809 protein-coding genes, 9 tRNA genes, 2 rRNA genes, 2 other RNA genes, 38 pseudogenes and 1 riboswitch (2 of these 861 cut by a window edge) are annotated in these 922746 nt (G+C 57.4%); of the genes and pseudogenes, 480 read left to right on the top strand and 380 right to left on the bottom strand.

Annotation, left to right across the window (positions count from 1 at the left end):
* From FFH21_RS24695 to bfr (FFH21_RS24445), 51 genes are all read left to right on the top strand, one after another.
* A 23S ribosomal RNA gene (locus FFH21_RS24695) occupies positions 1-632 on the top strand; it begins 2261 nt to the left of the window's first position.
* Positions 633-792: 160 nt separating this feature from the next.
* Positions 793-908 (top strand): 5S ribosomal RNA (gene rrf, locus FFH21_RS24690).
* Positions 909-1053: 145 nt separating this feature from the next.
* Positions 1054-2013 carry a bifunctional biotin--[acetyl-CoA-carboxylase] ligase/biotin operon repressor BirA gene (gene birA / locus FFH21_RS24685; protein ID WP_011169634.1) on the top strand — a complete coding sequence of 320 codons (960 nt, stop codon included), beginning with the start codon at positions 1054-1056 and terminating at the stop codon, positions 2011-2013.
* Positions 2003-2752: a pantothenate kinase gene (locus tag FFH21_RS24680; RefSeq protein ID WP_011169633.1), complete on the top strand. Its 750-nt coding sequence runs from the start codon at positions 2003-2005 to the stop codon at positions 2750-2752. The genes birA and FFH21_RS24680 overlap by 11 nt, the downstream gene beginning before the upstream one ends.
* Before the next feature lie 7 nt (positions 2753-2759).
* Positions 2760-3188: a hypothetical protein gene (locus tag FFH21_RS24675; protein ID WP_005745989.1), complete on the top strand. Its 429-nt coding sequence runs from the start codon at positions 2760-2762 to the stop codon at positions 3186-3188.
* Positions 3189-3330: 142 nt separating this feature from the next.
* Positions 3331-3415, top strand: a tRNA-Tyr gene (locus tag FFH21_RS24670).
* 24 nt (positions 3416-3439) lie between these two features.
* A tRNA-Gly gene (locus tag FFH21_RS24665) sits at positions 3440-3513 on the top strand.
* 26 nt (positions 3514-3539) lie between these two features.
* Positions 3540-3615 (top strand) — tRNA-Thr (locus tag FFH21_RS24660).
* 165 nt (positions 3616-3780) lie between these two features.
* Positions 3781-3856 (top strand) — tRNA-Trp (locus tag FFH21_RS24655).
* A gap of 46 nt (positions 3857-3902) precedes the next feature.
* Positions 3903-4271: a preprotein translocase subunit SecE gene (gene secE / locus FFH21_RS24650; RefSeq protein ID WP_002555502.1), complete on the top strand. Its 369-nt coding sequence runs from the start codon at positions 3903-3905 to the stop codon at positions 4269-4271.
* A gap of 9 nt (positions 4272-4280) precedes the next feature.
* Complete coding sequence (nusG, locus tag FFH21_RS24645) at positions 4281-4814, top strand: transcription termination/antitermination protein NusG (protein ID WP_002555501.1); 534 nt, start codon at positions 4281-4283, stop codon at positions 4812-4814.
* 118 nt (positions 4815-4932) lie between these two features.
* Positions 4933-5364 (top strand): 50S ribosomal protein L11, encoded by a 432-nt coding sequence (gene rplK / locus FFH21_RS24640; protein WP_002555500.1) that lies wholly within the window; start codon positions 4933-4935, stop codon positions 5362-5364.
* Positions 5364-6059: a 50S ribosomal protein L1 gene (gene rplA / locus FFH21_RS24635; RefSeq protein ID WP_002555499.1), complete on the top strand. Its 696-nt coding sequence runs from the start codon at positions 5364-5366 to the stop codon at positions 6057-6059. Before rplK ends, rplA begins: the two co-directional genes overlap by 1 nt.
* Positions 6060-6260: 201 nt before the next feature.
* On the top strand, positions 6261-6761 hold the full coding sequence (gene rplJ / locus FFH21_RS24630; protein WP_002555498.1) for a 50S ribosomal protein L10: 501 nt from the start codon (positions 6261-6263) through the stop codon (positions 6759-6761).
* A gap of 79 nt (positions 6762-6840) precedes the next feature.
* Positions 6841-7206: a 50S ribosomal protein L7/L12 gene (gene rplL, locus FFH21_RS24625; RefSeq protein ID WP_002555497.1), complete on the top strand. Its 366-nt coding sequence runs from the start codon at positions 6841-6843 to the stop codon at positions 7204-7206.
* A gap of 221 nt (positions 7207-7427) precedes the next feature.
* A complete protein-coding gene (gene rpoB / locus FFH21_RS24620; RefSeq protein WP_011169631.1) occupies positions 7428-11501 on the top strand; it encodes a DNA-directed RNA polymerase subunit beta in 4074 nt (1357 codons plus the stop codon).
* Positions 11502-11565: 64 nt separating this feature from the next.
* A complete protein-coding gene (gene rpoC / locus FFH21_RS24615; RefSeq protein ID WP_002555495.1) occupies positions 11566-15765 on the top strand; it encodes a DNA-directed RNA polymerase subunit beta' in 4200 nt (1399 codons plus the stop codon).
* Positions 15766-15963: 198 nt separating this feature from the next.
* The gene (rpsL, locus tag FFH21_RS24610; protein ID WP_002555494.1) at positions 15964-16335 is read left to right on the top strand and encodes a 30S ribosomal protein S12; all 372 of its coding nucleotides are present in this window, start codon (positions 15964-15966) and stop codon (positions 16333-16335) included.
* A 122-nt stretch (positions 16336-16457) separates the two neighbouring features.
* Complete coding sequence (gene rpsG / locus FFH21_RS24605) at positions 16458-16928, top strand: 30S ribosomal protein S7 (protein WP_002555493.1); 471 nt, start codon at positions 16458-16460, stop codon at positions 16926-16928.
* 30 nt (positions 16929-16958) lie between these two features.
* A complete protein-coding gene (fusA, locus tag FFH21_RS24600) occupies positions 16959-19064 on the top strand; it encodes an elongation factor G (protein WP_004666356.1) in 2106 nt (701 codons plus the stop codon).
* Positions 19065-19095: 31 nt separating this feature from the next.
* Positions 19096-20289 (top strand): elongation factor Tu, encoded by a 1194-nt coding sequence (gene tuf, locus FFH21_RS24595; protein WP_004658287.1) that lies wholly within the window; start codon positions 19096-19098, stop codon positions 20287-20289.
* Positions 20290-20430: 141 nt separating this feature from the next.
* Entirely contained in the window at positions 20431-20742 is a 312-nt protein-coding gene (rpsJ, locus tag FFH21_RS24590; protein WP_002555491.1) for a 30S ribosomal protein S10, read from the top strand.
* An 81-nt stretch (positions 20743-20823) separates the two neighbouring features.
* Positions 20824-21459 (top strand): 50S ribosomal protein L3, encoded by a 636-nt coding sequence (rplC, locus tag FFH21_RS24585; RefSeq protein ID WP_002555490.1) that lies wholly within the window; start codon positions 20824-20826, stop codon positions 21457-21459.
* A 12-nt stretch (positions 21460-21471) separates the two neighbouring features.
* Positions 21472-22074: a 50S ribosomal protein L4 gene (rplD, locus tag FFH21_RS24580; RefSeq protein ID WP_004658289.1), complete on the top strand. Its 603-nt coding sequence runs from the start codon at positions 21472-21474 to the stop codon at positions 22072-22074.
* Positions 22071-22370, top strand: coding sequence for a 50S ribosomal protein L23 (rplW, locus tag FFH21_RS24575; RefSeq protein WP_011169628.1), 300 nt, complete (start codon positions 22071-22073; stop codon positions 22368-22370). The genes rplD and rplW overlap by 4 nt, the downstream gene beginning before the upstream one ends.
* 14 nt (positions 22371-22384) lie before the next feature.
* On the top strand, positions 22385-23209 hold the full coding sequence (rplB, locus tag FFH21_RS24570) for a 50S ribosomal protein L2 (RefSeq protein ID WP_003317104.1): 825 nt from the start codon (positions 22385-22387) through the stop codon (positions 23207-23209).
* 16 nt (positions 23210-23225) lie between these two features.
* On the top strand, positions 23226-23501 hold the full coding sequence (rpsS, locus tag FFH21_RS24565; protein WP_002555486.1) for a 30S ribosomal protein S19: 276 nt from the start codon (positions 23226-23228) through the stop codon (positions 23499-23501).
* 13 nt (positions 23502-23514) lie between these two features.
* A complete protein-coding gene (rplV, locus tag FFH21_RS24560; RefSeq protein WP_002555485.1) occupies positions 23515-23847 on the top strand; it encodes a 50S ribosomal protein L22 in 333 nt (110 codons plus the stop codon).
* A 13-nt stretch (positions 23848-23860) separates the two neighbouring features.
* The gene (gene rpsC / locus FFH21_RS24555) at positions 23861-24547 is read left to right on the top strand and encodes a 30S ribosomal protein S3 (protein WP_003176422.1); all 687 of its coding nucleotides are present in this window, start codon (positions 23861-23863) and stop codon (positions 24545-24547) included.
* A gap of 12 nt (positions 24548-24559) precedes the next feature.
* Positions 24560-24973 carry a 50S ribosomal protein L16 gene (gene rplP / locus FFH21_RS24550; protein ID WP_002555482.1) on the top strand — a complete coding sequence of 138 codons (414 nt, stop codon included), beginning with the start codon at positions 24560-24562 and terminating at the stop codon, positions 24971-24973.
* Complete coding sequence (gene rpmC / locus FFH21_RS24545) at positions 24973-25164, top strand: 50S ribosomal protein L29 (protein ID WP_002555481.1); 192 nt, start codon at positions 24973-24975, stop codon at positions 25162-25164. The genes rplP and rpmC overlap by 1 nt, the downstream gene beginning before the upstream one ends.
* Before the next feature lie 2 nt (positions 25165-25166).
* Positions 25167-25433, top strand: a complete 267-nt coding sequence (gene rpsQ / locus FFH21_RS24540; RefSeq protein WP_002555480.1) for a 30S ribosomal protein S17 — start codon at positions 25167-25169, stop codon at positions 25431-25433.
* A gap of 23 nt (positions 25434-25456) precedes the next feature.
* A complete protein-coding gene (gene rplN / locus FFH21_RS24535; RefSeq protein WP_002555479.1) occupies positions 25457-25825 on the top strand; it encodes a 50S ribosomal protein L14 in 369 nt (122 codons plus the stop codon).
* Between the two features lie 11 nt (positions 25826-25836).
* Complete coding sequence (gene rplX, locus FFH21_RS24530; RefSeq protein ID WP_002555478.1) at positions 25837-26151, top strand: 50S ribosomal protein L24; 315 nt, start codon at positions 25837-25839, stop codon at positions 26149-26151.
* A 20-nt stretch (positions 26152-26171) separates the two neighbouring features.
* On the top strand, positions 26172-26711 hold the full coding sequence (gene rplE / locus FFH21_RS24525) for a 50S ribosomal protein L5 (RefSeq protein ID WP_002555477.1): 540 nt from the start codon (positions 26172-26174) through the stop codon (positions 26709-26711).
* Positions 26712-26724: 13 nt separating this feature from the next.
* Positions 26725-27030: a 30S ribosomal protein S14 gene (gene rpsN / locus FFH21_RS24520; RefSeq protein WP_002555476.1), complete on the top strand. Its 306-nt coding sequence runs from the start codon at positions 26725-26727 to the stop codon at positions 27028-27030.
* Positions 27031-27244: 214 nt separating this feature from the next.
* Positions 27245-27637, top strand: a complete 393-nt coding sequence (gene rpsH / locus FFH21_RS24515; protein ID WP_002555475.1) for a 30S ribosomal protein S8 — start codon at positions 27245-27247, stop codon at positions 27635-27637.
* Positions 27638-27649: 12 nt separating this feature from the next.
* A complete protein-coding gene (rplF, locus tag FFH21_RS24510) occupies positions 27650-28189 on the top strand; it encodes a 50S ribosomal protein L6 (protein ID WP_004658293.1) in 540 nt (179 codons plus the stop codon).
* Positions 28190-28199: 10 nt separating this feature from the next.
* Positions 28200-28550 carry a 50S ribosomal protein L18 gene (gene rplR / locus FFH21_RS24505; RefSeq protein WP_002555473.1) on the top strand — a complete coding sequence of 117 codons (351 nt, stop codon included), beginning with the start codon at positions 28200-28202 and terminating at the stop codon, positions 28548-28550.
* Between the two features lie 3 nt (positions 28551-28553).
* Positions 28554-29054, top strand: coding sequence for a 30S ribosomal protein S5 (rpsE, locus tag FFH21_RS24500; RefSeq protein WP_011169627.1), 501 nt, complete (start codon positions 28554-28556; stop codon positions 29052-29054).
* A 2-nt stretch (positions 29055-29056) separates the two neighbouring features.
* Positions 29057-29233 (top strand): 50S ribosomal protein L30, encoded by a 177-nt coding sequence (gene rpmD / locus FFH21_RS24495; RefSeq protein ID WP_002555471.1) that lies wholly within the window; start codon positions 29057-29059, stop codon positions 29231-29233.
* 3 nt (positions 29234-29236) lie between these two features.
* On the top strand, positions 29237-29671 hold the full coding sequence (gene rplO, locus FFH21_RS24490; RefSeq protein ID WP_002555470.1) for a 50S ribosomal protein L15: 435 nt from the start codon (positions 29237-29239) through the stop codon (positions 29669-29671).
* On the top strand, positions 29672-31006 hold the full coding sequence (gene secY, locus FFH21_RS24485) for a preprotein translocase subunit SecY (RefSeq protein ID WP_002555469.1): 1335 nt from the start codon (positions 29672-29674) through the stop codon (positions 31004-31006).
* Between the two features lie 28 nt (positions 31007-31034).
* Positions 31035-31151 carry a 50S ribosomal protein L36 gene (gene rpmJ / locus FFH21_RS24480; RefSeq protein WP_002555468.1) on the top strand — a complete coding sequence of 39 codons (117 nt, stop codon included), beginning with the start codon at positions 31035-31037 and terminating at the stop codon, positions 31149-31151.
* A gap of 130 nt (positions 31152-31281) precedes the next feature.
* A complete protein-coding gene (rpsM, locus tag FFH21_RS24475; RefSeq protein WP_002555467.1) occupies positions 31282-31638 on the top strand; it encodes a 30S ribosomal protein S13 in 357 nt (118 codons plus the stop codon).
* A 30-nt stretch (positions 31639-31668) separates the two neighbouring features.
* Positions 31669-32058: a 30S ribosomal protein S11 gene (gene rpsK / locus FFH21_RS24470; protein WP_002555466.1), complete on the top strand. Its 390-nt coding sequence runs from the start codon at positions 31669-31671 to the stop codon at positions 32056-32058.
* Positions 32059-32076: 18 nt separating this feature from the next.
* Entirely contained in the window at positions 32077-32697 is a 621-nt protein-coding gene (gene rpsD, locus FFH21_RS24465) for a 30S ribosomal protein S4 (protein ID WP_002555465.1), read from the top strand.
* A 22-nt stretch (positions 32698-32719) separates the two neighbouring features.
* Entirely contained in the window at positions 32720-33721 is a 1002-nt protein-coding gene (rpoA, locus tag FFH21_RS24460) for a DNA-directed RNA polymerase subunit alpha (protein WP_002555464.1), read from the top strand.
* A gap of 41 nt (positions 33722-33762) precedes the next feature.
* Positions 33763-34149, top strand: coding sequence for a 50S ribosomal protein L17 (gene rplQ, locus FFH21_RS24455; RefSeq protein ID WP_011169626.1), 387 nt, complete (start codon positions 33763-33765; stop codon positions 34147-34149).
* 166 nt (positions 34150-34315) lie between these two features.
* Complete coding sequence (locus FFH21_RS24450; protein ID WP_011169625.1) at positions 34316-35761, top strand: catalase; 1446 nt, start codon at positions 34316-34318, stop codon at positions 35759-35761.
* A 154-nt stretch (positions 35762-35915) separates the two neighbouring features.
* Positions 35916-36380, top strand: coding sequence for a bacterioferritin (gene bfr / locus FFH21_RS24445; protein ID WP_002555461.1), 465 nt, complete (start codon positions 35916-35918; stop codon positions 36378-36380).
* 94 nt (positions 36381-36474) lie between these two features.
* On the opposite strand, the gene uvrA is transcribed toward bfr (FFH21_RS24445), so the two are convergent.
* A complete protein-coding gene (uvrA, locus tag FFH21_RS24440) occupies positions 36475-39309 on the bottom strand; it encodes an excinuclease ABC subunit UvrA (protein WP_011169624.1) in 2835 nt (944 codons plus the stop codon).
* A 129-nt stretch (positions 39310-39438) separates the two neighbouring features.
* On the opposite strand from uvrA, the gene FFH21_RS24435 reads away from it, so the two are divergent.
* From FFH21_RS24435 to FFH21_RS24425, 3 genes and pseudogenes are all read left to right on the top strand, one after another.
* Positions 39439-40839, top strand: coding sequence for an MFS transporter (locus FFH21_RS24435; protein ID WP_011169623.1), 1401 nt, complete (start codon positions 39439-39441; stop codon positions 40837-40839).
* A gap of 650 nt (positions 40840-41489) precedes the next feature.
* Positions 41490-43194: pseudogene (locus tag FFH21_RS24430) on the top strand (ShlB/FhaC/HecB family hemolysin secretion/activation protein).
* Between the two features lie 24 nt (positions 43195-43218).
* A pseudogene (locus FFH21_RS24425) lies at positions 43219-48723 on the top strand (filamentous hemagglutinin N-terminal domain-containing protein); the annotation flags it as partial.
* Here the strand turns inward: FFH21_RS24425 and FFH21_RS24420 are convergent.
* Positions 48723-49061: pseudogene (locus tag FFH21_RS24420) on the bottom strand (helix-turn-helix domain-containing protein); the annotation flags it as partial. The pseudogenes FFH21_RS24425 and FFH21_RS24420 sit on opposite strands and share 1 nt — an antisense overlap.
* 204 nt (positions 49062-49265) lie before the next feature.
* Between FFH21_RS24420 and FFH21_RS24415 the strand changes: the two are divergent.
* A complete protein-coding gene (locus FFH21_RS24415; RefSeq protein WP_011169620.1) occupies positions 49266-50039 on the top strand; it encodes an NUDIX domain-containing protein in 774 nt (257 codons plus the stop codon).
* Here the strand turns inward: FFH21_RS24415 and FFH21_RS24410 are convergent.
* From FFH21_RS24410 to FFH21_RS24370, 9 genes are all read right to left on the bottom strand, one after another.
* A complete protein-coding gene (locus FFH21_RS24410; protein WP_011169619.1) occupies positions 50021-51262 on the bottom strand; it encodes an MFS transporter in 1242 nt (413 codons plus the stop codon). The two genes, FFH21_RS24415 and FFH21_RS24410, sit on opposite strands and share 19 nt — an antisense overlap.
* Positions 51262-51987, bottom strand: a complete 726-nt coding sequence (locus FFH21_RS24405) for a 2OG-Fe dioxygenase family protein (RefSeq protein ID WP_011169618.1) — start codon at positions 51985-51987, stop codon at positions 51262-51264. The genes FFH21_RS24410 and FFH21_RS24405 overlap by 1 nt, the downstream gene beginning before the upstream one ends.
* Before the next feature lie 4 nt (positions 51988-51991).
* Complete coding sequence (locus tag FFH21_RS24400; RefSeq protein WP_011169617.1) at positions 51992-53359, bottom strand: acetyl-CoA carboxylase biotin carboxylase subunit family protein; 1368 nt, start codon at positions 53357-53359, stop codon at positions 51992-51994.
* Positions 53360-53386: 27 nt separating this feature from the next.
* Positions 53387-54544 (bottom strand): KamA family radical SAM protein, encoded by a 1158-nt coding sequence (locus tag FFH21_RS24395; RefSeq protein WP_011169616.1) that lies wholly within the window; start codon positions 54542-54544, stop codon positions 53387-53389.
* Between the two features lie 68 nt (positions 54545-54612).
* Complete coding sequence (locus FFH21_RS24390; RefSeq protein ID WP_011169615.1) at positions 54613-55809, bottom strand: sugar efflux transporter; 1197 nt, start codon at positions 55807-55809, stop codon at positions 54613-54615.
* Positions 55810-55881: 72 nt separating this feature from the next.
* A complete protein-coding gene (locus FFH21_RS24385; protein WP_041924652.1) occupies positions 55882-56475 on the bottom strand; it encodes a hypothetical protein in 594 nt (197 codons plus the stop codon).
* 55 nt (positions 56476-56530) lie between these two features.
* Positions 56531-56755 carry an acyl carrier protein gene (locus FFH21_RS24380; RefSeq protein WP_011169614.1) on the bottom strand — a complete coding sequence of 75 codons (225 nt, stop codon included), beginning with the start codon at positions 56753-56755 and terminating at the stop codon, positions 56531-56533.
* 1 nt (position 56756) lies between these two features.
* Positions 56757-57722, bottom strand: a complete 966-nt coding sequence (locus tag FFH21_RS24375) for a 3-oxoacyl-ACP synthase (RefSeq protein WP_011169613.1) — start codon at positions 57720-57722, stop codon at positions 56757-56759.
* Positions 57719-59251: an amino acid adenylation domain-containing protein gene (locus tag FFH21_RS24370; RefSeq protein ID WP_011169612.1), complete on the bottom strand. Its 1533-nt coding sequence runs from the start codon at positions 59249-59251 to the stop codon at positions 57719-57721. The genes FFH21_RS24375 and FFH21_RS24370 overlap by 4 nt, the downstream gene beginning before the upstream one ends.
* Positions 59252-59624: 373 nt before the next feature.
* Here FFH21_RS24370 and FFH21_RS24365 point away from each other — a divergent pair, with 373 nt between their 5' ends.
* From FFH21_RS24365 to FFH21_RS24330, 8 genes are all read left to right on the top strand, one after another.
* A complete protein-coding gene (locus tag FFH21_RS24365; RefSeq protein WP_011169611.1) occupies positions 59625-60668 on the top strand; it encodes a hypothetical protein in 1044 nt (347 codons plus the stop codon).
* A gap of 20 nt (positions 60669-60688) precedes the next feature.
* A complete protein-coding gene (locus FFH21_RS24360) occupies positions 60689-60976 on the top strand; it encodes a phosphopantetheine-binding protein (RefSeq protein WP_054073196.1) in 288 nt (95 codons plus the stop codon).
* Positions 60949-62103, top strand: coding sequence for an acyl-CoA dehydrogenase family protein (locus FFH21_RS24355; protein ID WP_041924651.1), 1155 nt, complete (start codon positions 60949-60951; stop codon positions 62101-62103). Before FFH21_RS24360 ends, FFH21_RS24355 begins: the two co-directional genes overlap by 28 nt.
* Positions 62103-64397: a polyketide synthase gene (locus tag FFH21_RS24350; RefSeq protein WP_011169609.1), complete on the top strand. Its 2295-nt coding sequence runs from the start codon at positions 62103-62105 to the stop codon at positions 64395-64397. The genes FFH21_RS24355 and FFH21_RS24350 overlap by 1 nt, the downstream gene beginning before the upstream one ends.
* Position 64398: 1 nt before the next feature.
* On the top strand, positions 64399-65943 hold the full coding sequence (locus FFH21_RS24345; RefSeq protein WP_116818329.1) for an amino acid adenylation domain-containing protein: 1545 nt from the start codon (positions 64399-64401) through the stop codon (positions 65941-65943).
* A 59-nt stretch (positions 65944-66002) separates the two neighbouring features.
* Positions 66003-67646, top strand: a complete 1644-nt coding sequence (locus FFH21_RS24340) for a hypothetical protein (protein ID WP_041924650.1) — start codon at positions 66003-66005, stop codon at positions 67644-67646.
* Between the two features lie 41 nt (positions 67647-67687).
* Positions 67688-68392, top strand: a complete 705-nt coding sequence (locus FFH21_RS24335; protein WP_041924649.1) for an alpha/beta fold hydrolase — start codon at positions 67688-67690, stop codon at positions 68390-68392.
* Between the two features lie 499 nt (positions 68393-68891).
* Entirely contained in the window at positions 68892-69131 is a 240-nt protein-coding gene (locus FFH21_RS24330; RefSeq protein ID WP_041924648.1) for a hypothetical protein, read from the top strand.
* A gap of 12 nt (positions 69132-69143) precedes the next feature.
* On the opposite strand, the gene FFH21_RS24325 is transcribed toward FFH21_RS24330, so the two are convergent.
* Genes FFH21_RS24325 through FFH21_RS24300 form a run of 6 tightly spaced genes read right to left on the bottom strand, consistent with a single transcriptional unit; the run spans position 69144 to position 75376 of the window.
* Positions 69144-70115, bottom strand: coding sequence for a hypothetical protein (locus FFH21_RS24325; protein ID WP_011169604.1), 972 nt, complete (start codon positions 70113-70115; stop codon positions 69144-69146).
* Positions 70040-71074 carry a TniQ family protein gene (locus tag FFH21_RS24320; RefSeq protein ID WP_011169603.1) on the bottom strand — a complete coding sequence of 345 codons (1035 nt, stop codon included), beginning with the start codon at positions 71072-71074 and terminating at the stop codon, positions 70040-70042. Before FFH21_RS24320 ends, FFH21_RS24325 begins: the two co-directional genes overlap by 76 nt.
* Entirely contained in the window at positions 71071-71685 is a 615-nt protein-coding gene (locus FFH21_RS24315; protein ID WP_041924647.1) for a hypothetical protein, read from the bottom strand. Before FFH21_RS24315 ends, FFH21_RS24320 begins: the two co-directional genes overlap by 4 nt.
* Positions 71686-71726: 41 nt before the next feature.
* Positions 71727-72464, bottom strand: a complete 738-nt coding sequence (locus tag FFH21_RS24310; RefSeq protein WP_159420246.1) for an ATP-binding protein — start codon at positions 72462-72464, stop codon at positions 71727-71729.
* Positions 72442-74568: a hypothetical protein gene (locus tag FFH21_RS24305; RefSeq protein WP_054072919.1), complete on the bottom strand. Its 2127-nt coding sequence runs from the start codon at positions 74566-74568 to the stop codon at positions 72442-72444. The genes FFH21_RS24310 and FFH21_RS24305 overlap by 23 nt, the downstream gene beginning before the upstream one ends.
* A gap of 1 nt (position 74569) precedes the next feature.
* A complete protein-coding gene (locus FFH21_RS24300; protein WP_011169601.1) occupies positions 74570-75376 on the bottom strand; it encodes a TnsA endonuclease N-terminal domain-containing protein in 807 nt (268 codons plus the stop codon).
* A 275-nt stretch (positions 75377-75651) separates the two neighbouring features.
* Here FFH21_RS24300 and FFH21_RS24295 point away from each other — a divergent pair, with 275 nt between their 5' ends.
* Positions 75652-76215 (top strand): single-stranded DNA-binding protein, encoded by a 564-nt coding sequence (locus tag FFH21_RS24295; RefSeq protein ID WP_002555458.1) that lies wholly within the window; start codon positions 75652-75654, stop codon positions 76213-76215.
* A gap of 128 nt (positions 76216-76343) precedes the next feature.
* Here the strand turns inward: FFH21_RS24295 and FFH21_RS24290 are convergent, their stop codons facing one another.
* Genes FFH21_RS24290 through FFH21_RS24260 form a run of 7 tightly spaced genes read right to left on the bottom strand, consistent with a single transcriptional unit; the run spans position 76344 to position 83163 of the window.
* Positions 76344-77456, bottom strand: coding sequence for an endo-1,4-beta-xylanase (locus FFH21_RS24290; protein WP_011169600.1), 1113 nt, complete (start codon positions 77454-77456; stop codon positions 76344-76346).
* A complete protein-coding gene (locus FFH21_RS24285; protein ID WP_004666346.1) occupies positions 77456-78199 on the bottom strand; it encodes an inositol monophosphatase family protein in 744 nt (247 codons plus the stop codon). Before FFH21_RS24285 ends, FFH21_RS24290 begins: the two co-directional genes overlap by 1 nt.
* Positions 78196-78957: a glycerophosphoryl diester phosphodiesterase gene (locus FFH21_RS24280; RefSeq protein WP_002555451.1), complete on the bottom strand. Its 762-nt coding sequence runs from the start codon at positions 78955-78957 to the stop codon at positions 78196-78198. The genes FFH21_RS24285 and FFH21_RS24280 overlap by 4 nt, the downstream gene beginning before the upstream one ends.
* Before the next feature lie 6 nt (positions 78958-78963).
* Positions 78964-80070 (bottom strand): ABC transporter ATP-binding protein, encoded by a 1107-nt coding sequence (locus FFH21_RS24275; protein WP_004666344.1) that lies wholly within the window; start codon positions 80068-80070, stop codon positions 78964-78966.
* Positions 80067-80960 carry an ABC transporter permease subunit gene (locus tag FFH21_RS24270; protein WP_011169599.1) on the bottom strand — a complete coding sequence of 298 codons (894 nt, stop codon included), beginning with the start codon at positions 80958-80960 and terminating at the stop codon, positions 80067-80069. Before FFH21_RS24270 ends, FFH21_RS24275 begins: the two co-directional genes overlap by 4 nt.
* On the bottom strand, positions 80957-81850 hold the full coding sequence (locus FFH21_RS24265; protein ID WP_004655894.1) for a carbohydrate ABC transporter permease: 894 nt from the start codon (positions 81848-81850) through the stop codon (positions 80957-80959). Before FFH21_RS24265 ends, FFH21_RS24270 begins: the two co-directional genes overlap by 4 nt.
* Positions 81847-83163 (bottom strand): extracellular solute-binding protein, encoded by a 1317-nt coding sequence (locus FFH21_RS24260; RefSeq protein WP_011169598.1) that lies wholly within the window; start codon positions 83161-83163, stop codon positions 81847-81849. Before FFH21_RS24260 ends, FFH21_RS24265 begins: the two co-directional genes overlap by 4 nt.
* 165 nt (positions 83164-83328) lie before the next feature.
* On the opposite strand from FFH21_RS24260, the gene FFH21_RS24255 reads away from it, so the two are divergent.
* The 3 genes from FFH21_RS24255 (at position 83329) to FFH21_RS24245 (ending at position 88514) form a co-directional block, all read left to right on the top strand.
* Complete coding sequence (locus FFH21_RS24255; RefSeq protein ID WP_011169597.1) at positions 83329-84459, top strand: ROK family transcriptional regulator; 1131 nt, start codon at positions 83329-83331, stop codon at positions 84457-84459.
* A 292-nt stretch (positions 84460-84751) separates the two neighbouring features.
* Positions 84752-85573, top strand: a complete 822-nt coding sequence (locus tag FFH21_RS24250) for a phosphate/phosphite/phosphonate ABC transporter substrate-binding protein (protein ID WP_011169595.1) — start codon at positions 84752-84754, stop codon at positions 85571-85573.
* A gap of 31 nt (positions 85574-85604) precedes the next feature.
* Positions 85605-88514 (top strand): bifunctional diguanylate cyclase/phosphodiesterase, encoded by a 2910-nt coding sequence (locus FFH21_RS24245; protein WP_011169594.1) that lies wholly within the window; start codon positions 85605-85607, stop codon positions 88512-88514.
* Between the two features lie 172 nt (positions 88515-88686).
* Here FFH21_RS24245 and FFH21_RS24240 read toward each other — a convergent pair whose 3' ends face one another.
* Both FFH21_RS24240 and FFH21_RS24235 read right to left on the bottom strand, forming a co-directional pair.
* Positions 88687-88926, bottom strand: a complete 240-nt coding sequence (locus tag FFH21_RS24240; RefSeq protein ID WP_003317071.1) for a hypothetical protein — start codon at positions 88924-88926, stop codon at positions 88687-88689.
* 229 nt (positions 88927-89155) lie between these two features.
* The gene (locus tag FFH21_RS24235) at positions 89156-91462 is read right to left on the bottom strand and encodes a TonB-dependent receptor (protein ID WP_011169593.1); all 2307 of its coding nucleotides are present in this window, start codon (positions 91460-91462) and stop codon (positions 89156-89158) included.
* 411 nt (positions 91463-91873) lie between these two features.
* Here FFH21_RS24235 and FFH21_RS24230 point away from each other — a divergent pair, with 411 nt between their 5' ends.
* The gene (locus tag FFH21_RS24230) at positions 91874-92722 is read left to right on the top strand and encodes an ureidoglycolate lyase (protein ID WP_011169592.1); all 849 of its coding nucleotides are present in this window, start codon (positions 91874-91876) and stop codon (positions 92720-92722) included.
* A 49-nt stretch (positions 92723-92771) separates the two neighbouring features.
* Here FFH21_RS24230 and FFH21_RS24225 read toward each other — a convergent pair whose 3' ends face one another.
* On the bottom strand, positions 92772-93590 hold the full coding sequence (locus FFH21_RS24225) for an alpha/beta fold hydrolase (protein WP_038819935.1): 819 nt from the start codon (positions 93588-93590) through the stop codon (positions 92772-92774).
* A 277-nt stretch (positions 93591-93867) separates the two neighbouring features.
* Between FFH21_RS24225 and FFH21_RS24220 the strand changes: the two genes are divergently transcribed.
* The 3 genes from FFH21_RS24220 (at position 93868) to FFH21_RS24210 (ending at position 98132) form a co-directional block, all read left to right on the top strand.
* The gene (locus FFH21_RS24220) at positions 93868-96171 is read left to right on the top strand and encodes a mechanosensitive ion channel family protein (RefSeq protein ID WP_004667319.1); all 2304 of its coding nucleotides are present in this window, start codon (positions 93868-93870) and stop codon (positions 96169-96171) included.
* A 154-nt stretch (positions 96172-96325) separates the two neighbouring features.
* On the top strand, positions 96326-97210 hold the full coding sequence (locus tag FFH21_RS24215; protein WP_002555443.1) for a sugar nucleotide-binding protein: 885 nt from the start codon (positions 96326-96328) through the stop codon (positions 97208-97210).
* Entirely contained in the window at positions 97203-98132 is a 930-nt protein-coding gene (locus tag FFH21_RS24210) for an NAD-dependent epimerase/dehydratase family protein (protein ID WP_011169590.1), read from the top strand. The genes FFH21_RS24215 and FFH21_RS24210 overlap by 8 nt, the downstream gene beginning before the upstream one ends.
* A gap of 283 nt (positions 98133-98415) precedes the next feature.
* Here FFH21_RS24210 and FFH21_RS24200 read toward each other — a convergent pair whose 3' ends face one another.
* The 5 genes from FFH21_RS24200 to FFH21_RS24180 all read right to left on the bottom strand — a co-directional run bounded on the left by FFH21_RS24200 (position 98416) and on the right by FFH21_RS24180 (position 102373).
* Positions 98416-99102 (bottom strand): OmpW family protein, encoded by a 687-nt coding sequence (locus FFH21_RS24200; protein ID WP_004666334.1) that lies wholly within the window; start codon positions 99100-99102, stop codon positions 98416-98418.
* 103 nt (positions 99103-99205) lie between these two features.
* On the bottom strand, positions 99206-99730 hold the full coding sequence (locus FFH21_RS24195; protein WP_002555440.1) for a DUF3299 domain-containing protein: 525 nt from the start codon (positions 99728-99730) through the stop codon (positions 99206-99208).
* Between the two features lie 8 nt (positions 99731-99738).
* Positions 99739-101004 carry an FtsX-like permease family protein gene (locus tag FFH21_RS24190; RefSeq protein ID WP_004666332.1) on the bottom strand — a complete coding sequence of 422 codons (1266 nt, stop codon included), beginning with the start codon at positions 101002-101004 and terminating at the stop codon, positions 99739-99741.
* A gap of 1 nt (position 101005) precedes the next feature.
* Positions 101006-101716, bottom strand: a complete 711-nt coding sequence (locus tag FFH21_RS24185; RefSeq protein ID WP_004655859.1) for an ABC transporter ATP-binding protein — start codon at positions 101714-101716, stop codon at positions 101006-101008.
* Positions 101717-101785: 69 nt separating this feature from the next.
* Positions 101786-102373: a DUF2796 domain-containing protein gene (locus FFH21_RS24180; protein ID WP_004666331.1), complete on the bottom strand. Its 588-nt coding sequence runs from the start codon at positions 102371-102373 to the stop codon at positions 101786-101788.
* A gap of 280 nt (positions 102374-102653) precedes the next feature.
* Between FFH21_RS24180 and FFH21_RS24175 the strand changes: the two genes are divergently transcribed.
* On the top strand, positions 102654-103076 hold the full coding sequence (locus FFH21_RS24175; RefSeq protein ID WP_011169589.1) for a nuclear transport factor 2 family protein: 423 nt from the start codon (positions 102654-102656) through the stop codon (positions 103074-103076).
* 61 nt (positions 103077-103137) lie between these two features.
* Positions 103138-103491: a hypothetical protein gene (locus tag FFH21_RS24170; RefSeq protein WP_041924861.1), complete on the top strand. Its 354-nt coding sequence runs from the start codon at positions 103138-103140 to the stop codon at positions 103489-103491.
* A 54-nt stretch (positions 103492-103545) separates the two neighbouring features.
* Here the strand turns inward: FFH21_RS24170 and trxA are convergent, their stop codons facing one another.
* The 3 genes from trxA to FFH21_RS24155 all read right to left on the bottom strand — a co-directional run bounded on the left by trxA (position 103546) and on the right by FFH21_RS24155 (position 105791).
* Positions 103546-104418, bottom strand: coding sequence for a thioredoxin (gene trxA / locus FFH21_RS24165; RefSeq protein WP_004666330.1), 873 nt, complete (start codon positions 104416-104418; stop codon positions 103546-103548).
* Between the two features lie 273 nt (positions 104419-104691).
* Positions 104692-105345 (bottom strand): methyltransferase, encoded by a 654-nt coding sequence (locus FFH21_RS24160; RefSeq protein WP_011169587.1) that lies wholly within the window; start codon positions 105343-105345, stop codon positions 104692-104694.
* Entirely contained in the window at positions 105342-105791 is a 450-nt protein-coding gene (locus tag FFH21_RS24155) for a hypothetical protein (RefSeq protein WP_004655846.1), read from the bottom strand. Before FFH21_RS24155 ends, FFH21_RS24160 begins: the two co-directional genes overlap by 4 nt.
* Before the next feature lie 176 nt (positions 105792-105967).
* Here FFH21_RS24155 and nrdR point away from each other — a divergent pair, with 176 nt between their 5' ends.
* The 9 genes from nrdR (at position 105968) to FFH21_RS24110 (ending at position 112647) form a co-directional block, all read left to right on the top strand.
* The gene (gene nrdR / locus FFH21_RS24150) at positions 105968-106432 is read left to right on the top strand and encodes a transcriptional regulator NrdR (protein ID WP_002555431.1); all 465 of its coding nucleotides are present in this window, start codon (positions 105968-105970) and stop codon (positions 106430-106432) included.
* 41 nt (positions 106433-106473) lie between these two features.
* Positions 106474-107574 (top strand): bifunctional diaminohydroxyphosphoribosylaminopyrimidine deaminase/5-amino-6-(5-phosphoribosylamino)uracil reductase RibD, encoded by a 1101-nt coding sequence (gene ribD / locus FFH21_RS24145; RefSeq protein WP_161798123.1) that lies wholly within the window; start codon positions 106474-106476, stop codon positions 107572-107574.
* A gap of 47 nt (positions 107575-107621) precedes the next feature.
* A complete protein-coding gene (locus FFH21_RS24140; protein WP_002555429.1) occupies positions 107622-108284 on the top strand; it encodes a riboflavin synthase in 663 nt (220 codons plus the stop codon).
* A gap of 21 nt (positions 108285-108305) precedes the next feature.
* Entirely contained in the window at positions 108306-109397 is a 1092-nt protein-coding gene (ribBA, locus tag FFH21_RS24135) for a bifunctional 3,4-dihydroxy-2-butanone-4-phosphate synthase/GTP cyclohydrolase II (protein ID WP_005745957.1), read from the top strand.
* 129 nt (positions 109398-109526) lie between these two features.
* The gene (gene ribE, locus FFH21_RS24130) at positions 109527-110003 is read left to right on the top strand and encodes a 6,7-dimethyl-8-ribityllumazine synthase (protein WP_002555427.1); all 477 of its coding nucleotides are present in this window, start codon (positions 109527-109529) and stop codon (positions 110001-110003) included.
* Positions 110000-110497 (top strand): transcription antitermination factor NusB, encoded by a 498-nt coding sequence (nusB, locus tag FFH21_RS24125; RefSeq protein ID WP_002555426.1) that lies wholly within the window; start codon positions 110000-110002, stop codon positions 110495-110497. The genes ribE and nusB overlap by 4 nt, the downstream gene beginning before the upstream one ends.
* Positions 110498-110513: 16 nt before the next feature.
* Complete coding sequence (gene thiL, locus FFH21_RS24120) at positions 110514-111479, top strand: thiamine-phosphate kinase (RefSeq protein ID WP_004655836.1); 966 nt, start codon at positions 110514-110516, stop codon at positions 111477-111479.
* 134 nt (positions 111480-111613) lie between these two features.
* Positions 111614-112231: a GTP cyclohydrolase II gene (gene ribA / locus FFH21_RS24115; RefSeq protein WP_004655834.1), complete on the top strand. Its 618-nt coding sequence runs from the start codon at positions 111614-111616 to the stop codon at positions 112229-112231.
* Positions 112228-112647 (top strand): hypothetical protein, encoded by a 420-nt coding sequence (locus FFH21_RS24110; protein WP_004666326.1) that lies wholly within the window; start codon positions 112228-112230, stop codon positions 112645-112647. Before ribA ends, FFH21_RS24110 begins: the two co-directional genes overlap by 4 nt.
* 54 nt (positions 112648-112701) lie before the next feature.
* On the opposite strand, the gene FFH21_RS24105 is transcribed toward FFH21_RS24110, so the two are convergent.
* The 5 genes from FFH21_RS24105 to FFH21_RS24085 form a co-directional block, all read right to left on the bottom strand.
* Positions 112702-113274, bottom strand: a complete 573-nt coding sequence (locus FFH21_RS24105) for a HupE/UreJ family protein (protein WP_002555422.1) — start codon at positions 113272-113274, stop codon at positions 112702-112704.
* A gap of 25 nt (positions 113275-113299) precedes the next feature.
* Positions 113300-113917: an urease accessory protein UreG gene (gene ureG, locus FFH21_RS24100; RefSeq protein ID WP_003368915.1), complete on the bottom strand. Its 618-nt coding sequence runs from the start codon at positions 113915-113917 to the stop codon at positions 113300-113302.
* A 21-nt stretch (positions 113918-113938) separates the two neighbouring features.
* A complete protein-coding gene (locus FFH21_RS24095) occupies positions 113939-114613 on the bottom strand; it encodes an urease accessory protein UreF (protein WP_002555420.1) in 675 nt (224 codons plus the stop codon).
* Positions 114610-115110 carry an urease accessory protein UreE gene (gene ureE / locus FFH21_RS24090; protein WP_004655826.1) on the bottom strand — a complete coding sequence of 167 codons (501 nt, stop codon included), beginning with the start codon at positions 115108-115110 and terminating at the stop codon, positions 114610-114612. Before ureE ends, FFH21_RS24095 begins: the two co-directional genes overlap by 4 nt.
* Before the next feature lie 185 nt (positions 115111-115295).
* On the bottom strand, positions 115296-115928 hold the full coding sequence (locus FFH21_RS24085; protein ID WP_002555418.1) for a TetR family transcriptional regulator: 633 nt from the start codon (positions 115926-115928) through the stop codon (positions 115296-115298).
* A gap of 223 nt (positions 115929-116151) precedes the next feature.
* Here FFH21_RS24085 and FFH21_RS24080 point away from each other — a divergent pair, with 223 nt between their 5' ends.
* The gene (locus FFH21_RS24080) at positions 116152-118218 is read left to right on the top strand and encodes an AsmA family protein (RefSeq protein WP_005745952.1); all 2067 of its coding nucleotides are present in this window, start codon (positions 116152-116154) and stop codon (positions 118216-118218) included.
* A 302-nt stretch (positions 118219-118520) separates the two neighbouring features.
* Here the strand turns inward: FFH21_RS24080 and FFH21_RS24070 are convergent, their stop codons facing one another.
* The 7 genes from FFH21_RS24070 to osmE all read right to left on the bottom strand — a co-directional run bounded on the left by FFH21_RS24070 (position 118521) and on the right by osmE (position 123995).
* A complete protein-coding gene (locus tag FFH21_RS24070) occupies positions 118521-119060 on the bottom strand; it encodes a bacterioferritin (RefSeq protein WP_011169584.1) in 540 nt (179 codons plus the stop codon).
* Positions 119061-119456: 396 nt separating this feature from the next.
* Positions 119457-119828, bottom strand: a complete 372-nt coding sequence (locus FFH21_RS24060; protein ID WP_005730426.1) for a hypothetical protein — start codon at positions 119826-119828, stop codon at positions 119457-119459.
* 178 nt (positions 119829-120006) lie between these two features.
* Positions 120007-121266: an IS256-like element ISPsy17 family transposase gene (locus FFH21_RS24050; RefSeq protein ID WP_138858479.1), complete on the bottom strand. Its 1260-nt coding sequence runs from the start codon at positions 121264-121266 to the stop codon at positions 120007-120009.
* A 349-nt stretch (positions 121267-121615) separates the two neighbouring features.
* Positions 121616-121993, bottom strand: coding sequence for a hypothetical protein (locus tag FFH21_RS24045; protein ID WP_004666324.1), 378 nt, complete (start codon positions 121991-121993; stop codon positions 121616-121618).
* On the bottom strand, positions 121990-122964 hold the full coding sequence (locus FFH21_RS24040) for a hypothetical protein (protein ID WP_011169582.1): 975 nt from the start codon (positions 122962-122964) through the stop codon (positions 121990-121992). Before FFH21_RS24040 ends, FFH21_RS24045 begins: the two co-directional genes overlap by 4 nt.
* Positions 122965-122973: 9 nt before the next feature.
* Positions 122974-123462 carry a type VI secretion system tube protein Hcp gene (locus FFH21_RS24035; RefSeq protein ID WP_004655811.1) on the bottom strand — a complete coding sequence of 163 codons (489 nt, stop codon included), beginning with the start codon at positions 123460-123462 and terminating at the stop codon, positions 122974-122976.
* Between the two features lie 194 nt (positions 123463-123656).
* Positions 123657-123995: an osmotically-inducible lipoprotein OsmE gene (osmE, locus tag FFH21_RS24030; protein ID WP_002555413.1), complete on the bottom strand. Its 339-nt coding sequence runs from the start codon at positions 123993-123995 to the stop codon at positions 123657-123659.
* Positions 123996-124274: 279 nt separating this feature from the next.
* Between osmE and FFH21_RS24025 the strand changes: the two genes are divergently transcribed.
* Complete coding sequence (locus tag FFH21_RS24025; RefSeq protein ID WP_005732119.1) at positions 124275-124508, top strand: hypothetical protein; 234 nt, start codon at positions 124275-124277, stop codon at positions 124506-124508.
* Here FFH21_RS24025 and FFH21_RS24020 read toward each other — a convergent pair.
* Positions 124505-125386, bottom strand: coding sequence for a DMT family transporter (locus tag FFH21_RS24020; protein ID WP_011169581.1), 882 nt, complete (start codon positions 125384-125386; stop codon positions 124505-124507). The genes FFH21_RS24025 and FFH21_RS24020 overlap by 4 nt on opposite strands.
* 152 nt (positions 125387-125538) lie before the next feature.
* Here FFH21_RS24020 and FFH21_RS24015 point away from each other — a divergent pair, with 152 nt between their 5' ends.
* Both FFH21_RS24015 and FFH21_RS24010 read left to right on the top strand, forming a co-directional pair.
* Entirely contained in the window at positions 125539-125829 is a 291-nt protein-coding gene (locus tag FFH21_RS24015; protein WP_005732120.1) for a PsiF family protein, read from the top strand.
* Positions 125830-126017: 188 nt separating this feature from the next.
* Positions 126018-127028: an AI-2E family transporter gene (locus FFH21_RS24010; RefSeq protein ID WP_002555409.1), complete on the top strand. Its 1011-nt coding sequence runs from the start codon at positions 126018-126020 to the stop codon at positions 127026-127028.
* Between the two features lie 139 nt (positions 127029-127167).
* Here FFH21_RS24010 and FFH21_RS24000 read toward each other — a convergent pair whose 3' ends face one another.
* Positions 127168-128433: an Hsp70 family protein gene (locus FFH21_RS24000; protein WP_002555408.1), complete on the bottom strand. Its 1266-nt coding sequence runs from the start codon at positions 128431-128433 to the stop codon at positions 127168-127170.
* A gap of 326 nt (positions 128434-128759) precedes the next feature.
* Here FFH21_RS24000 and cbpA point away from each other — a divergent pair, with 326 nt between their 5' ends.
* Entirely contained in the window at positions 128760-129704 is a 945-nt protein-coding gene (gene cbpA / locus FFH21_RS23995) for a curved DNA-binding protein (protein ID WP_002555407.1), read from the top strand.
* Positions 129705-129779: 75 nt separating this feature from the next.
* Here cbpA and FFH21_RS23990 read toward each other — a convergent pair whose 3' ends face one another.
* The gene (locus tag FFH21_RS23990; RefSeq protein WP_004666320.1) at positions 129780-130910 is read right to left on the bottom strand and encodes a sensor histidine kinase KdpD; all 1131 of its coding nucleotides are present in this window, start codon (positions 130908-130910) and stop codon (positions 129780-129782) included.
* A gap of 156 nt (positions 130911-131066) precedes the next feature.
* Between FFH21_RS23990 and FFH21_RS23985 the strand changes: the two genes are divergently transcribed.
* Positions 131067-131321: a hypothetical protein gene (locus tag FFH21_RS23985; RefSeq protein WP_011169576.1), complete on the top strand. Its 255-nt coding sequence runs from the start codon at positions 131067-131069 to the stop codon at positions 131319-131321.
* A gap of 84 nt (positions 131322-131405) precedes the next feature.
* Here FFH21_RS23985 and ureC read toward each other — a convergent pair whose 3' ends face one another.
* From ureC to FFH21_RS23910, 15 genes are all read right to left on the bottom strand, one after another.
* Positions 131406-133106, bottom strand: a complete 1701-nt coding sequence (gene ureC, locus FFH21_RS23980) for an urease subunit alpha (RefSeq protein ID WP_002555404.1) — start codon at positions 133104-133106, stop codon at positions 131406-131408.
* A 331-nt stretch (positions 133107-133437) separates the two neighbouring features.
* Positions 133438-133746: an urease subunit beta gene (locus FFH21_RS23975; RefSeq protein WP_004644206.1), complete on the bottom strand. Its 309-nt coding sequence runs from the start codon at positions 133744-133746 to the stop codon at positions 133438-133440.
* A complete protein-coding gene (ttr, locus tag FFH21_RS23970) occupies positions 133743-134276 on the bottom strand; it encodes a tabtoxinine-beta-lactam acetyltransferase Ttr (protein WP_002555402.1) in 534 nt (177 codons plus the stop codon). The genes FFH21_RS23975 and ttr overlap by 4 nt, the downstream gene beginning before the upstream one ends.
* Before the next feature lie 10 nt (positions 134277-134286).
* Positions 134287-134829: a GNAT family N-acetyltransferase gene (locus FFH21_RS23965; protein WP_011169575.1), complete on the bottom strand. Its 543-nt coding sequence runs from the start codon at positions 134827-134829 to the stop codon at positions 134287-134289.
* A 10-nt stretch (positions 134830-134839) separates the two neighbouring features.
* Entirely contained in the window at positions 134840-135142 is a 303-nt protein-coding gene (ureA, locus tag FFH21_RS23960) for an urease subunit gamma (RefSeq protein ID WP_003317023.1), read from the bottom strand.
* Between the two features lie 302 nt (positions 135143-135444).
* The gene (locus tag FFH21_RS23955; RefSeq protein WP_011169574.1) at positions 135445-136290 is read right to left on the bottom strand and encodes an urease accessory protein UreD; all 846 of its coding nucleotides are present in this window, start codon (positions 136288-136290) and stop codon (positions 135445-135447) included.
* Positions 136291-136342: 52 nt separating this feature from the next.
* On the bottom strand, positions 136343-137041 hold the full coding sequence (gene urtE / locus FFH21_RS23950; RefSeq protein ID WP_002555398.1) for an urea ABC transporter ATP-binding subunit UrtE: 699 nt from the start codon (positions 137039-137041) through the stop codon (positions 136343-136345).
* A 96-nt stretch (positions 137042-137137) separates the two neighbouring features.
* The gene (urtD, locus tag FFH21_RS23945; protein ID WP_004655780.1) at positions 137138-137998 is read right to left on the bottom strand and encodes an urea ABC transporter ATP-binding protein UrtD; all 861 of its coding nucleotides are present in this window, start codon (positions 137996-137998) and stop codon (positions 137138-137140) included.
* Positions 137995-139074, bottom strand: a complete 1080-nt coding sequence (gene urtC / locus FFH21_RS23940) for an urea ABC transporter permease subunit UrtC (protein ID WP_004666316.1) — start codon at positions 139072-139074, stop codon at positions 137995-137997. Before urtC ends, urtD begins: the two co-directional genes overlap by 4 nt.
* Positions 139074-140663: an urea ABC transporter permease subunit UrtB gene (gene urtB / locus FFH21_RS23935; RefSeq protein WP_011169573.1), complete on the bottom strand. Its 1590-nt coding sequence runs from the start codon at positions 140661-140663 to the stop codon at positions 139074-139076. The genes urtC and urtB overlap by 1 nt, the downstream gene beginning before the upstream one ends.
* A 243-nt stretch (positions 140664-140906) precedes the next feature.
* A complete protein-coding gene (gene urtA, locus FFH21_RS23930) occupies positions 140907-142172 on the bottom strand; it encodes an urea ABC transporter substrate-binding protein (protein WP_011169572.1) in 1266 nt (421 codons plus the stop codon).
* Positions 142173-142422: 250 nt separating this feature from the next.
* Complete coding sequence (locus tag FFH21_RS23925) at positions 142423-145866, bottom strand: dermonecrotic toxin domain-containing protein (RefSeq protein WP_011169571.1); 3444 nt, start codon at positions 145864-145866, stop codon at positions 142423-142425.
* Positions 145867-146113: 247 nt separating this feature from the next.
* Positions 146114-147487: a PepSY domain-containing protein gene (locus tag FFH21_RS23920; RefSeq protein WP_004666313.1), complete on the bottom strand. Its 1374-nt coding sequence runs from the start codon at positions 147485-147487 to the stop codon at positions 146114-146116.
* 84 nt (positions 147488-147571) lie between these two features.
* Positions 147572-148006 (bottom strand): DUF2946 domain-containing protein, encoded by a 435-nt coding sequence (locus FFH21_RS23915; protein ID WP_019740582.1) that lies wholly within the window; start codon positions 148004-148006, stop codon positions 147572-147574.
* A 13-nt stretch (positions 148007-148019) separates the two neighbouring features.
* Positions 148020-148481, bottom strand: coding sequence for a copper chaperone PCu(A)C (locus tag FFH21_RS23910; RefSeq protein WP_002555389.1), 462 nt, complete (start codon positions 148479-148481; stop codon positions 148020-148022).
* 144 nt (positions 148482-148625) lie between these two features.
* Between FFH21_RS23910 and FFH21_RS23905 the strand changes: the two genes are divergently transcribed.
* On the top strand, positions 148626-149084 hold the full coding sequence (locus tag FFH21_RS23905) for a transposase (RefSeq protein ID WP_004666312.1): 459 nt from the start codon (positions 148626-148628) through the stop codon (positions 149082-149084).
* A 150-nt stretch (positions 149085-149234) separates the two neighbouring features.
* On the opposite strand, the gene FFH21_RS23900 is transcribed toward FFH21_RS23905, so the two are convergent.
* The 3 genes from FFH21_RS23900 to FFH21_RS23890 are packed head-to-tail and all read right to left on the bottom strand — an operon-like array spanning position 149235 to position 152265.
* Positions 149235-149954, bottom strand: a complete 720-nt coding sequence (locus FFH21_RS23900; protein WP_004655759.1) for a cobalt-precorrin-6A reductase — start codon at positions 149952-149954, stop codon at positions 149235-149237.
* The gene (locus FFH21_RS23895; protein ID WP_004655757.1) at positions 149951-151063 is read right to left on the bottom strand and encodes a cobalt-precorrin-5B (C(1))-methyltransferase; all 1113 of its coding nucleotides are present in this window, start codon (positions 151061-151063) and stop codon (positions 149951-149953) included. The genes FFH21_RS23900 and FFH21_RS23895 overlap by 4 nt, the downstream gene beginning before the upstream one ends.
* Positions 151063-152265: a bifunctional cobalt-precorrin-7 (C(5))-methyltransferase/cobalt-precorrin-6B (C(15))-methyltransferase gene (locus tag FFH21_RS23890; RefSeq protein ID WP_004666311.1), complete on the bottom strand. Its 1203-nt coding sequence runs from the start codon at positions 152263-152265 to the stop codon at positions 151063-151065. Before FFH21_RS23890 ends, FFH21_RS23895 begins: the two co-directional genes overlap by 1 nt.
* A gap of 125 nt (positions 152266-152390) precedes the next feature.
* Between FFH21_RS23890 and cobG the strand changes: the two genes are divergently transcribed.
* The 8 genes from cobG (at position 152391) to FFH21_RS23850 (ending at position 160017) form a co-directional block, all read left to right on the top strand.
* Positions 152391-153731, top strand: coding sequence for a precorrin-3B synthase (gene cobG / locus FFH21_RS23885; protein ID WP_011169569.1), 1341 nt, complete (start codon positions 152391-152393; stop codon positions 153729-153731).
* Positions 153728-154354, top strand: coding sequence for a precorrin-8X methylmutase (locus FFH21_RS23880; protein WP_002555383.1), 627 nt, complete (start codon positions 153728-153730; stop codon positions 154352-154354). Before cobG ends, FFH21_RS23880 begins: the two co-directional genes overlap by 4 nt.
* On the top strand, positions 154351-155085 hold the full coding sequence (locus FFH21_RS23875) for a precorrin-2 C(20)-methyltransferase (protein ID WP_002555382.1): 735 nt from the start codon (positions 154351-154353) through the stop codon (positions 155083-155085). Before FFH21_RS23880 ends, FFH21_RS23875 begins: the two co-directional genes overlap by 4 nt.
* A complete protein-coding gene (gene cobJ / locus FFH21_RS23870; RefSeq protein WP_011169568.1) occupies positions 155085-156785 on the top strand; it encodes a precorrin-3B C(17)-methyltransferase in 1701 nt (566 codons plus the stop codon). The genes FFH21_RS23875 and cobJ overlap by 1 nt, the downstream gene beginning before the upstream one ends.
* Positions 156786-157134: 349 nt before the next feature.
* A complete protein-coding gene (locus FFH21_RS23865) occupies positions 157135-157959 on the top strand; it encodes a hypothetical protein (RefSeq protein WP_004655746.1) in 825 nt (274 codons plus the stop codon).
* A 60-nt stretch (positions 157960-158019) separates the two neighbouring features.
* A complete protein-coding gene (locus FFH21_RS23860) occupies positions 158020-158718 on the top strand; it encodes a hypothetical protein (RefSeq protein WP_011169567.1) in 699 nt (232 codons plus the stop codon).
* Positions 158711-159346 carry a hypothetical protein gene (locus FFH21_RS23855; protein ID WP_004655742.1) on the top strand — a complete coding sequence of 212 codons (636 nt, stop codon included), beginning with the start codon at positions 158711-158713 and terminating at the stop codon, positions 159344-159346. The genes FFH21_RS23860 and FFH21_RS23855 overlap by 8 nt, the downstream gene beginning before the upstream one ends.
* Before the next feature lie 35 nt (positions 159347-159381).
* Complete coding sequence (locus FFH21_RS23850; protein ID WP_004655741.1) at positions 159382-160017, top strand: hypothetical protein; 636 nt, start codon at positions 159382-159384, stop codon at positions 160015-160017.
* Between the two features lie 6 nt (positions 160018-160023).
* On the opposite strand, the gene FFH21_RS23845 is transcribed toward FFH21_RS23850, so the two are convergent.
* The 20 genes from FFH21_RS23845 to cpaB all read right to left on the bottom strand — a co-directional run bounded on the left by FFH21_RS23845 (position 160024) and on the right by cpaB (position 182519).
* Positions 160024-160620, bottom strand: coding sequence for a MarC family protein (locus tag FFH21_RS23845; protein WP_004655739.1), 597 nt, complete (start codon positions 160618-160620; stop codon positions 160024-160026).
* Between the two features lie 72 nt (positions 160621-160692).
* Entirely contained in the window at positions 160693-163482 is a 2790-nt protein-coding gene (retS, locus tag FFH21_RS23840; protein WP_004655736.1) for a hybrid sensor histidine kinase/response regulator RetS, read from the bottom strand.
* A gap of 90 nt (positions 163483-163572) precedes the next feature.
* Positions 163573-164868: a phosphoribosylamine--glycine ligase gene (gene purD / locus FFH21_RS23835; RefSeq protein WP_041924860.1), complete on the bottom strand. Its 1296-nt coding sequence runs from the start codon at positions 164866-164868 to the stop codon at positions 163573-163575.
* Positions 164869-164985: 117 nt separating this feature from the next.
* The gene (gene purH, locus FFH21_RS23830) at positions 164986-166590 is read right to left on the bottom strand and encodes a bifunctional phosphoribosylaminoimidazolecarboxamide formyltransferase/IMP cyclohydrolase (RefSeq protein WP_041924645.1); all 1605 of its coding nucleotides are present in this window, start codon (positions 166588-166590) and stop codon (positions 164986-164988) included.
* Positions 166591-166669: 79 nt separating this feature from the next.
* Positions 166670-166990: a DNA-binding transcriptional regulator Fis gene (gene fis, locus FFH21_RS23825; RefSeq protein WP_002555375.1), complete on the bottom strand. Its 321-nt coding sequence runs from the start codon at positions 166988-166990 to the stop codon at positions 166670-166672.
* Positions 166987-168000, bottom strand: a complete 1014-nt coding sequence (gene dusB, locus FFH21_RS23820; RefSeq protein ID WP_004666305.1) for a tRNA dihydrouridine synthase DusB — start codon at positions 167998-168000, stop codon at positions 166987-166989. Before dusB ends, fis begins: the two co-directional genes overlap by 4 nt.
* Positions 168001-168317: 317 nt before the next feature.
* Positions 168318-169628: a DUF3426 domain-containing protein gene (locus tag FFH21_RS23815; RefSeq protein ID WP_004666304.1), complete on the bottom strand. Its 1311-nt coding sequence runs from the start codon at positions 169626-169628 to the stop codon at positions 168318-168320.
* A gap of 24 nt (positions 169629-169652) precedes the next feature.
* Positions 169653-170531, bottom strand: coding sequence for a 50S ribosomal protein L11 methyltransferase (gene prmA, locus FFH21_RS23810; RefSeq protein ID WP_004666303.1), 879 nt, complete (start codon positions 170529-170531; stop codon positions 169653-169655).
* 139 nt (positions 170532-170670) lie between these two features.
* Positions 170671-172014, bottom strand: coding sequence for an acetyl-CoA carboxylase biotin carboxylase subunit (accC, locus tag FFH21_RS23805; protein ID WP_002555371.1), 1344 nt, complete (start codon positions 172012-172014; stop codon positions 170671-170673).
* Positions 172015-172031: 17 nt separating this feature from the next.
* Complete coding sequence (accB, locus tag FFH21_RS23800) at positions 172032-172487, bottom strand: acetyl-CoA carboxylase biotin carboxyl carrier protein (protein ID WP_002555370.1); 456 nt, start codon at positions 172485-172487, stop codon at positions 172032-172034.
* 76 nt (positions 172488-172563) lie between these two features.
* Positions 172564-173016 (bottom strand): type II 3-dehydroquinate dehydratase, encoded by a 453-nt coding sequence (gene aroQ, locus FFH21_RS23795; RefSeq protein WP_002555369.1) that lies wholly within the window; start codon positions 173014-173016, stop codon positions 172564-172566.
* 129 nt (positions 173017-173145) lie between these two features.
* Positions 173146-174936 (bottom strand): protein-disulfide reductase DsbD, encoded by a 1791-nt coding sequence (locus FFH21_RS23790; RefSeq protein ID WP_256667897.1) that lies wholly within the window; start codon positions 174934-174936, stop codon positions 173146-173148.
* Between the two features lie 111 nt (positions 174937-175047).
* The gene (locus tag FFH21_RS23785; protein WP_004655716.1) at positions 175048-175320 is read right to left on the bottom strand and encodes a DUF3613 domain-containing protein; all 273 of its coding nucleotides are present in this window, start codon (positions 175318-175320) and stop codon (positions 175048-175050) included.
* Positions 175317-176018: a hypothetical protein gene (locus tag FFH21_RS23780; protein WP_004655714.1), complete on the bottom strand. Its 702-nt coding sequence runs from the start codon at positions 176016-176018 to the stop codon at positions 175317-175319. Before FFH21_RS23780 ends, FFH21_RS23785 begins: the two co-directional genes overlap by 4 nt.
* 36 nt (positions 176019-176054) lie before the next feature.
* Positions 176055-176939, bottom strand: coding sequence for a type II secretion system F family protein (locus FFH21_RS23775; RefSeq protein WP_002555365.1), 885 nt, complete (start codon positions 176937-176939; stop codon positions 176055-176057).
* Complete coding sequence (locus FFH21_RS23770) at positions 176940-177824, bottom strand: type II secretion system F family protein (RefSeq protein WP_011169562.1); 885 nt, start codon at positions 177822-177824, stop codon at positions 176940-176942. It abuts the gene before it with no gap.
* A gap of 21 nt (positions 177825-177845) precedes the next feature.
* Positions 177846-179102, bottom strand: a complete 1257-nt coding sequence (locus FFH21_RS23765; RefSeq protein WP_002555363.1) for a CpaF family protein — start codon at positions 179100-179102, stop codon at positions 177846-177848.
* Entirely contained in the window at positions 179102-180292 is a 1191-nt protein-coding gene (locus FFH21_RS23760) for a hypothetical protein (protein WP_011169561.1), read from the bottom strand. The genes FFH21_RS23765 and FFH21_RS23760 overlap by 1 nt, the downstream gene beginning before the upstream one ends.
* Positions 180289-181539, bottom strand: a complete 1251-nt coding sequence (locus FFH21_RS23755) for a type II and III secretion system protein family protein (protein ID WP_011169560.1) — start codon at positions 181537-181539, stop codon at positions 180289-180291. Before FFH21_RS23755 ends, FFH21_RS23760 begins: the two co-directional genes overlap by 4 nt.
* Before the next feature lie 20 nt (positions 181540-181559).
* On the bottom strand, positions 181560-182519 hold the full coding sequence (gene cpaB / locus FFH21_RS23750; protein ID WP_004655702.1) for a Flp pilus assembly protein CpaB: 960 nt from the start codon (positions 182517-182519) through the stop codon (positions 181560-181562).
* A 321-nt stretch (positions 182520-182840) separates the two neighbouring features.
* Here cpaB and FFH21_RS23745 point away from each other — a divergent pair, with 321 nt between their 5' ends.
* Both FFH21_RS23745 and FFH21_RS23740 read left to right on the top strand, forming a co-directional pair.
* A complete protein-coding gene (locus FFH21_RS23745; RefSeq protein WP_002555359.1) occupies positions 182841-183029 on the top strand; it encodes a Flp family type IVb pilin in 189 nt (62 codons plus the stop codon).
* 96 nt (positions 183030-183125) lie between these two features.
* Positions 183126-183533 (top strand): response regulator, encoded by a 408-nt coding sequence (locus tag FFH21_RS23740; RefSeq protein WP_002555358.1) that lies wholly within the window; start codon positions 183126-183128, stop codon positions 183531-183533.
* Positions 183534-183553: 20 nt separating this feature from the next.
* On the opposite strand, the gene pbpC is transcribed toward FFH21_RS23740, so the two are convergent.
* On the bottom strand, positions 183554-185902 hold the full coding sequence (gene pbpC / locus FFH21_RS23735) for a peptidoglycan glycosyltransferase PbpC (protein ID WP_011169558.1): 2349 nt from the start codon (positions 185900-185902) through the stop codon (positions 183554-183556).
* Positions 185903-185997: 95 nt separating this feature from the next.
* Here pbpC and FFH21_RS23730 point away from each other — a divergent pair, with 95 nt between their 5' ends.
* A complete protein-coding gene (locus FFH21_RS23730) occupies positions 185998-186291 on the top strand; it encodes a hypothetical protein (RefSeq protein WP_002555356.1) in 294 nt (97 codons plus the stop codon).
* Positions 186292-187269: 978 nt separating this feature from the next.
* On the opposite strand, the gene FFH21_RS23720 is transcribed toward FFH21_RS23730, so the two are convergent.
* The gene (locus FFH21_RS23720; protein WP_041924644.1) at positions 187270-192219 is read right to left on the bottom strand and encodes an alpha-2-macroglobulin; all 4950 of its coding nucleotides are present in this window, start codon (positions 192217-192219) and stop codon (positions 187270-187272) included.
* A 280-nt stretch (positions 192220-192499) separates the two neighbouring features.
* Between FFH21_RS23720 and FFH21_RS23710 the strand changes: the two genes are divergently transcribed.
* Positions 192500-193840, top strand: a complete 1341-nt coding sequence (locus FFH21_RS23710; protein ID WP_011169555.1) for an MATE family efflux transporter — start codon at positions 192500-192502, stop codon at positions 193838-193840.
* Here the strand turns inward: FFH21_RS23710 and FFH21_RS23705 are convergent.
* The 6 genes from FFH21_RS23705 to FFH21_RS23680 all read right to left on the bottom strand — a co-directional run bounded on the left by FFH21_RS23705 (position 193834) and on the right by FFH21_RS23680 (position 200743).
* The gene (locus FFH21_RS23705; protein WP_019740686.1) at positions 193834-194736 is read right to left on the bottom strand and encodes an alpha/beta hydrolase; all 903 of its coding nucleotides are present in this window, start codon (positions 194734-194736) and stop codon (positions 193834-193836) included. The two genes, FFH21_RS23710 and FFH21_RS23705, sit on opposite strands and share 7 nt — an antisense overlap.
* An 80-nt stretch (positions 194737-194816) precedes the next feature.
* A complete protein-coding gene (locus tag FFH21_RS23700; protein ID WP_011169553.1) occupies positions 194817-196223 on the bottom strand; it encodes a type VI secretion system Vgr family protein in 1407 nt (468 codons plus the stop codon).
* A gap of 321 nt (positions 196224-196544) precedes the next feature.
* The gene (speA, locus tag FFH21_RS23695; RefSeq protein ID WP_004666294.1) at positions 196545-198458 is read right to left on the bottom strand and encodes an arginine decarboxylase; all 1914 of its coding nucleotides are present in this window, start codon (positions 198456-198458) and stop codon (positions 196545-196547) included.
* 100 nt (positions 198459-198558) lie between these two features.
* On the bottom strand, positions 198559-198930 hold the full coding sequence (locus FFH21_RS23690) for a translation initiation factor Sui1 (protein ID WP_004655683.1): 372 nt from the start codon (positions 198928-198930) through the stop codon (positions 198559-198561).
* A gap of 188 nt (positions 198931-199118) precedes the next feature.
* Positions 199119-199664: an NUDIX hydrolase gene (locus tag FFH21_RS23685; RefSeq protein ID WP_002555349.1), complete on the bottom strand. Its 546-nt coding sequence runs from the start codon at positions 199662-199664 to the stop codon at positions 199119-199121.
* Entirely contained in the window at positions 199664-200743 is a 1080-nt protein-coding gene (locus tag FFH21_RS23680) for a DUF2333 family protein (RefSeq protein WP_002555348.1), read from the bottom strand. The genes FFH21_RS23685 and FFH21_RS23680 overlap by 1 nt, the downstream gene beginning before the upstream one ends.
* Before the next feature lie 301 nt (positions 200744-201044).
* Here FFH21_RS23680 and FFH21_RS23675 point away from each other — a divergent pair, with 301 nt between their 5' ends.
* On the top strand, positions 201045-202700 hold the full coding sequence (locus FFH21_RS23675) for a PleD family two-component system response regulator (RefSeq protein WP_004666293.1): 1656 nt from the start codon (positions 201045-201047) through the stop codon (positions 202698-202700).
* 7 nt (positions 202701-202707) lie between these two features.
* On the opposite strand, the gene FFH21_RS23670 is transcribed toward FFH21_RS23675, so the two are convergent.
* Positions 202708-203496, bottom strand: coding sequence for a response regulator transcription factor (locus tag FFH21_RS23670; protein ID WP_162885662.1), 789 nt, complete (start codon positions 203494-203496; stop codon positions 202708-202710).
* A gap of 170 nt (positions 203497-203666) precedes the next feature.
* On the bottom strand, positions 203667-204137 hold the full coding sequence (locus FFH21_RS23665) for a prepilin peptidase (RefSeq protein WP_041924643.1): 471 nt from the start codon (positions 204135-204137) through the stop codon (positions 203667-203669).
* A 75-nt stretch (positions 204138-204212) separates the two neighbouring features.
* Here FFH21_RS23665 and FFH21_RS23660 point away from each other — a divergent pair, with 75 nt between their 5' ends.
* Together FFH21_RS23660 and FFH21_RS23655 are read left to right on the top strand one after the other, a co-directional pair.
* A complete protein-coding gene (locus tag FFH21_RS23660) occupies positions 204213-204668 on the top strand; it encodes a TadE/TadG family type IV pilus assembly protein (RefSeq protein ID WP_004655672.1) in 456 nt (151 codons plus the stop codon).
* Positions 204658-207426 (top strand): PAS domain-containing protein, encoded by a 2769-nt coding sequence (locus FFH21_RS23655; RefSeq protein ID WP_011169550.1) that lies wholly within the window; start codon positions 204658-204660, stop codon positions 207424-207426. The genes FFH21_RS23660 and FFH21_RS23655 overlap by 11 nt, the downstream gene beginning before the upstream one ends.
* On the opposite strand, the gene FFH21_RS23650 is transcribed toward FFH21_RS23655, so the two are convergent.
* The 3 genes from FFH21_RS23650 to FFH21_RS23640 form a co-directional block, all read right to left on the bottom strand.
* Positions 207423-209456 carry a pilus assembly protein TadG-related protein gene (locus FFH21_RS23650; RefSeq protein WP_011169549.1) on the bottom strand — a complete coding sequence of 678 codons (2034 nt, stop codon included), beginning with the start codon at positions 209454-209456 and terminating at the stop codon, positions 207423-207425. The two genes, FFH21_RS23655 and FFH21_RS23650, sit on opposite strands and share 4 nt — an antisense overlap.
* Positions 209457-209593: 137 nt before the next feature.
* A complete protein-coding gene (locus tag FFH21_RS23645) occupies positions 209594-210910 on the bottom strand; it encodes a bifunctional DedA family/phosphatase PAP2 family protein (protein ID WP_004666289.1) in 1317 nt (438 codons plus the stop codon).
* A gap of 3 nt (positions 210911-210913) precedes the next feature.
* Positions 210914-211585 carry a DNA-3-methyladenine glycosylase gene (locus tag FFH21_RS23640; RefSeq protein ID WP_004655663.1) on the bottom strand — a complete coding sequence of 224 codons (672 nt, stop codon included), beginning with the start codon at positions 211583-211585 and terminating at the stop codon, positions 210914-210916.
* 1067 nt (positions 211586-212652) lie between these two features.
* On the opposite strand from FFH21_RS23640, the gene FFH21_RS23625 reads away from it, so the two are divergent.
* The 12 genes from FFH21_RS23625 (at position 212653) to lipA (ending at position 224063) form a co-directional block, all read left to right on the top strand.
* Positions 212653-213918 carry a glutamate-5-semialdehyde dehydrogenase gene (locus tag FFH21_RS23625; RefSeq protein WP_004666288.1) on the top strand — a complete coding sequence of 422 codons (1266 nt, stop codon included), beginning with the start codon at positions 212653-212655 and terminating at the stop codon, positions 213916-213918.
* A gap of 22 nt (positions 213919-213940) precedes the next feature.
* Positions 213941-214600, top strand: coding sequence for a nicotinate-nucleotide adenylyltransferase (nadD, locus tag FFH21_RS23620; protein ID WP_161794688.1), 660 nt, complete (start codon positions 213941-213943; stop codon positions 214598-214600).
* Positions 214601-214660: 60 nt separating this feature from the next.
* Entirely contained in the window at positions 214661-215047 is a 387-nt protein-coding gene (rsfS, locus tag FFH21_RS23615; RefSeq protein WP_002555337.1) for a ribosome silencing factor, read from the top strand.
* A 9-nt stretch (positions 215048-215056) separates the two neighbouring features.
* The gene (rlmH, locus tag FFH21_RS23610) at positions 215057-215524 is read left to right on the top strand and encodes a 23S rRNA (pseudouridine(1915)-N(3))-methyltransferase RlmH (protein ID WP_002555336.1); all 468 of its coding nucleotides are present in this window, start codon (positions 215057-215059) and stop codon (positions 215522-215524) included.
* Positions 215525-215552: 28 nt separating this feature from the next.
* Entirely contained in the window at positions 215553-217448 is a 1896-nt protein-coding gene (gene mrdA / locus FFH21_RS23605) for a penicillin-binding protein 2 (protein ID WP_005745383.1), read from the top strand.
* Between the two features lie 31 nt (positions 217449-217479).
* Complete coding sequence (rodA, locus tag FFH21_RS23600; protein WP_003313892.1) at positions 217480-218583, top strand: rod shape-determining protein RodA; 1104 nt, start codon at positions 217480-217482, stop codon at positions 218581-218583.
* A gap of 17 nt (positions 218584-218600) precedes the next feature.
* The gene (gene mltB, locus FFH21_RS23595) at positions 218601-219608 is read left to right on the top strand and encodes a lytic murein transglycosylase B (protein ID WP_011169546.1); all 1008 of its coding nucleotides are present in this window, start codon (positions 218601-218603) and stop codon (positions 219606-219608) included.
* On the top strand, positions 219608-220636 hold the full coding sequence (locus tag FFH21_RS23590) for a septal ring lytic transglycosylase RlpA family protein (protein ID WP_002555332.1): 1029 nt from the start codon (positions 219608-219610) through the stop codon (positions 220634-220636). The genes mltB and FFH21_RS23590 overlap by 1 nt, the downstream gene beginning before the upstream one ends.
* 241 nt (positions 220637-220877) lie before the next feature.
* Positions 220878-222038 carry a D-alanyl-D-alanine carboxypeptidase family protein gene (locus tag FFH21_RS23585; RefSeq protein ID WP_002555330.1) on the top strand — a complete coding sequence of 387 codons (1161 nt, stop codon included), beginning with the start codon at positions 220878-220880 and terminating at the stop codon, positions 222036-222038.
* A gap of 93 nt (positions 222039-222131) precedes the next feature.
* Entirely contained in the window at positions 222132-222407 is a 276-nt protein-coding gene (locus FFH21_RS23580) for a DUF493 domain-containing protein (RefSeq protein WP_002555329.1), read from the top strand.
* Entirely contained in the window at positions 222407-223063 is a 657-nt protein-coding gene (gene lipB / locus FFH21_RS23575) for a lipoyl(octanoyl) transferase LipB (RefSeq protein ID WP_002555328.1), read from the top strand. Before FFH21_RS23580 ends, lipB begins: the two co-directional genes overlap by 1 nt.
* Positions 223056-224063 carry a lipoyl synthase gene (gene lipA / locus FFH21_RS23570; RefSeq protein ID WP_002555327.1) on the top strand — a complete coding sequence of 336 codons (1008 nt, stop codon included), beginning with the start codon at positions 223056-223058 and terminating at the stop codon, positions 224061-224063. Before lipB ends, lipA begins: the two co-directional genes overlap by 8 nt.
* Positions 224064-224183: 120 nt before the next feature.
* Here the strand turns inward: lipA and FFH21_RS23565 are convergent, their stop codons facing one another.
* From FFH21_RS23565 to leuS, 5 genes are all read right to left on the bottom strand, one after another.
* Positions 224184-225521, bottom strand: coding sequence for a lytic murein transglycosylase (locus FFH21_RS23565; RefSeq protein ID WP_004667332.1), 1338 nt, complete (start codon positions 225519-225521; stop codon positions 224184-224186).
* A gap of 83 nt (positions 225522-225604) precedes the next feature.
* Positions 225605-225760, bottom strand: a complete 156-nt coding sequence (arfA, locus tag FFH21_RS23560) for an alternative ribosome rescue factor ArfA (RefSeq protein WP_002555325.1) — start codon at positions 225758-225760, stop codon at positions 225605-225607.
* Positions 225761-226040: 280 nt separating this feature from the next.
* Positions 226041-227078: a DNA polymerase III subunit delta gene (gene holA / locus FFH21_RS23555; protein ID WP_019741381.1), complete on the bottom strand. Its 1038-nt coding sequence runs from the start codon at positions 227076-227078 to the stop codon at positions 226041-226043.
* A gap of 41 nt (positions 227079-227119) precedes the next feature.
* Positions 227120-227725 carry an LPS assembly lipoprotein LptE gene (gene lptE, locus FFH21_RS23550; protein WP_054073193.1) on the bottom strand — a complete coding sequence of 202 codons (606 nt, stop codon included), beginning with the start codon at positions 227723-227725 and terminating at the stop codon, positions 227120-227122.
* Between the two features lie 89 nt (positions 227726-227814).
* Positions 227815-230421 carry a leucine--tRNA ligase gene (gene leuS, locus FFH21_RS23545; RefSeq protein ID WP_011169541.1) on the bottom strand — a complete coding sequence of 869 codons (2607 nt, stop codon included), beginning with the start codon at positions 230419-230421 and terminating at the stop codon, positions 227815-227817.
* Between the two features lie 311 nt (positions 230422-230732).
* Between leuS and FFH21_RS23540 the strand changes: the two genes are divergently transcribed.
* A complete protein-coding gene (locus FFH21_RS23540; RefSeq protein ID WP_004655638.1) occupies positions 230733-231062 on the top strand; it encodes a hypothetical protein in 330 nt (109 codons plus the stop codon).
* A gap of 105 nt (positions 231063-231167) precedes the next feature.
* Entirely contained in the window at positions 231168-231938 is a 771-nt protein-coding gene (locus tag FFH21_RS23535) for a YdcF family protein (RefSeq protein WP_004666281.1), read from the top strand.
* Positions 231939-231986: 48 nt separating this feature from the next.
* On the opposite strand, the gene lnt is transcribed toward FFH21_RS23535, so the two are convergent.
* The 5 genes from lnt to miaB form a co-directional block, all read right to left on the bottom strand.
* A complete protein-coding gene (gene lnt, locus FFH21_RS23530; RefSeq protein ID WP_011169540.1) occupies positions 231987-233507 on the bottom strand; it encodes an apolipoprotein N-acyltransferase in 1521 nt (506 codons plus the stop codon).
* Positions 233508-233535: 28 nt separating this feature from the next.
* Complete coding sequence (locus FFH21_RS23525) at positions 233536-234378, bottom strand: HlyC/CorC family transporter (RefSeq protein WP_002555318.1); 843 nt, start codon at positions 234376-234378, stop codon at positions 233536-233538.
* Positions 234379-234383: 5 nt separating this feature from the next.
* The gene (ybeY, locus tag FFH21_RS23520) at positions 234384-234884 is read right to left on the bottom strand and encodes an rRNA maturation RNase YbeY (protein WP_004655632.1); all 501 of its coding nucleotides are present in this window, start codon (positions 234882-234884) and stop codon (positions 234384-234386) included.
* Complete coding sequence (locus FFH21_RS23515) at positions 234877-235899, bottom strand: PhoH family protein (RefSeq protein ID WP_004666280.1); 1023 nt, start codon at positions 235897-235899, stop codon at positions 234877-234879. Before FFH21_RS23515 ends, ybeY begins: the two co-directional genes overlap by 8 nt.
* A 176-nt stretch (positions 235900-236075) precedes the next feature.
* The gene (miaB, locus tag FFH21_RS23510; protein WP_005732197.1) at positions 236076-237404 is read right to left on the bottom strand and encodes a tRNA (N6-isopentenyl adenosine(37)-C2)-methylthiotransferase MiaB; all 1329 of its coding nucleotides are present in this window, start codon (positions 237402-237404) and stop codon (positions 236076-236078) included.
* Positions 237405-237534: 130 nt separating this feature from the next.
* On the opposite strand from miaB, the gene FFH21_RS23505 reads away from it, so the two are divergent.
* Positions 237535-237861 (top strand): DUF1820 family protein, encoded by a 327-nt coding sequence (locus FFH21_RS23505; protein ID WP_002555314.1) that lies wholly within the window; start codon positions 237535-237537, stop codon positions 237859-237861.
* 33 nt (positions 237862-237894) lie between these two features.
* Here the strand turns inward: FFH21_RS23505 and FFH21_RS23500 are convergent, their stop codons facing one another.
* The 4 genes from FFH21_RS23500 to FFH21_RS23480 form a co-directional block, all read right to left on the bottom strand.
* Positions 237895-238443 (bottom strand): tetratricopeptide repeat protein, encoded by a 549-nt coding sequence (locus tag FFH21_RS23500; protein WP_002555313.1) that lies wholly within the window; start codon positions 238441-238443, stop codon positions 237895-237897.
* Positions 238444-238740: 297 nt separating this feature from the next.
* A complete protein-coding gene (gene hemL / locus FFH21_RS23490; RefSeq protein ID WP_002555312.1) occupies positions 238741-240024 on the bottom strand; it encodes a glutamate-1-semialdehyde 2,1-aminomutase in 1284 nt (427 codons plus the stop codon).
* A gap of 271 nt (positions 240025-240295) precedes the next feature.
* Complete coding sequence (thiE, locus tag FFH21_RS23485; protein WP_002555311.1) at positions 240296-240913, bottom strand: thiamine phosphate synthase; 618 nt, start codon at positions 240911-240913, stop codon at positions 240296-240298.
* A 23-nt stretch (positions 240914-240936) separates the two neighbouring features.
* Positions 240937-241734 (bottom strand): hydroxymethylpyrimidine/phosphomethylpyrimidine kinase, encoded by a 798-nt coding sequence (locus FFH21_RS23480; RefSeq protein WP_004666278.1) that lies wholly within the window; start codon positions 241732-241734, stop codon positions 240937-240939.
* A 371-nt stretch (positions 241735-242105) separates the two neighbouring features.
* Here FFH21_RS23480 and FFH21_RS23475 point away from each other — a divergent pair, with 371 nt between their 5' ends.
* The 4 genes from FFH21_RS23475 to FFH21_RS23460 all read left to right on the top strand — a co-directional run bounded on the left by FFH21_RS23475 (position 242106) and on the right by FFH21_RS23460 (position 248089).
* A complete protein-coding gene (locus FFH21_RS23475) occupies positions 242106-244100 on the top strand; it encodes a 7TM diverse intracellular signaling domain-containing protein (RefSeq protein WP_004655619.1) in 1995 nt (664 codons plus the stop codon).
* 125 nt (positions 244101-244225) lie between these two features.
* Positions 244226-245875: an acyl-CoA dehydrogenase family protein gene (locus FFH21_RS23470; RefSeq protein ID WP_004655617.1), complete on the top strand. Its 1650-nt coding sequence runs from the start codon at positions 244226-244228 to the stop codon at positions 245873-245875.
* Positions 245876-245927: 52 nt separating this feature from the next.
* Positions 245928-247391, top strand: a complete 1464-nt coding sequence (amn, locus tag FFH21_RS23465) for an AMP nucleosidase (RefSeq protein WP_054088521.1) — start codon at positions 245928-245930, stop codon at positions 247389-247391.
* Positions 247392-247456: 65 nt separating this feature from the next.
* Positions 247457-248089: a pseudouridine synthase gene (locus FFH21_RS23460; RefSeq protein WP_011169538.1), complete on the top strand. Its 633-nt coding sequence runs from the start codon at positions 247457-247459 to the stop codon at positions 248087-248089.
* A 12-nt stretch (positions 248090-248101) separates the two neighbouring features.
* Here FFH21_RS23460 and FFH21_RS23455 read toward each other — a convergent pair whose 3' ends face one another.
* Both FFH21_RS23455 and FFH21_RS30890 read right to left on the bottom strand, forming a co-directional pair.
* Positions 248102-248581, bottom strand: coding sequence for an Lrp/AsnC family transcriptional regulator (locus FFH21_RS23455; protein WP_011169537.1), 480 nt, complete (start codon positions 248579-248581; stop codon positions 248102-248104).
* Between the two features lie 348 nt (positions 248582-248929).
* Positions 248930-249424 (bottom strand): hypothetical protein, encoded by a 495-nt coding sequence (locus FFH21_RS30890; protein WP_371216487.1) that lies wholly within the window; start codon positions 249422-249424, stop codon positions 248930-248932.
* On the opposite strand from FFH21_RS30890, the gene FFH21_RS30885 reads away from it, so the two are divergent.
* Positions 249416-250090 (top strand): DUF6515 family protein, encoded by a 675-nt coding sequence (locus FFH21_RS30885; protein WP_306599905.1) that lies wholly within the window; start codon positions 249416-249418, stop codon positions 250088-250090. The two genes, FFH21_RS30890 and FFH21_RS30885, sit on opposite strands and share 9 nt — an antisense overlap.
* Before the next feature lie 6 nt (positions 250091-250096).
* On the opposite strand, the gene FFH21_RS23445 is transcribed toward FFH21_RS30885, so the two are convergent.
* The 5 genes and pseudogenes from FFH21_RS23445 to FFH21_RS23425 form a co-directional block, all read right to left on the bottom strand.
* Positions 250097-250990 carry a cation diffusion facilitator family transporter gene (locus FFH21_RS23445; RefSeq protein WP_004655604.1) on the bottom strand — a complete coding sequence of 298 codons (894 nt, stop codon included), beginning with the start codon at positions 250988-250990 and terminating at the stop codon, positions 250097-250099.
* Positions 250991-251015: 25 nt separating this feature from the next.
* A complete protein-coding gene (locus FFH21_RS23440; protein WP_002555302.1) occupies positions 251016-251435 on the bottom strand; it encodes a hypothetical protein in 420 nt (139 codons plus the stop codon).
* Between the two features lie 297 nt (positions 251436-251732).
* Positions 251733-252001: pseudogene (locus FFH21_RS30690) on the bottom strand (DUF1493 family protein); the annotation flags it as partial.
* A gap of 91 nt (positions 252002-252092) precedes the next feature.
* A complete protein-coding gene (locus FFH21_RS23430; RefSeq protein WP_011169535.1) occupies positions 252093-252785 on the bottom strand; it encodes an Abi family protein in 693 nt (230 codons plus the stop codon).
* Positions 252786-253240: 455 nt separating this feature from the next.
* The gene (locus tag FFH21_RS23425) at positions 253241-253807 is read right to left on the bottom strand and encodes an RNA 2'-phosphotransferase (RefSeq protein ID WP_004667334.1); all 567 of its coding nucleotides are present in this window, start codon (positions 253805-253807) and stop codon (positions 253241-253243) included.
* 182 nt (positions 253808-253989) lie between these two features.
* Between FFH21_RS23425 and FFH21_RS23420 the strand changes: the two genes are divergently transcribed.
* Positions 253990-254916 carry a Gfo/Idh/MocA family protein gene (locus tag FFH21_RS23420; RefSeq protein ID WP_004655595.1) on the top strand — a complete coding sequence of 309 codons (927 nt, stop codon included), beginning with the start codon at positions 253990-253992 and terminating at the stop codon, positions 254914-254916.
* Between the two features lie 74 nt (positions 254917-254990).
* The gene (locus FFH21_RS23415; protein WP_041924641.1) at positions 254991-255962 is read left to right on the top strand and encodes an alpha/beta hydrolase; all 972 of its coding nucleotides are present in this window, start codon (positions 254991-254993) and stop codon (positions 255960-255962) included.
* Positions 255963-255971: 9 nt separating this feature from the next.
* Here FFH21_RS23415 and FFH21_RS23410 read toward each other — a convergent pair whose 3' ends face one another.
* A complete protein-coding gene (locus tag FFH21_RS23410) occupies positions 255972-256511 on the bottom strand; it encodes a thioredoxin domain-containing protein (protein WP_011169534.1) in 540 nt (179 codons plus the stop codon).
* 342 nt (positions 256512-256853) lie between these two features.
* Entirely contained in the window at positions 256854-257549 is a 696-nt protein-coding gene (locus FFH21_RS23405; RefSeq protein ID WP_004655590.1) for a tRNA (adenine(22)-N(1))-methyltransferase TrmK, read from the bottom strand.
* Between the two features lie 167 nt (positions 257550-257716).
* Here FFH21_RS23405 and FFH21_RS23400 point away from each other — a divergent pair, with 167 nt between their 5' ends.
* The 4 genes and pseudogenes from FFH21_RS23400 to FFH21_RS23380 form a co-directional block, all read left to right on the top strand.
* The gene (locus FFH21_RS23400) at positions 257717-258100 is read left to right on the top strand and encodes a RidA family protein (RefSeq protein WP_004655589.1); all 384 of its coding nucleotides are present in this window, start codon (positions 257717-257719) and stop codon (positions 258098-258100) included.
* Positions 258101-258222: 122 nt separating this feature from the next.
* Complete coding sequence (locus FFH21_RS23395; RefSeq protein WP_011169533.1) at positions 258223-259233, top strand: J domain-containing protein; 1011 nt, start codon at positions 258223-258225, stop codon at positions 259231-259233.
* Positions 259234-259300: 67 nt separating this feature from the next.
* Positions 259301-260560 carry an IS256-like element ISPsy17 family transposase gene (locus FFH21_RS23390; RefSeq protein ID WP_004666928.1) on the top strand — a complete coding sequence of 420 codons (1260 nt, stop codon included), beginning with the start codon at positions 259301-259303 and terminating at the stop codon, positions 260558-260560.
* 155 nt (positions 260561-260715) lie between these two features.
* A pseudogene (locus tag FFH21_RS23380) lies at positions 260716-261972 on the top strand (ATP-dependent helicase C-terminal domain-containing protein); the annotation flags it as partial.
* A 174-nt stretch (positions 261973-262146) separates the two neighbouring features.
* On the opposite strand, the gene FFH21_RS23375 reads toward FFH21_RS23380, so the two are convergent.
* The 4 genes from FFH21_RS23375 to FFH21_RS23355 form a co-directional block, all read right to left on the bottom strand.
* Positions 262147-262395, bottom strand: coding sequence for a hypothetical protein (locus tag FFH21_RS23375; RefSeq protein ID WP_004666267.1), 249 nt, complete (start codon positions 262393-262395; stop codon positions 262147-262149).
* Positions 262396-262543: 148 nt separating this feature from the next.
* Positions 262544-263803 carry an IS256-like element ISPsy17 family transposase gene (locus FFH21_RS23365; RefSeq protein WP_004666928.1) on the bottom strand — a complete coding sequence of 420 codons (1260 nt, stop codon included), beginning with the start codon at positions 263801-263803 and terminating at the stop codon, positions 262544-262546.
* 146 nt (positions 263804-263949) lie between these two features.
* Positions 263950-265092, bottom strand: a complete 1143-nt coding sequence (locus FFH21_RS23360) for an endonuclease/exonuclease/phosphatase family protein (RefSeq protein WP_019740587.1) — start codon at positions 265090-265092, stop codon at positions 263950-263952.
* 33 nt (positions 265093-265125) lie between these two features.
* Positions 265126-265788 carry a YciC family protein gene (locus FFH21_RS23355; RefSeq protein WP_011169529.1) on the bottom strand — a complete coding sequence of 221 codons (663 nt, stop codon included), beginning with the start codon at positions 265786-265788 and terminating at the stop codon, positions 265126-265128.
* Between the two features lie 197 nt (positions 265789-265985).
* On the opposite strand from FFH21_RS23355, the gene FFH21_RS23350 reads away from it, so the two are divergent.
* The 3 genes from FFH21_RS23350 (at position 265986) to FFH21_RS23335 (ending at position 268070) form a co-directional block, all read left to right on the top strand.
* The gene (locus FFH21_RS23350) at positions 265986-266690 is read left to right on the top strand and encodes a DUF2076 domain-containing protein (RefSeq protein ID WP_004666265.1); all 705 of its coding nucleotides are present in this window, start codon (positions 265986-265988) and stop codon (positions 266688-266690) included.
* Between the two features lie 270 nt (positions 266691-266960).
* On the top strand, positions 266961-267437 hold the full coding sequence (locus FFH21_RS23340; RefSeq protein WP_002555259.1) for an NYN domain-containing protein: 477 nt from the start codon (positions 266961-266963) through the stop codon (positions 267435-267437).
* Positions 267438-267458: 21 nt separating this feature from the next.
* Positions 267459-268070 carry a PolC-type DNA polymerase III gene (locus tag FFH21_RS23335; RefSeq protein ID WP_041924857.1) on the top strand — a complete coding sequence of 204 codons (612 nt, stop codon included), beginning with the start codon at positions 267459-267461 and terminating at the stop codon, positions 268068-268070.
* 4 nt (positions 268071-268074) lie between these two features.
* Here FFH21_RS23335 and FFH21_RS23330 read toward each other — a convergent pair whose 3' ends face one another.
* Positions 268075-268542, bottom strand: coding sequence for an Lrp/AsnC family transcriptional regulator (locus FFH21_RS23330; RefSeq protein WP_011169527.1), 468 nt, complete (start codon positions 268540-268542; stop codon positions 268075-268077).
* 167 nt (positions 268543-268709) lie between these two features.
* Here FFH21_RS23330 and yedA point away from each other — a divergent pair, with 167 nt between their 5' ends.
* A complete protein-coding gene (gene yedA, locus FFH21_RS23325) occupies positions 268710-269624 on the top strand; it encodes a drug/metabolite exporter YedA (protein WP_011169526.1) in 915 nt (304 codons plus the stop codon).
* Between the two features lie 62 nt (positions 269625-269686).
* The gene (locus FFH21_RS23320) at positions 269687-271015 is read left to right on the top strand and encodes a DEAD/DEAH box helicase (protein WP_010193188.1); all 1329 of its coding nucleotides are present in this window, start codon (positions 269687-269689) and stop codon (positions 271013-271015) included.
* A 222-nt stretch (positions 271016-271237) separates the two neighbouring features.
* Here FFH21_RS23320 and FFH21_RS23315 read toward each other — a convergent pair whose 3' ends face one another.
* Together FFH21_RS23315 and FFH21_RS23310 are read right to left on the bottom strand one after the other, a co-directional pair.
* The gene (locus tag FFH21_RS23315; protein WP_011169524.1) at positions 271238-272476 is read right to left on the bottom strand and encodes a TIGR03862 family flavoprotein; all 1239 of its coding nucleotides are present in this window, start codon (positions 272474-272476) and stop codon (positions 271238-271240) included.
* Between the two features lie 106 nt (positions 272477-272582).
* Positions 272583-273500: a histone deacetylase gene (locus FFH21_RS23310; protein WP_011169523.1), complete on the bottom strand. Its 918-nt coding sequence runs from the start codon at positions 273498-273500 to the stop codon at positions 272583-272585.
* 120 nt (positions 273501-273620) lie between these two features.
* Here FFH21_RS23310 and FFH21_RS23305 point away from each other — a divergent pair, with 120 nt between their 5' ends.
* The 3 genes from FFH21_RS23305 (at position 273621) to FFH21_RS23295 (ending at position 275786) form a co-directional block, all read left to right on the top strand.
* Positions 273621-274190 (top strand): GNAT family N-acetyltransferase, encoded by a 570-nt coding sequence (locus FFH21_RS23305; protein WP_004655553.1) that lies wholly within the window; start codon positions 273621-273623, stop codon positions 274188-274190.
* Positions 274191-274329: 139 nt separating this feature from the next.
* Positions 274330-275199 carry an acyl-CoA thioesterase II gene (tesB, locus tag FFH21_RS23300; RefSeq protein WP_004655552.1) on the top strand — a complete coding sequence of 290 codons (870 nt, stop codon included), beginning with the start codon at positions 274330-274332 and terminating at the stop codon, positions 275197-275199.
* Positions 275196-275786, top strand: a complete 591-nt coding sequence (locus tag FFH21_RS23295) for an HAD family hydrolase (protein ID WP_004655550.1) — start codon at positions 275196-275198, stop codon at positions 275784-275786. Before tesB ends, FFH21_RS23295 begins: the two co-directional genes overlap by 4 nt.
* 240 nt (positions 275787-276026) lie before the next feature.
* On the opposite strand, the gene FFH21_RS23290 is transcribed toward FFH21_RS23295, so the two are convergent.
* The 5 genes from FFH21_RS23290 to FFH21_RS23265 form a co-directional block, all read right to left on the bottom strand.
* Positions 276027-277016, bottom strand: a complete 990-nt coding sequence (locus tag FFH21_RS23290; RefSeq protein ID WP_011169521.1) for a hypothetical protein — start codon at positions 277014-277016, stop codon at positions 276027-276029.
* Between the two features lie 4 nt (positions 277017-277020).
* Positions 277021-277908 carry a neutral zinc metallopeptidase gene (locus FFH21_RS23285; protein WP_011169520.1) on the bottom strand — a complete coding sequence of 296 codons (888 nt, stop codon included), beginning with the start codon at positions 277906-277908 and terminating at the stop codon, positions 277021-277023.
* 136 nt (positions 277909-278044) lie between these two features.
* Positions 278045-279328 (bottom strand): MFS transporter, encoded by a 1284-nt coding sequence (locus FFH21_RS23280; protein WP_041924639.1) that lies wholly within the window; start codon positions 279326-279328, stop codon positions 278045-278047.
* A 226-nt stretch (positions 279329-279554) separates the two neighbouring features.
* Positions 279555-280640, bottom strand: a complete 1086-nt coding sequence (trmA, locus tag FFH21_RS23270) for a tRNA (uridine(54)-C5)-methyltransferase TrmA (protein WP_004666256.1) — start codon at positions 280638-280640, stop codon at positions 279555-279557.
* The gene (locus FFH21_RS23265; RefSeq protein WP_011169518.1) at positions 280637-281932 is read right to left on the bottom strand and encodes an NCS2 family permease; all 1296 of its coding nucleotides are present in this window, start codon (positions 281930-281932) and stop codon (positions 280637-280639) included. Before FFH21_RS23265 ends, trmA begins: the two co-directional genes overlap by 4 nt.
* 264 nt (positions 281933-282196) lie before the next feature.
* Between FFH21_RS23265 and FFH21_RS23260 the strand changes: the two genes are divergently transcribed.
* The 6 genes from FFH21_RS23260 (at position 282197) to FFH21_RS23235 (ending at position 288957) form a co-directional block, all read left to right on the top strand.
* The gene (locus FFH21_RS23260) at positions 282197-282727 is read left to right on the top strand and encodes a (2Fe-2S)-binding protein (protein WP_011169517.1); all 531 of its coding nucleotides are present in this window, start codon (positions 282197-282199) and stop codon (positions 282725-282727) included.
* Positions 282724-283713 (top strand): xanthine dehydrogenase family protein subunit M, encoded by a 990-nt coding sequence (locus FFH21_RS23255; RefSeq protein ID WP_004666254.1) that lies wholly within the window; start codon positions 282724-282726, stop codon positions 283711-283713. Before FFH21_RS23260 ends, FFH21_RS23255 begins: the two co-directional genes overlap by 4 nt.
* A complete protein-coding gene (locus FFH21_RS23250; protein ID WP_054072911.1) occupies positions 283710-285911 on the top strand; it encodes a xanthine dehydrogenase family protein molybdopterin-binding subunit in 2202 nt (733 codons plus the stop codon). The genes FFH21_RS23255 and FFH21_RS23250 overlap by 4 nt, the downstream gene beginning before the upstream one ends.
* Positions 285912-286317: 406 nt before the next feature.
* Complete coding sequence (locus tag FFH21_RS23245; protein WP_004655531.1) at positions 286318-287757, top strand: cytochrome ubiquinol oxidase subunit I; 1440 nt, start codon at positions 286318-286320, stop codon at positions 287755-287757.
* A gap of 3 nt (positions 287758-287760) precedes the next feature.
* Positions 287761-288768, top strand: a complete 1008-nt coding sequence (gene cydB, locus FFH21_RS23240) for a cytochrome d ubiquinol oxidase subunit II (protein ID WP_002555240.1) — start codon at positions 287761-287763, stop codon at positions 288766-288768.
* A 21-nt stretch (positions 288769-288789) separates the two neighbouring features.
* Entirely contained in the window at positions 288790-288957 is a 168-nt protein-coding gene (locus FFH21_RS23235; protein ID WP_002555239.1) for a DUF2474 domain-containing protein, read from the top strand.
* An 86-nt stretch (positions 288958-289043) separates the two neighbouring features.
* Here FFH21_RS23235 and FFH21_RS23230 read toward each other — a convergent pair whose 3' ends face one another.
* Both FFH21_RS23230 and FFH21_RS23225 read right to left on the bottom strand, forming a co-directional pair.
* Entirely contained in the window at positions 289044-290168 is a 1125-nt protein-coding gene (locus FFH21_RS23230) for a class I SAM-dependent methyltransferase (protein ID WP_041924638.1), read from the bottom strand.
* A gap of 130 nt (positions 290169-290298) precedes the next feature.
* Positions 290299-290433: pseudogene (locus tag FFH21_RS23225) on the bottom strand (LuxR C-terminal-related transcriptional regulator); the annotation flags it as partial.
* Positions 290434-290488: 55 nt separating this feature from the next.
* Here FFH21_RS23225 and FFH21_RS23220 point away from each other — a divergent pair.
* Complete coding sequence (locus FFH21_RS23220; protein WP_004663377.1) at positions 290489-291748, top strand: IS256-like element ISPsy17 family transposase; 1260 nt, start codon at positions 290489-290491, stop codon at positions 291746-291748.
* 56 nt (positions 291749-291804) lie between these two features.
* Here FFH21_RS23220 and FFH21_RS30685 read toward each other — a convergent pair.
* Positions 291805-291912 (bottom strand): annotated as a pseudogene (locus FFH21_RS30685) (LuxR family transcriptional regulator); the annotation flags it as partial.
* Positions 291913-292248: 336 nt separating this feature from the next.
* Here FFH21_RS30685 and FFH21_RS23205 point away from each other — a divergent pair.
* Entirely contained in the window at positions 292249-293025 is a 777-nt protein-coding gene (locus FFH21_RS23205; protein ID WP_004655524.1) for a ferredoxin--NADP reductase, read from the top strand.
* A 417-nt stretch (positions 293026-293442) separates the two neighbouring features.
* Here FFH21_RS23205 and mscL read toward each other — a convergent pair whose 3' ends face one another.
* Positions 293443-293889, bottom strand: coding sequence for a large-conductance mechanosensitive channel protein MscL (mscL, locus tag FFH21_RS23190; protein WP_002555236.1), 447 nt, complete (start codon positions 293887-293889; stop codon positions 293443-293445).
* Positions 293890-294083: 194 nt separating this feature from the next.
* Between mscL and radA the strand changes: the two genes are divergently transcribed.
* Positions 294084-295451 carry a DNA repair protein RadA gene (gene radA / locus FFH21_RS23185; RefSeq protein ID WP_002555235.1) on the top strand — a complete coding sequence of 456 codons (1368 nt, stop codon included), beginning with the start codon at positions 294084-294086 and terminating at the stop codon, positions 295449-295451.
* A 14-nt stretch (positions 295452-295465) separates the two neighbouring features.
* On the opposite strand, the gene FFH21_RS23180 is transcribed toward radA, so the two are convergent.
* Positions 295466-295840, bottom strand: a complete 375-nt coding sequence (locus tag FFH21_RS23180) for a PilZ domain-containing protein (RefSeq protein WP_004655519.1) — start codon at positions 295838-295840, stop codon at positions 295466-295468.
* 285 nt (positions 295841-296125) lie between these two features.
* On the opposite strand from FFH21_RS23180, the gene FFH21_RS23175 reads away from it, so the two are divergent.
* The 3 genes from FFH21_RS23175 to yjiA all read left to right on the top strand — a co-directional run bounded on the left by FFH21_RS23175 (position 296126) and on the right by yjiA (position 299499).
* Positions 296126-298201 carry a carbon starvation CstA family protein gene (locus FFH21_RS23175; RefSeq protein WP_002555233.1) on the top strand — a complete coding sequence of 692 codons (2076 nt, stop codon included), beginning with the start codon at positions 296126-296128 and terminating at the stop codon, positions 298199-298201.
* Positions 298202-298228: 27 nt separating this feature from the next.
* Positions 298229-298426: a YbdD/YjiX family protein gene (locus tag FFH21_RS23170; RefSeq protein WP_002555232.1), complete on the top strand. Its 198-nt coding sequence runs from the start codon at positions 298229-298231 to the stop codon at positions 298424-298426.
* A 95-nt stretch (positions 298427-298521) separates the two neighbouring features.
* The gene (gene yjiA, locus FFH21_RS23165; protein ID WP_011169513.1) at positions 298522-299499 is read left to right on the top strand and encodes a GTPase; all 978 of its coding nucleotides are present in this window, start codon (positions 298522-298524) and stop codon (positions 299497-299499) included.
* A 105-nt stretch (positions 299500-299604) separates the two neighbouring features.
* Here yjiA and glyA read toward each other — a convergent pair whose 3' ends face one another.
* Complete coding sequence (gene glyA, locus FFH21_RS23160) at positions 299605-300858, bottom strand: serine hydroxymethyltransferase (protein WP_003340745.1); 1254 nt, start codon at positions 300856-300858, stop codon at positions 299605-299607.
* 342 nt (positions 300859-301200) lie between these two features.
* Between glyA and FFH21_RS23155 the strand changes: the two genes are divergently transcribed.
* Positions 301201-303939: an effector protein hopAE1 gene (locus tag FFH21_RS23155; protein WP_011169512.1), complete on the top strand. Its 2739-nt coding sequence runs from the start codon at positions 301201-301203 to the stop codon at positions 303937-303939.
* Between the two features lie 285 nt (positions 303940-304224).
* On the opposite strand, the pseudogene FFH21_RS23145 reads toward FFH21_RS23155, so the two are convergent.
* The 3 genes and pseudogenes from FFH21_RS23145 to FFH21_RS23135 all read right to left on the bottom strand — a co-directional run.
* Positions 304225-307380, bottom strand: a pseudogene (locus FFH21_RS23145) (EAL domain-containing protein); the annotation flags it as partial.
* The gene (locus tag FFH21_RS31185) at positions 307358-307966 is read right to left on the bottom strand and encodes a hypothetical protein (RefSeq protein WP_371216476.1); all 609 of its coding nucleotides are present in this window, start codon (positions 307964-307966) and stop codon (positions 307358-307360) included. The gene FFH21_RS31185 and the pseudogene FFH21_RS23145, both read right to left, overlap by 23 nt.
* A 1042-nt stretch (positions 307967-309008) precedes the next feature.
* Entirely contained in the window at positions 309009-309239 is a 231-nt protein-coding gene (locus FFH21_RS23135) for a helix-turn-helix domain-containing protein (RefSeq protein WP_003381724.1), read from the bottom strand.
* A 381-nt stretch (positions 309240-309620) separates the two neighbouring features.
* Here FFH21_RS23135 and FFH21_RS31180 point away from each other — a divergent pair, with 381 nt between their 5' ends.
* Genes FFH21_RS31180 through FFH21_RS23120 form a run of 3 tightly spaced genes read left to right on the top strand, consistent with a single transcriptional unit; the run spans position 309621 to position 311496 of the window.
* Positions 309621-310055 carry a hypothetical protein gene (locus FFH21_RS31180; protein WP_017698914.1) on the top strand — a complete coding sequence of 145 codons (435 nt, stop codon included), beginning with the start codon at positions 309621-309623 and terminating at the stop codon, positions 310053-310055.
* Between the two features lie 50 nt (positions 310056-310105).
* Entirely contained in the window at positions 310106-310876 is a 771-nt protein-coding gene (locus tag FFH21_RS23125) for an NAD-dependent protein deacylase (protein WP_003381720.1), read from the top strand.
* A complete protein-coding gene (locus FFH21_RS23120; RefSeq protein ID WP_003381719.1) occupies positions 310873-311496 on the top strand; it encodes a BPSL0761 family protein in 624 nt (207 codons plus the stop codon). Before FFH21_RS23125 ends, FFH21_RS23120 begins: the two co-directional genes overlap by 4 nt.
* A gap of 952 nt (positions 311497-312448) precedes the next feature.
* Here FFH21_RS23120 and FFH21_RS23110 read toward each other — a convergent pair.
* Both FFH21_RS23110 and argF (FFH21_RS23105) read right to left on the bottom strand, forming a co-directional pair.
* Positions 312449-313522, bottom strand: a complete 1074-nt coding sequence (locus FFH21_RS23110; RefSeq protein ID WP_011169510.1) for an IS630-like element ISPsy25 family transposase — start codon at positions 313520-313522, stop codon at positions 312449-312451.
* A gap of 234 nt (positions 313523-313756) precedes the next feature.
* Complete coding sequence (gene argF / locus FFH21_RS23105) at positions 313757-314827, bottom strand: ornithine carbamoyltransferase (RefSeq protein ID WP_227747861.1); 1071 nt, start codon at positions 314825-314827, stop codon at positions 313757-313759.
* A gap of 369 nt (positions 314828-315196) precedes the next feature.
* Between argF (FFH21_RS23105) and FFH21_RS23100 the strand changes: the two genes are divergently transcribed.
* The 22 genes from FFH21_RS23100 to FFH21_RS22995 all read left to right on the top strand — a co-directional run bounded on the left by FFH21_RS23100 (position 315197) and on the right by FFH21_RS22995 (position 338520).
* Complete coding sequence (locus FFH21_RS23100; RefSeq protein WP_011169508.1) at positions 315197-316549, top strand: hypothetical protein; 1353 nt, start codon at positions 315197-315199, stop codon at positions 316547-316549.
* A gap of 68 nt (positions 316550-316617) precedes the next feature.
* Positions 316618-317838, top strand: coding sequence for a hypothetical protein (locus tag FFH21_RS23095; RefSeq protein WP_003381713.1), 1221 nt, complete (start codon positions 316618-316620; stop codon positions 317836-317838).
* A 5-nt stretch (positions 317839-317843) separates the two neighbouring features.
* A complete protein-coding gene (locus FFH21_RS23090; protein WP_003381711.1) occupies positions 317844-318890 on the top strand; it encodes a hypothetical protein in 1047 nt (348 codons plus the stop codon).
* Between the two features lie 201 nt (positions 318891-319091).
* Positions 319092-320162 carry a DUF6001 family protein gene (locus FFH21_RS23085; protein ID WP_011169507.1) on the top strand — a complete coding sequence of 357 codons (1071 nt, stop codon included), beginning with the start codon at positions 319092-319094 and terminating at the stop codon, positions 320160-320162.
* Positions 320163-320172: 10 nt separating this feature from the next.
* Complete coding sequence (locus tag FFH21_RS23080; RefSeq protein ID WP_011169506.1) at positions 320173-320718, top strand: DUF6031 family protein; 546 nt, start codon at positions 320173-320175, stop codon at positions 320716-320718.
* Positions 320715-322007, top strand: coding sequence for an aspartate aminotransferase family protein (locus FFH21_RS23075; RefSeq protein WP_017698917.1), 1293 nt, complete (start codon positions 320715-320717; stop codon positions 322005-322007). The genes FFH21_RS23080 and FFH21_RS23075 overlap by 4 nt, the downstream gene beginning before the upstream one ends.
* Complete coding sequence (locus tag FFH21_RS23070; protein WP_003381704.1) at positions 321995-322459, top strand: aromatase/cyclase; 465 nt, start codon at positions 321995-321997, stop codon at positions 322457-322459. The genes FFH21_RS23075 and FFH21_RS23070 overlap by 13 nt, the downstream gene beginning before the upstream one ends.
* A 3-nt stretch (positions 322460-322462) precedes the next feature.
* Positions 322463-323599: an SDR family oxidoreductase gene (locus FFH21_RS23065; protein WP_003381703.1), complete on the top strand. Its 1137-nt coding sequence runs from the start codon at positions 322463-322465 to the stop codon at positions 323597-323599.
* A gap of 5 nt (positions 323600-323604) precedes the next feature.
* Positions 323605-324588 carry a fatty acid desaturase family protein gene (locus FFH21_RS23060; RefSeq protein ID WP_003381702.1) on the top strand — a complete coding sequence of 328 codons (984 nt, stop codon included), beginning with the start codon at positions 323605-323607 and terminating at the stop codon, positions 324586-324588.
* A 47-nt stretch (positions 324589-324635) separates the two neighbouring features.
* Positions 324636-325154 carry a hypothetical protein gene (locus FFH21_RS23055; RefSeq protein WP_003381701.1) on the top strand — a complete coding sequence of 173 codons (519 nt, stop codon included), beginning with the start codon at positions 324636-324638 and terminating at the stop codon, positions 325152-325154.
* Positions 325151-325711, top strand: coding sequence for a dCTP deaminase (locus FFH21_RS23050; RefSeq protein ID WP_003381698.1), 561 nt, complete (start codon positions 325151-325153; stop codon positions 325709-325711). The genes FFH21_RS23055 and FFH21_RS23050 overlap by 4 nt, the downstream gene beginning before the upstream one ends.
* 80 nt (positions 325712-325791) lie before the next feature.
* Positions 325792-327723, top strand: a complete 1932-nt coding sequence (locus FFH21_RS23045) for a PEP/pyruvate-binding domain-containing protein (RefSeq protein WP_003381696.1) — start codon at positions 325792-325794, stop codon at positions 327721-327723.
* Positions 327724-327791: 68 nt separating this feature from the next.
* The gene (locus FFH21_RS23040) at positions 327792-328856 is read left to right on the top strand and encodes a hypothetical protein (protein WP_003381695.1); all 1065 of its coding nucleotides are present in this window, start codon (positions 327792-327794) and stop codon (positions 328854-328856) included.
* Positions 328857-328868: 12 nt separating this feature from the next.
* On the top strand, positions 328869-329471 hold the full coding sequence (locus FFH21_RS23035; protein ID WP_077142884.1) for a hypothetical protein: 603 nt from the start codon (positions 328869-328871) through the stop codon (positions 329469-329471).
* Positions 329468-331081: an alkaline phosphatase family protein gene (locus FFH21_RS23030; RefSeq protein WP_003381692.1), complete on the top strand. Its 1614-nt coding sequence runs from the start codon at positions 329468-329470 to the stop codon at positions 331079-331081. The genes FFH21_RS23035 and FFH21_RS23030 overlap by 4 nt, the downstream gene beginning before the upstream one ends.
* Positions 331078-331860, top strand: coding sequence for an HAD-IIA family hydrolase (locus FFH21_RS23025; protein WP_003381691.1), 783 nt, complete (start codon positions 331078-331080; stop codon positions 331858-331860). Before FFH21_RS23030 ends, FFH21_RS23025 begins: the two co-directional genes overlap by 4 nt.
* A gap of 103 nt (positions 331861-331963) precedes the next feature.
* Complete coding sequence (locus tag FFH21_RS23020) at positions 331964-333061, top strand: hypothetical protein (RefSeq protein WP_003381690.1); 1098 nt, start codon at positions 331964-331966, stop codon at positions 333059-333061.
* A 59-nt stretch (positions 333062-333120) separates the two neighbouring features.
* Complete coding sequence (locus FFH21_RS23015) at positions 333121-334386, top strand: ATP-grasp domain-containing protein (protein ID WP_011169503.1); 1266 nt, start codon at positions 333121-333123, stop codon at positions 334384-334386.
* Positions 334387-334508: 122 nt separating this feature from the next.
* Positions 334509-335114: an adenylyl-sulfate kinase gene (gene cysC, locus FFH21_RS23010; protein ID WP_003381688.1), complete on the top strand. Its 606-nt coding sequence runs from the start codon at positions 334509-334511 to the stop codon at positions 335112-335114.
* Between the two features lie 159 nt (positions 335115-335273).
* The gene (locus FFH21_RS23005) at positions 335274-336491 is read left to right on the top strand and encodes a hypothetical protein (RefSeq protein WP_003381687.1); all 1218 of its coding nucleotides are present in this window, start codon (positions 335274-335276) and stop codon (positions 336489-336491) included.
* 134 nt (positions 336492-336625) lie between these two features.
* A complete protein-coding gene (locus FFH21_RS23000; protein ID WP_003381686.1) occupies positions 336626-337870 on the top strand; it encodes an acetyl-CoA carboxylase biotin carboxylase subunit family protein in 1245 nt (414 codons plus the stop codon).
* Positions 337871-337926: 56 nt separating this feature from the next.
* The gene (locus FFH21_RS22995) at positions 337927-338520 is read left to right on the top strand and encodes a hypothetical protein (RefSeq protein ID WP_003381684.1); all 594 of its coding nucleotides are present in this window, start codon (positions 337927-337929) and stop codon (positions 338518-338520) included.
* A gap of 39 nt (positions 338521-338559) precedes the next feature.
* Here FFH21_RS22995 and FFH21_RS30880 read toward each other — a convergent pair.
* Positions 338560-338901 (bottom strand): annotated as a pseudogene (locus tag FFH21_RS30880) (phosphodiesterase); the annotation flags it as partial.
* A gap of 195 nt (positions 338902-339096) precedes the next feature.
* Positions 339097-339543, bottom strand: a complete 447-nt coding sequence (locus tag FFH21_RS22985) for a Sir2 family NAD-dependent protein deacetylase (RefSeq protein WP_077142883.1) — start codon at positions 339541-339543, stop codon at positions 339097-339099.
* On the opposite strand from FFH21_RS22985, the gene FFH21_RS22980 reads away from it, so the two are divergent.
* A complete protein-coding gene (locus FFH21_RS22980; RefSeq protein WP_011169502.1) occupies positions 339542-340351 on the top strand; it encodes an IS66 family transposase in 810 nt (269 codons plus the stop codon). The genes FFH21_RS22985 and FFH21_RS22980 overlap by 2 nt on opposite strands.
* A gap of 417 nt (positions 340352-340768) precedes the next feature.
* Here FFH21_RS22980 and FFH21_RS22975 read toward each other — a convergent pair whose 3' ends face one another.
* The 4 genes from FFH21_RS22975 to FFH21_RS22960 are packed head-to-tail and all read right to left on the bottom strand — an operon-like array spanning position 340769 to position 346248.
* Positions 340769-341167 carry a hypothetical protein gene (locus tag FFH21_RS22975; RefSeq protein WP_003379740.1) on the bottom strand — a complete coding sequence of 133 codons (399 nt, stop codon included), beginning with the start codon at positions 341165-341167 and terminating at the stop codon, positions 340769-340771.
* 2 nt (positions 341168-341169) lie between these two features.
* Complete coding sequence (locus tag FFH21_RS22970; protein WP_003379738.1) at positions 341170-343404, bottom strand: hypothetical protein; 2235 nt, start codon at positions 343402-343404, stop codon at positions 341170-341172.
* On the bottom strand, positions 343388-344986 hold the full coding sequence (locus FFH21_RS22965) for a tyrosine-type recombinase/integrase (RefSeq protein ID WP_003379735.1): 1599 nt from the start codon (positions 344984-344986) through the stop codon (positions 343388-343390). Before FFH21_RS22965 ends, FFH21_RS22970 begins: the two co-directional genes overlap by 17 nt.
* Positions 344986-346248 (bottom strand): site-specific integrase, encoded by a 1263-nt coding sequence (locus FFH21_RS22960; RefSeq protein ID WP_003379733.1) that lies wholly within the window; start codon positions 346246-346248, stop codon positions 344986-344988. The genes FFH21_RS22965 and FFH21_RS22960 overlap by 1 nt, the downstream gene beginning before the upstream one ends.
* 147 nt (positions 346249-346395) lie before the next feature.
* Here FFH21_RS22960 and ettA point away from each other — a divergent pair, with 147 nt between their 5' ends.
* A complete protein-coding gene (gene ettA, locus FFH21_RS22955; protein WP_011169501.1) occupies positions 346396-348087 on the top strand; it encodes an energy-dependent translational throttle protein EttA in 1692 nt (563 codons plus the stop codon).
* 66 nt (positions 348088-348153) lie between these two features.
* Here ettA and FFH21_RS22950 read toward each other — a convergent pair whose 3' ends face one another.
* The 4 genes from FFH21_RS22950 to FFH21_RS22935 form a co-directional block, all read right to left on the bottom strand.
* Entirely contained in the window at positions 348154-348651 is a 498-nt protein-coding gene (locus tag FFH21_RS22950; protein ID WP_004655509.1) for a GreA/GreB family elongation factor, read from the bottom strand.
* A gap of 70 nt (positions 348652-348721) precedes the next feature.
* Positions 348722-349075, bottom strand: a complete 354-nt coding sequence (locus FFH21_RS22945; RefSeq protein WP_004666245.1) for a hypothetical protein — start codon at positions 349073-349075, stop codon at positions 348722-348724.
* A gap of 135 nt (positions 349076-349210) precedes the next feature.
* Complete coding sequence (locus FFH21_RS22940) at positions 349211-351064, bottom strand: DUF4105 domain-containing protein (RefSeq protein ID WP_011169500.1); 1854 nt, start codon at positions 351062-351064, stop codon at positions 349211-349213.
* A 72-nt stretch (positions 351065-351136) separates the two neighbouring features.
* Positions 351137-351625 (bottom strand): DUF3015 domain-containing protein, encoded by a 489-nt coding sequence (locus FFH21_RS22935; protein WP_002555221.1) that lies wholly within the window; start codon positions 351623-351625, stop codon positions 351137-351139.
* Between the two features lie 275 nt (positions 351626-351900).
* On the opposite strand from FFH21_RS22935, the gene FFH21_RS22930 reads away from it, so the two are divergent.
* From FFH21_RS22930 to FFH21_RS22920, 3 genes and pseudogenes are all read left to right on the top strand, one after another.
* Positions 351901-354336, top strand: coding sequence for a Lon protease family protein (locus FFH21_RS22930; protein WP_041924637.1), 2436 nt, complete (start codon positions 351901-351903; stop codon positions 354334-354336).
* 185 nt (positions 354337-354521) lie between these two features.
* On the top strand, positions 354522-354851 hold the full coding sequence (locus FFH21_RS22925) for a hypothetical protein (protein ID WP_011169498.1): 330 nt from the start codon (positions 354522-354524) through the stop codon (positions 354849-354851).
* Between the two features lie 133 nt (positions 354852-354984).
* A pseudogene (locus tag FFH21_RS22920) lies at positions 354985-355059 on the top strand (TIGR00645 family protein); the annotation flags it as partial.
* Positions 355060-355075: 16 nt separating this feature from the next.
* On the opposite strand, the gene FFH21_RS22915 reads toward FFH21_RS22920, so the two are convergent.
* Positions 355076-356179: an IS5-like element ISPsy19 family transposase gene (locus tag FFH21_RS22915; RefSeq protein WP_004663854.1), complete on the bottom strand. Its 1104-nt coding sequence runs from the start codon at positions 356177-356179 to the stop codon at positions 355076-355078.
* Between the two features lie 37 nt (positions 356180-356216).
* Between FFH21_RS22915 and FFH21_RS22910 the strand changes: the two genes are divergently transcribed.
* The 3 genes from FFH21_RS22910 to FFH21_RS22900 all read left to right on the top strand — a co-directional run bounded on the left by FFH21_RS22910 (position 356217) and on the right by FFH21_RS22900 (position 357842).
* A complete protein-coding gene (locus FFH21_RS22910; RefSeq protein WP_041924636.1) occupies positions 356217-356654 on the top strand; it encodes a TIGR00645 family protein in 438 nt (145 codons plus the stop codon).
* Positions 356655-356762: 108 nt separating this feature from the next.
* On the top strand, positions 356763-357071 hold the full coding sequence (locus tag FFH21_RS22905; protein ID WP_005733678.1) for a DUF6482 family protein: 309 nt from the start codon (positions 356763-356765) through the stop codon (positions 357069-357071).
* A 153-nt stretch (positions 357072-357224) separates the two neighbouring features.
* Positions 357225-357842 carry an FKBP-type peptidyl-prolyl cis-trans isomerase gene (locus tag FFH21_RS22900; protein ID WP_041924635.1) on the top strand — a complete coding sequence of 206 codons (618 nt, stop codon included), beginning with the start codon at positions 357225-357227 and terminating at the stop codon, positions 357840-357842.
* A 79-nt stretch (positions 357843-357921) separates the two neighbouring features.
* Here FFH21_RS22900 and FFH21_RS22895 read toward each other — a convergent pair whose 3' ends face one another.
* The gene (locus tag FFH21_RS22895; RefSeq protein ID WP_002555214.1) at positions 357922-358164 is read right to left on the bottom strand and encodes a hypothetical protein; all 243 of its coding nucleotides are present in this window, start codon (positions 358162-358164) and stop codon (positions 357922-357924) included.
* Positions 358165-358420: 256 nt separating this feature from the next.
* Positions 358421-360004, bottom strand: coding sequence for a peptide chain release factor 3 (locus tag FFH21_RS22885; RefSeq protein ID WP_004655493.1), 1584 nt, complete (start codon positions 360002-360004; stop codon positions 358421-358423).
* A 344-nt stretch (positions 360005-360348) separates the two neighbouring features.
* Here FFH21_RS22885 and FFH21_RS22875 point away from each other — a divergent pair, with 344 nt between their 5' ends.
* The 8 genes and pseudogenes from FFH21_RS22875 to FFH21_RS22840 all read left to right on the top strand — a co-directional run bounded on the left by FFH21_RS22875 (position 360349) and on the right by FFH21_RS22840 (position 367911).
* Positions 360349-361062, top strand: coding sequence for an ABC transporter permease (locus FFH21_RS22875; protein WP_003379713.1), 714 nt, complete (start codon positions 360349-360351; stop codon positions 361060-361062).
* A 14-nt stretch (positions 361063-361076) separates the two neighbouring features.
* Positions 361077-361970, top strand: coding sequence for a glycine betaine ABC transporter substrate-binding protein (locus FFH21_RS22870; protein ID WP_004666241.1), 894 nt, complete (start codon positions 361077-361079; stop codon positions 361968-361970).
* A 13-nt stretch (positions 361971-361983) separates the two neighbouring features.
* Positions 361984-362637 (top strand): ABC transporter permease, encoded by a 654-nt coding sequence (locus FFH21_RS22865; RefSeq protein WP_004661100.1) that lies wholly within the window; start codon positions 361984-361986, stop codon positions 362635-362637.
* Entirely contained in the window at positions 362634-363791 is a 1158-nt protein-coding gene (locus tag FFH21_RS22860; RefSeq protein ID WP_011169494.1) for a betaine/proline/choline family ABC transporter ATP-binding protein, read from the top strand. The genes FFH21_RS22865 and FFH21_RS22860 overlap by 4 nt, the downstream gene beginning before the upstream one ends.
* Before the next feature lie 296 nt (positions 363792-364087).
* A pseudogene (locus FFH21_RS22855) lies at positions 364088-364369 on the top strand (RHS repeat-associated core domain-containing protein); the annotation flags it as partial.
* 60 nt (positions 364370-364429) lie between these two features.
* Positions 364430-365533: an IS5-like element ISPsy19 family transposase gene (locus FFH21_RS22850; protein WP_004663854.1), complete on the top strand. Its 1104-nt coding sequence runs from the start codon at positions 364430-364432 to the stop codon at positions 365531-365533.
* Complete coding sequence (locus FFH21_RS22845; protein WP_050772278.1) at positions 365530-366462, top strand: RHS repeat-associated core domain-containing protein; 933 nt, start codon at positions 365530-365532, stop codon at positions 366460-366462. Before FFH21_RS22850 ends, FFH21_RS22845 begins: the two co-directional genes overlap by 4 nt.
* 285 nt (positions 366463-366747) lie before the next feature.
* Positions 366748-367911 (top strand): type III PLP-dependent enzyme, encoded by a 1164-nt coding sequence (locus FFH21_RS22840; RefSeq protein WP_002555201.1) that lies wholly within the window; start codon positions 366748-366750, stop codon positions 367909-367911.
* 62 nt (positions 367912-367973) lie between these two features.
* Here the strand turns inward: FFH21_RS22840 and FFH21_RS30670 are convergent, their stop codons facing one another.
* From FFH21_RS30670 to FFH21_RS22815, 4 genes are all read right to left on the bottom strand, one after another.
* Positions 367974-368195, bottom strand: a complete 222-nt coding sequence (locus FFH21_RS30670) for a hypothetical protein (RefSeq protein WP_011169492.1) — start codon at positions 368193-368195, stop codon at positions 367974-367976.
* A 493-nt stretch (positions 368196-368688) separates the two neighbouring features.
* Positions 368689-369681, bottom strand: a complete 993-nt coding sequence (locus tag FFH21_RS22830) for an alpha-xenorhabdolysin family binary toxin subunit B (RefSeq protein WP_041924633.1) — start codon at positions 369679-369681, stop codon at positions 368689-368691.
* Positions 369682-369901: 220 nt separating this feature from the next.
* Positions 369902-371161: an IS256-like element ISPsy17 family transposase gene (locus FFH21_RS22820; protein ID WP_004667385.1), complete on the bottom strand. Its 1260-nt coding sequence runs from the start codon at positions 371159-371161 to the stop codon at positions 369902-369904.
* Positions 371162-371175: 14 nt separating this feature from the next.
* The gene (locus tag FFH21_RS22815) at positions 371176-372315 is read right to left on the bottom strand and encodes an alpha-xenorhabdolysin family binary toxin subunit A (RefSeq protein WP_004667386.1); all 1140 of its coding nucleotides are present in this window, start codon (positions 372313-372315) and stop codon (positions 371176-371178) included.
* A 343-nt stretch (positions 372316-372658) separates the two neighbouring features.
* Here FFH21_RS22815 and FFH21_RS22810 point away from each other — a divergent pair, with 343 nt between their 5' ends.
* Positions 372659-375181, top strand: a complete 2523-nt coding sequence (locus FFH21_RS22810; RefSeq protein ID WP_004667387.1) for a sulfite reductase flavoprotein subunit alpha — start codon at positions 372659-372661, stop codon at positions 375179-375181.
* A 103-nt stretch (positions 375182-375284) separates the two neighbouring features.
* Positions 375285-376544: an IS256-like element ISPsy17 family transposase gene (locus FFH21_RS22805; RefSeq protein ID WP_004663377.1), complete on the top strand. Its 1260-nt coding sequence runs from the start codon at positions 375285-375287 to the stop codon at positions 376542-376544.
* Between the two features lie 133 nt (positions 376545-376677).
* Here the strand turns inward: FFH21_RS22805 and FFH21_RS22795 are convergent, their stop codons facing one another.
* The 10 genes from FFH21_RS22795 to FFH21_RS22750 form a co-directional block, all read right to left on the bottom strand.
* Complete coding sequence (locus FFH21_RS22795) at positions 376678-377652, bottom strand: peptide ABC transporter ATP-binding protein (protein ID WP_003379694.1); 975 nt, start codon at positions 377650-377652, stop codon at positions 376678-376680.
* A complete protein-coding gene (locus FFH21_RS22790) occupies positions 377652-378620 on the bottom strand; it encodes an ABC transporter ATP-binding protein (protein WP_011169490.1) in 969 nt (322 codons plus the stop codon). The genes FFH21_RS22795 and FFH21_RS22790 overlap by 1 nt, the downstream gene beginning before the upstream one ends.
* Positions 378621-378630: 10 nt before the next feature.
* On the bottom strand, positions 378631-379542 hold the full coding sequence (locus tag FFH21_RS22785) for an ABC transporter permease subunit (protein ID WP_002555194.1): 912 nt from the start codon (positions 379540-379542) through the stop codon (positions 378631-378633).
* Between the two features lie 10 nt (positions 379543-379552).
* Positions 379553-380563, bottom strand: coding sequence for an ABC transporter permease subunit (locus FFH21_RS22780; RefSeq protein ID WP_002555193.1), 1011 nt, complete (start codon positions 380561-380563; stop codon positions 379553-379555).
* 74 nt (positions 380564-380637) lie between these two features.
* Complete coding sequence (locus FFH21_RS22775) at positions 380638-382233, bottom strand: ABC transporter substrate-binding protein (protein ID WP_011169488.1); 1596 nt, start codon at positions 382231-382233, stop codon at positions 380638-380640.
* Positions 382234-382315: 82 nt separating this feature from the next.
* A complete protein-coding gene (locus FFH21_RS22770; protein WP_004656773.1) occupies positions 382316-383731 on the bottom strand; it encodes an OprD family porin in 1416 nt (471 codons plus the stop codon).
* A gap of 155 nt (positions 383732-383886) precedes the next feature.
* The gene (locus FFH21_RS22765; protein ID WP_011169487.1) at positions 383887-385479 is read right to left on the bottom strand and encodes an ABC transporter substrate-binding protein; all 1593 of its coding nucleotides are present in this window, start codon (positions 385477-385479) and stop codon (positions 383887-383889) included.
* Between the two features lie 334 nt (positions 385480-385813).
* The gene (locus FFH21_RS22760) at positions 385814-387442 is read right to left on the bottom strand and encodes an ABC transporter substrate-binding protein (protein WP_004666235.1); all 1629 of its coding nucleotides are present in this window, start codon (positions 387440-387442) and stop codon (positions 385814-385816) included.
* Between the two features lie 256 nt (positions 387443-387698).
* Entirely contained in the window at positions 387699-389306 is a 1608-nt protein-coding gene (locus tag FFH21_RS22755) for an ABC transporter substrate-binding protein (RefSeq protein ID WP_004656766.1), read from the bottom strand.
* A 136-nt stretch (positions 389307-389442) separates the two neighbouring features.
* The gene (locus tag FFH21_RS22750) at positions 389443-390156 is read right to left on the bottom strand and encodes an SIMPL domain-containing protein (protein WP_004656764.1); all 714 of its coding nucleotides are present in this window, start codon (positions 390154-390156) and stop codon (positions 389443-389445) included.
* A 192-nt stretch (positions 390157-390348) separates the two neighbouring features.
* On the opposite strand from FFH21_RS22750, the gene FFH21_RS22745 reads away from it, so the two are divergent.
* From FFH21_RS22745 to FFH21_RS22690, 9 genes are all read left to right on the top strand, one after another.
* Positions 390349-391593, top strand: a complete 1245-nt coding sequence (locus FFH21_RS22745; RefSeq protein ID WP_011169484.1) for an ATP-binding protein — start codon at positions 390349-390351, stop codon at positions 391591-391593.
* A gap of 11 nt (positions 391594-391604) precedes the next feature.
* Positions 391605-392168 (top strand): response regulator transcription factor, encoded by a 564-nt coding sequence (locus FFH21_RS22740; RefSeq protein WP_002555185.1) that lies wholly within the window; start codon positions 391605-391607, stop codon positions 392166-392168.
* Between the two features lie 89 nt (positions 392169-392257).
* A complete protein-coding gene (locus FFH21_RS22730) occupies positions 392258-393991 on the top strand; it encodes an ABC transporter ATP-binding protein/permease (RefSeq protein ID WP_004666233.1) in 1734 nt (577 codons plus the stop codon).
* A 98-nt stretch (positions 393992-394089) separates the two neighbouring features.
* A complete protein-coding gene (locus FFH21_RS22725) occupies positions 394090-394839 on the top strand; it encodes a FadR/GntR family transcriptional regulator (protein WP_011169483.1) in 750 nt (249 codons plus the stop codon).
* A 296-nt stretch (positions 394840-395135) separates the two neighbouring features.
* Positions 395136-396047, top strand: coding sequence for a 5-dehydro-4-deoxyglucarate dehydratase (kdgD, locus tag FFH21_RS22715; protein ID WP_004656752.1), 912 nt, complete (start codon positions 395136-395138; stop codon positions 396045-396047).
* 163 nt (positions 396048-396210) lie between these two features.
* Positions 396211-397596: an MFS transporter gene (locus FFH21_RS22710; protein WP_011169482.1), complete on the top strand. Its 1386-nt coding sequence runs from the start codon at positions 396211-396213 to the stop codon at positions 397594-397596.
* A 10-nt stretch (positions 397597-397606) separates the two neighbouring features.
* Positions 397607-399160, top strand: a complete 1554-nt coding sequence (gene garD, locus FFH21_RS22705; protein WP_011169481.1) for a galactarate dehydratase — start codon at positions 397607-397609, stop codon at positions 399158-399160.
* Positions 399161-399416: 256 nt separating this feature from the next.
* Positions 399417-399656 carry a PLD nuclease N-terminal domain-containing protein gene (locus FFH21_RS22695; RefSeq protein WP_002555179.1) on the top strand — a complete coding sequence of 80 codons (240 nt, stop codon included), beginning with the start codon at positions 399417-399419 and terminating at the stop codon, positions 399654-399656.
* A gap of 189 nt (positions 399657-399845) precedes the next feature.
* On the top strand, positions 399846-400040 hold the full coding sequence (locus tag FFH21_RS22690) for a hypothetical protein (RefSeq protein WP_004656748.1): 195 nt from the start codon (positions 399846-399848) through the stop codon (positions 400038-400040).
* A 251-nt stretch (positions 400041-400291) separates the two neighbouring features.
* On the opposite strand, the gene FFH21_RS22685 is transcribed toward FFH21_RS22690, so the two are convergent.
* The 3 genes from FFH21_RS22685 to FFH21_RS22675 form a co-directional block, all read right to left on the bottom strand.
* Positions 400292-400492, bottom strand: a complete 201-nt coding sequence (locus FFH21_RS22685) for a hypothetical protein (protein ID WP_002555178.1) — start codon at positions 400490-400492, stop codon at positions 400292-400294.
* A gap of 219 nt (positions 400493-400711) precedes the next feature.
* Positions 400712-401497: a sulfite exporter TauE/SafE family protein gene (locus FFH21_RS22680; RefSeq protein ID WP_004666230.1), complete on the bottom strand. Its 786-nt coding sequence runs from the start codon at positions 401495-401497 to the stop codon at positions 400712-400714.
* A 91-nt stretch (positions 401498-401588) separates the two neighbouring features.
* Positions 401589-403412, bottom strand: a complete 1824-nt coding sequence (locus FFH21_RS22675; RefSeq protein ID WP_004666229.1) for an EAL domain-containing protein — start codon at positions 403410-403412, stop codon at positions 401589-401591.
* 298 nt (positions 403413-403710) lie between these two features.
* Between FFH21_RS22675 and FFH21_RS22670 the strand changes: the two genes are divergently transcribed.
* Positions 403711-404166, top strand: a complete 456-nt coding sequence (locus tag FFH21_RS22670; RefSeq protein WP_004666228.1) for a GNAT family N-acetyltransferase — start codon at positions 403711-403713, stop codon at positions 404164-404166.
* Positions 404167-404179: 13 nt separating this feature from the next.
* Here FFH21_RS22670 and FFH21_RS22665 read toward each other — a convergent pair whose 3' ends face one another.
* Positions 404180-404680 carry a GAF domain-containing protein gene (locus FFH21_RS22665; RefSeq protein WP_041924632.1) on the bottom strand — a complete coding sequence of 167 codons (501 nt, stop codon included), beginning with the start codon at positions 404678-404680 and terminating at the stop codon, positions 404180-404182.
* Positions 404681-405011: 331 nt separating this feature from the next.
* On the opposite strand from FFH21_RS22665, the gene FFH21_RS22660 reads away from it, so the two are divergent.
* Positions 405012-406280, top strand: coding sequence for an OmpP1/FadL family transporter (locus FFH21_RS22660; protein ID WP_041924631.1), 1269 nt, complete (start codon positions 405012-405014; stop codon positions 406278-406280).
* A gap of 229 nt (positions 406281-406509) precedes the next feature.
* Positions 406510-407007, top strand: a complete 498-nt coding sequence (locus tag FFH21_RS22655; protein WP_029241037.1) for a hypothetical protein — start codon at positions 406510-406512, stop codon at positions 407005-407007.
* 47 nt (positions 407008-407054) lie between these two features.
* Here FFH21_RS22655 and FFH21_RS22650 read toward each other — a convergent pair whose 3' ends face one another.
* The 6 genes and pseudogenes from FFH21_RS22650 to FFH21_RS22630 form a co-directional block, all read right to left on the bottom strand.
* Positions 407055-408644, bottom strand: a complete 1590-nt coding sequence (locus tag FFH21_RS22650; RefSeq protein WP_041924630.1) for a hybrid sensor histidine kinase/response regulator — start codon at positions 408642-408644, stop codon at positions 407055-407057.
* Between the two features lie 46 nt (positions 408645-408690).
* Positions 408691-409320: a response regulator transcription factor gene (locus tag FFH21_RS22645; RefSeq protein WP_011169475.1), complete on the bottom strand. Its 630-nt coding sequence runs from the start codon at positions 409318-409320 to the stop codon at positions 408691-408693.
* A 216-nt stretch (positions 409321-409536) separates the two neighbouring features.
* The gene (locus FFH21_RS31175; protein ID WP_370684025.1) at positions 409537-410325 is read right to left on the bottom strand and encodes a methyl-accepting chemotaxis protein; all 789 of its coding nucleotides are present in this window, start codon (positions 410323-410325) and stop codon (positions 409537-409539) included.
* Between the two features lie 69 nt (positions 410326-410394).
* Positions 410395-411162: pseudogene (locus FFH21_RS31170) on the bottom strand (MCP four helix bundle domain-containing protein); the annotation flags it as partial.
* Positions 411163-411429: 267 nt separating this feature from the next.
* Positions 411430-412353, bottom strand: coding sequence for a proline iminopeptidase-family hydrolase (locus FFH21_RS22635; RefSeq protein ID WP_011169474.1), 924 nt, complete (start codon positions 412351-412353; stop codon positions 411430-411432).
* A 94-nt stretch (positions 412354-412447) separates the two neighbouring features.
* Positions 412448-413212: a LuxR family transcriptional regulator gene (locus FFH21_RS22630; RefSeq protein WP_004656728.1), complete on the bottom strand. Its 765-nt coding sequence runs from the start codon at positions 413210-413212 to the stop codon at positions 412448-412450.
* 339 nt (positions 413213-413551) lie between these two features.
* Here FFH21_RS22630 and FFH21_RS22625 point away from each other — a divergent pair, with 339 nt between their 5' ends.
* From FFH21_RS22625 to FFH21_RS31165, 9 genes and pseudogenes are all read left to right on the top strand, one after another.
* The gene (locus tag FFH21_RS22625) at positions 413552-414499 is read left to right on the top strand and encodes an ABC transporter permease (protein ID WP_011169473.1); all 948 of its coding nucleotides are present in this window, start codon (positions 413552-413554) and stop codon (positions 414497-414499) included.
* Positions 414496-415359 (top strand): ABC transporter permease, encoded by an 864-nt coding sequence (locus FFH21_RS22620; RefSeq protein ID WP_004656720.1) that lies wholly within the window; start codon positions 414496-414498, stop codon positions 415357-415359. The genes FFH21_RS22625 and FFH21_RS22620 overlap by 4 nt, the downstream gene beginning before the upstream one ends.
* A complete protein-coding gene (locus FFH21_RS22615) occupies positions 415356-416348 on the top strand; it encodes an ABC transporter ATP-binding protein (protein ID WP_004656719.1) in 993 nt (330 codons plus the stop codon). The genes FFH21_RS22620 and FFH21_RS22615 overlap by 4 nt, the downstream gene beginning before the upstream one ends.
* Positions 416345-417325: an ABC transporter ATP-binding protein gene (locus tag FFH21_RS22610; RefSeq protein ID WP_011169472.1), complete on the top strand. Its 981-nt coding sequence runs from the start codon at positions 416345-416347 to the stop codon at positions 417323-417325. Before FFH21_RS22615 ends, FFH21_RS22610 begins: the two co-directional genes overlap by 4 nt.
* Positions 417326-417376: 51 nt before the next feature.
* Positions 417377-418891: pseudogene (locus tag FFH21_RS22605) on the top strand (ABC transporter substrate-binding protein).
* A 157-nt stretch (positions 418892-419048) separates the two neighbouring features.
* Positions 419049-420227, top strand: coding sequence for a Na+/H+ antiporter NhaA (gene nhaA / locus FFH21_RS22600; RefSeq protein WP_011169471.1), 1179 nt, complete (start codon positions 419049-419051; stop codon positions 420225-420227).
* A gap of 156 nt (positions 420228-420383) precedes the next feature.
* Positions 420384-420692, top strand: a complete 309-nt coding sequence (locus tag FFH21_RS22595) for a hypothetical protein (RefSeq protein WP_004656707.1) — start codon at positions 420384-420386, stop codon at positions 420690-420692.
* Between the two features lie 96 nt (positions 420693-420788).
* Positions 420789-421799, top strand: a pseudogene (locus tag FFH21_RS30875) (PAS domain-containing protein); the annotation flags it as partial.
* Positions 421800-422087: pseudogene (locus FFH21_RS31165) on the top strand (methyl-accepting chemotaxis protein); the annotation flags it as partial. It abuts the pseudogene before it with no gap.
* 89 nt (positions 422088-422176) lie between these two features.
* Here FFH21_RS31165 and katG read toward each other — a convergent pair.
* Positions 422177-424447, bottom strand: coding sequence for a catalase/peroxidase HPI (gene katG, locus FFH21_RS22585; RefSeq protein WP_011169469.1), 2271 nt, complete (start codon positions 424445-424447; stop codon positions 422177-422179).
* Between the two features lie 373 nt (positions 424448-424820).
* Between katG and FFH21_RS22580 the strand changes: the two genes are divergently transcribed.
* The 3 genes from FFH21_RS22580 to FFH21_RS22565 all read left to right on the top strand — a co-directional run bounded on the left by FFH21_RS22580 (position 424821) and on the right by FFH21_RS22565 (position 428242).
* Positions 424821-425255, top strand: a complete 435-nt coding sequence (locus tag FFH21_RS22580) for a GNAT family N-acetyltransferase (protein WP_004656703.1) — start codon at positions 424821-424823, stop codon at positions 425253-425255.
* A 111-nt stretch (positions 425256-425366) separates the two neighbouring features.
* Entirely contained in the window at positions 425367-426626 is a 1260-nt protein-coding gene (locus tag FFH21_RS22575; RefSeq protein ID WP_004666928.1) for an IS256-like element ISPsy17 family transposase, read from the top strand.
* A gap of 230 nt (positions 426627-426856) precedes the next feature.
* Positions 426857-428242 (top strand): phage tail tape measure C-terminal domain-containing protein, encoded by a 1386-nt coding sequence (locus tag FFH21_RS22565; RefSeq protein WP_011169468.1) that lies wholly within the window; start codon positions 426857-426859, stop codon positions 428240-428242.
* An 81-nt stretch (positions 428243-428323) separates the two neighbouring features.
* On the opposite strand, the gene FFH21_RS22560 is transcribed toward FFH21_RS22565, so the two are convergent.
* From FFH21_RS22560 to FFH21_RS22545, 4 genes are all read right to left on the bottom strand, one after another.
* Positions 428324-428749, bottom strand: a complete 426-nt coding sequence (locus FFH21_RS22560) for a DUF1493 family protein (protein WP_041924853.1) — start codon at positions 428747-428749, stop codon at positions 428324-428326.
* A 252-nt stretch (positions 428750-429001) separates the two neighbouring features.
* Positions 429002-429463 carry a hypothetical protein gene (locus tag FFH21_RS22555; RefSeq protein ID WP_003364183.1) on the bottom strand — a complete coding sequence of 154 codons (462 nt, stop codon included), beginning with the start codon at positions 429461-429463 and terminating at the stop codon, positions 429002-429004.
* Positions 429441-429830, bottom strand: a complete 390-nt coding sequence (locus FFH21_RS22550; protein ID WP_032615126.1) for a polymorphic toxin type 44 domain-containing protein — start codon at positions 429828-429830, stop codon at positions 429441-429443. Before FFH21_RS22550 ends, FFH21_RS22555 begins: the two co-directional genes overlap by 23 nt.
* 29 nt (positions 429831-429859) lie before the next feature.
* The gene (locus tag FFH21_RS22545) at positions 429860-430360 is read right to left on the bottom strand and encodes a type VI secretion system tube protein Hcp (protein WP_011169467.1); all 501 of its coding nucleotides are present in this window, start codon (positions 430358-430360) and stop codon (positions 429860-429862) included.
* Between the two features lie 449 nt (positions 430361-430809).
* Here FFH21_RS22545 and FFH21_RS22540 point away from each other — a divergent pair, with 449 nt between their 5' ends.
* Positions 430810-431859 (top strand): hypothetical protein, encoded by a 1050-nt coding sequence (locus FFH21_RS22540; RefSeq protein WP_011169466.1) that lies wholly within the window; start codon positions 430810-430812, stop codon positions 431857-431859.
* A gap of 655 nt (positions 431860-432514) precedes the next feature.
* Here FFH21_RS22540 and FFH21_RS22535 read toward each other — a convergent pair.
* The 6 genes and pseudogenes from FFH21_RS22535 to FFH21_RS22505 form a co-directional block, all read right to left on the bottom strand.
* Positions 432515-433525, bottom strand: a pseudogene (locus tag FFH21_RS22535) (transposase); the annotation flags it as partial.
* Positions 433488-433832: pseudogene (locus FFH21_RS22530) on the bottom strand (DUF927 domain-containing protein); the annotation flags it as partial. The pseudogenes FFH21_RS22530 and FFH21_RS22535, both read right to left, overlap by 38 nt.
* A gap of 162 nt (positions 433833-433994) precedes the next feature.
* Positions 433995-434258 (bottom strand): annotated as a pseudogene (locus FFH21_RS22525) (tyrosine-type recombinase/integrase); the annotation flags it as partial.
* A complete protein-coding gene (locus FFH21_RS22520) occupies positions 434233-434577 on the bottom strand; it encodes a hypothetical protein (RefSeq protein ID WP_041924629.1) in 345 nt (114 codons plus the stop codon). The pseudogene FFH21_RS22525 and the gene FFH21_RS22520, both read right to left, overlap by 26 nt.
* Before the next feature lie 135 nt (positions 434578-434712).
* On the bottom strand, positions 434713-435348 hold the full coding sequence (locus tag FFH21_RS22515; protein ID WP_050772277.1) for a helix-turn-helix domain-containing protein: 636 nt from the start codon (positions 435346-435348) through the stop codon (positions 434713-434715).
* A gap of 611 nt (positions 435349-435959) precedes the next feature.
* On the bottom strand, positions 435960-436529 hold the full coding sequence (locus FFH21_RS22505) for a recombinase family protein (RefSeq protein WP_011169464.1): 570 nt from the start codon (positions 436527-436529) through the stop codon (positions 435960-435962).
* Positions 436530-436774: 245 nt separating this feature from the next.
* Between FFH21_RS22505 and FFH21_RS22500 the strand changes: the two genes are divergently transcribed.
* Complete coding sequence (locus FFH21_RS22500; protein WP_230383633.1) at positions 436775-437686, top strand: hypothetical protein; 912 nt, start codon at positions 436775-436777, stop codon at positions 437684-437686.
* Between the two features lie 52 nt (positions 437687-437738).
* Here FFH21_RS22500 and FFH21_RS22495 read toward each other — a convergent pair whose 3' ends face one another.
* The 6 genes from FFH21_RS22495 to smpB form a co-directional block, all read right to left on the bottom strand.
* The gene (locus tag FFH21_RS22495) at positions 437739-439277 is read right to left on the bottom strand and encodes a DNA polymerase (RefSeq protein ID WP_054073222.1); all 1539 of its coding nucleotides are present in this window, start codon (positions 439275-439277) and stop codon (positions 437739-437741) included.
* Complete coding sequence (locus tag FFH21_RS22490; RefSeq protein WP_011169461.1) at positions 439270-441087, bottom strand: RNA-directed DNA polymerase; 1818 nt, start codon at positions 441085-441087, stop codon at positions 439270-439272. Before FFH21_RS22490 ends, FFH21_RS22495 begins: the two co-directional genes overlap by 8 nt.
* 56 nt (positions 441088-441143) lie before the next feature.
* On the bottom strand, positions 441144-442961 hold the full coding sequence (locus FFH21_RS22485; protein ID WP_011169460.1) for a site-specific integrase: 1818 nt from the start codon (positions 442959-442961) through the stop codon (positions 441144-441146).
* Positions 442962-443073: 112 nt separating this feature from the next.
* Positions 443074-443461: a transfer-messenger RNA gene (gene ssrA, locus FFH21_RS22480) on the bottom strand.
* A 110-nt stretch (positions 443462-443571) separates the two neighbouring features.
* A complete protein-coding gene (locus tag FFH21_RS22475; protein WP_004656696.1) occupies positions 443572-443856 on the bottom strand; it encodes a hypothetical protein in 285 nt (94 codons plus the stop codon).
* A 290-nt stretch (positions 443857-444146) separates the two neighbouring features.
* The gene (gene smpB / locus FFH21_RS22470) at positions 444147-444629 is read right to left on the bottom strand and encodes an SsrA-binding protein SmpB (RefSeq protein WP_002555146.1); all 483 of its coding nucleotides are present in this window, start codon (positions 444627-444629) and stop codon (positions 444147-444149) included.
* Positions 444630-444742: 113 nt separating this feature from the next.
* On the opposite strand from smpB, the gene FFH21_RS22465 reads away from it, so the two are divergent.
* From FFH21_RS22465 to FFH21_RS22455, 3 genes are read left to right on the top strand one after another with little or no spacing between them, the layout of a single operon-like run.
* Positions 444743-446146, top strand: coding sequence for a sodium-dependent transporter (locus FFH21_RS22465; protein WP_011169459.1), 1404 nt, complete (start codon positions 444743-444745; stop codon positions 446144-446146).
* 7 nt (positions 446147-446153) lie between these two features.
* A complete protein-coding gene (locus tag FFH21_RS22460; protein ID WP_004656689.1) occupies positions 446154-446588 on the top strand; it encodes a type II toxin-antitoxin system RatA family toxin in 435 nt (144 codons plus the stop codon).
* Positions 446581-446895 carry an RnfH family protein gene (locus FFH21_RS22455; protein WP_002555144.1) on the top strand — a complete coding sequence of 105 codons (315 nt, stop codon included), beginning with the start codon at positions 446581-446583 and terminating at the stop codon, positions 446893-446895. The genes FFH21_RS22460 and FFH21_RS22455 overlap by 8 nt, the downstream gene beginning before the upstream one ends.
* Positions 446896-446959: 64 nt before the next feature.
* On the opposite strand, the gene FFH21_RS22450 is transcribed toward FFH21_RS22455, so the two are convergent.
* Positions 446960-447481, bottom strand: a complete 522-nt coding sequence (locus FFH21_RS22450; RefSeq protein ID WP_002555143.1) for an outer membrane protein assembly factor BamE — start codon at positions 447479-447481, stop codon at positions 446960-446962.
* Positions 447482-447579: 98 nt separating this feature from the next.
* Here FFH21_RS22450 and fur point away from each other — a divergent pair, with 98 nt between their 5' ends.
* Positions 447580-447987, top strand: coding sequence for a ferric iron uptake transcriptional regulator (gene fur / locus FFH21_RS22445; protein WP_002555142.1), 408 nt, complete (start codon positions 447580-447582; stop codon positions 447985-447987).
* Positions 447988-448049: 62 nt separating this feature from the next.
* On the opposite strand, the gene recN is transcribed toward fur, so the two are convergent.
* Entirely contained in the window at positions 448050-449723 is a 1674-nt protein-coding gene (gene recN / locus FFH21_RS22440) for a DNA repair protein RecN (RefSeq protein ID WP_004666216.1), read from the bottom strand.
* Positions 449724-449993: 270 nt separating this feature from the next.
* On the opposite strand from recN, the gene grpE reads away from it, so the two are divergent.
* The 7 genes from grpE (at position 449994) to greA (ending at position 460068) form a co-directional block, all read left to right on the top strand.
* On the top strand, positions 449994-450557 hold the full coding sequence (gene grpE / locus FFH21_RS22435) for a nucleotide exchange factor GrpE (RefSeq protein ID WP_011169457.1): 564 nt from the start codon (positions 449994-449996) through the stop codon (positions 450555-450557).
* Positions 450558-450667: 110 nt separating this feature from the next.
* On the top strand, positions 450668-452584 hold the full coding sequence (dnaK, locus tag FFH21_RS22430; RefSeq protein WP_011169456.1) for a molecular chaperone DnaK: 1917 nt from the start codon (positions 450668-450670) through the stop codon (positions 452582-452584).
* Positions 452585-452910: 326 nt separating this feature from the next.
* Positions 452911-454053, top strand: coding sequence for a molecular chaperone DnaJ (gene dnaJ / locus FFH21_RS22425; protein ID WP_011169455.1), 1143 nt, complete (start codon positions 452911-452913; stop codon positions 454051-454053).
* A gap of 22 nt (positions 454054-454075) precedes the next feature.
* Positions 454076-454879, top strand: a complete 804-nt coding sequence (gene dapB / locus FFH21_RS22420) for a 4-hydroxy-tetrahydrodipicolinate reductase (protein ID WP_011169454.1) — start codon at positions 454076-454078, stop codon at positions 454877-454879.
* 221 nt (positions 454880-455100) lie between these two features.
* Positions 455101-456237: a glutamine-hydrolyzing carbamoyl-phosphate synthase small subunit gene (carA, locus tag FFH21_RS22415; protein ID WP_011169453.1), complete on the top strand. Its 1137-nt coding sequence runs from the start codon at positions 455101-455103 to the stop codon at positions 456235-456237.
* Positions 456238-456373: 136 nt separating this feature from the next.
* Positions 456374-459595, top strand: coding sequence for a carbamoyl-phosphate synthase large subunit (gene carB, locus FFH21_RS22410; RefSeq protein ID WP_011169452.1), 3222 nt, complete (start codon positions 456374-456376; stop codon positions 459593-459595).
* Positions 459592-460068, top strand: coding sequence for a transcription elongation factor GreA (greA, locus tag FFH21_RS22405; protein WP_002555134.1), 477 nt, complete (start codon positions 459592-459594; stop codon positions 460066-460068). Before carB ends, greA begins: the two co-directional genes overlap by 4 nt.
* An 81-nt stretch (positions 460069-460149) precedes the next feature.
* Here the strand turns inward: greA and FFH21_RS22400 are convergent, their stop codons facing one another.
* Positions 460150-460461 (bottom strand): YhbY family RNA-binding protein, encoded by a 312-nt coding sequence (locus FFH21_RS22400; protein WP_002555133.1) that lies wholly within the window; start codon positions 460459-460461, stop codon positions 460150-460152.
* A 103-nt stretch (positions 460462-460564) separates the two neighbouring features.
* On the opposite strand from FFH21_RS22400, the gene rlmE reads away from it, so the two are divergent.
* The 16 genes from rlmE (at position 460565) to FFH21_RS22315 (ending at position 476582) form a co-directional block, all read left to right on the top strand.
* Complete coding sequence (gene rlmE / locus FFH21_RS22395; RefSeq protein ID WP_004666214.1) at positions 460565-461215, top strand: 23S rRNA (uridine(2552)-2'-O)-methyltransferase RlmE; 651 nt, start codon at positions 460565-460567, stop codon at positions 461213-461215.
* Positions 461216-461408: 193 nt separating this feature from the next.
* On the top strand, positions 461409-463313 hold the full coding sequence (gene ftsH / locus FFH21_RS22390; RefSeq protein ID WP_041924628.1) for an ATP-dependent zinc metalloprotease FtsH: 1905 nt from the start codon (positions 461409-461411) through the stop codon (positions 463311-463313).
* Between the two features lie 8 nt (positions 463314-463321).
* On the top strand, positions 463322-464173 hold the full coding sequence (gene folP, locus FFH21_RS22385; RefSeq protein WP_004666212.1) for a dihydropteroate synthase: 852 nt from the start codon (positions 463322-463324) through the stop codon (positions 464171-464173).
* Positions 464174-464189: 16 nt separating this feature from the next.
* Positions 464190-465533 (top strand): phosphoglucosamine mutase, encoded by a 1344-nt coding sequence (gene glmM / locus FFH21_RS22380; protein ID WP_004666211.1) that lies wholly within the window; start codon positions 464190-464192, stop codon positions 465531-465533.
* A gap of 66 nt (positions 465534-465599) precedes the next feature.
* Entirely contained in the window at positions 465600-466355 is a 756-nt protein-coding gene (gene tpiA, locus FFH21_RS22375) for a triose-phosphate isomerase (RefSeq protein ID WP_011169450.1), read from the top strand.
* A 5-nt stretch (positions 466356-466360) separates the two neighbouring features.
* Complete coding sequence (gene secG, locus FFH21_RS22370) at positions 466361-466741, top strand: preprotein translocase subunit SecG (protein ID WP_004656657.1); 381 nt, start codon at positions 466361-466363, stop codon at positions 466739-466741.
* A 45-nt stretch (positions 466742-466786) separates the two neighbouring features.
* Positions 466787-466872 (top strand) — tRNA-Leu (locus FFH21_RS22365).
* A 95-nt stretch (positions 466873-466967) separates the two neighbouring features.
* A tRNA-Met gene (locus tag FFH21_RS22360) sits at positions 466968-467044 on the top strand.
* Positions 467045-467174: 130 nt separating this feature from the next.
* The gene (rimP, locus tag FFH21_RS22355; protein WP_002555126.1) at positions 467175-467633 is read left to right on the top strand and encodes a ribosome maturation factor RimP; all 459 of its coding nucleotides are present in this window, start codon (positions 467175-467177) and stop codon (positions 467631-467633) included.
* Positions 467634-467692: 59 nt separating this feature from the next.
* Positions 467693-469174: a transcription termination factor NusA gene (gene nusA, locus FFH21_RS22350; protein WP_002555125.1), complete on the top strand. Its 1482-nt coding sequence runs from the start codon at positions 467693-467695 to the stop codon at positions 469172-469174.
* Between the two features lie 27 nt (positions 469175-469201).
* Positions 469202-471733, top strand: coding sequence for a translation initiation factor IF-2 (gene infB / locus FFH21_RS22345; protein ID WP_011169449.1), 2532 nt, complete (start codon positions 469202-469204; stop codon positions 471731-471733).
* 159 nt (positions 471734-471892) lie between these two features.
* The gene (gene rbfA, locus FFH21_RS22340) at positions 471893-472309 is read left to right on the top strand and encodes a 30S ribosome-binding factor RbfA (protein WP_002555123.1); all 417 of its coding nucleotides are present in this window, start codon (positions 471893-471895) and stop codon (positions 472307-472309) included.
* 3 nt (positions 472310-472312) lie between these two features.
* Entirely contained in the window at positions 472313-473230 is a 918-nt protein-coding gene (gene truB / locus FFH21_RS22335) for a tRNA pseudouridine(55) synthase TruB (RefSeq protein WP_004656648.1), read from the top strand.
* Positions 473231-473389: 159 nt separating this feature from the next.
* On the top strand, positions 473390-473659 hold the full coding sequence (gene rpsO / locus FFH21_RS22330; RefSeq protein WP_002555121.1) for a 30S ribosomal protein S15: 270 nt from the start codon (positions 473390-473392) through the stop codon (positions 473657-473659).
* 175 nt (positions 473660-473834) lie between these two features.
* Positions 473835-475940, top strand: coding sequence for a polyribonucleotide nucleotidyltransferase (pnp, locus tag FFH21_RS22320; RefSeq protein ID WP_005733040.1), 2106 nt, complete (start codon positions 473835-473837; stop codon positions 475938-475940).
* A 288-nt stretch (positions 475941-476228) separates the two neighbouring features.
* Positions 476229-476582, top strand: coding sequence for a BON domain-containing protein (locus FFH21_RS22315; RefSeq protein ID WP_004656644.1), 354 nt, complete (start codon positions 476229-476231; stop codon positions 476580-476582).
* 138 nt (positions 476583-476720) lie between these two features.
* Here FFH21_RS22315 and FFH21_RS22310 read toward each other — a convergent pair whose 3' ends face one another.
* From FFH21_RS22310 to FFH21_RS22300, 3 genes are all read right to left on the bottom strand, one after another.
* On the bottom strand, positions 476721-477095 hold the full coding sequence (locus FFH21_RS22310; protein WP_050543846.1) for a DUF2845 domain-containing protein: 375 nt from the start codon (positions 477093-477095) through the stop codon (positions 476721-476723).
* Positions 477055-480027, bottom strand: a complete 2973-nt coding sequence (locus FFH21_RS22305; RefSeq protein ID WP_041924627.1) for a DUF748 domain-containing protein — start codon at positions 480025-480027, stop codon at positions 477055-477057. The genes FFH21_RS22310 and FFH21_RS22305 overlap by 41 nt, the downstream gene beginning before the upstream one ends.
* Positions 480028-480150: 123 nt before the next feature.
* Complete coding sequence (locus FFH21_RS22300) at positions 480151-481167, bottom strand: class I SAM-dependent rRNA methyltransferase (protein ID WP_011169446.1); 1017 nt, start codon at positions 481165-481167, stop codon at positions 480151-480153.
* Between the two features lie 157 nt (positions 481168-481324).
* Between FFH21_RS22300 and FFH21_RS22295 the strand changes: the two genes are divergently transcribed.
* Both FFH21_RS22295 and FFH21_RS22290 read left to right on the top strand, forming a co-directional pair.
* Complete coding sequence (locus FFH21_RS22295) at positions 481325-482899, top strand: alkaline phosphatase (protein WP_011169445.1); 1575 nt, start codon at positions 481325-481327, stop codon at positions 482897-482899.
* 105 nt (positions 482900-483004) lie between these two features.
* Positions 483005-483946 (top strand): AEC family transporter, encoded by a 942-nt coding sequence (locus FFH21_RS22290; RefSeq protein ID WP_011169444.1) that lies wholly within the window; start codon positions 483005-483007, stop codon positions 483944-483946.
* Here the strand turns inward: FFH21_RS22290 and FFH21_RS22285 are convergent.
* The 6 genes from FFH21_RS22285 to gatC all read right to left on the bottom strand — a co-directional run bounded on the left by FFH21_RS22285 (position 483943) and on the right by gatC (position 489421).
* Positions 483943-484326 (bottom strand): carboxymuconolactone decarboxylase family protein, encoded by a 384-nt coding sequence (locus FFH21_RS22285; RefSeq protein WP_004656633.1) that lies wholly within the window; start codon positions 484324-484326, stop codon positions 483943-483945. The genes FFH21_RS22290 and FFH21_RS22285 overlap by 4 nt on opposite strands.
* Before the next feature lie 30 nt (positions 484327-484356).
* Positions 484357-485388, bottom strand: coding sequence for a calcium/sodium antiporter (locus FFH21_RS22280; RefSeq protein WP_004656631.1), 1032 nt, complete (start codon positions 485386-485388; stop codon positions 484357-484359).
* 77 nt (positions 485389-485465) lie between these two features.
* Positions 485466-485834, bottom strand: a complete 369-nt coding sequence (locus tag FFH21_RS22275) for a septal ring lytic transglycosylase RlpA family protein (RefSeq protein WP_002555111.1) — start codon at positions 485832-485834, stop codon at positions 485466-485468.
* A 377-nt stretch (positions 485835-486211) separates the two neighbouring features.
* Positions 486212-487657 (bottom strand): Asp-tRNA(Asn)/Glu-tRNA(Gln) amidotransferase subunit GatB, encoded by a 1446-nt coding sequence (gene gatB / locus FFH21_RS22270; protein WP_002555110.1) that lies wholly within the window; start codon positions 487655-487657, stop codon positions 486212-486214.
* Between the two features lie 10 nt (positions 487658-487667).
* Entirely contained in the window at positions 487668-489119 is a 1452-nt protein-coding gene (gatA, locus tag FFH21_RS22265) for an Asp-tRNA(Asn)/Glu-tRNA(Gln) amidotransferase subunit GatA (protein ID WP_004666201.1), read from the bottom strand.
* 14 nt (positions 489120-489133) lie between these two features.
* The gene (gene gatC, locus FFH21_RS22260; RefSeq protein ID WP_002555109.1) at positions 489134-489421 is read right to left on the bottom strand and encodes an Asp-tRNA(Asn)/Glu-tRNA(Gln) amidotransferase subunit GatC; all 288 of its coding nucleotides are present in this window, start codon (positions 489419-489421) and stop codon (positions 489134-489136) included.
* Positions 489422-489626: 205 nt separating this feature from the next.
* On the opposite strand from gatC, the gene mreB reads away from it, so the two are divergent.
* The 8 genes from mreB (at position 489627) to tldD (ending at position 500904) form a co-directional block, all read left to right on the top strand.
* Entirely contained in the window at positions 489627-490664 is a 1038-nt protein-coding gene (gene mreB, locus FFH21_RS22255; RefSeq protein WP_002555108.1) for a rod shape-determining protein MreB, read from the top strand.
* A 231-nt stretch (positions 490665-490895) separates the two neighbouring features.
* Positions 490896-491963 carry a rod shape-determining protein MreC gene (gene mreC, locus FFH21_RS22250; RefSeq protein WP_004656627.1) on the top strand — a complete coding sequence of 356 codons (1068 nt, stop codon included), beginning with the start codon at positions 490896-490898 and terminating at the stop codon, positions 491961-491963.
* Complete coding sequence (gene mreD, locus FFH21_RS22245; protein WP_003364106.1) at positions 491956-492447, top strand: rod shape-determining protein MreD; 492 nt, start codon at positions 491956-491958, stop codon at positions 492445-492447. Before mreC ends, mreD begins: the two co-directional genes overlap by 8 nt.
* A gap of 67 nt (positions 492448-492514) precedes the next feature.
* Positions 492515-493117: a nucleoside triphosphate pyrophosphatase gene (locus FFH21_RS22240; RefSeq protein WP_002555105.1), complete on the top strand. Its 603-nt coding sequence runs from the start codon at positions 492515-492517 to the stop codon at positions 493115-493117.
* A complete protein-coding gene (rng, locus tag FFH21_RS22235) occupies positions 493114-494571 on the top strand; it encodes a ribonuclease G (protein WP_011169442.1) in 1458 nt (485 codons plus the stop codon). Before FFH21_RS22240 ends, rng begins: the two co-directional genes overlap by 4 nt.
* Positions 494572-494752: 181 nt before the next feature.
* Positions 494753-498568: a YhdP family protein gene (locus FFH21_RS22230; RefSeq protein ID WP_011169440.1), complete on the top strand. Its 3816-nt coding sequence runs from the start codon at positions 494753-494755 to the stop codon at positions 498566-498568.
* Between the two features lie 48 nt (positions 498569-498616).
* On the top strand, positions 498617-499462 hold the full coding sequence (locus FFH21_RS22225; RefSeq protein WP_011169439.1) for a carbon-nitrogen hydrolase family protein: 846 nt from the start codon (positions 498617-498619) through the stop codon (positions 499460-499462).
* A gap of 2 nt (positions 499463-499464) precedes the next feature.
* Positions 499465-500904, top strand: a complete 1440-nt coding sequence (gene tldD / locus FFH21_RS22220; RefSeq protein ID WP_011169438.1) for a metalloprotease TldD — start codon at positions 499465-499467, stop codon at positions 500902-500904.
* Positions 500905-500952: 48 nt separating this feature from the next.
* On the opposite strand, the gene yjgA is transcribed toward tldD, so the two are convergent.
* Entirely contained in the window at positions 500953-501474 is a 522-nt protein-coding gene (gene yjgA / locus FFH21_RS22215; RefSeq protein WP_003364101.1) for a ribosome biogenesis factor YjgA, read from the bottom strand.
* A gap of 107 nt (positions 501475-501581) precedes the next feature.
* Here yjgA and pmbA point away from each other — a divergent pair, with 107 nt between their 5' ends.
* The 4 genes and pseudogenes from pmbA to FFH21_RS22185 form a co-directional block, all read left to right on the top strand.
* A complete protein-coding gene (gene pmbA / locus FFH21_RS22210) occupies positions 501582-502928 on the top strand; it encodes a metalloprotease PmbA (protein WP_004656615.1) in 1347 nt (448 codons plus the stop codon).
* 712 nt (positions 502929-503640) lie between these two features.
* A complete protein-coding gene (locus tag FFH21_RS22195) occupies positions 503641-504036 on the top strand; it encodes a hypothetical protein (RefSeq protein WP_005744985.1) in 396 nt (131 codons plus the stop codon).
* The gene (locus FFH21_RS22190; RefSeq protein ID WP_011169436.1) at positions 504029-505405 is read left to right on the top strand and encodes an aspartate ammonia-lyase; all 1377 of its coding nucleotides are present in this window, start codon (positions 504029-504031) and stop codon (positions 505403-505405) included. Before FFH21_RS22195 ends, FFH21_RS22190 begins: the two co-directional genes overlap by 8 nt.
* Positions 505406-505439: 34 nt before the next feature.
* Positions 505440-505646: pseudogene (locus FFH21_RS22185) on the top strand (hypothetical protein); the annotation flags it as partial.
* A 15-nt stretch (positions 505647-505661) separates the two neighbouring features.
* On the opposite strand, the gene FFH21_RS22180 reads toward FFH21_RS22185, so the two are convergent.
* Entirely contained in the window at positions 505662-506765 is a 1104-nt protein-coding gene (locus FFH21_RS22180; protein ID WP_004663854.1) for an IS5-like element ISPsy19 family transposase, read from the bottom strand.
* 59 nt (positions 506766-506824) lie between these two features.
* On the opposite strand from FFH21_RS22180, the pseudogene FFH21_RS22175 reads away from it, so the two are divergent.
* Both FFH21_RS22175 and FFH21_RS22170 read left to right on the top strand, forming a co-directional pair.
* A pseudogene (locus FFH21_RS22175) lies at positions 506825-507073 on the top strand (hypothetical protein); the annotation flags it as partial.
* Between the two features lies 1 nt (position 507074).
* Positions 507075-507686: a superoxide dismutase gene (locus FFH21_RS22170; protein ID WP_011169434.1), complete on the top strand. Its 612-nt coding sequence runs from the start codon at positions 507075-507077 to the stop codon at positions 507684-507686.
* A 184-nt stretch (positions 507687-507870) separates the two neighbouring features.
* Here FFH21_RS22170 and FFH21_RS22160 read toward each other — a convergent pair whose 3' ends face one another.
* From FFH21_RS22160 to FFH21_RS22115, 10 genes are all read right to left on the bottom strand, one after another.
* Positions 507871-508143 (bottom strand): HPr family phosphocarrier protein, encoded by a 273-nt coding sequence (locus tag FFH21_RS22160; RefSeq protein WP_002555094.1) that lies wholly within the window; start codon positions 508141-508143, stop codon positions 507871-507873.
* A gap of 16 nt (positions 508144-508159) precedes the next feature.
* Entirely contained in the window at positions 508160-509017 is an 858-nt protein-coding gene (rapZ, locus tag FFH21_RS22155; protein WP_002555093.1) for an RNase adapter RapZ, read from the bottom strand.
* A 2-nt stretch (positions 509018-509019) separates the two neighbouring features.
* On the bottom strand, positions 509020-509484 hold the full coding sequence (gene ptsN, locus FFH21_RS22150) for a PTS IIA-like nitrogen regulatory protein PtsN (RefSeq protein WP_004656602.1): 465 nt from the start codon (positions 509482-509484) through the stop codon (positions 509020-509022).
* Positions 509485-509495: 11 nt separating this feature from the next.
* The gene (gene hpf, locus FFH21_RS22145) at positions 509496-509804 is read right to left on the bottom strand and encodes a ribosome hibernation-promoting factor, HPF/YfiA family (RefSeq protein ID WP_002555091.1); all 309 of its coding nucleotides are present in this window, start codon (positions 509802-509804) and stop codon (positions 509496-509498) included.
* Positions 509805-509879: 75 nt separating this feature from the next.
* A complete protein-coding gene (locus FFH21_RS22140) occupies positions 509880-511373 on the bottom strand; it encodes an RNA polymerase factor sigma-54 (protein ID WP_011169433.1) in 1494 nt (497 codons plus the stop codon).
* Between the two features lie 182 nt (positions 511374-511555).
* Positions 511556-512281, bottom strand: coding sequence for an LPS export ABC transporter ATP-binding protein (gene lptB / locus FFH21_RS22135; RefSeq protein WP_002555089.1), 726 nt, complete (start codon positions 512279-512281; stop codon positions 511556-511558).
* Positions 512282-512830 (bottom strand): lipopolysaccharide transport periplasmic protein LptA, encoded by a 549-nt coding sequence (lptA, locus tag FFH21_RS22130; protein WP_002555088.1) that lies wholly within the window; start codon positions 512828-512830, stop codon positions 512282-512284. It abuts the gene before it with no gap.
* On the bottom strand, positions 512817-513389 hold the full coding sequence (gene lptC, locus FFH21_RS22125) for an LPS export ABC transporter periplasmic protein LptC (RefSeq protein WP_002555087.1): 573 nt from the start codon (positions 513387-513389) through the stop codon (positions 512817-512819). The genes lptA and lptC overlap by 14 nt, the downstream gene beginning before the upstream one ends.
* Before the next feature lie 8 nt (positions 513390-513397).
* Positions 513398-513937 carry an HAD family hydrolase gene (locus tag FFH21_RS22120; protein WP_011169432.1) on the bottom strand — a complete coding sequence of 180 codons (540 nt, stop codon included), beginning with the start codon at positions 513935-513937 and terminating at the stop codon, positions 513398-513400.
* Complete coding sequence (locus FFH21_RS22115) at positions 513937-514911, bottom strand: KpsF/GutQ family sugar-phosphate isomerase (RefSeq protein WP_002555085.1); 975 nt, start codon at positions 514909-514911, stop codon at positions 513937-513939. The genes FFH21_RS22120 and FFH21_RS22115 overlap by 1 nt, the downstream gene beginning before the upstream one ends.
* A gap of 303 nt (positions 514912-515214) precedes the next feature.
* Here FFH21_RS22115 and FFH21_RS22110 point away from each other — a divergent pair, with 303 nt between their 5' ends.
* From FFH21_RS22110 to hisC, 10 genes are all read left to right on the top strand, one after another.
* A complete protein-coding gene (locus FFH21_RS22110; protein WP_004656592.1) occupies positions 515215-516024 on the top strand; it encodes an ATP-binding cassette domain-containing protein in 810 nt (269 codons plus the stop codon).
* Positions 516024-516821, top strand: coding sequence for a lipid asymmetry maintenance ABC transporter permease subunit MlaE (gene mlaE, locus FFH21_RS22105; RefSeq protein WP_005734541.1), 798 nt, complete (start codon positions 516024-516026; stop codon positions 516819-516821). The genes FFH21_RS22110 and mlaE overlap by 1 nt, the downstream gene beginning before the upstream one ends.
* A complete protein-coding gene (gene mlaD / locus FFH21_RS22100) occupies positions 516821-517288 on the top strand; it encodes an outer membrane lipid asymmetry maintenance protein MlaD (protein WP_003313587.1) in 468 nt (155 codons plus the stop codon). Before mlaE ends, mlaD begins: the two co-directional genes overlap by 1 nt.
* A gap of 10 nt (positions 517289-517298) precedes the next feature.
* A complete protein-coding gene (locus FFH21_RS22095; protein ID WP_004666189.1) occupies positions 517299-517949 on the top strand; it encodes a phospholipid-binding protein MlaC in 651 nt (216 codons plus the stop codon).
* Positions 517946-518251 carry a lipid asymmetry maintenance protein MlaB gene (locus FFH21_RS22090; protein WP_004656583.1) on the top strand — a complete coding sequence of 102 codons (306 nt, stop codon included), beginning with the start codon at positions 517946-517948 and terminating at the stop codon, positions 518249-518251. Before FFH21_RS22095 ends, FFH21_RS22090 begins: the two co-directional genes overlap by 4 nt.
* A 115-nt stretch (positions 518252-518366) precedes the next feature.
* Entirely contained in the window at positions 518367-518606 is a 240-nt protein-coding gene (locus tag FFH21_RS22085) for a BolA family protein (RefSeq protein WP_004656581.1), read from the top strand.
* Between the two features lie 22 nt (positions 518607-518628).
* Positions 518629-519894, top strand: coding sequence for a UDP-N-acetylglucosamine 1-carboxyvinyltransferase (gene murA, locus FFH21_RS22080; protein WP_002555078.1), 1266 nt, complete (start codon positions 518629-518631; stop codon positions 519892-519894).
* A gap of 154 nt (positions 519895-520048) precedes the next feature.
* Complete coding sequence (gene hisG, locus FFH21_RS22070) at positions 520049-520684, top strand: ATP phosphoribosyltransferase (RefSeq protein WP_002555077.1); 636 nt, start codon at positions 520049-520051, stop codon at positions 520682-520684.
* Positions 520685-520808: 124 nt separating this feature from the next.
* Positions 520809-522155 carry a histidinol dehydrogenase gene (gene hisD / locus FFH21_RS22065; RefSeq protein WP_004666188.1) on the top strand — a complete coding sequence of 449 codons (1347 nt, stop codon included), beginning with the start codon at positions 520809-520811 and terminating at the stop codon, positions 522153-522155.
* Positions 522155-523207, top strand: a complete 1053-nt coding sequence (gene hisC, locus FFH21_RS22060; RefSeq protein WP_011169431.1) for a histidinol-phosphate transaminase — start codon at positions 522155-522157, stop codon at positions 523205-523207. Before hisD ends, hisC begins: the two co-directional genes overlap by 1 nt.
* Before the next feature lie 669 nt (positions 523208-523876).
* Here the strand turns inward: hisC and algW are convergent.
* Positions 523877-525037 carry a Do family serine endopeptidase AlgW gene (algW, locus tag FFH21_RS22055; protein ID WP_004656566.1) on the bottom strand — a complete coding sequence of 387 codons (1161 nt, stop codon included), beginning with the start codon at positions 525035-525037 and terminating at the stop codon, positions 523877-523879.
* Positions 525038-525148: 111 nt separating this feature from the next.
* On the opposite strand from algW, the gene FFH21_RS22050 reads away from it, so the two are divergent.
* From FFH21_RS22050 to cysN, 3 genes are all read left to right on the top strand, one after another.
* Positions 525149-525907 (top strand): Nif3-like dinuclear metal center hexameric protein, encoded by a 759-nt coding sequence (locus FFH21_RS22050; RefSeq protein WP_011169430.1) that lies wholly within the window; start codon positions 525149-525151, stop codon positions 525905-525907.
* 153 nt (positions 525908-526060) lie between these two features.
* Positions 526061-526978, top strand: coding sequence for a sulfate adenylyltransferase subunit CysD (gene cysD, locus FFH21_RS22045; protein ID WP_002555071.1), 918 nt, complete (start codon positions 526061-526063; stop codon positions 526976-526978).
* Between the two features lie 10 nt (positions 526979-526988).
* On the top strand, positions 526989-528887 hold the full coding sequence (cysN, locus tag FFH21_RS22040) for a sulfate adenylyltransferase subunit CysN (RefSeq protein WP_004656563.1): 1899 nt from the start codon (positions 526989-526991) through the stop codon (positions 528885-528887).
* A gap of 202 nt (positions 528888-529089) precedes the next feature.
* Here the strand turns inward: cysN and FFH21_RS22035 are convergent, their stop codons facing one another.
* Positions 529090-529533 carry a YhcB family protein gene (locus FFH21_RS22035; RefSeq protein ID WP_004656562.1) on the bottom strand — a complete coding sequence of 148 codons (444 nt, stop codon included), beginning with the start codon at positions 529531-529533 and terminating at the stop codon, positions 529090-529092.
* Positions 529534-529678: 145 nt separating this feature from the next.
* Between FFH21_RS22035 and FFH21_RS22030 the strand changes: the two genes are divergently transcribed.
* The 3 genes from FFH21_RS22030 to zapE all read left to right on the top strand — a co-directional run bounded on the left by FFH21_RS22030 (position 529679) and on the right by zapE (position 532854).
* Entirely contained in the window at positions 529679-530308 is a 630-nt protein-coding gene (locus tag FFH21_RS22030; RefSeq protein WP_004656559.1) for an alpha/beta hydrolase, read from the top strand.
* 39 nt (positions 530309-530347) lie between these two features.
* Positions 530348-531697 carry a tryptophan--tRNA ligase gene (locus FFH21_RS22025; protein WP_004666187.1) on the top strand — a complete coding sequence of 450 codons (1350 nt, stop codon included), beginning with the start codon at positions 530348-530350 and terminating at the stop codon, positions 531695-531697.
* Between the two features lie 62 nt (positions 531698-531759).
* Positions 531760-532854: a cell division protein ZapE gene (zapE, locus tag FFH21_RS22020; protein WP_002555066.1), complete on the top strand. Its 1095-nt coding sequence runs from the start codon at positions 531760-531762 to the stop codon at positions 532852-532854.
* 65 nt (positions 532855-532919) lie between these two features.
* Here zapE and FFH21_RS22015 read toward each other — a convergent pair whose 3' ends face one another.
* Positions 532920-533867: a GlxA family transcriptional regulator gene (locus FFH21_RS22015; RefSeq protein WP_162840014.1), complete on the bottom strand. Its 948-nt coding sequence runs from the start codon at positions 533865-533867 to the stop codon at positions 532920-532922.
* A gap of 453 nt (positions 533868-534320) precedes the next feature.
* On the opposite strand from FFH21_RS22015, the gene rplM reads away from it, so the two are divergent.
* The 4 genes from rplM (at position 534321) to FFH21_RS21995 (ending at position 536484) form a co-directional block, all read left to right on the top strand.
* Positions 534321-534749: a 50S ribosomal protein L13 gene (gene rplM, locus FFH21_RS22010; RefSeq protein ID WP_002555065.1), complete on the top strand. Its 429-nt coding sequence runs from the start codon at positions 534321-534323 to the stop codon at positions 534747-534749.
* A gap of 14 nt (positions 534750-534763) precedes the next feature.
* A complete protein-coding gene (rpsI, locus tag FFH21_RS22005) occupies positions 534764-535156 on the top strand; it encodes a 30S ribosomal protein S9 (RefSeq protein ID WP_002555064.1) in 393 nt (130 codons plus the stop codon).
* A 282-nt stretch (positions 535157-535438) separates the two neighbouring features.
* Entirely contained in the window at positions 535439-536056 is a 618-nt protein-coding gene (locus FFH21_RS22000) for a glutathione S-transferase N-terminal domain-containing protein (protein ID WP_011169429.1), read from the top strand.
* A 17-nt stretch (positions 536057-536073) separates the two neighbouring features.
* The gene (locus FFH21_RS21995) at positions 536074-536484 is read left to right on the top strand and encodes a ClpXP protease specificity-enhancing factor (protein ID WP_004656546.1); all 411 of its coding nucleotides are present in this window, start codon (positions 536074-536076) and stop codon (positions 536482-536484) included.
* Positions 536485-536544: 60 nt separating this feature from the next.
* On the opposite strand, the gene FFH21_RS21990 is transcribed toward FFH21_RS21995, so the two are convergent.
* The 4 genes from FFH21_RS21990 to FFH21_RS21975 form a co-directional block, all read right to left on the bottom strand.
* Positions 536545-537123 carry a BON domain-containing protein gene (locus FFH21_RS21990; RefSeq protein ID WP_002555060.1) on the bottom strand — a complete coding sequence of 193 codons (579 nt, stop codon included), beginning with the start codon at positions 537121-537123 and terminating at the stop codon, positions 536545-536547.
* The gene (locus FFH21_RS21985; protein WP_002555059.1) at positions 537120-537713 is read right to left on the bottom strand and encodes a phosphoheptose isomerase; all 594 of its coding nucleotides are present in this window, start codon (positions 537711-537713) and stop codon (positions 537120-537122) included. Before FFH21_RS21985 ends, FFH21_RS21990 begins: the two co-directional genes overlap by 4 nt.
* A gap of 169 nt (positions 537714-537882) precedes the next feature.
* Positions 537883-538254: a YraN family protein gene (locus tag FFH21_RS21980; protein ID WP_004656540.1), complete on the bottom strand. Its 372-nt coding sequence runs from the start codon at positions 538252-538254 to the stop codon at positions 537883-537885.
* On the bottom strand, positions 538254-540068 hold the full coding sequence (locus tag FFH21_RS21975; RefSeq protein WP_011169428.1) for a penicillin-binding protein activator: 1815 nt from the start codon (positions 540066-540068) through the stop codon (positions 538254-538256). Before FFH21_RS21975 ends, FFH21_RS21980 begins: the two co-directional genes overlap by 1 nt.
* Positions 540069-540349: 281 nt before the next feature.
* Between FFH21_RS21975 and rsmI the strand changes: the two genes are divergently transcribed.
* From rsmI to lpxC, 18 genes are all read left to right on the top strand, one after another.
* Entirely contained in the window at positions 540350-541219 is an 870-nt protein-coding gene (rsmI, locus tag FFH21_RS21970; protein WP_029240916.1) for a 16S rRNA (cytidine(1402)-2'-O)-methyltransferase, read from the top strand.
* A 97-nt stretch (positions 541220-541316) separates the two neighbouring features.
* An RNA gene (gene rnpB, locus FFH21_RS21965) (RNase P RNA component class A) lies at positions 541317-541674 on the top strand.
* Between the two features lie 307 nt (positions 541675-541981).
* Positions 541982-542437, top strand: a complete 456-nt coding sequence (gene mraZ / locus FFH21_RS21960; RefSeq protein WP_002555055.1) for a division/cell wall cluster transcriptional repressor MraZ — start codon at positions 541982-541984, stop codon at positions 542435-542437.
* 2 nt (positions 542438-542439) lie between these two features.
* The gene (rsmH, locus tag FFH21_RS21955) at positions 542440-543381 is read left to right on the top strand and encodes a 16S rRNA (cytosine(1402)-N(4))-methyltransferase RsmH (RefSeq protein ID WP_004656534.1); all 942 of its coding nucleotides are present in this window, start codon (positions 542440-542442) and stop codon (positions 543379-543381) included.
* A complete protein-coding gene (gene ftsL, locus FFH21_RS21950; RefSeq protein ID WP_002555053.1) occupies positions 543378-543671 on the top strand; it encodes a cell division protein FtsL in 294 nt (97 codons plus the stop codon). The genes rsmH and ftsL overlap by 4 nt, the downstream gene beginning before the upstream one ends.
* The gene (locus FFH21_RS21945; protein WP_004666184.1) at positions 543671-545398 is read left to right on the top strand and encodes a penicillin-binding protein 2; all 1728 of its coding nucleotides are present in this window, start codon (positions 543671-543673) and stop codon (positions 545396-545398) included. The genes ftsL and FFH21_RS21945 overlap by 1 nt, the downstream gene beginning before the upstream one ends.
* Entirely contained in the window at positions 545398-546861 is a 1464-nt protein-coding gene (locus FFH21_RS21940) for a UDP-N-acetylmuramoyl-L-alanyl-D-glutamate--2,6-diaminopimelate ligase (RefSeq protein WP_004666183.1), read from the top strand. Before FFH21_RS21945 ends, FFH21_RS21940 begins: the two co-directional genes overlap by 1 nt.
* On the top strand, positions 546854-548224 hold the full coding sequence (gene murF / locus FFH21_RS21935) for a UDP-N-acetylmuramoyl-tripeptide--D-alanyl-D-alanine ligase (RefSeq protein ID WP_004656526.1): 1371 nt from the start codon (positions 546854-546856) through the stop codon (positions 548222-548224). Before FFH21_RS21940 ends, murF begins: the two co-directional genes overlap by 8 nt.
* Entirely contained in the window at positions 548224-549306 is a 1083-nt protein-coding gene (gene mraY, locus FFH21_RS21930) for a phospho-N-acetylmuramoyl-pentapeptide-transferase (RefSeq protein ID WP_002555049.1), read from the top strand. Before murF ends, mraY begins: the two co-directional genes overlap by 1 nt.
* A 5-nt stretch (positions 549307-549311) precedes the next feature.
* The gene (murD, locus tag FFH21_RS21925) at positions 549312-550658 is read left to right on the top strand and encodes a UDP-N-acetylmuramoyl-L-alanine--D-glutamate ligase (protein ID WP_004656523.1); all 1347 of its coding nucleotides are present in this window, start codon (positions 549312-549314) and stop codon (positions 550656-550658) included.
* On the top strand, positions 550655-551869 hold the full coding sequence (ftsW, locus tag FFH21_RS21920) for a putative lipid II flippase FtsW (protein WP_003431463.1): 1215 nt from the start codon (positions 550655-550657) through the stop codon (positions 551867-551869). The genes murD and ftsW overlap by 4 nt, the downstream gene beginning before the upstream one ends.
* A complete protein-coding gene (gene murG, locus FFH21_RS21915; RefSeq protein WP_011169426.1) occupies positions 551859-552929 on the top strand; it encodes an undecaprenyldiphospho-muramoylpentapeptide beta-N-acetylglucosaminyltransferase in 1071 nt (356 codons plus the stop codon). Before ftsW ends, murG begins: the two co-directional genes overlap by 11 nt.
* Positions 552922-554382: a UDP-N-acetylmuramate--L-alanine ligase gene (gene murC, locus FFH21_RS21910; protein WP_004656514.1), complete on the top strand. Its 1461-nt coding sequence runs from the start codon at positions 552922-552924 to the stop codon at positions 554380-554382. Before murG ends, murC begins: the two co-directional genes overlap by 8 nt.
* A complete protein-coding gene (locus tag FFH21_RS21905; RefSeq protein WP_004666181.1) occupies positions 554379-555338 on the top strand; it encodes a D-alanine--D-alanine ligase in 960 nt (319 codons plus the stop codon). Before murC ends, FFH21_RS21905 begins: the two co-directional genes overlap by 4 nt.
* Positions 555339-555341: 3 nt before the next feature.
* On the top strand, positions 555342-556211 hold the full coding sequence (locus FFH21_RS21900; protein ID WP_004666180.1) for a cell division protein FtsQ/DivIB: 870 nt from the start codon (positions 555342-555344) through the stop codon (positions 556209-556211).
* Positions 556212-556225: 14 nt separating this feature from the next.
* Positions 556226-557482 carry a cell division protein FtsA gene (gene ftsA / locus FFH21_RS21895; RefSeq protein ID WP_002555042.1) on the top strand — a complete coding sequence of 419 codons (1257 nt, stop codon included), beginning with the start codon at positions 556226-556228 and terminating at the stop codon, positions 557480-557482.
* A 100-nt stretch (positions 557483-557582) separates the two neighbouring features.
* Positions 557583-558770 (top strand): cell division protein FtsZ, encoded by a 1188-nt coding sequence (gene ftsZ / locus FFH21_RS21890; RefSeq protein WP_002555041.1) that lies wholly within the window; start codon positions 557583-557585, stop codon positions 558768-558770.
* Positions 558771-558882: 112 nt separating this feature from the next.
* On the top strand, positions 558883-559794 hold the full coding sequence (gene lpxC / locus FFH21_RS21885; RefSeq protein ID WP_002555040.1) for a UDP-3-O-acyl-N-acetylglucosamine deacetylase: 912 nt from the start codon (positions 558883-558885) through the stop codon (positions 559792-559794).
* Positions 559795-559911: 117 nt separating this feature from the next.
* Here lpxC and FFH21_RS21880 read toward each other — a convergent pair whose 3' ends face one another.
* Complete coding sequence (locus FFH21_RS21880) at positions 559912-560367, bottom strand: DUF721 domain-containing protein (RefSeq protein WP_011169425.1); 456 nt, start codon at positions 560365-560367, stop codon at positions 559912-559914.
* Between the two features lie 304 nt (positions 560368-560671).
* Here FFH21_RS21880 and secA point away from each other — a divergent pair, with 304 nt between their 5' ends.
* From secA to FFH21_RS21860, 4 genes are all read left to right on the top strand, one after another.
* Positions 560672-563413, top strand: coding sequence for a preprotein translocase subunit SecA (gene secA, locus FFH21_RS21875; RefSeq protein ID WP_004666178.1), 2742 nt, complete (start codon positions 560672-560674; stop codon positions 563411-563413).
* A gap of 109 nt (positions 563414-563522) precedes the next feature.
* Positions 563523-564740 carry a bifunctional glutamate N-acetyltransferase/amino-acid acetyltransferase ArgJ gene (argJ, locus tag FFH21_RS21870; RefSeq protein ID WP_011169424.1) on the top strand — a complete coding sequence of 406 codons (1218 nt, stop codon included), beginning with the start codon at positions 563523-563525 and terminating at the stop codon, positions 564738-564740.
* A 58-nt stretch (positions 564741-564798) separates the two neighbouring features.
* Complete coding sequence (locus FFH21_RS21865; protein ID WP_002555036.1) at positions 564799-565425, top strand: glutathione S-transferase family protein; 627 nt, start codon at positions 564799-564801, stop codon at positions 565423-565425.
* A gap of 2 nt (positions 565426-565427) precedes the next feature.
* Positions 565428-566378, top strand: a complete 951-nt coding sequence (locus tag FFH21_RS21860; RefSeq protein ID WP_011169423.1) for a Nudix family hydrolase — start codon at positions 565428-565430, stop codon at positions 566376-566378.
* Between the two features lie 182 nt (positions 566379-566560).
* Here FFH21_RS21860 and FFH21_RS21855 read toward each other — a convergent pair whose 3' ends face one another.
* The 3 genes and pseudogenes from FFH21_RS21855 to FFH21_RS21845 form a co-directional block, all read right to left on the bottom strand.
* Positions 566561-567139, bottom strand: a complete 579-nt coding sequence (locus tag FFH21_RS21855) for a cob(I)yrinic acid a,c-diamide adenosyltransferase (protein WP_004656495.1) — start codon at positions 567137-567139, stop codon at positions 566561-566563.
* 15 nt (positions 567140-567154) lie between these two features.
* Positions 567155-569191 (bottom strand): PAS domain-containing sensor histidine kinase, encoded by a 2037-nt coding sequence (locus tag FFH21_RS21850; protein WP_005780979.1) that lies wholly within the window; start codon positions 569189-569191, stop codon positions 567155-567157.
* Positions 569192-569235: 44 nt separating this feature from the next.
* A pseudogene (locus tag FFH21_RS21845) lies at positions 569236-570156 on the bottom strand (putative 2-dehydropantoate 2-reductase).
* A 169-nt stretch (positions 570157-570325) separates the two neighbouring features.
* On the opposite strand from FFH21_RS21845, the gene FFH21_RS21840 reads away from it, so the two are divergent.
* Complete coding sequence (locus FFH21_RS21840; protein ID WP_002555031.1) at positions 570326-570805, top strand: YajQ family cyclic di-GMP-binding protein; 480 nt, start codon at positions 570326-570328, stop codon at positions 570803-570805.
* 126 nt (positions 570806-570931) lie between these two features.
* Positions 570932-571762, top strand: coding sequence for a mechanosensitive ion channel family protein (locus FFH21_RS21835; protein ID WP_011169422.1), 831 nt, complete (start codon positions 570932-570934; stop codon positions 571760-571762).
* Between the two features lie 179 nt (positions 571763-571941).
* Here the strand turns inward: FFH21_RS21835 and FFH21_RS21830 are convergent, their stop codons facing one another.
* The 4 genes and pseudogenes from FFH21_RS21830 to FFH21_RS21815 all read right to left on the bottom strand — a co-directional run.
* Entirely contained in the window at positions 571942-572454 is a 513-nt protein-coding gene (locus FFH21_RS21830) for a hypothetical protein (protein WP_004656484.1), read from the bottom strand.
* Positions 572455-572534: 80 nt separating this feature from the next.
* Positions 572535-572804 (bottom strand): PAAR domain-containing protein, encoded by a 270-nt coding sequence (locus FFH21_RS21825; protein ID WP_011169420.1) that lies wholly within the window; start codon positions 572802-572804, stop codon positions 572535-572537.
* Complete coding sequence (locus tag FFH21_RS21820) at positions 572801-574477, bottom strand: DUF2875 family protein (RefSeq protein ID WP_011169419.1); 1677 nt, start codon at positions 574475-574477, stop codon at positions 572801-572803. The genes FFH21_RS21825 and FFH21_RS21820 overlap by 4 nt, the downstream gene beginning before the upstream one ends.
* Positions 574474-575259: pseudogene (locus FFH21_RS21815) on the bottom strand (DUF3274 domain-containing protein); the annotation flags it as partial. The pseudogene FFH21_RS21815 and the gene FFH21_RS21820, both read right to left, overlap by 4 nt.
* Before the next feature lie 71 nt (positions 575260-575330).
* On the opposite strand from FFH21_RS21815, the gene FFH21_RS21810 reads away from it, so the two are divergent.
* Positions 575331-576590: an IS256-like element ISPsy17 family transposase gene (locus FFH21_RS21810; protein WP_004666928.1), complete on the top strand. Its 1260-nt coding sequence runs from the start codon at positions 575331-575333 to the stop codon at positions 576588-576590.
* A 61-nt stretch (positions 576591-576651) separates the two neighbouring features.
* Here FFH21_RS21810 and FFH21_RS21805 read toward each other — a convergent pair.
* The 5 genes and pseudogenes from FFH21_RS21805 to FFH21_RS21785 all read right to left on the bottom strand — a co-directional run.
* Positions 576652-576954, bottom strand: a pseudogene (locus FFH21_RS21805) (hypothetical protein); the annotation flags it as partial.
* Positions 576951-579512: pseudogene (locus FFH21_RS21800) on the bottom strand (type VI secretion system Vgr family protein). The pseudogenes FFH21_RS21805 and FFH21_RS21800, both read right to left, overlap by 4 nt.
* 323 nt (positions 579513-579835) lie before the next feature.
* A complete protein-coding gene (locus FFH21_RS21795) occupies positions 579836-580168 on the bottom strand; it encodes a hypothetical protein (RefSeq protein ID WP_004656474.1) in 333 nt (110 codons plus the stop codon).
* A 28-nt stretch (positions 580169-580196) separates the two neighbouring features.
* Positions 580197-581747 carry an AmpG family muropeptide MFS transporter gene (locus tag FFH21_RS21790; RefSeq protein WP_002555028.1) on the bottom strand — a complete coding sequence of 517 codons (1551 nt, stop codon included), beginning with the start codon at positions 581745-581747 and terminating at the stop codon, positions 580197-580199.
* A 54-nt stretch (positions 581748-581801) separates the two neighbouring features.
* Positions 581802-582158, bottom strand: a complete 357-nt coding sequence (locus FFH21_RS21785) for an MGMT family protein (protein WP_004656468.1) — start codon at positions 582156-582158, stop codon at positions 581802-581804.
* A gap of 164 nt (positions 582159-582322) precedes the next feature.
* Here FFH21_RS21785 and FFH21_RS21780 point away from each other — a divergent pair, with 164 nt between their 5' ends.
* Positions 582323-583330, top strand: a complete 1008-nt coding sequence (locus FFH21_RS21780) for a DUF481 domain-containing protein (protein WP_005733444.1) — start codon at positions 582323-582325, stop codon at positions 583328-583330.
* 53 nt (positions 583331-583383) lie between these two features.
* Here the strand turns inward: FFH21_RS21780 and FFH21_RS21775 are convergent, their stop codons facing one another.
* Entirely contained in the window at positions 583384-584142 is a 759-nt protein-coding gene (locus FFH21_RS21775) for an SDR family oxidoreductase (RefSeq protein WP_002555025.1), read from the bottom strand.
* Between the two features lie 278 nt (positions 584143-584420).
* On the opposite strand from FFH21_RS21775, the gene FFH21_RS21770 reads away from it, so the two are divergent.
* The 3 genes from FFH21_RS21770 to groL all read left to right on the top strand — a co-directional run bounded on the left by FFH21_RS21770 (position 584421) and on the right by groL (position 587156).
* Entirely contained in the window at positions 584421-584915 is a 495-nt protein-coding gene (locus tag FFH21_RS21770; RefSeq protein WP_002555024.1) for an FxsA family protein, read from the top strand.
* A 254-nt stretch (positions 584916-585169) separates the two neighbouring features.
* Positions 585170-585463, top strand: coding sequence for a co-chaperone GroES (locus tag FFH21_RS21765; protein ID WP_003304675.1), 294 nt, complete (start codon positions 585170-585172; stop codon positions 585461-585463).
* 49 nt (positions 585464-585512) lie between these two features.
* Positions 585513-587156 (top strand): chaperonin GroEL, encoded by a 1644-nt coding sequence (groL, locus tag FFH21_RS21760; protein ID WP_011169418.1) that lies wholly within the window; start codon positions 585513-585515, stop codon positions 587154-587156.
* An 81-nt stretch (positions 587157-587237) separates the two neighbouring features.
* Here the strand turns inward: groL and FFH21_RS21755 are convergent, their stop codons facing one another.
* Positions 587238-587978, bottom strand: coding sequence for a phosphatase PAP2 family protein (locus FFH21_RS21755; RefSeq protein ID WP_004666171.1), 741 nt, complete (start codon positions 587976-587978; stop codon positions 587238-587240).
* A gap of 177 nt (positions 587979-588155) precedes the next feature.
* On the opposite strand from FFH21_RS21755, the gene colR reads away from it, so the two are divergent.
* The 5 genes from colR to FFH21_RS21730 all read left to right on the top strand — a co-directional run bounded on the left by colR (position 588156) and on the right by FFH21_RS21730 (position 591951).
* Positions 588156-588839: a two-component system response regulator ColR gene (gene colR / locus FFH21_RS21750; protein ID WP_011169417.1), complete on the top strand. Its 684-nt coding sequence runs from the start codon at positions 588156-588158 to the stop codon at positions 588837-588839.
* A complete protein-coding gene (locus tag FFH21_RS21745) occupies positions 588829-590118 on the top strand; it encodes a HAMP domain-containing sensor histidine kinase (RefSeq protein ID WP_002555019.1) in 1290 nt (429 codons plus the stop codon). Before colR ends, FFH21_RS21745 begins: the two co-directional genes overlap by 11 nt.
* A gap of 201 nt (positions 590119-590319) precedes the next feature.
* Complete coding sequence (locus FFH21_RS21740) at positions 590320-591000, top strand: class I SAM-dependent methyltransferase (protein WP_002555018.1); 681 nt, start codon at positions 590320-590322, stop codon at positions 590998-591000.
* A 4-nt stretch (positions 591001-591004) separates the two neighbouring features.
* Complete coding sequence (locus tag FFH21_RS21735) at positions 591005-591727, top strand: lipopolysaccharide kinase InaA family protein (protein ID WP_011169415.1); 723 nt, start codon at positions 591005-591007, stop codon at positions 591725-591727.
* On the top strand, positions 591724-591951 hold the full coding sequence (locus FFH21_RS21730; RefSeq protein WP_002555016.1) for a hypothetical protein: 228 nt from the start codon (positions 591724-591726) through the stop codon (positions 591949-591951). The genes FFH21_RS21735 and FFH21_RS21730 overlap by 4 nt, the downstream gene beginning before the upstream one ends.
* A gap of 24 nt (positions 591952-591975) precedes the next feature.
* Here the strand turns inward: FFH21_RS21730 and FFH21_RS21725 are convergent, their stop codons facing one another.
* From FFH21_RS21725 to FFH21_RS21715, 3 genes are all read right to left on the bottom strand, one after another.
* Positions 591976-593082: a DUF1513 domain-containing protein gene (locus tag FFH21_RS21725; protein WP_004666170.1), complete on the bottom strand. Its 1107-nt coding sequence runs from the start codon at positions 593080-593082 to the stop codon at positions 591976-591978.
* Between the two features lie 16 nt (positions 593083-593098).
* A complete protein-coding gene (locus FFH21_RS21720) occupies positions 593099-594163 on the bottom strand; it encodes an imelysin family protein (protein ID WP_011169414.1) in 1065 nt (354 codons plus the stop codon).
* A gap of 78 nt (positions 594164-594241) precedes the next feature.
* Entirely contained in the window at positions 594242-595669 is a 1428-nt protein-coding gene (locus FFH21_RS21715; protein WP_019741827.1) for a di-heme oxidoredictase family protein, read from the bottom strand.
* 206 nt (positions 595670-595875) lie between these two features.
* Between FFH21_RS21715 and FFH21_RS21710 the strand changes: the two genes are divergently transcribed.
* The gene (locus FFH21_RS21710) at positions 595876-596505 is read left to right on the top strand and encodes a pyridoxamine 5'-phosphate oxidase family protein (protein ID WP_004656445.1); all 630 of its coding nucleotides are present in this window, start codon (positions 595876-595878) and stop codon (positions 596503-596505) included.
* A gap of 125 nt (positions 596506-596630) precedes the next feature.
* On the opposite strand, the gene FFH21_RS21705 is transcribed toward FFH21_RS21710, so the two are convergent.
* From FFH21_RS21705 to FFH21_RS21690, 4 genes are all read right to left on the bottom strand, one after another.
* Positions 596631-597989, bottom strand: a complete 1359-nt coding sequence (locus tag FFH21_RS21705; RefSeq protein WP_011169412.1) for an imelysin family protein — start codon at positions 597987-597989, stop codon at positions 596631-596633.
* 169 nt (positions 597990-598158) lie between these two features.
* On the bottom strand, positions 598159-600210 hold the full coding sequence (locus tag FFH21_RS21700) for a bifunctional diguanylate cyclase/phosphodiesterase (RefSeq protein WP_011169411.1): 2052 nt from the start codon (positions 600208-600210) through the stop codon (positions 598159-598161).
* A gap of 387 nt (positions 600211-600597) precedes the next feature.
* Positions 600598-601179 carry a superoxide dismutase [Fe] gene (gene sodB, locus FFH21_RS21695; protein WP_002555007.1) on the bottom strand — a complete coding sequence of 194 codons (582 nt, stop codon included), beginning with the start codon at positions 601177-601179 and terminating at the stop codon, positions 600598-600600.
* Positions 601180-601371: 192 nt separating this feature from the next.
* Positions 601372-601974, bottom strand: a complete 603-nt coding sequence (locus FFH21_RS21690) for a LysE/ArgO family amino acid transporter (RefSeq protein WP_011169410.1) — start codon at positions 601972-601974, stop codon at positions 601372-601374.
* A gap of 94 nt (positions 601975-602068) precedes the next feature.
* On the opposite strand from FFH21_RS21690, the gene FFH21_RS21685 reads away from it, so the two are divergent.
* The 4 genes from FFH21_RS21685 to FFH21_RS21670 all read left to right on the top strand — a co-directional run bounded on the left by FFH21_RS21685 (position 602069) and on the right by FFH21_RS21670 (position 605855).
* On the top strand, positions 602069-602968 hold the full coding sequence (locus FFH21_RS21685; RefSeq protein WP_004666165.1) for a LysR family transcriptional regulator ArgP: 900 nt from the start codon (positions 602069-602071) through the stop codon (positions 602966-602968).
* Positions 602969-603042: 74 nt separating this feature from the next.
* Complete coding sequence (locus tag FFH21_RS21680) at positions 603043-604035, top strand: NAD(P)-dependent oxidoreductase (protein WP_004656428.1); 993 nt, start codon at positions 603043-603045, stop codon at positions 604033-604035.
* Between the two features lie 84 nt (positions 604036-604119).
* Entirely contained in the window at positions 604120-604971 is an 852-nt protein-coding gene (locus FFH21_RS21675) for an ATPase (RefSeq protein ID WP_004656426.1), read from the top strand.
* Between the two features lie 164 nt (positions 604972-605135).
* Complete coding sequence (locus tag FFH21_RS21670; protein ID WP_041924624.1) at positions 605136-605855, top strand: hypothetical protein; 720 nt, start codon at positions 605136-605138, stop codon at positions 605853-605855.
* 71 nt (positions 605856-605926) lie between these two features.
* Here FFH21_RS21670 and FFH21_RS21665 read toward each other — a convergent pair whose 3' ends face one another.
* From FFH21_RS21665 to FFH21_RS21655, 3 genes are read right to left on the bottom strand one after another with little or no spacing between them, the layout of a single operon-like run.
* Positions 605927-606976, bottom strand: a complete 1050-nt coding sequence (locus tag FFH21_RS21665; RefSeq protein WP_002555001.1) for an alkene reductase — start codon at positions 606974-606976, stop codon at positions 605927-605929.
* Between the two features lie 21 nt (positions 606977-606997).
* Complete coding sequence (locus FFH21_RS21660) at positions 606998-608164, bottom strand: MFS transporter (RefSeq protein WP_011169408.1); 1167 nt, start codon at positions 608162-608164, stop codon at positions 606998-607000.
* A gap of 28 nt (positions 608165-608192) precedes the next feature.
* Positions 608193-608507: a helix-turn-helix transcriptional regulator gene (locus tag FFH21_RS21655; RefSeq protein WP_002554999.1), complete on the bottom strand. Its 315-nt coding sequence runs from the start codon at positions 608505-608507 to the stop codon at positions 608193-608195.
* A gap of 164 nt (positions 608508-608671) precedes the next feature.
* Between FFH21_RS21655 and FFH21_RS21650 the strand changes: the two genes are divergently transcribed.
* Complete coding sequence (locus FFH21_RS21650; protein WP_011169407.1) at positions 608672-609271, top strand: ACP phosphodiesterase; 600 nt, start codon at positions 608672-608674, stop codon at positions 609269-609271.
* On the opposite strand, the gene FFH21_RS21645 is transcribed toward FFH21_RS21650, so the two are convergent.
* Both FFH21_RS21645 and olsB read right to left on the bottom strand, forming a co-directional pair.
* Positions 609229-610065 carry a lysophospholipid acyltransferase family protein gene (locus FFH21_RS21645; protein ID WP_011169406.1) on the bottom strand — a complete coding sequence of 279 codons (837 nt, stop codon included), beginning with the start codon at positions 610063-610065 and terminating at the stop codon, positions 609229-609231. The two genes, FFH21_RS21650 and FFH21_RS21645, sit on opposite strands and share 43 nt — an antisense overlap.
* On the bottom strand, positions 610065-610820 hold the full coding sequence (gene olsB, locus FFH21_RS21640; RefSeq protein WP_004656416.1) for an L-ornithine N(alpha)-acyltransferase: 756 nt from the start codon (positions 610818-610820) through the stop codon (positions 610065-610067). The genes FFH21_RS21645 and olsB overlap by 1 nt, the downstream gene beginning before the upstream one ends.
* A 313-nt stretch (positions 610821-611133) precedes the next feature.
* Between olsB and FFH21_RS21635 the strand changes: the two genes are divergently transcribed.
* The 4 genes from FFH21_RS21635 (at position 611134) to FFH21_RS21620 (ending at position 614397) form a co-directional block, all read left to right on the top strand.
* Positions 611134-612240, top strand: coding sequence for a serine hydrolase (locus FFH21_RS21635; RefSeq protein WP_004666162.1), 1107 nt, complete (start codon positions 611134-611136; stop codon positions 612238-612240).
* Positions 612237-612575: a hypothetical protein gene (locus FFH21_RS21630; protein ID WP_011169404.1), complete on the top strand. Its 339-nt coding sequence runs from the start codon at positions 612237-612239 to the stop codon at positions 612573-612575. The genes FFH21_RS21635 and FFH21_RS21630 overlap by 4 nt, the downstream gene beginning before the upstream one ends.
* Before the next feature lie 81 nt (positions 612576-612656).
* Entirely contained in the window at positions 612657-613238 is a 582-nt protein-coding gene (locus tag FFH21_RS21625; RefSeq protein ID WP_011169403.1) for a YceI family protein, read from the top strand.
* A 1-nt stretch (position 613239) separates the two neighbouring features.
* Positions 613240-614397 carry a phosphatidylserine/phosphatidylglycerophosphate/cardiolipin synthase family protein gene (locus FFH21_RS21620; RefSeq protein ID WP_011169402.1) on the top strand — a complete coding sequence of 386 codons (1158 nt, stop codon included), beginning with the start codon at positions 613240-613242 and terminating at the stop codon, positions 614395-614397.
* Between the two features lie 41 nt (positions 614398-614438).
* On the opposite strand, the gene FFH21_RS21615 is transcribed toward FFH21_RS21620, so the two are convergent.
* Together FFH21_RS21615 and FFH21_RS21605 are read right to left on the bottom strand one after the other, a co-directional pair.
* Complete coding sequence (locus FFH21_RS21615) at positions 614439-614672, bottom strand: DUF6124 family protein (RefSeq protein ID WP_002554991.1); 234 nt, start codon at positions 614670-614672, stop codon at positions 614439-614441.
* Between the two features lie 568 nt (positions 614673-615240).
* Positions 615241-615429, bottom strand: a pseudogene (locus FFH21_RS21605) (T6SS amidase immunity protein Tai4 family protein); the annotation flags it as partial.
* 52 nt (positions 615430-615481) lie between these two features.
* Here FFH21_RS21605 and FFH21_RS21600 point away from each other — a divergent pair.
* The 6 genes and pseudogenes from FFH21_RS21600 to FFH21_RS21560 all read left to right on the top strand — a co-directional run bounded on the left by FFH21_RS21600 (position 615482) and on the right by FFH21_RS21560 (position 629168).
* Positions 615482-616741 (top strand): IS256-like element ISPsy17 family transposase, encoded by a 1260-nt coding sequence (locus FFH21_RS21600; protein WP_004663377.1) that lies wholly within the window; start codon positions 615482-615484, stop codon positions 616739-616741.
* 176 nt (positions 616742-616917) lie between these two features.
* Entirely contained in the window at positions 616918-619785 is a 2868-nt protein-coding gene (locus tag FFH21_RS21590) for a hypothetical protein (protein ID WP_230383571.1), read from the top strand.
* 19 nt (positions 619786-619804) lie between these two features.
* A pseudogene (locus FFH21_RS21585) lies at positions 619805-624147 on the top strand (SpvB/TcaC N-terminal domain-containing protein).
* Positions 624137-626929, top strand: a complete 2793-nt coding sequence (locus FFH21_RS21580; RefSeq protein ID WP_011169400.1) for an RHS repeat domain-containing protein — start codon at positions 624137-624139, stop codon at positions 626927-626929. The pseudogene FFH21_RS21585 and the gene FFH21_RS21580 overlap by 11 nt, the downstream one beginning before the upstream one ends.
* A 362-nt stretch (positions 626930-627291) precedes the next feature.
* On the top strand, positions 627292-628419 hold the full coding sequence (locus tag FFH21_RS21575; protein ID WP_230383572.1) for an RHS repeat domain-containing protein: 1128 nt from the start codon (positions 627292-627294) through the stop codon (positions 628417-628419).
* Between the two features lie 464 nt (positions 628420-628883).
* Positions 628884-629168, top strand: coding sequence for a hypothetical protein (locus FFH21_RS21560; RefSeq protein WP_004666155.1), 285 nt, complete (start codon positions 628884-628886; stop codon positions 629166-629168).
* Positions 629169-629256: 88 nt separating this feature from the next.
* Here the strand turns inward: FFH21_RS21560 and FFH21_RS21555 are convergent, their stop codons facing one another.
* Positions 629257-630780, bottom strand: a complete 1524-nt coding sequence (locus tag FFH21_RS21555) for a fumarate hydratase (RefSeq protein WP_011169398.1) — start codon at positions 630778-630780, stop codon at positions 629257-629259.
* Between the two features lie 179 nt (positions 630781-630959).
* On the opposite strand from FFH21_RS21555, the gene FFH21_RS21550 reads away from it, so the two are divergent.
* Positions 630960-631898 carry an iron-sulfur-binding ferredoxin reductase gene (locus FFH21_RS21550; protein WP_054073000.1) on the top strand — a complete coding sequence of 313 codons (939 nt, stop codon included), beginning with the start codon at positions 630960-630962 and terminating at the stop codon, positions 631896-631898.
* 120 nt (positions 631899-632018) lie between these two features.
* Here FFH21_RS21550 and pyk read toward each other — a convergent pair whose 3' ends face one another.
* Positions 632019-633470, bottom strand: coding sequence for a pyruvate kinase (pyk, locus tag FFH21_RS21545; protein WP_002554985.1), 1452 nt, complete (start codon positions 633468-633470; stop codon positions 632019-632021).
* Positions 633471-633646: 176 nt separating this feature from the next.
* On the opposite strand from pyk, the gene FFH21_RS21540 reads away from it, so the two are divergent.
* The gene (locus FFH21_RS21540; protein ID WP_002554984.1) at positions 633647-634042 is read left to right on the top strand and encodes a tol-pal system YbgF family protein; all 396 of its coding nucleotides are present in this window, start codon (positions 633647-633649) and stop codon (positions 634040-634042) included.
* A gap of 193 nt (positions 634043-634235) precedes the next feature.
* Positions 634236-634595, top strand: a complete 360-nt coding sequence (locus FFH21_RS21535; RefSeq protein WP_005745539.1) for a PilZ domain-containing protein — start codon at positions 634236-634238, stop codon at positions 634593-634595.
* Positions 634596-634623: 28 nt separating this feature from the next.
* Here the strand turns inward: FFH21_RS21535 and FFH21_RS21530 are convergent, their stop codons facing one another.
* Positions 634624-635967 carry a DUF58 domain-containing protein gene (locus FFH21_RS21530; RefSeq protein ID WP_004666154.1) on the bottom strand — a complete coding sequence of 448 codons (1344 nt, stop codon included), beginning with the start codon at positions 635965-635967 and terminating at the stop codon, positions 634624-634626.
* Positions 635964-637069, bottom strand: a pseudogene (locus FFH21_RS21525) (AAA family ATPase). Before FFH21_RS21525 ends, FFH21_RS21530 begins: the two are co-directional and overlap by 4 nt.
* Positions 637070-637362: 293 nt before the next feature.
* Between FFH21_RS21525 and FFH21_RS21520 the strand changes: the two are divergent.
* From FFH21_RS21520 to FFH21_RS21515, 3 genes and pseudogenes are all read left to right on the top strand, one after another.
* Positions 637363-637635, top strand: a pseudogene (locus tag FFH21_RS21520) (HAD hydrolase-like protein); the annotation flags it as partial.
* Positions 637623-637757, top strand: a pseudogene (locus FFH21_RS31160) (D-amino-acid oxidase); the annotation flags it as partial. The pseudogenes FFH21_RS21520 and FFH21_RS31160, both read left to right, overlap by 13 nt.
* A 531-nt stretch (positions 637758-638288) precedes the next feature.
* Positions 638289-639674, top strand: a complete 1386-nt coding sequence (locus FFH21_RS21515; RefSeq protein ID WP_011169393.1) for a GntP family permease — start codon at positions 638289-638291, stop codon at positions 639672-639674.
* Positions 639675-639794: 120 nt separating this feature from the next.
* Here FFH21_RS21515 and FFH21_RS21510 read toward each other — a convergent pair whose 3' ends face one another.
* The 4 genes from FFH21_RS21510 to FFH21_RS21495 are packed head-to-tail and all read right to left on the bottom strand — an operon-like array spanning position 639795 to position 644287.
* Complete coding sequence (locus tag FFH21_RS21510; RefSeq protein ID WP_011169392.1) at positions 639795-641012, bottom strand: DUF4350 domain-containing protein; 1218 nt, start codon at positions 641010-641012, stop codon at positions 639795-639797.
* Positions 641009-642598, bottom strand: coding sequence for a DUF4129 domain-containing protein (locus FFH21_RS21505; protein WP_011169391.1), 1590 nt, complete (start codon positions 642596-642598; stop codon positions 641009-641011). Before FFH21_RS21505 ends, FFH21_RS21510 begins: the two co-directional genes overlap by 4 nt.
* Entirely contained in the window at positions 642585-643565 is a 981-nt protein-coding gene (locus FFH21_RS21500; RefSeq protein ID WP_004664007.1) for a stage II sporulation protein M, read from the bottom strand. Before FFH21_RS21500 ends, FFH21_RS21505 begins: the two co-directional genes overlap by 14 nt.
* The gene (locus FFH21_RS21495; protein ID WP_011169390.1) at positions 643562-644287 is read right to left on the bottom strand and encodes an RDD family protein; all 726 of its coding nucleotides are present in this window, start codon (positions 644285-644287) and stop codon (positions 643562-643564) included. The genes FFH21_RS21500 and FFH21_RS21495 overlap by 4 nt, the downstream gene beginning before the upstream one ends.
* A 179-nt stretch (positions 644288-644466) precedes the next feature.
* On the opposite strand from FFH21_RS21495, the gene sbcB reads away from it, so the two are divergent.
* Positions 644467-645897: an exodeoxyribonuclease I gene (gene sbcB, locus FFH21_RS21485; RefSeq protein ID WP_011169389.1), complete on the top strand. Its 1431-nt coding sequence runs from the start codon at positions 644467-644469 to the stop codon at positions 645895-645897.
* 70 nt (positions 645898-645967) lie between these two features.
* On the opposite strand, the gene mvaT is transcribed toward sbcB, so the two are convergent.
* The gene (gene mvaT, locus FFH21_RS21480) at positions 645968-646348 is read right to left on the bottom strand and encodes a histone-like nucleoid-structuring protein MvaT (protein WP_002554971.1); all 381 of its coding nucleotides are present in this window, start codon (positions 646346-646348) and stop codon (positions 645968-645970) included.
* 357 nt (positions 646349-646705) lie between these two features.
* Here mvaT and purU point away from each other — a divergent pair, with 357 nt between their 5' ends.
* A complete protein-coding gene (gene purU / locus FFH21_RS21475) occupies positions 646706-647557 on the top strand; it encodes a formyltetrahydrofolate deformylase (RefSeq protein WP_003363851.1) in 852 nt (283 codons plus the stop codon).
* A 78-nt stretch (positions 647558-647635) separates the two neighbouring features.
* Positions 647636-647872, top strand: a complete 237-nt coding sequence (locus FFH21_RS21470) for a hypothetical protein (RefSeq protein ID WP_011169388.1) — start codon at positions 647636-647638, stop codon at positions 647870-647872.
* Positions 647873-647883: 11 nt separating this feature from the next.
* Here FFH21_RS21470 and FFH21_RS21465 read toward each other — a convergent pair whose 3' ends face one another.
* Positions 647884-649356, bottom strand: coding sequence for an inorganic phosphate transporter (locus FFH21_RS21465; protein ID WP_004664012.1), 1473 nt, complete (start codon positions 649354-649356; stop codon positions 647884-647886).
* Between the two features lie 205 nt (positions 649357-649561).
* Positions 649562-649759: a hypothetical protein gene (locus FFH21_RS21460; protein ID WP_002554967.1), complete on the bottom strand. Its 198-nt coding sequence runs from the start codon at positions 649757-649759 to the stop codon at positions 649562-649564.
* An 836-nt stretch (positions 649760-650595) separates the two neighbouring features.
* Here FFH21_RS21460 and pcaR point away from each other — a divergent pair.
* The 5 genes from pcaR (at position 650596) to FFH21_RS21435 (ending at position 655988) form a co-directional block, all read left to right on the top strand.
* Positions 650596-651438 (top strand): pca regulon transcriptional regulator PcaR, encoded by an 843-nt coding sequence (gene pcaR, locus FFH21_RS21455; RefSeq protein ID WP_003363842.1) that lies wholly within the window; start codon positions 650596-650598, stop codon positions 651436-651438.
* A 200-nt stretch (positions 651439-651638) separates the two neighbouring features.
* On the top strand, positions 651639-652496 hold the full coding sequence (locus tag FFH21_RS21450) for a CoA transferase subunit A (RefSeq protein WP_011169386.1): 858 nt from the start codon (positions 651639-651641) through the stop codon (positions 652494-652496).
* The gene (locus FFH21_RS21445; RefSeq protein WP_172681010.1) at positions 652493-653275 is read left to right on the top strand and encodes a CoA-transferase subunit beta; all 783 of its coding nucleotides are present in this window, start codon (positions 652493-652495) and stop codon (positions 653273-653275) included. The genes FFH21_RS21450 and FFH21_RS21445 overlap by 4 nt, the downstream gene beginning before the upstream one ends.
* Positions 653272-654474: a 3-oxoadipyl-CoA thiolase gene (pcaF, locus tag FFH21_RS21440; RefSeq protein ID WP_170947366.1), complete on the top strand. Its 1203-nt coding sequence runs from the start codon at positions 653272-653274 to the stop codon at positions 654472-654474. Before FFH21_RS21445 ends, pcaF begins: the two co-directional genes overlap by 4 nt.
* A gap of 212 nt (positions 654475-654686) precedes the next feature.
* Positions 654687-655988 (top strand): MFS family transporter, encoded by a 1302-nt coding sequence (locus FFH21_RS21435; RefSeq protein WP_011169385.1) that lies wholly within the window; start codon positions 654687-654689, stop codon positions 655986-655988.
* A gap of 66 nt (positions 655989-656054) precedes the next feature.
* Here FFH21_RS21435 and FFH21_RS21430 read toward each other — a convergent pair whose 3' ends face one another.
* The 3 genes from FFH21_RS21430 to FFH21_RS21420 are packed head-to-tail and all read right to left on the bottom strand — an operon-like array spanning position 656055 to position 661810.
* Positions 656055-657515, bottom strand: coding sequence for an AdeC/AdeK/OprM family multidrug efflux complex outer membrane factor (locus FFH21_RS21430; RefSeq protein WP_004664021.1), 1461 nt, complete (start codon positions 657513-657515; stop codon positions 656055-656057).
* Positions 657512-660646, bottom strand: coding sequence for an efflux RND transporter permease subunit (locus FFH21_RS21425; protein ID WP_004664022.1), 3135 nt, complete (start codon positions 660644-660646; stop codon positions 657512-657514). Before FFH21_RS21425 ends, FFH21_RS21430 begins: the two co-directional genes overlap by 4 nt.
* 3 nt (positions 660647-660649) lie before the next feature.
* Positions 660650-661810 carry an efflux RND transporter periplasmic adaptor subunit gene (locus FFH21_RS21420; protein WP_002554959.1) on the bottom strand — a complete coding sequence of 387 codons (1161 nt, stop codon included), beginning with the start codon at positions 661808-661810 and terminating at the stop codon, positions 660650-660652.
* A 255-nt stretch (positions 661811-662065) separates the two neighbouring features.
* Here FFH21_RS21420 and FFH21_RS21415 point away from each other — a divergent pair, with 255 nt between their 5' ends.
* Positions 662066-662710, top strand: coding sequence for a TetR family transcriptional regulator (locus FFH21_RS21415; protein ID WP_011169383.1), 645 nt, complete (start codon positions 662066-662068; stop codon positions 662708-662710).
* Positions 662711-663190: 480 nt separating this feature from the next.
* A complete protein-coding gene (locus FFH21_RS21405) occupies positions 663191-664324 on the top strand; it encodes a DUF3396 domain-containing protein (RefSeq protein ID WP_004664026.1) in 1134 nt (377 codons plus the stop codon).
* Between the two features lie 14 nt (positions 664325-664338).
* Here the strand turns inward: FFH21_RS21405 and FFH21_RS21400 are convergent, their stop codons facing one another.
* Together FFH21_RS21400 and FFH21_RS30060 are read right to left on the bottom strand one after the other, a co-directional pair.
* Positions 664339-665823 carry an MDR family MFS transporter gene (locus FFH21_RS21400; RefSeq protein ID WP_011169382.1) on the bottom strand — a complete coding sequence of 495 codons (1485 nt, stop codon included), beginning with the start codon at positions 665821-665823 and terminating at the stop codon, positions 664339-664341.
* A 127-nt stretch (positions 665824-665950) separates the two neighbouring features.
* A complete protein-coding gene (locus tag FFH21_RS30060; RefSeq protein WP_004664028.1) occupies positions 665951-666121 on the bottom strand; it encodes a hypothetical protein in 171 nt (56 codons plus the stop codon).
* Positions 666122-666286: 165 nt separating this feature from the next.
* On the opposite strand from FFH21_RS30060, the gene FFH21_RS21395 reads away from it, so the two are divergent.
* A complete protein-coding gene (locus FFH21_RS21395; protein ID WP_004658878.1) occupies positions 666287-666526 on the top strand; it encodes a hypothetical protein in 240 nt (79 codons plus the stop codon).
* Here FFH21_RS21395 and FFH21_RS21390 read toward each other — a convergent pair whose 3' ends face one another.
* The 9 genes and pseudogenes from FFH21_RS21390 to bglX all read right to left on the bottom strand — a co-directional run bounded on the left by FFH21_RS21390 (position 666527) and on the right by bglX (position 681109).
* A complete protein-coding gene (locus tag FFH21_RS21390; RefSeq protein WP_004658879.1) occupies positions 666527-667150 on the bottom strand; it encodes a flavin reductase family protein in 624 nt (207 codons plus the stop codon). It abuts the gene before it with no gap.
* A gap of 139 nt (positions 667151-667289) precedes the next feature.
* Positions 667290-667646, bottom strand: a complete 357-nt coding sequence (locus FFH21_RS21385; RefSeq protein WP_011169381.1) for a hypothetical protein — start codon at positions 667644-667646, stop codon at positions 667290-667292.
* Between the two features lie 424 nt (positions 667647-668070).
* Positions 668071-669397, bottom strand: a pseudogene (locus tag FFH21_RS21380) (MFS transporter).
* Between the two features lie 183 nt (positions 669398-669580).
* The gene (locus tag FFH21_RS21375) at positions 669581-671215 is read right to left on the bottom strand and encodes a J domain-containing protein (RefSeq protein ID WP_011169380.1); all 1635 of its coding nucleotides are present in this window, start codon (positions 671213-671215) and stop codon (positions 669581-669583) included.
* 5 nt (positions 671216-671220) lie between these two features.
* Positions 671221-672915: a molecular chaperone HscC gene (locus FFH21_RS21370; RefSeq protein WP_004658883.1), complete on the bottom strand. Its 1695-nt coding sequence runs from the start codon at positions 672913-672915 to the stop codon at positions 671221-671223.
* A gap of 131 nt (positions 672916-673046) precedes the next feature.
* Entirely contained in the window at positions 673047-675422 is a 2376-nt protein-coding gene (locus tag FFH21_RS21365) for a PAS domain-containing protein (RefSeq protein WP_011169379.1), read from the bottom strand.
* A 224-nt stretch (positions 675423-675646) separates the two neighbouring features.
* The gene (locus FFH21_RS21360) at positions 675647-676981 is read right to left on the bottom strand and encodes a sigma-54 dependent transcriptional regulator (protein WP_041924623.1); all 1335 of its coding nucleotides are present in this window, start codon (positions 676979-676981) and stop codon (positions 675647-675649) included.
* A gap of 6 nt (positions 676982-676987) precedes the next feature.
* Positions 676988-678745 (bottom strand): ATP-binding protein, encoded by a 1758-nt coding sequence (locus FFH21_RS21355; RefSeq protein ID WP_011169377.1) that lies wholly within the window; start codon positions 678743-678745, stop codon positions 676988-676990.
* A 69-nt stretch (positions 678746-678814) separates the two neighbouring features.
* Entirely contained in the window at positions 678815-681109 is a 2295-nt protein-coding gene (gene bglX, locus FFH21_RS21350; RefSeq protein ID WP_011169376.1) for a beta-glucosidase BglX, read from the bottom strand.
* A 319-nt stretch (positions 681110-681428) separates the two neighbouring features.
* Here bglX and FFH21_RS21345 point away from each other — a divergent pair, with 319 nt between their 5' ends.
* On the top strand, positions 681429-682121 hold the full coding sequence (locus FFH21_RS21345) for a YgcG family protein (protein ID WP_032704075.1): 693 nt from the start codon (positions 681429-681431) through the stop codon (positions 682119-682121).
* A gap of 26 nt (positions 682122-682147) precedes the next feature.
* Positions 682148-682765, top strand: a complete 618-nt coding sequence (locus FFH21_RS21340) for a TPM domain-containing protein (RefSeq protein ID WP_004664032.1) — start codon at positions 682148-682150, stop codon at positions 682763-682765.
* Between the two features lie 57 nt (positions 682766-682822).
* Here FFH21_RS21340 and FFH21_RS21335 read toward each other — a convergent pair.
* Both FFH21_RS21335 and FFH21_RS21330 read right to left on the bottom strand, forming a co-directional pair.
* A pseudogene (locus FFH21_RS21335) lies at positions 682823-683828 on the bottom strand (alpha-xenorhabdolysin family binary toxin subunit B).
* On the bottom strand, positions 683825-685045 hold the full coding sequence (locus FFH21_RS21330; protein ID WP_004664033.1) for an alpha-xenorhabdolysin family binary toxin subunit A: 1221 nt from the start codon (positions 685043-685045) through the stop codon (positions 683825-683827). The pseudogene FFH21_RS21335 and the gene FFH21_RS21330 overlap by 4 nt, the downstream one beginning before the upstream one ends.
* A gap of 295 nt (positions 685046-685340) precedes the next feature.
* Here FFH21_RS21330 and FFH21_RS21325 point away from each other — a divergent pair, with 295 nt between their 5' ends.
* The 5 genes and pseudogenes from FFH21_RS21325 to FFH21_RS21305 all read left to right on the top strand — a co-directional run.
* Entirely contained in the window at positions 685341-686561 is a 1221-nt protein-coding gene (locus tag FFH21_RS21325; protein WP_005745577.1) for an SAM-dependent methyltransferase, read from the top strand.
* 150 nt (positions 686562-686711) lie between these two features.
* Complete coding sequence (yiaY, locus tag FFH21_RS21320) at positions 686712-687860, top strand: L-threonine dehydrogenase (protein WP_004658895.1); 1149 nt, start codon at positions 686712-686714, stop codon at positions 687858-687860.
* A gap of 24 nt (positions 687861-687884) precedes the next feature.
* Complete coding sequence (locus FFH21_RS21315) at positions 687885-688331, top strand: GNAT family N-acetyltransferase (protein WP_002554939.1); 447 nt, start codon at positions 687885-687887, stop codon at positions 688329-688331.
* Between the two features lie 123 nt (positions 688332-688454).
* Positions 688455-689711 carry a polysaccharide lyase family 1 protein gene (locus tag FFH21_RS21310; protein WP_011169375.1) on the top strand — a complete coding sequence of 419 codons (1257 nt, stop codon included), beginning with the start codon at positions 688455-688457 and terminating at the stop codon, positions 689709-689711.
* A 199-nt stretch (positions 689712-689910) separates the two neighbouring features.
* Positions 689911-690192, top strand: a pseudogene (locus FFH21_RS21305) (transposase); the annotation flags it as partial.
* A 57-nt stretch (positions 690193-690249) separates the two neighbouring features.
* Here FFH21_RS21305 and FFH21_RS21300 read toward each other — a convergent pair.
* Positions 690250-691236, bottom strand: coding sequence for a LysR family transcriptional regulator (locus tag FFH21_RS21300; RefSeq protein WP_004658897.1), 987 nt, complete (start codon positions 691234-691236; stop codon positions 690250-690252).
* A gap of 85 nt (positions 691237-691321) precedes the next feature.
* Here FFH21_RS21300 and FFH21_RS21295 point away from each other — a divergent pair, with 85 nt between their 5' ends.
* The 6 genes and pseudogenes from FFH21_RS21295 (at position 691322) to FFH21_RS21270 (ending at position 696610) form a co-directional block, all read left to right on the top strand.
* Positions 691322-692275 carry a transporter substrate-binding domain-containing protein gene (locus FFH21_RS21295; RefSeq protein WP_011169374.1) on the top strand — a complete coding sequence of 318 codons (954 nt, stop codon included), beginning with the start codon at positions 691322-691324 and terminating at the stop codon, positions 692273-692275.
* A gap of 12 nt (positions 692276-692287) precedes the next feature.
* Entirely contained in the window at positions 692288-693184 is an 897-nt protein-coding gene (locus FFH21_RS21290) for a DMT family transporter (RefSeq protein WP_004664038.1), read from the top strand.
* Between the two features lie 37 nt (positions 693185-693221).
* Positions 693222-694097 (top strand): hypothetical protein, encoded by an 876-nt coding sequence (locus FFH21_RS21285; protein ID WP_011169373.1) that lies wholly within the window; start codon positions 693222-693224, stop codon positions 694095-694097.
* An 11-nt stretch (positions 694098-694108) separates the two neighbouring features.
* The gene (locus FFH21_RS21280) at positions 694109-694813 is read left to right on the top strand and encodes a 2OG-Fe dioxygenase family protein (RefSeq protein WP_041924843.1); all 705 of its coding nucleotides are present in this window, start codon (positions 694109-694111) and stop codon (positions 694811-694813) included.
* Positions 694813-695553, top strand: coding sequence for an SDR family NAD(P)-dependent oxidoreductase (locus FFH21_RS21275; RefSeq protein WP_050772275.1), 741 nt, complete (start codon positions 694813-694815; stop codon positions 695551-695553). The genes FFH21_RS21280 and FFH21_RS21275 overlap by 1 nt, the downstream gene beginning before the upstream one ends.
* Positions 695554-695566: 13 nt before the next feature.
* Positions 695567-696610, top strand: a pseudogene (locus FFH21_RS21270) (threonine/serine dehydratase).
* Here FFH21_RS21270 and FFH21_RS21265 read toward each other — a convergent pair.
* The 14 genes and pseudogenes from FFH21_RS21265 to FFH21_RS21195 form a co-directional block, all read right to left on the bottom strand.
* Positions 696506-696937 (bottom strand): TetR/AcrR family transcriptional regulator, encoded by a 432-nt coding sequence (locus tag FFH21_RS21265; protein WP_004658279.1) that lies wholly within the window; start codon positions 696935-696937, stop codon positions 696506-696508. The pseudogene FFH21_RS21270 and the gene FFH21_RS21265 sit on opposite strands and share 105 nt — an antisense overlap.
* Positions 696938-698409: 1472 nt before the next feature.
* A tRNA-Gly gene (locus FFH21_RS21260) sits at positions 698410-698483 on the bottom strand.
* Positions 698484-698630: 147 nt separating this feature from the next.
* Positions 698631-699512: an alpha/beta fold hydrolase gene (locus FFH21_RS21255; RefSeq protein ID WP_011169370.1), complete on the bottom strand. Its 882-nt coding sequence runs from the start codon at positions 699510-699512 to the stop codon at positions 698631-698633.
* A gap of 297 nt (positions 699513-699809) precedes the next feature.
* Positions 699810-700502: a pseudouridine synthase gene (locus FFH21_RS21250; protein WP_004658277.1), complete on the bottom strand. Its 693-nt coding sequence runs from the start codon at positions 700500-700502 to the stop codon at positions 699810-699812.
* Between the two features lie 35 nt (positions 700503-700537).
* Positions 700538-700762: a cysteine-rich CWC family protein gene (locus FFH21_RS21245; protein ID WP_004658276.1), complete on the bottom strand. Its 225-nt coding sequence runs from the start codon at positions 700760-700762 to the stop codon at positions 700538-700540.
* Between the two features lie 56 nt (positions 700763-700818).
* Positions 700819-703527, bottom strand: a complete 2709-nt coding sequence (locus FFH21_RS21240; RefSeq protein WP_230383645.1) for a dermonecrotic toxin domain-containing protein — start codon at positions 703525-703527, stop codon at positions 700819-700821.
* A gap of 72 nt (positions 703528-703599) precedes the next feature.
* The gene (locus FFH21_RS21230; protein WP_004663377.1) at positions 703600-704859 is read right to left on the bottom strand and encodes an IS256-like element ISPsy17 family transposase; all 1260 of its coding nucleotides are present in this window, start codon (positions 704857-704859) and stop codon (positions 703600-703602) included.
* Between the two features lie 14 nt (positions 704860-704873).
* Positions 704874-706667: an allophanate hydrolase gene (atzF, locus tag FFH21_RS21225; RefSeq protein ID WP_011169368.1), complete on the bottom strand. Its 1794-nt coding sequence runs from the start codon at positions 706665-706667 to the stop codon at positions 704874-704876.
* Between the two features lie 35 nt (positions 706668-706702).
* Positions 706703-710503 (bottom strand): urea carboxylase, encoded by a 3801-nt coding sequence (locus FFH21_RS21220; protein WP_011169367.1) that lies wholly within the window; start codon positions 710501-710503, stop codon positions 706703-706705.
* A 109-nt stretch (positions 710504-710612) separates the two neighbouring features.
* The gene (locus tag FFH21_RS21215) at positions 710613-711230 is read right to left on the bottom strand and encodes an urea amidolyase associated protein UAAP2 (RefSeq protein ID WP_004658269.1); all 618 of its coding nucleotides are present in this window, start codon (positions 711228-711230) and stop codon (positions 710613-710615) included.
* Between the two features lie 11 nt (positions 711231-711241).
* Positions 711242-711967, bottom strand: coding sequence for an urea amidolyase associated protein UAAP1 (locus tag FFH21_RS21210; protein ID WP_041924622.1), 726 nt, complete (start codon positions 711965-711967; stop codon positions 711242-711244).
* Positions 711964-712747 (bottom strand): annotated as a pseudogene (locus tag FFH21_RS21205) (ABC transporter ATP-binding protein). The gene FFH21_RS21210 and the pseudogene FFH21_RS21205 overlap by 4 nt, the downstream one beginning before the upstream one ends.
* Positions 712744-713559 carry an ABC transporter permease gene (locus FFH21_RS21200; RefSeq protein WP_004642515.1) on the bottom strand — a complete coding sequence of 272 codons (816 nt, stop codon included), beginning with the start codon at positions 713557-713559 and terminating at the stop codon, positions 712744-712746. Before FFH21_RS21200 ends, FFH21_RS21205 begins: the two are co-directional and overlap by 4 nt.
* A 27-nt stretch (positions 713560-713586) precedes the next feature.
* Positions 713587-714654: a putative urea ABC transporter substrate-binding protein gene (locus FFH21_RS21195; RefSeq protein ID WP_011169365.1), complete on the bottom strand. Its 1068-nt coding sequence runs from the start codon at positions 714652-714654 to the stop codon at positions 713587-713589.
* Between the two features lie 63 nt (positions 714655-714717).
* Positions 714718-714820, bottom strand: a riboswitch (guanidine-I (ykkC/yxkD leader).
* Between the two features lie 396 nt (positions 714821-715216).
* Here FFH21_RS21195 and FFH21_RS21185 point away from each other — a divergent pair.
* Together FFH21_RS21185 and ung are read left to right on the top strand one after the other, a co-directional pair.
* Positions 715217-715708: a hypothetical protein gene (locus FFH21_RS21185; RefSeq protein WP_011169363.1), complete on the top strand. Its 492-nt coding sequence runs from the start codon at positions 715217-715219 to the stop codon at positions 715706-715708.
* 192 nt (positions 715709-715900) lie between these two features.
* Positions 715901-716593: a uracil-DNA glycosylase gene (gene ung, locus FFH21_RS21180; protein ID WP_011169361.1), complete on the top strand. Its 693-nt coding sequence runs from the start codon at positions 715901-715903 to the stop codon at positions 716591-716593.
* A 21-nt stretch (positions 716594-716614) separates the two neighbouring features.
* On the opposite strand, the gene FFH21_RS21175 is transcribed toward ung, so the two are convergent.
* From FFH21_RS21175 to FFH21_RS21160, 4 genes and pseudogenes are all read right to left on the bottom strand, one after another.
* Positions 716615-717649, bottom strand: a complete 1035-nt coding sequence (locus FFH21_RS21175; protein ID WP_011169360.1) for an AbrB family transcriptional regulator — start codon at positions 717647-717649, stop codon at positions 716615-716617.
* Positions 717642-719156, bottom strand: a pseudogene (locus FFH21_RS21170) (tripartite tricarboxylate transporter permease). The gene FFH21_RS21175 and the pseudogene FFH21_RS21170 overlap by 8 nt, the downstream one beginning before the upstream one ends.
* Before the next feature lies 1 nt (position 719157).
* Complete coding sequence (locus FFH21_RS21165; RefSeq protein ID WP_005746607.1) at positions 719158-719616, bottom strand: tripartite tricarboxylate transporter TctB family protein; 459 nt, start codon at positions 719614-719616, stop codon at positions 719158-719160.
* A 62-nt stretch (positions 719617-719678) separates the two neighbouring features.
* Entirely contained in the window at positions 719679-720659 is a 981-nt protein-coding gene (locus FFH21_RS21160) for a tripartite tricarboxylate transporter substrate binding protein (protein ID WP_011169359.1), read from the bottom strand.
* A 480-nt stretch (positions 720660-721139) separates the two neighbouring features.
* Here FFH21_RS21160 and FFH21_RS21150 point away from each other — a divergent pair, with 480 nt between their 5' ends.
* Both FFH21_RS21150 and FFH21_RS21145 read left to right on the top strand, forming a co-directional pair.
* Positions 721140-721811 (top strand): response regulator, encoded by a 672-nt coding sequence (locus tag FFH21_RS21150; protein ID WP_002554918.1) that lies wholly within the window; start codon positions 721140-721142, stop codon positions 721809-721811.
* Positions 721804-723186, top strand: a complete 1383-nt coding sequence (locus tag FFH21_RS21145) for a sensor histidine kinase (protein ID WP_011169358.1) — start codon at positions 721804-721806, stop codon at positions 723184-723186. The genes FFH21_RS21150 and FFH21_RS21145 overlap by 8 nt, the downstream gene beginning before the upstream one ends.
* 2 nt (positions 723187-723188) lie before the next feature.
* Here FFH21_RS21145 and FFH21_RS21140 read toward each other — a convergent pair whose 3' ends face one another.
* A complete protein-coding gene (locus tag FFH21_RS21140; protein WP_004658258.1) occupies positions 723189-724010 on the bottom strand; it encodes an HDOD domain-containing protein in 822 nt (273 codons plus the stop codon).
* Between the two features lie 114 nt (positions 724011-724124).
* On the bottom strand, positions 724125-725066 hold the full coding sequence (locus tag FFH21_RS21135) for a folate-binding protein YgfZ (protein WP_041924841.1): 942 nt from the start codon (positions 725064-725066) through the stop codon (positions 724125-724127).
* Positions 725067-725219: 153 nt separating this feature from the next.
* On the opposite strand from FFH21_RS21135, the gene FFH21_RS21130 reads away from it, so the two are divergent.
* Positions 725220-725474: a succinate dehydrogenase assembly factor 2 gene (locus FFH21_RS21130; protein ID WP_003378499.1), complete on the top strand. Its 255-nt coding sequence runs from the start codon at positions 725220-725222 to the stop codon at positions 725472-725474.
* Positions 725458-725922, top strand: coding sequence for a protein YgfX (locus tag FFH21_RS21125; RefSeq protein ID WP_004658254.1), 465 nt, complete (start codon positions 725458-725460; stop codon positions 725920-725922). The genes FFH21_RS21130 and FFH21_RS21125 overlap by 17 nt, the downstream gene beginning before the upstream one ends.
* Here FFH21_RS21125 and nadB read toward each other — a convergent pair.
* A complete protein-coding gene (gene nadB / locus FFH21_RS21120; protein WP_011169356.1) occupies positions 725891-727507 on the bottom strand; it encodes an L-aspartate oxidase in 1617 nt (538 codons plus the stop codon). The genes FFH21_RS21125 and nadB overlap by 32 nt on opposite strands.
* Positions 727508-728004: 497 nt before the next feature.
* Here nadB and rpoE point away from each other — a divergent pair, with 497 nt between their 5' ends.
* From rpoE to pdxJ, 11 genes are all read left to right on the top strand, one after another.
* Positions 728005-728586 (top strand): RNA polymerase sigma factor RpoE, encoded by a 582-nt coding sequence (gene rpoE, locus FFH21_RS21115; protein ID WP_002554912.1) that lies wholly within the window; start codon positions 728005-728007, stop codon positions 728584-728586.
* Positions 728587-728619: 33 nt separating this feature from the next.
* Positions 728620-729210, top strand: coding sequence for an anti sigma-E factor RseA C-terminal domain-containing protein (locus FFH21_RS21110; RefSeq protein WP_004658251.1), 591 nt, complete (start codon positions 728620-728622; stop codon positions 729208-729210).
* Positions 729211-729218: 8 nt separating this feature from the next.
* Positions 729219-730178 (top strand): MucB/RseB C-terminal domain-containing protein, encoded by a 960-nt coding sequence (locus FFH21_RS21105; RefSeq protein WP_011169355.1) that lies wholly within the window; start codon positions 729219-729221, stop codon positions 730176-730178.
* Positions 730179-730476: 298 nt separating this feature from the next.
* The gene (locus FFH21_RS21100) at positions 730477-731901 is read left to right on the top strand and encodes a DegQ family serine endoprotease (protein WP_230383561.1); all 1425 of its coding nucleotides are present in this window, start codon (positions 730477-730479) and stop codon (positions 731899-731901) included.
* A 171-nt stretch (positions 731902-732072) separates the two neighbouring features.
* Positions 732073-733869, top strand: coding sequence for a translation elongation factor 4 (gene lepA / locus FFH21_RS21095; RefSeq protein ID WP_010200891.1), 1797 nt, complete (start codon positions 732073-732075; stop codon positions 733867-733869).
* 9 nt (positions 733870-733878) lie between these two features.
* Positions 733879-734733, top strand: a complete 855-nt coding sequence (lepB, locus tag FFH21_RS21090) for a signal peptidase I (protein WP_002554908.1) — start codon at positions 733879-733881, stop codon at positions 734731-734733.
* 116 nt (positions 734734-734849) lie between these two features.
* Complete coding sequence (locus FFH21_RS21085) at positions 734850-735227, top strand: DUF4845 domain-containing protein (RefSeq protein ID WP_004658246.1); 378 nt, start codon at positions 734850-734852, stop codon at positions 735225-735227.
* Positions 735224-735913 carry a ribonuclease III gene (gene rnc, locus FFH21_RS21080; protein WP_002554906.1) on the top strand — a complete coding sequence of 230 codons (690 nt, stop codon included), beginning with the start codon at positions 735224-735226 and terminating at the stop codon, positions 735911-735913. Before FFH21_RS21085 ends, rnc begins: the two co-directional genes overlap by 4 nt.
* Positions 735906-736808, top strand: coding sequence for a GTPase Era (era, locus tag FFH21_RS21075; RefSeq protein ID WP_003363707.1), 903 nt, complete (start codon positions 735906-735908; stop codon positions 736806-736808). The genes rnc and era overlap by 8 nt, the downstream gene beginning before the upstream one ends.
* Positions 736809-736868: 60 nt before the next feature.
* Positions 736869-737552 (top strand): DNA repair protein RecO, encoded by a 684-nt coding sequence (gene recO, locus FFH21_RS21070; RefSeq protein ID WP_002554904.1) that lies wholly within the window; start codon positions 736869-736871, stop codon positions 737550-737552.
* A 59-nt stretch (positions 737553-737611) separates the two neighbouring features.
* A complete protein-coding gene (gene pdxJ, locus FFH21_RS21065; RefSeq protein WP_004664057.1) occupies positions 737612-738352 on the top strand; it encodes a pyridoxine 5'-phosphate synthase in 741 nt (246 codons plus the stop codon).
* 9 nt (positions 738353-738361) lie between these two features.
* Here pdxJ and cmoB read toward each other — a convergent pair whose 3' ends face one another.
* The 4 genes from cmoB to lon form a co-directional block, all read right to left on the bottom strand.
* Positions 738362-739321 (bottom strand): tRNA 5-methoxyuridine(34)/uridine 5-oxyacetic acid(34) synthase CmoB, encoded by a 960-nt coding sequence (gene cmoB, locus FFH21_RS21060; RefSeq protein ID WP_004664058.1) that lies wholly within the window; start codon positions 739319-739321, stop codon positions 738362-738364.
* On the bottom strand, positions 739318-740061 hold the full coding sequence (gene cmoA / locus FFH21_RS21055) for a carboxy-S-adenosyl-L-methionine synthase CmoA (RefSeq protein ID WP_004658242.1): 744 nt from the start codon (positions 740059-740061) through the stop codon (positions 739318-739320). The genes cmoB and cmoA overlap by 4 nt, the downstream gene beginning before the upstream one ends.
* A 100-nt stretch (positions 740062-740161) precedes the next feature.
* Complete coding sequence (locus FFH21_RS21050; RefSeq protein ID WP_002554900.1) at positions 740162-740554, bottom strand: protease inhibitor I42 family protein; 393 nt, start codon at positions 740552-740554, stop codon at positions 740162-740164.
* Between the two features lie 330 nt (positions 740555-740884).
* Positions 740885-743302: an endopeptidase La gene (gene lon / locus FFH21_RS21045; RefSeq protein ID WP_004658241.1), complete on the bottom strand. Its 2418-nt coding sequence runs from the start codon at positions 743300-743302 to the stop codon at positions 740885-740887.
* A 182-nt stretch (positions 743303-743484) separates the two neighbouring features.
* Between lon and FFH21_RS21040 the strand changes: the two genes are divergently transcribed.
* The 4 genes from FFH21_RS21040 to FFH21_RS21025 are packed head-to-tail and all read left to right on the top strand — an operon-like array spanning position 743485 to position 747817.
* Positions 743485-744159, top strand: coding sequence for a methylamine utilization protein (locus FFH21_RS21040; protein ID WP_019740850.1), 675 nt, complete (start codon positions 743485-743487; stop codon positions 744157-744159).
* Positions 744156-746510, top strand: coding sequence for an EAL domain-containing protein (locus tag FFH21_RS21035; RefSeq protein WP_011169350.1), 2355 nt, complete (start codon positions 744156-744158; stop codon positions 746508-746510). Before FFH21_RS21040 ends, FFH21_RS21035 begins: the two co-directional genes overlap by 4 nt.
* 3 nt (positions 746511-746513) lie before the next feature.
* Positions 746514-747389: a DUF3034 family protein gene (locus FFH21_RS21030; protein WP_004664060.1), complete on the top strand. Its 876-nt coding sequence runs from the start codon at positions 746514-746516 to the stop codon at positions 747387-747389.
* On the top strand, positions 747389-747817 hold the full coding sequence (locus FFH21_RS21025) for a group 1 truncated hemoglobin (protein ID WP_004658235.1): 429 nt from the start codon (positions 747389-747391) through the stop codon (positions 747815-747817). Before FFH21_RS21030 ends, FFH21_RS21025 begins: the two co-directional genes overlap by 1 nt.
* Positions 747818-747988: 171 nt before the next feature.
* Here the strand turns inward: FFH21_RS21025 and FFH21_RS21015 are convergent, their stop codons facing one another.
* Complete coding sequence (locus FFH21_RS21015; RefSeq protein ID WP_371217845.1) at positions 747989-748981, bottom strand: GntR family transcriptional regulator; 993 nt, start codon at positions 748979-748981, stop codon at positions 747989-747991.
* A 347-nt stretch (positions 748982-749328) separates the two neighbouring features.
* On the opposite strand from FFH21_RS21015, the gene FFH21_RS21010 reads away from it, so the two are divergent.
* The 8 genes from FFH21_RS21010 to FFH21_RS20975 all read left to right on the top strand — a co-directional run bounded on the left by FFH21_RS21010 (position 749329) and on the right by FFH21_RS20975 (position 757101).
* A complete protein-coding gene (locus FFH21_RS21010) occupies positions 749329-750702 on the top strand; it encodes an amidase (RefSeq protein ID WP_002554893.1) in 1374 nt (457 codons plus the stop codon).
* A 77-nt stretch (positions 750703-750779) separates the two neighbouring features.
* On the top strand, positions 750780-751661 hold the full coding sequence (locus FFH21_RS21005) for a polysaccharide deacetylase (RefSeq protein ID WP_004658231.1): 882 nt from the start codon (positions 750780-750782) through the stop codon (positions 751659-751661).
* Between the two features lie 27 nt (positions 751662-751688).
* Positions 751689-753029, top strand: a complete 1341-nt coding sequence (locus FFH21_RS21000; RefSeq protein WP_011169349.1) for an MFS transporter — start codon at positions 751689-751691, stop codon at positions 753027-753029.
* A 10-nt stretch (positions 753030-753039) separates the two neighbouring features.
* On the top strand, positions 753040-753801 hold the full coding sequence (locus FFH21_RS20995) for an SDR family NAD(P)-dependent oxidoreductase (protein WP_004664064.1): 762 nt from the start codon (positions 753040-753042) through the stop codon (positions 753799-753801).
* A 31-nt stretch (positions 753802-753832) separates the two neighbouring features.
* Positions 753833-754582, top strand: coding sequence for an SDR family NAD(P)-dependent oxidoreductase (locus tag FFH21_RS20990; RefSeq protein WP_004664065.1), 750 nt, complete (start codon positions 753833-753835; stop codon positions 754580-754582).
* Positions 754583-754604: 22 nt separating this feature from the next.
* A complete protein-coding gene (locus tag FFH21_RS20985) occupies positions 754605-754904 on the top strand; it encodes a hypothetical protein (protein WP_003431302.1) in 300 nt (99 codons plus the stop codon).
* Complete coding sequence (locus FFH21_RS20980; RefSeq protein WP_011169348.1) at positions 754901-755908, top strand: GTP-binding protein; 1008 nt, start codon at positions 754901-754903, stop codon at positions 755906-755908. The genes FFH21_RS20985 and FFH21_RS20980 overlap by 4 nt, the downstream gene beginning before the upstream one ends.
* Entirely contained in the window at positions 755905-757101 is a 1197-nt protein-coding gene (locus tag FFH21_RS20975; protein ID WP_004658224.1) for a PotD/PotF family extracellular solute-binding protein, read from the top strand. Before FFH21_RS20980 ends, FFH21_RS20975 begins: the two co-directional genes overlap by 4 nt.
* 1262 nt (positions 757102-758363) lie before the next feature.
* Here the strand turns inward: FFH21_RS20975 and FFH21_RS20935 are convergent.
* On the bottom strand, positions 758364-760781 hold the full coding sequence (locus FFH21_RS20935) for a glucose/quinate/shikimate family membrane-bound PQQ-dependent dehydrogenase (protein WP_011169347.1): 2418 nt from the start codon (positions 760779-760781) through the stop codon (positions 758364-758366).
* A gap of 444 nt (positions 760782-761225) precedes the next feature.
* Between FFH21_RS20935 and FFH21_RS20930 the strand changes: the two genes are divergently transcribed.
* Complete coding sequence (locus tag FFH21_RS20930; protein ID WP_004658220.1) at positions 761226-761453, top strand: VF530 family DNA-binding protein; 228 nt, start codon at positions 761226-761228, stop codon at positions 761451-761453.
* Positions 761454-761505: 52 nt separating this feature from the next.
* Positions 761506-762162: a Pr6Pr family membrane protein gene (locus tag FFH21_RS20925; protein WP_011169345.1), complete on the top strand. Its 657-nt coding sequence runs from the start codon at positions 761506-761508 to the stop codon at positions 762160-762162.
* A 15-nt stretch (positions 762163-762177) separates the two neighbouring features.
* On the opposite strand, the gene FFH21_RS20920 is transcribed toward FFH21_RS20925, so the two are convergent.
* The 3 genes from FFH21_RS20920 to FFH21_RS20910 form a co-directional block, all read right to left on the bottom strand.
* Positions 762178-762945 (bottom strand): siderophore-interacting protein, encoded by a 768-nt coding sequence (locus FFH21_RS20920; protein ID WP_005779257.1) that lies wholly within the window; start codon positions 762943-762945, stop codon positions 762178-762180.
* Complete coding sequence (locus tag FFH21_RS20915; protein WP_004658215.1) at positions 762942-763532, bottom strand: PadR family transcriptional regulator; 591 nt, start codon at positions 763530-763532, stop codon at positions 762942-762944. Before FFH21_RS20915 ends, FFH21_RS20920 begins: the two co-directional genes overlap by 4 nt.
* Before the next feature lie 87 nt (positions 763533-763619).
* Positions 763620-766739, bottom strand: coding sequence for a transglycosylase domain-containing protein (locus FFH21_RS20910; protein ID WP_041924621.1), 3120 nt, complete (start codon positions 766737-766739; stop codon positions 763620-763622).
* 360 nt (positions 766740-767099) lie between these two features.
* Between FFH21_RS20910 and FFH21_RS20905 the strand changes: the two genes are divergently transcribed.
* Positions 767100-768011, top strand: coding sequence for a hypothetical protein (locus tag FFH21_RS20905; RefSeq protein ID WP_004658211.1), 912 nt, complete (start codon positions 767100-767102; stop codon positions 768009-768011).
* A 125-nt stretch (positions 768012-768136) separates the two neighbouring features.
* On the opposite strand, the gene FFH21_RS20900 is transcribed toward FFH21_RS20905, so the two are convergent.
* On the bottom strand, positions 768137-768748 hold the full coding sequence (locus FFH21_RS20900; protein ID WP_011169342.1) for a hypothetical protein: 612 nt from the start codon (positions 768746-768748) through the stop codon (positions 768137-768139).
* A gap of 178 nt (positions 768749-768926) precedes the next feature.
* Positions 768927-769580 carry a hypothetical protein gene (locus FFH21_RS30655; RefSeq protein ID WP_230383575.1) on the bottom strand — a complete coding sequence of 218 codons (654 nt, stop codon included), beginning with the start codon at positions 769578-769580 and terminating at the stop codon, positions 768927-768929.
* A gap of 223 nt (positions 769581-769803) precedes the next feature.
* On the opposite strand from FFH21_RS30655, the pseudogene FFH21_RS20890 reads away from it, so the two are divergent.
* Positions 769804-770246: pseudogene (locus tag FFH21_RS20890) on the top strand (hypothetical protein); the annotation flags it as partial.
* A gap of 46 nt (positions 770247-770292) precedes the next feature.
* Here FFH21_RS20890 and FFH21_RS20885 read toward each other — a convergent pair.
* Positions 770293-770973, bottom strand: a complete 681-nt coding sequence (locus tag FFH21_RS20885) for a hypothetical protein (RefSeq protein WP_011169339.1) — start codon at positions 770971-770973, stop codon at positions 770293-770295.
* A gap of 95 nt (positions 770974-771068) precedes the next feature.
* Positions 771069-772199, bottom strand: coding sequence for an OpgC domain-containing protein (locus FFH21_RS20880; protein WP_011169338.1), 1131 nt, complete (start codon positions 772197-772199; stop codon positions 771069-771071).
* A 294-nt stretch (positions 772200-772493) separates the two neighbouring features.
* Here FFH21_RS20880 and FFH21_RS20870 point away from each other — a divergent pair.
* The 3 genes and pseudogenes from FFH21_RS20870 (at position 772494) to FFH21_RS20860 (ending at position 774425) form a co-directional block, all read left to right on the top strand.
* Positions 772494-772775 (top strand): annotated as a pseudogene (locus FFH21_RS20870) (type B 50S ribosomal protein L31).
* A 151-nt stretch (positions 772776-772926) separates the two neighbouring features.
* Positions 772927-774018 (top strand): D-alanine--D-alanine ligase, encoded by a 1092-nt coding sequence (gene ddlA, locus FFH21_RS20865; RefSeq protein ID WP_004658205.1) that lies wholly within the window; start codon positions 772927-772929, stop codon positions 774016-774018.
* Positions 774015-774425, top strand: a complete 411-nt coding sequence (locus FFH21_RS20860) for an NUDIX domain-containing protein (protein ID WP_004664074.1) — start codon at positions 774015-774017, stop codon at positions 774423-774425. The genes ddlA and FFH21_RS20860 overlap by 4 nt, the downstream gene beginning before the upstream one ends.
* A 38-nt stretch (positions 774426-774463) precedes the next feature.
* On the opposite strand, the gene metR is transcribed toward FFH21_RS20860, so the two are convergent.
* On the bottom strand, positions 774464-775381 hold the full coding sequence (gene metR / locus FFH21_RS20855; RefSeq protein ID WP_004658202.1) for a transcriptional regulator MetR: 918 nt from the start codon (positions 775379-775381) through the stop codon (positions 774464-774466).
* A gap of 106 nt (positions 775382-775487) precedes the next feature.
* Between metR and FFH21_RS20850 the strand changes: the two genes are divergently transcribed.
* The 3 genes and pseudogenes from FFH21_RS20850 (at position 775488) to FFH21_RS20840 (ending at position 778062) form a co-directional block, all read left to right on the top strand.
* Positions 775488-776222 carry a 5-methyltetrahydropteroyltriglutamate--homocysteine methyltransferase gene (locus FFH21_RS20850; RefSeq protein ID WP_041924620.1) on the top strand — a complete coding sequence of 245 codons (735 nt, stop codon included), beginning with the start codon at positions 775488-775490 and terminating at the stop codon, positions 776220-776222.
* Positions 776223-776345: 123 nt separating this feature from the next.
* Positions 776346-777333, top strand: a pseudogene (locus FFH21_RS20845) (alpha/beta fold hydrolase).
* An 81-nt stretch (positions 777334-777414) separates the two neighbouring features.
* Positions 777415-778062 (top strand): DsbA family oxidoreductase, encoded by a 648-nt coding sequence (locus tag FFH21_RS20840; protein ID WP_002554869.1) that lies wholly within the window; start codon positions 777415-777417, stop codon positions 778060-778062.
* Between the two features lie 131 nt (positions 778063-778193).
* Here the strand turns inward: FFH21_RS20840 and FFH21_RS20830 are convergent, their stop codons facing one another.
* From FFH21_RS20830 to FFH21_RS20780, 10 genes are all read right to left on the bottom strand, one after another.
* Positions 778194-779522: a sigma-54 dependent transcriptional regulator gene (locus FFH21_RS20830; RefSeq protein ID WP_011169334.1), complete on the bottom strand. Its 1329-nt coding sequence runs from the start codon at positions 779520-779522 to the stop codon at positions 778194-778196.
* 10 nt (positions 779523-779532) lie between these two features.
* Positions 779533-781464: an ATP-binding protein gene (locus tag FFH21_RS20825; RefSeq protein ID WP_054088549.1), complete on the bottom strand. Its 1932-nt coding sequence runs from the start codon at positions 781462-781464 to the stop codon at positions 779533-779535.
* Positions 781465-781519: 55 nt separating this feature from the next.
* Positions 781520-782254: an amino acid ABC transporter ATP-binding protein gene (locus tag FFH21_RS20820; protein WP_004658197.1), complete on the bottom strand. Its 735-nt coding sequence runs from the start codon at positions 782252-782254 to the stop codon at positions 781520-781522.
* Positions 782251-782919: an amino acid ABC transporter permease gene (locus FFH21_RS20815; RefSeq protein WP_170947361.1), complete on the bottom strand. Its 669-nt coding sequence runs from the start codon at positions 782917-782919 to the stop codon at positions 782251-782253. The genes FFH21_RS20820 and FFH21_RS20815 overlap by 4 nt, the downstream gene beginning before the upstream one ends.
* Positions 782916-783662 carry an amino acid ABC transporter permease gene (locus tag FFH21_RS20810; protein WP_054073219.1) on the bottom strand — a complete coding sequence of 249 codons (747 nt, stop codon included), beginning with the start codon at positions 783660-783662 and terminating at the stop codon, positions 782916-782918. Before FFH21_RS20810 ends, FFH21_RS20815 begins: the two co-directional genes overlap by 4 nt.
* A 131-nt stretch (positions 783663-783793) precedes the next feature.
* Positions 783794-784708: a glutamate/aspartate ABC transporter substrate-binding protein gene (locus FFH21_RS20805; protein WP_004664079.1), complete on the bottom strand. Its 915-nt coding sequence runs from the start codon at positions 784706-784708 to the stop codon at positions 783794-783796.
* Between the two features lie 348 nt (positions 784709-785056).
* On the bottom strand, positions 785057-786595 hold the full coding sequence (glpD, locus tag FFH21_RS20800) for a glycerol-3-phosphate dehydrogenase (RefSeq protein WP_011169331.1): 1539 nt from the start codon (positions 786593-786595) through the stop codon (positions 785057-785059).
* A 440-nt stretch (positions 786596-787035) separates the two neighbouring features.
* Positions 787036-787791, bottom strand: a complete 756-nt coding sequence (locus FFH21_RS20790) for a DeoR/GlpR family transcriptional regulator (protein ID WP_011169330.1) — start codon at positions 787789-787791, stop codon at positions 787036-787038.
* Between the two features lie 99 nt (positions 787792-787890).
* Complete coding sequence (gene glpK / locus FFH21_RS20785) at positions 787891-789396, bottom strand: glycerol kinase GlpK (protein WP_004658188.1); 1506 nt, start codon at positions 789394-789396, stop codon at positions 787891-787893.
* Between the two features lie 60 nt (positions 789397-789456).
* Positions 789457-790314: an MIP/aquaporin family protein gene (locus FFH21_RS20780; protein ID WP_041924619.1), complete on the bottom strand. Its 858-nt coding sequence runs from the start codon at positions 790312-790314 to the stop codon at positions 789457-789459.
* A gap of 340 nt (positions 790315-790654) precedes the next feature.
* Here FFH21_RS20780 and ybaK point away from each other — a divergent pair, with 340 nt between their 5' ends.
* Entirely contained in the window at positions 790655-791125 is a 471-nt protein-coding gene (ybaK, locus tag FFH21_RS20775) for a Cys-tRNA(Pro) deacylase (RefSeq protein ID WP_011169327.1), read from the top strand.
* An 8-nt stretch (positions 791126-791133) separates the two neighbouring features.
* Here the strand turns inward: ybaK and FFH21_RS20770 are convergent, their stop codons facing one another.
* Complete coding sequence (locus FFH21_RS20770; RefSeq protein ID WP_004658185.1) at positions 791134-792207, bottom strand: ABC transporter ATP-binding protein; 1074 nt, start codon at positions 792205-792207, stop codon at positions 791134-791136.
* Positions 792204-793124, bottom strand: coding sequence for an ornithine carbamoyltransferase (argF, locus tag FFH21_RS20765; RefSeq protein ID WP_011169325.1), 921 nt, complete (start codon positions 793122-793124; stop codon positions 792204-792206). The genes FFH21_RS20770 and argF (FFH21_RS20765) overlap by 4 nt, the downstream gene beginning before the upstream one ends.
* A gap of 450 nt (positions 793125-793574) precedes the next feature.
* On the opposite strand from argF (FFH21_RS20765), the gene FFH21_RS20760 reads away from it, so the two are divergent.
* The 3 genes from FFH21_RS20760 to grxD all read left to right on the top strand — a co-directional run bounded on the left by FFH21_RS20760 (position 793575) and on the right by grxD (position 796524).
* On the top strand, positions 793575-793868 hold the full coding sequence (locus FFH21_RS20760; protein WP_002554854.1) for a hypothetical protein: 294 nt from the start codon (positions 793575-793577) through the stop codon (positions 793866-793868).
* Between the two features lie 132 nt (positions 793869-794000).
* Positions 794001-796109: a molybdopterin oxidoreductase family protein gene (locus FFH21_RS20755; RefSeq protein ID WP_019741520.1), complete on the top strand. Its 2109-nt coding sequence runs from the start codon at positions 794001-794003 to the stop codon at positions 796107-796109.
* Between the two features lie 88 nt (positions 796110-796197).
* Positions 796198-796524 (top strand): Grx4 family monothiol glutaredoxin, encoded by a 327-nt coding sequence (grxD, locus tag FFH21_RS20750; protein WP_002554852.1) that lies wholly within the window; start codon positions 796198-796200, stop codon positions 796522-796524.
* 129 nt (positions 796525-796653) lie between these two features.
* Here grxD and bfr (FFH21_RS20745) read toward each other — a convergent pair whose 3' ends face one another.
* The 4 genes from bfr (FFH21_RS20745) to pyrC form a co-directional block, all read right to left on the bottom strand.
* On the bottom strand, positions 796654-797124 hold the full coding sequence (bfr, locus tag FFH21_RS20745) for a bacterioferritin (RefSeq protein ID WP_002554851.1): 471 nt from the start codon (positions 797122-797124) through the stop codon (positions 796654-796656).
* A 201-nt stretch (positions 797125-797325) separates the two neighbouring features.
* On the bottom strand, positions 797326-797544 hold the full coding sequence (locus FFH21_RS20740) for a bacterioferritin-associated ferredoxin (RefSeq protein WP_002554850.1): 219 nt from the start codon (positions 797542-797544) through the stop codon (positions 797326-797328).
* A 198-nt stretch (positions 797545-797742) separates the two neighbouring features.
* Positions 797743-798420 carry a ribonuclease T gene (gene rnt, locus FFH21_RS20735; protein WP_002554849.1) on the bottom strand — a complete coding sequence of 226 codons (678 nt, stop codon included), beginning with the start codon at positions 798418-798420 and terminating at the stop codon, positions 797743-797745.
* Entirely contained in the window at positions 798417-799460 is a 1044-nt protein-coding gene (gene pyrC / locus FFH21_RS20730; RefSeq protein WP_002554848.1) for a dihydroorotase, read from the bottom strand. Before pyrC ends, rnt begins: the two co-directional genes overlap by 4 nt.
* 149 nt (positions 799461-799609) lie before the next feature.
* Here pyrC and FFH21_RS20725 point away from each other — a divergent pair, with 149 nt between their 5' ends.
* Positions 799610-800515, top strand: a complete 906-nt coding sequence (locus tag FFH21_RS20725) for an OmpA family protein (RefSeq protein ID WP_004658181.1) — start codon at positions 799610-799612, stop codon at positions 800513-800515.
* Between the two features lie 120 nt (positions 800516-800635).
* The gene (locus tag FFH21_RS20720; RefSeq protein WP_003412906.1) at positions 800636-801853 is read left to right on the top strand and encodes an argininosuccinate synthase; all 1218 of its coding nucleotides are present in this window, start codon (positions 800636-800638) and stop codon (positions 801851-801853) included.
* 434 nt (positions 801854-802287) lie between these two features.
* Here the strand turns inward: FFH21_RS20720 and FFH21_RS20715 are convergent, their stop codons facing one another.
* Positions 802288-802752, bottom strand: a complete 465-nt coding sequence (locus tag FFH21_RS20715) for a hypothetical protein (protein WP_011169323.1) — start codon at positions 802750-802752, stop codon at positions 802288-802290.
* 217 nt (positions 802753-802969) lie between these two features.
* Here FFH21_RS20715 and FFH21_RS20710 point away from each other — a divergent pair, with 217 nt between their 5' ends.
* Together FFH21_RS20710 and FFH21_RS20705 are read left to right on the top strand one after the other, a co-directional pair.
* Positions 802970-804073: an IS5-like element ISPsy19 family transposase gene (locus FFH21_RS20710; protein ID WP_004663854.1), complete on the top strand. Its 1104-nt coding sequence runs from the start codon at positions 802970-802972 to the stop codon at positions 804071-804073.
* 256 nt (positions 804074-804329) lie between these two features.
* Complete coding sequence (locus FFH21_RS20705) at positions 804330-805076, top strand: tellurite resistance TerB family protein (RefSeq protein WP_011169322.1); 747 nt, start codon at positions 804330-804332, stop codon at positions 805074-805076.
* 57 nt (positions 805077-805133) lie between these two features.
* Here FFH21_RS20705 and FFH21_RS31155 read toward each other — a convergent pair whose 3' ends face one another.
* Complete coding sequence (locus FFH21_RS31155; protein WP_050772274.1) at positions 805134-806000, bottom strand: NEL-type E3 ubiquitin ligase domain-containing protein; 867 nt, start codon at positions 805998-806000, stop codon at positions 805134-805136.
* Positions 805997-808150, bottom strand: coding sequence for a dermonecrotic toxin domain-containing protein (locus FFH21_RS20700; RefSeq protein ID WP_050772273.1), 2154 nt, complete (start codon positions 808148-808150; stop codon positions 805997-805999). The genes FFH21_RS31155 and FFH21_RS20700 overlap by 4 nt, the downstream gene beginning before the upstream one ends.
* A gap of 290 nt (positions 808151-808440) precedes the next feature.
* Here FFH21_RS20700 and FFH21_RS20695 point away from each other — a divergent pair, with 290 nt between their 5' ends.
* The 13 genes from FFH21_RS20695 (at position 808441) to FFH21_RS20625 (ending at position 823447) form a co-directional block, all read left to right on the top strand.
* Positions 808441-810063: a methyl-accepting chemotaxis protein gene (locus FFH21_RS20695; protein WP_011169321.1), complete on the top strand. Its 1623-nt coding sequence runs from the start codon at positions 808441-808443 to the stop codon at positions 810061-810063.
* 8 nt (positions 810064-810071) lie between these two features.
* Positions 810072-810608, top strand: coding sequence for a chemotaxis protein CheW (locus tag FFH21_RS20690; protein ID WP_004657989.1), 537 nt, complete (start codon positions 810072-810074; stop codon positions 810606-810608).
* Positions 810605-811891, top strand: a complete 1287-nt coding sequence (locus FFH21_RS20685) for a protein-glutamate O-methyltransferase CheR (protein ID WP_011169320.1) — start codon at positions 810605-810607, stop codon at positions 811889-811891. Before FFH21_RS20690 ends, FFH21_RS20685 begins: the two co-directional genes overlap by 4 nt.
* Positions 811891-812580, top strand: coding sequence for a chemotaxis protein CheW (locus FFH21_RS20680; protein WP_002554765.1), 690 nt, complete (start codon positions 811891-811893; stop codon positions 812578-812580). The genes FFH21_RS20685 and FFH21_RS20680 overlap by 1 nt, the downstream gene beginning before the upstream one ends.
* Positions 812577-814958 (top strand): hybrid sensor histidine kinase/response regulator, encoded by a 2382-nt coding sequence (locus FFH21_RS20675; RefSeq protein WP_011169319.1) that lies wholly within the window; start codon positions 812577-812579, stop codon positions 814956-814958. The genes FFH21_RS20680 and FFH21_RS20675 overlap by 4 nt, the downstream gene beginning before the upstream one ends.
* On the top strand, positions 814955-815965 hold the full coding sequence (locus FFH21_RS20670) for a chemotaxis response regulator protein-glutamate methylesterase (RefSeq protein WP_011169318.1): 1011 nt from the start codon (positions 814955-814957) through the stop codon (positions 815963-815965). The genes FFH21_RS20675 and FFH21_RS20670 overlap by 4 nt, the downstream gene beginning before the upstream one ends.
* A 45-nt stretch (positions 815966-816010) precedes the next feature.
* On the top strand, positions 816011-817015 hold the full coding sequence (locus FFH21_RS20665; protein WP_002554762.1) for a PleD family two-component system response regulator: 1005 nt from the start codon (positions 816011-816013) through the stop codon (positions 817013-817015).
* A 117-nt stretch (positions 817016-817132) separates the two neighbouring features.
* Positions 817133-818228 (top strand): peptide chain release factor 2 gene (prfB, locus tag FFH21_RS20660; protein ID WP_099259081.1). Its coding sequence is split into 2 segments (ribosomal slippage): positions 817133-817204 and positions 817206-818228, totalling 1095 coding nucleotides; the frame shifts between segments, so codons are not numbered across the junction.
* Positions 818229-818297: 69 nt separating this feature from the next.
* A complete protein-coding gene (gene lysS / locus FFH21_RS20655) occupies positions 818298-819800 on the top strand; it encodes a lysine--tRNA ligase (RefSeq protein WP_011169316.1) in 1503 nt (500 codons plus the stop codon).
* Between the two features lie 77 nt (positions 819801-819877).
* Positions 819878-820603: a TetR/AcrR family transcriptional regulator gene (locus FFH21_RS20650; RefSeq protein ID WP_005743405.1), complete on the top strand. Its 726-nt coding sequence runs from the start codon at positions 819878-819880 to the stop codon at positions 820601-820603.
* Positions 820604-820693: 90 nt separating this feature from the next.
* Positions 820694-822013 carry a flavohemoglobin expression-modulating QEGLA motif protein gene (locus FFH21_RS20645; protein WP_011169315.1) on the top strand — a complete coding sequence of 440 codons (1320 nt, stop codon included), beginning with the start codon at positions 820694-820696 and terminating at the stop codon, positions 822011-822013.
* A 220-nt stretch (positions 822014-822233) separates the two neighbouring features.
* On the top strand, positions 822234-823130 hold the full coding sequence (locus FFH21_RS20630; protein ID WP_004666040.1) for an alpha/beta hydrolase: 897 nt from the start codon (positions 822234-822236) through the stop codon (positions 823128-823130).
* Positions 823127-823447, top strand: a complete 321-nt coding sequence (locus tag FFH21_RS20625; protein ID WP_002554756.1) for a hypothetical protein — start codon at positions 823127-823129, stop codon at positions 823445-823447. The genes FFH21_RS20630 and FFH21_RS20625 overlap by 4 nt, the downstream gene beginning before the upstream one ends.
* Before the next feature lie 77 nt (positions 823448-823524).
* Here the strand turns inward: FFH21_RS20625 and FFH21_RS20620 are convergent, their stop codons facing one another.
* Positions 823525-824307, bottom strand: coding sequence for an OmpA family protein (locus FFH21_RS20620; RefSeq protein ID WP_002554755.1), 783 nt, complete (start codon positions 824305-824307; stop codon positions 823525-823527).
* Positions 824308-824365: 58 nt separating this feature from the next.
* Entirely contained in the window at positions 824366-824779 is a 414-nt protein-coding gene (locus FFH21_RS20615) for a DUF4398 domain-containing protein (RefSeq protein ID WP_004657980.1), read from the bottom strand.
* A gap of 380 nt (positions 824780-825159) precedes the next feature.
* On the opposite strand from FFH21_RS20615, the gene ppc reads away from it, so the two are divergent.
* From ppc to FFH21_RS20585, 6 genes are all read left to right on the top strand, one after another.
* Positions 825160-827796 carry a phosphoenolpyruvate carboxylase gene (ppc, locus tag FFH21_RS20610; RefSeq protein ID WP_011169312.1) on the top strand — a complete coding sequence of 879 codons (2637 nt, stop codon included), beginning with the start codon at positions 825160-825162 and terminating at the stop codon, positions 827794-827796.
* A gap of 279 nt (positions 827797-828075) precedes the next feature.
* Complete coding sequence (adk, locus tag FFH21_RS20605) at positions 828076-828723, top strand: adenylate kinase (protein ID WP_011169310.1); 648 nt, start codon at positions 828076-828078, stop codon at positions 828721-828723.
* Positions 828724-828815: 92 nt separating this feature from the next.
* Positions 828816-829490 carry a tRNA (adenosine(37)-N6)-threonylcarbamoyltransferase complex dimerization subunit type 1 TsaB gene (gene tsaB, locus FFH21_RS20600; protein WP_004666036.1) on the top strand — a complete coding sequence of 225 codons (675 nt, stop codon included), beginning with the start codon at positions 828816-828818 and terminating at the stop codon, positions 829488-829490.
* A 237-nt stretch (positions 829491-829727) separates the two neighbouring features.
* Positions 829728-830039: a hypothetical protein gene (locus FFH21_RS20595; RefSeq protein ID WP_002554750.1), complete on the top strand. Its 312-nt coding sequence runs from the start codon at positions 829728-829730 to the stop codon at positions 830037-830039.
* 2 nt (positions 830040-830041) lie between these two features.
* On the top strand, positions 830042-830905 hold the full coding sequence (locus FFH21_RS20590) for a DUF72 domain-containing protein (protein ID WP_011169309.1): 864 nt from the start codon (positions 830042-830044) through the stop codon (positions 830903-830905).
* Between the two features lie 132 nt (positions 830906-831037).
* Positions 831038-831727 (top strand): extensin family protein, encoded by a 690-nt coding sequence (locus FFH21_RS20585; RefSeq protein ID WP_004657976.1) that lies wholly within the window; start codon positions 831038-831040, stop codon positions 831725-831727.
* Positions 831728-831761: 34 nt separating this feature from the next.
* On the opposite strand, the gene FFH21_RS20580 is transcribed toward FFH21_RS20585, so the two are convergent.
* On the bottom strand, positions 831762-832385 hold the full coding sequence (locus FFH21_RS20580) for a hypothetical protein (protein WP_041924616.1): 624 nt from the start codon (positions 832383-832385) through the stop codon (positions 831762-831764).
* 96 nt (positions 832386-832481) lie between these two features.
* On the opposite strand from FFH21_RS20580, the gene FFH21_RS20575 reads away from it, so the two are divergent.
* Positions 832482-833291, top strand: a complete 810-nt coding sequence (locus tag FFH21_RS20575; RefSeq protein WP_004666035.1) for a class I SAM-dependent methyltransferase — start codon at positions 832482-832484, stop codon at positions 833289-833291.
* Positions 833292-833364: 73 nt separating this feature from the next.
* Here FFH21_RS20575 and FFH21_RS20570 read toward each other — a convergent pair whose 3' ends face one another.
* The 6 genes from FFH21_RS20570 to dapE all read right to left on the bottom strand — a co-directional run bounded on the left by FFH21_RS20570 (position 833365) and on the right by dapE (position 839708).
* Positions 833365-834054, bottom strand: a complete 690-nt coding sequence (locus FFH21_RS20570; RefSeq protein WP_011169306.1) for a DUF4197 domain-containing protein — start codon at positions 834052-834054, stop codon at positions 833365-833367.
* 163 nt (positions 834055-834217) lie between these two features.
* On the bottom strand, positions 834218-834568 hold the full coding sequence (locus FFH21_RS20565) for a YbaY family lipoprotein (RefSeq protein ID WP_004666034.1): 351 nt from the start codon (positions 834566-834568) through the stop codon (positions 834218-834220).
* A gap of 116 nt (positions 834569-834684) precedes the next feature.
* Positions 834685-837186, bottom strand: a complete 2502-nt coding sequence (gene plsB, locus FFH21_RS20560) for a glycerol-3-phosphate 1-O-acyltransferase PlsB (RefSeq protein WP_011169304.1) — start codon at positions 837184-837186, stop codon at positions 834685-834687.
* A gap of 164 nt (positions 837187-837350) precedes the next feature.
* Positions 837351-837728, bottom strand: coding sequence for a hypothetical protein (locus tag FFH21_RS20555; RefSeq protein WP_011169303.1), 378 nt, complete (start codon positions 837726-837728; stop codon positions 837351-837353).
* A gap of 19 nt (positions 837729-837747) precedes the next feature.
* Positions 837748-838557 carry a putative RNA methyltransferase gene (locus tag FFH21_RS20550; RefSeq protein ID WP_002554741.1) on the bottom strand — a complete coding sequence of 270 codons (810 nt, stop codon included), beginning with the start codon at positions 838555-838557 and terminating at the stop codon, positions 837748-837750.
* Positions 838557-839708 carry a succinyl-diaminopimelate desuccinylase gene (gene dapE, locus FFH21_RS20545; RefSeq protein WP_002554740.1) on the bottom strand — a complete coding sequence of 384 codons (1152 nt, stop codon included), beginning with the start codon at positions 839706-839708 and terminating at the stop codon, positions 838557-838559. Before dapE ends, FFH21_RS20550 begins: the two co-directional genes overlap by 1 nt.
* A 413-nt stretch (positions 839709-840121) precedes the next feature.
* On the opposite strand from dapE, the gene tcdA reads away from it, so the two are divergent.
* Positions 840122-840952 carry a tRNA cyclic N6-threonylcarbamoyladenosine(37) synthase TcdA gene (gene tcdA / locus FFH21_RS20540; protein WP_004666032.1) on the top strand — a complete coding sequence of 277 codons (831 nt, stop codon included), beginning with the start codon at positions 840122-840124 and terminating at the stop codon, positions 840950-840952.
* Here the strand turns inward: tcdA and FFH21_RS20535 are convergent.
* The 4 genes from FFH21_RS20535 to FFH21_RS20520 are packed head-to-tail and all read right to left on the bottom strand — an operon-like array spanning position 840943 to position 844040.
* Positions 840943-841350 (bottom strand): SufE family protein, encoded by a 408-nt coding sequence (locus FFH21_RS20535; protein WP_002554738.1) that lies wholly within the window; start codon positions 841348-841350, stop codon positions 840943-840945. The genes tcdA and FFH21_RS20535 overlap by 10 nt on opposite strands.
* Positions 841347-842552 (bottom strand): aminotransferase class V-fold PLP-dependent enzyme, encoded by a 1206-nt coding sequence (locus tag FFH21_RS20530; RefSeq protein WP_004666031.1) that lies wholly within the window; start codon positions 842550-842552, stop codon positions 841347-841349. The genes FFH21_RS20535 and FFH21_RS20530 overlap by 4 nt, the downstream gene beginning before the upstream one ends.
* Positions 842553-842610: 58 nt before the next feature.
* The gene (gene dapD / locus FFH21_RS20525) at positions 842611-843645 is read right to left on the bottom strand and encodes a 2,3,4,5-tetrahydropyridine-2,6-dicarboxylate N-succinyltransferase (RefSeq protein ID WP_002554736.1); all 1035 of its coding nucleotides are present in this window, start codon (positions 843643-843645) and stop codon (positions 842611-842613) included.
* Positions 843646-843692: 47 nt separating this feature from the next.
* Positions 843693-844040, bottom strand: a complete 348-nt coding sequence (locus FFH21_RS20520; RefSeq protein ID WP_004657964.1) for an ArsC family reductase — start codon at positions 844038-844040, stop codon at positions 843693-843695.
* Positions 844041-844273: 233 nt separating this feature from the next.
* Between FFH21_RS20520 and FFH21_RS30045 the strand changes: the two genes are divergently transcribed.
* Positions 844274-844504: a hypothetical protein gene (locus tag FFH21_RS30045; RefSeq protein WP_004657963.1), complete on the top strand. Its 231-nt coding sequence runs from the start codon at positions 844274-844276 to the stop codon at positions 844502-844504.
* Positions 844505-844663: 159 nt separating this feature from the next.
* Here the strand turns inward: FFH21_RS30045 and FFH21_RS20510 are convergent, their stop codons facing one another.
* The 4 genes from FFH21_RS20510 to map form a co-directional block, all read right to left on the bottom strand.
* A complete protein-coding gene (locus FFH21_RS20510) occupies positions 844664-845509 on the bottom strand; it encodes a matrixin family metalloprotease (protein WP_004666030.1) in 846 nt (281 codons plus the stop codon).
* Positions 845510-845643: 134 nt separating this feature from the next.
* Entirely contained in the window at positions 845644-846837 is a 1194-nt protein-coding gene (gene dapC / locus FFH21_RS20505) for a succinyldiaminopimelate transaminase (protein ID WP_011169299.1), read from the bottom strand.
* 51 nt (positions 846838-846888) lie between these two features.
* Positions 846889-849585, bottom strand: coding sequence for a [protein-PII] uridylyltransferase (locus tag FFH21_RS20500; protein WP_004667439.1), 2697 nt, complete (start codon positions 849583-849585; stop codon positions 846889-846891).
* A gap of 50 nt (positions 849586-849635) precedes the next feature.
* Complete coding sequence (gene map, locus FFH21_RS20495) at positions 849636-850418, bottom strand: type I methionyl aminopeptidase (protein ID WP_011169298.1); 783 nt, start codon at positions 850416-850418, stop codon at positions 849636-849638.
* A 312-nt stretch (positions 850419-850730) separates the two neighbouring features.
* Here map and rpsB point away from each other — a divergent pair, with 312 nt between their 5' ends.
* The 23 genes from rpsB (at position 850731) to ispD (ending at position 876996) form a co-directional block, all read left to right on the top strand.
* Positions 850731-851474, top strand: a complete 744-nt coding sequence (gene rpsB, locus FFH21_RS20490) for a 30S ribosomal protein S2 (RefSeq protein WP_002554730.1) — start codon at positions 850731-850733, stop codon at positions 851472-851474.
* Positions 851475-851664: 190 nt separating this feature from the next.
* Positions 851665-852528 (top strand): translation elongation factor Ts, encoded by an 864-nt coding sequence (tsf, locus tag FFH21_RS20485; RefSeq protein ID WP_002554729.1) that lies wholly within the window; start codon positions 851665-851667, stop codon positions 852526-852528.
* Positions 852529-852733: 205 nt separating this feature from the next.
* On the top strand, positions 852734-853477 hold the full coding sequence (gene pyrH / locus FFH21_RS20480) for a UMP kinase (protein ID WP_002554728.1): 744 nt from the start codon (positions 852734-852736) through the stop codon (positions 853475-853477).
* Positions 853474-854031, top strand: a complete 558-nt coding sequence (gene frr / locus FFH21_RS20475; RefSeq protein ID WP_004657953.1) for a ribosome recycling factor — start codon at positions 853474-853476, stop codon at positions 854029-854031. The genes pyrH and frr overlap by 4 nt, the downstream gene beginning before the upstream one ends.
* Positions 854032-854047: 16 nt before the next feature.
* Complete coding sequence (gene uppS, locus FFH21_RS20470; protein WP_002554726.1) at positions 854048-854803, top strand: polyprenyl diphosphate synthase; 756 nt, start codon at positions 854048-854050, stop codon at positions 854801-854803.
* Positions 854803-855618 (top strand): phosphatidate cytidylyltransferase, encoded by an 816-nt coding sequence (locus tag FFH21_RS20465; protein WP_011169297.1) that lies wholly within the window; start codon positions 854803-854805, stop codon positions 855616-855618. The genes uppS and FFH21_RS20465 overlap by 1 nt, the downstream gene beginning before the upstream one ends.
* On the top strand, positions 855615-856805 hold the full coding sequence (ispC, locus tag FFH21_RS20460) for a 1-deoxy-D-xylulose-5-phosphate reductoisomerase (RefSeq protein WP_011169296.1): 1191 nt from the start codon (positions 855615-855617) through the stop codon (positions 856803-856805). Before FFH21_RS20465 ends, ispC begins: the two co-directional genes overlap by 4 nt.
* A gap of 117 nt (positions 856806-856922) precedes the next feature.
* The gene (rseP, locus tag FFH21_RS20455) at positions 856923-858275 is read left to right on the top strand and encodes a sigma E protease regulator RseP (protein ID WP_011169295.1); all 1353 of its coding nucleotides are present in this window, start codon (positions 856923-856925) and stop codon (positions 858273-858275) included.
* 74 nt (positions 858276-858349) lie between these two features.
* A complete protein-coding gene (gene bamA / locus FFH21_RS20450; protein WP_011169294.1) occupies positions 858350-860725 on the top strand; it encodes an outer membrane protein assembly factor BamA in 2376 nt (791 codons plus the stop codon).
* A gap of 45 nt (positions 860726-860770) precedes the next feature.
* Positions 860771-861274 (top strand): OmpH family outer membrane protein, encoded by a 504-nt coding sequence (locus tag FFH21_RS20445; RefSeq protein ID WP_002554721.1) that lies wholly within the window; start codon positions 860771-860773, stop codon positions 861272-861274.
* Positions 861275-861276: 2 nt separating this feature from the next.
* Positions 861277-862332, top strand: coding sequence for a UDP-3-O-(3-hydroxymyristoyl)glucosamine N-acyltransferase (lpxD, locus tag FFH21_RS20440; RefSeq protein WP_011169293.1), 1056 nt, complete (start codon positions 861277-861279; stop codon positions 862330-862332).
* Positions 862333-862441: 109 nt separating this feature from the next.
* Positions 862442-862882, top strand: coding sequence for a 3-hydroxyacyl-ACP dehydratase FabZ (fabZ, locus tag FFH21_RS20435; protein ID WP_002554719.1), 441 nt, complete (start codon positions 862442-862444; stop codon positions 862880-862882).
* Positions 862879-863655, top strand: a complete 777-nt coding sequence (gene lpxA / locus FFH21_RS20430; RefSeq protein WP_011169292.1) for an acyl-ACP--UDP-N-acetylglucosamine O-acyltransferase — start codon at positions 862879-862881, stop codon at positions 863653-863655. The genes fabZ and lpxA overlap by 4 nt, the downstream gene beginning before the upstream one ends.
* A 2-nt stretch (positions 863656-863657) precedes the next feature.
* Complete coding sequence (gene lpxB / locus FFH21_RS20425; protein ID WP_011169291.1) at positions 863658-864800, top strand: lipid-A-disaccharide synthase; 1143 nt, start codon at positions 863658-863660, stop codon at positions 864798-864800.
* Positions 864801-864811: 11 nt separating this feature from the next.
* Positions 864812-865465, top strand: a complete 654-nt coding sequence (gene rnhB / locus FFH21_RS20420; protein WP_002554716.1) for a ribonuclease HII — start codon at positions 864812-864814, stop codon at positions 865463-865465.
* 69 nt (positions 865466-865534) lie between these two features.
* Positions 865535-869056 (top strand): DNA polymerase III subunit alpha, encoded by a 3522-nt coding sequence (gene dnaE / locus FFH21_RS20415; protein WP_004666023.1) that lies wholly within the window; start codon positions 865535-865537, stop codon positions 869054-869056.
* Positions 869057-869184: 128 nt separating this feature from the next.
* The gene (accA, locus tag FFH21_RS20410; protein WP_002554714.1) at positions 869185-870132 is read left to right on the top strand and encodes an acetyl-CoA carboxylase carboxyl transferase subunit alpha; all 948 of its coding nucleotides are present in this window, start codon (positions 869185-869187) and stop codon (positions 870130-870132) included.
* Positions 870133-870284: 152 nt separating this feature from the next.
* A complete protein-coding gene (gene tilS / locus FFH21_RS20405) occupies positions 870285-871622 on the top strand; it encodes a tRNA lysidine(34) synthetase TilS (RefSeq protein WP_004666022.1) in 1338 nt (445 codons plus the stop codon).
* Positions 871623-871885: 263 nt separating this feature from the next.
* A complete protein-coding gene (locus FFH21_RS20400) occupies positions 871886-873517 on the top strand; it encodes a CTP synthase (RefSeq protein ID WP_002554712.1) in 1632 nt (543 codons plus the stop codon).
* 14 nt (positions 873518-873531) lie between these two features.
* Positions 873532-874377, top strand: coding sequence for a 3-deoxy-8-phosphooctulonate synthase (gene kdsA, locus FFH21_RS20395; RefSeq protein WP_004666021.1), 846 nt, complete (start codon positions 873532-873534; stop codon positions 874375-874377).
* Between the two features lie 139 nt (positions 874378-874516).
* Entirely contained in the window at positions 874517-875803 is a 1287-nt protein-coding gene (gene eno, locus FFH21_RS20390) for a phosphopyruvate hydratase (RefSeq protein WP_004666020.1), read from the top strand.
* 190 nt (positions 875804-875993) lie between these two features.
* Positions 875994-876272: a cell division protein FtsB gene (gene ftsB / locus FFH21_RS20385; RefSeq protein ID WP_002554710.1), complete on the top strand. Its 279-nt coding sequence runs from the start codon at positions 875994-875996 to the stop codon at positions 876270-876272.
* Positions 876273-876285: 13 nt separating this feature from the next.
* A complete protein-coding gene (gene ispD / locus FFH21_RS20380; protein ID WP_004657939.1) occupies positions 876286-876996 on the top strand; it encodes a 2-C-methyl-D-erythritol 4-phosphate cytidylyltransferase in 711 nt (236 codons plus the stop codon).
* Here ispD and FFH21_RS20375 read toward each other — a convergent pair whose 3' ends face one another.
* Entirely contained in the window at positions 876997-877887 is an 891-nt protein-coding gene (locus FFH21_RS20375; RefSeq protein WP_178114229.1) for a LysR family transcriptional regulator, read from the bottom strand.
* Positions 877888-877997: 110 nt separating this feature from the next.
* Between FFH21_RS20375 and FFH21_RS20370 the strand changes: the two genes are divergently transcribed.
* The 8 genes from FFH21_RS20370 (at position 877998) to rpoS (ending at position 885206) form a co-directional block, all read left to right on the top strand.
* Positions 877998-879110, top strand: a complete 1113-nt coding sequence (locus tag FFH21_RS20370) for an S-(hydroxymethyl)glutathione dehydrogenase/class III alcohol dehydrogenase (protein WP_004666019.1) — start codon at positions 877998-878000, stop codon at positions 879108-879110.
* A 68-nt stretch (positions 879111-879178) separates the two neighbouring features.
* Positions 879179-880024 (top strand): S-formylglutathione hydrolase, encoded by an 846-nt coding sequence (fghA, locus tag FFH21_RS20365; protein WP_011169288.1) that lies wholly within the window; start codon positions 879179-879181, stop codon positions 880022-880024.
* A gap of 53 nt (positions 880025-880077) precedes the next feature.
* Positions 880078-880551 (top strand): 2-C-methyl-D-erythritol 2,4-cyclodiphosphate synthase, encoded by a 474-nt coding sequence (ispF, locus tag FFH21_RS20360; RefSeq protein WP_002554705.1) that lies wholly within the window; start codon positions 880078-880080, stop codon positions 880549-880551.
* Positions 880548-881606 carry a tRNA pseudouridine(13) synthase TruD gene (truD, locus tag FFH21_RS20355; protein ID WP_019742005.1) on the top strand — a complete coding sequence of 353 codons (1059 nt, stop codon included), beginning with the start codon at positions 880548-880550 and terminating at the stop codon, positions 881604-881606. Before ispF ends, truD begins: the two co-directional genes overlap by 4 nt.
* Positions 881594-882343 carry a 5'/3'-nucleotidase SurE gene (gene surE / locus FFH21_RS20350; protein ID WP_011169286.1) on the top strand — a complete coding sequence of 250 codons (750 nt, stop codon included), beginning with the start codon at positions 881594-881596 and terminating at the stop codon, positions 882341-882343. Before truD ends, surE begins: the two co-directional genes overlap by 13 nt.
* A 41-nt stretch (positions 882344-882384) precedes the next feature.
* Positions 882385-883020, top strand: a complete 636-nt coding sequence (locus FFH21_RS20345; RefSeq protein ID WP_002554702.1) for a protein-L-isoaspartate(D-aspartate) O-methyltransferase — start codon at positions 882385-882387, stop codon at positions 883018-883020.
* 208 nt (positions 883021-883228) lie between these two features.
* Positions 883229-884095: a peptidoglycan DD-metalloendopeptidase family protein gene (locus FFH21_RS20340; protein WP_002554701.1), complete on the top strand. Its 867-nt coding sequence runs from the start codon at positions 883229-883231 to the stop codon at positions 884093-884095.
* A gap of 103 nt (positions 884096-884198) precedes the next feature.
* Positions 884199-885206, top strand: a complete 1008-nt coding sequence (rpoS, locus tag FFH21_RS20335) for an RNA polymerase sigma factor RpoS (RefSeq protein ID WP_011169284.1) — start codon at positions 884199-884201, stop codon at positions 885204-885206.
* A 516-nt stretch (positions 885207-885722) separates the two neighbouring features.
* Here the strand turns inward: rpoS and fdxA are convergent.
* Together fdxA and mutS are read right to left on the bottom strand one after the other, a co-directional pair.
* Positions 885723-886046 (bottom strand): ferredoxin FdxA, encoded by a 324-nt coding sequence (fdxA, locus tag FFH21_RS20330; RefSeq protein WP_004657930.1) that lies wholly within the window; start codon positions 886044-886046, stop codon positions 885723-885725.
* A gap of 259 nt (positions 886047-886305) precedes the next feature.
* Complete coding sequence (gene mutS / locus FFH21_RS20325) at positions 886306-888873, bottom strand: DNA mismatch repair protein MutS (protein WP_162885681.1); 2568 nt, start codon at positions 888871-888873, stop codon at positions 886306-886308.
* Between the two features lie 470 nt (positions 888874-889343).
* On the opposite strand from mutS, the gene FFH21_RS20320 reads away from it, so the two are divergent.
* The 3 genes from FFH21_RS20320 (at position 889344) to recX (ending at position 891490) form a co-directional block, all read left to right on the top strand.
* Complete coding sequence (locus FFH21_RS20320) at positions 889344-889859, top strand: CinA family protein (protein WP_004666014.1); 516 nt, start codon at positions 889344-889346, stop codon at positions 889857-889859.
* A gap of 93 nt (positions 889860-889952) precedes the next feature.
* Complete coding sequence (gene recA, locus FFH21_RS20315; RefSeq protein ID WP_004657925.1) at positions 889953-891017, top strand: recombinase RecA; 1065 nt, start codon at positions 889953-889955, stop codon at positions 891015-891017.
* Positions 891018-891022: 5 nt separating this feature from the next.
* Positions 891023-891490, top strand: a complete 468-nt coding sequence (gene recX, locus FFH21_RS20310) for a recombination regulator RecX (RefSeq protein WP_004657924.1) — start codon at positions 891023-891025, stop codon at positions 891488-891490.
* A gap of 4 nt (positions 891491-891494) precedes the next feature.
* Here the strand turns inward: recX and FFH21_RS20305 are convergent, their stop codons facing one another.
* Both FFH21_RS20305 and FFH21_RS20300 read right to left on the bottom strand, forming a co-directional pair.
* Complete coding sequence (locus FFH21_RS20305) at positions 891495-892616, bottom strand: LOG family protein (RefSeq protein WP_011169281.1); 1122 nt, start codon at positions 892614-892616, stop codon at positions 891495-891497.
* Between the two features lie 193 nt (positions 892617-892809).
* Entirely contained in the window at positions 892810-893226 is a 417-nt protein-coding gene (locus FFH21_RS20300; protein WP_002554685.1) for a quorum-sensing-regulated virulence factor family protein, read from the bottom strand.
* A gap of 279 nt (positions 893227-893505) precedes the next feature.
* Here FFH21_RS20300 and FFH21_RS20295 point away from each other — a divergent pair, with 279 nt between their 5' ends.
* From FFH21_RS20295 to FFH21_RS20280, 3 genes are all read left to right on the top strand, one after another.
* Positions 893506-894216: a tRNA-uridine aminocarboxypropyltransferase gene (locus tag FFH21_RS20295; RefSeq protein WP_002554684.1), complete on the top strand. Its 711-nt coding sequence runs from the start codon at positions 893506-893508 to the stop codon at positions 894214-894216.
* A 245-nt stretch (positions 894217-894461) separates the two neighbouring features.
* Complete coding sequence (gene erdR / locus FFH21_RS20285; protein WP_002554683.1) at positions 894462-895109, top strand: response regulator transcription factor ErdR; 648 nt, start codon at positions 894462-894464, stop codon at positions 895107-895109.
* 83 nt (positions 895110-895192) lie between these two features.
* Entirely contained in the window at positions 895193-895558 is a 366-nt protein-coding gene (locus FFH21_RS20280) for a diacylglycerol kinase (protein ID WP_002554682.1), read from the top strand.
* A gap of 7 nt (positions 895559-895565) precedes the next feature.
* On the opposite strand, the gene FFH21_RS20275 is transcribed toward FFH21_RS20280, so the two are convergent.
* Positions 895566-896492 carry a LysR family transcriptional regulator gene (locus tag FFH21_RS20275; RefSeq protein ID WP_002554681.1) on the bottom strand — a complete coding sequence of 309 codons (927 nt, stop codon included), beginning with the start codon at positions 896490-896492 and terminating at the stop codon, positions 895566-895568.
* A gap of 123 nt (positions 896493-896615) precedes the next feature.
* On the opposite strand from FFH21_RS20275, the gene fpr reads away from it, so the two are divergent.
* Positions 896616-897395: a ferredoxin-NADP reductase gene (gene fpr, locus FFH21_RS20270; protein ID WP_002554680.1), complete on the top strand. Its 780-nt coding sequence runs from the start codon at positions 896616-896618 to the stop codon at positions 897393-897395.
* 79 nt (positions 897396-897474) lie between these two features.
* On the opposite strand, the gene tsaA is transcribed toward fpr, so the two are convergent.
* From tsaA to FFH21_RS20235, 6 genes are all read right to left on the bottom strand, one after another.
* The gene (tsaA, locus tag FFH21_RS20265; RefSeq protein ID WP_004657923.1) at positions 897475-898167 is read right to left on the bottom strand and encodes a tRNA (N6-threonylcarbamoyladenosine(37)-N6)-methyltransferase TrmO; all 693 of its coding nucleotides are present in this window, start codon (positions 898165-898167) and stop codon (positions 897475-897477) included.
* 13 nt (positions 898168-898180) lie between these two features.
* A complete protein-coding gene (locus FFH21_RS20260) occupies positions 898181-898642 on the bottom strand; it encodes a DUF1456 family protein (RefSeq protein ID WP_002554678.1) in 462 nt (153 codons plus the stop codon).
* Positions 898643-898722: 80 nt separating this feature from the next.
* The gene (locus FFH21_RS20255) at positions 898723-899433 is read right to left on the bottom strand and encodes an rRNA pseudouridine synthase (RefSeq protein ID WP_011169280.1); all 711 of its coding nucleotides are present in this window, start codon (positions 899431-899433) and stop codon (positions 898723-898725) included.
* Positions 899434-899525: 92 nt separating this feature from the next.
* On the bottom strand, positions 899526-899966 hold the full coding sequence (locus tag FFH21_RS20250) for a GNAT family N-acetyltransferase (RefSeq protein ID WP_002554676.1): 441 nt from the start codon (positions 899964-899966) through the stop codon (positions 899526-899528).
* A 102-nt stretch (positions 899967-900068) separates the two neighbouring features.
* Positions 900069-901412 carry a 30S ribosomal protein S12 methylthiotransferase RimO gene (gene rimO, locus FFH21_RS20245; protein WP_002554675.1) on the bottom strand — a complete coding sequence of 448 codons (1344 nt, stop codon included), beginning with the start codon at positions 901410-901412 and terminating at the stop codon, positions 900069-900071.
* A gap of 395 nt (positions 901413-901807) precedes the next feature.
* Positions 901808-902899, bottom strand: a complete 1092-nt coding sequence (locus tag FFH21_RS20235; protein WP_011169279.1) for a catalase family protein — start codon at positions 902897-902899, stop codon at positions 901808-901810.
* 319 nt (positions 902900-903218) lie between these two features.
* Between FFH21_RS20235 and FFH21_RS20225 the strand changes: the two genes are divergently transcribed.
* Positions 903219-905114 carry a potassium transporter Kup gene (locus tag FFH21_RS20225; protein WP_004666011.1) on the top strand — a complete coding sequence of 632 codons (1896 nt, stop codon included), beginning with the start codon at positions 903219-903221 and terminating at the stop codon, positions 905112-905114.
* Positions 905115-905211: 97 nt separating this feature from the next.
* Here the strand turns inward: FFH21_RS20225 and FFH21_RS20220 are convergent, their stop codons facing one another.
* The 4 genes from FFH21_RS20220 to FFH21_RS20205 all read right to left on the bottom strand — a co-directional run bounded on the left by FFH21_RS20220 (position 905212) and on the right by FFH21_RS20205 (position 909920).
* Positions 905212-906546 (bottom strand): virulence factor family protein, encoded by a 1335-nt coding sequence (locus FFH21_RS20220; RefSeq protein ID WP_004666010.1) that lies wholly within the window; start codon positions 906544-906546, stop codon positions 905212-905214.
* Complete coding sequence (gene mprF, locus FFH21_RS20215; RefSeq protein WP_011169278.1) at positions 906546-909188, bottom strand: bifunctional lysylphosphatidylglycerol flippase/synthetase MprF; 2643 nt, start codon at positions 909186-909188, stop codon at positions 906546-906548. Before mprF ends, FFH21_RS20220 begins: the two co-directional genes overlap by 1 nt.
* 347 nt (positions 909189-909535) lie before the next feature.
* A tRNA-Met gene (locus FFH21_RS20210) sits at positions 909536-909612 on the bottom strand.
* 231 nt (positions 909613-909843) lie between these two features.
* Positions 909844-909920 (bottom strand) — tRNA-Met (locus tag FFH21_RS20205).
* A 260-nt stretch (positions 909921-910180) separates the two neighbouring features.
* On the opposite strand from FFH21_RS20205, the gene dinB reads away from it, so the two are divergent.
* A complete protein-coding gene (gene dinB / locus FFH21_RS20200) occupies positions 910181-911242 on the top strand; it encodes a DNA polymerase IV (RefSeq protein ID WP_002554670.1) in 1062 nt (353 codons plus the stop codon).
* 39 nt (positions 911243-911281) lie between these two features.
* Here dinB and FFH21_RS20195 read toward each other — a convergent pair whose 3' ends face one another.
* From FFH21_RS20195 to FFH21_RS20185, 3 genes are all read right to left on the bottom strand, one after another.
* Complete coding sequence (locus FFH21_RS20195; RefSeq protein WP_004657913.1) at positions 911282-912238, bottom strand: hypothetical protein; 957 nt, start codon at positions 912236-912238, stop codon at positions 911282-911284.
* Between the two features lie 70 nt (positions 912239-912308).
* Positions 912309-914024 carry a proline--tRNA ligase gene (locus FFH21_RS20190; RefSeq protein ID WP_002554668.1) on the bottom strand — a complete coding sequence of 572 codons (1716 nt, stop codon included), beginning with the start codon at positions 914022-914024 and terminating at the stop codon, positions 912309-912311.
* A gap of 171 nt (positions 914025-914195) precedes the next feature.
* A complete protein-coding gene (locus FFH21_RS20185; protein ID WP_004657910.1) occupies positions 914196-915518 on the bottom strand; it encodes an OprD family porin in 1323 nt (440 codons plus the stop codon).
* Positions 915519-916382: 864 nt separating this feature from the next.
* Between FFH21_RS20185 and FFH21_RS20175 the strand changes: the two genes are divergently transcribed.
* Positions 916383-916814 (top strand): HIT domain-containing protein, encoded by a 432-nt coding sequence (locus FFH21_RS20175; RefSeq protein ID WP_004657909.1) that lies wholly within the window; start codon positions 916383-916385, stop codon positions 916812-916814.
* On the top strand, positions 916811-917017 hold the full coding sequence (locus FFH21_RS20170) for a SlyX family protein (protein ID WP_002554665.1): 207 nt from the start codon (positions 916811-916813) through the stop codon (positions 917015-917017). The genes FFH21_RS20175 and FFH21_RS20170 overlap by 4 nt, the downstream gene beginning before the upstream one ends.
* Positions 917018-917082: 65 nt before the next feature.
* On the opposite strand, the gene FFH21_RS30870 is transcribed toward FFH21_RS20170, so the two are convergent.
* Positions 917083-917691, bottom strand: a complete 609-nt coding sequence (locus tag FFH21_RS30870; RefSeq protein ID WP_032704264.1) for a cold-shock protein — start codon at positions 917689-917691, stop codon at positions 917083-917085.
* Positions 917692-918149: 458 nt separating this feature from the next.
* On the opposite strand from FFH21_RS30870, the gene FFH21_RS20155 reads away from it, so the two are divergent.
* From FFH21_RS20155 to ruvC, 6 genes are all read left to right on the top strand, one after another.
* Positions 918150-918623: a Dps family protein gene (locus tag FFH21_RS20155; RefSeq protein WP_003314356.1), complete on the top strand. Its 474-nt coding sequence runs from the start codon at positions 918150-918152 to the stop codon at positions 918621-918623.
* Positions 918624-918635: 12 nt separating this feature from the next.
* Entirely contained in the window at positions 918636-918941 is a 306-nt protein-coding gene (locus FFH21_RS30035) for a hypothetical protein (RefSeq protein WP_155007517.1), read from the top strand.
* Between the two features lie 32 nt (positions 918942-918973).
* Entirely contained in the window at positions 918974-919318 is a 345-nt protein-coding gene (locus FFH21_RS20145) for a ribbon-helix-helix domain-containing protein (protein WP_005746541.1), read from the top strand.
* A gap of 280 nt (positions 919319-919598) precedes the next feature.
* The gene (aspS, locus tag FFH21_RS20140) at positions 919599-921374 is read left to right on the top strand and encodes an aspartate--tRNA ligase (RefSeq protein WP_011169276.1); all 1776 of its coding nucleotides are present in this window, start codon (positions 919599-919601) and stop codon (positions 921372-921374) included.
* A 116-nt stretch (positions 921375-921490) separates the two neighbouring features.
* Complete coding sequence (locus tag FFH21_RS20135) at positions 921491-922237, top strand: YebC/PmpR family DNA-binding transcriptional regulator (protein WP_004657903.1); 747 nt, start codon at positions 921491-921493, stop codon at positions 922235-922237.
* Positions 922238-922367: 130 nt separating this feature from the next.
* A protein-coding gene (gene ruvC, locus FFH21_RS20130) for a crossover junction endodeoxyribonuclease RuvC (protein WP_004657902.1) crosses the window boundary here: on the top strand, positions 922368-922746 show its 5' portion. The gene runs 146 nt beyond the window's last position; 379 of the gene's 525 nt are visible here — the first part of the coding sequence; its start codon is at positions 922368-922370; the stop codon falls past the right edge of the window.

Raw genomic sequence — 922746 nt, 5'->3', positions numbered from 1 at the left:
AACGGAGGAGTACGAAGGTGCGCTCAGACCGGTCGGAAATCGGTCGTAGAGTATAAAGGCAAAAGCGCGCTTGACTGCGAGACAGACACGTCGAGCAGGTACGAAAGTAGGTCTTAGTGATCCGGTGGTTCTGTATGGAAGGGCCATCGCTCAACGGATAAAAGGTACTCCGGGGATAACAGGCTGATACCGCCCAAGAGTTCATATCGACGGCGGTGTTTGGCACCTCGATGTCGGCTCATCACATCCTGGGGCTGAAGCCGGTCCCAAGGGTATGGCTGTTCGCCATTTAAAGTGGTACGCGAGCTGGGTTTAGAACGTCGTGAGACAGTTCGGTCCCTATCTGCCGTGGACGTTTGAGATTTGAGAGGGGCTGCTCCTAGTACGAGAGGACCGGAGTGGACGAACCTCTGGTGTTCCGGTTGTCACGCCAGTGGCATTGCCGGGTAGCTATGTTCGGAAAAGATAACCGCTGAAAGCATCTAAGCGGGAAACTTGCCTCAAGATGAGATCTCACTGGAACCTTGAGTTCCCTAAAGGGCCGTCGAAGACTACGACGTTGATAGGTTGGGTGTGTAAGCGCTGTGAGGCGTTGAGCTAACCAATACTAATTGCCCGTGAGGCTTGACCATATAACACCCAAGCAATTTGAGTGGACTTCCTGACAGGAGCATCAGATTGCGGTGACTGTGAAGACGACACGAACCGAAAGTTTGCGTCACAAACGCACCGAGCTATCACATACCCGATTTGCTGAAGCGCGCCGCATGGCACGATTCGGTACCCGAATTTCTTGACGACCATAGAACATTGGAACCACCTGATCCCATCCCGAACTCAGCAGTGAAACGATGTATCGCCGATGGTAGTGTGGGGTTTCCCCATGTGAGAGTAGGTCATCGTCAAGATTAAATTCCAGAAACCCTCATCGCTTACGCGTTGAGGGTTTTTGTTTGTCTGCTGCACAAAAACTGCCATGAAAATACGTTTTCGTTTCTATGCAGCATGCCTCTGCGTGGCTATTATGCGTGCCTCATTGCCGGGCGACTCCAAATGCTGACCTTGTTAAAGCTTCTTGCCGATGGTGCATTTCATTCTGGACAGGTATTAGGCAATGCCCTCGGCATAAGCCGCAGTGCGGTCTGGAAGCAGCTTCAGCAGCTTGAAGCTGACCTGGGCATAGAGGTGCATAAAGTGCGCGGACGGGGTTATCGACTGGCAACGCCTATTTCGCTTTTAAGCCCCGCTGGCATAGCTCAGTGCGGATTCCCCGCCAGCTGGTCTGTACGCACTTACGACACTATCGACTCAACCAATGCAGAGGCCACGCGTCTGATTGCTCACGGGGCTCCCATGCCTTTACTGGTGGTGGCCGAGCAGCAAACCTCGGGAAGGGGGAGGCGGGGTCGAAAGTGGGTAAGTCCATTTGCCGAGAACCTTTATTACAGTCTGGTCCTGCGCATTGATGGTGGAATGCGTCAGCTGGAAGGTCTCAGCCTTTTGGTCGGATTGGCTGTGATGAACGTACTGCGCGACATCGGGGTTCAAGGCGCAGGCCTGAAATGGCCTAATGATGTGCTGGTCGGAAGACAGAAGATTGCTGGCATTTTGCTCGAGCTTCTTGGGGATCCGGCAGACGTTTGTCATGTGATCATCGGAATAGGGGTGAACGTGAACATGCGGTCATCGAGCGAAGTGGATCAGCTATGGACATCGATTCGACTCGAAACGGGCAGCCTTGCTGATCGGAATCGGATTGCAGCCCTTATAAGCAGTCAGCTTGAGTCTCTTCTGGCAGTTCATCGCAAAGAAGGCTTCGTGGCTTTTCAGGATGAGTGGGAGCGCGGACATTTATGGCAGGGAGCTGCTGTCAGATTGCTTTCAGGCGCTGAGGCAGTTGAAGGGGTAGTGTTGGGGGCCGACTCGCTTGGAGCGTTGCGTTTGGAAGTGAATGGGGTAGAAAAGAGCTTTAGTGGTGGCGAGCTCAGCCTGAGGTTGCGAGATGATTCTTGAGCTCGACTGTGGCAACAGCTTCATCAAGTGGCGGATAACGGCGAAGAACGATGCGGCAGTGATTAGCGGTGGCGTTGTGGGCTCCGATGCTGCCTTGCTGATGCACTTGAGTAATCTGCCTGACACATCATTCACTGACTGCCGTCTGGTGAGTGTGCGTAGTGCCGAAGAAACGGCGAGGCTTGTCTCTTTGCTGGCTGACACCTTTTCCGTTGCGCCTGTCTGCGCCGAACCTGCTCAAGAGCTTGCTGGCGTGATAAATGGCTATGACGACTTCGCGCGTCTGGGGCTGGACCGCTGGCTGGCTTTCGTAGGTGCTTACCATCTCGCCAGAAGCGCGTGCCTGGTGATTGATCTGGGAACTGCTGTGACGTCTGATTTTGTCGACGCTGGTGGTGCGCATCTCGGTGGCTTTATCTGTCCTGGAATGCCCTTGATGCGCAATCAGTTGCGTACCCATACCCGTCGCATCAGATATGACGACACAGAGGCTGAAAAAGCCCTTGCCCGTCTTGTTCCAGGGCGTGCAACTGCAGAGGCTGTAGAGCGCGGCTGCTCGTTGATGCTTCGTGGGTTTGCATTGACTCAGATTGAGATAGCGCAGGGGTACTGGGGCAACGATTTTGCTATTTTTGTGACTGGCGGGGATGCTGCTCTGGTTGCGGATGTGCTGCCGGGGGCTCGTATTGTTCCTGATCTGGTCTTCGTGGGTCTGGCTCTGGCTTGCCCTTTGCGTTGAGGTCTCTATGCGTTGGTTATTTCTTCTGCTGTTGATGCTTAATGCCTTTTATTACCTCTGGCATCAGCAGGAGGCTCCGCTCAGGGCTAAAGAGGTCATGCCATTGTCGTTGCATCGCGCTCCCCAGCAGGATATTCGCCTGCTTAGTGAGTCGGATGCGGGGCGCATGTCGCATGATGCCGACACGAAGTGCCTGTATGTCGGTGGCTTTGCGAGGCAAGAGGATGCTCGTCTGGTGGAGCAGCGCTTGAACAGTCTGGATATCCAGTCTCAATTTCAGTCGCTGCAAACGAATGGGGCGACGGCCTACTGGTTAAGGATTGCCCCGGAAAGCCGACGTCTTGTGGAGGCAGGTGTGATCAATCAATTGAGTCAGGATTTCCCACAATTAAAAAATCAAATAATGTCGTGCGAGGGCATTGCAACTGCTGAGTAGTTTACATAGAATGGCGCCCGCTTCGCAGCGAGGTGAAAGTCTCGCGAATGGGGTGGTAGTAGTCAACGCATGTAACCTCAGGTTTTTACTGAGAAAAAGGTTGACAGAAGGGTGGCATGAGTTGAGAATGCTGCCTCGCTTAGGAGGGGTTCCCGAGCGGCCAAAGGGATCAGACTGTAAATCTGACGTCTACGACTTCGAAGGTTCGAATCCTTCCCCCTCCACCAGATTTAGCGCGATCTGCAAATTGCGCGGGTATAGTTTAGTGGTAGAACCTCAGCCTTCCAAGCTGATGATGCGGGTTCGATTCCCGCTACCCGCTCCAGGTTTGTGGTTCATGCATTGTGTTTTGCTCTTGTAGCTCAGTTGGTAGAGCACACCCTTGGTAAGGGTGAGGTCAGCGGTTCAAATCCGCTCAAGAGCTCCATTGCTAAAGGAAGATATGAAAATATCTGCCTTTGTTTTAGGTAGTTGCGCTGTGCGTGATCCGCTTGAAGCTTGTTCGGAGTTTGTCACCTGTAAGGCGCTCCCTGAATAAGGTGTTGAAAAACTCTCGTCAGGTCCGCATAATGGTCGGCCTGATTTTGCTTTTAGGTCAGTAGCTCAATTGGCAGAGCGACGGTCTCCAAAACCGTAGGTTGGGGGTTCGATTCCCTCCTGACCTGCCAGATTTCCTAGATGTAATCTGGCTTTCTTTTCACAGGATCTCCGTAGATGAATCCCAAGGCTGAAGCATCAGACTCTCGCTTTGATATGCTGAAGTGGCTCCTGGTAGTCGTTTTGGTTGTCGTGGGTGTTGTCGGTAATCAGTATTATTCTGCTGAGCCGATCCTGTACCGCGTTCTTGCTCTCCTTGTGATTGCTGCTGCAGCTGCATTTGTCGCGCTGCAGACCGGTAAGGGTAAAGCCTTCTTCGTTTTGGCGAAAGAAGCTCGCGCTGAGATTCGTAAAGTCGTATGGCCTACTCGCCAAGAAACCACTCAAACCACGTTGATCGTTGTGGCAGTTGTGCTGGTTATGGCGTTGCTGTTGTGGGGGCTTGATTCCCTGCTCGGCTGGCTTGTTTCCTTGATAGTTGGCTAAGGGTGTCCCGTGGCTAAGCGTTGGTACGTAGTGCATGCTTACTCGGGTTACGAGAAGCATGTCATGCGCTCGTTGATCGAGCGTGTGAAGCTGGCAGGCATGGAAGATGGCTTCGGCGAAATTCTGGTTCCCACTGAAGAAGTGGTTGAAATGCGTAATGGCCAGAAGCGCAAAAGCGAACGCAAGTTCTTCCCAGGTTATGTGCTTGTTCAGATGGACATGAATGAGGGTACTTGGCACTTGGTCAAGGACACCCCGCGTGTCATGGGCTTCATCGGCGGTACCGCAGATAAGCCTGCTCCGATCACTGACAAAGAGGCAGAAGCAATTCTGCGTCGCGTTGCTGATGGTAGCGACAAGCCGAAGCCGAAAACGCTGTTCGAGCCGGGTGAGGTTGTTCGTGTCACCGACGGTCCGTTCGCCGATTTCAATGGCACGGTTGAAGAAGTTAACTACGAAAAGAGCCGGATTCAAGTGGCGGTGCTCATTTTCGGACGCTCTACCCCGGTAGAGCTAGAGTTCAGTCAGGTCGAAAAGGCATAACTGAGCTGGAATCCCATACCCCGCAGCCCATGGCTGTGGGGTTTTTTCGTCACTGGGATATACGCGTAAGTAACCGGGGAGCCTTTATTGGCGCTTGAACCCGTAATTGGAGTGCCTCATGGCCAAGAAGATAACCGCATACATCAAGCTGCAAGTGAAAGCCGCTCAGGCTAACCCAAGCCCGCCAGTTGGTCCTGCTCTGGGTCAGCACGGTGTGAACATCATGGAATTCTGCAAAGCGTTCAACGCCCGTACTCAGGGTATTGAGCCTGGCTTGCCGACTCCAGTGATCATCACTGTATACAGCGACCGTAGCTTCACTTTCGAAACAAAAAGTACCCCTGCATCGGTTCTGCTGAAGAAAGCTGCAGGCTTGACCAGCGGCTCGGCTCGCCCGAACACCGTTAAAGTTGGCACCGTGACTCGTGCTCAGCTGGAAGATATCGCTAAAGCAAAAAACGCGGATCTGACTGCAGCTGACATGGAAGCGGCCGTGCGTACTATCGCCGGTTCCGCTCGTAGCATGGGCCTTAACGTGGAGGGTGTGTAATGGCTAAGCTGACCAAGCGTCAAAAGGCAATCGCCAGCAAGATCGAAGCTGGTAAGTCTTACAATTTCGTAGACGCCGCAGCCCTGCTGACCGAGCTGTCGACCGTCAAGTTCAGCGAGTCTGTAGACGTTGCTGTTAACCTGGGTGTCGATCCTCGTAAGTCCGACCAGGTTGTTCGTAGCGCTACCGTACTGCCGCACGGCACTGGTAAAACTGTACGCGTTGCAGTGTTCACTCAGGGCCCTGCTGCTGAAGCTGCTCTGGCTGCCGGTGCTGATCGCGTTGGTATGGACGATCTGGCTGCTGAAATGAAAGCGGGCGATCTGAACTATGACGTCGTTATCGCTTCCCCGGACGCAATGCGCGTTGTGGGTCAGTTGGGTCAGGTTCTCGGTCCTCGTGGTCTGATGCCTAACCCGAAAGTCGGCACCGTTACTCCTGACGTGGCTAACGCCGTCAAGAACGCCAAGGCTGGTCAGGTTCGTTATCGCACCGACAAAAACGGCATCATACACACTTCCGTTGGCAAGGTCGGTTTCGACGCTGTCAAGCTGAAGGAAAACGTTGAAGCCCTGATCGCTGACCTTAAGCGTATCAAGCCTGCTTCTTCGAAAGGTATTTACGTCAAGCGCATCACCCTGAGCACCACTATGGGCCCAGGCCTGGTCATCGACCAGGGTTCGTTGGAAGCGTAAGACAGAAGCGGTGCGGTTTTGACGCCGTACCGTTTGAAAGATTGGGGTCCCTGCCTGGCGGGGGCTATCCAAGACCGTAGGCGACGCAAGTCTTAAACCTCAAGCCTACGCAGATGGTGCTCCCGGTTCCTTACCGAATCAGACACCAAAACGACATCTGACTCCGGTCGGATGAAACGGTAACAAGCAGGAGTTAAACCCGTGGCAATTAAACTCGAAGACAAGAAGGCCATCGTCGCTGAAGTCAACGAGGCTGCCAAAGCTGGTCTGTCCGCTGTCGTGGCTGATGCCCGTGGTGTGACGGTCGGCGCTATGACCGGACTCCGTAAAGAGGCTCGTGAAGCTGGCGTTTACGTACGTGTTGTACGTAACACCCTGCTCAAGCGCGCTGTTGCTGACACTGAATTCAGTGTCCTCAACGACGTGTTCACTGGCCCGACCTTGATTGCGTTCTCCAACGAACATCCTGGCGCTGCTGCCCGTCTGTTCAAGGAATTCGCCAAAGGTCAGGACAAGTTCGAGATCAAGGCAGCTGCGTTCGAGGGCAAGTTCCTCGCAGCTAATCAGATCGATGTACTGGCAAGCCTGCCGACCCGTAACGAAGCAATTTCTCAGCTGATGAGCGTGATTCAAGGCGCTACCAGCAAGTTGGCTCGTACTCTGGCGGCTGTTCGCGACCAAAAAGAAGCAGCTGCAGCCTAAGGCTGAGTCAGATCTTTTCGCGTATTTTTGTTTATTTTGATGGTCGCGTAGGCCGTCCCCCAATTCAGGAAATTGAGTCATGTCCATCTCTCAAGACGATATCCTTAACGCCGTAGCTGAAATGTCCGTTCTGCAGGTTGTAGAGCTGATCAAGGCGTTCGAAGAGAAGTTCGGCGTTACCGCTGCTGCCGGTTCGGCTGGTCCAGCTGTTGCTGCTGCTGTTGTTGAAGAACAAACTGAATTCAACGTCATGCTGCTGGAAGCTGGCGAGAAGAAAGTTAACGTGATCAAGGCAGTACGTGAACTGACCGGTCTGGGCCTGAAAGAAGCCAAGGCAGTCGTTGACGGCGCGCCAGCGATGGTTCTGGAAGCTGTTGCCAAAGACGCAGCTGACAAAGCCAAAGCTACTCTGGAAGAAGCAGGCGCTAAAGTCGAGCTGAAATAAGCATCGACTTTGAGTGTCCAGCCCACGCGATTAGCGAAAGGCTGATGGCTGGTGGCTTTTGCCACCGGCCTTTTTCCGTTATAGACGATTGGCGCTGTCAACGTTTGTAATGTGCTGTATCCACCGATGGCGGTGGCGCAAACCAAGGGGTTTGCAAGATTTTCTGGCTGCTTCCGTCGGGAGGGAGCCAAACAAGCAGGTGACCAAGCTGGGGAACGCTGATGGCTTACTCATATACTGAGAAAAAACGTATCCGCAAGGACTTTAGCAAGTTGCCGGACGTAATGGATGTGCCGTATCTCTTGGCCATCCAGCTGGATTCGTATCGCGAATTCCTGCAGGCGGGAGCGACCAAAGATCAGTTCCGCGACGTCGGTCTGCATGCAGCCTTCAAATCCGTTTTCCCGATCATCAGCTACTCCGGCAATGCTGCGCTGGAGTATGTAGGTTATCGCTTGGGCGAACCGGCATTTGATGTCAAGGAATGCGTGCTGCGCGGTGTGACTTACGCAGTACCTCTGCGGGTCAAGGTCCGTCTGATCATTTTCGACAAAGAATCGTCGAACAAAGCGATCAAGGACATCAAAGAGCAAGAAGTCTACATGGGTGAAATCCCCCTGATGACTGAAAACGGTACCTTTGTAATCAATGGCACCGAGCGCGTTATCGTGTCTCAGCTTCACCGCTCGCCTGGCGTATTCTTCGACCACGACCGTGGCAAGACGCACAGCTCCGGTAAGCTGCTTTACTCCGCTCGTATCATTCCTTACCGCGGTTCGTGGCTGGACTTCGAGTTCGATCCCAAAGACTGCGTATTCGTCCGTATCGACCGTCGTCGCAAGCTGCCTGCGTCCGTACTTCTGCGCGCTCTGGGTTATACCACCGAGCAAGTGCTTGATGCTTTCTACACCACCAACGTATTCCATGTGCGCGGCGAAAACCTGAGCCTGGAACTGGTGCCTCAGCGCCTGCGTGGTGAAATTGCCGTTCTGGATATTCTGGACGACAAGGGCAAGGTCATTGTCGAGCAGGGTCGCCGTATTACCGCTCGTCACATCAACCAGCTGGAAAAAGCCGGGATCAAAGAGCTGGAAGTACCTCTGGACTACGTCCTGGGTCGTACTACTGCCAAGGTCATCGTGCATCCGGCAACCGGTGAGATCATTGCCGAGTGCAACACCGAGCTGAACACTGAAATCCTGGCCAAGATCGCCAAGGCTCAGGTCGTTCGCATCGAGACGTTGTACACCAACGATATCGACTGCGGTCCGTTCGTCTCTGACACGCTGAAGATCGACTCCACCAGCAACCAACTGGAAGCGCTGGTCGAGATCTATCGCATGATGCGTCCTGGCGAGCCGCCAACCAAGGATGCAGCCGAAACGCTGTTCAACAACCTGTTCTTCAGTCCTGAGCGTTATGACCTGTCTGCTGTAGGTCGGATGAAGTTCAACCGCCGTATCGGTCGTACCGAAATCGAAGGTTCGGGTGTGTTGTGCAAGGAAGACATCGTAGCGGTCCTCAAGACCCTCGTTGACATCCGTAACGGCAAAGGCATCGTCGATGACATCGACCACCTCGGTAACCGTCGCGTTCGTTGCGTTGGCGAGATGGCCGAGAACCAGTTCCGTGTTGGTCTGGTCCGTGTCGAGCGCGCTGTCAAAGAGCGCCTGTCCATGGCAGAAAGCGAAGGCCTGATGCCTCAGGATCTGATCAACGCCAAGCCTGTTGCGGCGGCGGTCAAGGAATTCTTCGGTTCCAGCCAGCTTTCCCAGTTCATGGACCAGAACAACCCGCTGTCCGAGATCACTCTCAAGCGCCGTGTTTCTGCACTCGGCCCTGGCGGTCTGACTCGTGAGCGGGCTGGCTTTGAAGTTCGAGACGTTCACCCGACTCACTACGGCCGTGTTTGCCCGATCGAGACGCCTGAAGGTCCGAACATCGGTCTGATCAACTCCCTGGCGGCCTATGCCCGCACCAACCAGTACGGCTTCCTCGAGAGCCCGTACCGTGTGGTCAAGGAAGGTCTGGTCACCGAAGAAATCGTCTTCCTTTCGGCGATCGAAGAAGCGGACCACGTCATTGCTCAGGCTTCGGCTGCAATGAACGACAAGCAAGAGCTGATCGACGAGCTGGTTGCTGTGCGTCACTTGAACGAATTCACCGTCAAGGCACCAGCCGATGTCACCCTGATGGACGTTTCGCCCAAGCAGGTTGTGTCGGTAGCCGCATCGCTGATCCCGTTCCTCGAGCACGATGACGCCAACCGCGCATTGATGGGTTCGAACATGCAGCGTCAGGCTGTACCGACCCTGCGTGCCGACAAGCCGCTGGTAGGTACTGGCATGGAGCGCAACGTTGCTCGCGACTCCGGCGTTTGCGTCGTGGCTCGTCGTGGCGGCGTGATCGACTCTGTCGACGCCAGCCGTATCGTTGTTCGCGTTGCCGATGACGAAGTAGAAACAGGTGAAGCAGGTGTAGATATCTACAACCTGACCAAATACACCCGTTCGAACCAGAACACCTGCATCAACCAGCGTCCGCTGGTCAGCAAGGGTGACCGTGTTCAGCGTAGCGACATCATGGCCGACGGTCCGTCCACCGATATGGGTGAGCTGGCTCTGGGTCAGAACATGCGCATCGCGTTCATGGCCTGGAACGGTTTCAACTTCGAAGACTCCATCTGCCTCTCCGAGCGTGTTGTTCAGGAAGACCGCTTCACAACGATCCACATTCAGGAACTGACCTGTGTGGCTCGTGACACCAAGCTTGGGCCTGAAGAGATCACCGCCGACATCCCGAACGTGGGTGAAGCGGCTCTGAACAAGCTGGACGAAGCCGGTATTGTTTATGTAGGTGCCGAAGTTGGCGCTGGTGACATCCTGGTGGGCAAGGTCACTCCGAAAGGCGAGACCCAGCTGACTCCGGAAGAAAAACTGTTGCGCGCGATTTTCGGTGAGAAAGCCAGCGACGTTAAAGATACTTCCCTGCGCGTGCCGACCGGCACCAAGGGTACTGTCATTGACGTTCAGGTCTTCACCCGTGATGGCGTCGAGCGTGATGCGCGTGCCCTGTCCATCGAGAAGTCGCAACTCGACGAGATCCGTAAGGATCTGAACGAAGAGTTCCGTATTGTCGAAGGCGCTACTTTCGAACGTCTGCGCTCTGCGCTGGTGGGTCGTGTAGCCGAAGGCGGTGCTGGCCTCAAGAAAGGTCAGGAAATCACCAACGAAGTGCTTGATGGTCTTGAGCATGGTCAGTGGTTCAAACTGCGCATGGCTGAAGATGCTCTGAATGAGCAGCTTGAGAAAGCTCAGGCCTACATCGTTGATCGTCGCCGTCTTCTGGATGACAAGTTCGAAGACAAGAAACGCAAACTGCAGCAAGGCGATGACCTGGCTCCAGGCGTTCTGAAAATCGTCAAGGTCTACCTGGCAATCCGTCGTCGCATCCAGCCGGGCGACAAGATGGCCGGTCGTCACGGTAACAAGGGTGTGGTCTCCGTGATCATGCCGGTTGAAGACATGCCGCACGATGCCAATGGCACGCCGGTGGATATCGTCCTCAACCCGCTGGGCGTACCTTCGCGTATGAACGTTGGTCAGATTCTCGAAACTCACCTGGGCCTCGCGGCTAAAGGTCTGGGCGAGAAGATCAACCGCATGCTTGAAGAGCAGCGTAAAGTTGCTGAGCTGCGTAAGTTCCTCAACGAGATCTATAACGAAATCGGCGGTCGTCAGGAGTCTCTGGAAGACCTCACCGACAACGAGATTCTGGACCTCGCGAAGAACCTGCGTAACGGCGTACCGATGGCTACCCCGGTTTTCGACGGTGCCAAGGAAAGCGAAATCAAGGCAATGCTCAAGCTGGCAGATATGCCGGAAAGCGGCCAGATGCAGCTGTTCGACGGTCGTACCGGCAACAAGTTTGAACGTGCTGTAACGGTTGGCTACATGTACATGCTGAAGCTGAACCACTTGGTGGACGACAAGATGCACGCGCGTTCCACTGGTTCGTACAGCCTGGTTACCCAGCAGCCGCTGGGTGGTAAGGCACAGTTCGGTGGTCAGCGTTTCGGGGAGATGGAAGTGTGGGCGCTGGAAGCATACGGCGCGGCGTACACTCTGCAGGAAATGCTCACAGTGAAGTCGGACGATGTGAACGGTCGTACCAAGATGTACAAAAACATCGTGGACGGCGATCACCGTATGGAGCCGGGCATGCCCGAGTCTTTCAACGTGTTGATCAAAGAAATCCGTTCGCTCGGTATCGATATCGATCTGGAAACCGAATAACACGTGACGCGAATCGGGGGCAGGGCGGTATTGCCTGCTCCCTGCTCCGCCAGGAGGAAAAGCCTTGAAAGACCTACTGAATTTGCTGAAAAACCAGGGTCAAGTCGAAGAGTTCGACGCAATCCGTATCGGACTTGCATCGCCTGAGATGATCCGCTCTTGGTCGTTTGGTGAAGTTAAAAAGCCGGAAACCATCAACTACCGTACGTTCAAGCCTGAGCGTGACGGTCTGTTCTGCGCCAAGATCTTTGGCCCGGTAAAAGATTACGAGTGCCTGTGCGGTAAGTACAAGCGCCTGAAGCACCGTGGTGTCATCTGCGAAAAATGCGGTGTTGAAGTAGCACTGGCCAAGGTTCGTCGCGAGCGCATGGCTCACATCGAGCTGGCTTCGCCGGTTGCTCACATCTGGTTCCTGAAATCGCTGCCGTCCCGTATCGGTTTGCTGATGGACATGACCCTGCGTGATATCGAACGTGTTCTCTACTTCGAGAGCTATGTCGTTATCGATCCAGGCATGACTACCCTTGAAAAAGGTCAGCTGCTGAACGACGAGCAATACTTCGAAGCCCTCGAAGAGTTCGGTGATGACTTCGACGCCCGCATGGGTGCCGAGGCTGTCCGCGAACTGCTGCACGCTATCGATCTGGAGCACGAAATTGGCCGTCTGCGTGAAGAAATTCCGCAAACCAATTCCGAAACCAAAATCAAGAAGCTGTCCAAGCGTCTGAAATTGATGGAAGCCTTCCAGGGTTCCGGCAACCTCCCTGAGTGGATGGTGCTGACCGTTCTGCCGGTTCTGCCGCCAGATCTGCGTCCTCTGGTTCCGCTTGACGGTGGCCGTTTCGCGACGTCCGACCTCAACGATCTGTATCGTCGAGTGATCAACCGTAACAACCGTCTGAAGCGTCTGCTGGATCTGTCTGCTCCCGACATCATCGTGCGCAACGAAAAGCGCATGCTGCAGGAAGCGGTCGATGCGCTGCTCGACAACGGTCGTCGCGGTCGTGCGATCACGGGTTCGAACAAGCGTCCTCTGAAGTCCCTGGCTGACATGATCAAGGGTAAGCAGGGTCGTTTCCGTCAGAACTTGCTTGGTAAGCGCGTTGACTACTCGGGCCGTTCGGTAATTACCGTAGGTCCGACCCTGCGTCTGCACCAGTGCGGTCTGCCGAAAAAAATGGCTCTCGAGCTGTTCAAGCCGTTCATCTTCGGCAAGCTGGAAATGCGTGGCCTGGCCACGACTATCAAAGCTGCCAAGAAGATGGTCGAGCGCGAGCTGCCAGAGGTCTGGGACGTTCTTGCTGAAGTAATTCGCGAACACCCGGTGCTTCTGAACCGCGCGCCAACGCTTCACCGTCTGGGCATCCAGGCGTTTGAACCAGTACTGATCGAAGGTAAGGCTATTCAGCTGCATCCGCTGGTCTGTGCTGCGTACAACGCCGACTTCGACGGCGACCAGATGGCCGTTCACGTACCTTTGACGCTGGAAGCCCAGCTCGAAGCGCGTGCACTGATGATGTCGACCAACAACATTCTGTCGCCAGCCAACGGTGAGCCAATCATCGTTCCTTCGCAGGACGTTGTACTGGGTCTGTATTACATGACTCGTGAAGCGATCAACGCCAAGGGCGAAGGTCGTGTGTTTGCGGACCTGCAGGAAGTCGACCGCGTATTCCGCGCCGGCGAAGCGGCTCTGCATGCCAAGGTCAAGGTTCGTATCCACGAAACGGTCAACGACCGTGACGGTGGCAGCGTCAAGAACACCCGTATCGTCGACACCACTGTCGGCCGTGCGCTGCTGTTCCAGGTGGTTCCGGCCGGCCTGTCCTACGACGTCGTCAACCAGCCTATGAAGAAGAAGGCGATCTCCAAGCTGATCAACCAGTGCTACCGCGTGGTTGGTTTGAAAGAGACCGTGATCTTCGCTGACCAGTTGATGTACACCGGTTTTGCATACTCGACCATTTCGGGTGTTTCCATCGGCGTTAACGACTTCGTTATCCCGGATGAAAAAGCTCGCATCATCGACGCGGCCACCGAAGAAGTTAAAGAGATCGAAAGTCAGTACGCCTCCGGCCTGGTAACCCAGGGCGAGAAGTACAACAAGGTGATCGACCTCTGGTCCAAGGCCAACGACGAAGTGTCCAAGGCAATGATGTCGAACCTCTCGAAAGAGAAGGTCATCGATCGTCATGGCGTCGAAGTTGACCAGGAATCCTTCAACTCGATGTACATGATGGCTGACTCCGGTGCGCGTGGTTCTGCTGCCCAGATTCGTCAGTTGGCTGGTATGCGTGGTCTGATGGCCAAGCCTGACGGTTCCATCATCGAAACGCCGATCACTGCGAACTTCCGTGAAGGTTTGAGCGTACTTCAGTACTTCATCTCCACTCACGGTGCTCGTAAGGGTCTTGCGGATACCGCACTGAAAACCGCTAACTCCGGTTATCTGACTCGCCGTCTGGTAGACGTTGCTCAGGATCTGGTCGTTACCGAGGTGGATTGCGGTACCGAGCACGGTCTGCTGATGACTCCGCACATTGAAGGCGGTGACGTTGTAGAGCCGCTGGGTGAGCGCGTACTGGGTCGGGTTATCGCCCGTGACGTGTTCAAGCCGGGCACAGAAGACGTCATCGTTCCTGCTGGCACACTGGTAGACGAGAAGTGGGTCGAGTTCATCGAGCTGAACAGCATCGACGAAGTGATCGTTCGCTCGCCAATCAGCTGTGAAACGCGCTACGGCATCTGTGCCAAGTGCTACGGTCGCGACCTGGCTCGCGGTCACCAGGTTAACATCGGTGAAGCTGTCGGCGTAATCGCTGCACAGTCGATCGGTGAGCCGGGTACCCAGCTGACAATGCGTACGTTCCACATTGGTGGTGCGGCAAGCCGGACCTCGGCAGCCGACAGCGTTCAGGTGAAGAATGGCGGTACTGTCCGTCTTCACAACCTGAAGCACGTTGAGCGTGTTGACGGTCACTTGGTTGCGGTATCCCGCTCCGGTGAACTGGCCATCGCTGATGACTTCGGTCGCGAGCGTGAGCGTTACAAGCTGCCATACGGTGCAGTGATTTCGGTGAAGGAAGGCGACAAGGTCGACGCTGGTTCGATCGTGGCCAAGTGGGATCCGCACACTCACCCAATCGTCACCGAGATGAAAGGTACTGTTACCTACGTCGGCATGGAAGAAGGCATCACGATCAAGCGTCAGACAGACGAATTGACCGGTATGACCAACATTGAAGTGCTTGACGCCAAAGACCGTCCGGCTGCCGGCAAGGACATCCGTCCTGCTGTGAAGATGGTCGGTCTGGATGGCAAGGATCTGCTGTTGCCGGGTACTGACGTACCTGCTCAGTACTTCCTGCCGGCCAACGCCCTGGTCGGTGTGGCTGACGGTGCGCAGATCGCGATCGGTGATGTTATCGCTCGTATTCCGCAGGAAACTTCGAAGACTCGTGACATCACCGGTGGTCTGCCGCGTGTTGCCGACCTGTTCGAAGCCCGTCGTCCGAAAGAGGCGTCGATCCTTGCAGAAGTCAGCGGTACCATCGCATTCGGTAAAGAGACCAAGGGCAAGCGCCGTCTGGTCATTACCCCGAACGACGGTAGCGATCCGTACGAAGAGCTGATTCCGAAGTGGCGTCACCTGAACGTCTTCGAAGGCGAACAAGTGAACCGCGGCGAAGTTATCTCCGACGGTCCTAGCGATCCACACGACATCCTGCGTCTGCTGGGTGTGAGTGCGCTGGCCAAGTACATCGTCAACGAGATTCAGGATGTATACCGTCTGCAAGGCGTGAAGATCAACGACAAGCACATCGAGACGATTCTGCGTCAGATGTTGCGCAAGGTTGAAATTGCCGAGTCTGGCGATTCCAGTTTCATCAAGGGCGACCAGATGGAATTGACTCACGTACTGGTAGAAAACGAGCGTCTGAGCACGGAAGACAAGTTTGTCTCCAAGTTCACTCGCGTGTTGCTGGGTATCACCAAGGCATCGCTGTCCACCGAGTCGTTCATCTCCGCGGCCTCCTTCCAGGAGACAACCCGCGTGCTGACCGAGGCGGCTGTGACTGGCAAGCGCGATTATCTGCGCGGCCTGAAGGAAAACGTGGTTGTGGGTCGTCTGATCCCGGCCGGTACCGGTCTGGCTTATCACAGCGAGCGCAAGCGTCGTCGTGAAATGGACAAGCCGACCCGTGTCAGCGCGAGCGAAGTAGAAGCCGCTCTGACTGAAGCGTTGAACTCCAGCGGTAATTGAGACTAAAGCCTCGGCATTTTCATCTGGCAGACAGCACGTTTTCGTGTTGTTTGCCTCTTGAGGATGTCGGGGCTTTGTCTTGACTGGGGACGGGATCCTCTTTAGACTCTTGTACCCCTAAATTTGGCGGGGCTTGTGCCCTGTCATTTGCTTTTCTTGTAAGACAATAGCGTCGCAAGACAACAGTGGAGCTAGTAGATGGCAACTATCAACCAGCTGGTACGTCAGCCGCGTAAGCGTATCGTCGAGAAATCCGACGTGCCTGCGCTGCAGAACTGCCCGCAACGTCGCGGTGTGTGCACTCGTGTGTATACCACCACGCCGAAAAAACCTAACTCGGCATTGCGTAAAGTCTGCCGTGTGCGCCTGACCAACGGTTTCGAGGTTTCCTCGTACATCGGTGGTGAAGGTCACAACCTGCAAGAGCACAGCGTGGTACTGATCCGTGGCGGTCGTGTAAAAGACTTGCCAGGTGTTCGTTATCACACCGTTCGTGGTTCTCTGGATACTTCCGGCGTTAAAGGCCGTAACCAGGGTCGCTCGAAATACGGTACCAAGAAGCCTAAGTAGTTTTTGGCTTCTGTGTGAAATTGCAGATTTCTATTTTTCTGAGTCGATAAGAGTAAGGTCGGGCGCATCCCTTGCAGGATGGTGGTCCCGAGCTAACCTGAAGACCGTTTGAGGGCTTATCCATGCCAAGAAGACGCGTAGCAGCCAAGCGCGAAGTGCTTGACGATCCAAAATACGGCAGCCAGATCCTGGCCAAGTTCATGAACCACGTTATGGAAAGCGGCAAGAAAGCCGTTGCCGAGCGTATCGTTTATGGCGCGCTGGAAAAGGTTAAAGAACGCAAGAACAGCGACCCCCTGGAAATCTTCGAGAAAGCTCTCGACGCCATCGCTCCGCTGGTCGAAGTAAAGTCGCGCCGTGTAGGCGGTGCTACTTACCAGGTTCCTGTCGAAGTTCGTCCGTCCCGTCGTAATGCTCTGGCAATGCGTTGGCTGGTAGACTTCGCGCGCAAGCGCGGTGAGAAGTCAATGGCGCTGCGTTTGGCTGGCGAACTGCTGGACGCCGCCGAAGGTAAAGGTGCTGCGGTCAAGAAGCGTGAAGACGTGCACCGTATGGCTGAGGCCAACAAGGCTTTCTCGCACTACCGCTTCTAATTTCAGCGTCACTAATTTTGCGAGGGCTTTATGGCTCGTACTACTCCGATTGGCCGCTACCGTAACATTGGTATCGTTGCTCACGTGGATGCTGGTAAAACCACCACCACCGAGCGCGTCCTTTTTTACACCGGCAAAAGCCACAAAATGGGCGAGGTGCATGACGGCGCCGCGACCACGGACTGGATGGTTCAGGAGCAGGAGCGTGGTATTACCATTACTTCTGCTGCTATTACTGCCTTCTGGCAGGGTTCCGAGAAGCAACACAAAGACCAATACCGTTTCAACGTTATTGACACCCCGGGCCACGTTGACTTCACCATTGAAGTTGAGCGCTCCCTGCGTGTACTCGACGGCGCGGTCGTTGTGTTCTGTGGCACTTCCGGCGTAGAGCCGCAGTCCGAAACCGTATGGCGTCAGGCCAACAAGTACGGTGTTCCACGTATCGTTTACGTGAACAAGATGGACCGTGCTGGTGCAAACTTTCTGCGCGTAATCGCTCAGATCAAGCAGCGTCTGGGTCACACCCCGGTGCCGATCCAGTTGGCCATTGGTGCCGAAGACAACTTCCAGGGTCAGATCGATCTGATGTCCATGGAAGCTGTTTACTGGAACGATGCCGACAAGGGTATGGTTCCACGTCGTGAGCCTATCCCTGCTGAATTGCAGGAACTGGCTGACGAGTGGCGCAGCAACATGGTTGAGGCTGCTGCCGAAGCCAGCGAAGAGCTGATGAACAAATACCTCGAAGGTGAAGAGCTCACCAACGAGGAAATCAAGGCCGCTCTGCGTCAGCGTACTATCGCTGGTGAGATCGTTCTTGCTGTTTGCGGTTCTTCCTTCAAGAACAAGGGTGTTCCCCTGGTTCTCGACGCCGTGATCGACTACCTGCCGGCTCCGACCGACATTCCAGCTATCAAGGGTTCCGATCCTGATAACGAAGAAGTCCTGATGGAGCGTCATGCAGACGACAACGAGCCGTTCTCGGCTTTGGCGTTCAAGATCGCTACCGACCCATTCGTGGGTACCTTGACTTTCGTCCGCGTTTACTCGGGCGTGTTGGCATCCGGCGACGGCGTGATCAACTCGGTGAAAGGCAAGAAAGAGCGTGTGGGTCGTATGGTGCAAATGCACGCAAACGCCCGCGAAGAAATCAAGGAAGTTCGCGCTGGTGACATCGCGGCCTTGATCGGCATGAAGGACGTCACCACTGGTGAAACCTTGTGCAACGCTGACAAGCCAATCATCCTGGTTCGCATGGACTTCCCGGAGCCGGTTATTTCGGTTGCCGTTGAGCCAAAAACCAAGGATGACCAGGAAAAAATGGGTATCGCTCTGGGCAAACTTGCTCAGGAAGACCCTTCTTTCCGCGTCAAGACTGATGAAGAGACTGGTCAAACGATCATCTCTGGCATGGGCGAGCTGCACCTGGACATCCTGGTTGACCGGATGCGCCGTGAGTTCAACGTCGAAGCCAACATCGGCAAGCCTCAGGTTTCCTATCGTGAGCGCATCACGAAGAATTGTGAAATCGAAGGCAAGTTCGTTCGTCAATCCGGCGGTCGTGGCCAGTTCGGTCACTGCTGGATCCGTTTTGCACCTGCTGACGAAGGTCAGGAAGGTCTGCAATTCGTAAACGAAGTGGTAGGTGGTGTTGTTCCCAAGGAATACATCCCGGCTATCCAGAAGGGTATCGAAGAGCAGATGAAGAACGGCGTTGTTGCCGGCTATCCGCTGATCGGCCTGAAGGCTACCGTGTTTGATGGTTCCTACCATGACGTCGACTCGAACGAGATGGCGTTTAAGGTGGCTGCTTCCATGGCGACCAAGCAACTGGCCCAGAAGGGCGGTGGTGAGTTGCTTGAGCCGATCATGGCGGTAGAGGTTGTTACGCCTGAAGACTATATGGGTGACGTGATGGGCGACCTTAACCGTCGTCGCGGCATGATCCTGGGTATGGAAGATACGGTTTCCGGCAAAGTAATTCGTGCCGAGGTTCCGTTGGGTGAGATGTTCGGTTATGCGACCGACGTTCGCTCCATGTCCCAAGGTCGCGCAAGCTACTCTATGGAATTCAAAAAATACAATACAGCTCCGTCGCATATCGTCGAAACTGTAACCAAAAAACAAGGCTGATTCAGCGCCTTTAGGCTAGGAGTTATTTGTCGTGGCTAAAGAAAAATTTGATCGTTCCCTCCCGCACGTCAACGTTGGCACCATTGGTCACGTTGACCACGGTAAAACCACGCTGACCGCTGCTCTGACTCGCGTCTGCTCCGAAGTTTTCGGTTCGGCTCGTGTTGACTTCGACAAGATCGACAGCGCACCGGAAGAAAAAGCTCGTGGTATCACCATCAACACTGCGCACGTTGAATACAACTCGCTGACCCGTCACTACGCTCACGTTGACTGCCCAGGTCACGCTGACTACGTGAAGAACATGATCACCGGTGCTGCCCAGATGGACGGCGCTATCCTGGTTTGTTCGGCTGCTGATGGTCCGATGCCACAAACTCGTGAGCACATCCTGCTGTCCCGTCAGGTAGGCGTTCCGTACATCGTGGTCTTCCTGAACAAGGCTGACCTGGTAGACGACGCTGAGCTGCTGGAACTGGTTGAGATGGAAGTGCGCGATCTGCTGAGCACTTACGATTTCCCGGGCGACGACACTCCGATCATCATCGGTTCTGCTCGTATGGCTCTGGAAGGCAAAGACGACAACGAAATGGGCACCACTGCCGTTCGTAAACTGGTTGAAACACTGGACAGCTACATTCCAGAGCCAGTTCGTCTGACCGACAAGCCATTCCTGATGCCAATCGAAGACGTGTTCTCGATCTCCGGTCGCGGTACTGTTGTGACTGGTCGTGTTGAGCGCGGTATCGTCAAGGTTCAGGATCCACTGGAAATCGTTGGTCTGCGTGACACTACCGTCACCACCTGCACCGGTGTTGAAATGTTCCGCAAACTGCTCGACGAAGGTCGTGCTGGCGAGAACTGCGGCGTTCTGCTGCGTGGTACCAAGCGTGACGACGTTGAGCGTGGCCAGGTTCTGGTCAAGCCAGGCACCGTCAAGCCGCACACTCAGTTCGAAGCTGAAATCTACGTTCTGAGCAAAGAAGAAGGCGGTCGTCACACTCCGTTCTTCAAAGGCTACCGTCCGCAGTTCTACTTCCGTACTACCGACGTAACTGGTAGCTGCGAACTGCCGGAAGGCGTAGAAATGGTTATGCCAGGTGATAACGTTAAAGTTTCCGTTACCCTGATCAAGCCAATCGCAATGGAAGACGGTCTGCGTTTCGCAATCCGTGAAGGCGGTCGTACCGTCGGCGCTGGCGTCGTGGCCAAAATCATCGCGTAAGCGTTGATTCCTTAAAAGAGCCCCCGCAACGCGGGGGCTTTTTTATTGGGTTGACACATAGTGAGGTCGTCTATAGAATTGCGCCTCCTTTTAACGGGCGTATTGCGCTCGGTGGGAACAGCAATCTGGAGTCTGAATCCAATGCAAAACCAGCAAATCCGTATCAGGTTGAAGGCTTTTGACCATCGCCTGATCGACCAATCAACCCAGGAAATCGTGGAAACCGCGAAACGTACTGGTGCACAGGTGCGTGGTCCGATTCCACTGCCGACTCGTAAAGAGCGGTTCACCGTTCTGGTTTCTCCGCACGTCAACAAAGACGCGCGCGATCAGTATGAGATCCGTACCCACAAGCGTGTTCTGGACATTGTTCAGCCAACGGAAAAAACCGTTGATGCGCTTATGAAGCTTGATCTTGCGGCCGGTGTGGAAGTTCAGATCAGCCTCGGCTAAGACTTGGGTCTTAGTCGTGTAACGCTCTGAAATGGGCGGCCATAGCGGGTGAAAGCCCCGTACACTCATGAGGTTTACAACATGACTATTGGTGTAGTCGGTCGTAAATGCGGTATGACCCGTATTTTCACCGAAGAAGGTGTCTCCATTCCGGTCACGGTCATTGAGATCGAGCCGAATCGCGTCACTCAGTTCAAAACCGAAGAAACCGATGGCTATCGTGCAGTGCAAGTCACTGTCGGCGAGCGTCGCGCTTCGCGTGTTACAGCCGCTCAGGCTGGCCACTTCGCTAAGGCGAACGTTGCCGCCGGTCGTACTGTCATGGAATTCCGTCTTGAAGAAGGCGACTACCAGGCTGGCGATCAGATCAACGCTGAAATCTTCGCCGCTGGTCAACTGGTTGATGTAACCGGTCAGTCCAAGGGTAAAGGCTTCCAGGGTACGATCAAGCGTTGGAATTTCCGTGGTCAAGACAATACCCACGGTAACTCCGTCTCCCACCGCGTCCCAGGCTCTATCGGCCAGTGCCAGACTCCTGGTCGTGTATTCAAGGGCAAAAAAATGTCCGGTCATATGGGCGCTGAGCGCGTGACCGTGCAGTCCCTGGAAGTAGTGCGCGTGGACGCTGAACGCAATCTGTTGTTGGTCAAGGGTGCTGTTCCTGGCGCTACTGGCGGCAACCTGGTTGTACGTCCGGCAGCCAAGGCTCGCGGTTAAGGGGAAGCTGACATGCAATTAAATGTAAATGACGCTCAGGCAATCGAAGTTTCCGAACTGACATTTGGCGGCGAATTCAACGAGACGCTGGTTCACCAGGCAGTCGTGGCCTACATGGCTGGCGGTCGTCAGGGCAGCAAGCAGCAAAAGACCCGTTCCGACGTTCGTGGTGGCGGTAAGCGCCCTTGGCGTCAGAAAGGTACTGGCCGTGCTCGTGCCGGTACTATCCGTAGCCCAATCTGGCGTGGCGGCGGTACCACTTTCGCAGCTCGTCCTCAGGATCACACTCAGAAGCTCAACAAGAAGATGTATCGCGCTGCTTTGCGCTCCATCCTTGCTGAACTGGTTCGTACTGATCGTCTGGTCGTGGTTCAGGACTTCGCTGTTGAAGCACCGAAAACCAAAGATCTGCTGAGCAAGCTGACTGGCATGGGCCTGACTGACGTCCTGATCGTGTCTGACGCTGTTGACCAGAATCTGTACCTGGCTGCTCGTAACCTGCCACACGTTGATGTACGTGATGTTCAAGGTTCCGATCCAGTTAGTCTGATCGCATACGACAAGGTGTTGATCACCGTGTCGGCCGTGAAGAAATTCGAGGAGCTGCTGGGATGAACCAGGAACGCGTATTTAAAGTTCTGCTTGGCCCGCACGTTTCCGAAAAGGCTACGGTTCTTGCAGACAAAAAAGGTCAGTTCGTTTTCAAGGTTGCTACTGACGCAACCAAGCTGGAAATCAAGAAGGCCGTCGAAAGCCTGTTCAGCGTGCAAGTAGAGCGTGTTACTACCCTGAACGTTCTGGGTAAGAGCAAGCGCACTGCTCGCGGTCTGGGCAAGCGTAATGACTGGAAGAAGGCAGTTATCTCCCTTCAGCCAGGCCAAGATCTCGATTTCAGCAGCAGTGCTGAGTAAGGAAGGGGTGCATCATGGCAATCGTTAAATGCAAACCGACTTCCCCTGGCCGCCGTTTTGTGGTCAAGGTGGTCAACCAGGAGCTGCATAAAGGCGCTCCTCACGCACCGCTGCTCGAGAAAAAATCGAAGTCTGGTGGTCGTAACAACAATGGTCGTATTACTACCCGTCATATCGGTGGTGGCCATAAGCAGCATTATCGTCTGGTCGACTTCCGTCGCAACGACAAGGATGGCATCGCTGCCACCGTCGAGCGTATCGAATACGATCCAAACCGTACTGCTCACATTGCTCTGCTGCTTTACGCAGACGGCGAGCGCCGCTACATCATCGCCCCTAAAGGCGTGAGTGCTGGCGACCAGCTGATTGCAGGTGCTCTGGCACCAATCAAGCCGGGTAACGCTCTTCAACTGCGCAACATTCCAGTTGGTAGCACCGTACACGGCATCGAACTGAAGCCAGGTAAAGGCGCACAGATCGCTCGTTCCGCTGGTGCCTCGGCACAGCTGATCGCTCGTGAAGGCGTGTACGTAACCCTGCGTCTTCGCTCCGGTGAAATGCGTAAAGTACTGTCTGAGTGCCGTGCAACGCTGGGCGAAGTCTCGAACTCCGAGCACAGCCTTCGTTCGCTGGGTAAAGCTGGTGCCAAACGCTGGCGTGGCGTTCGCCCAACCGTTCGTGGTGTTGCCATGAACCCGGTTGACCACCCACATGGTGGTGGTGAAGGTCGTACCTCTGGTGGTCGTCATCCGGTATCGCCGTGGGGCTTCCCGACTAAGGGCGCGAAGACTCGTGGTAATAAGCGTACCGACAAAATGATCGTCCGTCGTCGCAAGTAAATAGAGGGATACGACAGTGCCACGTTCTCTGAAAAAAGGTCCTTTTATTGATCTTCACCTACTGAAGAAGATCGAAGTGGCGGCGGAAAAGAACGATCGCAAACCAGTTAAAACCTGGTCGCGTCGTTCGATGATCCTGCCACAAATGGTCGGTCTGACCATTGCAGTGCATAACGGTCGTCAACATGTTCCAGTTCTCGTGAACGAAGACATGGTCGGCCATAAACTAGGCGAGTTTGCCGGTACCCGCACATATCGTGGGCACGTGGCAGACAAGAAAGCCAAGCGTTAAGGGGTAAGGAACGATGGAAGTAGCCGCTAAGTTGTCGGGCGCTCGAATCTCCGCCCAGAAAGCCCGCTTGGTCGCCGACCAGATCCGCGGGAAGAAGGTGGGCGAAGCGCTCAACCTGTTGGCTTTCAGCAGTAAGAAAGCCGCCGAGATCCTGAAGAAAGTGCTGGAGTCGGCTGTAGCCAACGCCGAGCATAACGAAGGCGCAGACGTTGATGACCTTAAGGTCTCCACCGTTTTCGTCAACGAAGGGCGTTCGCTGAAGCGCATCATGCCACGTGCTAAAGGCCGTGCTGATCGCATCGTCAAGCGGTCTTGCCATATCACTGTCAAGGTTGCTGACAAGTAACGGAGTCGAAGAGATGGGTCAGAAAGTACATCCCATTGGCATTCGCCTGGGAATCGTCAAGGAGCACACCTCCGTCTGGTACGCAGACGGTCGGACTTATGCGGACTATTTGTTCGCTGATCTGAAAGTGCGTGAGTACCTCCAAGACAAATTAAAAAGCGCGTCCGTCAGCCGTATCGATATCCATCGTCCGGCTCAGACAGCACGTATCACCATCCACACCGCTCGTCCAGGTATCGTTATCGGGAAGAAAGGTGAAGATGTTGAGAAACTGCGTCAGGACCTGACCAAGCAAATGGGTGTGCCTGTGCACATCAATATCGAAGAGATCCGTAAGCCGGAGCTCGACGGTATGCTGGTTGCGCAGAGCGTAGCTCAGCAGCTGGAGCGTCGTGTAATGTTCCGTCGCGCTATGAAGCGCGCTGTTCAGAACGCCATGCGCATTGGTGCCAAAGGCATCAAAATCCAAGTGAGCGGTCGTCTCGGCGGTGCTGAAATCGCACGTACTGAATGGTATCGCGAAGGTCGTGTGCCACTGCACACCCTGCGTGCCGACATCGACTATGCCAACTACGAAGCTCACACCACTTACGGTGTGATCGGTGTAAAGGTTTGGATCTTCAAAGGCGAAGTAATTGGTGGTCGCCAAGAAGAACTGAAACCACAAGCACCAGCGCCTCGTAAAAAAGCTGCTAAGTAAGGGGTACGCCAAATGTTGCAACCAAAGCGTACGAAGTTCCGCAAGCAGATGACCGGCCACAACCGTGGTCTGGCACTGCGCGGTAGCAAAGTCAGCTTCGGCGAGTTCGCGCTGAAGTCTGTTGCTCGTGGTCGTCTCACCGCTCGTCAAATCGAGTCAGCGCGTCGTGCTCTGACCCGTCACGTTAAACGTGGCGGCAAGATCTGGATTCGTGTGTTCCCGGACAAGCCTGTTACCAAAAAGCCACTCGAAGTTCGGATGGGTAAAGGTAAGGGTAACGTGGAGTACTGGGTTGCCCAGATTCAGCCAGGCAAAGTCCTGTATGAAATCGAGGGTGTTACTGAAGAGCTGGCGCGTGAGGCTTTCGCCCTGGCTGCTGCAAAGCTGCCGCTCGCCACCTCCTTTGTTAAGCGGACGGTGATGTGATGAAAGCGAATGAACTTCGTGAAAAATCAGCACAGCAGCTGAACGAGCAACTGCTCGGCCTGCTGCGCGACCAGTTCAATCTGCGTATGCAGAAAGCAACTGGCCAGTTGGGGCAGTCTCATCTGCTCTCGCAAGTTAAGCGTGACATCGCTCGCGTGAAAACTGTGCTCAACCAGCAGGCAGGTAAGTAATCATGGCTGAAGCCGAAAAAACTGTCCGTACGCTGACTGGCCGTGTTGTCAGCGACAAGATGGACAAGACCATCACCGTTCTGATCGAGCGTCGCGTAAAGCACCCGATCTACGGTAAATACGTTAAGCGTTCGACTAAGCTGCACGCGCACGACGAAACCAACCAATGCCATATCGGCGACAAGGTCACGATTCGTGAAACTCGTCCGGTAGCCAAGACCAAGTCTTGGGCGTTGGTTGATATCCTCGAACGCGCTGTGGAAGTCTAAGGGCTAGGGGTCGGAGAAATTATATGATTCAGACTCAATCCATGCTCGATGTGGCCGATAACAGCGGCGCACGCCGCGTTATGTGCATCAAGGTGCTGGGTGGCTCCCATCGTCGTTACGCTGGTATCGGTGACATCATCAAAGTGACCGTCAAGGAAGCAATTCCGCGCGGTAAGGTGAAAAAAGGCCAAGTGATGACTGCAGTTGTAGTCCGCACTCGCCACGGTGTTCGTCGTGCAGACGGCTCCATCATCCGCTTTGACGGCAACGCTGCTGTTCTGTTGAACAACAAGCAAGAGCCGATCGGTACTCGTATCTTTGGGCCAGTGACCCGTGAACTTCGTACTGAGAAGTTCATGAAGATCGTCTCGCTCGCCCCTGAAGTGCTTTAAGGAGATCCGACATGCAAAAGATTCGTCGTGACGACGAGATCATCGTGATCGCCGGCAAAGACAAAGGTAAGCGCGGTAAGGTGCTCAAGGTTCTCGCTGACGACCGTCTGGTCGTTGGTGGGATCAACCTGGTGAAGCGTCATACCAAGCCAAACCCGATGTCGGGCGTACAGGGCGGTATCGTCGAGAAAGAAGCGCCACTGCACGCTTCCAACGTCGCCATTTTCAACGGCGCAACCAACAAGGCTGACCGCGTTGGTTTCAAAGTTGAAGACGGCAAGAAAATTCGTGTCTTCAAGTCGACCCAAAAAGCGGTTGATGCTTGAACACTGCTAGGTAGAAGACCATGGCACGACTAAAAGAGATTTACCGGAAGGAAATCGCTCCGAAACTTAAGGAAGAACTTAAGCTTTCGAACGTGATGGAAGTTCCGCGCGTTACCAAAATCACCCTGAACATGGGTCTGGGCGAAGCGATCGGCGACAAAAAAGTCATCGAGCACGCTGTTGCTGACCTGGAAAAGATCACCGGTCAAAAAGTCGTTGTGACTTACGCTCGGAAATCCATCGCTGGCTTTAAAGTCCGCGAAGGTTGGCCGATCGGCGTCAAAGTGACTCTGCGCCGCGATCGTATGTATGAATTCCTGGATCGTCTGCTGTCGATCTCCCTGCCTCGGGTTCGCGACTTCCGCGGCCTGAATGCCAAGTCCTTCGATGGTCGTGGTAACTACAGCATGGGCGTGAAAGAGCAGATCATTTTCCCGGAAATCGACTACGACAAGATCGATGCTCTCCGCGGTCTGGACATTACCCTGACCACCACTGCCAAGAACGATGACGAAGGCCGCGCATTGCTGCGTGCTTTCAAATTCCCGTTCCGCAACTGATTGGAGTAGGAAAATGGCCAAGAAGAGCATGAAAAACCGTGAGCTGAAGCGTCAGCTCACCGTTGCCAAGTACGCCAAGAAGCGTGCAGAGCTGAAAGCTATCATCGTTGATCTGAACGCAAGTCCAGAAGCGCGTTGGGAAGCGACCGTAGCCCTGCAGAAGCAACCACGTGACGCAAGCGCTGCGCGCATGCGTAACCGTTGCCGCATCACTGGTCGTCCACACGGCGTCTACCGCAAGTTCGGCCTCGGCCGTAACAAGCTGCGTGAAGCAGCAATGCGTGGCGACGTTCCAGGTCTGGTTAAAGCCAGCTGGTAAGGCGACACCTCTCGCTTCGTTCCGCCGGCTACGCAAGTCGCCGGTCGGGATGAGGCCTGAATTTGAATCAAGCCCCTTTTGGGGCTTGATTCATTTCCGGGGTAGGACTAGAATTGCCGGCTCGCCTGAGCCCGTGTTTTTACTTGCCCGGAAGTTCTCGGCGATCAAGCTGTAGCCGCAAGGCTAATTATTTTGTTTTAGGAGCGTCTAGCCCATGAGTATGCAGGACCCGTTAGCGGACATGCTAACTCGTATCCGTAATGCCCAGATGGCTGAAAAGCCCGTCGTGAGCATGCCATCTTCCACGTTGAAGGTTGCTGTAGCAAAAGTTCTGAAGGACGAAGGCTACATTGCGGGTTATCAGATCAGCAGCGAAGTTAAATCCTCGCTGTCCATCGAGCTTAAGTACTTCGAAGGCCGTCCGGTCATCGAAGAGGTTAAGCGCGTCAGCCGCCCAGGCTTGCGTCAGTACAAGTCCTCCGATGATCTGCCGAAAGTTCGTGGCGGTCTTGGTGTGTCTATCGTCTCCACCAGTAAAGGTGTGATGACGGATCGTGCTGCGCGCGCTGCCGGTGTCGGTGGCGAAGTGCTTTGCACTGTGTTCTAAGGGGGGATAAGCATGTCACGCGTCGCTAAGAACCCCGTTAAGCTGCCATCCGGCGTCGAAGTCAAACTCGTCGGCCAGCTGCTTTCGGTGAAGGGTCCCAAGGGCACTCTAGAACTGATCATCCATTCGTCCGTTGAGGTTGAGATTGTTGAAGAAGCTGGTGAGCTGCGTTTCGCTGCTCGCAATGGCGATCAACAAACCCGCGCAATGGCAGGCACCACTCGTGCACTGGTAAACAACATGGTCCAAGGCGTGAGCCAAGGCTTCGAGCGCAAGCTCCAGCTGGTCGGTGTTGGTTACAAGGCGCAAGCAAAAGGCACGGTACTGAACCTTGCACTTGGCTTCTCGCACCCAGTGGACTACGAATTGCCGAATGGCATCACCGCTGAGACCCCCAGCCAGACCGATATCCTGATTCGCGGTATCGATAAGCAGTTGGTTGGTCAAGTGGCCGCTGAGATCCGCGACTTCCGCCGTCCTGAGCCTTACAAAGGCAAAGGTGTGCGTTACGCAGACGAAGTCGTCCGCCGTAAAGAAGCCAAGAAGAAGTAGGGCATAGCAAATGACCGTCAAAAAAGTTACCCGACTGCGTCGCGCTCGCAAAGCACGCCTGAAAATGCACGAGCTAGAAGTCGTGCGTCTCTGCGTGCACCGCTCTTCGCAGCACATTTATGCCCAGGTCATCTCGGCCGACGGCAGCAAAGTCCTGGCAAGCGCCTCGACTTTGGACAAAGAACTGCGTGATGGCGCCACTGGCAATATCGACGCGGCCACTAAGGTTGGCAAGCTGGTCGCCGAGCGCGCGAAAGCCGCGGGTGTATCGCAAGTCGCTTTCGACCGTTCTGGCTTCAAGTACCACGGCCGTGTCAAAGCGCTGGCTGATGCTGCTCGTGAAGGCGGGCTGGAGTTCTAAGTTATGTCAAATCACGACCAAAAACGCGACGAAGGCTACATCGAGAAGCTGGTTCAAGTTAACCGCGTGGCCAAAACCGTAAAAGGCGGCCGTATCTTCACTTTCACTGCGTTGACCGTAGTGGGTGATGGTAAAGGGCGCGTTGGCTTCGGCCGTGGCAAGTCACGTGAAGTGCCTGCTGCGATCCAGAAGGCGATGGAAGCTGCTCGTCGCAACATGATTCAGGTTGATCTGAACTGCACTACCCTGCAGTACGCAATGAAGTCTGCTCATGGCGCCTCGAAGGTGTACATGCAGCCTGCTTCTGAAGGTACCGGTATCATCGCTGGCGGTGCTATGCGCGCAGTGCTGGAAGTTGCTGGTGTCCAGAACGTATTGGCCAAGTGCTACGGTTCGACTAACCCGGTAAACGTGGTTCACGCCACTTTCAAGGGTTTGAAGGGCATGCAGTCTCCTGAGTCGATCGCTGCCAAACGTGGCAAGCGTGTTGAGGAGATCATCTGATCATGGCTACCGTTAAAGTAACGCTGATCAAAAGCATGACCGGCCGCATCCCTAATCACAGATTGTGCATTAAGGGTTTGGGTCTGCGTCGCATCGGTCACACTGTAGAAGTCCTGGATACTCCCGAAAATCGCGGGATGATCAACAAGGCTTACTACATGCTGCGAGTCGAGGGTTAATCGATGAAACTCAATGATCTGAGTCCAGCGCCGGGTTCCCGTCGCGAAAAGCATCGTCCGGGCCGTGGTATCGGTAGCGGTTTGGGCAAGACCGGTGGCCGTGGCCACAAAGGTCAAAGCTCCCGCTCCGGTGGCACTATTGCTCCGGGCTTTGAGGGCGGCCAACAGCCGCTGCATCGTCGCTTGCCAAAATTCGGTTTCGTTTCCCTGAAAGCCATGGACCGCGCAGAAGTGCGTCTGTCCGAGCTGGCTAAAGTGGAAGGCGACATCGTAACTGTGCAGTCCCTGAAAGATGCCAACGTGATTAACCAGAACGTTCAGCGTGTGAAAATCATGCTGTCGGGCGAAGTTACTCGCGCTGTCACTATCAAGGGTATCGCCGCCACCAAAGGTGCGCGTGCGGCTATCGAAGCAGCTGGCGGCAAGTTCGAGGAATAAATGGCTAAGCAAGGTGCTCTCTCTGCGCTCGGCAAAGGCGGTATGTCTGAACTCTGGGCTCGTCTGCGTTTTCTGTTCCTGGCGATTATCGTCTACCGAATAGGCGCACACATCCCGGTTCCAGGTATTAACCCTGACCGACTCGCAGAACTGTTTCGACAGAATGAGGGGACCATTCTTAGCTTGTTCAACATGTTTTCCGGTGGCGCGCTGGAACGGATGAGCATCTTTGCATTGGGGATCATGCCGTACATTTCGGCATCGATCATCATGCAGTTGATGACCGCCGTCAGCCCGCAACTGGAGCAGTTGAAGAAGGAAGGTGAAGCTGGCCGTCGCAAGATAAGCCAGTACACCCGCTATGGCACCGTTGTCCTGGCTCTTGTTCAAGCTATCGGCATGTCCGTTGGCCTGGCGAGTCAGGGCGTCGCGTTTTCTGGGGACCTTGGTTTCCACTTTGTGGCCGTAACTACCTTCGTGGCAGGTGCGATGTTCATGATGTGGCTGGGCGAGCAGATTACAGAGCGCGGTGTCGGCAACGGTATCTCGATGTTGATCTTCGCAGGTATCGTCGCTGGTCTTCCGAGAGCAATTGGGCAGTCTTTCGAGTCTGCGCGTCAGGGTGATATCAATATCTTCGCTCTGGTTGCTATCGGTTTGCTGGCGGTAGCGATCATCGGTTTCGTGGTGTTTATTGAGCGTGGTCAGCGTCGTATCGCTGTTCACTACGCCAAGCGTCAGCAGGGCCGCAAGGTCTTCGCTGCACAGACAAGCCACTTGCCGCTGAAAGTGAACATGGCTGGCGTTATTCCAGCCATTTTCGCGAGCAGCATTTTGCTGTTTCCGGCTTCGTTGGGGTCCTGGTTTGGTCAGTCTGAAGGTCTGGGCTGGTTGCAGGACATCTCGCAGTCGATCGCTCCTGGTCAGCCGTTGAATATTCTGCTGTTTAGTGCAGGGATTATTTTCTTCTGCTTCTTCTATACGGCGTTGATGTTCAATCCGAAAGACGTAGCGGAAAACCTGAAGAAGTCCGGTGCCTTTATTCCGGGTATTCGTCCAGGCGAGCAGTCGGCGCGCTATATTGATGGCGTTTTGACTCGCTTGACCATGTTCGGTGCTTTATATATGACGGCCGTGTGCCTGCTTCCCCAGTTTCTGGTGGTTGCGGCAAACGTACCGTTCTACCTTGGCGGGACCTCGTTGCTGATCGTGGTCGTGGTTGTGATGGACTTTATGTCGCAAGTGCAATCTCACCTCGTTTCGCACCAGTATGAATCCCTGATGAAGAAAGCCAACCTGAAGGGCTACGGTGGCAGCGGCGGTATGCTGCGCTGAAGCACCCCTAAGGTTCGAGGAGTTGGTGATGAAAGTTCGTGCATCGGTGAAAAAGCTGTGCCGTAACTGCAAGATTATTCGCCGCGAAGGTGTGGTTCGAGTAATTTGCAGCGCGGAACCACGTCATAAGCAGCGCCAAGGCTGATTGTGATTTGTGCTTAAGCCCAGCAGCTAGTGCGCTGCTGGGTTGATTATTTGTTACTACAGCGATATTATCTCGCGCCCTATTTCTTGGCTTCCGGGGCGTAGGTAGCTGTCAATTGGAGTCCCACTGAATGGCCCGTATTGCAGGCGTTAACATTCCAGATAACAAGCATACTGTTATCTCGCTGACCTACATCTATGGTGTTGGTCGCACCACTGCACAGAAAATTTGTGCAACCACCGGTGTAAACCCGGCGGTGAAAATCAAAGATCTGAGCGACGAGCAGATTGAACAGCTGCGTGGCGAAGTGGCGAAGTTCACCACTGAAGGTGACCTGCGTCGCGAAATCAACATGAAAATCAAGCGCTTGATGGACCTGGGCTGCTACCGCGGTCTGCGTCATCGTCGTGGTCTTCCAGTACGCGGTCAGCGTACCAAGACCAACGCGCGTACTCGCAAAGGTCCGCGTAAGCCGATCCGCAAGTAATCGCACCAGCGCAACGACAGGAATTTAGTCATGGCAAAACCTGCTGCTCGTCCTCGTAAAAAAGTTAAAAAGACAGTGGTTGATGGCATCGCCCACATCCACGCGTCGTTTAACAACACAATCGTCACCATTACCGATCGTCAAGGTAACGCTCTTTCGTGGGCTACCTCCGGCGGTTCGGGTTTCCGTGGTTCGCGCAAGTCCACCCCGTTCGCTGCTCAAGTAGCTGCTGAGCGTGCTGGTCAAGCTGCGCTGGAGTACGGTCTGAAGAACCTCGACGTCAATGTCAAGGGTCCAGGCCCAGGTCGTGAATCCGCTGTCCGTGCATTGAACGGCTGTGGCTATAAGATCGCCAGCATCACCGACGTGACGCCAATCCCGCACAACGGGTGCCGTCCGCCGAAGAAGCGCCGCGTGTAATCCAGGAGACTGTAAGAAATGGCTCGTTACATTGGTCCAAAATGCAAACTTGCTCGTCGTGAAGGCACCGATCTCTTTCTGAAGAGCGGCGTTCGCGCTATCGAATCCAAGTGCAACATCGAAGCAGCTCCAGGTATCCACGGCCAACGCCGCGGTCGCCAGTCCGATTACGGTACTCAGCTGCGTGAAAAGCAAAAAGTCCGTCGTATCTACGGCGTTCTCGAGCGTCAGTTCAGCGGCTACTACAAAGAAGCCGCCGGCAAGAAAGGTGCAACAGGCGAGAACCTGCTGCAACTGCTCGAATGCCGTCTGGACAACGTTGTATACCGCATGGGCTTCGGCTCGACGCGTGCCGAATCCCGTCAATTGGTTTCGCACAAGTCGGTCAGCGTAAACGGCAAAACCGTTAACGTTCCTTCTTATCAGGTTCGTGCTGGCGACGTTGTTGCTATCCGCGAAAAAGCTAAGAATCAGCTGCGTATTGTCCAGGCTCTCGATCTGTGTGCCCAACGTGGCCGCGTAGAATGGGTAGAAGTAGACACTGAGAAGAAATCGGGCGTTTTCAAGAACGTTCCAGCTCGCAGTGATCTATCCGCCGACATCAACGAAAGCCTGATTGTCGAGCTCTACTCCAAGTAAGGGCTAGAAAATAGGTGCATCCATGCAGATTTCGGTAAATGAGTTCCTGACACCCCGCCATATTGATGTGCAGGTTGTCAGTCCAACCCGCGCCAAGATCACTCTCGAGCCTCTCGAGCGTGGTTTCGGCCATACCCTGGGCAACGCGCTTCGCCGCATTTTGTTGTCCTCCATGCCCGGCTGTGCAGTAGTCGAGGCCGAGATTGACGGTGTACTCCATGAGTACAGCGCCATCGAAGGTGTACAGGAAGACGTCATTGAAATCCTGTTGAACCTTAAAGGTCTGGCTATCAAGCTGCACGGTCGAGACGAAGTTACGCTGACCTTGTCGAAGAAGGGTTCGGGGGTGGTTACCGCTGCCGATATTCAGCTGGATCATGATGTCGAGATCGTTAACCCCGATCACGTAATCGCTAACCTGGCGTCTAACGGCGTCTTGAACATGAAGCTCACCGTAGCTCGTGGTCGTGGTTATGAGCCGGCAGACTCGCGTCAAAGCGATGAAGACGAAAGCCGCAGCATTGGTCGCTTGCAGCTTGACTCTTCGTTCAGCCCGGTTCGCCGTATCGCATACGTGGTGGAAAACGCCCGTGTCGAGCAGCGTACTAACCTGGACAAGCTGGTTATTGATCTGGAAACCAACGGTACTCTGGACCCTGAAGAGGCTATCCGTCGCGCTGCAACCATCCTGCAACAGCAGCTGGCTGCGTTCGTGGACCTCAAAGGCGACAGCGAACCAGTGGTAATCGAACAGGAAGACGAGATCGATCCGATCCTGCTTCGTCCGGTTGACGATTTGGAACTGACCGTGCGTTCGGCCAACTGCCTTAAGGCGGAGAACATCTACTACATCGGCGATCTGATTCAGCGCACCGAAGTAGAGCTGTTGAAGACTCCGAACCTGGGCAAGAAATCCTTGACCGAGATCAAGGACGTTCTGGCTTCTCGTGGTCTCTCCCTCGGCATGCGCCTCGACAACTGGCCGCCGGCAAGTCTTAAGAAGGACGACAAGGCTACGGCCTGATCGTCGTAATCACCGAACGCGAGTTTGGTAAGGAATGAACCATGCGTCATCGTAAAAGTGGACGTCACCTGAGCCGTACCAGCTCTCACCGTAAAGCCATGTTTCAAAACATGGCGGTGTCGCTGTTCGAGCACGAGCTGATCAAAACTACCCTGCCGAAAGCCAAGGAACTGCGTCGCGTTGCCGAGCCGCTGATCACCCTGGCCAAGGAAGACAGCGTTGCTAACCGTCGTCTGGCTTTCGACCGTACTCGTTCGAAAGAAATCGTCGGCAAGCTGTTCAACGATCTGGGCAAGCGCTATGCAACCCGTCAGGGCGGCTACCTGCGTATCCTCAAGTGCGGTTTCCGCGCTGGCGACAACGCGCCAATGGCGTACGTCGAGTTGGTTGATCGTCCTGTCGGTGGCTCTGTAGAACCCGCTGAATAAGACATCAGTTTGAACAAGAAACCGGGCCTTGCGCCCGGTTTTTTGTTGTCTGGGATTTAAAAAACCTATCGATAGTCATGGCTTAATGAATTCGACGCTGCAATAGTTTTCCACAATACTTCCTCTCAAGCCAATCAACCGGCTATACAACCAGAGGAAGACTTACATGAGTCAGAAGACCCTTACGACCGCCAGCGGTGCACCAGTCGCCGACAATCAGAATTCTCGCTCGGCAGGCCCGCGTGGTCCTTTACTGCTCGATGATTTCCACCTGATCGAAAAGCTCGCTCATTTCAACCGTGAGAATATTCCGGAGCGTCGTGTCCACGCCAAAGGATCGGGTGCTCATGGAACGTTCACCGTTACCCGTGATATCAGCCAATACAGCAGCGCCAAGCTGTTCGACACGGTCGGCAAGCAGACCCCGATTTTTCTGCGTTTCTCCACTGTAGGTGGTGAGCGTGGTTCGGCGGATACTGAACGTGATCCGCGCGGCTTTGCAATCAAGTTTTACACCGAGGAAGGTAACTGGTACATCGTGGGTAACAACACGCCAGTGTTCTTTATCCGTGACCCTCTGAAATTTCCTGACTTCATTCACACGCAGAAACGTCTTCCGCAAACCAACCTGAAAAGCCCGCAAATGATGTGGGATTTCTGGTCGCATTCGCCTGAAGCGCTGCACCAGGTCACTATTCTGTTCTCGGACCGAGGCATTCCGGACGGCTATCGTCACATGCACGGTTTTGGTAGCCATACGTACAGCCTTATCAGCGCAGCAGGTGAGCGTCATTGGGTGAAGTGGCACTACAAGACCCGGCAGGGCATCAAGAACCTCACGCCAGCCGAGGCTGCGCGCATTGCGGGTACTGATCCCGATTACGCCCAGCGCGATCTGTTCACTGCTATCGAGAGGGGTGACTTCCCCAAGTGGCAGGTCTGCATTCAGCTGATGAGCGAAGCCCAGGCTGCGAACCACCACGAGAACCCGTTCGACGTGACCAAGACCTGGTCGCAGAAGGAATATCCGCTGATTGAAGTAGGTGAACTGGAGCTTAACCGTAACCCGCTCAACTACTTTGCCGAGGTTGAGCAAGCAGCGTTTGGTCCCAGCAATATGGTGCCCGGGGTTGGCTTGTCACCGGACCGCATGCTGCAAGGGCGGGTGTTTGCTTACGCCGATGCACATCGCTATCGCGTAGGTACCAATCACCAGCAATTGCCGATCAATGCACCGAGAAACCCAGTGCATAGCTACCAGCGTGACGGGTCGATGGCCTTCGGTACCAATGGCGGGGCGGCTCCGAACTATGAGCCAAACAGCTATTCGGATGCGCCGAAGGAAGATCCGCGCTACGCAGAACCTGCGCTGGCTTTGAGTGGTGCCGCAGGTCGTCATGATCATCGCGTGGACGGCGATTACTACAGTCAGGCGGGCAAGTTGTTCAACCTGATGAGCGATGATCAAAAAGCGCTGCTGATCAGTAACATTGCCGGCGCGATGGGGGGTGTTTCCAGTGACATCGTGCAGCGTCAGTTGCAGCATTTCTACAGGGCTGACCCGGCCTACGGGGAAGGCATTGCCAACGCTCTGGGTATAAAACTGGGCTGAGTCGAAGTGAGAAACAGAACCGCCCTCATTTGGGCGGTTTTTCGCTTCTTAACGGCGTAATTTCGCCACTTTTCGTCGGTTTATTGCGTTTTTCTCAGTGACCTTGCGCGGCGCTTGGTTCAAACTATCGGCTTTGAAGCAGGAGTCTGGTGCGATGCAAGGCCACCCCGAAGTAATCGATTATCTCAACACGTTGCTCACGGGCGAACTGGCGGCTCGTGACCAATATTTCGTTCACTCACGCATGTACGAAGACTGGGGCTTTTCGAAGCTCTATGAGCGTATCAACCACGAGATGGAAGAAGAGGCGCAACACGCTGATGCGCTGATGCGTCGTATCCTGATGCTTGAAGGTACGCCACGCATGCGTCCGGATGATCTGGATGTCGGCACCACAGTGCCTGAGATGCTCGCCAGCGATCTGCGTCTGGAATACAAGGTTCGTGCTGCGCTTTGCAAGGGCATCGAGCTCTGTGAGCTGCACGGTGACTACGTGACCCGTGAAATCCTGCGTGTGCAACTGGCCGATACGGAAGAAGACCACACTTATTGGCTTGAACAGCAGATGGGCTTGATCAAGTCCATCGGCCTGCAGAATTACCTGCAATCGCAGTTCTGATTCGGCAGCCATAAAAAAAGCTCCTGCACTTGCGTGACAGGAGCTTTTTTGTACCTGGGTCTGACCGAAACCAGACCCGTTTTCGCAACGCCGGTTAAGCCCTGTCTCTGATCAACAGAGGCTTCAGGTAATGCCCGGTGTACGACTGCTCCATCTCGGCGACCTGTTCAGGTGTGCCGGTCGCAATGATCTGCCCGCCTCTTGAACCGCCTTCCGGCCCCAGGTCCACCAGCCAGTCGGCCGTCTTGATGACATCCAGGTTGTGCTCGATCACCACCACCGTGTTGCCGTGGTCGCGTAAGCGATGCAATACATCCAGCAACTGCTGAATATCCGCAAAGTGCAGGCCCGTGGTCGGCTCGTCGAGGATGTACAGCGTTTTGCCAGTGTCGCGCTTGGACAGCTCGCGTGACAGCTTGACCCGTTGCGCCTCACCGCCTGACAGGGTTGTCGCCGATTGCCCCAGCTTGATATAGGAAAGTCCTACATCCATCAGGGTTTGCAGCTTGCGCGCCAGTGCAGGAACGGCGTCGAAGAACTCTCGAGCTTCCTCGATGGTCATTTCCAGCACTTCGTGTACGTTCTTGCCTTTGTACTTGATCTCAAGCGTTTCGCGGTTGTAACGCTTGCTCTTGCACACATCGCAGGGCACGTAGATGTCCGGCAGAAAGTGCATCTCGACCTTGATCAGCCCGTCGCCTTGGCACGCCTCGCAGCGTCCACCCTTGACGTTGAACGAGAACCGTCCCGGACCGTAGCCCCGTGAACGCGATTCCGGTACACCGGCAAACAATTCACGAATCGGCGTGAACAGCCCGGTATAGGTCGCCGGGTTGGAGCGCGGCGTACGACCAATAGGGCTCTGGTCAATGTCGACGACCTTGTCCAGATGCTGCAGGCCATTGATGCTGTCGTGGGCGGCCGCCTCAAGCGTCGTGGCACCGTTCAGCGCCGTAGCGCTCAGCGGAAACAGTGTGTTGTTGATCAGCGTCGACTTGCCCGACCCGGAAACACCCGTCACGCAGGTCAGCAGACCAATCGGAATATCGAGATTGACGTTCTGCAGGTTGTTGTCACGCGCACCTTTGAGCGTCAGCGAGAGCTTTTTGTTACGCGGCGTTCGCTTGGCGGGTACAGCAATCTTCACACGGCCCGACAGGTACTTGCCGGTCAGTGAGTCGGGATGCGACATCACTTCGTCCGGCGTACCTTCGGCAACGATATGACCACCATGCACACCCGCGCCCGGTCCGATGTCGACCACATAGTCGGCCAGGCGAATCGCATCTTCATCGTGCTCGACCACAATCACGGTGTTGCCTATGTCGCGCAGGTGCTTGAGCGTGCCCAGCAAACGATCATTATCGCGCTGGTGCAGGCCAATGGACGGCTCATCGAGGATGTACATCACCCCGACCAGGCCCGCGCCGATCTGGCTGGCCAGGCGGATACGCTGAGCCTCACCGCCGGACAGGGTGTCCGCGCTGCGATCCAGTGTCAGGTAATCCAGCCCGACATTGACCAGAAACTGCAGACGCTCACGGATTTCCTTGAGAATCTTGTCGGCAATTTCGCCGCGCCGTCCGGTCAGCTTGAGCGTTTCGAAGTAATGCGTGGCGTCGCCAATCGGCAGATTGGTCACCGCAGGCAAGGTCTTTTCGCCTACCCACACATGGCGCGCCTCACGACGCAAGCGGGTACCTCGGCAATCAGGGCAGGGCTGCGTGCCCAGAAACTTGGCCAGCTCTTCACGCACAGTCGCTGATTCGGTTTCCCGGTAGCGACGTTCCAGATTCGGCACGATGCCTTCGAACGGGTGCGCGCGCTTGACGATATCGCCGCGGTCGTTCAGATAGCGGAAGTCGACACTCTGCGAGCCGCTGCCGTTGAGCAGAACTTTCTGCATGTCGGCCGGGATTTCTTTGAACGGCACTTCCAGACTGAAACCGTAGTGCTTGGATAGCGACCCCAGCATCTGGAAGTAATAGACGTTACGCCTGTCCCAGCCTCGTATCGCGCCTTCGGCAAGTGTCAGTTCGGCATTTACCAGTCGCTTGATATCAAAGAACTGCTTTACGCCCAGACCGTCGCAGGTCGGGCATGCGCCGGCCGGGTTGTTGAAGGAGAACAGCTTCGGCTCCAGCTCACTGATCGCATGGCCACAGATCGGGCAGGCGAAGCGGGCAGAGAAAATCACTTCTTCGCCCGGTTCATCGTCCATGGGCGCGACCAGCGCAATGCCGTCGGCCAGCTTCAAGGCGGTTTCAAAGGATTCCGCCAGGCGCTGCTGCAGATCGGCGCGGACCTTGAAACGGTCCACGACCACATCAATCGAGTGCTTCTTCTGCTTGTCCAGCTTCGGCAGCTCATCCAGCTCACACAGCTTGCCGTTGACCCGCGCGCGAACAAAACCTTGCGCGCGCAGCTCTTCAAAGACCGACAGATGTTCACCCTTGCGCTCACGGATAACCGGCGCAAGCAGCATCAACTTGCTGCCTTCGGGCTGGGTCAACACGAGATCGACCATCTGGCTGACGGTCTGCGCTTCCAGCGGGATGTCGTGGTCCGGGCAGCGAGGCTGTCCGACGCGCGCATACAAAAGACGCAGGTAGTCGTAGATTTCAGTGATCGTACCCACGGTCGAGCGCGGGTTATGCGAAGTAGACTTCTGCTCGATGGAAATCGCCGGCGACAGACCTTCGATCGTGTCGACGTCCGGTTTTTCCATCATCGACAGGAACTGCCGGGCGTAGGCAGACAGCGACTCGACATAACGGCGTTGCCCTTCGGCGTACAGCGTATCGAAAGCCAGTGAAGACTTGCCTGAGCCGGAGAGCCCGGTGATAACGATCAGTTTGTCGCGGGGAAGTGTCAGGTCAATATTTTTCAGGTTGTGGGTTCGTGCCCCACGTATCAGGATCTTGTCCACTGCGGCCTCGCTTGGCGGGCATAAACGACGGAGTATAAGGCTCCGAGCCATTACGCGGCAAAGCGTCGCGTATGTGCTGTACAACGATGGGACTGGTAGAATCGCCGCCGGTTCACACGAGGTTATTCCATGCAAGATACCCACAGCGAGCGTATGAGTAGCGGCGAGACCCGCGCAGCAGGCGGTCTGGCCCTGGTGTTCGCGTTCCGCATGCTTGGCATGTTCATGGTTTTGCCGGTTCTGGCAACCTACGGCATGGACCTGGCGGGCGCGAGCCCTGCACTGATCGGTCTGGCGATTGGCGCTTATGGCCTGACCCAGGCAGTGCTGCAGATTCCGTTTGGGATCATTTCCGACCGTATCGGACGGCGACCGGTTATTTATCTCGGCCTGATCATTTTTGCGATTGGCAGCGTGGTGGCGGCAAATGCCGATTCGATCTGGGGAATCATCGCCGGGCGCATCCTGCAGGGTGCCGGCGCGATTTCCGCCGCGGTCATGGCCTTGCTCTCTGACCTGACCCGCGAACAGCATCGCACCAAGGCCATGGCCATGATCGGCATGACCATCGGCCTGTCGTTCGCCATCGCCATGGTCGTCGGCCCGGTCATCACCGGCATGTTTGGCCTTTCGGGATTGTTCCTGGCCACAGGCGGTATGGCCTTGCTGGGTCTTCTGATCGTCGCATTTGTGGTGCCCAAAGCCAATGGCCCGTTGATGCACCGCGAATCCGGAGTTGCCAGGCAGGCACTTGGGGCGACGTTGCGTCATCCGGACCTGCTGCGCCTGGATTTGGGTATCTTCGTGTTGCATGCGATGCTCATGTCCAGCTTCGTGGCCTTGCCGCTGGCGCTGGTCGAAAAAGCCGGTTTGCCCAAGGAAGAGCACTGGTGGGTCTACCTGACCGCCTTGCTGGTTTCCTTCTTCGCGATGATCCCGTTCATCATCTACGGCGAGAAGAAACGTCAAATGAAGCGCGTTCTGCTGGGCGCCGTCACAGTTTTAATGCTGGCTGAGCTATTCTTCTGGGCATACGGCGACACGTTGCGGGCACTGGTCATCGGGACAGTGGTATTCTTCACGGCGTTCAACCTGCTGGAAGCGTCCCTGCCATCACTGATCAGCAAGGTTTCACCGGCTGGCGGAAAAGGCACGGCGATGGGAGTTTATTCCACCAGCCAGTTTCTTGGTTCGGCCGCAGGTGGGATACTGGGCGGCTGGTTGTTCCAGCACGGTGGGCTCGATGTGGTGTTCCTGGGTGGTGCAGCCATGGCCGCCGTCTGGCTCGCCTTTGCAGTGACCATGCGAGAACCGCCTTACGTGACCAGCCTACGTCTGCCGTTGTCGCCGCAGGCGCAGCGTGAAGCAGGCCTGGCAGAGCGTTTGATGTCCGTAGCAGGCGTGACAGATGCAGTGGTGGTTGCTGAAGAGGCGGCCATCTACATAAAACTCGACACAAAATTATTGGATCGCGCCTCTCTTGAAAAGCTGGTCAATCCAGCGTCAGAAGCGTGCGAAGCCTATGACTAGGGCCAATTTTTTTTGTCTCAGTTTATAATGCTAGGGGCAATTGAAATTTGTCCTGAACAGGCTAGGGGCAATTGAATTTGTCCATTCTGATGAAGTTTTTACTCCCCTTTCAGACTAATATGCACTTTCATTACCGCAGTGCTGCTCTGGAGTGGGGACTAACTTTGTCCTAGCGCTGATTGGCGAGCAACTTTTTCACGATGAAGCGCTGGTGGCCGAAATGGCCGACCGGTCTTCTCGTTGCTGACGCTGGCGTCAACAGCAGGCCCTAGGCCTTACGTGTGTTAATGCCAACGCTGAATTGACCCACGTGCTGCCGTGCGATTAGCCCACCCTCAAGTCAACACAAACCCAGTAAAATAGTGGTTCTCGGGGAGTCTGCCCGGTTCAGTGATATCTCGGCAACTGGGTCAATTCGGTGCCGGCGCCAACAATCTAGGAAACCAGGGGCGATTCACTAGAACTGCATAAGTAATCAGAAATCAGCGCCAAAATAGAAATTGATGGGAATTTTCTGATATCTATGTAGTCTGTTTCACGATGGTTACACATGATGTCAAATTGCCGCTATTTGGCATGGCACTGAACGTCGTATTGACTAGTCCCGAACAGGCGTACCTCTCGCCACTAGCGCTTCTAATGGAATATTTATGCTTGCCTTTAAAAGGACATGGCTGGGTTTGTGTGCGCTGTTCTTGGCCACAGGAGCGTTGACGCCTGTTTAGGCTGCAACCCCCGGCGAACAGGATCTCATACGTGATCGCCAGGACCGCTTGCTCGAAGAGCAGCGCCGTCGCCTTGAAGAGCTCAAGGACCTACCCGGCAAACAGGCCACGCCGACAGTACCTGTCACGCCTGCCGATACCCGCTGCTTCACTATCAATCGCATCGAACTCAAGGGGGCGGATTCCTTGTCGCCCGCTGAACGCGATGCGTTGATTACACCGTTTCAGGGCAAATGCCTGGGCGTTGCTCAGCTCAATGAACTGCTGAAGGCCATCACCGACCATTACATCGACAAAGGTTTGGTGACCACTCGGGCCTATCTGCCGCAACAGGACCTGTCCACGGGCGACCTGCAAGTGCTGGTTATTGAGGGCAAGCTGGAAAAACTGCGCAGCGATGCTAACAGCGGCCTGTCGGATCGCGAGCTGGCCATGTCCTTTCCAGGCCAGGAAGGGCAAGTGGCCAACCTACGCGAGATCGAGCAGATGGTGGACCAGCTAAACCGCTTGCCCTCCAATCAGGCACAAATGGAACTGACTCCGGGCCAGACCGTGGGTGGCAGCGACGTGGTGGTCAAAAATACTCCGCAAAAACCCTGGCGCGCCAACCTGTCGCGCAATAACGACGGCCAGCGCAGTACCGGCGAACAGCAATGGAACGTCGGTCTGGACTGGGACAGTCCATTAGGCCTTGCAGACCAGCTGAGCCTGCGCGGCGGGCATGATGCCGTCAGCGACCATCAACAGGCTTCGCACAACGGCCTTCTGTCATACAGCCTGCCGTGGGGGTGGTGGACTTTCAGCTATCTGTATAGCGAAACCGAATATCGCTCCCAGGCCGAAGCCGATGGTTTCAAGTTCAACCAGGATGGCGACAGCCAGAACCATCAGTTTCGTGCCGAGCGCGTGATCCACCGCGATTCGGTCAGCAAGACCTCGCTTAACGCCGGTCTCGCGTACCTGCGCACCAACAACTACGTCGAGGACAGCAAGCTGGCCTTGAGCCGCAACCGCATCACCGAAGCACAATTCGGCATCAACCACGGCCGACGAGTCGGGTCTGCATTCGTCAACATTGACCTGGGTATGCAGCAGGGCATCGGCTTACTGGATGCTCAAGGCAATCACGATCCGGGGCCGGGCGAGGCCGATGCGCGCTATCGCAAATACACCGGCACCATCAGCTACCTGCCATCCGTTTCAGCTATGGGGCGAAAATCTGGCCTTCACCAGCCTGGCCACAGGGCAACGCAGCGAGGACGTGCTGTTCAGTCCGCAACGTCTGAGCCTTGGTGGTTCGTCATCGGTACGCGGTTACAAGGACGAATTTCTGTCCGGCGACAGCGGCGGCTACTGGCGTAATGAAATACGTCTGACGCGTCCGGTAGCGCTGGACTGGCTGCGCCCGGTGTTCACTGAATACGGCGCCGCTGCTGGCTACGATCAGGGGGTTATCCGCAATGATCGTTATAACGGCCAAAACCATGGTCGGTTGTCCAGCAACTCATTGGAATTGTTTACCCGTGGCCAGCACGTCGCTGCGTCCGTCACCTTTGCCCATTCCCTGGAACGTCCCGATGTGATCGAGCGCGAAGCGCCGATCTACTTCCGCATGGACTTTTTCCTTTAATAACGCTGCTCCGAGGTCGCCCACATGGACGCTCATCAACTGGCTCTGCTGGCACGTCAGCCCTCTGCTGCAGTAGCCGAGCGCACGCGATTTCTGGGCATTCCCAAGCGCCTGCTGGCGTTGCTGTTGGCCAACGTCATGTTCTGGCAACCGATCTGGGCGCAGGCCGATGGGATAGCAGTCAGTGGTACCACCAATACGTCCGTAGGCCAGGCAGGCAACGGCGTGCCGGTCATCAACATTGCCGCACCCAACGCGGCAGGGCTTTCGCATAACCAGTACCAGCAGTACAACGTCGACAGCAAGGGTGTGATTCTCAACAACGCCACCAATGCCATACAAGCCACACAGCTGGGCGGCAATATCCTTGGCAATAATCAGTTAGGCGGGCGCGCCGCAAGCACCATCCTCAACGAAGTGACCGGCGCCAACGCCAGCCAGTTGAATGGGTACACCGAGGTGGCCGGGCAGGCAGCCCGCGTGATCATTGCCAACCCGTATGGCGTCACCTGCAGCGGCTGCGGCTTTATCAACACGCCTCGTGTCACCCTCAGCACTGGCAAGCCGGTACTCGATGCGAATGGCAAACTCGACCATTTTGCCGTGGACGGCGGCAGCGTCACGATCGATGGCAAAGGCCTGGATGCAAGCGCAGTCGACCAATTCGATTTGATCACCCGTTCTGCGAAGATCAACGCCGATATCTACGCAAAACAACTCAACATCGTCACCGGTGCCAACGACGTCAACGCCGACACGCTGGCGACCACACAGCGTGCTGCCAATGCCGCCGACAAGCCGCAACTGGCCATTGATTCCTCTGCGCTTGGCGGTATGTACGCCAACGCGATCAAGCTGGTCGGCACCGAACAGGGTGTCGGCGTAAAGACGGCAGGCAATATGGCTGCAAGTGGCGGCGATATTCAGATAGACGCCAACGGTCACCTGAACATGGCGCAGGCCTCGGCGCAGGTTGCGCTGAACGTCAATGCACCTAGCGTCGAAATGACCGGCAAAACTTATGCGAGCAGCGTTAACGTGCGCACCGCCGGCGAGCTGGTCAACCAGCAAAGCCTGGCGGCACGTGAGCGGGTCGAGATCCACGCGGGCAAAGTCACTAACGCGGGGACCATCGCTTCGGGCATCGAAGCCGACAACAGCCGCAACGCGAGCGGTGACGTCACGATCAACGCGCCGGTGGTCGTCAACACCGGCAGCATCGAAGCCAGTCGCGCACTGACTATCAATGCGGCTCAGACCCTCAACAACCAGAGCGTGGTGCAAGGCGGCGCGGTCAACCTGACCAGCGGCCAGATCATTAATCAGGGATTGGCGGCACGTCTCGTCGGTGAACAGTCGCTGTTCATCTCGACCCCTGCCATCGTCAACCTGTCCGGCGTGATTCGTTTTGCTACCGGGCAGGCGGCCAGCCTGCAACTCGACAGCCTTGAAAACCGCGAAGGACTTATTCAGGCGGCAGGCGGCAGTCTGGCGATCAGCGCGGGCGCACTGGACAACAGTGCCGGTCAGATCGACGCCGGTAGCCTTACGGTTGCGTCCACCATGCTCAACAACCGCTCCGGCTTGTTGTCAGCTCGTGCAGGCGATGCACGTGTGACGGCGCGCAACACGCTGGATAACACCGGCGGCACCGTTCAGGCGCAGAACCTGTTGAGCGTCACCGGTGGCAATGTTCTTAACCAGAGCGGCAGCCTGCTGGGGACGAGCATCAACGTGGCTGCGCCGGGCGCGCAAATCGACAACCGTAGCGGCCTGATTCAGGCATCTGGCGGCAGCCTGACGATCGGTGCGGATGCGCTGGATAACAGTGCGGGTCAGATCGATGGCAATAGCCTTACCGTTGCGTCCACTTCGCTCAATAATCGCTCCGGCCTGCTGTCGGCCCGTGCGGGCGATGCACGCGTGACGGCGACTGGCACACTGGATAACACCGGCGGCACCGTGCAGGCGCAAAACCTGCTGAGCATCACCGGTGGCAATGTCCTGAACCAGACTGGCCGCCTGCTGGCGGTCACCGGCAATCTCGACCTTAACGCGACAGGCCTGGATAACCGCAGCGGCAGCGTGCTGGGGGCAGGCGTCAACGTAAGCGCGCCGGGTGCGCAGATCGATAACCGTGGCGGCAAAATCGTTGGTGACCGCATCGACCTGAACGCCGCCGGTCTCGACAACCGCGAGCAAGGCCTGCTGGCAGCCGGTACGCAGGGCATGGCCCTGAGCTTTGCCCCAACGGCGAGCCAGGCTCAGTTGCTCAACCGCGGCGGCCAGATTCAAAGCGATGCCGGCCTGCGGGTCAGCGGCGCATGGCTGGACAACAGCGCCGGTACGCTGCTTGGCCAGAACGTGCTGATCGACGCACCACGGCTGATCAACGACAACAACGGCGCAGTGGTCAGCAATGGCGGCGACGTAACTCTGAAAGTCAGCAACCTGCTGAGCAACATGACCGGCATCATCGATGCGGGCAGCAGCCTGGTCAAGATCAGCGGTTCGTCTGACCTCAACAACCAGGGCGGCAGCATTCGTGGCAAACAGCTGAGCCTGCAAGCAACCACCCTGCGCAACGGCCAGCAAGGCCAACTGGTTGCGGGCAGCGGCGGGCTGACCTACACCGGCGGCACGCTGGATAACAACGGCGGGACGCTGCTCACCAGTGGCGGCACCACGCGGCTGGAATTGGGCAGCGGCACCGTCAGCAACGTCGGCGGTACGATTCAGGGCGACACGGTAAACATCACCGCCGGTTCGCTGGACACCAGCAGCGATGGCAGCAAGGTGGGCATGATCTCCAGCCTGGTCGACAGCCTGACCTTGAACGTGGACTCGCTGACCAGCAATGCGGGCAAACTCTTCGCCAAGACATCGCTGGTATCGACTGGCACCACACTGTCGAACACCAACGGCGCCCAGCTCAGCGGCGACAGCGTCAACCTCACCGCCACCAACCTGGTCAACCGCGGCGGCCTGATCGAATCCAATACCACGCTGAATCTGCAAGGCGGCTCGCTGGACAACACCTCGGGGCAACTGCGCGCTTTGGGCAACGTGGTCAATAACAATGCTGGCATCAACAACACAGGCACAGGCGCACTGCGCGCCCTGACCACCGACACCAGCACTTTCGATTTCGCCGGCAGCATCATCAACCAGAGCGGCCGTATCGAAGTCGGCAACACCGACTTCGCCCTCAAGGCCGATGCGCTGGACAACCGCTCAGGCAGCATCGAGCACGCTAACACCGGCCTGCTGACACTGGACTTCAATCGCGTCTCCGGGGCGGGCGGCAGCATTACCACGCTGGGCAGCGGGGACTGGAATTTCGGCAGCGTCGACGGGCTGGGCAAGGTGCAGCTCAACAACGCATTGACCTACACCAGTGATTCGCTGGCACTGCTGGCCGGTGACCGGCTGGCCAGCGGGACCGGTCTGACCCTCAACCTGAACAGCCTCAACAACGGTGGCGAACTGCTCAGCGATGGCGACCTGACGCTCAACCTGAACGGCGATCTGACCAACAGCGGCCGCCTGTCTGCGCAAAACCTGCTGACCATCACCGCCAACAACGTCAGCCAGAACGGTGGCCGCATTGGCGCGGGCAGCGACACGCGCCTGAAACTCAGCGGCACCCTCGACAACCTCGGCTACCTGACCGCTCGCCAGAACCTGCGCATCGATGCAGCGCAGATCGACAACCGCGGCACATTGGGCGCACAGGGCGCCGTTAACCTCAATGCCAGCAACGCCATCACCAACAGCGCCGACTCGCTACTGTTCAGTGGCGGCGCAATGGCCTTGCGCACCGGCACGTTCAGCAACCTGTACGGCGACGTCTACAGTCGTGGTGATTTGAGCGTGGCCAATCTTGACGGCGGCGCCGCACAACGCTTCAGCAACCTGTCCGGCACGGTGGAAAGCGAAGGCGCAATCACCATCAATGCCACCGCTGTGGAAAACGCCAAGGCCGAGTTCGAGCTGGGCCAGAAAATCGTCAGCGGCAGCCTGAACTGGCAGTGCGGCCAGCATTGCGACGGGCATGACTCGTTCAAGCGCGGCGCCATTACCATTGAGCAGACGCTGCTCGAAACCGCCGTCAAGGATTCCCCGTCGGCCCGACTGGTGGCAGGCAAGGACCTGACCATTCAGGCTGACAACGTACAGAACCGTTACAGCCTGCTGGCCGCCAATGGCAACCTGAGCATCACCGCCAACGACCTGCTTAACCAAGGCGCCTCAGAGCGCACCGGGCAGAACAGCATCTCGATCGGCACACCGGGCCGGATCGACACCGGCTACTGGGATCAGATGGAGTTCGTCGACATCCCGGCCTTCAAAGCCGCTGTGGCTGCTGGCAACTTTGACCTGGCACGTTTTGAAGTGCTCAAGGCCCGTTCCTCCGATAGTCGCTTTGAAGAACAAAGCAACGTCACTGTCTGGACAGACAGCCCGCAGCCCAAATACGCCGCCACGCTTCAGGCGGGTGGTACGGTCAACCTGAACATCGCCCGCACTGTGCAAAACGGTTCGCTGCGCGCCAACAACACCCAGGAAATACTCACCGGAAAGCTGGGTGAGGATCAGACAGGCATCAAGGTCGGTGGCATCGACATCACCATCAACAAACAGGCCACCGACGCGAGCACTGCGACCGTGGCGTCGGTCAAGCCCGTCCAGCGCGTCGCCGCCGATGGCAGCGTGCAGACGGTCTTCACTCCGGTGGACTACAGCGGCATTCCGTTCGCCGCCGTGGACCCGACCGCTGGCGCGACCTTCCAGCTGCCCAAAGGCGATTACGGGCTATTCATTCGCAACCCTGATCCGACCAGTAACTACCTGATCGAAACCAACCCGAACCTGACCAACCTGTCGCAGTTCCTCGGTTCCGATTACATCCTCAGTCGCCTCAACATCAACCCTGACAGCAACTGGCGTCGTCTGGGTGACGGCCTGTACGAACAGCGCCTGATACGCGACGCAGTGCTGGCACAAACAGGACAGCGCTTCCTTGCCGACGGCCTCACCAGCGATTACGACCAGTACCGCTATCTCATGGACAACGCGCTGGCCAGCAAAAGCGCCCTGAACCTCAGCCTCGGCGTCGCGCTGAACGCCGAACAGGTCAGCGCCCTGACCCACGACATCGTGTGGATGGAAAACCGTGTCGTCGACGGCCAGAAAGTCCTTGTACCGGTGCTGTACCTGGCACAGGCAGACTCACGCAACCTGCGCGGGAACAGCCTCATCCAGGGCCGTGACCTGAACCTGATCTCGGGCGGCGACCTGATCAACGTAGGAACCCTGCGCGCCAGTAACAACCTCAACGTCAGCAGCGGTGGCAGTATCTATCAGGGCGGGCTGGTCGACGCCGGCAACAACCTGCAGATGATCGCGCAGGACAGCATTCGCAACGCGATGGCCGGCGAGATTCGTGGCGGACAAGTCAGCCTAACCGCCGTCAAAGGCGACATCCTCAACGACCGCACCGCCATCAAGGTGCGTGACGGCGCGGGTACCAGCGGCTCTTCTGCCTTACGTTTGAAGGGGCGAATATAAGCCTTCAGACGACTGACGCCGCCGCTGTACCCCAATGCCGTGATCTCACGCAGCAGGACGGTCGCCGGAATCCAGTGTGGGCGCGCCGCCTCAATACGCTCGTGCAGGTAGTCCTTGAAGGGGTCGATTTTGCACGGACGTGCGGGTCTCACCTTGTCACTGGGTAGCGACCGGGCCTTTCGCAGGTACTTGCGCACGGTGTTACGCGAAATACCCAGCTCACGGGCGATGAATTTGATGCCATGGCCCTGACGGGCCAACACTTTAATTTCCACAGACTGCTCCTGGGTCAACATATTGGCAGCTCAAAGCCGCCAGTTTTACCCAGGGGGGTCAATTCTAGGTTGGCGTTAGGGGGGCATTTTTACAGTGGCGGTGACATTTAACCTCGAGCCAAAATCGCAGCGTGTTTCAGACGCTCCTAAGGCCGAGCCCTATGCCGACGTAAATTCTTTATACTCGGTTTAAATTTAAACAGGACAGAACATCAAGGAGCGCCAATGGAATTTGAGCTGGACAAATTCAATGGAGTGATTATTGATCCTACGTCATTGCCGGCGTCCAGAGAGTCAATGGTCGCCGCGCTCGAGCACTTGACTACCTGGCAGGACCATGAGCAAAAATCTCTTGCTTGGATATCACTTCCCATCACAAGTGCCGAAAGCATTCCTCTGTTCACTCAGGCGGGTTTCACTTTCCATAGCTGTCTTCATAACGAATTGACATTGGTTCGAAAGCTTTCAAATCTGTCGTTCGTGCCGTTTATCCCTACGCATACGGTAGGTGCAGGCGCTATCGTTTTGAACGACGCCAATGAACTGCTCGTGGTCAGAGAGCGCGGCAGTAATGGTTTCAAATTGCCGGGCGGCCACGTTGAGGCTGCAGAACAGATTCAGGACTCCATCAAGCGCGAAGTCCTTGAAGAAACAGGCATTGATACCGAATTTCACTCCATCGTGGGATTCTCGACTAAACATCCTTATCAGTTTGGCAAATCGAATCTGCATTTTATCTGCCGGATGAAAGCGCTGACGTACTCAATCAACATCCTCGATACTGACGAAATTGAAGAGGCAAAATGGGTACCCCTAGCCTCGTATATCTTGGAGCCAGCCAACAGCCTCTCGAACCGCCAGATGGTGAGCCGCATCGCCTGCAGCGAAGGTCTGGCACCGACCGATCTCACTGGCAACTGCGGCCCACACAAAAAAGCCGAAATATTTCTGGCACGAGCAACCGGGTTAATCACTTTTGCTCAAAGCACTCTGGATTGATGGATTTTCAATAAGGCCGTTCGACGTCTACAATACAACCATATGGCCACAGCCAGAACGGCGGTTAGCGGTAAGCCATGGAACAGCACGATTACTTTGGCCGGAGGCCACGTTACATAAAAAGGTCCGACGAGGAGCATACCCACGCCGAAGCCTGCCATTTGAATCAGAGTCAACAGGCTAAATAACGGTAACCGCAGAGAGTCAGGTTCACGCTGAGCACGCGATATCAACGCAACTTCGGCAACTCCATCACCTAAGCCTGCCCATATGACTACCAGCAATGCGATCCAGAGTTCGGTTTGCTGAAACGTCAGAATAAAAGCACTGGACATCAGCGCCACTCCCGCTAGAAACAGAAGCTCCATCCCTTGATTACCGCGATTTCTCAATAGGCGACTGGCCACTCGCGCGCCCACGAACTTACCACAAGCCCAAACGGCTAATAGATAACCCATAACCGTCTTTGCGACGTCAGGCGAGATATACTCGGACAACACCGGAAAACCGACGTTATGCGCGGCACTGCCAAGCGTATCGAGCATCGTGACGAGCAGCATGCCAGCCAGAACGGGCGAGCTGCGCAAGCCTTTGGTGAGCTCGCGCCACTCTTCACTCAGTGGCCTACGTTGCGCAGGGGCTGCGCTGTACAAGACTCGCAAAGGCAGTATCAAACAGGCTGCAATTAAATAAGTCACGATATTGGCAACCAGAACGGCTTCGAACCCCCCACCGGCAATCAGCAACCCGGAGACCAGACTGCCAAATACAGCACCCGTGGCGGCGGCGGATGTAAGCCAAGCATTCGTTGCGACACGCTGGCTATGAGCAATCCATGTAGGCAACTGACTATTAATGCCAATCGCAAACAGGGAATTCGCCGCGCCGATGCCAAATGCTATGAAGGGAAGAATTGTCAGTTGATGAGCTGGTAACAAAAATAACAGTGGCGCCAACAACAGAGCCCTGAAGACATCCAGAGCTGCCAGTGGACCTCGGCCTATAAAACGACGGAAGAATATAACCCCGAACAAACTGGCAAATACGCCACCGGCGACTCTGCAGGCGAGAAATACACTGACAAATACCACGCTCTGGCTGAGCCAATAAACATATGTAGCCAGCGCAACCATGTTGAGAAACGCGCCGAAATCAGATGCGCCTCTGGCGAAAATCAGCAGACGCGCGTTGCGACTTGAAAGCGCTAGAGTACACTCGGACATCAACATGTCTCCTGCTCTGCAACATCTGGTACACGGCGAAATCCAACAACAAGCACGTCGCGCCAGGCTGGTGATGCGCTGGATGCTTGGCTGACATCGCTTGCCTGATGATAGGCGACGCTATCACGGACAACGATGGTTTCCAAGAATCGCTCCATTGTCAGACTCAGTACTAGGCTTTCAGCGTTCTCATTCAGGTAGATATTGGAGACCACAGGCGCCGTATTGCTTGCATCCACAAAGTGCATGAACACCCAGTCCAGCCCATCCTGATGTATACCGGAAGTGGTCGGGCTTGTGATTTGCATATCCGCTCTTACGCGGAACTGATGGATATCAATGGAATACGTTTGATCTGTCAAATGTGGGCCAACCACCGCGATGTCCGCCGCAACAACTTGACGCAAGACCGGGTGAGCGATGAAGGACTCCTCAGCATAGCTCAGCAGATTCACACCCTGGCGATAGTTGATTGCATACGTCACGGGCGACTTGAACGCGGGGTTCCTGTCAATTTCCAGCTGCCGGGAGGGCAGCAGGCGATAACGCAAAATACGTCGCTGGCGATTCGTGTATTCCTTGAATGCCTCGTCGAGCACCAAGTTTGACCAGTACTGGCGAAAACTATCCGCATCCTCAGGTGCGAAGTGGATCAGCTTACAAAAGTCCGGCGCATGACAGTAGTGTTGTTGTTTCAAACTTTTCGATATGTCCGAGAGGTCCATTGCTTTATCCACCCAACGTTTGTTCGATAACCGGTTGCAAGCGGTGTAGAAGCTCTTTGTGCAACGTTGATGCATGGGCCGCATCGTTGACTCTGGCCCAGCACTTAAGTAAATAATGTTCCTCGATTTCTGCATCCATGTAACTGCCGGGATCCTGCTGAGCATACTCTACGATCGAATCACTGCACTCGAGAAAGCTCACCCCTTCTATCCCTCGGAAATACCCGCTGCTCTCTGGGTACAAGGCCAACATTGCATAACTTTGTACCGAATTCGCCGCCTTTTGTGTTTGTTCCAATAGTTTAGCGTCAATCTGCTGATTCCCCAAAAGAAGCGAGACATACAGATGATAGGGATCCACGCCCGCCAAGTCGCGAAGTGCGGCATTTACGTACAATCCGCCCAAGCGTGAGTTGATCTCAATGACGACAGGCCCGAGTTCAGTCAAGCGAAACTCCAGATGCACAATTGCGTTGGTCATGCCAATTGCGTGCAAGCAATCCTTTGCGTACTGACGAATTTGCGCGCACTGATCCTGGGTGAAAGAAGCCGGCGGTGTGATCAACAGGTTCTCGAGGATCGTTCCACTGCGCTCTGTCAGCAATAGCTTTTCGTTGATCAGAAGTGGATGAACACGGTCTTCGACGATAACACACTCCACCGTACCTTCGATCCCTTCGATGTATCCTTCCAGCAGGATGCTCCGCCCAGGGGTGTACTCCAGTAAACGCCCGCACTCATCGCTAAGCATATGAGAACAACCGTAGAAGTCCGCGCAGCCGGCCTCGCCGTGTTGCGCCAAGTATTGCTGATAGTGCGCACGCAATTCTACCCAGTCAGAACACTTCTTGATGAACGCCGAAGCACCACCGAATGCTGGTTTGGCAATCAGTGGATACCCGACACGCCAAGCACCAGTTTCGAGTTCTTGCTCATTGTTGCAGAGAGCAAAGGGGACGGAGCGCAATGCATGTTTCTGCAGCACCTGTCGCATCAAAAACTTATTATTACACACCGCAATGGCGTCAGGGTTTGAATACACCAAACCCAGTTGCCGAGAGGCGCGAGCGACAATACAGCCAACTTCTCCACGCGCAGAGGCATGGCCAGCGTAACAGAAGATTGCGCGGACATCATATTGATTGTTCAGCGAACTGACCAAGTCGATAATTGCCTCTTCGCTTAAATCTGCCAGTAAAAAAACTTCTCCATTGTCATGCTGGAGCCGTTGTAAATGATCACGTCCGGAAACACCAGCGGTCAAACACTTGAGGCCAAGCTCACGTGCAGCAGTAAAGTGCGGTTCACGGTAGCTATAACGAACACAGGGGCCGTCATCGATATCAATAAATAGGATTGCATTTTGACTCATGATTTATCACCTCATGGAAAAAGTAGGCTACACATCGTGCCAAGTGCACCACTGTCCTTCGCAGTTTTTAAATTTGTAATAGCGTTGGCCATCACGATTTTCAAAACGCGGAAGATCTTCAGGCTGCTCAAAATCGACAAGAGGTACGGTAAATTTTCCCTGAGCATGCGGAAGCACATACTCCGGCAATGCGATGTTAGAGACTCGCCGCTTGAGCCGGTTCATGATGGCGATAGCTTGGCTTATCGAGGCCTTGTACTCGGAAGCGCCCGGTGAAAACGGCATGAAATGATATAAATAATAGGGTTTTACGCCCATGCGATACAGATCGATAAATAATCTGTGAAGCGTTTTTTCATTGTCATTAACCCCACGCAACAGTGGCATATTGGAGAAAATGATGGGAACGGCGATACGAATTTTCGAAATGGCTCTCTCAAAGTCAACACTTAGTTCCAACGGATGGCAGACATGAACACCAAAGGCATTAACCTTGTATTTGGCCAAAATCGCTACAAATTCATCAGTTACACGAAACGGATTGAAACTCAGTGCCCGCGAGTGAATACGTATAAGCAGGTCTTCCCTGATTGAGCGCAATGCCGCAAGGTTTTCTTCAAGCTTACGATCAGAAAGCATCAACGGATCACCCCCACTGAGAATGACCTCTTCGATTGCAGGGTTATTGCGGATGTATTCCACGGAATCGAGGAATAAATCCGTATTGGCATTTTTTTTGTCCGTGCCAACCTGCAAAGTACGCAGCGCTTCAAAACAAAATTGACAATAAGCATTACACGTATTGGTCATCCTAAGAATGACGCGGTTATCATACTTATGCTGGCAGATCGGAGTTTTCATCTCATGATTCAACTCCCAATTTTCCGATGCGCCATCGTAGTCGCCCATTACATTTTCATTCCAGTACGGAACTACCTGACGCCACAGCGGATGCTCAGTGACCGGCTCGCTGCCCAGTGATTGCATGATCAGATCAACATAGTAAGGAGTGATCTGCATCTTGCGCCCCAGCAAGTTTTGCTCGATACGGATTGATATTTCTTGATTCCAACCGCCACACGCGCTACGAAGTGCAGGTTCATCGCGCAGAGCATTCTTTTGCTGCCAGCGCCAGTCGCTCCATTGCCCAGAACTGCGAATAATATTTTCCTGAAAAACCGACATATACTTATCCTCAAGCAGGCTCACATGATTCTATATTGTTATCGATTCAGCGCCACCAACCACGCCAGTCAGGCAGAGGCCACTCGAATACTCTCGAGCCGCCATGCAGCCAACATCAACAGTGCTGCTAACACTGCACAACCCAGGCAACCGAACAATGCGAGCTTGAAACTTGACAGTTGCGCAACCAATCCAACCAAGGAAACGCCTGCCATCATGCCCAAACGCATCACATTGCTATAAAAAGCCGAGGCAAATCCCACACGATCAGGCATAGCGTCCTGAACAATGGTAATGGCTAAACCAATGAATATTCCGAAAAACAGGCCGTTGAAAAGTTGTACAAGTAGAAACATATAGGTTTCGGCAACGATTTGGAAAAGTGCATAGAAGATAATTGCGCAAGCATAGCCGAACAGCATTAAATTGTATTTTCCGTACTTTCGGCATAATGCAGCAGACACCAGCATGACCGGGATCTCGAATACTGAAGTAATACCTAACAGTAATCCAGGAAGGTAAACAGGTGTTTCCATTTCGCGTATGAGATACAGCGGCATAGCCGTGATGTATATGCTATTAGCGGCATTGGAGAAAAATATAGCTGCGCCCAACAAGCACACACGCCCAGTAATCATTGGCTTCTCCTGAAGCGACGATGCGACCGGAGGCAAAACCTTGAAAGCAGGTAACTTAGCCAGAGAAAACGCAAATACGAACAGGATGATAATAGCCGACAAGACGAAATTGAACTTGAAGCCGAACTTGTCAATCAAAATAAATGCTGACGGCGGCCCAACTATCCACACAATTGACACCGCAGATCGCATTTGCGAATTCAAACGAGCAGAATCCTTGCCCGATGCGACCGCATGGACTCTTATCATCGCCAGCAATTGCGGAATGGACGCGTGCCCCGCGCCCATCAATACCAAGCCAATCACCAGCGCCTGCCATATTTGACTTGTGTTGTAGAAGGCTACCGCTGAAAGAAATATAGACGACAGACTTAGCAGAAAAAGCTGTTTTTTTGACCGACCTTTATCTGCAAGTTGGCCGAACCATTGACTGAAAATCAAGCCTGAAACAGCAAAGCCCACACTATAAATTGCGATGTAAACCGGTGGCGCGTTAAGGTGATCAACCAGAAAGGTGCTCATCACCGGTAGGATAAATGCATAAGCAAGTGCAGTAAGACCGTTGATCAGGAAAAGATTTTTTGTCAGCGATTCAAAGCCTTTTTTGCCATTCTGATTTGGCTGCATATTGTCATCCTTTTTATAATCAGAACTGCTGCTTGCAAGATAAAGCTACCTACATCAGGCAGGTGCTAGTAACTAAGGAAACAGTTCAGCCAACTTCGCGGCATTGACCGGCCTATCGCTAATAAGAAAAATAGGCCAACGGGCAGCCCCAGGACTTTGGTAGAAGAACAATCCAGCAACCTCCGCAGCGTCACCGGGATTAAGTTTCACAGTCTTTTGACAGGAGCCGTTAATCAGTCTGTACTCAAAATACAGTTGATCCTTGCCGGCGTGCTTATCTGTGCCGATCGAGTGAATTTCAACAGAGAATGTTTTATCCTCATTTACCGCATTGAAGTTGACTCGGGATCCTTCGCGGGATTTGTAGAAGAGCAATGGAAACTTATCGACCATTACTTCTTGAAAAAAACAGATCCCATCTGGAATACGATAGAAAAATGCATCACCGTTAAAATAAAGGCTTTTTACCAGATACGAACTCGGCGAAAAAATATAGGTGAAATCGATCTTGTCGACATCCACTGACAGGGAAGCGATGTTTTCAGGCAAATCCCATTTGATCAGTTGCTCTTTCCCCTGATAACGCAAGAGCACATTATCGTTCTGTTGTTCGACGCTAATCAAACCAAGTGTCGGGTGCATGACCCCACACGATACGATATTCATAAAATGATCTCGTGGGTCCTCCAGACCAGAAGTGAATGACTGGAGGATGCCTGAATTAAGCTGGCGTATTCAGCATGGCCAAGGTTTCGTTCAATGTCGTGGTCACGTTGAAGTCTTTCCACTCCAGCCTGGTCTGGGTACGGTTAAAAATCTCATCGGAAATATCCAGAGCTTTTATCGAGTCCATGCCCAGATCAAACACCGATTTATCAGGGTCTATTGAATCCAGCTCAAGAATATCAGTCCAGATTTTTTCCAGTTGCTCTTTCGTTATTTTCATTTCAGTCCCTCGGTTTTTTAATACTCAGTACTGCCATGCCCCAGAAGTACAACCCTGTGCCGATCACGGCCACACGACTCGAAGCAGGAAGCGCGGTAATATTTTCCTGGTAGCAAGAATCAAGATTAATCAGACTGTCGCACGTGTAAGCATGCCCAAACCGGCCTATGTTGCCTTTATAAATAGAAGACTCTGGCGTTCCGACTGTTGCCGCAATCTGGCGAAGTGCACTGAAACTAAAATTATGACAAATCACATGTTTCAACTCTTCCAATTTGGTCTGCGCAGAATCCAGTGCTTCTGCGGAAACCTTCCTGATCCCGTCGAGGTAATTTTCATGGACATCGAGGTTCATTTGATTGGAGACAGGATCTATTAGGTCCTTGACTGTAATTTGCGAATGGGTGCTGATGCTTTTTAACTCGAATGGCAAGCTTTCATGCTCTTCGGTTGACACGATACACGCCACCGCGGCATCACTGTTTACAGCAAGATTCTTAAAGCGCGTACTTTCATCGAGCACTTTGTCGCAGAACACCAACAAGGCCTTGCGCTTCATGCCAGACTTTAGATACTGCGAAGTAATGTCGAGCGCTGCGAAGAAATTGTTGCACTGCGACAGATAGACGCCCAGAGGGTAAACGTGCCCCAAGTCGCACTCGATCAAGCAAGCCGCGAGATCTTTGTCGATCACATCACCGTGCCGATCGCCAAAGGTGCTCGAAGAAAAAATCAGCAGATCTATCTCGTCGGGACGGTGGCCATATTTCGATAGGGTTTTTTTGATCGCAACAGCAGAGAGCTCACCCAGACTGCGCTCTGTCCGATGGTAGTTGCCGAACCCCATGGATCGAAGAAAAAGCTGGCTCTTGCGGTCCTCATGAAGACGCATATTGTCCTCCAGCTCTTCGACATGCTCGCCGAGTTCGTAGCCGATCGCGCCCATCATCAATCGTTTCGCGTTCACTTCAGATACTCCGCTCGAAGGCTTGGTTTATCGCGCTTGCCGTTCGTATTGAGGGGAATTGATTCGATAAAAATGACTGTTCTGGGAATCATGTAGGTAGGTAAATGATCTGCCACCGCACGCCTCAGGTCAGCAACGCTGTCATTGGGCGAAACTACGAAGGCTACGAGGCTAGGTTCACCCTCGGATTTCTCGATCAATACGCAGCAATCGGTTGCCTTGAAGTGATCGATAATTGTTTTTTCAATCTCGCCTAGTTCAATTCGGTAGCCGTTAATTTTGACTTGGTCATCCACTCGGCCATGGTATTCAAGATCGCCTCTGGCATTTAATCTGCCAAGATCGCCTGTCCGGTAAAACCTGGTGCCCTCAGCTTCATCATTGATAAAGCTTTCCCGTGTTTTCTTTTCATCCAGATATCGCAGAGCCAAGTGATCGCCGGTGATCTGCAACTCGTGACTGGTATCGTCAACTTCGGCCAAACGGACAACGACGTGCTTCAGCGGTTTCCCCAAGGGAATAATCACATCCTCCGAACCCAGATACTCCTCCGCCCAACAGTAAGTCACCTGTACAGATGCCTCGACCGGTCCATAGAGATTGAGAATTCTGGTGTGAGAAAAAGGAAAGCTGTCTTTTACCTTTTTCACCAGTTGTTGCTCAAGAGGTTCGCCGCAAAACATGATCGTTCTGACCGTCTCTAAGCCCTGCCCGGCACTTTCCCGGAACAGCAGAATTCGGCGCATCAATGATGGAACCGATTGGAAAACCGTGATCTCGTGCTGATCCAGCCAAGGCACAAGTGACAGCGGATCCCTGACAGTTGACTGGCGCGGCACATACAGCGTCGCACCCGACATTAGACCTAGATAAAGCTCTCCCAGTGACAGGTCAAAACTGTGATTCGTCGTAAGAGCGACCCGGTCACCCCTTTTAACTTGAATCAAGTCCTGGACACCTTCAAACCAGCGATAGTAGCCAAGATGGCTCAACTCAACGCCTTTCGGTGTACCGGTAGAACCAGAGGTAAAAAACACGACCGCCGGAGTAGAAGAAGTTAGTCGTTCAACGGTAAATGGTTGCTCACGGTACCCTTCACGGAAAATATCGAGGGTCTTACCCGCTTTTTTCAGGGAAAGAACAACCAGAGGAATACCCAATCGTTCAGCAATGCTCTGGGCGCCTTGCCGATTCTGACTATCCGTCATAATCATGCATGGTTTCGCGACATCGGCTATGGCATCGATTCTGGAACCAGGTGTTTTCGGCTCTATCGGAATATAGGCGGCGCCCGAAAGCTGTGCACCCAAGATAGCCAGAACCATTTCCGCGGAGCCAGCAAAATAAGCCATTACTCTTTTCGTCAGGCTGTTGGCAACGCAACTGGCAATTTGCTCGGAAACAGTTTCAATATGGATGATGGCATTACGATAGCTAACGCTGGAGAAGTCATCCACTAATGCTATGGTGTCAGGTTGATATGATGACAGCGTGATAATACTCAGTATGGGTACGGCTATTTCGTCCATGAAGACACCTGTTCCTTGATTAAGCCTATGGCCATTGGGCCATGAGGCACGTTTGGCTTTTTAGAGCCTAGACCTCTTGTATTTCTGGGTATTACTGGATTATTACATCCTTTCATTACAACTACCGACTCATGCTTTAAATTGTTATCAAAAAATCAAATCGGCGTCAACTGCTACGTGAAATATTTTGTAACACGCACATTTTCAATAAGTAATCGCCGCATTGAAAAAGCACATACATATTATCTACCCCTATGATTTTATTGGTGTTTTTTAAAAAATCTAAGCTTCTCTAGACAGCTTCATTTTTTTCCTGTTATGTTTAAAAACATTGTGAGATGGATGCTTTATCTGCACCTACAGGGAGTCCAACATGAATAAACCCCGCGATCCTACAGACAGCTTTTTCGTGCCCTACAGTCGGCCTCCCTCACAAGACAGCATCAATTGCTTTCTCGCGATTGTTGAAAGCTACTGCCAGCAGAAAGAGTTGGTTGAAAGCTTTGATCTCGCTCATTTTGAGCATGAATTTCACATCATTGATGGTGCGAACACCGACATCATTGATGGTATCTCTGCATTAAAAATAGAATCTGCCTGGGAATGTCGCGACAGTGTCAGTATGCTGTCTGATAGAGTGATCAGGCGAATTCGAGAAAGACATGGGCTAGCCATCTCCCTAGAAATTATCAACGACAAATCGGCATATCTGCGTCGGCTGGAACAGATGGGTTTCGATGCAATCTGTATCTTTGATAATTATCTGATGAGTGAGAGTTATTACTATAAACGATGGCATGGATTTAGCGTCTGCATCCTTAACGGCTACGACCCCGTCACCGATCGATATGGACTTCTGGAGAGAAAGCATGGGCAATCATTCGCCTCGACCAAGGATATGTACCAGAGTGCTGATTACTTTATTGAAAGCTTGGGTGGAAGTCAGATATTCCACCCTATTTCTGTGCCTGTTACCACGGTTGCAGCTGAAATTGATTTGCGTAGTGACCTAGAGCGGATACTTAAAACGTATCACGATGAGGATCCATACTCTGGCCAGAAAGGTCTGCAGTTATTTTCAAAAACATACCCAAAGCTTATTGAAAAAAATACTCCATTTCTGATTCATTGGAGCCAACGAGGTTACGGCGAAAGATATGCCAACCATCGTTTCTTCAATGCTCTTCGCACCGCTGGCCATAGCGCCTCTGCCTCACATCAATTGCATTGGGAATACATATCGGTTTTATACAAGGAGTTGGGCGACCTGTGGCGGTCTTTTGAAATGTTTCATGTCTATTCAGTCGCACATTCAAATCCAGCGATACTAAAAAGAAATCTGCCATTATTGTCCAGCATAATTTCGAAAGAACACCAATGCATGGTTGCACTTGAAAAATTGCATGCAATGATCTAATACAAAACAAAGGAATAGTTATGACCATAGCTCTCATCGGCAAGATAGTGACGGAAAATCTTTGTCCAGTACTTGGACTCACGCACATCGACGACTCTGAGGATTTGTTTTCTTTAGGCATGACGTCTTTACACTCTGTATCACTTATGATGGCCATTGAAGAAGAGTTTAAATTTCACTTTCCGCACACAGCCTTACAGTCGGACAATTTCGAGTCCATCAGCAAAATAAGCCAAGTCGTCGAAGACATCCTGAAGAACAAAGAATATGGATTACTTTCGTGCTTAGATCGTATGAAGATGTTTTAGGCGCTTTGAACAAGGCGACCCCCGACATTCGCGAGATGGCCAAGCAAGCCGAGATCACTGGCTATTACTCGGACCAGGTCAGGTCGCTGCTGGCGAACACCGGTGCGTGTCAGTTCCTTTACCCCAAGGAGGCCGGAGGGGCGATGCAGAACGCTGATCAATTGGTGCGCCTGCTGAGACAAGCTGCGTACATCGACGGAAGTTTTGGCTGGCTGCTCATTTCATACTTTCTGGCCGCTACCCATTCAGCGATTTATCTTACTTGCCCTGGTTTCTCCAGGCTGTTCGGAGACAATCAACAGCCGATAGTCGCAGGACGATATCAACCCAATGGCAGAGGAGAGAAAGCTGAAGACGGCTTCACCCTGACGGGCAAATGGTCATTTGCAAGTGGAATTCATAACGCGGATTGGCTAGTAGCGGGTTTCTTTGAAACAACACGCGGCCAGATCCTCAAAGATAATGTTGGGAAACCCCGTGTGTCCGTTGCGGTTCTGCCGAGAAGAGACATTGCACTCACCGGCAGCTGGGACACCACCGGGTTACGCGGGACCGGCAGTATAAGTTATGAATGTACAGAGCTGTTTGTTCCAGAAAGTGCGTGTTTCAGCTTCGATCACCATGTTGTCCAGCGTGGACATGACATTCATACAATCGGAATCCTCGAACTGTCTGCCTTGACTCATGGCTGCTGGGCGCTTGGCATGGCGCAGCGTGTTGTCGATGAGATGCTGCTTTTGGCGAAACGAACCGTCAGGGCTCATGACGCCGCGCCGCTCTATGCCAAGGAAACTTTCCTTCTCGACCTGGCCAGGGCTTGTGCAAAAGTTGCGGCAGCACAAGCGTTCGTCATTGATGCGGCGCGCTCGGCTCAGCGTGAAATTCTACAACTAGGGGTGCTCGGCGATCCTGCAAAATCCAGCATTCGGCTGTCAGCAACCTTCGCCAATGAAGTGGCTGCTGATATCGCTGAAATTGCCTATCGACATATCGGCACTAGCTCGATTGCTAAACGCAATGAGATAGAACAAGTACTTCGTGATATCCAGACCGGTCGACAACACATGATGATCAGCCCACAAACGTATGTCGAATACGCACGCGCGCATTTCAGTGGAGCCAAGTGATGCCACTTCAAAAAAGCAATAAGCTGGCGATCATCGGCTACTCAGGCGTTTTTCCAAACGCCGATAACGCGGATGAACTGTGGCAGATTCTGCTGGGTCATGAAGCAACCTTCTCGACTGTTACGAATGACCGCTGGGATATGGCGTCCTATTACAGCGAGGATCGCTACGAGCCTGCCAAGAGCACCAGCAAGTGGCTCTCCTCGATCGATCTTGATTCCATCAAGGCAGAATATTTCAGCCAGTTTCCCCAGCCCGATCAGAAGCACACGGATCCGCAACAACTGATCTTATTGCGAGAAACGCAGAGGTCGCTGGACAAGGCCGGAATAACTGCTCAGGCTTTGTCAGGCTTTCGTGTATCCGTCTCCGTCGCCAGCATGGCGGCAGATAATTTGCTCAATGCCACGACCAAGGCGGACCATATCGGGCCTCATACCACGCTCGGTAACTATGAAGCCTTGTTGGCCAACCGTGTCAGCCAACATTTTGGTTTCACCGCCAGTAGCAAAACAATCAATACCGCTTGCAGCGCTTCATTGGTCGCCTTGAGCGATGCCCGTTATCAGTTAATGGCGGGCGATTGCGATTATGCCATCGTTGCTGCGGCAAACATCAGCCTGAATCCGCTGAAGTTCATTTCCTTTTCCAAAGCGGGAATGCTTTCACCCACCGGTCAATGTCGGCCTTTTGATATCAGCGCGAACGGCTACGTCCCTGCCGATTGCGTAGGCGCTCTGGTGTTGACGACCGTGGCGCGCGCGCGCGAGAGCGGGCATCCGATATTTGGCATAATTGAAGGGCTTTCGGTTAACCATAACGGGCAACGCTCACTCTCGGCGACAGCGCCGAGTGTCGAGGCCCAGGTCGAACTTTTGGGCCATGCGCTTCAGGACGCTGACTTGAAAGCAAGCGACATCACCTACATTGAGGCGCACGGCACAGGGACATCGTTAGGCGACCCGATAGAACTTGAAGCTATGGCACAAATATACGGCGCCAATGCCTGTGCCGTAGGCAGCATAAAAGGCGTAATCGGTCATGCGGAAGCCGCGGCAGGACTGGCCGGTATTATCAAGATTCTCCTGATGTTCCAAAACAGGGTCATTCCCGGTAACTTCTGGCTAAATAGAGTCAACCCGCTTGTTGCAGACCGTTCGGCTCAACTGACGATTCCGTCCACCTCAACGCCATGGCTATCAGGTCTGAAACGCACGGCGGCGCTAAGCTCCTTTGGTTTCGGCGGTTCGAATTGCCATCTTCTGATTTCTGAATATTCAGGTGAAGCATCGTCGGCGTCGCATCCGCAGCCTGGTTTTTCTGCAAGCAACGTGTACTTGTACGAAGCAGCGATCCCTCATGGCCTTGAAAGCGCCGCGTTGAAAAACTGGCTTCTGCGCAGAAACTGGTCCAATACGCCGCCTCGAAGCGTTTTCTCTAGCACCGGAAGACGTGTCATCGAAACCAGCGGTGACGGAAATTTACGCTTGCGGGAAATGTCCACTGACCACTTCAAGAATACGGTCAGGTGCGATTCCCTCGATGCCGAATGCAGCTTGATCCAGCATGTTAGCCGCCCGCTGAGCGTGTTGAGTCATAAGCCTTTCTCTGCAGCCTATGTTGATCGTCTGAGCGGGTTATTTCCTTCCGGCAGTTTCGTCCTCAGTCCTGACAATCAGTACTGGATTTTGCCAGTGTCGCTGGTCGACGAGCTCGGCAGTATCAGCTCATTGGTCGCCTCCAGCAGCTCACAGTGGACGTCCCGTTTCAGCGAATTGGAAGTCCATCAGTTCACCTTTAAGTTGCTCGTCGCGAAATGGAAGAAAGCGACTGCCGGCACGAGTGGACTGGAGGCCTTCGCAAGCTGCATGGCCTATATAGAGTTGTGCGACAAGTGGAAATTAACGGCGACCGCAGTACCCGACTCAATGCGCTTCGCTTATCAACTGGCAGCGCAAGGGTTTATTTCTCCGTCGATCGTGATTCAAATGATCAACAGCCACCAATTCAACGCCTACGCCCTGTTTGATTCGATTCTACGCAGCGCACAGCTCAACCCGCAAAAGGCGCATCTTCCGGCATTGCTAAAGTGCGACTTCCTAGAGCATTCCACATCGAGTAAAACGATCAGCATTGATGCACCTTTTGCGCCCGCATCTATGCCCTTCTTTTATAACGATCTGTTTTCAATGCTCGTCGATCTATGGCTGGCCGGGGAGCCGGTGAACTGGCAGGGACTGAGCAAAGAATGCAGTTCAAACCACATTTTCTTTTCTGAAAAATCCGAGTGCTAACATGATCGTAACTGTGTGTGATTACCTTGAGCGCTCCGCCAAGAAATTCCCCGAAAAAGTCGCTGTACAGGGAGTTCGCCTCGGCCACATCGAGGCCATTACCTACGCCGAGCTGAATACGTTCTCCGATCGATTCAGCGAGTTCCTCAGAGCCCAAGGAGTAACACGCGGCGAATTCATTCCGTTTTTCATGTTCAAAGAAATTGACTCGATCAAGTCGATCTTCTCCATTCTGAAAGCCGACTGCGCCTATGTTCCATTAGACTGCAAATCACCTGAAGGTCGGCTGCTATCGATCATTAAGTCATGCAAAGCAAAATTCATAATCGTTAACGAGCGAAGTGAGAGTCTGGCTGAACGGGTATTTTCCGCTATTCCTACGCTGAAAATAATCAACATCAGCGAGTTCGTTTCAGACACAGCTTTTGTCTTTTCTGCGTCGTTGAATATCTCGGTCGATCTGGCTTACGTTCTATTTACTTCAGGTTCCACCGGTACCCCCAAAGGAGTAATGATTTCGCACCAAGCCATTATCGATTACATCGGCTGGTGCACTGAGACGTACAATATCACGGCAATTGACCATGTCTCTAATCATGCTCCCCTGTATTTTGATAACTCGACGTTCGATATCTATACTTCCATGGCCGCGGGGGCGACGCTGCACCTTGTGCCCGAGGAATTCAACGTAATGCTGCCCCGGTTGATCGACTGGATAGAAGATAACCGCATCTCGATTTTTTTCTGTGTCCCTTCGATTCTGACCCTGATGCTGCAAACTGGCCGATTGCGTACTGAGCGGTTTGTCGAACTCAAACACCTGATTTGCGCAGGGGAAGTATTGCCTACGACAACGGCAAAAAAAATCCTCGGCCTTTTCCCGCATTTGCAATTGACCAATATGTACGGCCCCACTGAAATCACCGTCGACTGTACCTACCATGTCATTCGCGAGGCCGATGTTACCTCGTCCACTTCGATACCGATCGGTAAGCCTCGGCGCAATATGCAACTGATGGTATTAACCGATGACGGTGCAGTCACCAACGAGCGTGGTGCAATCGGTGAACTCATGGTCCGCGGTAGTTCCGTGAGCTACGGGTACCTTGATAATTATGCCAAAACACAAGAGGCGTTTGTTCAAAACCCTGCCCATTCACTGTACCCAGACATGGTCTATAAAACCGGTGACAGGGTCACCATTGGAGAAGAGGGTCTCTACTATTATTGTGGCCGATTGGATAACCAAATAAAGCACTTGGGCTATCGAATCGAGTTGGGGGAGATCGAGGCAAACGCGCTGCTGCTAGACACGGTTCTGGAAGCTGTCGCGGTCTACCGCAGTTCAACCTCGATGTTCGAATCGGCCATCTGCATGGCGGTAAAAACAACGGTACCGACCGACGTTCGAACACTCAGGGCTGCGCTCACTTCCGTGTTGCCCCCTTACATGATCCCCGGCCATTTCGTGTTTCTGGACAGCGATTTCCCCCGAACGCCCAATGGAAAATATGACCGGGCTTCGATCCTGGGTTTATTCGTCTGATCATCTCGATACCCCGCCAGTCCGGCACCTAAACGCTCTAAAAATCCTAATGGACCGCCATGAAACTGACCAACTCTGATCAACTCAACAGTGCTCCCACGCCTTCGCAATACCTATTCGCCTTGTGGAAAGATATTTGCGGGAGCACAGTTGTGTGCTCTGGCGTCAGCGTCAAGACTCAAGCATCGTTTACCAAGCAACTGTTCAAGCAAGCTTATAAAAAATTCATCAGCCAGAGCCCTGAATTACGCCTTGCCGTCGCCCAGCCCTACGAAGCTTATGGGCAACTTCAATTTGAAGCCTACCAACCAGCATCTGATTCAGCTTTCGCGTACGAAGAATCATCCTCGGTTGAAGCGCAATCCATTGTCGCTGATTTATTGAACATGGAATTGGGACTTACCGGCGAAGATAATCACTTGCTGCGCGTGACAAAATGCTCACCCAATGAATACCTGATCTTTCTGGCGGTGGAGCACTTGTTTGCCGATGGCCTCGGCGTCGATGCATTGCTGAGTCGCTACCTGAAGACGCTGGACGGCTTGTGCAGTAAAGCTTCTGCTCAGCCCTTGCGCCCACGGGCACTAACTGACCTGCTGGATTACTTTTCTTATGAAGAGACAGTGGCTCCTTTCGTCAAAAACTATATAAAACAGACCACCACATCCCCGTTCCTGTGGAATCCCGACGCCGCCATAATAGCGGATCGTAAAGGCCGCTTTAGCGTTAAAACGCTGGTGATCGCGCCAGCCCTGTTCAGCCAGTTAAACGCCACGGCCAACGCCAGCGCTTCATCCTTGTTTTCCCTACTGCTTGCTAGCTTCGCGAAATCCTTTTTTCAGTTCCAGCCGACAATCGACGATGTATCTCTGCAGATTCCTACACATGGACGTCAATACAACGGAAAAGTACTCGATAAAAGCTTGATCGGCTGCTTTGCCCAAGCCTTTATCATCGTGCTGAAAAGACAACAGCTCACTGAGTTCTCGGATGAGCAGGTTTACCAATACATTCATGACTATGCGGCCAATTGTATGGAGCATGATGTCGACCAAATCACTGCCCGAAGAAGCGCCACTTCAATCTTCAGAAGCGATCTAAAACAGCAACTGAAAAGCGATGACTTTGCGAAATCACTTCGCGGCCGGATGCCCTCGAATATTTATTTTTCATTGTACGGTGGGCTGTCGCTTCCATCAAAGTGCAGTATATTCGAGGTCGTGGACTATTACCTCGCGACGACCAACATGCCTGGCTCTTTAGACATCACTGTCGGCTATCACAACGGCTCGCTGAAAGTGTCGTTCAATTACGACAGCCTGTTCTTTTCTACGGCGACGATAGATGCGTTATCCAAAGTTTATCTTGAGCAACTCGTTGCTATCGCAGACACTCCTTTACTCGGATTAGGACAACAGCCAAAAACAGAGATTGACCAGAAACGTGTTGCCCCGGTGCTCGGACTGATCAACAAATTCAGTCTCCAGCCAGTAGACTGGAGCGACATTGATGCCCATCTTGAAATTGACCTCGGGCTAGACTCTCTTAGCAAGACACATATTCTGGTTCACGCCTTGAAAGTCCTGCAGTTAAAGAGCCAGGACGTTGATCGCCACGCTTACTACTCGTCGGGCACTCTGCGTGAACTATTGCAGGTGTTTCCCAGCAGCATTCAAGTCGCCTCGGACGATACTATTGCATGAAAGTCTTAGAGATAAACCCGCGGGGAGAAAGGACTGTTATAATGCTGGCCGGCTACATGTTCAATGCATGGAGTCTGGCCCCTCTCGCTCATTCACTTTCATCCTACCGGGTATTTTGTATCGACTCTATATGTGCTGACACCTATAAACCTAATGCCCTGCAGGCGTTCTGCCAAACGCTGGCGCAATTCATATCGTCAAGAGCCATCGTCGATCCAATTCTGGTGGGTTATTCCTTTGGTGGTTTTGCAGCGCAGCTTTTTTGCAAAACTTTTCCATCCATTTGTGACAAGCTCATTCTGCTGGGCAGTTGTGCGCCGTGGGATCACACTCGATTTAACTTTAGTCACGGCTTGAGATTTATGCGTTATCTGTTTACGTTAGAGCGCAGCGATTTTTTTTATGCCGCCATGTTCAGCATCCTGAGTCCGGCAAGCCAATCTGATACTACGATAATTTCAAGCATACAGAAAGACTTCTTGAGTGACTTCCCAAATGCTCGTCTTTGTACTCTGCAACTATTGGCTATGCGTCGTCTTGCGCAAGCTGCTCCGCATTTCAACCAACAGGTAAGCACCTACTTAATTTACGCTATAGACGATCGCGTAATTCCGCCCGCCCAATCACGACTTGCCAGCAATAGCTTTGCAAAACTGGAATTCACTTCAGTTCCTGGCACCCACTTTTTTGTATATGAAAACCATGAGCTTGTTGCAGACCATATAACAAAGTGGATTGAACAATAATCGCCCGGTGAAGTCACCCATCGTAAAAGCAAGAATCGCGCCGAAAGACCGCCAACCCGATCGAATATTCGTTTAGCTACCCCTCAAGAACTTGCAGTTTCTAGCGTATTAAAAAGATAAGAGATGCGCATGCGAGTGGGATATGGAAGTTCTCAGGGGCAAGTGTAGGATTTCGAAATAGATGCGACGTTTTCGAAATTGATGCAACAGGTGGTCTGAAGCGTAAATGCCTGATAAAGCGTTCGTATATGGGCTTTGGCGGTATGGAATTTGCCCTAGCTTAGGCGCTGCGCATAAAGAAATATTGTAAACACCGCCACCAGTAGGCCAGAGTGACCGTCGCCGCATTGTTGCGAGGTGCAAAAACGAATTACCTGGAGGCGCTAGCTAAACGGCTGCTTGATGATATTACGCTCTTGGTGTTTGGGTTGGTTGAATGGTGTGTGAAGACGCACCTGCGCATCACAATGGATATAATGACATTGAGTGGAGACGTGAAATGCCAGAACGCATTTACTTTTATTGCGATGAGTCCGGTGCGAAAGGCTACGCAGACCAACAGGAAAAATACCCTGGAGAGGTAGGCGTATTTGCCGGGCTTTTGGTGCCTGAGCAGCAGCATGCTGATCTGTCAATTAAACTTGATATGATTGCCAAGCGCTTCACGCCTGAGCAAGGAAAGCTGCACATAATCGCCGCTGCGGGGGCGCATACCAAACCTGCTCGCGGCCTGGATTAAGATCGCATTGTTTCAGATGGGTGTAGACTTGAAAAATGGTGACAGCGAACAATTTGAGTGATAACTTAAGTTGTGAGGTTGTGCATGTTTAATAACCAAGTCGCGACAGCTCAATAAGTCTTTAATAGGTAGCCCCGCTATTCGGCGGAGTTTGTTTGATGAAATGGGGATCAGTAACTTTGCATATTCCGCCATCGCCCAATTAATCAAACGATCATGAAAATGCTCTTTGGACTCAGCTGCTGTTGCAAAAATACGCGATAACTCCGATTTGTAAGGCTCTGGAAATGAATGTGGCTGAGTCACTCCGCAGTCTTTTCTTAGACGTGTTGCGGTAAGGCGAGTTGGTCGTCCAGATTTGTTAAGTTCTTTTGCCTTTTCGGCTTCAATGTCGAGTCGAATTTGCAGAAATCTTTCATTCAAGTCAACGCTATTGACTACGCTATAATATTTTCTAGCAGGTCCAGGGATGTTCTCACTTGTCCAGGTTGAGTCGTGAATCAATACTGCATCCATGGAGGATGAAAGAGTCTTGCGTAATTCAGTACGGGTGATGTGGGGTTGTGATTCTACGAGTGCCGAAAGTTTCTCCTTAGCGTGCTGAATTTTTGAGAGTTCCTTGCTCGATTTGCCGCAGAGAAGAAGAGGGGGTCGGTCGCCGAAAATTAATGATGTAGTATATTTCCCTAAGCCAAAGACTCTGCATGCTTCTTTGAGCCCCATACCACTCTTGATTGCTTCTCTGATCTCTTGTAGCAGGTGCCAACCGATTCGGTCACACTGTTTTTCATTTAGCGGTAAAGCTATTTGATGATGGCGCGCAGCTCTACGAAATGTGTCTTCCTTAATGTTCAAGCTTTTTGCCGCCGTAACTACGAAGCCTTTAGCTTTGGTCAGTGAATTTTGAATTATTTCTTTGTCGGGATATTTTTTTTGCTTTGGGGTTTTGTTAGGTTGAGTGCTAAAAACTTTTGGTAGTCGCATGTTTTGTTAATGTCGCGTACGTCGTCGCAAAACAGTTTTGCGACAAATAAATTATATATGATATTGGTCCCATTATGGTTGGTGCGAAAAACACGAGCAAAATCATGCCGGAGCGAGCCTCTGCGGGGGCATTCGACAATAAAGCCAAATTCATATAATAGATTGGGCCCAATTTCTTGCTCAAGAGCGTGGATTAGGGCGCTATTTCTGATTTTTCCTGCTGGCGTTATAAGGTCGTGCGATTTTAACAGCTGTCGAAGATTGCATGTTATGTTTGTATGTGAAGAATTAATTTGCAGCAAATGATCAACTTGCTGCGCCACCCATAACAGAGTTTTCTCGGAGATTTCATCTGTTGTTGTTTCGACAGTCGTAGGGTGAATAGGCGTTTCGCAATCGCACTGTCCAGCCATTCGCCACATGATAGCTCTAGTCCGTGTGTTGCAATTCACGCAGCTGAAGTGCAGCGGACAACTATGGCGTGCGCAGTATTTAACGAAGGCGGGCTGATGTTGTCGATACAGGACAGGAAATCCAAAGTTCTCGATGTCTTCGGTGACACAAGTTGTACAGAATTTAGAATTGTAACGACCATTTAAGCCATTTGCTTTTTTTCGTTTGGTTAGTCCCAATGTCGCTGAAGGATTACCATTTAATCCATGGCTGATTTCTTGTATCTTGTATTCATAAAAATCTGCGCTTGATGAATGGAGGAAAAGTGGGACTATAGTGTGATTCTCTACGATCTTTCTTGGGTTGTTACACCAAGGGTGTCCTTCAGTCATTCTTTTCGCCAGTTCCACGACCGCTATCGGCACTATAGCTGCGGCGCTAGCCTTATCAAGCCCGATCAAACCGAGATTGCGCTTGGTATAACCAGCAGTGCGGTGTAAATAACGTGCCACAACTGAAGAGTATAATTCACCCTCCACTGGTGTAGGAAATCCTGGGGCTTTCATGGGCCCTCCAAGATCTTACTTATATCGTCAGGATTCCCGTTAAAAACCATTTTTTTAAGCTCCTCCTTCGAAAGCGGTTTGTTTTTATTATTTCCTTTTTCTACTTGGCTCGATGCCTGGCGCTTTCGTGTAGGATTTAATGTATTCTTTTGGTCTGGTGGCCGCTTTTCAGTCAAGCTTGTATTGGCCGAAAGTGCGTTTGAAAGTGCTTCGTCAAATTTATCTATCAAGCGGGGGCTGTTGGACTTTAGGATGTTTACGGCATGATGGAGCGGAGTCATCCGCAGACTGTAAGTGTCGATTATGGTCTTTTCATCAATTTTCTCAGAGCCATCTTCGATTGCAGCGAGTTGAGCGCTAGCAAATACGCTGAGCATAATTCCTGTGATGCCTTGGCTGACATCATAAAGAGCGTCAATAATGCTGTCCTTTATCTCGGATCTCTCTCTGGTCCATTGATATTGCCAAGCAATTTTACACAATTGATTAAAGCTTTCATCATCGGCAGCGAGTGGCCTTTTCAGATCATAGTAACCACCTTCTACTAATCGCCGAGAGATGCTAAGATCACCCTCTAACAGTCTAAGGGCTTTATAGGTACCTGCTATCACGATAGTAATGCCAAGTTCATCGCGGAGGTTTACAAGAAATGCTATGATTTTGGCAGCGCCGACCCCCCCATCAGTGAAAGATTTTGAAACTCGTCTAAGACTAGTATTCCAACATGATGAGTGGTTATGATTTTTCGGATTTCTGAGAGGTAGAAGTTTCGATCGCCTCCTCGCACATTCTGAAAAATGCCATGATACAATTTTAAACCAAGAATCCGATCTGTATAGTCGCCAAAGGACGCGCATAAAGTTTTAACTGTACAGTGTTCGGGTACATTGCGGCGAAGCCACAGTATTTGGTGTTCTGGGAATGGTTGATCTTTAAATGAGGTGTGTTGATAACTCTGCTGCCCTACGCTTTCCAGCACTCGGTCAAGTAAAGTCGATTTACCCATTCCGGAATGCCCAGCTATCAGTGATATAGTTGGGCGGATAGTGATGTCTACCTTGCCTCCATAAAGTGCCCTCTGACCCTCAGCTGACATAGGGTTTCGAGGAATATATCCGTCAAACAGCTGAGAGCTGATTCCAATAAGCGCTCTTCGGTGTACTGCGTGTGTTGGTGCAAAAAAGTGCCTAAGTCTGTTGATTTTAATTCTTCTAAGATACGTGGGAAGGTCATGATCCAACGTGTCGTATTCAGGCTTCAGCCCAAGTCTCAGGTAAGCTTGGCGATCATTATCTGGCGGAAGGTTCAAGTGTGCTGTCAACGGATTGTCATCAATTTCCGCTGCGCCAGATTTTCGATAAAATATTTCATTTGATGATGTTGACTGCATCGACTTCGTCCCACATTGATATATCGTTTTTGTTATGCTCTGCATCAGGTGTTGGAGCTGGCCGGCTTGGCAGTGAACCTGTTTCAGTTATTGGGCTTAGGCTTAAAGCTCCGTTCATTCCCGAAGAGCGCTCATTTGCCCTTTCCTGAGCGCGATTTTGACGGATATCCACTCCCCGACTTCCCATAAGTGAGTTGCGTTTCTCCAAAACAGACTTTTGCACTTCGGCTTTTACCGCTCGTACACTAATCCTGCGTTTGCTGTAATGATTAAGTTCGGCCTGGCTGACTAATTGCTTCTGGATCGCTCGAAACTCTTTAACCTCGGGGAAAGATGCTCTAATGTCATAAATTTCCGGGTCTGTATTGAACGCCTGCAGCCATGATTTTATACTCGGATCATAAAAAAATATTTCGCTAGCGAGCAGCGGGTTATACGAGACTTTAACTTTTATAGCATGATTGATTGAGGCGCTGAGTAGGCCGGAGCTGCGAAGATGGTCGCAGGTATAGGTCTCTCCTTGGAACAATATGCCAAGAGGAGCAATACGGCCACTACCATTTGTCATCAAATACTCATACGTGAAGTTTGGTCCCATATTTCGGGTAAAGCCAGCTCTATTCGCTAGCGCCCAACGATGTAGTCCAATGCGAGTTGCTACCTTTGGTCCTTCAGATAAAGCATCAGGTGGAATTTTTTTGGGGTCAACTGCAGTGTTATTTAAATCCATAATTATTTCTACTAGAATTTTTTCAAATTCAAATATATTTAACGCAGCTGTTTTTTTTCCGTCAGGCGCCCGTCGTTCTCTTTTTTTTGAAAATCTTCCAGGCAAATCGTACCTGCTGCCTCTTGTGTTTTTAAGCTCGGCGTTCTTCCCCTCCACGGTACCTTTAGCGATAGGTGTCATAGATGGGGTGATTTCTACACGTATTCCTGACTGAGGAAAGTTATGTCCCATGTTGGAGACTAATTCTGCACGGTCTGCCCTGAGTAGTGTTGGCAGATGGTGGCACGGCCAATCGGCTGAGGAGTAAGGCAGTCCAAGTCGTTCAAAGACTAAAGATTTATCGCTGAAGCAGTTGTGCAATGCTAAAGCTGCAATCGCCCAGCTAGGGTTTTCCAAGCTTACTGCGTAGCCTGCGATGGCGCCATCATAGGTATCAACTATTAGATAGACAGTAGGCCTGCCAACGAGCAAGCTTTTTGTAATCCTTGAAACAAGCTGGATTTGAAAGTGAGTCGCGTCGATCTCATAAAAGCCTGGGCCCGGCGCATAGTCGCTAGCCTTACCTCTTGACCCTCTAGGTGATTCTGTTTCTAATTGGACATTGGCTTTTTTTAGTTGTCGGCAACGATATCTAAATTGCCGCCATGTAGGAACGCTGTGTTTTTTAGCAAGCGCAGGGTTTAAAAGTAATCCGTCGGTTCCTTCGGATATAGATTCAGGAGGAAGCTTGTAGACTGATAAAAGCATTTCATGAAAGGCGTCCTTCCAAGTCATCCGTTGCTGAATTATATATGTATCATAAGCTTTTGTTATTTGGGGCTCCACTTCGTATGATGGCACCCCCGTGTCAGCTGATAGCAGATGTGGCTTTGCTCCCCTTTTAGTACCGGATTTAGGGGGATTAGCTACTTGGTGTTCCTTTACGACGAATTTACTAACAACTGCGACGGTGTTGCGGCCGGCTTGAAGCCAGTCGCTCACCCAAACTTTAATGGTTTTCTCCGTCAGGTCTAACGAAGCGGCAATCTGCTTTATCTTGGCGTTGAGTGCCTTTTTATTAGTGAGGAAGTCAGGTATGATAGAAAGTGCGGAAGTGATATTAGATACCTGTTTGAGCCTTTTTTCTGCAGCCTGCGGGAGTTTGGGAGGTATTGACGGAAGATCGCCTAGCGGGTCCGGTACCTTCACCAAGCTTTCGGAAGCCAGCAGATTAATCCATTCTGAATAGTCAACGCTGAATGGCTTAGTGACTTTATTCTTCTTGATTTTTATGAGTATGACTTTTTTCAGGGCAATGGTTTCTAACACTCTAACCGGGCTGTCGAACACATTGGATGGCGTGGCTGCTACGTACACGTCGTGTATCTCGTACATTTCAGGCGACCTCCCTCAACAGCACATTCCCTCGGTGTGTCAATGTATTCCTTTCTATATCCAGTCGGCTGTGATGTCTCCAGACAGCTTGGCCTAAGAGGGTGTGGCCGGTATGCACGTCGATGTCCATTTCCTTAATGGACTTTGTCATGATCGCGTTGAAAGACAACTGACGGCTACAGTTTTCTTCAAAGCGCCGGCTGAAATCTTCCGGAGTAATCGGTGAGCTGAGGCCACAATCGTCCGTAAGTGATAATTCGAAAAAGCAGAGGTTATTAACCCTATGAGTCGAAATCTCTTTCTCGGTGATAAGCACCCACTTAACACCTCGGTTATTCCAATAAATTCGTTCTATCAGCAGTTTTTCTAGATTTCGATGCGTTAGGTCCTTCGTCAGCTTCACACTAATCGCTAGAAGTTGATCCCCATCCTGCCAATCAAGTGTGAGTAGAAGATCTGTGGTCATCACTGTTGGTGTTCTTGTCGTAGGGTAGGTTGGATGTCGCACACCGAGATCCGCCGCTATCTGCTGGGTTTCCGCCAAGGGAAGAAGCGCATACTGTTCTCGAATGTTTTTTGTGGACCTCGAATACTCGGCTTCAAGATGGACCTTAAATTCTTGCCGAGATAGGTAGTGATGGGTGCGCCCAGTTACCCGGCTTTTGACCATACTCGATGTCCCGGTGGATGGAACGTCTCGGACGTACATGAACGGCTTATAACCGGCGCCATCACCCTGCCCGTAACCGGCTGCTATCCACCTGTCCACCAAATCTGGATTTGGGGATCTGCATTTCGTGCCTGCCATACCGCCTCCTGATCGGCGATCCCCGTGAGGGAGATTGAGCTAGGGAGTCACCGAGAGTCAGAACAGTTGTTCGGTTTGATCATAAAGGCTTCGTTCCGGAGCCGTGTGGGGTAAACTAGGAGATCATGAAAACGCGTACGCCATGGCACGTTGCTACCTAAGATCGTCCATCAAGCGGCGCATTTCGGAAATTTTTTTGACCCCTACCAGAAATATAGACAAATTTTTTGGCCCTGGGAAAAATTCTTTTGTCCCTATGCACCTAGGAGAACGTTATGGCCCGTGGGGTTAACAAAGTCATATTGGTCGGTACATGCGGCCAGGATCCCGAAGTTCGCTACTTGCCTAACGGTAACGCCGTGACCAACCTGAGTCTGGCAACCAGCGAACAATGGACTGACAAGCAGAGCGGTCAGAAAGTCGAAAAGACCGAATGGCACCGTGTATCGATGTTCGGCAAAGTTGCCGAAATCGCTGGCGAATACCTGCGTAAGGGTTCGCAGGTCTACATCGAAGGCAAGCTGCAGACCCGCGAGTGGGAAAAAGACGGCATCAAGCGCTACACCACTGAAATCGTCGTCGACATGCAGGGCACCATGCAGCTGCTGGGTGGCCGCCCACAAGGCGACTCCCAACAAGGTCAGGGCGGCGGCAACTACAACCAGTCCGCACCGCGTCCACAGCAGTCGCGCCCACAGCAATCGGCGCCGCAGCAGTCCGCACCTCAGCAAAACTACAACCAGCAGCCGCCACAACGCGACTCGCGCCCGGCGCCGCAACAACAAGCGCCGCAGCCAGCTGCTGACTTTGATAGCTTTGATGATGATATTCCGTTCTAGGATATCGCTGGACCCTGCTGTACAGGTCCAGACCCGGAGCCCCCGTTTATCGGGGGCTTCGTCGTTTTCAGGCGTCAAAAAGCGCTGAACCACTTTGGCTGTACTGCTGCCGTGAAGCCGCTGAGCATCTAAATCCGCGCATCCATCTGCATTTGCGCGTCTTCGAAACAATGCGCGATCACCCAGCTCGCCGGCTTCACCTCACCTCGCGGGCCAAACGCCAATGCCCGCTGTGCCAACGGCCCGTTGCTGGCCGTGGCGCCTGCAACATGCGGGCTGTCCCAAACACCCCACGTAATAACGGTAGATACCGAGCGCGTGGCAAGCACTACGTCGAGATACCGCTTATAAGTCGCTGCAACTGATCCATCGCGTTCTGCGATAGACCCCGTCAAGTGGCCGTCGTCGACGTCCAGTTCCGTGATGTGGATCGACAACCCCATATCACGCACTGCAAGAATAAAGCGGGAAAGGCCCGGACCAAATATGTCGCCTGCACGCAGGTGGGACTGAATGCCCAAGCCGTGTATCGGAATGCCGCGCTGCTTGAGCCCGCGCAGCAGGGCGAGCACGGCAGTGCGTTTGCTTTCGCCGTAATGGGTATCCTTTTCCAGGCCGTAATCGTTGTAGCAGAGCAGGGCGTCCGGGTCGGCCTTGTGCGCAGCCTTGAAGGCTATGTCCAGATAGCGAGGCCCGAGCATCTGATACCAGAATGAATTACGCAGCCCGTCAGGCTGGCCATCCTCCAGCTGGATGGCTTCGTTGACGACGTCCCATGCGCTGATGAGACCGCGATAATGGCTGGCGACGGTACTGATGTGCGCCGTCAGCACCGCTTCGGCGTTCGTCGGGGTGACGGTTTGGTGAATCCAGTCGGGTAAAGAGCGATGCCAGCAGAAAGTGTGGCCGCGCATACGCTGTTCATGCGCTTTCGCAAACCCCGCGATTGCGTCGGCGGATGCGAAGTTGTAACGCTCTGGTTCGGGGTGGACGGTCTGCCACTTCAAGGCGTTTTCTGGCACTACGATGCTGGCATGACGGGCGACCAGTTGCCGATAGGCCGCATCGTCATTCAGCTTTGCCGGATCAACCGCAAAGCCGAACCGGATACCTTTCTCGGCTGCAGGCTGGCGCAATGTGGCAAAGGTTTCTGCCGCCAGCAGCCTGCTGTTGACGAAGGGCAGGCACGCCAGCAGGCGGACAAACGCAGTCAGAAAACTGCGTCGATTAGCCCGGCGCATTACGCACCAAAAATCTCCATCAACTCCTCACGCCCGACCATCACAGTCATTGACCCTTGCTTCTGCTCGCCTTCGATCGTGCACAGCAATCCAGCTTCTCGACAAATCACTGCGCCTGCCGCGATGTCCCACAGGCTGGTGAATTTCTCCATGTACCCATCCGTTTGCCCCAACGCGGCGAACGCCAGGCCGATGGTTGCGCAGCGATAGCCTGCCAGGCCCCAGCCCTGTCGGCGCAGGCTCAGGTGCAGTTTGCCCATCTCTTCGGCGTCCCAGCGGGTGTTTTCGCCGACGCCGGCGATGCGCAGGTGCTCGGGTGGTTGAGGGCGGACAAAAGGGACGCCGTTGCGCAGCAAGCCATCGCCCGTGCGGGCTGCGAGGGTGTAGCCCAATGCTGGGTAGGCGACGACGCCGATTTCGGGTTCACCTGCCGACATGTACGCCACCGCGATTCCCCACAATGGGGTGCCGCGCAGGTAGTTGCCGGTGCCGTCGATGGGGTCGATGACCCAGCCGTCGGTGATGAATTCGCCGCCCATTTCTTCGCCGAGGATTGTATCGTCGGGGAAGTGTTTGCTCAGTTCTGCACGTAGCAGTTGCTCCACTTCGAAGTCGGCGCGGGAGACGAGGTCTTGTGCGCTTTTGGTGGTGATGTCGAGGGTGTGGCGGTCGTTGAAATACGCCATGGCCAGGCCGGTGGCCTGTTCTACGGCGTGCATGGCGACACTGAGTCGGTTGTTCATTGCAGACAGCCTCCGTTCGGCAGGTTCAACAGGTCCGGGTAATCACTGAGAATCGACTGCGCGCCGTGTTCCAGCAGGTAACGCGCGCGTTTCGGGCTGTTGATGGTAGCCACGGCGAATTCGACGCCGCTGCTTTTCAGGCGAACAAGGTGATGGTCATCGAGCATGTCGTCAAGTACGTGAAGTATTCGGCAGTCATATTCGGCCAGTAAAGCGACCGGGTCAGCAGGCGCGACAACCGAGGCGATGGCCAGTGGTACGTCGTTCCACAAGCGGCGGGCGGCAGTTAGCGAGCGCACCGAAAAGCTGGAGACGAACAACCGATCATTGTCGGCGGGCCACAGGCTCTTGAGGATTGGCATCACCACTTCCGCCGTCTCGATATCGTCGCCAATGGTCGGTTTGAGTTCGACTTGCAAACCCAGATTGAGGCGCAGCGCGCAGGCCACGATCTCTTCGAAGGTCGGGATCTGCAGGCCCGCGAATTCAGGCGCGAACCAGCTGCCTGCGTCCAGTTTGCGGATGGCCTCAAGTTCGTGAAGCACGACAGCGCCGCGCCCGTTGGTGGTGCGGTCCAGCAAATCGTCGTGAATCACGACAGGCTGGCCATCGCGGGTCAGCTTCACGTCGATCTCGACCCACTCGGCGCCGCACTCGGCGGCTTTCTCCAGGGCCAGCAGGGTATTTTCCGGCACGTAAGCCTTGGCACCACGATGGGCAATCAGGGACGAGCGGACGAGGGGCGCAGGTTTGAGCATGGCGGGTCACTTGGTGGTTTGGGAGAAGGAAACGAGCTGGCGTTGGCCACTCTCGATATCGAACAGCAAGGGCGCGGGATGGATGGTGAGTCGAATCTGGGTGCCGGGCATCAGATGCTGCCGTTCGGCGAGGCTGACAACACAGCGTGTTCCGGCCAACTGGCAATACAGCAGGCTGTGGCTACCGAGATTTTCGGAGGACTCCACGGTGGCGGTGACGCCTGTCTGGCCGAGCACGACGGTCTCGGGGCGCAGGCCCATCAGCCATTTGCCTGTCCGGTTGCTGGCAATGCCGAGTTTGATGGGCAGGCGTTGTCCGTCGGCCAGTATCAGAACATTGTCGTCCAGGCAGTGCACAGGCAGCAGGTTCATGGGCGGGGTGCCGATGAAGCTGGCGACGAATATGCTGGCGGGTTGATCGTAGATGTCGGTGGGCGTGCCGATCTGCTCGACATGGCCCTTGTTGAGAATTACCACACGCTCGGCGAGTGTCATGGCCTCGGTCTGATCGTGGGTGACATACAGAATCGTCGCACCGGTCTGCTGGTGCAGGTTACGAATCAACAGGCGCATTTCATGGCGCAGCGCGCTGTCCAGATTGCACAGCGGTTCATCGAATAGCAGCACCGGCGGTTTGCGGATCAGCGCCCGACCGATCGCGACGCGCTGACGCTGACCGCCGGAAAGCTCTCCGGGCTTGCGTTGCAGCAACTCCTCCAGCCCCAGCGAACTGGCACACTCGCGAATACGCTGTTCGCGCTCCTTGCGTGAGATGCGTGCCAGCTTCAGCGCGTAACCGATGTTGTCGGCGACGCTCATGTGCGGGTAGAGCGCGTAGTTCTGAAACACCATGGCGCAGCCGCGTTCTTTGGGCGGCAGACGTGTCACGTCGCGGCCACCCATCAGAATCTGCCCTTTGCTGACGTCCTCCAGCCCGGCGACCATGCGCAGCAACGTGGACTTGCCACACCCGGACGGGCCGAGGATGACGTTAAGCTCGCCCGCCTTGAAAACCAGATCGAGCCCGTGAAGGATGTGCCCTGAGCCATAGGTTTTGTGCAGGCCCTTGAGGACGATATCCGGCGCGCAGGCAATAGGGGTGAGCGCGTTCATTTACCGACTCCGATCAGGCCTTTGACAAACCATCGCTGCATGAGCGCAATGACGAGGATGGGGGGTAGCATGCTGACCACGGCGGCGGCCATCAGCAGGTTCCATTCGGGGACCTGGGTTGCATCGGTCGGCAGAAAGCTGGCGACGCCCAGCACCAGCGTGCGCATGTCCTCGCGATTGGTCGCGACCAGCGGCCACAGGTAGTCTTTCCACGCGCCGATGAACACCAGCGTGCCGAGCGCTGCGAAGTTGGTCTTCGACAGCGGCAGCAGAATGTCGACAAAAAAACGCCAGGGCCCGGCACCGTCCATACGTGCGGCCTCGACCAGTTCGGCGGGCAGCGTCTGGTAAAACTGCCGGAACAGAAAGGTGCCGGTGGCTGAGGCAATCAGCGGCAAGGCGAGCCCGGTGTAGCTGTCGAGCAGGTTGATGGTCGGCACCGGCAGCCACTGGATGCCCAGCCATTGCAACAGGTTGCGTAGCGGTCCGAGCAGGTCGCTGGCCACCGCATACGTGGGGATGATGCGTACCTCCAGCGGCAGCAGCAGAGCGCCCAGCACGGCAAAGAAGATCACCGAGGTGTAGCGGCTGCGAAAGTACACCACGGCAAATGCTGTCAGCGCCGAAAGTGTCAGCTTGCCGATTACCACCAGCGTGGCGACCAGCAGGCTATTGCCCAGCAAGCGCAGCAGGTCGAGGCGTCGGGTGACTTGTTGCAGGTTCTCCAGCAGTTGGTCGCCGGGTATCAGCGCAAGGCCGTGGGCGAACAGTTGTGGGTTGCTCACAGTTGCCGAGCAGACTGCGACGTACAGCGGTCCCGTCGCGAACACCAGCCCGAGCGTCAGCAGCAGGTAAGCGCCCGCGTCGATCAGCCGGTGACGCTCGATCATGCTTTCACCCCACGGCGCTGGAAGCGGGACAAGAGTTTGAACTGAGCGATGCTCAGCGCTACGACTGCCAGCAACATAAGCACTGACAGTGTCGACGAACCTGCCAGATCCAGGCCCATGAAACCGTCGGTGTAAATCTTGTAGGCCAGCACATTGGTGGTATCGCCGGGCCCGCCGTGGGTAAGGGTGTCGACCAGTCCGAAGCTGTTCGACAGGCTTTCCAGCAGGTCGATGACAAACACGAACAGCAGATAGGGCGCAATCAGCGGCAGCTGTATGTCGAGCATGCGTCGCAACGAGCCTGCTCCATCCAGTGCGGCGGCGGCGAGGTAGTCATCGGGGACGGACTTCAAGCTGGCGACCAGCATCACGAAGTTGAACGGCACCAGGCACCACGCATACGCCACGATCAGCAACAACATGCTCTGCATCGGGCTGGCGTAGGGTGCCCAGGTGCCGGGGGCAATCGCGTTAAGCCAGGCGAAAATACCCATCACCGGATTGGCCAGCACGTGAAAGACAATGCCGATGGTGGCGCCCGATACCGCGTAGGGCCAGATCAGCAGATTGCGAAACACTGCGTTGCCGCGCAGTTTCAGTTCAAGGCACAGCGCAAGCACCAGTGCGATGAGGATCGAAAGCACAACGCTCGACAGGCTGAACACCAGCGTCGAGCCTAGCGACGCGAGCACGCCAGGGTCTCTCAACACTCGCCAATAGTTGCTCAGGCCGACAAAGATTTCGTTACCGCCGAAGGGCGGCACCAGATGAAACGACCACCAGATTGCCTGGACTGCAGGCCAATAAAAGAACAACCCGAGTGCCAGCAATTGGGGCAGGGCAAACAGCAGCGCCAGGCGCGGTTGCGGAAAATGCGCACGAGGCTTCATGGCGTTGCCCCATCTGACTCGTTGCTGGCCTGGGCCTGATGCATCTGCTGAAACAGACTGAGCAATTCGTTGGCACGCAGCGTTGTCTGACGCAGGGCGTGTTCAACGCTCTGGCGACCGGCGAGCGCGTTTTCCATTTCCTGCGACCAAACAAGACGCATCAGCGTGATAAAGCCGCAGCGCAAAGGCTTAGAAGGCTGGCCGTCAATGTCGTGAAGTGCCGCAAGCCCGACCATTACGGCCGACGGCTCTCTGCCTGCGGATTGCAACCGTGCCGCTGCCGCCTGAGTAACTGGCAGGTAGCCGGTCCGGGCACTGAATACCAACTGATTATCCGGTTGCAGTACGAACGCCAGAAACTCCGAGACCAGCCGGTAATCCCGAGCGGCATGCCCACGCATCACCCATAGCGAGGAACCTCCGGGAGCGTTGGTACGGCGTTGGGTGTTGGCGTAAATCGGCAGTGCTGTGACATCGATATCGGATTTGAGCGTGCTGTGCACGATATTCCAGGCACCGGTGGAGTCGATCAGCATGGCGCAGTCGTCGGTGGCGAAAGCCAGCGCCTGCTGCCCGCTGCGGGTCGAATCCTCGTGCACCACCAGACCTTCGGCGGTCCATTGCGCCAGGTCGTTCATCAGCCGCAGGTGGGCGCCTTTGTCGAACTGATAGCGTTCGGTGCCAGCGGCGCGAACCGCAACTTCGGTGCCTTGCGCTGCACTGGTCTGCTCCAGCCAGATCCACGGCGAAAATTCGCTGACTACAGGGCATGCGTGGCCGTTTTTCTTCAAGGCCCGCAAGGCTGTAGCAAATGCTTCCCAAGTGGCGGGGGGCTCGCTGATACCTGCCGCGGCCAGGGCATTTCGGTGCGTGTAGAGCACGGCGGTGGACGCCGCAAAAGGCTGGGCCGCCAGAGCGCCGTGATCATCGGAGTAATAGCGGCGCAAGGCTGGCAGAAAGGTGTCGTCGGAATAGGCCCTTTGATGACCGGCCATGATGGCCTCGACAGGCAGAGTGGCACCGCCCAGTAGCATGTCTGGTGTGGCCACGTCATAGATTTCGACCAGCGCCGGGCCTATGCCTGCGCGGTACGCTGCGACGGTCTTCTGCAGCGTCTGCTCATAACTGCCCTGGCGGATACAGTGCAGGCGATCCCCATCCTCACGCTGCGCATTGAAGCTTCTGCACAAATCTGCGATGGCACTTCCGGTCGCGCCGCCGTGGCTATACCAGAACTCGGCGGGGGCGGCGAAGACCTGAGCAGCGAACGGCAGCAGCGCCAGCATGGAAAGCGTCTTACTGATGAAAGGCATTAGGACACCCACAAGAACTCAGTGCCATTTAATACAGCTTGTGTGTAGTATTTGTGACCTGCGCGACTTTTATTAAATTTTCATGATGGAAGTGTGCAATGGGTGGCGGGCGATACACTGCTTTACACGCCCACTGTTTTAATCCTCCCCTGATTTGTAGATTCCATGCCCCTCGACCTCGATACGCCACTTCATGCGCACCAACCGCTGAGCATGAATGAACGCAAATTGCTGGATATCCTTCGCCGTCGAGGTGTGATCACCCGCGCCACGGTTTCGACCGAGATGGACCTGGCTCAGCAGTCGGTGCACCGCCTGATCGAAGAACTGATCAGCCGAGGCCTGCTGCGCAGCGGCGAGCGAGTGAAGAACGGCCGTGGTCAGCCCAGCCCGCGCATTGAGCTGGTCAACGAGGCGGTGTATGTCATCGGCGTATCGATCAATACCGATTCGGCAGTGGTCTGCATCGCCGATCTGGGCTGCAATGTGCTGGAACAGGTCACCTTGCGTACGCCGCCGTTGAGCCGCAACAGCACGCTGGATTCGCTTGATCAGACCATCGAACGCATGCTTCAACGCAATGGCATCGAGGCGCAACGAGTAATTGGCATGGGCTTCGCCATCGCCGGTTTTTTTCTTGAGAACCGCCAGATCAATGCACCTGAACCGCTGCGCGATTGGTCATTGATTGACTTGCAACCGATACTCGAAGAACGCTTCGGCATGCCGGTCTGGCTGGAAAACAACGCCACCACTGCGGCCATCGGTGAAAGCCTGGTGGGCGTGGGGGCCTGGGCCAGCAACTTCATCTACCTGTCGTTCAACTTCGGTTTCGGCGCAGGCGTGGTGATCAACGGCAAACCGTATTTCGGCAGCCACGGCAACGCGGGCGAGATCACCCTCTACAACGACGAAGAGTCGATAAACCGTCCGGCCTTGCGTTACCTGCTGGATGAATTGCATCAGAACGGCGTACAGGTGGACTCAATCGAAGACCTGCGCCTGCGCTTCGACCCCGACTGGCCCGGCGTGGACACCTGGCTGGCACGCGTCAAACCAACCCTGGATCGTCTGGTTAATGCACTGGCGGGCCTGTTCGATCCACAGGCGGTAGTGTTTGGCGGGCAATTACCGCCAGAGCTGGGCAGACGCCTGATTGCGGCGACGGCTTTCTGGGGAGCCCACCGCTACAACGCGCCACCGCCTCGGCCTCAGTTATTGCTGAGTGAGACCAATGGCGATGCGGCGGCTATCGGTGCGGCACTGGTGCCGTTGAAAGAGCGGTTTTTTGTTTGATCTGTCGTCAGCAATAGCTCATTGCTGGGTACTGCACGTTGCGGCCAAGGCAATGGTCATGCAGCAAAAGCCACCTTGGCCTGTCCAGTTCAAGACTATCGTGCGCACGCGGCAGGCAGGTGTGTTGGCTGGCCGATTAATATTTCTTCATGCAGTCGGTGCTTAAGATTCAAGGTTGTCGGCCGATCATACTATATTACTGAGCTTACGTTATTGCTCATCACCGTTGGGTAAGACGTTAGTCTGCATGTGGAGTTGACAAGTGAAGTTATGCCTGGGCTGCAAAGCTATAATGGTTGTCCTGTCGTTTGCCTTGTCAAATGTGGCCGCGTCTGAAGAACTTAAGGTTTACAATTTTTCGCCTGTCAATCAGTACAATCTTAATCTGTCAGCCAGTTTTTGGAATCCAATCATAAAGTATGTGTCCGACAAAAGCGGCGTGAATCTCACGCTGAAATTAGGTCGAACATCCTCTGATACAACAAGTTATGTGCTCGCTCAAGAAGTTGATTTCGCTTTTACTAACCATCTTTTTAGCCCGGAACGCGACAAGATGGGCTGGACGGTGTTTGGTCGCCGTGACGCGCCTGCCCTCGAGGGGCAGATCGTGGTACCTGCCGACTCGCCCATTCATAGCCTTTCGGAGCTAGAGGGCAAGGAAGTCGTGTATCCGGGACCGGAAGCGTTCATCGCTTATAAAGTCACAAACTCGGAATTGGTAAAGAAAGAGATCAGTACGTCTACCGTGTTTGCCGGAAACATGGATGGCGCTTTCAGCCAACTCTTTAGTGGCAAGGCTCAAGCGATGGGGGCCAATTCACAGCTTGTAAGTGGCTACACTGAGAGAGAAGGTAAGTCGTTCCGCGTGCTGTGGAGTTCGGCCTCGTTCAATGACCTGGCCCTCATGGCATCCCCTCGGGTTTCTAAAAAAGAACGTGATGCGGTAGCCAACGCATTTTTTAATATGCAAAACGATCCCGACGGTAGCAGGGTTCTTCGTGAGGCGACCGAGCTGGTCCATGCACCGGCACCGATTACCTTCATTCCTGCGACGGAAGCGGATTATGCGTCCTATCGTGATTTTTATAACAGTTTGCCAGCAAACCTTAAGTAAATAATTTCAACTTTAGCTGGAGAGGCTGTTAATGAATTTCTTTAAAAGCCTGCTGCCCAAATCACTGACGTCGCGAATACTGGCGATGTTATCCATTCTGATACTGACTTTTTTGACGACAGGGCTGGGGCTGTTTTATAAAAACCAGCTGCTTCAGCATATTGAAGAGATACAAGACACCGCTAACATGCTGATCGAGGTCGCCGCGCAAGCTGTAGAGGAAAGCGTCGTCATCGGCGATTACGACACCATCAAAAGGACCCTCGAAAAAACCTTGGCTCGCTCGCCGTTCAAGTCGGCCGTGTTTATTGACCTGTCGGGTGGCGTCATTCGCCTGCATGCAGCCAGTGCGCCTGTTGGAAGGGCCCCTGCGTGGATAGAGTCCGAAGTCGCTGCGAGATTATTCGATGTCAATCGCCCGATTACGGTCGGCGGGAAAGATTATGGCGTGATGCGTCTGTCTTTTAATGCCGAGAGAATCGCTACCGAACTCTATAGCCTGGTGATTCAGGCGACACTGTTTGCAGTATTTTTTTTACTGATCAGTCTGATTTTAATGGGGTTCATGATCAAGCGTTCGCTTGCCCATCTGGGCAAACTTCATTCGTATGAGGCAGAAATCGCTTCAGGCGCAGTGGCCGCTGAAGCTATGTTGGTCGCTGATGCCCCCATGGAAATACAGGAGGCTATAAAAGCGGTAAACCGCACTGCCGCCAGTATGCGCAATCACTTTGGCCTGCGTATCGACTCGCTGATGAATACCTTGGTGCAGCATAAAAATGCCCTGGACGAGGTCTCAATCGTTTGTGAAGTTTCGGCCTCCGGACGTATCACCTACGTTAACGAACGATTCGTAAAAAGCTCGCAGCATTCGCGAGCTGAGCTTTTAGAGCTGAAGATCGATGAAGTCTGGACCGGCATGTCTTCAGCCTCTGAGCCGTGGCGATGGGTACCTGAAAATGAGGTGTGGAACGGTGAGGTCAGGCTTTCGGGGCGTACCGGTAAGGACGCATGGCATCGACGCACCATAATACCTATTCTCGATGACATGGGCGGAGTTGAAAAATATATTTGCATCGATATCGATATTACTGTTCGAAAGGAGTTTGAGGTCGCGATTCTGGATAACTCCAGAAGGCAAAACCTTATCGCCTTGTTTGGTCAGCAGGCATTGACAGAAGAAAACGTCAGTGCACTGGGTGAGCTGGCAGCACTGACTGCAGCGCAAGGATTAACATTGAGCAAGGCGGCTTTATTAGTCGTTGATCGAGTGAGTCATGGGGTCATCCTCAACGCGGAGGTTGGCTTGAACCACGTGGAAGTCGGCAGTGGTTATCACAATGATTTTTTGAACGGTACTGCTTCTTCCACCGGGTGTGTCATTAGTTCTGATACACCTGATAACAGGTACACGCTGCTGCCGGGTGAAACAGTGGAGGCTTGCGGTATTAGAAGTGGTCTAGAGATTGAGATATCCTGCAGGGAGGTTTTCAAGGGCGTTCTTGGGGTGTATGCCAGCACTGACTACTCCTTTACACGTGAAGATGTGAGCTACCTTCAAACACTTGCTAACCTGTTGGCTGCCGCGCTTGAGCGGTATGACGCCAAGAAAAAGCTAATCTATCTGGCCGAAAATGATTCGCTCACCCATCTGCCTAATCGCTGGTTTCTTAGCAATTATCTGCGCGAGATAATCAGTCGGAAAACGTCAGTGCCAGATGCAGTCAGCGTCATATTCATCGATTTGGACAGATTCAAAGCAGTGAATGACACCATGGGGCATTCAGTGGGCGACCAATTGCTTATACAGGCGGGTCGACGCTTGAAAGACTGCATTGATGAAAACAGTGTGGTTGCGCGGCTGGGAGGCGACGAGTTTTCTATCGTCGTTACCCATCATGTTTATTCCGAAAGCCTTATAAAAGCCCTTGCGAACCATGTTGTTGAAGCGTTGGGGAAACCATTCAATCTGGGCGGTCAGGATGTATTTGTTTCAGCGAGTGTCGGTATTGCCAATTATCCGTTTGATGGGCGTGACACTGGCGTTATCCTGAAGAATGCGGATACCGCCATGTACCATGCGAAAAAAAGTGGCCGTAATAACTACAAGTTTTACAACGCCACAATGAATGAAAGTTTGGTTCGGCGCTTGCAAACTGAAACGCTATTGCGGGGTGCGCTTGATCGTGATGAGTTTATTCTACATTTTCAGCCAAAGGTCAGCCTCACCGATGGCAGGATAAGTGGTTTGGAGGCTTTGCTGCGGTGGAATCACCCGGAGCAGGGTATGGTTTCTCCGGCTGAGTTTATCCCTATTCTTGAGGACACCGGCCTGATAATTCCTGTCGGCGAGTGGGTTATCCGCAACGTCTGTGAAACCATAAAAAGCTGGGAAGAAAATAATGTCAGGCAGGTACCGATCGCCATCAATCTGTCCGTCAGGCAGCTTCAGGTAAAAGGCCTGGCTGAGACCATCAAGCACATTGTTGAGGGGTACGGTATCAACCCCGCTCTTTTAGAATTCGAATTGACCGAGTCAATGCTGATGATCGATCCCGAGTCGGCGGTTAACATACTTCGAGATATAAAATCGTATGGTATAAGCCTTTCGGTCGATGATTTCGGAACGGGCTATTCGAGTTTGGCTTACTTGAAACGATTCCCTCTTGACGCCCTCAAAATTGACAGAGCGTTCATAAAAGATATAACGAGCAATCATGAGGACGCCGCTATCACCAGAGCGGTCATCGTGTTGGCGCACGAATTGGGTCTTAAAGTCATTGCAGAAGGCGTCGAAACAGTCGACCAGTTAGCGCTGCTTGTGACGTATGGCTGCGATCAAATGCAGGGTTATCTTTTTAGTAAGCCTGTCATCATTGAAGAGTGTGCTTCTATGATTAAATCGTCACGTAGTCTGAGCTTGTTGGAAATACCTGCTTGAGAACCGCGAGCATGAGAGTTATTCGTAGTAAAGACTTAACCGCACTCAAGCTTGGGCAAGCAACGCCACCAATACTAGATTTCCTTTCACTGCATTTCCTTGCCTGAGTTATTTGAGGGCGTGATTATCAGGAACCTCAGATTCAAGGGCAATGCTTGATAGCCAGCGGGTCCTACATCCTCAGCGCTATAGCCTCTGCCACAAGACACTCCAGTGCAAACTGCTCGGTATAGGTCATCTGAATCGGCGTGGTTTCGCCTTTGACGGTCCTTTCCCCATCCAGAATGTAGCGAATGCGCTTGTCAGTCACACCAATGCGTTTTGCGATCCACGAAGGTGTTTGTCCGATGCGCGAAATCAGCTTGTCGGCATATTCGGTGGACGGGTTATAGAGTTCTGCGTTGGGTGTCATGGGGTGTCCAGATGAAGGTCAGGCGCTGTATGTCAGGGGAGTATGCAGCACGATGGGGTATTCGTCGCCATTGAGGTTGGCAACCCACGCAGTCGTGCAGAGACAGGTACATTGCCTTCGCGAGCAAGCTCGCTCCCACAAGAGCCTGTCTCCAAGAGCAAGCCGCGCGACGTAATTCAATGTAAGTGGCAGATGGGGCGATCCTTCGCCCGCTTTCAGTCAGCATCAATCAAAGTTTCACGCCCAGTGTTACAAACGCGCTGCGTGGCGTGCCCACCTGCAGAATCTGCAAATTGCCCGCCGGGTCGGTCGCTGCGCTGGCGTCGGTGTTGAGGGTGGAGATGTAACGCTTGTCGAACAGGTTGACCATGTTCAGCGAGACGGTGGTGTCTTTGACGGCGCCGAGTTTGCCGAAGTCGTAGCCGAGGTTGGCGTTCGCTACCCAGTAGCCGCTGACACTGGAGTCGTTGGTGTAAGTGTAATAGCGCTTGCTGATGTAGTTGCCCTGCATGCCGGCATTCCAGTGCTCCCAATTCCAGTCCAGGTTGCTGGAATACATCAGCTTGGGCGTATCGACGACGGTTTTGCCTTTCACATGAACGGTGCTGCCGCCGCTGGCATAGTCGTCATAAGTGCTGTGGTTGTAGGACATGGAGTTGGACCAGCGCCAGTGCTCGTCGGGTGTCAGGCCGAATGACAGTTCCAGGCCCCGACTGGTGACAGAGCCGACGTTGGCAACGCCGTTCTGGCAGATGACGATGCCGGTACAGTTGGTGATGGCCACCAGGCGATTGTCGAATTTGGTGTTGTAGACCGCCGCGGATGCCGAATACAGCTTTGTGCTGCGGCGCACGCCCAGTTCAGCGGTTTTCGAGGTTTTGGGTTTGAGGTCCTTGAAGCCGTTCTGCGCATCCACTGCGGTCTGCGTGGTGAAGAACGGGCTGTAACCGCCACTCGGAAAGGCCGCCATGTTTTCCGAATAAGACGTGAACACTTCATCGCTGTCATTGAGTGTGTAGGTTGCGCCCACTTGCGGCAAAAACCTGTCCCGCGCTTCCAGCGAACCGCTGGCATAACCGCCGCCTTTACCTTCGGCAGTGGAGGTGGTGACGGTATTCTTTGCGCCGAACTCAAGCTTGAGACGGTCATCGAGCAGGGTATAGGTGTCGCGCAGGAAAAACTGTCGGGTCAGGTCGTTGTAGCTCTGGTCCAGTACCGTAGCCGCCTGCCTCAGGCCATTGGTTTTGACGATATGGTTTTGCGGAGTCGCATTGGTGGTATCGAACAGGTAACGGGCGATGTCGTTCTTGTTCGATTGAATCCAGAACCCGCCCTGAATTTCATGCTGGCCCAGGAAGTAGGTCAGTGAACTCTGGAAGCCGGTTCGATCAATGCCATACACCGTGCTGCGAATCGAGTTGCTGGGGACAGTGGTCGAGCCGCTGGTAAAGATGAACGGATAGTACGAATTGCCCCGGCCCGAGTCATGGTGGTGATAGACCGTGGCGTCCAGCACCAGATCATCGGTGAGCGAGAAATTGCCATTGAGGATGTCCAGTTCGTCGTCGCGCAGGCTGCTGGCGTTGTAGGTCGCATCGCCTGCGCTGGTTACGCCGCCGGTGTAAATGCCGTTGGCCGCATTGACCGCGCGGGTCCAGTCCGGCGTGTAGTAACTCCAGTTGTTGTAGCCCAAGCGCTGGATGATGCTCTTCGACAGACTGGGCAGATTGGCTTCGTCGTGAGACGAGGTGCTGTGGAAAAAGCTCACGCGGTTTTCGCCGAAGTTGTAATTGACCTTGGCGTTCACAGCGTCGGATTTTTGCGGGTTGTCGTGACCTTTCCAGGCATCGGCGTCGTACTTTTCTCCCGACACATAAGCGGACAGACCGTTGTATTCGCCTGTGTCGACGCGCATGAAAGTGCGCGAGGTGTCGTAACTGCCCAGGGTCTGTGACAGTCGCGCGCCGAATTCCTTGTCCGGATTGGAACTGGTGAACTGGATGGTGCCGCCCAGATCGCTGTTCGATGCCGTGCCCAGCGAACCGATGCCTGGAGCCACTTCGCTGGCGGCGATGTTTTCCGCGATGATCGCCCGGGTGATGCTCAGACCGTTGAAGTTGCCGAAGCTCATGTTGCCAAGCGTGACGCCGTCCAGGGTGTAGCCCAGATGGTGCATGTCAAAACCACGCAGGCTGATGCGCTGGCTGCCTTCTTCACGACCCAACGGATCGCCGGACTGGAAGTTGACTCCCGGTAGCCGTTGCAGAACTTTCAATGGGCTGGTGCCTGCGGAATAAGCGCTTACGTCCTTTTGCGTGACGCGTTGCACCTGCCGGGTTTCGCCCTGGCCAATCACTGACACCGTGCCCAGTGTCACGGCAGCGGTGTCGTCGCTGGCGGGCGCCGTCACTGAGGTGGGCACATCGTCATCGGCCTGAATGAACGGGCTGATCAGGCACAGTGAATTCAATGAAACCAGCAACGCAAGGCGCGTTATCGGGAATCGAGAAGCACGCGGTATTGATCGATTGTTCATGAAAAGGTTTTCCTGGGGCGTCAGGGCGCCGCGCTTGCGACGGGGAATCTGCAGGACGGTGTTAGCGTTGACATGAGTTCAGCCGGCCCTTGAAGGTGTACGAGTCCGTCGTGTTTTCGAGGGGCTCGTTTCAACGAAAGGGCTCGTTTGAACTGGTGGTGATATTAATACTCGCTGTGTGTATTAATTATGACCAGTGGCGTGTTATCCCGATTTTTCTGCCGGTCAATGCCAACCGGCGTGCTGGGCAGTTGGTCGTAAATTTCATTAGGCAAGGCGTCCGTTGCGATGCTATCTGTCCAGACTCAGTGGGTTCAGCCCAATCGTGAATACGTATTTCCGAAGGCCGGGCAACAGGGCATCACCCTCTGAATCCGCGGTTTGCACCTTGGACTGAAACGGGAGAACTCGATGAAATTGCTTCGTTACGGTGAAAAGGGCCAGGAAAAGCCAGGCCTGCTTGATGCTGCCTACCAGATCCGCGATCTGTCCGCACATGTCACGGACATCGCTGGCGAGGTGTTGAGCCCGGCAGGCCTTGCCAGCCTGGCCGCGCTTGATCCCGAAAGCCTGCCTTTGGTGGCGGGCCGACCGCGCATCGGGCCGTGCGTCGGGCAGGTCGGCAAGTTTATCTGCATAGGCCTGAACTACGCCGACCACGCAGCCGAATCGCGGATGGAAGTGCCCAAGGAACCCATCATATTCAACAAGTGGACCAGCGCAATTTGCGGCCCGGACGATAACGTCGAAATTCCTCGCGGTTCGCTCAAGACTGACTGGGAGGTCGAGCTGGGCGTGATCATCGGCAAGGGCGGGCGTTATATCGACGAAGCCGTTGCCATGGAGCACGTTGCCGGTTATTGCGTGGTCAATGATGTGTCGGAGCGCGAGTGGCAGCTTGAGCGCGGCGGAACCTGGGACAAGGGTAAAGGCTTCGATACCTTTGGCCCGATAGGCCCTTGGCTGGTGACCCGCGACGAGGTTACCGACCCTCACTCACTCGACCTGTGGCTGGAGGTTGACGGTCATCGTTATCAGAATGGCAATACGCGCACGCTGATTTTCAACGTGCCGCAACTGATCGCCTACCTGAGCCGTTGCATGAGCCTGCAACCGGGTGATGTCATCTCCACGGGTACGCCGCCGGGTGTGGGCCTGGGCGTCAAGCCAGAGCCTGTCTTCCTGCGCGCAGGGCAACGCATGCGCCTGGGGATTGCGGGGCTGGGCGAGCAGAATCAGTTGACCGTTCAGGCCGACTGATTCGCTGCCTGCGGGGAGTCGGCAACCGGCTCCCTGTTACACAAAAATATCAGCCCTGCACAAACGTCAGCAGGTCTTTGTTGAGTGCCTCTGCATGGGTCACGGCAAAGCCATGCGGCGCGCCGGGATAGACCTTCAACTCTGCACCCTTGATCAGCTCGGCGGCGCGCTTGCCTGATGCTTCGAACGGCACAACCTGATCACCATCGCCATGAATCACCAGGGTCGGCACATCGATTTTCGCCATGTCCGCACGGAAGTCGGTTGCGGAGAACGCCGTCACGCAATCCAGCGTGCCTTTGAGCGAGGCGAGCAGGGCGATATTCAAGGTCTGGGCCTGTACGCCCTCGGAAACCTTCTGTCCTTTGTTCAGACCGTAGAACGGCGTGGCGAAATCACTGATGAATTGCGCGCGGTCCTTGAGCAACCCTTCCTTGATGCCATCGAACACTGATTTGTCGACGCCTTCCGGATTGTCGTCAGTCTTGAGGAAAAACGGTGTGACCGAGCCCAGCAAGGCCAGTTTGGCAACTCGCTCGCTACCATATTTTGCGATATAGCGCGTCACATCGCCGCCGCCCATGGAAAAGCCCACCAGCGTCACGTCGTGCAGATCAAGGTGCTCGATCAGCTCGGCGATATCGTCAGCGAAGGTGTCGTAGTCATAACCGGTCCACGGCTGGCTGGAACGACCGAAGCCTCGGCGGTCGAAGGCAATGGTGCGATAGCCCCGGCTGCTGAGGTATTCCATCTGGTATTCCCACATATCCGCATCCAGCGGCCAGCCGTGGCTGAACAGTACCGGCTTACCCTCGCCCCAGTCCTTGTAATAGATCTCGGTGCCATCTTTTGCGTTGAACGTGCTCATGCAGATTCCTCTCGATGTCGGGTTGATCGGGCAAGCGCTCTGGTGCACAGGCTCATGCATGCCTTCGGCAGCCGCCGATAATTCCGGCAGTTGGCGCTTTGCATAGTTCAGTCGGGAAGAATGAGCGTACTGTTCTGGCGTAATTTTTTGAAACATCGGCTCATCGTATTTCCCTGCCGGAACCGAACTTGCCGGGCATAAGGGAATCAGTTCCTTGGGATCAAAGCGCGCTTTGGCCTGTGCATGGTTGTATTTGTCCATCGAAGGAGAGAACTGCGTGGCGTCTCAGCTGAAAATCTTGATCCTGTCGGGTCTGCTGCTATTCGCAGGCAGTTTCAATCTCCAGGCAGCCGATGTACCTGCGCTGCCAATGGGTGCTGCGGTGCCGACCGACGACAAGGCAGCCGAAAAGACCGATGGCAAAGCAGCTGAAAAACCTGCGGCGAAAGCGGATGAAAAGCCCGCTGAGAAGGCAGATGAGAAACCGGCAGACGGCGGCGAGCCAGCAGCGGCCGAGGCCCCGGAGCTTCTGGTGCAGGGCGGGTTGCTCGGCGCCATCAGTTCCAGCATTGATGACGTCCAGGAAAAGCTTAATCTTGACGACAACCTCTTCGACGCCTGGCAGCTGCGCGCCGACCGTGCAGCCGACGAACTGGAAAAGCTGGTCAACAAGCGCACCACACGTTCTCCGTGGAGTGTTGCCGGGGACTTCCTTGCCCTGTCGTTTGTCTGGATCGGCTCGTTTGCTGTTCTGACCACGTTGGGTCGTTTTCTGGCGGTGCGCTTGTGCCGGACGCCGTTCATGCGGGTGCGCGAGCGCAGTCAGGCGCTGCTCAAATACGTATTGCCGTTCACCTTGCCAGCCATCGTCTGTCTGCCATTGACTCTCTACGTCAGCCACTTCATGCCGTCTTCAGTGGGCCGTGCGCTGGCGCTTTGCTTCGCCTATGCGACCAGCAGTGGCATCGTGTCGACCTCGGTGCTGCTCTGCGTGATTGTGATGTTCAACTCCGGGCACAAGCGCGCCGCGGTACGCATGATTCGCCGCTACGCGCCGAGGCCACTGTTTGTGGTCGGTTTTCTGGCGGCGCTGAGCGATGCACTGACCAGCCCGCAGATCGCCCGCCAACTGGGCAGCAACGTCACCACCAGCGTTGCGGTGTTCACCGGGCTGTTTGCGTCGGTGGTGTTCTGCATGTTGATCATCAAGGTGCGCCGCCCGGTGGCGCACCTGATTCGTAACCGTTCCTTGAGCAGCCGCCTGCAACGGCCAGCACTGCAGCAGTCGCTGAAAATCTTCTCCAACCTGTGGCACTTGCCAATCCTGCTGATGATTCTGGTCTCGGCGATCAACCTGATCGGAGCCGGTGAAGACAGTCAGGAAGCGCTGCGTTGTGCGTTGTTCACCACCATTCTGCTGATCGCCACGGTATTTTTGAGCACAGTGTTCCAGCACCTGTTCAAACCGACCGAATCCCTGGGGCGCGGCGGGCATGTGTACAAGGCGCGCCTGCTGAGCCTGGTTTACGCGGTGTTGCGCATTGCGCTGGCCATCGGGTTCATCGAAATACTGGGGCGTATCTGGGGCTTCTCGATGTTCGAGTTTGCCCAGCGCAACACGCTGGGTCGCGTGATAAGCGATTCGCTGAGCAGTATCGGCCTGATATTTGTGGTCACCTGGCTGCTATGGGTAGTGCTCGACACGGCCATTCAGGAAGCCCTCAAACCACCGGCCAATCATCGCAGTGGCCGCCAGCCGAGTACACGAATCAAGACCATTTTGCCGCTGCTGCGCAACGCGGTGAAAATCATTCTGGTGGTGATCTGCGCGATCACCACCATGGCCAATCTGGGCATCAACGTTGCACCGCTGCTGGCGGGTGCCGGGGTTGTCGGTCTGGCCATCGGTTTCGGTTCGCAACAACTGGTGCAGGACGTGATCACCGGTCTGTTCATCATCATCGAAGACACCTTCTCGGTGGGCGATTGGGTAGTGCTCAGTACCGGCCACTCCGGATCGGTGGAAAGCCTGACCATCCGTACCGTGCGCCTGCGTGACGGCAAGGGTTTTGTCCATTCCGTGCCGTTCGGGCAGATCAAGGCGGTTACCAACCAGTCGCGGCAGTTCGCTTATGCGTTCTTCTCGGTGCAGTTCACTTACGACTCGGATATTGATGATGCGCTGGCGCTGATCCGCGAAACCGGGCAGTCGATCAGCGATGACATTCTGCTCAAGCACAACCTGCAAGGACCGCTGGAGGTGTTCGGCGTCGACAGCATGAACCTGAACGGCATGGTGTTGACCGCGCAATTCCGCACCTCTTCCGGTGGTCAGTACGCAGTGGGGCGCGCCTTCAACGAGCGCCTCAAGCGTCTTGTGGATAAAAACCCGAACGTACGTTTCGCGCAAACTTATCCACAGATGGTCATGGGGCCGGGCTTCAACAACCCGCAGTCTGGCGTTGAAGCCGAGGGGCCTCCTGCGCCCTCGGACCCTGCCGCTGCGACACCTTCTGCGCCGACACCTGCACCGCTTGGTCTGCCCAAGGGCAACAGCCCGCCGGGTCCGGCAGCTCAGTAATCAATCGGGCGGCATGAGACGGCTGCAACGCGTTGTTGCGGCGTCATTGCCCCGCCGGGCTGCGCAACTGTTGGGGGTTGGCAGGCAACGTGTTATGTTTGCAGGCGTTTTTCAATTGTTCGTTTGATTATCTGATACCGAGCCTGCTGACTCTATGCGAATGCGCCTTATGCTGTTGGGCGGCGGGAATGCCCTCGGGCAGGCGCTGATTCGTCTGGGTGCCGAGGAAGACATTGGTTTCCTCGCACCACGTCCACCGCAAGACGGCTGGGACGTGGCGAGCCTCACGCAACTGCTTGATGACACCCGCCCCGATGCCCTGATAAACCTTGCTTACTACTTCGACTGGTTTCAGGCGGAGACCGTGAGCGCAGCGCGCCTGACCCACCAGGAGCGCTCTGTCGAGCGTCTGGCCGAACTGTGTCAGCACCACAACATCACGCTGGTCCAGCCTTCCAGTTATCGTGTGTTCGATGGCTCGCGCGCGACTGCCTACAGCGAAAAAGACGAGCCAGTGCCCTTGGGTCTGCGCGGTCAGGCGCTGTGGCGTATCGAGCAAAGCGTGCGCGCCACCTGTCCGCAACATGTGCTTGTGCGTTTTGGCTGGTTGCTGGATGACAGCGCTGATGGCGTGCTTGGCCGCTTTCTTTCGCGCGCCAAAGAACCCGGAGAGCTGCTGCTGGCCGATGATCGACGCGGCAACCCGACGCCGGTCGATGATGCGGCGCGGGTGATTATTTCAATCGTCAAGCAACTCGATTGCGAAGCGCCGCTGTGGGGCACGTACCACTACGCCGGGCACGAAGCGACCACGCCACTGGCGCTGGGTCAGGCGGTGCTCACCGAAGCACGTCTGCTGCACCCGCTGGCCATTGAATCGCCCACCGCACAGGCTCACGCCGCGCGTCCCGATGCAGCCGAGGAACCGCAGCACGCGGTGCTGGCCTGCAAGAAAATTCTCCACACTTTCGGCATCAAGCCCCGCGCCTGGCGAGCGGGCTTGCCAAGCCTGCTGGACCGGTATTATCGACATGTCTGACGCCCCTGTTCTGATTGCGGGAGGTGCGGGTTTCATTGGCTCGCACCTGACCGATGCATTGCTTGCCGACGGGCATTGCGTGCGTATCCTCGACAACCTCTCGGCGGGCAAGCGCAGCAATCTGCCGCTCGACAACCCGCGGGTTGAACTGATCGAAGGCGACGTAGCCGATGCCGAGCTGGTCAAGCGCGCTGCGCAAGGCTGTAAGGCTGTGGTGCACCTGGCAGCGGTGGCCTCGGTTCAGGCGTCAGTTGACGACCCGGTGCGCACCCATCAAAGCAACTTCATCGGCACACTGAATGTCTGTGAGGCCATGCGCGAAGCGGGCATCAAGCGCGTGATCTTTGCTTCCAGCGCGGCGGTATACGGCAACAACGGCGAAGGCGAAGCTATCACCGAAGACACTACCAAAGCACCGCTGACTCCGTACGCATCGGACAAGCTGGCCAGCGAGTTCTACCTGGACTTCTACCGCCGTCAGCATGGTCTGGAGCCGGTGATCTTTCGCTTCTTCAACATCTTCGGCCCGCGCCAGGATCCGTCGTCGCCGTATTCGGGCGTGATCAGCATCTTTGCCGAACGCATCCAGAAAGGCCTGCCGATCAGCGTGTTTGGCGACGGCGAACAGACACGCGATTTCTTCTACGTGGGTGACCTGCTCAAGCTGCTGCTGCAGGCCCTGTCACGGGAAAGCGCCATCGAGGGCGCGATCAACGTCGGCCTGAACAAGACCACTTCGCTCAACGAGCTGCTGGCCGCGCTTTCGCAAGTGGTCGGAAAACAGCCGGAAGTGAGCTATCAGGCACCGCGCTCGGGCGACATCAAGCATTCACGGGCCAGTAACCAGCGTCTGCTGGAGCACTTCAGCATTGATGAGCCGACACCACTGGTTCGTGGGCTTGAGTTGTTGATGGGGCAATGAGCCCCGCATCGACTGTAAGTGCTGATCGTCCCCACGCTCTGCGTGGTGATGCATTTCTGGACGCTCTGCGTCCGCTCTTGAGCGTGCGGTGCAGCGCCTATTTGTGACGCAGAGCGTCACGAACTGCATGCCGACGCGGAGCATCGGCACGATATCCAGGAGTCCGGGCGCGGGTTAAATCACGGCACGATAATCAGGAATCCAGCACGCAGAGTTCAAACCACAAAACACAAAGGCACCCGCTTAGGGTGCCTTTGTGCCTGTGGTGCTGAAGGTGTGCAGGTCAGAACTTGTAACCCACGCCCACCATGTACACCCATGGGTCGATATCCACGTCGACCTTGGTCTTGCCGACGGCCAGGGCAGAAGGACCGTCCACAGTCGCTTTGGTATCGATGTCGACGTACCAGACCGAGGCGTTGACCAGTACGTTGTCAGTGATCATGTAGTCCATGCCCAACTGAGCAGCCAGACCAACCGAGTCCTTGAGCTTGAGGTTGCTGAAACCCTGATCCTTGCGATTGCCGGTCAGGTCGGTATCGAAGAAGGTGGTGTAGTTGATACCCACGCCCGCATACGGTTGAAATTTCGACGAAGGTTCCATCGGGTAGTACTGCAACGACAGCGTCGGCGGCAGTTGCTTGATATCAGCCAGCTTGCCGTCCAGGCCTGGCCCCAGGCCTTTTACTGAAACGGTGTGGCTGAACGGTGTAGCAGCCAGCAGCTCGATGCCGACATGCTGGGTCAGCATGTAAGCGAAGGTCAGACCGAGCTGGTTTTCGCCATCGACGGTGGCTTTGGTGCCGGAGACCTTGGCACCGTCCAGACGGACTTCGCCGCTGTCTTCATTGGGCTGGACGTGCGCAACACCGGCGCGAACGATGAAGTCGCCAGGCTCGTAGGCATGTGCCGCGACCGGGGCGGCGATGGCAAGCGCGACAACGGACGCGCGTAGCAAGTGCTTGTTCATGGAGGCTCCAGAGATCAGTCAAAATTTATGGGTATAATGTTAAAGCGCTGTCGAGCGGCGACTTTGACTCAGCTCAATGAAATCGCTGGGAACCTCGTCATCCTTATGAATCCGGCAACTCGTAGACAAGTATCTTGTCTGCCTGCATCTGATAACCCGCTTCTGCCAGTTCGCTGGTAGACGATTTGGCCTGCATCGGTCCTTCGATCCAGTACGGCTGATACAGCTCATCGACCTTCACACCCAGCTCACTCGTGACATGCACGATCTGGTTCGCTGGCGGCGGCGGCACATGGATGCAGGCACCGAAATACGGCACCAGCAAAAACTCCGTCACTCTGCCTTCCTCGCTGACCTCAAGTGGCACGATGTAGCCCGGTAAACGCACCAGCTTGCCATCCAGTGCCTTGACCACTGGCGCATGCGGAGCCAGTTGATGGGCCGCAGGAGCTGCCTCCATGGCCAGTGCATCGGACAGCTTGGACATATCGTGTATCGGAGCCGTTACCGGCTTCACCACGGGTGCATCGGGTGGAATCATGTCATTCCAGGTCAGTTCACGCGGCTCGGCGGCCCACAGTTGAGTGGAAACCGAAAGCAGCAGAGTGAGTAGCATGCGCCGCATCATGAAGGTCCTCATAAACGAATTGACAGTCCATCGGCCAGTGACTGCCTGTAGGCTCGCCAGGCTGGCACGGTTCCCATCAACAGCGCGCAACCGAGAATGGCACCGAGCAGGGTCCATTCATATTGGCCAGGTGGCATAGACGACAGGTACAGACCGTAGTTGTCGAGCACGTAGTCTCTGGCCACGAAGATGCCGATATAGAGCAGTGCGAGGCCGCTGATGACACCCGCAAGTGCCAGGGCGAAGGCTTCAAGTATAAGCAGACTTGCGATATGCCAGGGCCGTGCGCCGACCGAGCGCAGGATGGCCATCTCCCGGCGTCGTTCATTGAGGCTGGTGAGAATCGCGGTCAGCATGCCGATCAGACCGGTCAGCACCACGAACAGCGAAATTACGAACAGTGCCTTTTCAGCGGTGCCCATCAGGCTCCACAGCTCTTGCAGCGCCACGCCGGGCAGAATCGCCAGCATGGGCTCGCCACGGTATTCGTTGATTTCGCGTTGCAGGCTGAAGGTTGAGATCTTGCTGTTCAAACCCAGCATGAAGGCGGTGATCGCAGTCGGCGTCAGATCCATATTGCGTGCCTGATCGGCAGAGATACGCTCGTTGCCTCGCGCCGGTGCGCCGTTGTGCCAATCGATATGAATGGCTTCCATGCCGCCCAGGCTGATATGCAGCGTGCGGTCCACCGGTGTACCGGTCGGCTTGAGTATGCCGACCACGGTGAACGGCTTGTCGTCATGCTTGACCAGACTGATCGCCGCGACACCGTGCGCCAATACCAGTTTGTCTCCCAATTTATAATGCAGCGCCTTGGCGACCTCCGAACCCAGCACTACCTCAAAGGGATCGGTCTTGAATTCACGTCCTTCGGCCATTTCCAGATGCTGTTGGCGACCGAACTGGTAATGCTCGAAATACGCTTCGTTGGTGCCCATTACCCGATAGCCACGATGGGAGTCGCCCAGCGAAACCGGGATCGCCCATTTGACCTGTTTGCTCTGGGCAAAATGCTCAAAGCTGTCCCAGCGAATGTTGTTGGTGGCGTTGCCGATGCGAAATACCGAGTACAGCAACAGGTTGATCGAACCGGAACGTGCGCCGACGATCAGGTCGGTACCGCTGATGGTGCTGGCGAAGCTGGAGCGGGCTTCGGTGCGCACCCGCTCTACGGCCAGTAACAGGCACACCGACAGCGCAATGGCGAAGGCAGTGAGAAACGCGGTGAAACGGCGGTTGGCCAGGCTGGCCATGGCCAGACGAAACAGATACATCTCAAATCTCCACGGCGACGGCGGCGCGATTCAGATCGCTGAGCGACAGGTTGCGATCAAACAGCGGTGCCAGGCTCTGGTCATGACTGACAAACAGCAGGCTGGCCCCGGCCTCGCGGCATTCGGCGAACAGCAGGCGAATGAACGCTTCGCGAGAGTCGGCGTCCAGCGCCGAAGTGGGTTCGTCGGCGATCACCAGTTCAGGTTGACCGATAAGCGCACGGGCCGCGGCCACGCGTTGTTGCTGGCCGATGGACAGTGAGTCGGCACGTCGCGTCAGCATCGCCGGGTCTTTCAGGCCCAAGTGGGCGAGCAGGGTGGTGGTCGCTTTTTCGACGCTGCCGTGGCGTTGCTTCGCACGCTCGGCGCGGACGTTGGAAAAGTGGCAGGGCAGCTCGATGTTTTCTCGCACCGACAGAAACGGCAACAAATTGAACTGCTGAAAGATGTAGCCGGTGTGATCGACTCGGAAGCGATCACGTGCTGCCGCCGACAGTGTCGACAGGTCCTGATTCAACAGGCGAATGCTGCCGCTGACAGGTTTTTGCACGCCGCCCAGCAGGCCCAGCAAAGTGGTTTTGCCGCTGCCGCTGGGGCCTTTGAGGAACAGGGTTTCGCCGGTTTGCAGGCGAAATTCAGGGATGTCCAGTAACTGCGGATGGCCTGGCCAGTTGAAGCTCAGGTTCGATAGCTCGATCAGTGCTTGGGTCATGGGCTGACTCACGCTAGGTTGGAAATTAAAAGACCGGGCCAGGCCCGGTCGTTGTACCGCAGAGTGCGATCAGAATTTCAGCGTTGGGTTGGCTGCGATCACTTCTGCGCCCGATTGGCCGCCTGGCGAGATCAGTTGTACCTGAAGCTTCTTGGTGTCGGGAAAGGTTTTGAAGATTTGTGACAGGTCGAGCCTCTTCAGAACGGCCGGTGCGTCACAGACGAACTTGTAGTGACCGTGAATTTCGCTGTGCTCATGATGATCGGCATCGCCGCCCTTGGCGTGCTCATCGTGATCGTCATCCTTGTCGCCGAACAGCGGGCTTTCCAGTTTCACCGAGGTGGCCGAGCAATTGGCAGCATCGGCGATGCTGAACAGCGCGTTGGGCTTGAGTAGCAACTCGCGCGCCTTGGCGACTTTGGCCTTGTCTTCATCCGAAGTTGCAACGTGCTCGAAACCGACGATATTCATGGCCGGGCTGTCGAATTCAAATTCCAGCGTCTTGCCTTCCAGCACCACATCCAGACGTCCTACGCCATGCTCGTGGGCTCCCAGACTGCCGTGTTCATCGCCGTGATCATGGGCATGTACTTCGGCTGCGTGAGCAGCAACGAGTGGCAACAGGGCGAAAGGCAAGGCGAGTAGCAAACGGCGCATAGCGGACTCCGGGGACAATATTGATGAAATTTGTTATGTGATCTTATAACAAGTGCCGGTGTGCGTGGACGTGTTTTTGTTCAAGCACTGGACTATCCGGTCTTCATGGACCGTTATCTGGCGGCGTTATCTGGAATACCCTGGCCCGTGCTTATGCTGAAGTAGTCTCAGCCTTTGCGTCATCAGGTCCTACTCTGAAAAATGAAAATCGCTGTACCTGCGCCGGATGCGCCGGGAGGGTTTTCATCGCCAGCCGAGTGTGACATCAGGGAAGATACTCATGAACAAGCTCCATCCGAATAGAGAAATCCTGCGTGCGGTGTACAAGGATCCAACTCGAATTACCGAATTCGCCGACGCTGACATTGTGCTGCACAAAGCCGATCAGGGCGCTGGTGGTGGCTTGTCCATAGCCATTGGCAAGGACGCAGTGCTTTCCCACGAAATCAATCTGATCAGGCGCACACGTCAGACCCTCTACATGGATGTCCACGACATCATTGCCAACGAGCACTATGGCTCGGCGCTGGGAGAGATGCGCGCCAGTTGCGAGGGCCGGAAGATCATCATGCCGTTTTGCGGCCTGTGGCGGTTTCGTGATGGCAAAATTGTCGAGCATTGGGAAAATGTCTATGACGTGCGGGCGCTTGGCAACTTCATGAACGGCAAAGAGCCGGTCATCAGCCAGTGGCGTTACGGTTGATCATGGGCATGCGCGCCAGCCTGTGGGAGCATGTATGCCTGACTGTCAGCAGGTACACATCATGTTGCGTATTCGTGGAACCGTAGGCCAGTGGCCGGTGGATTTGACTCTTGAACTGGACGAAGGCGACTGGGCGCAACTGGGCGCGCAGCTCAAGGCGGCAGCTCCCGACTTATCGGCCGCCGTGGTCGAGAGCAAGCCGCTCAACCAGGACGACAGGCTGTGGCAGGTCGCACAGGAGTTGTTGCAAAAGGCCGGGCAGATGAGTGGGCCGGATCTGCTGGGGCAACTGGAAGGGCTGGCCGGCAGTATCGCGGCAGGCAAGCATTTGCTGGTGCGCCTGCGTCACTCTGCGAACGTGAAGGTCGAGAGCGGCGGGGATGCGCCGCTGTACAGCTGGGTCGACGCGACGTGATCTGACCTGGTTGTTCAGTCACTGGCACCCGCGCGGTGCCGGTGGCAAGCTGGCTTAATACAGCGCGGCGAACAGCTTGCGACGGTATGCGGTCACCAGTGGATGCTCATTGCCCAGCAGGTCGAACACTTGCAGCAGCGTCTTGTGCGGCAGGCCCTCGGCGTAATTGCGATTGCGAATGAACAGTTTGAGCAGGCCATCCAGCGCGGCTTCGTACTGTTGACGCGACAATTGCTGAATCGCCAGTTGATGCACCGCTTCGTCATCCTGAGGGTTTTGCGCCAGACGACTTTTCAATTCGGCCACATCCGGCAGGGTGGCCGCTTGTGCCAGGAACGTCAGTTGCGCCTTGGCACCCGCCAGCTCGGCTTTGTGTGCATCACCGGTAACGGCGTCCAGCACTGCCTTTGCCTCGCTCAGTTCGCCACGTTCTGCCAGGCAGCGCGCATACAGAATCAGTGCTGCGGCATTGGTGTTGTCTTCGCCCAACAGCGCCTTGAGCAGTGCTTCGGCTTCGGCAAAACGGCTTTCGGCAAACAGCTCTTGCGCTTGCTTGAGTGGATCGGCGGCCGACGGAGGCGGCATGACGACATGCTGTTCGAGAATCTTGCGGATTTCCGATTCAGACTGGGCTCCGGCAAAACCATCCACCGGCTGGCCGTCCTTGAACAGCACCACGGTCGGCAGGCTACGAATACCGAAGCGCGCAACAATGTCCTGCTCGATGTCGCAATTCACCTTGGCGAGCAGCAATTCGCCCTGATAACTCTCGGTGATTTGCTGCAGCAGGGGCATCAAGACCTTGCAGGGCGCACACCACTCGGCCCAGAAATCGACCAGCACGGGCTGGTCGAACGATTTGTCGATCACCATTTGATCAAAGTTCGCGGCGGTTGCGTCGAAGATGTAAGCAGTTTCCTGGCTCATTGCACGTCTCGAAGAATCTGAATGCCGCCAACTATAAAGCCCGCAGGGCAATGCTGAAAGCGGCGTCGGCGGTGGGGCATCATCCTTGCCCCGCACCCACAGCGCTATCCACACATCTGCTTTTGATTCTGGCCGAAGGCCGTGGGAGCGAACGTGTTCGCGAAAGGGACGGAAAATTCTCTGGAAATTTATCGTTTGAACGACCTCCTTCGCGAACAAGTTCGCTCCTACAGAAACCGTTTAGCTGAGCGATTCTGAACTGTTATTTAGCGCTCACCGCGCCGCGTGATACAGACTCACATCCCGAAACTCGTGGGGTTCAGCCAGGTCCGGCAGGGTGTGCGCATGCAGCATCGTCAGGCGCTGGTAAGCAGCGTGCTTGAAGTCGCGCACGCGGGAGTCTGCCACCAGTGCTTCGCGGCCCCGGGACAGAAATTGATCCAGCAGCGGCAGGTTGGCGCGGTCGTAGAGCACGTCGGCAACCAGAATCAGATCAAAGCGATCCGCTTCGGCGAAAAAATCCGTCGAGTAGCTTAACTGCACCTGGTTGAGTTCGGCATTGGCCCGGCAGTCAGCGATCGCCAACGGGTCGAGATCACAGGCCACCACCTCAAGTGCCCCTGCCCTGAGCGCGGCAATACCTGCCACGCCCGAACCAGCCCCGAAATCCAGTACCCGCTTGCCTTCTACCCAGTGCGGGTTTTCGGCCAGAAAACGCGCCAGAGCCAGGCCGCTGGCCCAGCAGAAGCTCCAGTACGGTGGCTCTTCCAGAATGCGGCTCGTTTCATCCGGGCTGAAGGCACGGTCCATGTTGGCATCGTCGATCAGCCACAGTTTCAGCTCAGTGCCCGTCAACGTTGTGACAACCAGCCGGGCGTCGCCGAGCAGTTCGCTCAGCGCGTCCTGAAGATGTCGCGGAGCAATCATGGCGCCTTGATGAATTGCAATTGCCCCAGTGCCTGAGTGGTGGGCTGGTCGATGCGCATCGACGGCAGGTGCAGTATCAATTGCCCCGACTGACTGGCGCGGCCGCGCAGTTCGACACGCCCGCCTACCGGAAAGGCTTCAGGGTTGAAGCGTAACTGGAACGGCAATGACTGGCCGTTGCCCTTCAGCAAGGTGTTGGTCAGCAGCTTCTGTGGACGGCCTCGCTCGTCGATCACCAGCATCGCCAGTTCGACCTCGGCCCCGGCAGGTACGCCGAGCAGTTGCCCGCTGAGTTCACGTTGGTACGGTTGCAGCGGGCCGGGCCCGGCAGGCACTTTGATTGCCGGGGCGACGGGCGGTGCCGCAGCCGGTTTTGGCGCGTCATTGCTGCTGCACGCGGCCAGCAAGCCAATGAGGCCGAGTAGAATAACGGGGCGTAACGTCATCAAGAGCTCCACAAGACAAAAATCGAAAGGCTGAGTGACGCCATGCATGCAGTATTACCGAGCGCAGGCAATTTCACATCGCTTTAATGCGCGTCTATATACCGTAAACCCTCAGCCTTGTCTTGCCAGCAGGATGCGCTAACATGGCGCTCCTCATTCTTTCGTTGCCAGCCACCATGCACTGTCCCTTCTGCGGTGCCAATGACACCAAAGTCATCGACTCCCGCCTCGTCGCCGAAGGCGAGCAAGTACGCCGCCGACGCGAGTGTCTGGCCTGCGGCGAGCGCTTCACGACGTTCGAAACTGCCGAGCTGGTTTTGCCGCGTCTGATCAAACAGGATGGCAGTCGTCAGCCTTTCGATGAAGAAAAACTGCGCGCCGGTATGCAACGTGCGCTTGAAAAGCGTCCGGTGAGTGTCGAGCGCCTTGAGGCGGCACTGGTGCACATCAAGCACAAGCTGCGAGCGACCGGCGAGCGCGAAGTCAAATCGCTGGTGGTTGGCGAACTGGTCATGGCCGAGCTGCAAAAGCTCGATGAAGTGGCCTACATCCGCTTCGCCTCGGTGTACCGCCGCTTTCAGGACCTCAACGAATTTCGTGAAGAAATCGACCGTCTGGCCCGCGAGCCGGGTAAGGAATAAGTGCATTGCTGACTGAACTGGCGGCTCTCGACGTTCATTACATGGCGCGTGCGCTGGAGCTGGCGCGTAACGGGCTCTACTCCACGCACCCCAACCCGCGCGTCGGCTGCGTTATTGTGCGTGACGGCCAGATCGTCGGTGAGGGCTGGCATGTACGGGCTGGCGAGCCGCATGCCGAAGTGCATGCCCTGCGCCAGGCCGGCGAACTTGCCAGAGGCGCGACCGCCTACGTCACCCTTGAACCGTGCAGCCATCAGGGGCGCACGCCGCCCTGTGCCGATGCGCTGGTCAACGCCGGGCTGGCGCGGGTCGTCGCGGCCATGCAGGACCCCAACCCTGAAGTGTCCGGTCGTGGCCTGTTGCGCCTGATGAATGCCGGTATCGGCGTTCAGTGCGGCGTGCTGGAAAGCGAAGCGCGAGCGCTGAACAAAGGCTTTCTCAAGCGCATGGAAACCGGACAGCCCTACATACGCGTGAAGATGGCCATGAGCCTGGATGGCCGAACCGCTATGGCCAGCGGCGAAAGCCAGTGGATCACCGGTCCCGAGGCGCGTTCCGCCGTTCAGCGTCTGCGCGCGCAGTCGAGCGTAGTGCTGACCGGAGCCGATACGGTGCTGGCCGACAAGGCCCGCCTCACCGTGCGCCCCGATGAGTTGGGTCTCAATGCAGAATTGACCGCGCTGGCCGCTGCGCGTCCGCCCCTGCGGGTATTGATTGACGGTCGTCTGCGCGTACCGCTGGACGCGCCGTTCTTTCAGGCGGGCAGTGCGCTGGTCGTGACCTGTGCTGCGGCGTCGGCGCGAGGTCGCTATCAGGAAGAAGGCCACGAAATGCTGGCACTGGCTGACAGCGCCGGTCATGTGGACCTGCGCAAGTTGATGGGCGAACTGGCCACGCGTGGTGTCAATGAAGTGCTGGTCGAAGCCGGTCCGCGGCTGGCGGGTGCCTTTGCGCGTCTCGGGCTGGTCGACGAGTTTCAGATATTCATTGCCGGCAAGTTTCTCGGCTCATCGGCCCGGCCGTTGCTCGACCTGCCGCTGGCGCAGATGAGCGAAGCGCTGGAGCTGAACATCGTGCAAATGCGTGCCGTCGGTAATGACTGGCGAGTCATCGCTCTCCCTGTGCGCGCACCCGGCGTATAATTCCCGGCTTTCGCCTTGCGCGCAGCCCTTGTTCTCCCGGAGGACCCATGTTTACCGGCATTATCGAATCCATCGGCAGCATCCGCGCCCTGACTCCCAAGGGCGGCGACGTCCGCGTTCACGTGGAAACCGGCAAGCTCGACCTGAGCGACGTCAAGCTTGGCGACAGCATTGCCGTCAATGGTGTATGCCTGACCGCCGTCGAATTGCCCGGCGACGGCTTCTGGGCTGACGTCAGTCGTGAAACCCTGACCGTAACTGCCTTCGTCGATCTGAAGAGCGGCAGCCGGGTCAACCTGGAAAAGGCCCTGACTCCGACCACGCGTCTGGGCGGTCATCTGGTCAGCGGCCATGTCGACGGCGTGGGCGAAATTGTTTCCCGTGCCGATAACGCCCGCGCCATTCAGTTTACGGTGCGTGCCCCGCGCGAGCTGGCCAAATACATCGCCCATAAAGGCTCGATCACGGTCGACGGCACCAGCCTGACGGTCAACTCGGTCAATGGTGCCGAGTTCGAACTGACCATCGTGCCGCACACCCTCAGCGAAACCATCATGGCCGACTACCAGCCTGGCCGTAAGGTCAACCTGGAAGTAGACCTGCTGGCACGTTACCTGGAGCGCCTGCTGCTGGGCGACAAGGCCGCCGAGCCTGGCCACGGCACGATCACCGAAAGCTTTCTGGCCGAAAACGGCTACCTCAAATCCTGAATTGATTGAAGGGGGTGCCGCGTGGCGCTCAATACTATCGAAGAACTGGTTGAAGACATTCGCCAGGGCAAGATGGTCATCCTCATGGATGACGAAGACCGTGAGAACGAAGGCGACCTGATCATGGCCGCCGAATGCGTGCAGCCCGAGCACATCAACTTCATGGCGCGTTTCGCCCGTGGCCTGATCTGCATGCCGATGACCCGCGAGCGCTGCGAAACCCTCAAACTTCCGCTGATGGCACCGCGTAATGGCTCCGGCTTCGGCACCAAGTTCACCGTTTCCATTGAAGCCGCGGAAGGTGTGACCACTGGTATCTCCGCAGCTGACAGGGCACGTACCGTTCAGGCTGCCGCCGCAAAAGAAGCCAAAGCCGAAGACATCGTCAGCCCGGGGCACATCTTCCCGCTGATGGCTCAGGCCGGTGGCACTCTGGCTCGCGCCGGTCATACCGAAGCGGCCTGCGACCTGGCGCGCATGGCCGGCTTCGAACCGACGGGGCTGATCTGCGAAGTCATGAACGACGACGGCACCATGTCGCGTCGCGCCGAACTTGAAGAATTTGCCCGGCAACACGACATCAAGATCGGCACCATTGCCGACCTGATTCACTACCGGATGATCCATGAACGTACCGTTCAGCGGATTGCCGAGCAGCCGATGGACAGCGAACTGGGCAGTTTCAACCTGGTGACCTACCGCGATTCGGTCGAGGGAGATGTGCATCTGGCGCTGACCCTGGGCAAGATCTGCGCAGAAGAACCAACCCTCGTACGCGTTCATAACATGGACCCGTTGCGCGACCTGCTGATGGTCAAACAGCCCGGCCGCTGGAGCCTGCGCGCCGCCATGCGAGCGGTTTCCGAAGCTGGCAGTGGCGTTGTGCTGTTGCTCGGTCATCCGCTGGATGGCGATGTGCTGCTGGCTCACATTCGCGAAACGGCAGGGCAGCAACCGATCAAGACGCCGACCACTTACAGCACGGTGGGTGCCGGTTCGCAGATCCTTCGTGACCTCGGCGTGCGCAAAATGCGCCTGATGAGTTCACCGATGAAGTTCAATGCGATATCCGGTTTCGATCTGGAAGTTGTAGAATACGTGCCCTCCGAATAAATACCGGCAGGTCGGGGCGTGCGAAAGACGGTTTTTCGCAGCTTTTGGCCTGACAGTTGCAATTCGTGGCCTAATATCCCTCAAAGTCCGCCCCAAGGCGGGCTTGCTCTTTAATACGAGACTCACCGAATGACCTTGAAGACCATCGAAGGTACCTTCATCGCCCCACAAGGCCGCTACGCCTTGGTAGTGGGCCGTTTCAACAGCTTCGTCGTGGAAAGCCTGGTTAGCGGTGCCGTTGATGCGCTGGTACGCCACGGTGTCAGCGAAAGCGACATCACCATCATCCGTGCGCCGGGTGCGTTCGAAATCCCGCTGGTCGTGCAGAAAGTTGCCCAGCGCAGCGAATTCGCGGCCATCGTCGCACTGGGTGCGGTGATCCGTGGCGGTACTCCGCACTTCGAATACGTTGCAGGCGAGTGCGTCAAAGGCTTGTCTCAGGTGTCCATGGAGTTCGGCGTTCCGGTCGCTTTCGGCGTACTGACCGTCGACTCCATCGAGCAGGCCATCGAGCGTTCCGGCACCAAGGCCGGTAACAAGGGCGCTGAAGCTGCTCTGTCCGCCATTGAAATGGTAAGCCTGCTGTCGCAGCTGGAGGCCAAGTGATTTCCGACGATACCGACCAGTTCAACCCGCGCGACGCCAAATCGCCGGAAGCTGCCAAGGGCAAAAGTGCCAAACGTCGCGAAGCGCGGCAGATGGCTACTCAGGCCCTTTATCAGTGGCACATGGCTGGCCATGCGTTGAACGAGATCGAAGCACAGTTTCGTGTCGACAACGATTTCAGCAATGTCGACGGCGCCTACTTCCGTGAACTGCTGCACGGTGTGGCCACCAACAAGACCGAGATCGACACCGCGCTCTCGCCTTGCCTCGACCTGACCATCGAAGAACTCGACCCGGTTGAACTGGCCGTCCTGCGCCTGTCCACCTTCGAGCTGCTCAAGCGCATCGACGTGCCTTACCGCGTTGTGATCAACGAAGGCATCGAGCTGGCCAAGGTCTACGGCTCTACTGACGGTCACAAGTTCGTCAATGGCGTGCTGGACAAGCTGGCACCGCGCCTGCGTGAAGTCGAAGTGAAGGCCCACAAGCGCTGATTCGCGCCTGACCTTTATGGGAGAGTTCGAGCTGATCCGCAATTACTTCGCCGCCGCGCCCTGTGCGCAGGTGGGCGAGGAAGTTGCCCTGGGGATCGGCGACGACTGCGCGCTGCTGGCGTTAGCGCCCGGCGAGCAGCTGGCGATCTCGACCGATACCCTGGTTGCCGGGGTGCATTTTCCTGATGTCTGCGACCCCTTTCTGCTTGGCCAGCGAGCGCTGGCTGTATCTGCCAGCGATCTGGCGGCCATGGGCGCTCGTCCTGTCGCGTTTACCCTTGCCTTGACCCTACCGCAGGTCGATGCCGACTGGCTGCAGGCATTTGCCCGCGGCCTCAATCACATGGCGCAGGGCTGTTCGCTGCGTTTGATCGGCGGCGATACCACACGCGGGCCCTTGAGCCTCACGCTAACGGTGTTCGGCGCTGTTCCAGCCGGCTCGGCCCTGACGCGCAGCGGCGCTTGCGCCGGCGATTTGCTCTGCGTTGGCGGCGCGCTGGGTGATGGCGCAGGTGCGTTGCCGCTGGTATTGAAGCAACGCAGCATCGAGGCTTCGATTGCCGAGGCGTTGCTGGCCCGCTACTGGTCGCCGCAACCTCAGCTAGCGCTGGGGCAGGCATTGCGGGGCAGGGCGACGTCGGCGCTGGACATCTCCGATGGGTTGCTGGCTGATTGCGGACACATTGCCCGTGCATCAGGCGTCCGGCTGGTCGTCGAGCGTGACAGGCTGCCGATGTCTGATCAGTTGCTGAAGTTGTTCGATCTGCCGTCTGCCCGGCAGGCTGCGCTCAGCGGTGGCGACGATTACATCCTGGCTTTCACGCTGCCGTCCGGACACCTTGCCAGCTTGCTGGATGAAGGCTGGCCGGTGCATGTGATTGGCCGGGTAGAAAAGGGCCAAGGTGTCGTTGTTGTCGACGGCGCAGGGCTGGATGTCACGCCCGATACGCGTGGCTACCAGCATTTCGGCAGCGCGCAGTGAAGCGATGCACTGCGTCTATCTATCGAACTTTATGATCTAAATGCCCGAGAATTCAGCCTGAGCGTCCGCAGGAACCTGCTGTTACAATGCGAATCTTGCGAATTTCCAGTCTTCATACTGATCAGGAGCACACGGTGCCCGTCGTATTTGTCGCCGCTTCCAAACTGCCCACCCCCTTTGCAGAGTTTGCCATGCACGGCTTTATCGAGTCGGCAACCGGCCGTGAACATGTCGTCCTGAGTCTGGGCGATGTGGCGGACGGTGCGCCGGTTCTTGGCCGCGTGCATTCCGAATGCCTGACAGGCGACGCCCTGTTCAGTCAGCGTTGCGATTGCGGTTCACAACTTGAAGCCGCCCTGCGCGCCATTGCTACCGAAGGGCGCGGCGTATTGCTGTATCTGCGTCAGGAAGGGCGCGGTATCGGCCTGATGAACAAGATCCGCGCCTACGAGCTGCAGGATGGCGGCGCTGACACAGTAGAGGCCAATGAGCGTCTGGGCTTTGCTGCCGACCAGCGCGATTACGCGATCTGCCTGCCGATGCTTCAGCACCTGGGCGTTCAATCGTTGCGTCTGATGACCAATAACCCACGCAAGGTCAAAGCCTTGACCGACATGGGCATCACGGTCGCCGAGCGTGTGCCGTTGCACACCGGACAAAACCCGCACAACCGCCTTTATCTGGCGACCAAGGCGGGCAAGTTGGGACACATGATGGGTAACGAGCATCAAAGCGAGGTCGGCCCCGCGTGACACGCAGCGAGGTGCGTCAAAAGCTGGAAATGGCGTGGTGGCGTCAACTGGGGCTGACATTGGCGCCATTGCTGGTGGTCTGTGTGTTTTTCGGTGCCAGCGAGCCGCTCATTCCTGTGTTGGCGATACCGCTGTTCATTGCCGGGATAGGCTCGATGTTCGTCAGCCTGAAGCCCTTCGGGGCTTACAAGCGAGCGTTAACGGCTACCCAGGCTGCACTCGACACGCCGGAAGAGCCGGCAGCATGGCTCAAACTCGCTGCTGTCCGCCGTCTGGCCTTTCTCGCTGCCGGGCTGCCCGCCTGGATCGCCGCCATCGCAGTGCTGTTCGGCTTGCACCCTTTGCCGGTCTGCCTGCTGGCGTTTGCCAGCGCAGTGCTGCTCTACCTGTACCGCATTCCTGCACTTTCCCGCTGATCGACCCTGGCTGATTTTTCCAGACGAAGTGGGTACGACCAGCCGGAAATCCGATCAGCCCGCCAGCAACCACACACCCGTTGCCGCAGAAGCTGCACCTGCGATGCGCACCAGCGGTGCTGCCGCCTGAGGCAATACGCGAACCACGGCATAACCTGCCGCGTGCAAGGCTGCAGTCGCTGCCACGAAGCCTGCTGCGTAAGCCCATGGGCTGGACATGTCCGGAAGCTCAAGGCCATGCGCCACACCGTGGAACAACGCAAACAGTGCTGTCGCTGCAACGGCCAGTGCCAAGGGCGGACGCACCGCCAGTGCCACAGCCAGACCCAGCGCCAGTACCGACGCGGCAATGCCGCTTTCCAGTGCTGGCAGGTTCAGACCTTCAAAGCCCAGCACGCCGCCGATCAGCATGGTGCCGACGAAAGTGCAGGGCAGCGCCCAGCGTGCGGAACCTTGCTGTTGTGCGGCCCACAAGCCGACGGCAAGCATTGCCAGCAAATGATCCAGACCGCCAATCGGGTGGCTGATACCCGCTATCAGACCGTTATCGCCATGACCGGGGTGGGCCAGCGCCAGGGTCGGGATCAGCAGCAGCGCGAGGGCACCAAGGGCTTTTTTGTAGTTCATCGACGGGTTCCTTTTGGTTGTGAATTCAGGCGGCTGCAGTGAGCAGACCCTGGCGTTCAATGAAGGCAATGATCTGCTCCAGACCCTGACCGGTTTTCTGGTTGCTGAACACGAACGGCTTTTCGCCACGCATCCTGCGCGTGTCGCTGTCCATCATTTCCAGTGACGCGCCCACCAGCGGTGCGAGGTCTATCTTGTTGATCACCAGCAGATCGGACTTGCAGATACCCGGGCCACCTTTGCGAGGCAGTTTGTCGCCTGCCGATACGTCGATCACGTAAATCGTCAGGTCGGAAAGCTCCGGGCTGAACGTTGCGGAAAGGTTATCGCCACCGGATTCGACAATGATCAGGTCCAGGCCCTCAAAGCGGCGATTGAGCTGGTCAACCGCCTCCAGGTTGATCGAAGCGTCTTCACGAATGGCGGTGTGCGGGCAGCCACCGGTTTCAACACCGATGATGCGCTCAGGGGCCAGTGCCTCGTTGCGCACCAGAAAGTCAGCGTCTTCGCGGGTATAGATATCGTTGGTCACGACCGCCAGGTTATAGCGGTCGCGCAATGCCAGGCACAGCGCCAGAGTCAGAGCTGTCTTGCCGGACCCTACCGGGCCACCGATGCCGACGCGCAGAGGTTGGCTGTTCATTGAGTTCTCCATAAATACTGATCAGGACCGGAATAACCGGCTGTATTGACGTTCATGCGCCATGCTCGCCAGGGACAGGCCGAAGGCCGCGCTGCCAGCATGGTGGGTATCTTGTCGGGTGGCATTGACCTGCGCTTGCTGCAGTAACGGCAACAGCTCGCTGGTCAGGCGTTGCGCAGCTTGCTGGCCGAGTGGCAGGGTTTTCATCAGCACAGCCAACTGGTTTTCCAGCCAGCTCCACAGCCATGCGGCCAGTGCGTCTTGCGGGCTGATCTGCCAGGCACGTGCGGCCAGCGCCCAGCCCAGGGCCAGATGCGGCTCTGCAGTCTGTTCAAGAAAGTGGCGTGCATCGCGATCCAGCTCAGGCAGGCCATTGAGCAATTGTTGCAAGGAATAACCCATCTGCCGGCTTTCCTGATGCAGCTCGCGCGTTTCACGGCTGGCGCGGTGTTGCTCGCTGACTTGCAGCAGTTGACCCCAGTCACCGGCCGACGCTGCTTCACAGTGGGCCAGCAGCAGGGGGGCCTCAAAGCGAGCGAGATTGAGCAGCAGCTGATCGCTGATCCAGCGCCCTGCAGTCTGCGGGTCTACCACGATGGATTGCTCCACGGCCATTTCCAGCCCTTGTGAATAGCTGTAGCCACCAATCGGCAGCTGCGGGCTGGCCAGACGCAAAAGCGCCCAGGCGCTGTTCACTTGCGCACGCCGAACTGGTGCATGCGGGGCGGATAGTTGAAATCCTCTTCGCCTGCACGCGAGTGGTGATGCCCACCGCCATAGGCACCATGTTCCGGCTGGAACGGTGCTTCGATGGTTTCGACGGTGGCACCGAGCTGATCGAGCATGGCCTTGAGCACGTAGTCATCGAGCAGGCGCAGCCAGCCGTCGCCGACTTGCAGGGCTACGTGACGATTGCCGAGATGATAGGCCGCGCGGGTCAGTTCGAAGGTACTGCTGCAAGTAACGTGCATCAGCTTTTCCGGGCGTGCGCAGACACGCACCACGCGGCCATCTTCGGCCTTTAGAAACTCGCCATCGCGCAGGGGCGATTGACCGCGTTGCAGAAACAGGCCCACGTCTTCGTTTTCCGCACTGAAGCAGCGCAGGCGACTCTTGCTGCGTGCCTCGAAATTCAAATGCAACTCGGCGGCCCATTCGGCCTGAGGTTCGATTCGGTTGTGAATCACCAGCATTAGATAGCTTCCAGCCAATTGCGATGCTTCAAATCAGAGCAAGGGGCTTGCCAACAGGGCAGGCTGTAGGAAATTGCTGGCGGAAGTGGCTGACTTTTAATTGTGCACGGCCTTGTCGTGCTCATTTATGGTGTGCAACAAAAAAAGCGACCTTTTTTGGTGCTATCACTGACTTCAACTGACGCTCAATCGTGACTGCCGAGCCCACGCCAGTGCCGTGCGCCGATAAAGATGAAGCGCAATTGCTGGGTAATCTTGGCCTGAGGTGTCAGGTGCGGTGCAAGCGAAGCGGGTGGAGGGTCGATCAGTTCCGGCAGCATGGCGAACACGCTTTTGACCACAAGGTCGGCGATGATCGACAGCGCGTCAGCGTTCAGGTGCTGCCATTTGGGCATTTTTGCCAGGTCGGCCGTCAGGTCGGCGCTGATGCCCTCGCGCAGAGCCCCCAGAGCCTGACGCACTTTAAGAGAGCCGCCATACTGTTCTCGGGCCAGAAAAAGAAACTGCGAGCGATTGGCTGCTACACGCTCTAGAAATATCTTAACTGACGCGCGAATCAGCCCGCCCATGGCGAATTCGTTGTGGCGTACCAGCCGGATAGTTTCGCGGAAGGTCTGGCCGACCTCACTTACCAGCGCCAGGCCCAGCTGGTCCATGTCTTCGAAGTGACGATAAAACCCGGTCGGCACGATGCCCGCCGTGCGTGCCACTTCCCGCAGGCTAAGGCTGCCGAAGCCGCGCCCGCTTTCCATCAACTGATGGGCAGCGTCAAGCAAGGCTCTTCGGGTCTGTTGTTTCTGTTCGGCGCGGGGCAGCATGGCTCAAACGATTCTTGGATTAGGCTGGACTGCACTTTAGCAAATGCGCTTTACCTGCGTCGAAAGGGTTTTCATTCAGACTCTTTTACGTGCGCTGCAGCGCGGGTGCTGGCCTTTGGTGCGATTTCGTATTCAAATCAAACCCTCGGCGCGTTTGTCAGTCGAACATTCATGTCGTATTCAGCGCGCCAGGGTCGGGGCGCTGTTTTCTGGAGAGTCACGCATGACGCGCAGCCGCAAGATTTTCGCCTGGACAGGTGCCACGTTGTTGGTGGTGCTGGCCATACTGGTCATTGTGCTTGTCACGTTCGACTGGAACCGCATCAAACCTACCCTCAATGAGAAAGTCAGCGAAGCGCTGCATCGCCCGTTCGCCATCAATGGTGACCTGGATGTGCGCTGGACGCGCGAGCCCGAGCTCGGTGGCTGGCGTGCCTGGGTGCCGTCGCCGCACTTCGTGGCCGATGACCTGACACTGGGTAATCCCGAGTGGTCGAAAACTCCGCAGATGGTCACTCTCAAGCACGTTGAGTTTCGTCTTTCGCTGTTGCCGCTGCTGGCTCAGCAAGTGGTCATCCCGCGTATCGATTTGACCGGTCCAGAGGCAAAGCTTGAGCGGCTGGCCGATGGTCGCGCCAACTGGGTGTTCGACCTGCCCAAATCCGACCCGAACGCTGAACCTTCCAAGTGGGTGGTGGATATCGGGGCCATCAAGTTCGACAAGGGGCTGGTGAGTTTCAATGACCAGACACTGAATGCCAATCTGGATGTGGTGATCGACCTGCTCGGCAAGCCGATCCCGTTCAGCGAAATCGTTGGCAGCAAGGAAGCGCAAAAGGCCCAGGAAAAGGGCGCAGTACCTCAGGACTATGCGTTTGGTCTGGCTGTAACAGGCCAGTACCATGGTCAGAAACTGAGCGGCACCGGCAAGGTGGGTGGCCTTCTCGCACTCAAGGATGCCAGTCAGCCTTTCCCGGTGCAGGCCGATGTGAAGGTCGGTGATACCCACGCGGTCATCGCCGGGACCCTGACCGACCCACAGAACCTGGGTGCGCTGGATCTGCGCCTCAAACTTTCCGGCGCGAGCCTGAGCAATCTGTACCCGCTGACCGGCGTGACCCTGCCGGACTCTCCGGCTTACTCCACCGATGGCCGCCTGATCGCCAAACTGCATGACCCGGCAGGAGCCAACTTTCGTTACGAAGGCTTCAACGGCAAGATCGGCAACAGCGATATCCACGGCGATCTGGGTTACGTAGCCAGCCAGCCACGGCCGAAGCTGAGCGGCGTGCTGGTGTCCAATCAGTTGTTGTTCAGCGACCTCGCGCCACTGATCGGTGCGGACTCGAATGCCGCTCAGAAAAAGCGCGGTGGCGAGAGCAAGCAGCCATCGGGCAAAGTCCTGCCCGTAGAAGAATTTCAGACCGACCGCTGGCGAGCGATGGATGCCGACGTGGAGTTCACCGGCAAGCGCATTGTGCAAAGCCCGGACTTACCGTTCACCGACCTGTATACCCATCTGATTCTCAACGATGGTCAATTGAGCCTGGAGCCGCTGCGCTTTGGAGTGGCAGGCGGCAAGCTGGATGCGGATATCCGCCTCGACGGCCGCAACAAGCCGTTGCAGGGCAGGGCGAAGCTGTCGGCGCGCAACTTCAAGCTCAAGCAGCTGTTCCCGACCTTTGAACCGATGAAAACCAGCTTCGGTGAGCTGAATGGCGATGCCGACATCAGTGGCCGAGGCAACTCGATTGCCGCTTTGCTCGGCACCGCCAACGGTGAAATGAAAATGCTGGTCAACGACGGCGCGATCAGCCGTGGCCTGATGGAAATTGCCGGGCTCAACGTGGGCAACTACGTGGTGGGCAAGCTGTTTGGCGACAAGGACGTGAAGATCAATTGCGCGGCTTCTGACTTCGGCATCAAGGACGGCTTGGCGACCAGTCGGCTGTTCGTCTTCGATACCGAGAACGCCATCATCTACATCAATGGCACCGCAAACATGAAGACCGAGCAACTGGACCTGCAGATCAACCCGGAATCCAAGGGCTTCCGCGTGTTCTCGTTACGCTCGCCACTGTACGTCAACGGCCCGTTCGCCAAGCCCAATGCAGGCGTGCAGTCCGGCCCGTTACTGCTGCGCGGCGCCGGTATGGTTCTGCTCGGTGCAACCGTAGGCCCGGTGGCCGGTCTGCTGGCGCTGGTCGCGACCGGCGATAGCGCACCGAACCAATGCGGCCCGCTGCTGGAGCAGATGCGCACCGGCAAGGCACCGAAGACGGTGAAGTGATTGCACACTCAAGGATCAGCGGTGCGATGCAGATCTGCGACGCAGAGCGTCACGCAATGCATTCCGACGCTGGAGCGAGCGCAACGATAATCTCAACTATCGTGCGACGCTCCGAGTCGCATGCCGCTCTGGACGCTCCGCGTCCGGTCTTGATGTACGGTGCGATGCAGGCTTGTGACGCAGAGCGTCACGATCGGCATCCAAAGGGAGCACAGGGAACGATAGTCGTGCGTGAATCGCGCATCCAGTTGTCCACAAAAAAGCCAGGACACAGGTCCTGGCTTTTCACTTGTCGCCGCTTGTTACAGGCCTTCGAGGATGTCCGACATGTCGTCGGCGTGCTCTTCTTCCTGAGCAAGAATCTCTTCAAAAATGCGGCGGGTGGTCGGATCGCTGTCACCGATGTACTGAATGATCTCGCGATAGCTGTCGACCGCGATGCGCTCGGCAATCAGATCTTCGTACACCATTTCCTTCAGCGTGTTGCCCGCAACGTATTGTGCGTGTGAGTTCTTCGACAGCAGGTCCGGGTTGAATTCCGGCTCTCCGCCCAGCTGCACGATGCGCTCGGCCAGCTTATCGGCGTGCTGTGCTTCCTGTTCAGCGTGCTCCAGAAACTCGGCTGCCGCCACGCTCGCCTTGAGGCCGGACGCCATGTAGTAGTGGCGTTTGTAGCGCAGCACACAGACCAGCTCGGTCGCCAGTGACTCATTGAGCAGGCGCAGCACGGTTTCGCGGTCAGCGCTGTAACCTTCAGTCACAGCACCATTCTCAACGTTCTGGCGCGCACGCTGGCGCAGAGTATTTACATCGGAAAGCTGTGATTGCGGTGCAGAAATCATCATTTATCTCCATGGTTCATCAGGTTTTTCTGTCCCGCTCTGTGTGTTGCCCGGCAGGATCAGCGAAGGTTGTGAGTGCTGGAGGAGGGGAAAAGTTTTATCGGATTTTCGCCGTTGCGGACGGTTGTGACTGAATGTAAAAATATAAGAAACGAGTGCAGAACGCTGCGGTCCCAACCATGAGACCCAAATAAATCGTGGAGATACACAATGCTTAAGTTTCTCGGAAGCACCGTCGGCATCATCTTTCTGATCGGCCTGGTCGTGGTCATCGCCCTGTTCAAGCTGGTTTTCTAAGCGTCAACCTGCTGGTTGGCGTGGTTACTGCGCTCTGAAGGATTCTTTGGGGCGCGGTAATGATTTTTTAGAAATGGACTGGGCGTCAGACGCTGCTCGTTAGAGGTATTTGGTCCAGAAATAAAATATCACGGATGCCGTCATGGCTAGCATGCCGATCATCCACGCCGCCAGAATGCGCACTTTGAGCTCCGCAGGAAAGTTTTTAAGATCCTGAGGATCGACGAGTTTCCTTCTGATAAGCAGGCCCGGCGTCGATAAAACCAATGCAGCCATCCAAAGGCGCTGCACTTTGCTGCGTAAATCATCACCTGCATACAGTCGCTTATAATCATTTACAAACTGACAGTTCGATAGGTGTGACTCGACAGTGTCGATGTACCGATGTGCTGTATATGCCATTGTAATCAAATTTAGAAATACTGAAGCCATGATGATGCCGGCTATGATGCCAGGCTCTACAGTGTTCAATACGTTGGCTCCCTGTTTGAGCTGATTTTTTGCGTCTCTGAACTTTAGATGATGTGAGAATTACAATGCCCTGAAGCTTAATCAGTGCGCTAGAAGATGACTCGGCGCTGCGGCGCAGGGAGTATCAGTTTTTTTGTGTTCGGGCTGGTTAGGGCCTGCCGTCAGGCAGGCCCTTGTTTTACCAGCTCGGTCTGGTAAATCGGTCTCCGTACAGGATCGCAAATTGATTCATTGCCACTTTCCAGTCGTGTGCCGCATGACCCCAGTTGGCGGTGATGTTGCGCAACCCAAGCCATATCAGTTTCGTCGCAGCCTCATCGGTCGGGAAGTGCCCTCGAGTCTTGATGATCTTGCGTAACTGGGCATTGATGCTCTCGATGGCATTGGTCGTGTAAACCACTTTGCGAATGCCCGCCGGAAAAACAAAAAACGGTATAACCCGATCCCAGGCGCGACGCCATGCAGCAACTACAGTCGGATACTGCTTGCCCCAGGGGCCCGCTTCAAAGGCGTTAAGCTCTTGCTCAGCCACATCGGCATTGATCGCCTGGTAGATCGGCTTGAGTGCTTTGGCCAGTGCCCGACGTTTATCCCAAGCGGCATAGTCCAAGCTGTTGCGGATCAGATGCACGATGCAGGTTTGCAGCGTCGTGGCAGGAAAAACCGCCCCCAACGCCTCCGGTATTCCTTTGAGGCCATCCGTGACGGCGATCAGAACATCTTCAACGCCACGAGTCTTGAGGTCGTTGAACACCTTCATCCAAAACTTGGCACCCTCGGTGCTCTCGATCCATATACCCAGAATGTCGCGCGTGCCATCAGGTAATACCCCCAGCGCCAGATAAATAGCCTTGTTGCACACTAACCCCTCGTCCCGGATTTTGACCCGTAACGCATCGAAGAAGATCACCGGATACATCGGTTCCAAGGGTCGTTGCTGCCAAGCGCCCACCTCTTCCATGACCGCATCGGTGACTGAGCTGATGAAGTCATGGGACACGTCAGTTCCATACTGCTCAGATAGAAAAGCGCGGATCTCACGCACCGTCATGCCCCGGGCGTACATGGCAATTATCTTGTCGTCGAAGCCTGTAAAACGTCGTTCGTGCTTGGGAATCAGGATCGGGGCGAAGCTACCATCGCGGTCTCTGGGGATATCCAGGCGAAGCGGCCCGTCGTCGGTCAGAACCGTCTTGCTGCTTTTGCCATTGCGCTGATTGGTCGACTCCTTAGGGCGCTCCGCGCCCTGAGGATAACCAAGGTGGTGACCCAGCTCGGCGCCTAGCGCACGCTCGATCAGAGCCTTCTTGAACGCCATGGACGCGTCTTGAATGGCTTCGGCGCTCATCGGGCCTTTAACAAACTGCTTGATCAGCTCTTGGGGAATCGAGGGCAACTCCCTCGCTGTTGCATTGGCGGACTTCTTTTTGGTCGGCATACATGCACCTCTAGCTACATGTTATGCCCGAACACAAAATTTCTGACAGTCTCCGGCGCACGCCAATGGAATTGTCCGGGTATTAGTAATCTCCTCTTGAGATGGCCAGTGAATTTGCTCAACTCATCTGCATCAGTCAGCCTTTAAGTTTGCCGGGTAAGCCACCTGCGTACAGTACTTTTCGGTTTGATGAGACGGATGAGGATTTTGGTAGCTGTGATTCGATTCCACCTGTGTAAATGTGCGCTACATAAATAATAGAGGGCAAGCTGAGCGCCATAATTGTCAAGATAATAATGTCTGCTAATCCTGACTCGATACGGGTCAATTGTTGATCTCGTCTAATACCTTAAAGTCCTAGGTAGTGTCCGGCGATTCTGAGCGCCATCATCGCTGTGAATAAAATAAAGGTTATGGTTGTCGGAATGATCAAGAGGTTTTTGTAACGTGCTGGAAGGCGTTCAACCTCCGAGGCATCAATGACTCCTCTTCTGGCGCTTAGTTTTGGTAACATTAGCACTACTGAAATAACGCCGCCGCGCATAACCTTTCCGAGCAGGCCTCCACCCGACCATGCCTCTCTAATGGTCTGTACGGAAGAGCAGTTTGGTAGCTGCTCCTCAATGATCTCAACGTACTTATGCGCAATGATAGCGGTGGCGAAAAGGTTGAGTATCATAGGTACCATTATGAGTATACCGATCAAGCCTACTGGGATATTTGTCATTTTGAAACTGCCTCATAAATGTACTCTCCAATTCGCTCGCCGACCCATTGGCCTCCTTCTCCGCCTACCCATCCTCCAGCTGCACCCCCGATTACAGTGCAAGCCAGTGCCCCAGGCCCTGTTGTGATACCTAGCGCCACAAGACATATACCGCCAGCTATGTACCCACCCCCAGCCCCGCTAACAGTGGAGCCTCCGATACTAAACAGTAATGAGCTCCCCTCCACATATTTCGCCCTTTGACATTGCTCCTCGCGGCCTACCGTACAGGCCTTATGAATCGAAAGCCCTGTGGTGCCCACCTCAAGTGCAGTCCCTATATACGTTCCTCTCTTGATCCATTTGGAGGCTTTGGCCACGCCAGATACCTTGTCAGCGTATCCCGCGATTTCTCCTGTGTGCATGTAGCTATTAGTCGAAAGTCCAAGCAGTCGTTTGATCGAGCCTTCGTTGCGCAGTCCGGATCCATACGCCAGAAAATTGTTCAGCAGCTTATCAAGCTTCATGAACAACTCAGTTCGTTTGGCGTAGAAAGCGTCTCGTTGGGTCATCGTGCCGGAGCCCATGTGTTCCCGGTAGAGTTTTTCGATCTGTTGAAGGGCTTTCTTGATCTCGTCCATATGCTTGGCCCAGCCATCACTCGTGGCGCCTATCCCCATGGACGTATAAGAAATCGTCTGCTTGAGCAACTCAAAATTCTCAAGAAAAAAGTCATCTCCCTCCACGCCATTCACCAGCAACGCTGTATGCACTTCCGCAGCCTTGGCCATCAGGAAGGCTTCCTGGGCGGTAGACGAGGGCGTGGACGCGTCGCCGACGATGACCAGCTCACCGGCCAGTACGACGCCGCCCGAGATGTGGGAATTGAGGGCGACGAATTTGGCTTTGGCATTCTTTGGCAGCGCAAGGTTGGCGTTCAAAGAATCGAAGGTCTGTGTTCTGGAGTTGATGAAGGATCGTGCTTCGGCCATGGTCGTGCCTCACGAGTACTTTTTATTATTGATCCGGTCCCAGCCGCCAGCCACGTTACCGCCTGCTGTGCCATCGACACGTTTCTGCAGGGTGTAGGTGGTTTTGATGCGGCCGTAATTGAGCTGTACGATTTCGATGGGGATGCCGGCGCTTGCGCTCTGGGTGTAGTCGGCGATGATGACTTCCTCGAGAACCACTTCGTAGTATTTGAGCTTGTCGGTGCCTGCGCGGCAGAGTACCAGCTTCACTTCCTTGAGGTGCTGGCCTGCGCAGCTGGCTTCCATGAGCTTGCAACTGGCGCTGTCGAGGTATTTGGTAAACGTGAAGTTGGTCATGGTGGTGCGACCGGATGAAGCGCCGCCCGAGGAACTGGCGGTGGCAGAGGTGCTTTGGTTGACGCCAAAGTTATAGCCGGTGATTTCGATCCACTTGCTGTACTTCTCGTCCAGCGCCTCGCCCGGGATGTCTGCGATCTGAATAAAAGCGTCGAAAGCCATATGAACCTTTCCTTGGTCATTAGTGATGCGGTGTAGTGATTTTAAGATGAGTGGCTATGACAGCAAATTTGTACATGGGTTTCAAGGCGCAAGCGGTGGTTTGAAACGCAATGTCTAATGACGGGTTTAATACTTAAACATCAAAATAGAAATGCCCGGCGCATTGCGCGTCGGGCGTCTGTAAGTTATTTCCGTTACATCGCTTTTTCGTTTTTCTCGCGTTGTTCGCAGGTCATGAAACCTTTGTTGGTCACGCGGCCGTCGCTGTTGAAGCTGACGTGGTAAACCTGTTTGTGGCCATCTTTGGCCAAGACGTAATTGTTGCAGGTGCCTGGGTTGACCTTACGCTCGATGGTGCTCGACGGCTCGCCGCCGATGGTCAGGACCTGCTGGCGCGTCATGCCGTTCTCAACCTGCTTGACCAGCGGTTCGTTGCGATAAGTGACGTAATCCACCGGGTTCTGCACGGTTGTGTTGCTGCAGCCGGCCATCGTCGCCAATACAAAAGTCGCCGCGAAGATTTTCTTGTACATCGTTATTGCTCCACATGTCAGAGCCGGTCTTGGCCCGGTAGCGCTTTGAGCAGGAAACCGGGCTAAGAGTTCGAAAAAAAGATGGCGATACGGCAGTACCTCTCGCGACAATCCCTGACCGCGAGGTGGCCCTTTGAATATTCGCCAGCACGTTCCCGAAACCGCGAGGTCAATCTGATGGCACGGTCGGACATTAGGGTCCGGCCCTGGGCTCGGTCATCGGTTGTCGGACCGTAGTTCGTTAATCAGCCGCTCCTCAGTGACGGCCAGGAAGATGCGATGAGCGATAAAGAACTGTATGAAATCGAGTACACCTTGCTGGGCGAGCACCACGTAGACGTCATCGAGAATCTGGATGTGCCCATCATCGAAGTGGTACACGAGCTGGCGCTCAAGCACCATGTCGAGCTGGACGATCTTGCAGTCGGTGAAGCCGGCATGGCTCACGCCGCCGGAATCACCGATGTGTCGATTCATAGTGTGGAGGGCAGTGAGGGCAGCGCGACTGCCTAACTCGTCTTTGACCGCAGCGGGGTCGTCCAGCGTTCTGCAAGGATGACGCCGCACAGGGTCAGCGCTCCGCCGAACAGGTGATAGAGCGCAAGTTGTTCGCCCAGCGTCGCCGCGGCAATCAATGCCGTGGCGATCGGCATCAGGTTGAAGAACAGCGTCGTGCGGCTGGGCCCCAGACGCATGATCGAGGTCATCCACAACCATGGCGCAAGCATGGAAGTCGGAATGGCTGCATACAGCACCATCGGAATGTTGCTGGCATTCAAGCCGGTTTTTGCCGACAGGATAAAAGGCGGCAGCAACACGATAAGCGCCAGCAGAATCTGTACGTAAAGCAATTGCAGGGGCGGCAGGCACAATTGCCACTTCTTGAGCAGCGTGCTGTAGACCGCGTACGACGCTGTGGCCACCAGCACCATCGCATCGCCCCGATTGACGCCATGATCGATCAGCCCAGCGGGATTGCCCGCCGACACCACGACTACCACTCCCACGAATGACAGCACAGCGCCCAGCAGTGCGCCACGGGTCAGGCGATTGCCCAGGCAGGCTATCGACAGCCCCTGCGCCATCATGGGCACCAGCGACTGAATGATCCCCATGTTGGTGGCGGTCGTCAGGCTTGCAGCGAAATACGCCAGGCTTTGATACATCGCAGTGCCGAGCACGGCAAGAATGAAAATTTTACCCAGCACCGGTTTGATCGCGGCACGGTTCGCCCAGACAGGCCTGAGCATGAAGGGTGTGAACAGCAAGCCTGCCAGCGCCCAGCGATAAAAGCCTATTTCAGCCGGAAAGATCACTCCGGCAGACGCCTTGGTGACGGCCGTATTGATCGCCCAGATAAGGACTGTAATCAGTGGAAAAGCGTATTGCATGAGGGAATCATCGTTAAAGCGAGGCGTAATTATCCGCCTGTTGGTCGAGAATGCCAGCGGCGATGCAGTGTGCCCCGTCATGGGTCGCAACATCTGACTACACTGAATCACAGCCTGCGCCGTCCGGTGCGGTGGTTCTGGAGAGTGGATCGATGAAGAAGCTCGGTATTCCTTTATTGCTCGTTGGCTTGATGCTGTCTGCTCAGGGGTTCGCGGCGACTGCACAGCAGAACAAAATGACCACTTGTAATGCCGACGCCAGCGCCAAATCGCTTAAGGGCGATGAGCGCAAGGCGTTCATGAGCACTTGCCTGAAAGCGGCACCAACGCCGGCAGCTACCCAGCAGGACAAGATGAAGACCTGCAATGCGACCGCCAGTACTCAGGCACTCAAGGGCGACGCTCGCAAGAGTTTCATGAGCGATTGTCTCAAGAAGAAATAATTTTCCAGCCAGAGCCATCGCTACAGACAAGGCGCGCGGGTGCAGTAAACACTGCACTTTGGCGCCGTTATCGAGCCGATCATCGGGCAGATGATTGCGCCGCACTTTTTCCGGCTTTCGGATTACTGGTTCTCGACTGAGAAGGCTGGCAGACTGCCCACCTTCCTTGTGTTGCCCGTTGAGGGTCTATGCCAACGTTTTCTGCGCGTCAGGTGTTAATAGCCAGCTGGATTCTTGTATTTGGCGGTCTGTTATTGGTGTTGCCATTCAAGTTGCTGCCCAGCCTGCTGGCCGGACTGTTGGTGTTCGAACTGGTCAACATGCTGACCCCCAAGTTGCAGCGTCTGATCTCTGGCGAACGCGCCCGCTGGCTGGCGGTAGCGCTACTGGGTACTGTGGTGGTCAGCCTGCTGACACTGATTTTTGCCGGTGTCATCAGCTTTGTGCTGCACGAAGCCGAAAACCCCGGGGCCTCGCTGGACAAGTTCATGACCCTGGTGGACCGCGCGCGCGGTCAGCTGCCGCCGTTCATTGATGCGTATCTGCCTGCCAGTGCGGCGGAGTTTCAGGTCTCCCTTGGGCAGTGGCTGCAGAAGCACGTCGGCGAGTTGCAGTTGATCGGCAAGGGCGCAGCACACATGTTCGTTACCATGCTGATCGGCATGGTGTTGGGGGCAATCATCGCCTTGCAGCGTATTTCCGATGTCCATGCGCGCAAGCCGCTGGCGGCCGCACTGTTTGATCGTCTGTATCTGGTCAGTCGCGCATTTCGCAACATCGTTTTCGCCCAGATCAAGATTTCCCTGCTCAACACGGCGTTTACTTCGGTATTCCTGGCCATCGTCCTGCCGTTGTGCGGGATTCACCTGCCGCTGACCAAGACCCTGATCATCATGACCTTCCTGCTCGGCCTGTTGCCGGTGGTGGGTAACCTGATGTCGAATACGCTCATTTTCATTGTCGGCATGTCGATCTCGATCTGGGTAGCGCTGGCTGCGCTGGGTTACCTGATTGTGATTCACAAGGTCGAGTATTTCCTCAATGCACGCATCGTCGGCGGACAGATCAATGCCAAGTCGTGGGAGTTGCTGCTGGCGATGCTGCTGTTCGAAGCCGCATTCGGCCTGCCGGGTGTGGTGGCAGGGCCGATTTACTATGCGTATTTGAAGAGTGAACTGCAGAAGGAAGGGTTGGTCTAGGGCGCGTGGATATCTGACTGGCTAGAGTCTGCGTTGCGGCTGGAATCTGTGACGCAGAGCGTCACGAACGGCATTCCCACGCTGGAGCGTGAGGAACGATAGTTCTTTAACTACCGTGCCTGCGCTCCGAGTCATACCACTAGCCGTAACGCTTCTTCGCTTCAATCGCCAGGCCGCTGCCGATGCTGCCGAAGATGTTGCCTTCGACGTGGCGGGCGTTGGGCAGCATAGCCGAGACGCTGTTGCGCAGGGCGGGAATGCCGCTGGAGCCGCCGGTGAAGAACACCGTGTTGACCTGTTCGACACTCACGCCCGCGTCGCTGAGCAAGTTCGTCACGCTGTTGCGCACGCGCTCAAGCTGAGCGTCGATTGCCGCCTCGAACATCACCCGGCTCAGGTCCACACTCAATCCTGCTTCCACCCGGTCCATTGGCAGATGGCGGTTTTCAGCGTGGGTCAGCTGGATTTTGGTTTCTTCCACTTCCATGGCCAGCCAGTGCCCGGCGCGCTGTTCGATCAGCTTGAACAGGCGATCGATGCCACCCGTGTCTTCAATGTCATAACGCATGCTGCCCAGTGCCAGCTGCGACTTTTGCGAGTACACCGCATTGATGGTGTGCCAGGTCGCCAGGTTCATATGGTGGCTGGTCGGCATGTAGGCACCGCTTTTCATACGGCTGCCGTAACCGAACAGCGGCATCACGCCTTGCAGGCTCAGCTGCTTGTCGAAGTCGGTGCCGCCAATGTGCACGCCGCCCGTGGCAAGAATGTCCTGTTGGCGATCATCGTGCTGGCGTCGCTCGGGTGACAGGCGCACCAGCGAGAAGTCCGACGTACCGCCGCCGATGTCGACAATCAGTACCAGCTCTTCGTCTTTGATGGTGGACTCGTAGTCGAATGCCGCAGCAATAGGTTCGAACTGGAACGAAACGTCCTTGAAGCCGATCTTGCGGGCCACTTCGGCCAGTGTGTCTTCGGCTTCCTGATCGGCCTGTGCATCGTCATCGACGAAATGCACCGGGCGACCCAGTACCACTTGCTCGAACTCGCGTCCGGCCGTGTGCTCGGCGCGTTTTTTCAGCTCGCCGATAAACAGCGCCAGCAAATCCTTGAACGGCATCGCCGTGCCCAGCACGCTGGTGTCATGCTTGATCAGCTTTGAGCCCAGCAGGCTCTTGAGCGAGCGCATCAGGCGGCCTTCATAACCTTCCAGATACTCGTGCAGCGCCAGGCGGCCATACACCGGGCGGCGTTCTTCCATATTGAAGAACACCACCGACGGTAGAGTAATTTTGTCGTCCTCCAGCGCGATCAACGATTCCACGCCGGGTCGTTGCCAGCCGACGGTGGAATTGGACGTGCCGAAATCGATGCCGCAGGCACGGGCCGGGGATTGGTCATTCATGTCTTTTACGTTCCAGTCAAAAAACGGCCGCGCAGTTTATGTCAGCGCGCGCCAATTGCGTAGCGCGACACGTCGCTTATATTTACCTGACTGTATTTACCGTCAAGGCTTGAACTGAAGCCCGTTACCCCCAATCTTGAAGGGATTCTCGGTAGACCTGGCTGTCGAACACGATGTTGTCGAGTGATCGACCCGTCTGCAAAGACGGCCGGCTATCTATAAATTTTCGACGTTAGGTAATCCAGATACCTCGTAAACAGAGGGAGCTGGGCGCGTGACGCCAGCGTATCTGGCTTTGCCGGATAATTCGGATGGGTGATCGTTACATGGATTTCAAAGACTACTACAAGATACTTGACGTTGAGCCGACTGCGGACGACAAGGCGATCAAGACCGCCTATCGCAAACTGGCGCGCAAGTATCACCCTGACGTCAGCAAGGAAGCAGGCGCTGAAGACAAGTTCAAGGAAGCGTCCGAAGCCTATGAAGTGCTCAGCAGCCCTGACAAGCGCGCCGAGTACGATGAGCTGCGCAAGTACGGTCGGCAGGGTCGTCCGTTCCAGACTCCGCCAGGCTGGCAAAGCCGGGCTGGCGCAGGCGCTGGAGGATTCGAGGAAACGGCAGACTTTTCAGAATTTTTCAGCTCCATTTTCGGCGGCCGGCCACAGCAGGGCGGCCGTACCCGCAACCCCGGGCGTACCGGGCAGGACGTTGAGATGGAGCTGGCAGTCTTCCTTGAGGAGACCTTGTCGGGTGAGTCCAAGCAGGTCAGCTTCAAGGTGCCGCAGCACAGCCCCAACGGGCAGCGCATGAGCGATATCACCAAGACCCTGAACGTGAAGATTCCTGCGGGCGTCGTCGACGGCGAGCGCATTCGTCTCAAGGGCCAGGGCGCGCCAGGAGTGGGCGGAGGTGCCAACGGCGATCTGTACCTGATCATTCGCCTGGCACCGCATCCGCTGTTCGAGGTCGAGGGCCATGATCTGGTCATCACCGTTCCACTGGCGCCCTGGGAAGCAGTGCTGGGCACCAAGGTGGCGGTACCGACGCTGAACAGCAGGATCAACCTGACCATCCGCCCGGACAGTCAGAACGGTCAGCGTCTGCGGATCAAGGGTAACGGCTTGATGAACAAGAGCGGCGAGCGGGGCGACCTTTACGCCCAGCTGAAAATCGTCGTGCCAAAGCACACCGACGAAGCAACCCGGGCGCTGTGGCAGAAACTGGCAGACAGTTCCTCGTTTGATCCCCGGGCGCAGTGGAAGGGTTGAGCGTAGCAGTCTTGCGATTCTGTCTTTTCTGAATGAGCTGATGCGCCACCCGCATCAGCACACAATCAGCCTTGATCAGTTTTTCGGCAGCACCACATTGAAGGTCGTGCCCTCACCAATGGTCGAGGTCACAGTGATGCTGCCACCGTGGGCGTTGACCACTTCCTTGACGATGAACAGGCCAAGACCCAGGCTGGTCGATGTACTGCGTGTTTCGCTGTTTTCCTCGGTGCTGCGCACCAGCGGATCGAAGATCGTCCCGATAGCGTCTTCGGCAATCGGCTTGCCTTCGTTGTGTACCACCAATATCACCGCTTTCTCGGCACCCGTAACACTGACCGTTATCTCGTGACTGGCCGCACCGTGCTGCAGGGCATTGCCGATCAGGTTCTGCAGCATCTGGCTGATCCGCCCGGCGTCCCAGTGCCCTTTGGTGTTGCCTTCGATGTTCAGCACCGGAACAGAGTCCGGTCGCCCGGCGCAGGCTTCCTCGATGGCTTCACGGCAAGCACTGGCCAAATCCATGTATTTGCGTTCAACCGGTAGCCCGGCGCCCAGGCGACTGCGCACGAATTCCAGCAGATCGCTGACCATCGAGCCCATATGGCGGGTGCTGGTCTGGATACGCGAAACATAGGACTGGGTCTTTTCGTCCAGCGCTATCTTGCGTGCCAGCAATTCCGTCGACATGCTGACGGCCTGCAGCGGCGCGCGCAGATCGTGACCCAGAATGGCAAGAAATATATCCCGTGAACGGCCAACCCGTTCCGCATAGGCAGCGGTGGATTCGGCAAGCGCCTCGTCGATGGCTTCGTTGAAACGAATCACGTCCTGAAAATCGGCCAGTTGCGGCGCTGCCAGGCTTTCTACCCAGAGGCGGATGACGCTGGCGCGCAGATGGCGAAATTCCGACGTCATCTGCACCAGATCAAAGCCGACCTCATGACGCAACTCGCCATGGCTGCTGGCTGCTTCGTCCAGGCTTGGCGTCTTGTTCAGCTCTTCGCCTCTGGCCTTGGCAATCTCCTCGCTTTTGCTCTGCGCAGTTTTCATGTCCCGTGCAGCTGCGAGCAGAATCGATTTGGCGTGATCGCGCAGCTCTAGCTTGCTCATCGAGTCGGCGGCAGGTTTCAGAGTCCTGGCGAAGTCTTCCCATTCATCGACAATGCGATCCACATGAACAACGATGAACTCGGAAAGGCGCATGTCCGACTACCTTGTTGGAGGAGCGTGACGGAAGATGGCGCATATTATCGCTTTTACATGACACGACAAACAGGGCGTTTACTGTCATTTCTGTCAGTAGACGCTGATTGTGGTCAGCAGTAGCTTGGTAGTCTGACTAACATTTGGATAATGACCATGTTGAAGACAGAGTTTGCAGCGTTCGTCGAAGAGCAGATCGCGCTGGCGGGGGAGATACTGGCAGATGCAAAAGTAAGCAAACGGGACTATATGTCGGGAGGCAAACTCAGCGTTTTTCTTGCTCTGCATCGGGTGTTGCAGGGTAAACCGACTGAACAGGATCTGGGCATGCTCGACGCCATCAACGACTCGCTGCAGTCGTTGCAGATACTGAACTCTAAAGAGACATTCCTGGAGCTTCTTGAGCCTTAGGGCTTTAATCCAGTTTGTACGTCAATCCAGTTTGTACGTCGAGCAGCAGGGGCTCAACAAGAGCCCCCACTTTCGAGCGCTTTGCTAGAACAGAAAATACCGTTGTGCCATCGGCAGCACATCGGCCGGTTCGCACCATAGCAACACGCCGTCGGCCTTGACCTGATAGGTCTGTGGGTCAACTTCGATGTCCGGCAGGTAGTCGTTGTGGATCAGGTCTTTCTTCTGCACGGTGCGACAGCCTTTGACTACGCCGATCTGCTTCTTCAGGCCCAGTGACTCCGGTACGCCTGCGTCGAATGCCGCCTGGCTGATAAAGGTCAGGCTGGTGGCATGCAGCGAGCTGCCGTAGCTGGCAAACATGGGGCGGTAGTGAACCGGTTGCGGTGTCGGGATCGAAGCGTTGGCGTCGCCCATCAGGCTGGCGGCAATGGCGCCGCCCTTGAGGATCAGGGTCGGTTTGACGCCGAAGAATGCCGGACGCCACAACACCAGGTCCGCCCACTTGCCGACTTCGATAGAGCCCACTTCATGGCTGATGCCGTGGGTGATCGCCGGGTTGATGGTGTATTTGGCGATGTAGCGCTTGGCGCGGAAGTTGTCGTTGCCGGGACCGTCCTGCGGCAGGGGGCCGCGCTGCTTCTTCATCTTGTCGGCGGTTTGCCAGGTGCGCATGATCACCTCACCAACCCGGCCCATGGCCTGGCTGTCGGAACTGAGCATCGAAAAGGCACCCAGGTCGTGAAGAATGTCCTCGGCGGCGATGGTTTCCCGGCGTATACGGCTTTCCGCGAATGCCACGTCTTCGGCGATGCTCGGGTCCAGGTGGTGGCAGACCATGAGCATGTCCAGGTGTTCGTCGATGGTGTTACGGGTAAAAGGCCGGGTCGGGTTGGTCGAGCTGGGCAGCACGTTCGGAGAACCACAGGCCTTGATGATATCCGGCGCGTGGCCACCACCTGCACCTTCAGTGTGGTAGGTGTGGATGGTGCGGTTCTTGAACGCGGCGAGGGTGGTTTCGACGAAACCTGACTCATTCAGCGTGTCGCTGTGAATCGCGACCTGCACGTCGTATTCATCGGCAACGCTCAGGCAGTTGTCGATGGCTGCGGGTGTGGTGCCCCAGTCCTCGTGCAGCTTCAGACCGATAGCGCCCGCCTTGACCTGCTCGATCAGCGGGCCGGGCAGGCTGACGTTGCCCTTGCCGGTGAAGCCAATGTTCATCGGAAACGAATCCGAAGCCTGGAGCATGCGCGCCATGTGCCACGGACCGGGCGTGACCGTGGTGGCGTTAGTGCCAGTGGCAGGGCCGGTGCCGCCGCCGATCATGGTAGTCACGCCGCTCATCAGCGCTTCTTCGATCTGTTGTGGGCAGATGAAGTGGATGTGCGTGTCGACGCCGCCAGCGGTGAGGATCATGCCTTCACCGGCAATGACTTCGGTGGCCGCGCCGACCGCAATGGTCACGTCTGGCTGGATGTCCGGGTTACCGGCCTTGCCGATGGCTGCGATGCGTCCATTCTTGATGCCGACGTCAGCCTTGACGATGCCCCAATGGTCGATGATCAGGGCGTTGGTGATCAGCGTGTCGACCACATCGGCGGCCATTAGCTGGCCTTGGCCCATGCCGTCACGGATGACCTTGCCACCGCCGAACTTCACTTCTTCGCCATAGGTGGTGAAGTCCTTTTCGACCTCGATCCACAGTTCGGTGTCGGCCAGGCGAACCTTGTCGCCGACGGTGGGGCCGAACATGTCTGCGTAGGCTTGTCGGCTTATCTTCATCTTTCGTACCTCGGATTCAGAGCGGCAAGCTGCAGGCCGCAAACTGTAAGTTTTTCAAAGCGACCAGCGGCGAGCTGCAAGTCGTTAGTCGTCAAAGCTTTTGATCCTCGTGCCGAGTGCCCATCGTCATACACACGTCCCGATTGGATGCCGGCATGACCGTTGCGGCGATCCGCATTGCTCACGAAGACGTTAGTCCGAACGCCCTGTTTCTGGAGGCTGTACCGGCCTCTTCGCGAACAAGTTCGCTCCTACGGCATTCGGCCAGAATCAAAAGCAGACTTGTATGTAACGATGAACGCGGAGCGTAGGAACGGTATTCAAAAAGGCTTCAATCCAGATCGCCCATTACCCGTCCGGCAAAGCCGTAGACCTTGCGCAATCCGGCCAGGTCCACCAGCTCGACTTCACGGGACTGGCCCGGCTCGAAGCGCACGGCGGTGCCGGCCGGGATATTCAGGCGCATGCCGCGGCTGGCGGCGCGATCAAAGGTCAGTGCGTCATTGGTTTCGAAAAAGTGGAAATGCGAGCCCACCTGAATCGGCCGGTCGCCACTGTTGGCAACCGCCAGGCTGAGGGTACGGCGTCCGTCGTTGAGTTCGATATCGCCGGGCTGGATCTGGTATTGACCAGGGATCATGTCGGTTGCCCCAAGGTTTTGAAATAAATGGCGGTCGGATGAAGGCGACCGTCCGGTGTGGCGCAGTAGCCTGGCAGTTCGCCGACGCGGGTGTAGGCCAGCGCGCTATAGAACGCTTCAGCCACCGAGCCCGCTTCGGTGTCCAGGTGCAGCAGCCCGCGTTTGTGTTTTACTGCAACCTGCTCGACTTCGTCCATCAGTTGCCTGCCCAGACCACGACCTCGGGCGCTGGGCAGCACCATCAGTTTCTGCACTTCGGCGCGGTTCAGGCCATTGGGCTTCTGGCACAGTGACAACTGCGCGCTGGCCAGCACATTATCGTCTTCGGCCACCACCCACAGCAGCAGACTGCCTGCGGCGATATCGGCCTTCAGGCCATCGCACCAAGCGTACGCCTGCTGCATATCCAGATCAGCCATGAACCCCACCGATGCGCCGCCGTGAACCGTTTCAAACAGCAACTGCGCCAGACCATGGCGATAATGGGCGAAGCTTTCAGCGGTAACACGTCGCAGTTGTGCATGGTTCATGGCGTGCTCTCTAGAAGGGCTTGGGTGATTGTGACGCGGGTGCCGGAACACCGGGCGACAAATCCAGTTGCATGAAGGTCAGGTCCAGCCAGCGGCCGAATTTGGTGCCGACTTGCGGCATCTGTCCGGTAGTCTTGAAGCCGAGGCGTTCATGCAGGGCGATGGAGGCCGCGTTGCCGCTTTCGATGGCGGCTACCATCATGTGTTTCTCACAGTCTCTGGCTCGTTCGATCAGCGATGCCATCAGGCGCGGCCCCAGCCCCTTGCCGCGCTGGTCTGCGCGAACATAGACCGAATGCTCCACCGTATGGCGAAACCCTTCGAAGGGGCGCCAGTCGCTAAACGATGAGTAGCCCAGCACCTCGCCTGCGTGGTCGACGGCCAGCAGAATTGGATACGCCTGACTCTGGCGAGCTGCGTACCAGGCCTGGCGGTTGGCCAAGTCGACCGGTCGTTCATTCCAGATAGCCGTGGTATTGAGCACTGCGTCGTTGTAGATCTCCAGAATGCCCGGCAGATCGTCCGGCAGGGCATCGCGAATCACGTCCTGCATGATCACTCCTTCAGGCAATCGGCTGATGCACGGTGACGAGTTTGGTGCCGTCCGGAAAGGTGGCTTCCACCTGAATCTCCGGGATCATTTCCGCGATACCTTCCATGACCTGATCGCGGCTCAGCAGGGTCGTGCCGTAGTGCATGAGCTCAGCGACGGTCTGTCCGTCACGCGCACCTTCGAGCAGTGCCGCAGAGATGTAGGCCATGGCTTCCGGGTAATTGAGCTTCACACCGCGTGCCAGACGCCGTTCGGCGACCAGTCCGGCGGTGAAGATCAGCAGCTTGTCTTTTTCGCGTGGTGTCAGGTCCATGGGGTTTCCGTTTGTTCAAATTCGGTGGTTGATCGTTCCCAGGCTTGAGCCCTCATCGTTATGTATAAGTCTGTTTTGGGTTCTGGCCGAAGGCCGTGGGAGCGAACTTGTTCGCGAAGGGGCCGGTGTAGTCGCCGAAAATGCAGCGCCTAAAACATTGTCTTCGCGAACACGTTCGCTCCCACGCCCTGCGGGCAGAAGCGCTAAAAGCCCCGATTTTCGGGCTTTTCAGGACTTATGTATCACGCTGAGTGTATCAGCGCCGAGGGTGTAGCCTGGAATGCAGAGCGTCCAGTCATCAATCAGGTGTTCCAGATTCTTGGCGTTACCGCCTGGCGTCCCAGCAGGGCAGGGCGCAGGTATTTCCAGATTTGTATCAGCCAGGCTCGCGCGTGCAATGCTTCGTCTGCCAGGCAGCGAGCCACTACAAGGCCCGGCAATTGGGTCAGATCACCGCGTACCGGGTTGGGCATCGACAGCGAGCGACAGGCCTCAAGCAGATCGCTGCTCACTTCACCGGTCAGCAGCAGGGTGGCGAATACCGTTTTGCCGTCCAGGCCGATGGGCGAGTCCAGCAGCCCGTCGCCACCGATAATGCGTTGCCGTTCGTGCCAGAGCAATGTGCCGTCGCGGCGGATATCCAGATGCGACTGAAAATGTCCCTGCTCGAAACGCTCGCCGCTGGCCGGACGGCCCAGTGCTACTACATCCCAGTAGCATAGCTTCGCGTCACCGTGCAGTTCTATGCGGGTGGTAAGTTCTGCCTGGGCATTGCTGAAAACGATGGTTTCCTGCGGCAGCCATTCCAGCGTCGCGCCGGGCTGGACATGCAGCTCCAGTTGCTGAAAGGCCGGGCTGGCGGCGCGATACCATTTCGCCGCGCCGGGGCTGGTCAGTTGTGCCCAGGCATCGGCACCGACCGTGGCTGAAATGTCCAGCCGGTCTCCCCCGGCGATACCGCCCGGTGGGTGAACGATGATGTGCTGGCACACCTGCGGTCCTTCGGCATACAGATGCTTTTGCACCCGCAGCGGCCCTTTGTGGCGACGTTGGGTCGGGCGTGTGCAGTCATCGAAACGGCCATAACCCAATTCCAGCTCGGCATGCCAGCTGGGGGTAAAAAGGGCGGTGTTGGCAGGCAGATTCATGGTGTCTTCATTGGCTTGTCGAGTGCAGCACGATAACGGATTGGCGCATTAATTAAATAGTCACCAGACCGCGAACCCCTTCGGTCTCCATGTTCTCGCCACGGCCCTGCTGGACGATTTCTCCTCGCGACATCACCAGGTATTGATCGGCCAGTTCCGCCGCGAAGTCGTAGAACTGCTCGACCAGCAGAATCGCCATGTCGCCGCGCTCGGCCAGTTTTTTGATCACTGCGCCGATCTCCTTGATCACCGAGGGCTGAATACCTTCGGTAGGCTCGTCGAGAATCAGCAAGCGTGGACGACTCGCCAGTGCCCGGCCTATCGCCAATTGCTGCTGCTGACCACCGGACAGATCGCCGCCACGCCGATGTTTCATCTGCAGCAGCACCGGGAACAGCTCGTAGATAAATGCCGGCACTTCCTTTGCTTCGGAGCCCGGAAAGCGTGACAGGCCCATCAACAGGTTTTCCTCGACCGTCAGCCGGCCGAATATTTCCCGGCCTTGCGGCACATAAGCAATCCCGGCATGCACCCGCTGATGCGTCTTGAACTGGGTGATGGCCTTGCCTTCCCATTGCACCGAGCCTTCCTTCGACGGCAACAAGCCCATCAGCACACGCAACAGCGTAGTCTTGCCTACGCCGTTGCGGCCCAGCAGGCAGGTGACTTCACCGACCTTCACATCAAACGACAGACCGCGAAGAATGTGGCTGCCACCGTAATACTGATGAAGCTTTTCGACCTGGAGCATGGTGAATGTTCTCGTCGGTTGCAGCGTAATCGTAATGTTGGGACGCGGGGCGTCTGGACAGGTATTTCCGTGCCGCGCGCCGATCAGTTCGTTGCGTCAGCGCCCTAAATACACTTCGATTACGCGTTCGTCGGCCTGCACGTCGTTCAGCGAGCCTTCGGCCAATACGCTGCCTTGGTGCAGCACGGTGACGTGGTCGGCAATCGAGCCGACGAAGCCCATGTCATGCTCGACCACCATCAGTGAGTGTTTGCCGGCCAGGCCCTTGAACAGCTCGGCGGTGAATTCGGTTTCGGCGTCGGTCATGCCCGCCACCGGCTCGTCGAGCAGCAGCAATTGCGGGTCCTGAACCAGCAGCATACCGATCTCCAGAAACTGCTTCTGGCCGTGAGACAGCAAGCCCGCCGGGCGGTGCATGGAGGTGGTCAGGCGAATGGTTTCCAGGACTTCGCGTATCCGGTCCTGCTGTTCGCCGCTCAACCGCGCACGCAAACTGGCCCATACCGATTTGTCGGTCTTTTGAGCCAGTTCAAGGTTCTCGAACACGCTCAAGGCTTCGAACACCGTCGGCTTCTGGAACTTTCGGCCAATTCCGGCCTGAGCAATCTGCACTTCGCTCATCTGCGTCAGGTCCAGCGTTTCGCCGAACCAGGCCTTGCCGTGGCTGGGGCGGGTCTTGCCGGTGATGACGTCCATCAGCGTGGTCTTGCCAGCGCCGTTGGGGCCGATGATGCAGCGCAGCTCGCCCACGCCGATGTACAGATTCAGATCGTTCAGTGCCTTGAAACCGTCGAAGCTGACGCTGATGTCTTCCAGCGTCAGGATCGTGCCGTGTCGTGTGTTCAGCCCTTTGCCAGCGCTTTTGCCAAGGCCTACCGCATCGCGGCTGGTGCCTGCATCAGAGTTGGGTGCCAGAACCGGTTCAAGCATGAACGACGGGGTAGGAGTGGTTTTCATTGCTCGCTCCTTTTCTTCAGCAAGCCGATCACGCCTTTGGGCAGGTACAGCGTGACGATGATGAACAGCGCGCCGAGAAAGAACAGCCAGTATTCCGGGAAAGCCACGGTGAACCAGCTTTTCATGCCGTTCACAAGACCCGCGCCCAGCAATGGGCCGATCAACGTGCCACGGCCGCCCAATGCTACCCACACTGCTGCTTCGATAGAGTTGGTCGGCGACATTTCGCTGGGGTTGATGATGCCGACCTGCGGCACATACAGGGCCCCGGCCAGGCCGCACAGTACGGCACTCAAGACCCAGACAAACAGCTTGAAGCCGCGCGGATCGTAACCGCAGAACATCAGGCGGTTTTCCGCATCACGCAACGCCGTCAGAACCCGGCCGAACTTGCTCTGCGCCAGGCGCCAGCCGATGTACAGGCTGGCAATCAGCAATAAGACTGTCGCTAGGAACAGCGTTGCTCTGGTTCCTTGGGAACTGATGCTGAAACCCAGAATGCTGCGAAAGTTGGTAAACCCGTTGTTGCCGCCAAAGCCGGTCTCGTTGCGAAAGAACAGCAGCATGCCGGCAAACGTCAGGGCCTGGGTCATGATCGAGAAATACACGCCTTTGATCCGCGAGCGGAAGGCGAAGAAGCCGAACACCAGCGCCAGCAGCCCAGGTGCGAGGACCACCAGACACAGCGCCCAGAGGAAATTGTCGGTGCCTGCCCAGTACCACGGCAGTTCGGTCCACGACAGGAACGTCATGAACGCAGGCAAACCATCACCTGCGGCCTGGCGCATCAGGTACATGCCCATGGCATAGCCGCCCAGTGCGAAGAACAGGCCGTGGCCCAGCGACAATAGCCCGGCGTAGCCCCAGACCAGATCCAGCGCCAGGGCGACAATGGCGTAGCAGAGGATTTTGCCCACCAGGGTCAAGGTGTAGGCCGAGACTTGAAAGCTGTTATCGGCAGGCAACAACGACAGCAACGGCAGTGCCAGCAGCACAGCCAGTATCACAATGCCTGCGGTCAACGTGCCTTTGGGGCCGACTTTTTGTGCGGCAGTTACCATCAATGGCTGGCTCATCAGTCGATCACCCGTCCTTTCAATGCGAAGAGGCCTTGCGGACGTTTCTGGATAAACAGAATGATCAGCGCCAGTATCAGGACCTTGCCCAATACAGCGCCGATTTGCGGTTCGAGAATCTTGTTGGCAATGCCCAGCCCGAAGGCCGCCATCACGCCACCGGCCAGTTGCCCGACACCGCCGAGCACCACCACCAGGAATGAGTCGATGATGTAGCTTTGGCCAAGGTCGGGGCCGACGTTGCCGATCTGGCTCAGGGCGACGCCGCCCAGACCTGCAATGCCCGAGCCCAGACCGAATGCCATCATGTCGATGCGCCCGGTCGGCACACCGCAGCAGGCAGCCATGTTGCGGTTCTGGGTCACAGCACGCACGTTCAGGCCCAGTCGGGTCTTGTTCAGCAGCAGCCAGGTCAGCACGACCACGAACAGGGCGAAGGCGATGATCACGATGCGGTTGTAAGGCAATACCAGGTTAGGCAACACCTGAATGCCGCCTGACAGCCATTGCGGGTTGGCGACTTCAACGTTCTGCGCGCCAAAGGCCAGACGTACGGCCTGAATCAGCATCAGGCTGATGCCCCAGGTGGCGAGCAGAGTTTCCAGCGGGCGGCCATACAGGTGACGAATGACCGTACGTTCCAGAGCCATGCCGATCGCGGCGGTGACAAAGAACGCCACTGGCAGCGCGATCAGCGGGTAGTACTCGATGGCCCCCGGTGCATAGCGCTGCAGCATCAGTTGCACGACATAGGTTGAATAGGCGCCCAGCATCAGCATCTCGCCATGGGCCATGTTGATCACACCCAGCAGGCCGAAGGTGATCGCCAGACCCAGCGCCGCCAGCAACAGGATCGAGCCCAGCGACATGCCGCTGAACGCCTGACCGAGGATTTCGCCGATCATCAGCTTGCGCTTCACCTGTGCCAGGCTGGTTTCAGCCGCCACGCGTACCGAAGCGTCGGTTTCCACGCCGGGCGCCAGCAATGATTCAAGACGGGTACGCGCCAGCGGGTCACCGGTTTCACCCAGCAGTCGCACGGCAGCCAGACGTACTGTCGGGCTGGAGTCGACCATTTGCAGGTTGGCCAGCGCCAGGGCCAGCGCGCTTTTGACGCTGGAATCGGTTTCGCTGGCGACACGCTCGGTCAGTAGCTCCAGTTGTGCAGGGCGAGCGCTTTTTTGCAATTGCAGGGCTGCTGCCATACGCAGTTGCGTATCGGCTGCCAGCAGTTGGTGGCTGGCCAGCGCTGTTTCAACCAGACCACGCAGCCTGTTGTTCAGGCGCAGTTTGCGCGGTTCGTCAGGAGTTGGGGCGTCGGCTGCTGCAGGGGCTTGTGCATCGACCGGCACGTATTGATCGTTGTTTTCGATCCAGGCGCGCTTGCTGCTGTCGGCGGCAACACGGCCATCGCGCAGAGCTTCAAGCAGTTCAACGCGTTCCGCTGTCGGCTTGGCTGCCCAGGCCTCCAGCAGCTCGGCCTGTTGTGCAGAACTGGCTGCGACAAAATCACTGGCATCGCTGGCCTGAGCTGCAAGGGGCAGCAGCAGGCTGATAGCGAGGATGAAACGGTAGAAGTAGGAAGGCATATCAATATGGCCTTGATTGAGTGTGTCGCCGTCTGCTCTTGATTCTGGCCGAAGGCCGTGGGAGTGAACTTGTTCACGAAAGGGCCGTTACATTCACTGAAGATGTATCGTTTGAACAGCCGCCTTCGCGGACAAGTCCGCTCCTAAAAAAAATGCTTTCCACCCTGAGGCCGAGCGAACGTGTGCGTACGACTAGCGCTGGAGCGTAGGGGCGAGAGTTGTTGTGCTCTCAGCCCCGTCACATCAGTTGCTCTTCACGGGATGATCAGGCTTTTTGTCGTTGCCAGGAATGTAGGGGCTCCATGGCTGGGCGCGGATCGGCTCTTTGGTTTGCCAGACGACGTTGAACTGACCGTTATCCTCCACTTCGCCAATCATTACCGGCTTGTGCAAGTGGTGGTTGGTTTTGTCCATGGTCAGGGTGAATCCCGACGGTGCTGCGAAGGTTTGTCCGGCCATTGCCTCGCGTACCTTGTCCACGTCAGTGGTTTTGGCTTTCTCGACTGCCTGTGCCCACATGTGAATACCGACGTAGGTAGCTTCCATCGGGTCGTTGGTCACCGCTTTGTCAGCGCCTGGCAGGTTTTTCTTTTTGGCGTAGGCAGTCCAGTCAGCGACGAACTTCTTGTTGACCGGGTTTTCCACCGACTGGAAGTAGTTCCAGGCGGCGAGGTGGCCTACCAGTGGTTTGGTGTCGATGCCGCGTAGTTCTTCTTCGCCTACCGAAAACGCTACAACCGGTACGTCGGTGGCTTTCAGGCCCTGGTTGGCCAGTTCTTTGTAGAACGGCACATTGGAGTCGCCGTTAACGGTGGAGATAACCGCTGTCTTGCCACCTGCAGAGAACTTCTTGATGTTGGCCACGATGGTTTGATAGTCGGAGTGACCGAACGGGGTGTAGACCTCTTCGATGTCTTTATCCGCTACACCCTTGGAGTGCAGGAATGCACGCAGAATCTTGTTGGTGGTACGTGGGTAGACATAGTCGGTGCCGAGCAGGAAGAAGCGCTTGGCCGAACCGCCTTCTTCACTCATTACGTACTCGACCGCAGGGATCGCCTGTTGGTTAGGCGCGGCACCGGTGTAGAACACGTTGGGCGACATCTCTTCGCCTTCGTACTGCACGGGGTAGAACAGCAAGCCGTTGAGTTCCTCAAAGACCGGCAGCACCGATTTGCGCGATACCGATGTCCAGCAACCAAAGACCACCGCCACCTTGTCCTGGGTCAGCAATTGGCGGCCTTTTTCGGCGAACAGTGGCCAGTTGGAAGCCGGGTCGACAACCACTGCTTCGAGCTTCTTGCCGTTGACGCCGCCTTTGGCGTTGATCTCGTCAATGGTCATCAAGGCCATGTCTTTGAGCGAGGTCTCGGAGATCGCCATGGTCCCGGACAACGAATGCAGAATACCGACCTTGATGGTTTCGGCAGCCTGAACGGTCCAGGTCAACCCCATGGCGGCGATCGATGCGGACAGGGTAAAGGCTTTGGTCAGGCTGCGACGCTTCATTGACTAGCTCCCTTGGTTCATTTTTTTGATAGGTCTGCGGCGGTGCATTACGTTGCTCTTTCAACCGTTAGCAAGGTCTGGGCCAACCTGAGCGCGTCGCAAAATGGAACGAATGTGTCGCGCAGTAAAGGGTATGCGCACCAACCTGGAACGGGGGCAGGAAGAGGGCGTGCGCTATGCGCTGCAATGGTGCGGACCATGAAATACCAGCATTGTCTCTACTGCCGTTGTGTTCAAACGGCCAAGCGCCTCATACCCAGAACTCCTGTGCTCCGGTGTAAAGATCGTAGGTCTGGTCAACGAGTCGCTCGGGAGCATCGAACCAGGCGAACAGCTGGCCGTTGACCCGTGTTGTCGCACCCAGTTGCACGCGAGTTCCAGGCGGGATGGCGACGTGATCACCGAGAAAGCCGGTAAACATGTTCTTCTTGGGCACATTAGGCGCGAAGATAAAGAATACCGGGTGATTTTCCGAGTTAGCGTTACTGCTCACAAATCCATCCTGGCTCCATCTGGAGGCATTGGCTCGCGATACCGATGCGGACTGCACGCCATTATCTGTAAACACCGCACCTATCTCGCGTTCCAGACATGCCACTCCTTCGCTGGATACATACGTGGAGCGAAAGGCAGTGCCATGCCATGGCTTGAGTTTGTAGAACTGGCGGAGAAACCTGCTTGTGGTGGCGTTGCGCATACCGTTTCGCAATACAGGATTGATGGCTGCCGAACCTCCCTCTGTATAAGCTGCTATTTCCGAAAAGCTTTCTGCGTTGGACGCTTTACTCAGGGCGAGGTAATCGGCCTCGAACTTCAAACGTTCAGCGCTGCTTGCTTCTTCCAGGGACGCAGGCCAGGCAGTTGTCAGGCTGGTCAGCTGTGCTTGGGCATTGCGGATGGCTGGCTGACTCAGCCGCGGTATTTGTTTTCCCACGGTTTTCCAGGCACCGCTGGTAGTACGCAAGGCAAATTCCTGCTCATGCACCAACTGCGTTGCATCCATGGGGTTCGGCCGATAAAGGCGCGAGTGGCCGAACATGTTGGCACGACGGCTTATGAAGCAGGTCTGGCCCTCTATCTCGATGGCAATGAAGCGGTGAGGGTCCATAGCGACGATTAATTTAGAGTCTGCAAAACGTGGGGCTTTGGAATGCGACAGGAGATAGCCAATCTGCATCTGCTCATCGCGACCCACCCTGCGAATCAGGTGCGGACTTCTTGCTGCTCCTGAGGCATGCGTTACCGGTTTAAGGGCTAGCGCCACATGGCCAATGAGAGCAGTGGCAAGATAGCCAATGGCGCTCAGAAACTCCTCGGCGGCTCCTTCGTGGTCGCCTTCGTCTATTTTCGAAAAGGCGTTCCAGGTTTTATACAGGCCCACGCCCAGCGCAACAGGCATCATGATCGGTTCAGGCAGAAACAGAATTGCGATACCGGCGATCAGATCGAAGCTTCGGCCGGCTTGCCCCTGATTGGTTTCCTGGCTCATATGCCGCTTGGCTTCGCTGATCAACTGAGTGATCCTGGTCTCGTGAATTTCCTCGTAAATATCTTTGCTCTGGCGGATAAAAACGACTGGATGCAGCAGCCTTGAAGGGATCGGTATAAGCGAAAATTGAGTAAGTACCTGTGGCGGGCGCCAGTGCTTTGCCTCTTTCTCGTACTGCATGGCACGCAGCGTCTCCAGACGCCTGGACAGCGGTATTTGCTTAAGCAGGTACTGCTGAAACGGGACTTCTTCCAGAAAGGTGGTGGTGAGATGAAACATGCTGTTGAACCAGCGGAAAACGATGCCGTCGGAAGCATTCAGTGTGCACAGTACAAGCGGTCCCTTATCGAATTTCCCCGCGGGAGCGATCAGCATGACATTGGTCATCTTGAATTGATTGACAGTGAAAAACCTGACTTCGATGGCTTCACCTTTGATGGTTCGGCGCCCTTGCGGTGCTGGCGAATCCAGCACTGCTTTGATCCACTCTCGACCCGCTGGCGCAAACGCCAGTTGTTCGATCTCCAGCAGCATCATCTTCATCTGAGCTTCCAGCATGACTTTTCGTGACTGCTTGAGTTGTTGCGCATACGCCGATGTTTTCAGATTGAGGTCGAGGTACTCGCTGAGGTGCTGAGGGGTCTCGATGGTTGTAACCAATTCCTTGACGGTGGTTTTGTCCAGTTTGCTGATGACTGCGCCTTCACTATCCATAGCCTGGATCAGCAATGCATCCTTAGCTTTGGCCCGGTAGGCATGGGTGTGTGCCAACTGCCATAGCGAAGTCTTCGCGGTCTCGGTTGCGGGCATCATAGGCGCGCCGGGAATATCCAGCACTTCAGTGCCGGTTATATAGGTCAGTGAAACAATAATGTGCTGCGCTGCTACCTCCACTGAGGCTCGTTTCAATACGTCCTCGAGCTGCTTGTCGATATAGCGCGTGAAGTAAGTGCGGCTGTCGTTATCCGGCTGACCGAAGTGGTCCTTGCTGTTTTTGCGAATATTCACAACCGATTGGCCAAACCGCTGCGCCTGCTCATGCCATTCGATGCGCTGCGACTGCTTCATGGTTTTCCACCATGCAGGCATCTGGCTTTCCACCAGATCGTTATCGAGCCGGTCCAGGCGCCAATGGTGGTCGAAGTAAACTTCTGATCCCAGTAGTTGCACTATCGATTGCTCGAAACAAACCGCATCCATTCGTTGGGTGCGGGCAAGCTGTACGGCCTGAGCGAACATAGATTGCTGTCTGGTGATCTGGCGTGTATGCAACAGGCTTAGAAAGTTGCCTTCCAGCAAAGTGTATTGCCACTGCAAGATGCTGCTGTCAGGTGCAGCCTGGACTGGTTGGTCAGCCCCGGAATCAGCCAGCAGACGTCGTCTGTAATCAGGTTCAGCCCCTCGTCGAGCAAGGGCTTCGTTCATTTGTGTCAAGGATGCAAATGCTTCCAGCCCGTCATGCGGGGTGAACAGCAGCACATCTTCAAGCTCCTCCTGATCGATCTGCACAGGTTCATCACGAAGACGTCTTGCGATTACAAACGCCCCGTAAAGCGAAAGCAGAGGGCTATCACCAGCGCTTGCTGAAAGTCCATAAACGCTGTGTGGCTGCAGCTCGGCAGTATTTCCGTCGGGGCCAGTGGCGCAGGCTGCCAATGCTGCCGACAGCAGGCTGTAGTGCCCGGTCGTCATTTTTTCGAGGGCAATCTGCACCGCGCATTCAGATTTCATGCACTCGATCTGCTCGGCGACAAACTGGTGTCCCTTGGTTTCGCCATCCGATGTTGCAATGCTCCAGTAGTCCGCAAGTTTCTGGCTATAGAACTGTTCCAGTTGCTGGCTGACCCGGGTATAGAAAGTCGCGATAGCTGCGCGGCCCAGCGGTTGGATGGCTGGTGTTTGCGAAGTGGACGACGGAGTCGGGTAAAGGCCTTGCACATCATGGTCGGTCCAGTTCAGAAGGCCGGTGAAGTGCTCGATCAGACTGGGGATCAGCGGAACACTGTGAATATTGGCTCCCTCGTCCGGTATTTCTTTGCTGTCAAGGTAGGTCAGCCATGTTGTCTGCACATCCAGCTCGGGTTTGAGGGGGGAGAGCAGGGTACTGGCCAGCTCCTGGGTTGCTTTGCTGAAACCAGGTGGATACGTGTCGCTGGCAAGTGAACGTTGTGGAGGTGGTATTGATGTTATGAGCGGTAGGTTCATGGTGCCGATTCGCCTGCATGATGGATGATCCGCTTGAGGCATTAGCCGGGCGGTTCATTTCATGTAGTCAGGGCTGACGGCGCACGGCTATCGGCCAGCGCAGGTCGGTGAAGGCAGCATTGGCGATCTGGTCGGTAGGAAGTTTCGGGGGCATGGAAGGTTCAAAGCAGGGCGGGACCTGAAACCGGGTATGAGGAGGAATTCATCACAACGCCACTCAATGGTTTCAGGCCCCGCAGCGAGCAATCTAAGCTTTTGCCGCAGTTTTGGCAAAGCGTGAAAGCACTATTCGATCAAGCACCCAGACAATCAGCATCGAAATACCCACCAGAGGGAATATGACGCCCAGGGCAATCATGACCACCGTCGCGGTTTTCCAGCGTGGCAGGTCGTGGCGCAATGGCGGTACGCCCAGCCCGCTTCGAGGTCGGCGCTTCCACCAGATCACCAACCCACTGACCGAGCTGAGCAGTACCATCAGGCAGACCAGCAGGATCAGCAACTGATTGATCCAGCCGAAAAATTTACCTTCATGCAGCATCACGCCCAGCTCGGTGGCCTTGGACACTGCGCTGTAATCAACGTAGCGTACGTCGGCCAGCACCTTGCCCGTGTACTGATCGATATGCAGCGTCGCGTCATCGCGCGGGTCGTCGGCGAACACCGACACAGTGAACACGCCATCAGCTGTTTTAGGCTGAGTGATGCTGTAGCCCGGTACGATCTCTCTGGCGCGTGCAATGTCGACAACTCGCTGCAATGACACGGTTGGCGCTGCCGGTGCGCTGGACATATGCATGTGGTCCATGTGCTCGGCGTGCTCGCCGGTTGAAACCGGCATCGGCGTATTTTCCATGGCCCATGGCACGGTCTGCACGCTGGCATTGTTCAACTCGCCAGCCTGCTTGTCGGACTTGGGCACGTCAGTCCACATGGCTGCCGGAAAGGTGTTCCATACCGCAGCGTATTGTTTGCCCCACAGCCCGGTCCAGGTCATGCCGCTCAACAGCATGAACAGCAGCAAAAACGCACCCCAGAAACCGGTCACCGCATGCAGATCACGCCACAGCACGCGCCCCTTGGCGGTCAGGCGTGGCCAGAACACGCCAGCGGCCGAGCGCCCTCGGGGCCACCATAGATAAAGGCCGGAGACCACCAGCACAATTCCCCAGCCAGCCGCCAGCTCGACAAGCCGGTCACCCAGCGTACCGATCATCAGCTCGCCATGCAGTGCGCGGGCAATCGCCTGCAGGTTCTTTTTGGCGTCCTGGGTGCCAAGAACCTCGCCGCGATAGGGGTCAATGAAGACATTCACCTCGCGGCCCTGCTCGCTGATCACAAACTGCGCACTGCCCTCGGCGTTTAACGGCGGGAAATACTTGCCAATGGCTGCCTGTGGGTAAGCACTCTTTACCCGCTGTTGCAGCTCGTCGGCAGTGAGGCGGTGCTCGGCCGGTGCCACGCTGAGCAGGTCGTGGTACATCAGGTTGTCCAGTTGCGGCTTGAACAGGTAAATGATGCCGGTCAGCGATAACAGGATCATGAACGGCGCGACGAACAGCCCTGCATAGAAATGCCATCGCCAGGCAAGGTTGTAAAAAGAGACATCAGGTTTGGACACGTTCAACGCTCCCCAATAGGGATAACACAGCACGAATGGCGCGCAGCCTTGAGCTGCGCGCCGTCGTAGAATCTTTTTTTCGGGTTATGCCGTGGTGAGCGCTGGCGGTGCCCGGCTTCGGGCATTGGGGAATATAGCCTTGTGTGCATGCCCCGGCAGGGGATGCGAGGCGAAGAAATCACCCGGCCTTGGCGGCGGGGCTGCGACCAGTTCCAGCACATGGGGCAGCGCCGGGCAACTGAACAACAGTGTGCAATAGCCGCATTTTGCCCACAGCGCGTGATCGCTCATGCCCGCGTCGGCAGGCATGGAATGCTCGCCGCCGTGATGGGCGTGGCTGTCTGCCGACATATCCATACTGGCTGGCATGGACATCGACATGCCGGCGTGATGATCCATCGGCATCGACTGGGAAACCAGTGGACCGATAAAGATCATCAACATGGCGAACAGGCTCAGCCATGCGCCCCGCTTGTTACGGGTGGCTGATCTGTCGCGAACGCGGCGCAATGTGCTCACTTTGTAAAACGACTCAGTGCTGGTGTTCCGGAGCCTGCTTTTGTACCACGACCTGCACCTCGACATCTCCCGCCTTTTCAAAATGCAGGGTCATCGGGAAGCGCTGGCCTGTAACCAGCTTCGAACGGTCTTTGAGGTCCAGCAGCATCACGTGCCAGGCCATCGGCGCGAAACTCACCTTCGCACCGGCCGGGATGTCGACCGCCTGAACGTGCTGCATCTTCATCAGCCCGTCGGCGTGTATATGCTCATGCAACTGCGCTTGCCCGGCGATGGGGCTGTCGACGCTGATCAGACGATCTGCGCTGTCGCCCTTGTTCTCGACAGTGAAATACGCCGCGACCGTCGGCGCATTGGGCGGCAGCTCCATTGACCAGGGATGGCCAATCAGCAACGGCCCAGCCTTGTACTCATGGGCCTGGGCAAAGCAGGCTGGCAGCAGTAATGCGGCCAGCAGGAGTGCGTTTTTGAGCATTGAGGGGGTTCTCCGGAGGTTTTAGAAAAAGAGTGAAGGGCAGCTCGACTGGACATACGAAACACTCAGGTAAACCTTTAAGCACACGCTAAGTGTGCGCGCTTTGTAGAGTCGCTCCCAAGCACGCAGCCATAAGGTGATGGGATGAGTGAGAGGGCAAAGTCGCATCGTTTGCGCATCGGACGGATCTCCGGTACAGGCCAGATTTATCTGGTCACCGCGAAAACACTCCAGAGAAAACCTGCTTTTTCTGACTGGCGCATGGGGCGTCTGTTCGTCGATGAGCTTCGGCAAGTCCAGGAGCAGCAACTGGCCGATTCATTAGCGTGGGTCGTCATGCCGGACCATATTCACTGGCTGCTGCAGTTGAATAGCCACTCGTTATCCAGAGTTGTACAGCGCGTCAAATCGAAAAGCGCGATCACCATAAACAGAGCCAGCGGCTGCCGTGGACCTTTTTGGCAAAGCGGATTTCACGACGTAAGCATCCGCACTGAAGAAAGCCTTTTAAATTTCGCCCGTTATATTGTTGCCAATCCTGTTCGAGCCGGCTTGGTCAAAAGCGTGCGTGATTATCCCTTGTGGGACGCAATTTGGCTTTGAAAATAACGACCCTGTGGGAGCGAGCTTGCTCGCGAAGGCGGATTAACGGATCAATTGATTTTCAGCGACTGTACCGGCCTCTTCGTGAGCAAGCTCACTCCCACTGACCGGGTTGTTTCACGATTTTCATGAGGACTGAAGACGGTTCATTCACTCCAGCCCCAACGCCTCCAGCACCTCATCCACACTCCACAAAATCCGATCCACCTCAGGCAACTCCGGGCGTTTCAGGATCAGGACGGGCAGGCCGCGCTCGCGGGCGACTTCAAGCTTGGGTTCGGTGGAGCTGCTGCCACTGTTTTTGCTGATCAACACATCAATATCGCGTTGTTCAAACAGCTGACGTTCGTCTTCCAGTGCAAACGGGCCGCGCGCGCCGATCACTTCGCAGTGGTCATTGCCGGGGTAGCTGTCCAATGCCCGAAGCGTCCAGAATTGATGCTCCGGAATCTCGTGCAGATGCTGCAAAGGCTCGCGCCCTAGCGTGAACAGTGGGCGCTTGAAGGGCGCCAGTGCCGTGACCAGTTCTGACCAGTCGGCCACTTCACGCCAGTCATCACCCGCACCAGCCTGCCAGGCAGTGCGGCGCAAGGCCCAGCAGGGAATTCCAGTCAGCCGGGCCGCACATGCAGCGTTGCGGCTGATTTGCGCAGCATACGGATGGGTTGCGTCCAGCAGCAAATCGACGCCCTGGTCACGAATGTACTGCGCCATGCCCTCTGCGCCGCCATAGCCGCCAACTTTCAACTGACAGGCCAGATCTGCCGGCACTCGACCCACACCTGCCAGGCTATAGATGTGCTCAGGCCCGAGCCTGCGTGCAATCGCCAGCGCTTCGGTAATGCCGCCCAACAGCAGAATTCGTTTCATGTGTGTTCCTTCGATAACGCAACGCCCGCCTGACCGACAATTCCGCCCTGGCGGTCGATGGCGAACACTTCGACCTGAACCTGTGCAGGCACCACGCTGCGGGCAAAAGCCAGCGCATGACGACACACCTCATCACCCAGCGGCACACCCGCCGTTGCGCACATCGCCAGCGCCTGCTGGCTGGTATTGGCATCGCGAATACGCTGTTGCAGGTCTGCGTCCGCGCCTGTATCCGCAGCCCACAGCGCCAGTTGCGGCAGGTCGATGCTCGAATGGCGGCTGTGCAGATCCATGTGGCCTGCGGCCAGTTTGCTGATCTTGCCGAAGCCACCGCACAGGCTCAACTTATCCACAGGCACCTTGCGCAGGTGCTTGAGCACTGCACCGACGAAATCGCCCATTTCGATCAGGGCGATATCCGGGATGTTGTACACGCGGCGCATGGTGTCTTCGCTGGCGTTGCCGGTGCAGGCGGCAATATGCCGATAGCCGTTGGTGGTGGCGACGTCGATGCCCTGATGGATCGACGCGATGTAAGCTGCGCAGGAGAAGGGCCGGACAATCCCGCTGGTGCCGAGAATCGACAGCCCGCCGAGAATACCGAGGCGCGGATTCATGGTTTTGAGCGCCAGCGCTTCGCCGCCCTCGACGCCAATCGTAACCTCGAAACCACCGCTGTAGCCGAGTTCTTCCGCCAGCTGCAGCAAGTGTTCGGTCATCATGCGTCGAGGCACCGGGTTGATGGCGGGCTCGCCCACCGCCAACACCAGGCCGGGGCGGGTCACGCTGCCTACACCTGCGCCTGCCACGAAGCGCACGCCAGGTGCCATTTCCAGCCTGACGCGCGCAAACACCAGCGCGCCGTGAGTAACGTCGGGATCGTCCCCGGCATCCTTGAGTGTTCCGGCTTCGGCGAAGTTATCCACAAGGCGGCAGAATTCCAGGCGCATCTGCACCTGTTTGCCCTTGGGCAACACAATCTCTACCGCATCGCTGATTTGCCCGCTGAGCAACAGCCGCGCCGCCGCGAGGCTGGTTGCGGTGGCGCAGCTGCCGGTGGTCAGGCCACTGCGTAGCGGAGCAGGCTGTTCGGCGGTTTCTTCGCGCATCAGGGTTTGACTACATCCAGCAGAGTGATCGGCAAGGCCTGACGCCACGTATCGAACTCGCCAAGAGGCTGAGCATGGGCGACGTGAATACGCGTCAGTTCGCCGCCATGCCGCTCGCGCCAGGCCATGAGTGCAGCCTCGCTTTGCAGGGTTACTGCATTGGCGACCAGCCGCCCGCCGGAGCGCAGCTGCTCCCAGCAGGTTTCCAGCACGCCGATACGGGTCACGCCACCGCCGATGAAAATCGCATCCGGACGCTCCAGACCGCTCAGCGCCTGTGGCGCGCTGCCACGGACCAATTGCAGGCCCGGCACGCCCAGCGCATCGCGATTGAATTCGATCAGTTGCTGACGGCCTTCGTCCGCTTCTATGGCCATCGCCCGGCAGGTTGGGTGCGCGCGCATCCATTCGATGCCGATGGAACCGCAGCCCGCGCCGACGTCCCAAAGCAGTTCACCCGGCACCGGAGCAAGGCGGGCAAGGGTGATGGCCCGCACGTCGCGTTTGGTCAACTGGCCGTCATGCTCGAAAGCGCTGTCTGGCAAACCGGCCACTGTACTCAGGCGAATGGCGCTGGCGTCGGCGCGACAATCGACGGCAACCAGGTTCAGCGCAGCGATCTCGGGATTACCCCATTCACTGGCCAGCCCCTCGACGCGCCGTTCGGCTTCACCTCCCAGGTGCTCCAGGACCGTCATGCGGCTAGGGCCAAAGCCTCGTTCGCGCAGCAAACCGGCAATCACTGCGGGGCTGCTGCCATCATTGCTCAGCACCAGCAGACGTACGCCATGATGGAAATGAGCGTTCAATGCGGCTACCGGACGGGCAACCACTGACAAGGTAACGACTTCCTGCAACGGCCAGCCCAGACGAGCGGCGGCCAGAGAGTAAGAAGAAGGGGCGGGCAGAATACGCATTTCGTCGATGGAGACTACGCGTGCCAGGCTGGCGCCGACGCCGAACAGCATCGGATCGCCACTGGCCAGTACGCAGATTTCGGCACCCCGCTGTTCCAGCACCGGGTTCAGCGAAAATGGACTCGGCCATGCACGCCGCTCGGCGCGAATGCACGGCGGCAGCAATGCCAGCTGGCGCGGACCGCCGAACACCTGATCAGCGTGCAGCAGAGCGTGCCGGGCGTTCTTGCCCAGGCCCTTGTAACCGTCTTCTCCGATTCCCACGACTGTCAGCCACGGCGACATGTACCTACCTCAATCCGAACTTCCGACAGAGCGCCTTTTCATGCCTGCGGACAAAGCAGGCATAATACCGCGCCCGACGGGGTACAAGTGCTCTAATCCACGTCCAGTTCATACCGGGTGATCCATTGAACGAGCCGCAGTCCGCTCGCACATCCTCTGCAACGCTACGCCCCTCGGCCTGTCCGGGGTTGCTGCGTATCGTCCCGGCACTGGACGGCGGGATCTGCCGGATCAAGCTGGCGGGCGGGGTCATCAGCAGTGTGCAGGCAATGGCGGTTGCAGAGGCTGCGCAGACTTATGCACAGGGCGTTATCGAAGCCACCAACCGCGCCAACCTGCAAATTCGCGGCATCGGCGCTGATCACGATGGGTTGATCAAGGCATTGATGGCGGCAGGGCTCGGCCCGGCCAACCCTGCCAGTGACGATGTGCGCAACCTGATGCTCAGCCCGACCGCGGGGCTGGATTCGCGCATGCTGTTCGATGCCCGACCGTTGGCGGCGCAGGTTCTCGATGCGCTGGAAAATCATCCGCGCTTCCATGAGCTGTCACCCAAATTTGCGTTGTCGCTGGATGCTGGTGAAGCGCTGGTGATGCTCGAACACGCGCATGATGTGTGGCTGTCGGCGCTGAACCTCGACGGCGAAGTGCTGCTGGCGTTCGGGCTGGCCGGTTGCCCGGCCAATGATCGACCGCTTGCCGCTGTGCCGCTGGCGGCTGGAGAAGCGCTGGTTGTCGGGTTGCTGGAATTGTTCCTCGATCTGGCCCGCCCGGAGCATACCCGGATGCGGCATCTGCTGGCCGAGGTGTCGACCGACGATGTGTTGCGCGAGCTTTCTACCCGGCTGGACTGCGCGTTGCGGGTGGATCAAGCCGTCACTAGCTGGCAGCGCCCGGCCATTCAGGGCAATCGGCATATCGGTATTTATCCACAGGCCGAGCCTGCGCGGGTTGCGGTGGGGGCGGTGGTTCCGCTGGGGCGTCTTGATGCCGCTACGCTCGCCATCGTCGCGCAACTGGCAGAAGAGCAGGGCGACGGCACTTTGCGCCTGACGCCCTGGCAGAGCCTGTTGTTGCCCAATGTACCGGTCGAGCGCGCTGCAACAGTGATGACGGCGTTGCAGGCCGCGGGTCTGATCTGTTCGGCCGAACAGCCACTGGCGCAGATGGTGGCGTGTACCGGTTCTGCCGGCTGTGTAAAAGGGCTGGCCGATACCAAGGCTGATGCGCTGCAACTGGCTACCGGCCTGGTTGCCAGTCAGGCCGTTCATTTAAGCGGTTGCACGCGTTCCTGCGCTGCTGCTCACGTAGCGCCGGTAACCTTGCTGGCCGTTTCGCCCGGCCGTTACGACCTTTATTTTCGCGACGCAGCGCATGCCGGTTTCGGTGTGCTGCGCGCGCGTGACCTTACTATTGAAGCAGTCGGTGCGCAGTTGAACGCCGACTCACGGAGCAACATTGCATGATTGATTACATCCGCGATGGTCAGGAGATATATCGCAACTCCTTCTCGATCATTCGCGCCGAAGCGCGCCTGGACACGATCCCCGCCGACCTGGAAAAACTCGCCGTGCGCGTGATCCATGCCTGCGGGATGGTCGAAGTCATTGAAGACCTGCGCTTCTCGCCGGGTGCCGGTACAGCCGGGCGCAATGCCCTGGCCGCCGGTGCACCGATCCTCTGCGACGCACGCATGGTCTCAGAAGGCATCACCCGTACCCGGCTGCCCGCCAACAACCAGATTATCTGCACATTGCACGATGAAGGCGTGCGGGAAATGGCGCTCGAACTGGGCAATACGCGCTCTGCGGTGGCGCTGGAGCTGTGGCGTCCGTACCTGGAAGGCAGCGTAGTGGTCATCGGCAATGCGCCGACTGCGCTGTTCTATCTGCTCGAAATGCTCGATGCAGGCGCGCCGAAACCAGCGCTGATTCTCGGCTTTCCGGTTGGCTTTGTCGGCGCTGCCGAGTCCAAGGCCATGCTTGCCGCAGACAGCCGTGGCGTGCCATTTGTGATCATGCAGGGTCGTCGTGGCGGCAGCGCCATGGCCGTGGCCGCTGTCAATGCACTGGCCACGGAGATCGAATGATGCAGGCACGCGGTCGATTGATTGGCCTGGGCGTCGGCCCCGGCGACCCGGAGCTGATTACCGTCAAGGCGCTGCGCCTGCTGCGGGAGTCGCCTGTGGTGGCGTACTTCGTGGCCAAGGGTAAAAAGGGCAACGCATTCGGCATTATCGAAGCGCACTTGCAGGACGTTCAAACGTTGATGCCACTGGTCTATCCGGTCACCACCGAGGCCTTGCCAGCGCCGCTGTCCTACGAAAAAGTCATCAGCGACTTCTACGACGAGTCCAGCCTGCACATTGCGGCGCACCTGAACGCCGGGCGCGATGTCGCGGTGATCTGCGAAGGCGACCCGTTCTTCTACGGTTCCTACATGTACCTGCACGACCGCCTGGCCGAGCGCTACGAGGCGCAAGTGATTCCGGGTGTGTGTTCGATGCTCGGTGGCGCTTCGGTACTGGGCGCGCCGCTGGTGTATCGCAACCAGAGCCTGTCGGTGCTGTCCGGCGTGCTGTCCCACGAGGACCTGAAACGCAAGCTGGCTGATGCCGATGCAGCAGTGATCATGAAACTGGGACGCAACTTCCACAAGGTCCGTGAAGTGCTGACCGAACTGGGCATGGCCGGGCGTGCGCTGTATGTCGAGCGCGCAACCATGGCCAACCAGAAAATCGTCCCGCTGGATCAGGTAGACCCGATGTCTTCGCCGTATTTTTCGCTGATTATCGTTCCGGGTGACAGGTGGCAAGGCTGATGACTCTCAACATTCCAGCCATCGTCATTCTCGGCAATGGCAGCCTGGCTACCGCGCGGCGCATTCAGCAGCTGTTTCCCGATGCGCAGATTCATGGCCTGGCCGAGCGTGTGCAGAACGCTGACATTACCTACAGCGAATTCGGTAGCACGCTGCGTCAGTTGTATCAGCAAAACACCCCTATTATCGCCCTGTGTGCCGCTGGCATAGTGATTCGCACCCTGGCCCCGCTGCTGTTGGAGAAGGGCGTCGAGCCGCCGGTACTCGCCGTAGCTGAGGACGGTAGTGCAGTGGTACCACTGCTTGGTGGCCTGGGCGGGGTCAATGTCATGGCGCGCAGCATTGCCAACGGGCTTGGCGTTGCACCGGCAATCACCACCAGCGGCGAATTGCGCTTCGGCACCTGCCTGCTCAACCCGCCCAGCGGCTATGCGCTGGGCGACCTGGAGCTGGGCAAGCGTTTTGTTTCCGACTTGCTCTCCGGCGAGCCGGTGCGCATTGAAGGCGAGGCACCCTGGCTGGAGCAAGCACAACTGCCCGAAGATCCGCAGGCTGAGCTGACGATTCATGTCGGCTGCGCCCTACGTGAGCCCGCTCCCCATGAATTACTGATCTACCCGCGCAGTGTACTGGTCGCCGTCAGCGAAATAACCGCTGAACTGGCTATGCGGGTCCGCTCGGCGTTGCACGACGCAAGCATTGCCGAGCAATCGCTGGCTTGTCTGCTGACCAGCGAAGAGCAGATGGCCAACGCGCAGTTGCATCAGGCAGCCAGCGAGCTGGGCGTTCCGGTGCGCTTCGACAAGGCTGGGTCGGCCAGCGAAATGGCCTCCCGCTGCGTGCCGCAACGGTTGCCGCCACTCAGCGTCGACTACATGGCGATTGCTGTCGCGACTCAACCGCTGGATGTGCAGAACATCGGCCGTGGGCGTGGCCGGCTTGCAGTCATTGGCCTGGGCCCCGGCGCAGCGGACCTTATGGTGCCTGCGGTCAAGGCTGAACTGGCACGCGCCAATGATGTGCTGGGTTACGAAACCTACGTGCGCATGGCCGGGCCGTTTCGTGCCGATCAGGTACTGCATTGCACCGACAATCGCGAAGAAATGCTGCGTGCCCGGCATGCCTTCGAACTGGCCGCGCAAGGTCGTTCGGTGGTTGTGGTGTCGTCCGGTGATCCGGGCGTGTTCGCCATGGCCTCGGCAGTGCTTGAAGCGCTGCACGAGTCCGGCAACCCGCACTGGCACTCTGTCGAGCTGGAGATTCTCCCGGGTGTCTCGGCTTCTCTGGCAACCGCCGCTCAGGCTGGTGCGCCGTTGGGGCATGATTTCTGTGTGTTGTCGCTGTCCGATAACCTCAAGCCTTGGGAGATCATCGAAAAGCGTCTGGACCTTGCCTGTCAGGCAGACCTTGCGCTGGCCTTCTACAACCCGATTTCCCGTTCACGACCCTGGCAACTGGGGCGTGCGCTGGAGATAGTTCGCCAGCACCGCACTCCTGAAACGCCCGTCACGCTTGGGCGCGACATCGGTCGTCCTGGCCAGACACTGCGCGTCATTACGCTGGGTGAACTGACGCCGGAGCAGGTGGACATGCGAACCATGGTGCTGATCGGCTCTTCCCTGACCTGCACCTTTTCTCGCAACGAAGGCGGCAATTGGGTCTACACGCCCCGCTGGTATGGCGCGAAACCTACAGCCTGAGCCCATAGGCTTGTCGTACCTGTATCGAATTTACTGTGGGAAAGTGCTGAAACCTCTGCGTATCAACAGGCATTCAGGCCGAGTTTTCGGCCTGGCTGCTTGCGCGAACGGATGTTCTTCAAGTTGCCAGGCTTGTGGCTTTTTTCTCTGTCCTGCCACGGATTTTTCTTTCGCCCGCTGTTTATCGAGGGCTGAGCACAGCTTGAGTTTTGCGCGCGCCATCGAGTGTTGCCGCGGCAGTTGAAAAAGCCATCAATAGACCGCTCGAAAGTGCCGGAAAAACGGCCTGATTTATTTGATTAGTCTCGTATCTGTCCACAAGGACTCACGAATTAAAGGACTAAATGAAATGAAACAGGACAATACGATGAGCATGACCGACAACCTTGATTACATTGCCGCTTGTGAGCTGGCTGAATGCTCTGCTTCGTCCATCGCCCACGCAGCAGCCATAAAGCCTGAATTGCTTCTGGCCAGTGACGAGACTGACTTTGACCCAGGCGATGAAGCTGCTAAGGGTGCTGTGGTTGCAAGCAGTCTGCTGGCATTTGCCGAGGGCGTTTCGCGGCAGAGCAAGCAAGACGTTATGGACTCCTTTCTGTTTGCCACCCTTGTGGCCAACAAGGCGTTCAGCCCTGAAACCCAGGGTGATCAGTGGTACGACAAATTCAACGAAGTACTCTCGAAGGTTGGCTGGCTTTCCACCCATTGGAACTATGCCCGCTATCGTGCTACCCAGCAGCGTTTCACCATGGACGAAGTCGGCCTTGAGATCCTTGGCTCGGCTGTTGCGGCTGCCGCTTTGCCTGGGCCTGCATCGCTGCTGATGCTCAAGGTCGCTGCGGATGCCATCGCTGCACTGAAAGACAAAAAAGAGCCTCTGCGCCTGTTTGAAAGCCAGACAAAAAACCACCGCGGAGGCAGTTTCCGTATTGCCTCGTGCATCGAGTCCGATGACAAGACCGTGACTCTGTCCATGGGCGCGGTCAGCTTCCATACCGACAGTGATGTCACCAATGTCCTGTTCTGGGAATGGCAGGACACAAACGTTGAAACCTGGAAAGGCGAGGACAACCTGGTGCTCAACACGAGCCTGTATTCGCGCCATCGCGACCTGATCCAGCAAAAGCTGAGCGACAACGCCAAGAGCGCGATCGAAGAGTTTGAAATCTGATCGGGTTATTTGCGGAGGCACGGGTTGCCTCCGCTTTCGGGATAAAAAGGAATTTCTCCCATGATGCAGGAATTGGATGCCGCAGTCGTCAACGCCGGCTGTTTGCTGTTTTTCCCCACGTCGCAGCAGGTCGCGCCGAAAAACGATGTGCTGGACTCGATGCTGTATGTGCAGTTGGCAGCATCGAAGCAGCACCCCAGGTTCGCCGAGTTCGAAAAATGGAATGAAACCCGCCTTGCTGCTGCTCTGCGTTTCGGCTGGGTGCTGAATGCCAGCGAACACGTCAGCGAGCCTTTGCCGGTAGATGCTGTCCGAACCGTATGGAGTTGCCTCGAGCGTGCCCTGGTACCCTCAGTGTCAGCGCAGACCCTGCAGGACGCAGAAACATTGATGCGTAAAGTGTGCAAGCAATCGGCTCGCAACCCGGCGCTTCAGTTGCTGCGTAGCCAGACGGTACAGAGCGGTTTGAATCATGCGGGAAAAGTGCAGGTCGGCGTGGTCCTGCAACTGGGGTTCTTCGACGATCAGCACAACCTGACGCTGGCGCAGCTTCAGTTCGCCACACGTCAGCCGTTGCCATCCGGTTTTCTTTTCGAAGTACTCGAAGCGCAAAGTGTCTACGGCAACATCGCTGTGACCGTTTATAAAATGCAATTGATTGAACAGGTCTATTCGCAGTTTCGCGATGACATCGACAAGGCGTTGTCGAGCAGGCGTCCCGGTATGATCATGTCGCTTGGGGAAACGCCTTATGTCTGATCTGGATGAGACCCTGCTGGCAGGGGCCAATCTCCTGTCGTTCGCCCGTAACGTCGAGCCCGGTTTGCGTCAGGACGTACAGGACTGTCTGCATCACGCGAAACTTGTCGCCGATGACCAGCATTCCCCGCGCATGGCCTGGCGTTCATGGCTGGACGCTTACCAGCAAGCCATTCTTGCAACGGGTGGACGGCGCAGCGCGGTGATTAACGACGTGCGCTTGAGCATTCACAGTTTCAGGGACATTGGCAAATTGCAGCTTCCAATGGTCAATAACTCCGTCGAGCTTCGCCGGCTCTATCGCAGCTCACTCGACAGGCTGCTGAGCAGTGATCATGCGAAGACATTTTTCAGCAGCTGGTTTACGTCTGGACGTTCTGAAAGCTTTCAACTCATGCCTTGTGCAATGCACAGCGAAGACGAGGTGATGATCCTGTTGTGCAGCCTGCAGATGACCACCATTGCGTCGAGGCCAGCGCTTTATTTTTGGCAGATTCTTGGCGGAGAAATGCAAGTACATGCTGTGGGTACTGCGTTTCGGTTCAGTCGCAAGAGCTTCGAACCTTTTCGCCAGACTGTTCAGGACATGCTGGCTGATCGTGCTGCCGCTGAAATCATCAATTTATAACGACGGTCAAGTTCCCATGGAAGGGAGTTACTCAAATGAAAGCAGGCACAGGCAATGCGGCGTATCTGGGCGATATCCCCAGTATGGTGACGTTTCTTCCGGGGCTTACAAGTGAGGAGCGCACGGACATTCAGGATGTACTTCTGGATGCGCAGTTGTTCGCAGGTAAGCAGTTTGATTTCAAGACGCAGTGGAGCAGTTGGATGCATTACTACCGCAGCCGGCTCAAGACACGTGGCATACAGCAAAAAGGCGTGGTTCTGGGCGACTCACTGGTCGTAAGCAATGTCGATGATTTGTTACAGGCGACCTTCAAGGTCAGCAGTCCAGCGGACCGCAAGCGCCTTGGCGGCATGGTGCAGCGCGCTGTCGCAGCATTGGGAGTGAATCAGGCGGCAGAGTCTTACTTTAAAAACGGCTTTGAACAAGGCCGTCTGGGCAGCTTCCAGGTAGTGCCCTGCGAGAAGTATGAACCTGATCGGGTACTTCTGTTGCTGTGCAGTCTGCATCTGAGCGTGGACGAGCACGCGGCAGGTAGCCGACGGCTGCTGTTTCACTTCAAGGGCGGCAGTTACACCTTTGACCGCAAGATTTACGCCGCACATCGTAATGATGTAACGCGGTATCTGGACGGCAGGGCGCAAGGGCTGGTGCGGGCCGCACGTATCTGAGTTGTATCAGGGCAGCAGATAGCCCCTTATACCGGTAAAGATGATTTGTGCCGCCAACGCACAGACGAACAACCCCATCAGGCGGCTGACAATCTGCAAACCCTGATCGCCCAGGATACGTTCGATGCGGTTGGAGAGGTAAAGCACCACGCCAACCGTGAGGCTGGCCAGTGCAATACTCAGGATGGCAGTGAGTTTGTCATCCCAATGAGGCTGACTGACGCCCATGACCAGTAGCGCACCGATGGTGCCGGGGCCGACGGTAAGGGGAATGGTCAGCGGAACAATGGTCACATCCTGCTGGATATTATCGGTCTGGACGGCCGATTTGCCTTGGGCCATACCCAGCGCGGATATGAACAGCACGCTGCCAGCCCCAATCCTGAAGGCATCGACCGTGATTCCGAATACATCGAAAATCACTCTACCGAACAGATACAGCAAGATGCTGGAAATCAGTGTCGCCAGCGCCACCTTCCAGGCCAGACGCCGCTGTTCCTTGCGCGAGTGACCGCGGGTCAGGCTGATGAAGCAGGAAAGAACGAAAAACGGGCTGTAAAGCACCAGCATTTTCAGATAGACGCTGAACAACACGTGAAGCATGGCTTCAACTCACAGCAGCAGGTGGATGGCAGCGCCAGTCTATCAGGCCACTGTGTGCCTTTCCCGTTGCTGTCAGTTTCTTCGATACTGCTCACCGTCCGAAGGCAGTCCGCGAGCCTTGTCGCGGTGTGCTACCCAGTGTTCGACCAGTTCGCGCAGTTGCGACAGCTCGATAGGTTTGGCCATGTGACCGTCCATACCTGCCTGGCGTGCACGATCCTTGTGCTCAGTGAGAATGTGCGCAGTCAGTGCAACGACCGGTGTGCGCACCCGCTGATTGCCGACCTCCCAGGCACGCAACTGCTCGGTTGCCGAGAAACCGTCGAGTATCGGCATTTCACAGTCCATCAGTACCAGGTCATAACGCTGCGCCTTCATGGCACGCAGCGCTTCTTCGCCGTTGCTCGCCGTATCGGGATTCAGGTTGAGCTTGCCGAGCATGCCGCGGATCACTTTGGTCGAAATGCTGTTGTCTTCGGCTACCAGAATCCGGAAGTCGCCCGGTACGCTGACCGGCGTATTGATGACCGGGCCAGGCTTTTGTGCAGCAACGCCCTTGTTCAACTGGGTCAGTTCATCTGCCAGCGTCGTCTTGAGCGTGTAGCCCGCCACCGGTTTGGCCAGAATGCGCTTGATACCGGAGTTGCGAGCAATGATCTTGCTTGGGGCATTGCTGATACCGGTAAGCATGATCAACAGAATGTCATGATTCAGACTTGGGTCTTCCTTGATCTTGGCGGCCAGTTGCATGCCGGTCATGCCGGGCATGTTCTGGTCGAGCAGGACCACATCGAAATAGTCGCGCAGATGCGCCTTGGTCCGCAGCAAGGCCAGTGCCTCCTTGCCGGACGCCACTGCACTGACATTCAGGCCCCAGGCGCTGCATTGCTGGACCAGCACCTTGCGGCAGGTATCGTTGTCGTCAACCACTAGCACTCTGGCATCTTTCAGCGGGCTGTCCAGATCGATGGTCGGCTGCTCCAGCAGCTTTGCGTCCAGCGGCAGGTTCAGCCATAACGTGTTGCCCTGGGTGCCGCTGTTCTGAATACCGAATTCACCGTCCATCAGGATGATCAACTGGCGGGCGATGACGAGCCCCAGGTGACCACCGAGCCTGCTGCTGGCCAGGAAATTTCGGCTGTGCAGTTCGGCGTGCAGCAACTCTTCACGTTCTTCGTCGGAAAGCGATTCACCGCTGTCCTGCACCGAAATACGCAAACGCGTCTTTCCGTTTTTCGAAGACTCAAGGGCGACGGCCAGAAGAATTTCACCTTCGTCAGTCTTCTTCAGGGCATTTTCCAGAAGACTCAACAGCGTCTGGCGCAGGCGAGTCGGGTCACCATTGATAACCCGTGGCACCTGGGGCTGGATCTGGCTGATCAGCTCGACCTGCTGCTGCTCGGCCTTGGCGCGGAAGATGTTCAGGCAGTCCTCGACCAGCGCGCCGATGTCGAACTGCACATCGTCCAGTTCTATCTGCCCTGACTCGAGCTTGGTGATGTCCAGAATCTCGTTGATCAGCGTCAGCAGTTCGTTACCTGCACTGTGAATGGTCTGCACATAGTCGCGCTGTTTGACCGACAGCGGGGTGCCGAGCAGCAGCTCGGTCATGCCCAGCACGCCGTTCATCGGGGTGCGAATCTCGTGGCTGATTTTGGCCAGAAACTCGGCTTTGGCGTTGATTTCGGCGGTGCTGGCCGCCTGATCGCGGCTGATGCTGAAACGGTCTTCGGTGATACTGCGATGACGTTCGCTGAGGGCCAGGCTCATCAGCAGGCCGCTGATGCAGAACACGCTGAGCAGCGCCAGCAGCAGCCATTGCGGTGGCACCAGGCTCAGCCACAGCAGGCCGGGCAGGACCACCATGTAGCCGATATTGAAGGTGATCATTCCGAGGACAAACAGGCGCGCCGAGCGATAGCCCTTCTGCCAGTGCCACATCGACACCGCCAGAATGCTCAGTGTCGTCAGCGAGACCAGGCCGAACGTCAGGAAGTTGATCGGCAGCTTTTCGTCGAACAGCACCAGCAAGGCGCCGATTCCCATGAGCACCGCGTTGCCCAGCAACAGACGATCGAGTTTGCGGGCATTGCGATGGACGAAGAAACAGTAGGTGTAGATCAGGCCTGCGACAGCGGCCAGCAGCAGCGCCAGGTGTGCGCTCGGGGTTTGCGCGATATTCCACGGGTCGATCGGGCGGAGCAGGTTGAGGAGCAACAGCGCACTGAGCCCGAGTAACGATTCGCAGGCGGCCAGCCACAGATTGCTGCGCGACCGGGTATGTCCGTAACGCGTCAGATTCTGCACGATCAGCATGGACAGCGCGCCAAACAGCAGTCCGAACAGCAATGGCTGGGTTTCGTTGGCGGCGCTTTCGATGGCCGGTTCAAGGGTGATGCTGGGGCGCATTTTCTGCGCAGAGACCAGTCTCAGGTAAATATCCAGCGAGGCCGAGCTTTGCGGAACCGGCAGCAGGAAATCGTTGGAAGGCAGTCGCTGATCTTCAATCGGCACGTCGTTGCCCGTGCGTAGATGATCAATCTGTCGATCGCCGTCCATGACATACATGTCGGCGCTGGAAAGGTCCGGGGCGAAGATACGCAGCAATTGCTCGTGCTGGGTCGGTTGCAGGCGGTAATGCAGCCATACCGCGCTGCCGCGATCCGCTGCAGCGACCCGTTCCAGCTCGGTGGGGCTGAATTGATTCTGATAGCGCGCCGAGCGGATTTCATCCAGCGTCAGATGGGCCTTTTCGTCGAGCAGCGTCGACCAGCCTGCACCATGCTCGGCCTGCGCCGAAAGCATGAACAGCAGGGTCAGCAGTCCGACGGTTGAGGCTATGGCAATCCTGAGCCAGCGCACAATGAAATCCCTTCGTGAGTGAATGCCTGGTAAAACCGCGAATGCCAGGTCAATCGGCCTGCCTCTGATTGAAGAGGCTGGTCCGATCGATTATTCCTGGTCTTCGCCACGCTCGCGGGCAATGGCACGGTAGCCAATGTCCTTGCGGTAGAAACACCCTTGCCAGTCGACTTTTGCGGCCAGCGCATAGGCACTTTCCTGCGCGTTGCCGACGCTGTCACCCAGCGCTGTGGCACACAGTACACGACCACCGCTGGTCACGACACGCTCATCCTGCAAGGCAGTGCCTGCGTGGAATATCTTGCCTTCCAACTGTGCAGCAGCTTCCAGGCCTTCGATAACTGCGCCTTTGGCGTAATCGCCGGGGTAGCCACCAGCGGCCAGGACGATCCCCAGGCTTGGACGGGGGTCCCACTGTGCTTCGATCTTGTCCAGCGCCTGCGCCAGCGCTGCTTCAACCAGCAGTACCAGACTTGATTGCAGGCGCAGCATGATCGGCTGGGTTTCCGGGTCGCCGAAGCGGCAATTGAATTCGATGACCTTCGGGTTGCCAGCTTTGTCGATCATCAGACCAGCATAGAGGAATCCGGTGTAAACATTGCCTTCATCAGCCATCCCCCTGACGGTCGGCCAGATAACCAGATCCATGACACGTTGATGAACTTCGGCGGTGACCACCGGGGCAGGGGAGTAGGCCCCCATGCCACCGGTGTTCGGGCCGGTGTCGCCGTCGCCGACGCGCTTGTGATCCTGGCTGGTGGCCATGGGCAGCACATTCTTGCCGTCGACCATGACAATGAAGCTGGCTTCTTCGCCATCGAGAAACTCTTCGATAACGACGCGGGAACCGGCTTCGCCAAAGGCGTTGCCAGCGAGCATGTCACGCACGGCATCTTCGGCTTCTGCCAGGGTCATGGCGACGATCACGCCCTTGCCTGCTGCAAGGCCGTCGGCCTTGATGACTATCGGAGCGCCTTCTTCACGCAGATAGGCCAGGGCAGGCTCGATCTCGGTGAAGTTCTGATAGTCGGCAGTAGGGATCTTGTGGCGCGCCAGGAAGTCCTTGGTAAATGCCTTGGAACCCTCAAGCTGCGCAGCGCCGGCGGTCGGACCGAAGCAGTCCAGACCACGGCTGCGGAACAGATCGACAACGCCTGCAACCAGCGGCACTTCAGGACCGACGATGGTCAGTGAAACGTTCTTTTCAGCGAAATCCGCCAGTTGCTCCAGTGCCAGAACGTCGATAGCCACGTTCTCGCATTTGGCTTCGATGGCCGTGCCCGCGTTGCCGGGTGCGACGAACACCTTCTGCACACGTGGGTCCTGAGCGACTTTCCATGCCAGGGCGTGTTCACGACCGCCGCTGCCAATGATCAAAACATTCATTTCAAAAACCTCGATGACGCTGATTCTGGAGTACGCGGTGTGCCTGAGGCGACCCAACCGCCGTACGAGACCGCACTGGCGCAGCAGACGCCTGCGCCAGTGCGGCCGTTTTTCTGATTAGTGCCTGAAATGGCGCATGCCGGTGAAGACCATCGCGATGCCTGCTTCATCTGCTGCTGCAATCACTTCGTTGTCACGCATCGAGCCGCCGGGCTGGATGACGGCAGTGATGCCGACCTTGGCCGCGTTGTCGATACCGTCACGGAACGGGAAGAACGCATCGGAGGCCATGACTGCGCCCTGTACCTGCAGCCCGGCATGCTCAGCCTTGATGGCCGCGATACGCGCCGAGTTCACACGGCTCATCTGGCCAGCGCCGACGCCGACGGTCTGGCGGTTGCGGGCGTAGACGATGGCGTTGGACTTGACGTACTTGGCGACTTTCCAAGCGAAGATCAGGTCATGCATTTCCTGTTCTGTAGGCGCACGCAGGGTGACGACCTTGAGGTCGGCCTCGGTGATCATGCCGATATCGCGGCTCTGTACCAGCAAGCCGCCATTGACGCGTTTGTAGTCCCAGGCAGGCAGACGCTCGCTCCACTGGCCGCTGGTCAGCAGGCGCACATTGGCTTTGCTGGCCACGATGGCACGCGCTTCGGCGCTGACGCTTGGCGCGATGATCACTTCGACGAACTGGCGCTCGACGATGGCCTTGGCCGTTGCTGCGTCCAGCTCGCGGTTGAAGGCGATGATGCCGCCAAATGCCGATTCGGAGTCGGTGGCATAGGCCAGCTCGTACGCCTGACGAATGCCGCCTTCATCATCCGGGCAGACCGCGACACCGCACGGGTTGGCGTGTTTGACGATCACGCAGGCCGGTTTGACGAAGCTCTTGACGCATTCCAGCGCGGCGTCGGTATCGGCGACGTTGTTGAACGACAGTTCCTTGCCTTGCAACTGGGTGGCCGTGGCAATGCCGACCTCGGCAGGTTTGGCTTCAACGTAAAACGCCGCGCTCTGGTGCGGGTTCTCGCCGTAGCGCATTTCCTGGGCCTTGACGAACTGGGTGTTGAAGGTGCGCGGGAACTGACTGCGGCCTTCGGTGCTCAGGGTTTCGGCAGTCTGGTCGACGCCGCCCAGGTAGTTGGCGATCATGCCGTCGTAGGCGGCGGTGTGCTCGAACGCCTTGAGCATCAGGTCGAAGCGCTGTGCGTAGGTCAGGCCGCCAGCCTTGAGGCTTTCCAATACCTGACCGTAGTCACTGGCGTTGACCACGATTGCGACATCTTTATGGTTCTTCGCAGCGGAACGGACCATGGTCGGGCCGCCGATATCGATGTTTTCGATGGCGGTCGGCAGGTCGCAGCCTGGCTTGGAGACGGTGGCTTCAAACGGGTACAGATTGACCGCAACCAGATCGATCGGCTTGATGCCGTGCTCGGTCATGATGGCGTCGTCGATGCCGCGACGACCCAGAATGCCGCCGTGGATCATGGGGTGCAGAGTCTTGACCCGGCCATCCATCATCTCAGCGAAGCCGGTATAGTCAGCCACTTCGACTGCCGCGACACCGTTGTCCTTGAGCAGTTTGAACGTACCGCCAGTGGAAAGAATCTCGACGCCCAGCGCTTCAAGCTCGCGGGCAAACTCAAGGATTCCTGTCTTGTCGGATACGCTGATCAGGGCGCGACGGATAGGCAGGCGGGTAGTCTGGTCGGTCATCTCGATTTCCATCAAAAGCAAAAGAAGTCAGCAAAAAAAGCGACCGCGGTGCAAGGTCGCCTTTTCTGTTTTGAATGCTTTAAAGCAGATCGTACTGTTTGAGTTTCTTGCGCAGCGTGCCGCGGTTCAGTCCCAGCAGCTCGGAAGCCTTCGTCTGGTTGCCCTTGACGTAGTTCATCACGCTTTCCAGAAGCGGAGCCTCGACTTCCGACAACACCAGGTTGTAGACGTCAGTGACGGATGCGCCTTCGAGGTGGGCGAAATAATTGTGCAGCGCCTTCTCGACACTTCCGCGCAGGGTCTGACCCTCTTCGCTCGGCGTGTTGAGGTGCTGTTTCAAATTGACGTTGTCGCTCACGGGTGTTGTTCCACTCACTAAAGTCTCGGTCATCATCGTCATGCGGCCACCTCTTTATCATTCTCGTTATCCGGGCCCTTGCAGCCTTGGCTGAAGAACTCCCGGACGTTGGCGCACTGTGCTTCCGTATCTTCCAAACGATTGAAGTGGGCGCGAAACTCTCTGGCGCCCGGCAGGGTTGCGAGATACCAACTGACGTGTTTGCGTGCAATACGCACGCCCATCACATCTCCATAGAAAACGTGGAGCGCTGCCAGATGCTCAAGCAGAATACGTTCCACTTCACTCGACTGCGGAGCCGGGAGTTTTTCTCCGGTACGCAGGAAGTGTTCTATCTCGCGAAAAATCCAGGGACGCCCTTGGGCGGCCCTGCCAATCAGTAACCCGTCTGCGCCGGTAGCCTGTAGCACGCGCCGGGCTTTTTCGGGTGAATCGATGTCGCCGTTGGCAAACACCGGTATCGACACTGCCTGTTTGATCATGGCAATGGTGTCGTACTCGGCTTCGCCGGTGTAAAGGTCGGCACGGGTTCGCCCATGTACCGCCAGTGCCTGAATACCGGCCTGCTCGGCGATTTTCGCCACTGTCAGGCCGTTCCGGTTGTCGCGATCCCAGCCGGTGCGGATCTTCAGCGTAACCGGCACATCGACCGCAGCCACGACGGCTTGCAGGATGTCGTTCACCAGTTGCTCGTCTTTCAACAGCGCCGAACCTGCTGCCTTGTTACAGACCTTCTTGGCCGGGCAACCCATGTTGATGTCGATGATCTGGGCACCCAGTTCGACATTGGCACGTGCTGCGTCTGCCAGCATCTGCGGATCACCGCCGGCGATCTGTACCGAGCGCGGCTCGGGATCACCTTCGTGGATCATGCGCAGACGCGATTTGCGGCTGTTCCACAGGCTCATGTCACTGGTGACCATCTCCGAAACCACCAGGCCGGCACCGAGTCGTCGGCACAGCTGGCGGAAAGGCTGGTCGGTGACGCCCGCCATCGGGGCGAGGACCAAGCCGTTTTGCACTGTATATGGGCCGATGCGTACTGCCGACATAGCCTTACCTGTTGTGGAGGCCAAATCATCCGCAGGCCGTGTAAAAAACCGTTTCACCCGGTCTGCAACGGCCCGTCCCGCCAGCCGCTTGCGCCACCGTCAGATCGAACCGAGAGTTTGAAAAAGGGTTGGCATGATACCCGCTCTCGATGACTGGATAAAGGCTGAATTGGATAAAATCTGAACAGCTGGTTGTGGCGCTTGCAGAGAACGATTACACGGCATCTGGCACTGTAAATTCTGCGATCATGCAGCGTTCCCTGGCCTAACGAGCCTGTATTGGATCAAGTAAAGCCGACGTTATGGCCGTAGGCCTGTCATTCCGGCGAACGGAAGTTCAGGCTGTAATTCACGGCCTTGGCGCCTGGATCAAGGATATCCAGCGCGATATGGATCGGCGTTTGCGGTGGCATCTCTTCCTTGCCGGCCATTTCGCCGCTCAGGTATTCACCGGGCTTGAACCGACGACTGGCAATCAACTGACCGCCGGTATCGGAAAAACGCAGCTCCAGCAGCGGGAACGGCTGGGAAAACGAGGCACGGTTGTAGATGATCGCGTCTACCACCAGAGCCCCCTGAAACTCAGGATGGCTGCGTACCACCAGGTTGCTGCTCTTGAGCTGGGATATGTCCACCTTGGTCGGCACCTTGCAGCCAATTTGCGGGCAAATCTGCTGGAACCACGGGCGATACTGATCCTGGCGCGCCAGTTGATCGAAATGGTACCAGACGTATTGACCTGCCAGACCCGCCAAAGCCAGTACGATCAACAGGCCCCACGCAAAGCGTCGGCCCCAGCGCGGTTTGGGCGGCTGCCAGTCCAGTTGCAAAGGGTCGTCAGTCAGGTCAAGCAGTGCCTGCTCGCGCACTGCAGGTTCGTTACGGCTGCGTCTGCCACGTGGTTCAGGTTCTGGTTCGTCGTCGTCATGATCTTCGTCGTCATCCACGGCTGACCAGCGTTGCACTTTTTCCGCAGGCAGGGCCTTGCGCGGTGTGGTAACAAGCACGACGGGTTCGTCATCGTCCAGGTGCTTGTCCAGTGACAGCGAGGGCTCGGTCCTTTTGTCGTCGGGCAAAGGCTCCGGGTCTTCGGGCGAATCCGGGTCGGGGATGACCTCGGCGTGCAGCTCGGGCAGACGTTCGACATCGTCGTTGTGCAGCGTGCCGACCCAGGCAGCCTCGTCGGTCTGGCGATTGTCACGCTTCGCCGTCAGGTTCTCATCGTCAGTGTCGTTGTCGCTGGCCGGGCGGGCGAAGGTGTCGGGTCGTCGGGTCTCGCGCTGTTCGAGGCGAGCCAGTTCTTCGTCCAGGTTCAGATTGTCCAGATCCAGCTCGCTGACCTGCCAGGGGTCATCGTCTTCATGGGCCTTTTCCGGTTCAGGCTTCAATTCGGGTTCAAGCGTCGACGCAGGCTCTTGTTGGGGCGGCGCTATGACCACCGGTGCGGCGCTCAGGGCCTCCTTTTCGGAGTCGACTATGGCGCGCTGCTCCAGCAACTGCCGGGCTGCGTTGAAAACCTGCAGGCAGGCGCCACATCGCACCACGCCGCGGGCCACGCTCAGTTGAGCGTGGCTGACTCTGAAACTGGTCTGGCAGTGCGGGCACTGGGTGACAAAACTGTCGGTCATGCGGCTGTCCGGTTGAAGCGGCGGTTAACGGCGGCGTCCCGTGATGCGTACCCAGCCATCTCGGTTTGCGATCGGGTCCAGATCAAAGCTGTCAGCATAGGCCGCAGCGACTTCCTCACCCTGTTCGGCCAGGATGCCTGACAGGGCCAGGCGACCACCGGTCCTGACCAGCGATGCCAGTTGCGGTGCCAGGGAAACCAGCGGGCCAGCCAGAATGTTGGCGACCAGCACATCGGCTTGCTGGTGCGGCAGGTCCTCGGGCAGGTACAGCGGGAAGCGCTCGGCAGCGATTTTATTGCGTCCGGCATTGTCACGAGAGGCTTCCAGTGCCTGCACGTCGATGTCAGTGCCCACGGCCTGTTCGGCACCCAGCAGCAGAGCGGCGATGGCCAGAATGCCCGAGCCGCAGCCGAAATCCAGCACGTTGCAGCCTTTGAGGTCCTGGCCGTCCAGCCATTCAAGGCACAGTGCGGTGGTCGGATGGGTGCCGGTGCCGAATGCCAGGCCAGGATCAAGCAGCAGGTTTACGGCATCCGGTTGCGGTGCAGCATGCCAGCTTGGCACGATCCACAGGCGCTTGCCGAAACACATTGGCTGGAAGTTATCCATCCAGCTGCGCTCCCAGTCCTGATCTTCGATGACTTCGGCGCTGTGCTCGGGCAGTTCTTCGCCGGTCAGCAGGCTCAGGTGTGCCAAGGCCATTTCGGCATTGGTGTCGGCTTCGAACAGCGCCAGCAAATGGGTGTGTGTCCATAGCGGCGTGGTGTTGAGTTCAGGCTCGAAAATCGGCTGGTCTTCGGCGTCCATGAATGTCACGGACACGGCGCCGACTTCAAGAAGGGCGTCTTCGTAGGTTTCGGCTTGTTCTGGGCTGATGGCGAGACGGACTTGCAGCCAAGGCATGGCGGATTACCTTCGATTCGGAAATTTAAGTGCGGCTTGCACGGCCGGCGCGGCCGCAGGAAGCGGGCAAGTTTACTGCTATGCGCTGCAAACAACAAAGCCGCATCGCTGCGGCTTTGTCGTTCTGAAACACACTGGCTTATTGATTGGCCAGTTTGTGCTCCAGGTAGTGGATGTTGACTCCGCCTTCGCAGAAGCCTTCATCACGGGTCAGATCACGGTGCAGCGGGATATTGGTCTTGATCCCGTCGACCACGATTTCGTCCAGGGCATTGCGCATGCGTGCCATGGCTTCTTCGCGGGTCGCGCCCCAGGTGATCACTTTGCCGATCAGCGAGTCGTAGTTGGACGGAACCTTGTAGCCGCTGTACAGGTGCGAATCGACCCGCACACCGTTGCCGCCCGGTGCGTGGAAGTGCTTGACCAGACCTGGGCTTGGAACGAAGGTTTTCGGGTCTTCGGCGTTGATCCGGCATTCCAGCGCATGCCCTTTGATGACCACGTCATCCTGGGTGTACGACAGTTTGTTGCCGGCGGCGATGCTGAGCATCTCCTTGACGATGTCGATACCGGTGACCATTTCGGATACCGGGTGCTCCACCTGAACACGGGTGTTCATTTCGATGAAGTAGAAACGACCGTTCTCGTACAGGAACTCGAAAGTACCCGCGCCGCGATAGCCGATATCGATACACGCCTTGACGCAGGCAGCCAGAACATCCGCACGCGCCTGTTCGTCGATGAACGGTGCCGGTGCTTCTTCCAGAACCTTCTGGTGTCGGCGCTGCAGCGAGCAGTCGCGGTCGCCCAGATGAATCGCCTGGCCCTGGCCGTCGGAAATGACCTGGACTTCCACGTGACGCGGGTTAGTCAGGTATTTTTCCAGGTAGACCATCGGGTTGCTGAACCAGGCCGCAGCTTCGGCGCGGGTCTGGGAGGCGGCTTCGATCAGGTCTTCTTCGCGATGAACCACACGCATGCCGCGACCACCACCGCCACCGGCGGCCTTGATGATCACCGGGTAACCCACTTCACGACCAATGCGCAGAGCGGTTGCTTCGTCTTCCGGCAGCGGGCCGTCGGAGCCCGGAACGGTTGGCACGTTGGCCAGCTTCATGGCGTCCTTGGCAGAAACCTTGTCGCCCATCAGGCGGATGGTGTCTGCTTTCGGGCCGATGAAGGCAAAACCCGATTTTTCGACCTGTTCGGCGAAATCGGCGTTTTCAGCGAGGAAGCCGTAGCCAGGGTGGATCGCCGTGGCACCGGTCACTTCGGCAGCCGAGATGATCGCCGGAATGTTCAGGTAGGACAGATTGGCTGGTGCCGGACCAATGCAGACGGTTTCGTCTGCCAGGCCCAGGTGCATCAACTCGCGATCTGCCGTGGAGTGTACAGCGACGGTCTTGATGCCCAGTTCTTTACAGGCACGCAAGATGCGCAAGGCAATTTCGCCGCGGTTGGCGATTAGAACTTTTTCCAACATCGCAGGCTCTCCCCGGGTCAAACGATTGTGAACAGCGGCTGGTCAAACTCAACCGGCTGACCGTTTTCTACCAGGATGGATTCGATCACGCCGCTGGCTTCTGCCTGGATGTGGTTCATCATTTTCATCGCTTCAACGATGCAGATGGTGTCGCCTTTCTTGACGGTCTGACCCACTTCGACGAATGCAGGCGAAGTAGGTGCCGGGGTGCGGTAGAACGTACCGACCATTGGCGACTTGACCACAAAGCCGTTCAGTTTCGGAGCCGATGGTGCTTCTGCTGCGGCCGGAGCGGCTGCAGGCGCCGGTGCTGCAACAGGCGCAGCAACCGGGGCTGGCGCGTAGTAAGGCTGCGCTGGAGTCTTGCTGTGACGGCTGATCCGTACGGATTCTTCGCCTTCACGAATTTCCAGCTCGTCGATGCCGGACTCTTCCAGCAATTCGATCAGCTTCTTGACTTTGCGAATATCCATTAATCAACTCCCAAGGTTCTGTAAGGGCAATTTGTCGGCCGTTTCAAGCGATGTGGTCAGCGTCAGGCTGGACTCGTCATGGCTTGGCACTGGCGGCCAGTTGTTCCAGGGCGGCTTCCAGGGCCAGGCGGTAACCGCTGGCTCCCAGGCCGCAGATCACTCCTACAGCGACATCTGAAAAGTAGGAGTGATGGCGGAAAGGTTCGCGTTTGTGCACGTTTGATAAATGCACTTCGATGAATGGGATGCTCACTCCCATCAGCGCGTCACGTATTGCAACGCTTGTGTGCGTAAAAGCAGCCGGATTGATCAAAATAAAGTCCACACCCTCACCGCGCGCGGCGTGAATACGGTCGATCAGTTCATACTCGGCATTGCTTTGCAGATACATCAGGTGGTGACCGGCATCGCGCGCGCGTTGCTCCAGGTCCTGATTGATCTGGGGCAGCGTGATGGTGCCGTAGACCCCGGGTTCCCGAGTGCCCAGCAGGTTCAGGTTGGGTCCGTGAAGGACCAGGATAGTCGCCATTGCGTGTTCCTTTTATTGTCTGCGAGCGGTTTACGCCCGGCGACTATGCCGGAAGGGCAATGGACTGTCCAGTTAACAACAGTAGCCAGCACGATGAGCGATATTCGCGCAAAGTTTGTGACTCACCGTTTAGTTTTGGTCATTTGCCCTATTCAAGCGTTCAATCAGGCCTGCGGCGTCGATTTCGCCGACGACTCGCACATTTTGCAGCTCTTCGCCGTTTTTAGCGAAAAACAGCAGCGCGGGAGGACCGAACAGCTTGTAGCGGTCGAGCAGGGCGCGTTGCTCTGCATTGCTGTCTGTCATGTCGAAGCGAACCAGGCTGTAACCCGATAATCCGGCAACGACCCCAGGATCGGGCAGAACTTCGTGCTCGATGACCTTGCAACTGATGCACCAGTCAGCGTACCAGTCGAGCAACAGCGGTTTGCCTGCGTTTTGCGCTTCCTGCATCACGCGGTCCAGTTCGGCTGAGGTGGTGATGGTTTGCCATTGGTTCGAGCTTGATGTGACTGTTGGGTTGTTTGCCGTGGCGTATTCGCGGCCCAGCGGACGCAGCGGGTCGGTTTGTCCGGACAGCGCGCCATACCAGCTGGCCAGCGCATAAACCAACAGCGCCAGACCGAGCAGTTGAGCGAGCTTTTGCCGAGAGGTCTTTTCAGTGAACTCCAGTGCGCCGAGAAACAGCGCAACACCCGCAGACAGCAGGCCGACCAGCAACAAGGTGACCTGGCCCGGCAAAACGCGGCTCAGCAAACCGATGGCCAGCGCCAGCAGCAGTACACCGATTGCATTTTTCACCGTGACCAGCCAAGGCCCGCTTTTCGGCAGCCATGCAGCACCACCGGTGGCTATCAACAGCAATGGCGCGCCCATGCCCAGGCCCAGCGCAAACAGTTTCAACCCGCCACCAACGGCGTCGCCGCTGGCGCTGATATACAGCAGCGCACCGGCCAGAGGGGCGGAAACACAGGGGGATACCAGCAGGCTGGAAACCACGCCCAGCACGGCTGCGCCCCACAGTGATCCGCCTTCGGTCTTGCCGGCGATACGGTCCAGACGAGAACTGATCGACTGCGGCAGACGCAGTTCGAAAGCGCCAAACGTGGCGATGGCAAAGATCACGAAAAACGCTGAAAACGGCACCAAAACCCAGGCCGATTGCAGGCGTGCCTGTAGGTTCAGGCTCGCGCCAAACATACCCATCAACGCGCCGAGCAAGGCAAAACAGGCCGCCATCGGCAGTACGTAAGCCAGTGACAGACTCAGGCCGCGCAGGCCGCCAACCTTGCCGCGCAGCACCACGCCGGACAGAATCGGCAGCATCGGCAGTACACAGGGGGTGAAGGTCAGACCTACGCCTGCGAGGAAAAACAGCGCCAGTTCTTTCCAGCTCCAGGCGGCTGAGGTGGCTGCTGTAGTGGCTGATGCCGAGACGGCAGGGCTGGCGGCCACATCGCCAATGTTCAAACGCTCGGTTTCAGGCGGGTAGCACAGGCCCTTGTCGGCGCAGCCCTGATAGGTGACAGCGAGCGTGAAGGGGCGTTGTTCACCGGGTTTGCGTGGCAGGTCGATGTCGAGAATGCCGTGATAGACCTCGACATCGCCAAAGTATTCGTCGTGTTTCTGTTCGCCCTTGGGCAGTTGTGCTTCACCCAGGCCGATATCAGCAGGCTCGGTGCGAAACTGGAAACGATGGCGATACAGATAATAACCATCGGTGGCGACCAGCCTTAGCTTGATCGATTCTGGCGTGGTTTCGATCAGGCTCAACTGAAAAGCCTGCCGCACGGGCAGGAAGTCCTTGCTGTTATCCAGCGAGCCACCGCCCAGGGTTGACGACGGGCGGCTGTCCAGCAGACCGGCACCGAAGGCGGGCAGGGCCAGGATCAATAACATCAGGCATAACAAACGGCGCATGGCAGTCTCGAATCTCGAAAGTCCGCGCATGATAGCGGAGTGTTTCGCGGCCTGCTGCCAGGAGGTTTGTAAGGTGCAGTGTCATTCAGGTGACAGAACCACCCCGCGAGGCTACTTGCTACCCGCTGAAAACTTGCCGCCAGCCTCCTGTTCGTAGTACTCGGGGATTTTGTACTTATAGGTTTCCAGCCAGCGTTGCAGGCTCAGGTCACGCTCGGCGGCGGTATTGATTTGCGGCGTCGGCGATGCAGCCTTGCCGCTGGCTTGCAGTTGCAGCCAGGTTTCAGTCTGTTTCTGCGCGTAAGGTGATTGCTCGTCGCTCGCAGCCCAGGCGCTGCTGACGATGAACAGGATGACAATGCTGCCGACGAGTGCGCTTTTCATGGTTGTGCTCCTGTTGTACTGGCGGACGCGAGAGGTGTGGCGCGGGTTTTTCCGATTTTTTCGGCTCGCGACTGGGCCTCGGTGATCTGCTCGGGCGTCAGTCCGGCTCGAGAGGCCAGTTCGGCTGCTTGCGTCCATTTGTTCTGGTAGATCAGCAAGGTGGCCAGATTGATTGCCGCCAGCGGATCGGACTGTTTGAGCTCCATGGCGGTGAGGAACTGGAAGCGCGCCTGTTCCAGTTTCAACTGATTGAGATAGACAACGCCCAGGTCGTTGCGGATTTTTTCGTCAGTCGGTTGCAGTTTGCTGGCCATGAGCAGATGTTGCTGAGCCAGCGCATTGTCGCCACGCGCCGCAGCCAGTTGTCCCAGCCCATGCTCACCCTCGGCTGCCCGACAGGTGCCCAGCAGGCTGCGATAAAGCGGCTCGGCTTCGTTGCTGCCCAACAGCCGCAATACCCGTGCCTTGCGCAGGCGAACCTCGTCCAGGCTGTCCGGCAGGCTTTCCAGATTGGCGAGGCTGGCATGCAAGCGTCCCTCATCTGCCATGTTCTGAGCCAGATTCAGGGAGAACTCCTGATCCGATGTCAGTTTGGGGCATTGGCCGGACTGAGCCGTGGCTTGTGTCCAGAGCGCGCTGCCATCACTGGTACATCCGTTCAGCAACAGCAGCCCGAGTAGTGCGATCACTGGTTTCATTGCAATGCGTCCTTTCGTGCACGGGTAACACTGGATTCAACTGCCCAGTGCGCGACTTATGGCGATAAATCCAGGGCCCGCCAACACGATCAGCAGGGCTGGAAACAGAAACACCATCATGACCACCGACATCTTTGCCGACAGTTTGGAAATATATTCCTGCAGGCGGGTCAGGCGTCGGTCGTCAATCAGTTGCTTGAGCGTGAGCAGAGACTTCAATGCGCCGCCGCCCTGATGAATCAACTGATTGAGGATCACACATGTGTCACTCAACTCATCGACGGCCAGCAAGGCCGCGGTTTTTCGCAGTTCTTCGCCCAGTTCCAGGCCTGAGTCGACCCGCACCAGTACCACGCGAATTTCCTCGGACAGCACCGGCAGCAAGTCTTTACCTTCAAGACTCAGCACGCGTAGCGCCTGCTCGACGGCCATGCCGGACTCGAACAGGATGCGCAGCAACGGGATAAACGTAGAAATTTCCACCACCACCTGTTTCTGGCGGCGCTGAGCGACGGCCGCGAGAATTCGTTTGGGCAGCAGATAACCGATTCCCAAGGCAAATACCGGCGCTATGAGCGGCTGCTCGACGCCTTTGAAAAGCAGCAGTTGGGCCACAATGACCACGACCATCAGGCCGACCGGAACGCCGACCTGGCATGCGGCAAACAATGAGCGTTTGCTGGCGCGCCGCCAGCCGATTCGATTGAGCAACATCTGGGTTTCCGAGTCCAGGCTGATGCTGCGCTGGCCAATGCGGGTATCGCCGAGCAACCGCAACAGGCTGCCGATGCGGCTTTCGCGAATCACCTGGCCCCTCAATCGTCTTGCCACCAAGCGTTCGTTACGGCGTTGCCGAGCCATGCCGGACAGCAGCAGAAATGCGGCAGCGGCGAGCATCACGGCAGCGAGTAACAATTCCATCTAAATGCTCCTCAACATGCGCCACAGCACCACGCACCCTGTTGCCTGCAGGACGAAGGCCATGCTCAACATGATCTTCCCGCTGTCATCGTTCCACATATGCAACAGATAGCTGGGGTTCACGGTCAGAAAGTAGCCGGCCATGCCGACTGGCAGCAGCGCCAGCACTAGCGCTGTCATGCGGGTTTCACCGGTCATTGCGCGCAATTGGCGACCGGCCTGTTCCCTGTCACGAATCAGCTTGATCAGGTTTTCCATCAGCTCGCTGGCATTGCCGCCATATCGATGATTGACCCGCAAGCCAAGGGCAAACAGATGAAACTCGTCGCGTTCATACAGCTCGGCGAAATCCCTCGCGGCATCCGGCAGACTGACGCCCAGTTGCACGTTCCGCTCGATACGGCTCATGCCGTCCTTGAGTGGCTGATCCGTTGCTTCGATGCCTTGCAGCACCGCGTCGGCGAGGGTTCTGCCTGATTTGAGGCTGCGTACGGTATGGTCGAGCAGTTGCGGCAATTGCTGGATCATGCGGCGCACACGCACCTCATAGCGCCACGACACAAACAGGCGCAGGGTCAGCGGCACCGCCAGCAGCGCGCTGACCGCGCCGATGCCGCCGCCCAGCCCGTAGCCGATCAGAATCAACAAGGCATAGAGCGACAAAGCCAAGCCCATGCGCTCGGTCGGTCGACCCAACCCTGCACGCAAAAAGGCCCGATCCAGGTAGGTCCATCCAGCCTTTTCAACCACAGGCTGAACCTGTCCGGCGGTCAGACGCTGCCTGACCCGTTCGCTGGCGCCCTGATTGAGCGCGAGGTAGAACATGCGAATGGACGCAGTCAGCAGCAGCAAGGAGATCAGGCCGAGTACCAGTGATGCATTCATTGCGCCGCCTCCCTGAGCACGTCAGTAGCCTGGCCGCAGCTTGTCGCCTGCGGCGTGTGCAGCTTCGCGCATGAAGCCGACCCCGGTGCGGCGATCAAGGCGGAACAATGTATTGGTGACATAGATGTCATCGCGTATGCCGACTACCTCCACCACTTCGCTGACACAGCGTCGGCCATCAGGCAGGCGCGCCAGCTGGATAATCACATCCAGCGCCGCGCAGACCATCTGGCGCAGGGTTTTTTCCGGTATCAGTCGCCCGGTCAGGCCAACCAGCGTTTCCAGGCGCAGCAGAGCATCCTGAGCATTGTTGGCGTGAACGGTACTCATGGAACCGTCGTGGCCGGTGTTCATCGCCGTCAATACATCGAGCACTTCGACACCACGGATCTCGCCGAGGATGATGCGGTCCGGGCGCATCCGCAGCGAGTTGCGAATCAGGTCGCTGGCGCGCACCTCGCCATGCCCCTCGGCATTGGGCGGGCGGGTTTCCAGACGCACCACGTGCGGGTGGCTGAGCTGCAGCTCGGCAACGTCCTCGATAGTGACCAGGCGCTGGTTGCTGTCGATCAACTGGCTCAGCACGTTGAGCATGGTGGTCTTGCCTGTGCCGGTACCGCCGCTGACGAGGATGTTGCAGCGTTTGCCGACCGCTTCCTGAAAAAACTCGAAAATGGACTGATCGATGGTTTGCATGGCCACCAGATCTGCGCTCTTGAGCATGTCCTTGCGAAATTTCCGGATCGACAGGCAAGGGCCATCCAGCGCAATCGGCGGGATGATGGCATTGACCCGGCTGCCGTCGGGCAGACGCGCATCGACCATAGGCGAAGATTCATCCAGGCGCCGCCCGAGTGGCGCGAGGATGCGCTGCATCACGCGCTCGACGTGGTGCGAGTCGATAAAGCGCAGGTCGGTGTGGTGCAGCACGCCATCACGTTCGACAAATACCTTGCCCGGCCCGTTGACCAGAATTTCAGTGACCGACGTGTCGCGCAGCAACACTTCAAGCGGGCCGAAACCGGTCAGCTCATCGACCAGCTCTTCGGCCAGTCGCTCCATTTCATAGCGCGAAATAGCCAGCCGCAGTCGCGCAACGTATTCGGCCACCTTGTCGATGACAAATTGCGCCAGTGCCGGTCGTGAGCCTTCGAGCAGGTTTTTGCCGCTTTCTTCGATGCCGTCGATGATGTAACGGTGCAACACCAGTTTCAGGCCTTGGCCGTCATCGGCTTGCCCGCTGCCACGCGACGAGACGCCAAACAGTTTTTCCGCCATTACCTGTTCCCCCACAGTCGAGCGAGCCAGCCCTGATAGGGTTTGTCGTGAGCCTCGGTATTGCGTGCCAGATGCTCGCCAAGCCGACGCAGCCCGGAACACAACGCGTCGCGTGAGGCCAGCTCGAACAGCGTCACTCCCTGGTTTTTGGCGTTGAGGCGCAGCTCTGGTGCCAGCGGCAATACGGCCTGCACCGGCAGGCCGAAGGTCTTGGCCACGGTTTCCGAATTGGGTGCGACCGAGCGCTGATAGCGATCAATCAGCAGGCTGGCGTGTTGCATTCTCATGCCTTTCTCACGCCAGTTATTAAGCACCGTCAGGTTGCGTCGACAGCCCAGTACGCTCTGGTCGGCGTACCACAGCAACTGATCGCAATGGCTGACCAGCGAGCGCAGCGCCTCGCTGTCCGGCTGGCCCACGAGGTTCACGACCACATGCTGAAAATGCTGGCGCAGGGCGCTAAGCAGCATATAAAGCTCCGCTGCGCTGGACTGCTCCAGATGATCGTCGGCTTCGCTGTACGCCAGAATGCGCAGACCGCTTTCACTGGTGGTGAACGCACTGTCGATCAGCGTTGCATCGAGCCTGCGCAAGTGGCGCAGGGCATCGCCAAAGCTGAATGTGGATTCAAGGCCGAGCATCAGCAGACTGTCGCCGCGCGGCAGGCCGAGGTCCAGCAGCAGCGTGCGTTGCCCGGTCTTGTGCACCACCATCGCCAGGTGCGTCGCGATCAAGGCTCCGTCGTCATCGCCTTGCGCGCCATACAGCACTGACAGGCCGCTCATGTTCGGGTTGGGCGTCACGGCAGGCAAGCGCTTGCTCAAGCGTCTGACCAGGCCGGCGACCTCACTGGAGCGAGAGCCATAGGCGACGAAATCCCGCGCCCCGGCACGCATGGCATTGAGCACCAGCTGGTTATCCATACCATCGCCGAGCGCAACGATGGCCAGCATCGGCTTGGCCTCCAGCGCACTCTCGATCAGGGCGCTCTGGGTCATCAGATGCTCACGGTCCAGCCCGACAAACACCACACTGGCAAAGGTCACGTCCACCAGCGCCAGCAGATCGTCGAGGCTGCCGGTGCCTGCGCTGACCACCTGGCCCAGTGAGCCAAGGGCACTCTGCAACCATTCCAGATCAGTATTGTTTCGAGTGATTGCCAGGAAGGTCTGGCTCAGGCTCTGGCTCATTTGGATAACCCGTCGCGGCGGTCGAAGTCGCCGTTTTCCAGAAAATACAGGCGCGGAAAGCTTGGGTCGTAGGTGCGCAGCCCCTCACCCGGCAGCGAGGGCAGTTGCGCGTTGGCGGCCAGCGGTTGAACCAGGTGCGGGGTGACGATCATCAGCAGTTCGCGTTCATCGCGCTGGATTTTCGAGCTACGGAAAAACGCGCCGAGAATGGGTATGTCGCCCAGGCCGGGAAACTTTTCGACGGTCGATATGTTGCTGGTATTGATCAGACCGCTCACCACGAAGCTCTCACCGTCCGCAAGTGCGATGCTCGTGTCAGTGCGTCTTGTTCTGATTATGGGCACTGTAGTGCCAGCGATGGATATTTCTGAGGTGAAGTCCAGCTCACTGACCTCTGGGGCTACCTTGAGTAGGATTCGGTTGCGCCCGACCACTGTGGGCGTCAGCGTTAGGCGCACGCCGAACTCCTTGTACTCGATGGAAATGCCATTTCCCTCGGTGTTGGGCACAGGCACCGGGAATTCGCCACCGGCCAGAAAACTTGCACTTTGCCCGCTCAAGGCAACCAGACTCGGTCGGGCCAGTGTGTAGGCGAAGCCGCTGTTTTCCAGTGCGTTTAGTATCCCCAGCACTTTGCTGCTGCCACCGCCCCAGACAATATTAAAGGCGCTTTCTGCAAGCGGAATGCTCGGCAGTGCTCCACTTACTGTTCCGGGGGTGACGGTGACCCCTGGAACAGTTCCGGGAGCTCCGAAAAGAAAGTTGTTTGAGCCTTTACCAAAGATCGATGTACCCGCCTGTTTGAGTTTGGTCCGACTGACTTCGATAAAACGGATGTCGGTCTGCACCTGGCTGGGTAACTCGGCATCAGCAGATGGCGCAGGGACGGTCTCTACCATCGACGTCGTGGCCCGACCGCGCACGAACACCATGCTCTGGCGCGGAGCGGTGGCGCAGGCGGTCCAGACCATCAGGCTGGTTGTGCCCTGCGCAACGCCGGTCAACAGAAAGCCATCGGTGCCATTGACATGCACATCGGCGATTTTCGGGTCGCCGACGGCAATGCGGGTGATGGCCACAGGTGAGCGCACTTCCTGCTGAATGCCTTGATCGATTTCCACAGCCGCTGGCATTGCAGCAAGTCCTGCACAACTGCCGGAAGCGGCCCAGGCTGATTGTGCAGACAGCGCCGCCAAGACTAACGCCAGCAGCCGGGGTTTTGTTACTGGCACGGAACAACAGCTCATCAAATGCAATCCTTGCTCAATCAGGGAGTTTGTTGCGTGATCTGGTTACCGCGTATGACCTCGACTGCGCGAGGCGTGCGAGTGGCTGCGCCCTGTGTCGGCGAACTGGCCGGGCCCAGGCTCAATTGTCTGAAGCTGACCAGTTGGCGGTTGGCAGAGTCCAGTCGTTCGGCGGCATCACGGCTACCGGCTTCGCTCGCCCAGTAATTCTGAAGGTTGCCCTCGTCGGCGCTGCGCACGGCCAGACGCAGGACACCGGTTTGCGACGCCAGCATCAGCCGTGCCAGCAAGGCTTCCGGTACCGCGACGGTGACGGTTCGCGCGTTGATCCGCAGCTGTTCCTGTTTAAGGCGTTCGTCAGCGTTGATGTCCTGCACCGGCTTGCCGTTGCGATCCGGGCCGAGCAGCCCGCCAACCCCGAGAACTCGCAGGGCGGGTACGACCACCTGGCTGGAGCGATTCAGGTTGCTGGTGTCCTCGGGCAGGTAAAGCAGCACATCCACATAGTCGCCTGGGCTGAGCTGCCCGGATGCGCCAATCACCTCGTCAACCTGCAACGCCAGCGCTCGTTCATGAGGGCGAATCATCCGCGCCAGTGTGCCGCCTGCTTCAAAACTGTTCTCGCTAAGCCAGGTTCCGGCCGTCAGTGTTCGCCAAGTGCTGCGGCCCACCAGTTTGTCGATGTGCTCGAAACTTCCAGGCGGCGCGACCTTGAGGCGCTCTACGGTCAGGTCTTCAGCCGTGATGGGGGTATAGGCCGGTACGTCCCGGGCCAAAACCACTACGTTGTGGCGCAGCGCATCCTCGACGGGCGGAGTCGGGGGCGTTTGGGTCGATATTTCGGTGGCGTCAGGCACCGTGGGCGGCGTGACAACTGCAGGTGCCTCGGCCGGTTTGCTGACGGCGATTCCCAGATAACCGGCAATCAACGCTCCCAGCAAAAACAGGACAGCAAGCACCATGGTAATGCGACTGCTCATGGCAACGTTCCCTTTGTCATTGCAGGACAACTTCAAACCGGTGCGACAACTTCGCAATGTGGCGCGGCGGACGACGTTCCCGTCCGTTATGTGACGTTAGCTCATGGCACTCAGAATGCCATTGTGCTTTGGTATAAAAATGCTGTTGCGTGAACAACATAGCGTTTGACCACGCAGACGCAGGAGATGGCCAGTCTTATAACTTTCCGGTTAATGCTTTGTTGAGATTGTGGGTTTACGGATTGGAGACAATGCTGTGCAGGCAGACAGTTTCGCATGTGACACGCATGTTCGCGCCTAGAAGGCACAAGGAGAAATGAGATGTCCCTTACACGGCTATACGTAGGTACCTATATCCGGGTTAAATCCTTTATCAAAGACCGTGAAGCCGCTTCGGGTATAGAGTACGCCTTGATCGCAGCGATGGTTGCAGTGGCTATCGTTGCTTTTGTTCCCACGATAAGCGGCAGGATCACTGCAATGTTTACAACTATTCAGAATGCGTTGTGAGTTGAGCACAGATGGAGATATGTCAGTAGATAGCCTTTTTCAACAGGAGTAATCTGGATATCCTGATCGCATTTATTCACGTTTAAAGGTGTCAAAATGGCTGTCCATCCTACCCGCCAACAGCTGCTGTTGGTTGATGACGAAGAGGACGCGAACGAGGAGCTTGCAGAACTGCTCGAAGGCGAGGGGTTCTGCTGTTTCACGGCTTCGTCCGTGAAAATGGCCCTGCACCAGCTGACAGCCCATCCGGACATCGCGCTGGTGATTACCGATCTGCGGATGCCGGAGGAAAGCGGTATCCAGTTGATCCGCCACCTGCGCGAGCACACGTCGCGTCAACACCTGCCTGTCATCGTGACCTCAGGGCACGCCGACATGGACGACGTCAGCGACCTGTTGCGCCTGCATGTACTGGACTTGTTCCGCAAACCTATCTACCACGTTCGTCTGCTGGAAACGCTCAACAACCTGTTCCCCGAGCCGAAAATCTTTCAGGTTCAGTGACCACACTGTTTTCGTAACCTTCACTCCACCACGCTGAATTCAACCCTCACGGTCTGGCCGCTTTCGTCCAGTACGCTTAATTGATAACGGCCCGGTTTGCTCAGGGTCGGGGTGAAGTCTTGCCGGGTGTCGGTGTCCGCCAGTGGTGCGCCGTCAACGAACCACCAGCGATGTCCGCTGCCGCCCAGGGCCGAGAGTCTCAGGCGCAGCGCCTGACGGCTGGTCGCTGGCAGGCGCAGGTTGTCGCCTTCGCGCACGCCGACGATGCTAAGCGGCGGTGCCTGGTTGAGGTTCTGTGGTGGACAGTCCGGGTCGGCGGGTGGCAGGCGGGCTTCGCGTCGTTCAGCCCTGGGCAGCCAGGGTTCCAGAGGGGCAGGCCAAAGCGCGATGTCCTGCGCTTGAGCGTCCGGGCAACCGGCCGCCACGCGTAACCCCTTGGCGTTGATCCAGACACGTTCCTGCAAGCCCAGGCCGAGCGGTTGATCGGCCGCCTGCAAGGTTGGCGGCGTGGTGCCGTCCAGTGTCCAGGCGAAGCGCTGTCGACGGCAGTTCGGGTCGCTTTTGCTCATTGGTTGCCCCAGCGGCCAGCAGATCGCTGCCACGCCGACATTCAGCGGCACCGGTTGCACCGGCGCAGCGATCCCGCGCTGGCTGTCGCGATTGACCAGCACATCATGAATCTGAAGCATCAGTGGCGCTGCCGACGCCAGCCCGAACTGCCCCGGCACCGGTGTGCCGTCCGGGCGACCGATCCATACACCGACCAGAAAGCGCGGCCCCACGCCAATCGCCCAGGCATCGCGGAAGCCATAGCTGGTGCCGGTCTTCCAGGCCAGTTGCGGGCGCTGCACCAGCTCGGCGCGCGGGTCTATGTCCGGACGCGACTGGCCGCTGAGGATGCGCCGGATGATCCACGCGGCCCCTGGCGACATCATCTGCCGTTCGCGCAATCGGTCCTGCGGTTGCAATCGAACATCGGCGCTTCGCCCGCCACGAGCGAAGGCGCTGTATCCCGTCACCAAATCCTCCAGCCGACTGCCCGCACCTCCCAGAATCAGCGCCAGATTCGGCTCGGCCAGCGGCGGCAGGGTCAGCGGTACGCCGCCATTGCGCAGTTCGGCGGCGAAGCGTTTCGGCCCATAAACCTCCAGTAACTGCACGGCAGGCAGGTTGAGCGACATCGACAGCGCCGAACTGGCCGCCACAGGTCCGCCGAAACCGGTTGAGAAGTTGCCCGGCTGGTAGTCGCCATAGCGACGCGGGACGTCCTGCATCAGTGATTCGGAGTGGATCAGCCCGGCATCCAATGCCATGCCGTACAGGAATGGCTTGAGGGTGGAGCCGGGCGAACGCAGCGCCGTCACCATGTCCACATGCCCGAAACGTTTGGCGTCGTTGATGTCCACTGAACCCACATAAGCGCGCACGGCCATGTTTTCTGCCTCGACCACCAGAATCGCTGCCGAGGTCCGTTCCGGAAGGCGCGCGCGCCAGCCCATCAGCAGGTCTTCCATGCGCCGTTGCAGTGAGGCATCCAGCGTGGTGCGGATCAGCGGCGGGCTGTTGGGGCGATTAAGGCGTCGGGCCAGCAGCGGCGCAAGGCTGGGTTCCTGTCGCGGTGCTAGCCATAACGGCTCTTCCAGAGCCTCGTCCACGCTGGCTTGCGGCCATACCTGAAACTCGGCGAGACGCCTCAGGACCTTGTCGCGGGCACCTTGCGCCCGTTGTGGATGACGGTCCGGACGCAGACGGCTGGGCGCCTGTGGCAGCACCGCCAGCAATGCAGCCTCGGCGCGAGTCAGATTGTGTGGGGATTTGCCCAGATATGCCCAACTGGCGGCCGCCACCCCTTGCAACGTGCCGCCAAATGGCGCGCGATTGAGGTACAGGCTGAGGATTTCATCCTTGGACAGGTGCCACTCAAGCTGCAAGGTGCGCCACAACTGGCGAAACTTGCCGGATAAGGTTCGCGAGTGCGGGTCCAGTAGCCGCGCCACCTGCATTGACAGCGTACTGCCACCGGAGACCACGCGCGCGCCACTGAGGTTTTGCCAGGTGGCGCGCACCAGCGCCAGCGGGTTCACGCCAGGATGGCTGTAGAACCAGCGGTCTTCGTAGGTCAGCAGGGCTTCAAGGTAATAAGGCGAAACCTGCTCGTTGCTGACCGGATAGCGCCACACGCCATTGGCATCGGCAAAGCGCCACAGCGGTGTGCCGTCCTCGGCCAGTACGACGCGGGCCAGATCGTCTTTGGGCAGTGGCAACGGCCACAAGCGATCCGCCAGGCAAAGCAGGGCGATCAGCAGAATGATCGCGCCTGCCAGCCACTTGAGTTTTTGCCGCAGGCGCAGAAGAAATTCAGGTTTCAACGCAAAGAGCCTTTATGATCCACGGAACCTGACACGCCTTGCGACGGCCAAAGCGGACAGATCATTTTCTTCACGACCCCAATCAGGACGTACATATGCAGGTAGAAGGCTTTTTTGAATGGCTCGGGCAGGCCATCGGCGCGGTGATTCGCTTCTTCGTCGACGGTCTGGCGTGGTTGTTCAACGGGTTTACCCATGCTGGAGGAAATTTTGTCGATGGCCTGTCCCGCACGCTGGGCATGGACACTTCACTGATCAGCATCGTCGCACTGATCATCGGCCTGATGCTGCTTTACTCGGCTGTCCGGGCATTCATGCGCGCCTCGATCATCCTCGGGATCATCTGGCTGGCGCTGGGCCTGTGGTTGCTGAGCTGGATCATTCATTGATGCGCTAACTCCGCCTCCACGCCGTAAGCGCGTGCCCTTGTGGGAGCGAACTTGTTCGCGAAGGCTCTATTCCTGACGATACATCCTCAGTGGATGTATCGTCCCCTTCGCGAACAATGCGGATCGCCGCCCCGGTCGCTCCACGGGTACGCATTCCAGTCAAGCATTTGCCCTTCACCACCACTGCGGATCCATATTTGGGAGCGACCGGAATCTTTTGAGATAACGCGCACTCCTTGTGGGAGCGAACTTGTTCGCGAAGGCTTTATTCCTGACGATACATCTTCAGCGGATGTACCGGCCCTTTCGCGAACAATGCGGATCGCCGCCCCGGTCGCTCCCACGGGTACGCATTCCAGTCAAGCATTTGCCCTTCACCACCACTGCGCATCCATATTTGGGAGCGACCGGAATCTTTTGAGATAACGCGCACTCCTTGTGGGAGCGAACTTGTTCGCGAAGGCTTTATTCCTGACGATACATCCTCAGTGGATGTATCGTCCCCTTCGCGAACAATGCGGATCGCCGCCCCGGTCGCTCCCACGGGTACGCATTCCAGTCAAGCATTTGCCCTTCACCACCACTGCGCATCCATATTTGGGAGCGACCGAAATCTTTTGAGATAACGCGCACTCCTTGTGGGAGCGAACTTGTTCGCGAAGGCTTTATTCCTGACGATACATCTTCAGCGGATGTACCGGCCCCTTCGCGAACAATGCGGATCGCCGCCCCGGTCGCTCCCACGGGTACGCATTCCAGTCAAGCATTTGCCCTTCACCACCACTGCGCATCCATATTTGGGAGCGACCGGAATCTTTTGAGATAACACGCACTCCTTGTGGGAGCGAACTTGTTCGCGAAGGCTTTATTCCTGACGATACATCTTCAGCGGATGTACCGGCCCTTTCGCGAACAATGCGGATCGCCGCCCCGGTCGCTCCCACAGGTACGCATTCCAACCAACCAATCAGTCAGCGATCATTTGCCCTTTACCACCATCTGCGCGGGTGCATCACCCAGCGCCTGCCAGTTCGGGCGGTACATCGATTCGACCTGCGGCGGCGGCACGCGGTATGTTCCCGGCGTGACTGCGCGGGCTAGGTAGAGCAGGTGCACGGTGCTGCTGCCGTCGATATCCAGCGCCGCCACGTAACGATCACCGCGGTATTCCTGATGCTTGATCCCGGCGTTTTCCATCGATTCGCGGATCGTTTTTACTTCTTCACTGGCGTCTTCCAGGCTTGCCGAGCTTTGCGCCAGGTTCTGGTTTTCCAGCTCCAGGCCCGCAGGCAGCAAGTCCACCACCAACGCATCCGGTACGCGCTGTTTGGCACCAATCTCCAGATGCACCAGCACCAGTTGCCCGGTTTTCAGGGCTCCGACGTTCAGTGGCGCGCCGCTCAGGCTCAGGTATTCGCGACGAATGCTCAGGTTTTCGCCACCGGCCGCAGGTACCTGGGTTGGATAACCGGAAACAGTCAGTTGCTGATACAGCGGTTCGCTGCCTTGATTGTGTACTGAAAGCGGCGAGGCCAGCAGCGCACCGTCCAGCTTGAGGCCCGGCTGTTTGTTGCTCAACTCGCGGGTTTGAGTGCCGCTGGTGAGGCTGGCGGTCCAGTCCTTCTCCGCTTTACCCAGCAGGTTACGACCGGCAAGGAACAGCGAGTTGCTTTCCTGAGTGGACAGGTAGCGATTGGCGGCCACTTCATCGGCCAGGGCAAACAGGCGCTCGTCACGCCTTTCCCTGGCGAGATCATTTTCTTCCAGCAAGGCCAGAATCAGTGCCTGATCACGCAGCGAGCTGCCGTAGTCGGCCAGCCATTCATTTTTGCGGCTGACTGCCAGGCCGGCGCTCAGGGCCAAATCGGCACGCGGTTTGTCGCCCATCTTCTCCAATGCGACCGCCAGTTGTACCAGCGGCAGCCCGGAGCGGGCGCCACTGCGTCGGTCGAACAAACTGCGCAAGGCCGCCAGCGGAGCCTGTTGGCTGCGTGACAGCACCAGCCCCGCGTAGGCTTGCACGGAAAAGCGCGTATGTTCGGCGTTCTGGCTGTAATTGACCTGAATCTGCCCGGCATCCTGCAAATAACGCAGCAGACGTTCACTGGCTTTCTTCAGCGCGTCCGGTGGTACGGCAAAGCCCTGATCGCGGGCGCGCAGCAGGAAGTCGGTGACATAGGCAGTCAGCCAGTATTCCTCGTCGCTGTCCGAACCCCAAAGGCCAAAGCTGCCGTTGTAACGTTGCATGCCCAGCAGGCGCTCGATGCCGATTTCGACCTTGCGCTTGCGTTCGGCATCCGGTTCGCCGGTCAGGCCCAGACGCTTGAGGGTCGCCGCGTCGGCATACAGCGATGGATACAGGCCGCTGGCGGTCTGCTCCAGACAACCGTAAGGGTAGGCTTTCAGTGCCCGAATCTGTTCACCGATGTTCAGCGGCGGACGGCTCGACAGCGACAGCATGGCTTCGCGACCGGCAGGCTCGAAGGCTTCAAGTGCACCGTCCGGCAGGCTCCAGCTTTGCTCGTTGAGAGTGGCGCGATAATGCCTGAGCATCGCCGGGTAGGCTGGGCGTACACCGATGTTCCACTCGCGAGTGAAGGCGGGCAGGGTTTCACCGGGCAGGTCCAGACCTTCGATCAGTACTTTGATTTTGCCCTGACCCAGTCCACCCTGCGCCAGTACCGGCACTTTAAGGGTGACGCGCTGACCCTCTTTGAGTTGCAAGGGCTTGATCTGATCGCCGCCAGGGATGCTCAACTGGCCTTCAGCGCTGATCTTCACGTCCAGCTTTTGCGCTTTGCCCGACAGGTTGGAGACGTCAAGCGCGACGCTGGTCTGGTCGCCACCTGCAAGGAAGCGCGGCGTCGACAGCTCGGCGATGATCGGCGCAGCCACCACGGTTTTCGCCTCGGCCATGCCGTAGCGGTCGTCGGTCCAGGCCTGAGCCATGACCCGCAGTTCGCCGTTGAAGTCTGGAATGTCGACACTCGCTTCACCTTCACCCGCGTCGTTCAGGGTAACCGGCGCGCTTTGCAGTGCCACGATGGTCACGCTGGTGTCCGGACGCTTGCCGCCTTTGCCCAGCGCATCGCCACCGAACGCCATGCTGGCCAGACGTCCCTGACCGGCTTCGATCAACTGGCCGTAGATGTCCAGTTGGTCCGCGCCATACTGCTTGCGGCCAAACAGGCTGGCAAACGGGTCGGGCGTGGCGTAGCGGGTGATATTGAGAATGCCGACGTCCACTGCCGACACCAGCACTTGCACCTGCCTTGGCACGCTGCCATCGGCATTTTTGGCGACAATCTTGAGTTTAAGCGGCTGTTTGGGGCGCATTTTCTCCGGTGCGGTAACCGTCAGCGCCAGTTTGCGTTGCGCACGGTCCAGCGGCAGGTGCAGTACACCTACGGCGCGCTTCGGCGTGACGTTGGCCTTGCGCTCCCCGGGCCGTATGACCAGAGCGGTGACGTACAGATCGTGGCGAGCCCACTTTTTGTCCAGCGGGATTTCATACGATTTGCCCTCGGCCGGCACGTCGATTTCCTTCCACCACAATGGGCCTTCGCTGGACTCGACCAGCAGATAGCCCTTGCCCGCTGCGGGTGGCGTGACGGTCACCGTGGCGGTGTCGCCGTCGTTGTAGGCCGGTTTGTCCAGCGCCAGCTTGACCTGGTCCGGCCTGACCGCGCCGCCATCGGTGTTGTCCTGCCAACGATAGCCCGCCCAGAAGCGCAGGCTGCTGACCATGCCGGTGGACGGGTCTTCCACTTCGACACGGTACGGACCCCACTCGACCGGGAAGCTGATTTTGGCCGTCGAGTCCTTGGTGATGTTGAGGGTTTCCTCGTTCAGGTTGAGGAATTTCTCGTTGAAGTGGTAGCTCCAGCCATCGTTGGCCGAATAATTCCAGTAGTAGTCGCGGCGCTCACGAATCAACCGGACTTTTACGTTATCAGCAGCCAGTTTGTTGCCAGCGGCATCGGCCATCACGATTTCAAATTCGGCCGGGCCGTCGCCGTTGGTCTGCGCCTCGCCCTTGTCGGCTTCGTCGTCGTAGTCATCGCTGCCTGTACTGCTGCCGAACAACGCACGCACGCCGGGCAAGTGCTCGGCAGGCCAGATCGGCTGCACCAGACGACGGGTGATCGGACGCCCGCCGGACTCTTGCAGGCTGGCTTGCAGAATCAGTTGCAGTGGCGATTTGGCTTGCGTCCATTCGCTCTGCACGGCAAGCGTCGAGTGACCTTCGGCGTCGAGCGTAACGGGCTCAAGCTCCAGGTCATGCTTGAGGTCTTCTTCGGTGATCGAACCGAACTGATAGCCCGGCAGTTTCGGCACGGCTTCGCGCAACGGACGCACGTAGACCTGACCGGTCAGGGTATTGCCCGAGGCGGGCGCGCCGTACAGGTAGCGGCCAGTGATATCGAACTCGGGGTTGTCAGCAGGCGCAAACGGCGTGTCGCTGCCCTTGAGTTCCAGAGCCAGGCGCTCGGGCAGGAAGTCTTCAACCTTGAATTCGTAAAGTTGCGGTTTGCCGTCGCCCAGATCGAACACCAATTGCCAACGACCGGTCGGCGCTTCATCGGCGAGTTGCAATTGATACTGGTAGAACCCACTGCTGTCGGCTTCCCAGACAAACTTGCGGCTGATCTGATCATCAGGGCGGCGCACTTCGACGGTGATGGGTTGTGGCTTGACGTTCTTGCCGTCGCTGTCACGCAGCAGGCCGTTGAGCAGCACGGTTTCACCGGGGCGATACAGGTCACGCGGGCCGAAAATGAAGAATTGCAGCGGGTGAGCCTGCGGGCCGGAGATGTCGAACTCGGCCAGGTCCAGCGCCGAACTGTTCAAACGCAGCATGCTGGTCTGTTCGTCCTTGTGCGCCAGCACCACCGCCGCCTTGGCTGGCAGCGGCAGTTGAGTGTGGCCGTCGCTGTCGGTCTTGCCCTGGGCGACAACCTTGCCGCTGTCGTCGTACACGTCGACGCTCACATCGCTCAGGGCCTTGCCGCCCTCGAGCGCTTGAGTGAAGACGTCCAGACGGTTGCTGTAACGGTGTACCGACAGACCGATATCACTGAGGGTGAACAGGGTAGCCGGCTGCGAGTAGCTGTAGGTCCCCGACGCGCGCATGACTGCCAGATAAACACCCGGCTGTTGCAGAGGTTTGATACCGGCAATCGGCAGCAGCAGGGTTTCACGGGTATTGCGCGCAGGCTTGAGGTCGAAACGACCGCTGTAGACCAGTTCGGCCATAGGCAACAGCTCTTCGGAGCTGTAGCTGGACAGGCTCGACGCGCCGTCCCACTGGGCGAGGAAGTTGGGCATCGAGTCGGGTTTGACGCGAAAGAATTCGACATCCACCTTGTCGACGTTCAGGGCGATGACCGGCAGGCCCTCGGCCAGCCGCGTCGGCAACAGGCTGCCACGGCTGGCGAAGCCGACGGTGGCTTGCAGGTCACGGGTTTCCAGACGGCTGATGTATTCGGCCGCGAGTGTGGCCTTGTTGACGGCCTGCAGACCGGCATCGACGGTCAGCACCAGCTTGCGCTGCGGCTCCAGGTGGCGCAGGCGCAATTCCATGAGGTTGTCCGACAGCTCCCAGGCACCGTCGACCTTGCCGTTCTTGCTGTCCACCAGATGAAGTTTTTCGCCGAACTTCTGCTCCGGGTCGAGCGGCACGGAAAAGCTCACTGACAAGGCGCTTGCGCCGTCGATCTGGATTTCCGACACGTCGATGACGGTCAGTTCGCGCCCTGCGTAGCGCTTGCTCAGCGCGGCGAGGTCGACTGCGGGTTTGGGCTTTGTATCGGTAACCGCTGCCTGGGTCGTTGCTGCCGCGGCTGGCGCGGGTTTATCCGGGGAGGAGGAATCACAAGCGCTCAGCAACGCAAGCGCGCAAGCCAGAAACAATCCTTTGTTGAACATGGTGGCACTCATCGGCAACGGTAGAGAGGGTGCGACTATATAACAGTCGTGATGACAAGTATTACTGTCAGATTGAACAGGTAGTCCCTGGCATTCCTCACACGCCAGCGCAGGACGTAGAGCCTGGCTATCGTTCCTCACGCTCCAGCGTGGGAATGCCTTGGGTGACGCTCCGCGTCACAAATGTTCGCCGCGCCGCACATTCACGACCTGGCCACCATCATCTGCACAGCAAAGCCTTGGCGCTCTGGCTACAATGCTCGCCTTGCCGGGAGTTCTCATGTCCACGTTGCTCAACGATTGGCGTCATCGCTCAACCCATCGTCGTGTCTGGGCGCTGGCTGCGCCGATGATTCTGTCGAATATTTCCGTTCCGCTTGTAGCGCTGGTCGACAGCGCAGTGATCGGTCATCTGCCGCACGCGCATCAGTCGGGTTCCGTCGCGGTCGGGTCGACGCTTTACACCTTCCTTGCCTGGGCCATGGGTTTTCTACGCATGGGCACCACCGGTTTTGCTGCGCAGGCGGCGGGGCGCAATGACAGTGCTGCGTTGCGCCGGATCCTGTTGCAGGGGCTATTGCTGGCCATCGGGCTGGCGTTGTTGCTGGGTGTGATCGCCTTGCCGTTCAGCCATCTGGCGCTGGCGATGATGCAGCCGTCTGCCGATCTGCAGCAAATGACCCTGGATTTCTTTTACACCCGGCTGTTCGGCCTGCCTGCGGCGCTGGCCAGTTATGCGCTGGTCGGCTGGTTTCTCGGCGCGCAAAACGCCAGAGCGCCACTGGCCATTCTGCTCATCACCAATCTGGTCAATATCGCGCTCAACCTGTGGTTCGTCATCGGTCTGGACTGGGGAGTGGTCGGTTCGGCGCGTGCCTCGGTGCTGGCAGAGTGGACCGGCGTAGTGCTCGGTCTGCTGCTGGCCCGCAAGACCTTGCGCGCCTGGCCGGGGCAGATCGTCTGGTCAGCGCTGAAGCTATGGAGCAACTGGAGACCCTTGCTGGCGGTCAATCGAGACATCTTTCTGCGCACACTGGCGCTGCAATCGGTGATGTTCCTGATCACCGTGCAGGGCGCTCGTCTGGGTGACGCAACGGTTGCCGCCAACGCGTTGCTGCTTAACGGCCTGCTGTTGACTGCCCATGCACTGGACGGGCTGGCGCATGCGGTCGAGGCGCTGTGCGGCCATGCCATTGGTGCGCGTGACCGGGATACGCTGCGGCGCTCGCTGGTGGTCGCGGGAGGCTGGTCACTGATTGCCAGCGTGGCATTTGCGCTGTTGTTTCTGGTGGGCGGGCATGGGTTCGTCAGCGTGCAGACCGATATTCCCGAGGTTCGCGCAACGGCCATGACCTATCTGCCATATCTGGCGCTGATGCCACTGCTGGCCGTCTGGAGTTACCTGCTGGACGGGCTGTTCATCGGTGCCACCCGTGCCCGTGAAATGCGCAACGCGATGCTGTTCAGCGCAGCAGGCATCGCGCCGGTGGCTTATCTGGCTTCCAGCAACGGCAATCACGCGTTATGGCTGACGTTTCTGGCTTTTACCCTGCTGCGCGGCCTGAGCCTTGGTGCCATTGCCTGGCGATTGACGCGCCGGGACGGCTGGTTCGTTCACTGAGTCTTCAAGGCTGCACGGTTCTTTTCCGCGAGCCTTGGCGGGGTGTGATTGACGAACATGTCGACCTCGTCGACCACCGGTGCCAGGCCGCTTAACAGCTTGGCAAATGCACCGACCAGCGTGCCGTGGTTAGTGCGCGAGAAGTACAGATCGCGTACTGGCACACCCGCCTCGCGCAATGCCCGCGCCAGGCCACCGGTGTTGCGTTTGGGGTTGACCAGCGAGTCCGTATTCGAGGCCATCAGCAACGCAGGGGGCGCGCTGGAACTGACGTGGTTGATGGGTTGCGAGTCAGGCGGTGAGTCGGGGAAAAAGAACACCGGTTTCACATCGGCGTTCTCGATAGGCAGAAAGTCGTACGGCCCGGCCAGCCCGATCCAGCCGCTGAGAATGGACGGCGACAAGCCTTCACGGGCTAGCCAGCGGGGGTCGAGCGCCAGCATCGCAGCGTTATAGGCACCTGCACTGTGGCCCATCACGTACAAGCGGTCAGGATCGCCACCGTAGGTTTTTGCATGCTTGTGCGCCCAGGCCAGCGCCTTGGCTGAATCTTCCAGAAAGCTTGGGTAGCGCACCTGCGGATAGAGCCTGTAGTCGGCAATCACGACGACCATGCCACGCGCAGCCAATGCTTCGCCGACGAAGGCGTAATTGGCTTTCGAACCGGTGTTCCAGCTGCCGCCATAGAAAAACACCACGACTGGCGCATTTGCCGGTTTAGTCTGTGGGGTGTAAACGTCCAGCGTGTTGCGTGGATCCTGCCCGTAGGCCACCCCGTAGACATGATCGACAGGGCCGGTCGGATTCAACGTGTTGAGCAGCTTCAAGGGCGAGCAACCGGACAATGCTGCCAGTACGGCACCCGTCATGAGTGTCAGGAAAATCACTCGTATCATAAGGGAAGGGCTCTGGCAGATAAGTCGGATATGCCTGAGACCGTCGCGCTTCGCCCCAGTGCCGCATAGTTACTACTACGTCATTCAATAGCGTCCGGATCACCCGAAGAACGGCCATTCGCCTTGCTGGCAAAGCTGATGCGCGGGCTGCTCAGTGTCAGGCCATTATCGTCGACCTGCACCGTGCTGGACCCCGCATCCAGTGTGACTTTGCTGCCTTCACCAAGGTATAGGCAGACCCCGTCTGCCAGTTGCAGCAGTCGGTCAGCGCCAATGAACATTTGCCGGTCGAGGTGCATTTGAACGTTTTCGACAGGCGCTGGATCATTCTCGCGACGCGCCTCCTGCGCCGGCAGACAGCCGATGATCAGTGGTGGGTGTGTGTCATCCTCAGAAAAGCTCACCGCCACTGACATACCGGCGCGACATTCGATATCCAGCCCCGGTGCCAGATGCAGCCAGCAGCCACCACCGGGATCATTCGGGTGTTGCCATTCCCACTCCAGCCGGACGTGCACCCGGCCTGACGCATCAAGCCTTGCCGGATCGCCGCTGATGCCGATGATCCAGCCTCGCTGAAGGTGCGCAACCGGCTCGCGCGGTGCCGGGGCAGGCGTTCTGAAGCCGACTTCCCATGGTATGGCCTTGAACTGGTTCGAGTAGCGTTCCGATGCCCCGCGGTCATTGCCATCAACGATGCCAAAGCGATGCCGGACTTCTGTGATCAGCCACATGTGGTTCCAGTTCTTCTCGGGATGGTCGGCCAGCGGCAGCAATTCTGCGCAAGTCACGAATGGCAAGGTACTCTCGCCTGTCGCGTGCTGGGCTGCGCGGCTGCCGGGCAGATCCGTTGCATGCTCGGTGACGGCAAACCGGGTCACCCCGGACTGTTGCGCGAATTGACGCCAGCGTGCGACAGGGCTGCGCGCAAACCCGTGCAGGTTGGCGCCGAATACTAATTCGTGGCGATGCCGTGAATGGACAAAGTGGTAGTGAATGCCTTCTTCTGCGCACAGGCGCTGGACCAGTTGCAGGTCGGATTCCTGATACTGCACGCAACAGTCGCGTTCGCGGCACTCGGTCGGCAGATCAAAACGGAAACAGTTCTTCAGGCCATGTTCTTCGAGCACCTGGGTGATGATCCGGGTGGCGGTCATGTGCTGAAAGATGCGCGACTGGTGGCGTAACCCGAGACAGGCCAGTCGAGGCCCCATTATCAGCGTGTAACACGCCGGGCCGGGTTGGTAATGCTTGCGTGTCGCGCCTTGAATCTGACCGTGAAAGTTCTTCCGGCTTCCGAAGCTCAGCGAGGCAGGTTTGTACATCAGGCCGGTCAGGTCCAGATCCAGGCCGTCGCCAAGAATGTCCAGTTCAAATGTAAAAGGCTGGCTGATCGCCTCGCTTGCGCTGAACGATAGGACAGTGAAGCAGCGCTGCAGGCGGGCAATTTCCAGACGAAAGAGCGGCGCGCTGGTGGGGTCGGGCATGATGGAGTGCTTCTCTACCGGGAATGCGACCGCGAATTCTGGCGCAGAAATCGGGCAGGGTAGAGGGCTGCAGGTAGAACCGGACGTTGCCTACAGGGAATGTGGGTAGCGGCTTACGATGTGCGCATAACCATCGCTCCAGCGCATAAGTCTCGTAGGAGCGAGCTTGCTCGCGAAGAGGCCGGAACGCACCCCGAAACAAGGCGTTTGGCCTCATTCTCCTGGCTTATCAGAACTTGCCTGTAACGATGAGTGCACAGCATTGGCACCACAGTCACAGTAGATGGGGCCCAATTGCAGGCCCCATCGCAAATCCTGGAATCAGGACGACAGGTACGAAGAGCGTGTCAGCCCCAGGCGCAGGGCGTCGAGGAAGTAGGTACGCTCGCGCGGGGTAATCTTGGCGCTGGCGACCTTGTCCCGGTAATGGGTCATCAGTTCTTCCGGCGACAAATGCACGTAGCGCAGCATGTCTTCGATGGTGTCGTGGGTTTCGATGCCCGCGTGGTAAACGCTGCCGTCCGGGTTCTGGTAGATGTTCACCGAGTCGGTATCACCGAACAGGTTGTGCATGTCCCCCAGAATTTCCTGATAGGCGCCTACCAGGAAGATCCCCAGCAGATAGTCTTCGCCTTCGTTCAACGAGTGCACCGGCATACTGGTCTCGATGCTCTGCTCATCGACGTACTGCTTGATCTTGCCGTCGGAATCGCAGGTCAGGTCCTGAAGCACGGCGCGGCGCACCGGCTCTTCGTCCAGACGGTGCAAGGGCAGAATCGGCAGCACCTGGCCGATGGCCCAGGTATCGGGCAGGCTCTGGAACACCGAGAAGTTGCAGATGTACTTGTCGGCCAGCTTGTCGTTGAGTTCGTCGAGCACCTGACGGTGCGAGCGTTGACGTGCCTTCAACGAGTTGTACAGGCGGCGGCAGACGGCGAAGTAGCATTGTTCGCCGAGTGCTTTCTCCGCCAGGCTGATTTTGCCATCGGCGTACTGGGTAGCGATGTCGCTCATGTAGTGCGTGGCACGCCAGTAGGTTTCGGTGACCATTTCTATGTCGGTCGGACCCAGCAGGTCCACCAGCCACTGCACGGTTTCCGGCAGGCTTTCCTTGTCGGAGATTTCCGGCACTTCGTCGTTATGCTTCTCGACGTCGGTCACCTGGACCACCAGCATGGCGTGGTGGGCGGTCAGCGAGCGGCCGCTTTCCGAGAAGATATGCGGGTGCGGCAGGCTTTGCGCATCGCAGAACTCCTTGAGCATGCCGACCACCACGCCTGCGTAGTCGTCCATGTCGTAGTTGATCGAGCTGGCGTTGCGTGAGTGGGTGCCGTCGTAGTCGACGCCCAGACCGCCGCCGACATCGATGTAATCCACCGGCAGGCCGAGTTTGCGCAGCTCACCGTAATAGCGGATAGCCTCTTTGAAGCCGTGCTGGTAATCAGCCAGGTTGGCGATCTGCGAGCCCATGTGGAAGTGCAGCAGGCGGATGCCCTGATCGAGCCCGGCCTTGCGGAAGCGCTCGACCACCGACAGCAATTGTGCGGCCGACAGACCGAACTTGGATTTCTCGCCGCCGGTGTCCGCCCATTTGCTCGACGCCAGGGAAGACAGGCGCACGCGCAGGCCTACCTGAGGGGCGACTTTCAGCTCGGCGGCTTCTTCGATCACCAGCTCGACTTCGGATTCTTTCTCGATGACGATGAATACGTTGTGGCCCAGCTTCTGGCCCATCAGCGCCAGACGTATGAACTCACGGTCCTTGTAACCGTTGCAGACGATGGTGCCGCCTTTGGGCGCCAATGCCAGCACGGCCATCAGCTCCGGTTTGGAACCCGCTTCCAGGCCGATGGAGACGTTCTGCGTGGCGATGATGTTTTCCACCACCGCTTCCTGTTGGTTGACCTTGATCGGGTACAGCGCGGTGTATTGGCTCTGGTATTCCAGGCGCGCGATGTTGCTGTCGAATGCACCGGTCAGTTGACGCACACGGTCTTGCAGAATGTCGGGGAAGCGCACCAGCAAGGGCAGCGACAGGCCGCTCTTGCGCAGGTTGTCGACCTGTTCGTAAAGGTCGATGGGCGAGCTGTCCGGCCCATTGGGACGGACTTCAACGCGACCTGCTTCGTTGATTGCAAAATAACCCGCGCCCCAATGGCGAATACCATAAACGCTGCGGCTGTCCGCAACTGTCCATTGGCTGCCATCGTCTTTGCGTGTGCGTCGTACGGACATCGAAGTCCCCTATAAAGAAGTCGTTGCGCCAGCCAATAGCCAGCTGGGCGCAGTGTAATGAGTTGAAATGACGATTTGATTCGCTGCCCGCTACGCGGATTCAGCCGCCGGACTTTTTAGCCTTGAAGCCTTTTTTGATCAGCTCTGCCAATAGCAGTTCGACGTGATCGCCCTGAATCTCGATCACGCCGTCCTTGAGCGATCCGCCTGTGCCACAGCGCTGCTTGAGGGCTTTGGCGAGGTCTTTGAGCGGCTCTTCTGCCAGCGGGACACCACTGATGGTAGTCACGGTCTTGCCGCCACGGCCTTTGCTTTCCCGGCGCACGCGGGCAATACCGTCACCTTCGGGGATGGCGGTCTGTTTGCAGGTGCAGTCGGCAACGGGCTGACGACAATCCGGGCAGTGACGCCCTGCGTCGGTTGAAAACACCAAGCCACCAAGGGCGGCGAGAGAAGCGGCTTTTTTAGCCACGCAAAAATCCTCTTGTTGAGGACTGAAGATGGGTCGGGCTCACACGAACCATCGACCGCGAAGCCCCACTCTGGCAGGGGCAGCGCTACTGAAACGGCAGGGCCGGTCCAGTTTGAAAAGGTCGCGCAGTGTAACGGCAAACAGACCGGTTGCTAAGGGGCTGGATACGCCAATTTCTGAACACTGGCTTACTGAGCATTCTCTATCTGCTGCAGGTAGCGTTTCAGCGCCGCGAGCGAGTCCGGGCAGTAAGGGATTTTTTCAGCCTGATGCAGAACGTCGGCGATGGGCATGAAGCGCGCTTCCAGCACTTCTTCGGGCTGCAATCTCAAGGGCCCGTCCCACACGGCTGAAAACACGGCGCACCAGAGCCGGTTGCCCGGCTGATCGAAGAAAAACCGTTCGTGGGCCTGCAACGGTACGCCACTGACGCCCAGCTCCTCTTCCAGCTCCCGGGCAGCGGACTCGTCATAGCTTTCATCCGCCTGCACCATTCCGCCTGCGGCGACATCCCAATAACCGGGATAAATCGCTTTGCTCAGTGTGCGCCGATGCACGCAAAGCTCACCGGCACTGTTGAACAGCAGGATATAAGTGCCGCGCCCGATCAGTCCGCGCTCGCGCAAGTCGGCGCGGACCCGCGAGCCGAGCAGTCGGTCCTGCTCGTCGACCCAGGCGATCTGCTCGGCATCCGAGGCGGCACGGTGCGCGGCCTCGTTGGCAGGAATAGACATCAGCCTTGATTCAGCAACTGGCGCAGGTCGATAACCGCGGCGTTGGCACGCGAGATGTAGTTGGCCATGACCAGCGAGTGGTTGGCGAACACACCGAACGGGCTGCCATTCAGAATCATCGGGCTCCACAGCGGTTCCTGGGACGCTTCCAGCTCACGAATGATCTGACGCACGCTGACGGTCGCATTCTTCTTGGCCAGTACATCGGCGAAGTCGACCTCAATGGCGCGCAGCAGATGCGACAGAGCCCAGGCCTGACCGCGCGCTTCATAGAACACGTTGTCCACTTCCAGCCACGGGGTCTCGACGATTTCCTCGTCTACCTGCGGTACTTCGCCAGGTTTGACCGAAACAGCGGCCTCGGTTTTCAGCGTGCTGTTGAGTTTGACCCGACCGACACTGGCCGAAAGGCGTTGCGACAGCGAGCCCAGGCGGGTGCCGACATCACCCAGCCAGTTGTTCAGGTTGTCGGCGCGGGCATAGAACAGCGCGCCTTTCTGGTTCGGGTCGGACAAACGTGCCTGGTAGCGACTCAGAGAGTTGATACCTTCGGCGTATTGCGACTCGCTGGAAGGCAGGATCCAGCTGCGATTGTTGAAGTTGAACAGCGGCTCGGCGCGAGCCAGATCGCCATCTTCGGCAGATTGAGACTGGGAACGGGCAAAGTCCTTGCGCAGCGCACGACTCAAGTCACGCACCTGCACCAGTACGCCGTATTCCCAGCTTGGAATGTTGTCCAGCCACAAGCCTGGTGGCATGCGGTCGTTGGACAGATATCCACCGCGCTTGTTGAGCAGGGTGCCAGCCACGGTCTTGAGCGTTTCAACCGTCGTATACCCGATAACCATTGGCTTGCCTTCGCGCTCGGCGGCGGCTTGAGCGTTCTGTTGTACCGGGAACAGTGCAGGCTCTTTGCTCCAGTACCAGCCGACTACCAGTGCAACCAGCAGGTAAATCAAGATCAAGGCGCCCAGAGCGCGGCTATAGAACAGGTTACCCAGGTAACCGCGGCGTTTGACCGATGAAGTGTCAGCGGTGCGCTCACCCGCGCTGCCTGCGCGGTTCTTCCAATCCAGCATGGTAGGGTCCTTTCGATCTTGAGTTGAATGCTTCACGTGGGGTTCGACCGCAACCTTACCCTAAGGTGCGATCGGGGCAGCTGCAAGCTTCGAGCTTCAAGCCAAAAGCGAATTGCTTTCAACTTCCAGGTTGCATCTCAAGGCCTATAGCCAGGCTCTATCAGTCGATTGATTTTGAGTAATGGCTAAGCGCCATCAAAATGTTGTCAAATAAGTGACTTACGGCACTGTTCTGTTGTAACGGAGGTGCTAGCATAGCGCCATCAGCCGTATCGCTCAGTAAAACCACAGTAGTCTCAATATGACCGAGCCAGAAGACCCTAGCCGAGATCGCCTGAAGCATCATTTTGCCCAAAGGGTCATCCACCAGGCACGCCAGATTCTGGAGACGTGGCAACGTCTGCAGAAAGCCGAGTGGTCGGCTGGCGACATGGCTGAGCTCAAGGAATCGACGTTGCGTTTACTGCGCTTTGCCGAGCGCTTCGAGCAGGTTGAACACATTTCACTGGCGCATGACATCAACCAGGCACTTGAGGCTGTCGAAGCCAATCGCGGTCGCCTCAACAGCAGCGTCATCACTGACCTCAATCGTCTGATGCAACGTCTCTCCCGCACCGGGCTGCGGCATGGCGACCAGCTTGAGCAAACGTCGCTGCCTCCGCTGCGCAAGCCGGTCTATGTGGTGCTTCAGGACCATGAGCGGGCCGAGCGTCTGGCCAAGCAGCTGGAGTTTTTCGGTCTGGCAGCCCTGTCGCTGCACAGTGTTGCCGAGTTTCAGCGCGCAATGGCGCAACGGCATCCGGCTGCGATTGTCATGGATGTCGATTTCAGCGGGCCAGGACAAGGTCTGAAGCTGGCCTCACAGGCTCAGGAAGGCCTGGAGCAGAAGCTTCCGCTGTTGTTTTTCAGCCTTAACGAAACCGATACGCCCACCCGCCTCGCAGCAGTGCGGGCCGGTGGCGAAGAGTTTTTGACCGGCGCGCTGGAAGCGTCGAGTCTGCTGGAAAAAATCGAAGTCTTGACCTGCGTCGCTCAATACGAACCCTATAAAGTGCTGATCATCGACGATTCCCGCGCTCAGGCAATGCACACCGAACGCATTCTGAATGCAGCCGGAATTGTTACGCGGGTTCTGCTCGACCCGATTCAGGCAATGTCCGAACTGGCGGAGTTTCAGCCGGACCTGATCATTCTCGACATGTACATGCCTGGTTGCACCGGCACTGAGCTGGCCAAGGTCATTCGCCATAATGACCGCTATGTCAGCGTGCCGATCATTTACCTGTCGGCCGAGGATGACCAGGACAAGCAGCTTGACGCCATGAGCGAGGGTGGCGATGACTTCCTCACCAAGCCGATCAAGCCACGCCACCTGATCACCACGGTTCGCAATCGCGCCGCCAGAGCCCGCAGCCTCAAGGCGCGCATGGTTCGTGACAGCCTGACCGGGCTCTACAATCACACGCACATCCTGCAACTGCTGGAAGATTGCAGCTTTCGCTCGCGACGCGAGGGTAAGCCGCTGTGTTTTGCCATGCTCGATATCGACCACTTCAAGAAGGTCAACGACAGCCACGGTCACCCGATGGGAGATCGCGTCATCAAAAGCCTGGCGCTATTTCTCAAGCAGCGCCTGCGCAAGACCGACTTCATCGGTCGTTACGGTGGTGAGGAGTTTGCCATCGTCATGCCGGATACCGACATTCAAAGTGCCCATAAAGTGCTTGATGAGATCCGCCATCGCTTTGCGGAGATCCATTACCCCGCGCAGCCGACCGATCTGTTTTGCACTTTCAGCGCCGGGGTCGTTTCTCTGGGGGCTAATGACGACAGTCTGAGCCTTGCGTCACAGGCGGATACTGCGTTGTACTGCGCCAAGCACGCGGGCCGCAATCAGGTGCATTCGGCCCTGGTGGATGTGCCCTATCACGTCGTGTTGACGGAAATCGAGGCCTGATTCGGTTTCAGTCCTGGCTTTCGATCAGCTTTTGCCGCTCTGCCGATTTGCCGGGTGAAAATGCCAAGGCCAGTTGGGTGCGGTTATGCATGTGGGTCAAGCGCAGCACTTGGGACACGTAGAGTTTGACAGTGTTTTCGGTAATGCCCAGTTCGCAGGCAATCTGGTAATTGGTCAGCCCCTTGCTGACCAGGCGCGCGACGTCAAGCTGGCGGGGTGACAATTTGGCCAGCGATACGGGCATCTGTGCATCACTCTCGGAGCTGGTTTTGCGCTCGGACTGCGCCCTGTTCTGAAAGTTATCCAGATTTTGATAGAGGTCGTCTATGGATGCGGCCAGAAACTGAAGTTTCTCGTTGAGCAGGCCCAATTGCTGACGGTTTTTTTGCCGTTCGTGCAGCGCTTCCACCTGCAACTGGACACCCTCAAGCAACTCTTCAAGGTTGACCGGCTTCTGGTAGTAATCGGCGATGCCGGCTCGCAGAGCCTTGATGACATCCTTTTTCTCGGCTTGTCCGGTCAGCATGATGGCCTCGAACAGATGCGTCTTGCCGCCAGCCATCTTCATGGCTTCGACCATCTCGATCCCATTCATGCCTGGCATTTCCAGGTCGCAGAGTACGATGCCAATAGCGCTGTCGCTGCTGAAATGCTCGATGGCCTCAAGGCTTGAATGGCAGCGCACGCACGCATAGCCGTTGCTCTCCAGAAACTCACAGAGTTCTTCAACAATAAGAGGCTGGTCGTCGACCACCAGAAATTTCGTGACCGGGTAGTTATCCACATGCAACTCCATGCTGTTAAGGCCGGCAGACCGGAACCTTTATCCATTCAGCAAAACATGATTAAGCGTTGTATGACCCGTTTCGGGTAGTTCAATGACAGTACGCCACAGCGATGTGTTAACCGTAGTCGTACTTTCCGACTATGTACATAGCATTAAACTTTCAATTGGCCGAGAGTCGACTAATGGAGCAACGCTACTGTCAGCAGCAAGCCCGCCAATAAAAAAGGTGAAAAAGGATATTTATCTGGCGCGTCAGGGAACATATAGGCGTAACGCTGCGCAACTCGTTGGTTTATATGATGCTGCACTTTCCTGGCGAGCAACACCCAGGTCAGCGCGGCGATGCCTGCGCCGATAAACGTGCACAGTAAATAGACGCTGTCGGAGGCGAGCGCGAGTGCGGCCATCAGCTTGACGTCTCCGGCGCCCAGCTTGCCGAGCGCATAACCAGGCAATGTCAAGCCCAGTTCCAGCGCCAGTGCCAGCGCGGCTTCCAGTGGCGGGGCGCCTAGCCAGGTCGTTCCGGTGCCTGCCAGCCAGGCGGCCGCCAGTGTTGTTGCGCCCAGTGTCAGCCCGTTTGAAATGTGCTTGCGTCGCGCATCCTGTTCGGCGCAAATTACAAACCAGACAAGCAGAAGAAATAATTTCATCAAGCAAAAAACATCCTGTTTTCCGGAAAGAATCTATGCTCTGTTGAAGCCGTAAATGTCAGGGTAGACGTTGATATGAAAACCGTTCTGCAGCATGCCTTGCCTCATCGGCAGCAAGGTGCCGCCGCTATTGAGTTCGCTGCGGTGTTCGTTGTTTTCTTTGCCGTGTTCTATGGCGTGGTGAGTTATAGCCTGCCGTTGCTTATGATGCAGTCTTTCAATGCGGCGGCCAGTGAAGCCGTGCGCCGAAGTGTCGCCCTTAGCCCGACAGTGAGTGGCTATAACACTCTGTTGGTCAGCCAGGCGCAGAGTGTCGTCATGAATCAGCTGTCATGGATGCCGCCTGCGCTGGGTTTCAACGTCAGTTATACCAACGTGACCTACACCGCCGGTGTTCTGACGGTGACCATCCAGTACCCCAAGACCCGATTGACCCAGGTACTCCCGTTATTGACGCTCCCTGGCATCGGCGAGGTCCCGCGCTTGCCGACCAACCTTACTGCACAAGCGAGTCTGCAACTTGCCCCTTGAAAAAAATCGTCTGAGCCGTTGGCTGGGCCGTGGTGAAGCGCCGCCGGTATCCCAAGCTGTGCCCGTTTCGAGCGAGCCGGGACCGGTCGGGGTCGACCTTTATGTGCTGCTCGATGACGAAGGACGGATACAGAGCATCAGCCCGCAGTTGCTTGCGCGGCTGGGCATTGCCGCTCCGCTGTCAGCTGCGCAGCGGTTGATGAACCTGTTGCTGCCAAACAGCGCGCTGGTCATTGAAGGCGTGCCGCATGACTGGCTGGGGCACATGCTGGATCTGGACTTCAAGAGTGCCGATGCGCATACCTTGCACGCCCGTGGCTGGGTGCAGGCGCATGGCAAGGGCTGGCTGTTGCAGCTGCTGGATATCAGCGACTTGATGGAGGAGGCCAGTGCCGCCCGCAGCCGCCAGCAATGCCTGCGCTTTGCCGGGCAAATGGCCGAGCGTGTGCGCGTGTGCAACGTGGACCGGCTGACTGCCGTGGTGACCGAGCAACTCGAGGAACTGGCGCAGCTATGGCGCGTTCCCTGTCTGGCGCTGGTATTGCCGGAAGTCAGCGGCTCTGGCTGGCGTGTCTACTGCCAGTACAGCGCCCACACCGCGCCGGAGTTATGGCAGGTTGGGCAGCGACTGGGCAATGCGCTGGATCGATTCGATGCCAATATCACCCATCAACTCAGGTTTGGCGGCGGCGTCGACCAAGGGCCGTTGCAGAGTGCCTTCGGCAACGCGGACGGTTTTCTGATCCCCCACAGCCGTGACAACGTTGCTAAAGCATGGCTGATGTTCGGTTTCTATAACCCGCAACAGCAGGCTCCGGATCTTGGTGAGCGCGAGTGGCTCAACCTGTGTTCGGCGCTGGCCGGGCCGGTGCTTTTTCGCTTGTCCGAGCAGCACAACCGTCACCATGTAGAGCGCCTGGCGGTGCTTCAGGATCTACTGGGCACCGGTTGGTGGGAGCTGATGCCTGCTCGTGACGAAATCCTGCTGGCACCGCAATTGGCGCGCAGTCTGCGTCTGGGTGACCGGGTCGAAAGTCTGTCGCGTCAAGACTGGCTGGCGTTGATTCATCCGGCTGATCGACAAGAGCTTTCCAGTCGTCTGGCGCAGTTACGTGACAAAGGCACGCCGCTGCTGCTTTGCGTGCGTCTGGCACAGAGCGATCCCGCCCAGGAAACCCTCTGGTACCGTATTCAGGGCCAGGCGCTGATCAGTGGTCAGGTTCAGCGAGTGTTGGGTTTCATGCTCGATGTCAGTGATATCAAGAATCAGGAAACCGAAGCAGCGGCCGCTCACGCCCGGCTGGATAACCTCATTGCCAGCTCGCCGGCCGTGATTTATGTGCAGCGCTACGATCACGGCAACCTTGAGCCAACCTTTTTCAGTGACAGTCTCACGCCCTTGCTGGGCTGGACGCTGGCTGACTGCGTAGATGGCCAGCTGGCGGAATACATTCACCCCGAAGACCGCGACATCTGGTTCGAGCGTAACCGGCAGCTGTTGCGCGGAGGCGTTGTCAGTCGGCGTTACAGGTTGCGCAACAAGAACGGCCACTACCATTGGTTGCTGGACGAAGCGCGATTGTTGCGTGACGACCTCGGCATGCCCGTGGAGGCGGTCGGCCTGTGGCTGGACGTGACCGAAGCCACTCTGGCGGCCGAGCACGTGCGCCAGAGCGAAGAGCGATACCGCATTCTGGTCGAAGACTCACCGGCCATGATCTGCCGCTATTCTCCGGATCTGGTACTGAGTTTCGGCAACCGTCCACTGGCCAATTACATGGAATGCACGCCGGAACAACTGACCGGGATCAATCTGGGGGACTGGCTTTCGGACGAGCAGCGCGAGGCATTCATTCGGCGCATTGGTCAACTCACCCCGCAAGCGCCGGTGAGCACCGAAGAAATCTGTATCGAGCTGCCCGGCCGTGAGTATGCCTGGTGGGTCTGGGCCGACCGGGGAATATTCGACGAGCACGGCACGCTGGTCGAGGTTCAGGCCGTGGGCCGTGATAACACGGATGTGCGCCGCTCCAGGATGCAATTGAACCAGAGCGCGAAAATGGCCACGCTTGGCGAAATGTCCACAGGCCTCGCCCATGAGATAAATCAGCCCCTCAATGTTATGCGCATGGCGGTGGTCAACGTCCTCAAGCGTCTTGGGCGCGGAGACGTGGACATCGAATACCTCACCGAAAAGCTCAACCGTATCGACACGCAGGTACAGCGTGCTGCCCGCGTGGTGGACCATATGAGGGTATTCGGTCGGCGCTCTGAAGTGGAGGAGCATCTGTTCGATCCGGCGCAGGCGGTGGAAGTCACCCTCTCGATGCTGGCCGAAGGCATGAAAGGCAAGGGTGTGCAGTTGCGGGTCGGCACCATGATCGAAGACGTGCAGGTTCGCGGGCATGTCGATCAGCTTGAGCAGGTGCTGATCAACCTGATGGTCAACGCCCGTGATGCGTTGTTGTCACGTCGGGAAAAAGACCGGGATTTCGAACCGTGGATCAGCGTCGAGGCCGAGCGGGACGAAAATATCATCCGGCTGGCGGTTCAGGACAACGGCGGGGGGATTGATCCGCGTTTGCTGGAGCGCATTTTCGAGCCTTTCTTCACTACCAAGCCTGTCGGTGTCGGCACCGGACTGGGCTTGTCTGTCAGCTACGGCATCGTCGACCAGATGGGCGGCCAGCTCAGCGTCGGCAACGTCGGGGAGGGCGCTCGTTTCCAGATCGAGCTGCCGATATTCAACGCCGGTTAGATAATCAGCGTCGCCTGACCGATGTTGCAGCTTAAATTGGCCCCCACATCGGCGTCACCCAGACTCAGGCCAAGTGACTCGAACAGCGGGTCGACGACTGATGTCAGCAAGCCGGTCAGCGTGTTCTCCACAATAGCGTCCAGCGCAACGGTCAGGCTGTTCAGCGTTGCAGCTGCTCCAGTAATGACGTTGCCTAGCACATTGCTGGTCGCAGGTTTATAGACATTCACCTTTACGCTGGAAACCGTGCCGTTCAGCAACGTACTGGGTTTGGTGTGCGCAACGCTTGTCAGGAAATAGGGCGCGCTGTTGATTTCCGGCAGATTGGGCGAGCTGAAGGTTGTACTGACGACCGTTGAGCTGCCCAGCGGCGACTGGCTTACCGTGTCGAACGTGAGACCTATGCCGCCACCGCCGAAGGGGGTACGGGCGGTGCAGTTGCCCAACAGTCCCGCTATCTTCTGGCAGGTCTTGGTGCCTATATCCAGCACCGGTAGAGGCAGTGCGGTGATTGCCGAGGGGTCAGTGCTGGCAGGAAACGCTGCCGTGCTGTCAATCCAGCCAACCTTGGCGCTGAGCAATCCTGCATCTGTTTTGACACTCAAGGTTTTGCTGGTATTGCTGGTACAGGTGTAGCCGGTGACATAGGTGTCGGCGCTGGCCAGCGACAGGCTCAGATCTATCCTGGGGCCGGCGCTGGCAGAAGAGTCCGAGGTCAGAAACTTGAAATCGGTGACCATGCAACTGTTCAGCCCTACGGCGCAGGTGGCTGATGTCACCAAGCCCGCGATGTTCAGGCTCAACGCGCTATTGAGGATCGGTGTCAGGCTGCCGACCACCGAGCCCGCAGTGTTGGCCAATGACGTGATGGTGCCCAGCACCGGCAGATTGATCGACACCAGCGCACGCATCTGCGCGGTGCGCACGTAGATCCGGTTGGCACCGGTTTTGGGATTGAGCGGGTCGATCTTGCTCGGGTCGCCGATGGCCGATAACTGAGGCGGCTCAACGACCTGAAATCGTGTGTTGACCTGTGCCAGGGTGCCTACATTTATTTGCGCAGCTGTCGATATGCCGGTCTTGTCGTTGGCCAGTTGCGCAAGGCCTTGAACCAGGTCCAGAAGGCGCAGGTTGGTATTCAATGCAGCGAGGTCCGAACTGCCCTGTATCGACAGCACGTCGCCGAGCAACACAGTGGTTGCGCCAGCCGCCAGTTTCAAGGCTTGCAGGCCTGCGATGGTGGCCGTACCGTTCAAGGTCGCGCCGGGATCGAGCACATTGATAGCACTCTGGATCAGTTTGCTGACAGAAACCGATGTGTTGAGCACCTCGCTGTAACCGACCGCAGTCAGGTTAAGGTCGGTCTTGAGTCGGTTCAGATAGCTCAACAGGCTGAGGTCGGTGCTGGCGAGGCCCTGCCAGTTCGCTACGCTCAGGTTGAGTGTGCCACCGAGCAGGCTGCCGATGAGCGGGTTCAGAATGGCCGCCCGAGTGCTGTCCATTGTTACCGCCGCACTGCGAATGGTGAGTGCCGCCAGTGGCGCGGCACTGGCAGCCACGGCTGTGGCGCTGATCGTGATGTTCGCAGGGGAGGGAGTTTTTTCGAACAGGGCAACAATACCGGCAGCAATACTTCGTGGCACCGGATGCGCCGCGAACACTTGAATGGCCAGTGCCTGGGTGGAGTCCGCGACAAATACGCGCTGGCTCTGCAGGCCCACGGTAAGGGTGCCGCAGAGGGTGGTTAGCGTTCGACCTCCGGTATTCGGGGTAAAGCCGTTACGCGTGGCACTTTGTGTGGCGAAACCGGGGGCGGTGGCCGCCCCGCTGCACGTTCCCCTGCGCCCCGCAGCTTCCAGGGCGGCGATGTCCGCAACCCGCTGCAACGAGCGTTTCTCCAGATACAGCCTGCCGCTGTCGACCACTATCAGTGTGCACAGCAGCGCCAATCCCAATGTGAGCGCGGCCATCATGCCTATGGCGCCGCGTTGCCGGGCGGGCATTGCCGTATAACCATCCAGTGGGGACATCAGCACTCCTTCGGCCACGCCGTTGCTCACTCACCTGCTTCAGGGGAGTGTAGTCAACGCCTCGAAAGAGCACTTGCAAGGTGCCAGATTTGAGAAGTGTCGCACCCGATTTGTACGGGCGCGATCAGGTATGCCGATCAGTACTGGTAACGCAGTACCGCGTGCGAGAGGGCGCGCACCGCAAAAATGCCGAGCAGCGCGGTCATTGCCGGGACGATGAGCCACCATACCCGGACCGACATGGCGGGCAAGGGAGCGTTGCGCTGAATGAACGCCAGGCTGGCGGCGCAGACACAGAACGCCAGGAGCATTCCAGCGAGGATGTCGGTTGGCCAGTGAACGCCGAGGTAAACCCTGGAAAGCGCGATGGCCAGTGCCGGAATGCCACCGACCAGCATCCAGCTCAGGCGCAGGCGCACGGGCTGGCCGCGTCCGGCCAGCACCGCCAGCGTCATGAACAGCGCAAAGGCCGCAGAACTGTGGCCACTGGGCATACTGTAAGTGGTCAGCGGCTCTACCAGAACGTCCGGGCGAGTGCGGGCGAAGAACGTTTTCAGGGTGCCATTGGCTATTGCGGTACCCAGTGTTGCGGTCAGGGCAAAAGCTGCGTGACGCCATTGTCTGGCAACGGCCAGCACGATGATCAGCAGGGAGGCCGCCAGCAACTGGGCCTTGAAGTCGCCGATGCTGGTGACGAAGATCACGATGTTCTGTGCGGCCTCGCTGCGATGCTCCTGAATGAGTGTCATCAGGCCGTTGTCGAAGTCCGCCAGATAAGGCCAGCCGATGAACAGCGCCGCGACCAGCGTCAGGCTGAGCACGGAAATAAGTTTGGTTGCATAGCGCTTCTGGCGAATGCTGCTCTGAATACTCAGCCCGAACAGAATCGCCAGACCGGCACCGACCACTGCCGCCTCAGGCCAGAAGCCTTCCGGCAGCGGCAGGCGAATGGCCGCGCCCGCCGCCCAGCCCGGCATCAGGTAGGCAATCGACCAGCCTGCCGCGGCCAGTACACTGACGGCCGCAAAGCGCGGGAGCGGCATGTCGCACATGCCGGCAATCATTGGCAGCATCGGGCGTAGCGGTCCGATGAAGCGCCCGACCAGCAAACTGGCGATGCCGTAACGGTGGAAATATTTTTCCGCACCTTCCATCCACTCCGGGTGCGTGCGCAAGCCGGGCAACTGACGGATATTCTGATGAAAGCGCCGGCCTATGAAGTACGACACTGCGTCCCCCAACAGCCCGCCGAGAAAACCCAGTAACAGCACTTCGCTCAACGGCAGTATGCCGCTGCCCGCCAAGGCGGCGATGGCAAACATGATGACCGTGCCCGGCACGACGATCCCGACGATCGCGACGCATTCAGTGAAGGCCACCAAAAAGATCGCGACAGCCACCCAGGAAGGATTCGCTGTCAGCCAGCCGGTCATGCCATTGAGCAGATCGCCCATCGGTCAGTTTCCTTGATCGAGAAATAAGTAGTCGCGGCCTTCGACCTGACCGCGTCTGAGAGGGTTCCGTGTGCAGAAACGGGCGTAACCGGCATCCACGAAGCGATACATCAAGTGCTCATCGCGCCCGGCAGGAATGCCCAGACGGGTGGTCTGGATAATGCGCTCGGGTGCCTGGCCGATGTCTTCGACCAGCAACCTCTGTGGGTCGAAGCGTCTGGCGTCCCACTCCGGTACTTTCAAGCCAAGTGCCTTGCACAGTAGCGTCTGGCCAGCGCAGAGCCGTTGCGGCGGGCGGATTGCGCCGCTGGCGTCGGGGTTGTTCAACTGCATCTGCGCCAGGGCGTTTTCGTCGCTGGTTGCGTCGGTCCAGGGAAATGCCGATTTGATCAGCACTGCATTGCCCGGCCCCTCGGCGCTGAAATTCAGCGAGTCACCGCCGCGCGCGTAGTACATATAGATGTGCCCGCCGTCGAGGAACAGCGCTTTGCGCTTTTCGGTATAGCCCAGCGAAGCATGGCTGCCTTTTTCAGCGCAGTAGTACGCTTCTGTTTCGATGATGCGGGCGGCCAGCCACAGCTCGCCCACTTTATGCCGAATGACCTTGCCCAGCAGATCGCGGGCCAGCAACTGGGCATCGCGATGGAAGAAATGATCCGGAAGAGCAGCAGGCATAGTCAGGCAGGTACGTTGAGAAGGTGCCCGATAATAACAAGCGCAACTTTAATTGCAGCTGAATGTGTCTGGATTAGCGGCTTTGTTGTTTCTGAAAGTGACTGAGGCATGACAAACCGGTTAACCCATAAGAGCGTTTTGTGCGTGCGTTTCCCTGCGACGCTGGTCGAGAGGGCGCGCAGGCTGAGCGCTCATCGTTATACACAAGTCCTGAAGAGCCCGGAAAATGGGGGTGTTCAGGCTTCTGCCCGCAGGGCGTGGGAGCGAACTTGTTCGCGAAGGCTTTATTTCGGGCGACACATCTCCTGCGGATGTCACGGCCCCTTCGCGGACAAGTCCGCTCCTACGGCTTTCGGCCAGAATCAAAAGCGGACTTGTGTATAACGATGAGGGCTGAGCGTGATAAATGGTGGCGTTCAGGCTTCTGCCCGCAGGGCGTGGGAGCGAACTTGTTCGCGAAAGCTTTATTTCGGGCGATACATCTCCTGCGGATGTCACGGCCCCTTCTCGGACAAGTCCGCTCCTACGGCTTTCGGCCAGAATCAAAAGCGGACTTGTGTATAACGATGAGGGCTGAGCGTGATAAATGGTGGCGTTCAGGCTTCTGCCCGCAGGGCGTGGGAGCGAACTTGTTCGCGAAAGCTTTATTTCGGGCAATACACCTCCTGCGGATGTCACGGCCCTTTCGCGGACAAGTCCGCTCCTACGGCTTTCGGCCAGAATCCAAAGCGGACTTGTGTATAACGATGAGGGCTGAGCGTGATAAATGGTGGCGTTCAGGCTTCTGCCCGCAGGGCGTGGGAGCGAACTTGTTCGCGAAAGCTTTATTTCGGGCGACACATCTCCTGCGGATGTCACGGCCCTTTCTCGGACAAGTCCGCTCCTACGGCTTTCGGCCAGAATCCAAAGCGGACTTTGTATGTAACGATGAGGGCTGAGGGGGATAGGCATCGGTCTGCGCAATAAATCTGCGCACTGATATCGACCATCCGCCTGTCTGCGCTGTCGTTCGTGCGGCACGACAGCTATAATCAGCCGCTTTCCTCTTTGCCAAGACCTCTGAGACCATGACTGAGTCCGTTCTTGACTACATGACCCGCCTGGGTCGCGCCGCCCGCGAAGCCTCGCGAGTGATCGGTCGTGCCAGCACTGCGCAGAAGAACCGCGCCCTGCAAGCCACTGCCGCTGCTCTGGATGAAGCGCGCGCCGAGCTGTCTGCCGCCAATGCGCTGGACCTGGCCAATGGTCAGGCCAATGGCCTTGAGCCGGCAATGCTGGAACGACTGGCCCTGACCCCCGCGCGTATCGACAGCATGATCGTCGGGTTGCGTCAGGTAGCAGGTCTGGCAGACCCGGTCGGTGCGATCCGCGACATGAGCTATCGGCCGTCGGGTATTCAGGTCGGTAAGATGCGTGTGCCGCTGGGTGTTGTGGGAATCATCTACGAGTCGCGTCCGAATGTGACCATTGATGCGGCCAGTCTGTGCCTGAAGTCCGGTAACGCGACTATCCTGCGCGGCGGTTCCGAAGCCATTCATTCCAATCGTGCCATTGCCGCCTGCATCGAGCGTGGTCTGGCCGAGGCCAGGCTGCCTGCTGCTGTGGTGCAGGTGGTTGAAACCACCGACCGTGCAGCGGTTGGCGCATTGATCACCATGCCCGAGTACGTTGACGTCATCGTTCCGCGTGGGGGCAAGGGCCTGATCGAGCGGGTCAGCCGCGATGCGCGCGTGCCGGTCATCAAGCATCTGGACGGCATCTGCCATGTGTATGTCAGTGCCCACGCCGATCTGGCCAAGGCGCAGAAGATTGCCTTCAATGCCAAGACGTACCGCTACGGGATCTGCGGCGCGATGGAAACCCTGCTGGTCGATCAAACCATCGCCGCCGATTTCCTGCCCGCCATGGCCGCGCAGTTTCGCGAGAAGGGCGTCGAGTTGCGCGGTTGCGAGCGCACCCGTGACCTGATCGACGTAATTCCGGCCACCGAAGACGACTGGCACACCGAATACCTGGCTGCAATCCTGTCGATTCGCGTCGTTTCAGGGTTGGACGAAGCCATCGAGCACATCAACCATTATGGTTCGCATCACAGCGATGCCATCGTTTCCGACCATCAAAGTCAGATTCGCCGGTTCATGGCCGAGGTCGATTCCAGTTCGGTCATGGTCAATGCACCGACCAGCTTTGCGGACGGGTTCGAATACGGATTGGGTGCCGAGATCGGCATTTCTACTGATAAGCTGCACGCCCGCGGTCCAGTCGGGCTTGAAGGGTTGACCTGCGAGAAGTACATCGTGATCGGTGATGGTCAATTGCGCGGACAAGCCTGACTTGAACAACCCCACGACAGCGCTGCCCAGACGTATCGGTATGCTTGGGGGTACGTTTGACCCGGTTCATATCGGTCACTTGCGCGGTGCGCTTGAAGTGGCCGAACTGCTGGAACTCGATGAGTTGCGCCTGACGCCCAGCGCCAGGCCTCCGCATCGTGACATGCCGAGTGTCACCGCCGAGGACCGTCTGGCGATGGTTCAGAGCGCGGTTGCGGGCGTGTCGCCCTTGACGGTGGATGACCGTGAACTGAAACGGGACAAACCGTCGTATACCCTCGACACACTGGAATCGATGCGCGCCGAACTGGCGCCTCAGGACCAGCTGTTCCTGTTGCTGGGTTGGGATGCCTTTTGCGGGCTGCCGACCTGGCACAGGTGGGAAGAACTGCTGGAGCACTGCCATATCGTGGTGCTGCAACGCCCGGACGCGGACAGCGAGTCGCCGGATGCCATGCGCAATCTGCTGGCGGCACGCGCGGTCAGCGACCCCAAGGCCCTGAAAGGGCCGGGTGGACACATTACATTCGTCTGGCAGACGCCTTTATCGGTGTCTGCCACCCAGATCCGTCAACTGCTGGCCAGCGGTAAGTCGGTACGTTTTCTGGTGCCAGACGCGGTACTGGCCTATATCGATGCACGCGGACTTTACCGCGCGCCGAACACTGATGGGTCGTCCTGAAACTGCTTTGATCGATAAGCGTTTGAACGGTCCCACACATACGAGCTGAATGAGTTTTATATGACAAAGCAAAAAATGAGCAGTGAAGAAGTCATCAATGTTGCGATTGCAGCCCTTGAAGAAGTCAAGGGTGCAGACATCCTGACCATCGATGTGCGTGACAAGACCAGCATCGCTGACTACATGCTGATCTGCACCGGTACGTCCAACCGTCAGTTGAACGCACTGGTCGATAACGTCCGTGACAAGGTCAAGGCAGCCGGCCTGAAGTCCCTGAGCGAAGAAGGCAAGGGCGACAGCGACTGGGTTCTGCTGGACCTGGGCGATGTGATCGTTCACGTAATGACCGCTGCGGCACGCCAGTTCTACGACCTGGAACGCTTGTGGCAGGGCGCTGAACAAAGCCGTGCCGCCAGCGCTGCGCATCACACTCCAGGCAACGAATAAGGCCTTGATGTGCGTTTGCGTCTGATTGCTGTGGGTTCGCGCATGCCCAAGTGGGTGGAAGAAGGTTGGCACGAGTACGCCAAGCGGATGCCCTCCGAGCTTGCGCTTGAACTGGTGGAAATCCCGCTCAATACCCGGGGCAAGAACGCTGATGTTGCGCGCTTCATCCGTCAGGAAGGCGAGGCGATGCTGGCGAAAGTGCAGCCGGGCGAGCGGATTGTCACGCTTGAAGTGCATGGCAAACCGTGGAGCACCGAACAGCTGGCGGTCGAACTCGATCGCTGGCGCCTCGATGCGCGTACGGTCAACCTGATGGTCGGCGGCCCCGAGGGGCTGGCGCCTGAAGTCTGTGCCCGCAGTGAACAACGCTGGTCCCTGTCGCCGCTGACCCTGCCGCATCCACTGGTGCGCATTCTGATCGGCGAACAGATGTATCGCGCCTGGACAGTCCTGTCCGGGCACCCTTATCACAAGTAGCATCGTCTTTACTGTGAATACGGCCTAAATGTCTCAACCGATCCGCCTCAAAGACCACGAAAAGGACGCACGCCTGGTGCGCGGCAGGGTCGTGTTCGGTGCCGTGGCGGTGGTGTTGCTGGTGTGCGTGCTGATTGCCCGGCTGTATTACCTGCAGGTCATCCAGTACGAGTATCACTCCACACTTTCGGAAAACAACCGCGTTCACGTTCAGCCGATTCCGCCCAGCCGTGGGCTGATCTACGATCGTAATGGTGTGGTGGTTGCGGACAACCGGCCCAGTTTTAGTCTCAGCATGACCCGTGAGCGTGCTGGCGAGTGGTCCAGCGTGCTCGACACCATTGTCGAGATCCTCCAGCTCACCCCGGATGATCGCATCATCTTCGAAAAGCGTATGAAGCAGGGGCGTCGGCCGTTCGAGCCGGTGCCTATCCTGTTCGAGCTGAGCGAAGAGCAGATCGCCCTGATTGCGGTCAACCAGTTCCGCCTGCCAGGTGTCGAAGTGGTTGCGCAACTGGTCAGGCATTATCCGCAAGGGCCGCACTTTGCCCACTCGGTCGGTTACATGGGGCGGATCAACGAAAAAGAGCTCAAGAGCCTGGATCCGATCAATTACAGCGGCACGCACCATATCGGCAAGACCGGTATCGAGCGATTTTACGAACCCGATCTGCATGGTCAGGTCGGCTACGAAGAGGTCGAGACCAACGCCCGTGGCCGCGTGCTGCGCGTGCTCAAACGCACCGACCCGATCCCTGGAAAGGACATCGTTCTTAGCCTGGACATCAACCTTCAGGAAGCTGCCGAGGCCGCATTGGGTGGGCGTCGTGGCGCGGTAGTCGCGTTGGACCCTGCCACCGGAGAAGTGCTGGCGATGGTCAGTGCGCCGAGCTTCGATCCGAACCTGTTTGTCACCGGCATCAGCTTCAAGGCCTACGCCGAGCTACGCGATTCAATAGACCGGCCGCTGTTCAACCGCATTCTGCGCGGCCTTTACCCGCCCGGTTCGACCATCAAGCCTGCCGTGGCGATTGCCGGGCTGGACGCCGGTGCAGTAACGCCCGGCTCAAGAGTGTTCGACCCTGGCTATTACCAACTGCCCAATTACGATCACAAGTACCGTAACTGGAACCGCACCGGTGATGGCTGGGTGGATCTGGATACCGCGATCATGCGTTCCAATGACACGTATTTCTACGATCTGGCGCACAAACTGGGCATCGATCGGCTTTCCACCTACATGAACAAGTTCGGCATCGGGCAGAAAGTGTCGCTGGATATGTTCGAGGAGTCCCCCGGTCTGATGCCGTCCCGTGAATGGAAGCGTGCGACCCGTCGCCAGGCCTGGTTCCCTGGCGAAACCCTGATTCTCGGCATTGGGCAGGGCTACATGCAGGCAACGCCGTTGCAACTGGCCCAGGCGACAGCACTGGTGGCCAACAAGGGTGTGTGGAACCGTCCGCATCTGGCCAGAACCATCGAAGGCAAGGCACCTGTGGATGAAAACCCGATGCCGAACATCGTGCTGCGCGACCCGGCCAACTGGGGGCGAGTCAACCACGGCATGCAGGAAGTGATGCATGGCGCGCGTGGTACGGCGCGCAAGGCTGCCATCGGTGCGCAATACCGGATCGCCGGCAAGAGCGGTACGGCTCAGGTAGTCGCCATCAAGCAGGGCGAGAAGTACGACCGCACCAAGGTTCAGGAGCGTCATCGTGACCATGCCCTGTTTGTCGGTTTTGCACCGGCCGACAATCCAAAAATCGTTGTTGCAGTGATGGTCGAGAACGGCGAGTCCGGTTCCGGCGTTGCTGCACCCGTTGTGCGGCAGGTGATGGACGCCTGGCTGCTCGACGAAAACGGCCATCTCAAGCCTGAGTATGCCGGTTCCCTGAATCTGGAGGCTGCGGCCCGTGAAGAGTAATTTCGACCGCATCCTGTCCAGCGAAGACGTGATGCGTCGCCGTGCCACTTTTTTGCAGCGCATTCATATCGATGGCCCGTTGTTGATCCTGTTGCTGACCCTTGCGGCCGGCAGCCTGTTCGTCCTGTATTCGGCCAGCGGCAAGAACTGGGACCTGCTCATCAAGCAGGCCAGTTCATTCGGTATCGGTCTGGTGGCAATGGTGGTGATCGCCCAGCTGGAGCCGCGCTTCATGGCGCGCTGGGTGCCGGTACTGTATGTCATCGGTGTCCTGCTGCTGGTAGTGGTGGATGTCATGGGCCACAACGCCATGGGCGCGACGCGCTGGATCAACATTCCCGGGGTGATCCGCTTCCAGCCTTCGGAGTTTCTCAAGATCATCATGCCGGCGACCATCGCCTGGTATCTGTCCAAGCGCACGCTGCCACCGCATCTCAAACATGTGGCGGTCAGTCTCGCCTTGATTGGCGTGCCGTTCATTCTCATCGTGCGCCAGCCTGATCTGGGCACCTCGCTGCTGATTCTGGCGTCCGGGGCCTTCGTGCTGTTCATGGCCGGCCTGCGCTGGCGCTGGATTATCAGTGTGCTGGCGGCCGCTGTGCCTGCTGCAGTGGCCATGTGGTTCTTCTTCATGCACGACTACCAGAAACAGCGCGTGCTGACCTTTCTCGACCCGGAAAGCGATCCGCTGGGCACCGGCTGGAACATCATTCAATCAAAGGCTGCCATCGGTTCGGGCGGCGTGTTCGGCAAGGGCTGGCTGCTGGGCACTCAGTCGCACCTGGACTTTCTGCCGGAAAGCCACACCGACTTCATCATCGCGGTACTGGGTGAAGAGTTCGGTCTGGTGGGCATCTGTGCGTTGCTGATCATCTATATGCTGCTGATCGGCCGTGGGCTTGTGATCACGGCACAGGCGCAGACATTATTCGGCAAACTGCTGGCCGGAGCGTTGACCATGACGTTTTTTGTTTACGTTTTCGTCAACATCGGTATGGTCAGTGGCCTGCTGCCAGTGGTGGGAGTGCCATTGCCCTTCATTAGCTACGGCGGAACTTCGCTGGTGACCCTACTGTCAGCGTTTGGGGTTTTGATGTCGATCCATACACACCGTAAATGGATTGCTCAGGTTTGATTAAGGTGAACTATTCAATGCAAGCAATGCGTAACTGGGCTCGATATGCTCCGGTGGTCGGTCTGGTAGGCATCCTTGGATCGGTGCAAGAGGCGCTGGCCGGCCACTATGAGGGTTCGCCCCAGGTAGCGGAATTCGTTGGTGAGCTGACCCGCGATCACGGTTTTGCCGGTGAGCAGTTGATGAGCCTGTTTCGTGAGGTCGAGCGCAAGCAGGCCATTCTCGATGCCATTTCCCGCCCGGCCGAACGGGTCAAGCAGTGGAAAGAGTATCGGCCGATGTTCATCACCGATACGCGCATCGCCCGCGGTGTCGATTTCTGGCGTCAGCACGAGGCCGCATTGGCCCGCGCCGAGCAGGAATATGGTGTACCGGCGCAGATCATCGTTTCGATCATTGGCGTGGAAACCTTTTTCGGCCGCAACACCGGCAATTACCGGGTGATCGATGCGTTGTCGACGCTCGGTTTCGATTACCCGCCACGCGCACAGTTCTTCCGCAAGGAATTGCGTGAGTTTCTGCTGCTGGCTCGCGAACAACAGGTTGACCCCTTGACCCTCAAAGGCTCGTACGCCGGGGCAATGGGCCTGCCGCAGTTCATGCCGAGCAGTTTTCGCGCTTATGCAGTGGATTTCGACGGCGACGGCCATATCAACATCTGGACCGACCCGGACGATGCCATCGGCAGCGTTGCCAGTTATTTCAAGCGTCATGGCTGGGTAGCCGGTCAGCCGGTAGTCAGCCGCGCGACCGCACGTGGCGACCGGGTTGACGAAGGGTTGAGCCCTGCGCTTGATCCGGTAATGTCGGTCGGGGAGTTGCGACAGCTGGGCTGGGCGAGTCATGATGCGCTGCGCGACGATATGCCGGTAACGGCGTTCCGTCTTGAAGGCGACAATGGTCCTGAATACTGGCTGGGTTTGAACAATTTTTATGCTATCACCCGTTATAACCGCAGTGTGATGTACGCCATGGCCGTGTATCAGCTGTCTGAATCGTTGGTTCAAGCTCGAGGCGTCAAGTAATGCGGGCATTGCCGATTCTGCAAACATTCAAGCTTCTGGCGTTGACCGGCCTCGCAGTGCTGGTTGCCAGTTGCTCGTCGCCGTCACGCACAACCTCGTCGCAGTCGCCAAAAGGCGGTGCCGCTGTGCGCTCGATGCCGGGGCTGGACATTAACCGTGCCCACAAGGACGGCGCGCCGTGGTGGGATGTGGATGTCTCGCGCATCCCCGACGCGACACCGACTCTGCATACCGGTGCCTATAAGGCCAACCCATATACGGTGCTGGGCAAGACCTATTTTCCGATGAGCGATTCAAAGCGTTACGTCGCTTCGGGCACCGCTTCCTGGTATGGCACCAAGTTTCATGGCCAGAACACCGCCAACGGCGAGGTGTATGACCTGTATGGCATGAGCGCCGCGCACAAGACCCTGCCGCTGCCCAGCTATGTCAAAGTGACCAACCTGGACAACAACCGTACGGTGATTCTGCGCGTCAACGACCGCGGGCCGTTCTATTCTGACCGCATTATCGACTTGTCCTACGCCGCCGCCAAAAAGCTGGGCTATGCCGAAACCGGCACCGCCCGGGTCAAGGTCGAAGGTATCGACCCGCAGGAATGGTGGGCGCAACGTGGCCGTCCGGCACCGCTGATGCTCAATCAGCCGCAAGTGATGGCCCAGGCCACGCCGCCCGCGCTGTCGACATCGACCGGAACCGTCGAGCAATACACGCCGCCACCGCAGCAACACGCCGCACCTGTCGTGCCGTTGCAGGTTGACGCAAAAAAAAACGCTTCAGGACAAGCCGCTGGGCTGTTTCTCCAGGTGGGAGCCTTCGCCAACCCGGACGCTGCGGAGCTCCTGAGGTCGAAACTGAGCGGGATGGTTCGAGCGCCGGTGTTCGTCAGCTCGATAGCTCGCAATCAGCAAACGCTCTATCGGGTCCGGATGGGACCGATCGACACGCCGGGTGAAGCCCAGCAACTGCAAAACAGCGTCAGGTCTGCCAATCTGGGTCAGCCAAGTGTAGTGACATCGGATCAATAAGTTTTTCGACAATCGTTTTCCAGCAACAATGGAGGACGATATGCAGTCGCAGGCAGCGCAGCTTTGCCATCAGGGCCAGCGTTGCAGGTAACTGCCCACAAGGTCGTGTGTCGAACAGGCGACTTTGTCAGCCAGGGTTACAGCCTGGCGCCACGAGCCGTACCGAGGCGTTTTCGCCTCGCCGGTCTGTTCAGTTTTGCCCGCAAGGGCATGTTTGCCCATTAGGATTCTCGAGAGACGGATGAACATCACCACCTTTGCAAAACGTTTGTGCCTGCTTGTTCCACTGATTATTACCCCGACCGTCTGGGCGGCAGAGCAGATGACGCCTGCTGCGCCGCAACTGGCAGCCAAGTCCTACGTACTGATGGATGCCACCAGCGGCAACGTTCTGGTCGAGAACAACGGTGACCAGCGTCTGGCACCTGCCAGTCTGACCAAGCTGATGACTGCCTACATCGCGACCCTGGAAATTCGTCGCGGCCAGATCGGCGAGAACGATCCGGTGACCATCAGTGAAAATGCCTGGCGCACAGGCGGTTCGCGGATGTTCATCAAGGTGGGCAGCCAGGTGACGGTCAGCGACCTGCTGCACGGCATCATTATTCAATCGGGTAACGACGCCAGCGTCGCGATCTCCGAGCACATTGCCGGCAGCGAAGATGCATTTGCCGACATGATGAACAAGACCGCCGGCGATCTGGGCATGACCAACAGCCACTTTATGAACCCGACCGGTCTGCCGAACCCCGAGCACTACTCGTCGGCTCACGACATGGCGATCCTGGCGCGTGCAATCATTCACGAAGACCCGGCTCACTATGCGATCTACTCGCAGAAAGAGTTCTTCTGGAACGGCATCAAGCAGCCTAACCGCAACCTGCTGCTGTGGCGCGACAAGACCGTTGACGGTCTGAAGACCGGTCACACCGACGAGGCCGGCTACTGCATGGTGTCTTCGGCTGTACGTGACGGCATGCGTCTGATCGCAGTAGTGTTCGGCACCAACAGCGAGCAGGCCCGTGCGGCTGAAACCCAGAAGCTGCTGACCTATGGCTTCCGTTTCTTCGAAACCCAGAACTTCTATCAGAAGGGCACCGAGCTGGCTCAGGCAACCGTCTGGAAAGGCACCGAGCGTCAGGTCAAGGCCGGTCTGGCTGAAGATCTGAGCATGACCATGCCAAAAGGCGACATGAAGAAGCTGTCCGCCAGCATGACCATGAACCCGCAACTGGTTGCGCCAATCGCCAAGGGCGACGTGATCGGTAAGGTCGAGGTCAAGAAAGACGATCAGGTGGTTCATACCGCTAACCTGATTGCGCTTGATGCAGTTGAGGAAGGTGGCATTTTCCGCCGCGTGTGGGATAGCATCCGCCTGTTCTTCTACGGCTTGTTCAACTGACCCTCCAGTAACTACTGCCGACCTTCTCGCGGCCTGCTCATGATCTGAGCGGGCCGCGTGTCCGTCGTCACGGCTTGTGAGACCTTTACTGCCATGACTGATACCGACATCAAGTCGCACAAAATCGAATTCCCCTGCGATGACTATCCGATCAAGGTGATCGGTGACACCAGCGTGGGCTTTACTGCTGCTGTTATGGAAGTCCTGCACAAGTACGCTCAGGTCGACCTCAAGACACTCGCCGAGCGTCAGAGCAGCAACGGCAAATACACCACCGTCCAGTTGCACATCGTCGCTACAGGCGAAGATCAATTGCGCGATATCAATAGTGCCCTTCGCGCTACGGGTTTCGTGCACATGGTGCTCTGATGACGGTTGCGCTGGGTTTTCGTGATCTGGGCCTGATCGATTACGAAACCGCCTGGCACGCCATGCAGCGCTTTACCGATGGGCGTGGCCGCGAGGCTGCCGATGAGGTCTGGCTGGTCCAGCATCCCCCGGTTTTCACCCAGGGACAGTCCGGCAAGGCCGAACATTTGCTGCTGCCGGGCAATATTCCTGTCGTACAGGTCGATCGTGGCGGCCAAGTGACTTATCATGGCCCGGGCCAACTGGTGGCTTACCTGATGCTGGACGTCAGGCGCCTTGGTTTCGGTGTTCGCGATCTGGTAACACGGATCGAGAATACCCTTATCGCCTTGCTCGCCGACTACGGCGTCAAGGCAGCCGCCAAGGCCGATGCACCGGGTGTATACGTCGACGGCGCGAAAATCGCGTCGCTCGGTCTGCGCATTCGCAACGGCTGCTCGTTTCATGGTCTGGCGTTGAACGTCGACATGGACCTGGAGCCGTTCCGCCGCATCAACCCTTGCGGATACGCCGGGTTGGCCATGACCCAACTGAGCGATCAGGCAGGGCAGATAGAATTTTCCGAGGTAAGTGCCCGACTGCGTGCGCAGCTCGTCAAACACCTCGACTACGCTGAGCAGGCGACCCTTACGGGCGGAATAAACCATTATGACTGACACCGTGCAAACCCTGATCCCGACGCTGGATGTTTCCGAGCGAGTGGCCCGTCCGAAAGTCGAAGCGGGCGTTAAGCTTCGCGGAGCGGAAAAGGTTGCGCGCATCCCGGTCAAGATCATTCCAACGGTAGATCTGCCGAAGAAACCCGACTGGATTCGTGTGCGCATCCCGGTTTCTCCGGAAGTCGACCGTATCAAGCAATTGCTGCGCAAGCACAAGCTGCACAGTGTCTGTGAAGAGGCGTCCTGCCCGAACCTGGGCGAATGCTTCTCCGGTGGCACCGCAACGTTCATGATCATGGGCGACATCTGCACCCGTCGCTGCCCATTCTGCGACGTGGGCCATGGTCGTCCGAAGCCGCTCGACGTCAACGAACCGAAGAGCCTCGCCATCGCAATTGCCGACCTGCGTCTGAAGTACGTAGTGATCACCTCGGTGGACCGTGACGACTTGCGTGACGGCGGTGCTCAGCACTTTGCCGACTGCATCCGCGAAATCCGCCTGCTGTCGCCGGGCGTACAGCTTGAAACACTGGTTCCCGACTACCGTGGCCGCATGGACGTAGCGCTGGAAATCACCGCTGCCGAGCCACCGGATGTGTTCAACCACAACCTGGAAACCGTTCCGCGTCTGTACAAGGCCGCGCGTCCGGGTTCGGACTACCAGTGGTCGTTGACCCTGCTGCAGCGCTTCAAACAGATGGTCCCGCATGTACCGACCAAATCAGGGCTGATGCTGGGCCTTGGCGAGACCGACGAAGAGGTTATCGAAGTCATGCAGCGCATGCGCGAGCACGACATCGACATGCTGACGCTGGGTCAGTACCTGCAGCCATCGCGCAACCACCTTCCGGTGCAGCGCTTTGTCCACCCTGACACCTTTGCCTGGTTTGCCGAGGAAGGTTACAAGATGGGCTTCAAGAACGTCGCATCCGGGCCGCTGGTACGCTCTTCGTATCATGCCGACGAGCAGGCCAAGATCGCCAAGGCAATGCTCTGACAGCACGCCGCAAAAACAAGAAGGGCCAGGTAGCGATACCTGGCCCTTTTTGTTTGCGGTTGATTATCGTGCCAACGCTCCGCGTGGGCATGCCGTTCTGGACGCTCTGCGTCCTCCCGATTATTGCCCCACAGGCTTGCGCAGGGCCTCCAGCAATTCATGCGTCGGGTAACCATCTGCCGGCCAGCCGAATGACTGCTGCGCGCTACGAATGGCCTTGCGCGTATTGGCACCGATAATGCCGTCTGGTGCGCCTGCGTCATATTGACGTGCCGAGAGCAGGGTTTGCAGTTCAATGCGTTCAGAGCGGCTCAGCGGAGTGTCCCCGCGTGGCCATGCACCTACTACGTACCCGGCCCCTTTGAACCGGTCAGAAAGCAGGCTGATCGCCAGTGCGTACGAGGTGGAGTTGTTGTACTTGAGAATGGCTCGGAAGTTATCCAGCACCAGAAAGGCTGGCCCGCGATAACCGGCTGGCAACAACAAGGCGGCTTGCTGCTGGCTGGCTGCGACTGGAATCGCCGAGCCGTCCGGCTGTTTCAGGCCCAGTTGTTGCCATTCAGCGAGGCTCTTGCGAGTGCTCGAATCTGCCAGCGAGTAATCAAACCCGGAGCCGAGTACCACTTCAAACCCCCAGGGCTGACCGCGTTGCCAGCCAGAGCTTTGCAGGTAATGCGCAGTGGAGGCCAAGGCATCGGCGGGAGTGTTCCAGATGTCACGGCGGCCATCGCCGTCAAAGTCGACGGCATGAGTGTTATAGGTGGTCGGGATGAACTGGGTCTGGCCCATCGCACCGGCCCACGAACCCAGCATCTTGTCCGGTGTGATGTCGCCATGCTGGATGATTTCCAGCGCGGCCAGCAACTGGCTCTGTGCAAAACCGGGACGGCGACCTTCATAGGCCAGCGTAGCCAGCGAGCGAATGACGGATTGCGTGCCCTGGAACGACCCGAAATTACTTTCCATGCCCCATACCGCGACCAGCGCCTGACGATCCACACCATACTGCTGCTCGATCTTCTGCAGGTCGTCAGCGTACTGCGAAAGCAGCGCCTGCCCCTTGCGCACGCGTGCGGCGGAGATGGCACCGTCCAGATATTCCCAGATCGGACGGGTGAACTCAGGCTGGCTGCGGTCGGCCTTGACCACGCTCATGTCGGGAGTGACACCGGCGAATGCCTGATCGAATACATCCGCCCGGATACCTGCCTTTAACGCCTGAACACGAAAACCGGCCTGCCATTCGCTGAAGCTGACGGCGGGTTGAATCGTGAGGCTGTCATCAACGACCAGCGCAGGCGTAGGGGCTACGGCAGGAGCGTTTGTCTGTGCTTTGCTGGATTGAAGAGGCGTGGCATCGGCTGCAGTGGGTTTTTCTGCGCAGGCTACCAATGCAACAAGGCTGGAGGCAGCGATGAGTTGGCGCAGCTGCGGGCGATGGGTAAAACGAGAAGGCATGCTTGAGTCCAAGGGTATTACCGTTAGGTGCAGACCATAACACGGCTAAGCGGTTGAAAGCGCCCCGGAGATGTTGCTCGATATCAGGCCGCCATAAAGCAGGAAGCCTCCCAGCTTTTAGACTGGAAGGCTTCGCGGCGGTAGCTGCCTTTGCCCTTGGCGGGTTGTTCCTGACGACTGCGGAACAATGGCTGGGCGATGATGGATTTGGCCTTGTTCGGCCGCTTTGGCTTGCTCATGGCGGGGTGCTCCTGATGGGTGGCTTAAAGCGATGCAAATAATCGGGCAGAACGGCGCTTGTGTCTAATAGTCGTGTGCTATGACGCGGGAGGCGGACTTGAATGCAATACCTGTGGGAGCGAGCTTGCTCACGAATGGGGCGGTGCAGGCTGCTCGCTTTATCGTGCCGGCGCTCCGCGTCGACATGCAGTTCGTGACGCTCCGCGTCACAAGAGGACGCAGAGCGTCCTGAAAGGCGTTACCACGCAGAGCGTGGGAACGAGAGTCGACAACACCCACTCACTCCGCAGGCAGTGCCAGCCGTTGCCCCGCCATCAGCAGCGCCAGTCGGCTGAGGCTGCTCCACGGCGAGCCTGCCGCCTGCCCCTTGATCTGTGCGTCGATGCGCTGTGCGTCCATCAGCAACTGGCTCCAGCGTTTTGCCGAATGGCGTTGCAGGGCTTTGCTCATCAATGGTTTGCGCTTGTCCCAGATCGGCGGGCGGGCGGAGCTGAACACTTTGTCGAGTGGTACGCCCTGACTGAACTGCTGGGACATGTTGGCCAGTGAACGCAGTTCGCGAGTCAGCGCCCAAAGGATCACGGGGGTTTCGACCCCTTCGCCGCGCAGGCCTTCCAGCATGCGCAAGGCATGGGCAGCTTCGCCGTTGAGCACTGCATCGGTCAGACCGAATACGTCGAAGCGCGCACTGTCGGCCACGGCCGCCTGTACTGTCTCGACGGTGATCTGGCCTTCTTCGGCCATCAACTTGAGCTTTTCGATTTCCTGCGCGGCCGCCAGCAGGTTGCCTTCGACCCGGGCAGCGATCAATTCGACAGCGTCCTGGGTTGCGGCAAGCCCTGCCTGAGAGAGGCGCTGGCGAATCCATTGCGGCAGTTGGCCAATGTCTACCGGCCAGATCTGCACGAACTGGGTTTGCGCACCCTCAACCAGTGCCTTGCCCCATTTGGTTTTCTGCGCACTGCCATCGAGTTTGGACAGGCTGATCAGCAGCAGGGTGTCTTCGGCAGGTCTGGCGCAATATTCCATGAGCGCCGCAGCGCCTTTGTCACCGGGTTTGCCTGAGGGCAAGCGCAGTTCCAGAAGACGGCGCTCGGCGAACAGCGACATGCTGGCGCCAGCTTGGAGCAGCGTACCCCAGTCGAAGCTGGCGTCAGCGCTGAATACCTGCCGTTCATCGAAACCTTGCTGGCGCGCAGCAGCACGCACGGCATCAGCAGCTTCCTGGCAGAGCAACGGGTCATCGCCGCTGATCACGTAGACAGGCGCAAGCGCACCTTGCAGGTGTTTACCCAGTTGGGCGGGGGCGAGTTTCATGAGTCAGAGCATGCCGGGGCCAGCTGACTGGCCCCGGACACTTACCTGGCCGGTACTTCGACAGGTGATTGCTGAGGCGTCTCGTCGCGGATCCGCTGGGCGGCTTCCTGCGCGTCGGCTTCAGCCTTGGCAACTGCGTCGGCCTTGGCCTGCAGTTCTTCAAGGCGTGTCGGCGTCATTTGCTGCAAGCGCGCCATCATTTTCTGGATCAGGTCGTTACGCATTTCCTGACGAACCTGGGCAGCTTCCTGATCGGAACCGGTCAGGTTGTTGCCATCGTGAACGTAGGAGCGGTCTGCGGTGACCTTGTCGCCGAGCAGGAAACGATCTCTGTCGCCATGCACTTCATAGGTCAGGGTGGTGGTCAGCTGGTATTCAGCCGAACGACCCGAACCCGAATAGCTGAGGGCGCGCTGGGTTTCTGCTTCGTTGGTCAGCATGAGCTTGTAAGGCGCGCCGGTGTAGACCTTGACGCCGGAACTGGTCAGCAGGCGAGTGAGTTGGGTTACGGTTTCGCCATAAGCGTTACGCGCGCTGACATCCAGCTCCTTGATGGCCAGCTCGGTGGTGCCGGTGCCGCGCAGCTGGAAGCCACAGGCACTCAACAGAACAGCCAGGCCCATCACCAGCAAATTGCGTTTGATCATCTTGATGCTCCCCTTGAATCCGTTTGGGCCGCCAGTGCGTACCCTGGAAATATGTTCGGCGCCCGGCGTCTGCCGGGCGCCCGATCCAATCAGCTTGCGACGATGTTGACCAGCTTGCCAGGCACGACGATCACCTTGCGAATGGTCAGGCCATCAGTGAAGCGCAATACGTTCTCGTTGATACGTGCGGCCGCTTCGACTTCTTCGCGGCTGGCGCTGGCGGGCATTTCGATATGGCCGCGCAGCTTGCCGTTGACCTGAATCACCAGTTGCAGGCTGTCCTGAACCAGCGCATTTGCATCGAATGCAGGCCAGCCAGCGTCGATGACCGGCTCATTGTGGCCCAGTTGCGTCCACAGCTCGTGGCTGATGTGCGGCGTGATCGGTGCAAGCAACAGGGTGACCGTCTCCAGACCCTCCTGCAGCAGCGCGCGATCCTGCGGGGTGACCTGCGGGGCTTTTTCCAGGACGTTCATCAGCGTCATCACTTGTGCGACGGCGGTATTGAATTTCTGGTTCTGGCCAATATCCTGGCTCGCCTGCCTGATCGCCTGGTGAATCGAGCGGCGGATGGTTTTCTGGTCATCCGTCAGTGCCGCAATGTCCAGACCGGTCGATGCGCCCTGAGCGACATGCGCTTGAGCCAGACGCCACACGCGGCGCAGGAAGCGATGCGAGCCTTCGACGCCCGAGTCGGACCACTCCAGGCTCATGTCGGGCGGGGAGGCGAACATCATGAACAGACGGCAGGTATCGGCACCGTACTGATCGATCATGGTTTGCGGGTCGATACCGTTTTTCTTCGACTTCGACATCTTTTCAGTGCCGCCGATTTCCACCGGCAGGCCATCGCTGGTCAGCTTCGCGCTGATAACCTTGGCCTTGGCGTCTCTTTCGAGAGTCACGTCGGCCGGGTTGATCCAGGTCTTCTTGCCGCTGGTTTCCATGCGGAAGTAGGTTTCGGCGTTGACCATGCCCTGGGTCAGCAGGTTCTTGAACGGTTCGTTCGAGGTCACCAGGCCTTCGTCACGCATCAGCTTGTGGAAGAAGCGCGCGTAAAGCAGGTGCAAAATGGCGTGTTCGATGCCGCCGATGTACTGGTCCACCGGCAACCAGTGGTTGGCAGCGTTCGGCTCGACCAGACCACCCTCGTAATGCGGTGACGCATAGCGAGCGTAGTACCACGAGGACTCGACGAAGGTGTCCATGGTGTCGGTTTCACGCTTGGCCGGTGCGCCGCATTTCGGGCAGCTGCATTCGTAGAACTCGGGCATGCGCGCCAGTGGCGAGCCAGCACCGTCGGGCACTACGTCTTCGGGCAGGACAACCGGCAACTGGTCTTCAGGAACCGGCACGTCGCCACAGGTATCGCAATGCACGATAGGGATCGGGCAGCCCCAATAACGCTGGCGGCTGATACCCCAGTCACGCAGGCGGAACTGGGTGCGCGACTGACCGAGGGATTTTTTCACCAGTGCCGCTTCGATGGCATCGAATGCGGCCTGGAAATTCAGGCCGGTGAACTCGCCGGAATTGATCAGCTCGCCATGCTCGCCGTAGGCCGGCTGCCATGGGGCAGGCGTCTGGTCGCCGGCGCTGGTGCGTACTACGGGCTTGATCGGCAGACCGTAATGGGTGGCAAACTCGAAATCACGCTCATCGTGTGCCGGCACGGCCATGACTGCGCCATCGCCATAATGCATCAACACGTAATTGGCGACCCAAACCGGCAGTTTTTCGCCGGTCAGCGGGTGCTCGACGAACAGCGAAGTCGGCTGGCCTTTCTTTTCCTGAGTGGCAACGTCAGCTTCGGCAACACTGCCGCCTTTGCACTCATCGATGAACGCTTGCAGCCCAGGGTTGCCTTGCGCGGCCAGGGTCGCCAGCGGGTGTTCGGCGGCGACGGCGACGTAGGTCGCGCCCATCAGGGTGTCAGGGCGAGTGGTGAAGACTTTCAGTGCACCGGCTTCGCCGATCGAGGCCTGATCGTACGGAAATTGCACTTCCATGCCGCGCGACCTGCCGATCCAGTTGCGCTGCATGGTCTTGACCTGTTCAGGCCAGCCCGGCAGCTCGTCGAGGCTTTCCAGCAGCTCGTCGGCGTAGGCGGTGATCTTGAAGTAGTACATCGGGATTTCGCGCTTTTCAATCAGCGCGCCGGAACGCCAGCCGCGGCCATCGATGACCTGCTCGTTGGCCAGTACGGTCTGGTCGACAGGGTCCCAGTTGACGGTGCCGTTCTTGCGGTAGATCACGCCTTTTTCGAACAGGCGAGTGAACAGCCATTGTTCCCAGCGGTAGTAATCAGGCTTGCAGGTGGTGACTTCGCGCGACCAGTCGACCGCCAGACCCAGGCTCTTGAGCTGGTTCTTCATGTAGGCGATGTTTTCGTAGGTCCACTTGGCCGGCGCAACGTTGTTGTCGATGGCGGCGTTTTCGGCCGGCATGCCGAACGCGTCCCAGCCTAGCGGCTGCAGGACGTTCTTGCCCAGCATGCGCTGGTAACGGGAGATCACGTCACCAATGGTGTAGTTGCGCACATGACCCATGTGCAGCTTGCCGCTCGGGTAAGGAAACATCGACAGGCAATAGAAAGTGTCCTTGCCTGGCTGTTCACTGACTTCAAAAGACTTTTGCTCATCCCAGAATGTCTGGGCAGCGGCTTCGATTTCGCGGGGCTGATAGAGTTCGTGCATGGCTACTTTTTACTAAAGATTAGTGACCCTTGACCTCTTCATTGCTTCGCCGAGTCAGGTCGGCACCGCGTGGCGGACAATTGCAACTGTCTGTGCGGTGCGTTCGGGCTCAAGAGCACGGAAGTGGAATTACAGGAAGCGCAGTAGCATACATGAGGGCTGTCTATCGAGGGAAACCCTGATTGCGCCTCGCAGGGCTCAAAGCCCGGCTGACAGCCCCATCTGCCCGTTGGTCGCAGTTCCATGCCGGTTTGCACAGCAGCGCTAAGCTCAATTTCGAGGGTGATGATTATCTTCGATGAGGTGAGCGGATGACCGAGTTGCAGCATGTAGTAAGCCTGTCCGAACTGTATGAGCGTCTGATCGACCGCCTCGGGCTTGCGCTCGAGACGGCGAGTACCTCGGTCCGGCTCCGAAACGAGTCGCCAGCCGAGCTTGAACTCAAGGGCTTGAGCAGTGCCGAATTCCAGCTGATCGAAGCCTATCTGGGAAAAGGTTTGGGGGCCGCAGACGTCTCTGTCAGGGATCGCCTGATCTTCCAGCCAGAGCTCGGCAGGCCGTCCAGAGCATCAGCCACTATCATTTGGCTGAAAGACAGGCGACGAGGCAAATCTTCGGCGCGGTTGGGCCGTCATAGTTAGGCATTTGAATTATCTTCTCTATGCGCAGGTTAGGACCTGCCTACTTCAGGCGTTGTCGCCTGGCTTCAAACATTCTAGGCTGCGGACATCCTTGGAGATGTCCCGATGCCTTTGCGCTACCTGCTCAAAACCCTCCTTTTGCCGCCCGGTGTCCTGTTTGTTCTGCTCATTCTTGGCTGGTGGTTGCGTCGTTCCCGTCCGCGCCTGGCAACGGCATTTTTTGCCTTCGGTCTCGGCGGGTTATGGCTGATGAGCCTGCCGGTGGCGGTGGAATTCGCTGCCCGAAAAATTGAGCAGGTCCCGCCCTTGCCGCAGCAGCAATGGGCAACACTGGCGCAGCAGGCGGACGCCATTGTGGTGCTGGGCAATGGCCGTGAGCGCAATTCTCCGACGTGGGGCACAGATACACCGACCGGGCTGGGGCTGGAGCGACTGCGTCTGGCGGCGCGGTTGTCGAAAACGTCCGGGCTGCCAATACTGACCACCGGCGGCCTGCACTTTGATCAGCCGCCCAGCGAGGCGTCGATCATGGCGCAGTCGCTGCACGATGATTTTGGTGTGACGGCACGCTGGCAGGAAGGGCTGAGCCGAACAACATGGGAAAACGCGACAATGACCGCTGCGGTTCTTCAACCGCTAGGCATCAAGCGCGTGGTGCTGGTCACGCAAGCCTGGCATATGCAACGAGCGCGCTGGAGTTTCGAGAAGGCTGGTTTTACCGTGGTGAGTGCGCCGGTCGGCTTTCTTGGTGTCGACAACGCTCGCCCCTTTGGAGGCTGGCTGCCTGAAAGTCGTGTGTTCACGCAAAGCGGCGTGTTGCTTAATGAAGCGGCAGGCTTGCTGGTTTATCCGTGGATTTATCCGCCCAGCCACTGACTCTTTAGCCGGTATCGCCTGAAAGCAGGCGATACCGGCTTCGTGCACTCAGACGGTTTTGGCAATCCGTGCTGCCATCAATGCCCAGCCGAACAGCAGCAGGCAGACAATTGCCAGTGGCCATGAGCGCCAGCGCAGGTAGGGCGTGAGTTCGTGCATCGGTACCACTTCGCCGTACAACACGCCGCGTTCGAACTGCGGAATCTGTACCGTAATCCTGCCAAACGGGTCGATCAGCGCGGTCACGCCGTTGTTGGTGGCGCGGATCATCCAGCGGCCCGCTTCAAGGGCGCGCATCTGGGCCATCTGCAAGTGTTGCAGCGGACCGATCGAGGTACCGAACCAAGTGTCATTGCTGACCGTCAGCAACAGGTCGCTTTGCGCCGACAGGCCTGCGGCGAACTCTGGATAAACCACTTCGTAGCAGATGAACGGCGCGATGTGATAACCCTTGGCCTGCAACAGCGCCTGGTCGTTCGGGCCGCGGGCGAAGTCCGACATCGGCAGGTCGAAGAAGGAAATCAACCCGCGCAACAGGTCTTGCAGCGGCACGTATTCACCGAACGGCACGAGCTTTTGCTTGTAGTAGGTGCCATCGCCTTGGCCGGTAACCGTGATGCCGTTGTAATAGCGATACTCGCCGCGCCCGGTCGGCTCACGCACTGGCACGCCGGTGATCAGCGCTGCGCCGCGGTCCGAAGCGAACTTGCCCACCATCGCCAGATAGCCTTCTGCGCTTTCCTTGAGCACCGGCACGGCGGTTTCCGGCCAGACGATCAGGTCAGCCTGCTGTGAACGGAAGGTCATGTCCCGGTACAGCGCGAGCTGATCATTGAGCTTTTGCGGGTCCCACTTCATGCTTTGTTCAATGTTGCCCTGCATCGCCGCGACTTTCAGCGGCGGGCCGGACGGTGATGTCCAGGCATGGTCCTTGAGTGCCAGGCCTGCGATCCAGGGTGCCAGCAACAGCACCACACCCGTCGCCAGGAACGATTTGCGTGCCCGCAAGCGGTGCAGGTTGCACAACAGTGCGGCAGTCAGGCCCAGCGAGAACGAGATTAGCCATACACCACCGACCGTGGCGAGCCCGGCAAGTGGTCCGTCAAGCTGGCTGTAACCGGAATAAAGCCACGGGAAGCCGGTAAGGAACCAGCCGCGAAATGCCTCCTGCCACAGCCATAGTGCTGCAAACGCAAGTGCATCGGCCAGCGGCGCTTCGTTGCGACGTAGCCAGCGCGCCCAGACCCAGGCGGGCAGGGCGAAAAACAGGGCAATGGCAGCGATGAACAGCAGCATCAACAGCCCGGCCAGCAGTACCGAAGCGCCACCGTAGGTATGGATGCTGACGTAGATCCAGCTGGTGCCCGCGCCGTACAGGCCAAAGCCGTAACACCAGCCGCGAGCCAGCGCCTGGCGCGGATTCAGCTCGCGCAGCCCCAGATAGAAGAGGGCCACCGACACCAGCACCAGCGGCCAGAAGTCGAAGGGCGCCAGGGCCAGGGTCGTGAGCCCGCCAGCCGCCAGGGCCAGCAGGTTACCGGGCCAGCCGGGGCGGGTTATCCAGCGCATGTAGATTCCTTAAAACAGCATCAAGTGGTTACGGACGTGAAATGGGAGTCACGCGCAGCAAATGAATGCGACGGCTGTCAGCGCTCAGGATGCGGAAACGATACGCACCGATTTCAGTGATTTCGTTGCGCTTGGGCAGATGGCCGAAGGCATTCATCACCAGACCGCCCACGGTGTCGAACTCGTCATCGGAGAACGCACTGTCGAAGAATTCGTTGAAATTCTCGACCGGCGTGAGGGCCTTGACCAGGAAGTCACCGCTGGGCAGTGGTTTGATATAGCTGTCTTCCTCGACGTCATGCTCATCTTCGATATCGCCGACGATCTGTTCCAGCACGTCTTCGATAGTCACCAAACCTGCCACACCACCGTATTCGTCAATGACGATGGCCATGTGATTGTGGTTGGCGCGAAACTCGCGCAACAGCACGTTGAGGCGCTTGGATTCGGGCACGAACGTAGCGGGACGCAGCAGCTTCTTGACGTCGTCGCTGTCGCCGTCGGCTTTAAGGATCAGAGGCAGCAGATCCTTGGCCAGCAGCACGCCGAGTACGTCATCGTGGCTCTCGCCGATCACCGGGTAGCGCGAGTGCGCAGCATCGATGACCGCAGGCAGGAACTCACGGGGTGTCTGGGTCGCCTTGATGCTGATCATCTGCGAGCGCGGCACCATGATGTCGCGCACTTGCAGGTCAGCCACTTGAATGGCGCCCTCGACGATGGCCAGCGCTTCGCTGTCCAGCAGTTTGTTCTGGTGGGCTTCGCGCAGCAGCTCAAGCAGCTCCTGGCGGTTTTTCGGCTCATGGACAAAGGCCTGGGTCAGTTTACCCAACCATGACTTTTGCCCGTTGCTCGATCGGTCTTCGCTCATAGCCCTTACTCGTGGTCCTTGCTTGGTGTGTCTGAATGGGGGTGGTCGGCACTTTCATCTTCTGCGTAAGGGTCGGGGTAGCCCAGCTCCTCAAGCAACGTTCGTTCCAGTGCTTCCATTTCTTCGGCTTCTTCATCATCGATGTGGTCGTAACCCAGCAGATGAAGGCAGCCATGAATGACCATATGTGCCCAGTGCGCGTCGACGGACTTGCCTTGTTCAGCAGCTTCGCGGTTGACCACCGGGACGCAGATGACCAGGTCGCCCAGCAACGGGATGTCCAGCATGTCGTCTGGAGCATCCGCCGGGAATGAAAGCACATTTGTAGCGTAATTTTTATGTCGCCAGGTGTGATTGAGCTCGCGCCCTTCGTTTTCGTCGACGAGGCGGATGGTCAGCTCGGAATCGGCACTGCGCTGACGCAAGCCCATTTCACACCAGAGGCGGAATCGGGCTTCGTCGGGGGCGCTTGTTTCGCTGGCAATCTGCAGGTCCAGCTCAAGCATCGCGGTTCTTGTCCCGTGGGTAACTGTTGTTGCCCGACGAACCATCGCTGAGCTGATCATCGAAACGCTCATAGGCCTCGACAATGCGCTGCACCAGCGGGTGGCGAACCACATCCTTGGGTTTGAAATGCGTGAAGCTGATGCCCGGCACGTCCTTGAGCACATCAATGACATGCGTCAGCCCCGACCGGGTGCCCTTGGGCAGGTCGACCTGGGTGATGTCGCCGGTGATCACGGCGGTAGAGCCGAAGCCGATACGGGTCAGGAACATCTTCATCTGCTCGACAGTGGTGTTCTGACTCTCGTCGAGAATGATGAAGCTGTTATTAAGGGTGCGTCCGCGCATGTAAGCCAGCGGTGCCACTTCAATGACCTGCTTCTCGATCAGCTTGGCGACGTATTCGAAACCGAGCATCTCGTACAGCGCGTCATACAGCGGGCGCAGGTACGGGTCGATCTTCTGGGCCAGATCGCCGGGCAAAAAGCCCAGTTTCTCGCCCGCTTCGACCGCCGGACGCACCAGCAGGATGCGACGAATCTGCTCGCGTTCCAGCGCATCGACTGCGCAGGCAACCGCCAGGTACGTCTTGCCAGTACCCGCAGGACCGATGCCGAAGTTGATGTCGTTGCTGAGGACTTCCTTGACGTAACGCTGCTGATTCAGGCCGCGCGGGCGAATCATGCCCTTTTTGGTGCGCAGCGAGACGCCGACTTCGGCGGCAGGGTGGTTGTCGAGGCCGTCCACGCCTGATTCCTGAAGGAACAGGTGGACCATGTCCGGCGTCAGCTCGGTACCCTTGGTTTCCCGGTACAGGCGGCGCAGAAGATTCTCGGCGGAGTGATTTTGTTTTGAGTCGCCAATGAGCTCGAATTGATTGCCGCGATTGCGGATCTCGATGTCCAGGCGTTGCTCGATCAGGCGCAAGTGCTCGTCGAGTTGCCCGCACAGGTTGGCGAAACGATGGGCCTCGAAAGGCTCGAGGGTGAAGCGATGAGGTTCTATGGGTGCGTTCAAGGTCGTTTAATGGCCGTCCGGCGGCAATTGAGATGTATTGAAGAATACCCCTGGCGCTGGTTGTGTGAAAGCTTTGCCTTGTTAAAGGCCGCGCCAGGGATTCACCGTGCTCAATGGTAGGGACCGCGCAGAACCGAATTCATTCGGCGATTCGTTTCTGCGGCGACATTCAAGTTTTACTGTAGCAGCGAGCCACGCAGAGAGTGAGGCTGCGCATCATCAATGTGTACGTCGGCAAACTGCCCGATCAGTTTCGGATTGTTGCAGCGAAAATTCACAATCCGGTTGTTCTCGGTGCGGCCCTGCAGTTCGCCAGGGTCTTTCTTCGAATAGTCGGTTACCAGAATGCGCTGGATGCTGCCCACCATCTGCCGGCTGATCTCGAAACCCTGCTGGTTCAGGCGGTGTTGCAGCGCGGCCAGGCGCTCTTTCTTGAGTGCTTCTGGCGTGTCGTCTTTCAGATCTGCGGCAGGCGTACCCGGGCGCGGGCTGTAGACGAACGAGAACGAGAAGTCGAAACCCACGTCTTCAATCAGCTTCATGGTGTTGTCGAAATCTTTTTCGGTCTCGCCGGGGAAGCCAACGATGAAGTCGGAACTGATACTGATGCCCGGCACGGCCGCCCTGAGCTTGCGCAAGCGGGACTTGTATTCCAGCGTGGTGTGGTTGCGCTTCATGGCCGCCAGAATGCGGTCGGAACCCGACTGCACCGGCAAGTGCAGGTGTTTGACCAGCTCCGGCACCTCCGCATGGGCCTGAATCAGGCTGTCGGAAAACTCCAGCGGGTGCGAGGTGGTGTAGCGAATGCGGTCGATGCCATCGACCGCGGCAACCACCCTGATCAGGTCCGCCAGATCTGCAACCCGCCCGTCGTGGGTGGTTCCGCGATAGCCGTTGACGTTCTGCCCCAGCAGGGTGACTTCACGCACGCCGTTTTCGGCGAGGTGGATGACTTCGCTCAGCACATCGTCAAACGGCCGGCTGACTTCCTCGCCACGGGTATAGGGCACCACGCAGAACGTGCAGTATTTGCTGCAGCCTTCCATCACCGATACATAAGCGCTCGGGCCATCGACGCGAGGCTCGGGCAAGTGGTCGAATTTTTCGATTTCCGGGAACGAGACGTCGACCTGCGGCAAGCGGGTGATACGCGCTGCGTCGATCATTTCCGGCAGGCGGTGCAGGGTCTGGGGGCCGAACACCACGTCCACATAGGGCGCGCGGTCACGAATGGCTGCGCCTTCCTGACTGGCTACGCAGCCACCGACAGCGATCACCATCTCGGGATTGGCCAGCTTCAATTCACGCCAGCGGCCAAGCTGGGAGTACACCCGGTCCTGAGCGCGCTCGCGAATCGAGCAGGTATTGAGCAGGATCACGTCGGCGTCTTCCGCGCGAGCGGTGACTTCCAGGGCCTGATGTTCGCCCAGCAGATCGACCATGCGCGAGCTGTCGTACTCGTTCATCTGGCAACCGTGGGTTTCGATATAAAGCTTCTTGGCCATGCGTGATCATCAACCGTATCAGTGAACCGAGCATTATAAGGATGAAGGGCTCGGGTTCCTAGCGTTGGCTGTCCGATGGACATGCTATAGTCCGTGCCCCTTTTTCATCTCCGATCGTTACCCGCCCGTTATGACCAAACGCGAAGCTCCAATCTACAAGGTGATTTTCCTCAACCAGGGACAGGTGTTCGAGATGTACGCCAAGCAGATCTATCAAAGTGATCTGTGGGGCTTTCTGGAAGTTGAAGAATTCGTTTTCGGCGAACGCACGACGGTTGTGGTGGACCCGAGCGAAGAGAAGCTCAAGGCTCAGTTCGAAGGCGTGGTGCGCAGTTTCGTACCAATGCATTCGATTGTGCGCATCGACGAAGTCGAGCGCATGGGCGTGCCGAAGATCAGCGAAGCGCGCGGCAGCAGCAACGTAATGCCGTTTCCCATGCCGATGCCGGAAAAGTAAGTCTGAATCGCAAGTGCCCTGAGCTATTGCTGGTCAGGGCAGCGGAGAGAAGGGGCTGCGCCCTTCGGCGGTCTGCAGTTCAAGCAGGTATTTGCGGAAGATCTGCCCCAGTACCTGGGTGGCAACTTCCAGTTCGTCGCGCTGCATCTTTGCCGATACCTCGTCGGCGGCATCCAGCGCTTCTTCCGAGCCATTGACTGCGGCCATCTTCAGCACGATATACGCCTGAATGTTATTGGCCTGCACCCCTTCACCACGGCTGAACATCAAGCCCAGTTGATACTGCGCCTGGGCATGGCCCTGCAATGAGGCCTGCTCGAAGTAATTCAGCGCCTGCGGCAAATCGCGAGGTGCATTTCTGCCCTCGTAATAGAACTCACCCAACTCGTACTGCGCCTGCGCATCCCCACCCTTGGCGGCCTGCTGGCACGCTTCAAGCGCAGCGGGCAGGTTCTCTGGCTGGGTATTGAGGGTGCAACGACCCATCGCCGGGATTAACAACGAGTTGCCGCCAGCAGTCGCCAGCAGGGGATAGACAAGCAACAGGCAGCCCAATACAAGGGTGCGGCCGGTGCGGTTCATGGGAGTCGACTTACCTCTGAAAAAGGTGCGGGCATGCCCGACCAGCTAAACGTGCTGGCTGCGCATTATGAAATAAGCAGAGCCAACCTTACAAAGTCTTTACGGATTTTCTGCTGCACGGCGTTGAAAACGCCCTTCTTTAGGGGGGGCATTACCTGAAACAACACTTCCAGTGACCTGTGTTTGCAGCATCCGCACTGCATTGTAGAAGCAAAATACGTACTTAGCGTTCCGTTTCATTCACAGGCATCACTCGCGCCGGTTCAATGACACCCGGCGCGGGTGAGTCTGACGAGCTTATTTCAGCGCAGCAAACGCTTTTTCCGCGGCATCGAGTGTCAGTTTCAACTCGGCATCGCCGTGTGCGATGGAGGTGAAGCCGGCTTCGAATGCGCTCGGCGCGAGGTACACGCCGCCCTCCAGCATCAAGTGGAAGAAACGTTTGAAACGCTCGGCATCGCTGGTCATCACGTCTTCAAACGTTACGATTTCACGCGCTTCACTGAAGTACAGGCCGAACATGCCACCCGCCTGGGTTGTCACGAACGCAATACCTGCTGCATCGGCGCGCTGTTGCAGGCCTTCAAGCAGGCGACGGGTGTAGTCGCTCAATTCATCGTGAAAGCCCGGGCGGCTGATCAGGCGCAGGGTAGTCAGGCCAGCGGCCATCGCCAACGGGTTACCCGACAGGGTGCCCGCCTGATAGACCGGACCAAGCGGTGCGATGTGCGACATGATTTCGCGTTTGCCGCCAAAGCAGCCGACCGGCATACCGCCACCGATGATCTTGCCGAAGGTGCTCAGGTCGGGCGTCACGCCGTAGTAAGCCTGTGCGCCACCGAGGGCTACGCGGAAACCGGTCATCACTTCATCGAAAATCAGCACCACGCCGTGCTCGTCGCACAGGTCGCGCAGACCTTGCAGGTAGCCAGGCGCAGGCGGCACGCAGTTCATGTTGCCAGCAACGGGCTCGACGATGATGCACGCCACTTCCTGACCCACTTCAGCCAACAGGTCACGCACGGCGTCGAGGTTGTTGAAGGGCACGGTCAGAGTGTGTTTCGCAAACGCTGCCGGTACGCCAGGCGAACTGGGTACGCCCAGGGTAAGGGCACCGGAGCCGGCCTTGACCAGCAGGCTGTCGGAGTGACCGTGGTAGCAGCCCTCGAACTTGATGATGCTGTCGCGGCCGGTAAAGCCTCGGGCCAGACGGATCGCGCTCATGGTCGCTTCGGTGCCGGAGCTCACCATGCGGACCATTTCCATGGACGGCACCAGTGCGCAGACCAGATCGGCCATTTCGGTTTCCATGGCCGTCGGTGCGCCGTAAGACAGGCCGTGTTCCAGCTGGCTGCGCACGGCATCGAGCACTTCCGGGTGGCTATGGCCAAGAATCATCGGCCCCCAGGAGCCCACGTAATCAACATAGCGTTTGTCGTCTTCGTCAGTCACGTAAGCGCCCGCAGCATGTTTGAAGAACAGCGGCGTGCCACCCACGCTTTTGAAAGCACGAACCGGCGAATTGACGCCACCGGGGATGTGTTTTTGGGCGTTGGCGAACAGTGTTTCGGAACGGGACATGATTGGGTCTCTGCTTTGAAACGGGGAATTCGTGTCTACGCTGGGGTCAGCCGAGGCGGGCAGCTTCAGGGTGGGCTGCTTTATTGGGTGGCATGAGCCAGAGAAGGCGCAGGAACGCGCACTATATCAAATGAAGGAGGATCCACGTACTCGTGGGAGCGAGCTTGCTCGCGAAGGGGGCGGTGCAGGACCCGAAAACAGAGCATTTTGAACCATCGCCTTCGCGAGCAATGTGGATCGCCTCCCCGGTCACTCCCACAGCAATTCTGCTCTACAACAACGCCATGAAGGCTTTTGCCCGGCGAGTGACTTCCTGGGCGTTTTCAGCGCCGAACAGGCCGTGTACCACGGCGAGCAAATCTGCTCCATGTTCGACCAGTTGCGGGGCGTTTTCCAGGGTAATGCCGCCGATCACGGCAATCGGCAAGTGAACCCTTGCACGCACCTGAGCAATCAGGTCCAGCGGTACTGCGGGGGCGCCGGGCTTGGTCAGGGAGTTGAAGAACCTGCCAAATGCTACGTACGTCGCGCCATCAGCCTTTGCCTGCTCGGCCAGTTCCAGACTGCCGTGACAGGTGGCACCGACAATCGCCTTGTGCCCCAGCAGGGCACGCGCATCCGGCAACGAGCCGTCGGTCTGGCCCAAATGCACACCGACGCCCAGACGCGCCGCCAGTTCGGCGTCGTCGTTGATGATCAGCCGCGTCTTGTAGCGTTCGCAGAGTTTGAGCAGCTCGGTCGCTTCGCGCAGACGGCGGGACTCGTCACTGGTCTTGTCGCGGTATTGCAGCAGCGTCACGCCGCCATCCAGCGCAGCTTCGACGTACGAGAGAAATTTGCCGGACAGCAACTGACTGTCGGTAATGGCATACAGGCCACGTAGTTTCATGAATCGAGCCTCATGGCGATGTGTTACGAGCAAAAATCCAGCGGCAACCGACGAGGTACAAATTGCCCGCGGCCCAGCTGTTCGGCGTCCCTGAGCGTTCGCCAGGTGTAGTCCAACGCCGATCTTACCGCGCTGACCAGTTCTTCTCCCTGGGCAATACGCCCGGCCAGTGCGCTGGCCAGTGTGCAGCCTGAACCGTGGTAGCTGCCGGGCAGGCGTTCGCAAATGAAAGTGTGGGTCTGAGCGCCACGCACATAAAGACGATTATGGATTTGCTGTTCGTCACCATGGCCGCCAGTGATTAACAGGTATTCACAAAACAGCAGTAGCTTGTCGGCGCACTCGTCCGCAGTACCCTCAGGCAGCTCGGCAAGAATGCGTGCTTCCGGAAGATTTGGGGTCGCGATGGTCGACAAAGGCAGCAGCCGTTCGCGCATGGCGTAGCCGACTTCATCCTTGCCCAGCCGTCCGCCGCCGCCAGCACGCAGCACCGGGTCGCAGACCATTGGCAAATGCGGGTGAGCAAGAAGCAGGTCGACGACTGTGTCGACCATCTCCAGCGAACCGAGCATGCCCAGCTTGACGGCGGCTACGTTCGAATCGTTGAGGACGGCATTGGCCTGTGCCATGACCCATTCGCGATCGAGCACGCGAAAATCACTGACATTTACAGTGTCTTGCACGGTGAGCGCAGTAATCGCCGGAGCGGCGTGACAGCCTTGGGCGAGCAGGGCTTCTATATCGGCCTGCATACCGGCACCGCCACTAGGGTCGTGGCCGGAGAGGCAAAGGACAACGGGGCGGGAGCTATAGATATTCATGGTGCGCGAGCTTATCACTAAACCTTTCGCGGGCCGCTCGGGGTGCCAGGTTTTTCTTGCTGGTGATGGTCCGTCGGCAACTGTCGCAGATTCGACAAACCTGCAAAAAATACTCATGTTTGGCCTGAAATAGCCGATGTAGAGCTATTGCCTTGATTTTTATCGCGATACTGTCTTTACGCTATTAGCGGCTATGCTTGTGTGGTCAGACCGATTACCGACGGTTTGCATCGTTTTTTATACCGATGCCAGCCAGGTCATCCCTACGTTCAATGGTCTGTTTGAATCATTAGCCTGTTTCAAGGACAGAAAATTGCGGGACGTCGTAATCAATGGATGGATTGAACGCGACGACCTACCTTGGGGCTTCAATGCGCTATCTGTTGATCATTCTGGCTCTTTGGCTGCCGTTGCAGAGTCATGCAGTCGAGTTTGATGAAAACACTCGTTTTCTGCCGTTGGGTCGTGCCATTCAGGTATTCGAAGACCCGACCGGCGATGCGACAATTGAAAGCGTCAGCGCCGCCGCTCACGCCGGTGCCTTTCAGTCCGTGCCTGCCGGGACCTTCAACGCCGGGTATTCGCGTTCCGCCTTCTGGCTGAAAGTCGAGCTGACCTATCGCCCGATAGACGCCAGCATCCATAACGACTGGTTGCTGGAACTGGCCTATCCGCCAATGGACCACGTTGATTTCTATGTCCCGGATGCCGACGGGAATCCCGGGCGGGTCTGGCAGACCGGCGACATGTTGCCGTTCTCCAGCCGCCAGTTCGCCCAGAACAACTACCTTTTCCAGCTGGACCTGCCAGCGGGTCAGACGCGAACCCTGTATATGCGCATACGCAGCGAAGGGTCGGTTCAGGCTCCGCTCAATCTCTGGTCTACTCACGCCTACCTCGAGGCGCAGCCCACCAAGGTTTACGTCTTCGGGCTGATCTACGGCGTGCTGCTGGGCATGCTGGTCTACAACCTGTTCATCTACCTCAGCGTCCGTGAGGTGGATTACCTGTACTACCTGCTGTATGTCGCCTCGTTCGGGCTTTACCAGATGTCGATCAACGGGGTTGCCATTGAATACCTGTGGCCTGACAGCCCCTGGTGGGCAAATGCGTCGACGCCCTTTCTGATGGCGCTGGCCACGCTGTTCGCGTGCCAGTTTTCGCGCAGTTTTCTGGGTACGGCACAGTTGGCGCGCTGGCTGGACCGCTTGCTGCTGATAGTCATCGGCGCTGCTGTGCTGGTGATGGGCATGGCCTTGTTCCTGGGTTACGGGCCAGCCCTGCGCGGGGCCACTCAACTGGTCATGACAGGGGCCGTGACGATCTACCTGGCGGGCATTGTCGCCATCATGAAAGGCGAACGGGTAGGGCGCTATTTTGTGCTGGCCTGGTCTGTCTTCATGGTCAGCGGGTTGATCTTCGGGCTGATGCTGCTGGGCTATTTGCCCAACACCTTCCTGACCATGTACGCCTCGCACATCGGCACAGTGCTGGAAATGGCATTCCTTTCCATGGCGCTTGCCGACCGTATCAACCATGCCCGGTGCCAGCAGGCGCGAACGCTGCTGGCGGCAGGTCAGGATCTGGAGCGTCTCAACCAGCAACTGGCCAACAGCAACCGGCTGAAAGATGAGTTCCTTGCCACGCTTACCCATGAGCTGCGCACGCCGATGAACGGCGTGATCGGGTCGCTGGAAGTGATGCAGACACTCGATATGGATGACGAACTGGAGATGTATCAGCAAACGGCTGCCAGTTCCGCGCGGGACATGATGAGCATGATCAACGGCATTCTGACCCTCACCGAACTTCAGGCCGGAGTGCTGTATGCCGACTGCAATGCCTTTTCGCCCGAAGACCTCACCGACAGGCTACGCAATCGCTTCCTGGGCGCGGCCCAGTCCAAGGGGCTGATTTTGACGCTCGATCTGGACGATAAGCTGCCGCCGTACCTGCGTGGCGACATCGACAAGCTCTACCAGTGCATCGAGTGCCTGGTGGACAACGCGATCAAATTCACCCGTAAGGGCGCGGTGCAAGTGCGCTTCAGCGGGCACCCGCAGGATCTGGAGCGCATGTACCTGCGGGTTGAAGTGATGGACAGCGGCATCGGTTTCAGTCGACTGGACGAAGCCCAACTGTATCAACACTTCTTTCAGGTCGACGGCTCCATGACCCGCGAATACGGCGGGCTGGGCATCGGTCTGGCGATTTGCCGGAAACTGGTCGAGTTGCAGGGGGGCGAGCTGAGTCATCGTTCCGAGCCAGGCAAGGGCAGTTGCTTTACCTTGAACGTCCCGATGCTGATGGTTGTACCGGGCGCAGTGCGCAGAGCCCCAGAACTCAAGGCTCAGTGGGGTATATAAAGCGTCATTTGATACGCGCATCAGGTAAAAGCGCCGAGATTTCGGCGGCTACGGCACTTTTGCAAATGTCGGGCGCGTGATTCACTGTTTGCATGTTGCGCGTGCACACAGGCAGGAGATGACTCATGAACCTGAATCAATTCGCCGAAACCCACGAAGTCACCAATCAACCGCCACCGCTGGACGGGGCGAACCTCTACCGTATCGACGTGCCGCTTCAGGAGTGGAGCAGCCGCTTCGGTGCGGGCTGGGCGCAACCGCGCATAGACGCTTACGGTGCCCTTGCAGGCGGCCCGCTGATGGAGGCGGGCTTTCTGGCCAATCAGAACAAGCCTGCATTCGCCAGCCATGACCGTTATGGGCACCGCATCGATCTGATCGAATTTCACCCGGCGTACCACCAGTTGATGAGCACGGCCATCGAGCATGGCATCCCGTCGTTGCCATGGACCGATCCGCAACCCGGTGCTCATGTGGCGCGCGCTGCCATGAGCTATCTGCATACGCAGGCAGAACCGGGCAGCGGCTGCCCGCTGACCATGACGTTCGCCAGTGTTCCTGCGCTCAGGCTGCAACCGGATCTGGCTGAAATATGGCTGCCCAAGGTGCTGTCTACTGAGTACGACCCACGTAACGTGGGCATTGCGCACAAGCGTGGCGCAACCCTCGGCATGGCCATGACCGAAAAACAGGGCGGCACCGACGTGCGCGCCAACACCACGCGCGCGTTCCCGGTAGGCGCAGGTGGCCCCGGCCAGGCTTATGAGCTGGTCGGACACAAGTGGTTCTGCTCGGCACCGATGTGCGACGCGTTTCTGACTCTGGCGCAGACCGATAAGGGCCTCAGCTGTTTTCTGCTGCCGCGCCACCGACCGGACGACACCCGCAACGAGTTCTATATCCAGCGCCTGAAAAACAAGCTCGGCAACTGGTCCAACGCATCGAGCGAAGTCGAGTTTCGCGGCGCGCTGGCGTGGATGATCGGTGAGGAAGGGCGCGGCGTACCGACCATCATTGAAATGGTCGCCATGACCCGTTTCGACTGCATGATTGGCTCCAGCGCCTTGATGCGTCAGGCGCTGACGCAGGCCACGCATCATTGCGCGCATCGTGCGGTCAGTGGCAGGGTGCTCGCCGAGCAACCGTTGATGCAGAACGTTCTGGCGGACCTGGCGCTGGAAAGCGAGGCCGCGCTGGCCCTGACCCTGCGCATGGGCCGTGCGCTGGACCATCTCGATGATGATCACGAAAAACGCTTTGTCCGTCTGGTCACGGCAGTGGGTAAATACTGGATCTGCAAACGGGCTCCGGCCATGATCAACGAAGCCGCCGAATGCCTGGGCGGTGCCGGTTATGTCGAGGACAGCATTCTGCCCCGGCTTTACCGCGAAGCCCCGGTCAACTCCACGTGGGAAGGCTCGGGCAATGTGCAATGCCTGGATGTGCTGCGAACCCTGTCCAAAGAACCAGGCGCGCTCGATGCGCTGTTCGACGAACTGGGCGACGGGCACGGCGATCGGCATCTGGCGGCGCATATAGCTGCATTGAAAGGTGCGTTTCAGGACACGAGCGATATTCAGTACCGCGCCCGCCAACTGACCGAGGGCATTGCCGTCGCCTTGCAGGGCAAGCTATTGCTGGAAGCGGGCAATGCCGCTGTCAGCGATGGCTTTATTGCGGGGCGAATAGCCTCTGGCGGGCGGGTGTATGGCACATTGCCGCGTGGTGTCGATGTCGAAACATTGCTGCTCAGGTCCTCGCCACAGGTGGCATGAGCACGCGAACCCGTTACGATGCACGTCTGCAAGATCAGACAGGACATGAATCGTGACCCAAGCCTTTGTTATTGTCGACACCGCCGAGCAGGCCGTAGAGCGGCTCGCCGAGCTGCATGAGCGCGCGACCAGCGCGCTGAGCCAGGCGCTCAAGCGCTATTTGAAAGACCGCGTCGAGCCCACTGCCGAGGAGCGAGCGCAATTCAGCTACCCGGAACTGCGCCTGGTCTACCAATGCAAGGGCGAAGTGCCGGTAACCACTCGTGCCTACGCCAAGGTGCAGCTGCCGGGCACTTACAGCGTTACCGTCACGCAGCCCAAGGCCTTCAAGAAGTACCTGCTCGAACAACTTGTCCCGCTGATGAAAGATTTCACCGTGACGGTCGAAGTCGGCATGAGCGAGCAGAGCATTCCTTATCCTTACGTGGTCGAGCAGGGCGATGAGCTGGCCGGCACTGGTGTTACCGCAGCGGCGCTGGCGCGGGTATTCCCCAGCACCGACCTGTCGGCTGCCACCGATGGTATTGCCGACGGCCTTTATGACTGGGCCAATGTCGACCCGCTGCCACTGGCGCTGTTCGATGCCGCACGGGTGGATTTCTCGCTGCGCCGTCTGGTGCATTACACCGGCAGCGACTGGCGTCATGTGCAGCCGTGGATTCTGCTGACCAACTACCACCGCTATGTCGACCAGTTCATCCTGCACGGGCTGGAAAAACTCCGCGAAGACCCGCGTTTCGTGCGTATGGTTCTACCGGGCAATGTGGTGGTCGACAAGAGCATGAGTCTGGATGAAGCCCAGGCCATCGTCGCCAGCGTGGTCTGGCACCGCTATCAGATGCCTGCGTACCACCTGATCGCCGAAGACGGCCATGGCGTGACCCTGGTCAACATCGGCGTCGGCCCGTCCAACGCCAAGAACATCACTGATCACCTGGCAGTCCTGCGTCCGCATTGCTGGCTGATGATTGGTCACTGCGGCGGCCTGCGTCAGTCGCAGACCATCGGCGATTACGTACTGGCCCACGCCTATATGCGTCGCGACGGCATTCTCGACCGCGTGTTGCCGCCGCATATCCCGATTCCGGCGCTCGCCGAAGTGCAACTGGCCTTACAGGAATCGGCGGCGCAGATCACCGGCGAACGCGGCGAAGAGCTCAAGAAGCGCCTGTGCACCGGCACGGTGTTGACCTATGACGACCGTAACTGGGAGCTGCGCTGGGCTCAGGAACGTCCATTGATAAACCTGTCGCGTGCCGTGGCGGTCGACATGGAAAGTGGCACCATCGCCGCTCAAGGGTATCGCCTGCGGGTGCCTTACGGCACGTTGCTGTGCGTATCCGACAAGCCGTTGCACAGTGAAATCAAGCTGCCGGGTTCGGCCAATGCGTTCTACGAACGTGCGGTCAGCCAGCACCTGAAGATCGGTATCGCCGCGCTGGACCTGCTGCGCACCGAGCTGAACTCGCTGCACTCGCGCAAACTGCGCAGCTTCGACGAGCCGCCGTTCCGTTAATAGATTGGTATTTGCACGAAGGGCCACTAAAGTGGCCCTTTCTGTTTTTTGATTGCCAAATTCCCATGTCCCGCACCCAACGCCCCGTTTCCCGCCGTCCTGCCTCCAATCCGGCAGGCGCTGCCCGGCGTGTCGCCAAAGCGCCACCGGCCGAGCCGAAGCTGTTCCTTTTCAACAAGCCATTCGATGTGCTGACTCAATTCAGTGACGAAGGAGGGCGCGCCACGCTCAAGGACTTCATCAAGATCCCCGGCATTTATCCGGCCGGACGACTGGATCGCGACAGCGAAGGCTTGTTGCTGCTGACCAACGACGGCCAGTTGCAGGCGCGCATCGCCGACCCGAAACACAAACTGGCCAAGACCTACTGGGTGCAGGTCGAGGGTGAGCCGACCGATGAGCAGTTGCAGCAGTTGCGCGACGGTGTCCAGCTCAACGACGGCCCGACCTTGCCCGCCGAGGCGCGGCAGCTCGATGAACCGCAACTGTGGCCAAGCAACCCGCCTGTGCGCTTTCGCAAGAGCGTGCCGACCAGCTGGCTGGAACTGGTGATCAAGGAAGGGCGTAATCGGCAGGTGCGGCGCATGACTGCTGCCGTCGGGTTGCCGACCCTGCGGCTGGTGCGGGTCAGAATTGGCGACTGGACGCTGGATGGCCTGGATCAGGGCCAATATCGGGAAGTCGCCGCAAATCTGTGAGGTCGAGCGTGCTCAGTTGCGCAAATGGGTCAGCGGCATTTCGGTGCTGGCCAGCACCTGATTGAGCACAAAGCTGGACTTGACGCTGGTCACGCCCTCGATCCGCGTCAGATGGCCCAGTAGCAGTTTCTGGTAGTGATCCATGTCCGGCACCACCACTTTCAGTTGGTAGTCTGCGTCCATGCCGGTCACCAGGCTGCATTCCAGAACCTGAGGCAGGTTACGGATTTGCTGCTCGAAATTCTCGAATCGCTCGGGCGTATGCCGGTCCATGCCGATCAGCACGTAGGCGGTGAGGTTCAGGCCAAGTTTCTTGCGATCCAGCAGGGCCACCTGGCGCACGATGTAACCGTCGTCCTCCAGTTGCTTGACCCGGCGCGAGCAGGGTGAGGGTGACAGACCGATGAGTTCGGCCAATTCCTGGTTGGATATGCGTGCGTCCCGTTGCAATTCAGCCAAAATGCTCAGGTCGTATCTGTCGAGCTTGCTCACGATGCACCCCTTTATCAATTCAATTGCGCTGGATTATTCATCTGAAGTCAAAAATTGCGCAAGTAATGTTTTAATCCGCAATATTAGCAATCCTCTGCCTTCGCCTCAGGCCTATTCTTTTAACCAGAATCACTGCCCGGACACAGCGTCCAGCGCGACTCGCCGAATCAGGCCAGTCGCGGCCTCCCACCCAACAGGGTGTGCCAGGCCCCCGGGCTACATACTGTCCAGAAGACGGCATGAGGTGAGCCAACGTCAAAAGCGTTGCGCCAGGGCGAAGTATCTCAAGGGGGCCATTTGGTCCCCTTTTCTTTGTCTGCTGATAAAGTGCGCAGAACGGCGCTACGCTTAAACAGTCTTAATGACGTCAACCCGCGCTCTAGTGAGGAAAGCATGAAATCTGGCATCTGGCAGTTTGCGGGTGTAAGTCTGTTGTGTCTGAGCATCAGCGCTCAGGCATTGGCCGACGAACGTGATGATTCGCCGCGCAATCAGTTGTACAACAGCTCTGGCGAAAACGGGCAGCAGCGTCAGCAACAACAGCAGCGCTTCCAGGAACAGAATAATCAGCAGCGTCAGATCCAACAGCAGCAGAATCAGCAGCGCCAGGTCGAGCGTCAGCAGCAACAACAGATCAACCAGCAGCAGATCAATCAGCAACGCCAGATTCAGGAACAGCAGAACCAGCAGCGTCAGGTTGAGCGCCAGCAACAGCAGCAGATCGATCAGCAACAACGTGATCAGCAGCGTCAGATTCAGCAGCAGCAAAACCAGCAGCGCCAGCAGTTGCGCCAAACCCAGAACAACCTGCCGATCCAGGGTGGTCCTGGAGAGGTGTGGCAAACCCAGCAGCCGCGTCAGGGCTACTATCAGGACATCCCGCGTGGCAACAACCGCAACTGGCAGGCCGGTAACGGCCGCCCCAATGATCATTGGGAGGGGCGTCCCGACGGGCGTGGCAATGGCTGGGGGCCAGGCCCGCAATATCGGCCTGGCTATGCGATAGATCGCGTACCGGGTGGCTACTCGCGTATTCCCTATCGTGGTCAGGACTATTACTACTCGGGTGGTTACTGGTATCGCCCGCAAGGCCCGCGTTATGTCGTGGTGACACCGCCTTACGGGGTACGTGTCAGCAGACTACCGTCCTACTCGCAGGAAGTGTGGATCGGCAGCAGTCTGCTGTTTCTGGCAGCCGGTACTTATTATGCCTACCAGCCTGACAGTCAGGACTACGTAGTGGTCAACCCGCCGCAGAACGAGGCGGTATATCAGGCCCCTGCTGGACAGCAGGTCAATGGCTACGATCCGGTTGCCTACCCTGCCAATGGCCAGAGCCCGCAACAGGTCGAACTGGATCACTATCAGTGCTATTTGCAGGCCGCGCAGCAGAGCGGCTTCGACCCGGCCAATGTCAGCGGCCAGCCGCCGCCGGACTTGGTGGATGCCTATCGTCGCTCGATGGGCGACTGTCTGGCAGGGCGTGGCTACAACGTCAGCGCCAATTGACGCTGATCAGGTATTGGCCTGCTTGACGACTTCCTGAGGGTCGGCGTGCACCAGCACTTCGGCCTTCGGGAATTGCTCGTGAATAGCATCGGCGACCTTGTCGCAGAGCGCATGGGCGACCGACAGGGTCAGTGTGCCCGGCAACTCCAGATGTAGCTGCACAAACCAGTGATTGCCGGAAATCCGTGTACGCAGATCATGCGCCCCAAGCACGCCCGGCACGTCGCACGCCAGCGCCAGCATGCGCGTGCTGACATCGGCGGGCAATTCTTCATCCATCAACACCGACACTGTCTCGCGGGCGATCTGCAAAGCGCTCCACAAGATGTACAGCGCGATGCCCAGACCAAAATACGCGTCCAGCTGTTGCCAGCCGAAATACGCAAGGGTCAGCGCCACCAGAATACTGGCGTTCAACAGCAAGTCGGAACGGTAGTGCAGCGAGTCGGCACGGATGGCCGCCGAGCCTGTCGCCTTGATCACCCGGTATTGCAAGGTGAGCAGTGCAAGCGTCAGTGCGATGGAAATCACCATCACCACCATACCCAACAGCGGCGCGCCCAGCGGCTCCGGGTTCTGGATGCGTTCGACCGCCTGAACAGCGATCAGCACGCCACTGACGGTGATGAACAGCGCCTGCGCCATACCCGACAGCGCTTCCGCCTTGCCATGACCATAGCGATGATCCTCATCGGCTGGGCGCAACGCGTAATGCACCGCCAGCAGATTGAGGAACGAGGCCGCGCCATCAAGCAGCGAATCGGTAAGGCCGGCCAACAGGCTCACTGAACCACTGAGCCACCAGGCAACGCCCTTGGCCAGGATCAGCGTCACGGCAACCGCCAGCGAGGCCCGCGTCGCCAGACGCAGCAGTCGGGAATGTTCGGCAGTGGTGCTCATGACGCTTCCTTGAACCATATCAATATCAGGCTGCCGGGACCAGGCCCAAGGCTGCCAGTTGTTCCACGCTGCCTTTGTGCTGAATCAGGCGTGGGTCGTTCAGTGGCAGGGAACGGCCCAGCTCGGTTTCAATGATGGCTTGCAGCTTGGTGTTGTCGACACTGCCGTCAGCCTTGATCGCCTTTTGCAGCTTCTGCGGATCGATCTGCGCATGCTCGCCGGGTGCGTAATAGATCGCGCCCGTCGCGAAGTCCACCGCAAACGCAATCACCCCGGGAACGATATAGAACAGCAGCGCAAAAGCATCCAGCGCCGCAATGGCCGGGTCAACCTTGCCATCAATCTGACCGCGACGGTCAGGATAGAAAATACTGCCGCAGGCAGAAATCTGAGTCAGCAACGTGGCGACCAGAACGCCACCGATCAAGCGAGAAGGAATGCGCATGGAAAGCTCCTGAGATGAAGAGGGCAACTATACAAGGCAATGGCTGCAAGGCTAAGACTATTGAGTGATGGGGTGGTTCTGCGGTTGATGAATGTTGATTTTCGTGCTGCAGCTCTGCGTTACCACGCGTAGTAACGGTCATCATATTGGCTTGAGCCACGTTTCCCGGCGTCATGGGGACTTGTGTATGAATATGAGCTAGGTGGCATGGGAACGAGAGGTGTCCGGGAGAGCGCCTTTCGTCGTGCCAAGGCTCGGCATCCGCAAGCAACCCATACTGTATAAGGACGCAGGTTGCCGGGTTTTGATCTCAAATATTTTAACCGGTATATCTTCGGTACGACCGTAAGTAGGCATTGAGCTAAACGTCATTTCCTCTAGCGTCTGGCAATTCCATACCTTCATTCTGGTCGCTTCGTACAGAATTCCCAATGTCAGAGGCGTTTTGGCGCGCCTGTCTTTGGCTCGGAACAGCATAAAAATATCTGTACCTTCCGGTTTGAAGTATCGACAGTGGTCGTAATCGCCCTGACCCACATTGAAGTGACAAAGAAGTCTTCTATGAAATGTCATCATTCCGTTTGGTAACATCTACCAAGCGATTTTCCGATCAGCTGCTGGATAAGCACTTCTTGGAATGCCGCTTACACGCTCTGCTTATTCGTTGCTGCCGATAATGCTCTCAGCTTGAGCTGGCTCCGATGAGTCTCGCCACTTCATCCAGTCGCCGAGTGTGGCAGGTAATCGATCGTGGATCTTTATCCATGCATGTAATCCAGGTTCGATCCACTTGATGACTTCAGATACATCTCTATGCAGTTCATAGAGCGGTTGCCACAAAAGCGGCTCATGGTGGAAGCAACGGTTCCGCAGGTCACGTCCCTTGTTCAGGCGAGTGCGAATGTTGTCGGGTTGTCGCATGCTTTTAGGGCAGAAATAGAAAACCCGCATTAGCGGTTTTGACAGGTTGATGATGGTCGCCCGGTTGAATAGAGACGTCCAGAAGCCGAAGCTTAGCTCGGCTACGATGTTGTCTGGCGTAAGCTCAACCCTTCGATTACGAAGCTCATTCTTGGCCTCTGAAATCTTGTCATAAAGTTTCTGGAAATTTGCATTGCCAGTACCATTCCATTCTTCGTACCAGTCATCCCGGCCGTACTCCAAGGCCATTTCTTTCTGAATTCCCTTACGCACAGCTACCTCAAGAACATGAAAAACTGAAACGAGAGACTCGGCAATTTTCATATTGTGGACGTAAGCCTCTGCGGCTCGGTCCTTGTCTCGGTTGCCTTTCAGGTAGCGGGACATCCTTGGCGTAGAAAGCTTCGCCTCCAGCGTTTGCCAAACCATAGCGACTCACTGCTCCTGAGTGTAAAGATGGCCGGTAGGCATTCCTTGGGCCAAAACCGAAAGGGTACACGTCAAAGATTTCTCGTAGAAGCCCATAGCTGTATCTGGATGGCTTTAAGACAAATTATCGAGGCGCGAGCGAGAAAGCGAAGTGAGCCCTGTCTTGGCGTGTGCTGGAGTTGGGCAAGCAGCCTAAGGTGCTCGTTCTGATCGCGATAGGTAGGTCAGGCGCTTTCAAATCCTATCTTGGGAGTTGACGTTGTCTCGTAGTGTGGTAAATTTACGTCGCTGCCCTGGAAACTCCACTCCCGTGCCACAAGAAACGGTGATGAGACTAGGTTAAGTTGTGGCCCCGCTTGCGGGGCCTCCTCGTTTTCGGAATTTGGTAACGGCGGGTATCGTTTCCGACGCTCGGCTCTGGTTCTTGCCTGCTCACAATCACCTGTGCTGCGCGACTATTCAGGTATGGGCAAACGCAGGACTGTGAGTGAATCTCGACTCACCGCTTTCACCAACCAAATCCCGTTATCTGCCTGAAAAAACCGTACCCCGGCTTCAAACATACCCTTCGCGTCAACGGCAAGAAGCACCGGTTGCCCGTATCGTTTGCCGACGCTCATTGCGGTCTCTGGATCCTCAGTCAGATGAACATGATGCCGACTGCCTGCGATCAGCCCCTGTGTCTCGATGGAGGTCATGAAGCGACTTGCGGTGCCATGATAAAGCGTAGCTGGCGGTTCCTTTTCGGCGTGCTGCACTTGAACCTGAACGGTGCTGTGGCCCTGTGCTGCACGAATGCGCTGGTCATCTTCGGATAGCGTGAAGCGTTTTTTCTCGTTGGTCTCAACCACTTCATTCAATGCCTGGCGGTCGAAAGCATAGCCATGCGCGTTTGCTTTCCGGATCAGATCATCGACCTCACTCCAGCCGTCGCGGTCCAGGGTCAGGCCCATTGATTCGGGGGCGTGGCGCAGCAGGTAGCTGAGCAATTTGCTGATTTCGTCACGTTGCTTTTTGTTCAAGGACGTGCACTTTTTCATTTGGGTGTGCGCCAAGTCTAAAGACAAACGTTAAACGGCTTCCATGCTCTCATCAGACGGTCTTTGACCGAAAACACTCCAGCTTTGCCAGTGTCCCCTTACCGCCCACTATTAACATCTGGTTTACTGTGCTCACGATAATTACAAAAACTCAGGAGTCATGTATGCAACCGATTCGTCTCGGTCTGGTGGGCTACGGCAAGATTGCGCAGGATCAACACGTCCCTGCCATCCACGCCAACCCCGCATTTGAGCTGGTGGCTGTCGCTACGCAAGGGCAGCCGTGTGCCGGGGTGGAGAACTTCAAGTCGCTGGGTGAGTTGCTCGAGAGTGGAGTGCAGGTTGACGCTATTGCGTTCTGTACGCCCCCGCAAGGTCGGTTTGCCTTGGTGCAAGAGGCATTGGCGGCAGGCAAACACGTGCTGGTCGAGAAACCGCCATGTGCGACGCTGGGTGAGGCGATGGCGTTGGTGGAGCACGTGTCGGAGCAGGGCGTCAGTGGTCTGTTCGCCTGGCATTCGCGTTATGCGCAGGGTATCGAAGCGGCGCGTGAGTGGTTGTCCACTCGTACTCTGCAAAGTGTCCAGATCGACTGGAAGGAAGATGTGCGCAAATGGCACCCCGGTCAGGCGTGGATCTGGCAGCCCGGCGGCCTGGGTGTTTTCGATCCCGGCATCAACGCCCTGTCGATAGTGACCCATTTGCTGCCACTTCCATTGTTCGTCGAGTCTGCCGAACTGCGCGTGCCGAGCAACTGTCAGTCGCCAATTGCCGCTTCTATCAAGATGTCCGACACGCGTCAGCTCGATATCCGTGCCGAGTTCGACTTCGATCACGGTCATGACGAACTCTGGAGCATCGAGATTCGTTGCGCCGAAGGCACCTTGCGCCTGGATAACGGCGGCGCGCTGTTGAGTATCGATGGCGTGCGCCAGACGGTTTCGGAGGAAGGCGAGTACGCGGCGGTGTATCAACACTTCCAACAGTTGATCGGCAACAAGGCCAGTGACCTGGACCTTCAACCGTTGCGGCTGGTCGCGGACAGTTTTTTCGTGGGCAGTCGGGCATCCGTTGAACCGTTCTACGACTAAGAGCCTCTCAGGTACAGGTGGGGGCAAGCGCTTTGTCGGCCCCCGCACACGTCAGCCTGACAACAGAGCAGAAATTGGACAAAAAACAGCCTTGGCCTTGCAGTGAGCAGGAGTTGTCAGAAGTGCGACTGTTTAATAAAACCCTCGCGCGAATGCCGCGTTTCCAGATTCGCAATCGTGTTACACCCCGGCTGATTCAGGCGTTATTGCGTGCGGCTCAGATTGGCAGCGCCCTGAAACCGGGAGGCCACGACCTGCGCATCGAGAAAAGAACGGTCAGTTCGGATAACGTACCGGTACCCGTGCGTATCATCAGGCCCAAAGGTAAACCCAAGGGCGTGGTGTTCGATATTCACGGTGGCGGATGGGTGATTGGCAACGCCCAGATGAACGATGAGCTCAACGTCGGCATGGTCAACGCCTGCAATGTTGCAGTGGTTTCGGTCGATTACCGGCTGGCGGTGACAACCCCCATTGAAGGCCTGATGGAAGATTGCTTTTCTGCCGCCTGCTGGCTGTTGGGCAAAGACTGCGAGGAGTTTGCCGGCCTGCCGGTTATCGTGGTCGGAGAATCCGCTGGCGGGCATCTTGCCGCAGCCACGCTTCTGAAATTGAAAAGCCGACCTGATCTGCTCGAGCGAATAGTGGGGACGGTGCTGTACTACGGCGTCTACGACCTGACGGGCACCAAGAGCGTGCGTACCGCAGGGCCGGAGACGCTGGTGCTGGACGGGCCGGGCATGGTCGGTGCAATGCGTTTGCTTACCCCCGACCGAAGCGACGATAAACGCCGCGAGCCGCCACTATCGCCTTTGTATGGCGACTTGACTGACTTGCCGCCTGCACTGATGTTCGTCGGGGAGATCGACCCTCTGCTGGATGACACACTGCAAATGGCCGAGCGCTGGGCCGACTCGGCAGAGGTTGAAATGCACCTGATGCCCGAGTCGCCGCACGGCTTCATCCACTTCCCGACTACCTTGGCGCGCAAGGCTCTGGCGCGGAGCCGCGAGTGGATCAATGAGCGGATCGACGCGCTGGGTTGAGCTCGCCTCTCAGCCTATCTCCGCGATCCACTTCGATACTGGGTCGCCACTGCTCAAGCCCGGCTGCACAAGACCGTCGATCATGAAGGTCGGAGAGACGTGTATGCCGTTCTGGCGGGCGTATTTAGCGTGCCATTTCACGGTGTGCTCAAGCTCGGGATTGGCGAAAGCGTCAGCCAGCGCAAGGCCGCTGTAACGCTCGATACGCGCGATGATGTCATTGGGCGTCGCGTCCATGTTCGGGCCGCTTGCGTGGTGTTCAAACTCGAACTCTTCACGGTGCGAGGCAACCGCTGTCATGACGGCCTTGGCGCTTTCCTTTCCGCCTTCCAGCGTTGCAGCCGCGAGTATGCAGCGCACGATAACGCCCGAAAACATGTGCCAGGGCTGGGATTGCAGGCGGATTTTGACAGTGATTTTGTCTTCTCCGGCCTGAGCCAGCAGTTCATCGAGCTTGAAGAACGCCTTCACTGAAAAAGGGCAGGTTGGCTCAAGGAAGACTTCGAACAGACGAGGCCCGTGGCCCCAGGAAAGTACGTCTGAATACATGGTCGTGTTGCTCCCGTCGATGGTTGTGCAGAAAACGCGCTGGGCTGATTGCATTGCGCCGAGCATGGTCACCAGAAGCGTTCTCGCGAACACCTCTCGTTCCTCACGCAGAGCATTGGCGCGAGATAAACAAGGCGCGCCCGGCTGATTTGCCTTGCGCCGGGCATGGTCACGAGAAGTAATCTCCCGGACACCTCTCGTTCCTCATGCTCCGCGTGTGAATGCAGTTCGTGACGCTCTGCGTCACACATTGCAACCTTGACGCCGTCAGATGAAGGCGCCATAAAGCCTGAACTGTGGATCATGCGGATTTGAGAGCAAGTTCGTGCACGAGTTCGATTTTCAGGCCAGCAATGCGCTAATCCAGCGAATCTGCTGCGCAACCTCCTGCCATTTTTCTTCGCTCACGCCTTTCTGTGCCCTTTCGAAGTTGTTCAGCGTTTTCTGTTTTTTGCCCAATAAACGCTGCCACTTGAGCAGAAACGCCGGGCTGCGCGCCTGCATCTGCAGCGGGCCGAAGTACAGCTCCTCGGCGGTGTATTTAACGGGGCCGGTGCGCTCGGCGACGATGATTTCGTAGTCGAAACGGTTTTCCCGCAGCACTTCTTCGCTGACGATGCGGTAATCATGTTCCATCAGCCAAAAGCGCAACGGCTGCTCACCACCGTTGGGTTGCAGGATCAGACGTTCCTGACCGCTCAGGCGCGCTTTGCCACGTTCAAGGATGTCGCGGATCGTCTCGCCACCCATGCCGCACATGCTGACCGCCGTTATCCCGTCTTCCGCCTCAATCGCCGCCAGACCATCGGCCAGACGCACGCAGACCTGTTGCTCCAGTTCGTTCTCGCGCACGGTGCGTTCGGCTGCGTGGAACGGCGTCAACGCCACCTCGCCAGCCACTGCCGCCGAGATGGCACCACGGTTCAGCAGCGCCACCGGCAGATAACCGTGATCCGAGCCGATATCAGCCAGCCGCGCACCGGCGGGTACGTGCGTCGCCACGCGCTCAAGGCGCATGGACAATCTCTGTTCGTTCAACGGCAACCCCTTTCAGCACAAGCGTCCGGCAGCACGGCCGGGTCCGGGCGCGATTCTGTAGAGCAACACGGCGCATTTCAACTTTCCGCGACAAAGCCCGCGGCTCGACCCCTCCCTACTGCTCGCGTAGGCTTGGCGTTTTCCGTCCTTTGCAAAGCAGAGATCTTATGGCAAACGCAGACATCATCTTCACCCCCGATCCCGATGCGGACTCCATCTCCTCGGACGTCGCCGACTTCAACGGCGTGCTGGTCAGCACCCAGATCCCGACCCATCCGGACGGCAGCCTGGAGCTGGGCGGCATCATCGAGCAGAGCGAATGCACCCTGCGGGCCCTGAAAGATGCATTGGAACGAGCCGGCAGCTCGATGGACCGCGTCATGCACCTGACCATCTACCTGACCGACATGGCAGATCGCGCCGCTTTCAACGAAGTGTACAAACGCTTCTTCAAAAAACCGTGGCCAGTGCGCGCAGCAGTGGGCGTGGCATCGCTGGCGGTTGAAGGTATGCGCGTGGAAGTAACGGCGATGGCGGCCAAGGCGGGCTGACCGTAATGCACACACCTGACTGATGCTCGCGTCAGTGTTCTGCGCCTGTGCAGAGTTGGACATCCCGTGGAACTAGATCCCGTTGCTTGCCACCAAGGCGGTATGAGTTCCCGGAGAAGCATATGATCAACCTCACCAGCATTGCATCCTCGTTGGCGCGTGTGGCGCTCAGCGATTCGACAAAGCCAACGATAGACCGCGCGCTGAACGTCGTTAGCCATATCGCTGGCAAAGTGGCGTTGCAGGTCAACAGCTCATTGCTGGAGCAGAAAGGCCGGCTCAACGAGCGCCAGCAGAAAGGCCTCGCGGTAATCCTGGACGCGTTGCGCGGCAAGGAGCCGGTGACCAATGTCGAGACCCATGAAGGCGGAGGCCGATTCAACCTGGCACGAGCTGCCTTCGACGTAGCCAGCGTTGTCTGGGAGCGCGACAAGTCGATGCATAACGTGATGAGCTTTTTGGGCGTCAGCGACAGCCAGGGCAAGATGTTGTTCTCTCTGGGCAAGAAGCTGGCCGACGCGATGGCCAAGCCCGAACCTGGGTATGGCAAGCACAACAGTGAGGCGAACTATGCGTTCTTCTCCAGCAACCTGAAGCTGAACAAACTGATGAGCGACATCGCTGATCAACTGATCAACGAGATTCGTCAGTCGAACACCGATCGCGTACGACGACCCACACCGGGCCCATCCTGGAGACCTGAAAGCGCCCAACAACAAGCACGTCCGCAAACGCCTCCACGCACTCGCCCGCAGGCCAACAGCACACCGCCGCCACCGAAAGCAAAGCCCAATGCAGGCGCTAAGCGGCCGTCAACGCAACGGCCCCACAACACACCAGCTGCTGACGCTTCCTCGAAGGTGGGCGATTCCGGCCCCGCCAAGCCACCCGTCAAGCCGTTGTACGAGCACCTGGGACTCTCGGACATGACGGCAGACCTCTCCGCAGTCAAAACGGCCTACAAGAAAGCCGCGTTGAAGAACCATCCTGATAAAAACGCGGGCAACGTTGCGGAGGCGACTGAGCGTTTCAAAGTGATTTCAAATGCGTTCAAGATTTTGTCCGACCCAGAATTGCGCAAGAAATACGACAATGGCCTTATTAATGAGAAGGGCGACGAGGTCCAGGTCTGATTTTTCGGCGTGAGGAGACTGTCAGAAATTTTGTGTTCGGGCATAACATGTAGCTAGAGGTGCATGTATGCCGACCAAAAAGAAGTCCGCCAATGCAACAGCGAGGGAGTTGCCCTCGATTCCCCAAGAGCTGATCGAGCAGTTTGTTAAAGGCCCGATGAGCGCCGAAGCCATTCAAGACGCGTCCATGGCGTTCAAGAAGGCTCTGATCGAGCGTGCGCTAGGCGCCGAGCTGGGTCACCACCTTGGTTATCCTCAGGGCGCGGAGCGCCCTGAGGAGTCGACCAATCAGCGCAATGGCAAAAGCAGCAAGACGGTTCTGACCGACGACGGGCCGCTTCGCCTGGATATCCCCAGAGACCGCGATGGTAGCTTCGCCCCGATCCTGATTCCCAAGCACGAACGACGTTTTACAGGCTTCGACGACAAGATAATTGCCATGTACGCCCGGGGCATGACGGTGCGTGAGATCCGCGCTTTTCTATCTGAGCAGTATGGAACTGACGTGTCCCATGACTTCATCAGCTCAGTCACCGATGCGGTCATGGAAGAGGTGGGCGCTTGGCAGCAACGACCCTTGGAACCGATGTATCCGGTGATCTTCTTCGATGCGTTACGGGTCAAAATCCGGGACGAGGGGTTAGTGTGCAACAAGGCTATTTATCTGGCGCTGGGGGTATTACCTGATGGCACGCGCGACATTCTGGGTATATGGATCGAGAGCACCGAGGGTGCCAAGTTTTGGATGAAGGTGTTCAACGACCTCAAGACTCGTGGCGTTGAAGATGTTCTGATCGCCGTCACGGATGGCCTCAAAGGAATACCGGAGGCGTTGGGGGCGGTTTTTCCTGCCACGACGCTGCAAACCTGCATCGTGCATCTGATCCGCAACAGCTTGGACTATGCCGCTTGGGATAAACGTCGGGCACTGGCCAAAGCACTCAAGCCGATCTACCAGGCGATCAATGCCGATGTGGCTGAGCAAGAGCTTAACGCCTTTGAAGCGGGCCCCTGGGGCAAGCAGTATCCGACTGTAGTTGCTGCATGGCGTCGCGCCTGGGATCGGGTTATACCGTTTTTTGTTTTTCCGGCGGGCATTCGCAAAGTGGTTTACACGACCAATGCCATCGAGAGCATCAATGCCCAGTTACGCAAGATCATCAAGACTCGAGGGCACTTCCCGACCGATGAGGCTGCGACGAAACTGATATGGCTTGGGTTGCGCAACATCACCGCCAACTGGGGTCATGCGGCACACGACTGGAAAGTGGCAATGAATCAATTTGCGATCCTGTACGGAGACCGATTTACCAGACCGAGCTGGTAAAACAAGGGCCTGCCTGACGGCAGGCCCTAACCAGCCCGAACACAAAAAAACTGATACTCCCGGCGTGAGGCATGCTTGCGGCAGTCTTTCTGGCGACTGCCGTTCAGCTAAAACACGCCGCCTGATTCCCCAACCCCACCCCGGTATACTCCCCGCATCCGCGCATCGCGCACCTGCTGCTACGCGGTCATGCATTGGGCTTGGGCGAACTGGCGTGTGACGTGGCCGCACTGTTGGGCGAGCGCGATATTCTGCGCGGCGGTGGGGCCGATCTGCACAGCCGCCTGACCTTGCTGGCGGGCACCGAGCGTGCTGCGCGTGGCGCACAGGGCGGCGTGCAGCGAGCTAAACAGCTAGCACGGCAATATCACGGATACCTGCGCGGCACCGCGAAAAGCCCGGTCATCGATCCCGATCATTCACGCTGGCTGGGCGCTCTGCTGGCACTGGCCTACCCAGATCGCGTGGCACAACAACGTCGCCCCGGCGGTGCTGAATATCGCTTGGCCAACGGTCGCGCGGCACTTTTCGCCGAGGCCGACGCACTGATGAAGCAGCCTTGGCTGGTCATCGCAGATTTAGGCAGCCGTCAGGGTCAGCGCGAGGAACGCATCTACCTCGCTGTCGAATTCGATCCAGCGCTGTTCGACTCTGTGCTGGCCGAGCAGGTCATCACCGTGGACCAGATAGACTGGGACGAACGCGAAGGCGTGTTCCGCGCCGAGCGACAGCGCAAAGCGGGCGAGCTTATTATCAGCCGCGAACCGCTGACCGGCCTCGATGACGCAGCCCGCAGCCAGGCATTGCTGGCACTGGTGCGTCGTAAAGGCCTGGAACTGCTGCCGTGGACGCCCGAACTGCGTCAGTGGCAGGCGCGTATCGCGCTGTTGCGCAGCCTCGATATCGACAAAAGCGCAGCAAGCGAATGGCCCGACCTGAGTGACGCGCAACTGCTGGCGACACTCGAAAACTGGCTGATGCCCTACCTGGGCAAAGTCACCCGGCTCAGCCATTTCAGCCAGCTCGACCTGTCCTCCATCCTGCGCAACCTCCTGCCGTGGCCAATGCCGCAACAACTGGATGCGCAGGCTCCGCAGACCATCCAGGTGCCGTCTGGCTCGAATGTCCGTATTGACTACAGCGAACAGCCGCCGATTCTGTCGGTACGGCTGCAAGAGTTGTTTGGGTTATCTGATACCCCGCGCATTGCCAATGGGCGGCAGGTTTTGAAACTGCATTTGCTGTCTCCAGCACGCCGCCCGGTGCAGGTGACGCAGGATCTGGCCAACTTTTGGCGGTCTACCTACATTGAGGTGAAGAAGGATTTGAAGGGGCGGTATCCGAAGCATTACTGGCCGGATGATCCGTTGGTGGCGGAGGCTACGGCTAGGGTTAAGCCGAGGGGGACGTAAAGTCGCGCAGCATTCAGCAGGCTATTGGTGAGCTAAAGACGAGGGGGATCGATGGTATAGCGGCGCACTCTTGCTGCTCAAGTACCCAGTCTGAAACACCTGATCAGATATTAGATACCCAACGCAACAGACCCGGAGAACACCAGGGCACAACGCCCTGGCAGGCAGCAAACATCACTTTTTCTTTTTAGCCGGCTTTTCCGCCTTGTCCGACTTCTTGGCCTTGTCTGGCTTGCTATCAGCTTTTTTGGCTGCTTTCTTTGGCTCGGCGTCTTTTTTCTTGTCCTTCTTTTCGGAAGACTTGGAAAGCGTCGAGGCCGCTTCAGATTTCTTGGCCGGTGATGCTTTTTTGTCTTTCAGATCCTTGCTGGCTTTCGAGGCTTCGCCTTTACTTTTCTTGTCGTCTTTAGCCACGTTGATCACCCTTTGGGTATGCCGGTATTGGCACGTAGCCTGTGGGAGTATCCACAGGCTAATCATTAGGCGAGCGCGCTCAGAAACGGTTCAAACGGGAGTATCAGTTTTTTTGTGTTCGGGCTGGTTAGGGCCTGCCGTCAGGCAGGCCCTTGTTTTACCAGCTCGGTCTGGTAAATCGGTCTCCGTACAGGATCGCAAATTGATTCATTGCCACTTTCCAGTCGTGTGCCGCATGACCCCAGTTGGCGGTGATGTTGCGCAACCCAAGCCATATCAGTTTCGTCGCAGCCTCATCGGTCGGGAAGTGCCCTCGAGTCTTGATGATCTTGCGTAACTGGGCATTGATGCTCTCGATGGCATTGGTCGTGTAAACCACTTTGCGAATGCCCGCCGGAAAAACAAAAAACGGTATAACCCGATCCCAGGCGCGACGCCATGCAGCAACTACAGTCGGATACTGCTTGCCCCAGGGGCCCGCTTCAAAGGCGTTAAGCTCTTGCTCAGCCACATCGGCATTGATCGCCTGGTAGATCGGCTTGAGTGCTTTGGCCAGTGCCCGACGTTTATCCCAAGCGGCATAGTCCAAGCTGTTGCGGATCAGATGCACGATGCAGGTTTGCAGCGTCGTGGCAGGAAAAACCGCCCCCAACGCCTCCGGTATTCCTTTGAGGCCATCCGTGACGGCGATCAGAACATCTTCAACGCCACGAGTCTTGAGGTCGTTGAACACCTTCATCCAAAACTTGGCACCCTCGGTGCTCTCGATCCATATACCCAGAATGTCGCGCGTGCCATCAGGTAATACCCCCAGCGCCAGATAAATAGCCTTGTTGCACACTAACCCCTCGTCCCGGATTTTGACCCGTAACGCATCGAAGAAGATCACCGGATACATCGGTTCCAAGGGTCGTTGCTGCCAAGCGCCCACCTCTTCCATGACCGCATCGGTGACTGAGCTGATGAAGTCATGGGACACGTCAGTTCCATACTGCTCAGATAGAAAAGCGCGGATCTCACGCACCGTCATGCCCCGGGCGTACATGGCAATTATCTTGTCGTCGAAGCCTGTAAAACGTCGTTCGTGCTTGGGAATCAGGATCGGGGCGAAGCTACCATCGCGGTCTCTGGGGATATCCAGGCGAAGCGGCCCGTCGTCGGTCAGAACCGTCTTGCTGCTTTTGCCATTGCGCTGATTGGTCGACTCCTCAGGGCGCTCCGCGCCCTGAGGATAACCAAGGTGGTGACCCAGCTCGGCGCCTAGCGCACGCTCGATCAGAGCCTTCTTGAACGCCATGGACGCGTCTTGAATGGCTTCGGCGCTCATCGGGCCTTTAACAAACTGCTCGATCAGCTCTTGGGGAATCGAGGGCAACTCCCTCGCTGTTGCATTGGCGGACTTCTTTTTGGTCGGCATACATGCACCTCTAGCTACATGTTATGCCCGAACACAAAATTTCTGACAGTCTCGTTCAAACTCTTTTGACACTGTCGGCTGTGAGGACGCCATTCGAAAGTTTGGTGGCCAGCCAGAATATTGAAACCTGCATACCGTTTTCTACCTCAAGGCAAAACCGGCAACAAAAACCGCCCAATCACCGGCAGGTGATCAGAGATCAACAAAGTATCATCCCGCCGTACCCTCGCACTGACCCGCTTCAAACTCGGGCTGTAAAACAGGTAATCCACCGTCCGGTCCGGCCCGTTGATGCGGCTGTCGTTGGGGAAGTGCGTGAGCCATTTGCCGCGGTCTATGCCGCCGGATTCGGCGTTGTCGGGGATCATCGGGTATTTCTCCCACAGCTCGTGCAGCTCGCTGTCGGCGGCGTAGCCGAGGCGTTGCTCCTCGGGGAGGCGCTGGTATTGGCCCAGCGGCAGCAGGTTGAAGTCGCCGCCGATCAGCCACGGTGTGCCGCAGCTTTCCAGTTTGTCCAACTGCTTTTCAGTGGCGACGACCTGTTTTTGTGCGGTGTCGCCGGTGTGTCTGGCGGTGGTCAGGCTGGTGTTGATGACGGCCAGTTTGCCGCCGTCACGCAGGGGCAGGTAGCTGACCAGCAAGGCATCCTTGGGCTGGAACTGACGGCTGATGATATTGGCGTCTGGCACCGGCAGTTGCACGCGTTCGGCACTGTCGATGTGGAAGCGGCTGAGGGTCGCCAGTTTTCTGCCGACGCTGCCCCAGATATGCGGGTTGGGTACGAACTCTGCCTTCCAGTAGAACGCCTGCGTGCTGCAGGGGTAGAGGTCCGCCACACGTTCTTTGATCAATGCCAGTTGGTCTTCGTAATCGGAGTTTTTGGCACCATCGTCGACCCCTTGCAGCAGTACGATATCCGGCTGTTCATCACGGATGACCCGCGCCACCTCATCCAGGTTGTAGGCCAGGTCTTCATGCGTCGGGCGTTCGTCCGGGCCGCTGCCGTCGGCCATGTCGTACCAGAACACATAGCGCTTGCCCGCCAGGTACTGGATGTTCCAGGTCATGACTTTGAGGGCTTGCCCCGGCACCAGCTTTGGCGCCTGAACCGCAGGATTGCAGCTGGCCGGGAGTAACTCGCGAGCTGGAGGGCGCCACGTCAGTTGGTAAACCATTACCAGCAATACGGCGACCAGCAGCAGGCTGTACAGGGTCAGACGTAGCAGTAGACGTGGCATCGGCTCGACTTGGAGCGCCTGGCGCTCGGTGAGGGATTCGGTATTTAGCATACCGAATCGGTGCGTCTGGCGTCAGCTGTTGGTTCAGGCCCGGTGCGCGGGCTCGCTGATCAGCATGAACAGGCGGAACGTCACAATGGTGGTGAACAGTTGCAGGAAGCTGCCGATGCTGTCGGTGATCACGGAAACCGCTGCGTTTTGCGGTTCCGGAAACAGGTACAGGCTGGCGCCCTCAAGCAGCCACAGGGGAATGTAGACGCTCAGTACGCACACCAGAATGCGAGTGAAATGCCCGGTGGTCATCAGCATGCTTTCGCGCATGGCCATGAACGGCGTGAGCTTGCGCAGGACCAGCAGGTATTCACAGAACGCCAGTTTGATCATGACCCAGAGGCCGGGGACCACGAACAGCGAAAGGCCGAACATGATCAGGAGAGTGCTCATTGCCGAGAGCACGGCGAAGGTGGGCCACAGGCGCAACGCCATGGCCAGCAGGTCGCGGGTGTAGACGTCTTCGCCACGGCTGCGTGCGTCGAGAAACAGGATCAGTGCCGCTGTATAGATAGGGTAGAAAAACAGCCCTATGACCAATTCGTAGGCAGGCGACGTGTCGGCGGACATGGCGTTGCTCAACGCTTGTTTGGCCAGCACCTCGAGTATCACGACAGGCAGGCACAACAGCATAATGCTGCCCAGATTGCGCCGAAAGAAATAGAGCGAATCCTGGATGACGGTCAACGGGTTCATGTAGATAGATCGCAGGCTAAAAGCAGGCGCACACTTTAGCCCATGGCCCTTGCCGAACCAAGCGCAGTGGTGGTGTGCCGAGATCTTCTTATCTTTTTCTTCATGTCATTGAAGCGGGTGGATGAGGCCCCATTTCCTGAGCATGGTCCTGCCGGTGCGGCAGGAAAGAATTCCAGTGGCAACTCAGTGAGGTGGTCATGAACAGCGAAGAGCAAACCCTGATTGATGGTCTTTTCTCGAAACTGAAAGATGCCGAAACGGCATCCGCTCCGCGAGATGCTGCGGCCGAGGCGCGCATCAAAGAGCATCTGACTCGCCAGCCCGCTGCGCCGTATTACATGACGCAGGCGATTCTGGTGCAGGAAGCTGCGGTCAATCAGCTCAATCAGCAGGTGAAACAGCGCGACGAGCAGATTCAGCAGTTGCAGGCCGAGCTTCAGCAGGCCAAGGGGCAATCTTCGTCAGCGCCGGCCAGCGGCGGGTTTCTGTCGAGTATTTTCGGCAGCAGCGCCTCGCGAGCGCCTCAGGCTCAGCCGGCCCAAGCTTCCGGTGGTGGCTGGCGCGACGGTGCCGGTTTCAATCCTGCCCCTGCACCTGCAGCGCCGCAGGGTGGTTACGCCGCGCCTGCCCCGGCTGCGGGCAGTGGCTTTCTCGGCGGTGCGTTGAAGACCGCGGCCGGTGTGGCGGGCGGTGTGCTGCTGGCAGAGGGCATCAGCAGCATGTTCAGCCACCACAGCCAGCCGCAGGAGATTGTCGAGGTCATTCACGACGCGCCACAGGCTCAGGACACCGGCTCGTTCAATGATCAGGGCGGTTGGGGACAGCCGGATCAGCAGTACACGGCCGATGACAGCTTTGACGATGGCGGCGACATGTTTTCTGATGATGATTCGTTTGTGTGAGGACGCAGTGATCGCTCCTCACGCTCCAGAACAGACAACTATCGTTGCGCACGCTCCAGCGTGGGAATGCCTTGGGTGACGCTCCGCGTCACAGGTCTGCGCCGCGCCGCCCTTTCAAGATCGGGCGTGGAGCGTCCAGAAATGCGTGCGACGCGGACCGTCGCACGATAGTTGAAGCTCAATTCCGTTCCCAAGCTGGCATACTGGGCGCCGATTCACATTCCGGATCGCTGTAACCAGTGGGCGTGTTGCCCGCCATGAGGAATTGCGGTGAAGAAGATCGCGGTGTTCGCCGACGTGCAGAACCTGTATTACACCGTGCGCCAGGCGCATGGCTGTCATTTCAATTACGCCGCCTTGTGGGCGGATATCAGCAAGCGCGGCGAGATTGTTCACGCGTTTGCCTACGCCATCGATCGTGGCGACAGCAAACAACAGCAGTTCCAGCAGATCCTGCGCAATCTGGGGTTTACCGTCAGGCTCAAGCCGTACATCCAGCGTAGCGACGGTTCGGCGAAAGGGGACTGGGATGTCGGCATTACCATCGATATCATGGATTTCGCACCGCAAGTCGACGAAGTCGTGTTGGCATCGGGTGATGGCGATTTCGACATGTTGCTCGAACGTGTGATCAGCAAACATGGTGTTGAGGCGGTGGCCTATGGCGTGCCGGGGCTGACCGCGAACTCGTTGATCCGCGCAGCCAGTCGTTATGTGCCTATCGAAGGCGCGTTGTTGCTGAAATGAATTTACAGGGTCAGGCCAGTGTTGGAACGTATTGCAGTCATCGACTTTGAAACCACCGGCATCTCCCCGGGCCATAGCTGCCGGGCAACCGAGATTGCCGTGGTCATCATGGAGCAGGGGCGTATCGTCGAGCTCTTTCAGAGCCTGATGAATGCCGGGGTGCGTATTCCTGCGTTTATCGAGGGGTTGACCGGCATCAGCAACAACATGATTCGCACCGCCCCCAGCGCCGAACGGGTGATGGGCGATGTGGCAGATTTCGTCGGCGCCACGCCGCTGGTCGCGCACAATGCCTCGTTCGACCAGAAGTTCTGGGACTACGAACTGTCGCGCATCCAGCGCAAGCTCGAACAGAGCTTTGCCTGTTCGATGTTGCTGGCCCGACGCCTGATGCCTGGCGCACCGAATCACAAGCTTGGCACGCTGACCAGCTACGCGCGCCTGCCCAATACCGGCAAGGCTCACCGGGCGATGGCCGATGCGGAAATGGCCGCCAACCTCACGGCGTATCTGACCAACGAACTGCGCAACACCCACGGTATCGCCGCAATCTCCCACCAGATGCTCTGCTCGCTGCAGAAAGTCCCCGCAGCCAAGATCGGCGAAACACTCCAGCGTCAGCGCGGCTTCTGATCTTCTAGTATTCCTGATTGCCGTTGCTGGTCAGATAATCGGCCGGCAGGCTGCGCTCCACTGCTGTCGACAGCACGATTGAGGTTTTGCTGAAGCCAAACCTGGCGATCCGATTGATCAGGTCTTCCAGGTGCGGCATCGAATCCACCGCAGCCCTCATGATCACGCACGGGTCGCCCGTCACCCGGTAACACTGGATCAGTTCAGGGACCTGCCACAGCTCCTTGTACGCCTGTTGATTGCCGTGACTGCCCATGCGCAACTCGATCAGGCATTGAATCGGCAAACCGACCTTTGACAGATCGACCTTCGCCTCGTAACCGGTAATCACTCCGCTGGCCTCAAGCTTGGCGACCCGCTCGGCCACGGCGGGCGCGGACAGGTTGACCAGTTTCGCCAGCTGCGCAAAAGACGCCCGGCCATTTTTCAGCAGCTCATCGAGCAGAATCCGATCGTATTTATCCAGCGTCATGACGTGCCTCGTGCTGTGCGATGAGTAATTTTAAAATAAAAGGAAAGCAGACCTTACAAGCATTGAATCGTAAGTTTCAGTGCGGTTTAAACAGGTTTGTCTGCTTAATATCCGCCTTAGGCCTTCATACAATAGGTTAACCATAACAATGATCCCAGAGCCTTGCCATGCCTCAGTCCGTTCGTGTTTCGCCGTTGCTCATTGGTGCTTTTCTGGCCTTGTACCTGATTTGGGGCTCTACCTATCTGGTCATCCGTATTGGCGTGGAGTCATGGCCGCCGCTGATGATGGCTGGCGTGCGTTTTCTGATTGCCGGGTGCCTGATGTACGGCTTCCTGCGTTATCGCGGCGTGCCAGCACCGACCTGGCGCGAGTGGAAGGCGGCGTTTGTGATTGGCTTCCTGCTATTGGCTTGCGGTAACGGCGGTGTGACGCTGGCCGAGCACGCAGGCGTTGCATCAGGCGTCGCGGCGCTGGCGGTGGCGGCCATGCCGCTGTTTACCTTGCTGTTCGGCCTGTTCTGGGGCAATCGCACGACTAATCTGGAGTGGGCGGGCATCGTGCTGGGCCTGATCGGTATCGGCCTGCTGAATCTCGGTTCCAATCTGCAAGCCAGCCCTTATGGCGCTGCGATGGTGCTCTTTGCCGCTGCGTCGTGGGCGTTCGGCTCTGTATTAAGCAAGCATATGCCGCTGCCCAAAGGACCGATGGCCAGTGCGGCGGAAATGATCACTGCCGGCGCGACGCTGCTGATTGGTAGCGCTTTGAGCGGCGAGCGCCTTGCGCATATGCCGACCGCAGCGGGCTGGGGCGCGCTGCTGTATCTGGTGGTGTTTGGCTCTATCGTCGCGTTCAGCGCGTATATGTACCTGCTCAAGAACGTGCGCCCGGCAGCCGCAACCAGCTATGCCTACGTCAACCCGGCAGTGGCGGTGATGCTTGGCGTGGTGTTTGCGGGAGAGACAATCGGTATTGAAGAGTGCATGGCCATGGTGGTGATTATCAGCGCTGTCGTGCTGATTGGCCTGCCGCAATGGCGCAGGTCGGCGGTACGAAAGGTCGGATCGACACGCACAAGCTAACCGAGGCGGGCCGGACAGGTTAAACTGCGCGCCTTGCGTTGAATTTTTCCTACGGTATTTCCATGACATTCGCCTCTCTCGGCCTGATCGAACCCTTGCTGCGCGCCCTCGAAGCGCTCGGTTACCAGACTCCGACGCCTGTACAGACCCAGGCAATTCCTCCGGTACTGGCGGGCCGCGATCTGATGGCAGCTGCCCAGACCGGCACCGGCAAGACCGCAGGTTTTGCCTTGCCGCTGTTGCAGCGCCTGACCATGGAAGGGCCGAAAGTCGCGCCTAATTGCGTTCGCGCGCTGGTATTGGCCCCGACCCGCGAACTGGCCGATCAGGTTCACGAAAGCATTCGTCAGTATGCCGAACACCTGCCGTTGAGCACTTACGCAGCTTACGGTGGCGTGAGCATCAACCCGCAAATGATGAAGCTGCGCAAGGGCGTGGACGTGCTGGTTGCGACACCGGGACGTCTGCTCGACCTGCATCGTCAGAATGCAGTCAAGTTCTCCCAGTTGCAGACCCTGATCCTCGATGAAGCCGACCGCATGCTTGATCTGGGCTTTGCCGAGGAATTGCGTGGCATCTACGCGGTACTGCCCAAGCAGCGCCAGACCTTGCTGTTCTCCGCGACCTTTTCCGACGAAATTCGTCTGCTGGCCGCTCAGATGCTGAATGATCCGCTGACCATCGAGGTCAGCCCGCGCAATGTGGCGGCGTCGTCGGTCAAGCAATGGGTTGTGACCGTGGACAAGAAGCGCAAGGCTGATCTGTTCATCCACCTGATGAAAAAACATCGCTGGGGCCAGGTGCTGGTGTTCGCCAAGACCCGGGTTGGCGTTGATCAACTGGTGGACCGTTTGCAGGGGCTGGGTCTGAACGCTGATGGCATTCACGGCGACAAGCCGCAGGCTACTCGCCAGCGTGCGCTGGACCGCTTCAAGAGCAATGAAGTGAAGATTCTGGTTGCCACCGACGTGGCGGCTCGTGGTCTGGATATCGATGATCTGCCGACGGTCGTCAACCTGGACCTGCCGATTGTGGCCGAGGATTACATCCACCGTATTGGCCGCACCGGCCGGGCGGGCCTGACGGGCGAGGCGATCTCGCTGGTGTGTGCTGATGAAGTCGAACTGCTGTCGGCCATCGAAGTGCTGACCCGCCAGACGCTTGAGCGCAAGGAAGAACAGGACTTTGAGCCTGAGCACCGGGTGCCGACTACAGATGCCAGCGGCCAGATCCTGAAAAAGCCCAAGAAACCGAAAAAGCCCAAGGTCTCGGGCAGCAAACGTAACCTGGGCAAATGGGTCGACAGCGGCGAATCAGAGCCTGCGCCAGCGGTCAAACCCGTACGTAAAGTGCCGGTCTTCAACACCGGCCCGCGCAAGAAGAAGCCTTGATATACGCATGTGGGCGCAAGCCGGGCGACGCTCCCACAGAAGGATTTATGTATAACGTGAGCAAGCTCCCACAGGTTATCCGTGGGCTTTGTGGGAGCGAACTTGTTCGCGAAGAGGGCAGCGCAGTCGACGAATTTGCTGCGTTTGGAATATAGCCTTCGCGAACAAATTCCCACAGAAGGGTTTATGTATAACGCTGAGTGCAGAGCATACGCACAGGAATCACTGTGAGTTCAGCCACTCGACCATCCCCAGCCCCGCAGCGCGGCCGCTGGCGAAGCAGGCGGTCAGCAGGTAGCCGCCTGTAGGGGCTTCCCAGTCGAGCATTTCGCCTGCGCAGAACACGCCGGGCAATTGCCTGAGCATCAGACGCTCGTCCATGGCTTCGAAGGTCACGCCACCTGCGGTGCTGATGGCCTCATCGATGGGGCGTGGTTTGATCAGGGGCAGTGGCAACGCCTTGATGGCTTCACTCAACAACAGCGGATCGGCAAACGCTTCACGAGGCGCAAGCTCGCGTAAAAGCGCTGCCTTTGCGCCGTCCAGGCCCAATTGGCTGTGCAGGTGCTTGGACATCGAGCGCGAGCCACGTGGTTTGCTCAGAGCTTTTTGAATGTCTGTCAGTGTTTTGCCGGGCAGCAGGTCAATGTCCACTGTCGCCGAGCCGCGAAGGTTGATCTGTTCACGAATTTGCGCCGACAGTGCATACACCAGACTGCCTTCCACGCCCGTCCCGGTCAGCACGCATTCGCCCAGGCGCAGGGCATGGCCATGCAGGCCCATGGCGATATTTTTCAATGGTGCACCGGCAAACTTGTCGCGCAGCAGGTCGCTCCAGGCGCTCACTTCGAAACCACAGTTGGCGGCCTGCAGAGGTGCAACCTCGACATGCCTTGCCTGCAGCCATGGCAGCCAGGCCCCGTCAGACCCCAGCCGGGCCCAACTGGCACCGCCCAGTGCCAACAACGTGGCCGCAGGGTTGAGCGCCAGCTCACCGTCGGCATTAGTGATGCGCAGGCTGCCATCAACGTTCCATCCCAGCCAGCGGTGACGGGTATGGATCGTGACGCCCGCATCACGCAGGCGCTTGAGCCAGGCGCGTAGTAGCGGTGCGGCTTTCATGTCAGTGGGAAAAACACGGCCCGAGCTGCCGACAAACGTCTTGATACCCAGCGCATGAATCCACTGGCACAGCTGATCGGCACTAAAACTACGCAATAGCGGCGCGATCATCGGCGAACGTTCAGCGTAGCGCGACAAAAAAGCCGGGTAGGGCTCGGAGTGCGTTATGTTCATGCCGCCAACCCCGGCCAGCAGAAACTTGCGCCCTACTGAAGGCATGGTGTCATACAGATCGACGTTCAGCCCTGCCTGGCTCAACACCTCTGCTGCTATCAACCCCGCAGGGCCGCCTCCGATGATGGCGACGGTTCGGGAAGCAGGAGAGGCGAGGTCGGTCATGGTCAGCGAGGTATCGATAGCAGAGGAGGCGGGCATTCTACCCGAGCGTTGTTTTCAGGTGTGGTGCAACTCATTGGCTGCGACTGTGGTGAGGTGCAGCGCGCTGTCATAAGCCCATGTCGTCCCAGACCCGTTGCGCACTGTGATGCAGGATCCCGTGGCGTCTTGCCAGCGCCTGACGGTCCTTGCTGTAGCCGCCGCCGATCACGCCCATGACCGGAATGTCGCGGCTCAGGCAATGACGCAACACGGCTTCGTCGCGATTGGCCACGCCCTGATCGGTCAGTTGCAGATAGCCCAGCGCATCATCCTTGTGAACGTCCACTCCTGCGTCATACAGCACAAGATCCGGCTTGTAGAACGGCAAGAGGTAGTTGAGCAGATCGTCGACCACGTTGAGGTAATTGGCGTCGCCCATTCCCATCGGCAGCGGGATATCCCAGTCGCTCTGCGCCTTGCGTGCCGGGAAGTTCTTTTCGCAGTGTAGCGAGACGGTAATGGCGTCCTCGGTATCGGCCAGAATGCGCGCCGTACCGTCGCCTTGATGCACATCGCAGTCGAAGATCAGCACCTTGTCCACGCGGCCGCTTTGCAACAGGTACTGACTGATCACTGCCAGGTCATTGAAAATGCAGAAACCGGCCGGGTAATCATAGTGCGCATGGTGTGTGCCGCCCGCCAAGTGGCAGGCCATACCGTGCTTCAAGGCCTGCTCGGCAGTCAGTAACGAACCACCCACGGCACTAACCGTGCGACGTGCCAGCGCCTCGCTCCAGGGCAGGCCCAGACGCCGCTGGTCTTCACGGGACAGGTCGCCGTTAAGGTAGCGGCTGATGTAGGACGGGTCATGAGCCAGCGCCAGAATGTCCGCCGGGCATAACTCAGGACGCATTAATTGAACGTCACTGGTCAGGCCGCTGTCGACCAAGTAGTCACGTAACAGACGGAACTTGTCCATCGGGAAGCGGTGATCCGCCGGGAAGTCCGGGCTGTAGTCTTCATGGTAGATAAGCGGTAGGGACATTTTGCGTCCGTTGACAGGTCGAAGCCCGATAGTGCCAGCAAAGCGTGCGCACGCCCAGTTGTCTGGCGTAGTGGATAACTACACTGACGCCCACTCATGTCTCGTTACACGGGGGAATCGATGGAACCGATACTCAAGCTAGACAGCGCCCGGCTGCTGATGCGGCAGTGGCGCGACGATGACTTGCCAGCATTCGCCGAGATGTGCGCGGACTGCCGCGTCATGCGTTATTTCCCCGAACCGCTGAGCCGTCTTGAAAGCGCCGCCATGATCGGACGGTTACGTGGTCATTTTGCCGAATTGGGCTTCGGGTTTTGGGCGCTGGAGCGTAAGGATACCGGCGAATTCATCGGTTTTACCGGTCTGCATGTTGTGGGTTTCAAGGCACCTTTTACGCCGGCCGTGGAAATCGGCTGGCGGCTGGCTTATGACCACTGGGGCCTGGGCTTTGCCAGCGAGGCGGCATGGACCGCGCTGGGCTGTGGTTTCGAGCGCCTGAATTTGAAGGAGATCGTGTCGTTTACCGCGGTCAATAATCAGCCGTCGCAAAAGGTGATGCAGGCAATCGGTATGCAGCAGGATGAGTCCGGCAACTTCGATCATCCCAATCTGGATGACGGCCACCCGCTCAAGCCGCACGTGTTGTACCGGATCAGCCATGAGCAGTGGCTCAAGACGCTGAAGCCTTGATCAGGGTGTAGATTGAGTTAAGCCAATCATCTTAAATCTGTATCATTCCATTCCAGTGGGATGGGCCAGAGGTCTGTCGGAAAATGCAGCGACTGCCGTTGCCGTACAAGTGCAGAGTCGATGTGCAAGAGGAGTGGGAATGAGCCAAGTGCTGGATGATCTGGTTGAGTTGCTGACGCTGGAAGCCATTGAAGAAAATCTTTTTCGCGGCCGCAGTCAGGACCTGGGTTTTCGCCAGCTGTTTGGCGGCCAGGTGCTGGGGCAGTCGTTGTCTGCCGCCAGTCAGACCGTCGAAGAGGACCGCCACGTTCACTCGCTGCACGGCTATTTCCTGCGCCCTGGCGATGCAGGCCTGCCGGTGGTCTACCAAGTGGACCGCGTGCGTGACGGCGGCAGTTTCAGCACGCGTCGCGTAACCGCCATTCAGAAGGGCAAGCCGATTTTCACGTGCAGCGCCTCTTTTCAGTACGACGAAGAGGGCTTTGAGCACCAGGCGTCGATGCCGCAGATTGTCGGTCCGGAAAACCTGCCGTCCGAGCTAGAGCTGCTGACGGGCCGAGCACACCTGATTCCCGAAGCGATGCACGACAAGTTTCTGCGTCCCAAACCGATTCAGTTCCGCCCGGTGACATCCGAAGACCCGTACGATCCCAAGCCAGGCGAGCCGTTGAAGTACGTGTGGTTCCGCGCCGATGGCAGCCTGTCGGACGTGCAGGCGCTGCATCGTTACATGCTGGCTTATGCCTCCGACTTCAACCTGCTGACCACTTCGTTACGGCCGCATGGCAAGACGGTCTGGCAGCGCGATATGCAGGTCGCCAGCCTCGATCACTCGCTGTGGTTCCATAACGACCTGCGCACCGATGACTGGCTGCTCTATGCAATGGACAGTCCCTGGGCAGGCAACTCCCGCGGTTTCTCACGCGGCAGTATCTTCAACCGCGCCGGGCAACTGGTTGCATCAGTCAGCCAGGAAGGGCTGATCCGCCATCGCAAGGATTGGACATGACACTCGACGGCATACAGCACTGGGTGTTTGACATGGATGGCACCCTGACCATCCCGGTCCACGACTTCCCGGCAATCAAGCGTGAACTGGGCATCCCTCAGGACGACGACATCCTGGGACATCTTGCCGCGTTGCCCGCTGAGGAATCGGCGGCCAAACACGCCTGGCTGCTTGAGCACGAGCGCGATCTGGCGCTGGCTTCGCAGCCTGCCGAGGGCGCGGTCGAGCTGGTTCGTGAGTTGTCGGCGCGGGGCTATCGGTTGGGAATACTGACCCGCAACGCTCAAGAGCTCGCGTACATCACCTTGAAAGCCATCGGCCTCGCTGACTGCTTTGCTGTCGAGGATGTACTGGGCCGCGACGAAGCGACCCCCAAGCCGGATCCGGCGGGTTTGCTGACGCTGGCCGCTCGCTGGAGTGTCGAGCCGGAGAAGATGGTCATGATCGGCGACTACATGCATGACCTGAACTGCGGCCGTGCGGCGGGTACCAAGACCGTTCTGGTCAACCTGAAAGACAACCCCTGGCCTGAACTGACCGACTGGCATGCTGTGGACTGCACAGCGCTACGCGGAATGTTGGGGTGATCTGAGCTGCCTACCGTGCCAATGCGGAGCGCTCACCGTTATCCACAAGTGTTTGTGGGAGCGACCGGGGCGGCAATCCGCATTGCTCGCGAAGACGGTATTTCAGTCGATGCATTTTCGACGATTATGTTGACCCTTTCGCGAACAAGTTCGCTCCCACTGCCTCCGGCCAGAATCAAAAGCGGACTTGTATGTGGCGTTGAACGCGGAGCGTGGGGACGATAGTTATATCCCTATCACTCAAAACGGCTTGAACAACACCGCCTGCCCCTCAGGTGAGGTGAATATCCCGTCGCCGTTGTGGCCGACTTTCGGCACGATTACCAGGCGCTGGTTCAGCCCTTCAGGATGGCGCTTCTTGAGGTAGTTGAAGTAGTTCTGACCACGAATCAGGCGATATGCGCCTTGCGCTTCGGCGGCGCAGGTCTTGTCCAGAGCAGGGTGGTTGCGATCGGTGTCCAGCTCGCCCATCAGGTAAGTGATGTCGCGCTTCACGTAATTCTTCTCGATGTCAGCCGGCTTTTCCTTTCCCGAATAGAACGGCATCTTGTTCAGACCGTATTTCCACTCGTCGAAATCAGGGCAGTTCTGCGCCGTTACCGGTTCAGGCCGCTCTGCGTCGAAATAGGCATAGGACGACGGGTTGGCAATCACATAACGCAGCTTCACGCCTTCCCGCTGCAGCAGAGCATCTTCCTTGCCGCCGATCATCGCGTAGCGCTGCACCACCTGGGCACCACCGGAATGCCCGGCAATGACCACTTCTTTGAGATTCGGGAACAGCTTGCTGTCGCTCAGACGCTTGAGGATATGGTCCAGAACCAGAAACGAACTGACGGGCTTGGGATTGGTGGCGGTTGCGCCTTCCATCCAGCTGTTCTGGCGCCAGCGCAGAATCGACTCCGGCAGGTGATGCGCGACAATGTCCTTCTCATCCAGAAATTGCGGGGCGATCAGCAAGGTCTTGCTGCGCTCTTTGGATTGATTGGCGGCACGTTCGATGCTGCGCAGGTAGGTTTGCGCATTACGCAGGCGGCCGTGCAGCACGATCACCGCGCGCTCGATCTTCGGCTTGGGGTGTACCCATTCCTGGCTAAGCCCCAGTGTCGCCTCTGCACCATTGATGGCCAGGCGATCCGGACTGATAGACGTAACCGCTTGATCCTCGGCATGCGCCCCGAGGCTCGCGAAGGCAGTGCTCAACAACAGGACCAGAAGCGGTTTAATCATGTGTTCAGAGACTCTTGGAGGCGAATGTATCGCATTGATTGATTTGGCCTTGGGTAAAGCCTGCCTTGAACCAGCGTACACGCTGGGCAGACGTCCCATGAGTAAAGGAGTCCGGAGCGACTCGACCACTGCTTTGCTGTTGCAAGCGATCATCGCCGATAGCGTTGGCCGCATTCAATGCCTCTTCAATATCACCCGGCTCAAGCCAGTTCAAACGATTTTGTGCGTTGTACGCCCAAACACCTGCAAAGCAGTCCGCCTGAAGCTCCTGGCGGACTAGTAAACCGTTGGCACCTTCCATTTTTTGCCCGGCCTGACGAGCCTTGTCGACCTTGGCAGAAATGCCCAGCAGGGTCTGCACATGGTGCCCGACTTCGTGGGCAATCACGTAAGCCTGGGCGAAGTCGCCAGCGGCGGAAAAGCGCTGGGCCATTTCACTGAAGAAGTCCATGTCCAGATAGACCTGCTGGTCAGCCGGGCAATAGAACGGACCGGTTGCCGAGGTCGCGCGACCGCAGGCCGAGTTCACCTGGCCGCTGAACAGCACCAGCGTCGGGTCCTTGTACTCGCGACCGTTCTGAGCGAACACGGCGCGCCAAGTGTCTTCGGTATCACCGAGGATGCTGCGCACGAATTCGGCTTGCTGGTCGTTGGCCGGTGGCGCCTGACGCGTTTGCGCGCTGGGTGGGGCGCTTTGCTCGGTGCCTTGCCCGGTCAGTTGCCCGAGAATCTGCATCGGGTCCTGACCGGTCAGCAGGCCGATGGCAACGATGATCACAATGCCGCCCAGGCCCAGCCCCTTGCCACCGATGCGCATGCCGCCGCCGCCACTGCTGCCGCCATCACGCGCATCGACTACGTTGTCGCTACGTCGGCCTTTTTTCCAGAGCATGTCGGATCCCTCTTCTTTTCGTGCAATGAGTGTCGCTGCTGATACAGGTCTGCGCCAGTCTGGCGGTCCGGCCAGCGTGTGCAGGATACGAGGGTATAGAGGTGCGAGAGAGCCGATTGGTTCGGGAAGTCCGTGTCTAGCTTTTCACGGGCTGCGCCTGCAACACTTCAGGTGGCGACGCATCGGCAAAACGGTCGACCTGCCGCAGCGATTTGAAGCCCGTCATCCACGCGCCGACCACGCCCAGTGTGCAGACGCCGCCCATGATTGCCGCAGGTATCGCGCCGACCAGCGAGGCGCTGGTGCCTGCGCGAAATTCGCCCAGCTCGTTGGATGAGCCGACAAACAGCATATTCACGGCATTGACCCGGCCGCGCATGTTGTCCGGCGTCGAAAACTGCACCAGCGCCGAGCGAATGAACACGCTGACCATGTCCGCCGCGCCCGCGACCAGCAGAGCCAGGCACGAAAGCCAGAACAGTGTCGACAGTGCGAACACCAGATTCGCTACGCCGAACAGGCCGACGGCAATAAACATGGTCATGCCGACGTTGCGCTGCAGCGGGCGCATGCTCAGGTAAATACCGACGCCCAGCTCGCCCAGGCTCATCGACGCACGCAGCATGCCCAGCCCTTGGGGGCCCAGATGCAGCACTTCATGGGCGTAAATCGGCAGCAGCGCCACCACGCCGCCGAGCAGCACGGCGAACAGGTCCAGCGAAATGGTGCCGAGGATGATCGGTCGCGAGCGGATGAAGGCAATTCCCGCGGTGAACCGGCCCCAGGCGCTGGAGCCAAGTTCCACTGGCTTGCCGGCAAAGGGCGTCGCTACAGGGGCCAGAAACAGGATGCCAGCTATGAATGCTGCCACGCAGACTGAATACGTCAGTTCTGCGCCGCCGAGCCAATACAGATAGCCGCCGATCAGCGGGCCGCCAACGGTCGAACAGCGCATGATCACACTGTTGGTGGCAATGGCCGAAGGCAGTTGGTCACGCGGGACAATCTGTGGCAGCAGGCTTTGCAGGGCCGGGCCGGTGAAGGCGCGGGCGCAGCCGTAGAGCATCAGCGCGCCGTAGATCAGCCGCAGGTCTTGCAGTTTGAGGGCCGAAAACACAAACAGAATGGTGCCGCAGAACGCCTGCACGCCCCAACTGATCATCAGGATGACCTTGCGGTTGTAGCGGTCGATCAGGTCCCCGGCAGGCATCAACAGCAGCAACATGGGAATAAACTGAGCAAGGCCGACATACGCCAGTGCCATTGGCTCGCGGGTCATGTCATAGACCTGCCAGGCGACCACCACTGCCTGAATCTGCATGGCAAACACTGCCATCAGGCGCGAGAGGATAAAACTGACGAAACCGGGCTGGCTGGACAACTTGACCGGGGCAGGAGAGGCGGAAGACTCAGAGCTCAAGAAAGGGATCCCATCGAAGCGGCTAATTCACGTTTTCGGTTTATACCTTAGCGTATCGATAGGAAGCTAATAAATATTCTGACAGTTTCGCCGTGACGGGCATGAAAGAACTCCCGCTCCTCACGCTCCAGCGTGGGAATGCAGTTCACGACGCTCCGCATCGCAAGAGGACGCGGAGCGTCCAGAAAGGCATGCGACGCAGAGCGCCGCACGATAGTGATATGCCTCAACGGCGAACCAGCAGCACACCCGATTCCATGTGGTGGGTGTACGGAAACTGGTCGAACAGGGCGCAGCGCTCGACCCGGTGGGTGTCGTGCAACTGGGCGATGTTGGCGGCCAGGGTTTCCGGGTTGCAGGAGATGTACAAAATGCGCTCGAAGCGGCGGGTCAGTTCGCAGGTGTCCGGGTCCATGCCGGCGCGTGGCGGGTCGACGAAGACGCTGCCGAAGTCGTAGCTCTTCAGGTCCACACCGTGCAGACGGCGGAACGGGCGCACTTCGTTCAGCGCTTCGGTCAGCTCTTCTGCCGACAAACGCACCAGCGTGACATTGTCCACGCCGTTGTCATCCAGGTTGCTCAGCGCTGCATTGACCGAGGTCTTGCTGATTTCGGTCGCCAGCACCTTGCGCACGCGGGTGGCCAGCGGCAGGGTGAAGTTGCCGTTGCCGCAGTACAACTCCAGCAGATCGTCTTGCCGCTCGCCCAGCGCATCAAACGCCCAGTTGAGCATCTTGCCGTTCACCGTGCCGTTGGGCTGGGTGAACGCGCCTTCCGGTTGGCGGTAGCTGAAGGTGCGGCCAGCCACGTCGAGCTTCTCGGTCACGTAATCCTGGCCGATGATCAGCTTCTGGCCCTTGGAACGACCGATCAGGCTCACGTTCAGCTCAGCCGCCAATTGCTCGGCAGCGGCTTGCCATTCAGCGTCCAGCGGGCGGTGATAGCACATGGTGATCATCGCATCACCCGCCAGCGTGGTCAGGAAGTCCACCTGAAACAGCTTGTGATTCAACGTCGGGCTGGCTTCCCAGCGCTCGCGCAGCACCGGCATCAGCGCGTTGATGCGCTCGCTGGCGATCGGCAGGCCTTCGAGCAGGATCGGCGTTCGATTGTCGCCCGGCGCGAACATTGCGTAATAACGCTTTTGGTCTTCGCGCCACAGGCGAAATTCGGCGCGCAGCCGATAGTGCTCGCGCGGTGAATCAAACACCTGCGGCTCAGGTGCATCGAACGGGGCCAGCAACTCGCGCAGGCGAACGGTTTTTTCTTCGAGCTGACGGTCGTAGCTCGCAGGGTCGAAAGGAACACTCATGCGTTGAACCAGCCCAGCTTGATCACGAACAGGATCGACAGGATCACCAGCGCGGAATTCAGCTCGCGCCAGCGTCCCGACAACAGCTTGATCGCTGTCCAGGAAATGAAACCAAAGGCAATGCCGTTGGCAATGGAGTAGGTGAACGGCATCGCCAGAGCGGTAATTAACACCGGCGCTGCGACGGTGATGTCGTCCCAGTCGATTTCAGCCATGCCGGACGCCATCAGCACGGCGACGAACAGCAGCGCCGGTGCGGTGGCGAAGGCGGGCACGCTGCCGGCCAGCGGGGCGAAGAACAGCGCCAGCAGGAACAGCACGGCGACCACCACGGCAGTAAGACCGGTGCGGCCACCCGCGCTGACGCCCGCAGCCGACTCGATGTAGCTGGTGGTGGTCGAGGTGCCCAGCAGGGAACCGGCCATCGCGGCAGTACTGTCGGCGATCAGCGCACGGCCCATTTTCGGCATGTGCCCGTCCTTGCCCATCAGCCCGGCGCGTTTGGCCACGCCGATCAGGGTGCCGGAATTATCGAAGATATCGACGAACAGGAAGGCGAAGATGATGCTCACCAGACCAACGTCCAGCGCGCCCATGATGTCCAGCTGCATGAAGGTCGGTGCCAGCGAAGGCGGCATCGACACCACACCGCCAAACGGCGTGAAGCCCAGCACGATGGACACCAGGGTGACCGCGAGGATGCCGATCAGCACCGCGCCGCGCACTTTGAGGTGGTCCAGCGCCACGATCAGAAAGAAGCCCAGGGTAGCCAGCACCGGAGCAGGCTGCTTGAGGTCGCCCATGCCGATGATGGTGGCCGGGTTGCTGACCACGATTCCGGCGTTATGCAGGGCGATCAGTGCCAGAAACAGGCCGATACCAGCGGCAATGGCCGAACGCAGGGGCAGAGGGATGCTGTTGATGATCCATTCACGGATGCGAAAGATCGACAGAATGAAGAACATCACCGCCGAGATGAACACTGCACCCAGCGCTACCTGCCAGCTGTGACCCATGTGCAGGACCACGGTATAGGTAAAGAAGGCGTTCAGGCCCATGCCCGGTGCAAGGGCGATCGGGTAGTTGGCGATCAGCCCCATCACCGTCGAGCCGATGGCGGCTGCCAGGCAGGTGGCGACGAATACCGCGCCCTTGTCCATGCCGGTTTCGCCGAGGATGCTCGGGTTGACGAACAGGATGTAGGCCATCGCCAGGAAAGTCGTGACGCCCGCGAGAATCTCGGTCCGCACGTTGGTGTTGTGTGCCTTGAGTTGAAACAGCCTTTCCAGCATGTCTGGCTCTCCGTGACGCGGCGCGCGTCGTGAATGATCGACTCCAACAGCAAAGCACAGACTGCGAGGCAGCCCGTTTGATTTCTGCGAGTCGGAAAAAGCCGCGCATCATACCAGCAGCGGGTCAGGATGGCTGCCTGTGGATAAGGGCCTTTCGATGACAAGTGCGCTCATCAAGAAAGCCTGAACGTTGCAAACCTCACGAAGTCCCACCCCTTAAGACGCATAAAAATGCGCTAAGCGAACGCCTACCGTGAGGTTTCCATGAGTGCAACGACCCCGAACCCGAAGGATTTCGCGACCCACGCGATTTCTCTGACCCTGAACGGGCAGCAGCGCCAGCTGGACGTGCTGCCCTGGACCACCCTGCTGGACCTGCTGCGTGATCAGCTTGATCTGGTCGGCACCAAGAAAGGCTGCGACCACGGCCAGTGTGGTGCATGTACCGTACTGCGTGACGGTACGCGCATCAATGCCTGCCTGACGTTGGCGATCATGTGCGACGACGCCGAACTGACCACCATTGAAGGTCTTGCCGACGGCGATCAGTTGCATCCAATGCAGCAGGCGTTCATCAAGAACGATGCGTTCCAGTGCGGCTATTGCACGCCCGGGCAAATCTGCTCGGCTGTCGGGCTGGCCAACGAGGGGCGCGCCAGCACGCGTGCCGAGATCCAGGAACTGATGAGCGGTAACCTGTGCCGCTGCGGTGCTTACAGCAATATTCTTGCGGCGGTCGAAGAGGCCTTGCCACAGTTTCACAATGCAGCGCCGAAGCCGGAGGTGAACGCATGAATCCGTTTACCTACAGCAAGCCGACCGACATCACCGCAGCGGTCAACCTGAGCGGGCCTGCCACGCGTTTCATTGCTGGCGGCACCAACCTGCTCGATCTGATGAAAGAAAACGTCGCAACGCCTGAACACTTGATCGATATCACCGGCCTGCCATTAAGGGAGGTCAGCGAAACGGCTTCTGGCGGACTGATGATCGGTGCCCTGGTGAGTAATGCCGACCTGGCGTATCACCCGTTGATCGAGGCGCGGTACCCGTTGCTGAGCAAAGCCGTCCTGGCCGGTGCCTCGCCACAGTTGCGCAATATGGCCAGCACTGGCGGCAACCTGTTGCAACGGACCCGCTGCTATTACTTCTATGACACCGGTGTGCCGTGCAACAAGCGTGAACCGGGTAGCGGCTGCCCGGCGCGTGAAGGTCTGAACCGTATTCACGCAATCCTCGGTGCCAGTGACGAATGTGTCGCCACGCATCCATCCGACATGTGCGTGGCCCTTGCTGCGCTGGAGGCTGTGGTGCATGTCGAAGGACGTGCCGGTCGCCGCACCATCGAGTTCGCGGATTTCCACCGCCTGCCGGGTGATGCGCCGCAACGCGACAACCAATTGGCCGATGATGAGTTGATCATCGCGGTCGAGCTGCCTGCACAGGGCTTTGCCAGTCACAACGCTTATCTGAAGATTCGTGATCGCGCATCCTATGCGTTTGCCCTGATATCGGTCGCTGCTGCCATCGATCTGGACGGTGACGTGGTACGCGACGTGCGTCTGGCGCTGGGTGGCGTCGCGCACAAGCCGTGGCGCGACAAAGCGGTCGAGGCATTGTTGATCGGTAAACCGGTCACTCGCGAGCACTTCGCCGCTGCGGCAGACGCCATGCTTGAAGATGCCAAGCCTCTGGAGCACAACGGTTTCAAAGTCAGGCTGGCCCGCCGCGCGATCATTCGCGCCTTGAGCGATGCCGCAACAGGAGGGAGCGCCCTATGAACCAGCCATTTTCGCCAATGGGCAAGCCGGTAGACCGCGTCGACGGCCGACTGAAAGTGACAGGCGGCGCGCGCTACGCCGGTGAATACCCTGAAGAAGGGCTGCTGTATGCCAGCGTGGTCTCCAGCACCATCGCCAACGGTCGCGTCGTCAGCATCGATACCAGCGAGGCGTTGAAAGTCGCGGGTGTCGTCGCCGTCATCGACCATACCAATCGTCCTTCAGTGGCCAGCTACGACGAAAACTACGAAGACGCTGACTCTGCCGACGGTTCGCCGTTTCGGCCTTTTTACAACGACAACGTTATGTACAGCGGCCAGCCGCTTGCGCTGGTCGTTGCCGATACGCTGGAGCTGGCACGGCACGCCGGTTCGCTGGTGCGTATCGAATATGAACAGCAGGCTCACCAGACCGATTTGCAGGCCATGCTCGACACTGCCCATGACGCGCCTGCCGAACTGCCGCCGCCGCGTGGCAACTTCGAGGGTGAGCTGGCCAGTTCTGCGCTCAGCGTTGACGTGACCTACAGCACGCCCAGCGAATACCACAACCCGATGGAACCGCATGCTTCCACCGTCCTGTACCAGGCTGACGGCAGCCTGCAGATTCACGACAAGACCCAGGGCACGCAGAACTGTCAGGACTACCTGCATAAGGTCTTCGGTCTGGAAAAGGACAAGATCCGCGTGCTGGCAGCCTTCGTCGGCGGTGCCTTCGGTTCAGGCCTGCGCCCGCAATATCAGCTGCCATTGGCGGTGATGGCAGCGTTGCATCTGAAGCGCTCGGTGCGCCTGACCCTGACCCGACAACAGATGTTCACCTTCGGCTATCGCCCGCGCACCGTGCAGCGCTTGCGTCTGGGGGCGGCTGCCAACGGTCGTCTGCTGGCCATTGGGCATGAAGCCATCGGCCAGACTTCGCGATTCGAGGACTTCAGCGAGCATGTTGTTGAGTGGAGCGGCATGCTCTATCACTGCGATAACGTGCAACTGACCTACAAGCTGGTGCCGCTGGACGTGTTCACGCCTTTGGATATGCGTGCGCCGGGCGCTGCATTGGGCATGATCGGTCTGGAGTGCGCCATGGACGAGCTGGCCTGTGCGCTGGCCATCGACCCTGTGCGCCTGCGCCTGACCAATTACGCCGAACGCAACGGTAATGAAGACAAACCTTACTCCAGCAAAGAGCTGCGCGAGTGCTACCGCCAGGTCGCCGAGCGTTTTGGTTGGGAAAGTCGCAACCCCGAGCCACGCAGTATGCGCCAAGGTCGTCAACTGGTCGGCTGGGGCATGGCGGGCGGTGTCTGGGAAGCCATGCAGATGAAAGCCAGCGCCAAGGCGCGTCTTGAGGCTGATGGCAGTTTAGTAGTCAGCAGTGCCACGACTGACATCGGTACGGGTACGTACACTGTGATGACGCAGATCGCTGCTGAAGCCTCGGGCATCGATGTGGAGAATGTCACCTTTCTACTGGGTGACTCTTCGTTGCCGACCGCGCCTTTGCAGGGCGGCTCGTTTACCGTGTCTTCAGTGGGTACAGCGGTGCAGCAGGCGTGTCAGGCCTTGCAGCGTCAGGTGCTGGAAGTTGCCAAAGGGCTTCATCCGCAGTTCGCATCTGCCACGCCGGATGAGGTGCGTTTCGAAGCGGGCAAGCTGTATGTGGGCGAGCAGGCGCTGTCGATGGCAGAGCTGGCTGCCTCTCAAGCCAGTGGTGCGATTGAAGTGCAAGTTGATGCCGAGCCGGACAAGAAGCGTGAAGCCTATGCGGCTGCAACGCACTCGGCGGTATTCGTCGAAGTGCTGGTCGACGAGGACCTGGGCACGATCAAGGTCAATCGCGTGGTCAGTGCTGTGGCAGCGGGCCGGGTAGTGAACCCGAAGATGGCGCGTAGTCAGATTCTTGGTGGTGTTGTGTGGGGGATGGGCATGGCGCTTCAGGAAGAGGCGATGCTTGATCACACTCTGGGTCGCCCGATGAACCACAGCCTGGCCGAGTACCACATCCCGGTTAATGCTGATATCGGCGATATTGACGTGCTGTTTGTCGAAGAACACGACGAGATCGTCAACGCGCTAGGTTCCAAAGGCGTCGGCGAGATCGGCATCGTGGGCGTACCGGCAGCGATTGCCAACGCGATCTACCACGCCACCGGCAAGCGGATCCGCGAGTTTCCGATCACGCTGGACAAGTTGTTGTAATCGCGCGCGCAAATCCAACTGCTTATCGTGCCAACGCTCTGCGTTGGCATGCGGTTCTGGACGCTCTGCGTCCTCTTGCGTAGGTGGTGCGGCGCAGGTGTGACGCGGAGCGTCACGAACGGCATTCTCACGCTAAAGCGTGAGGAGCGGTGGGCGTCTGCAAGTGCTCTACCGGTGAGACAAATCGACACGCGACAATAGACCACACGACTTTAGCGGCTGAACAGGACTACTCTTTCATGGTCGATTGATCTGCATCATTGCGTTCAGGCAGTGATCAGTGCTTCGGCCAGCGTTTTCGCCATTGGAAACGCCAGAATAAAGAAACATAAGCACTCATTACCGTGGGAGCAATCGTTGTTGGCTCACAGCCAGCAGCAGGTTTCATCTGAGAGAGGAACATATTATGTTCGGTTTAGAGGCTATAGATCTCGCCCGAATTCAGTTCGCATTCACCATTTCGTTTCACATCCTGTTTCCTGCCATCACTATTGGTCTGGCAAGTTACCTGGCTGTGCTCGAAGGTCTGTGGCTGAAGACCCGCGATGACGTCTACCGTGACCTGTACCACTTCTGGTCGAAGATCTTTGCCGTCAACTTCGGCATGGGCGTGGTCTCCGGGCTGGTCATGGCCTATCAATTCGGCACCAACTGGAGCCGCTTCTCCGATTTTGCAGGTGCTGTTACCGGCCCGCTGCTGACCTACGAGGTACTGACCGCCTTCTTCCTTGAAGCAGGTTTCCTCGGCGTCATGCTGTTCGGCTGGAACCGTGTCGGCCGTAAGCTGCACTTCTTTTCCACGGTGATGGTTGCCATTGGTACGCTGATCTCCACGTTCTGGATTCTGTCGTCCAACAGCTGGATGCAGACGCCGCAAGGTTTCGAGATCATCGACGGCCGTGTCATTCCGACCGACTGGTTCGCAGTGGTGTTCAACCCCTCGTTCCCGTACCGCCTGACGCACATGGCGATTGCCGCATTCGTCGCAACTGCGTTCTTCGTCGGCTCCTCGGCTGCCTGGCACCTGTTGCGCGGTCGCGATACACCCGCCGTACGCAAAATGCTTTCGATGGCCATGTGGATGGCCTTGCTGGTTGCACCTATTCAGGCAGTGGTCGGTGACTTCCACGGTCTGAATACGCTCAAGCATCAGCCGGCGAAGATCGCCGCCATTGAGGGCCACTGGGAAAACGTCGGTGACGAACCGACCCCGCTGATTCTGTTCGGCATTCCCGACATGAAGGAAGAGCGTACCAAGTACGCGGTGGAAATTCCGTACCTGGGCAGCCTGATCCTGACCCACAGCCTCGACAAGCAGGTGCCGGCGCTCAAGGAGTTCAAGCCTGAGGATCGCCCTAATTCGACAATCGTATTCTGGTCGTTCCGGGTCATGGTCGCCCTCGGCATGCTGATGATCTTCACCGGCCTGTGGAGCCTGTGGCTGCGCAAGCGCGGCACGCTGTATAACTCGCGTCCGTTCCTGTACCTGGCGCTGTGGATGGGGCCGTCTGGCCTGATCGCGATTCTCGCCGGCTGGTTTACTACCGAAATCGGTCGTCAGCCGTGGGTCGTGTATGGCCTGATGCGCACCGCCGATGCATCGTCCGGCCACAGCGTGGCGCAGATGAGCATCACTCTGGTGCTGTTCGTGGTCGTGTATTTCGTGCTGTTCGGTGCAGGTCTTGGCTACATGATGCGCCTGGTTCGCAAGGGGCCAAAAGCCTATGTCGAACATGTGCCTCACGGTGGTCCCGGCCAGCAACGCACTCCGGCCCGTCCGCTCTCCGCTGCTGTTGAAGGCGAAGAAGATGGCGACCATCCTGACCGTCTCGGCAAGGGGATTTAAGCCATGGGTATCGATCTTCCGCTGATCTGGGCCATCATCATCGTCTTCGGCATCATGATGTACGTGGTGATGGACGGCTTCGATCTGGGCATCGGGATTCTCTTCCCGTTCATGAAAGACAGTTCCGACCGTGACGTGATGATGAATACCGTCGCGCCGGTCTGGGACGGCAACGAGACCTGGCTGGTGCTGGGCGGTGCGGCACTGTTCGGTGCATTCCCGCTGGCCTACTCGGTGGTCTTGTCTGCGCTGTACCTGCCGCTGATGTTCATGCTCATGGGCCTGATCTTTCGCGGCGTGGCGTTCGAGTTTCGCTTCAAGGCGACCGAACAGAAACGCCACCTCTGGGACAAGGCGTTCATTGGCGGTTCGCTGGCTGCAACCTTCTTTCAGGGCGTGGCGCTGGGCGCCTACATCGAAGGAATTCCGGTGGTCAATCGTCAGTTCGCTGGCGGTTCACTGGACTGGCTCGCGCCGTTTCCGATGTTCTGCGGCCTGGCCCTGATTGTCGCCTATGCGCTGCTGGGCTGTACCTGGCTGATCATGAAAACCGAAGGTTCGCTGCAGAAGGCGATGCATGATCTGGCCCGCCCTCTGGCACTGGCTGTGCTGGCGGTCATGGCGGTGGTCAGCCTGTGGACGCCGCTGGCTCACGCGGACATTGCCCATCGCTGGTTCAGCATGCCCAATCTACTGTGGTTCATGCCCGTGCCGGTTCTGGTGCTGGTGACCATGTACGGTTTGTTCAAGGCTGTCGCCCGCAATGCCCACTACACGCCGTTCCTGCTGACCCTGTTGCTGATATTTCTGGGTTACAGCGGGCTGGGCATCAGCCTGTGGCCAAACATCATTCCGCCTTCGGTATCGATCTGGGCAGCCGCCGCGCCGCCGCAGAGCCAGGGCTTCATGCTGGTCGGCACGCTGTTCATCATTCCGTTCATCCTGGGCTACACCTTCTGGAGCTACTACGTATTCCGCGGCAAGGTGACGGCTGCAGACGGTTATCACTAGTCCGAACCGAGGAGATTGACGATGTCTGGTAAAAATTCCATGCACGATCCTGATCCGGCACTGAGCAAACCGCTCTGGCAACGCCTGGCCTGGCTGGTCGGGATCTGGGCGGGCAGCGTATTTGCGCTGTTTATCGTAGCCAGCCTGATGCGCATGTTCATGAGCGCAGCGGGCCTGACGACACACTGATACTGAATTCCCGTTCGTGTCCTCCGGACACGTTTTGCGACCCTCTTGCCACCCGCTGGCAAGAGGGTCTTTTTTTGCGCCATGGATTACTTGCGTGCTTTCAGGATCACGAATTTCGGCGTGGCCGCCACTTGCTCGACACCGCGGAACAGGCGCGACAGCTTGGTGTGATAACCCAGGTGACGGTTGCCGACGATATACAGCGCGCCGCCGTTAACCAGTGCGGCACGCGCCTGGAGGAACATGCGCCAGGCAAGAAAATCTCCCACCACCTGTTGCTGATGGAAGGGCGGATTGCACAGCACCACATCCAGCGAGTCGGGTTCCTGAGTGTCCAGCCCGTCGGCTGCCCGAACTTCCACCACACGTTCGCCCAGCGTTGCGCGCCAGTTCTCGGCTGCCGATTGCACGGCCATGAACGACTCGTCGACCAGCGTGTAGTGCGCCTGCGGGTTGTCCAGCGCGCTGGCAATAGCCAGCACGCCGTTGCCGCATCCCAGGTCGGCGACCCTTGCGGTGCCGAGGTTTTTCGGCAGATAAGGCAGGAATGCCCGGGTACCGATGTCCAGCCCGTCGCGGCAAAATACATTGGCGTGGTTGAGCAGTTCGATGGCCGGCTCGTCCAGACGGTAACGGGTCGGGTAGGGCGAAGTCCGCACTTCCATGGGCTGCGGCGTGGCGAACAGCAGCCGGGCTTTTTTCACCGCCAGTGAGGCCTGCACCGGCCCTACGTATTCCTCCAGCAGGTCGCCAGCCGAACGTGGCAAATGCTTGACCATGGCTGCCGCGACCACGCGAGCCCCCGGTGCCAGTTGACCCTGCAGGCGTATCAGTTGTTCTTCCAGCAGCGCCAGGGTCTTCGGCACCCGGATCAGTACCCAGTCGAATGGCCCGCTCAAGGGCTCGCTGGCGGGGATGTGCGGTACCGCGTCATAGCTCATGCCATTGCGTGCCAGGTTCTTTTCCAGACCTTGTGCAGCCAGGAAAGAGTCGGTGCTGCTGACCACCGTGGCATGAGACGCCAGACTGGCCGCCAGCGCGCCGAAACTGTCATTGAGCACCAGCACCCGGCTTTGCAGGCTCAGCCCGGTTTCTGCAACATGATTGAGCAGGTACTCGTCAGCAGCATCGAATGCCTGCAACGGCTCATCCTGTTGCTCGGGTTGGCGAATGAGATCAAGTTCAGCGAAAGGACTGATGAGCAGGGGCATTGGCGGGAGAACTCTGTGCAATCGAAAGTATGTCAGTGAGCCCGAAGACAGGTGGGCTCGCCGAGGCAGACGATTTTACGTATTTTTTCGTTTTCATACCTGTTTGATTGCGGTTCGGCTGCGGGCTTTATCAGAACACCCCGCTCAGTGCGGCCTGTACGGCAGCAGCCGTCTTGTTGCAAACGCCCATTTTCTGAATGGCGCTGGCAATGTGAAAGTGGATGGTGCGCTCCTTCAGGCAGAGAATCATTGCGATATCGCCAGCTGGAGACTGTCAGAAATTTTGTGTTCGGGCATAACATGTAGCTAGAGGTGCATGTATGCCGACCAAAAAGAAGTCCGCCAATGCAACAGCGAGGGAGTTGCCCTCGATTCCCCAAGAGCTGATCGAGCAGTTTGTTAAAGGCCCGATGAGCGCCGAAGCCATTCAAGACGCGTCCATGGCGTTCAAGAAGGCTCTGATCGAGCGTGCGCTAGGCGCCGAGCTGGGTCACCACCTTGGTTACCCTCAGGGCGCGGAGCGCCCTGAGGGGGCGACCAATCAGCGCAATGGCAAAAGCAGCAAGACGGTTCTGACCGACGACGGGCCGCTTCGCCTGGATATCCCCAGAGACCGCGATGGTAGCTTCGCCCCGATCCTGATTCCCAAGCACGAACGACGTTTTACAGGCTTCGACGACAAGATAATTGCCATGTACGCCCGGGGCATGACGGTGCGTGAGATCCGCGCTTTTCTATCTGAGCAGTATGGAACTGACGTGTCCCATGACTTCATCAGCTCAGTCACCGATGCGGTCATGGAAGAGGTGGGCGCTTGGCAGCAACGACCCTTGGAACCGATGTATCCGGTGATCTTCTTCGATGCGTTACGGGTCAAAATCCGGGACGAGGGGTTAGTGTGCAACAAGGCTATTTATCTGGCGCTGGGGGTATTACCTGATGGCACGCGCGACATTCTGGGTATATGGATCGAGAGCACCGAGGGTGCCAAGTTTTGGATGAAGGTGTTCAACGACCTCAAGACTCGTGGCGTTGAAGATGTTCTGATCGCCGTCACGGATGGCCTCAAAGGAATACCGGAGGCGTTGGGGGCGGTTTTTCCTGCCACGACGCTGCAAACCTGCATCGTGCATCTGATCCGCAACAGCTTGGACTATGCCGCTTGGGATAAACGTCGGGCACTGGCCAAAGCACTCAAGCCGATCTACCAGGCGATCAATGCCGATGTGGCTGAGCAAGAGCTTAACGCCTTTGAAGCGGGCCCCTGGGGCAAGCAGTATCCGACTGTAGTTGCTGCATGGCGTCGCGCCTGGGATCGGGTTATACCGTTTTTTGTTTTTCCGGCGGGCATTCGCAAAGTGGTTTACACGACCAATGCCATCGAGAGCATCAATGCCCAGTTACGCAAGATCATCAAGACTCGAGGGCACTTCCCGACCGATGAGGCTGCGACGAAACTGATATGGCTTGGGTTGCGCAACATCACCGCCAACTGGGGTCATGCGGCACACGACTGGAAAGTGGCAATGAATCAATTTGCGATCCTGTACGGAGACCGATTTACCAGACCGAGCTGGTAAAACAAGGGCCTGCCTGACGGCAGGCCCTAACCAGCCCGAACACAAAAAAACTGATACTCCCCAGCTGTCTTGCCTTCGGCGGACCACTTGAGGACTTCAATTTCTCTCTGAGTCAGGTTTTTTGCTGGCGAGGGCTGTGAAAATTTTATTTCCATTGTGTTCATGTAGCCTCCTTGCAGTACGTGTCCAGACCTTGCTGTTCGTTTATCCAGTCTAGGAACAAAAACATCGCAAACTGCGCCTGCGCGCATTACCCGGACGGATGGGCTGATGGCACTTGGCAGCGTGTTATCGGCCTTTTGGCTGGAACCCCTGTGCAAGAGAGGTCGCGGCAATTTGGCCTGTAGAGGTTCGGTCAGGCATTTGCGGACTCAAGAACCAAATACTCTAAGCCGCAGCGCCGCTGACCGGGTAATTCACCACAAACAGCCGGTGTTTATCGGGCCCGCTTTGCGGGACACTGGGTTCTGCTTTTCATATTCAGGAGTTCAAAGCACACCATGACCGTCAGTGACGACAAATTCACCCGACAGACACTGCAGCGTGTCACGCCGCTGACCACCAACCTGTTCACCCTGCGCACCACGCGCGACCCTGGTTTTCGCTTTCGGGCAGGACAGTTTGCGCGCCTCGGTGTGACCAAGGCAGACGGCACCACCGTATGGCGTGCCTACTCGATGGTGTCTTCACCGCACGACGAGTTTCTGGAGTTTTTTTCCATCGTGGTGCCGGATGGCGAATTCACCAGCGAACTGAGCCGTCTGCGCGAAGGCGACGAATTGATGGTGGAAAAACTGGCGTTTGGTTATTTGACCCTGGACCGTTTTGTCGATGGCCGCGACCTCTGGCTGTTATCCACAGGTACAGGTGTCGCGCCGTTTCTATCGATCCTTCAGGATTTCGAGGTCTGGGAGAAGTTCGAGCGGGTGATTCTGGTGTACAGCGTTCGTGAGTCCCGCGAACTGGCCTATCAGCAGTTGATTGGCGAACTGATGCAGCGTGAATATCTGGCTGAATACGCAGACAAGTTCCTGTTTCTACCGACTGTGACCCGCGAACAGCATCCGGGCGCACTAAGTGGCCGCATTACACAGTTGATTGAAAACGGCGAGCTTGAGCGCGCTGCAGGCATCGCACTGACACCTGAGCATTCCCGGGTAATGCTGTGCGGCAACCCGCAGATGATCGACGACACACGTGCACTGCTCAAACAGCGTGACATGCGCCTGAGCCTGTCACGCAAGCCGGGGCAGGTTGCGGTGGAGACGTATTGGTAAGTGGGGAAGGCAGAACGCTCTGCATGACTATCGTGCCAATGCTCCGCGTTGGCATGCAGTTCGTGACGCTCTGCGTCACACAGCGGTTCTTCGACATCAGGTGAGTTGGCGCCCGACTCAGGTCACCTTTTCGCCCCTCGGCGAGTTACTTTGATGGGGCCAAAGTAACCAAAGCCCCTCGCTCCTGTTTCCGGCCCGACTTCGTCGGGTTCCTTCGCCCTGTCACTGATCCGGGGCTAGCCGCAACGGGCCATCCATGGCCCGGTGCGGCTAGCCTGGCGTCCTGCCAGGCTACCCCCGGATCAGCGCCAGGACTCAGCCGTCACTAAGGTCGCACTCTGCGTCGTCTGTGCCACCGCGATTGAAAAGCACTGCGTGGGGACGATAGCCATCTCCTTAAGCGCTCCGGGAGTCAAATCAAAGCGGACGCGTAGGGTCTACAGTGACTGGCGCGGCCGGTTTGTTCTGTTCCTTGAGCAGGTCACGAATTTCGCTCAGCAGCACTTCCTGCTTGGATGGCGTTGGTGGCAGGGTCGGTGCTTTGGCTTCTTCGCGCTTGAGGCGGTTGATCGCCTTGACGCCCATGAAGATCGCGAACGCGACGATAATGAAGTCGATAACCGTCTGGATGAACTTGCCATAAGCCAGCAGCACTGCCGGTGCCGTACCTTGCGCAGGACGCAGGGTGATGGCCAGGTCACTGAAGTCCACGCCGCCGATCAGCAAGCCTAACGGTGGCATGATCACATCGCCGACGAACGACGAAACGATCTTGCCGAATGCCGCGCCAATGATGATACCGACGGCCATATCGACCACGTTACCTTTGACCGCGAAGGCCTTGAACTCGCTAAGTACGCTCATGGGTAATTCCTTGTTACAGATAAAAGTGATCCGGGAGAGTGTAGTCCAGCCTTACAGTTGTCGTCCGTTCTACGTTCAATCGACCGAAGCGGCCTGTGTAAGTTTTATCCGGTTTTGAAAGTCATGGTTCGCTGCGCAGGTAGCTGCCGGCTCAACCTGCGTTATCATGGGCGTTTTTTACGACTGGGGTTGTCATGGCCAAGGCCAAACGCTTGTACGGCTGCACCGAGTGCGGCGCGACATTTCCCAAGTGGGCGGGCCAGTGCAGCGAATGCGGTGCCTGGAACACACTGGTCGAAACGATGATTGAGAGTGGCGCTGCTGCGCCGCCCACCGGGCGTACCGGCTGGACCGGTTCACAGGCGCAAATCAGAACCCTGGCAGAAGTCAGTGTCGAGGAGATTCCGCGCTTCTCCACCAACTCCACCGAGCTCGACCGAGTGCTGGGCGGCGGGCTGGTTGACGGCTCGGTGGTGCTGATTGGCGGCGACCCCGGCATCGGCAAGTCGACAATTCTGTTGCAGACACTGTGCAATATCGCCCAGCGCATGCCCGCGCTGTATGTCACCGGCGAGGAATCCCAGCAGCAGGTGGCCATGCGTGCCCGACGCCTGGGGCTGCCGCAGGACAAGCTGCGCGTCATGACTGAAACCTGTATCGAAACCATCATTGCCACTGCCAAGGTCGAGAAGCCCAAGGTCATGGTGATCGATTCGATCCAGACGATTTTCACCGAACAGTTGCAGTCAGCACCGGGCGGCGTGTCGCAGGTTCGTGAAAGCGCGGCCTTGCTGGTGCGCTACGCCAAACAGAGCGGCACGGCGATCTTTCTGGTTGGTCACGTCACTAAAGAGGGCGCGCTTGCCGGCCCGCGTGTGCTTGAGCACATGGTCGACACCGTATTGTATTTCGAGGGCGAGTCGGATGGCCGTCTGCGTCTGCTGCGGGCGGTGAAGAATCGCTTCGGCGCGGTGAACGAACTGGGCGTGTTCGGCATGACCGACAAGGGCCTGAAAGAAGTCTCCAACCCGTCGGCGATTTTTCTCACCCGCGCTCAGGAAGAAGTGCCAGGCAGTGTGGTCATGGCCACTTGGGAAGGCACGCGGCCGATGCTGGTGGAGGTTCAGGCGCTGGTGGACGACAGCCACATGTCCAACCCGCGTCGTGTAACGCTGGGTCTGGACCAGAACCGTCTGGCCATGCTCCTGGCGGTCCTGCATCGACATGGCGGTATTCCGACTCACGACCAGGACGTGTTTCTCAACGTAGTGGGCGGTGTGAAAGTGCTGGAAACCGCATCCGACCTGGCCTTGATGGCTGCGGTGATGTCCAGCCTGCGCAATCGTCCGCTGCCGCATGACTTGCTGGTGTTTGGCGAAGTGGGGTTGTCGGGTGAGGTCAGGCCGGTGCCCAGCGGCCAGGAGCGCCTCAAGGAAGCCGCCAAGCATGGCTTCAAGCGGGCCATCGTACCTAAAGGCAATGCGCCGAAGGAAGCGCCACCCGGTTTGCAGATCATTGCCGTCACGCGTCTGGAGCAGGCACTGGATGCGTTGTTCGAATAACCTCGCCCCGAGGATTATCCCTGCAGTTCGATCAAGGCTGCCAGTTCCCGATCCAGTTCTTCGGGGTCTCCGAGGTTCAATACGACCAGCCGCTTCAGGTGGCTGATTGACTCCAGCCCTATGTGCCGGCAAACGAATCCCAATTGCCGGTTGTTGTCATGGGTGATTTTGACATCCATTTTTACATAAGCGTCGTTGCTTAGAATGATGTCGACTTCAAAGGGCTGCGCCTGATCACCGTTCCACGGATCAGGCCGTTCGATGAGCAACCCTTTCAGGGAAATATCGACCAGTTGAACCTTCCAGGTCTGATCGCCTTGCTTTAAATCGGTTTTGGCGTCGAAGGCAATGCGCTTGAAACGACGGCGATCTGCAGGTGAGTCGGTCATCGAATGAACTCTCTTGTTGACCGCCACCGGAGGTCAGCGGGCAGGTCGTTATCTGATCAATTCTGTTGTTCCTGCACGATAGACCTGAAAGCCATTACAGAACAGTTCCGCATGACTGTTTTGTGATCCGGCAACCATCTGTCGAGGCCATTCCAGCCCTCTATGCCGGGTATCTGCCGCAATTGATCAAATTTCGCTCTAGACCATGGTTGGGGGTGGTCTTTCGCTGATCCGGCGCTAAACTCGGACTGCTTGCCTTCTAGTCAACTCTGCTGGAATAAAAAAATGAAAAATAATAATAGTCTTATGCGCCATGTTCCCTGGCTCATCGTCGCAATTGTCGGGGCATGTGCCCTTGGGGTCGTGGCCTTGCGTCGCGGAGAAGCGATCAACGCTTTGTGGATAGTGGTCGCTGCGGTGGCTATCTATCTGGTTGCCTATCGTTACTACAGTCTGTTCATCGCCACCCATGTCATGCAGCTCGATCCGCTGCGCGCGACACCGGCGGTGGTCAACAACGATGGTCTGGACTACGTGCCGACCAACAAACACATCCTTTTCGGTCATCACTTTGCTGCCATCGCCGGTGCAGGCCCGCTGGTCGGCCCGGTACTGGCCGCGCAAATGGGTTATCTGCCCGGTACGCTCTGGCTGATCGCCGGTGTGGTGCTGGCCGGTGCGGTACAGGATTTCATGATCCTGTTCCTCTCCACGCGCCGTAACGGTCGCTCGCTGGGCGACATGGTTCGCGAGGAAATGGGCCGTATTCCCGGCACCATCGCCCTGTTCGGCTGTTTCCTGATCATGATCATCATCCTGGCGGTGCTGGCGCTGATCGTGGTCAAGGCCTTGGCCGAGAGCCCGTGGGGCATGTTCACGGTCATGGCGACGATCCCGATCGCGATGTTCATGGGCATCTATATGCGCTACATCCGCCCGGGTCGTATCGGTGAAATCTCTATTATCGGTGTCATTCTGCTACTCGGTTCGATCTGGGTCGGCGGCATGGTAGCGGCCGATCCGACCTGGGGGCCGATGTTCACCTTCACCGGCGTGCAGATCACCTGGATGTTGGTGGGCTATGGTTTTGTAGCAGCGATGCTGCCGGTCTGGCTGCTGCTTGCGCCACGTGACTACCTGTCGACCTTCCTGAAAATCGGCACCATTCTGGCACTGGCAATCGGCATCCTGATTCTGGCTCCCGAGCTGAAAATGCCGGCCCTGACCCAGTTCACCAACGGCACAGGCCCGGTCTGGAAGGGCGCACTGTTCCCGTTCCTGTTCATCACTATCGCTTGCGGTGCGGTATCGGGTTTCCACGCGCTGATCTCTTCGGGCACCACGCCCAAGCTGCTGGATAACGAAAAGAACGCTCGTTACATCGGTTACGGCGGCATGCTGATGGAGTCGTTCGTGGCCATCATGGCAATGGTTGCCGCCTCGGTGATCGAGCCAGGCGTGTACTTCGCTATGAACAGCCCGGCTGCGGTGGTTGGCAGTGACGTGGTGACTGTCGCGCAGACTGTCTCCAGCTGGGGCTTTGCCATCACGCCGGAGCAATTGACTGCTGTCGCGAAAGACATCGGTGAAAACACTGTGCTGGCGCGTGCCGGTGGTGCGCCGACGCTGGCGGTTGGTATCGCGCAGATCCTCCATCAGGTGCTGCCGGGTGAAAACACCATGGCGTTCTGGTACCACTTCGCGATTCTGTTCGAGGCGTTGTTCATTCTGACCGCAGTCGACGCCGGTACACGAGCCGGACGCTTCATGCTGCAGGATCTGCTGGGCAGTTTCGTTCCGGCTTTGAAACGCACCGAGTCGTGGACGGCCAACGCTATCGGCACCGGTGGTTGCGTGGCGCTGTGGGGCTATCTTCTGTACCAAGGTGTAATCGACCCGCTGGGCGGCATCAATACCCTGTGGCCGCTGTTCGGCATCTCCAACCAGATGCTCGCCGGTATTGCCCTGATGCTGGCCAGCGTCGTGCTGATCAAGATGAAGCGTCAGCGCTATGTGTGGGTGACCATGCTGCCTGCCACCTGGCTGCTGATCTGCACCGTGACGGCTGGTCTGATCAAGCTGTTCGACGCCAATCCTGCGGTGGGCTTTCTGGCCCTGGCCAAGAAATACAGCGCGGCGGCGGATGCCGGCCAGATCCTGGCCCCGGCCAAGACCATGGACCAGATGCAGCATGTGATCTTCAACGCTTACACCAATGCCGGGCTGACCGTGCTGTTCCTGTTCGTGGTGTTCAGCATTCTGTTCTACGCCCTTAAAGTAGGCCGTGCGGCGTGGACCACCAAGGCGCGTACCGACAAGGAAGCTCCTTACCAGGCCATGCCGCCAGCGTCGCAGGTGTGATGATGGTTACCCACAGAGGATTTGCCCATGTTCAATGACCTGAGTCGCCTCGGGAAATACCTCGGTCAGGCCGCGCGTCTGATGGTGGGCATGCCTGACTACGACACGTACGTAGAGCACATGCAGAACACCCACCCGGACAAGCCGATGATGACCTACGAGCAGTTCTTCCGGGAGCGGCAAGAGGCACGTTACGGCGGCAAGGGTGGTCCGAAGTGCTGCTGATCCTCTGAACTGCGTTATTGTTTGATCCGACGCGCCGCAGGCCATCACCTGTGGCGCGTTTTCATTTCAGCTGAATGCATCACGCCAGGAGCCTTATGACTGAGTTGCAACCCATCCCCGTGACCGTGCTGACCGGTTTTCTGGGGGCAGGCAAAACCACTTTGCTGCGCCACCTGCTCAAGGCCGAGCACGGCCTGAAAATCGCCGTGATTGAAAACGAATTCAGCGATGCAGGTATCGACAGCCAGTTGCTCGGCACTGATCCCGTACAGATCATGACCCTGTCCAATGGCTGCGTGTGCTGCACCATCCACACCGACCTGACCAAGGCGCTCTACCTGTTGCTGGAGCGCCTGGACAGTGGCGAAATCGCTTTCGACCGACTGGTGATCGAGTGCACCGGGCTGGCCGACCCTGCACCCGTCGCCCAGACCTTCTTCATCGATGAAGAGCTGCGCGAGCGCTATATCCTCGACGGCATCATCACCCTGGTCGATGCTGCACACGCCGATACCCACCTGGCGCAAACCATCGCCCAGGCGCAAATCGGCTTTGCCGACCGATTGCTGGTGAGCAAGCGTGATCTGGTCGACGACGCAACCTTCGATGCCCTCAGCGCACGGCTGACCCGCATCAACCGCCGCGCCCCGATCCGCATCGTCGAACATGGCAACATCGACCTTGCCGAACTGCTCGATGTGCGCGGCTTCAACCTCAACGCCGACCTCGGCGGCGGTATGATCCTGCGCCCACTGGCCCCTGTCGGCAATTCAGGCGACCGCATCACCAGCCTCGTCCTGCGCAGCGAAAAACCGCTAAACCTGGACCGCCTCAGCGAGTTCATGAACGAACTGCTGGAAGACCATGGCAAGCAACTGCTGCGTTACAAGGGCGTGCTCAACATCAAAGACGAACCGCGCAAGATGGTGTTTCAGGGCGTGCTCAAGCTGTACGGCTTTGACTGGGACACCGAGTGGGCCGAAGGCGAAAAACGCGAGAGCGTGATCGTGTTCATTGCCGATGAATTGCCGGAGGAGAAGATCCGGGCGGGGTTCGAGAGGGTATGCGGCTGAGAGGTCGGGCAGCGGCTGAGCTCCTGCCCATACAGCGATCCGCCCAACAAAAAGCCCCGGCTCTCACGAACCGGGGCTTTTGGTACTGCGTTTAAACGAGGCTTATCAAGCGCCGTAAACTGGCAGCTTCGCGCAGATGGCCTTGACCTTCTCACGAACGGCGTCGATCACCGCTTCGTTATTCAGGTCAGCCAGGATGTCGCAGATCCAGCCGGCCAGTTCCTTGCACTCAGCTTCCTTGAAGCCGCGAGTGGTCACTGCCGGGGTGCCGAAGCGCAGGCCGGAGGTGACGAACGGGGAGCGTGGGTCGTTCGGTACGGAGTTCTTGTTGACGGTGATGAAGGCGCGACCCAGGGCGGCGTCGGCGTCTTTACCGGAGATGTCCTGCTTGATCAGCGACAGCAGGAACAGGTGGTTTTCAGTACCCCCGGAAACCACGTCGAAGCCGCGCTCGATGAACACACCGGCCATTGCCTTGGCGTTCTTGACCACTTGTTGCTGGTAGGTCTTGAACTCAGGCTGCAGCGCTTCCTTGAAGCACACGGCCTTGGCTGCGATGACGTGCTCCAGCGGACCGCCCTGGGAGCCAGGGAATACCGCGGAGTTCAGCTTCTTCTCGATTTCGGCGTTGGCGCGCGCCAGGATCAGGCCGCCACGTGGACCGCGCAGGGTCTTGTGTGTGGTGGTGGTCACGACGTCGGCGAATGGCACCGGGTTCGGGTAGACGCCTGCGGCGACCAGACCGGCTACGTGAGCCATGTCGACGAACAGGTAGGCACCGACCTTGTCAGCGATTGCACGGAAGCGCGGGAAGTCGAGGATCTGCGAGTAGGCAGAGAAACCGGCGACGATCATTTTTGGCTTGTGCTCGACAGCCAGGCGCTCGACTTCGTCGTAGTCGATCATGCCGTTGGCATCGATACCGTACTGAACGGCGTTGTACAGCTTGCCCGAGGACGAAACACTGGCGCCGTGGGTCAGGTGACCACCGTGAGCCAGGCTCATGCCCAGAATGGTGTCGCCGCCTTGCAGCAGGGCCAGGTAGACCGCCGAGTTGGCTTGCGAACCCGCATGTGGCTGGACGTTGGCGTAATCAGCGCCGAACAGCTCCTTGGCGCGGTCGATGGCCAGTTGTTCGATAACGTCGACGTACTCGCAACCACCGTAGTAGCGCTTGCCTGGATAGCCTTCGGCGTACTTGTTGGTCAGGGCCGAGCCCTGAGCTTCCATGACGGCCGGACTGGTGTAGTTTTCCGAGGCAATCAGCTCGATGTGTTCTTCCTGACGCAGAGCTTCTTGCTCCATGGCGGCAAACAGATCGGCGTCGTACTTGGCGATAGTCAAATCACGGCTGAACATGGCAGTCCTCAAGGGGGCATGGCGGAAAAGGCGGGTATTCTACCCCATCGGGTTTTATCTGGCATATGAAAGGCAGTCATCTTGACCAGTGACGCCGTTCACGCGGGTTTCGACAAGGCCTGAAATCATGGACGTGCCGCAGGCGCAAGGCTCGTTCTGTGGGGTGCTCACCCACATGAGAGGGTCGAGATTGGTTTAGTCATCGGCGGCGTGAACCGGGCACATCCACTCGAATTTTCAGCGATCACGCATCTATTTACCTTCAACTGCCGGAACCGTTCCGGGCCGGACGACACTCAGTTGGTCTGTTGCCCATATCCACCGACAGTAGGTAAAAACGCCATGATGCCCTCTCAGATCACGCGCTCCTCTCATTCCTCATTGCCGGAGGTTGCTCCTGCGTCCGGCGATGCAACCGGCGTTAGTGAGCAAACTCCGCAGCAGGCTCGTACCGTAGCGTTTTTTTCCTCCGGCGAGCTGGCCGTGGCATTTGGTCGCACCTCGGCTGCGCCAGAGCAGGACTCTGTGCGTCTGTTGTCTGCTCTTCAGCGTGAGCTGGATAAACAGCATCCGTCCTGGCACACCGTTGCTCAACTCTGTCAGAGCCTCGCCGAGGTCGGCACGACCGAGCAGGGCTGGCATCAACTGGCAAGCGAGGATCAGCTGCCGGCGCTGAGAGAACTGCTTGACCGTTGTACTCACCGGCTGGCCGATATGCCGGCTGCTCACGCATCTCACGACTCGCTGTCGCAGGCCTGTGAAGGGCTCAGGACGGCGCGGCTGCACCAATCCGTCGCTCGTTTGACTGCCCGACCGTCCTCCCTGGCCCGGGCGATGGCGGATCTGCTGACGTTGACTCATCTGGATCCCGAGACGCTGGGCGCAGAGCCCCCCGTTATTTCGTCTTACACGCTCTTCAGTCATTTCGTTCGCACGGCCAAGCAGCGTACGGCGGATTTGAATGACAGCCTCCAGCGTCAACCCGACGCGGTCGTCAGTCTGCTGCGCTCACATGCCGACACGCTCAATGATCTGGAGATGTTGCCGGGCGCATTGCAGGCATTGACCGAAAATTGCCAGGACGCGCCAGCCCGCAATGAATTGCGCGAGCTGGCGGAAGTAGCGGGGGCGCTGCTGCAGCTATTGCTCGAACACGATCTTTTGCCGAGGCTGGAGGAAATCTCCATCGAGCCAGGTGAAGCACCTGCACCTGGCCACGAGCCTGCCGAGCCCAGGCTGACCACACGCCAGGCATTGCTCAAGGTCGGCGGCAATCTGGTGCGCAAGTTTGATGCCTACGGGGCGCTCGCGCCGATGGATGACAAGGCGTTGCTGGCTTTGATGCGCACCCCGGCGCCACACCTGTCGCCCGATCAGATGCATGCCTTCCTGAACAAGCATGTGCTGCATCTCACGCAAGAACAACGCGATATCGTCAGCAATACCCCGCTGCCCTTCGCCCCTGAAGAAGACATCGAGGCCAGGTACGGCATGGGTTTCGATGAAAAACTGCGGTTGGCGCTGGCCAACGGTTCGCTGGTGTTGAGCGAGGAGCAACTGGCCCGTCTTGGTGATTTGCCAAGTGCCGCTACCACGACGTCCGACGTTGTGCAGACGCTGCTGGAAAAGCCATCGTCTGCGCTGAGCGAAGCCGAGCGTGACATGTTGGGCGCAATCGTTCAGGCCAATGCTCAGGGGCAACTCGACGCCTGGCGCGCTCACAACGAACAGTTGCCAGCAGTGTTGAGCCGCTCGGGGCTGCCCTCTGATGTAAAAGACGAGTTGCTCAGCCTCAACAAAAGCATGAATGCCGAACTGGGCACGCTCAAGAACGGCGCCTCGCTCAAGAGTCGCGTCCTTGCAAGCCCGGCGATGCTGCTCGCGCTGGCACCCTTGCCACTGGCCGTGGCGTTCGTCAGCAAGGACAACTCCTACAGCTCATCGCTGGTTGCCCACTTCACCAAGAACGCGGTGTTCATGGCTGGCCTGATGATGAACGAGCTGACCAACGCGCGGACCAATGTCGATCATGGCCTGAACCGCTACTTCGTCACCGTGCTGGCCAACGCCATCGTGGCGCAGCCCACCTTTGCCAGGAACGAACACCTGCTGGAGCAGGTCGGCTTCGGTATCGCAACGGCCGTGGCATCGGGCGCTGCCACGCTGGGCGTATTCAACCGTGAATCGATCGTCGCTGCCTTCAAGCTCGCCAAGAGCAAGCTTTCCAGGCAAGACACCGGGAACGCCCGCATCCCGCAGGAAGACCATCTGGCCGTGGTCAAGCATTTCGACGTCAGCGAGCATTTTGCCCAGCAGATGAAAGTGGCGACCGAATTGTACAAGCAAGACAAAAGCATCACCGACATCATGAACTCGAGCCTGACATACCTGGGCACCAAAAGCAGCGAGTTCCAGGCCAGGTTCGAAGTCGCCGATGCCCTGCGCGCAGGGCTGCAACTGGCCGAGGGGGAGCGCAAGGCGGACCCTGACTTCTACACCAAGCTGGGCCTGGTGGCCTTGACGGCGAGTATCGGTGCGGCGCTGGTGATGTTGATGAAAAGCATGGTCGGCAAAGCCGATTACGCGGCGGATGGCGTCTGGTGCGTATCGGAGATGCTCAAACTGGCCATGAACCCTGAAGTCGATATGCAAAAGGCGGTTCAGGTCTTCAAGGAAATCGTCGGTCTGAATCTGGTGATGACGGGGTTTCTGGGCGTCAACAAAGTCTGGAATTTTCTCGACAAGGGGATCAAAGGCTACGCCTCCGGTGCTGCGGTCCTGACCGCAGCCAACCTCACACTTCCCGGTATGGTTGGAGAAGTGGCTGGCGCAGCAGCCGGCAAGGGGTTGAGCTACCTGACTGACAAAGGCAAGGCGGCGCATCAGGCCGGCAGGGCGGCAGCGTCCTGGGCCGGAGATTACGTCAGCACGTCGCGTTTGGGGAGCGCGGTCGGCACCCTGCAAACGGCAATTCCGGGCAGGATTGCAGGCGGGCAGGTAGTGGCGGGGCTCTACGACCGCTTCCGGTACCTGACCTGGTCGCACCCGGCGCCTGCACCGCAAGCGGCTGGCGAGCCATAAGCCTGTAGCCGGTAGACCGCCGCCAGCAACGCAGGCGGTGGTCTTGCCTGGCTTACCACCATCACCGCCAATAATCCCTTCCACCTTGTTCAAGGCTTCGACGACCTGACAGGAAACACTGTCCAGGGACGTTGTATCGCTGATCATGCTACCCCCTTGTGTTCTTTGTTATGGGTAGAGCGCTCGCTGTCATTGACGCTGTGCGAGGCAGTGGCTCAAGTCTACTCATATTCAAGGGTTCGGCTATCGTTCAAATGGACGATGGCCGGGTCGCAAGGCTCGTCCTCAATCCAGCATGAACAGCGCATCGTTGCTGAATTGCGCTTCGAACTGGCTTGCTGGCATCGGGCGGCCGAACAGGTAGCCCTGGACTTCGTCGCAGTCGTGTTCGCGAAGAAACTCCAGTTGCTCGTGGGTTTCTACGCCTTCGGCGATGACCGAGAGGTTCAGTCTGTGGGCCATGGCGATGATGGCGCGAGCGATCTGGGCGTCCTGTTCGCCCGACGGAAGGCCGTCGACGAAGGTGCGGTCGATCTTCAGTACGTCGATCGGGAACTGTTTGAGGTAATTCAGCGACGAGTAGCCTGTGCCGAAGTCATCGACAGCGATACTCAGGCCAAGGTTTTTGAGGCCGTCGAGGATCTGCATGGCTTCGTTGACCTCGCGCATCAGGATGCTTTCGGTCAGTTCCAGCTCCAGGCAGGCAGGTGACAGGCCGGTCTGCTCCAGGATGTTGGCGATGCGCTTGCCGAGCTGGCCGTCCGAGAACTGTCGCGCCGAGATGTTGGCCGACACTTTCGGAACGCGAACCCGCGCCTGATGCCACTGTTTGAGCTGACGGCACGCTTCAGTGAGCACCCAGTCGCCGACTTCCACCACCAGCCCGAGCTCTTCGAGCACCGGGATGAAGTCGTTGGGCGGCACCAGCCCGCGGCGTGGATGGCGCCAGCGCAACAAGGCTTCCGCACCCGTCAGGCGCTTGCCGTCGCCGCTGAACTGCGGCTGGTAATAAAGGGTGAACTCCTGCTGTTCCAGGGCATGCCGCAAGTCGCTTTCCAGCTCCAGACGCTCCAGAGCGGTCGCGTTCATGTCCGCCTGATAGAACTGGAAGTTGTTCTTGCCACGTTCTTTGGCGTGGTACATCGCCGTGTCGGCGTTCTTCATCAACTGGCTCAGTTCCTTGCCGTCCTGCGGACTGAGTGCGATGCCGATGCTGGCAGTGACAAAGAACTCGCGGCCTTCAAGCACAAACGGCGTTACCAGACTGGTCAGAATCCGCTCGGCCACGTGAATGGCGCGATTCAGTGCGGCTTCGCGCGAGGTGTCCGGCTGCAGCAACAGGGTGAACTCATCCCCGCCCATACGCGCCACGGTGTCATCGGAAGACACGCAGGCGAGTAGCCGCGTGGCCATTTCCTGAAGCATCCGGTCGCCAGCGGCATGGCCCAGAGAGTCATTGATCGGTTTGAAGCGGTCCAGGTCGAGAAACATCAGCACCACCCAGGCCTGTTGGCGCTCGGCGTGTTGCAGCGCCGAATGCAGGCGGTCCTGAAACAGGGTGCGATTGGGCAGGTGAGTCAGGGCGTCGTAGTAGGCCAGACGGTGGATACGGTCCTCACTGGCCTTGCGCTCGCTGATATCGCTGAAAAAGCACACATAACTCGCCAGATCGCCTTCATCATCGAGCACTGCGGTAATGCCGACCCAGGCCGGGTAGTGCTCGCCGTTACGGCGCTTGAGCCTGATTTCACCTTCCCAGGTGCCTTGGCCGTTCAATTGTTTGAGGATGTAGCGCAGGTGGTTTTCCTGTTCCGATTCCACCGTGAGCATGCCCGGTAGCTGGTCGAGCACCTGGGCAACTTCATAGCCGCTGACGCGGGTGAACGCCTCGTTGGCCTGAACGATATAGCCGGCAGGGTCGGTAATGAGGATCGCCGATGTCGAGTGTTCAAATACGGTGGCGGCCATGCGCAGGTCTTTTTCTGCCCGACGCTGCTGGCTGATGTCCCGACCGACCCCGAAGATGCCCTCGAAATTGCCGTTTTCGTCCCACACCAGAACCACCCGCAATTCCACCGGGATCTTGCGACCGTCTGCACGCAGGCAGTCGAACAGAAACATTCTGGTCGTCACCTCTTCGCGCAATCTGGCGAGTTCCTGAGGTTTGTGCAGCACCTTGCCGATGCGGCTGATGAGCGCATCGAAACCGATCACTTGTTGAGGGTTGGCAATGACGGCGGACCAGCCGTTCTGGAGAATCCACTCGGCGCTGTATCCCAGTGCGCGTTCCACCGAGGGGCTGACGTAATTGACTGCCAACTGGCCATCCGTGGAAAAGATCACATCGCTGATGCTTTCAGCGAGCATCCGGTAACGCTGTTCGCTGTCACGCAGCGACTGGCTGGACGCGACCTGCTCGGTAATGTCCTTGGCGATGCCGATGATGCGGGTGATCAGGTTTTCTGCGTCCCAGGCCAGCGCCTGTTCGCGCACATCGAAGCAGCGCCAGTTGTTCTCGCGATCCCGAAAGCGCAGCACGCATTGCAATAACTCGTTATGGCCGTGATGGCGCTGGCGCAGGCGCATGTCCTGATAGCTTCTGGCGTCGTCAGGGTGCAGCAGGATTTCCCAGAAGAACTCGCCCATGGCGCGCAGCTCGGATTTGCTGTAGCCCAGCGTGTAGCCGAAATGGTGGTTGCTGTAGATCACTCGCTGGCTGAGTACGTCCTGAACGTACAGGTGGTCCGGCACGGTTCGCACCACGTCGGACCAAAAGCTCTCGCGGTCCAGCAAGGACAGCTCGATCTGTTTGCGGCTGGTGATATCGCCGATGCTGAGAATAACGGCATCGAAGTCGCTACGTGACTCGGGCAGGCGCATGACCAGCCATAGATGCTGGTCCTGGCCGCTCGCGCGTGTCAGGCATATTTCCAGTTCCAGCCTGGGCAGCCCGGCGAGAACAGCCTGAATAACCTGAACGCCGATGCCGGGGCGCGAGCGCGATTCGCCCTCGATCAACGGCTGCCACGCCTGTTCACTGTGTTCGATTTCCAGCAGGCCCAGGGCAACTTCGTTGAGTTCGTTGATTCGCAACTGCTGCAACAGTCTTTTCAGCGAGGCTGGCTGGCTTTTGAGCAGAAGTTCGAAGTCTTCGTCCGTTCTGACTTCGAGTGCTTCCAGTTGCTCTTGCAGACCCGACATGTCCATGACGCAGATCGCAACGCCCGCACCCTCGAAGATATCGCGATAGCGGCGGCGGCTTTGCAGCATCTGGCGCTGGCGTTTGCGCAGGCTCATCAGCGCGATCAGTGGCAGGATCGACAGCAGCAGGCCGATCAGACACTTGCCGATCAGAGGCGCAAGCAGCTCGCTGCGGGCCTTGTAGGTATCGAACAGGCCTCGCAGTTGCCAGTCGCTGTTACTCAGTGGCTGAAGCAGAACGGTATCGGAAAGACCGCTGTCCGCCTCGTTGGAGGGCGCCGGTTTCACGGAGGAGAACCCGCTGGGTCTTGCGTTGCTCCAGGCGCCAGATATGTTGAAAGTCCTGAGCTGGCTGGCTTGCCAGGTCCTTCAAGGCGTCGGGTGCCATGCGTAGCGCCCAGTAATCGCCGCTAACGCCACCGCCTTGGCGAATCAGTATATAAATCTGTTTAACGTCTTCGGTGCCGGTGTAGAAATAGGGGTGGCCTTGGGCCTTTTTCATGGCCTGTCGGAGAAACTCTCCGTCGCGGGATGCCTCGGCGCTGTCACCGACAATGTCACCCGTCGGGTTCAGCCGCGCGGCGCTGCGCAGCGCGGGCAGGGCAGTACGGAGGCTTGCCAGTGCCGTCGGCTGCTCCAGCCGGCCTCCGGAGGATTGCGCCTCGTCCAGCAGGTTCATGGCGATTTGCGCCTTGAGTGCCATGTTCAGACTCATCCGGTCGGAAAGCTGGATGCTGTACTCCAGGCTGCGCTGACGCTGGCGTTCCTGAGTCTGATGAAACTGCTCGATCAATTGCCAGAACAGCAGTGCAAGCACCACCAACACCAGCGCAATATACCTTTCACTGAGCCGCGCAAAGGCCTGGTCGCACTGTCTATAGCGACACTGGATGACGGCAGAGGCGTTGAAGTGGGCAAATCGTTGTTCCTGACTGCTGGACTGAAGCAGCGATGCTTTATGTAAAATGAGCAGGCCGCCCAAAGAGGGCGGCTAGCATGCCTTTACTTGTGGCAGAGTGCCAGCCCCATTGGGCCGGATCGTTTGCCCTGCACGCTGCATTCGGGTAGCTTTGCGCAACGCGTGGTATCCACCGACTCCTGCATGAGTGACTCCACTTTTTGCAATATCGACCAGGCTTTATATGTGTCAGCACGGCCCCGATCTGTTTCTGCCTGGGTTCATTCAAGGCTCGGAACGGTCTCGCGGCAAGTCTTGCGGACAAATAAAAGCTTTTTTCCGGCCGGAGCTTTAAGCTCGCGTTCTAAATCGGTCCTCATCACAGACGCTAGGTTTTCATTTCATGGCTCAATACGGATATCTGCCTTATTAAGTTTTAGTCACGTTTTACGATCTGCAGTCGATCCCTGACGGCTGCTGGTTCTTCCAGCGTGTACATCATTTTTTTCTTCTCAATCCTGGGGAAGGGAGGAGATTTTGGTTAGTTTTTACTGATTTTGGGTCAAATCTAGGCTCCAAAACTTAACTTTTTGGAAGTGTTCCTGTGATCGCATCTTGTCAAGGTGTGAGGTGTCCGAATTTTTGTGTACCCGCTCATGAGCGACACCGTCGCTACGAACTGGAGATACCACGAGCAAGGCGTAATACCCCATCACTGAGAAGACGTTGCGCTTTTTAGAAAAAGCGTGAGCGATGGTCAGTTCGTACCAGTTATCGAGTGCTCACGCAGAACCTTCAGCTATGGGGCGCGTGAGAGAGCTGAAGCTAGCTAAGCGCCAGAATAAGTCGCGCCAGGCTCGGCAGTATCACAAGACAAAACATGCGATGAAGCTCAAGCTGGGAGTACTGGGCGATTCGGCCGGAGCTAGCAGCACTAGTAATCTGAAGCCAGCTTAAGCGCCATGGTCGATCAGGCGGGTTGCAGCTCTGAAACCTGAGGCAATAGGCCGGATGGGTCGCATGCAAGCACACCTGCGATGCGATAAAGTTTCTCGACGGTAATATTTACTTCGCCACGCTCGATCCGGCCCATATAGCTGCGGTCGATATTGCATGCCAGCGCCAGTGCATCCTGAGAAATCTGGCAGGCTTTCCTCTGCGTTCGGATGCGTCTCCCTAACGCTTTCGCCAACTTGTCCATGACCGTCTCAATTCCACTTGAGGCGGGACTATCATGCGTTTGCGGACACACGAGCCACGGACTATAATCCGTATTTTTGGAAATCCACTCCGTTGGTACCTCAATGAAATCAGCCTCGTTCCATCTTTGACAGGCGTCTGTATGAGCTGCTTCAGGAGGAAAGGCGTACACGATTCGCGACTCGTAAATTGCGGGATGCTTACGCCAAGCGTCTGGATGGCATGAGTCTTCGTATCACCGATGTGCTGCGCTACCCATAGTTTTTCCACGAAGGGTATACAGGCGGCGCCGACTGAATTGGGAGTGGTTTAGCAATTGATATACGTACTTGACCCTGCAGAACGGACTGTCTTCACCAGGACACACTGTGAGTTGGATGGCATGGTTTTTCTCTTGACTATCACCTCCACTCAGACTGGGATGTGTGATCGCGCAGCAATGGTCAGTTGCGCGTATGAGCTTCAGCACTACATGACTGCCGCCTCGAATGTGGAAATCAGTCACGTCCAAATGCTTTGTCCACCAGCGATCAGCCGCTCTGGCAAATGGAGCCTCGAAGATCTAGATCGAATCACTTGTTTCCAAGGTGTCGTAACTGAGGAAAGTGCTGTGGTGTATCGCACCTCACAAGGCGTTTACAAAATGGGGGATCTAGACCTTCGCAAGAAAAAAACATCACGGGTATGGTTTTCTAAAAAGAGGCTAGAAAATCACCAACCCAGAATGTCGGAGCCAGCCCATAAGTCTAAATCTCACCAGATGTACGCTCCCCTATACCTGAAGCCGGCACCAGCTCTTAGGGCGAATAGTCAATGACTCTCGCCAGATTCGCCTGACCTTACCGGCCTCAGTATTGAGAGTATTCTGTGCCTGAATTTAGAAACGCCGCGAAGGCCCTGTTGGACGCCCCCGAGATTGTCGTCTTCACGGGTGCGGGAATCTCTGCTGAAAGTGGCATCTCCACGTACGGCGATCCATTGACCGGTATTTGGGCTTCATACGATCCGCGCAATATGGAAACAGCCAAGGCCTTTCGTGGAAATCCTCCTTTGGTATGGGGATGGTACCTGTGGCGGCGCCAACAGGTCTCTAAAGCCGCTCCCAATGCTGCACATCTTGCGGTGAGCCGACTCGCTAAATCGGGGTATAGCGTCTCCGTGATCACTCAAAACATTGATGACTTGCATGAGCGAGCGGGATCCGTGGATGTACTGCATCTCCATGGTAGCCTTTCTACGCCAAAGTGCTTTGCGTGCCATCGACCGGCAGAAATACCTCCATCGCAGGTGACTTCTCATATCGGTGGCGAAGTCGAACCGCCACGGTGTGTCAGGTGCAACGGGAAGTTACGCCCTGGTTTAGTTTGGTACGGCGAGGACTTGCCCTCAGACGTTTGGAAGTCGGCAATCGCCTTGGTGAAGAGCTGCGACGTTCTGATCTCCGTGGGTACATCTGGAATCGTTACGCCCGCAGCTGACATCCCTAGGATTGCCCTGTCGTATGGTGCGACGGTGATTCACGTCAATACGGAGGATGTCAGCACCGGCGCGCAGAATGAGCTCATGCTGATAGGGAAAGCGACTGAAGTCTTCAAGAAGCTATGCGCCCTCCTGCCGAGTGGAGAGCAAGCTCTATGACCACTGCCTATGAGCGGACACGCAGCGTAATTGAAACAGGCGGATTTCTGGCGAGGATTTCCCGAGATAAAACCTTGCCCGACCGCGTCCGCGAGCAAGCTAGGCAGTTGCTGCGTCACTATCCCACGGCAGAAGCTGTAAGACTGGCTGGACGATGCGAAGCGATCAGGCAGGTTGAAGTTTCAAAGCTCTCTGGCATTCCAAAAGCAATGCATCCAGCACTTGCGACCTGGCCTCTTCTTGATCCTTTCTTCTGCGACACTGCAATTCACCATGCCCCTCAGGCGAGTGCTCCATCGGCTATGCTTGGCTCAACCGCGCTGCAATCCAACCCTCGCCCAGAGGGCGGTATTGTCGCGGCCAGCTTTCAGATATTGGGGCTGGCTGCGCCCGCAGGCATGGGCTGTTGGAGCATTGAACACCGCAGCTTTAAATCAGCTCGAACGCTGGTTCTCTCCCGCGCCACTGTGGTGTTGGGGTCACCAACAAGCGCCCGCAACTGGTTTGAGAGTCGCATCCGTAGCCTAGATAGGCAGCAGCCCTGCACATTCATGAGCAACCTCCACGAATTCACTCTGGTCATGGACACTCTTTTCCGCCTTGAGCACGGAGTCTTCTGATAAGCCTCTTACTTGCGACGGTCACTGTCCAGTGTGCGTGGAATCCGCATTCTCCCCGGCCGCTGCCGCAACGCCTCGCAGATCGGGCTCGGCAACGCATGAAGGCTTACGGCGCACTCTTTCGGAGCTGCTGTCGAGAAGGCTCGTTGGGCTGGTTGTTTCGGTCCGCGCTGGATGCACCTATCAGGTATGGAATACCGTGATGAGGCTTTTTGGAAGCTATTGGACGATTACCATGTGTTCGCTGTCTTCGACGAAATCCATCATTGCGTTCGTCACAACATACTCTTAAGCAAAATTTGGTGTCGGCGCTGATACGACTTAGGCCCGGCGGTGTTGCCGCTGACCGAAACTGATTCGGTGGGGATGCGGACTGGTTGGCGGTGATTGAAAACTGACTCATGCCGATTAAAAATTGACGTAGGGCGGACCTGAAGCCAACGCAGATATCATGTGCGACGTCTGCCAATGACGCTACCAAATTGAGGAGCGTCGGCCTTCAATTTGCTATCCTCAAAGCACCCGGCGGTATGGAACACAGCACTACGGCTAGCAGTGTGAACTACAGCTATGTTAGGCCCGCTTCTTTGAAGCCGTGGTTATCTCAAACACGAGCGGCTTACCAAGTGCCAAGCCGTGGTGTAGGATAAGTGCGACGACAGATGCTGAGTGAGCTTCGATACAGTATGAGTCGCGAGTAGATACTTAGAAGCCGTTAAATGGTCTCTCTAAAAAACCTATGTGTTTTGGCCCAAACTGAGCAAGCCTTCTATATATTAAGTCGAAAGTTCAAAAAACATATTTGCTCGCCCGTTGATGAAGATCAATATAACTTTTCGTAAGGAGGTAAAAATGGCTGGTAAGGAAAACGTGGTGCAGACAGCTATCATCGTAGCACTACAGGGCTACTGCGAACGACCCGGCATGCCTAGTGTGCTGTTTTCGAAATAACTTAATTTTCTTGTGCGGTTTCAAGCGCCTCACGCGCACGTTGAATTTTGTTCAAAATCTCCTCTCCCTTTGCGTTCCAAACGCACCGGGTCGGCCGAGCATTTCGTAACGCCATAAACGTTGTGATGGAGCTTTCTAACTCTCGCACGGAGGCGAAGCTGCCGTCGCGCAAGTACACGGTGATGTCTCGAAAGAAGCGCTCAACCATGTTCATCCAGGAGCTGGAGGTTGGGGTGAAATGAATATGAAAACGCGGATGCTTCGCCAGCCAGGCTTTCACCGCAGCATGCTTGTGGGTCGCATAGTTATCGACGATCAGATGAAGCTGGAGGTGCTTGGGCGTTTCTTTATTGATCTTCTTGAGAAAGGCCAGCCACTCTTGATGCCGGTGCTGACGCTCGATGCTGCTGATCAATTTCCCTTGGAGGTAATCCAGTGCGGCGAATAACGTGACCGTGCCATGACGGGTGTAATCATGGGATTTAGTCTGGATATGACCGATGCCCAAAGGTAAGCCCGGCTGTGTTCGCTCCAACGCCTGAACCTGGCTTTTCTCATCACAGCACAACACCAAAGCCTTATCCGGTGGGGCCAGATAAAGCCCGATCACATCCCAGAATTTCTCGTCAAACTGCGGATCGTTGGACAGCTTGAATGTGCGTGTCAGGTGAGGCTTTAAATCGTTGGCAGCCCACAGTTTATGGACGGTGGTCGAGGAAATTCCCGCTGCCCTTGCCATGCTCCGACAGCTCCAGCGCGGCTCTCCGATGCGGGGTCGGGTGACTTGTTCCAAGACCCGGCGAACCGTTTCCTCAGGCAAAGACGACTTGCGTCCACGCCCAGGTTGGTCGACCAATCCGTCCAGTCGACGTGCCCGGAAACGCTGGCACCAGAGAGTGATCGTTGGGCAGGAAAAATCCGTCAACCGCGCAATGTTGTCTCGGGTTTCGCCTTCGGCAGCCAGCAGGATTATGCGTGCTCGCCGACCCTCTCGCTGAGGGATGGTGGCAGAGCGAACGCGCCGTTTGAGTTCGATCGTTTCTTCATGGCTAAGCGTGATGTCCAGAGCGCTCACGATAAGCTCTCCAAGGCTGGAATGACATCTGAAGTGTAGCCGAGACTAACGAAAAGCTATTTTGCGAACAGCACACTAGAAGATAACCCAGAGTCTCGGGCACAGATAAACAGCGAATATAGAGCATCTGAAGATCAGGCGGTGGGGATGATCGACCTTGTTGACCTCCCGGAGGTCAACAAGAGTGGCTATGCGATAAGGCTTCTGAGCGCGAACTTGGATTTAAGCTCGCTATCAGGGGACGACTGTCTCCAGCATCAGTGCTTTGATGGTATGCATGCGGTTTTCCCCTTGATCGAACACGCGACTTTGCGGCCCTTCGAATACGGAGTCTTCTACTTCGACAAGGTCTGGGGTCTCCCTTGCAACTTCGGTATCCAGATCATGGAATGCTGGCAGGCAATGCATGAATATGGTGTCGGCCTTGCCAGTCAACGCCATCATTTTTTCAGTAACTTTATAAGGCTTGAGCAGGGCGATGCGTTCTTCTACCGAGACTGATTCACCCATAGAAATCCACACATCGGTATAAATAACATCGGCCTGGTGAACGCCAGCGGCAACTTCGGTGAAGATTTCGATGGAGCCGTTTCGCTCGGGAGTCTGCTCATAAATGCCAGCAAGTACCGCATCGGTCGGGTGCAAGGCATTGGGGGCAATGATTCTCAGGTTGTAACCGAACTTGAGCGCCCCGATGGCCAAGGACGTTACCATGTTGTTTCGGCCGTCACCAACATAGGCGATCGTCACACCCTCAATGCGCCCGAATTCTTCCTTGACGGTCATGACGTCTGCCAGTACTTGAGTTGGGTGATGGGTATCAGTTAACGCGTTCCAGACGGGAATTCCCGAATGTTTGGCCAGTTCTTCCGCCACTTCATGCTCGAAACCACGAAAGGCGATGCCATCGAAGAGGCGGCCTACAACACGGGCAAAATCCTTGATGCTTTCCTTGTGCCCGAAGCGAATATTGTCTGCCGGGAAAAATTGAAAGTGCGCTCCTTCATCATACGAGGCAACGACAAATGAGGTGCTGGTACGACCTGAAGGCTTTAGGAAAATGCCACAAATATTCAAATGATTTAAGCCGAGGTTAAATATTCGATCTTTTTTTAATCGCTTGCATTCTATGGCGCGATCAATGAGGTGGGATAACTCACTTTGATTGAACTCGTTCATTGTCAGCAAATTGCGGTTTTTCAGGCTTGTAATCTTCATTGAATTATCGAGCTCATCAGGGTAATAGTTTGGACTGATGGAAAACTGCTTCCGTGCAAAACAAAGCCATAAAATAAAGGTCGACACCGTCAAGACTTTACTGTGTATTAACGGCTGAATTCAGGGCTTCATAAATTACGGGACAAATGTTTTATCCTAGCAAGGGATCGCGTGTCAAGGGCGGATTGCCCTTGTGCAGGCTCAAAGTAGTCGGCGGACCGTTGCAAAACATTAGTGTAGGCAGGGCGTTTTTGCATCGAGCGTCACGCTCTATTTTGGTGCGATATGATCAGGTTGCATCACAGATGAGTTCATTTAATTTTTTTCTTGACAGATGTTTTTTTGTCTGTGAGTATTTTGACATGCTCTGCGGTATGCTTTTTGAGCTCTGGATTTAGCACGAATGACAGTTAACCGATTATCTTCGAGTGCTGTACGAAAAAGGAAGTAATAAGTATGACAGGGCGTCTATTGGTGCGCAAAAACGAAAACACCAGGCTTTTACTTTTGAAAGCCAATGAAAAAAAACTTCGTGCCACAATACTTTCCCTGTTTCCGGAAGAGGCTGTCGCCATTGCGGGCTGGACAGCTAACAGGTTGCCCGTTGGCTGGGTATTAAGCGGTCCGCGCTGTGGCACAAGTGCATTCAAGGCTGCCCTCGCCAAGCATCCAGAGTGTCTAGCATTGGCCGGTGAGCATCGAATGTTCTTTACTTTGAATGAGCTCAATTATCCCCATACCAAAGCTAATCGCGAGAGCAGTTTGTCTACTTTGGACAGGAAGAGCAAAGACGATATAAAGCAAATGATGTTGCTGCTGGCTTCCTGCGGTGATGCGTTGGTGGAACCTGACTCCCGAGAAGTACTTCGCTACGCATGGGAATGGGCTTATCGTCTGCCATTACAGTGGACGACTACTGATTTCGACCCTGCTGTTGTTGTGAGTGCAGTGCAACAAGCAACCGATATATATCTGGAGGGCGGCACTCGAGATTTGTCGGTTCTCGACGGGTTGGTATTGGACAAGCTGACCACTGTTTATCCAACGATAGATTGTGCATATTATGATCTGCCTGGAAAAAGCTCCGCAAGCGCCTCGCACTGGTCGACATACAAGGAGAAAAATAATGGTCCGATTATCGAGATCAGTCCTTATGTCATTCCAAGACCGCGTCAGTTAAAGACTGCTTCAGTCAATGTAAAGTCATTACTGCTCAAAGCTTCCAGTGATCCTTTCCGGATCAGCGCGATGAGAAGCTTATTTGCCGAGCATGAAGTTAGAGTAGTCCGTCTCTCTCGCAATCCGTTGTCGTCTATAAATGGATTGATGGATGGTTGGCTTCATCACTGTTTTTGGCAGCATGATCTTAGTACCGAATTGGGAGAGGATCATCCATTGTCAGGGTGGTGTTTCGACTTGTTTGAGGATTGGAAGCAGACTGCGGGCAGTATGAGCCTAGTGGAAGTGTGTTCCGCTCAATGGCTGGAACCTAACAAGTTGATTGCGCAGGCCGTACGCTCAAAAGCAGCGAATGAGGAGTGGCGTGATTTTAAGTTTGAAGATTTTGTGCGTTCTGAGAATAGTCAAATCGACATGTTGAAGAATGCGGCAGAGTTTCTGTTCGGAACGGGGGATTATTTCATCGTCGAACAGTTTGTGGCGCCTTCGGTAAATGTGACTGAACCTCATAAACCTAGCCGTTGGCAAAAGCGCAGCGAGGTGCTAATGCCGCTACTCCAGTCGACTCAAATAATAGACTTAGCGCGAGCGCAAGGCTATGAAGTGGAAAAGCTAAGCGATTGGATCTGAACCCGCCAACCCAGTAGTGTTGTTCGTATCTGTAATGGTACTTGACGCTTAGCATAGAGAGCCATGGAATGTTCGACCACGAGTATGCAACCGAAAACTTCGATCGACTTTGGGTGCTGTACTTCGACGAAGAGACTCTGTCCGAAGAAGAATCCTTTTTATATCCACCCCTTGTTCTAACGGGGCGTGTCTCGCAATCGAAGCATGGGGTGAACAGCCTGCTTGTCGAGGCGAATAGCGTGTGGGTCGACCAGGTCCTTACCGGGCAATGCACACACACTTTTTCTGAACACCTGGATTTTGAACCACAAAGACTGACCAGCGCTCAGCGCAAGGTTAATGATCGAGTGAACCTGGAGCTCGATCGTGTCGTACCTGGTATCGCCCGTTCGGGCCTCAAGCCTGTCATCTATTGCGTCGAGGCGGGCGATGAAGTCCGCTGCTATATGGCAGTCGAAGCAACGGCCAGGCATCTGCTGGCATTGCGCTTTTGCACCGTTGCGTACCCACCTGGTGAGCACGACTACCAGGCTGTCCAGGCCATTGTTGCTCGCTCGCGGGCGTCGCTTATCGAGCGACTGCCGTTGTTAAATAGCCGTTTTGGTTATTTTCAATGGCGACCGGAGATGGAGTTTGAAAGAAAATTCACATTTCAGGATCTCCCTGACACCTGGAACCTTGTCACCGATTTGTATGCTCGATTATACGGCGGGGCCTTGCCTGGTTTTTTCCCTGAGTGCCATAAAGGCTTCCAGGTTTTCGACTATGAAAATCACATATTCGATATCGTTGGTGAGCCAGAGGAGTTGGGGTATATCTCCTTTATTCCGCAGGTCAACAGTAATGTGACTGTAAAGCGAAAGTGGTTTCAGGAAAATGCTGAACTTCGTCGAGAGAGCCTGTGGTGGGATCAGAATATAGGGGTGTCCGATCTGGCCGCAGAAGCAAGGAGTCGTGTAAATGCCGATATACTCCCGCTGCCGGTGTTTCGACGGAAACGCTTTGACGTAAACTTCGAGTCACTGAAGACCGGGCATGTATACGGCGTCTATTTTGATATTTGCAGAACCGTGGATTCGCCTGCGGAACATTCATTCGGGCAGGTTGAGGTCGAGTATTGCCGAAGCCGAACGGCGTTTTTGCTCGACGATATCTTTGAAGAATTCAACTTTCTGGCGAAATATGTTGAGCGATTGCTGTCAGAGAAAAAAGTAGCCTACAAAGAGGACCTTTTTTCAAAGCTTGATTTCTCCAGGCAATCAAGATCGAAAAATAATATTCCGGAGTAGTCCTCATGCAACGTGTCGTTATAACGGGGTCGTGGCGCCTGCGAGTTGGAGAGCCCGAAGTTGGGGTTGAGCTGAATGTTTGTCCTGTGGATGCCCCTATTGATTTTGACAGGCCGATGACACTTGTCGATTTGCGTCCCTACGGCCTGAATAACTTGGCGCATCGTGATGTGCCACTGGCGTTGGCTTATTTCGACGGTGACACGCTGTACTTGAAGGCGTTGCTTATGCGGCAGGAAATGCATGTTTGTCATTTCTATTCGCCGATGACACTGCCGTCTTGCAATAAAGATCGGGTATCCGATGTCCTGGCTGAGGCGTTTCAGAAATGGCACCTCACATTGAACAACTTTGAATGTTGTTTTTTTGAAGCGCCTCCAGGCATGGCATTCGCCTGTCATTTTGAAATTGATCTCCCTGCGAGCCATGCTGCCGATATGGTCATTGAGCATCTGGACACCTTGCAATGGCCGCAGTTTTATCTGCATCTGGGGAGCGAACTTTCATCTATACGAAGTCGGAAGGCTGTTTATCGATGTCCGTCATCAAGCGAGTGGCTGACGGTTGAACGTGGTTGTCGTCGAAAGAAGAGCATCAATTCCACTGGTCTACGTATTGAGGTATTCAGTCATGCCGGTAATGGTTGGGTCCGGTCTGACGTTATCGAGTCGCTCAATGACGACGTGGATAAGGAACTTTTGCAATTTCGAGGCGATAGCGATCCAGACAAACTATTCAAGCATAGCCATGACCTGTATGTGAGCGGCTCAAGAGTTGGTGTCGAATCAGCAATATCGGGTGGGATTTACGAGTTGGACTTCTGCTTCTTTCAGTCCGCGGGTGCGCAGCAGAGTAATAGTCGTGAAGAGTGCACCGCCAGAAGTGTCGTTATTCGATATGTCGGGGGGCGTAAACCCTTTGATATGGACTGTGTCCAGTCGGATATGAGTGCCCTTTCAAGTTGCCTGGTTAATACGCTGGATCTCGATTCTTCCACTCGTGAACTTTCGGAGCTCCCTAGCTGGACGTGGAATCATTTTGATATCGCATAGAGCTGTTTGATTTTATTTTTCAGATAAATTGTTGCATGATGTTTGTTCTGCTGTTAGGTTTAAGTGGCTCCGCTCGATAAGCGGCGTGCAATCCAGATTTAATTGTTATTGCTGATATTCCCCCTCAGGTGCGATGCACTTATGTGGTCTGGAAGTTTTCGGCGCCCGTGTGCCGGGAAGTAAAATGATAAGGACATTGAAATGGAATTGTCTTCCGCTGTGCAAGATTTCGTTAAAAAGAATGCACAAGACTTTCTCGGGGCTCGAAATATAGGCTTCAACTTCCTCAATGAAGTTGCTTCCCGTCAGTGCGATCCTGGAACACTTCTACTCACCAGTTCGGCGGTCCATGGTATTGCCACCATGGCCAGCGATATTGATATGTTGTGCGTGGTTGACGAGCCTGTCAGCACCGAGCAAATGGCAACCCAGATTCATCAGGAAGGTCTGCATCTCGAACTGTTGCTGTTCAATGCTGCCGATGTTCATCTGGCCCTTGGCGAACTCACCAGCCTGGCGCAAAGCCCAGCGCTGATCTGCCTGCAAAATTATTCAAGATGGGATAAGCGCAACAAGGTTCCGCGCAAATATGTCGAGCGCTTGGTCTATGGCGTGACCAATGATCTCACCACTCCTTATCTCTCGGCACTTGGCGACCTGTGTGTCGTGGTGTCTCGCAAAGACCTGGATGTTTTCAGAGTGAATGTCGCCTGCTCACGGCTGGCGCAACGGTCTGACGAGCCTTTTGCGGCGATCGGCTATTTGATGAATGCACTGACCGCAGCCATGAACTCGCTGCTTTCGATGTCGGGTTGGGTGTTGTCCAACAAGAAGTGGACGCTGCGTCGCTGGAATAAAAGCCGCGACCTGGTTTTCTTGGATCTTTGCCCTACCACCTGGACGGAGGTTTCAGCGCTCTGGGCAGACCTTGCGAAAGGTCCAGCGGTGTTGGACGAAGCCCTGTCACGCATCGAGACGTTATTGCAGCAAATGACAGGCAGGCTGGCTCCGGAACTCCTTCGTGATGAACCATTTACCGGGTTGCAGGGAAATGTTGCGCGGTATCCGTTGCACGGCCAAGCCGCTCTGGTCTGCGCTGGCAACGGTTATGTACGACTGGCCGAGAACGTGCCGGCCGGCGTAACGCTGGCGCAGTGTTTCGCCGATCTGTGCCAGTTGCCGCCGCTCTCTGCCCTCGAACACCTGCAAGCGATCCGCGCAGGGACCTGGAGTCCATCATTGCAACGCCAGTCCGGGGCCAGCGCCAGCTAAGGAGCACAGCATGTTTGAAGCACGACAAGACTCAACCTTGCGTTGGTTTCCTCGGCTGACCGGAGGCGTGGGGGTGGAGGGCAATAGCATGGCCCGCGCCATCGTCAGCGCGGCATGGCTGGTGATGTCCGAACTGTATGCCTACCTCGAAGATCTGGAAGGCGCCATGGATGCTCCGGATGCATCGGTGTTGATTAAAGTGAAGATTGCTGAACTGCTGGTGCAAATCGACTGCACGTTGGGGCGCACGGCGGTGCTCGACGAAGAGCACAGATTGCCGTGGTTACTTGAGTACGGCTTGTGCGAGGTGATCAATTTACCCGGGGCTGACATGGCGCGCTTGCTGGGTCTGTTCGCAGCGAATGACGCAACTGAAATCCGTCGAGTAAGCCAGCTGATACGTGATTTGATTGCGGCATTCCCGGGCGAGTTGGTCGATTCGCTGCAAGCGCACAACCAGGGAGGCGTTCTGCGTTTTCTTCGGTCTTCCGACAAGGCGTGTACCGCGTTGGGTTGCGATGCCAGTTTTCTGGTGCCACTGATGAAATCCCTATGAACACTGAACTGACTGGACGGTCTGTCCCGGTGCCGAAGCAATCCGAGCGTAAAAGCGCCTTCGTTGATCGCTATGGTGCTGTCTTCGGTCGTCAACAGGGCCTGATGTTGAAGATGTCGGGGTTGTCCGCATCCGAAGCGCGTGGCGACGGTGCCTGGGTCGAAGATACTCAGGGTGGACGCTGGCTGGACTTCGGTTCGTTCGGTGTGCACCTACTCGGCCATAGTCATTCAGGCGTGGTATCTGCCCTGGTGGAACAGATCCAGCGTTTTGGGCTTTCCACGAAAATCCTGTCGAACGAACCCATCGTACTGGCGGCCGAGCGGCTATTGGTCATGGCGGGACCTGAGAAGGATAAGGTGATTTTCGGCAATACCGGTTCCGAAGTCGTCGAAGCGGCATTGAAACTTGCCAGGATCGTCACTGGACGGCGGAGGGTCATTGCCTTCGAGCAGGCTTACCACGGGCGCACCGCGGCTGCCTTGAGTGTCAGTCATGGCTACATGCGGCATGCCGGTCTTCTGACTGAAGGTGACGTGGTTTTTTGTCCAATCGACGATCTCGATGCTGTCGCCAACGCGCTGGAGGCAGGCGACATCGCGGCGATCATTATTGAGCCCATACAGGGCGAGGGCGGGATACGCCCTGTGGAGAATGAATTTCTTCGAGGTCTTGGCGACCTGGCCCAGGCTTTTGACTGCCGCTTGATATTTGACGAGATCCAAACGGGCCTGGGGCGTATCGGTAGCCTGCGTGTCGACGTTCCTTGCGACATCCTGCTGTTGGGCAAGGTTCTGGGCGGTGGTGTTTTCCCGATCTCGGCAGCCTTGTTTACGTCGAAGCGTTTTGATGCGGCTGCCCGGGATCCGGTAGTCCACGCTTCGTCTTTTGCCGGTAGTGCCCTGGCCGGTGCCGTCGTCAACGCGGTGCTGGATGTTGTGTCCGCTCCCGATTTCACCCTCAGGGTGCAGCGCTTAGGCGATCGGGTCTTGAGCTATCTGCGCCAGCGCCTTGCAGATAATCCCTTGATTACCGACATCCGTGGCCAGGGCTTGATGATCGGCGTTGAGTTCAAGCGTCTCGATCATGTCGGGGAGATGATCATCGAGGCCGCCAAACGGCACTTGTTGCTCGCTTTCTGTCTCACCGATCCGAAAGTTTTGCGTCTCTACCCGCCAGCCGTCATCAGCGACGCAGATCTCGAAACAGGGCTGGAGCACTTTTGCCAGAGTGTTGAAGCGATCACTCGAACAGAATTCGATAAGGAAATCCCGTTATGCCAGCAGTAAATACATCACTGAATCTTGGGTCTCTTGAGCTGGAGCGAGTCTGGTCGACCCTTTGTGAGTTTCAGCGTTATCCGGAATTCATGAAGGACGTACTTGACGTCACTATCGAGCAACGTACCGGAAACGAAATCATCAGCACCTGGCGTGTATTGCTAAACGGAAGTGAGTTGACCTGGACCGAGCGCGATCTATTGCTGCCCGACCACCGTATCGTGTTTCAGCAAATCGACGGGGACCTGGAAGTCTGGTCAGGGGAGTGGTCCATCCAGCAGGCGGGGGACGACCTTAGTGTGCAACTGGATGTCTTGTTCGATCTTGGCATTCCGTCCCTGGCCGACGTTCTTCATCCGATCGGGGAGCGAGCGATCCGCGCCAATAGCCGGCAGATGCTGGAGGGTATTCGTGATCGAATCCTGCTATCGCAACTATCGACAGTTGCGGTCGAGGCATAAACGATGTCTGCGCAGACCCCTTTGCAATTGATACTGACTGGCGCCAACGGCACCCTCGGCATTCCATTGGTTCGTTCGTTACTCCAGCAGAGCCTGCAGCTTCAACTGCTCTGCCTGTTACGCACTCAAACGTCATGTGATGAATTAGCGGCGACCTTGTCTGCGGTCGAGCGGGCTCGTGTCGAGTTCCTGGTGGTGGACATTTGCGACGCCGGGGCGATGGCTGCTGCCGCCGACAGCCGACCCAAACTCGAATGTGCCCTGGGTATCCACCTGGCAGCCGACGTGTCCTGGGATAAAAGCTGCGAAGACATGACGGCGCTGAATGTCGGCGGGTCGGAAAACTTTTGTCGTTTCCTGCTGCGCCAGGCCGACCGGCCCGCACTGATCTATGTTTCCACTGCTTATACCCAAGTCGAAGACTGGGAGTACCGCAATGGCTACGAAGAGAGCAAGGCCATGGCCGAGCGCTCGCTGCGTGCAAATTTCGGTGAGCGCATCAGCATTTCGACCTTTAGTTGCAGCCTTGTAGTGGGTGACAGCAAGACCGGAGCCATCAGCCGATTCAACGGGCTCTATCCGCTGATCAGGTTCATGGCCGGGTTCAGCCCTCCCTTCTTGGTGGGAAACAAAACCGGTCTGCTCGACATCGTGCCACTTGATTGGGTGGTCGGTGAGTTGCGGGCGATGATCATACGGTTTGCCGCCAGCGGTGTTGCCGAACAGGTGGTGGCGTCTGCCGGAGACAAGCGTATCGGCTACGAACACTTGGTTCGCCTGGTCGAAAATCAACTGGGCGAGGCACGCGAAACGGCCGGCCTGGGAGCCCAGGATCCCGTGCCCATTCTCAAAAGCCGCCAGTGGGATTTCTTGAAGCGTTCGCTATCGGCCTGGAGTCCTGAAGGCATCTCCAAAAATGAGTTTCGTTACTTCGAACGGTTGTTACAAGTCTACGGGGTGTATGCCAGCAGCGACAGGGTTCGGGCGCCGTTGAATGTTTCTCGCCCATCACCGGATCCCGTCGAGTTTCTGCCACAGGTCATCAAGTTCTGGCTTCAACAACATCCACGGGCATTCCGCTCCCGCTCATTGACGTCTTCCGAGGTTCAAGGCGCTGCCACAGGATTGGTCGAGGAGTAAGAGGGATGAGTCTGGCAACCGCGGTAGTTTGCGAAAGAAAAGAACGATGTCGACATGAAAAACTGCGTGTCGATCCTCACGTAGTCCACGACTTGATGAAGTTGCGTCCAGGTAAATGTTTCATACAGATAGGCATGCAATGGTTATTGATTGTGTTCGCCGTTTTTTTCGCTAAGTGGGCCAGCAGTTGGCTGGCCTATAGTATTTCCATTGTATGGATCGCTACACGTCAACATGCGTTATTGGTACTGATGCATGATGCTTCGCATTATTTGATCAGTCGTCGGCGCTGGCTCAATGATACGGTGGGTAATCTGTTCCTGGCTTTTCCATTGAGCGTTTGTGTATCCCGTTATCGCCGGCACCATTTGCTCCATCATCGCCATCTCAATACCGAGCTTGATCCCGATATAAAAGATTCACAACTGCCGAAGACACGTATCAGGTTTTATGGGCTGTTGCTGCGCGATGCACTGGGTGTTTCGACACTGATGACACTTAGATCGGTCAACAACTTTGGGCTGTTGGGGTTGTTCGCCAGAGGCAGTCATGCCTCGCGGCTTGATCGGCGTCTGGCAATGGCTTTTATTATTGCCGTGGGCGGGGGGATAACTTGGGTAGGTGGCGGGTGGGACGTGTTATGGCTTTGGGTTGTTCCGGCGTTTACGATACTTCCGTTGATCCTGCGTGTACGCAGTATTGCCGAACACGGGGGAAGGTTAGACCATCCGAATGCCAGTAATGCCCGAAGTATCGATGTGGGTATTATCGAGCGGTTTCTCTGGGCGCCCTGTCATATCAATCGACACTGGGAACATCATCTCTGTCCGGCAGTGCCCACGTATAACTTATCGCTGCTTACTGCACGACTGGCTAGCTTTTTTCCCCAGTCGTCAGCGGCACAACGTACTCAAGGTTACTTTTTTAGTGCTCGGTCGCTGGTGTCGGAGTTGTACCCCAACACCACTCCCCCATGGCTGGCAGATTGATGTTCGAGTAAGCCAGCGAATGGCAGGTGTTTTGAGGAGAAGCTTTCATGATGCTGACGGGTAGTGAAATTCAACGAATGCGTGAATTGAAACGCATTGTGATCGAACCATTCGATCCCCGTTTGATAGAGCAGAATTCATATGCCTGCCATTTGGGGAGCGAGATTATCGAGTATGACGCCGAACAGATCGATCCTCATGAGGGCCTGGGAACTATTCAGCACACTATCCCGGAAGAGGGGCTGGTCCTGCAGCCGAGGCGTTTTTACCTGGGCTCTACCGTCGAATGTATCGGCGGGCTGGATTTTGCGAGTGAACTCTACGCCAATCTATCGACAGCGCTATGTGGCATGTTCATTCAAACCAGCGCGCCACTGGGGCACACAGGGGCAACGATCTGCTGGACGCTGGAAATTGTGGTCACTCAACCGCTGCGTATCTATGCAGGGACGAAGATTGCCAAAGTGTGTTTCTGGAAAAATTTTGGTGCCGTTCGCGCCTATGAAGGGCGTTATGCAGGCTCGCAAAGTGTCGTTCCTTCAAGAATTATAATGGACCAACCATGATATTGACGGGTAATGAAATAACCAATCGCGTTATTGCAGGGGATATCGTGATCTCTCCTTTCTCAAAGAATAGCATCAATCCAAATAGCTATAATTTTCGCCTGCATAATCATATGAAAGTCTATGAGGACGGCATTATCGACGTGAAGTCGGAGCAGCCAACCCGTGATATTTATATCGGCTCTGAAGGGTTTGTTCTCGAACCGATGCGGCTGTACCTTGCCAGTTCAATCGAGACCATGGGCAGTACTCGTTTTGTACCGACTTATGCGGCGCGTTCTTCCATTGCTCGACTCGGCATGTTTATCAACCTGTCGGCACCGCTTGGTGATATAGGATTTATAGGCCGTTGGACCATTCAACTTTTGGCCGTCAATAGAATTCGGGTATACCCTGGCATGGATATTGGGCAAATGATGTTCTGGCATGTTCAAGGCGAGATCGAGCTGTATAACGGCAAGTACCAGGGAGCTAAAGAAGCCAAGGCCTCACGCCTGTTTATGGATTATGCAACGACACTCAAGGAAAGTTCAGTGCTGGAAAGCCAGGAAATCTAGCGCTGTAGACAGTGGGTTATCGAATGTACGTCGAAAACGCCAATGGGTTCTTGTGCCGCCAATTTAAAGGAAATTAACCGGTGTCTGGAAAATATCTGACCCTGAAAACGCTTGCGCAGCGTACTTCTGTCCCGACATTAGTGGGGCTGCAAGAAAGCGACTTCAAACGACTTTGGCATAATTACGAGGAACTGCAAAAGCAGTTACGTGACGTACTTCAGGTTATTCAACTGACGGCGGGGGCGTTCCTCGACAAACATCTCGAACAGTTGCAGTTGCTCGCGCCGGTACAGTGGCGCCCGGATGCCCGTGATTATCTCGAGTCTCGTCTCACCGAGGCGGATATCAATATTCACCAGCCCTTGGCGGTACGTTCCAGCTGCGCCATTGAAGACGGCGCCTCCCACAGTTTTGCCGGTATCTTCGATTCATGGCTGGATGTGAGTGGCTGGGACGCGTTGTTTGACGCTATCGAAGGGGTTTGGCGTTCTGGCTTTTCTCACCGGGCGATTGTTGAACGACTGCGGTGTGAGCTGCTGGATGCATCTGTCGGAATGACCGTCATTGTGCAACATATGGTGGCTGCGCGCTGGGCGGGTGTTGCCTTCAGTCACGACCCCCTCGATGGCAGCGCAGTGCCTCTTATCGAAGCAGTAGCCGGTGCGGGGGATGCCTTGGTGTCCGGCGCCAGTCAGGCATTGTCCGTCAGGTTGCTGGCCAATGGTGATTTCACCGGCGCCCCCCAATTGCTGGCAGAGCCGGCGATGTTGAGCTCGATTGCAGAGCTGTTGTCGTTGGCAAGACAGCATTTGCACGCCCCTGCGGACATCGAGTGGGCCTGGGATGGCCAGCAAGTCTGGTTGTTGCAGGCGCGGGTTATCGCCTCACTGAGGAATCTGGAGTCCAGTGCGCCACTTTGCCATTGGGTGGATCTTTATACGGCCGCCGACCCGGAGCTGGAACCCTTTCGTCCATGGCCGGACTTCGCCCAATACTTTCGCAGCAAGCGCCGTCCGCTGGCGTTGCTGGCCCTCGATCACGGGGTCGAGGCAGGCAGCGCATTGTTGATCGCCGCCAACGCTGGTGGAATGACACAAGCGCATAGCGATGCATTGCTGGCCCAGTTGCACAGCGATCAGGTGGTGCTGGATTTTTCGGCGGGCATACGCCAGCAAATCTTGCCACGGGCACAATTACCAGCGCGTTTGCGTGAGTTGTTGGGCGCTCAGACCCAGGTGTTTGTCGTGCGTGACTTTATCCGCGGCGACGCCGGGCTCATTACCCAATCCCTGGGCAGTACGTCCTACGCCGGCCAAGTGCTTTGCGAGTATTCGCCTGACGGTTTGCTGGCTATCAACCGCGGCAGTGCTTCGACGTCCACCTGGCGTATCGATGCCGATGGACTGGCGCCAGGCCATGGTTTGTCTACCGGCACCCTGGACCTTCCTTTGAACCCCCATCAACGGCGCCAACTGGTCATCGTGACCGAGGCTGCCATCGCCGGGCTCGGTGAAGTTCAGCTGGAGTGGGTAGTTGATCGCGGCCAACTGAGCCTGGTGGATTTTTCGCCGTTGAAAAGCCAGTTTCTGGTGGATGACCGCGCCGGCGAAAGAACCATCTCTCCCGGTTTCGCCCGAGGTTTGTCCTTGGTGGTCGATGAGTGTGCCCAGATTGAAGAAATCAGTATTGCCGCGACTGTTTCCATCAATAACTTGCCGTCTCCAGAAACCCTTGGCCCGGCGATCATGCGACTGATGCAGCGCATCGAACAGGCGAAGGCGCCGATCGTCATGGTATCGCCACGGCCTTATGCGGCATTGGCGGCGCTTATCCCTTATGTCTCGGGCTTTATTTTCGAATCTTCATCGCTGCTGTGTCATTTGGCGATTCTGCTGCGCGAAAGCGGCGTTCCTGCCCTGGCCTCTCCGGCCCTCTATCGCGCGGCACTGTCGACACCGGGCAACGTACTCGTCCAGGCGAATCAGCGTCCGTTGGAAACAATACCGGGCTGAAAAGTGTTTCGCCGATGCCTTTCAGATCAGCTTTGCAGGTGTTTAACGCCTTAATTCAAGGAAGTTATATGGGCTACTTACTGAGTAATGGTGTGTTCCGGTTATCGCTTCAGGTCGAAGCCGATCCGGCAGGGCTGGTCCCGCGCCTCATGGCGTTCTTCACGCCCTATCTGATGGTGGATAACTCCGACGCACCGGCGGATCTCACGGTCTGCCTGCACGCTCCGCAAGCGTTCGAGACCCCCTGGAAAACGCGTTGCCAGATACCTCATCTCATTCGCGAAACCTATGCCGTCGGCTTCACCCTGAAGGTCTGGCGGGGCGATCTGCCAAACGGCGAGTCGTTGGCCTGGGATCCGGAAAAACAGGTCGGTTACCGCTACCGCATGTCTACCCGCAAAGTGGACTTTTACGGTGCGGAGGACGCCTTCATTCATCTCATCGAACTGGTGCGCTATTACGGTCTGCTGGTGGAGTCGGCGAAAGGTTCGGCGGTTCTTCACAGCTCTGCGGTGGTGTCCCGTTCGCACAAGGCCGTGACCGCTTTTGCCGGGGTCAAGGGGGCTGGCAAGACCACCACGATGCTGGAGTATGTGTTGGCGGGGGAGCACGACTATTACTCGGGCGACAAGCTGCTATTGGATGTCCAGGACGGTCGGGTACGGGCACGTGGCTGGCCGGATTATCCGCATATCGGCCTGGGCAGCCTGCGCCAGCATCCATGTTTGATCGAGGAGTTCCCCGAACTCGCCGGCCTGATCAATGACCCGGCCTGCGCAGACCGACACAAGGTGCTGATAGCGCCCGAGCGTTTCGCCCAAGTGTTCGGCCGGGCGCCGACGGGAAGTTCCTGGCTGGACGAAGTGGTTTTACCCGAGGTCATGCAGTCTGCCGAGCGGTCCCGGCAGTCCCTGTCGACGGTCGAGATCCTGGCCTTGATCGACGGGGACAGCGTATTCGAATGGCCTGCGCAGTTTACAACGTCGACCTGGCATGGAATCCCGCCGGCGAGGACGGACATTCCTTGTGCCCTGTCAGACGCATTACGCGAGGCGTTGTCCCGGGTTCGTTGGACGTACAGCCCCGGTCGCAGCTCCACGTCGACCCACGATAACCAAGCCACAACCGCCTGAGAGGTCTGCTCAATGTCTTTCAGTCAGTCAACTCGTGGGGGAGCCATTAGGCTCAGCATTGTTGCACCGAGTGGTTCGGGAAAGAGTACGGCCGCCAATTACCTCTATGAGTACTTCACTCACTTGGGGCTCAAAGTCCAGGTGTTGAAGTTGGCGGCTCCCCTTTATCGACTGCAGGCGCGATTTTACTCGGAAGCTTGCACAGCGCTCAGTCCTGGGGCCCAAGATCAGAAACTGCTTGAGCAAGTGGCTGGACAACTACGTTTTATCAACCCGTTCGCGCTGGTCAAGGCGTTCGCGCAAGAGCTGGAAAAAACCGAAGCCGATGTCGTGATCAACGATGATTTACGTGACGATCAAACCGACTGGCCTTACCTCAGGGAAAACGGATTCAAAGTGATCAAAATTGTCACCGATCCACTTTCGCGTCAGCGACGACTTGAGTCGAGGAAGGACATCAGTGTCATTCATAACAGTGCTCTGGACTTTCAGATAGAACGCATCCATGCCGATTTTACGCTCGCCAATGACAGCACTCCCGATGCCTTCCGTCATCAGATTCAGGAACTTGCCAATCATCTGATGAGTTCATTGCCAGCAGGGCTACAGGCATGAGCAGGCAGTCGTTGCTCTGGCTTTTGGTAGACGGCCTTTCGCGAGATCTCTACCAGCGGCTGCGAAACCGCATGGGCATCCAAGCGAATCATGCGGCGACGCTGGAACCGCTGTTCCCCAATTGCCAGACGCCGCCTTCGTTGTTCAGCATCTGGAGTGCAGAACCAGTCGCACGCCACGGCCTGACCGGGTATGAGATCCCGGAAGCGGTAGCGGGCAACCCTGCTCACTGGCGGGACGCTTTTCAGGTCTGGCCGCGCGAAAGCTTGATGGCGTGGGACTATTTCGCCCAAGCCGGCCGCGCCATACGCACCTGCGGTGTCCCGTTTGTCCAGCCTGAACGCTTGGGCGCGCAGTTGCTCAGTCACACTGAGGTGTACCTGAACCCGGTGCTACCCCTAAGCATCGTGCGGGCAGGTGAATGTTTGCGGTGCGAAGCCTTGGGATTGAGTTTCAGGGTGCATGCCGATGAGGTGGCGATGGTCTTGGTCGACGAGCAAGGCAAGCAGGCTCGCATTGCCCTGGACGAGACTCGGCATCTACCTCTTTCCCCGGCGATACCGGTGGGCGCAGGGGGGGAGAGCCATCGGGCTTTTGCGGTACGGGCAGTCATCATTGATCAGCAATTGTGTCTTTGCGTGTTGGGGTTTCAACCAATCCGAGTCCATGGAAGCCTGGCCGGCGAACGTAGACGCCAGCTCATGGATCGTGCCTATGTCGCCGGTAACCCCGGCAAGCTCTACGCCGCCGGTGAGTTGGGGGGGCGCCTGAATGAAGGTGGATCCGGAGCTGCGGAGCTGCTTCTGCTGGATTTGCTCGACAGCGTCCATCAGAGCTTTGTCGCCGATGTTGTTTTGGCGCTGGAGGCGGGCGACTCCGACCTGACAGTCGCCTACTACCCCGTCATCGACTTGGTGTGTCATCAGTTGTTGCGCTACCTGGAAGATGCAAGCACTCCCCAATTGTTGTTCGAAGCCATTGAACAGCGACTCGCACGCTGGTTGGACGAGTTGTTCGCCGCGTGCCAAACGGCATCGGGGAAGGAGACACGCTTCATCGCCCATTCCGATCACGGAATGCAGCCGATCTGGTGGGATATCAGACCCAATCGCTTGTTTCTGGAGCTTGGCTGGCTGGCCCTCGATGCCCAAGGGAACCTCGATGCCCAGCGTTCGAACGTCTTTTTCCACCCGGCAGAGAATGGCCTGTTGGTGCTGCGGCTCGAGCCTGCAGGTATTGGCATGCTCGGCGCGCCCCAGGTTTTAGATGCCTTGCAAACCGCTTTCGCGGAACTCGGCGAGGGTGGTTTTACATTGCTGCAAGGGGCTGCGGCGACATTAGGTTCGGGCTGGCGCAGCGATCTTTACCTGCAGCCCCCTCCCGGCGTGCGAGTGCGCGCCGATCACACCGGTGCATTGATTGAGTCGAGCCGCAAAGGGGGGGATCACAGTGTGTGGTCCGATGCCGCGTCGTTGAAAGGAGTGTTGCTTGAATTGGGCGCAGCCCCGTCCAGGCCGTGGCCGCAGCCTCTGTGTCTGGAGCAACTGTTGCCCCGGCTGTTAAACGACTTGTTCATTTCCAATCCCTTAACTGCCCCGGGAATCTCATGAAAATAAAAGCGCTCCTGCTGGATATCGACGGCACAATGGTCTTCAAGGGGCACGCCATTCCCGGCGCTGCCGAGGCCATCGAGGCGGCACGGATGGCCGGACTTCAACTTCGTTTTTTGACCAACATCACAGGCCAGCTACCTTCGACCATTGCCGAAGATTTACAGCGCCATGGCATTAATGTCCGGGCCGAAGAGATTCATACCGCGTCAACGTCCTGTGCGCGCTATTTGAAGTCACTTGGGGACGTCAGCTGTTTCTTTCTCATGCCTGAGTCAGTGAACAGCATGTTCGAGGGCATCGCTCGTGATCACGTGAGCCCTGATGTCGTGGTCATTGGCGATATAGGCGAGTCGTTCGATTATGCCTGCCTCAATCAAGCCTTCGGTTACTTGCACAAAGGCGCGCGTCTGGTTGTACCGCATAAGAACCTGTTCTGGTTTGACCCCAGGGGCGTGAGACTCGATTGCGGCGCTTTCATCCTCGGGCTAGAGGCGGCGAGTGGTAAACAGGCGTTGGTGACAGGCAAGCCATCCCCTGTCTTTTTTACCTCGGTCATGGACAGCCTGGGAGTCAAACCATCGCAAACCATGATCATTGGCGACGACCTGCTCACCGATATAGCTGCAGCCCAACATTTGGAAGTAGCACATGCCTTGGTTCTAACCGGAAAGGGAGCCTCCTATACCGAAAGCGATGTACCGCGCCCGGAAAGACTGTGGCCGAGCATCGCCGAACTGTCTCGATTTTTAGCTCAGTCGGGACATAACACCGATTGATGTGGGTTCTCCAGTTCAAGTGTCGCCCTGTGAAAGAAACGACCGGTGCTGTTGTTCCCAGATGAATTCAAACTGAATATTTACGCTGAAAGAGATCCGTTCAATGCAACTCAATGAAAAAGATTCAAACGTCATTCAAACCTCGCCCGTGTGTTCCTACACTGAATGGGACTTGCTGGAAGAAATCATCGTCGGGGTGGTGGACGGTGCGTGCATCCCACCTTGGCACGCCGCCATGGAACCTTGCCTGCCGACTCAGCAGCATCAGTTTTTTAGGGATAACGCCGGCAAACCTTTTCCTCAGGAAAGAATCGACCTGGCCAGAAAAGAGCTCGATGAATTCGCACGAATCCTTGAATGCGAAGGCGTCAAGGTCCGGCGCCCGGAGCCAAAGAATCAATCCCTCGTGTACGGTGCGCCGGGCTGGTCAAGTACTGGAATGTATGCGGCGATGCCACGGGATGTTTTGCTGGTGGTCGGCACTGACATCATTGAATGCCCTTTGGCTTGGCGTTCTCGTTATTTTGAAACGGCTGCCTACAAGAAACTCCTCAAGGAATATTTTCATGGTGGTGCCAAATGGAGTTCCGGGCCGAAACCCGAACTGTCGGATGAGCAGTACGTGGATGGTTGGGTTGAAGATGAAGCCGCGACCTCGGCCAATCTGGTGATCACTGAGTTTGAACCGACCTTTGACGCTGCAGACTTCACCAGGCTTGGGAAAGACATCATTGCTCAAAAAAGTAATGTTACTAATGAGTTCGGGATCAACTGGTTACAGCGGCACCTGGGTGACGATTATAAGATCCATGTCCTCGAATTCAATGATATGCATCCAATGCATATTGATGCGACGTTGGTGCCGTTAGCGCCGGGCAAGTTGTTGATCAATCCCGAGCGTGTCCAGAAGATGCCGGAAATATTTCGGGGCTGGGATGCCATTCATGCACCCAAACCCATCATGCCAGACAGCCATCCCCTGTACATGACCAGCAAATGGATAAACATGAACATCCTGATGCTGGATGAACGGCGTGTTGTTGTAGAACGACAAGACGAGCCCATGATAAAGGCCATGAAAGGCGCAGGGTTTGAGCCGATTCTATGTGATTTCCGTAACTTCAATAGTTTCGGCGGCTCCTTTCATTGCGCCACCGTTGACATCCGCCGCCGAGGAAAACTCGAAAGCTATTTGGTTTGATCAGTTTCAAGAACACAGATCTGGTTATTTTTGAATATTGAATTTACGAGAGGCAGTTCATGACGAATATATTAATGGTCGACTGCACGGACGTTTCGTCAAGGGCTATTATCACCGCCAGGCAGATTGGTTATAATTTGATTTTTTTACGCACGGAGATGACGCGTCTTTTTTCGTCGTTGAGTGAAGAGTTCTTAATTGAGAATACGTATAAACTTTACAGCATTGATAGCTGCCTCGATCTTGTGGCGTTTGAGGAGAAGGTGCGGGAGATAAATGAGGCGCATCCATTGAGCGTCATGTTTACGCCGCTGGAGGATATTGTCGAGTCCGTTTCCACGATTGCTGCAAATCTGGGAATACGGGCAACTTCAATCGAGGGTGTTAAAAATGCAAAGAACAAACCTCGCGCCCGTGCACTTTTGCATAGAAATGGTTTGAGCAATTGCACGTACAAAAAATGTGCATCTCTAGACGCTTTACATGAAGTTGTCGCGAAAATCGGTATTCCTTGTATTATCAAGCCGGCGAAAGGGTTTGCCAAATTTCTTACCGCTCATATTAAAAATCAACAGGATGTTGATAAGTTTATCGCTGATTACAATGATGCGCGCGGTAAGTTAGACGATATTGCTCTCTCACAAGTATCTTTGGATTTTGTCATTGAACAGTACATTGACGGTAAGATGTACTCAGTTGAAGTTGCCAAGAACGAGCAAGGTTTTTTCCCTCTTATGTTGACCGAGAGGCACAGATCGGAACACAACGATATTCTGGAAATCGGCTCGATTATGGCACCTGCAGGGTTCTTCCCACGGGAGCAGGAAATTTTTGATTATTGCGAAAAAGTTTTGGCATGCCTAAGCTTGGATGTTGGTGTGTTTCATATCGAGATTATCGTTTCCGATAAAGGTATCGATATCATCGAAGTTAACCCGCGGTTGATGGGTGGGGCCTTGGGAACTCTGTATAATAAGTCAACGTCATTGAGTATCTATGAAATAGTATTCAATGCATATATCGGCAGTCAGGTAAAATGTCGGCCGGCTTCGGCGTTATTTGCTACAGCTCGTAGAATAGCACCGATAGCAAGCGGAACGGCACAAAAAAATATTGGTAAGTTGTTCATCGAAGAGCACTGTCCATGGGTGTTGGAGCACTCTATTAACATAGTTGAGGGTCAGGCAGTTTTACCTATGATCGATAATGATACCTCCTTGGGGTACTTGCACGTGGTAGGTGTGACGTACCAAGACTCTGTTCAAAAAGCCAAGACAGCAACTCAGTTGATACAACGGGCTTTAGGTGTATCTCTTTCATACTAAATGGGCAGCCGCAGGCATACCTAGCGCCCTCCGAGTGTTCATGTCACGGCAGGTCATATCGGCCTACCGTGTACGGAGTAATGGCGACTAACACGCCTGTGCGATATCAGGAAAGGATTCGAATGAGCAAAAATGATAATGTTGTTTGGCAGCTGGGTACTGTTTCCCCTGTCGAGCGTCACCGTAACCTGAACCAGGCCCCAATGACGCTTTGGTTTACAGGTTTGAGCGGCTCCGGTAAAAGTACACTGGCGTTCAACTTGGAACGTCTTTTAATGCGGAGGGGAATTTTCTGCGCTGTTCTGGATGGGGACAATATAAGGCACGGACTCTGCAAAGATTTGGGCTTTGATGCCGAGAGCCGGGCTGAGAATATAAGAAGAGTTTCGGAAGTTGCGCGCCTCATGAATGATGCTGGTCTCACTGTGCTAGCAGCGTTCATCTCGCCTCACTCTTCGGATCGTGCATTGGCTAAAGAGATCATCGGTGACGATCGATTCTCCGAGGTCTACGTTAGCAGCCCGCTTCACATATGTGAAAGTCGGGATCCTAAAGGGCTTTATAAAAAAGCACGCCAGGGTGAGTTGGCAAACTTCACTGGAATTGATGCGCCCTATGAGCCTCCACCTTACCCGTCGGTTTGTCTGGACACGTCCAGCTTATCGATCGAGGCTTGTCTAGAAATCCTGTTAAGTGAGGTTGAGCGAAACAGGGGGAGTTCAAAATAGATATCTATAAAAGCACAAAAAGTCATAGTGATTGAAGGCTGTCCGCAACCCATAGGGCCCAGTGTGGTGCATGAATTATAACAAGCGCGGTAAAGTTTTTGCTGAGGCTCCTAGTTGCAAAGCCCAAGAGATCACTTATTACACACTTGAAGGTTTCGCATGATCAGCTACTTGAAAAATCCAGCAGTATCGGCAAGGGTGATCCTGATTTTTATTGATCGGGTGGTTGAAAAGTCGATTGTCGCCATGATGACCATCGTCATTTCCCTACAGTTTGGGGTGGAGCGTGCGACCTATGCATTAATCACGGCCGCGCTGCTGACTGTGGTCGGATCAATTGCTATTGATGCCTTGGCAAGGAAAGTAGATAAGTGGGCCATCGTATTGGTTTCTGAGGTGGTTCGTGGAGCCATTTTGCTGATCTTTGCGGTGGTAATTAGTTATTGCCCAAAAACATACATTGTTTATTTGCTTTTTTTGGTGTCCGTTTCAGTGCTTGGCGGTATATCAGCGACATTGTCCGAGTCACTGCTGATCGAGATGACGAAGAACATCGATAGAGCCGTCTTGTATAGCTTGATCTACTGGGTACGTAATCTTGCGTTGATCTTAGGACCGCTTATTGTGATGTTGGTATACCCCTCAGGGTTTATAGGGTATATAGGTTTTGTAGGGCTTGTAAGTGTCGTCTTGACAGGTATCTTGTTTTTTTGGTGCAAGGTTCCCGTTACGCTCAATGTGGAAACAAGCAATGCTGGTAGTCTATTTGGGTCTCTTTCTGTCGCATCAAAGGATCGCAGTTTTATCATATTTTTACTGGCAAGCACGATAATGTCGACAATCGCATTGATGCCCAGCCACTATATCGCAGTCAGGCTGGCAGTTGATTTTTCATCCATACCGATGACCATTTTTTTTCGGGAATTCTCATTGAGTGGTGTTGATTTGTCCAACTTGATGCGTTCTGCCAATAGTCTTTTTGTGTTGGTTCTGACGTTGCCGGTCTATTACCTGAAACCAAAGTTGAGCGAGATGCAATTGTTGGTCGCAGGCATGCTACTGTTCGGCTTGGGGTTCACTATAGCCTCCATGAGTAGTGGGATTTTCGTGTTACTGGTCGCTGTTTTTCTTTACTCGTTAGGAGCTACACTGTTCGTTCCAATTCATTTTTCAATCTTTGCCCGCCTTTGCAACGATGAACATCGTAATATCTATGTAGCCGTCAGTGAGCAAGATATACGGGTGGCAGCGTTGCTTTCGGCCTTGAGCCTAGTGCTTGTCAATAGTGTCAACTCTTCGTGGGTTGCCTTATTGGTAGCGTTTTTATCCGGCCTGACTCTTTGGCTGTATCAGCGGGTTTTACGCGATGTGCAGTAGGATATCTGATACGTTTTACTGCTTTTTAATCCCGGGAATATTGTTTTAACGTGTTGACGGATTATAAGGCGGGGAGCGCTAATGTCAGCTTTTATCAGAAAAATGAAAGCTAATTTGAATTGGGAGTCGTGCCAATGAAAAAAATAATATTGATCGAAACCAGTGACGTAGCAACCCGCTACTCTGCTTTGGCGGTATTGAAGCTGGGGTTTGAACCATTGTTTATCATCGGCAGTGCCAGATATTATCAAGGTGATACCTTCACTCAACTGATGGAATTTCCTTATCTAGAGTGCGGTGATACAACGAACGTCGATGCTGTGCTCAAATTGATAGGTGCTCTTCCTAAGGATTCGATCGAGGCTATTCTAAGTCTTGTTGAGACGAGAATTCCTATTGCTGTGGAGCTCGCTTCGACGTTAGGGGTAAAAGGACTCGATTGCGCATTGGCCCGGCTTGGCGGAAAGGAGTATGTTTCTTCCTTAATTCCCGAATACAGTCCTATAAGCATGGAAGTTGGCGAATTCAGTAATTTCTCTATGTTGGTTCGAGGCCCGTTTGCACACTGCAAGAAAGTTATTGTAAAGCCTGTACGGGGCTCGGGGGCTGCAGGCTACGCTGAATTTTCATTATCGGACTCAGAATTCAACGAAAAGATACTTGCCCATATCCAGAGTTGCGCGCTCTCTCTTGGGGCTCACGAATTCATAATGCAAGAATATGTCGACGGCGAACTGATCAGTTTGGAGGGGTATGCAGTAGCAGGCCAATGCCATTTTCTGGGGGTCAGCTTGCGCAGGAAGATCGCTAATACCGAATCGGTTAATTACTTTCCCGCTAGTAAATACTTCACCGAAGAGGTCATCCAACGCGCGAAGTTGGCTGTTGAGGCTATTGTGCTGCGCTCCGGGTTGCAGCAAGGGTACTTTCACAGCGAATTCAAGATCGGCCCTAAGACTGCGGTATTGATCGATGCTAATTTCGGGCGGGTGGCGGGAGCGGCTATTTCTGAGCAGATCGCACTTTCCTATCAGTGTGACCCCGTATATTTTTTCAAACATGTGATCGAGGTGGGCTGCTTGCAAAGCGAAGCGACGTTGAACGTATCATCGCCTATAGATACCATTTCCATTTTTTACGGATTGCCGGTTCAAGCGCGGATAAATGACATTAAGTTTTCGCTCGACTGGTCATTGAATCACACCCGTGTGCTTGACATCTTTACATCGGTAGATCCTATGGGTAGGGATGATTGGGGCTGGATCGCACTCGTCAGTGGCAGGGCTCAAGACGTTAGACGACAAATTGATGGGCTACTGATCGTGACTGATAAAGGTACGTACACTCCTTTCTACATCGATAGTTCTGAACCACTTTGAATCACTCTTAACATTCAGGTGTGAGGAAGCTTTGAAATTCCTTCAGGGAGGAATAGGTGTCAGGTATCGCCATTGGCATTGTCCTCACATTGAGTCTCACCGCCTCGCGAGGGGGAAGAGCGCAATCCATCGTCGACCTTCTTTACGTAGGAGGTAGGTCCCATCTCACTTTGCTATTGAGCTATCTAGCATTTGATCTGATCAATAGCCTGGTCGCCTTGGTGATTTCGGAATTCTATTCCTATCTTGTTCCATTCATGCTTGACTGGCTTAAAGTTCTAGTATGTGTGTTTTTCACCTGCTTTGCTGCGGTAAACCTCTATAAGGTATTTGCGGGGGCAGCTGTCAGTCCTGAATTTGGAGAGGCTCATGGCTTTCGTTACATACTTGCCAGCTCTTTAAAAAATTACGGTCTTTGGTTCGACGCTCTTTTTCCCATCCCTTTGCTGATTGTTTTTTTTGCGAGAGCGGGGTTTCAGTCATGGCAAATTTTAGCAGGCATGATGTTGGGTTATGTTGGGTGGTATACTCTTTTAGTTGGAGTAACTGCCAATAAATTGGCTTATCAAAACCTGATGTGGTTTGCAGCTACATGCATCATGGTGTTGATTGATTGCGTGTTGATCGGCATGCTGCTTTTTTACAAATAAACATCCTTCTAGCGTCAAGGTGCCGTTCAATGACTGAGCTTAGGCGAACGGCATTGGCCCGGGGAACTCACCTATGGCAACCCAATGAGTTATCAGACCCGTGTCTGGTTGCCAGTGATGCAGGAGGAGTGCGGGTGGCTCCACATAGGATGCCTCTTTTGAGTCTACCGCGAAGCGCAGGGCGATTGCTGTGACGGTGCTGGGGGCTGTACAGAGCAGGGTGCCGCCAAAACTCAACTGCATAGCTCGGTGGATATGCCCGCAAACGATTCGTTCAACCGCCGGATAGCTGGAGACCACTTGAGATAACCGATCTCCATTGCAACAAGTATAGACGTCAATGTAAGGAATGCCGCTTAGGAAAGGGGGATGATAGCAGAGATGCTATTTGGCCTTGTTCAGGGCTGTCGGCGCTTCCGTAGGCATCGAGCTCGTCGTGGTGGAGCCCAGACTGAGCGGCAGGAAACGAACAGGTTATGAGATGTGGCGTCCTAGACGCCTAGTCCAGCGTCAACGCTAACGCCGGTGACGAATCTCTCTTTCATGAAGCCGGATTATGTGTAGCCAATGATTCTATCAAACCACTTTGCCAGGTGCTGCGATCTGGGACACGATAGCGGGAACACAAACCGCTGCACGGCCAATAAGGGACATTTCAAGAGGGCTCTCGAGGGGTGTTTCCGTTGTGTTGATATGCACTACGCGCGCGCCTGATTTGAGCGCAATTCTCGGGATCTCTGCCGCTGGGAATACCACGCCTGACGTGCCGATAGACAACAGCACATCGCAGCCCTGCGCTGCCCCAACCGCCCGCTTCCAAACAGCAATAGGCAGGTCCTCCCCAAACCACACTACCCCAGGTCTTAGCTTCCCGTTACAACGCGGGCAGCGGGGCGGCTCTACACTTAAGCCATCGCTGACAAACTGTTGATCAAAAGTAACCGCTCCATAAACCCCACATTCAAAGCGCTTAACTGATCCCGGATGCTGTGCTCCCGATTCCCTCAGGAGCCAGCTCGCCATGATGCGACCCGATGCCAAAGTCGAAAAAGTGTATCTGTACCCCAAGCCCGTCGACTTCCGAAAATCTATCGATGGTCTGTCGGCCTTGGTCGAACTGGACATCAAGGTCGCCGTCTTTGATCCAGTGCTTTTCGTTTTCCTACCGACGCGCCTGCTTGAAGGTTATCGCGGCTATCTGATGACCGATGATTACGCCGGTTATAACGCGCTGGGCGCGCAGGCCGGAGTCGAACGTTTGGGCTGCTGGGCGCACGCAAGACGCAAGTTTGTTGAAGCCCGGAAAGTACAGCCGAAAGGCAAGACGGGACGTGCTGATATCGCGCTGAACTTGATCAACAAGCTCTATGGCGTAGAGCGTGATCTGAACGATGCGTGTGACGATGATCGTAAAACCGGTCGTCATGATCGGAGTCTGCCAGTGTTGGCTCAGTTAAAAAACTGGATGGAAAAGACGCAGCCACAAGTTACGTCTCAGAACGCCTTGGGCAGGGCCCTCGGTTATCTGGCAAGTAACTGGAAAAAACTGGAACGGTATGTCGAGGAAGGCTATCTGCCAATCGACAATAACGCTGCCGAGCGCGCGATCAGGCCCTTCGTCATCGGAAGAAAGAACTGGTTGTTTAGCGACACCCCCAAAGGCGCGTCGGCCAGTGCTCAACTTTACAGCTTGGTCGAGACCGCCAAAGCCAACGGCCAAGAGCCCTATGCGTGGCTGCGCCACGCATTAGAGCGGTTACCACTGGCGACGTCGGTTGAAGATTACGAAGCCTTGCTGCCGTGGAGCTGCGCACCTCGACTGCATTCCTGAACGCGCTGCCCATCTTTGACTAGGTGGGGTTTATGGAGCGCTTACAATTGATGCATGTGCTAGCGTAGAATTAATCCACTTCAAGTCAAAAAAATCCAGTGAAAATAATGGTTCGCTAGAAACCTGCCCCGGGTCAGTGATTTCTCGGCAACTTGTTCAAAATCGCAACGGCACCAATATTTTACATGCTCTGGGCCGCTTTTTGCCGGCCTCAGCCTACCTCTCAGGTCCAACGCAATCGCTGGTCATCATGACTGGTCATAAGAGTGCAACCACGTGTCTTGAATGCAATTGCTGACCTTTCAACAGAATCGGCCGTTTCCTGCTAATCCAGAGGTGTTTAACTGCTCACTGGGATTCTATCAAGACGGAGAGGCGATGAGTCTTTTCCATATTTTAAGTGTTCTGAAAAACGGATCAGCTCCTCTTTTGAAGCTGTGAAACCGGCCGTTCCAACATAGATTGTGTTAGCCCATGCATATCCGCATTGGCTTGCCAAATCAAAAACCGGCTATGCATATCTCGAACAGCAGCTAGCAGCTTCTGATTGTTCGCTGTCAGTTTCTCAATGTGTTCGTTGGCTGCCTGGATATCGCTAATCCAGCCCGGTTTCAGCTTCTGAGCTTTCAATGCCGCCTTGCAATTCTTCATTGCTAAATCCACGGCAGGTAGATTCATCAGGGACTGGCGAGCACGACTGATACCCAGTTTTTCTTTGCAGGCCTCAACGAGCAAAGGCCAGGTCAGCTTCGGCTCTGACCATTCCTCAATCAGCTTTATGATGCGCTTCTCATCCTTTGGCGTTAAATGCCCCATCTTTAACCCTCAATCTCATTCAGCAAAGCCAAGACGTCATCTAACGATGATAACGCCTCTTGCGCTGGGTGCTCTTCAATGACTTTGACTGCGATCAGACCTGACATTGCGACGGCGTTCTTGGTGAGCGTCCAACCGTTATCAGCGTTCCACACAATGGCACCCTTTTCGAGTCCGGGGTTTTCCAGCGTTTGGATGAGCTCCTCGCACTTAAAGAGCTTCTCACCCAGTTTCTTGGCCCACTCCGATGCCCCGAACACATCCCGAGACTGCGCATCCAGGGCTTTATCGAGGCGTCGTTTAAGATCGTCGCGTTCTTCCTTAAGGTTGCCAAGCTTCACGTCATCCCCTTTGACGCATCCGAGCCGCCCGCAGTCCAAGCAGGCGCCCATTTTCGGGCAGGGCTCGGAGGCAAAGTTGTGCACGCAAACGCCGAGATGGGTTTGATGGATAATGCGATCCTGCTCACCCTCGCGCAGTTCCCTTACATCTGCAAGACTCAGAGGCTGATTGGTTTTAACCTTGTCCAGACGCAGGGCAGCGGTGCCGAGCTTCGTTTTGGGGTGATAAGCCGCAACCCCTTGGGTGCGTTCCTCGACGGTTTCATGGTTGTAGACCGATCCCATCGACGAGCGCCCGGAGAAAGCATCAATCAAGAGCTGCGACAGACCGGCTTTGCGCATCTGCGTGTTCAATTCGTGCCGAAACGCATGCGTGTTGACCTTGACGCCGGGGTAACCATAGCGCTCGAACAAGCTTTTCACTGCTGGGTTGTTAGTACCTCCTAACTGCGCATTCATTCGGCCAGTATTCGCCGCTATCTCCACGCCAAACCCTAGTTGCGCACCAGATGTACCTGAGTCTCCAGCCAGTACTCCCGTGCGCATGGTGAACAACGCATCACGGTACTTCAACCGAGCTTTGCCCTCCGTGTACGGCGTGGTGTATGGAAAATCCTTTGGAAGATACTTCTCCCGCAACAGCATATTGAGCTTGCGTAGCGTGATCACACATCGGTCGTCAAACTCCCAACCCTGAACCCCAATCTTTCCCTTAACATGTATTCTCTTCCCTCTGCTTGAATCCCACCCGTCACGGATTTCGGTCAAGAGCGCTCGGGCGGCGGGGCTCAACGCCTTTTGCTTCTCAAGGCTTTTCAGTAAGTTGATATTGAATACTGATCGTGCATAACCCTTGTTAACGGCGAGTTTCAGCGCGGCACAAGCTTCGCCGTATGTGAGCGGTTCATCAGCTCCCTTGAGTGGCACTCCTGCGTGGGGGGGGAACTCATCGGGATGGTCTTCCAGCCAGGCGGCGTAAGCCCGCGCTTCATCGGTGATCGGTTTCAGTAACGTGATGACCCGCTCGACGACCGGCTCCATCTCAGGGATAACGACGGGCTTCGCCGTCACCTGGTTCATCTTTTCCGCGTACCAGCGCAGGAACATGCGCCGATTGCCCTGGGCATCCTCTTTGAATAGCAGGAAATCCAATGGAATATCCGCCAATTCACCCACGCGACTGGGTGCACTCAGTAACAGCGCACAGGCGGATGTCACTACGATGTCTAGGCGGCTCGTCAATTCGTTTGTGAACACTTCCCCGAGGGCTCTGATCGCTTCAGGGTTAGGCAGCTTCTTTTCCCGATCCTCTCTTTGCTGCTTGAGCGTGCCTCTCTGGCTCTGCTTCAGCGGAGAGGTCCACCGGAAATCCGACTTGAGCAGTTTTTTGGCCAGCATCAGGGCGATGATGGCCTCAAGTGACTTACTGTAAAGGTATGCAGTGTTTCCTTTCGTCCAGTGACGCTTCATGTGCTCGCACGCATTATTACAGACAGCGGCGGACACCCGTGTCACATCCAGCGTGCCGGTCAACTCGAACAGGGCGACTTCCAGCCCCCTAAGAGCGTTCATCCAGTCACTCATCCCCTTTTTCTGCAAATACACTCTTCGGTACACCAGTATGGCTTTGGTAAATTCCGTGAAGGGTGCCTGCATCGTTTTTCGGGCAGAGAAGGTCGATCCGAGCGCCGTGAAGCTACAGCCTAAGAGGCCATGCGAGTGCCAACTGCCGTCTTCCCAGCGAATACTCGCGTTCACTCGATTGGGAATGCCTTTGGGCAGAGTGTTTTTTGCCCATTCGATAAACGCCACGAGGTGAGCCTCCGGATCCAGCTGGCTCTTGGGCTTAAAATCAACAATGTTATTCGGCGGTTCAGAATCAAACGCTTCGGTCATTCTTCTGTGCCCTTGAGTCCGATGATCGGTGCATGGCCTCGCAATCCAGAATAACCTTTCGGCAAGCTAGAATGGCCCGATCCCATAGCACGCCTGTCGTTTTATCCGTGGCAATGGTTTGCTCCCGGCGACGTTCCAATCGCTCAAGGACCTCGCGGTGATTAGCGTGCAGAAGGGGCTGGAATTTTCCGCATGCATAACAGGTATATGGCGCATCGAGAAGGCAGGCGGTCGTGGCACCGCACACTGCCACATCCTCGATTAGGCGATCCGCTCGATCCCCGTTTATGGCTGAGGTGAGATCTGTGACGATGATCCCGGTGAACGCATTCACAATCAAGGCCATATGGTCGTTCATCTTCGCGTCGATCAACGCCAGCAACTCCGTCGACACGGCGCGGTACTTCCGCACTGTTCGAGTATCGCTATGCATCAACGCGCGGGCTATCGCAAACTCACTCAGCCCCGCATTGGAAAGGTCCGTGCCGAGGGTGTGCCTGAACCGGTGCCCCGCCACTTTCAGCGGCTGATGGGTGCGAGGTGAAATTGGAAAACTCTCCATCCGCTCGATGTGATGAAGCCATTGCTTGACCGTGCCTGATCCGACATGAAAGAGGGGCTGCGGCGCGTCTTCGAGGGCTTTTTGAAGGGGGCTATCGAGCAACACAGGGGGATTCCACCGCCGTTTCCAAGCTTCTGCTGCATCATGATCCAGCTTCTTACGAAAGAGCGGCACATTCTGGATGGCTACATTCCAATCGACACCGCTTGGATACGTTTGCCAGAGTTGCGCCAGAATCATTGCCTTGTAGGCCTGCACTGTGTTGTAGAGGTCCTCATCCAGCCTAAATGTTTCGGATTTTTTTCGCCAACCCGCCTCGTCGCCTTTTTGCTTTGCCCAATGAAACTTGACCTCGCTCTTCGTGAAATCACCAAAAACCATCATTCGCACCTGATAGCCACGCTGACCGTAAATCATCAACATGCGCAGGTAAATGTACTGCTCGAAATCTAACTGCCCGTGACAAAACTGCTCATGTATCCATTGATGCAGCGCGTCCTGCTCGACCTGTGTGAGCGGGCCTTCTTCGGGGTCTAGGCTAAGGATCACATCGTTGCTGGAATTCTTTTTCCTGGGCAATCCCTTGTAGGCATCGATCAGGGATTGCGACGGGCGCTGTTCGAGGGATTCGCAATCGTGCCAAAACGCTATGAAGGAGGCCATGACGCTAAACTCTTTATCGCTAAAGCGCTCCCGCAGTGCGATCAGTTGACCCTCGTTGAGCGGGTCAAGCCCAGCTTGAGCAGCCCGCGACAGCACACTGGCAGTGTTAGCAACCGTGCGCGCTGCCACATTGACCATTCGGTATACCAGGGCGGCGTGCAACCAAGGCCGCCAATCCGGCGAGACGCAGGCAATAGCCGCTTTCCAGTTAACTGAATCACTAGCCGACTTATCCGGTTTCCACATGGGGTCAGCGGGCGTGAACACCTCCCCACATTTCGCCAGGCGAGGCGTGTTCAGCCACGCATCTAGAGTGCTCTCCTTTGGTGCCTGAAGTGCTTCGACGGGAATGTTCACTATGAGCCTCCTCGTGTCGTGTCTGCTTTCTGACGGCTGGCCGTAAACCGCTTGGCCCGTTTCTGTATTGCTTTGTCTGCCTCTTCCTTCCAGAATTTCGCGCCGTAGTGGCCGGGCATGTTCGAGTCGGGACTCCAGCCGAACATCCATGTGAGGGTCTTTTGAACTTGCACGGTTCGATCCTCGGGTGTGAGCACTGCCAGTTCCTCACGCATGCTTTCCAGCATCGTGTAGACCGCGTCATGCCTCAGAAGATGTGGGTGCACATGAGCCAGCTCCGGCGCTATTTCTCGGACCCTGGACAGAACGCCATCTACTGCCTTGATGGTCAGAGGTCCGCCCTCATTTCGCTTGTGCGCCACCAGTAAAAAAGGATGCCTTCTCGCTAGCGATGCGCCGCTACGGGGCTTTCTGTTGCGATATTTCGATTCGTACTCAGTTATTGCGTCATACAGGTCATCGGTCATCACCAGCATGCGCTCGTTGGTTTTGAATTGCGGGGCCATCGTCCGTGGATCGAGGCCCTCATCCTCAAGGTTGACCACCGCTAGTTGACGACTGTGCCAGTGAATATCGCTAGTCTTGATCAGCAGCATCTCGGAGCGTCGCAGCCCCATGTCGAGACCCAGCAGCAAAATGATGTAGTTGCGCAGCCTGATGGCTTCATCTGAAAAGGGGTTCTCGGCGGTATCCGGATGCATGATTTCCAGCAATCGAGTTCGCTCCTGACTCGTAAGCCCCTTCATTTCTTCCGTTCGAGTTTTTCTCCACGCAGGTCTGGCCGCTTTGATCTTGCGGTTGATGCGCTTTTTCAGATCGTCAACCGCTTCATATCGTGTTGAGTGATCTCCCAACTTGTCATAAAGGAAGGCCAGATAGTCGCGTGCAGCCTCGATTCGCTGCTGCGCATGGACCTTGCCTACGGATTTGTAGGCAGTCGGATGCAAACGCATCCCCGCATATTTCATGTCCAAGGTTTGCTTGCTAAACCCTGCGTCCGACACAAACCTAGAAAGCTCACTGTCTGTCAGGTATTCGCTGTGAGGGCGCTGTTCGAGGTGAGAAATGAGATCAATGGAGGAAAAAGCAAGAAACTCCTCAAGCACGACCAAGTGCTCAAGGTACTTCTTGGTCGTTTCGAGGGCTCTGCCCGAGTGCTCCATGGTGATGTATAGGTTGGGGTAGTACACAGGAATGTAGTCTTGCACCAACAGCTTTCTTCGAGCAGCATTCACCACCTGCTCTATGACCTGGAAACCCATGTAGCTCCCTCATAAAACATAACTTTTCTAAGTATAGTCAGGGGTATCGGACGGTCAGCGCAAAACTTAACGTTTTATCTCCAGAGTTTAAGCGCCTGTCTCTACCCTCAAAGCACTGAAAATACAGGATTAAAGGCGAATCAAACCATGTCCAAAACTGACAAAGCGGGAAAAACAGGCTCTTACGTCTACACCATGCATCGGCTGAGCAAAGTTGTGCCGCCGAAGCGTGAAATCCTGAAAAACATCTCTCTGTCTTTCTTCCCCGGCGCCAAGATCGGCGTGTTGGGTCTCAACGGTTCGGGCAAGTCCACGCTGTTGAAAATCATGGCTGGCGTCGACACCGAGTTTGACGGCGAAGCACGTCCGATGCCCGAGCTTAATGTGGGTTATCTGCCGCAAGAGCCACAACTTGACCCGAACAAGACGGTCCGTGAAGTGGTTGAAGAGGCGGTCAGCGTCATCAAGGACGCCCAGGCGCGTCTTGATCAGGTTTACGCCGAATATGCCGAGCCGGACGCTGATTTCGACAAGCTGGCAGCCGAGCAGGCCAAGCTTGAAGCGATCCTGCAGGCCAGCGACGGTCATAACCTGGAACGCCAGCTGGAAGTAGCCGCCGACGCACTGCGTCTGCCCGCCTGGGATGCGAAGGTTTCGGTCCTGTCAGGTGGTGAAAAACGCCGTGTTGCGCTGTGCCGCCTGTTGCTCTCGGCACCGGACATGCTGCTGCTCGACGAACCGACCAACCACCTGGATGCCGACTCTGTCGCCTGGCTGGAGCATTTCCTGCACGACTTCCCGGGCACCGTGGTTGCGATCACGCACGACCGTTACTTCCTGGATAACGTAGCCGGCTGGATTCTGGAACTCGACCGCGGTGCGGGTATTCCTTACGAGGGTAATTATTCCGGCTGGCTTGAAGCCAAGTCCGACCGTCTGGCTCAGGAATCCAAGCAACAGACCGCCCACGAAAAGGCCATGAAAGACGAGCTGGAATGGGTCCGCAAGGGCGCCAAGGCGCGTCAGTCCAAATCCAAGGCGCGTCTGCAACGCTTCGAAGAAATGCAGTCGCAGGAATTCCAGAAGCGCAGCGAGACCAACGAGATCTATATCCCGGCCGGTCCGCGTCTGGGCGACAAGGTTATCGAGTTCAAGAATGTTACCAAGGGCTACGGCGACCGTGTGTTGATCGACAACCTGTCGTTCTCCATGCCTAAAGGCGCCATCGTTGGCGTGATCGGCGGTAACGGTGCCGGTAAATCGACCCTGTTCCGTATGCTGATGGGCAAGGAACAGCCGGATTCGGGCAGCATCGAAGTCGGTGAGACCGTGCAACTGGCCTGCGTGGACCAGAGCCGTGATGACCTGGACGGCAGCAAGTCGGTATTCCAGGCGGTATCCGACGGTTCCGATGTGATCCGTATCGGCAACTATGAGATCCCGTCGCGCACCTACGTTGGCCGCTTCAACTTCAAGGGTGGCGATCAGCAGAAGTTCGTCAAGGACCTGTCTGGTGGTGAGCGTGGCCGTCTGCATCTGGCGCTGACCCTGAAAGAGGGCGGCAACGTGCTGCTGCTCGACGAACCGTCAAACGACCTTGACGTTGAAACCCTTCGTTCGCTGGAGGAAGCGCTGCTGGACTTCCCGGGCGCCGCCATTGTGATCTCCCACGATCGGTGGTTCCTTGACCGTGTGGCGACGCATATCCTGGCGTACGAAGACGATTCGCAAGCGATCTTCTTCGAGGGTAACTACACCGAGTATGAAGCGGATCGCAAGAAACGTCTGGGCGAAGCCGCTGCCCAGCCGCATCGTGTGCGTCACAAGAAGCTGGCCTGATCAGCGTTTAGGCACGCGCCGTTCCTGATCGGGAACGGCGCTGCCGTTATTGTTCATCAGTACGCTTTAAGCATCCGGCTCGATCAGCAGTATTTCAATCGACTGATTTCCCGCCGGCCGCTCCCACACCACTTCATCGCCTTTCTGCGCACCGATCAATGCACGTCCCAGTGGCGAGCCCCAGTTGATCAGCCCTTTGGCGGCATCCGCCTGATCCTCCCCGACCAGATGCACGCGCTGGCGGTTGTCTTCTTCATCCGCGAACGTGACCCAACTGCCAATTTGTACTTTTTCGGTCGACACGGCCGTCGTCACAACCTGCGCGCTCTGCAGGCGCTGGGTGTAGTAACGCAGATCGCGTTCAAGGTCAGCCTGGCGCTGTTTATCGGCGGCGTCTCCCAACGCAGTTTGCGCACTGTGCTGCGCCTGCAGGCTGCTGACGTGCTTCTTGAGCAACTTCAGGCCCTCGGCGGTGACGTAATTGGTCTGTGCGCTGACCAGCCGCTCTACCGGTTGCTCGGCATCGGCGGCAGCGTTGTCTTCGTTTACAAATGCGCGGCTCATGAGGTGTCCTCCCTAATGAGCTTTGGGCCACAAGAGGGCATCATTGGTTTCGTCGATCTTCCCGCGTGCGTCAGTTTGGGTGATAGGCCTTGGCTGCACTGCGGGTCTTTTCCCGCTCCCAGGCACGATCACGATCGTTGAAGACCTGGCCGGGGTCGAGTCGGTCGCGGTTATCCTGCGAGGCCTGACACTGGCGAAAACCGTCAGTCCAGCCTTGGGCGTAGAGCTTGTCCTTCAGATAGCGGGGTACGTTTTTTCTGAATTGACCGGTGCTGGCACCTGCTGCGTCCCTGCCACTGCTGCAACCATCCTGATAACCGTCTGCAAAACCCGGCGGATAACCCTCGGCCAACATCTGGTCACGGGTGGACTGACAACCTGCCAGCACGATGGCCAGCGACAACAACACCCAATACCGCTTCATGGTGGTTCCCTCTACTTATGAGAGGAGTCTAGAAGGTAATTTGTGAGTTATTTGTAAAAGCGATGTAGGGAATAAGTGATGGCAGCGTGCTTTTATTTTGAGGCAGCGCCGCCCGCAGTTTTTGCACTTATCCTGTCAGTAGTGATACCACTTCACCTCAAGCATCACTTCGTTCTGCGGCGAGCTCATCTGGCTGAACTCGCGTTGGGCACTCAGGCGCAAACCGAGATTGCGCGACAGCTCCCACTGCTGATTGAGGCTGACGCGGCGGCGTACTTCGCCGTTGGTGAAGTAGTCGCCCTTGGCTTCCAGGCTCAGGTTGCCCAGCGGGTTGCGCCACAGTAAGCCAGTGTTGAAACCAGCAGCGGGAGAGATGAATTCGGCGAAGTCGTTGTTGTGCTCGACGCGCACGGTGCCCAGCGCAAAGCCCAGCACTTCGTCGCCCAATTGCCAGGTACCGCCGCCACCACCGTTGACGTGGCTGACAAGGTTTTCATCGCCATGTTTGCCGAGTACCCGTTCCAGCCCGCCGGTGACTTGCCATGACCAGGGTTTCAGCAGCTCGGTACGCGGGGTCAGGGAGCGAATGGTGGCCAGGTCCAACTGCTGAACTTGCCAGTCGTTACCTTCGTATTGGCGCACCTTGAGCTGAAGAATCTCGATCTGCGCACCCAGCGGAAAGCCGTAAGCGTTGTCGTTCAGGTCGTGATAGGCCATGCGCAGGCCATATTCGGCGAACGCTTTGTCACCGCGTGTGCCCGCACCCAGTTGCCAGGTACGTGATTCGTGGCCTTCTTCCGGCAGGCCGGGGCGCGGGATGTCCAGCTGTGGCGGCGGGTTCTGATTGATCGCCTGCAGCAACTCGAAACTGCGTTGCGAGCGCTGCGTGTCGCGTTCAAGCCCGTTGGCGCGGTAGCGCTCCAGACGGTAGGCCGCGTCCTGAATCAACGCGCGTCGTTCTTTCGGCTGGGCGAGGTACTCGCTGTTGTGCAGTTGTTTCTGATCGGCGCTGACTTTCAGCACCCACTGTTGTTCGTCGGCATCAAGGGGCTCGGCGCGGCTCAGCAATTCCCGCTCGCGAGAAGGGCGATAGTCGATCTTTTCAACCAGCACTGCGGCCTTGATCGCCTTGACCGTATCGGTCGGGATCGCAGTCAGGCCGAATTGCTCGGTGAGATTCAGCCCGGGACGTGCGACCTGCAGCAATTCCAGCAGACGGTACGAGCAGTTTTCGTCGAAGAAGAAATAGCTGAAGCGAATCTGTTTCAATTCCCAGACATGTTCAACCATGCGCCCGGTTTCTTCCGGGGTAAGGTTCAGACGGTATTCCCACAGGTCACGGTTTTCCAGGCTGCGGTATTCCGAGAGCTTTTCCTGATAGGGCACCAGTGCGAACAAGCCCGGATAGCCGCCAGCCAAGCCTTTCCAGGCATACAGAATGCTGTTGTCCATGCCTTCGATGTAGGCACCGAAGTTGATCGCATAGCTGAGTAACGTGGTGCTGTTGGTTTTCGCGCTGGCCGGATCGATGCGCAGTAACGTGTGGCCGAACATCGATGAGGGGCTGTTGAGGTACGCGGCCGGAAAAATCAGCACGGTGCTGTCCGGAGCCACATCCTTGTACCAGGCCTTGAACTCCTTGCAGTCCGGCGTGGGCAGGTCAGTCAGTTGCAACTGGTCGCGCAGCCAGCGGGTGCGTGCCGGGTACACGCACTGGGCGTGGGTCTGTTCGTTGGTTACGGGGGCGTATATGGCGTCAAGTGTCGCGCTCAGTTCCGCCTTCGGGTCGTGTGCACCGTCCGCAGCGAGAAAGAATTTCGGGTCTGTCACATAGCTGCGCCAACCGCCGAGCTTGCCTGCCTCGTAGTGACCCAGTGAAATCCAGAATGGCTCATTGGCCAATTGCTGCAAACGGTCCGTGGTAGCATGAGGTGCCGCAGACAAGGGGGCACAGACAAACAGCGCCAGCGAGACAAGACGTTTGAGCATAGAGGGCAACTAGTCAAGAGAAGTCAGGAAAGGTGATCCCGCCTTTTGCGATGAAAAGGCGGGCGAACGACTTTAAGCCTGGGTAGCGTACTTGGCCAGAGTCGGATCGTTTTTCAGAACGTTGACGGTGTTGGTGTGAACGTCTTCAGCGGTGGCGTCGGCCTTGCTGAAAATTTGCGAGAAGTGCTCGTGAGTGACCGCAGCGAAGTGCTCACGATCTTCTGGTGCAACGCCCAATACCACAGCGTAGGTAGTCAGTGCTTCGCCCTGACCCATCGCCATGTCCTTGGAAAGTTCATCCATCATGCCGTTCATGGCAAGCCAGGATTTACCGCCGTAAGTCAGTGCGCCGTTGGTCGAGCAGCCGTTGGTACCGGAGGTCATGCCGAAGGTGGCGTTACCCGAGGTGCCGTTGGTGGTTGAGGCCAGGAAATGAGCTGGAGTGCCGCGTTGACCTTCAAACAGCATGTTGCCCCAGCCGCAGTCCGGACCGCCTGGCGCTTGAGCCATAGCGTTGATGGATACAGCGGCGAAGAGCGTTCCAAGAAGAATCCGTTTCATAGCTTTTTCTCTTTTTAGTTCAGCCAAGGGTCGAGTTTCTTGAGTAGTCACATCAAGACAGACGGCCAACCAGCAACCACCTGTGCAGTTTGGAGCTTAGGCGGGTTCCAAGGGTTCCGTGAGCTATTACAGATTATTGCCGAAAATAGAAATTTTCCGGACAGCGGGCTACGGCTTTAAGGCTGTAAGTGCCTTTCGGTTTTTCCTGCCTTGCAAGTCTTGTACGGCGAGCGCCAGAATGCCGACATCTGCCCCGCCTGATGTAAGGATTACTGATGCCCGATTCTGTCGCAGCCAACCTACGCCTGGCGCCACATGCGCTGACCCGTCCGTTTTCCGCTGAGCAGTTCAGCTTTTCGACCACTAACGAGCTTGAACCGTTTCGCGGTGTACTAGGCCAGGAGCGTGCTGTAGAGGCCTTGCAGTTCGGCGTTGCCATGCCGCGCCCCGGTTACAACGTATTTGTCATGGGCGAACCGGGTACTGGCCGCTTTTCGTTCGTCAAACGCTACCTCAAGGCCGAAGGCAAGCGGATGAAGACGCCTTCGGACTGGGTTTACGTCAATAATTTCGATGAGCCCCGCGAGCCCAAGGCGCTGGAACTGCCACCAGGCACTGCGCATGAATTCACGGCCGACATCGGTGGCCTGATCGATAACCTGTTGGTGACCTTTCCGGCGGTTTTCGAGCACCCGTCCTATCAGCAGAAGAAAAGCTCGATCGACCGTGCGTTCAATCAGCGCTACGACCGCGCACTGGATGTGATCGAGCGCCTGTCGCTGGAAAAGGACATCGCGCTGTATCGCGACAGCTCCAACATCGCCTTCACGCCGATGGCCGATGGCAAGGCGCTGGACGAGGCCGAGTTTTCGCAGTTGCCCGAGGCTGATCGCGAGCGTTTTCACGAAGATATCTCCGCCCTTGAGGAGCGCCTCAACGAAGAGCTGGCCAGCCTGCCGCAGTGGAAGCGTGAGTCGAACAACCAGCTTCGTCAGTTGAACGAAGAAACCATCACGCTGACCTTGCAGCCACTGTTGGCACCGCTCTCGGAAAAATACGCCGAGAACGGCGCGGTCTGTGCGTACCTTCAAGCGATGCAGGTGTACCTGCTCAAGACCTTGGTCGAGCAACTGGTCGACGATGCCAAGACCGACGCTCAGGCACGCAAGTTACTGGAAGAGCAGTACAGCCCGAGCCTGGTGGTCGGCAATACCCGCGACGGCGGCGCGCCGGTGGTTTTCGAGCAGCATCCTACGTATGACAACCTGTTCGGGCGTATCGAATACAGCACTGATCAGGGCGCGCTGTACACCACGTATCGCCAGTTGCGGCCCGGTGCGCTGCATCGCGCCAATGGCGGCTTTCTGATTCTGGAAGCCGAAAAAATGCTCGGCGAGCCGTTCGTCTGGGACGCGCTGAAGCGCACCCTGCAGTCGCGCAAGCTGAAGATGGAATCACCGCTGGGCGAGCTGGGGCGCGTGGCAACCGTGAGCCTGACGCCGCAGGTTATTCCGTGGAACGTCAAGATCATCATCATTGGTTCGCGCTCGCTGTATTACACCCTGCAAGACCTCGATCCTGACTTTCAGGAGATGTTTCGGGTACTGGTCGATTTCGACGAAGAAATTCCGATGGTCGATGAAACGCTCGAGCAATTCGCTCAGTTGCTGAAAACCCGAACGTCAGAAGAGGGCATGGCACCTTTGACCGCCGATGCGGTGGCGCGACTGGCAACCTACAGCGCTCGACTGGCTGAACACCAGGGGCGTTTGTCGGCGCGTATCGGCGATCTGTTCCAGTTGGTCAGCGAGGCAGACTTCATCCGCCAGCTGGCCAGTGACGACAAGACCGACGCCGGGCATATCGAGCGAGCGTTGAAGGCCAAGGCCACGCGCACCGGGCGGGTTTCCGCGCGGATTCTCGATGACATGATGGCGGGTGTGATCCTTATCGACACTGACGGTGCCGCGGTCGGCAAATGCAATGGCCTGACGGTTCTGGAGGTCGGTGATTCGGCGTTTGGCGTGCCTGCGCGTATTTCCGCCACGGTCTATCCGGGTGGCAGCGGGATTGTCGACATCGAGCGCGAGGTCAATCTTGGCCAGCCGATCCACTCCAAGGGCGTGATGATTCTCACCGGCTACCTGGGTAGCCGTTACGCTCAGGAATTCCCGCTGGCGATATCCGCGAGTATTGCGCTAGAGCAATCCTATGGTTACGTGGACGGCGACAGTGCCTCGCTGGGAGAGGCCTGTACGCTGATTTCAGCGTTGTCGCGCACACCGCTCAAGCAGTGCTTCGCAATCACCGGTTCCATCAACCAGTTCGGCGAAGTGCAGGCGGTGGGCGGGGTCAACGAGAAAATCGAAGGCTTCTTCCGTCTTTGTGAGGCTCGCGGGCTGACGGGCGAGCAGGGCGCTATCATTCCGCACGCCAACGTCACCACGCTGATGCTGGATGAGCGTGTGGTACAGGCCGTGCGTGACGGGCAATTCCATATCTATGCGGTACGTCAGGCCGATGAGGCCCTGAGCCTGCTGGTCGGCGAGCCTGCCGGTGCGCCTGACGAGAATGGCGAGTTTCCGGAAGGCAGCGTGAATGCACGTGTGGTCGAGCGCTTGCGCGACATCGCGGAAATGCTCAGCGACGAAGACCTCAAGGAAGAGCTGGAGAAGGAGCCAGCCCAGTTACAACCTGAACTGAAGGTCTGACAACGGCGCTAGCCGGGCGGTGCTGAAACCGTCCGGTATCGCGTTCACCAGCGATCCGTTCATCAGGGATATTTCCTGCGGGACGGTTTTCTTCTAATCTTGCTCATGACCGCAGTGGCCAATCGGATTGGCGCACATCCTGCTTTGCCAGACGGATGAATACTGTTGCTGATCAGGAGCGCATCATGCAGCGTAGCCTTTGCCTTACCCGAGAATGCATGGGGCTGATGACCCGCATCGAATGTGTCATTCGGCCTCTTCCCCACGATGGTGGACAATGGATGGTGCTCTTCGCAGCCGGCATGGCTGAAGAACAGCCCTCCGCGATCAAATCCCAAGGACCGTTCAACGGCCTGCCAGCGGCGCAGGCGGTACTGACGAGCATTATCGAGAGCCTGTCGCTGCATGGTTATCAATGCGCCGATGATGTACCGATATGGACCTTGCATATTCAAGCCGAACTGCGACGTATCAACAGTGGCATGGTGGTGTGTGAGCGCTCATCGCTTTTCTAGCCAGTCTGCGCTACGCATGCCGGTCTCCTGACAGTGCATATATGCGCGCTGTGCGATATTTTGTCGCATCTCCAGAGCAGCGCGTTACCGCTGATATACTCGCCCGCTCCTTCAAAACACCTTGCGAGTATCAATGGAACGTTTTTTTGAAAATGCCATGTACGCATCGCGCTGGCTGCTGGCGCCGATCTATTTCGGTCTTTCCCTTGAGGGTGTAGACAAAATCATGTAGTGAGTCGGCGCGCGAGTATTCGAGCCTCGGCCAACCAAACCCATGCCTCGCTTACCGCAAAAAGGCGATCATGATGCATGATCAGTCGCCGAGCTCTCTCATTCCAGGCATGAGTTCGCTCCACTACCCATCGCTTGGGCATGACCACAAATCCAGTCTGAACAGGCTCCACGGAAAATAGATCGCCTTGTTCAGAGTGCCATTGCCCTGTTCTTCTGTTATTCGGGCCACGGATCACTTGAACATCGATAGCGTGCAGTTGATGGGTGCGCTGTGCCCATTTTCCTGCGTACGCACTATCAACAAAAAGCGTGCTCAGTGACGGATATTTTTCCTTCGAGTACGCCACCGCATCATCCGCCGCGTCACGATCCTGCACGCTTGCAGCACTGATACTGACAGCCAGCAGCAGGCCCAATGTATCGACAATCAGACTTCGTTTACGCCCCTTCACTTTTTTGCCTGCGTCGTAGCCGCTGTCACCGCCTTGAGGAGAACTGCGGGTCGACTGTGAATCCAGGATCGCTGCTGACGGGCTGTCAGCGCGTTCTTCCCGCTCACGCCATTGAGCTCGCAAGCGATCATGCATTTGCTCGAACTTGCCTTGAGCGCTCCACCGGCGGAACGTTTTGTAGACATTGTCCCAATGAGGAAAATCGCGGGGTAGCATTCGCCATGAGCACCCCGTGCGTACGACATAGCAACAGGCTTCCAGCAACGTGCGCCGAGAGTGAAGCGGTGGCACTCCTCGTCCGCCCTGGCTTTCAAACAGGTCGGCGACCAGTGCCCACTCGGTATCTGTCAAGCAACTCGGATATAGCTGCTCCGGCAGTTGGCGGCGGTGGGTTTCATTGTAGCCATAGGCTTTATTAGGTTCAGGTGACTGAAAACTTCCCTTGGCCCGCTGCTTTACACGCGTAATCCCTGCCATTTTCAACGCTTTTGCAAAGGTGTCGGGATGCGCAGTGATACCGGTTTCGGCGAAGAATACGAGCGCCAATTCGGCCTGGCTGGAATAGGGCTGTGCATGAGCGAGTTTCACCAGCACGGGATAGTGCTCGGCGGCAATCGAGCGAGGACGTCCGGTTTTAGGCATGGCTTGAGGGCTATTCAGACAAGGGAGTGAAAGTTTAATTTATTTTGTCTACACCCTCCTTGGGCTGCTGGCGTTGTGTCTGAAATTCTTCCAGGAAATCTTTCACGTCATCCCCAACATTTTCTCGCTGGCCGAAGCTGATCTGATTCTGGTGCTGCTGTCGCTGATCGACATGGCGCTGGTGGGTGGTTTGCTGGTGATGGTGATGATTTCCGGTTACGAGAACTTCGTATCGCAGCTGGACATCGATGAGGACAAGGAAAAGCTCAACTGGCTGGGCACCATGGATTCGTCTTCGCTGAAGATGAAAGTGGCGGCCTCCATCGTGTCAATCTCCTCCATACACCTGCTGCGGGTGTTCATGGATGCCACCAACATCAAGCCTGAATACCTGATGTGGTACGTGATTATCCACATGACCTTCGTGATATCCGCGTTTGCGATGGGCTATCTGGACAAGGTCACCAAGCACTAAGGCGACGCGCGATGAAAGGGGCGGGCGTTATCGTTTCTGGCATGTCGGCGCTGTGTGTTGTAAAACGTCCGTTCCGATGCATCAGGCATTTGCGCAGGAGGTTCGATCATGAATTATCAGGAATTTATCGAGCACGCCCAGGCCGGGCGGGTCGATGAGCTGAACCTGATCTCCATCGAAGGCGGCATCTATCTGCTGGATGTGCGCATGAATGGCACTTCGGTGATGCTCAAGGACCCGGCAGGCAAGACCCTGCATCTTCGCTCGGTGGAGCATGCGCGGGATTTGCTCAAGGACATACCAGTGGTGCCTTTTTACCTGGTCCATTGTGTGGTCCATGACGAGCTGTGCGGCATGCCGGTCAATGACCGCTCTGAAATGCGCCTGCCGATCTCGTTTCATTCCTCCTGGTCCTGATCGCCAGCCGCGTATTGCTGCTGCGGTAGGGGCTGTAGCGGCAATTGTGCTAGGCTGCTCGCCCTTTTGGTTCGGGGCGCATCAGGGTATAGCGTGATTGCCGTTCAGGTATTGCGTGATTGCCGACTGCGTGCCCCTCTGCGGAGCAGTGTCATGTCCGAAGTCAATCTGTCCACCGATGAAACCCGCGTCAGCTACGGCATTGGCCGTCAGTTGGGCGACCAGTTGCGCGACAATCCGCCACCGGGTGTCGACCTGGAAGCCATCGTGGCAGGCCTGCGTGATGCATTTGGCGGTCAGCCAAGCCGTGTGGGTCAGGAAGAAATGTCCGCCAGCTTCAAGGTTATCCGTGAAATCATGCAGGCCGAAGCGGCCGCCAAGGCTGAACAGGCTGTGGGTGCCGGCAAGGCTTACCTGGCTGAAAATGCCAAGCGCGAAGGCGTGACCACGCTGGCCTCAGGTCTGCAATTCGAAGTGCTGACCGCTGGCGCTGGCGCCAAGCCAACCCGTGAAGATCAGGTGCGCGTGCACTATCACGGTACGCTGATCGACGGTAACGTCTTCGACAGCTCCTATGATCGTGGCGAGCCTGCGGAATTTCCGGTCAGCGGCGTGATTGCTGGCTGGACCGAGGCGCTGCAACTGATGAACGCTGGCAGCAAATGGCGTCTGCACGTACCGAGCGAGCTGGCTTACGGCGCTCAGGGCGTGGGCAGCATCGCACCGCACAGCGTGCTGGTGTTCGACGTGGAACTGCTCGACGTTCTGTAATCGACCCGGTCGATCCAGAGGGTCGCTGAACGAATCGCGCTGATTCGTTCAGCGGCGGGGTTGTGCTGATGCTCCATGCTCAGTGCAACTCACCCATCGGGCGCAACGCCCGCGCATAGCAGAACAGAAACAGGTTTCTCACCAGCTCCTTAAGCACCAATGGTTCGCTGGAACTCAAGCTGCACACATCCAGATCGCCCTGATCACGTAACTCCTCCAGCGCCTCCTCTTCCAGCACCGCACACACTTCGCCCGTCTCGCGATGAAGAATTCTCAGGTAAGGGTGGGGCCGGTCCAGCCATGCATCGATCAAATAGGTCATGTCTCATCTCCTGTGCAAGTAAGATGAGAATAATTCTTATCGGTATAATAGCAAGGCACTATTGAGATTAATTCTCATTTTGCGCTGAATGGTTGATCCAGGTCAGTGGATGTTCAGGAAGGGTTGGACGCAGAGCGTCCAGAACGGCATGCGACGCAGAGCGTCGCACGATAGTCGCCATTGAGCTTATCGTTCCTCACGCTCCAGCGTGGGAATGCCGTTCCCGACGCTCTGCGTCGCACGATAGTCTGGATTATCAATGGTGCTCGCGGGTGGCGCGGAATTTCACGTCGGGCCAGCGTTCTTCCATCAGTGCCAGGTTCACGCGGGTAGGGGCGAGGTAGGTCAGGTGACCGCCGCCGTCCACTGCCAGGTTTTCCACAGCCTTGTTCTCAAACTCTTCAAGCTTCTTCTTGTCGGCGCAGTCGATCCAGCGGGCTGACCAGACGGTGATCGGCTCGTAGGCGCACTCGACCTTGTATTCTTCCTTCAGACGGCTGGCGACCACATCGAACTGCAGCACCCCGACGGCGCCGAGGATGATGTCGTTGCTGCGCTGCGGGAAGAACACCTGCGTGGCGCCTTCTTCGGCCAGCTGCTGAAGGCCCTGACGCAGTTGCTTGGATTTGAGCGGGTCCTTCAGGCGCACGCGGCGGAACAGCTCCGGTGCGAAGTGCGGAATACCGGTGAAGCCCAGCGCTTCGCCTTCGGTGAAAGTATCGCCAATCTGGATGGTGCCGTGGTTGTGCAAACCGATGATGTCACCGGCATAGGCTTCTTCCAGTTGCTCGCGCTCGGAAGAGAAGAACGTCAGCGCATCACCGATCCGCACGTCCTTGCCCAGGCGCACGTGGCGCATTTTCATGCCCTTGTCGTAACGGCCGGAGCAGATACGCATGAACGCGATGCGGTCGCGGTGCTTGGGGTCCATGTTCGCCTGGATCTTGAACACGAAACCGCTGAATTTCTCTTCGGCCGGTTCGACGGTGCGCTCGTTGGCCACGCGTGCCAGTGGCTTGGGAGCCCAGTTCACCACGGCATCGAGTACATGGTCGACGCCGAAGTTGCCCAGCGCGGTGCCGAAAAACACCGGGGTCAATTGGCCGTCGATGAATTCCTGCTGGTTGAATTCGTGGCAGGCACCCTGCACCAGCTCCAGTTGCTCGACGAAGCGCTCGTATTCATCGCCCAGGTGAGCGCGGGCTTCGTCCGAATCGAGCTTCTCGATGATTTTGGTTTCGGTACGCTCGTGGCCGTGACCTGCGGTGTAGACAATGATGTAGTCGTCGGCCAGGTGGTAGACACCCTTGAAGTCCCGGTAGCAACCAATCGGCCAGGTGATCGGCGCAGCCTTGATCTTGAGTACGGCTTCGATTTCATCAAGCAGCTCGATAGGGTCGCGGATGTCGCGGTCGAGCTTGTTGATGAAACTGACGATAGGCGTGTCGCGCAGGCGGCAGACATCCATCAGCGCGATGGTGCGTGGCTCTACGCCTTTACCGCCGTCGAGGACCATCAAGGCCGAGTCGACTGCCGTCAGGGTGCGGTAGGTGTCTTCGGAGAAGTCTTCGTGACCCGGTGTGTCGAGCAGGTTGATCATGTGCTCGCGATACGGAAACTGCATCACGGATGTGGTGATGGAAATACCGCGTTGTTTCTCCATTTCCATCCAGTCGGATGTGGCATGACGGTCGGATTTACGCGACTTGACCGTACCGGCGATAGAAATGGCCTTGCCCATCAGCAGGAGTTTTTCCGTGATGGTGGTTTTACCCGCATCCGGGTGGGAAATAATGGCGAAAGTGCGGCGTTTCGCGACTTCGGCGGCCTGTTGGGTCATGGGAAATCGCCTGAGACGGTATTGAAAAAGGGCGCAGATTATAGCTCAACTCGCGGCAATAACCGAACCGTTCAGACAATAAACGATGGCCAGATAATGTCTCGTGTGGGAACCTTTCAGGTCGTGGAGACGTCCACTCCCCCGTCAAGGCTCGCAACGAAGCCAACGCAAGGGGCTGATTCATCAGCATGTTGGCTTGACGAAGCTGCGCTTATGGCTTGTGTTTTCGCCGAGGTTAAACCCTTACCGGCGACCCACCCGCTGCTCTTCGCGAACGTTATTGCCGGTGTCCTTTGCGGACGCCCTGGTCAACGCGTTCGCCGACTGAAATAAGGAGTCCGCCTGTGGCTAATCGCTATGGCAAGGGGCTATTGGGAGGTGCGGTTGTGATCGCACTCCTGGCCCTGCTGATCCACTGGATCGGCATCAGTACTATCAAGCAATACCAGGATGACCTGCTGTTCTACCTTCAGGCTCACCTGATTCTGGTTCTGGTTTCAATGTTGGCGGCCCTGGTGGTCGGTATCCCCGCAGGCATCGCCCTAAGCCGCCCGAGCATGGTTGGCCGCGCCGAACGTTTCATGCAGATATTCAACATTGGCAACACCGTTCCTCCTCTCGCCGTTCTGGCCATTGCCCTCGGGATACTCGGGATCGGCAGCGGGCCTGCGATCTTCGCGCTGTTCCTCGCCTCTTTGCTGCCCATCGTGCGTAACACCTATGAAGGCCTGAAAAACGTTCAGGGTTCACTCAAGGAAGCCGCTGTCGGTATCGGCATGACGCCGCGTCAGGTGTTGTGGCGTGTCGAGTTGCCGAACGCCGTGCCGATCATCATCGGTGGTGTGCGTGTTGCGCTGGCGATCAACGTGGGTACGGCGCCTCTGGCATTTCTTATCGGTGCGAACAGCCTCGGTAGCCTGATTTTCCCTGGCATCGCCTTGAACAACCAGCCGCAGCTGGTGCTGGGTGCCGCGTGTACCGCTTTGCTGGCGCTGCTGCTTGACGGGCTGGTGACACTGGCCAGTCGTCTCTGGCTGGAACGCGGTCTGGCTCGTTGAGCGAAGGAATTATCATGAAAAGAATATGCTTGTTTTTAGGCTTTGCCTTGCTGTTTCCGGCATTTGCCCAGGCAGCGGAAAAGCCGTTGTTGCGCGTCGGCGCTCGTGTGTTCACCGAGCAAACCATCCTGTCTGAACTCACTGCGCAATACCTGCGTACAAAGGGTTATGACGTTCAAGTCACCGGCGGCCTGGGCAGCAGCCTGGCGCGTAGCGCGCAGGAAAGTGCTCAACTGGATCTGATCTGGGAGTACACCGGCGTATCGCTGGTGAATTACAACCACGTTGATGAAAAGCTCGACAGCGAACAAACCTACGCTCGGGTGAAAGAACTCGACGCGAAAAAAGGCTTGGTCTGGCTTTCCCCGTCGAAATTCAGCAACACCTATGCCTTGGCGTTGCCGCAGAAAGTCGCTGACAAGTACCCACAGGTCAACACGATGACCGACCTGACCAAAGTCCTCAAAGACGAAGCCAAAGAGGGGCATCTCGTAGCGCTGGACACTGAGTTCGCCAACCGTTCCGACGGTCTGCTCGGCATGGTCAAGCATTACGACATGAATCTCGGTCGTGAGAACACCCGCCAGATGGACGCGGGGCTGGTTTACACCGCGCTACGGAACGGCCAGGTGTTTGCGGGCCTGGTGTACACCACTGACGGTCGCTTGAACGCCTTCAAGCTCAAGGTGCTGGAAGACGACAAACGTTACTTCCCGGACTACACCGCCGCGCCGGTGATCCGTCAGGATTACTTGGACAAGCACCCGGATATTGCCCCGTTGCTCAAGCCTTTGGCTGATCTGCTGGACACCCAGACCATGATCGACCTCAACGCCCGCATCGATGTTGGTCACGAGAGTCCATCCAAAGTTGCCGCAGATTTCCTGCGTCAGCACCCACTTAACTAAGGACGGAGACGACATGAGTTTTTTTAACGTTTTCTCCCAGATCGACTGGGCTCAGGTGCTGCATCTGACCACGCAGCACATCACCCTGGTCGGCATTGCCGTGACCCTGGCCATTCTGGTCGGCGTCCCGCTGGGCGTACTGATGACCCGTTTTCCGGCACTTGCCGGCCCGCTGCAAGCCAGCGCCACAGTGCTGCTGACTGTACCGTCGATTGCCCTGTTCGGCCTGTTGCTGCCGTTCTACTCCAAATTCGGCCAGGGCCTTGGCCCGATGCCGGCGATTACCGCAGTGTTTCTCTATTCGCTGCTGCCGATCATGCGTAACACCTACCTGGCCCTGACTGGCGTAGAACCGGGTATCCGCGAGGCCGCCAAAGGCATCGGCATGACCTTCGGCCAGCGCCTGCGCATGGTTGAACTGCCTATCGCCGTACCCGTAATCCTCGCCGGTGTGCGCACCGCCGTGGTGATGAATATCGGTGTCATGACCATCGCCGCGACCATCGGTGCCGGTGGTCTGGGTGTACTCATTCTCGCTTCAATCAGCCGCAGCGATATGTCGATGCTGATCGTCGGCGCGGTACTGGTCAGCATTCTGGCCATCATCGCCGACCTTCTCCTGCAATGGCTGCAACGCACGCTGACTCCAAAAGGATTACTGAAATGATCGAACTCCAGAGCCTCTCCAAGACTTTCCAGAGCAACGGCAAAGAAGTGAAGGCTGTCGATTCGGTCAGCCTCACGGTCAACGAAGGCGAAATCTGCGTCTTCCTTGGCCCTTCGGGCTGCGGCAAGAGCACCACGCTGAAAATGATCAACCGCCTGATCATGCCGACCTCCGGCAAAGTGCTGATCAATGGTGAAGACACCACTGATCTGGACGAAGTGACCCTGCGTCGCAACATTGGCTATGTGATTCAGCAGATCGGTCTGTTCCCGAACATGACCATCGAAGAGAACATCGTGGTCGTGCCCAAGCTGCTCGGCTGGGACAAACAGCGTTGCCATGACCGTGCTCGCGAACTGATGAGCATGATCAAGCTGGAGCCCAAGCAGTACCTGCATCGCTACCCGCGTGAACTGTCAGGTGGTCAGCAGCAGCGTATCGGCGTGATCCGTGCCCTGGCAGCCGACGCGCCCTTGCTGTTGATGGACGAACCGTTCGGTGCGGTCGACCCGATCAACCGCGAGATGATCCAGAACGAGTTCTTCGAGATGCAGCGCGCGCTGAACAAGACCGTGATCATGGTCAGCCACGACATTGATGAAGCCATCAAGCTGGGCGACAAGATCGCCATCTTCCGTGGCGGTAAACTGCTGCAGATCGATCACCCGGACACCTTGCTCGCACATCCGGCTGACGACTTCGTCAGCAGCTTCGTCGGCCAGGACAGCACCCTCAAGCGCCTGCTGCTGGTCAAGGCCGAAGATGCAGCCGACAACGCGCCATCGGTCAGCCCGGAAACCCCGGTGGCCGATGCGCTGGACGTGATGGACGAAAATGACCGTCGCTACATCGTTGTCACCGACAGCGAGAACAAGGCAATGGGCTACGTACGTCGCCGTGACCTGCATCGCCAGCAGGGCACGTGCGCGCAGTTCCTGCGTGAGTTCAACGCAACCGCCGCTTACGACGAGCACTTGCGCATCCTGCTGTCGCGCATGTACGAGTTCAACCGCGCCTGGCTACCGGTGCTGGATGCCGAGAACGTGTTCCTGGGTGAAGTGACGCAGGAGTCCATTGCGGCTTACCTGAGTTCGGGCCGTTCGCGTGGGATGAAGACCAGTATTGTTTCGCCTGCGGATCAGGTTGCTTCCTGATTTTTGGCATTACCGCCAGTCTTCGTGACTGGCGGTAGCCGTTGCCACCCGTTTCTCCACGTTGCAGTGGCCGTCTTCATCAAATTTCTTGCTACTGATCCTGCCTCCCCGTTTGTTCAAGCTGGAAGGGCACGCCTTACCGTCAGTGATCCCGGATGAATGGAGGTCGTTGACGTAAAGTTCGTGCTGCTCTCGCTGCGTTTCTGCCTGTGCAGGCTACTGGCATTTCTGTCAGTAGCACTTTGGGCAGCGGTTGATTTAGTTTCTTCTGACCGAAGCGCAGCGAGGTACTGATGATGAACGAGCTTTGTCGATACAGGTATGACCCTTTGGATCGCCTTGCGAGTCTGACTCCTCTGGCTCAAGCGATGAGGCAGCGGTTCTATGGCGGCCAACAGTTGACAACCGAAGTGCTTGATGGCGAGCAGCGCACACTTTTTCGCGTGAGAGGAATGCCTCTGGCGCAGCAGACCCTTGCCAATGGAAACCGCATTGTTGTTTTGGATGCTGCAGATCAGCAACAAAATGTATTGCATGCGGGCAGTGTCGAGCAGAGAACGGCTATTGCCTACACACCTTAGAGGGTGTAGACAAAATAAATTAAACTTTCACTCCCTTGTCTGAATAGCCCTCAAGCCATGCCTAAAACCGGACGTCCTCGCTCGATTGCCGCCGAGCACTATCCCGTGCTGGTGAAACTCGCTCATGCACAGCCCTATTCCAGCCAGGCCGAATTGGCGCTCGTATTCTTCGCCGAAACCGGTATCACTGCGCATCCCGACACCTTTGCAAAAGCGTTGAAAATGGCAGGGATTACGCGTGTAAAGCAGCGGGCCAAGGGAAGTTTTCAGTCACCTGAACCTAATAAAGCCTATGGCTACAATGAAACCCACCGCCGCCAACTGCCGGAGCAGCTATATCCGAGTTGCTTGACAGATACCGAGTGGGCACTGGTCGCCGACCTGTTTGAAAGCCAGGGCGGACGAGGAGTGCCACCGCTTCACTCTCGGCGCACGTTGCTGGAAGCCTGTTGCTATGTCGTACGCACGGGGTGCTCATGGCGAATGCTACCCCGCGATTTTCCTCATTGGGACAATGTCTACAAAACGTTCCGCCGGTGGAGCGCTCAAGGCAAGTTCGAGCAAATGCATGATCGCTTGCGAGCTCAATGGCGTGAGCGGGAAGAACGCGCTGACAGCCCGTCAGCAGCGATCCTGGATTCACAGTCGACCCGCAGTTCTCCTCAAGGCGGTGACAGCGGCTACGACGCAGGCAAAAAAGTGAAGGGGCGTAAACGAAGTCTGATTGTCGATACATTGGGCCTGCTGCTGGCTGTCAGTATCAGTGCTGCAAGCGTGCAGGATCGTGACGCGGCGGATGATGCGGTGGCGTACTCGAAGGAAAAATATCCGTCACTGAGCACGCTTTTTGTTGATAGTGCGTACGCAGGAAAATGGGCACAGCGCACCCATCAACTGCACGCTATCGATGTTCAAGTGATCCGTGGCCCGAATAACAGAAGAACAGGGCAATGGCACTCTGAACAAGGCGATCTATTTTCCGTGGAGCCTGTTCAGACTGGATTTGTGGTCATGCCCAAGCGATGGGTAGTGGAGCGAACTCATGCCTGGAATGAGAGAGCTCGGCGACTGATCATGCATCATGATCGCCTTTTTGCGGTAAGCGAGGCATGGGTTTGGTTGGCCGAGGCTCGAATACTCGCGCGCCGACTCACTACATGATTTTGTCTACACCCTCTTATGGTTACAGTGAAAAAGCTGCGAGGAACCCAGAGGTACCGGGCTTCAATGTAGAGCAGATTGACACAGTTACCGGTCACTACCTGCTTGGCAACGGTTACCGGGCCTACAATCCGGTCTTGATGCGCTTCAACAGCCCCGATAGCTTCAGCCCTTTTGGCGAAGGCGGGCTTAATGCCTATGGCTATTGTGCGGGTGATCCGGTGAACCGGAGCGACCCTGGCGGGCATATTTTTCGCGCTATTGGCACACTATTCCAAGGGGTATCAAGGAATATGCGGCTGATGATAGACGCTGCGGAACAATGGTTACGCGGTTCCAGAGGGCGCGGATTGCCTGCGATCAAAAATAAGCCGTTCGAGGGCATTTTTCGCAAACCAGAGGCCGTTCTTGCCGACATGCCGCCGCACATAAAAGAAATGATTGCGGGTAATTTGTCTGGTCTTGATGCCGCAAGTCTGGCACGCACTTCCAAGGACTTCGAAAGCGTGGTGATGGCTGCATCAGCGCGTAAGTTCAATGCACTGAATATCCCCGACCTGGCTTTTCAACCGTGGTTGAAGAAGCTCGACGAAATCCATCACGGTGAGGTGACGGGTATTGTGCCGATGTTCCTAAGTCGCCAAGGTATTCCGTTTTCCTATGTGCAGGCCAATCTGATAAGAGAGCCTCGATTACAATTGCAGCTCGGTCGACTCTTGCGCCTGCAATCGCCCGTTCGGATAACCCACTATCAAACGTCCGCCATGGGTGCTGACGCTGAGGCTCTGGTTCATGAGCAGCGACTTTATATGATGCATAACAGACGTCCAGATTGGCTTTTTGATTTCTCAACGGATCCTTGCCAACCGGACGCGTTTGTCGGTTTATCAGACACTGAGGAACATCTGCCTGTCATGCAGGTCGGTTAAACAGGTCCTTGGGAAGGCAACTCAAGCGCTCTGTGCAAAAACGCGACATTTTTTGTTGATATCCGGCCCCTCAGGTCCTAAAGTTCGCGCCGAACGTCCATGCTGGAAACGATCCATCCGGCTCAAGTACTGACGACGAGACAGCAAGGCCAGGAAGGCAGCCCTTCAGGGCCTTTTTGCTTTCGGCGACATGCCTTGGGAAGTAGGCGAACCAAAGTGGGGATACGGAGGGCGTTCATTTGCACCCATTTACCAATACCGCTTGCCATCAGGAGTTCCAGCAGCATGTCGATCAATGTCGAAGACTACTATTCAGCCGAAACCTTCAAGAAAATGAAGGCGTTCGCTGACAAGCAAGAAACTCCGTTCGTGGTCATTGATACCGCCATCATCAGTAAAGCCTACGACGACCTGCGTGCGGGCTTCGAGTTTGCCAAGGTCTATTACGCTGTCAAAGCCAACCCGGCCGTCGAAGTCATCAATCTGCTCAAGGACAAGGGTTCCAGTTTCGACATCGCGTCGATCTACGAGCTGGACAAGGTCATGAGCTGTGGCGTTGGTCCGGAGCGCATCAGCTACGGCAACACCATCAAGAAATCCAAGGACATTCGCTACTTCTACGAGAAGGGCGTGCGTCTGTTCGCAACCGACTCGGAAGCGGATCTGCGCAACATTGCCAAGGCTGCGCCGGGTGCGAAAGTCTACGTGCGTATTCTGACCGAAGGCTCGACCACCGCCGACTGGCCGCTGTCGCGCAAGTTCGGCTGCCAGACCGACATGGCCATGGACCTGCTGATTCTTGCCCGTGATCTGGGTCTGGTGCCTTACGGCATCTCGTTCCACGTCGGCTCGCAGCAGCGCGACATCAGCGTCTGGGATGCTGCCATCGCCAAGGTCAAAGTGATCTTCGAGCGTCTGAAAGAAGAAGACGGCATCGTTCTCAAGCTGATCAACATGGGTGGCGGCTTCCCGGCCAACTACATCACCCGCACCAACAGCCTGGAAACCTACGCTGAAGAGATCATCCGCTTCCTGAAGGAAGACTTCGGCGATGACCTGCCGGAAATCATTCTCGAGCCAGGCCGTTCGTTGATCTCCAATGCCGGTATTCTGGTCAGCGAAGTCGTGCTTGTCGCGCGCAAGTCGCGCACCGCTGTCGAGCGCTGGGTGTACACCGATGTGGGTAAATTCTCCGGCCTGATCGAAACCATGGACGAAGCTATCAAGTTTCCGATCTGGACCGAGAAGAAGGGCGAAATGGAAGAAGTGGTCATTGCCGGTCCGACCTGCGACAGCGCCGACATCATGTACGAGAACTACAAGTACGGTCTGCCACTCAACCTGGCCATCGGTGACCGTATGTACTGGTTGTCGACCGGTGCCTACACCACCAGCTACAGCGCAGTGGAATTCAACGGCTTTCCGCCGCTGAAATCGTTCTATCTGTAAGCGCTGTCCTGATATGAAAACCCGCGAGTGATCGCGGGTTTTTTTTGCGTTTCATCCAGGGTTCAGACAGCCAGGTCCTGTCCAGTGTCGAACGCTTCTGAAAGACGCTGAATTTCCCGCACGTTGACCAGTAGCAGTCCCGACTCCAGGCGGCAACGCAAAGGTGTTCCAGCTTTACGTACTCTGATAATGCCGCCTGCACAGGCCCAGAGCAGTGCCCACATTCGCGACAGGTAGGCGCTCAGATTACTGGCGGCGGTGTAGGCGCGGATGTACCACCCCAACGCTCTGTACGCATAACCTTGTGCACGAAACAGTCGCTCTTGAGCGTCGATCGCATCCTGCGGAGCCCCTCAGGTGCATGGCCAGCTTCTGGTGCTGCGTTGTTGCACTTCCGGAAAACTGTGTGAGTTCTGCCGTCATGGCGTCGAGTCGTCTATGCATCGCCATCAGCGTGGGCAGAAGCGTCGACCAGCCAGATCAATCCCTGTTGGCCCTTTCAAGCACATTGTGTAGCTCGGGAATGGGATAGGAGCTACGTCTTGCCAACGGTACCTGATCAAGATGGACCTTGAACGAGCGGGTCAATGCCGGAAGCCTCTGCAAGACCTGCAGGTAAGTGGTGAGGTCCTTGAAGTCGCTTCGGTACAAGAGTTGTCCTGTCATGCTGGCCCTCGAGAATTGATAGCTGTTTGGCTGCCGCCTAACGGCAGGTGCATAAACGCATGTTGCAAGGGCGTACAGGTCATTACCCTTGCAACGTGGGCTTCGGTGGCGTCAGCGAATGCGGTTCAAGTATCCGATCAACTGTTGGCCCGAGTTGATCAGGCGCATGCTGCGTTGCTTGCCATCGGATGCGCTTGTGGTGTTGACGACCAGAAAGCTGTCCAGAGTGTTTTTGATTTTCTGGTATTGCTCGACATAAGCGGCACGCTGCTCGTCAAAAGCGTTGAAGCATTCAATCAGCTCAATGCGCTGTGCGAGCGCCATTTTTTCCTTGTCCATGCCTGCCAGTTGCTGGGACAGGGCATTGATGCGCTCGCGAAAACCATCACGGCGTTTGATCATCGCGATGAGGTTGATTCCCGCCTCACCCTTTTCCAGGGTCGCCTTCATTTGCTCGAGCGCCAGCATGATCACTGCGAGTTCAGGGGGCTGCATTCCCAGGCTGAGCACCTTGTCTGCAGTGATCAACGTGTCCTTGGCAATACTCGTCGCGCCCTTGCTTTCCAGGGCGTCAATAGCGGTGCTCAGCACTTGACGCTCTTCGTTCAACTTCGCCAGGGTGGTGTGTAAAACGTCGAGTCTGGTGCCTGCGTTTGCCATGTCACCTTGCAGACTCTGCCCAAACTCAGCGGTCTGCTGTCGATCAATACCTTGTGTCATGCCACTCAGAGCACTGGCCAGTTGCTGGGCTATGGCAGTGGCATTGTTCACGAGGCGCTGACACTGAACGTCGATATCTTTCAGCTCTTCGGCATTGATGGGAGTGGCGGAGGGTTGAACGTACTGCCTCAGCAGGGCGGTCTTCGACTCGATATCGATGATCAGCCGTTCAGTCTGTTCTCCGAGGTACTGTTGTTCAGTGACAGCCAGGATGTTCAGGCGTGTGAGCTTTTCATAAAGGTTGGGCAGGTAGTGGGTCTTGGCAAACAGAAGGTCTGCCGTTACCAGACTGTTACGCATGAGGTGAAGACTGCGAGTCATGATGTCGCGGTCGGGTATTTGACCAGCGAAGGCTGTGTCATTGGGCGTGAACGTATTTTTCATTGTCGAGTTATCCATAAATCCGTTTATATTCTTCATCCGCTTCCTTAAACACATTAAGCAAGGCGTCCGAGTCGACTTCGATGGTCTTCCAGGGGTGAACGACTTGTCTGAAGTGATTCATAAACTGCCGTAAGGACAAGGCATCGTTTATCTCGGACGGGGAGTATCAGTTTTTTTGTGTTCGGGCTGGTTAGGGCCTGCCGTCAGGCAGGCCCTTGTTTTACCAGCTCGGTCTGGTAAATCGGTCTCCGTACAGGATCGCAAATTGATTCATTGCCACTTTCCAGTCGTGTGCCGCATGACCCCAGTTGGCGGTGATGTTGCGCAACCCAAGCCATATCAGTTTCGTCGCAGCCTCATCGGTCGGGAAGTGCCCTCGAGTCTTGATGATCTTGCGTAACTGGGCATTGATGCTCTCGATGGCATTGGTCGTGTAAACCACTTTGCGAATGCCCGCCGGAAAAACAAAAAACGGTATAACCCGATCCCAGGCGCGACGCCATGCAGCAACTACAGTCGGATACTGCTTGCCCCAGGGGCCCGCTTCAAAGGCGTTAAGCTCTTGCTCAGCCACATCGGCATTGATCGCCTGGTAGATCGGCTTGAGTGCTTTGGCCAGTGCCCGACGTTTATCCCAAGCGGCATAGTCCAAGCTGTTGCGGATCAGATGCACGATGCAGGTTTGCAGCGTCGTGGCAGGAAAAACCGCCCCCAACGCCTCCGGTATTCCTTTGAGGCCATCCGTGACGGCGATCAGAACATCTTCAACGCCACGAGTCTTGAGGTCGTTGAACACCTTCATCCAAAACTTGGCACCCTCGGTGCTCTCGATCCATATACCCAGAATGTCGCGCGTGCCATCAGGTAATACCCCCAGCGCCAGATAAATAGCCTTGTTGCACACTAACCCCTCGTCCCGGATTTTGACCCGTAACGCATCGAAGAAGATCACCGGATACATCGGTTCCAAGGGTCGTTGCTGCCAAGCGCCCACCTCTTCCATGACCGCATCGGTGACTGAGCTGATGAAGTCATGGGACACGTCAGTTCCATACTGCTCAGATAGAAAAGCGCGGATCTCACGCACCGTCATGCCCCGGGCGTACATGGCAATTATCTTGTCGTCGAAGCCTGTAAAACGGCGTTCGTGCTTGGGAATCAGGATCGGGGCGAAGCTACCATCGCGGTCTCTGGGGATATCCAGGCGAAGCGGCCCGTCGTCGGTCAGAACCGTCTTGCTGCTTTTGCCATTGCGCTGATTGGTCGACTCCTTAGGGCGCTCCGCGCCCTGAGGATAACCAAGGTGGTGACCCAGCTCGGCGCCTAGCGCACGCTCGATCAGAGCCTTCTTGAACGCCATGGACGCGTCTTGAATGGCTTCGGCGCTCATCGGGCCTTTAACAAACTGCTCGATCAGCTCTTGGGGAATCGAGGGCAACTCCCTCGCTGTTGCATTGGCGGACTTCTTTTTGGTCGGCATACATGCACCTCTAGCTACATGTTATGCCCGAACACAAAATTTCTGACAGTCTCCTCGGACGCCGATACCGCAGACGCCTCAATAAACAAAAACAGTTTGTTCCATACGGTAATCAGGTTTTTAGTCGCCACGTCGGCATCGACCACAATCGTTGCCAGGTTCTGCAAGTTAAACTTTACCCTGCTCAATGAGCCTAGAATAGTGTTCTTGTCTTGCAAGGTGTCTATGTCGGCGGTTTGTTGCGTCATTAATTCATTGCGTGCGGCCCTGACATTTTCAGCTTCTACGCCGAAATAAATGCCCAATGCCAAGCCCACAATGTTCAAGCTACTGACCGAATTCAACGATTGTTGCACCACCGCCTTGTATTCTTTGTTCTTTTCATCGATGTCCTTTGCGCGCTGTTCGATATCCAGGTTCAGCTTCGCCACGTCGGCCGGCAGTGAACTGTTGTCGATGGCAACCATTTTGCGCTGTATCTCGGGCCCGACATGCAGCGACAGGTCCAGGCCAAACTGATCCAGTTCCTTCTTGATGGTTTGGGCATCGGCCAGATTGGCTGCAATCAAGTCCAGTATGTCGGTGAGGTGGGAGCCGATTTCCTGGGTGATCTCCTTATCGTTTTCATCCAGCTCGATGCCCGGGAAGTCCTTGCCCAGTTCAAGACTCAAGCGTGTTACATCCTCCAGTGTCTTGATCTGATGATGGTCAACGATTTTCCCGGCCCTGACGTCGCCGTTGATCTCCTCCATGCTCTGGCCGTACACCAGCATCTTGCCTGCGAAGACCTTCAGTTTGCTGCCGATGCCCAGAAGGTCGGTGCGCAGAGGACTCCAGCGACGCGCATGCCGGTGGATAAGGTTGAAACTTTTCAGGAAGTCTTCAGGTTCAAGCCCTGCACCGGCGCCTTTTGAATAGCCGAGATAAACAATGACGTCCTCCAGCTCAACGGGCAGGGCGAGGCCCGCCAATTCATATTTCTTGAGATTGATAATCTGCTCTTTGGTCAGAATCAAACCGGGTGCACGGGTGACGTGCTTATCATTGGCAGACGACATCGTACTGAACAGTTCGGCCGTTTTTATCGCCTCATCCGCCTTGAGGTCTCCGGATAAAGGTAGCGCCTGCATGACGTTGTAAAACATTGGGTTCATGGGTATGTCCTTATTTCCACTGGGAGAACAGATGTTGATCTCCTCAACACGTTAATGTTCTCGTGTTGAAAAAGGTTAGTGTTTTAAGGGTGAGGGCGTCAAAGCATAAACATGGATTAAAGATGTAAGATAAATGACTCTTTACAGTCAGTCTGCCGTGGGCGAACGCCATTTTTAACAGAGGTGGTACATGTATAAATTCAACGCTTTTAATAAATAGGTTTTGTTCCCTTCAGCAGCGCGAATGAACAGGAAAACCCGCGCTGCCTCAATTTAAAGATGAGAATGTGTCGCGGTTGGAGCATACTGCGCGCCGCAGCCTGTAGAGGGGAGAGCGTCGGCGTTGAAGAAAGTCTTGTTCCAACTGCACTGGTTCTTCGGGATCACGGCAGGTCTGGTGCTGACCCTCATGGGGATTACCGGCGCGCTTTACTCGTTCGAAGACGAAATTCTCGACGCTCTGAATCCGCACGTTCTGCTCGTGCAGGAGCGTGAGGCCACCTTGCCACCGATTGAGCTTGTTCACAGGCTGGAGGCAGCGACCGGGCTGACCGTCGCTATTCTGCGTGTCGATACGCTGGGCAATCGTGCCGCTCAGGTGTATTTCACCCCGGAGCCGGGCGAACGGCGCGGTCCCAAACGCAATTTCGATCCCTATACCGGCGAGCTGAAAGGCGATGCTGTAGGTGAGGGCTTTTTCGACTTTGTCCTGCAACTGCATCGTTATCTGGCAGCAGGTGAGGTGGGTAAGCAAATCACTGCGGCCTGCACGCTGGTTCTGGTGTTCTTCTGCCTGTCCGGGCTCTACCTGCGTTGGCCTCGCAACGCGCTGAACTGGCGTGTCTGGCTGACGATGGACTGGGCTAAAAAGGGCCGCAGTTTCAACTGGGACCTGCATTCGGTGTTTGGTACCTGGTGCCTGTTGTTCTACCTGCTGTTCGCGATCACGGGCCTTAACTGGTTTTATGACTGGGTCAGCAATGGTCTGAACAGGCTGCTGGGAGATTCGCTGCCTGTACAGCGCAAAGCCCCTGTGGCCCCTTCCAGCCAATCCGCGCCGTTGCTGGTTGATTATGCTGCCATCTGGGACAGTGTGCAGAAAACCGCCGGGCCTGAACTACGTGCTTATAACTTGCGTTTGCCTGCTTCTGGCGGCCAACCGGCCACGGTGTTCTACCTGCTCAAGGACTCACCTCATCCACGGGCCTTGAACAGCATCACGCTTGACCCGGCCAACGGTCAGGTCAGCTCGGTTTCACGCTATGCAGAGCGCAGTTTCGGCGCGCAATTGCTGGCCAGCAACTATGCGCTGCATGTTGGTAGCTATTTCGGCCTCGTCGGCCGGCTCATCATGACGGCAGCATCGTTGATGATGCCGCTGTTCTTTATCTCTGGCTGGTTGTTGTACCTGGATCGACGTCGCAAGCAGCGCGCTGTCAGAAGTGCGCGCGGCGAGGTTCAGAGTGTAGGGGCAGATGACGCCGCTTCCTGGCTGATAGGTTTCGCCAGCCAGAGCGGTTTTGCCGAGCAGTTGGCCTGGCAGGCTGCTGGCCAGTTGCAGGCTTCAGGAGTGTCGGTGCGCGTTAAGCGTTTGGGTGATCTGACCGAAGAGGATTTCAGTCAGAGTCGTAAGGCGCTGTTCGTCGTCAGCACCTTTGGTGAGGGCGAGGCGCCCGATAGCGCGCGAGGTTTCGAGCGTAAGTTGCTGGGCCGTCCGTTGGAACTGAAGCAGCTCGATTACGCCGTTCTGGCCCTGGGCGATCGTCAATACCCGCATTTCTGCGGTTTTGCCCATCGTTTGCATGGCTGGTTGGTTGAGCGTGGCGGGCGCACGTTGTTCCCGCCTGTTGAAGTGGACAGCGCTGATCCAGCAGCCCTGCAACACTGGCAGCAGCAGCTGGGACAATTGACTGGCTCCGTGCCGTCAACGCACTGGCAGGCACCGGTGTTCGAGAACTGGACGCTGGCGCGGCGCGAGCATTTGAACCCGGGCAGCAGTGGTTCGAAGGTTTACCTGCTGGACCTGACAGCGTCGACGTCAGCGAGCTGGCAGGCGGGGGATCTGGTCGAGGTGATGCCGCGCAATGCGGCGCAGGTCATTGAACCCTTTCTCGCCGGGTTGGGTGTCGATCCTGCCACGCCGGTAACCGTGGATGGCTTGCAGGAGCCGCTCAGTCAGGCGCTGGCAACCCGCCAACTGCCGCACAATCGTGCGCATCTGGTGGGCCTGCACGCGCAGGCGCTGATCGACGCGCTGGTGCCGGTATCTGCTCGTGAATATTCGATCGCTTCGATTCCGGAAGACGGACGTCTGCAACTCATCGTGCGTCAGGAAGTTCATCCTGACGGCAGTCTGGGGCTGGGCTCCGGCTGGCTGACCACCCATGCCGACCTCGACAGCGCGATCAGTGTGCGTTTGCGCCGCAACAGCAGTTTTCATTTGCCTGTCGATTCCGTCCCGCTGATCCTGCTGGGCAATGGTACGGGGCTGGCCGGTTTGCGCAGTCTGCTCAAGTCTCGCATCGCTCAAGGGCAGATGCGCAACTGGCTGCTATTCGGCGAACGTAACCGCGCCCGCGATTTTCATTGTGGTAACGAACTGGAGGACTGGCTGGAGGCTGGTCATCTGAATCGACTGGATCTTGCCTTCTCACGTGACCAGGCTGAGAAAATGTACGTGCAGGATCGCTTGCGTGATGCGGCTGATGAACTGCGAAAATGGCTGGACGACGGTGCCGCGATCTATATTTGTGGCAGCCTGCTCGGTATGGCAGCGGGGGTGGATCAGGTGTTGAAGGATGTGCTGGGAGAGCAGAGAGTCAGTGAGCTGATCGAGCAAGGACGTTATCGGCGGGATGTGTATTGATCGGCGTGCCGAGACGGAAGTCTTTGAGAAAGATCGGACGCGGAGCGTCCGAGACTGTCAGAAATTTTGTGTTCGGGCATAACATGTAGCTAGAGGTGCATGTATGCCGACCAAAAAGAAGTCCGCCAATGCAACAGCGAGGGAGTTGCCCTCGATTCCCCAAGAGCTGATCGAGCAGTTTGTTAAAGGCCCGATGAGCGCCGAAGCCATTCAAGACGCGTCCATGGCGTTCAAGAAGGCTCTGATCGAGCGTGCGCTAGGCGCCGAGCTGGGTCACCACCTTGGTTACCCTCAGGGCGCGGAGCGCCCTGAGGGGGCGACCAATCAGCGCAATGGCAAAAGCAGCAAGACGGTTCTGACCGACGACGGGCCGCTTCGCCTGGATATCCCCAGAGACCGCGATGGTAGCTTCGCCCCGATCCTGATTCCCAAGCACGAACGACGTTTTACAGGCTTCGACGACAAGATAATTGCCATGTACGCCCGGGGCATGACGGTGCGTGAGATCCGCGCTTTTCTATCTGAGCAGTATGGAACTGACGTGTCCCATGACTTCATCAGCTCAGTCACCGATGCGGTCATGGAAGAGGTGGGCGCTTGGCAGCAACGACCCTTGGAACCGATGTATCCGGTGATCTTCTTCGATGCGTTACGGGTCAAAATCCGGGACGAGGGGTTAGTGTGCAACAAGGCTATTTATCTGGCGCTGGGGGTATTACCTGATGGCACGCGCGACATTCTGGGTATATGGATCGAGAGCACCGAGGGTGCCAAGTTTTGGATGAAGGTGTTCAACGACCTCAAGACTCGTGGCGTTGAAGATGTTCTGATCGCCGTCACGGATGGCCTCAAAGGAATACCGGAGGCGTTGGGGGCGGTTTTTCCTGCCACGACGCTGCAAACCTGCATCGTGCATCTGATCCGCAACAGCTTGGACTATGCCGCTTGGGATAAACGTCGGGCACTGGCCAAAGCACTCAAGCCGATCTACCAGGCGATCAATGCCGATGTGGCTGAGCAAGAGCTTAACGCCTTTGAAGCGGGCCCCTGGGGCAAGCAGTATCCGACTGTAGTTGCTGCATGGCGTCGCGCCTGGGATCGGGTTATACCGTTTTTTGTTTTTCCGGCGGGCATTCGCAAAGTGGTTTACACGACCAATGCCATCGAGAGCATCAATGCCCAGTTACGCAAGATCATCAAGACTCGAGGGCACTTCCCGACCGATGAGGCTGCGACGAAACTGATATGGCTTGGGTTGCGCAACATCACCGCCAACTGGGGTCATGCGGCACACGACTGGAAAGTGGCAATGAATCAATTTGCGATCCTGTACGGAGACCGATTTACCAGACCGAGCTGGTAAAACAAGGGCCTGCCTGACGGCAGGCCCTAACCAGCCCGAACACAAAAAAACTGATACTCCCGCGTCCAGAACTGCGTGCCCACGCTGGAGCGTGGGCACGATAGTCTTCTAGCTTCTAGCTTCTAGCTTCAGCCTATGCCGCTACAAATTGCTCGGCATAGTGGCAGGCCACCTGGCGGTTATCCACCAGGCGCAGTTCCGGTACGTCTGTTGCGCAACGTTCGGTCGCGTAAGGGCAGCGCTTGTGGAAAGCGCAGCCGCTTGGCGGGTTGAGCGGGTTGGGCAGCTCGCCGACGATCTTGATCTTCGGTTTGAGCGGGTCCGGGTGGATGGTCGGGGTCGCTGACAACAGTGCCTGAGTGTAAGGGTGCAGCGGACGGTTATAGATCTCTTCCTTGGGACCCATTTCCGCTGGCCGCCCCAGGTACATCACCAATACCGTATCGGCGACATGACGCACCACCGAAAGGTTGTGGGAGATGAACACGTAGGCGGTGTTGAATTCCTGCTGCAAATCCATGAAAAGGTTCAGCACCTGTGCCTGAATCGACACGTCCAGCGCCGAAGTCGGTTCGTCCGCGACCAGCACTTTGGGCTGTAGCATCATCGCCCGGGCCAGCGCGATACGCTGACGCTGACCGCCGGAAAACATATGCGGGTAGCGCTGATAGTGCTCGGGGCGCAAACCGACCTGAGCCATCATCGCCTGCACTTTTTCCCGACGTTCTGCTGCCGACAGTTTGGTGTTGATCAACAGCGGCTCGCCGAGCTGGTCACCGACTTTCTGGCGTGGGTTGAGCGACGCGTAAGGGCTCTGGAAGACCATCTGTACGTCTTTGCGCAACTGCTTGCGCTCGGACTTGCTGGCACCGGTCACTTCCTGGCCAGCGATTTTCAGCGAACCCGATGAAGGTTCTTCAATCAGTGTCAGCGCGCGGGCCAGCGTCGACTTGCCACAGCCGGACTCGCCGACCACAGCCAGCGTCTTGCCGGCTTCCAGTTCGAAGGACACACCGTTAAGCGCGCGCACCAGCGCTGTGCCTTTGAACAGGCCTCGGGAGACTTCGTAGTGACGGGTAAGGTCGCGGGCGGTAAGTACGACGCTCATTACGCCACCTCCTGATTCAAGGGATAGAAGCAGCGCGCCAGGCTATGGGCCTTGGGGTCCAGGCCAGGACGTTCGGTCCGGCAGTTGTCGCGCACATACGGGCAGCGCGGTGAAAGCAGGCAACCCTGTGGCCGGTCATAGCGACCCGGAACCATGCTCGGCAGCGTGGCGAGGCGTTCGGCGCCCATGCTGTGCTCGGGAATAGCAGCCAGCAAGGCTTCGCTGTACGGGTGGGCAGGGACCTCGAACAGACCAGGCACCTGACCGACTTCGACGGCCTGACCGGCATACATCACACAGACGCGCTGGGCGGTTTCAGCCACTACCGCCAGGTCGTGAGTGATCAGCACCAGGGCCATGTCCTGCTCTTTTTGCAGGCTCAGCAACAGCTCCATGATCTGCGCCTGAATGGTCACGTCCAGCGCGGTGGTCGGTTCGTCGGCGATCAGCAGTTTCGGTTCGCCGGCGATGGCCATGGCAATTGCCACACGCTGACTCATGCCGCCCGACAGTTGATGCGGGTAGGCATTCAGGCGCGCAGCAGCGCCAGGGATTTCGACCTTTTCCAGCAGTTCCAGCGCGCGCTGGCGTGCCGCCTTGCCCGACATGTTCAGGTGCTGGCGCAGCACTTCCTCGATCTGGAAGCCCACGGTGTAACTGGGGTTCAGCGCGGTCATCGGGTCCTGGAAAACCATCGCCAGGTCTTTGCCGATGATGCGACGACGCTGCCGTGCGTTCAGCTTGAGCAGGTCCTTGCCGTCGAAGTTGAGCGCGTCGGCGGTGATGATGCCGGGTGAATCGATCAGCCCCATCAGCGCCATCATGGTCACGGATTTACCGGACCCCGATTCGCCAACAATGGCCAATACTTCGCCTTTTTCGACGCTCAGGGACAGGCCGTCCACAACAGGTACGGCCTTGGCGTCGCCGAAGCGGACGTTGAGATTCTTGATTTCAAGAAGTGACATGCGAATCTCCTCAGGCGGCGTTCTTGAGTTTCGGGTCCAGCGCATCGCGCAGACCGTCGCCCATCAGGTTGATTGCCAGCACGCTGAGCAAAATGGTCAGACCGGGCAGGCTGACGACCCACCAGGCACGTTCGATGTAGTCGCGCGCCGAGGCGAGCATGGTGCCCCACTCAGGCGTCGGTGGCTGTACGCCAAGGCCCAGGAAGCCCAGCGCTGCGGCGTCGAGAATGGCCGAGGAAAAACTCAGCGTTGCCTGAACGATCAGCGGTGCCATGCAGTTGGGCAGCACGGTGATGAACATCAGGCGTGGCAGGGTGGCACCGGCCAGACGCGCAGCCGTCACGTAGTCACGGTTCAGCTCGCCCATTACCGCAGCGCGGGTCAGACGTACGTAGGACGGCAGCGACACGATGGCGATGGCGATCACGGTGTTGATCAGGCCAGGGCCGAGAATTGCCACGATGGCTACAGCCAGCAGCAGCGATGGCAGGGCCAGCATGATGTCCATCAGGCGCATGACCGAAGGGCCCAGCACGCGCGGGAAGAAGCCCGCCAGCAAGCCCAGCAGGATGCCCGGGATCAGCGACATGACCACCGATGCCAGACCGATCAGCAGCGACAGGCGCGAACCCTGGATCAGACGCGACAGCAGATCGCGGCCCAGTTCGTCGGTGCCGAGGATGAATTGCCATTGACCGCCCTCAAGCCACACCGGAGGTGTCAGCAGGAAGTCACGGTATTGCTCGCTCGGGTCATGGGGCGCAACCCACGGGGCGAACAGGGCGCAGAACACGATCAGGATCATGAACAGCAGGCCGGCAACCGCGCCTTTGTTTTTCGAGAACGCTTGCCAGAATTCTTTGTACGGGGATGGGTAAAGCAGGCTTTGATCGACTGCTACCGCAGGAGTAGGGGTGCTCATATCGATGATCTCAGCGCTGATGACGGATGCGTGGGTTGGCAAAACCGTAGAGGATATCCACCACGAAGTTGACCAGGATCACCAGACAGGCGATCAGCAGAATGCCGTTTTGCACGACCGGATAATCCCGGGCACCGATGGCTTCGATCAGCCACTTGCCGATACCGGGCCACGAGAAGATCGTTTCGGTCAGTACCGCACCGGCCAGCAATGTGCCGATTTGCAGGCCGAATACGGTCAGCACTGGAATCAGCGCGTTGCGCAGGCCGTGAACGAATACCACGCGCGCTGGCGACAGGCCTTTGGCCCGTGCAGTACGCACGTAGTCTTCACGCAGTACTTCGAGCATCGAAGAGCGGGTCATCCGGGCGATTACCGCCAGCGGGATGGTGCCCAGCACGATGGCCGGAAGAATCAGGTGATGCAACGCATCGAGAAACGCGCCTTGTTCGTCACTGAGCAAGGTGTCGATCAGCATGAAGCCGGTGACCGGCGGAATGTCGTACAGCAGGTCGATCCGCCCGGATACCGGCGTCCAGCCCAGTGATACCGAGAAGAACATGATAAGGATCAGGCCCCACCAGAAGATCGGCATGGAGTAGCCCGCCAGGGAAATCCCCATGACCCCATGGTCGAACAGGGACCCTCGCTTGAGTGCGGCGATGACCCCGGCCAGCAAGCCGAGAATACCCGCAAAAATCAGTGCCGCCAGCGACAACTCCAGGGTTGCCGGGAACAGCGAGGTGAATTCGCTCCAGACACTGGTGCGCGTACGCAGCGATTCACCGAGGTCGCCGTGGGCGAGCTTGCCGATGTAATCGATGTACTGGGCATACAGTGGCTTATTCAGACCAAGACGTTCCATGGCCTGAGCGTGCATTTCCGGATCGACCCGGCGCTCACCCATCATGACTTCGACCGGGTCGCCCGGAATCAGGCGAATCAGGGCGAAGGTCAATAAGGTGATGCCGAAGAAAGTGGGTATCAGCAACCCCACTCGGCGGGCGATAAAACTAAACATCTTGGTGTGTACCTCATCAGCCGGTTAGGCGTGCTCCGGCGAGTCTCGGGTTATGAGCTCGCCGGATTATTTTTCTACTTCACCTGGGTAGTGGCGAAGTTGTTGGTTGTGAGCGGGCTGATTTGGTAGCCCTCCACATTTTTACGCGTGGCCGTGAACATTCTGGTGTGAGCCATACTGATCCACGGCTGGTCCTTGTTGAATATTGCCTGAGCTTGCTCATAGAGCGTCGCACGCTCCTGCGGGTTCACTGTTTCGCGGGCCTTGTCGATCAGCGTCTGGAATTCGGCATTGCACCAGCGTGCATAGTTCTCGCCGTTTTTCGCCGCTTCACAACTAAGCATCGGGGTCAGGAAGTTGTCCGGGTCGCCATTGTCGCCTGCCCAGCCGGCAGACACCATGTCATGTTCGCCATTCTTGGCGCGTTTGAGCATTTCGCCCCATTCCATGACGCGAATGTCGATCTTGATGCCGATCTTTGCCAGGTCGGACTGCATCATTTGCGCGCCGAGCATCGGGTTAGGGTTGGTCGGGCCACCGCCGTTGCGGGTGAACAGGGTAAACGTGGTGCCTTCCGGCACGCCTGCTTCCTTCAGCAAGGCGCGTGCCTTGTCGAGGTCGACCGGCGGATTCTTCAGGCTGTTGTTGTAACCCAGCAGGGTCGGCGGATACGGGTTGACTGCTACCAGCGCATTACCCTTGCCGAACACCGCGTTGACATAAGCGTTCTTGTCGAACGTCATGTCAATGGCTTTGCGTACCCGCACATCGCTCAAATATTTGTGCGTGGTGTTGATCGCAATATAGCCGGTGGTCATGGCCTCCATTTCATCGATTTTCAGATTCGGGTCTTTCTTGATGCTCGGCACGTCGTCCGGCTTTGGGTACAGCGCGATCTGACATTCGTTGGCCTTGAGTTTCTGCAGGCGCACGTTGTTGTCGGTGGCGATGGCCAGAATCAATGCTTCGGCAGGCGGCTTGCCGCGGAAGTAATCCGGGTTGGCCTTGAAGCGTACCTGCGCATCCTTGGCATAGCGCTGGAAGATGAACGGGCCGGTGCCGATTGGCTTGCTGTTTAGATCGTTGGTCTTGTCGGCTTTCAACAACTGGTCGGCATATTCCGCCGGGTAGATAGAGGCGAACGCCATGGCCAGGTCGGCCAGGAATGGCGCTTCGCGGCGGGTCAGGGTGAACTTGACGGTGTAGTCGTCAGTTTTCTCGACGCTTTTCAGCAGCTCTTTGAAGCCCATGCTTTCAAAGTAGGGGAAGCCGACGCTCGACTTGTCATGCCACGGGTGTTTCGGGTCCAGCTGACGCTGAAAACTCCAGAGCACATCGTCGGCATTCATGTCGCGGGTCGGTTTGAAGTAGTCGGTGGTGTGGAACTTGACGCCTTTGCGCAGGTGGAAAGTGTAGGTCAGACCGTCTTCGCTGATGTCCCAGGATTCAGCCAGCGCTGGAATAACTTCCGTGGTGCCGGGTTTGAAATCTGCCAGGCGATTGAATACGGTTTCAGCCACGGCGTCGGCCGTCACGGCTGTTGTGTATTGCACCATGTCGAAGCCTTCGGGGCTGGCTTCGGTGCAGAGCACCGGGGGGTTTGCCGAAACACTGACGGCGACGCTGAGCAGGGCCAGGGCGATCAAGTTGCGTAGCGATAACAGTTTCATTGTGAACCCTCCATAGAGTTGACGCCGATGGTGATGTTCTGGCGCAAGGCTGTTGCCTTGCACCAGAACGGTTTTCAGCGAATCAAAGAATGTTGAACGGAACGGTGGTCACCAGACGGAATTCGTTGATGTTGCCATCAGCCTGATTCTCGCTGGCGCGGTGTGTGGTGTAAGTGGCGCGGATGGCAGTGGCCTTGAGCGGGCCGGACTGCACGGAGTACGACGTACCGATACCGTATTCGTAGTGAGTCTCGCCGTCCATTGCGTTTACGCCGCTCGCTGTCCGAACGCCATTGATTGTCTGGACGTCGCCGTAGACGTTGCCTTTATATTTGGTACCGTCGATGTCCCAGCCGCGCGCCTGGTAAATGTTGAACTTCAGGCCCGGCACGCCATATTCGGCCATGTTCAGTACGTAGGCGATCTGCAGGGATTTCTCGTTCGGGCCGTTGAAGTCCGAGAGCAGGGAGTTGGCCAGGAAGATTGCGTTGGTGTCGTGCGCATAGTCGAAATACTCATCGCCAGACACTTGCTGATAGGCAAGGCTGATGCTGTGAGCGTTATGCGTACCGGTGAACGACAGGCTGTAGGTATCGTTGTCGATAGGGCCCTGTTTGCTTTGACCGGAGTCCTTGGTCTTGTAGTAGTTCAGGTTGGTGCTGAGCGCCAGTGCCTTGCTGTCACCCAGTTCGTGGGTGAAGCCGAAGTAGTACTGGTGCCAGAAATCTTCCAGATTCGATGCATAAAAGCTGGTAGTCAGGCTGTCGGTCGGCTTGTAGTCAGCGCCGAACATGTCCAGGCGGTCGGCGGTCTGGCTGCGATCACCGTACTCGGAGCGGAACTTGTCCAGACTCTGTTCCATACGTGGTGATACGCGGTCGAAGCTACCGGCTTGAAACGACAGGTTGTTGAGCTCGTCGCTCTGTACGGCAACACCCTGGAAGCTGGAAGGCAGTGCGCGGTTGCCAATGAAGGCGATGACCGGGGTGTTAACCGATTGGCGACCCATGGTCAGGACGGTGTTGGAGACTCGCGCCTTGACGTTGCCCAGGCCCATTTTGCTCCACTGACCGACTGCATCGCCGTCACGGTGGGCCAGGGTCCGGTTGGAACTGCCTGCAAAGTCATCGGTGTCACGGTCCAGCGCAATGGCGTTGTACAGTGCCAGCTCGGTGGCGAAACCTACAACGCCCTGCGTGTAGCCAGAGGTGTAGTTGACGATGGTGCCCTGCTGCCAGTTGATACGACGCGAGGTCTGCTCAGCGATGCCGTTGTCGTTGTAGCGGAAAACCTCGCCACGACGCTTCAGTTCGTTGGCGTACCAGTTGCGGGTCGTGCCGGTCAGGTGTTGATCTTCGATAAAGCCATTGGCGTCGGCCTGTGCATTCTTCGAACTTAGCTCGGTCGGTATGAACGTCTGGCTGGCTGGCTCTGCCTGAACCAATGCGCCGAACGACGAGAGAGATAAGGCCAATAACGCAGTGCTTGTTGTTTTCACGATGTGCAGCTCCCTTTATCACTTTTTTATATGCCAGTTCTTAAGCCTGGCTTTTGGTGGTGCAGGGCTTTGGGCCCTGCGTTGTTATCGGTATAAACGCGCAAGTGCTGGCTCTCGCCGTGACACAAGACGGCGAGGGCATGCGGAGTTTCTGATCAGTCGGCGATGCTGACGCCTGAAAAGTGGTTGCGACCAAACGGGCTGACGTGGAAGTCCCTGACCTCGGCGCGCAACGGCTGATTGACCGTCGAGTGGGCAATCGGGGTGATCGGCACCTGTTCCTTGAGGTAGCGTTGCGCCTGTTTGTACAGGTCGGTACGCTGCTCGCGGTCGGTGACAGCGACGGCGGCCTTGATCAGCTTGTCGTATTTTTCGTCGCACCACATCGAGTAGTTGTTACCACCAATGGCTGCGCAGCTGTACAGCGTGCCCAGCCAGTTGTCCGGGTCACCGTTGTCGCCGGTCCAGCCGATCAGCGAGATATCGTGTTCGCCATTCTTGGTGCGCTTGAGGTATTCACCCCATTCGTAACTGACGATCCGGACTTTGATGCCGACCTTGGCCCAGTCGGCCTGCAGCATCTCGGCCATCAGCTTGGCGTTGGGGTTGTAAGGACGCTGGACTGGCATGGCCCAGAGGGTCAGTTCGGTGCCTTCCTTGACGCCAGCCGCGCGCAGCAGGGTTTTGGCTTTTTCCGGGTCATAAGGCGCGTCCTTGATGCTGTCATCGTAGGACCACTGGGTTGGCGGCATGGCATTGACTGCCAGCTGTCCTGCGCCCTGATAAACCGCGTTGATGATTGCCTTCTTGTTGACGGCCATGTCCAGCGCCTGGCGCACTTCCAGCTTGCCGAGCGGCTCGTGGCGCACGTTGTAGGAGATGTAGCCGAGGTTGAAGCCTGGCTTCTCGATGATCTGCAGGCTTTTGTCTTCCTTGAGGCTGGCGAGGTCTGCCGGACGCGGGTTGACCGAGACCTGGCACTCGTTGGCCTTGAGCTTCTGCATGCGGGCAGAGGCGTCGGTCACGATGGCGAAAATCAACTGGTCGATCTTCACCCGGCTCGGATCCCAGAACTCCTTGTTGCCCTTGTAACGAACCTGCGAGTCTTTCTGATAGCGCTGGAATACGAAAGGCCCCGTGCCAATCGGTTGCTGGTTGATGTCGCGTACATCACCCTTGGCCATCAGTTGTTCGGCGTATTCGGCGGACAGGATCCCGGCGAAGTTCATCGCGATGTTCTGGATGAACGCTGCATCGACCGTATTGAGGGTGAACACCACGGTCAGCGGGTCGGTCTTGTCGATGGATTTGATCTTTTTGTTCAGGCCCATACTGGTGAAGTAGGGGAACTCGGTCGGGTAGGCTTTGCGAAACGGATGGTCGGGGTTGAGCATGCGGTTGAAGGTGAACAGCACGTCGTCGGCATTGAAATCACGGCTGGGCTTGAAGTTCTTGTTGCTGTGAAACTTCACGCCTTCGCGCAGATGAAACGTGTAGGTCAGACCGTCTTGCGAAACATCCCATGAAGTAGCCAGCCCCGGAACCACGCTGGTATCGCCCTGCTTGAACTCGGTCAGACGGTTGTAGATCGGCTCTGATGCATCGTTATCCGTGGATGAGGTGTATTGCGCACCGTCGAAGCCAGCCGGACTTGCTTCGGAGCAGAACACCAGATTGCTTGCCGCCTGGGCAAACGGGGCAAGTGCAAACAGCCCCAGGCACGACGTCATCGCAAGAGTTTTACGCATGATGATCCCTATCCTTCAAAGGACGAGCCGAGGCTCGAATGTCTAACTGGCCCGAAGGCGCAGATACGAAAAAGATTTCCGAACAACCTGTCCGCACACATTGGGTTACAACGGCCACGAAGCGGCTGGCTTCCTGCCAGTTGCCGCGACCTCAGGACGGTAATTCGCCAAAGACGCGCGGTATATAGGCTCGCAGGCAGCAAAGTGCGTAGGAAATATCTTAGTGATAGTCGAAGAGTGCCAATATCGACACTTTTTCAACCAACTGCTCGGGGCTCATGTTCAGGTAGAACGGCAAGCTGCGCCGGTTGGGCGGCGCAGCCTGCCGCCGGTTTTATTTCCCGGTTACGCTCACGCCGTAGAAGGAATTCAAGCCAAACGGGCTGATCTTGAAGTCCTGTACGCTAATGCGCATGGGCTGGTAGACAGTCGAGTGCGCAATAGGCGTCATCGGCACTGCGTCTTTCAGGAGGTGTTGCGCCTGTTTGTACAGCTCGGTGCGCTTGGCCTGATCGGACGTTTCCTTGGCCTGATGGATCAGCGTGTCGAACGGCTTGTCACACCATTTGGCAAAGTTGTTGCCGTTCAGGGCGTCACAGCCGAACAGGGTGCCGAGCCAGTTGTCGGGGTCACCGTTATCGCCGCTCCAGCCAATCAGCATGGCGCCGTTCTCGCCATTCTTGGCGCGCTTGATGTACTCGCCCCATTCATAGCTGACGATCTTGGCGTTGATACCGATCTTCTTCCAGTCGTTCTGGAGCATTTCGGCCATCAGTTTGGCGTTGGGGTTGTAAGGACGCTGAACCGGCATCGCCCACAGGGTGATTTCGGTGCCTTCCTTGATGCCCGCTTCCTTGAGCAGCTCGCGAGCTTTTTCGGGATCGTACTTGGCATCCTTGATGGTGGTGTCATAGGACCACTGGGTCGGCGGCATGGCGTTGACCGCCAATTGACCTGCACCCTGGTAAACCGAGTCGATGATCTGCTGCTTGTTGACCGCCATGTCCAGCGCTTGGCGCACTTTCAACTGAGCCAGGGGATTTGGATGGTCTTCGCCCTTGATCTCAGGCATCACGTTGTAGGCGATGTAACCCAGGTTGAAGCCAGCCTGATCAGGCATCTTCAGGTTTTTGTCGGCCTTGAGTGGCTCAAGGTCGGCAGGACGTGGGTAAGCGGTGATCTGGCATTCGTTTTTCTTGAGCTTCTGCATGCGCACCGAGGCGTCGGTGGTGATGGCGAAGATCAGGTTGTCGACCTTGACGTCTTCAGGCTTCCAATAGTCCTTGTTGCCGGTGTAACGAATATTGGAGTCTTTCTGGTAGCTCTTGAACACAAACGGACCGGTGCCGATAGGCTGCTGGTTGATCAGTTCCGGCTTGCCTTCCTTGAGCAGCTTGGCGGCGTACTCTGCGGACTGGATGGACGCGAAGCTCATTGCCATGTTCTGGATGAACGCAGCGTCGACTTTGCCAAGAGTGAACTTGACGGTGTGGTCGTCGACTTTTTCGATCTTGGTGATGTTGGTGTCCATACCCATATCAGTGAAGTACGGGAATTCGGTCGGATACGCTTTGCGGTAAGGCATGTCCTTGTCGATCATGCGATTGAACGTGAACAGCACGTCATCGGCATTGAATTCACGGGTCGGCTTGAAGTAGGGCGTGGTGTGAAACTTGACGCCTTCGCGAAGGTGGAAGGTGTACGTCAGGCCATCATCAGAAATGTCCCACTTGGTTGCCAGGCCGGGCACCACGGCGGTGCCGCCGCGTTCAAACTGGCTCAGGCGGTTGAAAATGGTCTCTGCTGCGGCGTCGAAGTCAGTACCTGTGGTGTATTGACCCGGATCGAATCCGGCAGGGCTGCCCTCGGAGCAGAACACCAGATTCGAAGCTGCGTGAGCAAAAGGAGCACTGGCGAGCAGGCTGGCGCCGACCAGAAACGGAATGACCGCGTGTTTGAGCATGGTTGCCTCAGTTGTTGTCATTTTGATTAGAGGGAACGACCTCGTGAGCCGATCCATCCGATACTTATGCAGGGGCCATACCCAAAGCAAGACAGTGACGCCAAAGAAGCGACAAAGAGTGGCACGATCGTACAGGAATGTCGCGAAAGTGTAATTTTCGACCCTGTTGATCGTTTGCGTGTCGTTTTTTGAAACGTTTCACGCACCGTTAAGGCGCAACCGGGTGAGAAAAATGCACCCGGTTGGAGCCATGTTGTTACTTCACTGTTCCCAGGCTGACACCATAGAAGGGTGTCAGACCGAATGGGCTGATCTTGAAGTCCTGCACTTCCTGGCGCATCGGCTGAAACACCTTCGAGTTGGCAATAGGTGTGATCGGTACCTGCTGCTTGAGAATGTGCTGGGCCTGCTGATAGAGCTTGATGCGCTCGTCGCGGTTACTGGTCAGCTTGGCCTGCTGCACCAGCTTGTCGTAGGCCGGGTCACACCACTTGGCGTAGTTGCTGCCTTTGACGGCTGCACAGCTGTACAGCACACCTAGCCAGTTGTCAGGGTCGCCGTTGTCACCTGTCCAGCCGTAGATCATCGCGTCATGCTCGCCTGCCTTGGCGCGCTTGATGTATTCGCCCCACTCGTAGCTGACGATGTTGGCCTTGATGCCGATCTTTTCCCAGTCGGACTGAATCATCTGTGCAGACATGCGCGCATTGGGGTTCGAGGCGCGCTGTACGGTCATGGCCCACAGGTCGATTTTCGTGCCCGGTGCCACGCCTGCTTCCTTGAGCAGTTGCTTTGCCTTGGTCAGATCGTGAGGGGCATCCTTGATCGTCGGGTCATAGCTCCACTGACCCGGCGGCAAGGCGTTTTCGGCCAGTTGACCGGCGCTCTGGTAAACCGCTTTGATAATCGCCGGTTTATCGATAGCCATGTCCAGCGCCTGGCGCACCTTGAGCTGATCAAGCGGCGCATGGGTGACGTTGTAGGCGAGGAACCCCAGGTTGAAGCCCGGCTGGCTGAGGACCTTGAGTTTCGGGTCCTTTTTCATTTCTTCGATGTCCTGCGGACGCGGATAGCCGCTGACCTGACATTCGCCAGCCTTGAGCTTCTGCATGCGCACTGCGGCATCGCTGCTGATCGAGAAGATCAGATTGTCGATCTTCACGTCCTCGGGCTTCCAGTACTCGGTGTTGCCCGCGTAACGGATCTGCGAGTCTTTCTGGTAGCGTTTGAAGACGAACGGGCCAGTGCCGATCGGCTTCTGGTTCAAGTCCTCGGCCTTGCCTTCCTTGAGCAACTGGTCGGCGTATTCGGCAGACTGGATGGACGCGAAGCTCATGGCCAGGTTCTGCACGAACGCAGCGTCAATGTTGTTCAGGGTGAACTTGACGGTCAGCGGGTCGACTTTCTCGACGCTCTTGATCGTTGTGTTCAGACCCATGTCAGTGAAGTAGGGCGACTCGGACGGGTAGGCCTTGCGGAACGGATGGTTGGCGTCGAGCAGGCGGTTGAACGTGAACAGCACGTCGTCCGCGTTGAATGCGCGAGTAGGAGTGAAGTAGTCCGCGGTGTGAAACTTCACGCCGTCGCGCAGATGAAACGTGTAGGTCAGGCCATCCGGCGAGACGTCCCAGCGAGTAGCCAGGCCTGGCTCCACTTCCGTGCCGCCACGCTTGAATTGGGTCAGGCGGTTGAAGACGGTTTCGGCCGAGGCATCGAAGTCGGTGCCGCTGGTGTACTGACTGGGGTCGAACCCGGCTGGGCTGGCTTCCGAGCAATACACCAGTGTGCTGGCCGCCTGGGCCAGAGGTGCGCAGGCCAGCAGAGCGGAGGTCAGCAGCAGCGGTTTGAAGAGTGTGTGTCCCATGGATCCCTCGCGTAGTGCTGCGTTCTCAATATTGGACGCAGAGCGTCGGTAACTGCATTCCCACGCAGAGCATGGGAGCGATAGTTGTGCTGATTGAGCTCCGGTTTCCGGGCTCGGAATAAATGATGACCGTTTCTCAGGGAATCGCGACTTCAATCACGCCATCGGCTGCAACGCTGACCTGGCTGGTGCCCGCTTCGACATCGGGTGTTGGCGCTGAGTCTTCCCGCGAGGATTTTGCCATCATCATCACCGGTGCGCGCAGATACGGCTGCGGGTAGCCCGAGGTGTTCAGGTTCAGGTTAACCAGCTTGTAACCCGTGCCGCCCAAGGCTTCTGTGACCAGTTGCGCTCGGGCCTTGAACGCAGTCACGGCGTCCTTGAGCAGGGCGTCTTCGCTGGTCTTGCGGGTCGATGGCGAGATCGAGAAGTCCATGCCGCCCATTTTCAGATCCGTCAGCAGCTCGCCGGTCAGCTTCGAAAGTACCGCAAAGTCCGCACTTTCCAGACGCAGCTCGGCGCGTTCACGCCAGCCGGTGATCTTCTGCCCTTTGTCGTCGTAAACCGGATAGCTGTTGCGGCTGCCCTGACGGATCTTCACATCCTTGACCTGCCGCGCCTGGCCCAGAGCCTTGTTCAGGGTTTCAGTGATCTGAGCTGCCAGTTTGGCAGGGTCGCTGTCCTGTGCTTCGGTATAAAGGGTAACCAGCATCAGGTCGCGCTGGACTTCCTGATTGACCTCGGCGCGCAAGGAAATCTGGTTGTAGCGGGCTTCTTCAGCCAGGGCCGGCAGGCTGGACAGGGCGGCGGCCAGCGCGACGAGCGTGGCAGCAGGGCGAAGATTGAACATGAGAGCTCCTTGTTATCAAACGGCCTGCGACACGTGTCGCTCGGCGCAAAGTGTTCTGACTGTAGCGCTTTGGCCCGGTTCCTGCGATGCCGGACTGCTCTGGTGTGCGGTGCGTTGACGCACTTTTCCAGTTTTGCCTCTCGCTTGGTTATACTCGCTGCGATCCGCCTGGAGCACTCATCAGGAGAGCTCATGCTCGCCCCCGTTCAAATGCTTTCGGCCACACGTCAAAACCTGTGGCGCCTGACATTCATCCGTATTCTGGTGCTGGCCGCGCAAGCCGGCTCGGTAGGTATGGCCTGGCTGTTCGACTTTCTGCCACTGCCGTGGCTGCAACTGTCGATCACCCTGGGCTGTTCGCTGGTCCTGTGCGGGCTGACAGTCATTCGTCTGCGCACCTCGCTGCCGCTCACTGAGCTCGAATATGCGCTGCAACTGGCGCTGGACCTGCTGATTCACAGCGCGCTGCTGTATTACTCGGGCGGCTCGGCCAACCCGTTCGTGTCTTATTATCTGGTGCCGCTGACCATTGCCGCCGCCACACTGCCGTGGCGTTACTCGCTGATCCTGTCCGGCTTTGCGCTGAGCATGTACACCTTGCTGATGGTGCGCTCGTACCCGCTGGAAACCGACTCCATTGCCCGGGAAAACATGCAGGTCTACGGCATGTGGCTGAGTTTTGCGCTGGCGGCTTCCGTCATCACCTTTTTCGCGGCAAAGATGGCCGAAGAGCTGCGTCGCCAGGAGCAGTTGCGCGCCGAGCGCCGGGAGGAGGGCTTGCGCGATCAACAGCTGCTTGCCGTCGCGACCCAGGCCGCAGGCGCGGCCCATGAACTGGGCACTCCACTGGCGACCATGAGCGTGCTGCTCAAGGAAATGCGCCAGGACCAAGGTGACCCTGCTTTGCAGGACGACCTGTCGGTGTTGCAGGAGCAGGTCAAGCAGTGCAAACAGACCCTTCAGCAACTGGTGCGTGCCGCCGAAGCCAACCGGCGCATGGCCGTTGAGCAGCAGCCTGCCACCCGCTGGCTGGACGAATCCCTTAACCGTTGGCATTTGATGCGCCCGGAAGTGAGCTACCGCTTTTACCAGTTGGGCAAGGGCGAGGTGCCGATGCTGGCCCCGCCACCGGACCTTACCCAGGCGCTGCTCAACCTGCTCAACAACGCGGCCGACGCCTGCCCCGATGGCCTTGAAGTCAACCTGAACTGGGACAGCACAGAAGTCTGTATCAGTATTCGCGACCACGGCGCAGGTGTGCCGCTGGCAATTGCCGAACAGATCGGCAAGCCGTTCTTTACTACCAAGGGCAAAGGTTTCGGCCTGGGTCTGTTTCTGAGCAAGGCCAGCGTCACCCGTGCGGGTGGCTCGGTAAAGCTCTACAGTCATGAAGAAGGCGGTACGCTCACCGAGCTGCGCCTGCCCCGAGATACGTGAGGAGAAGAAGCATGAGTGACGAAGACATCCAGGTTGAAGGCGAAGAGCTGCCGCACCTGTTGCTGGTCGATGACGACGCGACGTTCACCCGTGTAATGGCGAGGGCCATGAGCCGTCGTGGTTTTCGCGTGAGCACCGCAGGTTCAGCCGAGGAAGGCCTGGCGCTGGCGCAGCAGGACATTCCTGAATACGCCGCGCTGGACCTGAAAATGGATGGCGATTCAGGTCTGGTGCTGCTGCCCAAGCTGCTGGAAATGGACCCGGACATGCGTGTGGTGATCCTCACCGGTTATTCGAGCATTGCCACGGCGGTCGAAGCCATCAAGCGCGGCGCGTGCAATTACCTGTGCAAACCGGCTGATGCCGATGATGTGCTGGCGGCTCTGCTGTCCGAACACGCCAACCTCGACACGCTGGTCCCCGAGAATCCGATGTCGGTGGATCGCTTGCAGTGGGAGCACATCCAGCGCGTGCTGACCGAGCACGAGGGCAATATTTCCGCCACAGCCCGGGCGCTGGGCATGCATCGCCGGACCTTGCAACGCAAGTTGCAGAAGCGCCCTGTGCGGCGTTAATGAAGGTTTTTTCATAGTGGTCGTATAGGCGTTTTTTTGCTTCATTGTGATCAGGCATCGTACTTTCAAAGAGAGCGAGCCTGACCTACATGAATCGCAATGCTGAATATTCTGCCGTCAACGACACTGTGAAAGGGGCGTTTCTACACCGCGTCTGGAAGCTGATAACGCCGTATTGGCGCAGTGAGGAAAAGGTCACCGCCTGGCTGTTGCTGGTTTCGGTGATTGCGCTGTCGCTGTTCAGCGTACAAGTGTCGGTCTTCTTCAACAGCTGGTATCGGGATTTTTACAACGCGCTGGAGAATAAGGACCTGGCTGCCTTCACCCACCTGATCCTGTACTTCAGCGGTATCGCCGCGATCGCCATTCTGGCAGCGGTTTATCGTCTGTACCTGACCCAGTTGCTGACTATCCGCTGGCGTCGCTGGCTGACTGAACAGCACTTCGCCCGCTGGCTAGCAGACAAGAACTACTACCACCTGGAGCAGGGCGGGTATACCGACAACCCCGACCAGCGTCTGTCCGAAGACCTCAACGAGTTCACCACCAGCACCCTCAGTCTGGGGCTTGGCTTGATGAGTGCGGTGGTCAGTCTTGTCTCGTTCTCGGTCATTCTCTGGGGCGTGTCGGGCAGCATCGAACTGTTCGGGGTCACCATACCCGGCTATATGTTCTGGGCGGCCCTGCTTTATGCGCTTATCGGCAGCCTGTTGACGCACTGGATCGGCAAGCGGCTGATCCCGTTGAACAACCAACAGGAGCGCTTTGAGGCGGACCTGCGTTTTGCTCTGGTGCGTGTACGGGAAAACGCCGAAAGTATTGCCTTGTCCGAGGGCGAGCGTAATGAAAACCAGCGCCTCAGCGGGCGCTTCATGATGATCTGGAATAACTTCCGTGCATCCATGAAAGTCCAGAAGCGACTGACGTTCTTCACATCGGGTTATTCGCAGATTGCCCTGATCTTTCCTTTCATCGTGGCTGCGCCGCGGTATTTTTCGGGCAAGATCGAGTTGGGTGATCTGATGCAGATCAATTCGGCATTCGGTAATGTGCAGGAGAACTTCAGTTGGTTCATCAGCGCCTACAGCACGCTGGCCTCATGGCGCGCCACCTGTGACCGCCTGCTGAGCTTCCGTCAGGCCATGACTGATCATGAAGCGCAGCAACCGGCCATTGAAAGGGTTCACGCTAACGACACACTGGACCTGCGTGGCCTGGAATTGAGCCTCGCAGGGGGGCGTCAACTGTTGAGCGATGCCAACCTGCATATCGGTCCGGGAGAGCGAGTGATGCTCAGTGGTCGCTCGGGCAGTGGCAAAAGCTCGTTACTGAAGGCTTTCGGTGGTCTATGGCCGCACGGTTCGGGCCAGATTTGCTTGCCCACAGGGACGGCGCTGTTCCTGCCGCAACGGCCTTATCTGCCCATCGGCACCTTGCGTGAGGCAATGAGTTATCCACAACCTGCGCAACGCTACCCGGCAGAATGCTTTGCAGAGGTGCTGAACCAGTGTCGTCTGGAGCACCTGATACCGCGACTGGATGAAAGCAATCACTGGCAACGCTTTCTGTCGCCCGGCGAGCAGCAGCGAGTGGCGTTTGCTCGCGCCTTGCTGGTCGCGCCAAGCTGGCTGTATATGGATGAGGCCACCTCGGCCATGGATGAGGATGACGAGGCTGCCATGCACCGCGCAATCATTGATGGCCTGCCCGGTCTGACGCTGGTCAGTATCGGACATCGCAGCAGCCTCAAACGCTTTCATGGTCGGCATGTGCGTATCGAGGGCGCAAAACTGCTCGAGCAACCGACACCAGCAGCGGTTTGAGGTTAGTGCTGTTGGGCGGGTGGCGCTTTTGAGGGTGTGATCATACAACCGCTGAGCTATGATTAGCCCATGTTTAGCAGTCCAGAGATCGATGTTGGATGGAAAATCAAAGCGCTCCGCCCCGCGCCCGTAGAAAACACCGCAGCCTCGCGCAGGAGTTGGTGACTGAGCTGTCCGAGCGAATTCGCAGCGGTCAGCTCAAGCGTGGCGACAAACTGCCTACCGAATCCGCAATCATGGAAGAGCAGGGCGTTAGCCGCACCGTGGTACGCGAGGCGATTTCGCGCCTGCAAGCGTCCGGTCTGGTCGAGACCCGCCACGGGATCGGCACCTTCGTTCTCGATACGCCAAGCCCCAGTGGGTTCCGTATCGATCCGGCCACCATTGTCACTCTGCGTGATGTGCTGGCTATTCTTGAATTGCGTATCAGCCTGGAAGTCGAGTCGGCCGGGCTGGCAGCCCAGCGGCGCAGTGACGAGCAGTTGGCGGCGATGCGTTCGGCGCTGGACGCTCTCAATGAAAGTGCCGCACACGCCACGGATGCGGTGGCGTCTGACTTCCAGTTCCACTTGCAGATTGCGCTATCGACCGGCAATCGCTACTTCACGGACATCATGACCCACTTGGGCACCAGCATCATCCCGCGCACACGGTTGAACTCTGCGCGTCTGGCCCATGATGATCAGCAGCACTACATGGACCGCCTGAGCCGCGAGCACGAAGAAATTTTCGACGCCATCGCCCGTCAGGACTCCGATGCGGCCCGCGCTGCCATGCGCCTGCATCTGACCAACAGCCGCGAACGCCTGCGCCACGCCCACGAAGAAGCCGAGTCGCAGCGGGTCTGACGATTAAAGAGGACGCAGAGCGTCCAGAACGGCATGCGACGCGGAGCGTCGCACGATAGGTTAGGTGGATTGAGGTTTATCGTTCCTCACGCTCCAGCGTGGGAATGCCTGTCGTGACGCTCTGCGTCACAAATCTACGCGGCATCGCGTGAGCCAAAAACGGCCCCGGTCCTCTCCCTCTGAAAAAACCCGAAAATCCCTGTTGAGTGATTTTATTATCGGTTGTACGATGACTTACGACATCGGCACTGACCCGGTGATCCTCTAACAATTATGTCCTCCAGGGTGTTCGAATAATGAATCCACAAGAACTGAAGTCCATCCTCTCATCCGGTCTGCTGTCTTTCCCGGTTACCGATTTCAACGCTCAGGGCGACTTCCATCGCGCGGGCTATATCAAACGTCTCGAGTGGCTGGCTCCGTACGGCGCCAGTGCTCTGTTCGCCGCAGGTGGCACAGGTGAGTTCTTCTCCCTGGCCGCCAGCGAATACTCCGAAATCATCAAGACTGCCGTCGACACCTGCGCCACCAGCGTGCCAATCCTGGCCGGTGTAGGCGGTCCGACCCGTCAGGCCATCGAGTACGCTCAGGAAGCCGAGCGTCTGGGCGCCAAAGGTCTGCTGCTGCTGCCGCATTACCTGACCGAAGCCAGCCAGGACGGCGTTGCCGCCCACGTTGAAGCGGTGTGCAAGGCGGTGAAGATCGGTGTGGTGGTCTACAACCGTAACGTCTGCCGCCTGACCCCAACCCTGCTGGAGCAACTGGCCGAGCGTTGCCCGAACCTGATCGGTTACAAGGACGGTCTGGGTGATATCGAGCTGATGGTTTCGATCCGCCGCCGTCTCGGCGACCGCTTCTCGTACCTGGGCGGCCTGCCGACCGCTGAAGTCTATGCCGCTGCCTACAAGGCGCTGGGCGTGCCGGTCTACTCGTCTGCGGTCTTCAACTTCGTGCCGAAGCTGGCGATGGACTTCTACCACGCCATTGCCCGTGACGATCACGAGGCGGTCGGCAAGTACATCGACGATTTCTTCCTGCCGTATCTGGAAATCCGCAATCGCAAGGCCGGTTACGCCGTGAGTATCGTCAAGGCGGGCGCAAAAATCGCCGGCTACGACGCAGGCCCGGTGCGTGCGCCATTGACTGACCTGACTCCGGACGAGTGCGACATGCTCGCCGCGCTGATGGACAAACAAGGCAAGCAGTAACACCCCCAGGACAAAACCGCTGAGCGATCAGCGGTTTTGTCGTTGGAATGCATGACCCTTACAGGTGGTAGCTGTCGTCGCCGCGACACTGCCAAGGGGCCTGTAATGCAACACCCAAACACAGCTTTACCCGCGTAAAAAAATAATCAGTGGGAGCTCTACCATGCAAAAGTCCAAGCCGACGCACGTCCGCTATTTGATTCTGTTGATGCTGTTTCTGGTCACCACGATCAACTACGCCGACCGTGCCACCATCGCTATCGCTGGTTCCAGCATCCAGAAAGACCTTGGCATCACTCCGGTCACTCTGGGCTATATCTTCTCCGCATTTGGCTGGGCCTACGTGGCCGGTCAGATTCCCGGTGGCTGGCTGCTCGACCGTTTCGGGTCGAAGAAAGTCTACGCCATGAGCATTTTCACCTGGTCGCTGTTCACCCTGCTGCAAGGCTATGTGGGTGAGTTCGGCATTTCCACCGCCATCGTCGCGCTGTTCATGCTGCGCTTTCTGGTCGGGCTGGCTGAAGCGCCTTCCTTCCCGGGCAACGCCCGCATCGTCGCCGCCTGGTTCCCGACCGCCGAGCGCGGCACGGCCTCGGCGATCTTCAACTCGGCGCAATACTTCGCCACCGTTCTGTTCGCTCCGCTGATGGGCTGGATCGTCTACACCTACGGCTGGCAGCACGTGTTCGTGGTCATGGGCGCAGTCGGTATCCTGTTCTCGATGATCTGGATGAAGGTCATCTACGGCCCGCGCAACCACCCGATGATCAACGAGGCCGAACTGGAGCACATTTCCAGCAATGGCGCGCTGGTCGATCTGGATCAGGACAAGGGTAAAGGCGCGCAAAAAACAGCCAGCAGCGGCCCCAAGTGGGATTACATTCGCCAGTTGCTGACCAACCGCATGATGCTGGGTATCTACCTCAGCCAATACTGCATCAACGGCATCACCTACTTCTTCCTGACCTGGTTCCCGGTGTACCTGGTTCAGGAGCGCGGCATGACCATCCTCAAGGCGGGCATCATTGCCTCGTTGCCGGCTATCTGCGGCTTCATCGGCGGGGTATTGGGCGGCATCATTTCCGACTACCTGCTGCGCAAGGGCCACTCGCTGACCTTCGCCCGCAAGGTGCCGATCATCGGTGGCCTGCTGCTGTCCACCTCGATCGTGACCTGCAACTACGTTGATATCGAATGGGTGGTGGTAGGCTTCATGGCCCTGGCATTCTTCGGCAAAGGCGTCGGTGCACTGGGCTGGGCTGTCATGTCCGATGTTTCACCCAAGCAGATTGCCGGTTTGAGCGGTGGTCTGTTCAACACCTTCGGTAACATTGCATCGATCACCACTCCGATCGTGATTGGTTACATCATCAGCAGCACCGGCTCGTTCAAATGGGCACTGGTGTTCGTGGGCGCCAACGCGCTGCTGGCGGTAATCAGTTACATTTTCATCGTGGGTGAAATCAAGCGTGTGGAATTGAAAGAGCCGCCTGCCAAGGGGCCATTGCTGAACGACTCGGTCAGCGACCTTTCCGAAGCGAAATCCTGAGGAAACCGTGATGAACCTGATTCAACATGCCGATTCGCCGCGCTATATCCGGCTGCATCCGCTGGATAACGTCGTGGTCGTGGTCAACGACCAGGGCGTGCCGGCCGGAACCGAATTCGACAACGGCCTGGTGACTGTCGATAACGTCCCGCAGAGCCACAAGGTCAGTACTGTTGACCTCGCCGTGGGCGAGGCCGTGATTCGTTACGGCCACACCATTGGCTATGCGCTGCAACCGATACCGCGTGGCAGCTGGGTCAGGGAAGACCAACTGCGCATGCCCTCGGCACCTGCGCTCGACAGCCTGCCGATGTCCGACGCGGTGCCCGAGAAACAGGCCCCGCTGGAGGGTTATACCTTCGAAGGCTATCGCAACGCTGACGGCACCGTGGGTACCCGTAACATTCTGGGTATCACCACCACCGTGCAGTGCGTGACCGGTGTGCTCGACCACGCGGTCAAGCGCATCCGCGACGAGCTGTTGCCCAGATACCCGAACGTCGATGACGTCGTGGCCCTGACTCACAGCTATGGCTGCGGCGTGGCAATCACTGCCACCGATGCCTATATTCCGATTCGTACTGTGCGCAATCTGGCACGCAACCCGAACCTGGGTGGCGAGGCGCTGGTGATCAGCCTGGGCTGCGAGAAGTTGCAGGCCGGGCAGGTGATGCATGAGGGCGACAGCTCGGTGGACCTCAGCGAGCCTTGGCTGTATCGCTTGCAGGATTCCAGTCATGGCTTCAATGAAATGATCGAACAGATCATGGAACTGGCCGAAACACGTTTGAAAAAGCTGGATCTGCGGCGTCGCGAAACGGTTCCGGCGTCGGAGTTGATCCTTGGCATGCAGTGCGGCGGCAGTGATGCGTTTTCCGGCATCACCGCCAACCCGGCGCTGGGCTACGCCTCGGATCTGTTGCTGCGTGCCGGTGCGACGGTGATGTTTTCCGAAGTGACCGAAGTGCGGGATGCTATCTATTTGCTGACTTCCCGCGCACAGGATCAGGAGGTCGCACAGGCGCTGGTGCGGGAAATGGACTGGTACGACCGCTATCTGGCCAAAGGCGAGGCTGATCGCAGCGCCAACACCACGCCTGGCAACAAGAAGGGCGGGTTGTCGAACATTGTCGAGAAGTCTCTAGGGTCTATCGTCAAGTCAGGCAGCAGCGCCATCAATGGCGTGCTCGGCCCTGGTGAGCGGGTCAATGGCAAGGGGCTGATCTTCTGCGCTACGCCTGCCAGTGACTTCGTCTGCGGTACGTTGCAATTGGCGGCCGGTATGAACCTGCATGTGTTCACTACCGGACGCGGTACGCCGTATGGTTTGGCGATGGCACCGGTGGTGAAGGTCTCGACCCGCACCGAACTGGCTCAGCGCTGGCCTGACCTGATCGACATAGACGCCGGACGCATTGCCACAGGACGCGCAAGCATCGAGGACCTGGGCTGGGAGCTTTTCCACTTCTATCTGGATGTGGCCAGCGGCAAGAAAAAGACCTGGACCGAGCACTACCGGCTGCACAACGACATCACGCTGTTCAACTCGGCACCGATTACCTGACGGGAGTGTGACGCGGAGCGTCACGAACGGCATTCCCACGCAGGAGCGTGAGGAACGATGTGCAGAGGAATACGCCTATCGTGCTCGTGCTCGTGCTCGTGCTCTGCTTGTGTGTGCCGTTCTGGACGCTCTTGCCTCTGGGCTGAGCACCCGGTCACAATCCGAAAGATTCTCTGAACTTTAGGCCGCTTTCCGGCCTCTTCTACAGTAGGGCAGCCGGTCTGGCTGCCTTCGTTGATGGTGCAGGAGATTTCAAATGGGTTGGATATCGGAAAATCATTTGTGGCTGTTTGCAGCGCTGACTGCTCTGATCGTGATTTCGGACATTTGGGCAGTCATGCGTATTCGCAAGAGCAAGACACAATCCAGCAACAAGCTGATGTGGATCATCGTTGTTGTTGCCGTGCCGATTGCTGGCGTGTTGGCCCTGCTGGTCGCTGGTCCGCGCCATGTGGACACGCCTGCCAGGCCTGAGCAGCAAAGCACCAAGTACTGACCCCGCCTTCTGGAAATACCCCGCTCATGAGTGTGGGTATTTCTCTTGCAAACTTCTCATTCCTGTTTCACAAACCTTCTTTTCACAAAGATGGGCTTGTGGCTGGCAAAAATAAAAATCTCTGCAATTCTTCTGTCATGGTGATGTGTTTACATGCTTGCCATCCAGACCCGAACAAGGAGAGAGCACATGTCGATCATTACCAAGTGGGCGTTACAGGCGGTTGCATTGTTTGTGTTGGGCTGGGTGGCAACGACGACAGCGAATTGGAGCAACAACACGGCCAACGGTACAGGCAATGATCGCTTGGCGGAGCTGAGTGCTGGTGTCCTGAGCAGTCCGGTCCTGACTGCTTCTTCGTCGCAAGCAGTGCGAAGCGAATAGCCCGGCCTGATCCATGGAGGAGTGCTGGTACTTTTCTACAGGCAAAAAAATGGCCCACAACGGGGTGGGCCAAATGGGATTCATCAAAGGAGTAGGGTCAATTTACGCAGCCGGACGTGAAGAGGATGTGAAACGGATGTCATGGAAACGAGAAGTGGTTCGATAGTTCAAGCGGCGTGGTGACGGGGTGAAACAGCGTCGCCGGTTGCGTGGCAACGCTGTGTCGAGTGATTCGCGGGGATGGAGTCGGTCTAGCGGGCGGCCGCCTGAACGCTTATTTCGGCGGCTGCGCGGCGTGTCATATGCGGCAGCGAATGAGGCGCGTCGATTCTGGATTTCATGCGGTCGGCAAATTCTCTGGCTTCCTGCCAGCTCCGGCATTTGACCGGATAGTCGTCCAGTATTACAACCCAAGCGTCGCCATATACACCTTCTTCAATTCGGATGAGCATTGTTGGCATCTCCTTTCAGTGAGGGTAAGTCTGTGCCGGGTCATCGGCGCTGAAGCTGACGCACGAAATCCTGCGCCGAAAATCGGTGTCTCGCTACAAAAAATTATAATTCCCGATGAGTGCGCACGGCCTGCAGGCAAACCGGCTCTGCGGCTTTCGAGACTGTGTTCGTGGGCAAGCTTGACTCAGAAATGTGACAGGCTGATGGGTAGGCGCCGATCAGAACACCAGCTTGAAGCCGATCATGCCCAGCATGATGGCCAGGAAAGGCCGCAGCAGGTCGTCGGAAACGCGGCCCGCCATGTGGCTGCCCAGGTAAATGCCCGGCAATGAACCCATCAGCAGCCAGCCCAGCAATTCCCAGTTCATGTTACCCATGCTCGCGTGGCCCAGACCTGCAACCAGCGTAAGAGGGACGGCGTGGGCGATTTCCGTGCCTACCAGACGCCGGGTCGGTAGCAGAGGGTAGAGGATGAACAACGCCACGGTACCCAGCGCGCCCGCACCAATGGACGTCAGTGCGACCATGGTGCCGAGGATCAAGCCGGTGATGACGGTCAATACTGTCAGGCTCGTACCGCTGAAAAACGAATGTCCATCCCCGCGACCATGAGCGAAGGCCAGCAGCTTTTTCTTGAACAGAACGGCCAGGGCAGTTAATAGCAGTACAAAGCCCAGCGCCTGCTTGATGATCGCGTTCAGGGCCTCAGGTGCGGTATGCAGTGTGCTCAGGAACCACAGCGTCAGCAGCACGGCAGGGACGCTGCCCAGGGTCAGCAGCCCGGTGACTTTCCAGTCGATGTTGTCATTCTTGCGATGTACCAGAACCCCGCCGGATTTGGTAATCGCTGCGTACAAAAGGTCCGTGCCGACCGCTGTGGCCGGGTTGATGCCGAACCACAACAGAATGGGCGTCATCAGCGAGCCGCCGCCGACTCCGGTCATGCCAACGATAAAACCGACTACCAACCCTGCAACTACAAACCCCAGACCACCCGCTTCCATAACCAACCTATTCAAGCAAACGTATCAGGCAAAAAGTGGCGGGCAGCATAACGGCTTGTGTTGCAAACGGTTATGAAGAAGTATTCTAAGGTTATAACCGTTTGTCGCGGATGACAGCGGCTTCGGCGGCTTCAGTGACCGTTTGCAGGCGGCGGTCCGGGCCTAGCCAGTTGAGTACGGCGTCGGCTTCCATAGGTTTGGAAATCAGATAGCCCTGCCCCTCATCACAGCCCCATTGCTTGACCAGGCGGCGAATTTCGTCTGTTTCGATGCCTTCGGCCACCACGCAATAACCCAGCTTCTTGGCAAGGCCGATCAGTGCCTTGACCAGACGCTGATCGGTCTTGTCAGACGCCAGATTGCGAATCAGCGACTGATCGAGCTTGACGGTGGTCGCGGGCAATTGCCGCAGGTAGTTCCAGTTGCTGTAGCCCGTACCAAAGTCATCGATCGCCACATCCATGCCCATCTGACGCATGCGTTCCAACTGGTGACGTACTTCGGCCGGGTTGTGCATCAACGCGCCCTCGGTGAACTCCAGCTCAAAGCGTGTGGGGTCGATCTTGTGCTGGCCCAGCAGGCGAATCATCCGGTCAGTGAAAGCCGGACCGGTAAGGTCTTCCGGGGTGACGTTGATCGCAATACGGAAATCGAAGCCTTGTTGCTGCCAGCGGGCGGCCTGCTCGATTGCGCTTGTCAGCACCCACAGACTCAGCGGACGCATGAGTGCGGTTTTCTCGGCCAGCGGTACGAATTCGGCAGGTCCGATGGGACCAAGCGTCGGGTGGTTCCAGCGCAGCAAGGCTTCTACCGAGGTGCACAAGCCAGAGGCGAGGTCGATGCGCGGCTGGTAGACCAGGCGCAGTTGATCATGCGAGTGGACTGCGCTGGTCAACGAACTGAGCAGTTTGAAAGCACGTTGCTGGGCGGCATCGAAGTGCGGCTCATACATCGCCCAGCCCAGATTCCGGTCGCGGGCATCATCGGCAGCGCTGATGACCATGCGCATCCAGTCCTGCTCTTCGGTCGGGTCGCGGTTCAGGGTGACAACCCCCAGACCCACCTGCATCTGCACCGGGATGCCCCGGCATTCTACCGGTGTCTCGAAGTCTTCGAGAATGGTACGAAACAGATGATCAGGCGCTCTTTCTCCGGGCAGCAGAAAGCCGAAGCGGGTAGGGCTGACCTTGTACAGCGAACAGGTTGGCGGCAGCAGATGCTCCAGGCGGCTCTTGATTTCTGTCACCAGATCCTGAGAGAAGCTGTAGCCCAGAGCCTTGACGATATCGTTCAGGAACGCAGAGGTGATCATGTCCACCACGACCAACTGATAATCAACGCTCGATAGCAGTGCCTGATGGATGTCTTCCTGCAGGCGTGACCGGTTGTACAGGCCGGTCGGCTGGTCGATGAAGCAACTGAGGCGCAAGCTGACTATGCGCTTCATGACCAGTGAGGCGAAACGCTTGAGCATCTGCATCTGATGCTCGCTCATCGGTTCACGCGGCTTGGTGTCGATCACGCACAGGCTGCCCAGAGCGATGCCGTCATCGGTAATCAGCGGGGCACCCGCATAGTAGCGAATATCGGGGTGGCCGGTCACCAGGCTATTGTTCATGAACCGGTCGTCGAGGGTCGCATCCGGAATTTCAAACAGCGAGTCGGAAAGGATCGTGTAAGCACAGAAGGAGACGTTGCGTGGCGTTTCCTGGGCATTCAAACCCACTCTGGCGCGAAACCACTGACGGTGTTCATCGACAATCGAGATCAACGCAATCGGCGTCTGGAAGAAATCGGCGGTCATCGCCACGATTTCATCGAACACGTCGTCAGAGGTGTTTTCAAGTACGCACAGCTCCCTGATGCGCAACAGACGTTGCGTTTCATTCAGCGGAATGGGGGCACTGGCGTTCATAAAATTCTCGATGGGTGTTCGGTGATGACTATATGACATCACGGAACCGACTTTAACAGATGAAAAAAATTCAATTACAGGCGAGGTACAGGTTGATCGGCCGCAGACGGCTACTTTTTAAGCGCTATCGGTCGCGCAGCCCCATAAGATAAAGGGCCTGCTCATTTGTATGCAGAGTGTTACAAAGAATGCCATTCGTCGTTTGGTTACACATCAGCAAAACGGTCATGGCTCGGTATCAACGAAGCCGGCTTTCACTGTGCTCTTCATGTGCGGTTTATCTGCCCAGGTACGAAAAATGGACATCAAGGTTCGACCCGCACGGAGAGCAGACGCTGACGCCATCAGTCGAGTGGTGCTGGCTGCCTTGCGCACCAGCAATGCCAGGGATTACCCGGTCAGTGTGATCGAGCGCGTGCAACTGAGTTTCAGCCCGTCTGCCATTGAGCGGCTCATGCAGCAACGTCGGATGTTTGTGGCGGTGGCGGGGGAGGTGGTTGTCGGAACTGCCAGCCTGGAGGGTCAGGTTGTGCGCTCGGTATTTGTCGACCCTGACTGGCATCGTCGGGGCGTCGGGCGTTTGTTGATGGCAAAGCTGGAACGTGTCGCCCTGGAGACTGACATAGGGCTGCTGATTGTGCCGTCATCCTTGACTGCGCAGGAGTTTTACAAGGCGCTGGGTTTCAGGTTGGTGCGAGAGCATCAGGAAGGGGAAGAGCGCACATTGATCATGGAACGGCAATTGCGCACCTGAGGCATTCCATGCCTTAAGCAGTGATTTCCTGCATTTCCTGCAGTTGGTAGTGCGCGTACAGCGTGCTGGCGATCAACGTGCAGAAGACTTTCAGGGTATCTAGCGTATCGGCGTCGTCGAGTGGCGTCGGCAGGTTGTCCAGACCGCAGAGCGTGCCGAAAAAGTCTCCGTTGGGGAAAATGATCGGCAACGAGAAATAGCTCTGAAAACCGTAGAGTTTCGGGATGGGGTGCTCTGCGTAGACCGCATCCGTGGCAACTTCGTTGATCACTATAGGACGCTTGTGCTGTCGTAACTCATTGCACAGCGTGGTTTCCAGTTTGAGCTCGTGACCGGCCTCCAGTCCGAACTTGATCTCGTCGTACACAGCACATGCCGTCCAGCTGGTTTCGGTTACTTTGGCAATTGCCGCGAATCTCAGGCCGGTCAGCCGGGTCACCAGCCTTAACAGGCTGGAAGTGGCCTCAATCTCACTGATGACTGCCAGCTCTGCTGAAGTCAATTTGTTGTTCAAAATGCGTCACCCTGGTCATAAAAGCACTGATGCAGCCTTGGCAGTACGCCTGACGCTGCCGATCTTGTGCAGGAAGTGATCGTGCCATACCTGATCGTGGCTTACATAAAATATTGTGTTCCTCGCCTCCAACTATTTAACGAGTTTAATGCCCTTGTCAACGTTAAGGACTTACCCACGAGGTGTGTACTATAGGGATCCTATTTTTGCGTTGATAAAATCGCAGGTTTGCCAGCGCATGGAATGCCTGAAAACACTTTGCAGGTGTATGCAGGCAGTTTCCCCTTCAAACGGGTTGACCGGACCCCCTTTACTGCGAGCATTGAACACCATGCACAAGACGACCCTGGGCTTCACGGTTGCCATGATTTCCACGCACTTGTATGCAGGTGGCTTTGCGCTTAACGAGCAAGGTATAAGCGGCATGGGCACAGCGTTTGCGGGCCGGGCCTCTGCCGCCGAAGATGCCGGCACGGTATACGGCAACCCTGCAGGCATGGCGCGTCTGGCCGGCCAGCAGGTCACCGGTGGTGCTACCTTTATCGATGCATCGACGGATATCAGCCAGGCGAGTGGACGTTCGAGCGGCAGCAACGATGGCGACATGGTGCCATTCAAGGCCATCCCGTTCGGTTTTTATACTCGCAGGCTGAATGAACACTGGGCCATCGGCCTTGGCGCGTACGTGCCGTTCGGTCTGGCGACGGATTACGAACGCGGTTTTCAAGGGCGCGCCTTTGCCAGCAAGAGCGATGCAAAAGTTCTGACCCTGCAACCGACATTGAGTTATGCCTTCAATGACAGGGTATCGGTGGGCTTCGGGCCGACCATCAATCAGTTTGCCGGCTCGCTGGAGTCGGACCTGACGCTTAACCCGGCCATCGCCGACAGTAATGTGAAGGTGAAGGGCAAGGATGTCGCGCTGGGCTTCAATATCGGCGTTCTGGCCAGCCTGACTGATACCACGCAGGCTGGTTTGACCTACCACTCCAAAGTGCGCTACGACCTGGATTGCCACACCGAGGTTGCCACAGGTGCCGGTACGCCAGCCCAGTTGCTGAGCAGCAATCGCTATGACTGCTCGCTACAGGTCGATACTCCTGAATCCTACGAATTGTCAGTCACCCAGAAGCTCACCGATGCCTGGACACTTTATGCGGGGACGACCTGGACGCGCTGGAGCCGCATGAAGGACCTGAGTTTCAGCACCGAGAACATCAGGCCTGCGCGTGGAGGGATACTTGCTGCGTCCTTGTCTGGCGCTATCGCTGGCGGGCTGGACTGGCACGATACCTGGGCGTATGCGCTCGGCACATCGTATCGACTGGATTCACACTGGTCGTTGCGTACCGGCATTCGTCTGGATCAGTCACCGACCAGCAATACCAATCGCTCGCCACGCACACCGACCGGCGACCGTACGATCTTCAGTGTGGGGGCGGGTTATGACGTCAGCAAAGAACTGACCCTTGATGTTGCCTACGCCTATCTTAAAGAAGAAAGCGTTGATGTCAGCCGTGCCAATGCGCTGGCCAGTTACAGCGCGCGCTATCAGAACCGCGCCAGCTTTTTGGGCGTGGGGGCGACTTACCGTTTCTGAGAAAGTTGTCAGTCTGCAGAAGCAGTACATCCTTACTGTTACTAGTACATCCGTACTATGGCTGGCCCTGGTTCGGCAACTTAAGCTAATGCGCTGAATAACACCCTGACTTGTTGATGGCAGACGACGTTTTTATAACGTCGCCGGCCGCGCGTGCGCGACCGTAACAGGTCTTGCAGTGGTGTAAACGGATCACTCACAACAGACTTTGTTTTCAGAGGGAACGCGCATGGGTATTTCTCGCCATTTGGCAAACATAAGGGGGTTGGCGGCGATTACGCTGGTCACAGCAACCATGACGGCCTGTTCGACCGGTGGCGGCAACCCGCTCGATACCCTGACCGGTGATTACAAATATGCGCCTGACTATATAAAAGCCAACATCATTGCCCGCAAGTCGACCAAGGAACAGATTCGCCAGGCGTTTGGTGCGCCTTATTCGGCGCAGGACAATGTGTCCGATAACAGCTCTGAGTGGTACTACGACCGTAACGAATCAGGTCTTAACTCATTGACCAAAATGGCGGTCAAGTACTCCAACCGATACGGTTCCGGAGACGCGGCATCCACCTTGCTTCAAGGGCAATCGCGTATGGGCGATGCGCAGGAAATGATAGGCGACGCAAGCACACTGAGCGGCACGCAAGCTACCGGAAGAAAAGCGTCGATTACGCGCATCTTCATCAAGTTCAAGGGCAATGTGGTTGAGCGCTTCACAACTGACTGACCACAGCCCGCTGCCCAACGTCTGCAAGCAACACATTCCAATGGCTGTCAGTACACCGCCGAACCGGCCTTGAAACTCAGCAACAGCGAGCGCAGTTCGACCGGCCTTACCGGTTTTGATAGAACGGGGATATCCGGATCGTTCAGCGTCTGCCGGACGTGCTGAAGCTCATGGCCGGTAATCACGATAGCGGGTATGCGCCTTCCCTGCAGCCCGCTCAGGTAGGCAATGCAGTCGGCGCCCGAGGCCGTACGATCCAGATCGAAGTCAGTGACTACCAGATCACAGTCGACACTGATCTCGGGGATGCTGCTGAAGGTCTGTACCTCGCAGCCCCATCTGCGCAGCAACATGGCGGTGGCTTCAAGCACGTTGCGATTGTCTTCGATCAGCATGACGCGCAGACCGGAAAGCAGGCGGGTATTCCAGTTGATTTCGATGTTGTTCACCGGCTGGCTGGCGGCCACGGCTTTCAGGCCGCTGACGGTTACCGCAGTGCCGCGCTCGGGCACTGAACTGATATTGACCCGCAGATTCATGAGCCTGGCGATACGGCTGACGATACTCAGCCCCAGGCCAACACCTTCAATGTCGCGGTCACGCTTCTCGCGGACTCGATAGAACTCGTTGCACAAGTGCGGCAAGTGCTCGGCGGGTATGCCGCGGCCCCGATCATAAACACCAATGCTGACTGTGCCTTTTTGCCGGCGACAGCCAATCAGAATCGGTTTGCCCGGCGCGTATTTGAAAGCATTGGAGACAAGGTTCTGCAACAGCGTGCGCAGCAAGGCCGGGTCGGTCCAGACGTGATGGTTGCCGCTGTGTACGCGAATGTCCACGCCAGCCCAGGTGGCAGCCTCGCTGTTCTGAGCGGCCAGCCCGTTGAGCAGTGCATCCAGGTCGACTGATTCGGGGCGCGGTGCGACTTCGCCCTGATTGAGGGTGTAGATGTCCAGCAACGAACGAAACAGTTGTTCTACCGCACTCAATGCCCGGTCGATGTTATTTACCAGACGTTGTTCGTTATCGCCCAAAGCCGCATCGCGCAGGCAGGCAGTAAACAGGCTGATGGAGTGAATCGGCTGGCGCAGGTCATGACTGGCCTGTGCCAGAAACCTTGACTTGGCCTGATTGGCCGCCTGGGTTTCTTCAAGGGCCATGTGCAGTCGGCCAAGCAGAAAATAGACAAACAGTGGCAGGACCAGCATGGTCAGGATCATCATGACGGCCACAGCATGGTGTTCACGCAGAAACGGCGTGAGCACGATGATGATCATCAACGAAATCATGGAAAAGCCGGTTGCCAGCAGCAGGTAGTTGCGCCCGTAGCGCATACCGTAGCCGACCGTCATGCTCAGCATTACCGAGTACACCGGCAACATGGCCTCGCCGCCAACCGAGATCGTTACGATTCCCGCCAGATTATCGGTCACCAGGGCAAACAGACGTCGTCTGCCGGAGGCATCCGGGCGCTGGGCAATGCGTATGATCAGCCCCACCGTGACGACGCCGAAGCCCATGCAATAAGCCAGGATCACAAATAGCTTGTTCTCTGACATTTCACCCATCCCATACGCGATCAGTGCGTAAAGGATCGATGTGGCAATGACCGCCATGCGCAGCAGCGCCTGAGTCATTTCCAGATCTATTCGTTGGGGCAGTAATGACATGACGGCTACCGTCTCAGTGCTGTTTGCCGGCCAGGCTGGAAAACTGTGCAGCGGCAGCCGATCGGGTGGACACACCAAGCGCCTTGAGCAGGCTGGAGACATGAATACGCATGGTAAAGGGTGAAATACCCAGATCCCTGGCGATTTCCTTGTTGGTTTTTCCCGACGCCACAAGCCCCAGTACTTCTCTTTGACGTGCGGTCAGATGGCTGATTGCGCCAGAGTCCAGATCGCTCAGTAACGAACCTTCGGGCTTGTACTTGACCACCACTTCGCCATCGCGGATGGCGATGATGGATTCGGCAATTTCCAGGGGGTCTATATTTTTACCGATGAAGCCATCCGCACCCTGAGACATGACCTGTGAAATGGTGTCCAGATCATCGACCATCGAGACGACAATGATTGAAGTGCGTTTGAACTCGCTGCGCAGGCTGCCGATGGTCTGCATCGAAGTGAGCCCCGGAAAGCGCAGGTCTAGCACCAGTGTGTCGACCTCATCACCCCGGCGTGCGAGGGTGAGTACTTCATCCAGATTGCCTGCTTCTTCAATAATCGCTTCGGGTATCAGCCGCTCGATAGTACGCAGCATGCCCTCACGAAACAGCGGGTGGTCGTCGGCCACAATGATTCTGCACGGCATACCTCATACTTCCCGTATTCAAGTAGCGCGCATCATACCTGATAGAAGGTATTTGTATCGTTAATGAAACACATGAAATGCAACTTTAATGGCAGTCGAGTGCTGGCATTTTGTTATTGTTTTTTTGCCAGAAATGGCACTAGCGCTATGAAAAGGTGCAGCAGACGAATCCGCTGCCCTGTCGCCATGCATGATAGTTATGGATCCCGTTTCGCATCATGTCTTGAAGCGCAGTACAAGATCATTCAAGTTGACTGCCAACTGCGAAAGTTCGGTACTGGCAATCAGTGTTTGCCGGGTGCCTTCGCTGCTCTGTACGGCCAGATCACGGATGCTGATCAGACTTCTGTCAACATCACGTGCTACATGCGCCTGTTGTTCCGATGCCGCAGCGATCTGCAGGTTACGGTTATTGATTTCCAGTACCGAGTCGGTGATCTGGCGCAGCGATTGTCCGGCGTCTTCTGCCGTCTTGCGAGTACTGTGGACTTCCTGAGTGCTCTTCTGCATGGACTCGACTGTGGCCGAAGAACCGGCCTGAATCGCCGAGATCATCTGTTCGACTTCCTGAGTGGACGTTTGTGTGCGGTGCGCCAGCGCGCGTACTTCATCAGCCACCACGGCAAACCCCCGGCCTTGTTCACCGGCACGCGCGGCTTCGATGGCTGCGTTCAATGCCAGCAGGTTGGTCTGCTCGGCAATTCCGCGAATCACGCCCAACACTTTGCTGATGTCCTGTGCCTGGCCGGCCAGGGCAGTGACTTGTGCAGAAGAGCCCTCGACCAGGCCGGTCAGGTTGTGCATGGCGGTCAGGGTTTCGGTCACGCGCTGGTTGCCCAGATCGGCAGAGAGGCTGGATTGTTGGGCGGCCTGGGAGGTAGACGTAGCATTACGAGCGACTTCTTCTACGGCAGCACTCATTTCGTTTACAGCAGTGGCGGCCTGTTCGATTTCGCTGTTCTGTTGTTGCAGTGTACGGTCGGCGCTTTCGGTGATTGACGTCATCTCGACGGCAGCGGTACTTAATTGGGCGGATGCGCCGGAAATCTCATGAATGGTGGTACGCAGGTTCCCCGACATGGTGTTGAGGGCCGTCATCAAGCGTGATGCTTCGTCGCTGCCGGTAATGCCCAGTTGCCGGGTCAGGTCGCCTGCGGCGATGTCTTCTGCCAGTTTGAGGGAAGCGTTGAGCGGATCGACAATACTGCGTGTCAGGGTAATCGCCAGAACCACAGTCAGAAGGGACGCTGCAATAACAACGGTCAGCAATACATTGACGCTGTGGTTGTACACGTCGGTGGCATCTTTTCCAGAGCTCACGGCTTCTTCAGCGTTGTGCCCACGCAGGGTGGTGAGTTTTTCCTGATAGGCATTGGCGCGCTGAACCTGTTCTGCATTAGCAAAGGAAACAGCTTTCTCATGATCGGAACTGTCCAGGGCGATGATCTGTTTCACGCCGTCTATGTAGGCCCCCATCTTGCTGTTGGCGTCTTCGAATTGCGCACGGTCGGCTTCGCCCGAAATCAGATTTTTCCGATAAAACTCGCTGTTCGACCTGAGCGCCTCTATCGCTTCCCGGGCTTTGGCTTCTGCTGTGCTGTGCACGGCAGGATCGGTACTGGCGAGCATCCTGATGCTTTCCAGACGAGCGTGAAGCAGGGCGATCTGAATGTCGTCGACGACCTGAATGCTGGGCAACGAGTTTTCTTCGATGTTCTGCTCGGCCGTGCGCAGATGGTCTATCTGCACGTAGGAGAATCCTCCGAGGCCAATCAGCAGCAAGGTAATAACGCCAAAAAACAGGGATGCCCTGCGTGAAATATTCAGCGATCTGATGTTCATGGTTGCCTCCAGCGGCAAAACAGGCGGAAGGGCAATACGTTCCTTTCCGATATCTGTTTTTCTGCTGACGCCTGAGGAGCTTTAATTAATCGCGATGAAAGTTATTTCATGATGGGTATAATGCCATGTGGGTTCTGTTAAGCATCAGGCGCTAAAAGTCCCCGTCACAGAGTGAATAATGTTAACGGTTTACACAGTTCACTATTTCTAAAGTATTAACTCTAGTTGTAGGGGGTTCGAGGTCTTTGTTCAGTCGGGATTGCAGGACTAAGCCGCTGACACGGTAGCGGCCACAGATAACTTATCCAGAAAACCTGCTACGCAGCCCATGCACGCCATTCTTTCTTCCACATGGGGCATGTGGCTTGACTCTCTGAACACCGACCAGCGAACGTCAGGGATGTTCTCCACGTAGGGTTTCACCACGAGTGGAGTGGCTTCGTCGTAAAACCCCGAAATCACCAATGTCGGGACCTTGATGTTTTCCAGCCTGTCGACAATGGTCCAGTTCTTCAGGGTGCCGATAACGTGAAACTCGGTAGGGCCATTCATGGCGTGATACACGGTCGGGTCCGCGTCGATCTGGTCAAAGGTGCGTTTCACCTCGTCCGGCCAGGGTGTGATGCGGCATACATGACGGTCATAAAATGCCCGCGATGCTTCAAGGTACTCATGGTCGGTCAACGTTCCTGCCTGTTCGTGCTTGAGCAACGCAGCTTGCACAGCTTCAGGCAAGTCCTCGCGCAGTCGGTTGGCCTCGCTTACCCAGGTCTGCATGTCTGCCGGGGAGTTGGCGACAATCAGCGCTTTCAGCCCTTTGGGCTGGAGCACCGAATGCTCCGAAGCCAGCATGCCGCCCCACGACTGGCCCAATAACGCGTAATTGCCTTCGATGCCCAAGTGGGCAAGCAGGTTGTTCAGCTCTCTCAGGAACAGATCGACTGTCCAGAATTCGCGACTCTCATGGGGCAGGCGAGTCGACTTTCCGTTACCCAACTGGTCGTAATGGATCACCGCCTGACTGGTACTGGCGAGGTCCTTGAACGAGTCCACGTAATCATGGGTACAGCCGGGGCCGCCGTGCAGAATGACCAACGGTGTACGCGGGCCTTGCAAGTTGCCGGTGACGCGATACCACGTCTGATAGTCGCCGAACGGCGCAAAACCTTCCTTGATCGTCATGTCTGCCATGTCGCCGGTCCCTGCTGGATAGTTCGGGGCACCATAGCGCTGCGCGTGGCATCTTAAAACTATAGAAAATGATAGGTTTTGGCTGATGAACCGGTCATTGGTCGAGTAAACGGTAGTGAACGGCACGCACGACTGCCTGCACACGGTTTTTGGCACCCAGTTTCTGCATGGCCGAATTCAGATGCAGCGTCACCGTGGCGACCGAACGGTTGAGCTGATCGGCGATTTCCCTGGCCGTCAGCCCTTCGGCAGACCAGCTCAGGCATTCACGCTCGCGGCGGGTGAGCTTGATCGCATTACAGGAGCGCATCTTCTGGTCAAACAGCGGGTAGGCGACTTCCTGAAAGGCATGAGCCAGCAGACCGAACTCGGCCAGGCTCTGCCGGGCATCTTCCAGTGCAGCGTCGCTGCTGTCAGAACACAGGCCAGTCAGGGTGGCGAAACCGCCCTTGGGCATGTGGATAGGCACTGTCACGCCACACGTCATGTGTGAGTCATGCAGGTAGCGCACCACCGGCTTGTGCATGTCGGTGATAAAGGTTTGCAGCACCGTTTCAGCCTTGGGCTGGTATGACCATACAAAAGGCGAAACGCTGGCCACTGCCAGGTGTTGCACCGGGTCGATCTGGTAGTACCCCTGGCTGCACCAGAGTGCGTGCCAATCGGCCGGGGTGTTGCGCAATGAAAGCAACGAAGGTGTGATCAGTGCTCCATCATGGGACACAGGCACCGGGCTGTAATCGTAAATCACTGCATCGAATCCAAGCTCCGATGCCAGTAACAGTGCGCAATCCATTTGCTGATCCACTGTAGATGCAGATTGCAGACGCGAATTGAAATCCGACAACCTGATATGCATGGCTTGACCTCCTTTGTCATAGAGCCGGTGTAGGGGACTTAATATAGCAATTAGCAAGGACAGTGCCACGCCTGCGTCCAACCGGCTGTCAGTCGTGTAAAACCTATAAGAATTGCTAGCTGTTTGCCATGGCGCTGCGCGATAGGGTTGAGGCCATGAGCGACGTCCGCAAAGGTGAGGTGCGATGGGGTATGCGAGCAAGGCGGATGAGCGCAAAACAATCAAAGTCGACGGATGGTCAATGTTCGACTACAACTTCGCTCTGCCCTTTTGCGTGAAAGGGGTGGCGGCGTACTTTCCGGTCCTGCTGAATTCTCTGTCACAGCATCGGGGCGTCTGATGAATCTGGGTCGTTATCGTTTTATTCTCCAGCGTCCGTTGCAGTTGCTGCCGGTGCTGTTCGGCATCAGTCTGGTGACCTTCATTCTGGTGCGCTCGATCCCCGGTGACCCGGCGCGCATTCTGCTGGGCGCACGTTCCACACCGCAGGCACTGGCCAACATCCGCGCCCAGTACGGGCTGGATGAACCCTTGTGGACGCAGTATGTGTACTTCATGAAAAACCTCTTGCAGGGCGATATGGGTAAATCGCTGCTGTACAAGATCGATGTGCTCAAACTGATCGTTACCCGGCTGGAGCCTACCGTATTTCTGGTGTGTGGCAGCGTCCTGCTGGCTCTGCTGATCGCCGTGCCTTTGGCCACGGTCGCTGCACGCAACAATGGCAGTTGGGGCGATAACCTGATTCGTGTCTTCACCACCACGGGGTTGGGCATGCCGGCATTCTGGCTGGGCATCATGCTGATTCTGCTGTTCAGTGTGCAGCTTGGCTGGTTTCCGGTGTCAGGTTACGGCAGTGACTGGCTGGACAAGGTCCACCATATGGTGCTGCCATGCCTGACCATCGCCCTGGCTCTGTCCGCGGTGCTGATTCGCAACCTGCGCGCCAGCATGCTCATGGAGCTGCAAGCTGATCATGTCACTGCGGCGCGGGCACGTGGCGTCAGTGAAGGCGCAGTGTTTCGTCGTCACGTATTGCCCAACTCGCTGGTGCCGTCAATCAACCTGCTGGCAGTGAACATCGGCTGGCTGATCAGCGGCACTGTCGTTATCGAAAGCCTGTTTGCCATCCCCGGCATCGGCCAGCTGCTGGTGCGCGGCATCTTCAGTCGCGATTACATGGTGGTGCAGGGGGTAGCCATGGTGCTCGCCTGTGCCACGGTAATCGTCAACTTTCTCGCTGATGTGGCCACTGTCGCGATAGACCCGCGGGTGAACATCAAATGACCATCGCCCACGCCCATCTGCGCCCACACTGGCGTTCGCGGCTTCGCCTGCGCTTGCGCAACGGCCGACTGGCGATGCTGCTGGGCGGCTCGTTGCTTGGGCTATGGCTGCTGCTGGCACTCTTCGCACCGTGGCTGGCACCTTATGACCCGATTTACCAGAACACCGAACTGCGCATGCTTGCACCGCACCTCGCACATCCGTTCGGCACCGACAATTTTGGTCGCGACATTCTGTCCAGAGTCATCTGGGCGGCACGCATCGACCTGCAGATCTGTGTGCTCGGGGTGGTTTTCCCGTTCATCATCGGCACGTTTGTCGGCGCATTGTCGGGCTATATAGGCGGTCGCTTCGACAACCTGTGCATGCGCGTGATCGACATCGTTCTGGCCTTTCCGTTTCTGGTGCTGATGCTGGCGATCATTGCGATTCTCGGCCCTGGCCTGAGCAGTTTCTACATCGCCATGGCCCTGGTGGGCTGGGTGTCTTACGCGCGGCTGATCCGTTCACAGATTCTGGTCCTCAAGGAAAGCGATTTCGCCCTGGCGGCCAAGAGCCTGGGGTTTGGTCACCTGCGTATTCTGTTTCGCCATCTGCTGCCCAATGCGATGTTCGGCTCGATTGTGTTTTCCATGTCCGATGCGGTGCTGGTGTTGCTCAGTGGCGCTTCGGTCAGCTACCTGGGCCTGGGCGTGCAACCGCCGTTGGCCGAGTGGGGCACGATGGTCGCCGAGGGGCAGGCGTTTCTGACGTCTGCGTGGTGGATCTGCACCTTTCCGGGGCTGGCCATCGTGACGCTGGCCATGGGTTTCAGCCTGCTGGCGGACGGCGTTGCCGAAACCCTCGGAGAGCGGCAATGAGTACGCCAGTGCTGAAAGTCAGCGAGATGAGCGTGATTGCGAACAGTCGGGGGCGCGAGGTAACGCTGGTCGACCGGTTGTCGTTCGATCTGCAGCAGGGCGAGATTCTCGGGCTGGTCGGCGAAAGTGGCTCTGGCAAGACCATGGCTTGCCGGGCATTGATGCAACTGATGCCATCGCCGGACCTGCACGTGCGCGGTGGTTCGGTGCTGCTCAATGATGTCGACCTGCTGAAACTCGATGCAGCCGGCATGCGTGCCATGCGCGGGCGGCGGATCGGCATGATCTTCCAGAACCCCAGCAGTCATCTGGACCCGCTGATGCGTATCGGCGAGCAGATTGCCGAAGGCTTTCGTCTGCACCAAGGCGCTTCGAAACGTGAGGCTCGGGCGCAGGCGATTGATCTGCTGCGTCAGGTCGGCATTCCCGACCCGGCTTCGCGTGTGGATAACTTTCCCCATGAGTTTTCCGGCGGCATGCGCCAGCGCGCCATGATTGCCGTGGCGCTGGGCTGCGGGCCGCAGGTGCTGATCGCCGACGAACCGACCACCGCGCTGGACGTGACGGTGCAGGCGCAAATCCTGCGGCTGTTACTGGACCTGCGTGACCGTCACGGGCTGTCGTTGATCATGATTACCCACGACCTGGGCGTTGTAGCGCAAACCTGCGACTCCATCGCGGTGATGTACGCCGGTCGCTTGTGTGAACACGGCAGCAAGCGCGACGTGCTGGCCCGCGCCCGTCATCCTTACACCCGCGGCCTGATCGACTGCCAGCCCGCCAGCAGCGCGGGCAGCGGCCTGCTGCGCACCATTCCCGGACAGCCGCCATTGCTCGATGCGCTGCCCGTGGGCTGCCGTTTTCATGCGCGCTGCGGTCATGCGGGCGCAGGCTGCGTCGAGACACTACCCCTGATGCGGTCGATGGGGGTTGCCCATGAAGCGGCCTGTCACTATCCGTTGGCAGATTCCCGAGGGGCCGTATCATGAGCGGCTACAGGCTGTTGAACGTCAACGATCTGGTGGTGCGCTTCCCGGCCCCCGGATCAGGCTTCATGGGCCTCAACAAGCGTTGGGTGCATGCCGTCAACGGTGTGTCGCTGAGCATTTGTGCGGGTGAAACGCTGGGACTGGTGGGTGAGTCTGGCAGCGGCAAGAGCACGCTGGGGCGCGCCATTCTGCGTCTGAACGACATTACTTCCGGGCAGATCGTCTTCGATGACGTCGACATGGCCCAGGGTAGCGGTATCAGTCTGCAGCGTTTGCGCAGTGAAACAGCAATGATCTTTCAGGACCCGTCTTCCTCGCTCGACCCGCGCATGACCGTCGGTGCCACGCTGGCTGAGGTGCTGAAAGTGCAACGCAAGGTCAGCGCATCCGAGATTCCGGCGCGGGTCATCGAGTTGCTCGACATGGTCGGTCTGCGACCCGAATTTGCCGAACGCAAACCGGGTGCCTTGAGCGGCGGGCAATGTCAGCGTGTCGGCATTGCCCGCGCACTGGCCATCGAGCCGCGGCTGATCATCGCCGACGAGTGCGTGGCGGCGCTGGACGTGTCGATTCAGGGGCAGATCATCAACCTGCTGCTGGAACTACGCCAGCGCATGAACCTGGCAATTCTGTTCATTGCCCACGATCTTGCCATCGTGCGCCGCCTGTGTGACCGGGTGGCGGTGATGTACCTGGGCAAAATCGTCGAGGAGGGCCCGGTCGAAGAGGTCTTTCTCAAGCCGCGTCATCCCTATACCGCGGCGCTGATCCAGGCTATTCCGGAGATTGATCCGGATCGTCCGCTGCCCGGTGAACCCTTGCAGGGCGAGCCACCCAGCCCCCTGAATTTACCCGCTGGCTGCGCCTTTCATCCGCGTTGCCGGTTCGCCAGACCGACCTGTTCCAGCGTCGCGCCACCCACCCGGCATGTCGGCGAGCAGCGCTACGACTGTGTACTTGATGAACCCGTTTTTTGATCCAGACCTACAACAAACATCTGTCCCGACACCGGCAAGGAGTTCATTTGTATGAAAGCTCGACCAATGAAAATGCTGACCGTCGCCATGCTGGCGGCCTGTTCCCTGGCAGCGGGAGTGGCGGAAGCCGCGGGCGTGCTGACCATCGGCCGTCGTGAGGACGGCACTACCTTCGACCCGATCTAAAGCGCGCAAAACATCGACAACTGGGTATTTTCCAACGTCTACGATGTGCTGATCCGGGTTGATGACAAGGGCACAAAGCTGGTGCCAGGACTGGCCGAAAGCTGGTCGATTTCGCCCGACGGGCTGACCTATACACTCAAGATACGCCCGGCCAAATTCTCTGATGGCTCGGAGCTGACCGCCAGCGACGCTGTATTCAGCCTGCTGCGAATTCGCGACGACAAGGGCTCGCTGTGGAGCGATTCCTACAAGATTATCGACAAAGCCGTCGCAACAGATCCGCGTATGCTGGTCATCACCCTGAAGAATCCATCGGCCTCGTTCCTCTCGCAACTGGCGCTGCCCAACGTGTCGATTCTCTCCGAGAAGGCCATGAAGACCCTGGGCGAAGAGGCTTACGCCGAAAAGCCTGTCGGTTCGGGAGCCTTCACAGTGAAAGAATGGCGGCGCGGTGATCGGGTGATCCTGGCGAAAAACCCCGACTTCTGGGAAGCGCCGAGCGTCAGCCTGGATGGTGTCGAGTGGATCTCGGTGCCGGATGACAACACCCGTATGCTGATGGTCCAGAAGGGCGAACTGGATGCAGCGATCTATGTGCCGTTCTCCCGTGTCGAAAACCTGAAAAAGAACCCTGATCTGGTGGTCCACCTTGACCCGTCCACCCGTGAAGATCATTTGTTGCTCAACCATGAGCACGGCGCATTGGCCAAGCCTGAGGTACGGCAGGCACTGGACATGGCTATCGACAAGAAATCGCTGGTCGAAGCTGCCACCTTCGGGCTGGGCACAGTAGCCAATTCCTACATTCCCAAGGGCGCGCTGTATCACTACGCCGATAACCTGCAACGCCCGTATGACCCGGTCAAGGCCAAACAGATGCTGGCGGATGCCGGTGCGTCGGACCTGAAGCTCAACTATGTGGTCAATGCTGGCAACGAAGTCGACGAGCAAATTGCGGTCATGCTGCAACAGCAGCTGGCCAAGGTTGGCGTAACCACCACGCTACAGAAAGTCGACCCGAGCCAGAGCTGGGACATGCTGATTGCCGGTGACTACGACATCTCCGTGATGTACTGGACCAACGACATCCTCGACCCGGATCAGAAAACCACCTTCGTGCTTGGCCATGACACCAACAACAACTACATGACCCGTTACAAGAACGAGAAGGTCAAGGAGCTGGTTGCTGCTGCACGGGTTGAAATGGACCCCAAAAAGCGTGAGCAGATGTACATCGACCTGCAGAAAATGGCCAAAGCCGACGTCAACTGGATCGACCTGTACTACAGCCCTTACATCAGTGTTTCACGCAAGAACATCGAGCACTTCGGCCAGAACCCGTTGGGCCGGTTCACGCTTGAAGAAACCGTCAAGAAGTGAAGCGGGCAGGGCTGTTGTCTGGCAGACAGGAGCCCTGATTCCTCAAGCTATGATGGGCATGCGCGTTAATTTGTATCCTCAGGTTTACCTGCGCTGTGGCAGGCTCTGCGAGTGGTAAGGTTGCGGCCTTTTTGCGCTGTACCCTGCGGAGCCCTGCATGCACAACCCCACCCCCCGTACCGAATCCCCGAGCGCGCTGGCGTTCATCAAGCGCTTTTTCGCCGCTGAGGCCGCTGGCGGTCTGATCCTGATGGCGGCTGCGCTTGCAGCCCTGATCGTCGCCAACTCGCCGCTGGCCGACAGCTACTTTGCAGCGCTGCATACCGTGCTCGCCGGGATGTCGGTAGAGCACTGGATCAACGATGGCCTGATGGCAATCTTCTTCATGCTGGTGGGCCTGGAGATCAAGCGCGAAATGCTGGCCGGCCAGCTGGCGTCCTGGAGCCAGCGCGCCTTGCCGGGCTTCGCGGCGCTGGGCGGCATGGTGGTTCCGGCGTTGATCTACGTGGCATTCAATTGGGGCCAGCCAGACACCATTGGCGGCTGGGCCATTCCGGCAGCGACCGACATCGCATTCGCCCTGGGCGTGCTGTCATTGCTGGGCAAGCGTGTGCCGTTGTCGCTGAAGATATTCCTGTCGGCACTGGCAATTCTCGATGACCTCGGCGCTGTGCTGATCATCGCGCTGTTCTACACCAGCGATCTGTCCATTCCCATGCTGCTGGCTGCACTTGGCTCCATCGCCGTGCTCGTCGCGCTGAACCGCTTGAGCGTTAAAAAGCTGCTGCCTTACCTGATTGTCGGCGCGCTGTTGTGGTTCTTCATGCTCCAGTCCGGTATTCACGCCACCTTGGCGGGCGTAGCGCTGGCACTGTGCATTCCGCTCGGCAAGCCCGATGAAGAAGCCAGCTCGCCGCTGCTGCATCTGGAAGAAAAACTGCACCCGTGGGTCGCCTTTGCCGTCGTACCGGTCTTTGGATTCGCCAATGCCGGCGTTTCACTGTCAGGCATCACAGTCGACAAACTGCTGGACCCGGTGCCGTTGGGCGTCGCGCTGGGGCTGCTGATCGGCAAACAGGTCGGCATCTTCGCCCTCGCTGCACTGGCCATCCGCGCCGGCCTGGCCCGCTTGCCGGACGGCAGCAACTGGGGCCAGCTTTACGGTGTTGCGGCGCTGTGCGGTATTGGCTTCACCATGAGCCTGTTCATCGGCGCACTGGCCTTCCCGGGCGCACCGGAGCTGGTGGATGAGGTCAAGGTGGGCGTACTGATCGGGTCGGTGTTATCGGCGTTGCTTGGGGTTGTGGTGTTGCGCAGGTTTGGAGCGAGGGGGTGAGCGTAGGGGACGATAATCTCAACTATCGTGCGACGCTCCGCGTCGGCATGCCGGTCTGGACGCTCTGCGTCCTCTTCGCGACGTAAACCGTCGCGAACTGCATTCCCGAAGTAATGGACGTCACAGTCAATCATATAGCCAGGAGTAGATTGAGAAATGTTGAAGCTGATCAGTCAGCGCAATTGCGCGCCTTCGCTTGAGGACCCGAAACACGATGTGTACCTATTCAGTGTCGACACATCCGGAGCCGATAAACCGTTCTGTTTTGAACAGTCAATTACCGGCGGGCATGCTGAGCGGGGTGGCTGCATATTTCTGAGTCTGGCCGGGCTTGAGAACTGGCCCGGTGATTGGCGAGTTCATCTGGAGAAGTCCGGTTGCGGCTGGGTAGCGGAGTTGATGGCGGGGGCGCAAACCGATCAGCAAGCCGTGAAGTTGATTCTGGAACAAGTGACCATTACCTGATCGCAATCTGACGATTCAGAAACCGCACGGCATGTCGATAAAGAAGTGACATGCCAGGGACTCGGCAAATCTGACTTTATTTTGAGAGCCCTGTGTATGTTTCACTTATTCCGACCACGTCGTGACAGAAAAGCCCTTCAACAACTTATTGCCTCTTTCAAGGGGACTGGCGAGCCGGTGGTAAGAGGCTGCGCTGAAGAGAGCAGCGTACTTGAGTGCTGGAGTTCGCTGAGTACCCAGCGTCGTCTTGACGAGCAACGTATCGCCGATCTTGAGCAGGAACTGGAAACCGCCCGCCACCTTCTGGGTGAAGCCTCTGCTTCGGCCGCCGCTTATGAGACCCGCTTTGATCTGGTCAACCGTGCGTCGAGCGAGGGCCTCTGGGATATGGAGGTCGTAGCAGGCGATCCGGTCAACCCGAACAATCGATTCTGGTGGTCGCAGCAACTTCGCACGCTTCTCGGTTTTAACGACGAGCGAGATTTCCCTAACGTACTGGCGAGCTGGGCAGACCGGCTTCATCCGCAGGATAAACAAGCCACGCTCGACGCATTTGCCAAGCATCTGAATGATCGCTCGGGTAACACGCCGTACCGGGTCAAGAATCGTCTGGCGATGAAGAACGGCACTTATCGCTGGTTCTATGCCCAAGGCGAAACGTTAAGAGACGCACGCGGAACGCCGTTGCGTGTCGCCGGCTCGCTTCGTGATATTCACGATGAGCTTGAACGTGATCTGGAACACGATGTGATCATTACCCGATTCGAACTGGCCCGGGAGATGCTCTCCGACGGGCTCTGGGACATGGAGGTCATTGCTGGCGACCCGGTCAATGCGAGAAACCCGTTCTGGTGGTCTCCACAGTTCAGGCGGCTTTTGGGTTTTGAAACAGTCGAAGAGTTTCCTGACGTACTGGATAGCTGGGCATCACGGCTGCACCCCGACGACAAGGAGCGCAGTCTGACGGCATTCGGTGCGCACTTGAATGACCGGACTGGCAAGACGCCGTTCGATATCGAGTACCGCCTGAAGATGAAAACCGGCGAGTACCGCTGGTTCCGTGCACGCGGCCAGACTCGTCGCAATCCCGAAGGTATTCCGCTGAGGGTGGTCGGTGCGTTGGTGGATGTGCATTTGAAGCATGAGCAGGATGCTCTTCGCGACACCGAAGCACAGCATCAGAAAAACCTGGAAGAGAACATCACTCAACTGACCCAGATAGTCGGCACTATCCAGAGCATTGCCAGCCAAACCAACCTTCTGGCGCTCAATGCCGCGATTGAGGCTGCACGCGCCGGGGAAGCTGGGCGGGGCTTTGCGGTGGTAGCTGACGAAGTGCGCAAGCTGGCGACTCGAACGACTGAAGCGACGGAGCAGGCGGCAAGCATGATGAGTCGCTGATAAAACCAGCCTTCACTTTTTGATAGCCGTAAAAAAACGCCTCCGCAAGGGAGGCGTTTTTTCAACTCAGCACATCAAACACATCAAGCCAGGTCGAAGCGGTCCAGGTTCATCACCTTGGTCCATGCGGCCACGAAGTCTTTGACGAACTTCTCGTTAGCGTCCGAACTGCCGTACACCTCGGAAATCGCACGCAGTTGAGCATGTGAGCCAAATACCAGATCGACACGGGTGCCGGTCCATTTGACTGCGCCGGTTTTGCGGTCACGTGCTTCAAAGGTGTCGTTGGCACCTGAAGTCGCTCTCCACTCAACGCCCATGTCCAGCAGGTTCTTGAAGAAGTCGTTGCTCAGGGTCTCCGGCTTGTCGGTGAAGACGCCGTGCTTGCTCTGCCCGACGTTAATATTCAAGACCCGCAGGCCGCCCAACAGCACGGCCATTTCCGGTGCAGTCAGGGTCAGCAGTTGCGCCTTGTCGACCAGCAGCGATTCCGCCGAGACCTTGTAGTGCCCCTTCTGATAGTTGCGGAAGCCATCGGCGATCGGCTCAAGGAAGCTGAACGACTCGACATCCGTCTGCTCCTGCGATGCATCGGCACGGCCTGGTGTGAACGGCACCGTGACGTGATGACCAGCGTTCTTCGCAGCCTGCTCGACGCCTGCACTACCGGCCAGGACGATCAGGTCAGCAATGGAAACCTGCTTGCCACTCGACTGAGCGGCGTTGAACTCGCTCTGAATCCCCTCAAGCGTCTTCAGTACGCCCGCCAGTTGTGCAGGCTGGTTAACCGCCCAGTCCTTTTGTGGAGCAAGACGCAGACGGCCGCCATTGGCACCGCCGCGCTTGTCAGAGCCACGGAAAGTAGAAGCGGCTGCCCATGCGGTTGAAACCAGCTGCGGGACAGAAAGCCCCGAAGCCAGAATCTTGCCTTTGAGCGCGGCAACATCCTGATCATCCACCAACGCATGATCAACATTCGGAATAGGGTCTTGCCACAGCAGCTCTTCGGCCGGTGTTTCCGGGCCGAGGTAGCGCGCGAGCGGGCCCATGTCACGGTGAGTCAGCTTGAACCAGGCGCGGGCGAACGCGTCGGCCAGTTGCTCAGGGTTGTTCAGGAAGCGACGGGAGATCTGCTCGTAAGCTGGATCGAAGCGCAGCGCCAGGTCAGAGGTCAGCATACTTGGCGCATGACGTTTGGATGGATCGTGGGCATCCGGAATCTTGCCCGCGCCTGCGCCGTTCTTCGGCGTCCACTGATGCGCGCCTGCCGGGCTCTTGGTCAGCTCCCACTCGAAGCCAAAGAGGTTTTCCAGGTACTCGTTGCTCCATTTGGTCGGAGTCGAAGTCCAGGTCACTTCCAGGCCGCTGGTGATGGTGTCGCCACCCTTGCCGCTGCCGAATTTGTTTCTCCAGCCAAGCCCCTGCTCTTCAAGACCGGCTGCTTCCGGCTCTGGACCGACGTTGTCGGCAGGGCCTGCGCCATGAGTCTTGCCGAAGGCGTGACCACCGGCGATCAGCGCTACGGTTTCTTCATCGTTCATCGCCATGCGACCGAAGGTTTCACGGATATCCTTCGCCGAAGCCACCGGATCCGGCACACCCTCAGGCCCTTCCGGGTTCACGTAGATCAAGCCCATCTGCACAGCGGCAAGCGGGTTTTCCAGATTGCGCTCACCGCTCGCGGTGCGGCTTTCTTCGTTAGCGTGATTCTCCGGCTCGGCGACCAGCGTGCCGTCGCCCGGCTGCTGCATTTTCTTCTGTGCGCCGTAGCGCTCTTCGCCACCCAGCCAGGTAGTCTCGGAGCCCCAGTACACATCTTCTTCCGGTTCCCAGACATCCGGGCGACCACCGGAAAAACCGAACGTCTTGAAGCCCATCGACTCCAGCGCGACGTTGCCGGTAAGCACAATCAGGTCGGCCCAGGAGATCTTGCGGCCATACTTCTGCTTGACTGGCCAGATCAGGCGACGTGCCTTGTCCAGGCTGACGTTGTCAGGCCAGCTGTTGAGCGGCGCAAAACGTTGCTGACCAGCACCTGCACCGCCATGGCCATCGCCTGTACGGTAAGTACCGGCGCTGTGCCAGGCCATGCGAACGAACAGCGGACCATAATGGCCAAAGTCGGCCGGCCACCAGTCCTGCGACCGGGTCATGACGTCGCGCAGGTCTTGTTTGACCGCTTCGAAGTCAAGGCTCTTGAACTCCTTGGCATAATCAAAGCTCTCGCCCATCGGGTCGGAGAGTGAGGAATGCTGATGCAGAATCTTCAGATTCAGCTGCTTGGGCCACCAGTCACGGTTGGTGGTGCCGCCGCCAGCAGCGTGGTTGAAGGGGCATTTCGATTCAGTTGACATGCTTGATACACCTTTTTGTCATTTGCATCCGGCCATCCAGCCCACTCGCGGGGCTTCAGACAGTGATGACGGAACTCCATAGCACTGGGTTCGTACCGGCCGCTCGATCAACGATCAGGCCAGTAGCGATCATTGGATTGCTGCGATACGAGCCCACAACGTGCACAGAAAACTTGAGCTCATTCTTATCTCCTTATCAGGGTAAAACCGCACGGCCTTCGCCGATGCTCTTGCAGATTAGCCTTCTTTGTGGATATTTCTAATAGAAAGAACGTTATGGGTTGATAGGCAAACTCTGGCAGCGCTGTCATCTGATCAGCGAAATGCTCTGTTAATCTGCTCCGCCATTGGAATAACAGGCCGGGCATAGCCAGTGATCACGATTCGCAGCATGACAATCAAGGATTACGAATCGGTCATCGAACTGATGCGCAATACACCGGGCATCTCTCTGCGCGATGCCGATTCGCATGAATCGACGGCACGCTACCTCGACAGAAACCCCGATATGAGCTTCGTCGCCGAGGCGGAGGGGGCTGTGTGCGGCTGTGTCATGTGTGGGCATGACGGCCGCCGGGGTTATCTACAACATTTGATTGTGCTGCCGGAGTATCGTCGACAGGGGATAGCTCACGAGTTGGTCGAGCGCTGCCTTCAGCGTCTGGAAGCGCTGGGAATTTATAAGTGTCATCTGGATGTGCTGAAGGTTAATGAGGCAGCTGGCCGATATTGGTCGGGGCAGGGGTGGACATTGCGAGAAGATATTGACCGCTATTCGATGGTTCGGCAGGGCGGCGAGAATGCTTGAGAGGACCGAGCGCTATGCATGGGTATTAACCGATTTCACCCCTTGGTTCTGCTTTTCCGAGACTGTCAGAAATTTTGTGTTCGGGCATAACATGTAGCTAGAGGTGCATGTATGCCGACCAAAAAGAAGTCCGCCAATGCAACAGCGAGGGAGTTGCCCTCGATTCCCCAAGAGCTGATCGAGCAGTTTGTTAAAGGCCCGATGAGCGCCGAAGCCATTCAAGACGCGTCCATGGCGTTCAAGAAGGCTCTGATCGAGCGTGCGCTAGGCGCCGAGCTGGGTCACCACCTTGGTTATCCTCAGGGCGCGGAGCGCCCTGAGGAGTCGACCAATCAGCGCAATGGCAAAAGCAGCAAGACGGTTCTGACCGACGACGGGCCGCTTCGCCTGGATATCCCCAGAGACCGCGATGGTAGCTTCGCCCCGATCCTGATTCCCAAGCACGAACGACGTTTTACAGGCTTCGACGACAAGATAATTGCCATGTACGCCCGGGGCATGACGGTGCGTGAGATCCGCGCTTTTCTATCTGAGCAGTATGGAACTGACGTGTCCCATGACTTCATCAGCTCAGTCACCGATGCGGTCATGGAAGAGGTGGGCGCTTGGCAGCAACGACCCTTGGAACCGATGTATCCGGTGATCTTCTTCGATGCGTTACGGGTCAAAATCCGGGACGAGGGGTTAGTGTGCAACAAGGCTATTTATCTGGCGCTGGGGGTATTACCTGATGGCACGCGCGACATTCTGGGTATATGGATCGAGAGCACCGAGGGTGCCAAGTTTTGGATGAAGGTGTTCAACGACCTCAAGACTCGTGGCGTTGAAGATGTTCTGATCGCCGTCACGGATGGCCTCAAAGGAATACCGGAGGCGTTGGGGGCGGTTTTTCCTGCCACGACGCTGCAAACCTGCATCGTGCATCTGATCCGCAACAGCTTGGACTATGCCGCTTGGGATAAACGTCGGGCACTGGCCAAAGCACTCAAGCCGATCTACCAGGCGATCAATGCCGATGTGGCTGAGCAAGAGCTTAACGCCTTTGAAGCGGGCCCCTGGGGCAAGCAGTATCCGACTGTAGTTGCTGCATGGCGTCGCGCCTGGGATCGGGTTATACCGTTTTTTGTTTTTCCGGCGGGCATTCGCAAAGTGGTTTACACGACCAATGCCATCGAGAGCATCAATGCCCAGTTACGCAAGATCATCAAGACTCGAGGGCACTTCCCGACCGATGAGGCTGCGACGAAACTGATATGGCTTGGGTTGCGCAACATCACCGCCAACTGGGGTCATGCGGCACACGACTGGAAAGTGGCAATGAATCAATTTGCGATCCTGTACGGAGACCGATTTACCAGACCGAGCTGGTAAAACAAGGGCCTGCCTGACGGCAGGCCCTAACCAGCCCGAACACAAAAAAACTGATACTCCCGTCCACGCGCGTTCTTGAGGACAAACTCAAGCTTCTGATAAAGGCACGTGACGCGTCCGCAGAGCAGTCCAAGGAAGAAGGCCGTCAGGCGCAGATTCGCGCTAAAGGCAACGAAGCATTTGCCCAGTTCCAGAAGGACCAGGAAGCCAACTGGTCTAAAACCAAAAAGATGAACGATGCGCTTGAAAAAGCGCAAGTGCGTATCACCGCAGCCAGGGCAGGCGGACACAAAATTACTGCCGAAGAGGAAGAAGCGACCTATAAGTCGATTCGCGATAACTCGGCCTACAAGGAAGCTGATCCGAAGCCCTACCGGGAGGACGCCGGCACGAAGATGCTGGATCAGGCCCGGCAGCAATACGCGGTCCTGCAAGAGCAGTCGAAACTGATCGGTGCTCAGGTCGGTGAGCAGCAGAAGCTGGGCGCGGCCTCGCAGGACTTGATCCAGTGGGAACAGCAGCTAGCTGACATAAAGGGCAAGAAGACGCTTACTGCGGATCAGCAATCGCTGCTCGCAGTGGCCGACCAGATCACAGCACAGAAGAAATTGAGCGCAGATCTGGAGGTGCAGAACGCGCTGCGCACTAAGCGCCTTGAGCAAGAGCAGAAGCTGGCAGCGTTCGCAATGTCGGTCAGCGACTCGTTGGCGCAGAACCAGCAGCGGCTCAGTAACGATGTTGCCGGTATCGGCATGGGCGACAAGCAAGCCGACCGCCTTCAAGAAGACCTCAGAATCCGGCAGGACTACGCAAAGCAGATTGAAAAGCTGCGGCGCGATCAGCAGAACAACGGCACATCTAAGCAGCTTCTTGATGATGAAACAGGCCTGCTCCAGAAGGCGCTGGAAACCAGGCTGCAGCAGCAGGCGGACTACTACGCAAAAGTAGACGAGGCCCAGCAAAACTGGAATTTAGGGGCTAGCGCCGCGCTTCAAAATTATGTGAACGACGCGCAAAACTATTCAGCCCAGGCTGCCGACTTCGTATCCGGCTCATTGAATGATGCGACAAATGGCCTTGGCGGCGCGCTACCGGCTGGCGTGAACGCTGTGGTCGGGTCGGTGCTGGCGGACGGCTACAAGGCCGTTGGCTCTGGCCTGACCGGCATAACGACTCGCTGGTACAAGGAACCTGCCGCCTATGGTGAGGCGCAGTGCATCGAGCTGCGTGGAAGCATGGCGGCGGCGGGCGGCTACATCTACATGCAACCCACGGCCAACGTGGTACAGACCAACCTGGCGGCCGGTGACGTTATCGAAATGTTGTCGGCGGTGGAAATTATGGGTTCGTCGCGCGGCATACTGGCCTGGGAGGCTGAGTTGACCATCACCAAGACGGTCAATGGCACATCGTCCACGTTCTACTATCGGTCGATGGACAAGTACCAAGAGCCGTTCACTATGCCGGCCAGCTTTTCCGGGGAGCTGGAAACGCAGCGCGGCACGATTGACCTGACTGAAACCGTAATCACCTCGCGCATGGGCTTGTACCTGGCTGCAGGCGTGCCGCAGGAATCGACGGTCAAGGCCGCGCAGTTCGGGATTCGCAAGGTTTAAATATTTATGCCGAGGATGAGGTGCGCTTTTGAACGAGCTCAGTCACTTGGGTTTCTGCTAAGCTATCCTCTAATATAAATATTACCTGGTGTTTATGCTAAAACCCTCAATAGGGATTTCTTCGGTTCGATTGTAAATTGGCAAAGTGCTAAAGTTGGTCTTTTCAAGAGTTTCGAAGTTCCATGCCTTGGTTTGGGCTGCGTTATACAACATGCCCAACGTCATTGCCGTCTTTGCGCGCCGATCTTTAGATCTGAAGAATACGAAAATGTCAGTCCCTTCTGGCTTGAAGTAACGGTAGTGGTCGTAGTCGCCGGATTCAACACCAAAGTGTTCGAAAAAATCCTCCATAAAGTCACTGGCGTCGTCACCATCAAGCCCTAGCTCCCAACTGACTCTAGTAGCGAGGCTGAGAGTCTCGAATGCCTTTCGGCTAAATCCAACATAAAAGTAGATTCTCTCTACAAGATAATCAACTACTTCATAGTTTAGATCGCTTCTATCCATTTTTAAAAAAACCTGATCTTGTTCATCTGCGATAGAATTGTAGGTGTTCACGGTTATGTGTTTTATCTTGCCAATTTTTATGTGTTGTAGGATCATGCGATGACTAGTGTTGCCTGTATATCGTGGTTCCTAGGCGCTGGTGTATTTCGGAACTTAACAATCAAAGTCGCTCCGCCCGGTCTAGAAGGTTTAACTGATAAGGCCGGGCAACAATTATCAATACAGTCAGCTCTAAAGGGGAAGTCTTATTTGTCAGTCCCTTGGAGTGGTATCTTCTTGAGTTAGCGTAATCCTGTAACTTCTAAGGTCGTCGCCTTCAGTGACATACTCCTTGCTAAAGTAACGGTAGACAGCGCCCTTTACCGTAATTCCTACGCCATTGGGTGTGTCATGGATTGCGACGTTTTCTAAAGAACTATCCGTGATCAGAAATTCGCTTTCCTTATTAAGTTTATGCAGTACTTCTGAATCATCGCCTTCAAGCGGTTTGCTGATAAAAAAGCGTAGTGTGTCCACGTCAGTAGCCATGGCGCCGTAACGTGTAATATACAGCCAATCACCCTGAGGAAGCGCCCGCTTCAACACTACTTCATCCGCGTCACTACCGAAATCAAAAAGGTCGCCAAGAAATGCCTTCGCTATTAAAAAGACTACAAGTATCCAAAACGAATTCTTGTAAGTAAATCTAAAGTTAGTATCCTTTGGATTTTGCATACAAGATCCCCATTTTTATCCATTTCTGATCTTTGGGGTCATCCCCGTATGGAGGCAGCCAGAACCAATGGCCCCACTTATGCTTTCGTGTTTTGGCTTCTCCTTGTGCGAACCCAGCGGCTCTCAGTAGAAGCTGCTCAGTTAATTGGCCGGCTGTCCCCACAGCGCCGTAATGAAAATTGCCGAAGTCCTCCCACTCAGGATGTTTCTGCTTGTAGTCCCACGGGCCCTTGTTACGGACTTTGTAGTAAAACCAACTCATGAAAGCACCCGTGCTAGGATCTTTTTTCCACTGATCGTTCGCGAGCTTCATGTGGACGTCTACATTGACTCCGGGAGGAATGACTGCTGGTATTTCGTAATTCATCGCCTGTCCCTGCGAAATCTAATGGGTGGTTATGAAAATATCTTGTTGCTGATAGCATCCCAGCCGCCAGCAATTTGTCCAGCGCTTTGCCCTGTTTTTCGACTTTGCTTGGAGTAAATAAGTTGAATCCTTCCATAGTTCAGAGCGATAAGTTCGCTTGGGAAGCTGTTGTCTTGGTCGCCATTGCCCGTTAATGAAAAAGAACTGATAATAACTTCTTCAAGTTTTATCTCCAGGTATTTGACTTTTGGATCGCCTGCACGGAAAAGATGCACAGATACCTGCTTGAAGTGCTTACCACTGCAGCAAGCCTCATGAAGCTTTGGGGTAGCATTATCAACAGCCTTACGAACGAGCATGTCGCTCATGTAAGCCCTGCCCGAGGTTGCGCCGCCGGCTGACGTGGAGGTGGCTGAGGCCGTCTGACTAGCCGAAAGGTCGAAGTCTTGCAGCTCGATCCAGTTTTCATAGCCTTCTGATAGGGTCTCGCCGGGAATTCCTTCGATCTGCAGATATGCGTCTAATGACATTTTCAATTCCTTTTAATGCGATCCTGAGCTTTTGATAATACACGGAAGCATTTTTGATGTGAATCGCTCAGTCGGTGGGGCAGGGCGCGCATTGTGCAGAGAGGCTGGACAAAAAATTGTAGGTAGAAAACCAGGCCCGCCGCCAGCCCTTGTGGGCAGTCAAGGCTGTCATAAAGCTGGCATTACTGAGCCAATACGGCCCAAAAAGGCACAAAAAAAGCACTTGCGATAAACGCTAAGTGCTTGATTTGTAACGCTTGTTTGGTGGCCGGGGTCATTTGAACTGATATCTAAAGCCCCCATATTTGTTGGTTGGTATTTAGGTCGTGGCTATTGGGGATACAAGTAGGGATACACGTTGACCCTTGCTGCCCAATTTTTCAGCTTAACTGTTTTTGGCCAAGGGCTGCTTTTTGCTGCCCTTGGCCATCTAAAACAGGAGGAGCAACATGATTTTGTGGGGAGATTCAAAAAGAGATCACGACCTTATCTTGGCCGTTTGGCCACGCTTTGATCCCTACTACGACCGCTGGTGGATGCAGGAGCTTGCGTACAGTGAGGGAGCTGCGCCAGGGTGGCGGGCAAGGAGGGTAGCGACCGAGAAGGGGCGCGTACGCGCTGACATCTATGAAGATGAAACCACTGCGACTCAAGCTGCGGAGCTTTTGAACATCGAGCTCCTTGGCAAGATTGAAGTCATTGTTGATCCAGATGTACGGCAATCGCTACGGCTCCGAGCAGTGAAGTCAGTCCAGGCTAAGCAACGCTTAGCCAACGAAGAGAAACTGATGCTGGCTGAGGCGCAACGCCGCTCCGCTACTCTGCCTCGGGTATCTCGTGATCAATTAGTCATACACCCTAGTGCTGAGCTGTTTAGAGAACCTCTATTTCAACGACTCCAAGAAATGCCCTATCTAAGGTTGTGCCAGGTTGCACCACGCGTCTTTATGGGGCGTTCAGGAGACAATCCTTGGTCAATCGCATTCAATGGTTCTAAGAAGGGGCCAGAGCTTGCGCAGCGTGCTCAGATTGCTAACGGTTTTGGTTTTGGATACAGAGACCACTGGGGAAAGGTTAAGGCTCAGATAAGGAAGATGCTGTTACCTCGGGCAAATCAGCTGCTGCAACTGGCAAGCGTAAAACGCCTATTGGACGACGCGCTCAGGGTGGGCGATAGAATGCTTGTCTGTAATGGCATCGTTTTCTGGTACGAGCCCGACGGTGATGTCGGATGGCAAGTCAAGCAGACCACTACTTTAGATAGTACGGATGGTGAGGCGATCTGGCGTGAGGGGACGATATTGTCCACTAACCATGGGCGGCTTGTAGTTTTGCCCTATATCAAAGAAAACGGCGAATACGTCAAAGGCCACACTAAGAACGCGCCCGGAGACGGCCCCGCGATTCCTAGACACGCCAAAGACTTTGTCGAAATTCCCTTCAAAAGCCTGAAGGACGATCTCATGATTGGATTGTTCGGCGAGCTCCCTTACGAGTAGCTGGGCACCTGGCATTCCCTCATTTACGCGGGATGTGAAACCCGCGTGGATTTGGCAACTGCTGATCGGTTGACGTTGGTTGACAGGTTGAGGGCATCAGATCAGTAGCTAAAGGAATGAAGATGTGGGTTCACCACCCGATTGGGTGAGTTCACCGGGTTCACCAGTTCACTAAGCTGTGAAAGCGTCGGCTACTCAAGAGGCGCGGGTTCCCTGCCCCGTATGCATCAGAAGTCCTCAGGGTCCCCCGGCTTATGCCGGATTCCATTCGCTGATGGGGCTCACTTCATAGGGGGGCGGGGGCAGACCTTCAAATGCGGTGTAACTGGTGTTTCAAGTGTAGCGATCATGCTTAAGTATATGAAATATAAGGATAAAATAGTTGTAACACTTCGCCGCGAGTTTCTGTGTATGTGATGTAACAATACAGAACTGTGTAACGCAGCCGTTGCCTCTGTGCCGTAAGGGTAACCGTGTACGATGGCCGCTAGCGGCCGATTCTGTTGAAAAAGTCGGAATTTCAGGCTGGAAGAAGGCGACGTTGGCCTTCGTTTCAGAACCTGGTCACCACGTTGCGTGGCTTTCCAGTTCTGCGTTGACCGTTGCAGCTTGGTTAATAGGTTAATTTGAGGGTTTTTGCTGGCTCCGGGCGCACCTATCCCGTAGTCGGTGGCCCTTGAGAGGTCAGTTTCGCCAGTCGTCTTAGATTCTGTACCGCAGCCGCCAAGGTGAATTCGTCGTTCGCACCGGTCATTCCTCGTAGCCTTAATCGATCCAGTTTCAGGATTCGTTTGAGATGAGCGAACAACATTTCGACCTTTTTGCGCTCATGGCGAGAGCACACGTATTGCGGTGTTGCGGCAATTCGCCGAGCAACATTGCGTGCCGCCTCATGGACGCTACGGGCGATTTTTCGGAACGAGGTGTTTGGACAGCAGCGCTCTTTCATTGAGCATTTAGAGCAGTCTGTTTGCCTGGATCGAAAGATGATGGTGTCGGCTTTAGTGACATGTGAGCGCTGGTTCTTGAAGGCCCGCCACTCGCTGCGCAGGGCGTGCCCCGTGGGGCAACGATATTCCTGCGCTTCTTCACTCCATTGAAAATCACTGATCGAGAGACTCTCGTTCTTACGCTCGGTTTTGTCCCAAACCGGCACATGCGGCTCGATGTCTTTTTCGTTCACCATCCAGGCCAGCATCGGTGCGGTTCCGTAAGCGGTATCGCCGATGAGCCGATCCGGCTTGATGTCGAACTGTTCTTCGACCCGCTCGATCATGGTCTTGGTGCTCTCGACCTCGGCGGTTCGATGCGCTGGGGTCGGTTCCACATCCATGATCACGCCATGCTCGACATCAATCAGATAGTTCGTCGAGTAGGCGAAAAACGCCGGGCCTCCTGGCGCTGCGGTCCAACGAGGAAGTGGATCAGTCACTGACAGGCGCTTAGGCAGTGCTTCGCCTAACGCTTCTTCATCCAGCGCTTCAAGGTACTCACGCACGGCGCGAGTACTCAGCGCCGGATCGCGCCAGTTGATTTCGTCATCGCCAGGTACGCCACGTTGCCGACTGGCATCTGCCTTGATGACGCTGGCGTCGACCGCAAACCCTTCGCCCTTGACCAGACCTGCGTCCATGCAGCGACGCAGCACCTCGTTGAACAGCCACCTGCAGGTGTGTGGTCTTGCCGCCGGAGCTGTCACCGTACAAGTGAAAGCCGCCTGACTCATGACCCAGCATGTGCAGCAGCGGGCCAGCCAAGGCCACGCCGACCACAAACGCCAGACGATGGTTGCCCACGCACAATGCGCCGATCTGCTCTTGCCATTGCTCAAGCGTGCCCGCTTCGCTGATCGGCGGTAGCTGAGATCCGGCTTCATAGAAGTGCAGATGTTCGCTGTGCGCGCCGACCTGTTGTTCCGGCAGGAGAAAGGCGCTGTCGTGCCAGCCCAATCGAGTGACCAATCGAGCCCGCTGGGGCAGTGTTGTTACACGATTGAGCCTCGTAACACGTCGCACTGTGTCGCCCACGTCGTCGTGTAACTTCAAATAATTCATTTATATTCAATGGGTTATAAGTTTTCGTTACACCCGTAACACGAGTAACACCTCTTTTGGAGGGGGTATGAAAAAGGAGTCTCATACGGCCTTTCCAAAGTGGCCGTGCACAACATTTCCATGCTCAAGCTCATCGAGGTAATCGGCGTACCATTGCATCATTGACGTCCGTTGCTTGAGATAAATCGCCTTGTTGTAAACACCGGCAACTCCATCTTTGACGTGTGAAAGCTGAGCTTCTACGTGATTTTCCTCAAAACCGTTCTCGTTCAGCGTCGTACTTGCGATGTGACGGAAACCGTGGCCTGTTTGTCTGCCTTCATACCCTAGCCTCCTTTTCGCCACCGGGGTCGCGCTGTAGCACGTATGAGGGCTCGCCCGCGAACAACCCCGTTTCTATAGCCAGTAACGATTCAGGCGAGCTATGAGCCGCCGTACGAGACTTGGCAGTCAGATTTACAGAATGCTGTGCTAGCAGTTCATCAAGGTCCGAAAAGTCTTGGTTCGCTTCGTCTTGCTCAAACTCGTTGTCTTGAAGAAGCCCCGCGAACCCCGCCTGCTGTAAAACGGCTTCCGCATTACGTTGAGCGAAGCTTCCTGTCAGTCGTTTCAGGATGTCATTAACTTCGCCTTCCTTAAATGGACTTTTTTGATGGGCGGTCATGGCGCTCTCTCTTTGCCCGTCAACAGGGTCAGATTTTCATTTTTGAGGTCCCCTCATTGTCGCCAAGGGGTTCGGCTCTTACACGTTGATCTAAGGGTTTGACAACTGCCCGGTCACAGTCAGGTCAACTTACGATCAGCTCTCTTCGATGATGTCGTCGTCGAGTTCAGGTTTATTCAATAGCCCGAGCTTGTGTTGCCGCCAGATCTCATTTTGGATCTCATCATCATTGAGCTCGCCATTCATCTCGGCGTCATACCTGCGTTGTTCCGCCCGCATGTCCAGAACGTCCTGCTCCGTCATCACATGAATGATCAGCTCTGGTAGTTCGTCCGTCTCTAGTGCTTGCCCGAGCTTCTCAAGCGGAAGGGCTTTTCTTCCGACTTCCTGAGTTAACCGAAGAGTGGTGGCGCATGCGGCAAGCGCTCGACAAGCTAGCGGCGCGTTGGCAGTGGAAGTATCCAGCGACTCTATGGCCTCTGTGAGTCTCAAGCGGATCAAATCCAATGCTGATAGCTCACCTGCTGCTAGTGAAGCTGCCACGAGCTGTACGCTCTCCAAGCCAAACACTGAGTTGATGAGTTCTTCCCGCGCCTTGGCAATCAGTGCTTGAGTCGTTGCACCAACAACTGCGGGATGTCTCTTCAAAAGCCTCTGAGTTGTGCTCACGCTGATTTCTAGCTGGGCAGCGATGGCGGGCAATGAATATCCCGCCTCTCTGAGAACGACGGCTTGAACGGCTTGGTCGGGAGTCTTTTTTTTGCCCGCCATTGCTCAATCCTCCTCAATTGTGGGGAGGGTGCTTGGTCGTAGCGGCAAACCTGCGCATGCAAGGAGTTCATTCTCGAGACGATGCCAGTTGCTTAGTACGGTGACTCGCTGAAAACCTGAAAGACGAGCGATTTCACCCGGTTGAAAAGGGGCAAGGTCACAAAGGGAGCGGCTGCTGGCGCTGAGCGATTTTAATGTCGCATCCAATATCGACTGTCTGATGCTACGACGACGGGTGATGCCTGCGGCTGGCTGGCTCCTGCACCGTCTCTTTGAAGCGATGCCGTTGGACCGGCAGAGGTGATACGCAAAGTCCTTGGTCCAGAAATGACCATCAGGGCGGGGCGATACTTGATTCAGATATGTGGAGAGGCTGCTGTACGAGTTAAGTGGGTTAGCTAAAAAATCACGTGCTTGGCTTTCTAGGCTGATTGGCATTTGCTTTATTCCGGGTGAGTTTGTGGGTACATCGGTTCATGACGTGTTCTCGCTGTTTGATGGTTTTGGTTAATGGGCTAGTGGAAGCAGCCAGGCAGTAATCTACCGCCTTAGCATGTCTCGCGTCTATAGATAAAACTTGACGTGATCTTAATTTTGTGTACAAGCGTTTATTATGTTTTATTCCAGTGGCGTTTAACAGTCGCGATGCCTAAGCCGGTTTTGGCTGCCACTTGCGATTGGGTGAACATCTGCGCTTTCAGCTCCTGGACGGCCGAGGTAGTTTGGGCTGCCTCTGGACGCCCTAGCTTCTTGCCCTCGGCCTTTGCGCGCTGGAGGCCTGCTTGGGTACGTTCGATCAATAGGTCGCGCTCAAACTCCGCTACTGCTCCTAGCACCTGCATAGTCATCTTGCCTGCCGGAGAGGTGAGGTCGACGCCTCCCAGTGCTAAGCAATGTACTCGAATCCCTGACTTCTCAAGACGTTCGATGGTGAGACGGACGTCCATTGCGTTACGACCAAGTCGGTCCAGCTTGCTCACCACCAAAACATCTCCATTCTCCATTTTCTGAAGCAGTTGGCCGAACCCTGGTCGCTCAGAGGCGGCGACAGATCCGCTGATGGTTTCGGTGACGATGCGGTGAGGCTCGATGGCAAAGCCTGCCGCATTGATCTCATGAACATGATTCAGTGTGGTTTGATCGGTGGTACTTACGCGGCAGTATGCGAACGGGCGGCTCATCTTGGTTACCTGGTATCGTTTAACATTCTGGTATCATACTTCGGTTGGTATCAAAAGCAAGGCTATTTTTATGATACTGATCATGGGGGAGTTTTGCTGGTATCGAAAAACGGTCGTTTAATGATGCTGCGATGTGCTGAATAAATTCGAGCGATGCCCTACGAAGCAGGTAATGGCACAGCGCTACCGTTCGCGGTGAAACCCGTATAGGATTCGTGAATTGTTGGCGTCCCACGAAGGAATGTATGTCGCAGATATCAATCCCGCACGTTGCCTATTTTCCGCTAGAAATCCAGCCGCCGAAAATCGACCCTCACGTTCTGAGTGGCGCTCTACGTATCCCCCCAGAGCTCTATGTCGATGCTGAGCATCATGGGGCTGTGTATTGCCCTGACTGCGGAGTCATGTGCAGCAGAATGCCTAGGCTGCTAGCCAAGCGGAAAGACAACGTTGATGCATTCTTCTTTCATATGCCGGGTTACGACGACGTTCCTTGCCCACATAGGAAGAGTGCCGCAGGTGGCGGCGACGATGGTGCCGGTAAGGAGAGAAAAGCGGTCAACTTAGTAACCTTCGCAGGATGGAAAAGCCTAGATGACGATGAGTTGCCAGAGGATGAGGACGAAATCGAAAAGTCTTCGAAAAGCAAAAGTGTTGTACAGAGAGGTTCCGCCCGAGGTGGAAGCGGCTTTGAGCTTGTGTACAACGAAAACGGGACTTTGCTGAATGCTGGTGAGTTTCGGACTGTAAAGCGACTAGTTTATCTTGCTCAGAAATCTCTGGAAATTTCAGTGCAGTTTGAAGGCGAGGATGCTATCAAACTGCGTGACCTTATTGTCCCCATCGAACGTATCCAAAAGAATCCCTCCAGATACATAGGTAAAAGCTTTCTCCTATTTGGGCAGCCGATCACAATTAAGGTCGGTACTCATCGGGTTTTTTTCAATTTCCCATCATCGGATCATAGCTTAAGCGGCCACTGCGCCCCAGCCATCTTTGAAAAGCGTCAATGGAAAACATTTGAGCGGGGGCATTATTATATTTTCTATGGGGTAATTGAAGGGACTGAAACAAAAACCAGTGTCCGGATACTTGAGCCTGGCCAAATTGACCGCCTACCTTCTTCAGCGCATGACTTATTTAGGTCGCTACGCTAGAAGATTGCCAGTAACGATAAGCTCACGACTGGTTGAATTAGTGCGGTCAAGGCTATCTGAAAGGGCTAAGCGAAGCTTTGCCGGTAATCTTGCCCTCAAAGTGTTCAGTCATAGTGCGGGCGAATACATCAGCTACCAATCGGGGGTCAAAATCATGTGAGTGTTCGAAGAGTATTGCATCATGCATAGGAACTTTTAAGCTTACGCCGGGCTCTTGACGAAGTTTAATCAAGGATTTTTTAAAAATCAGCGACGCTGTTCCTTGGACTAATTGACTGACAGCGGATCGTTTTTCTTTTTCAGTCAGGGGGCCTGCCCCGTCTCGTCTGAGATGGTTTCCTAAAGCCGTACCGATTCGCTGGTCCGTCTCAAATAATGCGTGCACGGAAATTTTCCATTTTTCGAATGTCTCGAATCTTTTGAAAAAGTCTTTAGTCAAGCGGCGGTCAGCGCCATAACCAAACGCTGCATCTATTAGATGTCGATTTTTCATGCCGTAGGCGTAGGAGAGAAAGAGTCGTTTGGCTTCTTTTCTCCGCTCTTCGTCCTGAAAGATACCGGACGCCACTTGCTTATATAGATCGCCATCTGCATACAGCGTTAGTAGAGTTTCGTCATTTGATAAAGCAGCCATGATTCCAGCTTCATACTGCTCATAATCTACATATGAAAAAACTTTACCATCATCTGGAATGAGGATGTTTCTATGGTGTTTTGCTAGGTTCTGTAGCGACGGGTCCTTGAAATATATCCTCGACGTAATTGAGCCAAAACAGTCGACTGTTGGAAATATTCGCTTTTGGCTTAGAGGAATGGCATTAAGCACATTTCTAGATTTTGCAATTTTTCGCAGGTTCAGTAGGTCAATTGCAAAGTTGTCATTCATCGGTACAAAATTCAGTACGTAATCAACATCTACACCTGAAAAATCGTACCCCAGTGGTTCGAGCCGATGGACGATATCATCATTCGATGGGAGCTCCAGGGGTAGGTTGTATTCTGCTGAAAACTTTTTTAATGCCATGTAGTAATCGAATTCGATGTTTTCTTTATGAACTCTTAGTCTCGCTGAATCGATGGCGATTCCCGCAGCTGCGGAGCTAATCAAGTATTCTGCTACAGGGCGTTCGATTTTAGTGAATCGCTCCCATTCGTTGTTTTCCTTAGCATCTGCTTCCAATTTCGATGACTGATTAAGCATAGCTTCCCCGATCGTTCGTAATACGTTCTCGTCAATTGGGGCTTTTTTGTTAAATATGTCAATGTAATGTTTAACAGTATCGCTGTCAGCGAAGTTTTGAAGAGCACCAGAAATATCTGTTTTTTCCCGCGATTCACGATCTCGCTTAACTCCGGACGAAGAAATTCTAAGCTCCTCAATGTCAGTCACGGTTATCGGAAGTTGCTGAGTGGAAGAGAATATTCTAGGAGCTATAAGCCAGTAGTCGTGGCAGATTATTTCTGCGGCCTCACCGACTAATTGCTGAGCAGTCACGCTCGTAAGCGTGTTATCCCCCCAAAGAAAAAGCTTATCTTCTCCTAGATCGGCATAGTCTCGAATAAATATAAGAACTTTCTTTGTTTCAGTCATAGGGGCTGATTTCTTCATGTAAGTCTAATGGGCTTCGCGGCTCCCTGTCGGCGAGAGGAAAACCGTTGTTGTAGTGTGATCTAGCGCGGTCGGCTGTTCCCTTAATCTTTATTGAGAGCTCTGGAATAAGTGGTTTGAGAACTTCTTTATCTAGATCGCTAGTTGCTAGCAAAAAATTGCGCTGATGATAATACGGCCAATTAGATTTGAATCTAGTAATCGTTGGAACTAATTTCGCGCTCTCATCTACGCACCTAAGGTATATAAATAACGCTGGAATCTCAGGCTGGAGAACATCTAGCTCTATTCTATCTAGCGCAAGTGATATGATCTTGTCGGTTTTATAACGTCTTTTCGCAAGCAGAAGCCATAGATGAAAGTTTTGCCAGGAATGAATGGATTTTTCGTAATCGCTTAGGTGTTGAGCGATCTGATCCAGGTCTTGCTCGTCTAACGCCAGTACTCCAAGTATTCGACAGTACTGATCAGTTGATGCAGCGTGTTCCTCAAGCGTTTCGATGAGTAGAATCTTGAGGTCGTTCGCTATGGCAGTGTGAATATCGAACAAGTTAGATTCGGCGAGTTGTATGAGTCTATTAACTGCAAATCGAAACTGTCTAGACTGGGTCTGTTTCTGATCTACACATTCCTTTAGCAGTTGATAGATGTATTTTGCGGAACGTGCGATTACTCTGCGGCTTCTAGAGCGCCACATGCTATCAATGGTTAAGGTGCGGTCATCTGATGTTGGGAAGTGTTCTGCGATTTCAGCTTCAGAGTTACTGCTTGTAAGTATTATTGTTTTGCCGGAGTTAATGTTCATCCCGACAGTTCGAAGTTGACTGATTAGTTCGGTCAAAACTTTTTTTGCTGCGCGAGGTGATGCGCAGATTATTCTGATGTCATCGACGTAGCGGTAATAGTCATGCCCTAGGTTAACCATAGTCTGGTCTACAGAGTTAAGCACGATGTTCGCGACAAAGGATGAAGCGTCCCTGTTTTGAGGGAGTCCGTGTAAATCGTTATAGCTCCATCTGGCTAATAGTTCACAAAGGGTCTGTATCGCATTTCGTATTAGCGATTTTTCTGGGCCGGTTGCATCAACTTTTTGAAGTAGGTTCTCGAAAGCATTTTTTATCGATGCTATCGATATGTTTTCAAAGTAATTTAGTAAGTCGGTGACTAACAGGCTCTGGTTGTTTTTCAATGCTGTTTTTGTAACGCCTTCAAATGTTTTCCAAAGGTCGATCCTGTTTTTAAATATGTATTTTTCAGATGTTCTGTTTTTATTATAGCGGTGGCCTAAAACCCTGTGGGAGAGTAAGGGGTCGAAGTATGGCATTAAATAGGAACAAATCGCTTGGTATATGAAACGGTCATAGAAATCTGTTTCAAGAGAATATCGAATGCCAAGTCCTTTTTTTGGTATATCGTAGATTTTCCTTTCGCACCCCAGATATCGTCCGTTATCCGTTGAGAGTAGTGTTCTTAACGTTTCATATAATGCTGGTTTGTTGTGAAATAAGTCGCGATGCTGGATCGCATCCACAAACCAATCGTCTCTCATGTCCTGGTTCAAATGCTGTAAAACAGCTTCTGTATTAATTGTGAACGCTAAAAGATCAGGATTTTCAGCTTTGGTTTCTTTTGTGATTTTTTGTGCTCGGCACTCCGCAACCAACTCTCGGAGTTTTCCGCGAACAGCTTTGTTGGTCGAAATAGCATCATTGTTTGTAATCGACGTTAGCAGAGACTCGATCTTCATTATTGCCGACTGAGCATCCTCTACAAGAGCGGCGTTGTCATCCATTTCACTTCTCCATAATGCTCGTCTGTAATAGAGGTCGGTCCACGTCTCTTCGTTGTCTAGAGCTCAGCAAGGCGGGGGTGCTTTCGACGATGAGCAGTGATGCTTTTAGTCAGAATGTTTGAAAAGCGTTTAACGAAAACATTCTGATAATTGTCGAGCTTCCGGATTGCTGTCGGTATTGGTAGTAGCTGTAACGCTGATAACTTATGCGCAACTGTAGCTCCCCCGTCATAGTGCTTTGCGCCAATAGTATCGGGGGTATGTCCAATTATTGCATCGATAATTGATTGGTCTATGTTTTTATCATCGCGCTTGGCGTTGCATAGATTTGTTTCAAGTGTATGCCGAAATGAGTAGAGGCTTTTCCCATCGAAAGGTTTATGGACGCCAATACTCACTAGATAACCTTTAGGTTTCTCATTGAAAAATTTACCTGCGCTCTTGGCCCATCCCTCCTTGTTATGGTCTGTATCGCCGCTTCGTGGAAGAAGGTATGTGAGGCCGTCCCCGAATAGCTTTTTTTGATCTGCTTGGCGCTGGCTACCCACGTAGTCAAGGAAGCCTAACTCGATCAGGCGGGGATGAATTGGCACCTGCCGGGCCTCACCTGTCTTTAGCCGCTTTGCTTCTGGAGCTTTAGCATCATCAGCGCAGAAGTCGAAGCAAGGATGCCCATCAATCACCTTGATATCGGCGGTGTCGAGCTGCGCTATCTCGTTGGTGCGGGCGCCTGTGAAGTAGCCTACCAGCGGCATCCAGAACCAATATGGATACGCTTTAGTTCGTTCTTTGGGCAGTGTACCTTGGTAGATAAAGCCAGAAAAAATAGCTTCGACATCTGCTGGTGAAAAAGGCACGCCCCCACGGTTGCTGTCATTCACCCTTTTCGACACTGGTTTTATGATTAATTCATCCACTCGAATCGATGTTAGATCTATGTGCTTAGCGTAGTTCTGGATCTGCTTCATCGATGCGATTAATGCAGCTACGCGTTCGTGACCTGTCATTTCCTTGAGGTCATGCGTCAGGATTTCACTGATCGGGGTGGGCGTTGGCCCTATAGCTGCTGTAGCCCCGCTCTTTGTCCTGCGTGCCGCGTCATATGCTGCTTGCCAGTCCTGTTTAGTCAGTTGGACCACAGGTTTATGCTGCGTAAGAACGGTCATTACGCGGGCGCGTCGCTCCCTCTCTTCCAGCGTACCCCCATGATGAGCTTGGCCACCTTTTGAGGAAATATCGGCCCGGTCGCGCTCAAGCTGGTGTTGCCATACATGGTAGAGAGTCCAGTCAGCCATAGCAGGATCATGGTTGGGCAGCACCTTAGGCACTTCTAAGGCTGTCTCTGCTCGTTTGCCTGGATTTAGCTTGCGTAGCACCACCTCATCCCGAAGCCTTGGCAGAATCGCCCGTAGCTCGGTTGGCATGTACGAGCGAGAGAGTTCCAGCAACTCCAGCGCCAGCGATTCTTGCTCGCTTGGGATTGGTCGGCCATAAGCGCCCGTCAACAAACGTTCGACTTCTCGACGTCTTTGTCTGGCCTCGATCTCTTCGTCCGAAAGGATCGGTTCAAGCGCCGTGGTAGCGCTTGTCGGACTGGAAAAGTCCGGCATTAGATCCAGGAGCTCGGTGTAGTCATCCTCTGAAAGGCCCAACTCGTCCCGTTCGATCACTCTCGTCACTCTGTCAAAGGCTGCCTGGTAACGAGCAGCATACTGCCGCGCACGTCGGCGAGCCCACCTTAGGCTATCTGTTTTGAGAGTTCGCCTGATTTCACGTCGTCCGCTAACGAGAAAGCGCAGGTGCTGAGGGATAACGATACGGAAGTAGAAGGTTCTGTGGCGGTTCAGGGTCAGGTAAGAAGGGTTGCGCTGCATGGTAGGCACCGGAAATGCCTCACCTGAATGTCACACCTCAGTGGCGCACTAGCCGAAAACGCTAGCTCCAGATAGCACAACGCCCCACGAATGGGGCGCTGTGTAAGGATAGTGGTGGAGCCGGGGGGATTTGAACCCCCGTCCGCCAGTACTCCGCTGTCGGTACTACATGCGTAGCCGTGTCTATTAAGTTAACCCTCAGCGACCCGACGGGCAGGGTGCTTTGGGCGAGCTGTGTAAGTTTTAGCCGATTCGTCCACAGCGTACTGCACGGCGATTCTGTTCTATATGACAATCATTTTGGGTTTACAGACATCCCCTGATGATTGCTGGAGCCGAAGCTACCAGAAGTGCGGCTAGGCTGCTTACGCAGCTAGTTGAGCACCGTAGTTTTCGTCATTGGCAACTATAGAAAGTTGCAACAGTGGATTTACGAGTTCTGTTACCAACTCGGCATGCACCTAAAGTTTCATCACCGGCGTCGAATCCAAATCGGCCCCGAGACTGCTTTCGCAGTCGCTGGGGCGCAGTGTACGCCGATTGGCATGTCACGTCGACCCGTTTGCTGCAATCGATCAGGCTAACCGGGTGGCGGGCCTGATCGAAGGGGTTACTTGGTGCCTTCGCTGCCTGAGCCGGTGTTTTTCAGCGAGGTGATCACCTTTTGAGTGATTTCGATGCATTTTTTCTCATTTTTGTCAGCTTGGGCCGCTTTGGCTTCTTTCTCAGTGTTTTCTAGCATTGTCTTGTTTTCCGGGCTCAGGTTGGTGCCGGAAGAAGCCTGTGCATTTTCGATCGTCTTGATGTTTGCAGCGCACAAATCATCGGCGGCAAAAACCGGCGAAGCCAACAGGGCGGCGCTGAGGAACAATCCAGTGAGGGCGGTACGCATCATGTGTCTCTCCTTATAACCTGTGGACTCGGTATGGCCGGTCGTTGAGGCCGTCGCCCGAGGGTTTGAAAAGCCCGTTTAACAGTTGGGCCTAAAGGATTGACTGTGCTGTAACGCAGGCGTTCTATTTTATTTTCAGACGGATGCGAAAAAGCCACATTGAGCGGTTAAGGCACCAAAGTGGGGCGATCTTCGCGTTGGGGTTGTGATTGTGCGGGCTGGGATAAGGGGCAGATGGATTGAAAGTGCGCACTGCCAAATGCCCCTTAAAGGCATTTGGCACAGGCAGGAAGTTAGTCGTCCTTGCCCTTGGAGCGCACGGCACGCTGCAGCTCACGGTCCGAGTCGCGTTCGCGCTCGGTGTGGCGTTTGTCGTATTCCTTTTTACCTTTACCCAGCGCGATTTCGCACTTGATCAAGTGCTCCTTCCAGTAAACGGAAAGGGCCACGCAGGCATAGCCTTTCTGTTGAACCGAGCTGGTGAGCTTTTCGAGCTCGCGCTTGTTCAGCAGCAGTTTTCGGGTGCGTGTCGGGTCAGCGATGACGTGCGTGCTGGCAGTCTTGAGAGGCGTGATGTGGCAACCCATCAGCCAGGCCTCGCCATCCTTGAGCAGCACGTAACTGTCGACCAGCTGTACCTTGGTGGCACGCAGGCTTTTTACTTCCCAGCCAGCCAGGACCAGACCGGCCTCGAACTTGTGTTCGATGAAGTAATCGTGACGCGCCTTTTTATTTTGCGCGATGGTCCCTGTAGGGTTTTTCTTGAGCTTAGCCATAGGGGGCGCATTATAGGGAGTTGCATCAATGTCGGCTATGGGAAAGCGCGTGCTTGAGCACAAAGGTTGAATCCCGGACAATGCGCGATCTTTTTTGGCTGGGCGTTTCGATAATGTCGACGGACAAGGTTTCAGTCCACGGTAGCTGGGCAAGCCGCTGGGTGTTCATCCTGGCTGCCACAGGTTCTGCCGTGGGGCTGGGCAGCATATGGAAGTTTCCGTACATGGTCGGCGCCTATGGCGGCGGTGCATTTGTACTGGTGTTTCTGGCGTGCATCGCGCTGATCGGCATTCCGGTGATGATCGCCGAGACGCTGATTGGCCGTCGTTCCCGACTCAGTCCTGCGAATGCGCTCAAGACGCTGGCGCTGGAAGCGGGGCATTCGGCGCGGTGGTCATGGGGGGCTTTTGCCGGAATGATCACGGCCCTGCTGATTCTCTCCTTTTATAGTGTGGTGGGCGGCTGGTCGCTGGATTACATCATCGACATGGGGCGCGGCGATTTTCAGGGTGTTTCGCCGGATCAGGTCGGTGCCTATTTCGGCGCGGTGATTGCAGACCCTTGGCGTCTGATTCTGTGGCACACCATTTTCATGCTGCTTTCGGCGGTGGTGATCGGCAAGGGTGTCGAGGCCGGTCTGGAGAAGAGCCTGCGCATCATGATGCCGATGCTGTTCCTGCTGATGCTGGCGCTGTTGGGCTATAGCCTGACCACCGGGCATTTCATGGAAGGCGTGCATTTCATGTTCGACTTCAATCCCGACAAGGTGTTGGACGGCTTGCTGCCCGCGATGGGGCATGCGTTCTTTTCCCTGAGCGTCGGTGTCGGCTCGATCATGGTCTACGGCGCTTACATGACCAAGGGCGCATCCATCAGCACCACGGTCGTCGGCATCGCGTTGCTCGACACCTTTGTTTCGCTGCTGGCGGGCCTTGCGCTGTTCCCTATCGTTTTTGCTGCTGGCCTGAACCCGAGCGAAGGTCCGGGCCTGATGTTTGTAACGTTGCCATACGCGTTCGGCAACGTGGCATTCGGGCAGTTGATGGGGGTCGTGTTCTTCGTACTGGTGGCTGTAGCGGCCTGGAGCTCGGCGATTTCGCTGCTTGAACCCATGGTTGCCTATCTGGTTGAGCGCACCCGTATTCGCCGCGCCTGGGTGACGTTCTGGCTGGCATTTACCTGTTGGTTTGTGGGGCTGGGAACGGTGTTCTCGTTCAATATCTGGCAAAAAGCCAAGTTTTTCGTGAACGATGGAGGTGTATTCCACCTCTACCAGTGGGGCGCATCGACTGGCCTGGACTTCTTTGGGGTCATTGATTTCTTCACTTCGCGGATCATGTTGCCGCTGGGTGGGTTGTGTTTTGTGGTATTCGCTGGTTGGGCGATGAGCCGTGAGACGGTGCGTGACGAATTGTCGATTCGCAGTCCGTTGCTCTTCAACCTGACGTTCTTTTTGATGCGCTACGTGGCGCCGCTCGGCATTCTTGTGGTGTTTGCCGCTCAGCTCTGGAAATGACGCTCACATGACTACGCATATACAACGCTCTGCTTTACTGCCGTACCCGGCCGGGTTCCTTTATGACCTGGTCAATGATGTGGCTCGTTATCCCGAGTTTCTGCCGTGGTGCTCTTCCGCTACCGTGCTCGAGTCCAGCGAAGCGCAGATGCGCGCCAGCCTGGAAATTGCCAAGGGCGGTCTGAGCCAGAAGTTCATGACGCGCAACACGCTTACCCCAGGCGAGTCGATCGTGATGGACCTGGTTGAGGGGCCATTCGAGCAGTTTCATGGCGTCTGGACATTCAAGCCGCTGGGCGAGAAGGCCTGCAAGATCAGTCTGGATCTGTCATTCGATTATGCCGGCTCTATCGTTCGCGCCACCCTCGGGCCACTGTTCAATCAGGCGGCCAATACGCTGGTGGATGCGTTCTGTCAGCGAGCGAAAGAGCTGCATGGCTGAGGCAGTGATTCAGATTGAGGTGGTGTACGCCTCTGTGCAGCGTCAGGTGTTAATGACGCTGGATGTTCCGGCGGGCTCCTCGGTGCGTCAGGCGCTGGCTCTCAGTGGCATGGACAGGGAGTTTCCCGAGCTGGATCTGGCGCAGTGTGCCGTAGGCATCTTCGGCAAGGTGGTGGCTGATCCTTCCACGCGGGTGCTGGAGGCGGGTGAGCGAATAGAGATCTATCGTCCGCTATTGGCCGATCCCATGGAGATCAGGCGTCTGCGTGCCGCCAGGGCACGGGAGAAACGGACGCTTCCCGGCTGAACGCTGACTGAACGAAAGGCACAAAAAAGCCCGGCATGCCGGGCTTTTTGTTGAGCGCTGCGGACTAACGAGAGTTGGTGTCCAGAGGCTCTTGGGTCGGGACAGGTACGGTCTCGACGCTGTCCACGTCTTTCTGGATCTTGTCCAGCAACGAACCTGGCTTGGCCGGCTCTTCAGGCTTCTGCACCGGCTGATTCTCTGCCGGGACAGTGGTATCGCTGCCTTTGCCGAGAATGGCTTCATCACGGCTGACACCGGGCATGAAGTCGCCAGACAGGCTCACAAGCTGGTCATTGCCGTTGAATATAAGGCTGACACGCTCCTGCTGGCGTTCACCGCCACCTGGCTGCAGGCTGTACAGGTAATCCCACCGATCGGAGTGGAAAGTGTCGGTCAACAGGGGGTTGCCCATGATAAACCGTACTTGCCGTCGGGTCATTCCGGGGCGTAACTGGTCTATCATGTCCTGCGTGACGACATTACCCTGCTGGATGTCGATTTTGTAAACCCCGGGGAATGAACAACCGGCGAGTGCGAGCAGTCCCACGAAGGTGAAACTGGTTAGCAAGAGCTTGGTGTTTTGCATCGGTGGGCGACTTCCACTATCTTGGCTGGGACAACGTAAACCCCGATCATACCTGCATTAAGAGAAGCTGCGAAGCAGCGTCTGCGAGAAAGCTGACCATGGTTGAAAATAGCGAACTACGTAAAGCAGGACTAAAGGTAACCCTACCCAGGGTTAAAATACTCCAAATGCTCGATTCTGCCGAGCAGCGCCACATGAGTGCCGAGGATGTCTACAAGGCGCTTATGGAGGCAAGCGAGGACGTCGGCCTGGCCACGGTTTACCGTGTTCTGACCCAGTTTGAAGCCGCTGGATTAGTGGTGCGCCACAATTTCGACGGCGGTCATGCTGTGTTTGAGCTGGCTGATGGCGGCCATCACGACCACATGGTCAATGTGGAGTCAGGTGAGGTGATCGAGTTCTTCGACGAAGAAATCGAGAAGCTTCAAAAGGCTATTGTCGAAAGACACGGCTTTGATCTGGTGGACCACAATCTGGTGCTCTACGTCCGCAACAAGAAGGCGTAAGCCAGACGGCGTAAAAACCAGCACCAAAGGCGACCCCGGGTCGCCTTTGTGCTTTCTGCGGTTCAGCTTTTAGCGGTAACGACCATCTTTTTGGCGTGCGCCAGAGATTCCTTGGTCAGGTCGATGCCCCCCAGCATTCGGGCCACTTCTTCTATGCGCTCGGTCTTGCTGAGTTTGGAAACCGCCGTACGCGTGGCGTCGTTGTCGCGGACCTTGTGCACAAACAGATGCTGATGGCCCTGCGCGGCAACCTGCGGCAGGTGGGTGACGGTCATGACTTGCCCGCGCTCGCCCAGACGACGCAGCAATTGCCCCACGATCTCGGCGGTCGGCCCGCCAATGCCCACATCGACTTCGTCGAATACCAGCGTCGGCACCCGCGAGGTTTGTGCAGTAATGACCTGAATCGCAAGGCTGATGCGCGACAGCTCGCCACCCGACGCGACTTTCGCCAGCGCTTTCAGTGGTTGGCCGGGGTTGGCGCTGACCAGTAGCTCTACCTGCTCAAGCCCATGAGGCGACGGTTCTACGCTGGCATTGGCTTTAAGGTCGATCTGGAAACGACCGCCCGGCATGCCCAGTCGATGAATTTCCTGCTCTACAGCGCTGGCCAGTGTCGTTGCCGAATTGCGGCGCAGGTCGCTCAGTTCGCGGGCCTTCTCCTGATAGTGCCGGGCAAATGCCTGCACTTCGTGCTCCAGGCGTTCGATGGATTCATCATTGGCATTCAGTGTTTCTATTTCATCCAGCAGCTTTTGTTGCAGCGTGGCCACTTCACCTGGCTGGATGCGGTGCTTGCGCGCCAGTGTATAGATAGCATCAAGACGCTCTTCAAGCTGTTGCAGTCTGGCCGGGTCGGCGTCGAAGTGATCCAGAAAACGGTTCAGTTCGCCTACCGCTTCTTCAACCTGTATCTGCGCGCTGGACAGCAAACCAGTGGCCTCGCTAAGGGCGGACGGCGAATGGTCGACGCTGCCCAGCCGATGCAGGCTGGCAGTCAGGGCATTGAGCACGTTGCCGGAATCGCTTTCGCTGCACTGCTCGACCACTTGTCGGCAAATGCTCAGCAGGCTTTCGGCGTTAGTCAGGTCTTTGTGTTCCTGCTCGAGCTGCTCAAGCTCGTTTTCGCCCAGGCTCAGGCTTTCCAGCTCTTCGAGCTGATAGCTGAGCAGTTGATGGCGTGCGCGCTGCTCGTCCCCTGAATTGGAGAGGCGCTCCAGCTCTTGTCGCGTCTGCCGCCAGCGCTGTGCGGCGAGATGGACCTGACGGGCCAGGTCGGTAGCGCCAGCGTATTCGTCCAGCAGACGTCGGTGGGTATCGGTCTTGAGCAGCGACTGATGCTCATGCTGGCTGTGGATATCAATGAGCAGTTCACCCAGTGCCTTCAAATCTCCCTGGGGGCAGGGCGAGCCATTGATGTAGGAGCGTGACCGACCTTCGGCGGTAATGACCCGGCGCAGGATGCAGGGGCCATCGTTGTCCAGGTCGCGCTCTTTGAGCCAGGTCTGTGCCTCGGGAATGTCGCCCAGGTCGAATGTGGCCAGGATATCGGCCTTGTCGGCACCCGGCCGGACCACGCCGCTGTCGGCACGGTCGCCCAGGGTCAGGCCCAGGGCATCGAGCATGATCGACTTGCCAGCGCCGGTTTCGCCGGTGATGACGCTCATGCCTCGATCCAGTTCGAGGTCAAGGTGTTCGACAATGGCGTAGTTGTGTACGGAAAGGTGCACCAGCATTGAGCGGCTCCCGGGCTGTTTGTCTGGTTATTTATACAGTGTTTTATTTGTTGCTGACAATGCCTTCGCTTAGCTCGATTTGATCGGTTTGCAGTGGTTTTTAGTCGCTCTTGTGTCGATCCGCAATTTTTCGCCCGTCCGGAATCCGCATTATTTGTCAGGGAATGCGTATCTCGATTGCATGAAACCCTTGAAGCCGGAAATTCCGATCCCATATAGGTGGACAGAAGCGCGAATCGGGATCGCGGACGTTTTTAGAGGAGAACATGTATGGCTGACGAACAGAATCTGGATGCGCAGGCTCAGGATCAGGCTGCCGAGGCGGGCGCGGGTGAAGAACTGACAACCCGTGTGCAGGTGCTCGAAGAGCAACTGGCTGCTGCGCAGGACCAATCCCTTCGCGTGGCTGCGGATCTGCAGAATGTCCGCCGCCGTGCCGAGCAGGATGTTGAAAAGGCGCACAAGTTTGCGCTGGAAAAATTTGCCGGTGATCTGTTGCCGATCATCGACAGTCTGGAGCGAGGCCTTGATCTGTCCAATCCGGACGATGAAAGCATTCGCCCGATGCGTGAAGGCATCGAGCTGACCTTGAAGATGTTTCAGGACACCCTCAAGCGTTATCAGCTGGAAGCCATTGATCCATATGGTCAACCGTTCAGTGCCGACCAGCACCAGGCGATGGCCATGCAGGAAAGTGCCGACGTCGAGCCTAATACTGTGCTCAAGGTATTCCAGAAGGGTTATCAGCTTAATGGTCGCCTGTTGCGCCCGGCCATGGTCGTGGTCAGCAAGGCACCGTCGCCTGCAACGCCGTCAATCAACGAGCAGGCTTGAAATCAGCTGTAAGGCCCCCATTTAAAGGTCAAGCGTTTAAGAGCTACCGCACGGTGTAAACGCACTGGCGGCAACCAAATCCAAGTTTTGCAAGTTTCGGGAGAGTCAAGATGGACAGAATTATCGGTATCGACCTGGGGACTACCAACTCCTGCGTCTCCATTCTGGAAAACGGTAACGTCAAGGTTATCGAGAACGCAGAAGGTACTCGTACTACACCTTCGATCATTGCTTATGCCAATGACGGTGAGATCCTGGTCGGTCAGTCCGCCAAGCGTCAGGCCGTTACCAATCCGCACAACACGCTGTACGCGGTAAAGCGTCTGATTGGTCGCAAGTTCGAAGAGGATGTCGTTCAGAAAGACATCCAGATGGTTCCTTACAAGATCGTAAAGGCTGACAACGGTGATGCCTGGGTTGAAGTGAATGGCCAGAAAATGGCACCTCCTCAGATTTCCGCTGAAATCCTGAAGAAAATGAAAAAGACTGCCGAAGACTACCTCGGTGAAGCGGTTACCGAAGCGGTCATCACCGTTCCGGCCTATTTCAACGACAGTCAGCGTCAGGCAACCAAGGACGCCGGCCGTATTGCCGGTCTGGACGTCAAGCGCATCATCAACGAACCAACCGCGGCCGCTCTGGCTTACGGTATGGACAAGGCCAAGGGCGATCACACTGTCATCGTTTATGACCTGGGTGGCGGTACGTTCGACGTCTCGGTCATCGAGATTGCCGAAGTTGATGGCGAGCACCAGTTCGAAGTGTTGGCCACCAACGGCGACACGTTCCTGGGCGGTGAAGACTTTGACATTCGTCTGATCGACTACTTCGTCGACGAATTCAAGAAAGAAAGCGGCATGAACCTCAAGGGTGACCCGCTGGCCATGCAGCGTCTGAAAGAAGCTGCCGAGAAAGCCAAGATCGAGCTTTCTTCCAGCACGCAGACCGAAGTCAACCTGCCGTACATCACTGCAGATGCAACCGGTCCAAAGCACCTGGTCGTGAAAATTTCGCGCTCCAAGCTGGAATCGCTGGTTGAAGACCTGGTTCAGCGCACCATCGCTCCTTGCGAAATGGCGCTTAAAGATGCTGGCATCGACAGAAGCAAGATCAACGACGTGATTCTGGTCGGTGGTCAGACCCGTATGCCGCTGGTGCAGAAGCTGGTAACCGAGTTCTTCGGTAAAGAAGCACGTAAAGACGTCAACCCTGACGAAGCCGTTGCAATGGGTGCTGCCATCCAGGGCGCTGTATTGGCCGGTGATGTCAAAGACGTTCTGCTGCTCGACGTCAGCCCGCTGACTCTGGGTATCGAAACCATGGGCGGCGTGATGACTGCGCTGATCGAGAAAAACACCACGATTCCTACCAAGAAATCCCAGGTGTTCTCGACTGCCGATGACAACCAGAACGCGGTAACCATCCACGTACTGCAGGGTGAGCGCAAGCAAGCCGGTCAGAACAAGTCCTTGGGCAAGTTCGACCTGGCCGAGATTCCACCTGCTCCACGTGGCGTGCCACAGATCGAAGTAACCTTCGACATCGACGCAAACGGCATTCTGCATGTTGGCGCGAAAGACAAGGCGACCGGCAAGCAGCAGTCCATCGTGATCAAGGCCAACTCCGGTCTGTCCGAGGAAGAAATTCAGCAAATGGTCCGTGATGCTGAAGTCAACTCCGAAGAAGATCGCAAGTTCGAAGAGCTGGCCTCTGCCCGTAACCAGGGTGATGCGCTGGTCCACTCGACTCGCAAAATGATCGCTGATGCGGGTGACAAGGTCACTGCTGAAGAGAAAACGGCTGTCGAGGCTGCACTGGTTGCTCTGGAAGCTGCTATCAAGGGCGATGACAAGGCTGCTATCGAAGCCAAGGTTGAAGAGCTGTCGAAGGTTTCCGCGCCAATCGCTCAGAAGATGTACGCCGAGCAGGCCGAAAACCCTGAAGCAGCGGCCAAGCCTGCTGAAGAAAATGGCAAGGCTGATGACGTTGTCGATGCCGAGTTCGAAGAAGTGAAAGACCACAAGTAAGCGCAGGCTCACTTGAACGCCGGTTGACCTCTTTCGAGCGCTGACTGGTAGGATGTCGCCGCGCGGGAGCTTGCTCCCGCGTTGGCGTGTCTGGAACAAGCAAAATTTCGGCGTGCGGATTTGCTCCGCAAGCCATGTGGCAAGATCGCTACGCTCCTGCGTAGCGAATCATTCTGCCGCTTTCTCGGCCAGACCTATCTGGTTGTTGAACGAAGACCAGGATCGTTGAATTGACGTGAGTTGGGTCCAGGGCCTGTATGGGGCTCAACGAGTTTGGCAGGGTTCAGGAGGGTCTTGCCGAACGTCCTCAAGAGTGCGGAAGAACTATGGCAAAGCGTGATTATTACGAAGTGTTGGGAGTGGAGCGAGGCTCCAGCGAGGCGGACCTGAAAAAGGCTTATCGCCGTCTGGCGATGAAGCATCACCCCGACCGTAACCCTGATGACAAAGCCTCGGAAGAGCTGTTCAAAGAGGCCAACGAGGCCTACGAAGTGCTGTCCGATGCCAGCAAGCGCGCTGCGTACGATCAGTATGGCCATGCTGGTGTCGACCCGAGCATGGGTGGCGGCGGCGGTTTTGGTGGTGGTGCCGGTGGTGCCAACTTCTCCGACATCTTCGGTGATGTGTTCAGTGATTTCTTTGGCGGCGGCCGTGGGGGTGGCGGCGGTGGTCGCGGCGGTGCCCAGCGCGGCAGCGATCTGCGCTATACGCTGGAGCTGAATCTGGAAGAAGCGGTTCGCGGTACTAACGTGAATATCCGCGTTCCGACACTGGTCAACTGCAAGCCGTGCGATGGCAGCGGTGCCAAGAAAGGCTCGTCGCCCGTTACCTGCCCTACCTGCGGTGGTATCGGTCAGGTTCGCATGCAGCAGGGTTTCTTCTCTGTGCAGCAAACCTGCCCACGCTGCCATGGACACGGCAAGATTATTTCCGACCCGTGCGATTCGTGCCACGGCGAAGGTCGTGTCGAAGAGTCCAAGACGCTTTCCGTCAAGGTGCCGCCAGGTGTCGATACCGGTGACCGCATTCGTCTGTCTGGCGAAGGCGAAGCGGGTACTCAGGGCGGGCCGACCGGCGACCTGTATGTCGTGATCAATGTGCGCGAACACGCGATCTTCCAGCGTGACGGCAAGCACCTGTTCTGCGAAGTGCCGATCAGCTTTACCGATGCCGCGCTGGGTGGCGAGCTTGAAGTACCGACCCTTGATGGTCGCGTCAAACTGAAAATCCCCGAAGGTACCCAGACCGGCAAGCAGTTCCGCTTGCGTGGCAAGGGTGTCGCTCCGGTACGTGGCGGCGGTGCTGGTGACTTAATGTGCCATGTAGCAGTCGAGACCCCGGTCAACCTGAGCAAGCGTCAGCGCGAGCTGCTTGAAGAGTTCCGCACTTCGCTTGAAAACGACGAGTCCCACTCTCCCAAGGCCAGTGGCTGGTTCGAGGGTGTGAAGCGTTTCTTCGGCGATCTGTAAGGCTTATCAACGGGAGCAGGGCATGCGACGTATTGCTGTAGTGGGCGCCGCCGGGCGCATGGGCAAGACTTTGATCGAGGCGGTTCAGCAGGCACCGGGTGCCGGGTTGACCGCCGCTATCGATCGTCCTGACAGCACGCTGGTGGGTGCGGATGCGGGCGAACTGGCTGCGCTGGGTCGTATCGGTGTGCCGTTGTCGGGCGACCTGGCAAAAGTGGCGGATGAGTTCGACGTGTTGATCGACTTCACCCACCCTTCGGTAACGCTGAAAAATCTGGCGTTCTGCCGTAAGGCCGGCAAGGCCATGATTATCGGCACGACTGGCTTCAGTGCCGAAGAGAAGCAGCGTCTGGTCGAAGCGGGTAAAGACATCCCGATTGTGTTCGCTGCCAACTTCAGCATTGGTGTAAACCTTTGCTTGAAGTTGCTGGACACCGCCGCGCGTGTTCTGGGTGATGAGGTCGATATCGAAATCACCGAGGCGCACCACCGCCACAAGGTCGATGCGCCGTCCGGCACCGCCTTGCGCATGGGTGAAGTGGTTGCCAGTGCGCTGGGTCGCGACCTGGAAAAAGTCGCTGTCTACGGCCGTGAAGGCCAGACCGGCGCGCGTGATTGTCAGACCATCGGGTTTGCGACCATTCGTGCCGGTGACGTTGTCGGCGACCATACCGTGCTGTTCGCAGCAGACGGCGAGCGGGTCGAGATCACCCACAAGGCATCCAGTCGCATGACCTTTGCCAAGGGTGCCGTGCGGGCTGCAATGTGGCTCGACGGCAAGGCGCCAGGGCTTTACGACATGCAGGATGTACTGGGTCTGCATTGATTTCATACAGGGCCATTCGTGGCCCTGTCGCATTTTCCCGCACTTCAGGCTCATTGGTGGTAGACCAAAAAGGGCCTTTTCTGTAAGCTAAAGCTTTAGTGTGTCCACTAAAAGCAAAGCGCGCAGATGATTCCATAAGAAAGCGGGGTGACGTAACTACGTCATTCCGCTTTTTTGCAGCCTGCGATCGCCCTTTCAGGTTTTATTTACGGGAGGTCTTCTTGACTAAGCCAGCCATACTCGCCCTTGCTGATGGCAGCATTTTTCGCGGCGAAGCCATTGGAGCCGACGGTCAGACCGTTGGTGAGGTGGTGTTCAACACCGCAATGACAGGCTATCAGGAAATTCTTACCGATCCTTCCTACGCCCAGCAAATCGTTACCCTGACTTACCCGCACATCGGCAATACCGGTACCACGCCTGAAGACGCAGAGTCCGATCGTGTATGGTCCGCTGGCCTGGTCATCCGTGACCTGCCGCTTGTCGCCAGCAACTGGCGTAACAAGCTGTCCCTCGGTGATTACCTGAAAGCCAATAATGTCGTTGCCATCGCCGGCATCGATACGCGTCGCCTGACCCGCATCCTGCGTGAGAAAGGCGCCCAGAACGGCTGCATCATGGCTGGCGACGACATTTCCGAAGAAGCAGCCATCGCTGCTGCTCGCGGGTTCCCCGGCCTCAAGGGCATGGACCTGGCAAAGGAGGTCAGTACCAAGGACACCTACGAGTGGCGCTCCAGTGTCTGGAACCTGAAGACCGACAGCCACCCTGAAATCGCTGCTTCCGAGCTGCCCTATCATGTGGTCGCTTACGACTACGGCGTCAAGGTCAACATTCTGCGCATGCTGGTCGAGCGCGGTTGCCGGGTGACTGTGGTGCCTGCGCAAACGCCTGCCAGCGACGTGCTTGCCTACAAACCCGACGGTGTTTTCCTGTCCAACGGCCCTGGCGACCCCGAGCCGTGCGACTACGCCATCAAGGCGATCAGGGAAGTGCTGCAAACCGAAGTGCCGGTATTCGGTATCTGCCTGGGTCACCAGCTTCTGGCCTTGGCTGCCGGTGCCAAGACCGTGAAAATGGGCCATGGCCACCACGGTGCAAACCATCCTGTTCAGGATCTGGACACCGGTGTGGTCATGATCACCAGCCAGAACCACGGTTTTGCTGTTGATGAGGCCACGCTGCCGGGCAATGTTCGCGCCATTCACAAGTCGTTGTTCGACGGCACCCTTCAGGGTATCGAGCTGACCGACAAGAGCGCATTCAGCTTCCAGGGTCACCCTGAGGCGAGCCCGGGCCCGAATGACGTCGCGCCTCTGTTTGATCGCTTTATCGAAGCCATGGCCAAGCGACGCTGACCGATTGCCTTGAGACTGTAATACGCAGGTGCCCTGGGCGGCCCCGGATCAAGTGTCCGGTTGCTGCCGCCCAGGCCACCTCAAAGAAATGTTCAAGACGGCTTGCCGACTGACCTGCGGATTTGAGTGACAACCCATGCCAAAACGTACAGATATTAAAAGCATCCTGATTCTCGGCGCCGGCCCTATCGTGATCGGCCAGGCCTGTGAATTCGACTACTCCGGCGCCCAGGCCTGCAAGGCACTGCGCGAAGAGGGTTACCGCGTCATCCTGGTGAACTCCAACCCGGCCACCATCATGACCGACCCGGCCATGGCCGACGCGACCTACATCGAGCCGATCAAGTGGCAGACCGTTGCCAAGATCATCGAAAAAGAGCGTCCTGACGCACTGCTGCCGACCATGGGCGGCCAGACCGCTCTGAACTGCGCACTGGATCTGGAGCGCGAAGGCGTTCTGGAGAAGTTCGGCGTGGAGATGATCGGTGCCAACGCCGATACCATCGACAAGGCTGAAGACCGCTCGCGTTTCGACAAGGCCATGAAGTCTATCGGCCTGGCGTGCCCGCGTTCCGGTATCGCGCACAGCATGGAAGAAGCCAACGCGGTTCTCGAAAAGCTCGGCTTCCCGTGCATTATTCGTCCATCGTTCACCATGGGCGGCACGGGCGGCGGTATCGCGTACAACCGTGAAGAGTTCGAAGAAATCTGCGCTCGCGGTCTGGACCTGTCGCCGACCAAAGAGCTGCTGATCGACGAATCGCTGATCGGCTGGAAAGAGTACGAAATGGAAGTTGTCCGCGACAAAAAGGACAACTGCATCATCGTCTGCTCGATTGAAAACTTCGACCCGATGGGCGTGCACACCGGCGACTCCATCACCGTTGCTCCGGCACAGACCCTGACCGACAAGGAATACCAGATCCTGCGTAATGCCTCGCTGGCAGTGCTGCGCGAGATCGGCGTTGAAACCGGTGGTTCCAACGTTCAGTTCGGCATCTGCCCGGACACCGGCCGTATGGTCGTGATCGAGATGAACCCGCGCGTATCGCGTTCCTCGGCGCTGGCCTCCAAGGCGACCGGCTTCCCGATTGCACGCGTTGCCGCCAAGCTGGCAGTGGGTTACACCCTTGACGAGCTGTCGAACGAAATCACCGGCGGCAAGACCCCGGCTTCGTTCGAACCGTCGATCGACTACGTCGTCACCAAGCTGCCGCGCTTTGCCTTCGAGAAGTTCGCCAAGGCGGATGCGCGTCTGACCACTCAGATGAAGTCGGTCGGTGAAGTCATGGCCATCGGCCGCACTTTCCAGGAGTCCCTGCAGAAAGCCTTGCGCGGCCTGGAAGTCGGCGTTTGCGGTCTCGATCCGAAGCTGGACCTGAGCCACCCTGAAAGCATGAGCACGCTCAAGCGCGAGCTGACTGTGCCGGGTGCCGAGCGTATCTGGTACGTCGCCGACGCCTTCCGCGCAGGCATGACGGTTGAAGAAATCTTCGCCATGAACATGATTGACCCCTGGTTCCTGGTGCAGATCGAAGATCTGGTCAAGGACGAAGAGAAGGTCAAGACGCTGGGCCTGTCGGCAATCGATCGTGACCTGATGTTCCGCCTCAAGCGCAAGGGCTTCTCCGATGCGCGCCTGGCCAAGCTGGTCGGCGTTACCGAAAAGAACCTGCGTACGCATCGTCACAAGCTGGACGTGTTCCCGGTCTACAAGCGCGTCGACACCTGCGCCGCCGAGTTCGCAACCGACACCGCGTACCTGTACTCGACGTACGAAGAAGAGTGCGAAGCCAACCCTTCGGCGCGCGACAAGATCATGATCCTCGGCGGTGGCCCTAACCGTATCGGCCAGGGTATCGAGTTCGACTACTGCTGTGTACACGCGGCCCTGGCGCTGCGTGAAGACGGGTACGAGACCATCATGGTCAACTGCAACCCGGAAACCGTTTCCACCGATTACGACACCTCTGACCGCCTGTACTTCGAGCCTGTCACCTTGGAAGACGTGCTGGAAATCGTCCGGGTCGAGAAGCCGAAAGGTGTGATCGTCCAGTACGGTGGCCAGACGCCGCTGAAACTGGCACGTGCCCTTGAAGCGGCCGGTGTGCCGATCATCGGCACCAGCCCTGACGCCATTGACCGTGCCGAAGACCGTGAGCGCTTCCAGCAAATGGTCGAGCGCCTCAACCTGCGTCAGCCGCCAAACGCCACTGTGCGTAGCGAAGACGAAGCCATTCGTGCTGCGGCGAAGATCGGTTATCCGCTGGTGGTGCGTCCCTCCTATGTACTGGGCGGCCGCGCGATGGAAATCGTTTATCAGGAAGACGAACTCAAGCGTTACCTGCGCGAAGCAGTTCAGGTGTCCAACGACAGCCCGGTGCTGCTGGACCACTTCCTGAACTGTGCCATCGAGATGGACGTCGATGCGGTCTGCGACGGGACTGACGTGGTGATTGGCGCGATCATGCAGCACATCGAGCAGGCGGGCGTTCACTCCGGTGACTCCGCATGCTCGCTGCCGCCGTACTCGCTGCCTGCACACATCCAGGACGAGATGCGCGAACAGGTCAAGAAAATGGCTCTGGAGCTGGGCGTTGTCGGCCTGATGAACGTACAGCTGGCACTTCAGGGCGAAGATATCTACGTCATTGAAGTCAACCCGCGTGCATCGCGTACCGTGCCGTTCGTTTCCAAGTGCATCGGTGTTTCCCTGGCCATGATCGCGGCTCGCGTGATGGCAGGTAAAACCCTGAAAGAGCTGAACTTCACCAAGGAAATTATCCCTAACTTCTACAGCGTGAAGGAGGCAGTGTTCCCGTTTGCCAAATTCCCTGGCGTTGACCCGATCCTCGGCCCGGAAATGAAATCGACCGGCGAAGTGATGGGCGTGGGCGATACTTTCGGTGAAGCGTTCGCCAAGGCTCAGATGGGCGCGAGCGAAGTGCTGCCGACTGGCGGTACTGCTTTCATCAGTGTGCGTGACGATGACAAGCCTCTGGTTGAAGCAGTCGCCCGTGACCTGATCAATCTGGGTTTCGAAATCGTTGCTACCGCAGGTACTGCCAAGCTGATCGAAGCGGCAGGTCTGAAAGTACGTCGCGTGAACAAGGTGACCGAAGGGCGTCCACACGTGGTCGACATGATCAAGAATGACGAAGTCACCCTGATCATCAACACCACCGAAGGTCGTCAGTCGATCGCAGATTCCTACTCCATCCGTCGCAACGCCTTGCAGCACAAGATCTACTGCACCACTACCATTGCAGCAGGCGAAGCGATCTGTGAAGCGCTCAAATTCGGTCCCGAGAAGACCGTACGTCGCTTGCAGGATCTCCATGCAGGATTGAAGGCATGATCAAATACCCAATGACTGTTCAGGGCGCTCGCGCCCTGGAAGAAGAGCTGACTCACCTGACCAAGGTGATCCGTCCCAAGTTGAGCCAGGACATCGGTACTGCGCGCGAACTGGGCGACCTCAAGGAAAACGCTGAATACCACGCTGCCCGCGAGCAGCAGGGTATGGTCGAGGCGCGTATTCGTGATATTGAAGGCCGCATGCAGAACGCTGTGGTGATCGACGTTACGACTATTCCGCACACTGGCAAGGTGATTTTCGGCACGACAGTCGAAATCGCCAACGTCGAAACCGACGAAAGCGTTGTCTACCAGATCGTTGGTGAGGACGAGGCGGATATCAAGAAGGGCAAGATTTCAGTGGGTTCGCCCATTGCTCGCGCCTTGATTGCCAAGGAAGAGGGTGATGTCGTTGTTGTGAAAACGCCTAGCGGCGTTATCGAATACGAAATCATCGAAGTGCGTCACATCTGATGCCTGTCGCCCGCTTTGGCGGGCGCAGTCAGCAGCAAAAAAGAGTCAGGGCACGCCTTTTGGCGGCCCTGACTTCTGTTTTTATCCGTGCGCGCGGTGGACGTTGGAGAGCTGCTTGTTTACCTTTGGGTTCTTGCGGTAGATCAGCGCCATTTTGCCGATGACCTGTACAAGATCCGCCGAACCGGCCTTGCACAGTTCTGCAACGGCGCCCAGGCGGCTCTCGCGATCAAGGATGTTGAGCTTGATCTTGATCAGCTCGTGATCGCTCAATGCGCGTTCAAGCTCTGCAAGTACACCTTCAGTCAAACCATTGTCAGCCACGATCAACACCGGTTTCAGATGGTGGCCAATGGATTTGTATTGTTTCTTCTGCTCTGGAGTGAGCGGCATAATCTGACCTCTGCGTCTGATCTTTTAAAAGCGGCGGCCAGTTTACCCGAGCGAGTCCGGGACCGCCCAGTTAATCACGACTCGTTTATTTTTGAGGTGCCCCGTGGCCCGTTCCAAGACAAGCCATAACTGGCTCAAAGAACACTTCGACGACAAGTACGTCAAAATGGCGCAGAAGGACGGCTACCGTTCGCGTGCCAGCTACAAGCTGCTCGAGATTCAGGAAAAGGACAAACTCATCCGTCCGGGCATGACCGTTATCGACCTCGGTGCTGCGCCCGGAGGCTGGTCGCAGGTGACCAGTCGTCTGATCGGCGGTCAAGGTCGTCTGATTGCTTCCGACATCCTTGAAATGGACAGCATCCCTGATGTGACCTTCATTCAGGGGGATTTTACCGAGGACAAGATTCTCGAACAGATCCTTGAGGCAGTCGGTAATACGCAGGTAGACCTTGTGATTTCCGATATGGCCCCCAATATGAGCGGATTGAGCGCTGTAGATATGCCGCGTGCGATGTTTCTCTGTGAATTGGCGCTCGATCTGGCCGGTCGGGTACTACGTCCCGGTGGCGATTTTCTGATCAAGGTCTTCCAAGGTGAAGGCTTCGATGTCTACCACAAGGATATTCGCAAGTTGTTTGACAAGGTGCAGATGCGTAAGCCTTCGTCATCCCGCGACAGGTCACGCGAGCAATACCTGCTGGCTCGCGGCTTTCGTGGAATCGACGGGGCAGCCAGCATCGAGCGTTTTTGAAGGGGCACGATAGCTTTTTTCAAATGGCGTTACCGATGCAGCATGACTGAACATTGTGTTGTCAAAGTTTCACAAAGGGTTACAGACGGTGTCTGCCGTATCTGTAGATTCTGTAGTAAGTTAGGCCGGTGAATATCATGCGAGGCACGCTTGCTCCGTGGAGCTTGCTTCAGAGGGTAGCTAATTGAACGATATGGCAAAGAATTTGATCCTGTGGTTGATCATCGCGGCTGTCCTGGTGACGGTGATGAACAACTTCTCCAGCCCTAACGAGCCGCAGAACCTCAACTATTCCGAGTTCATCCAGCAGGTCAAGGATGGCAAGGTCGAGAAGGTCTCTGTCGACGGCTACGTCATTACGGGCAAGCGCAGCGATGGCGACACCTTCAAGACCATCCGCCCGAACATCCCCGACAACGGTCTGATCGGTGATCTGGTCAGCAACAACGTCGTGATTGAAGGCAAGCAGCCTGAGCAGCAGAGCATCTGGACTCAGTTACTGGTGGCCAGCTTCCCTATCCTGGTGATCATTGCGGTGTTCATGTTCTTCATGCGCCAGATGCAGGGCGGGGCGGGCGGCAAGGGCGGTCCGATGAGTTTCGGCAAGAGCAAAGCGCGTCTGTTGTCCGAAGATCAGGTCAAGACCACCCTGGCCGATGTTGCCGGTTGTGACGAAGCCAAGGAAGAAGTCGGCGAGCTTGTCGAGTTCCTCCGTGATCCGGGCAAGTTCCAGCGTCTCGGCGGCCGTATCCCGCGTGGCGTTCTGATGGTCGGTCCTCCGGGTACTGGTAAGACGCTGATCGCCAAGGCCATTGCCGGCGAGGCGAAAGTGCCGTTCTTCACCATTTCCGGTTCTGATTTCGTCGAGATGTTCGTGGGCGTCGGTGCAAGCCGCGTCCGTGACATGTTCGAACAGGCCAAAAAACATGCTCCTTGCATCATCTTCATCGACGAAATCGATGCGGTCGGTCGCCATCGTGGCGCTGGCATGGGTGGTGGTCACGACGAGCGTGAGCAGACTCTCAACCAGTTGCTGGTCGAGATGGACGGTTTTGAAATGAATGACGGCATCATCGTCATTGCCGCTACCAACCGTCCTGACGTGCTCGACCCGGCGTTGCTGCGTCCGGGCCGCTTCGACCGTCAGGTAGTTGTAGGTCTGCCGGACATTCGTGGCCGCGAGCAGATCCTCAAGGTTCACATGCGCAAGGTTCCAATGGGCGAAGACGTCAATGCAGGCGTTATCGCTCGCGGTACACCGGGCTTCTCCGGTGCCGATCTGGCTAACCTGGTCAACGAAGCGTCGCTGTTCGCTGCTCGCTCCGGCAAGCGCGTCGTAGAGATGAAAGAGTTCGAACTGGCCAAGGACAAGATCATGATGGGCGCCGAGCGCAAATCGATGGTCATGTCCGAAAAGGAAAAGCGCAACACGGCCTACCACGAAGCGGGTCACGCTATCGTAGGGCGTCTGGTGCCTGAGCATGATCCGGTCTACAAGGTCTCGATCATTCCTCGCGGTCGCGCGCTGGGTGTAACCATGTTTCTTCCTGAAGAAGACCGTTACAGCCTGTCCAAGCGCGCGCTGATCAGCCAGATCTGCTCGCTTTACGGTGGCCGTATTGCTGAAGAAATGACCCTTGGCTTCGATGGCGTCACGACAGGTGCATCCAATGACATCATGCGTGCCAGTCAGATTGCCCGGAACATGGTCACCAAATGGGGCTTGTCTGAAAAGCTCGGCCCGCTGATGTATTCGGAAGAAGAAGATGCAGGTTACCTGGGGCGCGGCAGCAGCCAGAACTCCAGCGTTTCCGGCGATACTGCCAAGCTCATCGACTCTGAAGTGCGCAGCATCATCGATCACTGCTACGGCACTGCCAAGCAGTTGCTCACGGACAATCGTGACAAGCTTGAAGCGATGGCCGATGCGCTGATGAAGTATGAAACCATTGATGCCGATCAGATCGACGACATCATGACCGGTCGCGTGCCTCGTGAACCGCGTGACTGGGGCGGTGGTTCGGGTACCAACGGTACTCCGATCACACCTGACCCTCGTCCGGAAACTCCGATTGGCGGCCCTGCTGCCGAGCACTGAGGTCTGACATGACATCTGCGCTGTACCCAACCCGGTTGCCTTGCGGCAACCGGGTTCTTGATTTGGCCCATACACATGTGATGGGTATCCTCAACGCAACCCCGGACTCCTTTTCCGATGGCGGCCGCTACAGCCAGCTTGATGCTGCCTTGCGTCATGCCGAAGCAATGGTGCAGGCCGGTGCCACACTGATCGACGTTGGCGGCGAGTCGACGCGCCCGGGTGCGCGTCCGGTGTCTGCGTCAGAAGAGGTCGAGCGTGTGGCACCGGTGGTTGAGGTCATCGCGCGCGAGCTGGATGTGATCATCTCCGTGGATACGTCGACACCTGAGGTCATGCTGGCGACAGCTGGCCTGGGTGCCGGGCTTATCAATGACGTCCGCTCGCTTCAGCGGCCAGGCGCGCTTGAGGCGGCTGCAAGCACTGGTTTGCCGGTGTGTCTCATGCACATGCTGGGTGAGCCCGGAACCATGCAGGATGATCCGTATTACGACGACCTCGTGGGCGAAGTGGGCGCTTTCCTGCTCGAGCGCATCAATCAGTGTGCTGCAGCGGGAATCGATCAGCAAAAGATCATTCTTGATCCGGGCTTTGGCTTCGCCAAGACACTGGAGCACAATCTGAGCCTGTTCAAGCACATGGAAGCGCTGCATGCGCTCGGTCAACCTTTGCTGGTGGGCGTTTCGCGCAAGAGTATGATCGGTGCTGTGCTGGGGCGACCCGTAGATCAGCGTCTGTCCGGCGGGCTGGCCCTGGCTGCTTTGGCTATGACCAAGGGGGTCCGAATTCTACGTGTGCACGATGTCGCCGAAACGGCTGACGTGGTGCGCATGATCGCAGCTGTCCAGGCAGCTGAATAACAACAGTGGGGCATCCATGACTACCAGAAAATATTTCGGAACCGACGGCATTCGCGGTCGTGTAGGGCAATTTCCGATTACGCCCGAGTTCATGCTGAAACTGGGTTGGGCTGCAGGCATGGCCTTTCGCAAGATGGGCGCCTGCCGGATTCTCGTCGGCAAGGACACGCGCATCTCTGGCTACATGTTCGAATCCGCCCTTGAGGCCGGGCTCTCTGCGGCCGGTGCTGACGTGCTCCTGCTGGGGCCTATGCCGACACCTGCCATTGCCTACCTGACGCGTACGTTTCATGCCGAAGCAGGCATCGTGATCAGTGCTTCGCATAATCCTCACTATGACAACGGCATCAAGTTCTTCTCCGGTCAGGGCACCAAGCTGCCTGACGAGATCGAAATGATGATCGAAGAACTGCTCGATGCGCCGATGACCGTGGCGGAGTCCGAGAACCTCGGCAAGGTTTCGCGAATCAACGATGCCGCAGGGCGTTATATCGAATTCTGCAAAAGCAGCGTGCCGACCAGCACCGATTTCGCCGGCCTCAAGGTGGTTATCGACTGCGCGCATGGTGCGACCTACAAGGTAGCGCCCAACGTCTTTCGTGAGCTCGGAGCGCAGGTTGTCGTGCTTTCTGCACAGCCTGACGGGCTCAATATCAACAAGAATTGCGGCTCCACTCACATGGAGGCCTTGCAGGCGGCAGTGGTCGCAGAGCATGCCGACATGGGCATCGGCTTCGACGGTGACGGCGATCGCGTGTTGATGGTTGACCATACCGGGACCATCGTCGATGGCGACGAGCTGCTTTACATCATTGCCCGTGATCTGCATGAACGTGGACGCTTGCAGGGTGGTGTCGTCGGCACGTTGATGAGTAATCTCGGGCTTGAACTGGCCCTGGCCGAACAGAGCATCCCGTTTGTTCGCGCCAACGTCGGTGACCGTTATGTGATCGCCGAGTTGCTTGAGCGCAACTGGCAGATCGGCGGTGAAAACTCTGGCCACATCGTGTGCTTCCAGCACGCCACCACCGGTGATGCGATCATTGCTTCGTTGCAGGTAATACTGGCCCTGCGTCGCAGCGGCATCAGCCTCGCCGAAGCGCGCTTGAAGCTGCGCAAATGCCCGCAGATCCTGATCAATGTGCGCTTTGCAGGTTCAGGTGTAGATCCCGTTTCGCACCCGTCGGTCCAGCAAGCCTGTGCGCGTGTTACCGAGCAGATGGCCGGACGGGGCAGGGTACTGCTGCGCAAGTCGGGCACAGAGCCTTTGGTGCGCGTGATGGTCGAAGGTGAGGATGAAACCCAGGTCAGATCGTACGCCGAAGAGCTCGCAAAACTGGTTGCTGAAGTTTGCGCCTGATTTCGGCTTGCCAGTGTCGGAAGTGTTGGGTAACATCTGCGCCCACTTTGACCCACGAGGTGTAGCATGCGTCGCCCAATGGTAGCTGGTAACTGGAAAATGCACGGTACCCGCGCCAGCGTCGCTGAGCTGATCGAGGGTTTGGGCAAGCAGGTGTTGCCAGGCAGCGTCGATATCGCCGTAATGCCTGCAAGTCTGTTTACCAATCAGGTGATCGAAGGGCTTCGGGCAACGTCGATCATTGTCGGTGCGCAGGATGCAGCCATTCAGGCTGAGCAGGGCGCGCTGACCGGTGAGATCGCGTCGAGTCAGCTGGCTGATGCAGGTTGCAAACTGGTACTTGTCGGGCACTCCGAACGTCGTCAGCTAATTGGCGAGCAGGATGATGTGCTTAACAAGAAGTTTGCGGCGATCCAGGCAAGCGGGCTGACACCTGTGCTTTGCATAGGCGAAACGCTTGAAGAGCGCAAGGCAGGGCAGACGCTTGAAGTTGTCGGGCGTCAGCTGGACAGTGTCATCGCCGAGTTTGGCGTCAGCGCACTGATCAATGCCGTAATTGCCTACGAGCCGGTCTGGGCCATTGGCACCGGATTGACTGCTTCGCCTCAAGAGGCGCAGGAAGTGCACGCAGCAATCCGTGCGCATCTGGCAAAAGAGAATGCCGAAGTCGCACAAGGCGTGCGACTTCTCTATGGCGGCAGCGTGAAGGCGGCCAATGCGGTCGAGCTCTTCAGCATGCCGGATATCGATGGGGGGCTCATTGGTGGAGCTTCCCTGAATGCAGATGAGTTCGGTGCGATCTGTCGCGCCGCGGGAAACTGAAAAAAATGCTGGAAACAGTCGTAATCGTTTTTCACCTGTTGGGCGCTCTGGGCGTTGTTGCTCTGGTATTGCTGCAACAGGGTAAAGGTGCTGACGCCGGTGCGTCGTTCGGAGCAGGTGCATCAAATACTGTCTTCGGAGGTCAAGGAACCTCTACCTTTCTCAGTAAGTTTACTGCTATACTTGCAGCATGTTTTTTCATAACCAGCTTGGGGTTAGGTTACTTTGCTAAAGAGAAAGCTCAACAGCTGACTCAGGTAGGTTTGCCAGATCCCGCAGTGCTGGAAGTGAAGCAAAAGCCGGCAGCAGATGATGTACCGGTTCTCGAAGGGCAAAAGCCAGCCGTTGTTCCAGCTGACGTACCTCAAGCCCCAGAGAAGAAGTAAAAAAGAATTCGGCGATGTTTCGTGAGGTCGCCAAAGAGTTGTAATGCCGAGGTGGTGGAATTGGTAGACACGCAACCTTGAGGTGGTTGTGCCCAATGGGTGTAGGGGTTCGAGTCCCCTTCTCGGTACCAATTAACAAGGGAGCCCGCATTAGCGGGCTTTCTTATAGGTGGATGTTGGATTGACCCAGCAATGGATCGGTCGTATACTTCCGCCCCAGCTTTGTCGCGGGGCGGAGCAGTTTGGTAGCTCGTCGGGCTCATAACCCGAAGGTCGTTGGTTCAAATCCAGCCCCCGCAACCAGTTTTAGCGGAGCCCCTTTTAAGGGGCTTTTTGTTAGCTGGACAGTACATGACGTCGATGTTCAGCGGCGTTTTCAGGGATGGGCTTTTGCCCATTTTTTTATTTCTAAAGCATGCACGAGGGGGTTCAGGTGTCGAGCAAGCTAGAACAGTTGCAGGACTTGTTGGCCCCGGTGGTCGTGGCCCTTGGCTATCAATGCTGGGGGATCGATTTCAGTTCCCAGGGCAAGCATTCGGTGCTGCGCATTTATATTGACAAGGAAGGTGGTGTGCTGGTCGACGACTGCGCAATCGTAAGTCGCCAGATCAGCGGTGTATTGGACGTAGAAGATCCGATCAGCACTGAATACACCCTTGAAGTATCGTCTCCTGGCATGGAGCGCCCGCTGTTCACTATTGAGCAGTTTGCTTCGTACGCCGGGGAACAAGTGAAAATAAAGCTGCGTTCACCTTTCGAAGGTCGACGCAACTTTCAAGGCCTTCTCCGCGGGGTGGAGGAGCAGGATGTCGTGGTGCAGGTTGAAGACCATGAATTCCTGTTGCCGATCGACATGATCGACAAGGCCAACATTATTCCCACGTTTGACTGAGACGTGCCGGTTACTGCGGATCCCGCGGATCCAATGGCTTGCGAAAGGCGAGGCGTACGATGAGCAAAGAAGTACTGCTGGTTGTTGAGTCGGTGTCCAATGAAAAGGGCGTTCCGGCAAGTGTAATTTTTGAAGCGCTGGAGCTGGCTCTTGCCACCGCTACCAAGAAACGTTTTGAAGATGAAGTAGAACTGCGTGTAGAGATCAATCGCCAGACAGGCAACTACGAGACTTTCCGTCGCTGGACAGTTGTCGAAGACGAAGATCTGGACGATCCTGCGTACGAATTGGCCGTAGACCAGGCTCAAGTCAAGAAGCCAGGTGCCGTTGCGGGCGACCTGATCGAAGAGAAAATCGATTCCATCGAATTCGGTCGTATCGCCGCACAGACCGCCAAGCAAGTCATTGTGCAGAAAGTTCGTGAAGCCGAGCGTGCTCAGGTAGTCGATGCCTACCGTGAGCGTCTGGGTGAAATCATTTCTGGTACTGTTAAAAAGGTTACACGTGACAATGTCATCGTTGACCTGGGTAACAATGCCGAAGCCTTGCTGGCTCGTGAAGACATCATTTCCCGGGAAACTTTCCGGGTCGGTGTTCGCGTCCGTGCTTTGCTGAAGGAAATTCGTACCGAAAACCGTGGTCCTCAGCTGATCCTGTCGCGTACTGCGCCAGAAATGCTGATCGAGCTTTTCCGCATTGAAGTGCCGGAAATTGCCGAAGGTCTCATCGAGGTGATGGCTGCCTCCCGTGACCCGGGTTCTCGTGCGAAAATCGCTGTTCGCTCCAAGGATAAACGAATCGATCCGCAAGGTGCCTGTATCGGCATGCGCGGTTCGCGAGTTCAGGCTGTTTCCGGCGAGCTGGGTGGCGAGCGTGTGGATATCGTTCTTTGGGACGATAACCCGGCGCAGTTCGTGATCAATGCAATGTCCCCTGCAGAAGTAGCGGCAATCATCGTAGATGAAGACGCGCATGCAATGGATATCGCAGTGGGAGCGGACAACCTGGCCCAGGCTATTGGTCGTGGCGGTCAGAACGTGCGTCTGGCAAGTCAGCTGACTGGCTGGACCCTGAACGTAATGACCGAATCGGACATCCAGGCCAAGCAGCAAGCTGAAACCGGTGACATCCTGCGCAATTTCATCGAAGAACTCGAAGTCGATGAAGAATTGGCACAGGTGCTGGTTGATGAAGGCTTCACCAGCCTGGAAGAGATTGCCTACGTACCGTTGGAAGAAATGCTCAACATCGACGGCTTTGACGAAGAAATTGTCAACGAGCTTCGCGCTCGTGCCAAGGATCGTTTGTTGACTAAAGCCATCGCTACAGAGGAAAAGCTGGCAGACGCCCATCCGGCCGAAGACCTGCTCTCGCTTGAGGGTATGGACAAGGATTTGGCGATGGAACTGGCGGTGCGCGGCGTAATTACCCGCGAAGACCTGGCCGAGCAGTCTATAGATGACCTGCTCGACATCGACGGCATTGACGATGATCGTGCCGGCAAGTTGATCATGGCCGCCCGAGCCCACTGGTTCGAGTAATTGGGCGCGGCCTGAGGAGAGAAGTGCATGACGCAAGTCACGGTGAAAGAACTGGCCAAAGTGGTCGACACACCGGTAGAGCGCCTGTTACAGCAGATGCGTGAGGCAGGTCTGCCGCACACCGCCGCCGAGCAAGTTGTGACCGATAACGAAAAACAAGCCTTGTTGACGCACCTGAAAAGCGGTCACAAGGCCAAGGTGGAAGAGCCTCGCAAGATTACCTTGCAGCGCAAGACCACCAGCACCCTGCGCGTTGCTGGCAGCAAGAGCATCAGCGTTGAAGTGCGCAAGAAGAAAGTCTTTGTGCAGCGTAGCCCGGAAGAGATCGAAGCCGAGCGCAAGCGCGAGATGGACGAACGCCGTGCGGTAGAAAATGCCGCTCGTCAAAAGGCTGAAGAAGAAGCCAAGCGTCGCGCTGAAGAAGATGCGCGCAATCAGCCTGCCGCCGGCCAGCCTGCTTCGGCACCCGCGCAACCTGTTGCTGCAGCTGAGCCTGTGCGTGAAGCGCCAGCACCAGCAGCGGCTGCTCCGGCACCTGCCAGCGCAGCGCCGTCTGCTGACGCTCGCAAGCGTGACGAACAGCGTCGCCCTGACAAGCCTCGTGCTGACGACCGCAATGCCCGCGGCGGCGACGGGGAGCGTAAAAACGCTCCGCATCGCGCTTCGGTCAAGGAGAAGGCTCCGGCCCCTCGCGTTGCTCCTCGTACTACCGACGAAGAAAGCGACAGCTTCCGTCGTGGTGGTCGCGGCAAGTCCAGGCTGAAGAAGCGCAATGCACATGGTTTCCAGAGCCCTACCGGCCCTGTGATCCGTGACGTTGCCATCGGCGAGACCATCACTGTCGGCGAATTGTCGGCACAGATGTCGGTCAAGGCTGCTGAAGTCATCAAGTTCATGTTCAAGATGGGCACTCCGGTGACCATCAACCAGGTACTGGATCAGGAAACTGCCCAGTTGATCGCCGAAGAGCTGGGCCACAAGGTCACGCTGGTCAGCGACAACGCCCTGGAAGATTCCCTGGCCGAATCGCTGAAGTTCGAAGGTGAGTCGTTCTCCCGTGCACCGGTCGTGACCGTAATGGGCCACGTCGACCACGGTAAGACCTCGCTGCTCGACTACATCCGTCGTGCCAAGGTTGCAGCTGGCGAAGCTGGCGGCATCACCCAGCACATCGGTGCCTACCACGTTGAAACCGAACGCGGCATGGTCACGTTCCTCGACACCCCTGGTCACGCCGCGTTTACCGCCATGCGTGCTCGTGGTGCCAAGGCAACGGATATCGTGATTCTGGTGGTTGCAGCTGACGACGGCGTGATGCCGCAGACCATCGAAGCTGTTCAGCATGCTGTTGCGGCTGGCGTTCCGCTGGTTGTTGCGGTGAACAAGATCGACAAGCCTGGTGCTGACCTCGATCGTATCCGCAGCGAGCTGTCGGTCCATGGCGTGACGTCCGAAGAGTGGGGCGGTGATACGCCTTTCGTTTCGGTATCCGCGAAAATGGGTACTGGCGTCGACGAGCTGCTGGAAGCTGTTCTGCTGCAAGCCGAAGTTCTGGAACTGAAGGCAACTCCTTCGGCCCCGGGTCGTGGTGTTGTTGTCGAGTCCCGTCTGGACAAGGGCCGTGGTCCGGTCGCTACTGTTCTGGTTCAGGACGGTACGCTGCGTCAGGGCGACATGGTTCTGGTCGGTTCGAACTTCGGCCGCATCCGCGCCATGCTCGACGAGAACGGCAAGCCGGTCAAAGAAGCAGGTCCTTCGATCCCGGTCGAAATCCTGGGTCTTGACGGTACTCCGGATGCTGGCGACGAGATGTCGGTGCTGGCTGACGAGAAGAAAGCCCGCGAAGTCGCTCTGTTCCGCCAAGGCAAGTTCCGCGAGGTCAAACTGGCTCGCGCTCATGCCGGCAAGCTGGAGAACATCTTCGAGAACATGGGTCAGGAAGAGAAGAAGACGCTTAACATCGTCCTCAAATCCGACGTCCGCGGTTCTCTGGAAGCATTGCAGGGCGCCCTGGGCGGCCTGGGTAACGACGAAGTGCAAGTGCGCGTAGTCGGTGGCGGTGTCGGTGGTATCACCGAGAGCGACGCCAACCTGGCACTGGCCTCCAACGCTGTACTGTTTGGCTTCAACGTGCGTGCCGATGCTGGCGCGCGCAAGATTGTCGAGCAGGAAGGTCTGGATATGCGTTACTACAACGTGATCTACGACATCATCGAAGACGTCAAGAAAGCCCTCACCGGTATGCTTGGCAGCGACGTTCGGGAGAATATCCTGGGTATCGCCGAAGTCCGCGATGTGTTCCGTTCGCCGAAATTCGGCGCGATCGCAGGCTGTATGGTTCTGGAAGGCACTGTCTACCGTAACCGTCCGATTCGTGTTCTGCGCGAAGACATCGTTATCTTTGAAGGCGAGCTGGAATCCCTGCGCCGCTTCAAGGACGACGCTGCCGAAGTACGTGCAGGCATGGAATGCGGTATCGGCGTCAAGAGCTACAACGACGTCAAGGTCGGTGACAAGATCGAAGTCTTCGAGAAGGTCCAAGTGGCTCGCAGCCTCTAAATCGCGAGCTTCAGGAGTCATGGTGGGAGCTTCGCATGCAAATGCCCTGCTTCTCCCATGGGCTCTAAACGCAACGCCCGGTCTGGCAATTGTCGGGCCGGGCGTTTGCCGCTTTCAGACTGTCAGGGTTTGGTCCCGGATCAGTAACAGGTAACAAGCATGGCAAAAGAATACAGCCGTACCCAACGCATTGGCGATCAGATGCAGCGCGAACTGGCGCAACTGATCCGTCGCGAAATCAAGGACCCACGCGTGGGTCTGGTCACTATCACCGCCGTAGACGTCAGCCGTGACGTGGGTCATGCGAAGATTTTCATGACCGTCATGGGCCAGGACAGCGCGGAAGAGATCGCACAGACCATCAAGGTGCTCAACTCTGCCGCAGGCTTCCTGCGCATGCAGCTGGCACGCGAAATGAAGCTGCGCAGCGTGCCTCAACTGCATTTCCACTACGACGAAAGCGTCGTGCGTGGTGCGCATCTCTCGGCACTGATCGAGCGTGCAGTGGCACAGGACGGTCAGCATCAGGAAGGCTCGGCATCGCCAGATGCAAAGCCTGAAAGTACCGAGGAATAAAGAGTGGCTCAGGTCAAGCGTATACGCCGCAACGTCAGCGGGATCATCCTGCTCGACAAGCCACTGGGTTTCACTTCCAACGCCGCTTTGCAAAAGGTTCGCTGGCTGCTCAATGCCGAGAAAGCCGGGCATACGGGCAGTCTTGATCCTCTGGCAACGGGTGTTTTGCCGTTGTGCTTTGGCGAAGCGACCAAGTTTTCCCAGTACCTGCTCGATTCGGACAAGTCCTACGAGACTCTGGCGCAGTTGGGCAAGACCACCACGACCGCCGACTCTGAAGGCGAGGTTTTGCTCACGCGTCCGGTGACCGTTGGTCGCGACGATATTGAAGCGGTGTTGCCGCATTTTCGTGGGCAAATCAGCCAGATACCTCCCATGTACTCGGCCCTCAAGCGTGATGGCCAGCCACTTTACAAGCTGGCACGTGCAGGGGAAGTAGTGGAGCGCGAGCCCCGTTCTGTTACTATTGCGCGCCTGGAATTACTTGCTTGCGAAGGCGACACAGCACGTCTGTCCGTCGATTGCAGCAAAGGCACCTATATCCGTACGCTGGTCGAGGATATTGGTGAAAAGCTCGGTTGTGGTGCTTACGTCGCAGAGCTGCGTCGTACCCAGGCGGGGCCTTTCACGCTGGCTCAGACGGTTACGCTGGAAGAGCTGGAGCAAGTGCATGCCGACGGCGGCAATGAGGCGGTTGACCGCTTCCTGATGCCATCGGACAGCGGTCTGCTGGACTGGCCGCTGCTGAAGTTTTCGGAGCACAGTTCGTTTTACTGGTTGCACGGGCAGCCAGTACGCGCGCCGGACGCACCGAAATTCGGTATGGTTCGTGTGCAGGATCACGAAGGTCGCTTCATCGGTATCGGTGAAGTCGGCGAAGACGGGCGTATTGCGCCGCGTCGATTGATTCGGTCAGAGTGACCGGAACCAGTCCGTCCGCAGGCTAGCCTGCGAGCGGGGTGGAACGAGGATGGCTGTCAACAGGCACGGTCATACCTCCTTTTTTAATACGAGGATCTGTCCTCGGCCTGTTGGAAACGTTTCTCCGGAAGCGCTTCCTTGAACAAAAGGATTGCCCACATGGCACTCAGCGTTGAAGAAAAAGCTCAGATCGTAACCGACTACCAGCAAGCTGTTGGTGATACTGGTTCGCCAGAAGTGCAAGTTGCACTGCTGACCGCCAACATCAACAAACTGCAAGGCCACTTCAAGGCCAACGGTAAGGACCACCACTCGCGTCGTGGTCTGATCCGTATGGTAAACCAGCGTCGCAAGCTGCTGGATTACCTGAAAGGTAAGGACGTTAGCCGTTACAGCGCCCTGATCGGTCGTCTGGGTCTGCGTCGCTAATAACGACGTTGCTAGAGGTTGGTTGTCTGTCACGATCCGTCGGGTTTTCCCGGTGGTTCTGGCAGGCTCCCAGCCTCAAGTTTTATCTGGACTGTGGAAGGGGCCGATTCCCCACGCTGCCCAAGAATTCGCAAGAAACCAGTTCCCCAAGAGCCACAAAGAAAGGTAGGAAACCGTGAACCCGGTAATCAAAAAGTTTCAGTTCGGTCAATCGACCGTAACCCTCGAGACAGGCCGTATCGCCCGTCAAGCCTCTGGCGCAGTATTGGTCACCGTTGACGACGACGTCAGCGTACTCGTGACTGTGGTCGGCGCCAAACAGGCTGACGCTGGCAAAGGCTTCTTCCCTCTGTCCGTGCACTATCAGGAAAAAACCTACGCTGCCGGCAAGATTCCTGGTGGTTTCTTCAAACGTGAAGGCCGTCCTTCCGAGAAAGAAACCCTGACCTCGCGCCTGATCGACCGTCCGATCCGCCCGTTGTTTCCAGAAGGCTTCATGAACGAAGTGCAGGTTGTCTGCACCGTCGTCTCCACCAGCAAGAAAATCGATCCGGACATCGCTGCGATGATCGGTACTTCGGCTGCACTGGCCATCTCCGGTATTCCGTTCGACGGTCCGGTCGGTGCTGCGCGCGTTGCTTTCCACGAAAGCACCGGCTACCTGCTGAACCCGACTTACGAGCAACTGCAGGCTTCGAGCCTGGACATGGTCGTAGCCGGTACTTCCGAAGCCGTTCTGATGGTTGAATCCGAAGCCAAAGAGCTGACCGAAGACCAGATGCTGGGCGCTGTGCTGTTCGCCCATGACGAATTCCAGGTGGTGATCAACGCCATCAAGGAACTGGCTGCAGAAGCCGCCAAGCCTGTTTGGGACTGGCAGCCAAAGCCTGAAGCCACCGCACTGCTGGGTGCTATCCGTGCCGAGTTCGGCGACGCGATCTCCCAGGCTTACACCATCACTGTCAAAGCCGACCGCTATGCGCGTCTGGGCGAGCTGAAAGATCAGGTCGTTGCCAAGCTGGCTGTTGAAGAAGGCAGCCCGTCTGCCAGCGAAGTCAAAGCTGCTTTCGGTGAAATCGAATACCGCACCGTTCGCGAAAACATCGTCAACGGCAAGCCGCGTATCGATGGTCGCGATACCCGCACGGTTCGCCCTCTGAATATCGAAGTCGGCGTTCTGCCGAAGACTCACGGTTCGGCACTGTTTACCCGTGGCGAAACTCAGGCGCTGGTTGTTGCAACGCTGGGTACCGCGCGTGACGCACAGCTGCTCGACACCCTTGAAGGCGAGAAAAAAGACCCCTTCATGCTGCACTACAACTTCCCTCCGTTCTCGGTGGGCGAGTGTGGTCGCATGGGCGGCGCGGGCCGTCGTGAAATCGGTCACGGCCGTCTGGCCCGTCGCAGCGTTCAGGCCATGCTGCCAGGCGCCGACGTGTTCCCGTACACCATCCGTGTCGTGTCGGAAATCACCGAGTCCAACGGTTCCAGCTCCATGGCTTCGGTCTGCGGCGCTTCCCTGGCACTGATGGACGCTGGTGTTCCGATGAAGGCACCGGTTGCCGGTATCGCCATGGGTCTGGTCAAGGAAGGCGAGAAGTTCGCCATTCTGACCGACATCCTGGGTGACGAAGATCACCTGGGCGACATGGACTTCAAGGTAGCAGGTACCTCCAAAGGTGTTACCGCGCTGCAGATGGACATCAAGATCAAAGGCATCACCGAAGAAATCATGGAGATCGCCCTGGGTCAGGCCCTGGAAGCTCGCCTGAACATCCTCGGTCAGATGAACCAGATCATCGGTCAGTCGCGTAACGAGCTGTCGGCCAACGCTCCGACCATGATCGCGATGAAGATCGACACCGACAAGATCCGTGACGTGATCGGCAAGGGTGGCGCAACCATCCGTGCTATCTGCGAAGAGACCAAGGCTTCGATCGACATCGAAGACGACGGCTCGATCAAGATCTTCGGCGAGTCCAAGGAAGCGGCTGAGGCAGCACGTCAGCGCGTTCTGGGCATTACCGCAGAAGCCGAGATCGGCAAGATCTACGTCGGTAAGGTTGAGCGCATCGTCGATTTCGGCGCATTCGTCAACATCCTGCCGGGCAAGGACGGTCTGGTTCACATCTCGATGCTGAGCGATGCTCGCGTAGAGAAAGTGACCGATATCCTCAAGGAAGGTCAGGAAGTCGAAGTGCTGGTACTGGACGTGGACAACCGCGGTCGTATCAAGCTGTCGATCAAAGACGTAGCGGCAGCGAAAGCGTCGGGCGTCTGATTGATCTGAGCGGCGTGTGAAAAAGGACTCTTCGGAGTCCTTTTTTTATGAGCGCAATTAGAGGGTTACAAACGGGGCATGCAAACTGCTCGGTGCAAACATGCATCTTGCAAGCCCGATTAGTGACGAACGGGCAAACTGCACGACCTGGTGGAAAACAAAAAAACACAACCTTATGATTTTAAAAGGTTTTTAGTGTTTTTCGTTTTTGGCACACCGCTTGCGATATACCTGTTAACCCTGCCACCACACGCTGGTGCAGATTTCGAGAAAAACAGGAGTTATCGTATGAAGAAGTTCGCTATTGCCGCTGCTACCGCTACTGCCCTGACTCTGACCATGGCCAACGCTGCTTTCGCACAGACCTCGGCCCAAGCGCCAATGGTTCTGGCAGCCAACACCACTACTCAAGAAGTCAAAGAAGATACTTCTGACACTTGGATCACCACCAAAGTCAAAGCTGACCTGCTGACCGAGAAAGGCATCCCAGGTTCGGACATCAAGGTTGAGACCAACAAAGGCGTGGTTTCCCTTTCTTCCACCGTAGCTGTAACTGATGCTCAGAAGAAAATCGCCGTCGCTATCACCAAGAAAATCAAAGGTGTTAAAGACGTATCGGCTGCTGGCCTGAAAGCCGAGTAATCGAATACTGCTCATGAACAGCCGCAGTCATTGATTGATGGAAAGTTCATGCGAGGCTACAAGGATGTAGCCATTAAAGGCCCCGACTGAAGAGTCGGGGCCTTTTCTATGACGGTGACAAACGGACGCTTGGGAGAGTCAGGTGCGACGCTTGCTTTCAATCCTCACCAGGCGACCCCCTTCGAAGCGCAGATACTGATACATGCCGTTATCAGGTCCGTAGATCCATTCCTCAATTCTTACGGCTTCGGACCTTCGGTAGTTACTATTGAAGGTCTCCTGAGTGCCCAGCACTTCCTGGCTTATGGGCTCTCCGCATTTCTGCTGCACTTCGAATGCCCGGTCCCCCGTGCTGACCAGCTGGTTGCCGCAGCGCAGCGTTGACGTGGCATATGAAGAGGCAGCAACTGACCCGGCCATAGCGGCAAGGGTCAGGTTGATCAGCAGTTTGATTCGGGTACGTGCCAAGGCTTCATTCACTGTCGAGGTGGAGGGGGCTGATGACTTTACCATCTGGCTGGGCCTGACCCAGGCGGGCATCGACGAAGTACACACGAGCGTCTTCCAGCTTGCCCTTGTCTACCAGGTAGTCCTTGATGCTGCTGGCTCTGCCTTGGCCCAGCTCACGCAGCAATACCTCATTGCTGCTCCAGAACTTGAGCACGGCGGCACGCATATGGTTTGCACGTTGTTCCTTGCCCAGGTTTGCCCATTCGGCAGGCGGTTGCTGTTTCAGGCGTGTGCGGTAGATACCTTCAAGCATAGGAGCTTTTTCATCTTCCGGGACCTGTATCAACCCGGCCCTGGCCGGAACCTTGTCGCCGCGTCGCTGGAGGATCTTGTAATAGGTGTACTGGTATTCCCGCTCCAGCCGCTGTTGGGCGATCAGAGGACCGTCACTGCTGGCAGCGCTAGTGCCTTCGATCTCCAGCTTCAGGTCCGGGCGCTCCTTGAGCGCCACCGAGAGCTTGTCCAGGGCGCTTTGCGCCTCAGCCGACAAATCACTGGAGCCCGGCGCAAAACTCACGCTGCCGAGCTCCTCGGAGCTTCCACCGGCGACCAGCCCGCCGAGCATCTTGAACGGAGCCTGCGCAGCACGCAGCACAAGATTGCGCAGGGTTTGCCAGACAATTGGCATCACGCTGAACTGCGGGTTGTTCAGATCGCCCTCGATCGGCAGCTCCAGGGAAATTCGTCCCTGCGTATCCTTGAGCAGCGCGACCGCCAGACGGATAGGCAGGTCCAGCGCATCCGGGCTGTCGACCCGTTCACCCAGTTGCAACTGCTCCACCAGCACCTTGTTCTGAGCCTTGAGCTGACCTTTGGTGATCAAGTAGTGCAGGTCGAGATTGAGCCTGCCCTTGCGGATCCTGAAACCGGCGAACTTTCCGGAGTAGGGAGTCAGGTTGGTCAGCTCGACACGCTTGAAGCTGGTGGTGATATCCAGGCTGGCCATCGGGTCGAACGGGTTGAGGCTGCCTTTGATGGTCACAGGCGCGTATCGATCGACCTTGCCCTGGATGTCCACGGGTGCGGGTGTCGCCTTGCGGTTGTCGATGGTGCCGATACGACCATTGAGCTGTTGCACGGCGGTGGCAAAGTTGGGGGTCAGGGTCATGTCGGCAAAGTTTGCCGAGCCATCCTTGATATTCACTTCGCCGACGTAGATCGCCAGAGGGTTATCTGCCTTGGCCTTGGGCTGTGTTCTGGCTGTTTTTGCCTGCGATGCGGTCTTGTCATCAGGCTGCGGAATCAGCAGATCGTCGACATTGGTGGTCCGGTCTTCATTGATCATGAAGCGTGCGTAAGGCTGATCCATGTTGACTTTGGCAATCGAAAGGCCCGTGCCGTGCTGGTAGTCCAGCCCTTCGAGTTGCAGTTGCTGCCACTTCAGGAAGTCGCGCTGTTTGAGCGTGTCGAGTGTGTGAAGCTGATTGACCTGCGCTTTGCCGGTAACGCTGAACGCCAGCGGTTCGGTGCTTTTCAGGTTGACCGCCAGATCGCTGCCCAGCATGCCGCTGCGCATTTCCAGACGAATGAACGGGCTGATGTAGGCCTGGGCGAGGCGCAGGTCTATGTCGCGGGTAGTTACGTTAAGTTGTGCACTGACTGGGTTGAGGTTCACATCGCCGGCTGCAGTGAGGTTGCCCTGTTTGCCCAGCCCGGTATCAAGCTTAAGCGTGAAGGGGGATTTGTTAAGGCTGTCGAAATTCTGGATGTCCAGATTCAGCGGGCCAACATCCAGAGCAACAGGCTCTTGAGGTACGCGATCTGCCAGGTGGACCATGTAATTGCGCAGCTGCACATCTCGCAGCAGCACCTGCCATGGCGTGCTTTGCGTGGCGGGCTTGGCGCTGGCTTTGGCAGAGGCGTCGATGGCGGGTGCCGGTTCAGCCGCCTTGTCGTCCACGGCCGGTGTTTGCGGTGCCGCTGGCTTGCCCGGCTGGCTGGCGAATAGTTTCTGCCAGTCCAGTTGCCCGTCGGCTTCGCGCGCTGCCCAGGTTTCCAGTTTCTGGCTGCGGATCTTGCCTACGGTCACCAGCTGCTTTGCCAGATCGACTGATGTTTCGCTCACGTCTAGGCGTTGCAGGCGTACCAGAGGGCGACCGTCTGGCGTGTTCAACGCGAAGGGCGCGACACTGGCCGACACATTGGTCAATTTCAGCTCGGTTTCCTTGGCCAGATTGAGTGTGTAGGCCGTGCTGAAATTCAGCACGCCGTCCTCAAGCGCCAGCGGCAACGCATCACGCACATAAGGCCACCACAGCTTCATCTTGCTGTCGGTGACTTTCAGCGTCCCTTCCGAGGTGATCGGTATCAGGCTGATACGCCCGACCCAGTCGATCTGCCCGCCATCCGGACCTGCCGCGACCAGCGTCATGTCGGCATTGTCTTCGGGTAATGTGCTGAGGTTCTTGAGTTCGAAATTGAGTGTGTCGTAGAGAAATTCGATGGGCTGGCTTGGGCGCATATCCTGAAAGTGAACATAGCCATCGGCCAGTTTTATTTCGTCGATACGCAGCGGGAACGGCTTGCCGGGTGGTTCGTCCTTGGCAGGTTCGCTGGCTGGCAGCTTGAACAGTTGCGCCAGATTGAGCTTGCCTTGCTTTTCGAACAACAGCTCGGTCTTGGGTTTGATCAGCTCGATGCGTTGCAGGTGCAGGGCCCGTGTCCACAGGCTGTTGATTTGCAGGTTGGCATAAAGCTTTTCAAACGCGACCTGTTCCTTGCCCGGCGTGCCGATGTTCAGGTCCCAGAGCGTCAGCTCCAGCGTGTAGGGATTGAATTCCAGGCGTTCAAGCTTCGCCGGCACGGTGGCGTAATTGGCCAATTGCTGATTGGTGATCCGCAGAGCGACACCGGGAAGAATGAAGAACCCCAGCAAGCTGTAGAGCACGATCACAGTCAGCAAGGAGCCAAGTGTGCGTTTCAATCCTCTGGACATGGGCAGCGGCGTCTCTCTCTTTTGGAAGCCCTTGGAGTATGGCATGCCTGTTCGGTTCCCAAGGCACTGCCGTCGCCGCTCGTAGGAACTTTCCGATAGTGCTTTGCGATACCAGCCGCCGGATCAGAGTTGCAGGATCAGCGTTTTCAGGGGTGGCTGATTATCCAGAGACGGGAAGTCCTTGGCAGGAAGCATCTCCTGGCAGTCGCGTACCGGGCGTCCAGCCTTGGTGGCACAGCGTAATACCTGCTCACGCCAGTCCTGCATGCTGACCTTCGCAAGGTTGTTGCAGCAGATCAGCACGCCGCCGTCTGCCGTCGTCAACAGCGCCGGCTTGAGCAGGCTTTGATAGTCGCGCAACAGGTCAACGGTGCCGAACGCACTTTTGGCCCAGGCAGGTGGGTCAAGCAGGACCAGATCATACTGGCGCTGTTGCAGCTTCATGTAGCTGGGCAGTTGTTGGCTACGCCGCGCTGCAATCGGCAGCCCCGCCAGTTGGCGGATTGCCGGAAAATAATCCGACTGGATGAACTGCATGGGTGGCAGTTGCGGGTTAAGCGCACCATTCTCTCGACCCACGGCCAGATTACCCTCGGCGAAGTCCAGATTGCACACCTCGCTCGCGCCACCGGCCGCAGCGCTGAGACCGACGCCGCAGGTATAGGCGAACAGGTTCAGCACGCTTTTGCCGGCGCTGTGCTGTTTGACCCAGCCACGCGTGTTGCGCAGGTCCAGAAACACCAACGGGTCTTGGCCCGCATGTCGGCCGCGGACCCGATAGTTGAGCCCCCACTCATGCCCGATATGGTCGGCCAGCGCCGCTTCGTCAGCCTTGTAGACCGTATCCTGGCGATCCACGCGTGAGTTGCCTTGCGAGCGATCGTTATAGACCAGCAGCGTTTCCAGGCCCAGTCGTGTGTTGACTTGCTCGTGCAGCGCAAGCAATGCATCGCGATCCAGGCGGGTGTGGAAGCTTTGTACCAGCAACTGCGGGCCGTAGCGGTCGATGGTCAGCCCGCTGGCGCCTTCCTGACTGCCGTGAAACAGCCGATAGCAGTCCGTGCCCTGCTGATGCAGTTCGCCCAGCAACGATTGACGATTATCGAGGGCGACGCTGAGCGCCTGATTCAAGGAAGACATGCTAAGCGCCTCGGGCTGGAATAAGGCGCGGGAGTTTAACAGCTAGCGGGCGCTGACGGTTTTTAGCGTCAGGTGCGTTATTCCGGCCCTGTGTTGTCATACAGCGCCAACATTCCCCTGTTACGGTACTTTTTTGCCTGTCAGTGAGGGGATAACCGTGAGCCAGTTCGATCTCAAGCGTCGCCGTGTCATCCAGGCCGTGGGGGCCGGTTTGCTGTTGCCGGGGCTTGCGCCTGCGGTGATCGCTTCGGTGCAGGACCGTCCGAAAATGGTCGATGGTGTGCAGTCCGGAGATGTACTCGGCGACAAGGCTATGGTCTGGAGCCGCAGCGACCGGCCTTCGCGGATGGTGGTCGAATGGGACACACGCAGTATGTTTACCCAGCCACGGCGCGTGGTCTCGGCGCTCGCCGATCCGCGTACCGACTTCACTGCGCGGGTCGAGTTGAGCGGGCTGCCGGTCGATCAGGCGATTTTCTACCGCGTCTCGTTCGAGGATGCCCAGAGCGGTGTCGCCAGCGAGCCCTGGTTCGGCCATCTGCGCAGCACGCCCCAACAGCGTCGTGACATCCGCTTCGTCTGGAGTGGCGACACGGTGGGGCAGGGCTTCGGCATCAACCCTGACATTGGTGGCATGCGTATCTATGAGGCGATGCGCTTGCGCTTGCCGGACTTTTTTATCCACAGCGGTGACACCATTTACGCCGACGGGCCAGTGCCCGAGCAGATCACCACGGAAGGCGGGCGGATCTGGCGCAACCTGACCACCGAGGCGAAAAGCAAGGTGGCGGAGACCCTCGACGAGTACCGAGGCAATTACCGCTATAACCTGATGGATGAAAATCTGCGCCGCTTCAACGCAGAAGTGCCGCAGATCTGGCAATGGGATGACCACGAAGTCACCAACAACTGGTCGCCCAGCAAGCAGCTTGATGAGCGTTACAAGGTCAAGGATATCCAGCTGCTGTCCTCGCGTGCCCGCCAGGCTTATCTGGAGTACGCGCCGCTGCGCTTGCAGCAAGCCGACAATGGCGGACGCATTTATCGCAAGATTCCCTACGGTCCGATGCTCGACGTTTTTGTCCTCGATATGCGCAGCTACCGCGACGGCAATGATGCCAATCTGGCCGAAAAACCGGGTCCGACCACCGCATTTCTTGGTCGTGAGCAACTTGACTGGCTCAAGCGCGAACTCAATGCGTCGCGCGCGCAATGGAAGGTCATTGCTGCTGACATGCCCATCGGCCTTGGCGTACCGGATGGCGAGGTGAGCCCCGGTGTGGCGCGCTGGGAAGCCATCGCCAACGGCAATGACGGACCGGCGCTTGGCCGCGAGCTGGAGGTTGCCGAATTGCTGGCGTACCTGCGCGCGCAGAAGATTCGCGACTGTATCTGGCTGACGGCCGATGTCCATTACTGCGCCGCGCATCATTACCAGCCGGATCGTGCCGTGTTTCAGGACTTCGACCCGTTCTGGGAATTCGTCGCCGGGCCGCTGAATGCGGGCAGCTTCGGTCCCAATGTACTGGACAAGACGTTCGGTCCGGAACTGGTGTTCCAGAAGGCGCCCCCTGCACAGAACACTTCGCCTTTTGCGGGTTATCAGTTCTTTGGCGAAGTGAACATCGACGGGCAGACCGGCGAGATGTCTGTTGCCCTGCGCGATCTTGACGGCGTTTCAGTGTTCGAGCGCAAATTGCAGCCGACCGTGGAGGTTAGCCGCATTGTCTGACAGAGAATCGGGGTTGTTCAGGTAAGCCTTTCGGAAATTCCTTGCAACATGCTTGTCGTGTGTGGCCTATCATGAGCTACCTAACGACGGGACCGGGTGTGTTGCATGCTGGCTATTTTTCTCCAAACCCTGAACATCACCGCCCCGGTGTTTGCCATGCTGTTTCTGGGCGTATTGCTCAAACGCATCGGTGCTATCAACGACGGATTTATCGTCGCGGCTTCCGGGCTGGTGTTCAACGTCACGATGCCTGCGCTGCTGTTTCTGGGCATCATTAACGCTGATTTGCGCGCGGCTCTGCAACCCAGACTGCTCATCTTTTTCAGTGTCGCGACGCTGCTGAGTTTCGCATTCGCCTGGGGCTGGGCGATCTGGCGCTGCCCGCAAGAAGAGCGTGGCGTTTACGTTCAGGGCGCGTTCCGTGGCAACAACGGGGTAATCGGCCTGGCGCTGGCGGCGAGCATGTACGGCCCTTATGGCATTTCGTTGGGGGCGATTCTGGCCGCGCTGGTCATCGTCTTCTACAACACGTTGTCGACAATTGTGCTGGCGGTTTACAGCCCGGTGATCAAGTCCGACCCCTGGAGCGTGTTCAAAAGTGTGCTGGCCAATCCGTTGATCATCAGCGTCATCATCGCATCGCCTTTCGCTTACTTCAGCATAGGCCTGCCCAGGTGGCTGGAGACGTCCGGCAGTTATCTGGCGCAAATGACCCTGCCGCTGGCGCTGATCTGCATCGGCGGCACGCTGTCGCTGGCCTCGCTGCGTAAAAGTGGCAGTCTGGCGATCAGTGCCAGCGTCATGAAAATGATCACGCTGCCGCTGCTCTGCACGCTGGCCGCCTGGCTGGTCGGTTTTCGCGGCGCGGAACTGGGCATTCTGTTCCTTTACTTCGCGAGCCCGACGGCCGCTGCCAGCTACATCATGGCGCGCACCGCCAACGGCAACTACGAACTGGCCGCCGCGATCATCGTCATCACCACGCTGGCCGCAGCGGTCACTACCAACGTGGGAATTTTCATTCTGCAATGGGGCGGCTGGATCTAGTCCGGCTTTACGTAGCTGTCGATGACTTCCTGTGCTGCACGGAACGCGTCGATGGCTGCTGGCACCCCTGCATAGACCGCGCAGTGCAGCAGCGCCTCGCGAATTTCCTCAACTGTGCAACCGTTGTTCAGTGCTCCACGAACATGGCCCTTTAGCTCTTGCGGGCATTTGAGGGCGGTGAGGGTGGCCAGGGTGATCAGGCTGCGGGTTTTCAGCGGCAAACCCTCACGAATCCAGACGCTGCCCCAGGCGTGTTCGTTGACGAAGTCCTGCAGCGGCTGGCTGAACTCGGTTGCGTTACCCAGCGCACGGTCGACGTGGACATCGCCCATTACCTGACGACGGATCTGCTCGCCTTCGCTGATTGTCTTGTCTGTCATGGCATTCCCCTTTATCGATGCGGATTGAGGTCAGTGCTGGCGTCGCCATGCGCGGATCGTGCCCCAGGCAACAATAACGCCGAGCACAGGCAGAACCAGAGTAAGCATTTTTGTCTCGAGCCTTTCGGCCAGTGCCATTCCAGTGCTGATCGCCAGAATATGCAGCCCGTACGTCAGGTACAGCGACAGCAGAAACACCCCTTCCATGCGGTCTATCCGGTAGCCGGAATAGAACAGCGGCACACAAAGCAGCGAAACACCGAGCATGATCGGCAGGTCGAACACCATTGCATTCGGCGAGACCGTCAGCGGCACCGGGGCGAACAGTGCAGTCACTCCCAATACCCCCAGCAGGTTGAACAGATTGCTGCCGATCACATTCCCCACTGCAATATCGCGTTCGCCACGAAACGCCGCGATCAGCGAGGTCATCAGGGCGGGCAATGAGGTGCCGATGGCGATGATGGTCAGGCCGACAATGCGCTCGGAAAGCCCCAGATGGATGGCGATCACGACCGACGCGTCAACCAGCAAGTGCCCGCCAGCGGTCAGCAGCAGCAAGCCTGCGGCAAGCATGAGGATGCGCGTGAAGGTGCGTGGTTTCTCTGTTGTTTCGGCATGGCCGTGGCGCGGCGTGTGACCGCCCTGGCGGATGATGACAATCAGGCAGACCAGCAAACCTGCAAGCAGCAGTGCACCGTCAAATTTGCTGAATTCGCCGTTCCATGACAGGCCGATGGCCAGCAGGCAGGCACCGATCATCAGCGGAATATCGATGTGCAGCACCTGGCGGGCAACGCGTAACGGGATGATCAGCGCGCATAGGCCAAGAATCACCAGGACATTGAAGATGTTGCCACCGATGACGCTGCCTACGGCGATGTCGGTGTTATCGGCAAACGCAGCTTGCAGGCTTACCGCCATTTGCGGCGCGCTGGTGCCCATCGCCACCACGGTCAGGCCAATGAGCAATGGCCTGACCTTGAAAATCGCCGCCAGATGCACTGCCGCACGCACTGAAAGTTCTGCCCCGATCAACAGCAATAGCAGGCCGCTGAGCATTTGAATGAGCGCGGGGGCGGGCAGGGCCGATAGCTGGAGAATACGAGTGTCCTTGTTAGTGTTGAACGGGATTAAGGCTAATCGAGGGCCTGAACACGCACTGGCGCGGTGCCGCTACGCAGCATACCCAGTTGTTCGGCTGCTTCGCGAGAGACATCGATCAATCGACCACGCGTGTGAGGGCCGCGATCATTGATGCGTACGACCACTGACCTGTCGTTGTCCAGGTTAGTGACCTTGACGCGCGTGCCGAATGGTAACTGCCTGTGGGCGGCAGTCAGGGCGTTCTGATTGAAGGGTTCGCCACTGGCTGTGCGATTGCCATGATGGCGGGCACCGTAATAAGCGGCTGTGCCGGTCTCGTCATAACCGTGAGGGTCGATGATGTGATTGGCGCAGCCTGCCAGTAACGTCAGCAGGCTGCAGGCAAAAATAAGGCGGCGCATGGGTTGGGTTCCTGAGTGCCGGAGTAGGTGTGGTTGACTCTCATGCCAATCCTCCATGCTGGCATGCATTTCCTGACGCTCCGCGTCGCAACTCGGTGTCGCAGCGCGCACGCAACAGCGGACGCAGAGCGTCCAGAACTGCATTCCCACGCGGAGCGCTAGCGTTATACATAAGTCATGAAGAGCCCAAAAAGCGGGGTCTTTGACCGCAATCGCGATGTGAATAAAGATCTCTGTGGGAGTGAGCTTGCTCACGAAGACCTTGGTCCAAACGCCCTGTCTCTAGAGGCTGTACCGGCCTATTCGCGAGCAAGCTCGCTCCCACAAGACTCGTGTATAACGCTGATCGCATAGCATGGGAACGAGAGTGACGAGGATCAGCCCTCCAGCTTGGCCTTCAGCAACTCGTTGACCTGCTGCGGGTTGGCCTTGCCTTTGGAGGCTTTCATTGCCTGACCGACGAAGAAACCGAACATCTTGCCGCGCTTGGCTTCATCAGCGGCGCGATATTGTTCGACCTGCTCCGCGTTGGCAGCCAGCATCTCGTCGAGCATCGATTCGATGGCACCGCTGTCGGTTACCTGCTTCAGGCCGCGCTTGTCGATGACTTCATCGGCACTGCCTTCGCCATTGGCCATCGCCTCGAAAACCATTTTCGCGATCTTGCCGGAAATGGTGTTGTCGGTGATGCGCTTGAGCATGCCACCCAGTTGCTCGGCACTGACCGGCGACTGTTCGATTTCCAGGCCCTGTTTGTTCAGCAGGCTGCCCAGTTCGACCATGACCCAGTTGGCGGCCAGCTTGGCGTCACCGCTGATGCTGACCACCTGCTCGAAGTAGTCGGCCTGCTCGCGGCTGGAGGCCAGCACACTGGCATCGTAGGTCGACAGGCCGAACTGGCTCTGGAAACGTTCGCGCTTCTGCGGCGGCAGTTCCGGCAATGTGGCGCGGGTTTCTTCGAGGAACGAATCCTCGATGATCACCGGCAACAGGTCCGGGTCGGGGAAGTAACGGTAGTCGTTGGCTTCCTCCTTGCTGCGCATGGCGCGGGTTTCGTTGGTGTTCGGATCGTACAGGCGGGTCTGCTGGATAACCTTGCCACCGTCTTCGATCAGATCGATCTGGCGCTGGATCTCGCTGTTGATCGCCTTCTCGATGAAGCGGAACGAGTTGACGTTCTTGATCTCGCAACGTGTGCCGAACTCGACCTGGCCCTTCGGGCGAATCGACACGTTGCAGTCGCAACGCAACGAGCCTTCGGCCATGTTGCCGTCACAGATGCCCAGATAACGGACAATCGCATGAATGGCTTTTACATAGGCCACGGCTTCCTTGGCACTGCGCATGTCCGGCTCGGAAACGATTTCCAGCAGCGGCGTGCCGGCACGGTTCAGGTCGATACCGGTCATGCCCTGGAAGTCTTCGTGCAGGCTTTTGCCTGCATCTTCCTCAAGGTGCGCACGGGTGATGCCGATGCGCTTGACTGTGCCGTCTTCCAGAGTGATGTCCAGGTGGCCCTTGCCGACAATCGGCAGCTCCATCTGGCTGATCTGGTAGCCCTTGGGCAGGTCGGGGTAGAAGTAGTTCTTGCGGGCAAACACGTTGTGCTGCCCGATTTCGGCATCCACCGCCAGGCCGAACTTGACGGCCATGCGCACGGCTTCCTTGTTCAGCACCGGCAGAACGCCGGGCATGCCCAGATCGACGAGGCTGGCCTGGGTGTTGGGCTCGGAGCCGAACGTGGTGGCGCTACCGGAAAAAATCTTTGATTGGGTCGAAAGCTGGGTATGAATCTCCAGCCCGATGACGACTTCCCATTGCATGTGTTTCTCCTCAGAAGCCTTCAGGTGCGCGAGTGTGCCAGTCGGTGACTTGCTGATACTGATGCGCCACATTCAAGAGACGGCCTTCCTGGAAATACGGAGCGAGCAACTGCACGCCGACCGGCAGGCCATCGACAAAGCCTGCGGGCATGGACAAGCCGGGCAGGCCCGCCAGGTTGGCGGTGATGGTGTAGAAGTCTTCCAGGTATTCGGCAATCGGATCGTTGGTCTTCGCGCCGATTTTCCAGGCCGGGTTGGGCGTGGTCGGGCCGAGGATTACGTCGACTTCGGCAAATGCACTCATGAAATCGTTCTTGATCAGGCGACGGATCTTCTGCGCTTGCAGGTAATAAGCGTCGTAGTAGCCCGCCGACAGCGCATAGGCGCCCACCATGATGCGGCGCTGGACTTCCGGGCCAAAGCCTTCAGCGCGGGAACGCTTGTAAAGGTCGGTCAGGTCTTTCGGGTCTTCGCAGCGGTAGCCGAAACGCACGCCGTCGAAGCGCGACAGGTTGGACGAGGCCTCAGCCGGCGCGATGACGTAGTAGGCCGGGATTGCGTGTTGCAGGTTTGGCAGGCTGACTTCCTTGACGACCGCACCGAGTTTTTCCAGCTCCTTGACGCTTTCATGCACCAATTGCGCGATACGCGGGTCCAGGCCTGCGCTGAAATACTCTTTCGGTACGCCAATACGCAGGCCCTTGAGCGAGGTATTGAGGCTGGCGGAGTAGTCCGGAACCGGCTCGTCGATGCTGGTCGAGTCCTGCGGGTCGAAGCCGGCCATGCCTTGCAGCAGCAGTGCGCAATCTTCGGCGGTGCGCGCCATTGGCCCTGCCTGATCGAGGCTTGAAGCGTAGGCAATCATTCCCCAGCGCGACACACGACCGTAAGTAGGCTTGAGGCCGGTGAGGTTGGTCAGTGCCGCAGGCTGGCGAATCGAGCCGCCGGTGTCGGTGCCGGTTGCGGCAGGCAGCAGGCGTGCAGCAACCGCCGCTGCCGAACCACCGGACGAGCCTCCGGGCACGCATTGCAGATTCCACGGGTTTTTCACCGCGCCGTAATGGCTGGATTCGTTGGCCGAACCCATGGCGAATTCGTCCATGTTGGTCTTGCCCAGCGTTACCGTGCCTGCCGAAGCCAGTTTCGACACAACCGTGGCGTCATACGGCGCCTTGAAGTTGTCGAGCATCCGGGAGCCGCAACTGGTACGGATGCCTTGGGTGCAGAACAGGTCCTTGTGCGCCAGCGGGGCACCGAGCAGCGGGCCGTTCTCACCGGCGGCGCGCCGAGCGTCTGCCGCCTGGGCCTGAGTGATGGCCAGGTCTTCGGTGAGGCTGATGAAGCTGTTGAGCTGCGGGTCGAGCGTCGCGATACGCGACAGCAGAACGCGGGTCAGCTCTTCAGAAGAAAACTTTTTTTCGGCGAGTCCGCGAGCGATCTCGGCCAGAGTCATTTGATGCATGCAGGCGCTTTCCCTTACTCGATGACTTTCGGAACCAGATAGAGGCCGTCTTGGACCGCTGGTGCGATGGCTTGGTAAGTGTCACGACGATTTCGCTCGGTGACGGCGTCTTCGCGCAGGCGCTGGGTGGCTTCCAGCGGGTGGGCCAGAGGTTCGATGCCAGTGGTGTCGACCGCTTGCATCTGATCGACCAGCCCGAGAATGCTGTTAAGTGCTTCGGTGGTACGCGGGATATCGGCGTCATTGAGACCCAGTCGGGCCAGATGAGCGATCTTTTCCACGTCGGAGCGTTCAAGCGCCATGGGGTATCTCCAGTGGAATGCTTATGGATTTGCTTTGTTGCCAATTGCGGAACACTATCGCGTTATTACTGTCTCAAGCCGCTAACGTCGAGGGTCATGTTCGGAAAACCGCCAATTTAGCATATTGGCTCCTTGCCCAAAATCCCTGTCGTTGTTAGAGTTTGCCGCACTTTTTTTACCACGCGTTCCCTAGGGTCCCTTTCCCATGTTCAAGAAACTGCGTGGCATGTTTTCCAGTGATCTATCCATCGACCTGGGCACTGCCAACACCCTTATCTACGTGCGTGAGCGCGGTATCGTTCTGAATGAACCCTCTGTCGTTGCCATTCGTACTCACGGCAACCAAAAGAGTGTCGTGGCCGTCGGTACTGAAGCCAAGCGCATGCTGGGCCGTACTCCAGGCAACATCGCAGCCATTCGTCCAATGAAAGACGGCGTTATCGCCGACTTCAGCGTCTGCGAAAAAATGTTGCAGTACTTCATCAACAAGGTCCACGAAAACAGCTTTCTGCAGCCCAGCCCTCGTGTGCTGATCTGCGTTCCGTGCAAATCCACCCAGGTTGAGCGTCGTGCCATTCGCGAATCTGCCCTGGGTGCAGGTGCACGCGAAGTATTCCTGATCGAAGAGCCAATGGCCGCTGCAATCGGTGCCGGTCTGCCGGTGGAAGAAGCTCGCGGTTCGATGGTTGTCGACATCGGCGGTGGCACCACCGAGATCGCGCTGATTTCCCTGAACGGTGTGGTGTATGCCGAATCCGTACGTGTAGGCGGCGACCGTTTCGATGAAGCGATCATCACCTATGTGCGTCGTAACTACGGCAGCCTGATCGGCGAATCCACCGCCGAGCGCATCAAGCAGGAAATCGGTACGGCCTACCCGGGCGGTGAAGTGCGTGAAGTCGACGTTCGCGGCCGCAACCTGGCTGAAGGCGTGCCACGTGCGTTCACCCTGAACTCCAACGAAGTGCTTGAAGCGCTTCAGGAGTCATTGGCGACCATCGTTCAGGCGGTCAAGAGCGCTCTGGAGCAGTCGCCTCCGGAACTGGCCTCGGACATCGCCGAGCGTGGTCTGGTCCTGACCGGTGGCGGTGCATTGCTGCGTGATCTGGACAAATTGCTGGCTCAGGAAACAGGTCTGCCGGTGATCGTTGCCGAAGACCCGCTGACCTGCGTAGCCCGCGGCGGTGGCCGTGCGCTGGAAATGATGGATAAGCACACCATGGATCTGCTCTCCAGCGAGTAATTCGCCGGAGTGCCTTTCACGGAGTCTTTTGTATGCAGGTGGCGTATGTGCTACCTGTATGCATCGTGCTGACCCCGAAACGGGGTGCCTATCTCTTTCATTTGTCCAGGCCGGTTACATACCGCATGAATAATTGCCAATCGAAGTTCGATCCAACGATCGCATGCCCCGGAGGAGCGGCCTATTAAACCGCTTTTCGCAAAAGGCCCTTCGCTGGGCGTACGTCTGCTGGTGCTGGCCGTTCTGTCGGTTGCGTTGATGGTTGTCGACGCCCGCTTTACGATCCTCAAGCCCGTGCGCAGCCAGATGTCGATGGTGCTCATGCAGTCCTACTGGATCGTTGATCTGCCACAACGTTTGTATCAAGGCGTTGCCAGTCAGTTCGGCAGCCGCACAGAGCTGATCGCCGAAAACGAAAAACTCAAGACCGAAGCGTTGCTCCTGCAAGGTCGCTTGCAAAAGCTGGCGGCACTGACCGAGCAGAATGTTCGTTTGCGTGAGTTGCTGAACTCTTCTGCGCTGGTCAACGAAAAGGTCGAGGTCGCCGAGTTGATCGGCATGGACCCGAACCCCTTCACCCATCGCATCATCATCAACAAGGGCGAGCGCGACGGCGTTGTGCTGGGCCAGCCGGTGCTCGATGCGCGTGGCCTGATGGGCCAGGTTGTCGAGCTGATGCCGTACACCTCGCGGGTCCTGCTGCTGACTGATACGACCCACAGCATTCCGGTGCAGGTGAATCGCAACGGCCTGCGTGCTATCGCCAGCGGCACCGGCAACCCTGAACGGCTTGAGCTTCGGCATGTGGCAGATACTGCCGACATCAAAGAGGGCGATCTGCTGGTCAGTTCCGGCCTGGGGCAGCGCTTCCCGGCTGGCTACCCGGTGGCTACGGTCAAGGAAGTGATTCACGACTCCGGCCAGCCGTTCGCAATCGTGCGTGCCGTGCCAACCGCCGCATTGAATCGCAGCCGTTATCTGCTGCTGGTGTTCTCGGACGGCCGTTCGCCGGAAGAGCGCGCTGCCGACGCGGCGCAAGCGCAGGAATCCATCGACAAGGGTATCGAGCCTTCAGTGATGGCGACCCTGCCGCCGCCGACACCTGCTTTCCCGATGTGGCCGCAAGCAACTGTTCCGGTATTCCCGGGCAGCACTGCAACGCACAAGCCTGCAGGGCAATCGACAACGCCTGCGCCGGCTGCAGCGCCTGTGACACCGGCAAGGCCTGCCGCCCGGCCTGCTGCTTCACAGCCGCCTGCTTCAAGACCTTCCACTGCTCGGGAGCCTATCGATGGTTAGTCATGTTTCCGGGCGCAATGGCTGGGTGGTCTGGCTGACGTTTGCGATCGGTCTGTTGCTGAGCGTTTCGCCGCTGCCGCAATTCATGGAAATCTTCCGGCCCTTGTGGCTGGCCCTGTTGCTGACTTTCTGGGTTCTGGCGCTGCCGCACAAATACGGTATGACCACTGCGTGGATACTGGGGCTGATGGAAGATGTGCTGTATGGCACATTGCTTGGCCAGAATGCGCTGATCCTCAGCCTGATCACGTTTCTGGTGATGTCCCTGCAGCAGCGTCTGCGTATGTTCCCCATGTGGCAGCAATGTCTGGTGCTGTTGGTCGTATTCGGTCTGGCGCAGCTTGCGCAGCTCTGGCTGAGTGCATTGACCGGCAACCGTCAGCCTACGCTGGCGCTGGTTCTACCCGCGCTGGTCAGTGCCCTGTTGTGGCCCTGGATCAGCTATGGCCTGCGTGGATTGCGCAAACGTTTGAAAATCAATTAAGCGCAAGGTGAGCGCGACGCCCCGCTGCGTCCCTGGCGCTCACCCGAACAGACACGGAGATGTCCTTATGCCCTCGCTTTATCTGGCTTCTGGCTCGCCGCGCCGCCGCGAACTTCTGACTCAGATCGGTGTGTCCTTTACCGTACTGAACGCTCAGATTGACGAAACTCCCTTCGACCACGAAACCCCGGCTGCCTATGTCGAGCGTCTTGCGCTCGGCAAGGCCCAGGCCGGGCTGTCTGTGCTGGCGGCCGAACAACAGGCCTGCGTGATGGGCGCTGACACGGCGGTGGTGCTTGATGGGCGCATTCTTGGCAAGCCGGCCGATGAGGCGGATGCTCTGGCCATGCTGACGGCCCTGTCCGGGCGCGAGCACGAAGTGATGACCGCCGTCGCGCTGAGTGATCGGCATCGCAGTGAAACCCGTATTGTGACCAGTCGCGTGCGCTTTCGCCCGATTCAACCCCACGAGGCCCAAGCCTACTGGGCCAGTGGCGAGCCTGCCGACAAGGCCGGAGGCTATGCCATTCAAGGGCTGGCGGCGATTTTCGTCGAGGGCCTGCAAGGCAGCTATTCTGGGGTGGTTGGTCTGCCTCTGTGTGAAACCGCAGAACTGCTTGGCCATTTCGGCATACCCTGCTGGCAATGCCTGGAAGGTGACGAGTCATGAGTGAAGAGATCCTGATCAACATCACCCCGATGGAATCACGGGTGGCAGTGGTAGAAAACGGTGTTCTGCAAGAGGTGCACGTCGAGCGTACCCAGCGCCGCGGCATCGTCGGCAATATCTATAAAGGCAAGGTAGTGCGGGTGCTTCCCGGCATGCAGGCGGCGTTCATCGATATCGGTCTGGACCGCGCTGCATTCATTCATGCCTCGGAAATATCCATGCGTGAAGGGCCTGCCGTCGAGAGCATTGCGTCGCTGGTGCATGACGGCCAGAGCCTTGTGGTGCAAGTCACCAAGGACCCCATCGGCAGCAAAGGCGCGCGGCTGACTACCCAGCTCTCCATTCCGTCACGGTATCTGGTGTACATGCCGCGCACTGCGCATGTAGGCATTTCCCTGAAAATCGAGGACGAGGCAGAGCGTGAACGACTGAAAAAAGTTGTCAGCGATTGTGTCGCCCTGGAAGGTATCAAAGAGGCCGGAGGCTTTATTCTGCGTACCGCGGCCGAAGGTGCCGGTGCTGATGAAATCCTCATGGATATCCGCTATCTGCGCAGGCTCTGGGATCAGATCGGCGAGCAGATCAAGACCGTCAGCCCGCCTACGGTGATTTATGAGGACCTGGGCCTGGCCCTGCGTACCTTGCGTGACCTGGTGAGCCCGCGTATCGAAAAAATCCGCATCGACTCGCGGGAAACCTTTCAGAAGACCACCCAGTTCGTGGCCGAATTGATGCCGGAGATTGCCGACAGGCTGGAGCATTATCCGGGCGAACGGCCGATCTTCGACCTCTATGGGGTCGAGGATGAAATCCAGAAAGCTCTCGAACGCAAGGTGCCGCTCAAGTCCGGTGGTTATCTGGTGGTCGATCCGGCCGAGGCGATGAGCACCATCGACGTCAATACCGGCGCGTTTGTGGGGCATCGCAACCTTGAAGAAACCATCTTCAAGACCAACCTGGAAGCCGCGACAGCCATTGCCCGGCAGCTGCGCCTGCGCAATCTGGGCGGCATCATCATTATCGATTTCATCGACATGGAAGACGGTGAGCACCAGCGTCAGGTATTACGCACGCTGGAGAAACAGCTGGAGCGCGATCACGCCAAGACCAATATCATCGGTATCACCGAGCTTGGCTTGGTGCAGATGACCCGCAAGCGCACTCGTGAAAGTCTTGAGCAAGTGCTCTGCGAGCCCTGCCATTGCTGCGCGGGTCGGGGCAAGCTGAAAACCCCCGAGACTATTTGCTATGAAATCTTTCGCGAGATCCTGCGAGAAGCTCGAGCCTATCGGGCGGTGGGTTATCGGGTTCTGGCCAATCAGCGCGTGGTCGATCGCTTGCTCGACGAGGAGTCGGGCAATGTGGCTGAGCTGGAGAGCTTCATTGGCCGGACCATCCGTTTTCAGGTAGAAACCATGTACTCGCAGGAACAATACGACGTGGTGCTGCTCTGAGGGTGCTGATCGTTTGAAATATGATGACAAGTGCCCTTCGGGTTTCTGGCAGGTATGCCGTTTTATCGAGAATGATGCGTGGGAAATGAGCAAAACCTGTACCTGAACGCACCTGCACACCTGAGCCGGAATCGATTCGCCGATTCCGCTGCTTGTATCCCGCAGCGGAGGGCATCCTGAGATGGGTCGTCTTCCTCGCCTTGTTGCAACCCTGACTCGTTGGGGTTTGAGCCTGTGCGCACTGGTTTTGGTGCTCGCGGCTTTGTACGTAAGCCTCGGGCGTCAGCTAACGCCGCTGGTTGCCGAATACCGTGTGGATGTGGAAACCAGGGCCAGCAGCGCGCTGGGCATGCCGTTGAGCATTGGCAGTCTGGAAGGCAGCTGGAGCCGGTTTGCCCCGGTTTTTCTGGCTCACGACGTCATGGTCGGAGAGGGTTCCAGTGCTGTGCGTCTTGATCGTGTAAGGGTTGTTCCCGACCTCTGGGAAAGCCTGCTGGCGCGTCAAGTGCGCATTGCTCATCTCGAGGTGGACGGCCTGCAGTTCATGCTCAGGCAGGACAAGGAGGGCAACTGGTCGGTACAGGGCTTGCCAGTGCGCAACGACAGCCCGTTCGACCCCGGGCAAGTGCTTGAGCAAATGCAGATGGTCTCGCACTTGTCGCTGCTCGACAGCCAGGTCACTGTGCAACCGTTTGACGCCGCGCCGCTGACCCTGACCTATGTAAACCTCAGTCTGGCCACAGGCAGTTATCACCAGCGCCTTGATGCACGCCTGACGCTGCCGGATGGTCAGCCGTTTGCCCTGAATGTGCGTTCACGTATCCAGGCCAGTCAATGGAAGGACGGCGAGGCAGATGTCTACGCCAGCCTGCCGCAAAGCGACTGGGCCAAGTGGTTGCCAAAAAGCCTCACGCGGGAATGGACACTGTCGAAGCTGCAGGCCGGTGGCGAGCTGTGGATGAGCTGGGGCAAGGGCACTGTGCAAAGCGCGACTGCGCGGCTTAATGCGCCGCATGTCAAAGGCGTTTATGCCGGTCGCAAACCCTCGACTGTCGACAACCTCGCGCTCAACGCCTGGTTTGCGCGCACTGACACAGGTTTCGACCTGAACCTCGATTCACTGGCGATGAGCCTGGGCGACAAGCGCTGGGAAAGCCGCCTGCAACTCACGCAAACCGCTGCGACGCCCGACAGCGAAGAACTCTGGCATGTGCAGGCCGATCGCCTGGACCTGACGCCGCTCACGCCGCTTATTGATTCCCTCGCACCGTTGCCGGAGAAAGCCATGGCAGTGGTCGACGGTCTCAAGGTGACAGGCGGGCTGCGTAACGTGTTGCTGGATTACCGGCCACAGGCAACCGGCGACAAGCGCCTGAGCTTTGCCGCCAATCTGGACAAGGTGGGGTTCAACGCCTATCGCGGTGTCCCGGCGGCCGGAAATGTCACCGGTGCCATCAGCGGTGATCTGGGCCAGGGCGAACTGCGGCTCGACACCAATGACTTTATGCTTCATCTGGACCCTATCTTCGCCAAGCCCTGGCGCTACCAGAAGGCCAATGCCCGTCTGACCTGGAAGCTCGATGATCAGGCATTCACCCTGATCGCGCCGTATATCAAGGTGCTCGGCGACGAAGGCAAGATCGCGGCAGACTTTCTGATCAGGATTCATCTCAGCCATGAGCAGGAAGACTACATGGACCTGCGGGTCGGCATGGTCGACGGCGATGGTCGTTACACCAGCAAGTATCTGCCTACAGCCCTCAGTCCCGAGCTTGATCACTGGCTGCGCACCGCCGTGGTGAGTGGTGCGGTCAAGCAGGGTTTCTTTCAGTATCAAGGGTCGCTGAACAAGAGTTCGCCCGACACCGCGCGCGTCATCAGCCTGTTTTTCGATGTCAGCAACGCAACGCTGGCTTTCCAGCCGGGCTGGCCTTCGTTGACCGGAGTCGACGGCAAGGTTTACGTCGAAAACAGCGGCGTGCGAGTCAAGGCAAGCAAAGGGCAGTTGCTCGATACCAAAGTAAGCAACGTGCTGGTCAATATTCCCCACGTCCCGGCAGGTCAGGACAGCCACCTGCTGGTCGATGGCAGCTTCTCCGGCAATCTGATCGATGGCCTGAAGATTCTCCAGCAAGCGCCCATCGGCACGGCCAGCACGTTTGCCGGCTGGACCGGGGAAGGTCCGCTGGATGGCAAGCTGAAGCTGGATATTCCGCTGGCCAAGGGCGTCGAGCCAAAGGTTGTGGTGGATTTCAGTACCGACAATGCGCGGCTGAAGCTGGTCGACCCGGTTCTGGAATTGACTCGCCTCAAGGGCGATTTCCGCTTTGACAGCGCCAAAGGGCTGAGCGGCAAGGGCATCAAGGCGCAGGCATTTGATCGTCCCGTGACCGCAGAAATCGCTGCCGAAGGCAAGCCAGGCGACAACGTGACACGCATTGTGGCAAACGGGCAGATCACCGTGAAGCGGCTGACCGACTGGCTGAGCGTTACTCAGCCACTGCCGGTGTCGGGTGACTTGCCGTATCAGCTGCAATTGACTCTGGACAGCAAGGACAGCCCACTGGTGATCAACTCCACGCTCAAGGGCGTGGCAATCGATCTGCCTGCACCGTTTGGCAAGACTGCCGAGGAGGAGCGTCCCAGCGAGTTCCGCATGACCCTGCAAGGCGCGGAGCGCAGGCTTGGCGCGGCGTATAACGATCAGGCCAACTTTGCTTTTGCCGCACCGAATGGCAAGTTTGCCGACGGTCGCGGCGAGCTTTATCTCGGGCGCGGCGGGGCGATAGTGCCGGACGCCAAAGGGCTGCGGATTCGTGGTGAATTGTCTGAGCTGGACGTAGCGCCCTGGCAGGAGCTGGCTGGACGATATACCGGCAATGATCCGGGCGGCAGCGCAAAACAACTGCTCAACAGCGTCGACCTGCAGATCGGCGGGCTGACGGCGATGGGCACCACGCTGGATAACGTACGTGTTCAATTGCAGCGCAATGCTGCGGCCTGGGCCTTGTCGCTGGACAGCGCGCTGGCCAAGGGCACTGCCGTGCTGCCCGACGCGAAGTCCGCGCCGATCGGTATCAACATGCTCTACGTGCGACTGCCTGCCTCTGATCCGAATGCGGCGGTGGTCGAGAACGCGCCTGACCCTCTGGCGGATATCGACCCGCACAATATTCCTGCGCTGGACGTGAAGATTGCCCAGCTGTTTCAGGGCGACCAGTTACTGGGTGCCTGGTCGCTGAAAACCCGCCCGACAGCGACCGGTATGCGCATGTCCGACCTGAGTCTGGGGCTCAAAGGTATTTTGCTCGAGGGCGATGGTGCCTGGGAGGGCACTCCGGGGTCCAGCAGCAGCTCGTTCAAGGGGCGTGTGGCAGGCAAGAATCTGGCAGACGTGCTCAAGGCCTGGAACTTCGCGCCGACGGTCACCAGTGAAAGTTTCGAAATGAATGTCGACGGACGCTGGCCGGGTTCGCCTGCCTGGGTGGGCCTCAAGCGCTATTCCGGCAGCCTGGATGCGACGTTGAACAGAGGCCAGTTTGTCGAGGTAGAAGGCGGTGCTCAGGCGCTGCGGGTGTTTGGATTGTTGAATTTCAACTCCATCGGCCGTCGCTTGCGCCTGGACTTCTCCGACCTGCTGGGCAAAGGGCTCAGTTACGACCGGGTCAAAGGGCTGCTGGTCGCCAGCGACGGTGTTTATGTGACGCGCAACCCGATTACCCTGACCGGGCCGTCGAGTAATCTTGAGCTCAACGGTACGCTGGACATGGTCCGCGACCGCGTTGATGCGAAGCTGCTGGTGACCCTGCCGGTGACCAACAACCTGCCGATCGCGGCATTGATTGTCGGTGCGCCAGCCATTGGCGGCGCGCTGTTTCTGGTCGACAAGCTGCTGGGCGACAGGGTTGCCCGCTTCGCCAGCGTGCAATACAAGGTCGAAGGGCCTTGGAAAGAGCCGAAGATCACGTTCGACAAGCCATTTGAAAAGCCCCAATAGCGCCGCATGGAGTACAGTGGTGGCCAGGTCATCAAGGAGCGGGTCGCCATGTCCTTTGCTGTGATTCAGATGGTCAGCCAAAGCGATGTCCAGGCTAATCTGGTCAGCGCTCGCCGCTTGCTGGAGCAGGCAGCCGAAGGTGGCGCGCGGCTCGCGGTGCTGCCCGAAAACTTTGTTGCCATGGGGCGGCGTGACGTGGCCGACATCGGTCGTGCCGAAGCTCATGGGCATGGGCCGATCCTGCCATGGTTGAAACTGGCCGCTCGCGACCTCAAGTTATGGATTGTTGCCGGAACCTTGCCACTGCCGCCGGATGAGCGACCCGATGGCAAGGTGACGGCGTGTTCGTTGCTGATCGATGAACACGGTGAGCAGGTGGCCCGGTATGACAAGCTGCATCTGTTTGATGTGGATGTTGCTGACAATCGGGGCCGCTACCGTGAATCCGATGACTATGCTCACGGAAACAATGTGGTGGTGGCCGATACACCTGTAGGGCGCGTGGGGCTGACAGTCTGTTATGACTTGCGCTTTCCCGAGCTGTACACCGCGCTGCGGGAGGCCGGTGCTGAACTGATTACCGCGCCGTCAGCTTTTACTGCGGTAACGGGTGCTGCGCACTGGGACATTCTGATCCGGGCGCGCGCCATCGAAACCCAGTGTTACGTGCTGGCGGCGGCACAGGGCGGGGTCCATCCGGGGCCTCGCGAGACTTACGGGCACGCGGCCATCGTTGATCCATGGGGCCGCGTACTGGCCGAGCAGGCACAGGGTGAAGCCGTGCTGCTGGCCAAGCGCGACAGTGAAGAACAGGCGTCCATAAGGGCGCGGATGCCGGTGTCCAGTCACCGGCGCTTTTTTTCGCAGGACGCCATGCGGCCTGCTTCGGAGTGAATATGAGTGATCTGTCCTCAGTCAGCGAACATCTTCTGGCCCCTGGTGGCCTGAGCCTCGACAGCCTGCAATCGGTGCTCGGAGAGCTTGCCGGGCCGGGTATCGACGCGGCTGATCTGTATTTTCAGGGCATGATCTCCGAGTCCTGGTCGCTCGAAGACGGTATCGTCAAGGAAGGCAGTTTCAATCTCGATCAAGGCGTGGGCGTGCGCGCTCAATCGGGCGAAAAGACTGGTTTCGCTTACAGCAACGCTATCACTGAGGACGCACTGCGCACCGCTGCCCGTGCTGCCCGTTCCATCTCCCGCGCTGGGCAGAATGGCCGGGTGCAGGCTTTTACCTCGCAGGATGTGGCCCAGTTGTACGCCCCGGATAATCCTCTGGAAGTGCTGAGCCGCGCCGAGAAGGTCGAACTGCTCAAACGCATTGACGTCGCGACGCGCGCGCTGGACTCGCGTATCCAGCAGGTGTCGGTGAGCATGGCCGGTGTCTGGGAGCGCATTCTGGTGGCCGCAGCCGATGGCAGCCTGGCCGCCGATGTGCGCCCGCTGGTGCGCTTCAACGTCAGTGTCATCGTCGAGCAGAACGGCCGCCGCGAGCGGGGCGGGCATGGCGGTGGCGGGCGTACGGACTACCGTTATTTCCTGACCGATGATCGTGCCATGGGCTACGCGCGTGAAGCGCTGCGTCAGGCGCTGGTCAATCTGGAAGCGATTCCTGCTCCGGCAGGCACATTGCCGGTGGTGCTGGGTTCCGGCTGGTCAGGCGTGCTGCTGCACGAGGCGGTTGGTCACGGCCTTGAAGGTGACTTCAATCGCAAGGGCAGTTCGGCTTACAGCGGGCGCATGGGCGAGATGGTTGCATCGAAACTTTGCACGATTGTTGACGACGGTACCCTTGCAGGGCGTCGCGGCTCGCTGAGTGTCGATGACGAAGGCACACCGACCGAGTGCACCACACTGATTGAGAGCGGCGTGCTCAAGGGCTACATGCAGGACAAGCTCAATGCTCGCTTGATGGGTGTCGCACGCACTGGTAACGGTCGTCGCGAGTCCTACGCTCACCTGCCGATGCCACGTATGACCAATACCTACATGCTGGGCGGGCAGAGCGACCCGCAGGAAATCATCGCCTCGGTGAAGCGCGGTATTTACTGCGCCAATCTGGGTGGCGGTCAGGTGGATATCACCAGCGGCAAATTCGTGTTTTCGACCAGCGAGGCTTATTTGATCGAGGACGGCAAAATCACTGCGCCGGTCAAGGGCGCGACCTTGATCGGTAACGGGCCGGAAGCCATGAGCAGGGTATCGATGGTGGGCAACGACCTGTCGCTCGATAGCGGCGTGGGAACGTGCGGGAAGGACGGCCAGTCTCTGCCAGTCGGTGTGGGTCAGCCCACGCTGAAAATCGATGCGATCACGGTAGGTGGTACGGGTAGCTGAAGGTGAGTCGGGGCTGGCCGCTTGCTGCTGCCGGCCCCGCGGTTGAAATCAACGCAAACCGCGTTGAAGTTCGTCCAGCTCACGGATGTATTTGAAGATTTTGCGGCTGGTGGCCGGTGGTTTGTTACGTGCAACTTCGTGTTGCGCCTGACGAATCAGCGAGCGCAGCTGCTGACGGTCGGCATCGGGGTATTCGACAACGAATTTCTCGAGGTCGGCGTCATCACCCGCGATCAGGCGATCACGCCAGCGCTCCAGATTGTGAAAACGTTCGTTGTATTGGCGAGTGGAGGCATCGAGTTGGTCCAGCAACACCAGAATGGCTTCCTGGTCCTGATCGCGCATCAGCTTGCCAATGAACAGAATATGCCGCTTTCGCGCGATGTTCGCCGTGTGCTTGGGCGCTTCGGCCAGGGCCTTGCGCAAAGCGTCGGTCAGCGGCAGCTTGGCCAGCACATCGGCTTTGAGTGTTGTCAGTCGCTCGCCGAGGTCGACCAGAGCATGCAGCTCTCGTTTGACCTGGGTTTTGCTTTTCTCCCCGTCGAGGGAGTCGTCGTAAGAATCAACCATGGGGGCAGTCCGCAAAGAAACGCCGCCATGATAACCAGTCGTGGGCCGCTTGTCCGGCCCGGTCGGTATTCGGCCTGTGCTGAAAGAAGAATTTGATGGAGAAAGTCATGAGTGCAACCCAAAGCGTCGGTCCGCAAGCCTTGCCCGAACTGCAGGAACAGGTCGAGCAGATTATCGCCGAAGCCCGGCGTCAGGGCGCCAGCGCCTGCGAGGTCGCAGTGTCGGTGGATCAGGGGCTGTCGACATCGGTCCGTCAGCGTGAAGTTGAAACCGTCGAGTTCAACCGCGATCAGGGTTTCGGTATCACCCTGTATGTCGGGCAGCGTAAAGGCTCTGCCAGCACCTCGGCCACGGGGGCCGATGCCATTCGTGAAACCGTCGCCGCCGCACTGGCGATTGCCGAGCACACCTCCGAAGACGAAAGCTCCGGGCTGGCTGATGCTGCGCTGATGGCCAAAGAGGTCATGGATTTCGACCTTTATCACACCTGGGATATAACGCCCGAGCAGGCCATCGAGAAAGCGCTGATCTGCGAAGCCGCGGCCTTCGACGCCGACAGCCGGATCAAGAACGCCGATGGCACCACGCTCAATACCCATCAGGGCTGCCGTGTGTATGGCAACAGTAATGGCTTCGTCGGTGGTTATGCATCAACGCGGCACAGCCTCAGTTGCGTGATGATCGCCGAGGGCGAAGGCCAGATGCAGCGTGATTACTGGTACGACGTCAATCGCCAGGGTGAGTTGCTGGCCGATGCCCAGAGCATTGGTCGCAAGGCTGCGTTGCGTGCGGCGAGCCGTCTGGGTGCGCGTCCTGTGCCGACCTGTGAAGTGCCGGTGCTGTTTGCCGCAGAACTGGCAGGTGGCCTGTTCGGCAGCTTTCTCGGTGCCATTTCCGGTGGCAACCTGTACCGTAAATCGTCATTTCTGGAGGGTGCCCTGGGTCAGCGGCTGTTCCCGGAGTGGATGACCATTGATGAGCGTCCGCACTTGAAGCACGCAATGGGCAGTTCGGCGTTCGACAGCGACGGTCTGGCGACGTTTGCCAAACCGTTCGTGGAAGGCGGCGATCTGGTTTCCTATGTGCTGAGTACTTATTCCGGCCGCAAGCTGGGCATGCCGAGCACCGCCAATGCGGGCGGGGTGCATAACCTGTTCGTCACCCATGGTTCGGAAGATCAGGCCGCGCTGATTCGACGTATGGGCCGTGGCTTGCTGGTAACCGAATTGATGGGCAGCGGCCTGAACATGGTTACCGGTGATTATTCGCGGGGCGCAGCAGGTTTCTGGGTCGAGAACGGGGAAATACAATTTCCGGTTCAGGAAGTGACGATTGCCGGCAACATGCGTGACATGTTCAAGCAGATCGTCGCCGTTGGCAGCGATCTTGAACTGCGCAGCAACATCCGAACCGGCTCGGTGCTGATCGAGCGTATGACCGTAGCGGGTAGCTGAGCCTAGCGACGCTTCGCTGGTCCGCGATATCCAGGTTTTGTAGGAACGGACTCGTCCGCGAACTGCCGGGAACCGGCAGCAAAACCAAGCGCCTCGGTGCACCAGATACAGCCAAGGTGGCCTGTTTTAGGGCCGCTTTGCAGCCCATCGCGGACAAGTCCGCTCCCACGCCCTCCGGGCCGAAGCAGCCCTAGGCTTGTCCGCGATATCCAGGTTTTGTAGGAGCGGACTCGTCCGCGAACTGCCGGGAACCGGCAGCAAAACCAAGCGCCTCGGTGCACCAGATACAGCCAAGGTGGCCTGTTTTAGGGCCGCTTTGCAGCCCATCGCGGACAAGTCCGCTCCCAGGCCCTCCGGGCCGAAGCAGACCTACGCTTGTCCGCGATATCCAGGTTTTGTAGGAGCGGACTCGTCCGCGAACTGTCGGGAACCGGCAGCAAAACCAAGCGCCCCGGTGCACCAGATACAGCCAAGGTGGCCTGTTTTAGGGCCGCTTTGCAGCCCATCGCGGACAAGTCCGCTCCCACGCCCTCCGGGCCGAAGCAGCCCTACGCTTGTCCGCGATATCCAGGTTTTGAGCGGACTCTGCCGGGAACCGGCAGCAAAGCGGGCATCTCAGCACCTGTGTATGACGCACTCGCTCAAGATCGCACTTGTAATGATTCTTTATATTATTTAATAATGAATATCATTTCTAAAATTGGCTGCGGTCATGGGGTCTGTTCTGCACGAGCTGTCTTATCTGGAAAACTGGCGTGGATTGAGTCTGCGGATTCGTTGCGCCCTTGAGCCCGACGAGCCTCGGCTGATCGAGCATTACCTCGCCGAAGGGCGCTATCTGGCGCGTTTTACCGCCACGCCCCAGCCCATGATTGCCGAAACCACTTTCCGTCTTTTGATAGACACCGCACGCGATACGGCATTGCCGTGGCACTGGCGCTGCCTGTGTCTGGATCAGGCCTGGCGTCCGCTGCGTGATTTACAGGCAATCGCCTCCACGCCTGCGCGGCGTCAGCGCTGGCAAGCCTGTGTTCATCAACTGGCGACCTGCGTGCTACAGCCCTCGATTTCCCTCTCTGAACTGGTGCAAGGACATTGCGATGAGTAATACCCGTATCGAACGCGACAGCATGGGCCAGCTACAGGTCCCGGCCGAGGCCCTTTACGGCGCGCAGACTCAGCGTGCGGTGGAAAACTTTCCGATCAGTCATCAACGCATGCCCCGCCAATTCATTCGTGCCCTGTTGCTGGCCAAGGCGGCTGCAGCGCAGGCGAACCTGGAGCTGGAGCAGATCAGCGAGGGGCAGAGCAGGGCGATTGTCAGTGCCGTGAAAGACCTGCTGGCCAGTGACTACATGGCGCATTTTCCGGTCGATATCTTTCAGACCGGTTCCGGCACCAGTACCAACATGAACGCCAACGAGGTGATCGCCACGCTGGCCACGCGTGTGATGGGCGAAGAGGTCAACCCCAATGACCACGTCAACTGCGGGCAGAGCAGCAACGACATCATCCCGACCACGATTCATGTGAGCGCTGCACTGGCTCTGCACGAACAACTGCTGCCTGCGCTGGCCCATCTGGTGCGAGTGACCGAACACAAAGCCGAGCAGGTCCATGCCTTCGTCAAGACTGGTCGTACGCATCTGATGGACGCCATGCCCGTGCGCATGAGCCAGGTGCTCAACGGGTGGTCACAGCAGATTCGCGCCAACGTCGAGCATCTGCAAGGTCTCCAGCCGAGCCTTCAGTCACTGGCACAGGGCGGCACCGCAGTCGGTACCGGGATCAACGCGCATCCTGAGTTTTCGGCTCGTTTCAGTCGTCAGTTGAGCACGTTGACCGGTGTGCAATTCGCGCCTGGCAAGAACCTGTTCGCGTTGATCGGTTCGCAGGACACCGCGGTCGCGGTATCCGGCCAGCTCAAAGCCACGGCGGTGTCGCTGATGAAAATTGCCAACGACCTGCGCTGGATGAATTCGGGGCCACTGGCAGGGCTGGGTGAGATTGAGCTGGAGGCATTGCAGCCGGGCTCATCGATCATGCCGGGTAAGGTCAACCCGGTCATTCCGGAAGCCACCGCCATGGTTGCCGCGCAAGTGATCGGCAACGACGCGACGATTACCGTGGCGGGGCAGTCCGGCAACTTCGAACTTAACGTGATGCTACCGATCATTGCCCAGAACCTGCTCAGCAGCATCGAGCTGCTGGCCAATTCCAGTCGGCTGCTGGCTGACAAAGCGATTGCGAGCTTCAAGGTCAATGAATCCAAGCTCAAGGAAGCGCTGTCGCGTAATCCGATTCTGGTGACGGCCCTCAACCCGATCATTGGCTATCAGAAAGCCGCCGAAATCGCCAAGACCGCTTACAAGCAGGGCCGTCCGGTCATTGACGTCGCCCTTGAGCACACTGATTTGCAACGTAGCGAACTGGAAGTGTTGCTCAACCCTGAAAAACTCACCGCTGGCGGTATTTGATTCCAGCCAGCCAACGTCCCCTGGAGGTATGACCATGCAGCATTGGAAACGCACTATCGAGCAGGCCAATCGCTGTTTCAATCTGGGCGAGTGGGTCGAAGCCCGCGAGCTTTACCTTCAGGCGCTGGCGTTGGCGCAAGTGTTGTTCGAGCGTTGGGCGGATGTCGACGAGGCCGTCGCGGCCTGTGTGATTTCTCACCACAACCTGGCGGACCTGCACCTGAGCCTCGGTCAGCCTGAGAGGGTGTAGACAAAATCATGTAGTGAGTCGGCGCGCGAGTATTCGAGCCTCGGCCAACCAAACCCATGCCTCGCTTACCGCAAAAAGGCGATCATGATGCATGATCAGTCGCCGAGCTCTCTCATTCCAGGCATGAGTTCGCTCCACTACCCATCGCTTGGGCATGACCACAAATCCAGTCTGAACAGGCTCCACGGAAAATAGATCGCCTTGTTCAGAGTGCCATTGCCCTGTTCTTCTGTTATTCGGGCCACGGATCACTTGAACATCGATAGCGTGCAGTTGATGGGTGCGCTGTGCCCATTTTCCTGCGTACGCACTATCAACAAAAAGCGTGCTCAGTGACGGATATTTTTCCTTCGAGTACGCCACCGCATCATCCGCCGCGTCACGATCCTGCACGCTTGCAGCACTGATACTGACAGCCAGCAGCAGGCCCAATGTATCGACAATCAGACTTCGTTTACGCCCCTTCACTTTTTTGCCTGCGTCGTAGCCGCTGTCACCGCCTTGAGGAGAACTGCGGGTCGACTGTGAATCCAGGATCGCTGCTGACGGGCTGTCAGCGCGTTCTTCCCGCTCACGCCATTGAGCTCGCAAGCGATCATGCATTTGCTCGAACTTGCCTTGAGCGCTCCACCGGCGGAACGTTTTGTAGACATTGTCCCAATGAGGAAAATCGCGGGGTAGCATTCGCCATGAGCACCCCGTGCGTACGACATAGCAACAGGCTTCCAGCAACGTGCGCCGAGAGTGAAGCGGTGGCACTCCTCGTCCGCCCTGGCTTTCAAACAGGTCGGCGACCAGTGCCCACTCGGTATCTGTCAAGCAACTCGGATATAGCTGCTCCGGCAGTTGGCGGCGGTGGGTTTCATTGTAGCCATAGGCTTTATTAGGTTCAGGTGACTGAAAACTTCCCTTGGCCCGCTGCTTTACACGCGTAATCCCTGCCATTTTCAACGCTTTTGCAAAGGTGTCGGGATGCGCAGTGATACCGGTTTCGGCGAAGAATACGAGCGCCAATTCGGCCTGGCTGGAATAGGGCTGTGCATGAGCGAGTTTCACCAGCACGGGATAGTGCTCGGCGGCAATCGAGCGAGGACGTCCGGTTTTAGGCATGGCTTGAGGGCTATTCAGACAAGGGAGTGAAAGTTTAATTTATTTTGTCTACACCTTCTGAGGAAAGCGCTGAATACCTGTGTGCTGTTCTGTTGCGGACCATGCAGGATCAGCGTCTTCCTCCAGCGCTCCGTGAGGCAGCCTTGCGCCACAGCAGCAAAACCTACGCCGAGTTGCTGAGCTTTATCAGTGAACACGGCGAATACCCGCGCACTCATCGGCTGCTAAATAGCAGCAGCGAGCACACGCGCTCATCGTTGCAGCGCCACTCGGCAGCCACTTCCGGACTTTTCTACGGAGCACATTGAAATGCCTTATACCTTGCCTGCACTGCCTTACGCATACGATGCCCTGGAGCCGCACATCGATGCGCAAACCATGGAGATCCATTACACCAAGCATCACCAGACCTACATCAACAACCTTAATGCTGCGATCGAAGGCACCGAGTTTGCTGACTGGTCCGTCGAGAAGCTGGTGGCCAGCATCAAGCAGTTGCCTGAAAACCTGCGTCCGGCGGTCATCAACCAGGGTGGCGGTCACGCGAATCATTCGTTGTTCTGGGAGGTGATGGTGCCAGGCGGAGGCGGTTTGCCCAAAGGCCCTGTCGCTTTGGCCATCGACCAGCAGCTGGGTGGCTATGACAGCTTCAAGGGAGCGTTTACCAAAGCCGCATTGACCCGTTTCGGCAGCGGCTGGGCATGGCTGAGCGTCACCCCCGACAAAAAGCTGGTGGTTGAAAGCAGCGGTAATCAGGACAGCCCGTTGATGAATGGCAATACGCCGATTCTGGGTCTGGATGTATGGGAGCACGCTTACTACCTGCGCTATCAGAACCGTCGCCCCGAATACATCAACGCGTTCTACAACGTGATCAATTGGGATGAAGTGTCTCGACGTTATCAGGCCGCTTTGGCCTGACTCCCGTAACCGGGCTCAAGGCAGCTTATGCGCTCAGGAATATTCGCTCTCAGCGGTGTGCGGTTGTTGCGGCTCGTCGTAGGCACCGGGCTGCTGTTGGCAGGTATGGCGTTACTGATTGCTCACGGTTTGAGCTGGTTGCGGATGCACTGCTGGTGATCTTGGAAGGGGCGTATTTGAGGGCTTACTCGCCCTCATCAAACTTGTTGTTGATCAGTTCAACCAGGCCATCGAGCGCTTCCTGCTCGAATTCGCCTTCGGTTTTCAGATGGATTTCGGTGCCTTTGCCTGCCGCCAGCATCATCACGGCCATGATGCTTTTACCATCGACCATGGTCTGCTCAGAGCGGCCAACCCTGATCGTGCAAGGGAACTTGCCTGCGACTCCGACGAATTTGGCGGCAGCGCGGGCATGCAGGCCCAATTTGTTGATGATGGTGATTTGACGAGCGGGCATCGCAGTGAAAATCCTTTCAGCTAAGGTCGCGGTGGCGAACCTGAACGTTCTTGAGTGATTGTTGCAAGACCTGGCCGAGCCGTTCGGTCAGGTAGACAGAGCGGTGATGTCCGCCGGTGCAGCCAATGGCAATGGTAACGTAAGAACGGTTGCTGGCTGCAAACCGGGGCAACCATTTGTTCAGATAAGCGAAGATGTCCTGAAACATCTCTTCCACATCGGGCTGCACCGACAGGTAGTCGATAACCGGTTGTTCAAGCCCGGAATGGTCGCGCAGTTCAGGCTTCCAGTACGGGTTGGGCAGGCAGCGCACATCGAATACCAGATCTGCGTCAACGGGCATGCCACGCTTGAAACCAAAGGATTCGATCAGAAACGCAGTGCCTGGCTCGGGCTTGTTCAGCAGGCGAAGCTTGAGTGCGTCGCGCAACTGATAGAGGTTCAGGTGGGTGGTGTTGATTTTCAGGTCGGCCAGATCGATGATCGGGCCCAGCAGCGTTGTCTCGTCGCGTATCGCCTCGGCCAGCGAACGATCTGCCGTGCTCAAAGGATGACGACGCCTAGTTTCCGAGAAGCGTTTGAGAAGGGTTGCTTCATCCGCATCCAGGTAAAGCACGTCGCACTGGATGTTGCGTGAGCGGACTTCATCCAGCATTTGCGGAAAGCGGGTCAGGTGACTGGGCAGGTTTCGCGCATCGATGGACACCGCCAGTAAGGGCTCGGCCAGTTCAGTATTGATCAGCGCTCGCTCGGCCAGTTCCGGCAGCAGTCCGGCAGGCAGGTTGTCGACACAGTAAAAACCGTTGTCTTCCAGCACGTCGAGGGCTGTACTTTTACCCGAGCCGGAACGGCCGCTGACGATGATCATGCGCATGTTCAGTTTCCGTTCTGCACGTCCAGCACCACTTGATAAAGCGCTTCAGCACTTTCGGCACTGCGCAGGCGCTTACGCACATCTTTGTCATCAAGCATGCTGGCGATCTGGCGCAGTAACTCCAGGTGCTCATCGGTAGCAGCCTGCGGGACCAGCAATACAAACAGCAGGTCAACCGGCGCGCCATCGATGGCGTCGAAATCCACGGGGGTAGCGAGGTGAATGACTGCACTGACAGGCTCGCTGCAGTCAGCAAGGCGGCAATGAGGGATAGCAATACCGTTGCCGAAACCGGTCGAACCCAGTTTTTCGCGGGCAACAAGACTTGCGAATACTGTGTCCCGAACCATGCCCGGTACTTCACGACCGATCAGGTTGGCAATTTCTTCGAGTACACGCTTTTTACTGCCACCCGGCACGTTCACAAGGGAGCGGCCGGGGGTCAGGATATTTTCGATTCGGATCATTTAAATGGGCGTTAGCGAGCGGCCGCACCTTTGAGGATGCTTTGCTGCTTTTCCTTATGCTTGAGCAATTGTCGGTCTAGCTTGTCAGTGAGCAGGTCGATGGCAGCATACATATCGTCATGTTCAGCATTGGCAACGACCTCTCCACCATGGATGTGCAACGTGGCTTCGATCTTCTGCTTGAGCTTTTCGACCGTCATCGTGACCTGCACGTTGGTAATCTTGTCAAAATGCCCCTCGAGCTTTTTGAGCTTGAGCTCAACGTATTCACGAAGGGGTTTGGTCACTTCCAGTTGGTGTCCACTGATGTTGACTTGCATACAGCTTTCTCCTTTGCCAGTGCATAAAGAGACAGGCATGGCGCCTGTATCTGGGACGCTGTGGCTGGGCCTGCATCACATCAGCCGCTTACGCTCACTGGAAGGCGCTATCCCGAGTGACTCGCGGTACTTGGCGACTGTGCGACGGGCTACTTGAATGCCTTGTGCCTCCAGTAAACCAGCGATCTTGCTATCACTCAACGGCTTTTTCTGATTTTCCGCCGCAACCAGTTTTTTGATGATTGCGCGAATTGCCGTGGACGAGCATTCACCGCCCTCGGAAGTGCTCACATGGCTCGAGAAGAAGTATTTCAGCTCGTAAATGCCGCGTGGGGTGTGCATGAACTTCTGGGTGGTCACGCGCGAGATGGTCGATTCATGCATGCCCACTGCCTCGGCAATGTCGTGCAGGACAAGCGGCTTCATCGCCTCGTCGCCGTACTCAAGAAAGCCGCGCTGATGTTCGACGATCTGGGTGGCGACCTTCATCAGTGTCTCGTTGCGGCTTTGCAGGCTCTTGATGAACCAGCGCGCCTCTTGCAGCTGGTTGCGCATGAAGGTGTTGTCTGCGCTGGTATCGGCCCGACGCACAAAACCTGCGTATTGCGGATTGACGCGCAGGCGCGGTACGGACTCCTGATTGAGCTCGACCAGCCAGCGCTCGTTGTCCTTGCGCACGATTACATCGGGAATGACGTACTCGGCTTCTGTGGATTCGATTTGTGAGCCAGGGCGCGGGTTGAGGCTCTGGACCAGCTCGATGACCTGGCGCAGCTCGTCTTCCTTGAGCTTCATGCGGCGCATCAACTGGCCGTAATCGCGACTTCCCAGCAGGTCGATGTAGTCGGTGACCAACCGTTGCGCTTCCATCAGCCAATGTGTTTTGGCTGGCAACTGGCGAAGCTGCAGGAGCAGGCATTCGCTCAGGTTTCGGGCGCCGATGCCTGCCGGCTCAAACTGCTGGATGCGGTGCAGTACGGCTTCGATTTCGTCGAGTTCGATGTCCAGCTCGGGATCGAAAGACTCGAGAATCTCATCGAGGGTTTCGTCCAGATAGCCCTGGTTGTTGATGCAGTCGATCAGCGTAACCGCCACCAGGCGGTCCTTGTCGGACATCGGGGCGACGTTCAATTGCCACAGCAGGTGGCTTTGCAGGCTTTCGCCTGCAGATGTGCGTGTGGTGAAGTCCCACTCGTCATCATCGTTGCTTGGCAGGCTGCTGGCGCTGGTCTGGTAGATGTCTTCCCATGCGGTATCGACGGGCAGTTCGTTGGGAATGCGCTCGTTCCATTCGCCGTCTTCAAGATTATCCACGGTAGGCGCGGATTCCTGATAGGTCGGTTCCTGAACGTCGGGGTTGGGCTTTTGTTCGATGTTGTCGGCAAGCGGGTCGGAGTTGTCGAAGTCGTCGCCTTCTTCCTGCCGTTCCAGCATGGGGTTCGATTCCAGCGCCTCCTGGATCTCCTGCTGGAGGTCCAGTGTGGAAAGCTGGAGTAAGCGGATTGCCTGTTGCAGCTGCGGTGTCATCGTCAGCTGCTGGCCCATTCTCAAGACTAGCGATGGTTTCATGGCAGGGGCTAAACACCTTATTCGCCGGCGCTCATGCGCCATCTACTACAGGCGCCGGAGCGCCAACTTAAGCAAATTATATGCCTGAAACCTGTACCTTTGCCTAGAGTGATATGACAAATAAAATATTGTCAACACACTGCACTGGCATCAATCGGCCGCTAAGCGCAAAGGGCAGTCGATTAAAGGCGGAATTCGTGGCCGAGGTAGACCTCTTTCACCAGTTGATTCGCCAGAATGGTCTCGGAATCGCCTTCTGCGATCAGCTGTCCATCGTTGACGATGTAGGCAGTTTCGCAGATGTCCAGCGTTTCACGGACGTTGTGGTCAGTGATCAGCACGCCGATACCCTTGGCCTTGAGGTGGTGAATGATCTGCTTGATATCACCTACCGAAATAGGGTCTACGCCTGCGAACGGTTCATCCAGCAGGATGAATTTCGGCGCAGTGGCCAGCGCGCGGGCAATTTCCACACGGCGGCGCTCGCCGCCCGACAGGCTCATGCCCAGGTTGTCGCGAATGTGGGTGATGTGAAACTCCTGCAAGAGGCTTTCGAGCTCCTTGCGGCGTGCTCCGGCATCGAGTTCCTTACGGGTCTCGAGAATCGCCATGATGTTGTCGGACACTGAAAGCTTGCGGAAAATCGAGGCTTCCTGCGGAAGGTAGCCGATGCCGGCTCGGGCGCGACCGTGCATGGGTTGATGGCTGACATCCAGATCGTCAATCAGCACGCGACCCTGATCAGCCTGGACCAGACCTACGATCATGTAGAAGCAGGTGGTCTTGCCGGCACCGTTGGGGCCCAGCAGGCCGACGATCTGGCCGCTGTCGATGGAAATGCTCACATCGCGCACGACCTGCCGGCTTTTGTAGCTTTTAGCCAGATGCTGGGCTTTGAGCGTCGCCATTTACTGGGCCTTCTGAGGTTGGTCGGTTTTCTTTTTCGGCTGGATGACCATGTCGATACGCGGACGTGGTGTGGTCACCTTGGCACCGCCATTGGCCCGACCGGCGCTGACGACCTGTCTGACCGTGTCATAAACGATTTTCTCGCCTTCGGAAGTATTGCCATCATTGATGACCTTGGCCTTGTCAATGAGGACGATACGGTCCTGCCCGGCGTAGTACTGAATAGTGACGGCATAGGCCTGCACAATCGGTTTGTCTACGGCAGGCTTCTGCTCGTAATAGGCCAGATTGCCGACAGAGGTGAACACATCCACTTCGCCCTGGGCATTACGCGTGATCGTCACAGTGTTACCGGTGATCTTCATCGAGCCCTGGGTGATGATGACGTTGCCCTTGTAGGTTGCTACGCCTTTCTTGTCATCGAGCTGAGCATCGTCAGACTGGATGTGGATCGGCTGATCGCGGTCGGTTGGCAGGGACCAGGCGCTCGCGCTTCCCAGTGCTGCGCCCAGGCCGAGCAATAAAGGAAGAGTTTTAACGAGCCTCATACTGTCCTCTTACGTTGGACAGCAGGTCCATCCTGCTGTCTTTCAAATATGCTTTCATTCCCTTGGCCGTAGTCACACCGCCGGCGCCGTCGATTCTAACGTCTTGCTCGGTCTGCGCATATTGCTTCTGAGGGAATACGGTCATTCGACTGGTAGTGATAATAGTCGTACGTTGTTTTTCATCGGTACGCTCGACACGAACGGAATCGATCAGCTCGACCTGGTCGCCGCCGGACGAAACTTCGCCTTTCTTGCTCTGTACGTGCCATGGAAACTCGCCACCGCGGTACATGTGCAGGTCGGGCGTGGTCAACAGGGTCACGTCAGTGGCTTTCACGTGCTCGACCTTGTCGGAGGTCATGTCGTACTGAAGCGTGCCATCGGGCAGGTACTGCACGCTGTGGGCATTGATCGCATAGTAGTCGATGACCGTGTCGTCAACGGTCGACACCGGCTGATCCATAAAACTTTCCGGGCTGATGTTCCAGTAACCGACCGCTGCCAGCAGCAGCGCCAGTACCCCGAGCAGCAGGAACTTGCGAATTTTTTTAGTGAACATAATGGCTTCTATAAATAGACGGAGTGAGCCGCTTCAAGGTTGCCTTGCGCACTCAGGATCAGTTCGCAGAATTCGCGTGCCGCCCCTTCGCCGCCCCGCGCTCTGGTTATTCCGTGTGCATGCTCGCGTACAAAACTCGCGGCATTGGCAACCGCCATGCCCAGACCGACGCGCCTGATGACTGGCAAGTCTGGCAGATCATCACCCAGATAGGCGACTTGTTCGTAACCAAGCTGGAGTTCTGCGAGCAGTTTGTCCAGTACTACCAACTTGTCTTCACGTCCCTGAAACAGGTGTTCAATGCCCAGGCTCTTTGCCCGGCGCTCGACTATCGCAGTCTTGCGGCCGCTGATAATGGCTGTTGTGACGCCTGAGGCTATCAGCATTTTTATGCCTTGGCCGTCGAGAGTGTTGAATGTCTTGATCTCGCTGCCATCTTCCATGAAGTAAAGGCGGCCGTCGGTCAGTACGCCATCGACGTCGAAAACGGCCAGCTTGATAGCCTTGCCGCGTTGCATGAGGTCCTGGCTCATCGTTTCGGTTTCCATTACATGACGCCTGCGCGCAAAAGATCCTGCAAGTTGAACGCGCCAACCGGCCGGTCGTACTGGTCTACGACAACAAGCGCACTGATTTTGTTGTCCTCCATGATTTTCAGCGCTTCGGCGGCCAGCATTTCTGCATGGGCCGTCTTGCCGTGAAGGGTCATGACTTCATCAATGATGGTCTGGCGAATATCGACGGGGCGGTCCAGCGTTCTGCGCAAATCGCCGTCGGTGAAGATACCGGCCAGTGTGCCGTCAGCTTCGACAATCGCGGTCATGCCCAGGCCCTTGCGGGTCATTTCCAGCAGCGCATCCCTGAGCAGCGTGCCGCGTTGAACGCTGGGCAGCGCGTCGCCGGAGTGCATGACATTCTCGACCTTGAGCAGCAGGCGACGACCCAGCGCTCCGCCCGGATGGGAGAATGCAAAGTCTTCAGCGGTGAAACCCCGTGCGTCCAGCAGCGCCACGGCCAGAGCGTCGCCCATGACCAGTGCCGCGGTGGTCGAAGAGGTCGGTGCCAGATTGAGCGGGCAGGCCTCGTGCACGACATGGGCGTTGAGATTGATGTCGGCAGCCTTGGCCAGAATGGACTCGGGGTCGCCGGTCAGGCTGATCATCTTTATGCCCAGACGCTTGATCAGCGGCAGCAGGGTCACGATCTCGTGGGTGCTGCCGGAGTTCGACAGGGCCAGGATAATGTCATCGCGGGTGATCATGCCCATGTCGCCATGACTGGCTTCAGCTGGATGCACGAAAAAAGAGGTAGTGCCCGTGCTCGCCAGTGTGGCGGCAATCTTGTTGCCGATGTGTCCGGACTTGCCCATGCCGACCACAACAACTCGGCCTTTGCTGGCGAGGATCATTTCGCACGCGCGCACGAAATCGCCGTCAAGACGTTCAAGCAAGCCTTGTATGGCTTCTATCTCAAGGCGAATGGTGCGTTGCGCCGATTGGATCAGGTCACTGGATTGGTTCATGTCTGGAAAGGGTCAGCCTGCTGAAAGGCGGCGATTATAGCGGTAATGAACGATTCCCTCACGTCTGATCGTCGTTGTGTTGTTTTTAAACGAATTTCCTACGCACTTGAGGGTCTGTATCCACGCCTGATGCCATAACATTGTGGTACAGAATAATTCAGCGATTACCTGAACCGCTCGGTTCTCTTCTTGGGGGCTGGTGGCGGCGGTGGTATAGTTCGCGCCTGTTCGGCGCGCCTGGACAGCTGGTCGGCCTCCAAGAACCGACGGCTGAGGGCGGAGGCTGTATCGCAAGGAGTTTAGATGAGTCCTGATGACGCCTATGCGGTCGAGTTGAAAGGTGTGTCTTTCAAACGCGGTACGCGCAGCATTTTCAATAACGTTGATATTCGTATTCCGCGGGGCAAGGTCACCGGGATCATGGGGCCGTCCGGTTGTGGCAAGACTACCTTGCTGCGCTTGATGGGGGCTCAGTTGCGTCCAAGCGAAGGGCAGGTGTGGGTCAATGGTCAGAACCTGCCTGAGCTGTCGCGCAGTGATCTGTTCGATGCTCGCAAGCAGATGGGCGTGTTGTTTCAGAGCGGAGCACTGTTTACCGATCTGGACGTTTTCGAAAACGTCGCTTTTCCCTTGCGCGTGCACACTGAACTGCCGGAAGAAATGATCCGCGACATCGTGCTGCTCAAGCTTCAGGCTGTGGGCCTGCGCGGTGCGGTCGAACTGATGCCCGATGAACTGTCGGGTGGTATGAAGCGTCGTGTCGCGCTGGCCCGGGCCATCGCTCTCGATCCGCAGATTCTCATGTATGACGAGCCCTTCGTAGGGCAGGACCCGATTGCGATGGGCGTGCTGGTACGCCTGATCCGCTTGCTCAACGACGCATTGGGCATCACCAGTATCGTGGTGTCCCATGACCTCAGCGAGACAGCGAGCATTGCCGACTATCTCTATGTAGTGGGTGACGGGCAGGTGCTGGGGCAGGGCACGCCTGAGGAACTGATGTCCTCGGACAACCCACGCATTCGTCAATTCATGACCGGCGAGCCTGATGGCCCTGTTCCGTTCCACTATCCGGCGCCGGATTTTCGCGAAGATTTATTGGGGAAGCGCTGATGCGCAATAAGTCACTGATGGACCGGGTACGCCTGTTAGGGCGTTCGGCCATTGATATTGTTACTGTTCTGGGCCGTTCCGGTCTGTTTCTGGTAAACGCCCTGCTTGGCCGCGGCGGTGCGGGCAGCAGTTTTCAACTGCTGGTGAGGCAGCTGTATTCGGTCGGTGTCATGTCGCTGGTCATCATCGTGGTGTCCGGCATGTTCATCGGCATGGTGCTGGCGCTGCAGGGCTTCAGCATTCTGACCAAGTACGGCTCCGAGCAGGCCGTTGGCCAGATGGTCGCACTGACCCTGCTGCGTGAGCTGGGGCCTGTGGTTACAGCCCTGCTGTTCGCCGGGCGTGCAGGTTCTGCGCTGACCGCCGAGATCGGCAACATGAAATCCACCGAGCAACTGTCGAGCCTTGAGATGATCGGTGTCGATCCACTCAAGTACATCGTTGCGCCACGCCTGTGGGCAGGTTTCATCTCGATGCCGATTCTGGCGATGATTTTCAGTGTGGTCGGTATATGGGGCGCTTCCTGGGTAGCGATCGATTGGCTGGGTGTCTATGACGGTTCTTTCTGGTCAAACATGCAGAACAGCGTTTCTTTCACGAACGATGTGCTCAATGGGGTGATCAAAAGCGTCGTATTTGCCTTCGTGGTGACATGGATTGCCGTTTTCCAGGGTTACGATTGCGAGCCTACTTCCGAGGGGATCAGTCGCGCGACGACCAGAACCGTCGTATACGCCTCGTTGGCCGTGCTGGGACTGGACTTTATTTTGACCGCTTTGATGTTTGGAGATTTCTGATGCAAAACCGTGCCATCGAAACCGGAGTCGGTCTGTTCCTGCTGGCGGGGATACTGGCTCTGCTCCTGCTGGCCCTGCGAGTCAGTGGTCTGAGCACGAGCGCGAGCACCGACACTTATAAACTTTATGCCTACTTCGACAATATTGCCGGTTTGACTGTCAGAGCCAAGGTAAGCATGGCTGGCGTCACGATCGGCAAGGTGACGGCGATCGATCTGGATCGCGATACCTTTACCGGTCGCGTCACGCTGGAGATTCAGAAGAAGGTCGATAACCTGCCTTCGGACTCGACTGCGTCGATTCTGACTGCCGGTTTGCTGGGTGAAAAATACATCGGTCTCAGCGTCGGTGGCGATGACAAGCTGCTCAAGGATGGCGGGACTATCCATGACACGCAGTCGTCGCTGGTGCTGGAAGACCTGATCGGAAAATTCCTGCTCAATACTGTTAGTAAAGACGCCAAGTGAGGAGCTTCAAATGATCTCTATTCTGCGCCGTGGCCTGCTGGTATTGCTGGCCGCTCTGCCAATGCTGGCGAATGCCGCGGCGACCCCGTCGGCTCATGACCTGGTGGAGCGCACCACCAAGGAACTGTTGAGTGACCTGGCGACCAATCGCGAGCAGTACAAAGCCAACCCAAGCGCGTTCTATGACGCACTGAACCGCATTGTCGGTCCTGTCGTGGATGCCGATGGCATTTCCAAAAGCATCATGACCGTCAAGTACTCCCGCAAAGCGACGCCTGAGCAGGTGAAGCGCTTTGAAGAAAACTTCAAGCGCAGCCTGATGCAGTTCTACGGTAACGCGCTGCTTGAGTTCAACAACCAGGGCATCACCGTAGCACCTGCCAAGGACGAAGGTGATGACCGTACCAGCGTGGATATGCAGGTCAAAGGCAACAACGGCGCGCTTTATCCGGTTTCCTACACGCTGGTCAAACTGAACGGCGAGTGGAAGGTGCGTAACGTTGTCATCAACGGTATCAATATCGGTAAGCTGTTCCGTGATCAGTTCGCCGATGCCATGCAGCGCAACGGCAACAACCTGGATACCACCATCAACAACTGGGCTGGCGAAGTGGCCAAGACCAAGTCCACCGTAGACGCTGCGCAGAAGCCTGCACAATGACAGAGTCCGCCGTCTGCCTCGTCGGGCCTGGCGAGCTCAGGCTGATGGGTGTGCTGGATTACCGCACCGGGCCACAGCTGCGCAAGCAGGGTGCGGCGCTGATCAAGTCGGGTGATCTGGCCGATCTGACACTTGATTGCTCGGGTGTCGAGAAATCCAGCAGCGTAGGCCTCGCCTTGCTGCTGGCTTTCATGCGTGATGCACAGGAGGCAGGCAAGTCGATCACTGTGCGCTCGCTGCCTGAAGACATGCGTCAGATAGCCCGTGTATCAGGTCTGACCGAGCTACTGGACACTCACTGACAGGCGTCATCGAAAAAGCCCTTTATCCGGGACCTGCTTGTCGGGCTTCGCATAACATGGGCTTTTTTTGTATGATGGCCGACCCGCGCGCGTACAGCGCCGATCGAGGTTAAGCATGCAGGCCGTAGAAGTTAAAAGCTTCCTTGAAGGAAAGCTGCCGGAAATCAAAGTGGAAGTCGAAGGCGAAGGCTGCAACTTCCAGCTGAATATTATCAGCGACGAGTTGTCCGGCCTGAGTCCGGTCAAGCGTCAGCAACAGATTTATACCCATCTGAACCCCTGGATTGCCGATGGCAGCATCCACGCGGTGACCATGAAATTTTTCAGCCGCGCTGCATGGGCCGAGCGTTCCTGAGCCAATTGGTGTCGAGACTCTAATGGATAAATTGATTATTACCGGCGGCGTTCGTCTTGATGGCGAAATTCGCATTTCCGGGGCAAAGAACTCTGCCTTGCCGATCCTTGCCGCCACGTTGCTGGCTGACGGGCCGGTTACTGTTCAGAACCTGCCCCACCTGCACGACATCACCACCATGATCGAGCTGTTCGGTCGCATGGGCATCGAGCCTGTGATCGATGAAAAGCTCAGCGTCGAGATCGACCCGCGCACCATCAAGACTCTGGTCGCCCCGTACGAACTGGTGAAAACCATGCGTGCGTCGATTCTGGTATTGGGCCCGATGGTCGCTCGCTTCGGCGAGGCCGAAGTGGCGCTGCCAGGCGGCTGCGCCATTGGTTCGCGGCCGGTTGATCTGCATATTCGTGGTCTTGAGGCCATGGGCGCGATCATCGATGTCGAGGGTGGCTACATCAAGGCCAAGGCACCCGAGGGTGGCTTGCGTGGTGCCAACTTCTTCTTCGATACCGTGAGTGTGACCGGTACTGAAAACATCATGATGGCCGCCAGCCTCGCCAACGGCCGCAGCGTTCTGCAGAACGCTGCTCGCGAGCCCGAGGTTGTCGATCTGGCCAACTTCCTGATCGCGATGGGCGCAAAAATTCACGGCGCAGGCACCGACACCATCACTATCGATGGCGTCAAGCGTCTGGGCCCGGCCACCTACAAGGTCATGCCTGACCGTATCGAGACCGGCACCTATCTGGTAGCCGCTGCCGTTACCGGTGGTCGCGTCAAGGTCAAGGACACTGATCCGACCATCCTTGAAGCGGTGCTGCTCAAGCTTCAGGAAGCCGGTGCCGAAGTCACGACCGGTGAAGACTGGATCGAGCTGAACATGCACGGCAAGCGTCCAAAGGCTGTCAACGTGCGTACCGCGCCGTATCCAGCGTTTCCGACCGACATGCAGGCGCAGTTCATCTCGCTCAATGCGATTGCCGAAGGTACGGGTGCGGTCATCGAGACCATCTTTGAAAACCGCTTCATGCACGTGTATGAAATGCACCGCATGGGCGCTCAGATCCAGGTTGAAGGCAACACTGCCATTGTCACCGGCACCGAAGTGCTCAAGGGCGCGCCAGTTATGGCGACCGACCTGCGTGCATCGGCCAGTCTGGTGATCTCTGCGCTGGTTGCCCAGGGCGACACACTGATAGACCGCATCTACCACATCGACCGTGGTTACGAGTGCATCGAAGAGAAGCTGCAAATGCTGGGCGCCAAGATCCGCCGCGTTCCGGGCTAGTAGCGCGCGGCCCTGATGCCACTGGCATCGGGGCCGCCTGTTCTGTCGCGGGTGTGATTTCTGATTCGTTTCACTTCAGGCCGAACACGCTTGAGGGTTGTCATGCGCCGCTTGCGTCGTGACAAAAGTTTCCTGATAAGGACTTACGTTTCCCATGTTGACCATCGCACTGTCCAAGGGCCGCATTCTTGACGACACCCTGCCGCTTCTCGCTGAAGCGGGCATCGTGCCGACCGAGAATCCGGACAAGAGCCGCAAGCTCATCATCCCCACGACCCAGGCTGACGTGCGCCTGCTGATCGTGCGTGCCACCGATGTGCCGACCTATGTCGAGCATGGTGCCGCCGATCTGGGCGTCGCGGGCAAGGATGTGTTGATGGAATATACCGGCCAGGGCCTTTACGAGCCTCTGGACCTGCAGATTGCCAAGTGCAAGCTGATGACTGCCGGTGCCATCGGTGCGGTCGAGCCCAAGGGCCGTCTGCGCGTGGCGACCAAGTTCGTCAACGTTGCCAAGCGTTACTACGCCGAGCAGGGTCGTCAGGTCGATATCATCAAGCTGTACGGCTCCATGGAGCTGGCACCGCTGATTGGTCTGGCAGACAAGATCATCGACGTGGTCGACACCGGTAATACCTTGCGAGCAAATGGCCTTGAGCCTCAGGAACTGATCGCTACCATCAGCTCGCGTCTGGTAGTCAACAAGGCTTCCATGAAGATGCAGCACGCACGCATTCAGGCCCTCATCGACACCCTGCGCAAGGCAGTGGAGTCGCGACACCGTAGCTGATTCATTCACGCAACGTTGAGTTGCGTCCAGCTATCCGTGTCATAGCCAAATTTCTCAGGTGCCTGCGCGGATAGCTTGGTAGCTTTAGGCTCCTGAGCATCCGCCAATTATTGAGGCCCCCGCTATGACCACGCCCACTGCAATTCGCCGACTCGACGCTGCTGACCCGGATTTCGCACGACATCTGGATCACCTGCTGAGCTGGGAAAGCGTGTCTGACGACTCGGTCAACCAGCGCGTGCTCGACATCATCAAGGCGGTACGTGAGCGCGGCGACGAGGCGTTGGTCGAGTTCACCCAGAAGTTTGACGGGCTGCAGGTCGCGTCGATGGCCGACCTGATTCTGCCTCGCGAGCGCTTGGAACTGGCATTGACCCGCATCACGCCGGTCCAGCGCGAGGCGCTGGAAAAAGCCGCCGAGCGTGTGCGCAGCTACCACGAAAAGCAGAAACAGGATTCCTGGAGCTATACCGAGGCCGATGGCACGGTGCTGGGCCAGAAGGTTACGCCGCTGGACCGCGCAGGCCTGTATGTGCCCGGTGGCAAAGCCTCGTACCCGTCTTCGGTATTGATGAATGCCATTCCGGCCAAAGTGGCGGGCGTGACCGAGGTGGTCATGGTCGTGCCGACACCGCGTGGTGAAATCAACGAACTGGTGCTGGCCGCTGCCTGTATTGCGGGTGTCGACCGGGTGTTCACCATCGGCGGTGCGCAAGCTGTGGCAGCGCTGGCCTACGGCACTGAAAGCGTGCCAAAGGTCGATAAGGTTGTCGGCCCCGGGAATATTTATGTGGCCACCGCCAAGCGCCACGTATTCGGTCAGGTCGGGATCGACATGATCGCCGGTCCTTCCGAGATTCTTGTGGTGTGTGACGGCCAGACCGATCCTGACTGGATTGCCATGGACCTGTTCTCCCAGGCCGAGCACGATGAAGATGCCCAGGCCATTCTGGTCAGTCCGGATGCCGATTTTCTCGACAAGGTTGCTGCCAGTATCACGCGTCTGCTGCCAACCATGGAGCGCGCGGCTATCGTCGAAACGTCGATCAACGGTCGCGGCGCATTGATAAAAGTGGCAGACATGGCGCAAGCCATCGAAGTTGCCAATCGCATTGCGCCTGAGCACCTTGAATTGTCGGTCGCCGATCCGGAAGCCTGGCTGCCGCAAATCCGCCATGCGGGTGCGATTTTCATGGGGCGCCACACCTCCGAAGCACTGGGCGACTATTGCGCAGGTCCCAACCACGTACTGCCGACCTCCGGCACGGCGCGTTTTTCCTCGCCGCTGGGCGTGTACGATTTTCAGAAGCGCTCGTCTATCATCTACTGCTCGCCGCAGGGTGCGTCCGAGCTGGGCAAGACAGCGTCGGTGCTGGCTCGTGGCGAATCCCTGAGCGGCCATGCCCGTAGTGCTGAATATCGAATTACTGATCCCGACTGGAAAGCAGGCAATACAGAGGACGGCAAATAATGAGCAAATTCTGGAGCCCTTTTGTCAGCGGCCTGGTGCCTTACGTGCCGGGCGAGCAGCCGAAGCTGACCCGGCTGGTCAAGCTCAATACCAATGAAAACCCGTATGGCCCGTCGCCCAAGGCTGTCGAGGCCATGCGTGCCGCGCTGACCGACGACTTGCGTCTGTACCCGGACCCCAACAGCGACCTGCTCAAGCACGCTGTCGCCGATTACTACAAGGTGCAGCCCAATCAGGTGTTCCTGGGCAACGGTTCAGACGAAGTGCTGGCGCACATCTTTCACGCCTTGTTTCAGCACGATGCGTCGCTGCTGTTTCCGGACATCAGCTACAGCTTCTATCCGGTCTACTGCGGTCTGTACGGGATCGATTACGAAATGATCGCGCTGGATGATCAGTTCCAGATTCGTGCCGAAGACTACGCCAAGCCCAATGCCGGGATCATCTTCCCCAACCCGAATGCACCGACCGGTTGCCTGCTCGGTCTGGACAAGGTCGAGCAGATTATCAAGGCCAGCCCGGATTCAGTGGTCGTCGTTGACGAAGCGTACATCGACTTTGGTGGCGAGACCGCGATCACGCTGGTTGATCGCTACCCGAACCTGCTGGTCACTCAGACCTTGTCAAAGTCGCGCTCGCTGGCCGGTCTGCGTGTCGGCCTGGCGGTGGGGCATTCTGATCTGATCGAAGCGCTGGAGCGGGTCAAGAACAGCTTCAACTCCTATCCGCTGGACCGTATGGCCAATGTGGGTGGTGCGGCAGCTTTCGAGGACCGCGAGCACTTCGAGTCGACCCGCAACAAGGTCATCGAAAGTCGCGAGGCGCTGGTCGAACAGTTGCAGGGCAAAGGCTTCGAAGTGCTGCCTTCGGCAGCGAACTTCATCTTCGCCCGCCACCCGCAACACGATGCTGCAGCCCTGGCTGCGAAACTGCGCGAGCAGGGCGTCATCGTTCGCCACTTCAAACAGCAGCGTATCGCCCAGTTCCTGCGCATCAGCATCGGCACGCCAGAGCAGCATCAGGCGTTGCTGGAAGGTTTGAGCGATATCTGAGACGCGGATCGGTCAGCCCGAAAACGGGCTGACCTTGCGCTGCCACAGGATCATCGATGCCGCAGAGCATCCGCATGGCCTGGAAACACCGCCGACCTATGTGAGTAATCCAAATGGCTCGAAAACATTCCGGGTCTGTGGGAGCGAGCTTGCTCGCGAAGAAGCCCGTGCAGCCGCTGAAACTCCATTGATCAGGTAATCCGCCTTCGCGAGCAAGCTCGCTCCCACAAGATCATCGCTGCCGCAGAGCATCCACATGGCTTGAAACACTTCGGACCTGTGTGAGTGTCTCGCATGGCTTGAAACACTCCGGACCTGTGGGAGCGAGCTTGCTCGCGAAAGGGCCTGCACAAGCGCCGAAAATGCATCGACTGAAACACCGTATTCGCGAGCAAGCTCGCTCCCACAAGATCATCGCTGCCGCAGAGCATCCACATGGCTTGAAACAACCCGGACCTGTGTGAGTGTCTCGCATGGCTTGAAAACACTCCGGACCTGTGGGAGCGAGCTTGCTCGCGAAAGGGCCTGCACAAACGCCGAAAATGCATCGATTGAAACACTTTCTTCGCGAGCAAGCTCGCCCCCCACGCCCTTCGGGCAGAAGCCCGGATGCCCTTTATTCCCGGCGTCACAGATCTGTGCTGTACCGCACTTTCAGGTAATGGCGCATCACTCCGGCGCTGCGGCGGGTGTCGGGGCGGGTGGTGGGCGCAGGCCGACTTCGGCGCTCAAGCGCATCTCCTTGCCGTTGCGCATTACGTCGATAGCAATCTTGTCCTTGGGTTTGGTGCGCGCCACCTGGTTCATCGAGCGACGACCGTCGCCAGCGGGTTCGCCATTGATGCTCAGAATCACATCACCCAGTTGCAGCCCGGCTTTCTGCGCCGGTCCATCGCGGAAGATACCCGCCACAACGATTCCGGGACGATCCTTCAGCCCGAATGACTCGGCCAGTTCCTGGGTCAGCGGTTGAACTTCGATGCCCAGCCAGCCACGAATGACCTGACCGTGTTCGATGATCGACTTCATAACGTCCATCGCCAGCTTGGTCGGAATGGCAAAGCCGATGCCCTGCGAGCCGCCGGACTTGGAAAAAATCGCGGTATTGATGCCGATCAGATTGCCGCTGGCGTCTACCAGCGCACCGCCCGAGTTACCCGGGTTGATGGCCGCATCGGTCTGAATGAAGTCTTCGTAGGTATTGAGGCCCAATTGATTGCGCCCGGTGGCACTGATGATCCCCATGGTCACGGTCTGACCGACCCCGAACGGGTTGCCGATGGCCAGTGCAACGTCGCCGATGCGAATGCCGTCAGAGCGCGCGATGGTGATTGCCGGGAGGTTTTTCAAGTCGATCTTGAGCACTGCCAGATCGGTTTCCGGATCATTGCCGATGACCCGGGCAATGGTTTCGCGGCCGTCTTTTAGCGCTACCACGATCTGGTCCGCGCCAGTGGTGACGTGGTTGTTGGTCAGTATGTAGCCTTCAGGGCTCATCATCACGCCAGAGCCAAGGCTCGACTCCATGCGCTTCTGCTTGGGCGTATTGTCGCCGAAGAAGCGCCGGAACTGCGGGTCTTCGAAAAGCGGATTGTTGCCCTTGTTGACCATCTTGGTGGTGTAGAGGTTGACCACCGCGGGCGCTGCGGCAATGACCGCATCGGCATAGGACGACGGACCTTGCATGACGTTGGTGGTCTGCGGAGCCTGTTGCAGATTGACATCCAGGCTCGGCAGGCCGACCCACTGCGGATAGCGCTGAATAATCAGCATGGCGATAAGCACGCCAGCCAGCAATGGCCAGCCGAAAAAACGCAGTGCCTTGAACATTTAACAAGTCCTGATGGTTGCGGGCGCAGAAAGTTTTGCCACGGGTGCGCCATAATGGCGGGCATTATACGAGTACAACGCAGCTCTGAACTGCATATTTAGGAGTCTTTTATGGCTGTTGCCCTGAGCACCCTGGTCGAAGAAGCCGACCGCTATCTGAACAGTGCCCGGATTCAGGATTATTGCCCTAATGGCCTTCAGGTCGAGGGTCGGCCTCAAGTGATGCTCATCGTCAGCGGCGTGACGGCCAGCCAGGCATTGCTGGACGCTGCCGTAGAGGCTCAGGCTGATCTGATTCTGGTCCATCACGGTTATTTCTGGAAAGGCGAAAACCCCTGTGTTGTCGGCATGAAGCAGCGCCGCCTGAAAACTCTGCTCAAGCACGACATCAGCCTGCTTGCCTACCACCTGCCGCTGGACGTGCACCCTGAAGTGGGCAATAACGTACAGCTGGCACGTCAGTTGGACATCACTGTCGAAGGCCCGCTGGACCCCGAAAATTCGCGAGTGGTCGGCTTGATCGGTTCGTTGTCCGAACCCATGACGCCGCGGGATTTTGCCCGTCGCGTGCAGGATGCGCTGGGGCGTGAGCCATTGCTCATCGAAGGCAGTCAGATGATTCGCCGTGTCGGCTGGTGCACGGGCGGTGGTCAGAACTACATTGATCAGGCAGTGCTGGAAGGCGTTGATCTTTTCCTGAGTGGTGAAGCGTCGGAGCAGACATTCCACAGCGCACGGGAGAACGACATCAGCTTCATCGCGGCCGGTCATCACGCCACCGAGCGATATGGCGTTCAGGCCCTGGGTGATTACCTGGCCCGACGCTTTGCGCTCGAGCATATCTTCATCGACTGCCCGAACCCGATTTGAACGATCAAACAGCAGGGCATATGCATAGATCGTTTCGATCTAGCTGCATCGCTGATTAGCGATATCACGCATGTTAAAGTGCTCGGCTCGAATACGGCCCGCAGGCCGCCCCGGGGTTTCCCGGTCCATAACGAACGCAATCCGTGAGTAGCCATGGTTGACAAACTGACGCATCTGAAACAGCTGGAGGCGGAAAGCATCCACATCATCCGCGAGGTCGCCGCCGAGTTCGATAACCCGGTGATGCTGTACTCGATCGGCAAGGATTCCGCCGTGATGCTGCACCTGGCGCGCAAGGCATTCTTCCCCGGTAAATTGCCATTTCCGGTCATGCACGTCGATACTCGCTGGAAATTCCAGGAGATGTATCGTTTTCGCGACAAGATGGTCGAGGAAATGGGCCTGGACCTGATCACTCACATCAACCCCGATGGTGTGGCGCAGGGCATCAACCCCTTCACCCACGGCAGCGCCAAACATACCGACATCATGAAGACCGAGGGCCTGAAGCAGGCGCTCGACAAGCATGGTTTCGATGCCGCTTTCGGCGGTGCCCGGCGCGACGAAGAAAAGTCCCGGGCCAAGGAACGCGTCTATTCGTTCCGCGACAGCAAACATCGGTGGGACCCTAAAAACCAGCGCCCCGAGCTGTGGAATGTCTATAACGGCAACGTCAACAAAGGCGAGTCTATCCGAGTGTTCCCGCTCTCCAACTGGACCGAGCTGGATATCTGGCAGTACATCTACCTTGAAGGCATCCCTATCGTGCCGCTGTACTTCGCCGCCGAGCGCGACGTGATCGAGAAGAACGGTACGCTGATCATGATCGACGACGAGCGCATCCTCGAGCATCTCACCGATGAAGAGAAGTCGCGCATCGTCAAGAAAAAGGTCCGTTTCCGCACGCTGGGCTGCTACCCGCTGACCGGTGCTGTCGAGTCCGAAGCGACCAGCCTGACCGACATCATTCAGGAAATGCTGCTGACACGAACTTCCGAACGCCAGGGCCGGGTCATTGACCATGACGGTGCCGGTTCGATGGAAGAAAAGAAACGTCAGGGTTATTTCTAAGGGGTGTCACATGTCGCATCAATCTGATTTGATCAGCGAGGACATCCTCGCCTATCTGGGCCAGCACGAACGCAAGGAAATGCTGCGCTTTCTTACCTGTGGCAACGTCGATGACGGCAAGAGCACGCTGATCGGACGTCTGCTGCATGACTCGAAGATGATCTATGAAGATCATCTTGAAGCCATCACCCGGGACTCGAAGAAGTCCGGCACCACCGGCGATGACGTCGATCTGGCGTTGCTGGTGGATGGTCTGCAGGCCGAGCGGGAGCAGGGCATCACTATCGATGTTGCCTATCGCTATTTCTCCACGGCTAAGCGCAAGTTCATCATTGCCGATACGCCGGGCCATGAGCAGTACACCCGTAACATGGCCACCGGCGCTTCGACCTGTGACCTGGCGATCATTCTGGTGGACGCGCGCTATGGCGTACAGACCCAGACCCGTCGTCACAGCTATATCGCCTCTCTGCTGGGCATCAAGCACATCGTCGTCGCCATCAACAAGATGGACCTCAACGGCTTCGATGAGGGCGTGTTCGAGTCGATCAAGGCCGATTACCTGAAGTTCGCCGAGGGTATCGCGTTCAAGCCGACCACCATGGCGTTTGTTCCAATGTCGGCGCTCAAGGGCGACAACGTGGTGAACAAGAGCGAGCGTTCGCCCTGGTACACCGGCCAGTCGCTGATGGAAATTCTCGAGACCGTCGAAATTGCCAGCGACCGCAACTATGCGGACCTGCGTTTCCCGGTGCAGTACGTCAACCGTCCAAACCTGAACTTCCGCGGTTTCGCCGGTACGCTGGCCAGCGGTATCGTGCACAAGGGCGACGAGATCGTCGTGCTGCCGTCGGGCAAGAGCAGCCGTGTGAAGTCCATCGTCACTTTTGAAGGCGAGCTGGAGCAGGCCGGTCCGGGGCAGGCCGTGACGTTGACCATGGAAGACGAGATCGACATTTCCCGCGGTGATCTGCTGGTGCATGCCGACAACGTCCCACAGGTCAGCGATGCGTTCGACGCGATGCTGGTGTGGATGGCCGAAGAGCCCATGCTGCCGGGCAAGAAGTACGACATCAAGCGCGCTACCAGCTATGTGCCTGGCTCTATTGCCAGCATTACTCATCGGGTCGATGTGAACACGCTGCAGGAAGGCCCTGCCAGCTCGTTGCAGTTGAACGAGATCGGACGCGTCAAAGTCAGCCTCGATGCGCCCATCGCGCTGGACGGCTATGACAGAAACCCCACCACTGGCTCGTTCATCGTCATCGATCGTCTGACCAATGGCACTGTGGCAGCGGGCATGATCATTGCCAGGCCGGTTTCAGGCGGTGGCTCGCAGCATCATGGCGAGCTGGCCCACGTCTCGACTGAAGAGCGTGCGCAGCGTTTCGGCCAGCAGCCGGCTACCGTATTGCTCAGCGGCCTGTCCGGCGCAGGCAAAAGTACGTTGGCGTATGCGGTCGAGCGTAAGTTGTTCGACATGGGCCGTGCGGTCTATGTGCTGGACGGTCAGAACCTGCGTCATGACCTGAACAAGGGCTTGCCACAGGACCGTGCCGGGCGTACCGAGAACTGGAGCCGTGCTGCCCACGTGGCGCGCCAGTTCAACGAAGCGGGCCTGCTGACCCTGGCTGCCTTTGTGGCGCCGGATGCCGAGGGCCGTGAGCGCGCCAAGGCGCTGATCGGCAAGGATCGTCTGCTGACCGTCTATGTTCAGGCGTCGCCAGCAGTCTGCCGCGAGCGTGACCCGCAAGGCCTGTATGCCGCTGATGGCGACAACATTCCTGGCGAGTCCTTTCCGTATGACGTGCCGCTGAATGCCGATCTGGTGATCGATACGCAGACACTCAACCTGGAAGAAAGCGTTAAACAGGTGCTGGATCTGCTGCGCAGCCGCAGCGTGATCTGATACGCATGCAGGCGTGAAAACCCAATGGTTTTCAGCGCCTGCATTGGCCTCTTCGCGAGCAAGCTCGCTCCCACAATGGTGCGCACGCACGATCTTGTGGGAGCGACCGGCGTGGCAACCCGCATTGCTCGCGAAGGGGTAGGGCACAAAAAAGCCCGCTGCAGATGTTCTCTGTAACGGGCTTTTGTGTGGCTGTGAATCCTTACCTTTTCAGGCCGTAATGCTCATCCAGCATTCCAGGCGTGTTGGGCGACTTGGGGGCGTAGTCCTTGGGTGTCTCGGTGTCGCGCGGAGGGGTCAGGCGGTCGCGATGATCGCGGTGCGCATGATTGGCCTCAGGGTGCAGGGCGGCCAGCAAGCGTTGGCGGGTCAGCTCGTCGAGAGCCAGACGATTGGCGCCCTCGGCAAGGTGTTCCTGAACATCCTGATAGCTCTGCGAAAGCTTCTGTACCAGATTGGCCGTGCTGTTGAAGTGCGTGACTACCTCGTTCTGATAGGTGTCGAAGCGCTCCTGAATGTTGTCCAGCTGGCGCTGGGTGCTGTTCGGAACGGTGTTGGGCAGCAGGCGTGCTACCAGAAAACCAATGACGACACCGGCCACCAGGGCGAGCGTCGGCAACAACCAGACTAAGAGCGAGTGTTCCACGAGTCCTTCCTCTATAAACGGCTTTGCTTTACGTTAACGGCTGGAACCTGCGCTGTATACCCGCGACGTATCGTTGATATGCAAGCCGCAGACAATCAGCTAGACGAGTCGACCCATTTCGAGGTCACGGAGTTCTGTTTTGCTCATGCGTGAAACCCCATTATTTATCGATGGCCCAGAAGGCCAGCTCGAAGCGCTGTATCAGGATGTACCCGACGCCCGAGGCGTTGCACTGATCTGCCATCCTAACCCGATACAGGGCGGAACGATGCTCAATAAAGTCGTCTCGACGTTGCAGCGTACCGCAAGGGATCAAGGTTTGATCACCTTACGCTTCAATTATCGCGGTGTCGGTGCCAGTGCCGGTACGTCGGTCGCCGGGCCAGGTGAGATCGATGACGCCCAGGCTGCCGCCAAGTGGCTGCGCGCGCAACATCCTGATCTGCCCATGACTCTGTTCGGTTTTTCTTTCGGTGGCTACGTTGCCGCCAACCTGGGCGGTCGTCTTGAAGGGCAGGGTGAAAAACTGACGCATTTGTTTCTGATTGCTGCAGCGGCCTCGCGGCTCAAGGATCAAAGCGTCTTGCCGCAAGGCTGTCCGCTGACGATCATTCAGCCAGAAGACGATGAAGTGATCGATCCTGAAACGGTCTATGAATGGTCGGTCGCGCTGCAACGCCCCCATGAGCTGCTGAAAGTGGCAGAATGCGGACACTTTTTTCACGGCAAGCTGACCGATCTGAAAGATCTGCTTCTGCCGCGACTTTCCAACTGATTGCAGCCCGTATTGCATCCTTTAGATAAGCGACCTGCCATGACCACTCGTATCCTGACCGGTATCACGACCACCGGCACTCCCCATCTGGGTAACTACGCGGGCGCTATTCGCCCGGCCATTGTTGCCAGTCGCCAGAGTGACTTCGACTCGTTCTATTTTCTGGCCGACTACCACGCGTTGATCAAATGCGATGACCCGCTGCGCATTCAGCGCTCGCGTCTGGAAATCGCTGCGACCTGGCTGGCAGCTGGCCTGGACGTTGATCGTGTGACGTTCTATCGCCAGTCGGACATTCCAGAGATCCCGGAACTGACCTGGCTGCTCACCTGCGTGGCGGCCAAGGGCCTGCTTAATCGCGCGCACGCCTACAAGGCATCAGTGGACAAGAACGTCGAAGGTGGCGAGGACCCGGATGCGGGCATCACCATGGGACTGTACAGCTATCCGGTACTGATGGCTGCTGACATTCTGATGTTCAATGCGCATCAGGTTCCTGTGGGGCGCGACCAGATCCAGCACGTTGAAATGGCCCGCGACATCGGCCAGCGGTTCAATCACCTGTTTGGCAATGGCAAGGAATTCTTTGTCATGCCCGAGGCCTTGATCGAAGAGAGCGTCGCCACGCTACCCGGTCTGGACGGGCGCAAGATGTCGAAAAGCTACGACAACACCATTCCGTTGTTCAGCAGCGCCAAGGAGATGAAAAGCGCCATATCGCGCATCGTCACCGACTCGCGCGCGCCGGGTGAAGCGAAGGATCCGGACACCTCGCACCTGTTCACCCTGTATCAAGCGTTTTCGACGACAGAGCAGTGCGCTGAATTCCGTTCCGATCTATTGCAGGGTCTGGGTTGGGGCGAAGCGAAGAATCGTCTGTTCACCTTGCTGGATGCGCAATTGAGCGAGCCCCGTGAAAAATATCTGAGGCTGATCGAGCGTCCTGCCGATCTCGAAGATATCCTGCTCGCCGGCGCGCAGAAGGCGCGTAGGGTTGCCACGCCGTTTCTGGAGGAGCTGCGTGAGGCGGTGGGCCTGCGCTCGTTCCGCGCCACGGTGCAAAACGCCGATACCGGCAAGAAAAAGGCCACCAAGGGCGCGCGTTTCGTCAGTTTCCGTGAAGACGACGGCAGCTTCCGTTTCCGCCTGCTGGCCGCCGATGGCGAGCAGCTGCTGTTGTCGCGCAATTTTGCCGACGGCAAGGCGGCCGGCATCGCCAGCAAGCAGTTGCAGCAGGGCGGTGAGCTGGATCTGCGCAGTGAAGCCAATGGTTTCACGCTGTGGCTGGACGGCGAGTGTGTAGCCGATAGCCCGGAGTTCGCCGATGCCATTGCGCGCGACAACGCGATTCAAACCCTTAAGCTGGCACTTGCTCCTCAACAGGACTGATTGCCAATCCCCGGGGTCGTCGCTACAGTGACGACCCGTTTTTGTTGCCTTGCTAACGAATTATGACGCCCCTAGAACGATATCAATCTGATCTGAAACGCCCGGACTTCTTTCACGATGCCGCGCAGGAAAACGCTGTGCGCCATTTGCAGCGCCTGTATGACGATCTGGTTGCCGCTCACGACAGCAAGCCCGGCCTGTTCGGCAAGCTGTTTGGCAAGAAAGAGCCGACCCTGGTCAAGGGTTTGTACTTCTGGGGTGGCGTAGGCCGTGGCAAGACCTACCTGGTCGACACGTTCTTTGACGCGCTGCCGTTTCAGGACAAGGTCCGTACGCACTTCCACCGCTTCATGAAGCGCGTGCACGAAGAGATGAAGACCCTCAAGGGCGAGCGAAATCCTCTGACGATCATCGCCAAGCGTTTTTCCGACGAGGCACGGGTTATCTGTTTCGACGAGTTCTTTGTTTCCGACATCACCGATGCCATGATTCTGGGCACGCTGATGGAAGAACTGTTCAAAAATGGCGTAACGCTGGTGGCAACCTCCAACATCGTTCCGGACGGTTTGTACAAGGACGGCCTGCAACGCGCGCGTTTCCTGCCTGCAATTGCGCTGATCAAACAGAACACCGATATCGTCAACGTCGACAGCGGCGTCGATTACCGTCTGCGTCACCTGGAACAGGCTGAGCTGTTTCACTTCCCGCTCAACGAAGTTGCGCAGGAAAGCCTGCGCAAAAGCTTCAAGGCCCTGACCCCGGATTGCGCCGAAACCATCGAAAACGATGTGTTGATGATCGAAAACCGCGAGATCCGTGCCCTGCGTACCTGTGATGATGTGGCCTGGTTCGACTTCCGCGAGCTGTGCGACGGGCCACGCAGCCAGAACGACTACATCGAGCTGGGCAAGATCTTTCATGCTGTGCTGATCAGTGGCGTCGAGCAGATGGACGTTTCTACCGATGACATCGCCCGACGTTTTATCAACATGGTCGACGAGTTCTACGATCGCAACGTCAAGCTGATCATTTCAGCCGAGGTTGAGTTGAAGGACCTGTACACCGGTGGCCGGTTGATGTTCGAGTTTCAACGCACCCTGAGCCGTCTGCTGGAAATGCAATCCCACGAATTCCTCTCGCGGGCGCACAAGCCCTAGCAGCGACTGCAAGCGGCGAGTTTCAAACTACACGCTTGAAACTCGCCCATGCTGCAGCTTGCAGCTCACAGCTTTTCCTTCTGGCTCTCGAACTGCTGCCGGTACTGGTTAGGTGACAGCTCGGTGTGTTGGCGAAACAGCCGGGCGAAGAAGCTGGCGTCGTCATAGCCCACCTCGTAGCTGATGGTCTTGATGCTTTTGCGAGACCCTGACAGCAATCCCTTTGCCGTTTCGATCCGCAGCCGTTGCAGGTAATGCAGCGGCTTGTCACCGGTTGCGGTCTGAAAGCGGCGCATGAAATTGCGAATGCTCATACCGTGCTCTCGGGCCACATCTTCAAAGCGGAACTTGTCGGCAAAGTGCTCTTCCAGCCAGTGCTGAATCTGCAGAATCACCACGTCCTGATGCAGTTTCTGCCCGCCAAAGCCTATACGGCCCGGTGAGTAGGTGCGGCGTACCTCGTAAAGAATATCGCGGGCCACGGCCTGCGCGACGTTGGCACCGCAGAACCGCTCGATCAGGTAGATGTAGAGGTCGCACGCTGACGTTGTGCCCCCTGCGCAGTACACGTTATCAGCGTCAGTCAGGTGCTTTTCCTGGTTGAGCAGCACCTTGGGGTAGCGTTCGGCAAATGCACCGAAGAAGCGCCAGTAGGTAGTCGCTTCCTTGCCGTCGAGCAATCCTGCCTCGGCAAGCCAGTAGACCCCGGTGGCTTCGGCGCAGAGTACGGCACCGTTAGCGTGTTGCTCACGCAGCCAGGGCAGGATCTGCGGGTAGCGTTCGCACAGGGTTTCAAAATCATCCCAAAAGGCCGGGATAACGATGATGTCGCTTTGGCACAGCGCGCCGTCGACTGGCAATGTGACGTCGCTGAAGCTGCTGACGGAGAGTCCGTCCGGGCTGACGAGGCGGGTTTCGAAAGCGGGCACCAGGCCCTGGCCCAGTTGTTTGCTGTAGCGCAGGCTGGCTAAGTGGAAGAAGTCTTTGGCCTGCATGACCGTCGAGGCAAACATCTTGTCGGTGGTCAGAATGCTTACGCGGCGCAGCAGAGTGGCGTGTTGGATCGGCATAATCGTTATTCTTATATGGGTAAATGGTCAAGCAACGGCTGGATCGTCTTATTTTTTGTCGGGTGTGTCCAGCCTCCTCATGCCAGGATCTCTACGAGAGGTGCGCATGATGGCTTTGTGCTAAGCGGGTAAATATCCGCCAATCCACGCCTCGCAGGCAATAAACAGAATGTGAACAAAAAATCCGGTTGAGGTTATTTTTACAGTCTGTATAATCCGCCAGCTCTTTGCAGTGGAAGTGATGCGCCGTCTGCCGAAGAATCTTGCCGTATAACGGACGCGCTGACCCGAGCCCCCGATAGCGTCTGTTTCCGGCTGCCTTTGACTTGTCAAAGTACGCACTATTCAGTAAGATCCGCCGTCTAATTTTCAGGGCGGCCCCTGAGGCTATAAAGAATGAAAACTTTTACTGCTAAACCGGAAACAGTTAAGCGCGACTGGTTCGTCGTCGACGCTGCTGGTCAGACCCTGGGTCGTCTGGCCACCGAAATCGCGAGCCGTCTGCGTGGCAAGCACAAACCGGAATACACTCCGCACGTTGATACCGGCGACTACATCGTCGTGATCAATGCCGAGCAGATCCGCGTTACTGGTGCCAAAACCACCGACAAGATCTACTACTCACACTCCGGTTTTCCGGGCGGGATCAAGTCGATCAACTTCGAAAAGCTGATCGCCAAAGCTCCTGAGCGCGTGATCGAGACCGCGGTCAAAGGCATGCTGCCTAAGAACCCGCTGGGTCGCGACATGTATCGTAAGCTGAAAGTCTATGCGGGCGCTGTACACCCTCATACTGCTCAGCAGCCCCAAGAACTGAAGTTTTAACGGAATAGTTCATTATGTCGGCGACTCAAAATTACGGCACTGGCCGTCGCAAGACCGCAACCGCTCGCGTCTTCCTGCGTCCGGGTACTGGTAACATCTCGATCAACAACCGCTCCTTGGACAATTTCTTCGGTCGCGAAACTGCCCGCATGGTAGTTCGTCAGCCGCTGGAACTGACCGAGACAGTTGAAAAGTTCGACATCTACGTCACCGTTATCGGTGGCGGTGTAAGTGGTCAGGCTGGCGCAATCCGCCACGGTATCACTCGCGCTCTGATGCAATACGACGAGACTCTGCGTGGCGCTCTGCGTAAAGCAGGCTTCGTGACTCGCGATGCTCGTGAAGTTGAACGTAAGAAAGTCGGTCTGCGTAAAGCGCGTAAGCGTCCGCAGTACTCGAAGCGTTAATTCGTTCTTCGTTCAAAGAAAGAACGTCCATCCCCTCGCGGGGCTGGGCGTTTTTTTTATGGGTGTGATTTTTGCGGTCGAGGTGTTTTCAAGCTGGGCTTGTCACGTCGATATTGCGAGATTTATAAGCCTGTCGGCGAAGATTACAGAATTTACATCGCGTAAATGAGCTATCTTGTGGCCCGCGACGAACACCTGTCCTGTTGCGTTCATTATCGGATGCGCCCTTAAGGCGTATTCGTTCGTCTGTCCGATAAATTTTAACAAGCGAGGAGGATCGCCATGGGCGTGACCAACCGGTTGGCCTGCTACTCCGACCCCGCCGACCACTATTCTCATCGTGTGCGCATTGTGCTCGCCGAGAAGGGTGTCAGCGCCGAAATCATTGAGGTTGTGGCAGGTCGTCATCCGCCGCAGCTGATTGAAGTAAATCCGTATGGCAGCTTGCCGACTCTCGTTGATCGTGACCTGGCGTTGTACGAGTCGACGGTGGTGATGGAATACCTGGATGAGCGCTATCCGCATCCGCCCTTGCTGCCTGTCTATCCCGTTGCTCGCGCCAACAGCCGTCTGTTGATCCATCGCATCCAGCGAGACTGGTGTGGCCTTGTGGACCTGATCCTTAATACGCGCAGCAAAGAGCCTGCTCGTGTTCAGGCGCGCAAGGAGCTTCGTGAAAGTCTGACCGGGGTTTCACCGTTGTTCGCGGAAAAAGCTTTTTTCATGAGCGACGAGCTAAGTCTTGTTGACTGCTGTCTACTCCCCATACTCTGGCGTTTGCCAATTTTGGGTATTGAATTGCCGCGGCCTGCCAAGCCGTTGCTTGATTACATGGAGCGCCAATTTGCGCGTGAGGCTTTTCAGGCGAGTCTGTCTGCTGCCGAACGTGAAATGCGCTAAGGCTTAAGGAGCCGTTAATGAACTCCAGTCGCCCTTATCTTGTTCGCGCTCTCTATGAGTGGATCGTCGATAACGATTGCACCCCGCACGTGCTGGTCAATGCGGATTACCCCTCGGTGCAGGTCCCGCAAGGGTTTGCCAATGACGGGCAGATTGTCCTGAATGTTTCGCCAAGTGCGGTGCGTCATCTGCATATGGATAACGAGGCCGTCAGCTTCGAAGGCCGCTTCGGCGGTGTGCCGCACACGCTTTACGTGCCTGTAGCTGCCATCCTGGGTATTTATGCCCGTGAAAACGGTCAGGGTATGGTTTTCGATCTGGAGCCTTCCATGGATGAGGGTGAGGAAATCGAGATCGAAGATGATACTCCGCCCGACAGCGAGCCACCGCGCCCGAGTGGCCGGCCGAGTCTGAAGGTCGTGAAGTAAAAAATGCGCAATAAAAAAGGCGATCTCCGGATCGCCTTTTTTTCGCCTGCCAGTTACCCGTCAGTCGATGTACTCAAACAGTTTGACGATCTTCTGCACGCCGGAGACGCCCTGTACCAGGTTGGTGGCGCGATTGGCTTCATCCTGAGTCACCAGGCCCAGCAGGAACACAATACCGTTCTCGGTCACCACCTTGATGCGCGAGCCGGGAATGGAGGCGTCGGCAATCATCTGGCTTTTGATCTTGGTGGTCAGCCAGGCATCGTTGTTACGCGCCAGCAGCGAAGAGGGTGCCATGACCTGCAACTCGTTGTTGACCTTCTTGACGCGCTGGACCGAGCTGGCGGCCTGTTCGGCAATTGCCTTGAGGTCGGCGCGGGGTGTCTGGCCAGCCAGCAGCACGATGCCGTTGAAGCTGGTCACAACGATGTGCGAGCCTTCTGCGAGATCAGGGTTGGCTTTGGAAATGTTGACGGCTGCCTTGGTCTCGATCAGCGAGTCATCGATCTTGCTGCCGAAGGTGCGGGTGCCGCGATCATCTTCGATCGGCTTGTCGCGAGTGGCCGTGATCACCGAGCTGCATCCGGTGACACTCAGGCACAGTGTCAGAACCAATAGGCTGAGACGATTAGGGGTCATTCTTCACTCCCGAACAGTTGGCTGTCGATCAAATCGCAAAGGCAATGGATCGCCAGCAGATGGACTTCTTGTATGCGTGCCGTGACATTGGCAGGTACGCGGATCTCCACGTCCTCGGGCAATAGCAGGGAAGCCATGCCGCCACCGTCGCGTCCCGTCAATGCTACGACAATCATTTCGCGATCATGTGCGGCCTGGATGGCCTGAATAATATTTGCCGAGTTACCGCTGGTAGAAATAGCCAGCAGCACATCACCTGGCTGGCCCAGTGCGCGGATCTGCTTGGAAAAGATTTCGTTGTAGCTGTAATCGTTGGCGATCGAGGTGATCGTCGAGCTGTCGGTTGTCAGGGCGATGGCTGGCAGGCTCGGCCGCTCGCGCTCGAAACGGTTAAGCAGTTCCGAGGAAAAGTGCTGTGCATCGCCAGCCGACCCGCCGTTGCCACACGCGAGCATCTTGCCCTCGTTGAGCAGGGCATTGACCATGACCTGACTGGCTTGCTCGATATAGGGTGCAAGGACTTCCATCGACTGTTGCTTGGTTTCGATGCTGGCCTGGAACAGCCGGCGAATTCGGGATTGCATGTCCATCAATGTGACCTTAATTAGAGCGTACGGCGGCGGGACGGATGCGCCGGGTTCTCCCGGGAGCTATCCGGCACACAAGGTGTGCAGCCGGCAAAACAAATAGCGAAATCGGTGAGCGTAGAAGCTATTGCAGGTCATTAACACGGCAGGGCTGCTGTGCCCGTGTGCAAGGTCAGCTGTCAAAAGCACTCTTGATCCAGTTCAGCGGTGCAGCGTTGCCAGGCTGGCCTTCAATGGCGATCACGTCGAAACGACAGGGGTGACTGGCCCAGTCTGTTGCTTGCTGCAGAAAAAGCTGTGCGGCAGTGACAAGTTTTGCCTGCTTGCGAAAATCAACGCTTTCCGTAGCGCCACCCCAGCCTGAATGGCGCCGGTAGCGAACTTCGACGAATACTACTGTATCGCCGTCAAGCATGACTAGATCAAGCTCGCCGCGTTTGCATAACCAGTTTTGTTCAATCAGGTGCAGCCCCTGTCGTTGCAAAAACTGCAGGGCGAAGGCTTCAGCCTCGCGCCCTGCTTGTTGGCGGCTGCTGCGTGGCATCAAGGCGCTGTGTCCGGCAGGCGTTGGATCTTGCCGTCGACGAACTCCGCCCATGGCAGCTGGCGCTCGACGCGACGGCCAGGGTTGATGCTCAGGCTGCCCGACAGGCCATCGATGCGGCTGTCAGGCATCGCCTTGAGTTGCGCAAGGCGTGGGGCCAGGCGGTAGGCGTCGATGCCCATTGCGTACAGGCGGCCAAGGCTGCCAGCAGCTTGTGGCCATTGCGCGGTGACTTGCTGGCGCAGTGGGTCTTCAGCGTTCAACAGCCATGGCGTCTCGCAGAAGCGCACACCGTTGAGGTCCATGTACTGCGCATGATCGTTGCTGTTGGTGAACAGGTGTGAGGTGGCGTAGACCGGAACATCGCCTGCGTACTGGAAAACCATGGTTGGCTTGATCTGCTGCGCTTGTTGCGGCGTCGCGGCGAGGAACATGAAGTCAATGTCTTGGCGACGGCTTGGCTGCGCGGCTACCTGAGTACCGGCAGTGCTCTGCAGGCGCTGGGCGCGGCCTTCACTGTTGCGCAACTGGAACAGATCGGCGACCTGTTGTGCCAGTTCTACGGGCTGGTCAACGTGCTCGGCTGCGATCAGCGTACCGCCCTTGGCCTGCCAGCTCTTGCGGAAGGCATCCAGTACGCGGTCGCCCCATTCGCCTTTCGGCACCATTGCTACAGCGCTGCGCTTGCCATCGGCCCAGGCGCGACGTGCAACTTCGCGGGCTTCGTCTTCGGCAGCCAGACCAAACTGATACAGCTGAGCGGGGCCTTCGTTGCTGGTGTCGCTGTAGTTCAGCGCCAGGGTAGTGATCGGAAGCTGCTGGCGGCTGTTCAACTGTTTGACGAGGTTCTTCTCCAGCGGACCTACGACCAGCTGTACGCCAGCGGCCTGGGCCTGACGGTAGAACTCATCCATCGAGGTAACGCGCGAGCTGTCGAACACCTGGATGGCGGGTGGATTCTGTCCTGCTTGTTGTGCCTGGAAGTGCGCGGCCATGAAGCCTTCGCGCAACGCTTTGGCAACGGCGGCCAGTTGACCATCCTGCGGAAGCAGCAGAGCGATTTTGGTAATCGGCTCGCTGGTCAGGGCGCGCAGTTGGGCGAGGGCGGTAGGCAGTTGCAGCGCTGCCGGGTGTTTCGGGTTCTGGGCTTTCCAGTTGTCGATGGCCGCCTGTTGCTGCTCAAGTGTGCCTGCGCCTTTGATCGAGCGGGCCAGATTCAGCCAGCCGCCCATATCGCCGCTGGCGGTACTTTGCAACTGCTCGGCCGGCAGAGCGGAGACCAGCGTCCAGATTGCATCATTGTTGGCGCTGGCCTCTGCGCCTTGCAGCAGAGGGCCGGCGAATACTCGCTCATTGACGGCCGCCAGGGCCTGGCCATCGGCCTCCAGGGCGCGCGCCTTGACCATGTGGGTGCGAACCTGCTGCTCGACCGACAGTTCGCCCAGGCGTTGCATGCTTGGGTGGTTCAGTGCGGTCAGTGCTGCCTTGGGCTGATTGCGGCCCATCGCCAGCTCTGCGGACAATGTGCTGGCGAAAACCTGCAGTCCGGGTTTGAGTTGATCGATTTGCACCTGTCCGAGGATCTGCGCAGCGCGTCCTGCGTCATTCTGGCGGGCGGCCAGGTCGGCTGCACTCAAGCGCAGCGTTGCAGCCTGCTCGGGTGTTTTGGCTGTGGTGGCCTGATCAAGCAACTGCTCGATGCTGGCGTCAGGGGTTCGAGGCAGCTCGCCAAGGCTGGACGAGGGCGAGCTGGCACAGGCTGCGAGAAGGGCAGCGAGGCAGAGGGCAGAGAGCAGCCGCAGACAAGCGATCATTGGTATGTTCCTGAAACTCGAGCGAATTAACGGGGAATTGTACCCAAGCGCTGGCCGGGGTGCGATGTCGAAGGTGTTTAAAGCCGTGATATTGGTCGCGTTAGGGTCATCTGGCGGCCAAATCGTTCAATTCGAGGGGGCTGCGTTGTGTTGTGTCCGGCCTTGATCATGTATTTATTCCTTTTTTATCGGCATCCCTGATGCGCGAACCGCTCGGCCGTGCTTCAGCCTGTACAATGCATTCTTTCCAAGTATCAGCTTTAACCTGTGAGGTTTGCGTTTTGACTGTTCCGGTTGTTTCGAATTCCACTCCGGGCTCGCTTTATGTAGTGGCGACTCCTATCGGCAATCTGGACGACATGAGCGTGCGGGCATTGAAGGTGTTGCGTGAGGTCGCGCTGATTGCGGCTGAAGACACGCGCCATTCTGCACGGCTGATGCAGCACTTCGGGATATCCACTCCGCTGGCCGCCTGTCACGAGCATAACGAACGTGATGAGGGTAGTCGGTTCATAACGCGTCTGCTGGCTGGCGATGATGTGGCGCTGATTTCCGACGCGGGCACGCCGCTGATCTCTGATCCCGGTTATCACCTGGTACGCCAGGCGCGTGCTGTAGGTGTACCGGTTGTGCCCGTGCCGGGCGCTTGCGCCCTGATCGCCGCTCTTTCTGCGGCCGGGCTGCCTTCGGACCGATTCATTTTCGAGGGCTTTCTTCCCGCCAAGGCTGCAGGGCGCAAGGCAAAGCTTGAGCGAGTAAAGGAAGAACCGCGCACGCTTATTTATTATGAAGCGCCGCACCGGATTCTTGAGTGTCTGCAAGACATGGAGCAAGTCTTCGGTGCCGACCGTCAGGCCTTGCTGGCACGTGAAATAACCAAAACTTTTGAAACGCTCAAGGGTCTGCCTTTGGGTGAGCTGCGGGCTTTTGTCGAGGCTGACAGTAATCAGCAGCGTGGCGAATGCGTGGTGCTGATAGCCGGCTGGACGCCACCCGAGGACGAGGATGTCATTGGTGAGGAGGCGCGCCGCATACTGGATTTACTGCTTGCAGAGATGCCTCTCAAGCGCGCCGCAGCCTTGGCAGCCGAAATAACCGGCGTGCGCAAGAACCTGCTTTATCAGGTGGCACTGGAGAAACAGAAGGAATGATGAGTTGCCTTTAAAGGGGTGGATAACGGGGACAAGTGCGCCCCACGTGCTATTAAAGCTTGTTCTTGAAGGCATGTGCCGCTAACCTTGGCGGCGGAGAGTCGATTGGACAGTCGCTGCCTCTTGTTGTTCCGCAACAGGGGGGGGAGGAAAGTCCGGGCTCCATAGGGCGGAGTGCCAGGTAACGCCTGGGAGGCGTGAGCCTACGGAAAGTGCCACAGAAAATAACCGCCTAAGCACTTCGGTGCCGGTAAGGGTGAAAAGGTGCGGTAAGAGCGCACCGCACGTCTGGTAACAGTTCGTGGCAAGGTAAACCCCACTCGGAGCAAGACCAAATAGGGTTCCTAGGCGTGGCCCGCGCTGGAACCGGGTAGGTTGCTAAAGACGTCCAGTGATGGCCGTCGTAGAGGAATGACTGTTCTCGACAGAACCCGGCTTACAGATCGACTCTCCACCTTTTTTCTCACCCTTCGTTTCAAGCAGCAAAACCCTCTCGTAATACCAAAAAAATCTTACAGCTCATAAATCACATTAACTTTGAATCGCAACGATTTGAGTTGTGTGGGATTTATCTGTCAGATCGTTCGTAAAATTACCCTTTTATACCCAATACCTCTCCTAAATCTCCGAAATGTAAGGGTTTTCCTTAAGACCGTGCCTTGACGGTGTGGTGGGCGCGTTCCTATAGTGTGCACAAGTGGCAGAAAGTGGCACGAAGTGGGTTTTTTCAGCGCAAAAAGCTAAAATTCGGAGAATGCGCCTGTGTTCCGTGGTGCCAACGCGATCAATCTCGATGCCAAGGGCCGTCTCGCTATGCCGAGCCGGTACCGTGACGAGTTGGATTCGCGTAGTGCCGGGCAACTTATCGTGACCATTGATGCCGTTGATCCCTGTCTTTGCCTGTACCCGCTTTCCGAATGGGAGCTGATAGAGGCAAAACTTCGTGATCTGGCGACGTTTCGTGAAGAGAACCGTCGTCTGCAAAGGCTTTTGATTGGTAATGCCGTCGATCTGGAACTCGATGGCAGCGGGCGTTTTCTGGTGCCGCCACGCTTGCGCGAATACGCCAGGCTGGACAAGCGCGTAATGCTGGTGGGCCAGCTCAACAAGTTTCAACTGTGGGACGAGGACGCCTGGAACGCTCTTGCTGATGCTGACCTGGCTGCCATTCAAAAACCTGGCGCTATGCCCGACGAATTACGTGATTTGATCCTGTGACTATGAACAGCGGCTTTACCCACATCACCGTGCTGCTTGAAGAAGCCGTGGAGGCTCTCGAGGTGCGTGCCGATGGCTGCTATCTGGACGGCACGTTCGGACGTGGCGGGCATAGTCGTCTGATATTGAGCCAGCTTGGCCCTGATGGTCGGCTTCTTGGGTTCGACAAGGACCCTCAAGCGATTGCCACAGGGCAAGCGCTAGCGGCCGAAGACGGCCGCTTTGTCATTGTGCAGCGCAGCTTTGCCGAATTGGGATCCGAGGCTCAGGAACGCGGTTTGGCGGGCAAGGTCAGCGGTATTCTGCTGGATCTGGGCGTTTCGTCCCCGCAGCTGGATGACCCCGAGCGCGGCTTCAGTTTCATGAACGACGGCCCGCTGGACATGCGCATGGACCCAACCCGTGGCGTGAGCGCTGCCGAGTTCATCGCGACTGCACCCGCTGAAGAAATTGCCCGCGTATTCAAGGAATACGGCGAAGAGCGGTTTGCCAAGCGCATGGCTAATGCCGTCGTCGCGCGCCGTGAAGTCCAGCCTTTCGAGCGTACCGCTGATCTGGCAGAAGTGCTCAAGGTCGCCAACCCTGCCTGGGAGAAGGGCAAGAATCCTGCAACGCGAGCCTTTCAAGGGCTGCGTATTCACGTGAACAACGAGCTGGGTGATCTGGAAGCCGGTCTTGAAGCCGCACTGGATGCCCTTGAAGTCGGTGGTCGCCTCGTCGTCATCAGTTTTCACTCGCTGGAAGACCGTATCGTCAAATTGTTCATGCGCAAGCTCGCCAAGGGCGAAGCCGACAACATGCCACGCAATCTGCCGATCCAGTTCAAACCGTTCGAACCGAAAATCAAAATTCACGGCAAGGCTCAATTCGCCTCGGACACCGAAACCAAAGCCAACCCGCGTTCGCGCAGCGCTGTCATGCGCGTAGCGGAGAAGCTCAGGTGAGCCGTCTGTTTCTGAAACCTTTGCCCGGCGGCAGCTTCATTATGCTGCTGCTGTTCATTGCTGTCCTGATTTCAGCGATTGGCGTTTCCTATAGCGCACATTGGAATCGTCAACTGCTCAACTCGCTGTACTCGGAAATGAGCGTGCGCGACAAGGCGCAGGCAGAGTGGGGCCGGCTGATCCTTGAGCAGAGCACCTGGACTGCACACAGCCGCATCGAGAATCTGGCCACCGAACAGCTGAAAATGCGCATTCCAAGCGCTGCCGAAGTGCGGATGGTGGCGCCATGATGAAACTTGAAGGCGCGCTTTATCCGTGGCGTTTTCGCGTGGTCGTTGGGCTGCTGGTGTCCCTTGTGCTCGCCATTTGCTGGCGCATCGTTGACCTGCAGGTTATCGACCACACCTTTCTCAAGGAGCAGGGCGATGCCCGCAGCCTGCGGCATATCCCGATTCCGGCTCACCGTGGCCTGATCACCGACCGCAACGGCGAGCCGCTTGCCGTGAGTACTCCGGTGACGACGCTGTGGGCCAACCCGCGCGAAATGCAGCAGGACAAGTCCAAGTGGCCGATGCTCGCAGCGGCTACCGGACAGGATCTGAAAGCGTTGACTGATCGCCTGGAATCGCAATCCACCAAGGAATTTATCTACCTTGTTCGTGGCATGACGCCGGAGCAGGGCCAGGCAGCACTGGATCTGAAAGTCCCTGGCGTTTACGGCATCGAAGAGTTCCGCCGTTTCTACCCGGCAGGGGATGTTACCGCGCACATGGTTGGTTTTACCGACCTTGATGACCACGGTCGCGAAGGTGTCGAGTTGGCTTATGACGACTGGCTTGCGGGAGTGCCCGGCAAGCGTCAGGTTATCAAGGACCGGCGCGGCCGACTGATCAAGGATGTTCAGGTGACCAAGAATGCCAAGGCCGGAAAGACCTTGGCTTTGTCTATTGACCTGCGTCTGCAGTACCTGGCAACCCGTGAACTGCGCAACGCCATCGTGGAAAACGAGGCCAAGGCAGGCAGCATGGTGATCATGGACGTCAAGACCGGTGAAGTTCTGGCGATGGTCAATCAGCCGACCTATAACCCGAACAATCGCCGCACCATGGTGCCTGCTGCCATGCGCAACCGGGCAATCATTGACGTGTTCGAGCCGGGCTCGACCATGAAACCGATCTCCATGACTGCAGCGCTGGACAGTGGCCGCTGGAAGCCCACCGATAAGGTCGAGGTTTATCCAGGCACACTGCAGATCGGTAAGTACACGATTCGTGACGTGACCAAGACCGAGGGCCCGATCCTCGATCTGACCGGCATCCTGATCAACTCCAGTAACGTTGGCATGAGCAAGGTCGCGTTCGATGTGGGCGGCGAAGCGATCTTCCGTGCCATGCAACGTGTTGGTTTTGGTCAGTACACCGGCCTCGGCTTCCCTGGCGAGCGCGTTGGCAACCTGCCCAACTATCGCGAGTGGCGCAAGGCCGAGACCGCCACGCTGTCCTATGGCTACGGTCTGTCAGTTACCGCTTTGCAATTGGTACACGCCTATGGCGCGCTGGCCAATAACGGCCGCATCGTGCCACTGACCATTTTGAAAACGGATAAAGAGCCGGAATCGACCCAGGCCATTCCCGAGAAAACCGCCAAGACGCTGCAGGGCATGTTGCAGCAGGTTATCGAAGACCCGCGCGGCGTTTATCGCGCCCGTGTGCCGTCCTATCACGTCGGCGGCAAGAGCGGTACGGCGCGTAAGACGTCCATCGGCACCAAGGGCTATGCGGAGAACTCCTATCGCTCCCTGTTCGCCGGTTTCGGACCGATGAGTAACCCGCGTTATGCCATCGTCGTGGTCATCGACGAGCCGAGCAAGGGCGGTTACTACGGTGGTCTGGTTTCGGCTCCGGTATTCAGCAAAGTCATGTCCGGTACGTTGCGTTTGATGAACGTCACGCCTGACAACCTTGCTCCACCGGAACAAGTCAATGCAGCACCGGCAGCCAAAGGAGGGCGTGGTTGATGGCCTTTAATCTGAGCAAGATTTTCGCTCACACCGACCGCGACCCCTTGATTCGCGAGTTGACTCTCGACAGCCGCAATGTCCGTCCGGGTGATCTGTTTCTGGCCGTGCCGGGTATCAAGGTCGATGGCCGTGCGCATATTGCCGACGCGCTCAAGCGTGGCGCTGCGGCTGTGGCGTACGAAGTAGAAGGCTCGACCGTTCTGCCGATCACCGACGTGCCGCTGATCCCGGTCAAGGGGCTCGCCGCGCAGTTGTCCGATATTGCCGGTCGCTTCTACGGCGATCCGAGCCGCAGCCTGAATCTGGTAGGCGTTACCGGTACCAACGGCAAGACCAGCGTCACTCAACTGGTTGCCCAGGCGCTTGATGCACTGGGTCAGCACTGCGGCATCGTCGGCACGCTGGGCACAGGCTTCTACGGCGCGTTGCAAAGCGGCCGTCATACCACGCCTGACCCGATAGCCGTTCAGGCGACGCTGACCGACCTTAAAAAGGCCGGCGCGCGCGCAGTGGCAATGGAAGTGTCGTCTCATGGGCTGGATCAAGGGCGGGCGACGGCGCTGGCGTTTGATGTGGCGGTGCTGACCAATCTGTCCCGTGATCACCTGGATTACCACGGCACCATGGAAGCGTACGCTGCCGCCAAGGCCAAGCTGTTTGCGTGGTCCAACCTGAAATGCCGGGTAATCAATCTGGATGATGCTTTCGGTCGTGAACTGGCCGGTATCAAGCAAGAGTCGCGGTTGATTACCTATAGCCAGCTGGACAGCTCGGCCTACCTGTATTGCCGCGATGCGAAATTCGATGACGATGGCGTGCGCGCTACGTTGGTCACGCCTCAGGGCGAGCACTTCCTGCGCAGCAGCCTGCTGGGTCGCTTCAACCTGAGCAACGTGCTGTCTGCGGTCGGCGCTTTGCTGGGCCTGGATTACGCGCTGGACGAAATTCTCAAGGTGTTGCCGAAACTCGAAGGCCCGGTCGGGCGCATGCAACGTCTGGGCGGTGCCGACAAGCCGCTGGTGGTCGTCGACTACGCGCATACTCCGGATGCGCTGGAAAAAGTCCTCGAGGCACTGCGCCCGCACGCCAAAGGCCGCCTGTTGTGCCTGTTCGGCTGCGGCGGTGATCGTGATCGCGGCAAGCGTCCGCTGATGGCTGAAGTGGTCGAACGCTTGGCCGACGGTGTGTGGGTCACCGACGACAACCCGCGCTCCGAATCGCCAGCCAGTATTTTTGACGATATCCGCCCTGGCTTCGCTGCTGCTGACAAGGTGCGTTTCATCGAAGGTCGCGGCCAGGCCATTGCCGAGTTGATCGCCAGCGCCAATGCCGATGATGTCGTAGTCCTGGCCGGTAAAGGGCATGAGGATTATCAGGAGATCGACGGTCAGCGCCATCCGTTCTCTGACCTGCAAGAAGCTGCCAAGGCGCTTGCTGCGTGGGGGCCTGCGAATGATTAAGTCAATGACATTCAGCGAACTGGTCGTGCCGCTTGACGCCCGTCTGGTCGCTGGCGACTGCAGCTTTGACGGTGTGAGCACCGACAGCCGTGGTATCCAGCCGGGCCAGCTGTTTGTGGCCCTGACCGGGCCGCGCTTCGACGGCCATGAGTACCTTGAGCAGGTGGCTGCCAAAGGTGCGGTCGGTGCTCTGGTAGAGCGCGAAGTGCAGGGCGCAAGCCTGCCGCAACTGGTCGTGCTCGATACCCGCAAGGCGCTCGCGCAATTGGGCGCAATGAACCGCAATGCGTTCATCGACAAGCCGGTTGCAGCGATGACCGGTTCCAGCGGCAAGACCACGGTCAAGGAAATGCTCGCGAGCATCCTGCGTACGCGCGGCACTGTGCTGGCCACTCGTGGCAATCTGAACAACGAGCTGGGCGTGCCATTGACGTTACTGGAGCTGGCTTCCGAGCACAGTGCGGCGGTCATCGAACTGGGTGCATCGCGGGTGGGCGAAATTGCCTTCACCGTGAGCCTGACCAAGCCACACGTTGCCATCATTACCAACGCTGGAACCGCCCACGTCGGCGAGTTTGGCGGACCGGACAAAATTGTCGAGGCCAAGGGCGAGATTCTGGAAGGACTCAATGCCAGCGGCACCGCGGTGCTGAATCTGGAGGACAAGGCTTTCCCTGTCTGGCGCAAGCGTGCCGGCAATCGCAACATTCTGACCTTCGCACTGGCTGACCCTGCGGCGGATCTGCACGCCAGCGACCTTAGTAATGATGCCCGCGGCTGCCCGGGCTTCACCATCAACAGCCCGCTCGGCGTCGCCCAGGTTCAGTTGAATCTGTTGGGCGCGCATAACGTGACCAACGCCCTGGCGGCCGCGGCTGCAGCCTGCGCACTGGGCGTGACGCTGGAAGGCATTGTCGCGGGCCTGAACAACGTGCAGCCGGTCAAGGGCCGTGCGGTTGTGCAAATCGCCAGCAACGGCACGCGCGTCATTGATGACACCTACAACGCCAACCCTGCCTCGATCAACGCCGCCGTCGACATCCTTACTGGTTTTACCGGTCGTACCGTGCTGGTGCTGGGCGATATCGGCGAGCTGGGCGAGTGGGCCGAACAAGGCCATCGCGACGTAGGGGCCTATGCCGCTGGCAAGGTCTCGGCGCTGTATGCCGTCGGCCCGTTGATGACTCATGCCGTCAGCGCCTTTGGTGAACATGCTTACCACTTTGCCAGTCAGGCAGAGCTGATCGCGGCGCTGGGCGCCGAGCAGGACCCTAATACCACTTTATTGATCAAGGGCTCGCGTAGCGCTGCGATGGAAAACGTCGTGGCTGCCTTGTGCGGTTCTAGCCTGGAGAAACATTAATGCTGCTGCTGTTGGCCGAGTTTTTACAACAGTTCTACAAAGGCTTCGCGGTCTTTCAGTACCTGTCCTTGCGCGGGATCCTTGGCGTGCTCACTGCACTGACACTGTCGCTGTGCCTGGGGCCGTGGATGATCCGCACCTTGCAGATGCGCCAGATCGGCCAATCGGTCCGCAACGACGGTCCGCAGTCGCACTTGTCCAAATCGGGTACGCCGACCATGGGCGGCGCGCTGATCCTCTCGTCCATCGGTATCAGTACGCTGTTGTGGGCTGACCTGAGCAATCGTTACGTTTGGGTTGTGTTGCTGGTGACACTGCTGTTCGGGGCCATCGGCTGGGTCGATGACTACCGCAAAGTGATCGAAAAGAACTCGCGTGGCCTGCCGAGCCGCTGGAAGTATTTCTGGCAGTCGGTATTCGGCCTCTGTGCAGCGATCTTCCTTTATACGACTGCACCGTCGGCTACCGAAACCACGCTGATCGTGCCGATGCTCAAGGATGTGCGCATTCCGTTGGGTATCGGTTTCATCGTGCTGACCTATTTCGTGATCGTCGGCTCCAGTAACGCAGTCAACCTGACTGACGGCCTGGACGGTCTGGCGATCATGCCGACGGTGATGGTCGGCGGTGCGCTGGGCATATTTTGCTACCTGTCGGGTAACGTGAAGTTTGCTGAATACCTGCTGATTCCCTACGTACCGGGGGCCGGTGAGCTGATTGTCTTCTCTGGTGCACTGATTGGCGCGGGACTCGGGTTTCTCTGGTTCAACACCTATCCGGCTCAGGTGTTCATGGGTGACGTCGGTGCGCTGGCGCTAGGCGCTGCGCTGGGCACCATGGCTGTGATCGTGCGTCAGGAAATTGTCCTGTTCATCATGGGCGGCGTGTTCGTGATGGAAACCCTTTCAGTGGTCATTCAGGTTGCGTCTTTCAAACTCACCGGTCGCCGCGTGTTCCGCATGGCGCCGATTCACCACCACTTTGAACTCAAAGGCTGGCCTGAGCCGCGCGTGATCGTCCGTTTCTGGATCATCACCGTGATTCTGGTGCTCATTGGCCTTGCCACACTGAAACTGAGGTAGAACGAGTGTCCCTGATCGTTTCCGACCGCTTCCGCATTGTTGTGGGGCTTGGCAAAAGTGGCATGTCCCTGGTTCGCTTCCTGGCGAACCGGGGCGTGTCCTTTGCCGTGGCCGACACGCGGGAGAATCCTCCTGAGCTGGCGACCTTGCGTCGTGACTATCCGCAGGTGGAAGTGCGTTGTGGCGAGCTGGACGTGGATTTCCTCTGCCGTGCCGACGAGTTGTACGTCAGCCCCGGTCTGGCGCTTGCCACACCGGCCTTGCAGCAGGCGCACGCGCGCGGCGTCAAGCTGTCCGGTGACATCGAGCTGTTCGCGCGTTACGCGAAGGCGCCGGTCATTGCCATTACCGGTTCGAATGCGAAAAGCACGGTGACAACGCTGGTGGGCGAAATGGCCGTCGCTGCCGGAAAACGCGTTGCGGTTGGGGGCAACCTTGGCACTCCGGCGCTGGACCTGCTCAGCGACGATGTCGAACTGTACGTAATGGAGCTGTCCAGCTTTCAGCTCGAAACCACCGACCAGCTCAACGCTGAAGTGGCAACCGTGCTGAACATCAGCGAAGACCATATGGACCGCTACAGCGGCCTGCCGGCTTATCACCTGGCCAAGCACCGGATTTTCCGTGGCGCGCGGCAAGTGGTGGTCAATCGTCAGGATGCGCTGTCCCGTCCGCTGATCGGTGAAGGCCTGCCTTGCTGGACGTTTGGTCTCAACAAGCCTGATTTCCACGGCTTTGGTCTGCTTGAAGAAAACGGCGAAAAATACCTGGCGTTCCAGTTCGAAAACCTGATGCCGGTACGTGAGCTGAAAGTTCGTGGTGCTCACAATCAGGCCAACGCCCTTGCTGCATTGGCGCTTGGGCATGCGGTCGGCCTGCCGTTCGATGCGATGCTCGCCAGCCTGCGCGAATTCACCGGGCTGGAGCATCGCTGCCAGTGGCTGCGTGAGCATGACGGCGTTCATTACTACAACGACTCCAAGGCCACCAACGTTGGTGCCGCACTGGCTGCCATCGAAGGCCTGGGTTCGGATATCGACGGCAAGCTGGTGCTGATCGCTGGTGGCGATGGCAAAGGCGCTGACTTCAGCGCATTGCGTGCGCCAGTCGCTGAGCATTGCCGCGCTGCGGTGTTACTGGGCCGCGACGCCGAGCTGATTGCTCAGGCATTGGGCGACGCCGTTACGCTGGTTCGTGTCGATACTGTGCAGGCCGCTGTCGAGCAAAGTGCCCGACTGGCTCAGCGTGGCGATGCGGTACTGCTTTCGCCTGCATGCGCCAGCCTGGACATGTTCAAGAATTATGAAGAGCGCGGACGTGTGTTCGCGCAGGCAGTGGAGTGCTTGTCATGATCTTCGGTGTGATCAAGCCTTATCCATCGCCACTGATCAGCGGGCGCGGCATTGACCTCGACTTCCCGATGCTGGTCGGTTGCCTGGCGTTGCTGGGCCTTGGGCTGGTAATGATTACCTCGGCCTCGTCGGAAGTTGCCGCAGTTCAGTCGGGCAACACGCTGTACATGATGACCCGCCACCTGGTTTATCTGCTGATAGGCCTGGGTGCCTGCGGCGTGACCATGATGATTCCGGTCGCCACCTGGCAACGCCTGGGCTGGATGATGCTGCTCGGCGCGTTCGGCCTGTTGCTGCTGGTACTGGTGCCGGGAATCGGGCGCGAGGTAAACGGTTCGATGCGCTGGATCGGTTTCGGCGCGTTCAACGTGCAGCCGTCGGAAATCGCCAAGGTATTCGTTGTGATCTTCCTTGCCGGCTACCTGATTCGTCAGCAGCAGGAAGTTCGCGAAAGCTGGATGGGCTTTTTCAAGCCGTTCATCGTGCTGTTGCCGATGGCAGGTCTGCTGCTCATGGAGCCTGACTTCGGTGCGACCGTAGTAATGATGGGCTCGGCCGCAGCCATGCTGTTTCTCGGTGGTGTCGGTCTGTTCCGCTTCTCGCTGATGGTGGTTCTGGCTGTGGCGTCGGTCGTTGTTCTGGTCCAGGCACAGCCTTACCGGATGGCGCGTCTGACCAACTTTACCGACCCGTGGGCCGACCAGTTCGGTTCCGGTTATCAATTGACCCAGGCGCTGATCGCCTTCGGTCGTGGCGAATGGTTCGGTGTCGGGCTGGGCAACAGTGTGCAGAAGCAGTTCTATCTGCCGGAAGCGCACACCGACTTCGTGTTCTCGGTGCTTGCAGAAGAGCTGGGCGTCGTCGGTTCGCTGATCACCGTCGCACTGTTTCTGTTTGTCAGTATTCGCGGCATGTACATCGGCATGTGGGCCGAACGTGCCAAGCAGTTCTTCGGTGCCTATGTGGCCTACGGTCTGTCGTTCCTGTGGATCGGCCAGTTCCTGATCAACATCGGTGTGAACGTCGGTCTGCTGCCGACCAAGGGTCTGACTCTGCCATTCCTCAGCTACGGCGGCAGCTCGCTGGTGATCTGCTGCGCGAGTCTTGGCCTGCTGCTGCGCATCGAGTGGGAATCGCGCAACAACATGGGCAGTGAAGAAGCCGAGTTCAAGGAAAGCGACTTCGCCGAGGACACGCCCCATGGACGCTAATGTGCTGATCATGGCTGGCGGCACCGGCGGGCATGTATTCCCGGCGCTGGCTTGTGCACGCGAGTTTCAGGCTCGTGGCTACAAGGTCCACTGGCTGGGCACGCCACGCGGAATCGAAAACGAACTGGTCCCGCAGGCCGGTTTGACGCTGCACCTGATCAATGTCACCGGGCTGCGTGGCAAAGGCCGGCTGTCGCTGCTCAAGGCGCCGTTCATGTTGCTCAAGGCCCTGATGCAGGCGCGCAAGGTTGTGCGTCAGGTGAAGCCGGTCTGCGTGGTTGGCTTCGGTGGCTATGTCACCGGCCCTGGCGGTCTGGCGGCGAAGCTGGCAGGCGTACCGTTGATCATTCACGAGCAGAACGCCGTTGCCGGTACAGCCAATCGCAGCCTGGCGTCGTTCGCCAGCCGCGTGTGCGAGGCGTTCCCGAACACCTTTGCGGCCTCGTCCAAACGCCGCACCACCGGCAATCCGGTGCGTGTCGAGCTGTTTCTGGAAACACCGCGTCAGGCGCTGACCGGACGCAAGGCGCGTCTGCTGGTACTGGGCGGCAGCCTGGGCGCGGAGCCATTGAACAAATTGCTGCCCGAGGCGCTGGCCCGGTTGCCTCAGGACATCCAGCCCGAAGTGTTTCATCAGTCGGGCAAGAATCACGACGCAGTCACCGCCGAGCGTTATCGCAACGTGGGCGTCGAGGCGCAGGTTGCGCCGTTCATCCAGAACATGGCCCAAGCCTATAGCTGGGCCGATCTGGTGGTCTGCCGCGCAGGCGCATTGACCATCAGCGAACTGGCCGCCGCCGGTCTGCCGTCGTTGCTGATACCGCTGCCCCACGCGATTGATGACCATCAGTCACGTAACGCTGACTATCTGGCTCGCGAAGGCGCAGCCTTCGTCATGCCGCAAGCGACAACTGGCGCCGCCGAGATGGCAGCACGCCTGAAAGAGGTTTTGATGCAACCCGAACAATTGAACAGCATGGCCCGCACTGCACGTAGCCTGGCCAAGCCTGATGCAACCAACACCGTCGTCAACGTCTGCGTGGAGGTGGCCCATGGTTGAGAATCAACGCGCCATGCCACAACCTGAAATGCGCCGTATCCGTCGCATCCACTTCGTCGGTATCGGCGGCGTGGGTATGTGCGGGATTGCCGAAGTATTGTTGAACCTGGGCTACGAAGTCTCGGGCTCCGACCTCAAGGGCTCGGCCGTGACCGAGCGTCTGGAATCGTTCGGCGCGCAGATTTTTGTCGGCCATCGTGCCGAGAACACTGTGGGTGCCGACGTACTGGTGGTGTCCAGCGCTGTGAATACTTCCAACCCGGAAGTCGCTACCGCGCTGGAACGCCGTATTCCAGTCGTGCCTCGTGCCGAGATGCTCGCCGAACTGATGCGCTATCGCCACGGCATCGCTGTCGCCGGTACGCATGGCAAGACCACCACCACCAGCCTGATCGCTTCGGTGTTCGCTGCTGGTGGCCTGGACCCTACCTTTGTGATTGGCGGCCGTTTGAACGCCGCGGGCACCAACGCCCAGCTGGGCACCAGCCGTTACCTGATCGCCGAAGCCGATGAAAGCGACGCCAGCTTCCTGCACCTTCAGCCTCTTGTGGCGGTGGTCACCAATATCGACGCCGATCACATGGCGACCTACGAAGGCGACTTCAACAAACTGAAGAAGACCTTTGTCGAGTTCCTGCACAACCTGCCGTTCTACGGGCTGGCGGTGATGTGCATCGACGATCCGGTGGTGCGTGAAATTCTGCCGCTGGTCAAGCGTCCGACGCTGACCTATGGCTTCAGCGAGTCTGCCGATATACGTGCAATCAATGTGCGTCAGGACGGCATGCTGACATTCTTCACCGTACTGCGCCGCGACCGCGAGCCGCTGGATGTGTCGGTGAACATGCCCGGCAATCACAACGTACTCAACTCGCTGGCGACCATCGCCATCGCCACCGACGAAGGCGTCAGCGATGAGGCGATCGTGCAGGGCCTTTCGGGGTTCCAGGGCGTCGGTCGTCGCTTCCAGGTGTACGGCGAGCTGCCGGTCGAAGGCGGTAATGTGATGCTGGTCGATGACTACGGTCACCATCCGCGTGAAGTGTCTGCTGTGATCAGCGCCGTACGTGGCGGCTGGCCGGATCGTCGTCTGGTGATGGTCTACCAGCCGCACCGCTTCAGCCGCACCCGTGACCTGTACGACGATTTCGTACAGGTTCTGGCCGACGCCAATGTGTTGCTGCTGATGGAAGTCTACCCGGCGGGTGAAGAGCCTATTCCCGGCGCCGACAGCCGCAATCTGTGCCACAGCATTCGTCAGCGCGGTCAGTTGGACCCGATCTACATCGAGCGCGGCGTCGAGTTGGCACCGCTGGTCAAGCCGCTGCTGCGCGCTGGCGACATTCTGCTGTGCCAGGGCGCTGGCGATATCGGCGGTCTTGCTCCACAACTACTGAAAAGCCCGCTGTTCGCTGGCGCAAAAGCGGCCCCTACCGAAGGGAAGCTGAAATGACAGCCGTCACCCTGTCTTCCCTGCGCTCGACACTCGAGCCGAAAAGCTTCGGTCGTGTCGCCGTGCTCTTTGGTGGCAAGAGTGCCGAGCGTGCAGTCTCCCTGAACTCGGGTAATGCCGTGCTCAAGGCACTGCTCGATGCTGGCGTGGATGCGTTCGGCATTGATGTGGGCGATGACTTCCTGCAGCGACTGGTCAGTGAAAAGATCGACCGTGCCTTCATTGTTCTGCACGGGCGAGGCGGCGAAGACGGCACCATGCAAGGCCTGTTGGAATGCCTGGAAATCCCTTATACCGGTAGTGGTGTACTGGCTTCCGCGCTGGCGATGGACAAGTTGCGCACCAAGCAGGTCTGGCAGAGTCTCGGCCTTGCAACGCCCTTGCATGCTGTTCTTGGAAACGAGAGCGATTGTATTTGCGCAGCGACGGAACTGGGCTTCCCTTTGATCGTCAAACCGGCCCATGAAGGTTCAAGTATCGGTATGGCAAAGGTGAACAGCGTCGATGAATTGATCGCCGCCTGGAAAGCCGCCAGTACCTACGATTCGCAAGTATTAGTTGAACAGTGGATTCAGGGACCTGAGTTCACTGTGGCGTCTCTGCGTGGCCAGGTGTTGCCTCCCATTGGCCTGGGCACTCCTCACAGTTTTTATGATTACGATGCCAAGTACCTGGCGTCCGATACTCAGTACCGGATCCCTTGCGGGCTTGGCGATGCGCAGGAACAGGAACTCAAACAACTTGCAGCACGCGCTTGCGACGCCATCGGTATTGCAGGGTGGGCGCGCACGGATGTCATGCAGGACGCACAAGGCAAGTTCTGGTTACTGGAAGTGAATACCGTGCCCGGCATGACCGATCACAGTCTGGTGCCAATGGCTGCGCGTGCTGCAGGTCTGGATTTTCAACAACTGGTGTTGGCGATTCTGGCCGACAGTGTTCAGGCGAGAGGGTAAGGCATGTACGGCGCGTCGGCACGTCCTCAGCCACCTGCACCCGGCCGCAACAAGCCGGTGCCGCGTGGCGCCAGCCGAATGGTGGCCAAGGAGCCTCTGTCGGCGCGCTTGCCCAAGGCTAACTTCAGTGTTCTGAAGCGTCTGCTCTGGCCTGTGTTGCTGGTGGTTCTGGGCTTCGGCACTTATGAGGCCGCACAACGTCTGCTGCCGTACGCCGACCGCCCGATTACCCGCATCAATGTGCAGGGCGATTTGAGTTACATCAGCCAGCAGGCTGTGCAACAGCGGATTGCGCCTTATGTGGCGTCGAGCTTTTTCAAGATCGATCTGACCGGCATGCGCACCGAGCTTGAGCAGATGCCCTGGATCGCCCACGCCGAAGTTCGTCGTGTATGGCCGGATCAGGTTGTGATTCGTCTTGAAGAGCAGTTGCCGGTTGCCCGTTGGGGTGATGAAGCGCTGTTGAATAACCAGGGGCAGGCTTTCACGCCGCGTGAACTGTCCAATTACGAACATCTTCCCCAGTTGTTCGGCCCGCAGCGGGCCCAGCAGCAGGTGATGCAGCAGTATCAGGTGTTGAGTCAGATGTTGCGCCCGCTGGGCTTCTCCATCGTGCGCCTGGAGCTGCGCGAGCGCGGCAGCTGGTTCCTGACGACAGGCGCCGGTAGTGCTGGCCCGGGAATCGAATTGTTGCTTGGACGCGACCACCTCGTCGAAAAAATGCGCCGTTTCATCGCGATTTACGACAAAACGCTGAAAGAACAAATCACGAATATCGCGCGCGTCGACTTGCGTTACTCCAACGGCCTTGCGGTCGGTTGGCGCGAACAGGCAGCGGCAACGACGGACAAACCCGCCGTCGCGAAGAATTGATAAGAGGCAGGACCATGGCAAACGTGCAAAGCGGCAAAATGATCGTCGGGCTGGATATCGGTACCTCCAAGGTGGTGGCACTGGTAGGCGAAGTCGCGGCCGATGGCTCGCTGGAAATAGTGGGTATCGGTACCCATCCCTCCCGCGGCCTGAAGAAGGGCGTGGTAGTGAATATCGAGTCGACTGTGCAGTCGATCCAGCGTGCAATCGAAGAAGCGCAGCTGATGGCGGGTTGCCGTATTCACTCGGCATTTGTCGGCGTTGCAGGCAGCCACATTCGCAGCCTGAATTCGCACGGCATCGTGGCGATTCGTGATCGCGAAGTCAGTTCTGCGGACCTGGAGCGTGTGCTCGATGCTGCTCAGGCGGTGGCCATTCCTGCCGACCAGCGCGTGCTGCACACCCTCCCTCAGGATTACGTGATCGATAACCAGGAAGGCGTGCGTGAGCCTTTGGGCATGTCCGGTGTACGTCTGGAAGCCAAGGTTCACGTCGTGACCTGCGCAGTGAATGCCGCGCAGAACATCGAGAAGTGCGTGCGTCGCTGCGGTCTGGAAGTCGACGACATCATTCTTGAACAACTGGCGTCGGCGTATTCCGTACTGACCGATGACGAGAAAGAGCTGGGCGTGTGCCTGGTGGATATCGGTGGCGGTACGACCGACATCGCGATCTTCACCGAAGGCGCCATTCGTCACACGGCGGTTATCCCGATTGCGGGCGATCAGGTCACCAACGACATCGCCATGGCGTTGCGTACCCCGACCCAGTACGCCGAAGAAATCAAGATTCGCTACGCCTGCGCCCTGGCCAAACTGGCCGGTGCCGGTGAAACCATCAAAGTACCGAGTGTGGGCGACCGTCCACCTCGCGAGCTGTCGCGTCAGGCCCTGGCCGAAGTGGTAGAGCCTCGTTACGACGAGCTGTTCACCCTGATCCAGGCCGAGCTGCGCCGCAGCGGTTACGAAGACCTGATCCCGGCTGGCATCGTGCTGACCGGGGGCACAGCGAAAATGGAAGGTGCGGTCGAACTGGCCGAGGAAATCTTCCACATGCCGGTGCGCCTTGGCGTGCCGCACAGCGTCAAAGGGCTCGCTGATGTCGTGCGCAACCCTATCTACTCGACCGGCGTAGGCCTGTTGATGTACGGGCTGCAAAAACAGTCGGACGGCATTTCACTGTCCGGGATGGTCGGCAACAGCAGTTACAGCGACGAAACCAAGGCACCGGTGCTTGAGCGTATCAAGCGTTGGGTGCAGGGCAATTTCTAAGTTTCAACGTTTAAAAGTTTCACAGCTTCAGATTCAGGGCTTCAAAAGCAATATCGGCAGGCAGTAGGCAAAACTAACTAGAAAGCGGAAGGAGAGAGAAATGTTCGAACTCGTAGACAACGTCCCGCAAAGCCCGGTTATCAAAGTTATCGGTGTAGGCGGTGGTGGCGGAAACGCTGTCAATCACATGGTCAAGAGCAACATTGAAGGCGTGGAATTCATCTGCGCCAACACAGATGCTCAAGCGCTGAAAAACATTGGCGCGCGGACCATTCTGCAACTGGGCACCGGCGTGACCAAAGGCCTTGGCGCTGGCGCCAACCCTGAAGTCGGTCGTCAGGCCGCACTGGAAGATCGTGAGCGCATTGCAGAAGTTCTGCAGGGCACCAACATGGTTTTCATCACCACTGGCATGGGCGGCGGTACCGGTACCGGTGCAGCACCGATCATTGCTGAAGTGGCCAAGGAAATGGGCATTCTGACGGTCGCAGTCGTGACCCGTCCGTTCCCGTTCGAAGGTCGCAAGCGTATGCAGATCGCCGATGAAGGCATCCGCATGTTGTCCGAAAGCGTCGACTCGTTGATCACTATCCCCAACGAGAAGCTGCTGACCATCCTGGGCAAGGACGCCAGCCTGCTGTCGGCTTTCGCCAAGGCTGACGATGTACTGGCCGGTGCCGTTCGCGGTATCTCCGACATCATCAAGCGTCCGGGCATGATCAACGTCGACTTCGCCGACGTCCGTACCGTGATGAGCGAAATGGGCATGGCGATGATGGGTACTGGCTGCGCCAGCGGTCCTAACCGTGCGCGTGAAGCCACCGAAGCGGCCATTCGCAACCCGTTGCTCGAAGACGTCAACCTGCAGGGCGCTCGCGGCATCCTGGTCAACATCACTGCCGGTCCTGACCTGTCGCTGGGTGAGTACTCGGACGTGGGTAGCATCATCGAAGCGTTCGCTTCCGAGCACGCGATGGTCAAGGTCGGTACGGTTATCGATCCGGACATGCGTGACGAGTTGCACGTGACTGTGGTTGCCACCGGCCTGGGCGCGAAAATCGAGAAGCCGGTCAAGGTCATCGACAACACGCTGCAGACCACCCAGCAGGCTCCTGCCCAGCAGGCGTCGCGCCAGGAAGCACCTTCGGTCAACTACCGCGATCTGGACCGTCCTACCGTGATGCGCAATCAGGCACACGCAGGCGCTACGGCAGCGGCGAAGATGAACCCTAACGATGATCTGGATTACCTGGATATCCCGGCTTTCCTGCGTCGTCAGGCCGATTGATGAAATGTATCAGGGGTATTAGGGTGATTGGTGTTCAGCAAAGGCATGGTCTGCTATCATCGCCAGCCTTTGTTGATACCAGTTCGCAACTTGCGCTGAAGCGGCCCATGCCATGATTAAACAACGCACCCTGAAAAATATTATCCGTGCCACAGGTGTAGGCCTGCACTCCGGGGAGAAGGTTTACCTGACCCTCAAGCCCGCACCTGTGAATACCGGCATTGTGTTTTGCCGAGCTGACCTTGACCCCGTCGTGCAGATCCCTGCGCGTGCGGAAAACGTCGGCGACACCACTCTGTCGACCACTCTGGTCAATGGTGATGTCAAAGTTGACACGGTAGAACACCTGCTCTCGGCCATGGCTGGCCTTGGCATCGATAACGCCTACGTCGAGCTCTCTGCCTCCGAAGTTCCTATCATGGACGGCAGCGCAGGCCCTTTCGTATTCCTGATTCAATCGGCTGGCCTGGAAGAACAGGACGCGCCGAAGAAATTCATCCGCATCCTGCGTGAAGTCACAGTGGAGGAGGGCGGTAAACGCGCTACTTTCGTGCCTTTCGAAGGGTTCAAAGTCAGTTTCGAGATCGATTTCGATCACCCCGTCTTCCGTGATCGCACCCAGAGTGCAAGCGTGGACTTTTCCAGCACTTCCTTCGTGAAGGAAGTCAGCCGTGCCCGGACCTTCGGGTTCATGAGTGACATCGAGTACCTGCGCAAGCACAACCTCGCACTCGGCGGCAGTGTGGAAAACGCCATCGTGGTCGACAAGGACGGCGTACTGAACGAAGACGGCCTGCGTTACGAGGACGAATTCGTCAAACACAAAATCCTCGACGCCATCGGTGACCTTTACCTGCTGGGCAATAGCCTGATCGGTGAGTTCCGTGGCTTCAAATCGGGGCATGCACTGAACAATCGTCTCCTGCGCACGTTGATCGAGCAGAAAGACGCTTGGGAAGTGGTGACTTTCGAGGATGCCAGTACGGCACCTATTTCCTACATGCGCCCTGTCGCGGCCGTGTAGGCAAGCTTTACTCTCTTTCCTTTTGTTCTTTAAAGGCTGCCCTCGGGTGGCCTTTTTTTATCGGCTTCATTGGGCAAAGCCAGTTGCGCAGAGGATCTGGCGAAAATCACTCAGACGTTATTTCTTGTCCTTGGCATGGCTGGCCAGCCGCTCAAGTGCTGCCCGCAGCTTGGGATCAGTGATGCCCTCGGCGGTGGCCTGAATGTTCTCGGCGGCAATCGAAGACAGGTCGATGGTGTGCGTGGCCGCTCCGCGCGGGGCTTCAGGTGGCTGCACCCTGAAGACAATGCGCATCAGGTTGATGAATTCGTCGAAGGCCATCAGTTGCCGGTGCAGGCGCTTCTGCTGATAGCGCAGGCGCGTGGCCCAGTGACCATCCGTCACGATCAGCAACAAGGTGCCTTCGCGCCACGAGGCCACACGACAGTGCGCGCGCGCGGCTGGTTGCAGCTGACTTTCGAGCAGGCGCTGCAAATGGCTAAGGCGTTCGGCGTGACGAAAGATAGCCTTCAGAGGCTTGGCTTCACGCAGCAGAACCGCGGGCGGGCGGGCGTTCAGAGGACGAAAGGCCATGGTGGAGTGCCTGGTAACAAGATGAACATCTTAACAGAAAGCGTTCTAACGGCTGCTTTTCAGGGCATTTCCGTGCTTTCATATGCAAATCAATGAGTAACTTCCCCGGATTATGGGTTGAAGTGCTTGAAATTGGCCCCATTGTAAACCTGCCCCATAACAGCGCTGTGCCAGCATCGTGGAATAACGCCACTTTCCTCACCATCGTTTCCGGGTAGAATGCTCGTTCGCATGCGGCCATCTGGGCTGCACGGGCGACTCACGGGGCCGCCCTCCATTCCTATGTGTGGAAGATCCTGTCGATATGTTTGCGCCTTTGTTGAAAAAACTTTTTGGAAGCAAGAACGAGCGTGAAGTAAAACGCATGCTCAAGACGGTACAGATCGTCAATGCCTTCGAAGAGCAAATGGTGGCCCTTTCGGACGAGCAATTGCGCGCCAAGACCGAAGAGTTCAAGGCCCGCATAGCCAAAGGCGAGACCCTCGATCAATTACTGCCGGAAGCCTTTGCTGTCGCTCGTGAAGCGGGCAAGCGCGTCATGGGCATGCGCCACTTCGACGTTCAGTTGATCGGCGGTATGACCCTGCACGAAGGTCAGATCGCGGAAATGCGTACCGGTGAAGGTAAAACCCTGGTCGGTACGTTGGCTGTGTACCTCAATGCGCTTTCCGGCAAGGGCGTTCACGTAGTCACCGTGAACGACTATCTCGCTCGCCGAGATGCCAATTGGATGCGTCCGTTGTACGAATTCCTCGGTCTGACCGTAGGCATCGTCACACCATTCCAGCCGCCGGAAGAAAAACGCGCTGCTTATGCTGCCGACATCACCTACGGCACCAATAACGAATACGGCTTCGATTACCTGCGCGACAACATGGCGTTCAGCATGGACGACAAGTTCCAGCGCGAACTCAATTTCGCCGTAATCGACGAAGTCGACTCGATTCTGATCGACGAAGCGCGTACGCCGCTGATCATCTCCGGTCAGGCCGAAGACAGCTCCAAGCTGTACACCGAAATCAACCGCCTGATCCCCAAGCTCGAGCAGCATATCGAGGAAGTGGAAGGCGAAGTCACCAAACCGGGCCACTTCACCGTTGACGAGAAAACCCGTCAGGTCGAGCTGAACGAAGCCGGTCACCAGTTCATCGAGGAAATGCTCACCGAAGTCGGCTTGCTGGCTGAAGGCGAGAGCCTCTACTCGGCGCACAACCTGGGCCTGCTGACTCACGTTTATGCCGGTCTGCGTGCGCATAAATTGTTCAACCGCAACGTCGAGTACATCGTTGCAGACGGCCAGGTTCTGCTGGTCGACGAGCATACCGGCCGCACCATGCCGGGCCGTCGCTTGTCCGAGGGCCTGCATCAGGCCATCGAAGCCAAGGAAAACCTGAACATTCAGGCCGAAAGCCAGACCCTGGCATCGACCACGTTCCAGAACTACTTCCGTCTGTACAACAAACTGTCCGGCATGACCGGTACGGCTGACACCGAAGCGTTCGAATTCCACCAGATCTACAACCTGGCCGTCATGGTCATCCCGCCGAACAAGCCGTTGGCGCGTAAAGACTTCAACGACCTCGTCTATCTGACGGCGGAAGAGAAGTACGCAGCCATCGTTACCGACATCAAGGCCTGCATTGCAGAGAACCGTCCGGTGCTGGTAGGTACAGCGACCATCGAAACCTCCGAACACATGTCCAACCTGCTCAAGCAGGAAGGCATCGATCACAAGGTTCTGAACGCCAAGTTCCACGAAAAAGAAGCAGAAATCATCGCGCAGGCCGGTCGTCCGGGTGCTTTGACCATTGCTACCAACATGGCGGGTCGCGGTACCGACATCCTGTTGGGCGGTAACTGGGAAGTAGAGGTCGCCAATCTGGAAGATCCGACCCCTGAGCAGATCGCACAGATCAAGGCTGACTGGCAGAAACGCCATCAGCAGGTGATCGAAGCGGGTGGCTTGCACGTTATTGCCTCCGAGCGCCACGAATCGCGCCGTATCGACAACCAGCTGCGTGGCCGTGCCGGCCGTCAGGGTGACACCGGTTCCAGCCGTTTCTACCTGTCGCTCGAAGACAGCCTGATGCGTATCTTCGCCTCGGACCGCGTGAAGAATTTCATGAAGGCGCTGGGCATGCAGTCCGGTGAGGCTATCGAGCACCGCATGGTGACCAACGCCATCGAAAAAGCGCAGCGCAAAGTGGAAGGTCGCAACTTCGACATCCGCAAGCAATTGCTCGAGTTCGATGACGTGGCCAACGAGCAGCGCAAAGTGATTTATCACATGCGTAACACGCTGCTGGCTGCCGAGAACATTGGTGAGACCATCGCTGACTTCCGTGAGGAAGTGCTCAACAATCTCATCAGTCAGCATATTCCGCCGCAATCCCTGCCGGAGCAGTGGAACGTTGCCGGTCTGGAAGCCGCGCTGAACACCGACTTTGCCGTCAAACTGCCCGTCCAGCAGTGGCTGGACGAAGACGACAACCTGCACGAAGACAGCCTGCGCGAAAAAATCATGGCGCAGTTGCTGGTGGCGTACAACGAGAAGGAAGACCAGGCCAGCGCCGAAGCCCTGCGTTCCTTCGAGAAGCAGATCCTCCTGCGCGTGCTGGACGACCTGTGGAAAGATCACCTGTCGACCATGGACCACCTGCGTCACGGTATCCACCTGCGCGGCTACGCTCAGAAGAACCCGAAGCAGGAATACAAGCGCGAGTCCTTCACGCTGTTCCAGGAGCTGCTGGATTCGATCAAGCGCGACACCATCCGTGTACTTTCGCATGTTCAGGTTCGTCGCGAAGATCCAGAGGAAGAAGAGGCGCGCCTGCGTCAGGAAGCCGAAGAACTGGCCAGCCGCATGCAGTTCGAACACGCTCCTGCGCCGGGCATCGACCAGCCGCTGCTGGATGAAGAGGGTGGCGAAGCGCCTGTAGCCGTCGCATCCGAGCCGGTCCGCAACGACCAGAAACTGGGTCGCAACGAGCTGTGCTGGTGTGGTTCGGGCAAGAAATTCAAACACTGTCACGGCCAGATCAACTAAGCCTTTGACTGTGTAATACCTGCGCCGCGACCGGCTTGCCCGTCGCGGCGTTTTTTCATTGATCGCCGTACTGATGCGGACGGCGCCATACTCCTTGAGGAGCACCCCGATGGCTGTTGGTCTTGGTCCTTTGCCTGCGTTGCACCCGGTTCCCGGTTTTGAACTTGGCATTTCTTCTGCCGGCATCAAACGCCCGGGGCGCAAGGACGTTGTGGTCATGCGCTGTGCCGAAGGCTCCAGCGTTGCCGGTGTATTCACCTTGAATGCGTTCTGCGCCGCGCCGGTCATTCTGGCCAAACAGCGTGTTCAGGGGACGGTGCGTTATTTGCTGACCAACACCGGCAATGCCAACGCGGGCACGGGCGAACCAGGTCTGGTTGCTGCGCGACGTACTTGCGAAAAGCTGGCGCAACTGACCGGCGTCGATGCATCAGCAGTGCTGCCTTACTCAACGGGCGTGATCGGCGAGCCGTTGCCTGTGGAAAAAATCGAAGGCGCGCTGCAAGCCGCGCTTGATGATCTGTCTGTGGATAACTGGGCCGCTGCGGCGACCGGCATCATGACCACCGACACCCTGCCCAAAGGCGCGAGCCGTCAGTTCACCCACGATGGCGTAACCATCACAGTAACCGGCATCAGCAAAGGCGCAGGCATGATTCGCCCGAACATGGCGACCATGCTTGGCTACATCGCTACCGACGCCAAAGTGTCGCAGAGCGTACTGCAGGACCTGATTCGCGACGGAGCCAACAAATCCTTCAATCGCATCACTATCGATGGCGATACCTCGACCAACGATTGCTGCATGCTGATTGCCACCGGTCAGGCTGATCTGCCCGAGATCACCGAGGCCAAGGGCCCGTTGTTCGACGCGTTGAAGAAAGCCGTGTTCGACGTGTGCATGGATGTCGCTCAGGCCATCGTGCGTGATGGCGAAGGTGCGACCAAGTTCGTGACGGTAGAAGTCAACGGTGGCGGCAATCAGCAGGAGTGCCTGGACGTCGGTTATGCCGTGGCCCACTCGCCGCTGATCAAGACCGCGCTGTTCGCCTCCGATCCGAACTGGGGACGTATTCTGGCGGCTGTCGGCCGCGCTGGCGTGCCGGACCTGGACGTGAGCAAGATCGACGTATTCCTGGGCGGCGTATGCATTGCCAGCCAGGGCTGCCGCGCCACGACCTACACCGAAGAGCAGGGCTCGGCGGTAATGGCTGAAGAAGAGATCACTATTCGTATCGAGCTGGGTCGCGGTGATTGCAGCGAAACCATCTGGACCACCGACCTTTCTCACGAATACGTGAAGATCAACGCGGAATATCGCACCTGATTCAATGCCCGGCGCGCGGGCATCCTGCCCTCGCGCCGGGCTCAATGGGAGCTGAACCATGAGCCTGCATCTGATTATCGGCGACAAACGCTATTCCTCCTGGTCGCTGCGTCCCTGGCTGGTGCTGGAAATGACCGGTGCTGCGTTCACCGATCAAGTCATCCGCCTGAACCTGCCGGACACCCGTGAGAATATTCTCAAGTATTCGCCGACCGGCAAGGTGCCTGCGCTTCAGTGTGAGCACGGCACGATCATCGATTCGCTGGCGATCTGTGAATATCTGGTCGAGCGCTTCCCGGACGTCGAGCTGTGGCCGCGTGATATCGCTGCCCGTGCCCAGGCTCGTTCGGCGTGTGCGCAGATGCACAGCGGTTTCGTCAATCTGCGCTCGAACATGCCAATGGACCTGCGTCAGGATAAGGCGCTGGAAGTGATCACGGTCGATACCCAGAACGATATCGACCGCATTGTCGAGCTGTGGGCCGAATGTCGCGCTGCCGCCGCCGAAAGTGGTCCTTTTCTGTTTGGCAAGCCGAGCATTGCTGATGCGTTCTTCGCACCGGTGGCTATTCGTCTGCGCGGCTATCACGTCCAGTTGCCGGCAGAGGCACTGGCGTATATCGAAACCATCTACCAGTGGCCCGCCTTCAAGCGCTGGCAGCAGGCAGGCCTGCAGGAGTCCTGATCGTGAAACGAGTTCATGTGGCTGCCGCCGTCATTCGTGGCGCTGACGGCAGTGTATTGATTGCCCGACGTGCCGACACTCAGCATCAAGGTGGCCTCTGGGAGTTTCCCGGTGGCAAGGTCGAAGAGGGTGAGACCGTTCAGGCCGCACTCGCACGTGAGCTTCAGGAAGAGTTGGGGATTCATGTCACGGCAGCGCGTCCCTTGATCAAGGTCGGTCACGATTATGCGGACAAGCAGGTATTGCTGGATGTCTGGGAAGTCTCGGCATTTACCGGCGAGCCGCATGGTGCAGAAGGGCAGCCACTGGTCTGGGCGGCTCCGCGAGAGCTGCCTGACTACGACTTTCCGGCCGCCAACCAGCCGATTGTCGCTGCGGCACGTTTGCCCGGCGAGTATCTGATCACGCCTGACGGGCTGGACAATATCGAGCTGTTGCGCGGTATGCAGAAAGCCATCGCAGGCGGTATCAAGCTGGTCCAGTTGCGGGCACCGGGTGGCTATGACCCGAAGTATCGCGATCTGGCGGTGGATGCGGCCGGGCTGTGTGCCGGCAAGGCGCAGCTCATGCTCAAAGGGCCTCTGGAGTGGCTGGGCGACTTTCCGTCCGCCGGTTGGCACCTGACGGCGGAGCAACTGCGCAAGTACGCCAGTCGTGGACGTCCGTTCCCTGAGAACCGCTGGCTGGCGGCGTCGTGCCATAACGCCGAAGAGCTGGCCCTGGCAGAGCAGATGGGCGTGGATTTCGTCACCCTGTCACCGGTTCAGCCCACCCTGACTCATCCCGATGCACAGCCGCTGGGCTGGCAGCAGGCGGCGCAACTGATTGCAGGCTTTAACAAACCGGTTTTTCTGCTGGGCGGCGTTGGCCCTTCCGAGCGTCAGCAGGCCTGGGAAAGCGGCGCACAGGGCGTGGCCGGGATCCGCGCGTTCTGGCCTGACGAAATCGTCTGAGTCGCACAGCTGACGCAGAGCACTCATCGTTATACACGTCCGCTTTTGACTCCGGCCGAAGGCCGTGGGAGCGGACTTGTCCGCGAAGCGTCGCCCGGTCCGCTCCCCACAAAAGCCCCTACGCTTCAACGTGAAAACGCCCCACGTCACAAATCTGCGCCGCGCAGCCATTCGGATGCTCATCAAACCGGCTTGGGCGCGGGCTGCCAGAGGATCTCGGCAATGCCCTGTCTTCTGGCGATCAATCGAGCAGCGACGAACAGCAAATCCGACAACCTGTTGATGTACGCCAGCCCGGCACCTTCCAGTGGCTCGACCGCATTCAAATGCTGGCAACGGCGTTCGGCACTGCGCGCAAGGCTGCGGCAGATGTGCGCTTGAGCGATCAGTGATGAGCCGCCTGGCAAGATGAAATTTTCCAACGGCCCCAGTTCTTCATTCCATACGTCGATTGCCGCTTCCAGCCGCCCGACCTCAGCGTCATTCAACGCTTTGTAAATCGGCATCGCCAGTTCGCCCCCCAGATCGAACAGCCGATGCTGGCAAGGCGCGAGCACCTCGATCACTTCGTTGAGAGCCGGCACGCTTTTGGCCTCATCGATCAGCCCGGCCAGCAACAGGCCGAGCTGGCTGTTGAGCGTATCGACCTCACCAATGGCCTCGACGCGCGGATGATCCTTGGACACCCGTCGACCGTCGCCCAGACCGGTCTCTCCGGCATCACCGGTGCGTGTGTAAATCTTCGACAAACGAAAGCCCATTGCTGCGATTCCTGATCAAGACTTGGAAATAACCTGCTGCTGAACGCTTACCTGGTTGGCCACCAGCGGTAGACGCAGCGTAAAGCAGGTGCCTGTGCCGAGAGAGGAATGCACCTCCATCTGGCCTTTATGATTATTGGTAACAATGAAATACGACACCGACAGACCCAGCCCGGTGCCCTGGCCGATTTCCTTGGTGGTAAAGAACGGTTCGAAAGTACGTTTTCGGACATTTTCGGACATGCCGATGCCGTTGTCCTCCACCTGAATTTCGGCCCAGGGCGGGTTGAGACGGGTACGCAGGATGATGCGTCCAGGCTCCTCGCTCTCCGGGCGCTGGTGAATGGCCTGGGCGGCGTTCTTCAGCAGGTTCAGCAGCACCTGCTCCAGTTCGTTGGCGATGCACGGCACCGGACCCAGTTCCGGGTCGAACTGACGGATGATGTGCTGGCCCTTGAAGTCGAAACCGACGGTCAGGTCAAAATCGTTGCTGGCAATTTCCACTGCCTGATCGATCAATGCCGGTAAGTCGCAGGCTGACAGCTGACGACTGCTCAAGCGGCTGAAATTGAGCATGTGGCTGACAATCTTTGCTGCCCTGGCACCCGCTTGCTGGATGCCATCGAGCAGTTTTGGTACTTCGCGGCTTTCCAGGTAATGATTGACCTGCGCCAGATCGATACCGTCGGCTTCGGCCTGCTCAATGTTCTTCGGCAGTTCCGGGGACAGACGCCGCCTGATGTTCTGCACATTGTGCAGAATGGCGCCCAACGGGTTGTTGATCTCGTGGGCCATGCCCGCTGCCAGACCGCCGACAGACAACATCTTCTCCGACTGCACCATCATTTCTTCCAGCGATATACGCTGGGTGATGTCATCGATACGGATCACCACGCCACGCCCGGCATCGCCGGTCAGCGGGTAGAACGTCAGCGCATAGTGGCGCGACTCGTCGTTTTTGATCCAGGTCACGCGCTCGATCTTGGTCACGCTGTGGCGCTCGACGGTGTGCTTGATTTGCGGCAGAAACGAGCGCATCGGCTCGAAGGCCAGAAAGATCGGCTGGTTCAACGCTTCGTCCAGCGTGGTTCCGGACAGCGCTGTCGCCTCCTGATTCCACTGGGTGACGTACAGCTGCTCGTCCAGCGCGATCATCGCCGAGGGCATCGAATCAATGATGCTGTTGAGGTAGTTCTGAAAGCCGGTGAGCTTCTTCTCGATCTTGCTGCGCACCTGGACTTCCAGTTCCAGTTTGCGGTTGGTATGGCGGGTTTCCTCGGCCAGCCCCTGTGCCTGATCGTAAGCTTCCTGGGAATCATCCCGAGCGCGCTTGAGTTGTTGCTCACGCGCTTCGATACGCGACAGCATGGTATTGAATGCCTCGGCCAGACTGCCGATTTCATCCTCGTTGCCTGGCTCTGCGCGCAGTGCGTAGTTTTCTTCGCGGGTGACCTGCCGCGACAGTTCTTCCAACTGATAAATGGGCTCTGTGATCAAGCGCCGGATCTGCCGGGCCACCACCAGCCACAGCAACACGCTGAACACCAGAATGCCCAGACTCGCGGTCAGTGTGCCGGTGTAGAACGCGGGAGGCAGCTCGCTGCTGGCAACCAGTAACATGTGCCCGGGCGGTTCGTCGCCTTTCGGTACGGTAATGACCTGCGTGCTGCGAAATTCAGTAAGCCGCCAGCTTTCGAGGTCCTTGTAGTGTCTGGGCAGTTGCAGGCCCTCGCCCTGCTGCATCTGCTCAAGTCGCTCTCCGTCGTTGTCGTATATGGCCGCTGCACGTAGCGGGCCGTAGCTTTTGAGTTCCTTGAGCAAGGCACGCGCATCGGCAGGCGAGTTCAAGGCGCGCTCGTTGAGATTGGCGCTGCTGATCAGACGGCCAATGGTCTGCAGGGCCTGCGGGGCCATCGCTTCCTGAGAGATGTAATAAGCCGCGCTGATGAAGGTCAGGTTCGCAACCAGCAGCACGGTGGTCATCAGGACCAGCAGGGCGGCCAGCAGTTTCTGACCTACCGGCAGGTTTTCCAGGCGTTGGCGCAAAGGCATTGGGAAGGTCGCAGTGACATGTGATGCGAGCAGGGTAGCGCGCGCTAGTCAGTACGCAAACCCTTGTGTGCCAGATGGGCTGTCAGACGTGTCCGCAATTGCTGCAGGTGTGCTGCCGGACAGCGATGACGCACGGCCGCCGCACACGCGTAACCCAGCAGGTAGCTGATTTCGGTGCGTCTCCCGTGAAGCACGTCCTGGTACATGGATGAGTAATTGGCGGCGGTCGCATGAATGACCCGCAGCACTTCAGCATGCAAGTCATGCGCTGCCGCTGGCTGGCCGCAGCGGCCCAGCAAATCGCTCAGCTCGGCGCACAGTGTTGCGACCTAGCAGGCGTGCTCGAGCAGGCCACCATTACGGCAGTCGTGCAGGACCGTCAGCGGGTTGATCGCGCAGTTCAGGGCCAGCTTGCGCCACAGCCGCGTCAGGAAGTCCGGTGTCCATTCGTGGGGAATGCCACTGGCGTGCAAGTCCTGCAGAAGTGCGGGTGCCGTCGGGTTCGATACATCGCCAAGCCAGTTGAAACCGTGGCCAGCGAACCTGACACGCCAGTCCGACTCCAGAAACGCGCCTTCAGTGCTGGAGGCGAACACGCAGCGGATGTGGGGGATTCTTGCAGCCACAGCGTCCTGACTGCCCAGGCCGTTTTGTAGCAGGATGACGTCGGCATGTGCCGCCAGACGTGGTGCCAACTGCGCAACAGCCTGCTCAGCGTCGTAGGCCTTGCAGGCGACCAGCAGCCGCTCGATGGGTTGGTGATGTTCGGCGGTCTGTGCTTCGACCGAGTACGTGTGGGCGATATCGTTTTCGACCAGTGTCACGCAACCGCCACTGGTGTTATAAGCCGCCAGCCGTTCAGCATTGCGAAGGATCAACCGCACCGGCAGGCCTGCGCGCGCCAGTCGCGCCGCCCACAGAGTGCCCAGACTTCCCGCGCCGAGAACATGCCATGTCACCGCCATCAGTGAGGCACGTTAAGGCGTTGAAGCGGTCTGCTGAAGGTGAAAACAAGGATGTGCATGAAAGGCTCACAGTTAATGCAGGAAAAGTCTCGTTATAATGAGCGTTCTTTCAAACCGTCAAGTCACGCGTGCCCGAATCGTGCGCACGCCGTTTATCTGGAGAACATACATGCCCTCGTTCGACGTAGTGTCCGAATTGGATAAACACGAAGTCACGAATGCCGTCGACAATGCCATCAAAGAGCTGGACCGTCGCTATGACCTCAAAGGCAAAGGCACGTTCGAGTTCAAGGAACTGACTGTCACGCTGACCGCAGAAGCAGACTTTCAGCTGGAGGCCATGATCGAAATCCTCAAGCTGGCGCTGGTCAAACGCAAGATCGACGCAAAATGCCTCGAAATCAAGGATGCCTACGCTTCGGGCAAACTGATGAAGCAGGAAGTCACCCTGCGCGAAGGCATCGACAAGGAACTGGCGAAAAAAATCGTTGCTCATATCAAAGAAGCCAAGCTCAAGGTCCAGGCCGCCATTCAGGGCGAGCAGGTGCGGGTTACCGGCAAGAAGCGCGACGACCTGCAAGAAGCGATCGCAGCGCTGCGTGCCTATGATTCGGGCATGCCGCTGCAATTCAACAACTTCCGCGACTAATATTTTATTTGCACTGAAAGCCGGGGAACCCTGCGTCCCCCGGCCAGTCCGAAGCGCCTTGAGCATTGAAATGACGGCAGGCCGCCGTGGTTTCGATGGCAGTTCATGGCGGGTAAGGAGATAACGATGGATTTAAACGCAGAAGTCGGTCATCTGTGGCAAGCGTCGCAGGCCTGGATTTCGATGATCATGGAGTACGGCAGCCGCTTGCTGCTGGCAGTCGTAACGCTGTGTGTGGGCTGGTGGCTGATTAACCGGCTGACCGGAAAACTGGGCGTGTTGCTGGCCTTGCGACACGCCGACCTGGCCTTGCAGGGCTTCGTCAGCAACCTGGCGAACATCATTCTTAAGATCCTGCTGGTGGTCAGCGTCGCGTCGATGATCGGCGTCGAAACTACCTCGTTCGTGGCCGCTATCGGTGCTGCCGGCCTGGCGATTGGTCTGGCATTACAAGGCAGCCTGGCGAACTTCGCGGGTGGTGTGCTGATTCTGTTGTTCCGTCCGTTTCGCATCGGTGACTGGATCGAAGCCCAGGGTGTGTCGGGAACTGTCGACAACATCCAGATCTTCCACACCGTGCTGCGCACCGGCGACAACCGTACGGTGATCATTCCCAACGGCAACCTGTCCAACGGCATCATCACCAACACTAACCGTCAGCCAACCCGCAAGATCACCTTCGATATCGGCGTCAGCCACGATGCGGATTTGAGGAAAGCATTGCAGGTCCTGCTGGACATGGCAGACGACCCACGCGTACTCAAGGACCCGGCCCCACAGGCCGTGGTGGCAGCACTGGGGGAGAACGCAATTACCTTGTCCCTGCGTGTCTGGACCAGCAGTGGCGATATGGGCGACGTGACGTCGATGTTCAACATCGAAGCGCGCGACCGCTTGAAGGACGCAGGCATCGAGATTCCATTGCCGCAGCGGATTGTGCGGGTGGTTCAGGAATAGTGGTTTGTGCGGTATGAAAAAGCCCTGGCTTGTGAGTGAGAGTCGGGGCTTTTCTTTATTTGCAGGTTCAGGAAAAGGCTATTTTCATGATTGATGATTGTCTGCCTTCAGCGATGCCCGGGCGCTTTACCGTCTGTTGATACGAACATGCCTTTCAGCTCTCCGGCACAAAAAGTACGTTATTTACTGTAAATGTAACCGTCGTCCTCATCTTCCTCGTCGATATCTTTGAGTTTTTCTTGATGAGGCACCGGGTAAAGACCCAGTACAGCCGCTACTCCCGCAGATATGCCCATGAGGAATGGGGTCGGCTCGGGATACTGCGAAAGTTTCCGATCGGGATCCTCTGTGGGATTAACGCCGCTGCCAGCGGGGAGCTTCATTATCTTCATACCATCAGCGGTGAGAATGCAGCGAGGCGGGACTATCTTGCCTTCAAACATTTCCACTATTTCGGCGTTGGGTAAGGGGGTGAGCGGCTCACTGACCTGTGCACCCGATTCGCTATGCGTGAACAAGAACTTCTCGCCGCTTTTCTCGATACGAATCCTTGGCTGATTCTCGGGCTTTGTGGCGTAGTCACCAATCAACTCGTCACACGGGGACACTGACTCTTGCGCACAGCCCGCTAATAGAACCATCCCGGCGACTAAATGCATCCCTACGACGGCCTGACAAAAACGCATGTACATGTTTCTTCCTTGTTCCAATTGAGGGGGCAGTTCCATGTTGTTTCCTGTACTTGCGCTGCATGACCTGATCACGAAATATCCTAAACCACTCGCACATTCATGGCTTGGCTGGCCACACCCTGGCAGCCGCACGCCAGCCGATGGCCGTGCAGGACCACCGGGATGCCGTTCAGCTTTCGGGTGGGGTGGCCTTCGATAAAGGCGAATTCTCCTGAATGAAGCGGGCAGGTTGCTTTGTCGCCCAGTACGGCCGGAGGCTTGCCGTTGATTGTGTGAGTGCCTGCCAATTGGCAGGACACCACTCGGCCACCACTGCTGGTGGCGTCGCCCAGGCAGACGGGATAACTCACTCTGCAGGTGCCCCGCCGGTTGGCGAGCCGAAGGTGAACGGATCTGCGCCGCGGTTCTGAGTGTTCTTCGCTTTACGGGCTTCATCGGGCGGGCGGACCATTTGTACGGTCAGGCTGCCATCGGTGCCGGCATAGACCACGGCACTGACGCCGCCATCCTTGTAACTGGCGATGGTGGCCAGATTGATCTCGACCAGCGCACCGCTGACTTCGGTATTACCCAGACGGCGACCGATGTCGTAACCTTCTTCGACGTTGCCCAGCTCAAGACCGTGGCCGTCCTTGTTCAGGTCGTGCAGGGCGTTGTTCAGGGCGATTTCAGCTTTCGGGTTGTTGGTGCTGTCGTAGAACACCCGTACAGGTTTCTGCCCTTCGGGCAAAGTATCCAGCGCCTGTACCCAGGCGGCTTGCAAGGCTTTGGCTTGCAATGCAGGTTTCAGGCGCTTGCCGTTTTCATCCTGCATCAGAGCCTTGATTGGCCGATGCAGGTAGCCAAGCACCGGCGCAGCGTCGAACTCCTTGACCTGATGCTGACCCCAGCGAATAGGTAACCAAGGGGAGGGCTCGAAATTGCCGGGGCCGCGATTGCTGATGGTTTTCCAGAGGGTGGGGAGCTGGGATTGCCAGTAGGCGGTGGACATGGTGCTCGGGGCATCCGGTACCTTGGGATTATAGGTGCCTGCACCCGCTTCATACAGATTCTTGTCGCGCTCCCAGTAAAAACTCCATAGCTTGCCCAGATCGCTGTTCTTGTTTTGATTGTCCTCTGATTCATTAGTCGCGTACTGACGGATGTAGCGATCTACCCGATCCGAGCGAGTGACCAGTAGGCCTGTCATGCTTTCGAACACTGTTGGTACGACTTGAGCATTTTGCAGTCCGGGAGTACCCGCCACACGCAAGCCGTTTCGCGTGACGTCACCATCTTCACTTACGATTAGCGCCTGAGGCACTTGGGGATTATCGTCAAAAAGACGGAATAAGCGTTCAAGCATTTTTTGAGCATGGGTGGTGTTTTCAGCGTCTTGCCACAAAAACAGTGTCACACCTAAAGTAGCAGCGTTGCGCCCATTTAAAATATTGTCAGCAGCACCCGTATCCGAAGGTTGTTTGGGGGGGGCAATTGCAAACGTTGGGATGGGCCAATATGCGACCGCCTCGCCTGCTGAGTGCTTGAATGCAGCACGGATATTAATGCTCTGGGTATTCTCTCGAGAGAGTAAGGAATCCGTATAATCTTCGGGGTTTTGCGAATATATTGATGTAAAATTATTTTTCTTTTCTTTGATTTTTCGCCATACAGATGATTGATGCCATCCCCCTACGGCCAGTCCGATTCCGCGCATTTCTAAAGCGTAGGTCCGTTTTTGCAACGCCTGCTGTTCGGAAACTTGTGCTGCTACGTTAGATTTATACGCGGCTAGTTCAACCTTCTCATGAGCAACGGCTTTACCCCACCAGTGGCCGCTGTAGATCAGCAGTAAAGTGCCCAAAATGGCTGCAATGCCCCAGCGTGTTACCGAGTGTATGTCACGAAGTTTCATGTTGTTTTCCTGTGCTTTAAAGTAGGCAAGTAGGACGAACCCTATCCAGAGAAAAAGTAGTATTCCAGTTATCCAGATATACGCCTTCAGCTTGGGGCGTAGTGAGATTTTCGGTTGATGGAGCTTCACTTTTCACCACCTTTTTCAAGTGGGGCGGTTACTAAAGACGGCGGCGTTAGTGATACCAGCCCAGAGGGCGGAAATATGCCTCGTTGGTAATACGCATGACTGGCTTTCACCAATGTCTGAGCTTCGACGCTAATTTTTGCCCATCCCGGTAATCTTTCAATGATTCCGAATGTAGTTTTATCTATCCTCCAATTCGCAATCGCCAAGGGTTCGGCATTTATCAGGCACAACTGGCCCATCTCTACCGGGGCTTGCGAGATGACACCTGCCGCTGTCCAGCCTCCAGGGTAGCGTGGCTCATTGTCCGCACGCAGCAGCTCATGACCTGCCGGCTTTCCGACCAGTACCGGAGCGTTGTCACGATGGCGCTTGGTCCACATGCGTTGGTAGAAACGCAACGGTTGTAATTCATTCATGGGTTGCCGGCCGTTTTTCTTGCCCAGCGTATCCCAAACGCCATACGTGCCGATGCCCTTGACGTCATCCAGAGCAACGGTGGTGTCGTCCGGGCAGAAGTACAAGTACACCTTGCCGCGATTATCGCGCTCCGGAAAAATCGCCAGATTACCGACCTTGTCCTTGCGTACACCCTGCGCCGGACTCCATTTCGGGCCGCTTCGCCCGCAATAGGTTGCAGGGTTACGCAGGTCCGACAGCGGCGGCTGGGTGTGAGGTGCCTGAGTGACTTCAGTGACAATACGCGTCAGCGTGGACAGCGTGTCGTGGCCCTTGGGTGTGACATTAGGGAACAGGCTGTAAGGCGAGTCCACCATGATCAGCGTAAAGATAGGTGTCGGGATGAGACTGTCAGAAATTTTGTGTTCGGGCATAACATGTAGCTAGAGGTGCATGTATGCCGACCAAAAAGAAGTCCGCCAATGCAACAGCGAGGGAGTTGCCCTCGATTCCCCAAGAGCTGATCGAGCAGTTTGTTAAAGGCCCGATGAGCGCCGAAGCCATTCAAGACGCGTCCATGGCGTTCAAGAAGGCTCTGATCGAGCGTGCGCTAGGCGCCGAGCTGGGTCACCACCTTGGTTATCCTCAGGGCGCGGAGCGCCCTGAGGAGTCGACCAATCAGCGCAATGGCAAAAGCAGCAAGACGGTTCTGACCGACGACGGGCCGCTTCGCCTGGATATCCCCAGAGACCGCGATGGTAGCTTCGCCCCGATCCTGATTCCCAAGCACGAACGACGTTTTACAGGCTTCGACGACAAGATAATTGCCATGTACGCCCGGGGCATGACGGTGCGTGAGATCCGCGCTTTTCTATCTGAGCAGTATGGAACTGACGTGTCCCATGACTTCATCAGCTCAGTCACCGATGCGGTCATGGAAGAGGTGGGCGCTTGGCAGCAACGACCCTTGGAACCGATGTATCCGGTGATCTTCTTCGATGCGTTACGGGTCAAAATCCGGGACGAGGGGTTAGTGTGCAACAAGGCTATTTATCTGGCGCTGGGGGTATTACCTGATGGCACGCGCGACATTCTGGGTATATGGATCGAGAGCACCGAGGGTGCCAAGTTTTGGATGAAGGTGTTCAACGACCTCAAGACTCGTGGCGTTGAAGATGTTCTGATCGCCGTCACGGATGGCCTCAAAGGAATACCGGAGGCGTTGGGGGCGGTTTTTCCTGCCACGACGCTGCAAACCTGCATCGTGCATCTGATCCGCAACAGCTTGGACTATGCCGCTTGGGATAAACGTCGGGCACTGGCCAAAGCACTCAAGCCGATCTACCAGGCGATCAATGCCGATGTGGCTGAGCAAGAGCTTAACGCCTTTGAAGCGGGCCCCTGGGGCAAGCAGTATCCGACTGTAGTTGCTGCATGGCGTCGCGCCTGGGATCGGGTTATACCGTTTTTTGTTTTTCCGGCGGGCATTCGCAAAGTGGTTTACACGACCAATGCCATCGAGAGCATCAATGCCCAGTTACGCAAGATCATCAAGACTCGAGGGCACTTCCCGACCGATGAGGCTGCGACGAAACTGATATGGCTTGGGTTGCGCAACATCACCGCCAACTGGGGTCATGCGGCACACGACTGGAAAGTGGCAATGAATCAATTTGCGATCCTGTACGGAGACCGATTTACCAGACCGAGCTGGTAAAACAAGGGCCTGCCTGACGGCAGGCCCTAACCAGCCCGAACACAAAAAAACTGATACTCCCGTCGGGATCGTCCAGAATGCCCTTCTGATCGTCTTGCACATCTTCAGATGGTAGCTTTCTTAACTTTTCGTATTCAGCCCCGTACCGCCCCGCCACCAGATCCGGCCGATCCAGTCGCTCATTAACCCCCTGACACAACCCGGTCTCCACCGACTCATAAGAAGCCCCCGGGTCATTCACACCGTGCAGAAAGATCACTACGCCGGGCAAGTCGGCGGGCACTTCCATTTTGCTGGTGGTGTTGAGGTTGAGGATCAGGCGTGTGTTGCCTTGGGCAACGGCGTATTCATCGGCGCCATTCATTGGGCACCTCCTTTCGGTGTGCCGCTGCGTAGTGCCGATACTTGCGCCTGATGCATCATTTCGCGTTCCACGCGCTCCGTCAGTCCGTCTGCGTTCGTCATTCCTTTCGCCAGGCTGCCATCTTCCAGTTTGATTTCATACGAGTGATCCGCTGCTGCCCGCGGGCTTTGTTCGCTGTGGCCGGGGTAGTGGAAGGTGACCTGCTGGGCGGCGGGGTCGCGGCCGAAAGAGGGAATCGCAGCGCTGTCGGTCTTGGGGCCGATCCAGTCGTGTTCGCTTGCATGCACGGTGACTTTGCCCTGCGAGCCGATCTCGACGCCGCCACCAATCTTGATGTAACTGCCGTCATCGGCGACCAGGCGAATGGTCGGCGCGGTGATGACCACTTCGCCTTCGACGGCCGAGACGTGCAGGTTTTTCTGGGCATTGAGGGCGATGTCGTCTTCCTGGGCCTGCACCAGCACTTTGCCGCGGTTGGCGATGGCGCTGATGCCAGCGTCCTGGGCGAAGGCTGACAGCCCTTTGCCCGCTTGCAGGTGCATGGCCGCGCCGCTGGTCAATTGCAGGTTGTTCTGCGCGGTGGTGTCGTGATGTTCACCGGCATAGTGAACCTGCGAGCGCGGCGTGGCGCTGGCAATACCTGCTGCTGCGGTCATGGCCAGTACCGGGTCGCCCAGGCCGTTGCTGTCCGGCGCGGGCCATTGATTCAGCGACTGGCGCAAGGCTTCTATGCCTTGAACATCCACTGCCTGACCGCCGCGCGCGGCGGCGGTTTCGCCGAGGGATTTGAACAACTCGCCGCACTCGGCCAGCAGTTTGAGCAGCTCTTCGCGATCCAGCTGTGAGCCTTTTGCGTCGGTACGCGCATAGGTGGTGAGCAACATGCCCTGCGCGGCACGCAGGGCGATGGCGGCATCGGTGCGCAGTTCTGCGCCGTTGCCGCGTGGCTGGGCGGTGCCGTCAGTACGCGGGTCGGTCAGTTTGCCCAGGTTGAGGGCTGTGGCCTGATGGGTTGTGCCCATGCGCGCTCTCAGTGAGCCTGGCGTGTCATCGAACAGCAATTCGTTGAAGCCGCTGCCTTTATGTTCCTGGGTGCGGATCCCCGACAGCGTGCGGTTGCCCGGCAGCCCCGAGGCCTTGCTGAAGCGTGGCGGCAGGTTAATGTTGTTTTAGAGCACCGACGTCACCAGAGGCCGGTCGATATCGCCTGCCAGAAACGTTACCAGCACTTCCTGGCCGATGCGTGGCATGAACTGATGCCCGAAGCCGCTGCCCGCGCTGGGCATTGCCACCCTTAACCAGGTGGTGCCCTGCGGCAGGCTGTCGCCGCGCTGCCAATGGAACCTGACCTGTATCCGTGCCAGCTCGTCAGTGAACACTTCCTCACCTTCCGGCCCGACCACGATGGCGCTCAGCGGGCCGTTAATGCTCGGGCGCGCAACGGTGATCGGATGCCGATAGGGGATCTTGTGGCGAATGCACACGAACTCGTTTTTGTAGCCTGCGCTTTCGTCCGACAGGTAATTATTGCTGCCCTCATGCTTGACCGTTATCAGCAGAAAACTGCGATCTTCAGCAGAGCCGCGGTCATGATCAAAATGCTGGGTCAGCTCAAAGGTGTGGCCAGGGTACATGGCGCGGCAGTTACTGTTGCCGGTGAATGTCTTGCCCTGTACTTCAATGGCTTCCAGGCGCTGACGCACCAGGCGTTCACCGTCTTTGAAGGTGCCATGACTGTAGTGATCGAGCACGTCATACACTTCATACGCGTCGACGTTGCCCTGCTCATTGAGGCTCGGCATGCCGACAGGCAACTGATTACGGGGCTGCTTGTAGTCGAATGTCTGAATGGACATGCGCCCCGATTGCAGGCGTCGATGGCTGCGCCATTCGGTAATCGAGTCCGCTGTCTCGGTAACGGATGCGCTGTGATAACGAATGCTTGGCTGTTGCGGCAGGGGCGAGAGGTCACGCGAGTGATCAAGAATGATCAGCGTGTGCTTTTCCTGATTGTGATCGAAATAGAAGAACAGGCCTTCGTGTTCCAGCAACCTCAATACAAAGGTCAGATCGCTTTCACGGTACTGGGTGATGTAACTGTGCGTCTTGAGTGGCTGGCTGAGTTGAAACTCGAAGTCGGGCAATGCGCCGTAGGCCGCAAATACCGTTCGGATAACGGCTTCGATGGTCTGTTTCTGAAATATGCGCGAGTCGACGCGTCGCGAGAGCATCCATAGCCAGGGGCTCAGTGTGGCGCTGTAGCGGGCCAGGCCGCCGTCGCTGCCTTCCAGGCTGAAGGCACTGATATAACCATTGATGTAGCGCGATTCGCCGGTGGCGAGTTCTATTGCCAGTTGTGCAGGCTGGCCGATCTGCGATTTGAGCTCCAGGCTGGCATCGCGACTGATCATCGACAACTCGAAACTGAAAAGCTCGGACAGGCTTTCAGTGCCGGAAAAACGTTCCAGCAGGAGTTCCTGTTCGTCACGGGCAACGGTCGTCAGCTTGATCAAGCGACGGTTTTGTGGCGCAAATAGCGCCGTTAGATCCTTTAACATTGTTGCTCCGTTATATAAAACCAGCCGCTCGTTCCGCTAGAGAGTGCTGATATAGAGAGGGGCGTGAGTCTATAGACTTCTTTCCGAGGCACACACTTAAATTGCAATGGGCCATCACCGGGCAACATTACTCCTCATGGCGCGCTGAGGTAGTGGGGAGTGGCTAACGATTTCGTCGTCCAATTCATAAGAAGCTGTAGTGCGTTTCTTACGGCGCAATGAACACAGCCATGCAGGCTGCAAGACTTTGCTTTTGGAGAGGGCTGGAGGCGTGTGCTATGAAAAGCCCTGGCTCACGAGCATCAGGGCTTTTTAGTTGGCGTTTACTGCAGGCTTATATTGGCCAGCGTGACGATAATGCCGATGCCTGCGACAGTGGCGGCTACTGCGTTGATGGAGAACACTGTGCGTATCTTTCTGGACAGTCTCCATGGCTTTACTGCGAACGCATAAATCAGCAGAAAGATGATCGCGAAGATTTCCACCTGCGCGAGCAGCACTACCGCACTGCCCAAGGCCATTGATCCGGAAAGGCCATCAGCGTCTCGCGACAGATAATATGTCAGCAGGGTGCCGATGATGGGTAGCCAGATCCCCAGGCTGATAAGAATCAGTGGGATGGGGTTGAAAGGGCGTGTTTGGTTTTCGGTGTCCACTTTTTTTCCTTGATGAGTGATCCGGCGATCAGGGCTTCTCAATCTCTGAAACTGCTGTCGGTGCCTCGGCCTTCGCGGTGCGTATCTCGCGGCTCCATTGCAGGATGATCATCACCAGCGTTGGAATGCCCAGTAAAGCGGTGATCAGGAAGAAATTGTGATAACCGAATTTCTCCACCACCACGCCGGAATAACCGCCCAACAGGCGCGGCAACAGCAGCATGATGGAGCTGAGCAGGGCGTATTGAGTGGCGGAAAACTTAAGGTTGGTGAGGCTCGACAGGTAGGCGACAAACGCCGATGTCGCCAGCCCGGAGCTGAGGTTGTCCAGTGAGATGGTCAGGATCAGCATCTTCACGTTCGGGCCCATGTCCGCCAGCAACAGGAACAGGATGTTGGTCGCTGCCGAGGTGAAGCCGCCGATGAACAGGATCGGCATGATGCCGAAGCGTACGATCAGCAGACCACCGGCGCCAGCGCCCAGCAGGGTCATGATCAGGCCGAAGATCTTGCTGACACTGGCAATCTGGTCCTTGGTGAAGCCCTGGTCGATGTAGAACACGTTGGCCATGACGCCCATCACCGTGTCCGACATTCGATAGGTTGCAATCAGGCCCAGCAGCAGCAGCGCCTGCCAGCGATAACGCATGATGAAGTCGTTGATCGGCGTAAGCACCGGTGCCAGCCCGCGGCGCCCCATAGAGGACAGGCAGGCGAAGGTCAGAAGCGTGTAGAGAATGGCGCGCAGGAAAGCCCGGTCTTCCAGCAGCAGGTCCATCCAGCTGGTGCCGTTGAACAGCACGCTGGCGAAGTCGGTGTTGTAAAGCTGGGTAAACATCGCTGGTACTGACACCAGTAACACGATCAGCACAAACACTGAGGCCAGTTGGTGAGTGAAGCCATAACGTGCTGCCGACAATTGCGTGCGCAACGGCACCGGCGGCTCGCGCATGATCAGCGTAGTGACCAGCGCTGGCAGCATCAGCAGGCCAAACAGCACATAGGTGCCGGTCCACGCCGAATGCTTGTAGGCAAAGCCTGTTGAGCCGAAACCTTCAGCGAAGTACAGCGCGCCCGCGGTCGCCAACAGTGCGGCCACCCGATAGCCGGACATATAGCTGGCGGCGAGGGCGGCCTGCTGGGTGTCCTGAGCGATTTCAAGGCGATAGGCGTCGATGGCGATGTCTTGGGTTGCGGAGGCGAAGGCCACTACCACGGCAATTGCGATCAGCCAGGACAAATGCTTCTGCGGATCGCAGAAGCCCATCCCGATCAGGCCAAGAATCACCAGACTCTGTGCCAGTACCAGCCAGGAGCGCCGCCGCCCCAGCTTGCCCAGAAACGGCAGGCGCCATTGGTCGAGTAAGGGCGACCAGACCCATTTAAAGGCGTAGGCAAGACCGATCAGGCTCGCATAACCGATGGTCTCGCGAGCAACACCGGCTTCGCGCAACCACACGGATAATGTCGAAAAGACCAGCATATAAGGCATGCCCGCAGCGAATCCGAGCAGCAGTAACACTAATGTCGACGGGCTGGCATATGCGGCGAGCGCGGCGCGCCAGGTTTTACGGGGCATGGGCTGGAATCTGCCTCAGGTTACGAAAACAAAGGGCGCACTCTAACCGCTGTGCTATAGGGGACGCCAGCCATGGCGCTGCATATCCACCCGATTATTCCGAATGGTAACGCCCTCGGCGCGTAAACGGGCTCGCTGTTCGTCACCGGACACACTGCCAGCGGGCAGGCTGAGCCGACCGCCGGCCCCCAACACCCGATGCCAGGGTAGGGAAGAGCCGTCCGGCAACTGACTCAATGTACGGCCCACCCAGCGCGCAGCTCTGCCCAGCCCTGCCATTTCAGCCAGTTGACCGTAGGCGACCACTTTGCCCTCCGGTATTTGCGCCATCGTCAGGTAGAGGGCCGTACGTCGCATTTCGGCAGCTGACGGCTCGCCAGGGTAAAGAAGTGTCAAGTCCGGGTCGGTCACGCGTTTATCCTGTATAAAACGATATTGATTGTCGTTCGCGGAACTTTGGTCGATCTCTGCTGTCTGTTACCACCGTGTCCGGCGGTCCATGGATTGAGATCGCCTTGATGTTTTTCTGCAGGATGATGCCCGCCTTCCCGCCAAACAGAGCCTGATTACCGCTTATGTTGTCCAGAACCCTGCTGTGCCTCGCAATTACTACTGTTTCCACTCCATTGCTTGCCGACACTGTCTGGTTGAAGAATGGTGATAGGCTGACTGGCACAATCAAAGTGTTTGATGGTGGCAAGCTGCTATTGCAGACCGAATACGGCGGCGCTATTCCGTTGGACTGGAAGCAGGTCAAAACCCTTCAAAGCGATCAGCCACTGTTGGTCAAGCAGGATGAGCACACAGGCGAAGTCTCCAAGTCGTTGCAGGCTTCGGACGACGGCAAGGTCGTACTGGCTAATGGCGATGCACCCAAGACCGTCGAACTGGCAAGCATTCATCAGATCATCAAGCCCAAGCCGGTTATCACTGATCTTGTCTGGAAAGGCAATATCGATGCGGCGCTGGATTTCCAGCAGGCAGAAAACGATACCAATGACTACAACATTGCCTTCAAGACTTCGGCGCGTCACGGCCAATGGCGCCATAACGCCAAAGGCGATTACAACCGCGAAACGACCGATGATGTGGTGGGCACCGACAACTGGAGCGCCGAATACTCGCTGGACCGCTTCCTGACCGAGAAATTCTTCTGGGATGCTCGTGTGACCTACAAGCGCGACAAGATCGAAGACCTGTCGCGCCAGCGTGTTGTCGGTACAGGTCCTGGTTACCAGTTGTGGGATGACGAGCTGGGAGCCTTCAAGGTCGGTGCGCTGCTCAACCGTACAGATTTCGAATTCTCCAATGGCCAGAAGGAAAACTTCTATTCCGTTGCCGGCACCTGGGATTACAACCGCTACCTGATCGGCAAGAAGTTCGAGTTCTTCAGCAACGGCGAACTGGGCAAGCCGTTGAGTGGCGTTGCCGATTACTCGATGGATGTCGAAGCCGGGCTGCGCTACAAGGTTACCGACTGGGCGTCGCTTAACCTGAAGGCCGAGAAAAACATCATCAGTGGCTCGGATAACGGCGACGTGGACAAGACCCGCTACACCGCCGGTTTCGGTGTGAGCTGGTAAACAATGTGGCGAGCGATGCACACCGTGTGCATCGTTCTGCCAGGATGCGTTGACTAGATTCTCATCGCGCCGTCCAGCTCCAGTATGCGGCCACTGAAATAATCGTTTTCAAGAATGTAAGCCACCGAGTGGGCGATTTCGTCGGGCTTGCCCATACGCTTGAGCGGGATGGCCGAGGTCATTTTCTCAAGTGCTTCGGGGCGCATGCTACCGGTCATTTCGGTTTCAATGAACCCAGGTGCCACGCCCGCCACGCGGATTCCGTAGCGTGCCAGTTCCCTTGCCCAGGTAACGGTCGCGGCGGCAACGCCGGCCTTGGCTGCCGAATAGTTGGTTTGTCCGATATTCCCCGCCCGTGAAATCGACGAGATATTGATGATCGCGCCCTGGCTCTTCTGCTCGATCATTTTCGCCGCCACCTCGCGCGTGCAGAGGAATACGCCGGTCAGATTGACGTCAATCACCGATTGCCATTGCGCCAGGCTCAGTTTGGTCATCACGCCATCCTTGACCTTGACCAGCAGGCCGTCACGCAAAATACCGGCGTTGTTGACCAGGCCATGAATGGCCCCGAAATCCTCGGCGACCTTATTGACCGTGTCGACGACCTGTTCTTCATTGGCGACATTGCATAGATAGGCGCGAGCCTTGACCCCGAGCGCCTCACAGGCTACGACGGCCTGATCAAGTTTGTCCTGATTCAGGTCCAGCAGTGCCAGGTTCGCGCCCTTGCCAGCCAGATATTCGGCCATGGCTCTGCCTAGCCCCTGGCATCCGCCGGTGATAATTATCAGCTTGTCTTTCAATTCCATGTGCGTGCCCAATCACAGTTGATCGTTTCCATGGCATCACTGGCTTGATGCGAGTGCTTATGCCATAGCCAGAGCACGTTATAGGCTGTTTTCGCCCGTTCGTCTCGCCTCTGCCACCCAGCCCTGAAATACACCGATACACGTTTGTGAAGCCCAGGTTCAGCTGACTTATGCGCATAATTAAGCTGTTACCCAAGCGCAGGGAGCTTGAATTAACGACCTTCTGACATCACATACGGTCTACTCGGAAGGCATTCTTCCCTTGAGGAACTCATTTGATGCGTGTTTTTTTGCTGCTGTTTCTATTATTCCCGGTACTTGAGCTGTTTCTGCTGGTTCGTGTCGGGATGTCCATCGGCTTTCTCTGGACCTTCCTGCTGGTCGTCGCGACGTCGATGCTGGGCTTGTTCGTCATGCGGGTAGCCGGTTTTGCAACGGCGCTGCGTGCGCGCGAAAGTCTGGCGCGTGGCGAGTTGCCTGCCCAGGAAATGCTCGAAGGTCTGATGGTCGCTGTCGGTGGCGGTCTACTGCTGTTGCCCGGCTTCATCAGTGACATTCTGGGTGTGATCTGTCTGCTGCCGATTACTCGTCGTCTGCTGATCAACAAGGTTCGTCGCCGTGCAGAGGATCAGGCTATGCGTCAGCGCGCCTTCGCTGATGATCTGCAGACTCAGGCCAATCAGGGACCTGCCAGCCATCGCCCCAATGCCATTCACCAGCCGACCCGCGAGCCGGACGTCATTGAAGGCGAGTTCGAACATCGCGACAAGTAGCCGTTACACCCCCGGCAGCGCGGCACCTTCGGGTGCCGCGCTCGTTTTGGCGTGGCAATTGGGCTGTAAAATTTTTTTGCTCAAGACTTGTAATCACTTTGCTCGCCCTTATGTATGGGTCACCGCAAGGTTTCTGGCATGAAGGCCAGACCGTATTCTGCGGTTCGCGCGTCGAACCGTAACCGGCAAGTCCGGATTTAAACCGGCCGGTGCACTCACCGGACGATCAAACAAACATAATCAGGAGATCGACAATGAAGCTTCGTCCTCTGCATGACCGCGTCGTAATCCGTCGCAGTGAAGAAGAAACGAAAACTGCCGGCGGTATAGTTCTGCCAGGTTCGGCTGCTGAAAAGCCTAACCGCGGCGAGATCGTTGCTGTAGGTACCGGCCGCGTGCTGGACAACGGCGAAGTACGTGCGCTGGCTGTGAAAGTGGGTGACAAGGTTGTGTTCGGCCCTTATTCCGGCAGCAACACAGTGAAAGTAGACGGCGAAGACCTGCTGGTGATGAGCGAGAACGAGATTCTTGCTGTCGTCGAAGGCTGAGTGCTCCCGCTGATTTCCGTTACTACAAAGTATTCAAGGAATAATGATCATGGCTGCTAAAGAAGTTAAATTCGGCGATTCTGGCCGCAAAAAAATGCTCGCCGGTGTAAACGTCCTGGCTGACGCAGTTAAAGCGACCCTGGGCCCTAAAGGCCGTAACGTTATCATCGAGAAAAGCTTTGGCGCTCCGCTGATCACCAAAGACGGTGTGTCGGTTGCCAAGGAAATCGAGCTTAAAGACCGTTTCGAAAACATGGGCGCGCAGCTGGTCAAAGACGTTGCCTCCCGTGCCAACGATGACGCCGGTGACGGTACTACTACCGCTACCGTTCTGGCTCAGGCTATCGTCAACGAAGGCCTGAAGGCTGTCGCTGCCGGCATGAACCCGATGGACCTAAAGCGCGGCATCGACAAGGCGACCATCGCCATCGTTGCAGAGCTGAAAAAACTGTCCAAGCCTTGCACCGACACCAAGGCTATTGCCCAGGTGGGTACCATTTCGGCCAACTCTGATCACTCCATCGGCGACATCATTGCCGAAGCCATGGAAAAAGTGACCAAAGACGGCGTTATCACCGTTGAAGAAGGTTCGGGCCTGGAAAACGAGCTGTCTGTTGTAGAAGGCATGCAGTTTGACCGTGGTTACCTGTCTCCGTACTTCATCAACAAGCCAGACACCATGGTTGCCGAGCTGGACAGCCCGCTGCTGTTGCTGGTCGACAAGAAGATCTCCAACATTCGCGAAATGCTGCCGGTTCTGGAAGCAGTCGCCAAGGCTGGCCGTCCTCTGCTGATCGTCGCTGAAGACGTTGAAGGCGAAGCGCTGGCAACTCTGGTTGTCAACAACATGCGCGGTATCGTGAAAGTTGCAGCCGTCAAGGCTCCAGGTTTCGGCGATCGTCGCAAGGCCATGCTGCAGGACATCGCTGTTCTGACCGGCGGTACCGTTATCTCCGAAGAGGTCGGCCTGAGCCTGGAAACCACTACCCTGGAACACTTGGGTAATGCCAAGCGCGTCATCCTGAACAAAGAAAACACCACCATCATCGATGGTGCTGGCGTCAAAACCGATATCGACTCGCGCATCTCCCAGATCCGTCAGCAAATCGGCGACACCAGCTCGGACTACGACAAGGAAAAACTGCAAGAGCGTCTGGCCAAGCTGTCTGGCGGCGTTGCAGTGATCAAGGTCGGTGCCGGTTCCGAAGTTGAAATGAAAGAGAAGAAAGCCCGCGTTGAAGACGCCCTGCACGCAACCCGCGCAGCCGTCGAAGAAGGCGTGGTACCTGGCGGTGGCGTAGCACTGGTTCGCTCCCTGCAAGCTATCGAAGGTCTGAAAGGCGATAACGCTGATCAGGACGTCGGTATTGCTCTGCTGCGTCGCGCCGTTGAAGCACCTCTGCGTCAGATCGTTGCCAACTCCGGTGACGAGCCAAGCGTTGTTGTCGACAAGGTCAAGCAGGGTTCGGGTAACTTCGGTTACAACGCTGCTTCCGGCGAATACGGCGACATGATTGAAATGGGCATCCTGGACCCGGCCAAAGTGACTCGCTCTGCTCTGCAGGCGGCGTCCTCCATCGCCAGCTTGATGATCACCACCGAAGCGATGATCGCTGACGTGCCTGAAGACAAGCCAGCAGGCGGCGGCATGCCGGACATGGGCGGCATGGGTGGTATGGGCGGCATGATGTAAGCCGGCTTTACCCCCGAAAAGCTACACCCATAAAGAACCCCGCCTTGTGCGGGGTTTTTTTGTCTTGCTGTTCCGGATCAATCAGTGCGTCGGTTGTACTTTGCTGTTATCGAGGCCCTTGGGTTCTGGGCGGTAAAGTACAAAGTAGTAAACCCCCAGACAGATCAACCAGCAAAACACTGCAGTCCAGATGTTATGGGAAAAGAAGTGCGCGCCTTGCAGCATTCGGCCGATAGAGAACACTGTTCCCAAACCGAAGGCCAGGGCTAGCCCCATTTTCGCCATTCTCGGGCGGCGGTCGCGCAAGGCGAAGAACAGGGCAAACAGGGTAAAACCGGTGGCCGCATGACCTCCCGGCCAGCAGCGACCTGGCTTGTCGGTGGCGGGGCGCGGGCTCAACAGTTCACTGTAGGTTTCCTGGCCGCCGAACTCGGTCAGGCTCCAGGGGCATTGCACCGAGGTCACCACTTTTACAGGTGTCACGAAGGCGGTTGAAAGCGCCATGGACAACACCAGACAACCCAGTTCTCTGCGCCACGGGATCAGGCGTTCTACCTTGAATGACGCGGCAAAGCCGATCATCGCCAGTACACCGAAAACCATCACCAGTTGTTTGGCGCGGTCGTGAAGGACGTCTTCCAGAAAATAGCTATGCCTGCCAATGAATTGCCCACTGACGGGATCGAAGGCAAGCCTGGCGATGTCCATGTCCAGCGAAGTCAGCTCAAGGAGTACGAGGATCAGCGCGACAACAGCGGGGATACCCAGATAAATCCACGGATTTATTGAGCGAGAATAGGGTGGGGCGACGGTTTTCGACATATCGAATCCAGATCGGTGAAAGGCATGCCGCGATCATTGTGTGCGACGGTTTGTCTCAAAGTGTGTCATGTGCTTTGTAAATCATAGGTGAAAAAATCGTCATGCCATATCGGCGCTGGCCCTGACGCTCACTTCGTCTTAAGCTGCGCCAGCCCAAACTGCATATGAGAGTGCGTTATGCGAATTCTTCTGGTTGAAGACAACCGCGACATCCTGGCGAACATGGCCGATTACCTGGGCATGAAAGGCTATACCGTCGACTGCGCTCAGGATGGCCTCTCAGGACTGCACCTGGCAGCCACCGAGCATTACGACCTGATTGTGCTGGACATCATGCTGCCGGGCATCGACGGCTACACGCTGTGCAAGCGTCTGCGCGAAGATGCCCGTCGCGATACCCCGGTCATCATGCTGACCGCACGTGACCAGCTGGACGACCGTCTGCAAGGCTTCCGCTCCGGCGCTGATGACTACCTGCTCAAGCCGTTCGCCCTGTCCGAGCTGGCCGCGCGCATCGAAGCGGTGTTGCGCCGTGCCCAGGGCGGCGGACGGCGTATCTTGCAGGTCGCCGATCTGGTCTATGACCTCGACACCCTTGAGGTGACGCGTGAAGGCCGGATGCTCAAACTCAACCCGGTCGGGCTCAAACTGCTCGCCGTCCTGATGCAGAAAAGCCCGCATGTATTGCGCCGCGAGATTCTGGAAGAGGCTCTGTGGGGCGACGACTGCCCGGACAGCGACAGCCTGCGCAGTCATGTGCATCAGTTGCGTCAGGTGATCGACAAACCGTTCGGCAAACCGCTGTTGCAGACCGTGCACGGTGTGGGCTATCGCTTGGCCGAGGGCCGGGATGGAGTTTAAACAGAGTCTTGCCCAACGGATCATCATTGCCTTTGCATTGATGAGTGCACTGGTCGCCGGGTCTTTCGCCATCGGCATTATTTCCACGGTCCATCTGGTCGAAGAAAAACTGATTTCTGCCGGTCTTGGCGGCGACCTTAATCGCCTGATGCTGATGGACAGTGTCAGTGACTGGAGCCACCGGCCCAAGCCCGATCAGTTGTTCTATTTCAGCAACGGTCCGGGCGATTTCGATCTGCCCAAAGACCTTCGGCACCTTGAACCCGGTTTTCATGAGGTCTTCCGTGGGCCACTGTCGTACCACGCCATGATCGAGGTGGTAGACGGTCGGCATTACGCCCTGCTTCAGGACCAGAGCGATTTTGAAGAGCGTGAGCGGGTTTTGTTCGCTGTCGTGCTGGTCGGTTTTGTTCTGGCGTTGGCGCTGGCGGTATTTCTCGGCTGGGTATTGGCCCGTCGGGTGATGGCACCGGTAGTGCGTCTGGCCAGACAGGTTCGTCACCGTGACCAGTTGCTGGGGCTGGCACCGCCACTGGCACCTGACTACGCCGCTGATGAGGTCGGCGAGCTGGCGGTGGCGTTCGATGCAACGCTGGGGCGTCTGAGGCAAGCGTTGATTCGTGAGCGCATGTTCACCAGTGACGTGAGTCACGAGCTGCGCACCCCATTGATGGTACTGGCCAGCTCCTGCGAGCTGCTGCTGGAAAACCCTGCGCTCGACCTGCGAGGGCGTCGTCAGGTCGAGCGCATTGGCCGCGCCTGCGAAGAGATGCGTGATCTGGTGCAAACGTTCCTCATGCTCGCCCGCACCCAGCGTGAAGACCCGGCCATGACGCCCAAGGCCACGCTGGTCGGAGTGGCCGAGCAGTTGATCTCTCAATGGCGTGATCCGATAGAAGGCAAGGGGCTGCAACTGACCTACACGCCACCTGCCGATGACCAACTGTCCGAAATTCGTTACAACGCGACCTTCCTCCATGCCGTGATGGGTAACTTGCTGCGCAACGCGCTGCACTACACTGATTACGGATTCATTGCGCTGACCCTGCACGCCGAAAGTTTCACCGTGGAAGACAGTGGCGTCGGTATTCCCGAGGAAAAACGCGAGGCCATGTTCGAGCCATTTGTGCGTGGTAACGAGCAGCGCGGGGAAGGCCTGGGCCTTGGTTTGTCACTGGTGCAGCGCATCTGCGCCAACCAGGGATGGAGCGTCGATCTTACGCCCATGGAGCCACACGGTTGCCGGTTCGAAGTGACATTGAACCTGAACAAAACCTGACATTCATTTTTGAGCAGACCCACCTCAGTGTGTGACGGTAAATCGACTGCACTTCGTCGATAAGTCACACACGGCGTCTAACTCTCTGTAAAATCTCGAAACATCTGAAGTATAGAGGTAACAATATTTTCACATTCAGATGACCTGACAGTGACAGCGGTGCCTTTAGTTTGGCCCGCATCAACGTCAGGAGCAGCTCTCATGAGCGACCGCATAGAACTCGAGTTTTCCCGCAAGTACGACAAGTCGCATGCTCGTCAGTACCTTGAAAAGCATCAGGACGGTCTTTGGCGCAAGTTGTCGCATCATCGCGATGAACAACTGGCGAGAAAAGCGCTTCACTTGGCCGGTGACCCTGGCCTGGTGCTGGATCTGCCTTGCGGTGCGGGGCGTTTTTGGCCATTGTTGGCCGAGAAACCGAACCGCTCGATCATAGGGGCTGACAACTCCGCAGACATGCTCAGCACCGCTTGTGCCTCACAGCCGGCAGAAGTTGTAAAAAGGGTACAACCTTTGCAGACATCTGCCTTTGACATCGACCTGCCTGATAACGCAGTAGATAGCATCTTCTGCATGCGCCTGCTGCACCACGTCGGTCAGTCAAGTGATCGGATGGCTCTATTGCGTGAGTTCCAGCGCGTAACCCGGGACAGTGTGATTGTCTCGTTGTGGGTCGACGGCAATTTCAAAGCATGGAAGCGTGCACGTCTGGAGAAACAGCGTCTCCAGAAAAACGGGCAGGAAAGTTACCAGAATCGTTTTGTGTTACCGGTTGCTACCGCAGAATCCGAATTTGAACAGGCAGGATTTCGTATCCAGAACCGAATGGATTTTCTGCCGATGTACGCCATGTGGCGTGTCTACGTCTTACGTAAAAGGTAAACAGATGGGTTTGCAGTCCTTGAAAGAGCCAGTTATGAACTCGGTGCAGGATGAGTTCAACCATTTCTGGAGTCAGCACGGCGAATGGGTTGAAGAACCCAATTCCCGTCGAGGTGGAGAAAGTGGTGTACAGCGGCTCACGATGGACAACGGGCAAACGCTTTATGCCAAGCGTCAGACAGGGCATATATACCGCAGTTTGCTGCACCCTTTGGGGCGACCGACTGTATTGCGTGAGCGTGAAGCGCTTGAAGGTCTGCGCAAGCTTGGCGTAGTCGTGCCGGAAGTGGTGTTTTGTGGTGCCGAGCGTGGCGAGGACAATGCCTGGCGGGCATTGCTGGTCACGGTTGCGCTGGAAGGTTTCGAAGAGATAGAAAAGTGGCAGGCTGGCGGAGGACGCGAGCGGCATGGCGAGCTGTTCTATGAGCTCGTGCTCAAGGAAGTGGCGGCCACCCTGGCCCGCATGCACCTTGGCCGCTGGCAGCATAGCTGCCTGTATATCAAGCACATATTTGTACGTGTGACCGGTGAGGGGCCGGATGCCAAAGTCGAGGTTGCCTTGCTGGACCTCGAAAAAGGCCGGCGCCGCCTGACAGCGCAAGGGGCGGCCCAGCATGATATGAAACAGCTACGACGCCATTCGTCATTCAGCGCTGCAGACTGGCAAAAGTTGATCTACTTTTATCAGGCAGCGTTTGGCAGCTCTATCAAAGGTTTAGAGTCATGAAGCTAGAAATGGCAAGAGGTCTGTTTATCTTCGGTGCATTGGCAATTGCCACCGTCGCAGTGGCAGCGCTTGAACAACCGTCTACCCAGATACTCACGACACAGCACGGCGAGGGATATTGCCCGTTGCCGCGTGTGGCCAAGAGTCTGGTGAGCGTGCAGCCTGATCATGACCTGTTGCTGTTCATGTACAGCCTGGCGCAAGGGGCTGGGGTCAGGAACTGAGGCGTTTTGCTGCCTGACTTCTGACTATCCTGCTTGAGCCAGATGAAGGTGGTTGTCCCATAGCCCTGCTGGCAGGTCCAACGGTTTGGCCAGCAGTTGCGCTTTGCGACAATCATAGAAGCGGCAACGCCCTTGGCCCGAAGTCACGACAAACCCATCAGCTACCGCACCCACGCCTGCGCAGTCTGGTAGCGGCGCATCCAGCTTCAATGCACCGCTGTCCAGATCCCAGATAAAGAACCGGTTGCCACGCGGCGCTGTCAGGGCTACCAGGCGCAGATCACTATGCACTGCAACGCTTGCAGTGTAATGAGCCATCGCCCGCAGTTGTTCTTCTGCCACCGGAAAGGCCTGAAAGGGCTGCCCCGGCCGTTTGATTGCCAGCAACTCGGCTACTTCGTGGCTGTCGCCCATGAACTGCTGGCCTGCCACGATGGTGCCGTCGCTGGCGATGCCCATGTGACGCACGCTGTTCATCTGCTGGGAAAGAGTCTCCTTGCTCAGCAATGTACCGTCACGCTGCATGATCACCAGGCTGGGCTGCATGGCATTCAGGTTCATCTCTACCCGGCTTTCCGCTTCGGTGCGAATACCGCCGTTCGCGACCACCAGCGTTTCGCCATCCGGCATCCACGAAACCTGATGCGGACCGATACCGTGCGTAGGGATTTCAGCCGAGTGCACCAGTCGCTGATCAACGAATCGATAGACGCCCAGTAGCCCTCGGCCTGGGTCAAGGGTGTCGTTTTCCGTCGCATACAGCCATTCGCCGCCGCGGTGAATCACCGCATGACCATAGAAGTGTCGGTTCGGCTGCGAAGCGATGGTTTGCAGCAAGCGGCCATCGCGCAAATCGATCAGATAGCTTTCAGTACCTGGACGACGTGCGATGAACACCGCAATCGGCAGATCGGGATGATTGATGATGTCGTGGCAGCGCTGGCCCACCCGGGTGGCAAATACCTGCGTTCCGTCGAGCCGGAAACCCACCGCGTAGTGTTTGCCTTCGCCATCGTCGCGAGCGGAGAGCAGCAGAGGGGGTGCGTCTTTTTGCCTGAACAGCGTCCAGCCGCCCAGCGTGAAAGCGCTGAGCAAGAGACTGCCGAGGGCCATGGCCTGACGTCGCAACATCACGTGTACCTCTTGATCAATCGCCGTCGTTGGCGTTGAAGCCCAACTGAATGCCCAATGCCTTGGCCAGCTCGCCTTCGTGCAGGCGGTGCACCGCATTGAGGCTGTCGTAGAACGCATTGAGTTGCTGACGTCCTGTTTCGGTGGCCAGCAGGTCGGCGAGCGGCGGCTTGAGTTCCGACAGTAATTTGCGGCTGGTAGCGTAGGCCGCATTGATTTTGTCAGCCAGCGGTTTCTGCTCGGCGGGCAGCAAGCTGCGCAGGCCCTTGTTGTCGACACCGGTCCAGACCGTTTCGGCGCTGATCAGGCTGGCTTCCAGGCTGCTGAGCGACGATTTGCTGCGCCATGCATCTGCCTGGAAGGGTTGCGGCTGGCCCTTGCTCTGGCGACCCAGTGGCGTGCCCAGTTTCTTCTTCAGACTGTCGAGGGCCGTGACCTGAACCCGCAGCAGTTCGGCGATGGCTTCATGAGAATCTGCGTAGCGCTGGTTGGGGAATTTGCTCAGTTGCGCAAGCATGCCGTCGGTACTGTTCCAGCTGCTGAGGATTTCCTCGGCAAGCTGCTTTTGACGCTCGCCGATTGCCATCAGCAGCGGGCAGTAGCGGGCTTTCTGTTCGGTATTGGCCATGTCGATTTCCGCGTCGAACAGAATGTATTCGTAAGCGGACAAACCTTGCACCACGACGCTGGCCTTGGACAGCTCCTGAGCAGTGATCTGCGGCTGTGCCGTCACCAGTTGCTCGACCTGCCGGCCAACCAGGTTCTTCTTGTCTGGCCAGAACTGTATTTGCCAGGCGCGATTGCCCTCGGCCAGAGGGCCGATCAGCAGCGGTTGCAGCTCGGCCCAGGTCTTCTGCGCCTTGAGAAAGTCGGCGCGTGCTGTGGCCAGATCAGTCTTGCCCTGACAGAACGCCAGTGCGCTGGTTGCCAACTGACGATCAGCATCGACCCAACGGCTGTAGGTCGGCAGGATTACCTGTTTGGCAATGGCTGCGGACGTGACCGCCTGAGGGTCGGATGGCGAGCAGGCACCCAATGCAAGCGCCGCAAGGCTGGTCAGCAACAACTTGGGTCGGAACATGTCCGGCTCCTTATTTTATTTTCGAAAGATGATTTTGAAAAAATAATGTTGAACGAGACGATTCTGGAATGAGAGCAATCATAACGAATTCAGAAACGCCAACAGCGCTTCACGCTGTTGCGCGTCAAATGCAAGAACCTGCCGCTGCGCTGCCTGGGCTTCGCCGCCATGCCACAGTATCGCCTCAAGTACATTGCGGGCGCGACCATCGTGCAACAGTTGGGTGTGCCCGCTCACCGCGCCGGTCAGGCCCAGCCCCCACAGTGGAGGCGTGCGCCACTCGCGGCCAGTGGCCTGGAACTCGGTACGGTTATCGGCCAGCCCTTCGCCCATGTCGTGCAGCAGCAAATCGCTGTACGGGCGAATATCCTGATTGGCCAGCTCAGGTTCGGCAGCGTCTCTACGGGTCTTGAACGAGGGCGTGTGGCATTGCTGGCAGCCCGCCTGAAAAAACAGATTCTTGCCCGCCAGCACCTGAGGGGCATCGACCTTGCGGCGTGCCGGAACCCCCAGGTTGCGTGTGTAGAACTCCACCAGACGCAGGATGTTGTCGCTGACCTCCGGCTCGCCGTTCGGGCCATTGCCGTTGGGCGCTGCCAGGCAGTCGGTCTGGGCTGGCGTGCAGTCATCAAAGCGGCGCAGGCTGGTAGTCAGCCCCATGTCGCCGGAAAAAGCGTGCACGTTCTGCTGATTCAGGTTGGGTTGCCCGGCTTTCCAGCCGAATCGGCCCATGACGACTTTTTGCTGTGCATCGTCCCAGACCCAGTTTGGGCGTCCCGATATGCCATCGGCGTTCTTGTCATCCGGGTCGGCATTGGCAAGAATTGCTTCATCGGCAATCGCCTCAAGCAACCCCAGCCCGATCATCGGCGGGGCTATGCGCGCCGAGATGTGGGTATCGGGGTGCATCGGTCCGTAACCCAACTGGGTTATTCGGAGGGTCGGCTGGCGCAGCTCGACTGAGGTGCCATCGCGAAACTCGACCGCCAGCGCATCGTACTCGACCCGCACCTTGCCCTCGGGGGCCACGCCGGGGTTCGACATGTCCTGCAACTGCCCACCGTAAGTCGGCTCAGGCAGCACGCCATTGCGCTGCACAAGATCGGCGTAGGCCGGGTCATCAGGAATCGACAGCCTGACCAGCATCGACACGGCGTTGCTGTCGCCAGTTTCTGGCGGATGACCACGACCGTCCTTGATGTGGCAGTTCTGGCAAGCGTTGGTGTTGAACAACGGCCCAAGCCCGTCGCGAGCGGTCGTGGTCGATGGCGCAATCACCCACGGACTGCGGAAAAAACTGTTGCCGACACTGAAGTCCAGCCGCCGCACGGGCGACAAGTTGGCCGAGGGCATGGAAAAGGCATTTTGATCGCTCTTCCTGACCGTCGCACTGCCTCCGGACAAGGCTTCTCCCGGCTCGGCATGAGTGAAACGCGGGGCGTCATCGCATGCACTCACGGCCAGAGTCGTAAGCAAGGCGAGGGATAGACGGAGCCGCGTACTCATACACATCCTGCAACGAGGCGAAAATCGGGGCGTGCAAGCTTATCAGCCTCGTGCGGTTTGAATAAGAGGGATTATCGTTTGCCCGCTCTGACGTAATGCGTTGTTACGAATCTCTGAGGCTGGTCCGGTCCCGGCATTTTTGCCTATGCTGCACATGTCGAAGTTGACAGCACACACAGACAACATGCCCAGCAGAGGCCACATCAATGGATAACCCGGAAAACAGCGCGCTCGTGACCACAATCGAGACGCTGGAAGCGCTTTATGGCCCGATTGCTCCTCCTTCCATGATCAAGGAAGTTGACCATATTCACGCGGTTTACCGGCCCTTCATCGAGTCGGCACCCTTTGTTGTGCTGGCCTCTGCCGGGTCTGATGGCCTTGATGCGTCCCCGCGTGGCGATCAGGCGGGCTTCGTGCATATCGAGGACAGCAAGACGCTTTATCTGCCTGACCGGCGCGGCAACAACCGCATCGATACCCTGCGCAATATCATCAGCGACCCACGCGTCGCGTTGCTGTTCCTCATCCCTGGCGTGGGCGAGACCTTGCGGGTTAACGGAACAGCGCAGATATCGGTTCAGCCCGAACTGTTGTCGCGTTTTGAGGTGAACGGCCAACTGCCCAGGTCAGTGCTGCGCATCTCCGTGACCAGCGTGTACTTCCAATGCAGCAGGGCAACCATCAGGTCCGGTTTATGGGATGCAACCCGGCACATCGAACGCAGCACGCTGCCGACTGCCGGGCAAATACTAAAAGCGGTTTCGGCCGAGCAGATCGACGGTGACGCCTATGACAAGGCTTTGCCGGGACGCATCGCGGATACGTTGTATTGAAGCTCCGGGAACTCGCTTCTGTAATGGTCAGCGCTCAGCAGTTGAAAGCAACGCATATCGGTCAGGCATAAAAAATGCCGGTCAGCGAACTGACCGGCATTGGTTGTTACCGCAAACAGTACCTGTCAGAACTCGTGATCAGCGTTGTCCGGGTTGAGGTCGGTGATGCCGAGCTTGCTAGCGGCCTGTTCGATAGCCCCCGTCTGTTTGACCAGCGCAGCAATGGCGTCACGCACCACTTGATTGCCTGCCGTGTTGCCGGCAGCGATCAACTGGTCGAAGTGCTCACCCTTGTTGGCGTGATCAACGATGACCTGTAGCTTGGCCTGGGTGTCGTCCAGATCGGCGCGCAAGGTGGCGTCGGTGGCAGGGTCTACCTTGGCAACCAGAGACGAAAGGCTCGGGCCGCTGACTTTGCTGCCATCGGTGCGCGTGTATTCGCCCAGGTAAACGTTGCGAATACCCTTGCCGTTGTAGAAGTGCGAGTTGTGCGTGTTGTCGCTGAAGCAGTCGTGTTCGTCTTCGCTGGAGTTGGCTTCCAGTGCGACTTTCATACGCTCGCCCGCCAGTTCACCCAGCGACAGGCTGCCCATGCCGAAGAGCATTTTGCGCAGACCGCTTTCGCCGGATTCGGCTTCCAGCGTGGCACGGTAGTTGTCGGCAACGCCGGCCTTCCAGTTGCCGGACATTTCTTCCAGATCGCTGACCAGCAGATCGGTAACAGCCTTGAGGTAGGCGCGGCGGCGGTCGTTGTGGCCGCCGGTCGCACCGGCGCCTTCAAGGTAGTCACTGGCTGGACGAGCCCCGGCACCAGGACCGGTGCCGTTCAGGTCCTGGCCCCACAGCAGAAATTCAATGGCGTGGTAGCCGGTAGCAACGTTCGCTTCGGAGCCGCCCAGCTCGTTCAGGCTGGCGAGTTTTTCGGAGGTGATTTCCTTCACGTCGACCTTGTCTTCACCCACCTGAATTTCGGTGTTGGCGATGATATTGGCAGTCGCGCCAGGGTTGCCCAGCGCGTGCTGGTAATCCTTGGCGACATAGTCGATCAGGCCTTCGTCCAGGGGCCAGGCGTTAACCTGTCCTTCCCAGTCGTCGATGATAGTGTTGCCGAAGCGGAAGACTTCGCTCTGCATGTAAGGCACACGCGCAGCTACCCACGCATCCCGTGCGGCTTTCAAAGTTTCATCGTTGGGTTTTGCCAGGAATGCGTCGACGGCGGTGCTCAGTTTTTTCGCACCAGCTTCGGCGTCGTCGAACACCGCAGACACCATGTTGGCGTAATTCGCGACCACAGCCTTGGCCGCTGCGTCGTCAGTCTGGGCGGCTGCGGCCGGAGCAGGGGCAGCAGGCGTCGCCGCGGGAGTCGCAGGAGCAGCGGCTGGCGCGGGTGCCGGGGCGGCAGCCTTGTCCTTGCCTTCGCCACAACTGGCGAGAGAGATAGCGATGGCCAACAGACTAGCGGTTGCCAGAGGCATACGAATCATGACGGAATCCTGCGTCGATAAAGTTGATGGCGGGGTGCGCCCAGAAAATCTGCGACATGATGCGAAAGATTTGCATTCGATGTAAAGGCAAAACGCCTTTGCGGTCGTGTTCAGGTATTCAGCAGGTTGTAACAGTCGGTTTCAAGATGGCTCGAAAGAGCACTGCCGTTCAAAGGCTGGCGGCGTTACGCTCTCTCGACTGTTTCAGGTAGGCCAGCAATTCCCGACCGGGCAGCGGCTTGCTGTACAGGTAGCCCTGGCCTTCGTGACAGCCCTGGGTGACGATATAGGCTTCCTGCTCGAGCGTCTCCACACCCTCGGCGATGACCTGCATGCCAAGGCTTTTACCCAGCTGGATAATCGCCCGCACGATGGTGGCGTCATCGTCGTCGTCAATCAGGTCCTGAACGAAACTCCGGTCGATCTTGATCTTGTCCAGCGGCAGGCTTTTCAGGTAACTCAGCGACGAGTAACCGGTACCGAAATCATCAATGGCGATCAAGGCGCCGGAACGTCGCAGGCTCAGCAGGTGCTGGGCGGCGGTATTGATATCTTCCATCAGGCCGGTTTCGGTCACTTCCAGTTCCAGGCTGCGCGGTGGCAGGCGGTAGATCTGCAACAGGTTGTTGACCACGCGCGGCAGTTCCGCGTGGTGCAGTTGCACGGTCGAAAGGTTGACCGCCATGCGCAAGTCGGTGAAGCCCTGATCAAACCATTCGCGTAACTGGCGGCAGGCCTGATCAAGCACCCATTCGCCGATGGCGATGATGGTGCCATTCTGCTCGGCCAACGGGATGAATACATCTGGCGGCACCAGACCATGCTCTGGATGTTGCCAGCGGATCAAGGCTTCCACGCCGACAATGCGGTGATCGCGATAGCTGATCTGCGGCTGATAGACCAGGTACAACTGATTGCCCGGCAAGGCTTCGCGCAGATCTTTTTCGAGCTCACGACGGCGGCGCATTTCGCTGTCGACGCTGGCGATGTAGAACTGATACCGGTTACGCGAGCGGGCTTTGGCCAGCGTCATGGTCTGTTCAGCTTTTTGCAGCAGTTTCTCGGTGTTGTCGCCGTCCTCGGGAAATAGCGTGATGCCAATGGTCGCTCGTAAGCGGATCTGCTGTTCACCGACTATAAACGGGGCCTCCAGCTCATCCAGAATATTCTGCGCCAGCTCTGCTGCCTCATAGGGTTGCTCGATTTTGGCCTGCACCAGTGCAAACTGATCGCCGCCCAATCGCGCCAGAGCGCCGAGTCGCCCGCTGTGGGCGCGTAGCCGGTCAGCCAGCGCGAGTAACAGTTGATCGCCTGCCTGATAGCTGAACTGTTCGTTGATACCTTTGAAGTCATCCAGGCCAACGCAGAGAATCGCGACCCGGTGCTGCTGACGCCCCGCATCTTCGAGAATTCTGTCCAGACCGGTCTGCAACTGAAGCCGGTTGGGCAGGCCGGTCAGGAAATCGTATTGCGCCATGCGCTGCAGATTGTTCTCCGCCTCGTGGCGCAGATAAGTGTGGCGCTCGATGGAGGCCAGCAGCTGGTTGGCGGTATTGACCCAAATCCCCAGTTCGTTTTTCTCGTGGCCTTTGAGCAATGGCAATTGGTGTTCGCTGGGGCGGTCGGGGTTGATCGCGATCAGATGTTCGATGATTTTCGACAGTGGCCTGGTCAGCAACCAGTGATAGACCAGGTACAACACCAGCCCCATTGCCAATGCACGCAATACACCAGCGATGAAGATGATTGCGGCATTGACCAGAAATCTTTCGCCGTAATTGGCAGTGTCCAGCGTGATACGCAGGTCGCCGTAATACTCGCTGTAGGGGCTGCGACCGACCAGTTGCGTGGTGAAGCTGCGCTCCTGGCCGAGGATAAGGTCTGTCAGCCAGCGGGTTGGAGAGCTTTTCAGCGGGCGGTCTTTTTCTGCGAGCAGGCTTTCGTTGGGGTGTCCTATCGATGCCATGCGTACCGCGTCGTCCTGAAACAGGCCTTCGATGACCTGCATGCCCATTTCGCGGTCCAGGCTGTAAACGGCCTGCGTGGAGGGATCGCGGAACATTCCGAGAATTCGTTCGGCATCGTTCGCCACGGCCTGACGCGTCTTGTAGGCGTCGAAAACTATTTGCGCACAGCTTAGTACGACGCCTACCAGCAGCGCCGAAAGCAGTACGACGCGCAGCAACTTTACCGAAAGGCTATTCTTGAGTTCCAGCTTCAATGGCCGTTCCTTAGTTCGTGTCGGAGGACATATCGCCCCATGACCCTCGAAAAGCCAGATCCGCCCGTCGTGACGTGGTCAGAAACGGTGCGTCTGGCTGATCTTCGCGTTCCTTGCTCCTACTGGCCCAAGCCACCTGAGTGTGTCGGGTGGCCAGGTGGGTAACTTGAGCAGAACACTGTAAAGAATTACGTCGTGATGCGAGTCAGCTAGCGTTTCTGACAATACACAAAGTAACAGCGGCAGGCGAAAAAACATTTGCTGTTCACCTGACTGGCAGGTCGAAGTCTGACGCCGTTTATTAAACACGAATCTGGAAAGACTACAGGTATAAACCTGGAGTATAAAAAACCCGGCGCGAGGCCGGGTTTTTCGATGAGGCTGGAATCAGGCTTCGAATTGCTTGGCCACGAAGTCCCAGTTCACCAGGTTCCAGAACGCTTCTACGTACTTAGGACGCAGATTGCGGTAGTCGATGTAGTAGGCGTGTTCCCACACATCGCAGGTCAGCAGCGGGGTGTCGCCGCTGGTCAGCGGGTTGCCGGCACCGATGGTGCTGGCCAGAGCCAGAGAGCCGTCAGCCTTCTTCACCAGCCAGCCCCAGCCGGAGCCGAATGTGCCGATGGAGGTTTTGCTGAACTCTTCCTTGAACTTGTCGAAGGAACCGAATGCAGTGTTGATCGCCTCGGCCAGCGCGCCGGTAGGTTCGCCGCCAGCGTTAGGGGCCAGGCATTCCCAGTAGAACGTGTGGTTCCAGACCTGAGCGGCGTTGTTGAAGATACCGCCCGAAGAGGTCTTGATGATTTCTTCCAGGGTCTTGCCTTCGAACTCGGTGCCTGGCACCAGGTTGTTCAGGTTCACGACGTAGGTGTTGTGGTGCTTGTCGTGGTGATATTCCAGAGTCTCCGCAGAAATGTGCGGCACCAGAGCGTCTTTGGCGTAGGGCAGTGGCGGCAATTCAAAAGCCATGGTTTATCTCCTTTCAGGTCAATTGCGGTAGTCGCACGGCCGATCACGGGCGGCCAGATACAGCATGCACCGGGAGTTTTACTCTTTTGCGGCGCAGACCCCGGATCATAGCACCGGGTCTGCGGCTTAACCACGCAACAACTGTGTGGGATAGAGGTTCCAACGCGTTTGGCCTGGAGGTCATGAAACCCGTCAGGCTGAGCGGATCAACTGAAAGGCCACGCTGAACATCATCACGGCGATCATCACGTCCAGCATGCGCCATGTGGCGGGGCGGGCCAGCCAGGGCGCGAGCCATGCCGCACCAAGTGCCAGGCTTGAGAACCACAGCAGCGAGGCGCTGGCAGCACCGGCCACGTACGCCCCCGGCACGTCCTGTTGTGCCCCGAGCGAGCCAATCAGCAGTACGGTGTCCAGATACACGTGCGGGTTCAGCAAGGTAACGGCCAGCGCACTAAGCAACACGGTGCGCAGTGATTTTCTGCCAACCGCTGCGCTGTGTTCCAGGCTCTGCCGTGAGCAGGCGCGGCGTAATGCCTGCAGGCCATACCAGCTCAGGAATATCACGCCGCCCCAGCGCGCCACCGCCAGCAGCGTCGGATTCTGCGCCAGCACATTGGCCAGTCCGAAGACGCCTGCCGCTACCAGAATGGCGTCGCACACAATGCACAGCAACGCCACGGGCACGTGATGTTCACGGCGCAGGCCCTGAGCGAGTACAAAAGCGTTCTGAGTACCGATAGCCATGATCAGGCCTGCCGCGATCAGCAGGCCATTAAAGTAGCTTTGCCACATAAAGACGTTCCATTGAGCAGATTCAGATGGCGATTCTTATGCGTTGAGCGCTATAAGGAAAACAAATAATACTCATCGCTCATTAGGAAAACTGATGTTCGACTACAAATTGTTATCTGCATTGGCGGCTGTGATCGAGCAAGCCGGTTTCGAGCGTGCCGCTCAGGTGCTGGGGCTGTCTCAATCTGCGGTTTCGCAGCGCATCAAATTGCTGGAGGCACGCATTGGTCTGCCGGTGCTGGTGCGCGCGACGCCACCGAGCCCGACCGACATCGGACGCCGCCTGCTCAATCATGTACAGCAGGTCCGTTTGCTGGAGCGCGACTTGCAGAGTCAGGTGCCGGCGCTGGATGAAGAGGGCATGCCCGAGCGTCTGCGAATCGCCTTGAATGCCGACAGTCTGGCGACCTGGTGGGCACCGGCCATCGGCGCGTTTTGCACGCAACACCGGCTGTTGCTGGATCTGGTTGTCGAAGATCAGGACGTAGGGCTCAAGCGCATGCGTGCAGGCGAGGTCGCGGCCTGCCTGTGTGGCAGCGAGCGTCCGGTGGCCGGGGCGCGCAGCCAGTTGCTGGGGGCCATGCGCTATCGGGCGCTGGCCAGTCCTTCATTCATCGCCCGCCATTTTCCGCACGGCGTGAGCCCGGCAAATCTGGCCAGATCGGCAGCACTGGTGTACGGGCCGGACGACCTTTTGCAGCATCGTTATCTGGCACTTCTTGGCGTTCAGGACGGCTTCGAGCATCATTTGTGCCCGTCGTCCGAAGGTTTCATACGTATGATCGAGGCCGGGATGGGCTGGGGCCTGGCGCCCGAGTTGCAGGTGCGCGACCAATTGCGCAGCGGCACTCTGCTTGAATTGCTGCCGGAGCGCTGCATCGATGTGCCGTTGTACTGGCACCATTGGCGCAATGGCGGGCAGCTCTTGACGCAGCTTACCGAACATCTTGCGCAACATTCGGCTCACTGGCTGGTGCCGCTGAGCGAAGACTGATCGTCAACAGGATCATGTGTAATCCATGCAGGCAGGGTTTTCCCTTTTCTGCAGATGCGTTAACGGAGCGGTAAATGAAGATTCTGGTCACCGGCGCGAGCGGCTTCATCGGCGGACGCTTTGCGCGTTTTGCCCTTGAGCAGGGCATGAGCGTGCGGATCAATGGCCGTCGTGCCGAAGGTGTCGAGCACCTGGTCAGGCGTGGCGCCGAGTTCATCCAGGGCGACCTCGCTGACCCTTATCTGGTGCGGGCGCTGTGCGATGACGTGGAAGCGGTGGTGCACTGCGCAGGCTCCGTCGGCCTGTGGGGACGCCGCCAGGATTTCATGCAGGGCAACGTGCAGCTTACCGAAAACATCGTCGAGGGCTGCCTGAAACAAAGGGTGCGAAGGTTGGTTCATCTTTCGTCGCCTTCGATCTACTTTGATGGCAAATCGCACCGCGGCATCAAGGAAGAGCAGGTGCCCAAGCGTTTCCATAATCACTATGCGGCGACCAAATACCTGGCCGAGCAAAAGGTCTTTGGTGCCGAAGAGTTCGGTCTGGAAGTGATCGCCCTGCGGCCGCGCTTCGTCACTGGCGCGGGCGACAACAGTATTTTCCCGCGTTTGCTGCACATGCAGCGCAAGAAGCGTCTGTCGATTGTCGGCAACGGTTTGAACGTGGTGGATTTCACCAGCATGCACAACCTCAACGAAGCCATGCTGAGCAGCTTGCTGGCAACCGGCTCGGCGCTGGGCAAGGCCTACAACATCAGCAACGGCACGCCGGTCCCGCTGTGGGACGCAATCAATTATGTGATGCGCCAGATGCATCTGCCTCAAGTCACCCGTTATCGTTCATACGGACTGGCCTACAGTGCCGCAGCAATCAACGAGGGTGCCTGCCTGCTGTGGCCGGGCCGACCTGAACCTACCCTGTCAAGAATGGGCATGCAGGTCATGAACAGGGATTTTACGCTTGATATCAGCCGCGCCAGGCATTATCTGGATTATCAGCCTCAGGTCAGCCTGTGGACAGCGCTGGATGAATTCTGTGGCTGGTGGCAGGCACAGCACGCAATCTGAATGCGGTAGTGGCACAGTGAGATTGGTTACGCGCTGTTGTTATACTGCCCGACTTTGGTTTAACAGCTTCCTGAAGGGTTATTCATGCGCAACGATCCATACGACGACGTCGATGACGTTCCCAGCCTGAGCGCCAAGGACGACGATGACGACTTCGCGCCGGGCAATGGTGCACGCGAACGCACCACGGTCTATTCGCGTACCACACCGGTGGTCAAGGTAAAGGGCCCGAGCACCGGACCGCTATGGGCGTTGGTCGGCGCGCTGTTCATTGCCTTTTGCGGTCTGGGCTGGTGGAGCTTTCAGCAGGTCTCCCTCATGGAACAGCAATTGGTGGCCACTCAGGAGAGCTTTGCGCGCATCAGCGAAGAAGCGGCGGGACGCCTGCAGGATATTTCCGGCAAAGTCGTTGCGACCGAGGCGCTGTCCAGCGATGGCGAGGCGCTCAAGCAGCGCATCAAGCTGCTGGAAGCGCAACTGGAGGATCAGGACAAACAGCGCGAGGGCGTTGAAGGCCAGCAGGGCAGTCTCGACAAGCGCCTGGAGCAGATGGCCGCGCAAACCGCCCAGCAGCACAGTGAAAGCGCGCAGTTGCAGGAGCAGCTCAAAAGCGTCGTCGCTGAGCTGACCACGCTGAAAGCCGCGCTGCCCGATCTGAAAACCGCACAGGCCGATCAGGGCAAGCTGGATGCGCAAATCAAAAGCGTGGCAGCCGATGTTGCGACATTGAAGAAACAGGGCAACCCGTCGGCTGCTGTCGAGCGCCTGGAGCAGGACCTGATGGTCCTCAAAAGCGAACAGGAAAACCGCCCGGCCCCGTCAGCAGAGGCCAATACTGCCGAGTTCGACGCGTTTCGTGCTCAGGTCACCCGCAATATCAATACCCTCACCAGCCAGATCCAGAATCTGTCGCAACAGCTCAACGCGCGTCGTTGAAGGCAAGACTTGCCGGCGGCTGTCTATAGCAGATAGCCGCTGGCAAATTTCCTGACATTTTTTTGTACTCGTTAAATAGATATGTACTTGCCAATAGAAGGAAGGCTTACGCTTGCCTGGCTGTTAACTAAATTGGAGTTTCAACAATGAATGGAATCAATGAAATGTACACCGATGCCCCGCAAGAAACGACCGAAAATTACATCCCGGCTGAAGACTCAGACCAGGGAGTAGACGAAGTTTCCAGGACGCCGTTGCCCACTTACGCCGACGTACCGGATTATCCGGAAGATTTGGTACGCCAGCAGGTCAAGCCACCGGTGAGGTTCAAACCGCCTGTAAAGCCACCTGTAAAGCCGCCTGTAAAACCTCCGGTCAAGGGGGCAGGTCCGGTGAAGCCGCCCGTGAGACCGCCCGTGAAACCCCCGGTCAAGGTGAAAAAGCCAGTGAGGCCACCTGTCAAACCTGTTATCAAACCACCCGTTGCGCAAAAGTTAACGCCGGCCCCTGAGGCACGTTCGCGCCTGGACAAGCTGCTGGCAGTCATAAACACGGTCACCGGTGTTTTACAACTGGTCCACCCGCTAAACAGTGTCTTCAACCCCGATGGTACGGTCAGTTATCCGAATGGAAGTGTTGCGGCGGCAGATGGCCAGTCCTTGAAGCACACGGATGGCACTGTTCAACACCTGGATGGCACCACCGTGCATGCCGACGGTTCGGTCGAGCACCCCGGCGGCGATGTTCAACACAAGGACGGGACCTGGGTTATGGCAGATGGCTCTGTCAACTACCCCGACGGTCGCTGGAAGTTACCGGACGGGACTATCACTGATGCCGAAGGCAATGTGCTAGGTACAGTCGGGCCTGAGGCTGCATTCTAACAGCAATAAGTACGGGCGATAAAAAACCCTGGCTCTTGCGAGTCAGGGTTTTTTGCGTTTGCAGCGCAGTGTTACAGGCGTGGGTAGTCGATATAGCCGACCGGCCCTTTGCCGTAGAACGTTTCGGGATGCGCTTCATTCAGAGGCGCGTCGCTGGCCAGACGCTCAGGCAGGTCCGGGTTGGCAATATAAGGCACACCAAATGCGATAGCGTCGGCCTTGCCTTCTGCCAGCCAGGTATTTGCGGTGTCCTTGGTGAATTTTTCATTGGCGATGTAGACGCCACCGAAATCCTTCTTCAACTGCGGGCCGAGGCTGTCTTCGGCGTCACGCTCACGGGCACAGATGAACGCGATACCGCGCTTGCCAAGCTCTTTGGCCACGTAGCTGAAGGTTTCAGTGCGGTTAGCATCGCTCATGTCGTGCATGTCGAAGCGAGGCGAAAGGTGTACGCCTACGCGACCAGCGCCCCACACCTCAATGACCGCATCAGTCACTTCCAGCAGCAGACGAGCACGGTTTTCTACCGAACCGCCGTACTCGTCAGTGCGCTGGTTGGAGCCGGTCAGCAGGAACTGTTCCAGCAGGTAGCCGTTGGCACCGTGTACTTCCACGCCGTCGAAGCCCGCAGCCTTGGCGTTTTCCGCACCGACGCGATAGGCCTCGACGATGTCACCGATTTCTGCCAGTTCCAGCGCGCGCGGGGTCGGTAGCGGGGTGATCGGGCGCATCAGGCTGACGTGGCCTTCAGCTGCGATAGCGCTAGGGGCCACCGGAGTTTCGCCGTTCAGGTACGCCGGGTGGGAGATGCGGCCAACGTGCCACAGCTGCAGCACAATCCGGCCACCAGCGGTATGCACGGCCTTGGTGATGTTGCTCCAGCCGCGTACTTGGTCGTTGGACCAGATGCCGGGTGTGTCCGGGTAACCAACACCCATCGGCGTGACCGATGTGGCTTCAGTCAGGATCAGGCCTGCAGAAGCACGCTGCACGTAATACTCGGACATCAATGCATTGGGTACGCGACCTTCGTCGGCGCGGCAGCGCGTCAGTGGCGCCATGATGATGCGGTTTGGCAGTTGCAGATCGCCAATGGTGATCGGGTCAAAGATAGTCGTCATGTGTCGAATCCTCGTGATTGATCAATGTGTAGCAGGTGCCAGATCGGGGTTGCCGGTCTGACGAAAAGTAATCAGTGTGATCAGCAGCGCGAGCACTGCCAGCATGGCAGCGGCCAGCGGTACGCTGGTCAGGCCCAGGCCGTGGGCGATGACGCTGCCACCGACCCAGGCACCAAGCGCGTTGCCCACGTTGAAAGCGCCGATGTTCAGGGTTGAAACCAGGTTGGGCGCGGCTTTGCCGAAGGTCACCACGTTGATCTGCAGAGCCGGGACGGCTGCAAAGGCAGCGACCGCCCAGAGGAACAGGGTGATTTCAGTCGGGATCAGCGCGGCGCTGGTCCAGCTGAGAGCGGTTGAGATCACCGCCATCGAGACGAACACGGCAATCAGCGTGGATGACACACGGCGGTCGGCCATCTTGCCGCCAATCACGTTACCTGCGGTCAGGCCCAGGCCTATCAACAGCAGGGTCCAGGTCATGCCCTTGGGCGATACGCCGGTGACTTCGCCGAGCAGCGGGGCAATGTAGGTGAACAGGGTGAACATGGACGCTGAAAACAGCGCGGTCATGGTCAGCGACAGCCAGATACCGGCACCTTTCAGTGCGGCCAGTTCGGCGCGCATGTCGAGTTTTTCTTCATTGCGATTGGTCGGCAGAAAGCGGATCAGGCCGATCAGCGCAATCACGCCGATGACTGTTACCGCCCAGAAGGTCGAGCGCCAGCCTGCGTATTGACCCAATGCAGTACCCAAAGGCACGCCCAGTACATTGGCCAGGGTCAGACCGGTGAACATCAACGCTACCGCCGAAGCGCGGCGATTGGCAGGCACCAGCCCTGCGGCAACCACTGAGCCGATGCCGAAGAACGCACCATGACACAGCGCTGTAACCACGCGGGCGAACATCAATACGTTGTAGTCACTGGCCAGTGCGCAGAGCAGGTTGCCGATGATGAAAATGCCCATCAGCGTGACCAGCGCAGCCTTGCGCGGCAGTTTTGCCGTGGCCATGGCCATGAACGGCGCGCCGACGGCCACGCCCAGCGCATAGCCGGTGACCAGCCAGCCTGCGCCGGGGATAGATACCCCGAGGTCAGCCGCCACATCGGGCAGCAGGCCCATGATGACGAATTCGGTGGTGCCGATGGCAAAGGCGCTCAGGGCCAGAATAAGTAGCGAAAGAGGCACGGGGCAGCTCCTGGTAAACGTTGGAAAATCAGGTCGGGTTGTTCAGCTCTTCAACCAGCGCCTGAACGAATGCCTGTATGACTTCTTCGTTGCGTCTGAAGAAATGCCATTGGCCAACCTTCTTGCTGCTGATCAGGCCAGCGCGTTGCAAGGTCGCCAGATGGGCCGAGACAGTGGATTGGGACAATCCTGCACGCTGATCGATCTGTCCGGCGCACACGCCGTGTTCAATCGAGTATTGCTGAGCAGGAAAGCTCGCGCGGGGGTCCTTCAACCAGGTCAGGATTTCTCGGCGGACCGGATGGGCCAGGGCTTTTATTATGTCGTCGAGGTCGATAGGCATGTCGTTCTCACAGGCGGTGTAGCGATATATCGCGATAGGGCGAACCTTATATCTGTATTTCGCGATATACAAATATGATTTTGTGCTTAGGACTGGCAAAATCGCTATATCGGGTTATATCGATATATAGACCTCGGCCTTGAAAGCGGCGTAGGCTTGCAGGCATGAACTATCTGGCACATCTTCATCTCGGCGGGCATCGGCCTGCTCAATTGCTTGGCAGCCTGTATGGCGACTTCGTCAAAGGTCCGCTGTCGGGACGTTTTCCTGCAGAGCTTGAAGCGGCCATTCGGCTGCATCGCAGCATTGACGCTTTCACTGACAGCCACCCGCTTATCAAGGCTTCCATTGCCCGCTTTCCATCCCAGCGGCGACGCTATGCAGGCATTATGCTCGACGTCTTTTTCGATCATTGTCTGGCTCGCGACTGGCATCGCTATGCCGATCTGCCGCTGGACGTATTCACTGGCAAAGTCTATGGCACGCTGGCCGCCGAGCCGCAATTGCCCGAGCGGCTCGCATTGATCGCGCCGCGCATGGCCGCGCAGGACTGGCTGGGTTCGTATCGGGATTTCGAGGTGCTGGGGCAGGTGCTGAGCGGGATATCGCGACGCTTGTCACGGCCCGAAGGGCTGGCAGGCGGCATGCAGGAACTGCAGGCGCTTTACCAGCCCTTGAGTGCGGATTTCGCCGAGTTCTATCCGCTATTGGAGAATTTTGCTCAGGCTGCCCTGGCCGAGCGCGAAGCCACTTCGCTCGGTTGAGCAGGCTCGCCGGATACTTGTTTACCGATCACTGACTCCCCCGTGACAGGTTCACCGAACAGCGCCACCTGAACGGCTTGCTGGGCCTTGAACGCCAGTGCAGCGCGCTCCTGATCCGCCGTCGGAATCGGGGTCAGCAGGTGAATGTGCACATCGCTCTGCTCATTGGCGAACAACCGGCGCAAATGGGACAGCAAATCGTCGTCGCCAATGAACGGGGCAATCGGGTCCGGTTTGCCGTCACGCGAGTAACCGATGGCCACTGGCTGGATCGGTACGCCGGCTTCAATGGCACTGGACAGCAGACGGCCGTGGAAGGTGCGCAGGCTTCTGCCATCGGTGGTGGTGCCTTCCGGGAAGATCAGCAGTGCGTTGCCTTGTTGCAGGTGATTGCACATCTGCTTTTGAATCAGACGGCTGTCGCCCGATCCGCGACGAATGAACAGCGTACCAGCCTCCAGTGCCAGCCAGCCCGCTACCGGCCAGGTCCGGACTTCGGCCTTCGACAGAAACGACAGCGGTGCCAGCATGCCCAGCAGTGCAATGTCGGTCCACGACACATGGTTACTGACCCACAGCATTGGCTGGGTTGGCAACTGACCTGTCACGGTGACGCGAAACGGCAGGGCATTGGTCAGGCGCGCCATGAACCAACGGCTCCAGCGCTGCCTGCGCTCCATCGACCCACCGATTCTGGTGCGTTCCAGAACCGCGAACGTTCCGGCAATCGTCAAGCCGAGCGCCACGACCAGCAGCACCCGGACTACGCGGGCATAGCCGCGTGCCCGGCTCATCACACGGCCGCCTTGAAGTGGCGGGCATAGCGCGGGCACAAGTCGTCGCGCTTGAGCAGGATGAACACGTCGGCCACCTGGAAGTCTTCGTCCCAGCACGGTTCGCCGCAGATCTTGGCCCCCAGGCGCATGTAAGCCTTGAGCAGTGGCGGCATCTCGCAGATCACATTGCTCGGGATATCGAGCGTCGGCAGCGGGTTTTTCGGCTCTGCGCGCAAGTGCTCGTTGCACAGGTAGCGTTCGCGCAGGCGTTGCATGATCGCGTGCGCCTGAATGCCGCCGTCGTGCATCGGGATGCTCGCGCAGCCCATCAGGTAGCTGTAGCCGCCTTCGTTCAGCACCTCGGCCAGCTCGCTCCACAACACCGCGATGGTGCCACCGTTGCGGTAGGCCGGGTCTACGCAGGTACGTCCCAGTTCAAGAATCGGACCCTGCAGATGAACCAGACCGTGCAGGCTGAATTCTTCTTCACTGTAGAAACGCCCCAGCGTGCTGGCAGCCTTGTGGTCGAGCAGCCGGGTAGTGGCAACCAGACGCCCGGTGTTCAGGTCACGCACACCAATTTGCGAGCAATGAACATCGTAATCGTCGATATCCAGGCCTTGTTCAGCGCCGTTGAGACGGGCGTTGAACTCTTCGCTGAACACACTGAAACGCAACGCCTGTGCTTCCTGCAGGGCGCGCGCTCCAATCAGGCGCTCGGCCTGAAGACGACGTTCAGAAGTGTTGTCACGAATGCGGGCGATCTGGGTCATACGAATCTCCATGAGCCAGCCATGCAGAGTTTGGCTGGTTGACTGATTTGTCCAGGCGCTTTGCCGTACTTGCAGGCTAGGGAGATGGCGTGTCATGCCTGTGAAGCTTTGGTGATGGTTGTGTGACGGGTAACGCTGTGGGCATTTCCACGCTGGTGGAGCGGGAGGAGCGAGCGGCGTACGAAGGACCACTATCGTGACCATGCTCCGCGTGGGTATGCCGTTCTGGACGCTCTGCGTCCTGTCCCGGGGTAATGGCTGACTGTCACGAAGCCCTGATACGGTATGCGGATTACTCTGTAGAGGCTCTGTCATGCCGCGTAGATCTTTCCGCCTGTGTCTGGTTTTGATCCTGGGCTTCAGTGCCCAGGGCGTCGTTGCTCAAACATGGCCGACAGAGCAATGGTCATCTCAGCCTGCGCCGCGATCTGCGGCAATCGAAGAACTCGAGGCCTACGCCTTCCCGCCCCGTGACGACGCCACACGCAAGGGCATTCGCACCGATGCGCTGCTGGTGATTCGTGATGGCGAAGTTGTGTATGAGCGCTACGGCGGTGTGACCACAGCGCAAACTCCGCACCTGACCTGGTCGATCAGCAAGAGCGTGATGGCGACAGTGCTGGGCGTGGCGTTTACCGACGGGCGCTTTCAACTCAATGATCCAGTGGCGAAGTTCTACCCGCCGTTCAAGGCGCACCCCGATATCGCCATCAAAGACCTGATGCACTGGGCTTCGGGGCTGAATTGGCAGGAAGATTACGAATATGCACCGCTTAACTCTTCCGTAGTCGCCATGCTCTACACCCGTGGGCGTGACGACATGGCGCGCTTCACCGCCGAGCACCGCGCAGCCAAATCCCCCGGCAAGGCGTACCTGTATTCCAGCGGCGACAGCACGGTTCTGGCTGCTGCGTTGAAAAATATCGTCGGGCCACAGGCGTATGCGGATTATCCGTGGACCGCACTGTTTGACCCGCTTGGCATCCGCAGTGCCGTCTGGGAAACCGATGGCGTGGGTACATTTGTAGGGTCGTCCTATGCCTACATGACCGCCCGCGACCTGGCACGCATCGGCTTGCTGATGCAGCGCGGCGGGCAATGGCAGGCTCGGCAGTTGCTCAACAAGGAATGGATGAACTTCGTGCTGACGCCGTTTGCAGGCGAGCAGATAGATGCCAACGTCGAAGTCCCTGGCGGCCAATGGTGGCTCAATCGAACTGCCGATGGCGGCAGGGGGCCGTGGCCGGATGCGCCCCCTGATACCTTTGCCGCACTGGGCCATTGGGGGCAGGCGCTGTACGTGATCCCCGACCGGAAGCTGGTGATCGTGCGCTATGCCGATGACCGCGACGGTACTTACGACCACAATCAGATGCTCAAGCGCATACAGGCAGCCTTTGGCAAGGAGGGCGGGCAATGAGCAGTCGCCGAATGTTCATCCTGCGTCGACCCTTCAGCAGCCTGCTGTTGCTGATCCTTGCTGCGCTCGCGTTACTTGCCTGGCAGTACCGCATTAACCTGCAGGCATTCCCCACCATCATCAGTGCCTACACCGCCAAGGAATACTGCTCGTGCAGGTACGTCATGAACAACTCCGAGGCGTATTGCATGGGCTACGTCAAACAGTACGTGCCCAGCGCGCTGATCGACGGCAGCAGCCAGAAAAAGGTCATTGCCAACGGGCTTGGACGAACCAGCAGTGCGTCGTGGCAGGGTGAGCGACAAGGCTGCCGACTGTTGCCATCCGAGCCTTGATGGATTACTGCCGAACGTCGTGGTTTGCCAGAGGTCAGACAGGCGGATAAGGTGGCCCTCAATTGCACGTCTGGAGTCTGCATGCTCACTATGAATCGCCTGCTGCTGGTCATGCTGGCCGCAGTGGCGTTACCTGCCCATGCGAACTGGTATCTGGATAACGAGTCGTCGCGGCTCTCGTTCACGTCAACCAAAAATGCCGATATTGCCGAGGTGCATCGCTTCCTCGTGCTGCATGGCAAGGTCGACCCCAAAGGGCTGGCTGAGGTGGAAGTCGAAACGGAGTCCATTAGCACCGGTATTCCCCTGCGTGACGAGCGCCTGCGGGAGCAGGTGTTTCAGGTACACAAGTTTCCCGTTGCGCAGATCAATGCCCAGCTCGACATGCGCCCGATCAATAACCTTGCCCCCGGCGCGCAACTGGAATTGCGTTTACCACTGACCGTCAGCCTGCGCGGCAAGAGTCACAGCTATAACGCCGAACTGCTGGCGACGCGCCTCGACGAGCGCCGCTTTCAGGTTGTGACGCTCGAACCGCTGGTGATTCATGCTCAGGACTTCGATATGGTTTCGGACTTCAATGCCCTGCGCAACGCGGCAGGCTTGTCGGCGGTCAGTCTGTCAGTCCCGGTCGGGGCTGTCCTGATCTTCACGGCGCGCTGATATGAACGGTGCGATTTTCCCGTGGCGTGAAAACAACCGCTTTCAATTGCTGATCGACGGTCCTGCGTTCTTCCCGCGCATGATCGCCGCCATTGACCGGGCCGAGCAGCAGGTTGACCTGGAGCTGTACCTGGTCGAAGCCGGGGCCTTCGCCGATGCCATCGTGCGGGCGCTGGTCGAGGCGGGCAGGCGTGGTGTGATCGTGCGCTGCCTGTTCGACGACTTCGGTTCAAAAGCCTTCGACGCCGGGCTGCGTAAGCAACTGACCGACGCCGGTGTGATTCTGCGTTTCTACAACCCGATCCACTGGCGACGCGGCGTGCGCAACTTCTACCGCGACCATCGCAAATTGCTGGTGGTCGACAAGACGCTGGCGGTGGTCGGCGGTACGGGTGTAACCGATGAATTCTGGGAGCCAGACAAGGATGTCAGCCAATGGCACGAAGTGATGGTGGAAATCACCGGGCCGCTGGTTCTTGACTGGCAAGCGTTGTTCAACCGGCAGTTTCACGCCAATGCTCGACGTTTCGCCTGGCGCCCGAAAGAAAACTTTGGTCTGGATCATCTGCCCACCGCCCCGGTAGCCGGTGAAGGCCTTGGCCGTGTGGCGTACGCCGACTCTCGCCAGCACCGCGACATTCTGCAATCGCTGGTGCGCACGCTGAACACCGGGCAAAAGCGCATCTGGCTGGCAACCCCTTACTTTCTGCCCACCTGGAAAGTTCGCCGCGCCTTGCGCAGGGCAGCCTCGCGCGGCGTCGATGTACGTTTGCTGCTGACCGGGCCACGCACCGATCACCCGTCGGTACGCTACGCCGGTCACCGTTACTACCCGCGCTTGCTGCGGGCCGGGGTCAAGGTCTTCGAATACCAGCCGTGTTTTCTGCACTTGAAAATGGTCCTGATCGACGACTGGGTGAGCATCGGTTCGTGTAACTTCGACCACTGGAATCTGCGCTTCAACCTTGAAGCCAACCTCGAGGCCCTCGACCCAGGGCTGACCCGCGATGTGGTCGCCAGTTTCGAAAAAGACTTCGCCCTGAGCGCCGAAACCACACTGGCAGACTGGAAGGCCAGACCACTGTGGCGACGCGTCAAACAGCGCTTGTGGGGGTGGATCGACCGGCTGGTGGTGAACCTGCTGGATCAGCGTAATTGAGGTGTACGCGGGGCCGAGCGTGGCCCCGGGTTGTCATCTGGTCAAACGATGCATTCCAGTGAGCGGTCAACCATGGCTTTGGCCATCTCGGCCATGTGCAATACCGAAAACGCCAGATCACGGCTGGTGCCCTGAGTGCTGTCGCCGGACTCATAGGCCGTCGTGATGATGCAGCGCAGCAGATCCGAAGCGTAGTTGAGCGCTTCTTCCTGGCTGACGGATGCGTTGACGGTGAACAGGGCGGTGGGCGGGTCGGGGACGATTTTATGGGGCATGTTTGCAACTCCAGCAGAACTTGGGGGGAGCCGTCACTAATCGCTACCAAACGATAAGGTGGCGGCCGTGTGCAAGTTGGTAGACCGGCTGCTGGCACCCGGTGCATCCGAAGACGCCATGCGCACGGCCACCATAAAGACGAGACGAAAAGGATCGCCTCGCAGAGGTGGCACATTGCGCCAGCAAAAGCAGGTCTACCAAACCTGATCGCTGATTGGGCAGCGACCGTTGAAGGCTAGAGACCTGAATAGCCAAGCGCAAGAGGCCGGGATTTTCTCGGAAATTTCCTTCAAATGGAAGGGAGGTGTCCTGCGGTTAATTCTTACAAGAGTTATCGAAAAAGTTTTTCTGAGGATGTTCGCCGTATAGGCGGGGAAGTGACTGGCGCTGTTTATCAGTATTTCAGCAAGTAGTACATCACCGAGGGGAGACGTTAAAAAGCTATCGGATTACATTGAGTCAGCATGATGTGTCTCCGCCCTACAGATAATGTGCGGAGTAGAGTGCTTGCAATGAAAATAGCCTGTGCAGCGTTTGCTGGACAGGCTTGAAGCGCGGAGGGAGTAGTTAAGGCTTTTTGATATTCTGCATGTAGGTATGATTAGGGTCTGTAACGACCTTCTTCGTCAACGCGTCCAGTTGCTTGCTGTGATACATGTCCAGGCATTTCAGCAGGTCGAATTTTATTCCCTTTATCTGGGATTCGGCCAAAGGGTTTGTGTAGTCTCTGGCGAGGTATTTTTTTACCAGTGCCCGAGACTGTCAGAAATTTTGTGTTCGGGCATAACATGTGGCTAGAGGTGCATGTATGCCGACCAAAAAGAAGTCCGCCAATGCAACAGCGAGGGAGTTGCCCTCGATTCCCCAAGAGCTGATCGAGCAGTTTGTTAAAGGCCCGATGAGCGCCGAAGCCATTCAAGACGCGTCCATGGCGTTCAAGAAGGCTCTGATCGAGCGTGCGCTAGGCGCCGAGCTGGGTCACCACCTTGGTTACCCTCAGGGCGCGGAGCGCCCTGAGGGGGCGACCAATCAGCGCAATGGCAAAAGCAGCAAGACGGTTCTGACCGACGACGGGCCGCTTCGCCTGGATATCCCCAGAGACCGCGATGGTAGCTTCGCCCCGATCCTGATTCCCAAGCACGAACGACGTTTTACAGGCTTCGACGACAAGATAATTGCCATGTACGCCCGGGGCATGACGGTGCGTGAGATCCGCGCTTTTCTATCTGAGCAGTATGGAACTGACGTGTCCCATGACTTCATCAGCTCAGTCACCGATGCGGTCATGGAAGAGGTGGGCGCTTGGCAGCAACGACCCTTGGAACCGATGTATCCGGTGATCTTCTTCGATGCGTTACGGGTCAAAATCCGGGACGAGGGGTTAGTGTGCAACAAGGCTATTTATCTGGCGCTGGGGGTATTACCTGATGGCACGCGCGACATTCTGGGTATATGGATCGAGAGCACCGAGGGTGCCAAGTTTTGGATGAAGGTGTTCAACGACCTCAAGACTCGTGGCGTTGAAGATGTTCTGATCGCCGTCACGGATGGCCTCAAAGGAATACCGGAGGCGTTGGGGGCGGTTTTTCCTGCCACGACGCTGCAAACCTGCATCGTGCATCTGATCCGCAACAGCTTGGACTATGCCGCTTGGGATAAACGTCGGGCACTGGCCAAAGCACTCAAGCCGATCTACCAGGCGATCAATGCCGATGTGGCTGAGCAAGAGCTTAACGCCTTTGAAGCGGGCCCCTGGGGCAAGCAGTATCCGACTGTAGTTGCTGCATGGCGTCGCGCCTGGGATCGGGTTATACCGTTTTTTGTTTTTCCGGCGGGCATTCGCAAAGTGGTTTACACGACCAATGCCATCGAGAGCATCAATGCCCAGTTACGCAAGATCATCAAGACTCGAGGGCACTTCCCGACCGATGAGGCTGCGACGAAACTGATATGGCTTGGGTTGCGCAACATCACCGCCAACTGGGGTCATGCGGCACACGACTGGAAAGTGGCAATGAATCAATTTGCGATCCTGTACGGAGACCGATTTACCAGACCGAGCTGGTAAAACAAGGGCCTGCCTGACGGCAGGCCCTAACCAGCCCGAACACAAAAAAACTGATACTCCCAAGTGGCTCTGCCGTTTTTTCAGGAACAGCCATTGTGGCAGGGCCGCTTGTTACACTCGAAGGTACTCGAGAGCAAAAAGTCATTTGCCGGCAAGCCGTCAGATACCCTTCCAGCATGAGCAGCCCCTATTCCAACAACCAACTCGATCTTGAAATCGGTTCCCCTGCCGAGCGTGTAAGTGCGCCCGCGCTTTATACTGTCACTCTTCCATTCGACAAAACCACGTTGCTGCCCTGCCTGAAAGACACAGCTTTCGTTCCAGAAAAAAAGAATTTCTACATTACGCACGGTGTGGCCGTATTGGACGCCACATCAGGCGACACTATCGGTAATGCACTTAAATCCACAGAAATCGAACTTGCCTTCGCAGCCAGTGACGGGACAGATCCCATAGCGCCAAAAATCAGCAAGCGCGTCGATCAGCTTTTAGGCATCGCGGAATACATTGATTTCTCGAACTCAAGCATCCTGTTCAGCGACGACTCGACCGATAAACGTGACCCTATCCGCATGAACACCCTGTTCGCCCGCGAGCTGATCAACAAGGCCAACATCGCACTTGAAGCGTTATTGTCCTGGGACACCCAACAGTTGCAGGAGCCGCCTATCGATGAGGACAACATCCCTGACCTGATGGACTTCAAAGGTGCCAACGGTCTGTACTTCTGGGAACTGTTTCTGCACCTGCCGTTCATGATTTCTCATCGACTCAATCTGGAACAGCGCTTCTCCGATGCAGAACGCTGGCTCGGTTTCATCTTCGATCCGGGTCGCAAGAAGATCGGCAATGCACCTGCTTACTGGAACGTGCGGCCATTGGTGGAAGAGCCAGACCCGGATTACTTTCTGCGCTCGCCCATTGACCCGGATGGCATCGCCGCCAGCGATCCGGTGCGCTACCAGAAAGCGGTGTATTTCCATTACATCAAGAACCTGATTGACCGGGGCGACATGGCCTACCGGCAACTGACCCCCGACAGCCTCGGCGAGGCCAAGCTCTGGTACGTGCGTATTCTCGATCTGCTGGGGCCGCGCCCGGATATGAAACTGACCAGCCAGTGGACGCCCATTGCACTGGGCGATCTTGCAGCATCTACAAGCCCGGGGCTACGAGCTTTCGAGCAGCAGTTCGTCAAGCAGGAACAACAGGTACGTACCAGCGCCACCGCCAAAGACGGCAAGGCAACGGTCAAATTCAGCCCGCCTCCCCTTCGCCTGAGCACCTTCGGCAGCGACCCGACACTGGCCGAAGAGGACAACGAACATTTTATCCTTCCGATCAATTCAGAACTGGTTAAATACTGGGACATGCTTGAGACGCGTCTGTACAACCTGCGCCACAACCTGACCCTGGACGGCAAGCCTTTGTCGTTACCGCTGTTTGCAGCGCCACTGGACCCACGGGCCTTGCTCGCAGCCTATGCCAATGGCGCAACCGAAGGCGGTGCGGGCAGCCTGCTGGCGCAGGAAACGCCGCACTATCGCTACCCGGTCATGTTTGCCAAAGCCAGCGCCGCCGTCGAGACCTTGACCCAGTTCGGCTTCACGCTGCTGTCGGTCATTGAGCGTAAGGAACAAGGGCAGCTTATGGAGCTGCAACAGCAGCAAGTCTGGGAGTTCGCCCAGTACGCTATCGATCTGCAGCTCGAAGCACAGAAAATCGAAGTTCAGACACGCAAGGCACTGGAAGCCAGCAAGGCGGTGGTTGATGCAAGAACCCGTTTTTACGCGCAACTGGCGGAAGAGAACGTCAGCCCCGGCGAAGTCGCAGCGGCCAGCGCGCAGCTTGCGGCAAGGGTTGCCGAAGGTGTCGGATCAACCGCTTATGCTGCAGCATCGGCCCTTAAGGTAGTGCCCAACCACGCAGGTTTTCATGCCGGGGCTACAGGCGGCATGGCTGTCGGCGCTGCGGCGGGTGGAGCTGTCGGCGGTTTTCGTCTGGAAGGTGTGCCGGAGATGGTCGCCATTGCCGCGCAAGCAAGTGCCACACTTTCTGCATCCATCGGCTACGCGCTTGAGCGTACGGAGGGCTTCCGTCGTCGTCTTCAGGAATGGGAACACGCACGGGATCAGGCACTGCTTGAGTCCGAACAGATCACTCTGCAACTCGCCGTTCACGACGCCCAGACCCGCGCCACAGCGTTACAGTTGCGTCAGGCTGAGGATGCTAAAAAGCAGGCCGAGACCGTCTATGCATTTCTCAACAAGCGCTTCACCAACAGCCAGCTGTATCAATGGCTCAATGGGCAGTTCTCGACCTTCTACTACCAGGCCTATGACGCCACGTTCTCACTGTGCCTGGCGACGCAAGCCTGCTGGCAGTATGAAATTGCCGACTACTCGGCCTCCTTCATCCAGCCCGCGGCCTGGAAGGATGCCTGGCGGGGCCTGACTGCTGGCGAGGCCCTGAAACTGAATCTGCTACGCATGGATGCCGCTTACGTGACCCGCAACGAACGCAAAATGGAGATCGTCAAGACGGTTTCGGTACACCAGCTGCCGATAACCGAGGGGGATGATGCCGGGATGAATCACGGCTGGGATGCAGTGGTCAAACGCCTGGCGGAAAAAGGGATTGCCGAGTTCGAAATCACTCGAGCCATGCTTGACGAGGATTACCCGGACCACTACCTGCGCCGCATCAAACGTATCAGCGTTTCGTTGCCGGTCACGGTCGGGCCGTATCAAGATATCCGCGCCACGCTGACCCAGTCGTACAGCGCAGTACAGATGGACGCTCAGGCTGACGGGGTGCTCAAGGAAAACATGCGCGCCAGCCAGCAGATCGCCTTGTCCACCGGCGTGGACGATGACGGACTGTTCGTTTTCAACTTTGACGATGAGCGCTATCTGCCATTTGAGGGCACCGGTGCGATCTCTCGCTGGGCCCTGAGCTTTTCCAACCCCGCATCGCAGCGCGACATGATCGACTCGATCACTGACATCATCGTGCACATGCGCTACACGGCGAAAAGTCGTTAACCGACAGGGAGCAAGGGCCATGGAAGCTCAATCGCAATCGCAGAATCAATCGCCGCCGTCCCTGCAACCGACTGTTGCCACTCCGTCATTACCCAAAGGCGGTGGCGCGATTCAAAGCATCGGCAAGGGCTGGGGATCCGTGGGTACCAGTGGCGCGGCGTCACTGGAAATCGCTCTGCCTATCAGCCTTGGGCGCGGCTACGCGCCAGCCCTGTCGCTGAGTTATCAAAGCACCTCTGGTAACGGCGTGTTCGGGCTTGGCTGGAACCTGAACATCGGTAAAGTCGCGCGTCGTGCCAGCAAGGGCGTACCGGGCTACAACGACGATGATCTTATTTTCGGCCCCGGAGGCGATGTCTGCCTGCCGGAACGCGACGACAGCGGCGCGCTTGTCTCGACTCAGGTCAGCAGCTACAACGGTCATGATTTGACGGCGACTTATCAGGTGGTGCGTTACTTCAACAGAGTCGAAGGGGCCTTTGCGCGCATTGAGCATTGGCGCGTGGACAACACAGATCCCGGCTTCTGGCTGATTCACGACGCCGACGGCAGCCTGAACCTCTATGGCAGGAAGACCTCGTCGCGTATTGCCGACCCGGCAGACATGAACCGGGTTGCCGAATGGTTGCTGGATGAAAGCATGAATGCCGTCGGCGAGCACATCCTCTATGAATACAAGCCCGAAGACCATCAGGGCCTGCCAGAGAATCACCCGAGAAACTTCCGCGCCCAGCGCTACCTGAGCAGGGTTCGCTACGGCAATGCCAAGGCACATCCTGTGCTTTACCTGTGGGAAGAAGGTTCGCTGGATAGTTTGCTGTGGCACTTCGACCTGATATTCGACTATGACCAGCGCGACACCCGCAGTGACCCGCCCCCCGAATATGACGAGCAATTTACCTGGCCCGTGCGCAGTGATCCGCATTCAAGTTTCGCCTATGGTTTTGAGCTGGGTAATCTGCGCCTGTGTCGGCAGGTTCTGATGTTCCATCACTTCCCGAACGAGCTCGGAGAAGCACCGCTGCTGAACCGACGGCTGCTGCTGGAGCACCTTCAGACAGCGCTCGGCTACAGCCTGCTGAGCGCGGCGCATTCAGAAGCCTGGGATGGCACTGACTGGCGGCGAGTCGATCAACAACCCCCTGTGCAGTTTCAATACACCGACTTCACTCTTGAGTGGGGCATCTATACGCCGCTGGAGCCCATGGCCGGCCTGAATGACGGCCAGCAATACCAGTTGGTTGACCTCTACGGCGACGGCTTGCCCGGCATTCTGTATCGAGACGACAAGGCATGGCTATATCGCGAACCGATCCGTGATACCGCTGGCGCAGCGGACGCCGTTGCCTACGGAGCCTGTGAATTGCTACCCCGCATCCCGACGGCTGATTCAGCCACACCGGTTCGTCAGACCCTCACAGATCTGACTGGCGACGGGCGGCTGGACTGGGTAGTCGCCCAGCCGGGAATGGCCGGATTCTTCACGCTCAACCCTGACCGAAGCTGGTCGAACTACGCAACGTTCTCGGCTTTTCCTGCAGAGTTTTTCCACCCGCAAGGCCAGATGGCGGATCTGGTCGGCGACGGGCTGTCCGATCTGGCCCTGATCGGCCCACGCAGCGTTCGCCTGTATGCCAACCGTCGAGCCGATGGGTTCGCCGCAGCAATGGACATTCCTCACGACGAGGATCGCCTGCCATTGCTCAGCGACAGTCCCACTGAACTGGTAGCGTTCAGCGACCTGCTGGGCACAGGGCAACAACACCTGATCCGGATCCGGCACAACGAAATCCGCGTCTGGCCGAACCTGGGGCGTGGCCAATTCGGCAAAGGGCAGCTCTTCGCCAGCCTGCCTTACACCTACGAAAGCTTCGATTCCAGCAGGGTACGGCTGGCCGACCTGGATGGCTCAGGTGCCAGTGACGTGCTGTACCTGCAAACCGATTGCTTTCAGGTCTTCATGAACCAGGGCGGGAACGGCCTGGCTGCGGCCTTCGATCAGCTGTGTCCGGAGGGTGTGCGTTATGACCGGCTCTGCCAGTTCAGTGCGGTCGACCTGCTGGGCCTGGGTTTCTCTAGCCTGATACTCACCGTACCGCACATGACGCCCCGGCACTGGAGCCTTTATTACGCGGCCGACCGGGCAGGCACGGTCCGCAAACCTTATTTGCTGAAGGCCTCGGACAACAACCTCGGTGCTGCCGGAGAAGTCAGCTATCGCAGTTCGGCGCAGGAATGGCTGGACGAAAAAAACGAGCTGCGGGCCGCTGGCAGCGTTGCTGTCTCGGAATTGCCGTTCCCGGTTCATGTGGTTGTCAGGCAAACCATGCAGGACAAGGTCACTGGCAATACGCTCACCCAGCTGTTCCGCTATCGGCAGGGTTTCTATGACCCTCGGGAACGTGAATTTCGCGGCTTCGGCCTGCTCCTGCAGACCGACACCGAAACGGCGTCGCAGAATCAGGAGGATTTTACCGCTCCGGTATTGAACAAGACCTGGTTCCACACAGGACGCTACCCTGCCAGACCCTGCACCGACTATGACCGCAGCGACCTCGCTGCTCGCTTGCCCGGCGAGCATGTGTTGTCCCGACTCGACCCAACAACCGGAACCGATTTGCCCGTCACAGACGCAGATGACGCGACCTTGCAGGAAATGGCACGAGCGCTGAGCGGCTCTGTACTGCGCAACGAAGTCCTCGGGCTCGATGCCAGTCAAAAAACCACAGTGCTGTACTCGACCCGATCAAACCGCTATCTGGTTCGCCAACTGCAAGCACTGAGCACGCATCGACCCTACGCGTCGATGCTGCCGCTCAGTCTGGAAGTCATCACCTATCGTTACGAGGCCGACGAACTGGACGATCCGATGTGCGAACACAGCCTGAATCTGGCGTGGGACCGCTACGGTTCGACGCTCCACTCAGCCAGCTTCAACTGTGCGCGGCGCAAGAAACCGGGGGACGCACCACCCTTTGCGGACCCTCACCAGCAACAATGGTGGGAAGCATCACACGACGAGGCCCAGCAACAGTTTTACGTGAAGAAATGCGCGCCGAAGCCATTCACCTGGACAGCCCGCAGAGCTGGCGTCTGGGGCTGCCTTACCGCACACGCGGCGATGCCATGCTCATTCCGGCAAGCGCCTTGACGCCTGCGCAGATCAGCTACGAGCAATTCGTCGATCCGTCCGGTCCATTCGCAGCGTTGCCACGTACGCTCACCAGCCTGTCAGTGCAACGCTATATCGGTTGCAGCGATGGCGAGGCGACCTTTGAGGCGCTGGCTGACGCCGTTGAAACGGCTGAACTGGATGATCACGCACTGAGCGCCTACGAGCGAGTCATGGACAGCGCCACTCTGGCCAAAAAACTCGTCGAGATCGGCTATCAGCAAATGCCGAGTTTTCTGCCGACGGACAGCTTGAACCTGTGGTCGGTAAAACGCGGCTTTGCCATTTACGCCGGTCCAGAGCACTTCTTTCACCCCACTACGTTCAGGCCTACACGCAGTCATGGCTGGAGTCTCGTCGAATACGACGCCTACGATCTGTTCGCAACTCGCATCACCGACCCGGCAGGCTGCGTCACCACTGCTGAATATGATTATCGTGTGCTGCAACCAAGACGAATCATCGACCCCAATCAAAACAGTCGGGAAGCCGATTACGACGCCTTCGGCAGGGTATGGACAACCAGCTTTTACGGCACGGAACTGGGTGAGGCGGTCGGCTTTCCTCCACTCAATCGCACCGGACATTACTGGGCTTCGGCCAGCGAGGTAGCGCTGCAACCCGAATACGCTCTGGACAGACAAGCCAGCGCGCTCTATTACGATGGCAATACGGCGCTGGGGCTGGTTCACATCCCGCTGGCAACCGCTGCCTTGGTTGCAGACCGCTACCCGGAAGATAAGGACGCACAAATCCGCATCAGCACGGCGTCGATAGACGGCTTCGGTCGCACCCTGCAAACCCGCCAAAAAGTGGAAGACGGCGACGCCTATTCTGTCGATAACTGGGGCAATCTCGAACTGGTCGACGGTCAACCGAAAATTGTCCATGCATCGCCGCGCTGGCGTGTCAGTGAACGGGTGGAATACAACAATAAAGGCCTGGCAGTGCGGGTTTACCGGCCATATTTCGCCAACAGTCATCGGTATGTGAACGACGCATCGATACGCTCACAAAACATCGTCGACAAACAGTTCTACGACCCGCTGGGGCGTCCGACCATCACCATTACCGCCAAAGGCTGGATGCGCCGGCAGACCTATCGTGTCTGGTACACCATCAGTGAGGACGAAAACGATACGGCCGAGGAAGTGCTGGCAGCAAGAAAGGCGGCCGGGCATGGTCAGTAGCGCGGTAAATGCACGTACGCCGGAATTGATCGTTTCCGAGGTTCGTGGGCTGGTCGTGCGCCAAGTCCTTTTACATCGAGCCGAAGCCACGCAAGCGGCAGCAATCAGAGTTACCAGGCAGCGTTTCGACCCGGCAGGCAGGATGATTGCCGCCACTGATCCACGCCTCGCCAACGCCAACCGGAGCACTGTCTACAGCCTTGGCGGCAACGCGTTGGCCACCGAGAGTGTCGATGCCGGCTGGCGACTGATGTTATTCGGCGAGGCGGGCCAGGTTTTGGGCGGCTGGGACGGTCGTGGCACCGAGCGGCAGCTCGAGTACGACCAGCTGCTACGCCCGACGAGGATCATCGAACAGCATCGGTGCGTGGAGCGGTTCACCTACGGCCAGGCAGATGCAGCGGCACACAACCAATGCAATCAATTGATTCGCCATGACGATACGGCGGGCTCGCGCTTGCTGCAGGATTACAGCCTGAATGGCTCGGTACTCAGCGATACACGACATTTCCTGCTCGTCGCCGAAGGACCGGACTGGCTACCGGCCGAGCGTGATCGCGATGCGCTGCTGGAGCCGGTCGGACTACAGACCCGTTGGGCGTTCAACGCACAGGGCGAAGCGCTTGCGCAGACCGACGCCAAGGGTAATACCCAACTCTCCGCTTATAACGTAGCCGGACAGTCGAACAGCACAGATCTGATGCTGAACGGCAGCACGCACTCGCAGACACTGGTCAGTGCCATTCACTACAACGCCTTCAATCAGGTTGAACAGGAAACAGCAGGCAATGGCGTCGCCAGCCTTTATTCCTATGATCAGCAGGACGGCAGGCTGACCGGGCTGAGCGCGACCTCTGCTGACGGCACGTTGCTGCAGCAACTCGATTACAGCTATGACCCGGTGGGCAATATCCTGCTCGTCACCGATGCGTCCCAACCAGACCGGTATTGCGACAACCAGCTTATCGAACCGATCAGCCGTTACCGTTACGACACGTTGTACCAGTTGATCGAAGCCACAGGCCGGGAGGTCAGAAACGGGGCAAGCCATGGTCCGGCGCTGCCCGGTTTACAACCCGTTTCGACGCTTAATCCCTGTCAGGTCAGCAACTACAAACAGCGTTACAGCTACGATGCAGCGGGCAATCTGCTGCAAATGCGCCACGAAGGCGCGCACAACTTCACCCGCAACATGCGCGTTGCCCCGGACAGTAATCGCAGCCTGCCCGACGATGACGGCGATGTGGATTTCGCTACGGGTTTTGATGCCAACGGCAATCTGCTGCAACTGGTTCGCGGGCAGGTTATGGGCTGGGATGCGCGTAATCAGTTGCAGCACATCACCACCGTGCAACGGGAAGACGGACCGAATGATGACGAGCGCTATGTCTATGACGGCCAGGGTCAACGTTGTCGCAAGGTCAGTACTGCTCAGGCACCAGGTCGCACGCTGATCAACGAAGTGCGCTACCTGCCAGGACTGGAAATTCGCACCACGGCCGATGGAGAAATCCTCCACGTCGTTACGACTCAGGCGGGTCGCAACAGCGTGCGGGTGTTGCACTGGGAGGCTGGAAAACCAGGCGCTATTGCGAACGATCAGGTGCGTTACAGCCTGGGTGATCATCTGGGCTCGAGCACGCTGGAGCTTGATCAGCAAGGTGGCCTGATCAACCAAGAAAATTATTACCCCTTCGGCGGCACGGCCTGGTGGGCGGCGCGTAGCGCAGTTGAAGCCAAGTACAAAACCGTGCGGTATTCAGGCAAGGAGCGAGACGCCAGCGGGCTTTATTATTACGGGTTCAGGTATTACGCGTCGTGGCTGCAGCGGTGGATAAACCCGGACCCGGCGGGGGATGTGGATGGGTTGAATTTTTATGCAATGGTTCGGAATAATCCGACAGCTTACACAGATCCTTATGGACTGACCGGGGAATATCGTGGGCGGAGAGATAGTGTAGAGCGTGATGTATTATTTGACACCGGCATCCTCGCGCGAGGTAGAAGCGAAATATCGAAGCTTCCAAAAACTGAACCTGATCATTTGAACCGCGCGTTCAAACTCGCTTACTCTGCATGGAGTGAAAGTTCAAAAACCCTCGCAGCACCGGCGATAGCGCAACTGCCTGAGCTATTGATGAGTTACGTGTTGGGGGACGGCGCCAAGGAGAGGCGTGGCGAACTGGCTGAAACATACAGTACAACGGCTTGCATGCTGAAAGACTACAATGAAGGTGGGGGGCATTACAATCAGATAGACATAATGAAAAACTATTCGGGGACGGATGCATTTATTGATCTTGAGGATCAGCATAAACGCATTTTCATGGTCGAGGATCTTTTGAACGTCCACGTTGCGGGTACATCAATCACGCTTGGGCATGAAGTTTCTCACACAGTTCTCAATAACAAAATTCTTGATTTCGGGTATCTGGCAGCGGGTCTCCGGGACGAAAAAGCGGCAGCGATCAGTGAGGATAGCTACATACAGCACCTTGAAGGCGGGCTTAATTCAGCGATGGAGTATTCTTGCGGGCGTAAGAACGCCCACATGTTCAGAAGTGTCGAGCGGATGATAGGAAAGAATGTATTGAGTACCGAGAGGGCCCTGAGACTCTTCGAGGTCAAGAGCATGCAGGACATGAAAATCGAGCGTTTGAGCGACCCCGCAGTGCGGACCAACTTGTTGATGAACAATGCAGACAGCTTGGCGATGTTAAGTATTATGCTTGCGGAATCGACGGTAAAAAGCAGTCTCAGACGCTGGGGAAAGTTGTTCTGATATGAGGTGACTGGCTACCCGTGCTATGGGAGGCTGGCATGGGGGCGGCTAAAGGCTTTCTTGCTGTACTACGACCGCCAGACTATCGCTGATTTTTTTCTGCCGGAAACAAGGTGTTTACCAAACCTTCATGGATGAAGATGATGAGTTCGATCTTGCACAGCAACACGCCATTATTGTCGGTCGTTGATCCACGCTCGCTGGCCGTGCGTAGCGTTCAGTTCTGTCGAAATGTGGCAGGGCAGCCTGAGGTAGCTCGGGTAACGCATCGGCGTTTTGACTGGGCCGGGCGCCCGTTTCTGTGTCGTGATCCCCGCCTGTTCAGTCGCTCGGAAACTGAAGCCGACGCTCCGGTAAATCGGATGATTACGTTTAGTCTGTCCGCAGCGGCCTTGCTGAGCGAAAGCGTCGATTCGGGTTGGCAACTGGGCCTCGTCGGCGAGGCCGGGCAGTTGCTTGAGAGTTGCGATGGGCGTGGCACGCAGCGCCTGATGGACTACGATCGGTCGCTGCGCCGGGTATCTGTGACAGAGCAGGGCCGTGTCGTCGAGCGCCTGGCCTACGGTGCGGCAGACGTCTCCGAGCATAATCAGTGCAATCGGCTCGTCCGTCATGACGATACGGCAGGCTCCCGTTTTCTGAATGATTACGGTCTGTCTGGCGCTGCGCTGGGTGAGAAACGGAATTTTTTGCAAGCGCCTGAAAGTCCGGACTGGCCGCTGGCCGAAGCAGAGCGCGATGCCTTGCTCGATCCTGTAGGGCTGCAAACCCGCTGGGGTTTTAATGCGCTGGGCGAAGTGCTCGTGCAGACCGATGCCATGGGTAACGCGCAGGCCTTTGACATGACCGTCGCTGGGCAATTGAAAGCTGCTGAACTGATATTGGTCGGTGCCGCACAGTCGCACACGCTGGTCCGTGAAATTCATTACAACGCGATTGACCAGGTTGAGCAGGAAACGGCCGGCAATGGTGTTATCAGTCACTTCCAATATGATCCGCAGGACAACCGGCTCGCTGCGCTCAACGCGATGGCGGCTGGCACGCTGTTGCAAACGCTGATTTACAGCTATGACCCGGTCGGTAATGTTCTGGTGGTCAACGATGCTTCCCAGTCAGACCGATATTGCGACAACCAGCTTATCGTACCGATCAGCCGTTATCGTTACGACACGCTGTATCAACTGATCGAAGCCACTGGCCGGGAGGTCAGAAACGGGGCGAGTCATGGACCGGCGCTGCCCGGTTTGCAACCTTTGCCCACCATTGATCCCTGCCAGGTCAGCAACTACAAGCAGCGTTACAGCTACGACGCAGCGGGCAATCTTCTGCAAATGCGCCATGTAGGTTCGCATGCGTTCACTCGCAACATGCACGTTGCTCTGGACAGCAATCGCAGCCTGCCTGACGATAACGGTGACGTGGATTTCGCCACAAGCTTTGACGCCAATGGCAACCTGCTGCAACTGGTGCGCGGGCACGCCATGGGCTAACGGGATAAGGAAAGCGCCATCGAATCATTGAAAGAGCGCACGGGGGCGGTGGATGCAGGAAGTGTGGGAGAACTTCTGGACGCCGTGAGCGCGGTTCTTGAAACGGCCCTATGACCTTTAATATACAACCGGAAAAACTCGGACGGCTGCAGGGCGAGGGAATGGTGAATACTTGGCAGACGTTAAAAAAGAGAATACCTATACGGTGATGAGGGATATGTTTGAAAATCAGATGTTTGAATATAAGAAATCATCGTCTGCGCTGACCCGTCAATCAGCATTGGAAGGAAAGCAAAAGGTTAAAGGAGACCACCGCCCTCTTTACGGGGCCCTTCAGATCGCCAAAGACAGCAATGCGGTGGGGAGGCGCTCCTACCTATGGCCGTACTGCTTTTCATTTGTCGGATCAAGCAAGGTCTTATATGACGTTCACGAGAGCAGACAGCGTGTCTACAGGTGCGAGCATGAATAACCTTGCCTCAGCCTGTAATGTATTTCCGCTGATACGTGATATGCGTGCAGATACATGGGAGGCGCTCAACGAAAACATGAGTGGCCAGGAAATTACCGTGCCAATCTCTGGGTCCTCCAACTATATCGAGTGGCAGTCGCATGCGCCCGTAAAATGGCGAGATATGAAGTTTTTGAAGTTCGAGAAGTTCTCTGAACTGGACACAGCAAGGTCGGATCCTTCAACTGTAGCTTTTTTCAAAAAAAATGCCATTCCAGTGCGTCTTTATTCGATTTAGTTGTGGGTGATTGCGTGGGGTAAGGCGCTGCACTCCGAAGCTAATGCAGCAAGCCCGACCTGTTTTCCGGGCTTGCTGCCATCGTTACTTACTGCACTTCCACCGCCAGACTGTCGCTGATCTTCTTCTGCCAGATCTGCGGGCCGGTGATGTGTACGGATTCACCCGTGCTGTCCACCGCAACGGTCACCGGCATGTCTTTGACCTCGAACTCGTAGATCGCTTCCATGCCCAGTTCGGCGAAGGCCACGACTCGGGATTTCTTGATCGCCTGAGCCACCAAGTACGCAGCGCCGCCGACGGCCATCAGGTACACGGCTTTGTGGTCGCGGATTGCGTCGATGGCAGTCGGGCCGCGTTCGGATTTGCCGATCATGCCCAGCAGGCCGGTCTGGTCGAGGATCTGGCGGGTGAACTTATCCATCCGCGTGGCCGTGGTCGGGCCTGCCGGGCCAACGACTTCTTCGCGTACCGGATCAACCGGGCCGACGTAGTAGATGAAACGACCCTTGAGGTCGACCGGCAGGGTTTCGTCCTTGTTGAGCATTTCGACCATGCGCTTGTGCGCGGCGTCGCGGCCGGTAAGCATCTTGCCGTTGAGCAGCACGGTTTCGCCCGGCTTCCAGCTTTGCACTTCTTCCGGGGTCAGGGTGTCGAGGTTGACTCGGCGGGCCGATGGGCCAGCTTCCCAGACGATTTCCGGGTAGGCGTCCAGCGACGGCGCCTCCAGCGATGCCGGGCCGCTGCCGTCGAGCACGAAGTGCGCGTGGCGGGTGGCCGCGCAGTTGGGGATCATGCACACCGGCAGCGAAGCGGCGTGGGTCGGGTAGTCCATGATCTTGACGTCGAGCACGGTGGTCAGACCACCCAGGCCCTGAGCGCCGATGCCCAGCTGGTTGACCTTTTCGAACAGCTCCAGACGCATCTCTTCGATGCGGCTCTGCGGGCCGCGGGCCTTCAGCTCATGAATGTCGATGGACTCCATCAACACTTCCTTGGCCATGACCGCTGCCTTTTCCGCGGTGCCGCCGATGCCGATGCCGAGCATGCCCGGTGGGCACCAGCCTGCGCCCATGGTTGGAACGGTTTTCAGGACCCAGTCGACGATCGAGTCGGACGGGTTGAGCATCGCCATCTTCGATTTGTTTTCCGAACCACCGCCTTTCGCCGCGACGTCCACTTCCACGGTATTACCTGGAACGATGGAGTAGTGGATAACAGCCGGGGTGTTGTCCTTGGTGTTTTTGCGAGCGCCTGCCGGGTCGGCGAGGATCGAGGCACGCAGCACGTTTTCAGGCAGGTTGTAAGCGCGACGCACGCCTTCGTTGATCATGTCGTCCAGGCCCATGGTGGCGCCATCCCAGCGAACATCCATACCCACGCGTACGAAAACGGTAACGATACCGGTGTCCTGGCAGATCGGGCGATGACCGGTCGCGCACATGCGCGAGTTGATCAGGATCTGAGCGATGGAGTCGCGAGCGGCAGGCGACTCTTCACGCAGATACGCCTCGTGCATGGCCTGGATGAAATCCACGGGGTGGTAGTAGGAAATGAACTGCAGTGCGTCTGCAACGCTCTGAATCAGGTCGTCTTGCTTGATCACGGTCATGCGGCGCGCTCCTCTGTAAGGACGGGAACATTCAATTACGCTATCGGCGGCAGTCTGGAACTGCGGCTTGAACCAGAGCTGTCAGGTTAGCCGTAGCGGGCGCAAAAAGGCGCGGCAGTATAACCCGCCCGACAGGCCAGTCTGTACAATCGCCGTTATTTTCTGCACAGGCCGCCTGAATGCCTCAATTGCATGTTGGTGAGCGTAGCTGGTCGGTGCCATCGGCCAGCAATCTGCTCGACGCCCTGAACCATGCCAGTGTGCCGGTTCCCTATAGCTGTCGTGCCGGCAGTTGCCATGCGTGTCTGGTGCGCTGTGTCGAAGGTGAGCCTGAGGACGCGTTGCCCGACGCCTTGCCCGCTGAAAAGCGCCAGCAGGGTTGGCGCCTCGCCTGCCAGTGCCGAGTGGTCGGTGACGTGGCTGTCGAGGTGTTTGACCCGCAGCGTGACGGCCTGCCTGCGACAGTAGTGGGCTGCGACTGGTTCTGCCCGACCGTGCTGCGTTTGCGTCTGGAGCCTGCGCGACCTCTGCGCTATAGCGCCGGGCAACACCAGGTGTTGTGGACTGACAGCGGTGTCGCCCGGCCTTATTCGCTGGCGAGCCTTCCGGGCGAGGACCCGTTTCTGGAATTTCATATCGACTGCCACCAGTCCGGGGCCTTCCGCGACGTCGCCCGACAGCTGCGGGTCGGTGACACGTTGAGGCTCGGCGAACTGCGCGGAGGGGCGCTGCGCTATGACCCTGACTGGCAGGAAAAACCTCTGCTCTTGCTGGCTGCCGGTACCGGGCTGGGCCCGTTGTGGGGCGTATTGCGTGAGGCGTTGCGTCAGGAGCATCAGGGCACCATCCGCCTGATTCATCTGGCCCATGACAGCCAGCAGCACTATCTGGCCAATGAGCTGCAAGCCCTGGCTGAGCGTTATCCACAGTTGCTTGTTCAACTGATTACCGTGCAGACGCTGGAGACGACCCTGGCCGAGCTGCGCCTGTTGTCGCGGCATGCGATGGCGTTGTTGTGTGGCAGTGCCGACAGCGTGGAGATATTTGCCAAGCGGCTGTATCTGGCAGGTCTGCCGCGTAATCAATTGCTGGCGGATGTGTTTGTGGCGCGGGAATAAGGTGCATGTTAGTCACAGCTCTCGTTCGGCACGATTAATCACAAAGATTCGTCAGGCATACACGATGCAAAAAGGCCCCGACTCTTGCGAGACGGGGCCTTGGCTTGCAGCGTTCTGCTATCAGACCAATGGGTCGCCGACGTGCAGAATCTTCATGCCGTTGGTGCCACCGATGGTGTGGTAGCTGTCGCCCTTGGTGAGGATGACCCAGTCACCTTGCTCGACCAGACCACGCTTGAGCAGTTCGTCGACTGCGGCCTGGCTGACCTGACCCGGTGGCAGGGCTGCCGGGTCGAACGGCACGGTGTAGACGCCACGGAACATCGCTGCACGCGCTTGAGTACCACGGTGCGGAGAGAACGCGTAGATCGGCACCGAGGAGCGGATGCGCGACATGATCAGCGGGGTATAGCCGCTTTCGGTCAGTGCGATGATCGCCTTCACACCCGGGAAGTGGTTGGCGGTGTACATGGCGGCCAGCGCGATGCTTTCGTCACAACGGGTGAACGAGTGGCCGATACGGTGGCTGGAAGTCTTGCCGGTCGGGTGCTTTTCAGCGCCGATGCAGATACGCGCCATCGCCTGAACCGCTTCGATCGGGTAGGAGCCCGCAGCACTTTCCGCCGACAGCATGACGGCGTCGGTGTAGTCGAGCACGGCGTTGGCCACGTCGGACACTTCGGCACGCGTCGGCATGGGGCTTGAGATCATCGACTCCATCATTTGCGTGGCAACGATCACCGCCTTGTTGTGGCGACGTGCGTGCAGAATGATGCGTTTCTGAACGCCAACCAGCTCGGCATCACCGATTTCAACGCCCAGGTCGCCACGCGCAACCATGACAGCGTCACTGGCGCGAATCAGCTCATCGAGTACTTCGTCGTTGGCAACGGCTTCGGCGCGTTCGATCTTGGCCACCAGCCAGGCTGTACCGCCGGATTCGTCGCGCAACTGGCGAGCGTACTCCATGTCGGCGGCATCGCGCGGGAAGGAAACGGCTAGGTAATCCAGGTCCATTTCGGCAGCGAGCTTGATGTCCTGCTTGTCTTTCTCGGTCAGTGCCGGAGCCGTCAGGCCACCGCCGCGACGGTTGATGCCCTTGTGATCGGACAGCGGACCGCCGATCAGCACGGTGCAATGCAGTTCGTCAGCCGTCTGGGTGTCGACGCGCATGACTACGCGACCGTCGTCGAGCAGCAGCTCGTCGCCTACGCCGCAATCCTTGACCAGATCCGGGTAGTCGATACCCACGATTTGCTGGTTGCCACTGGTCAGCGGATGAGCGGTGGAGAAGGTGAACTTGTCACCGACCTTCAGCTCGATTCGCTTGTCGGTGAACTTTGCGATACGGATTTTAGGACCCTGCAGGTCGCCCAGCAGAGCGACGAAGCGCCCGTGTCTGGCGGCGATTTCGCGGATCAGTTTGGCGCGTGCCTTGTGCTCATCCGGAGTACCGTGAGAGAAGTTCAGACGAGCAACGTCCAGACCCGAAAGGATCAGTTGTTCGATGACTTCCGGCGAGTTGCTGGCAGGGCCAAGTGTGGCGACGATTTTGGTGCGGCGAACGGTCATGCACAAACTCCTTAATTGAAGCGCAGCGAGAGGCTACTCCTGTCTGGGTCTTTAGTCATTGTTCCTTTGCACTACCGTGTTGCTGTCAGGGAGGGCAATCGGCTGACGGTCGGTGTGCGATTTACTTGAAGAAACAGGCTGTGACGCCGATACAGGGCAGAGAACAGGAGAGTCCCATGCGTATTGTAACGATTGTTGTATTACTGACTGCGCTCAGCGGTTGCACCCGCTGGGCGATGAATTCCAACCTCGATCACGCTTACCGTGCCTATCAGGAAGGTGATTGTGACCGGGTCATGCTGGATCTTTCCAAGGTCGAGCGTCAAAGCCGTTCGCGCCGTTATGTTCAGCCGGAAGTGTCGATGCTGCGTGGCCAGTGCCTGGAGCGGCAGAAACTGTATGTCGACGCTGCGCAGACCTATCAATTCCTGATGACTCAGTATCCAGAGAGCGAATACGCGTTCCGTGCACGGGCCAGGCTCGATACGCTTGCACAAACCGGCCTCTACCCCAAGGCTCAGCCTGCCAGGCCGATCCCTGCACCTGTTCGAAACGCTCCCGTATCAAAATAGTTACCCTCATTTGAATGGCAGGCGCCGTGTTCGGGTGGATTTTGAAAAATTCTGAGCTAGGCTGTGATCACATAGTGGACGAGCTGCAGAGCTCTAGGCCGAGGCGGTTATCGCGCAGTGCCTCGTTTTTGAAGTCCGCAGCCAGCGAACGGTGTTACGTGATCGCAACAGTGGTCTTGGAAGGCAGCCTGCCATGTATAAAGAGCGGAAAATAGAACGGCACCAATTGCAGGATTACCTGCAGGTCTTCAATCGTCATACTGGCAAGCTGATGGGGTGTCTGGGGAATGTGTCCGGGGAAGGGCTGATGCTGATCAGCGAACTGCCCGTTCTGGTAGGGGCCAGGTTCGATCTGTGTCTGAAAATGCCGAATGGCAATATCGGGCAATCAATAGATCTTAGCGCCAAGTGCCTCTGGAGCCACGAAGACGAGACGCCAGGGAGCTACGACTCCGGTTTCGAGTTGTCTCAGGTCTCGACAGAATACCTGGCGTTCGTCCAGCTCTTGCGAGAGTATTTCTGTTTCTACCCCTTTTATGAAGCCTCAGCCTGAGGCTGCTGGCTGACTCGCAAGGTTTCGCTTATAGCGTACCTGCCTTTTTCCAGCTCAGATAACGGCTGACCAGCTGCGGCCCCAGCTCCCTTGGTCGAGCATCCATTATTGCAATGCCTTGAGCACTCAAGCGGTCGTGCAGCGAAGCGCGAGCGTTGAGGAAATTCAGGGTTCCGCAATAATCCAGCGCTTGATCATAGGTTTGTACGGGGGCCTGACGCAGACTGTCGAGCACTTCCTCCCTGAGGCTGGCAATCAGCACCCGGTGCTGCTTGCCAAGCTGTCTTGCAGCAGCTACCAGTTCCTCATCGTCTTCATCGCGCAGGTTGGTGATCAGTACCACCAGTGAACGTCTTTTATGGCGCACCATCAATTGGCGAACGGCGGCGCTGTAGTCCGCGGGGCGCCGGGTGGTCTGCAGGTCATAGACCGAGTTGAGCAACAGGTTGAGCTGCCCCGGCCCTTTTACGGGGGCCAGATAGCGGTCCTGCTCACCCGCAAACGTCGCAAGGCCAACCGAGTCACCCTGACGCAGTGCGACATAACTCAATAGCAGGCAGGCATTGAGCGCGTGATCGAAGTGAGACAAATCACCGTCCTGGCTGCGCATTCGACGTCCGCAATCGAGCATGAAAACGATCTGTTGATCCCGCTCGTCCTGATACTCGCGAGCAATGGGGGAGCGCTGGCGGGCGGTAGCTTTCCAGTCTATCTGGCGCAAGCTGTCGCCTTCACGAAACTCGCGCAACTGATTGAATTCCATTCCTGCCCCGCGACGTTGCAACTGGCGCACCCCCAGTTGGCTCAGCCAGTTGTCCACCGCCAGCAGTTGCCCACCGTAAAGTCGGGCGAAGTCCGGGTAGACGCGGGTCGTGCTGTGTACCGGAAGATAGCGGCGTGCCGTCCACAGGCCCAAAGGCCCCGGCAGGCTGATTTCGCACTGCTCGAAGGTGAAATGACCACGGATCGAGGGGCGCAGACGGTAACCGATGCTGCCTTTGCCGCGCGCAGGCAGGATGATGGACTGCGGCAGGTTTTCATGTTCCAGGCCATGCGGCACATGATCGAACACCTGCATGGTGACTGGCTTGGCACCGTTGTGTTGCAGGTCGAGCCGCGCCTCGTTCCAGCGGTCCAGCGCCAGGCTGCCCGCAAGCTCGCGCTGCACGCGTGGCGAGGGACGCCTGAACAGCCAGAATGCATCAAGCAGGCTGACGCCCGCGAATGCCAGCAACGCTGCCCAATAAAACTCGTCGATTTTTGCCGGATACTCGATGTCCAGCGCATGGAGCGTTCCTGTCAGTAACGCAACGCACATGAACCCACCGAGCCAGCGCAGCATCGGAACCGACGGTTTCAGAACCTGATTCACAGGCGCGGTGCCGAGACCTGATCAAGGATCTGCCGAAGCACCTGATCCACTGAAAGGCCCTCGATGTCCAGCTCCGGTGACAGCCTGACCCTGTGTCGTAACACAGCCAGCGCGCAGCCCTTGATATCGTCCGGAGTAACGAACTCACCGCCGCGCAACAATGCTCTGGCCCGCCCGCCACGCACCAGTGCAATTGAAGCGCGCGGCCCTGCGCCCTGGCTAAGACCTGGCCAGGTGCGCGTACTGCGCGCCACGCGTACTGCGTAGTCCAGCACCTGTTCATCAATGGGCAGCTCGCTGGCAATGCGTTGCAGTGCCTGAACCTCCCGAGCCTGCATGATGACCCGCAGCGGTCGCACATCCAGCATGTCGGCACGGGTCGAGCGGGTGACCTGGCGCACCATGTTCAGCTCTTCCAGCGCTTCGGGATAGTCCATGCGCAGCTTGAGCATGAAACGATCCAGTTCGGCTTCCGGCAGTGGGTAAGTGCCTTCCTGTTCGATAGGGTTCTGGGTTGCCAGCACCATGAACGGCTGCGGGATGGGCAGCGCCCGACATTCGAGGGTCACTTGCCGCTCCTGCATGGCTTCGAGCAGCGCGGCCTGCGTCTTGGCCGGTGTGCCCTGTTTATTTCGTCGGCCAATAGCAGGTTGGTAAACAGCGGCCCCTTGCGCAGCTTGAACTGCTCGGTCTGCATGTCGTACACAGCATGGCCGGTGACATCGCTGGGCATCAGGTCCGGCGTAAATTGAATGCGCGCGAACTCACAGCCTATGCAACTGGCAAGCGCCCGGACCAGCAACGTCTTACCCAGCCCCGGTACGCCTTCCAGCAGCACATGCCCGCCGCCGATCAGGGCGGTCAGCACGTCCTCGATCACTGCGTTTTGGCCAATCACAGCCTTTTGCAACTCGTTACGCAACGCCTGAGCCAGCTGGCTGGCGCGTTGCCGCTGCTGCAACTGAGTGCTCGCGGCGCTCGTCGGGCTGGCCGGTTCGATAGCAGGCTCGATAAAGGGCCCGGTGCTGCCTGATGTTTCGGGCGTTTGATCGCTCGCGACTTCTGGAGCGTCACTAACTTTTATATTAGATTTATCGTCCATAAATCAATTACTTACCTGATTTGGCTTTTTCGTAATTTTTGTGCGCAGCGACTGAATGTTTTTTCTCTTGCCGAGCATTATTTCCATGGTAACCGCTCAGGGCATGCGGCGTATTGGTGCATGCCATTCAATCGCACTGACATAGCTGCCGTCTGCACCAAAGATAGATATCTGCGCAAGGATGCCTTTTCTGTCTGAAAGGCAGGTGCGTTTACGTGCCTGTTACGTAAAGACAGCAATCAACCAGGATCGGGCACTCACAGGCAGTGCCCCTCCGGCTTTATTCAGGAGTAGCGCCGTTCCACAAAGTGTTCACCGCTCAACAGGCTCAAGCCTATAAACCGCGCCTGGCAGCGTTTGAGTTCATGCTCGATAGCCTTGGCTGCGCACCTGAAGATGTGCTGCACGTATCTTCCAGCTTCCGTTATGACTTGATGTCGGCCCATGACATGAAAATCAAGCACAAAGCCTTCGTCGCCCGCGGCCATGAGCAGCCGGCGGATGTCGCCTTCGGCTACCACCAGATCCCGGACATTGGCGGATTGCCAGGATTGGTCGGTCTTTAAGCCCCGGCGCGGGTCACTTGATTGCCGATATCGTCAGCGGCGCACACCCGATTGTCGATCCGCGACCTTATCACCCGGGCCGATTCCGGAAATCAGCCTGGAGTAAAGTGGCGGACTTCTGATCGACTGCATTGCTGCACAGATTAGCTGGCGTCCCTGAACACAGCTTGCATCTGCCCTCTAGCTGCGGTTACGACCTGATCTTGCTTATGAAAGAAGATCAGTCTTGACAAGTTTTTGTCATTGGGGAAATACTTTGCTGCGATTCATATATATGACTATATAACAAGGCGAATAGGTCAATGAATGCTCTGTCCAATGATGTCCGTTTGCCGCTGTATCAACGTCTTCATGACCAGTTGGCCCAGCAGATTGCAACCAATCACTGGCACCCTGGCCCGTGACTACGCCGGCACCCCGCTAGAGTGGCGTCGCTCTCATGCCCATTTCCATGTTGACCTCCTGACTGAACTACCTGACAGCAGTGACATGGCAGCAGGTTGCGAAGTGTTTGCCTTTCCTGAAATGGGTGTTGCACGTGAAGGCACCCATACGCTGTCTGGTTTTTTGCGTGCTCCGTCGAGCGTTACGTCTCGAACCGGTTTTTCAAATGCTGAGTGCAGCCTCAGCGCCAGCCCAACTGAGATATTTTCATGACTACCTTAGATATACAGCTTCTAATGACCGCGCTTGTCAGCGTCGTGGTATTGGTGGCACTGATCGTGTCGCGCCTCAAGATGCACCCGCTTTTGGCCCTGATGGTAGTTTCTGTTGGTGTGGGCTTTGCCACCCAAATGCAGCCAGAAAGTATCGTCGCTCACTTGATCGCCGGTGCCGGAAAGACACTAGGGGCAGTTGGGATTGTGATCGCGCTTGGCGCGATGCTAGGCAAAATCCTGGCTGATGCTGGCGTCACGGAGCAGCTGGCCGAGGTCATCCTCAAGCGCACCCCGGATCGCCTGATACCTTGGGCAATGATGATGGTTGCGTTTGTAGTTGGCATACCCATGTTTTTCGAGGTGGGTTTGGTGATTATGCTGCCGCTGATATTCAGTGTGGCGCGAAAGCTGGAAAGCCAGGCTCGCTTCAAAGGCTCGGCGTATGTGTATGTGGGTGTTCCAGTGATTTCGGCGCTCGCCGCCATGCATGGCATGGTACCGCCGCACCCCGGCCCGTTGACGGCCATCGCTGCACTCAAAACCTCAGTGGGGCCCACAATGCTCTACGGCTTTCTCGCGGCTATTCCAGCAATGATTTTGGGCGGTCCACTTTATGGCGCGTTCATTTCGAAGCGCATGAGCACCAGGCCTGATCAGGCATTACTTGATCAGTTCACTCTGGCCGAAAAAACCGACAATCAACCCCGTCCCGGCGTTTTGCTCGGCGTACTGGCAGCCTTGCTACCGGCGATCCTGATGCTGATCAATGCCGTCGCCGAGATGGTGCTACCAAAGGGCAATGCGATCCTGCAAATGACCAGTTTCGTGGGCAACCCTTTGATATCCATGCTCTTAGGCGTGCTTTTCGCCGGCGCAAGCCTGGTACTGGCGCGCGGTGGCGACGCTGAAAAGGTGCGTGATTCGCTGGGTAAAAGCCTAAAGCCTATCGCCTCCATCATCATGATCATCGCAGGAGGCGGGGCATTTCAGGAGATGCTAACCAGTGCCAAGGTAGGCGATGCTATCGTGCACCTGACCCAGCAGTCTGCCTTCCCTCCGTTAATCCTGGGTTGGCTGATTGCGATGTTACTCTCGGTCTCTACTGGCTCCGCAACTGTGGGTATCGTAGGGGCTGCAGGCCTGTTGGCACCGCTTGCGGGTGCTGATCCCACCCTCAACTTGCCCTTGCTGGCATTGTCAATCGGCTGCGGTTCGCTGTTTTTCAACTATGCGAATCATGCAGGCTTCTGGATGGTGAAGGAGTCCTTTGGCATGACAATGGGGGAGGCGACGAAGACTATCTCGGTGGTTCAATCCATTGTGGCGGTGGTCGGATTGGTTGTGGTGTTGATCTTGAATGCGGTTATTACAGTAAGTTGAGTCGGGATTCATTCGCAGCGCCGAAGCCTGCCCAAATGAGGTATTCAACACTACGTACCCATGAGCTTCTAAAGGTTTGATTTCAATATCGCAGATATCCAACGATTCGCCAGTGCAGGATCATAGGGCATTCCTGAGCGTTTGCAGGTGGGCTACCTGACGGGTGAATTCGCTGTGTGAGACGCGTTGCGGCGGGCGAGGGCGCAGGGCGTCGCTGATGGCGCTGGTGGGCTGCCGCGTCAGGCGCGAAAGCACCTGCCATTGTTCTGCGACAGCCAGCCGCTCGAAGCCTGGATGAAGCTGGCGGGCGCGGCGCAGGATGTCTTGTTGCAGGCTCTTTATCAGCGTTTGTTGCCCGCTGCGTCTGCGCAGGAACTCGGCGCTGGCACGCAGGTGCTCGGTCAGTTGGCGGCGTGCAAGTGGGGCGGGCCGACGCATCGGGCCTTCGCGCAAGCCGATGTGCCAGAGGCCCAGGCCAATCAGCAACGCCAGCATCAGCAGTGCCTGAGGGTAGTTGCGCAGCAGCAGGGTCAGCAGGTTGTCGTGTTCGGTTTGCAGCACCAGGGTCACTTCACTGCCCTGGGTCAGATACCAGAGCAGCCAGGCATTGTCATAGTTGCCGATCAAGCGGGTTTTCCACAGGTTGGCGTCAGTCACAATCGTGATCAATCCGTTACCACGGTTTATTTGCAGCAGGTGTGTGGCATCGGCGCTGTTGGCCCACGACTGTGCATGGTCTTGCGGGTCTTCCAGATGGAACGCCGGATCGAAGCTCATGTATGCCGGGGCACTTTCGTTTTCCAGATACAGGCGGGTCAGTTCCGGCCAAGGCTCTTTTTTGCGTTTTGGCGAGGGGGTTATCAACGGGATGGGCAGCGGCGGCTGAGCGTCGTTCAGCTGTTGTTCCTGCGCATTGATGGCCGTGGTGAGGTACTGATGAACCTGCAACCTGTCCAGCAACAGATCGCCGCTGCGACCTTTTTTCTCATTCCAGAGTTGCTCGGCCACCAATAGCAGGTGCCCGCCCGCTTCGGCCCAGTTCAGCAGCCGTTCGGTTTGCGCAGGTGTCATGTCTTCCCGGTCATTGAGCAATAGCAGCGTCTGGGTACTCTGACTCGGGTCGGGAAGTCGGGCCAGCGTGTCAGTGGTGTTTACCGGGATAGAGAGGCCACGCAGGAAGTATTCGGCCGCAAGCCAGGGATTGGCCTTTGCCTGTGGCGAGGGGCCCTGATCCACGGTTTTCTCGTAGCGCTCCAGGTGACGGCTCAGGTAAAGCCCTGCGCCTGCCAGCAGTAAAAGGGCCAGTAGCCCGATCAGTATTCCGCTACGGCGGCTCATGCCTGCACCGCCGGGTTGAACAGGCGACGCCAGCCAGCGCAGAGTTGCTGCCGGGCATGGGCCGGTGGCAGTCGATGCCCGTAGGCAAGGTTCTGCCAGTGCATGGTCAGGTCATGACTGAATTCACTGAGCAGAGGCTGGTTCAGCGCAGCGATGTGCGCCAATACCTGAGCTTCGGTATCGGCGCTTTTCAACGGCAGTCGATAGTCGTTCAGCAAGCGACTGAGCAGTGCGCGGTACAACAGGCTGAGGGCTTCACGGGGCTGGCTGCTCCAAAGCTGTTCGGCCCGGCCGGCGACATCGTCAGGCAGGCTTTCGGCATTCACTTGCAGGCCCAGTAGCTGCCGGGGAGCCGGGCGGGCGGTTTTTGTTCTGCCGGGCGCCCGGCTTGCAAAGGTCTTGAACCAGTCTCTGTAATACCAGAGCACCAGCCCGGTCAGGCCGATAACCACGCCCCAGAGCAGCACTTCAATCAGGCTGGCCAGGGCGCTTGCGGCCCGAAGAAGCCGATTGAGCCAGGTAATCAGCCAGCCCTGGTCGTGAGTGTCCCGAACCACAGACTTGCTTTTCTGTTGTTCAGGGAAGCGCCAGCCTGTCTCGGTTTTGGGGTTCTTGAAGGGCGGCTGTTGCAGGATGCCGTGTATTTCGCTGCGGGCTGCTTCGCTGGTCAGTGTCTGACGGGTCAGGCGCGGCGTGTCCGGTGCTGCGAGGGTGGTGGGCGGTTCTGCCGCGCTGCTATCGGGCAGCGGGCAGCTGTAGCTCTGTTGTTCTGCCCAGACCGTTGCTGGTGCTGTCGAAAGCGCCAGTCCGACGCCGATCAACAACACATAGGCACTGCCGATCAGGCGCTGACGCAGACGTCTGAAAACCAGCTCTATATCCCACGCCTCAAGGACCGTACGGCGATTGAGATATAGGGTGAAGCCGCACGCAACATAGATGGGTTCCCAGAGTACCAGCGCCAGGGCATAAAAGAGGTTGGTCAGGTGGTCGATCCATAGCCACTGGTTTTCAACTTCGAGCAGACTCATCCAGTGCCAGTCGATCTGGATCTGCTGCGGAATAAACGCGTAAAGCAGGATCAGCAGACCTATCCACAATGAGTATTCCAGGTGGGCGCCGACGATGGTAAGCAGCCGTGCGGCGCGCAGGTCTTTCTGGCTGAGCAGGCTGATACGCAGGTCGCGTTCCGTGCCTGCCAGATGCTCCAGTTGCTGCACCGGTAACTGAAAGCTGCGACTCAGGCTGAGTCTTCGCCACAACAGGCTTGGCAACAGCTGGCTTTTCAAAGTGGCGGGCCACGCCTTGAGGGCTTGCCCGAGCGTCGGCGTTGCCCCGAACAGTGACTGCGACAGGATGAGCAGCGGCAAGCGTTCGAACGCAGGCTTGAGCCACCAGAACAGCAGAATGGCGGCCTTGGGATAGTCCCATAGCAGTGCGCTGAGCAGGCAGAAAACGGGCAGGGTGACGATTACCCAACTGCTCATCAGCAGACCGCGGTGACGACCCGCGAGCAGCCCGCCCAGGTCTATGGCTTCCCAAGGGGATCGAGGGCGTATGGCGACGTTTGACTCAGTCAGGCGCATGAGGGGTACGTCCTGCCAGGGTCAGATACGCAGCGACCAGCAGCCATAGGGCGGCACCTGCAAGGTACTTGAGCAGCGGTCCGGGCCAGGTCATCGATGACCAGTAAGCTTCGATGAATGCCGCAATCAGCAGAAACAGGATGACCCCGCCGATCAGTTGCACACTGGTCCTGGCCGCAACACGCAGCGCGGTACTGCGCGTCAGCCTTCCAGGGGCCAGCAAAGCCCATCCCAGCTTCAGACCCGCCGCCCCGGCCAGGGCGATGGCGGTCAGCTCGAAAGCACCGTGACCGATGACGAATGTCCAGAATGTCTGCCCGAAGCCGATGTCGGTCAGATGACCGGCAATTGCGCCTGTCATCAATCCATTGAACAGCAGAAAAAACAGGCTGCCCAGCCCGAACAGCAAACCGCTGGCGTAGGTTTGAAAGGCAATGCCGATATTGTTCATGATGTAGTAGCCGAACATCATCCAGTCCGCGTCGGAGGCTCTTTCGACGGGTTGTCCGATCCGGCTGGCCGATGGGTCATACATGCTCTGCATGTCGGCCAGTTGCTCAGGGCTGACGATGCTGTAGATCAGTTGCGGAAAACCGTAGACCAACAGCCCCATACCGATCAGGCTGCCGAAGAACAACAGGCTGGCGACCAGGACGAAACGCCACTCGGCGCGCACCAGTCGCGGAAAACCTCCGAGTACAAAGCCCAGCAGACGAGCGCCCATCGCGCTGCGGTGGCGGTAAAGTTGTTGATGGCCACGCATGGCCAGTTGATGCAAGGGGTCGACCAGGTGGCTGCTGTAGCCACGCTCCTGTGCCAGCGCCAGGTGGTGGCAGACGCGTCGATAATCACCGGGGAATGTTTCGCAAGCATTGACATCGGCCTTGCCGTTTTCCAGCGCATCAAGGCGCTGACCAAAACGTTGCCACTCATCTTTATGGCGGGTTTCAAAGAGGCTCTGCTTCATTTCGGCCCCAGCAGGTTGCGGGCGATGCCGTTTACATGAGCGACCGCCTGATCAGCGGGGATGTGCAAGGGTTCGGCAAGAATTGCGGCCAGCTCCCGGGTGCGGGCAATGGACAGTTCACCTTGTCGTTCCGCCAGACCGAGCACTGCCCGTTGTTCGTCCAGATGCAGGGCGAACGGCACAATCACCGGTTCTGCCTCTGGCAGGGTGGGGCGCGTTACAGGCTGGTCGCTATAGATAACCAGCGTCCCGGCTGCGAGATCACCCAGCCGTTTGAACAATGGATGGCTCAGACAACTGATTGCACCTAGCCCGTAGCCCAGCGGGAGCATGTCGACGAAACGCAGCAGGTTGCGTATCAACGACGCGGACCAGTCTATCGGCGTGCAGTCATCGTGCACCACCCGCAGGCCGAAGACCCGCTTTCCGGGAGTACGCCCCTGACTCAGCACTTCAAACAGCACCATGTACCACCAGTTGACCAGAAAAAACACGATGGCGGCCAGGCCCATGCCGAGCTTGTCAAACCACTGCAAGAGTAAAAAGAACACGCCGATAACGGCTGCGCGAATGGCGAAGTCGATTCCGAACGCCAATGCGCGGGAAACCAGTCCGGCAGGGCGAAGAACCATATCGATGCCTTCCGGCGTCTCGATTTCAATGCGGGTGTCCAGTGGCGTGGGCAGCGCTGCATTCCTTGGCGAAGCGGGAAGGGATGACATTGTCGGAGGACGCGCCTGAAAACGAAAACTGATGCTAGCTATCGCAGCGGAGCTAAGCAACCGACCATTCAAGACGCGGGCTGTAAGAAAACATTTCCCGGTACGCCGGATATTACCCGATTAGGCAATGACACCTGTCACGCCCTACACTTCGCGGGTCTTTTGTTCAGGATCAGCCCGTGACTTCCAGCATTTTCTGGTACGACTACGAAACCACCGGCATCAACCCGCGCAATGACCGTGCGCTGCAGATGGCCGGCATCCGCACCGATACCGAACTCAATGAAATCGCGCCGCCGGTCAATCTTCATTGCCAGCTAAGTGACGACATTCTGCCCCATCCCGTTGCCTGTATGATTACTGGAATAACGCCGGCCACGCTGTCGGAAAAAGGCTTGTGCGAGGCGGATTTCATGACCCGCGTACATGCCGAACTATCTGCGCCAGGGACATGTGGTGCGGGTTACAACACCTTGCGTTTTGACGATGAAGTCACGCGTTACAGTTTTTATCGCAACTTCTTCGACCCTTATGCACGCGAGTGGCAGGGCGGTAACAGCCGCTGGGATCTGATTGATGTCGTGCGCGCGGCCTATGCATTACGCCCCGACGGCATTGTCTGGCCCGAACAGGACGGTCGCGTCACACTCAAGCTGGAACGACTGACTGCTGCCAACGGCATTGATCATGGACAGGCGCATGATGCGTTATCCGACGTGCGTGCAACTATTGCCCTGGCGCGCCTGATTCGTGAAAAACAGCCGAAGCTTTATGACTACCTGTTCGCATTACGCAGTAAACAGAAAGTCCAGGAGCAGGTTCGTCTGATGCAGCCACTGGTGCATATATCGGGACGTTTTTCTGCGGCACGCAATTACCTTGGCGTGGTGCTTCCGCTGGCATGGCACCCGCATAACCGCAACGCGCTGATCGTCTGTGACCTGCACCTTGACCCTTCACCGTTGTTGCAAGACGACGCTGAAATACTCAAGCAGCGTTTATATACCCGGCATGAAGCGCTGGGGGAAGGCGAATTGCCGGTGCCGCTCAAATTACTGCATATAAACCGTTGCCCGGTGATAGCCCCCCTGGGGGTGCTACGCAGCGAAGATCAGCAGCGGCTGCAACTGGACATGGCGGGCTACCAGGCACGCGCAACGCAGTTGAGTGAAAGCCGGGAAGTTTGGCAGGATAAACTGAGCGTCCTTTATGGCAAGGAAGATTTTGCTGCAAGTGAGGATCCAGAACAGCAGTTATATGACGGTTTTATTGGTGACCGTGATCGTCGACTGTGCGAGCAAGTTCGGCAAGCCGAGCCCGAACAACTGGCACGTGACGCGTGGCCGTTTGATGACGCCCGCTTGCCTGAATTGTTATTCAGGTACCGCGCTCGTAACTTTCCTGACACCTTGAGCAGTGAAGAGCAACAGCGGTGGCAGGACTTCTGTCAGCAGCGGCTGAGCGACCCGGAACGGGGGGCGCCCAATACCCTGAAGGACTTTGCGACTGCGCTGGCTGAATGCTCTCTTAGTGCCGCGCCAGAGCAGTTGGAGGTATTGCGCCAATGGCAGGATTACGCGCAGGCGCTGAGTAAACGTCTGGGTGTATAAATAACGGACAATAAAAAACGCCAGCAGGCTGGCGTTTTTGCAATCGCAATGAAGCGCGACCGTTTGAAGCTTAGCCCAGCAGAGTGGCCCAGCTTTCGACGTCGTCACTGCCCCACTTGGCTTTCCACTCTTTCAATGTCTTGTGGTTGCCACCTTTGGTTTCGATGACTTCACCGTTGTGCGGGTTCTTGTATTGCTTGACCTTGCGGGCGCGTTTGGTACCGGCAGGTTTAACAGCGCCGCCACGGGGGGCTTTGTTTACCTTGGCATCCGGATCCAGCAGGGCAATGATGTCACGCAGCGACTTTTGATATTCGCCCATCAGCGTACGCAGCTTGCCTTCGAATTCCAGCTCGGTTTGCAGTTTGTCGTCTTGCGACAGGTTCTTCAAACGGGCTTGCAGTTCTTTGATGGCTTCTTCTGTGGCGCGGTATTCGTTGATCAGGGACATGAGGAGACCTTATGTTGTGTAGGTTGCAGGGATACAGTGGGGCAATAATAGTCACTGTAAATGAGCAAGTAAACATTAAATAAAAGTTTTATTTGAATTATTTAGCAATATACACGCGTCCTACAGACGTCTGAACTAGGCAAGCGCCGAGCCCCCTTCAAAAGATCCTCGCTATAAAGCCCTTCTTTATATAGGTCTTGTTAGGCGTCGCGGGTGGTAAAAGTCGATACTGGCACGGTGCAATCTTTTGCCTGGGCGATGTCCTTTTCTGCCTGCACATTCAGGCAGCAAAGATACTGCAGTTTTGCTGCGCAGCCGCTAGAATAGCGGCTTTGCGAAGTTCTGGAGTTTCCCCCAATGCGCACTTTTCGTCTGGTGATTGCTTGCCCGGACCGTGTAGGCATCGTTGCCAAAGTCAGTAACTTTCTGGCGTCCCATAACGGCTGGATCACCGAAGCGAGTCATCATTCGGACAATCTCAGCGGCTGGTTTTTCATGCGTCACGAGATACGTGCCGACACCCTGCCTTTTGATCTGGACGGGTTCCGTGAAGCGTTCACGCCGATCGCGGAAGAGTTTTCGATGGACTGGCGCATCACCGACTCGGCGCAGAAGAAGCGCGTCGTGCTCATGGCAAGCCGCGAATCGCACTGTCTGGCCGACCTGCTGCACCGTTGGCACAGCGACGAACTCGACTGTGACATAGCCTGTGTGATTTCAAACCATCAGGACCTGCGCAGCATGGTCGAGTGGCATGACATTCCTTATTACCATGTCCCGGTGGACCCGAAAGACAAGGAGCCTGCATTTGCCGAAGTCTCGCGTCTGGTCGGGCATCATCAGGCGGACGTTGTGGTCCTTGCGCGTTACATGCAAATTCTGCCGCCACAGCTGTGCCGTGAATATGCCCATCAGGTGATCAACATTCACCACAGCTTCCTGCCATCCTTCGTCGGCGCCAAGCCTTATCATCAGGCGTCGTTGCGTGGCGTCAAGCTGATTGGCGCGACCTGTCACTATGTGACCGAAGAGCTCGATGCCGGCCCGATCATCGAGCAGGATGTGGTGCGCGTCAGCCATCGCGACAGCATCGAAAACATGGTGCGCTTCGGTCGCGACGTGGAAAAGATGGTATTGGCCCGCGGCCTGCGCGCTCATCTGGAAGACCGTGTTCTGGTACACGACAACAAGACAGTCGTCTTCGACTGATCTATCTTTTCGGGAGTGCGCCTGTCGCGCTCCCGACCTGGCTCGTGGGCAATGGTGCAACGCTCAGGGTGACAGCCAATGACCGATCCTTTCGAAAAAGCCACATCCACCGCTCCCGCCACGCTTGGCGAGGGCTGTCTCAGCCGCTATGACCCCGCCGCCCTGACTCCGGAAAACGGTGCCAATTTCGACGGTGCAGCAGCGCTATGGCGTGAGTTGCAGCAATCGGAAATGCCCGCTGAAAGGCTTGTCGAGAAAGGTGCGGAGGGAGAGGTGAATCAAGCCCCTCAGGCAGTGCAAGGCTGCACCACCTGAAGGGCTCTGAGTCAGGACAGTGCCTTGGAGGCCAGCCAGAACAGCGCTGCGGACAAGGCGACTGTTGCAGGCAGGGTCAGCACCCAGGCCAGCAGGATGGTGCGAACGGTTCCGCCTTGCAGGCCGCTCTTGTTGGCGACCATGGTCCCGGCAACGCCTGATGACAGGATGTGGGTGGTGGAAACCGGCAGACTGAACACGTTAGCCAGGCCGATTGCGCAGGCGGTGGTGATTTGCGCCGACATGCCCTGTGCGTAAGTCATGCCCTGTTTGCCGATCTTCTCGCCGATCGTCAGTACCACGCGTTTCCAGCCAACCATGGTACCGATGCCCAGTGCCAGGGCGACCGCCAGAATTACCCAGAACGGTGCGTATTCTGTGGTGGTGGTCAGGTCTTTGCGAAGTTTCTCCAGATCGGACTTTTCACGCGCTGACAGGTCTGGAAGTTTGCCGACCTTGCGGGCCGTGTCGTCCAGGCACAAGAGATAGCGGCGCACTTCGATACGGCTTTCAGGGGCCAGCGAGTGGTAGTCGGACACGCCTTTGAGGCGGTCGAGCAACGCGTCGATGGTGGGTTCGGTCTGCTTCGGATTACAGGCAGAGCTGGACGGCAAGTCGCCTTTTTCAGCCTTGCCCATCGCCAGATATTCGCCCAGCGTGCTGCTGTTGCGTTGATAGAACTGGCTCAGATGCTGGGTCGCATCGCGGGTACGTTCGATCTGGTAGGTCGTGCTGGTCAGGTCCAGTACAAACTGGCTGGGCACGATGCCGATCAATACCAGCATGATCAGGCCGATGCCTTTCTGGCCGTCGTTCGAACCATGTACGAAGCTGACCGCCATTGCGGAAATGACCAGCACCAGGCGGTTCCAGAATGGCGGGTGCTTTTTGTCGTCCAGCTTGCGACGCTGGTCCGGGGTTTTATGCATCTTCGACTGCGGGCGCCACCATTTCAGCGCAATCAGCACCAGGCCTGCAACGATGAAGCCGGCCAGCGGCGAGAACACCAGCGAAGCGCCAATGTCGATCGCTTTCTGCCAGTTCACGCCGTCGGCCAACGGAATGCCGTTGATCAGTGCATTGGCCAGACCGACACCGAGTATCGAACCGATCAAGGTGTGCGAGCTGGAGGCCGGGATGCCGAAGTACCAGGTACCGAGGTTCCAGGTAATGGCCGCCGCCAGCAGCGAGAACACCATGGCCAGGCCATGTCCGGTGTTGACGTTGATGAGCAGTTCGACCGGCAGCAGATGGACGATTGCGTAGGCAACACCCACACCGCCCAGCAGCACGCCGAGGAAGTTGAATACACCAGAGAAGAACACGGCCAGATGAGGCGGCATGGCTTTGGTGTAAATGACTGTCGCCACCGCGTTGGCGGTGTCATGAAAGCCGTTGATGAACTCGAAGGTGAGGACAAAAGCCAGGGCGAGCAAAAGGCTCACAAGCACCCAGGCATCAAGCCCGCTGAATAAATCGATCATGTAGGTTTTCTGACCGGGTCTGAAGGGGGCGCGATTATGACAGAAAAAATACCGAACGACTTGTCGTCACTGCGAGGTGTCGCCTCAAACCAAAAAAAAGACGCATGAGCGCCGCCCCGTTGAATACTCAATGAGGCTGTGAGGCGGTTAGTTCCGGGGGCTGGAAGGCAGAGATGAGCGGTCGGGGATCATGAGACCCGCGATGTCACGGCTCTTCTTTCAGGCCTTCTTCCATTTTTTGCAATTCTTGCTTGAACGCCTGGTCCAGCAGGCTGGCTCTTTTGCGCCAAGGCTTGCGTTCCGGTTCCGGTTGCGCGGCGTAGGTGGTGATTTCACCGCCGTAGACATCCTTGTAACGTTGTTCCTGGCGCTCAAGTTCCGCGCGCAGTTCATCTTTAGTCACTGTAATACCTGATCGAGTCGATTGAGTTCTGGTGATGACGCAAAACAATGCAAGTATGTTCACGCCATTCGGACTGTATACCAGATACAGCCAGAGACCTGCTCGGGCCATTACCCGAAGAGGTTGCGGAACATCCTGTTATTGCCTGCGGCTACGTACACCAGAGAAACAGCTGTCGTAGCGACATGTGTGTGATTTCAAGCGCAAGGCTTGCGCTGGCAGGCTTCCCTTTGATCGCGCGGCGATGGTGCACCGTGACAGCGCTTCGACGGGATAATCGAGGCAGAAATCGGGTGAACGGATCAATCGTTTGCGAGGGTGTTGCCGACCCACTGATGGATACTATCTCCAAGAAGTTCTGTTACGTCAACAACAGAGGTTGAATAAGTTCACAGGTCTGGTTTTTTTGTACGATTGTTCCGAAGTTTTAGTGAGCCATTTATATGACGGAACTTTTATAAAACAAATTTTACACACCTGGTGACAAAACCCTGACGATGGAATTCAGAGAGTTTTATATGCACGATATCTGGAGTTGTGATGCGGGGGTTCGACAGGCGGGGCGTGTTCATGCGCAGCAGGCGCTGCCGCAATGAAAACGGCCTTGCTTGGTGAGCAAGGCCGCTGCCTTGGACTTCCCAGTGGGTACCTGACCAGTAATTTCCAAGAAGTCACTTCGTGGCAGAGGTAAAGGTATAAGTATATTTACGGCGGGTCAATTGCGATTATCGGCCACCTGTTCGATAATCGCACAAGCAGAGACTGTCTTCACTGCTTCCAATAGACCTGAAACCTGCGCTCCACAGGGGCTGAAGGGAGTTACAGAGGGTGTGTCAATGAACGATGAACTGCGTAAATCTTTTGCCTCATTGGCACCGCCCATCGTGGCGTCACCCGCAAAGCGCATTCAGGCGCTGACCGGTGACCCGGATTTCATGACTTCGCTGGCGCGCGGGCTTGCCGTTATTCATGCTTTTCAGGAGCGCAAGCGGCACCTGACCATTGCACAGATCAGCCACCGGACGGAAATCCCCCGCGCTGCGGTACGTCGTTGTCTGCACACGTTGATCAAGCTGGGTTACGCGACCACCGATGGCCGTACTTACTCGCTGCTGCCCAAAGTGCTTACCCTGGGCCACGCCTATCTGTCATCGACGCCTCTGGCGACCTCTTCGCAGCCTTATCTGGACCGTATGAGCGATCAGTTGCACGAGGCATGCAACATGGCCACGCTGGAAGGTGACGACATCCTTTATATAGCGCGCTCGGCGACCACGCAGCGATTGATCTCGGTCGACCTCTCGGTGGGCGGCCGCCTTCCGGCATATTGCACGTCCATGGGCCGAATTCTGCTGGCCGCGCTGGATGATGTGTCGTTGCATGAATACCTTGATCATGTCGATCTGCAGCCCAAGACCAGTCGTACCATTCGCACGCCGGAAGCGCTGCTCGAGTGTCTGCAACTGGTTCGTCAACAAGGCTGGTGTATTGTCGATCAGGAACTGGAGCAGGGGCTGCGCTCGATTGCCGTGCCGGTCTATGATGCGTCGGGCCAGGTGCTGGCTGCGCTGAATGTCAGTACCAGCGCCGGGCGTGTGGCACGCAGCGAGCTGGAACAGCGCTTTTTGCCGATCATGCTCGATGCCAGTCGCGACCTGAGTACGCAGCTGTTTACCTGACCTTGTTTGCCTGGGTATGGTTAAACGGGCCTGGTTATCCGAGCTCGTGAGCGATTGCTAGTTAGCTGAATTTGTTCGGTTACCGAACGGTTAGTCGATTATCGGATTGTTTGCCTGTCTGCTCAGGCATAACCTCATTTTCATTCCGGCGCAGGTCTTCGCGCTGTTCATTGAACGTGATGTTGGGTTCGGAGCACCTCATGGCAGACATTCTTTCTCTACGCGATGCGGTGAAGCAACTGGTCAACGATGGCGACATCGTTGCGTTGGAAGGCTTCACGCATTTGATCCCCACGGCCGCTGGTCATGAAATTATCCGTCAGGGTAAAAAAGACCTGACCCTTGTGCGCATGACGCCCGACCTGATCTACGACCAGTTGATCGGTGCCGGTTGTGCGAAGCGTCTGATTTTTTCGTGGGGCGGCAACCCCGGTGTCGGTTCTCTGCACCGTCTGCGTGATGCGGTTGAAAAGCAATGGCCGCGCGCGCTGGAAATCGAAGAGCACAGCCATGCCGACCTTGCCAACGCCTACGTGGCTGGTGCATCGGGCCTTCCGTTCGCGGTGCTACGCGCCTACGCCGGGTCCGACCTGCCCAAGGTCAACCCGCTGATCAAGACGGTAACCTGCCCGTTTACCGGTGAGGTGCTGGCGGCTGTGCCATCGGTACGCCCGGATGTGACTGTTATCCATGCGCAGAAAGCCGACCGCAAAGGCAACGTATTGCTGTGGGGGATTCTCGGCGCGCAGAAAGAGGCCGCGCTGGCTGCGAAGCGATGCATTGTGACGGTGGAGGAAATTGTCGATGACCTGCAAGCGCCGATGAATTCCTGTGTACTGCCGACTTGGGCATTGAGCGCCGTGTGTCTGGTGCCCGGTGGTGCTCACCCCTCCTATGCGCACGGCTATTACGAGCGTGACAACCCGTTCTACCAGGCCTGGGACCCGATTGCCCGGGACCGTGAAACCTTCACCGCGTGGTTTGACGAATATATCCACGGCACCGCAGATTTCAGTGAATTCCAGAGCAAGCTGGCTCGCGCTTCGGAGGCCAAATAATGACTTACTCCACCAGTGAAATGATGACCGTTGCAGCAGCCCGTCGTCTGCGTAATGGCTCGGTATGCTTCGTTGGCATCGGTCTGCCCTCCAAGGCTGCGAACCTGGCGCGTCTGACATCAGCGCCCGACGTGGTGCTGATCTACGAGTCCGGCCCGATTGGTGCCAAACCTACCGTGTTGCCGCTGTCGATTGGCGATGGCGAGTTGGCGGAAACCGCCGACACGGTGGTATCCACCAGCGAAATCTTTCGTTACTGGCTGCAGGGCGGGCGCGTCGACGTCGGCTTTCTCGGCGCAGCGCAGGTGGACCGTTTCGGCAACATCAACACCACCGTTGTCGGTGATTATCATCATCCCAAAGTGCGCTTGCCGGGTGCCGGTGGCGCGCCGGAAATCGCCGGTTCGGCCAAGTCAGTGCTGATCATTCTCAAGCAGTCGGCGCGTTCGTTCGTCAACAAGCTGGACTTCATTACCTCGGTCGGCCACGGCGAGGGCGGCGATTCTCGCAAGCGCCTGGGGCTGCCCGGTGCCGGCCCGGTGGGGATCATTACCGACCTGTGCATCATGGAGCCGGAAGCAGGCACCAACGAGTTCGTTGTGACCACGCTGCACCCTGGCGTGACCCGCGAGCAGGTGATTGCTGCCACGGGCTGGGAGATCCGCTTTGCCGACACAGTGGTCGTTTCCGAAGAGCCTACCGAGGTCGAGCTGACGGCGCTGCGTGATCTGGAAGCCCGGACTGCCGCCGCTCATGGTCAGGTTGCAGGAGAAGCGTGATGCGTGAAGTATTTATTTGCGATGCGATTCGCACACCCATCGGTCGCTTTGGCGGGGGGCTGTCTTCGGTGCGTGCCGACGACCTGGCCGCTGTGCCGATCAAGGCACTGATGGAGCGCAACCCATCGGTCAACTGGGAGGAGATCGACGAAGTGTTCTTCGGCTGTGCCAACCAGGCCGGTGAGGACAACCGCAACGTTGCGCGCATGGCTGCGCTGTTGGCGGGGCTGCCGGAGAGCGTGCCGGGGGTGACTCTCAATCGCCTGTGTGCTTCCGGGATGGACGCCATCGGCACCGCGTTCCGTGCCATCGCTTCCGGCGAGATCGAGCTGGCGATTGCCGGTGGCGTCGAGTCGATGTCCCGTGCACCGTTCGTGATGGGCAAGGCTGATGCAGCGTTCTCGCGCAACATGAAGCTGGAAGACACCACCATTGGCTGGCGCTTCATCAATCCGGCGATGAAAGCACAGTACGGCGTGGACTCAATGCCCGAGACAGGCGACAACGTTGCAACCGACTTCAGGATTTCTCGAGCCGATCAGGACGCTTTCGCCCTGCGCAGCCAGCAGCGCACTGCCGTTGCCCAGGCTGCGGGCTTTTTCGAGGAAGAGATTGTGCCGGTACGGGTTGCGCACAAAAAAGGCGAAACCATCGTCGACAAGGATGAGCATCCGCGCAGCGATACCAGCCTGGAAACCCTGAGCAAACTCAAGCCGGTCAACGGCGCGGACAAAACTGTCACCGCAGGTAATGCCTCCGGGGTCAACGACGGGGCTGCTGCATTGATTCTGGCTTCGGCCGACGCTGTCAAAAAGCACGGCCTGACGCCACGCGCCCGTGTGTTGGGCATGGCCAGCGCGGCGGTTGCGCCTCGGGTGATGGGCATCGGTCCGGTGCCTGCGGTACGCAAGCTGGTCGAGCGGCTGGGTCTGGCGGTGACTGATTTCGACGTCATCGAGCTCAACGAAGCCTTCGCCAGCCAGGGTCTGGCAGTTCTGCGCGAGCTGGGCCTGGCGGACGACGCACCGCAGGTCAACCCGAACGGCGGGGCTATTGCGCTCGGTCATCCGCTGGGTATGAGCGGCGCGCGGCTGGTGCTGACGGCGTTGCACCACCTGGAAAAAACCGGGGGACGCAAAGGACTGGCAACCATGTGCGTCGGCGTAGGGCAGGGCCTTGCGCTGGCCATCGAGCGGTAAGCGCTCCCGTTTCAACCTGTTGTCCAGCAACCCGGATCGTTTGTCTGCCTCCACGAAAAGGCGGGCCGATGATCCGGGTTGTTGTTCGTCCGTGCACTGGATATTCAACCCTGCCGATTTTTCCTGGTGGCTGAATTGCTCTGACTTATTGTGCTCGATTAAAGACGGTGTTACAGATTGTTTCTTATGGACAGGTCTGCTTGGGGAAAATAATGACTACAACATCAAAAGCACCGCATTACACCGGCGAGGAGCGAAGCAAAAGAATTTTCGCCATTGTCGGTGCTTCATCCGGCAACCTGGTCGAATGGTTCGACTTTTATATCTACGCCTTCTGCGCGATCTATTTCGCACCTGCCTTTTTTCCTTCCGATGATCCGACCGTTCAGTTGCTCAACACCGCAGGTGTGTTTGCCGCTGGCTTTCTGATGCGCCCGATTGGCGGCTGGTTGTTTGGCCGTGTGGCGGACAAGCATGGCCGCAAGAACTCCATGCTGATTTCGGTCACCATGATGTGTGCCGGATCATTGATCATTGCCTGCCTGCCGACCTATGCATCGATTGGTGCCTGGGCGCCGGCGTTGCTGCTCATGGCGCGCCTGCTTCAAGGCCTGTCGGTGGGCGGTGAATATGGCACCACGGCCACTTACATGAGTGAAGTGGCCCTGCGCGGGCAGCGCGGTTTTTATGCCTCGTTCCAGTACGTCACCCTGATCGGCGGCCAGTTGCTTGCCGTGTTGACAGTGGTCATCCTTCAGCAATTCCTGACCACCGAAGAACTGCGTGACTACGGCTGGCGTATCCCGTTCGTGATCGGTGCGGCCGCCGCTATCATTGCCTTGCTGCTGCGTCGCACACTCAATGAAACCACTACCGCCGAAAGCCGTCAGGACAAGGATGCAGGCAGTATTGCCGCACTGTTCAAGCATCACGCAGCGGCCTTCATCACCGTACTGGGCTACACCGCCGGTGGGTCGCTGATTTTCTACACCTTCACGACCTACATGCAGAAATACCTGGTCAACACCGGAGGCATGGAAGCCAAGACTGCCAGCTACATCATGACCGGCGCGCTGTTTCTGTACATGTGCATGCAGCCGTTTTTCGGCATGCTGGCGGACCGTATCGGCCGTCGCAATTCGATGCTCTTGTTCGGCGCCCTGGGTACGCTGTGTACGGTGCCGATCCTGATGACGCTCAAGACCACCACCAACCCGTTCATAGCCTTTGTGCTGATTACCCTGGCGCTGGCGATCGTCAGTTTCTACACCTCGATAAGCGGGCTGGTCAAAGCCGAGATGTTTCCTCCCCAGGTTCGCGCACTGGGCGTCGGGCTCGCTTATGCAGTGGCCAACGCAATGTTCGGCGGCTCGGCTGAGTGGGTTGCACTGAAACTCAAAAGTGCCGGGATGGAAAACAGCTTCTACTGGTATGTGACGGTAATGATGGCTGTGGCCTTTCTGTTCAGTCTGCGCCTGCCCAAAGAGCCCAAGTACCTGCATCAGGATTATTGATCGCAGGCTTGTTTCGGCCACAAAAAAACCACCTGATCAGGTGGTTTTTTTGTGTGCCGCTTTAAATCAGAACAGCTGAACCGAAGGCTTCTCTTTGGAGATGGTTTCGGTCTGCCCGGTTCTTTCGTACCAGCCGCCGCCGAGGGCCTTGTACAGGTTGACCTCGCTGGTCAGCTGCGACAGACGATCGGTGATCAGCGTTTGTTGCGCGCTGAACAACGAGCGCTGGGCGTCGAGGAAGGTCAGGTTGCTGTCGATACCGATCCGGTAGCGACGCTCGGCCAGACGGTAGTAGTCCTGGTTGGCCGCGACGAAGTCACGTTGCGCCTGGAGCTGCTCGTCGTAGGTCTTGCGTGAAGCCAGGCCGTCAGACACTTCCTGGAAGGCGGTTTGAATCGCCTTCTCGTAGTTGGCGACGCTGATTTCTTTCTGGATTTTCGAGTAGTCCAGGCTGGCGCGCAGGTTGCCGGCGTTGAAGATCGGGATGTTGATGCTTGGCTGGAACAGCCATGCACCCGATCCGCCCTTGAACAGGCCGGACAGCTCGCTGCTGCTGGTTCCGGCACTGGCCGTCAGGCTGATGCTGGGGAAGAACGCTGCGCGTGCTGCGCCAATGTTGGCGTTGGCTGCCTTGAGCGTATGCTCGGCCTCCAGAATGTCCGGACGACGCTGCAGCAGGTCGGACGGCAGGCCAGCCGGCATTTCGGTCAGCATGTCGGAATCCAGCAAGTGGCTGGCCGGCAGGTTGTCAGGCAGGCTGGTGCCGAGCAGCAGAACCAGACTGTTCTGATCCTGTGCAACCAGACGCTCGTACTGAGCCAGTTTGGCACGCGCGCTTTCGACGGCGGTGCGTGACTGGCTCAGGTCCAGGGCCGAGGAAACACCGACTTCATTGCTGCGCGAGGTCAGGCGATAGCTTTCTTCGTAGGTCTTGAGGGTGTCCTGCGTCAGCTTGAGCAGTTCCTTGTCGGCCTGCCAGGTCATGTAGGCATTGGCGACGCTGGCCACCAGACTGATCTGGGTGCTGCGACGCGCTTCTTCGCTGGAGAAGTAAGTCTCCAGCGCCTGCTCGCTGAGGCTGCGCACCCGGCCAAAGAGGTCCAGCTCGTACGAGCTGACACCCAGCGTTGCCGAATAGCTGCTGGTGATGCCTGCTTGACCGGTTTGCGACTGGTCGGCTGGCACGCGTTGACGAGTACCGCTACCTGTCGCCGAAACAGCAGGGAACAGGTCCGAGCGCTGAATACGGTACTGGGCACGGTAAGCGTCAATGTTCAGGGCCGCGACCCGCAGGTCGCGGTTGTTGAGCAGTGCAGTCTGAATCAGCTGTTGCAGCGCCGGATCATTGAAGAAGTGCCGCCAGCCTTGCTCCGCGGTAGCCATTTTGGCACCTTCGACCGGCGAGTACGCCGGCCCTTGCGGGTATTGAGCGGCGACCGGTGCTTCCGGCTGCTTGTACTCGGGGATCAAAGAGCAGCCGCCGAGAATGAACGCGGTAACTGCAAGAGAGATCAATGACTTGCTCATTGGCCAGCCTCATCGTGTGAAATATGTTTCTTCTTGCTCTTGAAGAGCCCTGAAACCGAGACAAAGAACAGGGGCACCCAGAAGATCGCCAGGATAACGGCGGTGATCATACCGCCAATTACACCAGTACCGATCGAATGTTGACTACCTGAACCTGCGCCCGTGGAGATTGCCAGCGGCACAACGCCGAGGATAAACGCCATGGACGTCATGATAATCGGGCGCAGACGCATGCGGCACGCCTCGATTGCCGAGTCGACCAGGCTCTTGCCCTGTTCGTGCAGCTCTTTGGCGAACTCGACGATCAGAATGGCGTTCTTCGCCGCCAGACCCACCGTCACCAGCAAGCCCACCTGGAAGAACACGTCGTTGGACAGGCCACGCAGGCTGGTTGCCATCAGTGCACCGATAACCCCCAGCGGCACCACGAGGATGACCGCGATCGGAATCGACCAGCTTTCATACAGCGCCGCCAGACACAGGAACACCACCAGCAACGACAGCGCGTAGAGGGCAGGGGCCTGCGAGCCGGACAAACGTTCCTCGTAGGACAGACCGGTCCACGAAATGCCGATACCTTGCGGCAGTTTCTTGGCCAGGGCTTCTACCTCGGCCATCGCCTCGCCGCTGCTGTAACCCGGGGCAGGAGTACCGAGCACTTCCTCTGCTGCCACGCCGTTGTAGCGCGACAGTTTCGGTGAGCCGTAGGTCCATTTGCCGCTGGCGAAGGCCGAGAACGGCACCATTTCACCCGAGCTGTTGCGCACGTACCACTTCTTGAGGTCTTCAGGCGTCATACGGGCACCCGCATCGCCCTGGATGTACACCTTCTTCACACGGCCACGGTCGATGAAGTCATTGACGTAGCTGCCGCCCAACGCGGTGGACAGTGTGTTGTTGATGTCCGACAGGGTAATGCCCAGCGCACTGGCGCGTTCGTCGTCGATGATCAACTGGTATTGCGGTTCGTCATTCAGCCCGTTCGGACGCACGCCTGCGAGAATCTTGCTCTGCGCTGCCATGCCGAGGAACTGGTTACGCGCCTCCATCAGTTTGTCGTGACCCACGCCGCCCTGATCCTGCAGGTAAACGTCGAAACCTGTGGCGTTACCCAGCTCGAGAACAGACGGTGGAACGACCGCGAATACCATTGCGTCGCGCAGGCTGAAGAAATAGCCCTGAGCGCGCTTGGCCAGTTCGAAGACGCTGTTGTTGGAATCACGTTCTTCCCACGGCTTGAGCATGACGAACGCAATCGCCGAGCTTTGACCGCGGCCCGCAAAGTTGAAGCCGTTTACCGAGAACACCGACTTCACTGCACCGCTTTCCTTGGTCAGTAGGTATTCACGCATGTTGTCGATGACTTCCTGCGTACGCTCGGTAGAGGAGCCTGCCGGGGTCTGGATCTGGGCAAAGATGACGCCCTGATCTTCTTCCGGAAGGAACGCGGCCGGGATACGCATGAACATCCAGACCATGCCTGCGCAGATCAGGATATAGCCCAGATACGCCGGCCATTTGTGCTTGAGCATGTTGCCGACGCCACGTTCGTAGCTCAGAACGCTGCGGTCAAAGGTGCGGTTGAACCAGCCGAAGAAACCACGTTTTGGCTGGCCGTGCTTCTCGTGATCGATAGGCTTGAGCATGGTTGCGCACAGCGCCGGGGTGAAGATCAGGGCGACAACCACCGACAGGGCCATGGCCGAGACGATGGTGATCGAGAACTGTTTATAGATCACCCCGGTAGAGCCGCCGAAGAACGCCATGGGCAGCAGAACCGCCGACAGCACCAGCGCAATACCGACCAGCGCACCCTGGATCTGGGTCATGGATTTGATCGTGGCGTCGCGCGGGGAGAGCTTTTCCTCCTCCATGACCCGCTCGACGTTTTCCACCACCACGATCGCATCGTCCACCAGCAAGCCGATGGCCAGCACCATACCGAACATGGTCAGGGTGTTGATGGTGAAGCCGAATGCCGCGAGGATGCCGAACGTACCCAGCAATACTACCGGTACGGTCATGGTCGTGATGACCGTGGCGCGGAAGTTTTGCAGGAACAGGTACATCACCAGGAACACCAGCACGATCGCTTCGATCAGGGTGTGCACCACACCATTGATCGATTCGCTGACCACTGGCGTGGTGTCATACGGGTAAACGACTTTCATGCCTGGCGGGAAGAACGGCTCCAGCGACGAAACGGTCGCGCGAATAGCCTTGGCGGTGTCCAGTGCGTTGGCACCGGTCGCGAGTTTGATTGCCAGACCCGATGCCGGTTTACCGTCGAACTGCGAGTCGGTGCTGTAGTTCTCTGCGCCCAGGCCGACAGTCGCGACGTCCTTGAGGCGAACCTGCGAACCGTCGGTGTTGACCTTGAGGAAGATGTTGCCGAACTGCTCGGCGGTCTGCAGACGCGTCTTGCCGATGATCGTGGCGTTCAACTGCTGGCCGCTGATGGACGGCAGGCCACCCAACTGGCCGGACGATACCTGGACGTTCTGCGCGGTGATCGCGTTTTTCACGTCCACCGGAGTCAGCTGGAAGTTGTTCAGCTTTGCCGGGTCCAGCCAGATACGCATGGCGTACTGCGAACCGAACACCTGGAAGTCACCCACACCGGAGGTCCGGGAAATCGGGTCCTGCATGTTCGACACGATGTAGTTGGCCAGGTCTTCCTTGCCCATGCTGCCGTCTTCGGACACCAGGCCGATAACCATCAGGAAGTTCTTCACTGCCTTGGTCACGCGGATACCCTGTTGCTGCACTTCCTGTGGCAACAGCGGGGTCGCGAGGTTGAGCTTGTTCTGCACCTGAACCTGCGCCGTATCAGGGTTGGTACCCTGATTGAAGGTCGCGGTAATGGTCATGCTGCCGTCAGAGTTACTTTCCGAGCTCACATAACGCAGGTTGTCGATACCGTTGAGCTGTTGCTCGATCACCTGCACCACAGTGTCCTGCACCGTCTGAGCGGAGGCGCCCGGATAGGTGACCTGGATACCGATGGCTGGCGGTGCGATGCTCGGGTACTGGTTGATCGGCAGGCTGGAAATCGACAGCGCACCGACCAGCATGATCACGAGGGCAATAACCCAGGCAAAAATGGGTCGATCAATAAAGAATTTCGACATGGGTTACTCCCCTTTGCTGCCTGCGGCTTTATCAGTGGCCGGGGCAGGTGCCGGGTTTGCTCCTTTGACGTTGGTCGCTTCGGCGACTTTCACTTCGGCGCCTGGTTTGACGTACTGCAAGCCTTCGGTAATGACCCGATCACCTTCTTTCAGGCCGTCTTCGATCAGCCAGTCGCTGCCCACGGTGCGGTTGGCCACCAGCGTACGCATTTCAACCTTGTTGTCCTGGTTGACGATCATGGCGGTCGGCGTGCCTTTCAGGTCGCGGGTCACGCCTTGCTGCGGTGCCAGAATGGCTTTCGCACTGACGCCAGCCTGCAATTGCGCGTGGACGAACATGCCAGGCAACAAGCGATGTTCCGGGTTCGGGAACACGGCGCGCAAGGTGACCGAGCCTGTAGTCTGATCAACTGATACTTCGGAGAACTCCAGCTTGCCTTCCTGGCCATAGACGCTGTTGTCTTCCAGCGTCAGCTTGACCTTGGCCGCGTTGTCACCGGCTTTCTGCAGCTTGCCGCTTTCCAGGTCATTGCGCAGCTTGAGCATGTCGGCAGACGACTGAACCACGTCCACGTAGATTGGGTCGAGCTGCTGGATGGTTGCCATTGCTTCGGTCTGGGCGCTGCTGACCAGTGCGCCTTCGGTCACTGCGGAGCGGCCGATACGACCTGAAATAGGTGCCAGCACCTTGGTGTAGCGCAGGTTGATCTGGGCGGTCTGCAAGGCGGCCTGAGCTTCCTGCGTCGATGCCTGGGCGGTGTCGTATTCCTGACGGCTTACCGCTTGCTCGCTGACCAGTTGCTTGTAGCGATCAGACATCGACTTGGCAGACTGAAGGGTCGCCTTGGCGCTGTTGGCATTGGCCTCATAGACAGCCGGGTCGATCTGATAGAGCTGCTGACCGGCTTTGACGTCGCCACCTTCGGTAAACAGACGTTTGAGAATGATGCCGTTGACCTGAGGGCGTACCTCGGCAACGCGGAATGCGGTGGTCCGGCCTGGCAGCTCGGTGGTCAGGGTATAGGGCTGTGCTTTGAGGGTAACGACGCCGACCTGAGGGGTTTGCGCAGGCGGGGCCGCCTGTTCCTTCTTGCTACAGCCACTGAGCAGGGTTGCCAGGGCGACGGCAGTGACCAGAACGGTAACAGCTGGCTTGAATTGCATGAAGATCCTCGGGGCAGGAGCCTGTTGTCTCAACAGTACGTTGAAGTGTTAAAAAATATTTCGGCTAGATAAGTAGCATGCTAAGGAATATACTTACATTCGCGGCTGTTTGTAAACACCCGCTGTGCGCATTCGGCCACTATTCACAGTGCCGACAGCCAATTCGGGACAAGGCGAGACAAATGCCGCCCGGTCATATCTCCAGGTCTGCCGCCAGACGCATGCCTGAGGTAAATTTTTTGAGGTTTTATTGCCATGGTTCGTCGCACCAAAGAGGAAGCTCAGATCACTCGCAGCCAGATTCTGGAGGCTGCCGAGCAGGCTTTTTATGAGCGAGGCGTCGCCCGCACCACGCTGGCTGACATCGCAACCCTTGCTGGTGTGACGCGAGGAGCCATTTACTGGCACTTCAACAATAAGGCCGATCTGGTTCAGGCAATGCTCGACAGTCTTCAGGAACCACTCGATGAAATGGCGCAGGCCAGTCAGAGCGAAGAGGAAGAAGACCCACTGGGCTGTATGAGAAATCTTTTGATTCATTTGTTTCATGAGCTCGCACTGGACCCGAAAACCCGTCGCATCAATGAAATCCTGTTTCACAAATGCGAGTTTACTGACGAGATGTGTGATTTTCGTCGTCAGCGCCAGGACAACGCCATACAGTGCCACGACCGGATCACCCTGGGGCTGAACAATGCCGTACGTCAGGGGCAACTTCCAAAAGATCTCGATACGGCCCGGGCCGCAGTCGCCCTGTTTTCTTGCGTAAACGGCATCATTTATCAATGGCTGCTGGTTCCAGACAGCTTTTCATTGCCGGCAGAGGCCGAGCAACTGGTTGATGTGTGTCTGGACATGCTGCGTTTCAGCCCTACGCTAAGAATCAGCAAGGCTTCCTGACGGAGATGACAGGTCGTAGCGCCTGCCGGTTCGGTCGGGCCGTTGTCTTTCCCACAAAGCCTAACTCCAATTCGTGCTTTTCATACAGTGTGTTTACTGACTGTTTACCCGTCCTCATCGATTGCCCCCGCCAGTTGCCGCCGATCAGACCTTGATCCGACAAAATATTGTAGGAGGCAGGTAGGACATTTCCTGATACATGTAGCTGATTTCCCAAAGTAATTTCCGAGTATTGCCCCGCGGGAAAACTCCCTTCACTCTTCGCTTCCGGAAAGATCAGAAGAGAGGAAGGTTGCATGTTTTTGCCGAATCTTGCGCCTATGTGCCTTGAAGTCATCGCCAGATCCGCTGAAGTGTACGAGCGTGGACAGGGCCGTGGCTTGCATGAGCGCAGGTCTGTGTCGGGCGTGATCGAAACATGCAAAGGGCATGCAGGCGTTAGCGTAAATCCGCGTCTCTCGATCAAAGGGAGGGCGGAGCATGTCGGACACTACAACTGATGCTGTGAGGCTACTGGCCGGAGTCGCGCAGCAATCCGAACGGGTCGCCATGGATTCTGAATTGGGGACGCCCGTCATTCGACTTGGGTTGATCACCACGCTGTATTTCCGCAATGGCCACACGCTGGAGATGAAGCGTCGGGTCGAAGCCTGCTTTTCGCGCTTCTATGACGCGTTCAAGCCGAAACTCAAATGGCAGCTGTTCAAGCGTATGCGTCGCTTGAGCGCATCGGGTTTTGCATCGACCCGGCGTCAGGTTGTCGAAAGCCTCCCGGACGAGCAGTTCATCTGGTCTATCGCCAGTGCGACCCAGGCCGAGGTCGCCATGTACAGCCTGTTTGTCATGAACACCCCGCAGGGGCAGGCCGATAACGATCGCTCTTGTCTGAAAATGGTATTGCCCTGGTCCTGCCTGACCGAGCCCGACGGTTTGAAGAACTACGAGGCCTGGATCCGCTATCTAAGCAGCGAAGTGCAGGCCGAGCATGGCTTTGGCGGGCTCGCCTGTGTACTGCCTTGCGATGGTCATCAGTATTTACCCTGGGAGTATCGACTGGCTCAGGACTACATAGGGTTGATGGTCGATCCCGGTCCGCACATTGAAAGCCTGCGTTTGCTGGACCGTATAAAGGGCGTCAGTTGGTACACGGTGCTGGGCGAAGGGTTTGTCAGGCAGCTGGGAGGGAGCGACAGATTGCGGGGCGAGATGAGCGCGCACAGCGACATCGTGTTTCATAGCTATCGCAACGGGTTGATCATTCGGGCGGGTGCGGTGCCTGAATTGGGTGGTCGAGGCCTGCCACCGCCGCAACCCTATGTGACGGTCAACCGGATGATCAAACCGGTTCGCCTGCAGGACACCGGCAACCTTCATCCCTACCTTGCTCCCGGGATTGGCTTTACCGAGGAAACCACTGCGCAATGGTATGCGCGATTTGATGAAAAACCGCTGCCGCCAGTTGATGCGGGGCAGGCATGCCCTCGATCAGGCTGCTGGTTCAGCAGCGCACAGTTTGGCTCTCGTCGACATTTCGACGAAGGTGAACTCATGCCGGCGTTCAACCATATAAAAAGCAAGAAAACCCAGTGGTTTTGGGCCGGCATGCCTTCCTGATTCAGCGCGTCGAGCTAATCCCGGCCTCGCAATAGCGTATTGGGCATTGCTACGGCTGCGGCAAGGCCGAGCAGCGAAATGGCCGCACTGGTGATCAGCAGGTTTCTGAAGGTCAGCGCCAGTTCGGCTCGCAGTGTTTCCAGTGCCGGTCCGGTTGCTGCATTAAGGCTGTCGAGCAGGACATTACCGGAGCTGCCTTCGCCACCCAGTGCTCCCGAGCCGAGCAGGCCGACACCGGTATGCTGCAACATAGCCAGTAGCAGCGCCGACATCAATGCCACGCCTACTGCACCCCCCAGCGAGCGGAACAGATTGGTTGTGCTGGTGGCCACGCCCATATCCCTTGGCTGAACCGAGTTTTGGGTGCCGACCAATGAGGTGGGGAACTGCATGCCGGTAAGGACCATGAACAGGCTCATCGCTATCAGCGATTGGGGAGGCGTAAAGGCCATGCCCAGAATCGCGATGGGCATCAGCAACGCCCCGGTGAGAATAAGCGGTTTGTAGCGCCCGGTTTGCGCGGTGCGTCGCCCGGCGAAATAGGCACCCATCGGCATGCCGATCGCTAGCGGAAGCAGGTGCAGGGCGGCACTGTCTGCACCGCCACCGGTGACGGTCTGGTAACGCAACGGCATCAGGACAATCAGGGAAATAGCCTGAAAACTGGTAAAGAACACCGTGCACCAGCAAAGCACGGCACTTTTATTGGTGAACAGGTGCATGGGCAGCAGGGGTTCGGCGGTGCGGCGTTCGTACCAGACGAAAATGCCCAGCGTCAGCAGGGCGGTGCCCAGTAACAACTGAACCTCGAAATCGCCCAGACCATGGCCCTGACCAATTTCGGTAATTCCCAGCAGCAGCGCGGTCAGGCCGATGATCATCAGCACCGTACCCAGGTAGTCGATAATCGGTTTGCGCTGCGGCACTGGCAGGCCGACCAGGGTTCGATATGCGACGATCAGCGCGGCTGCCCCCAAGGGCAGATTAATCAGGAACACCCAGCGCCAGGACAGGTATTCGGTCATCAAGCCGCCCAAGACCGGGCCCGCGACGCTGGCCAGGGCGTACATGCTGCTGAAGTAGCCTTGGTAGCGGCCCCGCTCACGAGGCGGAACAATGTCGGCGATGATTGCCTGGCTTACCGAAACCATACCGCCTGCACCGATGCCTTGAAGGACGCGCGCCAGCACCAGTTGTTCCATGCTCTGCGCCATGCCACAGAACAGCGAGGCGAGGGTGAAAAGCCCCAAGCCGAACAGCATCAGTTTACGCCGTCCGTAAAGATCGCCCAGCTTGCCGTAGATCGGCACTGCAACGGTCAGTGAAACCATATACGCGGAAATGACCCACGCCAGCAGATCGATGTCACTGAACTGGGCGGAAATGGCAGGCATCGAAACAGCAACGATGGTCTGATCCAGAGCGCTGAGCAATACCGCCATCATCAACGCGAACAGAATGCTGCGAATGGCCGGAGGCGTTTGAGTAAGACTGGTCAAGGCAAAACCTGATGGCAGTGTTGACCCGCCGCAAGTGAGGCGGGAGAGTCTGACCAGTCTAATCCGATAGCTTGCTAATCGATAGCTGCCTTTGCTGAACGATGACGCAATTCACGCTACACAAGCGTCATCGCAAGGCGCTGAAGGTTGCGTCGGTCGGCACGCAATGGCCAAACGTGCAACTGGCGACCTGTGGGGCCTGACGAGCCAGCTCGTTACGATAGGCCCCTGCGGTGTATACCGCCAGGACCGCTAGAGCACCGACGACAACCATGCATTTTCTTGTTCTGACTTTCATGACGCACTCCTTACCTCGGCTACAGAGCAGTTTGAAAGAACTGATTAAAGTGTAGGACAAGGTTGGAGTTTGCGTCGGTAGTCATCATCTGCGGTTGCTGCGTGACGAATGCCCTGGAAGACGCGTTAGAATTCGCGCTTTGATTTATGAGCAGGGTCCATACGCATGGCACGCAAGGAATACAACGGGTTTGAAGTGGTGTCGGCAGTCATGCCTGCCGAGCAGGGGTACAACGCGGCAATTGCCATCAAGGCGCTGGGTGCCGGCGGAGCGCCGCGCTTTCATGCGCTGCTGCCGGACCAGAAATTCAAGACCGCCGATGATGCCGACCTGGCTGCTGCACAGGAACTGCAGCGGCTGATCGACATTGATGCCGAGGGCGAGCCGGTATGGGGCGATTCCTGATCAGGCGCCTGGGCGGAACATTTTGAACAGCGCTTCAGGCCCAAGCTGGAAGTAATCTGCAGGACCGCCGCCGCGCAGGATCGGCTCAGCGGCCGCGGTGTCATAAACACCGTCCTTGAGCAGGGATTTCTCGATGTGTACGGCCACCACTTCGCCCAGAATCAGCCAACTGGGCACCAGCTCCTTGTCGGCGCGTTGCAATTGAATGATCTGGGTGACTTTGCATTCGAACGACACCGGCGTCTCCAGCACACGTGGGACCGAGACGATATGGGAGGCCAGTGGCGTGAGGTTGGCCAGCTCGAACTCGCTGACATCCGGCGCTACCGGGGCACAGCTCTGGTTCATGGCTTCAGCCAGCGAGCGGGTCGCAAGATTCCAGACAAACTCACCGGTCTGCTCGATGTTATTGAGACTGTCCTTGCGACCAACGCTGCAGAACCCAATGATGGGGGGCACGTAGTTGAAGGCATTGAAGAAACTGTAGGGTGCGAGATTCAATTTGCCGTTGGCATCCTGCGATGAAATCCAGCCGATCGGGCGTGGGCCTACAATCGCGTTGAACGGGTCATGCGGCAGGCCGTGACCCTTGGACGGCTCGTAGGAGTGAATAGCGTCTGACATGCTCGATTCCTGATGGGTTCTGTAGGATGCGGACATAGTGCTGCGCATTTGCAGAGGATGCCAGAGCAGCGTGTATTTCAGCTTGGGCCAGACATGAAGAAGCCCGACATCGGCCGGGCTTGGGGCATTGCGTGGGCTATCAACCCAGACGATTGGCACCTACGCGGTCTGCGCCATCAGCGGCCAGACGGTTGGCACCGACGTGGTCTGCACCATCGGCAGCCTGACGGTTGGCACCGACACGGTCCGCGCCATCAGCGGCCAGGCGGTTGGCACCGACGTGGTCTGCACCATCGGCAGCCTGACGATTCGCACCGACACGGTCTGCGCCATCAGCAGCCACGCGAATTGAACCGACGTTAGTGTGTTTGGTGCCGCCTTCAGCAACGATGGTCGAGCGGGACATATCGCTTTGAACAGTTGTGACTGGAAGTGCAAAGGCGCTTGAAGCCAGAACAGAGAAAGCCAGGCCGAAGATCAATTTAGTGGTTTTCATGATGATGTCTCCAATGAGTGTCGGGTGAGTTGTCATCCCGGTATGGAGGCAATGCTACGCGCCAGCGGATTATTAAGAAGTTAATCGGATTGCTAGCGACCATCGCTGAAAATGATAGTTGGCTGTGATGCTCTGATTTCGGGCCTTGTGGGCGATATTGCATTATTGAAGTGCATATTTTGAAAAATCTTGTAATAAAGCCTCTTGACAATCTGGAAGTATAATTTTTCAATGTCTTATCGCTGGTTGGCCTCGAAAGTGTGCACTGTATTGAAACACTTTGTAGCAAGTGCTCATGTCGCTCCAGGGGGCATTGATGGCGGTTGTATCGATGTAACCGATATTGATGTTCCTCACACGGGTGTGGAAACGGCACGCCAACTCAGGCGTTGGCATGCCATTCAAGCGGGTTAATGAAGGGTGATCAATCTGTCTCGATCCGCGAATGTTTGCGCGTGTCTTTCATGAAGACATACACCAGCAGCGAACAGGCGATGCAAGCGGTTACGTACCAGTAGTAGCCGGTTTCCATGCCGATGCTCTTGAACCACAGTGCGATGTATTCCGCAGTACCACCGAAAATCGACACCGTCAGTGCGTATGGCAGGCCGACACCCAGCGCACGGATCTCGGTCGGAAACAGCTCGGCCTTGACCACTGCGTTGATCGAGGTGTAACCGCTGACGATGATCAGCGCCGCCATGATCAGGAAGAAAGCGCCCCACCAGGTTTGAATGGTATGCAGCGTGGTCAGGATCGGTACGGTACACAGCGTTCCCAGTACGCCAAACGCAATCAGGATCGGACGCCGCCCGACCTTGTCGGACAGGGCGCCAATCACCGGCTGCAACAGCATGAACAGAAACAGCGTCGCGGCTGATATCGAGGTCGAGTCGGTGATGCTCATGCCGACGGTGTTGACCAGATACTTCTGCATGTACGTGGTGTAGGTATAGAAAGCCAGGGTCCCACCCATCGTCAGGCCGACTACGGTCATCAGTTCCTTGGGATGACGCATCAATGTGCGCATCAGGCTTTCCTTGGCCTTTTCCTTTTTCTTGCGGGTGAACGACTCGGTTTCCTCCATGCCACGACGCAGAAACAGCGCGACGACTGCACACAGGGCACCGATGACAAACGGGATGCGCCAGCCCCAGGCATACAGTTGCTCGGTGGTCAGCGTCTGCTGCAGCACGATCAACACCCCCAGCGCGATGAGTTGGCCGGAAATCAGCGTGACGTACTGGAAGCTGGAAAAGAAGCCGCGACGTTCCTTGGTGGCCATTTCGCTGAGATAGGTGGCCGAGGTGCCGTATTCACCCCCCCACAGACAGGCCCTGCAGTAGTCGGGCGAACACCAGCAGGATCGGGGCACCGACGCCGATGCTCTCATAGCCCGGGGTCAGGGCAATGATCAGCGAGCCGAAACACATCAGCAGCACCGATGCCATCAGCGCAGCCTTGCGCCCCTTGTAGTCAGCGTAAAGCCCCATCAGCCAGCCACCGATAGGCCGCATCAGAAAGCCGACGGCAAAAATCGCGGCCGTGTTGAGCAACTGTGCGGTGGTGTCGCCCTTGGGGAAGAACGCTTTGGCGAAGTACAGCGAGAAAGCGGCGTAGACGTACCAGTCGTACCACTCGACCATGTTGCCGACCGAGCCGCTGAAAATGGATTTTAAACGGCTGGAAGTGGTTTTTTGGCCGGCAGCAGTAGCAGCCGACCCACGGGAGGCGGGATTGGAAGTTTCCATGGTGTTCCTTGTTTTTCATTATTTTTAGAAGGAGGCATTGGCTGCCCTGCCTGTGACATAGCAGGAGCTGTGCCACACCATGAGAGCCTGTTCCAGAGCGGTTGCGAGATTTTGATGAGCAGGAATCCGCTTATCTGTACAAAATAGATAAGCGGATTCTTGCCGATGGGTGCTCAAGCGAGGTTAGTGACCGCGTGCCGGCCCGAACACAATCACGCCCACGACGAACGCGAGCATCAGACCCAGAACGATCATGATTGCCTTGAAGGTATTTCTGACGCAGAAGGCTTTTACGCTATCCCAGCCTCCGGTCCTGACGGAAATGGCGTTCTGAAAACCTGAAATCCGGTAGGGCGACAGCACGATCCATAGCAGCAGGACAGCGCCATACAGCGCTGCCAGTACGGGCCCTTTCTGTACACAGATATAGCCTAGCGTGACGATCGGAATACCGTGACGCAGCGCCAGCGCCTGATAACCGGGCCAGCTCAGGTAATCGGGCAGCAAGCGCGCACTCCAGCGCGTATCCACCGGCTTGATACGCTCAGCGAAAGGGCGCCAGAACGACATGAATATATGGATGACAAGCAAGAGGAAAATCGGCGCGGTAAGCGCAAGGCCAGCTATTTCGTACCAGGTGGCGTTGCTGCCGGAAGGGTCCAGTGATGCCGTCGTGAAGATCGTCAATACGCCGAAAAAATAGGCCCTGAGATTGAAATTGGATGACACCTGCTCAGGCAATTTACGCCAGGATTGTACGTCGGCGTCCGGGAATTCTTGTATGGCATCCGGGAATCGGTGAGTGAGGTCGGACGCCAGTTTTTCGCAGGCTTGCCACAGCTCTTGATTACCGTGCCTTGCCAGTCGCAGCCTTTCATCCTGGGGTGGTGGTTGCAGAAGAAGACGCGCAGCCATGGCCTCGGGACTGTCTTGTGAGGCTTCGAGCAGTTTCTGCTGACGTGCGACGAATGCCTTCTTTTCACAACGCTGGACCAGATTCATCCACAGGGAAAGCGGCCCTGCATACACGTCATGTTTCTGATCCCAGGCAAAAAGGCTGCTCACGCGTTCGAACAGGGCAGGGGACCAGTCATGGTTGTTGAGCAGCAGTGTCATGGTCCACTGTTCAAGTTGCTCCTGGCGATCAAATGATGTCAGCCATGGCTGCTGCCGGAGTGCCTTGAGCGCATCGAGAAAGGCACGTTCCTCGTTGTTTTCAAGCATGGCATGAAATGACTCAAGCGAGCTGTCCAGCAGTGCCTGAGTCAGCCGATGCGCCTGATGAGTCCTGAGCTGTACTTTTTGCCAGGGTGTCAGCCAATGCAGTTGTTCGACGGCGGCCTTGATCAGCGCCTGATTGTCCTCCGGGTCCAGCAGGCAACGCCGGGCCAGATGTTGCTGGAAGAGCTCATCGCAGCCTTGATCCTGGGCTATCTGACGTTGTGAATGCAGGTTTTCCGGTGTGGTCTGACTGGCTTGCTCATACCAGCTCAACTCTACTGCCGGGCGTGCAGGAGGCTCGGCCATGTCGAATGCCGGGTGTACCTGTCGATGGTCCGGTCGGACTACCAGCACAGGCTCATCAAGGGGCAGCGATTCGAGGGGCTGGCCAGCAGTTGACCAGACTTCACTGCCCTCATCGTCGTCTTCGGCACGATTTCTTGCCCAGTCCAGCGCCTGCTCGTAAGCATCGCGCAGCGCCTGAAAGGCAGCCGGGTCGTCGTCGGGACGCGTGGTTTTCAACAGCCTGGCGTATTGGCGCTTGATGCTGCGCTCGTCGGCATCATGGCCCAGATCCAGTACGCTCCAGCAATCCATTGCCGTCACCATTCACCTCGTTCGAAACGGTCTGCTTCCTGTTCAAGCTGTTTGCGCAGTTCATTGATCTGCCGGTCATCCTGGGTTTCCAGCACGCGCTGGAATTGTGCAGCCCAGACTCCGATGGTTTCACGTGCCTCGCCCAGATACTCCTGATAGAGCCGTTCCAGACGTGCTGTCAGGTGAGTGTTGACCTGTTGTTCGCGAGGATGAACCTTGAGTGCTTCCAGCACCTTGAGTCGTTCACGGATTTCGGCGGGTGTCATGACTCCGGGGTTGTTCTCGATAACCAGCTTGTGATTTTCGCCGGTCATCTGGATCCGCACGTCGGCCTCCAGCAGGCCGTTGTTGTCGTATGTGAAACGCACGTCCAGTTCGACCTCGCCAGCCTTGGCTTTCGGCACGGGAATATTCAGCTCGCCCAGCGCGATGTTGTCTTTGACCAGGCGGCTTTCACCTTGAAAAATCCGCAGCAGAACGTGCTCCTGATTATCGGCAACCGTGTTTACGGTACGCACCCGGCTGACCGGTACCACGCTGTTGCGCTCGATGATCGGAAGGTAATGCCCGGACTGATAGCCGTTGAACACGTATTGTGTGGTTTCGATACCCAGGGTGTAGGGGCACACGTCGGTCAAAACGACTTCTTCCAGCGCCGCATCGCGCTGCTTGAGTGCTGCCTGAATTGCAGCACCCTGCGCGACAACCTCATCCGGGTTGAGTGTGATGGCCGGAAAACGGCCGAACATCCCCGCGGCCAGTTTGCGGATCAGCGGCATACGTGTAGTGCCGCCCACCAGCAGGATTTCGTCCAGATCTGCGACGCGAATTTTCGCATCGCGCAAGGCTCGCTCGATAGGCGCGCGCAGGCGGGCCAGCAGAGGCGCAAACAGATCATTCATCTGCTCTTGCGTGATTGTCTTGCGCCATTCGCGGTCGGCATGGCGCAGCACGAGATCGACACTGTTTTCCTGGCCCAGCGCCTTGCGCACGCGCTCGGCTTCACGTCGTAGCGAAGGCGTTACCAGTTCCTTGCCGGGGAAGTCCTGCTCATCTCGGTGCAGGGTCAGAAAGTGCTCGACCAGCAGGCGGTCAAAATCTTCACCCCCCAGAAAGTTGTCGCCCGCGCTGGCACGCACTTCCATCACGCCGTCGAAGAGTTCGAGGATCGAGATGTCGAACGTGCCGCCGCCCAGGTCGAAGACCAGAAACGAGGTTTCGCCTTCCTTCTGATGAAGTCCATAGGCCAGGGCTGCTGCTGTCGGCTCGTTGATGAGCTTCTCGACCTTGAGGCCGGCCAGCTCACCGGCAATGCGCGTCGCTTTACGCTGAGCGTCACTGAAGTACGCTGGAACGCTGATCACCGCCTCGGTGACAGGCTCGCCAAACGCGCGCTCGACGTCTGCTTTAAGACTCTTGAGTACCAGCGAGGACAACTCTTCTGGACGATAGGTGGCAGATCCCAGGCGAATCTCCTGAGCGCTGCCCATATAGCGTTTGAACAGCGCCGTGGTTTTTTCCGGGTGAGTTTGCAGACGTTCGCGCGCCGCCTTGCCGACCAGAATCTGCCCTTCGTCGTCCAGTCCGACAACGCTTGGAGTCAGCGTCTCTCCCAACGCATTGGTAACCAGCTCGCTGCTGCCGTCGCGCCAGACAGCCACCAGGCTGTTGGTGGTGCCCAGATCAATACCGACGATCATCTCAAAAATGCTCCCTGCTCAAGGATTGTTGCAATGTTTTGCGTGATTCTGAATCAAGGCAACCGGTGTTGTCTTCGTTTTATGCGCCGGGAATACCAGGTTGCGTCCTGCCTCAGGATGCCTTTGCGGGATTATTGTTCCCCGGTGCGGCTCACCGCCCTTTGCAGGATCGCCGCCAGATCTTCTCTGGAATAGGGTTTTTGCAACAGGTCGAAGCGGTGTGCCTCGTCCTTGGCGATCGTCGCAAATTCAGTGCTGTAACCGGTGGTGAGGACGACCGGCATCCAGGGGTAACGCGCCTCGATTTCGGCATACAGTTCCAGCCCGCTCATGCCGGGCATCGCGATATCCGAGAACACCACATGAAAGTTTTCCGGGTTACCGGACAATTCATGCAGCGCCTCGGCGGCACTTTTGACCCATAGCACCTGAAAGCCAAGCTGCTCAAGCATCGGTCGGGTAAAAGTGCCGATGTCCTGATTGTCCTCGACCATCAAAACGCACAGACCGGGCAACGCGATGGGCGCGCAATGCTTGTCTTGCGCGACGACTTCGTGATTTTTTGCACTCGGCAGGCACAGCGTGAAGCAGCTGCCTCTGCCCAGTTCGCTTTCAACCAGCACTTCGCCGCCCGATTGTTTGGCGAAGCCGAATACCTGCGACAACCCCAGCCCTGTACCCTGTCCCACGCTTTTGGTGGTGTAGAACGGTTCAAAGATCAGGCCCAGTTTTTCTTTGGCGATACCCGCGCCGGTATCAGTCAGCGACACCGTCACATAATCGCCATCGCTGAGTGAGGCGGGGTGATCGGCAGTGGGGCAGGCAGCGCATTCAACTTTTATGCTGAGTCGGCCTGCGCCCGACATTGCATCGCGGGCGTTAACCACCATGTTGACCAGCGCAGTGTCGAACTGGCTACCATCGGCGAAGATAAAGCACGGCTCGGCAGGCAGGTCGATGTTCACCTGAATGCGTGCGCCGGTGAGCGTATCCATCATTTCGCCAATACGCGCTACGCTCTTGCAGACATCGAACACTTCCGGCTGCAAGGCCTGACGGCGAGCAAAGGCCAGCAACTGACCGGTCAAGCGAGCCGCCCGGTCTACCGTACTGGAAATCGCCTCGACGTACTTCACACGGCGATGCTCTTCAAGGTTAGGTGCCTTTAACAGGTCGCTGCAGGAGCGGATCACCGTCAACAGGTTATTGAAGTCGTGCGCCACACCGCCAGTGAGTTGGCCGATAGCCTCCAGTTTCTGCGCTTGATGCAAGGCGTCCTGGGACAGCCGCAACGCTTCATTGGCTTCTTCTTCGGCCTGAATGTCACGACCGACGGCATGGATGAATTGTTTGTCCGGTACGGCAGTCCACGAGATGGTCCGGTACGAACCATCCAGATGGCGATAGCGATTCTTGAAGTGAGGAATGGTCTGGCCATTTTCCAGTCCGCTCATGGCGGCCAGCGTACTGTCCACGTCTTCGGGGTGCACCAGCCCCAGAAACTGGCTGTCGAGCAGTTGTTCTGCCGACCAGCCGAGAGCTTGAGTCCAGGCCGGATTGACTGCCGAGATAATGCCGTCGAACTGCGCCACCAGCATCAGGTCAGTCGACAGGCGCCAGATGCGATCACGGTCACGGGTGCGCTCAATCACGCGCTGCTCGAGCGTTTCGTTGAGAGACATCAGCGCTTGTTCAGCGTCTCGGAGCTGTGTCATGTCACGGGACACACACAGGATTTTCTCCGGCTTGCCGTCCTTGCCGAAAATCGGGCTGACTTGCACATGCCACCACTTGACTGTGCCCGTCAGAGTTTTCGCCGATCCCATGAAACTGGCGTTCTGACCCGCGCGTGCCGCTTCGACAGCCGCGATGGCGTCCAGATTGCCTTGGTCCTGCCAGAAATCGGGCCAGGGGCAGCCCCGAATCGCATTGAAATCGCTGACTTCCATGATCTGCTGGCCGCCTTCGCTCATGAAGGTCAGGCGCGAATCGAGGTCCAGCACCTTGATGCAATCATTGATGCTCGACAGAACACGGTCGGTAAACGCTTCGTTTTCATTTTGCCGGACCTGGGCAATGACTTGGGAGGTGGTTTCATTGACCCGGCAGAACACGCCCTCGATCAGGCCGCTATCGCCGTACAGCGGCGAATAGGAAAGCGACCACCAGGTTTGCTCGGGCCTGCCGTTGCGCACAATGGTGCGCTGAATATCGTCAGACCGGCGGCTGTGTCCACCAAGCGCCTGCTCAGCCAGCGGGCGCACGGCCTCCCAGGCATCACCCCACACCGAGGCAATGGGTTGTCCTTGCGCCTGCTCTGCTGCAACGGGCAAAACCTGGGAATAGGCGTCATTGAAGAACAGGACAAAGTCCGTCCCCCAAAGCAGGTACATGCTGTCAGGGCAACTGAGCATCAGGTTCATTGATGACAGTAACGCTGCAGGCCATGCTTGCTTTGGTCCCAGTGCAGACGTCGACCAGTCTGTCTCTCGGATAAGCCGGCCCATATCGCCGCCTCCCAGTGGGAGGTCGAGGGGAGTATTCACGGTAGAAAATGCCCCAACTTTCGGACTGCCAATGTGAGCTTGAATAGCCAGGCGGGAATGATGTCATTATGCCTTAAAACTATCCAGCCATCACGGCCTTACATAGCCGGGACAGTATGCAGACCCGGCAGCGTGGGAAATGTTCGGTTATCGCCAGAAGAAGCCATACCGGATGTCCGTAGCCACTAGCTCAGGAACATTTCCCGTACCAGAGCATGGCGCTGCATTTTCTCGTTCAGCGTCCGTCGCGGCAGTTGCAGCTCGTTGAGCACAGCCTTGATATCACCTTTGTGACGGGCCAGCGAAGCGCGCAGGCATTGTGCTTCGAAGGCTTCCTGGCGTGCTGCCAGAGAGTGTCCCTGCAATTGAGTATCGGGCTGCGGCGAGGTGAGTTCCAGGCCCAGCGCCTGCCGCTCAGACGCATTGGCCAGCTCGCGTACGTTGCCAGGCCAGTCATGGCTGAGCAACTGACTCAGGCGTGCGGCGCTCAGGGCGGGCGATTCGCGGCCCATACGCTCGGCGGCGGCTCGGGCGAAGTGGCTGAACAGTTGCGCGATGTCTTCAAGGCGTTCGCGCAACGGCGGCAGGCGCAGCTCGGCAACGTTCAGGCGATAGGCCAGATCTTCACGGAAGCGCCCGGCGCGGGCCTCTTCAAGCAGGTCCGGTTTGGTCGCAGCAATGATCCGCAAGTTGACATCGATACTCTGATTCGAGCCCAACCGTTCAAGGCGCTTGTCTTGCAGAACGCGTAGCAGCTTGACCTGTTGCGCCATTGGCATGCTCTCTATTTCGTCAAGAAACACGGTGCCGCCGTCGGCATACTCCAGTTTGCCGATACGTTTGCCCTGTGCACCGGTAAACGCGCCGCTTTCGTGCCCGAACAACTCGGCTTCGAAAAGATGTTCCGGGATGGCCGCGCAATTAAGCGCGACAAAAGGTTTGCCGGCGCGCGGCCCGAAGTCGTGCAGGCAGCGAGCGACCAGTTCCTTACCGCTGCCGGTTTCCCCCCGAATGATTACATTGACCGGCAGTTGCGCGAGCTCAAGCACCTGACGGCGTAAGGTCTGCAGGCTGGGCGACTCGCCGAGCAGCGTAGCGTCCAGTCGGGTTCTGGCATCGGCCTGTTCATGCAGACGGCGGTTTTCCAGCACCAGTTGGCGTTTCTCCAGCGCGCGCCGCAGGTTGCTGATCAGCGTTTCCGGGCTGAAGGGCTTTTCCAGAAAATCATAGGCACCTTCGCGCATCGCCTCTACAGCCATTGGCACATCACCATGGCCGGTCAGCAGGATGACCGGCAGGTCCGGGTCCATGCCTTGCAGGCGGCTTAGCAGTTCCAGACCACTCATGCCCGGCATGCGGACGTCGGTCAGCACCACACCGGGGAAATGTTCCGGCAGTTGTGCCAGGCATTCCTCGGCACGGGCGAAGACTTGCACCTCAAACCCCGACAGCGTCAGCCATTGCTCGACGGCTTGCCGAATGGGAGCCTCGTCGTCTACCACGATGACCGCGTTCAACATGTCGGGTCAGGTTTCCAGAAAGTCATTGGGCAGGCTGAACCAGAACACAGCACCTTCGGCATGATTTTGCGCCGTCAGTTGCCCGCCCAGTTCGTGAATGATGGCGTAGGACACGGCCAGACCAAGGCCCAGACCATCGCCCACAGGTTTGGTGGTGAAAAACGGATCGAAAATACTGGCCAGGTTTTCTTCGGCGATCCCCGTTCCGTTGTCTTTGACGCTGAGCCGCCATTGTTTGTCGATGGCGTCGATACGCACTTCAAGGCGTCTGGACGGGCACTCGCGCATGGCATCGAGCGCATTGCGCAGCAGATTTATCAGCACCTGCTCCAGACGTATGGCATCGCCACGCACCCAGGCGGGACGTGAAAGATGCAGCACGCAGTCGATGTGCTCCTCGCGCAGGCGCGGGTCGAGCAACAGCAAGGCCTGATCGACCACCGTGGCCAGGTCCAGTCTTTCGCGCAAACCGCTGGGGCTCTTGCGGGCAAAGGTCTTCAGGTGGCTGGTCAAGGCGGCCATACGTGTCAGTTGTTGATCGACTGGAACCAGCGCTTTGCAGGCTTCATCGATTCGGCCCTGATCCAGCAGCAGTCGCACGGTCGCCAGTTGCATGCGCTGGGCAGTCAGCGGCTGGTTGATTTCGTGGGCCAGCGCTGCCGACATCTGCCCCAGCGCCGCCAGTTTGGCCGACTGCACCAGACCGTCCTGCGCGGTTTGAAGATCACGGGTGCGCTCTTGCACCAGACGCTCCAGTTCGTCCCGGTTGCGCTCCCGTAATCGCGCCAGTCGCCAGCGCTGATAGAGAAACAGCGCCAGAAATACCAGTGCCAGCCAGATACCCGCTGCGGCGAGGCCCGCATTGCGAATGTCCTCGCTGGACGTAGGTGGCTTGCGCAACAGGTGCAAGGTCCAGTTTTCATCGGGCAGCGGCAGCGACTGCCAGAGATAATCCGTGGTGCCATCCGGGCCTTCTACACGGCTCAAATGACTGTTTTCGCCGAAGCTGTCCATGACCCGACTGCGCAGCGGGGAAAGTACCTTCTTGTCGTATTGGCGAGTGCGCAGCAGGTCGGCACGGTCCTCTACAGAAATAGGCAGCAGTTCCCGATAGCGCCAGCCCGATTGATTGGCAATGAAAACGATGCCTTTTTCGTCGCTGACCAATAGCAGGTCGTTACCTTGGCCCCACTCCTGCTCAAGGTCTGGAACCTCCAGCTTCACGACCATCGCACCGATGAAGGCACCCGTATCGTTCACCACCGCACTGGACAAGAAGTACCCAGGGATTCCGGTGGTCACACCGACCGCGTAAAAGCGCCCGGTACCCTGAGCCCGTGTTTGCAGAAAGTAGGGGCGAAAGCCGTAGTTGTGGCCGACATAGCTGTTGGGTGCGCGCCAATTGCTCGCGCTGATTGCCAGACCGTGCAGGTCGAGCAATTCAAGCGTCGATGAATGCGCCGTATTGTTGATTTTTTCCAGCTTGAGATTGAGCGCGTTCTGCACGTCAGCGGCTACCGGACCGCTCAACGCCGCACGTATCTCCGGGTCCAGTGCCAGAACAGAGGGCAGGGCGCGATAACGTTCGATCAGGGTATGCAGGGTATTGGCATACAATGCCAATTGCCCTTCGGCACGCACCGCATCTTCTGATAGCGCGTGACGCTGGGCCTGATGCATCGCAAGCCCGGCGCACAGCACCGCACCGGCCATAATCAGCAGCATGTTTAGGGTAATGCGCCAGTAACGATGCTTGAGCGTCATGTTGCGGCCTGATCGGACTCCGCTGGCGCGTTTGCAGATCAATGCCTGCGAACGCGCCATGGACGAGCGTTACAACAGATTGAAGGTCGCTTCTTTCACGGTCTGCGAGTCCAGGCCGATCATGACCTTGAATTCACCAGGTTCCGCAGCGTACTTGAGCTCGCTATTGTAGAACTTGAGGTCGTTTTCACTGAGCGTGAAGTTAACGACTTTTTCCTCGCCGGGCTCAAGCATCACTTTTTCGAAGTTCTTCAGTTCTTTCACCGGGCGACTGATCGACGCAGCCACATCATGCAGATACAACTGCACCACGGTCGCGCCTGCAACCTTGCCGGTGTTTTTCACGGTTACGCTGGCAGTGAGCTTGCCTTTGCGCGTCATGCTGGCGTCAGACAGCTTGATGTCCGAGACGTCGAACTGCGTATAGCTCAGACCGTAACCGAACGGAAACAGCGGGCCATTGGGCTCCTCGAAATAGTGCGAGGTATAGTTGCCCGGCTTGTCTTCATGATACGGACGGCCGGTATTCAAGTGTGCATAGTAGACCGGCAGTTGACCGATCGAGCGCGGGAACGACATGGCCAGCTTGCCCGACGGGTTGTAGTCGCCGAACAGTACATCCGCCACCGCGTTGCCACCTTCGGTGCCCGGGAACCAGGTTTCGAGCATGGCATCGGCCTGTTCCTGCTCGTCGACCAGTACCAGGGGACGGCCATTCATCAACACCAGCACCAGTGGTTTACCCGTGGCCTTGAGTGCCTTGATCAGGTCACGCTGCTTGCCCGGAATGTTCAGGCTGCTGCGGCTGGCCGACTCATGGGACATACCGCGCGACTCGCCTACCACGGCAACAATCACATCAGCCTGCTCGGCGACCTTGACCGCTTCGTCGATCATTTCCTGTGCGGGACGCGGGTCGACCTCGACTTCCTTCTCGATGAAGTTCAGATAGTTGAGGATGTGCTCGTTGTCACTGACGTTGGCACCACGGGCGTAAACCAGTTTGGCCTTGTCGCCGACCGCGTTGGCCAGCCCTTCATACACAGTGACCGACTGATTGGCACGGCCCGCTGCCGACCAGCTGCCGAGCATGTCGAGGTGGCTTTGAGCCAATCCACCAATTACCGCGATGGTGCCTTGTTTCTTCAACGGCAGCGTGTCGTTCTGGTTCTTCAGCAGCACCAGTGTCTTGCGCGCAACATCGCGAGCCTCGGCACGGTGCAGGCGGTCGTCGGAATAGGTGTCTGCCGGGTCATCGGCAGCGACGCCGATTCGGCCGTAAGGAGCGGCGAACAGGCCCATGTCGTATTTTGCCCCAAGTACCTCACGCACGGCGCTGTCGATTTCCTTCATGGAAACCTCGCCGTCCTTGACCAGCCCGGGCAACTGCTCGCCATAGGCCACGTCGTTCATGCTCAGATCGACGCCAGCCTTGATCGCCAGCTTGGCGGCCTCGCGAAAGTCCTTGGCCACGCCGTGGTCGATCAGTTCCTTGATCGCGCCATGGTCGCTGATGGTCACGCCCTTGAAGCCCCAGTCCTTGCGCAGCAGATCCTGCATCAGCCATTTGTTGGCGGTCGACGGGACACCATTGATCGAGTTGAGCGCAACCATCACGCCGCCAGCCCCTGCATCGATGCCAGCCTTGTAGGGCGGCAGGTAGTCCTGATACATGCGCGTCATGCTCATGTCCACGGTGTTGTAGTCGCGTCCGCCTTCGACCGCGCCATACAGAGCGAAGTGTTTGACGGCAGCCATGATGCTGTCATTGGCTGCGATGTTCTTGCCCTGGAAAGACCGGACCATCACATCGGAAATGCGTGACACCAGGTAGGTGTCCTCGCCAAAGCCTTCGGAGCTGCGGCCCCAGCGTGGATCGCGGGAAATATCGACCATGGGCGCGAATGTCATGTCGATACTGTCAGCACTTGCCTCTTTAGCCGAAACCCGGCCCATCAGTGCGACGGCGTCCATGTCCCAGCTGGCGGCCATGCCCAGGCTGATCGGGAAAATCGTACGATGACCGTGAACCACGTCGTAGGCAAAAAACATCGGAATTTTCAGACGGCTTTTGGCGACAGCAGCTTCCTGCAGCGGACGATTTTCCGAACGGGTAACGGAGTTGAACGTGCCGCCGATTCTTCCGGCAGCAATTTCCTTGAGAATTTGCGGCTGTGGCATGTCGGCGCTGATGCTGATCAAACGCAACTGGCCGATCTTTTCGTCCAGGGTCATTTGTTTCATGAGTTTGCCGATGAAGGCATTCTTGGCTTGAAGCGTTGTATTGTCCGTGGCGGCGCTTTGGGCCATCACCGACTGACTGGCCATCCCGACCAGCAAACCTAATAAACACAGCTTATTCATGAATGATTTCTCAAGGCTTTTGTCAGCAACTCGCGTTTAATATCCGACAGCCAGTTTTTGGGTTATGGACCTTTGGCGTTATGGTTCGTACAGGGCGCAAGGATAGTTGCCATCCGCTTCACTGTACGAAGTCCCCCAAGGTGTGTACGAAAATGGAGGTTTGATTGACTTTTGTACAAACCCTGTTCGATCAGCTATTGACCGCATCAGGCGTTGGCGATGGATTATGCCGGGGAACTTGTGTTTTGGCTAAGGCGTGTCGTTTCAATAGATTCAAAAAAGCACCGGAGGTCTGATTTTGAAGTCTGTTTCACAATGGATGTTGTACGTGGTGATGCTATTGGGAGGTGGGTTGCGTGCCGAGGCGGAGCCAACCGCGCTGGTTTTTCCGCCAATGACCGGCAGTGTGGTCGATGCTGCACAAATGCTCGACAGCCAGACCACAGTTCGTCTGGCCAGACTTCTGCGTGCCCACGAGCAAGCCACCGGCGAGCGCGTTGTAGTGGTGACCCTGGCCGATCTGCAAGGCACGAGCATCGAAGAGTTCGGAGCCCGACTCGGTGATGCCTGGAGCCTTGGGCCGCACGGCGAAGACGACAGCGTTCTGCTGGTGGTTTACCGTGACAAGCGCAAAGTATTCATGGAAGTCGGTGCTGCCCTGAAGGATCGTTTCAATGAAGCCCAGGCCTCCTTGATCATCGATATGTTGATGACGCCCGAGTTTGACGACAATCGTTTTGCGGTCGGCATCGAGCGCGGTACGCGGGCAGTTATCGCGGCTTTGGGCGGTCAGATACCGGATTATCCCGAACCGACGAGACAGATGTCCGAATATGAAGAGCAGACCAGTGACGATCAGGTCTGGCTGATCGCGATTGTTCTGACCCTCATCGTGCTGGGCATCGTGATCATCAGTATCAAACGCGGGGCCGCTGCCCGGCCTGCACGTGAAAGGGCCGCTGACCGCAATGGCGGTCGCTTTGGCGGTGGCGGGGCTTCGGGCAACTGGTAGCGGATCGATTGGTCAATGAGGGAAGCATGGCGTTATTGAACAGAGATGAACAGCGGCAGGTCGCCGAAGCGATTGATCGCGTCGAGCAGCGCACCGATGCCGAACTGGTTACGGTACTGGCTGCTCGTGCCGACGACTACGCGTACATGCCGCTGATCTGGGCCGGGTTGATCGGCCTGCTGCTGCCGGGCACGGTCAATTACTGCGTTCAGTGGTTGAGCGCGGACGAACTGATGCTGGCGCAAATGAGTACGTTCATTGTTGTGGCGCTGGTCTGCCGCGTGTCGAACGTGTCGGCCTTGCTGGTGCCGCTTTCGGTTCGGCGCTGGAGAGCCGGAAATCTGGCACGTCGGCAGTTTCTTGAACAAAACCTGCACAAGACCCATGACGGAACCGGCATTCTGGTTTTTGTCAGTGAGGCCGAACGGTATGTCGAAATTCTGGTTGATCATGGCATTGCCAGTCGTCTGCATGACGATACCTGGAAGGCGATGGTCGACGTATTTACCCAGCAGGTCAGAGACGGGCAGACCTTGCAGGGGTTTCTTGGCTGTATCCATGCCTGTGGCGAGTTGCTTGCCGATCACGTTCCAGTGACGCACGGCAGGAATGAGCTGCCGAATCGGCTGGTGGTGTTGGGGTAACGGCAAAAGGCAGATGTTGATTTTATCGACATCTGCCTTGCTTGAAAATCGTCCGGGTCAGACGATACGTTTTACTTCATAAAACGATTTTATGTAGGTCTTCAGTTGTTCGACATGCTGGCTGATCAACGCCGAAGCATCACCTGGCGATGTTATCTGATCCACAAAATGATAGAGCGATTGATAAACCTTTTTTGCTTCTTGTACCCAAAGTGCTTTGCTCTGAGCGACGCCAGCGAGCCCTGTCAACTCGTCGAGTTTTTCCTTGATTACCTTTGTTTCCTGGGTAGACATGCGGGAGTCGTCGAGCAGGGCGTTATAGCGCGACCTCAGCCTGTCGCGTTCTCGAGTAAGATCAAGGTAAGTCAGGGCGCTGCTGATCTTGTCGAGTAGTTTTTCGAGTCTGGCAATCCCTGCGGAGACCAGCGCAAGCTCTGGCGATGGTGTGATGATGAGCTGTAGCTCCTCCTGGGTAGGCAGTAGTTCCTTGAACAGGTCGGCAATGTTGTACTTTTCAAGCGTACTGATCGTTGCGTCAAGCAGGCGTCGGTCTTCAGCGATTAAAGCCATTGCGCTTTCTAACGTGGCTGATCGTTGGGTGATGCTGTCGATCTGTTGCTGGAGTGTTTCCAGCAAACGATTGCTTTCCAGCGTCAGGTTTATCTGCGCTGTGCTCGGCAATGGCCGCCGCGCTGCGGCGTACCGCTGCTGTGATATTCGATACCTGGCGAATGCGCTGCCCGTTCAGCAGGTTGATCGCTTGTTGTTTCTGTCTGTCGCTGAGCGTTGCGTCGGCCTCAATCAGTTGTTGTTTCTGATCGATCGGTTTCAGGTTTACAGTATTCAACTGCACGGTGATATTGGCCAGTTCCTGGCGATAGACCTTGTCTGCGCTAATCAATGCGTCTTGAAGCGGCAGCATTTTTTCTTTCATGGCCGACAGAAAGTTCAGCTTCAAAGTGCTCACCTGCGCAAGAATATTCTGGCGGGCGGCTGTCATGACTTCATTGTCAGGAGGGGTGAGGACCAACGGCTCACTCAGGGTTTCAGTGCTCATGATCATTGTCCTCTCTTGCCGGATTGCTGTTCGCGTTGAAACTGATCCAGTGCACTATCAAATATCTTAAGTAACTGATTCGCCATGCCTCTTATTTCCCGCCAAGGTGTGACTACGCCTTGAAACTGCATAGCGAAAATCATCAGCGCCTGATCAGTCGTGATCGCTGAAAGTTCACTGGCAGAACGGTCGATATACGCCGCCAGCATGGTCCAGAGGTCTTTCAAATGGGTGGCGCTCTGGTGAGCGTCCATCATGCGAATATTCATGTCTTCAAACAGTATTTGCAGACTGCGCACGGCGGCTGCCAAAGGAGATTTTTCTTCGAGTTTTTGAACTTTCTCGTTCTTGGAAGCCACCATTCGATTTTTTTCTTTTCGGATTTCCTCTGCTTGGGCACCAAAAATGCCCCCCGTGATAGCGACCCCGATGGGCCCGCCGAAAAGACCCCAGGCAATATTATACAGGGCGGTTTTATACTCGTTGTTTTTCTGCTCGATTTCCGTCGTCAGTTGTTCGATATCTTTTTCCAGATCCTGGATCTGCTGGTCCAGATCAGAACAATTTGCCAGTTTCACCTTGTCATTGATGCCGGGAATGAGCTGGACGCTCAGGACGGTGCTGAACGTATCGATGTGGTCCGCCAGGGTTTGCGCAGCGTGCTGATGGTTTTTTATTTGTGACGCCGTTTTCTTCAGAAACTCTGCCAGCGTGATACACACCCTCTGATCGGTTTCACCCAGTGGTACCGGCGCAGTGTTACGGACCTCTTCGATGTTTAAATCGGCAACGGTCAGGTCCAGTTGTCTGGCAAAATCCATTTTTTCGATGTAGTTGATGATCTGTTCGCCCTGTCTCGAGAATTGGGTGGCAAACAATTCAATGGCGAACCCGCTGCGTTTGATGCCATCCTCGATACTGAGCCAGCTCTTGCCATGATTATTGATGGCCTGGTAAGTCACCAGCATATCTTCAGGCTCAAGCCCGGGAATGTAACTTCTTGTAAAACCCAATTGCTGTTCGACACGAGTAAGCGAGGTGGGAATGTTCAGGGCGTGACGCTCGTAACGCTTAAGACTGAGGATGTCTTCCCTGGTCAGAATAAGTGCCGCGCTCCGGCCTCCGTTTTTTTCATCATCGAGTATGACGCTCAAGTACTCTACGGGTTTTAAAGTAACCCGTGCGATATCTTCGTTTTCCAAGAGTGCTGCTTGACTCAACATACTGCACGTTCCTTGTACAAGTTATTCTGTTAGAGCAAAAAGCTCCAGGAGTGAGATCTGATTGTCTGTCATCAGTGAGGGCGACTATAAAGGTGTTTTTGCGCGGTACAAGTAATGGCTCGTGAATTTCGTCGTGATTGTTTTACAGGTTATGTGTGTTTCGCTTTGGTGTGTAGGTTCGTGCAAACAGTGTGTGTAGTCTTTGAAAAATAGAGGTGCCCTTGACGCGTCGACGCGCCTAAAATGCCGGTCTGATTTTTCGAGTCCCGGCCGGGACGTTTGAGGCACATTTTCAATGTCAGTCATTACCCCCACGTCATCCAACACTGCGACCGATCACCGCGCGCAGTTTCTCGGCCTGCTGGACACCAGCCTGTCGCAAAACTCGCTGATCAAGCTGGTGCTGGCCAAATACGTGGGCAGCGAGGCCGAATTACAGCGGGTCATCATTAAACCGCTGACCGTCAAGGAACAGCCATGCCTTACCTTTGTGTATCGCTACAAGACCCGCGATATCACCAAGAATTTTCCGCTTGCAGAAGCGGTGGGCGCTATTGCCAGCCTGATACCTGAATCGTTCAAGAACGCGCACCTGCTGTCGTTGACCGACGAGGTGCAGCTGGAGTTCAGCAAGAAGGGCAAGAGCACGCTGTTCAAAAGCAAGGCTCAGCAGGAGCGTGAAGCTCCTTCGGCCGGGCATGATCGTGAGAAAAAGCGCTATCTGGAGCTGAGCCGCCCGTTCCTGGCCGACTTGGGTGTCACCAATCGGCAGCATGAACTGATCCCTGCGATGTCGCGCAAGTGGAAGCAGATCAACAAGTTCATCGAAGTGTTTTCCCATGCCTTGAGTTCATCGCCACTCAAGCTAGATCAGCCGATCAAGGTGGCAGACTTCGGCTCAGGCAAGGGCTACCTGACCTTCGCGATCCATGACTACCTGTGCAATACCTTGCAGGCGCAAGGGCAGGTGACCGGTGTCGAGCTGCGTGAGGACATGGTCACCTTGTGCAATAACGCCGCGGCGGGTCTTGAACACCCTGGCCTGACGTTCCAGCACGGCGATGTGCGTACTGTCGCGCCCAGCGCGCTGGATGTGATGATCGCGCTGCATGCCTGTGACATCGCAACCGACTACGCCATTCATATGGGCATTCGCTCCGGCGCCTCGATCATCATGTGCTCGCCGTGCTGCCACAAACAGATTCGCCTGCAGATCCAGAGCCCGGCGTTGCTGAAACCGATGTTGCAGTACGGCCTGCATATGGGCCAGCAGGCAGAAATGGTCACGGACAGCCTGCGTGCCTTGTTGCTGGAAGCGTGCGGTTACGAAACCAAGGTCTTTGAGTTCATCTCTCTGGAGCACACCAACAAGAACAAGATGATCCTGGCGGTCAAGCGCGCCGAACCGGTCAACCCGGACCTGTTGATCGCGCGTATCCAGGAGCTGAAGACGTTTTACGGCATCAGCGAGCAGTGCCTTGAAACGCTGCTGAGGGCGGACGGCTTCATCGGCTGAAACAGCCACCCTGCACACGTAGACCGAAGAGTCTTCGACCAACGGTCTGCTATCAGGCTGCTTCATTGCGCCAGGTCAATGGTTGTACCTCGCACACGGCGGATGCTTGGGCTATCACCCAAGCATCCGAGCTACCCACGAGGGTCCGTCATGATCAGCACCTTTTTCATCCCCGCAGTGAACATCATCGGCACTGGCTGCATTGATGAAGCCATGCTCGCCATTCGCAAATACGGATTTCTCAAGGCGCTGATCGTGACCGACGCAGGGCTGGCCAAGGCCGGTGTGGCCAGTCAGGTCGCGGGGCTGTTGGTGGAGCAGGGCATCGACTCGGTGGTGTATGACGGTGCCAAACCCAACCCGACCATCGCCAACGTCGAGAACGGTCTGGCCTTGCTGCGGGAACGCCAGTGTGATTTCGTGATTTCTCTGGGCGGCGGTTCACCTCACGACTGCGCCAAGGGCATTGCCCTGTGCGCCAGTAACGGTGGGCATATCAGCGACTATGAAGGCGTCGACCGTTCGGCAAAACCGCAGTTGCCGCTGATCGCGATCAACACCACCGCCGGAACCGCCAGCGAAATGACCCGCTTCTGCATCATTACCGACGAAGCGCGCCACGTAAAAATGGCCATCATTGACCGTAACGTGACGCCACTGTTATCCGTAAACGACCCGAACATGATGATTGCCATGCCCAAGTCACTGACCGCTGCCACCGGTATGGATGCCTTGACTCACGCGATAGAGGCCTATGTCTCGACGGCTGCCAATCCGATCACGGATGCCTGCGCGTTGCAGGCCATGGCACTGATTGCCAACAATCTGCGCGACGCCTTCACCAATGGAGCGAACATTACTGCACGCGAGAACATGGCCTACGCACAGTTTCTGGCCGGCATGGCGTTCAACAACGCATCATTGGGCTATGTACACGCCATGGCGCATCAACTGGGCGGCTTCTATGATTTGCCGCACGGTGTGTGCAACGCCGTATTGCTGCCTCATGTTCAGCGTTTCAACGCCAGCGTCAGCGCTGCGCGCCTGACTGATGTTGCGCATGCGATGGGCTGCAATATTCGTGGTCTTTCTCCGCAAGAAGGTGCTCAGGCGGCAATCGAGGCCATTCGCGCACTGTCGGCTGCCGTGGAAATCCCGGCGGGGCTGGCGGTGCTTGGCGTCAAGGAAGAGGATTTCCCGATCCTGGCCACCAATGCCCTGAAAGATGCGTGCGGTCTGACCAATCCGCGTCGTGCCGATCTTGAGCAGATTCAGGAGATATTTCGTCAGGCAATGTGATTAACCGCAACAGACAGGCTAAAAATGGCAACGCTCTTACCCTACACACTTTCGGCCCGGAATATCTGTCTGGATATTTTCGACAGCAACGTACCGCGTTACTTTGATCCTGCGGAGCGCAAGCAATTTGCCAGCTTCCTGATGGCACCGTTGGGTCAGTACTTCGTTGTCGAGCGTGATGGCGATGTTCTGGCTTGCGGGGGATACCTCGTGCTGTCAGACCCGTCAGTGGCCGAGCTTACATGGGGCATGGTCCACGGTGAGCAACACGGTAGCGGCCTGGGGAGGTTTCTGACCCAGGCGAGACTTGATGTCGTAAGGTCATTACCGGGCGTTACCCGTTCCCACATCGATACCAGCCAGCACGTTCAGGGCTTCTACTTGAATCTGGGGTTTGTCGTGACCTCTGTCGAAGTGGACGGGCATGGTCCTGGAATCGACAGTATCAGAATGGAGCTGGCGTTTTCGTGAGGGATGCTCGCGGCTGAACAGAGCCTGACCAAGTCTACAGAATACGAGTAAGGGAGGCCGCTCTGCGTTTAGCATTCAGACTGTTTTCGCGACTCTTCGCGAATAGGACTGGAAGTTCAAAAAATGAGGCTTTTGGGTGTTCTTTTGCAATGCGTTTCTGCTTTGTTCCTGATGCTGTCGGGTGCGCAATACCTGGAGGCAGCGGACTTGCCGGAAGGTTTTGCCAAAGGGGTTACGGGTGGCGGAGCCGCCGCGGCAGTACACCCTTCAACGCTTGACCAGCTTCGGTCTGCACTGTGCGCGTCTTACGACTCGCGCGGTGCCTGTACCGATGAAACCCCGCGGGTCATTGTGCTGGAGCACCTGTTCGACTTTCGTGGGAGTCTCGTTGCCAAAGGCAGCGCCGAAACCACCGAACCGGGCTGCATGCTCAAGCAGTGTCCGCATGGCGGCGAGCAGCTTGCTCTCAATGGTCCCAACAACTTCTGCCAATCCAGGCCACCGGTCATGGTGACCTACGACAATGCAGGGCTGAAGCCACTGAAAGTCGGATCGAACAAGACCCTGATAGGCGTGGGCAAAAAGGCCGGTATCCAAGGTGCGGGGCTGTTCATCGGTGACGGCGCGCATAACGTGATTGTCCGTAACCTGACGCTTTCAGACATCAACCCGAGTGTCGTATGGGGCGGAGATGCGCTCACTCTGAACAAAGCCGATGGCGTGTGGATTGACCACAACACCTTCGCCCGTATCGGCAGACAAATGATCGTGACAGGCTGGGGCACTGCTTCACACGTCACCATTTCCAGCAATGAGTTCGATGGTCGCACGCCTTACTCGTCGACCTGCGATGGCCATCATTACTGGGTCTGGCTGTTCCTCGGCAGTCAGGACACGCTGACGCTGTCAAAAAACTACATACACGACGCCTCGGGAAGAGCGCCGCACTCCGGAGGCATGAATAATGCGCAAGTCCGCGCTCAACTGGTCAATAACGTCTTTCAGCGCATGACTTACCAAGGCGCAATCATGTCGCGGACTTCATCTTCACAGTTGCTGGTGGAAGGGAATGATTTTGAAAACGTAGCCCATCCACTGTTCAACGATACGGATCAGCCGGGTACAGCGTTTGCTTTGTTTGGGCCGGGTTCAACTGGCGCAAACGATGTGTGTATGAGTGTTATTGGAAGAGCGTGTGTGGCGAATCAGCAACAGATGAGTGGCGATGATTATCGTCCTCAGGACACATCTGTGCTGGAGGCTTTCAGGGATTATCGGCAGTTTCTGGTGGTGCCGGTTTCGGCGCAAGAGGCCAGAGGGCAGGTGATGCGTGACGCGGGAGTGGGGAAGGTGGATGTTGGTTCATGGGAATCACGATAGCTTCGTGACGTATCGTGATTCCTTGGTTGCCCGCGCAATGGCCTGGCACTGTTAGCCGATGAAGTACGTGAGGTCCTTATCATCAGTTTGGGTGCGCTTCAGCCTCTGGGTGCAGTAAGGCTGGGCATACGCAACGCGATATCAGCGAGACTGTCAGAAATTTTGTGTTCGGGCATAACATGTAGCTAGAGGTGCATGTATGCCGACCAAAAAGAAGTCCGCCAATGCAACAGCGAGGGAGTTGCCCTCGATTCCCCAAGAGCTGATCGAGCAGTTTGTTAAAGGCCCGATGAGCGCCGAAGCCATTCAAGACGCGTCCATGGCGTTCAAGAAGGCTCTGATCGAGCGTGCGCTAGGCGCCGAGCTGGGTCACCACCTTGGTTACCCTCAGGGCGCGGAGCGCCCTGAGGGGGCGACCAATCAGCACAATGGCAAAAGCAGCAAGACGGTTCTGACCGACGACGGGCCGCTTCGCCTGGATAGGGGCCGACGGGCACCGTCTCAGCAATGACAGGTGGGGGCGTAGATCCAAATTGCGCTACTCCGGCGTCGCTACATGCGATTCGCTTACGCCAACGGATTCGCGCGATAGTGCAATGGGGTCAAGGCCCCACGCTCCTGATGCATATCCTTCCAGATACTCAATATAAGCACGGGCTTTGGCTGAAATCATTTTACTAGGGTGCGAAAGAAGAAAGACCGACGAGGGTGTTACATTATTGATCTGCCATTCAGGCAAAATGCTCCTCAATTGTCCGCTCTCTATAAGCGGGATGGCCAAAAAATTGGGAAGCACGCCCACGCCCGTTCCACTGAATATGGCTCCTAAAAGCGTCTCACTATTGTTAGCCATTAACCTAGGTGTTGACCGTACGGTGTAGGAGTAGTCAGTGTGGTTGAACGTCATTTCCTCGCCAAAAAATGAGTCGCTGGGCGTTATCATCGGCGTGCTGGAGATGTCCTCAGGGTGACTTGGGATTTCAAAGGATACCTCGCCCGTCGTTGCAACCAGCAGATATTCAACGTCAAACAGTTTCCGAGCAACCATGTCGTGTGGTGGAGTGCTGGTAATGCGTACAGATAGATCAAACTTTTCTTTGTAGATGTCGACGATGTTGTCAGTAAAGTTGAGATCCACCTTTATTTTAGGATAGACCCTAAGAAATTCAGCAATTGAACTTGATAGCAAAATCTTACCGATCGTAACTGGAGCCGTAACGCGAAGCAGTCCCTCGGGTTCAACCATGGCCGCCTCAATTCGGCCCATCAGACTATCGGTGGCGGAAGCGATCTCCGATGCGACGTTGAACACATCTTGACCTGACTCGGTGATAAATAGGTTTCTAGTAGATCGAGTCACCAAGGCGACGTTCAAGATCCGCTCCAGCCGGTCTATTTGGCGGCTTACAGCTGACGGGGACAAACCGAGCGTACGCCCCGCGCCCGAAAAGCTGCCGGAGACTACGACTTGGCGAAAGACCAGCATGCCAGGGATTATCTCAGATTGGTCAGCTGTGCTTGCCATGCATAGATCCTTTGCGTTGGAAATATCTATTCAATCCTATCAAAAAATTATAAAAAGTAAAGGTCAACTAGGGAGTGGGAATATTATGGATGCTTCAGTTTTTGATATCAAAAAGAGAGGTTATCTTCGGGTTGGTGTGAGCTTGGGCCTCATTGGACTATCATCTAAAAACTCAGAGGGTGAATGGTCTGGATTTGATGTCGACCTGGCGAGGGCGGTTTCCGTCGCGATTTTTGGCGATGACCAGTGTATTGAGTATTTTCCTCTAGCTTCTAACGACAGATTTGACGCGCTTCAACAAAACATCATCGATCTGGGGTGCTTCAATTCGAGCATCACATTCTCAAGAGAAACAATCAGCGAGGTGAAATTCTGCCACCCGATGTTGTTCGATGGCGAGATGCTGATGACTAAGTCTGCTGGCGGCATGTCCCGTCCCATCGTGAGTGGGGAAATCAGGGTGGCAGCTCTAGAGGGCTCTACAACCGGGGATAACCTTAATAGGTATTTTAGGGAACAGAATTTGAAGGGAGTCGTGCATCTTTACAAAACCTTCGATGATGCGCGTAACGCCTATAATCTTGATGTCTGCAACTACTATTGTTTGGACGGATATCTGCTTTCGGGCGAGCAGACCAAGCTCAGAGATTCGCGAGATCACGTCATTCTTGAGCAGATGATTTCAAGGGAAGCAATGTCTCCCGCAACGCTTTCATCAAAGACCCAGCTAACAAGCGCTGTGACCTGGGTGCTAAGGTCAATCATTGAAAGCGAAAATATTGGCATTAACTCTCATAACCTAAACGCGTTTTATGAGTTGGAAAATTGGTATATCAGGAAGTATCTCCACCCAGATCCGCGTATTTCTTCCAAGCTCGGCATATCGCCGTCCTTCACAGCTGACGTAGTGAAGAATGTCGGAAACTATGAGGAGATTTTTGAGCGTCATTTGGGATCTAAGTCGATTCTACGCCAGACTCGGCGTGAGAACAGGCTTAGATCGGTCGGTGGACTACTTTATTCGCCGCTATTCATTTAAGAGGATGTAGTTGTGGAAGACAAAAATCAAAGTCAAGGCGTGATACAGCTCTCGTTGGCGATGCTGATATCGGGAACGATTGGGCTCTTTGTAGTTGAATCTGGACAAAGCGCTATTAACGCGGTTTTTTTTCGCTGTCTGATAGGCGGCGGGGTATTGCTAGCTTACATATTTTATAAGAAAATGTTGAAGGCCTCCTATTTTAGCAAAAAGAACGTCGTCTGCTTGCTCGTCATAGGTTGTTCTATTGTAATTAACTGGGTGACATTATTTAATTCATACACTCATATCTCTATTGGTCTTGCTACTACGATCTATCATGTTCAGCCTTTCTTAGTCTTCTTTGGGGGGGCATTATTTTTGAGGGAATCCCTTAGTAAGCATCGATTGGTATATGTATGCATCGCTTTTGCTGGGGTTCTTCTAATTGTCAACCCTGGTGGTGAAAGCCAAGATAGTAATTACCTCGTGGGGTGTGGGCTCGCTTTGTTTGCTGCTTTCTTTTATGCAGTAGCGACAATAGCAACTAAGAAAATGGACAAAATTCCTCCTCACATAGTTGCGTTGTCGCAGATGGCTATTGGTGTAGTGGTGTTATTGCCCTTGGCTAACTTTGATAAGTTGCCAAGCACTGCAGTGCAGTGGTCGTTAGTGCTAACCCTTGGAGTTGTGCACAGTGCAATCATGTATATCATGATCTACTCCGCTTACCAAAAGCTACCGACCAGCAAAATTGCGGTATTAGGTTACGTGTATCCGCTTATGGCTGTAGCGGTTGATTATCTCTATTTCGGCAGGGCACTCAACTCCCTGCAGGTTCTAGGTGGGGTGATGATTATCTTTTCAGGTCTGATGGGTACGCTAAATGCCAATCCATTCGTTAGAAAAACCAAAGCGGTAAATATCTGAATCGTTAGGATATCTTCAAAATACAGGGAGTTTCATTATGCAGTCTGCAGCTTTGTTGGCGGTCTCAGGCAAGTCGCGTCAGGATTTCGGTTACATTGAACATGAGGCGCGCAGTCTAGACTTTTCGATCGTCAAGGATTTGTTGGTCAAGGGTGATCATCACGGCAGCGTGTTGTATGTGGTGCGTAACGCTATGAGGGCTGACTCATATACTCAGCTTCTCAACGCCTTCGATCAACAACTGGCTATCAGGGGGAGTACACGTGAAAATGATGGGTTTGTAAAAACTCATCAGATAGGCGCAACTCAGTTTTCTAAAAGCGGATCGGAATACAGCCGCTCTATTCTAGAGTCATCCACCATCACCTTGGACATGTTTGATCTAGTTGATGAAGACGTCATCGAAGACTGTTTCCTCACCAGAAGTCTGGAGCAGCTTTTCCTGAAGGAAGGCATGCACTTTGGGCCTGCAAGATACAAAAATTCCTGGGCGGCTTTCGCTACAATGCGTCGTTGGCTCGATAACGGCCGCATGGCGCTGCTGCCTCATGAGGACAAGGCGCAACTCAAATTCGCTCATAAAGATGATTTCGAAATTAAAAACGTGGATATTGTTTTGGCTTACAACGCATGTTTAGAAAGGTCAGGTCTGGGCGGAGAGTTGAAGGTTTGGAACTTGGAGCCCGATGAGTCTCTAAGGAACGATCTAGGGGTGAGCGATACAGGCTACCCCTATCCTTTGGAGATGCTTGAATCAGTGAGCTGCATTAGCGTTAAACTTAATCCTGGGGATGTGTATTTTCTCAACGCTAATAACCTTCATGGAGTCACTTCCATGGTGAACGGACAGCGTCTTACCGCTGGACGTTTTCTAGGAGCTACCTCAGGTAGTAAAGTTATTTACTGGACATGACGGGAAGCGCAATGGACTACGTTTCAGATCTTAGCAACAACGGTTGGGCGTTTATTCCCGGAGAGTATTATGCGGGCCGTTTCGCCGGTGAACTCAGCATGGCGAGCTGGCATGATGCGCTGAGGCTTGCCTATGCTGAGCTTATTAGAGACCCCTACTCACCAGGAAATAGGTTTAGATCCTACATACAATTCTCAGTCAGAAATGGTGAGATAGTGTTCGGCCACTACTACGATTACCAGCAAACGAAAGAGTACAATCCGGATACGGGGGGAATTGTCAGATCATATCCTGCTATACATTCATCTTTACTATCTGATCCGCTTTTTTACTCACTCGTAGACTATGACTTGGCGTTTGCGAAGCAGCACCCTAAAATAGAAGATCTTAACCATGTAGATATGGGGGTTCATCTTTTTAGGTACAAGGCGACGCTGGAAGAACCATCGTTCAGTTCGCCGATATGGCTGCATAAAGATGACGAAGATCTAGTATTTGTTCACCATTTAGGTACGTCACCCGGCGCTTTGGGGGGTGATAATCTGATCGCTCCGAACGGGAGGCATATAGAAAAGGTGCTACGGCTGACATCTCATCTTGATACTTTGGTTGTAGACCATCAGAAGTTCCATGCTGTGACGCCACTTGGAGCGATCTCGGTTGAGCCAGTAATCCGCGATGTCATCTTGGTGACGTTTCAACAGAGGAGCCGATAATGGATGTCGATGAAGTGAATGTTGCCATGGTGACTGGTACCGGTAGTGGTATCGGCAAAGCCACAGCGCTCCGGCTTCTGGCCGATGGTTGGAAAGTTTTTGGGTTTGATATTAATTCGAATTCGGAGCTTGAGGCGTGCATTGGCTATACCCATGCACAGGTCGACTTAACCGATTTGGCAAGTATAAGTGAGGTGGTGGAACATACTTCATTATCCTCCAAGTCTAACTTGCTAGTAAATTGTGCAGGCATCAGGGAGATATGCTCGATCGATGAGTTATCGGTCGAAATGTGGACTAAAGTAATGAGCCTCAATGTAACGAGCGTGTTTTACATTTCAAAATTGGTAGAAGCTAAAGTTCGGGCCGCTGGTGCAAGTTTGAACATTGTGAATATTGCGTCGGTGTCAGGAACGTTGGGTGAGCCAAATCGCACCGCATACGTCACTTCGAAACATGCGCTGATAGGGCTCACCAAACAGCTGGCGATCGAATATGGACGGTTCGGTGTGAGGGTAAATGCAATCTCCCCAGGTGTGATAAGAACACCGCTTACGGAACATTATTTTACCGACCACGAACAGATGTCCAAAATAATGGGTGGTCAATTTTTGGAGAAAACCGGTACTACCGAAGATGTTGCCAATGCCGTGTTGTACCTCGCCTCAAATCAAGCATCTTTTATTACGGGGTCTAATTTTGTTGTTGATGGGGGTTGGAGCGCAGGCAAACTGATTTAATTAAGGAGCTCTTATGAATGCGTTTATGGATCAGGTTACACAAACTTCAGTTTATTATATCGCCAAAGTTGCCCCTTCAGAGATCTTTGACGATTTGGATTGCAAAGGTAATTTGCTCTACATCAAGAGGGAAGACCTTCAGCTAGGCCATTCATTCAAGCTAAGAGGCGCTTTCAACTGCATATCAAAGCTATCCGCTGAGCGGCGCAATGCGGGTGTGGTTACTGCCTCTGCGGGAAACCATGCTATTGGGGTAGCCTTAGCCTGTCGTTTTTTTAAGTGTCCCGCTTACATTTTTGTGCCACTCACGACCCCACTGATAAAAATAGATACCATTAAGAGGCTCGGCGCTACGGTCTTTCAAACAGGCGCTGACTTTGAAGCCTGTAAGCTGATTGCGCTGTAGTACTCCGTTAAAAAGGCCAGCACGTTTGTACATCCTTACGACGATATTCAGGTGATTCTGGGCCAGGCTACTGTGGGCATGGAAGTGCTCAGCCAGATCCCAAATCTCGGTTACTTGTTCGTCCCTATAGGCGGAGGAGGGCTCGCGGCGGGAATCTCCAGTTATATGAAAGCGTGCGCCCCTCAGGTGAAGGTGATTGGAGTTGAGCCAAAAGGCGCGGCGGGTATGCAACATTCATTAGCAGAAGGTGCCGCGTCAGCAATTCCCAATGTCAATACTATATGTGACGGCGTCGCAGTCAGGCTGGTTGGTGAGCTTTGCTATGAGATGTGCAACCAAAATTTGGATAGTGTTATCACAGTCGATGACGCAGACGTGTACGCTACGATCTGCGAAGTCCACAGAAAACTTCGGTCGCTTCCAGAGCCTTCAGGGGCATTAGCTCTTGCAGGTGCCAGAAAGTATCTGCAGCAATACGATGTGAGGAATTCGATCTCAGTTTCCGTTATGACAGTAGCCAACATGGATTTGGCAAAATTAGTCGGTCTATCCCAACTCTACTCCGACCCCGTGGTGCCGCACGTCAGGGTCGCTGGCCGCGGTGAAGCGTCGCCCCTCCAATATCACCATGCGCAAGAAGTCGGCGGCTAATGGGCCTGACCAAAAGCAAGCGAACTCGGTAGCGATCTGCCTGAGTCCTTTCCTCGGATCAGTCAGTGCGTGCACGTCCATGATTGTGAAAGCCTTCCACATCCGCTCCGCCACGGCGACGAAGAGCGACTCCTTGCCTTCTGGGTACCGGTTGTACAGAGTCTGGCGGGTGACCGCTGCTGCCTTGGCGATCTCTTCCATGCTGGCTCCCTCGAAGCCCCGCTCGATGAACATCCTGCCTGCTGCCGCGAGAATTCTGACCGGGCGTGACGCGGTTTCACTCGGATTGAGGAGATCGTCGACGGGGGAGGGAGTGGCCACGTTCATTTTGTTTACCTGTAGCAGAGTGGGTTAAGTGTTACTGAAAGAGATGCGATCCGCCACCCATGTTTTGTCTGATTAACTTTACTTTACTGTAAAGAACCACTGCGCTGTTCTGGTGGGGATTAGTTGGCGCGGGATTATTTGGACAAAAATCTATCTGCGCCTGAAGCAATGGCCGGAAGGACGGTCGGACACGATTATTCGCAATGGGTACCTATGCTCTGAGAGAATTTCGCTGATAGATACCGACGCGTAGTGGACAAGGTTTTATCATCTGCTTCATCACGTGAATCAGGTAATCAAAGATGAATTGTCTGCGGCCGCTCTGTACCGACTGAATTGCTGTTTTTACCGCTATTATCGATGCAGTATTGAGAATTAGAGCTCGCCTGATATTAATGATAGTGCTCTGCTGCTAACTTGCACTCATGAGCTTCCGGGCGCCTACGTCGAGCTATGCCAGGCATTCGTCGATTATTCCAATGATCACCTCCCTCTTCGGTGGACTTAATATCACCGTGTGCGCTTGGACTCCCGAAAAAGTCAAACAAGCCTCGTCAAGCCAGAGGGAGATAACTAACCTAAGTTTTCGAGCTGCAAATGATTCGAAGTTGTTGAGCGGTTTGATTTATTGGTGGGCCGAATCTCTGAAAAAAACGGGTTTCAGAATCTGCACTCATTATATCATTTACGTTGTTCACGAAGCTGGGACAGATAATAGCTCTATCTTGAGCCTGCATTGAGAAGAGTTGGATAAATTGATCTGCCAGTTTGATCCGAGGTGCTGTCATCGATTAGCGAGGTCGAGGCTGCACTTGGTGTCGATGCAGCAAGGCGGTTAAGTCGCTAACGGTTCAACTGTGATTGGCGAAACTGAAGGGTGTCGTTCTGGATGTGCAAGGTTCTGGGAAACTTTTGAGGCCAGTCAAGCCGTAAACCGAGCGAGGCGCCACCGATGTATTCAGAATAATGTTTTCATTCCCCAATAGCGCAATGGCGCCTCTAGTCACTTTGCACTGGGATTGGAAGTCGATGAGCTGATTGATAGCAGCTTCGTTAAGCGATTTCGTCATCGCGAGCGCGAGGGGGCAGCAAGTCGAGCAACGGAAGTCTGAATCTCAGCATCGGCTTCGGCATCGACTGTGGTCGAGGTTCTGGGCATCGGAGTCTTCAGGTAGGGCGGGTGGGCAGTGAAATGGGCAGTCCGTTCACTCCCCTGCATGATTTGGCTTTCGGGACGGTTAGGTGTGCACCGTTCAAGCTCAAAAGGCATGTCGGCGGATCAGACTTTAGGGGTTTATTGAGTGAGCTGAGGCAAAAGTGGGTCAGGCAAGACGCCGTATTGGGGTAATCGACGGTGCACCAAGTTTTTTGGGACTTTAGGGAGGGCTGATGGCGGCGCTGCGAGGGGGGTTAGGAAGGCCTACGCTCTAGCGCAAAACTGCCTGGAACGCCCGGAATCATTGGCTGGAAGGTGGAGCGGGTAGAGGGAATCGAACCCTCAACTAAAGCTTGGGAAGCTTTCGTTTTACCACTAAACTATACCCGCTCTGGGAGCTGCTCTGAGCGGCTGACTTTGTACCAGAACCCTGCCTTGATTTGAAGCGCTAATTTCACCGCGCAGCGATTTCCCTCCTGATCACACCCCCCGCCAGCTGCACATGCGTGTGGACTGACGGAGAGGCGCTCACAGGTTTCAGAAGGCGAAAGCATGGTGACCCTGAACCCGGTTGTAGAAGCTGGATGACGCGTGTGCCGGTTGCAGGAAGTTCATGAGCGCCTGTTTCGAGTCGCGGCAGGCGGCCTTGTGTTCCATGTCCAGGAAGTGGCCTGTGGCTTCGATGGTGTTGAAGCTGCAGTTCTGCAGGTATCGGGAGAACTGCGCGGCGTCGTTCGCGGAGGTGTACTCGTCCCAGGCGCCATTGATGAAAAGCACCGGCACCTTGATGCGCTGCCCTGCTGTCAGGTATTTGTCCGGGTCAAGCTCCAGTACCTGACTGAAGTGATAGTGCATCTGGTCATATTCATGACCGTCCAGGCTGCTGACGTGGCGATAGTTGACGCGCTTGAACAGCGCCGGCAGGTGCTTGCCGATAGTGTTGTTGATCAAATGCCCCATGTCGTAACGGCTATGTGCGCCGAGGTAGTCGAGGCCTTTGTCCAGGTACTCGCGCATGGCACCGTTGATGACCGGGGAGAACGAGCTGATCACCGCGCTTTCGATGCGTCTAGGTTGATGCGCCAGTGCAACCAGCGTAGCTGCGCCGCCCCAGGAGAAGGACAGAACGTGCTCGGCGTTGAAATGGTCGATCAGTTCCAGCAACAGCTGACCTTCCTCTTCCCGGGTCAGCGGTGCGCCGTGCACGTTGTGTGGCTTGGACCTGCCCGAATAAGGCTGGTCATACAGCACCACGTTGAAGGTGGGGTAAAGGTTGCGGACGGTCTGAGCAAATGACGCGGTGGTGGCCAGTGAGCCGTTGACCAGAATGATGGTCTTTGCGGCGGCATCGGTGTGATAGAACTCGGTATAAACCCGAAACTGTCCTTGTATGTCCAGCACTGCTTTTTCTGGCGACATAGGTGTAACTCCTGGCGTAAACAGGTAGACGTGCACATGACGTTGCACGAGTTTCGTGACAGGCAGGCGATAGCCGATTAAAGGCCCATGTCGATCCGATAAGCTGTTCGACAGGTATTGTTATTGGCGGGCAATGTGTCGCGAACCAGCGGCTCGATACGACAAAGTGTTTTTTGGAATAATGGATTGACTCATCAGTCGCATAAGGACTGACAATCCCAGTCAAGCAGTCGATCCGTTAACCCGCAAGTGTCATTCGTACCTTGTTTGCGTAATCCGCCAAACGGTTGTGACTTTTCAGAACAGGCTGATTTCCGCAGCGTGCAACGCCCGGTAGCCGCCGGGTGCCAGGGCAGGGTCCAGCGCCAGCGCGCCAATATTCTCCCGGTGCAGGCGCAGCACTTTGTTATTGAAGTGACCGAACATCCGTTTCACCTGGTGATAACGACCTTCGACAATAGTCAGGCGTGCGCTACGTGGCCCCAGCAGGGTTAATTGCGCCGGTTGCGTGGTGATGTTCTCAAATGAAAAATACATACCGGCAGCGAATGTGGCTGCATAGCGTTCGTCGATCGGTTGTTCGGTCTCGACGTAATACACTTTGGGCATTTTGGTCTTCGGCTGGGTGAGGCGTCGTGACCATTGACCATCGTTGGTAATCAGCATCAGGCCAGTGGTGTTGAAGTCCAGCCGCCCGGCGATATGCAGCTCGTGTCTGTCAGGCTCGTCCAGCAAGTCGAGGACTGTCGGGTGCTGTGTATCAACTGTCGCGCTGACGCAGCCTTCAGGTTTGTGCAGCATGAAATAGCGGGCAGCTTTGCCGGCTTGCAGTATTTCCCCGTCGAGCGCTACGCGACTGAACTCGCGCACTTCGTGGTGCGGGTCGCTGGTTGTTTGCCCGTCTACCTGCACCCGCCCGCTGGCCAGCGCCAGGCGCACGCTTTTGCGATTGAGGCTTGGCAGGTTACTGAGGAAGCGATCAAGACGCATGGCGATAGTGGCTGATAGGGGATGGGGGGCGCATCCTACTTGTTGATCCGGTCGGCAGACTGGCCGGATGCGGCCTCCTCGATCCCGGCGCAACGCGGACACAGACACGCCTTGTCGCGGATGTCCGCAGGCAGGGCTTCAAGCAAAGCCGGGTCGATGCTTTCCGAAAAGCACCAGCAGGCCTGATCTGCCGTAAGCGGGTCAGCCAGGCTGCACTGGTTGTTGAAGCCGCACAGAGGGCAAAGGCGGGTGTCTTTCATGGCTATTGTCTTGCTCGATGATCGGGGCAGTTGGTGCAGGCGCTCCTGCCAATTGGCTATGTTGCAGGGGGATGATAAACCGGTGTGCGCCGCAACAGTGCAGATATTGCTGCGCATCGGCAGTGCACCAGCAGCACCCTGTCGTAATGGATGCCCTGTGTCGACAGGCTGTTGAACAGGTCGCTCAACGACGGTGGCGTCTTGCCGAAGCGGTTGCGTACCGTCAGTACATCCATTGGCGTTGGCGGTAACCAGCCCTTGAGGGGCGATGCGTTCGAGTTGCCTACCACCCGTGCAATATCGTCATAGGTTTCGTAACTGGTTGTCTGGAACTTGGACAGGCTGTAGTTCTTAAGCCTGCCGGGCAGTGAAGTGCCCGCGATTATCTTGTCCGTCATCAGCAATGGCTCATGCGCGGCTACTGGATACATCAGGATATTTTCCTTTGTATTGGAAATGGCAAACGGCCGGGCATTCTTGTTGACGATACGGTGCAATTTGGGGTCGACCAATTCATAACCATGCGGCGCATAGGTGCGGATCTCCGTGCCGTTGGGGATCTTCACCGTCGCAGTCCACGGGGTGTAGTACCCGTGGGTGCTGACCACCAGTGTCCGCGCCTGACCTCTGTCCGACGTCCAGAGCAGGAACCGGCGGCCCAGCTTCCAGGCATGCACCGGCAACAAACCGGGCGACACTCTGCTGGTGATGGTCCAGCGTTTTAGCAGGGCGTCGGTATGAAAGAATTTTTCCAGTCGTGTATGGCGCGGTTTTAATGGCCGCGCGCCTAAATGGCTGGAGCCTCGTGAGCCACCGGACAACACTAAAGACGCCCCCGCTGTATGACCGGCAGGTTTGACGATTTTGGTCAATGTGCGCAGTAGTCTCGGTGTCTGCGGCCCAAGCTGTAACAAGCCCAGCGATAATGTTGCCAGCAACGCCTGATTCTTTTCTGCGTAACGACTGCCCGGCAAATTCGCGGAGGCAATACTCAGTGCAGTAAGTCCGACATCCGCTGCAAGCGACGTTAAAAACGCCGGTGTCAGCAACAGAGACATGGGCACCAGCAAACGCTGTAAGTGGTGTAGGCGGTCTGTCCAGTACGTCAGCGAAACCTGTGCGGAGGTCACGATCTGCTCTTCTGCATCAGCCAGCGAATTCTGTTTCAGGAGTTGATGCAGATAACCGAACGGCGAGCCCTCCAGTTTTTTTTCACACAATGAGTGGTGCAGGGCTTTTCGAGCGTCTGGGTTGTACAGCGCATCCGTCCACGGGCGCAGGATGGAGACGGGCGGACCGGGTGCCTGAACGCCGCCCCATAGCTTGAACAGGTAGTCCAGACGTTGGTGATGGCGCACGGGAACGTAGCGCATCACGGCTTCACGCCAGTCCGGTTGGGCGGTCTTCAGGTTCAGATAGCGTTCAAGTGCATCGCCGTCCGTAAACTCGATAAAGGCTTCGGGATACCCAGGCTGATAGAGCACCTTCGGTTTACCGGGTTGCTCAAGTATCAACAGCCCGGTGTATTGATGTTCCATGCCGTCGATCAGCGAGCCCTGAACGAAGAAGCCAAGTACCGGCCAGTGATTGGGCGCAGAAGGGGCGAGCGCTTCAACGACTTGATCGAAACCGCTGCGTTTGAGGCTGCCGCGCTTCAGGCTGATCAGCGCCTGATGGATGAAGGCTGATTTGAGTGCCTGTTCGATGGCTTCTTTTTGCTGCCCCCAGAATTCTTGAATACGTTTGGTCATCCAGTTCAGAAAATCGAATGCCTTGATATAGTCTTCAAGTGCCTGCGGCGTGATCGCCAAACTCTGGCCTTGAGCGCGTACGCCCTGGCCGGTGGTGTCGAGAAAGACCTCTGTAATACCGTCGTGATCAATGTAGCCCTGAGGAGCATCCACCCGGTAGTTGATCACCAGCGCTTCGCTCAGGCTGATCGGTTTTTCATCGGGCGTGTGAACATGCGTGGGTGGATTGCGGGCTCCGCCCAGCGGGCTGATAGAGTTACCGGATTGATAGGCGATGAACACGTGGTCAGGGTTGAGCGTCAGACCGTGATGTTCCAGCAGATAAGTCTCCATGACCTGCGCAGCCATTCTGGAGGCCGAGGGGATGTGTTCCTGAAGAGCAGGGTTGGTCTGCCAGAGGTCTACCGCCCCGGCCAGCTTGAGGCTGCGCGATACCGTCTTCAGCAGGTCGATGTTCTGGCTGTTGAGCTGTGTCTCGGCAAATGATGCCTGGGTCAGTTCGGTAAAAACGTCTTCTGCGAGCAGCGGCGCGCTGGCAACTATGCCTGCGTCCTGATCAAGCGCATGCAACGCGTAGCCATAGAGCCTCGAGGCATTCAGGGCCGCCAGCAGCCTGTTGGTCATCTGGTCCGGATCATCGCTGATGTATTCGATGACGTTGCCCTTGGCACTCAGTATGTGAATGAAACAGTGGGAGGTGGTTTTCGACCTGACCTGAAAAATTCCCGGCACCGTTTCGCCGTTGAGTGACAAGATTCGAACCTCGGATTTCTCACCGCGGCCGCTCTGTTCCAGTGTCGCTACGTCGGCAGGGAAATCACTCAGCCCCAGAGCGTCCAGCGTCAGGAAATAGCCGTCGCGGCTGATGTGCCCGTGGAAGAACCGGTGAGCCAGCCCATCCAGAAAACCCAACCGCGACAAGGTGCGGCAGGTGACTGTGTGTCGTGTCCTGAAAGCCTCCAGAGCCATGCTGTAGTCGCGATCCAGCGGTGTCTCGCTGAGCCACTTGAGCACCTGCCTTGCGCGGGAGTATCAGTTTTTTTGTGTTCGGGCTGGTTAGGGCCTGCCGTCAGGCAGGCCCTTGTTTTACCAGCTCGGTCTGGTAAATCGGTCTCCGTACAGGATCGCAAATTGATTCATTGCCACTTTCCAGTCGTGTGCCGCATGACCCCAGTTGGCGGTGATGTTGCGCAACCCAAGCCATATCAGTTTCGTCGCAGCCTCATCGGTCGGGAAGTGCCCTCGAGTCTTGATGATCTTGCGTAACTGGGCATTGATGCTCTCGATGGCATTGGTCGTGTAAACCACTTTGCGAATGCCCGCCGGAAAAACAAAAAACGGTATAACCCGATCCCAGGCGCGACGCCATGCAGCAACTACAGTCGGATACTGCTTGCCCCAGGGGCCCGCTTCAAAGGCGTTAAGCTCTTGCTCAGCCACATCGGCATTGATCGCCTGGTAGATCGGCTTGAGTGCTTTGGCCAGTGCCCGACGTTTATCCCAAGCGGCATAGTCCAAGCTGTTGCGGATCAGATGCACGATGCAGGTTTGCAGCGTCGTGGCAGGAAAAACCGCCCCCAACGCCTCCGGTATTCCTTTGAGGCCATCCGTGACGGCGATCAGAACATCTTCAACGCCACGAGTCTTGAGGTCGTTGAACACCTTCATCCAAAACTTGGCACCCTCGGTGCTCTCGATCCATATACCCAGAATGTCGCGCGTGCCATCAGGTAATACCCCCAGCGCCAGATAAATAGCCTTGTTGCACACTAACCCCTCGTCCCGGATTTTGACCCGTAACGCATCGAAGAAGATCACCGGATACATCGGTTCCAAGGGTCGTTGCTGCCAAGCGCCCACCTCTTCCATGACCGCATCGGTGACTGAGCTGATGAAGTCATGGGACACGTCAGTTCCATACTGCTCAGATAGAAAAGCGCGGATCTCACGCACCGTCATGCCCCGGGCGTACATGGCAATTATCTTGTCGTCGAAGCCTGTAAAACGTCGTTCGTGCTTGGGAATCAGGATCGGGGCGAAGCTACCATCGCGGTCTCTGGGGATATCCAGGCGAAGCGGCCCGTCGTCGGTCAGAACCGTCTTGCTGCTTTTGCCATTGCGCTGATTGGTCGCCCCCTCAGGGCGCTCCGCGCCCTGAGGGTAACCAAGGTGGTGACCCAGCTCGGCGCCTAGCGCACGCTCGATCAGAGCCTTCTTGAACGCCATGGACGCGTCTTGAATGGCTTCGGCGCTCATCGGGCCTTTAACAAACTGCTCGATCAGCTCTTGGGGAATCGAGGGCAACTCCCTCGCTGTTGCATTGGCGGACTTCTTTTTGGTCGGCATACATGCACCTCTAGCTACATGTTATGCCCGAACACAAAATTTCTGACAGTCTCCACGCCGTAGGCGTCACAGATAAACCCGGTCTCCCAGCGGCCATCGGCCAGTTGCACCTTACCCAGGCCCAGCGGTGCCGGAATGCCGGTCAGAAACGAACCCAGCTCGACACTGGGCAACTCCCAGACTTCCACCTCAATGGCCACACCGTCTTCGGCCACCCGTACCATGCCTGGACGAAAAGGCGGGCCACCGGCCAGCGCGAACAATTTATAGTCGGCTGAGCTGTGTGTGCACTCCAGCAAACGGGCACCGCGTCGCTTGAGCTGCCAGTTCAACGCCAGTCCGTCCAGGTGCGCGCCGCAGACCACCAGCCGGGCCATATCGTTACCTGCTACGGTCTTCGGCGCGGGCAATCGAGGTGCTTCACCGCCGATCAAAGACAGGTCGGTGTGCCGCTGGAAAGCATCGGCCAGACTGAGCAGGTATTGATCGGTGAATGCCCGTCCGAACAACGTAATGCCCCACGGCAGACCGTTGCTCATGAAGGCACTGGGTACGGCGATGGCGGCGTAGTCGAGCAGGTTGACGAAGTTCGTGTAATAGCCCAGCTCCGAATTGCGCAGCACTGGCTCGGCAGCCAGTTCTGCTGAAGTTACCGGGCGGCCGATGCTCGGCGTTACCACACAATCCAGCCCTTCAAGCGCCCGATCGCAAATCACCTTGAGCGCCTGTAGACGGTATTGCGCCCGAAACGTATCGACCCCGCTGATCTGGGGTGCCTTGGCCAGCACGTCGCGGATCACCGGCAATACCGCGTCAGGGTGTTCTTCCATTAACTGCCCGGCGACGCTGTAGCGTTCGGCCACCCACGGCCCCTCGTACAACAACCGCGCCGCTTCGAGAAACGGTGACAGGTCTACCGTGACAGCTTCGCCGCCCAGCGCAGTGAGATGGGCGATGGCCGCGCTGAACAGCCTCGGTCCTTCGTTACAGCCAAAGAATTCCAGGTCTTCGGCGCGTGGTACGCCGAAGCGAAACGGTCGAGGTGCGCCGAATGCCGAAAGGTCATTCCACTGCGGGTTGCGTCGGCTGTATTCATCGTGCGGATCAAGCGTGGCAACCAGCCCCAGCAACTGGCTGGCTTCCCTTGCTGTGGCAGTAAAGATCGACACGCAATCCTGCGTACGGCAAGCGGGTACGACACCTGCGGTGGAAATAAGCCCCTTGCTGGCTTTCAGCCCCACCAGATTGTTCAACGCTGCGGGCACACGGCCCGAACCCGCCGTGTCAGTGCCCAGCGAGAAGCTACTGACCTCCAGCGCGACGGCCAGTGACGAACCAGAGCTTGAGCCGCCGGACGGGTACTCTTTCAAGACACTGTTGGGGCAGGCACCATAGGGCGAGCGGCTGCCATTCAGGCCGGTGGCGAACTGGTCCAGATTGGTCTTGCCCATGGGCACCGCCCCCAGCGCGATCAATTGCTCGACGATGGTCGCCGAGCGCGCTGGCGTGTAGGCGTACGCCGGGCAGGCAGCGGTGGTCGCAATGGCGGCCAGATCAATGTTGTCCTTGATCGCGAAGGGCACGCCATACAGTGGCAGGCTTTGAATATCGCGATTTTCCAGTGCGGCCAGATAGGGCTCCAGTTCAGCCGGGCTGAGCAGGTGAATGAACAGGTGGTAATCCGCATTGAGCGTTGCGGCTTTTTCCCGTAGCGCCAGAATCAGCTGGCGTGGGGAAATCTGGCCGGACAGGTAAGCAGTGCGTACGGTATCCAGGCGCAGGTCGTTGGGCAGTGCTGAGTCGTTCATGACGCAATTCCATTGAAAGTGAAAAGTTGATCGGTTCAGTCTGCTGCCAGCACCACCACCCGCTGCCCTGCGCGTACTGCCGAGCCGGGTTGCACCCTGACTTCCTGCACCACACCTGCGACTGGCGCGAGCAGGGGGATTTCCATTTTCATGGACTCCAGAATCACCAGCACATCACCCGCTTCGACACGCTCGCCGGGTTGCACCTGGACCTGCCAGAGATTGCCAGCGATGTGGCTGTCGACGCCTTGTTGGCCCGTTTGCAGTGGCAACTCTTCGGTGTTTGGCGCGACGCCTTCATCGCTCTGAAAGTCGGCCTGGCCGTTGGCGATCCAGCGTTCGCGTTCGGCGTTGAACGCGGACTGTTGCTGAGCACGGAATGCCGTGATGCCTTCGGCTTCGCGGGTCAGGAAGGCCTGGTAGTCAGCCATGTTCAAGGTGCTGTGTTCGATGTTCAGATCGAAGCGGCCCAGCGGGAAATCGCGACGGATGCGTAGCAATTCGTCGGCGCTGACCGGGTAGAAGCGGATCTGGTCGAAAAAGCGCAGCAGCCATGGCTTGCCCTCGAAGGCGGCAACGTCACGGTAGCGATTCCACATCTGCAGCGTGCGGCCGACGAATTGATAGCCGCCGGGGCCTTCCATGCCGTACACGCACATGTAGGCACCGCCGATGCCGACCGAATTCTCGGCGGTCCAGGTGCGCGCCGGATTGTACTTGGTGGTCACTAATCGATGACGCGGGTCCAAAGGCGTGGCGACCGGTGCGCCGAGGTACACATCGCCCAGCCCCATGACCAGATAACTGGCGTCGAACACCGTACGCTGCACCTCGTCAAGATTGGGCAGGTCGTTGATGCGCCGGATAAATTCCAGATTGCTCGGGCACCACGGTGCGTCCTTGCGCACGGTGGTCATGTACTTCTCGATGGCCAGCTGACAGGCCGGATCATCCCAGGACAACGGCAGATGAACGATGCGCGACGCCACTTGCAGGTCTTTCGCTGCGCACAATGCGTCCCACTCTCCAGCGACGATGTCGAGCAATTGCCGGAGCGGCAGTTGTTCGGGGCGGTAATGGACTTGCAGCGAGCGAATACCTGGCGTCAGGTCAATCACGCCCCCCAGTTGCTTGGCCTCCAGCGCCAGCATCAAGGCATGGCCGCGCAGACGCAGCACCAGATCCAGCTCTGGCGCCCCGATTTCCAGGAGCAGGTGGGTATCGCCGGACAAGCGTGCAACCAGGCGTTTATCGTCCTGACCTATGTCGAGAATGACCGGGGAGGGCAAATCCTCTATGCGCACAGCTTCGCACCCACAGGAGTTCGCGGTGCCTTGAAGGCGCGCGGTGCCCTGTAGGAGCGGACTTGTCCGCGAAGAGGGCGGTACAGTCGATGTATTTTCTGCATCTGGAATATAGCCTTCGCGGACAAGTTCGCTCCTAATGGAGTCCGCGGTGCCTTGTGGGAGCGGACTTGTCCGCGAAGAGGGCGGTACAGTCGATTGATCTGCTGCGTCAGGAATATAGCCTTCGCGAACAAGTTCGCTCCCACATCGTTCTGCATGACATGCCTCGACACTCACCGGATAAAACCGGACCTTGTCACCAGCCTTCAACTGCCCCAGCTGCCACAAGTCCGCTTCGATGATAGTCACCGGGCATACGAACCCACCCAGGCTAGGTCCATCCGGGCCCAGGATTACGGGCATATCGCCGGTGAAATCCACCGCGCCGATCGCATAGGGGTTATCGTGAATATTGGACGGGTGCAGACCTGCCTCGCCACCGTCAGCGCGCACCCATTCGGGTTTCGGGCCGATCAGGCGCACGCCGGTACGGCTGGAGTTGAAATGCACTTCCCAGTCGGTTGCAAAAAATGTCTCTATGTACGCTTCGGTAAAGTATTCCGGCGCAGCATGGGGGCCGTAAATGACCCTTATACGGCGAATGTCAGGCAGCGCTTCAAGTGCGTCATCGGCAATCCGCTGGCCCGCGCTACGATCCACCAATGGCGCAATGTGCAACACATCACCGGCCCGCAACGCCCGCCCGCCATGCCCGCCGAACTGGCCGAGGGTAAAGGTGCTTTTGCTGCCCAGATAATCCGGCATCTCCAGCCCGCCACGTACGCACAGGTAGCTGCGTACGCCGGCACCTGCAATGGTGCCCAGCGCAAGGGTCGAGCCTGCGCACACCAGCAGCGCGGTGTTCATGGCGCGGGGTTCGCCATCGAGCGTGATCGGGATCTGCGCACCGGTCACGGCAATCACGGCATCGGTATTAAAGCGCAGCAACGGCCCGCTCATGGTGATTTCCAGCGCAGCGCATCCTTCGGCATTGCCCAGCAGGCCATTGCCCTGGCGCAACGCGCGGCTGTCCATCGGCCCGGATGGCGGTACACCGACGGCCCAGTAACCCAGCCGCCCCGGATAATCCTGAACGCTGGTCTGCGTGCCGCCGCTCAACACTTCGAAGGTGTCAGCGTGATACACCAGACCTTCCAGGCAGCGGGTCCACGGCTGACCACTGGAGAACGGCGTGTCGGCAATGATCTGGCGCAGGTAGTCGCGATTGGTCTCGACCCCGTACAGGCGCGTTTCGTTCAGCGCATCGATCAGCCCGGTGCTGGCCTGCTCGCGGGTCTGCGCCCAACTGATCAGCTTGGCAATCATCGGGTCAAAGTACGGCGGTATCTCGCAGCCCGCTTCAACCCAGGTGTCGATGCGCAGTGCATGGCCATCGGCAGGCGGAAAATTCACCGCCGTCAGCAGGCCGGGGCAGGGCTGGAAGTCGCGGCCCGGATCTTCCGCGTACAGCCGTGCCTGAATGGCATGGCCGGACGGTTTCAGGCCGGCCTGCAATTGCTCCAGTGGCGGCAGGTCTCCGGCAGCCAGTTGTACCATCCAGCTGACCAGATCTACCCCCCACACCTGCTCGGTGACGCCGTGTTCGACCTGCAGACGAGTATTTACTTCCAGAAAGTAGAAGCGCTGATCCTCACTGTCGAAGACGAATTCGACGGTGCCTGCGCTGCGGTAATTGACCGCTCTGGCGAGTTTGATGGCTGCCGCGCAAAGTTCATCGGCCATGCCGTCGGGCAGGTTGGGGGCCGGGGTTTCTTCCAGCACTTTCTGGTTGCGGCGTTGCACTGAGCAGTCACGTACGCCGAGCGCCAGCACCTCGCCCTGGCCGTCGCCAAACACCTGCACTTCCAGATGGCGGGCACGCTGAATGTATTTCTCGATGAACACGCCCGCGTCGCTGAAATTGTTCTGGCCGAGGCGCTTCACCGCCTCGAACGAGTCGGCCAGCTCTTCAGCGCTACGGCACACTCGCATGCCGATGCCGCCACCGCCTGCAGTGCTCTTGAGCATGACCGGATAGCCGATATCACGCGCCGCTGCGATGGCTGACTCCACGCTGTCGAGCAGTTCGGTGCCTTCCAGCATGGGCACGCCGTGCTGTCTGGCCAGTGCGCGAGCGGTGTGCTTGAGGCCGAATACGCGCAGTTGCTCGGGCGTTGGCCCGACGAAGGCGATACCGGCGTCTTCGCAGGCTTGGGCAAACGCAGCGTTTTCGGAGAGAAACCCGTAGCCAGGATGAATGGCTCCGGCACCGCTGGCTTTGGCGATGGCGAGGATCTTGTCCATCGCCAGATAAGTCCCCGCTGCGCCGCCTTCGCCCAGGCTGTGGGCTTCGTCGGCCTGCATCAGGTGCAGGCTTGCGGCGTCGGCTTCGGAATACACCGCCACACCTTTCACCTGCAAAGTGCGCAGGGTCCGCAGGATACGGCAGGCAATGGCGCCACGGTTGGCGATCAGCAGTTTGTCGAACATGGCATAACCCCGGAAACCCAGACGCGCTCGGTTTCGTGATGGGAAGCGGGCCGTCCCGCTATTGATCTATCTACGCAACGGTCGTCCGTTGCTGAGGGCTGGTGCCGGGTCAGTCGCGAATCAGCAACTGCGCAGGCGTCGGGTTGTAGCCGTTGCAGGGGTTGTTGAGCTGCGGACAGTTGGAAATCAGCACGATCACGTCCATCTCGGCGCGCAGTTCAACGTACTTGCCGGGCGCGGAAATACCGTCTTCGAAGGTCAGGCCGCCTTCGGCTGTCACCGGCACGTTCATGAAGAAATTGATGTTCGGACCGATGTCGGCCTTGGTCAGACGCCCGTCGTGCAGGCAGGCGCGCAGGTAGTTGTCGCGGCAGCTGTGCATGTAGCGTTTTTCCAGGGCGTAGCGCACGGTGTTGCTCTCTTGCGCGCATGCGCCACCGAGCGTGTCGTGGCGACCGCAGGTGTCATCGACAATGGTCAGCATCGGCTGACCGAGGTTGGAAAACAGCACGCTGCCGGTGGTCAGGTACACGCTGTTCTGGTGGCGCAAGGTGCGTTGTACGTCGTAGCGTTCACGCGGGTTGGCGAGACTGAAAAACAGCGTATCGACCGCCTGGTTGCCTTGCAGATCGAGGATGCGCACGGTCTGTCCGGCCTTGACTTCGGCCAGGAACGGCTCGCCTGCCGGTATGGTTGCGTCGCAGCAAATGTGAGTGTGTGAATTCATGACAGGGCTCCTCAGGCGAACAGGCGGTCGGTGTTGATGAAGCCGCGCTCGTTTTCCGGGCGCGAGGTGCGGCAGTGCTCGGCAACGCTGGCGTCGGCCTTCATCCAGCTGAGTCTGAGCGGTTGTGGGGCGTATTCCGGGTTGGGGTCCATCGGATGTTGCAAGGCGGTCAGCACCACCAGCGTGTCCATCGGTGCGTACAGCTCGATGTAGTTACCGGCTTTCGAGTTGTTCGGGGCGAAGTGCAGGATTCCTGCCTCGTCGACATCGACGCGGCTGAACAGGTTGAGGGTCATCAGCAGGTCGGACAGCCCCAGCCCCCATTTGCCCAGCTCGACCAACAGGTTGTCGACGCCATTGCGAAAGAAGCCGTTGCGCAGTTCCTGATAGCGGCCCTGACCGTATTTTTCAGCGACTTCCTGAGCATTGAGCACGCCGCCAATGCTGTCGCTCCAGCCACAGGTGTCGGTGACGATGGCCGCCAGCACGCGGCCCATGTCCGAATACAGGCAATGGCCGTTGCTCAACCTGGCGGTGTGCTGGCATTTGAGGCTGTCGGGCAGGTTCAGCCGCTCGGTTTTTTCGTGAGCGTTGAGCAGAGTCAGGCTGACGTTGGCGTTGCCGTGCAGGTCGGTCAGGCGCAGCAGTTCGCCGCGCTTGAGGATGAACGAACGATGGCCGCCACCGGGCAGCAGTTCTTCGGCGAAAACCGGATAAAGCGTGGTTGAGTCAGTCATTGAACGGGCTCCTCTGAAACGTTGAGCAGCGAATCGATGGCGGCGCGCTCGGCGCGGCGTTCGCTGTTGAGGGGGATGTCGTAAGTGATGCGCGCGCCATAGGCTCCGGGCGCGTGCGGGTCGTGGCGGACCTTGTCGAATACCAGCAGGCGGGTGCCGAGGTTGAAGCCTTCGGACAGGTCGTGGGTGACCATGAACACGGTCAGTTTCGTTTCGCGCCACAGGTCCAGCAGCAGGTGATGCATGTCCTTGCGGATACCGGGGTCGAGCGCGCCGAACGGCTCGTCCAGCAGCAGCACGCGGGGGTTTCATGATCAGCGCCTGAGCAATGGCCAGACGCTGCTGCATGCCGCCGGACAATTGCGTGGGGTACTTATCCAGCGCATGCCCCAGGCCAACCTTGCCAAGCAGTTGCGCGGCGTGCTCGCGTGCCTCGCTTTTTGCCTGGCCGAACAGTCGGCCCAGCCACGCCGAGCGGGGCAGTTCCAGACCCAGCGCCACGTTGTCCAGCACCGACAGGTGCGGGAACACTGAATAGCGCTGAAACACCACGCCACGGCTGGCGTCTGGCTCATTGCGCAGGGCCTTGCCGTCCAGCGTGATCAGTCCACGGCTCGGCGTTTCCTGACCCAGCAGCAGGCGCAGAAAAGTCGACTTGCCGCAGCCCGATGCGCCGACCAGCGTGCAGAACTCGCCTTCTGCTACGTCCAGATTCAGGCCTTCAAGCACCACCTGATCGTCGTATTGTTGCCAGACATTACGCACACTGATAAAGCTCATGTCCGCGCCCCTTCGTACCAAGGAAAGGCGCGTCGGGTCAGGGCTTTGAGGCCCCAGTCCATCAGCCAGGCAAGCAGGGTGATCCACACCACATACGGCAGAATCACGTCCATCGCCAGGTAGCGGCGGACCAGAAAGATCCGGTAACCCAGACCGTCAGTAGAGGCGATGGCCTCGGCGGCGATCAGGAACAGCCACGCCGAACCCAGCACCAGGCGCAGGGCAATCAATAGACGCGGCAGCAACTGCGGCAGGACTACCCGCAGGATCAGCGTCCAGGTCGAGGCGCCGAGGGTCTGCGCCTTGATCAGCAGCTCGACCGGAATTTCCCGGGCACGCTGTTCCAGATCACGGGCCAGAATCGGCGTGATGCCGATCACGATCAGCATCACTTTCGACAGCTCGCCCAGGCCGAAGACGATGAACAGAATCGGCAGGATCGCCAGCGGCGGCACCATCGACATTACTGTCAACAAGGGCGACAGCGGCGCACCGAACAGCGGCAGGATGCCCGCCGCAATGCCCAGGCACAGGCCCAACAGCGCGCTGATTCCCAAGCCGATGGCCAGACGTTGCAGGCTCGATGCCGTGTCCTGCCACAGCAGGTAGTCGCCGCTGCGGGTATCGGCAACAAACGCCATGCGTTTGACCGCATCGGCCATCTGTACTGCGCTGGGCAGCAGTTTGTCGGTGGGGTTTTCCGCAAGCCGGGTGGCCGAGCCCATGAAGTAGGCGAATAGCAACAGGGCGAACGGCAGGATCACCAGAATCAGGCGACCGGCACGGTCCGGATGGCGGTTTATCAAACGCATGGCAATGACCTTTCTACTGAACGTGATTTACAGCTTGCCGTCGACGGCCATCTGCACGTAGCTGGGGTCAAAGTGCAGCTTGAGATTGCCCTTGTCGCCGAGCATCACGCCATTGGCGAACGACATGCCGACCGCATTGGCATCGCGTGCGCCTTCACCGAGCAAACCGTGGGCGAACGAGAAGTCAGCCACCTTGCGCTGGGTGTCCGGCAGCTGTTTGCTGGTCGCGAACTCAAGGGCTTCCTTGGGCGTGGCAAACAGCTTGGTGGTGTCCAGTTGCGCCTGGAAGCCGGCCAGATCGGTGCCCGATGCCTTGGCCATGTGTTCCAGCGCAGCCTTGCTCTGAGCGTTTTTGGCATTCATCAGCGCGACCACTTCAAACCAGGCACCGGTCAGGGCTTTACCCAGCGCCGGGTTGTCCTTCAGGGTCTGAGTGTTGACGACCATCATGTCCATGATCTCGCCAGGAATCTGACTGGAGTTGAACACTTCGGTCACGCCGGGTTTGGCTTTAATGTCCGACAGCATCGGGTTCCAGGTGGTAACGGCCTGCACCTCATCGGTATTGAAGGCTGCCGAGATATCGGCATCCGAGGTGTTGACGACCTTCAGGTCTTTTTCGCTGAGCTTGACGCTGTCCGGCGCCCGGGCCAGCAGGTAGTGAGACACCGACAGCTCGACCAGGTTGACGTCCATGCCTTTCAGGTCGGCGACTTTTTTGCCCTCGCCCTTGAGCACGATGCCGTCGTTGCCATTGGAGAAATCGCTGACGATCAGTGCCGTGCTTTCCACACCGCCCGCAGCCGGAATGGTCAGTGCGTCCATGTTGGTCATGGTGCAGCCATCGAACTGGCCAGCGGTGTACTGGTTGATGGATTCGACGTAGTCATTGAGCTGGGTGACATCGATCTTGATGCCGTATTTTTTCGCCCACTTGTCGACGATGCCCTGGCTACCAGCGTATTCCCACGGCATCCAGCCTGCGTAAATGGTCCAGCAGACATTGAAGTGATCTTTTTGGGCGGCATTCGCCGAGAGGCTCAACGCAGCAAGCAGGCCTGCCGTGAGCAGACCGAAGAGACGAGACTTTTGCATGTTGAGAAATCTCCAGTAGTGAAAAAAGGCGGCCAGGAGCAACGTGACACCACTGGTGTCCCTGTCTCCCGGGCTTTTGTCCCGCCGTGTAACCTCTACTGGAGGTCGCCAACTCTCGGACCAGCCACTTGCCTGTCGGCAAGCCGGAACCCTAGTCGGCTATTGCAAATTGTGGTGCCGCGAACCTGTGTTGACTCCTGCACGCCATTCATCAAGCGAGACTTGTGCCAACTCGCCAAGGCCTTTGTTTTTCAAGGCCTGCCCGGACCATCGCAGGTCAGCCCCAAGGGAAACTGCCTTGTGCTGGTGCGTAACCGCACTGTGTTGATGCATGGGTGCTTTGAAATGTTTTGTAGCATCTTTGCAGGAAGTCGAAACATGCCTGCATGCCCCGGCTTTAGAGCCCTTGAGTGAAGGATGGCCATCATCTTTAGTAGGGTTTACACGCTGCGCCAACGCACTAGATTCCCTTTTCGGTGTCTGAACTTCTGTCCGTCAACCGCTTTGGCGGACGCCGATCAGCGTCGCTGATTCGTGCCCAATCGCGGTCCAGGAGGCCGCCATGTATCGAAGACCCTTGCTTATCACGTTGCTGACCCTTTTCCTTACCGGTTGCTACGCAGGCCCTGGTTACTACGAATCCGATGTGTACACGCAGCCGACAACCGTCGTCGGTGGCGCTTACGCGTACGACAATGGCTACCGCTCCACCTACTATCAGGAGCAGCGCATCTATGTAGCGCCTCAGCCACGCTATTACACCCAACCACGCTACTACGTCCCGGCACCGCGTTATTACGCGCCGCCGCCAGTGCCACGCTACTACCAGCCGGGACGCCCACCGGGTTATGGCTGGAGAAACGACGGCTTTCGCGGCAATGGCGGTTTTGGGCGTAATGACGGCGTTCGAGGCAATGGTGGTTTCGGACGCAATGACGGCTTCCGCGGCGACCGAGGCAACCGCGGCTGGGAGGACCATGGCGGTCGAGGCGGACGCGATGGCCGTGATCATGGACGAGGCGGGCGCGGTGATGGTCGGGGCGGGCATCGGTAGCTGAAACCTGCGCTCACTGCCATGCCAGAGCGGTGAGCTGGCTGCTGCGAACTGACTATCGTGCCGACGCTCCGCGTCGGCACTTCTTTCTGGACGCTCTGCGTCCGATCGTAAAGGCGCATGTAGAAACCGGCATTGACTTTGCTGCCGGGCTTTTCTAGTGTCCGCGCATTGTTTTTACCGGATGTAACCATGACTAGCGACGACCGCATCAAGCTTGAGCCCATCTGGAAGGAAGCGCTGCGCGATGAATTCGAGCAGCCCTATATGGCGCAGTTGCGCGAGTTTCTGCGCCAGGAGCATGCCGCGGGTAAAGAGATCTATCCGCCTGGGCCGCTGATTTTCAATGCGCTGAATTCGACGCCGCTCAACAATGTGAAAGTGGTGATCCTCGGTCAGGACCCGTATCACGGTCCGAATCAGGCTCACGGCCTGTGTTTCTCGGTGCAGCCAGGCGTGCCGACACCGCCGTCACTGGTCAATATCTATAAAGAACTCAAACGCGACCTGAATATCGACATTCCCAATCACGGCTGCCTGCAATCATGGGCTGATCAGGGCGTGCTGTTGCTTAACACGACTCTTACCGTCGAGCGCGCCAACGCAGCTTCGCATGCGGGAAAAGGCTGGCAGCACTTCACGGACCGGATCATTCAAGTGGTCAGCGAGCATCAGCCGCATCTGGTGTTCCTGCTGTGGGGCGCTCATGCGCAGAGCAAGCAGAAACTGGTCGATGCGACCAAGCACCTGGTGCTGACCTCTGTCCATCCTTCGCCGTTGTCAGCCTACAAAGGCTTCCTGGGTAACGGGCATTTCGGGCGTGCCAACAAGTACCTTGAGCAAAACGGCATCGAGCCAATCGACTGGCGCTTGCCCGTTCTCTGATCAAAGTGCTTCTGATTGGGCTCAGTCAGCGAACCGCTTGTTCCAGCGCCGGTACAGCGGCTCGGCAAGAAACAGCACGAACAGCAGGCGCATGACCTGCATGGCCGTCACCAGGGGGACCGACAGTTGCAGCACTTCTGCGGTCAGGCTCATTTCGGCAATGCCACCGGGCATCATGCCCAGCGTCAGTGAGCGCAGGTCCAGGTGGGTGAGGGCGCTCAGCCCCAGCGCAGCCAGTGCGGCAATCAACATGGTCAGCGCAGTGCCCAACAGCGTACGCGCCAGAAACGATGGCGCACGCCGAAAGAATGCCCGATTGAAATGACAACCCAGCCCGCTGCCGATCAGTAGCTGACCCAGCTGGCTGGCACCGTTGGGCAAGCCGATTTTCAGGTCCCAGACCAAGCTCACTAAGGCACTGAGCAACAGAGGGCCGAACAGCCACGGGTTGGGTTGCTTGAGACGTTGCCACAGCCAGGCCAGTGCTGCGCCGACCGGCAGCAGGAATGCCAGCCAGCGCCAATCGACCGCTGTGGCATGCAGCGAAGGCGTACCGTCACCCAGCAGGTATTTGAAGATCGTCGGCACGCACAATACTACTGCCAGCACCCGAAGACTTTGCGCGGCTGCGACGCTGCTTAGCGTTGCACCGTTACGTGCGCCAAGGTTGACCATCTCCCCGGAACCGCCCGGCATGCTCGAAAAGAACGCCGTAGGGCGATCTTCTCCGGTGCGCAGCATCAGCCAGACGCCAACCAGACACGACAGACTGGTGACCAGCGCGCCGATGAAAATCAGCCCGAAATGCGCGAGCACCTGCTCGATAACCACTGGCGTGAAATGCAGACCGATGCCGATACCGATGATCAGTTGCCCGCATTTACGGCCACCCGGAATCTGCGCCAGTTGCCAGGGTGTCAGGCAGCGCACCAGGATGATTGCCAGCAACGAGCCAACCATCCACGGCAGCGGCCAGCCAACCTGGCTGGCGAGGTAGCCGCCGAGCAGACCGACCAGCGGCGTTGCCCACCATTGACGCAGTGACGAATCAGCCATGCGTTGCGGCAGTCTGCTGTTTTGCGCGCTTGCGCCAGATACGGATCAGCGGAAACAGCAGCATGAACACGGTCACCACCCAGACCCCGAGGGTGATCGGGCTGGCCCAGAGAATCCCCAGTTCGCCGTTGGAGATCGACAGGGCGCGCCGCAGGTTCTGCTCCATCAGACCACCGAGGATGAAACCGAGCAGAATCGGCGACAGCGGGAAATCCAGCTTGCGCAGGATGTAACCGAAGATGCCGATGCCGACCATCAGGAACAGGTCGAAGGTGGTAGCGTGCACTGCATACACACCGATGCCGGTAATGATTGCGATCACCGGCACCAGCGCCCAGTTCGGCACGGCGAGGATGCGCGTGAAGATACGGATCATCGGGATGTTGAGGATCACCAGCATGATGTTGGCGATGAACAACGAAGCGATCAGGCCCCATACGATGTCCGGTTGCTGTTGAAACAGCATCGGACCGGGCGTGATGTTGTACAGCGACAACGCGCCGATCATCACCGCCGTGGTGCCCGAGCCCGGAACACCCAGCGTCAGCATCGGCACCAATGCGCCGCAAGCGGTTGCCCCGATGGCGGTCTCGGGAGCTGCCAGACCGCGCATGTCGCCCTGGCCAAACTTGCCGCCAGGGCCGGCGATGCGTTTTTCCGTCATGTAAGCGACTGCGCTGGCCAGTGTCGCACCGGCACCCGGCAGTACGCCAAGAATGAAGCCCAGCAGACCGCAGCGAATGTTCACCACGAACACGGCAGCGGCTTCCTTGACGTTGAACATCATGCGCCCAGTGGCCTTGACCGCCTCTTGGCCGCGATGGGTCTTTTCCAGCAGCAACAGGATTTCACTGATTGAAAACAGACCCAGGACCAGCACCACGAACTGAATGCCGTCGGTCAGATGAATGTTGTCGCCGGTAAAACGGTACACCCCGCTGTTGGCATCAATGCCTACCGCAGACAGGAAAAGCCCGATCAGCGCGGCAATGAATGTCTTCAATGGCCTGTCACCGGCCATGCCGCCCAGGCATACGATGGCGAACACCATCAGTACGAAATATTCCGCCGGACCGAAGGCAATCGCCCACTTGGCGAGCAACGGCGCGAACAGCACCATGCCGCAAGTGGCGATGAATGCACCGATGAACGAACTTCATGCTGACAGCGACAGAGCGACGCCGGCCAGCCCCTGGCGTGCCATTGGATAGCCGTCCAGCGTGGTCATGACGGTGGACGCTTCGCCCGGAATGTTCAGCAGGATCGAACTGATACGTCCGCCGTATTCACAGCCCAGGTACACGGCCGCTAACAGAATCAGTGCCGATTCAGGCGGCAGGCCCAGCGCAAAGGCAATGGGGATCAGCAGCGCCACCCCGTTGATAGGCCCAAGCCCCGGCAGCAGGCCGACGACGGTACCAATCAATGTGCCGGACAGTGCGGTAATCAGGTTGTAAGGGGTGAGGGCGACGCCGAACCCCTGGCCCAGGTAGCTGAAAGTATCCATGTCAGTTCTCCAGAACGCTGAGCAGGCCTAAAGGCAAGGGAACGTCCATGGCCTTGTCGAATAACAGGTAAAGGCCGACGCTCATCAGAATCACCACCACCACGCTCGGCAGCCAGCGTCCGCCATACAGGCGTGCCATGGGAATGCCGATCAGGATGCTGCTGAGGATGAAGCCCAGGGGTTCGAACAGCCCGGCGAATATCAGCAGCAGAATGATGCATGCGCCAATCTTGATCAGGGTTTCACGGTCCAGTGCCGGTTCTTCCTCGGTGTGGACAATGGGTGTGGGCCGAATCAGCAGGTACAGCAGGGCGGCACCCATCAACCCGAGCATCAGCAGCGGGAAAGCGCGTGGTCCGACCGGTTCATAGGAGAACGGCGCTTGATAAGGCCAGGCCATAAGGGCCAGACCTGCGCATGCCAGTAGCAGTACGGCAGCAAAAATGCGTTGTATGACCATGAGAAGCTCCTGAGCCGCGCCCGCTGTGCGGGCGCAACTTAACGTCAGTCAATTGAGTTCAATTACTGAATCAGGCCGAATTCCTTGGCCATCAGTTTGTAGTCGGCAACCTGCTTCTTGACGTAGGTGTCCAGCTCCGCGCCGGTCATGGCGAAGGGGAACAGCTCGCGCTGATCACGCAGTTTGGCGAAGTCTTCAGAGGCCAGGATCTTGTCGAACGAGGCTTTCCACCAGTTGTAGTCTTCGTCGCTGACCTTCGGCCCGAGGTAGAAGCCACGCACCACAGGCCAGACGATGTCGTAGCCCTGCTCCTTGGCGGTGGGGATGTCTTTCATTTCGGGTTCGTCGATGCGCTTCTCGGCGAACACGGCGAGCAGGCGCATGTCGCCACTCAAAATGTGCGGCATGGAGTCGGAGATGTCGGTACTGCCCACCTGAATGTGGCCGCCAAGCAGGGCAGTAGCGATTTCCCCACCGCCCTCCAGCGCGACATAACGCAAGGCGCGCGGGTTGATGTCTGCAGCCTTGGCGATCAATGCGGTCTGCATCCAGTCCTGGCTGCCTACGGTGCCGCCTGAGCCGATGACTACCTTGCTCGGGTCGGCCTTGAGCGCTTTGACCAGGTCGTTGAGGTTCTTGTATGGCGAGTCGCTCTTCACTGCAATGGCGCCATAGCTTGTGCCCACGGCGGCGAGCCAGCGTACTGCGTTTTCATCGAAACGGCCGAATTTGCCCTGCGCCAGATTGAGCAGCGAACCACTGGACCACGCGACCAGCGTGCCAGCATCTGCGGGGCGCTGAGCTACAACTGCGTTGTAGGCCACTGCGCCGACGCCCCCAGGCATGTAGGTCACGCGTATGGGTGAGGTCAGAATCTTTTCGTTGATAAGCGCGCTTTGCACCAGCTTGCAGGTCAAGTCGAATCCGCCACCTGGTGAGGCGGGTGCAATGCATTCCGGACGCTTTGGCTCGGCAGCAAACAACTGGCTGGCAACCAGCATGCAGGCGGCGGTGGCGGCTATCTGACGCAGAGGGAATTTCATGTTCAGTCTCCAGAGATATTTTTGTTTTTGGAAGAGAGAAGCTGTTCAGCAGATGCTTTTGTCTCGCGCACCACGAGACCTGTTGGCTGACACGCAAGTGCCATCGGCACAGCGGTGGGCGCTGATGTTTTGCAGGAAGGTGGAGCAGGGGCGCGACGGGTGCGGGGAAAACCGCGACGGGCTGTGCTCAATGGACTGGCAAGCCTGGGCTGGCGTAGACATGACGTGACTCCGTTTAGCGATTTATTGTTTTTATTGTCCAGACGCATCCGGGCGCCTGTTTTGTACGTGCCCTTTTGCCGGGTCGTCTGGCGATGCTAAATGACGAACCTTTCGCAAACCTTTCAGCTACCTTTCATGTCGCAATTGAAGGGCCGCGAATCGTTTCTGTCCTTCACAGGCGGCGGCCTGCCTGTAAACTCCACCGCCACAAGCCTCGATGCACAGATCGATAACAACAGTGACAATCAGGAGACGGCGATGCGTGTTCTTCTTGTGGAAGATCATCTGCAATTGGCTGAAAGTGTCGCGCAGGCGCTCAAAAGCGCAGGTTTGACCGTTGATGTACTGCATGATGGCGTTGCCGCCGACCTGGCGTTGAGCAGCGAGGAATACGCCGTCGCCATTCTCGACGTCGGCTTGCCGCGTATGGACGGCTTTGAAGTGCTGGCGCGTCTGCGGGCGCGCAGCAAAAACCTTCCGGTGTTGATGCTGACCGCGCGCAGCGACGTCAAGGATCGCGTTCATGGCCTGAACCTGGGGGCCGACGACTACCTGGCCAAGCCTTTCGAGCTGTCCGAGCTGGAGGCCAGGGTCAAGGCATTGCTGCGGCGTAGCGTGCTGGGTGGCGAGCGGCAACAGCGCTGCGGCGTACTGGCCTATGATCTGGACACCCGGCGTTTCACGCTAGGCGAGGAGCTGCTGGCCCTGACGTCTCGCGAACAGGCGGTGCTGGAAGCGCTTATCGCCCGGCCAGGTCGGGTGATGAGCAAGGAGCAACTGGCCGCGCAGGTGTTCGGCCTCGACGAGGAGGCCAGCCCTGACGCCATCGAAATCTACGTCCATCGCCTGCGCAAGAAGCTCGACGGGCATTCTGTGGCCATCGTGACCTTTCGGGGTCTGGGGTATCTGCTTGAAAGCCGCGATGATTAACGACAGCCTGCGCTGGCGGCTGTTGTGGAACCTGGCGTTGCTGCTGGTGGTGTTGATGCTGGCCAGCGGCATGAGCGCTTACTGGAATGGCCGCGAAGTGGCCGATACCGCCTACGACCGCACGTTGCTGGCTTCAGCGCGGACCATCGCTGCTGGTCTGACCCAGCGTGATGGCACGCTGAGCGCCGACATTCCCTACGTGGCGCTGGATACCTTTGCCTACGACAGTGAAGGACGAATCTATTATCAGGTCAATGACATCCATCAGAAGCTGATTTCCGGTTATGAAAATCTGCCTTCGCCGCCACCGGGCACCTTGCGTACCGATGATTACCCTGCGCTGGCGAAGTTTTATAACGGGATTTATCAAGGGCAGGATGTACGTGTGGTCAGCCTGCTCAAGCTAGTGACTGATCCGGGCATGAACGGCACTGCTGAAATTCGTGTTGCCGAAACCCAAGAGGCGCGCAAGGGCATGGCGCGCAGCCTGATGGCCGACACCTTGCTGCGTCTGGGCATGCTCGGTGGTGGCGCACTGCTGCTGGTCTGGTTCACGGTCAGTGCGGCACTGCGACCGCTGGAACGGTTGCGCACCGCAGTCGAAGAGCGTCAGCCGGATGATCTGCGCTCGCTACCAATGGTTGAGGTGCAGCATGAACTACGTCCGCTGGTAGGGGCGCTGAACCACTTTACCGAGCGGCTGCGCCTGCAGTTCGAGCGCCAGGCGCAGTTCATCGCCGATGCTGCCCATGAGCTGCGCACGCCGCTGGCCGCGCTCAAGGCGCGGGTTGAGCTGGGCCTGCGCGAGCGCGACCCGCAACACTGGCGCAGTACGCTGGAATCAGCCGCACTTGGCACGGATCGGCTCACGCATCTGGCCAATCAGTTGCTGTCACTGGCGCGGATTGAAAACGGCGCGCGGGCCATTGCCGAAGGCGGCGCGCAACAACTGGACCTCAGCCAGCTGGCAAGAGAGCTGGGCATGGCCATGGCGCCGTTGGCTCATTCACGCGGCGTCGCGCTGGCGCTGGAGGCTGACGAGCCGGTCTGGCTGCGTGGCGAGCCGACGTTGCTGAACGAACTGTTGAGCAACCTGATCGACAATGCGCTGGCTCACACTTCACCGGGCGGTAACGTGGTGTTGCGGGTGTATGCGCCGGGTGTTCTGGAGGTCGAGGATGATGGCCCTGGCATTCCGGCAGATGAGCGGGAGCGGGTTTTCGAGCGTTTCTACCGTCGCAGTCAGCAGGGCAGCGGTGCCGGGCTCGGTCTGGCTATTGTGGGAGAGATATGCCGTGCGCATCTGGCCAGAATCACCTTGCACGATGGTGCCGAGCGGGGTTTGAAGGTTCGGGTCAGTTTCAGTGCGCCCTGATCCTAGTAGAGCATGCTCTTCGCTTCGTCCATCTGGGCGCTCAGCATGCCTTCAGCTCTGGAAAGCCTCAGTTGGCTGAACGCAGGCAGGTCGACCATCTCGATGAGGCTGAAGGGGTGGTCGGTGTTCCTGTGGATATGCACTGTGGCGATCTGCACCAGATCTGTGTAGTCCGGGCTTTTCGATACGCGCGCGAAGTTCTGGAACTGAATCGGCACGCAGGCCAGCGGCTCGGGAAAGTCCCATGAGCGCAGCAGGCGTTCGCCAATGACCGGGTGAATGCTGTCGATCACGTGGTTGAGGCTGATCGGATCGGCCAGCAGCTCGTAATGGTCTTCGGCATACGTCAGGATCGGCAGAATCCCGATCAAGTGGATCAGCCCCGCGAGTGTGGCCTGGTCGGGTTTGAGATTCGTGTAGTTCTGACACAGGGTATAACTGATGCCGGCAACCTGCAGGCTCTGCTTCCAGATATCGCGCATCTTCTGCTCGATGACGGGAGACTTCGCGTGGAACATCTGCTCGACCACCAGGCCGATAGCCAGATTACAGGTGTAATTGACGCCCAGGCGCCGAACCGCGGTGGTGACGTCGCTGACTTCAAAATTCGGGCGCAGCAGAGGGCTGTTCGCGACCTTTATCAGGCGTGCGGAAAGGGCTGTATCGCTACCGATGACCTTGCTCAGGGCCGAAATGCTGATTTCGGTGTCTTCGGCGGCAAGGCGAATTCTCAGTGCTACTTCCGGCAGGGTAGGCAGAAACAAGGCATCTCTGTCGATGGCCTTGATCAAGTTTCTCTGCACCTCGTCAGCCATCTTGCTCATGTTGCATCTCGCAGCCGTTGGGGGTGTCCAGAGTTTTCCGCGCGCTCCGCAGAGCGCCAGCATGTGCACTGGAACGCTCTAAAGACACTAGGAACCTGAATGTGTTCGTCTGGCTTAGCGCTGAGTTTCGAGTTTGCTGTCCAGTATGTAGGGCAGATCACTCATTTGCAGCGCTGCGCCTTCTGGCGAGCCAAGATTTATATGGCCATTTTCTGCCGCATCGCCCTGCAATACGGCGAGCAGTTCAACATTCTGGCCGGACTGCGCGGCGATGACCACGTTGCCCACCGCGCTGGCGTGTACCGGCGAAAACAGTGCCGTACCCGGCTCGGGGATTTCTTCGCTGCTCAGCGTCAGGCGGTAGAGCCTGCGTTTGAGTTTGCCCAGGTATTGCATGCGCGCAACGATTTCCTGGCCGGTGTAGCAGCCCTTCTTGAAGCTGACGCCGCCGACCGCCTGCAGGTTGATCATCTGCGGGATGAACTCCTCGCGGGTGCTGCCAAATACCTGGCCGATGCCGGCCCGTATCTGACCCAGCAACCAGTCATTGAGCGGACCTTCGCTCAACTGCGAAGCCAGCTGCGATTTGACGCTGTCTGCCTGCCCGGCGCGTACCCAGAGTTCGGCGCGGCCCGGGGAGACGCGGATTGCGATGAGCTCATTGGCTCGTACCACCGCATCGGTTTCCTGCGCCAGGTCCAGGCCCAAGCCGACCAGGGCACTGTCGCCATCCTGCAGGCCGAAGCGCACCCATTCTGCGCTTTCGTCAGTCAGTTTCGATTTGGAGAACACTGCGTATTTACGCAGGTCCAGCAGTTGCGGCTCGATCAGCTCGCTGGCCATCGCCAGCAGGCAACCGTTGCCTTCGAAAACGATGCGAAAACTCGACTGCATCCGGCCCTTCTGCGTGCAGCGGGCACCCAGGCTGGACTTGTCTTCATTAAGGTAATTTAGGTTGCACGTCAGCTGACCCTGAAGAAACTTGCTGGCATCCACGCCGCGAACGGCGAGAACGCCCTCATGGGATAGCGTGCAGAAAAAAGCTTTTTGGGTCATGGTCATCGCAGATTGGGAAAAAAGTCCGGGGGCACATCATAGTGCCGAGTCGAGGTTATGCATACGGGGTACGTGAAAACTGCTGCGACCATTGCAAGATTCGCGTGCCCGGCTCACGGCTGTATACTTGCCGCCTACTTTGAGGAGCGCTCCATGGTCGAAGACGTCGAACTCAACCGCCTTTACTGGCACAGCCGCCGTGGCATGCTTGAACTGGACGTGCTGCTGGTGCCGTTTGTCCGGGAGGTCTATCCGCATTTGAATGACGTGGACCGCGATCTGTATCGCCGTTTGCTCACTTGTGAAGATCAGGACATGTTCGGCTGGTTCATGCAGCGCGCCGAGTCCGAGGATGCTGAATTGCAACGTATGGTTCGCATGATTCTGGATCGTGTCCAGCCCAAGTGATCGATTTGAATGTCACTGGCAGGCCTCGCGCCTGCTATTGACGGCGTATCTCGCCGTTCAGCTGCTGGCGCTGATCGCGTTGTCCTGGCTGAACATCGCTTCGTTGGCGTTGGTACTGGGTGTGCTGTTCTGTCTGATGCATGCTGCCTGGACGTTGCCGCGCTCGATCCTGCTCAGTCATCCGGCAGCCTTCACCGCGCTGAAGCGCGATCGTCAAGGCTGGCAATTGTGGAATCAACGCGACGGCTGGCAGCCCGTGCAGTTATGTCCGGACAGCCTCGCGTTACCGTTGGTCGTGATTCTGCGTTTTCGCCCGATTGTCGCAGGCCGGCCGGGCCGCTCGATAAAAAGCTGCTGCATCCCGTTTGATGCGCTCACGCCGGACACGCACCGGCGTCTGCGTGTACGCCTGAAGTTCAGCCGACGTAAGTGGGCGGTACCAGAATAGTGTCCAGCGCCTCCGGCAACATGTCGGGATAGTCCAGCGTGTAATGCAGGCCACGGCTTTCCTTGCGCTGCATGGCCGAGCAGATCATCAGTTCCGCCACCTGCGCCAGGTTGCGCAACTCGATCAGGTCACGGCTGACCTTGTAGTTGCTGTAGAACTCGTCGATCTCATCCAGCAACAAACGTACACGGTGCTGAGCGCGTTGCAGGCGCTTGTTGGTACGCACAATGCCGACGTAGTCCCACATGAATCGTCTCAGTTCATCCCAGTTGTGCGCGATGATCACGTCTTCGTCCGAATCAGTGACCTGGCTGGCGTCCCAGGCCGGAAGGTCGGTGGGCATCTGTACGTCGGCCAGTTGCTGCTCGATGTCTGCCGCTGCCGAGCGGGCATATACGAAGCACTCCAGCAGTGAGTTGCTGGCCATGCGGTTGGCACCGTGCAGGCCGGTGAAGCTGGTCTCGCCGATGGCGTACAGGCCTGGCACGTCGGTGTGGCCCTTGCTGTCTACCATGACACCACCACAGGTGTAATGCGCCGCCGGGACCACCGGAATCGGCTGACGAGTGATGTCGATGGAGAATTCCAGGCAGCGCTCGTAGACGGTTGGAAAGTGGGTCTTGATGAACGCTTCCGGTTTGTGGCTAATGTCCAGATAAACGCAGTCGATACCCAGTCGCTTCATTTCGTGGTCTATCGCACGGGCAACAATATCGCGAGGGGCCAGTTCTGCCCGTTCGTCGAACCGTGGCATAAAGCGTTCGCCGCTGGGCAACTTGAGGTAGGCGCCTTCGCCGCGAAGTGCTTCGGTGATCAGAAAACTCTTGGCCTGGGGGTGATACAGGCAGGTGGGGTGAAACTGGTTGAATTCCAGATTCGCCACCCGGCAACCGGAACGCCAGGCCATGGCGATGCCATCGCCGCAGGCACCGTCGGGGTTGCTGGTGTACAGATAAACCTTGGCAGCGCCACCTGACGCGAGGATGGTAAAGCGCGCGCCGTAGGTGTCCACTTCACCGCTGTTGCGATTGAGTACATAAGCGCCCAGGCAGCGCTGGCCTTCCAGCCCGAGACGGCGTTCGGTGATCAGGTCGATGGCGGCGCGCTGTTCAAGCAGTTCGATATTCGGCCGTTTACGGGCTTGTTCAAGCAGGGTACGAAAGATCGCTGCGCCTGTGGCATCGGCGGCGTGGATGATCCGCCTGTGGCTGTGGCCGCCTTCGCGTGTCAGGTGGAATTCAAAGCCGCTTTCGTCGGTATCTGCGTCATCGCCCCGAGTGAAAGGCACGCCCTGATCGATCAGCCACTGAATGGCCTCGCGGCTGTGCTCGACGGTGAAACGCACTGCTCCTTCGTTGCAAAGGCCGCCGCCGGCATTCAGCGTGTCTTCAACATGAGACTGCACGGTATCGGTGTCATCCAGTACTGCTGCCACACCGCCCTGGGCCCAGAATGTCGAGCCATTGGCCAGATCGCCTTTGCTCAGCACTGCGATGCTCAGGTGTCCGGGAAGCGTCAGTGCCAGGCTCAATCCGGCAGCGCCACTGCCAATTACCAGTACGTCATGCTGAAAATGTTGACTCATCTGCGAATTCTGCCCTTGGCGACCACTAGTATAAGTATTGGGGTAACGGCACAATAGCCACGCCTACATGGCAATGTGAGACCACAGCGGGTATGGATTGTGCTCCAGTCCCGGATGTCATGCATATTGTTTTCCCTGTTATCTGTTACTGGAAATGCTCCAGTGCACTGATTTCAAAGAACTTTGTGCAGTCTGCGGCTCACGCCTGTGATTGTGCCAATGGAACTTTTTGCCAGGATCCATGCTCAATAGCAGGTTGCCTACACAGGAACAGCGTCGTTTTCGCAGGGTTAGATAAGTGATCATCAACTGCGAAACCGGCGACAAGACTATTCACGCAGCCGACCGTGTCGCGCTGCGTTTTTCGTGCAGGCTTTACGATGGCCCGCAGGAAACTTGCTTGAAGGGGGAGAACTTTTGCGAAAAGCCCGAGTCTATGTTTGCGAGCCTGAACAATGTCAGTTGCAGCACTCCTTCATGCTTAACGAGGAGTGTTCATGCTAACCCAGGAAGAGGATCAGCAGCTTGTCGAGCGCGTACAGCGTGGCGATACGCGAGCATTTGATCTGTTGGTGCTGAAGTATCAGCACAAAATTCTAGGGTTGATCGTGCGATTCGTGCACGACACCCATGAGGCTCAGGACGTTGCACAGGAAGCCTTTATCAAGGCTTACCGTGCTCTCGGAAACTTTCGCGGTGACAGTGCTTTTTATACTTGGCTGTATCGCATCGCCATTAACACGGCGAAAAACTATTTGGTGTCGCGAGGTCGGCGTCCACCGGATAGCGATGTAAGGTCTGAAGACGCGGAGTTCTACGACGGCGATCATGGCCTCAAGGACATCGAGTCGCCGGAACGTGCATTGTTGAGAGATGAGATCGAGGGCACCGTCCATCGGACCATCCAGCTTCTCCCAGAAGATTTACGTACGGCGCTAACTTTACGTGAATTCGATGGTCTGAGTTATGAAGACATTGCGAGCGTCATGCAGTGTCCTGTTGGTACCGTGCGCTCTCGGATCTTCCGCGCTCGGGAAGCCATCGATAAAGCCCTGCAGCCGTTGTTGCAGGAATCCTGAGACAGCGGCGATAGCCCAAGAGAGGACCCCGCCATGAGTCGTGAAGCCCTGCAGGAATCGCTGTCCGCGGTACTGGATAACGAAGCGGACGAACTGGAATTACGTCGGGTATTGAATGCCATTGACGATGCCGATACTCGCGCTACCTGGTCGCGTTACCAAGTTGCTCGTGCAGCTATGCACAAAGAGCTGCTGATCCCGCATCTGGATATTTCGGCTGCTGTATCTGCCGCAATCGCCGATGAAGTCAGCCCGCTCAAAGCAGCACGTGGACCTTGGCGCACGCTGGGTCGTCTGGCTGTTGCAGCGTCGGTTACCGTAGCCGTTCTGGCCGGTGTCCGCCTGTACAACCAGGACGATATCGCCGGTGCACAACTGGCACAGCAGACCCAACAGCCTGCCAACCTGACTGTTCCACAAGTGAAAGGCCCTGCCGTACTGGCTGGCTACACTGAAAGTACCGAGCAGGCGCCTGGCCCTATGGCCAACGGCGTGTTGCAGGGTGCTGGTCAAGGTGATCAACGTCTGCCTGGCTACCTGCGTCAGCACGCCCAGGAAGCAGCGTTGAAAGGTACTGAAAGCGCGCTGCCTTACGCACGTGCTGCGAGTCTGGAAAACCGTTAAGGAGGATCATGCGAGCCGTCCCTCTACTGCCATTACTGCTTGGTGGATGGCTTGCCCTCCCGGTACAGGCTGATGATGCGCAAGACGCAATCAATCGTCTTGCCAAGGTTGATCAGCAGCAGAGCTATCAAGGCACTTTTGTATACGAACGCAATGGTAGTTTTTCTACCCATCGAATCTGGCACCGCATAGCGGATGGGCATGTTCAGGAGCGTTTGTTGCAGCTTGATGGCTCTGCTCAGGAAGTTCTGCGTGTTGACGGGCTTACACAGTGCGTCAGCGGCACGCTTGAAGCGGGTGTGGCCAATCCGGCCGACTCATCTGCCCGCGCATTCGATGTCAAAAGACTTTCCGCCTGGTACGACATAAAAATTGTCGGAAAATCCAGAGTGGCTGGTCGTCAGGCAACTATCATTGCGCTGTCCCCCAAGGACCAGCATCGATACGGCCTTGAACTTCACCTGGATAACGAAACCGGTCTTGTGCTCAAGTCGCTTCTGTTGAGCGAGAAGGGGCAACTGCTCGAACGTTTCCAGTTTACCGATCTCGATACCGCCGACGTTCTGTCCGAGCAAATGCTCAAGACTAGCGCCGACTGCAAGCCCGTGTCTGTGTTGAAAGCCAAGCCTGAGCCGTCCATAAGTTCTGTGGCATGGCATTCTGATTGGCTGCCGCCTGGTTTCGAAGTCAGCAGCAGTGGTGTGCGCAAGGACTCCTCCACGCAATCCTCCGTTACCCATCTGATGTATGGCGACGGTCTGGCGCGTTTTTCAGTGTTCATCGAGGCAGTGAAAGGCGGCGCATCTTCTGATATTCGCACTCAGCTAGGCCCGACAGTGGCGGTCTCGCGTCGTCTCACAACACCGCAGGGCGACATGATGGTGACGGTCGTCGGAGAAATACCGATGGGCACCGCCGAGCGTATAGCCTTGTCGATGCGTAACGACGAATCTCCAGCCAAAAAATAAACATTTGAAGTCACGAATTCCAGGATGTAAAAATTTTCATCCTGGGTTTCAAGAGTCGCCAGGGCGCATTCAACCTGGCTTGGGCGCAGGTACTGAAATGTTTGGTGAGGTTTGCACGTTGCAAAAACTCTGGTTTTTTTCTATAGGTCACAGCCTCGCAGCTTTGGCCTTTTGTCGTTTCCAGAGGCCATGTCGCTGATCCAGAGATGAGCATCGCTGCTTGAGGTCTTTGAGTCAGTTGCTTGTACTGCTTAATTTTTTGCTCGTTACCAACGGGAGCTATATGTCGATACCACGCATGAAGTCCTACTTTTCACTGATTGCCGCTGTGCTCATGCTCGGCCAGGTTGCTACGGCTCAAGCCGAGAACCTGCCGGATTTTACCGGGCTGGTCGAGCAGGCCTCGCCAGCAGTGGTGAATATCAGTACGCGCCAGAAACTGCCTGATCGCGCCATAGCCAATCAGCAGATGCCTGACCTGGAAGGCTTGCCGCCCATGCTGCGCGAATTTCTCGAGCGCAGCATGCCGCCAGGGTCGCGTCCGCCGGGAGCCGGCAAGGGTGATCGTCAGCGCGAAACCCAGTCACTGGGCTCGGGCTTTATCATTTCCCCCGATGGTTACATTCTGACCAATAATCATGTGATCGACGGTGCCGACGAGATTCTTGTGCGTCTTTCTGATCGCAGCGAGTTGAAAGCCAAGCTGATCGGTACCGACTCGCGCACCGACGTTGCGGTTCTGAAAATTGACGGCAAGGACCTCCCTACAGCGAAACTGGGCAACTCCAATACGCTCAAGGTGGGTGAGTGGGTGCTGGCGATCGGCTCGCCATTCGGCTTCGATCACTCCGTGACCAAAGGCATTGTCAGCGCCAAGGGTCGTAGTCTGCCAAACGACACGTATGTGCCGTTCATTCAGACGGACGTGGCCATCAACCCGGGTAATTCGGGTGGCCCGCTGTTCAACATGGCGGGTGAGGTAGTCGGGATCAACTCGCAGATATTTACCCGCTCCGGTGGTTTCATGGGGCTGTCGTTCGCGATTCCGATTGACGTCGCCATGGACGTGGCCAATCAGCTCAAGGCCAGCGGTAAAGTCAGCCGTGGCTGGCTGGGTGTGGTTATTCAGGAAGTGAACAAGGACCTTGCCGAATCGTTTGGTCTGGACAAGCCTGCCGGTGCACTGGTTGCCCAGGTGCTTGAAGATGGCCCGGCTGCCAAGGGTGGCCTGCAGGTTGGCGACGTGATTCTGAGTGCCAACGGTCAGCCAATCATCATGTCGGCTGACCTGCCGCACTTGATAGGCAACCTCAAGGACGGCAGTAAGGCCGAACTTGAAGTGATTCGCGACGGCAAGCGTCAGAAGCTGACGGTCACTGTTGGCGCGCTGCCTGACGAAGGCCAGGAAATGGGCGATGTTGCTGGCACAGGCGCCGAACGCAGCAGCAACCGTCTGGGCGTGTCGGTGATCGAACTGACTGCCGAGCAGAAGAAATCCCTGGACCTCAAGGGCGGTGTGGCCATCAAGGAAGTCACAGGTGGTCCGGCTTCGCTGATTGGCCTGCAGCCGGGTGATGTGATCACTCATCTGAACAACCAGGCGATTACGTCCAGTAAGCAGTTCACTGAGGTGGCGAAAAGCCTGCCCAAGGATCGCTCTGTTTCGATGCGTGTTCTGCGTCAGGGCCGTGCGACCTTCATCACCTTCAAGCTGTCCGAGTAACAGGGCGGTTTGACCGGGAAGGGTGGCTGCGGCCACCCTTTTTTGTACCTGTTTGTTTACCTTGCGCCTATCCGGGTACCTGTAAGCGTGACGCCTCTTGCTTAGTTCAGGTACAATTCCCGGCTATTTTTCGGCGGGCAATCTGCCTGCAACCTTTTTGAGTGTTGATCCGTGAGTGATTTGAGTCATATCCGCAATTTCTCCATCATCGCCCACATTGACCATGGCAAGTCGACGCTGGCCGACCGCTTCATTCAAATGTGCGGCGGCCTGTCCGAGCGCGAAATGGAAGCCCAGGTGCTCGACTCCATGGATCTTGAGCGCGAGCGCGGGATCACCATCAAGGCCCATAGCGTTACCCTGTATTACAAGGCTAAAGACGGTATCACCTACCAGTTGAACTTCATTGACACCCCGGGGCACGTCGACTTCACCTATGAAGTCAGCCGTTCGCTGGCCGCGTGCGAAGGTGCATTGCTGGTGGTCGATGCAGGGCAGGGCGTCGAGGCTCAATCGGTCGCCAACTGCTACACCGCCATCGAGCAGGGCCTAGAGGTCATGCCGGTATTGAACAAGATGGACTTGCCGCAGGCCGATCCGGACCGCGTCAAGGAAGAGATCGAGAAGATCATCGGTATCGACGCCACCGATGCCGTGGCGTGCAGCGCCAAGAGCGGCATGGGCGTGGACGAGGTCCTCGAGCGTCTGGTAGCAACCATTCCCGCACCAACAGGCAACATCGAAGATCCGCTGCAAGCGTTGATCATCGACTCTTGGTTCGACAACTACCTGGGCGTCGTGTCTCTGGTGCGCGTGCGCCACGGTCGCGTCAAGAAAGGCGACAAGATCCTCGTCAAGTCCACCGGCAAGCTGCATCTGGTCGACAGCGTTGGGGTGTTCAACCCCAAGCACACGGCAACCGTTGATCTGAAAGCCGGCGAAGTGGGCTTTATCATTGCCGGCATCAAGGACATTCACGGCGCGCCGGTTGGTGACACCCTGACCCTGAGCACCACGCCCGATGTAGACGTGCTGCCCGGCTTCAAGCGTATCCAGCCTCAGGTATACGCCGGCCTGTTCCCGGTCAGCTCCGACGATTTCGAAGACTTCCGTGAAGCCCTGCAAAAACTGACGCTGAATGACTCTTCGCTGCAATACCTGCCTGAAAGCTCCGATGCACTGGGCTTCGGCTTCCGTTGTGGCTTCCTCGGCATGCTCCACATGGAGATCATCCAGGAGCGTCTTGAGCGTGAATACAATCTCGACCTGATCACCACCGCGCCAACCGTAATCTTCGAGCTGTTGCTGAAGACCGGCGAAACGATTTATGTCGATAACCCGTCCAAACTGCCTGACCTGTCGTCCATCGAAGACATGCGCGAGCCTATCGTTCGCGCAAATATTCTTGTGCCGCAGGAGCACCTGGGCAACGTCATTACGTTGTGCATCGAAAAACGTGGCGTACAGCACGACATGCTGTTCCTCGGCACCCAGGTTCAGGTGAGCTACGATTTGCCGATGAACGAAGTGGTTCTAGACTTCTTCGATCGTCTCAAGTCTGTCAGCCGCGGTTATGCTTCGCTGGATTATCATTTTGATCGTTACCAGTCGGCCAACCTGGTCAAGCTCGACGTTCTGATCAACGCCGAGAAGGTCGATGCCCTGGCATTGATCGTTCACCGCGACAACGCTCATTACAAAGGGCGTGCGTTGACCGAGAAGATGAAAGAGCTGATCCCTCGACAAATGTTCGACGTGGCAATTCAGGCCGCCATTGGCGGTCAGATCGTGGCCCGGACAACCGTCAAGGCGCTTAGAAAGAACGTACTGGCCAAATGCTACGGCGGCGACGTCAGCCGCAAGCGTAAATTGCTGGAGAAGCAAAAGGCCGGTAAGAAACGCATGAAGCAGGTCGGTAACGTGGAAATTCCACAGGAAGCCTTCCTCGCAGTGCTCAGGTTGGAATAGTCAGGTCCTATGTCACTAAATTTTCCGCTGTTGTTGGTTATCGCTGTGTTCGTCTGTGGCGTGCTTGCACTGATTGATCTGGTCATCCTGGCGCCTCGTCGCCGGGCTGCCATTTCGAACTATCAGGGAAGCGTCGGCGAACCTGACATTGCTGTCGTAGAGCGCTTGAACAAAGAGCCTTTGCTGGTTGAGTACGGCAAATCGTTCTTTCCAGTGTTGTTTATCGTGCTGGTGCTCCGTTCGTTTCTGGTAGAGCCGTTCCAGATTCCTTCGGGCTCCATGAAGCCGACGCTGGATGTGGGTGATTTCATTCTGGTCAACAAATTCGCGTATGGCATCCGCCTGCCGGTACTGGATCAGAAGGTCATCCAGCTCGGTGATCCGCAGCGTGGCGATGTGATGGTGTTCCGCTACCCAAGCGACCCAAGCGTCAACTACATCAAGCGTGTCGTCGGTCTGCCGGGTGATCGCATTCGCTATACCAGCGACAAGCGGTTGTTCATCAACGGTGAGCTGGTTGCCAAGAAACTGATCGGCACCGAGCCCGGTACATTGGGCAGTGCAGAACTGTACGAAGAACAACTGGGCGCAGTCGAACATCAGATCCGTCAGGAAATGAGCCGATACCGTGCGCCGCCTGACAGTGAATGGACAGTGCCTGCTGCGCACTACTTCATGATGGGCGACAACCGCGACAACTCGAATGACAGCCGTTACTGGGATGATCCCAATATTCCCAAGGACGAACTGGGCATGGTCCCGGACAAGAACATCGTAGGCAAGGCGTTCGCCGTCTGGATGAGCTGGCCGGAACCGAAATTGAGCCACTTCCCTAATTTTGCGCGCGTAGGGTTGATCAAGTAATCGATGCGGCGCTGCCTGGAGCAGCGCCGTATGTCATTTGGGCTGACTGGAAACGCCTCTGAACCCTGAGTCGACCCGGTCGGGCAGGCAGTGAACTCTCGAGGTTGAAGTCGAACATGACGTTCTCTACTTCTCAAAAAGGTTTTTCGCTAGTGGGATGGCTGTTGGTGCTGGCGCTTGTCGCGTTCGCGACGAGCACGGCCTTCAAGCTGGTCCCGCATTACCTCGACTATATGACGATGAAGAAAATCATCGAAACGGTCGACACCAATCAGGCCCTGGACATTACCACGGTCGACGATTTCTACGGTTATATCGGTAAGAACATGCAGGTCAACAGCATTCGGGATATAGATTTGAACAAGGCGTTGAAAGTGACGGTGGAGAACAATGCGTTCAAGGCTCATTTGAACTATGAGCAGCGTGAACCGTGGTTCCAGAACATCGATCTGGTGATGAAGTTCGACAAGCAATTCAGTGTGGGTAAACCGTGAGCGTATCCTTGAGCCGCCTTGAGCGTCAGCTCGGCTATACCTTCAAGGATCAGGAACTGATGGTCCTGGCCCTGACCCATCGCAGTTTTGCCGGTCGCAACAACGAGCGTCTGGAATTTCTCGGTGATGCCATTCTCAACTTCGTGGCGGGCGAGGCGTTGTTCGAACGCTTCCCTCAGGCCCGCGAAGGCCAGTTGTCGCGCTTGCGTGCGCGCCTGGTGAAGGGTGAAACCCTTGCGTTGCTGGCCCGTGGTTTCGATCTGGGCGAGTACCTTCGCCTGGGGTCCGGCGAGCTGAAAAGTGGTGGTTTCCGTCGCGAGTCGATTCTCGCCGACGCCCTTGAAGCGCTGATCGGGGCGATCTACCTGGACGCTGGCATGGAGGCTGCGCGCGAGCGCGTTCTGGCCTGGCTGACAACCGAGTTCGACAGCCTGACGCTGGTAGACACCAACAAGGACCCCAAGACCCGACTGCAGGAATTTCTCCAGTCGCGGGCCTGCGAACTGCCGCGTTACGAGGTGGTGGATATCCAGGGTGAACCGCATTGCCGGACGTTTTTCGTCGAATGCGAGATCAACCTATTGAATGAAAAAAGCCGAGGACAGGGTGTCAGCCGCCGGATTGCCGAACAGGTAGCCGCAGCAGCAGCACTTATTGCCCTGGGCGTGGAGAACGGTCATGAATGATACAACCGCAACACGCTGTGGCTATGTTGCCATTGTCGGCCGTCCCAACGTAGGCAAGTCCACGCTGCTCAACCATATTCTGGGTCAAAAGCTGGCGATCACCTCGCGCAAGCCGCAGACCACGCGTCACAACATGCTCGGGATCAAGACCGAGGGTGCCGTGCAGGCGATCTATGTCGACACTCCCGGCATGCACAAGAATGGCGAGAAAGCGCTCAACCGCTACATGAACAAGACTGCTTCGGCTGCGTTGAAAGACGTCGACGTGGTGATCTTCGTCGTGGATCGCACCCGCTGGACCGACGAAGACCAGATGGTTCTGGAGCGTGTTCAGTACGTGCAAGGCCCGGTCATTCTGGCGATCAACAAAACCGATCGCATTGAAGACAAGAGCGATCTGATGCCGCATCTGGAGTGGCTGCAAGGCCAACTGCCGAATGCGTCCATCGTGCCTATCTCCGCGCAGCATGGCCACAACCTGGAAGCGCTGGAAAGCCTGATTGCCTCGCACCTGCCCGAAAATGATCACTTCTTCCCGGAAGATCAGATCACTGATCGCAGCAGCCGCTTTCTGGCTGCCGAGCTGGTTCGCGAGAAGATCATGCGTCAGTTGGGTGCCGAGCTTCCGTACCAGATCACTGTCGAGATCGAAGAGTTCAAGCAGCAGGGCCGCACCCTGCATATCCATGCGCTGATTCTCGTCGAGCGTGACGGCCAGAAAAAAATCATCATTGGCGACAAGGGCGACCGTATCAAGCGCATCGGCAGTGATGCGCGTCGCGACATGGAGCTGCTGTTCGACTCCAAAGTCATGCTTAACCTGTGGGTCAAGGTCAAAGGTGGCTGGTCCGATGACGAGCGCGCCCTTCGCTCGCTCGGCTACGGCGACCTCTAAGCTGCCCTTTCGCCTGACCCTCCTGCGGTTGGGCGAACACTTCTCTTTCGAGCCAGCCTGATGAGCGCGCCCACCGGCCAACCTGCTTATGTGCTCCATAGCCGTGCGTATCGCGAAAACAGCGCGCTGGTCGATTTCCTCACGCCCCAAGGGCGGCTACGTGCCGTGCTACGCAGTGCCAAAGGCAAGGCAGGCTCGCTGGCGCGTCCGTTCGTGCCCCTTGAAGTCGAGTTTCGAGGGCGTGGCGAACTCAAGAATGTCGGGCGCATGGAAAGCGCAGGCGTTGCTACCTGGATGACCGGCGAGGCGTTGTTCAGCGGCATGTACCTCAACGAACTGCTGATTCGCCTGTTGCCTGCCGAAGATCCGCATCCAGCCGTATTCGAACATTACGCCGCCACATTGCTGGCCCTCGCACTGGGCCGTCCGCTGGAACCGTTGCTGCGTTCGTTCGAATGGCGGTTGCTGGATGATCTGGGCTACGGCTTTGCCATGGACGCCGACATCAACGGCGAGCCGCTGGCAATTGATGGCATGTACCGCCTGCAAGTGGATGCCGGGCTTGAGCGTGTTTACCTGCTTCAGCCCGGCCTGTTTCAAGGCGCAGAATTGCTGGCCATGTCCGAAGCGGACTGGAGCGTCCCCGGTGCGTTGTCTGCTGCCAAGCGTCTGATGCGTCAGGCGCTGGCTGTACATCTGGGCGGCCGCCCACTTGTCAGTCGTGAACTGTTTCGCAAGCCTTGATCAGGCTTTATTCTCTACAGCCTGCTTCGACCAGCTCGCTCATTTTTCTGGAGACCACCGTGACCCAAAGCACTCGCATCCTTCTCGGCGTGAATATCGACCATGTAGCCACCTTGCGTCAGGCTCGTGGCACGCGCTATCCGGACCCGGTCAAGGCAGCACTGGACGCCGAAGAGGCAGGTGCCGACGGCATCACCGTTCACCTGCGTGAAGACCGTCGACATATCCAGGAGCGCGACGTCTTGCTGCTCAAGGACGTGCTGCAGACCCGCATGAACTTCGAGATGGGCGTGACCGAGGAAATGCTCGCATTTGCCGAGCGCATTCGTCCTGCGCATATCTGCCTGGTGCCGGAGACACGCCAGGAGCTGACTACCGAAGGCGGGCTGGACGTCGCGGGCCAGGAAGCGCGGATCAGGTCAGCGGTCGAGCGGCTGGCGAAAATCGGCTGCGAGGTCTCGTTGTTTATCGACGCCGATGAGCGCCAGATCGCCGCTTCAAAGCGCGTCGGTGCACCTGCCATTGAACTGCATACCGGTCGCTATGCCGATGCTCAGACCCCGACTGAAGTCGCCGAAGAACTGCAGCGGGTAGCCGACGGCGTAGCGTTTGGTCTCGCCCAGGGCCTGATCGTCAACGCCGGTCACGGCCTGCATTATCACAACGTCGAAGCAGTCGCCGCGATCAAGGGCATCAACGAACTGAACATCGGCCATGCGCTGGTGGCTCATGCTCTGTTCGTCGGCTTCAAGGCGGCGGTGGCAGAGATGAAAGCGCTGATTGTGGCAGCCGCTCGGTAGCCGTTCTGATCAGGGCTTGCGGCCCACAATCACAGCGCGCATCGGCGCTGGCAAGCCTTCGACGGTCTTGCTGTGATCGGCAGGGTCCAGATAGTCGCTCAGTGACTGGAAGCGCATCCATTCGGTGCTGCGCTGCTCCTCGATCGTCGTATGGCTGACGTCGACGCAGCGCACGTCGGTGAAACCGGCGCGGCGCATCCACAGTTCCAGCGCGGGCACCGACGGCAGGAACCAGACATTGCGCATCTGTGCGTAACGGTCCTCCGGCACCAGCACCTGATGAACATCGCCCGGCACTACCAGTGTTTCCATCACCAGCTCGCCGCCTTTTACCAGGCAGTCTTTCAAGGCCAGCAAATGGTCGATGGGCGATTTGCGGTGATACAGCACGCCCATTGAGAACACCGTATCGAAGCCTTCCAGGTTGGCTGGCAAGTCCTCAAGTGCGAAGGGCAGATGCCAGGCAGGAAGGTCAGGCAGGTAGCGCTGCATGGCCTGAAACTGGCAGAAGAACAGCCAGTTGGGGTCAACACCAATCACGCTGTCAGCCCCGGCACCGAGCATGCGCCACTGGTAATAGCCGTTGCCGCAACCAACATCCAGAACCCGTTTGCCCTTCAGGTCCAGATGCGGCGATACCCGTGACCACTTCCAGTCCGAGCGCCATTCGGTGTCGATATGTACGCCGAACACATTGAACGGCCCTTTGCGCCAAGGCGACAGGCCTAATAACGCCTTGCGCAGCACGGTTCGGGTTTCGCCGTTGCACTCGGCTTGCAGGGTAAAGCTATCGAGCAGATCGATTCGCTCGGGTTGCAGGTCTGGAAGCGCATCCAGCGCACTTTGCCAGCGCTGCAAGTCACCATGACCCTTGGCCATTTTCGTATCAAGCTGGGCTTGCAAGCCGTTTGCCCAATCAGCCAGAGGGGTTCCCGCCAGACGGCGGGCAAGAGGAGCGAGATCAATCATGGCAGGGCAATCAACGAGGTGAAGTTAAGGCATTGAAACCAGGGCACCACCTTGGAAAAACCGGCGGCGAGCAGACGTTGGCGATGTTCTTCCAGGCTGTCGGGCTTCATCACGTTTTCGATGGCACTGCGCTTCTGGGCAATTTCCAGATCGCTGTAGCCGTTGGCGCGCTTGAAAGCGATGTGCAGATCCGTCAGCAGCGCATGCTCCTGTTCGTCATCAAAACGCAGTTTCTCCGAAAGGATCAACGCGCCGCCTGGCACCAGCGCATCACGAATGCGCCCGAGCAATATCAGGCGCTGCTCGGGGGCAATGAATTGCAGGGTGAAGTTAAGCGCGACCACCGACGCGGGCTTGAACTCCAGCGCCAGAATGTCACCTTCGATGACCTGCACCGGCAACAGCTCCTGAAACATGGAGTTCTGCGCATTGAGGTACTCACGGCAGCGCTCGACCATCGCACTGGAGTTATCTATCGCAATGACTTCACAGCCTTCGCTGCGTACATGGCGACGCAAGGCTTGAGTCACGGCACCCAGCGAACTGCCAAGGTCGTAAAGTACGGTATCCGGCTGGGCGAACTGCGCGGCAAGTACGCCGAGGTTTTCGACAATCGTCGGGTAGCCGGGCACCGAGCGTTTGATCATGTCCGGGAAAACCCGCACCACGTCTTCGTTGAAGGCGAAGTCAGGCACCTGGGCCAGTGGCTGGGCGAAAATGCGGTCGGTTTCTTTGCTCACGGCGGTTCCGGCGAAGGCTTTGAAAAGCGGGCATTCTAGCCAAGTTGTCGCCGTGATGCATGGTGCAGCGCGTGCCTTCGGACAAGCCGCGGGCAAACGGTCAGTTCACCGTGATTGCGCATTCGAAAGTCTGCTCCGGCGCCACTTCCGGAGCCCACGGCTGCTGATAGGTCATCACCAGTCGCCCGGTCCCTGCGTCGGTTGCCTTGTAGCGCCAGACTGACTGCCCGCCGCTGCCGACCATCTCCTTGCTCTCGGCGTTGGCATACACCTCCGGCCCGAGGCTGCGCAGGATGTTCTGCGCCGGATTTTGGGTCAGCCAGCGAAAGCCGGTTGTCGGGTTGCTGGGCAGGGTGAGGATCAGCGTCTGTCCGCTCTGGAGCGTCAGTGGGCAGTCGTTTTCAGCCTCGATGGACACGATGTTTTTCGGTGTTTGCGCGCACGCCGTCAGCAGCGCAAGGCTCAACGGTGCAAGGAAACGGGCAGGGGTCATGGCAAGTTCCGGTTTTGCGAGACGAGGCGCAAGGATAACCGATCAGGGTTTTAGGGGGGAGTACGGCAGGTATACCGCTCAGGATCGGAATCAGTTGATCAGATCAGATAGTCAAGGCCGTGGGAGCGGACTTTTCCGCGAAAGAGCCAGTATGATCGCCGAAAATACGTCGTCTGAAGCATCGTCTTTACGGACAAGTCCGCTCCCACGCCCTGCGGGCAGAAGCCCCGTTGTGGGTCAGATCATTCAGCGTTAAACACACGTCCGCTTTTGATTCTGCCCGAAGGGCGCGGGAGCGAGTCAGTGTGAGACGTGCCCCCGCATCAATCTTTAAAACAACACCTTCACCACATCTGCAAAGCGTTTGGCAAAGTGAACGGTGATGCCTTCCTTGAGATAGTCCGGCAGTTCTTCGAAGTTGCCACGGTTAGGTTCCGGAAGGATCAGTTCGTGAATCTTCTGACGTCGCGCGGCAATGACTTTCTCGCGCACCCCGCCGATAGGCAATACGTGCCCGGTCAGGGTCAGTTCGCCGGTCATGGCCACGCCTTTTTTCGGCGGTTGGTTACGCGCCAGGGACAGCAGGGCGCTGGCCATGGTAACGCCCGCGCTAGGGCCATCTTTCGGGGTTGCACCTTCGGGAACGTGTACGTGTACAAACGCTTCATCGAAGAACTTCGCGTCGCCGCCAAACTTCGACAGGTTGGCGCTGACGTAGCTGTAGGCAATTTCAGCCGACTCTTTCATGACATCGCCCAGTTGCCCGGTCAGTTTGAAGCCGCGATTCAGGGTGTGAATGCGCGTTGCTTCAATCGGTAACGTCGCGCCGCCCATACTGGTCCAGGCCAGGCCTGTGATCACACCGGTGCCCGACAGCACCTGTTCGCTGCGAAACACCGGCATGCCCAATGACGCTTCAAGGTCTTTCGGGCCGATCTTGATCACCGAGTCAGGCGTATCCAGCAGTTTGACCACCGCTTTGCGCACTAGCTTGCCCAGTTGTTTTTCCAGATGCCGCACACCGGCTTCGCGAGCGTAGCCTTCGATGACGGCGCGCAGGGCGCTGTCGCTGATGCTCAGCTTGCTTTTGGCAACACCGGCTTTCTCCAATTGCTTTGGCCACAGGTGGCGTTTGGCAATCGCAAGCTTCTCTTCAGTGATATAGCCGGACAGGCGAATCACTTCCATGCGGTCAAGGAGCGGGCCGGGGATTGAGTCCAGGGTGTTGGCGGTGCACACGAACAGGACTTTGGAAAGGTCCAGACGCAGGTCCAGGTAGTGATCGAGGAATTCGACGTTCTGTTCCGGGTCCAGGGTTTCCAGCAGCGCAGACGCCGGGTCGCCCTGGTAGCTTTGGCCCATCTTGTCGATTTCATCGAGCATGATGACCGGGTTCATGACTTCTACATCCTTCAGCGCCTGCACCAGTTTGCCTGGCTGGGCGCCGATGTAGGTACGGCGGTGGCCCTTGATTTCGGCCTCGTCGCGCATGCCGCCCACGCTCAGTCGATAGAATGGTCGCCCCAGCGACTCGGCAATCGAGCGCCCGACGCTGGTCTTGCCGACACCCGGTGGGCCCACCAGCAGGACGATCGAGCCGCTGATCTCGCCTTTATAGGCACCCACTGCAAGAAACTCGAGAATGCGCGCCTTGATGTCATCCAGGCCGGCATGGTGTTGATCGAGCACTTTACGAGCGTGCTTGAGGTCCAGCTTGTCTTCGCCGTAGACACCCCACGGCAACGAACTGGTCCAGTCCAGATAATTGCGCGTCACAGCGTATTCCGGCGAGCCGGTTTCCAGCACCTTGAGCTTGCCTATTTCTTCGTCGAACTTCTTGCGCGCCTGCGGTGGCAGGGTCTTGCCTTCCAGTCGCTGTTCGAACTGTTCGATGTCGGCACTACGGTCGTCCTTGCTCAGCCCCAGCTCCTGCTGAATAACCTTGAGCTGCTCCTTGAGGAAGAACTGACGCTGATGCTCGCCGATCTTGCGATTGACCTCGGCAGAAATTTCCTTCTGCAGGCGGGCGACCTCGACTTCCTTGCGCAGCATCGGCAGGACTTTCTCCATGCGCCTGAGCATCGGCACGCAGTCGAGTACCTCTTGCAGCTCGACGCCGGTGGCCGAGGTAAGGGCCGCGGCGAAGTCGGTGAGCGGCGAAGGATCATTGGGGCTGAAGCGGTTGAGGTAATTCTTCAGCTCTTCGCTGTACAGCGGGTTGAGCGGCAGCAGCTCTTTGATCGCGTTGATCAAGGCCATGCCGTAAGCCTTCACCTCGTCGGTCGGATCGTTGGGTTGCTGCGGGTATTCAACTTCCACCAGATACGGTGGGCGGTGATGCTTGAGCCAGGTACGAATGCGCACACGGCTCAAGCCTTGCGCCACAAACTGCAACCGGCCATTTTCGCGGCTGGCGTGGTGAACCTTGACCAGAGTGCCGTACTCGGGAAGCGCATCGGTCTTGAAGTGGCGCGGGTCTTCCTGAGGAGTGTCCATAAAGAACAACGCCAGTGAATGGTGCTCGGACTTACTGACCAGTTCCAGCGTTTCAGCCCACGGTTCTTCGTTGACGATAACCGGCAAGACCTGCGCCGGAAAGAACGGACGGTTGTGGATCGGGATGATGTAAACCTTGTCGGGCAGGTTCTGGCCGGGCAAGGCAAGCGAGGTGCTGTCGGAACTCAGAGACACGTTGTGCTCGTCTGCGTCATCGGGCAAATCTGGCGAGTCTGTCTGCTGGTCGCTCATGGGGCACCTGAGAAGTTGAACATGCTTCTTAGATGGGGCAGCAGCCCTCAGGTTTCAATAGTCTTGGTCGATAGTCTGTAAAGCGGTTGCAAAACTGTCATTTATTAGTTGTTGGTCCAGTCCGTGCTGGCCAGCGCTGGCTTATTTCATTTACGGCGCTGCCGTTATGGGTTGAATCAGGTATGACCAACGTATTTATTTCGGCATTACTGGCTGGACTATGGATGGCATCGGCTGCGAATGCATCGGCTTCTACCTTTACCGCGCAGGTACTCGACAAGCAGGGCAAGCCCCTCGCAGATGCAGTAGTGACGCTCAAAGGCCCGACTGATCCGTCGCCCGCAGTGCTTAAGGCTGCCATGGACCAGCGCGACCAGGAGTTTGCACCGCATGTGCTGGCGGTACACACCGGCACGCAGGTCAAGTTTCCCAACAGCGACAACATCCGCCATCAGGTTTATTCCTTTTCCCCGGCCAAGCGTTTCGAGTTGCGACTTTACGAAGGCACCCCCTCGGAACCGCTGTTGTTCGACAAGCCTGGTGTGGTAGTGCTGGGCTGCAACATCCATGACTGGATGGTCGGCTACATCTATGTCACGGACGAACCCTGGTTCGGCGTGACGGACAGCAATGGCCTGCTCAAACTCGATCAGGTGCCAGCCGGACACTACGCTGCCACGCTCTGGCATCCGCAAATTGAAGACATGCAGCCTGTATCGGGCGGTGAATTCGATGTGCCCGCATCGGGCCTCACCCAGCGTTTCAACCTCGCGGTCGAAGTGAAAGCCGAGGATAAACCCGGCAAGCCGGCCCCCGGCGGTTTCGGCGACGCTTTTCACAAGGCCGTACATGAATGAAATTTAGAGCCAGCTTTCAGGCACGCATTGCCGGGGTTCTGATTGTCCTGTTGCTGATTGTCGTGAGTGCGGTCTATCTCGCGGTCAAGGTTGCGACCGACGACGCGGTGCGCACTCAGGCCCAGGCGCAGCTGGAAGTGGGTAGCCGTGTGTTCGAGCGGCTGATTGATCTGCGCGGCAAGCGTCTGCGTGACGCCGTGCAACTGTTGGCGGCCGACTTCGGGTTTCGTGATGCTGTAGCGAGTGCCGATTCATCGACCATTCGATCGGTACTGCTCAATCATGGCAAACGCATCAACGCCAGCGATATGTTCCTGCTGGGCATGGATGGCGTGGTGGTTGCCAGTACCGAGACAGCGGTGCCGGAGGGGTCCAGGTTTGTCTATGACCAGGCGCTGCGCAACGCCAAGCGTGCCGGTCAGTCAGTGCTTATTATTCCGGGTGGCGGAATACCTCATTTGCTGGTGGAAAGTACCGTGCTTGCGCCGTTGCCGATAGGCCGCGTGGTGATGGGCTTCACCATCGACAGTGGCATTGCCGAAGAGCTGCGTTCTCTTAGTGGGCTGGAAGTGTCGTTTCTCACGGTGGAAAACGGTCAGTCCGGGGAACTGATCAGCACCCAGCCGAAAGCCTTGTACGCTGGTCTGATCGAGCTGATGCGCAGTTCCTCCGAAGGGCAGATGCTGCTGACCGAGCAAGCGAACCTCAACTTTCTCAGTCAAACGCTGATGCTGGCCAAAAACAGCAATGGCGACGACGGACAAGTGATCGCGCTGTTGCAGAGCCCGCTGGACAAGGCTTATCAAGCGTTTGCACCGCTGAATGAAAAGATTTTCTGGATTTCCATGATCGCATTGCTGGCGTCGCTGCTTGGTACGCTGGCGCTGGCCCGCAGCGTGTCGCTGCCGGTGCAGGAGTTGGCTATTGCGGCCAAACGTATTGGCGATGGCGACTATAAAACGCCGGTAACCCTGGTGCGCAGTGACGAATTGGGCATGCTCGCCGACGCGATCAACACCATGCAACAGGGCATCGCCGTGCGCGAAGGGCAGTTGGCTCACAACGCTCTGCACGACAACCTGACCGGCCTGCCCAATCGAGCGTTGGTGATGGAACGTCTTGGCAGTTTGATTGCGGCAAATCGCACGGTCGCCTTGCTGTATCTAGGCATCGAGAACCTGGCCACGATCAACGAAAGTGCGGGTGCCGAAGGCGTTGAGCAACTGTTACGCCAGTTGGGGCAGCGTTTGCAGGGCAATTTGCGGTCTGGCGACACGGTGGCACGGCTGAGTGCCAACGAGTTCTTGCTGTTGCTGGACAACACTGCCAGTGACGGCGCGGTGGGCATGGCCGACGCCGTGCAGCGTTTGCTCAGCGAGCCGCAACGTATCGACAACCATGATCTGATGCTTGAGTGCTGCATAGGCATCACGGTTTATCCGGAACACGGTGATTCGGCTCAGGAACTGGTCAACCGTGCGGCGATTGCACGCAAGGACGCAGCGTTCATTCCCGGTCGCCTGCAGATCTACCAGGACGGACGTGACCTCGCTCACCAGCGTCAGATATGTCTGATCCGCGACCTGCGCAAGGCTCCGCAGAATGGCGAACTGATGCTCCATTACCAACCCAAACTGGATATCCGTCAGGGCTATGTTCGTCAGGCGGAAGCCCTGCTGCGCTGGACTCACCCGCGCTTTGGCAATGTTTCGCCAGCCGAATTCATTGTGCTCGCCGAGCGCACCGGCAGTATCAACCTGCTGACCAACTGGGTTATCGAAGAGGCAATGCGTCAGTTGGCCGAATGGCGCCAGCGCGGTCTGGTGCTGCAGGTATCGGTCAACATTTCCGCCGACGACCTGCTGGGCGACGATCTGGCCGGTTATGTCATGAAACTGCTCAAGCAATACGCGGTGCCTGCCGAACAACTGGTATTCGAGATAACCGAGAGCGCGGTCATGAGCGAGCCGGAGAAAGCCCTAGTGGTTCTGCATCGTCTACGCGACTGCGGTATCAGCCTGTCGGTCGATGACTTCGGCACCGGTTACTCGTCACTGGCCCACTTGAAGCGTCTGCCAGTGCAGGAGTTGAAAATCGACCAGTCTTTCGTGCGCAACCTGGATGAAACCAGCGAAGACGCGGTGATCGTGCGGTCGACCATCGAAATGAGCCATAACCTCGGACTCAAGGTGGTGGCAGAGGGTGTCGAGTACCAACACAGTCTGGATCTGCTCCGGCGTTGGCATTGCGATACGGCCCAGGGTTACCTGATCAGTCGGCCGCTGACGGCGTCAGCATTCGAGGCATGGATTGCTACGTATCAGGCATCACCCAGTCTTATGGTGAATTAATCCATGTCCTACAAGACATCATTACTGTTGGGTTATCTTTTGGCGGGTGTGGCAGGGGTTGCCCCGGCGCTCGCGCTGGGCGACAACGGCCGACTTATCGCCACGGGTGGCGCAACCAGTATTGAGGGCAGCGCCGGTGGCGGTATCACCCCATGGGCGGTGATCACCGGTTACAGCGAGCAAGGCGAGTGGGGGGCGACAGCCTTCGCCACGCACATCAATCTGCCGGACTACAACCTTGATGTGGCAGGCCTCGCCGTCGCCTATGGCAACCGCGTCGAGTTTTCCTATGCTCACCAGCGTTTCGATATCAGCAACCTGCAGCACAGGCTCAGCCTGCCGGACGACAACCTCAGCCAGGACGTGTTCGGCGTCAAAGTGCGCCTGTTCGGCGACCTGATCTATGAAAGCCTGCCGCAGGTTTCCCTGGGCGTGCAGTACAAGCATCAGAACGATTTCCTGATCCCGAGTCTGGTGGGGGCCAAGCGTGATTCGGATGTCGAAGGGTATCTGACGGCCAGTCGGCTGTTCATGGGCGCGGCGTTTGGCTACAACGTCGTGGTCAACGGTGGCATGCGTTATAGCCGCGCCAACGAAACCGGTCTGCTCGGGTTTGGCGGGGACCGGCGTGACAGTCGCAGTCTGCTCAAGGAGGGCTCGGTAGCGGTGCTGTTCAATCCGCGCTGGGCGCTTGGCGTCGAATATCGCGAAAAGCCGGATAATCTTTCGTTTGCTGGCGAGAGCGACTGGGCAGATGTGTTTCTCGGTTATTTCCCCAACAAGCATCTGTCCGTTGTATTGGCCTACGCCCGTCTGGGCGAAATCGCCACGCTGGATAACCAGAACGGTACTTATCTGTCTGTGCAGGGGAGTTTCTGATGAGACGCTTGCTGATCTGTCTGATGCTGACGGTACTGGCCGGTTGCGCCCAACAGCAACAGCCCCCCAAGGATGACAGTCTTTATCGAGACCTTGGCCAGCGTGCCGGCATCCAGCGCATCGTTGAAGGCATGCTCATGAACGTGGCCAGGGATGACCGGATTGTCGAGCGCTTCAAGAAAGTCGACATCGTGCGTCTGCGCGACAAACTGGTCGAGCAACTCTGTGTCGAAGCGGGCGGCCCGTGCCGTTACACCGGTGACAGCATGGCCGAGTCGCACAAGGGCCAGAACCTTACCCCCAGCGATTTCAACGCGCTGGTTGAAAACCTGATCGCAGCGATGGACACCGAGAACGTTCCGGTTCCGGTCCAGAACCGTTTGATCGCCCGGTTGGCGCCAATGCGTGGCGACGTGGTTGGCAAGTAATTCGTAGCCTTTAAATGCACTCTGACTATCGTGCCAATGCTCCGCGTTGGCATGCCGTTGGTGACGCTCAGCGTCACAAATCGCCGTCGCGCCGCGCGCTCAGGATTGGACGCAGAGCATCCAGAACGGAGTTCCCACTGGAGCGTGTGCAATGAGTCTTCCAGCCATGCCTCAACTCAACCGCGTCAGGTACCCCGGCACTTCCTGCTCCGGCAGTACCGACAGCACTTTCAGGCGCTGGAGCATGCGCTGCCGGGCGCGTTGCAGGTGCTCCTTGAGGTTCAAGGCCGCGGCGTCGAAAGCACCGTGCAGCAGCAACTCAATGATCAGCCGGTGCTCGGCCAGCATCGCTTCATCCGCGCCAATTTCCAGCAACCGGTAGAAAATCCGATTGATGATCATTGGGCTCTGCGCCTGACTGATCAGGGTAGCGATCTTGCGGTTTTGCAGGCCGCCCAGACACTGCTGATGCAGGTCGTCCTCAAGGCGCTCTATTTCCTCCAGGCTGCACTGTTCGGCATTTTGCGCCTGAATGACTCTGGCCAGCATGGCCTCCAGAGTTTCGCGACTCAGCTGCGGCGCGGTCTGGCGCAGGGCTTCGGGCTCAAGGCAGGCGCGCAGTTCGTAGTCTTCGGTGATCTCCCGGGCCGTCAGCGGCCCTGCCAGCCACTGTGAGTAAGGCTCTTTTTCCACCAGGCCGCGATCACGCAAACGCATCAGCGCCTCGCGAACCACCGCGCGGCTGACGCCGTAGTGCTGCGCGGCGCTTTGTTCATCCAGCCGATAATGACCAAAGGCGATACAGGCCGACAGCGCCGCGCCGATCTCGTCATGAATACGTTCGCCGAGTGGGCGGGTGTCGACCAGCTCTTCGCTGCTGTCCAGCCCGAACTGCTTGTGGCTCAGGCTTAACCGCAACGGCTCGACTTCCCCGGCGTCAGGATTGACCAGGTAACCCCGGCCATCGAAACGGCTGATCAAGCCTTCTTCATGCAGCAGATTGAGCGCCTTGCGCACCGGCACCCGGCTGGTGCCGAACAGTTCTGCCAACGGTGCTTCAAGCAGCACCAGTCCATTGGCAGCCGCACCCGAGACGATTGCGTTACGCAACACCTCACGGATCGTGGCGTAACGCGACGCGGTGCGCGTGTCCTCTTCTGACATCGGTTTCATACACTTCTGGCGGTTGACGGACGATTCTCGCACAGAAGCGCCGTTGTCACCCTGGGCCACGTCCTGATGCTCGCTCATGGGGCCACCGTTACTTTTTTGCACTAAAATGTATCTTTTGTAAAAGATACATTATTTCTTTATGACGATCCTGCTCGTCCACGACGCTTTATCACAACTGATTGATGCCTTTGCAAAAAGGTTTCTAGTACGGCGTTTCCAGCGCGAAAGGGCCGTCAGCTTGATCGGGTCAGGGCGTCGCGACATGCAGATTGGCATGGAACCTGCCTTTGTTAAATGTACATTTTATTAATAAGTACATTTTTGAGGGTGTGATGTCCATGACCGATACCGGGAGTCACAGCGTTACCGGTGATGCCTGCGCACTGGCCGAGGATTTTGCCCAAGGGCGCAGTGACCCTGTGCAGGCTCTGGACAAGGCGCTGCAACAGGCGGCACGCGCCGATCATGTGTTCATTTCCATGAGTATCGAACGGGCACGCAGGGAAGCCGAAGCGTCTGCGGCCCGCTGGCAGCAAGGGCAGCCATTGAGCCCCTTCGACGGCGTGCCCATCGCCTGGAAGGATCTTTTCGACGTGGCAGGCAGCGTCACAACCGCCGGTGCTGCGGTGCGCAATAACCTGTCGCCCGCGCTGCTGGATGCGCCAAGTGTCGGGCTGCTGGCACGGTCCGGGATGGTCAGCCTGGGCAAGACCAATCTCAGTGAATTCGCTTATTCAGGGCTGGGCCTGAACCCGCATTTCGGTACGCCGATCAACCCCAACAGCGACGGCTCGCCACGTATTCCTGGCGGTTCGTCTTCGGGTTCGGCAGTCGCCGTCGCCAACAGAACCGTACCGATCGCCATGGGCACCGATACCGCCGGTTCTATTCGTGTGCCGGCAGCGCTCAACGGTCTGGTGGGGTTTCGCAGCACCAGCCGCCGCTATAGCCGCGACGGCGTTTTCCCGCTGGCGCTGACGCTGGACAGCGTCGGGCCACTGACCCGCAGTGTGCGCGACGCTCTAGTGATCGACGATCTGCTCTGTGCGCGCAGCAAACCTTCATCGTTGATACCACGCAGTTTGGCCGGTCAACGTTTCCTGCTCGATCAGGCGGTGCTGGAAGACGAACGAGTCACGCCGGCCGTTCGCGACAACCTGTTGCGTGCTGTTGAAGCCTTGCGTGCAAGCGGTGCGCTGATCGAGGTCAAGCCTTGCCAGGCATTTCAGGCCACGTTGCTGTTAACCCAGCAACAGGGCTGGCTTGGTGCAGCCGAGGCATTCGCGCTGCATCAGCCGTTGCTCGACAGCGACGCCGCCAGCCAGCTCGACCCCAGAGTGCGCAAGCGCCTGGAGGCCGCACGACATATGCCCGCCAGCCTGCTGGTCAATCTGTACGCCGCGCGCGAACGTTTGCAGGAGCAATTGACCCTCGAACTCGATGGCGCGCTGCTGATTACTCCAACTGTTGCTCATGTGGCGCCGCCGCTCGTGCCCCTGTTGAACGACGAAGAGCTGTTCATTCAAACCAACCTCGCCACGCTGCGCCTGACCATGCCGGGCAGCCTGCTGAACATGCCCGGCGTGTCGCTGCCCAGCGGCAGTGATGCCTCGGGCCTGCCCACCGCAGTGTTGCTTAGCGCTCCGGCGGGGGAAGACGCACGGTTGCTACGCGCAGCGCTGGCAGTAGAAGCACTGATCGCAGCCCCTTGAACAACCTGTGAATTTTGAAACCGGCCCGCGTGCGGTACATCGCGAAGCCGTTCTGATTAACCCGTGGGAGAACAAAGATGGCCAAAGAAATTCTGTGTGCGTTTGGTGTGGATGTAGATGCGGTAGCGGGCTGGCTGGGCTCCTATGGCGGCGAGGATTCGCCGGACGACATTTCCCGCGGCCTGTTCGCCGGTGAAGTCGGCGCTCCGCGTCTGCTCAAGCTGTTCGAGCGTTACGGTCTGCGCACCACCTGGTTCATTCCGGGGCACTCCATGGAGACCTTCCCCGAGCAGATGAAAGCCGTGGCGGATGCCGGGCATGAAATCGGTGTGCATGGTTACAGCCATGAAAACCCGATTGCGATGACCCCGGAGCAGGAAGAGATCGTCCTCGACAAGTCCATTGAACTGATCACGCAAATGACCGGCAAACGCCCGACCGGCTATGTCGCGCCATGGTGGGAGTTCAGCAACGTCACCAACGAGCTGCTGCTTAAGAAAGGCATCAAGTACGACCACAGCCTGATGCACAACGACTTCCACCCTTACTACGTTCGGGTGGGCGACAAGTGGACCAAAATCGATTACAGCCAGCATCCGGATACCTGGATGAAGCCGCTGGTACGTGGCGAAGAAACCGATCTGGTGGAAATTCCGGCCAACTGGTACCTGGACGATCTGCCGCCAATGATGTTCATCAAGAAGGCACCCAACAGCCACGGTTTCGTGAACCCTCGACATCTGGAGGAGATGTGGCGCGACCAGTTCGACTGGGTCTATCGCGAACACGAACACGCTGTATTCACCATGACCATTCACCCGGACGTGTCTGGTCGCCCGCAAGTGCTGCTGATGCTGGAGCGCTTGATCGAGCACATTCAAAGCCATGCAGGCGTCAAGTTCGTCACTTTCGACGAGATTGCCGACGACTTCGTGCGTCGTAACCCCCGTACCCGTTGATACATTGCCCTGTCCGAGGCGTCACTCATGTCCATTTACAACAAGCTCGACCTGACCGGCTGGAAACCTGAGCAATTGACTCCGGAGCAAGTACGGTTCGCCACATGGATTGCGTTTTTCGCGTGGGTGTTTGCGGTATATGACTTCATTCTGTTTGGCACGCTGTTACCGGAAATCGGTCGGCACTTCAGCTGGAGTGAGGTCGAACAGGCCGAAATTGCGACCTGGGTCGCGGTCGGCACAGCGGTGGTGGCACTGGCCATCGGTCCGCTGGTAGATCGCCTGGGACGGCGCGTGGGTATCATTTTCACCGTGAGCGGTTCGGCGATCTGCTCGGCGCTCACGGCCATCGGCGGATCATGGGGCAAGTCGCCGCTGATCCTGATTCGTTCGCTGGGCGGTCTGGGTTATGCCGAAGAAACGGTCAACGCGACCTACCTGAGCGAAATCTATGCGGCATCCGACGACCCGCGTCTGGCCAAGCGCCGTGGCTTCATCTACAGCCTGGTGCAGGGCGGCTGGCCGGTCGGCGCTTTGATCGCAGCAGGGCTGACCGCCGTGCTGCTGCCGATCATTGGCTGGCAGGGTTGCTTCGTGTTCGCGGCCATCCCGGCCATCGTCATCGCGATCCTGGCGCGCAAGCTCAAAGAGAGCCCGCAGTTTCAGATCCATCAACGTATTACTCAGTTGCGCAAGAAGGGCGACGTGAGCCAGGCACAGGCTGTGGCGCAAACCTACGGGGTCGATTACGACGAGCACAGCAAAGCGGGAATCGGTGCTGCCTTCCGCGGTTCTTCGTGCCGCGCCACGCTGGTGATCGGTGCTGCGATCCTGCTCAACTGGGCGGCGATTCAGGTGTTCAGTGTGCTGGGCACAACGGTGATCGTCAGCGTTCACCACATCTCGTTCGAGAACTCGCTGATCATTCTGGTGCTGTCCAATCTGGTGGGTTATTGCGGTTACCTGTGTCACGGCTGGATTGGTGACCGAATCGGTCGTCGTAACGTGATCGGTCTTGGCTGGATGCTGGGTGGTCTGGCGTTCGCCGGCATGCTCTACGGGCCGAGCAACATGGTGACGGTCGTTGGCTTGTACAGCCTTGGCCTGTTCTTCCTGATCGGCCCTTACTCGGCGGCCTTGTTCTTCATCAGCGAAAGCTTCCCGACCAGCATTCGTGCAACGGGCGGCGCAATCATTCACGCCATGGGCCCGCTCGGTGCCGTGGTCGCAGGCTTCGGTGCCACGTCGGTATTGAGTGCAGGTGGAGACTGGCAGACCTCGGCGTTGTATTTCGGCGCGCTGCCTTGCTTCCTGTCGGGTGCACTGATGTTTGCGGCCAGGCATGTGCGACCTGAAACCGTGAAATGAGGAGCAACACATGATTCGTAAAGTTGCAGTAGTAACCGGTGCCGCCAGCGGCATCGGCCAGGCGCTGGCAGTGGCTTTTGCCCGGCACGATGTGGCGGTGGCAGGCGGATTCTATCCGGCTGACCCGCATGATCCGAATGAAACCCGCAGGCTGGTGGAGGCGGCGGGTGGCGAATGCCTGATGCTGCCGCTGGATGTGACCAGCACCGAGTCGGTCGACGATCTGGCTGCGGCTGCGATCAAGGCCTATGGCCGAATCGATTACGCTGTGGCCAATGCCGGACTGTTGCGTCGTGCGCCCTTGCTGGAAATGACCGACGAACGCTGGGACGAGATGCTCGACGTGGACCTGACCGGCGTGATGCGTACTTTCCGCGCCGCTGCCCGGCATATGGGCGAGGGCGGTTCGCTGGTGGCGATCTCATCGATTGCCGGTGGTGTCTACGGCTGGCAGGACCATTCCCATTACGCCGCCGCCAAGGCGGGTGTGCCAGGGCTGTGTCGCTCGCTGGCAGTGGAACTGGCGCCCAAGGGCATCCGCTGCAATGCGGTGATTCCCGGTTTGATCGAAACGCCACAGTCGCTGGACAGCAAGAACTCGTTGGGCCCTGAGGGTCTGGCGCAGGCGGCCAAGGCCATTCCGCTGGGTAGAGTAGGCCGAGCGGACGAAGTCGCTGCGCTGGTACGTTTTCTGTGCAGCGACGAAGCCAGTTACCTGACCGGGCAAAGCATCGTGATCGACGGCGGCCTGACCGTGCGCTGGCCGGGGTAGATCGCGCAAATTCAACCAAGGAACCCGACCCATGCAACAGCTCAAACAAAAACGTGCGGTGATCACCGGTGCAGGCAGCGGCATTGGTGCTGCCATCGCGCTTGCCTACGCGAGTGAAGGTGCGCATCTGGTGCTGGGCGATCGTGATCCGGTCACTCTGGCCAAGGTTGCCGAACACTGCCGTCAGCTCGGCGCGCAGGTGCAGGAATGCGTGGCCGACGTCGGCAGCGTCGAGGGGGCGCAGGCCAGTGTCGATGCCTGTGTCGAGCATTTTGGCGGCATCGACATTCTGGTCAATAACGCCGGCATGCTGACCCAGGCACGTTGCGTCGACCTGAGCATCCAGATGTGGAACGACATGCTGCGCGTCGACCTGACCAGCGTATTTGTGGCCAGCCAGCGCGCCTTGCCGCACATGATTGCCCAGCGTTGGGGACGCATCATCAATGTTGCCTCGCAATTGGGCATCAAAGGCGGTGCCGAGTTGACCCATTACGCTGCTGCCAAGGCCGGGGTGATCGGTTTCAGCAAATCCCTTGCGCTGGAAGTCGCCAAGGACAACGTGCTGGTCAATGCCATCGCTCCCGGCCCTATCGAAACACCGCTGGTCGCCGGGATCAGCAGCGCGTGGAAAACCGCCAAGGCTGCCGAGTTGCCGCTGGGGCGTTTCGGTCTGGCCGAGGAAGTTGCGCCGGTGGCGGTGCTCTTGGCCAGCGAGCCGGGTGGCAACCTGTTCGTCGGCCAGACGCTAGGCCCCAATTCCGGCGACGTCATGCCATGAGCAAACTGCTGGAGAACACTTGATGTGTGGATTGTGCGGGCTGTTGGGCGAAGATGTGCACTGGAGCGACCCACTGGCTGCCGAACTGCCCCGGCGGCGTGAGCGTTTGCGGCGTATTGCCGCGATCAACAAGGTGGTGGCTCCTTTTCGCCTTAAGGTCGAGGACTTTCAGGGCGTTTCCTACCTTCTGCTGGGGGCCACCGGCAAGCAGGAACTGGCGACCGGCCTGGAGCAGCTCTGGCAGAAAGCCGAGTTACTGATTGGTCGCCCGCTCGACCCGCTGGATTCCCGTTTGCTCGACCATCTGCAGAGGTCATCATGAGCATTGCTCTCAATGTGATTACCGGCTTTCTCGGCAGCGGCAAGACCACGTTGCTCAAACGCCTGCTGGCCGATGAAGACATGGGCGAAACTGCGCTGTTGATCAACGAATTCGGCGATGTCGGTATCGATCATCTGCTGGTTGAAGAGGTTGCTCCGGATACCGTTCTGCTGCCCAGCGGTTGTGTCTGCTGCACCGTCAGGGGGGAGCTGAAAGATGCGTTGCTCGGCCTTCTGGAGCGACGTAATCGTGGCGAGATTCCAGCGTTTCGCCGGGTGATCCTGGAGACCACCGGCCTTGCGGATCCCGCACCGATTCTCACCACGCTGAGCAATGACCCGCAACTGCGCGGGCGTTTTCATATCGGCCTGATCGTCACGTTGGTGGACGCCTGCCACGCAAAACTGCAAGAGCGTCTGCATCCGGAGTGGCTGGCTCAGATCGCGGCGTCGGACCGGCTGTTGTTGAGCAAGACCGATCTGGTCGATCAGCCCGCACTGGATGCGCTTCGTCAGCACCTGCAAGCGCTGAATTTCTCTGCACCGCTGCGGGATACGGCGCAGATCCACAGTGGCGATCAACTGTTGCTGGGCGAGGGCATGCGCAGCGACGAACCGGCCGCTGAAGTGACGCGTTGGCAACTGCATCGGGTGCTGTCGACTTCCGCGCGGCATGGTGATGCGCAGGTCTGTTGCCTGACGTTCGAGCGGCCTCTGGACTGGGTCGGTTTCGGGGTGTGGCTGTCGATGCTGTTAAGATGCCACGGTGAACGAATCCTCCGTGTCAAAGGACTGCTCAACGTGAACGACAACCAGGCTCCCATCGTGATTCATGGTGTGCAGCATTGTCTGCATGCGCCGGTGCATCTTGCAGCCTGGCCAGGAGAGGATCGTACTTCCCGGCTGGTGTTCATCCTGCGCGGTCTTGATCCCGAGTTGCTGCGTCATTCATTCGAAGTGTTTTCCAGCAGCTTCGCGCCCTCACTCAGCGAGTCTGCGGCATGACCATTACCTTGCGTGTACTGGGTACGTCCGTGACCTTGCTGGAGTCCTTGCGTGAGCGGGCCGAGCAGGAACTGGGCATCAAGCTGATCTATCAGATCCATGACGTGCAGACCGCGCAACGCATCGCGGTCATGCAGCCCGACAGCTACGACCTTTACGATCAGTGGTTTCATAACGTTGATTTCGTCTGGCCTGCGCGGGCCATTCAACCCATCGATACGCGGCGCATCGCGCTTTGGCACGAAATCAACGACCTGCCCAAACAGGGGCGACTAAGACCCACCGATCAACCGGGCAGCGGCAGTGTGCCCAGCGAACGTCTGTTCGTGCAGCACGATGGCAGCCTGGGCAGTGCGGTGACTGAGCGCATCAGTATGTTGCCGCTGACTCACAACGCCGACAGTTTCGCCTATCGCCCCGAGCGTTTGCCGGATGGGCTGAGTCCTGCTGACGAAAGTTGGGGCTGGTTGCTCGACCCTGTGTGGGGTGGGCGCATCGCCTTGCAGAGCGACGCTGCTATCGGCGCACTGGATGCCGCATTGGCTGTGCAGGGCGCTGGGCTGGCGGCGTTCAAGGACATCGGCAACATGAGCATCGAAGAAATCGACGTGTTGGCCGACGTGCTGGTGCGCAAACAGCAGCAAGGGCATTTTGGCGCGTTCTGGTCAGACGACGAAGAAGCCGCCGAACTGATGCTCAGCCCGACCATCGACATTCAGAGCCTCTGGTCACCGACCCTGGTCAGGTTGCACCGCGCGGGTGTTAAGTACCGTGTGGCAGTGCCCAAAGAGGGTTATCGCGGCTGGTTCGGCGGGCTGTCTTTATCGCGCCACGCCAAAGGCCCGGTGCTGGATGCAGCCTACGCCTACCTGAACTGGTGGCTGTCCGGCTGGCCGGGCGCAGTGATGGCGCGACAGGGGTATTACATCGGTAATCCGGCGCGCAGTCGTGATCATCTGAGTGCCGCAGAATGGGATTACTGGTACGCCGGTCTGCCCGCCCGCGAGCAACTGCTCGGCAGCGACGGCCTGCCACTGATCGACGCCGGAGAGATCCGCGACGGCGGTTCCTACGAGGAACGCATGGGCCACATTGCGGTGTGGAACTCGGTCATGAACGAACACAACTACCTGGTCCGCCGCTGGAACGATATCCTGCGCGCCAGTGGCAAAAGCAGCGCCAAAGCGCGTTAGGCACGCATTCAAAAGCGGACGCAGAGCGTCCAGAACGGCATTCCCACGCTGGAGCGTGCGGAACGATAATCGTCGGAGCACCATCGTGCCAATGCTCTGCGTTGGCATGCAGTTCGTGACGCTCCGCGTCACAGGTCTGCGCCGCACCGCACATTCAAGAGCTGACGCAGAGCGTCCAGAACGGCATTCCCACGCTGGAGCGTGCGGAACGATAATCGTCGGAGCACCATCGTGCCAATGCTCTGCGTTGGCATGCAGTTCGTGACGCTCCGCGTCACAGGTCTGCGCCGCACCGCACATTCAAGAGCTGACGCAGAGCGTCCAGAACGGCATTCCCACGCTGGAGCGCGCGGAACGATAATCGTCAGAGCACCATCGTGCCAATGCTCCGCGTTGGCATGCATTTCGTGACGCTCCGCGTCACAGGTCTGCGCCGCGGCGCACATTCAAGAGAGGACGCAGAGCGTCCAGAATGGCATTCCCACGCTGGAGCGTGCGGAACGATAATCGTCAGAGCACCATCGTGCCAATGCTCTGCGTTGGCATGCATTTCGTGACGCTCTGCGTCACAGGTCTGCGCCGCACCGCACATTCAAGAGCTGACGCAGAGCGTCCAGAACGGCATTCCCACGCTGGAGCGTGCGGAACGATAATCGTCAAAACACCATCGTGCCAATGCTTCGCGTTGGCATGCATTTCGTGACGCTCTGCGTCACAGGTCTGCGCCGCACCGCACATTCAAGAGCTGACGCAGAGCGTCCAGAACGGCATTCCCACGCTGGAGCGTGCGGAACGATAATCGTCAAAACACCATCGTGCCAATGCTTCGCGTTGGCATGCATTTCGTGACGCTCTGCGTCACAGGTCTGCGCCGCACCGCACATTCAAGAGAGGACGCAGAGCGTCCAGAACGGTATTCCCACGCTGGAGCGTGCGGAACGATAATCGTCAAAACACCATCGTGCCAATGCTCCGCGTTGGCATGCAGTTCGTGAAGCTCTGCGTCACAGGTCTGCGCCGCACCGCACATTCAAGAGCTGACGCAGAGCGTCCAGAACGGCGTTCCCACGCTGGAGCGTGCGGAACGATAATCGTCAGAGCACCATCGTGCCAATGCTCTGCGTTGGCATGCACTTCGTGACGCTCCGTGTCATAGATCTACAGCCTTGTCCGGTAGCAAATGCAGCCGAGACAAGGTTTCAGTAGCAACAAAAAAAGCGGCTACCTCTCGATAGCCGCTTTCCATTTACCGCATTAATGCATCACTTCGGCAGTTTGAATGCCATCACGTAGTCACCCTGTTTGGTGCCCAGTGAACCGTGACCGCCCGCCACGACCAGCACGTATTGCTGACCGTCCTTGCCGGTGTAGGTCATCGGTGTGGTTTGGGCGCCTGCTGGCAGGCGACCTTCCCACAGCTGTTTGCCGTTACGTACATCGTAGGCGCGCAGGTATTGGTCAAGCGTACCGCTCAGGAAGGCCAGACCGCTCGCCGTTGTGATCGGGCCACCCAGGCTTGGAACGCCCATGGTCAGCGGGATCGGGATTGGCGAACTGTCACGCACGGTACCGTTCTTGTGCATCCAGATGGTTTTGTGGGTGGTCAGATCGACCGCCGCCACGTAACCCCACGCCGGTGCCTGGCACGGCAGGGCCATTGGCGACAGCAGTGCTTCCAGGATCACGCCATAAGGTGCGCCCTTGTTTGGCTGCACGCCTTCGGTTTCGCTCTTGCGGCCAGGGCCGCCTTCGACTTCGGCAGCAGGCACCAGCTTTGAACGGAACGCCATGTAGCTCGGGTTGACGAAGGCAATCTGACGAACCGGGTCGACGGAAATACCGCCCCAGTCGAACACACCGAAGTTACCTGGATAAACAATCGAACCCTGCAGCGATGGCGGCGTGAACGGGCCGTCGTAGCGCAGCGACTTGAAGTCGATCCGGCACATCATCTGGTCAAATGGCGTCACGCCCCACATGTCGCGCTCTTTAAGCGGCGGCGGCATGAAGTTCAGGTCGGACTTGGGCTGGGTCGGCGAGGTGTGATCGCCTGCAACAGCGCCTTGCGGAACCGGTATTTCGTTGATCGGCACAATGGGCTGACCGGTGCTGCGGTCCAGCACGTAGATGCTGCCCTGCTTGGTCGATGCCAATACCGCCGGCTTCACGCCATCAGCCGTTTTCATGTCCAGCAGGGTCGGTTGACCACCCACGTCCATGTCCCACAGGTCATGGTGGGTGAACTGGTAATTCCAACGTACGCGACCCGTCGCGATGTCCAGCGCAACCAGGCCCGCGCTGTATTTCTCGGAATCCGGCGTACGATCGCCGCCCCATTGGTCAGGCGTCTGGTTACCCATCGGCAGGTAGATCATGCCGAGCTTTTCATCGACGCTGAACATGGACCACATGTTCGGCGAGTTGCGCGTGTAGATCTTGCCTTCGGCAATCGGCGCAGTCTCTTCCGGGTTGCCGCTGTCCCAGTTCCAGACCAGACGGCCAGTGTGCACGTCGTAGGTACGTATCACGCCGGACGGTTCATCCATGGAGACGTTATCGGTAACGTGGCCGCCGATGATCACCAGGTCTTTGGTCACTGCCGGTGGCGACGTGGAGTAATAGCCGCCCGGCGCGAATGTGCCCATGTTGGCGGTCAGGTCAACCGAACCCTTGTTGCCGAAATCTTCACACATCTTGCCGGTATCGGCGTTCAGCGCGATCAGACGGGTGTCGGCAGTCGGCAGGAAGATTCTGCGTGGACAGGCACTTGAAGTGGCACTGGCTGCGGCCGGTGCTGCCGGGCTTTGTGCCGGGGCGCTGGCTGCATAGGCTGCGTCGTCATGATAAGTGACGCCACGGCAGGTCATGTGCGCCCAGCCTTTGAAGTTTTTCGCATTCTGGGTGCTGAGCTTCGGATCGAAGCGCCAGATTTCCTTGCCCGAATCCGGATCAAGCGCGATCACCTGGCTGTGCGGCGTACACACGTAGAGCATGCCGTTGACCTTGAGCGGGGTGTTCTCGGCAGTGGTTTCACCCGGGTCGTTCGGCCCAGGGATGTCGCCAGTGCGGAAGGTCCAGGCCGGTTCCAGTTTGTTGACGTTTTCCGGGGTGATCTGTGCCAGAGGCGAGTAGCGGTCGCCGAATGCGGTACGGCCGTAGGACTGCCAGTCGCCGTCAGGCATGGCCGGAGCGGTGTTGGTGGTGCCAGCAGTTTCGCGGTCCAGCTGGCCTTCGATACGGCCAGGGTTGGTGAACTGGCTCGCCAGCGCGGTCAGACCGGCCAGCACGACAGCAACGCTCAATGCGCCAGTGCCCAGGCGCGCCGGGCCATTGCGCAGCAGTGGCTTGCGGAACCACGGCAGCAGCAGGACGATGCCCAGTGCGAACCACAGCGCCAGGCGTGGCACCAGTTGCCACCAATCGAGTCCGACTTCCCACAACGACCATACGGTGCTCGCGAACAGCAGCAGTGCATAAAGGCCCAGCGCAGCCGCGCGACCAGTGATCAGCAACACGCCGGTCACGGCGAAGCCGATACCGGCCAACAGGTAATACAACGAGCCATCCAGTTGCAGCAGTCGGGCACCACCGACCAGCAAGGCCAGCCCCATCAACAGGATCACCAGCCCGAGCAGGGTCGGCAACAGGCGATTTCTATTTGAAGCACTGTCAGTGCTCATAATGCGAATCTCCGCGAGAAGTAAGTAGTTGATATCTTGTTTTCATGTACGCCGCCGACCCTGGCAGCATTCCTTGAGGCTGTTTATTGAAACGAATCACCGACGGTCGAATTCAACATCACACAGAACACGGTTGCCCATTCAGCGCGGCCCGGTCATTGATTCGTAGACCATTGCCGCCCGAATTCGTGCATAGGTGTTTATTCAACGGAGTCTCTTCAGAAAGGAAACCTGCAATCCTTAAACGCGCAATGATAGGACGCTAACGATTTTTCTAAAAGCGATAAACCTGACATGGATCATTGCAAGGTCGGCAACAGTGGCTCAAGTCGACTGTGTTTTATGAAAGCGCGGCGCTTACAATGGCAAACTTTTCGGGAAGACCTGCGCGCTCCAGGAAGCTGTTCAGGCTGCTATCCCTCTTCATCAGATTCAAGGCTCATCATGACAACACCCAATTCCGATCCGCTGCACGGCGTCACGCTGGAGCAGATTCTCAGGGCTCTGGTCGAACATTACGAATGGTCCGGCCTGGCCGAGCGCATCGACATTCGCTGCTTCAAAAGCGATCCGAGCATCAAATCCAGTCTGACTTTTCTGCGCAAGACGCCCTGGGCGCGTGAAAAGGTTGAAGCGTTGTATGTGAAGTTGCATCGCGGCAAGGGCTGGTAACAGGGCCGCCAGAAAGCCCGGCATGGACGCTGGAACTCAAGGATAACGATTGATGCACCGCGAACATTCAACTGCGCAGGGACAGCGCTATTACACCCTTGTTGCAGCCTGCCTCGGCTGGTCGGGGCTGGTCATCCAGCTGTACCTGATCTTCATTGGCCGTTATGCCGATCACGCCAGTCTGCTGGGCGGGCTGGTGCGGTTTTTAAGTTTCTTTACCGTACTGAGCAACACCCTGGCAGCTGTCGCGCTGAGTTGTGCCCTGACGGCGCGGCAGTCGGCAGGCCACCGTTTTTTCCGGCACCCGGTGGTGTGCGGCGGCATTGCGGTGAGCATTGCGCTGGTGGGCATCGCTTACAACATTCTGTTGCGCCATCTGTGGCACCCGCAAGGCTGGCAGTGGGTGGCCGATGAGTTGCTGCACGACATAATGCCGCTGGCGTTCGTACTGTACTGGTGGCTGTACGTGCCCAAAGGCGCGTTGCGCTTGCGCCATGTGCCGCTGTGGGCGATCTATCCGGTCATCTACTTCGCCTACGTCCTGCTGCGTGGCCACATGCTTGGTGACTACCTGTATCCATTCATCGATGTCGGCACGATCGGTTTTCCAAAGGCATTCATCAACGCGCTCGGCGTGCTGCTCGGGTTCTTGCTGGTTGCACTGTTGCTGCTTGGGGTAGACAGATGGGCGGCTCGTCGCACGATGTGAGTCGCCCAGGCTTGCCTATTCTTCAGTGCCGTCCAGCTTCCAGTAGCCAGCGGCCTTGACGAAATCCTCTTGCAGGCCGAACTCATCGAGCAGCACACGGCGCAGCTTGCGTGACAGCGCGGATTCAGTCGCGACCCACGCGTACAGCTTGCCCTCGGGCATCTCCAGGCGACGCGTGACATCCACCAGATTCTGCTCACCGCGTACGATCCAGATCACGTCGACCTGTGCGGCGCTGTCGAACACCTGCTGTTCCTGCGGGTTGGCCACTTCGACCACCACCAGCGCTGCACGGTTGGCGGGCAGCGATTCCAGGCGTCGAGCGATGGCGGGAATCGCCGTTTCATCGCCGATCAGCAGGTAGCTGTCGAACATGTCCGGCACCACCATCGAACCCTTTGGCCCTGCGATGTGCAGAAATTGCCCCGGTTCAGCCTGAGCCGCCCAGGTGGCAGCCGGGCCTTCGCCGTGCAGAACGAAGTCGATATCCAGCTCACCGCTGCTTTCGTCATAGCGACGCGGGGTGTAATCGCGCATCGGTGGACGTGGTGCGTCCTTGTCGCTGGTAGCGGTCAGGTCTTCCAGGGCAGCCTGTTCTTGCGCTGTCTGCGGGAAAAACAGTTTAACGTGGTCGTCTGTGCCCAGACTGATGAAGCCTGCCAGTTCCGGGCCCTGCAAGGTAATGCGGCGCATCAGCGGAGTCAGCTCTGTGACTCGCAACACTTTTAGTTTGCGACGCTTGATTTCATGCATGACGCGATGGATTGACTGGGGCGAATTCATGCCGACTCCTCCGAGGTAGGTTGAGGCCCATCGACGACAGCCTTGGCCGTGCTGTTGAGCAGTTCGCTGACCCGCAGAATTTCTTCCGGGGTCCAGCGGCCGTGGTGCATCTGCAGCGCGTGGCGCAGGTTGTGCACCGCTTCGTGGATTTCCGGCGGACGATCGTGGCCGCGCAGTGAGCGCTTGCTGACATCGATGCGCATGCGCACACCTTCCAGCGCCACGGCCTGATCTTCCAGGGATTGGCGACCCGCATCGGTGATGGTGTAGAGCTTCTTGCCAGCCTGGGCATCGCCGACCACCATTTCGCTTTCTTCAAGAAACGTCAGGGTGGGGTAGATAACGCCGGGGCTGGGGCAGTACGCACCCTCGAACAGACCTTCGATCTTGCGGATCAGGTCATAGCCGTGTGCGGGCTGCTCGGCGATCAGTGCCAACAGCAGTAATTTCAGATCGCCAGGGGCGAAAACCCGAGGGCCACGTCCACCGCGTTCACGGCCTGGGCGTTTTTCAAAACCGTCGCGATCTTCACCTGGTTCACGAAGATGCGGCGGACGATGGTGGGGAGGGTGTTTATCTTCACGCATGTTTTTGATCTCTGGTTACAAGTTAGATATACCTTAAGATATATCTTATTGTAATCACAGAGCTGGCGGACGAGCGGTCATTGCCGGTCAAACACCCTTGGGCGGGTCGGCAAGCGGGGCATTGCACATCGCCTGTCCGTGGTTCTCCAGATACGGCGTCAGGATCGGTGCCATGCCTTTGAGCACCTGCACCGGCAATGCCGAGGTGAAGCGAAAGCCTTCGGCGGCGCGTCCCGGTACGAACGCGGTCAATGCGCCGAAGTGGTTGTCGCCGATATAAAACACAAAGGTCGCCGTGCGATTGATCGCCCTGGAACTGAGAATGCGTCCGCCTGCGCCGATGCTCTCGATCCTGTTATCACCCGTGCCAGTCTTGCCGCCCATCGCCAGCACGCTGCCGTCCTGCATCTTGAAGGTGCCTTGCACACGCTTGGCGGTGCCGCCATCCACTACCTGCGACAAGGCTTCGCGCATTGCCGCGGCAACTTCTGCTGGCAGCACGCGCTGGCCCAGCTCCGGGTTGATGGTCAGTTCGGTGTCGTAAGGTGTACCAGCGGCAAAATGCAGACTGTCGATGCGCACGGGCGGCAAACGGATGCCATCGTTCTGGATAATGCCGATCAGCTCGGCCAGCGCCGCCGGGCGATCACCCGAGCTGCCGATAGCTGTTGCCAGCGATGGCACCAGATGGTCGAACGGATAGCCCACGCGCTGCCAGCGCTGTTCGATATCCAGAAACGCTTCGACCTCCATCATGGTCCGTACGCGGCTGTCGCGAGCGCTTTTGTGGCGACTCTTGAACAGCCAGCCGTAGACTTCCTGACGCTCGTAACGACTGGCGGCCACCGCGTCCTTGAATTGTGCTTCAGGTTGTTTGAGCAGGTAGCCCACCAGCCACAGTTCCAGCGGGTGGACGCGGGCGATGTAGCCTTGATCGGGCAAGTCGTAAGTGCCCGGCCCATAGCCCTTGTACAAGTCGGCAAGACGCTTGTCGGTCAGCTTCGAGGTTGCTTTCGGCTCATCCAGATGCGCACGGATGAACGCGTTGAACGTCGCTTGATCAGCCCCAGGCAGCAAGTAGCGATGCACGGCAGCCAAGCGGATGGCCGTGGGATGGATACCGTCCAGAAAAGTATCGAGGCGTTCCTGAGTGGTCTTTTCCTTGTAGCGTTTCCAGAAGCGCAGCAGGAACACCGTGCCCTCGCGGTCGGCAAACTGCGCGAGGTATTCCTGACGGCGCGGGTTGTCGTCATCCTTGAGCAACTCGGCGCTGTTGTTGGGTGCCTGATACGTGCTGTAGCGCACCACATCGCGCATCAGGCGAATGAACGGCAGGTTGATCGACTCACGCAGCGACTCGCGCAGGGTGGGAATCCGCTCGTTGTCTTCGCGCCTGAAGTTATTGAAACGGTGCATGCCACCACCGGTGAAGAACGCCTCTGCCGGGCTGGCCGAATAGGTGCGATCCAGCGCGGCCGAGAGCATTTTCGCCAGATCACGGTCCTTGTTAATCAGCAGGTAATCCACCGCCCAGCGAGTCAGCCGGTCAGGTTCTTCGACAGGCACCTTGCGCAGTTGCGCGGTACTCAGATTCCCATACCGCCCGTGCAGCTCGGCGATGATCTCCAGGTAAGTGGTCAGCACGCGCATCTTCGCGGTCGAACCCAATTCCAGCTTGCTGCCTTCGTTGATGTCGAACGGCTGATCAGTGCTGTCGGTCTGCACCCTGACCCGCGAGCCATCCACGCCGCGTTCGAACAGCGTGAAGCTATAGCGTACCTGGGTTGTACTGGCCGGGGTCAGCAGCCGCTCTCCCATCAAGCCGGTTTTTGCAGCGAACTCAGGGTTGGCCAGGTCACGCAGGTACTGGCTGACGCTGCGCTGCAATTCGCCATGCAGGGTACTGGTGGCCGACAGATCAAGACGGTCCAGGTCGTAAAGCGGGCGATTGAGCAGGTTCGACAAACGAGTGCGCGCGACACTGATGCCTTTATTGGTTTCGATAGGCTGAATGGTCGGCTGCTGCGCCCAGTCGCGGTAGGTGACCTGGGCTGCCAACGCGGCATCGGCCAGCGGTTGATCAATGACATTGGCCTGGGCCAGCAGACGTAGATGGCTGTCGGTCAGGTCCGCCAGTTCCAGGCGGCCCTTGGCCAGATAGTGCGACGGACGACGCTGGGCAATGACCAGTGACAGCACTTCGCGCAGGGCGAGCGCCTTGTCGGCCAGCCGCTGTTTGTCTGTGGGGCTGGAGGCCAGTAAGTCATTGGTTTTGGCAAAATCCGCACCGAACCACACCCGCAACCCTTCGGCCAGCCCATGCACTTCACCGTGCCCCGGCACCGCGGACAACGGCACACTGTTCAGATAATCACGCACCACCCGCTGGCGTACCGCGAGGGTCTCGCCGCCCGGTTGATAAGCGCGAACGCTGGCGGAAATCATCTGCCGCAACTTCTCTGAACCCGACAGCGTCAGCCCGTCGGGTGAATGGCGATATTTTTCCAGTTGAGTGGCAAGCGTACTGCCGCCAGCCGACTGGCCGGGGAGGGCGAACATCTTCGCCAGTTGCGACCACGCGGCCTTCACGAAGCGTGGCCAGTCCACTGCCGGGTTGGCCAAGGGTTGCTGCGGGTCCAGCAAGTCGCGGTTTTCGATAAACAGCAGGCTGTTCACCAGCAGTGGCGGAATAGCGGTAAAGGTCGGGTAAAACTGCTGCGGGTATCTGAACTCATACAACGGTTCATTTCGGCAATCAGTGATCGACAGGCCAGCCTGGGTTTTTTCCTCGTAAGGCACGAAAAAGCCATGCTGAACGTAGCGCATCAGCTCTGGAGAGAAACGGGTCTGGCGAGTAATCACATAATCGCGCTTGAGCAGGCGCTGCAGGAACTCATCCAGCGACGAATAGCCCAGGCGCCTGTCGAACGGCCTGTCACCGGGATACACCACGTCATGGCTCGGCCCAGGCTGCATTGAATAACTCAGGCTCGCGGCAAAGCGGCTGAACTCCCGCGCCTGCAGCCTTGAACTGCGGCTCTCCACGGTTATTGCAACACCCAGCGCAATGCAGGCCAGCACCACAATCACCCAAAACACCCGCCACCCGTATCGCTTGCGACGCGGACGCTTTGGCGCGCGTGGGTCATCCTGGCGGTCAGCTGACAGCGCTTCATGCTTGCTATCGGAATGCCGAAATACGCCCATAGTCGATTGTCCGGTCATCCTTTCAACGCACCTGACCCAAGCTTAGACGCTGGATGGGAATGTGGGTGGAATTGTGTGGTGGTTTTCGAGATTGGCTGAGAAGATGCCTGGACTGGCATGGCTTGTATGCTTTTTCGTCTAAGCACAGGGGTTGACTGAAAAAATATCAGTCATAGATAAGCGCCTGAAAAGCAGTCTTTATAAATCCAGGCGTTGGACTTATAAAATCTTATTGGTTATTTGTAGGACGTTTCCGATAATTGTTTCCAACGCTTGATCTCGAATTAAACAGGTGATTACGTCCGGTTTTGTCAGTGGCAATGATGCCCTGATTAGTTAATCCCTATCGAGATCAACAAAATGAAAAACAAGAAAAACAAGGCAGGTCGTGCGTTTGTGTCTGGATTGCTCTTGGCAATGTCTTATCACGCCATGGGTCAAGTAGAAGGAGCTCCTGTCGTCAGTCAACAACCAATGTTGCAGGAACAGGCTGTACAAAACCCAAGCCATTCGAATCCTGTGGTGCTGTCGGACAAGATTCATCAGATCAGTCATATTCTGGAGAATACCTCGGCAGTTCATCAGTATAATTTCACCGCTGCGCGCGGCCAGAATGTACTGATTACAACGCCGGATTCGGATTACGACCAGAAATGGAGGTTGGAGTATCAGGTTGATGGCGGCGGGTGGCAGCCCAAGCGTCATTCATCGGCGCAGAGAATCGAAGGGCTTGATCCTGGTTCACAAGTCAATATACGTATTGTCGCGACTGACGGTGCCAGGTTTGATACCACTGATTACAGCGTGGTGTTTGGCTCGTTTCCTCATATGCGTTATGACTTGCACCACGAAGAGGGCTTCAGGTTGATTCCGTATGGTTTCACCAAACCCGCTTTTCTGGCGACTCAAGCGCTCACAGAGGCAATGCTCGAGGTTACGTTTACCGACAGCAAGGCTTTTCCGCTGGAGGGCGGTGTATTTGATTTCGAGCTCAGTATCAAACATCACCAGGCTAACGGACAATACACCTCGGACAGTTCGGGGAAAATAATACAGCGGGTAACGTTTAAACGCTGCGAGGGCGGCTTGCTCGCTGATAATTTCACTCACCTGAGTGAAAACGGGCGAGAAACCTGGAGTACTCGCTACAAGCCAAAAAAGTATTGGGCTAATAATAGGCTCGCTGAGCAATTGGCGGATAAACCTCATGTGTACAATTTGGGGCTGATTTGCAATCGTTGGCTGATCAACTGGTCAAGGAGCTGGACTTAAAAAAACGCTCTGTCTGCCGTAGGCGCTACAGAGCGTTTTCTGACCGTCAGGCCCTTGTATCGATCAAGTGTGTCGAAACTTTTTCTGCTTTTTCTTTGATCTGACTTATCCAGATTTCACTAGGGTCATCTTTTTTTGCTGAGTGCTATTTTTCCAAGATCAATGATGTTTTGAAAATTTAGCAGGTCAAGTTTATAGGTTCCTTTGAATGTGTCTGTGTCATGGTCAGCCAGCGTCATGAGGATTTTGGCATGCGTGATCGCAGCATCCTTGAGGTGGGTTTTTTGGTTGATGGCATCCGATAAATACTTGATTTCATTGATGCCTAACTTATCGTCCAAGTCTATTATTTTAAGCTCGGCATCATCGCCTATCGTATAGCTGAAATTTTTACCCGTCAGGTCGGGGCGCAAATCTATAAGCTCCGCTCTGAACTCTTGGTAGAAACAGGATTGTAATTCCGACATGAGCAATGCATCCACATTAAGGTGCTCTAGATAAAGCTCTTTTGTCATTGGGCGAATGACTTTTTTAGTCGGGTCTTTCTCGTCGGGATGATTGGAGGTGAATTGCAGCCACGGCTCTTCCTCACGCGTGTAGAAAGCATTTGCAAACTCTTCTTTTTTACTCAGTGCCGGTTTATCCTCAGGCGATCGTGTGAGGGGTTCTGTTTGGAGGGGGTTCAAGGGACGTGATGGAGGAAGTAAAAAGTCTGAAGTAATAGTGCTAATGTACATTTTCTGCTCCTTGCTGAATAATTGTATCGTTCTTGTTATCGGTAAATGAACGAGATTCTTGGGCTGATAAAGCTGTGGGATAATTCCTGCTTACAGGCTTTGTGTGATCTGCGTCACGAAACAATGGCATGCCACTGGTTATTTCGAGCGAAATATCAACGGCCTGTATTTGCATTCATCAAACGTGCACATCAACCAGAGGTTTTGGTTCTTCCTCACGCTTCGGCGCATAGCGCTCGATCTGGTAAATAATCGTGTCCATGAAATTGCCAATATGGTTGCGGCTGAAGATCTGTCCGTAGTCGATGACTTTGCTGTAACTCTCCAGATTGAGGGTGTGCTGGTTACCGAATTTTTCCGTGTAATGGTCGAGTAGCGTCATCACAATTTTTGCGTGCGCACGCAGATCCTCTTTCAGTTGTTGACGTTCGTTCAGCTTCTCGGTCAGGTACGTGAACTCCGCCGGCGTGAGTACCTCGTCCGGGTCGGTCACCTGAATGTCCTGATTAAAGCCCAGCGTGAAGCCGAAATGCTTTTTTGACAGCTCTGTATTGAGGTAAAAAAGCTGCTGCTTGAAATCGTGGAAATTGTCGTACATACGGCATATGGTTTGGTCAAAATCCTTAATGTGGTTTTCCAGATACCTGCCTCGGATCTCTTTTGCTTGCTTCTCAGGCATGTTCTCTAAAATAGCGCGTCCTGCCGCCGAATTTTTGTAGCTGGAAAACCAAGGTGTTTCCTCGGAGGTGTAAAATTCAGCGTTCGGGTCACGCGGTTTATCAAGTGCCTGAGGGATCTTGCCTAGCGGAGCAGCAGATGGAATGAGGGGGATTGAACCCGAGAGAATGCGCTGTTGATTTTGTGACGTAAAACGGAGGGGTTTATATACATGTCAGGCGCTCTTTGGTGTTAGTGATAACTCTCTAGCGGCAGTCCTCTGAAAAACTTGGCCTGATATGAATGTAGGATTTTTCCTGGATTTCACGTGGTTATTATTTTTGTAGGAGATTTCCTTAATTTCAATATGATGGTTGACTAAGTGTTCAGCGCTCTATTACGTCGATTTTGACGAGCCGGGAGTGATAAGGATTCCAAGTGGGTATACCAATCCTGATTGGTTAGCCACCCAGATTTATAAAGAGGCTGTTTTTGAGGCGAGATTTACCGACACTAAAGGCTCGCCTTTGGAGGGCGGTATGGCGATTCTTGATCTGAGTTTTGGCAAAGCAGAACCTTCAATTGAGCATATTGCAGTCAGTGATGCTACCGGCTTTGCCTCTCAGCGTATCGAGTTTGGACGCTGTTACGGTGGCGTGGAGGCCCAGGATTTTGTGCACACACACAAAGAGGTTTCAATACATGGAGGAGTCACTATAAAGTTGCTGGCTACACCGTACACAATTTTTCATTGGGACCAATGACAGCGGCCCCTCGTATCTTTTACATGGGGCATATCTGTACACAGACCGTTCTGCGAACTGTCGCTCCTCGTGGCTAACATTTAGCTCAGTCTGGCGAGCCGTTTGTCTCGCCAGTCTGATTTCTCATACCGCCAAAGAAATATAGGAAAAATCTCGCTTTTCAGCATTGCTCTGGACTTGTTGTATCCATTCGTCCTGCATTTTTTGCACGCTGGTGCTCATGATCTTGCCATAATCGATCACATCCTGAAAATTACTGATATCCAGTTTATATCGACCACCGAATGTTTCATGATCATGGTCAACCAAGGTCATGACCGTCTTTGCGTGCTGCTGTATTTGCTCTTTGAACTCTCTGAACTCGTTGATGGCATGGGTAAGCACTGATTTGTCATTCTCAGTCAGGCTGTTATCGTAGTCAATTATCTTGATGGACGCGCTTTCGTTCAGTGTAAAACCAAATTTTTTACTTGCGATTTCGGGGTGCGTTTCTTGCAGGTCCTTACGAAAACTGTCGTAGGTGACATTGATCAACGCAAGCTCCAGTACGTCGACTATTTTTTTATGCGCCACGTAGTCGAGCCGATTTGTAATGTGCTCGTTGATAGACTCCAACAACCACGGCTCTTTCTGGTATTCATAAAATACATTTTCTTCTGTCTTTTTTGCTTCGGATGCAATGGCCTTTTCCAAGCCAGCATCTAATGTCGGATCGCCATTTTTGGTGCCAGGTATCAGCGCTGTTTGTTGCAGGGTGTTTGCCTGATTCGGAATGCCATTAATGTTCAAAACGTTGCCCTCCATTGGGTCTCATACCGAATAGCGGCCAGTTCTTGAAAAACTTGGCCTGATAAATCAGTAGGAGATTTCCGAGAGGACGTGCAAACGTGACGCTGTTCTCAAGTAGTTAACAAGCGGGGCGATTTCCCCAGCCGCTTATTCAATTCCAACCCATTGGCCATCAACATCATCAAGCCCAGCCCGACAATCGCGGTAGTCACCTGCATAGGCCATGTATCACCTGCCAGTGCATTTGCCATGTCTGCCAGTGGCGCGAGCAATACGCCCAGGCAGAATACTTCCAGCGAATAACGGCCCATGCGGCAGGTCTGGCGGGCGGGCCAGTTTTCGAGCCAGGCGCTTGAGGTTGGCAGCAGTCGGGCGACGAAGTAGACCAGTGCAAGGAAGTGCAGCAGGCGCGCGGGTGCCAGGTCGGTCTTGCTGATGGGGTACAGGGCGTCGAGGTGCAGGGTCGAGACCAGTGCGGTGTGCAGGCCGGGCCATTTTTCGCTGAAGGTCAACATCCCGGCGATCAACACGTAGACGGCGGCCATCAGGAACAGCGGTTGTTGGCGCAACGGAGAGTGTACGGCGGGTGTGGCTGTTTCGCTGCGCAATGCACAGGCACCGCCGAGAATGAACAGCAACTGCCAGGCCACCGGATTGAAATACCACACGCCACCGCCTTCATAGGCACGCAGGTTCCAGCCGAGCAACGGCACCATCAGGTACAGGGCAATCGACAGGCCGACCGCCAGTTCCAGTTTGCGCAGCATCAATGGCAAGGTCAGCGGCAAGGTCAGCAACAGCACGATATACAGCGGCAACGGGTCGGTCAGGTTGGGCTTGAAACGCAGCAACAGTTCATCGGCCAATGCCTGTTGCGGGTTGCCGACGAAGTATTCAAGGCCCATCTGCTGGACCATGTCGCGCGTCTCGACATGATTGTTGGCGACGAAGACGATGCCCATCAGCAGGGTTAGCAGAAAGATATGCACCACATACAGCACCCAGGTTCGGCGCAGGATCCGCACGCCAGCCACCAGCATGCCGTCGCGCCGGGCGATGCGTCCATAGGCCAGGATCGATGCGTAACCGGCAAGAAAGACAAAGATTTCCGCTGCGTCGCTGAAGCCGAAGTTGCGGACGGTCAACTGCGCGAGCGGGTTGTCCGGCACGTGATCCCAGAATATGAAGATCAGCGCCAGGCCGCGAAAGAAGTCGATTCGATGATCGCGTCCGTTAGTCATAACGGTGGACTCTTGAAAGTGCTAATGAGTAAAGATCGGCCACAGAGGCTCAGGTTCCAGGCCAGCGACCAGTGACGTTCGGCGGCGCGGCAGGGTGCCGTTAATTCGGCCCGATTGCAAAAGCACGCTATTACAGAATGTCTCTGGCGCGCTGGTTCTGGCGGTTTCAGGACGACAGTTGCTGCACGCGCGCGTTCGATCAAGCTCGCCAATGATAGCAATCAACAGCAATCATTCTCATCTTCTGTTATGTTACTGTATAACGATTGCAGTCAACTCACTGGAGAGCTAATCATGAAACCCGACATCCATCCCGCTTACCGTACTGTGCTGTTCCACGATTCCGCTGCCGACGTCTACTTCCTGATCGGCTCGACCGTAGACACAGACCGTACGCAGTAGCACACCGACGGCAACACCTATCCTTATGTCGCGCTAGACGTGTCCAGCGCCTCGCACCCGATGTATACCGGGCAGCAGCGCAAGACCACCAACGAGGGCCGGATCGCGGGTTTCAACAAGCGTTTCGCCACCTTCGGCTCTGGCGGCAAGAAAGAAACCGCAGCGGCTCAATGAGCTGTCTGACCTCCCGGTGATGGGCATTTCGCATGGATTGCCCACCACCGGGTTTTTTTTGCCTGAATTCCAGGCGTATGGCCAATCATCTGCTGGACTAACAGCCAACATTGCTTTTATCTTCGCGGCCTGAAAAACAGGAGTAACCGCTTTGAAAAAGTCAGTCGCCATCGTTTTCGGTGGGCAATCCAGCGAGCATGAGGTTTCGTTGCAGTCGGCACGCAACGTGATCAATGCGATTGATCGTGAACGCTATACGCTGACCCTGATCGGCGTCGACAAGCTGGGCCGCTGGTTGCGCTTCGACGAGGCCGACTACCTGCTCAATGCCAATGATCCTGCGCGGATCAAATTGAGTGCATCCGGCAAGCAGTTGTCGCTGTTGCCTGGCAGCACTGGTGGCCAGTTTGTCGAGGTCGAGACAGGCAAGCCACTGGCGGCCATTGACGTGGTATTTCCGCTGATCCACGGCGCGTTTGGTGAGGACGGTGCGTTGCAAGGCGTGCTGCGCATGCTGGCCGTTCCGTTTGTCGGCGCTGACGTCCTCGCCTCGGCGGCGTGCATGGACAAAGACGTGACCAAGCGTCTGCTGCGCGATGCAGGCATTGCTGTCGCGCCGTTCATGGTGCTCAGCCGTGGGGAAACCCTGTCGTTCGCCGATGCAGCCACGCAATTGGGCCTGCCGATGTTCGTCAAGCCGGCCAATCAAGGCTCGTCGGTGGGCGTCAGCAAAGTGTCTGACGAGGCTGGCTTCGTGGCTGCGCTGGCATTGGGTTTCGAGTTTGACCACAAGCTGCTGATCGAGCAGGGCATCGTCGGCCGGGAAGTGGAGTGCGCCGTACTGGGTAACTTCGATGCGCAGGTCAGTGTCTGTGGCGAAGTGATTGCCAACGACGAGTTCTACGCCTACGACACCAAATACCTGAATGGTGATCAGGCGCGCATCGCGATACCCGCCGAGTTTCCTGCCGATCTGAGTGATCAGGTGCGTGAAGTCGCGTTGCAGGCTTACAAGGTGCTGGGTTGCGCAGGGCTTTCGCGGGTCGATTTCTTCGTTACCGACACGCGTGACATCATCATCAATGAGGTCAACACGCTGCCTGGCTTCACTTCCATCAGCATGTACCCCAAGCTCTGGCAGGCCAGTGGTCTGACCTATGCCGAACTGATCCATCGCCTGATCGTGCTGGCCCTTGAGCGCGCTGATCAGGCGCGTTTGCTGAAAACGGAAATCTTTGCATGAAGATAATCCGTATCGCGGCGGCGCTGCTGATCGGCACAGACGGCCGGACCCTGCTGGTGCGCAAGCGCGGCACTCAGGCATTCATGCAACCGGGCGGCAAGATCGAACCTGGCGAACCGGCACCGCGGGCGCTGGCCAGGGAGCTTGAAGAAGAACTCGGGCTGATCATCGATCCGCAGCAGGCGCTGTTTCTCGGCGAGTTCGTTGCACCGGCTGCCAATGAGCCAGGTTTTGAGGTGTGTTGTCAGCTTTACGAGGTCAGATCTGATGCCCAGGTTCTGCCCGCCGCCGAGATCGAAGAAGTACTCTGGGTCGGCGCAGACAGTCTTGCGGATGTGCATCTGGCTCCGCTGACACGCGACCTGATCCTGCCGTTGTACCGCCAGCGGCAAACCCGAGCGAACTGAACCCGTGTCGTCCTGTGCCTTGGCGCAGGACGATACTGTCAGCGAACCACGCTAACCCCGTCCAGCGTCGAAAACGAGGTGTCCTTGGCGGTCAGCAGGAAATCGCGCATGTACGGTGCGTCGAGCATGTCGGCGCGAATACCGGCATACAGCGTTGCGAACAGCCCTTTCTCACCCAGGCGCTTGGCCTTCACATAGCCGCGTGAGCTGTATTCATGCAGCGCCCAGTGCGGCATGCCACAGACCCCGCGTCCGCTGGCGACCAGTTGCATCATCATCACCGTCAATTCCGAGGTTCGTACCTGTGCAGGCTCGATATCGGCGGGCTCCAGAAAACGGGTAAAGATGTCCAGCCGGTCGCGCTCCACCGGGTAGGTGATCAGCGTTTCGCTGAGCAGGTCTTCCGGAACAATGTACGGCCGGCCCGCCAGCGCGTGTTGATTGGCCACCGCCAGCATCGCTTCATAGGTGAACAGCGGCACGTAGGTGATGCCGGGCAATTCCAGCGGGTCGGACGTCACCACCAGGTCCAGGTCACCACGCGCCAGCGCGGGCAATGGTGCAAACGAGAAGCCGGAAGACAGGTCCAGTTCGACCTCGGGCCAGGCATCGCGGAACTGGTCGATGGTCGGCATCAGCCACTGAAAACAGCTGTGGCATTCGATTGCCATGTGCAGCCTTCCCGCGGTGCCGCCTGCCAGACGGGCGATGTCACGCTCGGCACTGCGCAGTTGCGGCAGCATGGAATCGGCCAGTTGCAGCAGGCGCAGACCGGCGCTGGTAAACCGTACCGGTTTGGTCTTGCGCACAAACAGCGGCATGCCCATGCGCTCTTCCAGTTCCTTGAACTGATGGGACAGCGCCGACTGCGTCAGATGCAGGCGGTCGGCGGCCTCCACAAGGCTGTCGGCCTCGCGCAGGGCGTGCAGGGTTTTGAGGTGGCGTATTTCAAGCACCGTCAGTGCTCCATGAGCAGTATTTGTGATCAACACGAAAAAAATGAGTTTGTCTCATGTTGTGTCAGCTGTCGACAATAGACCCATCTTTTATGGAGGACGCATCGTGGCCCTGACTCAACACCCTGACTATTTTCACATTGGCGCAGACCGTGAATTGCAGTACGCTCTGCAGGCTTTCTGGAAACAGGATCAGGGTGTTGCGACAACTGACGCCGAACTGCGCAGCTGGTTGATGGCGCGTTACCCGCGGCAGGTGCCACACCTGAAACGCGACCAGCGTTTTCAGCCCGCTTGGGCACCGCTGCTGGCGAGCGTCGCCGAAGCGTGCGAGCAAGGCCGCAAGCCCGCATTGATCGGCCCTCTGACACTGCTCTGGCTAAGTGACGTTCAGGGTGACCAGGTAGATCGCCTCGACCTGCTGGAGCATCTGCTGCCGGTGTATGGCGAGATCTTCGGGCGTCTGGCGGCGCGCGGTGTCGAGTGGATTCAGATCGACGAACCGATCCTGGCGCTCGACCTGCTGCTGGCATGGAGCAACGCCTTCGAACGTGCCTATCACATTCTTCAGTATTCGCCGTTGAAGAAGCTCATTGGCCTTTATCACGGTGACCTGCGGCCCAACCTGGGTGTCGCGGCCTTGTTGCCGGTTGCAGGGTTGCATCTGGACAGCGTGACCGAACCGGAGCTGCTGGCTCCGGTGTTTGATCGTCTGCCGGTTTACAAGGTCCTGTCCTTGGGCGAGTGCGACACGCATTCGGGCTGGCACCAGGAGTCACTCCTCGAAGCGCGCGCCCGTTTTGGAGAAAACCTGATGGTGGCGGATCAGTTCGCCGCGTAACGCAACACCCGATTAACGACCGCTCAGCGCCATTCATCAAACTGTCACGCAAGTGTGGCAGCGCGCTTGGCGAAACATCATCAGACTCGCGGCCTACTGGGGATCTGTTTTTTGGTGTTTTTCATGCGGGTTTTAATTTTTCTGGCCGCGCTTCTGTGCGGCTTGCCGTCTTTTGCGGCCGATCGTTGTGATGTCGATGTTCCTGTACAGCATGCTGACCTTAAAGAGGTACGAATTGCCTATCAAAGCATCGGCAGTGAGTCCGACCCTGCCTTGCTGTTGGTAATGGGCCTGGGCGGGCAGTTGATTCATTGGCCGGACGAGGTTGTGGTTGCGCTGTGTCAGCAGGGTTACCGGGTGATTCGCTACGACAATCGCGACGTCGGTCTGTCTACCTGGGTGCAACAGCCAGCCGAGGCCAACCTGACCTTTGAAGTGCTGCGCTACAAGCTGGGCCTGCCGGTCTCTGCGCCGTATTCGCTGACCGATATGGCCGATGATGCCTTGGGCCTGATGGACGCCTTGCAGATTCGCCAGTTTCACGTTCTTGGCGCGAGCATGGGCGGCATGATTGCCCAGCACCTGGCCGATCTGGCCCCGTCGCGGGTCGAAAGCCTGACGCTGATCATGACCAGCTCCGGTGCGCAGGGCTTGCCGATGCCCAGTGCGGCGTTGATGCAACTGCTGGCGCGGCGCGCCCAACCGGGAAATGGCCATCGAGCAACAGGCTGATCTGCTTGCAGCGCTTGGCAGCCCGCAGGTCAAGGACGATCGCCAGCAATTGCTGCATCAGGCTGCGGTGTCCTACGACCGGGCCTTCAATCCCGAGGGCGTCAAGCGTCAGATCATGGCGATTCTGGCCGAGCCGAGCCGGGTGGAGTTGCTGAACCGTCTGCGCCTGCCGGTTCTGGTGGTGCATGGCACGGCTGATCCATTGTTGCCGGTCATGCATGGTGTGCACGTGGCCGCGCATATTCAGGGCAGCCAGTTGCGCCTGATTCCGGGGCTGGCGCACCGTTTTCAGGAAGCCTTCAAGGCACCGTTGCTCGGGGCGGTGCTGCCGTACCTGAAAGCCCAGCATGAAGACGGTCGCAGCCTTGCCCAACTGTAAACCCTGCCCGGTTGTCAGGCACTGACAGAGGTGTATCGTATGGCCCTTGCTTATTGAATCTGCTGACTGAAAAGGGCCGACATGACGACTGCACTGAAGATCGATTTCATCTCCGATGTTTCCTGCCCCTGGTGTGTCATCGGCCTGCGCGCGCTGGATCAGGCGCTGGAGGCGCTGGGTGATGAAGTGCAAGCGCACATCCACTTCCAGCCTTTCGAGTTGAACCCGAACATGCCTGCCGAAGGGCAGGACATCAAAGAGCACATCGCCGAAAAATATGGCTCTACGCCAGAACAGATCGAAAGCATTCACGAGACAATTCGTGAGCGCGGTGCCGAGCTGGGCTTCACCTTTGCCAAGGGCGAGCGACGTATCTACAACACGTTCGATGCTCATCGCCTGTTGCACTGGGCCGAACAACAAGGCAAGCAGTACGCATTGAAGCAGGCGCTGTTCGAAGCCTATTTCAGTGACCTGAAAGACCCGTCCAGCCACCAGACTCTGGCAGACGTAGCGCAGAAGGTCGGCCTGGACCGTTTGCGTGCTCAGGCCATCCTCGACAGCGGCGAGTACACCGCAGAGGTCCGCGAAGCCGAGCAGCTCTGGACATCCCGCGGTATCACCTCCGTGCCGACCATGGTCTTCAACGACCAGTACGCGGTATCGGGCGGGCAGCCGGTTGAAGTGTTCGTCAGCGCGATCCGGCAGATGCTCAGCGAGTCGAAGTAACGCACTGCCTGTGCAGGGTCGGTGTCGTGCGGAGGCCTATCGTTCCGCACGCTCCAGCGTGGGAATGCAGTGGGTGACGCTCTGCGTCACAGATCTGCGCGATACCGCACACTCAAGATTGGACACAGTGCTCAAAGCCCGTATTTCTTGACCTTGTCGAACAAGGTGGTCTTGGCCATGCCCAGTTCCTGACTGGCCTGGCTGAGGTTGCCGCCGCTGCGTTGCAGGGCCTCGCTGAGCAGGGATCGTTCGAAGGCCTCAACCGCTTCGGCAAACCCCAGGCTTTGATTTTCACTGACCGTGCCTGCCTGTTTGAACGCCGGCAGACCCAAGGCAAACCGCTCGGCTACGTTGCGCAGCTCCCTCACGTTACCCGGCCAGTCGTGACTCATCAGGCTTGAACTGGTCTGTCTGTCCAGCGTCGGCGGCTCACGGTCGAAGCGCAATGACGACAACTGCAGGAAGTGTTCGAACAGTTGCAGAATGTCTTCGCGGCGCTCACGCAATGGCGGCAGCTCCAGCGTGACGACGTTCAGACGGTAATACAGGTCGCTGCGGAACTGACTGGTCTTGCTCAGTGCATTGAGGTCGGATTTGGTCGCCGCAATGACCCGGCAATCCACTGCAACACTTTGGTTCGAACCAAGCCGCTCCAGAGTTCGTTCCTGGAGGACGCGCAACAGTTTGATCTGCAGGTTGACCGGCATGCTTTCCACTTCATCAAGAAACAGCGTGCCATTGTGGGCGTGTTCGATCTTGCCGATGCGCCGCTTGCCCGCGCCGGTAAATGCATTGGCTTCGTGACCGAAAATTTCCGACTCGAACAGGCTTTCTGCCAGCCCGCCGCAATTGAGTGCCACGAACTGACTGTCCTTGCGTCGGCTGAAGTCGTGCAGGCAGCGCGCGACGAGCTCCTTGCCGGTGCCGGTCTCGCCTTCGATCAGCACATTGGCCGACGTATCGGCGACGTTGGTAATCAATGCGCGCAGGTTTTGCATGGAGGGGGAGCGGCCGATGATCCGGCCTTCCAGCGAATCGCGTTCGGCCAGTTGCTTGCGCAGGGCCCAGACTTCCCGGGCCAGCCCGCGCTGCTCCAGCGCGCGCCGGGTGACGTCGACCAGGCGCTCGGGAGAAAAGGGTTTCTCCATGAAATCGTAAGCACCATCGCGCATTGCGTTGACGGCCATGGTGATGTCGCCGTGGCCGGTGATCAGCACCACCGGCAGGCTGCTGTCACGCGCCTTGAGGCGGCTCAATAATTCCAGCCCGCCGATACCCGGCAAACGAATGTCGCTGATGACGATACCGGCAAAATTCTCACCGATGCGCTTGAGGGCGTCTTCGGCGCTTGATACGCCTTCGCTGGCAATGTCTTCCAGCGCCAGCGCCTGCTGGCAGCCGAGCAACACATGCGGGTCGTCTTCGACGATCAGCACGGTCAGGTCGCTGTTGATGCTCATGGGTGTCGTCTCATGTCAGTCCACCTGGGCCGGGGCCGCTCGGGCGATTGTCGGTCGGGGCATCGGGGACAAATGGCAGGCTCAGGACAAATGTTGTGCCGCCGTCACCTGGGTGCTCTGCGCTCAGGCTGCCCCCGGCTGCGGCGGCGAGGCTCGCCGACAGGGTCAGGCCCAGTCCCAGGCCTTGTTCGCCGGGTTTGGTGGTGAAGAAAGGTTCGAACAGGTGCTTGCGGGTTTCGGTATCGATGCCGTGCCCGTTATCACGTACCCGCAAGCGATAACGCCCGTCTTCAATTGACCCGGTGAGCCACAATTCGGGCGCTGGCTGGTTGAACATGGCGTCCAGCGCATTGCCGATCAGATTGACCAGGATCTGTTCCAGGCGGGTCTGGTCGATGCTCAGGGTGGCGTCGACGAAGTCTCGGTGTAACGTCAGGCCAGACTGCTCCAGGCGTACGCCCAGCAACTGCGCCGCCGCCTCGACGGCCTTGCTCAGTTGCGCCTGGCCCTGGTCGTCGCCGCGTCGGGCGAATGCGCGCAGGCTGGCGGTAATGCGGCCCATGCGGTCGACCAGATCATTGATGGTGCGCAGGTTGGCACTGGCGGTGTCCAGCGCGCCTCGCTCAAGAAAACGCACGGTGTTGCCGGACAAGGTGCGCAATGCCGCCAGAGGCTGGTTCAATTCATGAGTGATGCTGGTCGACATCTGGCCGATGGCTGCCAGCTTGCCAGCTTGCACCAACTCGTCCTGGGCTCTGCGCAGGGTGTCTTCAGCCTGTCTTCGTTCGCGAATCTGCGCCTTGAGGCGTTCGTTGCTGGCTCGCAGGTGTTCGGTACGCTCGGCGATCTTGCGTTCCAGCTCATTGTTCGCAGCCTGCAGCGCCTCTCTGGCCGCCAGTCGGGTCGAGATCACCTTGCGCCGCTCGTTCCAGGCAATCAGCAGAAAGGTCACCAGCGCGCAGGCCACAGCTACCAGCATGCCCTGATTGGCCGCTTCACGGCGCAGGTCTTCCAGTGGCGTAAGCAGCGTCAGGTGCCAGGCTGTATCGCTCAGCGGACGGCTCTGGGCCAGATAACTGACCTGCTTGTGCTCCCGATCGACACTGACGTTGGCCGGGAAAACAAGCTTTTCGACGCCTTCGGAGAGGGTTTCCCGCTCCAGTGGCACCAGTTCGTTAAGCGGCCACCAGTAATATTGCAGGCTACGGGCCAGGCGTTCCTTGACCTGCGGGGTGAGCGGTCGTACTGACTTCAGGCGCCGAGCCGGGTCGCTCGAGAGGATGATGATGCCGTTCTCGTCGCTGACAAACGCCTCCAGGCGCGCACGCTGCCAGCGTTCTTCCAGTGCTTCAAGGCGTACTTTGATCACGGCGACGCCGATGATCCGGCCTTTGTCTTCCAGCCCGTGGGCCAGGTAGTAGCCCGATTCGCCCGTGGTGGTGCCGATGCCGTAAAAACGGCCAGGCAGGCCGCGCACAGCGTCCTGAAAATAGGCACGGAAGGACAGGTCTTCACCCTGATAGCTGTCGGAATCACGCCAATTGCTGGTGGCCAGCACTCGGCCGGTGGTGTCCATCACATAAATGGCGCGGCTGCCGCTGCGTCGGTTCATCCCTTCCAGATAACGGTTGACCTGCTGCTGAAGCTCGGGACTTGGCTTGTTGAGCAGCTGCGACACGCTGGATTCAAGCTCCAGCACGCTGGGTAAATAGGTGTATTTGCTGATTTCGCTCTCGACCGTGCGGGCATGCAGCTCCAGCTGGCGCTCACCGGTCTCGCGCAGGCTCTTGATACCGCTGTGTTCGCTGATCAGGTAGGCGATATAGCCCAGTCCGATCATCAGCATGAGGATCAGTGGCGGTAAAAACAGTTGGCGTATCAGACGAGGTTTCACGGCGAGTGATGGCGGCGCGGCGCGATACAGAGTGGGGTCGCATTTCATCACAGTCGTCCTGAACCGAACAGCTGCCCGCGAATGCGCAGGCAGCCGGCATTACCTAGTGCTGGAGAATCTTGGCGAGAAATTGCTGAGCGCGTTCCGAACGTGCGCTGACGTCACCGAAAAACTCTTCTTTTTCGCAGTCTTCGACAATCTGTCCCTTGTCCATGAAAATCACCCGATTGGCGACCTTGCGAGCGAAGCCCATTTCGTGGGTCACGCACATCATGGTCATGCCTTCGTGCGCCAGTTGCACCATCACGTCGAGCACTTCGTTGACCATTTCCGGGTCCAGCGCAGACGTCGGTTCGTCAAACAGCATGACCACCGGGTCCATCGCCAGGGCGCGAGCGATGGCAACACGCTGTTGCTGACCACCGGAAAGCTGCCCGGGATGCTTGTGCGCATGCTCGGAGAGACCGACGCGGTCCAGCAATTTCAGGCCTTTTTCGGTCGCTTCGGCCTTGCTGCGACCCAGTACTTTGATCTGCGCGATGGTCAGGTTTTCGACAATGCTCAGGTGCGGGAACAGTTCGAAGTGTTGAAACACCATGCCGACCCGCGAGCGCAGTTTTGGCAGGTTGGTCTTCGAGTCGGAAATCGATGTGCCGTCGACGACAATGTCGCCTTTTTGAAACGGTTCCAGCGCATTCACGCATTTGATCAGGGTCGACTTGCCGGAACCGGAGGGCCCGCACACCACAACCACTTCACCTTTGCTGACCTCGGTGCTGCAATCGGTCAGCACCTGGAACTCGCCATACCATTTGTTGACGTTTTTGATGGAAATCATACGGCAAACCTTTTTTGCAGACGCTTCACCAGCAGCGAGGCGGCAAAGCTGATCGTGAAATACACCAGACCGGCAATGATCAGGAACTCGTTGGCGCGCCCGATGATGTCGCCACTGGAGCGCGATGCATTGAGAAAGTCCACAAGGCCCACGGTGTACACCAGAGAGGTGTCCTGGAACAGAATGATGCTCTGTTGCAGCAACAGCGGCGTCATCTTGCGAAACGCCTGGGGCAGGATGATCAGTCGCATCATCTGCGAGTAATTCATGCCCAGCGCCTGGGCTGCGCCCATCTGTCCTTTGGAAATCGACTGCACGCCGGCACGGACGATTTCGCAGAAGTACGCGGCTTCGAACATCATGAAGGCCACGACGCATGAGGCGAAGGCCCCGATGGGCGTGTCTTCACCGGTAATCCAGCGCAACACGAATGGCACTGCGAGGTAGAACCAGGTGATCACCAGCAGCAGCGGGATCGAACGGAAGTAGTTCACGTAAGCGCCAGCCACATTGGCCAGCAGCTTGTTTGATGACAGGCGCATCAACGCCAGCAAAGTGCCAAGCACCAGGCCGCCGACAACACCCATTGCCATCAGCTTGAGGGTCATGACCATGCCGTTCCACAGGCCGGGAATGGCCGGAACGATTCCAGTGAAGTCCATTATTTGCCCCCCAGCGAGATGAGTCCGGGTACAGCGACTTTCTTCTCGATCATGCGCATCAGCAGCATCAGGCTCATGTTCAGCGTGAAGTAGACGAGGGTTGCGAGCGTAAAGGCTTCAAACAGGTTGGCGGAAAACTCGGCGGTCTGTTTGGTCTGCGCGAGCAGCTCCATCAGGCCGATCAGCGATGCTACCGACGAGTTCTTGAACACGTTCAGGAATTCGGAAGTGAGCGGTGGAATGATGATCCGGTAAGCCTGTGGCAACAGCACGTTCCAGTAGATCTGCGGCAGCTTGAAGCCCATTGCACGCGCGGCCGATTCCTGGCCCTTTGGCAGTGCTTCAATGCCGGTACGCACCTGTTCGCAGACCCGTGCAGCGGTAAACAGACCCAGACAGACCACCACGCTCAGGAACGCGGAGGTAGTCGGGTTGAGGTCCTGCTTGTACCACTCCTGCAGGTTTTCCGGCAGCAGGTCGGGCACCAGAAAGTACCAGATGAACAGCTGCACCAGCAGTGGCACATTACGGAAAATTTCCACGTATACCGTGGCAATACCCGATACCAGACGGCTTGGTACGGTGCGCATGACGCCCAGTACCGAACCCAGTATCAGGGCAATGATCCATGCAACGACAGCAATGGCGATGGTCCAGCCCAGGCCGGATATGAACCAGTCCAGATAGGTCTCGCTGCCGACGCCGGTGGACTTGAAGAACACGCCCCAGTCCCAGTTGTAATTCATCAGGGTCTCCCCCTATTTTTCTATTTTATATCGAGATGCACGCACTGTCGGACTTCGAGAGTGAGGAGCCGGTCCCGAACAGGTTTTGCCTGCTCGGGATGCGATCAGTTCAGGCTGGCTGAACCGGTTGCTCAGGCTTTCTTGTCTTCTGCGGCCTTGTCGGTCGGGTTCTGAATCAGTTCCTTGAGCTTGTCGCTCATCGGGAAATTCAGATTCAGCCCTTTAGGCGGGACGGGGGACATGAACCACTTGCTGTAGATGGCATTGATGTCGCCAGACTTGTAGGTGGCAACAATGGCGTCATCCACTGCCTTCTTGAACGGGGCATCGCCCTTGCGGACCATGCAGCCGTAGATTTCGTAGGATTGCGCAGTACCGGTCACTGCCCAGTCATCCGGCTTCTTGGCCTTGGCCATCTCGCCGGCCAGCAGCGCGTCGTCCATCATGAATGCGACCGCACGGCCAGACTCAAGCATCTGGAAGGATTCGCCGTGGTCCTTGGCCGAGATCACGTTCATGCCCATCTGCTTGTCGGCGTTCATCGCCTTGAGGATGCGCTCGGACGTTGTGCCCGCGGTGGTCACGACGTTCTTGCCTTTCAGGTCATCGAAGTCTTTGTAGCTGGAGTCTTTTTTCGACAGCAGGCGCGTGCCGACTTCGAAGATGCCGATGGAGAAGTCGACCTGCTGCTGACGCTCGACATTGTTGGTGGTCGAACCACATTCAACGTCGACGGTGCCGTTCTGAACCAGCGGAATACGGGTCTGAGACGTTACCAGGTTGTACTTGACCTTGAGGTCAGGCATGTCGAGGTCTTTCTTGATGGCTTCGACGATTTTCAGCTGGATGTCATGCGAGTAGCCCATCGGTACGCCAGAAGCGTCTGCGATGTAGGAAAACGGAATGGACGCGTCACGGTGGCCCAGCGTGATGGTGCCGGATTCCTTGATTTTCTTCAGGGTGCCGGTAAGTTCGGCGGCGAAAACCGGGGTGCTGATCAGAGCGGCAGTGATTGCTACGCCCAACAGATGGGGAACGATGCGCATTGATGAATCCTTGATTTCATTTTTATTGATGGGGCCGCAATGGGAGGCAGCCCGCTTCTTGGCGAATGCTTCAACGGCGTCCAGATCCAGACACACGCCCTGTCGAAACGCTCGGTTCAGAGTGTAGAGCATGAGTCGTGCCAAGCAGCTTGAATCAATCAAGGCTATGAATTTAAAGGATTTTATTCGTGGTTGAATGCGACGCCCGGAATCGAAGCGTCCGGGAAGCCGAATCAGGCAGAGCGAAATGTTCGGAAAACCGAATGCAACGGAGTATTCAGGGGGAGGGCGATGCAGAGGAACAAACCTGTTCGCCGCGCGATGGGCGAACAGGTGGTATGCGAGCTATCAGGCAGCCTCGATAGCGGCCTTGTTGCGCACAACAGTTTCCAGGTAGCTGCGCACAGCGGCCTGTTCTTCAGGCGTGGTGAACAAGCCAAGCTTGGTACGGCGCCACAGGATGTCTTCGATGCTGGTAGCCCATTCCTGGTCGCACAGGTAATCGACCTCTCGAGTGTACAGACCTGCACCCAGATGCTGGCCGAGGTCTTCCAGACCTTGCGCGCCTTCCAGCAAACGCCAGCTGCGGCTGCCGTAGGTAATCGCCCAGCGTTTGGCGATAGGCGTGGGCAGCCAACTGAAGCGCCGGGTCATTTCTGCTGCCAGGGCTTCTGGCGTGCTCATGTCTTCGCCGCCGGGCAGAGCAGCCTTGGCCGTCCAGCTCGGTTTCATCTGTTTGAAGAATGGTGCCAACTGCGTCATCGTCGATTCGGCCAGCTTGCGGTAGGTGGTCAGCTTGCCGCCGAACACCGACAGAATTGGCGCCTCGTCCGCGCCGCCTGACAACGAAAGCGTGTAATCACGGGTAATGGCAGACGGATTATCGGACTCGTCGTTGCACAGCGGGCGCACGCCAGAGAATGTGTGGAGCACGTCTGCGCGACTCAGCTGTTTCTTGAAGTGGTCGTTGGCCACTTTCAGCACGTAATCCATCTCGCCTTCGGTGATGTCCACCTTGTTCGGATCGCCCTGATACTCACGGTCGGTGGTGCCGACGATGGTGAAGTGCTCCAGGTACGGAATCGTGAACACGATGCGCTTGTCTTCGTTCTGCAGAATGAACGCGTGCTCACCCTCGTACAGTTTCGGCACGATCAGGTGGCTGCCTTGAATCAGGCGGATGCCGTAAGCCGAATCGAGCTTGAGGTCTTCACGGATGAACTTGGCCACCCACGGGCCTGCCGCATTGACCAATGCCTTGGCGTGGATCGAGAACAGGCTGCCGTCGCTGCGCTCAAGATGCAGATGCCACATGCCCTTGATACGGCGGGCGCTGACACAGCGAGTCTGAGTATGAATGTGCGCGCCGTTTTCACGCGCGGCCAGGGCGTTGAGCACCACCAGACGAGCGTCGTCAACCCAGCAATCGGAGTATTCGAAGCCGCGGGTGATGCTTGAGTTCAGTGGGCTGTCTGCGCCAAAACGAATGGTTTTCGAAGCGGGCAGCTTTTCGCGCTTGCCGAGGTTGTCATACAGGAACATGCCGGCACGAATCATCCACGCTGGACGCAGGTGCGGGCGGTGCGGCAAGACAAAACGCATGGGTTTAACGATGTGCGGCGCCTTGGTAAGCAACACTTCGCGCTCTGCGAGTGCCTCGCGGACCAGGCGGAATTCGTAGTGCTCAAGATAGCGCAGGCCGCCATGAATCAGCTTGCTGCTGGCCGAGGACGTGTGGCTGGCCAGGTCGTCCTTTTCGCAAAGAAAAACCGACAGGCCGCGGCCGGAGGCATCCGCCGCAATACCGACACCATTGATGCCACCGCCAATAACGGCGATGTCGTAAACCTCGGAGAGGGGTTGGGTTGGCACGGTAGTGTGGGGCATTGGTGGCCTCCTGGACAATTCGTGAGCAAAGCTCGAAAGGCGAATCTGAACATTAATGTTCACTTTCGAAAATAATAGCTCAATAAAATTGCCCTTGCCAGCACGTATCGATTGAAAATACTGATGGTGGAGTCAGGAAAAGAACAAAAATGAACATTGTAGGGCGAGATGTTATGCGCGGGATGATCGTACTTTCTGATGCTTTTCGTTCTGCACGTGCCAGCCTAGACACCTCTCGTGTCTCAGGCTCCAGCGGGAATGCAGATCGCGACGCTCTGGCCGCACGAGGACGCAGAGCGTCCAGAAAGGCATGCGACGCGGAGCGTCGCACGATATTCGGCGCTCTGCGTCACACATCTGCGCCGCGCCTCATATTCAGGATAGGGCGCAGAGTGTCCAGAACGGCATGCATTTTCGCGGACAACGCTCGTTCCTGACAATCACACTACTTCCAGACGAATCTTATGCTGAGTCAGCAACTGCTGCAGCGCGGGCACAGGTGGCTGATCGGTTACCAGGCAGTCGATGAGGGTGATTGGCCCCAAGCGGACCATCGCATTACGCCCGAACTTGCTGGAGTCAGCCGCCAGCAGCACTTTGCGTGCGTTGGCGATGATCGCCTGGGAAACCCGTACTTCCTGATAATCGAAATCCAGCAGGCTGCCGTCTTCATCAATACCGCTGATGCCGACCAGGGCGAAGTCCACCTTGAACTGGGTAATGAAGTCGATACTTCCCTGGCCTACGACGCCGCCGTCACGACGCACATTGCCGCCCGCTATCAGCACCTCGAAATCATCCTTGGTACTGAGGATCGATGCCACATGCAGGTTATTGGTGATGATCTTCAGGTTGTTGTGGTTGAGCAGGGCGCGGGCGATGGATTCGGTGGTGGTGCCGATATTGATGAACAACGAGGCGTTGTCCGGGATCTGCGCGGCGATGGCCTCGGCTATCCGTTGTTTTTCGTCGCGCATCTGATCCGCACGCATGGCGTAGGCGGTGTTTTCGATGCTGGAGTCATAGGCCGCGCCGCCGTGGTAGCGACGCAGCAGATTCATTTCCGCCAGTTGATTGATATCACGGCGGATGGTTTGTGGGGTCACGACGAACAGCGTCGCCATTTCCTCAATGCTGACGTAACCACGGTCACGGACCAGTTCGAGGATCTGTTGTTGGCGGGGAGGCAGGTTCATTGTTTTTCCTTGAGCGCCCTCTGCAAATGGCGCCCATCATGCCGCAGGCAAGTGTGACCTGTCAGCCGGAATCCTGTCCCCTCCGCACAACAGCGGGTATCACTCTTCGTTTTCGTGCGGTTCCCAGTCACGGGTGCGCGCGACAGCTTTTTGCCAGCCCGCGTAGAGTTTCTCGCGGTGGGCCTCTTCGCAGGAAGGTTCGAACACGCGCTCGATCACCGCCTTGTTGCGCAACTCGTCCAGGCTGCTCCAGAACCCGATCGCCAGACCGGCCAGGAACGCGGCGCCCAAGGCTGTTGTTTCACGCATTTGCGGGCGTTCGACGTGGGTGCCGAGAATGTCCGCCTGGAACTGCATCAGGAAGTTGTTGGCCACGGCACCGCCGTCCACGCGCAGTGACTTGAGGCGTTCGCCGGAGTCCTGCTGCATGGCATCAAGTACGTCGCGGGTCTGGTAAGCGATGGATTCCAGCGCAGCACGGATGATGTGATCAACCTTCACGCCACGGGTCAGGCCGAACAGTGCGCCTCGTGCATACGGGTCCCAGTAGGGCGCACCCAGACCGGTGAACGCGGGCACCAGATACACGCCGTTGCTGTCCTTGACCTTGCTGGCAAAGTATTCGGTGTCCAGCGCGTCGTTGATGAGTTTGAGTTCGTCGCGCAGCCACTGCACGGTCGAGCCACCGTTGAACACGGCACCTTCCAGTGCATAAGCCACTTCACCGCGAGGCCCGCAGCCAATGGTAGTCAGCATGCCATGCGCCGATTTCACCGCTTTCTTGCCGGTGTTCATCAGCAGGAAGCAGCCGGTGCCGTAGGTGTTCTTGGCCTGGCCGGGTTCGACACACATCTGGCCGAACAACGCCGCCTGTTGGTCGCCTGCGATACCGGCAATCGGGATGCCGCTCTTGCTGTGGCCGTAGACCTCGGAGGAGGCTTTGACCTCTGGCAGTATCTCGCGCGGGATGTCCAGCACGTCGAGCATGCGCTGATCCCATTCCAGCGTATGGATATTGAACAGCATGGTCCGCGAGGCGTTGGTGTAGTCGGTGACGTGAACCTTGCCGCCGGTGAATTTCCAGATCAGCCAGGTATCGATGGTGCCGAACATCAGCTCGCCTTTGCGGGCGCGCTCGCGGCTGCCTTCGACGTTGTCCAGAATCCACTTGACCTTGGAGCCGGAGAAGTACGGGTCAATCACCAGACCTGTGGTGTCCTTGATGTACTCCTCAAGACCGTCGCGCTTGAGCTGCTGGCAGATCTCGGTGCTGCGGCGGCACTGCCAGACGATTGCGTTGTAGATCGGGCGGCCGGTGTCGCGCTCCCAGATGACCGTGGTTTCACGCTGGTTGGTGATACCGATGGCGGCGATCTGGTTGTGGTGCAGATCGGCCTGCGCCAGCGCCTTGGTCATGCAGGCCGTCTGGGTGGCAAAGATTTCCATCGGGTCATGCTCGACCCAGCCTGCCTGCGGATAGTGCTGTACGAATTCGCTTTGGGCAGTGCTCACCACGTTGGCATCGCGGTCGAAAATAATGGCGCGCGAGCTGGTGGTGCCCTGGTCAAGAGCAATGATGTAGTTCTTGTTCTGTGTGTCAGTCATGTCGATTGCCTTGCATTGTTGGGTGGGATTCAGTTGGGTGAGATTCAAATTGAGTGAAATTCAATATGAAGCCTGAACTTTGCCGCGAACCGCTGGAGCATTTTTTTCGTTTTCAACAGGATCGGCACTCGGCAGATGACGCGCAATCAGCGCGCGATAGCCTGCAGCACCAAGGCAGGCACCCAGGATGGGCGCAAAAATCGGAACCAGGACATAAGGAATGTCACGACCACCGGTGAAGGCTATTTCACCCCAGCCAGCGAAGAACGTCATCAGCTTTGGACCGAAGTCGCGCGCCGGGTTCATGGCAAAACCGGTCAGCGGGCCCATCGAGCTGCCGATCACCGCCACCAGCAGGCCTATAAGCAAGGGTGCCAGCGGGCCGCGCGGCAAACCGTTGCTGTCATCGCCCAGAGCCATGATGACGCCCATCAGAATGGTGGTGATGACCACTTCGACCAGAAACGCCTGACCCACGGAAATGGCAGGGTTTGGATAGGTCGAGAACACCGACGCCAGTTCAAGGCTCTGTTCGCTGCCGCGAATGATGTGGTGAGCATGTTCGAAGTCGAAAAAAAGACTGATGTACAACAGGTACACCAAGCCAGCTCCGCAGAACGCGCCTGCGATTTGCGCCGAGATATAAAAAGGCAATTTGCGTTTTTCGAAACCGGCAAACAGACTCAGCGCGATGCTGACGGCCGGGTTGAGGTGGGCACCTGAAATGCCGGCGCTGAGGTAAATCCCCATGCTGACGGCCATGCCCCAGATGATGCAGATTTCCCACAAGCCGAAAGTGGCTCCCGCGACCTTGAGCGCTGCAACGCATCCTGTGCCGAAAAAAATCATCAGGGCTGTGCCAAGAAATTCAGCTACACATTGCCCGGTGAGTGTCGGTTGTTTTAGTGCGATGGTCATGGATACCTCATTTTTGTTTTTGTCTCGGCACCCTGAGACAGGCATGGGTGCTCGTTATTCGTGCGTATCAGAAAAACCCCATTTCTGATCGCTGGTGCGAGTTATACCGAAAAACCGCTTTCGATAATATTCGTAAACGAAAAAATATAGACAAGAAACAACGCTGTCAAAGGTCGGAACCGAACGGTCATGGAGTGGATACGAGCCCGCACAGCCGCTTTATACAGGGATTTTATGGCTGTTACCAAAAAGCCATCAGTGTTGCAGGTGGCGTGAATCAAGGCATGTTCACTTTACTTGGCTTAAAGTGGCAGGCAGTCGGAAGCCTAGGGAGCGTTGCATGACCCCTGCACTGGATTTACTGAAAAAACTTCGCGCCGAACATCGTATCCACAGTTACGAACACGATCCCAAAGCAGCGTCATATGGGCTGGAAGCAGCGGAAAAGCTGGGGCTGGAGCCCGCGCGGGTTTTCAGGACATTGTTGGCCAGTACCGAAAAAGGCGAGTTACTGGTCGCCGTAGTGCCGGTCGTCGGAACGCTTGATCTGAAGGCTCTGGCACAGGCCGCCGGGGCGAAAAAAACCGAAATGGCTGACCCCGCGGCGGCGCAGCGCTCAACGGGCTACCTGTTGGGTGGCATCAGCCCACTGGGCCAGAAGAAGCGCCTGCGTACGTTCATTGACGACACAGCGCAGGGTTTTGAGAGTATTTACGTCAGCGCCGGGAGGAGGGGGCTGGAGGTTGAGCTTTCGGCAGCCGTGCTGGCCGAGCATACGCAGGCTCGGTTCGCACCGATTGGCAGGGAATAAGCTGCGGCTCAGTGATTTACCGTATGCGCCGCGACGCTGCCTGGCGCTGCAAACAGCACCAGATGGTCAGCTGCCACCCGAATACCGACTTCCTCGCCCTGGCTGTGATCGGCATGACTGGGGAAAATGGCTTCAAGTTGGCTGCCGGTAGACAGCTGCAGGCGATACAGCGTCGATGCGCCCTGAAATGTTCGACCGATTACCCGCGCTTTCAGGTCGCTTTGCGGCGCGTAGACGATATCGTCAGGTCGCAGCAAGACATCCACGGCGCTGCCGCTGACGCCCGGATATGCCCGGTTGCCACGCAGAACACCCAGTTCGGTGCGCACCGATTCGGGGTCTATCATCTGCCCGCGAATGAAATACCCTTGGCCAATGAAGCTGGCAACAAAGGGTGTGCGAGGTTCGTGATACAGGTTGTAAGGCGTATCCCACTGCTCCAGGCGACCCTCCTTGAATACGCCGACATGATCGCTGACCGCGAAAGCCTCTTCCTGATCATGGGTCACCAGAATGGCACTGGTGCCACGCGCCTTGAGAATATCGCGCACCTCATGGCTCAGACGTCTACGCAATTCGCCATCCAGGTTGGAGAAGGGTTCATCGAGCAACAACAGTTGTGGCTCTGGTGCGAGCGCCCTGGCCAGGGCCACTCGTTGCTGCTGCCCACCGGACAACTCGTGAGGGTAGCGTTTGCCCAGGGCGCCGAGGTTGACCAGTTCAAGCAACTCGGCGACTACCTGATCCAGCCGCGGGTGGTTGCGAATGCCGAATGCGATGTTCTCGGCGACGCTCAGGTGCGGGAACAGCGCGTAATCCTGAAACACCATGCCGATGCGACGCTTCTCCGGTGCCAGAGTCCAGCCCGGGCGGGAAATGACTTCGCCTGCCAGGGTTATCTCCCCTGCATGTATCGGCTCGAAACCGGCAATCGCACGCAGTGTGGTGGTCTTGCCGCAGCCCGATGAACCCAGCAGGCAGCCGATATCGCCCGCGTTAAGGTGCAGGTTCAACTCCTGCACCACGCGCTGATTCTGATAGCCGCACGCCAGATTGCGCAGGTTCAGCAGCAACTGACTCATGCGCGCTGGTGGGACGGCGCGACGAGAAACTCCAGCAACGCTTTCTGCGCGTGCAGGCGATTCTCTGCCTGATCCCATGCGACCGAACGCGAATCATCCAGCAGATCTACACTGATTTCTTCGCCACGGTGGGCAGGCAGACAGTGCATGAACAGTACGTCCTTCTCGGCCAGGTCGAGCGAGGCGCGCGTTACCTGAAACGGTGCGAACAACGCCATGCGCCGAGCGGTTTCCTCTTCCTGACCCATGGAGGTCCACACGTCGGTGCTGACCAGGTGTGCACCGGCGACTGCTGCTTTCGGGTCGCGAACAATGGTCACTCGCTCACCGGCCAGCGCCAGGAACTCGGGGTTCGGCTCGTAACCGGCAGGGCAGGCCACGCGCAATTGGAAGTCGAACTGAATGGCCGCTTCTATATAGCTATTGCACATGTTGTTGCCATCGCCGATCCAGGCGACGGTCTTGCCTTTGATCGAGCCGCGATGCTCCAGAAAGGTTTGCATGTCGGCCAGCAACTGGCATGGGTGCAGGTCATCCGACAGACCATTGATAACCGGAACGCGGGAATTGGCGGCGAATTCGGTCAGATTACTGTGCGCGTAGGTACGGATCATTACCGCATCGAGCATGCGTGACATCACTTTTGCGCTGTCGGCAATTGGCTCGCCACGGCCCAATTGGGTGTCGCGATGGGACAAAAAGATGGCCTGGCCACCCAACTGAATCATCCCTGCTTCAAAAGAAAGACGGGTACGTGTCGAGGATTTCTCGAAAATCATCCCCAATACCCGGTTCTTCAGCGGCTCAAAAAGCTCACCGCGAATTCGCAGGTCTTTGAGCTCTACTCCACGACGGATCAAGCCCAAGAGTTCATCTGGGGTGTAATCCATCATCGAGAGAAAGTGCCTGGCGTTCATGATTAACTACCTTTTTTGCAACAGACCGCAGGTTATCAAAGCCGGTTTTTATCGGGAAAACGGGCGAGACCTGCGGCGGAAGCCGCACGAGGCGACGAATAAGAAAGGCGCGATAGTATAAAAAAATGTCGCGTCTTACCAATAGCATGCTGTTTTCTGAAACACCGATGTCACTGGCGCTCCCTTTCAGGGGGCACTGTTATTCTTTGTTGACGAGTTAAAAACTGGCTAAGCTGATGAGGCCAATAGCCATCTCTGCTTTTTCCGAAGGCAGCATTTGTACACTGCTCAAATAGCGCTTGGCAATTAGTACCAATCCTGCAACAGTCCGGGTTTGCGCGGGTGCGCTGAATGCGACCCGCTTCACGGGCTGGAAACAAGGACCGTTTCTTTAATGCCGGGCGTAGGTTATAAATCGTTGCCGATACATTACTGATCGAGGGGTGGGGAATGGACTCAAAAGAGCGTCAACTAACGGAGTTACTCGGGCTGACCGCCCGCACGCTTACCCATTTGACCGCCTCAATGACCTCGATGTCCTTTGAGTTGCTGCGCAGCGAGGACGAAGTCACGCGTAATGCGGGGCGGCGCATGATTGATCGCATGGCGACCATCAGCTCAGGGCTCGACGAGCACTGGCGCCTGATCGGTGACCTGACCGGTGTTCACCTGGCTCAGGAGCAGGTCGAAACCGTCACTGAAATCCAGCTACAGCGCAAGGTCGTCACGCCTATCGGCGGCTGATACGGTCTACTCATCGGCGCGCCTGATGCTCCCCGATTCACATGACAAACGTCAGTGGCGCGGGGTATTGGCAGCGGCCATAGTGCTTGTCAGGCAATCAACCGGATTGCCACGACAAGATCTGAGGCTGTGATGACCCGGACTGAACACTACCGCGCCTGCCACCTGTGCGAGGCCATTTGCGGTCTTGCCATCGAGACCGTTACCGAGCCGGATTCTGCCCCGCGCATCACCTCGATCAAGGGTGACCCGCTGGACACTTTCAGCCGTGGCCACATCTGCCCCAAGGCTGTTGCCCTGCAAGACATCCAGAACGACCCCGACCGCTTGCGTCAGCCGATGCTGCGCAGTGGTGATGAATGGCGGCCGATTGCCTGGCAGGCCGCGTTCGATATGGTGGCAGAGCGGCTTTACGCCATTCAACAGCGCCATGGGCAGAACACGGTAGCGGTTTATCAGGGTAACCCCAGCGTGCACAACTATGGGCTGATGACCCACAGCAATTACTTTCTCGGTCTGCTCAAGACCCGCAATCGTTTTTCGGCGACGTCGGTCGATCAGTTGCCGCACCACCTCACCAGTTTCCTGATGTATGGCCACGGCATGCTGTTGCCGATTCCGGATATCGATCACACCGACTTCATGCTGATCCTGGGTGGCAACCCATTGGCGTCCAACGGCAGCATCATGACCGTGCCGGATGTTGAGAAGCGTCTGAAAGCCATCCAGCAGCGCGGCGGCAAACTGGTGGTCATCGACCCGCGCCGCAGTGAGACGGCGGCCATCGCCGACCAGCACCTGTTCGTGCGTCCGGGCGGTGATGCAGCGCTGCTGTTCGGGCTGCTCAATACTCTGTTTGAAGAAGGCCTGACTCGCGAGAGTCACTTGCCTATCGATGGCCTGGATCAGGTGCGACACGCCATTGCAGGTTTCACTGCGCAGGCCATGAGCCCACGCTGCGGCATTGCTGCCGAGCAGATCCGGCAACTGGCGCGGGATTTTGCTGCAGCCGACAAGGCGGTCTGTTATGGCCGAATGGGGGTGTCGACCCAGGCCTTCGGCACGCTGTGTCACTGGTTGGCGCAACTGATCAATCTGGTGACCGGCAACCTGGATCGCGTGGGCGGAACGCTGTGTACGGAGCCCGCAGTTGACCTCGTCAGTTCGACTTCGGGCGGCCATTTCAATCTATGGCAAAGCCGGGTGTCCGGCCTGCCTGAGTACGGCGGCGAGTTGCCGGTTTCAGCGCTCGCCGAGGAAATGCTCGTGGACGGGGAAGGGCAGGTTCGCGCGCTGGTGACTATCGCGGGTAACCCGGTTCTGTCCACCCCCAATGGCCGTCAGTTGGAACAGGCGCTCGAAGGTCTGGAGTTCATGCTCAGCATTGATCTGTACATCAACGAAACCACCCGCCACGCCGACTTGATCCTGCCGTCCACCTCAGCGTTGGAAAACGATCACTACGACACCACCTTCAATACCTTGGCAGTGCGCAACGTCACTCGCTTCAATCAGGCCATTTTCGACAAGCCCGAAGGTGCGCTGCATGACTGGGAGATCTTTGTCGGTCTGGCCAGATCATTTGCAGCTCAGGCGCAGCGTGAACTCAAACCGACCCTGCCACCCGCGCAGATGATCGATCGCGGGTTGCGCGCAGGCTTCTATGGCGATGCATCGCCGCACAAACTGTCACTGGAAACGCTGGCCAGTCACCCGCATGGGCTTGATCTGGGCGCGTTGAAGCCTAACCTCACCGAACGCCTGAAAACCGCCAATGGGCGGATTCAGGCGGCCCCAGAGGTCATCATGGCCGACCTGACGCGCTTCGCTGCCGATACCGCTCCCGATTCCGGAGCATTGTTGCTGATTGGTCGTCGGCACGTGCGCAGCAATAATTCGTGGATGCACAACTATCACAGGCTGGTAAAAGGCAAGCCCCGGCATCAATTGCTGATGCACCCTGACGATCTTGCCTGTCGTGGTTTGAGCGATGGCCAGCAGGTTCGGGTCAGCTCCCGGGTCGGGACGATCGAGGTGCAGGTGTTGGGCAGTCTGGACATGATGCCCGGAGTGGTCAGCCTGCCGCATGGCTGGGGGCATTCGCGTGCGGGGGTGAAAATGGATATTGCCCGGAGTCAGCCAGGGGTGAGCGCCAATGACCTGACCGACGAACGGCAACTCGACGTACTCTCCGGCAATGCGGCGTTGAACGGTGTGCCGGTACAGGTGGCTGCCTGTTAAGACTCAAGACAGAGCGTCATGCTCGGGATTTCGTTACAATGCGCCACCGTGCCGACAACTGAGTCGGATATTTCAGCCGAGGTGCTCCATGGATATCATCGAAACGATCAAAGAGCAGATTGCCAACAACACCATTCTGCTTTACATGAAAGGCGCTCCGAATGCCCCTCAATGCGGCTTTTCGGCCAAGGCTTCCCAGGCATTGATGGCGTGTGGCGAAAAATTTGCCTACGTCGACATTCTGCAAAACCCTGAAATTCGCGCCAACCTGCCAAAGTACGCCAACTGGCCGACTTTCCCGCAATTGTGGGTGGCTGGCGAACTGGTCGGCGGTAGCGACATCATCACCGAAATGATGGCTGATGGTTCGCTGCAAACTCTGGTCAAGGAAGCATCGGCCGCCAAAGCCGAGTAAAGCCTTGCGCTGCAGCGTGGGCACGATCGTCGAGATTATCGTGCCCTGCGCTCAAGCATTGGTTTTACGCACAAGAAAAAGCCCGCTCTCGATTGAGGCGGGCTTTTTCATTGCAACGCAACCGGTAAATCAGTCGCCCATCTGCGACTGCAGGTAGTTCTCGATACCGACCTTGACGATCAGACCCAGCTGGGTCTCGAGCCAGTCGATTTGCTCTTCCTTGGGCTCGAGGATGTCTTCCAGCAGTTCACGGCTGCCGAAGTCACCTACCGTTTCGAAGTGAGCGATGGCCGCTTTCAGATCAGCCAGGCCTTTCTGCTCGATCTTCAGGTCGCACTCCAGCATTTCCTTGGTGTGCTCGCCAATCAGGATCTTGCCCAGATCCTGCAGGTTTGGCAGCCCTTCAAGGAACAGCGTGCGCTTGATCAGCTTGTCGGCATACTTCATCGCATGGATGGATTCTTTGTACTCATGGCCGCCGAGCTTTTTCAGACCCCAGTCTTCATACATGCGCGCATGCAGGAAATACTGATTGATGGCGACCAGCTCGTTTCCGAGGATCTTGTTGAGATGCTGGATGACTGTAATGTCGCCTTTCATGTTCGAGGTCCTGCCGGTGGCTTGTGTATATAAGCGCCGAGTGTGAGCCGCGCTTAAACGCCTGTCAAACCTAAGCTGTTGAATAATAAGTGAATTTAAATAGGAATAAGAATGTTTGAGTTCCGCATCTTGACGCTAAGCGCTTGAATTACAGGCATAAAAAAACCGGGCAGGGTGCCCGGTTCTTTAAAAGAGGGGTATTCAGGCAGCTGAAAATTCTGCTGGATAGGCCAGCGATGCCTGAGTGGTTTGCAGTTCTGTCAGCGTGTCACGCACCACTTCCTTCGCAAGGCAGGCGCATTTTCCGCATTTACTCGCAACACCCAGCGTTTCACGGACTTCACGATAACTGCAGCAGCCTTCCAGAATTGCATCCCGGATTTGACCGTCTGTGACACCTTGGCAAAGACAAACATACATAAGCTATTGACCGTCGCTGGTTTATTGCTTGGTGCCGAGGAGCTTAATGTTAATGAGAATGCTTGTCAAAACTGTTTTGGGTTCGATTCAGGTAGAACGATGAGTGGTTGTTTTCAGAGTCAGCGTATCCAGATATCCCGTTCCAGACAGGCACGAAAAAACCGGCGCGAAGCCGGTCCGTTCAATGGCGTGCCGACCTTAGTCGTCGAAGTCTTCCCAGCCGCCCATTTCCTTCCAGCGGTTGACGATGCCGCAGAACAGCTCTGCAGTCTTCTCGGTGTCGTAGCGAGCCGAGTGGGCCTCGCGGCCGTCGAAGTCGATTCCGGCAGCCTGGCAGGCCTTGGCCAGCACGGTCTGACCGTAGGCCAGGCCTGCGAGGGTAGCGGTGTCGAAGCTTGAGAACGGGTGAAACGGGTTGCGCTTCATGTCCATTCGCGCGACAGCGGCATTGACGAAGCCGAGGTCGAAGCTGGCGTTGTGGCCGACCAGCACGGCGCGTTTGCAGCCATTGGCCTTGAGAGCCTTGCGCACGCCGCGGAAGATGTCGTTCATTGCGGTTTCTTCGCTGACCGCCATGCGCAACGGGTGATCCAGCTTGATACCGGTAAACTCCAGCGCAGCGGCTTCGATGTTGGCACCTTCGAACGGCTCTACGCGGAAGAAATAGGTGTGTTCCGGGAACACGAAGCCTCTTTCATCCATGCCGATGGTCACGGCAGCAATTTCCAGCAGTGCGTCGGTGGCTGAGTTGAAACCGCCGGTTTCTACGTCGACGACCACGGGCAGGTAGCCGCGAAAGCGTGCTGCCATCGGGTGACGAGAACCGCCGCCACCGCCGTGGCCTTCGTGTTCGTCGTCAAAATGATCTTCACTCACGCGTGTTCCTCCAGACGCCAGCGCAGTTTTTCACCAGCGCGCAGCGGGATAACGGTCAACTCGCCAAACGGCAGGCTGGCAGGGGCGGTCCACTCGTCACGCACCAGCGTGATGGTGTCCTGATTGGCGGGCAGGCCGTAGAACGCCGGACCGTGAAGGCTGGCGAAGCCTTCCAGTTTGTCCAGAGCGTTACGCTGCTCGAAAGCTTCTGCATACAATTCGATGGCCGCGTAGGCGGTGTAGCAACCGGCGCAACCGCAAGCGTTTTCTTTGGCGTGTTGGGCGTGCGGTGCCGAGTCGGTACCCAGGAAGAACTTGCCGCTGCCACTGGTGGCGGCGTCGAGCAGGGAGGCCTGATGCGTATTGCGCTTGAGAATGGGCAGGCAATAGAAGTGCGGGCGAATGCCGCCAACCAGCATGTGATTACGGTTGTACAGCAGGTGATGCGCGGTGATGGTGGCTGCGACATTGGCCGATGCTTCATTGACGAACTGCACCGCTTCACCGGTGGTGATGTGTTCAAACACCACTTTTAGCGTCGGGAAGCGTTCGACTACACGACGCAGGTGCTCATCAATGAAAACCTTTTCGCGATCGAATACGTCGATCTCGCCGCGCGTCACTTCCCCGTGTACCAGCAGGAGCATGCCGACTTCAGCCATGGCTTCGAGGGCAGGGAAGATCTTGTCGATGCTGGTGACACCGGAATCGGAGTTGGTGGTTGCACCGGCCGGATACAGCTTGGCGGCGTGCACGAAGCCACTGGCTTTCGCGGTACGGATGTCTTCAGGCGTGGTCTGGTCGGTGAGGTACAGCACCATCAACGGCTCGAAGCGGCTGCCGGCCGGGCGTGCAGCCAGAATGCGCTGACGATAGGCATCGGCTTGCTGCGCGTTGCGCACCGGAGGCACGAGGTTGGGCATGATGATTGCGCGGCCAAAAGTTCGCGCTACGTCAGCAACGGTATGAGGCAAGACAGCTCCGTCACGGAGGTGAATGTGCCAGTCGTCGGGACGCAGGAGGGTCAGGCGGTCAGACATTGGGGATTCCAGGCGGGTCAAACTCGCTGGGAATGCTACCGGAAAAGACTCTCTCAGGCATCCGCTATCAAGTTTTGCACGAAGTTACCGATAGCCCCCTTGTCAGTCAGTCATTTTTTGTTTCGCGTTTATTTCCAGTGGAGCCTCCCGTGCGCCAGCGATATTTAGCCCTGCTCAGCATGTTTGCCAGCCTCCCGGCGATGGCTATCAGTTTCCAGACACGTCTGGAGAGCATCGAGTGGAAGGTCGAAGGCGATCAGTTCGAATGCCGCCTGACTCAGCCGATCACCGACTTCGGTGCCGGTGAGTTCGTGCGCCGTGCCGGTGAGCAGGCGACGTTTCGCCTCAAGGCTTCATACAACATGCTGGGCAACGGTTCCGCAACGCTGCTGGCCGCCGCAGCACCGTGGCAGCCAGGGCGCGGTGATATCAATCTGGGTTCGGTGCGCGTCAGCAATGGCGACATACCCTTCAATACTTCCCAGGCACAGGCCGGGCGCCTGATCAGTGGTCTGATGGACGGTCGCAGCCCGCTTATCCGTCACTACACCCGTGACGGTGGCCAGATGGAAGTGCGCCTGTTGCCGGTCAAGTTCAGCAAGGCGTTCAGCGATTACCAGGCGTGCACAGCCAAACTTCTGCCGATGAACTTCGATCAGGTCAAACAGGCTGAAGTGGGATTTCCCGGTGGCGGTATTGAACTGGATGCCCGTGCCAAGGCGCGTCTGGACAACATGGTGGCCTATCTGAAGGCCGACCCGACGGTTAACCGTATCGAGCTTGACGGCCATTCGGATAACAGTGGCAATCGACTCACGAACCGTGACCTTTCCCGCCGCCGTGCGCTGGCGGTCATGGACTACTTCAAGGCTCAGGGTATCCCCGAGCAGCAAATCACCCTGCGGTTTCACGGCGAACGCTACCCGCTGGTGCCCAACACCAATGAGGCCAATCGTGCGCGCAACCGCCGCGTGAACGTGCATCTGGAGCGTGTTGCGCCCGATGAGCGTCCGGTACCGGTAGCCTCTGCGGTCAGTGCAGCGCACACGTCCTGAGGGCTGCATAACGCTCCTGCCAAACGTCGCCTTGTCGTCACAAGCTGTCGCGCCCCTGTAAATTTGCTGGTTTGAACGGTAGAATCAGCGGTTTTCCGTACAACCCGGTGGAGTGATGGCATGGCGGACGTAAACAAGGTAGTTCTCGCGTATTCCGGTGGCCTGGATACTTCGGTAATCCTCAAGTGGCTGCAAGATACGTACAACTGCGAAGTGGTGACCTTTACCGCTGACCTGGGTCAGGGTGAAGAAGTCGAGCCGGCGCGCGCCAAGGCTCAGGCCATGGGCGTGAAAGAAATCTACATCGATGACCTGCGCGAAGAATTCGTGCGTGATTTCGTGTTCCCGATGTTCCGTGCCAACACCGTCTATGAAGGCGAGTACCTGCTGGGCACTTCCATCGCTCGCCCGCTGATCGCCAAGCGCCTGATCGAGATCGCCAACGAAACCGGCGCTGATGCCATTTCCCATGGTGCCACCGGCAAAGGCAACGATCAGGTGCGTTTCGAATTGGGCGCCTACGCGCTCAAGCCAGGGGTCAAAGTGATTGCTCCGTGGCGTGAATGGGACCTGCTGTCTCGTGAAAAGCTGATGGACTACGCCGAGAAGCACAACATTCCGATCGAGCGTCACGGCAAGAAGAAATCCCCGTACTCGATGGATGCCAATCTGCTGCACATCTCCTATGAGGGCGGCGTGCTGGAAGACACCTGGACCGAGCACGAAGAAGACATGTGGCGCTGGACCAAGTCCCCTGAGGACGCGCCGAACGTTGCAACTTATCTGGAGCTGACCTACCGCAATGGCGACATCGTTGCGCTGGACGGCGTTGAGATGACGCCTGCCACTGTGTTGGCGACCCTGAACCGCATCGGTGGCGAAAACGGCATCGGACGTCTGGATATCGTTGAAAACCGCTACGTGGGCATGAAGTCCCGTGGCTGCTACGAGACACCGGGCGGCACCATCATGCTGCGCGCTCACCGCGCCATTGAATCGATCACCCTGGACCGTGAAGTCGCCCACCTCAAGGACGAACTGATGGCCAAGTACGCCAGCCTGATCTACACCGGTTACTGGTGGAGCCCGGAGCGTCTTATGCTGCAGCAGATGATCGACGCGTCTCAGGCCCATGTGAACGGTGTTGTACGTCTGAAGCTTTATAAGGGCAATGTGATCGTCACCGGTCGCAAGTCGGACGATTCATTGTTCGATGCCAATATTGCTACCTTTGAAGATGACGCAGGCGCCTATGATCAGGCTGATGCGGCAGGCTTCATAAAGCTCAATGCCTTGCGTATGCGTATTGCTGCGAATAAAGGCCGCAAGCTGTTCTGATGCTGCTGGTTGTTCGATGAGTGCAGCCCTGGCGGGGCTGCACTTTAAACCCGGGTTCCCCGTCACGCCTGTAAAGCGTCAACGCCTGTAGCCATTTCTCAAATTCAGGCTCCCTGACAAGTTACTCATTGTTCATGAGTGTTTCGAAACCGTCCTGCCGGACACTCAATGTGTTTTCGGTGTTGCAGTGCGCGTTTGATATTGACAGCGTATTTCCTTCGGCAAGTCATGTAAGAAGTCTTTAGCCGGGTGCAGGCGATCATGTACCACCGCCTATGTACTCATTAAATCCGTTCTTACCGTTCATGGCGAAAAGCGCAGGTGTGCTTTTGGTTTTTTCCTACAGTAGCTGTCGAAGTTAAAAGCAAGGGGCCTGGTGCTTTCTGCGTGGCAGTCGAAACTTATGCACTCGGTACCTGTTTTAGAGTCTGGCCTCAGGGCGTGTCGCTATCGCGTTGCTGCCTGAACTCGAATCGATAGGCTTTGCCGATATTCCATACCTGGCGAAGGCTCAGGTCCAGTACCTGGGCAATCTCGGCTGCGGTATAGCCCAGCGCCGAGTAATGCATGGCGTGGCCGGCCACCACGTCGTCGATATCCGTAGTGTCATGACGGGCGTCCCTGCGGGTGGTGAGCATGGGCTGACTGACAGCGATCGTCACACCGTTTTCGGTGGCCAGTTGGCGAAGGTCTTTTTTATTCATGCGTAATGAATATTGCAGCGCTGTGAAGCCTGCGCCCTTGGCGGCCAGGTATTTGAGTTGTTCAAGCTTGCCAGCGTGTTCAGGCCCGTCTGGCAGGGTTGGTGCTGTATCAGTTGAGGAAGGGTTTGATGCGCCTGCCATCTCTCCATCGGGTATGACTGCAATAATACCGCCTTTGGCAACAAAGTTTTCCACAGCGGTGATTAACTCAGAGGCGGTGGGTATTGATGAGCGCGTGCGCGCATATCTAGGTATCCTCTGAAAAAGCCCATTTTTTTGGAGAGGAACCGGGCTGGAGCGCCTGTATTTACTGGCTTCGACTTTTGAAGAAAAGGCTTTTTCAGACCTTCCCTAGAGGGTGTAGACAAAATAAATTAAACTTTCACTCCCTTGTCTGAATAGCCCTCAAGCCATGCCTAAAACCGGACGTCCTCGCTCGATTGCCGCCGAGCACTATCCCGTGCTGGTGAAACTCGCTCATGCACAGCCCTATTCCAGCCAGGCCGAATTGGCGCTCGTATTCTTCGCCGAAACCGGTATCACTGCGCATCCCGACACCTTTGCAAAAGCGTTGAAAATGGCAGGGATTACGCGTGTAAAGCAGCGGGCCAAGGGAAGTTTTCAGTCACCTGAACCTAATAAAGCCTATGGCTACAATGAAACCCACCGCCGCCAACTGCCGGAGCAGCTATATCCGAGTTGCTTGACAGATACCGAGTGGGCACTGGTCGCCGACCTGTTTGAAAGCCAGGGCGGACGAGGAGTGCCACCGCTTCACTCTCGGCGCACGTTGCTGGAAGCCTGTTGCTATGTCGTACGCACGGGGTGCTCATGGCGAATGCTACCCCGCGATTTTCCTCATTGGGACAATGTCTACAAAACGTTCCGCCGGTGGAGCGCTCAAGGCAAGTTCGAGCAAATGCATGATCGCTTGCGAGCTCAATGGCGTGAGCGGGAAGAACGCGCTGACAGCCCGTCAGCAGCGATCCTGGATTCACAGTCGACCCGCAGTTCTCCTCAAGGCGGTGACAGCGGCTACGACGCGGGCAAAAAAGTCAAGGGGCGTAAACGAAGTCTGATTGTCGATACATTGGGCCTGCTGCTGGCTGTCAGTATCAGTGCTGCAAGCGTGCAGGATCGTGACGCGGCGGATGATGCGGTGGCGTACTCGAAGGAAAAATATCCGTCACTGAGCACGCTTTTTGTTGATAGTGCGTACGCAGGAAAATGGGCACAGCGCACCCATCAACTGCACGCTATCGATGTTCAAGTGATCCGTGGCCCGAATAACAGAAGAACAGGGCAATGGCACTCTGAACAAGGCGATCTATTTTCCGTGGAGCCTGTTCAGACTGGATTTGTGGTCATGCCCAAGCGATGGGTAGTGGAGCGAACTCATGCCTGGAATGAGAGAGCTCGGCGACTGATCATGCATCATGATCGCCTTTTTGCGGTAAGCGAGGCATGGGTTTGGTTGGCCGAGGCTCGAATACTCGCGCGCCGACTCACTACATGATTTTGTCTACACCCTCTTAAGGTTGATCGATCTGGACGAGCAGTCTTTTTAACTGCTTTTCGTACCGGCTGCTCCACTATTGACCCCTTATCAGAGCCGCGCGTTGCACGTGTTTCGCTGATATCGGGAATGATTGGATGAATGGGGCTGGCCGGGAATCGTAACATTCGGAAGCACACCGGTAATCTTGAGTCAGTGACTTCCTGTCAACTTGTTGGTCAATCACTCATCTGACAAACCTTGTAGGAGGCTTTCTGTGAATACGCGTGGCTTACTCGATCAGTTGCTCAAATCCGGACAAAGCATGTTGCAGGACAAGGCTAACGGCAAATCCGCCAAGCAGTCTTCGGGCAGCGACTCATTGATCAATGGTCTGGGCAGTTTGCTCGGCGGCGGTAAAGGCCAAGGGACCTCTCAGAGCGGTCTTGGCGGTCTGCTGTCCGGCGCCGGTGGCGGTGCGCTGGCTGCAGGTGCCATGAGCCTTCTGCGCGGCAAACGCTCGCGCGGTATGGGCGGTAAGGTACTGACTTACGGAGGCTTGGCGGCATTGGGCGTACTGGCCTATAAGGCCTATAACAACTGGCAGTCCAGTCAGGGCCTCGTCGGTCAGCGTGAGCCGCAAACCATTGATCGCTTGCCCGAGGCTGAAGCCGAGCAGCACAGCCAGGCTATCCTGCGTGCATTGGTCGCCGCTGCAAAAGCCGATGGTCATGTAGATGAGCGTGAGCGAGAACTGATCGAGGGCGAGTTCAGCAAATTGAACAGCGATCAGGCGCTTCAGCAATGGCTTCAGGCCGAGCTGAACAAACCGCTGGACCCGGTAGAAGTGGCTCGCGCTGCGACCACGCATGAAATGGCAGCAGAAATGTATATCGCCAGTGTCATGCTGGTGGATGAAGAGCACTTCATGGAGCGCGCCTATCTCGATGAGCTGGCGCGCCAGTTGAAACTGGAGCCCGGTCTCAAGGCCGAGCTGGAAGCACAGGTGCGGAGCGCCGAGTAAGCTGCCACGTCCGCTGCCGGGCCGCCTGGCGCACTGTGCGTCAGGCGGCCCATGCCATCAATGATGCTCCAGCCCCTCGGCGTTGGTCAGCTCCCTTATCAGCACTTTTTGCTGTGCCTTGAAGCTGGCTTCGAATTCCCGAATGCGTCTTTCGTATTCCGGATTGTCCAGGCTGATGTTGCGCTGTTCGAATTCGTCGGTGAGCCGGGTCAGGTCAGTCCTGTAAAGATGTTCGAGTTCATCGAACCGTCCAGCATGGGTTTCGCGCAGATAGTTGATCCAGTAATCCTGCTGCTCGGCGAAGCGCAGGAATGGTTCGCCTTGTTCTCCGGACTGCACGCGAAGCAGGGCTGTCTCGAACTCACCCGGCCTGATGGCGGCGTGGGCCTGATACAACATGCCTTCCGGTGGTACGGGCAGGTCCAGCGCGCTTGCCCAGTGTATGCGATACGCCAGACGAACTTCAGCTTCATCGCGGCCCCCGGTCTGCTCTCGGGCAGCAGCATCCAGTTCGGACAGGCGATAAAGCCGGGTTGTCAGCCTGTACAGCAATGCACCTCGCTGCTCCGGCACAACATCGTGCAGTGACTGACGAATGAACACCATCACCTCCATCTGGTTGAACTCCAGCAGGATGCCGTCCGGGCAGGTGTTGTTGTCACGGAACAGCCTGAGTAGTTCTTCGGCGATAGCACTCAGGGTCGTTCCCAGTTGAGGGTCCTGACTGACCGCGCCGAGTACTCGCCAGACGCGTTCCTGCAGTGCTGCCCGGCTGGCGGTATTGCGATAGTCGGCACTGTGGCGCAGCGAACCGATCAGGTCCAATAGCCTTCGGTTGTGGTCGCTGATCTCCAGTTGCTCCCAGAGCGCACGCCGCGTGGCGCTGAGCGGGCTGCTGTCATCCAGCCAGGGGTCGGCAGTCACTGGCTCTGGAGTCGATTCCCGACTGTCTTCTGACTCGTAGTCTGATATTGATGAGTCCGAATCATGCTGCTCCGTCCAGTCCATCGCTGCGAGTTCGGGTGGCAGGTCCATGGGCGGCGCTGCTCGGCCAGTGCCTGGCGCATCACGGATTCAGGTGTGTTGCTGACTTTTATGATGCGTCTGGCTGCGCTGTCGGGGAACGCTTCGCTGGAATATCCCAGCCGTCGGAACAGCGTCAGGCCTTCCATCTCCAGCAGGCGATCAAGCTCATGCAACCAGGCCCCAGCACCGTTGTGGCGCAAGGCGGGCTGGTAGCTGTCCGGACGGCTCGGGTGCTCCATCAAATAACCATCGCCGGTCGGGGCAGGGATCACCGAATAGGTGCGTCCTTCAAGTGGCAGCCACTGCTTGCCTTGCCATGTATACAGGCCTGTGGCGTTGGGCAGCAGACCCTTTGGCAGCACGATGTCATGGCTAAAGGGTGTCAGGTCCGGTTTCCAGAGACGAGTCATTCCACTCGGTAATTCCACGGGTTTGAGGCCGTTTACGAACTCGGGCACTTGTATCGCAGGTATGCCTGCTGAGCCCGTCGCCGCAGCGCCAAGGGCCGACATCAGGGCAATATTCTCCACCACGTCGAACAGGTAGGCGAGCGCCTGCTGTTTTTCGTCCTTGGCCCAGCTTTCTATGCCCTCATAGACTTCATGGGCCAACTGAATGGCTGTGACGGCCATCATCACTTCGCCCAATACCGGAACGACAAAAGCGGCGATGTTCAAGACGTCGAAGGCTTTGTCCTTAAAGTACTGCACACGCTCGTCGACAGTTTTCTGGTCCTGCGCCGCCGTCGGCACGCCATGAAACAGCGCATTGTCCTTCAAGGCTGCACGTTTGCGATCGTACAGGGCCTCCGGCAAGGGGCCTTGCAGAGGAGTCTCTCTCAGGTCCAGCCGGGCGTTTCGGTCCGCTTCACGTTCCAGCCACTGGCGCTCGAAGAACCCCCCTTTCTTGACTTTGGGGTGCAGACGCTCGGACAGCTTTTCAAACAAGGCACTTAGATGGCGCGCCGGTATGAAACGCATGAAAAAATTCAGATATCCATCGATGAACATCCGGTCGCGCAACGAGTTTATAAACGCCTCGACCGAGTCGTATTCCTTCAATGGCGCAACCGGATCGTCTGGAATGTAGACGACAATTTTTTCTGCCTGAGTTGCCATGTCGCGGTCTTTGCCAATAACGAACGGGCCGTCAAGTTCGACATCCCCCAGGCACAGCACGCTGCAGTTGACCGGCCTGTTATCAAGTCGGACGTTTTGCTTGCCGTCGAGAATATCCAGTAACGCGCCCTGCAATGGCGGGCTGACAAGTTCCTGCAGGGAGGCAATCTGCAGTTGAAGCCGGATGGACGATGACTGAAGTTTCAGGAAGTCCTTGCGCAGCCTGGATGCCGCAGCGTCCGCCGTTTCTTCGGGTGTCGAAGGTGCATTGAAGACGGACTCCAGGTGGGTCTGGTATTTACCGCCCAGGTCCAGCTCGCGGCACATCGCTGCGAACCCGGTCGCAGATATCGGCAAGGACTGGCCGGCGATCTGTTGACCGATGATTTCAAAGGCGGAAAACACCTGAGCCTCTATGCCCGAGTCCGAATCCATCGCGCCAGGCGCGGTTTCCCACTTTTCGAAATTCTGCAGCGCAGCCTTGAGCAGGCTCTGACAGGCGGCCCTCAAGGCAATGTTGGCTTGAGTTATGGGGTCTCGGGATGCCGCCAGGAACGACTGGTCGACCTTGGCCCGGCTGGCGTGAAACAGCCAGGTCCGGGCGACGTCGACGTCCAGACCGAAGCGGTCCTTGATCGCCGCCGTCAGAAGAGGGGTCGCGAAGTCTTCCAGTGTCGAGAGGCGATCAAGCGTCGGACGAACCTTTTGTTCATTCTGGCGATGCTCGGCATAGAGCTGCTGAAGTTTATCGACTTGCTCCAGGCTGGACGTGCGCGCGCTCGTCAGCCATTGCAAGGGGCGTCCGGAGGTTTTGCGCAGAGTTGCATGGGTTGACGGTTCTGCGTCAAGCAGCCATCGGGGTGATTTATCTTTTATAAGTTGCACATGCGGGGCGGCAGGTGCCTTGCCCGGCGAAGTTTGGTCCAGCATTGAAGTGCCTTGTCGTGAGTGAGCAGGCGACAAAGCTTACGTTTGAGGTCAGGCCGGCAAGTGCTAACTATTTATCGGCTGCACAGGTTCCTGACGTGTTGTGTTCAAGTAGTGGTGGCAAGTGCCGACAAGAAGGCAGGAAAGCGGGTTAATGAGCAGGTGCGATGATTTGGTTTTTCATTCCCCGTGTACCCGTTGACGGCTGGGCTATACTCACGCCGCTTGGACCGCTCGTCGGTCCGCTTCTTGAACACGGCCCGATGCCGTCGTTGAACTCTTGAGGGCTGACTGTGAAGAACTGGACTTTGCGCCAACGGATTCTGGCGAGTTTCGCCGTCATCATCGCAATCATGCTGCTGATGGTCGTTGTATCTTATTCACGGCTGTTGTCCATCGAGTCCAGTGAGGAAGAGGTCCGTCTCGATGCGCTGCCTGGCGTCTACTACAGCACTCTGGTGCGTAGCGCGTGGGGGGAAAGTTATATCCGTACGCTGGAGCTGATTGCCGAAGGCGAAGCGCGTGCGATGACCAAGCAGGAAAAAGACCAGTTTCAGGCTTTTGACGAGAACCTGCAGGCGCAGATGGACGGCTACAAAAAGTCCATTTTCGATAACGCAGACCGCGACAGTTTTGCGCTTTTTGAAAAACGCCGCGAGGCCTACTCGCGCATGCTTGCCGAGGTCCACGCCAAGTATGATCGCGGCGATTATGCCGGTGCGCGCGCCGAGTTCTATGGCGAGGTCAACCCGGTCTGGCTCACGGGCCGCAAGCAGCTCAACGACCTGATTGTCGCCAACAAGCAGTTGGCTGATCAGGCTACCGCCAATATCGTCAATGCCGTGCTGGCTGCCAAGATCAGCATGATCCTGTCGCTGCTGGTGGCAGTGCTGGCGGCTGCGGCCTGCGGGCTGCTGCTGATGCGTTCGATCATGGCACCGATGCAACTGATCGTGCGGATTCTGGACATCATGCGTACCGGAGATCTGAGCACCCGCCTGAACCTGTCCCGCAAGGACGAGTTCAATGCGGTCGAAACCGGCTTCAACGACATGATGAACGAGCTGACTGCGCTGGTTGCGCAGGCCCAGCGTTCTTCGGTGCAGGTAACGACTTCTGTCACTGAAATCGCTGCGACTTCCCGTCAGCAGCAGGCCACCGCTACCGAGACCGCGGCAACCACCACCGAGATCGGCGCAACCTCGCGGGAAATTGCTGCCACCTCCCGCGACCTGGTGCGAACCATGACCGAAGTCACCTCCGCAGCAGATCAGGCGTCGATTCTCGCCGGTTCCGGCCAACAGGGGCTGGCACGCATGGAAGACACCATGCATCAGGTAATGGGCGCTGCCAACCTGGTCAACGCCAAGCTGGCGATCCTCAACGAGAAGGCCGGCAACATCAATCAGGTCGTCGTTACCATCGTCAAGGTGGCCGACCAGACCAACCTGCTGTCGCTTAACGCAGCCATCGAGGCCGAGAAGGCGGGTGAGTACGGCCGTGGTTTCGCGGTGGTCGCCACCGAAGTGCGGCGCCTCGCCGACCAGACCGCTGTCGCCACCTATGACATTGAACAAATGGTGCGGGAAATCCAGTCGGCGGTTTCCGCAGGCGTTATGGGCATGGACAAGTTTTCCGAAGAAGTGCGCCGTGGCATGTTCGAGGTCACTCAGGTCGGCGAGCAGTTGTCGCAGATCATTCAGCAGGTACAGGCGTTGGCGCCCCGTGTGCTGATGGTCAATGAAGGTATGCAGGCTCAGGCTACCGGTGCCGAGCAGATCAATCAGGCGCTGGTGCAACTGGCGGATGCCAGCAGCCAGACTGTCGAATCTCTGCGTCAAGCCAGTTTCGCCATCGACGAGTTGAGTCAGGTCGCGGTCGGGCTGCGCGGTGGCGTTTCGCGATTCAAGGTCTGAACACTCCAATGACGGATCAATCGCCGAGGCGCAACGGCACGCCACTGACCACCAGCAAACTCTTTCTGCTGTTTTGCATCGGCGAAGACCGCTATGCACTGGACGCGACAGAGATTGCCGAGATCCTGCCTCGCGTGAAACTCAAGGCAATTGCCCAGGCTCCGCACTGGGTGGCGGGGATCTTTGCCCATCGCGGCGAGATCGTGCCGGTGATTGACATCAGTGCGCTGAACTCCGGTCAGCCAGCGCGCTCGCGCACCAGCACCCGCATGGTTCTGGTGCATTATCGGCACGACGACGCGCACCCGGCGCAATTACTCGGGCTGATTCTGGAGCAGGCCACCGAAACGCTGCGTTGCCCGGTGTCACAGTTCAAGGCGTACGGGCTGGACAATCGCCTGTCACCTTACCTGGGGCCGGTTCGCGAGGATGAGCAGGGGCTGCTGCAATGGATTCACGTTCAGGAACTGTTGAGCGAGCCGGTTCGCGAGTTGTTGTACCCGGTGCCGCCAATCGACCTTGAACTGCTTGAGGACGCGCCATGAAGGTCGACGATTCACGCTTCTTCAGCTTTCTCAAGGAGCGTATCGGGCTGGATGTGACCTCGGTCGGCGAGGCGATCATCGAGCGTGCCTTGCGTCAGCGTGCGACGGCCGCCCATTGCCCCGACAGTGATGCGTACTGGCATCTTCTGGTGTCATCGCCTCAAGAACAGCAGGCGCTGATCGAGGCGGTGATCGTTCCCGAAACCTGGTTTTTTCGCTACCCGGAATCGTTCGTCACACTGGGCATGCTGGCCCGTGAACGTATAGCGAGCCTTGCCGGTGTGCGCCCGTTGCGTATTGTCAGCCTGCCGTGCTCGACCGGCGAGGAACCCTATTCGATTGCCATGGCGTTATTCGATGCGGGAGTCGATGCCAGGCAGTTCAAGGTCGATGCCATTGATATCAGCCCTGTTTCGATTGCCAAGGCCGAGCACGGCATCTATGGCAAGAACTCATTCCGGGGCAGCGACACCGGTTTTCGCGAGCGGTATTTCAACCCGGTCGCTGACGGGTTTGAAATCGCCGACAGTGTGCGCGCCTGTGTGAGTTTTCAGGCTGGCAACCTGCTCGATCCGAAACTGGCTTCGCAGGTCGCCTATGACATCGTTTTCTGCCGCAATCTGGTGATCTATTTTGATCGGCAGACCCAGCAACATGTGTTCAAGGTCCTCAAGCAACTGACCCGGGAAGACGGCCTGCTGTTCATCGGGCCGGCGGAGGGCAACCTGCTGGCAGGTCTTGGCATGCGCTCGATCGGTATTGCGCAATCATTTGCCTTCCGGCATGCGCCAATCGAACCGACGGCTCCGGCTCCGGCTTGGACCCCGGCTCCGGTAGCCGCCCCGGTTGCCCCGCGCCCGGCCCCCGATGCACCTGCCAGAGCGCCTGCGCCACGACCTGTCGCACGAACGTCCGCAGCGTTTGCGCCCATCGTCAAGCCGGTTGCTGTCACTGGCAATAGCGAGGTTTCGGCGCTGCTCGACAGGATTGCCGGCCTGGCCAACGAAGGCAAAAGTGCCGAGGCGCGGGCTGCCTGCGAGCGCTATCTGCAACAGCATGAGCCGGTTGCACAGGTGTTTTACTGGCTGGGCCTGCTCAGCGAAGTAGAAGGCAGCGTGGCGCAGGCTCAGGGTTTCTATCGCAAGGCGTTGTACCTGCAACCGCAGCACTCTGAATCGCTGGCCCAACTGGCTGCGTTGCTGGCCGCCCAGGGCGACAGTGCCGGGGCCCGGCGCTTGCAGGACCGCGCTGCACGTGGCGCGAATAAACAAGGAAACCATTGATGACGGGTGTGTCCGGTTTTTCCAGTCTTACCCATGACCAAGCCCTGGATATCGATGACTGCTGGAACCGCATCGGTATTCACGGTGATCGTTCCTGCCCGTTGCTTGAAGAGCACATCCACTGTCGCAACTGCGCGGTTTATTCTGCGGCGGCCACTCGTCTGCTGGACCGCTACGCACTGGCCCAGGAATCGCATGAGCAGTTTCAGGGCTCTGTGTTGCTGCGCGACATACAGACCCGCTCCATCCTGGTATTTCGTCTTGGCGAAGAGTGGCTGGGGCTGGCTTCCCGATGCCTCTCGGAGGTCGCCCCCAGCCAGACCATCCATTCGCTGCCGCACCAGCGCTCGCGTGCGATGCTGGGTGTCGCCAACGTACGAGGTGCTCTGGTAGCGTGCATATCGCTGGTCGAGCTGCTAGGGCTGGACAGCAATGCAGCGAGTGACCAGTCGGCGCGGGTGGTTCCGCGCATGTTGATCGTTGCCGCTGAAGGCGGCCCGGTCGTGGTACCGGTGGACGAGGTGGACGGCATTCACGCCATTGACGAGCGTGAGCTGGAAGCCGCTTCTGCGTCCGGTACTCATGCCAACGCCCGTTTCACTCGCGGCGTTCTGCAATGGAAGGGCCGCAGCCTGCGTTGGCTGGACGAAGAAGAGTTATTGTCGGCGGTGCACCGGAGCCTTACATGACGCCAGATCAAATGCGTGACGCCTCACTGTTTGAACTGTTCACGCTGGAAGCCGATGCGCAGACCCAAGTATTGAGTGCGGGCCTGCTGGCGCTTGAGCGTAACCCGACCCAGGCGGATCAGCTGGAAGCCTGCATGCGGGCGGCACATTCGCTCAAGGGCGCGGCGCGCATTGTCGGCGTCGATTTTGGTGTGAGCGTTGCGCATGTGATGGAAGACTGTCTGGTCAGCGCGCAAGAAGGACGTCTATTGCTGCAGGCCGAGCACATTGATGCGCTGCTGTCCGGCACTGACCTGTTGATGCGTATCGCTACGCCAGGCGGTAATAGCGTCGGTCAGCCCGATATCGACAGTTATGTTGAAAGGCTCAACGCGCTGCTGGCCTCCGGTGCTGGCGCAGCGCGCACGGTCAATACGCCGCTGCCTGACCCGGCCTCGGACGCATTGCTGGCCAGCGCGATGCAGCAGCTTGAGTCTTCAGCCCAAGGGGCTGAGCCAGTAATCAACCCTGTCCCTGATCCACTGACAGCAGAGCCGCGTCCGCCATCCAGGTCCGCCGCCAAGCCGGCTCCGGCTCCGGAACCGGAAGCACCTTTTACCCCCTTGCGTGAACGTCGAGTGGCCGAGGGCGGCGAGCGTGTTTTGCGGGTCACTGCCGAGCGTTTGAACGGGCTATTGGACATGTCCAGCAAATCGCTGGTCGAGACCCAGCGACTCAAGCCGCTGTTGGCCGGTATGCAGCGCCTCAAACGCTTGCAAAGCAGCAGCGACTGCGCGCTTGAAGTGCTGGGTGCGAGCTTTGGCGAAGAAGGCCCCCCGGCTGATGTGCAAAAAGCCCTGGAAGATGCACGCAACCTGTTGTCCCAGGCGCAACAGGTGCTGGTCCAGCAAACCGCAGAGCTGGATGAGTTTGGCTGGCAGTCGGCGCAGCGCGCGCAGCTGCTGTATGACACCGCACTGGCCTGCCGCATGCGGCCCTTCGCCGATGTGCTGAACGGTCAGGCGCGCATGGTCCGCGATCTGGGGCGTGAGTTGGGTAAACAGGTACGTCTGCAGATCGAAGGGGAGAAGACCCAGGTCGACCGCGATGTACTGGAAAAGCTTGATGCGCCGCTGACCCATCTGTTGCGCAACGCGGTGGACCACGGCATCGAGTCGCCCGAAAAACGCGCGGCGTCGGGCAAGGACCCTGAAGGTCTGATTCGTCTGCAGGCATCGCATCAGGCTGGTTTGCTGGTCGTTGAGTTGAGTGACGACGGTGGCGGCGTAGACCTGGAGCGTTTGCGCCAGAGCATTGTTGAACGCAAGCTTTCGCCAGCAGAAACCGCCGCGCAGTTGAGCGAGGAGGAACTGCTGAGTTTTCTGTTTCTGCCGGGTTTCAGCATGCGCGACAAGGTCACGCAAATTTCCGGTCGTGGTGTCGGGCTTGATGCTGTGCAGCATATGGTTCGCCAGATGCACGGCAGTGTTGAGCTGCAGCAGTGGACGGGCGAGGGCAGTCGTTTCAGGATTGAAATGCCGCTGACGCTTTCAGTAGTGCGTAGCCTGGTGGTGGAAGTGGGCGGAGAAGCCTATGCCTTCCCTCTGGCCCATATCGAGCGCATGCGCGACTTGCAGCCGGATGATATTTTGCAACTGGAAGGGCGTCAGCACTTCTGGGATGAAGAGCGCCATGTCGGTCTGGTCTCGGCCAGTCAGTTATTGAATCGGCCGCCCGCCCAGAATGCCGGCGAAGCGCTCAAGGTTGTGGTTATTCGCGAGCGTGATGCAGTTTATGGCGTAGCCGTCGAACGCTTCATCGGTGAGCGTACGCTGGTGGTGATGCCGCTCGATGCGCGGCTGGGCAAGGTTCAGGATGTTTCGGCGGGGGCCTTGCTCGATGACGGTTCGGTGGTGTTGATCGTTGATGTAGAAGACATGCTGCGCTCGGTGGAAAAACTCCTGAATACCGGACGCCTGGAGCGTATTGACCGGCGCAACCGTCAGGTCGACCATGTATCGCGCAAACGGGTTCTCGTGGTCGATGACTCTTTGACTGTTCGCGAGCTGGAACGCAAGCTGCTGGTCGGTCGCGGTTACGAAGTATCGGTTGCCGTGGACGGGATGGACGGCTGGAATGCCCTGCGTGCCGGGGACTTCGACCTGCTCATCACCGACATCGACATGCCGCGCATGGACGGTATAGAACTGGTGACGTTGCTGCGCCGTGATACCCGTTTGCAGTCATTGCCGGTCATGGTTGTTTCCTACAAGGATCGTGAAGAAGACCGACGCCGCGGCCTGGACGCCGGAGCGGATTACTACCTGGCCAAAGCCAGTTTCCACGATGATGCCTTGCTCGACGCTGTTGTCGAATTGATAGGAGACGCGCAAGGATGAAGATTGCCATCGTCAACGACATGCCCATGGCCATCGAAGCCCTGCGTCGCGCGCTGGCCTTCGAGCCCGCGCACCAGATCATATGGGTGGCGTCCAATGGTGCCGATGCCGTGCAGCGCTGCGTCGAGCAGACCCCGGACCTGATCCTGATGGACCTGATAATGCCGGTGATGGATGGCGTAGAGGCCACGCGTCGGATCATGGCCGAAACACCCTGCGCTATTGTCATCGTAACCGTCGACCGCGAGCAGAACATGCGCCGCGTATTCGAAGCGATGGGGCATGGTGCGCTGGATGTGGTGGATACGCCTGCCATCGGCGGTCCTAACCCCAAAGAGGCGGCGGCGCCCCTGCTGCGCAAGATACTCAATATTGACTGGCTGATCGGTCAGCGTGTCGGCCGCGAGCATGTGGTGGCTGCGCCGAGATCGGAGCCGGCGAGGCGCGACAGGCTCGTTGCCATCGGCTCCTCGGCGGGCGGGCCCGCGGCGCTGGAGATCCTCCTTAAGGGGCTTCCGGTGAGCTTTCCGGCAGCGATCGTCCTTGTGCAGCATGTTGATCAGGTATTCGCGGCCGGTATGGCGGAGTGGTTGAGTTCCGCTTCCGGCCTGCCCGTGCGGTTGGCAAAGGAAGGCGAAACGCCGCAGCCAGGGGTGGTGCTGCTGGCCGGAACCAATCATCATATTCGTTTGCTCAAGGACGGTACGCTGGCGTATACCGCAGAGCCTGTGAATGAAGTTTACAGGCCCTCGATCAATGTGTTTTTCGAGAGCGTAACCCGTTATTGGAGTGGTGAGGCAGTCGGCGTTCTACTGACCGGCATGGGGCGCGATGGTGCGCAGGGACTCAAGGCAATGCGGGAGCGAGGTTTTCTGACCATCGCCCAGGATCAGGCCAGTTCTGCTGTGTATGGCATGCCCAAAGCGGCTGCAGCCATTGATGCTGCTGTTGAGATACGTCCGCTGCCCGCCATTGCCCCTCGCTTGGTCGAGGTATTTACTCAATGACTGCTCAGGTGCATTCACCTGTGGTCGGCGATCAGGAGAAACACTATGCATGACCTGCAGACGGATGAGATCAAGACCCCGGATGAGAACACCGCCATGGTGCTTCTGGTTGATGATCAGGCCATGATTGGCGAGGCTGTCCGGCGTGGGCTGGCTGGCCACGAATCGATCGACTTCCACTTTTGCGCCGACCCGCATCAGGCAATTGCCCAGGCCGTGCAGATCAAACCGACCGTGATTCTTCAGGATCTGGTCATGCCGGGCCTGGACGGTCTGACGCTGGTTCGCGAGTACCGCAGCAATCCGTTGACCCGCGATATCCCGATCATCGTGTTGTCCACCAAGGAAGACCCGCTGATCAAGAGCGCCGCGTTCTCGGCCGGGGCCAACGATTATCTGGTCAAACTGCCGGACAACATCGAACTGGTGGCGCGCATTCGCTACCACTCGCGCTCCTATATGACACTGTTGCAGCGTGACGAGGCCTATCGTGCCCTGCGGGTCAGCCAGCAACAGTTGCTTGACACCAACCTGGTGCTGCAACGCCTTATGAACTCCGACGGCCTGACGGGGCTGTCCAATCGCCGCCATTTCGATGAGTATCTGGAGCTGGAGTGGCGACGTGCCATTCGCGATCAGGCGCAGTTGTCGCTGCTGATGATCGATGTCGACTACTTCAAGGCTTACAACGACAACTTCGGGCACCTGGAGGGCGACGAGGCCCTGCGTCAAGTGGCGAAAGCCATCCGCAACAGTTGCAGTCGCCCGTCCGACTTGCCCGCGCGCTACGGCGGCGAGGAGTTTGCCATGGTCCTGCCCAATACCTCTCCGGGCGGGGCGCGTCTGCTGGCTGAAAAACTGCGCCAGAGCGTGTCAGGCATGAATATCCCGCATATCGCTCCAACGCCGGGTTCCAGCCTTACCGTGAGTATTGGCGTCGCTACCGTGACGCCGCAGGTCGGGATGCACAGCCGTCAGCTGATTCTGGATGCCGATAAGGGGCTTTATCTGGCCAAGAACAACGGACGCAATCAGGTTGCGGCAGGCTGACGCCGCCAGTGACCGGTAAAATAGGCCTCACAACGCCTGCTCGACGGGCTGCTTTCGTGGTCTTGCCTGGGGTATACTCGTCGGCTTTGAAAATTTCGCCTGCGAGTGCTGCCTACCATGGAAATCAACCCGATCCTAAACAGCATCAAGGATTTGTCCGAGCGCTCCGAAACCATTCGGGGGTATCTTTGACTACGATCACAAACATGATCGTCTGACCGAAGTCAACCGCGAGCTCGAAGATCCAAACGTCTGGAACAACCCGACCTACGCCCAGGAACTGGGGCGTGAGCGCTCCCTGCTGGCGCAGATCGTAGAAACCCTGGACGAAATGTCCTCGGGTCTGGCCGATGCCAAAGACCTGTTGCTGATGTCTGCCGAAGAAGAAGACCAGGCCGCCGTCGATGACGTCGCTGCCGAAGTCGAGCGCCTGCGCGAATCGCTGGAAAAGCTCGAATTCCGTCGCATGTTCAGTGGCGAGATGGACCCCAACAACGCCTACCTGGATATTCAGGCCGGTTCCGGCGGCACCGAAGCGCAGGACTGGGCCAACATTCTGCTGCGCATGTACCTGCGTTGGGCTGACAAGCGCGGTTTCGACGCCACCATCATGGAGCTGTCTGCCGGTGAAGTCGCTGGCATCAAGGGCGCTACCGTGCACATCAAGGGTGAATACGCCTTTGGCTGGCTGCGTACCGAGATCGGCGTTCACCGTCTGGTGCGCAAGAGCCCGTTCGACTCCGGCAACCGTCGCCACACCTCGTTCTCGGCCGTGTTCGTTTCGCCGGAAATCGATGACAACATCGAAATCGACATCAACCCGTCGGACCTGCGCATCGATACCTACCGCTCCTCCGGGGCCGGTGGTCAGCACGTAAACACCACAGACTCGGCGGTACGTATCACCCACGTTCCGACCAACACCGTGGTCAGTTGCCAGAACGAACGTTCCCAGCATGCGAACAAGGACACCGCCATGAAAATGCTGCGGGCCCGTTTGTATGAGCAGGAAGTGCAGAAGCGCAATGCAGCGTCCCAGGCGCTCGAAGACACCAAGTCCGATATCGGTTGGGGTCATCAGATTCGTTCCTATGTACTGGACGCCTCGCGTATCAAGGACCTGCGGACCAACATCGAACGCAGCGACTGCGACAAGGTGCTTGATGGCGATATCGACGAATACCTGATCGCGAGCCTCAAGCAAGGGCTGTAAACCGTCAGCCGACACCTCAAGTCCCTCGTCGCAAGACGAGGGCGAACCTGTGATGGAATATTTAAAGACATGAGCGACCAACAACTCGACCCGCAAGCCCTGCAACAGGAAGAAAACACCCTGATCGCCCTGCGCAAGGAAAAGCTTGCTGCAGGCCGTGCCAAGGGTCAGGCCTTCCCCAACGACTTCCGCCGCGACAGCTACTGCAACGACTTGCAGAAACAGTACGTCGACAAGACCAAGGAAGAACTGGCAGAGGCAGCGATTCCGGTCAAGGTCGCCGGTCGCATCATGCTCAACCGTGGCTCTTTCATGGTGATCCAGGACATGACCGGGCGTATCCAGGTCTATGTCAACCGCAAGACCCTGGCTGAAGAAACCCTGGCCGAGGTGAAAACCTGGGACCTGGGCGACATCATTGCTGCCGAAGGCACCCTGGCACGCTCCGGCAAGGGCGACCTGTACGTCGAGATGACCACCGTTCGCCTGCTGACCAAGTCGCTGCGTCCGCTGCCCGACAAGCACCATGGCCTGACCGACACCGAGCAGCGCTATCGCCAGCGTTACGTCGACCTGATCGTCAACGAAGACGTGCGTGAGACCTTCCGCGTGCGCTCGCAGGTTATCGCTCACATCCGCAGCTTCCTGATGAAGCGTGACTTCCTTGAAGTCGAAACGCCGATGTTGCAGACCATCCCCGGCGGTGCGGCAGCCAAGCCGTTCGAAACCCATCACAACGCGCTGGACATGGAAATGTTCCTGCGCATTGCGCCGGAGCTGTACCTCAAGCGTCTGGTGGTCGGTGGTTTCGAGAAAGTCTTCGAGATCAACCGCAACTTCCGTAACGAGGGCGTTTCGACCCGGCACAACCCCGAGTTCACCATGCTCGAGTTCTACCAGGCCTACGCCGATTACGAAGACAACATGGACCTGACCGAGGAGCTGTTCCGCGAACTGGCTCAACTGGTTCTGGGCACCACCGACGTGCCTTACGGCGACAAGGTGTTCCACTTCGGCGAACCGTTTGTGCGCCTTTCGGTGTTCGACTCGATCCTCAAGTACAACCCGGATCTGACCGCTGCCGATCTGCAGGACGTCGACAAGGCTCGTGCCATTGCCAAAAAGGCCGGTGCCAAGGTGCTCGGCTTCGAAGGCCTGGGCAAATTGCAGGTGATGATTTTCGAAGAGCTGGTCGAGCACAAGCTGAAACAGCCGCACTTCATTACTCAGTACCCGTTCGAAGTGTCTCCGCTGGCTCGTCGCAATGACGAAAACCCGAGCGTAACCGACCGTTTCGAGTTGTTCATCGGCGGCCGTGAAATCGCCAACGCCTATTCCGAGCTCAACGACGCCGAAGATCAGGCCGAACGCTTCCAGGCTCAGGTAGCCGACAAGGATGCCGGTGACGACGAAGCCATGCACTACGACGCCGACTTTGTGCGTGCGCTGGAATACGGCATGCCACCTACTGCGGGTGAGGGGATCGGCATCGATCGGTTGGTGATGCTGCTCACCGACTCGCCTTCGATCCGCGATGTCATTCTGTTCCCGCACATGCGCCCGCAAGCGTAATCAATGAAAAAACAGCCGCCTTCAATGAGCGGCTTTTTTTTAGGTATTTTTCAGGACGATTCAAAAAGGAAGCTGTCGTGACGATTGCCAGAGAAGGGGCCGCCGGGGTAGCGAGCGCGGTGGCCAAAAGTGTCAAGTATCAAGGCCGCAAGGCGGCCCGCGAAGGCAGTGAACAACGCAGACAGGTCATTCTCGATGCGGCCATGCGTATTGTGGTGCGCGACGGCGTGCGCGCTGTACGTCATCGCGCAGTGGCCGCTGAGGCCAGCGTACCGTTGTCGGCAACCACCTATTACTTCAAGGACATCAATGACCTGCTCACCGATGCCTTTGCCCAGTATGTACAGCGCAGTGCCGATTACCTGGCGCGGCTTTGGCAGAACACCGAAGGTATTCTGCGTGAGATGATGAGCCGCAGTTCGGGCAGCCCGACCGACCGTTTTCGGCTGGCTGACGATATTGCGCGTATGGTGATGGAGCATATCCGGCATCAATTGCTGACCCGACGCGACTACCTGATCGCCGAGCAGGCGTTCTACCACGAAGCGCTGATCAACCCGCGTCTGACCCCGCTGGTGATGGCCCATCAGGAAATTCTGCTGCAAGGCAGTTGTCAGTTCTTTCAGGTGATTGGCTCGTTGCAGCCCTATCAGGATGCTCAGGTGTTGACGGGGCTCATCCGGCGCATTGAGTATCAAGGCCTGCTGCATGGCCCACAGCGTCAGGCGGACGAAGAAATGCTCTGTATTCTGACCCGGCAGATGCGTCTGGTTTTGGGGACGCCGCAGCCGGTTCGAGGGTGACTATACTTCGTTCGACGTGCTCTGGGTCGGCGGTTCAGACGGCTTGACGACCCTGCCAATTTCGATATTTTCCAGCGGTGGCGTGTTCTCATGCCGCCGAGCAGTAGCGAAACAGCCAGCCAAGGAGTACCGGTGGACGAGTATCAACAGACTATTCGTGCGTTATCGGATCGGATCGTCGTTGCACAGACGCCGATTCGCATTCTGGATGCAGTTAAATGGGATGAGACAGTTCGCAAGGAGTTTCTGGCCGCCAAGGGCAAGGCGCTTCCTGCCGTGGACCGTGCCTATTACGAAAACCGCCCGCTGGGCTTCGATTCGGTCGCCTTGAAACAAGAGTTTCAGAACATCGAGCGGGATGTCACGCGTCAACTGGGGCAGTTCAACCCGGTCGGGCAGATCATGCGCCGCATGTGCCGTGAGTACCGCATGGTGGTGCGTATGCTCGAAGCGCGTGGCACGCCTGACTTCGGGCTGATCTCGCAGGAACTGTATGGCGCTGCGTCCGATGCCTTTCACGCCGGTGACCCGACGCTGGCCGATCTGGGCCTGATGCTCTCGGATTATCTGAACAACATCGCCGGGCGTGGTGACCTCAAGGACGAGCCGAAAACCCTCACGGCCAAGGACGCTGTTTCGTTGCTGCAATCGCGTTTGAACCGTGTGTTCGGTGAAGCCGAGGAAACCATCCGGGTTTTCGAATCTGACGGGATCGTCGCTGATGCGGCTGCCGGGGCCGACTACATCAAGATCCGCACCGACGCCATGTTCAACGAGCGCGACGTCCGTGCGCTGGAGGTTCACGAAGGGCTGGTACACGTCGGCACCACGTTGAACGGGCAAAACCAGCCTATCTGTACGTTCCTTTCCAAAGGTCCGCCTTCATCGACGGTGACTCAGGAAGGCCTGGCGATTCTCATGGAAGTCATCGCCTTCGCCTCCTACCCCAGCCGTTTGCGCAAGCTGACCAATCGCACCCGTGCCATTCACATGGCCGAGCAGGGCGCTGATTTTCTGCAGGTATTCGAGTTCTACCGCGAGCAGGGCTTCGGCATGTCGGAGAGCTATGGTAATGCCAGTCGCGTGTTCCGCGGCTCGGTGCCCAACGGCTTGCCGTTCACTAAAGACCTGTCCTATCTGAAGGGTTTCATCATGGTCTACAACTACATTCAGTTGGCCGTGCGCAAGGGCAAGCTTGAACAGGTGCCGCTGCTGTTCTGCGGCAAGACCACGCTGGAAGACATGCGTACCTTGCGCCAACTGGTAGATGAAGGACTGGTAGTGGCACCCAAATACCTGCCTGAGCAGTTCCGTGACATGAACGCGCTGTCGGCCTGGATGTGCTTCTCCAACTTCCTCAACCACCTGAGCCTGGACCGTATCGAAGCGGACTACTCGAATATTTTGTAGGCCGAACTGACTATCGTGCCAATGCTCCGCGTTGGCACGCAGTGGGTGACGCTCGGCGTCACAAATCTGCGCCGCGCTGCACAGTCAGGATCGGACGCAGAGCGTCCAGAACGGCATTCCCACGCTGGAGCGTGAGGAACGATAATCTTGTAACTATCGTGCCATTGCTCTGCGCCAGCACGGCAGTGATGTGGCGATGAAAACAACAAGGAAACCCCATTTGAAACTGCTCGGCATCTTCACCCTGGTCCTCGCGCTCACAGGCTGCAGTTCGATGTTGTTCTATCCCGAGCAAGGTGTTCCGTTCACACCAGACAAGGCTCGTTTACAGTATCAGGACGTGAACCTCACCGCCTCCGATGGTACACGCCTGCATGGCTGGTGGCTGCCCGCGAAAGAGGGTGTGCCGGTCAAGGGTACGGTGCTGCATCTGCATGGCAACGGCGGCAATCTGTCCTGGCACCTTGGTGGCGTCTGGTGGTTACCCGAGCAGGGTTATCAGGTGCTGATGCTGGATTACCGTGGCTATGGCGAGTCGCAGGGCGAACCGAGCCTGCCGGCGGTCTATCAGGATGTTCAGGCCGCTTTCGACTGGTTGAACACTGCACCGCAAGTGCAAGGCAAACCCCTTGTGGTTCTGGGGCAAAGCATTGGTGGAGCGCTGGCGGTGCACTACTTGTCAGAACACCCGCAGGAGCGTTCGCGGCTCAAGGCGTTGGTATTGGACAGCGTGCCGGCCAGCTATCGCAGCGTCGCGCGAAACTCGCTGAGCAAGTCGTGGCTGACCTGGCCATTGAAGACGCCCTTGTCCTGGCTGATCCCGGAGGCCGACAGTGCCGTCAACGGCCTGCCACGATTGGCCGGCACACCGATGCTGATCTTTCACAGCATGGACGACACACTGGTGCCGCTCGCCAACGGTATCGAGCTGTACAAGGCCGCGCCTCCACCGCGCGTATTGCAACTGACCCGTGGCGAGCACGTACAGACGTTCGCAGACCCTCTCTGGCGTCAGGTGATGCTGCGCTATCTGGACGACCCGACGCATTTCAATGGCCTGCGTCGTCTTGCGCAAGTGCCCAACTACCCGATCCCTGCTACACCGCCAGCGCCATGAGCCGCGACCGTAACGTCAACGGCATGATTCTCAGCGCCGTCGGTGCAGTCATCGGCACCGTCGGCTGTCTGTGGTTTTACGGCTACCTGCACTTCGCAAAGCCTGAGGATGCATTGCTGCTCGGCGAATTCACTCTGCTCAAGACCGTGCCAGGCGAGGACTACAAGATCGCCGCGACGCCAGCTGTCGAGGTGGCGCAATGCGTTGATGGCGTGCTGGTGCTGTTCGACACATCGCGAAAGGGCTTGTCAGGTGTGTTGATCGATGACCACAGGCAAGCGGTGCGGTGCATCGGCCAGCAGACGCCACAGCAATAAACACGGCGATAAATTTTCGGCATTAAAAAGCCCCGCCTGTATGCGCAGGCGGGGCTTCAGTGCAGCGGCTCAGTCGCTTATTTCATCGACGAGCGCGGTGCAACAGGCTGGTTGTCGTTGGAGATGGTGACTTCCACACGACGGTTCATGGCACGGCCCGAGTTGCTGGTGTTGTCAGCAACCGGATATTCCTTGCCGTAACCCATGGTCACAACGCGTGCTGGATCTACACCCATACGTACCAGTGCCATGCGAACAGAATTGGCGCGGCGCTCGGACAGCGACTGGTTGTAGGAAGCAGAACCTGTGCTGTCGGTGTAGCCTTCAACGATCACTTTGCGATCAGGGTTTTCCTGAAGGAAAGCAGCCAGCTTGCCGATGTCGCCTTGAGCGGTCGGCTTCAGATCGGCCTTGTTGTAGTCGAACAGCACGTCACCGAAAGTCACCAGCGTACCGCGTTCGGTCTGCTTGGCGTTCAGGCTGTTCTTCAGCGCAGCGATCTGAGCATCACGAGCTTCCAGGCGTGCCTTGGCGCGGTCGGCAGAAGCATTCTGCAGAGCAGCTTCGGAGGTGCGCAGGGCGATGGTCTGCTTGGCCAGCTCTACGCGCTGGTTGGTCAGATAAGACAGTTGGTCAACTTTCTTGACGTCATCATCGTTACGGAAAGCCTGTTCTGCCTTGGCCAGCCATTCGCTGGCGTCTTTGGTTTCAAGCGCCGCGACTTTGGTAGCTTCCGGGTTGGTCTGCAGCGCGGTGAAGTTGCTGCGGGCCTGTTCCAGATTAGGGTTAGGCTTGGTTGCACAGGCTGCCAAGGCAACGCTCATGGCCAGCAGAGCAGGGATCATCAATTGTTTACGCATAATATGGTCGTCCTTTAATCAGTTACGAATTCATGAAAACAGAAAGGGTTCAGGGCAATCACTGCACCTGACGCAGGCCTTCTTCACGGAGTTCGTTGACGCCCTGACGAGCATCCTGCACAGCCTTGGCAGCTTTGGCGGCCTGAGATTTGCGCTCTGCTACACGAGCGTCCCACTCGGCTTGTTCAGCCAGGCGGCGAGCTTCGTCGTACTTGTGATCCTGCATGGCCAGATCAGCTTCTTTGAGCTTGTCCTGAGCCGACTTCATTTCCACCGCTGCGAATTCGGTACCGCCAGCGCTGACGGCGCTGTTGACGGCCGATTGCGAGACTGCATATTGCTCGGATGGCGGGTTACCTGCGCAACCGGCGAGGATAAAGGTGCTACCGAGCGCCAGCGCAGCCAGCTTGAGACCGCGCAGGCCTTTGAACTTGGTTTTGGCAGTTAAGGTGTTCATGGTGATCAACTCCATTGTCTGACTCCGAACGTGGTTATCCATGACAGTTGTTGCATCAAGTCCGGGCATGAGGTCGTACAACCGCCTGCTGCCTTTCGGGCTTTCCTGTAATGGTTAAAGGCTCCGACCTGTACTGTTTTTGAATAGTTCAGATAAATATCTACTGTGTGGTCAGGAATTTTCAGGGGGCTTCAGGAAGCGGTCAGCATGTTGATCGGCATGTGAACGGACGTCGCTGCAGGATTAATCAGGCGTTGAGGCGCGGCTTTTTGTTGAACCATTTGTCCAATTGCAGGCTTTTGGTGCACTGTTGGCAATGCGGATTCGAATTCACGTACGCCCGCGCTGTTTTGCGGGTACGCAACTGAGCCCAGACAAAAAACGGGAGAGGAACGATGGCCGATATCGATGCGCGTCTGCGCGAAGACGTTCACCTGCTGGGTGAGCTGTTGGGTAACACGATTCGTGAGCAGCGAGGCGCTGAATTCCTCGACAAGATCGAACGTATTCGCAAAGGCGCCAAGGCGGGCAGGCGCGGTTCTGCAGAAGGTGCCGAGCAACTCAGCGCCAGTGTCGACGGGTTGGGTGATGACGAACTCCTGCCTGTGGCCCGTGCGTTCAACCAGTTTCTCAACCTGGCCAATATTGCCGAGCAGTATCAGCTCATGCATCGCCGTGACGATACCCAGCCTCTGCCCTTTGAGTCGCGGGTGTTGCCCGAGCTGCTTGACCGCCTGAAAACGGAAGGTCACACGCCTGATGCCTTGGCGCGCCAACTGAGCAAGCTGGAAATCGAGCTGGTGTTGACGGCTCACCCCACCGAAGTTGCACGCCGTACGCTCATTCAGAAATACGACGCCATCGCTGCGCAGTTGGCCGCGCTCGATCATCGCGACCTCAACAGCACCGAGCGCGCACAGATTACCTCGCGCTTGCAGCGTCTGATCGCCGAGGCCTGGCATACCGAAGAGATACGGCGTATCCGTCCCACGCCGGTTGATGAGGCCAAATGGGGTTTTGCGGTTATCGAGCACTCCCTCTGGCACGCCATTCCGAACTACCTGCGCAAGGCTGACCATGCACTGCACGCAGCGACCGGCCTGAATTTGCCGCTGGAAGCCGCGCCGATCCGCTTTGCCTCCTGGATGGGCGGAGACCGTGACGGCAACCCGAACGTCACGGCCATAGTTACCCGTGAAGTGTTGTTGCTGGCGCGCTGGATGGCGGCTGACCTGTATCTGCGTGATGTGGACAACCTGGCCGCAGAGCTGTCGATGCAACAGGCCAGCGACGCCTTGCGGGCCAGAGTCGGTGACAGTGCCGAGCCTTATCGGGCAGAACTCAAGCGTCTGCGTGAGCGCCTGCGCGCGACGCGCAATTGGGCCAATGCCTCATTGAGCGAGACCTTGCCTGCGCCTGAAGCGGTGCTGCGAGACAACCGCGAGCTGCTGGACCCGCTGCTGCTGTGCTTCCAGTCGCTGCATGAGTGCGGCATGGGCGTGATTGCCGACGGGCCGCTTCTGGATTGCCTGCGCCGTGCCGTCACGTTCGGCCTGTTTCTGGTGCGTCTGGATGTCCGCCAGGACTCCAGTCGCCACTGTGCGGCGATGACTGAAATTACCGATTATCTGGGGTTGGGTCGCTACGAAGAGTGGGACGAGCAGACCCGCATCGACTTTCTGTTGCGCGAACTGAACAACCGCAGGCCGTTGCTGCCAGGCTACTTCAAACCGGCAGCCGACACCGCAGAAGTGCTGGCAACCTGCAGGGTAGTGGCAGCAGCTCCGACAGCGTCGCTGGGCTCTTACGTCATTTCGATGGCAGGTTCGGCATCCGACGTGCTGGCCGTGCAGTTGCTGCTCAAGGAAGCCGGGCTGCAACGGCCGATGCGTGTGGTGCCGTTGTTCGAGACCCTGGCTGACCTCGACAACGCCGGGCCGGTGATCGAGAAGCTGCTCGGCTTGCCTGGCTATCGTTCGCGTCTGCACGGCCCGCAGGAAGTCATGATCGGTTATTCCGACTCGGCCAAGGACGCGGGCACTACGGCGGCGGCCTGGGCCCAGTACCGCGCGCAGGAAAAGCTGGTGGAGATCTGTCGCGAACAGCAGGTCGAACTGCTGCTGTTTCATGGTCGCGGCGGTACGGTTGGTCGTGGTGGCGGCCCCGCGCATGCGGCGATTCTGTCGCAGCCGCCAGGTTCGGTAGCCGGGCGCTTCCGGACCACCGAGCAAGGGGAAATGATTCGTTTCAAATTCGGCCTGCCGGACATCGCCGAACAGAACCTCAATCTCTATCTGGCAGCGGTGCTGGAAGCGACCCTGCTGCCGCCACCACCTCCGCAACCGTCTTGGCGGACGATGATGGACCAGATGGCCGCTGACGGGGTCGGCGCCTATCGCGCGGTAGTGCGCGAGAACCCTGAGTTCGTCGAGTATTTCCGTCAGGCAACGCCCGAGCAGGAACTAGGGCGCCTGCCACTCGGCAGTCGCCCGGCCAAGCGCCGCGAAGGTGGCGTGGAAAGCCTGCGCGCCATTCCGTGGATTTTCGCCTGGACGCAGACGCGTTTGATGTTGCCCGCCTGGTTGGGTTGGGAAGCCGCACTGAGCAAGGCTCTGGAGCGTGGTGAGGGTACGGTTCTGGCGCAAATGCGCGAACAGTGGCCGTTTTTCAGAACCCGCATCGACATGCTGGAAATGGTCCTCGCCAAAGCCGATTCGGACATTGCCCGACTCTATGACGAACGTCTGGTCAGTGCTGAGCTGCAACATTTGGGCGCACATTTACGCGACCTATTGTCGCAGGCGTGCAATGTGGTTCTGGGGCTGACCGGGCAGAAGCAACTACTGGCACACAGCCCTGAAACGCTGGAATTCATCAGTCTGCGCAACACCTATCTCGACCCGTTGCATTTGCTCCAGGCCGAGCTGCTGTCCCGCTCTCGCAGTCGCGAAGCCAGTCTGGACAGCCCTCTGGAACTGGCGCTGCTGGTGTCTGTAGCCGGGATCGCTGCCGGTCTGCGTAACACTGGTTGAACACGCGCGTTACTTTAATTGCCGGGCCGTTTTGGCCCGGCATTGACAAGACCGGGTTTGCAGGTTGGCCTGCCGGAAACGTTGATACAGATCACGCCGCTCGACAATCGGGGCGCGCAAGCCGGTGCGCACGCGGTTAATGCGACTTTTGGCGGCTTGTGCGGCCTCGGTCGGCTGTGTATCTTGATCAGCCTTTCGGCCTGTTGGCCTGATTATTTTTAGATTGGCCCCCGAGGCGAATCCGTTGATTTCACTATAAAAATTTTGAGGAGCATGACGATGCGCGTGATTCTGCTAGGAGCTCCCGGGGCCGGTAAAGGTACTCAGGCAAAATTCATCACTGAAAAGTTCGGCATCCCGCAGGTTTCGACAGGCGACATGCTGCGCGCTGCAGTCAAGGCTGAAACCGAGCTTGGCCTGAAAGCCAAGAGCGTCATGGACTCGGGTGGTCTGGTTTCCGATGACCTGATCATTGGTCTGATCAAGGATCGTCTGGCCCAGCCGGATTGTGCGAACGGCGTTCTGTTCGACGGCTTCCCGCGCACCATTCCTCAGGCCGAAGCCCTGTTGAAAGCAGGTCTGGAAATCGACCACGTGCTGGAAATCGCCGTTGATGACGAAGAAATCGTCAAGCGCATGTCGGGCCGCCGGGTTCACGAAGGCTCTGGTCGCATCTATCACACCATCTTCAACCCGCCGAAAGTTGAGTGTATCGATGATGTGACTGGCGAACCGCTGCTGCAGCGCAAGGACGACGTCGAAGAGACCGTGCGCCATCGCCTGTCGGTCTACCATGCCCAGACCAAGCCGCTGGTCGAGTTCTACAGCAAGCTGGAAGCGAAGGATGGCAAGCCCAAGTGCAGCCATATTCCTGGCGTCGGCTCGGTTGAAGAGATCACTGCAAAAGTACTGGAAGCCCTGAAGTAAGACTTTCAGTCTGAACAATAAATGGCCCGCTTGCGGGCCATTTGTCATTTATACTGCTGCACTTTTTCACCCTGACCATGACGGAAACACCGATGACCACCTTGCTGGCCCTGGACACCGCCACTGAAGCCTGCTCGGTCGCTTTGCTGCACGATGGCAAAGTGCTGAGCCACTACGAGGTGATCCCGCGCCTGCATGCCCAGCGGCTGCTGCCCATGATCAAAAGCCTGATGGCCGAGGCGGGCATTGCGATGTCGGCGCTGGATGCCATCGCGTTCGGGCGCGGCCCTGGCGCTTTCACCGGCGTACGCATTGCCATTGGCGTCGTGCAAGGTCTGGCATTTGCGCTGGAGCGCCCGGTATTGCCTGTTTCCAATCTTGCCGTGCTTGCCCAGCGTGCCTTTCGTGAGCATGGCGTGTCTCAGGTGGCATCGGCCATTGATGCGCGCATGGATGAGGTGTACTGGGGTTGCTATCACGAGACAGCCGGGGAGATGCGTCTGCTCGGCAACGAGGCGGTCATGGTGCCCGAGTTGGCGACGCTGCCTGCGCACACTAGTGGACAATGGTTTGGTGCCGGTACCGGCTGGAGCTATGCCGAGCGTATTCCGGTCAGTCTTGCCGGGCATGACGCAGGCATGCTGCCCCATGCGCTGGACTTGCTGACGCTGGCGTCCTTCGCCTGGGCGCGTGGCGAAGCCCTGCCGGCAGACGACGCCCAGCCGGTCTACCTGCGCGACAAGGTTGCAACACCCAAAGCGCGTTGATGTGATTGGCTTCAAGGCACGCCACAGTGTTCTGCTGTCGTGCCTGTCCAAGTCTTGCTATTCCGTCTATAGCTGGAAAAATATCAATTCGCCATCTACCGTTTATCGTCTGAATGGTCTTTAATCTCATTTGGCGAAAACAATTTGCAATATGTGTGGTCTAGTTATCGTTAAGCAATTTGCGAACTACAAGGCAGTAACGCTAAATTGCCACTATCGACGCCGAGTATATAATCGATGCGCATAGACGGAACCTCATCACGCTCTTACCCCATCAAGCGCAAGCCGCAGAAAACGCCTTCGACCGTTGAAGGCTCTTTCGAGGAAGTCGTAGTTGATGCCGAGTTGCCGCCGCCTCCGGCGCAGGCTCGTCGCGATGCGGGTGATTCACCGATTGGCAGCACTGCCAATGTACCTGCGCGTCCGCAAGACATCATTTTCCCGCGCTCCATGAGCTCTCGTGTCGCTCACGCACTGGCCAGCTACCTGACCACCGCCAGCTTTGTCGATTGGGACCTTGAAGTATCGGGGCTCGATCTTCACGTTTGACTGTGTCTCGCCTGCCTTACTACCTCGGTTGTCCGTCATGGAGTGAAAACGCCTGGCGAGACTCGTTGTACCCGGAAGACGCCCGCCCCAATGATTTCCTGAATCTCTACACTCAGGTATTCAACGCTGTCGAAGGCAACACCACATTCTATGCCCGTCCCGCTGCCACAACGGTGCAACGCTGGGCGGAAATAATGCCTGCCGATTTTCGTTTCACTGCGAAATTTCACAAAGACATCAGCCACAACGGCGACCTGCGTGATCAGGTGGGTGCCGCCGAGGAATTCATCCGTCTGCTCGCGCCGTTGGGTGAGCGGATTGCGCCATTCTGGCTTCAGTTGCCCGCCAGCTTCACACCGCAGCGCCTTGCCGAGTTGGTCGGGTTCCTCGATGAACTCAATGTGCCTTTGGCTGTGGAAGTGCGCAACATGGCCTTTTTCATGAAAGGTGACGAAGAACGCATGCTCAACCGCCTGCTGCTGGATCGAGGCGTCGAGCGCATCTGTCTCGACCCCCGGGCATTGTTCAGCTGTGTATCGAGCGATCCCGCAGTCCTGCACGCGCAATCGAAAAAGCCCAAGGTGCCGCCTCGTCCGGCTGCGCTGACGCTGTTTCCCCAGGTCCGTTTCATCGGCGGTCCTGACCTGGAGGCCAATGATCAGTTTTTGGTGCAGTGGGTGGAAAAGGTCGCCGTGTGGATCGAAGAGGGGCGCACGCCTTATGTCTTCCTGCACACCCCGGACAACGTCAGGGCTGCCGAGCAGGCCATGCGCTTTCACCAGCAACTGATGGCGCGATTGCCTGGCTTGCCGGCATTGTTTGAGCTGGATCGTGGGCCTCAGGTGGAACAGTTGGGCTTGCTCTGAGGTCTTCCAGAGGGGGCTGACAGAGCCCGACCTTGTGGAGAGCCCGCTTATGGATTCGCAACTGCGCTATTTGCCACCCATTTACAAACCTTTCGTCAAATCCATCCCTGTTGTATGGGGCCTGGGCTGAGCATGCGTGTGTTGCTGGTATTCCTGCTGATCTGTGTAATGGGGGCGTTCGCAGTCTGGCGCGGCTGGGTCGATGTACCTGCGCGCTGGAACCCCTGGACGCCGCTGGATGTGCGGGCCGAGCCCAACTTTCTGATGTCTTACAAGCTGTCACGACTGCAGAACGACCCTGCGCTGTGCGACCAGGTGCTGAGTACGTCCGGGCTGCGTTTCAGTCGTCAAGCCGACAGTGAACCTTCTGCTCGCTGCCCTCTGGAAAATACCCTGCGCATTCAGGGCGGCGACGTGGTGCTGAGCAGCAGCTTCCTGGCCAGTTGCCCATTGGCGGTGGCCTATGCGCTGTTCGATATCCACACCTTGCAGCCCGCTGCCCAAGCGGTTTTCGGCCAGCGGGTAGCGCGGATCGATCACTTGGGCAGCTTTGCCTGCCGCAATATCTACAATCGCGCCAACGGCCGGCTCAGTCAGCACGCGACCGCCAATGCACTGGATATGGCAGGTTTTCGCCTCGCAGACGGTCAGCGCATCGGTGTTCTCAAGGACTGGAACGACGAAGGGGACAAGGGGCGTTTTCTGAGGCTGTTACGTGACGGCGCCTGCAAAAACTTCAGTACGGTGCTCGGGCCTGAGTACAACGCGGCGCATCGCGATCATTTTCACGTTGATATGGGGCGCTGGTCGGTGTGTAGGTAGCGAGCCTGTAAGCTGCCGGCAAGAGCGTTGGGGCTTATGCCGCCATCCGCAGATTCTGCAGGATCAGCGGGCGAGCCCAGCCGTTCTCGTAGTCGAACTGGCGTTGTTGGGCAGCAATGGTCTGCTCATCCAGGGGCAGGGCAGGCTTGTCGGCCAGTTCCCATTCGAATTCGGCGATTGGCAGGTGCAATGGGCGCGGTTGAGGGCCGGGGCCCGGGTTGACGCTGTCGCTGTACGGGTTCAGAACGGTAGGGCGTACCCAGTGGCTCTCGAATTCCAGATGACGTTGTTGTTCGATCAGCTCAGCCATGCTGAAGGGCTCGGCAGGCGGCGGCAGCAAGTCAAGGTCGAACTCGGCAATCGGCAGGAACAGCGGCTCAGGTGGCTTGACCTCGGTGTCGGTGACCGGGCAGGCACGTTGCTCGACAATCTTGCTCAGGGTTTTTGCGCCAGCGACCGGTTCGCCTGTTTCAACATCCACTTCAACGGCCGTCGGGTGCACCGGCACGGGAGTGCTTTCACTGACCTGATCCGCCATCGCTCGGGCAAATGCATCCGACCACAGCTGCGTCACACCACCCAGTGTGCGGCTGTTGCGAACGCTAAAGTCGCCTGAGTGCGACAAATAGCCGATGGATGATTGAGCAATCTCTGACATAGCGATCAGTACTGGCCTTGGGTCTGGCAAAATGCCGGATACTTGGTTATCGGCAGACTTTGCCGATCATTAACAATTTTTGAGTGTGTGGGCGTAATGATTGAGCAGCAAACAGGCAGTCGTATCCGGGTCGAAGCGCTCGCGGTCGCAGGGCAGGAGCAGGCGGAGCATTGGGCGCAGCGTCTAGGCTTGCCGTTGCACGACGCGGAAGCTGATTTTGCGTTGCAATCGACCGACGATGGCCTGCAATTGCAGCAGTTGGGCGACGATGCGCCTGGCGCTGTGCGAGTTGATTTTGTCGAGGGTGCAGTGGCACATCGTCGTCTGTTTGGCGGTGGCACCGGGCAAATGATTGCCAAGGCCGTCGGTATTCAGCCAGGCGTTCGTCCCAGCGTGCTGGATGCCACGGCAGGTTTGGGCAAGGATGCGTTCGTGCTGGCAAGTCTTGGTTGCGAGCTGAGCCTGATCGAGCGTCAGCCGATTATTGCTGCACTGCTGGAAGACGGTCTGGCGCGCGGACGCGATGATCGTGATGTGGGTTCGATTGTTGCCCGGATGCATTTGTTGACCGGCAACTCCATTGAAATCATTCGTGGCTGGACAGCGGAGCCGCCGCAGGTCATTTACCTCGACCCGATGTTCCCGCATCGGGAAAAAAACGCTCTGGTCAAAAAGGAAATGCGCCTGTTCCGGCCTCTGGTCGGCGATGACATGGATGCGCCTGCATTGCTGGAAGCGGCTCTTGCGCTTGCCACCCACCGTGTTGTGGTCAAACGCCCGCGCAAGGCCCCCTGCATTGACGGGCCAAAGCCAGGTTATGCGCTGGATGGAAAATCCAGCCGCTACGACATCTACCCGAAGAAGGCCTTGAAGCCTAAGGCAGTCACAGACGATAGCGGTGCATAGCGCCTGTAGCGTCGACGGCCTGAGCCCGAATCAAACGCAGATGCGCCCGTGAATACAGGCGCTAACCCTGCACTCAAAGCGCGCTAAATACCTTCTTCGCCAGGCCTGTAGCGGCCGCCGCCGGGTTGGCGCGAATACTTTCTTCCTGTTTTGCAATCATCTCGAACAGCCCGTTCAGCGCTTGTTCGGTCACGTAGCTTTCAAGGTTGGCATTTTTGCTGTCCAGCGCGCCAAATGCCGCCGCCTTGCCAGCGAATGCGTTGTACTTCTGTGCCAGACCGACTTGATCGGTAGATTTCTTGACGATAGGCAGGAATTTGGCGCGGATCTGTTCGCGGCTGGTGCTGTTGAGGTACTGGGTGGCCGAGTCCTTCCCGCCGCTTAAAATGGCCTTGGCGTCGGTCACGCTCATCTTTTTCACGGCGTCTACCAACAACGCCTGAGCCTGAGGCACTGCAGCTTCGGCGGCCTGGTTCATGCTGGTTTCCAGCTGATCGACCTGAGCACCCATGCCAAGCATTTTCATTTTTTTCGCGACCTGACCGAGTTTGCCTGGCAGCTCGATACGCACCGCTTCATTCTTGCTGAAACCGCCGGGAACACCGAGCTGTTTGACCGCGACCTGTGCGCCTTGGGTCAGCGCGTCTTTGAGACCACCGGTCGCATCCGATTGCGAGAGGTCGTTCAGCGACAGGGCGAAGACGTTGGCCGACAGCAGCAGACCGGCGCATAGACCAGCGAAGGTGAACGAAAAGCGAGGCATGAGAGCGTCCTTGTGAGAAGTGGGTACGGGATCAAGCGTATCAGGAACTTGCGGTATCCACCCGAAGCCTGAAAGAAACAGTGCTGTTTAGTGCCGATGGAAATGATGCGGCGTGCAACAACAAAAACGCGCCGTTGATGAAAGCCTTCGCAGCAAAGAACAATCAACCGTTCACTTGAATGACCTTGATCTTCAGACCGCTCTGGTCCTGATCGGTCAGTTCAACGGGATGAACAGTGTCGTTGATCCAGACAAGTTTGCCTTCATGTTCGATTCGTGCCGACAGTGCATAGGTATGACCCTGAACAGGATAACGACCTGCGACATAGCCCAGTTCAAACGGCAATGGCACTTGCTGGGTAATCTGTGTTTCGCGGGCGTCAATGACAGTGGCTGGCGCGTCAGCCAGGTTGATGTCACTCAGGGTGACAGTCAACCTACAGCCAGTTGGCAGAGAGCGGCGTGGCAGGTAATAAACTTCACCCTGAAGACGTACCAGGGGTTCGCTGGACATTTCAATTTCCTTATTGAGTGTGATGAGTACCAGTCATGGGTACAAACCACACCTTAGCAGCGGCCGGAGAGCATAAAACACGTGCCTAAATATCCCCGGCTAATTGCGGAAAAGCCCTACGCTACCCCTTCACCATTTCCCGCATCCTGCTCTTCTTCATTGCTGTGTAACGCCACTTGCCGTATCGACAGACGGATTTCGGCCGGCAACACCCGCTTGGCCGCACCTTCTGCCAGTTCGCCCAGCATCGGGTGATAGCTCAGCTTGCCGGCGCTGTCCTTGCGCAGCACGCCCAGGTCCAGCAAGGTCTGGATGAAGTGCCTGAATAGACTCTTGTCGAAGAACTCTGGTGCATTAAGGCCATGCAGAATAGACAGGCGCTGGGCCATGACCGTACACAGGTCTTCCAGCTGCTCGGCGCTCAACGTGTTCTGTCCACTGTTGAGTAACAAGGCGATTGCCATGTAGAAGCGCTGCAGGGTCTGCGCGATGGCCCGTGACAACAAGGTCAGCAGCACGAACTCGCGGGAGCTGGGCTCCGGACGCACATAGACGTCCTTTTTGAAGCGCAGCAAGCCTTGCTCGACGAACGCAGCCAGCCATTGATCGACCACCTCATCCAGCTCGCTCAGCGGCCAGCGAATGAACAATTCAGATTGCAGGAATGGGTACAGCGCACGCGTGTAGCGCAGGATCTGTTCGCGGCTCATGCGCGACGAGCTCTGGAAAAAGCTGGCCAGCAGTGAGGGCAGGGCAAAGATGTGCAGGACGTTGTTGCGGTAGTACGTCATCAGGACTGCATTCTGTTCGTTGAGGTACAGAATTTTGCCCAATGCATCTTTTTGTTCGGCGAGCAGGTCCATGCCTTTGACGTGCTCGATCAGCGAGCGCCCGTCGCCTTCCGGCAACGTGGTGTGCGGCGAGTAAGGTACGGCGCGCAGCAGCGTCAGGTAAAGGTCGAGAACACGCTCCATGGCCTGATCGTCCAGCGCCAGCCTTTGCGTTGACAGCAAGGCCACAGCAACCAGGTTCATCGGGTTGACGGCGGCGGCTTCATTCAGGTGCTGGGCCACACGTTCACCCAGCCTATGAGTGGTTTCGCTCAGCCATTCCGGGCGAAATTGCGGTGCCAGCGCCTGCTCGCGCCAGTCCGGTTGTTCGCCGTCAAGGAATTCGGCCAGCTTGATGGGGGCACCGAAGTTCACCGATACCTGGCCGAAACGCTGCTTCAGCGCACCGATGACTTTGAATATGTCGAAGATCGACTCTTTCTTCTTGGTCGCTCCGCGCAATTCGCCCAGATAGGTACGGCCTTCCAGCACGCGCTCATAGCCGATGTACAACGGAACGAACACAATCGGCATCCGCGAGTTGCGCAGGAAGCTGCGCAGGGTGATGGCGAGCATGCCGGTTTTCGGTTGCAACATGCGCCCGGTCCGCGAGCGACCGCCTTCGACAAAGTATTCGACCGGGAATCCTTTGATGAACAGCGTGTGCAGGTACTCGGTGAAAACCGCTGTATACAGCGGGTTGCCCTTGAATGTGCGGCGCATGAAAAACGCCCCGCCACGGCGCAGCAGGCTGCCGACGACCGGCATGTTCAAGTTGATGCCGGCAGCGATGTGCGGCGGCGTGAGCCCGTTGCAAAACAACAGATAGGACAGCAGCAGGTAATCGATATGGCTGCGGTGGCAAGGGACGTAAATGACTTCATGCCCTGGCGCCACTTCCTGCACGCCTTCGATGTGGCTGACTTTGATGCCGTCGTAAATCTTGTTCCAGAACCAGCTGAGGACGACTTCCATGAAGCGGATGACGGAATAGGTATAGTCCGAGGCGATCTCGTTGCCGTAGCTCAGCGCCCGGTCCCGTGCCTTGTCCTGCGTGATGTTCTCACGTTCGGCTTCTTCGATGATCGCCTGCTTGACCAGCGGCTCGTCCAGCAGCCCTTTGACCACGGTGCGCCGGTGCGAAACGTCCGGGCCGATGACCGCGCTTTTCAGGTTGCGAAAGTGCACGCGCAGCAGACGCTGGGTCATGCGCAGGGTAAGTTCGTAACCTTTGTTTTCACCCACCAGCTCGCGCATGTGAATGGGCGCGGAAAACTGTACACGGGTCTTGCGACCCAGAATCAGAATGCTGACCAGGCGGCGCAACCGGCCGGTCACGGCCCAGCTGTCGGCGAACAGCAGTTTCCAGGCGCTGGACTCGCGGTCAGGTGACTGGCCCCAGAACACGCTGACCGGGATGATCTGCGCATCTTCGCCGGGGTTCTGGCTCACGGCTGCGACCAGACGCTCCAGTGTCGGCGGTGCGCCGCGCTTGTCCTGGCGGCCAAGCCAGTCAGGCGCCGGAGTCAGGTAAAAGAATGCAGCTGGCTCTATCAGGTTGCCGACCGCTACCGACAATACGGGACGAGGCAGGCCAGCCTTGCGACATTCGGTGTCGATCACCGCCAGATCGCTGATCGACGGCGACTGCAGGGCATAGAACACCGGACGGCTACGGTCCAGGTTGAGCGTAAAAGACGACTGATTGATGGTTTCCGAGCGCACCCAGAGATACAACAATCGGCGCAGGGTGCCGAACACAAGACGACGGAACGGAGAACGGGTCATACGGCTTCTGCTGAGTAAGGGACGGGCGACTGCCCGAGATGGGCGTCAGTGTGACGTATCCCGAAGCGATCGGCAAAAAGCCTGGTGTTTGTAGAAGAGTAAAGACTGAGCGGCCACCTTCGAGAGCCACGACGGCACATCCTGATGCCGTCGCTGCAAAAGGCTTACGAGGTGCGCCAGGTGATTTCTTCCTCGCCATCGGCGCTGACGCGTATCCAGCGGTCGGCGGTTTCATCGCTTTCTTCTTCAACCCAGGTGCCGGGTGCGCAGCGCACTTCGACGTTCAAGGCTTTGAATGCCGCACGGGCGCAGGCAATGTCGTCTTCCCACGGGGTCTGATCGCTGTCCAGATGCAGACTGTTCCATTTACCGACTGCTTTGGGCAGCCAGGTTATGGTCACATTGCCGGCCTTGCACTTCCAGGTCTGGCCTTTCTGGTTCCAGTCACTGCACGGGCCCAGGGCGACGCTCAACCATTGGGCGATGGCCTTGTGGTCGACGTCTTCGTCTTTCAGGTAAATCTCGATATCGGGTTGGCGCATGGGTGCCTCTGTTGAATGCTTATTGCAGCACGAAATAATCGTAGCGCATGGAAACGGTGACCTTGAAAGGTCCTGATTGCTCAATGACGGCAGTCCGGCGCTCGGCGCTGGCGCGCCACCCGTGAGGCGTCATGGCCAGCAGATCGGCACGGGACTGGCCGTCGATCAGCTTCAGCGTATAGCGCAGGGTCTCGCTGTGTTGCAACTGCATGCCGGGTGGCACCAGAGACAGGTGCTTGTCGTCGGCATAATCGCGGACCTCATCATAAAGCTGCTGACGCAGTTCCATGAGATGTTCGCTGGTCGGGCCGACCCGCATCAATCCGCCGCCAGGCGTCAGCAAGCGCTTGGCTTCAAGCCAGTCCAGCGGGCTGAACACACTGGCCAGAAACTGACAGCTGGCATCCGGCAAGGGAACACGGGCCATGCTGGCAACCATCCAGGTCAGCCTGGGGTCACGACGGCAGGCGCGTTTCACGGCTTCGCGGGAGATGTCCAGCGCATAGCCGTCGGCATGGGGCAGGGCCTCGGCTATCTGCGCGGTGTAATAACCTTCGCCGCAGCCGATGTCCAGCCAGTGCGCGGGGGAGCGCTCGGCGGCCAGTTCAGCCAGCCGCCGGGCTACCGGGGCGTAATGCCCGGCGTTGAGGAAGTCCCGCCGTGCTTCAACCATGGCCTGATTGTCGCCGGGGTCGCGGCTGTTCTTGTGCTGCACCGGCAACAGGTTCAGATACCCCTGACGTGCACGGTCGAAGCGGTGGTTGGCCGGGCATACCACGCCGTTGTCGGCGGTACTGAGCGGCGCAGAGCAGATCGGGCAGGTCAGCATCAGGCGAGCAACTTGACCAGGGTCTGGTAGTAGATCTCGGTCAGCACGTCGAGATCGCTGGCCAGAATCCGCTCGTTGACCTGGTGAATCGTCGCGTTGACCGGCCCCAGTTCAACCACTTGCGTACCCAGGGTCGCGATGAAACGGCCGTCGGAGGTTCCGCCGCTGGTCGAGGCTTTGGTGTCACGGCCCGTGACGCTTTTGATGCTGGACGACACGGCGTCCAGCAATGCGCCCGGCTCGGTCAGGAACGGCAGGCCGGACAACGCCCAGTTCACATGCCAGTCCAGCTCATGCTTGTCGAGGATGGCGGCGACACGCTGCTGCAAGCCTTCGACGGTCGACTCGGTCGAAAAACGGAAGTTGAATACTGCCACCAGATCACCCGGGATGACATTGGTTGCACCCGTGCCGGCGTTCAGGTTGGAGATCTGGAAGCTGGTTGGCGGGAAGAAATCGTTGCCATGGTCCCAGTGCTCTGCAGCCAGTTCGGCAAGTGCCGGAACTGCAAGGTGAATAGGGTTCTTCGCCAGATGCGGGTAAGCCACATGGCCCTGTTTGCCGCGCACGGTGAGGGTGGCGCCCAGCGAGCCACGACGCCCGTTCTTGACCACATCGCCCACCAGCGTGGTGCTCGAAGGTTCGCCGACGATGCACCAGTCCAGACGCTCCTTGCGCGCTGCCAGACGTTCGACGACAGCCTTGGTACCGTGGTGCGCCGGGCCTTCTTCGTCACTGGTGATCAGGAATGCCACCGAACCCTTGTGATTCGGGTGATCGGCTACAAAGCGCTCGGCGGCCACGAGCATGGCTGCCAGGCTGCCTTTCATGTCCGCTGCACCGCGTCCGCAGAGCATGCCGTGCTCGTCGATCAACGCATCGAACGGGTCGTTCTGCCAGTTCTCCACCGGGCCGGTAGGGACCACGTCCGTATGACCTGCGAAACACAGTACCGGGCCGTCGGTAGTGCCGTGTGTGGCCCAGAAGTTATCGACGTCTTCGATACGCATGGGCTCCAGCTTGAAGCCGGCATTGCCCAGGCGTTGCATCATCACTGCCTGACAGTCGGCATCGACCGGCGTCACTGATGGGCGGCGGATCAGATCGCAGGCAAGTTGAAGGGTGGGCGACAGGTCGGTAGGGGCAGTCATGTACAGAACTCCGGTAGCAAGACTTTGGGCGCGAAAAGGCGGATATCTTAAAGCAAAACGACGACCTGGGGCCGTCGTTTATTGTGTGCTGTGGATATGTCAAGCAGTCGACAGCGCAGGGCGGGTCGCGTGAGCAGACAGGACGGCCATAATGATGGCTGCCAGATAAGGGAGGGATTGTGCGAACAGCATGGCTATCCAGAATCTCGGGCCCGGACCGGAAGTCTCGTCTCTTATTTGCTCGCGGGTCGGACAAATATGTTTGTAGAGGCTTTGTGCGGAGCGAAAGGGGTTATATGAGAGGCCCGAGATAGTTTTTGCCCCATCAGCCCTGATTTCGACGGGGCGACAAGCCGGGTGCCTTAACCCCCTACAAACCCCTATAATGCGCGCCGGTTTTTGAGGTATTGATCATGAGCGCAGAAGATCCACGTTTCGCTGGCATCGCCCGTTTGTACGGCATTGAAGGCCTGGCGCGCCTGCGCGCGGCTCATGTGGCAGTGGTCGGTATCGGCGGCGTGGGCTCGTGGGCGGCGGAAGCCATGGCACGCAGTGGTGTGGGCGAGATTTCGCTGTTTGACATGGACGACGTCTGTGTCAGCAACAGCAACCGCCAATTGCATGCACTGGGCAGCACAGTCGGTCGGCCGAAGGTTGAAGTGATGGCCGAGCGGATTCGCGCGATCAATCCTGATTGCATCGTGCATGCGGTTTCTGATTTCGTGACCCGCGACACGATGGCTGAGTGCATCACCCCGGACATGGATTTCGTGATCGACTGTATCGACAGCGTCAACGCCAAGGCAGCACTGATTTCGTGGTGTAAGCGGCGCAAGATCCAGATGGTCACCACCGGTGGTGCCGGTGGGCAGATTGATCCGACCCTGATTCAGATCGCCGACTTGAACCGCACGTTCAACGACCCGCTGGCCTCCAAGGTACGTTCCACCTTGCGTCGCGACTATGGCTTTTCACGCACGCCCAACCGCCACTACAGCGTGCCTTGCGTGTTCTCCAGCGAACAGCTGCGCTATCCCAAGCCTGATGGCAGTATTTGCCTGGAAAAGAAGTTCGTCGGTGAGGGTGTAAAGCTCGACTGTGCAGGCGGCTTCGGCGCGGTGATGATGGTCACTGCCACGTTCGGCATGGTCGCCGCCACGCGTGCAGTGGACAAGCTGGTTGCAGGTGCGCGACGGCCTTCGGAGCGGGTCAAGCCAGCGGTTGCAACGCCCGATCAGGCTTGAGTCAGCTGACGCATCTTCTGTAGCACGGCATTCAGGCCGTTGCTGCGTGACGGTGAGAGCTGGCGACCAAGGCCCAACTGATCGAACCAGTCAGACAAGTCCACGGCTTCCAGCTCCGGGGCCGACAGACCGTTAACGCGGGCCAGCAGTAGCGCCACCAGACCTCGAATCAGCCGGGCGTCGCTGCTGGCCCGGAACAGCCAGGCTCCTGCGCTGACTTCGCCCGTCAGCCAGACCTTGCTTTCACAGCCGTGTACCAGATTGTCGTCCGTCTTTTCTTCGTCGCTCAACGAGGGGAGGCGATCCCCCCATTGCATGAGCAGGCGTGCGCGCTGTTCCCAGCTCTGTGGCTGGGAAAAGCTGTCGAGCGCGGTCTGCGCCAATGCGGGGAGAGTCATCGAAGCAGCTCCAGTGCCTGATCCAGTGCGCTGAAAAACCGCAGCAAGTCATCTGAATCATTGTAGAGCGCAAGTGAAACACGAATTGCGCTGGGCAGACCGAGTGTATCGAACAGTGGCATCGCGCAGTGACGACCAGCGCGCACGGCAATACCCTGTTCGGTCAGCAGATGAGCCAGATCGGCGTTGTGTATGCCGTCCACGACGAAACTGGCCAGTGCCAGGTCCGGAGAGCCTAATACCTGAATACCTTCACGCCTTTGCAGGCCTTCAAGCAGGCGACGGTGCAGATTTGCTTCGTGTTCCGCGACCGCCTGATGATCAAGGCTTTCCAGGTAAGCCAGCGTAGCGCCCAGACCGATCACGCTGGCGATGGGCGGGGTGCCCGCTTCAAAGCCCAGCGGTGCCGGGCGAAATTTCGCGTGTTGATAATCGGCGGTCAGCACCATCTCGCCGCCGAACTGCCAGTGCGTCAGGTTCGGTAGCGCGTCGTTGCGTCCGTACAGCACACCTAGCCCTTCCGGACCATAAAGCTTGTGGCTGGAAAACACATAAAAGTCGCAGCCCAGTGCCTGTACATCGTGGCGTCCATGCACCACACCTTGTGATCCGTCCACGACCGTGAGCGCGCCTTGCGCTTTCGCCAGTGCGATAAGGCGGGCGAGCGGCTGCCAGGTGCCGAGCACGTTGGACAGCTGACTGACTGCGAGCAGACGCGTACGAGGGCCGATCAGACTGGCCGCAGCATGGCAGTCGATTACACCATCGGGATCTAGCGGCAGTATCACCAGTTTCAGGCCGCGGCGCTGAGCCAGTTGCTGCCACGGCAGCAGGTTGGCGTGATGTTCCAGTGCGCTAATGGCGATCTCGTCGCCCGCAGTGAAACTATGCTCCAGCCCATAGGCCAGCAGGTTGAGCGCAGAAGTGGCCCCGTGGGTAAAGATGATTTGTCCGCTCTCGCCGGCATTCAGCCAGTGCGCGGCCTTGCCACGGCTGGCTTCAAACGCCTGGGTGGCGTGTGCGCCCGGCAGATGCTGGGCACGATGCACGTTGGCCGCACCGTTGACGTAGTAATGAGTCAGGGCATCGATCAGCGCCTGGGGTTTTTGCGTGGTGGCGGCGTTGTCCAGATAGGTCTGGCCTTGCCGTTGCAGGGCGGCGATAGCGGGGAAGTCGCCACGCCAGGGAGAAATGAGGGGCATTGTTCGTCCAGCGTGTGGAGGCGGGTTCAAGGCCGCAGCCTTGAACCCGCACACAGCATCAGTTATGAGCGTGCAGTGCTTCGTTCAGCTCGATGGCCGACTTGTGGGTTTTGCATTCCACTGCGCCGGTCTGCGAGTTGCGACGGAACAACAGGTCGTTCTGGCCTGCCAGCTCGCGTGCCTTGACGATCTTGACCAGTTCGTTGTTTTCATCGAGCAGCGCGACCTTGGTGCCGGCGGTCACATACAGACCCGATTCCACGGTATTGCGATCGCCCAGCGGAATACCGATGCCGGCGTTGGCACCGATCAGGCAGCCTTCGCCAACCTTGATGATGATGTTGCCGCCACCCGACAGCGTACCCATGGTCGAGCAGCCGCCACCCAGATCCGAGCCCTTGCCGACGAATACGCCTGCAGAAACGCGGCCTTCGATCATGCCCGGGCCTTCGGTGCCGCCATTGAAGTTGACGAAGCCTTCGTGCATGACGGTGGTGCCTTCGCCGATGTAAGCGCCCAGACGTACGCGAGCACTGTCAGCGATACGAACGCCGCTCGGTACGACGTAGTCGGTCATTTTCGGGAATTTGTCGACCGAGAACACTTCCAGCAGTTCGCCTTTAAGGCGTGCTTCAAGCTGACGTTCGGCCAGTTCGGCGAGATCGACCGCGCCCTGGCTGGTCCAGGCTACGTTTGGCAGCAACGGGAAGATACCTGCCAGGTTCAGGCCGTGTGGCTTGACCAGGCGATGCGACAGCAGGTGCAGCTTGAGGTAAGCCTCTGGAGTCGACGTCAGGGTTGCGTCTTCAGCCAGCAGGGTGGCAACCAGCGGCTTCTGGCTTTCCGCCAGACGAGTCAGCAGCGCGGCCTGGGTCGCGTCCACGGATTTGACCGCCTCGGCCAGCTTGTATGCCAGGTCTACATTGAAGGTGATTGCCTGATTGCCGTTGGTGTAACCCAGAACAGGCGCGATGGCCGCGACCAGTTCTACGGAAGGATTGATCAGCGGCTGAGCGTAAAATACTTCGAGCCATGAGCCTTGACGATTTTGAGTGCCGACGCCGAAGGCCAGGCTGAACAGGGTAGTGGACATGTAAATACCTCTTGGCTTTATCAAGGGGCTTTCAGTAGCGCTCTGGCTTACTGTAAAGCCGCTGCATACAGGTCGGGCTTGAAGCCGATCAGGGTTTTATTGCCCAGATCAAGCACCGGACGCTTGATCATGGACGGCTGCGCGAGCATCAGTTCTATGGCTTTCGCCTGATCGAGATCGGCCTTTTGTCCGTCATCGAGCTTGCGAAAGGTGGTGCCTGCGCGGTTCAGCACGACCTGCCAGCCGTGATCATTGCACCACTGCGCGAGGTGTTCCCGGTCGATGCCCTGTGTCTTGTAGTCATGAAAATCGTAGCTCACGGAATTATCGTCGAGCCAGGTGCGGGCCTTCTTCATGGTGTCGCAGGCTTTGATGCCAAATAGAGTGTAAGTCATCGTTTTGGGGTGGGGTGGCTGATCTTGCTCGATACTCCCCACTTTCTCTCCTCGCAATTTAGCCGGGTATTATGCCACGTCAGACCGCTTCGTGTTGTGACAGCGCTGGTACAAAGACTGAACAAAAACTAGATAATAACCCTAACTGTCATTAAGAAAACTTCACCCTTCCACGCTTGAGTGGCAAGCCCGGGCGGGCAATTATTGCTTTCCATTTAAAGGCTGGGTGCGTTATGTCTGAACAAGAGAAGAAGCGTCAAGAAGCGCTTGTCCGGCAACGTTATTACAGGGAACGTCAACGTGCCGAGGGATTCAAGCAAAGTACGATCTGGATTCATGGTGAGGCTGAGACGCAAGGCAGGCTGGCCGCACGTGAAGGAAAACCGTTGCTGCCCATGCAGTCCCATGACCCGGTAAGCTGGGCGGTCGGGTGGGTTGCGGAAAAACTGCGAACACGACAGTGACCGGTAGCGCTGTAAAGCCCTCGCGCCACACGGGTGAAGTACGTGGCGCGATCTCTCAAATGCGGTTGCTGGCTAATTCGGCAGGGTAGCGGCCAGCGCATTGCAGGCACTGCTTGCGCATTACTGCCTGACGATCAGTATTTTCTTTACGATGCCTTGTCAGTTCGCCTCGAACTTTGAGTTTTTCCGGTCCCCGTATATGGAACCCATCACTTTGATGTCGTTAGGGCTTAGCGTCTTGCCTGTGTTGATAATTTCAAAGTCGCCAAGGGTCAGGCCGTTGGGAATGTCGTAATGCATGACGGAATCACGATCGTAAGCCGAATGGTAGAAATCAGCAGCTTCGTACTTGTCGAAAAAATTGGTATTGATTTCTTCGTCAGTCAATCCGGATTGTAAAAGCAGAGGGCGTAGAAGCGGTTCGTTCCAGGGGATGTTTGCCTGAGGATGCTGGTGCTCGTGAACTGCTCCCAAGGCGTGCCCGAATTCATGGAGCACGATGCGCGTCAAGTCCGGCATGGGTTTCAGGTCTGCCGTGAACAGCTCCTTGACGTTGAATTCCATGGTGGCTTCATTCTGCTCGGCCAACAGGGCATCAGTCCCTATGGCGCTCCAGTTCAGATGCTCGTTGAAACTGATTCGGATATCGCTGGCCCCGCCTGTCACAAACTCGAATTTCAGATTTATGTGAGGCAGCCATTTCTTTGCAGCTTCGACAACGGGGGTTGTCAGAATGGCAGGAGGGTCTTTCTGAAAAAGCATTTTCAGGGTCCGCCCACATGCCCAGTATTTGCTGAACGAAACCAGAAGACGCGCCATGTGCGTTGATTCTTCGCAGCCATGGCGTGCTCCTGATTCGTCGGCAGGAGTGATTGCTGCGTTGGCGGGGTTTTCGCGAATGGCGGTTTCGTACGAGGCCTGATGATTCGTTGCGCTGCGCATGGCGCAGGATGCAGGCAGCTTCAGGCTCTGTGTGGTGGGTGCGGACATGTGATCGACCTTCATCGTAGTTCGCTTCCTTTCAGGAAGGCTGGAAAATGAAGGTTGAAGGTACGTTTGTGCAAGGTGTAGCAGGTGGTAACTAATTACCCCCGCCACACATCAAAGGCGGCGGGGCTGTCTTCCTGAAGTTTCGCTGTTTATTTGCTCAGGAATGCGCGGATACGTTCGGCGGCTTCGACGCATTCGGCCAGAGGTGCAACGAGCGCCAGGCGAACCCGGCCGGCACCCGGGTTGACGCCATCCACCTCGCGGGAAAGGTACGAACCCGGTACTGCAGTCACATGCTGATCGATGAACAGGTCTCGGCAAAATGCAGCATCATCGGTGCCTACATTCGGCCACAGGTAAAACCCCCCGTCCGGGCGCTGGACGTCGAGCACTGGCGCGAGGATGTCGAGCACAGCATCGAATTTTTCACGGTACAAGTCACGGTTCGCGCGTACGTGCTCCTCGTCATTCCAGGCAGCAATGCTCGCCAGCTGAGTCTGTACCGGCATGGCGCAGCCGTGATACGTGCGATACAGCAGGAAGGCCTTGAGAATGTCGGCATCACCTGACACAAAACCTGAACGCAGGCCCGGCAGGTTGGAGCGCTTGGACAGGCTGTGGAACACCACGCAACGCTTGAAATCCTGGCGACCCAGCTCGACACAGGCGCTGAGCAAGCCAGGCGGTGGAGCCTGCTCATCGAAGTACAGCTCGCTGTAGCATTCGTCCGCAGCAATGACAAAGTCATGTTCGTCGGCCAGGGCGATGAGTTTTTTCAGGGTTTCAACAGGAATCAGTGCTCCGGTCGGGTTACCCGGCGAGCACAGGAACAGGATCTGGCAGCGCTTCCAGGTGTCCGCGCTGACTGCGTCGAAATCGGGATTGAAACCGTTGTCGCTCAGGCATGGCAGATAGTGAGGCTGGGCTCCGGCCAGAAAGGCGGCACCTTCATAGATCTGATAAAACGGGTTCGGGCTGATCACCAGGCCGTCATCGCTACGATTGACTACTGTCTGGGTGAAGGCGAACAGCGCTTCGCGTGTGCCATTGACCGGCAATACATTGCGCGCCGGATCAATCCAGCCCTGTGGTACGCCGAATCGACGGTTGCACCAGCCGGCAATGGCTTCGCGCAGCGCCGGGATACCCAGCGTGGTCGGGTAAACCGCCATCTGATCGAGGTTGTCTGCGAGTGTCTTGGCGACGAAATCGGGTGAGCGGTGTTTCGGCTCACCAATCGACAATGCAACAGGGCGCTTTTCCGGGTTGGGCGTTACGCCGGCCAGCAAGGCGCGCAGCTTCTCGAAAGGGTAAGGCTGAAGCAGTTGCATGGCGTTATTCATGGGGAGTGTTCCTCAATGGACTGCGTTGAGTCGATTCGTTTGGCCGAGTGCTCATATGCTGATTCGCAAATCATGGCCGGGCTCTGAGTTGACGCTCAGTTGCTTGACGATTGCGTCCTGCAGCTGGCTGCACAGCTGTGGGTCGGACAGCGGATGATTATTCGCGTCGGTGATGAAGAACACGTCTTCCACGCGTTCGCCCAGGGTCGCAATCTTGGCATTCTGCAATGACAGATCGAACTCCAGGAATATCTTGCCAATGCGCGCCAGCAGGCCGGGGCGGTCAGGTGCCAGCAGTTCAAGTACCGTCACAGGGCGCTGGGCGTCGTTGTGAATGGTGACTTGCGGTGCGAACGCAAAGTGCTTGAGCTGACGAGGCACGCGGCGCTTGATGATCGTCGGGTAATCATCCGGGTTGCGCAGCGCTTCGGTCAGGCCGTTGCGGATTTCCTGAACGCGTTCCGGGTTGTCGCCGATCGAACCGCCTTCGTTATCGAGGACGATGTAGGTGTCGAGTGTGAATTTGCTGCTGGACGTGATAATGCGCGCGTCATGAATGTTCAGGTTCAACTGGTCCATCGCCGCCACGGTCACAGCGAAGAAATCATGCTGGTCAGGGGCGTAAATGAATATTTGCGTGCCGCCTTCAAATTCCCGCTGAGTGGTTTCCTTGATCAGCACCAGCGGGCCGCCGTCGGCTGGCTGCTGCAGGATGGCATCGCTGTGCCAGGCAACATCGCCAGCGGTGTGACGCAGGAAATAATCGTCTCCCAGCGCTGACCAGAGTTGCTCGACATCGTCAGGGTCGGTGCCGTTGCGTACCAGGATGTCCAGCGCTGCGGTCTGGGTGCGACGAATCTGCTCCTCGCGATCAACGGGGTTTTCCAGGCCGCGGCGCAAGGCGCGCTTGGTTTCGGTGTACAACTGGCGCAGCAGGCTGGCGCGCCACGAATTCCAGAGGGTCGGGTTGGTCGCGTTGATGTCGGCAACGGTCAGCACATACAGATAGTCCAGATGCACTTCGTCGCCAACGAACTGGGCGAAATCGTGGATGACCTGTGGATCTGAAAGGTCCTTGCGCTGTGCTGTGGTCGACATGACCAGATGGTTGCTCACCAGCCAGACAATAAGGCGGGTGTCCCAGTCGGGCAAATGATGGCGCGTACCGAACGCCTGTGCATCTATTGCGCCCAGCTCCGAGTGATCGCCGCCACGGCCCTTGCCAATGTCGTGGTACAGCCCGGCCAGGTAGATCAGCTCCGGCTTTGGCAGGCGAGCCATGATTTTGCTGGCCAGCGGAAATTTTTCGGAGACTTCGGTGTATTGCAGCTTGCGCAGATGCTTGATCAGATTCAGCGTGTGCGCATCGACGGTATAGATGTGGAACAGGTCGTGCTGCATCTGCCCGACGATATGGCCGAATTCCGGCAGATACAGCCCGAGAATGCCGTAGCGGTTCATTCGGCGCAGGTTGCGATGAATGCCTGTCTCGCACTTGAACAGTTCGATGAACAGGCTGGTGTTACGAATATCGTTACGGAAATCATCGTTGATCAGGTGCCGATGTTCACGCAGCAAACGAATGGTGTCGGCGCGCACGCCCTTTATCTCGGGATGCTGGGCCATGAGCACGAAGATCTCGATCATGGCAAACGGGGTGCGCTTGAAGACGTTTGGGTTGGTTGCTTCTATATAGCCGTCGTGCAGCTGGAAGCGCGAATTGATCGGCTGCGCTGTGCCGCTGTCGTCGGAAAGAATCACTTCTTCGAAATGCTGGATGATCAGATCGCTGAGTTCGGCGATGCTCATGACCACGCGGTAATACTTCTGCATGAAGCGCTCGATGGCGAGCTTGGCGTCACTGTCTTCATAGCCCAGCAAACCGGCGATGCGAACCTGATAATCGAACAGAAGCCGATCTTCTGATCGCCCGGCCAGCATGTGCAGCGCATAGCGCACTTTCCAGAGAAACTCCTGGGAGGAGGCCAGCAGGGCGTTTTCGCTGCCCAACAGGAAGCCTTCGCCTGCCAGTGCGTGCAGATTCAGCGTGCCATACTGGCGTCGCGCAACCCACAGAATGGTTTGAATGTCGCGCAGGCCGCCGGGTGAGCCCTTGACGTTGGGTTCCAGGTTGTATTCGGTATCGTTGTACTTGTGATGACGCTTTTTCTGTTCGGCGTGCTTGGCAAGGAAGAACTCCTTGCTAGGCCACATGTGCTCGGTGCTGGTGACTTCCAGCATGCGCTGGCGCAGATGCTCGGGGCCGGCGATGGTGCGGCTTTCCATCAGGTTGGTGATGACAGTCAGGTCGGCACGGCCTTCCTGCGCACATTCATTGACAGAGCGCACGCTTTGCCCGACCTCCAGGCCGATGTCCCAGAGCAGCGTCAGAAACCGCTCGATAGGTTCGCGAAAAACTTCGTGGTCATCACTGTCCAGCAGGATCAGCAGATCAATGTCCGAGTACGGGTGCAGCTCGCCGCGCCCGTAACCGCCCACTGCAAGCAGGGCGATATCGGCGTCTTCGCTCCATTCGAACTGATCCCAGGCCTTCTGCAGGATGTTATCCACAAACCATGCCCGGTCTTCGATCAGTCGCCGAATGTCGCGCCCCGACTTGAAGCGATCATCGAGGACGTCTTTCGCCCTGCGGATAGCCTTCTTGAACGCTGCGATGGGGCTGGCTTTCAAGGCCAGTTCGGCCTGGAACTGGCCACGATCGAACAAGTCTGGATCTACTTGCGGCATGGAGCAGTATTCCTCACGTCGGGTCGGGTGTTCAGTCGTGCAGCCTCCGGTCAGGGGGCTTTTTGTGCAATAGTGTCGTCGCTGCGTAAAGTGAAGATTTCGTAACCGTCGGCGGTTACCAGCAGCGTGTGCTCCCATTGCGCCGAGAGCTTGCGGTCCTTGGTGATCGCCGTCCAGCCATCGCCGAGGATCTTGGTTTCAGGGCGCCCCTGGTTGATCATCGGTTCGATGGTGAAGGTCATGCCTTCCTGCAGTTCAATACCGGTTCCGGCCTCGCCGAAGTGCATGACCTGCGGCTCTTCATGAAACACCTTGCCGATGCCGTGACCACAGAACTCCCGAACCACAGAGAAACCATTCTTTTCAGCGTGTTTCTGAATAACGGCGCCGATGTCGCCCAGACGAGTGCCGGGTTTGACGATTTCGATAGCCTTATACAGACACTCTTGAGTTACTTTCGACAGACGCTCGGCCCATACCGGAACGGTGCCGACATGGAACATCCTGCTGGTGTCCCCGTGGTACCCGTCCGTTATGACGGTAACGTCAATGTTGAGCGAGTCGCCGTTCTTCAGCTTCTTGTCGCTCGGGATGCCGTGGCAGACTACCTGATTGATCGAGGTGCAGATCGACTTGGGGAAGCCTTTGTAGTTCAGCGGGGCAGGGATCGCCTGTTGCTCGTTGACGATGTAATCGTGGCAGAGGCGGTCCAGCTCTTCGGTGGTTACACCGGGCTTTACGTGAGGCGCTATCATTTCCAGAACATCGGCGGCCAGGCGACCGGCGATGCGCATCTTTTCGATGTCTTCCGGGGTTTTGAGGGTGATGGTCATACAGAATCTCTCGGCGTGGCTGGCACGCGGTTGGTGCGCAAAGGCGCAATTCTATCAGACCGCCGGTGCCGGGTAATCATCGCTTCCTTCTATAGGCAGCGGATGCGGCTTTAAAAGCACCGCAAAACAAGAACTTGATGGGAGTTCCGTTCTCTTCCCTTTTGTGATATAAAATGCGCCGCTTTCCAAGGTCCGTCCTTGAAGCACAAACCCACACACGTGTCGACACGATGACCTGGGTGCCCTTGGCAGATGCCATTGGTTGGTCATTGGGATACGTGGAGGCCTAACCCGACTTATCAAGGAACTATCATGTCCCAAGTCAATATGCGCGATATGCTGAAGGCCGGTGTGCACTTCGGTCACCAAACCCGTTACTGGAACCCGAAAATGGGTAAGTACATTTTCGGCGCGCGTAACAAGATTCACATCATCAACCTTGAAAAAACCCTGCCTATGTTCAACGAAGCTCTGACTTTCGTTGAGCGCCTGGCTTCGGGCAAAAACAAGATTCTGTTCGTCGGCACCAAGCGTTCCGCTGGCAAAATCGTTGCTGAAGAAGCAGCACGTTGCGGTTCGCCGTACGTCGACCATCGCTGGTTGGGTGGCATGCTGACCAACTTCAAGACCATCCGTCAGTCGATCAAACGTCTGCGCGAGCTGGAAGTACAGTCCGAAGACGGTACTTTCGCCAAGCTGACCAAGAAAGAAGCCCTGATGCGCACCCGTGATCTGGAAAAACTGGATCGCAGCCTGGGTGGTATCAAGGACATGGGCGGTCTGCCAGACGCACTGTTCGTTATCGACGTTGATCACGAGCGCATCGCGATCACCGAAGCCAACAAGCTGGGTATCCCGGTTATCGGCGTTGTCGATACCAACAGCAGCCCGGAAGGCGTTGACTACATCATCCCGGGCAACGATGACGCCATTCGCGCCATCCAGCTGTACATGGGTTCGATGGCTGACGCTGTTATCCGTGGTCGTAACAATGTTGCTGGCGGCACCGACGTATTCGTCGAAGAAGCTCCAGCTGCAGCTGCTGTAGAAGGCTGAGTACAAACGCCTGGCGTTTACTCAGTACGCGAAAAGGGGGCTTAGCCCCCTTTTTGCCACCTAGGAAATGATTTGTCGGTCTGTAGCCATGACCTTGCTGTCATGTGTTGCTGCCACCCTGATTTTTCAAGAATTGCACGCCCGGCGAGCCGGGTGGAATGGTTGAAGACCTATCCAAGAGGATTTTGAAATGGCAGAGATTACTGCAGCGTTGGTCAAAGAACTGCGCGAGCGTACCGGCGAAGGCATGATGGACTGCAAAAAGGCCTTGACCAAGGCTGGCGGCGACATCGAAAAAGCAATCGACGATATGCGTGCTTCCGGCGCGATCAAAGCCGCCAAGAAAGCAGGCAACGTTGCTGCTGAAGGCGCGATCGCCATCAAGGATGACGGCAAGGCTGCTGTCATCATCGAAGTCAACTCGCAGACCGACTTCCTGGCTCTGCAGGACGACTTCAAGGCTTTCGTTGCTGCAAGCGTCGAAAAAGCCTTTGCTGACAAGCTGACTGATGTCGCTCCGCTGATCGAAGCTCAGGAAGCTGCACGTCTGGTGCTGGTCGGCAAGGTTGGCGAAAACGTCAACATCCGCCGCCTGAAGCGTATCGAGGGCGACGTTGTAGGTACTTACCTGCACGGCAACAAGATCGGTGTGGTAGTTACCCTCAAAGGTGGCAACGTCGAGCTGGCTAAAGATATCGCCATGCACGTAGCGGCAAGCAACCCCGAGTTCCTGTTCCCTTCGGAAGTTTCTGCCGAAGCGATCGAGCGCGAGAAAAACGTCTTCCTGCAACTGAACGAAGACAAGATCAAAGGCAAGCCAGCCGAAATCGTTGAGAAAATGGTTGGCGGCCGTATCACCAAGTTCCTGGCTGAAGCCAGCCTTGTCGAGCAGGCGTTCGTCAAGAACCCGGAAGTCAAGGTCGGTGATCTGGCCAAGAAAGCCGGTGCTGAAATCGTTTCCTTCACCTACTTCAAAGTAGGCGACGGCATCGAGAAGCCAGTTGATAACTTCGCTGACGAAGTGGCTGCACAGCTGGCTGCTGCCAAGCAGTAAGACGGTTTTTCAACTGTCGCCCCAAAGAGGCTGCCCGCTCATGCGTGCGGCCTCTTTGTCGAAAGAGAAAAGGAAATTTTCCTTGGAGATTGTGCTCACAAGGCTGCATTCTCCCGACGCTCGCAGAGCGTCAAGCTAAAGTAAGCGCAGGCTTGAAATAGCCAGCACAGATTTTTTTCAGAAAACGCCGCAGGAGAGATTCGCAATGGCTCAGCAGGGCAGTGGTTATCAGGCTCGCTATAAACGCATTCTACTCAAGCTCAGCGGTGAGGCCCTCATGGGCTCGGAAGAGTTCGGCATTGACCCCAAGGTGCTGGACCGTATGGCGCTGGAAGTCGGCCAGCTGGTCGGTATCGGTGTTCAGGTCGGTCTGGTGATCGGCGGCGGTAACCTTTTCCGTGGCGCAGCCTTGAGTGCTGCGGGTATGGATCGGGTAACAGGCGACCACATGGGCATGCTGGCCACTGTGATGAACGCCCTGGCAATGCGCGATGCGCTGGAGCGCGCTAATATCACGGCCATCGTGATGTCGGCCATTTCCATGCTGGGTGTGACCGATCATTATGATCGCCGCAAGGCCATGCGCCATCTCAGCGCCAAGGAAGTGGTGATTTTTGCTGCGGGTACGGGTAATCCGTTCTTTACGACCGATTCGGCTGCCTGCCTGCGCGCGATCGAGATCGACGCCGATGTAGTGCTCAAGGCCACCAAGGTGGATGGCGTGTATACCGCAGATCCGTTCAAGGACCCGAATGCCGAGAAGTTCGATCATCTGACTTACGATGAAGTGCTGGATCGCAAGTTGGGCGTGATGGATCTGACCGCAATCTGCCTGTGTCGCGATCACAAGATGCCATTGCGCGTCTTCAACATGAACAAGCCGGGTGCCCTTCTGAATATCGTCCATGGTGGCGCTGAAGGGACCCTGATCGAGGAAGCCCAACAATGATCAACGAAATCAAGAAAGACGCTCAGACCCGCATGCAGAAGAGTCTGGAGTCGCTGACGCACGCGTTCACCCGAATCCGCACCGGCAAGGCGCACCCGAGCATTCTGGGTGGTGTCATGGTCCCTTATTACGGTGCCGACACGCCGCTGAGTCAGGTTGCCAACGTGACCGTCAAGGACTCGCGCACTCTTCAGGTCGTGGCGTTCGAGCGTAATATGCTTGCTGCTGTCGACAAGGCTATCCAGAGCTCCGGTCTGGGCTTCAATCCGACTAACCTGGGTGAGCTGCTGCTGATCTCCATGCCGGCGCTGACCGAGGAAACCCGCAAGGGCTTCACCAAGCAGGCACGCGACGCCGCTGAAGACGCTCGTGTTGCTGTACGCAACATTCGCCGTGACGCTCTGAGCCAGTTGAAAGATCTGGTCAAGGAGAAGGAAATCAGCGAAGACGAAGAGCGTCGCGCGGCGGACGACGTGCAAAAGCTGACTGACAAATTCGTTGCTGAAATCGAAGTTGCGGTCAAGCAGAAAGAAGCTGATCTGATGGCTGTTTAAGGTTTCGGACGCTTTCATGGAAAAGATAAAACCGGCCGTGCCGTCTTCGGTACCGCGCCATGTCGCGATTATCATGGACGGTAATAATCGCTGGGCCAAGAAGCGCCTGCTGCCAGGCGTTGCTGGCCATAAGGCGGGCGTCGACGCTGTGCGGGCCGTTATCGAGGTGTGTGCCGAAGCCAAGGTCGAGGTGCTGACACTGTTCGCGTTCTCCAGTGAAAACTGGCAGCGCCCGGCTGAAGAGGTTGGTGCGCTGATGGAGCTTTTCTTCACGGCGCTACGCCGTGAAACCAAGCGCCTGAACGAGAACGACATCAGCCTGCGGATCATTGGCGACCGCTCGCGCTTTCATCCCGAGCTGCAGGCTGCAATGCGCGAGGCGGAAGTGCGTACGTCCGGCAATAGCCGTTTCGTGCTGCAGATCGCTGCCAACTACGGTGGGCAATGGGACATCGCACAGGCTGCCCAGCGGTTGGCTCGCGAGGTTCAGGCCGGGCATCTGCAACCGGAGGATATAACCCCCGAGCTGCTGCAGACCTGTCTGGCAACAGGCGATCTGCCGTTGCCGGACCTGTGCATCCGCACCGGTGGCGAGCACCGCATCAGTAACTTCCTGCTTTGGCAGCTGGCCTACGCCGAGCTGTACTTCTCCGACCTGTTCTGGCCGGACTTCAAACACGATGCCATGCGCGCCGCGCTGGCAGATTTCGCTTCTCGCCAACGTCGCTTCGGTAAAACCAGCGAACAGGTAGAAGCTGGAGCCCGGGCTTAATGCTGAAACAACGGATCATCACGGCACTCATTCTGTTGCCGATCGCCTTGTGTGGTTTTTTCCTGCTGACCGGCATGTATTTCGCCCTGTTCATCGGGGTTGTTGTCGTGCTGGGTGCCTGGGAATGGGCGCGGCTCGCAGGTTTTGCTGCGCAGTCGATGCGCATCGGTTATGCGGCTGTGGTCGCAATTCTGCTATTCCTCATGTACCTGCTGCCAGGGTTGGAGCCCTGGGTGCTCGTCGCTGCAGTCATCTGGTGGGGCGTGGCGACCTTTCTGGTTCTTACCTATCCGGACTCCAGTAGCCACTGGGCAAGCGCGGCCTGCAAGCTGGTGATCGGTCTTTTGATTTTGCTGCCTGCCTGGCAGGGGTTGGTGCTGATCAAGCAGTGGCCGCTGGGTAACTGGCTGATTCTGTCAGTGATGGTGCTGGTCTGGTCTGCCGACATTGGCGCCTATTTCTCCGGCAAGGCGTTCGGCAAGCGCAAACTGGCCCCCAAGGTAAGTCCGGGCAAGAGCTGGGAAGGCGTATACGGCGGTCTTGCGGTCAGTCTGGGCATCACGGCTGCTGTGGGCGTTTCTCGTGACTGGACGGTTGCTCAGTTCATCGCCGGGCTTCTTGGCGCTGCTGTGATTGTGTTCATCTCCGTAATTGGCGACTTGACTGAAAGCATGTTCAAGCGCCAGTCAGGGGTCAAGGACAGCAGCAACCTGCTGCCTGGGCACGGCGGTGTGCTTGACCGTATCGACAGCCTTACTGCGGCCATTCCGGTATTTGCCGTTCTGCTATGGGCCGCCGACTGGGGTGTCATGTGAGTGGGCCGCAACACATCACCATTCTGGGTGCCACAGGCTCTATTGGTCTGAGCACTCTAGATGTCGTCGCACGTCATCCTTCGCGTTATCAGGTGTTCGCGCTTACGGGCTTCAGTCGTCTCGATGAGTTGCTGGCCCTGTGCGTCCGGCATACCCCGCAATACGCAGTGGTTCCCGATCAGTTCGTCGCCCGTAAATTGCAGGACGACCTTGCTGCGGCCGTACTCGACACCCGGGTTCTGGTGGGCGAGGGCGGTCTGTGTGAAGTGGCTGCGCACCCGCGCGTGGACGCTGTCATGGCCGCCATTGTCGGCGCTGCCGGTCTGCGCCCAACACTGGCTGCGGTCGAGGCGGGCAAGAAGGTCTTGCTGGCCAACAAGGAAGCGCTGGTCATGTCCGGCGACCTGTTTATGCAGGCTGTTCGGCAGAGCGGCGCAGTGCTGCTCCCCATCGACAGTGAGCACAATGCGATTTTCCAGTGCCTGCCGGGCGATTTTGCTCGCGGGCTTGGTGCTGTGGGTGTCAGGCGGATCATGTTGACGGCCTCGGGCGGGCCTTTCCGCGAAACCCCGCTCGAACAGTTGCAGAATGTAACGCCCGAACAGGCCTGCGCGCATCCTGTCTGGTCGATGGGGCGCAAGATTTCCGTTGATTCGGCGACCATGATGAACAAGGGGCTCGAGCTGATCGAAGCCTGCTGGTTGTTCGATGCACGTCCGGATCAGGTCGAGGTGGTCATCCATCCACAGAGCGTGATCCACTCGCTGGTCGATTATGTTGATGGCTCTGTACTCGCTCAATTGGGCAATCCCGACATGCGCACGCCCATCGCCAATGCATTGGCCTGGCCTGCACGTGTAGACTCTGGCGTTGCGCCTCTGGATCTGTTCCGTATCGGCCAGCTTGATTTTCAAAAGCCGGACGAGGAGCGTTTCCCCTGCCTGCGGCTAGCGCGTCATGCAGCAGAGGCTGGAGGCAGTGCGCCTGCCATGCTTAACGCAGCCAATGAAGTGGCTGTCGCTGCATTCCTCGATGGGCGTATCCGTTACCTGGAAATCGCCGGTATTATCGAGGAGGTTCTGAATCATGAGCCTGTTACTGCGGTCGAAGGGCTCGACGCGGTGTTTGCCGCGGATGCAAAAGCGCGTTTGCTCGCGGGCCAATGGCTTGAAAGAAACGCGCGATAGCGATCTGATGACCCGTCAGGATTTGAATGAAAGGGTCGATGTGGTGCGTCAACGGCAGGCTTTGAAGTCTGCGATGATTAACACGCTGGCCGACCAGTCGGTACCCGGAGAAGGCTGATGAGCGCTTTATACATGATTCTCGGCACCCTGATTGCGTTGGGCGTGCTGGTGACCTTCCACGAATTCGGCCACTTCTGGGTGGCCAGGCGTTGTGGCGTCAAGGTGCTGCGTTTTTCGGTGGGCTTCGGCACGCCTCTTCTGCGTTGGAGTGATCGTCAGGGTACCGAGTACGTGGTCGCTGCAATTCCGCTGGGTGGCTATGTCAAAATGCTCGACGAGCGCGAAGGCAATGTCCCGCCCGAGCTTGCCGATCAGTCGTTCAACCGCAAGACCGTCGGGCAGCGTATCGCAATCGTGATCGCAGGCCCGACAGCCAATTTCCTGTTGGCCATCGCGTTTTTCTGGGTGCTGGCGATGATGGGCAGCGAGCAGGTTCGTCCGGTTATCGGTGCCGTGGAGTCCGGAAGCATCGCTCAGCAGGCGGGTCTGACTGCCGGGCAGGAAATCGTCGCAGTCGATGGCGAGCCGACGTCGGGCTGGGCGGGGGTCAATCTGCAACTGGTCCGCCGTCTGGGTGAAAGCGGCACCATCGCTTTGAAGCTCAGGGATCAGGGCTCGACGGTCGACACGTCTCGTGAGCTGGTGCTCAATGACTGGCTCAGGGGTGCTGAAGAGCCTGATCCGATCAAGTCGCTGGGTATTCGTCCGTGGCGTCCGGCCTTGTTGCCAGTGCTGGCAGAGATCGACCCGAAAGGTCCGGCGCAGAGTGCCGGGCTTAAAACCGGAGATCGCCTGATTTCGATGGACGGTCAGCCGCTCAATGAGTGGCAGCAGGTTGTTGACCGGGTACGCGAGCGCCCTGAAGCAAAAGTATCGCTGCGCATCGAGCGTGACGGTGTACAAATGGACGTCCCTGTAACCCTCGCCGCGAAAGGCGAAGGCAAGGCGGCCGCAGGTTATCTGGGGGCTGGCGTTAAAGCTGTCGATTGGCCACCGGAAATGCTGCGCGAGGTCAGCTACGGTCCTTTCGCCGCGATGGGCGAGGGGATAAAGCGCACGTGGAACATGAGCGTGCTGACCCTGGACTCACTGAAGAAAATGTTGTTCGGCGAGCTCTCGGTAAAAAACTTGAGTGGACCGATAACCATTGCTAAAGTGGCGGGCGCTTCGGCCCAGTCGGGCATCGGAGATTTTCTGAACTTCCTCGCTTATCTGAGTATTAGCCTGGGTGTTCTGAATTTGCTGCCCATTCCCGTCCTGGACGGGGGGCATTTGCTGTTTTATCTGATCGAGTGGGCGCGTGGTCGTCCCCTTTCGGAAAAGGTTCAAGGTTGGGGGGCGCAGATCGGTATCAGTCTGGTGGTGGGCGTAATGTTGCTCGCGCTGGTCAACGATCTGGGCCGACTGTAACGCTTTGCCGAGTTGCGAATCTGCCGCATTTTGCGGCAGTTTGTTTATTGCCAGTTGGAATAAGAAAGGACTTCATGAAACGTCTGCTGCTAACTGCGGTTCTTTCCGCACTGATGATCGCTGAAGTTCACGCCGAGTCCTTCACCATCTCCGATATTCGTGTCAACGGCCTCCAGCGGGTATCCGCCGGCAGTGTCTTTGGTGCGTTGCCGCTGAACGTAGGCGAGCAGGCGGACGATGGTCGTTTGGTCGATGCTACCCGTTCGCTGTTCAAAACCGGTTTCTTTCAAGATATCCAGCTGGGTCGCGATGGCAACGTACTCGTCATCAACGTCGTCGAGCGTCCTTCGGTTGCAAGTATCGAAATCGAAGGCAACAAGGCCATCTCCACCGAAGACCTGATGAAGGGGCTGAAACAGTCCGGTCTGGCCGAGGGTGAAATTTTCCAGCGTGCGACCCTTGAGGGTGTGCGTAACGAGCTGCAACGCCAATACGTTGCCCAAGGCCGTTACTCTGCCGAGGTTGACGCCGAGGTCGTTCCACAGCCGCGCAACCGCGTGGGCCTGAAAATCAACATCAATGAAGGCACCGTTGCCTCCATTCAGCATATCAACGTGGTGGGCAACACGGTCTTCTCCGACGAGGACCTGACCGACCTGTTCGAGCTCAAGACCAGCAACTGGCTGTCGTTCTTCAAGAATGATGACAAGTACGCCCGTGAAAAGCTGTTGGGTGACCTTGAGCGTCTGCGTTCGTACTACCTCGATCGCGGCTATATCAACATGGATATCGCCTCGACCCAGGTCTCGATCACGCCGGACAAGAAGAACGTGTACATCACGGTCAACATCAACGAAGGCGAAAAATACAGCGTCAAGTCGGTCAAGCTCAGCGGTGACCTGAAGGTTCCTGAAGACCAGGTCAAGTCTCTGCTGCTGGTACAGCCGGGCCAGGTGTTCTCGCGTAAGGTCATGACTACCACGTCCGAACTGATCACCCGTCGTCTGGGTAACGAAGGCTACACCTTCGCCAACGTCAACGGCGTGCCGACCCCGAACAACGAAGACCACACGGTTGACATCACCTTCGTGGTCGATCCTGGCAAGCGTGCCTACGTCAACCGCATCAACTACCGCGGTAACACCAAGTCGGAAGACGAAGTGCTGCGTCGCGAAATGCGTCAGATGGAAGGCGGCTGGGCTTCGACCTACCTGATCGACCAGTCGAAAACCCGTCTGGACCGTCTGGGCTTCTTCAAGGAAGTCAACGTCGAGACGCCGCCTGTTCCGGGCACCGACGATCAGGTTGACGTGAACTACGCGGTTGAAGAGCAGGCGTCCGGCTCGATCACCGCCAGCGTCGGCTTCGCGCAAAGCGCCGGTCTGATCCTGGGTGGTTCGATCAGCCAGAACAACTTCCTCGGTACCGGTAACAAGGTCAGCATTGGCCTGACCCGCAGCGAATACCAGAGCCGTTACAACTTCAGCTACGTCGATCCGTACTACACGCCGGACGGTGTCAGCCTGGGTTACAGCGCGTTCTACCGCACCACCAACTACGATGACCTCGACGTTGATGTTGCAAGCTACGCGGTAGACAGCCTGGGTGCCGGTATCAACCTTGGCTACCCGATCAGCGAAACCTCGCGCCTGACCTACGGCCTGACCGTGCAGCAGGATGAGATCAAGACCGGCAAGTACACCGTTGACGAGATCTTCGACTTTGTTGAAAAAGAAGGCGACAAGTACCTGAACTTCAAGGGCTCGGTTGGCTGGTCTGAATCGACTTTGAACAAGGGCGTGTTGGCGACCCGTGGTCATTCGCAAAGCCTCGTGTTCGAATCCACCTTGCCGGGCAGCGACCTGTCGTTCTTCAAGCTGGATTACCGTGCGCAGTACTTCCACCCGATCACCGATAACTACACTCTGCGTCTGCACACAGAGCTGGGTTATGGCGACGGCTACGGTTCGACCTCGGGTCTGCCGTTCTACGAGAACTACTATGCCGGTGGTTTCAACTCGGTTCGTGGCTTCAAGGACAGCACGCTCGGTCCGCGCAGCACGCCTAGTAATGGTTCCAAACCCGGTACGTTGGCCGATCCGGACCAGGATCCACTGCCGTTCGGTGGTAATGCTCTGGTGCAGGGTGGCGTAGAAGTCATGTTCCCGCTGCCATTCGTCAAGGACCAGCGTTCCCTGCGCACCTCCGTGTTCTGGGATGTCGGCAACGTATTTGATACAAACTGCGATTCCAGCAGGAAGACAGCCAGTGGCAAAAACGTCGAATGCAACAACATCGACCTTTCCGGCATGGCCAGCTCTGTGGGTATCGGTGTCACCTGGATCACTGCGCTCGGCCCTCTGAGCTTCGCCTTGGCGATGCCGATCAAGAAGCCGGACGACGAAGCAGAAACTCAGGTCTTCCAATTCTCCCTGGGTCAGACTTTCTAAGCGTCTGATCTTTGATAACGCAACGAATTTTGTAGGAGTTGTATTGTGCGTAAGTTGACTCAATTGGTACTGCTGGCAACCGTTCTGGTCGCAAGCCCTGCATTTGCCGACATGAAAATTGCTGTGCTGAACTATCAGATGGCCTTGCTGGAATCTGACGCTGCCAAGAAATACGCTGTTGATGCCGAGAAAAAATTCGGTCCGCAACTGACGAAGCTGAAAAGCCTGGAAAGCAGCGCCAAGGGTATCCAGGACCGTCTGGTCAGCGGTGGCGACAAAATGGCTCAGCCTGAGCGCGAGCGTCTGGAGCTTGAATTCAAGCAAAAGGCTCGTGACTTCCAGTTCCAGTCCAAGGAACTGAACGAAGCCAAGGCCGTTGCTGACCGTGAAATGCTCAAGCAGTTGAAGCCAAAACTGGATCAGGCTGTTGAAGAAGTCATCAAGAAAGGTGGTTTCGACCTGGTCTTCGAGCGCGGTGCAGTGATTGACGTCAAGCCTCAATACGACGTTACTCGCCAGGTCATCGAGCGCATGAACCAGCTGAAGTAACCATGAGCATAACCATCAAGCTCGGCCAATTGGCCGAGTTCCTTGGCGCTACGCTACGTGGCGACAAGGACAAGGACATTACCGGGCTGGCCGCTTTACAAGAGGCCGGCCCTGGTCAAATCAGTTTCCTGGCAAAATCTCAATACCGTAAATTTCTGGTTGATGCCCAAGCTGCTGCCGTGCTGCTCAAGCCCGCAGATGCCGACAGCTACACCGGAGATGCGCTATTGGTCCCGGATCCTTACCTGGCCTATGCGCGCATTTCGCACTTTTTCGACCCCAAGCCCAAAGGCGTGGCGGGCGTTCATCCGACGGCAGTGATTGCCGACGACGCTCAGGTTGATCCTGCCGCCAGTATTGGCGCTTTCGTAGTTATCGAGAGCGGTGCCCGTATTGCAGCCGGTGTAACCATTGGTGCGCACAGCTTCATCGGTGCTCGTTGCGAAATTGGTGAAGGTGGCTGGCTGGCACCGCGTGTAACGCTTTATCACGATGTGCGCATCGGCAAGCATGTGGTCATTCAGTCGGGCGCGGTGCTGGGCGGTGAAGGTTTCGGCTTTGCCAATGAGAAGGGTGTCTGGCAGAAAATTGCACAAATCGGTGGCGTCACCCTGGGTGATGACGTCGAGGTTGGCGTCAATACGGCAATCGATCGTGGTGCGCTGGCTGATACGCGAATTGGCAACGGCGTGAAACTGGATAACCAGATTCAGATTGCCCACAACGTACAGGTAGGCGACCACACGGCGATGGCTGCGTGTGTCGGTATCTCTGGAAGTACCAAGATCGGCAAGCATTGCATGCTGGCTGGCGGTGTTGGTCTGGTGGGGCATATCGATATTTGCGATGGTGTTTACATCACGGGTATGACCATGGTCACGCATTCCATTACCGAGCCGGGTTCCTACTCCTCGGGTACGGCAATGCAGCCCGCTGCCGAGTGGCGCAAGAGTGCAGCTCGTCTGCGCAAGATCGATGATATGGCGCGACGTCTGCAAAAGCTTGAAAAGGCTGTAGAGACGGTGACCTGCGCCGATAATCGCTCATCTGATGGCTGATACCTTTTTAATATCAAGCGTGCACAGTCGATAAACTGCCTCCTTGATGTAGAGGGGTGCTGCGCAGTCGCGACGCACCCCTAATCTTTACTACAGGCTTCCCCTCGAAATGATGGACATCAAAGAAATTCGCGAATACCTGCCTCATCGTTACCCGTTCCTGCTGGTGGACCGCGTGACCGAGCTGGATATCGAGAACAAGAACATTCGCGCCTACAAGAATGTCAGCGTCAACGAGCCTTTTTTCAACGGCCACTTCCCCGAGCATCCCATCATGCCGGGTGTGCTGATCATCGAAGCTATGGCGCAGGCTGCCGGTATTCTTGCGTTCAAGATGCTCGACTCCAAGCCTTCAGACGGTACGCTCTATTATTTCGTGGGTTCTGACAAACTGCGTTTCCGTCAACCGGTTCTGCCGGGCGACCAGCTGGTTCTTGAAGCGAAGTTCCTGAGCAGCAAGCGTCAGATCTGGAAGTTCGAATGCAAGGCTACAGTTGATGGCAAGGCGGTATGCTCTGCCGAAATCATCTGTGCGGAACGTAAACTATGAGTTTGATTGACCCTCGCGCAATCATCGATCCGACGGTCATTCTGGCCGACAACGTTGAGGTTGGCCCCTGGTCGATCATCGGAGCCGGTGTGGAAATTGGCGAGGGTACAGTCGTCGGTCCTCATGTTGTCCTTAAGGGACCCACCAGGATCGGCAAGCACAATCGCATCTACCAGTTCTCATCGGTGGGCGAAGACACGCCTGATCTGAAATACAAAGGCGAGGAAACCCGTCTTGTCATCGGCGATCACAACGTGATCCGTGAAGGCGTTACCATCCACCGCGGGACTGTTCAGGACCGTGCTGAAACCACGCTCGGCGATCACAACCTGATCATGGCTTATGCGCACATCGGCCATGACAGTGTGATCGGCAATCACGTGATTCTGGTCAATAACACCGCACTGGCAGGCCACGTTCATGTCGATGACTGGGCTATCCTGTCCGGTTTTACCCTTGTGCATCAGTTCTGCCACATCGGTGCGCACAGCTTTTCCGGCATGGGTACGGCCATCGGCAAGGACGTTCCGGCGTTCGTGACGGTGTTTGGCAACCCGGCCGAAGCGCGCAGCATGAATTTCGAGGGCATGCGCCGTCGCGGTTTTTCCGAAGAAGCCATTCATGCGCTGCGCAGAGCCTACAAGACAGTCTATCGTCAGGGGCTGACCATCGCTCAGGCGGCGGCCGACCTTGCCGAGCCGGCGGCGCAGTTTCCTGAAGTGGCCGTATTCCTTCAGTCTATCCAGACGTCGACCCGCGGTATCATTCGCTAATCATGACCAAGCCATTATGTATCGCTCTGGTCGCTGGTGAAGCATCCGGCGATATCCTCGGGTCCGGCCTGATGCGCGCCCTCAAGGTGCGCCATCCCGATATCCGTTTCATCGGCGTGGGTGGCCCGTTGATGGAGGCTGAGGGCATGCAGTCCTACTTCCCGATGGAGCGCCTGTCGGTGATGGGGCTGGTTGAGGTGCTTGGCAGGCTGCGTGAGCTGCTGGCCCGGCGCAAGCTGCTGGTACAGACCCTCATCAATGAAAAGCCGGACGTCTTCATCGGCATCGATGCCCCCGACTTCACACTCAATATCGAACTTCAGCTACGCCGCGCGGGCATCAAGACCGTGCACTATGTCAGCCCGTCAGTCTGGGCCTGGCGTCAGAAGCGTGTGCTGAAGATTCGTGAAGGCTGTGATCTGATGCTGACATTGTTGCCATTTGAAGCCCGTTTCTATGAAGAGAAGGGTGTACCGGTACGCTTCGTCGGTCACCCGCTGGCAGACACCATCCCTCTGGAGTCATATCGCGCCGCAGCCCGCGCAGGGCTTGGCCTTGCTCAGGAAGCGCCCGTTGTTGCGTTGATGCCGGGCAGCCGGGGCGGCGAAGTAGGGCGTCTGGGCGGTTTGTTTTTCGATGCTGCCGAGCTTCTTCTCGCCCAGCGCCCTGGCTTGCGCTTCGTACTGCCCTGCGCCAGTCCTCAGCGACGGGCTCAGGTAGAGCAGCTGTTACAAGGCCGCAATCTGCCAGTCACGCTGCTCGACGGGCAGTCGCATGTGGCGCTGGCAGCATGCGATGCGGTACTGATCGCCTCCGGCACCGCGACTCTGGAAGCCCTGCTTTACAAGCGACCTATGGTGGTGGCCTACCGTCTGGCACCGCTGACCTTCTGGATACTCAAGCGGATGGTCAAAAGCCCTTACGTATCGCTGCCTAACCTGCTTGCCCAGCGCCTGCTGGTGCCAGAACTGCTGCAGGATGACGCCACCCCCGAAGCGTTGGCGCGGACGCTGCTGCCGCTGATCGACGACGGTCAGGCGCAAACCGCAGGCTTTGATGCCATTCACCGTATTCTGCGCCGAGATGCGTCCAATCAGGCCGCCGACGCGGTGTTGAGCCTGCTCGGCCAGTCGTCTTCACAGTGAGGTCGCCCATCATGCAAACAGGTCTGGATTTCACGCTCGTCGAGGATCTGGTAGCAGGTGTTGATGAAGTAGGCCGTGGCCCGCTGTGCGGCGCGGTTGTAACGGCGGCAGTCATTCTCGACCCTGCCCGACCTATTCTCGGGCTCAACGACTCAAAGAAGCTGACTGAAGCCCGGCGCGAAAAACTCTACGTCGAAATTCAGGAGAAGGCCCTGTGCTGGTTCATTGCCCGGGCGGAAGTTGAAGAAATCGACCAATTGAATATTTTGCACGCCACGATGCTGGCCATGAAACGTGCCGTCGAGGGGCTGAGTATCACGCCGAAGCTGGCGCTCATCGACGGTAACCGTTGCCCGCAGTTGTCAGTGCCTTCTGCGCCGGTTGTAAAGGGCGACTCCAGGGTGCCTGCCATCGCGGCCGCGTCGATTCTCGCCAAGGTCAGCCGGGATCGGGAAATGGCAGCGTTCGAACTCATCTATCCGGGTTATGGCATCGGTGGGCACAAGGGTTATCCTACGCCGGTGCACCTGGAGGCATTGGCCCGGCTCGGACCTACGCCCATTCACCGACGCTCCTTTGCACCTGTGCGTGCAGCCCATGAGGCGCGAGCATCCATAATGATCGGCGGGTCGATCCCGCTACCAGTCGGTTTATTGCAGGACTGACGTTTCATCCCGGGCCCGTTACAATCCTGCCCTTCGTTTTTTTGTATTTTCGCGTTTTATAGGATCACCATGCCGGCTTCTTTCGTTCATCTACGCCTGCACACCGAATACTCGCTGGTTGACGGTCTGGTCCGGGTCAAACCGTTGATCAAGGCGCTGACCGGCATGAACATGCCTGCCGTGGCGGTGACCGACCAGAACAACATGTGTTCGCTGGTCAAGTTCTACAAGGCCGCGCAAGGCTCGGGTATCAAGCCGATCTGTGGTGTCGACTTGTGGCTGGCGGGCAGGGATGAAGACGCTGCGCTCAGTCGCATCAGCCTGTTGGCCATGAATGCCCAGGGCTACCGGAACCTGACCGAACTGATTTCCCGTGGTTTTATCGAAGGCCAGCGCAACGGCCAGATCGTCATCCAGCGCCAGTGGGTCGCGCAGGCCAGTGAAGGCGTAATTGCGCTTTCCGCTGCAAAGGAAGGCGAGATCGGCATGGCGTTGCTCGGCGGCAACCCCGGCGAGGCGGACGAACTGCTGCGCGAATGGATGGCGGTATTTCCCGAGCGTTTCTATATCGAAGTACAGCGCACCAATCGCAACAATGACGAAGAGCATTTGCATGCCGCTGTTGCCTTGGCCGAACGCCATGGCGCGCCGCTGGTTGCGACCAATGATGTGCGTTTCATCAAGCAGACTGATTTCGAAGCCCACGAGACCCGCGTGTGTATTGGCGAAGGCCGTGCGCTGGACGATCCGCGTCGTTCGCATAACTACAGCGATCAGCAATACCTGAAAAGCCCGGAAGAAATGGCCGAGCTGTTCAGCGACCTGCCCGAGGCGCTGGAAAACACCGTCGAGATCGCCAAGCGCTGCAACATCGACGTCAAGCTGGGCACGCACTTCCTGCCCAACTTCCCGATTCCTGATGGCATGACCATCGATGAGTATTTCCGCAAGGTCTCGTTCGATGGTCTCGAAGAGCGTCTTGCCGTCCTGTTGCCCAAGGACACCACTGAAGATTACGAAGCCAAACGTCAGGTGTATGTCGACCGGCTGAATTTCGAGCTGGATATCATCATCCAGATGGGCTTCCCTGGCTACTTCCTGATCGTGATGGACTTCATCCAGTGGGCCAAGAGCAATGGCGTACCGGTGGGTCCGGGTCGTGGTTCGGGTGCCGGCTCGCTGGTTGCCTATGTGCAGAAGATCACCGACCTCGACCCGCTGGAATACGACCTGCTGTTCGAACGCTTCCTGAACCCGGAACGGGTCTCCATGCCCGACTTCGACGTCGACTTCTGCATGGATGGTCGTGACCGGGTGATCGAATACGTGGCCGAGAAATACGGTCGCAACGCGGTGAGCCAGATCATCACCTTCGGTTCCATGGCGGCCAAGGCTGTGGTGCGTGACGTGGCGCGGGTGCAGGGCAAGTCTTACGGGCTGGCGGATCGTCTGTCGAAGATGATCCCGTTCGAAGTCGGCATGACCCTCGAAAAAGCCTACGAGCAGGAAGAGATTCTTCGCGATTTCCTCAAGGTGGATGAGGAAGCTGCGGAAATCTGGGAGATGGCGCTCAAGCTCGAAGGCATTGTGCGTAACGTCGGTAAGCACGCCGGTGGTGTGGTGATTGCCCCTACCAAGCTGACCGACTTTTCGCCGATCTATTGCGACGAGGCCGGTGACGGCCTGGTAACCCAGTTTGACAAGGACGATGTCGAGGCGGCGGGGCTGGTGAAGTTCGACTTCCTCGGTCTGCGCACCCTGACCATCATCGACTGGGCGCTCAAGACTATCAACCGCGACCGCGCCAAGGTCAACGAAGAACCGCTGGACATCGCGTTCATCCCGCTCGACGACATGCCGACCTATCAGTTGCTGCAGCGCGCCGAGACCACGGCGGTGTTCCAGCTCGAGTCGCGCGGCATGAAAGAGCTGATCAAAAAGCTCAAGCCCGACTGTCTGGAAGACTTGATCGCACTGGTGGCGCTGTTCCGCCCCGGCCCGCTGCAATCGGGCATGGTTGACGACTTCATCAACCGTAAGCACGGTCGCGCCGAGCTGTCCTACCCGCACGTCGATTATCAGTACGAAGGACTGAAGCCGGTACTGGCACCGACCTACGGCATTATCCTTTATCAGGAACAGGTGATGCAGATCGCGCAGGTCATGGCCGGTTACACCCTTGGCGGTGCGGACATGCTGCGTCGCGCAATGGGCAAGAAAAAGCCCGAGGAAATGGCCAAGCAGCGCGGCGGTTTCATTGAGGGTTGCAAGACCAACAACATCGATCCGGACCTGGCCGGTAACATTTTCGATCTGGTGGAGAAATTCGCCGGTTACGGCTTCAACAAATCCCACTCGGCTGCCTACGGACTTGTGTCATATCAGACCGCCTGGCTGAAGACTCACTACCCGGCACCGTTCATGGCTGCCGTGTTGTCGGCGGATATGCACAACACCGACAAGGTCGTGACCTTGATCGAAGAAGTGCGCACGATGAAGCTGCGCCTCGACGCGCCGGACGTGAACACATCGGAGTTCAAATTCACGGTAAGCGATGATGGCCGCATTCTTTACGGGCTTGGTGCCATCAAAGGGGTGGGCGAGGGGCCGGTCGAGGCGATTACCGATGCGCGTCAGAACGGGCCGTTCAAGGACCTGTTCGATTTCTGCGCCCGCGTCGATCTTAAGCGGGTCAACAAGCGAACGCTGGATGGTCTGATTCGCAGCGGTGCGCTGGATCGTCTCGGGCCGTACTTCGAACTGGAACCCAAGGCCTATCAGGCCAACATTGATCGTAACCGCTCGGTGCTGCTTGCCGCGCTGGAAGAAGCCATTCAGGCGGCAGAGCAGACCGCGCGCAGTCACGACAGCGGTCACGCAGACCTGTTTGGCGGCCTGTTCGTTGAAGCGGATGCCGATGTCTACGCCAATCATCGCAAGACCCGCGAGCTGAGCCTCAAGGACCGTCTGCGCGGTGAAAAGGAAACCTTGGGGCTGTACCTGACCGGTCACCCGATCGATGAATATGAAGGCGAGATCCGCCGTTTCGCCCGGCAACGGATCATCGATCTCAAGCCCGCAAGAGACACTCAGACGGTGGCCGGCCTGATCATTGCCTTGCGCGTGATGAAGAACAAGAAGGGCGACAAGATGGGGTTCATTACCCTGGACGACCGCTCTGCACGCATTGAAGCGTCGCTGTTTGCCGAAGCGTTTCATTCGGCTCAATCACTGTTGCAGACCGATGCTATGGTGGTGGTCGAAGGCGAAGTCAGTAATGATGACTTCTCCGGGGGGCTGCGGTTGCGCGCCAAGCGGGTCATGAGTATCGAAGATGCGCGCACCAATCTGGCCGAGAGCCTGCGAGTGACGGTACGCGCCGAAGCACTCAAGGGCGACCGGCTGCGCTGGCTGGGTGATCTGTGCAAGCGCCATCGCGGTGCCTGCCCGATCACGGTGGACTACACGGGGCAGGACGCCCGTGCATTGCTGCAATTGGGAGAAGCATGGCGCATTGATCCCGCTGACAGCTTGATTCAAGCTCTGCGTGACCAGTTCGGACGTGAGAACGTCTTTCTCCAGTATCGTTGAACGTCGCAGGCTCGACTTGCGCTCAACCCTGAATTTTAATTTCGACCTGACCGCGCCTGTTCCGAACAGGAAAGGCGCAGACGGATCAACCGGCCGGCCTCTTGGCCGTCGACCCAAGACGGATGCCTATGAACCCGAATTTTCTTGATTTCGAACAGCCTATCGCTGACTTGCAGGCCAAAATCGAAGAACTGCGCTTGGTGGGTAACGACAACTCGCTGAACATCGGCGACGAGATCTCCCGGCTGCAAGACAAGAGCAAGACGCTCACCGAAAGCATCTTCGGCAACCTGACCAGCTGGCAGATCGCGCGCATGGCACGCCATCCGCGTCGTCCCTACACGCTGGACTACATCGAAAACATCTTTACCGAGTTCGATGAGCTGCACGGTGATCGTCATTTCTCCGATGACGCAGCAATCGTCGGCGGTATTGCCCGTCTAGACGGCCAGCCGGTCATGGTTATCGGTCACCAGAAAGGTCGTGAAGTGCGCGAGAAGGTTCGTCGCAACTTCGGCATGCCGCGTCCCGAGGGCTATCGCAAGGCTTGCCGCCTGATGGAAATGGCCGAGCGCTTCAAGATGCCGATCCTGACCTTTATAGATACGCCGGGCGCTTATCCTGGTATCGATGCGGAAGAGCGCAACCAGAGCGAGGCAATTGCCTGGAACCTGCGTGTGATGGCCCGTCTCAAGACCCCGATCATCGCTACTGTTATCGGTGAAGGTGGTTCCGGTGGTGCGCTGGCGATTGGCGTATGCGACCAGTTGAACATGCTGCAGTATTCGACCTACGCGGTAATCTCTCCGGAAGGCTGCGCGTCGATTCTGTGGAAAACCGCCGAGAAGGCACCGGATGCTGCCGAAGCCATGGGTATCACCGCTGACCGCCTGAAAGGCTTGGGTATCGTCGACAAGGTCATCGCCGAACCACTGGGTGGCGCACATCGTGATCCGGTCGCCGCCGCTGCCTTGATTCGCGAAGAGTTGAGCAGTCAGCTGGCGATGCTCAAGGAGTTCGATAACGATGAGCTGCTGGCCCGCCGTTATGACCGCTTGATGAGCTACGGTCTGTAAGCTGCGTCGCCACGTTCGTTCCCACGTCTTGCGGGCTTTTGCCCGAAAGGCGTGGGAGCGAACCGCGCGACACTTCGTTTGTTCGCGAAAGGGCTGGCTTGAGCATTGCACCGTTCAGTGCGTGAATAAGCGAAGTTCGATGAGAAACACCAATGACCACCTCCACACACAGCGGTCATGACCTTCCTGCCAGGCTCCTTCAGGCTTTGGCTCCCTGGCGCAACGCGCCAACCTGGCATATCGGCTTTTCCGGTGGCCTCGATTCCACGGTGCTGTTGCATCTTCTGGCTAAGCTCGCCAAGTGCGAAAGCCTGCCTGTCTTACACGCCATTCATGTTCATCACGGCCTGCAGGCCGCAGCCAATGCGTGGCCTGAACATTGTCGGCAGGTTTGTCAGGCGCTGGGTGTGGCATTTGAGCTGGTTCGGGTAAACGTCGATCCTGGTGCGAGCATCGAGCAGGCTGCCCGGCAGGCGCGTTACACCGCGTTCACTGACAGGCTGGCTGAGGGGGATGTGTTGCTCACCGGCCAGCACCGTGACGATCAGGCCGAGACCCTGCTGTTCCGTCTGCTGCGCGGCGCTGGTGTACGCGGTCTGGCTGCCATGCCCGGTCAGCGAATTCTGGGGCGTGGGCATTTGGTGCGACCGCTGTTGGCAGTATCTCGTGTCGAACTTGAAGGCTACGCACATCAGCACGGTCTGAATTGGGTCGAAGACCCGAGCAACGACGACTCCCGGTTCTCGCGCAACTTTTTGCGCAGTGACGTGCTGCCATTGCTGACCTCAAGATGGCCTCAGGCATCGACCAGTCTGGCGCGCACGGCGTGCCACCTCGGCGAAGCACAGCAATTGCTGGACGAGCTTGCGGTGCAGGATCTGGCCGGTGCCCAGGCCACGACACCATTTGCCTGGCTTGGTTTGCCGGTGCTGAGCATTGGCCCGCTTGCCGTGCTGTCCGCAGCAAGGCAGCGCAATGCACTGCGCCACTGGCTTGCGCCGCTGACGCGTTTGCCGGATACCGATCACTGGGCTGGCTGGGAGGCATTGCGCGACGCAGCGCAGGATGCCCGTCCGCTGTGGCGGCTTGCCGATGGCGAGCTGCACAGGGCGCAGGGCTGCATCTGGTGGGTGCCCGCTGACTGGGAGCATGTCCGTCACCCGGTAACAGACTGGCCCGACTGCCGCACACCGTTGCACTTGCCGGGCAATGGCTGGGTAAGCCTTGAAGGTGATGTGCCGTGTGGCGCTCTGCAAGTCCGCTACCGGCGGGGAGGTGAGGTGATGTACCTCGGCGGACGCGGCAGTCGTGATCTGAAACGGTTGCTCAACGAACAGGCTGTACCGGTTTTTCTGCGCGGCAGATTGCCGCTGCTCTACTGCGATAATGACTTGCTGGCCGTCGCCAACCTGCCTGGACTGGACGGTTCGCCCAATGAAAGCTGGCGTTTGCACTGGGTTGTACCGACCAGCGACCAAAGTTTGAGCTGAAAGGCCCTTTCAGGTAGACTACGCTCCCTTCTTGATACAACTTCTGTTGGTTCTTTTGAAACAACGCAAGTTGCCGGTTACCAACCAGTGTTTGCTGGGTAATTCTTAAAATGTAGCGCACACCACACTGGCTTCGGCCGGTCGGTTTCAACGCAGCAGTTTCGGGAGTGCACCGTGAATTTTGTCGGTAATCGGGGGCTTCGGCCTTCCTTCGCTATCCCCGGCGGCTCTGACCGCTTTAACGCAGACTTCTAGGGTTTTTCATGACGCGCTACATCTTCGTCACGGGCGGTGTTGTTTCTTCATTGGGGAAAGGCATTGCCTCGGCTTCATTGGCGGCCATCCTGGAGGCGCGGGGACTCAAGGTCACCATGCTCAAACTGGATCCCTATATCAACGTGGATCCAGGCACCATGAGCCCGTTCCAGCACGGTGAGGTGTTCGTCACTCACGACGGCGCCGAGACCGACCTGGACCTTGGTCACTACGAGCGGTTCATCCGCACCACCATGACCCAGAACAACAACTTCACCACCGGCCGTGTGTACGAACACGTCCTGCGCAAAGAGCGCCGTGGTGATTATCTGGGGGCGACCATTCAGGTCATTCCGCATATCACCGACGAAATCAAGCGCCGCATCATCAAGGGTGCAGGCGATGCCGACGTGGCGCTGGTCGAAATCGGCGGCACGGTGGGTGACATCGAGTCGCAGCCGTTCCTCGAGGCCATCCGCCAGTTGCGTTTCGAAGTGGGCGCACGCCGCGCGATGCTGATGCACCTGACGCTGGTGCCGTACATCGCCACTGCCGGCGAGACCAAGACCAAGCCGACTCAGCATTCGGTGAAGGAATTACGCTCCATCGGTCTGCAGCCTGATGTGCTGGTCTGCCGCTCCGACCACCCGATCGACGTGTCGTCGCGTCGCAAGATCGCTCAGTTCACCAACGTTGAAGAGCGTGCGGTTATCGCCCTTGAAGACGCGGACACCATCTACAAGATCCCGGGCATCCTGCATTCGCAAGGCCTGGACGATTTTGTGGTCGAGCGCTTCGGCCTGCAATGTGAGGGTGCCGATCTGTCCGAGTGGGACAAGGTCGTCGACGCCAAGCTCAACCCCGAGCACGAAGTCACCATCGCGATGGTCGGCAAATACATGGAACTGCTCGACGCCTACAAGTCGTTGATCGAAGCCATGAGCCACGCCGGCATCACCAACCGTACCAAGGTGAACCTGCGTTATATCGATTCCGAAGACATCGAAAACCAGGGCACCGGCCTGCTTGAAGGCGTGGATGCGATTCTGGTTCCAGGCGGCTTTGGCCTGCGTGGGGTCGAGGGCAAGATCACTGCCGTCCAGTTTGCACGGGAAAACAAGGTTCCGTATCTGGGCATCTGCCTGGGCATGCAAGTGGCGGTCATCGAGTTCGCACGTAACGTGCTGGGCTGGAAAGACGCCAACTCCACCGAGTTCAACCGTACCAGCGCGCACGCCGTGGTGGGTCTCATCACCGAGTGGGAAGATGCCACTGGTGCAGTCGAAACCCGTACCGAAAGTTCCGATCTGGGCGGCACCATGCGTCTTGGGGCGCAGGATTGCCAGCTTGAAGCCGGTTCGCTGGTACACGACTGCTACCGCAAGGACGTAATTGTCGAGCGTCATCGTCATCGCTATGAAGTGAACAACAATCTGCTGCCACAACTGATTGAGGCTGGCCTGAAGATTTCCGGTCGCTCCGGCGACGGTGCGCTGGTTGAAGTGGTCGAAGCACCGGATCATCCATGGTTCGTCGCTTGCCAGTTCCACCCGGAATTCACTTCCACGCCCCGTGACGGTCATCCGCTGTTCAGCGGTTTCGTCAAGGCGGCACTGGCTCAACATCAGAAAAACTCCTGACAGGGACTTCACACATGGCTCAGAAAACAATTCGCGTAGGTTCGATCGAGATCGCTAACGATAAGCCAATGGTGCTGTTCGGCGGCATGAACGTACTCGAATCCCGGGATATGGCCATGCAGGTCTGTGAAGAGTACGTAAGGGTGACCGAAAAGCTCGGTATCCCTTATGTGTTCAAGGCCAGCTTCGACAAGGCCAACCGCTCTTCGGTGAATTCCTACCGCGGGCCGGGCCTTGAAGAGGGCATGCGCATTTTCGAAGAGATCAAGCGCACCTTCAACGTGCCGTTGATCACCGACGTGCACGAGCCTCATCAGGCGGCCGTGGTTGCCGAAGTGTGCGACATCATCCAGTTGCCAGCCTTCCTGTCGCGTCAGACAGATCTGGTCGTTGCGATGGCGAAGACCGGCGCAGTCATCAACATCAAGAAAGCCCAGTTTCTCGCACCTCAGGAAATGAAACACATCCTGACCAAGTGCGAAGAGGCGGGTAATGATCAGTTGATTCTCTGCGAGCGGGGTTCCAGCTTCGGTTACAACAATCTGGTGGTGGACATGCTCGGCTTCGGCGTCATGAAGCAGTTCGAATACCCGATCCTGTTCGATGTGACACACGCCCTGCAAATGCCGGGTGGTCGCTCCGATTCTGCCGGTGGCCGCCGCGCTCAGGTCCTGGATCTGGCCAAGGCAGGCATCAGCCAGAATCTGGCCGGTCTGTTCCTTGAAGCGCATCCGGACCCTGACAACGCCAAATGCGACGGCCCGTGTGCCCTGCGTCTGGACAAGCTGGAGCCGTTCCTGGCCCAGCTCAAGTCACTGGATGAACTTGTCAAAAGTTTTCCGATCGTAGAGACCGCTTGAACAGGGTTCTCCGGTAAAGTGCCGTTCCCCGTCATTCGTGACGGGGTTGTCGCATTCAGACCTGCCTTTTTTTGCGTCTGACTGCGAGCATTGTTTTCCCAGCTGCGTCGTTTTCGTCAATCTTGGAGTGTTTACAACAATGGCAAAAATCGTCGACATCAAAGGTCGTGAAGTTCTCGACTCCCGTGGCAATCCCACTGTAGAAGCAGATGTGGTCCTCGATAACGGCATCGTTGGCAGCGCCTGCGCGCCGTCTGGTGCTTCAACCGGCTCGCGCGAAGCGCTGGAGCTGCGTGATGGCGACAAGAGCCGTTACATGGGCAAGGGCGTTCTGAAGGCTGTAGCCAACATCAACGGCCCTATCCGTGACCTGCTTCTGGGCAAGGACCCGGTTGACCAGAAGGCTCTGGATCACGCGATGATCAAGCTGGACGGCACCGAGAACAAGGCAAGCCTGGGTGCAAACGCAATTCTTGCGGTCTCCCTGGCAGCTGCCAAGGCGGCGGCTCAGGATCAGGATCTGCCGTTGTACGCGCACATCGCCAACCTCAATGGCACACCGGGCGTGTACTCCATGCCGGTGCCGATGATGAACATCATCAACGGTGGCGAGCATGCTGATAACAACATCGACATCCAGGAATTCATGATCCAGCCTGTCGGCGCCAAAACCTTCGCTGAAGGCCTGCGCTGGGGCACCGAGATTTTCCATCACCTCAAGGCAGTGCTCAAGGCGCGTGGCCTGAACACCGCTGTTGGCGACGAAGGCGGTTTCGCGCCTAACCTGGCGTCCAACAAGGAAGCGCTCGACGCTATTGCCGAAGCCGTCGCCAATGCGGGTTACACGCTGGGCACCGACGTGACCCTGGCGCTGGACTGCGCGGCGAGCGAGTTCTACAAGAACGGCAAGTACAAACTCAGCGAAGAGGGCGAGTACAGCTCCGCCGAGTTTGCCGAATACCTTGCCGAGCTGACGCGCAAGCACCCGATCATTTCCATTGAAGACGGTCTGGACGAGTCCGATTGGGATGGCTGGAAAGTTCTCACCGACAAGATCGGCGAGAAAGTCCAACTGGTCGGTGACGACCTGTTCGTAACCAACACCAAGATCCTGAAAGAAGGCATCGACAAGAAGATCGCCAACTCGATTCTGATCAAGTTCAACCAGATCGGCTCCCTGACCGAAACGCTGGAAGCCATTCAGATGGCCAAGGCTGCCGGTTACACTGCGATCATCTCTCACCGTTCCGGCGAAACCGAAGACTCGACCATTGCCGACCTGGCTGTGGGCACGTCTGCCGGTCAGATCAAAACCGGTTCGCTGTGCCGCTCCGACCGCGTTTCCAAGTACAACCAACTGCTGCGCATCGAGGAGCAATTGGGCTCCAAGGCCGCGTATCGTGGTCGTGCCGAGTTTCGCGGTTGAGCCATAGATGGTAAAAAGACGCAGAGTGCTGCACAGACTCGAGTCACCTGACTTGCCTGCGCAGCTCCGATGCTGACGCTCCGCGGTAATCTGGAGTGATTGAGCCTGGCTTATGTCAGGCTCAATGCCCTCAGTCGTTTGTTGTTCACGTTGGCTCTGCTGTCTTTTTTACTGGGTACCTGATATTTCAATGCGCAGTCCTAACTGGTTGTTCCTCGTCCTGCTCCTGTTGCTGGCTGGCTTGCAGTACCGCCTTTGGGTCGGTAACGGAAGCCTTGCGCAAGTGGCCAGCCTGACTCAGCAGATTGCCGACCAGCACGCTGAGAATGAGGTGCTGCTGGAGCGCAACCGCGTGCTTGATGCCGAGGTCATGGAGTTGAAAAAGGGTCTGGAAACCGTCGAAGAACGTGCCCGACATGAACTCGGCATGGTCAAGGACGGCGAAACCCTTTACCAGCTCGCGCAATAATCAAGTTGGTGCCATGAAAGACTTTCTTCCTGCCTTCTGGGCAGTGATACCTGCAGCGGGCATTGGTGCTCGCATGGCAGCTGACCGTCCCAAGCAATATTTGCAACTGGGCGGCCTGACAATTCTTGAACACAGCCTGCTTTGCTTTCTCGATCACCCTCGGCTCAAGGGCCTGGTGATCAGTCTGGCTGTGGACGACCCTTACTGGGCTGCATTGCCCTGCGCTAAAGATGCCCGCATTCAGCGAGTGGATGGCGGCAGCGAGCGTTCGGGCTCGGTGCTCAATGCGCTTCTGCACCTGCATGCTCAGGGCGCGAGCGACAATGACTGGGTGCTTGTGCATGACGCTGCGCGCCCTAATCTGGCGCGTAGTGATCTGGATAATCTGCTCGGCGAGCTGGCTGACGACCCGGTTGGCGGCCTGCTGGCCGTACCGGCCCGGGATACCCTCAAACGTGCCGACAGCAGTGGTCGCGTGCTTGAAACCGTGGACCGGAGCCTGATCTGGCAAGCATTCACGCCGCAGATGTTTCGTCTTGGGGCCCTGCATCGCGCCTTGGCGGACAGTTTGGTGTCGAATGTGAGCATCACCGATGAAGCATCGGCGATCGAGTGGGCAGGGCAGTCGCCGCGACTGGTCGAAGGGCGGTCCGATAACATCAAGGTCACTCGCCCCGAGGATCTTGAATGGTTGCGTCAACGCCGCACTGAGTTCGGTCGCTGACTACTGGCGGTACTCATCGCGCATCGCCAAGCCTTCTTTAAGATAGTCCACCAGCTTGCGCACCTTGGGCGACAGGTGCCTTTGCTGAGGATAAAGCGCCCAGACGGCAGTATTGGGCGGTTGATGGGCTTCCAGCAATGAAACCAGCGTTCCATCGTTGAGGTGTTTCTGCACGTAATAGTCCGGCAACTGACACAGGCCGACCCCATGCAACGCGGCATCCAGCACCGCCTGGCCGCTGTTGCAGCGCCAGTTGCCTTGCACTCTCTGAGAGAACTCGCGGCCATTCTGCTGAAGCTGCCAGGTATCGCTGCCCCCGACCAGACAGTTGTGGCGATTCAGCTCCGACAGGCTGTGAGGTCGTCCATAGCGTTCAATGTAGGAAGGCGAAGCACACAGATACATTTGCCGTGGCGCGAGGCGAGTTGCAACCATGCGCGAATCCTGTAGCCGACCAAGGCGAATCGCCAGATCCATCCCTTCATGCACCAGATCGAGCGTTTCATTGCTCAGCTCGATGTCGACCCGCAAGTGCGGATACAGGTCCATGAAGCGTGTCACCAGGGGCGTGATGAAGCGCTCGCCATAAGCCACAGCGCAGGTCATGCGCAGCAACCCTTTCGGCTCGCTGGTCAGATCGCCTACAGCGCGCAGTGCTTCTTCGCGGCCGTCCTGCAAACCTTGGCAGTGATGCAAAAAAGTTTGACCAGCCTCGGTCAGCGCGACCTTGCGCGTGCTGCGATAAAGCAAACGGGTTTGCAGTCGTTCTTCAAGGCGCACGATCTGACGGCTGATATGTGACGAGGAAACCCCAAGCCTTTGTGCAGCCGCCGTGAACTGCCCGCATTCTGCAACGGCAACGAACTCATCCAGACCTTCCCAGAGATTGATGTGCATGGATTATCCCTGTACAGCATTAATGTTTTGCTTTTAGCCGTATTACTTGCCAATTGGCACTGTACTACACTGCATACCTTGTTTTTACCCGTCGGAGAAGTTTGATGATCAAGTCGCGCGCTGCTGTCGCTTTTGAAGCCAAAAAGCCATTGGAGATCGTTGAAGTCGATGTCGCCATGCCCAAGGCGGGAGAAGTGCTGCTCAGAGTAGTGGCCTCCGGCGTCTGCCATACCGATGCCTACACACTTTCCGGTGCCGATCCCGAGGGGATTTTCCCGTCGATTCTCGGTCATGAAGGCGGTGCGATTGTCGAAGCCATTGGCGAAGGTGTCACCTCTGTCGCGGTCGGTGATCACGTTATTCCGCTGTACACCCCGGAATGTCGCCAGTGCAAATTCTGCCGTTCGGGCAAGACCAACCTGTGTCAGGCGATTCGTGCCACGCAGGGTAAAGGCCTGATGCCGGATGGCACCACGCGTTTTTCCTACAAGGGCGAGCCGATTTTCCACTACATGGGCACTTCGACCTTCTCCGAATACACCGTACTGCCGGAAATCTCGGTGGCCAAAATCGACAAACAGGCACCGCTGGAAAAAGTCTGCCTGCTGGGTTGTGGTGTCACCACCGGTATCGGTGCGGTGCTCAACACTGCCAAGGTCAAGCCTGGCGATACAGTAGCGATCTTCGGTCTGGGCGGTATCGGTCTCTCAGCGTTGATCGGCGCGGTCAAAGCCAAAGCGTCTCGAATCATCGCCATCGATATCAACCCGGCCAAGTTCGAGATCGCCAAACAGTTGGGCGCGACTGACTGCGTCAATCCGAAAGATTTCGACCGTCCTATTCAGGAAGTCATTGTTGACATGACCGATGGCGGCGTCGACTTCTCGTTTGAGTGCATCGGTAATGTGCAACTGATGCGTGCAGCACTGGAATCCTGCCACAAGGGCTGGGGCGAGTCGGTCATCATCGGCGTGGCCGGTGCCGGTCAGGAAATCTCTACCCGTCCGTTCCAGCTGGTGACAGGACGCGTCTGGCGCGGTTCGGCATTTGGTGGCGTGCGTGGCCGCACCGAACTGCCAAGCTATGTCGACATGGCGCAGACCGGTGAAATCCCGCTGGATACGTTCATCACCCATACCATGGGCCTGGAAGACATCAACAAGGCGTTCGACCTGATGCATGAAGGCAAAAGCATCCGCACCGTCATTCATTTTTGAGGAGCAGCGGCAAGCACAAAGATTTGTTACATGCTTGTAGCTTGCCGCTTGCAACTGGAGGAAGCGACATGCCTTTGGAAAATATTTCCTGCCAGAAAAGCTTCGGCGGCTGGCACAAGCGTTACAAACACCACTCTCAAGTACTGGGTTGTGACATGGTGTTTGCGGTCTATCTGCCGCCCCAGGCAGAGCAGGGCAGCAAGCTCCCGGTGCTGTACTGGTTGTCCGGTCTGACCTGCACCGACGAGAACTTCATGCAGAAAGCCGCAGCTCACCGGCTTGCGGCCGAGCTGGGCATTATTATCGTGGCACCTGACACCAGCCCGCGCGGTGCCGACGTAGCAGACGACCCTGAAGGTGCCTGGGACTTCGGTCAAGGGGCGGGCTTCTATCTCAATGCCACCGAACAGCCATATGCGCGGCATTACCAGATGCATGATTACGTCGTCAGGGAGCTGCCAGCCCTTATCGAAGAGCACTTCCCGGCGTCAGAGGCGCGCAGTATCAGCGGGCACTCGATGGGCGGGCATGGGGCGCTGGTCTGCGCACTGCGCAATCCCGGTCGCTACAGGTCGGTATCGGCGTTCTCGCCGATCAGCAATCCGATTGACTGCCCGTGGGGGCAAAAGGCGTTCTCCCATTATCTGGGTGAAGACCGTTCGCGTTGGCGCGAGTGGGATGCCAGTGTGTTGATTGGGCAAGCGTCGGAAAAACTGCCGACGCTGGTGGATCAGGGTGATCGTGATGACTTTCTGGTCAATCAGCTCAAGCCTGAAGTTCTGGTTCAGGCCGCCAAGGCTGCGAACTATCCGCTGACCTTGCGGATGCAGCCAGGTTATGACCACAGCTATTTCTTCATCGCCAGCTTCATCGAAGACCATCTAAGGCATCATGCTGAAGCCTTGAACAGCTAACGAGCGCCAAAGCAGGTAGAATCACGCCCTGACTTTTTTCAGGGCGTTTTTTTATGCGTATTGGCCATGGCTATGATGTGCACCGTTTCGCTGAAGGCGACTTCATTACCTTGGGCGGCGTGCGGATTGCACACGGGTTCGGCCTGCTGGCCCATTCCGATGGCGATGTCCTGCTGCATGCCCTGAGCGATGCGCTCCTGGGGGCCGCGGCACTGGGTGATATCGGCAAGCACTTTCCTGACACCGATCCGCAGTTCAAAGGTGCCGACAGCCGCGTGCTGCTGCGTCATGTCCTCAAGCAGATCCACGGCAAAGGCTGGAAAGTGGGTAATGTCGACGCCACCATTGTTGCCCAGGCACCGAAAATGGCACCGCATATCGATGCCATGCGTGCCTTGATCGCTGAAGATCTACAGGTTGAGCTGGACCAGGTGAACGTGAAAGCGACAACGACAGAAAAACTCGGCTTTACCGGACGTGAAGAAGGCATCGCGGTGCATGCCGTTGCGTTGTTGCTGCGCGCATGAATGAACTTGAACTGCTCGGCCCCAGGGCCTACGGCGATGCACTGGGTCGTGCAGCCCTCAAGGCGACTGCCGAAGACTTTCAGGTCGACGAGGTGCTGGACATTCCGCTTTCAGGCGATGGCGAGCATTTATGGCTGTGGGTCGAAAAACGCGGTCTGAATACCGAAGAGGCGGCACGTCGGCTGGCCCGGGCCGCGGGGGTGCAGTTGCGTACGGTCAGCTATGCCGGTCTCAAGGACCGCCAGGCACTGACCCGCCAGTGGTTCAGCATTCAACTGCCGGGCAAGGCCGATCCTGATCTGTCGGCCGCGCAGGACGATACGCTGCAAATTCTCAAAAGCACTCGACACAAGCGCAAGCTACAACGCGGTGCTCACGCAGCGAATGGCTTTACGCTGCGGCTGACGCAACTGGACGCTGATACGGACGCTTTGAACCAGCGCCTTGAAATAATTGCCCGGCAGGGCATCCCCAACTACTTTGGTACGCAGCGTTTCGGTTATCAGGGCGGAAATCTTGGCGAGGCACGCGATTACGCTGCCCGCAAAGCGCTGCCTGAGCAACGTGCGGTGCGTTCGCGATTGTTATCCACAGCGCGCAGCTACCTGTTCAATCGGGTTCTGGCAGCCCGCGTTGCCGATGGCAGCTGGGAAAAGGCTCAGGTAGGGGATTTGCTCGCTTTCACCGACAGCCGCAGCTTTTTTCCGGCGGGTGTTGATGAGTGCAGCGATCCCCGGCTGGCAATTCTCGATCTGCACCCTACCGGGCCGCAGTGGGGTGAAGGCCATTCGCCAGCCGGTGGCGCGACGGCAGAGCTGGAAAATGCCATCGCCAATGATGAGTCTGCGTTGCGTGACTGGCTGGTCAGAGCGGGCATGGAGCACGAACGACGCATCCTGCGACTGCCCATTGGGCGGCTGACGTGGCATTATCCCGAGTCTGACATTCTGCAACTGGAATTCGTCCTTCCGCCCGGATGCTTCGCCACCGTTTTAGTGCGCGAACTCATTGATCTGGTGCCGGTTGGGCAGACGGACAGCCCATGCGTATTCTGATATCAAATGATGACGGGGTGAACGCGCCCGGTCTTGTCGCGCTCCATGCGGCGCTGGCGGACTATGCCGAGTGCGTGGTGATCGCCCCTGATCAGGACAAAAGCGGTGCCAGCAGTTCCCTGACACTCGACCGGCCCTTGCACCCACATACACTGGCCAATGGCTTCATCAGTCTCAATGGTACGCCGACCGACTGCGTGCATCTGGGGATTCATGGGTTATTGGAGAATCAACCGGACATGGTGGTTTCAGGTATCAACCTGGGTGCCAATCTGGGCGACGATGTACTGTATTCCGGAACGGTCGCTGCAGCGCTTGAAGGGCGTTTTCTGCAGCGTCCGTCGTTTGCCTTTTCGTTTTTGTCACGTCAGCCGGATAATCTGGCGACGGCGGCGCATTATGCGCGTTTGCTGGTTGAGGCCCATGAGCAACTCGACCTGCCACCCCGCACGGTACTGAACGTGAATATTCCGAACCTGCCGCTTGAGCATATCCGCGGCATTCAACTGACCCGACTGGGGCACCGTGCCCGTGCTGCGGCACCGGTAAAGGTTGTCGACCCGCGTGGTCGTGCCGGCTACTGGATTGCCGCTGCCGGCGATGTCGAGGACGGCGGTGCTGGCACCGACTTCCATGCGGTCATACAGGGTTATGTATCGATTACGCCGTTGCAGCTGGATCGAACTTATCAGGACGGATTCAGCAGCCTGAATACCTGGCTGGAGGGTCTTCGTTGATGTCGCGCGAGCAGGATGATCTATTGCATCGCGGGATCGGGATGACCTCGCAGCGCACCCGTGAACGTCTGATCCAGCGCCTCTGCGAAGAGGGTATTTCCAACCAGCGGGTGCTGGACGTCATTCGCAAGACGCCCCGGCATCTGTTTGTCGATGAAGCGCTGGCGCATCGCGCTTATGAAGACACAGCGCTGCCCATCGGCCACAATCAGACGATTTCCCAGCCTTACATGGTCGCGCGGATGAGCGAGCTGCTATTGGCAGCAGGTCCGCTGGACAAGGTCATGGAGATCGGTACAGGGTCGGGCTACCAAACCGCGGTGCTGGCGCAGCTGGTGGAGCGTGTATTTTCGGTCGAGCGTATCAAAGTCCTTCAGGACCGCGCCAAAGAGCGTCTGGTCGAGCTCAATCTGCGTAATGTGGTTTTCCGCTGGGGCGACGGCTGGGAAGGCTGGCCTGCTCTGGCACCTTATAACGGCATCATCGTCACGGCAGTGGCAACCGACGTACCGCAGGCGCTGCTTGATCAACTGGCACCTGGAGGTCGGCTGGTCATACCGGTGGGTTCGGGAGAGGTTCAGCAATTGATGCTGATCATCCGTGAAGAAAACGGTTTTTCCCGGCACGTACTGGGGGCTGTGCGCTTCGTGCCACTGCTCAACGGGCCAATCGCGTGAAGATTGTCTTCGGTAAACAGTGAATTCTGGCTTCAGTCATTGGTCTACAGCGCGCGGCCCGGAATGTTGAATGGCCTGATGGCATCATTCCATGTAGCTGATTGATACATAACAACGTTTTTTCAACGGTTAATCACTGGCTGCCCGTCGCTATTACGGCACAATAGGCATCTTTTTTGAATTCAGTCACCAGTAAAGGGAGTGGCGGGTGAGTCTCACAGTCATTCAGCAGCTCAGGTCTTCAAGAAGTTATCAGCGTCTGGTGATTGGCATTGCTCTCAGTGTCCTTTTGGTCGGCTGCTCCAGCACGCCTTCAGGCGGTGTTCGTGTCGTTGATCGTAACGGTAATGCCGTTGCCCAGCGCCCGACGGTAACCACCGGCCAATACGTGGTCAGGCGCGGTGACACGCTTTTTTCTATTGCATTCCGTTACGGCTGGGACTGGAAAGCGCTGGCTGCCCGTAATCAGATCCCCGAGCCGTTTACCATCAAGCCAGGTCAGACAATTCGCTTTGACGGGCGCTCCTCTTCAACGCAGGACGTAGCGTCGACTTCTGGCGCAGGACGTCCGGTGACCTCTACATCAACCAGCACCAGCAGTTCCGGGTCCGTCAAAACTACGGTTATTTCCAAGCCTGTTGCGGTTGTACCTGTGGTAATACCTCCTTCTGCGACCACCGGGACAGGCCCAGCGGGCAAGTCTCCGACGGGTTGGACCTGGCCTTCAAGTGGCATTTTGATAGGAAAATTTTCCTCAAACGGCAGTTTGAATAAAGGAATTGATATCGCTGGTGATTTGGGACAGCCTGTTTTGGCAGCGTCTGATGGTTCAGTTGTTTACGCCGGAAGTGGATTACGGGGCTACGGCGAATTGATCATCATCAAACACAGCGATACCTACGTCAGTGCCTACGGTCATAATCGCAGGCTTTTGGTACGGGAAGGTCAACAGGTCAAGGCAGGGCAAACGATTGCCGAGATGGGGTCAACAGGAACTGACCGGGTGAAACTGCATTTTGAGATTCGCCGCCAAGGGAAACCTGTAGATCCATTGGGATTTTTGCCACGTCGTTGATAGTTGCCAGCCTGTTCCGGGCGTATTAGGAACAGGCTCAAGTGTTGCCATGGAATCAGGCGATACTGGAGCTTGAGGTCGAACTCACCAAAGGACTAAAACAATGGCTCTTGGCAACGAAGCGCCGGAGTTTGACATCGATGATGAAGTGCTCCTTATGGAAGCCGGCATTGTCCTGAAGGAAGCGTCAAACGAGAAGCAGCCACCCGCTGCCTCCGGACGCACCAAGGTCAAGCATTCAACATCGCTCAAACAACACAAGTACATTGACTACACGCGGGCGCTTGATGCTACCCAGCTGTACCTCAATGAAATCGGTTTTTCTCCTCTGCTGTCCCCGGAAGAAGAAGTTCATTTTGCGCGTCTGTCGCAAAGTGGAGACCCGGCCGGGCGCAAGCGCATGATTGAAAGCAATCTGCGTCTGGTAGTGAAAATTGCCAGACGCTATGTCAATCGTGGGCTGTCATTGCTTGACCTGATCGAGGAGGGCAACCTGGGGTTGATTCGGGCGGTTGAAAAATTCGACCCTGAACGAGGCTTTCGTTTTTCTACCTACGCCACCTGGTGGATTCGTCAGACCATCGAACGCGCGATCATGAATCAGACCCGGACTATCCGGCTGCCGATTCACGTCGTCAAGGAGCTGAACGTTTATCTACGCGCGGCCCGAGAGCTCACCCAGAAGCTGGATCACGAACCTTCTCCCGAAGAAATTGCCAATCTGCTGGAAAAACCGGTAGGTGAAGTCAAGCGCATGCTCGGCCTCAACGAGCGTGTCTCTTCGGTGGACGTCTCGCTGGGGCCTGATTCGGACAAGACCCTGCTCGACACCTTGACCGACGATCGTCCAACCGACCCCTGTGAGCTACTGCAGGACGATGACCTGTCCCAGAGCATCGATCAATGGTTGTCTGAGTTGACCGAGAAGCAGCGCGAGGTTGTCATCCGCCGCTTTGGCTTGCGCGGGTATGAAAGCAGCACACTTGAAGATGTAGGGCTTGAGATCGGTCTGACGCGTGAGCGGGTCAGGCAGATCCAGGTTGAAGGACTCAAGCGCCTGCGTGAGATCCTTGAAAAGAACGGGCTGTCCAGCGAGTCTCTCTTCCAGTAACCATCTTTTCGTAACGTCAATCCAGGGCCGATATAACACAGACTGTGTATATCGGCCTTTTTATATGTCTTTCGTCATTTTAATGTCGTAGGTCAATGCGTCTGCTCGGCCTTTCAGCTTTCAAAGCCTGTAAGTCATTGCGTACGTTTGCTGTAAGTCATTCAGGTAACAAGAGTGAGGCTTGTCGCCAAACAGCTGCGTTTTAGGATTTAACACCTTGTTTTAAATGGAAATTATATTTTCGAAGGCGATTGCCATGGAAATATCCTGGAGCGTTTCAGGTGTTGCTCTGCCGGGGTAAATCTCTAATATCGAAGCTGTGCCAACGGACAGGCACAGGCCATCAAGGACGACGGTCAAGGACATCGCGGGATGCGATTCATCAGGATGATGACCAGGGAATACAGGGATCAGGGATAAAATGTGGGCGGGTCATACCGCCCCTTTTTTTGTCTGCAGAAAACCGGACTGTCCAACAAAAAAGGCCCTCTAGAGGGCCTTTTGTCTGTATGGAATCTAGCGTTCCAGATCAGCGATCTTGCCGGGTTTGCCATCCCACTCTGCCGCATCCGGCATAGCGTCTTTCTTTTCGGTGATATTGGGCCAGACTTCGGCAAGCTCAGCGTTGAGCTCGATGAAGTTTTCCATGCCAGCGGGAATCTCGTCTTCCGAGTAAATGGCCACGGCAGGGCACTCAGGCTCGCAGAGCGCGCAGTCGATGCACTCGTCCGGGTGGATCACCAGGAAATTCGGGCCTTCGTAAAAGCAGTCCACCGGACAGACTTCTACGCAGTCGGTGTACTTGCACTTGATGCAGTTGTCGGTGACGACGAAGGTCATTTCTAATTTTCTCCTCAGGCGGCTGCGGCAGAGCCCTTCCAGACAGGGGTGCCAGGTTCGGGAGGTTTCCCGGCCCTATGAAAACACGTGCTTTTGGTGGGTGGCCTTGAAGCGGTAAGACTGCGTCGTCTGCTACCTGTCCCTGCCACCTACCGATGGTTCGCTGCATTTTCACGCGGCTCGAAAAACGCCTCGACCAGGCTAAAAGCCGAGAGCGTCCCAAACTGCGCGGGATTCTAACAGTATGTAACGCTTCGCGTCACAGGCGAGTTTGCAATGTGTATAGCAAATCCAGCGCCTGCCGCGGGGTCATATCGTCGACCTTGACCTTCGACAGCTCGTCGAGCACCGGGTGCGGCAGACTTGCGAACATATCGCTCTGCTGCGGGACTGCGGGCTTGCCGGGTTTGGCGCGCGGCTGCTCGTGCGGCAGGCTGGTGGTTTCCAGACGCTGCAAGTGTTCCTTGGCGCGGCTGATGACCTTACCCGGCACGCCGGCCAGTTGCGCCACGGCCAGACCGTAGCTCTGGCTCGCAGGCCCTGGCAGTACGCGGTGCAGGAAAACGATCCGCTCGTTATGCTCAGTGGCGTTCAGGTGCACATTGCTCACCAGCGGTTCGCTTTCCGGCAGCACTGTCAGCTCGAAATAGTGCGTCGCGAACAGTGTATAAGCACGCAGTTGCGCCAGACATTCCGCCGCTGCCCAAGCCAGCGAAAGGCCGTCGAAGGTACTGGTGCCACGTCCGACTTCGTCCATCAGCACCAGGCTTTTGTCAGTGGCATTGTGCAGGATGTTTGCCGTTTCGCTCATTTCGACCATAAACGTCGAGCGTCCACCGGCCAGGTCGTCGCTCGAGCCGATACGGGTGAAGATCCGGTCGACCAACGACAGTTCGCAGCTGGCAGCGGGCACGAAACTGCCGATATGCGCCAGCAGTACAATCAGCGCCGTCTGACGCATATAGGTCGATTTACCGCCCATGTTCGGGCCGGTAATGACCAGCATGCGCGTGCTGTCGTCCAGCGCCAGGTCGTTGGCGACAAACGGGGTACTCAGTACCTGCTCTACGACCGGGTGACGGCCCTGCTCGATGCGCATACAGGGTTCGGCAACGAACCGTGGGCAGTTGAGGTCCAGATTCAGCGCGCGCTCCGCAAGGTTGCTCAGCACGTCCAGCTCAGCCAGCGCCGCTGCCGTGTCCTGCAGCGGCGCTAGATGGCCGATCAGGTCTTCAAGCAGCGCTTCGTAGAGCATCTTTTCCCGAGCCAGTGCGCGGCTTTTGGCCGACAACGCCTTGTCTTCGAATTCCTTGAGCTCGGGCGTGATAAAGCGCTCGGCCCCCTTGAGGGTCTGGCGGCGTATGTAATCAGCCGGGGCCTGCTCGGCCTGTTTGCTCGGCAACTCGATGAAGTAGCCGTGCACGCGGTTGTAACCGACTTTCAGGTTGGCAAGACCGGTACGGGCCTTTTCGCGGGCTTCCAGATCGATCAGGAACTGACCGGCGTTTTCACTCAGCGATTGCAGATCATCCAGCTCAGCGTCGTAACCAGTCTTCAGAACACCGCCGTCGCGTATCACGGCAGGCGGATTGTCGATGATCGCGCGCTGCAGCAGATCAGCGAGTTCCGGATAGGTGCTGGCGGTCTGCGCAAGTTGTTGCAGGTGCGGCGCTTCAAGATCGGTCATTGCCTGTTGCAGTTCGGGCAGAGCGCTAAGGGCATCGCGCAGACGGGCAAGGTCTCGTGGTCGCGCATTACGCAGGCCGATACGCGCCAGAATCCGCTCGATGTCGCCGATTTCCTTGAGCTGCGGCTGCAGGTTCTCGAAGCGGTAGCGCTCCAGAAAGCAGGTAATGGACGTCTGGCGTGCCTGAAGAATCGTCAGGTCGCGCAACGGCCGGTTCAGCCAGCGGGTCAGCAGCCGCGTTCCCATCGCCGTCTGGCAACGGTCCATGACCGATTGCAGCGTATTGTCGCGGCCACCGGACAGGTTGGTGTCCAGCTCAAGGTTGCGCCGACTGGCTGCATCGAGGATTACCGTATCGTCGAGGCGTTCGTGGCGCAGGCTGCGCAAGTGGGGCAGGGCGGTACGCTGGGTTTCCTTGGCGTAGCTGAGCAGGCAGCCCGCAGCACCGATGGCGAGTGTCAGGTTTTCGCAACCAAAACCCTTCAGGTCCTGGGTTGAAAACTGCTGACACAGACTTTTATGGGCTGAGTCGCGCTCGAAATCCCACGGCGCACGACGTCGCGCACCACGGCGTTTTTCGGCAGGCAGACCTTGCGGCCAGTCGTCCGGAATCAACAGCTCGACCGGGTTGATGCGTTCAAGCTCGGCCAGCAGGTTCTCCCAACCCTTGATCTCCAACACACTGAAGTTGCCGCTGGTGATGTCCAGCACGGCGAGGCCGAACAGGCGTTCGTCACCCAGTACGGCGGCAATCAGGTTATCCCTGCGCTCATCGAGCAAGGCCTCGTCGCTGATGGTTCCGGGCGTAATGATGCGGACCACCTGACGATCCACCGGGCCCTTGCTGGTGGCCGGGTCGCCGATCTGCTCGCAGATCACGACCGATTCGCCCAGCTTAACCAGTTTGGCCAGATAGCCTTCGGCGGCGTGGTAAGGAATCCCGCACATGGGGATGCTCTGGCCTGCCGACTGACCGCGCGCGGTCAGGGTGATGTCCAGCAACTTGGCGGCTTTCTTCGCGTCTTCGTAGAAGATCTCGTAGAAATCGCCCATGCGATAAAACATCAGTTGATCCAGGTGCTGGTTTTTGAGTTTCCAGTACTGCTGCATCATGGGGGTATGTGAGGAGAGGTCGGAAATTGCTTTATTCATCAGTGGCTTAGGCAAGTTCTTGAGAGGAGTGAGGCAACCTTGAGGCATGACGGGTGGTCCCTCCTTGAATCGAGGGGCGTCTGCCGGGTATGTGCGATGGTCGCAAGGTTATCACGCTCAATCAGGCGGTGCAGTTACAGCGTACCTTCCGCTTATTGGTGACCGGGCGTTTCCTGACAGCCATGAACCTCGATTTGGCGTATAGACTTTCATCGCTGCTACTCGATAACCGGGCGGCACGCTATAAAAAAGGACTTTTATATGAAAAACAAACGAGCAAGGGATTCCGTCAACGGTCGCTTCATCCCGCTGGAAGAAGCCAGAAAAAGGCCGAGAGAAACGACGGTCGAAACGGTCAAAAAGCCGGAACGCAGGAAAGATGCGCGATAAACCGGCAATGGCAGACCCGCTTCAAGGTGGCTGCTTTGTCTCAGGAATCACTTTTACAGGCTTCCAGCATGAACGAGAACACCGTGGACGAGATAACCGGGCTGGCCGATACACTTGGCAGGCTTCTCGACGCAATGAACGCTCAAGTGACCACCGCCGAATCCTGCACGGGAGGCGGAATCGCCGAAGCGATCACACGCATCGCTGGCAGCTCGGCGTGGTTCGAAGCGGGTTATGTGACTTATTCAAATGCCCAGAAGACCCGGCAATTGGGCGTGCCCGAGGCACTGTTCGTAGAGGCCGGGGCGGTCAGCCAGCCTGTTGTCGAAGCCATGGTGCGAGGTGCGCAGCGTGAAAGCGGCGCGCGATTCGCCGTCGCAGTCAGCGGTGTTGCAGGGCCTGGCGGTGGTTCGCCGGATAAACCGGTCGGTACCGTATGGCTGTGTTGGGGCAAGGATGATGCGCTTGTCGCACAGCGTCGCCAGTTCGATGGCGACCGGGATCAGGTCCGTCGACAGACGGTCGAAGCCGCGCTGCAAGGGCTTATACAGCTTGCGCGTGGAGAAATGCCAAAACAGGGGTAGGCGCGCGCTCATCGCTGTGGAATAATACTGTCTACTTATACAGGTGTTGTGGCCATCAAGGCCCTAATTGAATTTGATTACGTGAGGACTTCAATGGACGACAACAAGAAGAAAGCCTTGGCTGCGGCCTTGGGTCAGATCGAGCGTCAGTTCGGTAAAGGTGCCGTGATGCGCATGGGCGACCATGATCGCCAGGCTATTCCTGCCATCTCCACTGGTTCGCTGGGTCTGGATATCGCACTGGGCATCGGCGGTCTGCCGAAAGGCCGGATCGTGGAAATCTACGGTCCAGAGTCTTCCGGTAAAACCACGCTGACGTTGTCGGTCATCGCGCAAGCCCAGAAAATGGGTGCTACCTGTGCGTTTGTCGACGCCGAGCACGCGCTTGATCCGGAATACGCCGGCAAACTGGGCGTCAATGTCGACGACCTGCTGGTTTCGCAGCCGGACACCGGTGAGCAGGCGCTTGAAATCACCGACATGCTGGTACGTTCCAACGCCATCGACGTCATCGTTGTCGACTCCGTTGCTGCGCTGGTGCCGAAGGCAGAAATCGAAGGCGAAATGGGCGACATGCACGTGGGTCTGCAGGCGCGTCTGATGTCGCAGGCGCTGCGCAAGATCACGGGTAACATCAAGAACGCCAACTGTCTGGTGATCTTCATCAACCAGATCCGCATGAAAATCGGCGTGATGTTCGGCAGCCCGGAAACCACTACCGGTGGTAACGCCCTGAAGTTCTACGCTTCGGTACGTCTGGACATCCGCCGTACAGGCGCAGTGAAAGAAGGCGACGAGGTTGTCGGCAGCGAAACCCGCGTCAAGGTCGTGAAGAACAAGGTGGCTCCGCCATTCCGTCAGGCCGAGTTCCAGATTCTTTACGGCAAGGGTATCTACCTGAACGGTGAAATCGTCGATCTGGCCGTTCTGCATGGTTTTGTCGAGAAGTCCGGCGCCTGGTACAGCTACCAAGGCAGCAAGATTGGTCAGGGTAAAGCCAACTCGGCCAAGTTCCTGGCAGATAACCCGGAAATCTGCAAAGCGCTCGAGAAGCAGATTCGCGACAAGTTGCTCACCCCTGGTGTCGACACCAAAGCGGTCGGTTCCCGCGAAGCTGCCGTTGCTGATGATATGGCCGAAGCAGACGCTGATATCTGATAGTCATGCCTGTCGTACTTGATACACCTGTCGCCGTAAGGCGCACTGCAATGGACCTGCTCGCACGTCGCGAGCACGGTCGGGTCGAGCTGACGCGTAAACTGCGTCAGCGCGGCGCTCCCCCTGAGCTTATCGATGCAGCACTCGACCGTCTGGTCGAGGAAGGCCTGCTCTCTGAATCCCGTTACCTTGAAAGCTTCGTTTCTTACCGGGCACGTTCGGGCTATGGCCCTGTTCGTATTCGAGAAGAGCTGAATCAGCGTGGCTTGCAGCGGGCCGACATTGAGCAGGCGCTCAGGGAGTGCGGCATTGATTGGCAGGAGAAGCTTCACGAGCTCTGGCAGCGCAAGTTTGCCGGTGCTTTGCCTGTTGATGCTCGTGAGCGAGCCAGGCAGGGAAGGTTTCTGAGTTATCGCGGCTATCCGCTGGATATGATCGGCCGCTTGTTAAGCGGCCGTGGCGGGGATGACTGAGGTATCAGAGCGTTTTCTGTGGCGCTTGATCCTGCGCGCCATCTCTTGTCGCTGAGGCGTCCTCCCAGTTTTCCTGTTGATTGATGTAGTCCACCAGTTCACGAAGCCTGCCCTGATTGCGTCCTGTGAAGGTAAACGCAAGTCGTGTCAGGTGACTGAATTGAACTTCATCGTGCTCCTCGCCCTGATAGCTGTGCTGATGAAAGTTTTCATTGATACACAGATCGGCGAAAGCTTCCTGCATGTGCTCCAGAGCCTTCGCGCTGAGCGCGTGGCGCATGCATATCACAAACTTGTTCTTCAGCCAGCGGCTGGAGTGGAAATTGCCATAAAACTGGTTGATCTCTTCCACGGCGTCATCGGCGCTGTAGACCAGTCTCATCAGTTTCATATCGGCTGGCAGAATGTAGTGGTTGTCCTGCAACTGGTTTTTGATGAAGTCCAGTGCACCTTGCCAGAAGCTGCCGCCAGGGGTGTCCAGTAACACGACGGGCACCAGAGGGCTTTTGCCGGTCTGTATCAATGTAAGCACTTCCAGCGCTTCGTCCAGGGTTCCAAACCCGCCTGGACACAGCACCAGTGCGTCGGCTTCCTTGACGAAGAACAGCTTGCGTGTGAAGAAGAAGTGGAAAGGCAGCAGGTTTTCCGTGCCCTCCACCGTAGGGTTGGCGTGCTGCTCGAAGGGCAGGGTAATGTTGAACCCCAGGCTGTGTTTCAGACCTGCACCTGCGTGGGCTGCCGCCATGATGCCGCCACCTGCGCCGGTGATGACCATCATGTCCGAGCGGGCAAGCTTTTCGCCCAGCTCTCTGGCCTGTGCGTAAAGGGGGTGCTCTTGAGGGGTGCGAGCAGAGCCGAATACGGTGACTTTGCGGCGGCCCTTGAAGCGCTCGAGCACCCGAAAGGCTTTGTCCAGTTCGCGCAGGGTTTGCAGCGTTATCTTGACGTCCCAGCGATTGCGGTCGTCCTGGGCCATGCGTAGCACCGTGAGCATCATGTCGCGGTACAGCGGCAGGTTTCTGGTACCGGGAGCGACCTCGTTGATGTGCTCTTCAATTTTGCTGGTCAGGTCGAGCCCGTTGCTTTGAAAGTGTCGGGATAGAAGATCGTCAGGTACATACGGCATTCGGGGTTTATCCTCCTGCAGAATCAATGGCCCGGTGGGGCGTGTTGAATCGATGATGTCCCGGTTTGCAGAGAAAGGCTACCCATTCCCTGTTCATTGCCAGGGCGGATTCGTTGCAGGATGTCTTGAGCGTTGCTGAACTGACGCGCCTGAGGGACAGGCGCGCGGGGAGGGGGCTACGTGCCGGGGTAGCTTACTTTTTCGGCTTTACAGTGCAATCCGACGCCTGAAAGGTCTGGGTCGCAACCGGGCGGTTGGTCTTGTACTCGGTGAACTGATACTTGAGGACGGCCCCCTTGGTCATCAACTGGCGGAAACCGTTGTTGTGGCAAACGCTGTTGCCCAACTGGTTGCGCATCACGTCCGGGTTGGCGCGCATTTGCTGGGCCTGACCTTCGCGTACGCTCAAGTGGTTGATCAATTCGTTGCCACTGACGGTATAGCCCTGATCGAGGATGTCTTCGTTGATCGCTCTTGGCGTGCCGACACTGCTTTCCTTAGCCACTTTTTCCAGCATCTTGCTGAGTTCGAACTCCTGTTTCGACGCCGCCTGGGCGCATAGCGGAGCAACGAGCAAAAGCGTAAGGGTGGGTACGATAAGGCGCAGCATTAAACTCTCCTAATTAAGTGGCTGGCCGTTGGACCAGCGACTTCAAAGTGCGTTCCGGGCAGCCCGCCGATAACGCGGGTTGCAATGGCGCAGCAGTATAGAGCAGGAGTCTTCATCGGGCCTAGGGGCTGTACCCGTTTCAACACGGTCTCTCTGAAGCGGGAACAGCTCGAGGACCGAAAGCGGGTTGAAGTGCCGGGGCTCTGATAAACTGCGCGCACTTTAATCCTGCCGAGTCTTTGTGGTGTCGATGTATTCCCCCCGCAGGCGTGTCCTGTAATGAGTCATGCCGTTTCCCGTCTGCGTGACGAGCGTCTGGCCCGCAGTACCAAGCCCTTTATTGCTCGCGGTTCGCGCGCGCCGCGCTGTCCGGATTGCCGGGTTATCTCCAGTTATTGCCTGTGCGCGTGGCGACCTGCCGTGACTGCCGAGTCAGGCATGTGCCTGCTGATGTACGACACCGAGCCTTTGAAGCCGACCAACACCGGCTGGCTGATCGCCGATGTCATCAAGGACACCCACGCCTTCGGCTGGTCGCGAATAGATGTCGACGAGCAATTGCTCGCCTTGCTGGACGATCCGCAGTGGCAGCCGTATATCGTTTTTCCCGGTGAATTCGTTGCCGAGGAGCGTGTGGTCAATAAGGTGTCGCGCATGGATGGCAAGCGCCCACTGTTCATTCTGCTGGATGCCACCTGGACCGAGGCGCGCAAGATGTTCCGCAAAAGCCCGTATCTGGAAAGGTTTCCGGTGTTGACGCTGGAGCCCGAGCAGATCTCGCGTTACCGTTTGCGCCGATCAAGGCGAGACGATCACTTCTGTACTGCCGAAGTCGCCGCGCTTTGTCTGGAGCTGGCCGGGGATACCTGCGCCAGTGGTGTACTGGATGCTTATCTGGATGTGTTCAGCGCTCATTATCTGGGTGCCAAGTACCTCAAGCCGATAGACCCCGACGACGCGGCCCACACTCATTTGAAGGCTTTTATTTGAAGGCTTTCTATCACGCAGTGTTGCGGATCTGCCCTGTATGGGCTAATTGCCATCCATGTTATCGAGCAACGACGCTTCGCGCTTGACCGTCATGGTCTTGCTGGGCATGCTTGGCGCCGCCTGGAAGCCGATTCATCTTGTCTGGTGTGGCACCGACGCTCTTTTCGGGTTGTCGCGAAGCGCATCCGCCAGTCTTGCTGGGTGGCCGATTCTGTCGGCCCTCACTATAAAAACAGGATCATTACATGACCTACGACATCCTGATCGCTGATGATCATCCCCTGTTTCGCAGTGCGCTGCATCAGGCGCTGAGCATTGGCCTGGGGCCTGAAGCGCGGCTCGTCGAGGCAGAAAGCATTGCCCAGCTTGAATCCCGTCTGGGAGAGAAGGCTGATTGGGATCTGGTTCTGCTGGACCTGAACATGCCAGGGGCTTATGGCTTCTCCGGGCTGGTCCTGTTGCGCGGCCAATATCCGCAGATACCGGTGGTGATGGTTTCGGCTCAGGAAGAGGCGTCGATAGTGGTGCGTTCCAGAGAGTTTGGTGCCAGCGGGTTCATTCCTAAATCCAGCCCCCTTGAAGTCATTCAGCAGGCGGTGCGCACCGTGCTCGATGGCGACGTCTGGTGGCCGCCGCAGGTCAATGAAGTGATCAGTGTTTCGGATGAAGCGAAGGCTGCAAGCGCTGGCCTTGCCAGCCTCACGCCCCAGCAGTTTCGAGTATTGACGATGGTCTGTGAGGGGCTGCTGAACAAGCAGATTGCCTCAGAACTCAGCGTCTCCGAAGCCACTATCAAGGCGCACGTCACGGCGATTTTCCGCAAGCTTGGCGTACGCACGCGAACTCAGGCAGCGTTGTTGTTACAGCAGCTTGAGTCCATCTCGTCCAGTTAACGGTGTTCAGGTTGCGAGCATTCACGCTTTTTTGACCTTTAGTGCCTTAGCTTTCCTCATCTTTTTTACACAGCAGCCTCTCTATGTCGCCCTTCAAAGGCCAAACCGGTCTAAAACGTATCCTCAATGCTGCAGGCTATTCTCTGGACGGTCTGTCAGCTGCTTTCAAAGGCGAAGCCGCTTTCCGCCAGCTGGTACTGCTTAACGTGGTGTTGGTCCCGCTATCGTTTTTCCTGCACGTCAGCAAGGCCGAGCATGCCTTGCTGGTCGCCGTTTGCCTGCTGGCCCTGATTGTAGAATTGCTCAACTCAGCTGTAGAGGCTGCCATCGACCGAATCTCTCTGGACCTGCACCCGTTGTCCAAGAACGCCAAGGACATGGGCAGCGCTGCCCAGTTCATCGCCTTGAGCATGATCGCTCTGGTGTGGGGCATTGTGCTGCTGGGTTAGGGCTTGTTCAATACAGGCTTGGCAGCACGATCTCGTCGCTGCGCTTCACTCCGGCGGTGAACGCGCGGCACAGTTCGAGGAATTCGCGCATGGCTGACGTCTGATATTTCTGTTTGTGCCAGATGAAATAGAACTGACGCGCCAGATCCAGCTCAGGCGTGGCCAATTCCACCAGGTTGCCGCGACGAAACGAGTCGCGTAGCGCCAGTCTGGAAATGCAGCCAATGCCCAGTCCGGATTCCACTGCCCGCTTGATGGCTTCGGTGTGTTCCAGCTCCAGTCGGACATTCAGCCCGTTGCGGTGGTGACGCATGGCCTGATCGAACGTCAAACGCGTGCCTGAACCTTGTTCTCGCAGGATCCAGGCTTCATGGGTCAGTTCTTCCAGCGTTACATGGGCGCGTTTTGCCAGTGGATGCTGTGGAGCACAGAACACCACAAGTTCGTCTTCGACCCAGGACTGCACTTCGATGTCCGGGTGGCTGCAATCGCCTTCGATCAAGCCCAGATCAATCTCGTAGTGGGCGACCTGTTGCACGATATGCGCGGTGTTCTGGACGTGCAGCTTGACCTGGCTTTCCGGGTGACGCTGCATGTAGCCGCCGATCAGCAGGGTCGCCAGATAATTGCCGATCGTCAGTGTGGCCCCGACTGCCAGCGAGCCAAAGCCTGATTTACCGTTCAGCAGGTCTTCGATTTCCTTTGCCTGATCCAGCAGAGCGACGGCCTGCGGCAGTAATTGCCTGCCCGTGGCGTTAAGGCTTAGCCGCTTGCCGGCGCGGTCAAACAGCTGGCAGCTCGATTGGCGCTCCAGCTCGGTGATGGAGGTGCTGGCAGCCGACTGCGAAAGCGAAAGCAGCACGGCTGCTTTGGAGACGCTTTCCTGCCGGGCGACGGCAACGAACACTTGGAGCTGGCGGAGAGTAAATCGCATATCTATATAACCGATAACCTATATCTTGATAATTCATTTAACAGATATTGTGTCTGCCACTAGAATGTCGCGCAATAGCGCAGTGCTTCTGCGCGCACTATTTTTTCAGGAGTCTTCACGTACATGAGCAACATGAACCACGAGCGTGTCCTCAGCGTCCACCATTGGAACGACACCCTCTTCAGTTTCAAGTGCACCCGCGACCCTGGTTTGCGTTTCGAGAACGGTCAGTTCGTCATGATCGGTCTGCAGCAGCCAAACGGTCGTCCGCTCATGCGCGCCTACTCGATTGCCAGCCCGAACTGGGAAGAGCATCTGGAATTTTTCAGCATCAAGGTGCCGGACGGTCCTCTGACCTCGCAGTTGCAGCACCTCAAGGAAGGCGATGAAATCATCATCAGCAAAAAGCCTACGGGTACGCTGGTGCTGGACGACCTCAAGCCGGGCAAACATCTTTACCTGTTGAGCACGGGTACTGGCCTGGCTCCGTTCATGAGCGTGATTCAGGACCCTGAAACCTACGAGCGTTTCGAGAAAGTCATCCTGTGCCACGGCGTGCGTTACGTGAACGAAGTCGCCTATCGTGAATTCATCACCGAGCATTTGCCGCAAAACGAGTTTTTCGGTGAAGCGCTGCGTGACAAGCTGATCTATTACCCGACTGTCACCCGCGAGCCGTTCGAGAACGAAGGTCGCCTGACCGACCTGATGCGCAGTGGCAAACTGTTCAGCGATATCGGCTTGCCACCGATCAACCCACAGGACGACCGCGCCATGTTGTGCGGTAGCCCGAGCATGCTCGACGAGACCAGCGAAGTGCTCAACAGCTTTGGTCTGACCGTTTCGCCACGCATGCGTGAGCCCGGCGACTATCTGATCGAGCGTGCATTCGTCGAGAAGTAAGTTGGCCTTACAAAACCCGCCTCGTCCCTGAAGGGATCAGGCGGGTTTTTATTGCTCGGGATTTGTCGCTGGCATCCCTTCAGGCCAGCAGGACTTCAAGCACGCAAATCACACCGGTCTGCGGGTAGTGCCAGCGTACGTCCAGATCCCAGAATTGAGCGCCGTAGCGGCGTTCCGGCGTCGGTAGCTGATAGGCCGGGCGCGGGTCCTGGGCCAGGCATTGCTCGATCAGCTCGACCAGCGGCTCACTCAGGCGTAGTGCGTGTTCGCGAGCCTGCAGCAGGGCGGCGTCCTGCCACTGCACCGGTATCAGGGCCGGCGCAGCGCTGGCGATGTGGTTGGTCGCCTCGGCGATTGCATCGGCGTAGGGTACGTATGGCTTGATGTCCAGCACTGGTGTGCCATCCAGCAAGTCGATGCCGGACAGCCACAGGCGACCGGCTTCGACTTTGTCCAGCCTGACCACCGACTGGCCGATGCCATTGGGGCGATGCGTCGCGCGCGTGGCAAATACCCCCATCGACTGGTTGCCGCCCAGACGCGGAGGGCGAACCTTCAGGCGCGGCTTGTCTTCCAGCGCCATATGGAACAGAAACAGCAGCCAGACATGACTGACCGCTTCCAGCCCTTGAACAGCCTCACCCTGATCGAAAGGCGCCACCAGCTCCAGCACTCCACGTGCTGCCGGGGCCAGCTGTGGCTGGCGGGGGATGGCGAATTTCTCCTTGAAACAGGAGCGTACGAAGCCGACAGGGGAGACGTTGTAACTCATGGTGCCGACCGGTTCAGCCACGCACGCGCAGGGTCAGACCCTTGAGGAAATTGCGTAGCAGTTGATCGCCACAGGCGCGGTAGTTGGTGTGTCCGACCTTGCGGAACAGTGCGCTCAGCTCTGGCTTGGAAACCGGAAATTCTGCGGATTTCAGGATGGCATGCATGTCGTCTTCTTTCAGTTCGAAGGCCACGCGCAGTTTCTTCAGAACAATGTTGTTGGTAATCGGCAGATCAATCGGCTGCGGCGGACGGCTTTCGTCCTTGCCACGCTTGAAGTAGACCAGGCCATCGAGAAAATGCGCCATGATTTCATCGCTGCAATCCAGATAGCCCTCTTCTTCCTCTTTCTTCATGAAAGCGATGACATCGCTTTTGGACACTTCAAAACCGGTCAGACCGATGATTTCGACAACCTTGCTGTCGCTGATATCGAGCATGTAGCGCACGCTGCGCAGTACGTCGTTGTTCATCATGAGGCGTGTTTCCTGATAAGTCGTATGGCGGCGCGTGACGATGGTCATGCGCGCGGTAATAAGGTCGGGTGCCGAGGGAGTTAAAACTTTTCCTTGGTCGTCATGTAGCGCCACTGGCCTTCGGGCAGTTTGCCCATGGACACGCCGCCGATGCGGATGCGACGAATGGCGACGATCTTCAGGCCAACGGCTTCACACAACAGGGCAATGATGCCGGGCTGCGGGTTTTTCATTGCAAAGCGCAGGCGGTTCTCGTTCTGCCAGCTGGCCTTTACGGAGGGCAGTTCCTTGCCTTTGTAGGTCAGGCCGTGATTCAGCCGGTTCAGGCCATGAGCAACCATTTCGCCCGAGATTTCCACCACGTATTCCTGCTCGATCTTGCTGCGGTCATCGGTGAGCTTGCGCAGGATTTTCCAGTCCTGGCTGAACACCATCAAGCCGCTGGCATTGGCTTGCAGGCTTGAAATCGCCTCAAGGCGCATGAAGTGGCCCTTGAGCGGACGCTTGCTGTAGCTGTGCTCGACCGAGAGCGTGCCCGGCGTGATCATCTGCAAAGCCTCTTCGGCGCTTGCCGAGGCAGGTTTGTGCAGGATTATCGTGACCGGTTCAGGGGAGTCGGCCTTGGCATCCGGGCTGAGCTCGATTTTCTGGGTGCTGACCTTGAAGTGCGGCTCTTCGATGACCACGCCGTCCACAGTAACCCAGCCACCCTCGATAAACAGTTCGGCCTCCCGGCGGGAGCAACCGACCAGCTCGATAAGGCGTTTGGAAAGGCGAATGGGGTCTGTCATGAAGAAAAGCCGTTTACTGATGGGAAAGGCGCCATTGTAACCGCCTCACGCTGGTTAATCGCGGCAACATTGCATTTGCGCTGTAATCGATGTCAGTTACGACGGGTCAGGCGCATTCTGAGCATCGGATAAGGCTGACCCAAGCCGTCGACTTCAGAACGGCTGACAACGTCGAAACCATGCCGGAGGTAAAACCCCAGTGCCTGAGTGTTCTGCTCGTTGACGTCCAGTTCACGGATGTCGAAGTGCTCGATTGCGTGGGTCAGCAGCTGCGTGCCCAGCTTTTTCCCGCGATGGTTCGGGTCGATGAACAGAATATCCAGTCGGTTTTTGTTCACGCCCGCGAAGCCCGTGATGTTGAGCTGCTCATCCCGGGTGCAGAACAGCGTCACGCTGTCCAGATACTGTGTCAGCAACCCCTTGAGCCTGATGATGTAGGCGTCCGGTAGAAAGTCATGGGTGGCGCGCACCGAGCGCTCCCACACCTCGCTCATCTCCGGGTAATCGTTGGTGTCCGGGGTATATAACCGCATCTCGCGTTCTCCTTTCGGCCAGTCTTGCATAGACAACGGCCAGAGACGAAAAAGCCCTGCCGGTTCAAGGGCAGGGCTTTCGGTTACGGCAAGGGGCTGTGCTTACAGCATCTCGGCCCACAGGTCGTATTCGTCAGCATCGGTCACGCGGCACATGATCTTGTCGCCTGGCTGAACGGTGCTGCCCTCTTCCAGACCGATGAACACGTTGCCGTCGATTTCCGGAGCATCGAAGAAGCAGCGGCCTACGGCGCCACGATCATCGACTTCGTCGATCAGTACTTCGATTTCCTTGCCGATCTTCATTTGCAGGCGCGCAGCGCTGATTGCCTGTTGATGAGCCATGAAGCGATCCCAGCGGTCCTGCTTGACGTCATCCGGCACGATGGCCGCATCCAGCAGATTGGCAGGAGCACCTTCAACCGGCGAATACTGGAAGCAGCCGACGCGGTCCAGTTGGGCTTCGGTCAGCCAGTCCAGCAGGTACTGGAAGTCTTCTTCGGTCTCACCGGGAAAGCCGACGATGAATGTCGAGCGGATAATCAGATCAGGACACTGCTCGCGCCAGTTCTTGATGCGTGCCAGTGTCTTGTCTTCAAAGGCTGGCCGCTTCATCAGCTTGAGGATTTTCGGGCTGGCGTGCTGGAAAGGGATGTCCAGGTACGGCAGGATCTTGCCGGCCGCCATCAGCGGAATCAGTTCGTCGACGTGCGGGTACGGGTAAACGTAATGCAGGCGAACCCAGACGCCCATCGAACCCAGCGCCTGGCACAGCTCGGTCATGCGGGTCTTGACCGGCTGGCCGTCCCAGAACCCGGTGCGGTATTTGACGTCAACGCCATAGGCGCTGGTGTCCTGGGAAATAACCAGCAGCTCCTTCACGCCGGATTTGACCAGACGCTTGGCCTCATCCAGTACATCGCCAACCGGACGGCTGACCAGCTTGCCGCGCATCGACGGGATGATGCAGAAGCTGCAGCTATGGTTGCAGCCTTCGGAAATTTTCAGATACGCGTAGTGGCGCGGGGTCAGCTTGACGCCTTGCGGTGGCACCAGGTCGATCAGCGGATTGTGGTCCTTGCGGGGCGGCACGACATCGTGCACTGCGTTGACCACTTGTTCGTACTGCTGCGGGCCGGTCACCGACAGCACGCTGGGGTGCACATCGCGAATGACATTTGCGTCAACGCCCATGCAGCCGGTCACGATGACCTTGCCGTTTTCCTTGATTGCTTCGCCGATCACTTCCAGCGACTCGGCCTTGGCGGTGTCGATGAAGCCGCAGGTATTGACCACGACCACGTCGGCATCCTCGTAGGTCGCAACGACTTCGTAACCTTCCATGCGCAGCTGGGTCAGGATGCGTTCGGAATCAACGAGTGCCTTCGGGCAACCCAGTGAAACGAATCCGACCTTTGGGGCGGACGGCGTGGTGACGGTGGACATGGCAAACCTCGGCGTTAAGGGCACCCGAACGCGAAGCGCAGGCGCTGACTGGGCGCTTGCTGCGCCTCTGATCAAAAAGTGCGCAATTCTAGCGGTGAGCGGGCGCGATGACCAGCGTTTGGATGAGAATTGCGACGTATGTCAGGCGAGGGGAGGATTTATGCTCAAAGAGCGCTTGGCTGTTGCGCGAGCCTGCATACTTTGTCTGCGCAGTTGTCAGGTTCGGGAGGGAGGCGCATTGGTTGGGACCTTCAGGATATGCAGGACGTATCTGGCTACGCTCTCGGCCGCGAGTTGAAGTCGTATTTGCCTGAAGGCTGTTCCGTTTCATCAGAGGCGCACTGATGAAACGGGAGCCATCGCCATAAGGATCTGGCCTCGGGCCGATTGACCTGTCAACCCCGCGGCTCGTGCATCGGGCACCCATTGTGCTGACTGCGAAAGCCCGCCGAGTGTTCGTAGGCAGGTTTGCGCACTCGCATCACTCCGCCCAGCGGACGGTGCGCCTCAAGACCATGCCATGGGCTGAATGACATGCCTTCATCGATTTCCTGAATGCTTTGCTCTGACCACGAGGATTGGCGGGGGACATCGATTCGAGCGACTGCCACGTAGGGGCTGAGGTCTTCCGGCCAGATCGCCGAAGCATCCTCTACCGGCATCTTCTCCAGGTCCGTGGCCAGCTGGATACGAACCTCCCAGCTGGCATCGTTTTCGAGGAAAAACGCTTTGACTGCCTCACGCAGGCCATCCGGCTTGTCTTTCAGGTCCACAGCCTTGTCGGTCAGCGCCATCAACTCTGCGGAAATGGGGACTACGCTCAGCTTGGCGTAGTAGGGCCCGTACAGAAAAGGTACGACGGTGTAGAACGTCTCGCCGAGAATATGAGTCATCGGGTGCCCGCCGAGACTTCTCAGTGTGCCACTCTCGCCCCCGGCAGACTCGATAGCGGACTCGATACCGCGAAGGACTGCAGACAGTGCCTTCTTCATGCCCGGCGCTTTGTCAGTTGTTTTGGCCAATAACTTCAAGGTTTTCAAAAAAGCCTTGGGGTCCCTGGCAGTAAAGGCCTTGGCGTTCTGCATGACGAAATCCTGGGTCGATGCGTCGGCGCTGCCGGGCAAGCGCGTGCCTTCGATACCCACAAGTTTGATCGCCAACCCCCTTGGCGTTGAGACCTTGTCGTCAAGAATATCCCCCGGGTTGGTTGAGAGCCGCATGAAGAGCGGGAAATTTCCAGGTTTCGCAAACGCGCCTTGAGCCAGCGGCTCGGGCAGGTCGTCATAGACCTGAATCTGCCCGCGAAGTAACCCGTGTGCCTTGGCATGCACACTGCGAATGGCGTGCCCGGTGTCTTGCAGAGTGGTTTCAAGAATGGAATGCATGGCTTCCACCAGCTCTTTGCTGGTTTGCGCTTCATCGTCGGGAACGACTTCAAATGAAGGCTGGAAGCGTAATGGCTGAACAGTCAGATTTTTTGTAGTCATCAGGGCATCTCGGTCAGAGGGATCAGGGTACCCGGACGTCGATGCGGTTCTTGATGACCTTTCAGGCGGCAGGCTTAAGTAATGACCGGCCGGTATTTGCGTCGTTCAATGAGAAATATCTCCCCGTAAACTGCCTGAAAGACGGGGCGCGCTGGCTTGATCATTCTCGCCGTCTGCGTTTCACCAAGAATTACAACGAGTGCTGCGTTATGCTTCGCGCCATCGCGCCGAGGCATGTCAATGTCTGGCTGAATCTGAATTGTTACGCGTTGTGATGTTCTCAGTGTTGAACCTCATGTCTGGTTTCCGGGAGTAGTGGATGAGTCAAACAAACAGTCATGGGGAGGCCGCAGGCACTGCCAAGCCTATCGGGTTGCTGATCGCGGCAGTGGGGGTGGTTTATGGCGATATCGGAACAAGCCCGCTGTACACCCTCAAGGAAGTGTTTCAGGGCGGTTACGGCGTGGAAGTCACGCATGACGCGATACTCGGGGTGTTGTCACTGATCTTCTGGTCGCTGATCTGGGTTGTTTCGTTCAAGTACATGGCGTTTGTTCTGCGTGCTGACAACCAGGGCGAGGGCGGCATCATGGCGTTGATGGCGCTGGCGCGTCGAGCATCGGCCAAACACCCCAAACTGCAAATGATGATGGTGGTGTTCGGGTTGTTCGGTGCTGCGCTGTTCTACGGTGACAGCATGATTACCCCGGCAGTCTCGGTATTGTCGGCGATGGAAGGGCTGGAACTGGCCTTCGATGGCCTTGATCACTGGATCGTGCCCATGGCGCTGATCGTGCTGGTGGGGCTGTTTCTGATTCAGCGCCACGGCACGGCACGCATCGGCGTGCTGTTCGGCCCGGTGATGGTGACCTGGTTTCTGGTGCTCGGCGCGCTGGGCGTTTACGGCATCATGCAGTCGCCGGAAGTGCTCAAAGCGGTCAATCCGGCCTGGGGTGTGAATTTCTTCATCATTCATCCGGGCATTGGTGTGGCCATTCTGGGTGCTGTGGTGCTCGCCCTGACGGGGGCCGAGGCGCTGTATGCCGACATGGGGCACTTTGGCCGCAAGCCGATTTCACGTGCCTGGTTCATCCTCGTGCTGCCTGCGTTGCTGCTCAACTATTTCGGTCAGGGTGCGCTGGTGCTGGGCAATCCTGAAACGGTTCGTAACCCGTTCTACCTGCTGGCGCCGGGCTGGGCGCTGCTGCCACTGATCGGTCTGTCGACGATGGCAACCATCATTGCCTCGCAAGCGGTGATCTCCGGCGCGTTCTCGATGACGCTGCAGGCGATCCAGTTGGGCTACATTCCGCGCATGCACATCCAGCACACCTCCAGCGACGCGCAAGGCCAGATCTATATCGGTGCCGTCAACTGGGCGCTGATGGCGGGCGTGATTCTGCTGGTGATCGGCTTCGAATCGTCTGGCGCGCTGGCGTCCGCCTACGGCGTGGCGGTGACCGGGACCATGCTCTGCACCACCATTCTGGTGTCGACCGTCATGCTGATGCTCTGGAAATGGCCGCCATTGCTGGCCGTTCCATTGCTGATCTGCCTGCTGCTGGTGGACGGTCTGTTCTTCGCGGCCAACGTGCCGAAGATCTTCCAGGGCGGGGCCTTCCCGGTGCTGGCGGGTGCGGTGCTGTTCATCCTCATGACCACCTGGAAGCGCGGTAAGCAACTATTGGCGGAGCGGATTGACGAGGGCGGGCTGCCGTTGCCGATCTTCATCAGCAGTATTCGCGTTCAGCCGCCGCATCGCGTGCAGGGCACGGCGGTGTTCCTGACCGCACGTTCGGATGCCGTACCTCATGCGCTACTGCATAACATGCTGCACAACCAGGTACTGCACGAGCAAGTGGTGTTGCTGACTGTGGTGTATGAGGACTCACCGCGTGTGCCTGCCGCTCAGCGTGTTGAAGTGGAGTCCTATGGCGAAGGCTTTTACCGGGTGATCCTGCACTTCGGTTTCATCGATGAGCCCGATGTGCCTGCTGCGCTGGCCTTGTGCGATCTGCCGGAGCTGGATTTCAGTCCGATGCGCACCACTTACTTCCTTAGCCGCGAAACGGTGATCCCGTCGAAGATGGATGGCATGGCGCGCTGGCGTGAGGCGCTGTTCGCGTTCATGCTCAAGAATGCCAACGGCAACCTGCGCTTCTTCAAGCTGCCGTTCAATCGGGTGATCGAGCTGGGTACGCAAGTAGAGATGTAAGCGTTCGCCGGCAAGGCTGGCAGCGTGGATAAAAAAATCCCGGCGACCTCACGGTGCCGGGATTTTTTATGCCGTTCAGACTTCTATCTGGCGGCGCTTACTGAGCGGTAGCCTTGCCCTGACGCTTGTTGATGGCGTCGATCAGGCGCTTGGCCAGTGCCGGATAGTCTTCATCGAAGTGGTGACCTCCAGGCAACTGAACGGCCTCGCCGACTGCGGTAGTGTCGGTGCAACCACTGTCTTTCTTCTCTTCGACACCATAAACACAGAACACCTTGGCGGCTGGCAGCTTGGCCATCTCCTGTCCGGTGGTGGCTTCCTTGCCTGCGTTGCCGAGCCAGCCGTCGACGTGAATCTCGAAGCTGCCAGTACGGGCGAAGGCCAGCAGAATGATCGCGTCGACCCGATTCTGATCATCCGCAGCCAGGCGGTTGTAGATCGCGGGCATCACGTCCGCGCCGAACGAGTAGCCAGCCAGGATGAAGCGCTTGGTGCCCCATTTCTGACGGTAGTGGTTCATCAGGTCGGTAAGGTCGACAGCGGTCTGCTCCGGTGTCTTGTGCTCCCAGTAGTAGCGCAACACGTCGATGCCCACCACCGGATAGCCCATCTTGGCCATGTCGCCTGCCACGACCTTGTCCAGATCGCGCCAGCCGCCGTCACCGGACATGAACAGTGTCACGGTATCGGAAGGCTGGCTGGTCGGGACTTCGACGACCGGGATGCCCAGGCCGCCACTGTCGTTTTCACCGAGTAACAGGTGGCGCAGCTCGGTGTTGAGCACCTGAGGCAGCGGAATGTCGTAGTCGCTGATGCTGGTGTCGGCATTGGTCTGGTCACGCACGAACGCTGCACTCGGATCATCCGGGGCGTCGTTCCAGGCGGCCAGCCAGTGTCCGTGCGGAGCTTTTTGCGGCAGCGGCACGTCGCAGATCTGCGGCGGTTTCTCGTCTTCCTCCAGAACAGGCGGCGGATTCGAAACATGCTCCAGCGCAAACCCGACGGAAATGGCCTGCGCCTTGTCGTCGGTCTGCTCGGCCAGCCAGCGCCACGCCAGAGTTGCTCCAGGGCCTATGCCACCGACAACCTTCGCGGGGCCGTCAAGCTTCGCCAGGGCTTCCTGAAAGGTTTTCTGTTGCAGGACGCAGTCGTCCTTGGGCAATACCACCTGAATGATGCGTGCCGAAGCGTCCTTGCTGATCGCCAGCAACTGCTTGTCGGTGAGCATTTCTTCTGCGGTGACGGCCAGCGCAATGCGGGTCTTGATGCTGGTGGCCGGTGTCACGCTGGTCAGTGGCGCGCCACCGTCAAGGTTCAAGTGTTCCAGCGATGCGGGCGGGGCAGGGCGGTTCCAGATCCATATTCCCAGTGCTACGACTAAAAGAACAATTACCAGAGCTGCAAGCAAAAGGCGCCAGGAGCGTCGAATCATCAGCGTTTCACCAATCCAGTCAGGCCGCCCGCAATCAGGGCGGCGGTGTCAGCCAGTGCCACGAGCGGATCAAGTCCGGCAGGCACGGCCATATAACGAGGTTCCCAGTCGGGCTGGAACTTGTCCTTGAAGCGACGCAGCCCCTGGAAGTTGTACAGTTGCTCGCCACGACGAAAGATCATCGAACCCAGGCGCTGAGTGATCGGCGCGCCACGTCGTGGCTGCAGCCCCGACAAAGGCACCATTCCCAGGCTGAATCGCGCATAACCCTGGGCTTTATAATGCAGAATCAGGCCGACCATCATGAATTCCATGGTCAGCTTGGGGGCGTCCGGGTGAGAGCGCATCAGGTCCAGACTGGCCAGTTCCGGGCTGGTGGTTTCCAGCAGGTTGGAAAACGCGACCGGTTTGCCCTGGAAGTGCACGATGGCAATACGGAAATACTTGAGGTACTCAGTGCTGAAGCGGCCCAGCGAGAAGCCTTTTTCGCGGACATTCTTGCCGGTTAGCCAGGCATCGGAAATCACTTTCAGCTCATCGATAGGCGCTTGGCCCGGCTCGTAGATTTCCAGCGAAAGCCCATCGCGGCCACCTCGGTTCCAGGTGTAACGCAGGTCTTTCATTTCCTTGCCTTTGGCGTCGATATCGAAGCGTCGCAGATCAACGCGCGCTTCCTCGCCCAGCTTGATGGCGGTGAGGCCGATGTCCATGTAGAACGGCAGGTTTTCCGCGCGCACCTGGTAGAACACCGGGCGAGCATGGTGCACGTCGCACAGGTCGCGGAACTGCCAGATCAGCTCGGCACGCTGCTGGGTCGGGCCAATCGGGTCGTAAAGCGCTACCAGACTGCGGCCGCGATGCGAGTACATCAGGAACGCATTGCCAGCCGGATGGAACAGGATCGCCTTATCGCCGGTCAGCACCAGACCGCCATCCGGCTGTTTGGATGCTTTGAGGATCTCGGCTGCCTTGTCCAGATCTGCCGCGTCGGGCAGTTTGATGACTGGTCTGGCAGTACGCAGCAACCAGGTCAGCGAGACCACCACCAACAGCACCGCGCTACCAAGGGCCGAGCGCAGGCCGCGTGGGGCATCTGCATCCAGTGTGAACTGCCACCACAACTGATGGCTGTAAGGCACGTCCTGATAGGCGAACAGCAGCAGCCAGATCGAGGCACCGACTACACAAATGCTGGCAATCAGGTAGACCGGCGAGAACGGCAGCTCCAGCAGGCGGCTTGGGCGGTAGAACGAACGGCGGAACGTGAGCAGCAGGCAGGCGGTCAGCAGCAGCATGCTGGCCTCTTCCCAGTCGAAGCCCTTGAGTATCGACAGCACTGCACCGACCAGCAGCAAAATAGAGGTCAGCATCCAGGCCGCAGACAGCCGACGACGCAGGCCCTGGGCAAGCAGCAGGCACAGCACGCCCACAAGACTTGCTCCGAAGTGCGACGCGTCGATCAGCCGATGCGGGATCATGAAGCCGACGTTTTCCAGTCGGGTATCGATTTCAGGGGTGGCACCAGAGAAGAGCAGCACCACCCCCGACAAGAAAACCAGTAGGGCCAGAATCGGTGCCGCCAGCCCCGAGGCAACGCGCATGGCTTGCTTGGTCGGCAGCAGGCGCTGGGCTTCGGTAAACAGCAGGGTAAGGCAGGCCAGCAGCAGCGGCAGGATCACGTAGATCAAGCGGTAAAGTAGCAGCGCGGCGGCTAGCGGGGCGGCACCCAGTTCGTTGGCAAAGGCTGCGAGCAGAATGGCCTCGAACACGCCGACGCCGCCAGGCACATGGCTAAGTACGCCAGCAGCGAGCGCCAGCAGATAAATAAGGATGAACGCACCGAGAGGCGGCGCGTGCGGCAGCAGCAGGTACAACACCATCGCCGCAGCAGCGACGTCCAGCGCGGTAATCACCAGCTGGATCAGCGTCAGCTTCAAGTCTGGAAGGCGCAAGGTACGACGACCGAGGCGAACCAGAATATTGTGCGGAATGTCCTGTTCCGGCAGGCGGCGACGGTAGACGAACACCGCCAGCAGCAGGCTGCCAATCAAAACTGCTGTGGCGACTACAGCCAGTACGTCGACGGGAAGCTTGAGTGCCAGTGACGCGCCTGACAGGTTGCTCAGCGTGGCCAGTGCCGCCAGTGGCGGCAACGCACAGCCTAGCGAAAGGCTGGCGAATACGGTCATGCGGGCGATTTCGATTGCCCCCACGCCATAGCGTGAGTACAGGCGATAGCGTACCGATCCGCCGGACAGCATCGACAGGCCGACCGCATTGCCGATGGCAAACGAGGTGAAGCCGCCGAGAAGCAGCGTCTTGATGGGCAGATCGACATTGGCATAGCGACTGGCGGACAGTTCATAGCCCATCAAAATGACATAACCGACTATTGCTGCGAGCAGCGCGCCGCCCAGAGCGGGCAGGGGCACTGCGAACAGTGAGTCGTGCAGCGCATACCAGTCCATTTCGACCAGCATGTGGCGGCAGGCAATAAGGGCCAGGCTGAACAACAGCAGCATCACCGCCAGCCCGATAGGCTGCCGGTATTTGCTTAGCAGTTCACGCCAGTTCTGGCGTGGCGGGCTGCCGGGTTGTTCTGCATCAACGGTTTCATTGGAATCGGACATGTTGTCGCGCATCAATCACTCCTTATCGTGCGCGACAGGATGGAGGTATGCAGCCAAGTTACCAATCCCTACGCAGAAAATATTTCAGGATGTTAGCGCGTCAACGTCTAACGAGCGAATAGCGAATCCGACCAGGCGATGCTGTTCAGCCGAGGTTCAGTCGTGATTCAGCTTAGTAACACCTATCGGCAGCGCATGCAAAAACTGTCGTCAATGAAAGCATTACGTTACAGATGTGATGATAGGGTTTCAAAGGGCTTGGAAAATAGTCTTTTTTCTCAGGCAGTTAGCGGTCGCCTGAAATGTTTTTTCACCGGAAACAAAAAAGGCCACTCTTTCGAGTAGCCTTTCTTGATGTTTGGTTGCGGGAGCCGGATTTGAACCGACGACCTTCGGGTTATGAGCCCGACGAGCTACCAGACTGCTCCATCCCGCGTCTGTGTGGCGGCATTCTACAGCCGAACGCTGAAGTGTCAACCCTTAATCTTGAAAGCAGGCAAATGAGTAGCAGATTGTGCACCTTTGCCAATGATGCTGCCTTTTTTGCGCCTCAATGTGAAAGCGCTGATCAGGCTGCAATGAAGGGGTGTCAGTGGCAGGGCATGAGAAGGTACTTTTAACGCAGGCACAAAAAAGGCCACTCTTTCGAGTAGCCTTTTTTGATGTTTGGTTGCGGGAGCCGGATTTGAACCGACGACCTTCGGGTTATGAGCCCGACGAGCTACCAGACTGCTCCATCCCGCGTCTGTGTGGCGGAATTATACAGAGAGATGGCGGGGTGTCAATGGTTAGTTTTAAAAAAGTGCTTTTTCTTCAATTGGTTAGCGCCGCCGCTGATGAGTTTTTTCGGCTCTGACGCCTGTATGGCGGGGCTCCGCAGTTTTTTCGACCACGCGTCAGGGACTTTTCACTGCTTTTCACGGCGACCTTTTGCATCACTGGATGTTACTTGCCGGTACGAATGAGATACTGCTCAGCCATTGATTGCAAAATCCCATCAGGTCATGACGCAGCGCAAAATCATCCATATCGACTGTGACTGCTTTTATGCAGCCATTGAAATGCGTGACGAGCCCGAACTCGCTGGCAAGCCGCTGGCGGTGGGGGGCTCTGCAGAGCGGCGCGGGGTGATTGCGACCTGTAATTATGAGGCGCGCGCTTATGGGGTGCGTTCAGCCATGTCATCCCGGCATGCACTCAAGCTCTGCCCGGACCTGACCATCGTCAAGCCGCGCATGGAGGCTTATAAGGAGGCGTCACGGGAAATCCATACGATATTCCGGGATTACACCGACCTTATAGAGCCTTTGTCTCTGGATGAGGCGTTCCTCGACGTATCGGATGCAGGGCACTTTTCCGGCAGCGCCACGCGTATCGCCCAGGACATCCGTCGCCGGGTCTCGAATCAGCTGCACATCACGGTTTCGGCGGGCGTCGCGCCGAACAAATTTCTGGCCAAGATCGCCAGCGACTGGAAAAAGCCCAACGGTTTGTTCGTCATTACTCCGGATCAGGTCGAGGATTTCGTCGCCTCTTTGCCCGTTACCAAACTCCACGGCGTCGGGAAAGTCACTGCAGACAAGCTGGGGCGGCTGGGCATTGTCGACTGTGCCGACCTGCGAGGCCGCAGCAAGCTTGCGCTGGTCCGTGAGTTTGGCAGCTTCGGTGAGCGTCTCTGGAGTCTGGCGCACGGAATAGATGACCGTCCGGTGCAGAACGACAGTCGGCGTCAGTCAGTCAGCGTAGAAAATACCTACGACACGGATCTGCCTGATCTGGCTGCCTGCCTGGAAAAGCTGCCCGCGCTGCTGGAAACCCTCGGTAACCGGATGGCGAGAATGGAAGGGCAGTACCGGCCCGGCAAGCCCTTCGTCAAAGTGAAGTTTCACGACTTCACCCAGACAACTCTGGAGCAGTCCGGAGCCGGAAGGGATCTGGGCAGTTACGAACAGTTGCTGGCGCAGGCGTTTGCCCGGGGTGCCAAGCCTGTTCGGCTTCTGGGTATAGGTGTGCGTCTGCACGACCTGCGCGCAGCTCATGAACAATTGGAGTTGTTCTCGCAATAATGAAATGATCAGCTGCGGTTACAGCCGCAGCCTTTCACATTACTGGCTCTGGGCGGGAACGGCGACGAGACGGCCAGCATCTCTGGCGAGTGATTTGAGAAATTCACCCTGCAACTGCGGATCGTTGCGTGTCAGTTCAATCAGGCTCTGTTCGAGCTCGCTGGCTTCTTCTTCCAGCCCCAGGTCAGAAAGGCGTTTGACGCGATGCACCCATTGGCTGACCTCGTCATCTTCCAGATCGTCGTATATCAGTGCGTGGGCTTCCAGCAGCTTGCCGCGCAGAGAGTGGCTGATCGGCAAGCTGGCGTTCGCGTGAGCGCTGTCCTGGTCGTCTTCGACGTTGATATAAATGCGCGTGATACGGCTCAGGTCCTGTTCGGCAAAAGGACTGTCCAGCAGGTTCAGGCGCAGAACGCCGTTGCGGTCGGTGCTCATTTCATGAGTTTCGTTACCGGCCTTGACCATCACCGGGCGTTCATTCCACGGCAGCGTGGAGTTCTCGATCCGTTTGTCTTTCTGGACTTCGTCAATGCTCGCCAGATTCTGCTGGGCGCGCCCGTGAGAGGGGGCGTTCATGAACGGGTTCAGACCTGCCACACCGTAGTGAATCCAGTCCCGGGTCATGCTTTCCGGCAAATTGCCCAGTGCAAACACGTTGACCACATTCGCCCCGACGCCTGCTACAACAGCGACCGCGCCGAGCGGGATCTCGTAGATCTCCCGCCAGGGCTGGTAAGGCGTATAGCGGTCATAGTGGCGGGTGACTTCAAAATCTGTAACTTCGAACGATTTGTGCTCGTGAATCCGCACGCGGCGTTGCGGTAACTCCAGCGTTTTGGGCTCACCGATATCGACTTGCAGTGTGTGTTCGAGCAGTTTGCGTTCGACGCGCTCCTCGTGCTCACTGCGTTGTGATAGCTGATTGGCACAGCCGCCGACGAGAAACGAGCCGCAAAGGACGGCGCTGCCGAGGCTTAAGGTGCTTCGTTTGAGCATGGGATCTCTGATGCGGATTGGGCGAGTGACGAGCGGCGCACCTGTTGAAAAAACAGGTGCGCCTTTTGACTCAGCGGTTCACTTTGCCCTGGATGAACGACAGCACATCCGCGACTGCAATGGCTTGCGGTTGCGACTCGGTACGGCTCTTGTATTCCAGATTGCCTTCGGCCAGACCACGGTCGCTGACTACGATGCGATGCGGAATACCGATCAGTTCCATGTCAGCGAACTTGATGCCGGGACTGGTTTTCTTGTCGCGGTCATCGAGCAATACCTCAAAGCCGGCGGCAGTCAGCTCGGCGTACAGTTTGTCTGTCGCTTCACGAACCGCGTCTGTTTCGTAGCGCAGAGGGATCAAGGCGATCTGGAAAGGCGCCAGAGTGTCGTTCCAGATAATGCCGTTTTCGTCGCTGTTCTGTTCGATTGCGGCGGCAACCACGCGGGAAACGCCGATGCCGTAGCAACCCATCGCCAGATTGACCGGCTTGCCGTTTTCCCCCAGCACCTGGCACTTCATCGCTTCGCTGTACTTGGTGCCCAGCTGGAAGATGTGGCCCACTTCGATGCCGCGCTTGATTTCCAGCGTGCCTTTGCCGTCCGGGCTTGGGTCGCCCGCAACAACATTACGCAGGTCTGCGACGGTCGGAACCGGCAGGTCGCGTTCCCAGTTGACGCCGAAATAGTGCTTGTCATCGATATTGGCGCCGACGCTGAAGTCGCTCATCAGCTCGACCGAGCGGTCGATGATGCACGGCAGCGGCAGATTCAACGGACCCAGCGAGCCTGCGCCTGCACCGATGGCATCACGCAGTTCGGCTTCGGATGCCATCACCAACGGGCTGGCAACCTGTTCAAGCTGGCTGGCCTTGATTTCGTTGAGCTCGTGATCGCCACGGATGATCAGGGCAATCAGCTTGCCTTCTTCGGCAGCATGGACCACCAGCGTCTTGACGGTTTTCTCGATCGGCAAATCAAAACCTTCGACCAGTTGGGCGATGGTCTTGGCGTTTGGAGTATCGATCAGACGCAATTCTTCAGTAGCGGCCGGACGAGCTTTCTCACGAGGTACTGCTTCGGCTTTTTCGATGTTGGCTGCGTAATCGGAGCCATCGCTGAACACGATATCGTCTTCGCCGGATTCGGCCAGCACATGGAACTCGTGCGAGCCTGCGCCGCCAATCGAGCCGTTGTCAGCTTCGACCGGGCGGAATTTGAGGCCCAGGCGGGTGAAGATGTTGCTGTATGCCAGGTGCATGCGGTCGTAGGTGACCTGCAGCGAGGCGTGGTCAGCGTGGAACGAGTAGGCGTCTTTCATGACGAACTCGCGCCCGCGCATCAGGCCGAAGCGTGGACGGATTTCGTCACGGAATTTGGTCTGGATCTGGTACATGTTGATCGGCAGCTGTTTATAGCTGTTGAGCTCATTGCGTGCCAGATCGGTGATGACTTCTTCGTGGGTCGGGCCCAGGCAGAACTCACGGTTGTGGCGGTCGACCAGGCGCATCAGCTCCGGGCCGTATTGTTCCCAGCGACCGGATTCCTGCCAGAGTTCTGCAGGCTGAATGCCGGGCATCAGAATTTCGAGTGCGCCAGCGGCGTCCATTTCTTCACGAACAATCGCTTCGACCTTGCGCAGCACGCGCAGGCCCATGGGCAGCCAGGTGTAAAGACCGGATGCCAGTTTACGAATCATGCCAGCGCGCAGCATCAGCTGATGGCTGACCACGACCGCATCGGAAGGGGTTTCTTTCTGTGTGGCGAGCAAAAATTGACTGGTGCGCATGGTTGGCCGTTGTCGGTTGCTGAGACTGGATATGACCTGGCATTGTACGGCGGTGTTCCGGTCGCGTACAGGGCGGGGCAGGCTTGCAGAGGGTAGGGGAGTTCTTTCAGAGCCAAATGAAAAAGCCCGGCATGAGCCGGGCTTCTTCTATTAACGAGTGCTGAGCTGCGATTACAGGATCGAGATCGGGTAGTCGACAATCAGGCGGAACTCGTTGACGTCGCCTTCGCCCTGATCGGCGTTGGCGCGGTGCCATGCTTGACGTGCACGGAAGGACAAGTCCTTGGCCGGGCCGGTTTGCACTACGTATTTAGCTTCAAGGTTGGTCTCGTGGTGCTCGCCGTCTGCACCGTACAGGCCAGCGTAGGCGCTACCAGCCGGCGTTTTGGTGCCGTCGATGTCAGTACCTTTTATGTAGCGGGTCATGAAACTCAGGCCAGGAACGCCATACGGTGTCATGTTCAGGTCGTAGCGAGCCTGCCAGGACTTCTCGCCCGGACCGTTGAAGTCGGAGTACTGGATGGAGTTGTTCAGGAAGATCGAGTCGCCACCGCGGTTGTTGTCACCTATACCGATGTAGTCGAACGGGGTGTCACCGTTGATTTTCTGGAACGCCAGGGTCACGGTGTGGGCAGCAAGGAAGGAGTAAGCTGCGGAACCGGAGAACGCGGTGTTGCTGATCGAGCCGGCTTTGGCGCTGCCTTCGTCAACGGTGCGATAGATGTTCGCATCAAATGCCAGAGACTGATCTCCACCCAGTGGCAGGGCGTAGTTCACGTTACCGTAGTACTGATCCCAGATGTCTTCGAGTTTGGCTGCATAGAATGCAACACCCAGGCTGTCAGTAATAGCGTATTTGCCGCCGGCGAAGTCTGCGCTGTTGGCGCGAACAGCTGCGTAGTTGGCGAAAATGCTGCCGCCGTGACTGGTGTCATCCTGGCTGGTGCCAGAGTAGAAGTGACCAGCTTCAAGGTCCAGACCTTTGAGCTCACTGCTCTGCAGGCTGATACCGCTTGCGGTCTGAGGTAACAGACGTGAGCCGCCGACTGCGAACACTGGACTGGTCGGCTGCATGTCGCCCACTTTCAGTTCAGTTTTCGAAACGCGGAATTTGACTGCGCCGCCAGCTTTGGCCTGGGTGTCTTCGTTGTTGCCGGCAGAGTCGGTGATCAGGTTGCCCGAACCTGAATACTTGTCTGGACCCCACAGTTTCACGCCAGCGTAGGCGAATGCCTCAACGCCGACACCAATGGTGCCTTGGGTATAGCCGGTGCTGAAGTTGGCCCAGATACCTTGGGTCCAGTCGCGATCATCATCTGCGCCTGCTTTTTTGTCACGGTTGTAATAGTAATTGCGCAACTTCAGGTCAAGCGTGCTGCCTTCCACAAAGCCCTTGGCATCAGCCTGATCGCTGACGAAAGGTGCCGCTGTTGCCAGTTGGGTGCTGGCTGCCGTAACGGCCAGTGCGATTGCGCTCCACTTCATCACTCTCATCGTGATTGCTCCTTTGGTTTTTAGAAGATTTTTGCCGTCCACCTGTTTTTTTATCTGGACGGCTCTTTCTATTTTTGGTCGGCGGAATCTATATCACGCTGACGCTGGTTGCTATAGGTACAGCTCTATCCTTTCAGATTCTTTACGACATGGCGCCAGGCTAGCCCGTAGTGTCATCTGTGCTTGATCGAATGGATCAATACGCAGTCTGCCAAACACGTCCCCCAAGGTCGCGAGCCTTGTTTCCCTTGATGCTGTCACCCTCGTTTTCCGCCGGGGGTGGCGTGATCATATGGGTCATAAAGCAACAAGCGTGCACAAAATTTCCGAAAATTAAAAAATTTTGTGAAAAATCAGAATCAGCATCGCTTTTTTGATTTATCCATATGATTTTTATGAATATTTCAATTTTGTAAAAATATCGATGGATTTTACGTGTCAGGGTTGGGGGCGGTTCTTTCTCGCAAAAGCGTTACCCGAATCAGCTCCCTTTGAGTAGAAAACGAATGCGTTGTGTTGTTGTCGCAACAGCAGTGTGTGATTTTGGTGCAGTGCGTGCCCGGTTCGCCTGAACCTGGAGCAATGCTCTGGTTGGTCACCATGGTGAGGCTAGGGCTGTTTCATTTTCATGTACCTGAAGCAGGCAATTGTCAGGCGGCGTTTCAATGCATGAATTCATGGTTGGCGGTTGTGTGACATTAGCGAGCGTCAAATCGGTGCGGTCACCGTTATGCCGGACTCATTCTGGTGCGCATGGCGGCGGGCAGGTGAAGCGTCTTGCGAACCCTAGTATCCTGCGGACCTCGCAGCACCCTGTTACCGACAGGGCAGGTACATTCACCTGGCAGTCAGGAGTTTTTTATCGTGTTCGTTCTGGATTCTCGTCTTCAACAAGACACCTTGCCCATTGGCGACTTTCCGCTGTGCCGGTTACTGCTCTCCAATGACAGTCATTACCCGTGGTTCATTCTGGTACCGCGTCGGGCTGATATCACTGAGGTGTTTCAGTTGAGCGCTGCAGATCAGTTGCAGCTATGGCAGGAAACCAGTGTTCTGGCCAAGGTGCTGAAAGAGCTGTTCGATGCGGATAAAATCAACATTGCTGCCTTGGGCAATGTGGTCAGTCAGTTGCACATGCACGTAATTGTGCGCAATCGTGACGATGCGGCCTGGCCTGCGCCCGTGTGGGGCAAGCATGCTGCAGTTGCTTACACCGACGAGCAGTTCTCGGCAATCTGCCGGCAGCTCAGGCCGGTATTGACGAATGATTTTCGATTTGAGGAGGAGCAGTCATGAGCCTTGAAGAGCGAGTCATGGAGCTGGAAAGCCGTATGGCCTTTCAGGACGATACGATTCAGGCACTCAATGATGTGCTGGTAAAGCAGCGGCGCGAGTTTGATCATCTACAGCAGCAGATGGCTGCAATGATCAAGCGTCAGGAGGAGATGGGCAGTCAGTTCGATACCTTCGAGGAAGAAGCGCCGCCACCTCACTATTGATCTGTTGCCATAAAAAAACCGCGACTTCCTTTGGAAGGTCGCGGTTTTTTATTGCCCGAAAAAAGTCAGCGGCGGGGCAGGGCTGCAATAACGTCTTCGGCCTGCAGGCCTTTGTCGCGGTTCATCACGGAAAACTCGACGCGTTGGCCTTCGACCAGTACGCGATGGCCTTCACCGCGAATGGCACGAAAATGCACAAAAATATCGTCGCCGGAATCCCGGGAGATAAAGCCGAAGCCCTTGGAGGTGTTGAACCACTTTACGGTGCCAGTATCACGATTTCCCATGTCGTGGTTTTGAGGTGCGGAGGATGGAGTGTAAGACCTGTAAAAGCTGACGCCCAGGTGCAAGGCGACGGCCACGATGGCGATGCTCAGGCTAACCAGAATTGCCGGTTGGCTTGCGATGCCGGGCAGAGGAACAAGCAAGGTCAGCGTTTGTACTATTACCGCAATGACAAGCAGGGCACTGACCAGATTTTGCAGATTATGACGTGGGCCTCGATTCCAGTAAGGGATTACCGGAGCGAGTATCAGGTTAAGCAGCCCGAGAAATGCCAGGCAGATGGCGTCAGGGTTTTGCAGGTAGAGAGAGACCGCTTCACTACGCAGGCTAGGTATGAAAGAGAGCAACAGGGCTGCTGCTCCCGTTACCAGATGGACGATTTTCAACATTTTAAAAAGCTCACATGCAAGAAGGATTACAAGAAATAGCTGGTAACGCCCGGTACGCTTCTGAACAAGATGAGGCGTGATGCACGGGCGCAGGGCCAGCCTATGCGCCAGCGCTGAATGGCAACTCGTTGGCGACACGTCGTGTATTTAACAGCAAAGCCTGATGCTACTCAAATCAGCAATCAATAACGGCCCTCCTGCCTGCCCTGCTTTGATAGCCCGTGCCGCTACAGGGGTTGAAACAGAGCGTTCAGGCTGGTTTTGCTGATGACTATTGAGGAAGTGCAGGAATTTTCTGTCCGTGGCACCTGTGGTGACGCGTCGCAAAGCACCCTGGTACGTCCATGAATCGTTGCAGGCTTGTGGCATCGACCCAACGGAAAGCTGCGCCATTCGGGTTCTCTTGATAGAGTAGTGGTCTTTACTGCTTTTCAATCCTCACTAAAAGGGCATGAAACATGGCAATCGATATTGGTATCAGTGAAGAGGATCGCAAGTCGATCGTGGACGGTCTGTCGCATCTGCTGTCGGATACTTATGTGCTTTACCTCAAGACTCACAACTTTCACTGGAATGTCAGCGGGCCGATGTTTCGCACGCTGCATTTAATGTTTGAAGAACAGTATAACGAACTGGCACTGGCGGTTGACTCTATCGCCGAGCGTATTCGTGCGTTGGGCTTTCCTGCTCCTGGCACTTATTCGACGTATGCTCGCCTGTCTTCCATCAAGGAAGAAGAGGGCGTGCCAAGTGCCGAAGATATGATCAAAAGTCTGGTTCAGGGTCAAGAGGCCGTTGTCCGTACTGCGCGTAGTATCTTTCCTCTTCTCGACAAGGTCAGCGACGAGCCGACGGCTGATCTGTTGACGCAGCGTATGCAGGTTCATGAGAAAACTGCCTGGATGTTGCGCTCGATGCTTGAGTCGAAATAACGACCGGGGCGAGTGACGCTCAGCGCCACTCGCCAGTTCCTCATGTGTTGCATTGCAGGCGGTGCCTGCCCCTTGCCTTTTTGGCCCCCCGCTGCCGGGGCATTCAGGCAGATGAAGGCTTGGTCGCCGCCTGTTATCACGCCTATCATCCAGCCATCTCCCTCGCACTTCCTCATTATCCCTTCAGGGTTAAACGATATTCCGCTGATTCCTGTAGCCATCTCCTACAGTGATAAAGTATCAGAGCGGCTGGATATAAAATCTCGAATCATGTTTTATGCATCAGGGTATTTATTTGTTTTTGAATATTTCTTTTAATGTTTAAAGTTTATGATTCGAAGGTGATCGTTATGATGTTACGAAGTGCTGAGCGAGAGCTTAAGTTTTTACATCGGGAGGTGGAAATACGCCATGACCCCTTTGTCGAAGATTTCAACATGACCCTAGCGCAGCCTCATTCCAAATCCGTTCGGCTCAATGGTCTGGCTACTTGCCTGCGCCTGGAGAACGTGTATTGGAATATTCTGTCAGGCATTGCAAGTTCCAATGAGTGTTCTGTTAATGCGGTATTGTCCTACATTGATCGAGAGGTTCACTTACGTCATGGAGGTGTAAAAAACTTCAGCGGTCTCATTCGCGTTGTCTGTGTTGCGCATCTGTTGAAGGATGCTCACGTGGAAAATACCCACGTTTAGAGTGGTCGTCATCCTCATTCCTGCAGGCCCGCCTCGACGTGCCTGCGTTTCCCTCGTAGCGCGACCGAGCTGGGGGCGGTCACGAACTTATCCGGCCGTGATAGGTTCGTTCGGCTGCACGGTGCCAATTAACTCTATATAATCCTCCGTCTTGCTAGCGGGCGTGACTCTGCGTGGGCCAGGGCTGGCTTTAGTCTTGTGCCGGTGCCGTGTACCACTGAGCGCAAGCCAGGAGCGAAAGCGCCACCGAATTCGAATTACGAGAAGTGAAAACATCATCATGATGCGCAGCCATTATTGCGGCCAACTGAACGAGAGTCTGGAAGGCCAGGAAATTACCCTTTGCGGATGGGTCCACCGTCGTCGTGACCACGGAGGCGTTATCTTCCTCGATATCCGCGACCGTGAAGGCATGGCCCAAGTCGTGTTCGACCCTGATCGTGCCGACAGCTTCGCCGCCGCAGACCGCGTGCGCAGCGAGTACGTGGTCAAGGTCGTGGGCAAGGTTCGTGCTCGTCCGGCAGGTGCCGTGAACGCGAATATGGCGTCGGGTGCCATCGAGGTTCTGGGTTACGAACTCGAAGTGCTGAACGAGTCCGAGACTCCGCCATTCCCACTGAATGAATATTCCGACGTCGGCGAGGAAACACGCCTGCGTTATCGCTTTATCGACCTGCGCCGTCCGGAAATGGCCGAGAAGCTGCGTCTGCGTTCGCGCATCACCACCAGCATCCGCCGCTATCTGGATGACAGCGGCTTTCTCGACGTCGAGACGCCGATCCTGACCCGCGCCACGCCGGAAGGTGCTCGCGACTATCTGGTTCCAAGTCGCACACACCCGGGCAGCTTTTTCGCCCTGCCGCAATCGCCTCAGTTGTTCAAGCAATTGCTGATGGTGGCTGGCTTTGACCGCTACTATCAGATCGCCAAGTGCTTCCGCGACGAAGACCTGCGTGCCGACCGTCAGCCGGAATTCACCCAGATCGACATCGAGACCAGTTTCCTCAATGAAGAGGACATCATCGGTCTGACCGAGAAGATGGTTCGTCAGCTGTTCAAGGAAGTTCTGGACCTGGAGTTCGGTGATTTCCCGCACATGACCTTCGAAGAGGCCATGCGCCGCTACGGCTCCGACAAGCCGGACCTGCGTAACCCGCTGGAACTGGTGGATGTTGCCGATCAGCTCACCGGCGTCGAGTTCAAGGTGTTCAGCGGTCCGGCCAACGACCCCAAAGGGCGTGTTGCCGCACTGCGTGTGCCGGGCGCTGCCAGCATGGCGCGCAGCCAGATCGACGACTACACAAAATTCGTCAGCATCTATGGTGCCAAAGGCCTGGCCTACATCAAGGTCAACGAACGCGCGAAGGGGCCGGAAGGCTTGCAGTCGCCGATCGTCAAGTTCATCCCGGAAGACAACCTGAACGTCATCCTTGATCGCGTGGGTGCGGTCGACGGCGATATCGTGTTCTTTGGTGCGGACAAGTTCAAGATCGTCAGCGAAGCCCTTGGTGCGCTGCGCATCAAGATCGGTAACGACCTCAAGCTGCATACGTGCGAGTGGGCACCGATGTGGGTCGTCGACTTCCCGATGTTCGAAGAAAACGACGACGGCAGCTTCACCGCGTTGCACCACCCCTTCACGGCACCCAAGTGCACGCCTGAAGAGCTGGAAGCCAACCCGGCGACGGCGCTGTCGCGTGCCTACGACATGGTGCTCAACGGTACCGAGCTGGGCGGCGGTTCGATTCGTATTCACCGCAAGGAAATGCAACAGGCGGTCTTCCGTCTGCTGGGTATCGCCGAAGACGAGCAGCAGGAGAAGTTCGGCTTCCTGCTCGATGCTTTGAAATACGGCGCACCGCCGCACGGTGGTCTGGCGTTTGGTCTGGACCGTCTGGTGATGCTGATGGCCGGCGCGCAATCGATTCGTGAAGTGATTGCGTTCCCGAAAACCCAGAGCGCCGCCGACGTCATGACCCAGGCGCCTGGCGTTGTCGATGCCAAAGCGTTGCGTGAGCTGCATATCCGTCTGCGCGAGCAGCCGAAGGCTGAGTGATGCCGGGCAGGGCGTATCGTCGATACGCCCTGTATCTGCCCTTATTGAGTGAAGCTTTTTGCCCGGTTGTTCAGGGCGAAAGGTGAAGGTGTTTCAAAAAGAATCTGGAGCGAAAAATGGCAGGTCATTCTAAGTGGGCGAACATCAAGCACCGCAAAGAGCGTCAGGATGCCAAGAAAGGCAAGATTTTCACCAAGTGGATTCGTGAGCTGACCGTTGCTGCGCGTCAGGGCGGCGGCGATCCTGGTTCCAACCCGCGTCTGCGCCTGGCGCTGGATAAGGCGCTTGGTGCAAACATGACCCGTGACACCATTGATCGTGCGGTCGCGCGAGGCGTGGGCGCATCCGACGGTGACGATGTCGAGGAACTGGGTTACGAGGGCTACGGCCCGGGCGGTGTGGCAATCATGGTCGAAACCATGACTGACAACCGTAATCGTACCGCCGCTGCCGTTCGCCATGCGTTCACCAAGTGTGGCGGCAACCTCGGTACTGACGGCTCTGTGGCTTACCTGTTCGATCGCAAGGGTCAGATTTCCTTTGCTGCCGGCGTCGATGAGGATGCCCTTATCGAGGCTGCCATGGAAGCTGACGCCGATGATGTCGTGACCAACGACGACGGTTCGATCGATGTGTTTACGTCGTTCTCCGGGTTCTATGCCGTGCGTAACGCTCTTGAGGCCGCAGGTTTCAAGGCTTCCGACGCAGAAATCGTCATGTTGCCGACAACCAGTGCAGTGCTTGATCTGGAGACCGCCGAGAAGGTCCTCAAGCTGATCGACATGCTTGAAGACCTGGATGACGTGCAGAACGTCTATTCAAACGCGGAAATTCCGGACGACGTGATGGAGCAACTGGGCTGATCGCCGACAGGTAACACCGAGTCAGAAGCCGGGGGAGCGAAGCTGTGAGCATCACGCAGCTATCGGCCTCCGGCTTCTGCCTTTATGCTGCACCTATTGTTTTGCGTCACCTTCTCAAGCTGCAGGCGTTATGACTCTTATTCTTGGTATCGACCCCGGTTCGCGAATCACCGGCTATGGCGTGGTACGTGACACCGGGCGCGGTTGTGTCTACGTCGCTTCCGGGTGCATTCGTACCGGCAGTGGTGAATTGCACGAACGTTTGCAGATCGTTTATCGCGGGGTGCGTGAGGTCATAAAGACCTACGGGCCGGTGACGATGGGCATCGAAAAGGTTTTCATGGCGCGCAACGCCGATTCAGCCCTGAAGCTGGGGCAGGCCAGGGGCGCGGCCATCGTGGCGGGTGCCGAGGAGGCGCTGGAAATTGCCGAGTACACTGCCACTCAGGTCAAGCAGGCAGTGGCAGGGACTGGCGGTGCCAATAAAGAGCAGGTGATGATGATGGTCA

Source organism: Pseudomonas sp. KBS0707 (assembly GCF_005937945.2).
In the GTDB taxonomy this organism is placed as follows: domain Bacteria; phylum Pseudomonadota; class Gammaproteobacteria; order Pseudomonadales; family Pseudomonadaceae; genus Aquipseudomonas; species Aquipseudomonas amygdali.
Note: the sequence above shows the minus strand (reverse complement) of the source record. Positions and strands in the feature narration are given on the sequence as shown.

Excerpts from the sequence above, each read along its gene's own strand:
- birA (WP_011169634.1), top strand. The coding sequence starts at position 1,054 with ATGCTGACCTTGTTAAAGCTTCTTGCCGATGGTGCATTTCATTCTGGA.
- FFH21_RS24680 (WP_011169633.1), top strand. The coding sequence starts at position 2,003 with ATGATTCTTGAGCTCGACTGTGGCAACAGCTTCATCAAGTGGCGGATA.
- FFH21_RS24675 (WP_005745989.1), top strand. The coding sequence starts at position 2,760 with ATGCGTTGGTTATTTCTTCTGCTGTTGATGCTTAATGCCTTTTATTAC.
- secE (WP_002555502.1), top strand. The coding sequence starts at position 3,903 with ATGAATCCCAAGGCTGAAGCATCAGACTCTCGCTTTGATATGCTGAAG.
- rplK (WP_002555500.1), top strand. The coding sequence starts at position 4,933 with ATGGCCAAGAAGATAACCGCATACATCAAGCTGCAAGTGAAAGCCGCT.
- rplA (WP_002555499.1), top strand. The coding sequence starts at position 5,364 with ATGGCTAAGCTGACCAAGCGTCAAAAGGCAATCGCCAGCAAGATCGAA.
- rplL (WP_002555497.1), top strand. The coding sequence starts at position 6,841 with ATGTCCATCTCTCAAGACGATATCCTTAACGCCGTAGCTGAAATGTCC.
- rpoB (WP_011169631.1), top strand. The coding sequence starts at position 7,428 with ATGGCTTACTCATATACTGAGAAAAAACGTATCCGCAAGGACTTTAGC.
- rpsL (WP_002555494.1), top strand. The coding sequence starts at position 15,964 with ATGGCAACTATCAACCAGCTGGTACGTCAGCCGCGTAAGCGTATCGTC.
- rpsG (WP_002555493.1), top strand. The coding sequence starts at position 16,458 with ATGCCAAGAAGACGCGTAGCAGCCAAGCGCGAAGTGCTTGACGATCCA.
- fusA (WP_004666356.1), top strand. The coding sequence starts at position 16,959 with ATGGCTCGTACTACTCCGATTGGCCGCTACCGTAACATTGGTATCGTT.
- rpsJ (WP_002555491.1), top strand. The coding sequence starts at position 20,431 with ATGCAAAACCAGCAAATCCGTATCAGGTTGAAGGCTTTTGACCATCGC.
- rplC (WP_002555490.1), top strand. The coding sequence starts at position 20,824 with ATGACTATTGGTGTAGTCGGTCGTAAATGCGGTATGACCCGTATTTTC.
- rplD (WP_004658289.1), top strand. The coding sequence starts at position 21,472 with ATGCAATTAAATGTAAATGACGCTCAGGCAATCGAAGTTTCCGAACTG.
- rplW (WP_011169628.1), top strand. The coding sequence starts at position 22,071 with ATGAACCAGGAACGCGTATTTAAAGTTCTGCTTGGCCCGCACGTTTCC.
- rplB (WP_003317104.1), top strand. The coding sequence starts at position 22,385 with ATGGCAATCGTTAAATGCAAACCGACTTCCCCTGGCCGCCGTTTTGTG.
- rplV (WP_002555485.1), top strand. The coding sequence starts at position 23,515 with ATGGAAGTAGCCGCTAAGTTGTCGGGCGCTCGAATCTCCGCCCAGAAA.
- rpsC (WP_003176422.1), top strand. The coding sequence starts at position 23,861 with ATGGGTCAGAAAGTACATCCCATTGGCATTCGCCTGGGAATCGTCAAG.
- rplP (WP_002555482.1), top strand. The coding sequence starts at position 24,560 with ATGTTGCAACCAAAGCGTACGAAGTTCCGCAAGCAGATGACCGGCCAC.
- rpmC (WP_002555481.1), top strand. The coding sequence starts at position 24,973 with ATGAAAGCGAATGAACTTCGTGAAAAATCAGCACAGCAGCTGAACGAG.
- rpsQ (WP_002555480.1), top strand. The coding sequence starts at position 25,167 with ATGGCTGAAGCCGAAAAAACTGTCCGTACGCTGACTGGCCGTGTTGTC.
- rplN (WP_002555479.1), top strand. The coding sequence starts at position 25,457 with ATGATTCAGACTCAATCCATGCTCGATGTGGCCGATAACAGCGGCGCA.
- rplX (WP_002555478.1), top strand. The coding sequence starts at position 25,837 with ATGCAAAAGATTCGTCGTGACGACGAGATCATCGTGATCGCCGGCAAA.
- rplE (WP_002555477.1), top strand. The coding sequence starts at position 26,172 with ATGGCACGACTAAAAGAGATTTACCGGAAGGAAATCGCTCCGAAACTT.
- rpsN (WP_002555476.1), top strand. The coding sequence starts at position 26,725 with ATGGCCAAGAAGAGCATGAAAAACCGTGAGCTGAAGCGTCAGCTCACC.
- rpsH (WP_002555475.1), top strand. The coding sequence starts at position 27,245 with ATGAGTATGCAGGACCCGTTAGCGGACATGCTAACTCGTATCCGTAAT.
- rplF (WP_004658293.1), top strand. The coding sequence starts at position 27,650 with ATGTCACGCGTCGCTAAGAACCCCGTTAAGCTGCCATCCGGCGTCGAA.
- rplR (WP_002555473.1), top strand. The coding sequence starts at position 28,200 with ATGACCGTCAAAAAAGTTACCCGACTGCGTCGCGCTCGCAAAGCACGC.
- rpsE (WP_011169627.1), top strand. The coding sequence starts at position 28,554 with ATGTCAAATCACGACCAAAAACGCGACGAAGGCTACATCGAGAAGCTG.
- rpmD (WP_002555471.1), top strand. The coding sequence starts at position 29,057 with ATGGCTACCGTTAAAGTAACGCTGATCAAAAGCATGACCGGCCGCATC.
- rplO (WP_002555470.1), top strand. The coding sequence starts at position 29,237 with ATGAAACTCAATGATCTGAGTCCAGCGCCGGGTTCCCGTCGCGAAAAG.
- secY (WP_002555469.1), top strand. The coding sequence starts at position 29,672 with ATGGCTAAGCAAGGTGCTCTCTCTGCGCTCGGCAAAGGCGGTATGTCT.
- rpmJ (WP_002555468.1), top strand. The coding sequence starts at position 31,035 with ATGAAAGTTCGTGCATCGGTGAAAAAGCTGTGCCGTAACTGCAAGATT.
- rpsM (WP_002555467.1), top strand. The coding sequence starts at position 31,282 with ATGGCCCGTATTGCAGGCGTTAACATTCCAGATAACAAGCATACTGTT.
- rpsK (WP_002555466.1), top strand. The coding sequence starts at position 31,669 with ATGGCAAAACCTGCTGCTCGTCCTCGTAAAAAAGTTAAAAAGACAGTG.
- rpsD (WP_002555465.1), top strand. The coding sequence starts at position 32,077 with ATGGCTCGTTACATTGGTCCAAAATGCAAACTTGCTCGTCGTGAAGGC.
- rpoA (WP_002555464.1), top strand. The coding sequence starts at position 32,720 with ATGCAGATTTCGGTAAATGAGTTCCTGACACCCCGCCATATTGATGTG.
- rplQ (WP_011169626.1), top strand. The coding sequence starts at position 33,763 with ATGCGTCATCGTAAAAGTGGACGTCACCTGAGCCGTACCAGCTCTCAC.
- FFH21_RS24450 (WP_011169625.1), top strand. The coding sequence starts at position 34,316 with ATGAGTCAGAAGACCCTTACGACCGCCAGCGGTGCACCAGTCGCCGAC.
- bfr (WP_002555461.1), top strand. The coding sequence starts at position 35,916 with ATGCAAGGCCACCCCGAAGTAATCGATTATCTCAACACGTTGCTCACG.
- FFH21_RS24435 (WP_011169623.1), top strand. The coding sequence starts at position 39,439 with ATGCAAGATACCCACAGCGAGCGTATGAGTAGCGGCGAGACCCGCGCA.
- FFH21_RS24415 (WP_011169620.1), top strand. The coding sequence starts at position 49,266 with ATGGAATTTGAGCTGGACAAATTCAATGGAGTGATTATTGATCCTACG.
- FFH21_RS24410 (WP_011169619.1), bottom strand. The coding sequence starts at position 51,262 with ATGTCCGAGTGTACTCTAGCGCTTTCAAGTCGCAACGCGCGTCTGCTG.
- FFH21_RS24405 (WP_011169618.1), bottom strand. The coding sequence starts at position 51,987 with ATGGACCTCTCGGACATATCGAAAAGTTTGAAACAACAACACTACTGT.
- FFH21_RS24400 (WP_011169617.1), bottom strand. The coding sequence starts at position 53,359 with ATGAGTCAAAATGCAATCCTATTTATTGATATCGATGACGGCCCCTGT.
- FFH21_RS24395 (WP_011169616.1), bottom strand. The coding sequence starts at position 54,544 with ATGTCGGTTTTTCAGGAAAATATTATTCGCAGTTCTGGGCAATGGAGC.
- FFH21_RS24390 (WP_011169615.1), bottom strand. The coding sequence starts at position 55,809 with ATGCAGCCAAATCAGAATGGCAAAAAAGGCTTTGAATCGCTGACAAAA.
- FFH21_RS24385 (WP_041924652.1), bottom strand. The coding sequence starts at position 56,475 with ATGAATATCGTATCGTGTGGGGTCATGCACCCGACACTTGGTTTGATT.
- FFH21_RS24380 (WP_011169614.1), bottom strand. The coding sequence starts at position 56,755 with ATGAAAATAACGAAAGAGCAACTGGAAAAAATCTGGACTGATATTCTT.
- FFH21_RS24370 (WP_011169612.1), bottom strand. The coding sequence starts at position 59,251 with ATGGACGAAATAGCCGTACCCATACTGAGTATTATCACGCTGTCATCA.
- FFH21_RS24365 (WP_011169611.1), top strand. The coding sequence starts at position 59,625 with ATGAATAAACCCCGCGATCCTACAGACAGCTTTTTCGTGCCCTACAGT.
- FFH21_RS24360 (WP_054073196.1), top strand. The coding sequence starts at position 60,689 with ATGACCATAGCTCTCATCGGCAAGATAGTGACGGAAAATCTTTGTCCA.
- FFH21_RS24350 (WP_011169609.1), top strand. The coding sequence starts at position 62,103 with ATGCCACTTCAAAAAAGCAATAAGCTGGCGATCATCGGCTACTCAGGC.
- FFH21_RS24345 (WP_116818329.1), top strand. The coding sequence starts at position 64,399 with ATGATCGTAACTGTGTGTGATTACCTTGAGCGCTCCGCCAAGAAATTC.
- FFH21_RS24340 (WP_041924650.1), top strand. The coding sequence starts at position 66,003 with ATGAAACTGACCAACTCTGATCAACTCAACAGTGCTCCCACGCCTTCG.
- FFH21_RS24335 (WP_041924649.1), top strand. The coding sequence starts at position 67,688 with ATGCTGGCCGGCTACATGTTCAATGCATGGAGTCTGGCCCCTCTCGCT.
- FFH21_RS24330 (WP_041924648.1), top strand. The coding sequence starts at position 68,892 with ATGCCAGAACGCATTTACTTTTATTGCGATGAGTCCGGTGCGAAAGGC.
- FFH21_RS24325 (WP_011169604.1), bottom strand. The coding sequence starts at position 70,115 with ATGCGACTACCAAAAGTTTTTAGCACTCAACCTAACAAAACCCCAAAG.
- FFH21_RS24320 (WP_011169603.1), bottom strand. The coding sequence starts at position 71,074 with ATGAAAGCCCCAGGATTTCCTACACCAGTGGAGGGTGAATTATACTCT.
- FFH21_RS24310 (WP_159420246.1), bottom strand. The coding sequence starts at position 72,464 with ATGCAGTCAACATCATCAAATGAAATATTTTATCGAAAATCTGGCGCA.
- FFH21_RS24305 (WP_054072919.1), bottom strand. The coding sequence starts at position 74,568 with ATGTACGAGATACACGACGTGTACGTAGCAGCCACGCCATCCAATGTG.
- FFH21_RS24300 (WP_011169601.1), bottom strand. The coding sequence starts at position 75,376 with ATGGCAGGCACGAAATGCAGATCCCCAAATCCAGATTTGGTGGACAGG.
- FFH21_RS24295 (WP_002555458.1), top strand. The coding sequence starts at position 75,652 with ATGGCCCGTGGGGTTAACAAAGTCATATTGGTCGGTACATGCGGCCAG.
- FFH21_RS24290 (WP_011169600.1), bottom strand. The coding sequence starts at position 77,456 with ATGCGCCGGGCTAATCGACGCAGTTTTCTGACTGCGTTTGTCCGCCTG.
- FFH21_RS24285 (WP_004666346.1), bottom strand. The coding sequence starts at position 78,199 with ATGAACAACCGACTCAGTGTCGCCATGCACGCCGTAGAACAGGCCACC.
- FFH21_RS24280 (WP_002555451.1), bottom strand. The coding sequence starts at position 78,957 with ATGCTCAAACCTGCGCCCCTCGTCCGCTCGTCCCTGATTGCCCATCGT.
- FFH21_RS24275 (WP_004666344.1), bottom strand. The coding sequence starts at position 80,070 with ATGAACGCGCTCACCCCTATTGCCTGCGCGCCGGATATCGTCCTCAAG.
- FFH21_RS24270 (WP_011169599.1), bottom strand. The coding sequence starts at position 80,960 with ATGATCGAGCGTCACCGGCTGATCGACGCGGGCGCTTACCTGCTGCTG.
- FFH21_RS24265 (WP_004655894.1), bottom strand. The coding sequence starts at position 81,850 with ATGAAGCCTCGTGCGCATTTTCCGCAACCGCGCCTGGCGCTGCTGTTT.
- FFH21_RS24260 (WP_011169598.1), bottom strand. The coding sequence starts at position 83,163 with ATGCCTTTCATCAGTAAGACGCTTTCCATGCTGGCGCTGCTGCCGTTC.
- FFH21_RS24255 (WP_011169597.1), top strand. The coding sequence starts at position 83,329 with ATGCCCCTCGACCTCGATACGCCACTTCATGCGCACCAACCGCTGAGC.
- FFH21_RS24250 (WP_011169595.1), top strand. The coding sequence starts at position 84,752 with ATGGTTGTCCTGTCGTTTGCCTTGTCAAATGTGGCCGCGTCTGAAGAA.
- FFH21_RS24245 (WP_011169594.1), top strand. The coding sequence starts at position 85,605 with ATGAATTTCTTTAAAAGCCTGCTGCCCAAATCACTGACGTCGCGAATA.
- FFH21_RS24240 (WP_003317071.1), bottom strand. The coding sequence starts at position 88,926 with ATGACACCCAACGCAGAACTCTATAACCCGTCCACCGAATATGCCGAC.
- FFH21_RS24235 (WP_011169593.1), bottom strand. The coding sequence starts at position 91,462 with ATGAACAATCGATCAATACCGCGTGCTTCTCGATTCCCGATAACGCGC.
- FFH21_RS24230 (WP_011169592.1), top strand. The coding sequence starts at position 91,874 with ATGAAATTGCTTCGTTACGGTGAAAAGGGCCAGGAAAAGCCAGGCCTG.
- FFH21_RS24225 (WP_038819935.1), bottom strand. The coding sequence starts at position 93,590 with ATGAGCACGTTCAACGCAAAAGATGGCACCGAGATCTATTACAAGGAC.
- FFH21_RS24215 (WP_002555443.1), top strand. The coding sequence starts at position 96,326 with ATGCGAATGCGCCTTATGCTGTTGGGCGGCGGGAATGCCCTCGGGCAG.
- FFH21_RS24210 (WP_011169590.1), top strand. The coding sequence starts at position 97,203 with ATGTCTGACGCCCCTGTTCTGATTGCGGGAGGTGCGGGTTTCATTGGC.
- FFH21_RS24200 (WP_004666334.1), bottom strand. The coding sequence starts at position 99,102 with ATGAACAAGCACTTGCTACGCGCGTCCGTTGTCGCGCTTGCCATCGCC.
- FFH21_RS24195 (WP_002555440.1), bottom strand. The coding sequence starts at position 99,730 with ATGATGCGGCGCATGCTACTCACTCTGCTGCTTTCGGTTTCCACTCAA.
- FFH21_RS24190 (WP_004666332.1), bottom strand. The coding sequence starts at position 101,004 with ATGTATCTGTTTCGTCTGGCCATGGCCAGCCTGGCCAACCGCCGTTTC.
- FFH21_RS24185 (WP_004655859.1), bottom strand. The coding sequence starts at position 101,716 with ATGACCCAAGCACTGATCGAGCTATCGAACCTGAGCTTCAACTGGCCA.
- FFH21_RS24180 (WP_004666331.1), bottom strand. The coding sequence starts at position 102,373 with ATGCGCCGTTTGCTACTCGCCTTGCCTTTCGCCCTGTTGCCACTCGTT.
- FFH21_RS24175 (WP_011169589.1), top strand. The coding sequence starts at position 102,654 with ATGAACAAGCTCCATCCGAATAGAGAAATCCTGCGTGCGGTGTACAAG.
- FFH21_RS24170 (WP_041924861.1), top strand. The coding sequence starts at position 103,138 with ATGTTGCGTATTCGTGGAACCGTAGGCCAGTGGCCGGTGGATTTGACT.
- trxA (WP_004666330.1), bottom strand. The coding sequence starts at position 104,418 with ATGAGCCAGGAAACTGCTTACATCTTCGACGCAACCGCCGCGAACTTT.
- FFH21_RS24160 (WP_011169587.1), bottom strand. The coding sequence starts at position 105,345 with ATGATTGCTCCGCGACATCTTCAGGACGCGCTGAGCGAACTGCTCGGC.
- FFH21_RS24155 (WP_004655846.1), bottom strand. The coding sequence starts at position 105,791 with ATGACGTTACGCCCCGTTATTCTACTCGGCCTCATTGGCTTGCTGGCC.
- nrdR (WP_002555431.1), top strand. The coding sequence starts at position 105,968 with ATGCACTGTCCCTTCTGCGGTGCCAATGACACCAAAGTCATCGACTCC.
- ribD (WP_161798123.1), top strand. The coding sequence starts at position 106,474 with ATGGCGCGTGCGCTGGAGCTGGCGCGTAACGGGCTCTACTCCACGCAC.
- FFH21_RS24140 (WP_002555429.1), top strand. The coding sequence starts at position 107,622 with ATGTTTACCGGCATTATCGAATCCATCGGCAGCATCCGCGCCCTGACT.
- ribE (WP_002555427.1), top strand. The coding sequence starts at position 109,527 with ATGACCTTGAAGACCATCGAAGGTACCTTCATCGCCCCACAAGGCCGC.
- thiL (WP_004655836.1), top strand. The coding sequence starts at position 110,514 with ATGGGAGAGTTCGAGCTGATCCGCAATTACTTCGCCGCCGCGCCCTGT.
- FFH21_RS24105 (WP_002555422.1), bottom strand. The coding sequence starts at position 113,274 with ATGAACTACAAAAAAGCCCTTGGTGCCCTCGCGCTGCTGCTGATCCCG.
- ureG (WP_003368915.1), bottom strand. The coding sequence starts at position 113,917 with ATGAACAGCCAACCTCTGCGCGTCGGCATCGGTGGCCCGGTAGGGTCC.
- ureE (WP_004655826.1), bottom strand. The coding sequence starts at position 115,110 with ATGCTGGTGATTCACAACCGAATCGAACCTCAGGCCGAATGGGCCGCC.
- FFH21_RS24085 (WP_002555418.1), bottom strand. The coding sequence starts at position 115,928 with ATGCTGCCCCGCGCCGAACAGAAACAACAGACCCGAAGAGCCTTGCTT.
- FFH21_RS24080 (WP_005745952.1), top strand. The coding sequence starts at position 116,152 with ATGACGCGCAGCCGCAAGATTTTCGCCTGGACAGGTGCCACGTTGTTG.
- FFH21_RS24070 (WP_011169584.1), bottom strand. The coding sequence starts at position 119,060 with ATGATTTCTGCACCGCAATCACAGCTTTCCGATGTAAATACTCTGCGC.
- FFH21_RS24050 (WP_138858479.1), bottom strand. The coding sequence starts at position 121,266 with ATGCCGACCAAAAAGAAGTCCGCCAATGCAACAGCGAGGGAGTTGCCC.
- FFH21_RS24045 (WP_004666324.1), bottom strand. The coding sequence starts at position 121,993 with ATGACAAATATCCCAGTAGGCTTGATCGGTATACTCATAATGGTACCT.
- FFH21_RS24040 (WP_011169582.1), bottom strand. The coding sequence starts at position 122,964 with ATGGCCGAAGCACGATCCTTCATCAACTCCAGAACACAGACCTTCGAT.
- FFH21_RS24035 (WP_004655811.1), bottom strand. The coding sequence starts at position 123,462 with ATGGCTTTCGACGCTTTTATTCAGATCGCAGACATCCCGGGCGAGGCG.
- osmE (WP_002555413.1), bottom strand. The coding sequence starts at position 123,995 with ATGTACAAGAAAATCTTCGCGGCGACTTTTGTATTGGCGACGATGGCC.
- FFH21_RS24025 (WP_005732119.1), top strand. The coding sequence starts at position 124,275 with ATGAGCGATAAAGAACTGTATGAAATCGAGTACACCTTGCTGGGCGAG.
- FFH21_RS24020 (WP_011169581.1), bottom strand. The coding sequence starts at position 125,386 with ATGCAATACGCTTTTCCACTGATTACAGTCCTTATCTGGGCGATCAAT.
- FFH21_RS24015 (WP_005732120.1), top strand. The coding sequence starts at position 125,539 with ATGAAGAAGCTCGGTATTCCTTTATTGCTCGTTGGCTTGATGCTGTCT.
- FFH21_RS24010 (WP_002555409.1), top strand. The coding sequence starts at position 126,018 with ATGCCAACGTTTTCTGCGCGTCAGGTGTTAATAGCCAGCTGGATTCTT.
- FFH21_RS24000 (WP_002555408.1), bottom strand. The coding sequence starts at position 128,433 with ATGAATGACCAATCCCCGGCCCGTGCCTGCGGCATCGATTTCGGCACG.
- cbpA (WP_002555407.1), top strand. The coding sequence starts at position 128,760 with ATGGATTTCAAAGACTACTACAAGATACTTGACGTTGAGCCGACTGCG.
- FFH21_RS23990 (WP_004666320.1), bottom strand. The coding sequence starts at position 130,910 with ATGCGCCTTTCCGAGTTCATCGTTGTTCATGTGGATCGCATTGTCGAT.
- FFH21_RS23985 (WP_011169576.1), top strand. The coding sequence starts at position 131,067 with ATGTTGAAGACAGAGTTTGCAGCGTTCGTCGAAGAGCAGATCGCGCTG.
- ureC (WP_002555404.1), bottom strand. The coding sequence starts at position 133,106 with ATGAAGATAAGCCGACAAGCCTACGCAGACATGTTCGGCCCCACCGTC.
- FFH21_RS23975 (WP_004644206.1), bottom strand. The coding sequence starts at position 133,746 with ATGATCCCTGGTCAATACCAGATCCAGCCCGGCGATATCGAACTCAAC.
- ttr (WP_002555402.1), bottom strand. The coding sequence starts at position 134,276 with ATGAACCATGCACAACTGCGACGTGTTACCGCTGAAAGCTTCGCCCAT.
- FFH21_RS23965 (WP_011169575.1), bottom strand. The coding sequence starts at position 134,829 with ATGCAGGACGTGATTCGCGATGCCCTGCCGGACGATCTGCCGGGCATT.
- ureA (WP_003317023.1), bottom strand. The coding sequence starts at position 135,142 with ATGGACCTGACACCACGCGAAAAAGACAAGCTGCTGATCTTCACCGCC.
- FFH21_RS23955 (WP_011169574.1), bottom strand. The coding sequence starts at position 136,290 with ATGAATCTGCCTGCCAACACCGCCCTTTTTACCCCCAGCTGGCATGCC.
- urtE (WP_002555398.1), bottom strand. The coding sequence starts at position 137,041 with ATGCTCCAGGTCGAAAAGCTTCATCAGTATTACGGTGGCAGCCACATT.
- urtD (WP_004655780.1), bottom strand. The coding sequence starts at position 137,998 with ATGAAAACCACTCCTACCCCGTCGTTCATGCTTGAACCGGTTCTGGCA.
- urtC (WP_004666316.1), bottom strand. The coding sequence starts at position 139,074 with ATGAGCCAGCCATTGATGGTAACTGCCGCACAAAAAGTCGGCCCCAAA.
- urtB (WP_011169573.1), bottom strand. The coding sequence starts at position 140,663 with ATGCCTTCCTACTTCTACCGTTTCATCCTCGCTATCAGCCTGCTGCTG.
- urtA (WP_011169572.1), bottom strand. The coding sequence starts at position 142,172 with ATGAAGCGTCGCAGCCTGACCAAAGCCTTTACCCTGTCCGCATCGATC.
- FFH21_RS23925 (WP_011169571.1), bottom strand. The coding sequence starts at position 145,866 with ATGAACCTACCGCTCATAACATCAATACCACCTCCACAACGTTCACTT.
- FFH21_RS23910 (WP_002555389.1), bottom strand. The coding sequence starts at position 148,481 with ATGCTCAAAAACGCACTCCTGCTGGCCGCATTACTGCTGCCAGCCTGC.
- FFH21_RS23905 (WP_004666312.1), top strand. The coding sequence starts at position 148,626 with ATGAGTGAGAGGGCAAAGTCGCATCGTTTGCGCATCGGACGGATCTCC.
- FFH21_RS23900 (WP_004655759.1), bottom strand. The coding sequence starts at position 149,954 with ATGAAACGAATTCTGCTGTTGGGCGGCATTACCGAAGCGCTGGCGATT.
- FFH21_RS23895 (WP_004655757.1), bottom strand. The coding sequence starts at position 151,063 with ATGCGCGAAGAAACCGCCGAACAGCCTGCTCCGCTACGCAGTGGCCTG.
- FFH21_RS23890 (WP_004666311.1), bottom strand. The coding sequence starts at position 152,265 with ATGTCGCCGTGGCTGACAGTCGTGGGAATCGGAGAAGACGGTTACAAG.
- FFH21_RS23880 (WP_002555383.1), top strand. The coding sequence starts at position 153,728 with ATGATTGATTACATCCGCGATGGTCAGGAGATATATCGCAACTCCTTC.
- FFH21_RS23875 (WP_002555382.1), top strand. The coding sequence starts at position 154,351 with ATGATGCAGGCACGCGGTCGATTGATTGGCCTGGGCGTCGGCCCCGGC.
- cobJ (WP_011169568.1), top strand. The coding sequence starts at position 155,085 with ATGACTCTCAACATTCCAGCCATCGTCATTCTCGGCAATGGCAGCCTG.
- FFH21_RS23865 (WP_004655746.1), top strand. The coding sequence starts at position 157,135 with ATGAAACAGGACAATACGATGAGCATGACCGACAACCTTGATTACATT.
- FFH21_RS23860 (WP_011169567.1), top strand. The coding sequence starts at position 158,020 with ATGATGCAGGAATTGGATGCCGCAGTCGTCAACGCCGGCTGTTTGCTG.
- FFH21_RS23855 (WP_004655742.1), top strand. The coding sequence starts at position 158,711 with ATGTCTGATCTGGATGAGACCCTGCTGGCAGGGGCCAATCTCCTGTCG.
- FFH21_RS23850 (WP_004655741.1), top strand. The coding sequence starts at position 159,382 with ATGAAAGCAGGCACAGGCAATGCGGCGTATCTGGGCGATATCCCCAGT.
- FFH21_RS23845 (WP_004655739.1), bottom strand. The coding sequence starts at position 160,620 with ATGCTTCACGTGTTGTTCAGCGTCTATCTGAAAATGCTGGTGCTTTAC.
- purD (WP_041924860.1), bottom strand. The coding sequence starts at position 164,868 with ATGAATGTTTTGATCATTGGCAGCGGCGGTCGTGAACACGCCCTGGCA.
- purH (WP_041924645.1), bottom strand. The coding sequence starts at position 166,590 with ATGACCGACCAGACTACCCGCCTGCCTATCCGTCGCGCCCTGATCAGC.
- fis (WP_002555375.1), bottom strand. The coding sequence starts at position 166,990 with ATGACGATGATGACCGAGACTTTAGTGAGTGGAACAACACCCGTGAGC.
- dusB (WP_004666305.1), bottom strand. The coding sequence starts at position 168,000 with ATGTCGGCAGTACGCATCGGCCCATATACAGTGCAAAACGGCTTGGTC.
- FFH21_RS23815 (WP_004666304.1), bottom strand. The coding sequence starts at position 169,628 with ATGACCGACAGTTTTGTCACCCAGTGCCCGCACTGCCAGACCAGTTTC.
- prmA (WP_004666303.1), bottom strand. The coding sequence starts at position 170,531 with ATGCCTTGGCTGCAAGTCCGTCTCGCCATCAGCCCAGAACAAGCCGAA.
- accC (WP_002555371.1), bottom strand. The coding sequence starts at position 172,014 with ATGTTGGAAAAAGTTCTAATCGCCAACCGCGGCGAAATTGCCTTGCGC.
- accB (WP_002555370.1), bottom strand. The coding sequence starts at position 172,487 with ATGGATATTCGCAAAGTCAAGAAGCTGATCGAATTGCTGGAAGAGTCC.
- aroQ (WP_002555369.1), bottom strand. The coding sequence starts at position 173,016 with ATGGCGACTATCCTGGTCCTTCACGGACCCAACCTGAACCTGCTGGGC.
- FFH21_RS23790 (WP_256667897.1), bottom strand. The coding sequence starts at position 174,936 with ATGCGCCGTTTGTTATGCCTGATGTTATTGATCCTGGCCCTGCCCGCC.
- FFH21_RS23785 (WP_004655716.1), bottom strand. The coding sequence starts at position 175,320 with ATGAAAAGCGCACTCGTCGGCAGCATTGTCATCCTGTTCATCGTCAGC.
- FFH21_RS23780 (WP_004655714.1), bottom strand. The coding sequence starts at position 176,018 with ATGAAACCAGTGATCGCACTACTCGGGCTGCTGTTGCTGAACGGATGT.
- FFH21_RS23775 (WP_002555365.1), bottom strand. The coding sequence starts at position 176,939 with ATGGAATTGTTACTCGCTGCCGTGATGCTCGCCGCTGCCGCATTTCTG.
- FFH21_RS23770 (WP_011169562.1), bottom strand. The coding sequence starts at position 177,824 with ATGAATGCATCACTGGTACTCGGCCTGATCTCCTTGCTGCTGCTGACT.
- FFH21_RS23765 (WP_002555363.1), bottom strand. The coding sequence starts at position 179,102 with ATGGCGGAAAAACTGTTTGGCGTCTCGTCGCGTGGCAGCGGGCAAGCC.
- FFH21_RS23760 (WP_011169561.1), bottom strand. The coding sequence starts at position 180,292 with ATGAGCCAGAGCCTGAGCCAGACCTTCCTGGCAATCACTCGAAACAAT.
- FFH21_RS23755 (WP_011169560.1), bottom strand. The coding sequence starts at position 181,539 with ATGAGCTGTTGTTCCGTGCCAGTAACAAAACCCCGGCTGCTGGCGTTA.
- cpaB (WP_004655702.1), bottom strand. The coding sequence starts at position 182,519 with ATGAGCAGTCGCATTACCATGGTGCTTGCTGTCCTGTTTTTGCTGGGA.
- FFH21_RS23745 (WP_002555359.1), top strand. The coding sequence starts at position 182,841 with ATGTCCCTTACACGGCTATACGTAGGTACCTATATCCGGGTTAAATCC.
- FFH21_RS23740 (WP_002555358.1), top strand. The coding sequence starts at position 183,126 with ATGGCTGTCCATCCTACCCGCCAACAGCTGCTGTTGGTTGATGACGAA.
- FFH21_RS23730 (WP_002555356.1), top strand. The coding sequence starts at position 185,998 with ATGCAGGTAGAAGGCTTTTTTGAATGGCTCGGGCAGGCCATCGGCGCG.
- FFH21_RS23720 (WP_041924644.1), bottom strand. The coding sequence starts at position 192,219 with ATGTTCAACAAAGGATTGTTTCTGGCTTGCGCGCTTGCGTTGCTGAGC.
- FFH21_RS23710 (WP_011169555.1), top strand. The coding sequence starts at position 192,500 with ATGTCCACGTTGCTCAACGATTGGCGTCATCGCTCAACCCATCGTCGT.
- FFH21_RS23705 (WP_019740686.1), bottom strand. The coding sequence starts at position 194,736 with ATGATACGAGTGATTTTCCTGACACTCATGACGGGTGCCGTACTGGCA.
- FFH21_RS23700 (WP_011169553.1), bottom strand. The coding sequence starts at position 196,223 with ATGCCCGACCCCACCAGCGCGCCGCTCTTTCGTCTGGAAATTGCCCGC.
- speA (WP_004666294.1), bottom strand. The coding sequence starts at position 198,458 with ATGTCCGTACGACGCACACGCAAAGACGATGGCAGCCAATGGACAGTT.
- FFH21_RS23685 (WP_002555349.1), bottom strand. The coding sequence starts at position 199,664 with ATGTCTATTCCTGCCAACGAGGCCGCGCACCGTGCCGCCTCGGATGCC.
- FFH21_RS23680 (WP_002555348.1), bottom strand. The coding sequence starts at position 200,743 with ATGCTGGATTGGAAGAACCGCGCAGGCAGCGCGGGTGAGCGCACCGCT.
- FFH21_RS23675 (WP_004666293.1), top strand. The coding sequence starts at position 201,045 with ATGACCGAGCCAGAAGACCCTAGCCGAGATCGCCTGAAGCATCATTTT.
- FFH21_RS23670 (WP_162885662.1), bottom strand. The coding sequence starts at position 203,496 with ATGGAGTTGCATGTGGATAACTACCCGGTCACGAAATTTCTGGTGGTC.
- FFH21_RS23665 (WP_041924643.1), bottom strand. The coding sequence starts at position 204,137 with ATGAAATTATTTCTTCTGCTTGTCTGGTTTGTAATTTGCGCCGAACAG.
- FFH21_RS23660 (WP_004655672.1), top strand. The coding sequence starts at position 204,213 with ATGAAAACCGTTCTGCAGCATGCCTTGCCTCATCGGCAGCAAGGTGCC.
- FFH21_RS23650 (WP_011169549.1), bottom strand. The coding sequence starts at position 209,456 with ATGTCCCCACTGGATGGTTATACGGCAATGCCCGCCCGGCAACGCGGC.
- FFH21_RS23645 (WP_004666289.1), bottom strand. The coding sequence starts at position 210,910 with ATGGGCGATCTGCTCAATGGCATGACCGGCTGGCTGACAGCGAATCCT.
- FFH21_RS23640 (WP_004655663.1), bottom strand. The coding sequence starts at position 211,585 with ATGCCTGCTGCTCTTCCGGATCATTTCTTCCATCGCGATGCCCAGTTG.
- FFH21_RS23625 (WP_004666288.1), top strand. The coding sequence starts at position 212,653 with ATGACTGAGTCCGTTCTTGACTACATGACCCGCCTGGGTCGCGCCGCC.
- rsfS (WP_002555337.1), top strand. The coding sequence starts at position 214,661 with ATGACAAAGCAAAAAATGAGCAGTGAAGAAGTCATCAATGTTGCGATT.
- mrdA (WP_005745383.1), top strand. The coding sequence starts at position 215,553 with ATGTCTCAACCGATCCGCCTCAAAGACCACGAAAAGGACGCACGCCTG.
- rodA (WP_003313892.1), top strand. The coding sequence starts at position 217,480 with ATGCGTCGCCGTGCCACTTTTTTGCAGCGCATTCATATCGATGGCCCG.
- mltB (WP_011169546.1), top strand. The coding sequence starts at position 218,601 with ATGCAAGCAATGCGTAACTGGGCTCGATATGCTCCGGTGGTCGGTCTG.
- FFH21_RS23590 (WP_002555332.1), top strand. The coding sequence starts at position 219,608 with ATGCGGGCATTGCCGATTCTGCAAACATTCAAGCTTCTGGCGTTGACC.
- FFH21_RS23585 (WP_002555330.1), top strand. The coding sequence starts at position 220,878 with ATGAACATCACCACCTTTGCAAAACGTTTGTGCCTGCTTGTTCCACTG.
- FFH21_RS23580 (WP_002555329.1), top strand. The coding sequence starts at position 222,132 with ATGACTGATACCGACATCAAGTCGCACAAAATCGAATTCCCCTGCGAT.
- lipB (WP_002555328.1), top strand. The coding sequence starts at position 222,407 with ATGACGGTTGCGCTGGGTTTTCGTGATCTGGGCCTGATCGATTACGAA.
- lipA (WP_002555327.1), top strand. The coding sequence starts at position 223,056 with ATGACTGACACCGTGCAAACCCTGATCCCGACGCTGGATGTTTCCGAG.
- FFH21_RS23565 (WP_004667332.1), bottom strand. The coding sequence starts at position 225,521 with ATGCCTTCTCGTTTTACCCATCGCCCGCAGCTGCGCCAACTCATCGCT.
- arfA (WP_002555325.1), bottom strand. The coding sequence starts at position 225,760 with ATGAGCAAGCCAAAGCGGCCGAACAAGGCCAAATCCATCATCGCCCAG.
- holA (WP_019741381.1), bottom strand. The coding sequence starts at position 227,078 with ATGAAACTCGCCCCCGCCCAACTGGGTAAACACCTGCAAGGTGCGCTT.
- lptE (WP_054073193.1), bottom strand. The coding sequence starts at position 227,725 with ATGATCAAACGCAATTTGCTGGTGATGGGCCTGGCTGTTCTGTTGAGT.
- leuS (WP_011169541.1), bottom strand. The coding sequence starts at position 230,421 with ATGCACGAACTCTATCAGCCCCGCGAAATCGAAGCCGCTGCCCAGACA.
- FFH21_RS23540 (WP_004655638.1), top strand. The coding sequence starts at position 230,733 with ATGACCGAGTTGCAGCATGTAGTAAGCCTGTCCGAACTGTATGAGCGT.
- FFH21_RS23535 (WP_004666281.1), top strand. The coding sequence starts at position 231,168 with ATGCCTTTGCGCTACCTGCTCAAAACCCTCCTTTTGCCGCCCGGTGTC.
- lnt (WP_011169540.1), bottom strand. The coding sequence starts at position 233,507 with ATGCGCTGGATAACCCGCCCCGGCTGGCCCGGTAACCTGCTGGCCCTG.
- FFH21_RS23525 (WP_002555318.1), bottom strand. The coding sequence starts at position 234,378 with ATGAGCGAAGACCGATCGAGCAACGGGCAAAAGTCATGGTTGGGTAAA.
- ybeY (WP_004655632.1), bottom strand. The coding sequence starts at position 234,884 with ATGCTTGAGCTGGACCTGCAGATTGCCAGCGAAACAAGCGCCCCCGAC.
- miaB (WP_005732197.1), bottom strand. The coding sequence starts at position 237,404 with ATGGCCAAGAAGCTTTATATCGAAACCCACGGTTGCCAGATGAACGAG.
- FFH21_RS23505 (WP_002555314.1), top strand. The coding sequence starts at position 237,535 with ATGACCAAACGCGAAGCTCCAATCTACAAGGTGATTTTCCTCAACCAG.
- FFH21_RS23500 (WP_002555313.1), bottom strand. The coding sequence starts at position 238,443 with ATGAACCGCACCGGCCGCACCCTTGTATTGGGCTGCCTGTTGCTTGTC.
- hemL (WP_002555312.1), bottom strand. The coding sequence starts at position 240,024 with ATGTCCCGTTCCGAAACACTGTTCGCCAACGCCCAAAAACACATCCCC.
- thiE (WP_002555311.1), bottom strand. The coding sequence starts at position 240,913 with ATGAAACTACGTGGCCTGTATGCCATTACCGACAGTCAGTTGCTGTCC.
- FFH21_RS23480 (WP_004666278.1), bottom strand. The coding sequence starts at position 241,734 with ATGAATATCTATAGCTCCCGCCCCGTTGTCCTTTGCCTCTCCGGCCAC.
- FFH21_RS23475 (WP_004655619.1), top strand. The coding sequence starts at position 242,106 with ATGCGCTATCTGTTGATCATTCTGGCTCTTTGGCTGCCGTTGCAGAGT.
- FFH21_RS23470 (WP_004655617.1), top strand. The coding sequence starts at position 244,226 with ATGAACCTGAATCAATTCGCCGAAACCCACGAAGTCACCAATCAACCG.
- FFH21_RS23460 (WP_011169538.1), top strand. The coding sequence starts at position 247,457 with ATGTCCCGCACCCAACGCCCCGTTTCCCGCCGTCCTGCCTCCAATCCG.
- FFH21_RS23445 (WP_004655604.1), bottom strand. The coding sequence starts at position 250,990 with ATGAGCACCACTGCCGAACATTCCCGACTGCTGCGTCTGGCGACGCGG.
- FFH21_RS23440 (WP_002555302.1), bottom strand. The coding sequence starts at position 251,435 with ATGCGCATTCCTTCTCGCTTGATCGGTGGCGTTCTGGTCGCCACGTTG.
- FFH21_RS23430 (WP_011169535.1), bottom strand. The coding sequence starts at position 252,785 with ATGGTTTGGCAAACGCTGGAGGCGAAGCTTTCTACGCCAAGGATGTCC.
- FFH21_RS23420 (WP_004655595.1), top strand. The coding sequence starts at position 253,990 with ATGCAACCGATTCGTCTCGGTCTGGTGGGCTACGGCAAGATTGCGCAG.
- FFH21_RS23410 (WP_011169534.1), bottom strand. The coding sequence starts at position 256,511 with ATGTATTCAGACGTACTTTCCTGGGGCCACGGGCCTCGTCTGTTCGAA.
- FFH21_RS23400 (WP_004655589.1), top strand. The coding sequence starts at position 257,717 with ATGGCAAACGCAGACATCATCTTCACCCCCGATCCCGATGCGGACTCC.
- FFH21_RS23395 (WP_011169533.1), top strand. The coding sequence starts at position 258,223 with ATGATCAACCTCACCAGCATTGCATCCTCGTTGGCGCGTGTGGCGCTC.
- FFH21_RS23390 (WP_004666928.1), top strand. The coding sequence starts at position 259,301 with ATGCCGACCAAAAAGAAGTCCGCCAATGCAACAGCGAGGGAGTTGCCC.
- FFH21_RS23365 (WP_004666928.1), bottom strand. The coding sequence starts at position 263,803 with ATGCCGACCAAAAAGAAGTCCGCCAATGCAACAGCGAGGGAGTTGCCC.
- FFH21_RS23360 (WP_019740587.1), bottom strand. The coding sequence starts at position 265,092 with ATGCTAAATACCGAATCCCTCACCGAGCGCCAGGCGCTCCAAGTCGAG.
- FFH21_RS23355 (WP_011169529.1), bottom strand. The coding sequence starts at position 265,788 with ATGAACCCGTTGACCGTCATCCAGGATTCGCTCTATTTCTTTCGGCGC.
- FFH21_RS23350 (WP_004666265.1), top strand. The coding sequence starts at position 265,986 with ATGAACAGCGAAGAGCAAACCCTGATTGATGGTCTTTTCTCGAAACTG.
- FFH21_RS23330 (WP_011169527.1), bottom strand. The coding sequence starts at position 268,542 with ATGACGCTGGATAAATACGATCGGATTCTGCTCGATGAGCTGCTGAAA.
- yedA (WP_011169526.1), top strand. The coding sequence starts at position 268,710 with ATGCCTCAGTCCGTTCGTGTTTCGCCGTTGCTCATTGGTGCTTTTCTG.
- FFH21_RS23320 (WP_010193188.1), top strand. The coding sequence starts at position 269,687 with ATGACATTCGCCTCTCTCGGCCTGATCGAACCCTTGCTGCGCGCCCTC.
- FFH21_RS23315 (WP_011169524.1), bottom strand. The coding sequence starts at position 272,476 with ATGACCGACCTCGCCTCTCCTGCTTCCCGAACCGTCGCCATCATCGGA.
- FFH21_RS23310 (WP_011169523.1), bottom strand. The coding sequence starts at position 273,500 with ATGTCCCTACCGCTTATCTACCATGAAGACTACAGCCCGGACTTCCCG.
- FFH21_RS23305 (WP_004655553.1), top strand. The coding sequence starts at position 273,621 with ATGGAACCGATACTCAAGCTAGACAGCGCCCGGCTGCTGATGCGGCAG.
- tesB (WP_004655552.1), top strand. The coding sequence starts at position 274,330 with ATGAGCCAAGTGCTGGATGATCTGGTTGAGTTGCTGACGCTGGAAGCC.
- FFH21_RS23295 (WP_004655550.1), top strand. The coding sequence starts at position 275,196 with ATGACACTCGACGGCATACAGCACTGGGTGTTTGACATGGATGGCACC.
- FFH21_RS23290 (WP_011169521.1), bottom strand. The coding sequence starts at position 277,016 with ATGATTAAACCGCTTCTGGTCCTGTTGTTGAGCACTGCCTTCGCGAGC.
- FFH21_RS23285 (WP_011169520.1), bottom strand. The coding sequence starts at position 277,908 with ATGCTCTGGAAAAAAGGCCGACGTAGCGACAACGTAGTCGATGCGCGT.
- trmA (WP_004666256.1), bottom strand. The coding sequence starts at position 280,640 with ATGAGTGTTCCTTTCGACCCTGCGAGCTACGACCGTCAGCTCGAAGAA.
- FFH21_RS23265 (WP_011169518.1), bottom strand. The coding sequence starts at position 281,932 with ATGCTGGAAAGGCTGTTTCAACTCAAGGCACACAACACCAACGTGCGG.
- FFH21_RS23260 (WP_011169517.1), top strand. The coding sequence starts at position 282,197 with ATGAGTGCAACGACCCCGAACCCGAAGGATTTCGCGACCCACGCGATT.
- FFH21_RS23255 (WP_004666254.1), top strand. The coding sequence starts at position 282,724 with ATGAATCCGTTTACCTACAGCAAGCCGACCGACATCACCGCAGCGGTC.
- FFH21_RS23250 (WP_054072911.1), top strand. The coding sequence starts at position 283,710 with ATGAACCAGCCATTTTCGCCAATGGGCAAGCCGGTAGACCGCGTCGAC.
- FFH21_RS23245 (WP_004655531.1), top strand. The coding sequence starts at position 286,318 with ATGTTCGGTTTAGAGGCTATAGATCTCGCCCGAATTCAGTTCGCATTC.
- cydB (WP_002555240.1), top strand. The coding sequence starts at position 287,761 with ATGGGTATCGATCTTCCGCTGATCTGGGCCATCATCATCGTCTTCGGC.
- FFH21_RS23235 (WP_002555239.1), top strand. The coding sequence starts at position 288,790 with ATGTCTGGTAAAAATTCCATGCACGATCCTGATCCGGCACTGAGCAAA.
- FFH21_RS23230 (WP_041924638.1), bottom strand. The coding sequence starts at position 290,168 with ATGCCCCTGCTCATCAGTCCTTTCGCTGAACTTGATCTCATTCGCCAA.
- FFH21_RS23220 (WP_004663377.1), top strand. The coding sequence starts at position 290,489 with ATGCCGACCAAAAAGAAGTCCGCCAATGCAACAGCGAGGGAGTTGCCC.
- FFH21_RS23205 (WP_004655524.1), top strand. The coding sequence starts at position 292,249 with ATGACCGTCAGTGACGACAAATTCACCCGACAGACACTGCAGCGTGTC.
- mscL (WP_002555236.1), bottom strand. The coding sequence starts at position 293,889 with ATGAGCGTACTTAGCGAGTTCAAGGCCTTCGCGGTCAAAGGTAACGTG.
- radA (WP_002555235.1), top strand. The coding sequence starts at position 294,084 with ATGGCCAAGGCCAAACGCTTGTACGGCTGCACCGAGTGCGGCGCGACA.
- FFH21_RS23180 (WP_004655519.1), bottom strand. The coding sequence starts at position 295,840 with ATGACCGACTCACCTGCAGATCGCCGTCGTTTCAAGCGCATTGCCTTC.
- FFH21_RS23175 (WP_002555233.1), top strand. The coding sequence starts at position 296,126 with ATGAAAAATAATAATAGTCTTATGCGCCATGTTCCCTGGCTCATCGTC.
- FFH21_RS23170 (WP_002555232.1), top strand. The coding sequence starts at position 298,229 with ATGTTCAATGACCTGAGTCGCCTCGGGAAATACCTCGGTCAGGCCGCG.
- yjiA (WP_011169513.1), top strand. The coding sequence starts at position 298,522 with ATGACTGAGTTGCAACCCATCCCCGTGACCGTGCTGACCGGTTTTCTG.
- glyA (WP_003340745.1), bottom strand. The coding sequence starts at position 300,858 with ATGTTCAGCCGTGATTTGACTATCGCCAAGTACGACGCCGATCTGTTT.
- FFH21_RS23155 (WP_011169512.1), top strand. The coding sequence starts at position 301,201 with ATGATGCCCTCTCAGATCACGCGCTCCTCTCATTCCTCATTGCCGGAG.
- FFH21_RS23135 (WP_003381724.1), bottom strand. The coding sequence starts at position 309,239 with ATGGACAAGTTGGCGAAAGCGTTAGGGAGACGCATCCGAACGCAGAGG.
- FFH21_RS31180 (WP_017698914.1), top strand. The coding sequence starts at position 309,621 with ATGGTTTTTCTCTTGACTATCACCTCCACTCAGACTGGGATGTGTGAT.
- FFH21_RS23120 (WP_003381719.1), top strand. The coding sequence starts at position 310,873 with ATGACCACTGCCTATGAGCGGACACGCAGCGTAATTGAAACAGGCGGA.
- FFH21_RS23100 (WP_011169508.1), top strand. The coding sequence starts at position 315,197 with ATGACAGGGCGTCTATTGGTGCGCAAAAACGAAAACACCAGGCTTTTA.
- FFH21_RS23095 (WP_003381713.1), top strand. The coding sequence starts at position 316,618 with ATGTTCGACCACGAGTATGCAACCGAAAACTTCGATCGACTTTGGGTG.
- FFH21_RS23090 (WP_003381711.1), top strand. The coding sequence starts at position 317,844 with ATGCAACGTGTCGTTATAACGGGGTCGTGGCGCCTGCGAGTTGGAGAG.
- FFH21_RS23085 (WP_011169507.1), top strand. The coding sequence starts at position 319,092 with ATGGAATTGTCTTCCGCTGTGCAAGATTTCGTTAAAAAGAATGCACAA.
- FFH21_RS23080 (WP_011169506.1), top strand. The coding sequence starts at position 320,173 with ATGTTTGAAGCACGACAAGACTCAACCTTGCGTTGGTTTCCTCGGCTG.
- FFH21_RS23075 (WP_017698917.1), top strand. The coding sequence starts at position 320,715 with ATGAACACTGAACTGACTGGACGGTCTGTCCCGGTGCCGAAGCAATCC.
- FFH21_RS23070 (WP_003381704.1), top strand. The coding sequence starts at position 321,995 with ATGCCAGCAGTAAATACATCACTGAATCTTGGGTCTCTTGAGCTGGAG.
- FFH21_RS23065 (WP_003381703.1), top strand. The coding sequence starts at position 322,463 with ATGTCTGCGCAGACCCCTTTGCAATTGATACTGACTGGCGCCAACGGC.
- FFH21_RS23060 (WP_003381702.1), top strand. The coding sequence starts at position 323,605 with ATGAGTCTGGCAACCGCGGTAGTTTGCGAAAGAAAAGAACGATGTCGA.
- FFH21_RS23055 (WP_003381701.1), top strand. The coding sequence starts at position 324,636 with ATGATGCTGACGGGTAGTGAAATTCAACGAATGCGTGAATTGAAACGC.
- FFH21_RS23050 (WP_003381698.1), top strand. The coding sequence starts at position 325,151 with ATGATATTGACGGGTAATGAAATAACCAATCGCGTTATTGCAGGGGAT.
- FFH21_RS23040 (WP_003381695.1), top strand. The coding sequence starts at position 327,792 with ATGGGCTACTTACTGAGTAATGGTGTGTTCCGGTTATCGCTTCAGGTC.
- FFH21_RS23035 (WP_077142884.1), top strand. The coding sequence starts at position 328,869 with ATGTCTTTCAGTCAGTCAACTCGTGGGGGAGCCATTAGGCTCAGCATT.
- FFH21_RS23030 (WP_003381692.1), top strand. The coding sequence starts at position 329,468 with ATGAGCAGGCAGTCGTTGCTCTGGCTTTTGGTAGACGGCCTTTCGCGA.
- FFH21_RS23025 (WP_003381691.1), top strand. The coding sequence starts at position 331,078 with ATGAAAATAAAAGCGCTCCTGCTGGATATCGACGGCACAATGGTCTTC.
- FFH21_RS23020 (WP_003381690.1), top strand. The coding sequence starts at position 331,964 with ATGCAACTCAATGAAAAAGATTCAAACGTCATTCAAACCTCGCCCGTG.
- FFH21_RS23015 (WP_011169503.1), top strand. The coding sequence starts at position 333,121 with ATGACGAATATATTAATGGTCGACTGCACGGACGTTTCGTCAAGGGCT.
- cysC (WP_003381688.1), top strand. The coding sequence starts at position 334,509 with ATGAGCAAAAATGATAATGTTGTTTGGCAGCTGGGTACTGTTTCCCCT.
- FFH21_RS23005 (WP_003381687.1), top strand. The coding sequence starts at position 335,274 with ATGATCAGCTACTTGAAAAATCCAGCAGTATCGGCAAGGGTGATCCTG.
- FFH21_RS23000 (WP_003381686.1), top strand. The coding sequence starts at position 336,626 with ATGAAAAAAATAATATTGATCGAAACCAGTGACGTAGCAACCCGCTAC.
- FFH21_RS22980 (WP_011169502.1), top strand. The coding sequence starts at position 339,542 with ATGATGCGACCCGATGCCAAAGTCGAAAAAGTGTATCTGTACCCCAAG.
- FFH21_RS22985 (WP_077142883.1), bottom strand. The coding sequence starts at position 339,543 with ATGGCGAGCTGGCTCCTGAGGGAATCGGGAGCACAGCATCCGGGATCA.
- FFH21_RS22975 (WP_003379740.1), bottom strand. The coding sequence starts at position 341,167 with ATGGGGCATTTAACGCCAAAGGATGAGAAGCGCATCATAAAGCTGATT.
- FFH21_RS22970 (WP_003379738.1), bottom strand. The coding sequence starts at position 343,404 with ATGACCGAAGCGTTTGATTCTGAACCGCCGAATAACATTGTTGATTTT.
- FFH21_RS22960 (WP_003379733.1), bottom strand. The coding sequence starts at position 346,248 with ATGGGTTTCCAGGTCATAGAGCAGGTGGTGAATGCTGCTCGAAGAAAG.
- ettA (WP_011169501.1), top strand. The coding sequence starts at position 346,396 with ATGTCCAAAACTGACAAAGCGGGAAAAACAGGCTCTTACGTCTACACC.
- FFH21_RS22950 (WP_004655509.1), bottom strand. The coding sequence starts at position 348,651 with ATGAGCCGCGCATTTGTAAACGAAGACAACGCTGCCGCCGATGCCGAG.
- FFH21_RS22945 (WP_004666245.1), bottom strand. The coding sequence starts at position 349,075 with ATGAAGCGGTATTGGGTGTTGTTGTCGCTGGCCATCGTGCTGGCAGGT.
- FFH21_RS22940 (WP_011169500.1), bottom strand. The coding sequence starts at position 351,064 with ATGCTCAAACGTCTTGTCTCGCTGGCGCTGTTTGTCTGTGCCCCCTTG.
- FFH21_RS22935 (WP_002555221.1), bottom strand. The coding sequence starts at position 351,625 with ATGAAACGGATTCTTCTTGGAACGCTCTTCGCCGCTGTATCCATCAAC.
- FFH21_RS22930 (WP_041924637.1), top strand. The coding sequence starts at position 351,901 with ATGCCCGATTCTGTCGCAGCCAACCTACGCCTGGCGCCACATGCGCTG.
- FFH21_RS22925 (WP_011169498.1), top strand. The coding sequence starts at position 354,522 with ATGCAGCGTAGCCTTTGCCTTACCCGAGAATGCATGGGGCTGATGACC.
- FFH21_RS22915 (WP_004663854.1), bottom strand. The coding sequence starts at position 356,179 with ATGCCTAAAACCGGACGTCCTCGCTCGATTGCCGCCGAGCACTATCCC.
- FFH21_RS22905 (WP_005733678.1), top strand. The coding sequence starts at position 356,763 with ATGAATTATCAGGAATTTATCGAGCACGCCCAGGCCGGGCGGGTCGAT.
- FFH21_RS22900 (WP_041924635.1), top strand. The coding sequence starts at position 357,225 with ATGTCCGAAGTCAATCTGTCCACCGATGAAACCCGCGTCAGCTACGGC.
- FFH21_RS22895 (WP_002555214.1), bottom strand. The coding sequence starts at position 358,164 with ATGACCTATTTGATCGATGCATGGCTGGACCGGCCCCACCCTTACCTG.
- FFH21_RS22885 (WP_004655493.1), bottom strand. The coding sequence starts at position 360,004 with ATGACCCAACAGGCCGCCGAAGTCGCGAAACGCCGCACTTTCGCCATT.
- FFH21_RS22870 (WP_004666241.1), top strand. The coding sequence starts at position 361,077 with ATGAAAAGAATATGCTTGTTTTTAGGCTTTGCCTTGCTGTTTCCGGCA.
- FFH21_RS22865 (WP_004661100.1), top strand. The coding sequence starts at position 361,984 with ATGAGTTTTTTTAACGTTTTCTCCCAGATCGACTGGGCTCAGGTGCTG.
- FFH21_RS22860 (WP_011169494.1), top strand. The coding sequence starts at position 362,634 with ATGATCGAACTCCAGAGCCTCTCCAAGACTTTCCAGAGCAACGGCAAA.
- FFH21_RS22850 (WP_004663854.1), top strand. The coding sequence starts at position 364,430 with ATGCCTAAAACCGGACGTCCTCGCTCGATTGCCGCCGAGCACTATCCC.
- FFH21_RS22845 (WP_050772278.1), top strand. The coding sequence starts at position 365,530 with ATGATTTTGTCTACACCCTCTTATGGTTACAGTGAAAAAGCTGCGAGG.
- FFH21_RS22840 (WP_002555201.1), top strand. The coding sequence starts at position 366,748 with ATGTCGATCAATGTCGAAGACTACTATTCAGCCGAAACCTTCAAGAAA.
- FFH21_RS22830 (WP_041924633.1), bottom strand. The coding sequence starts at position 369,681 with ATGAAAAATACGTTCACGCCCAATGACACAGCCTTCGCTGGTCAAATA.
- FFH21_RS22820 (WP_004667385.1), bottom strand. The coding sequence starts at position 371,161 with ATGCCGACCAAAAAGAAGTCCGCCAATGCAACAGCGAGGGAGTTGCCC.
- FFH21_RS22815 (WP_004667386.1), bottom strand. The coding sequence starts at position 372,315 with ATGAACCCAATGTTTTACAACGTCATGCAGGCGCTACCTTTATCCGGA.
- FFH21_RS22805 (WP_004663377.1), top strand. The coding sequence starts at position 375,285 with ATGCCGACCAAAAAGAAGTCCGCCAATGCAACAGCGAGGGAGTTGCCC.
- FFH21_RS22795 (WP_003379694.1), bottom strand. The coding sequence starts at position 377,652 with ATGAGCGTCGTACTTACCGCCCGCGACCTTACCCGTCACTACGAAGTC.
- FFH21_RS22790 (WP_011169490.1), bottom strand. The coding sequence starts at position 378,620 with ATGTCACTTCTTGAAATCAAGAATCTCAACGTCCGCTTCGGCGACGCC.
- FFH21_RS22785 (WP_002555194.1), bottom strand. The coding sequence starts at position 379,542 with ATGAGCACCCCTACTCCTGCGGTAGCAGTCGATCAAAGCCTGCTTTAC.
- FFH21_RS22780 (WP_002555193.1), bottom strand. The coding sequence starts at position 380,563 with ATGTTTAGTTTTATCGCCCGCCGAGTGGGGTTGCTGATACCCACTTTC.
- FFH21_RS22775 (WP_011169488.1), bottom strand. The coding sequence starts at position 382,233 with ATGAAACTGTTATCGCTACGCAACTTGATCGCCCTGGCCCTGCTCAGC.
- FFH21_RS22765 (WP_011169487.1), bottom strand. The coding sequence starts at position 385,479 with ATGCGTAAAACTCTTGCGATGACGTCGTGCCTGGGGCTGTTTGCACTT.
- FFH21_RS22760 (WP_004666235.1), bottom strand. The coding sequence starts at position 387,442 with ATGCTCAAACACGCGGTCATTCCGTTTCTGGTCGGCGCCAGCCTGCTC.
- FFH21_RS22755 (WP_004656766.1), bottom strand. The coding sequence starts at position 389,306 with ATGGGACACACACTCTTCAAACCGCTGCTGCTGACCTCCGCTCTGCTG.
- FFH21_RS22750 (WP_004656764.1), bottom strand. The coding sequence starts at position 390,156 with ATGTTCAATCTTCGCCCTGCTGCCACGCTCGTCGCGCTGGCCGCCGCC.
- FFH21_RS22745 (WP_011169484.1), top strand. The coding sequence starts at position 390,349 with ATGCTCGCCCCCGTTCAAATGCTTTCGGCCACACGTCAAAACCTGTGG.
- FFH21_RS22740 (WP_002555185.1), top strand. The coding sequence starts at position 391,605 with ATGAGTGACGAAGACATCCAGGTTGAAGGCGAAGAGCTGCCGCACCTG.
- FFH21_RS22730 (WP_004666233.1), top strand. The coding sequence starts at position 392,258 with ATGAATCGCAATGCTGAATATTCTGCCGTCAACGACACTGTGAAAGGG.
- FFH21_RS22725 (WP_011169483.1), top strand. The coding sequence starts at position 394,090 with ATGGAAAATCAAAGCGCTCCGCCCCGCGCCCGTAGAAAACACCGCAGC.
- kdgD (WP_004656752.1), top strand. The coding sequence starts at position 395,136 with ATGAATCCACAAGAACTGAAGTCCATCCTCTCATCCGGTCTGCTGTCT.
- FFH21_RS22710 (WP_011169482.1), top strand. The coding sequence starts at position 396,211 with ATGCAAAAGTCCAAGCCGACGCACGTCCGCTATTTGATTCTGTTGATG.
- garD (WP_011169481.1), top strand. The coding sequence starts at position 397,607 with ATGAACCTGATTCAACATGCCGATTCGCCGCGCTATATCCGGCTGCAT.
- FFH21_RS22695 (WP_002555179.1), top strand. The coding sequence starts at position 399,417 with ATGGGTTGGATATCGGAAAATCATTTGTGGCTGTTTGCAGCGCTGACT.
- FFH21_RS22690 (WP_004656748.1), top strand. The coding sequence starts at position 399,846 with ATGTCGATCATTACCAAGTGGGCGTTACAGGCGGTTGCATTGTTTGTG.
- FFH21_RS22685 (WP_002555178.1), bottom strand. The coding sequence starts at position 400,492 with ATGCTCATCCGAATTGAAGAAGGTGTATATGGCGACGCTTGGGTTGTA.
- FFH21_RS22680 (WP_004666230.1), bottom strand. The coding sequence starts at position 401,497 with ATGGAAGCGGGTGGTCTGGGGTTTGTAGTTGCAGGGTTGGTAGTCGGT.
- FFH21_RS22675 (WP_004666229.1), bottom strand. The coding sequence starts at position 403,412 with ATGAACGCCAGTGCCCCCATTCCGCTGAATGAAACGCAACGTCTGTTG.
- FFH21_RS22670 (WP_004666228.1), top strand. The coding sequence starts at position 403,711 with ATGGACATCAAGGTTCGACCCGCACGGAGAGCAGACGCTGACGCCATC.
- FFH21_RS22660 (WP_041924631.1), top strand. The coding sequence starts at position 405,012 with ATGCACAAGACGACCCTGGGCTTCACGGTTGCCATGATTTCCACGCAC.
- FFH21_RS22655 (WP_029241037.1), top strand. The coding sequence starts at position 406,510 with ATGGGTATTTCTCGCCATTTGGCAAACATAAGGGGGTTGGCGGCGATT.
- FFH21_RS22650 (WP_041924630.1), bottom strand. The coding sequence starts at position 408,644 with ATGACTCAGGCGCTGCTGCGCATGGCGGTCATTGCCACATCGATCCTT.
- FFH21_RS22645 (WP_011169475.1), bottom strand. The coding sequence starts at position 409,320 with ATGCCGTGCAGAATCATTGTGGCCGACGACCACCCGCTGTTTCGTGAG.
- FFH21_RS31175 (WP_370684025.1), bottom strand. The coding sequence starts at position 410,325 with ATGACGTCAATCACCGAAAGCGCCGACCGTACACTGCAACAACAGAAC.
- FFH21_RS22635 (WP_011169474.1), bottom strand. The coding sequence starts at position 412,353 with ATGGCAGACATGACGATCAAGGAAGGTTTTGCGCCGTTCGGCGACTAT.
- FFH21_RS22630 (WP_004656728.1), bottom strand. The coding sequence starts at position 413,212 with ATGCATATCAGGTTGTCGGATTTCAATTCGCGTCTGCAATCTGCATCT.
- FFH21_RS22625 (WP_011169473.1), top strand. The coding sequence starts at position 413,552 with ATGAATCTGGGTCGTTATCGTTTTATTCTCCAGCGTCCGTTGCAGTTG.
- FFH21_RS22620 (WP_004656720.1), top strand. The coding sequence starts at position 414,496 with ATGACCATCGCCCACGCCCATCTGCGCCCACACTGGCGTTCGCGGCTT.
- FFH21_RS22615 (WP_004656719.1), top strand. The coding sequence starts at position 415,356 with ATGAGTACGCCAGTGCTGAAAGTCAGCGAGATGAGCGTGATTGCGAAC.
- FFH21_RS22610 (WP_011169472.1), top strand. The coding sequence starts at position 416,345 with ATGAGCGGCTACAGGCTGTTGAACGTCAACGATCTGGTGGTGCGCTTC.
- nhaA (WP_011169471.1), top strand. The coding sequence starts at position 419,049 with ATGCACAACCCCACCCCCCGTACCGAATCCCCGAGCGCGCTGGCGTTC.
- FFH21_RS22595 (WP_004656707.1), top strand. The coding sequence starts at position 420,384 with ATGTTGAAGCTGATCAGTCAGCGCAATTGCGCGCCTTCGCTTGAGGAC.
- katG (WP_011169469.1), bottom strand. The coding sequence starts at position 424,447 with ATGTCAACTGAATCGAAATGCCCCTTCAACCACGCTGCTGGCGGCGGC.
- FFH21_RS22575 (WP_004666928.1), top strand. The coding sequence starts at position 425,367 with ATGCCGACCAAAAAGAAGTCCGCCAATGCAACAGCGAGGGAGTTGCCC.
- FFH21_RS22565 (WP_011169468.1), top strand. The coding sequence starts at position 426,857 with ATGAACGATGCGCTTGAAAAAGCGCAAGTGCGTATCACCGCAGCCAGG.
- FFH21_RS22560 (WP_041924853.1), bottom strand. The coding sequence starts at position 428,749 with ATGGATAGAAGCGATCTAAACTATGAAGTAGTTGATTATCTTGTAGAG.
- FFH21_RS22555 (WP_003364183.1), bottom strand. The coding sequence starts at position 429,463 with ATGCAAAATCCAAAGGATACTAACTTTAGATTTACTTACAAGAATTCG.
- FFH21_RS22550 (WP_032615126.1), bottom strand. The coding sequence starts at position 429,830 with ATGAATTACGAAATACCAGCAGTCATTCCTCCCGGAGTCAATGTAGAC.
- FFH21_RS22545 (WP_011169467.1), bottom strand. The coding sequence starts at position 430,360 with ATGTCATTAGACGCATATCTGCAGATCGAAGGAATTCCCGGCGAGACC.
- FFH21_RS22540 (WP_011169466.1), top strand. The coding sequence starts at position 430,810 with ATGATTTTGTGGGGAGATTCAAAAAGAGATCACGACCTTATCTTGGCC.
- FFH21_RS22520 (WP_041924629.1), bottom strand. The coding sequence starts at position 434,577 with ATGACCGCCCATCAAAAAAGTCCATTTAAGGAAGGCGAAGTTAATGAC.
- FFH21_RS22515 (WP_050772277.1), bottom strand. The coding sequence starts at position 435,348 with ATGGCGGGCAAAAAAAAGACTCCCGACCAAGCCGTTCAAGCCGTCGTT.
- FFH21_RS22505 (WP_011169464.1), bottom strand. The coding sequence starts at position 436,529 with ATGAGCCGCCCGTTCGCATACTGCCGCGTAAGTACCACCGATCAAACC.
- FFH21_RS22500 (WP_230383633.1), top strand. The coding sequence starts at position 436,775 with ATGTCGCAGATATCAATCCCGCACGTTGCCTATTTTCCGCTAGAAATC.
- FFH21_RS22495 (WP_054073222.1), bottom strand. The coding sequence starts at position 439,277 with ATGACTGAAACAAAGAAAGTTCTTATATTTATTCGAGACTATGCCGAT.
- FFH21_RS22490 (WP_011169461.1), bottom strand. The coding sequence starts at position 441,087 with ATGGATGACAACGCCGCTCTTGTAGAGGATGCTCAGTCGGCAATAATG.
- FFH21_RS22485 (WP_011169460.1), bottom strand. The coding sequence starts at position 442,961 with ATGCAGCGCAACCCTTCTTACCTGACCCTGAACCGCCACAGAACCTTC.
- FFH21_RS22475 (WP_004656696.1), bottom strand. The coding sequence starts at position 443,856 with ATGATGCGTACCGCCCTCACTGGATTGTTCCTCAGCGCCGCCCTGTTG.
- smpB (WP_002555146.1), bottom strand. The coding sequence starts at position 444,629 with ATGGCTAAGCTCAAGAAAAACCCTACAGGGACCATCGCGCAAAATAAA.
- FFH21_RS22465 (WP_011169459.1), top strand. The coding sequence starts at position 444,743 with ATGTCGACGGACAAGGTTTCAGTCCACGGTAGCTGGGCAAGCCGCTGG.
- FFH21_RS22460 (WP_004656689.1), top strand. The coding sequence starts at position 446,154 with ATGACTACGCATATACAACGCTCTGCTTTACTGCCGTACCCGGCCGGG.
- FFH21_RS22455 (WP_002555144.1), top strand. The coding sequence starts at position 446,581 with ATGGCTGAGGCAGTGATTCAGATTGAGGTGGTGTACGCCTCTGTGCAG.
- FFH21_RS22450 (WP_002555143.1), bottom strand. The coding sequence starts at position 447,481 with ATGCAAAACACCAAGCTCTTGCTAACCAGTTTCACCTTCGTGGGACTG.
- fur (WP_002555142.1), top strand. The coding sequence starts at position 447,580 with ATGGTTGAAAATAGCGAACTACGTAAAGCAGGACTAAAGGTAACCCTA.
- recN (WP_004666216.1), bottom strand. The coding sequence starts at position 449,723 with ATGCTGGTGCACCTTTCCGTACACAACTACGCCATTGTCGAACACCTT.
- grpE (WP_011169457.1), top strand. The coding sequence starts at position 449,994 with ATGGCTGACGAACAGAATCTGGATGCGCAGGCTCAGGATCAGGCTGCC.
- dnaK (WP_011169456.1), top strand. The coding sequence starts at position 450,668 with ATGGACAGAATTATCGGTATCGACCTGGGGACTACCAACTCCTGCGTC.
- dnaJ (WP_011169455.1), top strand. The coding sequence starts at position 452,911 with ATGGCAAAGCGTGATTATTACGAAGTGTTGGGAGTGGAGCGAGGCTCC.
- dapB (WP_011169454.1), top strand. The coding sequence starts at position 454,076 with ATGCGACGTATTGCTGTAGTGGGCGCCGCCGGGCGCATGGGCAAGACT.
- carB (WP_011169452.1), top strand. The coding sequence starts at position 456,374 with ATGCCAAAACGTACAGATATTAAAAGCATCCTGATTCTCGGCGCCGGC.
- greA (WP_002555134.1), top strand. The coding sequence starts at position 459,592 with ATGATCAAATACCCAATGACTGTTCAGGGCGCTCGCGCCCTGGAAGAA.
- FFH21_RS22400 (WP_002555133.1), bottom strand. The coding sequence starts at position 460,461 with ATGCCGCTCACTCCAGAGCAGAAGAAACAATACAAATCCATTGGCCAC.
- ftsH (WP_041924628.1), top strand. The coding sequence starts at position 461,409 with ATGGCAAAGAATTTGATCCTGTGGTTGATCATCGCGGCTGTCCTGGTG.
- folP (WP_004666212.1), top strand. The coding sequence starts at position 463,322 with ATGACATCTGCGCTGTACCCAACCCGGTTGCCTTGCGGCAACCGGGTT.
- glmM (WP_004666211.1), top strand. The coding sequence starts at position 464,190 with ATGACTACCAGAAAATATTTCGGAACCGACGGCATTCGCGGTCGTGTA.
- tpiA (WP_011169450.1), top strand. The coding sequence starts at position 465,600 with ATGCGTCGCCCAATGGTAGCTGGTAACTGGAAAATGCACGGTACCCGC.
- secG (WP_004656657.1), top strand. The coding sequence starts at position 466,361 with ATGCTGGAAACAGTCGTAATCGTTTTTCACCTGTTGGGCGCTCTGGGC.
- nusA (WP_002555125.1), top strand. The coding sequence starts at position 467,693 with ATGAGCAAAGAAGTACTGCTGGTTGTTGAGTCGGTGTCCAATGAAAAG.
- infB (WP_011169449.1), top strand. The coding sequence starts at position 469,202 with ATGACGCAAGTCACGGTGAAAGAACTGGCCAAAGTGGTCGACACACCG.
- rbfA (WP_002555123.1), top strand. The coding sequence starts at position 471,893 with ATGGCAAAAGAATACAGCCGTACCCAACGCATTGGCGATCAGATGCAG.
- rpsO (WP_002555121.1), top strand. The coding sequence starts at position 473,390 with ATGGCACTCAGCGTTGAAGAAAAAGCTCAGATCGTAACCGACTACCAG.
- FFH21_RS22315 (WP_004656644.1), top strand. The coding sequence starts at position 476,229 with ATGAAGAAGTTCGCTATTGCCGCTGCTACCGCTACTGCCCTGACTCTG.
- FFH21_RS22310 (WP_050543846.1), bottom strand. The coding sequence starts at position 477,095 with ATGGTAAAGTCATCAGCCCCCTCCACCTCGACAGTGAATGAAGCCTTG.
- FFH21_RS22305 (WP_041924627.1), bottom strand. The coding sequence starts at position 480,027 with ATGTCCAGAGGATTGAAACGCACACTTGGCTCCTTGCTGACTGTGATC.
- FFH21_RS22300 (WP_011169446.1), bottom strand. The coding sequence starts at position 481,167 with ATGTCTTCCTTGAATCAGGCGCTCAGCGTCGCCCTCGATAATCGTCAA.
- FFH21_RS22290 (WP_011169444.1), top strand. The coding sequence starts at position 483,005 with ATGCTGGCTATTTTTCTCCAAACCCTGAACATCACCGCCCCGGTGTTT.
- FFH21_RS22285 (WP_004656633.1), bottom strand. The coding sequence starts at position 484,326 with ATGACAGACAAGACAATCAGCGAAGGCGAGCAGATCCGTCGTCAGGTA.
- FFH21_RS22280 (WP_004656631.1), bottom strand. The coding sequence starts at position 485,388 with ATGCTCAGCGGCCTGCTATTGCTGTTGATCGGGGCAGAACTTTCAGTG.
- FFH21_RS22275 (WP_002555111.1), bottom strand. The coding sequence starts at position 485,834 with ATGCGCCGCCTTATTTTTGCCTGCAGCCTGCTGACGTTACTGGCAGGC.
- gatB (WP_002555110.1), bottom strand. The coding sequence starts at position 487,657 with ATGCAATGGGAAGTCGTCATCGGGCTGGAGATTCATACCCAGCTTTCG.
- gatA (WP_004666201.1), bottom strand. The coding sequence starts at position 489,119 with ATGCATCAAATGACTCTGGCCGAGATCGCTCGCGGACTCGCCGAAAAA.
- gatC (WP_002555109.1), bottom strand. The coding sequence starts at position 489,421 with ATGGCGCTTGAACGCTCCGACGTGGAAAAGATCGCTCATCTGGCCCGA.
- mreB (WP_002555108.1), top strand. The coding sequence starts at position 489,627 with ATGTTCAAGAAACTGCGTGGCATGTTTTCCAGTGATCTATCCATCGAC.
- mreD (WP_003364106.1), top strand. The coding sequence starts at position 491,956 with ATGGTTAGTCATGTTTCCGGGCGCAATGGCTGGGTGGTCTGGCTGACG.
- FFH21_RS22240 (WP_002555105.1), top strand. The coding sequence starts at position 492,515 with ATGCCCTCGCTTTATCTGGCTTCTGGCTCGCCGCGCCGCCGCGAACTT.
- rng (WP_011169442.1), top strand. The coding sequence starts at position 493,114 with ATGAGTGAAGAGATCCTGATCAACATCACCCCGATGGAATCACGGGTG.
- FFH21_RS22230 (WP_011169440.1), top strand. The coding sequence starts at position 494,753 with ATGGGTCGTCTTCCTCGCCTTGTTGCAACCCTGACTCGTTGGGGTTTG.
- FFH21_RS22225 (WP_011169439.1), top strand. The coding sequence starts at position 498,617 with ATGTCCTTTGCTGTGATTCAGATGGTCAGCCAAAGCGATGTCCAGGCT.
- tldD (WP_011169438.1), top strand. The coding sequence starts at position 499,465 with ATGAGTGATCTGTCCTCAGTCAGCGAACATCTTCTGGCCCCTGGTGGC.
- yjgA (WP_003364101.1), bottom strand. The coding sequence starts at position 501,474 with ATGGTTGATTCTTACGACGACTCCCTCGACGGGGAGAAAAGCAAAACC.
- pmbA (WP_004656615.1), top strand. The coding sequence starts at position 501,582 with ATGAGTGCAACCCAAAGCGTCGGTCCGCAAGCCTTGCCCGAACTGCAG.
- FFH21_RS22195 (WP_005744985.1), top strand. The coding sequence starts at position 503,641 with ATGGGGTCTGTTCTGCACGAGCTGTCTTATCTGGAAAACTGGCGTGGA.
- FFH21_RS22190 (WP_011169436.1), top strand. The coding sequence starts at position 504,029 with ATGAGTAATACCCGTATCGAACGCGACAGCATGGGCCAGCTACAGGTC.
- FFH21_RS22180 (WP_004663854.1), bottom strand. The coding sequence starts at position 506,765 with ATGCCTAAAACCGGACGTCCTCGCTCGATTGCCGCCGAGCACTATCCC.
- FFH21_RS22170 (WP_011169434.1), top strand. The coding sequence starts at position 507,075 with ATGCCTTATACCTTGCCTGCACTGCCTTACGCATACGATGCCCTGGAG.
- FFH21_RS22160 (WP_002555094.1), bottom strand. The coding sequence starts at position 508,143 with ATGCCCGCTCGTCAAATCACCATCATCAACAAATTGGGCCTGCATGCC.
- rapZ (WP_002555093.1), bottom strand. The coding sequence starts at position 509,017 with ATGCGCATGATCATCGTCAGCGGCCGTTCCGGCTCGGGTAAAAGTACA.
- ptsN (WP_004656602.1), bottom strand. The coding sequence starts at position 509,484 with ATGATCCGAATCGAAAATATCCTGACCCCCGGCCGCTCCCTTGTGAAC.
- hpf (WP_002555091.1), bottom strand. The coding sequence starts at position 509,804 with ATGCAAGTCAACATCAGTGGACACCAACTGGAAGTGACCAAACCCCTT.
- FFH21_RS22140 (WP_011169433.1), bottom strand. The coding sequence starts at position 511,373 with ATGAAACCATCGCTAGTCTTGAGAATGGGCCAGCAGCTGACGATGACA.
- lptB (WP_002555089.1), bottom strand. The coding sequence starts at position 512,281 with ATGGCGACGCTCAAAGCCCAGCATCTGGCTAAAAGCTACAAAAGCCGG.
- lptA (WP_002555088.1), bottom strand. The coding sequence starts at position 512,830 with ATGAGGCTCGTTAAAACTCTTCCTTTATTGCTCGGCCTGGGCGCAGCA.
- lptC (WP_002555087.1), bottom strand. The coding sequence starts at position 513,389 with ATGTTCACTAAAAAAATTCGCAAGTTCCTGCTGCTCGGGGTACTGGCG.
- FFH21_RS22120 (WP_011169432.1), bottom strand. The coding sequence starts at position 513,937 with ATGGAAACCGAAACGATGAGCCAGGACCTCATGCAACGCGGCAAGGCT.
- FFH21_RS22115 (WP_002555085.1), bottom strand. The coding sequence starts at position 514,911 with ATGAACCAATCCAGTGACCTGATCCAATCGGCGCAACGCACCATTCGC.
- FFH21_RS22110 (WP_004656592.1), top strand. The coding sequence starts at position 515,215 with ATGAGTCCTGATGACGCCTATGCGGTCGAGTTGAAAGGTGTGTCTTTC.
- mlaE (WP_005734541.1), top strand. The coding sequence starts at position 516,024 with ATGCGCAATAAGTCACTGATGGACCGGGTACGCCTGTTAGGGCGTTCG.
- mlaD (WP_003313587.1), top strand. The coding sequence starts at position 516,821 with ATGCAAAACCGTGCCATCGAAACCGGAGTCGGTCTGTTCCTGCTGGCG.
- FFH21_RS22095 (WP_004666189.1), top strand. The coding sequence starts at position 517,299 with ATGATCTCTATTCTGCGCCGTGGCCTGCTGGTATTGCTGGCCGCTCTG.
- FFH21_RS22090 (WP_004656583.1), top strand. The coding sequence starts at position 517,946 with ATGACAGAGTCCGCCGTCTGCCTCGTCGGGCCTGGCGAGCTCAGGCTG.
- FFH21_RS22085 (WP_004656581.1), top strand. The coding sequence starts at position 518,367 with ATGCAGGCCGTAGAAGTTAAAAGCTTCCTTGAAGGAAAGCTGCCGGAA.
- murA (WP_002555078.1), top strand. The coding sequence starts at position 518,629 with ATGGATAAATTGATTATTACCGGCGGCGTTCGTCTTGATGGCGAAATT.
- hisG (WP_002555077.1), top strand. The coding sequence starts at position 520,049 with ATGTTGACCATCGCACTGTCCAAGGGCCGCATTCTTGACGACACCCTG.
- hisD (WP_004666188.1), top strand. The coding sequence starts at position 520,809 with ATGACCACGCCCACTGCAATTCGCCGACTCGACGCTGCTGACCCGGAT.
- hisC (WP_011169431.1), top strand. The coding sequence starts at position 522,155 with ATGAGCAAATTCTGGAGCCCTTTTGTCAGCGGCCTGGTGCCTTACGTG.
- algW (WP_004656566.1), bottom strand. The coding sequence starts at position 525,037 with ATGTTCAAGGCACTGCGTTTTTTCGGCTGGCCATTGCTGGCTGGCGTG.
- FFH21_RS22050 (WP_011169430.1), top strand. The coding sequence starts at position 525,149 with ATGGCTGTTGCCCTGAGCACCCTGGTCGAAGAAGCCGACCGCTATCTG.
- cysD (WP_002555071.1), top strand. The coding sequence starts at position 526,061 with ATGGTTGACAAACTGACGCATCTGAAACAGCTGGAGGCGGAAAGCATC.
- cysN (WP_004656563.1), top strand. The coding sequence starts at position 526,989 with ATGTCGCATCAATCTGATTTGATCAGCGAGGACATCCTCGCCTATCTG.
- FFH21_RS22030 (WP_004656559.1), top strand. The coding sequence starts at position 529,679 with ATGCGTGAAACCCCATTATTTATCGATGGCCCAGAAGGCCAGCTCGAA.
- FFH21_RS22025 (WP_004666187.1), top strand. The coding sequence starts at position 530,348 with ATGACCACTCGTATCCTGACCGGTATCACGACCACCGGCACTCCCCAT.
- zapE (WP_002555066.1), top strand. The coding sequence starts at position 531,760 with ATGACGCCCCTAGAACGATATCAATCTGATCTGAAACGCCCGGACTTC.
- FFH21_RS22015 (WP_162840014.1), bottom strand. The coding sequence starts at position 533,867 with ATGTTTGCCTCGACGGTCATGCAGGCCAAAGACTTCTTCCACTTAGCC.
- rplM (WP_002555065.1), top strand. The coding sequence starts at position 534,321 with ATGAAAACTTTTACTGCTAAACCGGAAACAGTTAAGCGCGACTGGTTC.
- rpsI (WP_002555064.1), top strand. The coding sequence starts at position 534,764 with ATGTCGGCGACTCAAAATTACGGCACTGGCCGTCGCAAGACCGCAACC.
- FFH21_RS22000 (WP_011169429.1), top strand. The coding sequence starts at position 535,439 with ATGGGCGTGACCAACCGGTTGGCCTGCTACTCCGACCCCGCCGACCAC.
- FFH21_RS21995 (WP_004656546.1), top strand. The coding sequence starts at position 536,074 with ATGAACTCCAGTCGCCCTTATCTTGTTCGCGCTCTCTATGAGTGGATC.
- FFH21_RS21990 (WP_002555060.1), bottom strand. The coding sequence starts at position 537,123 with ATGACCCCTAATCGTCTCAGCCTATTGGTTCTGACACTGTGCCTGAGT.
- FFH21_RS21985 (WP_002555059.1), bottom strand. The coding sequence starts at position 537,713 with ATGGACATGCAATCCCGAATTCGCCGGCTGTTCCAGGCCAGCATCGAA.
- FFH21_RS21980 (WP_004656540.1), bottom strand. The coding sequence starts at position 538,254 with ATGCCACGCAGCAGCCGCCAACAAGCAGGGCGCGAGGCTGAAGCCTTC.
- FFH21_RS21975 (WP_011169428.1), bottom strand. The coding sequence starts at position 540,068 with ATGATCGCTTGTCTGCGGCTGCTCTCTGCCCTCTGCCTCGCTGCCCTT.
- rsmH (WP_004656534.1), top strand. The coding sequence starts at position 542,440 with ATGAACAGCGGCTTTACCCACATCACCGTGCTGCTTGAAGAAGCCGTG.
- FFH21_RS21945 (WP_004666184.1), top strand. The coding sequence starts at position 543,671 with ATGAAACTTGAAGGCGCGCTTTATCCGTGGCGTTTTCGCGTGGTCGTT.
- FFH21_RS21940 (WP_004666183.1), top strand. The coding sequence starts at position 545,398 with ATGGCCTTTAATCTGAGCAAGATTTTCGCTCACACCGACCGCGACCCC.
- murF (WP_004656526.1), top strand. The coding sequence starts at position 546,854 with ATGATTAAGTCAATGACATTCAGCGAACTGGTCGTGCCGCTTGACGCC.
- mraY (WP_002555049.1), top strand. The coding sequence starts at position 548,224 with ATGCTGCTGCTGTTGGCCGAGTTTTTACAACAGTTCTACAAAGGCTTC.
- ftsW (WP_003431463.1), top strand. The coding sequence starts at position 550,655 with ATGATCTTCGGTGTGATCAAGCCTTATCCATCGCCACTGATCAGCGGG.
- murG (WP_011169426.1), top strand. The coding sequence starts at position 551,859 with ATGGACGCTAATGTGCTGATCATGGCTGGCGGCACCGGCGGGCATGTA.
- murC (WP_004656514.1), top strand. The coding sequence starts at position 552,922 with ATGGTTGAGAATCAACGCGCCATGCCACAACCTGAAATGCGCCGTATC.
- FFH21_RS21905 (WP_004666181.1), top strand. The coding sequence starts at position 554,379 with ATGACAGCCGTCACCCTGTCTTCCCTGCGCTCGACACTCGAGCCGAAA.
- FFH21_RS21900 (WP_004666180.1), top strand. The coding sequence starts at position 555,342 with ATGTACGGCGCGTCGGCACGTCCTCAGCCACCTGCACCCGGCCGCAAC.
- ftsA (WP_002555042.1), top strand. The coding sequence starts at position 556,226 with ATGGCAAACGTGCAAAGCGGCAAAATGATCGTCGGGCTGGATATCGGT.
- ftsZ (WP_002555041.1), top strand. The coding sequence starts at position 557,583 with ATGTTCGAACTCGTAGACAACGTCCCGCAAAGCCCGGTTATCAAAGTT.
- lpxC (WP_002555040.1), top strand. The coding sequence starts at position 558,883 with ATGATTAAACAACGCACCCTGAAAAATATTATCCGTGCCACAGGTGTA.
- FFH21_RS21880 (WP_011169425.1), bottom strand. The coding sequence starts at position 560,367 with ATGGCCTTTCGTCCTCTGAACGCCCGCCCGCCCGCGGTTCTGCTGCGT.
- secA (WP_004666178.1), top strand. The coding sequence starts at position 560,672 with ATGTTTGCGCCTTTGTTGAAAAAACTTTTTGGAAGCAAGAACGAGCGT.
- argJ (WP_011169424.1), top strand. The coding sequence starts at position 563,523 with ATGGCTGTTGGTCTTGGTCCTTTGCCTGCGTTGCACCCGGTTCCCGGT.
- FFH21_RS21865 (WP_002555036.1), top strand. The coding sequence starts at position 564,799 with ATGAGCCTGCATCTGATTATCGGCGACAAACGCTATTCCTCCTGGTCG.
- FFH21_RS21855 (WP_004656495.1), bottom strand. The coding sequence starts at position 567,139 with ATGGGCTTTCGTTTGTCGAAGATTTACACACGCACCGGTGATGCCGGA.
- FFH21_RS21850 (WP_005780979.1), bottom strand. The coding sequence starts at position 569,191 with ATGCCTTTGCGCCAACGCCTGGAAAACCTGCCGGTAGGTCAGAAACTG.
- FFH21_RS21840 (WP_002555031.1), top strand. The coding sequence starts at position 570,326 with ATGCCCTCGTTCGACGTAGTGTCCGAATTGGATAAACACGAAGTCACG.
- FFH21_RS21835 (WP_011169422.1), top strand. The coding sequence starts at position 570,932 with ATGGATTTAAACGCAGAAGTCGGTCATCTGTGGCAAGCGTCGCAGGCC.
- FFH21_RS21830 (WP_004656484.1), bottom strand. The coding sequence starts at position 572,454 with ATGTACATGCGTTTTTGTCAGGCCGTCGTAGGGATGCATTTAGTCGCC.
- FFH21_RS21810 (WP_004666928.1), top strand. The coding sequence starts at position 575,331 with ATGCCGACCAAAAAGAAGTCCGCCAATGCAACAGCGAGGGAGTTGCCC.
- FFH21_RS21790 (WP_002555028.1), bottom strand. The coding sequence starts at position 581,747 with ATGCCCCGTAAAACCTGGCGCGCCGCGCTCGCCGCATATGCCAGCCCG.
- FFH21_RS21780 (WP_005733444.1), top strand. The coding sequence starts at position 582,323 with ATGTTGTCCAGAACCCTGCTGTGCCTCGCAATTACTACTGTTTCCACT.
- FFH21_RS21775 (WP_002555025.1), bottom strand. The coding sequence starts at position 584,142 with ATGGAATTGAAAGACAAGCTGATAATTATCACCGGCGGATGCCAGGGG.
- FFH21_RS21770 (WP_002555024.1), top strand. The coding sequence starts at position 584,421 with ATGCGTGTTTTTTTGCTGCTGTTTCTATTATTCCCGGTACTTGAGCTG.
- FFH21_RS21765 (WP_003304675.1), top strand. The coding sequence starts at position 585,170 with ATGAAGCTTCGTCCTCTGCATGACCGCGTCGTAATCCGTCGCAGTGAA.
- groL (WP_011169418.1), top strand. The coding sequence starts at position 585,513 with ATGGCTGCTAAAGAAGTTAAATTCGGCGATTCTGGCCGCAAAAAAATG.
- FFH21_RS21755 (WP_004666171.1), bottom strand. The coding sequence starts at position 587,978 with ATGTCGAAAACCGTCGCCCCACCCTATTCTCGCTCAATAAATCCGTGG.
- colR (WP_011169417.1), top strand. The coding sequence starts at position 588,156 with ATGCGAATTCTTCTGGTTGAAGACAACCGCGACATCCTGGCGAACATG.
- FFH21_RS21745 (WP_002555019.1), top strand. The coding sequence starts at position 588,829 with ATGGAGTTTAAACAGAGTCTTGCCCAACGGATCATCATTGCCTTTGCA.
- FFH21_RS21740 (WP_002555018.1), top strand. The coding sequence starts at position 590,320 with ATGAGCGACCGCATAGAACTCGAGTTTTCCCGCAAGTACGACAAGTCG.
- FFH21_RS21735 (WP_011169415.1), top strand. The coding sequence starts at position 591,005 with ATGGGTTTGCAGTCCTTGAAAGAGCCAGTTATGAACTCGGTGCAGGAT.
- FFH21_RS21730 (WP_002555016.1), top strand. The coding sequence starts at position 591,724 with ATGAAGCTAGAAATGGCAAGAGGTCTGTTTATCTTCGGTGCATTGGCA.
- FFH21_RS21725 (WP_004666170.1), bottom strand. The coding sequence starts at position 593,082 with ATGTTGCGACGTCAGGCCATGGCCCTCGGCAGTCTCTTGCTCAGCGCT.
- FFH21_RS21720 (WP_011169414.1), bottom strand. The coding sequence starts at position 594,163 with ATGTTCCGACCCAAGTTGTTGCTGACCAGCCTTGCGGCGCTTGCATTG.
- FFH21_RS21715 (WP_019741827.1), bottom strand. The coding sequence starts at position 595,669 with ATGAGTACGCGGCTCCGTCTATCCCTCGCCTTGCTTACGACTCTGGCC.
- FFH21_RS21710 (WP_004656445.1), top strand. The coding sequence starts at position 595,876 with ATGGATAACCCGGAAAACAGCGCGCTCGTGACCACAATCGAGACGCTG.
- FFH21_RS21705 (WP_011169412.1), bottom strand. The coding sequence starts at position 597,989 with ATGATTCGTATGCCTCTGGCAACCGCTAGTCTGTTGGCCATCGCTATC.
- sodB (WP_002555007.1), bottom strand. The coding sequence starts at position 601,179 with ATGGCTTTTGAATTGCCGCCACTGCCCTACGCCAAAGACGCTCTGGTG.
- FFH21_RS21690 (WP_011169410.1), bottom strand. The coding sequence starts at position 601,974 with ATGTGGCAAAGCTACTTTAATGGCCTGCTGATCGCGGCAGGCCTGATC.
- FFH21_RS21685 (WP_004666165.1), top strand. The coding sequence starts at position 602,069 with ATGTTCGACTACAAATTGTTATCTGCATTGGCGGCTGTGATCGAGCAA.
- FFH21_RS21680 (WP_004656428.1), top strand. The coding sequence starts at position 603,043 with ATGAAGATTCTGGTCACCGGCGCGAGCGGCTTCATCGGCGGACGCTTT.
- FFH21_RS21675 (WP_004656426.1), top strand. The coding sequence starts at position 604,120 with ATGCGCAACGATCCATACGACGACGTCGATGACGTTCCCAGCCTGAGC.
- FFH21_RS21670 (WP_041924624.1), top strand. The coding sequence starts at position 605,136 with ATGTACACCGATGCCCCGCAAGAAACGACCGAAAATTACATCCCGGCT.
- FFH21_RS21665 (WP_002555001.1), bottom strand. The coding sequence starts at position 606,976 with ATGACGACTATCTTTGACCCGATCACCATTGGCGATCTGCAACTGCCA.
- FFH21_RS21655 (WP_002554999.1), bottom strand. The coding sequence starts at position 608,507 with ATGCCTATCGACCTCGACGACATAATAAAAGCCCTGGCCCATCCGGTC.
- FFH21_RS21650 (WP_011169407.1), top strand. The coding sequence starts at position 608,672 with ATGAACTATCTGGCACATCTTCATCTCGGCGGGCATCGGCCTGCTCAA.
- FFH21_RS21645 (WP_011169406.1), bottom strand. The coding sequence starts at position 610,065 with ATGAGCCGGGCACGCGGCTATGCCCGCGTAGTCCGGGTGCTGCTGGTC.
- olsB (WP_004656416.1), bottom strand. The coding sequence starts at position 610,820 with ATGACCCAGATCGCCCGCATTCGTGACAACACTTCTGAACGTCGTCTT.
- FFH21_RS21635 (WP_004666162.1), top strand. The coding sequence starts at position 611,134 with ATGCCGCGTAGATCTTTCCGCCTGTGTCTGGTTTTGATCCTGGGCTTC.
- FFH21_RS21630 (WP_011169404.1), top strand. The coding sequence starts at position 612,237 with ATGAGCAGTCGCCGAATGTTCATCCTGCGTCGACCCTTCAGCAGCCTG.
- FFH21_RS21625 (WP_011169403.1), top strand. The coding sequence starts at position 612,657 with ATGCTCACTATGAATCGCCTGCTGCTGGTCATGCTGGCCGCAGTGGCG.
- FFH21_RS21620 (WP_011169402.1), top strand. The coding sequence starts at position 613,240 with ATGAACGGTGCGATTTTCCCGTGGCGTGAAAACAACCGCTTTCAATTG.
- FFH21_RS21615 (WP_002554991.1), bottom strand. The coding sequence starts at position 614,672 with ATGCCCCATAAAATCGTCCCCGACCCGCCCACCGCCCTGTTCACCGTC.
- FFH21_RS21600 (WP_004663377.1), top strand. The coding sequence starts at position 615,482 with ATGCCGACCAAAAAGAAGTCCGCCAATGCAACAGCGAGGGAGTTGCCC.
- FFH21_RS21590 (WP_230383571.1), top strand. The coding sequence starts at position 616,918 with ATGAGCAGCCCCTATTCCAACAACCAACTCGATCTTGAAATCGGTTCC.
- FFH21_RS21580 (WP_011169400.1), top strand. The coding sequence starts at position 624,137 with ATGGTCAGTAGCGCGGTAAATGCACGTACGCCGGAATTGATCGTTTCC.
- FFH21_RS21575 (WP_230383572.1), top strand. The coding sequence starts at position 627,292 with ATGATTACGTTTAGTCTGTCCGCAGCGGCCTTGCTGAGCGAAAGCGTC.
- FFH21_RS21560 (WP_004666155.1), top strand. The coding sequence starts at position 628,884 with ATGAATAACCTTGCCTCAGCCTGTAATGTATTTCCGCTGATACGTGAT.
- FFH21_RS21555 (WP_011169398.1), bottom strand. The coding sequence starts at position 630,780 with ATGACCGTGATCAAGCAAGACGACCTGATTCAGAGCGTTGCAGACGCA.
- FFH21_RS21550 (WP_054073000.1), top strand. The coding sequence starts at position 630,960 with ATGCCTCAATTGCATGTTGGTGAGCGTAGCTGGTCGGTGCCATCGGCC.
- pyk (WP_002554985.1), bottom strand. The coding sequence starts at position 633,470 with ATGACCGTTCGCCGCACCAAAATCGTCGCCACACTTGGCCCTGCCAGC.
- FFH21_RS21540 (WP_002554984.1), top strand. The coding sequence starts at position 633,647 with ATGCGTATTGTAACGATTGTTGTATTACTGACTGCGCTCAGCGGTTGC.
- FFH21_RS21535 (WP_005745539.1), top strand. The coding sequence starts at position 634,236 with ATGTATAAAGAGCGGAAAATAGAACGGCACCAATTGCAGGATTACCTG.
- FFH21_RS21515 (WP_011169393.1), top strand. The coding sequence starts at position 638,289 with ATGACTACCTTAGATATACAGCTTCTAATGACCGCGCTTGTCAGCGTC.
- FFH21_RS21510 (WP_011169392.1), bottom strand. The coding sequence starts at position 641,012 with ATGAGCCGCCGTAGCGGAATACTGATCGGGCTACTGGCCCTTTTACTG.
- FFH21_RS21505 (WP_011169391.1), bottom strand. The coding sequence starts at position 642,598 with ATGCGCCTGACTGAGTCAAACGTCGCCATACGCCCTCGATCCCCTTGG.
- FFH21_RS21500 (WP_004664007.1), bottom strand. The coding sequence starts at position 643,565 with ATGAAGCAGAGCCTCTTTGAAACCCGCCATAAAGATGAGTGGCAACGT.
- FFH21_RS21495 (WP_011169390.1), bottom strand. The coding sequence starts at position 644,287 with ATGTCATCCCTTCCCGCTTCGCCAAGGAATGCAGCGCTGCCCACGCCA.
- mvaT (WP_002554971.1), bottom strand. The coding sequence starts at position 646,348 with ATGTCCCTGATCAACGAATACCGCGCCACAGAAGAAGCCATCAAAGAA.
- purU (WP_003363851.1), top strand. The coding sequence starts at position 646,706 with ATGCGCACTTTTCGTCTGGTGATTGCTTGCCCGGACCGTGTAGGCATC.
- FFH21_RS21470 (WP_011169388.1), top strand. The coding sequence starts at position 647,636 with ATGACCGATCCTTTCGAAAAAGCCACATCCACCGCTCCCGCCACGCTT.
- FFH21_RS21465 (WP_004664012.1), bottom strand. The coding sequence starts at position 649,356 with ATGATCGATTTATTCAGCGGGCTTGATGCCTGGGTGCTTGTGAGCCTT.
- pcaR (WP_003363842.1), top strand. The coding sequence starts at position 650,596 with ATGAACGATGAACTGCGTAAATCTTTTGCCTCATTGGCACCGCCCATC.
- FFH21_RS21450 (WP_011169386.1), top strand. The coding sequence starts at position 651,639 with ATGGCAGACATTCTTTCTCTACGCGATGCGGTGAAGCAACTGGTCAAC.
- FFH21_RS21435 (WP_011169385.1), top strand. The coding sequence starts at position 654,687 with ATGACTACAACATCAAAAGCACCGCATTACACCGGCGAGGAGCGAAGC.
- FFH21_RS21430 (WP_004664021.1), bottom strand. The coding sequence starts at position 657,515 with ATGAGCAAGTCATTGATCTCTCTTGCAGTTACCGCGTTCATTCTCGGC.
- FFH21_RS21425 (WP_004664022.1), bottom strand. The coding sequence starts at position 660,646 with ATGTCGAAATTCTTTATTGATCGACCCATTTTTGCCTGGGTTATTGCC.
- FFH21_RS21420 (WP_002554959.1), bottom strand. The coding sequence starts at position 661,810 with ATGCAATTCAAGCCAGCTGTTACCGTTCTGGTCACTGCCGTCGCCCTG.
- FFH21_RS21415 (WP_011169383.1), top strand. The coding sequence starts at position 662,066 with ATGGTTCGTCGCACCAAAGAGGAAGCTCAGATCACTCGCAGCCAGATT.
- FFH21_RS21405 (WP_004664026.1), top strand. The coding sequence starts at position 663,191 with ATGTCGGACACTACAACTGATGCTGTGAGGCTACTGGCCGGAGTCGCG.
- FFH21_RS30060 (WP_004664028.1), bottom strand. The coding sequence starts at position 666,121 with ATGAAAGTCAGAACAAGAAAATGCATGGTTGTCGTCGGTGCTCTAGCG.
- FFH21_RS21395 (WP_004658878.1), top strand. The coding sequence starts at position 666,287 with ATGGCACGCAAGGAATACAACGGGTTTGAAGTGGTGTCGGCAGTCATG.
- FFH21_RS21390 (WP_004658879.1), bottom strand. The coding sequence starts at position 667,150 with ATGTCAGACGCTATTCACTCCTACGAGCCGTCCAAGGGTCACGGCCTG.
- FFH21_RS21385 (WP_011169381.1), bottom strand. The coding sequence starts at position 667,646 with ATGAAAACCACTAAATTGATCTTCGGCCTGGCTTTCTCTGTTCTGGCT.
- FFH21_RS21375 (WP_011169380.1), bottom strand. The coding sequence starts at position 671,215 with ATGGATTGCTGGAGCGTACTGGATCTGGGCCATGATGCCGACGAGCGC.
- FFH21_RS21370 (WP_004658883.1), bottom strand. The coding sequence starts at position 672,915 with ATGATCGTCGGTATTGATCTGGGCACCACCAACAGCCTGGTGGCTGTC.
- FFH21_RS21365 (WP_011169379.1), bottom strand. The coding sequence starts at position 675,422 with ATGGGCCGGCTTATCCGAGAGACAGACTGGTCGACGTCTGCACTGGGA.
- FFH21_RS21360 (WP_041924623.1), bottom strand. The coding sequence starts at position 676,981 with ATGTTGAACGCGGTCATCGTGGTAGACGACGAGGCTCCCATTCGGCAA.
- FFH21_RS21355 (WP_011169377.1), bottom strand. The coding sequence starts at position 678,745 with ATGACGCTCAAGCATCGTTACTGGCGCATTACCCTAAACATGCTGCTG.
- bglX (WP_011169376.1), bottom strand. The coding sequence starts at position 681,109 with ATGAATAAGCTGTGTTTATTAGGTTTGCTGGTCGGGATGGCCAGTCAG.
- FFH21_RS21345 (WP_032704075.1), top strand. The coding sequence starts at position 681,429 with ATGTTGTACGTGGTGATGCTATTGGGAGGTGGGTTGCGTGCCGAGGCG.
- FFH21_RS21340 (WP_004664032.1), top strand. The coding sequence starts at position 682,148 with ATGGCGTTATTGAACAGAGATGAACAGCGGCAGGTCGCCGAAGCGATT.
- FFH21_RS21330 (WP_004664033.1), bottom strand. The coding sequence starts at position 685,045 with ATGTTGAGTCAAGCAGCACTCTTGGAAAACGAAGATATCGCACGGGTT.
- FFH21_RS21325 (WP_005745577.1), top strand. The coding sequence starts at position 685,341 with ATGTCAGTCATTACCCCCACGTCATCCAACACTGCGACCGATCACCGC.
- yiaY (WP_004658895.1), top strand. The coding sequence starts at position 686,712 with ATGATCAGCACCTTTTTCATCCCCGCAGTGAACATCATCGGCACTGGC.
- FFH21_RS21315 (WP_002554939.1), top strand. The coding sequence starts at position 687,885 with ATGGCAACGCTCTTACCCTACACACTTTCGGCCCGGAATATCTGTCTG.
- FFH21_RS21310 (WP_011169375.1), top strand. The coding sequence starts at position 688,455 with ATGAGGCTTTTGGGTGTTCTTTTGCAATGCGTTTCTGCTTTGTTCCTG.
- FFH21_RS21300 (WP_004658897.1), bottom strand. The coding sequence starts at position 691,236 with ATGGCAAGCACAGCTGACCAATCTGAGATAATCCCTGGCATGCTGGTC.
- FFH21_RS21295 (WP_011169374.1), top strand. The coding sequence starts at position 691,322 with ATGGATGCTTCAGTTTTTGATATCAAAAAGAGAGGTTATCTTCGGGTT.
- FFH21_RS21285 (WP_011169373.1), top strand. The coding sequence starts at position 693,222 with ATGCAGTCTGCAGCTTTGTTGGCGGTCTCAGGCAAGTCGCGTCAGGAT.
- FFH21_RS21280 (WP_041924843.1), top strand. The coding sequence starts at position 694,109 with ATGGACTACGTTTCAGATCTTAGCAACAACGGTTGGGCGTTTATTCCC.
- FFH21_RS21275 (WP_050772275.1), top strand. The coding sequence starts at position 694,813 with ATGGATGTCGATGAAGTGAATGTTGCCATGGTGACTGGTACCGGTAGT.
- FFH21_RS21265 (WP_004658279.1), bottom strand. The coding sequence starts at position 696,937 with ATGAACGTGGCCACTCCCTCCCCCGTCGACGATCTCCTCAATCCGAGT.
- FFH21_RS21255 (WP_011169370.1), bottom strand. The coding sequence starts at position 699,512 with ATGTCGCCAGAAAAAGCAGTGCTGGACATACAAGGACAGTTTCGGGTT.
- FFH21_RS21250 (WP_004658277.1), bottom strand. The coding sequence starts at position 700,502 with ATGCGTCTTGATCGCTTCCTCAGTAACCTGCCAAGCCTCAATCGCAAA.
- FFH21_RS21245 (WP_004658276.1), bottom strand. The coding sequence starts at position 700,762 with ATGAAAGACACCCGCCTTTGCCCTCTGTGCGGCTTCAACAACCAGTGC.
- FFH21_RS21230 (WP_004663377.1), bottom strand. The coding sequence starts at position 704,859 with ATGCCGACCAAAAAGAAGTCCGCCAATGCAACAGCGAGGGAGTTGCCC.
- atzF (WP_011169368.1), bottom strand. The coding sequence starts at position 706,667 with ATGAACGACTCAGCACTGCCCAACGACCTGCGCCTGGATACCGTACGC.
- FFH21_RS21220 (WP_011169367.1), bottom strand. The coding sequence starts at position 710,503 with ATGTTCGACAAACTGCTGATCGCCAACCGTGGCGCCATTGCCTGCCGT.
- FFH21_RS21215 (WP_004658269.1), bottom strand. The coding sequence starts at position 711,230 with ATGAATTCACACACTCACATTTGCTGCGACGCAACCATACCGGCAGGC.
- FFH21_RS21210 (WP_041924622.1), bottom strand. The coding sequence starts at position 711,967 with ATGACTGACTCAACCACGCTTTATCCGGTTTTCGCCGAAGAACTGCTG.
- FFH21_RS21200 (WP_004642515.1), bottom strand. The coding sequence starts at position 713,559 with ATGCGTTTGATAAACCGCCATCCGGACCGTGCCGGTCGCCTGATTCTG.
- FFH21_RS21195 (WP_011169365.1), bottom strand. The coding sequence starts at position 714,654 with ATGCAAAAGTCTCGTCTCTTCGGTCTGCTCACGGCAGGCCTGCTTGCT.
- FFH21_RS21185 (WP_011169363.1), top strand. The coding sequence starts at position 715,217 with ATGTATCGAAGACCCTTGCTTATCACGTTGCTGACCCTTTTCCTTACC.
- ung (WP_011169361.1), top strand. The coding sequence starts at position 715,901 with ATGACTAGCGACGACCGCATCAAGCTTGAGCCCATCTGGAAGGAAGCG.
- FFH21_RS21175 (WP_011169360.1), bottom strand. The coding sequence starts at position 717,649 with ATGGCTGATTCGTCACTGCGTCAATGGTGGGCAACGCCGCTGGTCGGT.
- FFH21_RS21165 (WP_005746607.1), bottom strand. The coding sequence starts at position 719,616 with ATGGTCATACAACGCATTTTTGCTGCCGTACTGCTACTGGCATGCGCA.
- FFH21_RS21160 (WP_011169359.1), bottom strand. The coding sequence starts at position 720,659 with ATGAAATTCCCTCTGCGTCAGATAGCCGCCACCGCCGCCTGCATGCTG.
- FFH21_RS21150 (WP_002554918.1), top strand. The coding sequence starts at position 721,140 with ATGCGTGTTCTTCTTGTGGAAGATCATCTGCAATTGGCTGAAAGTGTC.
- FFH21_RS21145 (WP_011169358.1), top strand. The coding sequence starts at position 721,804 with ATGATTAACGACAGCCTGCGCTGGCGGCTGTTGTGGAACCTGGCGTTG.
- FFH21_RS21140 (WP_004658258.1), bottom strand. The coding sequence starts at position 724,010 with ATGAGCAAGATGGCTGACGAGGTGCAGAGAAACTTGATCAAGGCCATC.
- FFH21_RS21135 (WP_041924841.1), bottom strand. The coding sequence starts at position 725,066 with ATGACCCAAAAAGCTTTTTTCTGCACGCTATCCCATGAGGGCGTTCTC.
- FFH21_RS21130 (WP_003378499.1), top strand. The coding sequence starts at position 725,220 with ATGGTCGAAGACGTCGAACTCAACCGCCTTTACTGGCACAGCCGCCGT.
- nadB (WP_011169356.1), bottom strand. The coding sequence starts at position 727,507 with ATGAGTCAACATTTTCAGCATGACGTACTGGTAATTGGCAGTGGCGCT.
- rpoE (WP_002554912.1), top strand. The coding sequence starts at position 728,005 with ATGCTAACCCAGGAAGAGGATCAGCAGCTTGTCGAGCGCGTACAGCGT.
- FFH21_RS21110 (WP_004658251.1), top strand. The coding sequence starts at position 728,620 with ATGAGTCGTGAAGCCCTGCAGGAATCGCTGTCCGCGGTACTGGATAAC.
- FFH21_RS21105 (WP_011169355.1), top strand. The coding sequence starts at position 729,219 with ATGCGAGCCGTCCCTCTACTGCCATTACTGCTTGGTGGATGGCTTGCC.
- FFH21_RS21100 (WP_230383561.1), top strand. The coding sequence starts at position 730,477 with ATGAAGTCCTACTTTTCACTGATTGCCGCTGTGCTCATGCTCGGCCAG.
- lepB (WP_002554908.1), top strand. The coding sequence starts at position 733,879 with ATGTCACTAAATTTTCCGCTGTTGTTGGTTATCGCTGTGTTCGTCTGT.
- FFH21_RS21085 (WP_004658246.1), top strand. The coding sequence starts at position 734,850 with ATGACGTTCTCTACTTCTCAAAAAGGTTTTTCGCTAGTGGGATGGCTG.
- era (WP_003363707.1), top strand. The coding sequence starts at position 735,906 with ATGAATGATACAACCGCAACACGCTGTGGCTATGTTGCCATTGTCGGC.
- recO (WP_002554904.1), top strand. The coding sequence starts at position 736,869 with ATGAGCGCGCCCACCGGCCAACCTGCTTATGTGCTCCATAGCCGTGCG.
- cmoB (WP_004664058.1), bottom strand. The coding sequence starts at position 739,321 with ATGATTGATCTCGCTCCTCTTGCCCGCCGTCTGGCGGGAACCCCTCTG.
- FFH21_RS21050 (WP_002554900.1), bottom strand. The coding sequence starts at position 740,554 with ATGACCCCTGCCCGTTTCCTTGCACCGTTGAGCCTTGCGCTGCTGACG.
- lon (WP_004658241.1), bottom strand. The coding sequence starts at position 743,302 with ATGAGCGACCAGCAGACAGACTCGCCAGATTTGCCCGATGACGCAGAC.
- FFH21_RS21040 (WP_019740850.1), top strand. The coding sequence starts at position 743,485 with ATGACCAACGTATTTATTTCGGCATTACTGGCTGGACTATGGATGGCA.
- FFH21_RS21035 (WP_011169350.1), top strand. The coding sequence starts at position 744,156 with ATGAAATTTAGAGCCAGCTTTCAGGCACGCATTGCCGGGGTTCTGATT.
- FFH21_RS21030 (WP_004664060.1), top strand. The coding sequence starts at position 746,514 with ATGTCCTACAAGACATCATTACTGTTGGGTTATCTTTTGGCGGGTGTG.
- FFH21_RS21025 (WP_004658235.1), top strand. The coding sequence starts at position 747,389 with ATGAGACGCTTGCTGATCTGTCTGATGCTGACGGTACTGGCCGGTTGC.
- FFH21_RS21015 (WP_371217845.1), bottom strand. The coding sequence starts at position 748,981 with ATGTCAGAAGAGGACACGCGCACCGCGTCGCGTTACGCCACGATCCGT.
- FFH21_RS21010 (WP_002554893.1), top strand. The coding sequence starts at position 749,329 with ATGACCGATACCGGGAGTCACAGCGTTACCGGTGATGCCTGCGCACTG.
- FFH21_RS21005 (WP_004658231.1), top strand. The coding sequence starts at position 750,780 with ATGGCCAAAGAAATTCTGTGTGCGTTTGGTGTGGATGTAGATGCGGTA.
- FFH21_RS21000 (WP_011169349.1), top strand. The coding sequence starts at position 751,689 with ATGTCCATTTACAACAAGCTCGACCTGACCGGCTGGAAACCTGAGCAA.
- FFH21_RS20995 (WP_004664064.1), top strand. The coding sequence starts at position 753,040 with ATGATTCGTAAAGTTGCAGTAGTAACCGGTGCCGCCAGCGGCATCGGC.
- FFH21_RS20990 (WP_004664065.1), top strand. The coding sequence starts at position 753,833 with ATGCAACAGCTCAAACAAAAACGTGCGGTGATCACCGGTGCAGGCAGC.
- FFH21_RS20985 (WP_003431302.1), top strand. The coding sequence starts at position 754,605 with ATGTGTGGATTGTGCGGGCTGTTGGGCGAAGATGTGCACTGGAGCGAC.
- FFH21_RS20980 (WP_011169348.1), top strand. The coding sequence starts at position 754,901 with ATGAGCATTGCTCTCAATGTGATTACCGGCTTTCTCGGCAGCGGCAAG.
- FFH21_RS20975 (WP_004658224.1), top strand. The coding sequence starts at position 755,905 with ATGACCATTACCTTGCGTGTACTGGGTACGTCCGTGACCTTGCTGGAG.
- FFH21_RS20935 (WP_011169347.1), bottom strand. The coding sequence starts at position 760,781 with ATGAGCACTGACAGTGCTTCAAATAGAAATCGCCTGTTGCCGACCCTG.
- FFH21_RS20930 (WP_004658220.1), top strand. The coding sequence starts at position 761,226 with ATGACAACACCCAATTCCGATCCGCTGCACGGCGTCACGCTGGAGCAG.
- FFH21_RS20925 (WP_011169345.1), top strand. The coding sequence starts at position 761,506 with ATGCACCGCGAACATTCAACTGCGCAGGGACAGCGCTATTACACCCTT.
- FFH21_RS20920 (WP_005779257.1), bottom strand. The coding sequence starts at position 762,945 with ATGAATTCGCCCCAGTCAATCCATCGCGTCATGCATGAAATCAAGCGT.
- FFH21_RS20915 (WP_004658215.1), bottom strand. The coding sequence starts at position 763,532 with ATGCGTGAAGATAAACACCCTCCCCACCATCGTCCGCCGCATCTTCGT.
- FFH21_RS20910 (WP_041924621.1), bottom strand. The coding sequence starts at position 766,739 with ATGGGCGTATTTCGGCATTCCGATAGCAAGCATGAAGCGCTGTCAGCT.
- FFH21_RS20905 (WP_004658211.1), top strand. The coding sequence starts at position 767,100 with ATGAAAAACAAGAAAAACAAGGCAGGTCGTGCGTTTGTGTCTGGATTG.
- FFH21_RS20900 (WP_011169342.1), bottom strand. The coding sequence starts at position 768,748 with ATGTACATTAGCACTATTACTTCAGACTTTTTACTTCCTCCATCACGT.
- FFH21_RS20885 (WP_011169339.1), bottom strand. The coding sequence starts at position 770,973 with ATGGAGGGCAACGTTTTGAACATTAATGGCATTCCGAATCAGGCAAAC.
- FFH21_RS20880 (WP_011169338.1), bottom strand. The coding sequence starts at position 772,199 with ATGACTAACGGACGCGATCATCGAATCGACTTCTTTCGCGGCCTGGCG.
- FFH21_RS20860 (WP_004664074.1), top strand. The coding sequence starts at position 774,015 with ATGAAGATAATCCGTATCGCGGCGGCGCTGCTGATCGGCACAGACGGC.
- FFH21_RS20840 (WP_002554869.1), top strand. The coding sequence starts at position 777,415 with ATGACGACTGCACTGAAGATCGATTTCATCTCCGATGTTTCCTGCCCC.
- FFH21_RS20830 (WP_011169334.1), bottom strand. The coding sequence starts at position 779,522 with ATGAGCATCAACAGCGACCTGACCGTGCTGATCGTCGAAGACGACCCG.
- FFH21_RS20825 (WP_054088549.1), bottom strand. The coding sequence starts at position 781,464 with ATGAAATGCGACCCCACTCTGTATCGCGCCGCGCCGCCATCACTCGCC.
- FFH21_RS20820 (WP_004658197.1), bottom strand. The coding sequence starts at position 782,254 with ATGATTTCCATCAAAAACGTCAACAAATGGTATGGCGAGTTCCAGGTG.
- FFH21_RS20810 (WP_054073219.1), bottom strand. The coding sequence starts at position 783,662 with ATGAATTACAACTGGGACTGGGGCGTGTTCTTCAAGTCCACCGGCGTC.
- FFH21_RS20805 (WP_004664079.1), bottom strand. The coding sequence starts at position 784,708 with ATGCGCATCGTTCCCCATCTGTTGGGCGTAGCAATCACTGCCGCTCTG.
- glpD (WP_011169331.1), bottom strand. The coding sequence starts at position 786,595 with ATGCCCCACACTACCGTGCCAACCCAACCCCTCTCCGAGGTTTACGAC.
- FFH21_RS20790 (WP_011169330.1), bottom strand. The coding sequence starts at position 787,791 with ATGAACCTGCCTCCCCGCCAACAACAGATCCTCGAACTGGTCCGTGAC.
- glpK (WP_004658188.1), bottom strand. The coding sequence starts at position 789,396 with ATGACTGACACACAGAACAAGAACTACATCATTGCTCTTGACCAGGGC.
- FFH21_RS20780 (WP_041924619.1), bottom strand. The coding sequence starts at position 790,314 with ATGACCATCGCACTAAAACAACCGACACTCACCGGGCAATGTGTAGCT.
- ybaK (WP_011169327.1), top strand. The coding sequence starts at position 790,655 with ATGACCCCTGCACTGGATTTACTGAAAAAACTTCGCGCCGAACATCGT.
- FFH21_RS20770 (WP_004658185.1), bottom strand. The coding sequence starts at position 792,207 with ATGAGTCAGTTGCTGCTGAACCTGCGCAATCTGGCGTGCGGCTATCAG.
- argF (WP_011169325.1), bottom strand. The coding sequence starts at position 793,124 with ATGAACGCCAGGCACTTTCTCTCGATGATGGATTACACCCCAGATGAA.
- FFH21_RS20760 (WP_002554854.1), top strand. The coding sequence starts at position 793,575 with ATGGACTCAAAAGAGCGTCAACTAACGGAGTTACTCGGGCTGACCGCC.
- FFH21_RS20755 (WP_019741520.1), top strand. The coding sequence starts at position 794,001 with ATGACCCGGACTGAACACTACCGCGCCTGCCACCTGTGCGAGGCCATT.
- grxD (WP_002554852.1), top strand. The coding sequence starts at position 796,198 with ATGGATATCATCGAAACGATCAAAGAGCAGATTGCCAACAACACCATT.
- bfr (WP_002554851.1), bottom strand. The coding sequence starts at position 797,124 with ATGAAAGGCGACATTACAGTCATCCAGCATCTCAACAAGATCCTCGGA.
- FFH21_RS20740 (WP_002554850.1), bottom strand. The coding sequence starts at position 797,544 with ATGTATGTTTGTCTTTGCCAAGGTGTCACAGACGGTCAAATCCGGGAT.
- pyrC (WP_002554848.1), bottom strand. The coding sequence starts at position 799,460 with ATGTCTGACCGCCTGACCCTCCTGCGTCCCGACGACTGGCACATTCAC.
- FFH21_RS20720 (WP_003412906.1), top strand. The coding sequence starts at position 800,636 with ATGGCGGACGTAAACAAGGTAGTTCTCGCGTATTCCGGTGGCCTGGAT.
- FFH21_RS20710 (WP_004663854.1), top strand. The coding sequence starts at position 802,970 with ATGCCTAAAACCGGACGTCCTCGCTCGATTGCCGCCGAGCACTATCCC.
- FFH21_RS20700 (WP_050772273.1), bottom strand. The coding sequence starts at position 808,150 with ATGCTGGACCAAACTTCGCCGGGCAAGGCACCTGCCGCCCCGCATGTG.
- FFH21_RS20690 (WP_004657989.1), top strand. The coding sequence starts at position 810,072 with ATGACGGATCAATCGCCGAGGCGCAACGGCACGCCACTGACCACCAGC.
- FFH21_RS20685 (WP_011169320.1), top strand. The coding sequence starts at position 810,605 with ATGAAGGTCGACGATTCACGCTTCTTCAGCTTTCTCAAGGAGCGTATC.
- FFH21_RS20680 (WP_002554765.1), top strand. The coding sequence starts at position 811,891 with ATGACGGGTGTGTCCGGTTTTTCCAGTCTTACCCATGACCAAGCCCTG.
- FFH21_RS20675 (WP_011169319.1), top strand. The coding sequence starts at position 812,577 with ATGACGCCAGATCAAATGCGTGACGCCTCACTGTTTGAACTGTTCACG.
- FFH21_RS20670 (WP_011169318.1), top strand. The coding sequence starts at position 814,955 with ATGAAGATTGCCATCGTCAACGACATGCCCATGGCCATCGAAGCCCTG.
- FFH21_RS20665 (WP_002554762.1), top strand. The coding sequence starts at position 816,011 with ATGCATGACCTGCAGACGGATGAGATCAAGACCCCGGATGAGAACACC.
- lysS (WP_011169316.1), top strand. The coding sequence starts at position 818,298 with ATGAGCGACCAACAACTCGACCCGCAAGCCCTGCAACAGGAAGAAAAC.
- FFH21_RS20645 (WP_011169315.1), top strand. The coding sequence starts at position 820,694 with ATGCCGCCGAGCAGTAGCGAAACAGCCAGCCAAGGAGTACCGGTGGAC.
- FFH21_RS20625 (WP_002554756.1), top strand. The coding sequence starts at position 823,127 with ATGAGCCGCGACCGTAACGTCAACGGCATGATTCTCAGCGCCGTCGGT.
- FFH21_RS20620 (WP_002554755.1), bottom strand. The coding sequence starts at position 824,307 with ATGCGTAAACAATTGATGATCCCTGCTCTGCTGGCCATGAGCGTTGCC.
- FFH21_RS20615 (WP_004657980.1), bottom strand. The coding sequence starts at position 824,779 with ATGGAGTTGATCACCATGAACACCTTAACTGCCAAAACCAAGTTCAAA.
- ppc (WP_011169312.1), top strand. The coding sequence starts at position 825,160 with ATGGCCGATATCGATGCGCGTCTGCGCGAAGACGTTCACCTGCTGGGT.
- adk (WP_011169310.1), top strand. The coding sequence starts at position 828,076 with ATGCGCGTGATTCTGCTAGGAGCTCCCGGGGCCGGTAAAGGTACTCAG.
- tsaB (WP_004666036.1), top strand. The coding sequence starts at position 828,816 with ATGACCACCTTGCTGGCCCTGGACACCGCCACTGAAGCCTGCTCGGTC.
- FFH21_RS20595 (WP_002554750.1), top strand. The coding sequence starts at position 829,728 with ATGCGCATAGACGGAACCTCATCACGCTCTTACCCCATCAAGCGCAAG.
- FFH21_RS20585 (WP_004657976.1), top strand. The coding sequence starts at position 831,038 with ATGCGTGTGTTGCTGGTATTCCTGCTGATCTGTGTAATGGGGGCGTTC.
- FFH21_RS20580 (WP_041924616.1), bottom strand. The coding sequence starts at position 832,385 with ATGTCAGAGATTGCTCAATCATCCATCGGCTATTTGTCGCACTCAGGC.
- FFH21_RS20575 (WP_004666035.1), top strand. The coding sequence starts at position 832,482 with ATGATTGAGCAGCAAACAGGCAGTCGTATCCGGGTCGAAGCGCTCGCG.
- FFH21_RS20570 (WP_011169306.1), bottom strand. The coding sequence starts at position 834,054 with ATGCCTCGCTTTTCGTTCACCTTCGCTGGTCTATGCGCCGGTCTGCTG.
- FFH21_RS20565 (WP_004666034.1), bottom strand. The coding sequence starts at position 834,568 with ATGTCCAGCGAACCCCTGGTACGTCTTCAGGGTGAAGTTTATTACCTG.
- plsB (WP_011169304.1), bottom strand. The coding sequence starts at position 837,186 with ATGACCCGTTCTCCGTTCCGTCGTCTTGTGTTCGGCACCCTGCGCCGA.
- FFH21_RS20555 (WP_011169303.1), bottom strand. The coding sequence starts at position 837,728 with ATGCGCCAACCCGATATCGAGATTTACCTGAAAGACGAAGACGTCGAC.
- FFH21_RS20550 (WP_002554741.1), bottom strand. The coding sequence starts at position 838,557 with ATGCTGACCTGCCCGATCTGCTCTGCGCCGCTCAGTACCGCCGACAAC.
- dapE (WP_002554740.1), bottom strand. The coding sequence starts at position 839,708 with ATGACTGCCCCTACCGACCTGTCGCCCACCCTTCAACTTGCCTGCGAT.
- tcdA (WP_004666032.1), top strand. The coding sequence starts at position 840,122 with ATGAGCGCAGAAGATCCACGTTTCGCTGGCATCGCCCGTTTGTACGGC.
- FFH21_RS20535 (WP_002554738.1), bottom strand. The coding sequence starts at position 841,350 with ATGACTCTCCCCGCATTGGCGCAGACCGCGCTCGACAGCTTTTCCCAG.
- FFH21_RS20530 (WP_004666031.1), bottom strand. The coding sequence starts at position 842,552 with ATGCCCCTCATTTCTCCCTGGCGTGGCGACTTCCCCGCTATCGCCGCC.
- dapD (WP_002554736.1), bottom strand. The coding sequence starts at position 843,645 with ATGTCCACTACCCTGTTCAGCCTGGCCTTCGGCGTCGGCACTCAAAAT.
- FFH21_RS20520 (WP_004657964.1), bottom strand. The coding sequence starts at position 844,040 with ATGACTTACACTCTATTTGGCATCAAAGCCTGCGACACCATGAAGAAG.
- FFH21_RS30045 (WP_004657963.1), top strand. The coding sequence starts at position 844,274 with ATGTCTGAACAAGAGAAGAAGCGTCAAGAAGCGCTTGTCCGGCAACGT.
- FFH21_RS20510 (WP_004666030.1), bottom strand. The coding sequence starts at position 845,509 with ATGAAGGTCGATCACATGTCCGCACCCACCACACAGAGCCTGAAGCTG.
- dapC (WP_011169299.1), bottom strand. The coding sequence starts at position 846,837 with ATGAATAACGCCATGCAACTGCTTCAGCCTTACCCTTTCGAGAAGCTG.
- FFH21_RS20500 (WP_004667439.1), bottom strand. The coding sequence starts at position 849,585 with ATGCCGCAAGTAGATCCAGACTTGTTCGATCGTGGCCAGTTCCAGGCC.
- map (WP_011169298.1), bottom strand. The coding sequence starts at position 850,418 with ATGACCATCACCCTCAAAACCCCGGAAGACATCGAAAAGATGCGCATC.
- rpsB (WP_002554730.1), top strand. The coding sequence starts at position 850,731 with ATGTCCCAAGTCAATATGCGCGATATGCTGAAGGCCGGTGTGCACTTC.
- tsf (WP_002554729.1), top strand. The coding sequence starts at position 851,665 with ATGGCAGAGATTACTGCAGCGTTGGTCAAAGAACTGCGCGAGCGTACC.
- pyrH (WP_002554728.1), top strand. The coding sequence starts at position 852,734 with ATGGCTCAGCAGGGCAGTGGTTATCAGGCTCGCTATAAACGCATTCTA.
- frr (WP_004657953.1), top strand. The coding sequence starts at position 853,474 with ATGATCAACGAAATCAAGAAAGACGCTCAGACCCGCATGCAGAAGAGT.
- uppS (WP_002554726.1), top strand. The coding sequence starts at position 854,048 with ATGGAAAAGATAAAACCGGCCGTGCCGTCTTCGGTACCGCGCCATGTC.
- FFH21_RS20465 (WP_011169297.1), top strand. The coding sequence starts at position 854,803 with ATGCTGAAACAACGGATCATCACGGCACTCATTCTGTTGCCGATCGCC.
- rseP (WP_011169295.1), top strand. The coding sequence starts at position 856,923 with ATGAGCGCTTTATACATGATTCTCGGCACCCTGATTGCGTTGGGCGTG.
- bamA (WP_011169294.1), top strand. The coding sequence starts at position 858,350 with ATGAAACGTCTGCTGCTAACTGCGGTTCTTTCCGCACTGATGATCGCT.
- lpxD (WP_011169293.1), top strand. The coding sequence starts at position 861,277 with ATGAGCATAACCATCAAGCTCGGCCAATTGGCCGAGTTCCTTGGCGCT.
- fabZ (WP_002554719.1), top strand. The coding sequence starts at position 862,442 with ATGATGGACATCAAAGAAATTCGCGAATACCTGCCTCATCGTTACCCG.
- lpxA (WP_011169292.1), top strand. The coding sequence starts at position 862,879 with ATGAGTTTGATTGACCCTCGCGCAATCATCGATCCGACGGTCATTCTG.
- lpxB (WP_011169291.1), top strand. The coding sequence starts at position 863,658 with ATGACCAAGCCATTATGTATCGCTCTGGTCGCTGGTGAAGCATCCGGC.
- rnhB (WP_002554716.1), top strand. The coding sequence starts at position 864,812 with ATGCAAACAGGTCTGGATTTCACGCTCGTCGAGGATCTGGTAGCAGGT.
- dnaE (WP_004666023.1), top strand. The coding sequence starts at position 865,535 with ATGCCGGCTTCTTTCGTTCATCTACGCCTGCACACCGAATACTCGCTG.
- accA (WP_002554714.1), top strand. The coding sequence starts at position 869,185 with ATGAACCCGAATTTTCTTGATTTCGAACAGCCTATCGCTGACTTGCAG.
- tilS (WP_004666022.1), top strand. The coding sequence starts at position 870,285 with ATGACCACCTCCACACACAGCGGTCATGACCTTCCTGCCAGGCTCCTT.
- FFH21_RS20400 (WP_002554712.1), top strand. The coding sequence starts at position 871,886 with ATGACGCGCTACATCTTCGTCACGGGCGGTGTTGTTTCTTCATTGGGG.
- kdsA (WP_004666021.1), top strand. The coding sequence starts at position 873,532 with ATGGCTCAGAAAACAATTCGCGTAGGTTCGATCGAGATCGCTAACGAT.
- eno (WP_004666020.1), top strand. The coding sequence starts at position 874,517 with ATGGCAAAAATCGTCGACATCAAAGGTCGTGAAGTTCTCGACTCCCGT.
- ftsB (WP_002554710.1), top strand. The coding sequence starts at position 875,994 with ATGCGCAGTCCTAACTGGTTGTTCCTCGTCCTGCTCCTGTTGCTGGCT.
- ispD (WP_004657939.1), top strand. The coding sequence starts at position 876,286 with ATGAAAGACTTTCTTCCTGCCTTCTGGGCAGTGATACCTGCAGCGGGC.
- FFH21_RS20370 (WP_004666019.1), top strand. The coding sequence starts at position 877,998 with ATGATCAAGTCGCGCGCTGCTGTCGCTTTTGAAGCCAAAAAGCCATTG.
- fghA (WP_011169288.1), top strand. The coding sequence starts at position 879,179 with ATGCCTTTGGAAAATATTTCCTGCCAGAAAAGCTTCGGCGGCTGGCAC.
- ispF (WP_002554705.1), top strand. The coding sequence starts at position 880,078 with ATGCGTATTGGCCATGGCTATGATGTGCACCGTTTCGCTGAAGGCGAC.
- truD (WP_019742005.1), top strand. The coding sequence starts at position 880,548 with ATGAATGAACTTGAACTGCTCGGCCCCAGGGCCTACGGCGATGCACTG.
- surE (WP_011169286.1), top strand. The coding sequence starts at position 881,594 with ATGCGTATTCTGATATCAAATGATGACGGGGTGAACGCGCCCGGTCTT.
- FFH21_RS20345 (WP_002554702.1), top strand. The coding sequence starts at position 882,385 with ATGACCTCGCAGCGCACCCGTGAACGTCTGATCCAGCGCCTCTGCGAA.
- rpoS (WP_011169284.1), top strand. The coding sequence starts at position 884,199 with ATGGCTCTTGGCAACGAAGCGCCGGAGTTTGACATCGATGATGAAGTG.
- fdxA (WP_004657930.1), bottom strand. The coding sequence starts at position 886,046 with ATGACCTTCGTCGTCACCGACAACTGCATCAAGTGCAAGTACACCGAC.
- FFH21_RS20320 (WP_004666014.1), top strand. The coding sequence starts at position 889,344 with ATGAACGAGAACACCGTGGACGAGATAACCGGGCTGGCCGATACACTT.
- recA (WP_004657925.1), top strand. The coding sequence starts at position 889,953 with ATGGACGACAACAAGAAGAAAGCCTTGGCTGCGGCCTTGGGTCAGATC.
- recX (WP_004657924.1), top strand. The coding sequence starts at position 891,023 with ATGCCTGTCGTACTTGATACACCTGTCGCCGTAAGGCGCACTGCAATG.
- FFH21_RS20305 (WP_011169281.1), bottom strand. The coding sequence starts at position 892,616 with ATGCCGTATGTACCTGACGATCTTCTATCCCGACACTTTCAAAGCAAC.
- FFH21_RS20300 (WP_002554685.1), bottom strand. The coding sequence starts at position 893,226 with ATGCTGCGCCTTATCGTACCCACCCTTACGCTTTTGCTCGTTGCTCCG.
- FFH21_RS20295 (WP_002554684.1), top strand. The coding sequence starts at position 893,506 with ATGAGTCATGCCGTTTCCCGTCTGCGTGACGAGCGTCTGGCCCGCAGT.
- erdR (WP_002554683.1), top strand. The coding sequence starts at position 894,462 with ATGACCTACGACATCCTGATCGCTGATGATCATCCCCTGTTTCGCAGT.
- FFH21_RS20280 (WP_002554682.1), top strand. The coding sequence starts at position 895,193 with ATGTCGCCCTTCAAAGGCCAAACCGGTCTAAAACGTATCCTCAATGCT.
- FFH21_RS20275 (WP_002554681.1), bottom strand. The coding sequence starts at position 896,492 with ATGCGATTTACTCTCCGCCAGCTCCAAGTGTTCGTTGCCGTCGCCCGG.
- fpr (WP_002554680.1), top strand. The coding sequence starts at position 896,616 with ATGAGCAACATGAACCACGAGCGTGTCCTCAGCGTCCACCATTGGAAC.
- tsaA (WP_004657923.1), bottom strand. The coding sequence starts at position 898,167 with ATGAGTTACAACGTCTCCCCTGTCGGCTTCGTACGCTCCTGTTTCAAG.
- FFH21_RS20260 (WP_002554678.1), bottom strand. The coding sequence starts at position 898,642 with ATGATGAACAACGACGTACTGCGCAGCGTGCGCTACATGCTCGATATC.
- FFH21_RS20255 (WP_011169280.1), bottom strand. The coding sequence starts at position 899,433 with ATGACAGACCCCATTCGCCTTTCCAAACGCCTTATCGAGCTGGTCGGT.
- FFH21_RS20250 (WP_002554676.1), bottom strand. The coding sequence starts at position 899,966 with ATGCGGTTATATACCCCGGACACCAACGATTACCCGGAGATGAGCGAG.
- rimO (WP_002554675.1), bottom strand. The coding sequence starts at position 901,412 with ATGTCCACCGTCACCACGCCGTCCGCCCCAAAGGTCGGATTCGTTTCA.
- FFH21_RS20235 (WP_011169279.1), bottom strand. The coding sequence starts at position 902,899 with ATGACTACAAAAAATCTGACTGTTCAGCCATTACGCTTCCAGCCTTCA.
- FFH21_RS20225 (WP_004666011.1), top strand. The coding sequence starts at position 903,219 with ATGAGTCAAACAAACAGTCATGGGGAGGCCGCAGGCACTGCCAAGCCT.
- FFH21_RS20220 (WP_004666010.1), bottom strand. The coding sequence starts at position 906,546 with ATGATTCGACGCTCCTGGCGCCTTTTGCTTGCAGCTCTGGTAATTGTT.
- mprF (WP_011169278.1), bottom strand. The coding sequence starts at position 909,188 with ATGCGCGACAACATGTCCGATTCCAATGAAACCGTTGATGCAGAACAA.
- dinB (WP_002554670.1), top strand. The coding sequence starts at position 910,181 with ATGACGCAGCGCAAAATCATCCATATCGACTGTGACTGCTTTTATGCA.
- FFH21_RS20195 (WP_004657913.1), bottom strand. The coding sequence starts at position 912,238 with ATGCTCAAACGAAGCACCTTAAGCCTCGGCAGCGCCGTCCTTTGCGGC.
- FFH21_RS20190 (WP_002554668.1), bottom strand. The coding sequence starts at position 914,024 with ATGCGCACCAGTCAATTTTTGCTCGCCACACAGAAAGAAACCCCTTCC.
- FFH21_RS20185 (WP_004657910.1), bottom strand. The coding sequence starts at position 915,518 with ATGAGAGTGATGAAGTGGAGCGCAATCGCACTGGCCGTTACGGCAGCC.
- FFH21_RS20170 (WP_002554665.1), top strand. The coding sequence starts at position 916,811 with ATGAGCCTTGAAGAGCGAGTCATGGAGCTGGAAAGCCGTATGGCCTTT.
- FFH21_RS30870 (WP_032704264.1), bottom strand. The coding sequence starts at position 917,691 with ATGTTGAAAATCGTCCATCTGGTAACGGGAGCAGCAGCCCTGTTGCTC.
- FFH21_RS20155 (WP_003314356.1), top strand. The coding sequence starts at position 918,150 with ATGGCAATCGATATTGGTATCAGTGAAGAGGATCGCAAGTCGATCGTG.
- FFH21_RS20145 (WP_005746541.1), top strand. The coding sequence starts at position 918,974 with ATGATGTTACGAAGTGCTGAGCGAGAGCTTAAGTTTTTACATCGGGAG.
- aspS (WP_011169276.1), top strand. The coding sequence starts at position 919,599 with ATGATGCGCAGCCATTATTGCGGCCAACTGAACGAGAGTCTGGAAGGC.
- FFH21_RS20135 (WP_004657903.1), top strand. The coding sequence starts at position 921,491 with ATGGCAGGTCATTCTAAGTGGGCGAACATCAAGCACCGCAAAGAGCGT.